Source organism: Mesorhizobium sp. CAU 1732, from assembly GCF_039888675.1.
Taxonomy (GTDB): domain Bacteria; phylum Pseudomonadota; class Alphaproteobacteria; order Rhizobiales; family Rhizobiaceae; genus Aerobium.
The window spans coordinates 2,704,703-3,609,612 of the sequence record NZ_JBDQQR010000001.1 but is presented as its reverse complement, the minus strand read 5'-3'; the positions used below and the strand labels follow the sequence as shown (position 1 = coordinate 3,609,612).

The following is a 904,910-nucleotide window of genomic DNA, read 5'->3' as shown; positions in this document are numbered from 1 at the left end:
TGCACTGCTGGGCGAGATTCCTGGCCTGCCCCCCTCGGCGCGAAAGGCGATCATGGATTTCCACGCCGGCCGCTTGTCGCGCGGGGAACTCGACCGATCGCTTGCGGGCGTGACCTTCAACACGCTGGCGCAGGCACCGAGTTGGCGCGTCGATCTCAGGACGACCCTGCAGTCGGGCTACAGCGAATCGTTCGAGGCATTGATGCTTGTATCGAACGCGGACGAGGCACCCTACAGAGTGCTCGACTGGCGTCGCGCGGCGATCGAGCTTGAATGAGAACATATGAATGGATCTTCGGCGCATCGGTTGATGTGCCGGAAGATGACCTTTCGGCCACGGAAAACCGAACGGTGCCGGAGGCGCGACCAGTTCGAGGTTCGCGCTGACGGTCAATGCAGGTCCTGTTCCGAGACGGCAGGCGCGACGAGCTTTGGCAGGAGTGCCAGCCTCACCTGGCACTCCTCTGCGATTTTCTCGCCTGGCCTCACAGCCCTCCGGCCACCGTGATCAGGGTGCCTGTCATGAACCCGGAACCGGGAGACGCAAGCATCAGCGCTGCGCGCGCGATGTCGTCAGGCTCCGCGATGCGCCCCATGGGGGTCGCCGCCGCGATCCTGGCCGGCCGCTCGGGATTTCCGCCCTGCGTGTGTATCCGCGTGTTGGTGGTCCCGACACGTATGGCATTCACGCGGATGCCCTCCGGCGCCAGCTCCTTGCCGGCGCCGAATGTGATGGATTCCACTGCCCCCTTGGTGGCGGCATAGTGGACATATTCGTTGGGACTGCCGAGGAATGCGGCCAGCGACGACATGTTCACGATCGTCCCGCCCTGGCCACCCTTGCGGGTGGACATGCGTTTCGCGGCCTCCTGAATACAGTACATGACGCCGAAGACGTTGATCCTGAAGGCGGTTTCCAGCACCGCAGGCTGCAACTCTTCTATCTTTCCGGCTTTCCCGATGATCCCGGCATTGTTGACCAGGCAGGTTACTCGCCCAAGTTCATCGTCGCAGGCGCTGAACAGAGCCTGAATGTCCTCCCTCTTGCCCACGTCTCCCTGCACCGCGATGGCGCGGGCGCCCGCGGCCTTGCAGGCCTCGACGACTTCGGACGCAGCGGTGGTGTCCGAGAGGTAGTTTATGCAGACATCGTAGCCTTCGGCGGCGAACAGCCGAGCCGTTGCGGCACCGATGCCGTGGCTCGCGCCCGTTACGATCACAATCGGTCTCACGAAATGACCTCCTTGTTCTTTCTCTGAGGGTTCGCAGCCTAGAAGACGGCCTCAAGGATCGCGGCGTAGTCTTCCTTGGTCAGCGGGCGAGGATTGGTGGGATGGCTGTGGTCTGCAAGGGCTCGCTCACACACCCAATCGATGACCTGCCGGGTCACGCCCAGTTCGGACAGTCTGGGCGTAATGCCTAACCGACGGTTCAAGTCGTCCAGCGCGTCCGCGAGCGTCGTCCCTTCAAGTCCGGCCAGGCTCTCGAGGTGGCTGACCTTCCTGGCCACGGCTTCAATTTCCACGTTCCACCGAAGGACGGTCGGCATCAGGATGGCGTTGAGAGTCCCATGATGAAGCTTGGCCTCCTTGAGGCCGCCCAGTGCATGGCTGAGGGCATGGACGGCGCCGAGACCCTTCTGGAACGTCATGCCCCCTTCGAGGGCACCCATCATCAGTTCGGTCCGCGCCTCCGCGTTCGCGCCATCCGCGTAGGCGACAGGCAAAGCCTGCCAGATGCGCTGGAAGCCATCGGTGGCGATCGCCTCGGCAGGCGGATTATAGCGGGGGGAAAGGTACGTCTCGATGCAATGCGACAGTGCGTCAAGACCTGTCGAGGCCGTCAGGGCGGGGGGGAGCCCCATTGTCAGGGCCGGGTCGCAAACCGCCCTGCGGGGGATGAGGAACGGGCTGATGAATCCGAGCTTGCGGCCGTCATCCAGCGTGATCAATGCCGCGCGTCCGACTTCGGACCCGGTACCAGCCGTTGTCGGGATGGCCACGAGCGGAGCCACCGCGCTGGTGATGCGTGCCACACCGCCCAGAATCGCTGCGTAACCCTCGAGTTCACCATCGTGCGTGGCCAGCAGCGCCACGCCCTTGGCCAAATCGATCGGAGAGCCCCCGCCGATCGCCACTACGCCATCGCAGCCGCCTTGCCTGTACAGCTCAAGGCCAGCAGCAACTGCGCTCTCCGTCGGGTTGGTGGGTACGTCCAGGAAGACCGGCGCCGTTTTCAGGAACGCGAAGCTCGGGCGCTCAAGAAGACCAGCAGTTTTGATGCCGTGATCGCTGATTACCAAAGGGCGCAATACGCCGAGTTCGCGCAGTATTTCTGCCAATGACTCGGACGCTCCAAGCCCGAAGCTGATGTTTGTAAGGTAGGTTATAGTATGCACGCTGCCGTTCTCCCTGGCCCCATTTCTGCCCATTATATGGACATGTTGCCCAATCATCGTTAGAACTGCACACTTGTCAAGCTCCGCTTCGTGCTGGCGGTGTGTCCGCCGCCTTGACAAGGAAGCCTCAGGGTTCTACCAATTTGTGGACGCATTGTCCATATTGTGGTCGTTTTGGGTGGCGGTCTTGGATGAGATGGTACAGGAACTGTGGAGATTCCGGTTTTGCCGGAAGAACTGGCCAGCCGCCGCGAACTCGAAGCCAATGGGGAATATTGCGCAATCCACTGGCCTTCCGCGCGACAGCCACTGATTCACTTGCGGCAATTCTCGCCGGCAGTGCCCCAACCTGAAGGAAAATCGTTGTCGAAACCCGCCGCCACCGTGCTGATACCTGGTTGGATGCACGAGCATGCCCGGCGCATGCTCGGAACGCATTTCAACCTGGTCGAAATCCCTGACTGCGACCTGCAGGGCCACCTGTCCCCAGAGGTCCGGGCTTCAATTCGTGGCGTAGCCTGTCGCGCCAGAATCGATCGGCAGTTCATAGACGCCCTTCCCAACCTTGAGATCATCGCCAGCTACGGCGTCGGCTACGACGCGGTGGATGCTGCCTATGCGCGCAGCAAGAATATCATCGTCACGAACACCCCTGATGTCCTCAACGAGGAGGTCGCCGACCTCACGCTGGGGCTCCTTATCAGCGTCGTCCGGGAGATACCCCAAGCAGCAGCCTTCGTTCGCGAGGGGCGGTGGAAGGCGTCGGACTATCCGCTCAGCCGTCTGACGCTTCGCAACCGCAAGGTCGGCATTTACGGAATGGGGCGGATCGGCCGCTGCATCGCCCGGCGGATCGAAGCATTCGGTCTGCCCATCGCCTATCACAGCCGGCGGCCCGCGGAAGGGGTCGTGTACGACTACTTTCCTTCACTGCTGGAACTTGCAGGTGCCGTCGATGTGCTCATCTCCATCGTTCCGGGGGACGCGTCGACCGCAAAGAGCGTGAATGCCGAGGTGCTGTCCGCCCTCGGGCCCGAGGGCGTGTTCATCAATGTCGGCCGTGGAACCGTCGTGGACGAGGATGCCCTGGTCAGCGCCCTGCGCACAGGGGTCATTGCTGCAGCCGGTCTCGACGTGCTCGCGGATGAACCGAATGTCTCCGACGATCTTCTGGCGCTCGATAACCTGACGATCCTGCCGCACATCGGATCCGCATCGGTCAGTACGCGCACCGCTATGGCCGACCTCGTGGCCCGGAACGTGATCGCCTGGTTCCAGAGTGGAGCGGCGATCACGCCCGTACCCTAGCAGTATCCGACCGATCGCCGAGGCCTCCTGCACTGTGCGCAGAAAGCAGCGCCATGATGTGAACCCAACCGGCAAGCATCAGGCACTTTGAGGTGCGGCGATGAAGTGTTGACAACCATTAATAGTCTGACCACTATGCATTGTTGGACATCGCGTCCATATTATGGACGAGGCCTGGGAGGTGCTTTGGTTTTCGGGTCGGGAGCGCGATGTCTCTATCGATTGAGCAGACAAAGGAGGAGTGACTGCCATGAATTTATGGAAAGGCGCATTGGCCATTGTGGCCGCGCTGGCGATCGGGGGGGTAGCGGTTACCGGAGCTATCGCGCAGACGGTGAATGCCTGGACGCCGAAGCCGGTAGCGGCGGCGCCATACAAGGCCCCGCATAAGCCGCGTACGACGATTGCCGACGTGCGTGCCAAAATCGCACCCCCAAATCAGTCCAAGACCTGGCGTGTACCGGTCGTCGAAGACAAGCACCTGAGGGCTGCATGGCACCAGTTGGCGGTGTTCGATTCCACGCCGACCTTGCGAGTGGCGGATCACCAAACCGCCTTCATTGTCTGGGAGGGGCAGATTGAAGTCACTATCCAGGGTGTCGAGCCGTTTGTCGCCACCAAGGGCTTTATGGTCCGGGTTCCGTACCGCCGGGCGTTTTCAATGAAGAACGTGGGTACGGTGCCGTCACTGCACTTCGAGATATTCAATGCAGACGCCACCATTCTTTACGAGGAAAGCTCGGCAACATTGCCGAAACCGCCGTCGAGGATGAATTGGTACCTGAGCCGGCTTGATGCCCCCGATAGCTTGACGCGACAGCCTCAGCCTATTTTCTACGACTTCCTTGCTTCGCCCGCAGCCGGCGCATTCGTAAGTGATGATCGCATGTTCGTTAACCGCATCCGCGGCCAGGCGCGCAATTGCGACCCTCAGCCCGCCACAAGCATCGGACATTTCCACGCCGACTATGCTGAATTCTGGTTCATCATGGAAGGTCAGATCAGCTACAACATCGAAGGCGTGCCCTTCTTCGTCTCGGAACCCGGCGATATTGTCTATGTCCCGGCCGGCCGCTGGCATTCGGCGGCGAACCATTGTCCGGGATTCGACACGCGGATTGCCATCAACGGCTATCCTGGCGGATCGCATCACTGGCCGGTTAACAACCAGCCCCCAACGCCCCCGATCTCGGGCAAGGGATACCTGGATTGATCTTGCCGGTGGCCCGTCCTTATCGCGAGGGCGCGCCACTGGTCCCATACACCTTTGGTGGAGGTGGCAGGCGTCGATCCGGTGCAGTCTGGGGTTGCGTTCATCGCAACCGCAGCAATTGAGACAATCACGCCGCCTGTCGATCCCGCGCTCAACGCGGTGATCAATGAAAGCAACGTACCCTTTGCTTCAACGGCCGAGGGCGCAATTTTCGTACCGCCGGTCCTGTTCCCTGATTGGAGACAGTCCCTGCATCTTGGTTCCTGTGAACCGTTCTTGGGAGGTTAAACTATGAAAGTACTGCTTCTAACTGCGGCACTTGTTGGAGGGCTCCTGGCGGCCGCTCCAGCGATGGCTCAGAATCCGCGCCTGGGCTACGTACCTGTGGAAGATCATCCGGTTGGAGAGGCTTCGCGCCATTTTGCGAAGCTGGTGGAAGAAAAGACCGGCGGGCGCATCAAGATCGATACCTTCGGCAACGGCGTGCTCGGCAACGAGCCCGAAATGCAGGCGTCGGTCCAGGCTGGTTTCATCGACATCATGGTTGGCCCGACGCCAAACCTGGTCGGCGTCGTTCCGCAATTCATGATCTACGACCTTCCGTTCTTCTATAAAGACTTCGCCGCCGTGGATGCCGTCATGGACGGCGCGGTCGGCGAGCAGCTGTTTGCACAGTTGAAGGAGAAGACCGGCATCGAGGGGCTCGCGTGGTGGGACAACGGGTTCCGCCACATGACCAACGGAATTCGTCCCGTCAACACCGTAGAGGATATGGCAGGGCTCAACATCCGGGTCATCCCTAACCCATTGTTCCTTGCGACCTGGTCGGCTTTGGGAACCAATCCGACGCCGCTTCCCTGGCCTGAGCTTTACAGCGCGCTTGAAAATCGCGCCGTCGATGCTCAGGAGACACCATACGCTCTCATCTATACCGCGAGGTTCTATGAGGTGCAGAGCCATCTGGCCAAGACGGGCCATGTCTATACGCCGTTCGTCCTCCTCGCCAGCCAGAAGTGGTTTGGAAGCCTCTCCGAGGAAGACAAGGCACACGTCATGGAAGCGGGAAAGGAATCGGCAGCCTTCCAACGGGATCTTTCCCGCAAGGCGGCAGAGGATCTGGAGGCGGAGCTCGAAGCGAGGGGGTTCAAGATTACCCGACCCACGCCTGAAGCGATCGCAGCCATGAGCGAACGCGTTGCGCCTGTCGTGACGGAGTACAGCGAGAAGATCGGCATCGATCTGGTCGAGCAGGCCCGGGCTGCTATGGCCGCGACTGCCAAGCCGTAAAGGCCACGTTTGGGCGCCGGAGCCTGGTTCGCCAGCTCCGGCGTCCATTTCCAGAAGCTTTGGCGTGTCAGATTCAGTTTGAAGCCGCAGGCAGTGCGCGCGGTCTCGGACGTCAAGGGAACGGCGCGGGCAACAGCCTCGACGCCGACCAGGCCGACCAGGCCGACAACCGCAACCAACTTGGCACGCGCGGCACCGGACTCGACCAGACCGGCAACTGTGCTTGATGGCGACCGACGGCGCTTGGTGCCGCGCCAAGTTCGGCGAGAGGACCGGCTGGATGCGAAAGCTGGCCTTGCGCCAGAACCGCCGCGCCATCGTCACCTTCGAAGACTTTTGTCCCAAGCAGGGCAGTTAGACTTTCGGTTCAGTAGACAACTGTTCCCCTCAGGCGAACAGCGGCAAACAGGAAAAAATACCAGAATGACCGTGCATCAGAATTTTATCGCCGGGCAATGGACGAACTCGGGCGAGGCTGCAGACAACATCAATCCGTCGGACACCCGAGACGTCGTCGGTGTCTATGTCCGTGGGTCTCGACAGGACGCCGAAGCCGCCATCGCTGCGGCCAAACAGGCGTCCAAGTCCTGGTCGCGGTCCAGCATCCAGCTCCGACACGACATCCTGCAAAAGGTTTCGACAGAGTTGTTGGCCCGCAGGGAGGAACTGGGCAGGTTGCTGGCGCGAGAAGAAGGCAAGACGCTGGGCGAAGCCATCGGTGAGGTCGTCCGAGCGGGCCAGATATTCGGCTTCTTCGCGGGCGAAACCCTGCGCCTGTCCGGCGAGAAGCTGCCTTCCGTTCGCCCGGGTGTCGAGGTTGACATAACACGCGAACCGGTAGGCGTCGTGGGCATCATCACGCCCTGGAATTTTCCGATCGCGATCCCTGCCTGGAAGATCGCACCGGCGCTTGCCTATGGAAACTGCGTTGTCTTCAAACCCGCCGACCTGGTACCCGGGTCAGCTTGGGCGCTTGCCGACATCATCATTCGCTCTGGTATTCCCGACGGGGTCTTCAACCTGGTCATGGGCCGCGGTTCAGTCGTTGGCGATGCTTTTCTCACCAGCCGCGATGTGCACGCGATCAGTTTCACTGGCTCCGTCACGACGGGCAAGAAGGTCGCCGCCAGCAGCGTCGAACACATGCGCAAGTTCCAGTTGGAACTCGGCGGAAAGAATCCGCTCGTCATCCTTGACGATGCGGATCTCCAGACCGCTGTCGAGTGTGCCGCGAACGGCGCCTTCTTCTCTACCGGTCAGCGTTGCACTGCCTCGTCCCGCCTGATCGTAACGGACAAGATCCACGACTCCTTCGTCGAAGCGCTCAAGGCGCGGCTGAGCACGCTTGTCGTCGATGACGCGCTCAAGGATGGAACGCATATCGGGCCCGTCGTGGATCAAAGTCAGCTCGACCAAGACCTGTCCTACATCGCGATCGGCAAGGATGAGGGGGCCAAACTTGCATGGGGCGGCTCTCGGCTGGAGCGGGGGACGCCAGGCTACTACCTGGAGCCAGCGCTATTCACTGAAACGACGCCTCAGATGCGCATCAACCGTGAAGAGATCTTTGGTCCGGTCGCCTCGGTCATTCGGGTCAAAGACTATGATGAGGCGCTGGCGCTTGCCAACGACACCGAATTCGGGCTTACGGTGGGAATCTGCACGACGAGTCTCAAACACGCCAGCCACTTTAAGCGCAACGCCGAATCCGGGATGGTGATGGTCAACCTGCCGACCGCCGGAGTGGATTATCACGTGCCCTTTGGTGGGCGGAAAGGCTCATCCTACGGACCACGCGAACAGGGCCGCTATGCTGCGGAGTTCTACACCACGGTGAAGACCTCCTACACGTTGCCCTAAGAGGGGTGGGTTTCGGGGAGCAGTTGTGGCGCTGGCCTCTCCGCTTCGTCCTGCTCGGGCTTGACCCGAGCATCCATGCCTCGGCGTGTGACGCGGGGCGGGAGGGTTCAGAGCGTGACGCTTTTCTTCCGCGCGATCATTTGTATGCACCGTCGAGGCATGGGTCCCCGGGTCAGATGCGGCGGACTGTGAGGTCCGCCGCTGTTCCATTTAGAACGGGTAATGCTGGTTGGGATCCTCGATGGTGATCCAGCGCAGTTCGGTGAATTCCGCGATACCGGCTGTGCCGCCGAAGCGACCGTAGCCACTTTCCTTCACACCGCCGAAGGGCATCTGCGCCTCGTCGCCGACCGTCGGGCCGTTGACGTGGCAGATGCCCGACTCGATGCGTTTGGCGATCTCGAGCGCCCGACCTATATCGCGTCCGAACACTGCCGCCGAAAGCCCATATTCGGTGTCGTTTGCAAGCTCCACGGCGTGGTCGGAATCGCGGGCGCGCACGACGCAGACGACAGGCCCGAAGCTCTCTTCGCGAAAGAGACGCATCTGCGGGGTCACTTTGTCGATCACGGTCGCCGGCATGATGGTGGTGTCACCCGCGCCGCCCGTCGTCATCGTCGCGCCGGCCTTCAGCGCATCGCCGATGAGTTCGTCCACGCGCTCCACGGTGGAGCGGTTGACCACGGAACCGAGCACTACCTGATCGCGCGGGTTGCCGTGCGGCAGCTTGGACGCCTTGGCGGTGAACTTCTCCACGAAGGCGTCGGCCACTTTCTCGTCGACGATGATGCGTTCGGTGGACATGCAGATCTGTCCCTGATTCATGAAGGCGCCGAACGCGGCAGCGTTGACGGCCGCGTCGAGATCGGCGTCGTCCAGGATGATCAGCGGCGCCTTTCCGCCGAGTTCCAGAAGCACCGGCTTCAGATATTTCGCCGCCTCGGCCGCGATGATCTTGCCGACCCTGGTCGAGCCGGTGAAGTTGATCCGCTTCACCTTGGGGTGGGCGATCAGTGCACTGACCACCTCGGGCGCATCCTCAGCCGAATGCGTGACGATGTTGAGCACGCCGGATGGCAGGCCCGCTTCCGCCAGCACTTCCGCGATCATGCGGTGGGTGTGCGGGCACATCTCCGACGCCTTCAGGACGACGGTATTGCCGCAGGCGATCGGCATCGCGACAGCACGCACGCCGAGAATGACGGGTGCGTTCCACGGCGCCATGCCGACGAGAACGCCGACCGGCTGACGGTAGGCCATGGCGATCGTGCCGGGCTTGTCGGAGGGAATGACCTCGCCCTTGATCTGGGTCACCGAACTCGCCGCTTCGCGCAGGATCTTGGCGGCGAACATGCAGTTGAAGCCCATCCACGGACCCGTTGCCCCGGTCTCGGCTATGCCGACCTGGATGAATTTCGGCGTCCATTCTTCCAGAATATCGGCCGCCTTGTTGAGGATTTTGCGGCGCTCGGAGGGGCCGGTCTTCGACCACGCGACAAATGCCCCAGCCGCGGCCTCGATCGCTTTGTCGACGTCGTCCTTGCGCGCGGCTGCGGCGCGGGTCGCGACATCGTTCGTCACCGGGTCACGCCGCTCGAACGTCGCGCCCCCGTTTGCGCCGACGTCTTCGCCGCCGATCAACAAGCCAATATCCATAAGTTTCTCCCTTTCGATGTTATGCAGTGTTTCCAGCGGAACGACCCTTGCGAGGCTTCGCCGCTTGTTTCCCGGAACCGTTTGTCAGCTCTGAATCGGATGTGCCGTAGAGTAGGCGCGACACTTCCTTCGCCGCCTCGCGCAGCGGACCGGCAAAGCTGTTCGTGCCATCTTCGGTAATGCGCGTGGATGTCCCGAACACCGAGAGGCCGCATATCATGCGTCCGCCCGGACCGAGAACGGGGACCGCGATGCCGTGAATATGCGATTCGCGCTCGCCCCGATTGAAGGACAGCCCCGTCTCGCGCGCTGCGATGAGCTGCGGCTCAAGCTCGGTACGCGATACTGCCGTCGCATTCGTCATGAGGCGGCGCTCTGTCGCCTCGAAATACTGGTCCAGCTCGGCGGAGGGCAGGTGAGCAAGCCAGAGCTTGCCATGCGCAGTCGCATACGCCTCGAGCCGGCTGCCCTTCCTGATATCGATGAAGAGCGGCCTGTCGGGCACCGCCTTTGCGATGCAGACGGCATATTCGCCGTCGAAGACCGTTGCCATCGATCCCTCGCCGAGGCGCGTGGTCAACCGTTCCAGAATCGGTTGGACGACGCTTGAGAGACTGGCGGGATCGGCCGCGCGAAGGCCGAGATCGGCGAGCGTGAAACCAAGCCGGTAGGTGCCTTTCGAAACAGCGACAAGTGCGCCGGTGAATTCCAGCGTGCGCAGGAAACGATGCGCGGTGACGGCATTCATGCCCAGTCGTTCGGCAAGCGTGGCAGCCGAAATCTCATCCCTGCCGTCGTTGAACAGCGACAGGATTTCGAAAGCCTTCACAACCGAGCCGTTTATCTGGCTGACCACTCACATCCCCGCCGCGCATGCGGCGCCCCATCGTTGCCGGAGACTGCAGATTGACAAGGTTGGCAGAAGCTGTCAACATTTTAGATATAGAGATTTCACATATAGTAATGGAAGCATGTTGCCAGCCGATCCGCGACGCCTCGACATTTTGCCCTCGGACCATTCCGGCGCTGACCTGCCCGACACATCGGCAGGTTCTCCGGGAGCGATGAAGCTCACTGCCGGGGGCGCGCTCCTTGCGCGCCTGAAAGCTGTCGGCGTGGACTACATCTTCGCCAATTCCGGAACCGATTTTCCGCCAATCATCGAAGGGCTTGCCGAGGCATCGGCAAAGGACCTTGATCTGCCGGAAGCGCTCGTCATGCCGCACGAGGCGGCGGCGATGGGCATGGCGCACGGCTACTACCTCGCGACCGGCAAGGCGCAGGCCGTCATGGCCCACACCAATGTCGGTCTCGCCAACTGCGCCATCGGGGCGATCAACGCGGCGGCCGAGCAGGTTCCGATCCTGCTGTTCTCGGGCCGCACCCCGACGACTGAGCAGGGGCGGCTCGGCTCGCGCACGGTGCCCATCGGGTGGGGGCAGGAAATGCGCGACCAGACAGCCCTGGTGCGCGAGGCCTGCAAATGGGATTACGAACTGCGCTTTCCCGAACAGGTGCCGGCGATCGTCGACCGGGCCTACGCCGTCGCGAACTCGACGCCCCCCGGTCCCGTCTATGTGAGCCTGCCGCGCGAAACGCTGTGCGAAGCCGTGGCCTATCCCGACCTCGCAGCGCCACCGAGCGTCGCTCCGGCCAAGGCGGCTGTCGATCCCGCAGCACTGGCTTACGCGATCGACCTTCTTGCCAAGGCTGAGCGCCCGCTGATTGTCGCGCAGCGCGGTTGCGGGAGTGCTGCGGGCTTTGAGCTGCTCGCCGAAATCGCGGAAGACTGGGCAATTCCGGTCGTCCAGTACTGGGCCATCCAGCTTGCGATTGCATCCGACCATCCGATGTCGGCGGGCATGAACCCGTCGCCCTACATCGAAGAGGCGGACGTCATCCTGGTGATCGACTGTCTCGCGCCGTGGTCGCCTGAGATCCACAAGCCGAGAGACGACGCCCGCATCATTCATCTCGGGCGCGACCCGCTCTATGGCCGCTTCCCGGTCCGGCATTTCGCCTCGCATGTTTCCCTTGTCTCCGATGTCGCCGACGGTCTGGCCGCGCTTGCGAACGGGTTGGGGCCGTATCGGAAAGAGGCCAACGCGCGCATCGCGGCGCGTCGGCCGATTATCTCCGCTCGTGTGAAGGAAACCCGCGCGCAGGTGATCGACGGGGCACGCGCAGGGGCGGGCGCCCCGATGACCAAGGACTATGTCAGCCTTTGTCTGTCGGAAGCGCTGGGCGAACGCGATGCGGCAGTGTTGTCCGAGCTTGGTTGTCCGCTCGCACCGCTGACGCTCAGCCACGCGAATTCTTGGTATCAGGAACCCCATTCGGGCGGGCTCGGCTGGGCGTTTCCCGCCGCGCTCGGCATGTCGCTGGCCAACCGCGACCGTCTCGTCGTGGCGACCATGGGCGACGGCTCGTACATCTTCTCCAACGGACCTGCCTGCCACCAGATCGCGGAAGCGCTCGATCTGCCGGTCCTCATCCTCGTGCTCAACAACTCCGAATGGGGTGCAGTGCGCCAGTCGGTGCTCGGCATCTATCCGGATGGCTTCGCGGCGAAAGCCAACTCCATGCCGCTCACCTCTTTGAAGCCGACCCCCGATTTCACCAAGATAGCGGAGGCGAGCCGCGCATGGACCGCGCTCGTCAGCGACGGCGAGGAACTGCCGCAGGTGCTTGCGCGCGCCATCGAGCACATCGAGACCAAACGCACCCACGCGCTCGTCGAGATCCGGATACGACCGTGAGAGCGCGCACAGATTCTGCCGATTGAACGGCAAAGGGAGGATGGCGCGGCGGAGGAACGTCACGCGCCTTCAAACACGCGAAAGGGAGAGACATGAAACTTCTGGCCAGAACCACGGCTTTTCTGTTGATCGCAACCGCCGGCGCATCCGCGCAGAACGTCGAGTTGCGCTTTTCCACATGGCTGCCGCCCAAGCACGGCGTGCACGAGGCGCTTCAGAACTGGGCCGCCTCGATCAAGGAAAAGAGCGGCGGCACGATCTCCGTCACGCTTTATCCGGCGGAGCAACTCGGTCGCGCCAACGACCACTACGACATGGCGCGCGACGGCATCGCCGACCTCTCATTCCTGAATGTCGGCTATCAGGCCGGGCGTTTCCCGCTCGCCGAAGCCGTGCACCTGCCCTTCACCGTCGCCAACGGGGTCGGGGGCAGCAAGGCGTTCGACTCGTGGTACCGGCCGCATGCGGAAACCGAAATGTCGGACGTGAAGTTCTGCCTCGGCTTCGTTCATGAACCGGGCACGCTTCACGCCAAGAAGGAGATCCGCTCGCCCGCCGAAATATCCGGCATGAAGATCCGGTCGGCGCATGCCACCATGGCGAATTTCGTCACCACCCTTGGCGGCACCAATGTGCGTGTGTCCGCGCCCGAGAGCCGTTCCGCGCTGGAATCGGGCGTCGCGGACGCCGTGACGTTCCCCTGGGAATCGGCCAAGATCTTCGGTCTCGACAACGTCGTGAGCTACTCGATGGAGGCTCCACTCTACGTCGCCGGTTTCGCCTGGGTGATGAACCACGGCACCTACGACGCGATGACCGACGAGCAGAAAGCGGTGATGGACGAACACTGCTCGACGCAGTGGTCTGGCGAGATCGGTTCGACGTGGAGCGTCCACGAGAAGGCCGGGCACGAAGCGCTGAAGACCAAAGCCGGCCACACCGTATACGAACTGACCGCCGAGGAAACGGCCGCCTGGCGTGAAGCCGCCGCGCCGCTTCGCCAGCAATGGATCAACGGTGCGGGAATAGACGACGCGCAGGGCGTGTTCGAGAGCTTCGAGGCCGCCCTGGAGGCCGAAGGCGCCAAGGTCGAGTAGAGCCGCGACCAACCATCGGCAGGTGCGGCCACGACGCGTTCGTGGCCGCCTTCCTTTCACAGCGCCGGAGACATTTCCCCATGGGCCGCATTCTTTCCGCGATCGAGGCGATTGCCGGCCTCGCGCTGGCCGTCGTCGCAGCGCTGATCTTCCTGACGGCAGTGTTGCGGTACGGCTTCTCGATGAACCTGCCGGACGGCTTCGACTTCGCGCGCTACCTGCAAGGCATCGCGATCCTATGGGGCCTGTCGGTCGCGACCTACCGCGGCAGCCACATCTGCGTGGACGTGATCTGGGAGATCTCGCAGCCGGCGACCCAGCGCGCCATCGACATATTCGCTTCTGTGCTGACGGCCGGTTTCTTCTGCCTGTTTGCCTGGGCGCTCTTCAGCCGGTTCCCGTCCGTCATCGGCTCGAATGAGGTGACGGCCGACATGCGTATCGTGATCTGGCCGTTCTACCTGACCGCGATCTGCGGCGCTCTGGCTACCGCCTTCGTTTCTCTCGTCGTCGTCCTGCGTTCCTTCAAGCCTTCACATGAGCAGCATCATGGATAGAGAACTCATAGCCCTCGGGGGCTTCGTGGCCCTCTTCGTGATGATGTTCCTGCGCGTTCCGGTAGGGATTGCCATGGCTGTCGTGGGCGTGGGAGGGTTCGGGTTCCTGACGAGCTGGTCGGCGGCGTTCCGCCTCCTGTCGCAATCCCCCTTCTCCACGGTTACGGATTTCAACCTGTCGGTCGTGCCGATGTTCATCCTGATGGGGGCATTCGCCTCCGGTTCGGGCATGTCGCGTGATCTCTTCGCGGCCAGCCGCGCATGGCTCGGCCACTGGCGTGGCGGGCTTGGGATGGCGACCATCGCGACCTGTGGCGGCTTTGCCGCCATCAACGGCTCCTCGGTGGCGACCGCCGCCACCATGACGCAGGTGGCCCTGCCGGAGCTTCGCAAGGCCGGCTATGGCGACAAGCTTTCCACCGGATTGATCGCTGCCGGCGGGACGCTCGGCATCATGATCCCGCCCTCGGTGATCTTTGTTCTCTATGCCGTCGTCACAAATCAGGATGTGACGCGCTTGTTCATCGCGGGCATTCTGCCCGGCCTGCTGGGCATCGTCATGTACGCGATCACGCTGCGCATCGTGGTGCATCTGCGTCCGGGCGAGGTGCCGCAGGCGATGCCTGCCTCCTGGGGTGAACGTTTCGCGAGCCTGTCATCCGTCTGGCCCGCCATCCTGTTGTTCGCCTTTGTCATCGGCGGGCTCTATGGCGGGTTCTTCACGATCACCGAGGCGGCCGGCATGGGTGCGATGGGCGCGCTTTTCATCGGCGTCGCGCAGGGCCGGCTCGGTCCCAGGCAGATCCTCGATTGCCTGATCGTGTCCCTGCGCACCAGCGCGGCCATCTTCCTGATCGTCATCGGCGCCTATCTGTTCGGCTACTTCCTGACGATCACGCAGACCACGCAGAACATTATCGGCTTCCTCGTCGATCTGCCCATCGGCCCTTATGGCGTCCTGTTCCTCGTGGTCGTGGTCTACATCGTCCTGGGCGCGATCATGGACGAACTGGCGATCATCCTCGTCACGATTCCTGTCGTCTTCCCGGCCATGATGCAGCTCGGCTTCGATCCGACATGGTTCGGCGTCGTTATCGTCATGACCTGCACGCTCGGCATGATCACGCCACCCGTGGGCATGAATGTCTTCGTGATCAACTCACTGGCGCGCGATGTCACGTTGGGTACGATCTATCGCGGCGTGGCGCCGTTCATCATCTCCGATTTCATCCGCCTGTTCCTGATCTGCGCGTTCCCGATCATTTCGCTCTTCCTGCCGAACACGATGTGAGGCGGGATCGCCATGAAAAGGCTGGGGAGGCGGTCTGATCCGAAATCCATGCCGTGGACCAAAACGGCGGTCCCGATCGATCTGTCCCTCAATGGGTTCGCGGCCGGCCTCGACAGGGTCAAAACGCTTATCGAGAATTGACGCCGCCAGCCAGCATCCGCTTGATCGGCCGTTGTCAGTTATCGGGGATCAGCATAACGGAACCTTGTCGCAGCCATATCCAGGCTGAGATGGCGTCAGGCGTGGTTATTCAAATTGCCCGCTTTCGATCAGCGACTTGATGAGCATGCGCATGGCATTCGTCAGGTGCCGCTCGTTTCGGGTGATGACCTGGGTTTGAGACGTGATCTTCGAGGCGTAATCAAGCGGCAGCGGCACGAGTTGCTCGTCGAGTTCCCGTTGAGGTGAGGGGCGGAACGGCATGAGGAAAACCCCTTCGCCCAACAGCACGAACTTGCGCACGATGGCATAGGAGTTTGCCGTCAACGTCGGCCGCAACACCACATTTTCCGAGCGGGCGATAAGGTCGGTAACCTGCCGTCCGCCGAATTCGGGATGCAGCATGCCGATAGGAAACTCCACGATGTCCATAAGTTTGGGATCGCGTCCCAGATGAGCAAGCGGGTGATCCCGGTGAACGACGACACAGATCGGGACATCGGATCGTGCGTGAAATTTCAGGTCACGGTCGTTGGGTGCGAAGTAGGTGACACCGATATCGGCTTCGTCTTCGAGAATGGCTCGCACGGTCTCGGCCGTCGGATGGATGCGGATGTCGAGATCGATGCCGGGATATCTCGTCTGAAACGTACGAAGGGGTTCGTTGACGACCCACTCGCCGAAACCCTCTCCCATCGAAAGGCGAATAAGTCCCCGCTTGATATTGCGAAACTCGTCCAGCCTCGCCCGTAGCTGAATATCTGCTGATCGCTGCGTTCGGTAGTATTCGCAAAGTGCGCTGCCCGTTTCGGTCACTTTGACCTTGCGGCCGTGCCGCTCCAAAAGCGTCAGCTCCAGTTCGCTTTCGAGGGCGGCGATCTGACGGCTGATCGAAGACGCATTGATCTTTAGCTCTTCAGCAGCCTGTCGGATTCCTCCGCAGGCATCGGTGTAGAACAGGTACCGCAAACGGGTCGGATCGAGCATCGATCATCCTAGCAGAAAGTTCGAAATCGTTGCTTTTTACGCAACGAATTGTATCGATCGCGGACATTGTTCGCAACATCGTTTCCCCTTAAGGCTTTCGCCAACGCGACGGACGTCGTCGTTTCGAGTGTGACGATTGGTCTATTGGGAGGCAGCATTGCGTATCAGAAAAGTTATGGCTGTGGCGGCATTGGCGCTAGCGACATCAGTCTCGGTGCTCGGGAACTCCGTAGGTGCGGCGGATGCCCAGGCTTTCCGCTTCGCCACGCAGAGCGACTTGAAGTCGTTGGACCCCTATGCGCTTGCGGAGACTTTTTCGCTGGCGATGATCGGCGGCGTCTATGAAGGGCTTGTCGCGCGCGACGAAAATCTCCAGATCGTGCCGGCGCTTGCCGAAAGCTGGGATGTCTCGGAGGATGCCCGCACATGGACGTTCCATCTGCGCCAGGGCGTCAAGTTCCAGGACGGCCAGGACTTCACCGCCGACGACGTGATCTTCTCCGCCGACCGCGTCCGGTCTGTCGGTTCGGATCTCAAGAGCCGCGTCCCCGCCGACGCGGTGTTCAAGAAGATCGACGACTTTACCGTTGAGGTGACGACACCCGATCCGTCGCCCCTGCTGCATGCGGTTTGGGATACCTGGTACATCGTGTCCAAGAGCTGGGCCGAGGAACATGGCGCAACGGACGTCGCAAGCGCATCGTCTGCTCCATCCTACATCTCGCTGAATGCGAACGGAACCGGCCCCTTCAAGCTCGAGCAGCACCAGCCTGGCGTTCGCACGACCTGGAAGCCCAACGCCGACTGGTGGGGCACGCCAACGCACAATCTCGACGAGGTTGTCCTCACTCCAATCTCCTCCGGCGCGACCCGCGTTGCCGCGCTGCTTTCCGGCGAAGTCGATATGATCGATCCCGCGCCGCTTCAGGACGTTGACCGCATCAACGCCAGCGGCAATGCGTCCGTTCTCCAGGGGCCGGAAGTTCGCACGATCTATTTCGGCTTCGACCAGAAGCGCGACGAACTTCTGTTCTCGTCGGTCAAGGGCGAGAACCCGTTCAAGGATGCGCGCGTGCGTCGTGCGGTGTATCAGGCGATAAATGTGGATGCGATACATGAACGCATCATGCGCGGAGCTTCGGTTCCCACCTCGCTCATCGTGGCCAAGGAACTGTTCCCGCTTGCCGACGAGTTCGAGCGGCCCGCCTACGATCCGGAAGCTGCCCGCGCGCTTCTGGCCGAGGCAGGCTATGGCGACGGTTTCGAGGTGACGCTGGACTGCCCGAACGACCGCTACGTCAATGACGAGCGCATTTGCCAGTCGGTAGTGCCGATGCTCGCCCGCGTCGGAATCAAGGTGAATCTCAACGCCGAACCGAAGGCCACCTATTTCGGGCGCATCTTCGCCAGCGGCGGCTATCACACCTCGTTCTATTTGCTCGGTTGGCAGACGAACGGCTCGGGCAGCCTCGGCGTTCTTCAGGACCTCTATCGTTGCCGCGACGACGCAGGCAATGGCGGCGGCTCCAATGTCGGCGGGTATTGCAGCGAAGAGGTCGACGCGCTGATCAAGCAGATCGCCGTCGAACCCGACGAGGCGACACGCAACGATCTCATTCGCCAAGCCTACGAGATCGCCCAGAACCAGGAAACAGCCTATGTTCCGCTGCACCAGCAGTCGCTGGCCTGGGGTGTGTCGAACGATGTCGAAGTCGTGCAGCGCGCCGACAACGACTTCCGCTTCTATTGGGTAACCAAGGGCGAATGATGCCGCCTTTGCCGGCGGTCTCATGACCGCCGGCCGTTCCCGATCTGGCGCTTGCGCACATGTGCGCGGCGCATAACAGGACGAATGCAATGCTTGCCCTTGTCATCCGACGGCTTCTGCAATCGCTCGCAGTGATGCTGGTCGTGTCGCTTCTGGCCTTCGTGATGTTTCGATATGCGGGCGACCCGGTCAACCAGATGGTCGGCGCGGAAACGACCCCGGCGGAGCGCCAGATGGTGCGCGAGAGCCTCGGTCTCGATCAACCGACACTCGTGCAGTTCGCGCGTTATGTCGGGCGCGTCGTGACACTCGACTTCGGCGTCTCCTACCAGTTCCGCCAGCCGGTGACGAAGCTTCTGGCCGAGCGGCTTTCCGCCACGCTCGAACTTTCCTTCGTGGCAGCCGTGATTTCGCTCTTCGCCGGCATCGTGCTCGGCGTCTACTGTGCCCTCAATCCGCGGGGCCGAATTTCATCACTGCTGCAGAGCGTGTCGCTGGTGGGCGTCAGCCTGCCGACATTCCTTATCGGCATCCTGCTGATCTACGTCTTTTCCGTATCGCTCGGCTGGCTGCCAGCATTCGGGCGCAACGGGCTGGTACGGGTGACCGAGAATTGGTCGACGGGCCTGTTGACGATCGAGGGATGGAAGTCGCTGATTCTGCCCGCAATCACGCTCGGACTGTTCCAGATGACGCTGATCATGCGCCTCGTGCGGTCCGAAATGCTGGAGGTGCTGCGCACCGACTTCGTCAAGTTCGGCGTCGCACGCGGCTTGCCGCGCATCCGCCTTTACTTCCGCCACGCGCTCAAGAACACGCTGGTGCCCGTGATCACTGTGGTCGGCCTTCAGATTGGCTCGATCATCGCCTTTTCCATCATCACCGAGACGGTGTTCCAGTGGCCGGGAATGGGGCTGTTGTTCCTGCAGGCCGTGCAGAACGTCGATATCCCGATCATATCCACCTACCTCCTTTTGATCGCGCTGCTGTTCGTCACGGTCAATCTCATCGTCGACCTGATTTACAACTTCATCGATCCGCGCCTCAAGGACGCCTCCAGCTAATGGCCGAGGTCACCTCCGATACCCCGAAGCCGGTCGAGCCGACCTTGCGCGCCCGTATCGCCGACAGCGACATCTTCATCGATTTCGTCCGCAGCCGGCTGGTCATGTTCGCCACCGCGCTTCTGCTCGTCATTCTCGGCGCCTCGCTGCTCGCGCCGTGGATAGCGCCGACGGACCCATTCGATCCGATGACGCTCGACATCATGAATTCGAGCCTGCCACCGATCTGGCAGGCGGATGGCCAATGGCCGTTCGTTCTTGGGACGGACGACCAGGGCCGCGACATGCTCTCGGCCGTTCTCTACGGCCTGCGCGTGTCGATCATCATCAGCGCGATCGGCGTATTCCTCGCCGCCACGCTCGGTATCTGCCTCGGCGTTCTCTCCGGCTATTTCGGTGGCTTTCTCGATGCCTTCATCATGCGCGTCGCCGACATTCAGCTCACATTCCCGGCGATCCTGATCGCGCTGCTGATCGACGGCCTGCTGCATGGCCTCATGCCGTCGCTGTCGCGCGAAAGCAGCGCCTCCTGGGTGATCATCCTGTCGATCGGCCTGTCCTTCTGGGTGCAGTACGCGCGCACCATCCGGTCCTCTACCATGGTCGAGCGCAAGAAGGACTACGTGAACGCCGCCCGCCTTTTCGGCCTGCCGCCCGTCGCGATCATGACGCGGCACATATTGCCGAACGTCATGGGTCCGGTACTCGTCATCCTGACCATCAATTTCGGGCTGGCGATCATCACCGAGGCGACGCTTTCCTATCTCGGTGTCGGGCTGCCGCCGATGCAGCCCTCGCTTGGCACACTCATCCGCATCGGGCAGGAATTCCTGTTCTCCGGAGAGTGGTGGATCGTCGCGTTTCCCGGCATCGCGCTCGCAATGCTGGTCCTGACCATCAACCTCCTGGGCGATTGGCTGCGCGACGCGCTCAATCCCCGGCTGCGTTAGGAGGCGGAGAATGTCCGACACGATCCTTTCCGTCGAAAACCTTCGCGTCGAATTCGACACGCGCCGCGCGAGGCTTGTCGCGCTCGACGACGTCAGCTTCTCCATCGCGAGAGGCGAGGTTCTGGGCGTCGTCGGCGAATCGGGAGCCGGCAAGTCGATGACCGGCGCGGCGATCATGCATCTCATACCTCGCCCTGGCCGCATAGCCGGAGGCCGCATCATGCTCGGCGACCAGCGCATCGACAATCTCGAGCGCACCGGCATCGAGGCCATTCGTGGCCGGCGCATCGGTATGATCTTCCAAGACCCGCTGACCAGCCTTAACCCACTGATGACGGTCGGCGATCATCTGGTCGAAACGATCCGCGTCCATCTTCCTCTCGGCAGGCGGCAGGCGCGCGCCCGCGCGATCGAGTTGCTCGAGGAAGTGGGTATCCCGGATCCGGAGGTGCGCATCGATTCGTATCCGCACGAATTTTCCGGCGGACAGAGGCAGCGTGTGGTGATCGCGCTGGCGCTATGCGCGGAGCCGGAACTCGTCATCGCCGACGAGCCGACCACCGCTCTCGACGTTTCGGTTCAGGCGCAAATCATCAAGCTGATCCGCAAGCTGTGCTCGACACGCGGAACCGCCTTCATGCTCATCACACACGATATGGGGATGATCGCGGAGACGGCCGATCGCGTGGCGGTCATGTATGCGGGCAAGGTCGCGGAAATCGGCAAGGTCGGCAAGGTAGTCGGCGCGCCACTGCATCCCTATGCACAAGGGCTGATGGGTGCCATTCCCTCGCTCGACAATGAGGAGCCCAGGCTTCGTCAGATACAAGGCTCGATGCCGTCGCTTACCGCACTGCCCACGGGATGCTCCTTCAATCCGCGCTGCGAGCACACCTTGGACGTGTGCCGGCTGCGCGCGCCGTCCCTCTCCGGCGAGAGCGATCACAAGGTCGCCTGTCATCTCTACGCGCAGCATGAGGTGGCCGCATGAGCGACAACGAATTCGTCAAGGTCGAAAAGCTCAACCGGATATTCGACGTCTCGAAGCCGCTTCTCAATCGCATCATCGAGCGTAAGCCGAGGCGCTTCGTGCATGCCGCCAACGATGTCAGCTTCTCGATCGTCAAGGGCGAAACCTTCGCGCTTGTCGGTGAATCCGGTTCCGGCAAGTCGACCGTCGCCAAGATGGTCGTGGGTCTCCTGCCCGCCACGTCGGGAACGGTCGAGATCGACGGCGTATCAGTGACCGGCCGGCATGGGAGGGCGCAGATGCGCGCGCTGCGCCGCCGTATCCAGATGATCTTTCAGGATCCCTACGCAAGCCTCAATCCGCGCTGGCGTGTCGCCAGCATCATCGCGGAGCCGATGCTGGCGCTTGGCATCGCGTCGTCGAAGGCCGAGGCGCACCACGAGGCGGGCGAGCTGCTGCGCGTCGTCGGCCTCAATCCGCTCGACGGGCGCAAATACCCGCACGAATTCTCCGGCGGACAGCGCCAGCGCATCGCAATCGCGCGAGCTCTTGCCGCTAAGGCGGAATTCATCGTCTGCGACGAGCCGACCTCGGCGCTCGACGTGTCGGTCCAGGCGCAGATTCTCAACCTCATGCGAGATCTGCAGGAGCAGTTCGGCCTGACTTACCTGCTGATCAGCCACAACCTTGCGGTCGTGCGCCATATGTCCTCGCGCATAGGCGTCATGCATTTCGGAAAACTCGTGGAGGTGGAGGAGTCCAGAGCCTTGTTCAAGAATCCCCGCGAAGCCTACACCCGAATGCTGATCGACGCGGTGCCCGACATATCCGCAGCGACCCGCAGATAGCCTTTCCACCTCGCTTCCCAGCAAGAACACGCCCACCGCGCATCCCCACGGCGCGTGCCTTCGTCGTCTTCCAATCAAGGAATTGCCCCGACAATGTCATCCATCGATCGCAGCAAGCTCGACGCGTACATGCCGGAACTGATCGCTCTGCGTCATGACATCCACGCCAATCCCGAAACCGCCTTCGAGGAGGTGCGTACGTCCACGCTCGTCGCCTCGAAGCTTCGCGAATGGGGCATCGAGGTTCACGAGGGCATCGGCCGGACCGGTGTCGTGGGCGTTCTGAAAGGATCGCGTCCCGGCCAGCGCAATGTCGGCCTGCGTGCCGATATCGACGCCCTGCACATTTTCGAGCGCAACGATTTTGACTACGCGTCCAGGGTGAGCGGCAAGATGCACGCCTGCGGCCATGACGGCCATACCACGATGCTTCTGGGCGCGGCGCGTTACCTTGCCGAGAATCCCGATTTCGCGGGCACCGTCCACTTCATCTTCCAGCCGGCCGAAGAGTGCGCCGGCGGCGCGCCGGCGATGATGGATGACGGGCTGTTTGACCGCTTTCCCTGCGACGCCGTCTATGGCCTGCACACCGAGCCGGGGCGTCCCGTCGGCGAAATCGCGACACGCGTCGGGCCGGCGCTGGCCGGATCGCTGTCGTTTCATGTGACGTTCAAGGGAACCGCCGGACATGGTGGCGCCGCGCCGCACCTTGCAGACGACTGCACGATTCCGGTCGCGCATTTCATTCTCGCCCTCCAGTCCATAGTCGGCCGAAAGGTCGCGGCGATCGACGCAGCGGTGATTTCGATCGGGCATATCTCCGGCGGTTCCAAAGGCTCGCCGAACGTGATGCCCGCCGAGATGCTCGTGTCGGGCACCGCGCGCTATTTCCGCGACGACGTGCAGCAGACCATCCTGCGTGGCCTGCGCGATCAGGCCGAACTCTTCGCCAAGGCAAGCAACTGCACCGTTGATGTCCAGATCGACGAGGGAACGCCGCCGCTGGTCAACCATCCCGAGGCTTTCGAAAGCGCGCTGGCGGCCGCCGAACTCACCTTCGGCAAGGAGAATGTCGAGCGGGAACGAGACCTGTCCACCGGCGGCGAGGATTTCGCGTATTTCTCCAACAAGGTTCCCGGAACCTATGTGTGGATGGGCGGAGGGGTCGGTGCCGACGGCAAGGTGCACGAGGTGCACACCGACCGCTTCGATTTCAACGACGAGTCGATCCCGTACGGCATCTCTTACTGGGTAAACCTCGTTCACACGGAACTGCGCTCCGAAGATGCGTCGCCATCCGATGCGCGAAGCGAACGGTCAACCGACGAGGCGGCGTGAGATGAACGCGACTGCACCGGTACCTTCCGGCACGAGCCTTGCCCGTCGAGGCCGAGCCATGCCGCCGGAAGCGCCACCATCACGTAAAGCGGAAACCGCAGCCCATATTGCGCGACGGGTGCGATACCTAAACCGTTGAGCCTCTGGCTGTAAATCATCATCGCCGCGAGGCTGACGGCAAACACACAGGTCAGCAGCGGTCCGACTATTGCGGCAGTCCAGCTGCCTCGCACGAAGCCTGATTGTCCAAGCAGCGTGATCGCCGCCAGATAACCAACGCCGATCACCACAGCGATCAGGCCGACGCCTTCGATCCGGTTGCGCAATGGTGATGCGCGGTCGCCGACGCCAGGGCTGCCGTCGGGCACCCCGTAGATGCGTTGGACCGATGTGACTCCGACAGGTAGGCGTCGGCAAAACGCTCAAAATCCCTCGGCTCGGCCAGCGATGTCGTCAGCATGTGCGCAAGGCTTTCGGCGATGAGAGACCATAGAATCCGCCGTGGGTCAGTCCGGCTGCCTTCATGACCTCGGCGACACCGACGGCTTCGAATCCCTTTGCGCGGAACAGGCGTCCCGCCTTTTCGAGGATCTGTGCTCGGTTCTCGGCCATCTTTTCGCGGCTGACCTTCATAATCGACATCTCCGGTTCGTCGTCGTTGACATATTTATGATAGCAATCATATAAAAAGCAAAAATGATGATGATAATCATGAATACCGAGAGGGATACTATGCCCCAAAAGTCCGCAGTTCTCATCACCGGCGCCTCGTCCGGCATCGGCGCCACCTACGCAGACCGATTTGCCGCCCGCGGCCACGACCTGGTCCTCGTTGCCCGCAGGGCCGAACGCCTGGATGAAGTCGCCGCGCATCTCCGCCCGGGCGATGGCGTGACGGTCGACGTCATGCAGGCCGATCTTGCCGATCATGAAGCTCTGGAACGGGTTTCGGCCCGCCTGGCCGAGGACGACCGGATCGGCGTTCTGGTGAACAATCCCGGCTTGGGATTGTCGGGTAGCTTTGCCGATCAAAAGCCGGATGACGTCGTGAAGCTTATCGCCGTCAATGTTAGCGCCGTGACGATGCTCGCCCAAGCGGCCGCCCGTCGTTTTGCATCTGCCGGCGAGGGCGCGATCGTCAACATTTCGTCGGTCGTCGGCCTTGTCCCCGAGTTTGGCCAGACGGTCTATGCCGCGAGCAAGGCCTTCGTGACGACGCTCTCCCAGCCCATGGCTGTCGACTGATGGGCAAGGGCGTCTATGTGCAGGCAGTGCTGCCAGCGGCGACGGCCACCGAAATTTGGACGCGCTCGGGAGCCGGTCCCTCCCAGTCGCCGGCAATGATGGATGTCAACGCTCTCGTCGATGCGGCGCTGGCCGGCTTTGACCGGCGCGAGCCGATCACCATCCCCGTCCTGCCCGACGCCGGACTCTGGGAAACCTATCAGCAAGCCCGCAAAGCAATGCTGCCCGGCTTCGGCGGGGTCGTTCCTGCTGCGCGCTATCGAGCTGCCTGACACAATGATCGATGTACTCTCGGACGCTCGCCTCGATAATCCCGAGATGATGGAAACAGAATGGTAGGGGATACGACGACTGGGGTGTCGACGGGACCGCTTCAAGCTGCGGCGGCGTCACGCGCGGCGAGGACGCACGCAATTCTCCACGATCCGATCGCGCCGACGCTGGCGCGGCTGGCTGCGCCGAACGTGATTGCGATGGGCGTTCAGGCGCTGATCAGCATTGCCGAGGGCTATTTTGCCAGCCGCCTCGGCGTCGACGCCCTCGCTGGGCTGGCGCTGGTCTTCCCCCTGGTCATGCTCACTCAGATGCTGTCGGCAGGCGCGATCGGCGGTGCAACATCATCGGCGGTCGCGCGAGCACTGGGAGCCGGCAACACGGCGCGCGCCAGCGGCGTCGTTATCGCCGCCTGGATCGTAGGACTGGGCGCATCGGTTGCATCCATTGCCTTGATCGCAGCGTTCGGGCGCTCGACATTTGAATTGCTCGGCGGTCCGGGCGCAGCAACCGACGCGGCGATCGCCTATGCGATGGTCTTCTTTCCCGGATGTGTGGCGATCTGGATTTGCCACCTGACCCTCAGCGTCGTGCGGGGTACGGGCGGAATGGGGTTTGCATCGGGCGTTTTGCTCCTCGTGTCTCTGCTTACGGTACCCCTCGCGGGAGCATTGTCGTTGGGATGGGGCGGATTGCCTGCGTGGGGCATGAGCGGGCTGGCGCTCGGGGCCGTGCTGGCTCACGCGGTCGGAGCATCGATCGCGATTGTATATGTTCTGGCGGGTCGCGCGGGCTTCTCCCTCAACCGAGTGCGTCCCGACAGGACGACATTTGACGATATCCTCCGCGTCGGCGGAATCGCTTCGGCGAATTCCGCGCTGACGGTTTTGACCATCGTCCTGATGGTCGGCGCCGTCGGCAGATATGGCCCCGACGCGCTGGCGGGCTATGGTCTCGGCGCGCGTTTGGAGTTCCTGATGATTCCGGTCGTCTTCGGCATCGGCGCGGCCATGACGGCGATGGTGGGTACGAACATGGGCGCCGGCCAGACGGCGCGCGCCCTAAGCATCGCCTGGATCGGCTCGCTGGCGGCGGCCGCGATCGTGGGATCGATCGGTCTCGTCGCAGCCCTGTTCCCTGATCTCTGGCTTCGGATGTTCCTCGCGCCGGAGGCAACGGGCGCGCTGGAGGCCGGACGATCCTATTTCCGGATCGTTGGCCCCTTCTACGGGTTCTTCGCGCTCGGTCTCGCGATCTACTTCGCAAGCCAGGGGGCAGGACGAATGATGTGGCCGTTCCTCGGAGGCGTCCTCCGGATCGGCGTTGCATTTGGCGGAGCCATTGTGCTTGCCGACGAGACCGATCTCGGCATGCAATCAGTCTACATCGCCATCGCGGCAGGGATGTTTGCCTACGGGACGTGCATCGCGGGCGCGCTTCTGCGGTCGAAGTGGCGCTCGTGACCTTCTCGCGAGGGACGATAGATCACCCACCCTCACGGCACTGATCATGGATACATCTGGACGATCCATCGCATGCGATCAGGTGTGCCTTTCGCAGCCGTCGCGTGGTCGACTATCCGTCGATGGCAGCTTGTCGGGGTCGTTGCTCTCGAAGCCGACGGTCCGCTACCGGCCCCAAAGCCGCCCTCTAATGAGCGGCGCGACCTGGCAGAGGAAGGATATTCACTCGCAAAACAGTCCTATTTGCCGCGCTTTCTACGCCGCAGTACGACGCCGGCTAAATCTTCCTTGCACACCGACAATTCCTTGCTGTGACTGGTCTCGGAAGCCGTCAGGAACAACCAGCAGGAAGCGTCTCCGCCATGCGCCAACCAGACCGTATCGTGCGCCTGAACACCGTGCTCGCTCAGGCCTGTCCCGCTCCACCATCGACCGCAAGATCGCCGAGGGCACGTTCCCAACCCAGCTCAGGATCAGCGTCAACGGCGCGGGCTGGAGGGAGTCCGATATCGACCGCTGGGTTGCCGATCCGGTCCGGTGGCGGCGGGAGGAAGAGGCCGGTCATGGGCGATGAGGGGAAACGTTCCGGTAAAGAGAGACGGCCGGTCAACGACAATCGCAACGCGGACGGCTCCGATCCCAACGCGCAGCGCAAGGTCGACGATGTCGCCTGCCAGTTTGCGACGCATCGTCGGCCGCATGGCGCGAGAGGATTTTGCCAGGCGGACCGCCGCCGCCAATGATAACAGCCTCCCGCGTTCCGGGGCTCCAGAACAAGGAGCCGACAGGGAGTGAAGAGATCGCATCATGACGTGCGCCAAGGCGGTCGGTTGCCTTTCATCGCATCGATCTATATGATATACACAACACATATCATTTGGAGTGTGCGATGCGAGCCTTGGTCGACATGACCGATACCCAGGTCGAAGCCCTCGACACAATCGCCAAACGGGTGCGCCGGTCCCGTGCCGCGCTGATCCGCGACGCCATAGATGACTATCTCAACCGTCATCATCGCGAGCAGGTCGAAGATAGCTTCGGCCTGTGGGGCAAACGCAAGGTCGATGGTCTGGTCTATCAGGAGAAGGTGCGCCGCGAATGGTAGGCGCGCTCTTCGACACCAACATCCTCATCGACCATCTGAACGCGGTGCCTCAGGCGCGCAAGGAACTCAATCGTTTCGAGAACCGGGCGATCAGCATCATCACCTGGATGGAGGTGATGGTTGGAGCGGATGCCGATCTGGTTGAGCCGACCCAACGCTTTCTTGACGGCTTCGAATTGATTGCACTGAACGACGAGATCGCCCACCGTGCGGTGGCGTTACGGCGAGCACATCGCATCAAGCTTCCGGACGCAGTGATCTGGGCCACGGCGCAGACCGCAGGTCGTCTGCTCGTGACCCGCAACATCAAGGATTTTCCAACCGACGATCCGGGGATCCGCGAACCTTACGCCCTCTAACGAATGCGTCCACGTTTGAACGATAGGTGAGGGGACCGGAAGGTCAGTCGTGGGTGGCGTGACGCCGGGGGATAGGGCGCGCACCTCTCCGCTTCGTCCTGCTCGGGCTTGACCCGAGCATCCATGCCTCGGCCTGTGACGAGGGGGAGGGGTCAGAGGCGGGCGCTGTTCTTCCGCGCGATCATTTGTATGCACCGCCGAAGCATGGATCCCCGGGTCTGGGCCTTTCGCTGCGCTCAAGGCTCCGCCCGAGGATGACGAAGAGAACGCCCGTCCGGGTGCGGTTGTCGGGGAGGATGCGGTGTCCCCCACTCCGTCTCGCTGCGTTTGGCACCTCTCCCCCATTTCATGGGGGAGAGGAAAGGCGGGGGCGCTTAGTTGAAATACGCCTGCAGCGGCCGCACTTCCAGGCTTCCGGCCTTCAGCGCGGCGATGGCTTCGGCGGCGGCGGCGGCGCCGGCCATGGTGGTGTAGTAGGGCACTTTCTGCATCAGCGTGGCGCGGCGGAGCGATTTCGAGTCCGAGACCGCCTTCTGGCTGTCTGTCGTGTTGAAGACGAGCTGGACCTGCCGGTTGCGGATGGCGTCCTCGATGTGCGGGCGTCCTTCCAGAACCTTGTTGATCTTGTCGGCCGCAACGCCGTTTTCGGTCAAATAGCGCTGCGTGCCGCCGGTGGCGAGGACCTTGAAGCCGAGATCGGCCAGGCGCTTGACCGACGGCAGGATCTTGGCCTTGTCCTCGTCGCGCACCGAGACGAACAGCGTGCCCGCGCGCGGCAGGTCGACGCCGGCGCCGAGCTGGCTCTTGGCGAAGGCGAGCGCGAAGTCACTGTCGAGGCCCATGACCTCGCCGGTCGACTTCATCTCGGGCCCGAGCAGCGTGTCGACGCCGGGGAAGCGCGCGAAGGGGAAGACGGCTTCCTTGACCGCGACATGGGGGAGCTTCGACAGATCGGGCTTGGTGCCGTAGTCGCCGAAGGCCGCGTCGAGGCTTTCGCCGGCCATGATGCGCGCCGCGATCTTGGCGATCGGGCGGCCGATGGTCTTGGCGACGAAGGGCACGGTGCGGGACGCGCGGGGGTTGACCTCGAGCACGAAGATTTCGCCGTCCTTGATGGCATATTGCACGTTCATCAGGCCGCCGACATGGAGCGCGCGGGCGAGCGCCGCCGTCTGGCGGTCGAGCTCGGCGACGGTCTCGGTCGAGAGCGAGCGGACGGGCAGCGAGCAGGCGCTATCGCCCGAATGGATGCCGGCCTCCTCGATGTGCTCCATGATGCCCGAGACATAGACATTGTCGCCGTCGCAGAGGCAATCGACGTCGACCTCGACGGCTTCCGACAGATAGGTGTCGAAGAGCAGCGGGTTCTTGCCGAGCAGCGTGTTGATCTGGCCGGTCTTGTCGTTGGGGTACTTCTGCTTGATGTCCTCGGGCACGAGGCCGGGCACGGTGTCGAGCAGATAGGTCTGCAGCATCGCCTCGTCGTGGATGATCTGCATGGCGCGGCCGCCCAGCACGTAGGACGGGCGCACGACCAGCGGGAAGCCGAGCTCGGAGGCGACGGTGCGCGCCTGCTCGACCGACCAGGCGATGCCGTTCTTCGGCTGCTTGAGGTCGAGCTTGACGAGCAGCTTCTGGAAACGGTCGCGGTCTTCGGCGAGGTCGATCATGTCGGGCGAGGTGCCGAGGATCGGGATGCCGGCCTTTTCGAGCGCGTCGGCAAGCTTGAGCGGCGTCTGGCCGCCGAACTGGACGATGACGCCGTGCAGCGTGCCGGCGGCCTTCTCGGCGCGCAGGATCTCCAGCACGTCCTCGGGCGTCAGCGGTTCGAAATAGAGCCGGTCGGAGGTGTCGTAGTCGGTCGAGACGGTCTCGGGATTGCAGTTGACCATGATCGATTCGTAGCCGGCGTCTGCCAGCGCATAGGCCGCGTGGCAGCAGCAATAGTCGAACTCGATGCCCTGGCCGATGCGGTTGGGACCGCCGCCGAGGATCACGACCTTCTTTTTATCCGAGACCTGGGCCTCGTCGGCGAGCGCGCCTGCGAACGGCGTCTCGTAGGTCGAGTACATGTAGGCGGTCGGCGAGGCGAACTCGGCCGCGCAGGTGTCGATGCGCTTGAATACGGGGTGGACGTCGAGCTTTTGGCGAAGCTTTTGAATCTCTTCCGCGTCTTTCCTGACGAGGGACGCGAGGCGGGCGTCGGAGAAGCCCATGGCTTTCAGCATGCGCAGATTTGCGGCGTCCTCGGGAAGGCCGTGGGCGCGGATCTTGGCTTCCATGTCGAGAATGCCGGCGATCTGCTCCAGGAACCACGGGTCGATGCGGCACATCTGGTGGACGTCTTCGAGCGAGGTGCCCATGCGGATCGCCTGGGCGACCATGCGCAGCCGGTCGGGCGTCGGCGTGCCGAGTGCGGCGCGGATGGCGTTGCGGTCGTCGCTGGTTCCGATGCCGGGGATTTCGATCTCGTCGAGGCCGGTGAGGCCGGTTTCCAGACCGCGAAGGGCCTTCTGCAGCGATTCCTGGAAGGTGCGGCCGATGGCCATGACCTCGCCAACCGACTTCATCGCGGTGGTGAGGACGTTGTCGGCGCCGGGGAATTTCTCGAACGCGAAGCGCGGGATCTTGGTGACGACGTAGTCGATGGACGGCTCGAAGGAGGCGGGCGTCGCACCGCCGGTGATGTCGTTGTCCAATTCGTCGAGCGTGTAGCCGACCGCGAGGCGGGCGGCGACCTTGGCGATCGGGAAGCCGGTGGCCTTCGACGCGAGGGCGGAGGAGCGCGACACGCGCGGGTTCATCTCGATGACGACGAGGCGGCCATCGGCCGGGTTGACGGCGAACTGGACGTTCGAGCCGCCGGTCTCCACGCCGATCTCGCGCAGCACCGCGATCGAGGCGTTGCGCATCATCTGGTATTCCTTGTCGGTGAGCGTCAGCGCCGGCGCGACGGTGATACTGTCGCCGGTGTGGACGCCCATCGGATCGAGGTTCTCGATCGAGCAGATGATGATGCAGTTGTCCGCCTTGTCGCGGACGACTTCCATCTCGTACTCCTTCCAGCCGAGCACGCTCTCCTCGATGAGGACTTCAGTGGTGGGGGAGGCGTCGAGGCCGGAGCCGATGATCTCGAAGAATTCGGCGCGGTTGTAGGCGATGCCGCCGCCGGTGCCGCCCATGGTGAAGGAGGGGCGGATGATGGCGGGCAGGCCGACGACGTCGAGGGCCTGCGCGGCGATCGCCATGGCATGGTTCATGTAGCGCTGCTTGCGGTCGCCTTCGCCGAGGTTCCACTCGGTCTCCAGCGCGTCGAGGGCTGCGTCGAGGTCGGCCGGGCTGGATGCCTTCAACTCGGCGCGGCGCGCCTCGTGTTTCTTGCGGTCGGCGTCCTTCACTTCGGATGCGTTGGCGAGCATCGACTTCGGGGTCTCGAGGCCGATCTTCGCCATCGCCTCGCGGAAGAGCGAGCGATCCTCGGCCTTGTCGATGGCCTCGGCATTGGCGCCGATCATCTCGACATTGTAGCGGTCGAGCACGCCCATGCGGCGCAGCGACAGAGCGGTGTTGAGCGCGGTCTGGCCGCCCATCGTCGGGAGCAGCGCGTCGGGGCGCTCCTTGGCGATGATCTTGGCGACGACTTCGGGCGTGATCGGCTCGATGTAGGTCGCGTCGGCCAGCTCCGGATCGGTCATGATCGTGGCCGGATTGGAGTTGACCAGAATGATGCGGTAGCCCTCGGCCTTGAGCGCCTTGCAGGCCTGCGTGCCGGAATAGTCGAACTCGCATGCCTGACCAATGACGATGGGGCCGGCCCCGATGATCAGGATCGACTTGATATCGGTACGTTTCGGCATTGTGGGTCCATCCGGCAGGCGCTTGCGCAAAGAACCCGGCGAAGGGCGTGGCCCGGCCGGTGCGCAAGGAGAAGAATCTGTAGGCTAGACGCGGCTTATAGGGGAAGGATGGGGGGGAGGGAACCCCGGAAATGCGGCAATGCAGGGGAAAGGGTGCTGAGCCTTTGTCGCACGGCATTCGCGGTTGCCGCGTCGAGGTTTCCTCCCCCCGTCCTGCGGGGGGAGAGGATGGCGGGTCGCCGGGATCAGGTCAGCGTCCGCCGTCGCTCCAGTTCGGCCTCGGTGGGGGTGTCCATCGCGAAGGAACCGCTGACGACGTCGCCGGAGCGGACATAGCTGGCGCTGAACACGCCGCTCGGCGAGACGTGCGACGACGTCAGTTTGAGCGCCGCTGGAACCGCGCCGTCGCCGAACAGGCGCTTGCCCTTGCCCAGAAGCAGCGGGAAAACGTGCAGATGCAGTTCGTCGATCAGGTCGTGCCGCAGCAGGATCTGCAGAAGCTCGGTCGAACCCTGGGTCAGCAGCATCCGCCCGTCGCCCTGCTTGAGATCGCGCACCCTGCCGGGGATATCGGCACCCAGCGCCTCGCTGTTTTCCCAGTCGAGCGAATCGGGCCGGTGCGTCGCGACATATTTGGTGACGCGGTTGAAGTTCTCGGCGATGCCCGCGTTCAGCGCCTCGAAGTCTCCCGCTTCGGGGTCCATCTGCACATAGGGCCAATGAGCCGCGAAGATATCGTAGGTGCGGCGGCCGAGCAGCAGGTCGAAGGGCTGGGAAAACAGCCTGCCGATCACCTCGCCGGTCGTGTCGTCCCAATAAGGCGGCACCCAGCCGCCATGTCTGAAGCCGCCGGTCGGGTCTTCCTCCGGGCCTCCCGGCGCCTGCATGACGCCGTCGAGGCTGATGAATGCTCCTGTCACGATCTTGCGCATGGTCTTTCCTCCTGCTGCCGTTGGCATCGTGTCTCGAGGACGTTCCAAGGCAGGCTGGGCCGACATGTCATCGCATGTTTTCGGCGAAACGATGCCGTGGCTGGGGATTCCGCGGTTTCCCGCCTGTTGACCGGGGTGGGCAATGCTGGTCGTGTAAACCCCCGCCAAGCTGACCATGGAGGAGACGCAGCATGGACCGATTTACGGGTGGCTGTCTGTGCGGCAACGTCAAGATCGTGGCGTCGGGACGCCCCTATCGCGTCGGCGTCTGTCACTGCATCGACTGCCGAAAGCATCACGGGGCCATTTTTCATGCCTCCGCGATCTTCCCGCAGGACGCGGTGACGATCAGTGGCGACACACGCGACTATGCCGGGCGGTTTTTCTGTCCAGACTGCGGCTCGCCCGTTTTCGGACGCAGCGGCGACGAAGTCGAAGTGAATTTGGGGTCGCTGGACGCGCCCGACCAGTTGAAGCCGACCTACGAACTCTGGACCGTGCGCCGGGTCAACTGGTTGCCGCCGTTTGCGGCCACAAGGCGCTATGACGGCGACCGGGAGGCGACGGGGCGTTTCGAGGAGTAGGGTGCAGCGGGGCCCGGCGGCGTTGCGCCTGATCGTTCCCTGCTTCCCGCGGCCGTTCTCGCAGACCGTTTGGACATCTACCCTTCCGGCCGTCTGACGCAGGTTTCTGCGCTTGTCAGCGGCTTGCCCGCGCCAGGCCATGGGCGACCAGACGATCGATGACGGTGGCGTAGTCGATGCCGCTCGCGGCCATCGCCTTGGCGTACATGCTGATGTCCGTAAAGCCCGGGATCGTGTTGATTTCATTGACGAGGATGCGCATGTCGTCTGTCAGGAAAAAATCCACGCGCGCCATGCCGTCGCAACCCAGAGCCTGGAACGCCTGTGCAGCCATCTGGCGCAAGCGATGTTCGACGTCTTCCGGCAGGTCGGCGGGAACCTTCAACAGCGCGCCGTCGGCGTCGATATATTTGGCCTCGTAGCTGTAGAAGCCGTGACTTTCCGCGGGAACGATTTCTCCGGGTCTCGATACGGTGATCCCGCCGTCGGCGTCCTCCAGCACACTGAATTCGATTTCGCGCGCCTTGACGAACTCTTCCGCCAGGAGCTTGCCGTCGTGCCTGAAGCCCTCCGCGAGAGCCAGCTCGTAATCCTGTTCGTTTGCGACTTTGCTGATGCCGACCGACGAGCCCTGCCGTGCGGGCTTGATGAACACCGGAAGCCCCAGCGCATTCTGCAACTCCGAGAAAGAAGGGGCGTTTCGGGGCAGGATCGTCAGGGAGCGCGCGGTCGGCAGTCCAGCTTCATTCAAGAGGCGCTTGGTAAAACTCTTGTCCAACGCGGTCGCGGAGCCGAGAATTCCACAGCCGACAAGCGGGACGCGAGCCACTTCCGCCAAGCCCTGAACGGAACCGTCTTCGCCGTGGAGGCCGTGCAGCACCGGAAACAGCGCGTCGATCTTCGGCAGTTCGCAGGCGGGGCCATCGGTCGGGATCGCAAGCATTCGGCCTTGTCCGCCCGGCAGAAGGCAAATCTCCGTGCCGGATGCCGGTTGTGCCAACACGCCCGCTTCGAAGCTGCTGAGCAGCCATCGCCCGTCTTTGGTGACAAAAATCGGTACTGCATCATAGCTGGCGGGCTGCAAGGCACGGATGACGTTCGTGGCCGACATGACCGAGACTTCATGCTCGGCCGAGCGTCCGCCGAAGAGCACCGCCATCCGCAATTTTCCAGACGTACCAACCATGAAGTTCCCGACGCATTTTGGATTGAAAACGTGATCGTTACGTCGAAGCGTGTGGGAGCCTCGGCTGCGCGATATGTCGGACGACATTGGTTAATTATGTCTGCATTCGCAATTCCGTGGATGGGTGCCGCGGACTCGCATGCCCGCTCCGCGCGTCGCTCCTGGCGACCCGTATGACCGGGCAGGGCGAATGATCAAACAGTCTTTCAGTGTCCCGACGACAGCTTGAGCCCGATCATGCCGGTGACGATCAGTGCGACGCTTGCGATCCGCGCGACGGTTGCCGCTTCGCCCAGGATCACGATGCCGACCACGAACGCGCCGACGGCACCGATGCCGGTCCAGATCGCGTAGGCGGTGCCGAGCGGAAGCGTCTTGAGCGCAAGGGACAGGAGCCAGAACGAGCCCGCCATGGCGACGAGGGTGATGGCGCTTGGGACCAGCTTGGTGAAGCCGGCCGTCTCCTTGAGGAACGAGGCCCAGACAACTTCGAGAAGACCTGCGAGGCCGAGAAATATCCAAGCCATGACGTTTTTCCTTTTCCAGATACTGGACCCGTTACGGGACATTGCATGATGCGATGCCGATGTGCATTATATATATCCGACCAGACGGATTGAAAAGGACAAAATGGGCAGGAAACGCACAATCGACCGCGATGCCATTCTCGACGCCGCCGAGGCGATCGTCACGGAGATGGGGGCGGGCAGGCTGACTTTCGACGCGATCGCGAAACGCGCCGGCGTCAGCAAGGGCGGCGTGCTCTACTGCTTTGCCAGCAAGCAGGAGCTGGTCGGCGCGATGGCCAAGCGCGACATGGACCGCTTCGAGCGGGATATCGCCGCCCACCGCGCCGGCATGGAGCCCTCGGACGCGGCCGACATCCTGGCGCATCTCGCCGCCACGCGCCAGGAAAGCGATGCGCTTGCCGCCAAGGCCGCCAGCCTCATGGCCGCCCTTGTCGAGACGCCCGAACACGCCGAGCCGATCCGCAGCTACTACCGCGACCAGATGGGACGTTTTGGCGGGGCCTCGCAGAAGGGGCGTCGCGAGCGGCTGGCCTTCTTCGCAGCCGAGGGCGCGTTTTTGCTGCGCGGCCTGGGGCTGGTGAGGATGACCGAGGACGAGTGGTCGTCGCTGTTCGAGGATATGGAGGAGCTTGCAAAGGGGAAGGGGTGAGGGGCTGCTGGTGACGCCCATATGCCGCTTCTGCTGTCATTTTGCCTACCGCGCCAGGTGGGCTCCGCCGTTCACGGGTATCACCTGGCCTGTCACATGTCCCGCACCCGGCGAGGCGAGGAACGCCACCGCCGCAACGACGTCTTCAGGCTGTCCCGCTCGTTTTGTGAACGTCGCCTCGACAAGGCGTACCCGACGCTCAGACGTGATGCGCATGGGGTTTCTCGAATATCTCGTCGCTGCTTTCAGGACCTGTGCACCTTGCCCTGCTGGACGTGCTGCGCCAAATCGGGGCTTCACAGCCGCAATAAATGTCGCCAAATCCCAGGGTTTTCACGACACTGAACCGCGATTGTCGATGCCACAAGGATCCGTTTCGTGACATGGAGTTCGAATGTCTGTGAATATGAAGCATGCAAGCAACATTGCCAAAGGCGTCGTTGAGTCGATCGATTTTAACGGACTGGAATGGGCGGAAGTCTCTGTGGTTTTCCAAGTCGATGACGAAGGGTTCGTAACCAACACCTACGGCTACTCCTATGACGATGACGGAAAACCAACGGCGATCGCGCCCGACATCGATAATGTCGAGGAGCCTGTCCGCGCTTACAGGGAATGGCTGCGGCAGGAAGGCGATAAGGGATTTACCAGGATGCTCTTCCAGTTCAACCGCAACACTTTGAAGGTCAAAGCCGATTTCGAATACGACAATGTGGCGCGCTGGAAAGTGACGCCGGCAAATATCGATACGATTACAGAAGAATTACGTCCAAGGCTGGGAGAATAGGTTTTCCACGCAGAGCAGACAGATCCTCCAAACGCAGCCAGCGATGCGCGTCGCGTCGGGCATGGGGCGCAAGCCCCGTTACTCCGCCGCGCCGGCGCCAGGCTAGGCGGGAAATGACGCTTCGTAGGCCATTTGCATCTTTGCCAGAGCGGAGGCCGCAGGTGCAGGTGATCCCAGATGGATATGCCGCAGCTCATCCATCAATTCAGCCCACAGGTGCGGGCCGCCGTCTTCGAGAACCTGGGCGCGCGCTGACAGCTCGATGGAGGGAAGCGCGTGCCGCATCCCCCAGCTTCCCATGAAGGCCATCAGGGGAACGAGCTCGATCGCTCTTTCCGTCAAGCTGTAGACAACCCTCTGTTTGTGACCGGGATCGGCGGCGCGCGTGAGCAGCCCGCTGGCGGTCAGGCGCCGCAAGCGGTCGGACAGAATGTTGGAAGCAATGCCTTCCACGCTTTGGGTGAGATACGATCGGAAGCTGCGGCGGCGACCACCGAACATGGTGTCACGCAGGATGATCAGGCTCCACCGATCGCCGAAGGTTTCAAGCGTCAGATTGATCGGGCATCCTGAGCGTCTTAGTCTCACAGCGTCATCCACGAAACCGGTTGCAAAATAGGACTGGTTTTTGCGTCGGGCTGACTGCTACCACAGTTTCGGTAACAATTGAACGTGGCGTGAGGGGCGTCACCCATCAATGGGAGGCAGAAAATGGCCACGCTTTTCTTCGGGATGAACCAATCGCTGGATGGCTATGTCGACCATATGCGCATCGGGCCGCCCAGCTCGAAGCTGTTTCGTCATTTCATCGAGCAGACGAACAGCCTCGCCGGCAGCCTTTATGGCCGTCATCTCTATGAGCTCATGCACTATTGGGATGATGACCAGCCGGGCTGGGGGACTGCGGAGCACGAATTCGCCGCGGCGTGGCGCAAGGCGCCGAAATGGGTGGTGTCGCGCACGCTGGATTCGGTTGGACCCAATGCGACGCTTCTGGGACAGGACTTCGAGGGGGAGGTTCGCCGGCTCAAGGCCGAGATCGATGGCGAGATCGAAATTGGCGGACCCAATCTGGCGCGCAGCCTGACCGAGCTGGGCCTGATCGACGAGTATCGCATCTACCTGCATCCGGAGGTGCTTGGCGAGGGCACCCCCTTCTTCGCCGCGGCGCGCCCGCCCTTGCGTCTGGCCGGCAGTGAACAGATCGACGACAACGTGATGAGGCTTAGCTATGTCCCGGCCTGATTGCGGGACGTCTTCCATGTGACGCCGCAGCCCGCTGGATCGCTTGCAACGATCGAGCGGGCATTTCGGTAGTTGGCCATCGCAGACACATGGATGGTGTTCGATCTCGGTCCGATGCTCTAGCCGGCCATCGCGACCAGATCGGGGGCGGCGTCGTGGCGGACGACGATGGGGCTGCCGTCGCGGACATTGTCGTGCAGGTGGATGATGTCCTGATTGATCAGGCGGATGCATCCCGACGAGATCGAGCGGCCGATCGACCAGGGCTGGTGCGTGCCGTGAACGCGGTAGATCGTGTCGCGGCCGTTCTGGTGGATGTAGAGCCCGCGCGCGCCCATCGGGTTGGTCGCGCTCGGATCCATGCCGCCATTGGCGATCGAATAGGGCTCGAGCTCGGGCTGGCGCGCAACCATGGAATCGGGCGGCGTCCAGCGCGGCCAGACGCGCCGGTAGGCGATGACGGCGCGGCCCTGCCAGGCGAAGCCGTCACGGCCGACGCCGATGCCGTAGCGCATCGCACGGCCATTCGGGCGCACGTGATAGAGGTATTTCTGCGCGGTCTCGACGACGAGCGTGCCGGGGCGTTCGTCGGTCGCGTAGTCGACCTCGCTGCGCCACCATTCCGGCGCCATCTGGGAGACGTCGACGGCCGGAACGTCGTAGGGTTCCTGCGGCATCGCATCGTACATTGCGGGTCGAACCGGCGGCAGCGGTTTTGGAAGCGGGGCCGGCTTGGGCTCCGGCGTCGAAACGCAGCCGGAGAGCATCAGTGAGCCTGTACCCAGAAGGAGAAAACGTCGGGTCAAGCGCGCGGGAACATCCCCGGCGCCGGGTGATCTGTCAGTCATTGTTGCCTCGAAAAAGGTGTGCGGTGCCGTAAAAGCGGCACGCGGGACGTGTCGGGGTGGAATGCCGGCCAGGGCCGGCCAGGGCCGGGTGGATCAGGCGCGCGGAGGTCGCTCGACGCCCGACGGGCGTTTTGCGATCGAGAGCCGGGGATGCACGGACGGGCTGTGGACCTCGACGGAGGCGGCGAAGGGAGCGTCGATCCCTTTCGGCGCGATCGCCTGAAAGCCGGTGCACACGGTGATGGCGGGCTCGTTTACACCCGCCAACTGATCGACGCCGCTGATTTCGACCAGCTTTTCCTGCAGGGCGCGGCACTTCGGACCGACCCCTTCCAGCATCGCGCTCGCCTGCGCCGGGACGACGAGCGTCAGGCAGCAAAAGAAGGCGAGAAAAATGGAACGCAGGCGAAACATGGTGGCGGGCTAGAAGCGGAAAGTGGCGAGAATGGCGCAAATGCGCTTCGGCGACGCGATATCGGAAATCACGGTCATGTTAAGGGCAGGGCAGTTGCCTTTGCGCCACAGTTGGCGACACAGGGCGGTGCGTCATGCGCCCGGTCCCTATCCGGCGCTGTGTGAGTCAGGCAGCCACTCGTAGATGGTGTCGAGGTCGTCGGCGGACACGACGCGAAAGCCGAGGCTTTGATAGAAATCGTTCGAGGGGCTGCCATTCAGGGCCATGAGCCGGATCGGCAGAGCATGCATTTCGGCTTCGATCTTCAGGTCGTCGACGACGCGCCGGCCAATGCCGAGGCCCTGAAAGGCCGCGATGACATAGAGATGGTCGAGATAGAGATGATCGGATTTTCTGCGCACGACGTAGAAACCGGCAACGCTGTCGCCCAGGCATATGAGGCTGGTGTCTTCGGCGCGGAAGGAGTCTAGAAAGCGCTGCCTTGCCCTGTCAGGATCAAAGCGTCCGGCTGCTTCCAGGCTGGGGCGCATTGCCTCGACGCGTATATCCGCAAGCCGCCCGGCCTGCGCTTCATCGGCGATCTGAGTTCGATATCGATCTCGCTGCACGATCCTGTTCCCCCATGCCTACGCCGCCACACGCTTCGTCAGCGTTGCGCCCGCAGCCGCCGTTCGCCTCAGCCGACATCTCGCTCAGCGGCGTCTTTCCAGCAATTGGGACACGGTGACGAATTCGAAACCGCGTTCGCGCAGGCCGGCGACGATGCCGGGAAGCGCCTGGCGCGAGACGTCGCGGCTGTCATACATGACGTGCATCAGGATGATGGACCCGTTGCTCGCGCCCTGGACGACGTGGTTCACAAACGCTTCGACGTCCGACGCCACGTCGGGAAAGGTCTCCGGCTCGACATCCCACATGACGGTCGTGCGATCGGTGGCGGACAGATACCACGGCAGGCCGAAGAGCTTCTTTCCGTAGGGCGGACGAAAGTGGAGCGGTCCGCCGTAACCGGCTGCCCGTATGGCGGCATCGGTCTCTTCGATCTCGCGGCGGATGGCGCCATAGCTTTTGAAGACCATCCGGGGATGCGCGTAGGTGTGATTGCCGAGCTCGTGCCCGGCCGCGATGATGGCCCGCGTCTCGTCCGGGTTCTCGGTGACTTCCCTGCCGGTGACGAAGAACGTCGCGGGCACGTCGCGTTCGTCCAGAATTGCCAGCACCTCGCCGGTGTACTGCGCCGTGGGGCCGTCATCGAAGGTCAGGGCGACGACAGGCTCCTGCGTATCGACGCGCGCGACGAGGTCGCCGAACACCTGGTAGGTTCGCGCATTGCTCAGGCTGTGGAGGCCGTAGACGATGCAAGCGAGGACAAGGATCGAGAGAAGGGAAAGGACGATACGTCGAAGGATCACGATAGCGGTCTTCTGTTTCAAAATTCGGAGATGCTGCTGCAACGGCAAAATGGCGGATTTTTGCATCTAAGACTCTCGAGCCTGATGCGTCAAACGAACGAAAGCGTTCAAGGACGAGGGCAGACCGCTTGTCCTTTTTTGTCCGGTTCTCGTCCGGTCAGGTGCTGGATTTTGCGTCCGCGTTGTCTCATCTTGCCCGTGAGAACAGGAGCAACAAGACATGACAGACACTGCATTGCTGGTCATCGACGCGCAGGAGAGTTTTCGGCAGCGCTCCAGTTGGGGCGAGATCGACAGCGCCACTTACCTCAGGAACCAGCAGGCGCTGATCGATGGCGCGCGGGCTGCCGGCTGGAAGATCGTGCGGGTGTTTCATGCGGAGCCCGAGGGGATTTTCGCATTGGCCTCCGGTTTCGTCAGGCCGCTCGCTGAACTGCGGCTGGATGCTCCGGATCTCGAATTCGCCAAACTGCGCCATTCGGCCTTTGTCGGGTCGCCGCTGGAGGTGTTCCTGATCGAGAATTCCATCCGCCGCATCGTCGTCTCGGGCATCAGGACCGAGCAGTGTTGCGAGACGACGACCCGTCACGGCTCGGATCTTGGCTGGCAGGTCGACTACGTCACCGAGGCGACGCTGACCATGCCGCTGACCGATGCGACCGGAAAGACCTGGTCGGTCGACGAGCTGAAGGCGCGCACCGCGGCCGTGCTGGAAGGGCGGTTCGCGCGCGTCTGCACCGTCGCCGAGGCCCTGGCCGGCCAACCCCGGGCTGCGGCGGCGTAAAAGGTCCGATGCGCCGGATCCCGACCTATGTGGTTCTCCCAGCCCGGACACTGCTGCTCGATGTGGCCGGGCCGATCGAAGCGCTGCGCTATGCCAACCAGATGCAGCGGGACGTGGTGTTCGACGTGCGGTATGTCGGCGCGCTGGCCGAGCTGACCACGTCGATCGGGCTGCTTGTGTCGGGCATCGGGAGCCTGCCGCCGGAGATCGAGCCCGACGCGATGATCGTCGTTTCCGGGCATGCCGACATGCCGATGGATGCGGGCAACGGCCTCGGCGCGACCGATGAAGGTGACGCGGAGATCGTGGCGTGGCTGCGCCGCGTGGTTCGGCCGGGCGTGAAGCTGGTGACCATCTGCACGGGCGCGCTGTTCGCAGCCCGCGCGGGCCTGCTCGATGGGGTGACCTGCACGACGCATTTTACCGATTGCCATGTGCTGAGTGCTGCGGCGCCCACCGCGCGCGTTCTCGAAAACCGCCTCTATGTGCAGGATGGCGAGCGATACAGCAGCGCCGGGATCACGGCGGGCATCGACCTGATGCTCCACATCATCGCGCAGACGATTTCGCCCGCGACGGCTGCGGCGGTGGCGCGGCAACTGGTCGTCTATATGCGGCGCGCCGGCACCGATCCGCAGCTATCGCCCTGGCTCGAAGGCCGCAATCACGTTCACCCCGCGATCCACCGCGTGCAGGATGCGATTTCGGCCGATCCGGCGCAGGACTGGCCGCTCGAAAGACTGGCTTCGATCGCCATTGCAAGCCCGCGCCATTTGAGCCGGCTGTTCAACGATCATACCGGCATGAGCCTTCCCGACTATCTGAACCGGCTGCGGGTCGCGCTTGCCCAGCAATTGCTGGTGGAAACGCGGCTGGATATCGAGCGCGTGGCGGAGCGGGCCGGTTTCGGGTCGGGCCGGCAGCTTCGACGCGCCTGGAGCCGCGTCAACGAGGAGCCGCCGAGCGTCTTCCGGCGCGGTTGACCGGGCGATGTACGATCCATATATGGTTCGTATGGTCACCGGCTTTGAGAGACGTTCATGGGTATCGTGAAAATCGACGACGACTTGCATGAGGATGCGCGGCGGGCCAGCGCGGTGATGTGCCGGTCGATCAATGCGCAGGCCGAGTTCTGGATGAAGATCGGCATGCTGGCCGAAGCCAATCCGACGTTGTCCTTCAACGAGATCGTGACGATGCAGTTTTCGGCGGCGCATGTGCGTCTCCCGGACGCAGCGGCCGCCTGACATGGTCAAGACCCCGGACGAACTGGCGCTGATGCGCGTGTCGGGCAGGTTGCTGGCTTCGGTCTTCGAGATGCTGGACGGGCAGGACCTCGCCGGCATGTCGACCTTGCAGGTCAACGATCTGGTCGACCGCTTCATCACCGCTGACCTTGCCGCGCGCCCGGCCAGCAAGGGGCAATACGGCTTCAAACACGTCCTGAACTGCTCGATCAATCATGTCGTGTGCCATGGGGTGCCCGATGGCGAGGAGATCATCCGCGACGGCGACATCATCAATCTCGACATCACGCTCGAAAAGAACGGTTTTATCGCGGATTCGAGCAAGACCTATCTGGTCGGCGATGCCCCGCCCGCTGCAAAGCGGCTGGTGCGGGTCGCGCAGGAGGCGATGTGGAAAGGCATCAGGCAGGTCCGGCCCGGAGCGCATATCGGAGACATCGGCTTCGCCATCGAACGGCATGCCAGGAAGAACGGTTATTCGGTGGTGCGGGAGTATTGCGGCCATGGCATCGGCCGCGAGATGCACGAGGAACCGCAGGTGCTCAATTTCGGCCGGCCGGGAACGGGCGTGAAACTGCGCGAAGGCATGGTCTTCACCATCGAGCCGATGGTCAACCAGGGCACCCGCAAGGTGTCGACGTCGAGCGACGGCTGGACGGTCGTGACCAACGACCGCAAGCTCTCCGCCCAGTTCGAGCACACGGTCGCGGTGACGAAAACCGGCGTCGAGGTGCTGACCCTGCGCCGTGACGAAGCGCCGATGGTGGCAGGCGGGGTTTGAGATTTCTTTGCCGGGCTCGTGCTTGCGGTGTAAGGTTATGTCCATGAAAAACACCAAAATCATGCGCGAGGCCAAATCCGGCCGCTTTGTCCTGACCAGCAAGCGCGGCGAGAAAATCAGTGCCGTCGAAGGACTGCACCTGTCCGAACGTATGAGCCATGTGGTGCGCGATGCGTCCGGCAAATTCCTCACCAGCGACGAGCGCCGGTCTTTGATCAAGGAAACCCTTCGCAAGAGATAGAAGCGCGTGCCCTATGTTGCCGAGAACGATCCGCTTTGCTATCCCGGCTCAACGGTCCTGCGGAATCTTCTCGACATTCATGATCAGTCCGAACTCGACGAAGCCGAGCTCGGACTGTTCCTGATACGGGCGAACGAGCCCCTTCCTGCCGGAAATCTCGACGTCTCCCACTATCGCAGCCTGCACCATCACCTGTTCCAGGATGTGTACGTTTGGGCTGGCGAGATTCGCACGATCCGTATCGGCAAGGGGGGCAACTGGTTCTGCTACCCGGAATATATCATGGACTGGCTGACGAAGGCGTTCGACCTGTACGGAGACCCTGACGCGCTGAGCGCCGCGCCGCCCGATATTTTCGCCCGGAAAACCGCAAAATTGCTCGCCGACATCAACGCCACACACCCGTTTCGCGAAGGCAACGGGCGCACCCAGCTCACATTCCTGACCCTACTCGCCGCGAATTCCGGCTTCGAGGTTGACGATGAGGTCCTCGACCCCGAACGTGTTTTGTCGGCAATGGTGGAAAGCTTCGTGGAAAGTGAAGCGTCCCTCGCGGCGTTGATCCAGGCCTACATAGGCTGACGCGTCTTCGGATTGCCGCCGGGCCATGCGTGGAGCACGCCGTCGCGGGGCTTGTGGCCGAGGGTCACTACGATGCGGGCTTCGGCTCGGGACTGGACGCCGATCGGGCTGAGGCCCCAGCCCGGCTGCTTCTGCGCGGCGTCGCGATCGGAGCGCGCGAGATAACCCTGGCCGACCCTGAAGAACAGGTCGAGGCTGCGTTGCGTGGCCAGGTCGATCAGCGGGGTCAGGCCGTTCATCGTTCGTCGCGGCGGGCTCTTTTGTGGTGCATGCCGGACGCTAGCGTGAAGCGGTTTAACAGTTGATTAACGATGTGGGCGGGCTCGTTTGGGCGTGAGTTAAGTTAGGCCTCAATCTGAACGTCTCGGTCGGAAACGACCCCATTGTAGACTTTCCCGGCTTCGGTAGCACTGCCGGAAAGCGGGCACGACCGTCAGTCGATTAGTTGCTGCTCCAGCCATTCTCGCAGCGCTTGAACAGCCTTGCGTGGACCACGCCGTGAGCCTCGGAAAACCGATATGTCGGATGGTCGACGAACGCTTTCCGCGCACGGGCGGACGAGCTTTCCCTCAGCGACAAGATTGCCGACGGTTCGGTCCCATCCAAGCGCCATGCCGCGCCCGGCGATCGCTGCTTGGAGCGTTAACGGGAAACTGTCGAAGGTGACCAACCGAGCGCGTGGCCCGGCCACTCCGATTGCAACGAACCAGTCCTGCCACTCCATCCACTCCTGCGGAGACACCCGGTGCGCGAGCAGTGGGAACGCGTTCAGGTCACCCGGAGAAAGCGGCAATGCTCGATCATCGATCAAGCCTGGCGCGCAGACCGGATAAATTTCGTCGGGTGCGGTGAACAGCAGTTGAGTTGCACCAGAGGGACGGCCAGTTGACTGGATGGCGATATCGAAAGGTTTGCTGGCTTTGGTGATCGGTTCCACCGACGTCACGATGCGGACCTCCACCGACGGATGGCGCTCGTGAAAGTCCGAAAGCCGGGGCATCAACCAATAGATTGCTTCGCATAGCTGGCAGTGAAGGACCACCCCAGTCGACTTGCGATGATCGCTCAAAAGAGAAGCTTCAGCCGCGATGTCGGCAAGCGCGGCCGACACGACCCGCCCGAAGCGCCTGCCCTCATCCGTCAAAAATACCGCGCGATTCCTCCGGTCAAAAAGGAGTGCGCCGAGTTCCAGCTCGAGGGCTGCGATCTGCTTGCTCACCGCCGTCTGTGTGAGGCCAAGCTCCGTCGCCGCGCGCGTGAAGCTTTCCAGCCTCGCGGCCGCCTCGAAGGGTCTCAGCCTCGACAGCGAGGGAAGACTGCGAAGAGAGTTTTCCATTCCGTAGGCTCATGGTTGATGTGGGATTTTTCATTTAACACGACCCTCATGCATTGATCAGTAGGCTTCAAAGGAATGAGAAGCCTATGGACAAGCTCGCCACGCGCAATGTCGGCATCTTCAGCATCCTCGTCGCGGTGCTGTTGCTCGCTTTGTCCGATGCCTTGGTCAAAGGTGCCGGAGAGCGCCTTGCGCTGGCGCAACTTGTGTTTCTCCGATCGACATTTGCAATACTTTGCATCTTGGCTTTCGTCTCGGCATTTTCGAGCCGCTCGCAACGCATCAGCCTCTTGGGGTCGCGGTGGGTTTGGGTCCGCAGTCTGTGCCTTGCTGGAATGTGGATCAGCTATTACGCGGCACTCCCGTTCATGTCGCTCTCGCTCGCTGCCGCCTGCTACTACACGGCCCCCGTCTGGATGGCGCTTTTATCAAGAGTTGTGTTCGGGGAGGCGATCGGACTGGCCAAGGCAGCGGCGGTTGCGATAGCCTTTTTCGGCGTCCTAGTCGCCGTCAACCCATGGGGCAGCGAGCCATCCCCGGTTGCCCTCTTGGCCATCGCAGCAGCATTTCTCTACGCGATCGCAGCACTTGTTACAGGCCGCCGGTGCCAAAATGAGGATCCCGTCACGCTGGCGCTGAATCTCAATCTCGTGCTCGTGATCTGTGGGGCGATTGGCGTCCTTACGCTGTTGGTTCTTGCTCCGACGCATGCGGAGGGTTTCGTGTTCTCCGCTTGGCCAAGACTCCAACCAGCCGATTGGGGGCTGATCCTCTTTCTGGCACTTATGCATCCGGTTATCGAAGTCGCCGTTGCCAAAGCCTATCAACTTGCTTCCGCAACGACGATCGGCGTATTCGATAACGCCTATCTGCCGTTCGCGGCACTTTGGAGCTTCCTCCTACTGTCGCAGACACCCACCTGGAGCGAAGTGATCGGAATGCTGCTGATCGCGACAGCGGGCGTAATCATAGTCCGGTGTCGGTGACGCGGCAGCTATCTATCTGATTTCACAACAAAGCTGCCGGTCAGCAACCCACCCCACAACCGCCGTCCCTTTTCCACAACCGCTTTTGGCCACGCCCATACACATCACGGTGTCAGCATGTGTCAGCAATCTGCCATAAATTCTGTCCACCTCCCTCCGCGCCTCCCCGACAATGCCTGCTTCACAACGGAGTGGCGGCGATGGACTGGAAGCGGGCGATGGAGGAGGAACGGGCAGCACTCGGCCGCATCGTCGCCATGCTCTGCACGCTTGCGGTTCTGGCCGAGCGCGCCTCCGGCCGCTCCCCCGCCGTGCGACGCCTGGTCCTGTGGTTCCTGCGGCAGGCCGAGGCCGTGGCGCGCGACTTCGCCGGCGGCCCGGACGCCGCGTCGATGCCGATCCTCCCGGCGGGCACAGGCCCTGCGGATGCCGTGCGTCTCGCAATCAGCCTTCGCGCGCTGGCAAGGCTGCTCGACCGGCAGGCAAGGCGGCTCTCCGCCGCGTGCAGGCGGATCGGCGGCGAACCTGCCGCGGTGCCGCCCAGTCGGATGCTAGCATGTCGGATGCCGGCGCTTCGCGACGCGCTTGCCGTTCTGTCGCGGCTCGTGGCGCTCGTCCCCGGCGCACCGCATCCGGCCCACGACACCTCATGACCTGCCGGTGCGCTTTTCACCCCATCTCGGTCATTGCGCATTTTTGGTTTCACGGCCTGGCGCTAGACAGCGCCGGGCGGAACGCTGTTGCCCGCTGCGCATTCTTCCTGTCAGGCGGGATCATCCGCCAGCGGAGGAATGGTCATGGCCGTCGAGAACGCACCCACCAAAAAGGGCAAGGACGCCGCAGCGGGGCTCAAGAAGGCTGCCGAGACGGAAGAGCGCAAGGTCGAGGCGCAGAAGGGCTCCGACCTGAAGAAGGGCGCGGAGCGCTTCGAGGAACGCGCGATGAGCTCGGACCGGCGCGGCGGGGACTGAGGTCCGGCGCAGTGGGGAAGCGGCCGCGTTCCGGCGCTCTCTCGGCGGTCGTGGAGCGGAACCGCGCCCGTGTTCATGCGTTGCGCGCATGGACACTTTCGCGGGCTCTCGGCTTGCGCTAATTTCGATCCATGAACGACGGCGAACGCCCGGTGGCGATGCCGCATATCGAGGGAAGCGCAGATGCGTTGGAGAGGCCGTCGGGAAAGTAGCAATGTCGAGGATCGCCGCGGGCAGGGCGGCGGTGGAGGCTTCGGCCGGTCCGGGCGTCCGATCCAGATTCCGCTCGGTCGTGGCGTCGGCGGTGGCGGCCTTTCGGGCATCGTCATCCTGATCGTGCTGTTCTTCGTGCTGCGCGCATGCGGCATCGATCCGATGCAGATCCTCGAAGGCGGCGGGCCGGCCACCAATCCGCAGATCAGCCGGGATGGCGCGACGGGCGACCGTCCGACCGATGAGCAGGCCCAGTTCGTGTCCGTCGTGCTGGCCGAAACGGAGGACGTCTGGAACGGCATCTTCCAGGCGGAAGGCCAGACCTATCGCGAGCCGGCGCTCGTGCTCTTCGCGGGGCAGGTTCAGTCGGCCTGCGGCTTCGCCTCGTCGGCGTCAGGCCCGTTCTACTGTCCGGGCGACAGCAGGCTCTATCTGGATACCGATTTCTTCGACGAGCTGTCGCAGCGCTTCGGCGCGTCGGGCGACTTCGCGCAGGCCTATGTGGTGGCGCACGAGGTCGGCCATCACGTCCAGAACCTGATCGGCGTGCTGCCGGAATTCAACCGCCAGCGGCAGGCCATGAGCCAGACCGAGGCGAACGAGATGTCGATCCGCGTCGAGTTGCAGGCGGATTGCTTCGCCGGCATCTGGGCGCACTTCACCGATCAGAAGGGTTTGCTGGAAGAGGGCGACATCGAGGAAGCGCTCAACGCCGCGCACCAGATCGGCGACGACACGCTGCAGCGCCGCACGCAGGGCTATGTCGTGCCGGAGAGTTTCAACCACGGAACGTCGGAACAGCGCGCGACATGGTTCCAGAACGGGTTCGCGAATGGCCGCCTGGCGGATTGCGACACGTTCAACAACCCGGTGTGATCAACCTGCCGATATGACCTGACAGGTAATCGCGTTCATTCCTTCGCTGGTGCATGTCCTTTGCAACGGACGCCAGCGAAGGAGAATTGGCATGAGCGTGACCTACATCATCGGATTCACCGTGCGGCAGGGGCAGGAGGCGCGCTTCCTGTCCCTGCTCAACGGGGTGCTCGACGCCATGCGCGTGGAGGAAACTTATATCAACGCCACGCTGCATCGCGACCCCGAACGCCCCGGCCGCTACCTTCTGCACGAAACCTGGGCGGATCACGACGACGTGGTGAACGTGCAACTCGCGCGGCCTTACCGCGCGGAGTGGCATGCGGCGCTGCCCGAACTTCTGGAGGGCGAGCGCGAGATCAGCGTCTGGGAGCCGCTGCGCAGCGACAGCGCCCGGAATTTCTGAACCTCAGCGCTCGGCCAGAGCCGGCTCGCCCTTGCGCTCACGGATGAGGTTCGCGAAGCGGCGGAAGAGGTAGTGGGAATCCTGCGGGCCGGGCGACGCTTCCGGGTGATGCTGGACGGAGAAGACCGGCTTGCCGGTGAGCGCGATGCCGCAGTTGGAACCGTCGAAGAGCGAAACGTGAGTCTCTTCAACGCCTTCCGGCAGAGACTTCGAATCCACCGCGAAGCCGTGGTTCATCGACACGATCTCGACCTTGCCGGTGGTGTGGTCCTTCACCGGATGGTTCGCGCCGTGGTGGCCCTGGTGCATCTTCACCGTCTTGCCGCCGACGGCGAGCGCCAGCATCTGGTGGCCGAGGCAGATGCCGAAGACGGGCACATCGGCCTTCAGGAGGTCCTGGATCACCGGCACGGCGTAGTCGCCGGTCGCGGCCGGATCGCCGGGACCGTTCGACAGGAAGACGCCGTCCGGCTTCATGGCGAGGATGTCGTCGGCCGAGGTTGTGGCGGGAACGACGGTGACCTTCGCGCCGAGACCGGCGATGAGGCGAAGGATGTTGCGCTTGACGCCGTAGTCGATCGCGACGACATGCATCGAGGGGGCCGACTGCTCGCCATAGCCTTCGTCCCAGACCCAGGGCGTCTCGCTCCATGACGAGGACTGGCCGGAGGTCGCTGCCTTGGCGAGGTCGAGACCGACGAGGCCGGACCACTCACGCGCGGCCGCCTTCAGCGCCTCGATGTCGAAGACGCCGTCGGGTGCATGCGCGATGACCGCGTTCGGCGTGCCCTTTTCGCGGATGAGGGCGGTGAGGGCGCGGGTGTCGAGACCGCTCATGGCGATCACGCCGCGGCGCTTCAGCCACGCATCGAGATGGTCCGCTGAGCGATAATTGGACGGGTTGGTGATGTCGGCCTTGAAGATCGCGCCGACCGCGCCGGTGCGGGCAGCGGGCGTCAAATCCTCGATGTCCTCGCCATTGGCGCCGACATTGCCGATGTGGGGGAAGGTGAAGGTGACGATCTGGCTGGCGTAGGACGGGTCGGTGAGGATTTCCTGATAGCCGGTCAACGCGGTGTTGAAGCAGACCTCGGCTACGACATGGCCGACCGCGCCAAGTCCCTGTCCCTCGATGACCGTTCCATCGGCCAGAACCAGAACCGCGGTGGCCTTGATCGGCTTCCAGGGGGACATCGTCGCGTCAGTCGTATCGGCCATGGCCAAGTCTCCGTTCGTGAAGGGACGCACCCTTGATTTGCGGTGGCCCGCAGGCCATATGACGCAGCGAAACGCACGGGTCGAGCCGATTTCGGCTTGTCCCCGTGCAAAACACACTCCGTCCATGCAGGTGGCGGACAATAAGCGAAGGCGCCAAAGCGGTCAATGATCGCAATATTGACGCCGGGGAAATAACATAGACCAACAAAAACAGCGGCTTACGCTTGGCAAAACGGTTTGCGAACAGATCGCGCCGACGCTAACCTGCATCGCTGCGACCAGGAGATTACGGCCATGCGCGAGCAGATCGCCCAGGCACTCAAGACCGCACAGAAGTCCCAGGACAAGCGGCGCACCTCGACTTTGAGGCTGATCAACGCCGCGATTCAGGATCGCGACATCGCGAATCGCGGCGCCAGCAAGGACCCGGTCAGCGATGACGAGATTCTGCAGATCCTGACCAAGATGGTGAAGCAGCGCGAGGAATCGGCCCGCGCCTTCGAGAGCGGAAACCGCCTCGAACTGGCGGAGCAGGAGCGCGAGGAGATCGCCATCATCAAGGACTTCCTGCCCAAGCAGCTTGCCGAGGACGATGTGCGCAAGCTGTGCGCGCAGGTGATCGGCGAAGTCGGTGCCGATGGCTTGCGGGACATGGGCCGCTGCATGAACGTGCTCAAGGAAAAGTACCCCGGCCAGATGGATTTTTCCAAGGCAAGCGGCATCGTGAAGGGTCTGCTGAGCTAGTTTCCGCCGTCAGGATTTATCCCGCCCAATAGGGGCGGGATTTCGCCAGACACGCACCACCTGCACGATCGACATGGCGGTGGCTGCCAGAAGCAGCCAGCCGCCGGAGCCCGGAGCGACGCCCATCAGCCTGTCCGGTTTCCCATGGAAAACCGCTCGGAGATCGATTGTTCATCGCTTCAAACGTGGTTTCGTCGGCTTGCGTTCATGCATTCCGCATTATGGCAATGTATGGGTCGCATACAACCTATCCGAGTTGTCGGCGAGGTCGCATTCAGCATAGCGGCGGCGTTCAGCGCAGGGTAGCGTCCTGCAATGGAGGTGGTCATGGCCGATTCGCAGAACGACCGGGACGACGGCGAGGTCGCGCCTGCGCAGTATGCGTCGCCGCCCTGCTTCATGCATGAACTGACGCCCGGCTGTGATGGCGGGCAAAGCGTGAGCGGCGACCTCGCGCGCTGGCGCAAGGCCGAGCGCGCCCGGCTGATCGACGCGCGGCTGGCGTTGTCGGCCGACACGCGTGCGGCGCATGCGGCGATCATCGCCGACAAGCTCGATGCGGCGCTGGGCGATGTTACAGGCGTGCTGGTCGCGCTCTACTGGCCGTTTCGCGGCGAGCCCGACCTGCGGGGATGGGCAGGCCTGGTGATCGAACGCGGCGGCGCGATCGCGCTGCCGGTCGTGCTGGCGAAGGCTGCACCGCTGGAGTTCCGGCGCTGGACGCCCGGCGACCGGCTGGAAAAGGGCGTCTGGAACATCCCGATCCCGGCAGAAGGCGAGGCGGTGTTCCCGGATGCCGTCATTTCGCCGGTCGTCGGATTCGACGCTGGCAATTACCGCCTCGGCTATGGCGGCGGGTTCTACGATCGCACGCTGGCCTCGCTGCCGCGCAAGCCGCGGGTTTTCGGCGTCGGCTATGCCATGCAGGAGATCGCAACGATCTATCCGCAGACCTACGACATCCCGATGGATGTCGTTCTCACCGAGGAGCCGTAGGGTTATTCGGCTGCCCTGAGGCGCGTCCCGCCCAGAAGGCCATGCTCTTCCAGCACCGGATAGGCGATCGAAGCCAGAAGCGAGTTGATCTGCTTCAGGTCGCGGATCGTATCGAGATGCAGCGAGCTGGTTTCGACGCTTTGCGTCGTACCTTCGCGCAGCCGCTCGAAATGACGCTGGCTCGTGTCGCGCTCCACGTCGCGGAGGCGATCCTTCTCGCGGACGAGTTGGAGGGCCGTGTCGCGGTCGCGCGAGACGAGCACGTTGAAGGCAAGGCGTGCATTCGCGACGACGGTGGCGTGGAGATTGGAGAGTTCGCGCCAGCCCTCGGGCGTGAAAGTCAGCCCGCGATCGAGCTTCTTCTTCACATGCACAAGCATGTTTCGCGTGATGATGTCGCCGACCTGCTCGAGCTTGACGCAGGCGCCGAGCAGTTCCTGCGTGCGCAACGCCTCGTCCTCGTCCATCTCATGCGTCGTGATCTTGGCCAGATAGAGCTTGATCGCCGCATGCTTGCGGTCGACGCGGTCGTCCAGCGCCGCAAGCGCCGTCATGCGTGCGCGATCCGGCTCGTCATAGAGCTCCATCACCGATTTCAGCATCACCTCGATCGTGTCGCAGACACCGATCACCTCGCGCGTCGCGTTGGCGAGCGCCAGAGAGGGGTGGTCGAGGACCTTCGGGTCCAGCGCGCTGATCTCGATGTGTTCCATCGGTTCGGGAACGACCGGCGGGGCGTTGAGCGCCACGACCGCCTTCGCCGCGCGTTCGATGAGGCGCGCAAGCGGGATTCCCGCGATCAGGATGGCGACGTTGAACAGGATGTGGGCGTTGACGATGATGTTGGACGGATCGCTGCCGAGCATCACTGTTGAGGGGCGGGCGTAAAGGACGGCTGCGAGCGCGACCATCGAGCCGGCACCGCGCATCAGCAGATTGCCCATCGGCACGACGCGCGCCGCAGCAGGCGCGCCGCGCGTCAGGATCGGCGCGATGATCGAGCTTCCCAAGTTGACGCCGAGCACCATGACGAGGGCGAGGTCCGCGTTGATGACGCCCTTGCTGGCGAGCGCCACGAGAAACAGGACGGCGGCGATGGACGAGTGGAACAGCCAGGTGATGAGCGCGGCCAGCAGATAGGCCGTGATCGGGTCCTCCGACAAATAGGTGACGATCATCGGCAGGATGCGGCTGTCGCGCAGCGGCTCCGAAGCCTGGCCCATCATCTCCAGCGACAGGATGAGAAGCCCGATGCCGACGAGGATGCGGCCCGGCTGACGCCATTCACGGCGTTCGGTCGCCATGAACATGACGGTGCCGGCAAAGATGGTGATCGGCACGAGCAGCGTCAGGTCGTAGCTCAACAGCTTGACGACCAGCGCGGAGCCCACTTCCGCGCCACGGACGGCCAGAAGCCCGCCGATGCCGGTGACGATGCCGGAGCCTGCGAAGGAGCCGACCAACAGCGTGACGGCGGTCGAGCTTTGCAGGGCGACGGCCAGTGCCGTGCCGGTGGCCAGAGCCAGGACCGGATTGCTCAGCGTGGAGCGCAGGCGGCGGCGCAGCACGTCGCCATAGGCACGCTCGACGCCGGTGCGCACCATGCGCGTCGCCCACAGGAGCAGCGCGACGGCGCCCGCGAAATGGAGCAGGACGACGGAACCGCTCATGGCTGTGAACGGCGCTGGAGATGGCGCGAGGGGGAAATGGCGGAAAGTGTCATGGCGTGCAAATCATCGAAATGGCGATATGGTTCCGACGTATTTTACATTAGCCGGATAAGTTTTGCACCGCCTCTTTGCGACATGAAAAAGGGCGCGGACCGGCTAGATCGCCCTGCATCCTGACGGACGCAAAAGTGGCGATCTATCCCTTTGTTTGAGCATCGGAATAACCCGAAAACCGGAGTCCACGGCTTTCGGCCGATCAGGCGGCCGATGCCGCCTTCGGTGCGACGATCTGTTCGAGCGTCATCAGGTCGAAATTCTCGATCGGCGCCGGGCGACCGAGCAGGTAGCCCTGACCGATCTGGCAAAACTCGCCGGAGAGGAATTTCAGCTCCTCGGACGTTTCGACGCCTTCCGCCAGAACCGGCAGTCCCAGACCGCGACCGATGCCGAGCACCGCCTTGACGATCGTCGCGGCCTCCTCGTTGGTGTCGACCGAGCGGATGAACGAGCCGTCGATCTTGATCTTGTCAAAGGGGAACGCGCGGAGGTTGGACAGAGACGAATAGCCGGTGCCGAAATCATCCATCGCGACGCGAACGCCAAGGGCTTTCAACTGCCGCAGGGTCGCGAGCGCGCGGTTCATGTCGCGGACGAGCGCGGTTTCGGTGATCTCGAGTTCGAGACGGTGCGGCGACAGTCCGGTCCGCAGAAGCGTGCGGTGAACGCACTGGGCGAAGTCCGGGCTGTGAAGCTGCATCGCCGACACGTTGACGGCGACCGTCAGGCTATCGTCCCAGCCGACCGCTTGCTGGCATGCGGTTTCGAGCACCCATTCGCCGATCGAGACGATGATCCCGCTTTCTTCCGCCACCGGAATGAAGACGGACGGGGCCACGCTGCCACGCGCCGGGTGGTTCCAGCGCAAAAGCGCTTCGAAGCCGATGGTTTCGCCGGTGTCGAGCCGTTTCTGCGGCTGGTAGACCAGGGAAAATTCGTCACGGGCAACCGCGTGGCGCAGTTCGTGCTCCATGATGCGGCGCGAGCGGACTTCGTAACCCATGCTCTTTTCAAAGAAGCGCCAGGTGTCGCGGCCTTCCGCCTTGGCGCGGTAGAGCGCGGTGTCGGCATGGCTCACCAGAAGCTCCGCGTCGGGCGCGTCCTGCGGGTACAGCGCGATGCCGATGCTGGTCGACATCAGGCCCTCGCTCGGAGCCTCCCGGTTTTCGTAGCGGAAGGCGGTCAGGATCGAGTCCGCGATGGAGGACGCTTCGGCCGCGCTGTGGAGGCCGGATGCGATGATCGCGAATTCGTCGCCGCCGAGGCGGGCGACCATCTGGCCGGGGCGCAGGACGCCGATCACGCAATCCGCGACCTTCTGCAACATGGCGTCGCCCGCCGAATGGCCGAACAGGTCGTTGACCTCCTTGAACCGGTCGAGGTCGAGGCAGAACATCGCGATCAGCGTATCGGGTTCGTTGGCCGCCAGCTCCTGGCGGAGCTTTTCATTGAAGGCGCGGCGGTTCGGCAGGCCGGTGAGCGTGTCGTGCATCGCGAGGTGGCGAATATCGGCCTCGGCCTTCTTGCGCTCCCGCAAATCCCGCACGGCATAGATCGTGTGCGGGCTGCCGCCGTAGTCGATGTTGCGCGAGATGATCTCGACGGGAAGCCGCGCGCCGCCCGAGGCGATGATGGCCGCGTCCTCGTCGACGTGTTCCCGCTTGGCGTCCACCACGCTCACAAACGCGGCGCCGGCGATGTCATCGAGCGTCCGGCCGGTCATGGCCAGGAAGCTTGCATTGACGGTGACGATGATGCCGTCCTTGCACACCACCAGTCCCTCGACTGCGGCGTTTGCAAGGCCGTTCATGCGGTCGGCCTCAAGTTGCGAGCGGCGCATGTCGCGCAGGTCGACCCACAACGCGACCGCGGCGAAGAGGAGGATCGTCAATGCGGCGACTGCCACCGATGCCGCCAGCCATCCGGAGGTCACCGAAGATGCCGGGATCACCACCGACGTGTCGGGCTGGATCGTGACAGCGCCCATGCCGATGAAATGCAGGCCGCAAATGCCGAGCGTGAGCGCCAAAGCACCGGTGACATTGCGCACGGCCCCCGAGGCAGACAGCGCGATCCGCATGGCCACGGCGCCGAGACCCAGCCCCACCACCAGTGCGGCGGCAACGAAACGCTGGTCCCAGACGAGATGGCCCTCGACCTCGTAGGCCATCATGCCGACGAAATGCATGGCGGCGATGCCTGCGCCCAGGATCGCGCCGCCGACGAGGTGGTGGTCGCGCGTCTCGCGCGACGAGGCGACCGCGAGGCCGGCGCCGGTGATGACGATGGCGATCGCCAGCGACAGCAGCGTCTGCTGCATGTCGTAGGCACTGGGCAGGCCAGGCGCGAAGGCGAGCATGGCGACGAAGTGCGTCGCCCAGACGCCGAAGCCGAAGGCAGCGGCGGCAATGCCGAGCCAGGCCATCCTGATCGTGCCGGTGGCGCGGCGCAGATGCTGCAGCAACGCCACCGCCGTCAAGGACGCGATGGCGCAGAGAATGCCCGCCACGACGACGAGCCGAATATCGTGATCATTCACGATGCAATTATAAACGGTAAGCATGCCGGACCGCATCTCCCGAAAAGTGAATCCCATCAAACTGATGCAGCCAATAGCTGAACAAGTTTGAGGAATCGTTTCACTGGGAGGCTGTGAATAGCGTGGGCCCGTGCGAATGGGTTGTCGCGCGAGGGCGCGTTCATGCTTATATGATCGCCTCAAGAGGCAATGATGCGCTTTTCCAACTCCTTTCTCGACGAGATACGCGACCGCGTGCCGATTTCATCGGTCATCGGCGCACGCGTGACGTGGGACAGGAAGAAGACCAACGCGCAGCGCGGCGATTTCTGGGCGTGCTGCCCGTTCCATGGCGAGAAGTCGCCTTCGTTCCATTGCGAGGACCGCAAGGGCCGTTACCACTGCTTCGGATGCGGGGTGTCGGGCGACCATTTCCGCTTCCTGACCGAAAATGACGGGATGAGTTTTCCCGAAGCGGTCGAGCGGATCGCGGAAATGGCGGGCGTGCCGATGCCCGCGCGTGATGAAGCCGCGGAACGCCGCGACAAGGAACGCACGACGCTCACCGACGTCATGGAACTCGCCACGCAGTTCTTCGAGCAGAGGCTGCAAAGCGCCGATGGCGCGAAGGCGCGCGCGTATCTGCGCGAGCGCGGGCTGACATCGGTGACGCAGCAGACGTTCCGGCTGGGCTACGCGCCGGAGAGCCGCAACGCACTGAAGGAGTTTCTCGCGAGCAAGGGCGCGACGAAGGAGCAGATCGAAGCCTGTGGCCTCGTCGTCCACGGGCAGGACATCCCGGTCTCATACGACCGGTTCCGCGATCGCGTGATGTTTCCGATCCCGGATTCGCGCGGCAGGATCATCGCATTCGGTGGTCGGGCCCTGTCGTCGGATGCGCTTGCGAAGTATCTCAACTCGAACGACACGGAGCTCTTCCACAAGGGCAACGTGCTCTACAATTTCGTTCGTGCGCGCAAGGCGCAGGTGAAGGCCGGCACGGTCATCGCCGTCGAAGGCTATATGGACGTCATCGCGCTGGCGCAGGCGGGCATCGAGAACGCGGTCGCTCCCTTGGGAACGGCGCTCACCGAAAACCAGCTCGACCTCCTGTGGCGCATGGCCGGCGAGCCGATCCTGTGTTTCGACGGCGATCAGGCGGGCCTGAAGGCGGCGTGGCGGGCCGCAGATCTCGCGCTGCCGCTGGTTCAGGCGGGGCGCACGCTGCGCTTCGCGCTTCTGCCGGAAGGGCAGGACCCCGACGACCTCGTTCGCGAAGAGGGCGCGGCAGGCTTCCAGAAGGTGCTGGCCGAGGCGCGGCCGCTGGCCGAGCTTTTGTGGCTGCGCGAGACGGCGGGCGGCGTCTTCGATACGCCGGAACGCCGCGCCGAGCTTGAAAAGAGATTGCGCGAGCTGACCAGCCGAATTCAGGACGAGAGCCTGCGCCGGCACTATCAACAGGACATGCGCGAGCGCGTGCAGGCGTTCTTCGGTCGCGACAGGGGCCAGCAGGGCCGGTTCAACCGCGATGGGGGCAATGGCGGTTTCGGGCAGGGCAAAGGCGGCCGCCAGGGGCAGGCCAATGGCAGGGTCGGCATGACCGAGAGCCTCGCGCGCACAAACATGGTGCGCAGCGGTGGCGGCACGCTGCCGTCGCGCGAAACCACGATGCTGGTGGCGATGGTCAATCATCCGCCGTTGCTGGACGAGTATTTCGAGGCCTTCGAGCACATGCACCTGTCGCATCCCGAGTTGAAGCGGCTGCATGCGGCGCTTCTGGATGCCATGGCGCATGGCGTTGCGCATGAACGCGGCGCGCTGATCGCGGTGCTGGAGGAATCGGGACTGGGTGAGGCGTGGGAGCGCGCTGTGGCGCTGGTGCGCAAGACGCGGCAGTGGCCGGCGCTGGAAGACGCGGCGCTCGACGACGTCCGCGAGGCGTTCGCGCAGACGGCCGCGCTCTATTCCAGGGCGCGCGAACTGCGCGACCAGCGTGCGAGCGTGCAGTCGGCGCTCGCCGAAGCGGTGGAGAAGGGCGAGGAGCAATCCTGCCAGCATTTGCTGCATGTGCTGAACACGATCAGCGTCGATATCGCCAATCTGGAGCGGCTCGAAGCGCTGGTGGAGGGGTTCGGGGTTTCGTCCGGTCGCGGGTAAAGCGTTCGGAATTTGCGGGACAGAGGTTGCGATCGCGGGATGGTGGGGTAACTCTCGCCCATCCCAAGCGAGGACATGCCCATGTTCGAAACCATCGCGATCGCGCAGCAGATCATCGAAGAACGCTTCACGGCGCAGGATGTCGACCTTTTGATGAACGCGCTGGTGCCGTCGGTGCGGTTCCGCGTCGACGCTGATGGCGACGGCCGGGTTGGCGGCACCCGGATGGGCGGCACGCCTGACATGCCCGCCATCCGGGCATGGCCTGCGCGGCCGGCGCCTGAAAACGCCCGCGAGATTGCGGAGCGCGGCGGACCGGACGGGCTTGAAGACAGGCTGCGGCATCTCGAGGCCGATATGCCCTATGCGTTCATCGCACAAATCGACCTCGAGGAAGCCGATGCGCTGGGCATCGCCGGCGATCTGCTGCCGAAGGAAGGGCGGCTGCTGTTCTTCTACGACCTCGTGACAGGGCCATACGACACGGACTGGCAATCGGGGCAGGTCATCTGGGACAGCGCCCCGCGGGACCTGCTCGTGACGCAGGAGATACCGGCGGAACTGCGCGACGCCGAACAGGCGTATCGCGCCGCGCTGGCCGTCGAAATGGCGGCCTATCCGGATCTTCTGGAGGAAACGCTGAGCGGCGGATCGCCCTATGGCGGACCACGCAGGGCCATGGAGCTGACGGCGAACTACGCGCTGCCGGCCGCCTATACCGTCGCGTTCAGCCTCAATGCGGAACTGAAGACGCGGTATGAGGCCGAGCCGGAGCTTTTCGCCCAGCCCTATGACGACCTATTTTATGCGTACTGGAACGGAGGGCCCGGCCTGCGCAACCAGTTGCTCGGCGTGCCGGTGCCTGAGCAGGACGATCCGCGGTTCGACGCCGCGCGCGCTGATCTCGACAGCAGGCAGGCACGGGAGGAGGGCCTGTCGGAAGAGGCGCTGACCGAACAGATCGAGACGCGTGCAGGAGAGTGGCGTCTTCTGCTGCAGGTCGATCTCTCGGACTTCATGCAGGTTCCCCAGGACGGCACGATCTATTTCCTGATCAACGAAAACGATCTCGGCATGCGCGATTTCGACAACGTCATTGCCGTCTATCAGCAAACCTGATGGCCGGACTTGCTATTCAGCGCTTCGTATCTACATAGGCGTAGCGGTGCATGATGCTGATCAGCGGTTGCGAATTTTCGAAAGATGCACAGTTGATTCGCTTTTTTCGGCCGAATCAGGTCTGACCCGCTTGACCTTCCGATAGAATGACGGAATCAGGACGATCGCAATCGTGCAGGCGCGGGCAGGGCTCGTTCCACAAACAAATGAATGGCATGCCGGTTGGATGCGTGACAGGCCGCTCCATATATCGGTGATGACAGGGTTAATCGGGAATTAAGTCGAATCCGGCTATCGCGGCAGAATCGCGAGTGACCGATTTGTCCCCCGCGAAACGCAGAGGCTTTGATCGCCTCGACGAAGCTTCCGCTTGGAGAAAAAGCAATATGGCGACAAAAGAGAAGGAAGAGGTCGAAACCGAACGCGAGGGCGCTACCGACGGGCCCCTCCTCGACCTTTCCGACGACGCTGTCAAGAAGATGATAAAGCTCGCGAAAAAGCGCGGCTATGTCACTATGGACGAGCTCAATTCGGTGCTGCCTTCCGAGGAAGTGACGTCCGAACAGATCGAAGACACGATGGCGATGCTGTCCGATATGGGCATCAATGTCGTCGAGGATGACGAGACGGGCGAAGAGACCGAAGGCGGCGACGCCAACGCGGACGCGGAAGAAGACGCCAACGAACTCGCCGAGCAGACCGGCACGGCCGTCGTCGCCACGACCACCAAGAAGGAGCCGACCGACCGCACCGACGATCCGGTTCGCATGTATCTGCGCGAGATGGGCTCGGTCGAGCTCCTGTCGCGCGAAGGCGAAATCGCGATCGCCAAGCGCATCGAGGCCGGCCGCGAGACGATGATCGCAGGGCTCTGCGAGAGCCCGCTGACCTTCCAGGCGATCATCATCTGGCGCGACGAGCTCAACGAAGCCAGAATCCTGCTGCGCGAGATCATCGACCTCGAAGCGACCTATGCCGGGCCGGAAGCCAAGCAGGCACCCGTCGTCGAGCGCGTGGAAGAGGACGAGAAGCCCAAGACCGACGAACGCGGACGCCGCTCGAGCGGACCGCGCGAAGACGACGACATCACCAATGTCGGCGGCGACAGCCGGTCCGACGAAGATGACGATGAGGAAGACGAGGCAAACCTGTCGCTGGCCGCGATGGAAGCCGAGTTGCGCCCGCAGGTGATGGAGACGCTCGACGTCATCGCATCGACCTACAAGAAGCTGCGCAAGCTGCAGGACCAGCAGGTCGAGGCACGTCTCGCGGCTACCGGTTCGCTGTCGTCCAGCCAGGAGCGCGCCTACAAGAAGCTCAAGGACGAGCTGATCACGGCGGTGAAGTCGCTGTCGCTCAACAACGCCCGCATCGAGGCGCTGGTCGAGCAGCTCTACGACATCAACAAGCGTCTGGTGCAGAACGAAGGCCGCCTCCTGCGTCTTGCCGAGAGCTATGGCGTTCGCCGCGAGGAGTTCCTCAAGGAGTATCAGGGCTCGGAGCTGGATCCGAACTGGATGAAGTCGATCGCGAACCTCACCTCGCGCGGCTGGAAGGAATTCCACCGCAACGAGAAGGACACGATCAAGGACATCCGCGCCGAAATCCAGAACCTCGCGACCGAGACCGCGATCTCGATCCTGGAATTCCGCAAAATCGTGAATCAGGTTCAGAAGGGCGAGCGCGAAGCTGCGATCGCCAAGAAGGAGATGGTCGAGGCAAACCTGCGTCTCGTGATCTCGATCGCCAAGAAGTACACGAACCGCGGCCTTCAGTTCCTGGATCTGATCCAGGAGGGCAATATCGGCCTGATGAAGGCGGTGGACAAATTCGAGTATCGCCGCGGCTACAAGTTCTCGACCTATGCGACCTGGTGGATCAGGCAGGCGATCACGCGTTCGATCGCCGATCAGGCCCGCACGATCCGCATTCCGGTGCACATGATCGAGACGATCAACAAGATCGTCCGGACATCGCGCCAGATGCTGCACGAGATCGGCCGCGAGCCGACGCCGGAAGAACTGGCCGAAAAGCTCGCCATGCCGCTCGAAAAGGTCCGCAAGGTCCTGAAGATCGCCAAGGAGCCGATCTCGCTCGAAACGCCGGTCGGCGACGAGGAGGATTCGCATCTCGGCGACTTCATCGAGGACAAGATGGCGATCCTGCCGATCGACGCGGCGATCCAGGCCAATCTGCGCGAGACGACCACGCGCGTCCTGGCTTCGCTCACGCCACGCGAGGAGCGCGTGCTGCGCATGCGCTTCGGCATCGGCATGAACACCGATCACACGCTGGAAGAAGTCGGCCAGCAGTTCTCGGTCACGCGCGAGCGTATCCGCCAGATCGAAGCAAAGGCGCTGCGCAAGCTCAAGCACCCGAGCCGGAGCAGGAAGCTGCGCTCGTTCCTCGATAGCTGATCGCGTCGTCCATCAAGTTATGACAAAAGGCCCGGAGCGATCTGGGCCTTTTGCGTATCAGATCAGGCGAGTGCCCGGCGCTTACGGCTCGCCGGCGGTGTCGATGACCCAGGTGACGCCGAAGCGGTCGGTGAGGAGGCCGAAGCCTTGCGACCAGGGTTGCGGGCCGAAGGGCATCATCGCGATGCCGCCATCCGACAGGCGGTCGAAAATGCGGCGGGCCTGATCGACCGTGTCGGCCGCGACCGTGACGCTCATGCCCTTGCGGCCGGAATAGTCCTGCATGTCCTGCCCCATCAGGGCGCTGTCGCCGATGTCGAGCCAGGCATGCATGATGCGATCCAGCCGATCCTCCGGCACGCCCTCCGACATTCCCGGCATGTCGCGGTTGCTGATCATCGCCTTGATCGTGCCGCCCAGGATGTCGGCATAGGCGGTGAAGGCTTCCCGGCAATCGCCGTCGAAATCGATGTTGGCCAGAACTTTCATCGTCAATCCTCCTTGTTTGTACTCCCCTATGTTGAAGATCGTGACATAGCGGATTATAATTGGCAACTATGAAGTTAGATAAAATAACCAATAAGCCTCGGCGCTATGAAGATGCCTGCGGCACCGCGCATGCGCTCGATCTCATCGGTGAACGCTGGGCGCTGCTCGTCATCCGGGAACTGATCCTTGGTCCGCGGCGCTTCGGCGACCTGCGCGCCGATCTTCCCGGCCTGAGCGCCAACGTGTTGACGCAGAGGCTGGAGGGGCTCGAGGCGGCGGGCATCGTACGGCGGCGCAAGCTCGCGCCGCCCGCGTCTGTGCAGGTCTACGAGCTGACGGACTGGGGCAGGGAGGCCGAACCCATCGTCCTGCATATGGGGCGTTGGGGCGCGCGCTCGCCGTTGCAGGACCCGAACTTTCCGCTGAGCGCGGTGTCGATGATGCTGTCGCTGAGGGCGATGTTCGATCCGGGCAGGGCGGACGGCGTCGATGTGACGATCGCCTTTCGCTGCGGCGACGGCGCGTATTGGGTGAGCGTGCGGGACCGCGTGCTTCGCGGCGAACGCGGCGAGGCACCGGGCGCGGATGTGACGCTGGCGGGCGATCCCGGCGCGATCACGGGGATGATCTACGGCCTGCGCTCGCTGCCGGAGCTTGAGCGCGAGGGGATCGTGACGGTGTCGGGCGACCGCGAGGCGCTGGCGCGGTTCGCCGCCATCTTCGAACTGCCGCCGAAGGCCTGTAGCTAGAGCGGTTCAGGTTTCGCAAAACACCCCCTCCGTCCCTTCGGGCCACCTCCCCCGTAACGGAGGAGGATCCCTGTCGAGGACGGCCGCAACGCCGGATCCTCCCCTGCGGAGCGGGGGAGGTGGCCCGAAGGGACGGAGGGGTGTTTCAGCAAGAACCTGAAATACCCAACGCAATTCAGGCTGGGCGCAGGCCGTCCACGACAGCCGTGATGACGTCGACATGGCGTTGCGGATCGTCGCCGGCCTCGATGGCGAGTGCGGCGCGGTCGAACATGGCGCCGAGTTGCGATGTCAGCGCATCGAGTGGCAGCTTGCGGATCGCGCCGGCGCGCATGGCGGCGGCGAGACCTTCCCGCAGCGTGCGATTGCCGTGGCGGGCGTCGATCTCGTCCATGGCGGTGCGCCCGAGCACGGCCGGGCCATCCAGCAGGAGAAGGCGCGTGCGGCCGGGTGTGGCCATCGCCGCCAGGAAGGCCGTGCCGCCCTCGACCAGCGCTTCGCGGGGCGGGAGGGTGCGGGGCGCCGATGCTTGGATATCACTCGCGACCGCCTCCGATTCCGCTTCGATGACGGCCCGGAGCAGTGCCTGCTTGTCGGCGAAGTGGTGATAGAGCGCGCCGCGCGTCACGCCGGCAGCAGCGACGATCTCGGGCGTGCCGGTTTCGGCATAGGATTTCTCCACGAACAGCCGCCGTGCGGCATCGATCAGCGCGGAGCGGGTGGTCTCCGTGCGCTCACGATTGGTCCGGCGACCGGAATCCTGTTGCATACATGCAGCCTGTATGTTAATTACCAGAAACATGCAGACTGTATGTTAACGAGACTGGAAAGGAAAGCCCAGTGAAGACGACCAGCTACTACCCTGTGATCATGACGGACGACGTGGCCGGAACGGCCGCCTTCTATGTCGACAATTTTCGCTTCAAGCCGGTCTTCGAGGCGGATTGGTACGTGCATTTGACGTCAAGCGAGGATCGTCGCGTCAATCTCGCCATTCTGGACGGCAATCACGAGACCGTCCCTGAAGCGGGGCGGGGTCGGGTGTCGGGGCTGATCCTGAATTTCGAGGTGAGGGATGTCGATGCCGAACACGACAAGGCCGTTGCGGCCGGACTGCCGATCCTGCATTCGCTGCGCGACGAGGCGTTCGGGCAGCGCCATTTCATCACCGCCGATCCCAACGGCGTGCTGATCGACATCATCACCCCGATCGCGCCGACCGGCGAATTCGTCGAGCAGTATTCGGATGAAGCGCGGCCTGCTTAGGTCTCGGGGAGCGGCGGAAGCAGGAGCAGCGCAACGGCGGTGAGGGTGAGCGTCGTTGCCACCAGCGCCAGCGGCAGCAGGCCGAGCGTGATGAAGGGCGCAACGAGCGCGGTGCCCGCGCCGGTGGTGATGAGGACCGACAGGATCACCAATGCTGCACCACGCGCGTCATCGCCGCGCGACGCCACGACCGCGCGGTGGAAGCAGACGGGACCGCGCAAGCCCAGACCGCTGTTGATGGGCACGAAGATCGCCGCCACGATCAACGGTTCGGCGCCGCCCGCCAGCGCATAGACCAGCATCATGCTGCAGCCGGCGGCAGACAGGACGGTGCCGATCCAGATCATCCGCTCCGCGCCGAAACGAGCCGCGAGCCGGCCGGTCATGTTGGCACCGATGGCGAAGGTCGCGATGCCGGCGATCTGCATGATGATGAAGTCGGTCAGCGTGCCGCCGAGGACCGCGACGAAGAGGGTCGGCGCGGCAAAGACGATCACTAAAAGAGCGCCGAGCGTGAAGGCCTGGCTCAACGCGTAGCGCAGGAAGGTGGGGTCGCGCAGCAGGCGCAAATATCCTCCGGCGGACTGGCGCGCGATCGTCGCCGGAAGCCTGGAGCGCAGGAGGTGGATGGCGCAGGCGATGATGAGGGCCGCGGCGGCGATGACCACGAAGGAGGAATTCCAGCCAAAGGCGTTGTAGAGCCAGACGCCGGCGATCGGCGCCAAGGCCGGGGTCATGGCCTCGACGCTGCCCAGGACCCCGAGTGCGCCGATGGCGCGCTGGTCGCCGAAAAGCGCCCGGATGATGCCTGGCGCGAAGACGGCCGCCGCGGAGCCGGCAGCGCCTTGCAGGAACCGCAGCGCGATCAGCATGTCGAGCGACGTGCTCATGGCGGCGAGGCCTGAGACGAGCGCATAGGCGAGGAGCGAGCCGACGAGGAGACGCCGCTGGTCGAACCGCGCGCCGAGCGTGCCGAAAACGAGCAGGCCGACCGCCGCACCCGCCACGAAGGCGGCCAGCACGAACTGCGCCTGCGTCAGCGTGCCGCCGAGCGCTTCCGGCATTCCGGGCACGGCGGGCAGGACGAGGTCCGTTCCCGCGATGCCGATGACCGTGCCGGCGACGATGAGCAGGAAGGCCAGACGCCGATCGTTTCCCGTTGGGGCAAGATGTTCCATGTCGGCGTTTACCTGTGATTGATTCCGTATGGCGATGAAAGGCTCTATGCTTGCCGCCACCGTCAATGCATCAGCCAGTTTCCGAGAATGCCCCAGACCACGCTGACCATCACGACCGCAGGCCCCGGACTTTACGAGTTCACGGATCGTGTTGCGCGTTTCGTTAACGGAGCGGGGGCGGAGGAAGGCCTGCTCACCGTCTTCGTGCGCCATACGTCGTGTTCACTGGTGATCCAGGAGAATGCCGATCCCGATGTGCGGCGCGACCTCGACGCCTTCTTTCGAAGGCTCGTGCCCCCGTCGAACGATCCATCGATGCGCTGGATCGTGCACAGGACGGAGGGGCCGGACGACATGCCGGCGCATATCAAGGCTGCGTTGACCGCCGTTTCGCTGTCGATCCCGGTGACGGATGGCCGCCTCGCTCTCGGAACATGGCAGGGCGTCTACCTGTTCGAACATCGCGACGCCCCGCACCGCCGTGAGATCGTGCTGCATCTGTCGGGGTGAAGCGGCTGTTTCCCACGGCGGCGGTGATTGATTATACAGGGATACGAGACTGCGGGTGCAGGCACATGATCAAGACGAGGTAGCGTGATGTCATTCTGGAAGAAGCTGTTTGGAGGCGCGGGCGCGGAGAGCGGGACGCAGGAACCTGCCGGTGAACCTGTCGAGCACAAGGGGTTCTCGATCCGCGCGACGCCGTTCACCGAAGGCGGGCAGTACCAGACCTGCGGCGTCATCTCCAAGGAGATCGGCGGCGACGTGAAGGAGCACACATTCATCCGCGCCGACCGGTTCGCCTCGAAAGACGATGCGGTCGACGTGACACTGCGCAAGGCGCGGCAGATCATCGACGAGCAAGGGGAGAGGATCTTTGGCTAGGTTTTTCCGCGTTGCGGCCGCGCTGGCGGTTGGGTCGCTGGTTTCCGCATGCCAGTTCTACGGTGGAGGGACGGTGGCGCGGCTCGACGGCGCGACGCTGAACACGTCATCGACCGGCGCGAGCGTTGGGACAAGCGGCGTCTCCACGCAATCGACACGAACCGTGACGCATCTGCCGGTACGGTACTGACAGCGCGATCGCGCTGAGATTGCCCGGCTGGGCGAGGAGGAGGACGACCATGTCGCTCAAGGGCAAGACGCTGTTCATTTCGGGCGGATCGCGGGGGATCGGGCTCGCGATCGCGCTGAGGGCGGCGCGCGACGGTGCGAATGTGACGATCGCGGCGAAGACGTCCGAGCCACACCCCAAGCTGCCGGGGACGATCCATACGGCGGCGGCGGAAATCGAGGCCGCAGGCGGCAAGGCGCTGGCGGTTCTGTGCGACATCCGTAGCGAGGAGCAGGTCGCGGATGCAGTGGCCAAGACGGTCGCGCGCTTCGGCGGGATCGACATCTGCATCAACAATGCGAGCGCGATCAACCTGACCGGCACGCTGCAGACCGACATGAAGCGCTACGATCTGATGCACCAGATCAACACGCGCGGGACGTTTCTCGTTTCGAAAACATGCATACCCCACCTGAAGTTGGCGAAAAATCCTCACATTCTGAATCTGGCGCCGCCGCTCGACATGAGCCCCAAATGGTTCAAGAACCACGTCGCCTACACGATGGCCAAGTTCGGCATGTCGATGTGCACGCTGGGCATGAGCGCGGAGTTCGCGGATGACGGGATTGCCGTCAACTCGCTCTGGCCGCTGACGGCGATCGACACGGCTGCCGTGCGCAATCTGCTGGGCGGCGACACGATGGCCAAGATGAGCCGCGCGCCGGAGATCATGGCGGATGCCGCGCATGCGATCCTCAACCGGCCGTCGCGCGAGACCACCGGCAACTTCTTCATCGACGAACAGGTGTTGCGCGACGAAGGCGTGACGGATTTTTCCGTCTATGCGGATGGCGCGACGGGACCGCTGGCGGGCGATTTCTTCGTGCCGGATGCGGTCTTCGAGAGCGTGCCGACCAAAGTCGCCCGGCCGTTCGGCTGAAGCGATTTCAGACACTGGGACAAAAAAAGCCCGGCCGTGGGGCGGCCGGACTCTCTCGCCAAGTTCCCGATATCGGGAACGGGGCAGGGAACTACTGGTTGCTCGCCATCGGCGCGACCAGAGGCGTGATGCGGCGCATCGCGACGCGTCGGTTTTCACGCTCCGGCTCTTCCGTGTTGATCTTGAGGTATTCCTCGCCATAGCCCTGCGTAACCAGATTCTCCGGCGGAATGCCGAACACGTTGGTCAGGGCGGTCGCGACCGCTTCGGCACGCTGGTCCGACAGGGCCAAATTGGCCACGTTGGACCCGACCGCATCGGTATGGCCCTCGATGAGGAACGTTTCCGCCGGGTTTTTCTCCAGCAGGCGCTCCATCGCGGTGGCCACGCCCTCAAGACGTGAGACCTCGCTTTCGGCGATCGTTGCCGCACCAAACTCGAAGGTGATCGTATCGAGATCGATGCGACGGACGCTGTCGCGGACACGGGCCGAGTACTTCACCTCGTCGACCGTGTAGAGGCGACGGACACGCTCCACAGGCGGCTGTTCGAAGAAGTCGTAATACACATCCGGGTCGTCCACTGTTTCGGCATCGAGGATGTACTCGTTGACCGGAATGGTCAGGCGCAGCGGCGGAAGGTCGAGCGCGGGATCGCGCCATTCGCGCGGTCCGTCGCGATCGTCGTCACGGTCGCCTGCATAGACCAGCACGTATTCGCGACCATCCGGCGTGATACGCGAACGACGGATGATGTCGCCGTACCGGTCGCGGATGGTGACGACCTGGACGCCGTTCTCACGGACGATCGTCTCACGCGTCCTGCCGCGTGGCAGTTCGTCGTAGTAGACCTCGCTCGCATCGCGTTCGACACGACCATGATCGTTGCTTTCAACGATCGTCTGGTTGTTGAACTGGATGACGACGCGATCGCCGATCTCGCGCAGCACGTCGGTGCCTTCGCGCCGCTCGCGGCGCCCTTCACGACGCTCGATACGGCGGCCTTCCTCCTGCATCACCGGGATGATTTCGGTCGGCTGGGCAGATTCGCGCGCTTCCACATCGGTGGTGGGCGGCGGACCGGCATCGACCGGTGCTTCCGCGGCACCTGGCTGGGCCTGGCCTTCCTCGCCCTTCTGGCTGTCGAGGATCGGGGTGCCGTCTTCGCTCTCCAGAGGTGCAGTCTCGGCGGGAGCTGCCTGATCCGGTACAGCCGGCGGCTGTTCACCTTCGGCCGCAGGCGGCTGTCCGGGCACGGGTGCCACCTCGCCGGATGCGGGCGGGGTCGCCGGTGCATCGGCCGGCGGCTGGGGAGCCTCACCAGCGGGCGCGTCTTGCGTTGCCGGTGCCTGTTCGGCAGGCGCTTCCTGCGGTGCGGGGGCTTCCTCGGCTGCAGGGGCTTCCTGCGGAGCGGGAGCTTCTTCAGCGGCAGGAGCTTCCTGTGTCGCTGGTGCTTCTTCGGCTGGAGCCTCTTCGGCGGCCGGGGCTTCCTCGGGGGCAGGAGCCTCCTCTACGGGAGGTGCTTCTTCCGCAGCGGGAGCTTCCTCGGCTGCCGGGGCTTCTTGCGGAGCAGGAGCTGGTTCTTCAGCCTGTGGCTCGGGCGTGGGAGCCTCTTCAGCGGCAGGGGCTTCCTCGGGCGGTGCCTCCTGCTGGGCAGGCGCTTCCTCTACCGGTGGCTCTTCAACGGCTGGAGCCTCCTCGGCAGGAGGCGCTTCCTGCGGCGCAGGGGCCTCTTCGGCGGCAGGCGCTTCCTCGGCGGGTGCTTCTTCAGCCCCTCCGCCTTTTTCCTGCTGGCGCTGACGCTTCAATTCCTCTTCCGTCGGCTGCTCGCTCTGAGCGAGAAGAACGGGTCCAGTGTTCAAGGTCGCATCGGGTGCGGCAGCGAAATCGCCAACGCCGATGCCATTCACGCGGACGCCTGACTGCGGAGCAGCCGTTGCGTTGCCCGCCGCCATCACCAGCGCGAGCGCTGTACCCGCAATAATGCGTGCACGGTTCTTCATAGGTATCGTCTCCTGTCCGGGTCGTCCCAACAGCACGGCAACACCAATCCCGGCAGTTGGTTCCACTTTCATATCGTGATGGGCGAAATGCGGGCTTTCCTGCGGCAAAACCGTGTCGGGCACATGCCGGCTTGACCAGCGCCGCCGGAGCGCTCAAACCGGCATCCATGACGCTGCCCTACTGGAAACAAAAGACCCTCGAGACGATGTCGCCCACCGAGTGGGAGGCGCTGTGCGACGGCTGCGGAAAGTGCTGCCTGTCCAAGCTCGAGGATGAGGATACCGGCGATATCCACTTCACCAGCGTGGGATGCAGGCTGTTCGACGCGGGCGCTTGCCGCTGCCGCGACTACGAGAACCGCCAGGCCGAAGTGGCGGACTGCGTCCAGCTCACACCGCAGAACGTCCGCACGATAAGCTGGCTGCCGAGCACCTGCGCGTACAGGCTCGTCGCGGAAGGCCGCGACCTCTACTGGTGGCACCATCTGGTGTCAGGCAGCCGCGACACCGTCCACGCGGCGGGCGTTTCGATGCGTGGCCGGGTGACGGCGGCCGAAGATGAGTTGGACGATGTCGAGGATTATTTCGACCACATGCTCGACGGCGAACCGTAGGCTGTGGCGTACTGACATGACGATCTCCAGGATGAGGATGGCCAGACCCCATGAGTGAAGCCGAAACCGTCGCGTTGATCGAACGCTATATCGCCGCCTTCAACGCGAGCGACAGCGAGGGCATGCTCGCCTGCCTGTCCGACGATGTCGCCCACGACATCAACCAGGGCGGGCGGGAGATCGGCAAGGATGCGTTCCGCTGGTTCCTCGGCATGATGGACCGCCATTACAAGGAAGAACTGTCGGACGTGGTGGTGATGGCGGGGCAGGGCGGAAGCCGGGGCGCTGCCGAATTCACCGTGCGCGGCACGTATCTCTCGACGGCGGAGGGGCTTCCCGAGGCGAACGGCCAGACCTATTCGCTTGCCGCCGGCATCTTCTTCGAAGTCGATGACGGGCTGATCTCGCGGGTGACGACCTACTACAACCTCACCGACTGGATCGCACAGGTCTCGAAGGGCTGATCGTTCCGGCTGCGGTATCTCGGCTGAACCACGAAGCTGAACTGTAAATGAACGGGCAGTTCGCTACGCGTTCAGGTTGGGTCTGGCATCTTCGCGACATCGAAACGCGACAGAAACCGGAGAGACCGCCATGTTCGCCAAATTCAAGACCGCCGCCCTTTCGGCCCTCATCGCAGTCGGTACGCTCGCCGCCATTCCCGCGCAGGCGCAGAGCAACAGCGTCTATCTCGGCTTCGGCTCCGGCCATGCAGGCCCGAGCATCGGCTTCCACTTCAACGATCGCGGCGTTCATACCGTTCGCGACAGGCACCGCCCGTCGTACCGCGCGGGACGCTGCGGGGCGCGCCAGGCCGTCAGCAAGGCATCGCGCATGGGTCTTCGCCATGCCCGTATCATCCATGAAAATCGCCGCGTGGTGCGGGTCGAGGGCCGCACGCATGGGCGCCAATTCGCCCGCGTCACCTTCGCCAATGAGCGGGGTTGCCCGGTCATCCGCTGACGCGCCCAAGACTGTACTGAAACGAAAAACGCCGGCGGGATTTCCGCCGGCGTTCTTCGTTCATGCGCAGCGACTTTGCGCCTACTGCTTGAGCTCGAAGGTCACGTTGACCTGTACGCGGTAGGTGTTCTCGCCCGCTTCCACCGGCACGGCGTCGGCCTGCGCTTCCATGCGGAACGCCTTGGTGGCCATCGGCATCGGCGGCGGGGTCATGGCCTGTTCCGACAGTTCGATGATCGAACCGAGCTCCACGCCGGCAGCTTCCGCCAGCGTGCGGGCGCGCGACGTGGCGTCCTGGACCGCGCGCTTGCGGGCTTCGGTCATCGCCGCGCTCGGGTCGTCGTTGACGAAGGAAATGCTGCCGCCCTGGTTGACGCCCAGCGTGACCGACTCGTCGATGACCTCACCGACCTTGGAAATGTCGCGCACGCGGATCGTCAGCGTGTTCGAGACTTCGTAGCCGACGATGCGCGGCTTCTGCTCGCCCTCGCCATTTTGCGGATAGACGTAGCGTGGGTTGATCTGGAGGCCGGCGGTCTGCAGATCCCGCGCCTCGATGCCGGCTTCCTTCATCGCGGCGATCACCGCGGTCATCGCCTCGTTGGCCTGGTCGAGCGCGGCGCGGGCGGTCTCCGCGTCACGCATCACGGCAAGCGTCACGATCGCCATGTCGGGCGCGATGGCGGTCTCGCCTTCGCCGACCACGACGACGCGCGGGGGCTGCTTCTGGTCCTGCGCGAATGCAGGCACTGCAGCGGTGTAGGTCAAAGCGAGCGCGGCAGCGATGAGCAGCGGCACGTGGCGTCGTTTCATGTCAATCTCCGGTAGAAAAGGTCCCTCATCCGAATCGAGATAGGCGGGGATTATGGGTGGATTGCGGCGACAGGCTTGTGCGCAAAACAAAAAGCCACTAGGTCAGCCTGAGTGGGGCCTGTAGCTCAATGGTTAGAGCCGGCGGCTCATAACCGCTTGGTTGGGGGTTCGAGTCCTCCCGGGCCCACCATTTTTCCATAAATATTTGATTTTATAGGAAATTTTCAGAGCCTGATCGAGGCGGCGCAGTCTGATTGCGCAGCGGTGCCCACAGGCCCTTTTCAAGACCTGCCGTACACATCCGTTTTCGTTGATCTCCCCCGACACCGTCCGAAGGCCCTCCGCGGCCCGAATCGGACCGCAGAGAACCTCGTACCGCCCTGCGGGCATCAGAGGATAAAATCGGTTCCCGTCATGAAATTGGTTCCGCTGACGGCGATCTGGAAGTCGGCGACCTTATCTCCGTTCACATCCGCATCGATAATGCAGGTGCTGCCGTAGGCCGCGTAGCGCAACTGGCCCGCGACGCCCGAAAAGCCACCCGTGCCGATGAAGGAAAATGCCTGGTTGCCGGCCGCGCCTGCGTTGGCGTCCAGCGCGGCGAGGTTAATCTTGTCCTGGCCGTGCACGAACGCATTGATCGAATCGCGGTTCGTCGCGCCGACGCCGCTGTCCGACAGCGCGAGGTAGAGGAAGGTGTCGTTGTTCGCGCCGCCATTCATCGTATCGCCGCCCGCGCCACCGACGAGCGTATCGTTACCGTTGCCGCCGTTCAGCGTGTCGCGGCCCGCACCGGTAATGATGTAGTCCTGACCGTCGCCGCCATTCATGACATTGGCGAGGGAGTTGCCCACAAGTGTGTTGTTCAGCGCGTTGCCGGTTCCGTTGGCCGCGGAACCCAGCAGTTCCAGGCGTTCGACGTTCGCGCCGAGGGTCCAGTTGATGTAGCTGCGAACGGTATCGGTGCCCTCGTTCAAGAGTTCGATCGTCTGGTCGCCGGCCGCGGCGACGACATAGATGTCACTGCCGGTGCCGCCGGTCATCGAGTCCGCGCCGGCGCCGCCGTCGAGCAGGTCGTCGCCATCCATCCCGAAGAGAGCGTCGTTGCCGCCATTGCCGAAGATGCTGTTGTTGAGGGCGTTGCCGCGAAGGGTCTCCAGATTGCCTCCGAAGTCGTTTGCGCCCCTGATGTTTTCGAAACCGATGATCGATTCGCTGCCGCCGGAATAGCTCCAGTTCTGAGCGGTGAGGTCGATCGTGACGGCCGTGCCCCAGGAGAATGCGCTTGCGTCGAAGGTGTCGATGCCGCCGCCGCCGTCATAGCTGTCGCCGCCGGCAAACGAGTCGCCCATGATCAGGGTGTCGTTGCCGTTGCCCAACTGGACAAGATCCACGCCATCGCCATCGTTGACGACTTCGTTGCCACTGCCGGCAACGATCGTATCGTTGCCCGATCCGCCATCGAAGCTGAACGCCGTGACGTCGCTGAACTGAACCGTCGCGCCGTTCAGGCGGTAGAAGCCGGTCGTGGCTCCGGTCCATACGAGTGAGAAGCTGTCTGCGCCGCCGGTTCCCGAAACCGCCGCGGCAGTTCCCGCGATCGTGATCGTGATGCCCCAGGAGGTGATGCTGCCATCGTCTCCCGCCAGATCGTCGGCGACGTAGAGGGTCCAGTTGCCCGATGCGGACGATCCGCCGAACGCGGACGCGAACGTTCCCCCTCCGACTGGCCCGGGTGAGACGATGCCACCCGTCGCAGAGCCGAATGAGGCATCGGTTTCCGGAGCGCTGGCGTTGAAGTTCGTGGGCTTGTAGGCGCCGGAGCCGATGGCTGTGCCGTCAGGCATGCGCTCGGCGACGGCATCGGTGATCGTCAGGACGTCACCCACGAAATCCGTACTGCCCCCGACATCCGACATGAACATGAGATTGTTCGTGCCGTTCGGCCCGACCAGCAGCATGTCCAGATCGTCGCCAAAGGTGTGGCTCAGTCCGTTCAGCGATACGCTGACATCCGTGACCGTTCCGGTGACGCTCGAGGTTATCGTCTGGGACACGGCAGGCCCTGTCGTGATCGCCATGCCGCTCGTGTTCAGAAAGCTAAACTTTGCCATAGGAATCTCTCCAGGTTCCGGATTGCGGAAGGTCATGACCGAAAGCGCGAAGGCCATCGTTGATCACGTCCCGCTTCGATCCGGCTTCGCTCTCGACGATCGCATCACGCCACGCTTCGGGTGATGGTCTACGAGGGGGCAGGAACCTGCGACATGTGAAATGGTAGGCCTGCACCAAACGTTAGAAGAGGATCGCGGCTTGCGCGTCATTCAAATGAATGATGCGAGCGGGAAACCCGGGGCCTCTCGGCAGCGTCCGGCTATGGCTACTGTGTGGGCTGTCTCAAGCGCAGCCCGTCGACGAAGACATCGACGAGCCGGATGACGGTGTCCTGCCAGCCGGGCTGGTCGCGGGTGTAGCACATGCCGATCAGGGCACGCATGACGTCCTCGGGCGCGATGTCGTCGCGGATTTCTCCCTCCGTGATCGCGGCTGCCATCAGAGTGCCGACCGAATTCGCAAGGCGAGCCGATGAATCGGCATAGAGCTGTGTCGAACTGTTGGCCGCCGGCGCGAGTGCCGCGAGCATGCCCTTCTTGGTGGCCACCATTCCGATGTTCGCGTGGAGCCAGCGGCGCAGCGCTTCAAGCGGTGGGGCTTCCGCCGCGAGCGTCGTGCCGAGCTCGACGAGCTGGTCGATCTCGCGACGGTAGACGGCTTGGAACAGCGCTTCGCGGGTCGGGAAGTGGCGATAGAGCGTACCGATGCCGACGCCTGCAGACCTGGCCACGGCTTCGAGGCTCGCGTCGGGGCCGCCGGCTGAGAAGACATCCCGCGCGGCGACGAGCAGAAGCTCGCGGTTTCGCAGGGAGTCCGCGCGGGGTTTACGGCTTGTCTTTTCGCGCTCCAGTCCCATCTGATCTGTAATCCCCAATTTTCGCTTGCAAAACGGAGGCATCCTCCGTATAACATGTTTCGTGAGCGCGGTGCTGCATTTTCTTGTGCCCGCCTTACGAGAGACCCTCAAGCGGCCGTCGCACCGTCGACCCCCGCTACGCCCACATACACCCAGATATCACCGAACGGAGCAAACATGACTCTGTCAATCAGCCTAACTGTCAATGGCGTCGCGAGAGACGTCACGCTCGAGGATCCGCGTGTCACGCTGCTCGACCTGCTGCGCGAGCGCCTCGATCTCACCGGAACGAAGAAGGGCTGCGATCGCGGCCAGTGCGGCGCCTGCACGGTGCTGGTGGATGGCCGGCGGGTCAATTCCTGCCTCGCACTGGCGGTGAGCCATGACGGCGCCGAGGTCCTGACAATCGAAGGTCTGGCGGAGAACGGTCAGCTCGATCCGGTCCAGGCAGCCTTCATTGCCCATGACGGGTTTCAATGCGGGTTCTGCACGCCCGGCCAGATCATGAGCGCATACGCGCTGATCCGCGAGGGTGAAGCCGGCGACGATCCCGAGCGCATCCGGGAAGGCATGAGCGGCAATCTGTGCCGATGCGGCGCGCATGCCGGCATCATAGAGGCCGTGCTCGACGCGCAGAAGCGCATCGAAGACCGCGCGGGCGATGAAAGGAAGGTCGCATGAACCTGTTCGATTATGTTCGTCCCGCTTCGATCGCCGAAGCGGTCGCTGCCGCGTCCGAACCCGGCGCTGCCTATCTGGCGGCCGGAACCAATCTGCTCGACCTGATGAAGGGCGGGGCGATGCGCCCGAGCCGCCTCGTCGATATCACGCGATTGCCCGGCCTGGCCAAGGTCGAGACGCTGCCGGATGGCGGCGTGAGCATCGGTGCGATGGTGCGCAATGCCGATCTCGCCCGCGACGTGGACTTCGCGACGGCTTATCCCGCCGTCGCAGAAGCGCTGCTGTCGGGTGCCTCGCCGCAATTGCGCAATGCCGCGACGGTGGGCGGAAACCTGATGCAGCGCACGCGCTGCGCCTATTTCTACGACGCGGCGAGCGCGTGCAACCGGCGTGATCCGGGCGCAGGCTGCGATGCGCTGGGCGGCGAGAACCGGAGCCACGCCGTGCTCGGCTGGTCGGATGCCTGCATCGCAACGCACCCGTCCGATTTCTGCGTTCCGCTCGTTGCGCTGGACGCGGTGGTCGAGATCGAAGGCGTGAACGGGTCGCGCGAAATGCCTCTGGAAGAGTTCCTTCTCTTACCCGGTACGACGCCCGAACGCGAACATGCGCTGGAGACGGGCGAGATGATCATTGCCCTGCGCCTGCCGCGTGATGCTGCGACATTCCGGTCCCATGCGCGATACCTGAAGCTTCGGGAGCGCACGTCGTTCGCCTTCGCCCTCGTTTCGGCGGCGGCCGCTTTGCGGATCGAAGACGGAACGATCGTGGCGGCCCGGCTTTCGCTGGGTGGCGTGGCGGCGAGGCCGTGGCGTGCCCGTGCCGCCGAGGCCGCTCTGGAGGGATCGGCGCCGACCACCGAGGCCTTCGCCCGCGCCGCCGATCTGGCGCTGGCCGACGCACGCCCGTCCGGCGACAACGCCTTCAAGATCGAACTCGCAAAGCGGGTCGTGACGCGCGCCTTCCTGCTGGCGTCGACCGGGACACCGGACCGCATGCCCGCGCTGCCCGCATCCGCCTTCAGCTCTGACACCGGAGTTACCCACCATGCCTGACACCAACTCTTCACCCACGCCACATGTTCGCCTGGGCTCTTCCAGCGGCCAGCCGCTGACGCGGCGCGACGGCATCCTGAAGGTTACCGGTGCTGCGACCTTTTCTGCCGACAACCATCCCGAGGGTATGCTGCATGCCGTCGTGGCGGTCAGCACGATCGCGCGCGGCAGGGTTGCCTCGCTCGACGTTGCCGCCGCCAGGGCGCATCCCGGTGTCGTCGAGGTGATCACGCCTGCGAACCGGCCGCCGCTGGCGCTTGATCCCGACGAGAAGCACGGCATGTTCAGCTTCCGCATAGAGGCGCTGCAGAACGACCGGGTCCGCTATGCCAAGCAGCCGATCGCGCTGGTCGTGGCCGAAACGCTCGAAGCTGCGACCGAGGGCGCGCGTCTGCTCGCACCGACCTATGAGGCGGAACCGGCGCGCATCGGGCTCGATGGCGGCGTTGCCTATGAGCCGGCGACGGTCGGGGTCGGCGCCAATCCCGACTTCGACACAGGCGATATCGCGGCCGGGATCGCTGCCGCCACGCACCTGATCGACACGGATTACGAGACGCCGGCGCAGTACCACAATGCGATGGAGCCGCATGCGATGGTGGCCGAATGGGACGGCGACCGGCTGAGCATCGACACGCCGAACCAGGCCATCGTCATGGCGCGGGCGGGATTTGCAGGCTTCTTCGGCATCCCGCCCGAGAACGTGCATCTGCGCAGCCCCTTCCTTGGCGGCGGTTTCGGCTCGAAGGCGATCATCGCCGGGCCGCAGATCCTGTGCATCCTGGCGGCGAAGATGGTCGGGCGGCCGGTCAAGCTCGTGCTGCCGCGCGACCAGATGTTCGGACCCGTCGGGCATCGCGGTGCGACGAGGCAGCATCTGCGTCTCGGTCTCGACGGCGAAGGCCATTTGACCGCGCTGGAGCACCATTCGGACGCGACGACCAGCAGCTTCGACGAGTTCATCGAACCGGCGGCCAACGCCTCGCACAACCTCTATGCCAGCCCCGCGATCTCGACGCGGCATGGCGGCGTGCGGGTCGATACGGGAACGCCCGGACCGATGCGCGCGCCAGGAGAGGCGACTGGCTCGGCGGCACTGGAATGCGCGCTGGACGAAGCGGCACTCGCCTGCGGCCTCGATCCGCTGGAACTGCGCCTGCGCAACTACGCGGAGACGGACCCCGCAACAGGCAAGCCGTTTTCCGCCAAGGCCCTGCGGGAGTGCTACGAACAGGGCGCGGCGCGCTTCGGCTGGGAGGGCCGTCCGCTGGCCGCCCGCCAGATGCGCGATGATGCCGGCAATCTCGTCGGGTGGGGCATGGGCAGCGCGCTGTTCCCCGCGCCGATGTTCCAGGCGCAGGCCCGGGCGACGCTCCGCAGCGACGGCACGGCACTGGTCGAGACCGCCGGCGCCGACATGGGGCAGGGGGCGTGGACAGCACTCGCCCAGATCGCCGCAGACGGGCTGGGGCTCGACATCGACAAGGTCGAGTTCCGCTCGGGCACGTCCGATCTACCGGATGGCGGTGTCGCCGGCGGCTCGGGGCACACGGCCACTGCCGGCAACGCGCTCCACAATGCTGGAACCGACGCCATCGCCAAGCTGGCCGAGATCGCGACGAACGACCCGGAGTCTCCGTTGTTCGGCGCAGGCAATGCCGGCGTGGAGGCGCGCGATGGTCGGCTCTATCATCGTGGCGATGGCGGCCGCAGCGAGAGCTATGCCGACATTCTTGCGCGCGCCGGCGTTGCGACGCTGGAGGGCACCGGAAAGGGCGGCCGCGATCCGGCCAATGCGGAGGCGCGGGCCATGTTCTCGCATGGCGCGGTCTTTGCGGAAGTGAAGGTCGATCCCGACCTCGGGCAGGTGCGCGTGAGCAGGCTGGTCGGTGCGTTCGCGGCCGGACGGATCATCAATCCGCGGCTGGCGCGCAGCCAGCTCTATGGCGGCATGATCTGGGGCCTTTCGTTTGCGCTGCACGAGGAGGCGATCCACGACCGCCGCACGGGCCGGCCGATGAATGCCGACTTTGCCGGCTATCACATCCCCGTCCATGCCGACATTCCGCACATGGATGCGTTGCTGATCGACGAAGACGATCCTTACGTGAACGGGCTCGGCATCAAGGGTGTGGGCGAAATCAGCATCACCGGAACGGTGGGCGCGATCGCGAATGCGATCTGGCACGCGACCGGGGTGCGGGTGCGCCGCTTTCCGATCCGGATCGAGGATCTCGTGCAGTAGGCCTTCCCTTGGCTGAAGAAAAAGACCGGCGGCGCGAGTGATCGCGCTGCCGGTCTTGCATCGATCTCACGACTGGAGGCGCTACTCCGCCACCACGGTGAAGTGGACCTCGCCCTCGTAATTGTCGTCCCAATCCCCCGACCAGTCCCGCAAGCCGAAGACGGCCTCGACATTGACGCGTTGCGGCGCGAGCGGGTCGATCGTCGCTTCGAGGCGCACTTCGAGATTGCCAAGATGGTGGTCGTCCCGGGGTGAGAAGCCGACGTCGAAGCCGCGCAGCATGGCTGCCGCCTGCGTCACCGGCGCAGAGAAGATCACCTCGCCGGTGTCGCTGCGCGGGCCGGAATTGCGGTGTCGGTTGAACGAAATCGTACCGTTGCGAACTTCCATGACTTAGTCCTCCGACTGTTTCGTCTCGCGACGCGTCTTCCGATCCCCGACAGGAATGTGGAAGCGGCCGTCTGCGGTGCGCTCCACCAGGAAGGTGTTCGCCCCGCCGCCGGACCCATCATCCATCGCCCTGACCGTCAATTGGTGCTGCCCGACACGCAGGCTTTCGAGATCGAAACTGCGGCCGCGGCCCAGTTCGGCGCCCCTCGCGTCATACCAGCGCAGCTTCGAGCCGGATATGGCGGCGCCGGCCCGGTTGGTGATCGAGGCCTTGACGATCCGGGGAGCGTCGCGAACGCCTGCGGTCAATGCGCCGATGTCGATCAGGTCGATCTCCAGTCCGGTCTGTGGGCGCGTGCCTGGTTGCAGGATTTCACCTTCCCAACCGCCTTCGCCCGTGGCGATGCCCGCGCTTGCGAGCACGCGGATCGTTGACGAACGCTCGCCGGAAAAGATGCGCTTGGGCACCGTGAGTTCGGTCTTCTGCGTGCGGGGCGCTAGGCCACGCCAGGTTCCGAAACGATCGCGCCACTGGACCAGATACCAGACGGCATCCGAGCCACGGCCCTTGGTCTCGTCGACGTCCCAACTGACGACGATGTTCTTGCGCTCGCGGTCGTCGGCGCCAGCGACCTCGATGCTCACTTTTGGCGGCGAGGATATCGGCCATCGTGCGACTTCCTTCTCGCATTCATAGAGGACGAGAACGGCGGCGCGATCATCGAAGGCCACGGCCTGCCTGATCTTGAGCGGCCAAGTGCTGCCGTGGCAACCGCAGCCGCATCCCGCTTCGTCGGTGTACAGGCACGCGCTGCGCAGGATGGTTCCCTTCTCATCATGGAGTTCGAGCAGGAATTCGGTCTTTTCGGTTCCTCGCCAGCGTGGCCGTGCCGGAAAGTGAAAGCACGGATGCAACGTCACGCTGCGGTCACGCTGGATGTCCATGCGCAGGAAGAGCTGCGGCTGCTTGATCGGTATCCACGAACCCCGATCGTCCTTGATGCGCGACGCACGCAAGGCGCTGGCTCCCAGTTCCGACGCCGACACCGATGCGATGTCCGCGCCGGCGATGGCGAAGGATTCCGGGATACGGCTCATCAGTGCCTTGTAGGTGTAGGGGCTTATCCATCGGTCGCCCGAATAGCCCATCATGTCGTGCGCCATCGCCGGGTCCTTGATCCGGCCCGTAGCGGCGCGCGTGTCGAAGCCGAATTCGCCGATGCTGTCGGAATCGAACCCGCTGTAATCGGGATAATCGTCGTCGGTGTTCTTGGGTTCGGCGCAGCGCGTGACGTTGTCGCACGGCGCGTGCTTGCGGCCGAGTGCGTGCCCAACCTCGTGCGCGGCGGTTCCCTGCGCGCCGATCTGGCCGACGGCCACGCCACCTCCGCCGCAGCCGCCGACCGAGCCCGTGTCGAGCCCGCTGTTGTAGAGGCCGTAGACGATGTCGTCGGAATCGCCTGCAAGATCGCTGACGGCATCCTTCAGATCGCCGATCTTGTCGCATCCGTCATTGATGTCGGACTTCACCGCCTTGTCATAGGTCATGGTGACGAAGTTCGGGATGGCGACCGACGGGATCGGATAGAGGGCTTCCGTCATGCCGAAGAGGCTGACGAAATCCGCCATCGTCGGTGCGGAGAGGAAGTTGGCATCGGCGACGTCGGGCCCGGTGTATTCGATGCCCACCGCGAAAATCGGCAGTGCGGGCTGCGCCTCGAAGGTGAGCGTGCGCGAGAAGTCCGTCGAAAACTGCGTGTCGTCGAAAGCGTTGAACACGCGTGCGGTCATGGTGACCGTGCCGACGCACAGGTTTTCCGGAATCAGGAAGTTGAGCGTGTGCTCGCGCTGGCTGCGCTGGATGCTGATGTCGCGGCGCGGGGCGATCCGTTCGAGCGGAGGAAGGGCCATCGTCCCCGCGCTGGACACGACCTGCAGTTCGCCCGAAAGCGTGCCGATGGGCGCCAGACCGCTCGACGCGTCGTAATCGACATAAAGCCGAATCGCGGTCGGCTTGGATGCGACCAGCCGGATCGAGTTGTCGGGGAACACGTTGGCCGTGTGGAGATGCTTCGAACTGCGGAAGTGCTGGATCACCTGGGTGATCTCGGCATCGGCGACGATGAGATCGCCCCTGGCATTGCCGGGAGCGGGCGGAGCGACAGGCGCCAACTGCGCGAAGACGGCAAAGTCGATGACCCCGCTATAGGGATCGTCCCATTCGCCCGACCAGTCGCGCAGGCCGAACGAGCCTGAGACATCCACCTTGGTGTTGTCGCCGCCGTTCACGCCGGCGTTCAATTCGACGATGAGGCGGCCGAGGTGGTGGTCGGAGCGATTTTCGAACGCTGCCGAATAGCCCATGATGCCGACAGCCGCGCCGACGACGCGTCGCGGGAACGAAAGCTGTGTGGATGCCGATTGCGGTCCCTTGCCGTCGGTTTCGGGAAAATTGAACGAGCTTTGCCGAATGTCCATCTGCGTCTCCCGATAACAGGAGCCGTCCCGCTGGCGGATTTTATCACGCCCGGACAGGGGTTAGATACTACTGCATTAGTGGTAGCTGCATCAAGAAATCTGCGGGTGAAGCCGGCGCGCGCGCGCGTGGTTGCGAACAAAGCATAAACGATGCTTCATGGCCGGATGATCCTCGCCATCCGTGATTCGATCGCTCCCGCCGAGCCAAAAGACTATCTCGCCCGTCTCAATCCCGAGCAGCGGGCGGCTGTCGAGCATGGCGGGGGCGGGGTCGCGGGGCCGCTCCTGATCATCGCGGGTGCTGGCTCGGGCAAGACGAACACGCTGGCGCACCGGGTGGCGCATCTGATCGTCAAGGGCGCCGACCCGCGCCGCATCCTGCTCATGACGTTCTCGCGCCGCGCGGCGTCCGAGATGACGCGGCGGGTCGAGCGCATCGCGGCGGAGGTGATGGGCGACAAGGCGGCAATCCTGACCGAGGGGCTGAAATGGGCCGGCACGTTCCACTCGGTCGGGGCGCGGCTCCTGCGCGACTATGCGCTGGAGATCGGGCTCGATGCGGCGTTCACGATCCACGACCGGGAGGATTCGGCCGACCTGATGAACCTCGTGCGTCACGAACTCGGCCTGTCCAAGACGGAGAGCCGGTTTCCCGCGAAAGGCACCTGCCTCGCGATCTATTCGCGTGCGGTGAACGCGCAGTCCGAGTTGGAGCCGGTGCTGGCCAAGAGCTTTCCCTGGTGCATCGGCTGGGCGGATGAGCTGAAGCAGCTTTTCGCGGCTTATGTCGAAGCGAAGCAGGCCCAGAACGTCCTCGACTATGACGACCTGCTTTTGTGGTGGGCGCAGATGTGCGGCGAGCCGGCCATCGCCGAGCATCTGGGCGCGCGCTTCGACCATATCCTCGTGGACGAATACCAGGACACGAACCGGCTGCAGGCGTCGATCCTCACCGCGTTGAAGCCGGACGGAAGCGGGCTGACCGTGGTCGGCGACGACGCGCAGTCGATCTACTCGTTCCGTGCCGCGGAGGTGCGCAACATCCTCGATTTCCCGACGCTGTTTCCCAAGGCTGCCGATGTCGTGACGCTCGATCGCAACTACCGATCGACGCAGACGGTTCTGGCGGCTGCCAATGCCGTGATCGGCGAGGCGTCGGAGCGCTTCACCAAGAACCTATGGACCGAGCGGCGCTCGTCCGAGAAGCCGCAACTGGTGACGGTGCGCGACGAAGCCGAACAGGCGAACTACGTCTGCGAGAAGGTGCTGGAGGAACGCGAGGAGGGGACGGCGCTCAAGGCGCAGGCGGTGCTTTTCCGCGCGTCGCATCATTCCGGGCCGCTGGAGATCGAACTGACGCGGCGCAACATTCCCTTCGTGAAGTTCGGCGGGCTGAAATTCCTCGATGCGGCACACGTCAAGGATATGCTCTCCGTGCTGCGCTTTGCCGAGAATCCGCGCGATCGGGTCGCAGGCTTCCGGGTTCTGCAACTGATGCAAGGCATCGGGCCGTCGTCGGCGGCAGCGGCCATGGAAGCCATGGAGCGCGCGCTCGACGCGGCCATGGGCCTGCGGTTCTTTCGCGCGCCGGCGCGTGCCGAGGCGGAGTGGCCGGCTTTCGTCGATCTCTTCCAGGCGCTTCGCACGAAATCGTCGTGGCCGGCAGATCTGGAACGGGTGCGTCTCTGGTACGAACCGCATCTGGAGCGGATTCACGAAGACGCCGCAGCACGGCGGGCGGATCTGATCCAGCTCGAACAGATCGCATCGGGCTATCCGTCGCGCGAGCGGTTCCTGACCGACCTGACGCTCGATCCGCCGGATGCCACCAGTGACGAGCCCGGCCCGCCGCATCTGGACGAGGACTATCTGATCCTGTCGACGATCCATTCTGCCAAGGGGCAGGAGTGGACCAAGGTCTTCGTCCTGAACGCGGTCGACGGGTGCATGCCGATCGATCTCGCGGTCGGCGAGCGCGAGGAGATCGAGGAGGAGCGGCGGCTGCTCTATGTCGCGATGACGCGGGCGAAGGATTCGCTGCACCTGATCACGCCGCAGCGCTTCTTCGTGCACGGGCAGGCGGCGCGGGGCGACCGCCACGTCTATGCGTCGCGCACGCGCTTTATCACCGATCAGATGCTCGACGCGTTCAGCCGCGTGTCGTGGCCGCCGCCATCCGCCGCCCAAGGCAGGTCGCCTCAGCCGAATGTTCGTATCGACATGAAGAGCCGGATGCGGGGGATGTGGCGCTAGGGACCAATCGCGCGTCTTGCGCCGGTGCCGCCGATAGCGTACCGGACGTGGAGACTTCGCTATCGTCCGGATGCGCACCAAGCGCGAGTATCCGCGTCGGCTTTCCTCCGGGACCTTCCATCGTGCAGAACGGCGTCCTGCTTGCGCTTCTCGCCTATGCGAGCTTTTCATGGGCCGACGCCGTCATCAAGTCGCTGGGCGGCCAGATCGGCACGTTCGAGATCGCTTTTTTTACAACCGTTTTCTCCAGCGTCTTCATCTATTTCACGAAGCCGAGCCATGAGCAGTGGCGCCATTTCTGGCGCACGAAGCGTCCATTCGCGGTGCACGCACGCGCGTTGTCCGGTATCGTTGCCAGCGTTCTCGGCATCTACGCCTTCACAACGATCCCTTTCGCGGAAGCCTATGCGCTGATCTTCCTCGCGCCGCTTTTCGTGACGATCCTGTCGATGATCTTCCTGAAGGAGCAGATCGGCGCGTGGCGCTGGTTTGCGGTCATCGCCGGATTCGTCGGCGTGATGCTGGTGGTGCGACCCGGCTTTCGGGCGCTCGAACCCGGCCATTTCTCCGCACTGGCCGTGGCGTTCCTCGCTGCCTTGACCGTGATCCTCCTGCGGTCGCTTGCGGTCACCGAAAAGCGCACCACGATGCTCGGCTATCTGATGGCCTACGGTATCATCATCAACGGCGTGGCGATGCTGTTCACGATCGATGCGCTGCCGACGCTCGAGCAGACGGGTTGGCTCGCGCTTGCCGGCGGGTTTGCCGCCGGCGGACAGGTCGCATTGCTGGCCGCCACGCGCATCGCGCCGGCCAACCAGATCGCGCCGACGCATTATTCGCAGATTGTTTGGGCGGTGATCCTCGGCGCGATGTTCTTCGCCGAGTATCCCGATGCGCTGTCGCTCGTCGGCCTCGGCGTGCTCGCGGGTGCCGGCCTTTTGACGCTGGTGCGCGAACGGGTGCGGCTCGGCGTGGTGCGGTGGAACCCGTTCTTCCGCAACAGGCTTTGAATCAGCTTAAGCGTTCAAGCCGTTGAAGCTGAATCGAAATCACCAGACGTGACGGGCGGGAAAACGAACGCGTTGATGCGCGGGCGCGCAGATGCGATTGTGACGCGCTGCCGGGAGGAGTGCGGCAAGCGATGCGCATATTGCTTATCGAGGATCATGAAGATCTGGGGGAGGCGATCGAACGACGCCTGCGCGATGCCGGCCATTCTGTGGAATGGCTGCGCAACGGCGACGACGGGATCGAGATGGCGCTGCGCGAGCAGTTCGACGTCATCGCGCTCGACCTGACGCTGCCCGGCCGGGACGGGATTTCCATACTTGGCGAACTGCGCCGCAGCAAATCCGAGACGCCGGTGCTCGTCATGACCGCGCGCGCGGAAATCGACGACAAGGTCAGCCTGCTCGACCGTGGCGCGGACGACTACCTCGTGAAGCCCTTCGACCTGCGCGAACTGGAAGCGCGGCTTCGGGTTTTGATGCGGCGCCCAGCGGGGCAGGTGACGAGCGTGACGACCGTCGGCGATTTGCGCATCGATCTCGCGAATGGGTTGGTCGCGCTCGGCGATCGCACGATCGACCTTGGGCGGCGTGAATTCCGCCTGCTGGAAATCCTTGTCGCGCGGGTGGGGCAGGTGGTTCCCAAGGAGCGGCTGATGGCGCAACTGTTCAATTTCGACGAGGACGTCTCGGTCAACGCGCTCGAATTGCAGGTGTCGAGGCTGCGCCGCAAGATCGAGGGTTCGCGGCTCGATATCGAGACGGTACGCGGCGTCGGCTATCTCGCGAAAGCATTGAAATGACGCGCAAGGTGTTCTCGATCCGGCGGCGCATCTTCGCGTTGGCGGTTTCGCTGCTCGCGGTCGCGGCCGTGGCGCTCGCCATTTTCATCAACGATTATGCCGAGCGTGCTGCCGATCGCGCCTTCGATCGCCTGCTTGCGGCTTCCGCGCTGACGATCGCCGGAGCCGTGCAGATCGAGGACGACGCGGTGCTGGTCGAACTGCCATTCGCATCCTTCGCGATGTTTTCGGGCGGCGACCGGCTTTTCTACACGGTCCGCGGGCCGGACAATGCACTGGTGACGGGCTATGACGATCTTGCCGTCGACCTCGCACCCGCAATTTCGGCGGAACCGGTGTTTCAGGATCTGCCCTATCGCGGCGAACTGCTTCGGCTGGCGACTGTCGGGCGTCTCATTTCAACCGCCGATGCGACGGGCTGGGTGACGATCCGTGTGGCGGAAACGCAAAACGAGCGCGAAATCCTGTCGAACGAAATCCTCTCCAACGCGATCGTGCCGCTGGTGGCGCTGACGCTGCTCGCCGTCGGGCTGGTGTGGTTCGGCATCGGGCGGACATTCGCGCCACTCGCATCGCTCGAACAGGAATTGCGGGCGCGCTCGCCCGACGATCTGTCGCCGGTCACCGTGCCTGTGCCGACAGAGGTCAGCCAACTCGTCGCCGCGCTCAACGATTTTACGGAGCGGCTGCGGCTGGCCATCGAGCGCATGAGCGGGCTCGTCACCGAGGCGGCGCACGAGGTTCGCACGCCGCTCGCCTCGCTGCGCGCGCAGGCCGAGGTGGCGATGGACGAGCCTGATCCGGACAAACTGCGGGTGCGCGTCGCGCGCATTCACCAAAGTGCCGCGCAGGCGAGCCAGCTTGTGTCGCAGTTGCTGATGGACGCGACGATTTCGCACCGCCTCGACATGCGCGACGCACGGCCGACCACGGTATCGGGGCTGATTGAGGACGTGCGGCGACGGCTCGACCCGTCGGTCGTGGAGCGGGTTCGGGTGTCGATCGCCGAGGGGTTGAGCGATGCCGAGTTTTATGCCGACCGGGTGGTGCTTCGCGAGATGCTGCGCAATGTCGTCGACAACGCGATCCTGTATTCGTCCGGGCCGGTCGAGATCGGTGCGTCGACGCAGGGTGATGGAAAACTGAGACTGTCCGTCTCGGATCGCGGGCCGGGAATCCGGGATTCGGAAAAGGACGCGGTTCTGGAGCGCTTCAAGCGGGGCAGCGCCGGAGAAGGCAAGACCGGCTCCGGCCTCGGGCTCGCCATCGTCAAGCGGGTGGTGGATTCGCACGGCGGAACCTTGCGGCTCCTCGATCGCGACGGTGGCGGGTTGACGATGGAGATCGGCCTGCCGGTGCGCATGGAGCGGATATCACCGCAGCATGGACTTGCGGCGCTGATCGCGGTTGCGGTGATGGCATCCGCTTCCATCTTCCAGCCGATTTCGGCGGTGGCGGCGGAGACGCGCTACGCGGCGCCTGCGGGCGAAGCCGGCGGCGAGACGGTTCTGACGATCGTCGGCACGACGGATACGCCGCTCTTTTCCCGGTTCGTGGAGGGGTTCCAGCGGGTCAGGCCGGAGGTCACGGTCGTCTACCGCGAGACCGAGACGCTTCCGATGTATGAGGAATTCCTCGACGGGAGCCTCGCGCCCAGGCCCGATCTGATGATCAGTTCCTCATCCGATCTCCAGTTGAAGCTCGCGAATGACGGGCATGCGCTCGCCTACGAGTCGCCATACCTCGGCGCCCTGCCGCGCTGGGCGCAATGGCGGGGCGAGGTGATCGGCTTCACCTTCGAGCCGGCGGTGATCATCTACAATCCGGCGCTGATCGCCGAGGACGAATTACCCCGGACGCATCTGCGCCTTGCGGAATTGCTGGAGCACCAGCCGGAGCGGTTTCGCGGCAAGGTCGGGACATACGATATCGCAACCAGCGGCGTCGGCTATCTGCTCGCCGCCCAGGACCAGCTCATCTCGTCGAATTTCTGGCGGCTTGCGACGGCGTTCGGCCGGACAGGCGTCCATCTCAGCGGGTCGAGCCCCGAAATCCTCGACATGGTCGCGCGCGGCGATCTGGCGCTCGGCTACAACGTGCTCGGCTCCTACGCGCTGGCGCGGCAGGCAGCCGGTGTGAAGATCGGGATCATCGTGCCCGACGACTACGTTCTCGTCCTGACGCGAACCATGCTGATCCCGCGCGACACGCCGCATGCCGATCTGGCGAAAGCCTTCGTCGATTTCGCGCTGTCGCCGCAGGGCCAGAGCGTGGCGGCAGGCGATGCGGCGCTCGGCTCGGTCATGCCGGGCTCGTTCGGCCGCTTCACGGCCGAGGCGATCGGCAGTCGCGGGCGAGGGGCGGTGCAGCCACTGGCGCTGGGACCCTCGCTGCTCGTCTCGCTGGATCAACAGCGCCGCGCCCGCTTCCTCGAAACCTGGCGCGAGATCGTCGCGCCGCGCTGACGGCACGTGACAGGTCGCTGACAGCTTGGGGTGCTAGTCTCTCGTCAACCGGAGCCGAGGCGCCGGCCTGGAGGAGTTTTACGGGAGGAAAGGTTCGGTCGCCACGGCACCGGACAGTGTGTTGCGTCTAGGCGCGCTCCCCGAAATATGCCCCAGGCTCGTACATCGGCGATCGGCTTTGTCGGCATCCATGCCGCACGCAACCTGCATGTCTGGGAGGACATCATGAAGAAACTCGTACTCGCCGCAGCCGTGGCATTTCTCTCCGCGACCAGCGCTTTCGCGCAGATGTCGGAACTCAAGATCATGGCGCCTGCGGGGCCCGGCGGCGGGTGGGACCAGACCGCGCGTTCGATCCAGGGCACGCTTCAGAAAGAGAAGCTCGTCTCCAACATCCAGGTCGAGAACGTGACCGGGGCGGGCGGGACGATCGGTCTCCAGCAGTTCGTCAACAACTCGAAGGGCGATGCGACCGCGACGATCGTCGGCGGCTATGTGATGGTCGGCGCGATCATTGCGAATGCCTCGCCGGTCACCCTGGCCGACGTCACGCCGATCGCGCGCCTGACGGGCGAATATGTCGTCGTCGTCGTTCCGGCGGCAAGCGAAATCCAGGACGCGAAGCAGCTTGCGGAAGCCGTGAAGGCGGATCCGGGCTCAGTTACATGGGCCGGCGGTTCGGCCGGCGGCGCGGACCACATCGCGGCAGGGCTTTTCGTCAAGGCTGCGGGCGTTGCGCCTGAAGAGATCAACTACATTCCCTATTCGGGCGGTGGCGAGGCTCTCGCAGCGCTGCTGGGCAATCAGGTGACCGTGGGCATTTCCGGCTACAGCGAGTTCGCCTCGCAGATCGAGGCCGGCGCGCTGCGCGTGATCGGCGTCACCGCACCGGAGCGTCAAGCGTATCTCGATGCGCCGACCTTCGTCGAACAGGGTTTCGACGTGGATTTGCAGAACTGGCGCATGATCGCGGCAGCACCCGGCATCACCGATGAAGAGCGCGAAGGCCTGACCACGACCATTCGCACGATGGCCGAATCCGACGCCTGGAACCAGGAACTCGAGACCAAGGGCTGGGTGAACACCTATCTCGACGGCGACGAATTCCAGACCTATCTCGACGGCCAGATCGAACAGACGGCGGCCATCCTCTCCGAACTCGGCATCAGCCAGGAATAGGAAAAGCGTCGTCATGGCCCAGCCATCCGAGGAGGCCGGCGCAAGCCGGCCTCAGCCCGATACCTCCATGCGCGACCTTGGCGCGCTCGCCATCGCCATCAGCCTTTTCGCGATGGCTGTGCTGATCGCGTGGGACGCGTCGAGCTATCCGTTCCGCCGCAGCTATGCACAGTTCGGCCCGGAGATATTTCCGTATATCGTCGCTGCCGGAATCGCGATCTTCGCTGCGCTGACCGTTTGGCTCGCCTTACGGGAAGACGGCTTTCCGAAGCGTGCGGCAATGGCCTGGGCGCCGGTACTCTGGATCACGGGGGCGATCGCCGTCGAGTTCGTGCTTCTGACGGTAGGATCAGGGTTCGTGATCGCATCGGGCACGCTGTTCGGCTTCGCCGCGCGCGGGCTCGGCCGCAAGCCGATCTGGTTCACGATCTTCGTCGGCATCGTGCTTTCGGCACTGCTTTATCTACTGTTTCGTCATGGGCTCGGCCTCTCGCTTCCCGCCGGCCCGCCGGAGCGCATCATCGACGGCTTCTTCCGCCGCTAAAGCGCATCGCGATTTTCAGATTCGCTCTATGCGCTTTACGCCCTTGTTTTGATGCATGTCTTTGCCCCGAAACCGGTGCCCACTTTCGGGAGACATGCTCTAGGATCAGCATTCGTCATGGATACATTCTCACTGCTTCTCGATGGCCTGGCGATCGCCGCGCAACCGATGAACCTGATGTTCGCGCTGATCGGCGTGGTGCTTGGCACGGCGGTCGGCGTCATGCCGGGCATCGGCCCGGCGCTGACGGTCGCGCTGCTTTTGCCGGTCAGCCTGTCCTTCGGCGCGACCGGCTCGATGATCATGTTCGCCGGCATCTACTATGGCGGCATGTATGGCGGGGCGATCTCGTCGATCCTGCTGAACACGCCGGGCGAAACCGCATCGATCATGACTGCGGTCGAAGGGAACAAGATGGCGCGGGACGGTCGCGGCGGCAAAGCGCTGGCGACCGCGGCGATCGGTTCGTTCTTTGGCGGAACCTTTGCCACGATCGGCATCGCGGTGGTCGCGCCCTTCATGGTGATGGTCGCGCTTTCCTTCGGCCCGGCCGAATATTTCGCCCTGATGGTGTTGTCGTTCATGACCGTTTCGGCGGCGTTCGGCGGGTCGATCGTGCGAGGCCTGACGGCGCTTTTCCTTGGGCTTGCGATCGGCCTTGTCGGCATCGACAAGCTGACGGGGCAGGCGCGGCTGGCCTTCGGCGTTCCAGAACTGCGCGACAACATCTCGATCGCGATCGTCGCCGTCGGGCTCTTCGCCATCGGCGAGACGCTCTACATCGCGTCGCAGAAGGCAGACGTCCAGGAGAAGGTCGAGGCCGTCAAGGGCTCGGTCTGGCTGACCTGGCAGGACTTCAAGCGCTGCATCAAGCCTTTCATCCGGGGCACGGGGCTTGGCTTCCTGTTCGGGCCGTTGCCGACAGGCGGCGCCGAAATCCCCACCTTCCTGTCCTATTCGATGGAGCGCCGCACGGCGAAGGGGATCTCGAAAGAGGAGTTCGAGGGCAGCAAGGGCGCGATCGAGGGCGTGGCCGGACCCGAGGCCGCGAACAACGCATCCGCGGCCGGGACGCTGATCCCGCTCCTCACGCTCGGCCTGCCGACCTCGGCGACGGCAGCGATCATGCTCGCGGGCTTCCAGCAATACGGGTTGCAGCCGGGGCCGCTGCTCTTCACCAACAATCCTGATCTTGTCTGGGGCCTCGTGGCGAGCCTGTTCATCGCGAATTTCATGCTGCTCATCCTCAACCTTCCGTTCGTCGGTGTCTGGGTGAAGCTTCTGATGATCCCGCGTCCCTGGCTCTATGCGGGCATCCTGACCTTCGCGACGCTCGGCATCGTCGGCGCGCAAGGTTCCATCTTCGCGCTCGTCCTGCTGCTCGTCTTCGGCCTGATCGGCTTCGTGATGCGCCGCTTCGGATATCCGCTGGCGCCCGTGCTGGTCGGGTGCATTCTCGGCCCGCTGGCCGAAGAGCAGTTGCGGCGCGGCCTGATGATCAATCGCGGCGACTGGCTCTTCCTCGTCGAATCGCCGATCGCGCTGACGATCTATGCGATCGCCTTCGCCGCCGTGCTCGGTCCGGTGATCTGGCGTGCGATGCAGCCCAAGGGCGCAGATACAGCCTTCGCGATGGACGGGGACTGACACCGGACAGGCGCGGTCAATCGCCGCAATCGGTTCCGCATGCGGCGGATTCGCATGCGGAACATGGAGAGGACGGTCGTCCGTGGCAATCTCGTGACGACTGCCGTGCGGCGCGCCCCTTGACCATGACAAAGCGCGGATGCGACACAATCGCCTTACCGGCCGATCTGCGCGATGCAGAGACGGGGTCGGATGGCATGAGTGTGATGACATGACGCCTACCGAACGACAGCAGGAACCGCGCTGGCTGGGCTCGTCCGCCCCGTCTCGCATCGCGCTGATCCCGCAATTGTCGGTGGCGCGGTGGCTGCTCGTCCTGATCATCGCGGCGGGCGTCTACTTCTTCCATGGCTTCCTCGTACCCGTCCTGGCCGCTCTGGTCATCGCCTTCGCGAGTTGGCCGCTCTACCGCGACCTGCTCTACCGGGTCGGCGGCAACCGCACGATCGCCGCGACCATCGCGATCCTTGCGATCCTCACATTCCTGATCGTCCCGATCGCGATCGCGATCAGCTACACGATCGGGGAGGTGGGAGAATGGTTCGACTGGCTGGTTCAGACGAACCGGCTCGGCGCGACCACGCCGGAGTGGATCGTCGCACTCCCCGGAGTCGGCGAATGGTTCGACGAGCAATGGGTCAAGTATATCGGACATCCAGGCGCGATCGGTGAACTCGTACAGATCGTCAGCGGCGCCAATATCGGCAGCATCTATCGTGCGGTTCTGGCGACCGGGTCCGGTCTTTTCGACCTGTTCCTCACACTGCTGTTCATGATGATCGCGCTGTTCTTCGTCTACCGGGACGGCGAGAATTTCGTGGCGCAGATCGATACGCTGGGGGAGCGCATCCTGCCGATGCGGTGGGAGCGGATTTCGCGTGTCGTGCCGGCGACGATCAGTTCAACCGTGACGGGCATGACGCTGATCGCGATCGGCGAGGGGATCGTGCTGGGCATCGCCTACTGGATCGCGGGCGTCCCGTCACCGGTGACGCTGGGCGTCATAACGGGCGTCATGGCCCTCATTCCTGGCGGCGCGCCGCTGTCGTTCACGCTGGTTTCGATCTATCTGGTCGCGAGCGGATCGCCGGTGGAGGGTATCGCGCTTCTCGTCTGGGGATCCACGGAGCTCTTCATCGTCGACAAGACGCTGCGGCCAAGGCTTGTCGGCGGTCCGATCAAGCTTCCGTTCCTGCCGACCTTCTTCGGGCTGATCGGCGGTGTGAAGACCATGGGTTTCCTCGGTCTCTTCATCGGACCGGTGCTGATGGCGCTGCTGGTCGCCATCTGGCGGGAGTGGCTGCATGAAATGCGAACGCAGCAAGTTGCGTCGACGCCCACGACCGAGTCGCCTGGACCAGAACTTTTGCCGCCCGAACGGCGATAAAAAGCCAAGAAATGCGTGTCAAATGCTGGACATAGCGTCAAACGCTGTCCTATGTTGACGCTGCGCGGCGCCTAGGCGCCCGATTCAGCACATCCCTGGAGGAACAAAGTTGCCCGGAGCGGAGCCGAACCGCCCTGTACGACGTCCGCGGGCCGCATGGTTTCCCGCCCTTTTGGCATTGCTGTTCGTCGTCTCCGGAGTGCAGCCCTCGGTCGCAAGGCTCATGACATCGGGGCCGGCCCAGCCGAATCTCCACGTACAGCCCAGCCAGCCCGAAAAGCTCAAAGGCCCGCGCTGCCGCAGCGACAGCCGCATGCGTGACAAGGCGTCACTGGTGACAGAAGGTGCTGCGGCGGGCGATACCTGCGCCATTATCGCTGCTTCGAACGCGCTTTGGCCCCACATGCGGGTCGGCGATCCGTTGCAGTGGGGCGACATGAATGCGCCTGCGATCATACCGTCGAGAACGATGGCGCCGCGTGGTCCGCCCTTCGACGGGAATTCAGGGCGTCGCTCCGCGCCGCTCTGATCGCCTGCCGTCTTCGGCTTTGCGATCCTCGACGGGCACGTCGTCGATCCTGAAGTAGTCATTCCGCGGTAAAGCGGAGTCGCCAATCAAACCTTGACGGCGGCTCGCAGATTGCGACTCATCGATTTTTATAGCTGGCGCCCGGATTGCGCCGACAGGAACATTTCCAGGCGTATGACGGACGAAAACATCCTACTCCTCCTGATCCTGCTGCCGTTCATGGGCAGTGCGCTGGCGGCCATGCTGCCAGCGAATGCGCGCAACGCGGAGGCGTGGCTTTCGGGCGGCATCACGCTCCTGGCATTCAGCCTCACGGCCTCCATATTCCCGTCGGTCGTCGACGGCGAGGTCGTGCGTCGGCAGGTGGAGTGGATCCCGGAACTTGGGCTCAACTTCTCATTGCGGATGGATGGCTTCGCCTGGATGTTCTCGATGCTCATCACGGGCATCGGCTTCCTCGTCGTCATCTACGCCCGCTACTACATGTCGCCGAAGGATCCGGTGCCGCGGTTCTTCTCGTTCCTGCTCGCCTTCATGGGCGCGATGCAGGGCATGGTGATCTCCGGCAACCTGATCGTGCTGGCGATCTTCTGGGAGATGACGAGCATCTTCTCGTTCCTGCTGATCGGCTACTGGCAGCACAACCAGGCGGCACGCGACGGCGCGCGCATGGCGTTGACGGTCACGGGGATCGGCGGGCTCTGCCTGCTGGTCGGCCTCATCATCATCGGCCACATCGTCGGAAGCTACGAACTGGATGACGTGCTCGCTTCGGGCGATCTCATCCGCGAGCATGAGCTCTATGTGCCTGCGCTCCTTCTGGTGCTGATGGGCGCGCTGACCAAGAGCGCGCAATTTCCGTTCCACTTCTGGCTGCCGAACGCGATGGCGGCTCCCACGCCGGTCTCCGCCTATCTGCATTCCGCGACGATGGTGAAGGCGGGCGTCTTCCTGCTCGCGCGGCTCTGGCCGGTGCTGTCGGGAACGGAGGAATGGTTCTTCATCGTCGGCATCACCGGCATGTCGACGCTGCTGCTGGGCGCATATTTCGCGATCTTCCAGCAGGATTTGAAGGGCCTTCTGGCCTATTCGACGATCAGCCATCTCGGCCTGATCACGACGCTGCTCAGCCTCGGCAGTCCGCTCGCCGCGGTCGCCGCGATCTTCCACATGATGAACCATGCGACGTTCAAGGCGTCGCTGTTCATGGCGGCGGGCATCATCGATCACGAGGCCGGCACGCGCGACATGCGCAAGCTGTCGGGCCTGTTCTCCTTCCTGCCGATCACGGCGACGCTTGCGATGGTGGCGAGTGCGGCCATGGCGGGCGTGCCGCTGCTGAACGGCTTCCTGTCGAAGGAGATGTTCTTCGCCGAGACGATCGAAGTCCATCGACAGTCCCTGCTCGACGGCGTGGCGCCCTATGTCGCGACGATCGCCAGCGCGTTCGCGGTGACCTATTCCGTGCGTTTCATACATACCGTGTTCTTCGGGCCGAAGCCCGTCGACCTGCCGCACGAGCCGCACGAGCCGCCGCACTGGATGCGGCTGCCGATCGAGCTTCTGGTCCTCATCTGCCTGATCGTGGGTATGATTCCGGCGATAACCGTCGGCCCGTATCTGCATGCGGCGGTGGTGGCGGTGCTTGGCGATCGGACGCCCGAATACAGCCTGTCGGTCTGGCACGGGCTCAACCTGCCGCTCATCATGAGCGTCATCGCGCTGATCGGCGGCATCCTGCTCTATATGGCGCTGCGCGGATATCTGCGCACCTGCGAGGACGGCCCGCCGATCTTCCGGCGCTTCCGGGGCCAGCGCATCTTCGAGCGCATCCTGGTGACGATCTCCTGGCGCTGGGCGCGCTGGATGGAGAGCCATTTCGGTACGCGCCGGTTGCAGCCGCAATTGCGCCTTGTCGTCTTTGTGGCGTTCCTGGCGGCGCTTGCCCCGCTGTTCACGGCCGGGTTCAATCCCGGCATCCCGTCGCTCGCGGGGGCCGATCCGGTGTTTGCGATCATCTGGCTGATCGGCATTTCCTGCGCGATCGGCGCGGCACACCAGGCGAAGTATCACCGCCTCGTCGCGCTCATCCTGATGGGCGGCGCGGGCATCGTGACCTGCGTCACCTTCGCGTGGTTCTCCGCACCCGACCTTGCGATCACGCAGCTCGTCGTGGAGATCGCGACGACGGTTCTCATCCTGCTCGGCATGCGCTGGCTGCCGAAGAGGAATGCGGAGATCGACAATTCCGTGACATCGACCGCGCGCATGCGGCGGCATCGCGACTTCACGCTGGCCGTCATCTGCGGCGCCGGCATGACGATGATTTCCTATGTCATGATGACGACGCCATGGCCGGAGACGATCTCGGAGTTCTTCCTGACGCGCGCCTATTCGGAAGGCGGCGGCACGAACGTCGTCAACGTGATCCTCGTGGACTTCCGCGGCTTCGACACGTTCGGCGAGATCGTCGTGCTCGGCATCGTCGCGCTGACGGTCTTCTCGCTCCTGCGCCGTTTCCGTCCGGCGCCCGACAGCGTGGAAATACCCGAGCAGCAACGCATCCAGAACGAATATGATGAGAAGCGTCCCGACCGCGAGGTGGGCAACACCGTGCAGGACTACCTGCTCGTGCCCTCCGTCATCATGCAATGGATGTTCCCGGTCACGATCGTGCTCGCCGCATATCTGTTCATGCGTGGCCACGAACTGCCGGGCGGCGGTTTTGCTGCCGGCCTGACCATGGCGATCGGCTTCCTGCTGCAATATCTGGCGGGCGGAACGCGCTGGGTGGAAGACCGGTTGCGCATCCTGCCGGTTCGCTGGATCGGCTTCGGCCTGCTGATCGCCGCCTTCACCGGCATCGGGTCCTGGCTGTTCGGCTTCCCGTTCCTGACGTCCTATTTCCAGTATTTGGAGGTTCCGCTGATCGGAAAGGTTCCGGCCGCGACAGCGCTCCTGTTCGATCTCGGCGTGTTCGCGCTCGTGGTCGGCGCGACGGTGCTCATCCTCATAGCGATCGCGCATCAGTCGATACGCAGTCATCGCGCCCGTGTCATCGAAGCCGCGAAGGGCGAGGAGGACGTCAAATGGAGCTGATCCTCGCACTCGGTATCGGCGTGCTCGTCGGCTCGGGCGTCTGGCTGATCGCGCGTCCGCGCACCTATCAGGTCGTCATCGGGCTTGCGCTCCTGTCCTATGCCGTGAACCTCTTCATCTTCAGCATGGGCAGGCTGAGCAACAAGTCGGCTCCGGTCGTCGAACCGGGCATCACCCCCGATCCGGCGCTGTTCGTCGATCCGATTCCGCAGGCGCTGGTCCTCACGGCGATCGTCATCGGGTTCGCGACGACCGCCCTGTTCCTCGTCGTTCTCCTGGTCTCGCGCGGCATGACCGGCACGGACCACGTCGATGGACGGGAGCCCGAGCGATGAGACCAGAACATCTGATCATCGCGCCGATCGTCATCCCGATCGTCGCAGCCGCACTGCTGCTGTTCTTCGACGACAAGGAGCGGCTCCTCAAGGCGACGGTGTCGATCGTCTCGGCAATCGCACTGTTTGCGGTGTCGGTGATGCTCGTGCGCATCGCGGACGGCATCGGCCCGCAGGACGGCCGCGTCGCGGTGTACCTGCTCGGCAACTGGCCGCCGCCCTTCGCCATCAATCTCGTGCTCGACCGCCTGTCGGCGATGATGCTGCTGCTGACGTCGGCGCTGGCGATCCCGGCGCTGATCTTCTCGCTCGGGCGCTGGCAGAAGGCGGGTCCGCACTTCCACACGCTCTTCCTGCTGTTGCTGATGGGCATGAACGGTGCCTTCCTCACCGGCGACCTGTTCAACCTCTTCGTCTTCTTCGAAGTGATGCTCGCCGCCTCCTACGGCCTCGTGCTGCACGGGTCCGGCCCGGTGCGGGTGAGGGCGGGCATGCACTACATCGCCATAAACCTGATCGCGTCGCTGCTCTTCCTGATCGGCGTTGCGCTGATCTATGGCGTGACCGGAACGCTCAACATGGCGGATCTGGCCGTGCGCATCCCGCAGGTGCCCGACGAGAGCAGGATGATGCTCGAGGCGGGCGCCGCGGTCCTCGGCGTCGCGTTCCTGGTGAAGGCAGGCATGTGGCCGCTGAGCTTCTGGCTACCGACGACCTATGCGGCCGCGGCCGCTCCGGTCGCCGCCATCTTCGCGATCCTCAGCAAGGTGGGCGTCTACGTGATCTTGCGCCTGACGCTGATGTTCTTCGGCGGAGAAACGGGCGCCTCGGCAGGCTTCGGTGCCCAGATCCTGTTCTACGGAGGCATCGCGACGATGATCTTCGGCGCGCTCGGCGTTCTCGCGTCGCAGGCGCTCGGACGGCTGGCTGGCTATTCCGTGCTGGTCTCGTCGGGAACGCTTCTGGCCAGCATCGGCATTGAGCAGCAGGGCGTGACCGCCGGTGCCCTGCTGTACCTGGCCAGCTCGACGCTGACGATCGGGGCCTTTTTCCTGCTGATCGAACTGATCGAACGTGGCCAGAACCCCGCGGCAAACGTGCTGGCCGTCACCATGGAAGCCTATGGCGAGGGTGAGGAGGACGAGGAAGAAGAAAAGGTCGAGGGTGTCGCAATCCCGGGTACGCTCGCCATTCTCGGCGTCAGCTTCGCGGCGTGCGGAATTCTCCTCGCGGGCCTTCCCCCGCTATCGGGCTTCATTGCCAAATTCGCCATCCTGACGGCCATGCTGAATCCCGACGGCTTCGGTCAGGGCGGCGACATCCCGTCGGCGTCGTGGTGGCTCGTAGCCTTGCTCATCCTCTCCGGCCTGTCGGCCCTGATCGCGATGACGCGCGCGGGCATCCGTTCCTTCTGGGCACCGGTGGACGAGGCAGTGCCGCGGGTTCTGCTGACCGAAATCCTCCCCATCGGCGCGTTGCTGTTTCTCACCGTGGCAATCACGGTGCAGGCGGGGCCGCTGATGCGGTACATGCAGGACACGGCAGCCGGCCTGCATGCGCCGCAGCCCTATATCGACGGCGTTCTGGGGGCCGAGCGCGCGACGAGACCGGAGGATGGAGAACAGCCATGAGTGCCGTGTTCCCCTATCCCCTGCTGATCGTCGCACTCACCGTGATGTGGCTGATGCTGACCAGCTTCTCGCTGGGACAGCTGGTGCTGGGCGCGGTGATCGCGCTGATCGCGGCTCAAGGCATGGCGATGCTGCGTCCTGCCAAGCCGTACATCAAGCGTTGGGATGTCGTGGTGCGGCTGACCGCGATCGTGTTCTACGACGTCGTGCGGTCCAATATCGCCGTTGCACGCATCATCCTGCAGGGCAAGCGCCGCGAGCGGAAGTCGGGCTTCCTGACCATACCCCTCGAACTGCGCGACCATACGGGTCTTGCGATCCTCGCCATCATCATGACCAGCACGCCCGGCACTGCCTGGCTCGACTACAATTCGGCACGCGGCACCCTCCTGATCCACGTTTTCGATCTCGTGGACGAGCAGGAGTGGCTCGATCTGGTTCGCAACCGCTACGAGCGCATGCTGAGGGAGATCTTCGAATGAGCGCCCTGATACTCACCTGGGCGATCACGATCGCACAATTGGCGCTCGCCGTGGCGATGGTGCTCGCCCTGACACGCATGATCAGGGGGCCACGGGCGCAGGACCGCGTGCTCGGCCTCGATACGCTCTATGTGAACTCGATGCTGCAACTCGTGGTCTACGGCATGCGCAGCGGCCATGTTCTTTATTTCGAGGTTGCGCTCATTATCGGCATTCTCGGCTTCGTCGCGACCGTCGCGCTGGCAAAGTTCCTCATGCGCGGCGAGGTGATCGAATGAGCGAGATTGCCGACCTGCCGCTGTGGGCGGCCATCCCGGTTGCCGTCTTTCTGCTGATCGGTTCGGGCCTGGCGCTGATCGGATCGTTCGGTTTCTATCGGTTGCCGAATTTCTACGACCGCATTCACGCGCCCACGCTTGGAACGAGTTGGGGTGCCGGAGGCATCATCATCGCCTCGATGATCTTCTTCACGGTGCTCGATACGCGTCTGGTGATCCACGAGATTCTCCTCGGGGTCTTCGTCACCATCACGACGCCGGTGACGCTGATGCTTCTGGGACGCGCCGCGCTCTACCGCGATCGCTCCGAGGGCAGCAAGGAGGTTCCGGCGATGGATCCTTCGCCGGGCGTTCTGGACGAGGCCGAACCGGTCACATCGGAAGAAGAGGACGCCGCCCGGAACCCGGACCGAGCGTCGGAATAGTCCGAAAGCCGGGTTCCACCTTTCGGTCCGATGCTCGAAGCGGCGTCGGCTTCTATTCTGCCTGCTTCGTAAGCTGGAAGCGTTCGAAGAACAGCACCACGAACAGCGCGGCGATGAACGGGATGATCAGGTAGAGAAGCCTGAACACAAGCAGGGCGGCCAGCACGTCCGCCGGCTCCATCTCCGACAATCCCATGATGAAGACGAGTTCCAGCACGCCGAGTCCGCCCGGCGCATGCGAGAGCAGCGCGGCGGAAAACGAGATCAGGAAGATGCCGAGGACGATGAGGTAGCCGGGATTCCCTGCCTCCGGCAGCGCAAAATAGATGATCGCGGCGGCGGCGATCAACTCGATCGGGGCGATGACGAGTTGCCGCGTGACGATATCCATCCTGGGATAATGTATCTCGAATTTTCCGATCCGAAGCGGGCGAAGACCGAGCGCGCTGCCGAGGACATACAGGGCCACGAGGCAAAGCAGGAAAATGCCCGATGCCGCGGTGGCTTCGATCGGAAGAACGTCCACGAAGCGTTCCGCCAGATCAGGCACGAGCAGCAGGACGATACCCATCAGCATCACCGTGCCGAGCGCGAAGGTGAAGGAGCAGAAGGCGACCAGAACGCCCACTTCGGCGCCGGTCAGCCCCTTGGACGTGTACGCGCGATACCGCACCACCGAACCCGAAAGCACCGACGCGCCGATGTTGTGGGAAATCGCGTAGGTCGTGAAGGAACTGATGGTTATGTAAAGCCAGCCCACATGCTTGCGCAGGTGAAGGAGCGCCAGATGGTCGTAGGCGGCGAGTGCGCCATAGGCGACGAGCGTCGCCACCACGGCAAGCAACCAGCCTCGAAGTGGAATCGCGGCCAGACTGTCGCCAAGCTCCTCGATCGAGAGGCCACGCAACTCCTTGTAGAGCAGCCAGACTGAGAATCCGACCGCGACGAGGCCAACTATAGACCAAAGGTACTTCTTCAACTTCAAAACGCTACTCCCCTACCGAAAGCCTGCCGGCATGACGGAAGATCTCGATCGCGACACAGTTGCGTCTTCGAACGTAAATAAATCGATCAACCCGCCAAAGGCTTTCTACCCCATGATTCGATTATAGCGGATTGGCGCTTCGATATTAACCGCGAGAATGTGCCTCGTTTGCGGCATGGTGCTGGCGGGCCGATGACGAGGCGGCAGCTTCAGCAATCCGGGCGGCATCTGGGCGCTGCTGCTCCCGATCATCCTGCTGGTCGGACTGCGGTTTCACACCGCCAGTGGGAGCGTGGTCACGCTGCTGCTGATCTTCGTACCCGAGATCGTGCTGTTCGTGCCGAACCTGTTGTTCAGCAGATAGCCTCGTGGCGGTCAGTCGGCCTCATCGAACAGGTCGGGATGCCGCTGGCGCAATGCGAGCAGAAGGGTCAGGGTGCGCATGTCGGCGAGATCGCCGCGCACCATCATGGACCAGAGTTCGGCAATATCGAGTTCCACGACGGTGATGTTCTCGTGCTCCTGTGCCAGCCCGCCACCCGTTGCGATGCGGTCGGCAGGGCCGAACGGCGCAAGAAACAGGGCGATCCGTTCCGTCGAAATGCCGGGCGTCGTCCAGACCGTGCCGATGTGCTCGAGATCGGATATCTTGAGCCCGGTTTCCTCGAGCGCCTCGCGGCGTGCGGCGTCCATAAAATCTTCGCCGTCGTCCACGATGCCTGCGGGAACCTCGAGCGACATGCCGTCCGTTCCCGCGTGGAGCATCGGGCCACGCAGCAGACGCACCAGCACGACCTTGCGGCTGACGGGATCGTAAGGGAGCACGGCGGCCGCGTTGCCATGGTCTTCGACTTCGCGCGAAAAGCGCTGCGGACCATCCTCGATGTCAACACGCAGGAACCGGGTCCAGCCGGTGTGAAGTTCGGTGGTTCCGGTAATTTTCGCCACAGCCGATGCCGCTCCATATCTGGTTGCTGTCGGGACAGATTCGGGCGCCAATCTAGCGAATTGGAATAAAACCGGAAGGACTGACGTCAGACGATGCCACCTCCGCCGGCGGTCGATACGGGGCGCTCGGCCGCGACTTTGGCCCTGTAGCCTGCCTCGCGATAGGCCGCGACCGGATCGATGGCGGCGCCCGCGTCGCTGCGCGCCATTGCAAGGATCGGCTCGACGTCGGTGCGGAAGGCGGTCTTTAGCGTGAGCGTCGCCATCAGCGCGTCGTTCGCCTCCTGGTGACCTTCGAGCGCGGTGCGGTCGACCAGCAGCGCCTGCACGTAGGCGCGCTGCACCTCCATCGCGGAGACCATGAGGCTCTCGATCGGATCAGTGACGTTGTGGCTCTGATCCAGCATGTGCGCCGGGTCGAAGCCGGCTGCGCCGCGCTCTTCGGCGTCCACCAGTTCGTTGAAGACGAGGAACAGGCGGTAGGGATCGATCGCGCCGGCATCGAGATCGTCGTCGCCATACTTCGAATCGTTGAAGTGGAAGCCGCCGAGCTTTCCGAACTGGATCAGCCGGGCGACGATCATCTCGATGTTCACGTTGGGCGCGTGGTGGCCGAGATCGACGAGGCAATGGGCCTGCGGGCCGAGTTCCTGCGCGATCAGCAGGTTGGTACCCCAATCCTGAACAACGGTCGAATAGAAGGCCGGCTCGTACATCTTGTGTTCGGTGAACAGGCGCCAGTCATCGGGCAGGGCTGCATAGACGTCCTTCATCGCGGCGAGATAACGCTCAAAGGACCGCGTGAAATTCGACTGGCCGGGGAAGTTCGACCCGTCGCCGATCCAGACGGTCAGAGCCTTGGAGCCGATCGCCTTGCCGATCTCGATGCATTCGAGATTGTGTTCCACGGCCTGTTGGCGGGTCGCCGCATCGGCGTGGCTGAGCGAGCCGAACTTGTAGGAATGCGTCTGGCCGGGCGCATCCGAAAACGTGTTGGAGTTCATCGCGTCGAAGCCGAGGCCAAGCTGGGCGGCCGTGTCGCGCAGGCGGGCGAGGTCGGCCTTGTCCCACGGGATGTGCAGCGAGACGTTGGGTGTGGCCTTCGTCAATTGCTGGATGACGGCGCAGTCGGCCAGCTTGTCGAAGATGTCGCGTGGCTCGCCTGTGCCGGGAAAGCGCGCAAAGCGGGTGCCGCCCGTGCCGACGCCCCAGGATGGTATGGCGACGTGGAACGCCGCGACCTTGTCCTTGATCGCATCGATCGGGATACCGCGACGGTCGAGCCGCTCGCCCAGCGTTTCGTAGTCGCGCGCGAGGTCGGGCGCGCGGGCGGTGTTGTGCGCCGAGATGATGTCGGCGGCGATTGGTGCGTTGGTCATAGACATCGACCTCATCGCGTAAAACTCTGCGCGTTGCCGGCGTCGACATTGACGATGTTGCCGGTCGATTTTGCCGACATGTCGGACGCGAAGAAGTAGATGGCCTCGGCGATGTCTTCCGGGAACACGGATCGCTTGAGCATGGAGCGCGCGCGGTAGTGTTCCTCGAGGTCGTCGGTCGACATGTTGTAGGCGGCGGCGCGTTGTTCCTTCCACTCGCCGGTCCAGATCTTGGAGCCGCGCAGCACCGCGTCGGGGTTGACCACATTGACGCGGATCTGCTCGGCTGCGCCCTCGAGCGCGAGGCAGCGGGCGAGGTGGATTTCGGCGGCCTTGGCGGTGCAATAGGCAGACGCGTTGGGGGACGCGGCGAGGCCGTTCTTGGAGGCGACGAAGACGACGTTGCCGCCGAGCTTCTGGCGCCGGAACAGGCGGAACGCCTCGCGCGAGACGAGGAAGTAGCCCGTCGCGAGAATGTCCATGTTGCGGTTCCACAGCTCCAGCGTGGTGTCCTCGATTGGCGCGGAGGAGGCGAGGCCCGCATTGGAGACGAGGATGTCGATGCCGCCGAACTCGATCGCCGCCGCGACGAACCCGTCCGCGACCTGATCCTCGCTGGTGACGTCGAGCCGGGCGGATCGGACGACATCCTTGCCGTAGGCTTTCGCCATCTCCTCGCCGGCGGATGCCAGCGCCTGCTCGTCGATGTCGGCCAGCACGACGCAGGCTCCGTCGGCAAGCAGACGCGCTGCCGTCGCGCGCCCGATGCCGCCCGCGCCGCCGGTGACGAGCGCGACGCGGCCCGCGAGCGGTCTGGGCTTCGGCATGCGCTGGAGCTTTGCCTCTTCGAGCAGCCAGTATTCGATGTCGAAGGCTTCCTGCTCGGGCAGGCCGACATAGGTCGAGACGGAGGATGCGCCGTGCATGACGTTGATGGCGTTGCGGTAGAATTCGCCAGAAATGCGGGCGGTCGCCTTGTCTGCGGCGAAGGTGATCATGCCGACGCCGGGCACGAGGTAGACCACGGCATTGGGATCGCGCATCGCCGGGCTGTCGGCGTGGCGGCAGCGCTCGTAATAGGCGGCGTAGCCTTCGCGGTAGGTTTCGACCGATGCGGGGAGGGCGGCGAGCGTCTTGTCGATGTCGGGCGATCCCGGATCGAACGGGACGACGAGCGGCCTGATCTTGGTGCGCAGGAAGTGGTCCGGGCAGCTCGTGCCGAGCACTGCCAGCGCTTCCATGTCGTTTGCGTTGACGAATTCAAGGACCGTGTCGGAATCGTCAAAGTGTCCGACCTTGTGGCCAGTGGCCGAAATCATGCCGCGGATAGCCGGCATCAGCTTCGCCGCGACGGCGCGGCGCTGGTCGGCGGGCAAAGCGCGATGCTTCTCGCCGCCGAAAGGGGTGGTGTCCGCGGTCTTGTACTCGAACCATTCGATCGCGCGGTTGATGATGCGGATCGTGGTCTCGTAGCTTTCACGCGCCGTATCGCCCCATGTAAACAGCCCGTGGCTCTCGAGGATCACGCCGGACGCATCCGGGTTCTCGACGCAGAATTTTTCGAGCCACAGACCCAATTCGTAGCCCGGGCGCTTCCACGGCAGCCAGCCGATCTCGCCGCCGAAAATGTCTGCCGTCAGCGCCTTCGAATCCTTCGAGGCGGCAATCGCGATGATCGCGTCGGGGTGCATGTGATCGACGTGGCGTTTCGGCACATAGGCATGGAGCGGGGTATCGATGGAAGCCGCGCGCGGATTGAGGTTGAAGGTGCAGTGCGGCAGGTAGCCGACCATCTCGTCCTCGTGCTCGACGCCGCGATAGAGGCGCTTCAACCCGTCGAGCTTGTCCATATAGAGCGTCGAAAAACCGTCGAGCTTCATCGTGCCGACGTCGCCGCCAGAGCCCTTGACCCACAGAACCTCGACGGTCTCGCCGGTGAGCGGGTCGTCCTGGCGGACCTTCGCGGACGTGTTGCCGCCGCCGAAATTGGTGATGCGCTTGTCCGAACCGAGCAGATTGGACCGGTACAGCAGACGCTCGGGTTCGCTCATGGACGAGGCTCGGCCCTCGTCCCACAGATTGGCGAGGCGCGAGGCGTTGCGCGTTTCGAGCATGATGTGGACCTCCCATCGCGCCTGAAGTCCGGCGCATCGTTCCGGCTCACGTTCCTCCGATAGCTTCGCGTTGTCAATCATAAACGATCAAGAACGATCATGTTGCATCGCACAATGCACATTTATGATCGGTCTTGATTGACAATGCCTGGCGGCGGTGCCCTAATGATGATGCAGGGAGGAACCATGCACGAAAAAGAGCGCCATCGGATCATCCAGTCCGCCGTCCAGGAAAAGCCTGTCGTGACGGTGCAGGAACTGGTCGATCTGACCTCGTCGTCCGAGGCGACGATACGGCGCGATATCGCTGCATTGCATGTCCAGAAGCGGCTGCGCCGCGTGCGCGGCGGCGCCGAGGCGATCACCCCGCCGCAATTCGTCGGTCTTGCGGGACGTCCGTTCTCGGTCAACGAAACGATGCATGCGTCGCAGAAGCGCGCGATCGCGCGAGCCGCCGTCGAGCTGTGCAAGGATGGCGAGCCGATCATCATCAATGGCGGAACGACGACGTTCCAGATGGTGCATTTCCTGACCAATCGGCGCATGCCGATCTTCACCAATTCGTTTCCCATCGCCGAGCACCTGCTGAAGCAGTCCAAGAATACGGTGACGCTGTCGGGCGGCACGATCTATCGCGAGCAGAACATCATCCTGTCGCCCTTCGACAATGACGTGACGCGCAATTTCTATGCGCGGCGCATGTTCATGGGCGCGCAGGGGTTGGGGCCGCTCGGGCTGATGGAGGGCGATCCGCTGCTGATCCAGGCCGAGCAGAAGCTGATCGACCAGGCAGACGAACTCGTCGTGCTGGTGGATTCGTCGAAGTTCCGGCAGCGCTCGAGCCTCATCTTGTGCGGGCTGTCGCGGATCGCGACGGTGATCACCGACGAAGGACTGGAAGACCGCGATGCCGGCATGCTGGAGGCGGCCGGCGTCTCGCTGGTCGTCGTGCCGGTCGCTCAGGCCCGACGGGAGGAATCTTCGCTGCCCGCGTGACCGCGGCCGGCGCCGATGCATGAAACAACCATGGGAGGAAGTTCGATGTCAGTACTGAAAAAACTTTTCGCGGCCGCGGCGATCAGCGTCGCGATGTTTGCTGCCCCTGCCTCCGCGCAGGACATGAAGATCGCGCTCGTCGTCAAGTCGCTCGGAAACGGCTTCTTCGATGCCGCCAACAAGGGCGCGCAGGAAGCAGCACAGGAAATCGGCGGAGTCGAGGTCATCTACACCGGCCCGACGTCGGCCACGGCCGAAGGCCAGATCGAGATCGTCAATTCGCTGATCGCGCAGCAGGTCGACGCGATCGCGATTTCCGCCAACGATCCCGACGCGCTGGTGCCTGCGCTGAAGCGGGCCATGGATCGCGGCATCACAGTCGTGTCCTGGGATTCGGGCGTCGCGCAGGAGGGACGCCAGGTCCATTTGAACCCGTCCGACACCGACCTGATCGGCGAGACCATCATCAAGCTCGCAGCCGACTTCCTGCCTGAAGGCGGCGACGTGGCGATCCTGTCGGCATCCTCGACGGCGACCAACCAGAATGCCTGGATCGAAGCCGCCAAGAAGGTGATGCCGGAGAAATTCCCGAACATCAATCTGGTCGCAACCGTCTATGGCGACGACGATGCGGTGAAGAGCACCAACGAAGCCAAGGGCCTGATCGCGTCGCATCCGAACCTGAAGGCCATCATCGCTCCGACGACGGTCGGCGTCGTGGCGGCTGCGCAGGTCGTGACCGACGACAACCTGATCGGCAAGATCAACGTCACGGGCCTCGCTTTGCCGTCGGAGTTCAAGCAGTTCATCGACAACGGTGCATCTCAGGCGGTGGCGCTGTGGAACCCGATCGATCTCGGCTATTCGGCGGTGATGATCTCGCACGCGCTGGCAACGGACGAAGCCAAGGCAGAGCCGGGCGCGAAAATCTCGATCGGCCGCGTCGGCGAAATCACGCTCGACGACACCAACTCGGCGGCGATGGCTGCACCCTTCCAGTTCGACAAATCGAACATCGAAGAGTTCTCGAAGATCTATTGATCGACGGTTTCGACGGCGGGCGGCTGTTGGTCGCCCGTCTGTCGAGCTTTGCGAGGCCATTTCGTGTATTCGCTCTACGTTGCCCCCCTCTGTCCTGCCGGACATCTCCCCCACACGGGGGGAGATCGGCCTTCACGTTTGCTTTCGCCAATCGTGAGGGATGAAAGTGGAACGGGAGGTCCGATGACGGATAATCTCCCCCCGTGTGGGGGAGATGGCCGGCAGGCCAGAGGGGCGCAGCGTGGCGCGCGCTTTGCCCGGAATGGCGCCTATCGATGATGCACACAACCGTCGAAAAGCTGGCCGTGAATGTGCCGGACAACGCCGCCCGTCTGACACTGACCGGCATTGGCAAGAGCTTCCCTGGGGTGCGGGCACTGCATGATGTCGCACTGTCGCTTTATCCCGGCCAGGTCACCGCGTTGATTGGCGAAAACGGCGCCGGCAAGTCGACGCTGGTCAAGATCATGACCGGCATCTACCAGCCGGACGCAGGCGAAATCGCCATCGACGGCAATGCCATCGCGCTGCCTTCCGCCCATGCAGCCTTCGAGCATGGCATCACCGCGATCCATCAGGAGACGGTGCTGTTCGACGAGCTTTCCGTCGCGGAAAACATTTTTCTGGGACATGCGCCGCGCACGCGCTTCGGTCTCATCGACTGGAAGACGATGCGCGCCAATGCGCGCGAAGTGCTGGAGACGATGGGGGCCTCCCACATAGACGCGGATACGCCGCTGCGCGATCTCGGCATCGCCAGCAAGCATCTGGTCGCGGTCGCACGCGCGATGTCGATCGACGCGCGCATCGTGATCATGGACGAGCCGACCGCCGCTCTCTCCGCCAAGGAGATCGAGGAGCTGTTCGAACTGATCGCGTTCCTGAAGAGCGACGGCAAGGCGATCCTGTTCATCAGCCACAAATTCGATGAAATCTACCGCATCGCGGACCGGTACACCGTCTTCCGCGACGGCGAGATGGTGGGCGAGGGGATGCTGGCCGATGCCAGCCAGGGCGAGATCGTCAAGATGATGGTCGGCCGTGCCGTCGATCATATCTTTCCAGAGCGCACGCCGGCGATCGGCAAGCCGCTGCTTGCCGTGTCCGGCCTGTCGCATCCGACCGAGTTCGAGGACATTTCGTTTGAACTGCGCCAGGGCGAAATCCTCGGCTTCTACGGCCTCGTCGGCGCCGGGCGCAGCGAGGCCATGCAGGCGATCGCCGGCATGACGCGCACGAGTGCCGGAAGTCTCACGCTCGACGGCCAGACGATCGAGCCGAGATCGGCAGCGGATGCGATCGAGGCCGGCATCGTCTATGTGCCGGAGGAGCGCGGGCGGCAGGGCGTCGTGATCGGGCTGCCGATCTTCCAGAACGTCTCGCTGCCATCGCTGGCCAAGACGTCGAAATCGGGCATCCTGCGCCTCGCGGAAGAGTTCGCGCTGGCGCGGACCTACACGGAGCGGCTCGATCTGCGGGCGTCCTCGCTCAGCCAGGATGTGGGCACGCTGTCGGGCGGCAACCAGCAGAAGGTCGTGATCGCGAAATGGCTGGCGACGCGGCCGAAAGTCATCATCCTGGACGAGCCGACCAAGGGCATCGATATCGGTTCCAAGGCTGCGGTGCACGGCTTCATGGCCGAACTGGTCGCCGAAGGGCTGTCGGTCATCATGGTGTCGTCGGAGTTGCCGGAAATCCTCGGGATGTCGGATCGCATCATCGTGATGCGGGAAGGGCGCATGGCGCACCTCTACGATAATGAGGGGCTCGACGCCGAGACGCTGGTGCGCGCGGCCGCGGGGATCGTGGCATGAGATCGCTTCTCAAACATCGGGAAATCTGGCTGGCCGCGGCGATCGCGCTGCTCGTCGCCTTCGTCGCGTTCCGGTTTCCGGCCTTTGCGCGGCCGGGAAATCTCCTGTCCGTCTTCAACAATTACACGATCCTGATCATTCTCGCGCTCGGCCAGATGGCCGTCATCCTGACACGGTCGATCGACCTGTCGATGGCGTCGAACCTCGCTTTTACCGGCATGGTCGTGGCTATGATCAATGCCGCCTATCCGGCGATCCCGATCCCGTTGCTCATTGTGTTGGCGATGGCGGTCGGAACCACGCTCGGCGCGTTCAACGGCGCGTTGGTGTGGAAGCTCGGTATCCCGTCGATCGTCGTGACGCTCGGCACGCTGACCGTGTTTCGCGGCGCGACCTTTGTGATTTCCGGCGGTGCCTGGGTCAACGCGGACAAGATGAGCCCGGCCTTCATCGCGCTCCAGCGTGGTTCGTTTCTGGAACTGCCGGTGCTGGCCTGGTTTGCGGTCGTGACGATCGCCGTGTTCTATATCGTGATGACACGCACGGCGCTCGGCCGCTCGATCTATGCGATCGGCGTCAATCCGACCGCCTCGGTCTATGCCGGCATCGATGTCGGGCGCACCAAGTTTTTGGCCTTCTGCATGTCCGGGCTGGTCGCAGGGTTGTGCGGCTATCTGTGGGTGTCGCGCTACGTTATCGCCTCCACGGAGGTGGCCAACGGATACGAGCTCCAGATCATCGCGGCCTGCGTAATCGGCGGCGTGTCGATCGCGGGCGGTATCGGCAGTGTGGGAGGCGCGGTGCTCGGCGCACTGTTTCTCGCGATCATCGGCAGTGCGCTGCCCGTCATCAACGTCTCTCCCTTCTGGCAGCTTGCGATCTCGGGCAGTGCCATCATTCTCGCGGTCGTGCTCAATACGCGCGGCGAGAAGCGCAAGGGCCGGATTATTCTCAAGAGGGCTGCCGCATGACGACAACCGACCTCGCAAGCGCGGCCGGCCGTGGCCGCCATCTGCCGGACCGGCTGGATCGGCCGTGGGGGTCCGCGCTGCTCTCATGGGAGATGCTGCTCGTCGTGGTGGCCGTGGCGATCTTCATCCTCAACAGCCTTGCATCGCCGTATTTTCTCAATGCGTGGTCGCTGTCGGACCTCACCTTCAACTTCGTCGAGAAGGGGCTGATCGCGCTCGCCATGGCGCTGCTGATCATCTCCGGCGAGATCGATCTGTCGGTCGCCGCGATCATCGCGCTCGCCTCGACCATCATGGGCATGGCGGTGCAGGCGGGCGTCGGGACGCCGGGTCTCGTGCTGATCGGCCTCGGGGTCGGGCTCGTCTGCGGCGCCTTCAATGGCGGGCTGGTGACGCGGCTCGGGCTACCGTCGATCGTCGTGACGATCGGCACGATGAGCCTGTTTCGCGGCATCTCCTACATCATCCTCGGCGACCAGGCCTATCGCGGCTATCCCGAGAGCTTCGCCTTTTTCGGGCAGGGCTATGTGTGGTGGGTGATCTCGTTCGAGATCGTGCTGTTCGTCCTCATGGCGGTGGTGTTCTGGTTCCTCCTGCACAGGACGAGTTTCGGGCGGACGGTCTTCGCGATCGGCAACAACCCGATCGCGGCAGCATTCTCCGGCGTGCGCGTCGAGCGGGTGAAGTTCATCCTGTTCTGCCTGACGGGGCTGATGGCGGGTGTCGCCTCGATCCTGCTGACATCGCGCCTCGGGTCTACACGGCCCTCGATCGCGCAGGGGTACGAGCTCGAGGTCATCACGATGGTGGTGCTCGGTGGCGTCTCGATCCTCGGCGGATCGGGGTCCATCGTCGGCGTGGTGCTTGCGGCGATCATCATGGGGCTGGTGACGTTCGGCCTCGGCCTGCTCAACGTGCCGGGTATCGTGATGTCGATCTTCATCGGCCTCTTGCTGATCGTCGTGATCGCGCTGCCGATCCTGTGGCAGCGATTTCGCGCCGCGAGGGCTGGCTGATGGCCGACAAGATCGCGTTTACGATGAAACTCAAGCCGGGCTGCCGCGACGAATACAAGCGCCGGCATGATGCGATCTGGCCCGAACTTCACGCGCTTCTCAAGGAGGCGGGCGTCTCGGACTACTCGATCCATCTCGATGCCGAAACCGATATCCTGTTCGCGGTGATGTGGCGGGCAAGGGATCACGGCATGGCCGATGTGCCGAACCATCCGGTGATGAAGCGGTGGTGGGCGCATATGGCAGACATCATGGAAACCAAGCCCGACAATGAGCCGATATCGACGCCGCTCGAAACTGTGTTCCATATGGAATGACGATGACGCAGATACGCCGCGTCGCCGTCATCGATATCGGCAAGACCAACGCGAAGGTGGCGTTGGTCGACCTCGACACGCTGAGCGAAATCGCGCTGCGCAAGATGCCGAACCGTCCGCTCGCGCATGGCCCGTACCCGCACCACGACGTCGAAGCGTTGTGGGTCTTCATCCTCGACAGCCTGCGGGAGCTTGGCCGCGAGCACCGGATCGATGCGATCTCGGTGACGACGCATGGTGCGACGGCAGTGCTTCTCGATGCCGATGGAGGGCTGGCGATCCCGGTGCTCGACTACGAGCATGATGGGCCGGACGCGGTGCGGCGCGACTACGATGCGGTGCGACCGCCATTCGATGAGACGGGTTCGCCACCGCTGCCGCTCGGTCTGAATCTGGGTGCGCAGCTTTACTGGCAGGCGCGGACGTTCCCCGAGGCGTTCTCACGTGTGGCCTCGATCCTGATGTATCCGCAATACTGGGCGTGGCGGCTTTGCGGTGTCACCGCCGGTGAGGTAACGTCGCTCGGCTGCCACACGGATCTCTGGTCGCCCGCGCGCACGGACTATTCAACGCTGGTCGATCATCTTGGATGGCGAGGGCTGTTTCCCCCGATCCGACCTGCGCAGGACAGGCTGGGTCCGATCCATCCTGCTGTGGCGGAACGGACCGGGCTCGACCCTGAAACGCCTGTGTTCTGCGGCATTCATGATTCCAATGCCTCGCTTCTGCCTCATCTTTTGAGCCGCGCGGCACCGTTTTCCGTCGTCTCGACGGGAACCTGGGTCGTCTGCATGGCGGTCGGCACGCAGTCCGTGCCGCTCGATCCGGCGCGGGATACGCTGATCAACGTCAATGCATTCGGCGACCCGGTGCCGTCCGCGCGGTTCATGGGTGGCCGCGAATTCGAACTGCTGGCGCAGGGCGCGAGCTCAGGTTTCACGGATGCGGACGTTCGTGCGGTGGTAAGCCAACGCATCGCGCTTTTGCCGGCCGTCCAGCAAGGCTCTGGTCCGTTTCCGGCGCATGAGCCGCGCTGGACGGGGCGCGCGCCGACGCTGGAGGAGAGGGCGGTCGCCATCTCGTTCTACCTCGCGCTGATGACCGCAACCTGCCTCGACCTCGTGGGCGCGCAAGGCGAGACGATCGTCGAGGGCGCGTTTGCGGGTAATGAGCCGTATGTCGCTATGCTGGCTGCGGCCACGGGCCGGACTGTCTACGCGCAGGCCGGCCGCAGCACCGGTACGAGCATCGGCGCTGCGCTGCTGGCGGCTGGATCGGAAATACGCAAAACCGACGGGCATGAGGTTTCGCCGGTCGTCCCAGATGAAGCCTTGCGCGACTATGCCGATGCATGGCGTGCAGCCATCGCTGCGTGGCGCGTGTAAGTCAAAACATCTGCGAGGCGAATTTACGAATGCGCAGGGCTGGAGAAGCCCAGTCGCGACAATCCTCTGCGGATTTCGGGGGCGCCCATGAAGAGCTTCCACAAGAGGCCTGACCGGTGGTTTTCGATCATCGCGACTGTTGGGCCTTGATCTACCGCGAGATAGGTCCGCGCATACCAGTCCCGGTCGTCGCAGAACGTGTCAATGAAACCGTATCGGCCCCAGATGCGGTGGCTAGGGCGGGCGAAAAAACCTCGCAGCGCCTGCATCGCTTCCGCCGGCATGTAGGGAAAGCTGCACAGCGCGGCACTCGGCGCGATCACCCCGCGATCGTGATCCGGCGCGTAGGCGACGTAGCCGCCCGGTCCATGCGACGCGGTCAGGCCCCAGCAATCGGGCCCATAGCCTCGATGGCCGTTCGGGTTGATCACGCAATGCCGATGATTGATGCGCGTATGGGCGAGGTTTTGCTCGAAATAATCCGCGTATCTGTCGACAAGCCCGCGCGGATCGAGCCCGCAAAACGAGTAGTGCGCGAAGAACAGCGGACCGCCGAACGGCATGCCGAGGGGCAGGCGGGTTCCGTAATAGTCGTGGCCGTTCAGGAAAGCTGGCCCCTTGGCATATCCCTGATGATAGACCTCGGGATCGATTGCGTGGTCGCGAGCGCCGGCAGCAAGGACGAACGCGACCAGACACTCGTTCCAACCCTGGACGGGGAAGTTCATCGCCCAGCCATATTTCGGGCTCCAATGCCAGTAGAGCCGGTTTTCACCGCGGGTGAAGAACGACCATTCCGCATCGACGAGGAGAGCGTCGATCCGCTCTCGCAACAGGCGTTCGTCGGGCGACGTGCCGGCGAAATATTCGCGCGCGCAGATGAGGCCCTGGAACAGAAATGCCGTCTCCACGATATCGGCGCCGTCGTCCTTGCGCCGAAACGGGATGGTCCTGCCGTCGCGTCCGTCCATGAAATGCGGGAACATGCCGTGATGACGCGCTGCCGAGGCGAGAAATTCCATGCTTGTCAGCAGGCGGGACAGGGCAGCGGAGCGGTCTATCCAGCCGCGCTCGACGCCGACGATGACCGCCATGATGCCGAAGCCGGAACCGCCGACCGAAATGAGATCGTTCGGGCGGTCACCGTGGAGCCGTTGCCGATCGCGGGCGAGGAAGCTGACGGGATGCGCACCTTCCCAGAAATAGCGCAGCGTCTGCCGCTGCACGAGATCCAGAAGCGCGTGGTCGGCAAAATGCGATACGTCCTGGCCGTCCGTTGAACGTTTTCGTCCCGCGGGTGCCGCGCTGGAATCGGCCGTCACTCCGTCTTCCAGAAGGGTCATGACATTCCAGGGGATGGTAGCGCGTGCAAGCCCAGCCTCAATTTTCGGACTGGAAGTCGGACAGAGACACACGGATCGTGCAGCGGACGCCTTCGGGGTTGTATTCCGTCTCGACGCTGTTGGTTGCGCCCGATATGCCGTTGTTGATCAGTCTCGAGCCGAACCCCATCGATGTTGGGATTGTGACCCTCGGGCCATTCTGCTCCTGCCACGCCAGTTGAAACACCGGCTCACCGCCGAGGTCGGCGATAGTCCAGCGAATCTCCACAAGGCCTTCTGGTAGCGAAAGCGAGCCGTATTTGAACGCGTTGGTGGTCAATTCGTGCAAGATGAGCGCGAGGGATAGCGCCGCGCGGGGGCCGACTTCCAGATTGGGGCCGGAGAGCGAGAACTGGCTGGCATGGCCGTCCTCACGCAAATTGACCGATTTTTCGATGACGGTCCGGACGGCAGCGCGCTCGCCATAGCCCGTCAGCAGCAATTCGTGCGCGCGCCCCAGGACGCCCAGCCGATCGCCGATTGCTTTCCGTGCCTGTTCGATGTCGTCGGCACGGCGCAGGGACTGGTTGACGATGGCCTGAACCATGCCGAGCTGGTTCTTCAGCCGATGGCTCAGTTCCTGGTTGAGCATGGCCTGGAGTTCGCGCGCCTTCTTTTGCTCGGTGCGGTCGCGAACGATCTTCAGAAAACCCTCGGTCGGGCCGCCATCGTGCAATGGCAGCATTTCGCCGCTCGCCCAGAAGCGGGTGTCGTCCTTGCGCAGATGCCAGCGCTCGTCGTTGCCGCGCCCTTTCTGGAGCGCATCCCGCATTTCGCGATCGATGATTCCATTCTGGCGGTCCTCGGGGGTGAAGAAGATTTCGGCGTGTCTGCCGATCATCTCATCTTCCGCCCAGCCGAAGATGGCCTCGGCGCCCTTGCTCCAGGAGGTGATCAAGCCTTCGAGGTCCATCGTGATGATGGCATAGTCGATCGCACTCTCGAGAACGAGGTCAGCTATGCGTCTACTCGGCATTGTACCTCCCGCGTCAGAGACAGTCGACTATCGGCAGGGAGCCCCCGGTGCCGACGCGATTTTCGAGTCTGCCTAGTAGCACGACACAATACGTCTGCGGGATTTCATATGTGACGGTCGGTTGCGTGACATTTCAGCCTATGCAGGCCGCCCGCGCGGTTACGGCCTACGCGAGCGTCTGCCGCGTTCAGGTCGGCAGATGGAGGTTCTCACCTTCGAAATTCAGGACATCGCGGATCATGTCGCGTGCGAGGATGCCGGATGCGCGCGCAAAGCCCAAGAAGCATCGCTCGGCCTCGGCGCGTGCATCCTCATCGACCGTCGCGGAAAAACACGCGTTCATCGCACGCTCATAGATCGGACCATCCTGATGAGGCCAGATCATGAGAAACTCCAGCGCCTCCTCGGCACTGTAAATCTCGCGCACCGACTCATCGGGCGCGACGACTATTCTCACTGGCAATCGGAACTGAGCGGCATCCATGAGGGTTGTCCTTCGCCTGTGTTCTTCAACGAACTGGCGGCCAGGAAGTTTCATCCTGCGCCGCAGCTTCAGCAAGATGACCCTTTGGATGTCTGCAAACGTCGTTAAAGCGCGGGCGTGCGGGCTATTCGATGAACGCGCGGTGAGGGCGATGCCACTTTGCACCTCGCCTTTCCGCGCCAGCAGGACTATGAGAAGCCATGGATAAAAATAGATTTGAAATTCCGGTGACCGTCAAATCGCGTTCAACCGGATCCGACGAGCTTTTGCGGTCCCCCGCCGAGGCCATGGATTTTCTTCTCAAGGATTGGCCGGCGAAGAAAGGGCCCAAGCACCGGGCAGCCGTTCAGGCGTGCCACGATGCCATCGATGGTGGGCGGCCAACGTCGATTTCGCGCAAGGCGCTGGTCGCCGCCGCTCGCGAGGCCGACGTCTTCGTCAGTGACAAGACACCGGCCTGACGGGCATTCGCTTCGTACGTCAGGTATCGGACGATGAGTCGTCCGCAGGCTGGGTGGAATCCTGGTCGGCGTCCTGCTGGGATTTTGCAGTCTTCGCCGCCAGCTTCTCGGCCTTCTTGGCTGCCTTGGCGCGATCGCGCTCCTGCCGCTCGTAATTGTAATTCGGTGTCCGGGCCATTTTCGTCCTCTCTTGTTTGAGCCCTAAATACGGTACCCGCCCGGCATTGCAATCGAATGCTCATAAAATGGCGGCCATCAGGGCAAAAAACGCCGCATATCGCCCAACGCCGTCGACAGACCGGCGGCTAGCGCCCGGCTGACAGCGGTTCCGTCTCATAAAGCGCGGCGTGCCAGAGGCGCGAGACGGTCGACGCGACCATGTCGGGATCGTCGGCAAATTCGGCGAGAGGCGGATTGGTCTGGCCGTAAATCTTGAGCAACAGTTCGTCGACCATGCTGATCAGGCAATAGGTGCGCAAGCGCAGTTCGGGAAGCTCGGCGTCGCTGACGATGCGCCCGCGCCGGATGCGCCTGATGATGCGCTCGGACATGCCCTTGTCGGCGTCGCGCCCGACCTGGGCGATGAGATCGTCTTCATCCTTGAGGTGAAAGTGGCACCGCATCAGGCCGACATTCTGCCTGAAGCAGCGGACGTAGTTGCGATTTCCGATCTCGATCGCTTCGAGGTCGGAAGCGCCAGGGGGCACGGCCGGGCGCGTCGTGCGCACGAATTCGAAGTAGTCCGCCAACGTCTTGGCCACGACGTCCCGCTTGCCGGCAAAGTAGCGGTAGAACGTTCCGTGGGCGAGGTTCGCCTGCTCGGCGATCATGTTGACCGAGATCGAATGATAGGCCTTCGAACGCAACAGCGTCGCCGTCGCGATCTCGATCTGCAACTCGGTCCGGGTGGTTTTTCTCGCATTACCGGCTTCCGCAAGCTTCTGTTCCAGAAATTCGACATAGTCGAACATCGCGCTTCGTCCTCATTCCTGTGCGCCCCAGACATAGCAATGCACGGGCTCTTCCGAAAGTCGCTTGACAGAAAATGACAATGTCGTCACTTTTGCCTCCAGCGCAGGGAGCCGCCTTTGACGAACACCGTTCACCGAGGTTCATCCATCGAGTTCAGGAAGGTCCGCAAGACCTATGGCAGCTTCGTTGCGCTCGAAGAATTTTCCATGACCGTGGCGCCCGGCGAGTTTATGACGCTGCTCGGCCCCAGCGGGTCCGGCAAGACGACGGCCCTGAACTGCCTGGCGGGTTTCATCGATATCGGCGAGGGCGACATCCTCATCGATGGCGTGTCGATCGCGCGTGTGCCGACCGAAAAGCGCGGTATCGGCATGGTGTTCCAGAATTATTCGCTGTTCCCGCACCGCACCGTGATGGGGAACGTCGCCTTTCCGCTTGAAATGCGCGGGATGGGGAAAGCCGAAATTCGCACCCGTTCGCTCAAGGCGCTCGAGATGGTGCGGCTCGACGGGCTCGCAGACCGGATGCCGCACGAGCTTTCCGGCGGCCAGAAGCAGCGTGTCGCCTTCGCGCGCGCCGTCGTCTTCGAGCCGCGTGTTCTCCTGATGGACGAGCCGCTGGGAGCGCTGGACCTCAAGCTGCGCGAGACGCTGCAACTGGAGATCAAGCAGTATCAGCGCCAGATCGGCTGCACGGTCATCTACGTCACGCACGACCAGGGCGAGGCGCTGACGCTTTCTGATCGGCTCGCGGTGATGGAAAAGGGCTTCATCAGGCAGCTCGGCACGCCGCAAGACCTTTATGACCGGCCGAGCTCGCGCTTCGTGGCGGAGTTCATCGGGTCCAACAACATTTTCAAGGTTCTGGGCTCGCAAGGCGCCAGCGTCTCCATGGAAGGCATCGGGCCGATCGAGATCACGGGGCGGGCGCTGCCGTCGGCCGGCTATGTGGCGCTGCGCCCGGAGCATATGCGCCGCACGCCTCAGGGCCGCGTGGTGACGCGCCTCGAACAGGCTGTCTTCTTCGGCAACTCCATCCGTTACGTGCTGACCGGCGCGGACGGAAAGGAAATCTCGCTCATCGAGCCGCGCACCCAGGGCACACAGATGCCCGAGCCCGGCTCTGAGGTGCGGTTCGATTTCGACGATGAGAGCCTGATCTATCTGCCGGAGTGATCCGGAGAGCATGGGGAACTGAACAAGGTCCAAAAGGAATGTCACATGGCTAATCTGACAAGACGTGCATTCAATATCGCAGCCGCTTCCACCGCGCTGGCCGCAATGACCGCCCGCGCATACGCGCAGAGCGACGTGACGATCGTCGTCAACGGATCAGGCGGTTCGCTGGCGGAAGTGCTGAAGAAGCTCTTCGAAGACCCGTTCACGGAGGCGACTGGCATCAAGGTGCGCTCCACTGCGCCCGTCAGCCTGCCGAAGCTGAAGGCGATGGTCGAGTCCGGCAATGTGGAATGGGACCTGACCGAACTGAACGGCGACGATGTCGTGCTGGCGACCGAAGCCGGCTGGCTCGAGCCGATCGACTACGCGATCGTCGATCCGAAGAACGAACTGCCGGAGGTCGCAAAGCTGCCGACCGCGATGGTGCGCGCATCCTACTCCACCGTGATCGCCTTTCGCACCGACCGTTTCCCGGCCGACAAGCTGCCCAAGACGTGGTCCGATTTCTGGGACGTCGAGGCGTTCCCCGGACCGCGCTCGCTGGAGAATTCGCCAAAGGGCAATCTCGAATTCGCGCTTCTCGCCGACGGCGTTCCGCTCGACCAGATCTACCCGATCGACGTCGATCGCGCCTTTGCCAAGCTCGACGAGCTGAAGGATCACATTCCGGTCTGGTGGGACAATGGCGCCCAGCACGTGCAGCTTCTCGTCGATGCCGAGGTCAACATGACCTCATGCTGGAATGGCCGCATCACGCCTTTGAAGGACGAGGGCAAGCCCGTCGACATAAGCTGGGACGGCGGCGCGTTGATGCTGTCCTATCTCGGTATTCCGAAGGGGGCCAAGCATCCGAAGGAAGCGATGGAGTTCATGAAGTTCCGCATGGATCCGGTCGCGTCCGCCGCGTTCGTCAAGGTGATCCCGTATCCGGGCTTCGTCCCGGGCATGATGGAGCTTCTGGAGCCGGAATTCGTCGCCACGCTGCCGACGGCGCCGGCCAATGCGGAAGTCCAGTTCCCGTTCAACTCGGAATGGTGGGCGAAGAACCTCGAAGAGGTTCAGAATCGCTGGAACGAATGGCTGCTCATCTAGGCTGACGGGTCCAAATCCATGATCATGAGAAGGCCGACCCTCCTGCTTCTGCTCGCACCGGCTGTGTTGCTGGCCGGCCTTCTTTTCGTGCTGCCGCTCTTCGGCGTGATGCGTCTCAGCATCTTCGACGAGAGCGGCTTCACGCTCGGTCCCATTGCGGAACTCGTCAATTCGCGCGTCGCGGTCGTGGTTCTGGAGCGAACCTTCGTGCTCGCGGCATCCGTGACCGCGATCTGCCTGATCCTGGGCTATCCGGCCGCATATTTCATGAGCGGGCTGAAACCGAAGACCAGAGCTTACGTGACCTACCTGATCCTGCTTCCGTTCTGGATCAGCATCCTCATCCGCACCTACACCTGGATCGTCATCCTTGGCCGCGAAGGCATCGTGAACAAGGGCCTCGGGCTGCTTGGCGTCGCGCCGGTGCAGGTGCTCTACACCGACCTTGCCGTGCACATCGGCATGGTGCAGATTCTGTTGCCGATCGTCATCATCACCTGTCTCGCGGCAATGCTCGACATCGAGAAGGACCTGATGAAGGCCGCGCGGTCGCTTGGTGCATCGCGGTCGCAGGCGTTCTGGAAGGTGTTCTTCCCGCTGAGCGTCAGCGGTGCGGCGACCGGCGGGCTGATCTGCTTCATTCTGAGCCTCGGCTTCTTCGTCACGCCGGCACTTCTGGGCGGACGCCGCAGCATCATCATCGCGAACCTGATCGACCTGCAGGTGCACCAGACGTTGAATTGGGGCTTTGCCGCCGTTCTCGCAACGGCGCTTCTGGCAGTCACGCTGACATGCCTGGGGCTGTTCTGGCTCGTCATGCGCAGGCGCGTCGAATTCACCGGCGCGGGGCTTGGCCGATGAGACGCGCGCTTGCAGTCTATTTCGTCGTGCTGACCGGCTTCCTGATCCTGCCGCTGATCTTCCTCGTTCCGATCTCGCTGTCCGAGAGCCAGTTCCTGGAGTTTCCGCCAAGCTCGCTGTCGCTGCGCTGGTATGCGGCCTTCTTCCAGGATCCGACGTGGGTCTCGGCCGCGGTCCTCAGTTTCCGTGTCGGCATCGGCGCGACGGCCGTCAGCCTCGTCTTCGGAACGCTCGCCTCGATCGCGCTGGTGCGCGGGGATTTTCCGGGGAAGGGCGTTCTGACGGCGATCTTCATCGCGCCGCTGATCCTGCCGACGGTCGTTCTGGCGCTTGCGCTCTACATCGTGTTCCTGCGCTGGCAACTCGTGGATAACGTGTTTGCCCTGACGCTCGCGCACGCGATCGTGGCGATGCCCTATGTCGTGATGATCGTCTCCGCCAGCCTGCGGCGGTTCGACACGACTATCGAGCGGGCGGCGCGCGTTCTTGGGGCCGGGCCGGTCAAGGCCTTCATGCTGGTGACGCTGCCCTATCTGGTGCCGTCGATGTTCGCAGCCGGCATTCTCGCCTTCTTCGCATCCTTCGACGAACTGATCATCACGCTCTTCATCTCCGGCGGCGCGCAGACGCTTCCCGTCCGCATCTGGAACGATCTGGGGCTGAAGCTCGATCCGACGGTTCCAGCCGTCGCCGTGATGCTGACCGCGCTCAGCATCGTCGGCATGGGCATCGGCGAGCTGATCCGTCGGCGAAACGAACAGCGCTATCAATCCGCAACACCTCCCGAGGCGTGACATGACCGTGGACGCAACCATCACCAAGGACAACTGGCCCGCTCTCGCCAAGGACGTTGAACGCCTCGTCAGCACGATCGAGGCGACGGCTCTGCCGGCGAACATCTGGGCGCTGGTGAACCAGGCCGTCTCAGCCAATTCCACCAAGCTGATGTGGACATTCTTCGAGGAGGCCGAGGACCAGACCGCCACCTATGCTGACGTCAAGGCGCGGATCAAGCGTACCGCGGCCGCGCTTTACGCAGCCGGTGTGCGACAGGGCACGCATGTGGCGGTGATGCTGCCGAACATCCCGCAGTTTCCGGCGACCTGGCTTGCCATCGCCAGGCTGGGCGCGGTGATGGTGCCGGTGAACATCAACTATACCGGGCGCGAGCTGCACTATGTGTTGACGGATTCGGAATCGACGTTTCTCGTCATCGATGCCGAATGCCTGCCGGCCTATGCCGCCTTGGGAGACGAAGCGCCGCTCGGCCCCGATCATCTGCTGGTGGTCGGCGATGCCGAGACCGGACGTTCGCTGTGGGAGTTGCAGGCGAGTGCGCCCGATCTTCCCGCCGGCCTGCCCGAGCCGGCGATCGATGATCTCGTCAACATCCAGTACACGTCGGGCACGACCGGCTTTCCGAAAGGCTGCATGCTCACCCATCGCTACTGGCTGACCCTGTCGCTGGTGGCTGAAATGCGTGGGGGCCAGGACGAACAGGCGACGAACATCCTTGCAGCCCAGCCTTATTTCTACATGGACCCGCAATGGCTGACGCTGATGGCGATGCGCGCCGGCGGCCAGATATTCGTCGCGCGCCGTGCAAGCTCCAGCCGCTTCATGGATTGGGTGCGCGACTACGACATCCACTACTGCCTGTTTCCCGAAATCGTCTACCAGCTTCCGGAAAGCGAACGCGACGGCCAGAACAGCCTCAAGCGTATTTCGATTTTCGGCTTCGACAAGGAGCGTCATGCCGATCTCGAGCGGCGCTACAACACGGTTGCGCGTGAATCCTTTGGCATGACGGAGGTCGGTTCCGCGCTGTTTTTGCCGCGTGAAGCGACGCATATGGTCGGGTCGGGCTCCTGCGGGCGACCATCGCCTTTCCGCGAGGCAAAAATCGTCGATGCCGAGGGCAACGAGGTGGCCGTCGGCGAGGTCGGCGAGCTGTGCCTGCGCGGGCCTGGTATCATGCTCGGTTACTACCGCAAGCCGGAGGCAAACGCGTCGTCCTATTTCGGCGACTGGTTCCGGACCGGCGACCTGTTCTGGAAGGACGCGCAGGGCTTTCACTACATCGTCGGCCGTCTCAAGGACATGATCCGCCGCAGCGGCGAGAACATCGCCGCGCGCGAGGTCGAGGCCGTGCTGCGCGAATTGCCGGGCGTGCTGGAGGCGGCGGCCGTGGGCGTCAAGGATGCTTCGCGTGGCGAGGAGGTGAAGGCCTACCTCGTCCTGCAGCCCGGAACGACCCCGCAGGACGTGCCGCCCGAAGCCATCTTCGAGCACTGCAAGACGCGGCTCGCCGCCTTCAAGATTCCACGCTTCCTGGAATATCGGGACTCGCTGCCCAAGACCCCATCCGAAAAAATCGCCAAGCAGAAGCTGGTTGCCGAGAAGCCCGACCTTCGTGTCGGCAGCTTCGATCGCGTCGCCGGCGCTTGGCTCTGAACACAGAGAGGTTGATTCAATGCCGATAGAATACGAGCGCAAGGGCAAGGTCGGATATTTCACGATCCGCAACGGAAGCGTGAACCCGATGACGCCGGCGATGCACAAGGAACTCTACGGCCATATGCTGGAGTTCCTCAACGATGACGAGGTGAATGTCGGCATCATGCAGGGCGCCGGCGACCGCGCCTTTTCGGCCGGCGACGATATCAAGACGGAGTACGCCAAGTTCGATACGCCGATGGAGGAGCTGAAATACTACCTATCTCCGAAGCATCGGACCGAAACGAAGGTGCCCGACACGTTCACGTGGTCGCGCGATGTGCTGGCGCTGGAACGCTACAAGCCGATCATCGCGGCCGTGCGCGGCTACTGCTACGGCCAGGGCATGATCTATCTGAGCCATCTGACCGACATTCGCGTCGCGTCCGAAGATGCGAAGTTCGGCTTTCCCGAGATCGCCTATGGCATGGGCGGGGCAGGCGGCTCGACGCGCCTCTCGCGCTTCATCCCGCACACGGTTGCGATGGAAATGCTGCTGACCGGCGATCCGCTGACTGCCGAACAGGCGCTGCGGGCGAATCTGGTCAACGCCGTCGTTCCGGCGGATCAGGTGCTGGCGAAGGCCGAGGAGTATGCCGACCGCATCGCGCGCCACCCGCTTATCGCGCTGCGCGTCGAGATGGAAGCCTCGCTGAAGGGCATGGATATGTCCAGGCAGGGAGCGCTCGACCACTCGAAGAACCTCTACCGGATGCAGCGTCTGGCATATGGCGGTGAAGAGCGCGTCGAGGATTTCCTCTACAAGTCGCCGGCAAAGTAGCGCCGGCAATCCTGGAGGCACGCGATCGCGATCGCGTGCCCATCTCACCCGAGTCCCGGCAGCCACAGCGAAATCTGCGGCACGAAGGTAAGAAGCATCAGCACGGCGAGAAGGGTTGCGATGAACGGAATCGCTTCCTTGATGAACTTGCCGATACTCACACCCGTTATGGTGCAGGCGACGAACATGAGCGTCCCGAGCGGGGGCGTTATGCCGCCCATCGTCAGGTTGAGCACCATGATGATTCCGAAATGCACCGGATCCACGCCAAGCTGAAGGACCACGGGCACGAGGATCGGCGTGAGCAGGATCAGCAGCGCCGTGCCTTCAATGAACATGCCGACCACAAGCAGCAGCAGATTCAGCAGAAGCAGGATGACGATCGGATTCTCGCTGATGCCGATCAGCAGGGATGCCGCTTTGGCCGGAATACCGACCCATGACATGTAGAAGCCGAGCGCATTCGCCGCGCAGATGATCAGCATGATGCCGGCCGTCGCCAGCACCGTGTCTTTGACGACTGTCACGAAGCTCGACCTCGTGAACTCGCCATAGATGAGGCCCACGATGGTCGTGTAGACTACGGCCATGGCGCCGGCTTCGGTCGGCGTGAACAGGCCGAAGCGGATGCCGCCGATGATCCCGACGGGGATCAGCAGGGCGAGCCACGCGCCCTTGAAAGCGCGCCAGCGTTCGCCCCAGCTTGCGGGCGTTGCCCGGCTAGGTAGATAGCCGCGACGGCGCGAGATGATGTTGACGGTGATCATCATCGCGACCGCAAGCAGGAGGCCGGGCACGATGCCGGCCATGAACAGGTCCTTGATCGATACGTTGCCCAGGAAGCCGTAGAGGACGAGGCCGATCGCCGGCGGGATGATGACTGCAATCACCGACGAGCTTGCGGTCAGCGCCGCGGAGAAACCCTTGTCGTAGCCCTGCTTGACCATCTCGGGCACCAATAGCTTCGACTGCATCGCGGTGTCGGCATTGGCCGATCCCGACATGCCGCTCAAAAGCGTGCTCAGCATGACGTTCACCTGGCCGAGGCCGCCTGTCATGTGTCCGGTCAGCGTCTCGGCAAGCTTGAGCATGCGTTGCGTGATCCCGGCCTCGTTCATGATCGCGCCGGTGAGGATGAAGAAGGGCACGGCGAGCAACGGAAAGGACTGCGTCGAGGCGACGAAACGCTGCACGAAAATCTGCATCGGCATTTCGCCGGAAAACAGGAAGAACGAGATCGCGGCGATACCGATCGCGAAGGCGACCTGAACGTTGAGGGCCAGAAGCGCGAGCAGGATGAAGATCGGGAGATAGTCCATCATCACAGGCTCTCGATCTGCTCGTCGGCTTGCGGGAATATCCCGCCACCGCGGCTTCGCAGGATCACCACGAACTGCGCGATCGCGTGGCCGCTCATGATCAGCAGCGACAAAGCGATGCCGCCATAGACGTAGAAGAACGAGATGCGCAGCACCGGGGAGGGACGGTTGCTGGCCTGACCGGCGAGCGTGTAGGCGAGGTATGTCGTGTAGACGAGAAAGGCGACGACGAGCGCGCCGGCGCAGATTGCGATGAGCTTGCGGATGCGCGAGGGGAAGAGGTCGACGACGAGCGGGATGCTGATCAGCATGCCACGGCGCAATGCGGCGGCGGCGCCGAAGAAAACGACCCATGCAAAGGCGATCGCCGAGAGTTCCGTCGTCCAGGTGGCTGGCTGGCTCAGAATGTAGCGGGTCAGCACGCCCCATATGACGCTGCCGACGACGACCGACAGCGAGAGGCTCGCGACGACGATATCGAGTTCCAGCAAAAGGCGTCTCATCATCGATGGCTCCTGTCGCAGTGACGCGTTTCGGCGTCGGTTGACGGCTGATGAAGAAAGCCGGCCCTCGCGGACCGGCTTTGAATGGCTGTCAGGCTATCAATCAGCGAGGATGGCCTGAATGTCCTGATGCAGGCCGGGTGTCCAGTCCGGAAACGCCTCATAGACCTTGCTGGTCGCGGTCTGGAACGCGGCGACGTCGATATCCTGGACCACCGTCACGCCTTCGGCCTCCAGACGCTCAACGAACTCGTTCTCCGAGTCGATGACGAGGTCCGTCATGAACTCGCCGGCCTCGATGGACGCCAGCGTGAGCGCTTCCTGAACCTCCGGCGGATACGACGCGAAAAGATCGGAATTCATGACGAGGCCGACGAACGCCTTGAAATGGCCGGTCATCGAAACCGTCTTCACAGGCTCGTAGAGCTTGGATGCATAAAGTGCTGCAAGAGGGGCCTCGGCAGACTGCACGACGCCGGTGGACAGGCCGGTATAGACCTCGCTCCAGTCGAGCTGGACGCCGCGTCCGCCCATCGCACCAATCGTCTCGATCCACATGACGTTGGGCGGTACGCGGATGCTGAGACCGCTCATGTCGCCGGGATTGCGGATCTCGCGATCGGAAATGACGTGACGCGCACCGAAGAACCAGTTGGTCGAGAGAAGCTCGAAGCTGGCAGTGTCGCGCAGCCGCGACTTCATGCCGTCGAAAAGGTCGGATTCGAGGATCTTGGCAAAGTCCTTGGGATCTTCCAGCAAATAGGGTCCGTTGAGGACGCCGAAATCCGCGACATAGTCGGAAAGGTATCCCGGATCGGAATTCTGGATCACCGGCGCGCCGATCTTGACCTGCTCGTAAACTTCGAGCGCGGCGCCGAGTTCGCCATTGGGATGGATCGTGATCGACACCTGATCGCCAACCCGCTCCCGAACGCGCTCGACGAAAAACTGCATCGCCTTGTAGATCGGCTCGCCGGTCGACGAGACCGTTGCCAGCCGCAGGTTGATGTCTGCTGCGCTGGCGGAAACCGTTGCAAGTCCCAATGCGCCGGCTGCGGCAATTATCCTAAAAGCGGTCACGATCTACCTCCCTGAAAACTGACTTTCGAACCCCGTCGGGTCGGGCCAACTGAAATGGACATCCTCCCACAGATGGCACCCCGGATTGGGTAACATCCAATCCGGTAATGCATTCATAAATGAATTGCAACTTTATTTGTGGGTGAATTGGGTGGATTCGGCCGCGTTCTTAACCAGGGATCGAGCCAGTCAATTGAGCGAAGCTGGTTGCAAAAAGAACTCATATGTGAAAAATGCATTTATAAGAGAAGATATGGGAGGAAGGATTATGGTTTTCGCGCCGGTCGAACAGGTGTCGCCATGAGCGTTGCGTCTTCCGTCGGCGTTTCGTCGACGCGGCCTTCCGACATGCCTTTGGACCACGCCGAGATTCCCGTCTGGAACTCCGAGAACTGGTTCTACGAGGACTGGCCGGTGGGTCAGAAGATCAGATCGCTGCGCCGGACGATTTCCGAGGGCGAGAGCCATTCGTTCAACAATCTGGTTCTCGACATCCACCCTTACGTGCAGGACGAGCTTTTCGCGCAGCGGGAGGGCATCTTCGACAAGCGGCTCGTTTCAGGCGCGTTCGTGTTTTCCGCCGGGCTGGGACTGGTGGCGACCAACTGCGTCAACGCCTTCTCCTACGGTTACGACAAGCTGCGCTTCATCAAACCGGTCTTCATCGGCGACACGATCTACAGCATCCGCACGAACCTCGACCGCAGGCCGCGCTACCCGCAAATGGGGCTCATCCGCGCGAGCTACGAGGTGTTCAAGGGCGAAGGCGAGCTCGTCCTCTACTGCGAGCATCTGCAAACCGTAAAATACAAGAACCCGGCCGATTTCGTCGGCAAGACCGAGAAACAGGACTGATGACTGCAGATACCGATTTGCCGCTGGCTGGCCTCGTCGTGGTGGACATGAGCCAGTTCCTCTCCGGCCCTTATTGCTCGCTGCGCCTGCTCGATCTTGGAGCGCGGGTGATCAAGGTCGAGCGGCCGGACGGAGGCGACCTGTCTCGCCGGCTCTATCTCAGCGATACCGAGATCGGCGGTGACTCGACAATCTTCCACGCCATCAATCGCGGCAAGGAGAGCCTTGCGATCGACCTGAAGAACGAAAGCGACCTTGAGGCGCTTCGGACGCTTCTGGGAAAGGCCGACGTTCTCATCCAGAATTTTCGTCCCGGCGTGATCCAGCGTCTGGGGCTGGACTACGAGGCCGTCAGCAAGATCAACCCCCGTATCGTCTATGCGTCCATCAGCGGCTATGGCGAAAGCGGCCCATGGGTGAAGCGGCCCGGCCAGGACCTGCTTGCACAGTCGCGTTCCGGCCTGATGTGGCTGAATGGCGACGAAGGGCAGGGCCCGGTTCCGTTCGGCCTTGCGGTCGGTGACATGCTCGCGGGGGCGTCGGCTGTCCAAGGTATCCTCGCCTATCTGGTCAAACGCGGCATCGGCGGCAAGGGTGGGCACATCGAGACCAGCCTTCTGGAATCCCTGGTGGATTTCCAGTTCGAAGTGCTCACGACCTATCTCAATGATGGTCGCCGCCTCCCGAAACGCTCGAATTTCAGAAGCGCTCACGCCTATCTGTCGGCCCCTTATGGTGTGTACCCCGCCAAGGACGGGTTCCTCGCCATTGCCATGACGCCGATCTCCCGGCTTGCCGACCTGATGGAACTGGACGAACTGGAACCCTATCGCGATGCTCCTGCATCGTGGTTCACCGGTCGCGACGACATCAAGGCGATCATTGCGGCGCGCATCGCGACCAGGACGATCGACGAATGGCTTTCGCTCCTCGAGCCCGCCGACATCTGGTGCGCGAAGGTCCTCAACTGGGAGGAGCTTCTGGAAAGTGAGGGCTTCCGGATCCTCGATATGCTTCAGACCGTGGAGCGGGACGACGATGTGTCGATCCTCACCACCCGTTCGCCCATCCGCGTCAACGGCGTCCGCCCGAAAGTCAGCCGCGCCGCGCCGCGCATTGGCGAGCATAGCGAAGCGATCCGCGCGGAGTTCGCGCTATGAGCGGCGTGAAGCTGAAGGGCATGACGTGGAGCCATCCACGCGGATACGACCCGATGGTCGCCTGCTCGGCCGAATGGCTGCGCATGACGGGCACGCACATCGAATGGGACAAGCGGTCGCTGCAGGATTTCGAATCCTACCCGGTCGATGAACTGGCCCGCGCCTATGATCTGATCGTGATCGACCATCCGCATGTCGGACAGATCACCGGCGAGGGATGCCTGACGCCGCTGGACGTCGATGGCCGCGAGCCCGAACGCATAGCACTTGCTGATGGCAGCGTCGGGAAATCGTACCCGAGCTACAACTGGCAGGGCAGGCAGTGGGCGTTTCCTATCGACGCTGCGACGCAGGTCCAGGCGTACCGACCCGATCTGCTCGACAGGCCCGCATCGACATGGCGGGAGGTACTCGATCTGGCGCGCGATGGAAGAGTGTTACTGCCGCTGCGCGCGCCGCACTCGCTCATGACCTTCTATACGCTTGCCGGAAACATCGGCAGCCCGTGCAACGGCGACACACAGGGCGATCTGGTCGATGTCAATGCCGGGGCGAGGGTCGTTGCGATGATCCGCGAACTCGCCGATCATCTCGATCCCGAATGCTTCGACATGGACCCGATCGACGTTTCGGAGCGGATGGCGGCCGAGGGATCGCGGATCGCCTGCTCTCCACTGATCTACGGCTATGTGAACTACTCCATCGACGGGTTCCGTCCGCATCGCCTTGCGTTCACGGACATGCCGGTGACGGGCAGTAACGGTCCCGTTGGCTCGGCGCTTGGTGGGACGGGCATAGCGGTCTCCGCTTTCTCCAGAAACCGCGATGCGGCGATCGACTTCGCCTACTGGGTCGCAAGCGCGGATACGCAGCGCGGGCTTTTCGTCCGCTCCGGCGGGCAGGCGGGTCACGCGGCTGCCTGGGAAGATCGCGCCGCGAACGACGCCAACGGCAATTTCTACGTGGATACGCGAAGGACGCTCGAAGGCGCCTGGCTGAGACCGCGCCACGACGGTTACATGCGCTTCCAGCAGGAAGGATCCGACCTGCTCAATGCAGGATTGCGGGGCGGGAATGATCCTGCCCTGCTCGTGAGCGAACTCAACGCCCTGTTCAGAGGCAGCTTCGGCTGACGCTCAAAAACAGACGTGACGGCCAGGCCCGGGCTCTTGGCACTACGGGGCCTTCGGGAACTCCGAACCGGCGAGGCTCGACAGGCGCCCCGCAGTATCCAGCAGAAGCTGGATGGTGCCGGAGATGTCGGGCGCGGCAGGCGTGTTCACCAGCGTGATGTAGGGAACGGTCAGCGCCGCGATTGCGCGCCCATCCGGCCCGAGGATGGGGGCGGAGAGGTTGAACACGCCGGCCGTCTGCGCGCTCGCCATCATTTCGTAGCCGCGATCCCTGATCTGGTCGAGGCGGGACGTGAAGTCCGGCGAAATGACGGGCGGCTCTCCGCTGCCGGAATCCTCGGCGACCATCATCAGACGTTCATCCTCCCTGCGAAACGCAAGGAGGACGTGGCCGGAACCGGTGTCGAACAGGCTGATATGGGAGCCGACGCGAATGGAGATGCCCCAATATCCGGGTGCTTCCTGCTGTGCGATGACGACAGCCGCGCCGCGATCAAAAACGACGAGTTGGTTCGCTTGCCGGGTTTTCTCGGCAAGTTCGCGCATCAGCGGCGTCGCATAGGATGCCAAGCGGCGCACGGGGGCATGTAGTTGGGCCAGACCGAACAGCTTGAGCGTCAGCGAAAACCGGTCGCCGTCGATACGGGTCACGTAGCCGCGCCGAACGAGCCGGTCGAGCATCCGGTAGAATTCGTTGGGGCTGCGGTCCAAACGCTTGGCGATTTCGGCCTGGGTCAGCCCGCCATCCACGCTTGCCAGCAATTCCAGAATATCGAGACCCTTGTCGAGGGCCGGGGCGCGGTAGCGGTCCTGCTCTTCACTGTCCATTGTGCGCTCTCTGGTGAATGGTCGATTTCATATACGCACTATGGTCCTGAATGAAAAGACTGGTAACTTGACAATATGGCTTGCCAGATGTTTGTATATAAATGATCTACTCATTTATAAGAGAAGATAGGGAGGGTCGCTTGGAAACCGCATCCGGAAGCAGGCGTCGTCATGCGTATGTGGCGGCTTTGCCCTCGCCAACCCTGTCTGTGGAGCGCTGACCATGGCGAAGATCGAGAAGATCGAATTCCGCATGGTCAATCTCGACCCGATGGTCGTCCGCACCGATGCGATCCAGAGTTTCGTCCGGCAGGAAACGCCCATGGTGACGATCACCGACGCCGATGGCGCGGTCGGCACGGGCTATAGTTATACGATTGGTACAGGCGGGGCGTCGGTCATGCGGATGCTGATCGATCACTTCGCGCCTCTACTGCTGGGCCGCGATGCGGATCGGATCGAGGCCATCTGGCACGAATTGGAATTCGCCACGCACGCAACAACGATCGGGGCGATCACGTCGATCGCGCTGGCGGCCGTGGACACGGCGTTGTGGGATCTCCGGGCGAAGAAGCAGGGGATGCCGCTCTGGAAGCTGGCGGGCGGCGCCAGGGATCGATGCAAGCTCTACACCACCGAAGGCGGCTGGCTGCACATCGAGACGCAGGCTCTGGTGGAGGACGCGCTCGAAGCCAAGGCGAAAGGATTCACAGGCTCCAAGATCAAAATCGGCAAGCCGCACGTCGCCGAGGATCTGCGCCGCCTGCGCGCGGTTCGTGATGCCGTCGGCGACGATTACGAGATCATGACCGATTGCAACCAGGCATTCACCGTGGATGAGGCGATCCGGCGGGCGGAGCGCTTGGCCGATCTCGACCTCGCCTGGATCGAGGAGCCGCTGCCGGCGGATGACATCGAGGGCCATGTGCGTCTTTCGAACGCGACAAGCATTCCGGTGGCCGTCGGGGAGTCGCTCTATTCGATCCGCCATTTCCGCGAATACATGCAGCGCGGTGCCTGTTCGATCATCCAGGTGGATGTGGGGCGCATCGGCGGCGTCACGCCATGGCTGAAAGTGGCGCATGCCGCCGAAGCGTTCGACATGCCGGTGTGCCCGCATTTCCTGATGGAGCTTCAGGTCAGCCTCACCTGTGCTGTCCAGAAGGGCAAATATGTCGAATATATTCCGCAGTTGAACGAGGTGACGACTTCGCGGCTGGAAATCAGGGATGGCCATGCGATCGCTCCGTCGGAGCCGGGGCTTGGAATTGCATGGGACTGGGATGCGCTGCGGCGTCGCAGCGTGGGCGAGTTCACGACCGAGGTGACGGCGCGCTCGATCTGAATTCGCCGCAACAAACATGGCGGGGCGGAACTGCCGCCTCCCGCTCTACACACCAATGACAGGATGACAGCAGGGACGATGGAACAGACGCAATATTTCGAGGACTACGAGATCGGGTTTTCGCGCACGACGATGGGTCGGACGATCACCGAGACCGATTTCGTCGTCCATGCGGGTCATACGGGCGACTTCTTCCCGCATCACATGGATGCGGAGTTCATGAAGACGACGCCGTTCGGGGCACGGATCGCGCATGGCACGATGGTCTTCTCGATCGGCATCGGCCTCACCGCCACGGTGATCAACCCGGCGGCGTTCTCGTATGGTTATGACCGCTTGCGCTTCGTCAAGCCCGTCTTTATCGGCGATACGATCCGCACGCGGGCGACGATCCTTTCGAAGGACGACGATCCGAAGCGGGCCGACGCGGGCCGCGTCATCGAGCGGTGCGAGGTGATCAACCAGCGTGACGAAGTCGTTCTCGTGACGGACCACATCTATGTCGTCGAGCGGCACGCACGCGCTGCCTGACCTCTTATCAAACAAGGAACACACGATGACATCTGGCCTTCAGGGAAAAACCGCTTTCATCACGGCCGCAGGGCAGGGGATCGGCAAGGCGACGGCGCTCACTTTTGCCGAGGCCGGCGCAACGGTCATTGCCACTGACATCAACGAAGATGCGCTCGCGCAGCTCTCAAGCGAAGCCTCCATCAGAACGTTGAAGCTCGACGTTCTCGACGACAAGGCGGTCGCTGCCGCGTTCGCGGAAATCGGCGCGGTGGATGTGCTCTTCAACTGCGCAGGCTTCGTTCATCCGGGCTCGGTGCTCGAGATGCAGGACGGGGACCTCGATTTCGCTTTCGACCTCAATGTGAAGTCGATGGTCCGTACGATCCGTGCAGCGCTGCCCGGCATGATCGATCGCGGCGAGGGCTGCATCATCAACATGGCCTCCGTCGCGTCGAGCATGAAGGGCGTTCCCAACCGCTTCGCCTATAGCGTGACCAAGGCTGCCGTCATCGGCCTGACGAAATCGGTCGCCGCCGACTATGTGGCGAAAGGCATTCGCTGCAACGCGATTTGCCCCGGCACGGTCGAGAGCCCCTCGTTGCAGGATCGGATGCGCGCGCAGGGCGACTACGAGACGGTGCGCAACGCCTTCAAGGAACGCCAGCCGATGGGCCGCATCGGTAGGCCTGACGAGATCGCCGGATTGGCGCTCTATCTTGCCGGCGCGACCTACACGACAGGCCAAGCCTACGCCATCGACGGCGGCTGGACGATCTGATCCGCACCTGAAAGGACACAACGAATGAAATTGTTACGTTATGGAGACGCTGGCGCCGAGCGTCCGGGACTTCTCGATGCCGAGGGCCGGGTCAGGGACCTCTCCGGCCATGTCACGGATATTGCAGGTGTGGCGCTCGATCCCGACGCGCTGGCGCGATTGTCCGCGCTCGATCCGTCCACGCTGCCGCTGGTTGACGGCAACCCGCGCATCGGTCCGTGCGTCGGCGGTGTCGGCAAGTTCATCTGCATCGGTCTGAACTTCTCCGACCATGCGGCCGAGACAGGCGCGGAGGTTCCGTCCGAGCCGATCATCTTCATGAAGGCGACATCCGCGATCTGTGGCCCGAACGACGATGTGCTGATTCCCCGCGGATCCGAGAAGACCGACTGGGAAGTGGAACTCGGCGTCGTCATCGGCAAGACCGCGAAATATGTCAGCGAAGGTGAGGCGCTGGGCTACGTCGCCGGCTATTGCACCGTCCACGACGTCTCCGAGCGCGCCTTCCAGACCGAGCGCCAGGGACAGTGGACCAAGGGCAAGTCGGCCGACACGTTCGGGCCGATCGGGCCCTGGCTCGTGACCAAGGACGAGATCGCGGACCCGCAGAATTTGCCCATGTGGCTCACGGTCAACGGCGAGACGATGCAGAACGGATCGACGCGCACCATGGTCTATGGCGTCGCGCATCTGGTCTCCTATCTCAGCCAGTTCATGTCGCTTCGTCCGGGCGACATCATCTCGACCGGCACGCCGCCCGGCGTCGGCCTCGGCATGAAGCCGCCACGCTACCTCAAGTCCGGAGACGTGGTCGAACTCGGCATCGAGGGACTCGGCACCCAGACGCAAAACGTGCGCAACGACGCCTGATCGGCGGGACACGGCATCGGCCGCGCAAGGCGGCCGATGCCCTTGCTATTTCAAGCATCGAAATTTAAGTGGACTGAACAACTCATAATTGAGGTCGTTCCGTGTTGTCCGCCACTGCAAATTTTCATACCGAGCACGGCTCGCGCTATCTGCAACAGCTCTGCAAGCATTTTGCTCACAAGATCGACGTCACCTTCGATGAACGGCATGGTGAATGCCGTTTTTCCTGCGGGACGGCGGTCCTCGATGCCGATGCCGGGGTGCTTCGAATCCGCACGATCGCGCCCGACGCAGCGCAATTGGAAGAGACGCGGGACGTGATCGAAACGCACCTGATGCGTTTTGCGTTTCGCGAGCCTGCCGTGTTGGAATGGGTTCCCACAAATCCTCCCGCCAATGAGGCAGGGACATCATGAGACGGTTGTTCATCGGCCTCGCAGCCTCCGCTTTTTGCGCACTGAATGCCTTCGCCGCTGAAATCGATACGGCGCTCGGCCCGGTGACGATCGACGGTCGGCCCGAGACGATCGCCGTCTACGATATCGCCGCGATCGATACGCTTGACCGGCTCGGCGTGCAGATCGACGGGGTGCCCGACACGCTGTATCTGCCGCAACTCTCCGGCTTGAAGGACGGCGCCGAGACCGTCGGAACGATCTTCGAGCCCAATCTCGAAGCCCTGTCCGCGCTTGGTCCCGACCTGATCATCGTCGGCGGGCGATCGTCTCCGGCGATCGAGGCCACGCGTCGTGTTGCCCCGAGCATCGACATGACGATGGGCGGGGACGACCTGCTGGCCGATGCGCGAAGCCGGCTTGCAGCCTATGGCGCGCTCTTTGCGGTCGAGGCCGAGGCCGACGAGGCCCTGCGTGAACTCGATGCATCGGTCGAGGCGGCGCGCAAGGCCGTCGCCGGCAAGGGCAATGCCCTGATCCTCATGACCAGCGGCCCCAAGATTTCCGCCTATGGCGTCGGATCGCGGTTCGGCTGGGTGCATGAAACGCTCGACCTGCCGCCTGCCGTGAAAAGCCTGGATGCCGCCAATCATGGCGAGGCGGTTTCGTTCGAGTTCGTGCGCGACGCCGACCCGGACTGGCTCATCGTGCTCGACCGGGCAGCCGCGATCGGCTCGGGTGAGCAGAACGCCAAGGCGACGCTCGACAATGCGCTCGTGACTGAGACGAAGGCGTGGAAGTCGGGTCAGGTGATCTACATTCCGGCTGCGGATTTCTACATCGCCGCAGGCGGTGTGCAGGCCATGGGCCGCGTGCTGGCCGCGATCACGGAAGCCTTCTCGCACAGCCAATGACAGCCGCCGCCGCGAACCGCTCACATGGCCTTGTCGGGATCGCGGCCATTCTGGTCCTTGCAGCCCTGAGCATTGCGAGCCTGTTCGTTGGCGTCAGTGCGCTGACGCCCCGCCAACTGCTGAACGATCCCGAAGCGCTGCGCCTGCTGGTGGAGAGCCGGCTGCCGCGCACACTCGCGGCCATTCTGGCCGGTGGCGGGCTGGCGATCGCCGGTCTCGTGATGCAGAGCCTCGCGCGCAATCGGTTCGTCGAGCCTACCACAGCCGGCACCGCGCAGAGTGCCGCGCTGGGCATCCTTGTCGTGACGCTACTGTGGCCCGACGCCTCCATGATGTCGAAGACCATCGTCGCCAGCGTGACGGCGCTTGCCGGAACCTCGATCTTTCTGGCGCTCGCGCACCGGCTTCCGCCGACGCAGCCTTTTCTGGTGCCGTTGTTCGGTCTCGTCTATGGCGGGGTCGTCGGCGCAGGCGTGACCTTCGTCGCCTGGCAGGCGGATCTTCTGCAATATATCGACGTGTGGACGAACGGAGAATTCTCCGGCGTCCTGCGTGGGCGCTACGAGCTGCTCTGGATTGGGGCCGCGATGGTCGCGCTCGCCTGGTGGGTGGCGGATCGGCTCACCATCCTGTCGCTCGGCAAGAGCGCCAGCATCGGGCTCGGCCTGAACTATGCGCGCATGCTGCAACTGGGGCTCGTGATCGTCTCGGCGATCTCGGCGCTCACCGTCGTCGTGGTCGGCATGATCCCGTTCGTGGGGCTGATCGTGCCGGCGCTCGTCTCGCGCTTTGCGGGCGACAATCTGCGCGCCACGATCCCATGGGTGGCCGGCGCGGGCGCCGCGCTCGTGCTTGCCTGCGATATCCTCGGACGATTGCTGCGCTACCCCTATGAAGTGCCGGTTGGTACCGTGCTTGGTGTCGTCGGCGCGCTGATGTTCCTGGGCATTCTGTTCAGGCGGCATGACGATGGCTGAGCCGACAACCCTGCCGGCGCTCGACGCCTATCGGCGCGACGGACGGCTTGCGCTTCTCGCCGCGGCGGCGGTCGCGGTGTTCGTGGCCTTCATGACGATCGGCCTGCGCGGCAACATCGCGTTCGTGCTGGAGCTGCGCGCCACGCAGCTTCTCGTCTTTGCCCAGGTGGGCATTGCGATCGCCGTTTCGACGGTGCTGTTCCAGACGATCAGCGGCAACCACATCCTGACGCCGTCGATCATGGGCCTCGATGCGCTCTACCTTTTCTGCCAGACGGCGCTCGTCTTCGCGCTTGGCGGCCTTGGCTTCGCGACGCTCGATGCGCAGGTGAAATTCGCGGGTGAGGTGATCCTGATGATGGCGCTCGCGCTGGCGCTGTTCCTGCCGCTCCTGCGCCAGCGTGTGGACATGACGTTGATGCTCCTGACAGGCGTGGTCCTTGGCCTGATGTTCCGGTCACTGTCGTCGCTCATCGCGCGGCTGATCGACCCGAACGATTTCGCCGTGCTGCAGGGTGCCAGCTTTGCCAGCTTCACGACCGCGCCGGCGGAACTCCTCGCGATCGGCGGGGTCGTGACGGTCGCCGGCGTCGCGGTTGCGTGGCGCGCGCGCAACGTGCTCGATATCCTGGCGCTTGGGCCCGATGCCGCGACCGGGCTCGGCGTCGCATGGCGACCGACCGTCACCGCGTTGCTGCTTCTGGTTGCGGCCCTCGTCGCAGTCTCGACGGCGCTTGTGGGGCCGATCGCGTTTCTCGGCCTGCTCGTCGTCGCTTTGGCCGAGCGCGTCATGGGAACGCGGCGTCATGCGGTGCTGCTGCCCGCCGCATCCCTGATCGCGGTGCTGGTGCTGGTCGGCGGGCAGGTGCTGCTTCAGCATGGGCTGGGCGGGCAGTCGGTGCTGAGCGTCATCGTCGAATTCGTCGGCGGGCTCGTCTTCCTGATGCTGTTGTTTGGACGGAGACGGGCGTGATCGAAATTCATGACGTCTCGCTGCGTTTGCAGGGCAAGCCGATCCTGCACGACATCGACCTCGTCCTGCCGAAAGGCGGCATCACGGCGCTGGTCGGGCCGAACGGGGCCGGCAAGTCGAGCCTGCTCTCGCTCATTGCGCGCCTTCAGCCATTGCAGGCCGGCACGATCACGGTGGACGGCTTCGAAGTCGACAAGACGCCGGGACGGCAGCTTGCGAAGGTCCTCGCGATCCTGCGCCAGGACCCGGGCATCGCCAGCCGGCTGCGCGTCGCCGAACTCGTCGGCTTCGGGCGCTTTCCGCATCATCGCGGGCGGCTCAACGACGATGACCGGACCCACATCGCGGCGGCGCTGAAGCAGTTCGACCTGACGGACCTCGCCGATCGCTTCATCGATACGCTTTCGGGCGGACAGCGGCAGCGTGCACTGGTCGCGATGGCCTTCTGCCAGGGAACTGACTACCTGCTGCTCGACGAACCGCTCAACAATCTCGACATGTTTTACGCGCGCGAACTGATGCGCGCGTTGCGCCGGATCAGCGACGAGGATGGGCGCACGATCGTCATCGTGCTGCACGACATCAACCATGCCGCCGCCCACGCCGACCGCATCGTGGCGATGCGGGACGGGCGCATCGTCGCGAACGGCGCGCCACGCGACATCCTGACGCCGCAGGTGCTGGAACGCGTGTTCGGCTTCAGGATGCGGGTGGAGGAGATCGACGGTCACCCCACCGTTCTGCACCACAGATAGGCTGCACTAAAACCTGATAATGTGTGTCATAATTGGCACAAGCTCATGCTTTCTTTGCGATTTTAATAAGACTCTTTTTGTCCAGTTATTGTCTCCCGCCTTCCGCCTCCGTACCAAGAATTCGGAATTGCAACCGCGTCACGGCGCGGTCTGCAGGCAACATGTCGCGCGTCGTGGCGCACTTTTTCTTGATGGGGACCTCAATGACGTCTGGATCGTATCGCGCACTTGCCGTCGGCACCGCACTGGCCTTGCTCTGGACGAGCGGGGCCGCACTGTCGCAATCCGCGCTGCCGGTTGCCGACGAAGCCTCGGCCGAGCAGGAAGCCATGCCCGTGACGAGCGATGGCGCGACGCTTTTGCCGCGCCTCGATGTCGGCGCCGGAGCGGAAGGAACGGCAGGCACCAATCTGATTGCGGTGACGCCTGAGGAGATGGATCGCAAGAAGCCCGCGAACCTGCGCGAAATCTTCACCGGCGAGCCGGCGGTGGCGATCGGTGGCTCCATCCCGAGCACGCAGAAGATCTACGTCAACGGCGTGGACGAAACGAACCTCGCGGTCACCGTCGACGGCTCGCGTCAGAACAACAAGGTGTTCCACCACAATGGAACCTACCTCATCGATCCCGCACTGCTCAAGGCCGTAACGGTCCAGGCCGGTGTCGCGCCGGCCGATGCGGGACCGGCAGCGCTTGGCGGCTCGATGGGGCTGGAGACGAAGGACGCGGTCGACCTGCTCGAGCCGGGCCGCAATTTCGGCGGCTTCCTCACCGGGACGTGGGACACCAACAGCGAGACGTTCACGACCGGCGCGAGCGCCTTCGGCATGCAGGACGGTTTCGAGTTCCTCGGCTACATCAACTACAGCAAGGGCGGCAATTTCACGGCCGGCAATGGGGAGGAGATGCTGGGAACGGGCACCAACCTGCTCGCCGGTCTCGGCAAGATCGCCTACGAGACGCCAGAGGGCAACCGCTTCGAACTGAGCCATGAGCAGGTGCGCGACGACGCGCTGCGCCCCTATCGCGCCAACGCCTACATCAACATCCGCAACGAGCCGGTCCTGCGCAATTACGAGCTGAACCGCCAGAACACCGTCTTCACCTACACGAACACGATGCCGGAAGGATGGTGGGATCCGAAGGTCGTTCTGGCCTATAGCCGCACGCAGGTCGAGACGCCCGTCTTCAACCGCGCTACCGGCGAGATCATCGCGCCTGCGATCGGTGCGACCAGCAGCTTCAACGGCAAGGTGGAGAACAAGTTCTCCTTCGACATCGGCAGCGTCACCGCCGGTTTCGATTTCTACAGCGACCGCGCGAAGCTTTCCTATGACGCGGTGCCGCCGGAATTCCCGGATGAACGCGCAAGCAATGTGGGCGCATACGCACAGGCGCGGCTCGAGCCCTTCGACCGGGCACGCATCTCGTTCGGCGGCCGCATCGACAACCAGTGGTTCACCGGCGTCGACGACACCGATTTCAGCAATGCGGGTGTCAGCGGAAACCTGTCCGGCGAATATGATCTTGTGCCCGACTTCCTGACGGCGAAGGCAGGCATCTCGCATGTCTGGGGTGGCATACCGCTGGCCGAGAACTTCATCCAGAACCCGGCATGGACCTATCCCGACGATCTCGAGGCCGTGACGTCGAACAACTACACGGTCGGTCTAGAGGCGCGCTTTGAAGGCCTCACGCTCGAAGCGAGCCTGTTCCGGACCGACATCGACAATGCGCGGTTCCCGACCGCCGGCAATGCGATGCGCAATTTCGACCTCCGGACCAAGGGCTGGGAGATCGGCGCGCGCTACGAGTGGGACGCCGCGTTCGCCAGCATCAAATATGCCGACATATCGGCCGACGTGGATGGCATACCTGCCGATTCCGAGGTGGGCCGTTACCTGACTACTCCGATCGGCCAGATCATCATGCTCGGCGGCGGATATACGTTCCATGACTGGGGCGTGAGGCTGGGCGGTGACGTCGAGATCGCGCTCAAGAACGAGGATACGCTCGTGAAGCATCCGACCGATCCGTCCGACAAGGTCGCGCTTCCGGGCTACACCGTGGCCAACGCGTTCGTGGAATATACGCCGCCGACCCATACGAACTTCACGCTTCGTGCCGACGTGCGCAACATCTTCGACGAGAGCTATACCAACCGCGCCAGCTACGGTCAGGATTTCGAGGGCGTGAAGCCGCATCTCGATCCGGGCCGCTCGTTCCGCCTCAGCGCGACGATGCGCTTCTGATCGGGCTTCGCTGACGCAATCGCAGGAAACGTGGACAATGCGGCAGCCGGACGACGAAAGTCCGGCGCCGTACCCGCGCCGCGCGATCCTATGAACAAGCCGATCACTCTGGATCCCCACTCGTGCGTCCTTACGGACGAGTGGGGATCTATCTCTTTGTTCGAGCATCGGAATAACCCGAAAACGGACTCCACTTTTCGGTCCGATGCTCTACCCGTCCTCGACGGTTGTTCCCGTCACGGGTAAATTCGCGCTAAATTATTGAGAAGAAACGAGAAGGTGGCTGGGGAACCTGGATTCGAACCAGGACTAACGGAGTCAGAGTGTTTGATCCCTCTTTGATTTCGCTGAGCTATTCGCGATTTGTCGCACCCTTGTCGCGCTTATCCCAGCAATGCACTTGCAGCCCGGTCCATTTGGCTGCCGTCATCGCCCTTGGGGAACAGGTGACTGTAAACGTCAAGCGTGACCTGAATAGACGAGTGGCCCATACGATCCTGCACCACCTTGGGAGGCAGGCCAAGGCCGCCATCTTCCGGTCGGTTGATACACCAGCTTGCATAGAAATGTCGCAGAGCGTGCAGGCCGGAATACTTTGGGGCCAAAACTGGCTCGCCGCGCTTGTCGACCTTGTCCGTCTTCACGGTGACGCCTGCCTCAATCTGGGGCGGATGGAACCAGCGTTTGACGATATTCGCATGGTACTCAATTGCTCCGGTTCCTGTAGGGAAGACGAGGTCGAGATCGCCTTTGGGGCATTCGTCCTTCCACGCCTTCAGAGCGAACACCAGGTCGCCGGGCAGGGGAATGGTGCGTCTACCCTTCACGGATTTGGGCGAGCCTATCTCCTGATAGGCGTCAGCCCGTTGCCGGATCGTGACCTCATTTTTGTGGAAGTCCAGATCAGCCCATCGCAGGCCGCGAAGCTCGCTTGCGCGCATGCCCGTAAGGATCGCCGTCATAATGAATATGCGAGGCTTCCCCGATGCGGCGCTGAGGATGGCTCGCACTTCCTCTCTTGTAGGAAGATCAACGCCGACTTGAACCGGCTGCTCGTGACGCGCTGCAGAAGCTGCTTTGCCCTTGCTCCGGCCAATGTCCTTCACTGCGTTCCTGACGACCAGTCCTCGCTCTTGAGCATCCGAAAGCAAGGAGCCAAGGCTGACACGGACCGCGCGCAGCATGGCAGCGGAACGGCCATTGTCCTGAAGCGCGTCCATGAAGCCGCGCACCATCGGGACCGATATTTCGTTCAACCGCTTCGTGCCAATAAACGGAACGATGTGCAGGTCGAGATGCTGGCGGTACTGATTGACAGTGCTGCGCTCAAGGCCGGCTGCATCGCAGGACGCCAGCCAGTGCTTGCCAGCGGCGGCCACGGTGATCGTGTCAGCGTCGGCGACATGGATGCGCCCCGACACCTCGACGTGTGTTTGCGCGTCGAAGGCCAGCGCGTCCTTTTTGAGTTTGAAGGTCTTGATGTGACGCTTGCCGTGCTGGTCGCGGTAGTCGACCACCCAAGCGCTGCCGGGCTTGCCGTTGTGAATCCAAGTGCGCTGCCTGATCGCCATGGTCGATGCCATAGCGGACTAACGGATTCTGCGCAACAATCTAAATAACGGGTGCTTCGCTACCCGCGCCGCCTCTGAGGAGCGCCATGTTTGGATGCGATCTGACGAACCCGCTCGCGGGATATGTCGAAGACTTTCCCGATTTCGGAATAGTCATGTCCAAGGGCGGCCATCCGCACAATCGTCGAATCCCGGTCGCTGTAGACCGAAGGAACGCGAGGGGCGGTTGCCATGTATCGGGTGTGTAGATCACGCATGGCTTGAAGGCTCGCGGGCCTCGGTTCGGAGACGCCGTTGCGCCAGCGGGAGAGAGTCACCGTCGTGGTTCCGAGATCTTGCGCTACCTGTCTGGCAGTTGCGCCAAACCGGCCCTTCAAATCTCGCAGAAGTTTGTCGATCTCATTCACCGAATGCTCTTTAACGGTTGTTGACAAAGTTTTCAAGCGGAATTCGCGAAATTGACGTTATTCACGCTTGACAAAGATAACAAAATACCCCAAGATTAATTAGGCTCGGAATTAACCGTGATCCGAGGACATAGAGAGGAGCGACAATCAATGAATGCAAACAATGACAACCTGTCAGTCGACATCCTGCGGGGCGCGGATGCGATAGCCGCACACCTCGGCTTCCCGCGCCGTGCCGTGTACCACGCGGTGTCAAAAGGCAACCTTCCGCACTTCCGGATTGGTGAAACAGTCTGCGCTCGCAAGTCGACGCTGAGCGCGTGGATTTCGGAACAGGAGCAATCTGCGGCCGCCTGACGTTGGGGGTTATCTCCTCCGGCGCTATATTCCTTAAAGCCAGTTCACACCCACCTGTCACACAACAATCGCCCCGCGCCACGCGTCGGGGAGACGAGGATTTTTGCATGCCTTCAGGTTTTTCGAAAAGCCGCAGCCAACGTCTTTGTGATGGCGAAATTCCGCATCGTCCAGTGCGCGGTGCCGGCATTCGCGTGGAATACGAAGACGGCCGTCCAACCCACGTCTGGCCCGTCGAACACTCGATGGTCTTGCACGTCGAACAGCGTCGTATCGACGAGGGGCGCCGGAGACGGCTGTCTCTGGTTGAGTGGTGGGGGAATGAAGATGCCCCAGCCCATGCTTCCCGGCACGTTGCCGACCTCTTCTCGCGGGACCCGGACATATTAGATTTCGCCATTAATGCCATGCGCGAAAAAATTGCCCGTGACCGCACACTCGCGGAAGCCGCATGACGCACCGCGTCCTTGCAATCCGGCCGGCCCCAGATGGGGCTGGCAAGGTGTTAGCCACCTTCGATGTCGAGATCGGCGACCATCTGCGCATCTACAACCTACAACTCCGGCAATCACCGGCCGGCCTGCGGACAATCGCGCCGAACGCCTGCGGAAAACATGCCGCAACATTTCATCCCGTTCTCGCAGAACAAATCACGAAAGCGGCCGAAGCCGCGCTGGGGAGCCACACAGCCGATGCCCGCATTGCCAGAACTGCAGCGTGATCTCACGCCCTCGTTTGACGAGCCTGCGATCCGCAAACATGTCGAGATGCTTCACCAACTCGCGGTGGGCTTCACAGGCAAATTTGTCGTCTCAGCCTTCTTTGCAAACCCGAACGGCGAAGACCGTGCCGGCGGTGTAATTAGCCACCACGCTGTGGGTGACATCGATGGCACCGTTGAGTCCGTCATGGCCCACGCACAGACCCCGAACGCGAACGTCTACATCTGTCCGAACTTGATGCGGCCGTCTTTGGAGCGCGGCAAAAAAGGCGGTGAGGCAGACGTCGTTGCCGTTCTGGCACTCGTAGCGGATATGGACGACGACACCGGTCGCGCAGGTTCGATGCCGATCGACCCGAACTTCGTCGTTGAAAGTTCCCCTGGCAACTTCCAGTGCTTCCTTCTGCTAGCCAAGCCACTTTCCCCACAGGAAGCGAAGCCGCTTGCGTCCGGCCTGAAGCGGGCAGCAAATGCCGACCATTGCACCGTAGACGTCTCGCACGTCTGGCGGGTGGCCGGCTGCTTGAATTGGCCAAATGCCAAAAAACTCTCGCGAGGCCGCTCGCCAGACGCAGTGTCGGTGACAGTTGCCAAGCAATGGGATGGCACAGTCACATCCATCGACGACCTTCAGGCGGCGCTGGCGCCGCACATTCAGGCTTCGGCGGAGTTGCGCCCTGTACTAATTGGCGACCTGCCGCCGATCGATGGTATCGACATCAGCGTGCCCGCTGCGGAGCTTCTTGCTGCCGACGAGGTCGGGGATCGGTCTGCACATGCGGCCAAAGTCGTCGAGCAACTTTCGTTCGATGGCCTGTCCGCCGAACAGGCGCTGGTGGTGTTTCTGTCGGCGAAGGGTGACTGGTTCGCCAGATACGAATCCAAGGATCCGAGTGCGGACTTCGCTCGGATGTGGGGGAAGTACGGTGCATCTCGCGACGAGGAAAGGGCGGCGAGTGCAGATGCGGTCAGGGGTATGATTGGCAAGGCTGAGGCCAAGATGACCGCGGCGAACGACAATGACCCCGACGCTGAGCCCGCACGCAAATACCCTTCACTGCCCGAGATGCACCCGAATCCGTTCATTCCAGATGCTGCAGGCGGACTTCTCCGGGACGTATCGAAGTGGATCACGGAAACGGCCATCATCCCCGTGCCGGAGCTTTCCCTGACGGCGGCCATAGCACTGGTTGGAGGGATGTTCGGCGACAGGGCTCTTGGGCCAACACGGAGTGGCCTGAATATGTTCATGACCACTATAATGGGGGTGGCATCTGGAAAGGGTCACGCGCCCAAGTCGATAGTGCACCTTGCAAACTCCGCGGGACGTCCCGGCGCTGTAACGAACGGCGATCCGACGAGCTTTGCGGCTATCGAGCGAATGCTCCGGAAGAACCCGTCAACGGTTGTGGTGATGGACGAGTTCGGCCTCGTTCTCCAGGATGTGAACGCGAAACGCGCAAACGCAGCGTCTGCCTCAATTAGAAAGCTGCTGCTGGCGATCTATGACCAGGCAGACGCAGTCTTTCACGGACGCCAATATGCTAGTGCGGAATCGAAGCCAGATGATTCCCCAATAATGGGGCCAGCGCTGACCGTACTGGGCATGACGACGCCTTCTACGCTTTACGCTGGGTTGTCCGAGGATTCCCTTTCGGATGGGATGCTGTCGCGCTTCGTTTTCATCGAGGGAAAGGGCCCCGATGAAATTAAGCCGCCGCGCCTCAATCGTGAAGTCAAGATCCCCGCGAAACTGAAGGCTGACCTTGAGCGCGCATTCAAAGACCTCCCAAAAGGGGACAACCCTTTGGGAATTAATAAAATCACGGTGCCCTTCGTGGGCGGGGAGAGCGGTGATGCTTATCGCTTGTGGTCAGACGTGTTCCGGTGGCAGTCCGATAGAAGCTGGAACGACCGCGAGCACCACGTAAATGGACGAGCGGCCGAGAACACCGTCCGTCTCGCTACGATCCGAGCGGTGAGCCGAAACTCCGCCGATCCGGGCATAACTGCAGAAGACGTGGCCTGGGGTTGGGCAATCGTTCATCGCTCCATCCAGATCGTCTCAGAAGGCGTTGACCGCCATATGTCAGGCAGCGCGACGGAAGCGCTCCGTAAGGCAGTAGTACGGGCACTGGAGCGGGCGCCCGACAAGACCCTCGCCTGGTCGCACCTTCTCCAGCGGGAAGGCGTCAGTGCGTCGCGCCAGGACGAGGTATCGGAAGCGGTCGCATGGCTGATCGATACAGGTAAAGTATCCGAACTGTCTGGCAAGGCGAAGCCGGGTGCCAGATGCCGATTCAAACTTTTGGGATAGGCAAAACGGGCGTCACAACTTGTGGGGCTCCGGTCGACAAACTTGTGAGAGTTTGCTGAATTTGTGAAGTCGCCACAAGTTGTTAGTACCCATAAAACGCAACAAGAACATATATATAGAGAGAATTATATCTCTCTTTTCTATCTACTTGTGAACTTGTGAGAACTCTTCTGGGACCCGCGTTTTAGGGTCTCCCCCTATGTGTCCTCAACGGTTTTCACAAGTTCCACAAGTTCACAACGGCGCAAATTGGAGGGCATCATGACGATCACCATCGAGACTACCAAAAACGGCAAGCGCATCCGCCACGAGGTTGACCCGTCCCAGGTGGACGAACTCGCCGACATTTCGGGCGACGAGCAACTGGCGCTCGTTTGGTGCGAAACGCATCGCGATTGGGAGTGGCACTACATCGACCGAGAGCTGCTGCCATGAGCCTCGGCGCCAAATGTGACCGACTACCAAACCAACTCGGCGGACCTGCCTGGAGAGGGGTCCCCGCGATGACCAAGCCGCTCCACCTACCAGAAGACGGCATCACCGCACTCGACCGCTTCATTGCCCGCGCAGCCGGCATCGAGCCGACCAGCCCACGGCCGCACTATACCGCAGCGAATGACGATACCCCGGAGGAGATTGAAAATGCAGCGTGATTACCCGACGGACGGTACAGCCCTGCGAACCTTTGAGCAATGAGCCTCGGGGCGGAAGATTCTGACATCGAGCCGGTTAACTCACTAAGCAGTTACCGGCGGATGTCGCAGGAAGAACGATCGGCACTTATCGACCCAGTTTTCGATGCGATCGCGAGAAATCGTCGGGCAGACGTAATCGAGTCAGCCAGGCAGAAATTCCACACACGTTTCGAGAAATTGGAGGAGAAAATTCTCTCACACTTCCAAGCCTTCGTCGGCGGGCCCGGCTACATGTCGCAAGCCGAAGCGTGGACGCAGGCGTGCCGACAGAGAGAGTTCGTTCGCGAAGTTTGCGCCCGCATGGCTGAAGGCGAGGGCGGTGAACCAACAGGACTGTCAGAGGCAATTCGCGACATCAACATCAGTGAAGAAATTCGGGTCATTCCCGATTACAGCAAGGGAGGTACGCTCAATGGCTAATGCACATGCTGAAAAGTACTCGGATTTTCTCGAAGGCTTGGCGGCTTATCTCGACCGCAAACCAGCTTTGCCGCATAGGCGCAAAGGCAGAGACCTTGGTGCAATTCTTGCCTGGCACGACCAACCAACAGGGGAGCCATTACAGACTAATTGGCGGACTGCCGCAAACGACAACCGCGCCCACGGCGCCGATGTGGATCAGGAAGAGGCACAGTACTCGACCGAAACGGTACGCGAGATTGTGCCTGGCGGAAACAGGATCACCCTCAGAGGCGCGATCACGGCATCCGTGAAAAGGGCTGAGTATCGAGATGTGCCTATGGCTGATTTCGGCAAGAAGAAGGGCGAGCACGAAACTTTCCGATATCCCGTCGGGGGCGACGTCGAATACGGCACGCATGTCGATGACAAGGGCGAGCGCCACAAAGTCGTTGTGCGCATTGGCAAGCTTCGCTTCAGCGACGGCACGCAAACCGAGATGGCACTGGTGCGCGATGCGACTGGAAAGGTCGTTGAGAAGCGTGTCCGCATGCCTGTCGGCGCGATGCTCGGCACGAAGGAACGCACGCGCCAGGAGAAGGGCGGTGCGGCTGTGTGGGGAGCTAGCAACAGGATTTGGTCGGCAATGCTCAACTCGCCCCAGCCAGCGAAGAAGCTGAAGGCCGGACCCGTGAGGCGCGGAAGGTCGATCGGACGAACTGAAGCCGCCAAGATGCTCGCCGACGCATATGCGAACACGCCCGTGCTGCCGGAGATCAAGCGCTGCCCCGCTGGGCTGCCCTACAGCCCGCCTCGCGTCGCCGATATGTTTCTTGCAGGGAAGAAGTCGACGTGTGCTGGCGGTGGAGCGGCATCCTGGCAGGAAACAGCCTCGGCGCTAGTGAGCGCGACCGAGTGGAGGAAGGCGCGCGCTGAACTCTCAGATGCAGACGTCGCGGTGCTGGATGCATCTATGACGGCCAAGAACTACGGCGACATCGGTGCTGCAGTCGGTAAGTCTCGCAAGGCAGGGCCGCGTCTATTGCGCGGCTCGAACGACAATCTGGCCGCTGCGATAAAAAAGTTCGTGGCATAGCGGCCAATTTCGCCGGGTCAAAACCCTTATAAACTGAGAGGGGTCGCCGAATGGCGGCCCCAGCAGTTTGCGGCTACGGTCGCCCCGGCTCCGAACGATCGCGAGGGTCGGGTAACTATCTCAACGCGACAGCTTCTATAGCTGAGAAGGCTGGGCATCCGGCCGTTTCGCGTCGAGATATCCGCGCGCGACCTCCTCCGCTGCGCGGGTGCAGCCCCGGCCTCCCGTTTTGACGGTCGAGGCTGGGGCTATCTGTCAAACTACCTTTGCGAAGTCGCCAACAATCGCGTTCCGAAAGGGTTTGGCTTTATCTGGTGCCTCTACAATTTCTTCGGTGTCGGCACCAAACATTCCCGAAATCGATGTTAAACGATAGGGGGAGGACTTCCGGATAATTTTACGTCCTCCATCTAGCGTCTCCGACGCTTCGAGTGTTGCGAGCCTAGTCTGCACATGTGTCACAATTCCTCGGCCGATGACCTCTTCGAAGTTGCCGAGGCTTTCACCGGAATCAGGATCGATGACTTCAGTTCCGATACGATAGAGTATGAATTCTGAGTGTACGCGCACGCCGTCGTCCGCTCCCACGTTAAGAACTACCTTATACTCGTCGATGACTTTGGCGACTTTCGCTTGTTTCATGTGGATACAGTCCAGTTCATGGGAACGCCAGGCTTGATGATTATCTGTTTGAAGTGATCGGTTGACCCCCGCTGCAGACTGTCCCAAACGTCAGCCGCGCTGTCATTGCGTTTTGCGATCGCAAGCTGCACCTTTTTGTCGTCCTGTATAATCAGCACTTCGGCAATGCATAGGAGACGCTCGAATCCGTCTGCCTCTACCAAGAACATGGAGTACGCTGATTGGTAACTTAGCCAGTCAGAGGGCGAAGTAAGGAATATGCCCCTTTCCTCTTGTTTGTAGAGCAGTATCCGCGGTTTCGAAGGAGTGAGGACGTGCTGCGTCGCCATGATGTGAAGCGTCGTACCGATATACGCGAGTAACGCGAGCGAGATAATAATGGACGCTATTGCAGACGACAGATGCACCGTAGTTGGAAGCGTCAAATGACACACCCATCCTACAAAGCCAGCGGCGGCGACTGCAGCCCCCCATGGCGCAAGCCAAGTTAACTCTCGTGCGCTACTCTTCTCCATGAAGGCGTGAATATTCTCCATTCGTAACTTGTATCCATACATGCCGATTGAATTCGGTCACAAGGCACAATATCGGCCATCAACACATGACTGCACACCGCTCTCCCGAAGCCGCAGCCTACCATCGCTGGTACGGCCTGAAGGCCTGGAAAGTTGCGCGCGAGGCGCAACTGTCCGGCCAACCTCTATGTGAACGCTGCCTTCAATCGGAAGACGTCACAGCTGCCGCAGTCGTGAACCATCGTATCCCGCATAAAGGGGATTGGGGTCTGTTCATCGATCCGGGCAACCACGAGAGCATCTGCGCCCCGCACCATGACTCCTTGGTTCGGCGTGAGGAGAAGCGGGGCTATGTGGTCGGGTCCGACATCAATGGCAGGCCGGTCGACCCGCTGCATCCATGGAACCAGTGACGGGGATGGCGGGTCGGAAAGTCTCCGAGCGACCGCCTCCACACCTGCGCCCCTCCTCCGTTCGCACCGAGACCAATTTTTAGAAGGGGGGATGTCAGCCATCCCCGTAGGGGATGATCATGTCGGCCATTCAAGGCGAGCCTGATTGGTCGCGGACGTTCACCGATTCAGACGACCTTGCCGAGGCCGCTGAGCAATGGCGCGCTGTCATGGCGGAACTACAAGCTGCAGGAACGCTGGCGGATGCCAACGGCCATACGGTCGTGCGGCTAGTTGAGTTCCGGGTGCAGTATCGCAAGGCCGCAAAGCACGTCGCCGAACACGGCGCAATCCTCGCTGCGAAGCGCGCGAAGGTTGGTCAGTGGAACCCGTTCTGGGCCGTCATGCGGCAGGCCGACGAGCGCATCGTCGTGCTGGAGTCGAAACTCGGCATTGACCCGGTAAGCCGCGGCAAGACGACGAAGGTGCAGCGTGGAAAGAAAAAAGCCCGCGCGGCGGACCAGTACCTCAAACCAGTTTCGGAATGACCCGACTACCCAGTACGCAACCGATGTGCTGGCCGGAAAGATCATCGCGGGTGATCATCACGTCTCCGCGGCGGAGCGACACCTTCGAGATTTGAAGGAAGGCGCCAAGCGCGGCCTGCATTGGCGTCCGGAACTTGCAGGGCGGGCTATCGGATTCTCTCCGGCAGTCCTCTCGATCACGGCAGGCGCCGCAGAAGGAAAGCCATTCAATCTTCTACCCTGGCAGGTTTTCTGCACCGGCAACTTGTTTGGCTGGCGCAAAGATAGCGGTCGGATGCGGTTTCGTTCCGCATGGGTGGAGACGGGTAAGGGTCAGGCGAAGTCCCCGTGGATGGCCGCAACTGGCTTGTACATGGGCGGTTGGTACGGGGTGAAGCGCGCCGAAGTCTATTCCATCGGCCAGGATCGGGCGACGGCAAACGTCCTGTTCAAGGATGCCGTCGCGATGTGCCGGGCTCCCATACCGGGTGGCGAGGATGATGACGAAGACTCGTTGGTATCGCGCGGTGACGCGATCATTCGGGGGGAGGGTGACAACGCTTGGAAGATTGAGTTTCCGGAGCTTGGTAGCAAGTTCCAGTCTCTTGCGAATGGACAGGCTATTTCGGGCCCCCGGCCGATACTTGTAGCCGCTGACGAGATTCACGAATTCAGAGACAACTCTTCGATCGAAACGTGGAAGCGCGCCATTGCGAAGATGCCTGGCGATGCCCTGATGCTCCTCGGCACCAACACGCCGGCCTCGACGCAGATCGTCGGCACGGAATATTCGGAATTCTACCAGAAGGTCGCGCTTGGAGAGATCGTTGACGACGAAGCATTTGCCTTCATCGCACGCGTAGATAAGGCTGACCGAGAAACGGTTTTCGACAATGAGGCTGTGTGGCCGAAGGCACTGCCGGCCCTCGGCGTGACCTTTCCCATCGAGAACATCCGCGGTGAGGTGAATACGGCGCGCGTGCTGCTTTCGACAGCGTTCTCGGTGAAGCGTCTCTACTTCGGCATTCCAATCGGTGCGGCCGACTTCTGGATCGCCGAAGACGCATGGGCGGCGGTTCAGGGCAAGGTCGACATTGCAAAGATGAAGGGCCGCAAATGCTGGCTCTCATTGGATCTGTCCGACAAGAACGATTTGACGGCGTTGACGGCAACTTGGTCGGGCGACGATGGACACCTGTATTCCAAGACCTGGTATTGGACGACGAAAGAAGGTCTTGCCGAACGTGCACTGGCCGACAATGCCAAGTATGTCGAATGGTCCGACAGCCCGGACGTCGATCTGACGGCGGTTCACGGCGCGGTTATCGACAAGACCTTCGTGGCCGCCGAGGTCAAGAAGCTATGCGCGGAACATGATGTCCAGTTCCTGTCATTCGACCCTGCTGGTATCGCCGATTTCATCGCAGCCTGCGAAGCAATCGGCTTTGCGGTCTGGCGCTATAAAGGTCCGGATGAGCCGGAAGGGACCGGTCTCCGGTTGGTGGCTCACGGACAGGGCAAGCGCGTTTCGTTTGAAGATCGCGCTCTGTGCATGCCGCGGTCAGTCGAGCGTTTGGAGGACCGCATCCTTGAGAAGTCCGTTACGATAGACGCCTCACCACTTACATATATGTGCGCCGGCAACGCGCTGCTCGACAGCGACGGGCAGGGCAACCGAGCTTTTGACAAGAAGCGCAGCCGGGGCCGGATCGACGGAATGGTGACCATCGCCATGGGGGCCGGCTCCGCTGACAGCGACTTCGAACCAAAGCAATCCGTTTACAAAAAAGGCCGCGGCCTTCTGATAATGTGAGGACCGAATGGGTCTATTGGATTGGGTGCGCGGGTCGAAAGAGCCGACGCCGCAAAAGCGCGCGCCCGTTCAAATCGGGCCATCGTTCAACAGTATGGCTGATACTTCGCTGGAGGAGTATCTTCTCGGTCAGACGGTAGGCAGCCGCACGGTAACGGCCGACAACGCCATGAAGATTTCGGCGGTGTGGCGGTGCGTCAGCCTAATTTCCGGCAATGTTGCGACGTTGCCCTTGGACTTGAAGCGCCGTGTCGGTGAAACGCGTGTCGACGCCGACGACCACGACTTGTGGACGATACTGCGGCGCAAGCCGAACCGCTGGCAGACGCCGGCAGAGTTTCGGCGCATGCTTCAAATGAGTGTGCTGCTTCGCGGGAACGGCTACGCCTACAAGGTCACGTCCGGCAAGAAGATCATCGAGCTAATCCCACTCAACGCGGATAACGTCGAGGTCAAGCAGGAGCGCGATTTATCGCTGACATATACGGTCACGCTACCTAGCGGTCAGCGGACGATACTGAAGCAGGACAAGATGCTGCACCTTCGCGGCATGACGTTCGACGGCATTGTCGGCTTGCCGGTCATCACCTACGCGCAGGAAGCCATGGGCCTTGCTGCGTCAACGGAGCAGCACGCAGGCGCGTTGTTTCGCAATGGCACGCGTGCGGGCGGTGTGATTAAGCATCCCGGCAGCCTGGGCGAGGAAGGGCAAGTCGCCTTGCGCGAGAGCCTGGACTACTACCGATCGGGCGCGGCGCTTGAAGGCCGCGACCTTATCCTCGAAGAGGGTATGGACTACCAGCGCCTGTCGATGACTTCGGTCGATGCGCAGTTCATTCAGACCCGCGTTCAGTCGCTTGCTGAGATCGCCATGTACTTTGGCGTTCCGCTCCATATGGTCGGCCTCAACGACAAGGCGTCGTCGTGGGGAACCGGCATTGAGCAGATGGGCATCGGCTTCGTCACCTATACGATGCAGGATTGGCTCACGATGTGGGAGCAGGCTATTGCCCGCGACCTGATCGACGAAAGCGAGCCTGATCTTTACGCGCGGTTTAACAACGCAGCCCTGCTTAAGGGCGACACCAAGTCGCGCTACGAGGCTTACGCAATCGGCCGCAACAGCGGATTTCTTTCGGCAAACGATATCCGCGCGCTCGAGGACATGGACCCGATTGAGGGTGGCGACACTTATCTCGAGCCGCTGAACATGACGCCGCTTGGCGAGCAGCCGACCACGGCCGACGCGCCGACACAGGACTAAAGCCACATGACAATGCCTAGAATTGACCTGCCCCCGCGGCAGGGCGTTAGCGCGCGCACGCCTGAAGCGGTGTTGGATCGCTGGGATTCCAGCGTCCGCTCAGCCGATGCTGTCGGCGACAACGTCATCAGCATCTACGACGTGATCGGCGAGGACTATTGGTCTGGCGGAGGGTTCACGCTCAAGCGGCTTGATGCTGCGTTGCGCACCATCGGCCGCCGCGACTTCGAGGTCCACATCAACTCGCCCGGCGGCGATATGTTTGAGGGCGTCGCGATCTACAACAAGATCCGAGACCACGCCGAGGCCAACGGCCTGACCGTCAAGGTCAAGGTGCTGGGGCTTGCGGCCAGTGCGGCCAGCGTCATTGCTATGGCCGGCGACGAGATCGAAATCGGCGCCGCCAGCGAAATCATGATCCACAATTGCTGGACCATCGCCATCGGCAACCGGCGCGACTTCGCCAAGATGTCCGAGACCATGGAGAAGTTCGACGCCAGCATGGCGGGTGTCTACGAGGCGCGAAGCGGCAACAATGCCGAGACCGTCGCCGAATGGATGGACGCCGAGACGTGGTTCTCCGGACAGGAAGCCATCGACGCGGGCTTCGCCACTGAATTGCTTCCGGCTGATCGCCTGAAGACCGACCCAGACGCGAGCGCAATGGCGCAGACCGTTCGGGCCGAAAAGAAAGCCGAACGCGCAATGCGCATGGCCGGTGCTTCTATCAAGGAAGCCAAGACGACGATTTCCGAAATGAAGTCCGCCCCGCGTGATGCGGGTGTGGAAACCACTGAACGTGATGTCAGCGGACCTGACCTTGCGGCCATCGCGGCCGCTCTCACCAACAACATCTCTCGCATGGAGGTCCACTGATGGACGCTACCGAAATCAAGTCCCTGATCGAAAAGCAGGGTACTGCCTTTGAGGCTTTCAAAGCCGAGCACAATGCCGCTCTTGCAGACGTCAAGAAGGGCCAGGAAGATGTGGTTCGCACCGATAAGGTCGAGCGCATCAACACCGAAATCGGCAAGCTGACCGCCGCGATCGACGACGCCAATTCGAAGTTGGCTGCGATTCAGGTCGGTGGCGCCAACGAAGAGACGAAGGCTAAGGGCGAGTACGCCAAGGCGTTCGATCGCTTCTTCCGGAAGGGCGACGAGGCTGGCCTTGATGCCGCTGCGCACGCCAACCCGAAGGCCGCTATGAATGTCGGCACGCCGGAAGACGGCGGCTATACCGCTCCGACCGAGTGGGATCGCACCATCGTCGACAAGCTCAAGATCGTTTCCCCAATGCGTCAGATCGCTTCGGTCCAGACGATTTCCGGCAACGGCTTCTCGAAGCTCTACAACGATCGCGCAACCGCATCTGGCTGGGTCGGCGAGACGGCTGCTCGCCCAGAGACGGCTGCCGCACAGTTCCAGCAGGTTACCTTCGCCACGGGCGAGATTTATGCCAACCCGGCCGCGACACAGCGCCTGCTTGATGACTCCGAAGTAAATATCGAGTCGTGGCTTGCCGGCGAAGTCGAGACCGAGTTTGCCTATCAGGAAGGCATCGCATTCGTATCGGGCGATGGTACCAACAAGCCGAAGGGCCTGCTGACCTACACCACGGTCGGTTCGCATCCGTGGGGCGCAATTCCGTCCGTTAATTCCGGCGATGCAGCCGCACTCACCACGGACGGCTTGATCAATCTGGTCTACGACCTTCCGAGCGAGCGCACCCCGAACGCGCGGTTCACTATGAACCGCAAGACGCAGGGTGAAATCCGTAAACTGAGGGACGGCCAGGACAGCTACATCTGGCAGCCCGGTCTTGTGTCCGGTCAGCCGGCAACGATCCTCGGCTTCCCGGTGACGGAAATGGCTGCAATGCCAGACGTCGCGGCCGATGCCATCCCGGTCGTGTTCGGTGACTTCACCGGCTACCTGGTTATTGACCGTATGGGCATCCGCATCCTGCGCGATCCGTACACCAACAAGCCGTTCGTGCAGTTCTACACCACGAAGCGCGTTGGCGGTGGCGTCGTCGATCCGACGAAGCTGCGCTACCACGTCGTTTCGGCTGGCCAATAATGCGACGGGGGGCGGGCTTCGGCTCGCCCCTTCCATTCTACGGAGGGCTTCATGAAAGCGACAGTCACCAAGCCCTTCAAGGGCGTGAAGACCGGCGAGGTCTATCCGACGCAGTTCACGTTTGGCGATAATGTCGACGGCAATCTTGCTCAGGTAGCGGTCGATAACGGGTGGGCGGTCAGCGACAAGACAGATGCCACCCACGCACCATCCCCGCCACCCGACAGATATGTCGAGAGGGGCGGCGCTGTATCGAAGCCGAGGGTGCGCCGTGGTCGTAAGTCTTGAGCTAGCCAAGAAGCATTTACGCGTCTGGCATGACGATGAGGACGAGGAAATCGCCCTCTACCTAGCGGCGGCCGTGGCCTGGACGAAGACCTACACCAACCGAGATGTAGTTCCCGCCGGCGCCGAGTTTGCATTTGATGCCGCGACTCTGCTGATGATGGCAGGCATGTTTGAGAACCGCGAGGCCGTGATTACCGGCACCATCCAGGCGGAGATTCCGACAGCACGCCGCTTGCTCGATCCGTATCGGAGGTTGCGCGTCTGATGCCTTGGGTCCACTTCACCTGCGACTACGACTGGTTCCCCCGGTACGGAGTTACCATCGCCTACAAGGCCGGAATGACGCAGAATGTCACTCGTGCGTGCGCTGACGCGGCACTCGCCACCGCTAAAGCCATTCGGATGCGTAAGGCGAGCCGGGACGCGGAGCCTGTAGCGGAGACGGTAGGGGGCGAAGATGGGGGCGGGTAGTCTTCGCGAGAAATTCACAATTCTCCGGGCCGCCCTCACGGATGACGGGTACGGTGGCGAAACCGAAACGTGGACCGATTTGCTCACAACCGCTGCGCAGATCTTGTATTCGCGTGGCGGTGAAACGGTGATGGCGGCGCGCCTTGAGGCTCAACAGCCCGCGATCCTGACTATCCGCACTAGCACGGTCGCGCGCAGCATCCTTCCGACTGACAAGGCTGTCAACGCACGCACCGGCGAGGTGTTCAATATCCGAGAGCACCCGCGCGAGTCGCGCGACAACCGAGGATACCTCGAGATGCTGGTGCAGTCGGGCGTTCCACAATAGGCGGCAAGCATGAAAATCCTGAACATGGAGCGTCTCAAGCGAAAGCTGGCGCGCATTCCCGACGCGGTAAAGAGGCGGGCGCAGGCTGACCTCTTGTTGGCAGGGCGCGAGATCAACATGCTGCAACGATCGCTTGCGCCAAAAGACGACGGTGTGCTTGCCGGAACGATCCGAACCGAAGCGCTGACGGACGGTACGGTTGGCGTCGAGATCAAGGCAGGCGGAGCGGCGACTACCAAAGCTGTTCGCAACAGCGAGAAGGGCAATTCCCCGAACTACGACTACGCCTTGGCGCAGGAATTTGGCACGAAGGATATGTCTCCTAATCCATTCTTCTACCCTGGTTACAGGGCGCGCCGAAAGAAGGCGTTAGCCAATGTAAGGCGGGGTTGGAAGAGGGCGATGAAAGACGCGGCAAGCAATGGCTAGTCCAAATCTACCACTGCAGGCTGCGATTGTTGCGCGGTTGCGCGGGCTGAATACCGCGGCAGGTCAGCGGGTTTACAGCACGCCTCCGCAGGGCACGGCAACTTACCCCTATGTGCAGGTCTGGCCAGGCTTCGAGACGCCGATCGACGAAGAGTGCTGGGATCGCACCGAAAGCACCATGCAGGTTGATGTGTGGGCTGACACGGTCAACTATCTGAAGACCAAGGAGATCGCTGCCGATATCCGCAACGCGGTGCACGAACAGCCCTTAGCGATCGTGGGCCATGTGGCCGATAGAGTCCGCGTGGAATCCATAAACTACACCGACGACCCGCCGCTCTATCGAGCGCGAATGTCGATCACGATCGAAACACAGCCGTCGTAAGCGGCTCTCCCAAGACAACAAAGGCCGCCAAGAGCGGCCATTTTTATGGAGGCCTACGTGGCTGTAACGAAACAACTCCTTATCCAGTTCTCTGACGGCGCCGAGCCTGAAGTTTTTAGTCACAACTGCACGATCAACTCCAGCCGTGATTTTGCCATTGAGGCGACGACGACCGACGCTAGCGCACCGGACTGCGAAGCCCCGGACGCGCCGAATTGGGTTCTTCGCGCGGTTGACACGTTGTCGGCCGGCATCAATGGCGCCGGCACGATGGACCCTGTGTCTTTCGGCGTTCTCCGCGACTACATGCTTGCCGGCGCCCCGTTCGCCGTTCGCGTCACGCTAGGCGGCGCAGGCGCCGATCTGGGCGGCCACTTCTCCGGCAACTATGTCATGACGTCGCTTGGCGTCGCCAAGGAAGGCAAGGGCTATGTGTCCGCGACTGTTGCTCTTCAGAGCGACGGCGAAATCGTCTGGGTGCCAGGCGTCTAATTGACGCCGCCGAGGAGCCGATATGACACAGACCCTTCATGAAGTGTTCGGCGGGGCGGAGCGAAAGTTCCGCCTTGCCATCGGAGAGCTTCGCGAACTGCAGGAAAAGTGCGAGGCAGGCCCCGCGACGATCCTGGCGCGGTTGATGTCATATCAGCCTCAGTCGGAGTTCCTGAAGAGGCCCCACCCGAAAGACTTCGACCTTGGCGAGAACGACAGCGACTACATTTCCGCGCTGAACGTCTTTGCCTTGGTTAGAAACTTTGGTGGCGACTGGCGCGTCGATGACGTGCGCGAGCCAATCCGGCTCGGGTTGATCGGCGGCGGCATTACTCCCACCGATGCTTGGGTGGCGGTGTCGCGGTACGTCGATACACGCCCGCTCACGGAGCACATCAGCCTTGCGGCCGCGATCCTTCTTAAGGCGCTGTCCGAGGACAAGGATGACGCCGTGGGAAAAACGGAGGTGGAGACGACGGAGCCGAAGGCGGAGACGGACGCCTAGTTTTCTCCACCTATTACGGCCTCGGTGCGGCCATGGGCTTCTCGCCCCGTGCCGTCGATACGATGACGCTGTGGGAGCTTTCAGTCTCGGCGAACGGTTGGTCGAAGGCGAATGGAGGCGAGCAAGAGACCGCAGCTCCGACATACGAGGAGCATCTGGCGATGGTGAAGGCGGTTAGTTCATAACCGCGCCATCTGCGGTCACAACGATATCCCACCCGCGCGCCTGTTTTAGTGCATCTGCGCACCTTGCCGCGACGTTCTGGAACTGCGCCTCTCCTCTGATGCCATCGGGCATCAGGCCGCCGCGAACGCGAAATGTCTCATATGCCACGATCGTCTCTTGGCACGCGTTTAGACGCGCGACTTCTGACGCGCTCTCGCGCGCAGCGTGGGCTTCGTACTCCCCCCAGAAGAAGTAGCCCGTCCACGACAGGACCGCGAGGCATGTGACCGCGATTAAGGTTTTCATGCCCGCATAAATATCAGGATCAAAGATGGCTGTCACCGTGGAAGAACTCCGCGCAGTTATGCGCATGGAGATGAAGCCGTTCATGCGCGATTTGCAGCAGATGAACGGCGTCTCTTCCAAGGCGGCAAGACAGGTCGAGCAGACCTGGCGCAATGCGAACCGTAGGCTTGACGGCATCGGCAAGAACATGGCGCGCAGCTTGATTGCGCCCATGGCCGGAATTGGCGCCGCACTTGGTGCGCGCGAGCTTATCCGTCTCACGGACACTTGGACCGACCTGAACAGCCGCGTTTCACTCGCCGCGGGGGGTATGGAGAAGGGCGCCGAGGTTATGGGACGGCTGGGCGAGGTCGCCCGTCGCACATATTCGTCGCTTGAGCAGACGGCGGAAGGCTACCTTCTGAACGCGACCGCGATGCGCGAGTTGGGATACAGCACTAGTCAGACGCTCGACTACACGGAATCCGTCAATAACGCGCTGGTGATTTCAGGCGCTAAGGGGCAGCGTGCCGCATCCGTGATGGATGCTCTATCGAAGGCGATGGCGATTGGAAAGCTGTCCGGCGACGACCTTAACACGGTCATTTCGACGGGCGGTCGGCTCGCTGAGGCGCTGGCTGAGGGCCTTGGCGTTACCGTCAACGAATTGCGCACTCTCGGTTCGCAAGGCAAGATTACGGGCCGCGATATCGTTAGCGCGCTGTCCAGCCAGATGGAAAAGCTTCGCAAGGAAGCGGCGGACATGCCCGCCACCATTTCGGATGGTGTGCAGCTTCTGCAGAATGCCCTTCTCGAATATGTCGGCAACGCCGACCAAGCGACTGGCGTGTCTGCGAAGATCAGCGAGGCGCTGGTCATCATGGCGGATAACTTCGACAAGACGGCAGACGTTGCATTGCAACTCGCATCCGTCATTGCTGGCGCTTTGATTGGCCGATCGTTGCTTAAGATGATTTCGACGCTTGGCCTGGCAGGCTCGGCGCTGGTGCGCTTTACGCAGGCTCTTACGGCAGCCCGCACTATGGCGTCGCTGTCTGTGGCCTTCACGGGCCTTGGCGCTGTGGCCGGCCCTGTTGGGCTGCTTATAGGCGGCGCCGTTGTCTCGTCGCTGGTATTGTTTAGCAGCAGTACGAGCGACGCAAGCGCGGGCGCAGACAGGTTCGCTGCTCGACTTGAGGCACTTAGCAAAAAAGCAGAGGACGCCGCAGTATCGGTTGAGGCGGCCGGAGAGCGCTTTAACGAAGCCCTCAAAAACGCACTTGGACATGAGGTCGCGGCTGCCGCCGATCAATTTGACGAGGCGCACGCCGCTGCCGTCCGCTTGTTCTCAGAGATCATCGATAACGCGCCTCGCCGACTCGTCAATGACGAACAGCTTGGTTCTCTGGAGGATCTGCGGGACGAGCTTGAGAGGGATGCCGAATCCGCCGAAGAGGTGAAGAACGAACTCTTCGCCCTCGCCAACGCTAATCCGAATTTTCAGGGTCTGGCGGACCAGATGCAACCGCTCTTGGATCGTTTGGCGCTGGTTATTACGGCGGCTAGGCAGGCAAAAGCAGAGCTTGCTTCGGTCAATTCCGATCCGAACGCCGAAGCCTATCAGCAGTACGGCGCGTCTCGCGTCGCTGGCAATGCCATTCAGGCGGAGCGAGAGGCTTACGAGAAAGACGCCATGCGTCGCGCGAAGCTGGGCAAAGACCAGCTTGCCATCGAGAACGAAATATCGCGCGTTCGTGAGAAGTCCATCAAGGACGGCGTGCAGCTTACAGAAGACCAGATCAAGCGCATCGCCGAAGCCAACCTTGCGGGTAATGCAGGTCGATCGGCCGAGGGCAAAAAGCCACCGAAAGAACGCGCCGACGAATACGAACGACTCGCAGAACGCATCACTGAAGCGACGGCGGCGCAGGTTGCCGAAACCGAAGTTATGCGTGGCCTGAACCCACTCGTTGACGACTATGGCTACGCAGTTGAACGGGCGCGTGCTGAACAGGAACTTCTCAATGCTGCACTCAAGGCCGGGAAGGAAATCACCCCGGAACTGAAGGCCGAGATCGCGGGGCTCGCCAATGAGTACGCGACAGCCACGGTTGAGGCAGCAAAGCTCGGTGAGTCTCAAGACGAAATCCGCCGCAAGGCGGAAGAGATGCAGGAGTTCCAGAAAGACCTGACACGCGGAATCGTTGACGGGCTAATTCAGGGCAAGAAGGCTGCGGACATCTTTGCGGAGGCGTTGACGAAAGTCGGCAACAAACTGCTCGACATGGCCTTCAATGCTGCTTTCACGCCACCGGGGGGCGGCGGGTTCAACTTCTTGAGCCTGCTTGGCCTCGGAGGCGGCGTCAAATTCTCCGGCGCACCCGGCCTTTGGTCTGAAGGCGGCTACACCGGCCCCGGCGGCAAGAACCAGCCTGCCGGCGTGGTGCACAAAGGTGAGGTCGTGTGGTCGCAGGCGGATGTTGCCGCTGCTGGCGGCGTCGGCATCGTCGAGGCCATGCGGCGTGGTTACGCCAATGGCGGACCGGTGGGTATCACGGCGCCAACCATGCCGCGGCTACAGGCACCGGCCAATCAGAATGGCCCGTCCGTGACCTACGCCCCGCAGATCGATGCACGCGGTGCTTCGGTTGAGGCTGTTGCGCGGCTGGAGCAGGTCATCGCGAAGGACAAGGCGGAGTTTTCTTCGCGGGTTCTCGCGACCGTGAGCAAAGGCCAAAAGGGCCGGCACAAGTTTTAGGGTGGGACACACATGGCAATAACCTACCCACTGGACTTGCTCGCCAACTGGCCGGGCTGGTCTACCGAGTTCGCGCTGCTTTATCGGCAGGAGCAAAGTCGGCAGGCCAACGGCCGCACGCTGGTAAAGGACTTCGGCTCGCCGCTGTGGCAGGCCTCCTACACCACGCGGTCGCTACGTCCGAACGAACTGGACGAATGGCGCGCGCGGTTGGCGAGCCTAGAGAACGGCCTACAGACCTTCCGGGGCTATGCGCTGTCGCGATGTAGGCCGCAGGCACATCCGGGTAATGGCGCACTGGCAACTGGTAATCTGCTTGTCATCCGAGCCGACCGTAAGAGCATCCAGGTAAACCAACTAACGCCAAACATGCGACTGACCGTGGGTGACATGATCCAGATGGGCGATCGGGATCTGCATCAGGTCATGGAAACGCGCACGGCCGTAAGTACGGGCTGGATAGATACCGATTTCGAGGTCCGGCCTCATATTTGGCCCGGCGTGACGACAAACACGCCGGTTAGCGTCGTGAAGCCTTCGTGCGTCATGACAGTCGTTCCGGGCTCAATCAGTAGCACGGCGGACCTCGCTACTGGGCGTGGTGCGGTTTCGTTTCAAGCGATAGAGGCAAGGTAGGCGGCGCTGCTTCCGGCCTCCCTGCTGGCTATTACCACCTATTACCCCACACACGTCTGGATTCCCATGCGCTCTCTCTCTCCTGAGAACTTCGCCGCGCTACAGGCGCGTCGACTGGTTGCTCGTGACTTCCTCTGGATCGTCGCGCGCAATCGAACGACAGGCGCGGCTGTCACGGACGGCATGTGGTCCGACGTCGGCAATGTGTCGGCGGCTGTCATCCATCCCGACACCGGCCTGCCGGTCACCCGCGATTGGTACGGCTCGGGAACGCTGGTGCAGATCAGCGACATTCCGGCCGTGGCCAACCTGTCGGTACAGTCCGTCACCATCCGTCTGAGCCAGGTTGTCGACCACGTCGAGACGCTGGTCCGCGAGTACGACTGCAAGCAGGCTCGCGTTGAAATCTACCGCGGGCTTTTCAATCCAGAGACACGACAGATGGTGGCGCCGGCTCAATGCCGGTTTGTCGGCTTCGTGGACGAAATCACGATCAACACGCCTTCGGAAAACGACGAGGGCGGCGTTGAGATGCGGTGTGTGAGCCACACGCAGGAAATGACGCGGTCGAACACCGAAACGCGTAGCCACGAAAGCCAGAAGCTTCGCAGCGCGACGGACACGTTCTTCGTGGATGCCAGTACGGCTGGTGAATACGAAATCTTCTGGGGCTCGATCAAAGGAAAAGTTCCAAGCCAGCCCAAGAGGAAGAAATTCCTCGGGATATTTTGATGGTGAGGCACGCCACCGAGAGCGACCGCCTGCGCGTTGTGCGCCTGCTTGGCGAAAGTCACAAGGCGGCGGGGTTCACGTTCCCGTTCGATGCCGTGCGCGCCGAGGCGCTGTTCAAGCAGCACATGGCGGCTGGTCTTGTGCTGGTGCTTGGCGATCCCGCTCAAGGCGTCCTGATGGCAGCCGCAACGGACCATCCGTTCGGCATGGGCCGCGTAGCCAAAGAAACGGTTTGGTTCATCCGGCCCGAAGCCCGCGGACGCTCCGCATTCAAGATGCTGGACGCCTACGAGGCGTGGGCGCGCGAGCAAGGCTGCGTCGCTGTCGGCATGGCATCGCTCGCGACCAATGACGTCTCCCGTCTCTACGAACGGCGCGGCTACGCCGCTGCCGAGACGCACTTTTTGAAGAGCCTGTAGAGCGCCGCATCGTCGGCATTGCTCCGGGCTTCCGGGGTTCCCTACATGGCAATTTTTACCGCAATCGGGGCGGCCTTTACGGCTATCTCCGGTTTCATCGGCAGCCTTGGCGCTATCGGTGCATTCGCACTTCAGACGGCGGCAGGCATCGGTCTCAACCTGCTTGCGCAGGCCATTGCCGGCAAACCGCAAGACCCGAAGTTCAGCGTCAACGGCACGCTGCAGTCTGGCGGCGATCTGCCGCGCACGATCCTGTTTGGCTACACCGCGACGGCCGGCTCGCTGGTCTATGCGAACACTTGGGGTAACGTCGACGAGACTGACAACGCCTATCTGACACAGGTCATTGCTCTGTCGGACTTTCCGGTTCGGGAACTCCGCGAGGTTTGGGTCAACGGCGAACTCTGTACGCTCGGCGCAGTCGAGCACGCAGAGCGCGGCTATCCCGTCAATGAATACCGCAAGGACGGCTACGACAATCTCTGGGTAAAGCTTTACGACGGCACGCAGACGGCGGCCGACCCGTTCTTGGTGTCGAAAGTTTCGAGCGCCGCGCGCCCCTACAACAGCACCCGCGTTGGTGCCGGCGTGGCCTATGCCATCACGACCGCCAAGGTCACCAAGAACCTGTTTTCAGGCATTCCGTCGTTCAAGTTCGCGCTCTATGGCGCGCGGCTTTACGACATCACCAAGGACAGTACGCAGGGCGGCTCGGGCACTCACCGCGACAATGATCCGTCCACATGGGGCGGCGACGGCGATTTCCTGCCCGCGGTGCAGATCTACAACGTCCTGCGCGGCATCAACTACGGCGGAAAGTGGCTTTATGGCGTGCAGGGCATGTCAGGTGTCCGTCTGCCGGCCGCCCATTGGCGCGGGCAGATCAACAAGTGCCGCGCAGTCATTGCCAGCGCGGACGGTCCAGTGCCGACATATCGGTCGGGCGGCGAAGTTGCCGTAGACGCGCCAATTGGCGATGCGATCGAGGCTTTCCTGACGACGTGTCAGGGCAGGCTGTCCGAAGCCGGGGGCGTCTACAAGCTGTATTGCGGCGCTCCGGGTAGCCCGGTGGCGTCGTTCACGGACGGAGAAATCCTGTCCTCCGAAGAGCAGAGCTTTACGCCGTTCTTTGGTCTGGCCGACACGATTAACGGCATTTCGGCGCGCTATCCATCGCCCGCCGAAGGCTGGAACCAGAAGGTTGCGCCGCCGCTCTACCGTCCGGACCTTGAGGTTCTGGCTGGCAATCGCCGCCTGATGGCCGACGTTCCGCTCGACTTCGTCCCGTACGCGGAGCAGGTCCAGCGGCTCATGAAGTCGGCGCTTGAGGAAGCGCAGCGGGCGCGCCGGCATACCTTCGTCCTGCCACCTCAATATTGGGTGCTTGAGCCGGGCGATATAGTCTCGTGGACAAGCGAGCGCAACGGCTACATCACAAAACTCTTCCGCGTCGATGGCGTGGTTGATCGAGCCAATCTCGATGTGATGGTCGATCTGACGGAAGTCGATCCGGCCGACTACGACTGGAACAGCGAGACCGACTTTCATCCGCCTGTCGACGGCGCTGTCGGCCCGGTTCGCCCGTCGCCGCAGCCGATCATCGATTGGTTTGCGGAGCCTTGGCAGATTGAGGATGCGCTTGGTCGCGCGAGACGTCCGGCCATACGGCTGGCGTGGAATGGCGACCAGCCGGACGTTGACGCTGTCGTGTTCGAGGTGGCTCTGGCGGAAACGCTAGAGGTCATTCACCGCGGACGCACCGACGAAGTTGAAGTTGGTTCGCTGGTTACGTCGCAAGGCTTGCTGCCGAACGAAGACTATTACGTGATAGGGCGCTACGATTCAGCGTCCCAGCGCGAAATGGTTTGGTCGGCTCCGCTTTTGGTGCGGACGCTGGACATCCGTATGGGTGACGACGACGTCTATTTGCCCGGTCTCATCGAGGAAGTCGCCGAAAGCGTAAAGGAAGGCCTGGACTTCGTTGGCCCGGAACAGATCCGCACGTTGCGCGAGAACATGCGCCGGCTGGCGCTCTATGGCATCGAGCAAGACGGCGCGAACGTTCTCGACAAGCAGGAGTGGCGACAGGCCGTAACCGCTACGGCGCTGGATACGACTGCCAAGTATGAGTTGCTCGTTCAGACGCGCGTGCAGGAGATCAACGGCATCATCTCGACGGTGTCCGGCCGCGTCGAAACGCTGGAAGCGATCACGGTTCCGGCGCTGATAAGCGCACAGGACGCTGTGTCTGTTCGTGTCGATCAGGCGGAGAACGCGATTGTCGCGGCGGGTGCTCGTGTCGCGACACTCGAAGGTGCGATGACCGGCTACACCGGTGCAAACGCGCTTGCCAGCGCCTTCAACGGGCAGAGCATCCAGATATCGAACCTCGCTGGTGATCTCACGTCGGTAGCGACGGGGCTGTCGCTGGTTGAAACCTCGGTCGGCAGGTTCTCTGCGTCGGGCCTCTTCCGCACATCAGTTATGTCCACGGAAAGTGGCGCGCAATCGACGATCGGCATTGCGGCAGCAGCGAGTTCAGGTGGAGCGCCAACCACCGCAGCGCTTCTCTTGAACGCCCGGGCAGGTGGCATCGGTGAAGTCGGCATCATCGCCGATCGGTTCTACATGCGGGATGCGGCTGGCCGCTTTGACCCCTTCATCATCGACAGCGGCACGGCCTACTTCAACAACGCACGCATCCGCAACCTGACCGCGACGAACATCAATGTCGCGAACCTCACGGCTCAAACCGGCTTCTTCGACAACCTGACGCTCGTCGACGGCAATATCCCGGCGCGCATCATTACTGCGGAGGCTTCGTTTAGCGGGTCGCTTCCATCGTCCTTGACGTGGGCAAGCGGCACGGTTGCCACCCCGCCATCGTCTGGTTTCGCCGCTCGCGAATGGATTATTGGTCAAGAAGTCATAAATTCAAATTCCGGACTGCCAATATTCTATAATCTGGCGGGTAGTTTTTCACGAAGCTACACATTTACTGGTAGCGGGTCAGTCACTTTGATTGGGCGATTGATCATGCGGGTTATGAGCGGTTCAACAATGCTTAGAGAATTTATAGTAGCGGCGGATAGTTTCACTAGAACGGGCACTGGATCAGTAGCCGTTGCTGGAAGCGATAGCGCGCTCTTGTACGCAGCCGTCCCGAGTGCCGGAAATTATACACTTAGGGCTGTTCTTTATTTGGCCCACAACCCAACCTTGGGCGGCAGCGGGCCAGATACAACAGGCAACACGTCAGCGGAAGGCGTTGCTACCTGCAACAGGTTCTAGACGTAGCAACCTGTAACCGACACTAGGAAACCCACCATGACCGAACAGACCACGGCTGGCGCCGATGCGCCGGTCACCGAAGCTATGCCTGATCTCCCGCCGGAACTGCTTGCCTCGATCGGAGAGGATGCGTGGCTGATCAATGCATATCGCGAGCGCAACCGCGCATTGGCGGCAACGGTGCATCACCAACGCGCGAAGATTGCAGAACTGACCAACCGGATGGAGGCGAAATCCGAACCGGCTCCCATCCAAAGCAAACCTGCCAGAAAGCGGAAAGAGGCCTGACATGCCGGCATTCTGGAACACAGGCACCGCCACGCTGACCAGCGGCTCGGCGGCCGTAACGGGACAGTCGACGGCGTGGAACTCGGCCAATGCCGCGTTGCGGCCGGGTGACACGATCGAGAGCGACGACGGCCGCCGCGCGACGATCCTCACGATCAACTCGGCCACGTCGATCACGCTCGACAAGCCATGGCGCGGCACCACGCAGACCGCGCAGCCTTACAAGGTCTGGTACACGCCTGATGACGTCTATCTTGAGGGGCAGGCGCGCCAGGCGCTTGCGCAGACCGGCAAGCCGAACATCGGGGCCCTTGCCGGTCTGGACGGCACGGGCGGCGACAAGCTGCCGTACCTGACTGGCGCTAGTACGATGGCGCTGACGCCTCTTCCCGCATTCGCGAGGTCTCTTCTTGATAGTGTGAATGCTGCCAGCTTATGGACTACGATCGGCGCGTCGGCGCCACCAGCCTCGGCGTTCCGACGGGGCAATATCCTCGGGCCCGTAAGCCAGTCCGCGGGCGTGCCTACAGGCGCTGTCATTGACAGCGGCAGCAACGCTAACGGCAGGTATGCACGCTTTGCCGACGGCACGCAGATTTGTACGCAGCCCGCGTTCAATATTGCGTCGATCAATAACGCGTTGGGTGTTCTGTTTCGGTCGGGACAACAGACATGGACCTTCCCTGCCGCTTTTACCGCTTCACCTTCCGTTAACGGAAAGAACAACACTGGCGCGACCTACGCGTGGTTCGGAAGCGCTTTTACTGACGACGCCAGCACGGCTAATTCGAACTTTGGCGTCTTTTCGAGTGCGTCCGTTTCCACCGCAACAAGTTGGTCGCTGTTCGCAATCGGGAGGTGGTTCTGATGCACATCACACTTAATCCTCAACGCCGCGACGACATCCTTTCTGTCGAGGTCACCGGCAAGAGCATTCTCATCAACGGCGAGTTGTTCGACTTTAGCACTCTCAATGACGGTGACATGGTGCAGGACGTTCCATGCGAATTGATCGTCGGAATGGTCGAGTGCGTCGATGGCGATATTCATCTGTCGCTGATCCTGCCGCATGGGGCGAACCCGTCACAGGCCGTTGCGTTTCCTGCGCCGATCGTGGTGACGGCAGACGGGCCGGTTGATCTTCCGCACGATCCCGAACCTGTCGAACCCGAGGAGCCCGCCGATGTGGAGCCCTGATCCCGAGACCATCGTCACCGCTGCGCAGCGTCAGGCGGAAGCGCAGGCCGCGACGATCGAGGCCTTCCGGTCGGCCATTCAAAGTCACGTCGATGAAGCCGCTCGTTCACGCCGCTATGACAGCGGGTTCGCACTCGCCAGCTACGTCGCCAGCACCAACCCGGAATGGGCAGCCGAGGCGCAGGTCTTCGTCGCCTGGCGCGATGCCGTGTGGCTCTACGCCTATGCCGAGCTCGACAAGGTGATGGCCGGGGAGCGCGAAGCTCCGACCGTCGCGGGCTTCATCACGGAACTGCCGGCGATCGAGTGGGAGTACTAGAAACGACGCAACAGGCCTGTTCCAATTTGCCATTGCGTGATGCCTGAGTCCCTGAACGTGTGGCGCGCTTCGCCCTCGAATCGAACGCTGAAGGCATCGAGGTCAACTTCCACACCAGCACCAATTGTAACGAGTGGTGAGACTGTCAGGCGGCTATCCTTTGTTCTGGTTCCTCCGTAGCTAGAGATGCAATTATAGATCATCCCATCTGTCCACCAAAAGCCAGACCATCCATCGCAGTATCGCGAGTTTCTGTCGTCTACGATTCTTTCACTAACCGCTACTGCAACACCCGCTCCGGCGCGGCCGAAGACAAGCGTTCGCCCTATCTGCCGGCCAACACGTCCGCTGATAGTGGGAGAAATAATGTCCTGATGGGTAGTGCTGGTTGTTCTGTCGATTTGGTCGAACTGATCAAATGGCCAAGGGTCTGACCAATGAGTCCAAATCGATTGATTTATGTTCCCATATTGGGCCCTGTCCGATGCTCCGTCGCGCGATGCTAGTCCGGTTTGAGAAGACACCTCAAAGCCGTACATCGTATGTCCGTCAAACCAGTTTCGACCTCCGTATATCGAAACCGCAGAAGACCCACTTGCGTTTCCGGCATCGTTAACGCTGGCGCCGCCAAATGCTCCAACGCCAACATACCAGTCTGTGCTGAAGGGTGGATTGATTGGTCCCGAACCCGGTTCTGATGCGGACGGTAAGCCATCATAGCAAGACAGACGTGACGTGTCGTCTTGAACCGTCCTGCAGTACTCGATCGTGTTTGCCGCAGCAAATGATGGAATTGCTGTCGCGAATGTTAGCACAAATATAAACTTGAGCATTTCAAGCCCCCCTTAACCCGCGCCGATAGAACCACGGCGCCGGGCGGGAGTCGAATCTGCTTGGCAAGCTAGTGGGCTGAATAGCAGCAGGCCGGCACCCGGTCTTGGGGGACACGTAAGGGCGCCGGCCGCACTGCCGCGTACTTCTGGGAACGCGTCAGCGACCAATGAACACAGAGCCATCGTGAAGGTTCCAAAGAAGAAGGCCGCCCCCTGCGGACGGCCCTCAATCACCCGGCAACAGTCGGGGGAAAGGACTTGTCATGACCAAGATCACGCACATCGTGGTCCACTATTCCGCGACCTATGCCGACCAGAACTTCACGGTGAAGGACATCGACAAGATGCACCGCGACCGGGACTGGCAGATGGTGGGCTTCTAGGGGTTACTTTCAGAAACAAACGACGTTGCCGCCGAAATTCTGGCACATCGTCGGGCCGCCTCTAGATCTCCTTGCATCTTGAACGCGCGCCTGCCTTTCACGGCCAGCAACCTCACTCTGAGCTTCTGCCTGTAGGCACTGGCCATGCCGGGGTGTTCCGGGCACGGTGCCTTGTGCAGCGCACCTCTGTTCAATTTGCTTGGCCAGCGCCTCGCGCTCCGAAAAACTCATCTCCGCAACTGTCTTCGTGCAGCCCGCAAGAGCAGCCAAGGACAATATCAACGCAACCCATTTCATTAGCTTTCCCTCCGCGCGGTTGTCTTGAACCTTACAAGCAATAGCAAGCGGCACAACTCCCCACACCCATCACGGTGCTCAAATGCTCCGCACACTCGGCCGCGTCTCGCGGCTCATCAACCGGCTTGCGCGCGGCAGGCCGGGCCAAACGCTATGCGCGCGCATATCCGCCGCTCAAGGCCACGACTGCTTGTTCTGTCGGGTTGTCGGTTGGGTGCTGCGCGATCCCGACCACTGCTGGGTTGAACGGGTGCTGGATATGCGGCGCGGGCGTACCACAAAACAATAGGAGGCCCTATGGCCAGAGAAACGCTACCCGCAGCGCTTGCGCTGATGTTCGGGCATGAGGGCGGCTATGTAAACGCCAAGACCGATGCCGGCGGCCCGACGAAATATGGCATCACGCATCGCACCCTTGCCGCCCATCGCGGCGTGACCAGCGTGACCGCGGCGCAGGTGAAGGCACTCACGCTCAAGGAAGCCGAGACGATCTACCGCAAGTCCTATTGGACGCAGAGCGGCGGCGATCTGCTGCCTGCCGGTCTGGACTATGCGGCATTCGACTACGGCGTGAACTCCGGTCCTGCGCGCGCCATCAAGAGCCTGCAGGCTGTCGTCGGCGTGCCGCAGGACGGTATCGTTGGCGGGCAGACCGTTGCGGCCGTCAATCGCTACCCTGGGGGGGTGACCGCGGTGATCCGCGCCTATTGCGGCGAGCGCATGCGCTTCCTGCGCAGCTTGGGCGGTGCTCGGGGCTTCCCTGCCAACGGTCGCGGCTGGACCATCCGCGTCACCGGCAAGGATCCGAAAGGCCAGTGGAAAGACGAGCCGGGTGTTATCGGCAACGCCTTGCGGCTTGCGGCTGGTGCAACTCCTGCGCCGTCTCCGGCGCCCGTGGCTGGCGGCAAGGCTAACCCTGCCGACCGCAGCATTACGGACATCGTGAAGGAAGAGCCGTCGCTGGTGGTTTCGATACTTGGTGGCCTCGGCACGATTGCTGCCGGCACGGGGCCTCTACAATGGGCGTTGGCGATCGGCGTTGTGGCTGCTGTCGGCTACGGCCTTTACCGGCTGGTGAAGCGGGAGAGGGCGAATGCTTAGCATCGTAATCTGCGCAGCCGTCCTCCTCGTCATAGCGGTTGTTGCCGCCGTTCTCGTGCGAGGCACGCGCCGATGGTAGCCGCATTATTCGCTTCGCTCTGGTCGCGCGTCACCGGCTATGCCGTGGCTGTCGCAACCGTCGCGGCCATTCTGTTTGCGGCCTACCGCAAGGGCGGCAAGGACGCCGCGGCCCGCACGGCCGAACAGCGGCTCAATCAACTCAATAAAGCAAGGAAGGTCGAACATGAAGTCGATCGCCGTAGCGATGACGACGTGCATCGCGATCTTTCTAAGTGGCTGCGTGACTAGTGACGGAAGCTACTGTGACATCGCGCGGGCGGTTCGTCCTAGCGTAGCGGACACGCTAACCGCCGACACCGCGCGCCAAATCCTGGCGGAGAACGAGAAGTTGGCAAGCCTGTGCGGGGTCAAGCCGTGAAGCGGTATGAATTCGAGTTCTACGCTCATCGCGCCAAAGCCCGTTGGTTCGTGCAAACGCTATCGTTCGTCGTCGGCCTGCGAGGCCTCGTAGGATGACCGGGCCCGAAATCATGGCGGTCGTCGGGTTTTTCTTGATGGTCTCCGGCGTGCTGTGGGGCATCTGGTGGAAGATCGACGGGCAGGTCAAGGATCGCGTGCGCGAGGTCCGCGACGATTGCGACAAGAAGGCTGACGCCGCCGTGAACCTTGCTGCGCTGGCACGGTCGGACCTTGCCGATTTCAAGCTGGACGCCTCAAAGACCTACGCCACGAAAGCCGGAATGCAGGAGCAAACGGCGCAACTGCTCCGAGCTATTGAATCAATCGGTGGCCGCATCGATCACATCGGCGAGCGGATCGACAACATCATCATGCAACAGCAGAAGCCATCTACGAGGCGATCGGGGTAGGGGTGGCACACTTGTTTCCGATGCCTATATCAGGCAAAATTCGGGCTGCGAAGCGTGCGGGCCGCCCCCGCATGGGCATTTATGCAACGCATAAACCATGAAATTCTCTAGAAATAGCCTTGAGCGCTAGTGCGCACCCGCACTAGCGCTCAAGGTTACTTCTTGTCAATTATTTTTTCGCACTATATATAAGTGCTAACAACCGGCGGGAATTTTCCTCATGCCGCGTGAACCCATTTGTCGCATCGATGTTACTAAATAGGAACATTAATCTGCGGCGGCGGTTCCATACTTAGGACGCTTGGGAGGGTAACATAATGGAGACAGCCATGACCACAACGACCAGCAGGCAGCCAGCGGCTCATGATGATGTAGTCGTTCTGGCATATCCAGGAAACCAACTGAAAGGTCAGGTTCGCAGCCTCGAATCTACGCAGTCGGCTTTCACGGTAATAAAAGAGACCTTTTTCTCTGGAAAATAGTCCTCATCTTATAGAATTTTTTGGAAAGGCCCTTGCAGATTGCAGGGGCCTTTTCTTATTAGGATGTAATTGACCATTAGGGATGAGCGATTTGAACGGGTTGTTTAAGGAACTGGAGGACGAAACGCGATTTCGCGAAATCGTTATCAACCACTTTGAAAACGCCCCGAATGAAATCGGGGCGGTGATGAGGTGTGTCAACCGTATCGATGCAGCGCGCTTAACTTATGCTTACGGCGAATACGTTCAAACTGTCGAGAAATTTGCCGTTTTATTGCAATCTGAAAATCCAGATCATTACAAGCGTGCTGGCGCACTTTTGCACGCTCTGTATCAAAGCGAGATCATCAGCGACGTAGAGCTGGAGTCTACATCTGAGGAACTAGAAGCCGGATTTACCCGTATCAATGTGGGTGATGCTGAGCATATTCTCCCATTTGTGCAGTTCTACGAAACCTTTCACAACCAAATGCTTGCTTTCGATCTATCATACAAGTTCTGCGCCGCGTATGAGCCGGAACCGCGTATGTACGATTTCGACTATTTGCATAACGTTTGCAGATATCTGAAACAAAATTCGAATCTCAATGTGGATTCGCTGTTCATGATGTTTAAGTCGCTGATGCGATAACCCGCCCGCTAAGCCTACACGAACACGCACATAACCAGCCGCCTCTCCTTAATCGGGGAGGCGGCTTTTTTGTTTAGGTCGCCGCGGTCAACGAGGGTTCCACTAATTACTGGTGAGGCGATCGCTTGACATTTTGTTCTAGAGCGCGGGAAATGGAGTCTAGTGCGGAGGATGGGCTTTGGGCACTCGCATTAGTGTGTTTTTCGTTTTAGTGTGCATTTCATTGTTAGCGCCCGCGAGTTTCGCTAGCGCTCAAGTGGTCACTGACGAGAATTTCTTTGCTACTCTTCCCGCGAGTGAGTTGGTTGATATAGAGGCGGCTGCGAAAGCAGGGAGCGTCGACGCCACGTATCTCCAGAGTCTGTATCTGATATCCTCCGGACAAGGTGGCGAGGAAAGAGCGGCATTCATGAGGGAGCGCGCTGCCGCTGCAGGTCATCCTGCGGCGCAATCCGCGTTGTGCCTCCTCCAGTCCTTGGCGGACGACGAACCTTCTACCCGATATTGCTTTGAGGGGGCTGTTAACGGTGACGCAACGTCTCAGTCGTGGCTGGCACTTGGGTTGACGTTGGGAATGTTCGGTCTAGAAGAAAATCAGAACCTCGCACTATCATTTTATCGACAGGCGGCATTCCAAGGTCATGTTTCGTCACTTGCCCGTATCGGCGACGCGTACGCAACAGGAGAAGGCGTAAGTCAGGATGATGCGCTTGCCATATACTACTGGGAACGCGCAGCGTCGATGGACGATCCAAGTTCGTTGCGTGAACTCGGTCGATGGCATGCCATCGGGAGAGGAGTCGAACAAGATCTTGAGAAGGCCCTCCGATACTTAAATCGAGCCGCCGACCTCGGTGATGGGTCCGCTCAGTATTATGCGGGTCTAATTCACCGCCTAAACGGCCACAACACAAATGCTCACGTAATGTTCAGCTTGGCTGTGAAGTCGCTATCGCCTGGTGATATGCGCGACGTAGCGATTAAAGCTCGTACCGAAGAGGAGCGGATACTCACAAGTGCACAGATCCAACGCTCGCGTAGTATCTTGAGCACCTGGAAGCAGACCGATAGGAACCCTCAGCCATTCATTGCCGGCGTCGAATTTACTAAGCGGCTACAGACTGCGCTAAATGAGCGCGGATATTCAGTAGGCGAAGTAGATGGCCTGGCTGGAAGCAAAACAAGGGCGGCGTATCGCGAATTCGTTAGCACTCTGCAGATGGGAGAACTCAGTTTCAGTAGTCCTGCAATATATTTTGTGGCTTACAAACTTGCCCTTTTTGGCAAAGAATCAGGGTCTGCATCGGTCCACGATGCACCAAAAACTTCAGATCCCATAAATCGTGGCGCATCAGTAATCGGCGCCGGACATCAGTCAGTCAGATCTGGCGGATCAGGGTTCATCGTGAACCAGAACGGGTACATCGTAACCAACGCGCATGTAGTAGAGGGATGCACTGGAATCCGGGTCGTACATGGCCTAGGCGAACCTGTGGCCGCATCTGTTTTGGACGTTTCGGAGTTTTCAGATCTTGCAATACTAAAGGCCCCGTTGGCTGCTCCGACAGCGATCTCATTTCGAGCAGGAACTCCGCTCCAGCTTGGCGAAAATGTAGTTGTGTTTGGCTTCCCACTGACTGGTGTCTTATCAAGCCAAGGGAATCTTACGGTAGGCAATCTCACCGCCCTTTCTGGAATGCGTGGAGACCCGAGCACGCTGCAAATCTCCGCACCTGTTCAGCCGGGAAATAGCGGTGGTCCAGTCCTAGATAGCAGAGGGCAACTCATCGGTGTCGTGGTTAGCAAACTGGATACTTTGGCTGTCGCGGGTGTTATCGACGATATCCCGCAAAATGTGAACTTTGCTATTCGCTCCTCTGTCTTGGAGAATCTGCTTCAGTCGCGGTCCGTAGACTACGAACGCGCAGGATCAAATCTTCCCGAGTTGCCTGTCACGAAACTTGCCGAGATCGCGAAGACAGCAACGGTAACGATACAATGCCTCGCGCCCTGATCCGCCGCCATTGATCTTCGTGCCATGCCGAGAGATGCGAACCTGAAAATGGACTAAGGCGGTGAGAGCACTAGCTAACCGCACCATTTCGACTGGTAGCCCGGCGCCCAACGCACGGCGTATCCGTCACGCATCAACGCCTCGCCTGCGGTCGTGCCATTTCTGAGTCTGACGACAATGAGCGGCCGACCGTACCGATCGCGCTTGCCGCTGTCCTCGACCCGAGTGCCCGGCTGATCAAGCAATTCTTGCAAGCGGATCTTCGCCTGCTCACCCATTAGCCTTTCCTGGGGACACTTCGCTCGGCTGATCTCCGGTGCGTCGTAGCCAGACTTGTTCGGGCTTCCCGGTCCCATGTCACGCATGCGCTCGGTCCCACATCTGATGGTGTCGCCGTCGACCGCGACAAGACTTGAGCAAGACAGAACAGTCGCGGCAAATAGGCCGAGCATCAGTGACAATGCACCCGGCCTCCGTTGCTATTGTCCGCGTGGCAACACTGACCAGGCGGTGACGACTTGCGGCATCCGCCACCGTGTGCCTCTGCGGTAAAAGTGAACGCCATCATGATAGTGGCAAGCGACGCGATAAAGCGTGTCATGGAACCGCTCATTCTAATCTAGGTGCGATCTTCGCAGCGTTGAATCGTCTCGTGGGCGGGCCTTCCTGCCACGAGACTTAGCGATTCGAAGGTTCAGCTTTTGCTGGCAGCTTAGGCGGCGGAGCTCTGTTGAAAGTAATGCCGCAACCATTCACCCGTGATGCGGCCTCGATGGCATCCATCTCGCCCTTCAATCTAGCAACCTCAGCGGCAGAGGCGCCATCGCCACTTGTAAAGAACAACGCCGGCCAAAATAGAACGATTCCCACCGCCATTACGGCTGCATCCTGTCCAGCTTTTTTGTCCTGGACGCCGGAGGCTGCGATTGCCCGTCCGGAAATAGCTTGGCCTTCGAGGTGCAGTTGCTCGCAAGTTAGGTTCTGGTAAAGCACAGGCGACACGTAACTCGCCTGGATTGATTCAGATTTGCTTGCACAGCCAAACAGCATGCCGGCTGCGGCAAGCACAGTGATTTGCATTTTCATTGATAGGTTTCTCCCAAGCCCAGGGAGAAGAAAGCAGAGCTTCAGAACTAAGTCGAGAGGTTTGTTTGACGGCGCGTGATTATGCTTCGTTTATCTCAAATACGCATGGCACGTAGGTAAAGAAAGCCGCCGCCGGGGCTCGCCCCACCGCCGAAAAGGTGGCGGGGCGCTTTCTTTGCGTCCAGGGTCTTGTTCTCTCTCGCTGACGAGCCTCTCCATTCGTCCTCGCGGCTTCGTCTAGCGCCATCTCCAGCAGATGTGCGGACATGCCCATGTCATCGCCGATCGCGGGGGCGGTATCCAGCGCCTGCCGGATTTGCATCAGCAGTTCCTCTCGCTCTTCCGCGGTGCTCATTCTTCGGGCCTGTGTTCGAAGCAGAACCATACGCTCTGCCGCCCGCGCGCAAAGCCCCATGAGCCCCAGCGACGGCAGCCCGAGGGATGCTCGCACCAGTGCTCAATGATGCCGGCCGGGACACGGATCGGCGCGTCGGACTTCTGCGGTTCGTCGCTCATCGCTTGGCTCTTTCCATAGCGCGCACGATGGCAAGATCGGCTTCCAGCTTCGCCGTTTCGATGCGCGCTGATCTGTTGGCGTTGATGAGGCGTCGTAGCGCGATGTTGATCTCAACAGGGCTCCAGCCCACGACGAACATCTCTTCGACCATCGTTTGGAACATGGGCTCCATCGCCTCCTGGCAATCGACATCCCTGTCCGGATAGACGCCCTGGCGCTTCGGCGGATTGATCATATCAGCAGCGGCTCGTCTGGTTTTGCCTGCACTGGCTCGGGTTCCGGAACGGCCGGCGCAGAGACGATCTGAAGCAGATGGTCGGGCAGGGGACGCTGCAGCGCTTTCGCCTCTTCCCATGGTGCTGTCATCCACGTTTCGATTTCCTCGGGCTCTGTGAGCAGGACCGGCATTGCTTTCGGGTGGATCGGTCCGACGACGCCGTTCGGATCGGTCGTCAGGAACGCGAAGAGGTCATCGTGGGTCAGGCCGTCCCGGACTTTCCGAACGCTCTCCCATTGCGGCACCCATGCGCCGGCGAAGAACATCAGTGGCCGGCTTTCGTCGCGGGCGAACCAAGCGTTCGGCGTCTTGCCATCGCCTCCGATCGCACCGGGGTTCGGTTCGGCAAAGCTCGTCACCGGCACGAGGCAGCGGTTCTCGACGCCAAGCCAGCGCAGCCAGTGCTTGCTCGTCGTGTTGCGGATGTTCGTCGTGCCGCGATCCGGTTCCATGCGCAGCAATTCGGCGAAGGCATCGTTATCGACCTCCTTGCCCTTGGCGCGCAGCTTGTCTGCTCGCTTGCTGGTAGCCTGAAACAGCGCCTGCTTCGAACTCGGCATGCCCCAGCGGACATTGACCAGTTCCCGCTGCCCATCGCGCCCGTTGCGCACGATCGGCGCCGGCTGATCCGGGTATACGTTGAGCGACGGCTGAAGGTTGCCGACCATATCCCGGAAGAACCGCGAGAGCTGCCGGATTGCTTCTTGGTTCGTGGTCACGTTGTAGAGGTTGCACATTGCGTGAGACTGCCATCAGGCACGAAGTGGGTAAAGCCGTCAAAGCAGCGTCAGTTGATCAGGGTCGGGCGGGTCGAAGAACTCCGGCTGCCGCATTTCCGCGAATTCTGCCTCGAACGTAGCCGGCCGGTACATGTAGGCCGCCATCATCGGCATCAGTCGCTCTTCGTATAGGTCGCGCTCACCGTCACTCAGCTCGTTGATGCCAACCTCTTCCGAGGACAGTTTGTGAGCGAGATCATCTTCCGGTCTGTCCTTATCAAACCGTCCTTCGTCGACGAGTATATCGAGGATGCTCAGCCACTGCTCATCCTCGGTCATGCTCTCCCACTCGTCCTGCAACTGAATGGACAGTAGGACTTCTACGTCGGCAGGGGTGGGCACAGGGATTGATGCCTGTTTCATGCCCGAATGATTCCAGTTTCGGCTTGACTGGTCAAGACGTTTGTTCTTTTTCTGTTCTCATGCCGCAGCCACACAGACCGCCGTTTCGCGAAACCCTGCGTATGATGAGTAACGTCGGCGATGACGGCATGCTCGTTCGTGTCCAGTGCTGCCATGTGCGCTATTACCGCCCCGAAGACCTGATAGCGCTTTTCGGCAATTTCCAAGCGGTGAAGATTGAGCGGTACGTTCGAACATGCGAGCGCGGCTGCTCGAGAGGTTTCCATGTCGATTTCTCTCTGCCGAGCGCTGCCGAACGCCAGGCCATCAGAGTTAGGAAGCTCAAAGAGATTAAGCTGATCAAGCGCCCGATCTGGCGTGACGAATAGGGCAGCCACACACGCACTTTAGCGCTCAGCTTCGTGGCCGGCATTACGCCAGGTGGGAGGCCGCCTATCTTCTTGGCCTTTGTGGTGCGCGCCTGTCAGGCATCAGTCTCTGAGGATTTTCGGCACTTTCAGTGGTCCGCTTTCGAGAAGCCTCGCCCATGCACCATGGCGGCGCCAAGGACCCCTGACTTTCCCACCCTCCCGGTCGCGAGAGGGATCGAAGAATTCTCCGCCAAAGACGGCCTGAAACGCTTCAACTGAGGCGCGATCGGGGAAGCAGTGTAGCCGCATGTGCTGGTATCTTCTGTCGGGCCAAATTGCTTGAACGTGGCGCGTGCGGCAGTCTAACCCGCGATCCTTCAGAAACTGGAAGATCATCGTTAGGTTTTCCTCGATGCAGATATCATCGGGCAAGGCGACCTGATGCGGCCAACCCTTGTCGATCGTGGTAGCGCTCAAGGTGTTGCGGCGGCCAGGCATTATCGTCTTCCGTGATGCCAGCCGCGGGAAAAGCCGTAGGAAATGCCGGCATGGGTTAGCTCGTATTCGCGCTCGAGCGTGCGATGTGCGCCGACGAGCGCTCGCAGGGCTGACTTTGCATCGCCGTATTCGCGGATCATCTGATCGACGACCGCTTCATCGTCGGGCATAGCTTCATCGCTCTCCGGAATCGGTTGCTCCGCAGTCATTTTATGCGTCCTGGTTTGATGTTTGAGCCACTAGCATGCCACCCGCAAACTGACGGCGCAAGGCATTTGTTCCTAGTTTGTTCCGAAGGCTAGCGTTTCCGCTTTCCCCATTTCACGGATTTGCCGCCGGTCGGTCGCACCATCTCGGGCATCAGGATACCGGCTTCGGCGGCGGCGGCTTCAAAGGCCTTGCGCGCCTTCGCCACAAGCGCGCCGTCGCGGGCGTTCTCCATTGCTTCCAGGACGGCTTTGCGCGCCGCGAGGTGGCGTTTGCCGGGTTCGGTCGGCCATTCCATCAGCAGCTTTTCGGCCGCCTGTCGCGGGCTCGTTACGATGTGGGCCACCGCGCCGTATCGGCCCAACGCAATGCGAACCGGCTTCTCGAACTGCTGGTCCATAACGCGACCTCACTCATACACAACGCGATTCAACGCCGGACGAGGCGGGCGGTTGCGTGTGGGTCTATGGCGTCATCAGTTCGCCGCCGATTTACGAGGCGTGCGAGGAAGGGACGTCAACGCGCTTTCTTAGCGCCATATTCGCCCGCCTTTTTGGCCCTGTATTCCGCCATCGCTTTCAGTAGTCTTTGATCTTCGGTGCCCGGGTCTCGCTCGGAGACCTCTTCTCCCGCAGCACGGCGTCGTTCCTCGTCATCGATCCTTTTTTCCGCGCGCCTTCCAATCCAGACCCTTTCCGGCCCATCCGGTTTGGCAAGAGCGAAACCGGATGTGATGCCAAAATAGAGCGCATAGAACTGCTTAACCTGAGGAACCGGACGCCCACCGTGCAGCGCATCCTTGGAAGGAAAGCCCTTCGGCTCGAGGGTGGGGATAATCGCCTGCCGGTAGTAGGCGGCGCGCTCTTTTCCAACGATCGCGACGGCAATCTCCTGGTCTGTCGCGAACATCGGCAGTTTGTCGAGGGCGTCATTCGTGACGGTCTTAGGCTCAGGGAACATTCCGAAACTTCCGACTACACATCTTTTATCCTCTCCAAATCCGTGCGCCTGCCTGTTCCCTCAGCAAGTCGCCCACTCCACGCCAGCGGGTCTTCCCACCACGGCAGCGAGGCCCACAAATCGGACACGGGCAGCTTGTCGATCGCCTCAATTAGCGGCGCCTGCGGAACGTGCGTGTAGTGCCGGCTCATGTCGCTGACTGCGTGACCAAGGATCTGGTCTTTGATGTGTGGGTGGACGCCGGCCAAGACCAAGCCCGTCGAGCATGTGTGGCGGCCAGTGTAGGGCGCCACATCCTTGATGCCGGAACGACGTCGCGCCCCCAGTATGGCCGACTTGAGACCACCACCGCCGGCGTCGACTGGCGTATATGGCAGCCCCCGCGGCGTGCGGAACACCGCCCCGCCACGCGGTAACAACGCGTCGAACAACGGCAGCAGAAACTCATGAATCGGCACGCCGCGAGGCTCGCCTGTCTTCGTGTTTGTCAGTGTGATCCACCGGCCCGGCAGGTTCACCTCGCTTGCCGTCAGCGCGAACAACTCAATCGGACGCATGCCGGTATAGAACAGAGCCGTCATCAGCATCGCTGGGCCCGGAGACATGGTGGCTACGAAGCGAGCCGCATGCTCATAATCAACCGGAAATGTGCCAGCGCGACGGAGGGAGGGGCGGGAGACCGTTCCACGCCGCCGTTGCGGCCTTCGCCATTTTCGGACACGCGCCCAATCGTTTTCAGCCGCAAAGTTCCATACCGCGATAAACGGAGTGTAGACCTGTCGGTTCAGCGTTTGGGGCTGCGCCGTGGGGTGCTGCGTTTTCGCTGTCGCATCGAGATCGAGCTGGGCGATGTCGCGGAGCAACTTCTTGCCAAGTCGCCGCTTCAAAGGCGATAGGAAGCGGTCGGATCCGCCCCCTTCGATGTAGGCTTTGCAGGCTTCGTTGAAGGTCTTCGGAGTAGGTGAGCCCCGCGCGTGAGCCTCCTCAATATCTTTCACGATGCGGACGCGATATCTGTCCGCCAGGCGTCTGTCCGTCAGCTTTGTGGAACGGTAAATCGCCGTTCCGCACGCCGTTCCTCTGATCCACCAAAACCCGCCGTCCCTGCGCTGGATGAGCTTCAGCATCACCACCACATCCTTCCCAAAAACAATCTACACCCCCGGCGCGGACGCCGAGTTCTTCATTCTTCTCCTCTGGTGGTCGTTTGTTCGGCTTGGTGGACCGGACGCGTGGACCTTAGCGGTGCCGCGGAAATCAGGTCAAGGCATGATGCGACTCATCAAGGATGGCAAGCGTCTCGGCCACCCACTCGTCATCGTCAGATCGGAGAGCCACCGCCGCGAGCAATTGCACCATTATAGGGACGTCGGCGTCGTCGGCATACTCGGCGAGAAGCAGTGATAGCGATCCGTCGCCATCTACAACAAGTGCGGATGAATCGGGCGGCAGGACAGTGCCGTGATCGGTGGACGCGACTTGCCTTGTGATTTTACTCATGGGCGCCTCGTAAACTAAAAGGGCATCATTGGACTATGGCGTGCAGCGGAATTCAGGGAGATTGATCAGTTCCTGCATAAGCAGCGACGTCCATAAAATGTACCCCCCCGAAAACGAGGGCTAGCGTAGCTCCAATGGTGAGAAGAACCGCCAGTACTTGAAAAACCGTACCAAAGCAAAAGAGCCACTTTGATGTGACGCTGTCACGAACGAACGGTCTCTCAAAATGATGCGTGGCCCAGCCTTTTGAGTGCACGAAAAATGATTGTGAAACGTAAGCAGCGCTTGGCGCAGCCACACATGCTAGAACCGCCCCAAAAAACCAGAGCAAGGCCGAATTAAATTCGTCGACAGCGGGTGTGCCACGCAGCCGATCTGAGTTGGCGGAGTAAAAGCCTAACAGTGCCGCAATCCCGCCGGCAGCAGCAATCCCCGGCGCGCGCATGGCGGCGTTGCCAAACGCGGAAACCATGTTCACCTCGACGTCTATGGCCTTAATAGCCGAGGCGTGAGCGAGCCGAGCGCTTTCGAACTCTATATCTTCCGAACTTCTATTCACCATGCTTCTCTCGCTTGGCTAGCCTCACGCCTGCGCCTTCGCCATTTTCCGCGATGAAGATAACGCCGGCTAGCTGTAGGGCTGAGCGAATGGCTGTGAGGTTGTTAATCGAAGGCACGCGGCGCCCTTTCTCGAAATCTCGAATCGTACTCTCACTAAGGTGTGAAGCGGTGCCAAGCTGAGTTTGCGACCAGTCAAGCAGACCGCGCGCTGCACGAGATTGTTCCGGCGTGATGGTCATGTTAGCTCCGTCGTTGTGAAAATCGTCTATCACAAACGAAAACCGTTGACACTGCGAAAGATTCGCGCTTTACAAGGATAGTAAACGCTTTTCGTGGAATCGGGAGCCCGCCAAATGAACGCTCATACCCATATCGACACCGCTACAGCATCCCCTATCGCTACGAAGCGCATACGCTGGAAGTTCCGCATTGGGGATCTGGTGGACCATAGAAGCGGCGGCATGGTCTCGCTCGTCGTCTGGCGCGGCCGCACGATGAACGGCTTGCAAATGTACGGTCTCGCCGCAGGCGCCGACAACAAGATGCGGATGTTCCGCGGCGACTTCCTGGTGCGGGTGTAGCCATGAACAAGGCGCAGCGTCGACATCTCCGTTGGATGCTCTTCGGGCAGCAGGACGGTTTATGCTTCTATTCCGCGAGCCGATGACGCTGTCGTTTTCGTACCGGGAAAGCCTTTGGGACAACGCGGCCACGATCGAGCATCTTCACCGGAAGGTTGATGGCGGCGGCAATGATCGCGGCAACACAGTTCTCAGTTGCCGTCGCTGCAACCAAAGGCGGGATGAGCGTCCTTGGCCGGAATACCGACACCTGCGCTTGGATGGCCGCATGGTTTGAGCAATACCCAGCCGGTGTTCCCACCAAGCTCGCCGGTTACCATGAGGAGGTGGACACTACATTCTCGCGCGCCTCACCAGCGCACGAGATAGGGACCGCCCGAAAGGGGGTATACCCGGTCCCGCCCGGCACGGGAACAATCAACCACCACAAGCGTTTGCTCGCCCAGAAGGGCGGAAACCAATGCATTTCAAAACTCCGGTCGTTGTTGAGCCTGGCGTACTCGGTCGATACAGGATTCTCATGGGACCGGAAGACGCGCTGGCTACGCTAGAGGGGCGTTGGCCGGAGAAGGACAGCCCTCAGTATGCCAAAGCTCTAGAAGCATGCCGCCGCTGCGTGGAAGGGCAACTGTCACCACACGTTGCTAGACCTAGTGTGGTGGCCGCGGCTCGAGCGGCAGGCGCTTTGGTGACGCGCGAGCTGTCGGAGCGCTATACGTTAGGCTCTGTCGATCTGGCTGATGAGGCCAAACGAATCTAGCGCGTCTTCTTTTTCGTGGCTTTTTCGTTCTGCCCTGACTTCTTTGTGGCTGCTGCGTCTTTCGAGTGTGCTGCCAAAGCAGGGCCGGCGCCGGTCGTAGTCTGTGATGACTTAGCCGGTGTCTTCCGTTTCGTGAACCTATCCCAAAGTGCCGATACAAAGCTCATGTCGGTTCTCCATACGAGAACGCACAACGCAGGGGACGGCAAGCGGTTGCCAGGGGCCAATAAACAAAAAAGCGGGCATCGAGCCCGCTTCCCTTCGACTTCCGAGACGTCATCGCACTGCCGGTACATTCATGGTCAGTGTGGGTCGATCGGATCAAATACAGCTTTCGCAGGACGAACCTCACCACGCATCTCGCAGGACGTTCGTTACCGCTATCGGCTGATAAGGGACGTATAGAGAGTGATTGTGTCGGGATGACGACAGCCTGCGCTTGTCGCGCTCTTGTCGCGTTTCGCAGCCTTCGCGCATTACGACTCGTTACAAATCAATACGTTATGTTGCGACAATTTCCGCCGCTTGCGAAAAGGATTTTTGGGGTTTTGGGAGCTAAGTGATTGAAAACATTTGGCTGGGGAACCTGGATTCGAACCAGGACTAACGGAGTCAGAGTCCGTGGGTCTACCGTTAACCTATTCCCCAACGACGGCCTGTTCGATCAGGAAAGATCGGTGCGCGCAGGCGCGGTGGCCGGATGGCGACGGATATAGACTCAGGTGCTGAATAGTCAACCCTGTTTGCGTGATGCACTGTTGATTGAGCAGACAAATCTCCGGGCGAGTGGCTGTCGGCGGCTGTGGTCCGGGTAATCGCAACTCTTTGGCGGATCGGCGCGGCTGTTCGAGCGCTTGTCAGGCCTCTCGTTGATCATCTGTCGTCTGGCGATTGTTCCCGACTTACGTCGCGCTGATGGAAACAGCCTTTCCGGAGCTGCCGGTGCGGGGCAGGTGACCATTTGCCGTGGGTGCGTGACGCTGATGCGGACGGCAATGGATCGGCGGGCCAGAGGCGAAAAAAACGACAGCCGGCATACTTGGTGTTCTGGCGCGGCGCTGGTAGTCTCTTCCCAACAGAAATTGGTTTGCGCCTGCTGCGCCCGAAAAGGGTGCGCGGTGCTGAAGGACACCAAAGTGGAAGACCCCGAACCAGGCGCCGGCGCGCCGCAGGGCGGGGCGTCAGGTGGTGGAGGTGCAGAGCCGCACGCCACCATTGAGCGTTCCGACCGCAACTCCGGTCCGAGCGACGATGTGACCGCGACGATGCGGCCAGATCGAGACGTCCCTCATGGCAAGACGCAGTCCAAGAAGCGACGCAAGCGGCGGCGCGGCCGGAAGGTCTTCGCATCCGATATGAGGCCGGGCAACGCCAACGATGCACCCGTGAACGGTGTGTCGATGGAGGCGCGGGCCCTAAACGAGGCGAGATCTGCGCGTAACGTGAACGCTCCGCCCGTTGCGATCACGGCGCCGCCGGTGGCTGCGCGACCGCAGCGAACCAACGATCTCCCGGTCTACGCCGCGCTCGATCTCGGCACCAACAATTGTCGCCTTCTCGTCGCGATTCCCACTCGGCCGGGCCAGTTCCGGGTCATCGACGCTTTCTCGCGAATCGTTCGGCTTGGCGAAGGTCTGACCGCATCGGGCAGGCTGGGCCAGCCGGCGATGGACCGCGCCGTCGAAGCGCTGAAAATCTGCGCGGAGAAGCTCAAGACGCGGCATGTCCGCAAGGCGAGACTGATTGCGACCGAAGCCTGCCGGTCGGCGGAGAACGGTCAGGAATTCCTCGATCGTGTGCAAGTCGAGGCCGGGCTGTCGCTCGAAATCATCGATCGCAAGACCGAGGCGCGGCTTGCAGTGTCCGGTTGCGGCTCGTTGATCGAGCGCGATACGGACGGCGTCGTGCTCTTCGACATCGGCGGTGGCTCTTCCGAGATCGCGCTGGTCGATGTGTCGCGTCACCGCACGCCGCGCCTTGCCAATCACATCGTGTCCTGGACCTCGCTGCCCGTTGGCGTGGTGTCGCTGGCCGAGCGTTTTGGCGGGCGTGACGTCACGCCGGGTGTTTTTCGCGCTATGGTGGACGAGGTTTCGAGCATGCTCGACCGCTTCGATGGGCGGACGCGCCTGGCGCATCTGGCGTCGGGCTCCCGCTTTCACCTGCTCGGCACGTCTGGCACCGTCACGACGCTTGCGGGCATTCATCTGCGCCTCGAGCGTTATGACCGGCGGCGGGTCGACGGGCTCTGGCTCGACAATGCCGATGTCGATGCGATGATTGCCCAACTTCTGGGCTGGACTTTCGACGAACGGGTGGCCAATCCATGTATCGGAGCGGACCGGGCCGACCTCGTTCTGGCCGGTTGTGCTATCCTCGAAGGAATTCGTCGCCACTGGCCGAGCGAACGTCTGAGGGTTGCCGACCGGGGGTTGCGAGAGGGCATGCTGTCCGAGCTGATGGCGGATGACGGCGTATGGCGCCGAAACCGGAGACGCGGAGCGCCTGCGCAATGAAGAAGCCGACCAAGACGGGCACGACCGGCGCGCGCGCGCTGCATACCCGCGTGAAAAAGAAGCGCGGGCTCAAGAACTCGTCGCGGCGCTGGCTGGAGCGGCATCTCAACGATCCGTATGTCCACCGCGCGAAGGCCGAAGGCTACCGCTCGCGTGCGGCATACAAGCTGCTCGAGATCGACGACCGCTACAAAATCCTGAAGCCGGGCCAGAAGGTCATCGACCTTGGGGCGGCACCTGGCGGCTGGCTGCAGGTGGCGGCCGAGCGGGTGAAGTCTCCCGAGGCGGAGCCGACCGTCGTCGGTATCGACTATCTCGAAATGGATGCCGTGCCCGGCTCGACGATCCTTCTGATGGATTTCCTCGACGATGCCGCGCCGACGCGGCTGATGGAGACGCTTGGCGGCGAACCCGATCTGGTGATGTCCGATATGGCCGCACCCACGACGGGCCATCGCCGCACCGACCATATCCGAACGATGCATTTGTGCGAGGTCGCCGCTGACTTCGCTATTTCCGTGCTGAAGCCCGGCGGGCATTTTCTGTCGAAGACCTTCCAGGGCGGCACGGAGAACGAGCTTCTCGACCTCTTGAAGCGCAATTTCACGACCGTACATCACGTCAAGCCACCGGCGTCCCGGGAGGAGTCGGTCGAGCTCTACATCCTGGCCAAGGGGTTCAAGGGCAGGGCAGCCGCGGAAGCTGCGGACTCAGACGACTGACGGCGGTTCGTCCTGGCCGGGCTTCTTGCGAAGGTGGCCGGAGACGGTGAGGCCTGCGTCGGGCGACAGCTTGAGGATCGGCAGCACCGCGCAGGCTGCCAGTGCGGAAACCACCAGGAAGGCTGTCGAGAACGCGGCGAGACCGGTCGGCTCGCCCGTGATGACGTGATGCGCCTCCAGGAGCATGCCTGCGACCGAGACGCCGACCGCAATCGAAATCTGCTGCGACACGGACGAAATGGCGGTCGCCTGGCTTGCCTGGCGGTCGTCGATCTCGGCGAAGACGAGCGCGTTGTTCGAGGTGAAGAACAAGGAGCGCATGAAGCCTGCCGCGACCAGCACGACGATGATGACGGCATGAGGCGTCTGCGGCGTGAAGAACGCGTTGATCGCCATCAGCACCGAACCCGCTAGAACAGCGAGGATGAGCACGGCGCGAAAACCCGCGAAACGCAGGGCGGTCGTCGCGAAGAATTTCAGCGCGATCGCACCGAAGGCGCTCGCGAAGGTGAGCAGGCCTGATTCGAACGGGTTGAGGCCGAAGCCGATCTGGAACATCAGCGGCAGCAGGAACGGCACTGCGCCGATGCCGATGCGAAAGATCGACCCAGACAGGATCGCGATGCGTGGCACCGGGTTGTCGAGGAGGCGCAGGTCGAGGATCGGATGCGTCAGACGTCGTGCATGGCGCACGTAAGCCGCCGCCGCCGCGATGCCGACGACGAGCGTTGCGAGACCGACGATCGGCGGCAGGGCCGGCATGCTGATGACCGACAGGCCGAAGACGATGCCCGCGGCCGCCGTTGCCGCGAGAAAGAACCCGATCCAGTCGATGCGCCCGACCGCGCCGCCGGGCATGTCGGGCAGCACGCGCCCGGCCACGATGATGCCGAGGAGCCCGATCGGGACGTTGATCAGAAAGATCCAGTGCCAGGTGAAGAAGGTGGTGATGAAGCCGCCCACCGGAGGGCCGATCAACGGTCCGATAAGGGCCGGAACCGTCAGCCAGGCCAGCGCGGAAACGAGCTGCGTGCGTGGCGTGGAGCGCACGAGGACGAGACGCCCGACGGGCGTCATCATCGCGCCACCCATGCCTTGCAGGAAGCGCGCGCCGACGAACTCCGCCAGCGAGCCCGACGCCGCACATGCGATCGAGCCGATGACGAACACGCCGATCGCGATGCGGAAGACGCGCTTGGCGCCGAACCGATCGGCCATCCAGCCTGAGACCGGGATGAAGATCGCCAGCGAGACGAAATAGCTGGTCAGGGCAAGCTTGAGCGTGATCGGGCTCGTGCCGATGTCGGCGGCGATGGCGGGCAGCGACGTCGCGATGACGGTCGAATCCATCTGCTCCATGAACAGCGCGACCGCCAGGATCAGGGGGACGGTGCGGTTCAACGGAGCGGATTCGAACGCGGGGGGCAATGGCCTCGCGAGGGGAGATACGGCATGGCGGCGGGTTAGCACGGGGCAGGCGCGAAGTTCAATGTGCCAGAGGCGTTGCCGACGCTGGCGAAGACGTCAAATCGAAACGCGATATCGGTAACGATGCCGTGAATGCCTTGCCATCCGGCGCCGCACGGCCATTTGAAAAATATCCGCCAGATTTTTCGTTGAGCAGAGGGAGACCGTCCATGACCTTGTCCACCAATCGCCGTGTCGCCATGAAACTCGGCTTCGCCGGTGTCGCGGGTCTCGCCGCGCCCCAGATCATGGTTCGTGCCGCGCAGGCGGAGACCCCAAAGTCGGATGTCGGAAATCCTGGTTTCAACCGCTTCATGCTGGGAAACTTCGAGGTCACCACGATCCTCGACGGTGCGCGGCCGGGCGACGGGCCGTATCCGATCTTCGGCCAGGATCAGGAGGCCAGCGACGTCGCAGCGCTCCTTGAAGCCAATTTCCTGCCGTCGGAGAAGTTCGTGAACTCGTTCACGCCGACCTTGGTGAACACCGGATCGGAGCTGGTCCTCTTCGATACAGGTCTGGGTGCAGGCGGGCGCGAAGGCGGGCTTGGCCAGCTCCGTTCGCGCATCGAGGCGTCGGGTTACAGCCCGGACGACGTTTCGGTGATCGTCATCACGCACATGCATGGCGACCACATCGGCGGCGTGATGGAAGGCGAAAAGCCAGCGTTTGCGAATGCGCGCTATGTCACCGGGCAGGCCGAGTATGATTTCTGGGCGTCGGACGAACGCCTGTCGGGCCCGACCGAAAACAACGCCAAGGCCGTGCAGGCCAGCATCGTGCCGTTGGCCGAGAAGATGACGTTCATCGAGGATGGCGGCGAGGTCGTTTCCGGCATCACCGGCATGGCGGCGGCGGGGCATACGCCCGGCCACATGATCTTCAACCTCGAATCAGAGGGCAAGCGGCTGATCCTGACGGCCGACACCGCCAATCACTATGTCGCATCGCTGCAGCGGCCCGATTGGCACGTGCAGTTCGACATGGACAAGGAGGCTGCTGCCCAGACACGCGTTCGCGTGTTCGACATGCTTGCGGCCGACCGTGTGCCATTCGCGGGCTACCACATGCCGTTCCCGGCCGTCGGCTTCGTTGAAAAGCTCGATACGGGCTATCGCTTCGTGCCGGTCAGCTACCAGATGCTGCTCTGACACACGAAATGGCCGAACCCATCACATGGGCTCGGCGGCCGGCAATCAGGTGACGAGCTTGCGTTCCGCAAAGCGCGGCTCGCGCCAGATGCCGCTTTCCATGACCGCATCCAGCGTCGCCACCGCGCCCCAGACGTCGTCGAACGACGTGTAGAGCGGGGTGAAGCCGAAGCGCAGGATGTCGGGCGCGCGAAAATCGCCGACCACGCCGCAGGCGATCAGCGCCTGCATGATCTGCCAGCCATCGTCATGGGTGAGCGCCACCTGGCTCCCGCGCTCGCCGTTTTCCCTCGGCGTGATGACCGTCAGGCCGTGCCGCGCCAGCATCCTGTCGGCCAGTTCCATGAAGTAGGCGGTGAGCGCGAGCGACTTGTCGCGGATTGCCGACATGCTCGAACGCTCGAATATGTCGAGGCTCTCCATCAACGGCAGATAAGAAAGGACCGGCGGCGTGCCGCAGCGGAATTTCTCGATGGACGCGGCGGGCTTGAAATCGATGTCGAAGGCGAATGGCGCGGCGTGGCCCTGCCAGCCCGTCAAGGGGCTTTGCGCTTCAGCGAGGTGGCGTTCGGCAACGAAGAGCCACGCCGGCGCGCCTGGGCCGCCATTCATGTATTTGTAGCTGCAACCGACGGCGAAATCGGCATTCGCGCCATTGAGATCGACGGGCAGGGCGCCCAGCGAATGCGCCAGATCCCAGATGATCAAGGCGCCCGCATCATGTGCCGCTTTGGTTACGGCCTTCATGTCGCGAAGCCGGCCGGTGCGGTAGTTGACGTGGCTGAGGCAGATGACAGCCGTGTCCGCGTCGATCAGGGCCAGAACGGATGCGTCGTCGTCTCCGGCGAGCTTCAGCGTGGCTTCGGGAAACACGTTGGCGATCGCGCCCTGAAGAATGTGCACGTCGCTGGGGAAGTTGTTGCGTTCCGAAATGACGCTTCCGCGACCCTTGCGCATCCGCATCGCCGCGCAGAACACCTTGTAGAGATTGACGGAGGTGGAATCGGCGGCGAGCACCTCGCCAGCCTTCGCGCCCATGAGCCTTGCGAGGCGATCGCCGACGGTGACCGGCAGCATGTGCCAGCCGCGGCCGTTCCAGCTTCGGATCAAATCCTGCGCCCAGCCTTCGTTCAAGGCTTTGGTCATCGCACCGGTGACCGATGCCGGCATCGCGCCCAGCGAGTTGCCGTCGAGATAAATCTCGCCCCCGGGCAGCGAAAACGCGCCTCTGAATTCCGCCAGGGGGTCGGTTGCGTCGCGCCGATGCGCGGCCTGTCGCTCAGGCGTGTCTTGGGAGCGGAGCGCGATGATCGCGTCGAGGTCGAGTGTCATAATCTATCCTGCGGTACTCAGAGAACCGAGACGATCTTGGCGGCAAGGTCGTCCAGTCCGATGTCGGGCAAGCCCGCGACGTTGAAGCGGCCGTCGCCGACGATGTAGATGCCGTGCTCGGAGCGCAGCCGCGCGACCTGCTCCTGCGATATTCCCAGGCGTGAGAACATGCCGCGCTGGTGTGCGATGAAGTCGAAGCGGTCGGAATTGGACTGCCGGCGCAGTGCTTCTGCAAAGCCCTCGCGCAGCCGCAGCATCCGCTGCCGCACGGCCTCGAGCTCGGCCTTCCAGTCGACCCTCAACGCCTCATCCTGAAGCACGATGCGCACGGCTGCGGCTGCATGATCAGGCGGCATCGACCAGATGCCGCGCCCGACGCCCAGCAACTGGCCATAGGCGGTATCGGCTTCGGTGGCGTTGCTGCCAAGCAGGATCGCCGCGCCGGCGCGGTCGCGGTAGACGGAAAAGTTCTTCGAGCAGCTCGCTGCTGCGAGCAGCTCGGGAACGCGGCTCGCGAGCAGGCGAATGCCGGCTGCGTCCTCGTCCAATCCGAGGCCGAACCCCTGATAGGCGATGTCCACAAACGGCGTGAGGCCCCGTTCGACCAGCAGATCGGCGATCGTCGCCCATTGCTCGATCGACAGGTCGGCGCCGGTCGGGTTGTGGCAGCAGCCATGCAGCAGGACGACATCGCCGGTTGGCGCGGCGCTCAGGGCTGCGATCATCGCATCGAAGCGAACGCCGGCGGTCGCCGAGTCGAAATAGGGGTAGACCTCCGCCTTCAGGCCGGCAGCGCGCAGGATTGGCATGTGGTTCGGCCAGGTGGGGTCCGGGACCCACACGGTCGCGTCAGGACGAGCGAGCTTGATCAGGTCCGCGAGGAGGCGGAGCGCTCCCGTGCCGCCGGGCGTCTGCGCGGCGCGCAGCCGGGACCTGTCGGCTGCGTCACCGAATACCAGCCCGATCATCGCCTCGTTGAACGCGACGTCGCCGGCAAGTCCGAGATAGGTTTTCGTCGCCTGAGTCTCGTGCAGACGCGCCTCCGCCTCACGGACCGCGCGCATGACCGGCGTCCGTCCGCTTTCGTCCTTGTAGACGCCGACGCCGAGATCCAGTTTCCCGGTGCGCGGATCGTCGCGATAGAGCGCCATCAGCGCGAGGATGCCGTCAGGTGCCGCCGGCTTGAGCGTATCGAACATGGATTCAGCCTCCGAAATTCGGCGCCACAAAGCCTCAAAATCGCGCGCGGCGCAACAGGCTTGGCGGATCGTTGCACATGCGAAGAACGCCGAACCATGCGAAGAATTTCGCCTGGGTTGCAACGGAGGTCGCATGCGTGATTGTGCTTCGCAAGCCAGCCCGTGTAGACCGGTAGTGACATTGACGCGAGGCTGGGCAGGCGTGACGAAACGATATTCGGCATTCGGACTTTTCCGCGAGGGGCTTCGCGGCCATTCGGGCTGGCAGCCCGCCTGGCGTACGCCGACGCCGAAGGCGCGCTACGACGTCATCATCGTCGGCGGCGGCGGGCAGGGGCTTGCGACCGCGTACTACCTCGCCAAGAACCATGGCATCACCAATGTCGCGGTCATCGAAAAGGGCTGGCTGGGGGGCGGCAATACCGGCCGCAACACCACGACGATCCGATCCAACTATTTTTATCCGGAGAGCGTGGCGCTCTACGATTTCGCGCTCAAGCTCTATGAAGGCCTGTCGCGGGAGCTGAACTACAACATCATGCTGTCGCAGCGCGGCGTGGTCACGGTGTCGCATTCCGACGCGGAGATGGAGATCGCCGCGCGCATCGTGAACGCGATGCAGATCAACGGCACCGATGCGGAGCTTTTGTCACGCGAGGGCGTGATCGAGAAGGCGCCGCTGCTCAACCAGTCGCCGGAAGCGCGCTATCCGATCTTCGGGGGCGTTTGGCAGGGACGGGCGGGCGTCGCGCGTCACGATGCGGTCGCGTGGGGTTATGCGCGCGCAGCCGATGCGGCAGGCGTCGATATCATCCAGAATTGCGAAGTCGCCGGCTTCATCGTCGAAAATGGCCGGTGCGTGGGTGTCGAGACGTCGCAAGGGGCGATCCGCGCCGATCACACCGCACTCTGCGTCGCGGGGCATTCGGGCGTGCTGGCTGCAAAGGCGGGGTTCCAACTGCCGATCCGTTCTTATTCGCTTCAGGCGATGGTCTCCGAACCGGTCAAACCGTGCCTCGATACGGTCGTGCTCTATCTCGGCACGGGCACCTATCTGTTTCAGTCGGACAAGGGAGAGATCGTGGTCGGCGGCGGTATCGATCGCGTGCCGTCCTACGCGCAGCGCGGAAATCCTCCGGTGCAGCAGGCGATCCTGTCCGGCATGCTCGAGATGTTCCCGTCCTTCGGCCAGCTCAAGATGCTGCGCCAGTGGGCGGGCGTTGTCGATGTGGTACCGGATTCATCCCCGATCATCGGGCCGTCGCCGCTTGCGGGACTGCTGCTCAATTGCGGCTGGGGCACGGGCGGCTTCAAGTCGATCCCGGCCGGCGGCTGGCTGACGGCGCATCTGATTGCGAAGGGGGAGCATCACGATATCAGCCGGCCGTTCGACCTCGAGCGTTTCGCGACGGGTCGGCTGATCGATGAAGCCGCCGGCTCCGGCATCGCGCACTAGGAGAGACAGATGCAGATTTTCCCCTGTCCCTTCTGTGGTCCGCGCGACGAGACGGAGTTCACCTTCGCCACCGAGGCCGGCAAGACGCGGCCAGAACCGGCGAAGGATGTTTCGGCCGAAGCCTGGTCCGACTATCTGGTCACGAACGTCAATCCACGCGGCGCGACGCGCGAAGTCTGGCTGCACCAGACATGCGGTGAATTCTTCGTGATGGAGCGGGATACCGTGACGCATGCCGTGACTGGATCAAACGCGGCGCGGGGAGGCGGGGCATGACCAGCGCGCGCATCGGCGACACAAGCGATCCCCTCTCCTTCACCTTCGACGGCCGCACGATGATGGGGCGGAAGGGCGACACGATCGCATCCGCCTTGCTCGCGAACGGCGTACGGGTGGTTGGCCGCTCTTTCAAATATCACCGTCCGCGCGGGATTTTCGGGTCCGGCAGCGAAGAACCCAACGCCATCGTCGATGTCAGGCTCGACGGCAGGACAACGCCGAACCTTCGTGCGACGACAGAGATGCTGGTCGAAGGCATGGAGGTCCGCTCGGTCAATTCGAAACCGACCGCCGATGCGGACCGACTTGGAATCATCGACCGGCTCGCACCCTTCCTGCCCGCCGGATTCTACTACAAGACGTTCCTCTGGCCGGACTGGCATCGATTCGAGCCGCGCATTCGCGCCATGGCGGGGCTCGGCCGGCTCGACCCGAAAAACGAACCCGTGGCCGACAGCGCCATCGTGAATGCGCGGTGCGACGTGCTGGTGGTGGGAGCGGGGCCGGCCGGACTTGCTGCCGCGCGCTCGGCGGTCTGGGGCGGCAAACGCGTCATCCTCGTCGACGATCAGGTTTCTCCGGGTGGTTCGCTGTTGCATTGCGACGCGCAGATCGACGACCGGGACGGAAAGGACTGGGCAAACGAGACGGTTGCCGAGATCGAACGGGCCGGCGGCCGGGTTTTGTCACGGACGGTCGCTTACGGCACCTACGACCACGACCTGGTCTGCTGCTGGGAGCGCCGCGACGGCGCGCCAGACCGTCAATGGCGCATCAGGCCGGGCAGGATTGTCGTCGCCGCCGGCGCAATCGAGCGGCCATTGGTGTTTCCGGACAATGATCGGCCGGGCGTCATGTCTGCGGAGGCGGCGCTGGCCTATCTGAAACGGTATGACATTCTCGTCGGAAAGCGGATTGTCGTCGCGACGAACAACGACCGCGCCTACGCCGTTGCGCAGGCGCTGGTGGCGGCGGGCGCGTCTGTCGTTCTTGCCGATCTGCGCGAGGAAAGTGCTGCAAGTCCAGGCGCAGGAATCGAAATCCTTCGCAGCGCGACGATCGATGCGGTGCATGGCACTAGGGGTGTCGAGGCAGTGACGGTGAGCGGTCGCCGGATCGACGCAGACTGCCTGCTCGTCTCCGGCGGCTACACGCCGACGGTTCATCTCTTCTGCCAGGCCAGGGGCAAGCTGCGCTACGACGATGCGATCGCGGCTTTCGTGCCGGGCGATCCTGTGGCGAACATGGCCGTTGCCGGAGCAGCCAACGGCGCGCTCGACCTGGATGCCGCCTTGTCTCAGGGGCATGCAGCGGGCGGCGGTGAGGGCGATGCGCCGCAGACGGTTTCGGCCGCAACACCCTTCTCGATCAAACCCGCATGGCCTCGCGCCGATGCAAAGGGACGTCAATGGATCGATTTCCAGAATGACGTGACGCTGAAGGATGTCGCACTCGCGGCGCGCGAGAACTTCCGCTCCGTCGAGCATCTGAAGCGCTACACGACGCTCGGCATGGCGACCGATCAGGGCAAGACGTCGAACATGAACGGGCTTGCCGCGATGGCGGCGATCACCGGCCGCACGATCGAGGCGACCGGCACGACCACCTATCGGCCGCCCTTCGTGCCGGTGCCGTTCACGGTCGTGGCGGGACGGCGGCGCGGTGAGCTTTTCAATCCGGTCCGCCGGCTGGCGCTCGAAACAGAGCAGCGGGCGGTGGGCGCGGTGTTCCGCGAATATGGCGGCTGGCTGCGGGCGGCCTGGTTCGGCACCGGCGATCCCCGCACTGAGATCGACCGCGAAGCGCGGCAAGCGCGCGAGACCGTCGCGATCTTCGATGGGTCGCCGCTGGGCAAGATCGAGGTGTTCGGGCCGCAGGCGGGAGAGATCGTCGACTACAATTCGTACAACACGATCTCGACCCTGAAGCCCGGCCGGACGCGCTACGGCTTCATGCTGACCGAGAGCGGCGTGATCTACGATGACGGCGTCGTCTCCAAGCTTGCCGACGATCATTACGTCGTTTCGTGCTCGTCCGGCCATGTCGCGGGCGTCGTCCTGCGGCTGGAGGAATGGCGGCAGGATCGCTTCGATTCATCCAGGGGCTTCGTGCACAATTTGACGCCGCACTGGTCGACGCTGACAGCCTGTGGTCCGCGCGCGAAAGCCCTTGTCGCCGCACTTTCGCTTGGCGTCGATCTCGACGATGCCGCTTTGCCTCACATGGCGCTGGCGACCGGCACCTTCGAGGGCGCGCCGGCGCGCGTGGCGCGCGTATCGTTTACCGGCGACCGGTCCTATGAGATTTCCGTGCCGTCATCCAGGGCGCCTGCGCTGTGGCATGCGATGGTGGAGGCGGGCGCGCCGCTCGACGCCGTGCTGATGGGATCGGAAGCGCTGCTGATGCTGCGCGCGGAGAAGGGATACATCATCGCGGGCAAGGACACGGACGGCACGACGATGCCTCATGACCTTGGCCTGACCGGACCGCGCGACAAGCGGCAGGGCGAATATGTCGGCAAGCGGTCGCTCTTCACCGACAATGCGATGCGCGCCGACCGGCAGCAATTCGTCGGCCTGACCGTCGCGGATGGCGGTCCGGCCTTGCCGGTGGGCTCGCATGCGCTCGACGAGAGCGCAGCGCGTCGGCGCTCCTTCGGTTTCGTTACGTCGAGCTATGACAGCCCGACGCTCGGGCGTCCCATCGCGCTTGGTCTGGTAGAACGCGGATTGGATCGAATGGGCGAAGAGATTTCGCTGGTCCATCTTGGCAAGCCGCGGCGGGCGATCATCACCGTGCCTTGCGCATTCGATCCGGAAGGAGCGCGCCTCAATGGCTGACCGTGTGGCAGAAACGATGCGCGACCGGGGGCGGTTCTGGTCCGCCGTCCCGGACTGGGCGTCCGCGCAGATCGAACACGACGGCTGGTCGGCGCGCCGGCTCCATGGTCTCGGCCAGACGCTGGTGTCCGGCGACGTGCAGATGGCGCTCGATTGCCTGGTGCCGGGCGGTGCCCAGGTGGGGCTCTGGGGATTGACGGATACGGATCGCGTGGTGATCCGTATCGCGCGCGATCGGGGGCTTCTCGTCACGCCCGAAACGCTTGAGGTCGAGCCCGGCTGGAACGAGGCGGGGTTCGTCGCAACCCCATGCGACGATGCCTATGCGGTATTCGAGATTTCCGGCGACGCCATGCAGCAGGTGGTGTGCGAAGCCACCGCCGCAGATGTCGAGGCGGGGAGCCCCTCTGCCGCGCTTCTCTTTGCCGGTGTGCCTGCGATGCTCTATCGAACCGCCCCCCGCACGGCCCGGCTGCACGTGGAGAGCCCGCTCGCGGCGTACATCTGGACGTGGCTGCAAGGCGCTTGATCCGGCTGGTTGACCAAAGCGAATTTCGTAGGTGTCGCCTGTCCAACGGTTGCGAAAATAATCAAAGGCAGGTTTGGCAGCGCTGCCAAAATGAGTTACCGTTCTCCCGAAGTGCGCAGGGGAGGTGCCGCAAGGCATGCACGTGGCCAACGAATTCAAGCGAAAAAATGCGATTACGCTTCGGGATGTAAGCGAAGCCACCGGTCTTGGGATGAGCACCGTGTCGCGGGTTTTGCGGAAGCACGGTTCGTTTTCCAAAGCTACCCGCGACCGTGTCATGACGGTGGTCGAGGAACTCGGCTACGTGCCAAACCGGATCGCCGGCGCGTTGGCCTCGTCGGGATCGAACCTCGTCGGGATCGTGATCCCCTCGCTGCATAACATCGTCTTTCCCGATCTTCTGAGCGGCGCTGCGGTGACCCTCGACCCGACCGGCTTCCAGACCGTCATCGCGGTCAGCGACTATTCGCTGGAACGCGAGCAGGCCCTGATCGAATCAATGCTCGCCTGGCGGCCGGCGGCGTTTCTCGTGGCAGGTCTCGAACATACGGATCGCACCCGCGCGATGTTGAAGGGAAGCGGCGTGCGCGTCGCCGAGCTTCTCGACACCGATGGCGAGGGGATCGATCTGGTGGTGGGATTCTCGCAGCGTGAGGCAGGCGCGGTCAGCGCGCGTCACCTGCTTTCGCGCGGGTATCGCAGCATTGGCTATGTCGGTCCGCACCCGTTGGCCGACCCGCGCTCCGCCAAGCGGCTCGAGGGTTTCCGCACCGTGCTGGCCGAAGCGGGTATCGACCTGGCCGACATGGAGCTGATCGAAAGCACGTCATCGACGGAATCGGGGCGCGCGGCCCTCGAACGCATGCTCGCGCGCAATCGCCACCTTGATGCCGTGTACTTTTCGAATGACGATTTCGCGGTCGGCGGGCTGTTTCACTGCTTTGCACATGGAATTTCGGTCCCGTCGCAACTCGGCATCATGGGTTTCAACGGCCTCGACATCGGACGGTTCGCGCCGCAGCCCCTGACGACGGTCAGGACGCCGCGCGAGGAAATCGGAGAAATTGGCGCGCGGCTGGTCATGGAGGATGGCCCGCCCGCCGTCGTAGACGTTCCATTCGAACTGATTGAAGGAGCAACTGCCTAGGCGTGCGGCGCCCGGAAATACGTCCGGGTTTCGCACAACATGACATCGAACATTCTGGGAGGAATACCATGATCAGACGAGCAGTTTTGGCATTCGGGGCGGCGCTTGCGCTTTCCGCATCCTTCGCACCTCAGGCTTCGGCACAGTATCCGGACAGGCCAATTTCGTTGATCGTGCCCTGGGGCGCGGGTGGCGGCACGGACGCGACCGCGCGGATCATCGGCGCGGGGCTCGAACGCGTGCTCGGGCAGCCGGTGAGCGTCACCAACCGGACCGGCGGCTCCGGCGTTGTCGGACACTCGGCCATCGCCGAAGCCGAGCCCGATGGCTACACGATCGGCATCGCGACCGTGGAAATCGGCATGATGCACTGGCAGGGCCTGACGGAACTGACATGGGAGAATTATACGCCGCTGGCGCTGATGAACGAGGATGCGGCGGGCGTCCAGGTTCTGGCAGATTCCGAATATGACACGCTGGAATCGCTTCTTGCGGCGATCGAGGCGTCGCCGGCAGGCACGTTCCGCGCCTCCGGTACGGGGCAGGGCGGCATCTGGCATCTCGCCATCGCGGGTCTCCTCAACGATCGCGGTATCGATCCCGCCAAAGTGCCGTGGGTGCCGAGCGAAGGCGCGGCGTCCGGTCTTCAGGACATGATGGCCGGCGGCGTCAACCTGGTGCCTTGCTCTCTCGTGGAAGCGCGTGGGCTGATCGACGCGGGTCGCGTCAAGTCGCTGGGCCTGATGGGGGCCGAGCGCGCCGCTCTGTTTCCCGATGTCCCGACACTTTCCGAAGCGATCGGCTCCGACTGGAAGATCGGCGCATGGCGCGGCATCGTGGGCCCGCAAGGCATGCCGGAAGACGTCTCCGCTCGCCTGATCGAGGCGCTCGAGACCGTCTACAACAGTGACGAGTACAAGGAGTTCATGGGCGCACAGGGCTTCGGCATCCGTTGGGCCGCGGGGGCCGACTTCGGGACCTTCATGGGTGAAGTCGACAAGTCGCTCGGCGACACGATGCGCGCGGTGGGACTGGCCCAGTAAGGCCTTCCGGCACCGGACTGCCCGGATATCCGGGCGGTCCACCCGCATTCGCTTCGAACCCGCAGATCACCTGCGGCGATGGTAGGACCTGATGAGACTAAGCGACACGATGCTCGGCGCCATCCTGCTCATGCTGGGCCTGGCGATGGGAGTTTACGCATATGGATTTCCCGCGATTCCAGGCCAGCGCTATGGCGCGGCGACCTTTCCCCTTCTGATCTCGGGCGGTTTCGTCGTCTGCGCGATCGTCCTGCTCGTTTCAGGATTTCGCGCGAGCCCGACACCGCTGGTCATGCGCACCGAGTGGACGCGCAAGCCCGGCGCGCTGACGGCCGTGCTCATCACGATCCTCTGCGTCATCGCCTATATCGTGCTGGCGCGGCCGGTCGGCTTCATCCCGACATCGACGGCGATCCTCCTCATACTATTCAGGCTCCTGGGCGTCTCGTGGTGGAAGTCGATCGCCTTCGCCATCGGCGCCACCCTTCTGACCGACTACATCTTTCGCACCTTGCTCCTCGTGCCGCTGCCTTTCGGGGTCATGCCGCGAATGCCCTGGTAGGAGGCGCAGCCATGGACGCAATTTTCCAAGCATTCCAACTCGTGGCGACCTGGCCGGTGATCCTGACGGTCGCGTCGGCTGCGCTGTTCGGCCTTCTCGTCGGCGCGATTCCAGGCCTTACCGCCACGATGGCGACCGCGCTTCTGGTGCCGCTCACCTTCTTCATGGACCCGATACCGGCGGTCGGTGCGATGGTGACATGCGCCGCCATGGCGATTTTCGCAGGTGACATTCCCGGAGCGCTGTTGCGTATCCCCGGCACTCCGGCCTCCGCCGCCTATGCGAATGAAGCCTACGCGATGACCCGCAAGGGCGAGGCCGAAACGGTCCTGGGCGCCTGCGTGCTGTTCTCGGCCATCGGTGGTCTCTTCGGCACGTTTGTACTGATTTTCGCCGCGCCCGCGCTGGCAGAAGTGGCGCTCAGCTTCTCCTCGCAGGAGTATTTCTGGATGGCCCTGCTGGGCCTGACATGCGCCGTGTTTCTCGGCGCGCAGTCGCCCGTCAAGGGCATGATCAGCCTGCTGATCGGCCTCTTCGTCGCGACGGTCGGACTGAACAATCCCGCGGGCGTGCCCCGCTTCACCTTCGGCTCGACGGAAATGATGGCGGGTATCGATTTCATCCCGGCCATGATCGGTCTGTTCGCCGTCTCGGAGGTCATGCGAACCGTCGCCGCCGGCGCTCCCGCCTGGGAAAACGTCCAGGTGAAGGTCGGCAACATCTTCGGCAATTGGGGCGGGATGTTCACCCGCTATTGGCGCCAGCAATTGCGCGGAAATCTCACGGGAACCGCGATCGGCATCCTTCCCGGCGCAGGTGCCGACGTTGCAGCCTATGTCAGCTACGCGGTGAGCCGGCGCTTCTCAAAGACGCCTGAAAAGTTCGGCACCGGCCATCTTGAAGGGGTGGTGGAGGCAACGTCCTCGAACAACGCGTCTCTTTCGAGCGCATGGGTTCCGGCACTGGTCTTCGGCATACCGGGGGATACGATCACGGCGATTGTTATCGGCGTCCTCTACGTCAAAGGCCTGAACCCCGGCCCGACGCTCTTCCTGTTCAACCCGCAGACGATCTACGCGGTCTTCCTCATCTTCATCCTCGCCAACGTCCTGATGATCCCGCTGGGCTGGCTGGTCATCAAGCTGGCAAAGGGGCTTTTGAAGGCGCCGCGGTCGATCCTGATGCCGATCATCCTCGTCTTCTGCATCGTCGGCGCGTTCGCGTCGAACAACGCCGCCTACGGCATCATCCTGATGCTGGTGTTCGGTGTGCTCGGCTTCTTCATGGAAGAGAACGATATTCCGATCGCGCCGTGCATTCTGGGCATCGTCATCGGTCCGCTGGTGGAGAGGACGTTCGTCACGACGATGATCAAGTCGGACGGATCCTTCCTGACCTTCGTCGAACGTCCGATCGCGGCGGTCCTGTTTGCCGTGCTCGTGCTGATCTGGGGGTCAATCCTCTATTCGCGGCTGCGCGGGAACCGCGAGGAGGCGACCGGCTAACGAGGCACGGCTATGACGGCGCGAAATGGGCGACGACGGCGTGGCTGGAACCGGGATAGGTCAGCTTCACGCGCGTGACGGGCAGGCCGCCTGTCCAGGTGCGACGCTCCACGACCAGACAGGCTGCGCCGCTCGGAACGCCAAGACGCCTCGCCATATGGCGATCGGCATTGACGGCGCGGATGGCATGCTCCGCCTCGCTCCACGGCACGTGGCTGAGAAGCCATGGGCCGGGCGCGATCTCGTCGAAGCGCTCGGCCTGGATGTTGGGGACAGCCTTCAGACTGACGATGCGTTCCTCCAGGCAGAACGGGACGTCTCCTGCGAGATGCAGGCAGACGATGTCGAGGAGCTTCGTGCCAGAAATGAAGCCTACCGTCTCGTCTTCGGTATCCGCGACGCGCTCGGCCCGGGACAGAAGCTCGTAGCGATAGGGAAATCCAAGCGCCTCGACCTCGGTGCGGATATCGTGGATTTCCAGCACCGCTGCCTGGGAACGCGGCCGGGCGACGAAGCTGCCGGAGCGCTTGCGGCGCTCGATCAGGCCGGATCTGGCGAGTTGCGTGAGCGCCTTGCTGACGGTCATGCGCGAGCAGCCATAGATCTCCGTCAATTCGTGCTCGAAGGGAATCCGGTGGCCGGGCTGCCATTCGCCGGACACGATCTTCGCGCTGATCTCGGCAAGGATGCGCTGGTGAAGCGAGCGCGGCTCTGTGGTCACGCTGCCGCCTCCGCCAAACCGCGCATCGCGGCGCGGTAGCCCGCCTCAGCGCGGTCGCGAAGGACGTGGCGGCCGCCTTCGACCAGCTTGCGCCCGCCGATCCAGACGCGGTCGGGTTTTGCCGCGCCGGCGAAGATGAACGCATCGAGAAGCGCGTCGCCCGACTTGCCGTCCATCGTCGGATGGGAGACGTCGAGCGCGAAGACGTCGGCAGGGGCACCGACTTCGATGCCGCTCGCCGGGCGTCCGAGCGCCCCGGAACCTCCATGCACGGAGGCGTCGAAGAGGGCGCGGCCCGTGGAGCCTTCGCCTTTCGCCATGACGTTGCGCGCGCGGCTGCCGAGGCGCTGCGAATATTCGAGCTGGCGCAGTTCCTCCGCTAATCCGATCAGCACATTCGAATCCGACCCCACGCCGAAGCGCCCGCCGTGCTCGGCAAAAAGCGCGCCGTTGAAGATGCCGTCGCCCAGATTGGCTTCGGTGACAGGGCAGAGACCCGCGATCGCGCCTGCGGTCGCTACCGCAATCGTCTCGGCCTCGGTCATATGGGTTGCATGGATGAGGCACCAGCGCGCGTCGACCTGTGCGTTGCCGAGCAACCAGTCCACCGGGCGCGCACCGGACCACGCGATGCAGTCGTCCACTTCCTTCGTCTGTTCTGCGATGTGGATGTGGATCGGGCCGTCGGGCGTCATCGCCGTGACGGCCGAGAGTTCCTGTGGGGTCACCGCGCGCAGGCTGTGGGGTGCGACGCCGATGTTTGCCTGCGGCAAATGCGTGATCGCCTGACGGCTTGATTCAACAAGGCGTGAGAAGCCGTCGATATCGTTGATAAAACGACGCTGGCCGTCACCGGCTGGCGCACCGCCGAAACCTGACCGGGCATAGAAGACGGGCAGGAGCGTCATGCCGATGCCTGTGGCGGAAGCGGCGGCAGCGATGCGCTCGGCCATCTCGGCGCGATTGGCGTAGGGTGCGCCGTCGCGGTCGTGGTGGAGGTAGTGGAACTCGCCGACGCGGCCGAAGCCTGCCTCCAGCATCTCGACATAGAGCATCGTCGCGACGGCCTCGACCTGTTCCGGCGTCATCGACAAAGCGAGGCGGTACATCTCCTCGCGCCAGGTCCAGAAGGAATCGGCCGATGGCCCGCGCCGCTCGGCCATGCCCGCCATGGCGCGCTGGAAGGCATGGCTGTGCAGATTCGCGACCGTGGGCAGGAGGATAGCGCAACGCTCGTCGCCGGGTTGCGGGGTGCTCGACGGCTCTATGGTTGCGATCGAGCCGCCCTGAATACCGATACGAACATTGCTCACCCAGCCGGAGGGCAGGAGGACCTGCTCGGCAAAGAGCGACGTCACTGGGTCCATCTGATTGTCCTCCTGTCGGGCACGCGCGGCAGACTGGCGTCTGCAGCGGCGCTTGCAAGCTCGTCGTGATTATGTCTATACATATTTTCGGGCGAATGGAAATGGGAAGAGAATGTCCGCATCGATCGCAAGTGGTGACGACAGGGTTCGCGTGTGGCGGAATGCCAAGCTTGCGACGCTTGCCGAAGAGGCCGTTGGCCTCGGTATAGTCGAGCGCGGTGCTGTCGCCGTGAACGGTGAGCGGATCGTGTTCGCGGGGCCGGAATCCGGTCTCCCGGCAGGATTGACCGGCGCCGACATCATCGATTGCGAAGGCCGGCTGATCACCCCCGGGCTTATCGACTGCCATACCCATCTGGTTCACGCGGGCAACCGCGCGGCGGAATTCGAGATGCGGCTGGCCGGCGCTTCCTATGAGGAAGTGTCGCGGGCCGGCGGCGGCATCGTTTCATCGGTAAAGGCATTGCGCGGTGCGACCGAAGCGGACCTCATCGCGCAGACGCTGCCGCGCCTCGACGCGCTCATCGCCGAAGGTGTTACCACCATCGAGATCAAGTCCGGCTACGGCCTCGACCTCGAGAACGAGGCGAAATCCCTGCGCGCCGCGCGGTCGATCGCCGACCAGCGGGCGGTGACCGTGAGAACGTCCTTTCTCGGAGCGCATGCGCTGCCGCCGGAGATGGACGGCGACAAGGATCGGTACATCGCCAAGGTGGCGGGCGAGATGTTGCCCGCGATCGCCCAACTCGGCCTTGCCGATGCGGTCGACGGCTTCTGTGAGGGCATCGCCTTTTCCCCCGACCAGATCGCCCGCGTGTTCGACGCGGCAAAGGCGCTCGGCCTTCCGGTCAAATTGCATGCCGATCAGTTGTCCAACCTCGACGGTGCGGCGCTTGCGGCGCGCTACGGTGCCCTTTCAGCGGACCATCTCGAATATACCGACGAGGCTGGAGCGCGCGCCATGGCTGAAGCGGGGACGGTCGCAGTCCTCCTGCCCGGAGCCTATTACTTCATTCGCGAGACGAAGAAGCCGCCGGTCGATCTCTTCCGCGAACATGGCGTCGGGATGGCGCTGGCGACGGACTGCAATCCGGGAACGTCGCCGCTCACCTCGCTGCTGCTCACCATGAACATGGGCGCGACGCTGTTCCAGATGACCGTCGAGGAGTGTCTGGCGGGCGTGACCCGCGAGGCCGCGCGGGCCCTTGGCCTCGCCGGGGAAACCGGAACGCTGCAAGCCGGCAAGCTCGCCGATCTCGCCATCTGGGATGTCGAGCGTCCCGCTGAACTCGTTTATCGCATGGGCTTCAATCCGCTCCATGCACGCGTCTGGAGGGGACAATGACGTCGATCATTCTAAAGCCTGGCACTGTTTCGCTCGGTGACTGGCGCGCGATCTATCGCGGGGCCGTTCCGCATCTCGACGCCGCCTGCCGTCCGCTGATCGTGGCAAGCGCGGAGGCCGTCGCGCGTATCGTGTCGAAAGGTGAGCCCGTCTACGGCATCAATACCGGCTTTGGAAAGCTTGCCAGTGTGCGCATTCCGTCCTCCGATCTGGCGACCCTCCAGCGCAACATCGTGCTCAGCCACGCTGCCGGCACCGGTGAACCCATGCCGATCGGCGTGGCGCGGTTGATGATGGCGCTCAAGCTTGCCAGCCTGGCGCAGGGCGCGTCCGGCGTCGCGATCGAAACGGTCGACCTGCTGGAAGCCATGCTCGCCAAGGGCGTCGTTCCGGTCGTGCCTGCGCAGGGCTCCGTCGGAGCATCGGGTGATCTCGCGCCGCTCGCGCATATGACGGCCGCGATGATCGGCGTCGGCGAAGTTTTCTTCGACGGCCGGCGCATCCCAGCGGCTGAAGGGCTGTCGGCTGCCGGGCTCACGCAGGTCACGCTCGGCGCCAAGGAGGGCCTGGCGCTTCTCAACGGCACGCAGTTTTCCACGGCCTACGCGCTTGCCGCCCTTTTCGAGGCCGAAGTGCTCTACCAGTCGGCGCTGGTGACCGGGGCGCTTTCGACCGATGCCGCAAAGGGATCGGACGCACCGTTCGATCCGCGCATCCACGCGCTGCGCAAGCATCGCGGCCAGATCGAGACCGCCGAGACGCTGCGCCGCCTGATGGAAGGCAGCGCGATCCGCGAATCGCACCGGGTTGGCGACGAGCGCGTGCAGGACCCGTATTGCCTGCGCTGCCAGCCGCAGGTCATGGGCGCGTGCCTCGACGTGCTTCGCAAGGCGGCGGATACGCTGGAAACCGAAGCCAATGGCGTTACCGACAATCCGCTGATCTTTGCCGAGGACGACACCGCGCTGTCCGGCGGCAATTTCCACGCCGAACCGGTGGCGTTCGCGGCCGACATGATCGCGCTTGCCGTCTGCGAAATCGGATCGCTGACCGAGCGCCGCATCGCCATGCTCGTCGATCCCGCGCTTTCCGGCATGCCGGCGTTCCTCACCCCGAAACCCGGCCTGAATTCGGGCTTCATGATCCCGCAGGTGACGGCTGCCGCACTCGTCTCGGAGAACAAGCAGAAAGCCTATCCGGCCAGCGTGGATTCGATCCCGACATCGGCCAACCAGGAAGACCACGTCTCGATGGCGGCGCACGGTGCGCGGCGGCTGATCGGCATGATCGAGAACGCGACCGCCGTCGTCGGGATCGAGCTTCTGGCGGCGGCGCAGGGCTGCGACTTCCATGCGCCGCTTGTCTCAAGCGAGCCGCTGGAGGCCGTGCGTGCGCTCTTGCGGGCCAAGGTGCCGCATCTCGACGACGACCGCCACTTCCATCCCGACATGGAGGTGGCGAATGCGATGGTGCGGTCCGGCGCGGTCATCAAGGCCGCGCGCGGCATCGAGTTGCCGGGGGTGGAGGGATGACTGCTCCCTCCTGGCTCACCGTCAGCCGAGGCGACGCGCCATTGCTGGTGTCCATCCCGCATACGGGAACGGACCTTGTGGGGCTCGAGCCGCGTCTGGTTTCCCCCTGGCTCGGCCGCAAGGATGCCGACTGGCATATCGAACAGCTCTACGATTTCGCGTCGACGCTGGGTGCTACCGTGGTTCGCACCGCGATCTCGCGCACGGTGATAGACGTCAATCGCGATCCGTCCGGCGTGTCGCTCTACCCCGGACAGGCGACGACCGGGCTTTGCCCGGTCGAAACCTTCGACGGGGAGCCGCTTTATCGCCCGGGACAGGAGCCGGGTGAGGCGGAAATCGCGGAGCGGCGATCCGCCTATTTCGATCCGTATCACGCGGCGCTGAAGTCCGAAGTCGAGCGGCTGCGCGCGCTTCATCCGAAAATCGTGCTCTATGATTGCCATTCGATCCGCTCCGTCATCCCCCGCCTGTTTTCCGACGAACTGCCGATTTTCAATCTCGGCACGAATAGCGGAGCGAGCGCTGATCCTGTTCTGGAAAGCGCGGTCGCGGGCATTCTCGGCCGAAGCGGCGAGAACTTCGTCGTCAATGGCCGTTTCAAGGGCGGCTGGATCACGCGCAATCTTGGCCGGCCGGCCGACGGTGTTCACGCACTGCAAATGGAACTCGCCTGCCGTGGCTATCTCCGCGAGCCGATCGGCGCGGTGGATGAGAGCAACTGGCCGACGCAATACGACCCCGATTTCGCCGCGCCGATCCGCGCGACGCTCACCGAAATTCTGAAGACCGCCCGTGACTGGGCAGCGCATTAGGCACGTTTCTGGAGGTTCCGATGACGACCCGCATCGACAACGCCCGCACCATCCGCGCGGCAACCGGCACTGAACTCACGGCAAAAAGCTGGCTGACCGAAGCGCCGCTTCGCATGCTGATGAACAATCTCGATCCGGGCGTCGCCGAAAAGCCGGGCGAGCTCGTTGTTTATGGCGGCATCGGACGCGCCGCGCGTGACTGGGAGAGCTTCGACCGCATCGTCGGGGCGTTGCGCACGCTGGAGGACGACCAGACGCTGCTCGTCCAGTCGGGCAAGCCGGTCGGCGTGTTCCGCACCCATGCGGACGCCCCGCGTGTCCTGATCGCCAATTCGAACCTCGTGCCCGCCTGGGCCAATTGGGATCATTTCAACGAGCTCGATAAGAAAGGTCTGATGATGTACGGCCAGATGACGGCCGGCTCCTGGATCTATATCGGTAGCCAGGGCATCGTTCAGGGCACCTATGAGACGTTCGTCGAACTCGGCCGCCAACACTATGGCGGCGACCTTTCCGGCCGCTGGATCCTGACCGCCGGCCTCGGCGGCATGGGCGGCGCGCAGCCGCTGGCCGCAACGATGGCGGGCGCATCCTGCCTCGCCGTGGAATGCCAGCCGAGCCGCATCGAGATGCGCCTGAAGACCGGCTATCTCGATGTGCAGGCGCAGGACCTCGACGAGGCACTGGCGATCCTCGAGAAGGCGAAAACCGAGAAGAAGGCAATCTCGGTCGGCCTGCTCGGCAACGCGGCCGATATTTTCCCCGAACTCGTCAAGCGCGGCGTGCGTCCCGACGCGGTCACCGACCAGACCTCGGCGCATGATCCGGTCAACGGCTATCTGCCGCAAGGCTGGACCGTGTCGGAATGGGAAGAGAAGCGGGAGCGTGACCCGAAAGCGGTTGCCAAGGCGGCGCGGGCATCGATGGCCGGCCATGTCAGGGCGATGCTCGACTTCCACAAAATGGGCGTGCCGACGGTCGACTACGGCAATAACATCCGCCAGGTGGCGAAGGACGAGGGCGTGGAGAATGCTTTCGATTTTCCAGGCTTCGTGCCGGCCTATATCCGCCCGCTCTTCTGTCGCGGCATCGGGCCGTTCCGCTGGGCAGCACTCTCCGGCGATCCCGAGGATATCTACAAGACCGATGCCAAGGTGAAGGAACTCACGCCGGGCAATCATCATCTCCACAACTGGCTCGACATGGCGCGCAAGCGCATCCACTTCCAGGGGCTGCCGGCGCGCATCTGCTGGGTCGGTCTCGGCGATCGCCACCGGCTCGGCCTCGCCTTCAACGAGATGGTTGCGAGCGGCGAACTCAAGGCCCCGGTGGTCATCGGCCGCGATCATCTCGATTCAGGTTCGGTCGCTTCGCCCAACCGCGAGACCGAGGCGATGAAGGACGGCTCGGACGCCGTGTCCGACTGGCCGCTGCTTAACGCGCTGCTCAACTGCGCGTCCGGCGCGACATGGGTGTCGCTGCATCATGGCGGCGGCGTGGGCATGGGCTATTCGCAGCATTCGGGAATGGTCGTCGTCTGCGACGGCACGCCGGAGGCCGCGAAGCGCATCGAGCGCGTGCTGTGGAACGATCCTGCAACCGGCGTCATGCGTCATGCGGATGCCGGCTACGACATCGCGATCGACTGCGCACGTGAGAACGGCCTCGACCTGCCGGGCATTCTGGGTTGACGGACCACCGATTGAACAAGGGGCCCTGGAGCACCAGATGACCGACGTAACGAACGATATCGGCGGGTCGAGGGGACCGGCCCTCTTCAGGTTGATCGCTTACAGCGCGATCGGCATTTTCATGTTCTTCGTGCCGATCACGGTCGGTGGCAAGTCCACTATTCCGCTCGACCACGCTGCGACGGCCGTCGTCACCTATGCGCGGCCAGTGGCCATCGCCTTCGTCTGCTTGCTGATCGCCTATGGCGCAATCGCGCCCTTCGTGACCGGAAGCTGGAGCAAGAACATCACCGAGAGGGTTTTCTCGGTGCTGCGCGTGCTGGGGCTGGTGTTGACCGCGATGTACCTGCTGGGCCTCGGTCCGGTTTCGTTCTTCGCGCCCGACATGCTGCCCTTCCTGTTCGACAAGCTTGTTCTGTCCGTGGGGCTGATCGTGCCGATCGGTGCACTCGCGCTGGCGTTTCTGATCGGCTACGGCCTGCTTGAATTCACCGGAGTTCTGGTCCAGCCGGTGATGCGGCCCATCTGGCGCACGCCGGGCTGGTCGGCCATCGATGCCGTCGCGTCCTTCGTCGGCAGCTATTCGCTGGCCCTGCTCATCACCGATCGGGTGTTCAAGGAAGGCAAATACACGCCGCGCGAAGCGGCAATCATCGCTACGGGCTTTTCCACCGTCTCCGCCACCTTCATGATCATCGTCGCGAGAACGCTCGACCTGATGGGATCGTGGAACCTCTATTTCTGGACGACGCTGGTGGTGACTTTCGTCGTTTCCGCCATCATGGCCCGGCTTTGGCCGATCGCCGGAATGGAGCATCCGAAGGACCAGGACGCGCCGCTGCCGCCTGGACAAGGGCGCTTCCAGACCGCGATCGAAGCCGGTGTCGAGCAGGCGAACGCAGCCAAGAGCCTGCCGGTCATGCTGCGCGACAGCTTCGTCGACGGCCTGCGCATGGCTTCGCTCATCCTGCCCAGCATCATGGCGGTGGGGCTGCTCGGCCTTCTGGCGGCCAAGTACACGCCGCTGTTCGATGTTCTCGGCTATCTGCTCTACCCCTTCACATGGATTGCCCAGCTTTCGGAGCCGATGCTGGCCGCCAAGGCACTCGCCTCCGGCCTTGCTGAAATGTTCCTTCCGGCAATCCTGCTGACCGATGCGGCGCTCGACATGCGTTTCGTCGCGGCGGTCGTGTCGGTCAGCCAGGTGCTGTTCCTGTCGGCGTCGATCCCGTGCGTGCTTGCCACGTCGATCCCGCTGACCATGAAGGACCTGCTCGTGATCTGGTACATTCGTACCGGCCTGAGCATTTTGGTGACCGCACCGATCGCCTGGCTGGCCATCTCGATGGGTTGGCTTGCCTGAGATGCGCATGCTGCACGCCGCCGGGCACCGTCGCATGCCATGGAAGAACGGTGGCGGCGAGACGACGGAAATCGCCGTCTCGCCCGAGGGCGCATCGATCGACGATTTCGATTGGCGCGTTTCCATGGCGCGCGTGGAACGTGACGGTCCGTTCTCGGTCTTTCCGGGCGTGGACCGTACCCTTGCGATCCTCGAAGGGCAGGGCATCATGCTCGATGTCGAGGGCCGGGGCACGCTGACACTGACAAGGGCGTCCGAGCCTGCGACGTTTCCGGCGGATGCACCGACATCATGCGCTTTGATTGCCGGGCCGATCCTCGATTTGAACGTGATGAGCCGGCGCGATCGGGTATCGCATACGGTCGACATCCTGGCGGTATCGGCCCCGATGAAATTTTTGGCCGGCGCGCGCGATACGCTCGTCCTGTGCCTGGAGGGGACGGTGGATATCGCAGGCGATACCGGCTCCGAGACGCTTTCGCGCTTCGACTGCTTGGTCGCGGGCGCTTCCTCCGGCGCGCTGCAACTGGATGCGGCAGTCCCGGCACGCGTGGCGTTGATCGCGTTCCAATCCGCCTGACGCGGCACTGGATCAATCGGTCGATGCCTTGCGCGGTCGACACGATTTGATGCTGCTGGTATTGCCTCGCTCCGCATCAGCATTGCAGGAGACGGCTCTTGGGCGATCAGGTCTTGTCGCGTGTGGTCATCGTGGGCAGCGGGCAGGCGGGCGTGGAATGCGCCGCGGCGCTGCATCACAACGGCTTTTCCGGCTCCATCATCGTCATCGGCGACGAGCCCGACCTGCCGTATCAGCGCCCGCCGCTGTCGAAGGAATTCCTGAAGAGCGTTGACGACTCCCCGCTGCCGCTGAAGGGTGAGGCGTTCTACCCCGCCAACGGCATCGATCTTCGTCTCGGCGTCACGGCCGAGCGCATCGACCGCACGGAGCGCGAACTTGTCCTGAAGGGCGGCGAGCGTCTGCCCTACGACCATCTCGTCATCGCCACCGGCGCGCGCAACCGCTTTCCGCCAACCAGGGGTCTCGATCCTTTGAGGGTGATGGAGTTGCGCACGCTTGCGCATGCCCGCCTCATGACAGCGAAGCTCGATGGGCTCAGGCACGTCACCATCATCGGCGGCGGATTCATCGGTCTGGAAGTCGCGGCGCTCTTGCGCCAGCGCGAGATCGCGGTCGATGTTCTGGAGGCTGCCGACAGGCTGATGGGCCGCGTACTTTCGCCGCTGATGAGCGAGGAGTTCCGCCGCATCCATGAGGGCATGGGAACGCGGCTGCGGCTTGGCACGATCGCAACCGAAATCGCGGCCGAGGGGGATCGCTTTTCGGTCAGTCTGTCGGATGGCGAGAGGCTTGAGGCGGACGCGGTCGTCGTGGCCGCCGGCGTCGTGCCGAACGCGGAACTCGCGGCCGACGCGGGGCTGGACGTGGACAACGGCATCGTCGTCGACGAATTGCTGGTCACCAGCGATCCGCACATCTCCGCGATCGGTGACTGTGCGGCGCACCCCAATCCGTACGGCATCGGCATGATCCGGCTGGAGTCGGTCCAGAACGCGGTCGATCAGGGCAAGTGCGTCGCGGCGAGACTGACGGGCAATGCCAGGCCCTATGACGACCTGCCATGGTTCTGGTCGCATCAAGGCGCGGCCAAATTGCAGATCGCGGGTCTGGCGATGGGCATGGACGACGCCGTCCTGCGCGGCGACTCGGCCTCCGGAAAATTCTCGGTCTTCGTCTATCGCGACGACAGGCTGATCGCGGTCGAGAGCGTCAACATGCCGTCCGATCACATGGTGGCGCGGCGCATCCTTGCCGCACGTTTGTCCATTCCGAAAGACGTTGCGGCCGATCCCGCTTCCGACCTCAAGGCGCTGATGCCCAAGCCTGCACGGTAGGTCTGCTATTCGACGAAGATTTTTACGCTTGCGGTGCGTCCGAAGGCGTCGATGACGGTTAGCGTCGAGAATCCCGCGCCATCCGGCCGCCATTGCGTGGTGCGCCGCCGCGATAGCCCGTCGAGTGGCCGGCCATTTGCCAGCCAGCGAAACGGCGCCCGTCCACCCTGCAATTTGAGGGCAAGCGGCATGGCGTCCGCCCCGGCGGCGCTGGCGAGTTCGACCCGTGCGCCTTCCGGCGGAAAGACGATCAACGGCGCGGGTTCGGCAATGCCTTTCTGCTCCAACGTCTCGCGGCCCGAGCGGAAGCGCCGCTGCGTTACCGGCAGATCGACGCGCGCGGTGCGCAAGGCACCAGCAGGGGCACGGGGCAGGGCGGTGACGGGTAGGCCGGACTTGGCAAAGCCGTCGAAGAGGATCGGGGCCGCCGAGGCATAGCCGGAGAGGCCCGGCACCGCCGCTCCATCGGGCCTGCCGACCCAGACGCCCAGAACGTGGCGGCCATCGAAGCCGACCGACCACGCATCGCGGTAGCCGTAGCTCGTTCCCGTTTTGTAGGCGATGCTGCGCTGCGCGGCGCCGTCGGGCGGCGCGATGCCGGCCAGCATGTCGGCCACCTGCCATGTCGCGCGCGCATCGAGGATGGACGCGCTCGAGCGGGTTTCTTCGGGCGTGTTGCCGATCGCTGTGGCGACGCCGCGATTGGCGAGGCCGGTATAGAGCTGGACGAGATCGCGCAATGTGAGGCCGACGCCGCCGAGCGCGATCGCGAGGCCGGGCGCTTCGCCGCGCGGCAGACGGGCACTGACGCCGGCATGCCGGAAGCGGGTCGTGAGGCGGGCCGGGCCGAACGCATCAAGCAGCCGCACGGCGGGAACGTTGAGCGACATCTGGAGGGCGGTGCGCACCGAGACATCGCCTTGATAGGCAAGGTCGAAGTTCTTCGGCCGGTAGCCGCCGAAGGTGGTGGGCCTGTCCTCGATGATCGTTTCCTGCGCGACCATGCCCTCCTCGAAGGCGAGGCCGTAAATGAAGGGTTTCAGCGTCGAGCCGGGCGAGCGCACGACGCGCGTCATGTCGATCCAGCCGAACCGCCGCTCATCGAAGAAATCCGCCGAGCCGACCTCCGCGACGATGTCGCCGGTGCGGGCATCCGCCATCACCATGGCGACCGAGAGCCGGGGGCCAAGTCGTGCGGCCGCATCGCGCGCAACGCGTTCCAGCCCCTCCTGAACCTGCCGGCTGATCGTCAGTTGCAGACGTGTTTCGTCGGGTGCCTCGCGCAGCGCGAGTTCGGCCGCATGCGCGGCGAGGAACGGCAGAGCGAGCCGCGCCTGCGGGACCGGATCGTTGCGGCCGCGCTCTGCCTCGCGTGTATCCAGGACGCCGGAATCGACCATGCGGTCCAGCACGCGTTCGCGGGCAAGTCCGGCTGCTTGCGGGTTGCGATCGGGTCTACGCCGTTCCGGCAATTGCGGCAGGGACACGAGGAGTGCCGCCTGGCCGAGCCCGAGGCGCTTCGGCTCCTTGCCGAACCAGGCGAGCGTGGCTGCGCGAATGCCCTCCAGATTGCCGCCATAGGGCGCGAGCGTCAGATAGCGCTCCAGGATCTCGTCCTTGGACAGCCGGCGCTCGATCTGGACCGCGCGCACCATCTGGCGCAGCTTGGCACCGAGCGAGCGCTGCTCGCGTGGTTCGATCAGGCGCGCCAACTGCATCGTGATGGTGGAGCCGCCGGATACGATGCGGCCGTTGGTGACGAACTGCATGGCGGCGCGGCCAAGCGCCAGCAGATCGATGCCGCGATGCGACTGGAAGCGCCGGTCCTCATAGGCGATCAGCATCTGCGTGAAATGCGGGTCGACATCGCCGAGGCTCACCTTGAACCGCCATGCGCCTTCAGGCGTCGCCAGCGCACGCAGCAGCGCGCCGTCGCGGTCCACCACCTCGACCGAAGTCGCGGGGGGATCGAGCGGCGGCGGATAGGCCCGGTCGAGAGCGCCCAGACCACCAAGCGCCGCCGTGCCGACCAGGGCGGTCAACGCAAGTGCGAGGACAGGGCGCTTCCAGCGGATCATGATCTCACTGCCCGGCCATCACCTCCATGACGCCGCTTGCGGTTCGTGCGTTGAACTGCGGGCGATACATGTCCTCGACGACGGCTGCCGGATGCGCATAGACACCCGGCGTCACGGCGCGCACGACGTAGGCAACGGTGAATGCGCCGCCTTCGGTTCTGTCGAAGGCCGCGATGAAGCGATCGTCGCGGAATTCGCTGTGCACGGCCTCCGGATCGCCCAGCCACTCGAAGTTGGACAGTTCGGCGCTTCCGACAAGACGCGGATTGTCGATCTCGAAGCCGGCGGGCAGCAGATCGGTCACCGCGACGCGCGACTGCCAGTCGTTCAGTTCGTCCACCCGCAGGACGACGACGAAGCGGTCGTTCTGGCGTGCCTCGGTCACGTTGGCCTCGTCACCGTCGAGCGTGTAATAGGTGCGCTCGATCGTGAAGCCGTCGCCACCCGCAGGCAGGGGATCGACAGGCGCCGCAACGGTCGTGATCACCGCATCGACCGCCTGGTCGCCACGATTGGCGACGGTGATCGGTGTCGTCAGCAGCTCCTCGCCGCTCACGCGTTTCGCGAAGCTGCCCTGATGCGGCGCGCCATCGACCTCGAGGTTGATCACATCGCCGGATGCGCCGATCGCGCGGGCCGCGAGCAGCATCCAGACTTCTTCCTGCGTGCTCGTATAGGTCTTTTGGGTCCGCTCCTGCGACACGAAGCGTATCATGGCCGGTATGATGGAGGGAGCGGGCGTCGTCTCCGCCGCCAGGGCCAGGATCGCCGCGCCGTCGCGCAGGTTCGAGCCATAGTCGGAGCGGTAGAAGTTTTCGTCCGTGCCCTGCTGCACCTTGTTGAACGCGGATGCGAAGGCGGCTTCTGCGCGCGGCGTGTCGCCATAGAGAGCGAGGCTGGCCGCGATCTGCGCACGGGCCATCGGGCTCGTGAACTCGTCGATGCGCGTGTCGGCATAGTAGCGAAGGTCGCCGACCGATGCCTTGCGGTTGCGCGCCAGCACGTAGAGCGCATAGGCGATCTCGGTGCCGCGGGCTTCGATGTCGGTCGTATAGGCGAGTTGGTTCTGCAGGTTTTCCAGCGCGCTGGTCATGCCCGCGACGGGCACGCCGTAATTCTGCTCGCGTGCTCGTGTCAGGAATTCGGTAACGTAGGCATCGAGCCAGAGGTCGCCGTAGCCCGGTCCCCACAGGCCGAACGACCCGCTGGACGACTGGAAGGTCATGACGCGGGCGATCGCGTCCTGCACGCGTTTGCGCAACCCCGGGTCGTCTTCCAGACCGGATTTTGCGGAAAGCTCGCTGACATACATCAAGGGCAGTGCCCGGCTGATCGTCTGCTCGGCGCAACCATAGGGATAGCGGTCGAGCGTCATCAGCATGGAGGGCAGATCGAAGGCGGAGATCGGGGACACGCCGACCGCGACCGAAGCGCCATCGAGGATGCTGGCGCCAAGCAATTCGCGATCGACGCGGATCGAACCGCCGTTGGGCGCAAGGCTCACGATCTGCTGGCTCGTCTGCGGCATTGCAGGCGGACGAACGGGCAGGAACAACGTCCGCTCGACCGACACGCCATCCGCATGGGCAAGCGTCACCGTCACCGTTGCATCGCCGGTCGTCGTGGCGGAGACAGGCAATTGGAGTGTGGCGCGGGCGCCTGTGTCGAGCGTCACGCTCTGGGGTGCTGTCCCGAAATCGAGGCCGGCCTTGCCTTGCGATGCGATCGACACGGCATAGTCGCCGGCCGGTCCATCCGTGTTGTGGATGTCGAGCCTGATGGTCGCGCGGTCGCCAGTGGCGAGGAAGCGCGGCTGGCCGGCCGTGACGACGACCGGATCGCGGATCACCACGTCCGAATTGGCCTGTCCGACGGCTGATTTCGACCACGCGACGGCCATCACGCGGGCCGTCCCATTGAACTCCGGTATGTCGAAGGCGATTTGCGCCGTCCCGTCGGGACCGACTTTCACCGGACCTTCGAAGAAGGCGGCGAGCTTTTCGGTCGGCGGGCTGCCTTGTGTCGCCATGCCGCCGCCATCGCCGCCCGTGCGGATGCGCCCGAACGCGCCGGCCGAGCCGTCGATCAGCCTTCCGTAGAGGTCGCGCATTTCGATGCCGAGACGCCGCTGGCCGAAATACCAGCCTTCGGGATCGGGCGGCGTGTAGCCGGTCAGATTGAGGATGCCGACGTCGACGGCCGCCACCATGACATAGGCGTCTTCGCCGGACTGCAATCCTGCGACCGTGATCGGGATCGAGAGTTCTTCGCGCGGCGCGCTGCGCTCAGGCGTGCCGAGGGTGACGTCCAGCTTCCGTTCGGCGGGATCGACAGACAACCACTTCACGCCGATCGCGCGGGCCGGCATGCGCGTTTCGACGGCATCGCCGGGTCTGTAGAGCGTGGCTGTCACATAGGCACCGGCGCCCCATTCGGCGGTCACTGGGATTTCGATCTCTGTGCCTTCAGCGGGCACGCTCGCCTCGACCGTGTCTATAAGGCGCTCGGAGCCGATGGTCACGAGCATCTCGCCGGCGAAACGCGTCGAGACCTTCAGTCTCGCGACGTCACCGATTTCGTAGCTCTCCTTGTCGAGCGCGATCTCCAGGCCGTCGGGCGTTTCGGTGGACGTCGCCTCGACGAACCAGCCTGCGTCGAACGCAAAGCTTGCCACAGGCCCCGACGGATCGCTCGATTCGACATCCAGGCGATAGCGCCCCCATTCAACCGGGACAGACACCGAGGCCGGTTCGCCGGTGACGATGTCGACGGTGCCGTTCGCGACCTCGCGCTCGACGGCGACCGCCTCGTATCGCCAGGAATTGTCGGACCTGTACCATTGGTAATTGCGTTCGATCTTGGTCAGCGTCCAGGCGGCTGCGTCGATCGCCTCGCGATCGCCCTCGGGCGACACTGCGATGACGCGGAACGCGGCCCGCGACTTCTCGGGCACTTCCGTGCCGTTGAATTCGGGCCGGATGCCGAGGACGGAAGCCTCGGGCTCGACGTTCAGAACGGTGCTGCGCTCGACGGCCCGGCCGCCGCCTTCGCGCATGCGCACGGTCACCTTGGCTTGAAGCAACTGCGTGGTGGAGGGCAGCGTGTCGAGGACGACATCGAAACTTGCCTTGCCGTCGTCATCCGTGGGCTCAAGGCTGTCGAGCGGCGTGTTGAGGCCGGTGTCGATCTGTTCGTCGGAGAGGCCGAACGAGAATCCGGGAAAGCGGCCCCATTCGCGTTTTGCGTTGATGGTCGTCTCGCCCTCCAGCGCGAGATTCGATGCCGGCGCGCCATAGAGATAGCGGCCATCGACCTCGAGCGTGGCAACCTCGCCGGGTGCAATCTCGTCGCTCTCGGCCGTCAGGTCGAATTCGATCCGGTCAGGGACGAAGTCCTCGACGAGGAACACGGACTGCGCGACGGCCGGTGCCTTCGGGTCGGTGTGGATGCGAACGGTCCAGGTTCCGCGCATCGCGGTCTGCTGCAGGTCGAGCGGGACATGATGTCCGCCGAGTGCCGCGCCGTCGCTGACGGTGCGGCTTTCCTCGACCCCGTCCGGCCGCGTGAAGATGAAGGTCAGCGGCAGATCGGGCAGGGCGGTCGCGCCGTCGTCACGGGCGAGTGCTGCGACATGCACCGTCTCGCCGGCGCGGTAGATGCCGCGCTCCGTCCACGCAAGCACGTCGACGGCGCCCGGCGCGGGGCGGCCCGTCACGCCGCGGTCTGACAGGTCGAAGCCCGCGCGCGTCATGTCGAGAAAGACGAAATCATCCGCGTCCTGTGCGGCCGTCAAAACCGCTGGGGCCATGCTCGCTGTGCCGCGCATCAGGCCGGGCGTGAAGGTCGCGCGGCCGGCTGCATCGGTGGTTGCCGTGCCGAGAATTTCGTTGTTGCGGGCAAGAAGCTGCAACTCGGTGCCGGCCAGCGCCTTGGCCGTAGACAACGAGCGCGCGAACACCGTCAGGCCATCCTCGCCGGCATAGGTCGAGAGGCCGATGTCGGAGACGACGAACCATTGCGTGGCCTTCGAGGTCCAGGTCTCGGTCTGGTCGCCCTGTGGAATCGCGGTGAGCACGTAAACGCCTGGCTTGCGTTCGGGCAGCGCCTCATCGACGGGGAAACTCGTGACGACTTCCTTGTTGAGATCGTTGGCGATCTCGATCGTGCCTTCCCAGACGGGCTGGCCGAGATTGCTCGCGAAAGCATCGATGTCATAGCCATCGAGTTGCCGGAGGAACTGATAGCCGGAGAGAAGGTCGGCCAGCGCACGGTCGCCGACGCGGTGCAGTTTCAGATCGGCAGACGGGGTGTTCACGCTCACCATGGGCAGGCCACGGCGGCCCGTGCTCGGCAGGACAAAATTCTCGCCGGAAAAACGGATCGTCGGAGCGCGGTCGCGGACATAGATCGACAGCGTCACCGGGGCCTCGATGACCTCGTCGATCGCGGCCGGCAGGCCTTGACGCACGCCCACGCGGTAGTGCTTGCCGTGTTCGAGGCCTTCGACGCAGATCTGCTGGCCGCTCGCCTCGACCGCCGCAGGCGCGGCGTCGTCGAGCGTCACGAACGATGCGTAGTCGGTGCCGGACTTGGCCAGGTCCTCGGAGAACTGGACGCAGACGCGAGGCGCCGCCAGATCGGAATCGACGGTGTGATTGACGACACGAAAGCCCTTCCGCTCCTTGAGATCGAGATAGGCGGCGCGAACGGTGGCGTCGTTCACCAGCGCGAGGCTTGCTTCATAGGCCTGCAAAGCAGGGCGGAAGAGTTCCCGGCGATCGAGCGCCAGACCCATCACGGACAGGGTCTCGGCGCGTCTGTCGGTCGTTCGGGCAAGGCCGTAGGCGTTGATCGCGGCGGACGTTCCATCGCGTGCGATCTGCGACTGTTCCTGGCTGTTCTGCGGCTCAATGGCGAACTGCGCGCGCGCAAGCGCGATCCACAGATCGACATCTTCAGGAGCGATCGCCAGCGCGGACCGGTAGGATTGCACGGCCTCTCGCGCATTGCCCGCACTCGCAGCGCTAGCCGCCGAGGACGACAGGAAAACGACGCCCATGTCTTCCTGGGGTTCAATCTGCGAGAGTGCGGTGCGGTAGCGGCGAGCATCCTCTCTCATATGGTCGGGGACATAGGCGAGCGCAGGCGGCGCGCCGATATCCGGCTCGGTGGATTGCGTGACCACCTTTCCCGCGACCGCGCCTGCGAACGGGTTCAGCACGCTGAAATCGGACTTCAGGAAACACCATTGCGCGCGCGTGTTGTAGGTGAACGCCCCGCATGACGGGTCGGCAAGGCACACCGCCTCGCACTGGTCGAGTGTCACGTCGCGTTCGGTCCTCAGATCGAAGCCGAAATAGTCGCCGTTCTCCGTGGTCACGATCGATCGCTCGTCCTGGCCGGAGGCCGGACCCGCGATTGCGATGAAGAGGAACACGAAGACGGAAAAGATATGAGCCGCGCGCACCGACATATGGGCCTCCAAACGCTGCAACCGTCCCGTGCGGAGATGAGCAGTGTTCCAGCTTTCTTGTCAACACGCCAAAGCGCCTGAAGGTGGCATCAGACGCAATCGAGCGTGGCGCTATCGGGCCTACGCCTTATTGGGAAAGATGCCTATCGAATATCCCGATGCTGCGACTTTGGGCAGCAAATATCCGGCTCGTTCCAGCGCGAGCGCCGGGCACATTCCGGTGCGCTCCAAATTCTTTTGATCACTGCGAAATTTGCGTCATCCTTGTCGCAAATACGCCATCCGTGCTTTCGGCAACATTGCACATTCCGCAGCGGCGGCCTGGTTGTGTCCATTTTGACATCGCTGGTCAGATGCGGAATGGTAGTACCAGCAGGGATTCAAATGGGAGAACGTCGATGAAATTCTACAAGAGTAATGGCAATCGTGTTCCCGATCACATCAAGTCGCTCGCAGAAGCGACGAAGGCGGGAAAAGTCGATCGCCGCGAGTTTCTCGCGATGGCCAGCGCGTTCGGCGCGACCACCGCGATGGCGTATGGCATGATCGGGATGGCGGTGCCGACGCAGGCAATCGCGCAGGAGCAGCCGAAGACCGGCGGCGTCCTCAAGGTGTCGATGTCCATCAAGGATCCGAAGGATCCGCGCACGGCCGACTGGTCCGAAATCGCGAACGCCGAGCGTCAGACGCTCGAGCCTCTTGTGAAGTATACGCGCGAGTTTACCTTCGAGCCGTATCTCCTTGAAAGCTGGGAGATTAACGACGAGGCGACGGAATACGTTCTCCATGTCCGTCCCAACGTCACCTGGACGAATGGCGATGCGTTCAACGCCGATGACGTGATCTTCAATTTCACCCGCTGGGCCGACAAGAGTTCCGAAGGCAATTCCATGCCGGGTCGCCTCGGCTCGCTGGTCGATGAGGGCACTGGCAAGCTGCGCGAAGGCTCGATCGAAAAGGTCGATGACATGACGGTCAAGCTGACCCTGTCCACGCCCGACATCGCCCTCATTCCGAACCTGACCGACTATCCGGGCCTGGTGGTGCACCGCTCGTTCGACGAGACCGGAGCGAACTTCGCCCAGAACCCGATCGGCACCGGCCCGTTCGAACTCGTCTCCTATGATGTCGGCCAGAGCGTCGTCTACAAGCGCCGCGAAGACGGCAAGTGGTGGCAGGGCGACGTCTATCTCGACGGCGTCGAATTCATCGACTACGGCACCGATCCGGCAGCGATGGTGTCGGCCTTCGAGGCGGAGGAGGTCCATACCAACCACGAGACCACGGCCGACTACGTCGCGATCCTCGAGGGCCTCGGGCTCGAGACTTCGGAAGTCGTTACCGCGTCGACCATCGTCGCGCGTACGAACGTCGACAATGCGCCATATCAGGACCAGAAGGTCCGTCAGGCTCTGACGCTCGCAGTCGACAATGCCGCTGTTCTGGCGCTCGGCTACGGCAATGCCGGCGAACCTGCCGAAAACCACCATGTCTGCCCGATCCATCCCGAATATGCGGAATTGCCGAAGATCGCCCGCGATATCGAGAAGGCCAAGGCGCTCATGGAAGAGGCGGGCCAGATGGACTTCGAGCATGACCTCATCACGGTCGACGAGGACTGGCACAAGAACACCGGCGATGCGATCGCAGCACAGCTTCGCGAGGCCGGATTCAAGGTCAAGCGCACCGTTCTGCCGGGTTCGACCTTCTGGAACGACTGGACCAAGTATCCCTACTCGATGACCAACTGGAACATGCGCCCGCTCGGCATCCAGGTGGTTGCGATCGCGTACCGCACCGGTGAAGCCTGGAACGAGGCCGCCTATTCCGATCCGGCGCTCGACGCCAAGATCGGCGAGGCGCTTTCGATCGCCGACGCGGAACAGCGCAAGGCGGTGATGAGCGACATCCAGAAAATGCTGCAGGAGTCCGGCATCATCATCCAGCCCTACTGGCGCAAGCTCTACAATCACTCGGTCGCAGCCGTGAAGAACCATGGCATGCATCCGACATTCGAGCATGATTTCGGCAAGGTCTGGCTCGACGCGTAAGCGGTGACGAACAGGAAGAGGGGCGGCCCAGCCCCTCTTTCTCTTTCACGGGGCGCCTGAGCGACAAGCGTTGACGGGAACACGACGCGGATCAGGACCGGGATGGAAGCGACGCATCGCACGATGTCTCGCCAGCTTTCGGCACTGCGTATCCAGACCCGCCTGACATTTGCTTCGGCGCATCCCCAACCTGATCGGCAGGGGTGCGATGCTTAATTTCGTTGTGCGCAGACTGGGGACGATGCTGCTGACCATGCTGTGTCTCACCATGGTCGTCTTCTTCATGATCAATCTGGAGCCGAACCTCCGGAAGCTGTCGATCAGCCAGCTCGATATGCGGTCGTCGGACGCACACATCGAGAGCTGGCTCCAGCGCAACGGCTATCGCGACAATTTCTTCGTCCGCTACGGGCGCTGGCTCGGTGTCGTCGAGAAGCAGCCCAATCTCAACGCGGAGGGGCAGCCCGTACCGCGCTTCTCATACTGCAACGAGCCGTCCGAGCCCTATTACGGCGGTATCCTTCAAGGTAATTTCGGCTGCTCGACCAAGTTCAAGACGACGGTCGCCGCCAAGCTGTTTCCGGCCCTGGGGGCGACGGGCATCCTGATGTTCTGGGTCATGGTGGTGATGGTGCCCGTGGCGCTGCTCATCGGCATCGTTGCGGGCATGCGGGAGGGGACGCGGACGGACCGAACGCTGTCGGTCGCGTCGATCACGACGACGGCCACGCCGGAATATGTCTCCGGCATCATCTTCACGGTCGTCTTCGCGTCCTGGCTCGGCTGGCTGAACGGGTCGGCTGCGACCGCGACCAGCCAGGGCATCTCGTTCTACAATTTCACGCTGCCGGTCATGACCATGGCCATCTACGGCATCGGCTACATCGCGCGCATGACCCGCGCCTCGATGGTCGAGGTGATGACGCAGCAATATATCCGCACCGCGCGCCTCAAAGGCCTCGGCTTCAACGCGGTGGTGGTCAAGCACGCGCTGCGCAACGCGCTCATCGCGCCGTTCACCGTCATCATGCTTCAGTTTCCGTGGTTGCTCACCGGCGTCGTCATCGTGGAAGTCATGTTCCGCTACCAGGGCTTCGGCTTCACGCTCGTCGAGGCGGCGGGCAACAACGACATCGACCTTCTGCTGGGCTGCTCGCTCGTCTCGGTTTTCGTGGTCCTGTTCACGCAGCTCATTTCGGACGTCGGGTACGCCTATCTCAACCCGCGCATCCGCGTTCAGTAGGAGAGACGACCCATGAATCTCGAGTTCATCGGCGGCTTCCAGATCTTTCTGGGCGTGCTGGCGCGGTTCTGGCCGGTCTGGATCGCGCTTGCCATCATCCTCGTCCTGACCATCAGCTTCAAGAAACGCCTCGGCCTCTACGGCCAGCTCTTCGACAGCTATGTCGGCATTGCGGGCGTGATGATCTGCCTGTTCTGGGTCTTCACCGCAATCTTCTCCGGAACGATCGCACCCTTCGATCCGCTCGGACAGTTCCTCGTCATGAAGGACGCGCTACCCGGCGCCATCGAACCGAACAGCGGCCAGGTGTTCCTGTTCGGCGGCGACAAGCTCGCCCGCGACGTGTTCTCGCGCATGGTCTATGGCAGCCGCATCGTGCTGATCATCGCGCCGGCTGCGACGATGTTCGCGCTGATGGTGGGAACGACCCTCGGCCTTCCGGCCGGCTACTATGGGGGAAGGGTGGATTCCATCCTCTCCTTCCTCGCCAATCTGGTGCTGGCCTTCCCGGTGATCCTGCTGTTCTACCTCTTGGTGACGCCGGGCATCATGGACACGCCGATCCCCTACAGCATGGCGGGCGTGTTCTTCCTCTTCCCGATCATCTTCTTTTCCACGCTGTTCTACACCCGCTACAAGCACCGTCCGGCGCTGCTTGCGGTGCAGCTTGGGCTGACGCTCCTGATCGGCGGATGGATTTATGTCGGCCTGGTTTTCAACGCGGATCCGCTCGGCATTATCTCGATCCGGCCGAACGAGCTGAACATCTTTGTGGCTGTCGTGTTCGCGTCCAGCCCCGGCGTGTTCCGCATCGTTCGCGGCCTCGTGATGGATATCAAGACGCGCGACTATGTGGCCGCCGCCCAGACGCGCGGTGAAACGCCGTGGTACATCATGCTTTGGGAGGTGCTTCCCAATGCGCGTGGCCCTCTGATCGTCGATGCCTGCCTGCGCATCGGCTACACCACGATCCTGCTCGGCACGCTCGGCTATTTCGGCCTGGGCCTCGCGCCTGAAAGCCCCGACTGGGGCACGGCGATCAAGGATGCGAGCCGGCTCCTGCGCGCCACGATCCATCCGGCCTTGCCGCCGACGTTCGCGCTGATGTCGTTCGTGCTCGGGCTCAATCTGCTCGCCGACGCGCTTCGCGAACAATCGCTCAAAGACTAATCGTGCCGAGGGGCAAACCCATGAACGAAACAGTCAACACCGAAGAAGCCGTCCAAGGCGCCGAGCCGATCATCGACATCGAGAATCTCTCGATCTCGTTCTTCACGCGTCGCGGCGAAATCCCTGCCGTGATGGATTTTTCCTGCACGGTGATGCCCGGCGAGGCGATGGGCATCGTGGGCGAGAGCGGATGCGGCAAGTCGACGGTGTCGCTCGGCATCATGCGCGACCTGTCCAATGTCGGAAAGATCGTCGGCGGCCGGATCAAGTTCAAGGGCCGTGACATGGGCGACCTGAGCGAGGAGGAACTGCGTTCCGTGCGCGGCAACGAGATCGCCATGATCTACCAGGAGCCGATGGCGAGCCTCAATCCGGCGATGAAGGTCGGCCAGCAGCTCATGGAAGTGCCGCTGATCCACGACAAGGTGTCGAAGGACGAAGCGTACAAGCGCGCGCTGGAGATGGTGCGCTCGGTGCGCCTGCCCGACCCCGAACGCATGATGCGATCCTATCCGCACCAGCTTTCCGGCGGCCAGCAGCAGCGTATCGTGATTGCGATGGCGCTGCTCTCGAACCCGGCGCTGCTGCTGCTCGACGAGCCGACGACGGCGCTGGACGTGACGGTCGAGGCCGGCATCGTCGAACTGGTGAAGGGGCTCGGCAAGCAGTTCGGCACATCGATGATTTTCGTGTCGCACAATCTCGGGCTGATCCTGGAGACGTGCGACCGCATCACGGTCATGTATTCGGGCGAGGCGGTCGAGACGGGCTCGATCCGCGACGTCTTCGACCATATGCGCCACCCCTATACGCAGGGGCTGTTCCGCTCGATCCCGCTGCCTGGAGCCGACAAGAATTCGCGGCCGCTGATCGCCATTCCCGGCCAATTGCCGCTGCCTCACGAGCGCCCGAAGGGCTGCAATTTCGGACCGCGCTGCCATCACTTCAAGGCCGGCGTCTGCGACGTCGCGGAAATCCCGATGGTCGAAGTGGCCGGCCACGACCGCCACATGAGCCGCTGCGTGCGCTTCGACGAGATCGACTGGGCAGCACTCCCCGAGGGCGCGAAGACCGAGAAGGAAGCGGTCAAGCCCGGCGCGCCGGTACTCAAGATCGAGAACCTGAAAAAATACTATCAGGTTGCGGCCAACGCGATCTTCGGCGGGGCGGAGACGCGCACCGTCAAGGCCAACGAATCCATCAGTTTCGAAGCCCATGAAAGCGAGACCGTCGCGATCGTCGGCGAAAGCGGCTGCGGCAAGTCCACGCTCGCCAAGGTTCTGCTCGGGCTCGAAACGGCCACCTCCGGCACGGTCACGCTCGGCAACACCCAGATCGGGGACACGCCGATCGAGGAGCGCGGCACCGATACGGTTGCCGGCATCCAGATGGTGTTCCAGAACCCGTTCGATACGCTCAATCCGAGCCATTCGGTCGGGTCGCAGATCATCCGGACGCTTGAGAAGTTCAAGGTCGGCAAGACGGTCGAGGACCGGCGCAAGCGCATGTATGAACTGCTCGATCTCGTAAAACTTCCGCGCGCGTTTGCCGAGCGCATGCCGCGGCAGCTTTCCGGCGGGCAGAAGCAGCGCATCGGCGTCGCGCGTGCCTTCGCCGGCAATGCACGGGTGGTGGTGGCCGACGAGCCCGTCTCGGCGCTCGACGTGTCCGTGCAGGCCGCCGTCACCGAACTCTTGATGGACATCCAGCGCAAGAACAAGACGACGATGCTGTTCATCAGCCACGATCTCTCGGTAGTGCGCTACATCGCGGATCGGGTCGTGGTGATGTATCTCGGCCATATCGTCGAGCAGGGTTCGACCGACCAGATTTTCGCGCCGCCTTACCACCCCTATACGGAAGCGCTGCTGTCGGCGATCCCGATCGCCGACACGTCGGTGGTCAAGAAGCACATCGTGCTCGACGGCGACATTCCGTCGGCGATGAACCCGCCGTCCGGCTGCCCGTTCCAGACGCGCTGCCGCTGGAAGAAGTTCGTGCCGGGCGACAAATGCGAGACGCAGGTGCCGCCGATGAAGGATCTCGGAGGCGGACACAAGAGCCTGTGCTGGCTGGACGACGAGCAACTGGCGACGATGGAGCCGGTGATCAGTTTTGCCGGCGCGTCCGAGCCCGATCCGGCGACCACGCCGCCTTCCGAAGAGGCACCGCGCAAACCGGTTCGTGCGGCAAGAGCGTCTGAAAAGCCGGCCGCTTCGGTGTCCGCTACGTCCGCCCCGGCGCTTGAGGCGAAGCGGTCGCGCAAGCCTGCTTCGTCGAAGGCGATGGTCGGCCAGCCGGGCGATTCCGCGCCTGAGAAATCGCTCACCGAGGCCGGCGATGGCCGACAGGCGGCAAGCGCCGAGGTGAAACCTGCGAGCGCCAGGACACTTAAGGAAGCGGCCGATGCCAAGGGCAAGGCCGGGCAGCGGAAGCGGACGGTCAAGACCGCCCCTTCGCCCGCCGCCGCCCGCGCTGCGATCGGTGCAAAGCCGGAACGGGCACCGGCGCGCGCGACGGCTCCGGTCTCTGCCGTTGCCGCCACCGCCGCACCGGTCGAAAAAGGTCGCCCAGTGGCCATGACCAAACCGTCGCGCCCCGACGATCTGAAGCTCATTTCGGGGGTCGGGCCGAAGATCGAAGTCATCTTGAACGGATTGGGCATCTACACCTACGCGCAGGTTGCTGCATGGAAGAAGGCGGAGCGCGACTGGGTCGACAATCACCTGCGCTTCAGCGGCCGGATCGAGCGCGACGACTGGGTGCGGCAGGCCAAGGCGCTGGCGAAGGGCGGCGAGGCCGAATACGTCCGGGTCTTCGGCAAGAAGCCTCGCTAACATCGAGGCGCGTATGAGGGTCCTGCGCATCGTTGCGAACATCGCGACGCCCGAGGTCGGTGCCGCGCAGCATTTTTACGGCGAGGTTCTCGGTCTCGAAACCCTGATGGATATGGGCTGGATCGCGACATACGGCTCGGGCGACCGTATGACGGTCCAACTCAGCGTCATGTCGGAAGGCGGGTCGGGAACGCCTGTGCCCGATCTCTCCATCGAGGTGGACGACGTCGAGACGGCGCTGATGCGGGTGCGGGATGCCGGTTATCCGATCGAATACGGCCCCGCCGACGAGCCTTGGGGCGTTCGGCGTTTCTTCGTGCGCGATCCGTTTGGAAAGCTGGTCAACATTCTCCAGCACGTTTCGCGCGGCTGACGTCAGGCTTTCGCTACGCGAAGCCGCGCGTGGGCCGATCCGTCAGCGGCAAGAAGCGAGCTGAGCCGCGTAATTGTTGGCCATCGTCTGCGTGTCGCGCGCATATTTCTGGATGCTGGCATTGCTTTGCCAGCTTCCGCGCGCATAGCCGCTCCAGCCGGAATAATAGGCGAGATAGAGCCTGAAGGCGTCGTTGGGTGACACGCCGTGGTTCGCGACCGTCTTCGAATGGTACCAGCCGACGAAATCCACCGCATCACTGAACGAATTGCGCCGTGCGCCCCAATTGCCGCTTTCGCTCACATATTGGGACCAGGTGCCGTTCAGCGCCTGCGAGTAGCCGTATGCGCTCGATGCGCGCTTGCCGGGAATGAAGCCGAGGATCTTGTTGCGTGGCGGCCGCGCATTGGCCTTGAACCCGGATTCCTTGCGCACGGTCGCCATGAGCACGTGCACGGGAATGCCGTATTTGCGCTCCGTGCGCTTCGCGGCGGAATGCCAGTTGTTGAAGAAGCCGTTCTGCTGCTCGAAGACCGAACAGATGTTGTTGATGCGCGATGGCGGCGACGCGCAGGCCGCAAGGACCAGCAACGCGAGAACGGCTAAAACTCTATTAAACTTGAACGCACACACATGGGGAGGAATAGGCGAGAAGGATAAACGAAGTCTTGTCCGCCGCGTTAACCACTCCGGGCCGTCCCTCGGGTTTGTTGGTTTAACGGCGCATTATGTCGCTTTTGCCGTTCTCTGCCGCGAGAGATGACGTTTGGGCTAAAATCACGCCCGCATCTGACGTTTTTCTGACAGACATGACACGGGATCGGCGTAACCGTAGCCCTCATGAACGCAGAACCCCGCCGTCGCCGTGCCGCAGATCGTGCCGCCCACAAAGGCCCTGCCGCGATCCCGCAACTGACCGCCAATCATGTGCGCAATCCCTACCCGCCGATGCGGTTGCTGTCGGGCGACCAGGTCGAGGCGATCCACGAGGCGTCGCTGCACATTCTGGAGAATTTCGGCATCGAGATGATGAGCGCCCGTGCGCTCGATCTCTTTGCGCGGGCCGGCGCCAAGGTCGACCCAGCGACGCAAACGGTGTTCATAGACAGGGGGCTGGTGGCGCAGGCGCTGGCGACCACGCAATCGACCTACACGCTCACCCCGCGCAACCCCGCGCATTCGGTGCCGCTCGGCGGCGATGCGATCAATTTCACGCTGGTTGCCGGGCCGCCCAACGTGCACGATATGGAGCGGGGCCGCCGCTCGGGCAACATGGCCGACTATCGCGATCTGGTGCGGCTGGCGCAGCACTTCAACTGCATCACGATGCTGGGCAACCAGGTCTGCGCGCCCGTCGAGTTGCCGGCCAATTCGCGCCATCTCGACACCTACTTCGCCAATTTGACGCTGACCGACAAGAGCTTCCACGTCTCGGCGATCGGTGCGGGCAGGGCGCTCGACGGCATCTCGATGATGGCGATCGCGCGCGGGCTGACGCTCGACCAGATGCGCGACGACCCTGCCGTCACCACGATCATCTCGGTCAACTCGCCGCGGCGCTTCGACGACATGATGTCTGACGGGCTGATCGCCATGGCCGAGCACGGCCAGTCGGTCGCAGTCACGCCATTCACGCTGATGGGCGCGATGAGCCCGGTCACGCTCGCCGGTGCACTGGCGCAGCAGAACGCCGAGGCGCTGGCGGGTATCGTGCTCACCCAGCTCGTCCGACCGGGTGCGCCGGTCATGTACGGCGCGTTCACGTCCAACGTCGACATGCGATCCGGCGCGCCGGCCTTCGGTACGCCGGAAAACACCAAGGCCAACATCGCGTCCGGACAATTGGCGAGGCGCTACAATCTGCCGTACCGCACGACGCCCGGCTCGGCGTCGAATGCCGCCGATGCGCAGGGCGCCTATGAGACGATGATGGCGCTGTGGGGTGCGGTGCTCGGCCATGGCAATCTGGTCTACCACGCGGCAGGCTGGCAGGAGGGCGGGCTGACGGCGTCCTACGAGAAGTTCATCATCGACGTCGAACTGATCCAGCACATGATGGAATTTTTGAAGCCCATTGAGGTCAATGAGGGCGAGCTGGCGCTCGATGCGCTGGAGCGGGTGCCGACCGGCGGGCATTTCTTCGGCGATCCGCACACGCTCGAGCGTTATTCGACAGCCTTCTACCAGCCGCTTTTGTCCAACTGGCAGAACTACGAGAGCTGGCAGGAAGCCGGTTCCCTCGACTCGACCGCGCGGGCGACGAAGGTCTGGAAGAAGGCGCTGGACGAGTATGTCGAGCCTGCGATGGACGAGGGCGTCCGCGAGGAACTCGAAGCCTATGTGGCAAAGCGCAAGGAAGAGATCGGGGATGGCGAGCCTTGAGGCGGCGGACGTTTGTGCCGCCCCTCATCCCCCTGCCGGGGCAAGGAGGATGGCCGCGACCTTGCCGCTTCCCCTTCTCCCCGTTTACGGGGAGAAGGTGGCCCGAAGGGTCGAATGAGGGGCGGCGCGAACGTCTCAAACGAGGTTCAATACCTTTTCAAACTGATTCTTGTTTCTCTCTCAACGTCTTGAAACAACGGATAAATCCATGAAATCGCATGCACAGGTCGTGGTCATTGGCGGTGGCGTCGTCGGCGCTTCGGTGCTGTTTCATCTGGCGCGGGCCGGGTGGACGGACGTCATGCTTCTGGAGCGCGACGAGCTGACATCCGGCTCGACCTGGCATGCGGCGGGCGGCATGCACACGATCAACGGCGATCCCAATGTCGCCAAGCTGCAGAAATACACGATCGAGCTCTACAAGGAGATCGAGGAACTGTCGGGCCAGGCGACCGGTGTGCACCTGACCGGCGGCGTGCTGCTCGCCGCCACCAACGCGCGCATGGACTGGCTGTGCAACGTCGTCGCCAAGGGGCGCTATCTCGGCATCGAGCTGGAGGAAATCTCGGCGCAGGAAGCAGGCGAGTTGATGCCGCTCCTCGACCCCAAGGAATTCGTCGGCGCTGTGCGCAACAAGGAAGACGGCCATCTCGACCCGTCCGGCGTGACGCATGCCTATGCCAAGGCCGCGCGCAAGCTGGGCGCCGAGGTTCACCGCTTCACCAAAGTGGAGGACATCGCGCGCCGCGAGGACGGCATGTGGCGTGTCATCACCAACAAGGGCGAGGTGGTCGCGGAGCACGTCGTCAATGCCGGTGGCCTTTGGGCGCGCGAGGTCGGCCGCATGGTCGGGCTCGAACTGCCGGTGCTGGCGATGGAGCACATGTACCTCATCACCGAGGACATGCCGGAGGTCGCCGCGTGGAACGCGAAGACCGGCACGGAGATCATTCACGCGGTCGATTTCGACGGCGAGCTTTACCTTCGTCAGGAACGCGGCGGCATGCTCATGGGCACATACGAAAAAGCCGGCAAGCCGTGGTCGGAACACCAGACGCCGTGGAATTTTGGCCATGAACTGCTCGATCCCGACATCGATCGCATCGCGCCGTCGCTGGAAGTCGGCTTCCGCCATTTTCCCGCTTTCCAGCGCACGGGTATTAAGCAGATCATCAACGGCCCCTTCACCTTCGCGCCGGACGGGAACCCGCTCGTCGGTCCCGTGCGCGGCCTGCCGGGCTTCTGGGTCGCCTGCGGTGTCATGGCCGGGTTCAGCCAGGGCGGCGGCGTCGGCCTCGCGCTGTCCAACTGGATGATCCACGGCGATCCCGGCGCGGACATCTGGGCGATGGACGTCGCGCGCTACGGCGACTGGGCGTCGATGGCCTACACCAACGCCAAGGTGCGCGAGAACTATTCGCGCCGCTTCTCGATCCGCTTCCCGAACGAGGAATATCCGGCAGGCCGGCCGCTGCGCACCACGCCGATCTACGATCTGCTGTCCGCCAAGGGCGCGCAGTGGGGCGTCGCCTACGGGCTGGAAGTGCCGCTCTGGTACGCGCCGGAGGGCGTCAAGGACGAGTTCTCCTGGCGTCGATCGAGCGATTTCGAGCACGTCGCGAAGGAGGTCGCCAGTACGCGCGAGCGCGTCGGACTCTCGGAGATTTCCAGCTTCGCAAAGTATCGCGTGGCGGGCGCGGGCGCTGCCGAATGGCTCGACCGCATGCTCGCCTGCAAGCTGCCTGCGGAAGGCCGCATGACAATCGCGCCGATGCTGAAGGACGACGGCAAGCTCATCGGCGATTTCACGCTTGCCAATCTCGGCGGCGGCGAGTGGTTCATCGCCGGCTCGGGTTTGGCCGAGCAGCATCACATGCGCTGGTTCGAGAAGCACCTGCCTGCGGATGGGTCGGTGCGCGTCGAGGCGCTGGGCCTGTCGCGGCTCGGGCTGTCGATCGCGGGGCCGAGCGCGCGCGACGTGCTCGCAAAGGTCACGCGCGTGGACGTCTCGACCAAGGCGTTTCCGTTCATGGCGGTCGCGCGCATGGATATCGGCATGGCGCCGTGCATCGTCGGGCGCGTCAGCTACACCGGGGATTTGGGCTACGAGATCTGGATGGCCCCCGAATATCAGCGCCACGTCTATGAGACGCTGATGGCTGCCGGCGAGGAGTTCGGCATCGGCCTGTTCGGGGGCAGGGCGCTGAATGCGCTGCGGCTCGAAAAGGGATACGGCTCCTGGGCGCGCGAATATCGCCCGATCTACGGGCCGCTGGAGGCAGGCCTCGACCGGTTCGTCGCCTATTCCAAGCCAGCCGATTTCATCGGAAAGGCCGGCGCGCTGGACGAGCGCGCCAATGGCGGAAGGCTGCGCCTGCGGACCTTCATCGTCGAGGCGACCGACGCCGATGTCATCGGCGACGAGCCGATCTGGCATGGCGGCACGGTGCAGGGCTGGGTCACGTCCGGAGGCTACGCGCACCATTCCGGCAAGTCGGTGGCGCTCGGCTATGTGCCGAAGGAGATCGCCGACGAGAGCGACGGTTTCGAGATCGAGTTCCTCGGACGCCGGCATGCCGCGCGGGTCCAGCCAGCCCCGCTCTTCGATGCAAACCTGGAGAGGTTGCGCGCCTGAGGCACCTTAATCTTCGACGGCAAGCCATGGATGGCGGCTTTCCACGTAGACGCTCTGCGTCGGGCGCGGAAATGCGGGATCGGCGAAGCAGCCTGCTGCGACGGCGACCAGATGGGGCATGCGCAGCGGATACCAGAAGACGGTGGTTCCGCATGTCGGGCAGAAGTGGAATGTCACGTCGAACCCACTGTCCGACGCGCGCGTGAACGTGTTCGACGCGCCGCCGGCGGACATGTTCTCATGCTCGAAAAATGTCGCGATCCCGAACGCGCTGCCGGTGCGCTTCTGGCATTCGAGGCAATGGCATAGTGAAACCTTGAGAGGCTCGCCGGTGCAACGTGCCGCAAGGCCGCCGCAGGCGCATGTCGCTTCACGTCGTATCATGCCGTGCAATGTATCAAATGCAGTCGGCATTGAAAGACGGCTGCACAGCGTTCCACCGAAATATGATAAGAATACTCAACTTATTCCGTAGCTTAGCGTCCAGATCGGAAATTTGACCGATTGATAAAAAAACTATCCATGCTAGCATCCCATCAAAACCAATAATGGGGATCATGGACGATGGCTGAAGGCCAGTTCAAGGAGGGCATCGCCGCTGGTCGGCTCGCGCCCGTTCAGTACGCAGACAATTTCGCGGACCTGCATCCGCCGTTCGACCATCACGAAGCGCTGGTCGAGGCTGATCGTTGCTATTTCTGCTACGACGCGCCGTGCATGCAGGCATGTCCGACATCGATCGACATCCCGCTCTTCATCCGCCAGATTTCGACCGGCAACCCGCTCGGGTCGGCCAAAACCATCTTCGACCAGAACATCATGGGCGGCATGTGTGCCCGTGTGTGTCCCACCGAGACGCTGTGCGAAGAGGTCTGCGTTCGCGAAACCGCCGAAGGCAAGCCCGTCCAGATCGGGCGCTTGCAGCGCTACGCCACAGACGCCGCGATGGGGCAGGGCAAGCAGTTCTACCAGCGTGCTCCGACGACCGGCAAAAAAGTCGCCGTCATCGGTGCCGGGCCGGCCGGTCTTGCCTGTGCGCATCGGGTGGCCATGCACGGCCACGACGTCACCATCTACGAGGCGCGGCCCAAGGCCGGCGGCCTCAACGAATACGGCATCGCGGCCTATAAGAGCACGGACGATTTCGCGCAGGCCGAGGTCGAATACGTCACCGCGATCGGCGGCATCTCGATCGTCAACGAACAGGCTCTCGGCAGGGATTTTTCGCTCGCCGAGCTTGCTTCCAAATATGATGCCGTTTTCATCGGAACGGGCCTCGGCGGTGTCAATGCGCTGCGCGCCGAGGGAGAGGAAACTCCCGGCGTCGAGTCCGCAGTCGATTTCATCTCCGTCCTGCGACAGGCCGACGATCTGACTTCCATGCCGGTCGGCCGTCGCGTGGTCGTCATCGGCGGTGGCATGACGGCCATCGACGCGGCCATCCAGTCCAAGCTGCTCGGCGCGGAAGAGGTCACGATCGCCTATCGCCGCGGCAAGGAACACATGAACGCGTCCGAGTTCGAACAGGACCTTGCCGCATCGAAGGGCGTGATCATCCGTCATTGGATGCAGCCGAAGCGCGTGGTGGCGGAGGGCCGACGCCTCGCCGGCATCGAGCTCGAATACACCGCGCTGTCCGACGGCGCGCTGGTGGGGACCGGCGAGACTGTCAGGCTCGAGGCCGATCAGATTTTCAAGGCGGTCGGACAGACCTTCGACGCCGCGCCGCTCAACGGCAGCGGTGCCGCCATGACGCTGTCGGGCGGGCGCATCGCCGTGGACGAAGAGTTCCGGACCTCGATCCCGAAAGTCTGGGCCGGGGGCGATTGCATCGTCGGCGGCGAAGATCTGACCGTGTCGGCGACAGCCAATGGCCGCGATGCGGCGGATAGCATCAACCGGGCCCTTGCATGAAAGCCGCTGTTGCCCTTGCGCCCCTGCTTTTCGTCGCGGCGCAGGCCGTGGCGTCTGATAGCTGGCTCGAGGGGGAGTGGTGCGCTGCGGGCAGGGGCGAGCGGCTGATCATCGAGGCTGACGAGATCGGGTTCAACGAGCATACGATCTGCGCCTGGACCGATGGTCGCCCGACGCAGGACGCGTTCGACGTCACCGTCTCGTGCGCGAACGTCTACCCAAACGGTGACGAGACGGTTCGGATGGACGGAAAAATGGTTCGGCTTGAGGCGAGCAAGGCCGCTCCGGAGACAATCTTCGTCACTGTCGAAGGCGACGAGCCCACCCATTTCGATCGGTGTGACGGATAGGGCCGAACGGTGCTCGGGCGGCAGGTGAGTTAGGACAATGTGCGGCGGTGCGGATGCATCCGCCGAAGCCAGAGGAAGAAACCCATGGCAGACCTTCGCAGCAATTTCGTCGGCATCAAGTCACCGAATCCGTTCTGGCTTGCTTCCGCGCCGCCGACCGACAAGGAATACAACGTCGTCCGCGCCTTCAAGGCCGGTTGGGGCGGGGTCGTCTGGAAGACGCTCGGCGAGGAGGGACCGCCCGTCGTCAATGTCAACGGCCCGCGTTACGGCGCGATCTGGGGCGCGGATCGCAGGCTTCTGGGCCTCAACAACATCGAGCTGATCACCGACCGCGACCTTCAGACGAACCTGCGCGAGATGAAGCAGGTCAAGCGCGACTGGCCGGATCGCGCGCTCATCGCATCGATCATGGTGCCGTGCGAGGAGAATGCCTGGCGCTCGATCCTGCCGCTGGTGGAGGAAACCGGCGCTGACGGCATCGAGCTCAATTTCGGCTGTCCGCACGGCATGAGCGAGCGCGGCATGGGCGCCGCTGTCGGCCAGGTGCCGGAATATATCGAGATGGTGGTGCGCTGGTGCAAGCAATATACGCGCATGCCTGTCATCACGAAGCTGACGCCCAACATCACCGATATCCGCAAGCCCGCGCGAGCCGCCCATGCCGGCGGCACCGACGCCGTCTCGCTGATCAACACGATCAATTCGATCACGGCGGTCAATCTCGACACGTTTTCGCCTGAGCCGTCGATCGACGGGCGCGGCAGCCATGGCGGTTATTGCGGACCGGCGGTGAAGCCGATCGCGCTCAACATGGTGGCCGAGATCGCGCGCGACCCGGAAACGCGCGGCCTGCCCATTTCGGGCATTGGTGGCATTACGACGTGGCGCGATGCTGCCGAGTTCCTGGCGCTCGGCGCCGGCAATGTTCAGGTCTGCACGGCGGCCATGACCTACGGCTTCAAGATCGTCCAGGAGATGATCGCGGGGCTGGAAAACTGGATGGACGAGAAGGGCCACCGCACGCTTGACGACGTCATCGGGCGCGCGACGCCCAACGTCACCGACTGGCAGTATCTGAATCTCAACTACGTCGCCAAGGCGCGTATCGATCAGGATGCCTGCATCAAATGCGGGCGCTGCCACATCGCCTGCGAGGACACATCGCATCAGGCGATCACGTCGATGGTGGACGGCGTCCGCCACTTCGAGGTGATGGAAGACGAATGCGTCGGCTGCAATCTCTGCGTCAATGTCTGCCCGGTGGAGGGCTGCATCACGATGGAACCGCTTGCCGCGGGTGTACTCGACCAGCGTACCGGCAAGGTCGTCGAGCCGGTCTATGCCAACTGGACGACGCATCCGAACAATCCGATGGCCCGCGAGGCCGCGGAATAGTTCTCCCTGCCGCGCCGGCGTCGCCCATGTTGCGTATCGGGTGATGCCGGCGCTGGCCCTGTGGTTTTTCCTTCCTCGCCGTGAGCGCGTCGGCTAGGCATGGCGGGAAGGAACACGCATTGAACCAGCCAGTCACACTCCCCGCCGACACCCCCTCAACCAACACGACATTCGCGACCGGCAGGCAGAAGCTGCTGGGCCATCTCGCAATGCTTGTCTTCGCCACGCTGGTTGCCGGGTCCTATTCGGTCGGTGCGCTCGCCGTGCCCTATATCGGCCCGGCGGCAATCAACGCGATGCGGTTCCTGATCGGGACGTCGCTGATGGCAATCGCGGCTTTCGTCGTCCTGTCCGGTCGGGTCACGCTGCCGCGTTCGCCATGGCGCTTCGGGCTGCTGGGCCTCTTGATGGCGGTCTTTTTCATCACGATGTTCGTCGCGCTCGGGCTGACGACGCCGGTCGCGACAGGCGCGGTGTTCACGCTGATGCCGTTGATGTCGGCCTTCTTCGGCTGGCTTTTTCTGGGGCAGGTGCCGCGCGGTCTCGTATGGGCGAGTCTCGTCTTTGCGGGGCTGGGCGCGATATGGGTGATCTTCGGCGGCGATCTCGCCGCCATCCGCGCCTTCGATATCGGCCGTGGCGAACTCATCTTCGTGGTCGGCTGCGCGTGCCACGCCGCCTATGCGCCGCTGGTGAAGCGGTTCAGTCGCGGTGAGCCGCTGGTGTTCTTCACGATGTGGACGCTCTTTGCGACGGGTGTGTGCATCGCCGTCTACGGCGCGGTCGAGATCGCCCGGACCGACTGGATGAACCTTCCCGCCATCGTGTGGATCGCGATCGCATATCTTGCCGTCTTCACGACGGCGGGCACGACGTTTCTGGTCCAGTTCGCTGCCTTGCGGCTGCCGGCCGCGAAGGTGCTCGCCTACACCTATCTCACGCCGTCCTTCGTCATCGTTTTCGAGGGCCTTCTTGGCCACGGGTGGGTGAATGCCAGCGTCATGGCCGGTGCGCTCGTGACGGTTCTCGGCCTCGTCGTTCTGGCCCTGTCGCGAGACGGATGATCATAGTGATTGGTTAACCAGGATCGGCGACATTTCGGCTCCGTCACTCCGTCCACCAGCAGCAGGGGAGCCCGAAGGATGCTTGTCATCAAGGCGCGTGGGTCTTCCCAGGTCAAGGCGCTGGAAAAGCTTGCCGAGGAAATCGCGGCCGAAGAGGTGCAGGTTCTCCCGCGCCGCAGGTCCGGGCCAGGCGTGAGCACGCTGCCGGGGGCGACCATCGCACCGGCAACGCAAGCCGCCATCATGGAACTCGTCCCGACGATCGAGAGCTTTGGCGGCGAATACGAGGACTGATCAGGCCGGCGATTTCGGAATGTATCTGACCTGATCCAGCCCGTCGAAATGGGCATCGCAGGTCAGGAGATCGGCGTCCATGTGAAGAGCTGTCGCGTAGATGATCGCGTCGGCCATTGCGAGTTCGTGGAGGCGACCGATCTCGGCAGCGCGAATGGCGATCGATGTATCGAGGTCGACGACGATGCATTGTGTCGTGTACGCGATGATCCCTGCCGCAACGCCCTCGGACAGGTTTCTCGCAGACCATTTTGCAATCTCATATTGCACGATGGTCGGAACAATGCAGTGATCACGGGGCGGCAATTCGGATCGGATGACAGGGTTTTCTCGTCCGCGTACGAACCCCTCAATCCAGGCCGATGTATCGACGACGCGTATCAATAGCGGTCGTTCCGATCGCGGTAACCCGTCGGATCGGCATTTCGGGCTATTCCGAGCAGATCTTCAAGCTTGGGCACAGGTACGAGCATAACCCCGCTTCCGCTGGGTATGAAGGCAAACTCCTGTCCAGGCATCCAATGGTTTGCTTCGCGAACTGCCTTTGGAATGGAGATTTGGAATTTGCTGGAAAGGGTCGCGACGTTGCCCATTTTCTTACCCTTTGGCTATCGATACGAAAGCGTAAGATAGCGAACGGGTGTGGATGCTTCAACCTCACCCCTTCGGCTTCAACCCTTCCATGAAGAGCTGTTCCAGGAACCGCGCGGCGTCTTCGAAGCGGCCTTCGCCGCCGCGGTCGGGTCCGAGCATCGCGCGTACCTGCACGTCGAAATCGGCATAGTGCTGCGTTGTCGCCCAGATCGAGAAGATCAGGTGCCAGGGGTCGGTGCGGGCGATCTTGCCGGCGCGCATCCATCCGCGAATGATCTGCGCCTTTTCGTCCACCAGTTCGCGCAACTCGCCTTCCAGAAGCGGCATCACGCGTGGTGCGCCCTGGATGATTTCGTTGGCAAACAGCCGGCTCTCGCGCGGGAAGTCTCGCGCCATTTCGAGCTTGCGGCGGATGTAGCTGCGCAATTCGGTCATGGGATCGCCGACGTCGTCGATCTCGCGCAACGGAGCCAGCCACGTATCCAGAAGACGCTGCATCAGCGAAACGTGGATGGCCTCCTTGGAGCGGAAATAGTAGAGCAAATTCGGCTTCGACATGCCCGCCGATTCGGCGATCTGGTCGATCGTCGCGCCGCGGAACCCATGCTGGGAAAAGACCTCCAGCGCGGCTTCCAGGATGATTTCGCGCTTTTCGGTCTGAATGCGCGTCCGTCGCTTTGGCTTCACCGCATCCATCGTTCCGGAATCCCTGTCTCGTTCATCTGGACCAATCTGCTGGACCAGTCCACGCGGAAGCCGTGGAACGCGCCACGCCTGTTCCTATTGCGATAGTAATCCCTTGACCGCCCAGACGGCGGTGCTAACGTTTGTCCAATCGGTCAAAATTTGCGTAGCACAGCTACGCCCGAAGAACCAAGCGTTGGCCGACCCACGAGGGGCATACAAAAGGAAAGGCTTGGTCATGTCCAACAGGCTCAACGTTGCGCCGAACGATCTCAGCGCGTTCTGGATGCCGTTTACGGCAAATCGTCAGTTCAAGCAGGCGCCGCGTATGCTGGTCGCCGCAAAGGACATGCACTATACGACGTCGGATGGCCGCAAGGTGCTCGACGGCACCGCCGGCCTCTGGTGCGTCAACGCGGGCCATTGCCGGCCGAAGATCACCGAAGCGATCCAGCGCCAGGCGGCGGAACTCGACTACGCGCCCGCGTTCCAGATGGGCCATCCGATCGTCTTCGAACTCGCCAACCGGCTGGTCGACATCGCGCCGCAGGGCATGGACCATGTGTTCTTCACGAACTCCGGGTCGGAATCGGTCGATACCGCTCTCAAGATCGCGCTTGCCTATCAGCGCGTGAAAGGCGAGGGCGCGCGCACCCGTCTCATCGGACGCGAGCGCGGCTATCACGGCGTGAACTTCGGCGGCATCTCGGTGGGCGGCATCGTCACCAACCGCAAGATGTTCGGCACGCTGCTCAGCGGTGTCGACCACATGCCGCACACCCATCAGCCCGCGAAGAATGCGTTCACGCGCGGCGAGCCGGAGCACGGCGCGGAGTTGGCCGACGAGCTGGAGCGTATCGTCACGCTGCACGACGCCTCCACCATCGCCGCCGTCATCGTGGAACCCGTCGCTGGTTCGACCGGCGTCCTCATCCCGCCGAAAGGCTACCTCCAGAAGCTGCGCGACATCTGCACGAAGCACGGCATCCTCCTGATCTTCGACGAGGTCATTACAGGTTTCGGCCGTCTCGGCACGCCGTTTGCGGCGGATTATTTCGGCGTCACGCCGGACATCATGGTCACCGCCAAGGGCGTGTCCAACGGCGTCATTCCGATGGGCGCGGTGTTCGTGAAGAAGGAAATCCACGACGCCTTCATGACCGGGCCGGAGCACCTGATCGAGTTTTTCCACGGCTACACCTATTCCGGCAATCCGATCGCGTCGGCTGCGGCGCTTGCGACGCTCGAAACCTACAAGGACGAGGGGCTGCTGACGCGCGGCGCGGAACTCGCGCCCTATTGGGAAGACGCGCTGCACTCGCTGAAGGACGCTCCGAACGTCATCGACGTGCGCAACATCGGTCTCGTCGGCGCGATCGAACTCTCGCCGATCGCCGGCCAGCCGACGAAGCGGGCGTTCTCGGCCTTCGTCAAGGCGTTCGAGAAGGGCTGCCTGATCCGCACGACGGGCGACATCATCGCCTTGTCGCCGCCGCTGATCATCGAGAAGGGCCAGATCGACGAACTCATCGACTGCGTCCGCACCGTCCTGAACGAAGTGGAGTGAACGCATGTCCCGTCCGCAAGCCACGCACGCGGTTCTCATCGACGATGAGAAGGTGCGCGTCACGCGGTGGGACTTCGTGCCGGGCGCGGAGACCGGCTGGCATCGTCACGGCATGGATTATGTCGTGACGACGCTGACGCCATGCGCTTTTCTTCTAGAAGAACCCGGCGGCGGCAGTCGCCGGGTGGACATGGAGGCAGGCGTCGCCTACCGCCGTGAGGAGGGCGTCGAGCACAATGTCGTCAATGGCGGCACGGTCGCCATGTCCTTCGTCGAAGTCGAACTGAAAGCTTGAGGTAGACATGGCCGCTCCGGGAGAAAACCTTCGCATCAATCCCGACCGCATGTGGGATTCGCTGATGGAGATGGCGAAGATCGGACCCGGCGTGGCGGGCGGCAACAACCGCCAGACGCTGACCGACGCGGATGGCGAGGGCCGGCACCTCTTCAAACGCTGGTGCGACGAGGCCGGCCTTGAGACGGGCGTCGACAAGATGGGCACGATGTTCGCCCGTCGCGAGGGCACCGATCCATCTTTGCCACCGGTCTATGTCGGCTCGCATCTCGACACGCAGCCGACGGGCGGCAAGTATGATGGCGTGCTGGGCGTCCTTGGCGGGCTGGAAGTGATCCGCACCCTCAACGATCTCGGCATCAAGACGAAGCATCCGATCGTCGTCACCAACTGGACGAACGAGGAAGGCACGCGCTATGCGCCGGCCATGCTGGCCTCCGGCGTCTTTGCCGGCGAGCACGATCTGGAATGGGCCTACGACCGGACGGACAAGGACGGCAAGCGCTTCGGCGACGAGCTCGAGCGCATCGGCTGGAAGGGCGAGGAAGAGGTCGGCAACCGACCGATGAAGGCGTTCTTCGAGCTTCATATCGAGCAAGGCCCGATCCTCGAAGACGAAGGCATCGACATCGGCGTCGTCACCCACGGGCAGGGCCTCTGGTGGCTGCAGGTGACGCTCACCGGCAACGACGCCCATACCGGCTCGACCCCGATGCACAAGCGCCGCAATGCCGGTCTCGGCATGGCGCGGGTGACGGAACTCGTCCACGAAGTGGCGATGGACTACCAGCCCGACGCCGTGGGTGCGATCGGGCATATGGAGGTCTATCCGAACTCGCGAAACGTGATCCCGGGCGAGGTGGTCTTCACCATCGACATTCGCTCGCCCAACGCCGAAGTTCTGAACGAAATGCGCGTGCGCATCGAAGGCGGCATCGAAACGATCTGCGATGCGCTGGGCATCGGCTTCGACATCGAGGCGGTCGGGCATTTCGAGCCCGTCACGTTCGACGCGGGCTGCGTCAAGGCTGTCCGCGACGCCGCCGAGCGCCTCGGCTACAGTCACCGCGACATCGTCTCCGGCGCCGGCCACGACGCGTGCTGGATCAACCGCCTCGCGCCCACCTCCATGGTTTTCTGTCCCTGCGTGGACGGGCTTTCCCACAACGAGGCGGAAGAAATCTCGAAGGAATGGGCATCGGCGGGCGCCGACGTGCTGTTCCACGCCGTGGTGGAGACGGCAGGGATCGTTGAATGAACGCTCGCCCGACGTTCGAGGACCATCCTCTGCGCGTGCTGATTGGCTGGTCCGGTTCCGAACCGCCCTACCAGACACCGCTGATTGCGAGATGTGAACCCGCGCTCGCCCTTCCACTCAAGGATCAGACGGTGGAGACGATCCGGCTCCTGCTCGGTCAGGGTATCGCCGTCGATGTGTTGTTGCCGCGCGCATTGGAGATTCTTGAACTGAATATCCTTGCAAGTGGTGACATGTATGACGGAGATTTGTTGTCTGCTTGTCAGCGTCTGCCTGCATCGTATTGGAGCGACCATCCGGAGCATTGGACCGAACTCGAAAACATTCACCGCGACTTCGACAGGAAGATCGATCAGGTGAACAAGGATCGTGCGGTGTTTATGGCGAGGAATCCGTTCGGTGCTCGACTATGAACTGATATGCGTCGCCAGCCATGGCGTAAGAAACAGGGGAACGAAAGAATGACAAAAGTCATCAAGAACGGAACGATCGTCACTGCCGACCGCACATACAAGAGCGATGTGCTGATCGATGGCGGACGGATCGTCCAGATCGGGCCGGATCTGACCGGCGACGAGGTGTTCGACGCCACCGGCTGCTACGTCATGCCGGGCGGCATCGATCCGCACACCCATCTCGAAATGCCGTTCATGGGCACCTATTCGGCGGACGATTTCGAGAGCGGCACGCGCGCGGCTCTCTCCGGCGGGACCACGATGGTCGTCGATTTCTGCCTGCCGTCTCCCAACCAGTCGCTGCTCGAAGCCATCCAGATGTGGGACAACAAGTCGACCCGCGCCTGCTGCGATTATTCCTTCCACATGGCGATCACCTGGTGGGGCGAGCAGGTGTTCAACGAGATGCCGGAGGTCGTGAACCGCGGCATCACCTCGTTCAAGCACTTCATGGCCTACAAGGGCGCGCTGATGGTGGACGATGACGAGATGTTCTCGTCGTTCCAGCGCTGCGCCGAGCTTGGCGCGCTGCCGATGGTCCACGCCGAAAACGGCGACGTCGTCGCGCAACTGTCGCAGAAGCTTCTGGCCGAAGGCAATAACGGGCCCGAGGGCCACGCCTATTCGCGCCCGCCGGAAGTGGAGGGCGAGGCGACCAACCGCGCCATCATGATCGCCGACATGGCGGGCGTGCCGCTCTATGTGGTGCATACGTCGTGTGAGCAGAGCCACGAGGCGATCCGCCGTGCGCGCCAGAAGGGCATGCGCGTTTTCGGCGAGCCGCTGATCCAGCATCTCGTGCTCGACGAAAGCGAGTATTTCGACAAGGATTGGGACCATTCGGCGCGGCGCGTCATGAGCCCGCCCTTCCGCAACAAGCTGCATCAGGATTCGCTCTGGGCCGGCCTCCAGGCAGGTTCGCTGCAAGTCGTGGCGACCGACCATTGCGCCTTCACGACCGACCAGAAGCGCACGGGCGTCGGCGACTTCACCAAGATCCCCAACGGCACCGGCGGGCTCGAGGACCGGCTTCCGGTCCTGTGGAGCTACGGCGTCAACACCGGCCGTCTTACGCCGAACGAATTCGTCGCGGTGACATCGACCAACATCGCCAAAATCCTGAACATGTATCCGAAGAAGGGTGCGATCCTCGAAGGCTCCGATGCCGACATCATCGTGTGGGACCCGAAGCGCAAGAAGACGATTTCGTCGAAGAGCCAGCAATCGGTGATCGACTACAACGTCTTCGAGGGCATCGAGGTGACGGGCCTTCCGCGTTTCGTGTTCACGCGCGGCGCGGTGGCGGTCAATGACGGCAAGGTGGAGGCCAAGTCCGGCCACGGCGAGTTCGTGGCGCGCGAGCCGCACATGGCGGTCAACAAGGCGCTTTCGACGTGGAAGAAGGTCGTCGCGCCGCGCAAGGTCGAGCGGTCGGGCATCCCGGCGAGCGGGGTTTGAGCATCCTTGATGAATGCCCCAGCCAGCCAGACCGAGCCAGCAGCCAGAATCAACGCTCCCGTCGTCTCCGCCAACGGCCTCGGGCTCACCTTCGAGACCAATGACGGGCCCGTCCACGCGCTCTCCGATGTCGATCTGACGATCGGCAAGGGGGAGTTCGTCTCCTTCATCGGACCGTCGGGTTGCGGCAAGACGACATTTCTGCGTGTCATCGCCGATCTTGAGCAGCCGACCGCGGGCACGATCACCGTCAACGGCATGACGCCGGAAGAGGCGCGCAAGAAGCGTGCTTACGGCTACGTCTTCCAGGCGGCTGGGCTGTTTCCGTGGCGCACGATCGAGCGCAACGTCGCGCTGCCCTTGGAAATCATGGACTATTCCAAGGCCGAGATCGCGCAGCGCATCAAGCGCACGCTCGATCTCGTGAACCTCACCGGGTTCGAGAAGAAGTTCCCCTGGCAGTTGTCGGGCGGAATGCAGCAACGCGCCTCGATCGCGCGGGCGCTCGCGTTCGATGCCGATCTGCTTCTCATGGACGAGCCTTTCGGCGCGCTGGACGAGATCGTGCGCGATCATCTGAACAAGCAGCTTCTGGAGCTTTGGGCGCGGACCGAAAAGACGATCTGCTTCGTCACCCATTCGATCCCCGAGGCCGTCTATCTCTCCACCAAGATCGTCGTGATGTCGCCGCGGCCCGGCCGCGTGACCGATATCATCGACTCGACGCTTCCCGCAGAGCGCCCGCTCGACATCCGCGAGACGCCCGAATTCCTGGAAATCGCCGCCCGCGTCCGCGACGGCCTGAGGGCAGGGCACTCGTATGAGGATTGAGCGGGCCACATGACCGATCGTCTCCGCGACAAGATCATGCCTGTCACCGCGATCCTGCTTGGCATCGTCGCGATCTGGTATGTCGGGGCGTATATGATGAACGCGCCGTTCCAGCGTGATCTCGACAGGCGGGCGGGCGAGGCGCCGACGGCGGTCGAGTTTCTCGTCAAGACGATGACGCAGCCGAAGCCGACGCTGCCTGCGCCGCATCAGGTTGCGGTGAATTTTTTCGAGAACACGTTCCTGCGCAACGTCACCTCCGCGCGCAGCCTCGTCTACCATGCCTGGGTGACGCTCTCCTCGACGCTTCTGGGCTTTGCGTTCGGGACGCTTCTGGGCATCGCGATCGCGGTCGGCATCGTGCATGTGACGGCACTCGACCGCAGCCTGATGCCGTGGATCATCACATCGCAGACGATCCCGATCCTGGCTCTCGCGCCGATGATCATCGTGGTGCTGGCGGCAGTCGGCATCACGGGTCTGATCCCCAAGGCGCTGATTTCGACATATCTCTCGTTCTTCCCCGTCGCGGTCGGCATGGTGAAGGGGTTGCGCTCGCCTGAAACCATGCATCTCGATCTGATGCGGACCTACAATGCGACCAAGGCCTCGACCTTCTGGAAACTGCGGCTGCCGGCGTCGGTGCCGTATCTCTTCGCCTCCATGAAGGTGGCGATCGCGGCCAGCCTTGTTGGCGCAATCGTCGGCGAGTTGCCGACCGGCGCGGTCGCCGGCATCGGATCGAAGCTCTTGTCCGGTTCGTACTACAGCCAGACGATTGACATGTTCTCGGCGCTCGTTGCGGGATCGATCGTGGCGATCCTGCTCGTGACCGCCGTCGGGCTCGCGGGACGGATCGTCGAGCGGGCAATGGGAGCGCGGCCGGCATGAGCGCGTTTCGCCCGTCATGGCAGTCCCTTCTTGCGACAGTGCTTGCCGTCATCGCCGCCTTCCTGCTGCCGATCGCGAATGCCGAGATGTCGCTCGATGCGCCGGCGGCGTCCGCTTTCATGGCCTCCCTGATCCTGGCGCTTCTGGCGGGCGCTATCGCGATCGACGCGACGAGCAAGCGGGCCGGCCTGCGTGCAATCGCGCTGTTTGTCGGGGCGCATCTCGCTGTCTACCTCCTGTTGGCGGAGATCGGCAGCAAGAACGGGGCGGCGAGGGCGTCGTTCTATCTGCTGCTCGCCGCGTCGTGGCTGCTGGCGTGGCGGCTGGTGACGGTCCTGTCGTCGATGAAGCCCGCGTCGCGCGCAGCCGACATCGCTGTGCGGCTCTTCATTCCGGTGCTGTTCGGGGCGTGGATCCTGATCCTCTGGGAGGCGATCGTGCGCGGGGCCGGTATCCCGTTCGTGCTCCTGCCGCCGCCGTCGGCGATCGGCGCGCGCATCGTCAATTCGATCCCGATCCTTGCGGCCGACGTGAACCAGACGATCTTCCGCGCCGTGATCATCGGCTACGTGCTGGGCTGCGGCGCGGGCTTTGCCGCGGCGATCCTCGCGGACCGGTTCCAGTTTCTGCGGCGCGGGCTTCTGCCCATCGGCAACATGGTCTCGGCGCTGCCGATCATCGGCGTCGCGCCGATCATGGTGATGTGGTTCGGTTTCGACTGGCACTCGAAGGCTGCCGTCGTCGTCATCATGACGTTCTTCCCGATGCTGGTGAACACCGTTGCAGGGCTCGCAGCATCGGGCCACATGGAGCGCGACCTGATGCGCACCTACGCGTCGGGATACTGGCAGACGCTCGGCAAGCTGCGGCTTCCCGCCGCGATGCCTTTCATTTTCAACGCGCTCAAGATCAACTCGACGCTGGCGCTCATCGGCGCGATCGTCGCGGAGTTCTTCGGTACACCTGTCGTGGGCATGGGCTTCCGCATTTCGACGGAGGTGGGGCGCATGAATGTCGACATGGTCTGGGCGGAAATCGCGGTTGCGGCGCTCGCGGGTTCCGTCTTTTATGGTGTGATCGCTCTCGCAGAAAGAGCCGTCACGTTTTGGCACCCGTCTATCCGTGGGGGATAGACCAATCCAGAGGGTAATAAAATGAAGAAAATGATCGTATCGATGATGGCAGGCGCGATGTCGCTTGCCGCCGCACAGGCCTGGGCCGCCGACGCGGTGACGTTGCAGCTCAAATGGGTCGCCCAGTCGCAGTTCGCGGGCTATTACGTCGCCCTCGACAAGGGGTTTTACGAGGAAGCCGATCTCGACGTCACCATCAAGCCGGGCGGCCCGGACATCGCGCCCGAGCAGGTGATCGCCGGCGGCGGCGCCGACGTGGTCGTGACGTGGATGGCCGCCGCGCTCGCCGCCCGCGACAAGGGCGTGCCGCTGGTCAACATCGCGCAGCCCTACAAGAAGGCCGGCATGCAGCTCGTCTGCCCGGCTGACGGCCCGATCAAGACGGAAGCGGACTTCAAGGGTCACACGCTCGGCGTCTGGTTCTTCGGCAATGAATATCCGTTCTATGCCTGGATGAACAAGCTCGGCCTCGGCACCGAGGGCGGTGCCGATGGCGTCACCGTGCTCAAGCAGTCCTTCGACGTGCAGCCCCTGATCCAGAAGCAGGCCGACTGCATCTCGGTCATGACCTACAACGAGTACTGGCAGCTCATCGACGCCGGCTACAAGCCGGAAGACCTGACCGTCTTCAACTACACCGAGATGGGCAACGACCTTCTCGAGGACGGTCTCTACGTCATGGAAGACAAGCTGGCGGACGAGGCGTTCAAGGAAAAGATGGTCCGCTTCGTGCGCGCCTCCATGAAGGGCTGGGAATACGCCATGGCCAATCCTGAAGAGGCCGCCGGCATCGTCATGGACAATGGCGGACAGGACGAGAACCACCAGGTTCGCATGATGGGCGAGGTCGCCAAGCTCATCGACACGCCGGATGGAAAGCTGATCCCGGAAGCGTATGAGCGCACGGCGAAGGCTTTGCTCGACCAGAAGATCATCGAGAAGGAGCCGTCCGGCGCCTACACGACCGAGATCACCGACGCTCTCTAAAGCGGTTTCGGACGAGGTGGAATCGGTTTTCACCGGAACACCCGCTCCACCGCCTTCGGCGGTCCCTCTCCCCCATGAAGATGGGGGAGGATCCAGGTAGCGGACGGCCGCTACGCCGGCTTCTCCCCTGCGGAGCAGTGGACTGAAAGATGCGGGAAGGGGGCGGGCGACCGCCCCTTTTTCGTGGGGGCCCGGTTTTTTTACGTCTGTGGTGATGCGCGGAGGACGACGTCGCTCATGAGGTGTCGGGCGCGGCGGGAAGCGGTGCGCCGAGGGTGAATGCCGCGAGCGATGACAGGGCGTTGAGGGCGGCGCGCAGTGCGGGCATGCGGCCGGACGGCGATGCGGCACGGTCGCAACTGGTCCGCCCGCGCGTTGCGGGAAGTAATCTTGCCTGGCCGTCGATCTGCCGCGCGAGCGCGCGAAGGCTGACGGCGAGACGCATGGCATCCAACGGGCCGGCACTTGTCGGAACGATCGGCATCGAGGCCGATGGCGCGTCGGAGCGCCCGTCGACGAAGTCGCGCGCCACCGCCTCTGCCTGCCGCAGGAACCATAGGACCAGGCTCGCGACCACGGTGGAACGGCCCGCGGTGCGCTCGGCCAGATCGGCAAGGGAAAAGAGCAGGGCGACGATGTGGCCGAGTGCTGCCCGTTCCTCCTCGATTGCCCGCTTCCAGTCCATTGCCGCCGCTCCGTTGCTTGGATGGGCATTGTCCGGGAGTGGGGCGGGGAGGTGGATACGTTTTTCGGAACGCTGCTGACAGATGCTGACAGCGTGAGGGCTTTGAAGGCCTGACGGGACCTGGATCATTTCAGGCTTTTGCGGAAACACCCCCTCCGGCCCTCCGGGCCACCTCCCCCATGAAAATGGGGGAGGATCCGGCGTCGCGGACGGCCGCAACCTGGATCCTCCTCCGTTTACGGTGGAGGGGGCGTTTTCGCGAAAACCTGAAATGATCTCGTCGCCCAACCAAGCATTTGGGTAAGACGGGCGACCGCTCCTTCTTCCATTTGACATCAATCTTGTTCGTACCTGCCGTCTCGTCGCTCTGACGGAGACAGTGCGTCCAGCGCCAGAACGATCCGGCACCTTGAGCGCTCGTCTCGAAGCACATAGGTGTGCAGCAACATTCATTCACACGCCGGAGCGTGCCTCATGAAAAACATCGGCTTTCTTTCGTTCGGCCACTGGTCGCCGTCGCCCCAGTCGGGCACGCGGTCCGCGTCCGATGCGCTGCTTCAATCCATCGACCTCGCGGTAGCGGCGGAAGAACTCGGTGCGGACGGGGCCTATTTCCGCGTCCATCACTTCGCCCGCCAGCTCGCATCGCCGTTTCCATTGCTGGCGGCTGTGGGCGCCAAGACCAGCCGGATCGAGATCGGCACCGCCGTCATCGACATGCGCTACGAGAACCCGCTCTACATGATTGAGGATGCGGGCGCTGCCGACCTTATCGCGGGGGGGCGTCTCCAACTCGGCATCAGCCGCGGCTCGCCCGAACAGGTGATCGATGGCTGGCGCTATTTCGGCTATGCGCCTCAGGACGGCCAGAGCGATGCGGACATGGCGCGCGCGAATGCCGAGATGTTCTTCAAGCTGCTCGAGGGCAAGGGCTTTGCCCAACCAAACCCGCGTCCCATGTTCGCGAACCCGCCCGGCCTGTTGCGGGTGGAGCCGCATTCGGAGGGCCTGCGCGACCGCATCTGGTGGGGTGCGGCCACGGATGCGACCGCCGTGTGGGCGGCGAAGCTGGGCATGAATTTGCAAAGCTCGACGCTGAAGTTCGACGAAAGCGGCGAGCCGCTGCACATCCAGCAGGCAAAGCAGATCCGCGCCTACCGCGAGGCCTGGAAGGAGGCCGGCCATGAACGCACCCCGCGCGTGTCGGTCAGCCGCTCGATCTTCGCGCTGGTCAACGACATGGACCGCGCCTATTTCGGCGGCAGCGGCGACAGCACCGATCATTTCGGCTACATCGAGCCGGAGAAACGCGCCGTCTTCGGGCGCAGCTACGCAGCAGAGCCGGAGGTGCTTGTCGAGCAGTTGCGTGAGGACGAGGCGATCGCCGAGGCTGATACGCTGCTCCTGACGGTGCCCAACCAGCTCGGCGTCGACTACAATGCCCACATCATAGAGGCGATCCTCAAGCATGTCGCGCCAGCGCTGGGCTGGCGGTGACGTGGGCGGTTGACCGGAGGTCATGCCTCCAGCCTTGACCTCTCCGTCTGCCTGAACGCCCCCGGTGTCATCCCCGTCTGGCGGCGGAAGAAGCGGTTGAAATAGGCCGGGTCGGAAAAACCCAGCGAATAGGCGATCGCCTGCACCGGCGTTGGCGTGAAGACGAGATCTCGCCGCGCCACCTCGACGAGCTGCAATGCCGTCAGCCCCTGCACGCTGTGCCCCGTCACCATCCGCGCCAGCCGGTTGAGATGCGCCGACGAGACGCCGATCGCGTCGGCGTAGAACCGCACCGGCCGGTGCTCTCGGAAATGCGCCGCGATCAGCGTCATCAGCGTTTCGACGCGTGCGCGGTCGCGGTCGGCAAGTCCCGAGCCGGATTCCGCTGTCATGCTTCCTGCCCTGACCAGCGACACAAGTGCCGCCGTCATCAGCGGCTCCAGCAGCATAAGGCGCCCGGCGTTGCGGCCGTGAAGCTCCATGTGCAGGCGCTCGACGCAGGCGACGGCGAAGTCGGCGTCGGAATTGTCGTCGTCCAGCGCCACAATCCGCGTCTCGGCCGCGAAGACGGCGACCTGGCGATCGGCGGCCGCGATCGCGCGCAGCCTGTCGCCGAGCGCGGTGACGACGAGGCCGTCGATCTCGCGCGAGTAGCGGAAGCCGTGAACCGCGCCCGGCGGGATGAAGATGGCGCAGGGCGCGACGAGCGGGCGGATACCGCCGTGCTCCGCGAGCTCGCCGTTGCCCGCAGTCAGGCAAAAGATCTGGAAGAACTGGTCGTGGCGGTGCTGCGCAATCTCCCAATTGTGCAGGTGCGTTCGCTCCGGGATCGTCTCGGAGTGAATCCAGAAATCGCCGGATTCGCCTGATTTCTCACGATAAAGCCGATAGGAGGGGATCGATCCGGGCATTGCACCTTCTCTCGATGATGGTCGGATAGTGCAATCGAATGCCTTGAATGTCCATTGCTTACGCCGCCGCTTGGAGGCACTTTCCGGCTGCTAAGCCATCTTGGGAGGAAAGCCGGCATGCGCACGCAGGTCGCCATCATCGGCTCCGGCCCATCGGGATTGTTGCTCGGTCAGCTTCTGACCGATGCGGGCATCGACAATGTGATCCTCGAGCGCGCGACACGGGACTACGTGCTTGGCCGCATTCGTGCGGGCGTGCTGGAGGAAGGCACCACCCACATGCTCGACGAGGCGGGTGCGGGCGCCCGCATGCATGCGCAAGGCCTGCCGCATGACGGCTTCGACCTGACCTTCGCGGGCAAACATCACCGCATCGATCTTCATGCGCTCACCGGCAAGCGCGTCATGGTCTACGGCCAGACGGAGGTCACGCGCGATCTCATGGACCGCCGTGCCGAAACGGGCGGGGTGACGATCTACGAAGCCGCCGATGCCGAGCCCCACGATTTCGACGGCGGCAAGCCATATGTGACATTCAAATCCAACGGCGTGGAACAGCGGCTCGATTGCGACTTCATCGCCGGCTGCGACGGCTATCACGGACCGTCCCGAAAGGCTGTCGAAGGCAAGGGCCTCGAGACGTTCGAGCGGACCTATCCGTTCGGCTGGCTCGGCATCGTCGCGGACGTGCCGCCCGTCAGCCACGAACTGATCTATTCGAACCATCCGCGTGGCTTCGCGCTGTGCTCGATGCGGTCCAATACGCGCAGCCGTTATTACGTCCAATGCGCGCTGGACGAGAAGGTCGAAGCGTGGTCCGACGATCGTTTCTGGGACGAGCTTCGATCTCGCCTGCCGGCCGAGACGGCGCAGGCGATGACGACCGGACCCTCGATCGAGAAGTCGATCGCGCCTTTGCGTTCCTTCGTCGCCGAGCCGATGCGTTTCGGCAGGCTCTTCCTCGTCGGCGATGCGGCGCATATCGTGCCGCCGACGGGCGCGAAGGGCCTCAACCTGGCGGCAAGCGATGTCCGTTATCTTTTCGACGGGCTGCGCGAGCACTATTCGGACCGATCCGACGCGGGAATCGACGCATATTCGCAGCGTGCGCTGGCGCGGGTCTGGAAGGCGGAGCGCTTTTCGTGGTGGATGACGAATACGATGCACCGGTTTCCCGATGCGGGATCGTTCGGGCAGCGGATACAGGAAGCGGAACTCGACTATCTGACGGGGTCGCAGGCTGCATCCACGTCGATGGCCGAGAATTATGTCGGTCTGCCCTTCTGAGGCGGGCATAGGAGAGACGAATGAGTGAGAAGTCACCACGCCATGCACAGGGGATGGCGACGCGCCGGAGCGTGCTGGGCGAGAGCTATGTGAACCGTGCGGAGACGTCGAAGAGCGCGCTCGACGCGCCGTTTCAGGACCTGATCACGGAAGCCGCATGGGGCCATGTCTGGTCGCGCGATACGATCACCAAGCGAGAGCGCTCGATGCTGACGCTGGCCCTTCTGGCGGCGCTCGGAAACTATGAGGAGCTGGCGCTTCACACACGCGCGACCGCCAACACCGGCGCCTCGCGCGACGACATCATGGAAGCCATGCTCCACGTCGCGATCTATGCGGGCGTTCCGCGCGCCAATCATGCGATCAAGGTCGTGAAGCAGGTGTTTGCCGACATGGACAAGGAGACGACGGAATGAGCGAGGGCGCATTCTCCAACCGCAAGCCCGAGACGGGTGCCTTCTTTCAACGCGACCGCGAGTGGCATCCGGCGGCCTATACGCCCGGCTACAAGACGTCCGTGCTGCGCTCGCCGCAAAAGGCATTGCTGTCGCTCGACGGCACGATCTCGGAAATCACGGGTCCGGTGTTCGGCCACAACATACTGGGCGAACTGGACGACGATCTGATCCACAATTTCGCCAAGCCCGGCGAGAGCGCGGTCGGCCCGCGCATCGTGGTTTACGGGCGCGTTCTGGACGAGCGCGGCAAGGGCGTGCCTGGCGCGTTGCTGGAGTTCTGGCAGGCCAATGCCGGCGGGCGTTACCGCCACAGGAAGGAAGGCTATATCGCGGCGCTCGATCCGAATTTCGGCGGGTGCGGACGCACGATCACCGACGAGGATGGCGGCTACGCTTTCCGCACGATCCAGCCGGGGCCGTATCCCTGGCCGAACGGCCCGAACGACTGGCGACCGGCTCACATCCACTTTTCCGTCTTCGGGCACGGTTTCGCGCAGCGCCTGATCACGCAGATGTATTTCGAAGGCGACCCGATGATCGCGCTCTGCCCGATCGTCAAGACGATCAACGATCCGGCAGCGATTTCCGGACTGACCGCCGCGCTCGACATGCAGGCGACCACACCGATGGACAGCCGCGCCTACAAGTTCGATATCGTGCTGCGCGGCCGCCGCTCGACGATGTTCGAGAACCGGCTGGAGGGGAACTGATCATGGCACAGACACTCAATCGCCTCAGGGAAAGCGCCTCGCAGACCGCGGGTCCCTACGTCCATATCGGCCTGACGCCGAATTTCGCCGAGATTACCGGGGTCTATCCGCAGGACCTCGGGACCAGCATGGTCAACGACAAGACCAAGGGTGAGCGCATCACGATCACCGGCTACGTCTTCGACGGCACGGGAACGCCGATCAAGGATGCGCTGATCGAAATCTGGCAGGCCGATGCGGCAGGGCTTTACAATTCGCCATCCGAAATGCGCGGCACCGCCGACCCGAATTTCACCGGATGGGGCAGGTGCCCGACCGACATGACGAGCGGCGAATACCGTTTCGAGACGGTCAAGCCGGGCATGGTTCCTTTCAAGGGTGGCCGCAGGCAAGCGCCGCACATCACCTTCTGGATCGTGGCGCGGGGCATCAATCTCGGCCTTCAGACGCGGATGTATTTCGGTGACGAGGAGGCCGCCAACGGCGATGATCCGATCCTCGGGCGCATCGAGCATCGCATGCGCGTGCCGACGCTGATTGCGCAGCGCGACGGCGACGCCTACCGTTTCGACATCCATCTCCAGGGGGAGAAGGAAACCGTGTTCTTCGACATCTGAGCGAGACAGTGAGCGCATCGCCTTTCGATCATCCGTTTTTGTCGGGCCTTCTGGGCGACGAGGAAATCGGCCTGCTGTTTGCCGCCGAAGCCGACATCGGCATGATGGTTCTCTTCGAGCGCGCTCTGGCGATCGTGCAGGCGGAAGCCGGCGTGATCCCTGCCGAAGCGGGACCGGAGATCGACCGGCTGCTCGCCGATTTCGTGCCCGGCATGGACGATCTGCGCGAGGGGACCGCGCGCGACGGGGTGGTGATCCCGTCGCTGGTGCAGCAACTGCGCAAGGCTGTGGGCGAACCGCATGCAGCGCATGTGCATTTCGGCGCGACCAGCCAGGACGTCATCGACACCAGCCTCGCGCTGCGCCTCACGTCCGCGGCCGCACTTCTGGAAACGCGCCTCAAAGGCCTGATCGAACAACTCGGCGAACTCGACACGCGCGACGGGCAGATCGAGACGATGGGGCATACGCGCATGCAGGCGGCTATTGCGGTGCCTGCATCGCGCAAGATCGCAAGCTGGCGCAACCCGCTGGTTCGTCATCGCGAGAGGATGGCGGACGTGGTCGCGGGCGTGCGTGTCCTGTCCTTCGGCGGAGCCGTGGGCACGCTGGAAAAGCTCGGCGAAAAGGGCGAGATCGTCTCGACGATGCTGGCCGACCATTTCGGCCTCGCCGCAGCCGTGCCTCCGCGCCATTCCGAGCGCGACGGCGTTGCCGCCTTCGCCTCATGGCTTTCGCTCGTCACCGGCACGCTCGGCAAGATGGGGCAGGACATCGCCCTCATGGCCCAGAGCGAAATGGGTGAGGTGAAGCTTGCCGCCGGCGGAGGATCGTCGGCGATGCCGCACAAGGTCAATCCGGTCGGCGCGGAGACGCTTGTGGCGCTGGCGCGGTTCAACGCGACGCTCGTCTCCGGCATGCATCAATCGCTGGTGCATGAAAACGAGCGCTCGGGGGCCGCGTGGACGCTCGAATGGATGCTCTTGCCGCAAATGGTCATGGCGACAGGGGCAGCATTGCGCACGGCGGAGGCGCTGCTGCGGTCGGTATCCTTCGTCGAAAAGCGCTGACGCCTACATCGCGTTCATCGTCAGGAGTTCGTAGCTCGCGACCTGTTCGTCACTCTGGTTGTAGACGCCGACGTCCCAGCGCACCTCGCCATACTCGTCGTTGCGACGGGTCTTGTGCTTGGCTGTCAGGCGTACCGTCAGGCTGTCGCCGGGCGAAACAGGCTTCATGAACCGCAGATTGTCGAGGCCGTAATTGGCCAGGACCGGGCCGGGAGCCGGATCGACGAACAGACCGGCCGCGAAGGACAGGATCAGATAGCCGTGGGCCACCCGTCCAGCGAAGAACGGGTTCGCCTTGGCTGCCTCCTCGTCCATATGGGCGTAGAAAGTGTCGCCGGTGAAATTGGCAAAATGCTCGATGTCGTCCAGCGTCACGACACGGCTTTCGGTGCGCAGCGTATGGCCGATTTCGAGCTCGCCGAAGGTCATGCGGAAGGGATGCCGATCCTTTTCGATGGTCTGTGAGCCGGCGACCCAGCCTTTCGTGATCGCCGTCATCAGATCGGGGCTCGCCTGGATGGCGGTGCGCTGCATGTAATGCATCACGCCCCTGATGCCGCCCAGCTCCTCGCCGCCGCCGGCGCGACCGGGTCCGCCGTGGATCATGTGGGGCAGGGGCGAGCCGTGGCCCGTGGCTTCCTTGCCGGTATCGCGATTGGCGAAATAGAGCCTGCCGTGGAACGCGCCCGCCATTTCCACCACGCTGCGCGCCACGCGTGGATCATGCGTGAAGACCGATGCGACGAGCGATCCGCCGCCGCGATTGGCAAGCGCCAGCGCATGGCCGAGATCGCGATAGCCCATGACGGTCGAGACCGGGCCGAAGGCTTCGACCGCGTGAATGGCGGTGGCGCCGTCGGGATCGTCACACGCAAAGAGCAGGGGCGACAGGAATGCGCCGGCGTCCGTGTCCGCGCCCGCTGCATCGACGGTGCGCAGGTCGCCGAAGACCAGCCGCGCGTCGCGCGCGATGATCTCCGCCTTTTCGCGGACGTCGTCTCGTTGCGCCAGGCTGGCGAGCGCGCCCATGCGGGTCGCCTCGTCGCGTGGATTGCCGATGCGGGTCGCCGCGAGCTTTTCCGACAGCGCCTCGATCAGGGCCGCGCGGTGCGTCTCCGGCACGAGTATGCGGCGGATCGCGGTGCATTTCTGGCCGGCCTTCGCCGTCATTTCACGATGAACCTCGCGCACGAATGCGTCGAATTCCGGCGTTCCCGGTGCTGCATCGGGGCCGAGGATCGAGGCGTTGAGCGAATCCTGCTCGGCGATGAAGCGCACGGAGTTGCCGAGGATGTGCGGGTTCGCGCGCAGCATGCGCGCCGTCGCCGCCGAGCCGGTGAACGACACGACGTCCTGGCAGGTCAGGCGGTCGAGCAGGTCGCCGGTCGGGCCTGCCACGAACTGCACGGCGCCATCGGGCAGGATGCCGGACTCGATGATCATGCGGAACGCGGCCTCCGCGAGCCATGCCGTCGATGATGCGGGTTTCACGATCGCCGGCACGCCCGCCAGCAGCGATGCGCTGAGCTTTTCGAGCATGCCCCAGACGGGGAAGTTGAAGGCGTTGATGTGGACGGCGACGCCCTGGAGCGACGTGGCGACATGCTGGCCGAGGAAATTGCCGCCCTTGGAAAGCTGTTCGAGCGCGCCGTCTATGTAGATCGTGTCGTCCGGCAGTTCGCGCCGGCCTTTCGAGGCATAGACGAACATCGTGCCGATGCCGCCGTCGATGTCGATCATCGAGTCGGATCTGGTCGCGCCCGTGTCGTAGGACAGTTCGTAGAGCGGATCGCGGCGCTCGTTGAGATATTGCGCTAAGGCCTTCAGCAGTGCTGCCCGCTGGTGAAAGGTCAGCGCCCGCAAGGCTGGTCCGCCGGTGCTGCGCGCGTGTTCGGCCATGGTGGCGAAATCGAGCCCGCCGGAGCCGATCTCCGCGACGGCCCGGCCGGTGACGGCGCTCTTCAGCGTCGAGATGTTGCCTTGTGGGGCGACCCAGCGTCCGGCGGCGAAGGATTGGAGGGAGAGGGTCATGGTCGTCCTTTCAAATCACGCGCGCGGGCAGGTTCGCAAAGCCGCGAAACCGGACGCGCCCCGTGCGGCGGGCAGCACCGTCTGCACGATAGTTCGGGAAACGCTCGAGGAAGCGGGAGATCGCGATGCGGCCTTCCATGCGCGCCAGGGAAAATCCGGCGCACAGATGCGGGCCTTGCGCGAATGCGAGATGCCGGTTGGGCTTGCGCGCGAGGTCCAGCCTGTCGGGCTGGTCGAATTGTGCGGGGTCGCGGTTCGCCGCTCCGATGGCGAGATGGATGCGCGTTCCGGCAACGATCGTCTTGCCGTCGAACGACACGTCCTGCGTCGTCATGCGATTTCCGAGCTGGTTGGGCGACTGGAAGCGCAGGAACTCATCGACCGCCGTGTCGATCATCGCCGGGTCGGCGTGGAGGCGCGCTTTCTCGTCGGGCCATTGCAGCAACTCATGCAGCGCATTGCCGATCAGGTTCGTCGTGGTTTCGTGGCCGGCATTGAGGATGAAGATGCAGTTCTGCAGCAGTTCGACGTCCGATAGCTGTTCGCCCTCATTGCCGGCCATGAGGCGCGTCAACACGTCCGTCGCCGGATCGCCGGGCGTCGCCCTGCGCCTTGCGGCGAGATCGGCAAGATACGCCTTGAACTCGATGACGGCGCGGTTGCCGCGTTCGTGCTGTTCCGGCGAAAGCGTCGGCTCCAGAGCGCCCAGAATGGCGAGGGACCAGTCGCGCAGCGGTCCGCGCTCTTCGTGCGGCATGACGAACAGATTGCCGATCACCTCGACGGGTATCGCCGACGCGTAATCCTCGATCAGGTCGACCGATCCGCGTTCTTCCATGCGGTCCAGAAGCCCGTCGACCAGCGCGATCAGGCCGGGTTCCATGGCGGAGATGGCGCGAGGGGTCAGCGCGCCCATCATGATTTTTCGCACGCGCGTGTGGAGCGGCGGGTCGTTGAACACGAGGCTTGTCGTGTGGTGCTCGTAAAGCGGCGTCTGGCCGAATTTCGGCAGGAATTCGACCTTCTTGTCCGACGAGAACGCCTTCGTGTCCCGGTAAACCCGGGCGAGGTCGCTGTAGCACGACAGCATCACCGAGCCATCGGCGAAGCGCTTCACCGGAGCGTGGCGCAACAAAGCGCGGTATGTCGGAAAGGGGTCGTCCGCGAAGCCCGGCGGGATCGCGCCGATATCGAATTCGTCTGCCAGAATGGCGTCTGCCGTCTCGTGTTCGGCCTGCACGTGTCCTCCTCCGGCGTCTCCCGCGCCATTTTCGTATTATTGACCGTCCGGTCGGTTTATGCAAGTCTCGGTCCGGTTTTGCGAAGGGAGGATCGCATGGCGTTGACGCCGGAGGAAATCGCGCAGAGGAGCGCTGACGCCATGTGGGCGCGCGACGACGCGTCGAAATGGCTTGGCATGAGCCTCGATGCGGTCGGGCCGGGAACCGCGACGACGTCGTTCACCGTCGAGGCGCACCACACGAACGGTCACGACATCTGCCATGGAGGCTACATCTTCACGCTGGCGGATTCCGCCTTCGCGTTCGCCTGCAATTCCTACAATCAGCTTGCCGTCGCGCAGCACAACACGATCAGCTTCCTGCGGCCGGGAAAGTTGGGCGAGCGGCTGACGGCGGTGGCTCGGGAACTGACGCGGGCGGGCCGTTCGGGGCTCTACGACGTGACGGTCACCAATGAGGACGGCAAGATCGTCGCTGCGTTTCGTGGCGCGTCGAGGGTGATCGACGGCAAGCATTTCGAGGAGGAACCCGGTCGATGAAAGATCTGACGCCAAGGAAAGAGGACCTCGATCCGATCGAGATTGCCTCGCGCGACGAGATCGCTGCACTTCAGGTCCACAGGCTGAAATGGTCGCTCAACCATGCCTATGAGAACGTGCCGCATTATCGCAAAAGCTTCGACGCGGCGGGGGTGCATCCCGACGATCTCAGGCAGATGTCGGACCTCGCGAAATTTCCGTTCACGGTCAAATCGGACCTGCGCGACAATTATCCCTTCGGCATGTTTGCGGTGCCGCGCGAGAAGGTGCTGCGCATCCACGCCTCGTCGGGCACGACCGGCAAGCCGACCGTCGTCGGCTATACGAAGAACGACATCGAGGTCTGGGCCGACTGCATGGCGCGGTCGATGCGCGCCTCGGGAACGCGGCCGGGCGACATCGTCCACATCGCCTATGGCTACGGGCTCTTCACCGGCGGCCTCGGTGCGCATTACGGCGCGGAGCGGCTCGGCTGCACGGTGGTTCCGGTCTCCGGCGGCATGACACAGCGGCAGGTGACGCTCATCGAGGATTTCCGCGCCTCGACCATCATGGTCACGCCGTCCTACATCCTGTCGATCCTGGATGAATACCGCGCGCAGGGCCTCGATCCCCGGGAAAGCCCGTTGCAGGTGGGCATCTTCGGGGCCGAGCCGTGGACGAACGCGATGCGTGCCGAGATCGAGGACGCCTTCGACATGCATGCCGTCGATATTTACGGCCTGTCCGAGGTGATGGGGCCGGGCGTCGCCAATGAGTGCGTCGAGACGAAGGACGGGCTGCACATCTGGGAGGATCATTTTTACCCGGAGATCATCGATCCCACGACCGGCGAGCCGGTGGCCGATGGCGAAAAGGGCGAACTCGTCTTTACGTCGCTCACCAAGGAAGCCTTCCCGATCATCCGTTATCGGACGCGCGACCTGACGCGGCTTCTGCCGGGTACCGCGCGATCGATGCGGCGCATGGAGAAGATCACCGGGCGCACGGACGACATGATGATCCTGCGCGGGGTCAACGTGTTCCCGACGCAGATCGAGGAACAGATCCTGACGGTGCGGGGACTGGCGCCGCATTTCCAGATCGAACTGCTGCGCGAGGGGCGCATGGACGAGATGATCGTTCATGTGGAAGCCGCGATCGACCACGCCGCTGCCGAAGCCCGGTCCGCGAGTGCGGCCGCGTTGTGTCAGCGCATCAAGGATACCGTGGGCATCACCGTGAAGGTGCAGGTGACGGAACCCGAGACGGTGGCGCGGTCTCAAGGCAAGGCGGTGCGCATCCTCGACAACCGGCCGAAGAGCTGATGGCCCGCAGCCGCGCCAGAGATCACGACGAGAAACGCGATGCGATCCTGCATCAGGCGGCAATCTCATTCGCGCGCGACGGCTACGACCGCGCGTCGATGGCGCAACTGGCGGGTGAATGCGGCGTGTCGAAGGCGCTGCTCTACCACTATTACGCGTCCAAGGAGATGCTGCTTTTCGATATTGTTCGGAGTCACTTGAGCGATCTCGTTGAAGCGGTGAAAGAGGCCGACGATGCGTCTCTTGTGCCGGACCTCCGGCTCGAAGCGCTCGTCACGGCGCTGCTCGACGCCTACCGGGACGCGGATGCGGAGCACAAGGTCCAGCTCGGGGCGATGCGCCTGCTCCCGGAGACGCAGCAGGAGGAGTTGAAGGCACTCGAGAGGCAGTTGGTGACGATCGTGGCGGATGCGGTGAGGGCGATCGACCCGGCGTTTTTCCAAGGCTCGGGGCTCGTCAAGCCGGTCACGATGAGCCTCTTCGGGATGGTCAACTGGGCCTATATGTGGTTTCGGGAGGGCGGCGCGATCAGCCGCGCGGACTACGCCAGGCTCGCGACCCGGCTGCTCGTGGGCGGCGTCAGGGATTTGCGCAGCTAAAGCGTGTCGCGGCCCTCCGGATTCGCTTGCCATGCTTTAGCTCTTTTTAAGCATGTCTTTATCCCAAAACCGGTTCCCACTTTTGGGAGGCATGCGTTGGTTCGCCTTGCCATCCTGGCGAAGAGCATGGCATCTGATCGACCGATGGTGTCCGCTGAGAATCCAGCCACGCGCGCGCTCGAAGCGCTGATCGATCGCCTGCACGCGCGGGGGCGCCTGCGGGTGTGGTCGCTCGTCATCACGATCTTCGGCGATGCGATCGTGCCGCGAGGCGGTCGGGTATCGCTATCGGCGCTTCAGGACATCATGGCCCGGCTGCGCATCGAGCCCGGCGCGTTGCGCACAGCCATGTCCCGTCTTGCCTCCGACCATTGGGTGACGCGCGAGCGGCAGGGGCGCAATTCGTTCTTCCGGCTGGACGAGCATGGCCGCCATGCCTTCGATCTTGCCACCCGTCGCATCTATGCGTCAGGTCCGCCGGCGTGGACCGGGCGGTGGACCGTTGCGCTGGCGCCGCCGGGCGTGGACGAGAAAACCGTGTCCGAACTCACGGCCCTGGGGTTTTTGCGCATCAACGGCGCGGTTCATCTCAGGCCGGAGACCGCCGATGCGGCAGATGCCGGCGACGCGCTTTCGGGCATGCTGGTCGTGCATGGCGAGAGCGCGGAGCACCCGGAGGCGTTTCGGGCGCTCTGGCCCTCCGAGCAGATCGGCGATGCGTATCGCGCATTCGTTGACGCCTATCGCCCGCTCGCCGACGCGCTTCAGGGCGGGCGACGTATGACGCCGCTCGACGCGATGACCGCGCGAACGCTGCTCATTCATGACTGGCGGCGCATCGTCCTGCGTGATCCGGGCCTTCCGCTCGCATTGCTGCCCGAGGCGTGGCCGGGCGAGGCGGCGCGGGAGATTGCGCGCGACATCGATCGTCTCCTGCATGAGCCGAGCGAGAACTGGCTCGATGCAGCCGGGCTGAAAGCGGCCACGGCCGGCCGCGAGCGTTTCGCCTCGGTCTGATCCGCTTCGTCGTCCCGCGCGGCGACACAACTCAAGATCGCAAAAGAATCGTAAAAACGCGCGCCCGTCATTCAAATGGATGATGATCGCGCGATCCGCGCCGCATAGCGTGCCCACGACGCTGCCGCTTGCGCAGCTTCCATAGCCTGAGTTCTCCCGTCCACCACGACAAGGACATTCAAATGGTTACGGCAATCAAAATCGCGCAGGGTCGAGCGGGAAATCCGATCGACATCCTTCAAACCGTCTACGACATTCCCGGTCAATCGATCACGAGCATATCCTCGACGCGGATCGTATGGGGACAGACGTCGAACAACATCTACACGCGGGACCGTATCGTCATCGAAGGCGAGGGTCTTGGATACAACGTATTCACCGGTCAGTTCACCGGCACGATCACCTCGGTCTCCGTCTACCCTCCCATACAGATCATCGGGCAGGAGCCTCCGCTCGTCATCACGGACATCAACCAGCCGGTGGGCCCGATAGCGGCCGCGCTGTCGGATGGCAACGAGGCTGCTCTGATGGCGCTTCTTTCAAGCCGGGGATACGACTGGGGCGGCAGTTCCGGCAATGACAGTTTCACCGGCGGCGCACAGCCCGATGTGTTGCGTGGCAACGCCGGCAACGACCTGCTCAACGGCGGAGCCGGCAATGACTACATGGCCGGCGGAGCGGGCGACGACATCTATATCGTCGGCGCGGTCGGAGACGAGACAGTCGAGCTTTCGAGTGGGGGCACCGATACGGTCCGCAGTTACCTCAACTGGACGCTGAGCGACCATATCGAGCGCCTCGAACTGCTCGGCTCGGCGGTCAACGGCACAGGCAACGCGCTGAACAACACGATTGTCGGCAATGCGCTCAACAATGTGCTGAACGGTGCCGGCGGCGACGACTACATGGTCGGCGGCGCGGGAGACGACACCTACATCGTGGCCGCGGTCGGCGACAAGACCATCGAGGCAGCCGGCGGCGGCACGGACACCGTGCGCGCCTACATCAACTGGACGCTCGCGGCGAATGTCGAGCGGCTGGAACTGCTGGGCTCGGCACAGAACGGCACCGGCAACGCCCTCAACAATACGCTCGTCGGAAACAGCCTCGTGAACGTGCTCAGCGGCGGCGACGGCAACGACTACATCCGTGCCGGCGCAGGCAACGACGTGCTCAATGGCGGCAACGGCAACGATACGCTGGTTGGCGGTGCCGGGGCCGACCGGCTCGTCGGTGGCGCGGGACATGACACGTTCGTCTATGAAGCGCTTGCCGACAGCCGGGTCGGGCCAACGCTGCGCGATACGATCGAAGGGTTCGTCCACGGACAGGACAAGATCGGCCTGTCCGCGCTCGACGCCAATGCGGGCGCCGCAGGCAACCAGGCCTTCACCTTCATCGGATCGGCTGGTTTCTCCGGCGTCGCGGGCCAGTTGCGGTACTCGGCATACGGCAACACCGTCATCGTCGATGCCGACGTGAACGGCGATCGCGTCTCGGACTTCCAGATAGCGGTCACCGGGACGAACTTCATGGCCGGCACCGACTTCATACTCTGATCGCGTGCGATACCATTCCCATCACTTTCGGGCCGGTGGCGCTGCTGCCGGCCCTGATTTTTGTGTCGTGCGGAATAACTCCCATCTCCTGAAACGCACCATGCTTGCCTCCCGGCAAAACACGCTATCTGTCGGGTTCATCCACCGGGGAAAGCCGATACGAGGTCGCCGCGGCTTTCCCGGATGTCGAGCGTGAGACGATCGAGAACGACGTGACGTCGTTGCTGGCCGGGCTTGTGGCGTCGGGTTTCGTCACGCCGTCTCGGGATCAGTCCTCCAGATAGGCGAAAGCGCTCGTGGCAGTCACCGCCACACGCGCGTCTGCCGCCGCGCGCATTTCGACCCGCGCATAGGCCATGCGCTTGCCGTTGGACAGGATCTCGACACGGATGTCGACGCTGCCCGGCTTGAGCGGCCTGATGAAATGCGTCGTCAGATCGACGGTGGAGCACATGCGAAACCGGCCATTGAGGGCGGCGAGCGTTACCACACTGGCCGTATCGGCGGCGGACGCGGTCGCCTGACCACAGATGACGCCGCCGCCATGCACGAGACGGGGATTTTCCGGAAGCCGGAAATTGCCGCCCGTCTCGTCGAACGCTGTTGCCTGCAAACCCATGTCGACGATCCATGGCGCGAAGAACGTCTCGAGATTCACGCGCGCCTGCTCTACTGCGTCGGTCATTCCGCCTCCCTTTGAAATGCGTTACGAAATATTGCGTATTGATCGATTTTTTGTTACACATACGACGTCGGCCAGATGCCATATCCGACCACGGAGGAACAGCCATGTACAGCCAGGGCCTCATCGGCGCGAAGACGGAGACCACCGAGGACGAAGCCTTCCTCGCGGCTTTTCAGGCGCGCATCGATGCCGAGGAAAAGATCGAGCCGAACGATCCGATGCCGGAAGGCTATCGCCGGACGCTGATCCGCCAGATCGGCCAGCACGCCCATTCCGAGATCGTCGGCATGCTGCCGGAAGGCAACTGGATCACGCGCGCGCCGTCGCTGCGGCGCAAGGCGGCGCTGCTCGCCAAGGTGCAGGACGAGGGCGGACATGGGCTCTATCTCTATTCGGCGGCCGAGACGCTGGGCGTCTCCCGCGAGGAGATGACCGAGGAGCTTCTGGCCGGGAAGGCGAAATATTCCTCGATCTTCAACTATCCGACGCTGACCTGGGCCGATATTGGCGCGATCGGCTGGCTGGTCGACGGCGCGGCGATCATGAACCAGATCCCGCTCTGCCGCTGCTCCTATGGCCCCTATGCGCGCGCGATGATCCGCGTATGCAAGGAGGAGAGTTTTCACCAGCGCCAGGGCTACGAGATCATGATGACGCTGGCGAACGGGACGCCGGACCAGAAGGATCTGGCGCAGGACGCGCTGAACCGCTGGTGGTGGCCGTCGCTGATGATGTTCGGCCCGCACGATTCCGAAAGCCAGCACGGCGACCAGTCGATGAAGTGGAAGATCAAGCGCTTCACCAATGACGAGCTGCGCCAGCAATTCGTGGATTCCATCGTTCCGCAGGCCGAGTTCATCGGACTCACGCTTCCCGATCCCGAACTGAAGTGGAACGAGGAGCGCGGCCATTACGATTTCGGCCCGATCGACTGGGACGAGTTCTGGCGCGTGGTCAAGGGCGGCGGCCCGATGAACCGGGAACGCCTCGAAGACCGCCGCAAGGCATGGGACGAGGGCGCCTGGGTGCGCGAGGCAGCGCTCGCGCATGCCGAGAAGCGCAAAGCCCGCCGCGAGGCGGCGAAGATGGCGGCGGAGTGATGGCAACGCTGCGCTCCATGCCGGTGCTGCAGGTGCACGATGTGCCGCGTTCCGTGGCGTTTTACGAGAAGCTGGGCTTTGCCGCTCATGGCTCGTGGGGCGATCCGCCGCTCTTCGCGATCATCCAGCGCGGCGACGTCACCCTTGCGCTCGACAAGGGGCGGCAAGACGGGCCCATCCCGCTCAACCAGTGGTGGGCCGCCTACATCTATGTCGACGATGCGAAGGTGCTGCGCGACGAGTTCGCCGCGCTCGATCTGCCAACGCTGACCGAGATGCATTTTCCGGACGATTACGGCTGCATCGATTTCGACGTGGTCGATCCCGACGGCCACCGCATCGCGTTCGGCCAGGCGCTGCACCCGGTTCCGGGAGCGGGTCTCAGTGACGATCGCGGCAGAGGATGATGGAGATCTAGATATGGCGAAGAACGAAATTCCTCTCTGGGAAGTCTTCATCCGCCCGCGCAACGGCTTGTCGCACAAGCATTGCGGCTCGGTGCATGCGGCCGACGAGGTGATGGCCTTGCAGGCCGCGCGCGACGTCTACACGCGGCGCGGCGAGGGCGTGTCGATCTGGGTGGTGCCGTCCGCATCGATCGTCGCATCAGATCCCGAACACAGGGACGAGAATTTCGAGCCGGCGCTGTCGAAGGTCTACCGCCATCCGACCTTCTACAAGATCCCGGACGATGTGGGGCATATGTGATGCCGGCCACCGCTACCCTCGCGCGCGATCATCTCGTCACTTTCCTGCTGCGGCTTGCCGACGATCACCTGATCCTCGGTCATCGCCTGTCGGAATGGTGCGGCCATGCGCCGATGCTGGAAGAAGACCTCGCGATGCCCAACATCGCACTCGACCTGATCGGGCAGGCGCGGGCGCTCTACCAATATGCCGGTGAAGTCGAAGGTGAGGGGCGAACGGAGGACGATCTCGCTTATCTGCGCCGCGAGCGCGAATATCTCAACTGCCTGATGGTCGAGCGGCCCAACGGCGATTTTGCGCATACGATGCTGCGGCAGCTCTATTTCGCCGCCTTCATGCACCCGTTCTGGGAGAAGGCTTCGGCGTCCAGCGACGAGACGATCGCGGGCATCGCCGCCAAGGCGGTCAAGGAAGTCGCCTACCACGTCCGGCATTGCGGCGAGTGGGTCATCCGGCTGGGCGACGGCACGGAGGAAAGCGCGCGGCGGATGCAGGCCGCCGTCGCGGCGCTCGCGCCTTATGTGGACGAGTTGTTCGAGGCTGACGACATCAGCGCCGCAGTGGCGGCCGATGGCATTGCGCCCAGCCCCGCGTCACTGCGCCCAGCCTTCGACGCGACCGTTTCGCGCATCTTCGCTGATGCCTTTCTCGATATGCCCGAAGCCGCATGGCCGCAGACCGGCGGACGACAAGGACGCCATGGCGAGGCAATGGGTTTTCTGCTGGCCGATTTGCAGCACATGCAGCGGACGTTTCCGGGAGCGGTGTGGTGAGCGCGGCGCAACAGCCATCTTCCTTCTCCCCGTTCACGGGGAGAAGGTGGCCCGAAGGATCGGATGAGGGGCGGCGCGAGCCTGGTGAAGTTGGGCTCTGCCCCTCATCCCCCTGCCGGGACCTTCTCCCCGTAAACGGGGAGAAGGAAGCGCTTCGCCGCCGCGCCTATGCCGCCGCAGCCGCCGTGCCCGATCCCGAAATCCCCTGCGTCACGGTCGCGGATCTTGGCATCCTGCGCTCGGTGGACATTGTCGATGGCGTCGCGGTCGCGAAGGTCACGCCGACTTATTCGGGTTGTCCGGCCGTGCTCGCCATCGAGCTTGCCGTCGAGGCGGCGCTTCGCGATGCAGGTTTCGATGCGCGTGTGGAGCGCGTGATGTCGCCGGCTTGGACCACCGACTGGATCACGCCGGAAGGCCGCAAAAAGCTGCGCGTCTACGGCATCGCGCCGCCTGCGAAGGCCTCCAACTCGATCCGGGCGCTGTTCGGCGAGACGCAGGTCGATTGCCCGCAATGCGGCTCGTCGGAGACGACACGTGTGTCTGAATTCGGCTCGACGGCCTGCAAGGCACTCTATCGCTGCGTCGCCTGTCGCGAGCCGTTCGACTATTTCAAGTGCATCTGAGCGTGATCCCGATGGCATCCAGATTTCATGAACTCAAGGTTGCGGCGATCGCCCGGGAAACGCATGAAGCGGTCGCGATCGCGTTCGAACTTCCCGAGGATTTGAAGTCCGCCTTCGCCTTTCAGCCGGGGCAGTATCTGACATTATCCGCCGACATCGACGGCAGGGAAGCGCGGCGCTCCTACTCGATCTGCTCCGCGCCGGGCGAAAAGACATTGCGCGTCGGCGTCAAGAAGGTCGCCGACGGGCAGTTTTCGAGCTTTATCAACGATACGCTTGCGGTCGGCGACACGATCCGCGTCATGCCGCCGGAAGGGCGCTTCACGTCGCTCGCCGGCGAGCGGCACGACTACATCCTGATCGCCGCCGGCTCCGGTATCACGCCGATGCTGTCGATCGCCAAGACGGTGCTCGGCCACGAGCCGGACAGCACGATCACGCTGATCTACGGCAACCGAACCACCGATACGATCATGTTCCGCGAAGAACTGGGGGACCTGAAGGATCGCTACATCAGGCGGTTTTCTCTCGTCCACCTGCTCTCGCGCGAAGCGCAGGACGTCGAGATGCTGAACGGCCGCATCGATGGCGACCGCATCGCGGAGCTTGCCTCGCGCGGTCTCGTCGATCTTCTGTCCGCGGACGGCATCTTCCTGTGCGGTCCGGGCGAGATGATCGACGGCGTATCCGCGAGGCTTTTGGCGCTGGGCGTGGCCGAGGATCGCATCCGCTTCGAGCGTTTCACGCCGTCGGGCGATGCGCCGAAGCCGCGTCCGCGATCCGCAGACGCGCAGAAAGCCGCCGAAGCCGGCACCGAGATCGAAATCGTTCTGGATGGCGTGCGCCGCGCCTTCCCGATGCTGGAGGCCGACGCCAACGTGCTGGATGCGGCCCATCGCGCAGGGCTTGAGATTCCCTATTCCTGCGCCGGCGGCATGTGTTGCACCTGCCGTTGCCGCATCGCGCAAGGCGAGGCGGAAATGGCGGTGAACTACTCGCTCCAGCCCTGGGAGATCGAGGCCGGCTTCACGCTGGCCTGCCAGACGCGACCGACCTCGCGGAAGCTGGTACTGGATTTCGACGCGGTTTGAACGGTGCTTAGTCGTCTGAGAACTCGGATTCCCAATCTCGGCCGGCTCGGAAAATGCGAAGGACGTGAACTTCCTGCTCATCGACCTCGAATACTATGGTCAGCGAACGTTCAAAGCCCAGCGTCCGAACGTTTCGGCGCAATTCGTCGCGCCGCGTCCCCCTTTCTGAGGCGAGATCAAGCGATCGACAGAAATGTTCGATGCGTTCGATGAAGCCACCAGCCACCCGCCAACTTGTTGCAGTCCGAATATCTCTATAAATTTCTTTGAGATCGTTATTAGCGGATTGCGAGAACCTGACGATGCGAGATTTCATGTCTCGCGGTCTGCCTCATGGCGGGCTTTGAGTTCGGCAAATACCTCATCGATCGGGATCAGCCGCTCTTTGCCGGCCTTGATGCGATCGTATGTCGGCACGACCTCTTTGCGCAGCCATGCCTCGAATTCCGGTCCTTCGTGAGGCGTGTCGTCGCCGATATGCAAGGCGTCGATGCCGGCCTGAAGAACTTCGCTTGCAGAACTGTAAAGCCCACTTTCGACCGCGCGTTCGACGTCGGCGATCGTTTCTGCCGGCAGATCGACTGTAAAGCGTTCCATCCTGGCCATGCCGAGCTCCCGTTGAGTGCTCAATGATATCACGGCGCCGACCGTTGCCAAAAGCTATTTCCCCTCGCGTATCTGGCTCAGGGTCCGCGTCGGGGTGATTGCCTCCGGGTCGAGCTTGATCTCGATGATCGACGGTTTGCCGCTCGCTCGCGCGCGTTCATAGGCAGGCGCGAATTCTTCCGTCGTGGCGACCGTCTCGCCATGACCGCCGAAGGCGCGGGCATAGGCGGCGAAGTCGGGGTTCCTCAGCGTCGTGCCCGAGACCCGGCCGGGATAGTCGCGCTCCTGATGCATGCGGATCGTGCCGAAAATGCCGTTGTTCAGGATCACGACGATGATGGGACGGTCATATTGCACCGCTGTTGCAAACTCCTGTCCGTGCATCAGGAAGTCGCCGTCGCCGGCCCAGACGACGACCTCGCGGTGGGGGAATATGCCTTTCGCGGCGACGCCTGCCGGCACGCCGTAGCCCATGGAGCCGGATGTCGGTGCTGCCTGTCCGTTGAAGCGGCGATAGCGGTGGAAGCGATGCATCCATGTCGCGAAATTGCCCGCTCCGTTGGCGATGATGGCGTCCTCGGGCAGGTTTTCCTCCAGCCAGGACATGACGCGACCCATCTTGACGTCGCCCGGCCCGTCCTGCGGAGGCGTCGACCATTCCAGATAGCTCTTGTGCAGGTCTTCCGTCTGGCTTGCCCAGCTTGGCGTGTCTTTAGGCGCCGTCTGAGCGAAGGCCTCAGCGAAAGCCGTGTTGGACGCATTGATCGCGAGATCCGGCCGGTAGACGCGGCCGAGTTCTTCCGGGTCGGGGAAGATATGGACCAGCGTCTGGTCCGGGTAGGGGCTTTTCAGCAGCGTATAGTCGGCCGACGGCATTTCGCCGAAGCGGCAGCCGACGAGGATGACCAGATCGCTGTCCTTGATGTAGCTCGACAGCTTCGGATTCGCGCCGATGCCGATGTCGCCGGCATAGCAATCGTGCAACTGGTCGCACAGCGTCTGGCGGCGGAAGGAACAGCCGACTGGCAGCTTCCACCGACTGATGCCGGCACAGATCTGCTTTACCGCCTCTTCGGTCCAGCGGGTGCCGCCAAGTACGAGGAACGGGCGCTTTGCGCCGTTCAGCAGTTCAACCAGCCGCTCCATTTCCGGCTGTCCCGGCCGCGTCTCAACCGGCGTGAAGGGCCGGGGCTTCGGGGCCTCGACCTCGTCGGTCAGCATGTCTTCCGGCAATGCGATCACGACCGGGCCGGGGCGGCCTGAGGTGGCGACAGCGAAGGCGCGGGTGACGAGCTCGGGCACCCGAGCGGCATCCTCGATCTCGACCACCCACTTCGCCATCGATCCGTAGAACGCCTTGTAGTCGACTTCCTGGAACGCCTCGCGTTCCTTGATGCCGCGCGCCACCTGCCCGATGAAGATGATCATCGGGTTCGAATCCTGCTGTGCGATATGGACGCCGGCCGAGGCGTTCGTCGCGCCTGGGCCGCGTGTGACGAAACAGATGCCGGGCTTTCCAGTCAGCCGGCCCTCGCAATCGGCCATCATCGCCGCGCCGCCTTCCTGGCGGCAGACGACGTTCTCGATGCTGGAATCGTGCAGCGCGTCGAGGACGGCCAGATAGCTCTCGCCCGGCACGGAATAAATGCGCTCGACGCCGTTGGCTTCCAGCGCATCGACGATCAGTTGTCCGCCTGTTTTCATTGTTCGCTTCCTATCAGGTCTAGTTTGCAGCGCGACGGTAGAGCGCCAGCGAGCCGGCGAGCGCGATCAGCGCGCCGCCGCAAAGCCGGTCGAGCCACATCGCTCCGTTGCGGGTCAGGATGCGCACGGCGCGCGAGCCGATCAGTGCGTAGCCCGCCATCACGATCGCGTCGATCGAGGCGAACACTGTGGCCAGAACTGCATACTGGACGAATTGCGGTTCGCCGGGCGTGATGAACTGAGGCAGGAAGGCCGAGAAGAACAGATATCCCTTGGGATTGGTCACGGCGACCAGAAAGCTCTTCATGAAGATGGAGCGCGCCGAGCCGTGGCCGGTCGCGGTCTTCTGCGCGGCAAGATCGATGCTGCCTTGCGAGCGCAGCATCTGGAAACCGAGAAAGGCGAGGTAGGCGGCGCCCGCCCATTTTACCACGGTGAACCAGAACTCCGACGCGGCAAGCAGCGCGCCGAGACCGAGCGCCACGGCGCCGATCAGCACGAAATCCGACAGCACCGCGCCGAGCATTCCCCACGCCGAGCGACGCATCCCGAAGCGCGAGCCGTTGGTGAGCGCCAGAAGCACGGTCGGCCCTGGCGTGGCGATGCCGATGAAGGCGACGAGCGCGAAGGCGGCGATGGTCAGCTCGTTCATGATGCCGCCTCGTTCCTCGCGCTAGCTACCGCGTCGAGTTCCGCCATGATCTCGTCCGTATGCTGTCCCAGTCGCGGCGACGGGCGATCGTATGTCAGCGGCGTGCCGCTCATCACCATGGGGGCGCGGACGGAGGGCAGGGCGTTGCCCATGCCGTCGTCGATATCCATGCGCATGCCGCGTGCCACGACTTGGGGGTCTGCGAACATCTGCGCGATGTCGTTGATCGGGCTTGCCGGCACGGCGGCCACGTCGAGCAGCGGCAGCAGTTTTTCGCGCTCCCATCCGGCAAGGGTCGCGACCAGCACCTCGCGCAGCCCTACGCGGTTGTTCACCCGCGCCGGGTTGGTGGCGAAGTCCGGATCGCTCGGCAGATGGTCGAGGCCGACCACCTTGCAGAAACGCTGGAACTGGCCGTCATTGCCGACCGCGAGGATGAAGAACCCGTCCTTGACGGGCAAAACCTCATAGGGCGCAATGTTCATGTGGGCATTGCCCATCCGGATCGGCGGCTTGCCGGAAGCCAGATAATTCAGGTTCTGATTGCCCAGGATCGAAACCTGCGTGTCGAGGAGCGCCATGTCGATATGCTGGCCCTCGCCGGTCGCTTCCGCGTGACGCAAAGCTGCCTGGATGGCGATGACGGAATAGAGGCCCGTGAAAATATCGGAGACGGCAACGCCGACCTTTTGCGGCTCGCCGCCCGGTTCGCCGGTGATCGACATCAGCCCGCCGATGCCCTGGATGATGAAGTCGTAGCCCGCGCGCGGTGCATAGGGGCCGTCCTGCCCGAAGCCGGTGATGGAGCAGTAGACGAGGCGGGGATTGATCTTGCGCAGGCTTTCATAGTCGAGCCCGTATTTCTTCAGGCCTCCGACCTTGAAATTCTCGATCATGACATCCGCGGTTGCGACCAGCTTGCGCACCGCTTCCGCGCCTTCCGGGGTGGAGAAATCGAGCGCGATCGAGCGCTTGCCGCGATTGGTCGAATGGTAATAGGCGGCGGAGAGGTTGTCGCCGTCATGGCTCATGATGAAGGGAGGCCCCCATTTGCGGGTGTCGTCGCCGCCATCGGGGTTTTCGATCTTGATGACATCCGCGCCGAGGTCGGCAAGGACCTGTCCTCCCCACGGGCCGGCGAGGATGCGGGCGAGTTCGATAACGCGAATGCCTTTCAGCGGCGCATCAGCCATGTCGAAACCTGTCGTTCATTGGGTCGAGCCGTGCTTAGCAGATTGCCGCGCGGGCGTTAAAGGACCAATCCTGATAGGATCATGAGAGTCACGCATAGATGCGGCTCAAAAAGGCTGGCGATCCGCCCAATCGGCGAAGTCCTTCATGATGAGATCGCGATTCAACTCGTTGAGGGATTCGTGGCGGACATCCGGATAAATCGTTGAAACGAGATTCGAAAAGCCCATCGCCCGCATGCGGCTTTCAAGTTCCGTGACGGTCTTGCCGAAATTCGATTCGGGATCGGCCGCGCCCCCGACGAGATTGACGGGCAGGTCGCGGCGCACATCTGCAAAGTTGGCATTGTCGGCGCCGAGGAAGACGAAATCGAACACCGTGCGCCACATGCCGACCGAAGCGCTCCAGCCGCAGAGCGGGTCGGCAACATAGGCATCCACCTCGGCATGGTCGCGCGACAGCCAGTCGAACGACGTACGCCCGTCCGTGACCTGCTTCGCCCACGCGTCGAAGGTGAGTTTCGGCAGGATACGGGAGGGAACGTCCGAGCCGAGCCGAAAACGCTCCCACGCCAGCACCGCCTGAGCCGCCCGTCCGAGCAGACCGGCCGAGAAATTCCCGTTCCAGACGGCGGCGGCGGCGATGCGATCGGAATGCACAAGCACGAAATTGAGGGCGATCAACGCACCCATCGAATGACCGAAGACGATCACCGGCACACCCGGATGGTCTGCCGCGATCGTGTCGTGGACGGCGAGAACGTCGGCGATCACCGTTTCGCGCGCCGGTTCCTTGCCGAACGAACCCTGCGGCGCATCCTCAGCCTTCGTGTGTCCGTGGCCGCGATGATCGTGAACATAGGTCGCATAGTCACGCGCGGCGAGATAGTCGGCGAAGCGTTCGTAGCGCGCGGCATGCTCGGCGAGGCCGTGATTGATCTGGACGACCGCGCGGGGGCCGGACGGCTCGCGCACGAACAGGTTGATGGACGCGCCTGTGGGCGAGTTGACGATAACCTGTTTGTCGAATGGCATGGACGCTCCCCTTGAGCTAGGGAAGGTGAGGGGTGCCGGAGTTCCGGTCAAGCCGCTGCCTGTTCTTTCGGCTTGGCGCGAGCATGGAACAGGCAGAGTGCTGGTAGGGTGTGCAGCGCACAAATTTGCTGAAGACTTGTGCAGATTGCGCTTGCAATGCTCTTTTCGAGCCGGTTTGATTGCGGCGCGCAACAATGGGTTGGGAGTGTTTTCATGATTTCTCGCAGGGCGTTTTCGACGGCAGCAGCCGCGCTCTTTGCCGGTACGATGTTTGCCGGCTTCTCGATGCCAGCCGCCGCTCAGACGACGGACATCAAGTTCACGCTGGACTGGAAGTTCGAGGGGCCGGCGGCCGGCTTCTTCCTGGCCATGGACAACGGCCACTTCGAGGCCGAGGGGCTCAACGTCACGATCGATTCGGGCAATGGTTCCGTCGAGGCGATCCCGCGCGTCGCGACCGGCGCCTACCAGATGGGTTTTGGCGACATCAACTCGCTGATCAAGTTCCTGGACGAGGATCCGTCGCAGAAGATCAAGGCGGTGATGGTCGTGTACGAGCGCCCGCCATTCTCGATCATCGGCCGCAAGTCGCTCGGCGTCACGGAAGATCCGAAGTCGGTCGAAGGCAGGAAGCTCGGCGCGCCGCCGCCCGATGGCGCATTCGCGCAGTGGAAGGCTTTCGTTCAGGCAGCCGACATCGATGAAAGCAAGGTCACCATCGAAAGCGTCGGCTTCCCCGTGCGCGAGCCGATGCTGGCGCAGGGCCAGGTCGACGGCATCTTCGGCTTCGCCTTTTCCTCGGTGCTGAACCTGAAGGCGCAAGGCGTGCCCGCCGACGACATCTCGACGATCCTGATGGCCGAGAACGGCCTTGATCTCTACGGCAACTCGATCCTCGTCAATACGGACTTCGCGGCTGAAAATCCGGATGCGGTGAAGGGCTTCCTCAAGGCGCTCGCCAAGGGCTTTGCCGATGCCGTCGCCGATCCCGAGGCCGGCGCTGCCGCCGTCATGAAGCGCAACGAGGTGCTGACCAAGGAGATCGAGGTCGAGCGGCTCGAAATGGCGAACGCGATGAACATCAAGACGCCCTACGTGATCGAAAACGGTTTCGGCGGGATCGACGAAGGCAAGCTCACGCAGTCGATCGAGTATCTGAAGGTTTCGATGGGCCTCAAGGGCGCGGTCGGAGCTGCCGACATCTTCGACGCCTCGTTCCTTCCACCGAAGGAAGAGCGGATGCTTCCATAACCTCCCAGAAGAGGGGACGCGGGGGCCGGCGTCGGGAACCGCCGGCCCCCGCAATTATGTCGGGTACAGGGGGATAAAACATGGCAGAGCCACTCGTCGCCATTCGGGACGTCGACATGCGGTATGGCGGGGCCGAGGGCACGCTGGCCGTCGAGGGGCTGACCCTCGATGTCGCCAAGGGCGAGTTCGCCGCCGTTGTCGGGCCGTCGGGCTGTGGCAAGTCCACCCTGATGAAGCTGGTCACCGGTCTTTACATTCCACAAAAGGGCAGCGTCGTCGTGGCGGGCGACACGGTCACGAAACCTGTCAGCATCGTCGGCATGGCGTTCCAGAACCCGACGATGCTGCCGTGGCGCACGACGCTCGACAACATTCTCCTGCCGCTCGAAGTGGTCGAACGGCATCGCCACCGCCTGCGCCGCAACAAGGCGGAGTATGTCGCCAAGGCCGAGCTGCTTCTGGAAACGGTGGGTCTCAAGGGTTTCGGCAGCAAATTTCCCTGGCAGTTGTCCGGCGGCATGCAGCAGCGCGCCAACCTCTGCCGCGCGCTCATCCACGAGCCGGAGCTACTGATGCTCGACGAGCCTTTCGGCGCGCTCGACAGTTTTACCCGGGAGGAGTTGTGGTGCGTCATCCGCGACCTGCACGCCGCGCAAGGCGTGACGATCGTGCTTGTGACGCACGATCTGCGTGAAGCGACCTTCCTTGCCGATCGCATCCTGGTCATGAGCGCAAGGCCCGGCCGGATCACCAAGGACCAGCGCGTGCCGTTCGCCCGACCACGCGACCTCGAGATTCTCTATCAGGCGGATTTCAACGACATCGTTCACGAGCTGCGCGGCAACATCGCAGACGCCAGGAGGGCCGCATGAGCGCGCCATCGAAGGGTTTCGACTGGGTGAAAGCCGCACCGTGGCTCTATACGATCGCGCTGTTCATCGTGTGGGAAGGCGTGGTGCGCATCTTCGCGCTGCCGCAATACCTGCTGCCGGCCCCGACGCGCATTGTGGAAGCGATCATCCAGTTCTGGCCTGCGATCTGGAAGAACTCGCTCCAGACGCTCTACACCACGACGCTGGGCTTCCTGCTCGCCGTGATCGGCGGGCTGGCGCTCGGCATCCTCGTCGGCTGGTCGCGCTTCATTTATGCCGGGCTCTATCCGCTGATGGTCGGGTTCAACGCCATCCCGAAGGTGGCGCTCGTCCCGATCCTCGTCATCTGGTTCGGCATCGGCACCGTGCCGGCCGTCCTGACGGCGTTTCTGATCGCGTTCTTCCCGATCGTGGTGAACGTCGCGACCGGCCTCGCGACCATCGAGCCCGAGATGGAGGACGTGCTGCGGGCGCTGGGCGCGAAGAAGATGGATATCATGCTGAAGGTCGGCATCCCGCGCTCCATGCCCTACTTCTTCGGCTCGCTGAAGATCGCGATCACGCTGGCTTTCGTCGGGTCGGTGATCGCCGAGACGGTGGCGGCCAATTCCGGCCTCGGCCATATGATGCTCGCCGCGCAATCCCAGTTCAACGTGCCGCTGGTGTTCGCCGGCCTCGTGATGCTGGCGATCGAGGGCATCATCATGTACGCCATCATGGCGTGGATCGAAATGCGCATGACCGGCTGGGCCCATCGCAGCCAGATGGCGAACACATAGCTGAGTGAGCGCCGGTCTGCCGTTCTGGGCAGACCGGGCCACTTCTCCGGTTCAGGTGATGAAATCCGTGCCGGCCATGAAGTTGGTGTTGTTCACCGCGATCTGGAAATCCGCCACGCTGTCGCCGTTCACGTCGCCGGTGACAAGGCATGTGTTGCCGAACGCCGCGTAGCGCAACTGGCCGGCGACGCCGGTGAAGTTTCCCGTGCCGATGAAACTGAACGCCTGATCGCCGGCGGCGCTCGCATTGGCGTCGATCGCCGCCAGGTTGATCTTGTCCTCGCCATGGACGAAGGCGTTGATCGTGTCGCGCGTGGCGACCCCGACGGGGGTGTCCGATAGCGCGAGGTACAGAAAGGTATCGTTGCCGGCCCCTCCGTTCATGATGTCGGCGCCCGCACCGCCCACCAGCGTGTCGTTCTGGTTGCCGCCGTTGAGCGTATCGTTGCCCGCACTTGCGCTGATGTAATCGTTTCCGTCTCCGCCATTCAAGATGTTGGCGAGACCGTTGCCGACGAGCGTGTTGGCGAGCGCGTTGCCCGTGCCATTGGCGGCCGAACCCAGCAATTCCAGGCGCTCGACATTCGTGCCAAGGGTCCAGTTGATATAGGCGCGAACCGTGTCCGTACCCTGGTTCAATCCCTCGATCGTCTGGTCCGCCACCGTGGCGACGACGAAAATGTCGTTCCCGCCGCCACCGTACATCACGTCGTCGCCTGCGCCGCCATTGATGAGATTGTTCCCGCCATTGCCGATGATCGTGTTGGCGCTGGCATTGCCCGTGGCATTGATATCGCCGTTGCCGGCAAGGGTAAGGTTCTCGATATTCGCGCCAAGCGTGTACGTCGCCGTGCTGATCACGCTGTCCGTGCCCTCGGCCGCAAGTTCGGCAATCACGATCGCGGAGCTCGAGATGCGGTAGGTGTCGTTTCCAAGTCCCCCGAGCACCGTGCCGTTGACCGTTCCGCCGGTCCCATCGAACGTGTCGTTTCCATTGCCCAGCAGAACGTCGCCGTTCATCACGCCGCGGTTGACGATCATCTCGGCGGTGGCGTTGCCCCGGAACGCACCGGCAAGGCCGGTGATCGTGCCGTGGTTCACGAGCCGCGCGGTATCGCCGTCATCCATGTTCGCGAAATCGACGCCGAACCATTGCTGCGACGTCACGAGGCCGCGATTTTCGACCCAGGAGCCGTCGCCCCCGGCGGTGCCGATCGCAATGCCCGCGCCCTGGCTCGAGATTGCCGATATCGCTCCGCTCACAGTGTTCACGATGACGGTGCGGTCGCCCTCGGTGAAGACGCCGTTGTTGTAGCGGAAGTCGGCATTTGCATCGCCTGCGGCATTTGCCGAGATGCTGCCCTCGTTGAACAGCGTATCGCCCACACTGCCGAACAGGCCGAGAAACGCTCCGCTTGCAGCCGTTATCGAACCGCGATTGAGGACTTCGTTGTCTCCACCTTGCAACAGGATGCCGATCGCGCTTGCCGCGTTGACCTGCCCTTCGTTCAAAACCGAAGAATTGCCGCCGGTCAGGAAAATGGCGGTATTTCCGCTGATCGGTTCATTGGATGTCACGATGCCGCTGGAGCCGATCGTGACGTGATTGTTGGCGCCTTGAAGTACGATGGCGGACTCGGCCGCGACCACGGTCCCATCGACCCTGACCGATTGATTTCCCAAGGCTCCCGCAATCGCAAAGTCGTCTGTCGACTCGACCCTGACACCTCCGAGCACCTGATATTCATCGCCTGTGTTGGCGAAGGTGAAGCGAACACCGGTACCGATCGAATTCTCGAACTGATAAAACGTCGTCATCGTTGACCCCAAATGTTGCCGACCAGGCTCCCCGCGTCGAAGACAGCGTGCCCTTCGCCAAGCTCAACATGCTCTCAGTGAGCCGAATAGATGGATGTTCGGATATGGGAACGATTTGGGATAGGTCCGGGCACTGCCTGTTGTGCTTGACCTAAGCCGATCTGATGAGGTCCTTACCTGCCCGCAATCTCACTTCTGATCGAAAATTTGATTGCCCGGATGCGCCCGAGCGCCATCGGGATCAGGTGCCGTCAAAAGGAGCGACGACAAGCTGATCGATCGCCTGATTCTCATCAATCGGCCGATCGTGGAAACGCCGCTCGGCGCGAAACTGTGCCGTCCGTCCGAGGCGACGGGGCGGAGGATTTTCTAGAACGACGCGCCGGGCCCCCCTGCATTGCTGGCGTCCTTGTAGGTATTTTTATCGCTCTCGGGCAAGGCGGTGCCGCGGAGTTTGGCCGAATATTGCTCGTCGGTATAGCCTGCCGGCGGCGCGCCGCGATACACCGGCCCGCTCGAACCGCAAGCGCTCAAAATGATGCCGATTGCTGCCATCGCCACTGCACGTTGCATTCAAATCTCCTGATTTCGGATGCTGCGCGGACACCTACCACGGAAAGTGGCAGGCTAAAACTGTCGTTCTCCCAAGCCCAAGTCAGATTTTTCCGCGTTGCTCGAGATGGCGTCTCAGCAAGAGCACGTTGCGCTTGTTCGACTTGAAATAGACGTCGAAGATCGAGCCGAGCAGCGGGATCGATCCGATCACCGTGTCGATCGCCACGTTTCCGGCCATGCGGGCGATGAGCGCGCCGCTGGCACCGTGGCTGCGTGCGCGCAGGATGATGTAGGCCGAGACAAGCGCCATCGCCGAATCGCCGACGACCGGCACGAGGCCGGCGACAGCATCGACCCCGAACCGGATCGACGTGCCCGGTATGGTCCAGTTCGAATCGAGGAGTCTCGCAAGCTGGTCGAGTTCGGCCAAAGCCTTGATTTTGGCGGGATCGCCATCTGCGCCGTCGGGAGCCATGCGAGCCGGGCTCATTTCCGTAGGATGACCCAGATCGCGTGGATGATGCCCGGCACGTAACCCAGAAGCGTCAGCAGGATGTTCAGCCAGAACTGAAGTCCGATGCCGACCTGCAGGAAGACGCCGAGCGGAGGAATGAGAATTGCAAGCAGTATGCGAATGACGTCCACACGGGATCTCCATGAGCTTCGTGAGCCCTCTCAACGCGGCAATGCCGAAACGGTTCTGTCCGTACGGTCTTGCCGCGCCGAAGTGATCGCATGAACTGACGAGGCGAAGCCGCTACCAGCCGAACTGGAAGGTGGCTCCCGCATTGCCATTGCCGGTCTGGGTGGCGTGTCCGTTGGTGTTGCGACCGAACTGGAAGAGACCGTAGGAATTGTTGTTGCCGTTCTGGGTCACGGTTCCGTTGTGGCCGCGGCCTTCCTGGTGGACGATGCCCTGATTGCCCCGCCCGTCCTGCGCGATCCCGGCGGCGTTGCCGCTGCCGATCTGGCGGATGGAGGCGCCGCCCTTCACCTGATTGTAGATCGAGTAGAGCGAGAGGCCGGCGCGCATGGCGCGGCTTTCCTGCTCGTTTCTCGGCTGCACATGGACGCTGAGCGAACCGCCGGCCTGCGCTGGCGCGATGAAGGCGGATGTGCCGATCGTGGTGGCGACCAGTGCGGCCATGGCTGTCTTGAGGGCGGTGCGGATCATGTCGGTCTCCTTGCTTCGTCAAGTCTTCGGGCTTCTTCAACCCATGCGAGGAGAATGACGCAGCAGCGCTGAACCGATCCGGAACCGCATGTTCATGGGGCGTTAATCGCCGACGCCATGCGAGACACAACAAAAAGGCCCCGGCATGCCGGAGCCCTTTGTGGTCGGTGCAGATACGCTCAGATCGATCCGAGCGTCTGTTCGCAAACCGATTGCTGGCCGTTGGCATTGAGTTCGAGACGGATATCGAGACTGCGTGCGGAGCCGCCCACCTGCACGCTGCCCAATGTGGCCGTCTCGCCAGCCTGCGCTTCGAACGCGCCGCCTTGCCGGATGTTCGTGCCCTGACCGCTCACGGTGAAAGAATATTCACCCGACAGAGCGCGATCGGCATGCACCACGCCCCGGATCGAGGCCGTGCCGCCGGAGGTGCTCGCGATGATCTCGCAGCGGGGAGCATCCGAATCCGCCTGACTGGCGCCGGAAGCGGCAAACGCCGCGCCGAGGCCGGCGACCAGGACAGCCGCCCCGATCGAGAATGGCTTGCGTATGTCGGTCATCTTGATTCTCCTTTGGCATCCGATCGATCGCCGGGAGGCCTGAGGCGCTCCCGAACGATCGGCTTGCGGGCAAGTCCTTAGCGGCAGGTCTGGACGAAGGCCGCGACATTGCCGCTGCCGCCCTGGCGGACGTTGGCGTCGCAGCCGTTGCCGACCTGAACGCCTGCCGTGATGTTGCCGTTGCCGTCCTGGACGACGATCGAGTTGTGGTTGGAGCCGAACTGGCCGACGCCGGCCGCGTTGTTGCGGCCGGTCTGCGTGGCCTGCACGGTGTTGCGGCGACCGTTCTGGCCGATTGCGATGGTGTTGCGATAGCCGCGCTGATTGCCGACCGCGCTGTTGCGCCGTCCGTCCTGCTGGACGCCGATGTCGTTTCTGTACCCTGTCTGGCGGCCACCGGCCTGATTGGCGTAGCCGAACTGCTCAAGCCAGACGCTGTTTGCGCTGGCAGGAATGGAGGTGAAGCCGACGAGGGCTGCGACTGCTGCGGTGATGAAAAGCTTCGAGGACATGGCGGGTCTCCTGCGGTTGATGTGTCTCGTTGCGAGTACGGGATCACATTCGCATCCGCCTCCGGAACCGATGCTGAACCGGTCGTTCAGCGGCGGTTCATTCGCCGGGCAGGGGATCGTCAACAGGAGAAGGTGCCGCAGCCGGGCTGCGCTGAAGGGAGGTTCAGTCGCGCCAGATCGTGAGTGGCTGGCCGGTCGAAAGCTGGCCGGAATAATGATCCGGCCCGTCTCGTTTCAGGATCGCGATACGGTTGCCGTTGCGCGCATAGAGGAGCATTTCGGCCTCAAGTCCGGCCGTCGTCTCGTCGAGCCGCCAGTCGTTCGTGCCTGCCAGCAGGGGATTGTTGCAGCCGGACGTGCTGGCGCTGCCGCGCGGCGGATTGGCGCCGGACCAGGTGCCGGGTGCCGCGAATGACAGCGAGCAGCCGCAATCGGCCGAGCCGTCGGTCACCGTCCAGCGCCCGCGAATGTCGAACTGGGAGGGAAGGGCACGCGCCGCGAGGTTGCCGGCCACCGCGCCGCCGACCGGGCCGGCAACGAAGGTTCCCGCGCCGGCGATTGCGGTGCGGCCGACATTGCGCCCGACATTCCAGGCGGTCGCCGCGCCGAAGGCCGTCATGCGGGGTGGCTTGGCGGGCGGCCCGTCCGGCAGCGGCACGGCGCACTGCATCGGCCCCATGAACGACCCTTGCGCGGCAGCCACCGAATTCTCGCCGTCGCCCGACTGGCACGCGGCCAAAGCGATCGCCACGGCCGCCAGGGCGCCGGCCCTGCTGAGTACAGATTTCACAGTCCAGTTCCCCATCATGCACTCGCCATGCGCAATGACCATGGCGAGAGTTTGATCCCATCGCCTTGGCAACCCGCCGCATTGCCCTTCGGCGCCGGATGGCCTACATACGCGCCGACCAATTCTTCCCGCACCGGTAAACGGAGTCGTCGCGCGCCATGGCACGCCAGTTCATCTATCACATGTCGGGCCTGACCAAGGCTTACGGCACCAAGAAGGTTCTCGAGAACCTCAATATCTCGTTCTATCCCGAAGCCAAGATCGGCATTCTCGGCCCCAACGGCGCCGGCAAGTCGACCGTGCTCAAGATCATGGCCGGTCTCGACAAGGACTGGAGCGGCGAAGCCTGGCTCGCCGACGGCGCGACCGTGGGCTACCTCGCGCAGGAGCCGCAGCTCGATCCGCAGCTCAGCGTCTTCGGCAACGTCATGGAAGGCGTGGCCAAGAAGACCGCGATCATCGAGCGCTACAACGAGCTGATGATGAACTACTCGGACGAGACGGCGGACGAGTCCGCCCAGCTCCAGGACGAGATGGACCGGCTCAATCTGTGGGATCTCGAGCAGCAGGTCGAGATGGCCATGGAGGCGCTTGCCTGCCCGCCCAAGGATGCGGACGTCACCAAGCTCTCCGGTGGCGAGCGTCGCCGCGTGGCGCTGTGTCAGCTTCTGCTGCGCGAGCCCGACCTGCTTCTGCTCGATGAGCCGACCAACCATCTCGACGCCGAGACGACGGCCTGGCTGGAAAAGCATCTGCGCGCCTACAAGGGCGCCGTGATGATCATCACCCACGATCGCTACTTCCTCGACAACGTCACCGGCTGGATCCTCGAACTCGATCGCGGCCGCGGCATCCCCTACGAGGGCAACTACACCGCCTACCTCGAAGCCAAGGCCAAGCGCCTGAAGCAGGAGGGCCGCGAAGACGACGCCCGTCAGCGCTCGATCAACCGCGAACGCGAGTGGATTGCGTCCAGCCCCAAGGCACGCCAGACGAAGTCGAAGGCCCGTATCAAGGCGTTCGAGGAGCTTCTGGAGGCTGCCGACAGCCGCCGTCCTTCCGACACCCAGATCGTCATCCCGCATGGCGAGCGGCTGGGTAATGTCGTCATCGAAGTCGAGGATCTGTCGAAGGGCTTCGGCGAGCGCCTGTTGATCGAGGATCTGAACTTCAAGCTGCCGCCCGGCGGCATCGTCGGCATCATCGGCCCGAACGGCGCCGGCAAGACCACGCTGTTCAAGATGATCACCGGTCAGGAAACCCCGGACAAGGGCTCGATCCGCGTGGGCGAGACGGTGAAGCTCGGCTATGTCGACCAGAGCCGCGACGCGCTCGATCCCAACAAGACCGTCTGGGAAGAGATTTCCGGCGGTGCCGAAGTCGTCAAGCTCGGCAAGCACGAGGCCAATACGCGCGCCTATTGTTCGTCCTTCAACTTCCGCGGCGGCGATCAGCAGCAGAAGGTCGGCAATCTGTCAGGCGGTCAGCGCAACCGCGTGCATCTGGCCAAGATGCTGAAGACCGGCGGTAACGTTCTTCTCCTCGACGAACCGACCAACGATCTGGATACCGAAACGCTGGCCGCGCTCGAAGATGCACTCGAAAGCTACGCAGGCTGCGCGGTCATCATCAGCCATGATCGCATGTTCCTCGACCGTCTTGCGACCCACATCCTCGCATTCGAAGGCGACAGCCATGTCGAGTGGTTCGAAGGCAATTTCGAGGAGTATGAGAAGGACAAGGTGCGCCGTCTCGGCCCGGACGCCCTCAACCCGCACCGCATGACCTACAAGCGCCTGACGCGCTGAGTTTGAATTTCACGCTTGAAGATCGGCGAGCCCTGTGCCCGCCGTTTTCGTTTCCGGAGCAAGCGGCGAGCTTGTTCGTCTGACTGATGCCATCGCATTTGACGTGATTAAGGTCGCATAAACGCAATGCCCCTATTTTGAACTATCTATATTCGTGACCTTAGAACGGCCGCGATGCAGCATCTGGCTGCATGTTCAGGACGAGAACCATGAATCGCGCGATCATCAGCGGCATCGGCGTCACGCTACCGGAAGACAGCCTGTCCAACGAGGAACTGGTCGAGAGCCTCAATCTCTGGGTCGATCGAGAGAATGCAACGCGGCTGGCGGACGGGCTCGATCCGCTTCAGAAATCGAGCGCCGACTTCATCTACCACGCATCCGGCATTCGCAACCGTCGGGTTCATACGCGTGACGGGATACTCGATCCCGACCGCATGGCGCCCCGGATACCCGCACGCGCGGATGACGAATTGTCGGTGCAGGCTGAGTTCGGCGCGGCTGCGGCGCGCGCGGCGCTCGATGATGCAGGCGTCGATGCCGCCGACGTCGATCTCGTCATCTGCGCAGGCTCGCACCTTCAGCGGCTCTACCCGTCGATCGGGATCGAGATCCAGCGGGAAATCGGCGCGCAGGGTGCGGCGTTCGATCTCAGCCTCGGTTGCTCGTCGGCTGCCGCAGGGCTGCATGTCGCGTTCAATCTGGTGCGGTCCGGCGCGCATCGCAGGGCGCTCGTGATCACGCCCGAACTCATCACCGCGCATCTGAATTTCCGCGACAGGCAGACGCATTTCATCTTCGGCGACGCGGCGACCGCACTGCTGATCGAAGCGGTGGATGGAGACGAGCAGCGCGCGGGGCGTTTCGAGGTTCTCGATACGCGCAACTGGACGCAGTTCTCGAACAACATCCGCTCCAATTTCAGCTACCTGAATCGCGCCGCCGAGGAAGACGCCTCGCGCGTGCCGACAGAGGGCAATCTGATCAAGCAGCAGGGCAACAAGGTCTTCAAGGATGTGACGGTTGCGAGCCATCGCTTCATCGTCGACTTCCTTTCGGAGCATGGCCGGACGCCGGATACGGTGAGGCGCTTCTGGCTGCATCAGGCCAATGCGCGCATGAACCAGATGATCCTGAAGCTCGCCTTCGGCCAGGAAGTCGGTCACGACCGCGCGCCGATGGTGCTGGATCGATTGGGCAACACGGCCGCCGCCGGAGCGGTGATCGCACTCTACGAGAATCATCGCGACATGAAGGCCGGCGACTATGGGCTCCTTTGTACCTACGGCGCCGGCTATTCGATCGGCGGCGCGCTTCTGCGCATGATGTGATCATCGCCGCATCGAATGGAATGATCAGCGGTTTTTGCTGGACGACACCGCGCGTCGCGGGCAGTTTCGCGCTTTGAGCGAAGCTGCGGGATCCCGATGATGCTCGACCTGTTTGGCAGGCAAGACGACGAGATTGAAATCCTGCCGGGCCGCAAGCTGCAGGCGAGGGTCGACGGCCTGTTCGTCGCTGCGTCGGATCATTTCGAAACGCGCGCCACGAGCGCGCTGGACCTTACCTTCGACGGGATTCCCGGCGACGTCCACGGCGGCAAGACGCGGCGCTCGGGCGGGCGGGAGCCGTGGTATCCACGTGGCACCGAGATCCGCAACGAGCGCCAGCTTTCGATCATTGCCGCCGACGAACTCGCGATCGTCGCCGAACGGATGGGCATCGCGGAGATCAAGCCGGAATGGATCGGTGCGAACATGGTGATCGCGGGCGTGCCCCGGCTTTCCATGCTGCCGGCGGGTACGATGCTGTTCTTAAAGGGTGGCGTCACGCTGAAGGTCGATGCGCAGAACGGCCCATGCCGCATCGCCGGACGATCGGTGGCCGAGCATGTCGGGATGGCTGATGTCGAGGCGGGTGCGCTGGCGTTTCCCAAGGCCGCAAAGCGCCTGCGGGGCGTCGTGGGCTGGGTCGAGAAGCCGGGCCGTATCGAGGATGGCGAAGAGATTTCGGTGCGGGTGCTGGAGCAGTGGATCTACAGGTAGGGGGTGACCGCCTATTCTTCTTCGTCTGCGTCCAGCAGGCGGGTCGCACGCCACTGCGTCAGCGTCTCGTTGATCTCGTCGACCACGAAAAAGCGTGCCGCGTCGCGGTCGTAGCCGTCTTCCAGAAGCGTGTCGTAGGACGAATGCTCGTGGCGGACATAGGTGATCGTCGCGATCCAGACGGCGATCGATGGCGGCAGGTCGCGCAGTTTGCGCTCAAGCGCCATCTCGCGGATCTTTTCGATGTCCGCGTAAGGTGCCATGGGCAAAAGGAGGGTCAGCGCCTTGGCGATCACGCGCTGCCTGTTGGTCGATGCCTTCATCGCGCAGACTTGCCTGTAATGGCGTCCGGGATGGAGTCGGTCGAGGCGTAGTAGGGCTTCACGTCTATGATCGGTGTGCCGTCGAGGACGTCGATCGCTTCGAGGTCGAGCACGCCGGTCGAAACGTCGAGGCCCGTCAGCCGGACGATGTGCACGCCGACCGGGTTGGGACGCACCGGCGAGCGCAGCGCAAAGGTTCCGCGTGGCGCGGCTGCATGGCGCGGCTTCTGGACGATCAGGTTGCGCGCCGCCTTGTCCAGCCACGTCAACACGACGAGATGGCTGACGGTTTCCAGCCCGCCAAGACCTTGCCTGTAGGGCTGTTCGATCTCGATTGACGCAGGCCGTGCCATTTCGCGCGCGGCCGCCATGTTCTTGGGACACTCGGCTCGATCGATCCATGGCGATCTGACGCGCCCGATGAAGACGAGACCCGCTTCTGGGGCGAGGGTGCCCGGGTCGACATTCAGTTCGATCTCGCCCTCCCGTTTTTCGCTCATCTCTTGGGTTCCTTATGGATGAGCGGCGTTTTCATGTCGGGATGCGACATCGCTCTTGCCACCAATCGCAGGTTCATATAAATATATCTTTATGTGTTTTTGGAGCGTGCAATGCTGAAGCGGCCCGCCACAGGCTTGTTAGAGATGGTAGATACCCTGAAGGCTGCTGCCGAATCCAGCCGCCTGCGGATTCTGGTGCTGCTGTCACGCGGCGATCTCACCGTGACGGATATAACGGAAATCCTCAATCAGTCGCAGCCGCGCGTGTCGCGGCACCTGAAGCTTCTCATGGAGGCGCGGCTGGTCGAGCGCTACCAGGAGGGCTCCTGGGCCTATTTCCGGCTGTCCGATGGCGAGAGCGCCGGCGATTTCATCTCAGGCGTCATCGGTCGCGTCGATGCGGCCGACGCGATCGTGGAACGCGATCTGGAGCGACTGTCCGCGGTGAAGCGCAAGCGGCAGGAAAGGGCGGCGGACTATTTTAGCGCCAACGCCGCAAGCTGGGATCAACTCCGGTCGCTTCATGTGCCGGATGGGGCCGTCGAGGGTGCGCTGCATGAACTCGTCGGCGAAAGGCCGTTTCAGGCGATGCTCGACCTGGGCACCGGAACGGGCCGGTTGCTCGAGATATTCGCTCCGCTCTATCGCCGTGGCGTCGGTATCGATCTGTCGCGCGAAATGTTGGCGGTTGCGCGATCCAACCTCGATCAGGCCGATGTCGCGCACGCACAGGTGCGTCAGGGCGATCTCTACGCCCCGCCTGTCGAGCGTGACGCATTCGACCTCGTGACCATGCATCAGGTGCTGCACTATCTGGACGAGCCGGGTGTCGCCATTCGCGAAGCGGCGCGGCTGATGCGCCCGGCGGGGCGTCTCGTCATCGTCGATTTCGCCCCGCATGGGCTGGAGTTCCTGCGCGAGGAACACGCCCATGTGCGTCTGGGCTTTTCCGAGCGGCAGATCGCCGAGTGGCTGGATGAAGCCGGTCTCGACCTCGAAGCCGAACGCACCTTCGCCCCCACCGACGACGCCGGTTTGACCGTCAAGCTTTGGCTTGCACGCGACCGGCGTCTTCTGATCGCCGACACCGGCCAATCGACGCACAGCTTTCAGGAGACCGTCTGATGAGCGACCTTCGCCTTTCCCGCCGCCCCGACATCGGCGATCGCATCAAGGTGTCGTTCGAGTTCTTCCCGCCCAAGAGCGACGATATGGAGACGCGCCTTTGGGACACGATCACGAGGCTTGAGCCGCTGGCGCCCAATTATGTGTCGGTGACTTACGGCGCGGGCGGATCGACCCGCGAACGCACGGCCCGCACCGTGTCGCGTATCCTCAACGAGAGCGCCCTGAAGCCCGCCGCGCACATGACATGCGTCGATGCCACGCGCGCGGACGTGGAAGAAGTGGTGCGCGACTTCGCATCCATGGGTGTCACGCGTTTCGTGGCGCTGCGTGGTGACCCTGCGGCCGGCGTCGGCCAAGCCTATCGCCCGCATCCGCAAGGCTATTCGAACGGTGCCGAACTCGTCGGCGCGATCCGTGCGATCGGCGATTTTGAAGTGTCGGTATCCGCCTATCCGGAAAAGCATCCCGAGAGCGCCGATTTCGCCACCGACATCGACATGCTCAAGCGCAAGGTCGACAATGGCGCGACGCGCGCGATCACCCAGTTCTTCTTCGACAACGATCTTTACGAGCGCTATGTCGAGCGCGCCCGCCGGGCGGGCATCTATATCCCGATCGTTCCGGGGATTCTGCCGATCCACAATTTCGGCCAGGTGGCCAATTTCTCGGCACGCTGCGGCGCGCATGTTCCGGCGTGGCTTGCCGAGCGCTTCGACGGCCTCGACAAGGACCCCCAGACCCACGCGCTTGTGGCATCGGCTATCGCCGCGGAACAGGTGCTCGATCTCGTCGAGCGCGGCATCGGGGAGTTTCACTTCTATACGATGAACCGCGCGGACCTCGCCTTCGCGATCTGCCACCTCATCGGCATCCGCCCGGCGGTCATCAACACGACCTCGGCTGCCGCGTAGCGCGGTCACGAATTGGCATGCAAAAAGGGCCGGAGATCATCCGGCCCTTTCTGTATTCCTCAGTCGTTTCAGAAAACCGACGGCTTTGCCGTCAAGCCAGAACCCCCATGATCACAGCGCCGATGAAGGCGAACGCAGCACAAATCATCAAGGCATTGATTGGTCGCGCAAGTCCCATGACATAGTCTCCTCTACCGACTATCGATGGATTCTAGGCGGTAATCGGCTGCTGGCAAGGGCATTTTGTGCTGCAATGCGACACGCCTGTAGGAAATGCGACCTGCATTCGGGGCCACGCATTTGATTTCGCTCGACAATCGATCGTGGCGAACCTGTGAACAAAATGTGGCTGGCCGCCTCAACCGTTAACCGGCTCGCAAAAGCGATTGCAGCCACGCGGCGGCCGACAGCATCCTCTGATCCTGGCCGAAGCGGGCGACGACCTGAACGCCGAGCGGCAGCCCATGTGCGTCCGCGATGCCGGGGACGTTGACGCAAGGGTTTCCCGCCAGGCTCCAGAGCTTGTTGAAGGTCGGTACACCGGTCGTTTCCAATCCCTTTGGTGCCGCACCCGGCGCGGACGGCTTGATGAGGATATCGACATCCGAAAACAGTTCGGTCGCGGCATGGCGCGCATGGCGTGCGATGCGTCTGGCCGCATCGTATTCGGACGGCGCGATGGCTGTGCCTTCGAGCAATGTCTCGCGAAGCTTCGCGCTCATGCGGCTCTCGTTGAGCGCAAGGTCGCCTGCGAGAGCAAGGCCCGCTTCGTAGTTCTGGATGGTGGCGTGGGCTTCCCGCGCGGCGGCGAGCAGGTCGGGCTCGGTGACATCCATCACCGTGGCGCCGGCATCGGCCGCAAGTGCCGCGATCGTCTGCACGGCTGCACGCATATCCTGCGACGCATCGTTCCAGATGGCGCTGCGGTAGATGCCGATGCGCAGGCTTGCAGGCTCGACAGGCTCCGCCTCGAGCGGCCGCCCCGTGAGCGCGGTCGCGAAGGCTGCCACATCGGCGACGGACGCCGCGAAGAGGCCGACGGTGTCGAGCGACCATGAGAAGGTCTTCATGCCCGTCGCGGGCAGGAGCCGAAAGCTCGGCTTGTATCCGGCGACGCCGCAGAAGGATGCCGGGCGGATGATCGATCCGCCGGTCTGCGTTCCGATCGCGGCCGGGATCATGCCGGCGGCGACCGCGGCTGCCGACCCCGATGAAGAACCGCCCGGCGTATGGGCCGGATCGTGCGGATTGCGCGTCTTGCCCGGCGTGAAATAGGCGAACTCGGTCGTGACAGTCTTTCCCACGATCGCGCCACCCGCCCGCCGCGCCATGGCAACGATGGCCGCGTCGGATTTGGGCTGGTTGCCGGCATAGATCGGCGTTCCGTACCGCGTCTCCATGTCGAACGTGTCGAAGATGTCCTTCACGCCGATGGCGATGCCGGCGAGCGGCCCCGTCGCCGTTTCCGCCTGGTGCAGGAGGGTTGCACGATCCGCCGTCCGCTCGAAGGCGAGGACGTCCGGTTCGCGCGCTGCGATGGCATCAAGGCTTGCCTCGACGGCTTCACGCGCCGTTCTTTTGCCCGCGCGCACATCCGCGAGAATGGAAATGACCGATTGCATGGCGATGCCCCCCTGTACCGCCGAAAGCTATCGCCGCTTCAGGAGCCTGCCGTCAATGGTGAGCAGGCCCAGCGCGATCAGCCCCATGCCGAGCATCTCGAAGAGTTCGAGCCGTTCGCCGAGGAAAAGCGCGCCGAGCAGGATCGCGCTCACCGGCACGATCAGCGTCACCAGCGAGGTGTTGGTAGCGCCGGCGGACTGGATGAGCCGGAAGAACAGGATGTAGGCGAAGGCGGTGGCGAGGAGCGCGAGGCAGAACACGGCCGCCCATGCATCCATGCTTGCGGAGAAAAGCCCGGATGGCCCGTGTGTGAAGAGCACGACGGGGATCATGATCACGGTCGAGGCCGTCAACTGCCCGGTGGCGATGATCGGCGGCGGCAGTCTGGAGAATTTTCGCGCGAAGATTGCCGCGAACCCATAGGATACCGCTGTCCCCACGAGAGCGAGCTTGGCCCAGACAGGGCCGCCGAGACCGGCCAGCACGCCCGGGCCGATCATGACCGCGGCACCCATGATGCCGAGCACGACGCCGATCGACTTGTTCCACGAAAGTTTCTCGTCGGACGTCAGGAGATTGGCGAGGATCATCGTCCAGAACGGCGTCGTTGCGTTGAGGATGGAGGCGGCTCCGGCACCGAGTTCCGTCTGCCCGGCAAACATCAGGCTGAACGGGATGATGTTGTTGAGGAGCGCCAGAACGACGAAGCTTCCGGCCATCGGCAGCGCCAGCCGGAACGACGGGCCGGCGACAGCCAGATAGAGGTGCAGCGCGATAGCCGCAATGGCGACGCGAAACAGCACGAGGTTCAGAGGCGGGATTTCCGCCACCGCGATGCGCGCGAAGAAGAACGAACCGCCCCACAGCGCGCCGAGAACCAGGAGCATGCCCCAGTTGACGGCGGTCATCGGCCCCGTCGTCATTTTGCTGTCTGTGGCGGCCATGCGATATCCTCCGGTCTTCCAGGTGATTGCGTAGGACAGGCGTCATTCTCCCGCCACCCGCTTCGTGTTCTGGTCCATGCGATAGCGCGTGGTGGCGAAGACCGCCCTGCCGGCACTTTGTCGCGACAGGCTGGGCTGTTAGGGTCCGCCACGATCACACAAGGAGATCGCACTTGCAGCGATTCGAAAATGCACGCGAAGCAGCCCTCGCGCTTCGCCCCGACGATCCGGTCTACTGCTTTCGCCCCGAGGTTCTGAAGGAAGACTGCCGCCAGTTCATGTCGATGTTTCCCGGCAAGACGGCCTATGCGGTGAAGACCAATGGCGAGCCGATGGTCTTGAAGGCGCTTTCCGAAGCAGGCGTCACTTGTTTCGACGTGGCGTCACCGCAGGAAATCGCCGATGTGCGGGCTGTCGCGCCCAAGGCCGAGATGCTCTACATGCACCCGGTCAAGGCGCAGTCGCATATCCGTCTGGCGCTCGAGGAGTACGGCATCCGGGTCGTCGCGATCGACCATGAGGACGAGATCACGAAACTGACGCGCGTCGTCAAGGCGCTCGACATCGACCCCGGCACGATCACCGTCTTCGTCCGCATCCAGACCAAGGGAAGCGCGGCCTACGAACTCTCCAAGAAGTTCGGCGCGGGACCGGCGGCTGCCGTCGAACTCGCCGACCGGCTAGGGCGCGGTGGCTTCAAGGTGGGGCTGTGCTTCCACGTCGGCAGCCAGATCGAGGATCCCGACACCTATGAGCGCGCGCTGGCCTCGGCCGACTGGGTGCGCAACCGCGTCTCCACGCCGATCGCGTCGCTCGATGTCGGCGGCGGTTTCCCCGCCGAATACGGCCATGATCCGAACCGCAAGAAGCCGGAGATGCCATCGCTCGGGCAGTTGATGTCGCGCCTGCGCAACGACATTCAGGAATGGAACTTTGGCGATATGCCGCTGGTGGCGGAGCCGGGCCGCGTCATCGTCGCGCGCGCCTATTCGCTGATCGTGCGCGTGCTTCTGCGCAAGGGCAGGCGGCTCTACATCAATGACGGCATCTGGGCTTCGTTGTCGGATTCGTGGACCGGCAAGATCACGCTTCCGGCGCGATTCATCCCCGATCCCGCGATCCGCAGCCGCAACGGCGATCCCAAGAAGATCGCGCCTTTCAAGGTCTGCGGTGCGACCTGCGATTCCGTCGACATCCTCTCAAGGCCGTTCTGGCTTCCGGAGACGGTCGATACGGGCGACTGGATCGAGATCGGCCATATCGGCGCCTATTCGCTGTCGCTGCGCACGCGCTTCAACGGGTTTTATCCCGACACGTTCGTGGAGGTGACGACGCCGTTCGACGAGGGCGGCATGCCGGAAGGCTTCGCGAGCCTGGAGACGATGGCGGATTAGGCTCGACGGATATGCTAGGCGCGACTCGGTGAAGCGCTCTACAAATTCGACAGCAACGCAGGCGTCGGCCAGCCATCGACAGGCAGGCCGAGGCGCTGCTGTTCGGTTCGGACGGCCTCGCGCGTCATGACGCCCAGGATGCCGTCGAGACCGCCGACATCGTGGCCGCGATCTTTCAGCTTCTGCTGAAGCAGCTTCATCGATTCGCCGACAAGGCCCTGCTCGGGCTGGCGGGGATCGAAGCGCGGCGCGCCTGCGAACCGCGTGGCCAGATTGGCGGCCGTCAGCGTGTAGGTGAACGACTGGTTCCATTCGAGATAGATGTCGAAATTGTCGTAGACCAGAAACGCCGGACCCTTGTGGCCCATGGGGAGCGCGATGCCGGCATTCGGCATGTTGGTGTCGAGCGGGCTGCCGTCGCGCTTGGTCACGCCCCATGACGACCATTGGCTTATCGGCAGCTTGTTCGTGCGGCCGGTCTCCTGCCATGGCATTTCGGCGGGCACGCGAACCTCTTCCATCCACGGCTCGCCTGCCTTCCATCCGCGGGACTGAATCTTCTTGGCGGTGGTCAGGATGACGTCAGGCACGCTGCGGCGAATGTCGACGATGCCGTCGCCGTCGCCATCGACGCCTTTGGTCAGGATGTCGGAGGGCAACATCTGGGTCTGGCCGATCTCGCCCGCCCAAGCGCCCTGCACATCTGCCGTGAATGTGCCGTTGTCGATCAGGGTGAGAAGCGGCACGACCTGCGGGCGGAAGAGCTCGGGACGGCGGCAGTCATGGCCGAGCGTGACGAGGGCGTTGAGCGAATTGAAGTCGCCCTGGACCGCGCCGAAATCCGTCTCAAGCGCCCAGAAGGCGGTGATGACGGGGCCTGGCACGCCGTAGTCCTGTTCCGCCTTCGCGAAGACGTCGGCATATTTGCGCAAATTCGCCGCGCCGTTGGTCAGGCGATAGTCGTTGATCATGCGGCCGGCGAATTCGGTGAAGGTCTGGGTGAAGACACCTTGCGCGCGATCGCGGTCCAGCACGCGCTGATCGAGGCGGGCGTTTGCGAGGGCCGCCAGACCCGTGTCGCCGACGCCTGCGGCGCGCGCCTCATTTGCGATCTCGGCCCGCCATGCTTCGAAGTCGCCGCCGCATTGTTGCGCAAGGGTGGGTGCGGTGGCTGCAAGCACGGTTGCGAGAGCGGCGACCAAGGTTCGCATGAGGTACTCCAGTCTGAAACGGTTGCGCCCATTGTCGGTCATGCGACAGCAAACCGGGCATAAATTCGGCGTTACTTCAAATGCTCCTGCAACCAACTGCGCCACTGCGCCTCGGAGCCGTTGAACACGTTGATATCGGCGTCGCCCCTGATGCCGGGAACGATGCCTGTCCCCGTATATTGCCAGAAGCGGAACGGATGGCTGCCATACAGATCATCGGGGTGAGCGGCGACGGAGCGCAGCCACCAATCGACACCGGGGAATTGCGACAGGTTGTTGTCGTCGAAGAAATCGATCGAGGTGTAGACGATCGGGCGCTTTCCATAGTGACGCGTCAGGATGTCGAGGAAGATGCGCATTTCGCGGTGCACGACGGCAGCAGGCGGGCGCAGCTTGCAGGAGGGCGACAGATGGTTCCATTCCATGTCGAGCACATGGGGCAGGGTGCCTGCTTCTTTCGGCACGTTGCGGATGAACCACTCGGCCTGCTCGTGGGCCGGCCTGCAGAAATAGTAGAAGTGATAGGCGCTGCGGGGGATGCCGGCAGCTTTCGCGCCACGCCAATGTTCGTTGAAGCGCTCGTCGAAACGATCGCCGCCTTCGGTCGCCTTGATGAACACGAACGAGATGCCGGACGCCTTTGCGGCGGCCCAATCGACCGAGCCCTGATATTTCGAGACGTCCGTGCCGTGGACGGCATAGGTCCATGGCGCACGGCTTTTCCACGGGTGCGGATTGCTGTCGCCGTAGCGCGGATTTCTGACGGTCACGTTTTGCGATACGCCTGCCGCTCCCCCCGACGACGATGGCGAGAGATTCCCGAAATCGTAGTCGACGGTGCTGCAGGCTGCGATCACTGCCATCAACGCAAGGGCCGCAAATCGGCGCATCGATCCCCCGGGCGCTCTGCTGCCCGTGAGGGCATCGAATCAAAAGTGTTGCTGATTGCAAGCCATAGTCGAAGGCGGCGAACCCGTCACCGGCAGGCATGTGCACGATCTCGTGGGTTTGCGTCCTGCCATTGATTTTTGCGCCGCAGCCCCGCAAGAGTCCGGTGGAATTGTGCGGCGACAGCGCGATTTGCGGGCGTAAGACGGTTGGGGGATGCGATGGCAGTATTCGGCAAAATAGCGAAATGGGCAATCGCCGTGCTGGCGGTTATCGTCATCGCCGCGGCAGCCTGGCTCTATTTTGCCCCGCCGGCACTTATCCGCGTTGCCACGGCCTACTCCGCCAAGATGGTCTGTTCGAATGCGTTTCTCGCCTCGCGGCCGGGCGATCAGGTGATGTCGATCGACGTCCAGGCGCCCGGCCATCCGCTGCTCGGCTACGTCTCGGCCAATGTCGATCCGGTCGCGCGTACGGTCACCGCCGGATTGCTGGGCGTGTTCGGCCGCTCGCAGACCGTGTACCGCAATGGAACCGGCTGTGCGGTGGTGCCCGACGGCGATGTGACCGCAGCGAACCTCCCCGATCTCGGCTACCTGCCAAGCCCGGATATTGCCGCCCTGTGGCCGCAGGGCGAGCGCGTGGAGCTTTCGACCGATCCACGGTTGGCGCAAATCCTCGACGATCCCGCCATGACGGGCGAGGGCATGCGCGCCATCGTCGTCGTGCAGAACGGCAGGATCGTGGGCGAGCGCTACGGCGTCGCGTTCAACGATCTGACGCCGCTGCTCGGCTGGTCGATGACCAAGACCGTCACGGCGGCCCTCATCGGAATTCTGGTTCGTGACGAGCGCCTTTCGTTGGATCAGAGCGACCTCTTCGAGGCTTGGAGCGTGGACGAGCGCGCCGAGATCGAGATCGCCGACCTCATGGCGATGTCGAGCGGGCTGGAATTCAACGAAGACTATGGCGATGTGACCGACGTGACGCGCATGCTCTACCTTCAGCCCGACATGGCGGAGTTCGCCGCCGACAAGCCCTTCGCCGGCCCACGCGGCGAGACCTTCAGCTATTCGAGCGGGACGAGCGTGCTTTTGTCGCGCGTCTGGCAAAATGCGTTCGATGATCCCGACGCGGCGCTTGCCTGGCCGCGAGAGGCGCTGTTCGGGCCGCTCGGCATGACGAGCGCGACGCTGGAGGCCGATGCACGTGGCACGTTCGTCGGATCGTCCTATCTCTACGCCACGGCCCATGACTGGGCGCGGTTCGGCGAGTTCCTGCGCAATGACGGCGTGTGGGATGGCGAGCAAATCCTGCCGGAGGGCTATGTCGCCTGGATGCGGGAGGCAGCTCCGGCATCGGAAGGCACATATGGCCGGGGACAGCTCTGGCTGCGCGGGCCGGACGCAGGCACGCCGGAAGGCGAGGATCCCGACGCGGGCTTCGACCTGCCTGACGACACGTTCTGGCTGCTCGGCCATGACGGCCAGTCGATCGCCGTCGTCCCGTCGCGCGGGCTGGTGGTGGTGCGGATGGGGCTGACCCCGTCGAAGCTCGGCTACAAGCCTCAGGCGATGGTCGAGGCGCTGCTCGGCGTGCTGGAATAGGCCGCCGCCTTGAGGGTGGTCCGGCGCGTCACCGACGCGTGCCAGGCGTAGCCGCGATAGAGCGGCGTGAAAGACAAGCGCCCGCCGATGCGTTCCGCCTGCGCGGCGAGTTCGGCTGCGAGCATGGCGCGCGGCTCGACATGGAATTTTGCAAGCCACGCGCGTAAGCCCGATCGAAACCAGCGCGGCAGGCGTTCCTGCTGGCCGAAATCGACGACGTGGAGCGAGCCTCCCAATGCGAGCGCATCGACCGCCTGCCGCACCGCCTGTTCCCAATCCGGTATCATCGAAAGCGTGTACGAGACATAGACACGATCGAACCGCGATCGGCCGAAGATGGCTTCCGCGTCGAACGCCGTCGCGTCGCCTTGCGCGAGCTTGATCTGGTCGTCGAGAAGCTCCGCTGCGATCGACAGCCGGGCCGTTTCCAGCATTTCCGACGATATGTCGAAACCATAGAACCGGGCGTCCGGATAGCGCTTCGCGGCCGCGATGAGGTTCCGTCCGGTCCCGCAGCCGATCTCGAGCACCGCGCCATTCTCGGGTACGTCGAGTTTGTCGATCAGGTGGTCCCGGCCGAGCAGATAATATTTGCGGGTCAGGTCGTAGATGTGGCGCTGGCGGCGATAGACGCCGTCCATCAGATCGGCATGCGAATGCAGCGCCGAAGCCATCATCACCTCTCCTTGCGCACGTAGAGGTGAAAGCCGCCATAGATCGCCGAGCGGTCGCGCGCGGAGAAATCGCGGGACAGGTCGTCCTCATAGTGCCAGCCGTCGAGCAGTTCGGGCGAGACGCGGCCGGGCAGCAGCGACGCGCGGGCGGCGGTGCGGAAGATGACGCGCGCGCCGGGCGCGGCGGTGCGGTCGATCTGGGCCCATAGTGCGTTGAGCTGCGCGTCGCCCATCCAGTCCTGCGCATCGAGAAGCACGTAACGGTCGAGCGAGGCGGCGGGCTTGGATGCGAGCAGGTCGACGAGATTGCGGTGATGGATCGAGACGCGGCCGGCATTGTCGCGGATCGTGCGGTAGTGCCTCGGCTCCAGATAAAGCGGCAGTGCTGCCTCGCCGCTCGACGGATAATGGCGTGCGAAGGCCTGCCAGGCGAAATAATTGTCGCGCAGCGGAAAGTGGCAGCAGAGCTTTTCGAGGCGCTGGCGCAGCACGCTCGCCATCGTTCCGTCGCCGTCGGTTATCAGCGCATCATATTGCGCGGGGGGAATGCCGAGGCCGAAAAGAGACGCCTTCTTGGACGTCATCCAACGGACCAGCGGACGGTCGAAGAGCGGCCTGAGCTTCGCGTCGAAGAAGCGGCGCTGATCGGAGAGGGTTTCGGATTTCATGACATCGCGCGGATCGACGCCATGCATTCGCGCCACGAGATGACCCGTGGAAATGAAGGCGCCGAGCAGGCCGGTGCGGTAGAAATTGCCCTCGAACGCCGCGATGCGGCGGCGGCCGCGCCAGTCGCGCCGGGTCCAGTAGCGCTGTGTCTGCGCATCGAGGCCAGGCGCGATGAAGCGGTCATAGGCCTGCGTGTTGTGGCGGTTGCCCGTCTCGCCGAAGAAGCGGAACACGTCGGCCTGCGCGGGCAGCGTGCGGAAGGCCGCAAGCTTCAGCCGGTTGAGCGCGATGTGATGCGCGTTGAGGTCGACCGCGTCGATCGTGGCCGGCGAGCGCGTCAGGTAGGCCAGTATGTTGCAGCCGCCGGACGCGATCGTGACCACGCGATGACCGCTGCGCAGGCCAAGCGCCTGCATGTCGATCTCCGGGTCCTCCCAGATCTGCGGATAGACCAGGCCGGAAAAAAGCAGCGCGAACAGGCGCTCCGACAGGCCGGCCTTGCTGGCTGCGGCGTTCTGGAACACGGCGTCGTTGATGTGCCGCTTCCTGCGTCCGGTCAGCGTCGAAGATATATCGGCCATGCGGCTGCTCCTCATCGAAAGTCTCGATTCCGGATAGGCCTGCGCGATGACGCGCCGATGACGTGTCGATGACGCGACGGTGACGACGCGTGGTCTTTCCTTCTCCCCGCCTGCGGGGAGAAGGTGGCACGAAGTGCCGGATGAGGGGCGGTACAGCGTTGTCCGGTAATCGTATATCTGTTCCCATCGTTCCCCAAAGACTTCCACGTTTGCGCCGCCCCTCATCCGCCCTTCGGGCACTGGGGCGAGCCACGTGTCTCGCCCGTCCTTCGGATCCCCGTGAACGGGGAGAAGGAAGTGCGCGCACTTCCTCATTGCCACGCCCCGTTTCCGGTCTGGCCATTTCAGGAATCCGTTCGCCGTCTTGCCATCCCGCGCCGTCATGATGTGTCGTGCCGCTCCATTGCCCAGGCGGCGAGGCCATGCACGGTTTCGAGAATGTCGTGGACTTCGTGAGTTGGGCGCGAGCGTGCACCGGGCGGGCGGCCGGGACGCAACGGCCAGACGCGGCGAATGCGGCCGGGCTGGCGGCTGATATTTTTCGCGCCCGCGGGCTCGTGCCCCATACTTTGCGTGGCCGCGGCGTCGCGGGTGACACGCCAGCGGGCGAAGCGCCGGGCCTGTCGCGGCAGGTCGTCCAGCGCCGACGCGAGCGCGGTGAGGCGCAGAGTGAGGCGGCCCGCGTCCAGCAGATCGTCCGCAGAGGGCGGGCGGGGGACGGGAAACGGTTCTCGCAAGCCGGGGAAACAGATGCGCGGAACGCCGCTCCGCGACGATCGTCGAGGGCGACGCGAGCGCGGCAGCGGGTCGAAGAGCTGAAAGCCGTGGCCGGCCTTGCGTGGGGACGCTTGCCCCGTTTGGGGACCGGCGAGAACCTTCGGCTTGCGCAGGCGCGCTGGCGGAAGCGTGACGACAAGGCCGCGCGCGGCGACGATGACCAGCCGCCGCGCTGCCGCCTCGGCCGGGCGCAGCAGCCGGAGCACGGCGCGGTGGAGATGGCGCGGCAGGGTGGCGGTGCGGTCTGCGCCGCCGCCGATGATGCCGGCCATCGCCACAAGGCCCACCAGCACGCGCTTCAGCGCCTGACGGTTCGTCTCGATCGCGGCCTTCCAGTCCATCGCATCCTCCGCCCTTCGGTCAAGGTGGGGGGATTCTCGCGCGGGTTTGGGGGAGGTGGAGAAAATGGGGCGGGGTTTGGGGGGATGTTTTTGGGAAGTGATTGATCGGGCTTGGGAAACGGTTTTGGCGATGCGGAAATCTTTCCACCTGCGATCTCCACCTCAACTTCGTCATTCTCGGGCGACCGGAGCGAAGCGGAGGGAGACCCGGGAATCCATGCCTCGTCGGTTGGTGACGGGCGGGGTGGTCCCGATGGTTCGTCAATTTCGGATGTGCGGTGAGTGCCAAGTTCTGCACCACCCTGCGGCGGGACTGGCGAGGCATGGATCCCCGGGTCTGCGCATCGAGCTTCGCTCGACGCTCCGCCCGAGGATGACGAAGTGGATGGGGATGCCTTGGATGGCGAAGCCGGGGGGTTCTGCCTTGAGGATGACGAAGGTAGGTGAAGCTCACCGAAAACCGTCACCGCCTCCGAACCTAGCGAACCAACTTCACCTTCGTCATTCTCGGGCGACCGGAGCGAAGCGCAGGAAGACCCGAGAATCCATGCCTCGCCGGTTGGTGAGAGACGGGGTGGTCCCGATGTTCGTCAATTTCGGATGTGCGGTGAGTGCCAAGTTCTGGACCATCCTGCGACGGGGTCGGCGAGGCATGGATCCCCGGGTCTGCGCCTTTCGCTGCGCTCAAGGCTCCGCCCGAGGATGACGAAGTGGGGTGGGGACGCCTTGGGATGACGAAGCTGGTAGGTTTCGCCTTGGGGATGACGAAGTGGGAGTGTCACCGAAAACCGTCGCCGCCTCCGGATCTGGCTCAGCCGAAACCACCCCACTTCGTCATTCTCGGGCGATCGGAGCGAAGCGGAGGGAGACCCGGGAATCCATGCCTCGCCGGTGGGTGACGGGCGGGGTGGTTGCGATGGTTCGTAGTCTCCGGTGATTGGGCAAGCGCCAAGTTCTGCACCATCCTGCGGCTGAGCCGGCGAGGCATGGATCCCCGGGTCTGCGCCTTTCGCTGCGCTCAAGGCTCCGCCCGAGCATGACGAATCGGGTGGGGAAGGCTTGGGGATGATGAAGGTGGGAGGTTCTGCCTTGAGGGTGACGAAGTGGGCGTGGGAACGCTCACCGAAAACCGTCACCGCCTCCGAACTTGGCTCAGCCGAAACCACCCCCACTTCGTCATTCTCGGGCGATCGGAGCGAAGCGGAGGGAGACCCGGGAATCCATGCCTCGCCGGTTGGTGAGGGGCGGGGTGGTCCCGATGGTTCGTGGTCTCCGGTGACCGGGCAAGCGCCTGGTTCTGCGCCACCGAGCGACGGGGTCGGCGAGGCATGGATCCCCGGGTCTGCGCATCGAGCTTCGCTCAATGCTCCGCCCGAGGATGACGAAGTGGGTGGGGACGCCTTGGGATGACGAAGCTGGTAGGTTTCGCCTTGGGGATGACGAAGTGGGTGGGGATGCCTTGAGGATGACGAAGCGGGTGCGCGGGTGGCGGGGCACTCGCCTATTGACAAAACAATCTTGTTATATAACAATAGTGTTATTGAAAGGATCACTGGATGCAGCATCTCGACGCGGCCTTTTCGGCGCTTTCCGACCCGACAAGACGGGCGATCCTCGCGCGCCTTGCGTCGGGAGAGGCGACGGTGATGGAACTGGCGGAGCCGTTCGAGATGTCGCAGCCGGCTGTCTCGCGGCATCTGAAGGTGCTGGAGGGGGCAGGGCTCATCATCCGGCGCGTCGAGGGGGCCAAGCGTCCGTGCCGGCTGGCGCCGCAGGCGATCGGTGAAATCGATCAGTGGCTGAACTGGCTGCGCGAGGCGATGGCGAAGAATTACGACCGGCTCGACGACGTACTGGCCGACATGGAAACGCAAGAAGGGAAGGACAGACCATGAGCAAGCTCACACTCGCACTGGAAGGCGATACCGATGTCGTGGTGAAGCGTCGCTTTGCGGCGAAACCCGAAGCCGTCTATCGCGCCCATACCGAACCCCGCCTGATCCAGAAATGGATGCTCGGGCCGCCCGGCTGGACCATGCCGGTCTGCATCAGCGAGGCGGAGCCGGGCGGGCGGATCCGTTTCGAGTGGTCGGACGGCAACGGCAACGGTTTTCATGCGACCGGCGAGTATATCGCGCTGGAACCATTCAGCCGCATCGAGCATATCGAACGGATGTTCCTGCCGGACCCGACGCCGGACAACCATGTCGAGACGCGGTTCGAGGCCGACGGTGATGGAACGCTTATGATCATGCGCATGATGCTGCCCGACAGCGATACGCGCGCGGCGATGCTATCCACCGGCATGGATCAGGGGATGGAAGAGAGCTACGCCCGCATGGAAGAACTCATGCAGTCGGGCCAGATCGCAGCATAGTGCAAATCACGGCGCGGGGCCATGCGCGCCAATCGAGGAGAGGCATGTATGAGCAGACGTGATTTCGACCCCGCGACGGTGACACCTGACGGTCGCCCGCCTGCCAAGGCCAAACTCTTCGACGGAACGATCGACGGTCCATACCGTGGTTCGGTCAATGGCGAGGCCCTGGGCACGCAGATCACCGTCCTGACCTATGGCAATGACGAACCGGGGACCGGCCCCGGCCTGCACGTCCATCCCTATGACGAGGTGTTCGTGGTTCAGCAGGGCCGTGCCCGTTTCTTCGTCGGGAGCGAGGTGATCGACGCGGAGGCGGGCGAGAGCGTCATGGGACCGGCGGGCGTGCCCCACCGTTTCGTCAATCTCGGGCCGGGACGGCTGCAAACGCTCGACATTCACCTGTCGCCGCGCTGGATCCAGACGAACCTCGACTAAGACGGTTTCGCATGAGGTGGAATCGCTTTTCGCGAAACACCCCCTCCACCACTTCGTGGTCCCCCTCCCCCATGAAGATGGGGGAGGATCCAGGTGGCGATTGTCCGCGGCCTCGGATCCTCCCTGCGAAGCGGTGGAGGGTCGTTTGGGTGAAAACCTGAAACGCTCTAGAGACGGCTAGTTTCTTCCGAAACCGCCAGCCGTCGGTGTGGTCACGATCACCGCTTCGCCGGCTTCGAGAACGGTCTGGTCGCAGGCTTTCAGCGTTTCGATCGTGCCGTCGAGGCGGCGCACCTGCGTCATGCCGACTTCGCCGTCGCCGCCGCCTTCCGCGCCACGGGGCGGCGAGCCGCGATGCGACGACAGGATCGCGCATTCCAGGCGCTCGAGGAACCGCACGGTGCGGCGCGTGCCGTCGCCCGCATTCCACTTGCCCTTGCCGCCAGACCCCTCGCGGATGTGGAAATCCTCCAGCACGACGGGGAAGCGCAGTTCGAGCACTTCCGGGTCGGTCAGGCGCGAGTTGGTCATGTGGACATGGACGCCCGACGTTCCGTCAAAACCCCGGCCGTTGTTCATCTGTCCCGCCGGCGAGCCCGAGCAGAGCGTCTCGTAATACTGATAGATGTCGTTGCCGAAGGTGAGATTGTTCATCGTGCCCTGGCTGTTGGCGAGCGCGCCCATCGCGCCGAACAGGGCGTTGGTCACATGCTGCGACGTTTCGACATTGCCCGCGACGACGGCGGCCGGGTAGGTCGGCCTCAGCATGCAGCCATCCGGGATGATGATGTTGACCGGGCGCAGGCAGCCCGCATTCATGGGGATGTTGTTCTCCACCATCACGCGGAAAGCGTAAAGCACGGCCGCGCGCGCGACCGGCTCCGGCGCGTTGAAGTTGTTCTTCATGACCGGCGAGGTGCCGGTGAAATCGACGGTCGCCTCGCGTTTTTCGCGATCAACGGTGATCTTCACCTTGATCACTTGGCCGGTGTCGGTCGGGTATTCGTATTGCGAACTGTCGGGCAGACGCTCCAGCACGCGGCGCACGCTCTCGGCCGCGTTGTCCTGGACGTGGCCCATATAGGCTTCGACCACGTCGAGCCCGAAATGGGTGACCATCTTGCGCAGTTCGGCAACGCCCTTTTCGTTCGCGGCGATCTGCGCCTTGAGGTCGGCGATGTTCTGGTGTGGGTTGCGGGCAGGGTAGGCGTGGTCGGTGAGAAGGTGATGCAGTTCAGCCTCGCGGAACCGCCCGCGCTCGACGATGCGGAAATTGTCGAACAGCACGCCTTCCTCGTCCACCGTCGTCGCCAGCGGCGTCATCGAACCCGGCGCGGTGCCGCCGACATCGGCATGGTGGCCGCGCGATGCCGCGTAGAACAGGATTTCGCTTTCATCGTCGCTGAACACCGGCGTGACGACCGTGATGTCCGGCAGATGGGTGCCGCCATTGTAGGGTGCGTTGAGCGCGAAGACGTCGCCGGGATGGATGTCGCCTTCGTTCAGGCGGATGATCGTTTCGACCGAGCGGTCCATCGACCCCAGATGCACCGGCATGTGCGGCGCGTTGGCGACCAGCGCGCCGGTGCGGTCGAACACCGCGCAGGAGAAGTCGAGCCGTTCCTTGATGTTGACGGAGTAGGCGGTGTTCTGGAGCGTCACGCCCATCTGCTCGGCGATCGACATGAAGAGGTTATTGAAGACCTCCAGCATGACCGGATCGGCCTCGGTGCCCAGCGCCGCCTGACGGCGCTTCGTTTCGACGCGGCGCAGGAGGACGTGGTTCTTGGCGGTGATTTCGGCCTGCCAGCCGGGCTCGATGACGATCGTCTGGTGGCTCTCGATGAGGAGCGCCGGGCCGGCGATGCGGTTGCCGGGAACGAGCTGTTCGCGGCGCAGGACAGCGGCGTCCTGCCATGCACCCTCGACGAAGATCGGGCGCGTCTGCGTGCGATCCGCGTCGGCGGATACGGTGTCCGCATCCGCCTCGTCGCGGCCGGCGGTGCGGGTGTCGGTGCCTTCGACGCTGACGGATTCGACGACGATGGGCTTGTTGTCATAGACGAAGCCGAACTGACCCTTGTGGGCGGTCTCGAAATCCTTGGCCGCGGCCTCGATGCCGCCGTCGCCGAAATTCACCGGCAGGGCCGTGTCGGTGCCGTCGTAGCGGATCTGGAGCACCGGCTTCCAGCCGATCCTGTCGGTGGGGACGCCCTGCTTTTCGAGCTCTGCGCTTACCGCAATGCTGAGATCCGCGATCGTCGCGTTGATGCTGTCGAGGGACGCGGCTTCGAGCGGTGCGAGCAGGGCCTGCTGGCGCGAGGCGAAGATCGCGGAGAGGCCGATGCCATAGGCCGAGAGCAGGCCGGAGAAGGGGTGGATGAGCACCGCCTCCATGCCCAGCGCATCGGCGACGAGGCACGCATGCTGTCCGCCCGCGCCGCCGAAGCAGTTGAGCAGATATTCCGTGACGTCGTAGCCGCGCTGGACGGAAATCTTCTTGATCGCATTGGCCATGTTCTCGACCGCGATGGTGACGAAGCCTTCCGCGACCGATTCCGGTGTGCGGCCGTCGCCGATCTTCTGCGCCATCGCGGCGAACGTCTCGCGCACCACGTCTGTGTCGAGCGGCTGGTCCTGGTTCGGACCGAAGATGGCGGGGAAGAAGTCGGGCTGGAGCTTGCCCAGCATGACGTTGGCGTCGGTCACGGCGAGCGGGCCGCCGCGACGGTAGCAGGCGGGGCCGGGGTTGGCGCCGGCGGAATCCGGGCCTGCCTGGAACCGGCCGGCCTCATAATGCAGGATCGAGCCGCCGCCGGCCGCCACGGTATGGATGCGCATCATCGGTGCGCGGACGCGGACGCCCGCCACTTCGGTATCGAAGGCGCGCTCATACTCTCCGTCATAGTGCGCGACGTCGGTCGACGTACCGCCCATGTCGAAGCCGATGACCTTGTCGAAGCCCGCAAGCCGCGCGGTCTCGACCATGCCGACGACACCGCCGGCCGGGCCTGACAGAAGCGCGTCCTTGCCCTGGAACATGTCGGCGGCGGTGAGGCCGCCCGACGACATCATGAACATTAATCTTGGGCTCACGGCCGCGCGCTCGCTTTGCTCGCTGGCCTCCGCCAGGGCGGCCTGGCCGGCCGACGCCCGGTCGGGCTTGCGGCCTTCGGCCGGATCTGCGCCGATCCCCAACTCGCCTGCAACCTGGCTGACATAGCGCGACAGGATCGGCGAGAGGTAGGCATCGACGACCGCCGTGTCGCCGCGGCCGACCAGCTTGATCAGCGGCGAGACGCGGTTCGATACCGAAATCTGGGGAAAGCCTGAATCTTCGCAGACCTTTGCGGCGAGTTCCTCGTGTGCCGGATACTTCCAGGCATGCATGAAAACGATGGCGACGGCATCAATGCCGTCCGCCTTTGCGGAGGCGACCGCCTCACGGATGGAGGCGGGATCGAACGCTTGCTCGATGGTTCCATCGGCGCGCACGCGCTCGTCAACCTCGACGACACGCTCATAGAGCTGTTCGGGAAGGATGATCTCCTTGGCGAAGATGTCCGGTCGGGCCTGGTAGGCGATCCTCAGGGCGTCGCGAAAACCCTTGGTGATAAGCAGAAGGACGCGGTCGCCCTTGCGCTCCAGAAGCGCGTTGGTGGCGACGGTAGTGCCCATCTTGATGTCGCCGATGCGGTCGGACGGGATCGGCGCGCCCGGTGCGACGCCGATGAGTTGGCGAATGCCTTCGATCGCCGCGTCACGGTACGCTTCGGGATTTTCGGAGAGAAGCTTGAGCGGGTGAAGCGCGCCATCGGGATCGCGCCCGATGATGTCGGTGAAGGTGCCGCCGCGATCGATCCAGAAATCCCACCTGCCGCTCATGGCGCGTCTCCCTCTCAAAACGTCCGGGGGTTATTGACGATTTCTCGATAAACTGTCAACGTTTCCATCTTCGGAGTTGCCGGGCATATCCCGTTTGGATCGCTGCAATCTCCGCACGTCAAAAAAGGGGAACGACATGAAAAATTATGCCGCATTCGCAGCAGGACTGATCTCCGCGAGCATCTTCGCCACGGGCGCAGCCTTCGCGCAGACCGCCTGGGACATGCCGACGCCGTATCCGGACGGCAACTTCCACACCAAGAACATCGCGCAGTTCGCGGAAGAGGTTTCCGAGAAGACCGGCGGCAACCTGACGATCACGCTCCACACCAACCAGTCGTTGATCAAGCACCCCGACATCAAGACGTCCGTCCGCGACGGCATCGTCCCGATCGGCGAGCTGCTCGTGTCGCGGCTGGAAAACGAGAGCCCGATCTTCGGCGTCGATTCCGTGCCGTTCCTGGCGTCGAGCTACGAGCTGTCGAAGAAGCTCTACGACGCGCAGCGGCCCTATATGGAGAAGCTTCTTGAAGAGCAGGGCCTGCAGCTTCTGTTCTCGGTCGCATGGCCTTCGCAGGGCATCTACGCCAAGAAGGAAGTCACTGCGATGAGCGACCTCGAAGGCCTGAAGTTCCGCGCCTACAATCTCGGCACGGAGCGCGTGGCCGAACTCGCCAACATGGTTCCCACACAGATCGAAGCGTCCGACGTCGCGACGGCGTTCGCCACCGGCCGCGTCGAGGCCATGATCACCTCGCCATCCACCGGCGTCGATTCCAAGGTCTGGGACTTCCTCACGCATTATCACGACACGAAGGCCTGGCTGCCGCGCAACATGGTCATCGTCAACAAGGCGGCCCTCGACGCCCTGAGCGAGGAAGACCGGGCCGCGGTGCTGGAAGCGTCGGCAACAGCCGAGACGCGCGGCTGGGAGATGTCGCAGGTCGAAAACGACGAGAAGACCAAGGCCCTCGCGGACAATGGCATCATCGTCGTGACACCGTCCGAAGAACTGGCACAAGGCTTCGCGACGATCGGTGCGACCATTACCGAAGACTGGAAAGCAAGTGCGGGTGCCGACGGCGAAGCGCTGCTCGAAACGTTCAGCGCCAACTAGGCATTTTCGCATCCTGGCCGGATCGGGCGGCGGAAAGCCGTCCGGTCCTTCGCTTTTCCGAAGGAGCCATAGCTCATGCGGCGTTTTCTCGATTCGACGTATCGCAGTGCCGGATGGGCTGCTGCGATCTGCCTGTTCCTCATCTTCGCGCTCGTAGCCGTCCAGGTTTCCGCCCGCCTTGTCGATGCCTTGCTCCGGCTTGCGGGGCAGCACCCGACAGGCTTCACGATCCGCTCCATCGCCGAGATCTGCGGGTTCCTGCTCGCCGGTGCCAGCTTTCTCGCTCTTGCGCACACATTGACGGTGGGCGGTCACATCCGGGTCGGGGTCTTCATCGACCGCTTGCCCTCCGGTATTCGCCGCGTCGTCGAGGCGATCGTCGGCATCGCCGCCGCCATCATCGGCGCCTACATGACCGTGGCGCTCGCCCGGCTCACCTGGAAAAGCTGGGCCTTCAACGACGTATCCTACGGTTTCATACCGATCCCGCTGGCCCTGCCGCAGGCGCTCATGACCATCGGTCTGGCGCTGCTTTCGGTCGCGGTGCTCGATGTCACGATCAAGGCATGGCGCAAGCGCGACTTCCTCGACAGCGGTTCGGAGGTCTGAGCCATGGGTGTCTTTGAGCTTTCCATTCTTCTCGTCGTGGTGATGCTGGCCGCGCTTGCGCTCGGCCTGTGGATCGCCTTTTCGCTGTCGCTCGTGGCCCTGGTCGCGCTGGCGTCGAAACCCGCCATTCCTGCAGCACAGGTGCTCGCGACATCATTCTGGAGTTCCTCGATCTCGTGGGATCTCACCGCGCTGCCGATGTTCATCTGGATGGGCGAAATCCTGTTCCGGTCCAAACTCTCCGAAAACATGTTCATCGGCATCTCGCCGTTCGTCCGGCGGCTGCCGGGACGTCTTGCCCATGTGAACGTGCTGGGCTGCGCCGTTTTCGCCGCCGTCTCCGGTTCGTCGGCCGCGACGACGGCCACGATCGGCAAGATCTCGCTGCCCGAACTCCAGAAGCGGGGCTACGATGATCGCCTCGCGATCGGCAGCCTTGCAGGCTCTGGAACGCTCGGCCTTCTCATTCCGCCATCGATCATCCTGATCGTCTATGGCGCGGCCGTCGAGGAATCGATCGCACGCCTGTTCGTGGCCGGCGTGATTCCCGGCATCGTGCTCGCCGTGCTCTTCATGGGCTATGTCATGGTCTGGGCGTTGATGAATCCCGACAAGATGCCTCCGCCCGAGGAGCGGATGCCCTGGCCGGCGAAGCTCAGGGCCGCGCGAAGCCTCATTCCCGTCGTGCTGCTGATCGCCGGCGTCATCGGCTCGATCTATGGCGGTCTCGCATCGCCGACGGAAGCCGCCGTGGTCGGTGTCGCGCTCAGCCTCATACTCGCCCGCGCGCAGGGCGCATTGAGCTGGCTCACCTTCCGCGAAGGCCTGATGGCGGCGACCGTCACGTCGTGCATGATCGCCTTCATCCTCGCCGGCGCTGCCGTTCTGACCACCGCGATGGGCTTCACCGGCCTGCCACGCCAACTGGCGACATGGATCGGCGATCTCGGCCTGTCGCCGATGATGCTGCTTGCGGCACTGACGCTGCTGTTCATCGCTCTGGGCTGCTTCCTCGACGGTATCTCGATGGTCGTGCTCACCACGGCCGTGATCATGCCGCTGGTCGTCGCCGCAGGTTTCGACCTCGTCTGGTTCGGCATCTATCTCGTCATCGTCGTCGAGATGGCGCAGATCACACCGCCGGTCGGCTTCAACCTGTTCGTGATCCAGGGACTGACCGGAAGGAACCTGTTCAGCATCGCCCATGCGGCGCTGCCGTTCTTCTTCCTGCTCATGGCCATGGTGGTGATCCTTGCCGTGTTCCCGGATGTGGCGCTCTGGCTGCCGAGGACCATGTTCGCAGCGGGTTAGTTGCAAGGGGGAGGAACTCACCATGACTGAAACGGCGCAATTCGGCCCGATCGTGTCGTCGGCCCATCTGGCCGACGGCGCATTGCCCGCGCTCTCGGAACTCGAGTTCGGCATGATCCTGGCTGGTCATGCCTTCGAGCGGTGGATGGTTCGCTGCATCACGGCGGCCGGCGAACCCGGGCTGACCGCGATCGACGTGCTTGTGCTGCATTCCGTCAACCACAGGAGCCGCCCCAAGCGACTCTCCGATCTCTGCATGGTGCTCGGGATCGAGGATACGCATGTGGTCATCTATGCGATCAAGAAGCTGGAGAAGCGCGGCCTCGTCAAAAGCACGCGGGCCGGCAAGGAAAAGCTGATCGGGGCGAGCGAGAAGGGCGTGGAGACCTGCGTTCGCTATCGCGCGATACGGGAAGCCTTGCTGGTGGAGTCCGTCAAGGGGCTTGGGCTCGATCCGAAGGCGACCTCGGCCGTGGCGGCGACATTGCGCGCGCTCTCAGGCCATTACGACCAGGCCGCGCGCGCCGCGGCTTCGTTGTGACGAGCGCGACCTGATCATGCACAGCATCCTGGCAACGGCTGCCCGCCACGGGCGGCTCGTCCTGATCGTCGGACTTGTGGTCGGGATCGCCATGCCCGGGCTCGCTCTTTCGATGCGGCCCTGGATCGGCGCGATGGTTGCCGGGCTGTTGTTCCTTGCGGCACTTCGGGTCGGGCCACGACAGGCGATGGGCGCGCTGGGTCAGGTGGGAGCCTCCGTAGGCCTCGCGGCTGGGTTTCAGGTCGCGATGCCGGTCGCCGCCATCCTCCTGTTCGCCATGCTGGGCTGGACGGGGGCCGCGCTCGCGACGTTCTTCGTGCTGATGCTTGCGGCTCCGCCCGTCTCGGGAAGCCCCAATTTGACGATCATGACGGGCAACGACGCGGCACCCGCTTTGCGCCAGCTCGTCGTCGGCACGGCACTGGTGCCGCTCACCGTCCTGCCGGTCTTCTGGTTGACGCCTTCATTCGGCGAACCCAGCGCGGTGTTCGCGGCCGCGGGCGGGTTGATGGTTCTGATCGTCGTGTCGGCGGGCATCGCCTTTCTGATCCGGTCGACGATCCTGCGGGAACCCTCCACGAAGGCGTTGCAGTCGATCGACGGCCTGTCGGCGATCGCGATGGCGGTCGTGGTGGTGGGACTGATGTCGGCGGTCGGTCCGGCGCTTCAGAAAACCCCGCTCGTCTTTGCCGGAACGCTGGCGCTCGTCTGCGTGGTGAACTTCGCGATCCAGATCGCGGCGACGGCGATCGCGAGGCAAACGGGGCATATGGAGCGGGCGGCGGCCACTGGCATTACGGCGGGCAACAGAAATGTCGCGCTCTTCCTCACCGTTCTGCCCGATCAGGTCATAGACCCCATTTTGCTCTTCATCGGGTGCTATCAAATCCCGATGTATCTGACGCCGGCTGTCCTGGGGCGCTTCTACCGGTCGCGAGCTTGATGCTTCAACCGCCGCCGCGACGGCGACGCTTTTAACCCCCGCCGCGACGGCGACGCTTTTAACATTGAGTCACACATCGTTATGAAACGGATGTGCGTGTTCCGCATTCTCCTATCGAGCGTCTGGTCGAGCCGGCTGGACAATCGAAGAAGAAGGAGATTGAAAATGAAAAAGCTGATCCTCGCTTCCGTCACTGGTATCGCTCTGATGGGCCTTGCTGCCTGCAGCGACACCGATGGAACCACGACCCAGGCCGTGCCTGAGCAGGGTGCTCCTGCGGCGCCGGGTGCTGCTCCGGCAGATCCGATGACTCCTCCGGCTGATGCCCCGGCCGCACCGGCCGACTAAGAATTACGTGACGGGCTGAGTTTTTCGTACATCGCCCGATCATCTGGGAAAGGCCGGCATTGCCGGCCTTTTTCGTGTCTGGCGATGCCCATATCACGGTCGATCCGGCGCGGCTGCATAGTGCCGCGGCTTGATTTCCGATCTCGTCAGAGGCGCCGATTCATTCTAAACACATCGCATGTCGATCTGGGCACGCATAAGCGAATTTCTCGCCAACGCACCGGGGAGCGCTCTGTCGAGCCTCATCGAGGCGATCCGCACACTCATCGAAGGCGATCCGGAGCTTCGCCGCCGGGTGGCGTTTTCGATCGCGATGATCGCGCTTTCGGCCAAGATGGCCAAGGCGGACGGCGTGGTGACGCAGAACGAGTTTCGTGCGTTCCAGCAAATCTTCCACATTCCCCGCGAAGAGACGCGCAACGTCGCGCGCCTGTTCGATCTTGCAAAGCAGGATGTCGCCGGGTTCGAACTCTATGCCGAGCGCATGGCGCAGCTTTGCGGGTCGGGACGCCCGAACTGCGCGATGCTGGAAGACATTCTCGACGGCCTGTTCCACATCGCGAAAGCCGACGGTTTCGTGCACGAGCGCGAGATCGCGTTCCTCAAGCGCGTCGCGGACATCTTCGAGATCGACGAGGATCATTTCGAGACGATCCTGTCGCGCCACGCCATCACGGGCGAGGGCGATCCGTACCGCGTTCTCGGCGTGGAGCGGGACATGCCGTTCAGCGAGATCAGAGCCCGGTATCGTCGCATGGTGTCCGACAACCACCCCGATCGCCTCATCGCGCGGGGCGTGCCGGAAGAGTTTGTCTCGATCGCCAACAGCCGGCTTGCCGCGATCAACGGCGCCTATGAGGCGATCGAACGGAGCATGCAGCGCGCATGAGCGGGTTCGTGCCGGATTTCGCGGGAGCGCAGGTGCGCGTCTCGCCGAATTTCGGGCCTCGGAATGACGGTCTGACGCCCGAATGCGTCATCCTGCACTATACCGGGATGGAGAGCGGCGATGCGGCGGAGGCGTGGCTGTGCGCGCCCGAGAGCGAGGTCTCGTCCCATTATCTGGTTCACGAGGACGGACGGGTGGTGCAGATGGTCCGCGAGCAGGATCGCGCCTGGCATGCGGGCAGGGGATCATGGCTCGGCCGCAGCGACGTCAACTCGTTTTCCATCGGCATCGAGATCGTCAATCCGGGGCCGCTCGCAGACTTTCCGCCCTATTGCGATGTTCAGATCGAGCGGGTTGCAGATCTCGTGCGCGACATTTGCGCACGCTGGCGCATTCGGGCCGACAAAATTCTCGCGCACTCGGACGTTGCGCCGGGCCGCAAGATCGACCCAGGCGAGCATTTTCCATGGGCCCGACTGGCTGAAATGGGCCTCGGTCACCTGGTGGAGCCGTCGCCGATACGTGGCGGCAGGTTCCTCGCCATGGGAGAGAGCGGGCAGCCGGTCGAGGCCCTCCAGTCGATGCTGTCGCTCTATGGGTATGGCTTGGAAATCAACGGCTTATACGATCAGGCGACCAAGGACACGGTCGAGGCCTTCCAGCGCCATTTCAGGCCTGTCCGCGTCGACGGCGTTGCGGATCAATCGACCATCGAGACGCTGCATCGTCTGCTGACCTCGCTCCACGACCGCTTTCCCGGTTCCAATTGAAGTAACGGGCAACGTTACACTCTGTCATGCAAAGTGACTCGCCAGGTCATTTTTGACGCCAACTCGACAGTCACATCGCAGGTCTTGCCGTTGTCGGGCTCCGTTTGTGTGTTGCCCGGCGAACTCAAACACGCCGCAGTATTTTACGCGGCCATGGAACGACAGGACAACATGAAAAGACTGACAGCGCTGACGGTGGCCGTCGCCACCGGCCTGATGGCTTTTGCCGCACACGCCGAAACCAAAGAAGAACTAGAGCGGCGCCAGTACGAGCAATTCCAGGCGAAAATCGATCCCACCACGACAAGCAGCATCCCCTCCGAGAAGGAAACCGCCAGGCAGGTGGTCGCCAAGGCCAAATCCGGCACCAAGGGCAAGACCGGCTCCAAGGCGGCAACCGCCAAAGGCGGCAATGGCTATTCCGCGATCATCGCCAAATATGCGGGTGCTCACGGTATCCCCGTCGCGCTCGCCAATGCGGTGGTGCGTATCGAGAGCAACTACCGCCCCAATGCGCGCGGTGCTGCCGGCGAGGTCGGCCTGATGCAGATCAAGCCCGCCACGGCGCGCATGATGGGCTATTCGGGCAGCGTGAAGGGGCTGTACGACCCGGACACCAACATCCGCTATGGCATGAAGTATCTCGCCAAGGCGCATCAGCTCGGTGGCGGCGATACATGCGGAACCATCCTGCGCTACAATGCCGGACACGCAGCGACGCGCATGAACAAGGTTTCTGCCGCGTACTGCGCCAAGGTCAAGCGCCAACTCGGTAGCTGATCCACGGCGATATTGCCGGGCACCAGCTTTTCCGGTTGCGTTTTGCGCCGCCAAACCCTTTATACGGCGGGCCAGCTGGCCGGGCGGCCGCACCAGCAAGGACCGAAAGGTCGCGGGTGAGGAAAGTCCGGGCTCCAGGGAAACACGGTGCCGGCTAACGGCCGGCGGGGGCGACCCCAGGGAAAGTGCCACAGAAAGCAGACCGCCCCGCCTGCAAATCGGCCGTCGAGGACAGCCGGTTTGCTGGCGGGGTAAGGGTGAAAGGGTGGGGTAAGAGCCCACCGCGCGACTGGCAACAGGAGCGGCACGGTAAACCCCACCGGGAGCAAAACCGAATAGGGGCGGCGCGAAGGGCAACCTTCAGGGCAGTTTCCGGCCCAGTCGTCCGGGTAGGTTGCATGAGGCGCGCGGTAACGTGCGCACAAGATGAATGGCCGCCACGTTTCCGCTCCGCAAGGAGCGGAGGCCATACAGAACCCGGCTTATAGGCCAGCTGGCACCTTTGGCTTCAACGGTTCGATATCGTGTCCTGCGTGAGCGATACACGCCGCGCGGGTTTGTGTGGCGCGCTTGCGCATGGGCCTTCGCTTGCTACAATCGCGCATCGAGCCCGCTCTTGAGCCGAGGAGATGACCGATGGGCCATATCGACAAACACGGAATCACGCTTTCGCCCGAGCATGCGACCGTCGTGGAGGAGGCGGTGGAAGCCGGCGAGTTCGCCTCGCCCGATGCTGTCGTTGAAGAGGCGCTGCGCGAGTGGAAGGAGCGGCGCGACAATTTCGGCTACTCGGTCGATGAACTCCGCAAGCTTGTGCAGGAGGGGATCGACAGTGGGCCGGGGGTGTACCGCTCGATGGATGAGATCAAGGAGGAGGCCCGCCGTCGGTGGGAGGCGCGCCGCAGTGCATGAGGGCACACATTCTCTTTCGCAGCGCGGGAGCCGAAGAAGACCTTATCGAAATCTGGTCGCATATCGCTTTTGACAGCCTTGGCGCGGCGGACAGGCTGTTGGACGCAATAGAAGATCGCTGGCAGCTCCTCGCCACACAGCCGCGCTCGGGCGCGCTTCGCGGCGATCTCGGTCCCGACATCCGTCACCTGGTGTCGGCAACTATCTCACATTCTACCGTATCGATGGCCAACAGATCGTCATTCTCCGCGTCATGCATGGCAAGCGCGGAATCGATCCCGATGATCTGGGCGTCTAGATCGCCGTGCATCCTTACGGACGCACGAGTGGCGATCTATCTCTTTGTTCGAGCATCGGAACAACCCGAAAACTGGATTCCACTTTTCGGTCCGATGCTCTAGCGGGTCAACCCTCGCTGCGGTTCAGGGACTCTTCAAGCGCCGCCCACAATTCGTCGGCCGGTTCGCAGCCGATCGACAGCCTGACGAAGCCTTGATCGACAGCGTCGCCCCAGCGCGCGCGGCGTTCGGCCGAGGTGTGCACGCCGCCGAAGGATGTCGCGGGCTGGATCAGCGCGCAGTCGTTGATGAAGCGTTCGGCGGCGGCTTCCGACCCAAGCGTCACGCCGATGAGGAAGCCGAAACGGTCCATCTGGGCTCGGGCGAGATTGTGCGACGGATCGCTTTCGAGGCCGGGGAAACGCACCTTGCTCACAGCCGGATGCGCTGCCAGACGCGGCGCGATCGCCTCGGCCGTGTTGCACATGCGCTCGAAGCGGACATGCAGCGTTTCCAGACCGCGATGGACCAGCCACGCCTCGAACGGCCCCGGTATGCCGCCCGCAAGCTTCCGCCAGTCGGATACCGCTGCCATGATCTCGGCGTTTCGGCTCGCCACATGGCCGAAGAGCACGTCGGAATGGCCGTTCGGCGCCTTGGTGTCGGCGGCGACGACAATGTCGGCGCCCAAATCCAGCGGGCGCTGGCCGTAGGGAGTCATGGTGGTGTTGTCGGCGACGACGAGCGCGCCGGCGGCATGCGCCGCCTCGCAGACGGCCACCAGATCGCAGATGTCGAGGCCGGGATTGGCCGGCGTCTCCACAAAGACCAGCCTGTATCCCTCGAAGCCGCCATCGAGGAATGTCGATGTCGGGCGCGTGTCGTAGGTCACGCCGAGGCGGGTGAGGAAGCGTTCGGTGAGAACGCGGGTCGTATAGTACCCGTCAGAGGGCAGCAGGATCCGGTCGCCGGATTTGAGCAGGCCGAAGAACACCGCCGCCGTCGCCGCCATTCCCGACGGAAACCCGAGCGCCGGGGCGCCTTCCAGATGCGTCAGCATCTTTTCCACCGCGTCCCAGGTCGGGTTCGAAAAGCGGCCATACTGCGCGTAGCCCGCCGGGTCGCCCGGCAGGTGGAACATCGTCGCAAGCGTCAGCGGCAGGGCGACGGGATCGCCTTTCGCGAGTTCCGCGCGGCGGAGGTGGGCAAGGCGCGCTGCGCGTGCGGAAGGCGTGTCCGTCATGGGGTGTCCTCGTGGCCCGAGTCTGCGAAGCCGCGGACGCTATTACCGAGGCGTCCGAGGTGCAAGGAGGGCCGGACGTTCCTAACCCTTCGTTAAGCCTAACGGAGCATAAATTTGCATTGCGCCTCACTGCCTGCGAACCGCTTCAAAGTGCCGGTTGTGAGGGTTGCTCCCGTTGACGCCCATACGAGCCCATGCTATCCCTTAAGCACCATCATTATCTCGTTTCAGTTCCGGGTGAAGCGTTCCCCAAAACGGCGGCCCCATTGGCGCGCCGGGTCGATGATTCACGGCTTCTCGCGAGCGAGGGCGGATCTGGGAAAGCAGTTCGGCGCATGGTCGAGAACCTCCATACGGGCACGGCAAGGGCGGCAGTTTCGAAGCATGGACCGGTTTCTCTCCAGCGCGGTGAACAGGATAGACGCCAAGGGTCGCGTCTCCGTTCCGGCGCATTTCCGGTCGGTGGTTCAGAAGCGCGGCTATCAGGAGCTGTATGCGCTGAAGGCGCTCGATCGTCCCGCATTGGATGTCGGCGGCCTGGATTTGCTGGATCGCTACGAGCAGAGGATCGCGATGGAGGATCCGTTCCTTCAGGCTGCGGACGACATGTCCTATTTCGTGCACGGGGACAGCGATTTTCTGAAACTCGACCAGGATGGCCGGATCACGGTGACGGATTTCATTCGCGAGCATACGGGCATCGCGGGCGAGGTGGCTTTTGTCGGTCGGGGGACCTTTTTCCAGATGTGGGAGCCGGCGCGATTGGCGGTTTACGGCGCGCAGGTGCGCGAGCGGCTGCTGAAGAAGCGGCAGGCGGTTTCGGACGGGGGCGCGGAATGATGGCGGGCCACGGCGAGGACGATATCGCCGGTGGCGGACTGGTCCGCCACATTCCGGTCATGCTGGACGAGGTTCTCGCGGCCCTCGAGCCCGCTGCCGGCCAGACGATCATCGACGGCACGTTCGGTGCGGGCGGCTATACGAGCGCCATACTCGCGGCCGGAGCGGATGTGATCGCAATCGACCGCGATCCCGATGCGATCGAGACCGGGCGCAGCCTCGAAGCAGAGTCCGGAGGCAGGCTGCGGCTGGTGCATGGCCGGTTCTCCGAACTGGATACGGCTGCCGAAGAATTGGTGGACGGCGTGGTTCTCGACATCGGCGTCTCGTCTATGCAGCTCGACGAGGCCGAGCGCGGCTTCTCGTTCCGCAGCGACGGGCCGCTCGATATGCGCATGGCGCAGACGGGGCCGACCGCTGCCGACGTCGTAAACACGTTCAAAACCAACGATTTGACGCGCATTCTCGGTATTCTGGGCGAGGAGCGTCACGCCAGTCGCGTCGCGCGGATGATCGAAAAGCGTCGCTCGGTGCGCCCGTTCGAACGGACGAGCGATCTGGCCTCGGCGATCGAAGGCGTTCTCGGCCGCAACCCGAAGGACAAGATCAATCCCGCGACGCGGTCGTTTCAGGGTCTGCGCATCTTCGTCAATGACGAGCTGGGCGAGCTTGCGCGGGCGCTCTTCGCGGCGGAGCGGGCTTTGAAGCCGGGCGGGCGGCTGGTGGTCGTCACGTTCCATTCGCTGGAAGACCGGATCGTCAAGAAGTTCATCACGGACCGCTCCAGCCAGGCAACGGGCTCGCGCCATCTGCCGGCACTCGAAGAGCGCGTCGCGACCTTCACGAAGGCTGGCGGCATCGTTGCGGCGAGTGACGCCGAAGCGGAACGAAATCCACGGGCGCGCTCGGCCAAGCTGCGCGCGGCGATCCGCACCGACGCACCCGCGCGTGCGGAAAATCCATCTTTGTTCGGGCTGCCTTCGCTGCCGCTCGTCGCTTCTGCCGGGGAAAGGTGAGTCCAGGTGTTCAGGACGACTGACATAGTGCTGATCGCGGTGATGGTGTCGGCGGCCGCCTTCACCTACACGACCAAGCACGCAGCGGAAGCGGAACTGTCGAAGGTCCGCCAGCTCGAGGCCGCGATCCGTTTCGAAGAAGAGACGACCGTTGTGCTCAAGGCCGATTGGAGCCTGCTGACGCAGCCGTCGCGTCTTCAGAAGCTTGCCGAAATCTATCACTCTCAATTGCAGCTTGCGCCCGTCGAGGCGCACCAGATCGGTGACTTCAGCGAGTTGCCGGCGCGGCCGCTGCGCATCGAGGATATCACCGACGGTGCGATGGGCGGCATGGCCGACAGCGGCATCGACACGACGACGACCGGGGGTGTCATCCAATGATCGGTCGGTGGCGCAAGAAGCAGGAACCGGATATCGGCAGCGAACGCATCGTCGTCGAGGGCGTCGCCAAATCCACGGGCGGGCGGGCGCGTACGCGCATCCTGATGACGATGGCGGTGTTTTTCAGCATCTATGGCGTCATCGGGGGACGGCTTGCCTATCTCGGCATGCAGGATTTGGAGCAGGGCGGGCCGATGGCCTCCCGCGTCACAGCCTCGCGGCCCGATATCGTGGATCGCAACGGTGAAGTTCTGGCGACCGACATCAACACGGCTTCGCTGTTCGCCGAGCCGCGCCGGATCGTCGATGCCGACGAAGCGCTTGAAAAACTGCTGACGGTCCTGCCCGATCTCAACATCGAGCAGACCTACAACCGCCTGCGCAGCGATGCCGGCTTCATGTGGCTGCGCCGTCAGTTGTCGCCGCGCCAGCAGCAGGCGATCATGCAACTGGGCATTCCCGGTATCGGCTTCCGCAGCGAAAAGCGCCGCTTCTACCCCGGCGGTCCGACCGCCTCTCACATCCTCGGCCTCGTCAATGTCGACAACAAGGGCATTTCGGGGATGGAGAAGTATATCGACGATCAGGGCCTTGCCGATTTGCAGGCAAGTGGTCTCGCCGTCGCGAAGGATCTCGAGCCGGTTCGGCTGTCGCTGGATTTGCGCGTACAGCACATCCTGCATGACGAACTCACGCAGGCGATGGAGCGCTATCATGCGATCGGCGCCGGCGCGGTGGTGCTGGACGCAAAGACGGGCGAGGTCGTCGCGATGGCGTCGCTGCCCGATTACGACCCCAACAATCCGTTCAATGCCCAGGAAAAGGACCGGCTCAACCGGATGTCCGCGGGCGTCTACGAGATGGGCTCGACCTTCAAGGGCTTCACGCTGGCAATGGCGCTCGACGCCGGCACGGCGACGCTGAACAGCCGCTTCGACGCCTCCCGGCCGATCCAGATCGCGCGCCATACGATCCGCGACTTCCACGGCAAGGGCAGGGTGCTCACCGTGCCGGAAGTCTTCATCTACTCGTCCAACATCGGAACGGCCCGGATGGCCGAGACGGTCAGCGTTCAGGATCACCGCGCCTTCTTCGAGAAGATCGGCCTTCTGACGCGGTTGAGGACGGAACTTCCCGAGGTGGCGACGCCGACCGAGCCGAGGGAGTGGAAGCGCATCCACCAGATCACGATCTCGTTCGGCCACGGTGTCGCAACGACGCCTTTGCAGACTGCGGTTTCTGCTGCGGCGATGCTCAATGGCGGCAAGCTGATCGAGCCGACATTCCTTCCACGCACCGAAGACCAGGCGATGTCGCATGCGTCGCAGGTGATCAAGCCGAACACCAGCGACATGATGCGCTATCTCTTCCGCCTGAACGTGGAAAAGGGCTCCGGGCGTCGTGCCGAGGTTCCCGGTTACTTCGTGGGCGGCAAGACCGGCACCGCGGAAAAAGTCGTGAACGGCCGCTACTCCAACGACAAGCGCTTCAACGCCTTTCTGGCGGGATTCCCCGTCAACGATCCGCAATACATCGTTCTCGTCGTTCTCGACGAACCCAAGCCGGAAAAGCCCGGCATGAGCGCGACGTCAGGCCTGAACACGACGGTCGTGGTCGGCAACATCATTCGCCGCTCTGCCGCCCTGCTTGGCGTAAAGCCCGATTTCGGCCATGAAAGTGGGGCCCTTCTCGTCTCGACACAGTGATTCTTGCAGGAGCCGGGGGGCGACCACGCATTCGGAAACATGAATTTTGATGAAGCTCGACCAGTTCACCGGTGTCCTTCCTGGCATCGACCGCAATGGAGAGGTCGAGGTCGCGGGGATTGCATCGGATTCGCGCCAGGTAACCCACGGGTTTCTGTTCGCGGCGCTGCCCGGCACGCGATCTGACGGCGCAGCCTTCGCGGCCGATGCCGTTGCGCGCGGCGCGATCGCTATCATCGCCGGACAGGGCGCGATCGATGCCGACCTCGGTGTGCCCGTGTTGCGCGTGGACGACCCGCGCCGCACGCTCGCTCTCGTCGCTGCCCGTTTCCATGGACGCCAGCCCGAAACCATGGTCGCCGTCACCGGCACCAGCGGCAAGACCTCGGTCGCGTCGTTCGTTCGCCAGATCTGGGAGCAGGCAGGGTTTGCCGCGGCAAGCATCGGCACCACGGGTGTCGTCGCGCCGGGCCGCAACGACTACGGCTCTCTCACGACACCGGACCCGATCGCCTTGCACAAGCTGCTGGCCGAACTCGCGGAGGCCGGGGTAAGCCATGCGTCCATGGAGGCGTCGAGCCACGGTCTCGACCAGCGCCGGCTGGACGGCGTCGTGCTTGCGGCCGGCGGCTTCACCAATCTGGGCCGCGACCACATGGATTATCATCCGACGGTCGAGGACTATCATCGCGCCAAGATGCGGCTGTTCACGGAGCTGCTGCCGAAAGGCGCTCCCGCCGTGATCTTCGCCGACGATCCCTGGTCCGGTCCGACGATCGCGGCCGCGCAGTCGGCGGGGTTGGAGGTTCTGACGGTCGGCAGGGCGGGAACGTTCCTGCAACTCAAACGCGTCGAGCATGAGCGTCATCGCCAGCGCGCCGAGATCAGCGCTGCGGGAGCGATCCATGAGATCGATCTGCCGCTCGCGGGCGATTTCCAGGTTTCGAATGCACTGGTGGCTGCCGGGCTCGCCATCGCGACCGGGCTGGATTCGGGCCAGGCGTTGCGCGCGCTCGAACGCTTGAAGGGCGCATCCGGCCGCCTCGAACTCGTGGGCACGACCGCTGCCGGTGCGCCGGTCTATGTCGATTACGCGCACAAGCCCGACGCGCTGGAGAATGTGCTGGCGACCGTGCGGCCGTTCACGACTGGCCGCATCGTCGTGGTGTTCGGCTGCGGTGGCGATCGCGATCGCGGCAAGCGGCCCATCATGGGCGAGATCGCGGCGCGGCTTGCCGATGTGGCGATCGTCACGGACGACAATCCGCGCTCCGAAGAACCGGCCTCCATCCGCGCGGCGATATTGGCGGCCGCTCCAGACGCGATCGAAATCGCCGATCGCCGTCGTGCCATTCGCGAGGCGACCGCCATGCTCGGCGCCGGCGACACGCTGATCGTAGCCGGCAAGGGGCATGAGGAAGGCCAGACGATCGGCGACGTAACGCTTCCCTTCTCCGATCATGAAGAAGTGCGTGCCGCTCTTCGGGAGCGTGCCGCATGAACCTGCTGTGGAGAACCGAGGCACTTGTCGGCGCGATGAGCGGGCGGCCGGTCGGCAACATGCCGGCTGGCATCACCGGCATCTCGATCGATACCCGCACGCTTCAGCCCGGCGATGCTTTCTTCGCGATCAAGGGCGATCTGCATGACGGCCACGACTTCGCGACCGCCGCGATCAAGGCCGGCGCGGCGCTGCTGATCGTTGCGGAAGGCAAGTTGCCCGCGCTCGGCCGCATCAACGCACCGATGATCGTCGTGCCCGACGTGCTCGCCGCCCTCGAATCGACCGGCATTGCCGCGCGTGCCCGGGCCAGGGGCAAGATCATCGCCGTGACCGGCTCGGCCGGCAAGACGACGACCAAGGAGGCGTTGCGCCGCGGCCTGTCCGCCGTCGGCCGCGTGCATGCGTCCGACAAGTCGTTCAACAATCACTGGGGCGTGCCGCTGACGCTTGCGCGCCTGCCGGAGGATTGCGAGTTCGCGATCTTCGAAGTCGGCATGAACCATCCCGGCGAAATCCGGCAACTGGTCAAGTTCGTGCGCCCGCACATCGCGCTGGTGACGCTGATCGCGGCGGCGCATCTCGGCCATTTTCGCTCCATGGAAGAGATCGCGCGCGCCAAGGCTGAAATTTTCGAGGGCGTCGAGCGGGGCGGTCATGCGCTGATCAACCGCGACGATCGCCAATGGAAGCTCCTTGATCGCGCGGCGCGCGATGCCGGCATCGAGCATGTCTGGGGATTTGGCGAGCATGCGCGCTCGACCTTCCGCCTCGTGAAATGCCAGCTCGGCGGCGAGAGCTCCGCGATCACGGTCAAGATGGCCGGGCAAGAACTGGCGCTGACGATCGGTGCTCCCGGCCGGCACATGGTGCAGAACGTGCTCGGCGTGCTGGGCGCGGCCTATCTCGCCGGCGCGAACGTTCCAGAGGTCGCAAAGGCGCTCGCCGGGCTTGAAGCCGAGCAGGGGCGCGGCAAGCGTCACATTCTGCGCCATCCGGCCGGTGGCGAGTTCGTGCTGATCGACGAGAGTTACAACGCGAACCCGGCATCGATGCGGGCCGCGCTCGACCTGCTGCGCGCGACGCCTGTCCAGGCTTCCGGACGCCGCATCGCCGTTCTGGGCGACATGCTGGAACTGGGCGTGCACGCACCGAAGCTGCATGCCTCGCTGGCGCAGCCGATCGTGGATTCGACCGCCGACCTCGTTTTCCTGGGCGGTTCCGAGATGGAGGCACTCGCTGAGGCGCTTCCCAAAGACATTGCCGTCCAGCATCTGGCCGGCCATGACGAGATCAAACCCATGCTTTTGGACGCGGTTCGTCCGGGAGACGTGGTGATGATCAAATCGTCGAAGAGCATCGGCTTCTCGAAGCTCGTCGACGCCATGCTTCGTAAATTTCCCGCCGCGGCCAAGGCCGTGCGTGCAACCGAACAGATAAACTGACAGCCGTCGGGGGACGCCGCACATGCTCTTGCTGCTCGTTGGACTCGCCGACCAGGTCTCGGCCTTCAACGTCTTTCGCTACATCACCTTCCGCACCGGAGGGGCGTTGATCACGTCTGCGCTGATCGTCTTCATGTTCGGACCGGCGATCATCAATTCGCTGCGCATCCGCCAGGGACGCGGCCAGCCGATCCGTGCCGATGGCCCGCAGACGCACTTCAAGAAGGCCGGTACGCCGACCATGGGCGGACTGATGATGCTCTCGGGCATCCTGGGTTCGACCCTGCTCTGGGGCAATCTGTCGAGCACCTATGTCTGGGTCGTGATGATGGTGACGCTCGGCTTCGGCGCGATCGGCTTCTATGACGACTATCTGAAGGTGACGAAGCAGTCGGATCTGGGCTTCTCGGGCAAGATGCGGTTGCTGCTCGAATTCATGATCGCCGGCGTTGCAGCCTATCTGATCATGCGGGCCGGGCAGGAGCCGTTTTCCTCCTCGCTGACCTTCCCCTTCGTGAAGGACCTGATCGTCAATCTCGGCATCTTCTTCATCCCGTTCGCGGCGTTCGTGATGGTGGGTGCCGGTAATGCGGTCAACATGACCGACGGGCTGGACGGGCTGGCGATCGTGCCGGTGATGGTCGCCGCCGCATCCTTCGGCGTCATCGCCTATCTCGCCGGTAACGCCGTCTTCGCCGACTATCTGCAGATCCATTTCACACCCGGCACGGGCGAACTCTCGGTGGTGCTCGGCGCGGTCATCGGGGCCGGTCTCGGCTTCCTGTGGTTCAATGCGCCGCCGGCGGCCATCTTCATGGGCGACACCGGATCGCTGGCGCTCGGCGGCCTGATCGGCGCGGTCGCAGTCGCGGCCAAGCACGAGATCGTGCTTGCGATCATCGGGGGACTGTTCGTCGTCGAGATCATGTCGGTGATCATCCAGGTCACCTGGTTCAAGCTGACGGGAAAGCGCGTCTTCCTGATGGCGCCGATCCATCATCATTTCGAGAAGCTCGGCTGGACGGAAAGCCAGGTCGTGATCCGGTTCTGGATCATCGCGGTCATCCTGGCGCTGATCGGCCTTTCGACGCTCAAGCTGAGATGATCCGATGATCAAGGTCTCCACCTTCAGCGGACGCAGCGTCGGACTCTTCGGGCTCGGTGGTTCGGGGATCGCGACCGCGCGCGCCCTCGTCGAGGGTGGAGCGATCGTGACCGCGTGGGACGACAATCCCGACAGCGTCGAGCGCGCGCGGGGCGAAGGCATCCCGGTTTCCGATCTCGCGCAGGCGGATTGGTCTGCGTTCTCGACTTTCGTCCTGTCGCCGGGCGTCCCGCTGACGCATCCGAAGCCGCATTGGACCGTCGATCTCGCGAGAGGCGCCGGCGTGGAGATCATCGGCGACATCGAACTGTTCGCGCGCGAACGCGCAGCCATGGCGCCCGACGCGCCGTTCATCGCGGTGACCGGCACGAACGGCAAATCGACGACCACGGCGCTGATCGCTCACATTCTCGCTGCATCGGGCCGCGATACGCAGATGGGCGGCAATATCGGCCGCGCGATCATGACGCTCGATCCGCTCGCCGCCGATCGCTTTTATGTCGTGGAATGCTCGTCCTACCAGATCGAGCTTGCACCCTCGATCAATCCGACGGCGGGCATTCTTCTCAACCTGACGCCCGACCATCTCGACAGGCACGGCACCATGCAGCGCTATGCCGAGGTGAAGGAGCGGCTGGTGGCGGGCAGCGAGACCGCGATCATCGGCGTCGACGATGCCTCGTGCGCGCAAATCGCCGAGCGGCTGGAGCGCTGCGGCAAGGAGGTGATCCGCATCTCCAAACGCCTGCCGCTAACGGATGGCTACTACGCCGACGGCACCGACCTGATGGAAGCGGTTCACGGCCAGTACAGCCGGATCGGCTTCCTCGAAGGCGTGGGATCGCTGCGCGGCCAGCACAATGCGCAGAACGCGCTTGCGGCCGTCGCGGCCTGTTTGAAGGTCGGTCTCGACCTTGGCGAAATCCAGTCCGGGCTCGAGAGCTTTCCGGGCCTCGCGCACCGCATGGAGCAGGTCGGGCGGCGCGGCAAGGTGCTCTTCATCAACGATTCCAAGGCGACCAATGCGGATGCCGCGGCACCCGCGCTGTCGAGCTTCCAGCGGATCTACTGGATCGCGGGCGGCCTGGCGAAAGAGGGCGGCATCGAGACGCTTCGGAGCTATTTCCCGCGCATCGCGAAGGCTTACCTGATCGGCGAGGCGGCGCCTGCGTTTTCGGCGACGCTGGGCGGATCGGCACCGTATGAAATCTCGGGGACGCTCGCGGCCGCACTCAGCCATGCAGCGGCGGATGCCGCGCAGGATGACGGGCAGGAGGCGGTGGTGATGCTGTCGCCGGCCTGCGCCAGTTTCGACCAGTTCAGGAATTTCGAGGTCAGGGGCGACGCCTTTCGCGAGGCGGTCCTGGCGCTCGATGGCATCGAGCCAATCGGAGGGCAACGCTGATGGTCAGCCGTGTAGACAGAGGACGTGTGTCGAACTGGTGGTGGACGATCGACCGCTGGTTCTTTGCTGCATTCCTGACCCTGATGGGTCTGGGGGTGGTGCTGTCGTTCGCGGCGAGCCCCGCGGTCGCGGAGCGCATCGGCCTCGACAGCTATCATTTCGTCACCCGCCAGATGATGTTCATGCTGCCCGCACTGGTCGTGATGATCGGCGTGTCGTTCCTCAATTCGCGGCAGGTGCGACGTCTCGCACTGGTGATGCTCGCCGGCTCGCTCGTTCTGATGGTCGTGGCGCTCTATTTCGGTGTCGAGATCAAGGGTTCGCGGCGCTGGGTGCATATCGCCGGCATCTCGATCCAGCCTTCCGAATACATGAAGCCCGCCTTCGTGATCATCTGCGCGTGGCTGTTCTCCGAACATGCGCGCCGTCCCGACATTCCGGGCAATCTGTTCGCGATGATCCTGCTGGGCGTGGTCCTGGCGCTTCTGGTCGCGCAGCCCGACCTGGGACAGACGCTTCTGGTGCTCGCTACCTGGGGCGTGATGTTCTTCATGGCCGGCATGCCCTGGTTCTGGATCGTCGTCCTCGGCGGCGCAGGCATCGGCGTGGCCTTCGCGGGGTATACGTTCTTCCCGCACGTCGCCGAGCGCATCGACCGCTTCCTGACGGGCGAAGGCGATACGTTCCAGGTCGATATGGGCCGGGACGCGCTGATACGCGGGGGATGGCTCGGTCAGGGACCGGGCGAGGGCACGGTAAAGCGCATCCTTCCCGACAGTCACACCGACTTCGTGTTTGCGGTCGCGGGCGAGGAGTTCGGCATCATCGTCTGCCTCTTGATCGCCGGCCTGTTCGCCTTCGTGGTGCTGCGCGGGCTTGCCAAGTCGACGCGCGAGAGCGACGATTTTTCACGATACGCCGTGTCGGGCCTCGTCGTGCTCTTCGGGCTCCAGTCCATCATCAATATGGGCGTCAACCTTCAGCTTCTGCCGGCCAAGGGCATGACGCTGCCGTTCATCTCCTATGGCGGCTCGTCGCTGGTCGCGATGGCGATCTCGATGGGCATGGTGCTCGCGCTGTCGCGCAAGGACCCGCAGAAGCGGATCCGCGTGGGCGAACCGCGCATCGGCGCGTCCATGCAGCCGGCCGAGTAGCGCGCAGCATGGCGAAAGGCACGATCCTGCTCGCCGCCGGGGGGACCGGCGGCCATCTCTTTCCGGCGGAAGCGCTCGCTCACGAACTGATCGCGCGTGGCTGGGCCGTGCATCTGGCCACCGACAGCCGCGCGGGGCGCTTTGCCGGCACTTTTCCGGCTGCCGAAATCCATGCCATCGCGTCGGCGACCATCGGGTCGAAGAACCCGGTCGCGCTGGCACGTGCGTTCTGGGCCATCTGGAGCGGCGCGCGCGAGGCAGGCAAGGTGATCGCCGAGATCAAGCCGAAGGTGGTGATCGGCTTCGGCGGCTACCCGACATTGCCGCCGGTCTGGGCTGCGACACGGCGCGGCGTGCCGACGATCGTCCATGAACAGAATGCGGTGATGGGGCGCGCCAACAAGGCGCTGGCCGGCCGGGTAACAGCGATCGCAGGCGGGTTCCTGCCGGCCGGGGCCGGCATCCACGCCGGCAAGACCGTCGTGACCGGCAATCCGGTGCGGCCTGCGGTGCTGGAGGCTGCTGGGCAGCCTTACAGCCAGTCGGCAGCAGGCCAGCCATTCAACCTGCTCGTCTTCGGCGGCAGCCAGGGTGCGCAGTTCTTTTCCGATGCCATTCCCGCAGCCATCGCGCTCCTGCCGGACGAGTTGCGCGCCCGTCTTCGCGTCGTCCAGCAGGCGCGCAAGGAAGATGAGACGGCTGTTCGCGGCGCCTATGAAAAACTCGGCGTGCCCGCCGAGGTATCACCCTTCTTCGGTGACATGTCCGCGCGGATCGCGCATGCGCATCTGGTGATCTCACGGTCCGGCGCATCCACCGTCTCCGAGATCGCGGCGATCGGGCGGCCCGCGATCCTCGTGCCCTATCCGCATGCGCTCGATCATGACCAGGCTGCGAATGCCGCAGCACTTGCGGCGGCCGGAGGCGCGGAGGTATGCCCGCAGGCATCGCTGTCGCCTGAAACGATTGCTGCTAAGCTCACCGATCTCATGACCCAGCCGCAGAGATGCGCGGACATGGCAGCCGGCGCGAAATCCGCCGGCAGACCCGACGCCACACGGTTGCTCGCCGACCTCGCAGAGGCTATTGCGTCGGGCCAATCCGTCGAAGCGTTCAAAGGGAGAGTGCAGGCATGAAGATGCCGCAGACAATCGGCGTCGTGCATTTCATCGGCATTGGCGGCATCGGAATGAGCGGCATCGCCGAGGTGCTGCACAATCTCGGCTACCAGGTGCAGGGATCCGACCAGGCAGACAGCGCCAATGTGCAGCGTCTGCGCGACAAGGGCATCACCTGTTTTGTGGGGCATGGCGCCGAAAACCTCGGTGCTGCCGAAGTCGTGGTCGTGTCGACCGCAGTGAAGAAAACCAACCCCGAACTGATCGCCGCGCGCGAAAAGCTTTTGCCGATCGTGCGACGGGCGGAGATGCTGGCCGAGCTCATGCGCTTCCGCAATGCGATCGCGATTGGCGGAACGCACGGCAAGACGACCACGACGTCGATGGTCGCGACGCTGCTCGATGCCGGCGGGCTCGATCCGACCGTGGTCAATGGCGGCATCATCAACGCCTACGGCACCAATGCGCGCATGGGCGGCGGTGAGTGGATGGTCGTCGAGGCCGACGAGAGCGACGGGACGTTCCTCAAGCTGCCGGCCGATATCGCGGTGGTCACGAATATCGATCCCGAGCATCTCGATCATTACGGGTCGTTCGACAAGGTGCGCGAGGCGTTTCGCCAGTTCGTCGAGAACGTGCCGTTTTACGGCTTCGGCGTGATGTGCATCGACCATCCGGAGGTTCAATCCCTGGTCAGCCGCATCGAGGACCGGCGTGTCGTCACCTATGGCGAAAACCCGCAATCGGATGTGCGCTTTACGAATGTGCGCATGGATGGCGCGACGTCCGTCTTCGACGTCACCATCCGCGACCGGAAGTCCGGCGAGGCCACGGAGATGGAGGGGCTGCGCCTGCCGATGCCCGGCCGTCATAACGTCGCCAACGCGACCGCTGCGATCGCCGTATCGCACCAGCTCGGCATGACCGCCGACGACATCAGGCGCGGCCTGTCGTCGTTCGGCGGCGTCAAGCGGCGCTTCACCAACACCGGCTCATGGAACGGCGCGCAAATCTTCGACGACTACGGACATCATCCGGTCGAGATCAAGGCCGTGCTGCGCGCCGCGCGCGAAGCCTGCCAGGGCAGGGTGATCGCCATCGCGCAACCGCACCGCTTCACGCGCCTGCGCGACTTGTTCGACGATTTCGCGGCGTGCTTCAACGACGCCGATGTCGTCATGATCGCGCCCGTCTATGCGGCGGGCGAAGACCCGATCGAGGGCATCGACGCTGAACATCTCGTGGGACGCATTCGCGCCGGCGGACATCGCGACGCCCGCACCATCGACGGGCCATCGGCGATCGCACCGCTCGTTCGCGATCTCGCGCGTGACGGCGACTTCGTCGTGCTGCTCGGTGCGGGCAACATCACCCAGTGGGCTTACGCGCTGCCCAAGGAACTCGAGGCCGGCGCATGACGGACGGCGCGGCTTTGCTGGCGCGTCTGGGCGATGCGGTAAACGGCATTCGCGGACGGCTGACGCCCGACGCGCCGATGGACGCGATCACCTGGTTTCGCGCCGGCGGCCCGGCCGAGTTGCTTTTCCAGCCTGCCGACGAGGAGGATTTGTCGAATCTCCTCAGAGTGTTGCCGACGGACGTTCCTGTCATGGTTGTGGGTGTGGGCTCCAACCTTCTGGTTCGTGAGGGCGGGATACGCGGTGTCGTCATCCGGCTTTCCGCAAAGGGGTTCGGCGCCGTCGAGGCGATCGGCGACAACAGGATCAGGGCAGGCGCGGCGGTGCCCGACAAGCGCGTGGCCGCCGCAGCGCTGGAAGCCGGTATCGGCGGGTTTCATTTCTACCACGGCATCCCCGGCGCGATCGGCGGTGCGCTGCGCATGAATGCGGGCGCCAACGGCGTCGAGACGCGCGACCGTGTCGTGTCCGTCCGCGCCATCGATCGCGGCGGCGACGTTCACGAATTTTCCAATGGGCAGATGGGCTATGCCTACCGGCACTCGTCGGCGCCGAAGGATATGATCTTCGTCTCCGCCGAGTTCGAAGGCTTCGCGGAAGACCCCGTCGCGATCCGGGCGGCGATGGATGCCGTGCAGACGCACCGCGAGACGGTCCAGCCGATCAAGGAAAAGACCGGCGGCTCCACCTTCAAGAACCCGGACGGCACGTCGGCCTGGAAGGAAATCGACCGGGCAGGGTGCCGTGGCGTGATGATCGGCGGCGCGCAGATGTCGCCTATGCACTGCAACTTCATGATCAACACCGGCAACGCCACGGGATACGACCTTGAGTATCTGGGCGAGACGGTGCGGGCGACGGTGCTCGAACATTCGGGCATCAGGCTCGAATGGGAGATCAAGCGGCTCGGCGCGTTCAAGCGCGGTCGCGAGGTGCAGGAGTTTCTGGGGCAGCTTCTCTAGGACGCGCTGACGCCGGGGAGCGCCAGCGCCGACTGATCGGCTCGTCTCTCGTTCGGGCTTCGAATCCCTCCGCGGTGATGAGGTATCCGCGATCACGTGCGCTTGCGATATGCGCAGCCATCTGTCGCAAAGCGTGACCGCAAGCGGGCTTGCATTTTTCCGACGGCGCGCATCTCCCCTCTGATTCTGCAAGAAAAATCACCGATCGTTCCACAGGCTCTTGCCGCAGACTCCAAGCTCTGATTCCTTAGGGCAGATTCGTTTTCCAGTTTGAGTCGAGCACGCGTTTGTCTCGCGTCCCGGTCTGGCAGTGCGGCTGCCGGAGTGGTTGGACTCAAGCTTGCGGAATTGCGATTGGCCCGACCGAAGAGGGGAATTGCCGGGCATGGCGAAGAAGCATGTAGCTGTCCTTCTGGGCGGGTTTTCATCGGAGAGACAGGTCTCGCTCTGGTCCGGCAATCCATGTGCCGATGCGCTCGAGGCGGAGGGCTACACGGTCACGCGGGTCGATGTGGGGCGCGACGTGGCCACGGTGCTCTCCGAGCTTCGTCCCGATGTCGCGTTCAATGCGCTGCACGGCCCCTATGGCGAGGACGGCACCATTCAGGGCATCCTCGAATATCTGCAGATCCCGTATACGCATTCCGGCGTGCTCGCCTCGGCGCTTGCGATGAACAAGGAGCAGGCCAAACGCGTCGCGAAGGCTGCAGGCATTCCTGTCGCCGAATCGAAAGTCATGAACCGTTTCGATATCGGCAACACGCATCCGATGAAGCCGCCTTACGTGGTCAAACCGGTCAGCGAAGGGTCGAGCTTCGGCGTCGTGATCGTGAAGGAGGATCAGTCGCATCCGCCGCAGGTCATCAGCTCCACGGAGTGGCGCTACGGCGACACGGTAATGGTCGAGCGGTTCATCCATGGACGCGAGCTGACATGCGCGGTCATGGGCGATGTGGCGCTTGGCGTGACCGAGATCATTCCGGTCGGTCACACATTCTACGATTTTGATTCAAAATATGCCGAGGGCGGCTCAAAACACGAATGCCCCGCAAAAGTTTCATCCTTTATTTACCAAAAAGTACAGACACTGGCGCTCAAGGCACACCAAGCGATTGGCTGCCGCGGCGTCTCCCGGTCGGACTTCCGTTACGACGATCGCCATTCCGAAAATGGCGAGCTGATCTGGCTGGAAGTCAACACGCAGCCGGGAATGACGCCGACGTCGCTGGTGCCTGAGATTGCCGCGCAAGCGGGACATAATTTTGGTGAGCTCCTGAGTTGGATGGTGGAGGACGCTTCGTGTTTGCGTTGACGTCAGGTCAGAGCAGCGGTTCCGGCGCAGATTCGCGCGGACGCTGGCTGCGGGCATCTGGTGGTTTTGTTCTTCCGCGCTGGCTGCGCAAGCCGGCTCGCTTTTTTGCGCGTTTCGTCTCCGGCGAGATCGAGGCTCCGCCCTATACGATGGCGGCTCTGTCTGCCGGTGTGATTGGCGCGTTCTCGATCTATGGCGCGGTGATCGGCGGTCATTTGCCATCGGCTGTACAGGCGGTTACGGCGCGCACGGGTTTCGCCATCGACGAAATTCGTGTCAGCGGCAATGTGGAGACCTCGGAGATCGATATCTTCGATCGCGTCGGCCTGGATGGCTGGACCTCTCTCGTCGGGTTCGATCCGGAGGAGGCGCGCCAGCGCATTGCGAGCCTTCCCTGGGTCGAGACTGCGTCGGTGCGCAAAATCTATCCGGCAACGTTGGAAGTGAAGGTCGTCGAGCGCGCGCCTTACGCGATCTGGCAGCAGGGCAGCCGCTTGTCGCTGATCGAGGAAAATGGCGAGGTCATCGCGCCGGTGTCCGGTTCGCGGCATCTGGCGCTGCCGCTGGTCGTCGGTGCGGGTGCCGAAGGTCCGGCGGCCGATTTCATCGCCAAGGTCGCGGCCTACCCGGAACTCGCGTCGCGGATCCGCGGCTACGTTCGCATATCGGATCGGCGCTGGAACCTGCGACTGGAGAACGGCATCACCATCAAACTTCCCGAGGTTGGCGAGGATCAGGCCATTGCCGACCTGCTCGCGCTCGACAAGGACCATGCGCTGCTGTCGCGCGATATCGAAACCGTGGACATGCGGTTTGGCGATCGTCTGATCGTCAAGCTGAGCACCGATGCCGCAGAGGCCCGCGAGGCTTCCCTCAAGGAGCGCCTCGGCAAGAGATACAAGCCGGCGGAGCGGCAGATATGAGCTGGCTTGGTGGACAAAACGATTCGACGGCCGGACGCTCCGGTATCGTCACCGTGCTCGATGTCGGCTCCACGAAAGTGTGCTGCGTCATCGGCAACCTGAAGCCTTGCGAGGAGAGCGAGCGCCTTCCCGGCCGCACGCACAAGGTCAAGGTCATCGGCATCGGGCACCAGAAGTCGCTGGGCGTGAAGTCGGGCGTCATCATCGATCTCGACCGTGCCGAGCAGTCGATCAGGCTGGCGGTCGATGCGGCCGAGCGCATGGCTGGCCTGACCGTCGAATCGCTGTTCGTGAACGTGTCGGCCGGTCGGATGAAAAGCTCGGTCTATTCGTCGTCGGTCAATCTGGGCGGTCACGAAGCGGGCGAGGCCGACATCAAGCGCGTCCTGGCAGCGGGCGCCAAGCAGGCGCTGCGCGCCGAACGCGAAGTCGTCCATGCGCTGCCGATCGGCTTCTCGCTCGACACCGAGCGCGGCATGCGCGACCCACGCGGCATGATCGGAGACCAGCTCGGCGTCGACATGCACGTTCTGACGGCAGACGGCGCGCCGCTGCGCAATCTCGAACTGTGCGTGAACCGCTCGCATCTCTCCGTCGAGCGCATGGTCGCGACGCCCTATGCCAGCGGCCTGTCGGCGCTCGTCGACGATGAGGCCGAGATGGGTGCCGCCTGCATCGACATGGGCGGCGGCACGACCACGATCTCGATCTTCGCGGAAGGCAAGTTCGTCCATGCGGAAGTGCTGCCCATCGGCGGCGGCCATGTGACGATGGATCTCGCGCGCGGCCTCTCGACGCGCAAGGAACACGCCGAGCGGCTCAAGGTCATGCATGGCTCGGCCTTGCCGTCGGCCGACGACGATCGCGACATGGTCACCATCCATCCGATGGGACCCGATGATGGCGAGGTGCCGCAGCAGGCGCCGCGCGCCGTCATGAACAAGATCATCCGCGCCCGCATCGAGGAGACCCTCGAGATCGTGCGCGACCATCTGAACAAGTCCGGCTTCGGAAGCGTCGTGGGCAAGCGCGTCGTGCTGACGGGCGGCGCGAGCCAACTCGCCGGCCTTCCGGAAGCAGCGCGGCGGATCCTGGCGCGCAATGTGCGGCTTGGACGGCCGCTCGGCGTGACCGGTCTGCCGGAGGCGGCCAAGGGGCCGGCCTTCGCGACCACGGTCGGGCTGCTCATTTATCCTCAGGTTGCAAGTTTCGAGAGCCGGTACGGCAAGGGAGGTAGCATGCGTTTCAAGGCTACCGGTACCGGCGGCAGACTCCAGCGCGTAAGTCAGTGGTTTAGAGACAGTTTTTGAATCAAGCGGGGACACCCCACGCAGCCGCGGCGGCGAAGCGGCGGGAAAGGCAAAGGACGGAGACAATGACCATCAATCTGCAGAAGCCGGACATCACCGAGCTCAAGCCACGCATCACCGTGTTCGGTGTCGGCGGCGGCGGCGGCAATGCCGTCAACAACATGATCACGGCCGGCCTGAGGGGCGTCGACTTCGTGGTTGCAAACACCGACGCGCAGGCGCTGACGATGTCGAAGTCGGATCGCCTGATCCAGCTCGGCGCCCACGTCACCGAGGGGCTCGGCGCCGGTTCGCAGCCGGAAGTCGGCCGTGCGGCGGCTGAAGAGTGCATCGACGAGATCGTCGATCACCTCTCCAACACCCACATGTGCTTCGTCACCGCCGGCATGGGCGGCGGAACCGGCACCGGTGCTGCCCCCGTCGTTGCGCGTGCGGCGCGCGAAAAGGGCATCCTCACCGTCGGCGTCGTCACCAAGCCGTTCCACTTCGAAGGCCAGCGCCGCATGAAGACCGCGGACCTCGGCATCGAGGAACTGCAGAAGTGCGTCGACACGCTGATCGTCATCCCGAACCAGAACCTGTTCCGGATCGCCAACGACAAGACCACCTTCGCCGATGCTTTCGCGATGGCCGACCAGGTGCTCTATTCGGGCGTCGCCTGCATCACCGACCTGATGGTCAAGGAAGGCCTCATCAATCTCGACTTCGCCGACGTTCGTTCGGTGATGCGCGAGATGGGCAAGGCGATGATGGGCACCGGCGAAGCATCCGGCGACGGCCGCGCAATGGCTGCCGCGGAGGCCGCGATCGCCAATCCGCTCCTCGACGAGACCTCGATGAAGGGCGCGCGTGGCCTGCTGATCTCCATCACCGGCGGCCGCGACATGACGCTGTTCGAAGTCGACGAGGCTGCAACCCGCATCCGTGAAGAAGTCGACCAGGAAGCCAACATCATCCTCGGCGCGACGTTCGACGAGGAACTGGAAGGCGTCATCCGCGTCTCGGTCGTTGCGACCGGCATCGACAAGGCGGCAGCCGACATCAACACGGCGCCGATCCAGATCCGCCAGGCGCCGCAGAAGCCGATCCAGCAGCAGCGTCCCGTCGAGGTGCGCCCTGCAGCAGCGGCACCCGTCATGCAGGAAGCGCCGCGCGCTTCCGACCCGGTCGCCGAAGCCATCCGCATCGCCGAGATGAACGCCGAACTCGCGGCGGCACCAACGCATGCGGCACCCGAGCCGGCATTCCGCCCGCACAGCAAGCTGTTCCAGCAGCCGGTCGAGCAGGCGCCAGCACCGCAGCAGGTTCATCATCAGGAGCCGATGCGTGCGGCACCCGTCGAGATGGCCCCGCAGATGGCTCAGCCGGTCCAGCCGCGCATGCCGCGCGTGGAAGACTTCCCGCCGGTGGTTCGCGCCGAGATGCAGGGCGGACATGCCGATCATCACGACAATGAGGAGCGGGGCCCGATGGGTCTGCTCAAGCGCCTGACCGCCGGTCTGTCGCGTCGTGAGGAAGAGCCTGCACGTCTGCAGCCCGCGCAGCCGCGCGAGCCGCGCCTTCGTCAGCCGGCCCCCGAGGCGCGTCGCGCACCGAGCCCGGACGCGCAGGTCTATGCTCCCAAGCGTGGCCAGCTCGACGATCAGGGCCGCCTTTCCGTGCAGCCGCGTGCGGCTCAGGACGACGATCAGCTGGAGATTCCGGCCTTCCTTCGCAGGCAGGCAAACTAGCCCTTCACGTCGCGTAACGAATTGTAACGAGCGGGCGCTTCGGCGTCCGCTTTCGTGCCCGAAAGAGTCAGTGATAACAAAGCGTTAACGTTGCGCGTTCGATTGTTGTGCGGCGTAACAGTAGGTAAGAAACCGTGATTTGGAGTCTCCTGTCCGTCACATTATCTTCGCCGCAACCGTAGCGGTCGGGGATTCGTGGGGATGAGAGTCCACCAACCGTCAGTAGAACCGCAGTCGAAATGACGACGCAGCGGGCGTATTTGGGACGGGTTTATGGGGATTGACTTGCACGATTACCAGACGACGCTCAAGTCGCGCGTGTCGCTGTCCGGCATGGGTGTTCACAGCGGAAAGCCCGTTTCCATCCATTTCAATCCGGCGGATGCTGACACCGGAATCGTGTTCTCGCGTATCGACGGGGACGGCGATTCGGTGGAGTTGCGCGCGCTGGTGGCTGAGGTCGGTGGAACCGATCTTTGCACGGCGCTGGGCGATCTTGACGGTGTTCACGTCGCAACCGTCGAGCATCTGCTCGCCGCGCTTTCGTCACTCGGTCTGGATAATGTCCTGATCGAGATCGATGGCAACGAAGTGCCGATCCTCGATGGCAGCGCAATGATGTTCGTCGAGGCGTTCGATCAGGCCGGCATCGTGCAGCAGTCGGTCAAGCGTCGCTATATCAGGATCATCAAGCCTGTCCGCATCGAGAGCGGTCCGTCCTGGGCTGAATTCAAGCCTTATGACGGCACGCGATTCGAGGTCGAGATCGATTTCGAGAGCCCGGTCATCGGACGCCAGTTCTTCGCTGCCGATATTACGCCGGAGGTTTTTCGGCGTGACATTGCGCGGGCACGCACCTTCGGTTTCATGAAGGATGTCGAGCGTCTCTGGGCGGCCGGCTATGCACTCGGTTCCTCGCTCGAGAATTCTGTGGTGATCGGCGACGACGATCGCGTCATCAACATCGAGGGCCTGCGCTATCCGAACGAGTTCGTGCGTCACAAGATGCTGGACGCGTTGGGCGACCTGGCGCTTGCCGGCGCGCGCTTCATCGGCTGCTTCCGCTCCTATCGCGGCGGGCATCGTCTCAATGCCGCGGCACTTCGCAGGCTCCTGTCCGACCGCTCGGCTTTCGAAGTCGTCGAGACCGGTCGTCGCGAGCGTGGTCGCGGTGCCGAGATGATCGCCGTCAATGCGCCGGTCTACGCGCCCTGGATGATCTGATCACCGCTTCGACGAGCCGGGACAGTGAGCTGTCCCTCATGGTTTACGACGTCTTAAACAGGCGTCATGCGCCGCCACAAAAAAGCGCCATTGCGTGGCAACAACGTTGCCGAGGGGCGGCAGTTCGATTAAGACTGCCGCGACGTCTGCTTACTGAACGCCAGAGGGGCGAGTACCCGTTATGACTGAATTTCGGACAGCCGCTGCCGAGAGGCGCCGCCGCTCATTTGGGCTGGTTGCATCTGCTTTGGTGCTGCCCTTGATCGTTTCGGCCTGCGCCACCGAGCGCGACGTCGATCTCGCATCCTATGTCGACACCGTGGAACCCGCCGACGCGCTGTACAATCAGGGCCTTGCGAACCTCGAAGCGGGCCGCATGACGGAAGCCGCGCGCAAGTTCGAAGCGGTCGATCGCCAGCATCCCTATTCGGAATATGCACGTCGCTCGATGGTGATGAACGCGTTCTCCAACTACCGCCTCGGCAAGTATGAAGAGGCGATCACGGCGGGCAAGCGCTACGTCTCGCTCTATCCGACCTCCGAGGACGCGGCTTACGCCCAGTACATCGTCGGCCTGAGCTATTTCCGCCAGATTCCCGATGTCACGCGCGACCAGAAAGAGTCGCGGCGCGCCGTCGAGGCCATGCAGGAAGTCGTCGATCGCTGGCCCGAGTCGGAATATGTCGAGGACGCGAACGCGAAGATCCGTTTTGCGCGCGACCAGCTTGCCGGCAAGGAAATGCAGATCGGCCGCTACTATCAGGAACGCCGCGAATACATCGCTTCCGTGAAGCGCTTCCGCAACGTGGTCGAGGTCTATTCCAACACGCGTCACGTCGAGGAAGCGCTCGCGCGCCTGGTCGAAACGTATTACGCGATGGGCCTGGCGTCCGAGGCACAGACCGCAGCCGCGGTTCTGGGCCACAACTATCCGGAAAGCCAGTGGTACAAGGATTCCTACGCGCTCTTGCAGTCGGGCGGCCTGGAACCCCGTGAGAATTCCGGTTCATGGCTCAGCGCCGCCGGCAGACTCATCGCCGGAACCTGACGCTTACGACATAGATGCTCTCACACCTGTCGATCCGCGATATCGTCCTGATCGAGCGGCTCGACATCGATTTTTCGTCGGGTTTGTCGGTGCTGACCGGCGAGACGGGCGCGGGCAAGTCGATTTTGCTCGATGCTCTGTCCCTGACACTTGGCGCCCGCGGCGACGCCTCCCTGGTGCGCAATGGCGCGACCCAGGGCAACGTCACCGCCATCTTCGATGTTCCCACCAACCATCCGGCACGCGATATCCTGCGCAGCAATGCGTTCGATGACGATGGCGATCTCATTTTGCGGCGCATCCAGTCGGCCGACGGACGCAGCCGCGTTTTCGTGAACGATCAGCCGGCGAGCGTGACGCTGCTGCGCGAGATCGGCCGTGCGCTCGTCGAAATCCACGGACAGCATGACGACCGGGCTCTGGTCGATGCCGCTGCGCATCGCGACCTGCTCGATGCGTTCGGCGGGCATGTGGGGGTAGCCCAGTCGGTCGCCCGGGCCTGGAAGACATGGCGCGACAGCGACCAGGCACTTCTGCGGCATCGTGCAAAGGTCGAGGCGGCCGCGCGCGAGGCGGATTATCTGCGCGCCTCCGTGGAGGAACTCTCCAAGCTCGATCCGCAACCGGGCGAAGAATCGGACCTCGCCGATCGGCGCGCCGGGATGATGCGTGCGGAGAAGATCGCGACCGACATAGCCGATGCGCAGGACGTGCTCAGCGGACAGGATTCGGCCGTTCCGCAGCTTGCCAGCCTGCTTCGACGGCTGCAGCGCAAGGCAGGCGAAGTTCCGGGCCTGCTGGACGGAATCATCAAGGCGCTCGACGATTCGTTGATCTCGCTCGATGAGGCACAGGTCGCGGTGGACGAGGCGCTTCGCGCGGCCGAATTCGACCCGCGCGCGCTGGAACAGGCGGAAGAGCGCCTGTTCGCGCTCCGGGCGGTCGCCCGCAAGCATTCCGTTTCGGTGGACGATCTCGCGGCGCTGCGCGACACGATGGCGGCCGATCTGGCCGATCTGGATGCCGGCGAGGAGCGTCTGGCCGGCCTTGAGCGCGACGCGATCGCCGCCCGTGCCGCTTTCGACGAGGCTGCGGCCCATCTGTCGGAATTGCGCAAGGGAACCGCCGGTGCGCTTGCCAAATCGGTGATGAAGGAACTGCCGGCGCTGAAGCTGGAGCGCGCGGAGTTCATCGTCGAAATTACCTCCGAACCCGACAACCGTTCTGAGAGCGGCATCGACGAGATCGAGTTCTGGGTGCGGACCAACCCCGGCACCAAGCCCGGACCGATCATGAAGGTCGCTTCTGGCGGCGAGTTGTCCCGCTTTTTGCTGGCGCTCAAGGTCGCGCTGGCCGACCGTGGCTCCGCGCCGACACTCGTTTTTGATGAAATCGACACCGGCGTCGGGGGCGCGGTCGCGGATGCGATCGGGCAGCGTCTCGCGCGTCTTGCAGAGCGCATTCAGGTCCTGTCCGTCACCCATGCGCCGCAGGTGGCGGCGCGTGCCGGCACGCACTATCTGATCTCGAAATCGGGCGGAGCCGACCGCGTGGCCACCGGCGTCGTATCGTTGGCGCGTGGCGACAGGCAGGAAGAAATCGCGCGCATGCTCGCCGGCGCGACGATCACCGACGAGGCGCGCGCGGCTGCGGACCGGCTGCTGCGCGAGAATGCCTCGGCCGGGTAGGGGGCAAGCGCCCGTTCCTGACAACGCGGTCTTGAGTGGCGCGCTCTTCCGGCTAGTGTGGCGCAGCAAGACCATCTGGATTCTCAGATCATGACGACCGCGCGCAAAGCCATCGAAAATCTCTCCGTCGAAGAGGCCGCCGAAGAACTGGCGGCCCTGGCCGCCGAGATCGCGGAGCACGACAGACGCTATCACGGCGACGACGCGCCGACGATCAGCGACGCCGACTACGACGCGTTGCGGCTGCGCAATGCGGCGATCGAGGCGGCGTTTCCCGAACTCGTCCGCTCGGATTCGCCGTCGACGGCGGTCGGCGCGGCACCGTCCGGTGCATTCGGGCAGGTGGTGCATGCCAAGCCGATGCTGTCGCTCGACAACGTCTTCTCAGACGAGGACGTGGTCGATTTCGTCAATTCGGTTCGCCGCTTTCTCGCATGGTCGGGCGATCAGGAGCTTCCGATCACCGCCGAGCCCAAGATCGACGGGCTGTCGATGTCCCTGCGCTATGAAAACCGCGAACTGGTGACGGCCGCGACGCGCGGCGACGGAACCACCGGCGAGAACGTGACGGCCAACATCCGCACGATTTCCGATATCCCGCAGACACTGCCTAAGGACGCGCCGGATGTCGTCGAAGTGCGCGGCGAGGTCTATATGCGGCGCGACGATTTCATGGCGCTTAATGAGCGCATGGCGGCGGAAACCGGCCGGGTCTTTGCCAATCCGCGCAATTTCGCGGCCGGCAGCCTGCGGCAGAAGGACCCCGAAAACACGCGCGCGCGGCCGCTGAAATTCTTCGCCTACGCCTGGGGCGAGACCAGCGAACCACTGGCGCAGACGCAGTTCGAGGCGGTGCAGCGCCTCGGTGCGTGGGGCTTTCCGATCAACGATCACATGGCGATATGCCGGTCCGTGGAGGACCTGCTGACGCGCTATCGCGCCATCGAGGCCGAGCGGGCAAGCCTGCCTTATGACATTGACGGCGTGGTCTACAAGGTCGACAGCCTGGCGTTGCAGGAGCGGCTGGGTTTCCGGTCCCGCAGCCCGCGCTGGGCGACGGCCCACAAGTTTCCCGCCGAAAAGGCGACCACGGTGCTGCGCGCGATCGAGATCCAGGTCGGCCGCACCGGCGCACTCACGCCCGTCGCCCGGCTCGAACCCGTTACCGTCGGCGGCGTGGTCGTCACCAACGCGACGCTGCACAACGAGGATTACATCAACGGTATCGGCAACAGCGGCCAGCGCATCCGGCCCGAGGAGCACGACATCCGCGTCGGTGACACGGTCACGATCCAGCGGGCCGGCGACGTTATTCCGCAGATTTTGGATGTGGTGCTGGAGAAGCGGCCCAGGGACGCCGAAAAATACGTCTTCCCCGATCACTGCCCCGCATGCGGCAGCCATGCCGTGCGTGAAGAAGGCGAGGTGGTGCGCCGCTGTACCGGTGGCCTGATCTGCCCCGCGCAGGCGGTGGAGCGCATCCGCCATTTCGTTTCGCGCAACGCGTTCGACATCGAAGGGCTCGGCGAGAAGCAGATCGAGTTCTTCTTCAATCACGAAGACCCCTCGCTGCAAATCCGTTCGCCGGCCGATATCTTCACGCTCAAGGCGCGGCAGGACGGGTCTCTCACGAAGCTGGAAAACATCGACGGTTTCGGCGCCGTCTCGGTCAAGAAGCTCTATGCGGCGATCGACGAGCGCCGTCAGGTCAGCCTCTCGCGGTTTCTCTTTGCTCTCGGTATCCGTCACATCGGCGAAACCAACGCGAAGCGGATCGCGCGGCATTATCTCTCGTTCGACGCCTTGCGCACTGGGGCGAGCGCGGCCGTCATGCCTGAAGGCAAGGGCGATCCCGGCAACGCCGAATGGCAGGAACTGGTCGGCATCAACGGCATCGGCAGCGTCGTTGCGGAAGCGCTCGCGGAGTTCTTCGCCGAGGAGCACAACCAACAGGCCGTGGACGCGCTGCTGGCTGCGGGCGTGTCGGCGATCGACGAGGAACCGGTGGGCGACGTGTCGTCGCCCGTGGCGGGCAAGACCGTGGTTTTCACCGGCGGGCTCGAGCGCATGTCCCGCGACGAGGCGAAGGCCATGGCCGAGCGGCTCGGCGCCAAGGTGGCGGGCTCGGTGTCGAAGAAGACGGATCTGGTCGTCGCCGGCCCCGGCGCGGGCTCAAAGCTCAAGCAGGCGAGCGAACTCGGCATCGAGGTGATCGACGAGGACGCGTGGTTCGTGCTGGTCGGGCAGTAGAATGCCAAACTCGTGACCTCCGGGCACTCGTCGGTTTCGTGCAGTTGATGCCTGGGGTCAGGCGAATTCATGTGACAGGGCAGTCCCGCTGACCTAAAACGGCGCCAATCGACGCGCTGTCTTCATCCCGAAACCGGGTCCCACTTTCGGGAGACACGCTTTAGCGAGGCCCCATGTCGTCAGCGGAAGTAACCGAGCCGCACAACACTGCGTCCAGCGCGTTTCTCGACGGCATGCGTCGTGGCTTGCCCGTTGTGCTCGCGTCCGCGCCGTTCGGCATTTTGTTCGGTGCGCTGGCGGCGCAGAACGGCTTTTCCATCGGCGAAGCGGTGTTGATGAGCGCGACGGTCTTTGCCGGCGCGAGCCAGATGGTCGGGCTGGAGCTTTTCGGGCAGACGATCGCGCCCTGGCTGATCGTCTTCTCGATCTTCGCGGTGAATTTCCGCCACGTCCTCTATTCGGCGGCGATCGGCCGGCGGGTGCCGCACTGGACACCGTTCCAGCGCGCATTCGGCTTCTTTTTCCTGACCGATCCCCAATTCGCCGAGGGCGAGAAACAGGCGCAGCGCGGCGGATTGAGCTTCGTGTGGTTCATGGGCATGGCGACGCCGATTTACATCTGCTGGGTGATCGAATCGGGTCTCGGCGCGGCCTTCGGAAACCTGATCCCCGATCCGCATGCGCTCGGCCTGGATTTCCTGCTGCCGATCTACTTCCTTGGCCTCGTCATGGATTTCCGCAAGCGTCCGCTCTGGCTGCCGATCGTGGCGATCAGCGCTGTCGTCTCGATCGCCGCCTACTACGTCGTCGGCTCCCCCTGGCACGTTTCCATTGGGGCGGCGGCTGGCGTGCTGTTTGCCGCTGCGTTGACACCGCCCGACGCGCCGGCACCCTTGATCGAGGACGCAGCCGAATGAGCACGACGGTCTGGATCATTCTGGCGGGTGCGGTGGCGACCTATCTGTCGCGTATCGGCGGGCATCTCGTGCTGTCGCGCTTCGAGCGCATCCACCCGCGCGTCGAGGCCGGGCTCAACGCCGTTCCGGCAGCCGTGTTGACGACGCTTGTCGCACCGGCGGCAACGACAGGCGGACCGGCCGAGTGGGCCGCGCTGGTCGTATCCGGTTTGGTCGCTCTGCGCGGCGGCTTGTCCGCGATGTTCATCGCAGGCGCAGTCGTGCTGATCGTCCTGCGCAATATCGGCTGATCGTTTCTAAAGCGGCGCGGTTGCGCGCTCCAGCCAGGCCAGCACCTCTCCATCGACCATCGGGCCGATCTCGGCCAGCACCCATGCGTGATACGCGTCGAGCCAGGCATGCTCTTCCGTGGTCAGCAGATCCGTCAGGATCAGGCGGCGGTCGAAGGGCGCGAGCGTCAGTGTCTCGAAGCCGTGCATGGCGATATCGCCGCCTTCGATCGCTTGAGGCTCCTGGACGACGATGAGGTTTTCCAGCCGGATGCCGTAGGCGCCTTCCTTGTAGTAGCCGGGCTCGTTGGACAGGATCATGCCCGCCAGCAATCTCTCGGACCCGGTCTTGGCGATGCGCTGCGGCCCCTCGTGGACCGACAGGAATGCACCGACACCGTGGCCGGTCCCATGGGCGTAGTCGAGCCCGGCCTTCCAGTGCGCCTGCCGGGCGATCACGTCGATGTCCATGCCGCGCGTGCCGGGCGGAAAGCGCAGCATCGAAATGCCGATCATCCCCTTGAGCACGATCGTATAACGTTCGCACATTTCGTCGGTCGGCTGGCCGATGGGGACGGTGCGGGTGATGTCGGTGGTGCCGTCCTGATACTGGCCCCCCGAATCCACCAGAAACAGTTCACCGTCGCCGAGCTTGCGGTTGGACTTCGTCGTGACGCGGTAGTGGATGATCGCGCCATTGGGACCGGCGCCCGAAATCGTATCGAAGGAGATATCGCGCAACGGCATCTGCGTGTCTTCGCCTGTGCGCGCGCGAAAGCCTTCGAGCGCCTTCACCGCTTCGATCTCGTCCGTGGAGCCCGGCTCGTTGGCATCCAGCCAGTGCAGGAACTTCACGATCGCCGCTCCGTCTCGCCGATGCGCGGCACGGCTTCCGGCCAGTTCCGCCTTGTTCTTGGTGGCGCGGGGGAGGCGGGCGGGATCGGGCAATCCAAGCACCGTGCCGCCATTGTCCTCGACGATCATGCGCAGGCGATCCGCCGAGATGGCAGGATCGATTGCGACCTTCGCGCCGTTGGAGGCGAGGTTTGCCAATTCCTGTTCGAGCGTTGCGGGGTCGCAGATATCCGCAAGCTGCGTCAGGTACGCGTCGGTTTCGATGGTGAGTTTGTCGCGCGACAAGAACAGCTTCGGCAGCGAATCGGCGCAGTGGATGGCGAAGCCCAGCGCAAGCGGCGTGTGCGGCACGTCACGGCCGCGGATGTTGAAGGTCCAGGCGAGCGACGACGGATCGGCCAGAACGGCATGCGTGGCGCCTGCCGAGAGGAGGTTTTCGCCGAGCCGCGCGATCTTGTCGCCGGCAAGCTCGCCGGCAAAGCCTATGGGCTGGATTTCGATCTTTTCTGCCGGCGGTGCGGGCTGATCGCTCCAGATATCGTCGATCAGGTTCGTCGCGACCGGTTCGAGCTTCGCGCCGACCGTCTCAAGCGACAAGCGCAGCGCAGACGCCTCGGCTATCGTATGCAGCCACGGATCATACCCGATCACCGAGCCCCTGGCCGCATTGACGCCAAGCCATTTTGACGGCGGGTTTTCGACCAGGCTTTCGATCGTGAATGTATCGCCGTCGACCTGGTTGCGCGCCTGAAGCGTGTAGCGGCCGTCGACGAAAACGATCGCGCGGCTGCCGAGCACCAGCGCAGCACCCGCCGATCCCGTGAAGCCCGTCAGCCATTGCAGCCGCTCGGCGCGGGCAGGCACATACTCGCCCTGATGTTCGTCCGCGCGCGGCACCAAAAAGCCGTCCAGACCGAGTGCTGCCATACGTTCCCGCAGCCGCGCGACGCGGTCCACGCCCTGTGTCGGATCGGTGAGTGCATCGAAGGACTGGAACATGGCACGTCTCGTCAGTTTGGGTCGATCTGAAGCTCGCGGCGGACCCTAGACGCGCGCCATGGCTGTTGCAACGCGCCAGTCGGGAGAGGGTTTCGTTGTGGGTTCATGTTGCGTCGCACAAAATCTCTTCGCACATGCAAAAACAGATGGCTCCCATGCGCAAACGAGTCTGGTGAAAAAGGTCAGCACTGCTTACCTTTCTGGGTGTGGAGGATTGTTCTTCCAACCGGACAGGAGACGAGAAATGGCACAGAACTCTGTAAAGCGTGGGTTCTTTCGCAACGCGGTCGACGCCCTCGTGGCGGCCCGCCAGAAGCAGGCCAATCGGTACGTCAACGGCGCGCTGCTGATGTTCGACGACGAGACGCTGAAGGCGCACGGATACAACCGTGACGAACTGATGCGACGCGCGAGCGTGAACTATCTGTTCTAAAGCGCGTGGGGGCACGCGACTTCTGAACATCAAAAAGGGCGGTCCCAGTCGGGCCGCCCTTTTTCGTTATGGCTCTGTGCCGTCTATCGCTTCAGATGGATCGTTACCCAGCCTTCGCGGTGCAGCGTGCGCACATGGCGAAAACGCTGGCCGGCATAGGCTGCGATGACGGCGTCGCGCTGCCTGTCTAGGATGCCCGAGAGGATCAGCGAGCCTCCCGGCAGCACATGGCTTGCCATCTTCGGCGCGAGTTTCATCAGCGGTCGCGCCAAAATATTCGCGACGATGAGGTCGAACTGGCCCCACCGCCCGAAGACCGATGCATCGAAGCCGGTCGCGACCGCCGTCTCGATGAGGGCGGACGCGCCGTTGAGGCGCACGTTCTCGGCTGCAACCCTGACCGCGATCGGATCGATGTCGGTCGCCAGAACGGGGATGTGCGACAGCTTGGCGATGGCGATGGCGAGGACGGCGCTGCCGGTGCCGAGATCGAGCGCATTGCGCGGCCTTTCGCGGCGCACGACCTCGTCGATCACCTGAAGGCAGCCGGCCGTCGTGCCGTGATGGCCGGTCCCGAACGCAAGTCCCGCTTCGATCTCGATCGCCAGATCGCCGATGCGTCGCTTGCCGCGATCGTGCGAGCCGTGAACCAGGAACCGGCCCGAGCGCACCGGCTTCAGGCCTTCGAGCGACATCGTCACCCAGTCGAGGTCGTCCAGATCCTCGCGTGCGAGTTCCAGTTCGACAGGGATCGACGCAACCGCGCTGCGTATGCGGTTCTCGACAGCGTCTGCGTCGGTGGTGTCCGCATAGACGCTGATCTCGTCGGTGCCTGCGTCTTCATCGAGCTCGACGATGGCCAAGGCCAATCCGTCATCTTCGAATTCGATTTCCAGGGCCGAGAAGGCTGCGGTCGATGCGGGGCGTGTCGTGATGAAGGAGAGGCGGGTCTGAGGCAAGGCGGCGGTTCCTGGACTGCGCGGCTTTCGGCGCGTGCGTTCCTTGCTCTAACCCGTCGCTCAGCTATCCGCCAGACGCTTCAGCTTGGCGACGGCGTTCTCCGGGTTTTCGCCATAGGCGATCGTGCCGGCGAAGTCGCCCGTGCTGTCGAGAAGCAGGATCGAAGCGGTGTGATCCATCGTGTAGTCGCCGCCTTCGAGGTCAACCTTCTTCCAGTAGATGCCGAAGGACTTCGCCATCGCATGCACCTTCTCAGGCTCGCCCGTGATGCCGGTGATGCGATCAGACACGTTGGACACGTAGTCGCCCATGATCTCCGGCGTGTCGCGCTCCGGATCGACGGTCACGAAATACGTCTTGATGTCCTTGCCCTCGTCGCCGAGCTGTTTCAGCCAGCCATCGAGTTCGAAGAGCGTCGTGGGGCAGACTTCCGGGCAATGCGTGAAGCCGAAGAACACGGCAGTCGGGGAGCCCCGGAACGCCGCCTGCGTGATCTCGTCGCCGCGCTGATCGACCAGCGTGAAAGGCGCGCCGAAGGATCGCGCCGTCTGCTGCGTGCGATACCAGTCGAAGGTCAGCCAGCCGACGCCTGCGGCCATAACGACGAGAATGCCGACGAGTATCGATCGCATCATGTCATGTCACTTTCAGAATTTTGCCTGTCCGGGCGCGCGAGCCGGCTCAGAAACACCATGCCATGCCGGATTCCACCATGGCCATGAAGATGCCGGGCGCATGCTCCATCCATCCGGCGAAGGCGAGGCCGGTCATGGCGGCAAGCGCGGCCACGGCAAGCCCCGCCTTCAGGATCGTTCCGGTCGCTGGAATTCTCGGGTTCATGGGTGGAAGATAGCGCTCGTACGGGTTTCCTGAAAGAGGTCATGTTGACGCTTCTCGGCGGAGAAGGGCACACGACTTGCAAGCTTGGCGGGAAAGTCCCATCTGTGTCGGCGTCATTCCTGCGAGGAGATCGCGATGAAGTTTCGTCTTGCTGCTGCCTCCATGCTTTGCCTGCTGATGGGGGCTGGGTCCGCGTCTGCCCAGGAGGTCGGCGAGGTCGGTGTCGACTGGTTGGGCAACGACATCATCGTCGAGGCCATCAGCGACCCCGAAGTGCAGGGTGTGACGTGCCACGTCTCCTATTTCGAACGCGGCCTCGTCGACAGGCTGCAGAAGGGCAATTGGTTCGAGGACCCCTCCGATTCCTCGATCTCATGTCGCCAGACCGGACCGATCTCGATCGGCGACATCGACCTTTCGAAAGAGGGCGAAGAGGTCTTCAAGCAGGGCATCAGCCTGATCTGGAAGCAGCAGGTCGTGAACCGCATCTACGACAAGGCCAACAACACGCTGATCTACCTGTCGCACAGCAGGCAGGTGCAGGACGGTTCGGCCAAGATGGCGATCTCGACCGTGCCGCTCTACAATCAGGAGGTTTCCTGGGCGAATGGGAAGCCGGAATAGTCCGTGTTGCGGCGGGCGCGGCGTGAGCGTATTCAGCGCGCATGTCCGACGCTCCCGCGACCAACTCCGATCCCCGCATCCACCCGACAGCCGAGCTGAAATCCTGCCGGCTCGGCCGCCACGTCGTGATCGGCGAGCGCGTCATCCTGCGTGAGGTGACGGTCGGCGACTTCTCGTATTTCGAACGTCATGGCGAGGCGATCTACACGTCGATCGGCAAGTTCTGCTCGATCGCGGCCAACACGCGCATCAATGCGCTTGAGCATCCGATGGAGCGCGTCACCACGCACAAGGTGAGCTACCGGCCGAACGAATATTTCAAGTTTCTCGGCGTCGACCAGGCGTTCCGCGGACGCAGGCAGGCGCGTAGCGTGACGATCGGCAACGATGTCTGGATCGGCCATGGCGCGGTGATCCTGCCCGGCGTGACGATCGGGAACGGCGCGGTGGTCGGCGCCAACGCCGTCGTCAGCAAACCGGTCGCGCCTTACGAAATCGTCGCCGGCGTTCCGGCGCGACGGACGCGCATGCGGTTCGCGCCTGAGATCGTCGCGCGGCTGGAAGCGCTGGCGTGGTGGGACTGGCCCACTGAGCGCATCGCGGAAGCGGTGCCCGACATGCAGGCGCTTGCGATCGATGCCTTTCTCGACAAGTGGGAAACGTTGCCGCGAGAATAGATCGTATTTGAATAAAACCTGAAGTATTAATCTGAACTGTTACGGTTAACGATCTATTGATCGGCAAGGTTGACGAAATATTTCTCTTACTGGTTGCAATTTTCCTGCATAGGTAGTCTTCTTGATCTCGGAGATAGACCAAACCGGCGCGGGAACTTCGTCAAGCAATGGGAGAAGTCATATGAAGAAGTTCATCACCGTCGCCGGCGTTGCCGCCGCACTCGCACTTTCCGCAGGCGCCGCACATGCCGGCGGTTGGGGCAACAAGGGCCACAACAACTACTCGAGCGGGCTGATCAACGTCTCGCCGACCGTTCGCACCGGCGATCTCAACGTGCTGAGCGGAATCCTCAACAACTCGCCGATCCTGTCGGGCAACAGCATCCTGTCCGGCAACAACACCGGGATCGGCATCCTGGGTTCGGCAACCGGCCTCCTGAGCAACATCATCAAGGCACCGGCCAAGAACCGCGGCGGTCGTCGATAGCCACGCTGCGGAGGCGGGGGGATCTGCGTCTCCCTGCCTCCTCAAAGCTTCGCGCTGAGCGCGATCTGCGTCGCGAGTTCGGTGTAGCGCAGGTCGAGCGCGGGGATTTCGTTGCGGCTCGCATCGACACGGAAGACGAGCCCCAGATTGCGCGTCAGCTCCCATGATGCCTGGGCGTAGACGCCCCTGATATCCTCCTCATAGTCGAGCGCGATGTAGTCGCGCAACTCGGTGAAGGCTCCGAGCCCGAACTTGAGCGTCGCCGTGGCGTCGTATCCGGCTTCCGCCTCGACGCGCCGTATCCACGCCGCGAGCGGGTCGTCCACGCCCGCCGTCTCGTAGGCGCCTTTCAGCGTGCCACGCAGCGAGAAGCCGTTGCCGAGCGGCATGGCTGCCGCCATCTCGTAGGTGGGACGCCATTGCGAGAAGGGGAGGTTGGTCAACTGGATTGCGTGAACGCCCGCAGCACCTGCGAGCGTTGCGCCATTGCCGAATTCCACGGCCGCTTGCAGCCGGCCGAGATAGTCCAGAAGCGAGATGTCGGACAGGGCATCGGTCTGGCTCGCCCGGAGGTAACCTGCGGCTGCCTGGGCACCATAGCTGAACGGCCCCGTCTTCCGCGTCAGCGTCGCCCCAAACCTGAGACGGTCCCTGTCCGGTTCCAACCGCAAAGGCAGGAGCAAATCATCCTGGAAATTCGTATCCGATGCCTTTTCCCGCGAGGCGGAGCCCTCCAGAACGAGCACGGTGTCCGGCGCGAGCTTGAGGCCGGCCTGAAGTCCGGCTGCCACGATCGCCTTGTCGGTTCGCGTGCCGATCATCATGGGGCCGATCGGAAAGTCGTCGCCTTCACTGACCAGATTGAGCGACAGCGTCCCGCGGAGCTCCACGGTTTCGGATGGGCGCATCGTGGTCAAGGCGGCGATGGCCAGCGCGCGGTCGTCTTCGATCCCGTAGGTGTCGTAGCGGCGAAGCTGGACTTCGGCCGAGATGCGCGTCGCGCCGAGATCGTGCTGGAGCGTTTCTTCCAGAGCGCCGCGCAACTCGGTGTACCAATCCGGCAGTTGGAACGGCCCGTCGAGGGCATTGCTGGTGTGATGGCGCGACAGCGTCGCATTCGCCTTGAACGACGCGGTGGGGTCCTCGGCATGCGCGCCGTATCCGGACAGTGTCAGGACTGTAGCCGCGGCGAAGAGCGTGCGCATACGCATCGCGGCCTCCTGTCTTGCCGGGGTGCCTCTTCCGCCTCGGGGGTGATGAGACGGAAGAGGCCCGGAGGTAGACCTCCCGGTGCGGAAGGTGCGGGCATCATTGCCTGCGAGACGAAGATTACGACATGCTCGCAAAGGTTTATTCAACAGGAAATACAACCAAAGATATGTGGTCGCGTGTGGCCTCGCGGGCGCTCACATATTGTTGAGATGCAGGATGTTGCCGTCGGGGTCCTTGAACCACACGGTCTTCATCTCCCCCGAGACATGGATGTCGCCCGTGCGGTCCATCTCCGGGTAGTGCTCGAAGACCACACCTTTTGCCTTCAGGGTCGCGACGATCGCCTCGACATCGTCGCCGACGCCCCAGACGACCGCATTGGCCCTGTTGGTTCCGGCGGCGTCGGATCGGTAGACATTGAGCTTCGTCCTGCCCGTCCTGAAGGTGAGAACGTGGCCCATGAACTCGCTTTCGAGTTCGAGGCCAAGCGTGTCCCGATAGAAGGTGCGCGCGCGGTCGATGTCGCTGACGGCGACGATGGCGGATGACGAATGATTGCCGAGCATCGGTCTTCTCCTTTTGCGATGTCAGTCTCTCGAGGACGTTTGTGGGCGCGTGGTTCCGACAGGGCGAGGGGCTTTTGCGTTCTGGGTCCGAGATTCCCCGTTACCACGCCCCGTTTCCGGTCTGGTCCTTGTGAAAGGGCGGGAAGCGGGGCGCGAGGCCGTGTCTTCCGAATGATAATTACGTGGTGCGAACCTCGCGCCCCGCCGGTGCTGTCACCATCGGCGAAGCTGGGCCGGACTTGGCATTTGCTCCTCCGACTCCGACCTCCACCGAAGCCCGGATTCAAGGCCAGACGTCTCACTCGTCAGACCACGCTACCCGGACACCGTCACCCTCCCCTGATCCCCGGTGCGCACCAGAGTTCCCGTGAGGGCGATGGGGCGAATATGGCGGCGGCGGTACGGGGCGTGGAGAAAATCGGGGGGATGTTTTTGGGAAGTGGTTGATTGGGTTGGGGGAAAGTTCTGGGAGTGGGGAATTTTCTTCACCTGCTGTGTGTGACCGGGGCGCCCGGTTCTGCACCACCCTGCGACTGCGCCGGCGAGGCATGGATCCCCGGGTCTGCGCAGTCACTTCGTTCCTGCTCCGCCCGAGGATGACGAAGTGGGGTGGGGATGCCTTGGGGATGACGAAGCTGGAGGTTCTGCCTTGAGGATGACGAGGTGGGCGTGGGAACGCTCATCGACAACTGTCACCGCCTCCGAACCTGACATAGCCGCAACCACCCCACCTTCGTCATTCTCGGGCGACTGGAGCGCAGCGGAGGGAGACCCGGGAATCCATGCCTCGCCGGTCGATCACAAGCGCGATGGGCACGAGAACGTAGTCGCATGTGGTTCAGACAAGCACCTTGTTCGGCACCGCCCGTGGCGAGCCGGTGGTCTCCGGCCTTCAGGCAGCCGCGACGAAGCCGTCGAGCACGCGCTTCTGGCCGGCCTTGTCGAAGTCGATGGTCAGCTTGTTGCCTTCGACCGCCTTGACGTTGCCGTTGCCGAATTTCTGGTGAAACACCCGGTCGCCGACCTTGTAGGGGGAGGGGCTGTCCGACACCGACTTCGCGACGAGTTCGCCATCGATGGTGCGGCCCTTCACGCTGGTGCGGCCCGCGCCGTAGCCGGAATCGACCTCGCCGTAACCGATCCGCTCGACCGCGTGGCCGGAGCGAGAGCCCCAGTTGCGGTCGGTCGCCTCGGTGCGGTTCGCTTGCGCGCGCTGCCAGCCCGGCGTCGCGTAGGTGTTGGAGAACGCGCCGCCCCCTTGACCGTTCCCCTGGCTCCCTTGGCCGACATTGTCGAAACGTGACGCGCCATAGGGGTTCTGGCGACCGCCGCCGCGACCGCCGAAGGACGAGCCGTAGCCGCCATAGGTCGAGCCGGTTTCGGCCACCTCGACATGGGCTTCGGGAAGTTCGTCGAGGAAGCGCGACGGGATCGTCGATTGCCACAGGCCGTGGATGCGGCGGTTCGAGGTAAACCAGAGATGCAGGTTCCGCTTGGCGCGCGTAAGACCGACATAGGCCAGCCGTCGCTCTTCCTCCAGTCCGGATCGGCCGCCTTCGTCCAGCGCGCGCTGGTGCGGGAACAGGCCTTCCTCCCAGCCCGGCAGGAAGACCGTGTCGAACTCCAGACCCTTGGCCGAGTGCAGCGTCATGATGTTGACGGCGTCGGTGTCCTCGTTCTTCTCCGCGTCCATCACCAGCGCGACATGCTCGAGGAAGCCGCGCAGCGACTCGTATTCCTCCATGGAGCGGATCAGCTCCTTGAGGTTTTCGAGCCGGCCCGGCGCTTCGGCCGAACGGTCGTTCTTCCACATGTCGGTGTAGCCGGACTCCTCGAGGATGATCTCGGCCAATTCGGTATGTGGCGTGTTGTCGATCAGGCCCTGCCAGCGGGCGAAGTTGGCGGACACCTCGCGCAGTGCCGCGCGTGGCTTTGGCTTCAGCTCGTCGCTTTCGGCAAGCTTGCCGGCCGCTTCCAGCATCGGAATCCGCAGTGCGCGCGACGTGTCGTGCACCTGCCGGACCGCCGCTTCGCCAAGGCCGCGCTTGGGGACGTTGACGATCCGCTCGAAGGCGAGGTCGTCCGCACCCTGCGCGACAACGCGGAAATAGGCCATCGCGTCTCGGATTTCGGCCCGCTCGTAGAAGCGGGGGCCGCCGATGACGCGGTAGTTCAGGCCGAGCGTGACGAAGCGGTCTTCGAACTCGCGCATCTGGAACGAGGCGCGCACGAGGATCGCCATGTCGTTGAGGTTGTGACGCCTGCCGTTCGCGTCCGGGCGCTGCAGTGCCTCGATCTCCTCGCCGACCGCGCGGGCTTCCTCCTCGGAGTCCCACGCCGCATGGACGATCACCTTGGGATCGTCGGGGTTGGGATTGTCGGTGAAGAGCGTCTTGCCCAGCCGGCCTTCATTGTGCGCGATCAGATGCGCCGCCGCGCCGAGGATATGGGCGGTCGAGCGGTAGTTGCGCTCGAGACGAATGACGGCCGCGCCGGGAAAATCCTTGTCGAAGCGCAGGATGTTGTCGACCTCCGCCCCGCGCCAGCCATAGATCGACTGGTCGTCGTCACCGACGCAGCAGATGTTGACTTTGTTTTCCTTCTCCCCGTTCACGGGGAGAAGGTGGCCCGAAGGGTCGGATGAGGGGCCGGCATTTTCATCTGCAAGGTCAGCGCTGCCCCTCATCTGCCTGCCGGCATCTTCTCCCCGTGAACGGGGAGAAGGACGCTCTCCCGGCCGCTGAGCCAGAAGCCGCAGCCACATATATTGCGCGGTGTTGGTGTCCTGATACTCGTCCACCAGGATGTATTTGAAGCGCCGGTGGTACTCCTTCAGCACGTCGGGGTGCTGGCGGAAGATGCGGATCGGGTGGCAGAGCAGGTCGCCGAAATCGCAGGCGTTGAGCGTCTGGAGCCGGTCCTGATAGGCCTTGTAGAGCTCGCGGCCCTTGCCGTTGGCAAAGGCGCGGGCGTCGCCCTCGGCGATCTCGGAGGGGCCGAGCCCCTTGTTCTTCCAGCCGTCGATCATCTGCGCGAACTGGCGCGCGGGCCAGCGCTTGTCGTCGAGCCCCTCGGCCTGGATCAACTGCTTGATCAGGCGGATGACGTCGTCGGTGTCGAGGATCGTGAAGCCGGATTTGAGGCCGGCGAGTTCCGCATGGCGGCGCAGGATCTTGACGCCGATCGAGTGGAAGGTGCCGAGCCAAGGCATGCCTTCGACGGCTTCGCCAACGAGCACGCCGATGCGGTGCTTCATCTCGCGCGCGGCCTTGTTGGTGAAGGTCACCGCGAGGATCTGGGACGGAAAGGCGCGGCCCGTCGCGAGGATGTGGGCGATGCGCGTGGTCAGCACGCGCGTCTTACCCGTGCCGGCGCCGGCAAGGACGAGAACAGGACCCTCGGTCGTCTCGACCGCGAGCCGCTGTTCGGGATTGAGGCCCGACAGGTAGTCGGCGGGACGGGGGCCGGAGCGTGCGGCCATGGCGCGCGCGGCAATGCCGCCGCCGGCGCGCGGCTGCGGCTGTGCGTTATCGCCCGACGGGGCGTCCTCGTCGAAGAAGGGGATATCGTCTGGAAATCCGGACATGCCACGGGAATGTAGTGATTCGGGGACGAAAGACCAGCGCCGTCTCCGTTTTGTTCCAGCTCTGCTGCCGGAAAGAGGCTCGAGTGCAACGAAAAAGGGCGGGCCATGGCAGCCCGCCCGTCTTCATCTCATGCGATCAGAAAGCGATCAGGATGCTTCGCGCGCGGCCGTCAGCCACTGGTCGACCTGGTCGCGGTTCTGCTCGATCCACTCGGCCGCATGGGCGGCGATGTCGGCGTTGCTGTTTGCGCCTTCATACATCTTGGCATTCTGCGCGAACACGTCGGCGAGCGGCACGGACGCCGCTTCGAGGAGCGCGCGCACGGCCGGGTTCGCCTCGACGAACTCGGTGTTGACGACAGGCACGATGTCGTTGGCCGGGAAGCCGAGCTTGCAGGGATCGTTCACGCAGCCTTCGACGCCGTCGAGCGTGGCGGCATCCTCGAGACCCTTGGTGCTTTCCGGCAGGTTCACTTCGGGAACCTCGATCCAGACGACATCCTCGCCGGGCTTCAGGACGTTGACGGTCCAGTTCGGCGTCCAGGTGTAGAAGAAGATCGGGTCGCCCTGCTGCTGGGCGGCGACCGCATCGGCCATCGAGGCGGAATAGCCGGCCTTGATCGGGTTCACATGGTCGCGAAGCTCATAGGCGTCGAGGTGATGCTCGATGCCTTCCTCGCAGCCCCAGCCGGGCGGGCAGGCGACGAGATCGGCCTTGCCGTCGCCATCGCGGTCGAACGCTTCCTTGACTTCGTCGCGCTTGAAATCTTCCAGCGAGGTGATGTTCAGCTCATCGGCGGCCGCCTTGCTGATCAGGTAGCCTTCGAGCGCGCCGCCCTCGGCGACCATGCCGACCTTTTCGGCGCCGGCACTGAACGCGTCCTCATAGGTGTTGTGCAGCGGGAACCAGCCATCGACCCAGAGGTGCACGTCGCCCTGCGCGACGGACTGGTAGAAGATCGGGTTGTCGAGCGCGACCGGGTCGGAAACCGAATAGCCGAGCTCTTCCAGCATCTGCTTGTAGATCTGGGTGTAGAAGTAGCCGGTATCCCAGGTGGGCTGCGCCATCTGGATGGTCACGCCTTCACCGGGCTGAGCGTCCTGCGCATGGGCAAGGCTCAGCGGTGCCAGGCACAATGCGGCGGCGGCAACGCCGAGCGATAGTCTCTTGCGGATCGTGGAAGCAGGCATTCTGCATCTCCCTTGTTCAGTGTTTTTTCGTCCATCCAACCGGTATCGGCCGGACGGTTCGGACCGCGGCGCGGACGCCGCGGCAACTCCAGGGCGGGTCAGGCCGTACGCGCAGTTTCGCTGGCTTCGGCGGGCTTGCCTGCCCTGAAATACGACTTGAAGGTGTCGAGAAGCGACGGCGCCTTCACGTCCTTGCGCTCGGCAAAGGACTGGGTGATGCGATCGAGGATGATCGCGAGGAGAACGATGCCGATGCCGCCTTCGGCCGCCGTGCCGACATCGAGGCGCCCAAGGCCGGTGTTGACCGCAAGGCCAAGGCCGCCGGCGCCGATCAGCGCCGCGATCACCGCCATGGACAGCGCCATCATCAAGGTCTGGTTGAGGCCGGCCATGATCGTGCGCAGGGCCAGCGGAAACTGCACCTCCCACAAGACCTGACGCGGCGTCGAGCCGAAGGCGTAGGCGGCTTCCACCAGGTCCGAGCGCACGCCGCGAATGCCGAGATTGGTCAGGCGCGTGACCGGCGGCAGAGCGAAGATGATCGTCGCTATGACGCCCGGCACCGTGCCGACGCCGAACAGCATGACGATCGGCACCAGATACACGAAGGGCGGGATCGTCTGCATGATATCGAGAACCGGCCGCAGCACGGCGAGGAACCGGTCGCTGCGCGCGGCGAGGATGCCCAGCGGAATGCCGAACAGGGCGCAGAAGAAGACCGCGGTGCTGATCATCGCCAGCGTGGTCATGGTCTGCGACCAGATGCCGATCAGGTCGAGGAACACCAGCGCCAGAAGCGTGAAGATCGCGACGCCCTTGCCCGCCGTGCGCAAGGCGATCAGCGTGAGAACGGCGGTGAACCCGAGCATGGGAATCATGTTCAGGAACGTGTTGAGGCTGTCGAGCACCCAGGCGACCGGAACGCGGATCGTCTGGAACACCGGCCGGAAGTTCGGCACGAGCCAGTCCTTCACCGCGGAATCGACCCAGCCGCCGAACGGGATTTCGAAAAGGTCGGACGGTCTCATGGCGCTGCCCTCCGTGTCCCCTCAGAAACGGTGTCGCTTCCCGTGAGCTGAGCGAATACCGCGTGCGGTTCCACCACGCCGACAAGCTTGCCGGCATCGTCCACGACGGCGACGGGCATGCCCTCGCTCGCCGGGATGTAGATGTCGTGCAGATGCACGTCGCGCCTGATGGTGTGGATGTCGCGCACCAATACGCTGTCGAGCGTGCCGCCGCTGCGCGCTGCGGCGGTCAGGCCGCGATAGGTGACGAGGCCGGCAATGCCGCCAGTCGCATCGGTGACGAAAAGCGCGTCGCGATCAAGCTCTTCCATGCGTGTCAGGGCGAGGGCGACGCTCGTGGCGGATGCGTCGAGGGTTTGCGGATCGCTCATCACGCTGTCGATATCGAAGACGCGCGAACGGTCGATGTCCTGCGTGAACGCGGCGACGTAGTCGTCGGCCGGCTTGTCGACGATTTCTTCGGCCGTGCCGACCTGCACGAACCGGCCGTCCTTCATGATCGCGATCTGGTCGCCCAGAATGAGCGCCTCGTTGAGATCGTGCGTGATGAAGATGATGGTCTTCTTCAGCGAGCGCTGCAGTTCGAGAAGCTCTTCCTGCATGTCGCGGCGGATCAGCGGATCGAGCGCCGAGAAAGGCTCGTCCATAAGCAGGATTTCAGGCTCCGCCGCCAATCCCCGGGCGAGGCCGACGCGCTGCTGCATGCCGCCGGAGAGTTCGTCCGGATAGCTGTCGGCATAGGCTTCGAGCCCGACCTGTGCCAGCGAGCGGAGCGCCTTCTCGCGACGTTCATCGGGGCCGACGCCCTTCACCTTGAGACCATAGGCGACGTTTTCGCCGACGGTTTTGTGGGGGAACAGGGCGAAATGCTGGAACACCATCGCGACCTTGTCGCGACGCACCTGTCGCAAGGCCTCCTTGGAACACGAAGCAACGTCGACGTCGTCGATGAGTATTTGTCCGGAGGTCGGCGAGATAAGGCCGTTGATCATTCGAACAAGCGTGGACTTTCCCGATCCGGATAAACCCATGACGACGAAGATCTGTGCTTCCTCTACATCGAAGCTGATGTCGCGTACCCCGACAGTCTGTCCGGTCTGGGAGAATATCTCCTCCTTGGTCCGACCGGCTTCCAGCAAGCCCATCGCTTCGCTGGGATCGCCTCCGAATATCTTGTAAATATTCCGTACACTTACTTTATGAGACATGGCTACTTTCAAAGCATTGCGGCGCACTCTGTGTGCATCGCAACAATTTTCGTGGCGAAAACAAAACAAGCGCCAACAGCCGTTGTCGGCTCATTGGCGCTTTAATGCCTTCGGCGTCTATGTGATCGCATTGAAGGTACCTACGAAGGGCCGGCATGACAACCCCGTGCCATAAACTAATCATGCCTCGGCCAGAATTCTGTCATAGAATGCTCGACGCGCTTGATGGTTGCAAGCGAATTTCCGCAGCGTTAATCTGGGGGCGGCCCGAGGCGGCCAGCAGTCTGCGCCCTATGGGAATGGCGAACGCCTCGACGACACCTTTCAACCGGTTTCCAGTTCTCCGGCGAAGGCATCCAGTAATGCGGACACTGATGACGCTCTCGCCGTTCGAGAAGGAAACTGATCATGCGAACCCATCTCGACGCAAAGGCGATGGCCAAGGCCATGCGCGAAGCGCTTGCCGGCAAAAAGCTCGACCTGACCCATAGCGAGGCGCTGGAAGTCGTCGCCAAACAGTTCGGGCTGCCGAGCTGGAACGTGCTGTCGGCGAAGATCGAACAGGCGGAGACGCCGCAGGCCGACGCGATCGTCTTCGATCAGGCCATCCCCATCGTGCGCATCTTCGACGTGCCGAAGGCGCATGAATTCTATCTGGGTTTTCTCGGCTTTTCGGTCGATTGGGAACATCGCTTCGGCGACAGCTTTCCGCTCTACACGCAGGTGTCGCGCGGCGGGCTCAAGCTGCATCTGTCCGAACATGCGGGCGACGCCACGCCCGGCGGCAACATGGTCGTGCGCATGACGGGCATCCGGGCGTTCCACGCGGAGCTGATCGCCAGGAACTACCGCTACATGAGGCCGGGTCTCGAGACGCAGGAGTGGGGGCTCGAGGTGACGGTCATCGACCCGTTCAACAACCGCATCCGCTTCATGGAATAGCGCTGGCAAGACCCCGGCATTGCGTGATGTCACGTTTGCCGGGGAACCGTTGTCGCACCGACCTTGTTTTCACTTGCAGTTGACGGACGGCAGGGGGAACAGTCGCCGGATGGATTCGAAGGACATTTCTGACAGCGTCGGCGACGGCTCGGGCGATGAGCCGGGGCATGGCGGCATTGGTTCGACAGCACCGGATGAAAAGGCGTCGTTTTCGCGCAGCACCCATGCAGCCGGCGAACTTGCATCGGCGCTGCGCCATGAGGTGGGCGCTGTCACAAGGCGCGTCGGAACGCGCATTTCGACGGCTGCAAGAGGCATCAGGGCGAGGTGGCGCAGGCAGCCGAGCGCGGCTGTCGCCACGGACGGTGGCTCGGGAGAGCCGCCGACTCACAATCGCAGGAGATGGTTGCGGTATTTCGGTATCGCGGCGATCGGTTCGGTCGTTCTCGGCGCAGGCGTTCTGTGGTGGGCGCTGCGCGATGTCCCATGGCAGGAGATCGCCGCGGGAACGCTCGAGCCGATCGTGGTCCTGGAGAGCTTCGAGGGAGAGCCGATCGTCGCGCAGGGGCCGTACCGGGGTGCCTATGCGACGCTCGATGCGTTTCCGCAGCACCTGATCGACGCCGTCGTCACGATTGAGGACAGGCGGTTCTTCGAGCATAACGGGATCGATTTGCGCGGCATCGCCCGCGCCTTCACGCGCAATCTGTCGGCCGGCGGTGTCGTGCAGGGCGGCAGCACGATCACGCAGCAGCTCGTGAAAATCCTCTATCTGGAGCGCGACCGGACCTACCGGCGCAAGATACAGGAAGCCGCCATCGCGCTCTGGCTCGACGCGCGGCTCGGCAAGAACGAGATCCTGACGCGCTATCTCAACAACATCTATCTCGGCGGCGGCGCGACGGGTGTACCCGCCGCGGCACGCATCTATTTCAACAAGGAGCCGCGCGACCTCGACCTCGCCGAATCCGCTCTGCTCGCCGGCATCATCCGGGCACCATCGCAACTGAGCCCGATTTCCAATCCCGATGGCGCACGGGAGCGGGCAGCGGTGGTGCTGGATACGCTCGTCTCGGCGGGAAAACTGGAGCCTGATGAGGCCGAGGCGGCGAAGGTGCAGTACGCCGAACTCAACCGCGCAATCCCACAGGAGCGGTCGGGAAGCTGGTTCGCGGACTGGGTGATGGACGAGGCGCGCGAGATCGCGGGCCCGTATCGCGGCACGATCAGGGTGCGCACGACGCAGATACCGGCGTTGCAGGACGTGGCGCAGCGCGTTGTTACCGAAGCGATCGCGCGCGAGGGAAAAGCGTCTGGCGTTTCGCAGGCGGCGCTCGTCGCGATGACCCCGGACGGCAGCGTCGTCGCCATGGTCGGCGGCGTCGACTATGCCAAAAGCCAGTTCAACCGCGCCGTCGACGCGCGCCGGCAGCCGGGATCGACGTTCAAGCTTTTCGTGTATTACGCGGCGCTCAAGGCCGGCGTGGATTTGCGCGATATCCTGCCCGACGAACCGATGGACATCGACGGCTGGACGCCCGAGAATTTCGGGGGCCGCTACAATGGACGGGTCTCCGTTGCCGAGGCGTTCGCGCGCTCGCTCAATGCAGCGACGGTGGCGCTGGCGCTGCATGTCGGTCTCGACAAGGTCGCGGAAGCCGCGCGTGAACTCGGCATCGACTCCGATATGGCGGAAACGCCGGCGCTCGCGCTCGGCGCTTCGGAAGTTACCCTGCTCGACCTGACAGGGGCCTATGCATCGGTTCGGCTGGGCATGGCTCCGGTCGAGCCCTGGGGCATCGCGTCCTTCCACGCCAGTGAAAACGACCGCTCCTTCACCGTGGGGACGCCGCGCACGCCGGGCACGGATATCTCGGCCTATCAGGACGACCTGATCGCACTCTTGCAACTCGTCGTGGAGCGCGGCACGGGACAGGCCGCATCGTTCGGCGGCTTTGCGGCGGGCAAGACGGGGACCAGCCAGAACAATCGCGATGCGTGGTTCGTCGGCTTTTCGGAGCCGCTGGTGGTTGGTGTCTGGGTCGGAAACGACGACGATTCGCCGATGAAGGACGTGACCGGCGGAAACCTGCCGGCCACGATCTGGCGCGATTTCATGCGGGCCGCGACTTCGGCGCCGCCGGAGGCGGGTTTCGATGCGAGTGCGAGCCAAAGCGAGGCCGGGGTCGCGTGCAATGTCCGCGCCTGTTCGCGTGCGTACCGGTCGTTTCGAGCCTCGGACTGCACCTACCAGCCCTATAGCGGGTCGAGACAGCTCTGCGAGCGCTAGCAGACGTCTGGCGGCTGCAGCCTCGCGGTCACTCCATCGCCTGGGGACGGACGCGGCCCGTCAGTCGGATGGGTCGTCAGGTCGCGGCGGCGGCTCGAGATCGCCTCTGCGAAGCTTCGCCTCGCGCATGATCCGCCGCGCGTAGATCATCTCGATGGGGATCGGAAGTGCAAGTCTTTCAATGCGATGCAGTTCATTGTTGAGAGTCTTCAACGCGCGCCACAGATCATAGTCACTGCACTCGTCGTCGAAAGCCAAATATCGGGAAAGGCGCGCAACATCGCCCTTGCCACCATCAATCATTCTGTCCTCCGATGCGTGCCCCCGAACGGCTCTGCTTCGGTGAGTCGTACTGGCTGCGATTGTCGGGAGGTGGTCGGCTCGATCAAGGCGAGGGGGCACAGCAAGCTGTGCAAAGACCCTCATGCTTAACGATCACTTAATGCGGGGCGGGGGCAGGATGGCGGTGGGCCGGCTATCCCGTCTTGCGGCGGATTTCGATCGAACGTCCGGCCCGATCAGGCACCGGCAGGGCGGCATGCTGCGCACGCATCGCTTCCATGTTTGCAAGAATGTCCGGCGGGAACGGGCAGACTTTCGGGCCCGTCATATCGACATGGAGGGTCAGGGTTTCGGACGTGGCGGCGAGCCAGCCGTCGGCATGGAACAGTTCCTGGAAGGTCCTGAACCGCTTCTCGTCATGATCCAGCAGTTGGAGGGTGCAGCTTACCGTGTCGCCGAGATGCAGCTCGCGCACGTAGCAGATATGCGTTTCGGCCGTATAGGTCGTGAGCTTGCGCTTCTCCGCATAGGCCGGTCCCATTCCCAGCGCCTCGAACGCCTCGTCGGCACAGCGGTCGAACAGGACGTTGTAGTAGGCCATGTTCATGTGACCATTGTAGTCGATCCACTCCTTCTCGACGTCGAGAGTGCGGGAGACGAAGGGTGCGGGGGCTGGCATTTCGAATTCCTGTAGGCTTGGTCGTGGTCCCGCTGGACAAAGCGGCCACCATTTGCAGACTGCGAATTGAAGACGAAACGGAACCGGCGCACAAGTCCGCCATCCTGAAAAGACGGAGGAACCCATGGCGCTGGCTGACCTGCAGACGGTGGTGCGCAACGATGTCGGTATCGCCGCTGTCCTCGGAATCCTGAAGCAGCGCTTCGGCGATCGCTTCCAGACCGGGCACGCGATTCGCGAACAGCACGCGCATACGACCACCTACATCCCCTCGCAACTGCCGGACGGTGTCGCCTTCGCGCAGTCGACGGCTGACGTGCAGGCGATCGTGCAAGTCTGCGGCGAGCATCGCGTTCCTGTGATCCCGTTCGGGACCGGCACGTCGCTGGAGGGTCACGTCAACGCGCCCGGAGGCGGCATCTCGATCGACATGATGCAGATGGACAAGGTGCTCGCGGTTCATGCCGAAGACCTCGACTGCACCGTCGAGGCCGGCGTCACCCGCGAGGCGCTGAACACGCATCTGCGCGATACGGGCCTGTTCTTCCCGATCGATCCCGGCGCCAATGCCAGCCTCGGCGGCATGACCTCGACGCGGGCATCCGGCACCAATGCGGTGCGCTATGGCACGATGCGCGAGAATGTCCTGTCGCTGAAGGCCGTCATGCCGGACGGGCGCGTGGTGACGACCGCGAAGCGGGCGCGCAAATCGTCCGCCGGCTACGATCTCACCCGCCTGCTGGTCGGGTCGGAGGGCACGCTCGGCGTCATCACCGAAATCACGCTCAAGCTCTACGGCATTCCGCAGGCCATCTCCGGCGGCGTCTGTCCGTTTCCCAGCGTCGAGGCGGCCTGCAATGCCGTCATCATGACGATCCAGATGGGCGTGCCTGTCGCGCGCATCGAACTCATCAACAGCCTCGGCATGCGCGGCATCAACAATTACTCGAAACTCGGCTTTGCCGAGACGCCGTGCCTTTTCGTGGAGTTCCACGGGACCGACGAGGGCGTGCGCGAGCAGGCCGAGACGTTTGGCGAAATCGCCGCCGAGCACGGGGGCGGGCCGTTCTCGTGGACGGAAGTCGCGGAGGAGCGGGCAAAGCTGTGGAAAGCGCGGCATGACGCCTATTGGGCCGGGCTGACGCTGCGGCCGGGATGCACGTCGCTCTCCACCGATGTGTGCGTGCCGATCTCGCGTCTGGCGCAGTGCATCACCGAGACAGAGGAGGACATCGCGCGGGCCGGGCTGATCGCGCCGATCGTCGGCCATGTCGGCGACGGCAATTTCCACGTCCTTGTGCTGATGGACCCGGCGAACGCCCAGGAGATCGAGGCGACGGAAGCGTTCGTAGCCCGGCTCAACATGCGCGCGATCGGCATGGAGGGAACGTGTACCGGCGAGCATGGCGTGGGGCAGGGCAAGATCGCCTTCCTGCCGCACGAGCTCGGGCCGGGCGTCGACTACATGCGGGCGATCAAGACCGCGCTCGACCCGCATGGCATCATGAATCCGGGCAAGGTCCTGCCGAACGCGATCATGTGAGCGTCACCAGCCCGATTGCCTCTTTATCGACACGCCAATGCCGGTAAACTGCGGCGGGCTTAACGAATCCGGCGGGAGACAAGATACTGGCCCGACTGTTCGTCGTCATTGGTGGGCTGCTTGTACTGGTGCTGACGACAGCGCTGGTCGCTCCGTATTTCATCGACTGGACATCCTACCGCGCGGATTTCGAGCGGGAGGCCAGCCGTATCCTCGGGCGTGACGTCAAGGTGGAGGGGACCGCGACGGCGCGACTGCTGCCGTTTCCGTCCGTGAGCTTCACCGATGTCGTCGTTGCCGGCGTGAATCCCGGCGACACCGCGATGACGGTCGAAACCTTCTCCATGGACGCCGAACTCGCGCCGTTCATGCAGGGCGACGTCCACATCTTCGACATGCGCCTCGTGCGGCCGAACGTCATCGTGGACGTGGCGTCGGACGGTTCGCTCGACTGGGCGGTGCGCCCCTCCGTGCCGATGGACGCGGCGCATATCTCGGTCGAGAAGCTTACGGTCACGGAAGGCCGGATGTCGGTTCGCCATCAAACGAGCGGCCGAACCCACCAACTGACCGAGATCAACGCCGACGTCTCGGCGCGCGCGCTGACCGGGCCGTGGCGCATCGACGGGACGCTGCGGCTCGACGGCATGCTTACCAGCGTCTCGATGTCGACCGGCTCGTTCGATCCCAATGGCGGCATACGGCTTCGGGTGCGCGCGCAGCCGGATCGCTATCCGTTCGGACTGGAGACGGACGGGAACGCCAGCATCCAGGACGGGCGTGCGCGCTATGGCGGGCAATTCCGGCTCAATGCGTCCAACGACACCGACGCGCGGGAACAGGAGAAGTCGCCGCCGCCCTACAGGCTGAGCGGCCGCTTCGAACTCGATCAGGCGGCGCTGAATGTCGAGGAATTCCGCTTCGAAACCGGGCCTCTGGAGGATCCCTACACCGCGGACGGAACCGCCGACCTGACGCTCGGTGCGGAACCCCGGTTCAAGATCACGGCGGACGGCGCGCAGTTCCGGCTGAACGACAGCGGTGACGAGACGGCCGGTTCGATCGGCCTCAATGAGCGGCTGGCTGCGTTTCGCGAGTTCATGCTGGACATGCCGCGCCCGACCATTCCCGGCGAAGTTCAAGTGAGGTTGCCCGCTGTCGTCGCCGGCGACACGACGATCCGCGACGTGCATCTGTCCGCCTCGCCATCGCCGGGCGGCTGGTCGATCGCGTCGCTGGGCGCCACCTTGCCCGGCCGCGCCACGCTCGAAGCCGATGGCGAGTTGACGATCGACGAGGCGCTCGGCTTCGACGGGTCGCTGCTGGTCGCCGTCGGCCAGCCGTCCGGCTTTGCCGCGTGGCTATCCAGGGATGTGGACGAAGCAATCCGGCGATTGCCCTCGGCGGGCTTTAGCGCCGACGTTCAACTGAGCGAGGAGCGGCAGGCGTTCCGTGATCTGGAACTGGTGCTGGGCGCGGCGAAGTTTCGCGGCGACATCGACAGCCGGACGCCAGCGAACGAACAACCGTCCATGACGCTGCGTCTCGATGGCGACCGCCTCGACGTCGAGGGAATGGCGGCGTTTGCATCGCTCTTCGTCAGCGAAACGGGCGAAACCCGGCTTGCCGACCGCGACCTCGATTTTGCGATCACGGCCGGCCCGGTCGACGCCGCCGGCCTGACAGCCGAGACGCTCGACACCGCCTTGCGGCTCAGGGACGGGCGGCTGGAAATCGACCGGCTGATGATCGGCGGACTTGCCGGCGCGAATGTCAGCGCGACGGGCGCGCTCAAGGATTTGCAGGGCGCGCCGACCGGGAATATCGACGCGACGATCATCGCGACCGATCTGCAGCCTCTTGCGGCAACCATCGCGGACCGCTTTCCCGACAGCGCGATCGCACGCGAAGTCGCGCGGCGGGCAGGGAGCTATCCGGGTCTTCTCAAGGATGCCTCCGTGCAGGTCGTCGCAAGTTCGGCGGCCAACAGCGATGGCTCGACCGGCCTGGCGTTGAGCGCGACCGGCACCGCTGGCGCGACCGATTTCACGCTCACCGCATCGTCGGACAGCATGGTCGAGGCGCTGACGAGTGCCCCGCTCAAACTGGAATTGACGGCACGAAACGACGAGGCGGCGGCACTCTACGCGGCATTCGGGCTCCCGACACTGCCGATCGATTTCGCCGGACCCGCCGAGACGGACATCCGGTTCGACGGCGTCGTCGATACGGGTGGCGACACCGCGCTGACATTCAGGGGCGAGGGGCTCGACCTCTCCTTCGAAGGCGAGACCGCGATGCGCGACGGGCGCATTTCCGCCAACGGCTCCGCAAAAGTCGCGTCCGACGACCTCGAGCCCTGGCTGTCGACGGCCGGCGTGGGGTTGCCGGGCGGCGGGCTTGGTCTTTCCGCGAACCTGTCCGCGCAGCTCGATCTGGACGGGGGTGTGCTGGTTCTGTCCGCGCTCAGCGGCGACGTCGCGGGCTCCGCGCTTCGCGGCGACATCAATGCGACCATGAAGGACGGCATCCCCAATCTGAACGGCGATCTGGCGCTTGGAACGCTGGACCTCAGCGACGTGGCCGAGATGGCGGCGGGTGCGGATGCCCTTTCAGGGAATGGCATCGACTGGCCGAGCGCTCCGTTCGCGCAAGGCATGTCAGCCCCGGTGACGGCGGCCCTCGATCTCTCGGCGGATGTGCTGCGTCTTGGCACGTTCGGCGAAGCCCGCGGCGCACGCATGACCCTGCGGCTCGACGGCGACGGGGTGTCACTCTCGGACGTGGATGCGCAAATCCATGGCGGCAGGCTTGCCGGCCTCGTGGATTTCAAGAACGATGCGGGGACCGGGCTCTTGTCTGGCCAGATGCGTCTGACCGATGTCGATATTCCCGCGGTTCTCGGCGATATCGGTATCGCCGGTCGCGGCGACCTGACCGCGACGGTGACCTCCAGCGGAAAGTCCGTGGACGGCATCATCTCCGCACTGGCCGGCTCGGGCACGGCCAGCGTGCGCGATCTTGCCATCAGCGGCGTGAACCCGAATGCGTTTGCCGCGCTGCTGATCGAGGCCGACAAGGCCGGTCCGCAGATCGATGCGGCAGGAACGGCCGTCTTTGCGCCGGAAATCGTGCAGGACGGGACGTTCGAGGGCGGAAGCGTCGACCTCGCCTTCACCATCGCGAATGGGACACTGCGCGCGCCGCCGTTTCGCCTGAAGACGCCCGAGGCGACGCTTGCCGGAGAGGTGCGCGCCGACCTCGGCCAGTCGACCGTCGGCGGCGAGGCGACGCTGACCTATGAGCCCGGCATCGAGGCGCTGGTCGGTTCCGAGCCGTCGGTTCGCTTCGCGGCCGCGGGGCCGCTCGATGATATCGGCGTGCTCGTCGATACCGAACCGCTTGCGCAATTCCTCACACAACGCGCGCTGGAGCTCGAGCAGCAGCGGGTCGAAGCCATGCAGGCGGAGTTGCTCGAGAAGCAACGCTATCGCCGTGAGGTGCGCTATTACGCGGCGCTTTCGACCGAGCGCGCCCGCATTGCCGAGGAGCAGCGCCGTGCGCAGGAAGAGGCGGAACGGCTCGAGCGCGCGACGCGGCTGATCGAGGAGCAGAGGCAGCGTGCGGCCGAGGAGGCCGAACGCGCCGAGCAGGATACGCGGCGTCAGGAAGAGGAACGACGTCTCCAGCAGCAGCGCGAGGACGATGCGCGCAGGCAGGCCGAGGAACAGACAAGGCTGGACGCCGAAGAAGCCGCGCGGGCCCGCGCGGCTGACGCGGAGCGCGCCGAAGCTGCGCGCCAGCGCGAACAGGACGCCCAGGCAAAGCGCGAGGAAGACGCGCGGTTCCGCGCCGAGGTCGAGGCGTTGCTGCGCGCGCGCCAGGTGCCGGCGCCGGCCGATTCGGACGCGGTCGAGCGCGCGCCGCTCTCTCCGCCGAGCGTCGTCGATGTCACGCCCCAGCCAGCGCCACGCGGCCGACCGACCCCGCTGGCCACGCCACAGCCGCCCGCGAGCGATGCGTTCAGCGAGCGCAATTTCACAATCGATCGGCTCATGGAAGCGCTGGAAGCCGAGCAGTAGGTCTGGCTCCAGATCGTTCTCGGGACATGCGGATCGCTTCGTGCGTGGAGGACCCCCTCCGTCTCGCTTCGCTCGCCACCTCCCCCGTAAACGGGGGAGGATCCAGGTCGAGGGCTGCCGCAACGCCGGATCCTCCCCTGCGGAGCGGGGGAGGTGGCCCGTAGGGCCGGAGGGGGTGTTTCAGCGAAACCTGAAACGGATCTAGAGCTGGCGCTGCGCCCCGGGTCGTTCGCGAAACCAGTCGAGCACGAAGAGCCTCAATGCTGACGACAGGTTCGTGTCGCGCGCGCGCTCGGCATCCACCTGACCAACGAGGCCTGCGAGCGGCACGTTACGTTCAGCCGCGATGCGGAGAAGTTCGGCGTAGAATGGCTGTTCGAGCGAGAAGCTCGTGCGGTGTCCGCGGATCGAGATCGACCGCTTGATGACGGCGCTCACGGTTCGGGGGCTTTCCCGCCGGTTTCGGGTGCGCGGTCGATGCGGTGCGCGTCGTGCGCGGCATCCCGCTTTTCGCGCTCGGCCTTCGAAGCGAGGCGTTCAGCCTTGCTGCGGCCGTGGAGGACGCGGTTGGCGTCCGCGGCCTTCTCCTTCTCGGAACGCAGCTTTTGCTTGCGGGCGGCGCGGAGATTGACGATCTCGGCCATCGCCGCGCCTATTTCTTGCGGAAGGCGTCCAGCGACACGACGTCGGCGGACTTCGCCGCGTCCTTGTCGCCATCCTTGGCGGCGGCGGCTTCCTTTTTGGAGGCGTCGCCCTTCTTCGGCACGGCCACGGGGGCGGGCGCCTCGACCAATTGAGGCGAGGGCACGGCCGTGAGCGCCGCTTCCTCTTCGGTCGGCGCCTGGACGTCGAACTCCAGCTCGAAATTCACCGATGGATCGTAGAAACCACGCACCGCAGAGAACGGAATTTCGAGCTTTTCCGGCACGTCGGAGAAGGACAGGCCGATCTCGAAACCGGTGTCGGTGACCTTCAGGTCCCAATACTGGAACTGGACGACGATCGTCATCTGCTCGGGATAGCGCTCGCGCAGGCGGCTCGATACCCGGACGCCCGGCGCGCCGGTCAGGAACGTGATGAAGAAATGGTGGTTCCCGGGAAGCCCGGTCCGCGCGACCTCGCCCAGCACCTTGCGCATGACGCCGCGCAGCGCCTCCTGGGCGAGAATGTCGTAACGGATATGATCATCAGCCATGGGGCCGTATTTCCCTGAATCGAACCCGAGTGGTGTAATGAAGCTTGGGGTCCGCGTAAACCGAATATAGCGCGGTCGGGCGACAGGAAACAGCGGTCGTGAAAAATCAGTCGCGCCGGCCATAGGCGCGCAGGAACATCCGCACGGCATTCGTCGCCGACGAACGCAGGTCGGCCTCGCTCGGCTGATCGCCCAGCATGAAGCGAACATGCAGATCCGCGTTGATCAATGCGAGAAACTGGCGCGCGGCCGCGTCGGGATCGTCGATGTCGAGGAAGCCGGAATGGGCGAGGCGTGCGAACCGCGCCGCAAGCGCCGACCAGACGCGTGCCGGGCCGTCCTCTCGCCAGGCGGCGAAGAGGTGAGGGTGGCGTTCCCCCTCGCTCTGGATGAGCCGGCGCAGGAATTTTCCGTCACGGTCGCAGATGCAACTGGTGTTGAACCGCATCGCGAAGGCGATCAGATCCGCCTCCAGATCCTGCGGATGGTCGGGAAAGGTCGCGATCACCTCGAAGATGCGGGCATTGCAGCGCTCGGTGATCTCGGCAACCACCGCCGCCAGCAGGCTCTCCTTGTCGCCGTGATGATTGTAGATGGTCTGGCGCGACACGCCGGCCTCGGCCGCGATCATGTCGATGTTCGCGCCGGCAAAACCCTCGCGGCAAAACACGCCTGCGGCGGCCTCGATGGTGGAAATCCGCTTGGCGCGGTGGCCGCGTGGCGGGATCGTGTCAGGAGCCATTGTGTGAGTCATAGAAATCTATATAGAGGCGATTGATTATTTGGACAAGATTGTCCATTTTTATGGACGTGAATAGCGAGGGGCCGAGTCGGGAGGAATGTCGGACCCAAGCTGTTTCGCACGTCATTCATACACCGCGGCCTGATCCCGGCTCCTGGGTCCTGCCACTCAATCGAAAGAGCATCGCAATGCCGTCCTCCACTTCCTTCTTCAGGCTTGCCCTGATTCTCGGGCTTCTGACAGCCGTCGGTCCCTTCGCGATCGACATGTACCTGCCGGCACTTCCAACCATCGGAAACGATCTTGGAGCCAGCACGACCGCTGTCCAGATGAGCCTTCTGGCATTCTTCATCTCGACGGGCGTGGCGCAGATCATCGTCGGCCCGCTCTCGGACAAGTTCGGGCGCAAGGTGCTGCTTTACGCCGGTCTGGCGCTCTTTGCAGCCGGCAGCGTCGGCGCGGCATTGGCCCCCGATGTCGACTGGCTGATCGCATTCCGCTTCGTCCAGGGGCTCGGCGCCTCGGCCGGCATGGTCGTGCCACGGGCAGTCGTGCGGGACCTTCACACGGGCCCCGATGCCGCGCGGCTGATGTCGCTCCTGATGCTGGTCTTCTCGATCTCGCCGATCCTGGCGCCGCTCGTCGGCAGCATGGTCATCGCAAGCTTCGGGTGGCGTGCCGTGTTCTGGGCGGTGACGATCGCCGCCGGTCTCGGTGCGATCCTGCTGGCCACGTCGCTGGAGGAGACGCATTCGCGCGAAAGGCGTCTTGGCCGCTCCCTGCGCAGTTCGATCGCGGGCTATCGCGTGCTCTTGCGCGACCGCAACTTCCTCGGCCTGAGCCTTATCGGCGGTTTCGGTATCTCCAGCTTCTTCATCTATCTCGCGAATTCGTCCTTCGTGCTGATCGACCATTATGGGCTGACGCCGACGTCCTACAGCCTGTTCTTTTCGCTGAACGCCGTCGCGTTCTTCGCGATGTCGCAGTTGACGGGAATGCTGACGCAGCGCTTCGGCCTGCGCGTCGTGGTGAGGGCCGCTGTCATGGCGTTTGCTGCGATCATGGTTGCAATGGCCGCCGTGATGTCGACCGGAGCCCAGTCGTTGTGGGTGATGTCGACGTTCCTGTTCTTCGGCTACGGCTTTCTCGGGCTGGTCATTCCGACGACGTCGGTGCTGGCGATGGAGGAGCATGGCGAGATCGCCGGCACGGCCTCCGCGCTGATGGGGACGCTGCATCTGGGCACGGGTGTCGTGGCGATGGGCATTTCCGGGCTGTTCTTTGACGGGACGCCGCTGCCGATGGTCATCGGCATCGCCACGTGCGGCGTAGTGGCCCTGGTCCTGACGCTGGTCACGTTGCCCGCGCGGCAAAGGATTGCCGTGCCGGCGGAATGACTGCCTGGCACGATCTGCAAGGGGCGCGCTTCGGCGCGCCTTTTGCGTTAGCAGACAGGCCGAAATCTTGTGCGTGATGTGGGGGAGAAGTGGAGGTTTCTGTTGCCAGGTACCTCCGAACCCCGCCTAGAAGTGCGAACCCCTAGGACTTGATTTGAAGCTATCGCGCCGCATTAAGCAGCGAGACGTGCTTCCGCATAGTTGTCGTTTGCAACTACTAGAGTAGCCCGATAACGGTGGTACAATGCCGGGAAAAAGTCCGCTCTTTACACCCTCGTCGATCCTATTTCGCCCCCATCAGCAGCAGCCTCGAAAGGCTGTTCCTGGTGGAGGCGCCGGGTACCGCCCCCGGGTCCGAATGGCTTATTACAACGGCCGTTTATTTCCATAGTCAGTCAAGCTGACGGGGCGAATATAGGGATATCGTCCTCGAATGGAAAGGCCTGCCGACACGGTGAGGCTGTGTAAAACGCAAGGGGCGACCACAGAACCAATGCGATCGGCAGCAGGGTCGGTTATGATCGCGCCAACGCGACTCAGGCTGACGGCGACGCATGCGGCAATATCTCGACCTCCTCGATCATGTCATGGCGAACGGCGTCGATCGCGGCGACCGGACCGGCACCGGCACGCGCGGCGTTTTCGGCTACCAGATGCGCTTCGACCTCGCGGACGGCTTTCCCGCGCTGACGACCAAGAAGCTGCATTTGAAGTCCATCATCCACGAACTCCTGTGGTTCCTGAACGGCGACACGAACGTCAAATATCTGCGCGACAATGGCGTGACGATCTGGGACGAGTGGGCGGACGAGAATGGCGACCTGGGGCCCGTCTACGGGTCGCAATGGCGGTCGTGGCCGGCGCCGGACGGCGGATCGATCGACCAGATCGCCAATGTGGTGCGTGAGATTCGCGAGAACCCGAATTCACGCCGGCTGATCGTGTCGGCCTGGAACCCCGCAGAGGTGGACGTGATGGCCCTGCCGCCCTGCCATTGCCTGTTCCAGTTCCATGTCGCGAATGGCCGCCTGTCCTGCCAGCTCTACCAACGCTCGGCCGATATTTTCCTCGGCGTGCCGTTCAACATCGCCTCCTATGCGCTCCTGACCATGATGGTGGCGCAGGTGACTGGGCTGAAGGCGGGTGAGTTCATCCACACGCTGGGTGACGCGCATATCTATTCGAACCATTTCGACCAGGCCCGCGAGCAGCTCAAGCGTGCGCCGAAGGCGTTGCCGACGATGTGGATCAATCCCGAAATCAAGGATCTCTTTGCGTTCCGCTTCGAGGATTTCCGTCTCGACCACTACGCCGCCGACCCGACAATACGGGCGCCGATTGCCGTATGAGCATCACGCTGATCGTTGCCATTTCCGAAAACGGGATCATCGGACGTGATGGCGGGTTGCCGTGGCGGCTGTCCACGGACATGCGCCGCTTCAAGGAGCGGACGATGGGCAAGCCGATCGTGATGGGGCGCAAGACCTGGGAGAGCTTTCCGAAGCGTCCCTTGCCCGGACGCCACAACATTGTGATCACGCGTGATCGCGCCTATGTCGCCGACGGCGCCGAGGTCTGCGCCTCATTGGACGAAGCGCTTGAACGTGCCGCGCGGGTCACGGACGGCGAAATCTGCGTGATCGGCGGCGGCGAAATCTATTCCCAGGCGTTTCCGCGCGCCGATATCCTCGACATCACCCACGTTCTCGCTGAAATCGACGGGGATACGCGTTTTCCGACCATCGATGATGAAACGTGGTATGCTGTATCGAGCGAAGACATTCCGGCCGGCGATAAGGATAGTCACGCCACGCGGCACGTGGTCTATGAACGCCGAGACGCGCGATAGACTGCTGATCCGAGGTTTCTTCGCCGCGAAATCGTCGCACTGTGCCTAGACTGCGTTGAAAGCACAGAGTTCGGTGCCTATAACCATTCGAAACGGCAACACGTGTCGGTTTGTTCCGGCACGATAAAATCTTTCTAGACAAGAGGAAATCCATGCCCTGGAGTAATCAAAGTGGCGGTGGCGGTCCCTGGGGCGGCGGCAGCAATAATGGCGGCGGCGGCGGTGGTCCCTGGGGGCAGGGTCCGCGGGGTCCAAGCGGCCCATCGGGTTCACCACCCGATCTCGAAGACATCATCCGTCGTGGTCAGGACAGATTGAAGCGGGCGCTGCCCGGCGGTGGACAGCCCAACCCGGCGCTGTTCGGCCTTATCGCATTGGTGCTGGCGGCCTTCTGGCTGTTCCAGTCGATCTACACGGTCCAGCCGGACGAACTCGCGGTCGAACTGCGCTTCGGCAAGCCGAAGGACGAGATTTCCGAGCCGGGCCTGCACTTCCATTGGTGGCCGATCGAAACCGTCGAGACGACGAGCGTGGCTGAAAAGCTGCTCAACATCGGCGAAGTTCGTGGCGGCGCCTCATCCGGGCTGATGCTCTCGGGCGACCAGAACATCGTCGACGTGAAGTTCTCCGTCGCCTATCAGGTCGCCGATCCGCGCGGTTATCTCTTCAACGTTGCCGATCCGGACAACACGATGAGACAGATCGCCGAGAGCGCGATGCGCGAGGCCGTCGGCCGCCGTCCCGCTCAGGACATTTTCCGCGACGACCGTCAGGGCATCGCGGAAGGCGTGCGCGAAATCATCCAGTCGACGCTCGACGATTATGGTGCCGGCCTTGCCGTCAACGCCATCTCGATCGAGGATGCGGCACCGCCGCGCGAAGTAGCGGACGCGTTCGACGAGGTGCAGCGCGCCGAGCAGGACGAAGACCGTTTCGTCGAGGAATCCAACCAGTATTCCAACCAGAAGCTGGGTCAGGCACGTGGTGCCGCCGCCCAGATCCGCGAGGAAGCGGCGGCCTACAAGAACAGGGTCGTGCAGGAAGCGGACGGTGAGGCGCAGCGCTTCATCTCCGTCTATGACGAATACGCTAAGGCTCCCGACGTGACGCGCAAGCGTCTTTTCCTCGAAACGATGGAAAACGTGCTGCGGAGCTCGAACAAGGTCATCGTGGAGCAGGGTAACGGGCAGGGTGTCATCCCCTACCTGCCGCTGCCCGAACTGCGCGGCGCGCAGACCGGACAGGGAGGAAACAACTGATGGGCAACCGTCTTCCTATCGTTGCCGTCGTCGTGGCGGTTCTTCTTTTCCTCGGCTGGTCCTCGATTTTCGTCGTCAACGAACGCCAGCAGGCGATCGTTCTGCGCTTCGGCGAGATCGTCGATGTGAAGACCGAGCCGGGCATCTACTTCAAGGCGCCGTTCGGCTTCCTCGAGGCCGACAACGTCCAGCTCATCGAGGACCGTGTCCTGCGTTTCGACCTCGACGACATTCGCGTCCAGGTTTCGGGCGGCAAGTTCTACGAGGTCGATGCCTTCGTGGCCTACCGCATCAACGACGCACGCCGGTTCAGGCAGGCGGTTTCGGGTAGCGTGCCGCTCGCGGAACAGCGCCTTCGTACCCGTCTCGATGCGGCCTTGCGCCGTGTCTACGGTCTGCGTGGCTTCGAGGCGGCGCTCTCCGACGAACGCGCATCGATGATGCGCGAAGTCCGCGACCAGCTTCGTCCCGACGCGACATCGCTGGGGCTGGAGATCACGGATGTCCGCATTCGTCGTACCGACCTGACGCAGGAGGTCTCGCAGCAGACCTATGAGCGCATGAAGGCGGAACGTCTGGCCGAGGCGGAGCGCCTGCGTGCGCGGGGTCGTGAAGCCGCGCAGAGGATCAGGGCACGTGCCGATCGTGAAGTGGTGGAGATCACCGCGGAAGCGCAGCGCGAATCCGAAATCCTTCGCGGTGAAGGCGAAGCGGAGCGCAACGCGACGTTTGCCGATGCCTTCTCGCGCGATCCCGAGTTCTTCGAGTTCTACCGCTCCATGGCTGCCTATACGTCGGCACTCCAGGGCGAGGGAACGACGATGCTCTTGTCGCCGGATACGGAGTTCTTCCGGTTCTTCGGCAACGCGATGGGTCGCGCTCCGACGAACGGAAACGCACCAAGCGCACCGGCACCGGCAGCACCTGCTGCTGGAATCACCACCGGCGCGACCGAATAGGTGAGCGATCTGCTCGTCGCACTGGGTCTCGTCCTGGTGATCGAAGGCGTGCTCTATGGCGGCCTGCCGCATCTTGCGAAGCGGCTGGCCGCCGAAGTGCTTTCCATGCCCGAACAGGCGCTTCGCGTCGGCGGGCTCCTCGCGGTGGCCGTCGGCGTGGCCATCGTGTGGCTTGTGCGCGCTTAAGCGCCGGGTCACAATGGATTTATCGCGTGCCGGCGCCGCCGGTCGCAAACGCGCCTCATTGTTGTCGACCATTGGGCGCAGCAGCAATCCCGCCAGGTTTTTTCGGAGACGGCCCGCATGATCTCGAGCTTTTCCACGTCCGTGACACGCAATACCCTGGCTGCGGCAGCCGCGGGCGTGATGGTGTTTACCAGCGGCGTTTCGCTGGCGCCGCATGCGGCTCACGCGCAGACCGAACAGCCGACAGCGTCCGGCCCCGATTCCGTCGCCGACCTCGCGGAAGGGCTTCTCGACGCGGTGGTGAACATCTCGACATCCCAGAATGTCGGTTCAGGCCGTGGCGGCGGTCGAAACGTGCCGCCGCCCAATCTGCCCGAAGGCTCGCCGTTCCAGGAGTTCTTCGACGAATTCTTCAACAATCCCGATCGCCAGGGTGAAGGCGGCGGCGGTGGCGGACGCCGCGTCGAATCGCTTGGTTCGGGCTTCGTCATCGACGCCGCTGAAGGCATCGTGGTCACCAACAACCATGTCATCGCGGACGCGGACGCGATCGAGGTGAATTTCGCCGATGGCGGCAAGCTGAAGGCCGAGCTGGTCGGTGTCGACCCGAAGACAGACCTGGCCGTGCTGAAGGTCGACCCGTCGCTGCGCGAACTGAAGGAAGTCAGTTTCGGCGATTCGGCCCAGATGCGCATCGGCGACTGGGTGATGGCGATCGGCAATCCGTTCGGCCTTGGCGGTTCCGTATCGATCGGCATCGTGTCGGCGCGCGGACGCGACATCAATTCCGGCCCCTACGACGATTTCATCCAGACCGACGCCGCGATCAATCGCGGCAATTCGGGCGGGCCGCTGTTCAACATGTTCGGCCAGGTCATCGGCATCAACACCGCGATCATTTCGCCATCGGGCGGGTCGATCGGCATCGGGTTCTCGATTCCGTCGCAGCTCGCCGTGGGCGTGATCGACCAGCTCCGCGAGTTCGGCGAGACGCGGCGCGGCTGGCTCGGCGTTCGTATCCAGCCCGTCACGGACGAGATCGCAGAAAGCCTGGGCATGTCGAACGCGCAGGGCGCACTCGTGGCGGGCGTCATCAAGGGCGGGCCGGTCGATGACGGGTCGATCCAGCCGGGCGACGTGATCACCAGCTTCGACGGAAAGGCCGTCCGCACGATGCGCGACCTGCCGCGCGTCGTGGCGGAGAGCCCGGTGGGCAAGGCGGTCGACGTGATCGTCATGCGCAAGGGCGAAGAGCAGACCGTGAAGGTCACGCTCGGACGGCTCGAGGATGGCGAGCGCCTTGCCGAAGATGGCACCACGACGACCGACGAAGAGACGGCCCCAGAGGATGACGCTTCGGTCGCGACGGCCAGCGTACTCGGCATGACGATCGCCGAACTCGGCGACGAGGCCCGCGCCAATTTCGAGATTTCGCCCGAGGTATCGGGTGTGGTCGTGACGGAAGTCACCGAGGGATCGGCTGCCGCCGAGCGCGGCGTGACGCCCGGCGAGGTGATCACCGAGATCGCTCAGGAGGCGGTTTCGACGCCCAAGGAGGTGATGGACCGGGTGACGGCGCTGAAGGAGCAGGGGCGGCGCAACGCGCTTCTCATGCTCTCGTCCAAGACGGGCGAACTGCGCTTCGTGACCATTCGGATGGATTGAGCGGCGCTATACGCCGTTCAGGTAAGCGGTTGTCGGCGCGCTTGCACCATTCGTCGCGGCTCAGCACGTAGAGCACGTGGCGCTTGAGTTCCGGGCTGGTGTCCGGGACAGCCGGGTGGTCGAAGTCGCCGCCGTCCACATGCGACATGCCTATCCGGCGCATGACCGCCAGCGACGCGTCGTTGTTCCAGACCGCGAATGAGACGATTTCGCTAAGGCCGAGCGTCTCGAACCCGTAGCGAAGCAAGGCTTCGGCGGCTTCGGTCACATAGCCTTTGCGCCAATGTTCCGGCGCAAGTCGCCAGCCGATCTCGACCGATTCCGGTTGGCGCAACGGCACGTCCGATGTCGTCTTCAGCCCCGCCATGCCGATGGCTTCGCCGCTTTCCCTGAGTTCCAGCGCCGCGAACCCGTAGCCGCGAGCGGCGTTTTCCGTCTGCAGCTTGTCCATGAAGGCATCGGCCATGGCGCGTGTCCGGCGGAAACCGAAGAAGCGCATGACCTCGTCGTCCGAATTGATGCGGTGGAAGAGAGCGCGGTCGCGTTCCTCCCAGTTTCGGATGATCAGTCTCTCGGTCTCGATGCGCATCACGATACGAATTCCTCCCGGCGATATCCTTGCAGATAGAGAAGGGCGGTCAGATCCCCGTGGTCTATGCGAATCCGCGCCTGCTCTGCAACTGCTGGTTTAGCGTGGAGCGCGACGCCGCTGCCCGCGATGGCCAGCATATCGAGATCGTTCGCGCCGTCACCCACCGCGATCGCATCCTCGACCGTAAGGCCGTGCGTGGCAGCCATTTCGGTCAGGGCCTCGGCCTTCGCCGCGCGGCCGAGAATCGGTTCGGCGACCGTGCCCGAGAGCTTGCCACCATCTTCGATGAGGCGGTTTGCGCGGTTCTCCCGAAAGCCGAGTTTCGCTGCGATCGGGCCGGTGAAGCTGAGGAAGCCGCCCGAGACGAGTGCGGTCCACGCGCCTGATTTGTTCATCGTCGCCACGAGTGTTCGGCCTCCTGCCGCAAGCGTGATGCGGCTTTCGATCAGGCGGTCGATCACGGTGGTGTCGAGGCCGGCCAGAAGCGCGACGCGTTCGCGCAAGGCTGGCTCGAATGCGATCTCGCCGTTCATCGAGCGCGCCGTGATCGCCGCGACGTGGTCTTTCAAACCGACCTCGTCGGCCAGTTCGTCGATGCATTCCTGGTCGATCATGGTCGAATCCATGTCGGCGATCAGCAGTTTCTTGCGGCGACCGGTTGCCTCCTGGACCGCCATGTCGATCGGGTCCGACGCAATCGCCGCGCGCAGGGCGGCATCCGCTTCCGCGGCCGATAGATGGTCGGGCAGGTAAAGATCGGCGGCGATGCCGTCGTCCAGCCAGTCGATCCTGCTTGCCTCGACCGCCCGCGACGCTCTATCTGCGATGTCTCGCGACAGTGCGCGAGTGGACGGGTTGGCGATCAGAGTGGCGATGAGCGGCATAGGAAATCCTGCGCGAACGGACCAAGACGGGCCCCTGAAGAACGCGATCCTGATAGCGGGACCGACCGCAAGCGGCAAGTCGGCTCTCGCGCTGGCCCTGGCGCGGGAAACGCGCGGGACGGTCGTGAATGCCGATTCCATGCAGGTCTACGCGATCCTGCATGTTCTGAGCGCCCGACCCGGTGATGCCGATCTCGCCGCCGCGCCGCACCGGCTTTACGGCCATGTCGATCCACGCGAGGCCTATTCGACCGGGCGCTGGATGCGCGACGTGCAGAACCTCATCGAGGCAAGAACCTTCGATCATGGGCCGGCAATCTTCGTCGGCGGGACCGGACTCTATTTCCGTGCGCTGCTGGAAGGCCTGTCCGCCATGCCGCAGGTGCCGGATACGGTGCGGGCCAGATGGCGTGAGATGCTGGCGAGCAGCGGTGCGCCGGCGTTGCATCTCATGCTTCGAGATCGGGATCCTGAGGCGGCGCAGACGATCAAGCCGGGCGATGGCCAGCGGATCGTGCGCGCGCTCGAGGTGCTCGAGGCTTCGGGGCGACCCATCTCGCAGTGGCAGCGCGACGCGGGACATCCGCTTGTCGATCCCGACACCGCGCGCCGCATCGTGCTGGAGCCGGATCGCTCCGTGCTCCGTGAGCGCATAGACCGCCGTTTCGACACGATGATCGAGCGCGGCGCCATGGAAGAAGCGTGCGCAATCGGCGCGCTGCATCTCGACGAGGCATTGCCCGCGATGAAGGCGATCGGCGTGCGCGAACTGCTTGCGGTCGACCGTGGCGAGATGACGAAGAGCGAGGCGATCGCGCGCGCCAAGATCGCGACGCGGCAATATGCAAAACGCCAGTCGACGTGGTTCCGAAACCAGCTCGACGCGCGCTGGGAACGCATCGCGAATGTCGGCATTTGAACGGTGGATAACTTGCTTTTCCATCGCGCCGGGTGCCAGAATGTTCGCGTTTTGGTTGTTGTAATTAACCTCCCGTAAGCAGTGCCGTGCCATAGATTGCGCTTGTTCTTTTGGTGGGGAATGGATGCGATTCCATAAGGCCGAGTCGGCTTTCTTCGTCTTTATTGTCGTCGTCCTTGCTGCGGGGGTCTTGATACTCCACGCCTACAATACCGTTTACGTGTCCGGCCAGTCGCTCAACGATCAGGAGCGCATCGATCTGCTCGCCTATTTCGCAAGGCTTCTCTTCGCGACCGGCGTCTTGCAGGCCACGGCACTCTTCTTCGGCATATTCTTCATCTATCCGCTCATCCGCACGCAGGTGAAGGAAGAGGGCAAGCTGCGCGCCATGACGGAATCGCTGAGCGCGCGTTCGGAGACGCTGGAACATGCAGCGCTCACCGACGGCCTGACGGGCATGCAGAACCGCCGCTTCTTCGACGATGCGCTGCGCGAATACATCGAGGAGTTCCGCAAGATCGACAAGCCGGTCGGCCTGATGATCCTCGATCTCGATCACTTCAAGGGTGTCAACGACACGCATGGCCACGATGTCGGCGATCAGGTGCTCAAGGCGGTTGCCGGCTGTCTCAGGGACATGACGCGCTATCACGACGTCGTCGCGCGCCTCGGCGGCGAGGAGTTCGCGGTTGTTGCCCCGAACATGGACGATGCGCTGCTGCTGAAGCTCGCCGAGCGCATCCGCAAGGCCATCGCCGGTTTGGCGATCGTCAGCGGAAATGTGCGGTTGCGCGTCACCACGAGCGTCGGCCTCGCCGTCTGGGATCGCAAGGAAACGGCCGAGGATTTCTTCCGCCGTGCTGACAAGCATCTGTACCAGGCCAAGCGCCTCGGCCGAAACCGGGTCTGCGCGTGAATTTTTCCGCGCGAGCGGGGTACGTGGCCAGTCAAAGTTCCAAAAATCCGGAAGCCGGGCTTATTCGTAGAGCCGGCGGACCGTATCGTCGTCGTCGAAGCGGCGGCGCGGGCGATCGCCCGGCTGCGGTTCGATGTTGGGCTGGCGCTCGCCGGCCTGGCGCTGGACATCGACAGGTGCGCCCACGCCCGTCGCGGTGGACGGCGCCGGGCGCGCGAAACTGCGCAAATTCTGTACCAAGGAAACCAGATCGACCTCGCCGTGATCGGCGGGCTCATCGGCTGCATCCGCGTTCGTCGCTCCGGGCAGGAGTGCGGGCGCCATGAACTCGAACTTCATGCGCATCGTCGTTGCCACGCCTTCGCCGAAGGCGATCGCCTCGCGCTGGCCCATGGACGACAGGAACGAGAGCGTGGAAGCCGACGAATCCGCTATCGCGGATCGGACGATCTCCTGATCCATCTCGTTTGCGAGACGCATGGCGAAGACAGTCGAGCATTGCGACAGCACAGTCGGGTCCAGCTCGCCCGGCCGCTGCGTCACGATGCCGAGGTAGCAGCCATACTTCCGGCCCTCCTTGGCGATGCGCGACAGCGCATGACGTGTGGGAGCAAAACCCAGCTTCGGGTCGGACGGCATGTACCGGTGGGCTTCCTCGCACATGACGAGAAGCTTGAGCTTTCCGTGGCTGCCTATGGCGATGTCGAAGGCCAGACGCGCGAGCACCGAGCAGACCGAGTTCACGACTTCCGACGGCAGTCCCGCCATCTCGAAGCAGGTGATCGGCCGTCCCTCATGCGGGATGCGGAAAATCTTGCCGATCGTCTCGTGAATGTTGTCCTCGATCAGCCGCGAGCCGAACATGAAGCGGTAGCGCGGATCGGCAACGGCGGCATCGATGCGGATGCGCAGCGAGCGATAGGTCGGGCGGTCGTTCTTCGTCTCGAGCAGGCCGATGCGCTCGTCGATGATCTTCAGCACATCCGCGATGCGATAGGGCACCGGCGTGTCGACCGTGATGCCGCTTGCATCCGAAGAGCGCCGGACGAGGCCGCCGCTGTGGGGATTGCGGTAGAGCTGCTTGGCGTGCGGGATCAGATCGCGCAGCAGGTCGACCTCTTCGGCCACCGGCTCACGGCCTCGAAACAGCACCTCGACAAGTTCCTCCAGCCGGAACAGCCAGAAGGGGAGGTCGAGCGTTTGTGTGCTGACCCGGATCGACCGATCCGGAAAGGCTGCGGAGAACTCGTTGTGAGGATCGAGGATGAGGACGCGCAGGTCCGGCCGCGCCTCGATCGCCTTGCGCAGCAGAAGCGATACCGCCGTCGATTTGCCGACGCCCGTGGTGCCGACAACTGCAAAATGCCGGTTGAGCACGTCATCGATCGCGATACGCGCGTCAATGGTTTCATCCTGCGAAAGCTTCCCGATCGTCAAGGCGTGGCGGCCGGCGAGATCGTAGACGGCCTGGAGATCGCGCGCGCGGATGCGATGCGAGATCGCGCCGATATGGGGGTAGGTGGTGATGCCGCGATCGAAGACCGGCTTGCCATCCGGCGCATCACGGACCTCGCCTATCAATTCGACGTGGACGCTGATGGGGTTGTCGCCGTTTTCGATCCATTGGTGAACCGGAGCCTCGATACGGTAGACCAGGCCGACCGTGCGGATGGTGCCCAGATTGATGGACACCATGCGCCCGACCGTCCAGAGGCCCTGTGAAGCCGCGTCGTCGCCAGCGAAGGCGGCAAGGAGCGCGCGCGCGCCGTCGCACTGCACGACGCGTCCCAGCACGCGCGAATCCGACTGAGCCGCGTTGCGCCGTTCCTGGCTCGTGGCTTCGCCAATTTCCGCGCGTTCGACAAACATCAGATGAAGATTCCCCGTCTCAACCAGACGACGTTACGCGCGCGGGGTTAAGGCTGCGTGATGGCGGATGGTTGACAGGACGTGAAGCGGCCGGCCCAAATTCTAGCGAAACGACTGACGGTCTTGAATTGGCTTGAAGTTTTGTGATTGACACGACCGCAAATGCGCAATTAATGTCCGCCACCATGAACACGACGATCATTCTCGTAGTAGGAAGGCGCATGGGCAAGGCGGTGTAACCGCCGGGCGAAAGCACCCATGCGCAAGACACAGGCTCCCTCGGGGGCCTTTTTTATTGCCCGCAAGACCGATAAACGACCAGAGCGCAGAGCGCGGATACAGACGGGAAGAGACTGATGAGCAACGGATCAAACGAGACCGGCAGACGCGAAATGAGCGGTGCCGAAATGGTTGTGCAGGCGCTGAAGGACAATGGCGTCGAGCACATTTTCGGCTATCCCGGCGGCGCCGTCCTTCCGATCTATGACGAAATCTTCCAGCAGGACGACGTCCAGCACATTCTGGTTCGACACGAGCAGGGCGCCGGACACGCGGCCGAGGGCTATGCGCGCTCGACCGGGAAGCCGGGCGTGATGCTGGTGACGTCGGGACCGGGCGCCACGAACGCCGTGACGCCTCTGCAGGACGCTTTGATGGACTCGATCCCGCTGGTCTGCCTCACGGGGCAGGTGCCGACCTCGCTCATCGGCTCGGACGCCTTCCAGGAATGCGATACCGTCGGGATCACACGGCCCTGCACCAAGCACAACTGGCTGGTGAAGGACGTCAACGATCTCTCGAGGGTGATCCACGAGGCATTCCATATCGCAACCACCGGCAGGCCCGGCCCCGTCGTCGTCGATATCCCGAAGGACGTTCAGTTCGCCAAGGGCATCTATACGCCGCCGCAGCAGGCGCCGCGCACGTCCTATCACCCGAAACTGCAAGGCGACATCGAGGCGATCAAGCAGGCGGTCGCGCTGATGGCGACGGCGAAGCGGCCGATCATCTATTCGGGCGGCGGCGTGGTGAATTCCGGCCCCGAGGCCAGCCATCTGCTGCGCGAACTGGTCGATCTCACGGGCTTCCCGATCACGTCGACGCTGATGGGTCTCGGCGCGTATCCCGCGTCGGGCAAGAGCTGGCTCGGCATGCTCGGCATGCACGGCACCTACGAAGCCAACATGGCGATGCATGATTGCGACGTCATGGTCTGCCTCGGGGCGCGTTTCGACGACCGGATCACCGGGCGCCTCGACGCGTTTTCGCCGAATTCGAAGAAAATCCACATCGACATCGACCCGTCGTCGCTGAACAAGAACGTCCATATCGACATTCCGGTTCTCGGCGATGTCGGGCGCGCGCTGGAGGACATGGTCCGTATCTGGCGCGCCACGGTAAAGACCGACAAATCCGCATTGCATCCCTGGTGGGAGCAGATTGCGCGCTGGCGGGCGCGCGATTCCCTTGCCTACAAGAGCAATGACGACGTCATCATGCCGCAATATGCGATCGAGCGTCTTTATGAGCTGACGAAAGCGCGCGACACCTACATCACGACCGAGGTCGGCCAGCACCAGATGTGGGCCGCGCAGCACTACGGTTTCGAAAAACCCAATCGCTGGATGACGTCGGGCGGCCTCGGCACGATGGGCTACGGCCTGCCTGCCGCGCTCGGCGTGCAGATCGCGCATCCCGATGCGCTCGTCATCGACATTGCGGGCGATGCCTCGGTGCAGATGACGATGCAGGAGATGTCGACGGCGGTGCAGTACAACGCGCCGATCAAGATCTTCATCCTCAACAACCAATATATGGGCATGGTCCGGCAGTGGCAGCAGCTTCTGCACGGCAACCGCCTGTCCAACTCCTACACCGAGGCGATGCCTGATTTCGTGCTGATGGCGCAGGCCTTCGGCGCACATGGCATTCGCTGCGACAAGCCGGGCGAACTCGACGCGGCGATCCAGGAGATGATCGACGTGAAGAAGCCGGTCCTGTTCGACTGCCGCGTGGCCGCGCTCGCCAACTGCTTCCCCATGATCCCGTCGGGCAAGGCGCACAACGAGATGCTGTTGCCGGACGAGGCCACCGACGAAGTCGTCGCCAACGCGATCGACGCGAAGGGCAGGGAACTGGTTTGAAAGATATGGCAACAATCGCAACTGTCGATCAGCGCGGCTGCATACAACTTCCAAGCCGTTTCTTGCGAGCACGAGGATGGACGAGTGAGCAATGGTTTAGCATTGAAGAGATAGCAGGTGGCCTCCAGCTATCACCAACTACTCGCCCTGCAGCACCAGACATACTTCGCACAATCCTTTCCGCGAGCCTTGATGCTTTGGGCGATGAGGTGGGCGAACGGCATACTCGGTACGTCTCACGATGGCGACACGCGTCCGGCGCGGTTGTCGTCAACGAAAACAGCCAGCCCAACGTCTGGTTGGCGCGCAACACATTTGAGAAGTTTGACGCGAAGGCATTCGCTACGACGCCCGAGCTGTTCGTGCCAGGAGATCAGAAAATGGGCTTTCACTCGAATGTTGCATCAACAGCGGGCCTTCAAAATAAGGCTGTCGTCAAGTTGAGGGCAAAATCGACAGAAGAGACCGCAGACCTCGCAACCCAAATCATCGACCAATTGGATGCCCTTTGATGAACGCCCATCTTCAGCCCACCGGTTCGGCCTATTTCATCGCCAAGGAAACCGAAAGTGTCGAAAAGCACACGCTTTCCGTTCTCGTCGACAACGAGCCGGGTACGCTTGCGCGCGTGATCGGGCTGTTTTCCGGTCGCGGCTACAACATCGACAGCCTGACCGTTTCCGAAACGGAACACGAGAAGCACCTGTCGCGCATCACGATCGTGACGCGGGGCACGCCGCATGTGCTTGAGCAGATCAAGCACCAGCTCGAGCGCATCGTGCCGGTTCATCGCGTCAATGATCTGACCGTCATCGCGCGGGAACTCGGGCAGGAACGGCCGCTCGAGCGCGAGCTCGCGCTGATCAAGGTGCGTGGCACCGGCGATGCGCGCGTCGAAGCGCTGCGTCTGGCGGAAGCGTTCCATGCGACCGTAATCGACGCCAATACCGAGCATTTCATCTTCGAGATCACCGGCCGCGTGTCCAAGATCGAGCAGTTCATCGCGATCATGGGGCCGTTGGGGCTCGTCGAGGTCTGCCGGACGGGCGTTGCCGCCATGAACCGTGGCCCTCAGGGGATGGAAGCATCTTCCTGACACACGGGGGCGTTTCGCCAGTCTCGCGCTGTCATTGATTTTCAGGACCGTCGGGAGGTCCCATGTCGCTGGATATATTTCTGGCTCTGATCGTGTTCGCCTTCGTGACGTCGATCACGCCGGGGCCCAACAACTTCATGCTGATGGCATCGGGCGTGAATTTCGGCTTCCGCCGCACGATCCCGCATATGTTCGGCATCGGGGCAGGGTTTCTGTCGCTGCTGCTGGGCGTCGGCTTCGGGCTGGGCGCGGTGCTCACCGCTTATCCCGCGCTTCACACCGGCCTCAAGATCGCCGGCGGCGCGTATCTGCTCTATCTTGCGTGGCGGATCGCGATGACGCGGTCGCTTGGCGAAAAGGACAGCGGGGCCGCGCGTCCGATGACGTTCATGGAAGCGGCCGGGTTCCAATGGATCAACCCGAAGGCCTGGGTCATGGCTGTCACCGCCATGGCCATCTACACCAACCCTCAATCGCCGTTTCTGTCGGTGGTGCTGGTTTCACTGGCTTTCGCGGTCGTGAACCTGCCTAGCGTTTCGACCTGGGCGGGTTTCGGCGTGGCGCTTCGCGGCTTCCTGTCCGACCCGTTGCGCCTCAAATGGTTCAACATCGCGATGGGTGTCGCCCTCGCGGTCAGCCTGTGGCCGATGCTGCGCTGACGCTGGTATAACGACCCGCAATCGACGCGCATCAGGCGCGGTGCTAATCTTCGGCGATGCTTGACCGGGTCTCGCTCAGGACGGTGATCATCGTGGCGGTGGCGCTTCTGCTCCCGCTCTTCGCTCTGGGCTGGATGACGCGCGAAGACCCGGCCAACAAGCCGCTCCTGAACATTCTCGGCGGCGGGTTCATGGTCAATTACCGCATTGCCGAGGTCTATTACGGCTTCACCGCCGTGGTGCAGAAGCCCCTGCCGTACGGATCGATCATCGAGGCGACCTTCGAGAACCCCGCCGGCGGTGACGGTCTTGTGGTGAGGACGCGCGTCGCTGCCGATACCAACACCTATTCGCTGCGATCCCCGCCTTTGCGCGGCGTCGAGGCTGGAAAACCCTATACCGTCGCGATCCGGGTGTTCGATCGCCAGCAGACGGAAGTCCTGTGGTCGCGCGACATGACGTTCAAGAGCCAGGTGAGCGATGCGATCGTGCCCCACCAGCCGCTGACGGTCGGTCCCGGCTATGCGAAGAACCCGAATGCGGGCGGGTAGGGAATAATTCCTTTCTTAAGGTCCAGACCGTTGCCCACTTGCGGAATAGGGCTGGACAACCATATCGTGCATTTTTTCCGCTTTTAGCCTTTAATCTTGCTTTTGTTCGCACTATGTTCTATTAGCGGTGTCGAGCATGACCTCGCATGCAACCTATGGGTGCGCATGGTTGGTTTCTACATGATTCTAAGTGGTGTATAAAATGGCTATTCATGTAAAAGACCAGAGGACGGACGCACTGGTGAGAGAATTTGCCGAATTGCGCGGAATTGGGATCACTGATGCGATACGACAGGCGGTAGAAGAAGCCTTGTCGGTGGAGCGGGCCGCCGCAAAGGCACCGATAGAGGCACTGAAGAGACGCCTCCAGCCGCTTTTCGATGAGGTCGATGCTTATCCATCCACTGATCGAACGATTGACAAAGCGTCTTTCGACGAAATGTGGGGGGACGGGGATGTATCTCGATAGTTCAGCAATGATCGCCATCATTGCCAATGAAAACGAGCGCGAAAGGATGTTGCTGCGGCTAGCGCAATCGGGGTCTCGGGTTACGTCAGTTGTGACGATGCTTGAGACGATTATGGCCTTGGCGTCAAAGACCGGCGACCGCGAGAATGCTCCCAGGCAGGTTGGGCAGTTTCTTCATGGAGCCGGAGTAGAAATAGTGCCGGTGGATGAGTCCTGCCTCGCGCCTTTGATGGAGGCATTCGCCAAGTATCATCGGGGCAGTGGGCATGCGGCGAAGTTGAATTTGGGCGACTGCATTTCCTACGCGGTTGCGAAAAGCCAAGGCGTCGATCTTCTCTACATTGGCAACGATTTCTCCCATACCGATCTGGCTTGATTGCGACCCTTGCTCCTCTCCCGCGAATCCCGCACTAACGCGTGATGCAGTTTTCTCCCCAACAGGATGAGGCGCTCAAGGCCGTCGCACGGTGGCTGAAGGAGGGGCGGTCGCCGCTTTTTCGGCTGTTCGGCTATGCCGGGACCGGCAAGACGACGCTTGCGCGCCATTTCGCCGAAAATGTCGACGGGCAGGTCCAGTTCGCCGCGTTCACCGGCAAGGCCGCTCAGGTGCTGCGCTCCAAGGGCGCGACCAACGCCCGCACGATCCACTCGCTGATCTATCGCCCGCGCGGTGAGGAGGCCGTGTCCGACGAGACGACCGGCAAGACGTCGATGTCGCCGACCTTCTCGCTCAACCGGCAAAGTCCGATCGCCAAGGCGAAGATGGTGGTGATCGACGAGTGTTCGATGGTGGACGAGCAGCTCGGACGCGACCTGATGAGCTTCGGCACGCCGATCCTCGTGCTTGGCGATCCGGCGCAGCTTCCGCCGATCTCCGGCGGCGGGTTCTTCACCGAGCACGAACCCGACCATCTGCTGACCGAAATCCATCGCCAGGCGCGCGACAATCCCATCATCCAGCTCGCGCTCGACGTTCGCGAAGGCCGCGAGTTCATGAATGGCGATTACGGCGCCGCGCAGGTCATCGGGCGCGACGAGGTCGACCAGGACCTCGTTCTGGCCGCCGATCAGGTTCTTGTCGGCACCAATCGCACGCGGCGGCGCTACAACAAGCGCCTGCGCGAGCTGAAGGGGTTCGACGCGTCGTTTCCGCAAGCCGGCGACAAGCTCGTGTGCCTGCGCAACGACCCTGCCAAGGGGCTTCTGAACGGATCGCTCTGGAAGGTCATGACGTCGTCACGCGAGACCGTGAAGCCCGGCATCAACCTGCTCGTCTCGCCCGAGGAAGACGATCCGGATCGCGGCGTGGCCAAGATCAAGCTGCTCAAGGCGGCGTTCGAGGACCCTGATGCGGACATTCCGTGGCAGCAGAAGAAGCGTTTCGACGATTTCGACTACGGCTATGCCCTGACGGTCCACAAGGCACAGGGTTCGCAATGGGACAATGTTGTGCTGTTCGACGAAAGCTATGCCTTCAAGGACACGCGTCAGCGCTGGCTCTATACGGCGATCACGCGCGCGGCGCAGAAACTGACGGTCGTACGGTAAAGCGCGTCACACAACCTCGAACAGGACGGCCGTCGCGTCGTCGCTGACCTTGAAACGCGGAAAACGGCGTCCGTCCGGGTCGTCGCGCTGTTCGATCCTGCGCAGGTCGCCCAAAAGCGATACCAGTCCTCGGGATCCCGCCTCATTGACGAGCGATGCGGCGTCGTATCGGCCATACTGATCGACCAGCGCGGCAAAGCCGTCGGTGCAGAGCAATCCACGGATGGGCTTGGCGAGCGCGATGTCGTGCGTCTTGACGTAGGAGGCCGCCGCAGGCTCGATGCCAAGCGTCCAGACGCCGCCTTCATCGCGATTGTAGAGCGCGCGGCGGCGGCGAAGCTCGTCGCGCACAACGGGGTTTTCCGAAAGCGCCTTGAACGCGGCGAGGCCGCCCGCGACGTCGATCGCGGCGCGTGCGCCTTCGCGCTCGTCCGCATAGCTGTCCGGCATCGCCGATGCCTCGAAGGTCCGGCCATCGTCCGCCACGGCGAAAAGCCTGCAATCGCCAAGCCCGCTGGTATGCAATCGACCGTCGTCGCTGACCCGCACCATCTGGAAGCCGGCGATGGGCAGGCTCCATGCAGGGGCGGACGCGTCATGCAGCGTCTCGAGCACGATCGACCGCGCGCGCTCGTTCGTTACCCGAACCACCTCGGCCGTCGATCGGCCGTTCACTGCGAGCTCTTCGAAACTGTCTTTCGCGAGCCGGGCGAGCCAGGCTGCGTCCGAGACGCCCATGTCGAGAAAATCGCCGCCCAGGCCTGTCGCACCGTCGATGACGAAGGCGGAGCGGCGGTTGCCGCCGAAGGCGTCTTCATTGTCGCGGCGCGGATCCCCGCGATCTGTGATGGAATCGATGATGCGAAGCGTGGTCATGCGCAATCGTATGGGACACTGGCCGTGTAGAGGATATGACGAGAGAGCGGAAAGCCGTCAGATTTGTTCGGCGATTTCGCGCGCGCCGACCCATTCCCAGGCCTGAGCCTCGTCCTGGGGTGGAAAACGCCGCAGTTCCACGTTTCCGCCCGGCTTGAGCAGCCGCGTGACGGCATCGGCCCAGCCGCTCTCGTCGACGATGGCACAGCGACCGACGTGCATCGCCACGTGATCGCGCATGAAATCCTTGGTTTCAGGGGACATATCGGACACATCGACGTCATCGAGATTGCTGATGCGTACGAGCAGGTCGAGCCGATCGTGAACCGCATACGCGCCCTCGAGAAGGCCGCACAGGTTTTCCGCATCCGCCGAATTGAATTCGCCTGTGATCTCGACGGCGAAGAGGTCGGGCCGATCGGTTTCGATCTTTCGGACTGCCGGAACCCGCTCCAATGGCCGCATGAATATTCCCTTCACTGCTTTATGACGACGGTTGCATTGCCGTTTCCTGGAACACACGAAACCCCATGTCTGTTCCCCCAGAAGACGATATAGGGTGTCGTCCTCATCCTTCAAACCGCGCAGTGCCATGACCGCCAAGCTTTCAGTCAATCTCAACGCAATCGCCCTGCTGCGTAACCGGCGCGATTTGCCGTGGCCGAGCGTTACAGGGATCGGGCGGCTTGCCCTTGAGGCCGGCGCACACGGATTGACCGTTCATCCGCGTCCCGACGAGCGTCACACGCGGCGCAGCGACCTGCCGGAGCTGCGCGCGCTGATCGATGACGAATTTCCGCATGCCGAGTTCAACATCGAAGGGTTCCCCGACGACGCCTTCCTCGACCTCGTGGAGGCCAACGCGCCGGAGCAGGTGACGCTCGTTCCCGACGATCCCACCCAGCCGACGTCCGACCATGGCTGGGATTTTGCGACGCAGGAGAGTTTTCTCAAGCCGGTCGTGGCCCGGTTGAAGAAGCGCGGGTTTCGCGTTTCGCTTTTCGCGGAGCCCGATCCTGCGGGCATGGACGTCGCGAAAGCGATGGGTGCCGATCGCGTCGAGCTCTATACCGGCCCCTACGGTTCCTGCCATTCCGATTCAGAAAAAGCCGCCAAGGAACTGGAAAAGCTCGCAATAGCTGCCGAGGCCGCGCTTGCGCTCGGGCTGGACGTGAATGCCGGGCATGATCTCACGGTCGCCAACCTGCCGGGGCTCGTCAGCAAAATTCCACGCCTTGCGGAAGTTTCGATCGGTCATGGCTTGACTGCGGACGCGCTCGCCTATGGCATGGAGGAGACGGTCCGTCGGTTCCTGCGGGTGTTGGGCGACTAGGCTTTCGACACTGACCTGCGTCGGCTGCATGGCTGTGACGACAGCGTGATTAAACGCGCAGTTGTTATTGCACTGCAACAGGCGTAGATACCCGCCCGTCCTTCAAAGGAGGGCAGTGTGATGGAAGCAAGTCCACAGGGTTCCGCCGACGCCGAGCCGTTGGCCGCGCAGAGCGGCCAAGATCCCCATTTGAAGACAACACAATCGACCGCAGCACTCTCCCTGGGTGCTATCGGCGTCGTCTATGGTGACATCGGAACGAGCCCGATCTATGCGCTGCGCGAAGCAATCCGCGCCGTCGCTGGTAATCGCCCGCCCGCAGAGGACGAGGTGCTGGGGGTTCTGTCGATCATCGTCTGGTCCCTGACGCTGATCGTTTCCGTAAAATACGTCCTGTTCGTCCTGCGGGCGGACAATCAAGGCGAGGGCGGAACGCTGTCCCTGATGGCGCTCGCGCGCCGCGATGCGGGCCGCTACACCTCGACGATCATGCTGCTCGGCATGCTCGGCGCGGCGCTCTTTTATGGCGATGCGATCATTACGCCGGCCATCTCCGTGCTGTCCGCCGTCGAGGGGCTGGAGGTCGTGACACCGGCCTTCTCCGACTATGTCGTGGCCATCACACTGGCGATCCTCGTCAGTCTCTTCGCCGTCCAGCGGCTTGGAACCGCTCGTGTGGCGACCGTGTTCGGGCCGATCACGGCGATCTGGTTCGTTACGCTCGGAGCGACCGGCCTCTACTACATCGCGGACGATCCGTCGGTTCTCGCCGCGATCAATCCGGTTCTGGCGGTCTCGTTCCTGTTCGAGCACAGCGGCGTGGCGCTGGTCGTCATGGGCGCGGCATTTCTCGCGGTCACGGGTGCGGAGGCGATCTATGCCGATCTCGGCCATTTCGGGCGGCGGCCGATCGTCATCGCCTGGTTCTCGCTGGTGTTCCCCGCGCTGGTCCTGAATTATTTCGGGCAGGGCGCCTATGTGCTGTCGCACGCGGGGCCGGTCGGCCAGCCGCTGTTCGAGATGGTTCCCACCTGGGCGACGCTTCCGATGGTCATCCTGGCCACCGTCGCGACCGTCATCGCCAGCCAGGCGGTCATCACGGGCGCGTTTTCCCTGACGCGCCAGGCGATCCAGCTTCAATTGCTGCCGCGTCTCGAAGTGCAGCACACCTCGGAAACGCAGTCCGGCCAGATCTACATGCCGCAGGTGAATGCCATGCTGCTGATCGGCGTGGTGATCCTCGTCCTCGAATTCGGCACGTCCGCTGCGCTGGCGTCCGCCTACGGCATTTCGGTGACCGGCGAGATGCTCGTCACCGCGCTGCTTCTTCACTTCGTCATCTGGAAGATCTGGAAGCGGCCCGTCTGGCTGGCGGCGCTCATCGTCATCCCGTTCATCGTGCTCGATGCGACCTTCCTGTGGGCCAACGCGCAAAAGATCGCTGATGGTGGCTGGGTCTCGATCGCGGTCGCGCTGGCGCTCACGGTGATCATGTTGACATGGCGCAAGGGAAGCCGGCTTCTCTTCCACAAGACGCGCAAGACCGAGGTGCCCCTCGCGGTCCTGACCGACAATCTGGCGCGGAAGCCTCCGACGCTCGTCAGCGGGACGGCGGTCTTCCTGACCAGCGATCCGGCGAGCGCGCCCACCGCCCTGATGCACAGCCTCAAGCACTACCATGTGCTGCACGAGAAGAACGTGATCCTCTCGGTCGTGACGACCGAGAATCCCTATGTCCCTGAGGCGGACCGGGCGACGATCACGGAGATCAACCATCTCTTCATGCGGGTGGACCTGAAATTCGGCTATATGGAACAGCCCAACGTGCCGAAGGCGCTTGCCGTGTGCAGGAAAAAGGGCTGGAAGTTCGACATCATGTCGACGTCGTTCTTCGTTTCGCGCCGGCATCTGAGGGGATCGAGCCATTCGGGCATGCCGCATTGGCAAAACAAGCTCTTCATCGGTCTCGCGCGCAACGCGACGGATGCCAGCGCCTACTTCCAGGTACCGACGGGCCGCGTCGTCGAGATCGGCACGCAGGTCAGCATCTGAGACAAACAGGCCCATTGAAAGCATGGCGTCGCCGGGCATAGTGCCGTCCGGGGAGCAACCAGATGGCGCAAAGACTGGACATTGCAATCGTGGGTGCGGGACCCGCCGGGTTGGCGGCCGCGCTGTTCCTGCACCGCGCAGGTCATCGGGTCACGATCTTCGAGCGGTTCGGGGCGGCAAAGCCGCTGGGCTCGGGACTGATTCTCCAGCCGACCGGTCTTTCCGTGCTGGGCGCGCTTGGTCTCTTCGACGAGATCGCGGCGCTCGGGAGCCGGATCGATCGCCTGTTCGGCGCCGATAGCGTCAGCGGGCGCGCTGTCCTGGACGTGCGCTACGATGCGCAGAAGAAGGGGCGGTTCGGCGTGGCGGTCCATCGTGCCGCTTTGTTCGGCGTCCTTCACCGCGCGGTCGAGGCTGAAGGCATCGCGATCGTGACGGGCGTCGATGTGGATGCTCTTGGGGTGGGCAGCGGCCGTGCCACGCTCATCGGGCCTGAAGCGCGGGCTATTGGCTCGTTCGATCTCGTGGTCGATGCGAGCGGGTCGCGATCCAAGCTCGCGGCATTCGCGCGGCAAGCGCCCCGCAGGCGCGACCTCAGCTATGGCGCGTTCTGGGCGACGCTCGGTTGGGCTGGTGGCGACGATTTCGATCCGCACGCGCTGGTCCAGCGCTATCAACGCGCGAGCGTGATGATCGGCGTATTGCCGATCGGTAGGGACCGGCCGGACGGACGCGAACAGGCTGCGTTCTTCTGGAGCCTCAAATCGAACGATGCAGAGGCGGTGATCCGTGGCGGCCTTGACGCCTGGAAGACGCGCGTCGCGGGTTTCTGGCCTGCCGTGGCCCCTTATCTCGACCAGATCGAGAGTTTCGACCAACTCACGCTCGCGCGTTACGGCCACCATACACTCAAGGTTCCCGCCGGCCCGCGCCTCGCGATCATCGGCGACGCCGCGCATTCGACCAGCCCGCAATTGGGGCAGGGGGCGAATATGGCGTTGCTCGACGCCGCGGCGCTGGCGCATGCGGTGGACACGAGCGCGGACGTTGCGACGGCCCTCGATGCCTACGTGCGGTCGCGCCGCCGGCATGTGCGGATCTTCCAGGCGCTCTCGGCCGCGTTCACGCCGTTCTACCAATCCGATTCGGTGCTGTTGCCCTTCGTCCGGGACCGGATCGTCGCCACCGTTGCGAAGGTTCCCCCCGCGCCGCAACTGCTGGCTGCGATGGTTGCGGGTACGATCGTCGATCCGTTCTCCCGCATCGGGATCGCTGAAACCGACTGGCAGCGATTGGAGACGGTGCGCTCCTGTGACATGGCGGTCTCCACCCTCTGAATTGAGCGTTGCAATCCTCGCCCGGACTGTGTAATCAACCGAACCGTAACGTACGGTACGGCATTGCCGATGCCGTGCCCCGACCCAAGTCGACGAGCAAAACGTGCAAGACGCACTCGACCACGAACGTGACGATGCCCCCACGCCCCGACAGGGCGAGGTGCTGGACGTCGTGCTCGAATTGCTGGTCGAGGGGCGTGACGCGCTGACCATGAATGCCGTCGCCCAGCGCGCGAGTTGCTCCAAGGAAACGCTCTACAAATGGTTCGGGGACCGTGAGGGCCTGCTGACCGCAACGGTGCAGTGGCAGGCGTCCAAGGTCCGCGCCGGCAATTTCGACCGGCAGAAGCTGGATGCCGCCGCACTGCGCGAGAGCCTCGATCGGTTCGGCGCCAACTGGCTCAAGGTGATTTCCAGCCGCACCTCCATCGCGCTCAACCGCGTGGCGGTGACGCATGCCGCCTCTGCCAAGAGCAATCTCGGCCAGATCGTGCTTGCAAACGGGCGGTTCGCGATCGGCGAACGGCTCAAGCCGCTGCTGGATGCAGCCCGCGAGGCAGGGCTTCTCGACTTCGACGACACGGAAGCGGCGTTCCGGACCTTTTTCGGTCTGGTCGGCCGCGACGTTCAGATCAGGCTCTTGCTGGGCGACCGGCTCGACATGACTGATGCCGAGATCGCGCGGGATGCCGCGCGCGCGACGCAGCAGTTCTTCGCTCTCTACGGAGCACAAAAACCGCCGGCATCGTCCGGCACCGCGTAAACTCAAGGGAAGGAAGCTCGAAATGCGTGTTTATTACGATCGTGACGCTGATCTCAATCTGATCAAGGGCAAGAAGGTCGCCATCATCGGCTACGGTTCGCAGGGCAGGGCGCACGCGCTCAACCTCAAGGATTCGGGCGCCAAGGAACTCGCCGTCGCGCTCAAGGCCGGCTCGGCAACCGCCAAGAAGGTCGAGGCAGACGGCCTCAAGGTCATGACGGTTGCAGAGGCTGCCAAGTGGGCCGACCTGATGATGATGGCGACGCCTGACGAACTGCAGGCCGACATCTACCGCGACGAGATCGCGCCGAACATCCGTGACGGCGCTGCCATCGCTTTCGCCCACGGCCTCAACGTGCATTTCGGCCTGATCGAGCCGAAGAAGACCGTCGACGTTCTTATGGTCGCGCCGAAAGGTCCTGGCCACACGGTGCGTGGCGAATACCAGAAGGGCGGCGGCGTGCCTTGCCTCGTGGCCGTTCATCAGGACGCTTCGGGCAATGCGCTCGACCTCGGCCTGTCCTACGCCTGCGGCGTCGGCGGCGGCCGTTCTGGCATCATCGAGACCAACTTCAAGGAAGAGTGCGAGACCGATCTGTTCGGCGAGCAGGTCGTCCTGTGCGGCGGTCTGGTCGAACTGATCCGCGCCGGTTTCGAGACGCTGGTCGAGGGTGGCTACGCGCCCGAAATGGCCTATTTCGAGTGCCTGCACGAAGTGAAGCTGATCGTCGACCTGATCTATGAAGGCGGCATCGCCAACATGAACTACTCGATCTCGAACACCGCCGAATGGGGCGAGTATGTCTCGGGCCCGCGTATCATCACCGCCGAGACCAAGGCCGAGATGAAGCGCGTTCTGAAGGACATTCAGACCGGCAAGTTCACCTCCGACTGGATGCAGGAATACCGTTCGGGCGCTTCTCGCTTCAAGGGCATCCGCCGCATGAACGACTCGCACCAGATCGAAGAAGTCGGTGCGAAGCTGCGCGGCATGATGCCATGGATCGCCAAGAACCAGCTTGTCGACAAGGCAAAGAACTAAGGCGATCCACGTCTCCTTTCTCTGCGCGTCCTAGGGCTTTGCCCTGCGGCGCGCGGGGAATCCCCAAGAACCAGTTGGTCGACAAGGCGAAGAACTAGCCAGCCTGCCGCCCTTCCAAAGGCCAATAACATTCAACACCCGGGGCTTGCTCCGGGTGTTCTGCATTTCTGCCCAGGCATCGATACCCAATTCGACGGTGGTCTAAGCCTGAAAGCGGCGCTCTCACGTCCATGCATGCATGCTAATCCACAAGGGTCCGTACAGTCGGCGGGCGCGTGGCGAGGCGGAGTGCTTGACGAATGAGCGTGCAGTCGGACGTGAATGCCCACTACGACACTTCCTATCTCGACCTGACGAAGGATGCGGCGCGGGTATCCGCGGAAATCGATCTGTTCAAGTTCGAGAACGAGATCAAGCCGACCGACCGGGTCGTGGATTTCGGTTGCGGCGGCGGGTTCATCCTCGGCGCGTTGAACGCGCGCGAGAAAATCGGCGTCGAGATCAACCCCGCATCGGTGGCTCTCGCCCGGAGCAAAGGCCTCACGATCGTCGGCGGGCTTGGCGATGTCGAGGACGACTGGGCCGACGTCATCATCTCCCACCACGCGCTGGAGCATGTCGACGATCCGCTGGGCGTCATCAAGGCGATGCGTTCCAAACTGCGGCCGGGCGGCAAGGTGGTGATCGTGACGCCGAACGAATCCTTCAAGATGCGATACCGGAGCGACGACCGGAACTATCACCTCTTCACATGGTCGCCGAGCAATTTGGGCAACCTTCTCAAGCGTGGCGGTTTCGCGCGCATAGAGGCACAGCCGGTGCATCACCGCTGGCCGCCTTATTGGTGGATGTTCAACCGCGTTCTGCCGAAATCGGCGATGCACTGGCTGTGTGTCGCGAATGGCCGCGCACGGACGGCGATCAGCCAGGTGAAGGCGATCGGATACAAATAGAACCGGCCGATTGGCGCTGAACGAAAAAGGCCGGCGTGATGCCGGCCTTTCGCGTTGTTCTGGATCGATCAGCTATAAGGCGAGTAGCACGCCTGGCGCGGACCGTTGTACGGCTGGAACGAGTTGTCGTAGGCGCGATACGACCGGTAGCGATTGCTGCACCAGTTGTAGTGCGCCTGCGACAGGCTGTAGCGCGGCGCCGGCCGGTAGACGCGGCGCGGCTCGACATAACGCGGACCGGCGTTGAACTCGAAGTAGACGTTAGGCCGCGAACGATAATACCGGCGATCATAGCGATCCCGGTGCCACCTGCGGTCGTACCGGTCACGATCCCAGCGCCTGTCCCCGCGATCCCATCGCCGGTCATCCCGGTCCCAGCCGCGGCCGCGTTCACGGTCCAGATATACTTGCGCCTGGCCGTCACTGCCCTGAATTTGATGCACGATACCGCCCGAAACTGCCGGTGCGGACATGGCACCCGCAGGCCCGGCTGCGTTTACCCCGGATACTGAAAAGGTCAGCCCGAGAGCGAGAGAGCCCAGGACCGCCAGAGATTTCAATAAGGCTTTCATGTCATTCTCCTCGGATCAGGATTATCCGCCAAGCCAAAGTCCCAACCACGCATGAAGGCACTATCGCTGAGGGCGGATGAACGCTCGATGAATACAGGGTAAACGCGTTCCGGCGCTTTTTGTTGCGTCCCTTGCGAGGGCCCGGGTGGCGGACGTTCTTGCAATCGGACAGATCGCGGTTCAAACGTGTGTCATGTCCTTGCGCCTCGCCACCTTCAACGTCGAAAACCTCATGAACAGGTTCGACTTCTCCGGCTTCCGGAACCAGCTTCATCAGGATCGCGTTCTCGCGCTCTACGATATCCAGGACGAGGCCGAGTACAGGCTGCTGGAACGCGCGCGCACGATCGCACATACCGACGATGCGCGGCAGCTCTCCGCGCTTGCGATCGCCGCCACCCGCGCGGACATCCTGTGCCTTCAGGAAGTCGACAACATCGAGGCGCTTCGCGCTTTCGAATATGGCTACCTTTTCAAGATGATCGGCCATGGCTACCGCGAGAAGTTCACCACCACCGGCAACGATACGCGCGGGATCGACGTCGCGGTCATGGTGCGCGAGCAGACGCGACACGGCCAGCCCATCGAGGTGGTGCGCATGCAGAGCCATGCGCATCTGACCTATGCCGACCTGAACCTTCACGTGCCGGAACTGGAAGCCGTCGGCGAAATGCCCAACGAGCGGATTTTTCGACGCGATTGCCTCGAACTCGACCTCAAGATCGCGGGCAAGCCGTTCACGCTCTATTGCGTGCATTTCAAGTCGATGGGCAGTCCGCGCAACGGTCTCGATGGACGCGAGGCGACGATGCCGGTCCGTTTCGCCGAAGCGGCGGCCGTGCGGCGGATCATCGAGGACCGGTTCGGCCACGACCATGCATCCGACAAGCGCTGGGCGATCTGCGGCGACTTCAACGACTATCGCGAGCGTGTCGTCATCACCGGCGATGCCTTCGAAGGCTTCGCATACCAGCCGGTGCGGGAGACGCGCTCGTCGCTCGATGTCCTGACCGCCGGCGGGTTTTGCGAGAACCTTGTGGAACGGCGGCCCGAGATGGATCGCTGGACGCTCTACCACACACGCGGCCCGCAGGAGCGGCATCTGTGCCAGCTCGACTACATCCTGGCGTCGAAGGGGCTGGCAAGCCGCAACGCGACGGCGATACCGGAGATCGTCCGAAACGGGCAGCCCTTCAGGACGCCATTTCCGAAAGGGCAGGAGGTCGAGCGCTTTCCGCGGGTCGGCTGGGATCGGCCGAAGGCGTCGGATCACTGTCCCGTCGTCGTCGAACTGGATATCGCGTGACAATGCAATTCGATCTTCCGACAGACCGGGTGTTTGCCGTGGGCGACGTGTCGGTCGTGCTCGATCCATCGCCGCACCCCTTCGCCGCAGCCAATGTCTCGGCGATCGAGGCGCATTGGGAGGTCGCCAAGGCGGCGAACCCGGCCCTGTTCGACGGCGAGGTGGCGCTTCTCTCAAGCCTTTCGCTACGCGGCGACGATCTGGTCGGGCGCTGCCACATCGTGCGTTACGCGACGTTTCTCTACTGGCGGTCCCTGCGTCCCATCCCCGGCGCCGGACACGCTTATACGCATGCAATGCTGGTGAGCTCCGACAACGCGCTGGTGGCGATCCGTATGGGGCCCTCGACGGTCAATGCGGGCACCGTCTACTTCGCGGCGGGCTCGTTCGAGCCGGTCGACTTTCCGGACGGCAAGGCAGACCTCGAAGCCAATATGCGTCGCGAGGTGATCGAGGAGACAGGTATCGATCTGTCGGGCGTGCCGCACGAACGCCAGTATCATGCCGTTTCGAAGACAACGGGCACGGTCGTCTTCCGCCGCTATTTTCTGGACCGCAGTGCCGACGAGTTGGCCGAGGATATACGCCGTCACGTCGCGGCGGAGGACGATCCCGAGATCGAAGGTCCGGTGATCATCCGGAGCCCGAGCGACCTGCCGGACCGTCTCGCGCAACAAATGCCCGACCTGATCGCGTGGCATTTCTCCAATCCGCCGGAACGCTGAGGGATCTATTCGTGTCTCAGCGCGTCGATGGGATCGAGACGCGCGCCGCGCAATGCCGGGAAAAAGCCGAACACCATGCCGATCGCGGCTGAAAAGCCGACCGCCAGCACAATGACCGACAGGCTCGGCACGAACGGTATCGCGAGCGCCATTGTTGCGATGCCGGCGAGCGACAGTCCAAGCACGATGCCGATCAGTCCGCCCAGAAGCGACAGGACCGTCGCCTCGACGAGAAACTGCACGAGGATGTGCTTTTCATGCGCGCCGATCGCCAGCCTGATGCCGATCTCGCGCGTTCGCTCCGTCACCGACACGAGCATGATGTTCATGATGCCGATGCCGCCGACGAGCAGGCTGACGCCGGCGAGCGCCCCCAGCATGCCGGTCATGACCGTCGTGGTGCTGGTCATCGCATCGGCGATCTGGGTCATGTCGCGGACGGTGAAATTGTCCTCCTGGTCGGGCGTGATGCGGCGCGTCTGGCGCAGGATGTCCTCGACGTCGGAGAGGACAGCGGCCGTCGATATGCCGTCCTGTGCGGCGACATAGATCATGTCGATGTCGCGATCGCCGGCAATGCGGCGCTGGAACGTGGTGAGCGGCATCACGACGATGTTGTCCTGATCCTGTCCGAAACCGGCCGTTCCCTTGGCTTCCAGAACCCCGATGACGCGGCAGCTCATCTTGTTGACACGGATGGAGGCGTCGACCGGATTGCCTGTGCCGAAGAACTGGCTGCGCACGGTCTCGCCGACGAGGCAGACATTCGCGCCGCCGCGCGTTTCGGAATCCGTGAAGGCGCGGCCGAGTGCGATCGTCCAGTCGCGTGCGGTGAAATATTCGGGATCCGCGCCCGTGACCTGCGCCGAGGTGTTGTCCGCGCCATAGACCACGCGAACAGTGCGCTGCGAGGCGGCGGATACGGCTTTCACATTCTCCAGGTTTTCAAACAGCCCATCGAGATCGCGTTCGCCAAGCTGGCGGGGCGTGAAATTGGTCGTGCCGCCGCGCATCGGGCGCGCCGCCTGAACGATCAGCAGGTTGCTGCCGAGCTTGGCGATGTCCTGCTTGACCTTTTCCGTCGTTCCCGAGCCGATCGTGATCATCGCGATGACGGCGGCGACGCCGATCACGATGCCGAGCAATGTGAGGAACGACCGGAGTGCGTTTCGTGTCACCGAGCGCAGTGCGAGGCTGACCGTTTCGAAAAACATCACGCGACCTCCACGGCCAACGTGTCGGCCTCGATATGCCCATCGAGGAACGAGATCGTGCGATCGGCGTAGGCTGCGATGTCGGCCTCATGCGTGACCATGACGACGGTCAGGCCGCTCTCGACATTGAGGCGGGTCAACAGGTCCATGATTTCATGGCTGCGCGCCGTGTCGAGATTGCCGGTCGGCTCGTCGGCGACGAGGAGGGTCGGCCGCGTGACGATGGCGCGCGCGATCGCCACGCGCTGCTGCTGGCCGCCCGAGAGTTCGGCGGGCGTGTGGCTCTCACGGCCCGTGAGCCCGACCTGCGCCAACGCCTCCATCGCGAGCGCGCGCCGCTCACGCGCCGGCACGCCGCGATAGACCAGCGGCAGCTCGACATTCTCGGCCGCCGTCGTACGCGGCAGCAGATTGTAGCCCTGGAAAACGAAGCCGATATAGCGATTGCGCAGCATCGCGCGGCGCGACCTGTCGAGCGCACCCGCATCGATGCCGAGAAAGCCGTAGACGCCGCTGGTGGGCGTATCGAGGCATCCGATGATGTTCATCGAGGTCGACTTGCCGGAGCCGGACGGCCCCATGATCGCGACGAACTCGCCGCGCCGGATGGTCAGGTTCACGCCTGCGAGCGCGTTGACCTGCGTCTCGCCGGCGCCATAGGTCTTCCAGACATCGGTGAAGGTCAGAAGCGGTGGGTCGACGGTCATGTTCATGCCATCGCCCGCTCAACGCTGCGACGAGCCGACGATCACCTGATCGCCGTCCGAAAGGCCGGACAGGATTTCGACGAAATCGCCATCGGTCGCGCCGGTGGTGACGCGCACCTCCTGCGGCTGCCCGTCGCGCAGCACGTAGACGGGTCGTCCTTCGCCGCCGCGCGCTCTCGACGATCCGCCCGAGCGGCCGCCCATGCCCATGCGTGGCCTCTGCGGCATGAAAAGGGCCTGCAACGACCAGCCGCCCTGTCGCGTCGCGGGCGGCGGGCTGTAGCGGAAGGCTGCGGCGGGCGCGAGAAGGACGCCGTCGGCCTCGCGCGTGATGATGTCGACCGTCGCGGTCATGCCGGGGCGCAGCAGGAGCTCCGCGTTGTCGACATTGAGCCGCGCCTGATAGGTCACGACGCCCTCCGTCACCACGGATGCAAAGGCGACGTCGCGGATTTCCGCATCGAACCGGCGTTCCGGGAAGGCATCGACGGTGAAACGCGCCTCCTGACCGGGCTGGACCGAGCCGATATCCGCCTCGTCGACGGCAGCCTTCAGTTCCATCGTTTCGAGGTTTTCGGCGATCACGAAGAGAACCGGCGCGGACATCGACGATGCGACCGTCTGGCCGGGGTTCACGGAGCGCGTCAGCACGATGCCGTCGATCGGCGCATAGATCGTGCTCTTGGCGAGATCGGCTTCCTGCAGTTTCAGGTCGGCGACGGCGACTTCGAGATTGGCCTGCGCGATGGATACGGCGCTCGCGGCCCTGTCGCGGGCGGCGGATGCCGTTTCCAGCGCCTGATCGGCGACCATGCCGCGGCCGGAAAGCTGCTGCGTGCGCGCAAGCGCCTGCTCGGTTTCTTTAAGTGTCACGTTGGCATCTGCGACGCGCGCATCGGCGGCGCTGACATTCGCCTGAGCCCGCTCGACCTGGGCGCGGATGCGCGTGGTGTCGAGTTCGGCCAGGATGTCGCCGGTGGAAACGCGCTGGTTCTCATCGACGGAAACCGAGCGCACCACGCCCGACAATTCGCTCGACACGTCCACCTGGGTGAGGGGAGCGAGCGTGCCCGTTGCCGAGACCTCGACGGTGAGCTGGCCGGTTTCCACCGGCAGAGTGCGATAGGAGACCGGCGGTGTCGCCGACGCGTTCCACTGCCATGCGCCTATGCCGACCGCGACGGTGGCAAGCAGCGCGACGACGAGCGGCCAGCGGCGGCGTGCGCGTCTGGGCTTTCCGGCGGCGTCAAGCGCCAGCGCCTGCTCGATGGGTTCGGGAGACGCGAATTTCGCCTTCGCGGGGCGTTCGACGATCTGGTCCATCCGTCCGCGCAGCCTTGGTCTTCAAAAATCCCTACACACGACACATCATGTATCTGAGCGCGGAGATCAAATTAAAGTTTGGCCATGTTGAGCCGCGCGCCATGGTTGCAGAGGAATGAGGCACCGGATGGGTGAGCGAAACTACGTGATCTACGACGTCTTCACGCGCGAGCGGCTGGCCGGAAACCCGCTGGCAATCGTGCTCGACGCGGACGGCCTCGACGATGGCGCCATGCAGGCGATCGCGGCGGAGTTCAACCTGTCCGAGACGGTGTTCGTGTCACCGCCGGCGCGGCCGGGACATGCCGCAGCCCTTCGCATCTTCACGCCGAAATACGAACTGCCCTTTGCGGGGCATCCCACAGTCGGAACGGCCATCGCGCTTGCCGAGCGGAACGGGGATGGGGTCGGCAATGACGCCGCTTCCCTCCTGGTTCTCGAAGAAAAGATCGGTGACGTGCGTTGCGTGGTGAGCCACGAAGACGGCGTGGCGTTCGCGGAATTCGATCTGCCGCAACTGTCGCAGTCGCTCGAATATGTGCCGGACAATGAGGCGATCGCGGCTGCGATCGGTCTGGGCCCGCACGAGATCGGCTTCGAGAATCATCGTCCAAGCCTCTGGTCGGCCGGTGTTCCGTATCTGACGGTGCCCGTTTCCGGCATCGAGGCGATGGCACGGGTTCGTTTCGACGGGCAGGCCTGGCTGGACCTTGCCCCGCGCCGCGCCGACGGCAACCCCGCCTGCGCCTATCTCTACTGCCGGGAAACGCTGCATCACACGAGCGCCTTCCATGCGCGCATGTTCGTGCCGGGCCCGCCGACCTACGAGGATCCGGCGACGGGCTCGGCCGCCGCCGCCTTCTCCGGCGCGATCGCCTTCTTCGACGAACCGCGCGACGGTGCGCATCAATGCTGGATAGAGCAGGGTATCGAGATGGGCCGTCCGTCGCACATCCGGCTGGAGCTCGACATCCGGCAGCTTGCGGTCAGCGCCGCGCGCATCGGCGGAAACGCGGTAAAGGTCGCGGCGGGTGCGCTTTTGTCCTGACGTTACGACAACCATGCATGAGCCGGATAAATTCGCAAAGCTGCCGTTTCGCGCTGGACACTGCGAAATTGAGCGGCTATAGGGGCCTCCTCTTGCGGCGGTCCTCACGGACTTCTGCCCGGCGGGTGATTAGCTCAGTTGGTAGAGCAGCTGACTCTTAATCAGCGGGTCGTAGGTTCGATCCCTACATCACCCACCATTTCAACGACTTGGCAGGCTTTTTTGGTATCGTTTTTGCGATCCGGGACCTGTTTTACAGTCCCCTTTACGTCGGTTCCCTCGCGGACTGCCTCGATCACTCTCTCCCTTGCGAGACAATTTGTGAGAGCCAGACAAGCTATCGTGGCTGGTTCTCAGGCTTGCACCCTCGGCAACACTCTGGCTTCTACGGGGGTGACTGACGCAGCCTGATTCGCGCGTGCGTCCAGCCCTCACAGCCGATCCGAACTGCTGTCGCATAATGATCCGGGGGAGCTGTTGAACAGGAGCAAAGGCATGATCGACATCAAGAAGCCCGTCATCAGCGAGATGCGGCCCAAGATCACCGTCATCGGCGTGGGCGGCGGCGGCGGCAATGCCGTGAACAACATGATTGCCGAGAACCTGCAGGGCGCGGAATTCGTCGTCGCCAACACCGATGCGCAGGCGCTCGCCATGTCCAAGGCGACGAAGCTGATCCAACTCGGCGCTCACGTCACCGAGGGCCTCGGCGCAGGCTCCCTGCCGGAAATCGGCATGGCGGCGGCGGAAGAATCCATCGATGAGATCATGGACCACCTCGCGGGCACGCATATGTGCTTCGTGACCGCGGGCATGGGCGGAGGCACCGGCACGGGTGCCGCACCCATCATCGCCCAGGCGGCGCGCCAGGCCGGCATCCTGACGGTCGGCGTCGTGACCAAGCCGTTCACCTTCGAAGGCAATCGGCGCATGAAAATGGCCGAAGAGGGTGTCGAGCGCCTGCGCCAATGCGCGGACACGGTCATCGTCATTCCCAACCAGAACCTGTTCCGGATCGCGGACGCCAAGACGACGTTCGCCGATGCGTTCGTCATCGCCGACCGGGTGCTCTATTCGGGCGTCGGATGCATCACCGATCTGATCGTCAAGGAAGGCCTGATCAACCTCGATTTCGCCGACGTGAAATCCATCATGAAGGGCATGGGCCGGGCCATGATGGGGACGGGCGAGGCATCGGGCGAGGGGCGTGCGATCAACGCCGCCGAAGCCGCGATCGCCAACCCGCTTCTGGACGAGACCTCGATGAGGGGCGCGCGGGGCGTGCTCGTCTCGATATCGGGCGGCATGGACATGACGTTGTTCGAAGTCGACGAGGCCGCCACGCGGATTCGCGGTGAGGTGTCCGACGAGGCCGACATCATCGTCGGCGCGATCTTCGACAAGCAATTGCAGGGCAAATTCCGGGTCTCCGTCGTCGCGACGGGACTGGACGATCCCTCGATGTCAAACCGCTTGATGGATCAATCCGACGGCGCGCAAGGTTTCGTGGGCAACAGAATTCTCCAGTAGAAGGGCTGTTCCTTCCGGCGGGACACGCCGCGTTTCCGCCGGCACGTCCGAGCAGCGCGGGACTGATGCGTCAGGCCTCCGGGGTGCATTCCGACACATATGATGCTGGGGAGTTTGGGTCGCCCCACTTGGGCGGGGGGCTTGGGTTAAGCAGAGCGACCCGGCGCACAACACTTCACCCGCCCAATGGTTCCGCCGATCATTCATCTTTTTTCTGGCGGATGTCCTGGGACACGCGTTCCCCGCGCTCGAAGCCATCGACCACGGGCTGCATCGCCCGCGTCATGCCGCCCGTGCCGCATCCCTGGATGGTCAGGAGCGTAATCAGAACCAGGGCTGTTCGGAGTTTGATCATGAGCCAGGGTAGCGGACGGTCGGCTGCCGCTCAACATCCGCGAAGAGAGTGTCGCAACCGGCTGAGTTGAGCTGGAACATTCGCGTCCCGCGCCAGTTCTGGCTTCGAGAGCGTGGGCCGCGTCAGCCGGACCCGGCGGTAGGGAGAACAGGGCAGATTTCTCCGGCTTCTCGCCCTGGCCAACGAAACGGCAGACGAGCTTCTGTCCCGCCCGGCTCGCGTTCTCATCCGCATGTATGCCCCATGCCCATATTTTAAGCCGGCAGAGTCGTTTGCCGAGCGATGCGTCATTGCTGCGCCGCACAACAAAAAGCCTTCGAGCCCCTATTGAAATCGATTTCATTGCCGATACAATCGATTTCATCTTGCTGTTAGGGAGGAATTCAATGTCTAGATTGTCTATAGTCGCGGCGTCCGTTGCGGCGCTCGCCATGTCGGCCGGCGTTGCGCAGGCCGAAGAGTTCACCATCGGCCTGTCGAATGGCTGGGTCGGCTCGGAGTGGCGCACCCAGATGATCGAGGAGGCCCAGGCCGCCGCGGCAGCGTGGGAAGAAAAGGGCCATACGGTCAAGGTCGTGGTGCAGAGCGCCAATGTCGACGTGCCCGGCCAGATCGCGCATGTCCGCAACTTCATCAGCCAGGGCGTCGATGCGATCATCATCAATCCGAACAGCCCGACCGCGTTCGATCCGGTTTTCGCGCAGGCGAAGGAAGCCGGCATCCTGGTGATCTCGACCGATGCGGAAGTGTCGTCGCCCGACGCGCTTTATGTCGGCATCGACCAGACTGCATGGGGCGCCGCCGGCGCGGAGTGGCTTGCAAAGACGCTCGACGGCAAGGGCAAGGTCGTCGCGATCAACGGCGTCGCGGGCCATCCGGCCAATGAAATGCGTGTCGCCGGTTATCGTTCGGTGTTCGAGAAGCATCCGGACATCGAAGTCGTCAACGAGGTCAATGCGAACTGGGATCAGGCGCAGGGCCAGCAGGCCATGCAGAACATTCTGGCGACCTATCCCGATGTCAGCGGTGTCTGGGTGCAGGATGGCATGGCCGCGGGCGCATGGAAGTCGATCATCGATGCCGGCAAGGCCGGCGATATCGCGGCGACCGGCGAAATCCGCAAGGACTTCATCGACCTCTGGACGGCGGACAAGCTCAATTCGGGCGCGTCGGTGAACCCTCCCGGCGTGATGGCGTCGGCGCTGAACGTCGCCGTGTTGATGCTCGATGGGCGTGAGCTCAAGGAGCCCGCAACGGCCGGCCAGTACAAGAACGCGATGTACCTGCCTATTCCGTTCATCGACTCCTCCAACCTGGCCGAGGCTGCGGCGCAGGTCGAGGGCAAGCCTGGGCACTATTCCTACACCAGCGAGCTTTCGATCGACGACGCGGAAGCGCTCTTCAAGTAGGACCCTCCCAAGGGCGGCACGCTCCGATTGCCGGAGCGCGCCGCCCTTGACCCGCAAAACATTGAACGGTGGCGCCGATGACCGAGCTGTTGATACGCGGCGCGCGCAAAGCCTATGGCGCGACGCTGGCGCTGCGACGCGGAGATTTCGACCTCAAGGGCGGCGAAGTGCATGTGCTGATCGGCTCCAACGGGTCGGGCAAGAGCACGCTGTGCAAGATCGTCGCCGGATCGGTGAAGCCCGATGCAGGCGAGGTCATCCTCAACGGCACGCCGATCACCATCGCCGGCCCCCAGGCCTCGCGCGCCATGGGAATCGGCATCTTCTATCAGGAGCTCAGCCTGTCGGCGCGACGCACGGTCGCCGAGAACATCCTGCTTCCGGCGATGCCAACGACAGGTGGCGTCTTCGTCGATCGCGCAGCGCTGCGTGACCGGGCGGCAGCCTATATCGCCGAGTTCGACGGCGTTTCGGGCGAGGGGTTTTCGGCCGATACGCCGGTCTACAAGCTGCGCGCCGACCAGCGCCAACTCGTCGAGATCATGAAGGCGCTCGCAACCGAAGCGCCGATCCTCATCTTCGACGAGCCGACATCGGCGCTCGACCGCGCGCAGGTGGAACGATTCTTCGAAATCCTGAACCGTCTGAAGGCTGAGGGCCGTGCGATCGTCTTCATCTCGCATCGCATGGACGAAATCTTCGCGCTCGGTGATCGCGTGACCGTCATTCGTGACGGCGAGACGGTCGCGACGTCCACCATCGCAGAAACCGACCCGCCGGCGATCATTCGCCAGATGGTGGGCGAGCAGGACGAACTCGCAACGCCATCCGTCGCGCCGCAGGCAAACGCGGTCGATGCGCCGTCCGTGTTTTCCGTCAAGGGCCTGACCGGCGTCGGGTTCCGCGACATTTCCTTCGAGGTGGCGCGCGGCGAAATCCTTGGCCTGGGTGGGCTGCACGGTCAGGGCCAGTCATCGGTCCTGCGCGCGCTCTTCGGCGCGTTGCCGCATATGTCAGGCGCGGTTGCCATCAACGGCAGGCGCTCGACGTCGTCTTCGCCGCGCGAGGCCATCGCCAACGGGCTCGCTTATGTTTCGGGCGACCGCAGCCGCAACGGCATCATCCAGGGGCGTCCGATCCTGGAGAACGTCACGCCGATCCATTTCCTGCGCAACGGCCTCAAGCTGGTGCGGCCGACCGCGCTGAAGGAGAAGGCGAAGGGGCCGTTGGCGGCGCTTAAGACCAAGTTCCAGACCATCGACCATCCGATCAACTCGCTGTCGGGCGGCAACCAGCAGAAGATCGTCATCGCCCGCTGGCTGATCGATCGGCCGGACATTCTCCTGCTCGATGACCCCACCAAGGGCATCGACCTGCAGGCGAAATCCGACCTCTTCGCGCTTGTGCGCACGCTTGCCGCCGAAGGCATGGGGATCGTGCTCTACTCGTCCGAAGACGCGGAACTGCTCAACAATGCCGACCGCATCCTCGTCTTCAATTCGGGCGTCGTGACGCGTGAATTGACCGGCAGCGACCGGACCCGCTTCAATCTCTACGAAGCCGCCTACGAGGCCGCCTGATGACGACCGCTATGCAACCCTCACGCCGGCAAGGCCTTGCGGCGACGATCGAGCGCCTGCCGTTCATTCCGGCGATCGCAATTCTTGTCGTGCTCATCGCGCTCAATGGCTGGTTCGAGCCCAACAGCCTTGGCTTTCGCTCGGTGACCGGGCTCGTCAGCACCTATCTCGCGCTGATGATGCTGGCGATCGCGCAAACCTATGTCGTGCTCGCGGGCGACATCGACCTGTCGGCTGGAGCGATCGTATCGCTGGTCAATTGCGTCATCATCGTCCTCATGGAGCGCTGGGGCGGAGGCGCGGGCATGGTGCTTGCCGCCTGTGCGGTCGGTATCCTGACGGGCATCGCATGCGGGCTGGTGAACGGCATCGTGGTCGCGGCGCTCAGGCTTCAGGCCATCGTCGCTACGTTTGCGACCTCCATCTTCTTTACGGGACTGGCGCTTTATGTGCTGCCGGTGGCGGGGACGCCGGCGCCGGCCGCCTTCTGGCGTACCTATGGTGGGCGGATCCTCGACATCCCGTTCGTTTTCTGGGTCGTGGCGGTTCTCGCCCTCCTGCTTGTCGTGCTTGTGCGAACGCGATTGACGACGCAACTGCTCGCGGTGGGCGACGACGCGCAGGCGGCGTTCCAGAGCGGTCTGCCGGTGACGGCGATCCGCATCAAGGGCTACATCCTGTGCGGGATGTTCGCCGCCTTGGCCGCGCTGTGCATCACCGGCGACACGGCGAGCGGCGATCCGCTGGTCGGCGGCAAGATGACGCTTTTCAGCGTCGCGGCGGTCGTTCTTGGCGGCAGCGCATTGTCCGGCGGCTCGGGAACGGTCGTCGGTTCGCTGGTCGGCGCGCTGATCATCGGGCTGATCAACTCGCTGGTCTTCTTCGTCGGCACGCCGTCCGAGTGGCAGAACCTCGTGCAGGGCCTCTCGATCCTCGTCGCGCTGATGGCCGGCATCTTCGTGAGCCGGAGGGTTTCGCGATGAGCACGACCACGACGTCGCAAACCGCCCGATCCTTTCCGCTGATGGATATCGTCAAGAACCCCATCGTGGTGGCGCTCGTCCTGATCGTGGCGCTGCTCGCGCTCGGTGAGGCGCTATCGCCGGGCTTCGCCTCGCTGCAACAGGTGCTGCGTCTGTCAATCGTGGCAGCCCTGCTCGGCATCGTCGCCGCCGGCCAGAACCTCGTCATCCTCGGCGGGCGCGAAGGCATCGACCTGTCGGTCGGCGGCGTGGTGTCGCTGTCGGCGATCGTCGCCGGCAATCTGATGAGCGGGCAGGATAGCGGCATCGTGCCGGCGATCCTCGCCTGCCTGGCGGTGGGTGGCGTCGTCGGGCTGGCCAACGGGCTTGGCGTCACGCTTCTGCGTATTCCGCCCCTGGTCATGACGCTCGGCATGCTGGGCGTGTTGCAGGGGCTACTGGTGGTCATTCGCCAGGGCATTCCGTCCGGCCGCGCCGCACCCGGTCTCTCCCAGTTCGTCACCCAGCCCTTCCTGTTCGGCCTGCCGGGGATCATCTGGCTCTGGATCGCGATCGGTATCCTGATGGCGTTCCTGCTCAAGCGAACGGTCTTCGGATACCGCATCTACGCGATCGGCTCCAACGAGCAGGCGGCCCACATGGCCGGCGTGCCGGTGCGCACGGTTCGCGTGTCGCTGTTCGTGCTCTCCGGCATGTTCGCGGCGATTGCCGGCATGTGCCTGCTGGGCTACTCCGGGTCGTCCTTCGCCAATGTCGGCGAAAGCTACATGCTGCCGTCGATCATCGCCGTGGTGCTCGGCGGCACGCCGCTGGCCGGCGGCAAGGGCGGCTATACCGGAACGATGGCGGGCGCGGTGCTGCTGATCGTCCTGCAAAGCATCCTGACCACGCTCAACATCGATGAATCCGGCCGGCAGATGATCTTTGGCGCGACGCTGCTCGTGCTGATGCTCTTCTATGGCCGCGGGAAGGCGATGCGGGGATGACGAGCCGCGCCAGGATCAAGGATATCGCGGTCGAGGTCGGCGTGTCGCCCGCGACGGTCTCGCGCGCGCTGTCCGATTCCGGCCTTGTCGCGGAACCGACGCTTTCGCGTATTCGGGAAGTCGCGCAGAAGCTCGATTATCGCCCGAACGTGTCCGCCCGCAATCTGCGCACGCAACGCTCGATGTCGGTGCTTATGGTCGTGCGCGACGTCGGCAACCCGTTCTATCTCGACATTCTCAAAGGTGTGGAATCGACCGCGCGGCGCGCGGGCTACTCTGTCCTCATGGGCAACACCGAGAACAATCCCGAGCGCGAGGTCGAGTATTTCGACATGCTGCGCGACGGCCATGCCGACGGCATGATCCTGATGACCGGCAAGCTGCCGCAGAACGAGGTTCTGGCCGAGCGCGCGCGCGGCCAGCCCGTAGTGGTCGCGCTCGAGGAGGTCATCGGCAGCAGCTTTCCGCACGTGATGATCGACAATGAGCGCGCGGCGCGGGAGGCGGTCGAGCACCTGATCGGGCTCGGGCATCGCCGGATCGCGCATATCAGCGGGCCTGTGCCGGAAATCATGAGCATACGCCGCCGCGACGGCTATCGCGGCGCGATGGCTGCCGCCGGCCTCGACGTGCCGGACGGCTACGAGCAACTGGGCGACTATCTTCTCAACACCGGCGAACGGCTCTGTCGCGACCTGTTTGCGCTGCCGAAGCCGCCGACCGCGATCTTCGTCGCAAACGACGAGATGGCGTTCGGCGTCATCAACGAATTGCGGCGCATGGGGCTCGATGTTCCGCGCGATGTCTCCGTGGTGGGCTTCGACGACCTGTTCCTGAGCCAGGCGTTCCATCCGCCGCTCACCACGGTCAGCCAGCCGCGCACGGAGATCGGGCAGAAGGCCATGGAGCTTCTGCTCGACGTTCTGTCCGGCGAGGCGCGCAGCGCGCCGCGCATCGAGATGGCGACCGCTTTGCAGATACGCGGCTCGGCCGCAGCACCACGCATCACCTAGCATTCATGGAGTAGCAGGATGAGCTTTCAACCCAGGGACACGCTGCGCGTCGGATTGGTCGGGACCGGCTTCATCGCCGAGTTTCACCTGCGCTCGATGCTGGGCGTGCGCAATGTCGTGGTGACCGGTGTCCATAGCCGCAGCGCCGCAAAGCGCGACCGGATTGCAGGTCTCGTCGCTGAACTCGGCCTCGGCACCTGCACGACGCATGAGACTCTGGAAAGCCTCTGCCAGGCCGGCGACGTCGACGCGATCTGGATTCTCTCGCCGAACTATACGCGTCTCGACGTCATGCGCACGATCCACGCCGAGGTGAAGGCCGGGCGATCGACGGTGTTCGCGGTGGCTTGCGAGAAGCCTTTGGCGCGGACGATTTCCGAAGCACGCGAGATGCTGCGGCTCGCCGAGGATGCGGGGCTCAATCACGGCTATCTGGAGAACCAGGTGTTCTGCACGCCGGTCATGCGCGGTAAGGAGATCATCTGGCGACGCGGTGCGTCGACGACCGGCAGGCCCTATCTGGCGCGCGCGGCCGAGGAACATTCCGGCCCGCACGAGGCTTGGTTCTGGCAGGGCGACAAGCAGGGCGGCGGTGTGCTGTCCGACATGATGTGCCACTCGGTCGAGGTCGGCCGGCACCTCCTGACCGCGCCGGGCGCACCGCGCAACTCGCTGACCGTGAAGTCGGTCAGCGGAACCGTCGCGCATCTCAAATGGACGCGCCCGCACTATGCCGACCAGCTTCGCAAGCGCTTCGGCTCGGATGTCGATTACCGCAACCGTCCGTCCGAGGATTTCGCGCGGGCGACGATCGCGCTGGAGGACGAGGACGGCAACGAACTGATCATCGAGGCATCGACGTCGTGGGCCTATGTCGGAGCCGGCCTGCGTATCCAGCTCGAACTTCTCGGGCCGGAATATGCGATGGAATTCAATTCGCTGGCGACGGGCCTGAAGGTTTTCATGTCGCGCGAAGTGACAGGATCGGAAGGCGAAGACCTTGTCGAGAAGCAGAATGCCGAGCAGGGCCTCATGCCCGTCCTCGAAGACGAGGCGGGCGTCTACGGCTACACCGACGAAAACCGCCACATGGTCGAATGCTTCCGCAAGGGCGAGATACCGCTTGAGACCTTCCATGACGGCCTCGCAGTCGTCGAGATGCTGATCGGGCTCTACCGTTCGGCCGAAACCGGCGAAACCGTGCGCTTTCCGGCTCCCGAGCTCGAAGACTACGTGCCGCGGGTGGCGCGCGTGGGTGCCTGATCGACCAATGAGTGGTGAACGCATCCTGGTTCTCGGCAATGTCAATGTCGATCTCGTGATGGGCGAGGTCGATGGCTGGCCTGCCGTCGGCACCGAGGTGATCCTGCCGCGCAGCGAGATGCGGGCAGGGGGCTCGGCGGGCAACACGGCTCTTGCATTGTCCGGGCTTGGCGTACCGCACCGGCTGATTGCGGGTGTCGGCGCGGATATGATGGGCGACTGGCTGTCGGCGCAGTTCGACGGCCAGTTCTCGACGTGGATCGCGATGGACGTGGCCACGACCGTCACGGTCGGGATCGTGCACGCAGGCGGCGACCGCGCCTTCTTCACGACCACGGGGCACCTCCATCAGTCGCGGCTGGACGACCTAGTCCAGCGGCTTCCGGCAGCGCCCGGTGAGAAGAATTTCGCGATCATCTCCGGCGGATTCCTCATGCCCGAGATCGAAACCGGCACTTCGGAGTTGATTGCTGCGCTGAAACGTCTTGGCTGGACTGTCGCGATCGATCCCGGCTGGCCGACTGGCGGCTGGACCGCACGAAACCGGGCGCAGATGCAAACATGGATGAATGAGGCCGATTTCTCGTTGATCAATGCCGAGGAGGCGATGGGCATAGTCGATGCCGAACAGCTCGAAGCCGCACTCGACACGCTGTTTTTGAGCCTCGCTCCGGCCAAGATCATCGTCGTGAAATGCGGCGCGGACGGCGTCCGTATCCTCGCGGGCGACCGTGTTCGATCGATCGAAGCGCCGGAGGTCGAGGTGGTCGATACGGTCGGCGCAGGCGACACGTTCAACGCGGCGTTTCTTGCCGCGCTGAGTGAGGATGCCGACCTCGCGGAAGCCGCCGCACGCGGCGTGCGTGCGGCTTCAAGCGCGCTCTCGACATTCCCGCGCCGCTACGACGCCTGATCGAGGCGCACTTTCTGATGGTCGCCAAGGTCTGGCGGCACGCCGGTCAGTTCTCCCTTGAGCAGCTCCCATTTCGCGCGCAGTTCGCTTTCCGGGTACGACCAGTATTCGGCGATGTCCGGCTCGACGATGAGCACGGCGGCCTCGTCCTTTCCGGCCGGCATCCAACTGCTTGCGGCCTCGTCCCAGAGCATATCGACGTCAGGCCGATCGACGGAAATACGCACGGCGCCGGATACGGATATCCAGCTATTGTCATCGGGTTTGACGAAAACGAGGTTTGCCACGGGGTGCGCGGCGATCTCATCCACCTTGTGGGCGTCGATCGATGTCAGGAACCGCACCGTCCCGTCATCGTCGATGAAATGAGCCTTCATGGGCCGCGATCGCATGAAATTGGTGTCGCGCGTGACGAGCATGCACATCTCGAACGATTTCAAATCGCTCCAGAACTGGTCGACTTCGAGCGTGTTCATAGGGGTGTCTCCTAGGTCCTTCCAAGTGGCCCTTCGAGAACTCAATGCCCGCCGGGGGCAATCCGTTCCTGCCCTCGTCGCGGCGTGGAGCGAAAAGGCGATCCGCGCGTTGAAAGCGACACCGAATTCAACTGAGGGAGACGCATATGACCAAGTCCAGCGATGCCAAAAAAGTCGTCAAGGAGACCCCGGCAGCACGTTCGCTGAGAAAAGAGCAGGCGCACAAGACGTCGGGCGACGAGTTGGAGGAAGGCCTTGAAGATACGTTCCCGGCGAGCGATCCCGTCTCGGTGACGTCAACGACCACCACGGGCGCACCGAAGAAGCGCGACGTCTGACAGGCCCCTCAGCGCTCCCGTCCAGGGAGCGCCGACACGCTTCAATAATCTCGTTCGTAGAAGACGCCGAGGGATGTATCTCCATCCGATCCGACCGCGCCTCGTGCTTTCAATCCCTCGGTGATGTCGAGGTTGATCGTGCCGCGTGTCGTGCCGCCGGCACCTGCCTCGATGCCGAGATAGATGTTGTCCTGAATGTAGCGGCCGGCGCGCACAGCAGCGTTTCCTTCGCTGTCGGTGATCACGTCCAGATCGTCCAGGCCGGTCGCACTGCGCAGGCTTCCCAGCAGAGAGGTGTTTCCACCGCCGGCGAGTTCGGCCGCGGCGGCCGCGAGTTGTGCGATCTGGAGCGGCGAGAGTTCGTCGAGGCCACGGTTGAAGACGAGCCGGGCCAGCACTTCGTCCTCCGGCAGTTGCGGCTGTGACGAGAAGGCGATGTCGAGATCGGAGACGCGACCGGACACGGTGATGAAGACCGTGATGTCGCTTCCCGCAGAGCGCGCCACGAAGTTCAGGAACGGATCGAGATCGCCGACCAGCGTCACCGTGCCTTCGTCGAAGGTGATGCGCTGACCGAGGATCGACAGGCGACCGCGCACGAGCTCGAACCCGCCGACGGGTTGAATGTCGGTCACGGGACCCGTGAGTTGCACCCTTCCGCCAAGCTCTGCGTCGAGGCCGCGGCCGCGCACGAAGATGCGGGCAGGGGCGCTGACATTGACGTTGAGGCGGACGACGCTCGGTCGCGATGACGGCGTGGGGGTGCCGTCATTGGCGCGGGCGCGGCGAAGGGTTTCTTCCACGCCGCGCGGCGGGTTGCGATGGATCACGTCGATCGCGGCAGCACCCCCGGCGAGGTTTTCCGGCACGGTGATTTCCGCGCGCTCGACATTGATATCGCCGGAAATGAGGGGGTCTCTGGTCAGCGCGCCGGTGACCGCCAGATTGCCGTTCACGGTTGCGACGACCATCGTTCCATCGGCATAGCGGGCCTGGTTCAAGACGATCCGAATGTCGGCGGGGAAGCCTGCATTGGCGTCGATCGAGATGTTGCCGCTGGCCGAGATCGATCCCCCGGTGGCGAGGGCCGCGTTTGCGGAGCGGATCGTTACGGTCTGCCCGTCGAGGCTCGCCATCACGCTGATGTCGCGCAGGCGGACATTGCTCTCGGGATCGACGACCTGTGCGCCATTGGTCGACACCATGATGCGTGCGTTGGGATCGCTGATGCTGCCGGTCACCGACCCGCTCAACTCCACGATGCCGGAAAGCTGCGTTCCGCGATCGACGAGGAACCTGTCCGCCAGCGTCAGCGGCGCCGAGCCGGAGAGGTTGACGTTCAGGCCGCTGCCGCTGATCGGCACCGCGCCGCTTGCCTGTAGCGAGAGGCCTTGAGGTCCGCTGACCGTGACCGATCGAAGGGTGACGGTCTCGCCTGCGAAACTGCCGGCGGCGGTGGCCTCGAGCGAGGCGATGCCCGCCGATGCCAGGGGGGCGGCGGCGAGGCCGTTGCCCCGGACGTCGAACGTCGCCTGCGGTGCGGCGGTCGTGCCGGTCACGCGCGCGGTTCCGGCAATCGTGCCGCCGAGGTTCTGCCCGGGCGCGACGGCGTTGAGCGCGGCCAATGGGAATGCGGCAAGCTCGACGTCGAGCGCGAGGGCTCCATTGTCGAGGGGCACGCCACCGCGCGCGCTGGCCCGCAGCCCTTCGGGGCTGGTGACGCTTGCATCGATGTCGAGGCGCTGTCCCGCGGTCTGGCCGGCCGCACGAATGTTCAGCGAACTCTGGCCCGCCTGTTTCAACGCCGCGGCGGTGATGGCGGTGCCCGTCAGGTCAAACCGTGCGTTCGGCGCTTCGCGCGTGCCCGTCACGGTCGCCGTGCCGTCGAGCGTGCCGCCCAGGCCGAGGTCGGGGCGCACCAGATTGGCGATCGAAAGCGGCAGGCGGGCGACCGACACGTCGAGGTCGAGCGTGTCGGCAATCGTGCCGTTGGCGGAGATGCGACCGCCCGCGACGTCGAGCGCCAGCGTGTCGATCGTGATATTGCTGCCCGCCACCAGCAGGGACGCCGGCCCGACGAGACGCGCCGCAACGATGCCCTGGCCAAGCGAAGCCTCGTCGAGACGCAGGCGGAACCCGTTGCCTTCAGGCGCGAGATTGCCGCGCGCGGCCGCGACCGTGCCATTGTCGAGCGTGGCATTCGCCTCGAACGCAGTTGCGTCTCCGCTGCGCTGCGCGGTTGCGTCGAGTGTCGCGACCTCGACGCCACCTGCGACGAGGTCCTGCGCGCGGATCGAGCCCTGGATCGCGGGAACGCCGAAGAGGTCGGCGATCTGCGCGTCGATCGCAGCCTGGCCGAGGCTCGTCTCGCCGATCCGCAAGCTGCGGACGGTCGCCTCGGCGGTTGCGTTCTGGCGGCCTTCGGCGCTGGCGAGATTGATCGAGGCCTGAATGGCACCGGATGCTTCCGCGAGGAACAGCGCGGCGGCGGTCGAGATGTCGGCGGCTTCCAATGTGAGGTTTCCGTCCAGCAGGCCAACGGCATTCTGTGTCACGGAACCCCGGGCGCGCGCGCCGCCGGCGGTGAAATCGAGATCGGTCAGGCGGCGTTCGCCATCGGCGACGGCGATGCCGGCGGACAGTTGTGCCCGCACACCGTCGAGAAACGCGTCGCCACCGACCATTCCGTTGAGCGCGCCGTCCTGCAACGTGCCTTCGAAGGCGATCTGCGCGTCGCGCAGCGTCTTCCCGGACAACGAACCGGTGGGGACGCTCGCGATCGTCGTCAGCGTGATCAACCCGTCCGAACCGGCCGCGCGGCCGCGCGCCTCAACGCGCCCGCTTGCCTGCGGAGAGACCAGCGCAAGGTCGGACAAAGCGAGCGTGTAGTCGAAATCCGCCGCGCCGGACGCGAAATTGCCATCCGCCGTGAGTTCGACCTGCTCGTTCCCGATGCGCAGGTTTTCTGCAACCAGACCCGTCTCGCCACGAGCAACGCGACCTGTGATCGTCGTGCGGCCGCCAAGCAGGTTGTCGGCCGCTTCGTTGGCGATGCGGAGTTCCCCGGCCTCGCTGTCGACGGTGAGGTTGAAGGCGCCGCTGATCGGCTGCACCTCGCCATTGGCGCGCAGCGCCAGCGTGCCCTGCAGGTCACGCCCCGCAATGGCGGAGAAGGGCGCGATGCTCTCGGCTTCGACGGCGATATCGCCGTTGAATGCGTAGTCCGCGATATCGCCGGCAAGCGATACGGAGAGGCCGTTACCCGACAGGATGGCGTTCGCCAGCTTGATCGCTTCGCCTGCGTTCCACGACCCGTCGATGTCGAGATTGATCTGCGTGCCCAGCGCTTCCTGAATGTCGGCGCGCGTGGCGAGGATGCCCGAGATGTCGCCATCGACCCCGAACGTGATGCGGCGCTCGGTGGCGCGGTCGATGTTCTGCGCGAGCCCTCCGAGGGTGAATGTCGCCGTCTGCGCAGTGAACTCCGTCGTCGACAGTCCGTCGATCGATATCAGGCCCGACCACTGGTCGCCGGCCTGTTCGCCGAAGGACAGATTGACCTTCGTGCCCTGGACGGTCGTGGTTCCGCCGGGAACCGGCAGCACGACGCGCTGCGCGTTGTCGTCGGCGATCGTGGCATCGAGATTGAGCTGGCGCAGAAAACCGTCCGCGCCCGTCTCGGCCGTTGCCGCAAGAGCGAGAGCCGCGCTGTCGATCTGCAATGTCTCGAGCACGAAACCGCCGGCGTCCTTTACCAGACCCGTCGTCTCAAGCGTCGTCTCGGCCCCGAAGAAGCCCCGGAACTGCACCGGGATAAGCTGTGCGATGGGGCCTTCGAGTTGTGCCGCGTATGCGAGGCCCTCGGCGCGGCGGCGAAGCTGTGTCGCGCCCGTCAGGATGCGTTCGCTTGCGGCGTCGAGCGTCAGCGTCACGTCGAGTTCCGACAGGGGGCCGCTACCCTTCACCGCGAGATCGACGGGCGGCCGTCCTTCGATGTTGAGCAGGTTCGCGACGATGCCATCCTCAGGCTCCGAAAGCGCCAGATCGAGGTCAAGCTGCTCTGTCGCGTTGGCGTAGGCGGCGGCGAGCCGGAAATGGCCGCCGGGACCGTCGAGGCGCGTGATGTCGAGGGCGGTATCGAGCGACCCGTCTTCAAGACGGATGCGGCCGGTCATCGACAGTTCGGATTCGAGGCCGAAGACGGTTGGTCCGAACGCAATGCGCGTTGCGTCGAGCGCATCGAGATTGACCGCGATAGGCAGCTCGGGAATCTGGAACGACGTCGCCTCGGGCGCAGGCAGGCTTTCGTCGGGAATCGGGCGTCGCAGAACCTCGATGCTCTCAGCCGCAAGCGTGTCGATCTGCAGTCGTTGGCTCAGCACGAGCGCCGTGCGGCTCCAGACGATCGATGCGTTGGTGATGCGCAGCCAGACGCCTTCATTGTCGGCAACCGTGATCGACCCGATCCGCGCATTGGACGAGAGCACACCCTGAATGTTCTGGATGCGGATCTGACGGTTCGGCGCGGACAGCTTGTCCTCGACGAAGCCGAGCAGCCAGGAGCGCTCTTCCTCGGGCGTTTCCTGCTGCGCAAACGCCGGGGCAGCGAAGAGAAACAGGAGAAGGGCTGCAAGAATGCGCATCAGAAAGCCTGTCCTATGCCGACATAGAAGGCGACGCTCGGGTCGCCTTCGCGGCGATCCAGCGGCACTGCGACGTCGAGCCTGATCGGGCCCAGTCCGGTGAGATAGCGCAGGCCGACGCCGGCGCCGAGCCTGAGGTCTTCGTCGAAGGTCGGGATCGTGTCCTCGCCGACGAAGCCGGCATCGACGAAGCCGACGACGCCGATCGAATCCGTGACCTTGGCCCGTGCTTCGATGGATGCCTCCGCCAGCGAGCGGCCGCCGATCACGTTGCCGCTGGCGGTCGGCACGCCGATGTTGCGGTATGCGTAGCCGCGCACGGAACCGCCGCCGCCTGCGAAGAACAGCATGTCCGGCGGCAGTTCGGAGATGGGCGGCCCGACGAGCGCGCCAAGCTTGAGCCGGCCGGCAAGGACGAAGCGGTTTTCTTCACCGAAGCCGTAGTAGGCGCGGGCCTCCGCGGTCGCCTTGAAGGCGGCGTTGCCGTATTCGAACTCGTAGAATGGGTCGAGCGTGCCTTCGAGGAAGTAGCCCTCGGTGGCGTCGGCCGCATTGTCGCGGCTGTCATAGGTCAAAGCGCCCATGAAACCTGCGGTCATGAAGTCGCGGCGGCCGAATTCGTCGTCGTCGAAGCGCGAGCGTCCGCCGGTCGCAAAGAGCTTGCCGGAGAGTTCCTCGGTGAAGACGTGGGTGAAGCCCGTCGTGGCGGTAACGGCGGTGCGCGTGTACGGATCGAGGACTTCCCGATCGCCGTACAGCGATGCCGAGAAGTCCGTATCCGGCGTGAACACGCCCGGCTTCACGAAGGTCGACCCGACGCGATAGGTGAATTCATCCGGCTTGAACGTCTTGCCGATGCCGGCCACCTTCGCGTCGAAGCGTAGACGCTCGGCGCGGCCGAACAGGTTGCGATGCATCCAGTACGCTTCGAGGCCGGCACCGTCGATCGTCGAATAGGAGCCGCCGACGCCGAACCGGCGTGGCAGGCGCTCCTGCACGATGTAGGTGATCGGCAGCAGTCCGTTGCTGTCGATCATGTCCGCTTCCTGGAAGCGCGCCGCACGGAACACGTCCAGCTTCGCGATGCGCGTTCCTGCGCGGGTCAGATCGTCCGGGTCGTACTCCACGCCCGGCCGCAGGCCCGTCATCCAGGCGACCCACTCGGCGTCCATGCGCTCGGTGCCCTCGACCGTCACGGGCCCGTAAAACGCCTTGCGGCCGGGGTTGACGGTGATGCGGGCGTCCACGACGTCGGCGTCATGCGCGGCCTCGACACGGCGCTCGGCAACCTCGGCCTTGGCGTGGCCCTGCTGCCGCCACGCCTCGACGGACAGGCGTTCGGCGCGCAGGATCGTTCCCGACTTCGCGATCTCGCCCGATGCGAAGCCTTCGTCGCGCGGGTCATCGACCTCGTCACGACGGTTCGTCGCGGGCGGTGCCTGATTGACGATCGCGGCCTCGCGGAAATTGAACAGGGGGCCGGGGTCCACCGAGACGGTTACCGTGGCGGGTTCGGCAAGCTGCGCATCGGGCGCTAGATCGGCTGCCTCGCGGCCATCGATCCTGATCGAGATGGTGCCGCCATAGCGGCCTTCGGAATAGAGCGTGCCCAGAAGGCGGCGATAGTCGCCGCGCGCCTTCGCCAGCAAGCCGGCGGCGCCCGACGCGGGTTCGTTGCGGTCGTTCCACAAGGTCGAAGCGTTCTTGAGGGTGTTTTCGATCCCGTCATCGGTCTCGCCGACGGAGAATTCGACCGAGTAGGTCTGCGGATCGCCGATGACGAGGTCTTCCTCGGGTTCATCGCTTCCGAAAAGCTTGATTCCGAAAAGCTCGAACGCATGCACCTGTCCCGGCGCGACGCAGAGCGCGGCGCAGAAGGCAGTGACGACGAGCCGGCTGCGGCGCCAGACTGGCGGGCTCTGCTCGGTCAAATGTACTCCTCACCACTGTCGACACGCGAAACCGGGAGGCCCGCACCACATCTCAAGACGCTTCCCGCAAGGGCCGCGCCAACTCGTGACCAGCAAGCGTTCACAGGCCCCTCGACGCAGACAAACTCCGGCATCTGGCCGAAGAAGACCTGCAAATTCAGCGAACAAGCACAGTCGGTACAGGTCAGAATGTACCGAAATGGGTTTCTTTTGTCTAACCATCGCGCTGTTGCGCTGTCTCGCTCGGTGGTTTCCGTGCCGGGTGAGGGAACAATGCAACAGGTGCCTTCGTTTTCCCTGCGGCAACGAGACATGTCGAGGAGTGGCACCATGCCCGCGAAATCGAAAGCTCAGCAGAAAGCCGCAGGAGCGGCACTCTCCGCGAAACGCGGAGAAACGAAGAAGTCCGAATTGAAAGGCGCATCTCGCGAAATGGTCGATTCGATGAGCGAAAAGCAGCTCGAGGAACTGGCCGAAACGAAGCGCAAGAACCTTCCAAACAAGAAGTCGGATTGAAGCATGAAACCGCAGACCGAACCTACCAATCTCGTTCTCCAGCTTGCTCATACGAACGGCAACACCGGTGGTCGGCGCATGCCGATCATCGATGCCCCGCGAATCGAGACGGACCGATCCTCGGACGGGTTTGACTGGAAGCCGACCATCGCGCTGGTTGTCCTGTTCGCAGTCCTCATGCTGGCTGTCGCCTATCTCTGACCCGCGCGGTGCGGCTCCCTTTTCGATGAGACCCAAATCACGCTAGAAGGCGGGTTGCCGGTGCCGCCGGCGACCGCCCAAACCTTGCCCCAAACCTTGCATTGCAATCGAAAAGGATACCCACCGTGACCGACATCGTCGCTGAGCGGATGGCGCGGCTGCGCGCCAAAATGGCTGAAACCGGAACCGGCCTCGTCGCCATCGCGCCGGGTTCGCACATGCAGTGGCTGGTGGGTTTCTATCCGCATCCCGACGAACGTCCCTGTCTTCTGCTGGTGGCCGCTGACAAAGCGGGCTTCCTGATGCCGGCGCTGAACGCGGACGCCGCACGGCAGGATTCCGATCTTCCGATGTTCACATGGGCCGATGCCGACGGCCCCGATGCGGCGCTGGCCGATGCGCTTTCGGAGCTGTTTGCGGATCGTGCCGGCCGCGTCGTTCTGGATGAGACGATGCGCGCGGATTTCGCGCTTCTGCTGCTCGACGCGCTTCCCGGCATCGAGCGGGCTTTCACCGAGGACACGGTCGGCCAGCTTCGATCGATGAAGGACGAGGCGGAGTTCCGCAAGCTCAAGAGATCAGCGCTCCTGAACGACGAGGCGATGAAGGCCGCATGGGCCGGCATCAAGCCGGGCATGACCGAAAAAGAGGTTGCTCGCATCGTCAGCGATCATTTCGCGGCGAACGGCGCGCGGGTGCAGTTCTCGATCGTCGGCGCGAACGAGAACGGCGCGCATCCGCACCACGCCACCAGCGACCGCGTGCTGCGTGAGGGCGACGCGGTGGTGCTCGACATCGGCGGCCGGATCGGCGGCTATCCCAGTGACATGACCCGCATGGCGATCGTCGGCGAGGCGCCGGAAGGGTACGGCCAGATCCACTCGATCGTGGAGAAGGCGGTGCAGGCGGCACTTGCCGCCGCGAAGCCCGGCGTTCCCGCAAAGGCGGTCGACAAGGCCGCGCGTGACGTGATCGACGCGGCCGGCTACGGCGAGTTCTTCGTCCACCGCACGGGGCACGGCCTCGGCATCGACGTCCACGAGCCGCCCTACATTACCGCGACGTCGGAGACGATTTTGGAGGAGGGCATGGTGTTTTCCATCGAGCCCGGCATCTACCTTCCCGGCCGCTTCGGCATCCGCCTCGAGGACATCGTCATCATGCGCGCGGACGGGCCGGAAATCCTGTCCGAACTGCCGCGCGACGCGTTCGTGGTGCGGGTTTAGCCTCTATACGAACGGTTTTCCCGGCTCGAACTTCCTCGGCAGCAGGCGGTCGAGATAGGCGTGGCCGTCCGGTGAGAGGCGGCTCTCGTTCGGGTCGAGGAAGTTGGCGGGGATGTGCCGGGTCTTGCCGGCGACCGCCGACAGGGGCACGAGACGGATGACCGTCTTGCCGCCTTCCTCCTGAAGCGCGACCGATCCGCCGCCACGCGCGGCGGCGTCGACCGCGAAAACGCCCGCATCGAACGCCTCCTGCGCATCGACCGCGCTGATCATGCCGATATTGCCACGCGGCAGATAGCCGAACGTATCGACGCGCGCACGCGTGCCCTTGAGGTCGTCGGCGAGGATGCGTTCGATCGCCTGGCCCAGATCGGTGCCGGACAGGCGCACATTGCCGTGTGCGTCGCGCTCCAGCATATCGGCGGGCACCAGTTCCTCGACCATCGAGCGGCCGGAGGCCGACGATATGCCTTCCGAGATCGCGATGATGCAGCGGCCGTGCCGACCCATAGTCGACTTCACGTCATCGACGAAGCGGGCCCGCTCGAAGGGGCGTTCGGGCACGTAGATGAGGTGCGGCCCGCTGTCCTCGTCCAGCCGCCACGCGGCCGATGCCGCCGTCAGGAAGCCGGCGTGCCTGCCCATGACGATGCCCGCATAGATGCCGGGCAGGGCGCGGAAGTCGAGATCGACGCTCAAAAACGCGCCGGCGACGAATTCGGCCGCCGAGATGAAACCCGGAGTGTGGTCGTTTTCCTCGAGGTCGTTGTCGATCGTCTTGGGCGCATGAACGAAGGCGATGTCGCCGCCCGACGCATCGGCAAGGATCGCTTGCGTGCCTGCCGTGTCGTTGCCGCCAATATAGATGAACGCGTCCGCGCCGGCCGATTTCAGGCCTTTCAGGATCAGTTCGCAATAGGCTGCATCCGGCTTGTCGCGCGTCGAGCCGAGTGCCGCGCTCGGCGTGGCCGCAATCCGGCGCAACTCCTCCTCGGAGCGCTGGGACAGATCGACGAAATCACCGTCACGGACGCCGCGAACGCCGTGGCGAGCACCCAGAACCCTGCATCCGGGGTGGCGGCGTCGGGCCTCCAACGCGGCGCCCACCATCGTCTGGTTGATGACGGCGGTCGGCCCGCCGCCCTGCGCGATCACGAATGTCTGGGACACGGCTTCACTCTCCGGATTGCTGTCTTCGAGCGACTCGTAGATGGTTTTCACGCCGTAGCCAAATGGCGCGTGCGGGATGGCGGCTGATCACATTTGCGATAGTGATGTGCTCGCGCTCTTTCCGGCAGGGCCAAGGCTTCTATGTTTCGCAGCAAATCGTTCGAGGAAAGGACCGCATGATGTTCAGGCACTACGCTTTCGCGCTGCTCGCCGCAGCCACGATTGCCGCGCCGGCCTTTGCGCAGGGGCGCCCGGACGCCCGCTCGATGAGCTGCGAGCAGGTTCAGTCATTGATCCTCGGCAATGGCGCCGTCGTCCTGACCACCGGCCAGCACACCTACGACCGATATGTCGCGAACCGCAGCTTCTGCAATCGCGAGGAGACGCCGGTGATGGAAAGCCTGTCGACCACCGACACCAACCGGTGCAGGGTCTATCGTTGCGAATTCGACCCGCGGGACGGCCCGGTCTTCCGCGATCGCTGAGAAGAGGACCGTGATGACGACGCGATTTGTGCTTTCCCTGATCGGAGCCATGGCAGTGAGCCTGTCCGCCACCGCGGCCATGGCCCGGCCCGACACGCGCACCATGAGTTGCGACGAGGTCCGGTCGCTGATCATCCAGAACGGCGCGATCGTGCTGACCACCGGCCAGCACACCTTTGATCGCTTCGTCGCGGCACGCCCCTTTTGCGACTATCCGAACATTCCCACGCGCATGAGCGTCCCGACCACCGACACGAACAGTTGCATCGTCTACAATTGCCAGCGCAGCCTCTACGACACGTCGGACAATTGATCGGCGGGGAGGGAGTTCGTCCGCGCCGGGGATCGCCTTCCACGTGGTGGACACAGGCAGGATCAGGTGCGGCGTGGCCGTCTCCCCCCTTGTGGGGAGGGATAAAGGGTGGGGGTACACCGCGCAATCTCACGCAGCGTTTCGCTTGTAGCCGGCGGCGAAGCGGCGAATCCGTGACGCGGCATCCTCCAGCACGTCTTCAGGCTGGCAGAGCGAGATGCGGACATGGCCGGCGGCTGCGTCGCCAAAGCTCGCGCCTGGCATGGCCGACACGCTCTCCGAGCGCAGCAGACCCCAGGCAAACGTTTCGCAGTCCGGCTCGATCGCGGAGATGTCGAGCATGATGTACATGCCGCCCTCCGAGCCGCGAACCGTGACCCCGTTGGCGCCGCGCATCGCGTCGAGGAACACGGTCCGGCGGTGTGCGTAGCGCTCGGCGATCTCGGTGACGCCGTAGCCGTTTTCCAGCGCCTCGATCGCCGCGCGGCTGACGAAGTCCGGCAGGCCATAGGTCGAGACGAGATTGAGGTTGATCAGCGTGGTGATGACGTCCTGCGGTCCCGTCAGCCAGCCGATGCGCCAGCCGGTCATGCCGTGGCTCTTCGACATCGAATTCACGACCAGCGTTCGCTCCTCCATGCCGGGCAGCACCCTGGGAGACACATGATCGCGGCCGCCGGTGATGGTCCAGTAGACCTCGTCGGAAATGAGCCACAGATCGTGCTTGCGGCAGATGTCGGCGATGCCATCGAGCGTCGCGCGGCTGTAGACCGCGCCGGTCGGGTTGTTGGGCGTGTTGATCAGGATCGCCCGCGTGTTCGGCCGGACCGCCTTTTCGATGTCCGCCGCCATCGGCTGGAAGCCGTCCTCGGCCCGCGCCTCGACGACGGTGAACTCCGCGCCGGCCGCCCTGAAGGTCGGCGGGTAGGTGGCGTAATTGGGTGCGACGACGATCGCGTGCTGGCCGTGATCGACGGTGCCGAGCACGGCGGCGAACAGTGCCGCCTGACCGCCGGGCGCAGCCAGGATCTGACGGGCGGAGGTCTCGATGCCGGTGCAGGCCGTCGAGATCGCCGCCATGGCCGCGCGCAGGCGCGGCAGGCCGGGCAATTGCGTGTAATGGTGGTGGCCGGCGCGCACCTCGCGCACGCACGCTTCCACCGTCTCCGAAGGCGTGTGGAAATCATGGTCGCCGACGGACAGCATGATGATCGGCTCGCCGGCCTGGCGTCGTGTCATCGCCTCGAAATGAACCTCCCAGCCATCCTTGCCGGAGGGCGTTATGCCGGAAACGCGGGACGACAGGTCAGGCATCGAACGCTCCCACGAGTTGAAAGCCTTCGCTTTGCAGGCGGTCCCTGAGTGCTGCGATGTGCGCAGGCCCGACTTCGCAGCATCCGCCGACGATCGACGCGCCGGCGGATGCCCAGCCTGCGGCACGTTCGGCGTAGGCGTCGGGTCCGAGATCCTTGCGCGCTTCGAGCACCTCGACCGTTCCGCCGTGCTTCAGGGCTTCGACGGCGGTGAAGCCGTTGGCGTAGGCGCCAAACCGTCCGCCCAGTTTTCGAAGGTCGGGAAGGGCGGCCTCGACGGCCTCGGGTCGCGAGCAGTTGACCAGCAGCGCCGCGATGTCCAGTCCTTCGAGAGCCTTGGCCGCCTCGGCGAGCGTTTCGCCGCTGCGAAGCCGTGGCGCTCCGTCGTCGGCCAGCGTCCACGACACCCAGACCGGCTTGCCGCTTTCGCAGGCCGCCGTCGCGGCGGCTTTGGCTTCGTCGGCCGAGGCCATGGTTTCGCACAGGAAAAGGTCGACCGCGCCGGCCTGCTGTTCCACGATGCGGCGGTAGGTCTCGACCGCTTCGTCATAGCCGATGGTCAGCGCCGGCGCGTAGCTGCCGAAGAGCGGCGACAGGCAACCGGCGATGGCGCAATCGCCGGCCTTGTCGCGCGCAGCCTTGGCAAGAGCGATGCCGCGCTGTTGAAGCGGCACGAACATGTCGGCCGCGCCTTCGCGTTCCAACCTCTCGGGGGTCGCGGAATAGGTGTTGAGCGTGATCACCCGCGCGCCGGCCTCGATGAACTCGGCATGCAGCGCCTCGACGATTTCGGGCTCGTCCATCAGCACGCGCGCCGACCACAGGCGCGTCGGCGGCGTCTTCGAGCGGCGAACCAGTTCCTGGCCCATGCCGCCGTCTGTCAGAACAATTTTCGTCATGCACGCAATCTCGTATTTTCGGGGTCCCAAAGCGCCGTGCACAGTAACGCGCAAGCGCTCTCCAAATATCGCGACTCGCCCGGTTGGCTCCGTGAGGTCGCCGCGGATCATGGCCAGCGCGATCGACTTGTCCACCCGGTGACCCCGGCCTCCTGACAGGGGTCGCCCACGATCGCGCGACCAGGCGGTGTCTTCTGCAGCGCTTTCGTCCTGACGAGCCTTTCATGGTGACAGCATCTTGGCGAGACACAGGCCGGGCGGCGATTTGTGCCAAAGGATTTGCCTGTACGGCGCGATTCGCCTATTCGATGCCTCGAAATCGTGCAGGGACGCGGCGCCCTGCGCTTGCGGCCGCATACCGAAAGGCAGGCAATGCTGGCACCAGACAAGAAGATCGAGCAGTTGGACGAGACGGCTATTGTCGACGAGGCGATGCTGTCGCGCCGCTCGGTGCGCGCATTTCTGCCCACGCCCGTGGACGACGAGACGATCCGCGACATCCTGCGCGTGGCGGCGCGCGCGCCGTCGGGCACGAACATGCAGCCCTGGAAGGCTTACGTGCTCAGCGCCGAGAAGCGCGAACAGGTCGCCCAGGCGATTCTGAATTCCGGTGTTCGTGCGGAAAAGGTCGTCTGGGACGACTATGTCTATTATCCCGACCAGTTCTTCGAACCGTATCTGACGCGCCGGCGCGCGGTGGGCTTCGCGCTCTACAATCTGCTCGGCATCGGCCGGCGCGAGGTGGAGCGCATGCGTGCCCAGCACGACCGCAACTTCACCTTCTTCGACGCGCCCGTCGGCATGATCTTCACGATCGACCGCCGCCTCAACAAGGGGTCATGGGTCGATCACGGCATGTTCCTGCAATCGATCATGATCGCGGCGCGGGCGCGGGGATTGCATACCTGCCCGCAGGCGGCGTTCGCGCCCTATCACCGCCAGATCCGGCCGCTGCTCGGCATTCCCGACGAAGAAATCGTCGTGTGCGGCATGGCGCTCGGCCATGAGGACGAGAGCAAGCCGGAAAACCAGCTCCGCAGCGAACGCGCCGAACTGGACGAGTTCGTCAGCTTCGTGAGCTGACTGCCCTCACTTCGCAACCGACTTCCCCGTCGGCAGGGCGAAGCGCTATCGCATCGTCGGGCGCTTGCCGCGCTTCGTGCGCTCTCGTATCTATGCGCGGGCCGAACAACCAACGAGAATCGCCGGCGCGCATGACCATGCCTGTCCTTTCCCTCCTGCGCATTCTCGCTGTCGCCTCGGTGCTGTTCGCAGCACATGGCGCGGGAGCCGCATTTGCGCAGGCCACTCCCGCCGGCGAGAACGCAACCAGCGTCGGCGCGACAGCACAGGCCGCGCCCGGCGGCTCCGAATTGCTTGCCGGGCAACAGGCGGTCATTCGCGGCATCGCCACGGAAGCCGGGCAACTCGAGTTGCGGATGCGCGACAACGCTGAAGACGACAGCGTGCTCGTGGATGTCCGCAACCGCCTCGACGAACTCGCGCGGCGGCTGATCAGCAGCGGCGTCACCTTTCGGCCTCGACTTTCGGCGATCAATGACAGGCTCGACCAGATCGGTCCCGCGCCGGCCAGCGATCAGCCGCCGGAGCCGCCGGCCTTGCGCGACGAGCGCCAGGAACTGATTTCGGAGAAGGCGGAAATCAACACGCTTCTGGGCGAGGCCGAAACGCTCTCGCTTCGCGTGAACCGTATGATCGACACGGTCGCGCAGATGCGCCGCGACCTTTTCACCAACACGCTCTCGCGCCGCTACGACATCTCGACTGCGCTCAGTCCGGCGGTGCTGGAAGACCTCGGCGTCGAATTGCAGCGTCTCACCCAGTCGGTCTCGTCCTGGTTGCGGTTCATCGTCAACTTCAGGCTCCAACCCGTTCTGATGGCGACGTTTTTCGCCCTGCTTGCTGCCGTGGTGCTGTTCTTCGGCGGGCGCAGGCTGTTCGGCGGACTGGTCGTGCCCGATCCGGGCGTCGAGACGCCAAGCTATCTCAGCCGGCTCTCCGTCGCCTTCTGGTCGACGCTCCTGTCGTCGGCGACGGTCGCGATGTTCCTCTTCGCGACGTATTTCTTCTACAATTATTACGCCGTGCTGCGCAGCGATATCGCGCAGATGATGGTGACGCTCTTCAACGTCATCGCGATCGTCTATTTCGTCTACCGGCTGACTGCCGTCATCTTCGCGCCGCGCAATCCGACCTGGCGGCTGGTGCCGATCGAAACGCCGGCTGCCCGTACCCTGTTCTGGCTCGCCTGGCTCACCGCGCTCGTCACCGGCGCGGATTTCTTCATGAGCAAGGTCAACGACGTGATGAGCTCGCCGCTGTCGCTGACGGTGGCCAAGAGTCTTTTCGCGACGGTCATCGTCGGCCTGCTGGTCATGGCGATCGGGCTCGTGAAACCCTATCGGGGCTATGACGGGCGGCCGAGAGGCTGGCATCCGCTGTTCCGGGGACTGCTCTTCGTGCTCGGCGGCGGCACGATCCTTGCCGCGATGCTGGGCTATATCGGCCTCGCGCGGTTCATCTCGCAGCAGATCGTCGTCACCGGCGCCATCCTGGCCACGATGTATATCGGCTACCTCTCGGCTGCCGCGCTCTCCGACCTCGGCGCATTCACGAAGACCGCGCTGGGCAAACGGCTCGACGCCTATTTCAACCTCGACGAGTCGACCGAAGACCAGTTCGGCCTCGTGGCGAGCATCACCATAAACCTGCTGGTTCTTGCGCTTGGTATCCCGTTGATCCTGCTGCAATGGGGCTTCCAGTGGGGCGATATCCAGTCGTGGGCCTACAACATCGTGACCGAGGTCCGGGTCGGGTCGATCACGATCTCGATCATCGGCATCCTCACCGGCATCGCGGTCTTCATCCTCGGCTATTTCGCGACGCGAGGCTTCCAGCGGTGGCTGGACGGCAAGGTCATGTCGCGCGGCAAGGTCGATGCCGGCGTGCGCAATTCGATCGGCACTGCGGTCGGCTATGCGGGCGTGGCGCTGGCGGGCCTGATCGGCATTTCGGCGGCGGGCATCGACCTGTCGAACATCGCGCTGGTGGCCGGCGCGTTGTCGCTCGGCATCGGCTTCGGCCTCCAGAACATCGTCAACAACTTCGTGTCCGGCCTGATCCTGCTGGCCGAGCGGCCGTTCAAGGCGGGTGACTGGATCGTCGCGGGAGCGGTCGAGGGCACCGTCAAGAAGATCAGCGTGCGCGCGACCGAGATCGAGACGTTCCGCCGCCAGACCGTGATCCTGCCGAACTCGGAACTCATCAACGCCGCCGTCGGCAACTGGACGCACAGGAACCGGCTCGGCCGCATCGAGGTGCTGGTCCGCGTCGCCTACGGCGCCGATGTCAGGCGGGTCCACGAGCTCCTGATGGAGATTGCGCGCGGACACCCGCAGGTGCTTCGCAATCCCGAGCCGATGGTGGTGCTGCTCAATCTGGGCGAGGGCGCGCTGGAATTCGAGATGCGCGTGTTCCTCGCCGACATCACGAGCCAGGGCGGCATCGCCAACGAATTGCGGTTCCAGATCCTGGAAGTCTTCCTGCGCGAGGATATCGGCATCGCGCTGGTCGCGCGCGACGTCTACCCGAAACCCCCGGAAGAACCGGACGCCGAGCCTCCAGTGCTCGCCGTTCCGGAAGAGCCTCCGGCCGCGCCTCGAAAACGCAGGAAACCTGTATGATCGTTCAGTTGGCGTTCAGATTGCGGGCGGTATAAAGGTCAGGACAAGAGGCGAAAGTCTCGGGTAACAGGGGCGGTGGAAACACCGAAACGACGATGAAGACGCTTTTGACTGCCACGGTCCTGATCCTCTTCGCGGTGCCGACCGCGAGCGCGATCGCAGCGACCATTACCAATCGCGACGCCGACGCGCACACGCTGGTCGTCAGCGAAGGCGGCAGCCAGTCCGAGGTGTCGATCGGCGCCGGCGAGACGATCGAGATCTGCCCTTCGGGCTGCTTCGTCACGATGCCGAACGGCGATCGCGAGGCGCTGACCGGCTCGGAAACGATCGACATCGAGGCGGGCCGCGGCAGGATTCTCTGATCCGTGTGAGCCATCGATATCTGCAACGGCCGGGCCACTTGCCCGGCCGTTTTGCATTTCAGCGCGGTGCCTGATGCCGATGGTAGCGCCTTCCCGTCTTGCGGGTCGCGCGCCGTTTGCGGCATGTCGCATTCAGGACGAGCGCGGGATCGGCACACAGCCTATTGTCTGCGCGCAAAAGCACTTCGGAGTCACGGGCAATGGCAGAGTTTCCGGCAAAGGCGAAGGTCGTCATCATCGGCCTTGGCGGTATCGTGGGCGCATCGGTCGCGCATCATCTGATCGAGCGTGGGTGGGACGATATCGTCGGCATCGACAAGTCCGGCATCCCGACCGACATCGGCTCGACGGCCCATGCGTCCGACTTCTGCTACACGACCAGCCATGATTTCCTGTCGTGCTGGACGACGCTCTATTCGATCGATTTCTACGAGAAGATGGGTCACTACGCCCGCGTCGGCGGCCTCGAGGTCGCCCGCGTCGGTGATGATGCCCGCATGGACGAGATCAAGCGCAAGATCGCCTCGGCAAAGGCGTTCGGCACGCGCGCCCGCCTGATCGAACCGGCCGAGATCAAGGAAAAATTCCCGCTGATCGAGGAGGAGCTGGTGCAGGGCGGCCTGTGGGACCCCGATGCCGGCCTCGTCATCCCGCGTTCGCAGACGGTTGCCGGCAAGCTGGTCGATCAGGCCGAAGCGTCGGGCAAGCTCAAGGCCTTCGCGAACACGTCCGCCAAGTCGTTGATCATCGAGAACGGCCGCATCAAGGGCGTCGTGACCGAGCGCGGCACCATCCATGCCGACTATGTCGTCGTCTGCGCCGGTATCTGGGGGCGCCTGATTGCGGAAATGGCCGGCGAGGATTTGCCGGTCATGCCGATCGATCACCCGCTGACCTTCTTCGGCCCGTACAATGAATTCGCCGGCACCGGCAAGGAAATCGGCTGGCCACTGCTGCGCGATCAGGGCAATTCGGCCTATATGCGCGACACCGGCGACCCGAAAACTGCCGAGGGCGGGCAGATTGAGTGGGGGTATTACGAGGAAACCAATCCACGCCTTTGCCATCCGCGCGATCTTCTGGAGAAGAACCAGGCTCGGCTCTCGCCCTCGCAGCGCGACCTCGACATGGACCAGATCATCGAACCGCTTGAGCGCGCGATGGAACTGACGCCGATCCTGGCGGAGCTCGGCTACAATGAAAGCCACTCCTTCAACGGGCTGTTGCAGGTGACGAGCGATGGCGGGCCTTCCATGGGCGAAAGCCAGAAGGTGCGCGGGCTGTGGTATGCGGTCGCGATCTGGGTCAAGGACGGCCCCGGCATGGGCAAGCTCATCGCCGACTGGATGACCGACGGGCGCACCGAAATCGACCACCACGCCGTCGATTATTCGCGCTTCTATCCGCACCAGACGCAGGAACAGATGATCTGGGATCGCTGCACCGAGACGGCCATGAAGGTCTACAATCCCGCCGTCCACCCGCGCGAACCCTTCTCCAAGGGCCGCAATGTGCGCCGATCGCCCTTCTACGAGCGCGAAAAGGAGCTCGGCGGCTATTTCATGGAGCTTGGCGGCTGGGAGCGCGCCCATGGCTATGCCGCCAACGAGCATCTGCTCGAAAAATACGGCAACCGCATTCCTGTGCGCGAAAACGAATGGGACAACCGCCATTTCTGGCGCGTTTCCAATGCCGAACATCTCGCCATGAGCGAGGATTGCGGCATCGTGAACCTGTCGCATTTCGCCATGTACGACATCGAGGGGCCGGATCATGTCGCGTTGCTGGAATGGCTGTGCGCAGCCAAGATCGGCGGCGACAACAATATCGGCAAGGGCATCTACACGCATTTCCTCGATGAAGAGGGCATGGTGCGCGCCGACTTCACCGTCATCCGCATGGCCGACCGGTGCCGTCTGGTCGACGGTGCCGATGCCGGCCCGCGCGACTTCCACTACATGCGCCGCGTCGCCGAGGACAACGGTTTCGACGTCACCATCACCGATGTGAGCGAGAAGTACGTCACCATCGGCATCTGGGGGCCGAACGCGCGGACGACCTTGCAGAAGGTGGTCGAGAATCCCGATGGCCTGACGCACGAGAATTTCGCGTTCGCCGCGATCAAGCCTTTGAAAATCGGCGGCAAGGACGTCACCGCCTTCCGCATCTCCTATGTCGGCGAGCAGGGCTGGGAACTGCACATGCGCTACGAGGACGGCCTCGCCGTCTGGGATGCGCTCCGCTCCACCGGCATCATGCCGTTCGGCGTCGAAACCTACGCCAACACCCGCCGCATGGAGAAAAGCCTGCGCCTGCAGAATGCGGACCTCCTGACCGAATACAATCTGCTGGAAGCCGATCTCGCGCGTCCGAAGGTCAAGGAAGCCGATTTCTGCGGCAAGGCGAAGCACGAGGAATATCGCGCGCGGAAAAACCAGCCGGCCATGCTGTGCACGCTGGTCATGACGGACAATCACGATGCGAAGGGCGTCGCGCGGTATCCGGTCGGCATCATGCCGGTGATCGACCCGGAAACCGGCGAGACGCTGGTCGACGACCTCGGTCGCCGCTCCTTCACCACGTCCGTCGCCTATGGGCCGACGATCGGCAAGAACATCGCGCTCGCCTACCTGCCGTGGGGGTATTGCCAGGAAGGCCGCAAGCTCGCCGTCGAGTATTTCGGCGAGACCTATGAGGTCGAGGTCGCATCGGTCGGCTACAAGCCGCTCTACGACCCGGAAAACCTCAAGCCGCGCAGTTAAAGCATGTCTCCCAAAAGTGGGAACCGGTTTTGGGATCAAGACATGCGCAAGAACAAAGACCTGAAGCGTGGCAAGCGAATCCGAAGGATCGCGACACGCTTCAAGTCGAGGACGGAATTCATCGCGAAAATGTGAAGGGAGAGGCCCGCTTTCGCCGGGCCTTTTTCTTTTCAAGCGAAGGTCTTTGCGTATCCTTCCCGCATGGCACGTCTGCGGCAACCATTACTCGCGTTGCATGCCGGTCTCATTCTGGCGATTGCGACGGTTGCGCCCCAGAGCGCCAGCGCCGAGATCGTCGATGTCGAACTCATCCTTGCCGTCGATGTGTCGCTCTCCATGTCGCCCGACGAACTGGCGATCCAGCGCGATGGCTACGCGGCCGCGCTGACGCACGTGCAGGTGATCAACGCCATTCGCGACGGTGCGCACGGCAAGATTTCCATCACCTATGTCGAATGGGCCGGCGCGACCGTCCAGCATGTCGTCGTGCCCTGGACGATCATCTCGAACCTGGACGAAGCGCGGGGCTTCGCGGAGAAGCTGACGCTGCATCCACCCAAGAGCGCGCGACGCACGTCGATCGCGGGCGCGCTGGCCTTTGCCGGAGATCTCTTTGCCGAGAGCCCGAACCGCGGGCTGAAGCGCGTCATCGATATTTCAGGCGATGGCCCGAACAATCAGGGCGGCAACGTCTCGGACGCCCGCGATGCGCTGACCGAACAGGGCATCACCATCAACGGCCTGCCGCTCATGACTAATGGCGGGTTTTCGAGCGCATATGACGTCGCGAACCTCGATATCTATTATCGCGACTGCGTCATCGGCGGGCCGGGCGCGTTCATGATCCCGGTGAACGAGTGGACGCAGTTTCCCGAAGCGGTGCGCCGCAAGCTGGTGCTCGAACTGGCCGGCGGCCCGTCGCCGCGCGATGCGGAGTGGGCGTCCGTCGTGACCGTGCAGGGCGAGGCGCCGGCCGATTGCGAGATCGGCGAGAAGATGTGGCGCGACCGGTCGTGGATGTGGGACAGCCGCTGATCGCGAGCCGATCAGGCCGCGATCAACTGCTTGCGATCGACGCGTTCCTGCTGCGGCGAGCGTGCATAGAGCTCGCGATAGCACTTTGAAAAATGCGACGCGGATACGAAACCGCAGGCCACCGCGACCTCGACGACCGGCAGCGATGACTGGATGAGCAGGTGGCGCGCGCGGTCCAGCCTGATCTCCAGATAGTATCGCGCCGGAGAACGGCCCATTTCCTGCCGGAAAAGGCGCTCGATCTGGCGGCGCGACAGGCCGACATGGTCGGCGATCTCGATCAGCGACAGCGGCTCGGCGAGGTTCGCCTCCATCAGTTCGATGATGGTGAGAACCTTGGAGTTCTGCACGCCGAGGCGCGCGCGCAAGGGCAGGCGCTGGCGGTCGGTCGGGCTGCGCACCCGGTCGGTCAGCACCTGCTCGCAGACGCGGTTGACGAGATTGTCGTCGAAATCGTCGCCGATGAGCTTCAGCATCATGTCGAGCGCGGCCGTTCCGCCGGCGCAGGTGTAGATGTTCTGGTCGACCTCGAAGAGATCGGCGTAGACGTTCGTCTTCGGGAAAGCCTCCTGGAAACCGGGCAGGTTTTCCCAGTGAATTGCGCAGCGGCGGTTGGACAGGAGCCCGGCCTGGGCCAGGACGTAGGCGCCGGTGCACAGTCCGCCGATCGATACGCCGCGATTGTACTCCTCGCGCAGCCACGCGAAGACGGATTTGTGATAGTATTTTTCGACGTCGAGGCCCGCGCAGACGATGGCCATGGACGGACGATCCGGCCCGGCCATCTTGCGGCGCTCGTCTTCAAGCGAGGTGTTGACCGCGCACTCGACGAAATTCGATGCGCGCACCGGTCGCCCGTCGGCGCTGGCCAGCCGCCATTGATAGGCATCGTAGCCCAGCATCCGGTTGGCCGCGCGCAAGGGTTCGATCGCCGTTGCGAAGGCGATCATGGTGAAATCCGGAACCAGGAAAAAGACGATCGAACGTTTGACTGCGTTTTTGGGGGACACCCAGGCCTCCGTGATGAAGCTTGCGCCCGCTGACAGGTCATGTCGCGATCAGCAAAGCGTCATCAGGAAAACGCATAAATGTCAATGGTATGCGGCGGTAGAATTTGACAAGTCACCCGCGCGGGGGGCGCAATGCCTCATAAAACCAAACGACGACGCCGCAGAGCAGCCTTCAGGCTGTCCGCGGCGTCGTCGATAGGTGTCGTCCAGAAAAGCGGGCTGCTCGTCAGTTGACGAGGAAGCCGAGGCGCGATGCATTCAGAGCGGCTGTCTGGCCGGGCATCGTCTTGCTCAGGCGCTGGCGCTCGAGTTCGGTCGTCAGATTGGATTCACGACGGGCGAAAAAGCGGGAAAAAAGTTTCATGACACATCTCCATGCAGAGTCAGAATCTCACACGGAGCGGCCTTCGCATTATGGAGTGGGGTCGCTCGTTTGATGATGCGTATATAGGCGTTGTGCGGCGCACACAAAGCGGGAAATGCGAAGTGCGACACCTGAAATGCGACACGAAAATCGGCAGTCTGCCGTCAAAATCGCCAGATAGCTCAAGGCATTCAGAGGCTTGAGCCCGGAAACGGCTGCCATGCGCCTGTTTCATGTGCGCCATGCTCATTTGCATGGCTATCTCGTGCGCTGCGAAAGACTGTGTATGAGCTGGTTCGACCAGCCGTCGACCATCGCGCTGGTGACGGCAGCCGGGCGCGCCTGCATGCGGTAGGCGTCGGTTTCACGCTGGTGTGAGCCCGAATGGCCCGGCAGTTTGAGATGCTTGGTGATGGCTGCAAGCAGAGACATGGATCTGCTCCTGTTCTGGCAATGGAGCCGTCGCAGTGAGGCTCCAGTTTACGGCGCCGCGAGGCGGTCTCGCTGCCTCGCGGCGTCCGCTCCGGCGTCAATGCCGCGACCGCAGGCTGGTGCGTGTGTCGTCCTTCTGTGGATTGAACGAGCCGGGCCAGCCGATGTCCTTCTGGATTTCGCGCGGGAGGCTCGAAATTTCCAGATAGGTGCTCAACCGGCGACGGCGGGCGCGATACTCGGAGGCGATCTGGCTCAGCGTGCTGAAGATGGTCATCGTCTTTTTCCTTCCAGCTTGCGACGGACGAGATGTCCTGCGCTCTGGACTTGACTATCGCGCCGGTTCGATGTTCAATCAAACGAAATGGAATGATGTTCTCATTCAGAAAAGTTGATGCAGGCGAGCCATGAACGCACCCCTCAACCATCCCATGCCGCTTCTCGATCTCGACGTGCTGCGCACCTTCGTCGCGATTGCCGAGACCGGCAGTTTCACGCTTGCGGCCAATTCGGTGTTTCGCACGCCGTCGGCCGTCTCGATGCAGATCAAGAAGCTGGAGGACATCCTCGGCGTCGCCGTCTTCTCGCGCGACGCGCGATCGGTCTCTCTGACGCAGGATGGCGAGATGCTGATGGGCTACGCCCGCCGCATCCTCGCGCTCAACCGCGAGGCGGTCGCGAAGTTCATCATTCCCGACATTGCCGGCGTGGTGAAGCTCGGTTCGCCGGATGATTATGGCGAGCGCGTTCTGCCCAACGTGCTCAAGCGGTTCGCGCAGACGCATCCGTCGATCGCGGTCGACGTGACGATCGACCAGAGCGGCAATCTGCGCCGCCGCATGAACGAGCGGCAGCTCGACATCACCTTGTTCACCGTCTGCAAGAACATTCCGCCCGAGGCCGAGGTGCTTCTGACCGAGCCGATCGTGTGGGGCGGGGCCAAGGGCGGCTGCGCGCATCTGCGCGAACCGCTCCCGCTGTCGATCTGGGAGGAAGGCTGCGCCTGGCGCGCCGACGCGCTGGAGGCGCTCGGCCGCTCGGGGCGCGACTATCGCATCGCCTATATGAGCGCGCATACGGCCGGCCAGCGCGCCGCGATCCTGTCAGATCTCGCCATCGCGCCGCTGCCAAAGTCGTTCATCGGGGACGATGTCGTCGCGCTCGGGCCCAATGAAGGACTGCCCCAGCTCTCGAACTACAATCTGGCGATGATCGTCGCGCATGACGCCTCCGCACCGGTTCAGGCGGCCGCCGACCACATCCGCGCGACCTTCGAGGCATTCCGCGAGACCGGCAAGTTCTGAGCCGCGCCGGAACCGTGATGTCCGGCCATCCGTTCTGGCCTGACGCAGGAGGCCGCCATGGCAAGCAAGGGCAACGAGACGCATGTCGAGGGCGTCAGGCTGACCAGCCCCGACAAGGTGCTGTTCGACGAGCAGGGCATCACGAAAGCCGACCTTGCGGCGCACTATGTCCGCGTCGCCGATCGCATCCTTCCCCATGTGCGCGACCGACTGCTGAGCCTCGTGCGCTGCCCGCAGGGCGCGACCGGCCAATGCTTTTACCAGAAGCACGATTCCAAAGGCTTTCCCGCTGAACTGAAGCGGCTGGAGATCGAAGAGGCCGACGGTGATCGCGCGAACTATCTCTATGCTGACGGTCTGCCCGGATTGATCGCCGGCGTGCAGATGGGAACGCTGGAGTTCCATATCTGGGGCTCGAGGATCGACAGGCTGGAGCAGCCCGACCGGCTGGTCTTCGACCTCGATCCCGACGAGGCGCTGGGCTTCTCCGATGTGCGCGAGGCAGCAGGCGCGTTGCGCGACCGGCTGGATGCGCTCGGGTTGAAGACCGTTGCGATGGTCACCGGCGGCAAGGGCATCCACGTGATCGCGCCGCTCGAGCGCGGCGCCGAGTGGTCGCAGGTCAAGGCGTTCGCGCGCGGGTTCGCGGAGATGGTCGCGGCCGACATGCCGGAGCGGTACGTCTCGCAGGCGGCGAAGGACAAGCGGGAAGGGCGCATCTTCATCGACTGGCTGCGCAACGAGCGCGGCGCGACGGCCGTGACGCCGTATTCGACACGGGCACGCAAGGGCGCGCCGGTGGCGACGCCGGTGACGTGGGATGAGCTTTCGACGCTCAAGGCAGCCAATCTTTTCCACATCGGCGACATGGAGAAGCGGCTCTCCCAGCCCGACCCGTGGGCGGAGGCATCGGGCTGGAAGCAGGGCGTCACCGCAGCGATGCTCGGCGCGGTCCAGGGGTAGCGTTCGCGCTTCATGGTTTGCCCCCGCTCCGTGACGCCTTGAGCCAGGCCACCATCTCGCCGCGCGCCGCGCGGGCCTCGGGCATGTCGATCAGCGGCCAGACATGGATCATGCCCTTGCCGGTGACGAGTTCGACGTCGGCGCCAGCCGCCCGCGCTTTCTCGGCAAAGACTTCCGTGTCGGGATGGAGCAGGTCGCGCGTGCCGGAGAAGACCAGCGTCGGCGGCAGGATGGAGAGGTCGCCAAGGGCCGGGCTGATGCGCCAGTCGCTCATGGCGAGATCGGCCGCGTAGATCCGCACCGCTTCGGTGCCGCCGGGAATGTCCAGCCACGGGTCGAGCTTCGCCAGTTCGATCGTCTTGGGATTGGAGAGGGTCATGTCGACGCCGGGCGATATCAGGACCAGCCGGTCGGCCAGCGGCCAGCCCTCTTGCGCCGCCATCATCGTCAGCACCAGCGCCATGTTGCCGCCGGCTGAATCGCCCATGATCGCCACCTTCTGCGTGCCGTCCACGACCTCGCGATAGACCTCCGAGACCATGCCGTAGATGGCGTGGAAATCATGTTCGGGCGCAAGGGGATAGATCGGCACCGAGATATGCGCCGACAGCCGCTCGCACATTTCCGCGATCAGCTTCCAGTGGAACGACGTCATCTCGAAACAATAGGCGCCGCCGTGGAGATAGAGCATCCGCCGCGTCGGCGGCGTGCCCTTCGGCTTGACCTCGTAGACGGTGTGGCCCGCGACCTGCCGCCTGGAGATGTCGACCCTTTGCGCGACTTTTACGGGCGGACGGTGGTCCTGCGTCAGCCGCGATTTGGCGATCCAGGCGTGCAGGCCCTCCGGCGTGCGGAACGCCTTCTTGCGGGTGTTTTTGAGCACGAAGGCGACGAGGTGGGATTTGAGGGAGGGCATGGGCGGCTGGCTCGGATGCGACGTTGGGATCGAATGGATATATCCCTGTTTCCAGCCAAATGTGTCGCTGGCATGCCTCTCCGTCGCCACGCCGCCTCACGGCGGTGGCCATCGCCCCAAAATGTCCGCATGCCGGGCCCGGCGTCATGAGGTGTCCGGCGGCTCGATCGCCCAGAGCGCCAGATCATGGACCGTGGCGAGCACGCCGTGGATGTCGTGGGCGGGCCGGCGGTCGCGGGGCGAATGCCGGCCGGGCGGGTGGCCGGGCCGCAGGGGCCAGATGCGGCGCATGCGGGCCTTGGACGACCTTGCATCGCCGCCGGTGACGCGGCGCGTGGCCCCCGCACCGGGGTTTTCGGTGCGCGCGGCATCGCGGCGCGCCTGCCAGTGCGCGAAGCGTTTTGCCTGTCGGGGCAAATCGTCGAGCGTCGCGGCAAGCCCCGCCAGCCGGTGGCCAAGCGGCGCGGCGTCGATCGGGTCGGACGGCATCGGCGGCCGGCGGATGGGTGACGGCTTGGTGAAGCCGGGGAAGGAAATGCGCGGCAGGACGGAGGGCGACCGACGCGCGGGCCGGCCGAAGCGCGGCAGGGGATCGAACAGGCGGAAGCCACGGGCGACAGGGTGCCGAGGCCGGCGTTTGCCCGCCGGCTTGCGCGAGCGCGCCGGCTTCAGGGTTTCGGAGAGGCCCCGCGCGGCGACGATGACCAACCGCCGCGCCGCCGCCTCCGCCGGCCGCAGCAGCCGCAGCACCGCGCGATGGAGCCGGCGCGGCAGGGTTTTGCGCGGCTCGCCTTCGGTCCGCGCCGTCGACGGATCGATCCCGGCCATGGCGACGAGCATCGCCAGCACCCGCTTCAGTGCCTCGCGGTTTTTCTCGATCGCCGCATTCCAGTCCATCGCGCCCTCCCGACGCCGTTGGTCGTCAGGGGGATTTTAGCGCGGGTTGGGAGGGGGTGGATAAAGTGAGGGCGTTTGCGGATAGTCAGGTTTGGGGTGGCGCTCGGCGGATAGGTGCCGTTCTGAAAATCGACCTCAAAACCGAAGCAAGGAAGTCTACAGGGGGAGGTACATGTTGAGTTGCTGCTCAGAAACTCGTTGGTGAGTTACTGCAGCACTACCCAAATATCGTTTCGTTGCCTACAACGATGTCGATTTGGGGGAATGGGCATGCAATCAAGTCAAGGCAAAAAGTACGCAATTCTAACTCGTATTCTCGATGAATATGTCCGCGAAGGACAAGGAGTTAAGCAGCGTCGCTCCTTCTTTGACACAAGCACTGAGGAACGGCAGAATCAAGCTAGGGCGAGAGCATTTATCCATCTCTACTTGGCTTCTACATACGGCGTCGTGGATTTCGAAAGTCGTGAAATGACGATAACCGATGCCAGCAATGACGGCGGCATCGACGCGTATTTTATTGACGCGGAGAACAAGGTTCTTGACGTAATTCAATCGAAATTTAGGGTTGGGCCGTCCAACTTTGAATCCAAAAACATCACCCCAGAAGAACTCTTGGCAGTCGATATCGGTCGGATTCTCGCCGGACATCTCGAAGATGCAAGTGGGCAGAAATACAATGGTTATATCCACGCCTTCGTCGATAAAGTTTGTAAAATACCTGATATCGCAAGATATAAAACAAAGGTTACAATATTAGCGAACGTCAAGTGCGAGCAATACCCACTTGCTGAGCGTTTATTTCAAGGTGATGATGTCAATATCGTAAACTTCGAACGTTGCTATAGTGAGTTGGTGTTGCCAACAATTAGGGGTGAGCAGCACTACACATCAAGCCTGCGATTGCAGATTGACCTGAGCAACAAGTCAGGCAGCTCTCGTCTCAGCGCCGAGATCAACACAGCTCATGGTCCCAGCCAGGTTACGGTTGTCCTGGTGCCAACGCTCGAAATCGCGCAAATCATGTCGCGCTTCAAAAATTCAATCCTTCGTTATAATCCGAGATCATATCTGGAATTCAAGGAGCAACGAACAAACGAGGGTATACGAGAAAGCATCGTTGATATCGACACAGGTGAGTTTGCTATTCTGAACAACGGGATCACTATCGTTTCTGATGAGACCTACGTAAACGAACGCGTAGGCGCAAAAAACAAGGCTCAAGTTGAGATCGTGAATCCCCAAATCATCAACGGTGGGCAGACAGCGTTTACACTTGCTAGGATTTACGACGAGAGTTCCGACATTGAACGCGAACGCCTATTCTCTGGGAAAGAAGTGGTTCTTAGGATCATCACTCTGCCGCAGATTGACGAGGATTCCAAAAAGAAATTGATTTTAAGCATATCATCTGCGACTAATTCTCAAACAACTGTTTCATCAATTGATCGCACGGCAAGTAACGATCAAAATAGACATCTAGCTGAACTAGTTTTTAATCGAACTGGAATCCTGTATGAGCCCAAGCGTGGCGAATACTCTGACGCCTTGCGTAGCAAATTCATAAGCAAGGATGATATTGTTGAACGAACCATTTTTACCCGTATCATGAATATCGCATGCGGCCGTTTCGCAGTGGCCGTTGAGCGGAAGATGATGAAAAACACCGGGGGCATCCTCCCGCAGATAACAGATGAGGACATCGATAAATTTCTTGATATTTATACTATTTATTCGGATGTATCTCAAAATAGACAACTGCGCGGCGCAGCAGACAAGGTTATCAATGACCTTGCTTTTTCTGTGTTTGTTCGTGAGCTAAGACTCAAACGGCATCGAGATGGGCTCACTGATTGGCTGCCAAGGGTGATAGCGGAAGCACGAGATCTATACGGGAATTTTGAAAACTGGGCGTGCGAGAATACGCCAGATTTCCTCACTACTCGTATCGACAAAAACTCAGGTGCAAAAAGGGAATTCTTCGCGTTTGCAAAATGGCGAAAAAGCGCCCGGTACGTCAAGGATGTGGAAGCTTATGTCAATTCTCTCGAGCTCATAGACGAGGAGTCTGCTTCAAACATATACACACCGATACTCCAGAAGGGCGCAATTGCCGAGATGTCCGAGTTGCTGACGGTGATACCAAAAGCGGACTGACCGGCTCCACCCCTTTGTCGTCATTCCCCCCCAGCCTCAAACACGGCTGCTTTCGAGAAAGCCTCGAACTGGTTTGAACGACCGGGACGAGGCCCAAACCCGCCTCCCTACCGCTCCCGCCTCGCCGCGCGTTCCTCGCGTGAACGCCTGCGGGGGGCGTTGTCGCCGGTCGGGCCGTCGTCGGAGGGGGTTTTGCGGGCTGGGAGTTTTACCTGTTCGGCGAGCTTCAGGAAGGGATCGACCTTGTTGGGCAGGGCCATCGCGTTGATGAAGAGCTGCTGGAAGTTGGGTTCCAGCGCGGTCTCGATCTTTTCGATGCGCTTGACCGTCTCCTCGATCTCGCGGCGGTAGTCGCGGTTGAGCAGGGTCATCAGCGCGCCCTGGCCGGCCGCGTTGCCGACGGCCTTCACCTCGGCCAGATCGCAATCGGGAATCAGGCCCAGCACCATCGCGTATTTCGGGTCGATGAAGGAGCCGAAGGCGCCTGCGAAGCGGATCGTGTCGACATGGTCGATGCCGAGCTTTTCCATCAGCAGCTTGACGCCGGCATAGAGCGCGGACTTGGCGAGCTGGATCGCGCGGATGTCGTTCTGCGTCACGGTGATGCGCTGTGCGCCGTCGTGCAGCAAATAGGAGAAGGTGCGGCCGTTCTGCAGGATGCGCGGCGTGCGCGCGGCCATCGCCCCATCGACGACGCCGTCTTCGGAGATGATGCCCGACAGATACATCTCGGCCACCACCTCGATGATCGCCGAGCCGCAGATGCCGGTGATGCCGAGCTTTTCGGCGTCTTCCGCAAAACCGTCCTCGTCGGACCATTTTTCGGAGCCGATGATGCGGAATTTCGGTTCCAGCGTCTCCGGGTCGATGCGTACGCGCTCGATCGCGCCGGGGGCGGCGCGCTGGCCGGACGAGATTTCCGCGCCCTCGAAGGCGGGGCCGGTCGGCGACGAGGCCGCCACGACGCGATGGCGGTTGCCCAGCACGATCTCGGCATTGGTGCCGACATCGACCAGCAGCATCATGCCGTCCTGGCGGTAGGGGCCTTCGGACAGGGTGGCGGCGGCAGCATCCGCGCCGACATGGCCGGCGATGCACGGCAGGACGTAGACGCGCGCGCCGTGGTTGATGTTCAGGCCGATCTCGCTGCCCCAGGAGTGGACCGCGCCGGATACGGCGAGCGCGAAGGGGGCCTGGCCGAGCTCGGTCGGGTCGATGCCGAGGAAGAGGTGATGCATGATCGGATTGCCGACGAAGACGGCGTCGAGGACGTCGTCCTGGCTGACGCCGCCCTCGGCGCAGACTTTTGCGACGAGATCGTTGATCGCCTCGCGCACCGCCTTCGTCATCGCCTCGCGGCCGTCCGGGTTCAGCATCACGTAGGAGACGCGGCTCATCAGATCCTCGCCGAAGCGGATCTGCGGGTTCGACGCGCCCGACGAGGCGACCACGCGGCCCGAGAGGAGCGAGACGAGATGCATCGCGATGGTGGTCGAGCCGATGTCGCAGGCGATGCCGTAGGCCTCGTTGTGCAGGCCGGGCCACAGCGCGATGATCGTCGGGCGCGAGCCCTCCATGTCGCGGTGGATCGCGGCGGTGACGCCCCACTCGCCCTTGCGCAGGATGGTCTGGACCTGCGGCAGGAGATGCTGCGAGACGAGCAGATCCTTCCAGCCCCAGTCCTTCTCCAGCATCACCTTCATGCGGTCGAGGTCGCCGAGCGGCTTGTGCATGTCGGGTTCGTCGACCTCGACATAGCAGAGCTGGACGGCCGGGTTGCGCTCGATCACGCGGTCGATCGCGGCCTTGCGCACGACTTGCGCGTTGATGACGGTGTCCTGCGGCACGTCGATGACGAGGTCGCCCTCGATCGTGGACGAGCAGGAGAGGCGGCGGCCGTCCGCCAGGCCGCGCACGCGCTGGTAGCGCTCTTCCTTGGCGCCGAAGGCCGAGATGTGGTCGTTAGACGAGACGATCTTGTGCTTGGCGAAATTGCCTTCCTGAACCACGACCTGGCAGCGGCCACAGGTCGCCCGCCCGCCGCAGACGCTCTCGACATAGACGCCGAGCTGGCGCGCGGCGTCGAGCACGACGGTGCCTTTCGGGAACCGCCCGCGCTTGCCGGACGGCATGAAGAGGACGAGGGGGTCGGTGAGGTTGGCCGGGGCGTTCATGGTTCTGGAGCTATCCGCGCGCCATCCGCGCTTCGCGGCCGCCGCGGCGCCTGCCGCCGTTGCCGCCGTCACCGGGCGCGTTGACGGCGACCGGGGCGGGGGCGTGGACCTCGCCGGGCTTGTAGTCCTTGTAGGTCTTGATCCAGGTCATGCAGTCCTTGTCGGTGCCGGCGAGCACGTTTGCGCCGCGCACGGCTTCCATCTCCTGCGGGCGGCAGGGGTTCATGATGGCTGATGTCATGCCGGCGCCGATGACCATCGGGATGAAGGCTGCGTTGATGCCGTGGCGGTGCGGCAGGCCGAAGGAGACGTTGGAGAGGCCGCAGGTCGTGTTGACCTTGAGTTCCTCGCGCAGGCGGCGCAGGAGCGCGAAGACCTGGCGGCCGGCGTCGCCCAGCGCGCCGATCGGCATGACCAGCGGATCGACCACGACGTCATGGGCGGGGATGCCGAAATCGGCGCAGCGTTCGACGATCTTCTTGGCGACCGCGAAGCGCACGTCCGGGTCCATGGAGATGCCGGTCTCGTCGTTCGAGATGGCGACGACGGGGACGTTGTATTTCTTGATCAGCGGCAGGATCGCCTCGAGCTTTTCCTCCTCGCCTGTGACCGAATTCACCAGCGGTCGGCCCTTGGCGACCTTGAGGCCGGCCTCGATCGCGGCGGTGACGGAGGAGTCGATCGACAGCGGCAGGTCGACGAGGCCCTGCACGATCTCCAGCGTCTGGACCAGAAGGCCGGGCTCGGTGGCGTTCGGATCGACGGTCGTCACGCCCGCATTGACGTCGAGCATGGTCGCGCCCGCCGCCGCCTGTTCCAGCGCGTCCCTGATGACGGTCTCGAAATTGCCGGCCTGCATCTCGGCCGCCAGCTTCTTGCGGCCGGTCGGGTTGATGCGCTCGCCGATGACGCAGAAGGGCTGGTCGAAGCCGATCACGATTTCCCTGGTCGCCGAAGCGACAATGGTGCGGGTCATGGAGTTCTCCTCGGGATATAAAGATTTCTTTATATCGTTACTGTTGTCGCTTCAAGATCGCGCCGGTTCAACTGGCTGCTTCACCGACGATCTGCTGGGGTTGCTCGCTGGCATTGTCGTGAAGGATATGATCGAGCCTCTCGGCGACCATCGCATCGTCGGCACGCGCCTCGCGCTTCCAGGGGCGACGCCCCTTCAGCACGCCGGAATCGTGGACGATCTCGGCGACGTATTCCTCCTGCCGATAGGCCATCACATGGATGCCGGAGACGCCTTCGATCTCCTTCACCTCGTTGATGATGTCGATGCAGAGCTGCTTGCCTTCCTTCTTCTGGTCGGCGGCACCTTCGAGGCGCGCGATGACGCTGTCGGGAATGTGGATGCCCGGCACGTTGGAGCGGATCCAGCGCGCGGTCTTGCCCGATGCCAGCGGTCCGACGCCACAGAGCACGAAGCACTCCTCGGTCAGGCCCATGTCGCGGATGCGCTTCATGTATTCGCGGAACATCGGCACGTCGAAGCAATACTGGCTCTGCACGAACTGCGCGCCGGCGGCGATCTTCTTGGCGAGGCGATGCGGGCGGAAATCGATCGGAGGCGCGAACGGATTGATCGCCGCGCCGAGGAAGACCGAGGGCGGGGTGGTCAGCTTGCGGCCCGACAGGAACTTGCCGTTGTCGCGCATGATGCGGATCGTTTCGAGAAGCGACATCGAATCGAGGTCGAAGACCGGCTTTGCGCCGGGCTGGTCGCCGGCCTGCACGCCGTCGCCCGTCAGGCAGAGGATGTTCGCCACGCCCATGGCGGCGGCACCCAGCACGTCGCCCTGGATCGCGATACGGTTGCGGTCGCGGCAGGAAATCTGGAACACCGGCGCGTAGCCCATGCGGGTCAGGAGCGCGCAGATGCCGACCGACGACATGTGGGCGTTGGCGCCCGAGGCGTCGACCGCGTTGATCGCGTCGACCCAGCCGTCGAACACTTTTGCGCGCTCGTAGACGTCTTCGGGATTGGCGCTGTCGGGCGGGTTGAGCTCGGCGGTCACCGCGAATTCGCCACGGCGCAGGACGCGCTCCAGCCTGCCGCGCGAGGAATGGCCGGGCAGGGGATCGAGCGGCAGGTCTATGCCGGCGGGGTTTTCGTCGGGCTGGTGTGGGCGGGTGGGGGTCATGAGCGTCTTCCGGGGTCGCGCTGCCCCTCATCCGCCCTTCGGGCCCCTTCTCCCCGTAAACGGGGAGAAGGGGAAGCGGAAATGTTGCGGACACCTTCCTTCTCCCCGTTCACGGGGAGAAGGTGCCGGCAGGCGGATGAGGGGCGGCGCAACGTCATGCGGTTTCCCCCTCCTTCGCCCGTTCCCGCTCCGCTGCCGCCCTTGCCGTCACCCGCAGCCATGCCGAGGTCTCGCGCAGGGACTGGTCGACCGGTTTCTGGACGTTCAGGATCGTGTCGCCGTGGACCATGTTGCGCGAGCCTTCCCAGGCCTTGACCCAGACGCAGGGCATGTCGGGCTCGACTTCGCAGTTGCCGTTGGCGCGCACGCCGCCGCAGGGGCCGTTGCGCAACTGCTTGGGGCAGTTCATCGGGCAGGACATGCCCGTCGAGGAGAGCACGCACTGGCCGCACATGCGGCAGTCGAACATAAAACCTTTCACGCGCTTTTCGACGAACTTGACCGGACCCTCGGCGCGCGAATAGCCGATCGTCTTCCACAGCGGATGCAGCATCAGGAACGCGTCGGCGAATTTGGCGTAGAACCATTCGAGGCCGCGCGAATGCCGGATCGACCAGAGGCGAACGGTGTAGCGGCGCTGAACGCGGCGCTGGGGCGACACGTCGGCCGGCTTGTAGTCGGATTTCGGCGCGGTCTTCTTGACCATCGTCGCCTGGGTCACGCCGGCCTCGGCGGTGGGCGGGACGACCTGCCGCGCATCAGAGGGGCCGGCTGCCGTCGTCGACAAGGGCCGGTTCTCAGCCATCGTGCTTGCCGCCCGCCTTGACCAGCGCCACGAGGCTGTCGCGATCGTAGCGTGCGTCGAGATCGGCGAGCGCCTTGTCGGCCTCGGCTTCGAGATCGTCGCTGACAGGAATGGGGTCGGCCTTGCGCCATTCGGCGAGATAGGCGTCGGTATCGCCCGCGCCGGTGCGCATGGCGCACATGTCGATCGCTTCGGTGAAGCGCAACGGCAGCTCGCGCTTGGCGTTCTGCCGTCCCTTCTTCACGATGACCTGCGCGGGTATATCGCGCCAGTAGACGACAATGAGATCCGCCATGTCAGCTCCGCTGCTTCACTCCGCGAGCATTGCCGGAAGCATCTTGAGCCTGCTTGTTGCGGGACGACGCGTGCGCATTCAAAAGCGACGCGGACGGTGCGCAATCACATCAAAAATGAAAGCCGAACATGCTGCCCGCGACATAGCCCGCGGTTCCCACGACGACGCCGATCACGACGAGGGACAGGATGCCGAGCGCCAGGCCTGCGCCGAGGAACACGCCGTCGCGTTCCGATACGGCGAGGCCGAGGATCGCGACGGAGAAAGCCGGCAGCCAGTTGCCGAGGGGTATCGGCAGGAACACCACGATCGACAGGAGCAGAGCTGCCGCGCCGATCAGCCTGTCGGCCCGCGCCGTGGCGAAGGGCCAATAGCGCGGATGGACGAGGCGCTCGAGCCATTCGAGCTTCGGCAGCAGCCTGTTGCAGCCATTGCGGAAGGTCTCGCGGTCTATCGGCCGCTCCAGCAGCCTGCGGGGCAGCCAGGGCGTGTTGTAGCCCAGCATCATCTGGCCGGAGACGATCATCAGCGGGATGCCGAAGAGAAGCGTGGAGCCCGGCGGAAGCGGCAGCAGGTTCAGCGCGGCGAACAGAAAGAGAAGGGCAGCAAAGCCGCGGTCGCCGATCGCCTCGCGGATGCCGCCGATCGTGACGGGGCCATCGGCCGGCAGGCACATCTCGCGCAGGACCTGCGACAGGCGGCGGGGTTGGCGCGCGACGAGCGCGGTGCCGCGCACAGGCTCACCGTCCGGTCCGCCGACATTCTGGTCGAGTGCTTCCATGTCAGTCCGCGTCGCCATCTCTAGATCGCCGTGCATCTTGATGGACGCACACGTGGCAATCTATCTCTTTGTATGAGCATCCCATTTTCGGGATACATGCTCGAAGGCCGGCCATCATGCCTGGCTGCCGTTAAACGTTGATGACGCCCCATGTGGTGCGCCGATGGCTGTTTGTCACCGACGAAACTGGAGAATGTTGAATTTGGATTCGTAGCGCGGGGCCGGGAACTCGATGTGCCATTCGCTCTCGCCCGTGCGGATCGCGTAGCCGGCCTGGTCGGAATTCGGCCCGGCACCGTAGGCTGGAGCCGCGTCGTCGTTGACGGTGCCCGCGCCGAGATAGGTCAGCCGCGTGTCGCTTTCGGTGAAAAAGCGCCCGGTCGTGCGCTGCGAGCCCGACAGCTTCTGAAGCCGCCATCCCGACCCGTCATCGGTGACCCTGCAGCGGAACCAGCCATAGACGACCAGCTCGACAGGGCCTGCGAGCTTGATCGTGCGGCACTGCCAATCGCCGGTCATGTCGAAGTCGGAAAACGGGATCGCTTCGGCGGAGAGGATCGTGTCGAGCGTCGCGACATCGGCCTCTGAACCTTCGGCCTTCGCGATCTCGACGGCTTCGCTTTTCGTCGTGTCGAAGTTGGCGAGCCGTTCGCGGTCCGCATCGGTGATGAGGCTTTCGATCTCACCGGTGGCGAATGCCGGCGCGGTGGCGATCGACAGCGTGGCGGCGATGGCTAGCAAGGTCTTTTTCATCGTGATCTCCGAATATGGCTGCCTTTGACGCGAGAAATCCGGCCGATTCAAGATCGCGTGTGTTCCGCGGCGGCAGTGACGAGGGCGGGTTCGAGGTCGCCATATCCGGTGAAACGCTTCTCATAGGCGAGGCCGAGCATGCGGGCGGCGTCCACCGCGACCTTTTCCAGCGCCGGATCGTCGGTCTGGGCGAGATAGACGACTTTTTCGTAATTGCCGAAGAAATCCTTGATCAGTTCGGGATGACGGTCGAGGCCGAGCGGCTTCATGAAGAAGGCATCGAATTGGCGGCACAGGAAATCCGTCATGTAGAAGGACAGCATGTCGCCATCGGCGACCGCCTCGAATGCGGCGTTTCCCTGATAGAACGCGAAGCAATGCGGCCCGGCGATGCGCTCGACGCCGTGTTTCTCGCAGACGCGATCCAGCATGCCGCCCGTGCCGCAATCGGCGTAACCAACGACGATGTGGCGGTATCCTTCGCCGCGCGCTTTCCGAATAGCGGCGTCGAGGGCAGGGGGGATGCGGTCGGGGTGGTAGTGAAATTCGGCCGGCAGGCAGGTGAGGTCGAGGTGGTCGAGGCCGTTGCGTTCCTTCACGGCCAGAATCTCGCGCGCGATCATTCCGCACGCGATCACGAGAACCTTTTCGGGTTCCGCGCGTTGCATGATCGTTACATTCCCCCGCGCCGAAGGGGCGCTTTGAAAATGCGGAGAGAGTTCATGACATCCACCATCAGCAAGGTCGCAATTCTCGTGCTCGTTGCGGGCTTCGCAGCCGGTTGCGCCAACACGATCCGGGGCGCGGGCGCCGATACGGCCAATGCAGTCAACGCGACCCAGCAGGCCGGCAACAACGTCGCGCGCGCCGCCGAGTAATTTCGCGCACGCAACATCTGCATTCTACAAAAAAGGCGCCGTCGATCCAACGGCGCCTTTTTTCGTGCTCACGAGCCGTTTCAGGCCGAAGCGCGAACGTTGTGCTTGCGCTTCATGTAGTCCTTGGCGGTTTCGACCGCGACTGCCGCATCGCGGCAATAGGCGTCCGCGCCGACGGCCTTGCCGAATTCCTCGTTGAGCGGCGCGCCGCCGACGAGAACGACATAATCGTCGCGAATGCCCTTTTCCTTCATCGTGTCGATCACGACCTTCATGTACGGCATCGTCGTCGTCAGCAGGGCCGACATGCCCACGATGTCGGGCTGATGCTCCTCGATCGCGTTCAGATAGTTCTCGACCGGGTTGTTGATGCCGAGGTCGATGACATCGAAGCCCGCGCCTTCCATCATCATGCCGACGAGATTCTTGCCGATGTCGTGGATGTCGCCCTTGACCGTGCCGATGACCATCTTGCCCTGCTTGGGCGCGCCGGTGGCGGCGAGCAGCGGGCGCAGGATGAACATGCCGGCCTTCATGGCGTTCGCCGACAGGAGAACTTCCGGCACGAAGAGGATGCCGTCGCGAAAATCCTCGCCGACGATGCGCATGCCCTCGACAAGGGCTTCGGTCAGGACCTTGTAAGGAACCCATCCGCGTTCCAGCAGGATGTTCGTGCCTTCCTCGATCTCCTCCTTGAGGCCATCATAGAGGTCGTCATGCATCTGCTGGACGAGTTCGTCGTCCGAAAGTTCCGAGAGGATGATGTCGTCGTCGGACATTGAAAGCTCCTGAATCACCGCGAAATGCAAGAAACCGGCGTGGTTCGCGCGCCTCAATTCATATTCTGCGAGGGCGCGGTTTTCATAGCTGATTTGCGACGCCGCACAGTAGGAAAGCGACTGCAAGGACCTGGCACGCATTGTGCGGGAATTCTTGTCGGTTTTGCGACATGGTCTGGCGTTGGCAAGCGGCCTCTGCAAGGGTGACGGTCTACGATCCGGCGAAAATGCCGTCGGTCCTGGCGGTGATCGAAACTATCGGGAAGAACGCACATGGACGACAATCTTGCGGTCGAGCAGGAAACGGGCGGCCGTCGCAGGGGACGCGGCGAGGGTAGCGGTGCGGCAGCACGGCGCGCAGCCAGATCAGGCGGCGGGCCGGGCATCTCGCTCACCTACATCAAGCGCAAGATCAACGTCTATGAAGTGCTGGACGAGGAAGGCCTGGCGCTGATCGAGGCGAATGCGGACACCGTGCTCGAAGAAATCGGCATCGAGTTTCGCGACGACGCCGAAGCGCTGGCCCTCTGGAAGGATGCCGGCGCCGACGTGAAGGGCGAGCGCGTCCATTTCCCGAAAGGCCTGCCGCGATCGCTGCTCAAGACCGCGCCGTCGGTCTTCACCCAGCATGCGCGCAATCCGGAGCGCTCGGTGCAGATCGGCGGGGATGCCACCGTCTTCGCGCCGGTCTACGGCCCGCCCTTCGTGCGCGATCTCGACGGCAACCGCCGTTACGCGACGATCGAGGATTTCCGCAATTTCGTGAAGTTGGCCTATATGGCCCCATCGCTCCACCATTCGGGCGGCACGGTCTGCGAGCCGGTGGACGTGCCCGTCAACAAGCGCCATCTCGACATGGTGCTGGCGCATATGACGCTGTCGGACAAGCCGTTCATGGGGTCGGTGACCGCGCCGGAACGTGCCGAGGATACGGTCGCGATGGCGAAAATCCTGTTCGGCGACGAGTTCGTCGACCAGAACACGGTCATCATCAACCTGATCAACGCCAATTCGCCGATGGTGTTCGACGAGACGATGCTGGGGGCGGCCAAGGTCTATGCGCGCAACAACCAGGCGACGATCATCACGCCTTTCATCCTGGCCGGCGCGATGAGCCCGGTCACGGTCGCCGGCACGCTGACGCAGGTTCTGGCCGAAGTGCTGGCGGGAGCCGCCTTCACGCAGCTCGTCCGCCCCGGCGCGCCGGTGCTGTTCGGTACGTTCGCTTCGTCGATTTCGATGCAGTCCGGCGCGCCGACCTTCGGTACGCCGGAACCGACGCTGGTGTCCTACGGCGCGGCGCAGCTTGCGCGGCGTCTGGGGCTGCCGTTCCGTACCGGCGGATCGCTCTGCGCCTCGAAGGTTCCTGACGCGCAGGCGGCCTATGAGAGCGCCAACACGCTCAACTCCACGGTTCTCGCCGGCACGAACTTCGTGCTTCACGCAGCCGGCTGGCTCGAAGGCGGGCTCGCCTCCTGCTACGAGAAGTTCATGATGGATGTCGACCAGCTCGGCATGCAGCAGAAGCTGGCGCAGGGCGTCGATTTGTCGGAAAACGGCCAGGCGATGGACGCCATCCGCGAAGTCGGTCCGGGCAGCCACTATCTCGGCTGCAGCCACACGCAGGCGAACTTCCAGACGGCGTTCTACCGCTCGTCGATCGCCGACAACAATTCCTACGAGCAGTGGCTGGCGGAGGGCGAGAAGACCGCGCCGCAACGCGCCAACGACCTCGCGCGCCGCTGGCTCGAGACCTATGAGGCACCGGCGCTCGACCAGGGTATCAGGGATGGGCTGAACGATTTCGTCGCGAAGAAGAAGGAGTCCATGCCCGACGCCTTCACTTGAAAGGAGCCCGTTTCAGGCCGGGCTAAAGTGGCCGACATCATACATAAGGAAGTCTGGCGCTCCGCCATGCGGGGGCCGGACGGGAAATGATGTCGCGTGCCGTCGTGCAACAGACATTGCAACCGCCTTTGCGGCGGGTCTAGTTTGATGCACGGAAGAAGCGGAGCAGCGCCATGGAACCGACCCTCGTCCTGATCAGCGTCTTCGCGATCTTCATTCCAGCCTTGCTGCTGCCGGGGCCAGATTTCGTCGCGGTCGTGCGCTCCTCGATGACCCGTGGCGTCAAAGCGGGATTGCTGACCACGCTCGGCGTGTCGCTCGGTCTCGGGATCTACGCCTCTCTGGGGCTTCTCGGCCTGTCGGCTGTGCTCATCAGGTTCGAGTGGCTTGCATGGGCGGTGCGGATCGCCGGCGGCGCCTATCTCGTCTATCTCGGCATAAAGCTTCTCCTGACCAAGCCGGCGGTGGCGGAGCTGCAAGTGGGTGCCGAGGCGAGGGGGCGACATGCGATACTCTTCGGTCTGGGAGTGACGCTCACCAATCCCAAGGCGATCGTCCTGTTTGCGAGCGTGTTCGCCACATCCGTGACGGCTCAGACGCCCGGCTGGTTGATGGCCGTCATGGTCGGTCTGGTCGTTGCCAGCAGCCTGATCTGGTACACGATTGTCAGCCTGTTCATGGCGTCCGGGCCCGTCATGCGCTCGGTCGGGCATGCGCAACACTGGATCGAGCGTGCCGCAGGCGCGGTGTTTGTCGCTCTCGGCGGTCGTATCCTGGCCGACAGCCGCAATCCTTTCCCGTGATTGCGAAGGCGCTTGCCGAACACGGCCTCATCGCGCGCGGCGGGTTCCGGTTCGCCGATGGTGACACACCTCCCGCCGGGCCATCCGGCCAACCCGCGCAATCCGTCGTTCTGGTGGGTAGCGCTGGGGCGGCATATTGGACCCATTTTACCGACTGGCGTTCGCGGCAGCCGGTCGATCCGGGCGATCCGCTGGATAGCTGGTCGAGGCAGGTGATCGGCGCGGTGGCTTTGCAGGCCGGTGCAAGGCTGGTGATGCCGAACGATCGGCCCTATGCGCCATTCCAGCAATGGGCGATGCGGGCCGAAGGGCTGAGGCCGTCGCCGCTGGGAATCCTGATGCACCCGGATTACGGGCTGTGGCATGCCTATCGCGGCGCGCTGCTGTTTGACGACGACGTCGAGGATTTTGACAGCCCGCCTGCTCCGAAACAAAATCATCCCTGCGATGCGTGCGTCGACAAACCGTGCATGACGGCCTGTCCGGTCGATGCGCATGGCGAGCGGGGGTTCGCCTATGAGGCCTGTCTCGGTCACGTTCGCTCGGCCCTTGGGGAGCCGTGCCGCGCAACAGGATGCCTCGACCGGAACGCCTGTCCGGTGGGCACCGCCTATCGCTATCCCGCCGAGATACAGGCGTTCCACCAGCGCGCCTTCGCGGGCGCGTAAGCCCGCCGACCGCCATTGCGGCAGGGACAGCGCTCGCCCGCGCCACGATATGTCTTGCTCGAATCAAATCCGCGTGGATCAATATCCTCGTCCGTATCGGAGGAGAGGAGAATCTGATGGAAGACGCAAGCGTAGGCTGGATCGCCGCCATCATCATCGGCGGCGTCGCCGGATGGATCGCATCGAGTGTCATGAAGAGCGATACCGGCATTCTCACGAACATTATTCTCGGTATCATCGGCGCCGCTGTGGCCAGCTTCCTGTTCGGGCTGCTGGGCGTGTCGTTCGGTGGGTGGCTGGGCTATCTGGTTGCCGGGTTCGTCGGCGCGTGCATCCTGATCGGGGGCGCCAGAGCCATCAGAAGCTGACATTAAGGGGGAAGCGGGCGGATCGATCAGGCAATTATCCGCTCGCCATCCCTGTTCCTGCACCGGCAAACCGCTTTCCCGCGAAGGCGTGAACGTTCTCGCCGCGAATAGCGGTCGGCGTGAACGCATGATGTAAGCCTGCAATGCATGCCCTTGCGGAAAGAGATCGCGGGATGCAAGTTCAACCAGTGACTGCAAGGGGGGGGCTCAAGCCGTTTTCGGAGGGACGTTCCCATGACGGACATTGCTGCTTCTCAATCCGGTGCCGCGGCACCGCCCGAACTCAAGCGGGTCATGGGGCCGTGGCTCCTTCTTCTGTTCATCGTCGGCGACATTCTCGGCACGGGTATCTACGCGCTGACGGGCCAGGTTGCCGCCCAGGTGGGCGGTGCGGTCTGGCTGCCCTTCCTGGTGGCGTTCGCGGTCGCGCTGGTGACGGCATTCAGCTATCTCGAACTGGTCACCAAATATCCGCGCGCCGCCGGCGCTGCGCTCTACACGCACAAGGCGTTCGGCATCCATTTCATCACCTTCATCGTCGCGTTTGCGGTGATGAGTTCCGGCATCACGTCGTCGTCCACGGCCTCGCGCGCGTTCGCGGCGAATTTCGCGGAGGTTTTCGGCCTCGGCGACGGCGTGCTCGGCGTGACGGCCATCGCGCTCTGCTTCATGGCTTTGGTGGCGATCGTGAATTTTCGCGGCGTCGGCGAAAGCGTGAAAGCCAATGTGGTGCTGACGATCGTCGAACTGACCGGCCTGCTGATCGTCATCTTCATCGGTTTCTGGGCCATTTCGGCGGGACAGGGCGACGTTTCGCGCGTTCTGGAGTTCAACACGTCTTCCGACAGCGCTCCGATCTGGGGCGTCATCGCGGGCACGACGCTCGCCTTCTTCGCGATGGTCGGGTTCGAAGACGCGGTCAACATGGCGGAAGAAACCCATCGGCCGAGCAAGATCTTCCCGAAGGTCCTGCTTGGCGGCCTGCTCATCACCGGCCTGATCTACGTGCTGGTCTCGATCTCGGCGATCACGCTCGTATCACCTGAGGATCTGGCCGAGGGCGACACGCCGCTCCTCAAGGTCGTCGAGGCGGGTGCTCCGGGATTTCCGATCGAAATCTTCGGCTTCATCACCATGTTCGCGGTGGCGAACAGCGCGCTCATCAACATGCTGATGGCAAGCCGGCTGGTCTATGGCATGAGCCGCGAAAAGGTGCTGCCCAGCGCGCTCGGGGCGGTGCATAAAACGAGGCAGACGCCCTATGTTGCGATCATCTTCACGACGCTGCTGGCCTTCGCGCTGATCACCTTCGTCGGCGAGGTGCCGGCGCTGGGCGGCACGACGGCGCTGCTGCTGCTCGGGGTCTTCACGATCGTCAACATCGCGGTCCTGGTTCTGCGGCGCGATCCGGTCGAACACGAGCATTTCACGACACCCAGCATCCTGCCGATCATCGGTGCGCTGTCCTGTGCGTTCCTCGTCGGGCCGTGGACGGGTCGCGACCCCGTGCAATACACGATCGCCGGCATCCTGCTGGCGATGGGCGTCGTTCTCTGGGTCGTGACGGTGATGGTCAATCGCGCGACCGGGACGACGCCGGATACATCCAAGCTGGAAGGGTTGGGCGGGAGCGGCCCGGTCAACTGACTTTCAGACCATGCCTGCATCAATCGGGTCGCGGATGGACGACATCCGCGGCCCGGCCGTGATATGCCACCCCCGATCGACATCGGGAGAGCATCGCATGACCAAGCGCAACATCGAAATCCCTACCAATGACGGACGCGCGCCCGCGGGGCTGTTCGTCCCGCAAGGCGGGTCGCGCCGCGGCGTGGTCCTGTTCATGGATGCGTTCGGCCCGAGGCCGGCACTCGACGGCATGGCCGAGCGTCTCGCATCGTCCGGCTATGCGGTGCTGGTGCCGGACCTGTTTTACCGGCAGGGGGCCTACGGGCCGTTCGACGCCAAGACCGGCTTTGCGCAGGAGGAGTCGGCCGCGAAGATCAGGTCGATGATGGCGGCCACGACGCAAGCCATGACGCAGGCCGATACGGGCGCGTTTCTGGATGCGCTGGGCAATGAGGGGGTCGAGCGGTTCGGCATCGTCGGCTACTGCATGGGCGGGGCGAGGGCGCTGAATGCGGCCGCCGCCCATCCCGACCGGGTGGCGGCCGCCGCGAGTTTTCACGGCGGAAACCTTGCAAGCGAGGCGTCGGACAGCCCGCATCGCGTTGCCGCCACTATCAAGGCGCGTGTCTATGTCGGCATGGCCGGGGTCGATCGCAGCTTTCCACCCGAGCAGTCGGCGATCCTCGCACAGGCGCTGCGCGAGGCCGAGGTAGACCACCTCATCGAAAACTATGTCGGAATGGCGCATGGCTGGGCCGTGCCGGACCACGGCGTCTACGACGAGGCAGGCGCGGAACGCCATTGGACGCGTCTCCTGACGCTGTTCGACGAAAGCCTGGCGTGAGGCTGCCTGCCATATCGCCCTTTTCCGATTTCGTTTCATTGCCTAGACTGAGGCGAATTCAGAGGAGCCTGCCATGATCGATAAAACCCTGTCTCTTTGCGCGCTGATTGGTCTTGCTGCCGTACTCTCATTGTCGCCGGCGATGGCCGACGATGCCTACGACAAATGCATCGACCAGAGCGACGGCACCAACACAGCCTGGGGCGAGTGCGGCGGGGCTTTGATGAAGCGCGCCGACGACGCGCTCAACGCGACCTGGAAGCGCGTCTATGCGCTCACCGACGGCGATACGAAGACCGCGTTGCTGGCCGAGCAAAGGCTGTGGGTCAAGTTCAAGGAAGGCGCCTGCCAGTTTTATGCCAGCGGTGATTTCGGCCGGGAGGGTCAGGTTTTGACCTATCCGGTCTGCCAGGCGTCGATCATCGAGGATCGCACGACGGCGTTGGAAGGCTACGCGGACGATTTCTCGCCCCGGTGAGCGCCGTCCACGCGTGACGAAAAAAATCTCGGGATCGCCCCAAGGAATCGCGACGTCGCTTCGTTTCACCGTCGATGATGGCACTCGCGATGGCTGATGACGATGTTTCCGATGCCCGACTGGCGCGCCAAGCGGCCGGCGGCGACAGGGTCGCGTTCTCGACGCTGATCGAGCGGCACTACCCCTTCATCTTCCGGCTCGCCTTTCGGATGACGGGGCATCGCGCCGACGCCGAAGACGTGGCGCAGGAGATTTGCGCGCGTCTGGGCCGCGCCATTCGCGGCTACAATGGCGGCTCGGCCTTCACGACATGGCTCTACGCGATCGTGCTCAATGCGGTGCGGGACATGGGGCGCAAATCCGCCCGCGAGGCTGCGAAGGCCAAGGCTTACGGCGTTCATGCGCTGATCGATGAGAGCCACGTAGCGCAGGAAGACCCGGCCGAAGCGCTGTGGCAGGCGGTGCGGCGATTGTCGCCCAAGCAATGCGAGGCGGTGACGCTGGTCTATGGCGAGGACATGAACCACGCACACGCGGCCGATCTGATGGGCTGCTCGGAAGCGACCGTCTCGTGGCACATCCATGAAGCGAAGAAACGGCTGAAGCAGATCATGTCGGCCGAGGAAGTCTGATCATGGCAAAGAGTGAATTCGACGAACTCGACATCCTGCGAAAGGCATCGGCGCCCGCGCCCGGTGAGGCCGCGAAGGCGCGCGCGCTGAACGCGGCGATGAGCGCATTCGACGATGCGCAAAAAGACGCGGCCACGACCCAAGGATCACCGGTGAGCGAACGTCTTACCGCCAGAACGATCAGGTTCTGGAGGGAAGTCATGAACAAGAAGCTCATCGCAAACCCGGCGCTCGCCGGTCTCGTGGCGCTGCCGGTCGCTGGATATGTCACCTGGCAGGTGATGGATGAATTCCGGTTTGGGCGTGACCCGGAGAGCGCAACAGTCGAGACCACCGCGCCGGAACGCCAGAGGCTGGAACAGCCGACTGCGACCAAACAGGACGCGGAACAGCGCAGCGCTTCGGGTGAGATCGCGCAGGGCGGCAGCCTGGCGAATGAACCGGTGGCCGCGCCGCCGCCATCGCCGGTCATGCCTGCTCCGGCCGAGAACATCCTGACGCGCGAGATGGCCGTCAGCGACCAGGCCGCACCGATGTCGATGACGCGGCCTGCGGGCGGCGGCGTCTTGCCGGAGCCCTTCATCGCGGCGGAAGAGAACCGGGAGCGGTTCGAGAATTTCAACACCAATCCGGTGCGTGCGGTGCTCGAAAATCCGGTTTCGACCTTCTCGATCGATGTCGACACGGCGTCCTACGCCTTTGCGCGGCGGTCGCTGAAGGAAGGCGTCATGCCCCAGCCCGACAGCGTGCGCGTCGAGGAGATGATCAACTATTTCCCTTATGACTGGGCGGGTCCCGACAGCGCGAACGTGCCGTTCAACTCGACCATCACCGTCATGCCGACGCCCTGGAACGCGCATACGCAGCTTATGCACGTGGCGATCAAGGGTTACGATGTCGTGCCGTCCGAGAAGCCGCAGTCGAACCTCGTCTTCCTGATCGATACGTCCGGCTCGATGAACGAGGCCGACAAGCTGCCGCTGCTGAAGAACTCGTTCCGGCTGTTGGTCGACAGGCTGGAGGCGAACGATACGGTCTCGATCGTCACCTATGCTGGCAATGCGGGTACGGTGCTGGAACCGACGAAGGTTTTGGACAAGCAGGCGATCTTCAATGCGCTGGACCGGCTCGAAGCGGGCGGCAGCACGGCGGGCGCCGAGGGTATTCGCGAGGCCTACCGGCTTGCGGAAAAGAGTTTCGTCGAGGGCGGCGTCAACCGCGTCATGCTGGCGACCGATGGCGACTTCAATGTCGGCCAGACGAGCGACGAGGAGCTGAAGACGCTGATCGAGCAGAAGCGCGACAGCGGCGTGTTTCTCTCGGTGCTCGGATTCGGGCGTGGCAACCTCAACGACCAGATGATGCAGACGATCGCCCAGAACGGCAACGGCACCGCAGGCTACATCGACACGCTCGCGGAAGCCGAGAAGCTGCTGGTGGAGGAGGCGGGTTCGACGCTCTTCCCGATCGCCAAGGACGTGAAGATCCAGGTCGAGTTCAACCCCGAGCAGATCGCCGAGTACCGCCTGATCGGCTACGAGACCCGCGCCCTGAACCGCGAGGATTTCAACAATGATCGGGTGGATGCCGGCGATATCGGGTCGGGCCATTCGGTGACCGCGATCTACGAAATCACGCCCAAGGGCAGCCCCGCACAGATGATAGACGAACCCCGTTACGGTGCGCCGGCCGACCAGGCTGCGCCTGCCAGCGACGAGCTCGCCTTCGTCAAAATCCGCTACAAGCAGCCGAACGAGGATGCGAGCGAACTCATCACCACGCCTGTGGTGCCGGCGAATGTGGTCGGGTCGCTCGACGCGGCGTCCGAAGACGTCCGCTTCTCCGTGGCGGTGGCTGCATTCGGCCAGAAGCTGCGCCGCACGGATGCCGTGGCAGACTACGGCTATGACCGGATCATGGAGATCGCCACCGCTGCACGCGGCGCCGATCCCTTCGGCTATCGCGCCGAGTTCCTGTCGCTTGTCCGACTGGCTTCGGCCCTGGATGGAAAGCGGTAGCGGAGACGCTTCACCTACAAGTGCTGAAGGCCCACGCGTGGGGCGATGCAGGCCGGCCGGGGAGAACCCCCTGCCGGCCTGTTTTCGTTTTCGTGCGGACGGGTCTTGAAAAGATATATCGTTTGATCGATATATCTAACGAACGATATATCTTTAACTGATCTCACAGGAGACGATGATGTTTCATCACAGACAATCACATGAGGAATGCGGACGCGGCTGGCGCATGAGCGGCCGGGATGGCGGCGAGGGCGCTGAGCGCGGACGCGGGCGTGGCGGGCCGTTCGGTCGTCATCGCGGAGGCCCGTTCGGCGGGCGCGGCCCACGGATGTTCGACCCCGGCGCGTTGCGGCTGGTGGTTCTCGGCCTGATCGCCGAGGAGCCGAGGCACGGCTACGATATCATCAAGGCGCTCGAGCAGAAGTTGCAGGGCGCGTACAGCCCCAGCCCCGGCGCGATCTACCCGATGCTGCAGATGCTCGAGGAGGCCGATCTCGTCGTCTCGCGGGCGGAAGGCAACAAGCGGCTCTTTTCGATCACCGAGCAGGGCAAGCTCTACCTCAAGGAAAACGCCACCGAGCTGGAACGCATCAACGCGCAGATCGCAAGCGTCGCCGAGCGTATGGGCGGTGCGGTGATCGGCGAGGAGTTTCGCGCGTTGCGACAGATGATCCACGAGAAGATGCGTGGCGGCGCCTGGAATTCCGAGCAGGCCGCAAAGGCGCGCGGGATCATCCGGCAGGCGCTGAAAGATCTCGGCGAGCTGTAATCGAGCTTAGCGTGGTTCGAATGAGTGGGCCCGCTTTGGACACCCCCTCCGTCCCTTCGGGCCACCTCCCCCACGGGGTGGGGGAGGATCCGGCGTTGCGGCCGCCCTCGACCTCGATCCTCCTCCGTTTATGGGGGAGGTGGCCCGAAGGGACGGAGGGGGTGTTTTTTGCGAAAAGCTGAACGATCCAGCATCGGGCAGACAACAAAAAACCGGCGGGAGATATCCTGCCGGTTTTTGCTGTTTGAACGTGTTTTGGCCGGCCCTTCGCTATGGCTTCCTGCCCTTCGGGCGTTCGCCTCCCTTCGAGAGGTCCACTGGACCTCTCTCTCTCTCTCCGCCCGAAGGCGGACCGGGAGCTCACCGTTCGTCGTTCAAAAAGCCAAATCTTTGGCTTTTTGTTGCCTTCGGCAACCACTCCTCACCGTGCGCGGCGGCGTTCGCGGCGCGCGCCGTCGCCTTCGACCGCGCCGCTCTGGTTCGCCTGCTTGTTGCGCAACGGCCCGATGCGGGTGACGACGTCTTCGACCGATGGGCGCGAACCTTTGGTGTGCGCGTCGATTGCCTTGCGCATGGCGGCAAGGTGTTCGAACGACGTGCCGCAGCAGCCGCCGACGATTTTTGCGCCGCCGTCGATCGCGAGGCGGGCATAGTCGGCCATCAGGTCCGGCGTGCCGGAATAGTGGATCTCGGTCCCGCGAAATTCGGGAATGCCGCAATTGCCCTTCACGATGATGGTCGCGTCCGGCTTTGCCTCGCTCATGTCGAGCAGGGAGGCGAGAATGTCGGATGCGCCCACGCCGCAATTGGCGCCGACACCGACCGGCGCTTGTGCAAGGCCATCCACCGCGTCGTGGATGTGCTTGGGTGCAAGGCCCATCATCGTGCGGCCGGCCGTGTCGAACGAACCCGTATAGGTGTAGGGCAGGCCGACCTTGATTGCGGCTTCGGCCGCTGCGCGGATTTCGTCGGGCGCAGACATAGTCTCGATCCAGGCGACTTCGGCGCCGCCTGCCTTCAAGCCCTCGATCTGCTCGACGAAGGCTGCGACCGCCTCGTCATAGGTCATCGCGCCCAATGGCTGGAGCAGTTCGCCCGTCGGCCCGACCGAGCCGGCGACGATGACCTTGCGGTCCGCCTTGTCGGCGACGGAGCGCGCGATCTCGGCGGCGCGCCTGTTGATCTCGTGGACGCGATCCTGTGCGTGATGCAGTTTCAGACGATGGCGCGTTCCACCGAACGAGTTGGTGAGGATGATGTCCGCGCCGGCATCGACGAAACCCTGATGCAGCGCGACGATCTTTTCGGGTGCGGATTCGTTCCAGATTTCCGGTGCTTCGCCTGCTTCCAGACCCAATGCGAACAGGTTGGTGCCCGTGGCGCCATCGGCCAGAAGGACGCCTTTCTCGGCGATCAACGCGTCGATCGGATTGGTCATCGGAGTTCGCTTTCGGCAGGAGCGGAGTTTGGATAATCATATAAAGAAATCTTTATATGAGGTCAATATCTCCGAATTGGTCACTCCGTCGGGAGTGTTCGCGCGAATTGTGCGGACTCGTGCGCGTTGATTTCCGCTGCCCTGATCAGATTGTCGAAATGACGGGTGAGGGTGCGCACCGGCTGGGCCGCGTTGAGAACGACATACATGTCGCCGACATAGATCGCCGCGCGAAGCTGGCCGAAGATCGTGTAGGGCACGGAGTATCGCTGCCGGCCGTCATAGAGATAGAGCCGGAAGCTCGGATAAAGGTCCTCCAGCAGCGTCGCCATGTGCCGAAGCTGGTCGGCGCGGGCGGCCGCGTCGAAGCCGGACCAGACGCCCAGGCCGCGCGCGAAGATTTCCAGCGTGTGACGCGGCATGCAGACCTCCATATCGGTCTCGGGCCTGCGGCTGTAGTCGATCCGGAACTGGACATCACCAAGCTGCGTGCCTGGATCGCGCCGGGTGATCCCCGCCTCATATTCGATCAGGGCGTCGGTGCGCAGAAGATCGGGGATGCCTGCAGGCACGTAGCGGACCTTGGCGCCGGCAGCTTCCGCGTACCATTTCGCCAAAAGCGTGCGATCGAAACCGCCGGCACCTTCCTCGATCTCGAGGCTGCCGCGGATCTCGCTCGCCAGCCCCTCGTCCTCGCTGACGCCCAGCAGCCAATCCAGCGAAACCTTGTGTTCGCTGGCGATGTTCAGGAGCGTTTCGGCGCGGGGGAGGCGGGTCGCCGAGCCCGACAGAAGCTGCGACAGCGCGGACCTGTCGATGCCGACCCCGGCCGCGAATGCCGACTGGTTCGCGCCGGAGCGAATCACAAGCGTGGTGAGACGCTTGCGAAACGTTTCCGCGAGATCGCGCTTGTCCATAGCTTAACGTCCCAAATGTTGACTGTTGTAAACAAGTGTCGATATTGAGTTTCAATGTCAACACTTCGTGCGCGTTCTCGCATTGCAGCATAGCGACGCTCCTGACACCATCCTGTCAGGAATCGGGGGATTCCGTCTGATTTGGGCTGGTGACCATGAGCAATGCTGACAGGCGCGCGAATGCGCCACGAACGGGGGAGCGCGGGGGCGCTCTGCGGGTGGAGTGGCCGACGGTCGCTCTCATCGCGGCATGCTACGGCGTCTGGGGGGCGTGCGGGCTCATGATCTGGCCGGAATGGCCTGTTCTGGCTCTCGCGATCCTGACGCTGACGATCGCGCTTCAGTCTTCCTTGATGCATGAAGCGTCGCATGGGCATCCCACCCGTAGCTCCCGCCTCAACGAGTTTCTGGTCGGCCTGCCGATCGGCCTAGTCTTTCCCTATCGGCGCTTCAAGTCGCTGCATTTGCGCCATCACGCGGATGAGCGGCTGACCGACCCGTTCGACGACCCTGAAAGCTATTATCGCGCCTTCTGGCAGCACGAGGAACTGCCGTCATGGTTGCGCGCGCTGCTGCGCGTGAACAATACGATGGCCGGGCGTTTCGTCATAGGGCCGGCGATTTCGAATGTCGGGTTCCTGCTCACCGACGGAAAGCTGCTCGCGGAGGGCGACAGGCCGGCGCTTCGCGCCTGGATGCACCATCTCGCCGGGCTTGCAGTGGTGATACCCATCGTCCTGATCGTCTTCGACATGTCGCTGATCGCCTATCTCGTTCCGGTCTATCTCGGACAATCGATCATCGCGATCCGCACCTTTGCCGAGCATCAGTGGTCGGAGCGGCCGGACGGGCGGACGATCATCGTCGAGCGTTCGCCGCTGGCGCTCCTGTTCCTCAACAACAATCTCCATCTCGTACATCACAAGATGCCGACGGTCGCCTGGTATCGCCTGCCGTCGCTGTTTCGCGAACGACGTGCCGAATGGCTGGCGATGAATGACGGCTATTCCTATCCGAGCTATTTCGCGCTTCTCAGGGATTTCGCCTTCAGGGCGAAGGAGCCGGTGGTGCACCCATTCCTGCGCCGCGCGCCGGAGCCGGGCAGGGCGTTCAAGCCACGCGTACGCGCGCGCAACGTCAACGGTCTCGGCACGTCGCCGGTGCCGGCCGAGCCGTCCAAGGAATAGCGCCTTGCGGCTTGCAAGCCTCGTCGCGACATCCCAGTAAGGCGTCATGAGCGACTTCATAGCTGCACTGCCGATGTATGACTGGCCGGAGACGCGTGGCCATGTCGATGCACAGTGGGAGACGATCCGCGCCGTACTGCGCGGGCAGGGTCTCGACGCGCCCGAGCATCTGACGCGCCGGAATGCCGACATGCCTGCCGTGCCGGGCGGCATACGCGATGCCGCCGGCATCGTGATCGCGCCGGACCCGGCGACATTGCCGCCCGACGCGCTCGACCTTCAAACCTTGTGGCGGCATCCGAAACTGCTTTTTGGGCAGGCCTGCTGGGGGCCGATGCAGACGACGGGCCTGTCGGATCAGGTGCGCGTGATCGGCCAGCCGGATTATTCGGACGTGGAAGGCGGGCAAGGCGAGTTTTATTCGAGCGCGATCCTGGTCCGGCGTGACGGCGTTGTCGCGGATGTCGCCGCGCCCGGCGACGGCAGCGCTTCGATACCGCTCGACCGGCTGCGCGGAAAGCGCTTCGCCTTCAACAGCGAGGATTCGATGTCCGGCATCATCGCGCTGTCGCGCGATCTGGAGGCGATGGGCGAGGGGATTTCGATTGTCGCAGAGCGCATCGAGACTGGCGGCCACCGCGCGTCCATTCGGCATGTGGCAGGCGGCCTGGCCGATGTCTGCGCGGTCGACTGCCGGAGCTGGGCGATGGCGCAGCTTCATGAGCCTGCGGCGCGGGACTTGTGCGTCGTCGGCTGGACCGGAAGGCGACCGGGTCTGCCCTACATTTCGGCGCTCGGCATGCCGCCATTCCTGTTTCAGGGGTGACCAAATGACGTTGCGGCACCTTTCGCTGGCCTAACCGACAGGCTGGCGGATCGGCGATTGCGCCCTTGTCATCGGGGTTTTCGCGGGCAAGAAGACCACGCACCGCCTCCCAAGGCAGCAATACGAGGTCTTTGTCCGTGAACATTCTCTTTCGCATCTCCGATCTGGCCGGCCGCACCTTCGCCGTCTGGGTCATCGTCTTCGCCGCTCTCGGCTTCTTTCTCCCGGCGGTCTTCAGCGGCTTTGCGCCGTGGATCGTTGTCCTGCTCGGCATCATCATGTTCGGCATGGGCCTGACGATCTCCGCCAAGGATTTCGCCGAGGTGGCCAGGCGCCCGTTCGACGTCTCGATCGGCGTGCTCTCGCAGTTCATCGTCATGCCGCTTCTCGCCGTGCTTTTGACCCGCCTGATCCCGATGCCGCCGGAAGTCGCGGCGGGCGTCATCCTCGTCGGCTGCTGCCCCGGCGGCACCGCAAGCAATGTGATGACCTACCTGTCGAAGGGCGACGTGGCGCTCAGCGTCGCCTGCACCAGCGTGACGACGCTTCTCGCGCCGGTCGTGACGCCCTTCCTGGTCTGGATGTTCGCAAGCCAGTATCTGCCCGTCGATGCCATGAGCATGTTCCTGAGCATCGTGCAGGTCATCCTCATCCCGCTTGCGCTTGGCTTCATCCTCCAGAAGATCGCGCCGGGACTGGTCAAGGCATCGCTGCCGGTGCTGCCGCTCGTCAGCGTGATCGGCATCGTGCTGATCGTCGCGGCTGTGGTGGCCGTCAACAAGGCGGCAATCGCGGAATCAGGCCTGCTGATCTTCGCGGTGGTGGTGCTGCACAATGGTTTCGGGCTGTTGCTCGGCTATTTCGCCGCGCGGGCCGCAGGCCTGTCGCTCGCCAAGCGAAAGGCGATCTCGATCGAGGTCGGCATGCAGAACAGCGGGCTTGGCGCCGCACTCGCGAACGCGCACTTTTCGCCGCTCGCAGCGGTTCCCAGCGCGGTCTTCAGCGTCTGGCACAATGTTTCCGGCGCGCTGATCGCGAGCTATTTCGCACGCATGGATGATCCGGACGCAGAGCGTCAGGATTTGTCGGCGAAGTAGTTGGTACGGGCCGGGCACGCTGGCGTGCCCGGCCTCGCCTCTGCTGCTAGCCGCGCATCTTCTCGCCTGTCGGGTCGAACAGCGGCTCGACATTGATGCGGGCAGGGCGGCGATGGCCGAGGATTTCGATCTCGAACATGCCGTCGGTATCGTTGTCGGCAAGTGCTGCCGGCACATAGCCCTGCGCCATCGACTGGCCGACATAGTGGGCGAAGCCGCCTGACGTCACCCAGCCCACGACCGACCAGTTGCCGTCATGCAGCCCGCGCACGGCAGACGCACCGGTTGCAGCGCTCGACTCGCGAACCTCCGCCCCGGTCGGGTCGAAACGCGGTGCGCCGAAATCGTGCGTCTTGCCGACAGTGCCGTAATCGGTCCCGTTCACCTTCGCCCAGATCGGCTCGTCGCCCATCACGTCGGCGTCGAGCGCATCGACCATGAAGGACACGCGGCGCAGCTTCGGGCCTTCCGCATGTTCTTTCGCGGCGGCCTCGCGGCCGATGAAGTCATTCTTCTCCAGCTTGATGAAGCGGTCCATGCCGCCTTCATAGGGGCCATAGATCGGCCGCAACTCGCGGAACCAGGTCGGGAAGTTCTTTTCGAGACGCATCGACAGAAGCGCGCGCATGCCGAAATCGACGATGCCGAATGCTTCGCCCGCCTCCTTGATCGCGGCGTAGACGAGGCGCTCATAAGCGGGCTGCATCCAGATCTCGTAGCCGAGATCGCCGGTATAGGTGATGCGGTTGACGATGCAAGGCGCGCCGCCGACGGCCATCTCGCGATAGTCCATGAAGCGGAACGCCTTGGTCGACACATCGATGTCGACCAGCTTCTGGAGCAGTTCCTGCGCCTTTGGGCCCGCGATGGAGAGGCCGACCAGCGTCTGGTCAAAGCGGTGGATGCGGACGTCCTTGGGCTGGTGCGCCTCGAACCAGCGCATGTGGTATTTCGCGGCCGCCGACGAACCCCAGATCATGAAACGCTCGTCAGCAGCCTTTGCGATCGTGAAATCGCCGATGAGCTTGCCGAATTCGTTCAGCATCGGCGTCAGCACAATGCGGCCGGTCCTGGGCATGCGGTTGGTCATCAACCGGTTGAGGAAATCCTCCGCGCCGGCGCCGCTCACCTCATATTTGGCGAAGTTGGCGATTTCGGTGATGCCGACACGCTCGCGGGTGGCGCGGACCTCGTTGCCGACATGCTCGAAATCGTTGGAGCGGTGGAAGGACACCACATCCTTCGGCTCGGTGCCCTCAGGCGCGAACCAGAGCGGCGTCTCCAGTCCCCATGAATCGCCCATGACGGCGTTCTGGGCCAGCATCGTGTCGTAGAGGGGCGTGGTCTGTGCGGGGCGCGCGGCGGGCAGTTCCTCGTTCGGGAAGCGGATCGAGAAGCGGCGCGAATAATTTTCGCGGACCTTCGCATTGGTGTAGCGCAGGCTCGCCCATTCGCCCCAGCGGGCAACGTCCATGCCCCAGACGTCGAAGCCCGGATCGCCGTTGACCATCCAGTTGGACAGCGCCAGCCCCACGCCGCCGCCCTGGCTGAAGCCCGCCATGACAGCGCAGGCGCACCAGAAATTGGTGAGGCCCTGAACCGGGCCGACCAGCGGGTTGCCATCCGGCGCGAAGGTGAAGGGGCCGTTGATGATCTGCTTGATGCCGGCCTTTTCGATACCCGGGAAATGCTTGAAGCCGATCTCCAGCGAGGGCGCGATGCGATCGAGGTCGGGCGCGAGGAGCTCGTGGCCGAAATCCCACGGCGTGTTGACCGGCGACCACGGTTTGCACGCCTTCTCATAGGTGCCGAGCAGGATGCCGTTGCGCTCCTGGCGCGTGTAAATCTCGCCCTTGAAATCGAGCACGCCGACCATCTCGCGGCCGGTTTCCTTGTTGAACGCCTCGACCTCGGGCATCGGCTCGGTCAGCAGGTACATGTGCTCCATGGCGAGCACCGGCAGCTCAACGCCGACCATGCGGCCGATTTCGCGCGCCCACAGACCGCCGCAGTTTACGACGTGCTCGGCCTTCACCACGCCCTGTTCGGTGATGACGTTCCAGGTGCCGTCCGGCTCCTGCGTCAGTTCCTTCACCGGATTGCGCAGCACGATCTCCGCGCCGAGTTTCTTCGCGGCCTTGGAGTAGGCGATGGTCGTGCCGGACGGATCGAGATGGCCTTCGACCGGATCCCACATCGCGCCGACGAAGTTCTTCTCGTCCATCAACGGGAACATCGCCTTGGCTTCCGACGGCGTGATCAGCTCCGTGTCCATGCCGAGATAGCGGCCCTTGGCGTGAGCGAGGCGCAGGAAATCCATGCGCTCGGGCGTATCGGCCATCATCACGCCGCCGGTCAGATGCAGCGAGCAGGACTGGCCGGAAAACTCTTCGAGCTCCTTGTAGAGCTGGACGGTATAGGCCTGCAGCTTGGCGACGTTCGGATCGCCATTGAGCGTGTGGAAGCCGCCGGCCGCGTGCCAGGACGAGCCGGAGGTGAGCTCCGACCGCTCGATGAGCATGACGTCGGTCCAGCCCGCGCGCGCCAGATGATACAGCACCGAACAGCCAACGACGCCACCGCCGATCACAACCGCTTTGACGTGAGATTTCATGAGGATAGGTCCGTAGTTGAAGAGAATGAATCAAAAATCCGTCGGGGCGCCGCCTTCGGCGATGCGCTTGTCGACGAAGGCGTCGAGTTCCTCGCGGATGGCGGGGTCCAGCGGCGGTGCCTCAAAGGTCGCAAGCCGTTCCTTCCAGACGCGGTTGGCCTTTTCCATCGCGGTCGGCGATCCGGCTTCGGCCCAGGTTTCGAAATTGCGCCAGTCCGACAAAATGGGCGCATAAAAAGCGGTCTTGTAACGCGACTGGGTGTGGGGGGTGCCGAAAAAGTGCCCGCCGGGGCCGACATCGCGGATCGCGTCGATCGCGAGCGCGTCTTCCGACAGGTCGAGCGGGGTCAGGAACTCCGCCACCATCTGGAGCATGTCGATGTCGAGGATCGTCTTCTCGTAGGAACAGCGAAGGCCGCCTTCGAGCCAGCCGGCAGCGTGCATCATCATGTTGCCGCCGCCCTGTACCGCGCCCCAGAGCGAGAACACGCTCTCATAGGCGGCCTGCGCGTCGATGGTGTTGGCCGCGCAGGTGTTGGAGGTGCGGTAGGGCAGGTTGTAGCGGCGCGCGAGCTGGCCGCCGACCATCTGCGCCTTCATGTATTCCGGCGTGCCGAAGGCAGGCGCGCCCGACTTCATGTCGACATTCGAGGTGAAGCCGCCATAGGCGACGGGCGCCCCCTTTCGCACCATCTGCGCAAACGCGATGCCGGACAGCGCTTCGGCGTTCTGCTGCACCAGTGCGCCGGCGATCGTGACGGGCGCCATCGCGCCCGAGAGCGTGAAGGGCGTGACGACCACGACCTGGCCCGCCGAAGCCATCTGGATGATGCCTTCCATCATGGGCACGTCGAGCTTCAGCGGCGAATTGGTGTTGATGATCGTGAAGACGGACGGCTCGTTGACGAACTGCTCGCGGGAGACGCCGCGCGCGATGCGAGTGATCTCGATGCCGTCGAGATTGCGCTCCTTGCCGAGCGAGTAGATGTGAAACACCTTGTCGGTGAGCACGGCCAGATCGCGGATGCATTCGAGGTGGCGGATCGAGGGGTGGATGTCGATCGGCTCGACAGGGTAGCCGCCCGTGCAGTTGATGATGTTGTGCATCTGCGCCAGACGCAGGAAGTTGCGGTAGTCTTCCTGATTGCCGGGCCGCCTGCCGTGATCGAGATCCGAGCAGTTGGGCGCTGACGCCATCATCGAGATGATCAGGTTGTCGCCGCCGAAGGTGAGGTTATGGGCCGGATTGCGGGCGTGAAGCGTGAACTGCGACGGGGCGTGGCTCACCAGTTCAAGGATCAGGCCGGGGTCGAAACGCACGCGCTCCGTGCCGTCGCGAACGTCGGCGCCATGATCCTTCATGATCTGGCGTGCGCCGTCATGCAGCACGTCGACGCCGATTTCGGAGAGCACCCGCAGGGAGGTGAGATGGATCGATTCCAGCTCGTCCTCGGACACGATCCGGGTGGGCGTGAACGGTACGCGCAACTGCCGGAAGGGCGGCTGTTCGAAGGCGGCGGAGCCGCCGGCGCGTTTTCCGGCGCGGCCACCACGGCGGGCGCGGTCGGATCCAGCCAGCGCTTCGGCGGGCAATGAAAGGTCTGTCATTCGGGTCACCAGAGTCACACGTGTCGAGGTGCATATTGGACCGGCGAACGTGATGTCATTGACGACGCGGCGACCATGACAACGAGAGAAGCGACATGCGCGAATTCCTGTCTGGACCAGCGGCGCGAAATCACATCATCCAGATCGTGAATTCGCTGGCGTGCGCCTGATGCGCCAAGCATGTCGGGACATGGAGACCACAAGCACCACCGCGACAACGCCAGTTCCATGGCTCGCCATCGGCGCGGTTACCGCGACGGTGTCGGTCTTCGCGATCGCGCAGGGGCTTTCCTACCCGCTCCTGAGCTTCATCCTCAACCGGCAGGGCGTTTCTCCGACGCTGATCGGCCTTTCGGCGGCGATGTCGCCGCTGGGCATGATCGTCTCGTCGTCCTTCGTGCCGTTTATCGTCAAGCGGCTTGGCGGCGTGCGGACGGTGCTTATCTGTTCGATGCTCAGCGCGACGCTCTTTGCGCTGATCGGCGCGACGCAGAATGTGTGGCTGTGGTTTCCACTGCGCTTTCTCGTCGGCATGAGCGTCATTCCGCTCTACGTGCTGAGCGAGGTCTGGATGATCGCCCTGACGCCGCCAAAAGCGCGCGGGCGCTTCATGGGCCTCTACACCTCGATCATCTCGCTCGGCTTCGCGGTCGGTCCGGCGACGCTCGCTGTCGTCGGCACGCAGGGGTGGCCGCCCTTCCTGCTGGGCATTTCGGCGTTTCTGTTCTGCGGCCTGTTCGTGCTCTCGGCCGCTCCGCGATTGCCGAAATTCGAAGAGGACGAGCAGCAGGGAACGGTGCGCCGGTTCCTGCCCGTCGCGCCGACGCTGCTTCTGGCGGTCGTCGTGGCGTCCGCCTTCGAGACCGCGCTTCTGGCGCTACTGCCATCCTACGGGCGATCGCTGGCCATGGACGAGACGCAGATGGCAACGCTTCTGACCGTCTTCATCGTCGGCAATTTTGCGCTGCAGGTGCCGCTGGGGCTCATCGCCGACCGCTGGAGCGCACGCGGCGTCATGATGATCTGCGCGGCGATGACGATCGTCGGTTGCGCCCTGATGCCGGCGGTTCTGGCGACGCCGTTCCAATGGCCCGTCGCCTTCTTCTGGGGCGCGTTCGCCTATGGCATGTACACGATGGCGATCGTCGAACTCGGCCAGCGCTTCACCGGCTCGATGCTCGTTGCGGGCAATGCCGCCTTCGCGCTGATGTGGGGGCTTGGCGGCGTGTCGGGGCCGCCGAGCGCGGGGCTTGCGATGCAGGTGTTCGGGCCGAACGGATTGCCGGCCGTGCTCGGCGTGCTGTGCGCTATTCTGCTCGTGGTCGGTCTGTTGCGCGCACGGGTTCGGGCGACTTGAACCCGCCGCCGTGCCTCGGCTAGACTGCGCGGATGCACGAGGCCAGATTCCTACGGAATGCACGCCAGGTCGCGGTGACGCCGTCGCCGCGCACGCTGCATGCCGAGCTTCTGCGGCTGTGCGCACGCATCGGCTATTCCCCGCATTTCACCGTTTGAATCCGCCACGGCACTTGCCGGATCGATTCAAACGGAGGCGACAAGCCTATGACATACCAGAACTTTTCCCTGAAGCAGCTTCAGGAGATCGATGCCGCGCATCATCTCCACCCGTTCACCGACCACAAGGATCTGCGCAATGCGGGCACCCGCATCATCACGCGCGCGAATGGTCCGTTCATCTACGATTCCGAAGGCAACGAACTTCTCGACGGCATGGCCGGCCTGTGGTGCGTGAATGTCGGCTACGGCCGGCACGAACTTGCCGAGGCCGCCTATGAGCAGATGAAGGAATTGCCGTATTACAATTCCTTCTTCCGGTGCTCGACGCCGACGCCGGTGCTGCTTGCGAAAAAGCTCGCCGAGATCGCGCCCGAGGGCCTGAGCCAGGTGTTCTACGGCTCGTCGGGTTCGGAATCGAACGACACCGCGTTGCGGCTCGTGCGGCACTACTGGGCGCTCGAGGGCAGGCCCGAGAAGAACCTGATCATCTCGCGCAAGATGGCCTATCACGGCTCGACCGTCGCCGGCGCGTCGCTGGGCGGCATGACGGGCATGCATGAGCAGCTTGGCGGTGCGGTGCCGGGCATCGTCCATGTCATGATGCCCTACGCGTTCGAGCTCGCGCTGCCGGGCGAAAGCGAGCATGATTTCGGCATTCGGGCGGCAAAGGCGATCGAGGACGCGATCCTCGATGCAGGCGCCGACAAGGTCGCGGCTTTCATCGGCGAGCCGATCCAGGGGGCGGGCGGCGTCAAGATCCCGCCGGCGAGCTACTGGCCGGAGGTTCAGCGCATCTGCCGCAAATACGACGTCCTCCTGATGCTCGATGAGGTCATCACCGGCTATGGCCGCACGGGCGAGTGGTTCGCGGCGCAGTCGATGGGTATCGAGGCCGACACGATCACGACGGCAAAGGCCCTCACATCGGGCTATCAGCCGTTGTCCGCGCTGTTCGTCGGCGACCGCATCGCCAAGACGATCGTCGACAAGGGCGGTGAGTTCTATCACGGCTACACCTATGCCGGGCACCCCGTGGCCTGCGCGGTGGCGCTGGCAAATCTGGACGTGATCGAGAAGGAGGGGCTGGTCGATCGCGTACGCGAAGAGACGGGCCCGTATTTCCGCAAGGCGCTGACCGAGGCTCTGGCCGACAAGGGGATCGTGGGACAGGTCCGGACGTTCGGCCTGATGGGCGCGATCGAGATCGTGAAGGACAAGGAGACGCGCGAGCGGTTTCCGGGCGAGGGCGCGGCGGCCGTCGTCGTGCGTGACCACGCGATCGCGCAGGGCATGATGCTGCGCGCGACCGGCGACACCATGATCCTGTCGCCGCCCCTGATCTGGACCAAGGAAACGATCGACATGGCGGCCGAGCGCATCGGCAAGGCGCTCGATCTCGCCGAAGCCGATCTGCGCAAATAGTGAGTTGGTCGCCTCTCCGGTTGCAGCCGGGGAGGCGTCCAGCCTCATTTTTCGACGTCACCGCCGCTCTCGGCCCAATCCTTGAACCCGCCGAGATTGTGCACCTCGGTATACCCCATGTCCTTGAGCGTCTTGCCGCTCAGTGCGGAGCGGCCGCCGGATGCGCAATAGACGATGACCGGCCGGTCCTTCGAGAAGGATTTGTCGAAATATTGCGTCTCGTCGTCGGCGCGAAATTCCAGCATGCCGCGGGGTATGTTGATCGCGCCCTTCACCTTGCCGCTGGCCTCTACTTCGGCAGGGTCTCGCACGTCCACGACGAGGGCGTTTTTCTCTCTCATCAGCTTTTGTGCCTGATCGGGCGATATTTTCGGAATAGCGGCGTTTGCCGCAGCCATCATCTCTTTCACGCTTGTCGGCATCGGATTTCCTCCAGTATTGACGATGGCACACTACGCCAGCAGGCGACCCGCTGACAGTCGTAACGATACCGGCCAAAAGGAGTATTCAGATGACGACGCCTCCGATCGTTTCTCCAATCGAGTACGAGGACGCCTCGCCCGAGGTCCGCGCGGTCTATGACGACATCATGCAGACGCGCGGCACCGACTGGATCAACAATTTCTGGAAGGTGCTGGCGCACGATCCGGCCGGGCTCAAACGCACCTGGGAAGACATCAAGCAGGTGATGGGGCCGGGCGCGCTTGATCCGCTCACCAAGGAACTGATCTACATCGCCGTCTCGGCCACGAATGGCTGCGAATACTGCACCTATTCGCATACGGCCTCGGCCCGTGCGAAGGGCATGAGCAACGCGCAGTTGATGGAGCTTCTGGCCGTCGTGGGCATGGCGAACGAGACCAATCGCCTCGCAAACGGCCTGCGCCCGCCCGTTGACCCGCAATTCCAGCCGAAATGAGCGGGTCGAGGGTATCTATACCCTGACGCTCAGGATAGACTCCGCACAGGGTGGAGATACCGGAATTGTCCGGGAACGAGGTTTTGCATGACCAGACGTCCATCCAATAAATCCATCCGCTCGACTGCCACACTCACCGGTGGGCTCATGCTCGCGCCGGCGGTCGCCGCCTTGCGCATGCCGCTGCTCACCGACGAGGCGAACGGCCTCAATCCGTGGCGTGTCGAAACCGTCCGCGCGGTTTCCGAGAAGGCCGCGGCTGTCGTCGAGGGAACGGTGGCGGCGCAGATGTCGCTCGTGCAGTCGGCGTCACGGTTCTGGCTTGAGGTGATGTCCGGGCAGACGCCGTCGCTCTGGAACGGGGTCGCGATGGAGCGTGCGGTTCATGCAGCGCTCAGGCCGTCGAGCAGCAAGGTCAAGACCAACTACAACCGTCTCAGCCGCAAAAGCTGAGGCCCGCGCTTTCTTCGTCGGTAGAAATACAGGCCGATGAGTATGGAAAAACCGCGCTCTCCGGGCGGGGAGAAACGCGGTCTTTGCCAAATATACGCATGGCGTTTCGCGAACTCGATACACTGCGAAACTAACTGCTCCGGTACGCAATACCTGATCCGGAGCGGAGGGCGGTTGCGATCACCGCCTTAAAAACCGTTTTACAGCGACATCGTTACCGCGCGGTTAGCGAGAGCTTAAGCAAGTATGAATCGGGCGATTTTCTGCCGGGCCATGCGCGAAGCGCGCTGACCCAGCGTCAGGACACGTCGCCGCGCAGAAAGCGGACGATGCCGGAAAAATCCGTTCCGCCGTGGCCCATGGCGTTGAAAAGCGCGTAGAGCTGGGCGGCTTCGGCCCCCAATGGCGTGACCGCGCCGGCGCTCTGGGCCGCTTCCTGCGCGAGCTTCAAATCCTTCAGCATGAGTGCGGCGGCGAAGCCCGGTTTGTAGTCGCGGTTGGCGGGTGACGTCGGCACGGGGCCTGGCACCGGGCAGTAGGTGGTGAGCGACCAGCACTGTCCGGACGAGGTGGACGCGACGTCGAACAGCGCCTGATGCGAGAGACCGAGCTTTTCGGCGAGAACGAAGGCTTCGCCGACGCCGATCATCGAGATGCCGAGGATCATGTTGTTGCAGATCTTGGCTGCCTGTCCCGCGCCGCCATCGCCGCAATGCACGATCTTGCCGGCCATCGGCTGGAGGATCGGCTCTGCCCTCGCGAAGGCGTCCGGCGAGCCGCCTGCCATGAAGGTCAAGGTGCCGGCTTCCGCGCCGCCGACGCCGCCCGATACCGGCGCATCGATGGAGAGCATGCCGGCCGCCGAGGCGATCGCATGCGCCTTGCGGGCGGAATCGACGTCGATGGTCGATGAATCGATGAACAGCGTGCCCTTCGCCGCCGTGGACGCGATGTCCTCATAGACCGACAGGACGTGCTTGCCGGCGGGCAGCATGGTGATGACGACATCCGCGTCCTTGGCCGCAGCAGCGGCATTCGCCATGACGGTGACGCCGTTTTCGCCGGCGATCTTCAGGTTTTCCGGCATCAGGTCGAAGCCGTGCACGGTGTGGCCGGCCTTGACCAGATTGGCGGCCATGGGATTGCCCATATTGCCGAGGCCGATGAATGCGATTGTCGTCATGGTGGGTTCCTCCGGGGTAGGGCAGTAGGGGAGTAAGGCAGTAAGGGAGTAAGGCAGTAGGGATGAAGTTCGGTCGTCTGCTTCGATGGTCGAAAGAGGAATCCAGCGATTCCCCCTACTGCCCTATTCCCCTAACGCCCGATCAGATGCCGCGCGATGATGACCCGCATGATCTCGTTGGTGCCTTCGAGAATCTGGTGGACCCGCAGGTCGCGCACGAGTTTCTCGACGCCGTATTCATGCAGATAGCCGTAGCCGCCATGGACCTGGAGCGCGTCGTTGGCGATGTCGAAACAGGTGTCGGTGACGAAGCGCTTGGCCATGGCCGACCATTTCGACGCGTCGGGCGATTTCCGGTCGAGCCTGGACGCGGCTGCATAGAGCATGACGCGGGATGCCTGAAGGTTGGTTTCCATGTCAGCCAGCTTGAACTGCAGCGCCTGGAACTGGTCGATCGTCTTGCCGAATGCCTGGCGCTCGCCCGCATAGGCCAGCGCCTTGTCGAGCGCCGATTGCGCGCCGCCGAGCGAGCAGGCGGCGATGTTGAGGCGGCCGCCGTCGAGGCCGGCCATGGCGATGCGGAAGCCCGCGCCTTCGCCCGAGAGGACATTTTCGGCAGGCACCTTGCAGTCCTCGAAGATGACCTGACGGGTTGGCTGCATGTGCCAGCCCATCTTGCTTTCGCTCGGTCCGAAAGACAGGCCCGGCGCGTCCTTCGGGATCACTATGGTCGAGATGCCCTTGGGGCCGTCCTCGCCGGTGCGGACCATCACGACGTAGAGGTCGGACTCGCCCGCACCCGAGATGAACTGCTTGGTCCCGCTCAGGACGTAATGGTCGCCGGAACGGACCGCCTTTGCGCGCAACGCGGCAGCGTCGGAGCCGGAGCCGGGTTCGGTCAGCGCGTAGCTCGCCAGCCATTCCATCGACGTCATCTTGGGCAGGAAGCGCTGGCGCTGCTCGTCCGAGCCGAACATGTCGATCATCCAGGCCGACATGTTGTGGATCGAGATCATCGACGAAAAGCCGGGACAGGCGGCGGCCAGCGCCTCGAAGATCAGCACCGCGTCGAGGCGGCCGAGGCCGGACCCGCCGACATCCTCGCGGATGTAGATGCCGCCGAAGCCGAGCTGCCCGGTCTCGCGGATGACGCTGGAGGGGAAGAAGCGCTCCTTGTCCCAGTCGAGCGCATAGGGCGCGACGCGGTCGGCGGCGAAGCCCGCCGTCATCTCCTGTATCGCGCGCTGGTCTTCGTTCAAGTCGAACTGGTTTGCGGTCGCATCGACAGCAGCGTCCATGGCATCCTCCCTGAACGGCCCTTGGCCTTCTTGTTTTCGCTTGTGCGTGATCTGCAATCTAGACCATTGAGGCAGGCGTGCAATGCGCCGGCCCGCAAAGGCGCTGTGCGCAGGTGCGATAACGGAAAGTGCGTGATGTGAACAACGAAGCATACTGTCTTCACCGCAAAGGCGCCTGCCGGTGACGCGCGCGCTCATGCTGCAAGGGACCGGCTCCGATGTCGGCAAGACGGTTCTGGTGGCCGGGCTGTGCCGCGTGGCGCGCAATCGCGGGCTGTCCGTGCGGCCTTTCAAGCCGCAGAACATGTCCAACAATGCCGCCGTGGCCGACATTCCGGGCGAGGCGATGGGGGGCGAGATCGGGCGGGCGCAATGGCTTCAGGCGCTGGCCTGTGGCGTGCCGCCGAGCGTGCACATGAACCCGGTTCTCCTGAAGCCGCAATCGGATGTGGGTGCGCAGGTCGTCGTGCAGGGCAAAATGCGCGGCGAAGCGCAAGCGCGCGACTACCAGACGCGCAAGGCCGAACTCATGGATGCTGTCATGGATTCGTGGACGCGGCTGAAGGACGGCGCAGACCTGATCATCGTCGAAGGCGCGGGATCGCCGGCGGAAATCAATTTGCGCGACCGTGACATCGCCAATATGGGCTTCGCCACGAAGGCCGACGTGCCCGTCGTGCTCGTCGGCGACATCGACAGGGGCGGGGTGATCGCGGCGGTCGCGGGCACGCATCTGATCTTGCCGGAGGACGACCGGCGCATGATCGCGGGCTATCTGATCAACAAGTTCCGCGGTGATCTGAGCCTCTTTGACGACGGGCTTGAAGCCATCACGCGCTTTACCGGGTGGCGGTCCTTCGGCGTGGTGCCGTGGCTGCGCGAGGCGGCGTTGCTGCCGTCGGAGGATTCGGTCGTGCTCGAACGCGCGGTGAGCGAGGCGGGGCCGGCCTGCAAGGTAGCGGTTCCGATGCTGTCGCGCATCGCGAATTTTGACGATCTCGATCCGCTGCGGGCCGAAGCCGGCGTCGATGTCGTGTTCGTGCCGCCGGGCCGGCCCTTGCCGGCGGACGCGTCGCTCGTCGTCATTCCCGGCTCGAAGGCGACGATCGCCGACCTCGCGATGTTCCGCGACAATGGATGGGATCGCGATCTGGCCGCGCATCGGCGGCGGGGAGGCCGCGTCGTCGGCATCTGCGGCGGCTACCAGATGCTCGGCCGCGTCGTGCGCGATCCGCATGGCGTCGAGGGGACGGTTCGCGAGGCGGACGGGCTCGGCATGCTCGACGTGGAGACCGTGCTGGAACCGGACAAGACGGTGCGCAACGTCGCCGCGCGTTCGCTCGTCTTCGACGAGGACATGTCCGGCTACGAAATCCACCTCGGGCGGACGACGGGAACGGATACGCTGCGACCGGTCCTGACGATCGACGGTGTGCCCGACGGCGCGTCGTCGCCGGACGGGCGCGTCTGGGGCACGTATCTTCACGGCGCGTTTGGTGCCGACGGGTTTCGGCGGCGGTTTCTGGCCGATCTCGGGCTCGCCACCGGCGGCGGCAATTACCGCCAGGGTGTCGAGACCGCGCTCGACGCCATCGCCGAGCATCTGGAACGCCATCTCGATGTGGATGCGCTGTTGGCCGCGGCGCGATAGCGTCAGCAGTTCGCCTTCGGCCAGTAGGTGCCGAACGTCCAGATGTTGCCTTCGGGATCGCGGCAGATGAATTCGCGGCTGCCATAGTCGCGATCGGTCAGCCCCTGTTCGATCGTCGCGCCGGCTTTGGTGGCTCGATCGAAGAGCGCATCGACCTCCTCGACGGCGATGTAGAGCGACTTGCCGGCCGGCTCGCCCGGCTGTCCGACCATCGCGCCGAAGGCGTCGTCGGCGGTGTCGCCGCACATGATCATGGATGACCCGAGTGCGAGTTCCGCGTGGCCCACGCCGCCGTCCGGGCGGTCGTAGCGGGCATGGACCGCGAAGCCGAAGGCCTTGACGAGAAAGTCGATCATCCGCGCGGCATCGCGGAAGCGGAATGTCGGATAGATGCGTGGGGGTTCGATGCTCGTGGCGGTCATGATTGTCTCCGTTGTCTGGTCCAGAGACGCAGGATGCCGCGTTTTCGGTGCGCTGGATTGAAGGAATGTAACCTTCGATCAGGCCGCGACGGCGAGCCACGCCGCAGGCGTCGAACCGGAGAATTCGCGAAATTCGCGCACCAGATGGGCCTGGTCCGCATAGCCGCATGCGGCGGCGATATCGGCCCAGCCGTTCTCGCGCCGGGACACGGCCAAAGTCTGGGCACGGCTGAACCGTGCGATGCGCGCGACCTGCTTGGGCGGAAGCCCGATTTCCTGCCTGAACCGCGCGGCCAGATGTTTGCGGCTCCAGTCGAGTTTTGTGGCGAGCGCTTCCACCGATATCCGGCCGCCGCTGGCGACGATGGTCTGGTAGGCCCAGTTCGTGGCGGGGTTGGCCGCCGGCGCCTCGCGCAGTCGGAGCGTGAGGAATGCTGCGGCGAGATCGAACCGTCGGTTCCAGTCCGGCTCGTTGCCCAGCCGTTCGCGCAGACGCGCCAGCGGGCGGTCGTTCACATCATCGAGAACGAGCATGCGTTCCGTCAGTTCGCTCATCGGCAGGCCGAAGAACAAGCGGGCGCCGAGCGGCGTCAGGGTGAATTCGAGGCAGGAGCAGCCGCCGGCGGAGCGGATGTTGACCGGTTTCAGGCACAGGCCGGAGGTGAAGCTTTGATACGCATCCGACTTGCCCGGCTCGCGCCCGAGCGCGATTTCGAACGGCTCCGCGAAGCCGATCAGCACCGGCACGACCAGAGAGGCAATCTCGACCTGCCGGATCGGCGCGCCGGAGCGTTCGCGGTAAAGCGCGATGTCATGAACGAGGTGGGAAAGACCGGCCGGTGCCGGCACCTTCATCAGTTCGAACGTCTCCGTGGCGACGATCGTCGCGCCCGGGCGGGCGGGCCTGTCGGGGAGGGGACGTTCGGGTCTCATCGGCGCAGATTAGCGCAAAGCGCGGACCGGCAGAAGTCCCGCGGCTTCCAACCGCACCTCAGGTCCAGAGCAGCCTTGCCGCCAACACCAGGCAGGTGCAGACCAGCAGCGGCTTGATGATGCGCGCGCCCCTCTTCATCGCCACGCCCGCGCCGATGCGCGCGCCGATGAACTGGCAGATGCCCATCATCAGGCCGATGCGCCAGGAAACGGCGCCGACCGCCGCGAAGGCGGCGAAACCGCCGAGGTTCGAGGCAAGATTGAGCAGTTTGGTGTGGGCCGTCGCCTTGAGCACCCCGTAGCCCGCGAGAGCGACGAAGGCGAGCATGAAGAACGAGCCGGCGCCCGGCCCGAAGACGCCGTCATAGAAGCCGATCATCGGCACGACAGTCATGCCGAAGACGAAGGGCGTGATGCGCCGCGCCCGGTCGACGTCGTTCATGTTCGGCTTGAAGGCGAAGTAAAGCGCGATCGCGACGAGCATCGGAGGAAGCATCGCGTTCAGCCATTCGCCCGGCAGCACCGTTGCCACAGCGGCTCCAGCGACCGCGCCGAGGAACGACAGGATGGCCGACGGCAATTGCGTTTTCAGATCGACATGGCCCTTCGAGGCGTAGGCGATCGTTGCGGATGTCGCGCCGAAGATGCTCTGAAGCTTGTTCGTCCCGAGCGCTTCGACCGGGGCGAAACCGGCGAGCAGCAGGGCCGGGATCGTGATCAGCCCGCCGCCGCCCGCAATCGAATCGATGAAGCCTGCGAGAAACGCGGCTGCGGCAAGCAGAAGGACAATCTCGATGGCAAGGTCGGGGAACATTGGGGGGCCTGCAGAACTGGAAACCGCTTGCATCACACGTGATGACGTTTCGCAAGCGGGAACTCGTTCCGTGAAAACTGCTCCGGGATAACGCTGAATCCGGTTTCCTGTTTGCGTTGCAATGGACTAGCGTTGGGCGATCATGTCTTCATGCGAGGAGCACGCGATGGCGTTCGATGTAATTGCGCGGATCAAGTCGCTCTTCGATGGCGATCCCGCGGTGCGCAAGGTGGCTGACGATCCGTCGCTGTCGGCGGAAATCCTGCTGCTGTTCCGCATGGTGCTGGCCGATGGCGAGGTGAGCGAGGAGGAACTCGCGACGCTGAAGCGCATCTGCGCCGAGACGTTCGGCATCGGCGAGGAAAGCTTCGCCAAGGTCATCAGCTATCTGCACGACTACGGCTACGAGACGACGACCGCGCAGGCATTGCAAATCTTTCGTGAATACCCGCGCGACCGCCGCATCCAGTTGGCCCGGCATCTGGCCGAGATCGCCAAGGCCGATCAGGACCTCGACGCGCACGAGGTGAGGCTTCTGGCGCGGACGCTTGAGATGCTGCGGCTGAAGCCGCAGGACGTGGTCGATCCGGCGTAAATCTCTTTGTTTGAGCATCGGAATAATCCGAAAACCGGATTCCACTTTTCGGTCCGATGCTCTAGCCCTGTTCGCCGAGCTTGCGCCTGAGGGCCCGGTGCAGGTCGGGGGCCGCCGCAACCAGTGCCTTTGCCGCATCCGATTGCGGGTGGTCCAGTACGTCTGCGGTGGCGCCGCGCTCGACGATCCTGCCATCGTGCATGACCATCACCTGGTCTGTAATCGCGCGCGCGACCGTCAAATCGTGCGTGATGAAGAGATAGGCGACGCCAAGCCTGGAATTCAGGTCTGCGAAGAGATCGAGGATTTGGGCGCGGATCGATACGTCGAGCGCGGAGACCGGCTCGTCGGCCACCACCAGCCGGGGGCGGGTGATGATCGCGCGCGCGATCGAGATGCGCTGGCGCTGGCCGCCGGAAAATTCGTGCGGGTATTTTTCCATGTCGCGCGGGCTCAGGCCCACCTCGTGGAGCGCGGATGCCACCATTTCGCGCCGTTCAGACGGCGTCGGCTGCTTTTCGAGGAGATGAAGGGGCTCGGCGACGAGCCGTTCGACCTTGTGCCTCGGATTGAACGAGCCGTAGGGGTCCTGGAAGACCACCTGCATCTTGCGGCGATGCGGCTTCAAGGCAGCCTCGTCCAATGCGCTCAATTCTTGGCCGTCGAGGCGGATTTCGCCGGCGGTCGGCCTGTCCAGCGCCAGGATCATGCGCGCGAGCGTGGACTTTCCGCAGCCCGAGCGTCCCACCAGCGCGATCGACTGGCCGGCGTCGAGAGTGAAGGAAACGTCCGAGACGGCGCGGAACGGCTTTGGATGTGAGAAGAGCGAGGTGCGGCGTCCGGGATAGTCGCGGGTTATGTTCTCGACGGACAACAGAGCGGCGGTGGATTTGCCCGCGCCAGTACCCCCACCCCTTACCCCTCCCCACAAGGGGGAGAGGGACGTCCGCTCCGGCGTGACCCCGGCGACGGAAGCGACTGGCGCCAACTCCTCAAAATCTCCCTCCCCGTTGTGGGTAGCGGTAAGGGGTGGGGGTGAAAGCGCTGCCGCCGAATGCCGCTTCCGATCCGGCACGTGCATCGATGCCTGTGCAAGCTGGCGCGTGTAGGGATGAAGCTGAGCAGAGAGGGTTTGGGCCGTCTCGCCGTCTTCCATCACCTCGCCGTGGCGCATGATGGTCACGCGGTCGGCCATGTCGGCCACCACGGCGAGATCGTGCGAAATCAGGAGAAGACCCATCCTGCGTTCGTCGACGAGGTCGCGAAGCAGTTCGAGGATCTGCTTCTGCAGGACGACGTCGAGCGCGGTGGTGGGTTCGTCGGCGATCAGGAGCTTCGGTTTCAACGCGCAGGCGATGGCGATGACGACGCGCTGGCGCTGGCCGCCGGACAGTTCATGCGGGTAGCGCGAGAGCGGGAACTGGGCTTCCGGCAGGCCGACCCGGTCGAGGATTTGCCGCGCCGCATCCTCGGCATCGCGGCGGTTGGCTCTCGTGTGCCAGCGAATGCCTTCCGCCACCTGCTCGCCGATCGTCTTGACCGGGTTCAGTGCCGTCATCGGCTCCTGGAACACCATGCCGATGTCGTCGCCGCGCAGCCGGTTCATGGCGGCTTCAGGGGCCGCGAGGATGTCGATGCCGTCGAAGGTGATGCGCCCCGCCGCACGCGCGGCATCCGGCAGCAGTTTCATGATCGTCAGGGCCGTCATCGACTTGCCCGAGCCGGATTCGCCGACGAGGCCCATGACCTCGCCTTCGGCAATCGTGAGGTCGATGTCTTTCAGGATCGGCGTTCCGCCGATCTCGAGGCGCAGATTCTCGATTTCGAGGAGGCTCATCGCTCGCGCCTCAGTCTCGGATCGAGGACGTCGCGCAGGCCGTCGCCAAGAAGATTGAGGCCGAGCACGGTCACGACGATGGCAAGGCCGGGAAAGATCGCCAGATGCGGCGCGATCATCATGCGCGTCTGGGCGTCGAACAGCATGCGACCCCAGGTCGGCATGGGCGGCTGCGTGCCGAGGCCCAGATAGGACAGTCCCGCTTCGGCCAGAATGCCCAGCGCGAACTGGATCGTTCCCTGGACGAGGAGCAGCGAGGCGATGTTGGGCAGGATGTGTTCGATCGTGATCAGCGTCTTGCCCTTGCCGGCGGCGCGCGCGGCGAGAACATATTCGCGCGGCCAGAGCGACAGGGCGCCTGCGCGCGCGACGCGTGCGAAGACGGGTACGTTGAAGATGCCGATCGCGATGATGGCATTGACGGCGCCGGGGCCGAAGATGGCCGTGATCATGACGGCCGACAGGAGCGCGGGGAATGCGAAGACGAGGTCGTTGAAGCGCATCACCACCTCGTCGAGCCAGCCGCCGCGTGCTGCCGCCCAACAGCCCAGCGGCACGCCGATGGCGATGCCGATGCCGACCGCGACGACGGCGACCGCGATCGAATTGCGCGCGCCGACCATGATCATGGACAGGATATCGCGGCCGAAATGGTCGGTGCCGAAGGGGTGGTCTAGCGACAGGCCCTTCATGCGGTCGGCGACGACGAGGTTGGTGACGTCGTATGGCGTCCACAGGAACGAGACGAGCGCCGTCAGCGCGATCAGCACCGTGATCAGGAAGCCGATCAGGAACGAGCGATTGGCGAATGCCTGCTTCAGGACGGCGCGCGCGCCGGACGGTTCGATACCGACGGACATATCGGTCATGTTCGCACCCGGAGCCGGGGATCGACGACCGCGTAGAGAATGTCGACGATGAGGTTGACGACCACGACGCTTGCGACGAGCAGCATGACCACGCCTTCCACCACGATCAGGTCGCGCTGGGTGATCGCCTGGAAGACGAGGCGGCCAAGGCCGGGCAGGTAGAAGACGTTCTCGATGATGATCGTGCCGGCAAGCAGGAACGAGAACTGGAGGCCGAGAATGGTGAGGACGGGGATCATGGCGTTGCGCAGTGCGTGCCGCCACAAGACGACCTGACGCGGCATGCCTTTGGCGCGCGCGGTGCGGATATAGTCTTCGCCAAGGACTTCCAGCATGGCGGAGCGTGTCACACGCGCGAGGATCGCCGCCTGCGGCATCGCGAGTGCGACCGCCGGCAGGATCAGCGATTTGATGCCCGGCCATATGCCGGCGTTCCAGCCGGCAAAGCCGCCGGCCGGGACCAGCCGCAGCCAGACCGCGAAGACGTAGATGAGCAAGAGCGCGAACCAGAAGTTTGGAATGGCGACGCCGATCTGCGCCGTTCCCATCGAAACCGTGTCCGGCAGCCGGCCGCGCCTTGCGGCGGCAAAGATGCCGACGGGTATGGCGATTGCGGTCGACAGCAGGAGCGAAATGATCGCGAGCGGCAGGGACACCACGATGCGTTCGGCTATGAGCGTGCTGACGGGCGAGGAATAGGTGTAGGAGCGGCCGAAATCGCCGACCAGCATTCCGCTGACCCAGTTCAGGTAGCGCAGGAACACCGGGTCGCCGAGGCCCATCTGCGTCCGCAGCGTCTCCAGCGCCTCTGGCGTGGCGTTCATGCCCAGCATCAACACGGCGGGGTCGCCGGGCAGCACTTCCATGATCGCAAAGACGACGATCGACGCGACCAGGAGTGTGATCGCGCCAATGGCAAGTCGCTTGAGCAGGAAGGCGGTCATGTGAGCAGGAAGGCGGTCATGACGATGGTAGCGGGAAGTTCCGATGCCGGCGTTCTACGTTGCCCCCCTCTGGCCTGCCGGCCATCTCCCCCACAAGCGGGGAGATCAGCCTGCATCTTCGCTGTCGCCAATCTCCAGCGTCGAAGGAAAAGCGCAGAGGCTTATGCGGGACGATCTCCCCCCTTGTGGGGGAGATGGCCGGCAGGCCAGAGGGGGGCAACGTAGAGTACATGTCGTACAGACTGGTCTACGCCATCTTTATTCCGACCAGCTCACTCCGGTCAGGTCCGTCGCCTGTATGGGCGAGTTTTCCCACATGCCCTGCAGCTTGGCATCCCAGATGCCGACCTTGGGCAACTGGAAGAGGAAGCCTGCCACGGCGTCGTCGGCGAGGATCTTCTGGGCCTGGCCGTAAAGCTCATTGCGCTTGGCCTCGTCGGCCGTGACGTTCAGTTCCTCGATGACCTTGTTGAACTCGGGGTTCTTGTAATTGAAGTAGTAGTCCGGCCGCGAGTAGATATCGATGTCGTTCGGCTCGGTGTGCGAGACGATCGTCAGGTCGTAGTTCTTGTCGGTGAAGACCTGGGAAAGCCAGTCGGCCCACTCGACCGGAATGATCTCCAGATTAATGCCGACCTGGCGCAGTTCCGAGGCGATGATCTCGCCGCCGAGGCGGGCGTAGGGCGGTGGCGGCAGCTTGATCGTGGCCGAGAAGCCGTCCGGGTAGCCGGCGTCGGCCAGAAGCTGTTTCGCCTTCTCGACATCATGCGGGTAGGTGCCGGTCAGGTCGACATAGGCCGCGTTGGCGGGCGAGAAGTGCGAGCCGATCGGCGTGCCGAAGCCGTTCGAAGCGCCGACGATGATTTCGTCGCGGTTGAGCGCATGGGCAATCGCCTGGCGCACTTCCAGCTTGTCGAAGGGCTCCTTGCCGTTGTTCATCGACAGGAGCGTCTCGCCCTCAGTCGAGCCGATCACGACCTTGAAGCGGGGATCGGATTCGATCTGCGCCAACGCGTCGCCGACAGGGGCATTCGCGAATGCCTGAACGTCGCCCGAGAGCAGCGCGGGAATTGCAGCGGCGGCGTCCGGCACGACGCGGAATTCCGCCTTTTCGAGCGCGACCGGCTCGCCCCAATAATCGGGGTTCTTCACCAGCGTGACAGCCGAGCCCTTGGCCCAGGATTGGAACTTGAACGGACCGGTGCCGACGGGAGTCTCCTTGTTGCCGGCGGCGGAAGCCTCGTCGACGATGACGGCATCGCCCCAGCCCATATTGTAGAGGAACGAGCCCTGCGGGGTCTTGAGCGCTACCTTCACGGTCGTCGGATCAACCACTTCGACCGTGTCGATCGCGGCAAAGAGTGTCTTCTGCGCGTTGGTCGAATCGTCGGCGCGGGCGCGGTCGAGCGAGAATTTCACATCGTCGGCGGTGAAGTCGGCGCCGTCGTGAAACTTCACGCCGGAATGGAGCTTGAAGGTGTAAACCTTTCCGTCGTCGGAGATTTCCCAGCTTTCGGCGAGCGCGGGCAGCACTTCGCCCTTCGAGCCGATGCGCGTCAGTCCCTCGAAGAGGTTGGCGTAGACGATTTCGTCGATCGCGGCGGCGGCGCCTGCCGTGGGGTCGAGGTGCGGCGGCTCGAGAACCACGCCGATCACGAGGTCGGTGCGGGCGGCCTGAGCCGCTGTCGAGCAAGCGAGCGCGATTGCGGTCGCGACAAGGATCGATTTGAAATGCGTCATGACTGTCTCCCGGCAGACGATGTGTTCCCGGCGATCAAAGCGCGAAACGGCCGGGGAGTAAATCGCGTTTGTTGCATTGCAACGCTGCTGCGTGAAATGGAATTGCGGCAGCGCCGCATGCGGTGGCACGAAATGATCAATCGGGCAGTCACGCCCGGCCGTCGCGCAACAGCCGGTTGAGACCGACCGCCATCACCTTGGCCGACTGGATCATGTCCTCGATGCCGACCCATTCGTCGGGACGATGCGCCAGATCGAGCACACCGGGACCGTAGGCGATGCAGTCGAACAGGTGCCCGATCCGCGCGACGTGCTTCTGGTCGTAGGTTCCCGGCGAAATGACGTAGTCCGGCTCCTTGCCGAAGATTTCGCGGATGCCTTCGGCCACGGCCTCCACGACCGGCGAATCGCGCTCGGTCATCAGCGGCTGGACTTCGAAGAGATCGCGGATCGAATAGTCGAATTTCGGCCGTTCGCGCTTGAGGCGGTCGAGAATGGACGTCACTTCGTCCTTCACGTCGTCGATCGATTCTTCCAGCAGGAAGCGGCGGTCGATGACAGTGCGGCACGAATCCGGCACGTTGGGCGCCGGGAAGCCGGGAAAATAGTCCTCCGTCTGGCCGCCATGGATCGAGTTGATGTTCATGGTGGAGCGGCGCGCGCCCTCCGGCACGACAGGCATGCGCGTCTGCTTGCGGTCGAGTGCCGGGAACAGATCCTCCTCGAACGCCGTCAGCACCGCGCTCATGTGGCGGATGGCCGAATCGCCGAGGAAGGGCATCGACCCATGCGCGATCGAGCCCTTGGTCTCGATCTCCGCCCACCAGACGCCGCGATGGCCGAGGCAGATGCGGTCCTTGTTCAGGGGCTCGGGGATGATGACGTGATCGACGCGGGGTTTTGAGAAATAGCCTTTCGAGGCGAGGTAGGCGACGCCGCCATAGCCGCCCGATTCCTCGTCGACCGTGCCGGATATCTCGATCGCGCCGGGAAAATCTGGGAAGACCGCCATGAAGGTTTCGGCGGCGATGACCGATGCCGCCAGTCCGCCCTTCATGTCGCAGGCGCCGCGCCCGTAGATGCGGCCGTCCTTCACCACGCCTTCGAACGGGTCGAGCGTCCAGCCTTCTCCCGCTTCCACCACATCGATATGCGAGTTGAAATGCACGGTCGGGCCAGCGCTGCGGCCGTCGAAGCGGGCCACGACGTTCGTTCGCGGATAGCGATCGCTGTCGCCCGGGGTGCCTTCGCCGCGAACATATTCGACGCCGAAACCGCGCTTGCGAAGGCGTTCGCCGAGATATTCGGCGCATGGCGTGTACGCTTCGCCGGGAGGGTTGATCGTCGGGAACCGGATCAGGTCCTGGGTGAGAGCGACGAGGTCGTCTCGCCGGTCGTCGATGGCGCGGAAGAGCTTTTCAAACATGACCACAGATGAGCAGGACGCTTGCGCGCCGACAAGCCAGCGATGTTGGGCCACGGAAGAGGCAGGGCAGGGCCAGAGGACCGGGCGGCCGGCGAGGGATTGTTAGGAAATTGGCGTCAGACTGGCCGCCGACCATGTGAGGTCGGAACGATAGCATTCGGTGGGCGAAGGCATGGGGTTGAGATGATGAGGCGCTTCTGGGGCGGCTTTTGCATGGCCGCGGCACTTCTGGGCTCCGCGTGGAGCGCGCAGGCGTCCACACTCGTCGCGCGTGTCGATGTGGCGGCGCAGCGGATGACCGTCACCCATTACGGCAAGGTGTTGTACGACTGGCCGGTTTCGACCGCCGCGCAGGGCTATACGACACCGCGCGGCGAGTTCCGGCCGCAGCGCCTGCACACGCTGTGGCTGTCGCGAACCTATGACAACGCGCCGATGCCGTTCGCGGTGTTCTACGATCGCGGCTGGGCGGTGCATGGGACGACGTCGGTCAATCGCCTCGGCACGCCTGCGTCGCATGGCTGCGTGAGACTGGCCACGCCGAACGCGGAGGCGTTCTATCGCCTGGTGCGCCATGTCGGGCCGGGCAACACCCGGATCATCGTCGAAAACTGATACTCGGCCGCCACTCTTTTTCCGCCGACGCGTTGCGGAATAATATTCCACACTTAGTCGCGCGCAGGGCATTTCAATCCCCTCCGGCCTTCACTAGACCTGTGCCGGTGAGGAGCTTTCATGCTGGATCATCAGATCGATCTTTCCAAGCCGGTGTCGGACGAGGTCCGCAAGACGACATGCTACATGTGTGCATGCCGCTGCGGGATCGATGTGCATCTCAAGGACGGCAAGATCCGCTACATCGAGGGCAACCGCGACCACCCGGTCAACAAGGGGGTGCTGTGCGCGAAGGGGTCTGCCGGCATCATGCAGCATTATGCGCCGGCCCGACTGCACGCGCCGATGCTGCGCGTAGGCCCGCGTGGTTCGGGCGAGTTCAAGGAAATCTCGTGGGAGGAGGCGCTTGGCCTTGCCACGGAATGGCTTGGCGAGACGCGCAACCGTGATCCCAAGAAACTCGCCTTCTTCACCGGGCGCGACCAGTCGCAGTCGCTCACCAGCTTCTGGGCGCAGCAATTCGGCACGCCCAACTATGCCGCGCATGGCGGCTTCTGCTCGGTCAACATGGCGGCCGCCGGCATCATGACGATCGGCGGCGCGTTCTGGGAATTCGGCGCGCCCGACTGGGACCGGACCAAGCTCTTCGTCCTGTTTGGCGTCGCGGAAGACCACGATTCCAACCCGATCAAGATCGGCATCTCGAAGCTGAAGAAGCGCGGCGCGCGTTTCGTCTCGGTCAATCCCGTCCGCACGGGGTATTCGGCGGTCGCGGACAACTGGATCGGCGTGCGGCCGGGCACCGATGGGCTCATGATCCTCGCCGTCGTGCACGAGCTTCTGAAGGCGAGGCGGATCGACGTCGATTATCTCGTCCGGTATTCGAACGCGCCCTGGCTGGTGATCGATGCGCCGGGAACGGCCGATCACGGCCTGTTCGCCCGTGACGCCGAAAAGCGCCCGCTGGTCTACGAGACGGTGACCGAACGCGTCGTGCCGGCAGGCACGCGGGGCGCGCGTCCATCGCTTTCAGGCCGGGTTCAACTGGAGGACGGGCGATTTGCTGTACCGTCGTTCCAGTTGCTCGCGGAGGAATATCTCGACGACAGGCATTCGCCCGATGCGGTGGCCGACAGAGTCGGCATCGATGCGGCCATCATTCGCGGACTGGCCGCCGAAATCGGCAGAGTCGCCTTCGACGAGGCGATCACGGTCGAGCAGCCCTGGACCGACATGTATGGCGAGCGGCATCAAACCTTCGTGGGCCGGCCGGTGTCGTTTCATGCGATGCGCGGCATCTCGGCGCATTCGAACGGTTTCCAGACAGCGCGCGCGCTGCATATGCTGCAGGTGCTGATCGGCGCGGTCGATTGCCCCGGCGGCTTCCGCTTCGAGCCGCCTTATCCCAAGCCGCTGTCTGCGCATCCGCGTCCGCACGGCAGGTCAGAGCATTTCGGCTCCAACCAGCCGCTGTCGGGGCCGCATCTCGGTTTTCCGCTCGGACCCGAAGATTTGCTTGTGGATGCGGACGGCAAGCCCGCGCGCATCGACAAGGCGTTCTCGTGGGAAGCGCCGATCTCGGCGCATGGCCTGATGCACATGGTGATCGCCAACGCGCATGCGGGCGATCCATACCCGGTCGACGTGATGTTCCTCTACATGGCCAACATGGCGTGGAACTCGTCGATGAACACCGGCGGCGTCATGAAGATGCTGGAGGACAAGGATCCGGCGACGGGCGAATACCGCATCCCGAAGATCATCTATTCCGACGCCTATTCGTCCGAGATGGTCGCCTATGCCGATTTGATCCTGCCGGACACGACCTATCTGGAACGGCACGACTGCATCTCGATGCTCGACCGGCCGATCTCCGAACCCGACGCGGTGAACGACGCCATCCGCTGGCCGGTGGTGGAGCCGGATCGCGACGTGCGCGGGTTCCAGAGCGTGCTGATCGATCTCGGTGCGCGGTTGCGGTTGCCGGGCTTCGTCGACAGCCGGGGCACGGCTCTCTATGCCGACTATGCCGATTACATCGTCCGCCACGAGCGGCGTCCCGGCATCGGGCCTCTCGCCGGCTTCCGGGGCGTGAACGGCGATCGCGAGGGCAGGGGTGCAGCCAATCGCGACCAGCTCAAGCGCTACATCGAGAACGGTTCGTTCCACACGGTGCATATCCCGCTGGAGGCGCAGTTCTTCAAGCATGCCAATGCGGCGTATCAGGAATTCGCCGTGAAGATGGGTTTTTACGATACGCCGCAGCCGGTGACCTTCCAGCTCTATTCCGAGGAGATGCAGAAGTTCCGGCTTTCAGCGCAGGGTTTGCGCGAGCCAATGGCACCAGAAATCCACCGCCAGCGCATTCTCGACGCGTTCACGCCTTTGCCGGCGTGGTACAAGCCGCTCGAGGAAGCGGCCGTCGACGGCGAGGAATTCCCCTATCACGCGATCACCCAGCGGCCGATGGCGATGTACCATTCCTGGGGCTCGATGAATGCCTGGCTGCGCCAGATCCACACCAGCAACGCGCTCTTCGTGCCGGGTCCGATCTGCGACAGGCACGATCTCAGGGATGGCGACTGGGTCTGGCTGATCTCGCATCATGGCCGCATAAAAGTGCCGGTCGCGCGCACCGATGCGGCCAACCGCGACACGATCTGGACGTGGAACGCGATCGGCAAGCGCGGCGGAGCGTGGGCGCTTGACCCGAAATCGCCCGAGGCCGGCAAGGGCTTTTTGATGAACCATCTGATCCACGAGCTCTTGCCGCCCAAGGGCGACGGCATGCGCTGGTCGAACTCCGACCCGATCACGGGGCAGGCGGCGTGGTATGACCTGCGCGTGCGCATCGTGAAGGCGGAGCCGGGCGAAGTGAGCGAGCCGCATGTGGCGCCGCAGGCGGACATGACGCCCGAGCACCCGGCCGAGTTGCGATATGGGCAGGAGTGGAGTTCGTGATGTTCTGCCGCAAATCACCCCCACTCCGTCCGCTTCGCGTCCACCTCTCCCCCTGTCTGGGGGAGAGGAAATCCGCTGCCGCAATGCCGGCACTTTTCCAGCTTGGTTTCCTCTCCCCTTTTGAGGGGGAGAGGTGGCCCGAAGGGCCGGAGTGGGGGTTGTTCGCTGCCGTAAGCGAAGAGGCGTTCGCATGACCAGCCTTCCCGCATACGCCACCCCGAAGAAGCTCGGCCTCGTCATCGATCTCGATGTCTGCGTGGGCTGCCATGCCTGCGTCGTTTCCTGCAAGGAGTGGAACACCGGCGGCTACGGCGCGGCGTTGTCGGACCAGGACCCGTACGGGCCTGACGTGTCCGGCACGTTCCTGAACCGGGTCCATTCCTATGAGGTCGTGCCCGAAGGCGGCGAGATCGTCGGCGAGGCGGGGGAGGCGCGGATCGTGCATTTCCCGAAATCCTGCCTGCATTGCGAGGATGCGCCCTGCGTCACCGTTTGCCCGACAGGCGCGTCCTACAAGCGTACCGACGACGGCATCGTGCTGGTGGACGAGGATATGTGCATCGGCTGCGGGCTCTGCGCCTGGGCGTGCCCCTACGGCGCGCGCGAGATGGACCTTGCCGCCGGCGTCATGAAGAAGTGCACCTTGTGCATCGACCGCATCTACAACGAGACGATCGACGAGGTCGATCGCGTGCCGTCCTGCGTGCGCACATGCCCGACCAATGCGCGGCACTTCGGCGATCTGGCCGATCCGGGTTCGGCGGTGTCGATCATGGTGGCCGAGCGCGGCGGGATCGACCTGATGCCCGAGCAGGGCACGCGGCCCGTCAACAAATACCTGCCGCCACGCCCGCGCCGGTCGCTCGCGGCGAGTGCCGTGCCGCTTGCCGAAAACACCGAGGGCGCCAAGGGTTTCTTCGCCTGGCTCGACGGCGTGCTGGATCGGATCTGACGCACACATGCATCCCGCGCTTTCCATCATCGCCTTCACGACCATGTCGGGCCTCGGCTACGGGCTTGCCATTATGCTCGGTCTGGGGTTTCTCGACCCGAGCCTCGCCGTGACCAAGGTCGCGCATGTTGTCGCGCTCATGCTGATCGGCGGAGGACTGCTGTCGTCCACGCTGCATCTGGGCAATCCTCAGCGGGCGTGGCGGGCGCTGTCGCAATGGCGCACGAGTTGGCTGTCGCGCGAAGGCGTTCTGGCGATCCTGACCTTCATCCCGCTCTGCATGAGCGCCTATGCGGCGATCTTCCAGTCGCGCCATCTGCCGATCTCCGGGCTTCTGGGCGCGGCGGGCGCGGCCGCCACCATCTACTGCACCGCGATGATCTACGGCTCGCTCAAGTCCGTTCAGGCGTGGCATACGCCGCTGACGCCGGCCTGCTACCTGCTCTTCGCAGGCGCGGGTGGCGGGCTTCTCGGCCTGCTGGTTGCAATCATCGGCGGCAATGGCGCGTTGTTCCTGATGCTGGTTGCGCTCGTCTTCCTGATCGCGGCCTGGACGACGAAATTCTACTGGCGGCGCAACATGCAGACGCTGCAACCGCTTTCGACGCCGGAGAGCGCGACGGGTCTAGGCGACATCGGCCGCGTCAAACTGTTCCAGAGCCCGCACGGCAATGACAGCTATCTGACGCGCGAGATGGGTTTCGTCATCGCGCGCAAGCATGCGAAAAAGCTTGCCGCCATCAGTTTCATCCTCGGCGGCGTGATGCCGGCCGTGCTGATCGTCGCGATCCTCATTGCCGGCGCGGAAGCGTATGCGCTGGCGATCGTCCTGGCGGTTCTGGCGGTGGTGTCGCATGTCATCGGCATGCTGACGGAACGCTGGCTCTTTTTCGCCGAAGCGAAGCACGCGGTTATGAACTACTACTGATCAGTCGATCTGCCAGCGCTTGTGGAACCACATCCATTGGCCGGGATGCTCGCGCACCCAGCCCTCCACGACGTCGTTCAGCATCTGCGTCGTGGCGTTGACGTCGACCGCGCCCTTTTCGGTGCGCGGGAGGTCGAGCTTGTCGTAGACCTCCAGCCGGAAGCGGTTGCCGGGAAGGCGGATCGAGCGGGCGGGGTAGACGTCGCAATCGTACTGGCGCGCGAGCTTGGCGACGAGCGGGCTGGTGTTGCACGGCCGGTCGAAGAAGGTGGTGCGGACGCCGCGGGCGAATTTCTGGTCGACCAGCACGCCGATATTGCCGCCGCGCTCCAGGATGCGGGCAAGCGCGAAGGCGGCGCCAGCGCGCGAGGCGAGCATTTCGCCCATGGCCTCGGCGCGGGTCGAGAAAACGTACTTGGCGATGTAGGGATTGTTCGGCGCACGGAACAGCGCCGTCACGGGCAGTTCGTAGGACGCGGCGGCCACCGGCAGCAGCTCGAAATTGCCCGTATGCGCGGTGAAGACGATATGCGGCCGGCCATCGTCGCGGATGCGGACGAAAATCTCCTCGCCCTGCACCTCGACCCGCCCGGATGTCTCCGAACCGGGCACGAAGTCGAAAATCCGGTCCAGAAACACGTATTCGCCAGCCAGACGCGCCATGTTGCCCCACATGTCGGAGGCGATGGCTTCGAGTTCCTGCTCGGTCTTTTCGGGGTAGGCGTTGCGCAGGTTCGTCATCGCCACGCTGTGGCGACCGAACCAGGGGCCGATCCGGCGCGCGACGCGATCGGCGAACGCAAGCGCGCGGTCGGGGGGCAAACGGCGCAGGAGCCAGAGCACGGCCATCGCAAGCTGCGCGATGAGCCAGTATTCGACCTGCTTCAGGATTTGCAGCGTCCGCGCGATCAGCGGACGCAGGAAGGATGTGCGTCTCGTCATCAGACCCGCAGGATGATCTTGCCGAAGACGTCGCGGCCTTCCATGCGCTCCAGTGCCCGCCCGATGTCGTCGAAGCCGACTTCGGTATCGATGACCGGCTTGACGAGGCCAGCGGCCATCTTCTGCATGGCGTTGGTCATGTTTTCCATGCGGCAGCCGAACGAGCCGAGGATCTTGAGCTGCTGCTGGAAGAGTTGCATGAGGTTCATCTGGGTGGAGACGCCGGAGGTCGAGCCACAGGTCACGAGGCGCGCGCCGCGTTTCATGCAGAGCATGGAGCCCGCCCAGGTGTCCGCGCCGACATGCTCGAAGACGACATCGACGCCCTTCTTCTTCGTCAGCTTGCGCACGACACCCTCGAAGCGGTCCTCGCGGTAGTTGATGACGTGGTCGGCGCCGAGCGCCTTGGCCTTCTCGATCTTGTCATCGGAACCGACGGTCGTGATGATCGTGCAGCCCATCTTGCGCGCGAGCTGGATCGCGGCCGAACCGATGCCCGAGCCGCCGGCGTGGATCAGGATCGTTTCGCCGGGTTCCAGCCTGGCATTGTCGAACAGCATATGCTCGACCGTGCCGAAGGTGATCGGGGCGACCGCCGCGCCGATCTCATCGACGCCGGGAGGCGCGGGGATCAGGAGGCGCGCGGGCAGGTTGACGAGTTCCTGCGCGAAGCCGTCGAGATGGAAGCCGTGCACGCCGGAGACGTGTTCGCACAGATTGTCGCGCTTCTCGCGGCAGGCACGGCAATGGCCGCAGGTGCGCGCGCCGTAGATCGAGACGAGTTGTCCGGGCAGCAGGTTTGCTACGCCTTCGCCGACCGTGTCGACTTCGCCGGAGGCTTCCGCACCGATGACGAGTGGCATCTTGCGCTTGGCGAAGGCCATGCCGCGCCAGCCCCAGACGTCGATGTGATTGAGCGCCACGGCCTTGATACGGACGGTGACTTCGCCGCGGCCGGGCGGAGGAGGGGGCGGCAGATCAACGGCTTCGAGCCGTCGGTCTTCGACGAGTTGCAGTGCGCGCATTGGTTATGTCCGCTGTCGTGATGGTCTGGCGTTGCGGACTAGACCGGTTCCCGCGCCATGACAAGGCAGGTGTTCTGGCCGCCGAAGCCGAAGGAATTGGAAAGCACGGAGCGAACCTGCGCCTCGCGCTTCACGTTCGGCACCACGTCGAGCTCGATCGCGGGGTCCGGATGGTCGTAATTGATGGTCGGCGGAATGACGCCTTTCGCCATGGTGAGGATCGAGATGACCGCCTCGATCGCGCCGGCGGCCGACAATGTGTGGCCGATCATCGACTTGTTGGACGACACCGGAACGCGCTTCATGCGCTCGCCGAAGACGGTCGAGAGCGACATGTGCTCCATCTTGTCGTTTTCCGGCGTCGAGGTGCCGTGGGCATTCACATAGTCGATCTCGTCGGCGGACATGCCCGCATCGGCCAATGCCGCCGTGACCGCAGCGATAGCCGGCGACCCATCAGGCTTGGAGCGGGTGCGATGGAAGTCGTCGGCCTTTTCGCCGCAGCCGCGCATGATGCCGAGCACGGTCGCGCCGCGTGCATGGGCGCTTTCGAGCGATTCGAGAACGAGGGCGGCGGAGCCTTCGGCCAGAACGAAGCCGTCGCGGTCCTTCGAGAAGGGTTTTGACGCCGTCGTGGGATTGCCGTTCTGCGTCGACAGTGCCGAGAGAAGCGAGAAGCGGATCAGCGCTTCGGCGGTCGCGGAGCCGTCTGCACCGATCGCGAGCGCGCGGTCGCATTCGCCGCGCCGGATCGCTTCGACGCCGAGCTGGATCGCGGTCGCGCCCGAAGCGCAGGCGGTCGACAGCGTGATCGGAAGCCCGACCGTGCCAAAACGATCAGCCAAGCGGTCTGCGATCGCGCCGAACTGGCCGGAATCGAAGGTTTCTCGATTGAGCTGCTCGCGCGCCACCGCAAGCAGGCGCTCATATTCGGGGGCTTCGAGATCCGCAGCTGAATAGAGCGCGAGACGCTCGTGCCAGTCGAGCTCGACGGGCGGCGATGCGAGGAAGAGCGGGCCGGCGAAATAGCCGGTGTCGAAACCTGCCCCCTGGACGGCTTCGGTGCCTGCGAGCTCGGCCAGCTCATAGGTCAGCGCGCTGGCGCCCTTGTCGCTGGATTCGAGAAAATCGACGGTTCCGGCAATCGTCGTGTTGAGATGATCGGTCGGGAAGCGCGTGATCGGGTGGATGCCGGACGTGCCGGAGGTCAGCGCCTGCCAATTGTCCTCGACGCCGGTGCCGAGCGACGTCACCAGGCCTACGCCGGTGACCGCCACGATGGGCCTGCCGAGATGATCCGTATAGGTCGTCATCAAACGTCTCCCAGCGGTTCAGGCCGCCACGACGAGTGCTGCGCCTTCGAAGCGGCTGTAGCCGATCGCGGTCGCGACGACGGCCTCGGGCGCGCCGTCGATGGGCGTCTCGTTCTCTGTGTCGAAGGGCGGGTAGGGCTGCCCGTTGGCAATCGCAAGCGCCGCCAGCGCGATCGCGAACGGGAACTGCGCTTCCTTGAGGTGCCCGGTCAGCGATGAAAAACCACGGACCGCGAAGTCGCCCGCGCCCGACAGTGCGGTACGCTCAGCGCCGGTCGCCGCGTGGGCACCGGATGCGCCGGAAATTGCCAAAGTGGGACGAGCGGGCACTTCGAGCGCGCGAACGAGACCGGAGATGGCGTCTACAAAGTCGCCCTCATTGCGCTTGGCGCGGCCCGATGCGACCTTGCCGATTACAGCATAGGCCTTGCGGCCGCGCGCTTCCGCGTGTTCGCGCGATTCCAGCACGAGAAAAGCGCCGCCGGACCCTGAGATAACGCCGCCGCCTTCATTGCCCGCACGCTGCCAGACCGGTTTCCAGCGTTTGCGATGCAGGAAGCCGCCCAGTTCGTAGCCGAGCAGCATGTCGGGATGTTCCGTCTGGAACGCGCCTCCGACGAGCATATGGCTCGACTGGCCCGAGCGGATGCGCGCGGCAGCCGTTTCGATCGCCGAGACGCCGGCGGCTTCTTCGCCCATGAACGTGCGCGAGGAGCCGGTCACCTTGTGGACGATGGAAATGTTGCCGGCCAGGAGGTTCGACAGTTGGGCGAGGAACAGCGTCGGGCGCAGTTCGGTCGTCAGCTTCTCGTTGAGGAGAAGGTCGTGGTCGTTGCGGGTCCGCGCGGCATCCAGAATGCCCTGGTCGACGGCCACGTCGCGCTCGCCGCCGCCGGCTGCCACGATCATGTCCATCGTCGCGCAGAGCGCTTCGTCCTGCTTGATGCCGGCATCGTCGAGCGCCATGCCCGCGGCATAGGTGCCGAGGCGCTGCCATGTTTCCATCTGCCGCTGATCGCCGCGCTTGGCGATCTGCAGGCCCCAATCGATCTCGGGCAGGGGATGGACGGTATAGGGCGCGAAGCGGTCACGCTCGATCACCGGCTCGGCATTCGCCTGCGACAGCGCCTGCCAATGCCGCTCGGCCCCTTCGCCAAGGGAAGAGACGAGACCAATACCGGTGATGACGACGTCGCGTGCGCTCATGTCCAACTCAGGTGCAATGACCGCCGGAGCGGATCACGTGGCGTTCTTTGCCGCGACGAGCGCGTCGATCTTGGCGCACAGGTTCTCCATGACGAAATACTCCTCCGTGGAGGCCTTTCCGTCATTGACTTCCTGGGTCCACTTCTCGAGCGGGACCTTGATGCCGAATTCCTTGTCGATCGCGAACACGATGTCGAGGAAGTCGAGGCTGTCGATGCCCAGATCGTCGATGGTGTGGCTTTTGGGCGTGATCGTCTCACGGTCGATCTCGCTGGTTTCCGCGATAATGTCGGCAACCTTGTCGAATGTCGATGTCACTGTGATTCCCTCTAATGCAGGGCGCAAACTACCTGATTGTTTGCGGCTCTCTAATCGGTTTTTGCAGGCAGGAAAAGGGCAGGGGTCCAAAAAGTAGCCCGGGTGCCGGTCTTCTTGGCCCGTCAGTTGAAGATGATGCGCCCGATCGTATGGAGCCCGTCATCGGCTGCCGAGACGATCACGGCCTCGCCTTCGCGCGGCGTGATGCCGAGCATGGCCTGGATATTTTCGGGATGCGTGACGAGAACGAGGTTGCCGCGTCCGGAATAGTCGCGGATCAGTGCGACAATCTCGTCCTTTGCCGCAACGGCTCTTTCCGGGGCTCCCGATATCAAATCCAGTGCCTCGAGTTCCTCGACCAGATCCTCGCCGAAAGCCCTGATCGCAGTGTCCAGGCAGCGGCAGTAGCGGCTGGAGAAAACCTGCTCCACGGGTTCGGCACGCGCGGCGAACAGTGCGCCGATGCGTCGCGCCTGCTGGCGACCCCGATCGGAGAGATTTCGCTGCGTGCGGCAGTTTTCGATGTCGAAACTGGCCGGGTCGCCGGTGCCTGGGGCGTTGGCGTTGACCAGGAACACGACCTGTCCGCCATTGCGCAGAAGCGCCCATCCCGCCTCGGTGGCATTCGCCTGTGGCGCGGCGAGAAGAAGAAAAGCAATGACAGCGACTATGAAACGATGCATCCGGGCCCCTTTGCGTCACCTTGCATATAGGGGACGGCGACGGTGCAGGGAAGGCGGCTTGCCCCGATCGCGCCAAACCGACAGGAATGCTGACCTGCTTGCGGGCAGGGGCCAATTGCTCTAACCGCCTGTCTCATGTCCGCCGTGGTCGAAACAATCGCCTTCGTGTTCGGCCTCGTCGCCCTCGGCTACGTGGCCGCGTGGACGGGTATACTGCGGACTCAGGTCGGCGACGCGCTCACCGAATTCGCCGTCGTGGTTGCCGTTCCGGCCTTGCTGTTCCGCACCATGACCACCATCGATTTGCAGGGCACGGACCCGACCTCGCTGTGGTTCAGCTATTTCTGCTCCGTTCCGGTGGCGTGGATAGCCGGGCACTTCGTCGCCACGCGTGTCTTCGGCCGGGATGCGGCAGCCGGTGTCGTGGCGGGCATCGCGTCGTCCTTCTCCAATCTTCTCCTGCTTGGAATTCCCTTTGTCCTCGGCGTTTTCGGCCAGCCGGGCATGGATGTCCTGTCGCTGCTTCTCGCCATCCATCTGCCGACGATGATGGCCGCCTCGATCGTGATGTTCGAGCTCGCCCGACGCGGCGAGGGCGAGCCGTCGCACCCCTTGAAGGTCTTGCGCGACTTCCTGCGCAACCTGTTCTCCAACCCGTTGATCATCGGCATCCTGGCCGGGCTCGCCTGGCGTCTGACCGGTCTCGACATGCCGGTTGTGGGCATGCGCTTCATCGATGCGTTTGCCGGCATTGCGGGCACTGTCGCCTTGTTCGCGATGGGGCTTGGCCTGCGGAAATTCGGGATCAGCGGCAATGTGAAGCCGGCCATCGCGCTGGGCGCGATCAAGCTGGTCGTCATGCCGACGATCGCGCTCGGCGTCGCCATTTTGTGGGGTCTGCCGCCACTGACCGCCAAGATCATGGTCATCGCGGCGTCGCTGCCGACGGGCGTGAACCCCTATCTGATCGCCACGCGCTTCGGCACAGGTCAGGTGCTTGCGTCCAACACGATGACGATCTCAACCGCGTTTTCGGTGATCACACTGGGGTTCTGGCTGATGGTGGTCCAACTGGTTTTCGGTTGACCGCCTTCACATGGGCCGCGAAGAACCTAAATTGCGATTGACGCTCACATTCACGATGAGCTGAGAGCAGTCGGCGGCCGTTTGCCGCGACGTCAACAGACATCTAGGAACGGCGTGCCCGACACGCCGAAGGGAGATCGGAAACATGCTCCAGAAAACCAGTCACTTCATGCGCCAGGCGATCCTCATCGACGGCGAGTGGGTCCAGGCCGATTCCGGCGCGACGATCGACGTCACCAATCCCGCGACAGGCCTGACGATCGGCACCGTGCCGAAGGCGGGCAAGGCCGAGACGCGGCGTGCGATCGAAGCCGCCGACCGGGCGTTCAAAACCTTCCGCAAGACGTCGGCGGCCGAACGCTCCAAGCTTCTGCGCAAGCTGCATGACGCGATCCTCGACAATCAGGATGCGCTGGCCGAATTGCTGACGCTCGAGCAGGGCAAGTCGCTGGCCGAGGCCAAGGGCGAAGTCGGAGCGTCCGCTGCCTACATCCTGTGGTTCGCCGAGGAAGCTCGCCGCACCTATGGCGACGTCGTGCCGAGCCCATGGGCCGACCGACGCATCATGGTGACCAAGGAGCCGGTCGGCGTCATCGCGGCGATCACGCCATGGAACTTTCCGTCCTCGATGCTGGCCCGCAAGATCGGTCCCGCCATCGCGGCGGGCTGTACCAGCGTCGTGAAGCCTGCGTCGCAGACGCCCTATTCGGGCCTCGCCTGGGGCGCGCTGTGCGAGGAGGTCGGCATTCCCAAAGGCGTGATCAACATCGTCACCGGCTCGGCAGGCGAGATCGGCGATGAAATCTGCGCCAATCCGATCGTCAAGAAGATCACGTTCACGGGCTCGACCGAGGTCGGCAAGATCCTGATCGAGAAGTCCGCCGCGACCGTGAAGAAGGTCTCGATGGAACTTGGCGGCAACGCTCCGTTCGTGGTCTTCGACGATGCCGATCTCGACCGCGCGGTAGAAGGCGCGATGGTGGCCAAGTACCGCAACTCCGGCCAGACCTGCGTCTGCACCAACCGCTTCTTCGTGCAGGAAGGCATCTACGACCAGTTCGTCGAGAAGCTCGCTGCTGCGTCGAAGAAGCTCAAGGTCGGCCCCGGTGTCGAGGATGGCGTCCAGCAGGGTCCGCTGATCGACGGCAAGGCTGTCGAGAAAGTCGAGGAACTGATCGCCGACGCCAAGGGCAAGGGCGCGACGATCGTCGCGGGCGGCAACCGCCACGCACTCGGCGGCTCGTTCTTCGAGCCGACCGTCATCTCGAACGCCACCACCGACATGCGCTTCATGAAGGAAGAAATCTTCGGCCCGGTCGCTCCGGTCTTCAAGTTCAAGTCCGAGGACGAGGCGGTCGAACTCGCCAACGACACCGAATATGGCCTTGCCTGCTATTTCTACACCAGCGATCTCGGCCGCGCCTTCCGCGTCATGGAAGGCCTGAAATACGGCATGGTCGGCGTCAATGAAGGGCTGATCACGACGCCGGAAGCGCCGTTCGGCGGCGTCAAGGAATCGGGCCTTGGCCGCGAAGGCGGACATCAAGGCATCGAGGATTACCTCGACACCAAATATGTCTGCATCGGCGGCCTCGGTTTCTAAGGGAAGCGGCATGAGCGTCGAAGCCTTCGGAACGACACGCGAGGGCGACACCGTTCAGCGTGTGACGATTTCGGGCGGCGGATTGACCGCCCGGATCATCACCTACGGCGCCGTGGTGCAGGATCTGCGCCTCGGCGGCCACCCGGCGCCGCTCATTCTCGGCTTCGAGCGCTTCGAGGATTATCTCGACCATTCGGTGTTCTTCGGCGCGATCGTCGGGCGCTATGCCAACCGCATCGCAAACGGGCGCTTCGCGATCGACGGCGAGCGCTTCCAGGTCGAGACCAACGATCGCGGCCATCACCTGCATGGCGGGTCGAACGGCCTCTACAATCGCGTCTGGTCGATTGCGGAGACGGGGGCGGATTTCGTCACGCTGGCGATCCACGATCCATCCGGCGCGATGGGATTTCCCGGCGCGCTCGACATTTCGTGCACCTACCGGGTCAAGGCATCAGGCACGCTCAGCGTCGAACTGTCGGCGACGTGCGATCGCCCGACGCTGTGCAATCTGGCGCAGCACGCCTTCTTCAATCTGGACGACGGCGGTCGCGGCACCATTCTCGACCATCGCATGACGATCGCGGCGGAGGCCTATCTGCCGATCGACGACGACTGCATTCCGACCGGCGATGTCCTGCCGGTTCAGGGCACGCCGTTCGATTTCGTCATGCCGCGCACGATCCGCCGGACGCGCGACGACGAAGCGCTCTACGACCACAATTTCTGTCTTACGGCAGCGCGCGGTCCCCTGCGGCGGGCTGCATGGGTGCAAGGCGGCCAGTCCGGCGTCGAGATGGAAGTCTGGACGACGGAGCCGGGGTTGCAATTCTTTGCCGGGCAGATTCCCGACAGGTCGGTGGCTGGACTGGACGGGATTACTTACAAGTCCCGCGCGGGATTCTGCCTCGAGCCGCAAATTTGGCCGGATTCGCCGAACAGGCCCTATTTCCCGCAGGCGGTGCTGCGCACCGGCGAGGAGTACAGGCAGATGAGCGAGTTTCGCTTTCGCCTTCCGCAGGATGCCTGATTTCAGCTCCTGAAGGCTGACTGCAACGTCTCGAACGGGGCCAGCGCGCCACGAACCTGCACCACGGCGGCGGCGACCGTATGGGCGCATTTCGCCGCTTCGACCGGCTCATGACCGAGCAGGCGCGCCGCGAGATAGCCTCCATTGAAGGAATCGCCGGCGCCGGTCGTGTCGATCGGGTTGGCGACATGCACCGCAGGCAAGGTGTGCTCACCATTATCGGCGGAGACGAGGGCGGGTTCAGAACCGTCCTTCACGACGATCTCGCCGACACCGGCCGCATGCATGCGCCTGGCGGTGTCCTGCTGGGTCTTGTCGCCGTACAGCATCTGCTCGTCGGGAAAGGTGGGCAGGGCGATGTCGACCACGCGAAGCGCGTCGTCCAATGCCTTGCGGGCCGCTTCGGGTGATGCCCACAGCCGCGCGCGGTAGTTGGGGTCGAAAGCAATTTTGCTGCCCGCGCTGCGCGCCGTGGCGATCGCGTCGAGCATCGTCGATCTGGTGTCGTCGTCCAGAATTGCCAAAGTGATTCCGGAAAAGTACACAAGTGCCCGATTTTCAAGGCTTTTTGCCAGGTCGGCAGGGTCGTCGGCGAGGCGTCGTGCTGCCGCGTCGGCGCGCCAATAGGTGAAGGAGCGTTCGGCTCCGTCGAGCGTGATGGCGTAGAGACCGGGCCGCGCGCCCGCTATGCGGGGACTGGATGCAGTCCCGATGCCATTCTCCGCGAAGAAGGCGAGTTGCTGTGCGGAAAAGGGGTCGTCGCCGAATGCGCTGACATAGTCGGTCGGGTATTCTTCGCCGCAAAGCGCCCGCAGAGCCCACAGCGTGTTGAACGTGTCGCCGGCATGGCCCATGCGCCAGTCCGCGCCGCCGCCGGACAATTCCAGCATGCATTCCCCGATCGATGCGATGCCCTTCATCGGCAGCAAGCCTCCCCGTCTGCAATGGCGCGCACTGTGTACACAATAGGATCGGCTCGCGCCATCACCTGATGCATGAGATCACCAAGCACCGATTGCAAAGCGGCCTGAGCCGACAGTATAAATGCAGACATGTCCCCGGAGAGAGATAAACATGCGCTACGTCGTCGTCATCGCGGGAGTTACTTTCTTCGTGATCTGGGAAATTCTTTACGACGACTGGGGCGTGACGCGCATGGTGTTCAACGAACTCGCACGGGTGTGGTCGCGGCTGGGGTTCTGACGGGTCAGCGGTCCTTCACCGTTTCCATCGCCACATAGGTCGATGTCTGCGCCACGTGCGGCAGCGCCGATATGCGCTCGCCCAGCACGCGCCGATACGCGGCGATGTCCTTCGTGCGCACTTTCAGGAGATAGTCGAAGCTCGACGCGATCATGTGGCACTGCTCGATTTCCGGCACGGCAAGCGCGGCCTTGTTGAAGGCGTCGAGCGCTGCGGATCGGGTATCCGAGAGTTTCACCTGCACGAAGGCGACATGGCCTTCGCCCATGCGCTCGCGATCGATGATGGCCGAATAGCCGCGTATGTAACCGTCGCGCTCCAGCCGCCTGACGCGCGCCTGCACCGGCGTCTTCGACAAGCCCACCTGAAGGCCGAGATCCGCCATGGACAGCCGCCCGTCGCGCGCGAGCGCGGCAAGGATGTTCCGGTCTATCCGGTCCAGATGATCTTCCGCCATGAAATTCGCGCGCCGAATGGTTTGATTGATGCCTCTAAAATAGACTGAAAAGCCTGCCAAGTCGACGCGTTTGGAAAGTGCGTGGGGGATGGCGCATGATATGGTCCGCGCATCGCATTTCCCGTTGCCCAAGAAGGCCGCCATGACGTCCAAAGTGCTCGACACGTTTCGCCGCTCGATCCGCCAGAACTATCTGCCCGACGAGGGGCAGGCGCTCGACCGTCTGGTCGACCTCGCAAGCCTTTCGGACGCGGACAGGGTGGCGATCTCGGCGCGTGCCGCCGACCTGGTGCGGGCCGTCAGAAGCGCCTCGAACCCGCAATTGATGGAGGTTTTCCTCGCCGAATACGGCCTCTCGACCAAAGAGGGCGTCGCGCTGATGTGCCTTGCGGAAGCCCTGCTTCGCGTGCCGGACGCCGAAACGATGGACGATCTGATCCGCGACAAGATCGCGCCGCACGACTGGTCGGCGCATTCGGGCGATTCCAACTCGATCTTCGTCAATGCCTCGACATGGGCGCTGATGCTGACCGGACGGGTCCTGGAGGAGAACGACAGCGGGATCGAAGGCACGTTGCGGTCGATGATCCGCCGCCTTGGCGAACCCGTCATCCGCAAGGCCGTGTCGGCTGCCATGCGCGAAATGGGCGAGCAGTTCGTGCTCGGCCGCACGATCGCCGAAGCGGTCAAGCGCGGGCGCGACTACACGCGCAAGGGGTATTACTACTCCTTCGACATGCTGGGCGAGGCGGCGCGGACCGACAAGGACGCGCTGCGCTACCACCGCGCCTATGCGGAGGCGATTTCGGCCCTGAATGCCGGTGCGACGGATGCGGATATCGCCAAGAATCACGGCATCTCGGTCAAGCTGTCGGCGCTTCATCCGCGCTACGAGGTGGCGCAGAAGGAGACGATGCTGCCGGTTCTCGCCAAGCGGCTGTTCTCGCTGGCGCTTGCGGCGCGGCATGCGCGCATGGGCCTCAACATCGATGCCGAGGAGGCCGACCGCCTCGATTTGTCGCTCGACGTGATCGAACGCGTTCTGGCCGAGCCGGAACTGGCCGGCTGGGACGGTTTCGGTGTCGTGGTGCAGGCCTACGGTCCGCGCGCGCCTCACGTGATCGACTGGCTCTACGCGCTCTCCAAGCGTCTCAACCGCCGGATCATGGTTCGCCTCGTCAAGGGCGCCTATTGGGATACGGAGGTGAAGCGCGCGCAGGTGATGGGGCTCGACGGTTACCCGGTCTTCACGCGCAAGCCGAATACGGACGTTTCCTACATCGCCTGTGCGCGCAAGCTGCTCGGCATGACCGACCGGATTTACCCGCAATTCGCGACCCACAACGCCCATACGGTCGCGGCGATTCTCGCCATGGGAGAAGACCGGACGGCGTTCGAATTCCAGCGTTTGCACGGCATGGGCGAGGCGCTTCATGAAGCGGTTCGCAAGGCCGAGGGCACGCGGTGCCGCATCTACGCGCCGGTGGGGGCGCATGAGGACTTGCTGGCCTACCTCGTACGGCGTCTGCTCGAGAACGGCGCCAATTCATCCTTCGTGCATCAGATCGTCGACAAGGCGGTGAGCGCCGAAGAGATCGCGCACGATCCCTTCGCGACGGTCTCAAACCAGGGACCGGCGGCCAATCCGGCCATCCCGAGCCCGGCTGACATCTTTGGCGAACAGCGTGCCAATTCGAAGGGCTGGGACATCACGGATATCGAGACGCTGGCCGCCATCGAGGACGGGCGCAAACGCTTTGCCGCGCCGCATGCCTGGCGGGCGGCGCCGACGATTTCGGGCAAGCCGGCCAAGGGGCAGGCGACGGAGGTGGTCAATCCCGCGCTTCCGCAGGAGATTGCCGGCGAGGTGGTCGAGGCGACCGCCGCAGATGTGAAGAAGGCGGTCGATGCGGCGGTGAAGGCGCAGCCGGCTTGGGAGAAGACGCCGGTTTCCAAGCGGGCGGAAGCGCTGCTTCGCGCGGCCGACCTCTACGAGGAGAACGCCGTTGAGTTCTTCGCGCTGTGCACGCGCGAGGCTGGCAAGACGCTCGCCGACGGCATCGCGGAGGTGCGCGAGGCCGCGGACTTCCTGCGTTACTACGCGGGCGAGGCCGCGAAGGCCGAGCGCCACACGACGGCGCGGGGCGTGATTGCCTGCATCTCGCCCTGGAATTTTCCGCTGGCGATCTTCACGGGCCAGATCGCGGCGGCTCTGGTGACCGGCAACACGGTCGTCGCCAAACCCGCCGAACAGACGCCGCTGATTGCCGCGCGCGCCGTCGCGCTCATCCACGAGGCGGGTGTTCCCGCCGGCGTGCTGCAACTCCTGCCGGGCGACGGACCCAATGTCGGCGGACCGCTGACAGCCGATCCGCGCATCGCCGGCGTCTGCTTCACCGGATCGACCGAGGTCGCGCGCATGATCGAGCGTCAGATCGCGCAGACGGCGGAACCGGAGGCGATGCTGATCGCCGAGACCGGCGGTTTGAACGCCATGATCGTCGATTCCACCGCGCTGCCTGAACAGGCCGTGCGCGACGTCATCGCGTCCGCGTTCCAGAGCGCGGGCCAGCGCTGTTCGGCGCTGCGCATCCTCTATGTCCAGAAGGACGTCGAGGCCAAACTCATGGAGATGCTGAAGGGCGCGATGGAGGCGCTGCGCATCGGCGATCCCTGGCAGATCTCGAGCGATGTCGGGCCGGTTATCGATGACGAGGCGCGGACGGCCCTCATGTCTTATTGTTCTGACATGGAGACCAAAGGGCGGCTGATCGCCAAGCTCGACCACCCGGAAGGCGGGCGTTTCGTCGCCCCGCACATCTTCCGCGTTTCAGGCATCGGCGAGATGCAGCGCGAGATGTTCGGCCCGATCCTGCATGTCGCGACCTTCGAGGCGGATGCGATCGACCAGGTGATCGCCGACATCAACGCCAAGGGCTACGGCCTCACATTCGGCCTGCATACGCGCATCGAGGCCCGCGTGCAGCATATCGTGGACGGCATTCATGCCGGCAACATCTACGTCAACCGCAACCAGATCGGCGCGGTCGTCGGCTCGCAGCCATTCGGCGGCGAAGGGCTCTCGGGCACGGGGCCGAAGGCCGGCGGGCCGCACTATCTGCGGCGATTCCGCAAGGGCGAGGTCACCGCGCTCAAACCTGCCGAAGGGGAGGTGGTGCCGCTTCGCCGGCTTCGCGAACACATGCCCGACGCGACGCGCGGCGGCTGGTCGACGCGGCTCGATCGCATTTCAGTCCTGCGGAAGCATCTGCGCGGCAAGGGCGCCGACGCGATCGGGGCGTCCGCGTCCATCGATTTCGGACCGGTCGATCTGCCGGGGCCGACGGGAGAGGCGAACACGCTGCTGCTGGTGCCGCGCGGCCGCGCGCTTTGCCTCGGGCCGGATCGCGACACGGTGTTCGCCCAGGCGATCCAGGCGCTTGCGGCCGGAAATTCGGTGCTGGCCGTAGCACCCGGCGCGCGTGCCGCACTGTCGTCCCTGACCGGCAAAGGCATGCCGGTCGAGGCCATCGACGGGATCGTGGATGCGGCCGACCTTGGCGAACTCGCCGTCGAAGTGGTGGCGACATCGGCAGACGAAGCCACGCTGCGGGCCGTGCGTACGGCCCTGGCGGGCCGCGAAGGGCCGATCGTGAGGCTGGTCGCCGCGGTGATCAATCCGACGGCCTATACGCATGAGCGGGCCGTCTGCGTCGACACCACGGCGGCAGGCGGCAATGCCAGCCTGCTCGCCGCGGCGGAGTAGGGCATCGGACCGAAAAGTGGAATCCGGTTTTCGGGTTATTCCGATGCTCAAAACAAGGATTTCAGGCGCCTTCGACGATCGAGAAACCCTCGAACTGCGGGTGGCCGATATAGGCGGGCTTGCGGTCGCCGGCATTCTTGTGGGCGTCACGGAAATTCTGCGACTTCGTCCATGCGACGAAGTCGTCATGGCTTTCCCACACGGTGTGCGAGGCGAACAGTGTGTAGCCTTCCTCGGCGTTCACCGGCCCGCGCAGCAGGTGGAACTCGCGAAACCCGGCCATCTCGTGGAGGGTCGAGTCGCGGTTCTTCCAGACCGCTTCGAAATCGTCCTCGGAGCCGGTCTTCACCTTGAAGCGGTTCATTGCGATGTACATGCTTGTCCTTTCGAGTTTATTTCAGTGATGCTTTGGGCTGGCTGGCAGCCACGGTTGGCTTTGGTCTGAAGCCTACCACGTTGCCGGGAAGAAAGTCGGGGACCGCGCCGGTCGGGTTGGGGCCCGACTGGGTCGCGTTGATCTCGACGATGCCGGGATTGCCCTCGATGAGCGCCTCGCGGTGTGCCAGGAGGTCGAGCAGCTTGGGGTGCAGCCCGTCGCCTCTGGATGCAGCAAGGCGGTGAAGGGCGATCATGTCGGACATCGGTCTTCCTTTCGATCGCAGTCAGCGTCCGAAGCCCAGCGGCTGTCGGAACGGCCAATTTCTGCCGTCCGGCGTCGGAGGGAACGGCGATGCACGCCGAACCGTGTCGAGCGCGGCCTGATCGAGGTCCGGCGAACCGGAGCTGCGCGCGATGCTGACTGACCCGACTGCGCCGGAGCCGCTGACCGTGAAGCTCACCAGAACTTCGCCACGTCCGCGTCCGCGCGTCTGCCGCAAGGCGCGACGCAGCTTCGACGTCACCTTTCCGGGATAGTTGGACATCGCGGCATTGCCGGCCTGCGTGTTGCGGTGGCCGCGTTCGGATTGCTGGGTTGCACGCGCGTTCTCGGAGCCGCTGGCAGAGCCCCGGCGGGCATCGGCCTGGTTCTGTCCCTGCGAGCCGGCGGCAGGGCGCTCTGCCTGTCGTCTCGGCGCAGGCTCTTCGCGTTTTGGACGTTCGGTCCGCTGGCGCTCCACAGGTGGCGCTGGCGGCGTGTATTCGGGCCGAGGGGACGGCAGCGGAACGTCTTCGATCGCGGCCAGTTCGTCCGGTTCCTCGACGGGCTGCGCTTCTTCGACCGGTGTCGCGGTCGCGATCGACACGTCCGAGGGCGGGGACGCCTCGATCGGCGTCGTTTCCACGGGTGGGGTCTCGACAGGCGTTGCGGTCTCTACCGGCTCTGCTGGCTGAACCGGTGGAGGTGCAGCCTGCTCGACGGGTTCGGCCTGCTCTACCGGCGGCGTTTCGGCGGGCTGCGCCTGCGTGGCCTGCTCGACAGGCTCGACGGCGTCGGCTTCGGTGGGTTCGACGGTATCGGTCACCTCGCCTGCCGCAACCTGATCTGCCTCTGCGACACCGAGGGCCGCCAGATCGACCTCGATGGGCGCGCCGCCTTCGATCTGCACCAGGGGCGCTGGCGGCGTGCGCATCAGCCACCACGCGGCACCGGCGTGCGCACTGAACATCACGACCGCCGCTGTCGTCCACACCGCAAGCTGGGCCCTGGAGGTTCTGGCGAGCTGCCGTGACCAGGCTATGTCGGGATGCGCCATCATTCTGTGTCGGTGGTCTCTGTGTCGTCGGCGGCGGGCGAGGCGACCGGCCCTTCGAGCCCGACGAGCGCGATCTTGGTGTAGCCGCTGATGCGCAGCACGTTCATCACGATCATCAGGTCGCCATAGGGCACGGCCTTGTCGGCACGCAGGAATATCCGTGCGTCTCGATCGCCCTCGGTGATGCGATCGAGGGCGCCGCGCACCGCCTCGTGCGTCACCTGTTCGTTGCCGACGCTGACCGACAAATCGTCCTGCACAGTGACGTAGACCGGTTCGTCCGGGCGCGGCTGGGGCTGGGCGGCCGAGGTCGGAAGATCGACATTGACGTCCACGGTCGCAAGCGGAGCCGCGACCATGAAGATGATGAGCAGCACGAGCATCACGTCGATGAAGGGCGTGACGTTGATCTCGTGGTTTTCCGCGAGATCGTCGTTCTCGGTGCTGGACTTCAGGCTTCCGGCCATCCCGCTACTCCGCTGCCCGCGTCACCGGTGCGCGGCCTGGCTGCGCCGCGCGATGGTCGAGGTCACGGCTCACCAGACGCTCCACCGCTGCGGAGGCGTCCGCCAGAAGAAGCCTGTAGCCCGAAATGCCCCGCGCGAAGACGTTGTAGATCACGACGGCGGGAATCGCAGCGACGAGACCCAGTGCGGTCGCGAGAAGGGCTTCGGCGATGCCCGGCGCGACGATTGCGAGGTTCGTCGTCTGCGCTTCCGAGATGCCGATGAACGAGTTCATGATGCCCCAGACGGTTCCGAAGAGGCCGACGAACGGAGCCGTCGAGCCGATCGTCGCCAGAACACCCGTTCCGCGCGTCATGCGGCGTGCCGCCTGCGCCTCGATGCGTCCGAGATGCGACGTGATGCGTTCTTTCAGGCCCGCCGCGCCGCCGTGGTCGAGCGTCGTTTCCGACATCGCAAGTTCGTGGCCGGCCGCGCGGACCATGAGCATGGCGGGACCCTTGCCCCTGTTCTCCAGCTCCCGTCCCGCTTCCAGCAGGCTCCGGGCACTGACGATGCGGTCGAGTGCGCCCGACACGCGGCGCTTGGCGCCCGCGAGTTCCAGCGTCTTCGCCAGCCAGACGGTCCAGGTGATCAGCGAGGCGATGGCGAGGCCGATCATGACAGCTTTGACGACCCAGTCGGCCGCCATGAACATGCCCCATGGGGACAGGTCGTGGGGGAGCGTGCCGTCGCGCGGGCTCGCCTCGGTCTCCAGCGGCACGGGCTGCTGGGCGGTATCCGCCGCAGGCTGATCGGGTGTCGTCGGCGCTGGCGCCTGCTGCTCAATAGGCGCTGGCGGCGTCTGCTGCGCATGTGCGGCGCTTCCCAGCGTCAGGGCGGATGCCATCCAGCCGGCGAGAAGCAGTGCGACGAGCCGGCCCGATGCCCGGGCGGATAGACGTGTGATGATCATGTGTTAGCTGCCGAACCGGATTTCCGTACGCGTTTCTGTCTCGAGGCCGCGTATGCAGGCCCCCGTCCCAATGCCGTCGCCGACGCATTGCGTGGCGTCGTTGACCAGCACCCGGCCAAGATTGTTGCAATCGACGCCTGAGAAGTCGAACTGCCTGACCTTGGTCTTGCCCTGTGGCAAATCCTTGAAATCCACGATCGTCAGGCGGCTCACCATGCCAGCCTTGTCGAACAGAACGAGCTCGAACGCGGCGTTGGCGAGTTCGCCCTGCAATGCGTTGGTGACGACGAAGGTGAACCTGCAGCCATTGTCGGTGGGCTGCGTGGCATTGAGTTCCACCCGAAGAGCGGGGGCGGAGGATTGCTCCTCCGTCCCTTGCGCCGTCGCGTGGTGCAACGGCGCTGCGGCCATCAGCAGGACCGAGGTCAGAAAACGGCCCATAGCTGCGTGTCGCATGCCTACCATCCTATCTGCTTGGACAAGGAGACCTTGAACGTCCGGCCCATGGCACGGTCGTTGTTCAGGAATTCCTTGTAGTCCTGGTTGAAAATGTTGTCGATTCCGCCGGTCACTTCCCAGCCCGCGAACTGGTTGTCCTGAGGCTTCCAGGTTGCGAAGACGTCATGGACGTCGAAGGCCTTGGCGTAACGGGTGGTGTTGGGGACCGGCGGTGTATCGCTCACGAGCGCGGGATCCTGTGGGTTCGAGATGATGCGCGAACGCCAGCCGAAGCGGAGGTCATGCTGCGGAATCTTGCCGCCGATGGTGAAGGCGAGCGCATGCGGCGCGACCGAGGTCAGGTAGGACCCATCCGACTTGTCCTTGCCGACGACATGCGAATAGGACGCGTTGGCGAAGACGTAGTCCGCTTCGTAGGCCGCCTCGACCTCGAAGCCATAGATCTCGGCCTCGTCGACGTTCCGGAAGCCGGGCCGGGGGTTCAGGCCGGGGGTGAAGGGCGAGTCGAGTATGATCAGGTCGGTCACGTCATTGTAGAAGCCGGTCACCTTGACCTGCCCGGAATCCCCGCCCTGCAACATGTCGTAGCCGGAGAGCGCGAAACCGGCCTCGAAATTGTTCGATCGCTCCTTGCGCAGGCCGAGGCTCGGATAGAAGATCGCCGACGAACTCGCCGTCGAGAAAACCTCGTCGATCGTCGGGAAGCGCTCGGTGTGGGCGATGGAGCCGAACACGGCAAGCGTGTCGTTGAAGCGGTAGTGCGCCGCGATCTTGGGCGAGATCGCCGTGTCGTTGGTGTCGGAGGCCGTCAGGCCGGTTCCCGGATCGATCACGTTGCCGTCCGGCGAAAGGCTATGCCAGTCGAGCCGCACACCCGGGATGAGCGTCAGCTTCTCGTCCCAGACGAACTCGTTCTGTACGAATATTCCGGTTTTGAAATCCGTCCCTTCGGGATGGAAGGTGACCGGGAACGCCGTGCCGTTGTTGAAGAAGGATTGCGCCTCGCGCGTCTGGAAGGTGGTCTGGCTGCCGAAAGTAAGGTGGTTTTCCCAGTTGCCGCCGCTCCAAGCTATCGTGTTCTGGGCGTTCAACTGCCATGTCCGGTAGGCATAGTCGGAATCGCAGACCACGGCGAAGCTTCCGGGGCTGCAAGCCGGCCGCAGGTCGGCGTTGCGCTGGCTGTTGCTGGTGTCGGAGTAGGACGCCGAGACCTTCACGTCCAGCATGTCGTTGTCGCTGAACGGGTTCTCGTAGGAAACGATCGCCGTCTGGTCGACGACGTGGCGATCGATGAGGCCGAAGAACGCGGCCGTGCTGGTCTGCGAGAGCTGCTGGCGGTCGAGATCGGAATCCCACCGCTGATAGGACGCGCGCAGCGTGCCTTCGTCGCCGACGTTGAAGGTGCCCTTGACGAGCCCCGACCACGCCTTGAAGTTGCTGCCGATGATCTCGTTGCCCGCGCCGTCCTTATAGGGGTCGGCAAAGCGATAGTTTCCCGCGACCAGCAGTTCGGCGGCTTCGTTGAAGCGATGCGCGAGAACCGGGGAGAACAGCCATCCATCGCCATTGCTCGAATAGCTGCTCTTCATGCGCAGTGCGCCGCTCTGTCCGTCGGCGATGAAGTCCGAGGCGTCCTTGGTCTCGAAATTGATGACGCCGCCGAGCGCGCCGGAGCCGTATAGCGTGGACGAGGCCGGCCCGCGAAGCACTTCGACGCGCTTGTAGAGTTCGGGATCGGAGAAGAACGAGCCGAGGCGGTACTGTTCGTAGAACTTCTGCACGCCGTCGACATTCACGATGATGCGTCCCGCATCGCCGCTGTTCTCGGGCGCGCCGACGCCGCGAATGTTGAAGCTCTGGCCGAGCACGCGATCCGAGCCCGTCACGTTCACACCGGGCACCGACCGCAACACGTCGCCGATGCTCTGTGGCTGCAAGATGTCGATTTCTTCCTGATCGACGACGGTTACGGATTGCGGCGTGTCGATCGCAACCTTCTCGACGCCCGCGCCGACGACAAGACGCTGGAGAAGGGTCACGCGACCCTGCTTTTGCGCCTGCGCCGTCGTCTGCGGATGCGTTGCCGTGTCCTGTGCGGACGCCTGCATTATCCCAGCCACCATCGCCATTGCCGCTCCGCCAAGCAGAACGGCCGTCTTGCGAGCCACCAGCCCCATGTCCCAAACTCCTGATTTTCAAGGGTCACGCTGGCTGGCATCTCGCTTGCTCGCATCATCCGGAGTGTCTTAATGTTGACTGCTTCACTCCGGTATTGCACTCCCTATTAAACCTGATAATTAGTGTCAAGAATTACAGCGCAATTTAGCGACGTCGTCCCAGCCAGCATCCGCGAGCCCGGCACACAGAAAGGAACGGTATCGTGAACAGCTTTACGCCCAGCAATCATCCGTCATTCCGCAGGTCGATCACCGAGCATCGCCCGGAGATCATGCCGCGTCCGCTGACCAGGATCGTCACGAGCGATTCGCTGTTCCGCGGGACGCACGAGATCGGGATCGAACATGAAGGCGCGATGTATCGGCTGAAAATCACCCGTCAGGGCAAGCTGATCCTCAACAAGTAAGATTTCAGGTGACATCATGAGTGCTGAAGCGAAACCCGCTCCAGAAGCGATCCGGCGCGCGCGCGCTGAAAACCCGAAAATGCGCGAACGCGATCTCGCGGCGCAGCTTGGCATCTCCGAAGGCGATCTGGTTGCAGCCCATGTGGGCGAGGGCGTGCGGCGCGTCGAGCCGCGCGTCAACGACCTCCTGCGTGGTCTGGAGGCGGTCGGCGAAGTCATGGCGCTGACCCGCAACGAAAGCGCCGTGCACGAGAAGATCGGCATCTACGACAAGGTCTTCACGGGCGATCGCAATGCGATGGTGCTTGGCGCCGACATCGATCTGAGAATTTTCCCGAAGGCCTGGGCGCACGGCTTTGCCGTCGAAAAACGCGACGGCGATGCCGTACGCCATAGCCTGCAGTTCTTCGACGAAGCGGGCGACGCGGTCCACAAGGTGCATCTGCGCCCGAACTCCAATCTCTACGCCTATCAGAAGCTCGTCGCCGAGCTGGTGTCAGCGGATCAATCGCAGGGCATCGAGACGCGGGCGATCTCGGCCGTCGAACCGGAGGACGGCGAAACGGGGTCGGCTCACGAACTTCGCGAACGCTGGAGCGCGATGACCGACGTCCATCAGTTCTTCGGCATGCTGCGGACGCTGAAGCTCAGCCGACGCCAGGCCGTGGGCATGGTCGGAGACGATTATGCGTGGCTCCTCGACGGTGGCGCACTGCCGGCGATGTTCACCCATGCCGCGCAGGAGGAAATCCCCATCATGTGCTTCGTGGGCAATCACGGGTGCATCCAGATCCATTCCGGCCCGGTCCAGAACATCAAGACGATGGGACCGTGGATCAATGTCATGGACGAAACCTTCCATCTCCATCTGCGGCTCGATCACGTCGCCGAGGTGTGGGGCGTGCGCAAACCGACCAAGGACGGTCATGTCACGTCGCTCGAAGCCTATGACGCGAACAACGAATTGATCATCCAGTTCTTCGGCAAGCGCCACGAAGGCGAGGGCGAGCGGCCCGACTGGCGGATGATCGCCGAAAACCTGCCGCGGATACCGCGCTCCAGTGCGGCCTGAGGAGACTGCAATGCGTTTGAAATATCTCGCGCCATCGCTGGCGCGCTGCCTTGCGTCCGGGGCGATCGTGGGCCTGCTCACCATGTCTGCCGCCGCGCAGGAAGTGGACACGTCCCGCATCGTCGCGATCGGTGGCTCGGTGACCGAGATCGTCTACGCATTGGGCGAGGAAGCACGCCTCATCGCCCGCGATTCCACGAGCGTCTTCCCCGAGGCCGCACTTGCTCTCCCCGATGTCGGCTACATTCGCCAGCTCTCGCCCGAGGGCGTTCTGTCGGTCAATCCAAGCCTCATTCTCGCGCTCGAAGGCAGCGGCCCGCCTGAAGCGCTGGAGGTGTTGCAGAAGGCCAGCATACCGCTCGTGACGGTTCCCGAGAAATTCGATCGTGAGGGCATCGTCGATAAGGTGCGCATTATCGGCGAGGTTCTTGGCGTGGAGGATAAGTCCGCTGCCGTCGCCAGCCAGATCGATGCCGATCTGGCATCCGCCGAAACCGCCGCCGCCTCGGTCGAGGAAAAGAAGAAGGTGCTGTTCGTCTTGTCGTTGCAGGGTGGGCGAATCCTTGCCTCCGGCACGGACACAGCGGCAAATGCGATCATCGGCATGGCGGGCGGCGAGAATGCCGTCACCGACTATTCCGGCTACAAGCAACTGACCGACGAAGCCGTCATCGAGGCTGCGCCCGACGTCATCCTGGCGATGGATCGGGGCGGCGACCACGCCACGCAACTCGACGAGCTCGTGACCCATCCGGCGCTAGCGGCGACGCCTGCCGGGCGCGATGCCAAGGTGGTGCGTATGGATGGTGCGTTCCTGCTCGGCTTCGGACCGCGCACGGCGGCTGCCGCGCGCGATCTGGCCGCCGCGCTTTATGGCAAAGCGGCTGCGGACTGATCTCATGGAAATGTTGCAGAGGGCGGCTGGCGGCTTCTTTTCCGCGCCGGTCGTGGCGGGTGACCGCTCGGCGCGTGCACGCGCGACGATCGTTATCCTTGCTGTGGTCCTGGTCGTCGTCGCGTTGTTCAGCCTTACGGCGGGTGCCTCCGATGCGTCGGCAGTGGATGTGGTGCTCGGCTGGCTCGGCGGGGCGGAGGATGGCGCGCTCAGCGCCCGCGACCGCATCATCGTCTACGACATAAGATTGCCGCGCATGATCCTCGGCGTACTGATCGGGGCAGCGCTTGCGGTGTCCGGCGCGGTGATGCAGGGGTTGTTCCGCAATCCGCTGGCCGATCCCGGCCTGGTCGGCGTGTCGGCCGGTGCAGGCCTGGGCGCCATCAGCATCATCGTGCTTGGGGGTGGCATTCTGGGTCCGGTCATCGCGCTGTTCGGCATCTACGCGCTGCCGCTTGCCGCCTTCGCCGGCGGCCTCGCGACGACGCTGCTGCTGTATCACGTCGCCACGCGGCGCGGGCAGACGTCGATCGCCACCATGCTGCTTGCAGGCATCGCGCTCGGTGCGATGGCGGGCGCGTTTTCGGGCGTTTTGATCTACCTTGCGGACGACCGGCAGCTCCGCGACCTGACCTTCTGGGGTCTGGGATCGCTGGCCGGCGCGACGTGGACCAAAATCCTGTCCGCGGGGCCGATCATCGCCCTGGCGCTGCTCGCGGCACCGTTCATGGCGCGCTCGCTCAACGCGATGGCGCTCGGAGAGGCGACCGCGCACCATCTCGGCATTCCGGTGCAGCGCTTCAAGAACATCGCGATCGTGGTCGTCGCGGCGGCCACCGGCGCGTCGGTCGCCGTTTCGGGCGGCATCGGCTTCGTCGGCATCGTCGTGCCGCATCTGCTGCGGCTGCTGATCGGGCCCGATCACCGCTATCTCCTGCCGGCGTCGGCGCTGCTCGGCGCGTCGCTTCTGCTGCTCGCCGACGCCGTCAGCCGCACGATCGTCGCGCCTGCGGAACTGCCGATCGGCATCGTGACCGCCGCCGTCGGCGCACCCTTCTTCCTGTGGATATTGCTGCGCAAGCGCGGCGTCCTGGACCTGTGAGGACCCTGCCATGATCGACGCACACGACGTTTCCGTGATGATCGGCACCACGCGCATTCTGCACGATGTCTCGTTCGAAGCGCGGGCGGGAACTGTGACGGCCATCGTCGGGCCGAACGGATCGGGCAAGACGACCTTCCTGAAGGCGTTGTCGGGCGATCTGCCCGCGTCCGGCACGATCAGGCTGAACGGCCGCGACCTGCGCGACATGAAGCCCTGGCAGGCCGCTGGCCTGCGTGCGGTGCTGCCGCAGGCGACCACGCTGTCGTTTCCGTTCACCGTGCGCGAGATCGTCCGGCTGGGGATCGTCAATGGCCGCACGGGCGCGCTTGCAGGCGAGGCCGAGCGTCTTCCCGACCGTGCCCTGGCGAAGGTCGATCTCGATGGTTTCTCGGGGCGATTTTATCAGGAGCTTTCAGGCGGCGAGCAGCAGCGCGTCCAGCTTGCACGGGTCCTGTGCCAGGTCTGGGCGCCGGTTCTCGATGGCGAGCCGCGCTGGCTGTTTCTGGACGAGCCGGTGTCGTCGCTCGACATCAAGCACCAGTTGATCATCATGAAGATCGCCCGCGAGTTCGCGTCTCGCGGCGGCGGCGTGGTCGCGATCCTGCATGATCTGAACCTCACCGCGATGTTCGCCGACGAGGTGACCGTGATGTGCCGGGGCAGGGTGGCGGCGTCGGGTTCGCCGCGCGCCGTCCTGACGGACGATCTGATTCACAGGGTTTTCGACTGCCGGCTCAAGGTCGGCGTGCTGCCCGCGGGCGACATGCCGTTCGTCCTGCCGCAATCGGCGACGCTCTGAGCGCTTGAGGTCTCAGTTTGCCGCGGCGACCCGGGGCGGCAGGTCTGCGATCCCGAGAAGATCGCGCATCGACGGCCGTGCCTTGACCAGATCATCGATCGAATAGCTCTCCAGCACCTCGAAGAAGGCACCGAGCGCTTTGCGCAGCGCCTCGTTGAGGGCACACGAATCCACAAGCGGGCATTCGGTGGCGTCGTTCTCGAAGCACTCCGCCATGGCGAAGTTGTCTTCAGTGACGCGGACAACGTCGAAGAGCGAAATATCGGTCGCCGGCTTGCCGAGGCGAACGCCGCCATTGCGGCCCCGCACGGTCTCGACGAGCTTGTTCTCGACCAGCGGCTGCAGAATCTTGAACAGGAACAGCTCCGACACCGAATATGCGGCTGCGATCTCCGCGATCCGGCTGAGCTTGCCGTCATTTGCGGCGCAATACATCAGGATGCGGACTGCGTAATTGGTCTGGCGTGTGAGTCGCATGGACTCCCCTTCCGCGGTGATTGACTCGTCGTCTCTATATCGTCCTTACCTTAGAACAATTCCAGAGAGCAAATCAAGAAAAACATGACTGCAGAATTCATGTTTATCGCGATCGCGCTGCCGCCAGGGCTTCGGCTTCTGCTTCGGCCGACATCGGCTCACCCGCTCCAGCCGTTTCCAGATAGGCGTTGAGGGCCTCCAGCGAGGAGGCCGGCGCATAGCCGTCATTGCTGGTGCGCGACACGACCACGAAAGCGGTCTGCCAATCCGCTCCATCCCGGCATGCGACGGAGACGACCGCTGCGCCGCCCGGCGTGTCCACCTCGAACTCGCGGCACAGCGCGCCTGCGCCATTCTCGAAGGTTGCGATGCCACGGAACCGTGCCTCACCGCCAGCCAGCGACACGTCTCCGCCAGAGGGAGCCGTGTCCAGCGTCCGGGGGAGATCGGTGAGCGACAAGCCCGCGACCTGGAGAGCGCCGGGAGCGGGCGTCTGCGATGTGCCGAGCGTATATCCGCCGACACCGGCAAGCACTGCAATGAGCGAGGCTGCGATCGGCGCGATCCAGCGCGAGCGGAACCATGGGCTGTCGTCATTTGCCGCGCGCCGCAGCGGCGCCACGCCCGCGCGCTTTTCGGCCAGAGCGTCCTCGGCCTTGGCGCGCTCGATCATCGCCTCGATGTTCTGGCGCAGCGCGGCAGGCACGGTGTCATCGGTACGCGATACGACCGCGTCCCTGGCCTGAAGCCGCGTTTCCATGAACATTCCGACGCGAAGGGCGATATCGTCGTCCGTCTCCAACGCGCGTTCGACGGCGGCGGCTGTCGCCGCGTCGAGTTCGCCATCGGCGTAAGCCATGAGTGTTTCGTCGTCGAAAGTCTGCACGGTCATCGCCTCTCATCCTTGTCGGCAGGGGAACGTGCGGTCCCGCCGCTTATTCCCGTGATCTCGGCAAGTCTGCGGCGCGCGCGCGCCAGCCTGCTCATCACCGTGCCGATCGGAATGCCAAGCACCTCGGCGGCGTCCTTGTATGAAACATCCTCGACACAGGTCAGCAGCAGGACCTCGCGCTGCTCGTCTGGCAAGGCATCGATCGCGTCGCTGACGCTCTGCATCGTCGACCGGGCCTCGACGACCTGCACCCCCGATATGCCGGCGAGGTCGGGACGGTCGTCGATATCGTCGGTCGGTCCCGCCGTCTTCTCGCGGCGCACGCGATCGATCCACAGATTGCGGATGATCCGGAACATCCAGGCATCGAAACGCGTGTCGGGCTCGTAGCGCGCAGCGTTCGCAAGTGCGCGCTCGCAGGCCGACTGGACGAGATCGTCCGCCTTGTCGGCCGAGCGCGTGAGCGAAAGCGCGAAGCGCCGCAGCGTCGGCAGCATCGCGATCAGTTGCGCGCCTATGTCTTCTGCATTCGAGGTCATGCTCGGCCGGTTTGTTGCGAATATCTGTCGCGACGTGGAATATTGGCGACGTCCAGCCGTTTCACATGCAAGGCTGAACGATCTTGTCGGTCGTCATGATGATGAGGCACGACACGGGAGTCAAGACGGGAATGTCAAGAAAAACCAATGTAAACAATGGCTTGACTTGCATTTTGCGAGTCGCTTTCGTATGCGTGATGACCGGTGCGATGCTTCTGGCCCCGATCGATGCCGGACGGGACTCGTTCCTCGCGCTGGGTCTGGCGCCAGCCTATGCGGACGACGACGGTGATGATGGCGGCGGTGGCGGCTATGGTGGCGGTGGCGGGGCCGGCAACAGCCCCACCGGCATCCATCGCGGCACTGGTAATCTCGGCAATGTATCTCCTCGCGGCATCTTTCGCGGCATCCGGCGTGCGATCACGGGTCGTTCTGCCCCACGCAGGTCTGCAACCCGCGCAGCGCCTGCCGCGTTCCCGGTTCGCGTCGATCGCGAGATTATCGCAGCCGGCGTGAGTGCGCCGCAGCGGGTCGAACTGGTCGCGATAGGCTATTCGGTCGTCGCGGAAACGGATGTGCCGTTGCTTGGCACCACCGTGATGAAGCTGCTTGTGCCGGAGGGAACGTCCCTCGATGACGCGCGTGAGCAGGTTCGCTCACTGGCTGTCGGTGCCGACGTCGACTTCAACCATTTCTACCGACCGGAGGCGGGCGAGGCGGAAAATTGCAGCGGGCCGCACTGCGCGGCACCTCAACTCGTCGGCTGGCCATTGTCTGCTGGCGAGCGTGCCTGTGGCAAAGGCGTACGCATCGCGCTCGTGGATACCGGCATCAACCCCGATCACGCGGTGTTCGAGGGTCGTAGCATCGACCTCGTCCGCATCGGAGATGACGATCTGGAGGCGTCGGGGCACCAGCATGGAACCGCAGTCGCCGCCCTTCTGGCCGGCTCCGCGGACAGTCGGACGCCCGGCCTCCTGCCGAATGCCGAACTGGTGGCCATCGACGCGTTCCATCGCGCGCGTGGTGATGACGATCGGTCGGATGCCTATACGCTGGTCCGCGCGCTCGACGCGGCACTCGCCCGTGAGGTGTCGGTCGTCAATCTGAGCCTGGCCGGGCCTGCAAACGACCTGCTCAAGCGTGCGGTGACTGTCGCGTCCGACCGTGCCGTAGTCGTTGCAGCCGTCGGCAATGACGGACCGAACGCTAACCCTGCGTTTCCGGCGGCCTATCCCGGCGTTATCGGCGTTACCGCCGTGGATCGCGGCAAGCGGGTTTATCGCCGCGCGGGTCGCGGAGGACAGGTCGACATCGCCGCACCCGGCGTCGATGTCTGGACCGCAGCCTCGGTCAGCGGCGGACGGCCAAAGACCGGCACATCGTTTGCCGCTCCGTTCGTGACGGCGGCGGTCGCGCTTCTCAAGGGGTCCGAACCCACGCTGACGACCGCCCAGGTCAAGGCGCGCCTGTCGGAGAGCGCGCAGGATCTGGGCGACGAAGGCCGCGATCCGGTATTCGGCTGGGGGCTGCTCGACGCCAGCGACTTCTGTGCGGGCGATGACGCTCCCTCCGCCAAAGCGCCGATCGCTCCGTCCGTGACGGAGACAGTCCAGCCCTGAGCGCATGGCCATCATTCCCAATTCGTTCTTGAATTTTATGCTGCATTGCACAATATACGTGCGTGTCGAGTTGCGCTGACTCGGGGAGGAACCCAGAGGATAGCGACATGCACCATCCACATTTTAGCGCTGCCGAGCCTCTGACGGGCATTGTCCGGCTGCTCAGGCATTCCGAACTGCACGAATTCAAGGCGCATCTTCTGCGTCTCGATTCGGAGAGCAGGCGCGATCGATTCAACGGTCCCGGCAACGACGCATTCGTGGCGGCCTACGCGGATCGCTGCTTCCACGATGGCACGATCGTCATCGGCTATGTGGAAAGTGGCCGGGTGTTTGGGGCGGCCGAACTGCATGAACGCCCGGAAGAGTCCGAGCCAACCGGCGAGATCGCCTTCAGCGTGGAGCGGCATCTGCAGCATCGCGGCCTTGGCGGCCATCTCTTCGAGCGCCTGATCGAGAGCGCGCGCGCTTTCGGCTATGAGCGGCTTCGCGTCACCACCCACCCTCAGAACGAAACGATGAAGCGGCTTGCACGTCGCTTCAATGCGTCGCTCAAGTTCGAGCATGGCGAAACGGTCGGCGTCATCGCGCTTGAGCCTGCGCCGCCCCTGCCTGCGCGGCCGGGTGCGGGTGCACCGAGGGCTGCGGTTCAAAGCGTGCCGTGAGCGCGCCCGAAGCACCGGAATCGCTGCGGTTTTCGAACGAAGCGTGACGTTGCCCCGCTGAACACCCACATTGCGTATCGAGGCGGCGCCTGATCGCGGCCTTGATTTGAGCAGTGAAGGGCAGCACATGGTTGGCGCAGCATCGGAAACCGGCACCTGGCAACGGGCGCTGGAACGGGACGAAACCGAAAAGATCGCGGCGCTTCGCCGGACCAAGCTGATCGCGACGGGTTCGCTCGCTCTGTGCTTCTGCATATTCATGGCGGCGCGGGCCGGTGAAGCCAGATGGCCGATGCTTGCCTATGTGGCTGCATTTGCGGAGGCGGCGACCATCGGCGGGCTCGCGGATTGGTACGCCGTCGTGGCGCTGTTTCGCCGGCCGCTCGGCCTTCCGATCCCGCACACGGCGATCATTCCCGCCAACAAGGACCGCATCGCGGACAACCTCGGGCGCTTCATCGAGGTGAATTTCCTGGCGCCGGGCCCTGTTCGCGAAAAATTCAAAGAGGTCGATTTCGCGAGGCTCGTCGCGGATTGGCTGTCGGATCGAAGCCGATCGGCGGGCCTGTCGCGCTTCGTCGGCAGCCTGGCGCCCAAGGCACTTGCCGGACTGGAGGCGTCCGGCCTGCGCGACTTCGTGTCGAAACGCGTGTCGGAGCAGATCGAAAAGGTGCAGGTCGCGCCGTTCGCAGCCGACATGCTGAGCGCGTTCACGGCGGATCGACGGCACCAGCAGCTTTTCGACGAGTTGCTGCGCGTCTTTGGCGGGCTCCTGCGTGACGAGGATGCGCTGGCCGCGATCCGTGACAAGATCAGGGACGAACTGCCGAGCCTCGCACGCATCTTCAAGGCAGATGCGTATCTCTTGCGCAAGATCGTGGCGTCGACTGGCTCGCTGATCGAGGATGTCGAGGGCGACCCCGACCACGCCATGCGGCGCGAGTTCGATCGCTTCGTCGAAACCTTCATCGCCGAACTGCGAACCTCCCCGGACTACGCCAAGCGCGCCGAGCGCCTGAAGCGCGACCTGTTGAAGCGGCCCGAACTGCGCGGCCTTGCGGGCGATTTCCTGACCAGTTTGCGCACCTTCATCGAAACGGACCTCCAGTCCGAACGCTCGCTCGTGCGAAAGCAACTGGCCGAGATGTTCGTTGAAGTGGGACGCCAGCTTGCCTCCGACGACAAGATCCGTGCCGACATGAACCAAGGGTTCGTCGTCGCGCTCGCCTCCTTCGTCGAAAGCCAGAAGAGCGGCGTTTCGCAGTTCATCGCGGACCAGGTCCGCAAGTGGGACATCGTCCAACTGACGCGGCTGGTCGAGCTCAATATCGGGCGCGACCTTCAGTACATCCGTTTCAACGGCATGCTGATCGGCGGACTTGCGGGTCTTGCGCTGCATGTCGGCGAACGGATGATCGCGAATTGATGCGCGGATAGGGCTGGCCTACACTCCCGCCTGCCGGCACCGATTGGGGCCGGAAACAGGGAGGACGCCATGGCCAAGAATCCTGAAACCAACTCGATCGTCGACATGTTCGTGCGCATCGGTCGCGATATGAAGATGCCGGACGTCGATATCGAGCGCATCATCGAGCATCACCGACGCAATCTCGAAGCCTTCGAGAAAAGCGCCAAAGCCGCATCGGCGGGCGCGACGACCCTCATGACACGCCAGCGCGAGATGCTGGAGGAGACGATCCGCGATTTCGTCGACACCGCGCAGACGATGGGAACGCCGAGCGATCCGAAAGCTTTCGTGGAGAAGCAGACCGACCTTGCACGCAAGGGGTTCGAGGCGGCTGTGAAGAACACCGGCGAAGTGGCTGAGCTCGTTCGGCAATCCAGCACGGATGCGATCGAAATCCTGCGCGCGCGCATCCGCGAAAGCATGGCGGAAATTCGCGAGGGCTACGATCGCCGCGACAAATCCTGAATCAAGTCTGGGGGAACATGAGATGAGCGATGCCGGTCGGCAGGCCGCGTCGCAGCCGGGGCGGTTGCGGCAGATGGAAGTCTATGTGACCGGGGCAGGCGGCGCACGGCCGCTCGTTCCCGTTTCGCCCCCGGCCTTGGAGGAAAAAGCCGCGCGTACGATGAGCCGAGAGGCCTGCGCCTACATCATCGGCGGGGCCGGTTCGGAAGCGACGATGGCGGCCAACCGTGCCGCGTTCGACCGCTGGCGCTTTGTTCCGCGTGTCCTGCGCGACGTGGCCCGGCGCGATCTCTCGGTGTCGCTTCTCGGGCGGACGCACAAGGCGCCGCTCCTGCTTGCGCCGATCGGCGTGCTGGAAATGGCCCACCGGGATGCCGACCTTGCCGTTGCGCGGGCAGCGGCGGCCGAGGGTATCGGCTATGTATTCTCCAACCAGGCCTCGGTTGCGATGGAACGCTGCGCGTCCGCGATGGGCGACGCGCCGCGCTGGTTCCAGCTCTACTGGTCGAGTGACGACGATTTCGTCCGCTCGCTCCTGTCGCGCGCCGAGGCCTGTGGTGCGGAGGCTATCGTCGTCACGCTCGATACGACGCTTCTGGGCTGGCGGCCGCGCGATCTCGATCTCGGCTGGCTGCCTTTCCTGCGGGGCATGGGGCTGGCGCAGTATCTCAGCGATCCCGTCTTTCTTTCGCGCATTCCGGCATCGCCGCCGGAGACGGGCGTCAAGCCAAAAGGGAGCGGGCTTCTCAAGACCGCGCTGACGCTGCGCGCGAAGGGCAGGGAGCACGGGCTCGGTTTCGGCCAGATGCGCGCCGCCGCCGCGCATTTCACCGCCACCTATTCGCGGCCCGACCTCAACTGGTCGGATATTGCCCGGCTTCGCGAAATGACGAAGCTGCCGATCCTGCTCAAGGGCTTGCGGCATCCCGACGATGCGGCGCTCGCGCGCGAGCACGGCGTGGATGGCATCATCGTCTCCAATCACGGCGGACGGCAGGTCGATGGCGAAGCCGCGACGCTGGATATGCTGCCGCATGTCGTGAAGGCGGCCGGCGACATCCCGGTGCTGATGGATTCCGGCATTCGTTCCGGCGCGGACGTGGCAAAGGCGCTCGCGCTTGGCGCGAAGGCCGTCCTGCTTGGCCGCCCCTATGTCTACGGTCTTGCCATCGGGGGTGAGGCAGGCGTGCGCGAGGTCATCCGCAACGTCATCGCCGAACTCGACTTGACGCTTGCGCTGTGCGGCTACGCCAGCGTATCCGAACTCGGCCGCGCATCGATCGTCGATGCGTGCGAGGAGATGGCAACGGCGTGACGGACGAAACTTTGACGATAGCGGACCTGGCGGGCAAGACTGGTCAGGAACTGGGCGTGTCCAATTGGGTCGAGATCGACCAGGCGATGATCGACAGCTTTGCAGCGACCACGCGCGACGAGCAGTGGATTCATGTCGACGTCGAGCGGGCGCGGCGCGAAAGCACCTACGGTGCGCCGGTGGCGCACGGGTTCCTGACGCTGTCGCTGATTTCCGGCATGTCATACGAGATCGGCATTCGCCCCAAAGACGTGTCCGCGTCGATAAATTACGGGCTGGACAAGCTGCGCTTCCTGTCGCCCGTCAAGGCCGGTGCGCGCGTGCGGCTGCGCTCAACGCTCATGTCCTTCGATGAAAAGTCGCCAGGCCAGTTTCTGATGAAATGTTCCTGCGTCGTCGAGATCGATGGCGAGGAGCGTCCCGCGCTGGTCGCGGAAACGCTGGTGTTGCTGATTGCAGCCTAACAGGCGGGCTGCTTCAGGTCCTCCACGAGCAGGCCCAGTTCCAGCATGCGGCTCAACGTGGCGTCGATGTCGGCGGCGATGATCGTCGCATCGACATCGGGAAACGCTTCCGCGAACAGGTCGACGATCGTCGGCACCGCGACCGGCTGCTCCAGAACCCGCCAGATCGCCAACCCCATCTGATTGAGATTGTGCGTTTCGTTCGTTTCGCGCCGGATGAGGAAGCCGTCAGTGCCGGCCGTGCGCAGGATGGTCTGCGGCGCGTGGCGGTAGATGGGTCCGATGCCGTTGCACGTGATGACCAGTTCGTCGCCCGCAGGCATGGCGTCGACAGGCTTGGCCGTTGAGCCATCTTCCAGATCCCAGTTGGCGAAGGCTCCTTCGAGGCATCGCACCGCGCCCTCGAGATCGTAATAGTGCAGCCGCAGGCATTTCAGGCCGCCGACAAGGTGGAGATAGGAATCGAGGACGGATTCCGCCGGCAAAGCCCTGCGGGTTTCCTGCGAAACGAGCGCCCAGAGGGCCTGTTCAGGCGTGGCCGCTTCCATGCGTGCATCGCACGGCGTCTCGGATCGAGACAGCAACACGACTGCACCAGCGGGCAGGCCTTCGCCAAATGTCGCGCGAGACGCTGGCCCCGGATCGACATAGCCGAAGTAGCCGTCCGTCAGGTGCAGATGATCCTGCACGAAGGATGAAAATTCCGGCGTGGCGTTGGCCGGAAGCGGCAGGCGCGGGCGCGGCAGGCAGCCCGTCGAGATGCCCATTCCGGTCGAAAGTTCGATGGGCAGAAGATCGTCGGAAAACACCTTATGCCCGCCGGCAGCAAGCCGTGTCATCAATGTGCTCTTGCCCGCCCGCGTGGATGCCGGGAACAGCACCAGCCGGCCATCGAACGCCACGGCGCCTGCGTGCAAAGCCCCCAGCCGGTCGGATTGCGTGACGTAGGCCTCGACGATCTCGACGATCGCCGAGCATACGGCGCTCACATGGCTCGGTTCGCGGGTTTCCCACGCGCAATCGGTCCTGCGGACGATCGTGTCCGAGCCGTCGCGAAAGATCCGCATGAAGGCCGGCTCGCTGTCGTTTGAAGCCTGCTTCGACATTGGCCAGCCGGTCAGGACTGCGCTCACACCGTCGGCCACGACGCTCGAGTCCGGGCAGAATTCGATCCGGGCGGGGAGCCCCTGGAGTTGAAGCAGCATCGGCGTTGCCTCCTCTGATACGCGAAACCCATCGGGGCGGCGGATAGTGCCGCCCCGATGGGGTTCGATTTGCCTAGCGGAAGATGCGACCGAAAGCGTTGTTGAGGGCGTTGACCGGGCCGCGACCGCTCGATCCGCGACCGCCGAAGTTCCGGCCACCCGAACCACGCCCGCCGAAGCTGCGACCTCCCGAGCCACGACCGCCGAAGCCGCCTCCGCCCGAACCGCGACCACCGCCGCCCGATCCACCGCGACCACCGCCGCCGGAGCCGCCACGGCCACCGCCGCCGCTTCCACCGCCGCCACCGGCAGACCCGCCGCCCGAACCGCCGGACGCGTGCGCCTTGTCCATTGAGAGCAGCGTGGGAGTGATGTAGGCGGCAGTTGCCGCGAGACCGAGCATGCCGAGCAGGCGGCGACGGTCCTTCGAGACGTCACCGTCGGCAGTGGTGGCATCCACGGACGCGTTCATGTCTTTGATCGTGTTTGTCATTTGACTTCTCCGTTTCCACTGACGCCGCCGGCTTCCCGGCGAGCGGTCTGCCGGTTCGAGACAATCGCCTCGTCGTCATGCGGCATTGGGTGGAGAACGGAGGCCGTGAAGGATTATTCCGCGGCCGCGCGATTTTCTTGTGCCGGGTCTACTCGGCGTCGGGCTGGCGTGCGGGCGCGGCATCGGCAAAGGCGGGAAGCGCCATGCATGCGTCGCGGATGCGGCCGATCGTGGGATAGGGCGTCATATCGACGTTGAACCGCGAATTGTTGGCCACCTGCGCCACGAGGCAGATATCCGCCATGCCCGGCCCGTCGCCATGGCAGAACGTGCCCGTGTCCGGGCTTTGCGCGAGCATCGCCTCGAGCGGCTGGAACGTCTCGTTGACCCAGTGGCGGAACCACTCGGCGATGCCGGCATCGTCGGCGCCGTAGCGGCTTCGCAAGGCGTTGAGGATGCGCAGATTGTTCACCGGATGAACCTCGCAGGCGATCATCTGCGAGAGCATGCGAACGCGCGCGCGCCCCGCCGGATCGGCTGGAAGGAGCGGCGGCTCGGGCTGCGTCTCGTCGAGAAATTCGATGATCGCCATCGACTGCGCGATCACCGTGCCGTCATGCCAGACCAGCGTCGGCACGAGACCCTGCGGATTGATGGCCAGATATTCGGGCGACCGGTTGCCGCCATGGCGCAGATGATGCGCCACGTAGCGGTAGTCGAGACCCTTCAGATTGAGCGCGATCCGGACGCGGTAGGAGGTCGAAGACCGGAAATAGTTGTGAAGGACGATCTCGCTCATTCGTATGCCCCGACCCTGTCCGCCCGCGTCTCAGTCGCCGTACGGGACCCAGACGTTCTTCACCTCGACGGCGCGCCGCAGGAACGTCGAGACCGAGCCTTCCTGTGCCGTCCAGTCGATTGCCTTTCCGCCGGACGTCCAGACGCGCTTCAAATTGCCCACCGATTCCAATTCGGCTGTCCGGCAGGTATCTTCGTCCGCAACGACCCAGAGCCCGTCCACATCGTCATGCATGGCCAGAACCTTGCAGAGCTCGGCACTGCGTCCCGTGACGATGTTGATCGCGCCGGCGGGGACGTCGGAGGTCTCCAGCACCTGATACAGATCGGTCGCCAGCAACGGCCAGCGCGCCGAGGGCACCAGCACCACATTGTTTCCCATGGCGAGGGCAGGGGCCAGGAGCGAGATCATGCCCAGAAGTGGCGCTTCGTCCGGCGCGACGATGCCGACGACGCCGACCGGCTCATGCAGCGCCAGCGTGACAGTGCGCGACGGCGGCGTGTGGACGCTGCCCTCGAACTTGTCCGCCATGCCGGCGGCCTCGAAGAGCCGTTCGATCGAGGCATCCACTTCCGCTCGCGCGGCCTTTGCCGATGCGCCGGTGGTCTGGGTGAGCCTCGCGGCGAATTCATCCGCCCGCGCCGACAGGTTTTCGGCGAGGAAATAGAGCACCTGCGCGCGGTTGTAGGCGGTGGCGCCTGACCAACCCTTGGCGCCGCGGGCAGCCGACACGGCCTCGCGGATATCTTTGCGGTTGCCGAGCCCGACTTCGCCGAGGGGCCGCCCCTTTCGATCATGGACGGCCATCGAATAGGCCCCGTCAGGGCGCACCTGCTTGCCGCCGATGAAGAGCTTCGGCGTGCGGTCGATGAAATCGCCGGCGCCGTCGCCGCGCTCGCCGGAGCCGCCGGGTGCTTCAAGCGCCGTGATGAGCGCGGATTTCGACTTCGGCTGTGCGAGATATTCGATCAGGCCCTCGCGCCCGCCTTCGCGGCCGAACCCGCTTTCGCGGTAGCCTCCGAAGCCGCAGGCAGCGTCGAACATGTTGGTGCCGTTGACCCAGACGACGCCTGCCTTGAGTTGTGGAGCGGCATGCAGAGCGAGGTTGACGTTCTCGCTCCACACGGAGGCCGCCAGACCGTAGCGGGTGTTGTTGGCGAGTTCGATCGCTTCCTCGGTGTTCCTGAACGTCATCGTCGCGAGGACCGGTCCGAAGACCTCTTCCTGCGCGAGGATGTTCGACGGCGCGACGTTGGTCGCCAGGACGGGCAGATGATACCAGCCGGTCGCCGGCACCTCGCCCTGCGGCAGCCAGCATTCGGCGCCCTGGCGCGCGCCCTCGGCGACGAGACCCTTCACGCGATCGAGTTGGGTGCGATCGACGAGCGGACCGATATCCGTGTTCTTGTCGAGCGGATCGCCGAGCCGAAGCTTGCCCATGCGGGCCTTGACCTTGGCGATGAAAGCTTCAGCCACGCCTTCCTGCACGAGCAGGCGCGAGCCGGCGCAGCACACCTGGCCCTGATTGAACCAGATGCCGTCGACCAATCCTTCGACCGCCGAATCGAGGTCCGCATCCTCGAAAACTATGAAGGCGGATTTGCCGCCGAGTTCCAGCGACAGCTTCTTGCCGGAGCCGGCCGTCGCGCGGCGTATGATCTTCCCGACTTCCGACGAGCCGGTGAAAGCGATCTTGTCGATGCCGTCATGGTTGACGATGGCCGCACCTGCTTCTGGCCCGCCATGGACGATGTTGACGACGCCCTTCGGCACGCCCGCACGCTCGCAAATCTCGGCGAACAGGATCGCCGTCAGCGGCGTGTACTCGGCCGGCTTGAGCACCACCGTGCAGCCGGTCGCAAGTGCCGGCGCGATCTTCCAGGCCAGCATCAGGAGCGGGAAGTTCCACGGGATGATCTGGCCCGCGACGCCGACGCCTGACGCGCCCGGAAATTCCTTCGCAAGGTTCTGGGCCCAGCCGGCATGATAGATGAAGTGGCGGATCGCCAGCGGCACGTCGATGTCGCGGCTCTCACGGATCGGCTTGCCGTTGTCGATCGATTCCAGAACCGCGAAAAGCCGCGCATGGCGCTGCATGGCGCGCCCGATCGCATAGAGAATGCGCGCGCGCTCATAGCCGGAAGCCGCCTGCGATTTCGGCAACGCCTTGCGTGCCGCCGCGACGGCTGCGTCGATGTCGCTTTCGCCGGCATCGGAAATCTTGGCCAGGAGCTTGCCGCTGGACGGGTCGCTGACATCGAAAGTCTTGCCCGACTTCGCAGCCTTCCACTCGCCGCCGATGAACAGCGAGGCGCCGAAATCGCGCGCCTTCAGCCAGGCATCCGCTTCGCCGCGCGCTTCGGGCGCAAGTCCGTATTCCATCGCGTGGTATCGTTCTAGAATGTTCACTTTAAAAACTCCTCCGCCTGTCTCAGGCCATCGCGTGGCGATGGGCCGCCGAATAGCGGCCGGTCACATGGTGTTCGAGCTGGCGCTCGATGTCGGTCAGAAGGCTCGACGCGCCGAAGCGGAAGAGGTCGGGCTCGAGCCAGCGGCGGCCGAGTTCCTCGTTCATCAGAACGAGCCAGTCGAGCGACGATTTCGCCGTCGAGATGCCGCCGGCCGGCTTGAAGCCGATCTTGAAGCCCGTGCGCTCCTCATAGGCGCGGATCGCGCGGGTCATGATCAAGCCAACGGGCAGGGTCGCGTTGACGCTTTCCTTGCCGGTCGAGGTCTTGATGAAGTCGGCACCCGCCATCATGGAAACCATCGATGCCAGCATGACGTTGCGCAGCGTCGCAAGGTCGCCCGTGCCGAGGATCACCTTGAGATGCGCGTCGCCGCACGCCTCGCGGAATTGCGCGACCTCGTCGTAGAGTTCGTTCCACTTCGCGCCGAGCACCAGCCCGCGCGGGATGACCACGTCGATCTCGTCGGCCCCGGCGGCGACGGATGCTTTGATCTCGGCGATGCGGGTTTCAAGCGGCGACAGTCCGTGCGGGAAGGCGGTCGAGACGGCTGCGACGTGAATGCCGGTGCCTTCAAGGGCGGCCACAGCCGTTGCCACGAAGGGATGATAGACGCAGATCGCCGCCGGGCGGATCACGGTTTTGCCCAGACCGAGCCCGTCGACCAGCTCGCGGCTCAGCGGGTTGCGCGCCTTTGCGCAGAGGCGGCGCACGCGTTCGTCGGTGTCGTTGCTGTTGAGCGTCGTCAGATCCATGAGGCTGATCGAGCGCAGGAGCCAGGCCGCCTGGTTCTCGCCCTTGATCGACCGCCGCTTCGTCAGCGTCTGGACGCGGCGTTCGAGCGCGCTGCGGTTGACATGGCGCATCTCCTCGACCCATGCCAGATCAAGCGGCATTCCCGGATTGCGGGGCAGTTCGGCCGTATCGGCGGTGTCTTGCGCCTGTGCCGCGGCTGCTGTCGGCAGCGCGTGAAGGCTCGCGCCGCCCGTCGGTCTCGAAATCTGACTCATCTGCGCACTCGTGTTCGTTCTCCACCCACTCGGCTTTATCCATATCGCACGAGACGCCAAGAAGCGAGATGCCGGGTCATTCGCGGTATCGGGCAGGCGCATGCCGATGCCGCCTAAAAAGTATCTCTGCGACCTTGCGATACGAAGCGAGCGATGCGAAACCGGGTGCACCCCCATCTTGCACCGCGCCATGTTTCAGCGCCCGGCGGTTGCATCCCGGAACACGCTCCAAAAGGCATTCGAAGTATGGTCCGTCAGATCGCAAGTGGCTGCGCCGCCCTGCTTTTGGGTGCCGTCGGCGGTGCGATCTTCTGGTGGCTCAACCTGCCGCTGCCGTGGATGATGGGATCGATGGTGGCCGCCGCGATCGCGGCGATCGGCGGTGTTCCGGTCCCGCCGCTCAATCCGCTTCGTCCGACGATGCTGGCGGTGGTGGGCACGATGCTCGGCGCATCCTTTTCCGCCGGCTTCTTCCTATCGCTGCCGACATTCGCGATTCCGCTGATCGGGCTGACGGTGTCGTCCTTCGCGGCCGCCGCGATCGCGCTCTGGGTGCTTCGACGCTTTGCCGGGCTGTCCTCCGAGACGGCCTATTTCTGCGCCATGCCCGGCGGCGTCATCGAGATGGTCACGCTGGCGCATGAGCGAGGCGGGGACGACCGCATCGTCGCGCTCGTCCATGCGTCGCGCATCTTCCTCGTCGTCTTGTGTCTGCCGTTCCTGTTCGAGTGGCTGACGGGCATGCCGGCCGCGCGTGGATCGGGATCAGGCGTCACGCTCGCGGATATTTCGGCGACGGACGCAAGCTGGTTCGTCGGCGTCGTGGCGGCGGGCTTCGCGCTCGGCATGGTCGTCCACCTGCCTGCACGGTTCATGCTCGCGCCGATGATCGTCAGCATGATCGTCCACGTCGCGGGCTGGACCGATTTCAAGCTGCCCTTCGAACTGATCGCCCTTGCGCAGGTGGTGATCGGCGTTGGGATCGGCGCCCGTTTTGCTAATGTGGATCGCCGCCTGATCATGCGGACGATGGGCCTGTCGATCCTCGTCAGCGTCATCCTGGTGGCGGTGTCGATCGTCGGCGCGATGGTCGTGGGCCAGATCACTGGTATGGGTCTGCCGTCGCTCATGCTTTCCTACGCGCCGGGCGGCCTTGCGGAAATGAGCCTGATCGCGCTTGCGATGCAGCTCGACGTCGCCTTCGTCGTTGCGAACCATCTGTTCCGCGTGATCCTGATCATCGCCTGCGCGGGCCTCTTCTTCGACGTGATGAAGCGGCGCGGCTGGATTTAACCCACGCTCAGCGGCGTCTCGACGAACAGGCTGACCTTGTCGGCCGCAAACCGCGTTCGCGAGAACTGGATGGGTCTGCCGTCGGGATCGACGTTGATTGCCTCCAGCAGCAGAACGATCGCGCCGGGGCCGAGCCGCAGGGCGTTCAGGTCTTCGTCCAGCGCGTGCATGGCGACGATCGTGGTCGACCGGCGTGTGTAGTCGCTGATACCGAGCCCGGCGAGCGACGCCGTGATCGAGCCGGTCTCTTCGAGACGCTCCGCCAGCCCGGCGAACCGCAACGCCTCGAACCAGTGGCTCGCGACGGAGATCATCGCGCCATCGGCGAGGCTGACCGTGTCGATGCGGATCACATCCGTGCCCGGATCGAGGTTCAGCGCTGCCGCGACATTCGCATCGGCCGGCTGCGTCTCGTACCGCACGAGTTGCGAGCGCAGATCGGACGCCTGGCCGTCAAGCCCGGTGGAGAATCGCGTCCGCGCCGTGATCGGGTAGCTCAGGCGCTGCTGCGGGATGACGAAGGTTCCGCGACCTTGCTCGGATCGAAGAAAACCCTCGCGCACGAGCTGCGCGATCGCGCTTCTCACCGTGTGACGGTTGACGCCGAATCGGCTTGCGAGCTCCATTTCGGTCGGAAGGCGGTTCGCCACGAGTTCCCCGCCGCCGGCGAGAAGGCGGATCTGGTCGGAAATCTGGCGCCAGAGCGCGACACCATCCCGTCGTCTCACTGATTTATCGTTCATCGTCATCGCGTTTGTCATGCAGCCGTCATTGAAGGGTTTTATCACACGTCGAAATGATTTATTTGTCTAGATCATTCGACAAATTCGCATCGACGGGTGACACGGGTATGACACGAGACACAAGCAGCGATCCGGGAGAGCATGAGGGGCGCCGTGCGCTCATGTCCGTGCTCGCTTCGACGCCGATGCCGGCTCTTCGACAGGTCTGGGATCGCGCGGGTATTGCAGTCGAGCATGTCGATATCCGACGGCCGGAGACGGGACTCGTCACCGTGCGCGGACGGATCGGTGGCGGCGGGTCGGCCTTCAATGTGGGCGAAGCGACGGTCACGCGCGCCAGTGTCCGCCTCGCAACGGGTGAAACGGGACATTCCTATGCGCTTGGCCGGGACATCGAGAAGGCGCGCCTCTGCGCCGTGCTCGATGCGCTTTGGCAGAGGGCGGAGACGCGCGAGACCGTGCGGAGTGCTGTCTTCGTGCCTCTGACCGAGAGTGCCGAGCGAGACGACGCCAGGCGCCGGGCGGAGACCGCCGCGACCAAGGTGGACTTCTTCACGATGGTACGGGGAGAGGACTGATGACCGTAGCGACCAGCGAACTCGAAGGTGGCTTCTCGAACCCGGTGTTCGAAGCGCAGACCGTTTTCAAGGCTCTGATGGACGCGATGGCGCGGCCGGGAAGCGTCCAGAGCTTTGCCGCGCCGGCTCGACCGCCCGCGCCGTTGACAGCGACTGCGGCGGCGATCGCGCTCACGATCACCGATCACGACACGCCTGTGTGGCTCGATCCTGAGCTCGCCAAAGGCGATGCCGTGCGCACGTGGCTCGGGTTTCAGACCGGTGCACCGTTCGTGGCGGAGCCAGAACTGGCAGCATTCGCCCTGATTTCCGATCCGGTACGGATGCCGGCACTCGGCGTCTTTGCGCAAGGGACGGCCGAGTATCCGGACAGGTCTGCGACGCTGATCCTTCAGGTCGATGCGCTCGATGGCGGTGATCGGCTCACGCTCGAAGGGCCGGGCATCGAACACAAGGCGGCGATCGCGCCGTCGCCAATGCCGGCCGATTTTCTCGCACAGTGGCGCGAGAACGGTGCTGCCTATCCGCTTGGCGTCGATCTGGTTTTGGCTGCTCCCGACGAGATCGTCTGCCTGCCGCGCACGACGCGGATTTCCGCGAACAGCGAGGTCTGAGCCATGTATGTCGCAGTCAAGGGCGGCGAGACCGCCATTCGCAACGCTCATACGCTCCTCGCCGATCGTCGGCGCGGCGACCGCTCGGTTCCGGCTCTGCACGTCGCGCAGATCGTCGAACAGCTTGGGCTCGGCGTCGACCGGGTGATGAGCGAAGGGTCGCTCTACGACCGGGATCTGGCCGGTCTTGCCGTGATCCAGTCGCGGGGCGACCTGATCGAGGCGATCTTTCTCGTGCGCGCCTACCGCACCACTCTGCCTCGCTTCGGCTATACGCTTCCGGTCGACACGGCGGCAATGCAGGTCGAACGCCGTGTTTCGGCGACCTACAAGGATCTGCCGGGCGGACAGCTTCTCGGTCCGACATTCGACTATACGCATCGCCTGCTGGAGCCCGGTCTGGCCGATGGCAGCGAACCGCAAGCGCCGGTGGAGCGCGAGGCGGACGACGCGGCGATGCCGCGCGTCACCGATCTCTTGGCAGCGGACGGAATGATCGAGCCTGATGGCGGCGATCGCGACGCAAACGCGACGCCGACCGATATCACGCGCGAGCCGATCGCGTTTCCGCTCGATCGCGACGGGAGGCTGCAAGCGCTGTCGCGTGGCGATGAAGGGTTTTTGCTCGCGCTCGCCTATTCGACGCAACGTGGATACGGCCGCAGCCATCCCTTCGTCGGCGAAATCAGGATCGGCGAAGTCGAGGTCGAACTCGATGTTCCCGAACTGCCGTTTCCGGTCCCGCTGGGCCGCGTCCGCGTGACGGAATGCCAGATGGTCAACCAGTTCAAGGGCTCGGCAACGGCCCCGCCGCAGTTCACGCGCGGCTACGGTCTCGTCTTCGGGCAGTCGGAGCGCAAGGCTATGGCGATGTCGCTCTGCGACCGGGCATTGCGCGCCGGAGAGCTTGGCGAGGACCTCGTCGCGCCGGCGCAGGACGAGGAATTCGTGATCTCGCATTCCGACAATGTGCAGGCCACCGGCTTCGTCGAGCATCTGAAGCTGCCGCATTACGTCGACTTCCAGGCCGAGCTCGATCTGGTTCGCCGCATGCGCGCCGAGCATGAGGCGAGCGGCGAGGGCGCGGAGGCTGCGGAATGATGTCAGTCGCCGCCACCTCCACCGCCGTCCCCGCCGCCGCTGTCGTCCCCATTGCCGTGGGAGTTGATATGAGCGCCGTGGAAGGTTTGGCCGTCTCTTTCAGCGCGTTTCGACTGAGCGCGAACGTACAATGCCAATGCCAGAAATCCGGCAACGAGCAGAAAACTGAACCAGAAATAGGACATGGACCCTCATTGTTCTCCGAAAACGTCTTCACGCGCGATGTTACGCCATGATTGCTGGCGAAAGGAATACACACATGGCTAGCGTTGCCACCTACAACTTCGCTTATCTTGACGAGCAGACGAAGCGGATGATCCGCCGTGCGATCCTCAAGGCGATCGCGATCCCCGGCTATCAGGTGCCTTTCGCATCCCGCGAGATGCCCATGCCCTATGGCTGGGGCACCGGCGGCGTGCAGGTGACCGCGTCAATCATCGGGCCGGACGACGTGCTCAAGGTGATCGACCAGGGCGCCGACGACACGACGAATGCGGTGTCGATCCGCGCCTTCTTCCAGAAGGTCGCGAATGTCGCGGTCACGACGCACACGGCAGATGCGACGATCATCCAGACACGGCACCGCATCCCGGAAAAGGCGCTGACGGCCGGTCAGGTCCTCGTCTATCAGGTGCCGATCCCCGAGCCTCTGCGGTTCCTCGAGCCGCGCGAGACCGAGACGCGCACGATGCACGCGTTGGAGGAATACGGCCTCATGCATGTGAAGCTTTACGAGGACATCGCGCGCCATGGGCGCATCGCGACGACCTATGCCTATCCGGTGAAGGTCGAGGGGCGCTATGTGATGGATCCGTCTCCGACGCCGAAATTCGACAATCCGAAGATGCACATGTCTCCGGCGCTCCAGCTTTTTGGGGCAGGGCGCGAACGGCGCATTTATGCCGTGCCGCCGTTTACACAAGTCGTCAGTCTCGATTTCGAGGATCATCCCTTCGAGGTGCAGACGTTCGACAAACCCTGCGCGCTGTGCGGGGCGGAACAGGTCTATCTCGACGAAGTCGTGCTGGATGACCGGGGCGGGCGCATGTTCGTCTGCTCTGACACCGACCATTGCGAGGAACGGCAGGCGGCGGGGCATGTCGGCGAACTGGGCGTGCGGGAGGCAGCAGAATGACGATCGACAATGACGAGCCGCTGCTGCGGGTTTCCGCTGTCTCCAAAACCTACGGATCGCGCATCGGCTGCGACAACGTCTCCTTCGAGCTCTGGCCGGGCGAGGTTCTGGCGATCGTCGGCGAAAGCGGTTCCGGCAAGACCACGCTCCTGAACTGCATATCCACGCGTCTCGAGCCGACATCGGGCACCGTCAGCTACCGCATGCGCGATGAGACCTGGCGCAACCTTTACGCGATGAGCGAGGCGGAGCGCCGCTTCCTGATGCGCACCGACTGGGGGTTCGTGCATCAGAACCCGGCCGACGGATTGCGCATGGCGGTATCGGCAGGCGCGAATGTCGGCGAGCGCCTGATGGCGGTGGGCGACCGCCATTACGGCAACATCCGCGCATCGGCGATCGACTGGCTCGGCCGCGTCGAGATCGCAGCAGACCGCGTCGATGACGAACCGCGCGCGTTTTCGGGCGGCATGCGCCAGCGGCTCCAGATCGCGCGCAACCTCGTCACGTCGCCGCGCCTGATGTTCATGGACGAGCCTACGGGCGGCCTCGACGTGTCCGTCCAGGCGCGCCTGCTCGACCTCCTGCGCGGCCTCGTCGCCGATATGGGGCTGGCCGCGATCGTCGTCACGCATGATCTCGCGGTCGCGCGTCTCCTGTCGCACCGCATGATCGTCATGAAGGACGGGCGCGTCGTGGAGCACGGTCTCACCGATCGCGTGCTCGACGATCCGCGCGCGCCCTACACGCAGCTTCTCGTCTCCTCGATCCTGCAGGTGTGACTATGGCTCCTTCACTCATCGCCTCGAATGTCTCGAAGAGCTTCACCATGCATCTGCGCGACGGGGTGCAGCTCGCCGTGGTCGAGGATGTGTCATTCGTCCTGAATGCCGGCGAATGTGCCGTGCTTGGCGGTCCGTCGGGTGCCGGCAAGAGTTCGATCCTCAAGATGCTGTACGGCAATTACGGTGTCGATGCCGGAAGCATCCGGCTGACGCATCGGGGCGGCGACGTCGATCTCGCCACCGCCGATCCCCGCACCGTCATCGCGATCCGGCGCGATACGATCGGCTATGTCAGCCAGTTCCTGCGCACCCTTCCGCGCGTTGCCGCGATCGATATCGTGGCCGAGCCGCTGACCGCGCGGGGCGCCTCAGTAAGCGCAGCGCGCGAGCGGGCAGCCGACCTTCTCGCGCGGCTCAATCTGCCCGAACGGCTCTGGCAGCTTCCGCCGGCAACGTTCTCCGGCGGCGAGCAGCAGCGCGTCAACATTGCGCGCGGGTTTATCACGGACCATCCAATCCTGCTTCTGGACGAGCCGACAGCGTCCCTCGATGCCGTGAACCGGCAGGTCGTGATCGACCTGATCGCGGCGAAGAAGGAGACCGGGACGGCGCTTCTGGGCATCTTCCATGATGCCGACGTGCGCGAGGCGGTTGCCGACCGGATCATCGACGTCACCGCTTTTGCACCACGCCGGGAGGCTGCATGACCAAGCTCTCCGAGACACCGCTCGTTCACCCGAGCGCCGAGGTGACCGGCACGACGCTCGGCCGCTATACCGAAATCGCGGAACGCTGCCGGATCCACGATACTGTCGTCGGCGACTATTCCTACCTGATGCAGGATTGCAGCGCCTGGGTCGCGACGATCGGCAAGTTCTCCAACATAGCCGCATCCGTGCGCCTCAACGCGACGAACCATCCGGTCGAGCGCGCGACATTGCATCATTTCACCTACCGCTCGGGCGATTATTGGGAGGATGCCGCGCCTGACGACGCATTCTTCGATCGTCGCCGTGCCAAGGCGGTGACGATCGGGCATGACACCTGGCTTGGTCATGGATCGACGGTTCTGCCCGGCGTGACCGTGGGCGACGGTGCGGTGGTCGGGGCAGGGGCCGTCGTGTCGAAGGATGTCGCGCCCTATACGATCGTCGCAGGCATGCCCGCAAAGCCGATCCGCGAGCGGTTCGATCGCGCGACCGCGGAGCGGTTCCGAGCGCTTGCCTGGTGGGATTGGGATCATGCGAAGCTTCGGACGACGCTGGACGATTTTCGTGACCTCTCAGCAGACGCATTCCTCGAGAAGCACAATGGTTGAGCCGTTCCTGTTCCTGGACGTTTGATCGTGTCGCCGCCTCTCGATGCGGCGTTTGCCGTTCTGGTGGGCACGTGTCGCATTCGACCCTGTTGAACGTCACAAAAGCGTAGCGAAAGCGTAATCGAGCTGTCGTCAAAGGCCGATACGGGTTCCACACCGCAGGCTCGGGTGTCCGGGCCGGCTGGTCAGTTTCACTCCTGAAACCCTGGAGCCTCGCATGTTTGCCTCTCTCATCCGCACAACCGCAGCCGCCGCTATCGCGGCATCCGCTCTCACCTCGTCCGCCATGGCGCAGGACTGGAAGTCCGAATTGCCGGCTTTCCGCGTTGGCATTCTCGGCGGCGAAAACGAAGCCGACCGCCTGCGCAAGAACGAATGCATCGTCGAACAGCTCGGCGCCAAGCTGGGTGTGCCGATCGAACTCTATCCGGCATCCGACTATGCCGGCGTCATGCAGGGCCTGCTTGCTGGCCAGCTCGATGCTGCCCAACTCGGAGCATCGGGTTACGCAGGCATCTATCTGCAGGATCCGGAAGCCGTCGAGCCGATCTTCGTCGCGCTCGAGAATGACGGTTCCGACGGCTATTACGCGATGATGTACACGAAGGCCGACAGCGGCATCGAGGATCTCGAAGGCATGCGCGGCAAGTCGCTCGCCTTCGCCGACCCGAATTCGACCTCCGGCTATCTCGTTCCCAAGGCGGAACTCGAGATGCAGGAAATCAACCCCGCCGAGTATTTCTCGTCGACCGGTTTCGGTGGCGGTCATGAGCAGGCGGTCGTCGCCGTGCTCAACGGCCAGTATGATGCGGGCGTGACCTGGACGTCGGGCGTGGGCGAAGAGGCCGAGGGCTTTTCGCGCGGTGCGCTGCGGTCGATGGTCGACAAGGACCTTCTCGACATGAAGGATCTGCGCATCATCTGGAAGTCGAACCTGATCCCGAACGGACCGTGGGTGCTGCGCAAGAACGCCCCGCAGGAAGCCAAGGACATCGCCATCAACTGGATGGAGACCCTGAACGAGACCGACTACGACTGCTACGTCAACGTCTCGCAGGGCGAAGGCAAAGGCTTCAAGCGCGTGGACCACGCGTTCTTCACCAACATCGTCGAAATGCGCAAGCTCGAGCTGGAAGGCTCGCGCTGACACGCAACCGTATTGCCAGGGCAGGGCCGCTTCATGCGGTCCTGCCTTTGCATGTTCACCTTCCCGACGACGAGGCGACATCATGCTGAAGACCGAACACCTGACCAAGAGTTTCAAAGGGCGCAATGCGGTGTCCGACATCTCGCTCGCGATCCCGCAAGGACAGATGGTCGGCGTCATCGGGCGCTCGGGTGCCGGGAAATCGACGCTCCTGCGCATGATGAACCGCCTCGCCGAGCCGACACAGGGCGGCATCAGCTTCGACGGCCGCGACGTGACCGCGCTCAAGGGGCGCGAGTTGCTGGCGTGGCGTGCGACCTGCGCGATGGTGTTCCAACAGTTCAATCTCGTCGGCCGTCTCGACGTCATCACCAACGTGCTCACCGGCCGGCTCTACCATCACGGTTTCGTCTCTTCGATGCTGCAGCGCTTCACCGCGCGCGAGCGCGCCTATGCGATCCGCGCGCTTGATCGGCTCGGCATGGCGCATACGGCGCTCCAGCAGGCAGACACGCTCTCGGGCGGCCAGATGCAGCGCGTGGCGATCGCCCGTGCGCTCGTGCAGGAGCCCAAGATCGTGCTTGCCGATGAGCCGATCGCCTCGTTGGACCCACTGAATGCGAAAGTGGTGATGGATGCGCTACGCACCATCAATCGCGAGGACGGCATGACCGTCGTCTGCAATCTGCATACGCTTGATACTGCGCGCTCCTATTGCGACAGGATCATCGGGCTCAAGGACGGCAAGCTCTTCTTCGACGGCGCGCCCGAGCAACTCACGCAGGACGTGGCGCGCGAAATCTATGGCGCGGAGGCCGACGACGCCTTTGCCGAAGGTATGACCTCCACGTCTCTCGGCGGTGCGCCTGCCAAGGAGCGTCTGAGCGAACGCGATCTGACACAGCGCGCCGAACTCGGACTCGCGGCAGGCTGAGACGATGGCGAATGCAGTCGAATACACACCGTCCGGGGATGCGGCGGTCAGCCAGTTCGAGCGTCACCGCTCCGACCTGATCCGCAGCCGCCGCGCGATGAATATGCTGTTTGTCGGCGGTTTCCTGCTGGTGCTCTTTGCGTCGATCCAGGTATCGCAGTTCCATCCGGACCGCCTCGCGTCCGGATTGCCGCGCATCTTCGAATATTTCGGCACGATCATGCCGAACCTGGAACTCGACAAGCTGTTTCTGGGCAGGGGCGAGAACGGGCGAGCGGTGCCGGGCTCGATCACCTTTTGGTACTCGGATTTCTGGGTTTATATCCGCCTGATCTTCGAAACCATCCTGATGGCGCTGACGGCGACCATTCTCGGTGCCGCCGTTGCCTTCCTGCTGTGCTTTCCGGCCTCGCGGAACCTTGCGCCGAACAGCGTGATCTATGCGTTGTCGCGTCGTTTCATGGAGTTCTGCCGCGGCGTTCCCGAAATCCTCTACGCATTGGTGCTGGTGTTCGCGGTCGGCATCGGTCCGCTGGCCGGTGTTCTCGCGATCGCGATCCACACCGCGGGCGCGCTCGGCAAGCTCTTTTCCGAGGTCAACGAGAACGCGTCCATGCGACCTGTGGAAGGCATTCGCGGCGTCGGCGGGAGCTGGTTCGAGGAAATCCGCTACGGTATCGTCCCGCAAATCCTGCCGAATTTCACCTCCTATACGCTCCTGCGTTTCGAGATCAACGTGCGGGCTTCCTCGATTGTCGGCTTCGTTGGCGCGGGCGGCATCGGGCAGGAGCTGAACCGGGTCATCAGCCTCTATTCCGATGACCGCGTCGTCGCGGTGCTGCTGCTGGTCGTCCTCACCGTCACCCTCATCGACCTCCTCTCCGAGCGGCTGCGGATGCACTTTATCGGCAAGGAGAATTTCCGATGACCGCCATGACGATCTCCTCCATGGCCACCCACGAGATCGAGGCCGTCCAACGCGCGCATCCCGGCGTGTTCGGCGGCAACCGGTCGCGCGCGATCGCGACGGCGGTCTGGCTTGCCATCATTGCCTACACAATCGGGTCGCTCTGGTACTTCGAGATATGGAAGCTCGCCTACGCCTCCGACCGCACCTGGCGCCTCATCTCCAACTTCTTCGTCTGGAAGGACATGGAGACCTGGCAATATGCGAACATCTACAAGGGGATCGCGCAGACACTTGCGATGGCGTTCCTCGGTACGCTGCTCGGATCCTGCGCCGCGCTGGTGATCGGCTTCTTCGCAGCGCGCAACACGATGCCATCGAGGATCGTTCGCCAGCTTACCCGCCGAATGCTCGACGTGTTTCGCGGCGTCGACCAACTCGTCTGGGGTCTCGTCTTCGTCCGCGCGGTGGGTCTTGGGCCGCTCGCCGGCGTGATGGCGATCTTCATTTCGGATATGGGCACGCTGTCCAAGCTCTACGCCGAGGCGATCGAGAACATCGATCGCAAGCAGGTCGAGGGCGTGCGCGCAACCGGTGCGGGCCCGATCCAGATCGTGCGCTTCGGCTACATCCCGCAGGTCCTGCCGGTCTTCATCTCGCAGTCACTCTATTTCTTCGAATCGAGCACCCGCAGTGCGACGATCCTGGGACTTGTCGGCGCCGGCGGCATCGGCATGATCATCATCGAGCGATTCCGGGCCAACATGTTCGATCAGGTTGCGTTCGTGGTGCTCAACGTACTGGTCTGCATCTTCGTGATCGACTGGCTCTCGCGGCTGATACGCGAACGGTTCATAGGCGAACTCTCGCGGTGATCCACAAGTGCAGTCGTGTATCTTGATTGCCGGTGCGCAAAGCGGGCCGGCAGTTCGTGAAACTGTCACGAAAATCACCTAATTCCCGGTCACAAGCGGGATCAGGAACGACATGCGATACGCCATCTATTTCACGCCGCCGAACGACGACGCACTGACCGAATTTGCTTCGGCGTGGCTGGGACGCGATGCGTTTGCCGGCTCGGCGGTCGCGCAGCCTCGATCCACCCGGCTGACGCCCCAGGAACTCGCGTTCCACACCGCGCCCGCGCGGCGTTACGGCTTTCACGCGACGATCAAGGCACCGTTCCGTCTCGCCGATCACGCTACCCCGGATGAGCTCGGCGCCGGGCTCGAGGCTTTCGGCGCGCATCGCATGCCGTTCACGGTCAAGCTCGCGCTGCGCCAGATGGGCGGGTTCTTCGCTCTCGTCCCGGACGTCCGCAGCCCTGCGCTCGACCAGTTGGCTGGCGATGTGATCACTGCTTTCGCATCGTTCGGCGCGCCGCTCAGCGACGCGGAGATCGAACGAAGAAACCCGGAGAGCCTTTCGCCGTCGGAGCTGCGCAATCTCCATCAGTGGGGGTATCCCTATGTCTTCGACGAGTTCCGTTTCCATATGACTCTGACGGGGCGCGTCGCAGCCGATGATGCGCTGCGTGTCCGCGCGGCGATCGAGGAGCATTTCGGCGACCTGTTGCATCGCGATGTCGAGATCGGATCGCTGGCACTGTTTACCGAGGACAGTCCGGGCGAACCGTTCCACGTGTTATCCTGTTATCCCTTCCAATCCATGCCTGAACGAAAGACTGCCTGACATGCCGTCCGAAACCATTTTCAGAAACGCCCGCATCGTCCTGCCCGAGGAGGTCGTCACCGGCTCGGTCAGGATCGTCGACGGCGTCATTGCGGATATCGATACGGGCGCGGTTTCGGTCGGTGACGATTTCGAGGGCGACTACCTGATCCCCGGCCTTGTCGAGCTGCACACCGACCATCTGGAGGGGCACTACGCTCCGCGCCCCGGCGTGCGCTGGAATGCGGTTGCGGCCGTGCAGGCGCATGACGGACAGATCGCGACGTCCGGCATCACCACCGTGTTCGACTGCCTGCGCATGGGCGCGGACGAGGATGGCGGCTTCCAGCCCGGTGAAATGCGTGCGCTTGCCGATGCGATCGAGATGGCGGGTAAGGAAGGACGGCTTCGCGCCGAGCACTTCATCCATCTGCGTTGCGAGGTTTCCGCGCCTGACGTGCTGACGTCCTTCAACGGGTTTCTGGACGACCGTCGCGTCCGGCTCGCATCGCTGATGGACCACGCGCCGGGGCAGCGCCAGTTCCAGACGATGGGTCAGTACACGCTCTACTACAAGACGAAGCGCGGCATGTCGGACGAGGCGTTCGAGCGCTATGTCACCTTGCGCAAGGAGCAGTCGCAGCGCTTTTCCGGCCCGCACCGCGAGGTGATCTCGCAGCATTGCAGGGCCAACGGCGTCACGCTCGCCAGCCATGACGACGCAACGCTCGACCATGTCGGCGAGGCGATCGACCAGGGCGTGAGACTGGCGGAGTTCCCGACCTCGATCGAGGCGGCGCGCGCGTCGCACGAAGCCGGCATGAGTGTGCTGATGGGCGCGCCGAACGTCGTGCGCGGCGGATCGCATTCGGGCAACATCGCCGCGCGGGACCTTGCCGAAGCCGGCATCCTTGACGTTTTGTCATCCGACTACATTCCGTCGAGCCTGTTGCAGGCGGCATTCAAGCTCGGCGAGGAGGTGGAAACGATCGGCCTGCCGAAGGCGATCGCGCTCGTCACGTCCACGCCGGCCCGCACGGTCGGCCTCGACGACCGCGGCCGGATCGCGGAGGGCGCAAAGGCGGATATCGTGCGCGTGCGCAATCGCGGCGGCGAAATCCCCGTCGTACGCTCGGTCTGGCGCTCGGGCGAGCGCGTGGCATGACGCCCAGCGCCGCTCTTGCCGAGACGCGGTTCCCGATCGAAGGCGGCTGCTTCATCGCCGTCGTCGGCCCGAGCGGGGCGGGCAAGGATTCCGTGATGAACGCGGCGCGGCGCGCGCTTGGCGATGTGGCGAATGTCCATTTCGTCCGACGCTGCATCACGAGGCCCACCGACGGCGTGCATGAAGATCACGAGCCGTTTGCAACGGGCGATTTCGACCTTGCTGTCGACACCGGCGCGTTTGCGTTGTGGTGGAAGGCACACGGCCAGGCCTACGGCATTCCCGCAGCCGTGGATGAGCGAATTCGCGACGGTGGCATCGTCATAGCCAACCTGTCGCGGACGGTGCTGCCCGAGCTTGCCACGCGCTACGCACGCAATCGGATCGTGATGATCACCGCTTCGCCGGAAGCGATCGCGGCGCGCGTCGCGGGGCGCGGCCGGGAGGATGGCGACGCCGTCCAGCAACGGCTGGCGCGGGTGGTGGATGTCGCGTGTTCGCTGGATATGGACGTGATCGACAACAGCGGCAGCCTCGATGCGGCCGCGCAGGCGTTCGTCGACGTGGTCAGGGCAGAGCTCTAACCGGCGATCCTGTCCAGAGCACGCCCCATGATCGAGGCGGTGTCTGCCCAGGTCGGGAGTTGGTTGCCTGCCTTGGTGGACGCCTCTGCCATCGTCTCGCGCAGCACGGTGTTGGTGAGCACCTGACGGAGAGCGTCTGCAAAGGCTTCCGGATCGTCCGGCGGCACCAGCAGACCAGCACCCTCCGGCACGGTGTCGGGAACCGCGCCGACCGCGCAGGTGACGATCGGAAGGCCATTGGCCGCCGCCTCGCTGAACACCATGCCGTAGCCTTCGTAGCGAGTTGCCAGCGCAAAGACTGATGCAGTCCCATAGAGCGCGTGAAGCTCAGCTTCCGGGATCAGACCGGCGAACCGCACGCGATCGCCAAGGCCAAGCGCGTCGCGCTGTTCCAAAAGCGCCGCTTTCACGCTGGAGTCGTGGGTGCCGCCGACGATGCTGCACGTCCAGTTCAGGTCGCGAAGCCGCGACAGCGCGTCCAGCAGTACGTCGTGACCTTTGCGGGCGGCGAGGATGCCGACCGAGAGGATCAGCGGCGGATCGGCCTTTACCTGTGACGGCCCCGCGCGCGCAAAGCCGGGCGGCGCAATCGAAATTTTCTCGGCGGGCACATCGTACTGTGAGGTGAGGATTTCGAGCGTGTGCCGACTCGGGACCACGACGTGCCTGGCGAGCGCGAGATTGTCGCGTTCGATCCGGGCCAGTTCCCGCGCGCGCGCCGCATCGAGGCCTGTTTCGAGGGCGAGGGGGTGATGGATCATGGCGCAGAGCGGCGCCTTGACCTGCGCCAGTCCCGCCGTGTCGATGGAGCCATAGACGAGGCCGTCGAGGATCAGCGGCATGCCGGCTGGCAGTTCGCGCATTTGCGCGATCGCCTGCGCGGTTTCGCTCTGCGAGGCGTTCGGGAAGCTGGCAGGCAGTTCGATGTGGCGCACTTCACGTCCCGCCTCACGCAATGCCAGAAGCAGTTGCCGCTCGTAGATGTAGCCGCCGGTCTTGGTCTCGATGTCGCCGGGGATCGCAAAGGCGGCTGGTCGCATGCTCATTCCGTCTGCTCCAATGGTCATGCCTCAGCGCACGATCTGCTCGCTCGCATAGCGGCTGAGCACCGCCCGCTCGACGAACTCGACTGCTACATAGGCGGCGCATGCAAGGAGCGAGAGCGCTGCCACGCCGCTCCACAACATCCCGTATGCCGAGGTCGATGCCGTCATCGCAATGAGCCCGCCGATGCCGGTTCCCGTCCCGAGCCATTCGGCCGTCGTCACTGCCAGGAAGGCGGCCGGCACAGCCATGCGCGCGGCGGCGAAAAAGGCCGGCAGCATTGCGGGCACCTGAGCCAGCCTGAGCCGCTGCCAGCGGCTCGCGGCATAGCTGTCGAAGATGTCCAGCACTTCTGCCGGTGCCTGGCGCATGCCCTGAAGGCAGGCGACGAGTGTGGGAAAGAAGATCATGATCGCGACAATGGTCACCATGCCGGCCGCATCGCGCCCGAGCGCCAGCACGATGAGCGGCGCGGTCGTGACGATCGGGATCGAGCGCAGGGCTATGGCGACCGGCAGGACGGTCGCGGAGAGCGACGGCAGGAGCATGATGCAGGCGGCCAGACCGGCACCCAGTGCCAGCCCCACCAGATAGCCCGGCAGCGTGAAGACGAGCGTCTGGCCGAGGGCTTCGAACAGGACCGCGCGGTTGGTCGCGGCATCGAGATCGGTGATCAGAAAACGCCAGACGTCGTCCGGGCGCTTGGCAAAAAACACGTTGAGGTCAAACAAATCCATCAGGCCGCGCCATGCGATCAGGACGACCACGGCAATCAGGACGAACATTGCGAGGCTGCTCAGAAACCGCCGACCATGTGTGGGGTGCGTCTCGCGAGGACCGGGCGACGACAGGATCAGGGCAGGCGGCGCGACGCTCAGGCGTCGCCCGATCCATCCGAACAGCCAGTACGCCACCATGCTCACTGCCGATGCGACGCATGCCAGCGTCCATGTCGCCTGTACGTCGAGTTCGCGCATTGCACGGATCGCGAGAACGCCCATGCCGCGCTCAGCGCCGGTGAACTCACCCACCATCGCGCCGAGGAATGCCGCCGGTGCCGCGATCTGGAGCCCGCCGATCAGATAGGGCAGGGCCGCTCTCGCACGCACCCGGACAAGTTCGGTCGCGCTGCCGCGTCCATAACTCCTGACGAGATCGACCCAGTTGGACGGCACCGCGCGCAGGCCGACCATCACCGACAGGTAGGTCGTGTAGTAAACGGCCAGCGCCGCGAGCGTGATCTGTGGCCCTATTCCGGGCCCATAGAGCAGGCGCAGTATCGGGCCGGTCGCGACGAGTGGCAGGCAGAAGAACAGGAGCGCCAGCGCCGAGACGAGCTTTTCGGTGCGCGGCAGCATGTGGGCGATGAGCGCAAGCCCGACAGCTGCCAGGTTGCCGAACAGAAAGCCCCATGCGGCTTCCTGCATGGTGACGGCCAGTGCGCGGCCGATCAGGCCCGCATTGGCATGGAGATACGTTGCCACGTCCCACGGACCGGCCAGCAGAAACGTTCCGGCGAGACTTCGGGCAAGCAGTTCCCATGCGAGAAGTGCCACCACGACGCTCAAGAAGGTGGCTGCCGGGGGCAATGCGGCGCGTCTCTCGCTCAGCGGGAGCGATGTCGCGCTCACTCGGCCGCCTGAGCCGCAGGCGCTGGATCGGCTCCCGCCCAGATGGCTGACGACACCTCATCCACGAGCTGTTCATAGCGTTCGCCGCGCGTGATGTCGCGCGTACGGGGCCGGGGCAACGTGATCTCGATGTCAGCGACGACCGTTGCCGGACGTGGCGAAAATACGATCACGCGGTCGGACAGGAGCACGGCCTCACGCACCGAATGCGTGACCAGCACGGTGGTCGTTCCCCGCCGCTCCCAGAGCGTGGGCAAGTCCTGATTGAGTTTCGCGCGCGTCAACTCGTCGACCGCGCCGAAGGGTTCGTCGAGAAGCAGCAAGCCCGGTTCCGTCGCAAGGCAGCGTGCGATCGCCACGCGCTGGCGCATGCCGCCCGAGAGTTCGGCCGGTCGCGTCTCCTCGAAACCGGACAGTCCGACCAGATCGATCAGCGCATCGACCGCCTCAGCGTCTGCCGTAAAGCGGGCGAGCTGGCGGGCGAGCGAAATGTTGCCGCGCACCGTGCGCCATGGAAGCAGAGACGCTTCCTGGAAGGCGAGCGCGAGACCAGCGCGCTTGCGAACGGCGAGTGGCGTTTCGCCTCCAATGCTGACCGAGCCGGTGGTGGGGGGCTCCAGCCCGGCGATCATGCGCAGCACCGTCGACTTGCCGCAGCCGGAGGGACCGACGAGGGCGGTGGTGCGGCCGGCGGCAATCGTCAGGTTCAAGGCGCCCACAGCCTCCACCGAACCCGCCGGCCCCTTGAAAGTCTTCGCAAGGTCGCGGCAGATGAGTTCGGGTGGTGCGGACGCGTTCAACTCAACTGGCATATGCTTCTTCGAGGAGTGACCGGTCCCACAAATCCGGCGTCACGTCCCGACCCAGCAGCTTGAGCGTTTCGATGTTCTGCGCGACGGTGTCGTCGGTGAACCAGCCGAAGCCGTGTTCTTCGGTCAGGTCGGAGAACATCAGCGGCGTCTGGCGTTCCGCCTGACGTTTCTGGATCTCGATGTCGAGGCCGGCATCCGGGAACATGTCGACGGTGAGTTGGGCGGCCGCATCGGGATCGGCGCGAAACTCGTTCCAGCCCCGCGCTTCGCCGCGCAGCAGGCCGACGATCTCGGCACGCCTGTCGGCGATGCTCTCGTCGGTCGCGATATAGGTCTGAGAGTGCAGCACATAGCCGTGGTCGGCCATCAGCATGGTCACGTTGTCGATGCCCTTCACGGTCATCGCGACCGGCAGATCGGTCTCCCAGCAGAGCAGGCAATCGACCTGGCCGGCAATGAGCGGAGCGGCATCGTACTGCGTCGGCACAATCTCGATCGCATCGATATCGACGTCGTTGATGGTGCAGAGCGCCTGGAGGACAGGTGTGTTGGCGAGCGCCATGCCGATCCTCTTGCCGACGAGGTCGGCTGGCGTGCGCACCGGATTTGCGGGCAGGGAGGCGATGGTGAAGGGGTTCTTCTGCATCGCGACCGCCACGATCCTGAAGGGAGCACCCTGTGCCACGGCGGCGGCGGTGTAGTCGGCGGCCGAAATCCCCACCAGCGCCTGGCCGGCGACGACGGGCGGCTCGACGGGTGCGTTCGGCCCGCCCGGATTGAGCGTTACATCAAGGTTCTGCTCGGTCCAGTAGCCGCGCGATTTGGCGATGTAGCTGCCGGCGAACTGAACCGAATGCAGCCATGAGAGCTGGAAGGAAACGGGTGTGGCGGCGAAAAGCGATGTCGGCCGCAATCCCGTCGCGGCGGCTGCGAACGTACCGAGACCGGCTCCCAATAAATGGCGGCGCGTCAGGTGAAACCGGGTCATCATCGTGTCCTCGTCATCTGGAATTCACCGTGCCGGCTCCCGGAAGGTGCCCACGGGCGGTGGCGTCGGAACGCTTCGGCGCACCAGCCAGAAGACCCCCGGCAGGCTCGCGGCCAGAATCACGATACCGAACGCGACGCTCGCCGCCACCGCACCTTCCGGCGTCGCGCCTGCAAAGGGAAGAAGCACCGCGGCCGCGCCTTCGCGAAAGCCCCAGCCGGCGATCGACAGCGGCAGGAGCATAGCGGTCAGTATCAGCGGGATGATGCACATCGCGGCGGCAAGGCTCAACGCGGTTCCCGTCGCGCGCGCTGCAAACGCAAAGGTCGCGAGATTGCACGCGACGATCGCCAGGCCGAGCAAGACCTGTCGCAACCGGACCGAACGACCGAACAGCGCATGGCGCGACGAGGAAGCGAGAAGACGCAGGCGTTGCGGCAATCCGATGTGCTTCCATGCCAGCCATGCGAGGCCGATGGCGAGTATCGCCGCGACTGCGATGACACCGAAATTGATCGCGTTCGGCGGCAGGCTGAGACCGCTCGGCACGAGGGCCACGAAGGCGAGGCCCGACAGCATCACCGCGAAGATCGCGATCTGACCCGAGGCACGTTCCAGCACGACGGCCTGTCCTGCAATGGCGAGCGTTGTGCCGCCCCGCGACCGAACCGCCCGCGCGATGTCGCCCACCACGCCTCCCGGTATGGTCTGGTTGACCAGTTGCGCCACGAAATACTCGCGGATCGCATAGGCGGTCTGGAGCGGAAGCCCGAGCGCTCGCGCCGTCAGTTGCCAGCGCAATGCCGACAGCACGATCTGCAGGATTGCCGTCAGGAGCGCCGCTGATATCCATCGCCAGTCCGTATGCGCCAGGCGGTCGATAATGTGTGGACCGTCGAGAAAATTCCACAGGATTGCAAGGATCGCGACCGGCGTACCGACGCGCAGGGCTGTCGCGGCAATCTGTCTCCGCATAATCCGCTTCGTCGTGGTCCGGACCGTGTCATCCATGGCTAATCTAGCCGATCTTGCGGAATTTCAAGGCGCGATCCATCGACTTTCCTCTCCGGCCTTCTGACCAGCGAGGTGTCCACAGGTCCAGCCGGCGGTACACTGAACGCCTCGATGAACGTGTCGCGAAACGCCGCCATGGGCCAGACAGGCGTGCTGGCGTCCGGCACCATCCCTTCGGCCCATCCCCATCCGTCGATGGACGACATCAGATCCTGCGGAGCGATGATGTGGACGGGGACGTCCCGACTCTCGATCTGTGACACGAACCGCGCCGGCTGATGGTCGCCGAGCACCACGATCAGAGGCGTACGGGGCGCCTGTCGTGCGGCGAACTCGGTGACCGCGCGCAGTGCGTAGTCGACCGCGAGACGATACTGGTTGCGCACGCGGTCCTGATCGCGCCACACCGTCTCAGGCGTTTCGCCCGATGTCGCCCAGCGGTCGAAGGCACTGCCGTCGCCCACCTCGTCCCAATCGATCAACTCGGGGATCGGCAACCATGGTGCATGTGACGAAATCAGCGCGACCTGAACCATCCTCCCACGCCCGGTTCTGTCCTGCGACAGGATGCGCTCGAGCGCCGAAAGCGTGAACTGGTCTGGCATCGTGACCCAGTTGAACGGCTTTCCCCGGTAGGCGAGCGCCTCGGCGTCGTAGATCCGGCCGAAGCCCATCCTTTCGCCCTCCGGCCAGGCGAGCGTGATCGCCGGCATGACCGCCAGCGTCTCGAAGCCCGCCTCCTGCGCGAGGTGAAAAAGTGTGCGACGCGGGCTCATGAGCATTGCGCCGTAGCGCGCCTGGTTGTCGGTTAGCAGGCCCGACGCAAGTGTCCCATGCGCAAGCCAACTCTGGCCGCCGGCGATCGGCGAGGTGAGCCAACCCGATCGTGTCGACAATCCACTCGACGCCAGCATGCGCTCGGCGTTTCTCAGCGTCGCGCGATGGGTGGTGGCGTAAAGCGGGTTGTCGAAGCTCGTGCGTCCGTAGCTCTCGACATAGATGAGGATCACGTCGCGATTGCCTATGCTATCGAAAAGATCGTCGCGATCGGCGAGTTCGTCCTCTGCCGCCGCACGGCTGAAGTCGCTTATGTCGGCGACCGTCCGCGCTGCCAGCATGGTGCGCTGGACGCCGACGCTTGCGGTGAAGGCTGCGCCCGGCGGATCGAAGGGAAGCCGCCAGACCGATGATGCGTGGCCCATGTCGGCGACCGCAATGCCGGTCGCCACGAGTGCGGCCGCGCGCGTGGCCCTGCGCCAGCGTGGCGGAACGGAAACCGCCGCCCACCTGCCGGTCGCCCACCACAGGCCGATCACGGTCAGGATGAGCGCGGCAGAGCCGGCAGCAACCACCACTGCCGTCGAAACGGCTCCCACCGATCCGGTCAACAAATTCCAGCCCGCATCGACCAGCGGCATGTCGATGATCGGGTTGAAGCTGCGAGCGAAGGCGGTGAACATCGCATAGTCCGCGACCTTGAGAAGGGCGGTCACGACGAGCAGGCCGACGAGTGCGAACCTGACGAGAACCGTCAGGCGTCCGGTGGTGGGAAGCAGCATCAGCCCGAGCAGGATGACCGGCAGTTCCAGCGGGAAGAGGAGCAACGCGCCCGGCGTCATCGCGCTGGGATGGTTCGGCTGCACCAGAACGAGGTGCAGGATCAGCGCGGCGACGACCAGCAGGGCCAGTTTTGCGGCACGGCTCATGTGCGCCGGTTCCTGGCGAGCCACACCACATCGACGGCAAATGACCACACGAGCAGGATCGCGGCGGCCGCCGCGAGCACCGTCGAGACCGGCGATTGCACGGTAGGTGCGAGCAGCACGACCAGCGTGCCGATCTGGACGACGCAGATGACTTTGCGGCGGAGGCTCTCGGGAAGCGGCGTCTGCAACCAGGGCAGGGCCCAGCCGGCGATGACGAACAGATAGCGCATCATGCCCAGGATCAGCACCCAGGCGCCGGCCTTGCCGTTTTGAAGCGCGAGTACCGAAAGCACCAGCGCGAGCAGCGCATCCACCTCCATGTCGAAGCGCGCGCCGAAGCTGGAGATGAGGGCGCTTCTGCGCGCGAGCCAGCCGTCGACGCCATCGAGCGCCAGTGCGGTCGCCGCGATCGCCAAAGCAGCCCAGGCGCGGTCGTCGCTCAGCGGCATCATGCCCGGGACCGCGAGGGGAACGATCAGCGCCGCGCCGAGCGCCGCGCGCAACTGGGTCACGGCGTTGGCCAACCCCAGTTCGCGGTGCGAGTAGGTCGCGAGCAGCCCGAATGCCGCGATGACGATTCCGATTCCGTAGACGGCGACCGCGGCGACGACGGCGGTCTTGCCGTCCGAAGGCGCAAGCCATGTGGCGAGTGCCGCGAGGAGAGCGGCGTTGCCGAAGCCTATGAGCAGGAAGCGGTAGAAGGGGTGGGCCACGTGGAATCCGATGTCGAGGCGTCTTGCGTCGGCAAAGAATGGCTCAAATCGCGGGATCGGCAAGTGGCCGAGGGCTGCACGAAGTTTTGAACCACAGTTGCGAAGAAGCACGGGTGGTGCCATGAATGACGCGTCCCAAGGAGTGGCCGGCGATGTTGGCATCTGCTTCGTATAAGCCGTTTGCACGTTTGTTGCACTGGATTGTGGCCATCCTCGTGATCGCAACCATTCCCGCCGGTCAGATCATGATCCGGGAAGGGTTGGATCGTGGCACGCAGGACGCGCTCTTCATCTTTCACAAGAATGTCGGCGTCGTGATCCTCCTGCTGGTCATCACGCGGCTCGTGTATCGGGCGTTCAACCCGGCTCCGCCCCTGCCGGCAAGTATTCCGCCCCTTCAACGGCACATCGCCGAGATCAACCACTGGCTGCTCTACGCGCTTTTGATCGTGATGGGCGTTTCGGGCTATGTGCGCGTGTCGGCAGGCGGATTTCCGCTCGAGGTCTTCGACGCGATGGGCATTCCCAAGCTCGTTGCGAAATCCGATCCGATCGCCGAAATCGCGCAGTCGATCCATTTCTACACGCGCATCGCACTCATCCCGCTGATCCTGCTCCATATCGGAGCTGCACTTTATCACGCAGTCTTGAAGAGAGACGGCGTGTTCTCCCGCATGGCTCCGTGGCCGACTCGTCGCTGACGGCGGTTTTGCCGCCTGTTCCGTCTGAAGACGAAAATCCCGTACAACGTCGCGATGGCGAGGCGTCTGAAAGGCTGCACTTCGCGCAGCCTGCCTGTTTCGATCCAGTTCCAAAACCTTGCCTTGACGGATCCGGCACCCGAGAAGCTGATCCTGAAAGAGGCCGCGGCGGGCAACTTCTAAGCCCGTTCGCCGCAGATTCTCTTCTGTGCCCGTTCGGCAGCGCCTGCCAACGTTCCTGTTTTCCCGCGTTCAGCGCTGGCGAAAGCGGGCGCGCATGAACGCGTCTTCGGATGAGCAGGGAACATCTTTTGCAGGGAGACATTAGCGGACAGGAAGCCAGCCGGGAGCGCGCCAATGTCCGATCGAGCCACCTACAAACCCTATCGACAGCCGACCGGAGGGTGGGGCTCGGTCAAATCGCTGGTGAAGCATTCCACACGGCAGCGCGCGGTATCCAGCGCGGTTGGTCTCATGCGCGATCACAACAAGACCGGCGGCTATATGTGCACGAGCTGCGCGTGGGCGAAGCCAAGCAAGCCGCACCTGGCCGAGTTTTGCGAGAACGGGGCGAAGGCGACATTCTGGGACCTTACCTCGAAACGAACCACACCGGACTTCTTTGCCCGCCATAGGGTTTCCGAACTCCTCGGCTGGTCGGACTACGATCTGGAGAACGAGGGCCGCCTGACGCATCCCATGCGCTATGATGCGGCGAGCGACAGATATGTCGAGGTCTCGTGGGAAGACGCGTTCGACGACATCGGCGCCAAGCTCCAGTTCTACGATCCCAAGAGCGTCGTGTTCTACGCTTCCGGTCGCGCATCCCTTGAAACCTCGTTCATGTATCAGCTTCTTGCGCGGCTCTACGGCAACAACAACCTGCCCGACAGTTCAAACATGTGTCACGAGACGACGTCTGTGGCCTTGCCGCAAAGCATCGGCACGCCGGTCGGCACCGTGCTGCTGGAAGATTACGACAAAACCGACTGCATCTTCTCTTTCGGCCAGAATGTCGGGACCAATTCGCCGCGCCTGCTTCATTCCCTTCAAGAGGTGCGCGAACGCGACGTGCCCATCGTGGTGTTCAACCCGTTGCGCGAACGGGGCTGGGAAGAGTTCGTCAATCCGCAGCGACCCGGCCAGATGCTGACCAACAGCGCCACGCAGATCGCGACGCAGTATTATCAGCCCCGTGCGGGCAGCGACATCGCGGTGATGATGGGCGTCGCCAAGTTCCTGTTTGAATGGGACGACGAAGCGACGCGAACCAGCGACGAGCGGGTCATCGACACCGCTTTCATTGCTGAACACACATCGGGCTTCGAGGCGTTTGAAACGAGAGTCCGCGAGACGCCCTGGGAAGAGATAACGCAGACGTGCGGCCTCCCACTTGAGGCGATCAGGGATTCGGCGCGAACCTACGCCAGTGCGAAATCCGTGATCGCGATCTACGGCATGGGTCTGACCCAGCACAAGCTTGGCGTCGACACCGTCCAGATGCTGGTCAACTTGCTTTTGATGCGCGGCAATATCGGGCGGCCCGGCGCGGGCATCTGTCCGGTCCGTGGCCACTCCAACGTTCAGGGCCAGCGCACCGTCGGCATCGCCGAGAAGGTCGAACTGGTGCCGCTGGATGCGATGGCCGAACGTTATCGCTTCGAGCCGCCGCGCGAGGACGGCATGAACACGGTCGAGGCGTGTGAGGGAATCGTGGCGGGCACCGTCAGCGCCTTCATCGGGCTGGGCGGCAATTTCGTGCGTGCCATCCCCGAGCGCGAACTGATGGAGGAAAAATGGCGCAACCTCGATTTGTCGGTCCAGGTCGCCACCAAGCTGAACCGCACCCATCTCATCACCGCTAAGACCTCCTATCTGTTGCCGACGCTGGTACGATCCGAGATCGATGAACAGGCTTCGGGTCCGCAGATCGTGACGATGGAGGATTCCACCACCTGCATTCACGCCTCGCGCGGCATCCACAAGCCTGCCAGCGCGCACCTTCTGTCGGAGCCTTGCATTGTCGCCGAAATCGCCAAGGCCGCGCTGCCTGAGAACCCGGCCGTGCCTTGGGACAAGTGGGTCGCTGACTATGCGCTGGTGCGCGACGAAATCCAGGCAATCTTTCCGGACGATTTTCGCGATTTCAACCGTCGCATGGACACGCCCGGCGGCTTCCCGCGCCCGGTGGCGGCGCGCGATCGGATATGGGAAACCGATACTGGCAAGGCCAATTTCAAGCTGCCGAAGGCGCTGCATGCAAGCTTCGACGACGGCAGCGACACTAATGTGCTGCGGCTCATCACATTACGGTCCAACGACCAGTTCAACACCACGGTCTATGGCAATGCCGACCGGCTGCGCGGCATTCACAAGTCCCGCATGATCGTGATGATGAATGCGAGGGATCGCGAGCGTTTCGGTATCGCCAAGGACGGCATCGCGCGTCTGTCCACCGCCGTGGATGACGGCATCGACCGAAGCGTCGGTGGCTTGCAGGTGATCGATTACGACATTCCCGAAGGTACGGTCGCAGCCTACTATCCCGAATGCAATGCACTGATCCCGCTGTGGCAGTTTGCCGAAGAAAGCAAGACGCCTGCGGCGAAATCGATACCGGTGCGGATCGCTTCAGAGAGCGACGATGACAGCCGCTCGCACCGCTGAGACCATTCCATCCCTGTGCGCCTCATGCGGGACTACGAAGCCTGTATCGACGTTTCCGAGTCAATGATCTACGGTCATCGAGTTTGAGCACGATGAAGGATTTGCCGGTGTTTGAAGGGCTATTCGGGGGTGGAAAAAGCAAAAGCGTGGTCCAGGACATCACCGCGTCGCAGGATCGTATTGCCTTCCTCCTGGCACGGGACGTCATCGACATCTCCGATGGTGAATGGGGCAATCGCGAATGGGTCGAGCTTGCGGTCAATCACGAGCTGGACCCCAACGAGGATCTGCGGTCGAGCACCCAGGCTATCGTGCTGGCGCGTCATCCCAACAGGCATCTGGAGGCGCTGGGATTCCGATTGAGTGCGCAAACCAAGATGGAACTGGCTGGCCTCCGCGCTAAGATGGATGCAGCCGGGCAGGGGCGATGGACCATCGCGGACATCGTGCTGGACCGTGGCGGAACCTACACGTTCTCGTTCCGGCATGAAGATCCGCCGAGAATAAACGGGGACCTCCTGCACATGCCCCTCAAAGGGTATCTCGAACGCTATAACGCTCGCTGAGGATTGCCCGCTACGCCAAATGTTCAACGGATACGCCGCTACGGGCGACGGAGCCGGCAAGAAAGATTGCTGGAAACTGTTACGCGCTCATGCGGGATGATCGCCTCCCCTATAACGGGGGAACGGCATCCCGGCGCTGTGCGCGACGGCGCCGCCATCGACGGGTATCACGGCTCCAGAGATGTATGAGGAATCCGGCGATGCCAGAAACGCGATGAGGTTGCCGACTTCCTCCGGCCGCGCCATGCGCTGTTGCGGAAGCTGCAATTGCCGGCTCTCCGCGAACTGATCGATCATCCCAGACATCATCTCGGTCGAGGTAGGGCCGGGACATATGCAGTTCACGCGGATTCCGAAGCGGCCATAATCGACTGCCCAAGACCGCGTCAGCGCGACCAGCGCGCCCTTCGACGCGGTATAGGCGTCGGCCAGCGGCATCGCCCGCAGGGCGGCGACGCTCGACAGGAGCACGATCGCCCCATCATTGCGGATCGATGGGCGGAAAGCGCGCACCGTGAGCATCACCCCCGTCAGGTTCACTGCAAGCGTGCGGTGCCACGCATCGAGGTCCAGCTCTTCGGCACGGTTGTCGTGGGGGCGCAAATTGATGCCGGCGCAGGGAACGAGCGCCGCTATGCCCCCGATTTCCGTCGCGCATGATTTGAGCTGCGCCTCGTCGGTGACGTCGCAGATATGGCTGACGATTTCCGGGTCCGGATGCGGCTTGCGATCCAGCGCATGGACAGTCCAGCCACGACCGCGCAACTGCGTCGCGGCCGCGCCGCCGATGCCCTGCGCCCCGCCGGTAATCACGACGCTTCGGTTATCGTCACGCATCCCGCGTCTCCGCTCCCGCATCGAGGCGGAACACCGGAAGGACTGTGCCTTCGACCTCCTCGAAGTCGACGACGACCCGGTCGCCGATCCTGGCGCCCAGTGCTCCGTCACCGACGATGTTGCTCATCAGTTGGACGCCTTCGTCCAGACGGATGACCGCGATCACGTAGGGAAGGTGATCGGCGAAGCCGGTGGGCGGGCCGGCCAGTTGTGCGGTGACGGCATAGATCTCGCCACGGCCGGCGGATACGCGCCAGCCCAGGTTCTCTCCGAGACAATGCGGGCAGACGCGCTTGGGATACATGATCGCCTTGTCGCAGCTTTTGCATTCCTGCACCACGAAGCGACGTTCGGCGGCGGCCTGCCAGTAGCCTGCCGACCAGGCGCTTGGGACGGGCAGGGGGCGGGCGGTTGCGGTCATGTCAATGCTCCCTCGAAAGAACTGTTACGTGCGAATCCATCCAGGTGCCGCCCGACGCCGTCTCGACCGCGTTCACCAGATTTGCGACCTGTCGCGGCCCGGCCTTGCCCATGAGCTGGCGGAAGCCTTCCACAAGGACGGCGATGCCGCCGCCGACGGCGGTGTGTCCCTGTGACAGCATCCCGCCATTGGTGGTCATCGGCAGGGAGCCGCCCGGCGCGGTTTCACCGGCGGCCACGAAGGCGCCCGCACGTTCGCCACGGCACAGCTTCAACCCGTCCAACGTTATCAGTGGCCAGACGGGATAGGCGTCGTAAATCTGCGCGAGCTGGATGCTTTCGGGGCCGATACCGGATTTGGCATACGCCTCGGCGGCAGCCTGCTCGAAGCCGAGCCTGGCAAGGTCGGTGTCTTGCGATACCGTATAGTGGGTGACGAGGGAGCCATGGCCCCGGACATAAACGGGCGTCGACGTGATATGCGGCGCATCCTCGGCCCGCGCGACGATGAAGGCGGCGGCACCATCCGCCAGCATGTTGCAGTGCTTGGCCCGCAGCGGCGTTGCGATCATCCTGGAAGCCAGCACTTCCTCGATGGTGAGCGGCGTGCGGAACATCGCATGAGGGTTAAGCTCCGCCCATTTGCGCAGCGACACGCAGACGGCGGCGAGCTCTTCCTCGGTCGTTTCGGTTTCGTGCATGTAGCGGTTCGAGGCGAGTGCGCCGACCGCATTCATGTTGTGGCCGTAGGGGGCCTCCCACTCTTCCGACACGCCCGTCGTGGAGAAGAGATCGATACCCGCCTGCTTGGGAAGCGAACCCACGGCGTCGGAATGAACGCACAGCACGTTGCGGGCGAGGCCGCCGGCCACGAGACCTTCGGCGACCGCCAACATGCTCGAGCTTGTCGCCCCGCCGGACATCACCTGGACGTTCATTTTGGCCGAACGCAACATGCCGAGCTCCTCGCACAGTCGCGAAAAGACGAGATCGACGTTGAAATGGCGCGATGCCAGCGCGCCGACCGGCATGACGACATCGATGTCGCGCGGCGACAGTCCCGCGTCGAGGATGGCGTCCCTGCAAGCGAGGATGGCGGCTTCCAACTCGCTTCTTTCCGGGAAGCGCCCGGACGGCACCTCGCCTATGCCGACCGCTGCGGCTTTCGTTTTTTGCATCAAGGCGAATTCTCCCTCGTTGACGATCGGTCGACTCACAGGCGACCGCGTGAAAGGCTTTCCGTCAGGCGGAACCGGGATCGCGGCCATCGCGATGGCCGACGACGAGAAGGGCTTCCAGCGGCTGGCGCTGGATCTTCCCCGTCGCATTGCGTTGCAGGTCTTCTTCGCGAATGAACACGACCCGCTTGGGCAGTTTGTAGCGGGCGACCTGTCCGTCGAAGAGGGTCATGACCCCGTCTTCTGTCAGCCGGTCGTCCGCCGGAACCACGAAGGCGACGGGGACCTCGCCCCAATGCCTGTCGGGCTGCCGCACCACGATAGCCTCCTTCACGCTCACGGATTGACGCAGGATGCGCTCAAGTTCGGCCGGGTAGATGTTCTCACCGCCGGACTTGATCAGATACTTTCTCCGGTCGACGAAATGCAGGGTCCCGTCCTCGTTGCGGACGAAGTCGTCGCCCATGTGGAACCAGCCGCCGCGAAAGTCGCGAGCGGTGACATCACGGGCGTTCCAGTAGCCGCTGAACAGGGTCGGCGAGCGCAGGGTCATTTCACCGATCTCGCCGGTCGAAACCTCCCGGTCGTCCTCGTCCACCAACCGCACCTGGCAGAACGATGTCTGGCGCTTGGCGAGGGATAGCGGTGCGACGCCCGGCGGAATGCCGTCGCCGCTGGCCGGAGCAATACCCGTCTCGGTCGAGCCGAAGCTGTTGAGGAACGGCGCGGATACAAGGCGTGACACGCCGGCGATATGTTCCGGAGGCACGAGATTGGCCATGCAGCCGGCACCGGCGACACGCCGGGGGGCGCGCGATGTTGCGCGCAGCACGTCGATCATACGTTCGATCATGCCGGGCATAAGGACCAGCCAGCCGACATCAATCTGTCCCAGAGCCCGGCTGATCTCATGGGGATCAAAACCATCGACCAGATAGACCGGTGCGCCGGAGCACAGGGCGGCAAGCGCGGGATCGGCGCCCGCCATGTGGAACAGCGGCGACCAGGCAATTGAACCGTCCGTGGGACGGACCGACCAGTCGACCATCATCACGAGCGCTCTTGCTATGATCGCGCGATGGCTGATGACGGCGGCCTTGGGCAGCCCGGTCGTGCCGCTTGTATAAAGGATCAGCAGGCCGTCTTCCGGTTGTGCCAATATGGTCGGTTCCTCCGGCGAACCGTCGCGAACCATTCGCTCATACTCAGCGCCGAATTCGACGACGGACACGGACAGATCCAAGCTTCGGATCACGGGCAGAAAGCGCGGGGATACAAAGATCAGCTTTGGTACGACCAGCGACAGGCAATGCGCCAGCTCCGGTGACGCCTGACGCCAGTTCTGGCACGCCGCGATCGCGCCGATCTTGGCGCAGGCCAGCAGCAGCTCGATATATTCGAAACGGTTCTCCGAGACGATCGCCAGTCGATCGCCGCGCCGCACGCCGGCGTGAAGAAGCGTCGAAGCAAGGCGATTGATACGTTCGTCGAGCTGCCGGTAGGTGACAATCGATTCGGCCTGCATCAAAGCGGGCAGATTTCCATGCGTGCGCGCCCTGTCGCGAAAAAGGGATGCGACGGTAGGACCCGCTGCAGCCAGCCCTACCAGGTGTGATGCCGATGCGTCGGTGCTCGGCATCATCCCCTCCAGCCGATCCGGGCACAGCCGCAGCCATGCCGGAGCGGGCATTTCTGCGCCTCGATGCCGGGGCCTGCCAGCGATGGCAAAGTGACAAGCCGCATTTTCTCCTCCCATGGATCGCGACGTGTAGTTTCCTGATTGTTTCCTACACGAAAACTTTTATGTCAACAACTTGTGTGCGATACTGAGCTGCCTTGGTTGGATATGCGCGGAGGGAAAGATGGAAGACGGCACCACCAGCACTCGGGAACTGGGGGCTACGCTACGCAGGCTGCGCAAGACCGCCGGGCTTACGATCGAGGCGGCCGCGCGGCGTGCCGAAGTGACGAAGGGCTATCTTTCCAAAGTCGAATCTGGCCTGTCGCAACCCTCGATCGCGGTGATCACGCGCTTGGCGGAAGGGTACGGCATTCCGTTGTCCGAGGTCTTCATCTCGGAAGGCGAGAAGAAGCCGATCTCGATCGTCCGTGCCAGTGAGAGGCGGGCCATCAACCGGAATGGAACCGAGCTGGGATACGTCTACGAGGTCGCATCGCTTAACAAGGCGAACCCGCGTTCCGAAGTCTTCTTCCTCACTTTGCCCTGCATCGAGAACAAGGGCCTGCCCCGGTTTCGTCATGCCGGTGAGGAGATTCTTCTCGTGCTGGAGGGAACCATCCTGTTCGAATATGCCGGCGCCCAGATCATTCTCGAGACGGGCGACTGCATCCAGTTCGAATCCTCGTTCGAGCACTATGGCGTCGCCATCAACGGCAGGGATGCCAAGGCGTTCGTGGTCATCACGACTGACCGGTGAGGGGGCCTCACAGCGGCCTGCGGATCAGCCGTGCCAGTGTGCCGACGATCCCATCCCTGAACGCGATCACGCAGAAGACGAACACCACGCCCTGTATGACCGTGACCCATCCGCCGAGGCTTGCGAGATAGTTCTGCATCGTCACGATGACGAAGGCGCCCACGATCGGCCCGAAGATGGTGCCGACGCCGCCGACAAGTGACATGAGCACGGCCTCGCCCGACATCGAAAAATGCACGTCCGTCAGGGTGGCGAGTTGGAACACGAGCGCTTTCATGGCTCCCGCCAGCCCGGCAAGGGTGGCCGAGAGGATGAAGATCGTCAGCTTGTAGCGGTTGACGCCATAGCCGAGCGAGATCGCTCTGGGCTCGTTGTCGCGTATGGCCTTGCAGACCTCGCCGAACGGGGAGTTCATGATCCGGTACATCGCGGCAAGGGCGGCCATGAAGATCGCGGCGACGACCCAGTAGAGGGCGCGGTCGCTGGAAAGATCGATGACGCCGAATAGCATTCCGCGCGGCACCCCCTGGATGCCGTCCTCACCACCCGTGAAACCGGTAGCCTGAAGCGAGAAGAAGTAGACCATCTGTGCCAGCGCCAGCGTGATCATGGCGAAATAAATGCCCTGCCGGCGAATGGCGAGCGACCCGAACACGGCACCGAGAACCGTCGCCGCCAGCATCCCGGCGAGGATCGCCAGTTCGGGAGGCAATTGCCAACTCGCCGCCGCATAGGCGCTGACATAGCTGGCCATGCCGAAGAAGGCGGCGTGGCCGAACGACAGAAGCCCTCCCTGACCCAGAAGCAGGTTGAAGGCCAGGGCAAGCAGCGCGAAACACAGGCACTTCATGACGAAGACGGGATAAAGGAAGAACGGCGTGACGATCAGGGCAAGGACGATCCCGACCATGATCGCGAGATGCAACCGCCTATCGTTGCGTTCATCCGGCACGGTCCCGGCATGTGCGAGGTCAGACATGATCCACTTTCCAGTATCTAAATCGAACGGCCGAAGATGCCGGACGGCTTCACGAGCAGTACGAGAACCATGATGATGAAGATCACCGTCGCCGAGAGTTCCGGGTAGAACACCTTGGTCAGCCCCTCGACGAGCCCGAGCGCGAATCCGGTGATGATGGCCCCCATGATCGAACCCATGCCGCCGATGACGACCACGGCGAAGACGACGATGATCAGGTCCACGCCCATATTGGGATTGACGGCGTAGATCGGCGCGGCGAACACCCCGGCAAGCGCCGCCAGCGCTACCCCGAACCCGTAAGTCAGCGTGATCAGCAGCGGGACGTTGATGCCGAAGGTTTCCGTCAGCGCGGGATTTTCGGTTGCCGCCCGCAGATAGGAGCCCAGCCTTGTCTTCTCGATGACGAACCATGTGAGCAGGCACACCGCCAGGGACGCGACGATCACCCAGGCCCGATAGTTCGGCAGGAACATGAAGCCGAGATTCTGGCCGCCCCGCAGCGCGTCCGGGATCTCGTAGGCCAGACCGGACGATCCGAACCCGTTGCGGAACAGTCCCTGGATGATGAGTGCGATGCCGAAGGTCAGCAGCAATCCGTAGAGGTGGTCGAGATGCGCGATCCGCGCGATCAGGAACCGCTCTATCAGCACCCCGAACGCGCCCACCAGCAGGGGAACCAGCAACAGCGCTGCCCAGTAGTTGATGCCCAGATAGTGCAACAGCATCCAGGCGACGAAGGCGCCCATCATGTATAGCGCGCCATGCGCGAAATTGATGATGTTGAGAAGGCCGAAGATGACGGCGAGACCCAGGCTGAGCATCGCGTAGAACGAGCCGTTGATCAGCCCGAGGACGATCTGGCCGAGCAGCACCTGCGGCGGGATTCCGATGAGTTCGCTCATGATCAGACCCCCAGATAGCCCTGAAGCTTCGCTATGTTCGCCTCGATCTCGGCATTGGGGATCATGTCGATCACCTTGCCTTGCTCGACGACGTAGTGCCGGTCGGCCACCGTGGCGGCGAAACGGAAATTCTGCTCAACGAGCACGATGGTGAAGCCACGCTGCTTGAGCTGCGCGATCACCTTCCCGATCTGCTCGATGATGACCGGGGCCAGTCCCTCGGTCGGCTCGTCGAGCAGCAGCAGGTCGGCCCCTGTGCGCAGGATGCGGCCGATCGCCAGCATCTGCTGCTCGCCGCCGGAGAGCTTGGTGCCCTGGCTGCTCATCCGGTCGCGGATATTGGGAAACAGTTCGAAGATCTGCTCCAGCGAAAGTCCGTTCGGCTTGAGCCGTGGCGGCAGAAGCAGATTCTCCTCGACCGTCAGGCTCGAATAGATGCCGCGCTCCTCGGGCACGTAGCCGATGCCGAGCCGGGCGATCCGGCGCGACGGCTCACCGATGGTCTCGCATCCGTTGACGAGGACAGAGCCCCTGCGCTCCGCAAGCACGCCCATGATGGATTTCAGGATCGTGGTCTTGCCGGCGCCGTTCCGGCCCAGAAGCGTCACCACCTCGCCGCGCGAGGCCTCGATATCCACCCCGTGAAGCACATGGCTTTCATCGTACCATGCCTCCAGCCCGCGCACGCGAAGCGAATGACCGTCAATGCGCATCGGAGCCTCCCGTGCCAATATATGCCTCGACGACACGCGGATCGGCTGCGACGGTTTCGTAGTCGCCTTCCGCCAGGACCTTCCCGCGCGCCAGAACCGTGATCCGGTCGGAAAGCGACGCCACGACCGACAGATTGTGCTCGACCATGAGGATGGTGCGGCCCACCGACACTTTGCGGATCAGCGCCTCGATACGCTCGACGTCCTCGCGTCCCATGCCGGCCATCGGCTCATCGAGAAGCAGCACGGAAGGGTCGAGCGCGAGCGTCGTGGCGATCTCCAGCGCCCGCTTGCGCCCATAGGACAGTTCGGCGGCTGCCAGATGGCGAAGCGACAGCAGCCCGACCGCGTCGAGCAGTTCATCGGCCGCGTCGTCCAGCGACCGCAGCACCGAACCGGAGCGCCAGAAATCGAAGGACCCGCCACGCTTGCGCTGTAGTGCGATCCGCACATTGTTGCGTACCGTGAGCTTGGGAAAGATCGCCGAAATCTGGAACGAGCGCACCAGCCCCTTGCCCGCGACCTTTGCCGGATCGACACGTGTGATGTCCTCGCCATGAAGCGTGATCGTGCCGTCGGTCGGCACCAGGAGTTTGGTCAGCAGGTTGAAGCAGGTTGTCTTGCCCGCGCCGTTGGGACCGATCAGGGCATGGATCGTGCCGCGTCGAACGTCTAGGTCCACACCATCGACCGCCTTGAAGCCGCCGAACTGCTTTGTCAGGCGCGATGCCGACAAGACGATGTCTGGAGTCATTCTTTCCGAATCCTTTGACGTTGCCGATCCGGGTCGATGCGGCCCGGCGAAGCGTGCGCCGCATCGTCCCCGACGCATTCGCGATGATGCGGAGCGCTCCTGAAACGTGGGCGCTCCGCATGTTTCGTAACTGGCGTTATTGCTTGGCGGCGATGCGCGGGCAGTTCTCGACAGGCTGGAAGGCCTGGTCTCCGGGGACCGTCGACAGCACCTTGTAGAAATCCCAGTTTCCGGCCGATTCCTGCGGGCTCTTCACTTCGACCAGATAGAAGTCGTGGATCATCTGGCCATCCTCGCGGATATGGCCATTCTGCGCGAAGAAATCGTTGACGGGCATCTCGCGCATCTTCTGCAGCACCGTCTGTGTGTCGTCCGTTCCGGTCTCGCGGAGAGCTTTCAGGTAGTGGGTCGCCGCCGAATAGACACCGGCCTGGTGCATGGTCGGGACTCTGCCGTGAAGCTTCATGAAGCGCTCTCCGAATTCCCGGCTTTCATCATTCCGGTCCCAGTAGAACGGCGTCGCCAGCAACATCCCCTGCGTGCTCTCCAACCCGAGCGCGTTTACGTCGGTCACGTCGAAGAGAAGGCCCAGAAGCTTCTGGCCGCCTGCCTGGATGCCGAACTCGGCCGCCTGCTTCACGGCGGTCTGCATGTCGCCACCTGAACTCGCCAGCGCGATGACATTCGCGCCCGACGCCTGCGCCGACAGCAGGTAGGACGAGAAATCAGGCGATGCGATCGGGTTCAGCGCCCGGCCGAGAACCTCTCCGCCCGCCGCCGTCACGGCCGCGGTGGCGTCGCGCTCGAGGGCGTGACCGAAAGCATAGTCGGTGGTGATGAAGAACCACGACTTGTCCCCCCTCTCGACCGTCGCGCGCCCCGCGACGTTCGACAGCGCATAGGTGTTGTAGGTCCACTGGATCGTGTTGTTCGTGCAGCTCTTGCCCGTGATGTCGGACGAGCCGGAACTCGACAGGAGAACGATCTTGTCCTTTTCCTCCGCGATCGACCGCACTGCGAGCGCGATGGGAGAGACCGGCACGTCGAGGACGACGTTGACGCCATCTTCATCGAACCATTTGCGCGCGATGCCGGCGCCCACGTCCGGCTTGTTCTGGTGGTCCGCGCTCACGACCTGAACCGTGAATCCTTCGAGTTCGCCTGCCATGTCGTCGACCGCCATCTGCGCGGCGACGACGGAGCCGGTCCCGTTGGCGTCCGAGAAGACGCCGGACATATCCGTCAGGACGCCCAGCTTGATCGTCTTGTCCTGTGCTGCCGCAAAACCGGCTGGCAGGACCGACACGGCGAACGATGTCGCCAACAGCAACTTGACCAGTCTGTTCATTCGAGGTGCTCCTCCCTTTAAAGCAACAAAATCCCATGGCCCGCTGACCACAGGTCAAAACGGTACCTTCACATAGCCGCGTTGGCGGTATGCATCACCTAAAGCTCTGAATCCTGCCTGGAACTTCCGGTCTCCTCCCGGCCTCCAGCTTGTTTCCTTGGAGTTTCCCTTAAGAAAACATCTTTGTCAACAACCTGGCATTCCCGGGGAACAGAGCGGCTGGCGCCGACGGAAACAATTCGGCTGTCATACTCCCCGGCCATGGTTGTTGGCCCGGGCATGCCTGCGCGCTAAACGTCGATCATCGCTTAGATTCCGTCGAGCGCGGGGATCAACCTCGTTCGGCCAGTCTGGGCATGACATGCTCGGCGAACATCGTCAGGTCACCTGGTAGGACCGGGCACATGACGTTGAATCCGTCGGCGGCCCCGCCTTCGACCCACTCCTGCATCGTGCTTGCGATGTCCTGGCCGGTGCCGACGGCCAGAAGGTGCCCGCGACCGCAAGCCACACGCGCGAGCAACTGCCGGACCGTGAGCTTTTCGCGCCGCGCCACACCCACCAGCGCAGCGACGCGGCTTTTGCTCGCTTGGTTGCCGGCCGTCATATTCAGCTCCTCCGGCAGAGGCTGCTCCAGATCGATCGACCTGAGATCCACTCCCAGGAACTCGGAGCCTTTGGCGATCAGATGCTCCAGGTTGGCGAAGCTGTTCAATTGTAACAAACGCGCCTCGGCTTCCTCCCGTGTCGTTGCCGCAATCGGAACGATGCCCGGCAGCACGCGAATGCTCTGCGGATCGCGCCCGGCGCGAACAGCGCGCGCCTTGATGTCGTTGTAGAAATCGCGCGCCTCCGAGAGGTCGGACTGCACGGTGAAAACGATGTCCGCACGCGACGCGGCGAAAGCGCGGCCTTCTTCCGAGGAACCGGCCTGCGCGAGCAGCGGACGCCCACCTGGCGGGCGGGGCACGTTGAGCGGACCGGCCGTACGCACGAAGGGTCCCTTGTGGTCGACACGATGCACCTTGGCGGGATCGAGATAATGCCCGCTTTGCTGGTCGGCGACTTTGGCGTCTTCCTCCCAACTCCCCCAAAGTGCAAGCGCGGCATCCACGACATCTGCTGCCCGCGCGTAGCGCTCAGCGTGTTCCGGCATGTCATCAAGCCCGAAATTCTGCGCTTCGAGCCGATTGGAAGACGTGACGATGTTCCATCCGGCCCGGCCATCGCTGATGTGGTCAAGGCAGGCGAAGCGCCTGGCGAGATGGAAGGGATGATCAAAGGTGGTGGATGCGGTCGCGATGAGGCCGATCCGCGTCGTTACCGCAGCCAAGGCCGACATGATCACGATCGGATCCATCGCGTCCGACAGGTGCTTGTCGGCGCCTGCCTGGAGGGTCAGCACGTCGCCAAGAAAGAGTGCATCGAAACCAGCGGCCTCGGCGCGCCGTGCGAGATCGATCCAGAAAGACAGCTTTGTCAGCGAGCGGGGATCGCTTTCCGGCATGCGCCACGCAGCCTCGTGGCTTCCCAGGCCGTAGATCACGGCGTTGAGGTGCATAGGTCGACGCTGCAAGGATGCCACGTTACACATTCTCCAAGTGAGGGTTGGGGTAGTAGCCGGCGAGGTCAATGCGGCTCCACTGTGCCTCGCTCAATTCATAGCGATTCACGCTCATCAATCCGCTCCGAATCATCAAATCCGGAACGCATCGATCCAGCACTCATCTCAAAACGGAACCCTCAATCTGGATTGCGCCTAGTTCTTATCGATGATGTCGAGCCCCTCAGCCCGGAACCGCGATCGTGTCTCGCGGATGGCCTTCGCAAGGTTTTCCTGAACGAAGCGCGTATGATTGACGATGATTTCCACGACCTCAGCGGTACGGCCCGCCAGGATCAGGTCGAGGATATGGCTGTGCTCCCTATGAGCGGTAGTGCGATTTTCCGGCATGCTTGCGATCATCCAGCGCGCGCGTGCGACACGCGTCATGATGTCGTTCATTGCGCGGATCAGAAAACGGTTTCCCGAAAGCTTCGCCAGCTCAAGGTGGAAGTCGGTGCCAATCTCGAACCAGAGTTCGTGGCCGTCGTCGTGAAGAGCGACATCGATGATCTCGCGTATGCGCTCGACATCGCTTGGCGTGGCGCGTTGGCAGGCAAGGCGCACGATGGCGCTCTCGATGTGCTCGCGATACTCAAAGACCTCCATCAACTCGGCTAGATCGATTGGCGCGACCACATGGCTTCGCTCGCCGCGCAGAACGAGGCCGTCGGCCTCAAGCCGGTGGAGCGCTTCACGGATGGGCGTGCGCGAACTGCCGAGCATCTTCTCCAATTGCCGCTCGGCAATTCGTGCCCCGGGCAGCAGGCGCAGCGTCAAGATTGCATCGCGCAATTGCGCGTAGACGCCGTCGTGCCGGCGTTGCGAAGCGGCCACGTTCGCGCTGCGGCTATCCTCTTCACCTGCCATACAGTCCTCCGCTTGACTTGGTATACCAAATTGGTGCACCAATTGTGTTATGACTTATCAGGGAGGAGAAGTCATGCGGCGAACCGAACGAACGACATTCCCGTCTCGCGTGCGCGTCGTCGAGGTCGGAACCCGCGACGGGTTTCAATCCGAACGCGACTGGATCGACACGAATGCGAAGATTAGCATTCTCAACGCGCTTATCGATACGGGTATTTCCCAGTTCGAAGCCACGTCTTTCGTCTCACCGCGCGCCGTGCCCCAGTTGAAGGACGCCGCCGAGCTGATGGCGGCTGCCGACCGGAGCTCCGGTGCGAAGCTAACGGCACTGACGCCCAATGAGCGCGGCGCGCGCGATGCGGTCAACGCCGGTGTCGATGCCATTGTCCTGTTCGTGTCGGCGTCCGAAAGTCACAACCTCAAGAACTTGAACGCGACGCGCGCGCAGACGCTTGCCGGATTCCAATCGGTGTGCGCATTCGCGAATGCGGCTGAAACGCCTGTTCATGGCGCGATCGCGACGGCGTTCGGCTGCCCGTTCGAAGGCGAGATCGACGTCGCATCGGTTGTCGAGATCGCGTCCGCATACCGTGCACTCGGGATCACGCACATAACGCTTGGCGACACGACGGGCATGGCGACACCTCCGCTGGTATTCGAGCGCTGTGCGAAGCTGTACGACATGGTGCCGGATATCGAACTGTCTCTGCACTTCCACAATACGCGCGGCGTCGGTCTGGCCAATGTCTATGCCGGTCTTCAGGCTGGCGTGACAACATTCGAATCCTCCGTCGCGGGTTTGGGAGGGTGTCCTTTCGCGCCTGGCGCGACGGGCAATATCTGCACTGAGGATCTCGTCTATCTCCTGCATGAGTGCGGGATCGAGACCGGTATCGATCTCGAAAAGCTTCGCGAGGTCGCGCTTCATGTCGAGAGCGTCATCGGCAGGAAACTGCCGGGGCAGGTCATGAACGCGGGACCCAGGCTTCGCACGAGCGCGCTCGATTCGGTCGCGACGGCGGTTGGATGAGCCAACGGCTGAAACAACCGCTTGAAAGCATCCGGGTCATCGATCTGACACGCGTCCTGTCAGGTCCCTTCTGCACCATGCTACTCGGTGACATGGGCGCGGAGATCATCAAGGTCGAGCCCCCGCAAAAGGGCGATATCGTTCGCCAGCAGGGCGAGATCCGCAACGGGCTGAGCTGGTATTTCGCCGCCTTCAACCGCAATAAGAAGTCGGTCGAGCTCGACCTTTACGATGAAGGCGACAAGGCTCTCCTGGCCGAACTCATCCGCACGGCCGACGTTCTGGTGGAAAATTTCCGGCCCGGCATACTTGACCGCATGGGCCTTGGTATCGAAGCGCTTAAGGCACTCAACCCACGCCTCGTCACCTGCAGCATCAACGGTTATGGCAGCAACGGCCCTTATGCCGATCGTCCGGCTTTCGATTTCATCGCGCAAGCCATGAGCGGCTTCATGAGCGTCAACGGTCGGGCCGATCAGGAGCCCTTGCGCAGCGGTCAACCCATCACGGATCTCGTCGCCGGGCTCTATGCCGCCTTTGGTGTCGTGAACGCGTTGCGTGCTCGCGATGCAAATGGGGAGGGGCAGCATGTCGAGAGCGCGATGCTGAACGGCATCATCTCCTTCATGGCCTATCTGGCGAGCGAACATCTGATGACCGGAGAGCTTCCAGCCCGTACTGGCAACGACCACCCGCTCGTCGCGCCTTACGGCCTTTTTCGCGCGCGTGATGGTGAGGTGGCGGTCGCGCCCAGCAATGATGTGGTGCTGCGCCGCTTCATGCGCGTCATCGATCTGGAAGCCATTCTTGACGACCCGCGCTTCGACGACAATGCGAAACGTTTCGCGCGTCGCAACGAACTCAGTGGCTTGATCGACGAACAGATGACGCGTCAAAGCCAGGCCTTCTGGATCGAACGATTGAACGGAGCGGGGGTGCCGAGCGGCAAGGTCCAGAACATCGCCGAGGCGCTCGCTCATCCGCAGATCGCAGCGCAGGAGATGGTCATCGAAGTCGATCATCCAGGTAGAGGCAGCGTCCGCATGACGGGCTTTCCCGTCAAGCTGAGCGACACGCCTTGCGTCGTGCGCATGCCGGCGCCGGAACTGGGCGCCCACAATGAGGAGATATTGGAGCCGTTGCGACGAGGGCGACCGGCTTGAGGCCAGATCAAATGGGAGGACATAACGATGCGGATTGAACTTGAACTGAGAAGGGCAGGGCGGGCGTTGGTCGTCGCCTCGATGCTGCTGGCTGGCACCGCCATTGCGAGCGCGCAGCAGATCGAGGTTCACAACACGATGGGACCCGGCGGCTCAGAGGAAGCCGCGATCCAGCGTTTCGCGGAAATCGTTTCGGAGCGTTCGGGCGGACGTCTTGAGATCGCGCCCTATCTCGGTGGCCAGCTTGGCGGCGAGACCGACGTGCTCGAACTGATGAATCTCGGCCAGACGCAGATGGCGCTGACCGGGGGCCTGTTCATGAGTCAGTATGCGGCCGAATACGACGCAGTGACGGTTCCTTTCGTCTTCCCGACGTGGGAAGCGGTCGAGTATTTCCTGATGGAAACGGAATCGGGCAAGGCGATGCAGGCGCAATCGCGCGAGCGCGGTAACATCGTCTATCTGGGGCCGCAGATGCGCGCCTTCCGCCACATGACATCGAACCGCGCCATCAACGAGCCGGCCGATCTCCAGGGGCTCCCGATGCGCATGCCACAGGTTCCGGTCTGGATGGATGTGTGGGAAGAACTGGGCGTCCAGTCGGTCGTCATCCCCGCTCCGGACATCTACTTCGCGATGCGGACCGGGCAGATTCAGGCGCATGAAAACTCGCTTGCCTCTCCCTATACGCGCCAGATGTGGGAAGTGCAGGACTATATCGTCACAACTGCGCACCTGTCGTTCCCGTGGCACTGGGTTGCATCAGCAAGCTGGTGGGACGGATTGGACGAAGCCGATCAGGAATTGATTATCGAGGCAGTCGAGGAAGCACGGGCGCACGGTTACGACGTCGAGCAGGAGCGCGACGCCTACTATCGCGAGGCGCTGATCGAGAACGGCATGACGTTCATCGATGTCGATCAGGCTCCGTTCCGTGCCGTGGCCGAGCCGGCTGTAGCGCGCGCGCTTGCATCGATGGCGGATACGGTCCAGGCCGACATCGAGGCGTCGATCGCCGCGACCGGCAGCGAATAGTCCGTGCAAGGACCGGGCCGCACATCGTCTGCTGCCCGGCCGTCGTCAGGTGGAGATATGCAACAATGGAACGCGTCGAAAGACTCGCAGCGCGAGCGCTCGAACTCGCGGCAATGGCTTTGATGATGACACTCGTCATCGTCATCGCCTACTCGGTAATCGGCCGGCAATTTTTCCGAATTTCGGTGCCGTGGTCGGAAGAGATCGCGGCAGGCACCTTGATGTGGATGGTGATGCTCGGATCGGCCGCCGCGTGGTATCACCGCCGCCATCTGGTCGTCGACCTCGTGATGCGCCGGGTTGGAAAACGCATGCTGCTCGTCATGACGATCTTTGTGGAGATCGCATCGATCGTGCTGCTCGCGACTGCCTTCATTGGCTCCGTCTCGATGATGAGCGTCAGCGCTCACAACTCCACCACGGCGCTCGGCATCAGTTACAGTTATCTCTATCTAGGCCTCGTCATCGGGCTCGGATCGATGATCCTGTTCAGCCTGGCCTACCTTGCGCGCCTGTTCATCCACGGCACAGCCATTCTGCCGGATTATGCTGAGGTGTCAGAATGGAATACCTGACGATCTTTTTCGGGCTGATGGTCGTGCTGTTCGCGATCGGCATCCCCATCGCCATATCGATCGGGCTGACCTGCCTCGTCGTCCTTGTCATCAGCGGTGGCTGGTCGGCTATTCCGACCGAGCTTTTCGCCCTGCAGATGATGCGCGGCCTCAACAATTTCCCGATCCTTGCGATTCCCTTCTTCATCTTCGCAGCGAGCTTGATGAATGTCGGCACGATCGCCAGCCGCATCTTCAACTTCGCGAACGCGCTGGTCGGTCATGTCAGGGGCGGTCTCGGCCATGTGAACGTCATGGCCAGCATGATTTTCTCGGGCATGTCATCCACTGCCGTCGCCGATGTCGCCGGGCTTGGCCAACTCGAACTCAAAGCCATGCGTGAGCGCGGTTATCCGCGGCGTTTTTCCGTGGGCATCACCGGTGCAAGCTCGATCATCAGCCCGATGATCCCGCCCTCGATAGCGCTTGTCGTCTATGGCTGGCAGTCAGGCACGTCGATCGCGTCGCTCTTCATGGCGGGACTGATCCCCGGCTTCCTCGTCGGTTTGAGCCTGATGGCGACAAGTTTCGCCGTGTCCTTCTGGATTCCGCTTCCGCGCTCGCCATGGCCTGGCATGCGCGAGACCTTGCGGCTGTTCTGGGCGGCCTTTCCGCCTTTGCTCACGCCGCTGATCATCGTTGGCGGCATCTGGTCCGGCATCTTCACGCCGACCGAAGCGGGCGCGATCGCTTCGATCTACGCGCTCTTCCTCGGCTTCGTCGTCTATGGCGACCTCAACATGAAGTCGTTGATGGAAGTGCTGTCGCAGACGGTGCGCTTCAGTTCCATCATCCTGTTCATCATCGCGATTGCCACTTTCTATGGCTGGCTCCTGGTGAGGCTCAGGATACCGCAGGAACTCGCGATGCTCCTGAGTGGTCTCGACGTCTCCAGCACGGCAATCCTGTTCGCGATGGTCCTGTTCTTCCTGGCGATCGGCTGTTTCATGAGCGTGGTCGAGGCCATCCTTATCTTCACGCCGATCTTCATGCTGACCATCCAAGCGCTTGGAATTGACCCGGTCTATTTCGGGATATTGATGGTGCTGACGCTTTCGGTCGGCGTCATCACGCCGCCATTCGGAAACGTCCTGTTCGTCCTGATCGAGATAACGGGTTTGCCCTTCGAGAAGGTGGTGGCAGCCGTGGCTCCATTCATCATCCCTATCCTGCTCGTCATCGTCCTTTTGGTGGTTTTCCCAGAGATTGTGACGTTCCTGCCGGACCTCGTTTCAGGTCGCTAACCAATCGATAGTGCCGGCGGTCAACCCTCGCGACTGCGAGGGTTGACTATGGCGATGCTATCGCGACAGCGGCCGGTCTCTCCAAACGTACCGTCTGGCGCTATTTTCGCTCAAAAGAGGTCGCCATCGAGCCGCTCTTCCCTGCAACCGGCCTCCACTTCGTCGAGCGCGTCTGGCTTAGCTCGCTGGGCGTGAGCTTCCCGCATGAACCGCCATGTTCAAGAAGATGCAGCTTTCCGGAGGCCGGCATAAGTGTGAGAACGGCCGAAATGGGGGCGGTTCCTCCGTCTCAGGTTTCAAGAATTGCGCGATGAGCGTTCCCCGATACCCTCGACAACAATGCGGATGATGCGTCTGATTTCACCTTCGCTGAACTGGCCTCTGGGAATGGCTGAAAGCATCGCCTGCCCGTAGATTCCGAGGAGGACAAGCGCCATGAAATCAGGGTCATCATCCCTGCGAATAACACCCTGCTGTTGGCCGAGTATCAAAATGTCCCTGACAAGCCGCTGGAATGACGGCCGGGCGAGGGGCGGGTCACGGGATGGCCTTTCTTCAGGGGCAAGGGCCAGCTTTGCAAGCGAAGGATTGTCCAGACACCAACGCGCGCTGTCGAGAAAAACGCCTTCAAGCAACGAAAGTACGTCATCGCCAGCCGCCATTCGATCGCGATACGGCGCGTCGTTTGCCTCCACGCGGGCTATGAGCTGCGCAGCGATTTCATCTTTCGAGGCGAACAGATTGTAGACCGTTTTGCGGGTCAGGCCGGCCCGGTTCGCGATTTCCTCAACGGAGGTGCCAGCAAATCCTTTCTCCCGAAACGCCGCGTAGGCAGCATCGAGAATGAGAATTCGGGACCGTTCCGTTCGCTTAAGGATTGCCATATTTATACAGCGGTATAAATTTACACAGATGTAAATAATAGTGGGGCAATTGCTGTGCTACAAGAGTTCGGCCCGAATATCTGGATCGTCGAGGGGCCGGCGGTTACGGCGGCGGCCGGATTTCGCTATCCCACGCGCATGGCCGTCATCAGGTTGACCAATGGTCATCTTGTCATTTGGTCGCCGACCGCGCTCTCAGACGAACTTCGCGCCGAAGTCGATACGTTAGGGGCGATACGGTATCTGGTCCCGCCCAATTCCCTCCATCACACATTTCTTGGCGACTGGCAGCGGACATATCCTGACGCCAAGGTCTATGCGCCGCCCGGCCTGCGGGAAAACCGCAAGGATATTAGGTTCGACGCCGATTTTGCTGATGGGCCAATTGGGGCATGGGCAGGGGAGATTGACTACGCGATCATGTGGGGCAACCGCATCACAACGGAAGTCGTCTTCTTTCACCGCCAGAGCGGGACCGCGATTTTCACCGATCTGATTCAGCAATTCCCTCGCGGGTGGTTTAAGGGCTGGCGAGCGCTCGTTGCTCGACTAGACCTGATGACGGCCGCCGAACCTACGGTGCCACGAAAATTTCGGGTCGCCTTCACCGATCGGCGCGCCGCGCGTGAAGCTCTCCGGTATATTCTGGCATGGCCTACGGAAAGGGTGATTATAGCCCACGGCCCTCCGATCACCGATGACGGGGAAGCGTTCCTGCGCCGTGCGTTTCGTTGGTTAGCTGACTAGGGATGAACTTCACCGGCCTGTCGCTAAAATCTCACACACCGTCCCAAAACGCGGGGTGCGGCTCCTGTACCTCCCCGCCATACTCGCCGGACTTCTACCCGATCGAGATGGCTTTCTCGAAGGTAAAGGCCCTGCTCGGCAAGGCCGCCGCCAGAACCGTCGACGAAACGCAGTGCGGCATTCGCCACCCCGAAGGGGCGTGTCGATCCCGGATGCCTCAGAGATCCTGCCAGGCAGGAGCGATGGAGGTTCCTCTGCCCAGCGCATATCCAAAGCGGATATTGAGCATGGCGAGAGGCTCGATCAGCCGGGCGGCGTCGAGTGCGCCTGTCTTCTCGGCCTTGAAACCGGAAGCAGTGACGAGCGCCTCGACCTTGCTGACGGCGTCGTGGTCATTGCCGGCCAGGAAAACAGGCACCGTCGCCGTCTGGGCGGCAGGCAGATCGAAGATGCTGGCGAACACGGTGTTGTAGGCCTTCACGATCTTGGCCGACGGCGCAATCGCCTGCAGTTCTTCGGCGGCCGACGTCGTATGGCCGATTGTCAGTCCGGAAAAGTCAGGCTTCACCGGATTGGTGATGTCTATGACGATCTTGCCGGACAAGCCGGAGTGCTTCGCCACTTCAATGGCGGCCTCGTAGGGGAGCGCCAGAATGATGACGTCGGCACGCTGAACAGCATTGTCGATGTCGAGGACTTCGGCGCCATTGCCCAGAGCAGCGGCGAAGGCGATAGCGGTCTCCGCGTTGCGGCTGGAAAGGACAAGATTGGTTTCGCCCGAGAGGCGCTTGGCAATGCCCTTGCCCATATTGCCCAGGCCGATGATTGCAGTTGTCGTCATTTTCCGTCTCCAGATTGCGCGTTGATGGGCGGGATATAGGTCGACTCGCTGGCTGTGATAATTGCTTGTCCTTGAGGTTGTTAATTGCATAAAAGTATCGAATGACCGACTTCGACAACCTGCGCACATTTGCCGCCGCCGTTAGATTGGGAAGCTTTGCGGCTGCGGCGCGTCATCTAAATTTGTCGCCCGCAATGGTGGGACGCCGGATTCAATCGCTCGAAGAACGCTATCACCTGAAACTGATCGAACGCTCGACCCGAAGCCAGCACCTGACGGACCAGGGGCGCGCATTTCTGGCACGTGCCGAAGCCGTGCTGGAAGCCGCCGAAGCGCTGGCCGAGAGCGGCGATGGCGACGGTCTGTCGGGCCGCATCAGGATCACGGCTCCCGTCATGTTCGGCATCACGCGTTTGACATCGATCCTGGCCGATTTTGACGCAAAGCATCCCGATGTCACCCTCGAGGTCAGTCTGACCAATCGCCGCGTGGACCTCATAAGAGAAGGTTTTGATCTCGCCATCCGCATTGGCGAACTGCCCGATTCCACTCTGGTGGCCCGGCGATTGGGGACCTATCGGTTTGTGTGTTGCTCTTCTCCGGACTTCATCGGGCAAAATGGAGACCTGTCGCACCCCAGCCAACTGACGCGAGTCAGATGCTTGCGTCACCTCGATCTGGTGCCGCGCGACCGATGGCCATTCATTGGCCCCCACGGGGAAAAACTTGTCGTCGAGATCGGCGATGGCATAGAAATTGATTTCGACGAAGCGCAGCGCAAGCTCGCGCTTGCGGGGGCGGGTGTTGCATACCTCCCCCTGGATCTGGTGGAGCAGGATCTGGGCGAGGGGAACCTGGTGGCAATGTTTCCGGGCTGGACAATGCCAAGCATGCCCATCCATTCCGTTCAACCCTCAACTGGCTTCATGCCTCGCAGGGTGAGAGAACTGGTCGAGGCCGTCGCCATGAACCTGCGTGACCACTCTCGAAACGTTGGCCTCGCCGAAGAAGGCATGTGATCAAACCTGACTGAAAAGCGGCCAATTGGGCCGACCGCTGTGACCTGGAAATAGCCGGTCTGCCATCGGCCCCATTGGTGCCACTAGAACCCGGCGTCTGGAAAGGCACCTTTTGGACGATCGGTTGAATCCAATGACCCAAACCGGCCATCAGACCTTCAAGCAACATCCCTAGCCTTGAGCCACTGGCCAAATTCCTCAACCACGGTCACGACCTTGCTTAGCCTTTGGCCGTCCTGTGTGAGGGCATATTCCACCTTTACCGGAATTGTCGGATGGACGGTGAACTAACGACCTGATGCCCCGGTGCCAATGTGACGGGGCATGGACGGCTGGTTTTTTGCCGAGGCATCACCTGTGATCTGCCCGTCTGGTGAGCGGAATGATTGCTTGCCATGCCTGAATGGTGACAGGTCGATCGTCAGGGCACTCTATATTAGGCGGGTATATCCGGAGAGGCGCCCGCCATCGTTACTTCCCATATTCCTGCGCGGCTATAAGCACCATCTCGGTTATCTCTGAATGCAATGGCCAAATGTCTAGAACGGCACGCGACAATGCTTTGCCACGACCCCGTCGGTGTGAGGCTGATTCAATAGCGCGTCTTGCGAGCATGGTTCGCAACTCTTCGAGAACGCTCTGAGGCTGCCTATCGGGAACACCCCTGGGATCAGTCGAATGCGATGGAGATTCGAGAGCATGAATGGCCTCTTGAATGCGAAGCAGCACCGCGACTGACTCCCTTTTGCCGTTGTCCGCATTGGATATCTTATCGTCCGAACGCTGACAGACAGCAAACCACCTCCAACGGGTCCTGCCGTCCGCCTGTGGGCGAAAGGATTCATTCCGACCGAACGGGGACCGGATCCGGACAGTCCGGTCATGGATTCAGCCGAAACTACATCAAGCCTAAAAGCGGACGGTCCACACATCAAAGAGCCGCCGCCAGTCGTCGTTTTTAATATGAGATTTTCAGTCTTGTTTTTGTGGCCAATCGAAGCTAGGTGAGCCGCGGGCACATAGCTGCCTCACATTCCCTTGTTTGGATACTCTCTATGTTTTTGGTGAAGTCGGTCGGTGCCTTATGTGGCCTGATGCTCCCTCTCGCTCTGTCGCTGTCACCCGCTCAGGCTGCCTCGACGGTTTATCCGCTCACGCTCGACAATTGCGGGGTCGCCCTTACTTTCGAGAAAGCGCCGGAGCGCGCCGTTACGCTCGGCCAGAACAGCGCTGAAATCCTGCTGTTGCTGGGCGTCGAGAACTCCATGGTCGGCACAGCCTTCTGGCCGTCCGAAGTGCTGCCTGAACTGGCCGCAGCCAATGCCAAGGTCAAGCGCCTCTCCCAGGAAATCCCGACCCTGGAATCCATTCTGGCAGAGCGCCCGGACTTCGTTGCCGCCCAATTGGCTCATCTGCTTGGCCCCGACAGCAAGGTCGCCAAGCGCGAGGACTTCGCCAATCTGGGCATCAACAGCTATCTGTCCCCCGGCCTGTGCGTTGCCAACCACGATAGCGGCGACGTCCACGGCGCCCGCGCCGAGCTGTGGAGCATGGATCTGCTCTATCAGGAGATAGACGAACTCTCGCAGATTTTCGACGTGCAGGACCGCGGCCAGGAACTGATCGCCAGTTTCAAGGCCCGTGAAGCCGCCCTGCGTGCCCGTGTTTCCGACGAGACCCAGGACTTGTCCTATGCCTTCTGGTTCTCGAGCCCGAGCCCGGAGGCAGATGCCTATCTCGGCGGCAAGAACGGTTCGTCCGGCTTCATCGCCGATCTGCTCGGTGGTCACAACGTCATCCAGACCGAAGTGGAGTGGCCGACAGTCAGTTGGGAAGGCATCATGGCCGCCAATCCGGACGTCATCGTCGTCGGCCAGGTCGCCCTGACCCGCGGCTGGGAACTCGACAAGGCCGAGAACAAGATCGCCTTCCTCAAGGCCGATCCTGCCATCAGCCAGCTTGAAGCCGTCAAGCAGAACCGTCTCGTCGTCATGGACGCACAGGCCATGAACCCCACGATCCGCACCATCTATGGTGCCGAACAGGTTGCCGCACAGTTGGAAGAGCTCGGCCTCTTCAAGTGACCAGGCTGAAACGTCACTTTGGGGAACAGGCCGGTCTCGGCCTGTTCCTTCTGCTGTCTTCCGCCTTGCTCCTGTTGGCCATCGCGGCGGGAACGGGTATCGGCGAAATGCCGATCCCGCTCAACACGACCTTCTTCGCTGTCACCAACCGTCTCGGCTGGACGGGCATCGAACTCGACCCGATCCATCAAAGCGTCATCTGGGACTATCGCCTGAGCCGCGCGCTTGTCGCCGCCTGTTGCGGTGCCGGGCTGGCGCTCTGCGGCGCAATCCTGCAATCGCTGCTGCGCAACGCCTTGGCAGAGCCTTATGTGCTGGGCGTTTCCGCCGGGGCCTCCACCGGCGCTGTCGCCATCATCATTTTGGGCTTTGGCGCCGGAACGATGACGTTATCGGCCGGTGCCTTTGCGGGTGCCTTCGCTGCTTTCCTCTTCGTGGCCCTGCTGTCGGATGGCGCGCGCGCCGGAGCCGGCAAGACCATCCTGGCCGGCGTGGCCGCCAGCCAGTTGTTCAACGCCCTGACTGCCTATGTCGTCAGCACGTCGGGCAACGCCCAGCAGGCGCGCGACGTCATGTTCTGGCTGCTCGGCAGCTTTGGCGGCGTGCGCTGGCCCGAATTTCAACTGGCGCTTGCCGTCGTGGTGGTCGGCTTTCTGGTCTGCATGTACTTTGCCAAGGCGCTCGATGCCTTTGCCTTTGGCGACGATGCCGCCGCCTCGCTGGGCATTCCGGTCGATGCCGTGCGGGTCATTCTGTTTGGCGTCACCGCCCTTCTGACCGCCACCATCGTCTCGATGGTGGGCTCGATCGGCTTTGTCGGCCTGGTCGTGCCCCATGCCGCCCGCTTCATCGTCGGCCCCTCCCATGTCCGGCTATTACCGACCTGCGCCGTCACCGGGGCGATCTTCATGGTGGTGGCCGATATTGTCTCGCGCATCATCCTGCCCCAGCAGGTCCTGCCCATCGGCGTCGTCACGGCCCTTGTCGGCGTGCCGTTCTTTTCCGTCATTCTCTACCGTTCGCAGCGCGTAAAATGACCATCAAGGCAGAAAACCTCACCTGGAAGGTCGGTCAGGCCAAGATCGTCGATGGCGTTTCGCTCACGGCGGAGCCGGGCAAGATGCTGGGCTTGCTTGGCCCCAACGGCTCGGGGAAATCCTCGCTGCTCCGTCTTCTCGCGGGTCTTCGCAAGCCGCATTCTGGAACCGTGACGCTCGATGACAAGGACCTGCGTGAGCTTAAGCGCTGCGCCATTGCCCGGCGCGTGGCACTGGTCGAGCAGCACGCCAATACCGAGTCCAACGTCAGAGTACGCGATGTGGTAAAACTGGGCCGTATTCCGCATCATCCGCCTTTGGGCGGCTGGACCAAGGCTGACGACGACGTGGTCGATGGCGCCCTGGCTCGCGTGGGCCTGAGCGACCGGCACGAACAATATTGGCAAAACCTCTCCGGGGGCGAACGCCAGCGGGTCCATATCGCCCGCGCCCTTGCGCAGGCCCCGACTGAAATGCTGCTCGATGAGCCGACCAACCATCTCGATATCCAGCATCAGATCGAACTGCTGCGCCTGATTTCGGATATCTCGCTGACCTCGATCATCGCCATTCACGACCTCAACCACGCAGCCATGTTCTGCGATCGTCTCGTTGTGCTGGAAAAGGGCCGGATCGTCGCTCATGGCACACCTGAAGAGGTTCTTACCGAGCAATTGCTGCGCGACGTATTCCGCGTTGAAGCCAGCGTTGCGGCTTCGCCACATCACGGCAAGCCGCATATCCACTACATGCGCTAAGGGCGAGGGCAACGCGGCCGAGTTCGACCGGCTTCACTGAATAGGGCAGCCCGTGCACGGCCGCACCATGCACAAGCAAGGAGCGGATGTATCCGATGTCTATTCCCGCTGCGACCAGCCCAGCGCCATCCTCGACCCGTTCCTTGCCAAGCTTGACGACTTGCTCGCGATTGAGGTTCGCTGTGTTCAGATTCCCGAGCCTTGCGCGCAGCAAATCGAGACTGACCCCTTGGAACGACCGATTTCCTTGCCAACTTCCACCATATCCGCGATATGCAGGTCGATGAGGTCCGGCGCGGGCGTCTGGCCCAGGTCGATCTCCCGCTCAATTCGGCGCGCCCGCATTTCGCGTCCTTGCTGAGCGAGACGCTGTTGCTGAGGTCGTGGCCCCTGCAACCGCGCGGTACGAAACGCGAGAACGAGCCGATATCGTGGCGTACAATCGGCGAATGTGCACCGATTAAGGCCCTGAAAATACGAGAAAAAGCGTGAAATATCAAAGCCATAGATTTGCCGTAGCGCCCATGATGGACTGGACCGATCGTCATTGCAGGTTCTTCCATCGCCAACTGACGTCGCGCGCGCTTCTCTATACGGAGATGGTGGTTGCCGATGCGATCATCCACGGCGACCGCGACAGGCTTCTCGGTCACGATGCGGTGGAGCATCCGCTCGCGCTTCAGCTCGGCGGATCGCAGCCCGAAAGACTCGCCCAGGCGGCGCGGATCGCCGCTGAATACGGCTACGACGAGATCAATTTGAATGTCGGCTGCCCGTCCGACCGGGTGCAGTCCGGCACGTTCGGTGCATGCCTGATGCGCACGCCGGCGCTCGTCGCCGACTGCGTCGCCGCGATGAAGGCGGAAGTGCGCATTCCAGTGACGGTCAAGTGCCGCATCGGCGTGGATGACCAGGATCCCGAACCGGCGCTCGACGAACTTGCGGACCGGGTTCTCGCGGCCGGCTCCGACGCGCTCTGGGTCCATGCCCGCAAGGCATGGCTGCAAGGCCTGTCTCCGAAGGAGAACCGCGACATCCCCCCGCTCGACTATGCGCGGGTTCACCGGCTGAAGGCGAGGCTGGGAAGCGACCGTTTCGTCGGCATCAACGGCGGCATTCACACGCTCGAAGAGGCGCTGGCGCAGCGCGCGGCGGGGGCGGACGGTGTCATGCTCGGACGCGCTGCCTATCACAATCCCGGCCTGCTGGCCGCCGCCGATGCCCGTTTCTACGGTGAACAGGCCGCGCCGGTCGATTGGGATGCCATGATCGACGCCATGGCGGCCTATGCATCGCGGCACATCGCGGCTGGTGGCAGGCTCGTCCACGTGACGCGGCATATGACGGGCCTTTTTCACGGCCTCGCCGGCGCGCGCAAATGGCGTCAGATACTCTCCACCGAAGCGCCGAAGCCCGGCGCCGGCCCGGATGTGCTCAAGGTCGCGCTTGCAGAGATTTGTCTGGACGAACAGGCAAAGGCTGCCTGACCCGATTTACATTCGCCGCCCGGCGCTCTAGCCAGAGCCGTCTCATCATAGGGGTAACATAATGGTCGGACTTGACCTGCCGGTCAGCGAACTGGTTACGTTTGCCGTTGCGCTCGCGGCCGCAAGCATCGTGTCGGGGCTGATGGCCGGAATTTTCGGCATTGGCGGCGGCGCAGTCCTGGTTCCGGTTTTCTATCAGGTTTTCGGATTGCTGGATGTCGAGGAAGCGGTGCGCATGCATCTCTCCGTCGGATCGTCGCTGGCGATCATCATTCCGACCGCGATCCGCTCCTTCATGGCACACCGCGCAAAGGGCGCGGTGGACATGGACCTCCTCAAAAAATTCCTGATCCCGGTTCCGGTTGGCGTCGTTCTGGCCTCGTTGACGGCAGCCTATATATCGAGCGAAGGGCTGCGCGTCGTGTTCGCCGTCATGACCCTTCTGGTGGCCGGGCGGTTGCTGTTCAATCGCGATAGCTGGCGTATCGGGTCGGACATCCCGAAGAACCCCGGTGTCAGCATTGCGGGCGTCTTCATCGGCTATTTCTCGACCCTCATGGGGATCGGCGGCGGCGTTCTCAACAACACGTTCATGACGGTCTTCGGGCGGCCCATGCACCAGGCCGTGGCGACGTCGTCGGGCGTTGGTGTCCTCATCGGTATCCCCGGCACGATCGGTTATATCTGGGCGGGTTGGGGAAATCCGGACCTGCCGATCGCGTCGACCGGATACATCAACTGGATCGCGGTGGCGCTCACCATTCCGCTGGCACTTCTGGTTACGCCATACGGCGTCCGCATCGCGCATGCATTGACGAAGCGGCAGCTCGAAATCAGCTTCGGCCTGTTTTGCATCTTCGTGTCGGCGCGGTTCTTCTGGAGCCTCATCGACTGAGGCGGGCCTCAGTCGCGCAGGATCAGGCGCTCGCCGCGCATGTCGAAGCCGGACAGGCTTCCGATGAAGTTCATGCCGAGAAGGCTGCGATCCAGCCTGCCTGCTTCAGCGACGAGCATGGGCATACGGCTTCGCGTGATGTCGCCGACACGGATTTCGTCAGCGACGATGCGTGCGGCGCGCGCTTCGCCGTTGGCGGTCATGATCGGGATGGTGAAGGACAGCGTTTCCGGATCGAAGCCGGCGCGGGCGGCGTCCGCGGCAGTCAGCACGGTGCTCGTCGCACCGGTGTCGATCATGGTCGTGACGGCTGTGCCGTTGATTTCGGCGCGAACCTCGAAATGGCCGTTCGAGAGCCGGTCGATCATGACGGCCGCGCGTCCGTCGCCATCCACCAGTGACAGCGGACTTCCCGGAATGAGTCCGGCCGTGACGCGGCTGGCGATGTCCTGCAATTCGTAGCGATATTGGTATCCGCCCATCAGGACGAGGATGATGAGCACCCAGATCGCCATCGTTCGCGCGATCTGGCCGAAGCGCAGGCCGGAGCCGAGGATGCCCGTTGCGATGACACCCGCCAGAATGCCGAGATAGAGCGTCCGGGCGAACGTGTCGTCCTGAACGCCGAAGACCGTGCCGGAATCGCCGCTTGCGAGGAGCAGCACCAGCCCGATCCCGATGGCGCCGAAAACGAACCACAATGTCCGGTTCATCAGGCCGTCTCGCCGCGTTCGCGCGCCATTCGGCTGCGCCTGGTTTCACGCCGCGGCCGACGCTCGACCGTTTCGAGGCGCGTCGGCAAAGACGCCATGACGGATCGGCGTGTCTCCGGCGACATGGTCAGCCAGTCCCCGATCTCCTCGCGCGTGCGCCCGCAACCGAAGCAATAGCCGGTTGTCATGTCTATGGAACATACCAGAATGCAGGGGGATTCGATCGTCGTCATGGTTGCCCTGTTTGCCTTCCTTCCACATGGGACACGCGCGAGGTCAATGCAAGTCCGGCCCGGCGGCTACCGATTGTGCTTTGGCGCGCCAGCGGTTAAGCCGACGCCATCATGATCAATCCGGACGCGCCATGACAACCGGTCTACCATTCGACGATTTTCGCCAGCTCCTCAAGACATTGCCCGGGCCGAACGAGGCAGCGCACGCACGCGCCGTGGCCAGAACCGCCACGCTTTCGAGCCAGGGTCCAGCACTTGGGCGTGCCGGAACCATCGCGGCATGGCTCGCCGCCTGGACAGGGCGCGACCCGCAGGTGCTGCGCCCGCTGGTCGCGCTTTTCGCGGGAACGCACGGCGTGTTCCGGCACGGTGTGTCGCCGCGCGGTGCGGGCGACACGCAGGCGATGATCGAGCACTGCGCGGCAGGCGGCGCGATGGTCAACCAACTGTGCGCGGCGGGTGATCTCGGCCTCAAGGTCTTCGACCTCGCGCTTCACCTGCCGGTCGGCGACATCACACAGGAGCCTGCGCTCGACGAGCGCGGCTGCGCCGCGACGATGGCGTTCGGCATGGAAGCCGTTGCCGGCGGCATCGACCTTTTGTGCGTCGGCGGGGTTGGCGCCGGCGGCACGACCTCTGCCGCGGCGATCATGTTCGGTCTGTTCGGAGGAGAGGCGGGTGACTGGGTCGGACCAGGCGCCGGCGCAGACGACGCGATGATGGCGCGCAAGGTGGAGGCGGTCGAGAAGGCCGTCGCTCTGCATGGCGCACATCTCAAGGACCCGCTGGAAGCCTTGCGCAGGCTCGGCGGACGCGAGTTTGCCGCGATCGCGGGCGCGATCCTGGCCGCGCGTGTCGAGAAGGTGCCGGTCATCCTCGACGGCTACGCCAGTCTGGCGGCAGCAGCCATACTTCATGCGGCGACGCCATCGGCGATCGACCATTGCCTGCTTGGCCATGTCTCGACCGAACCGGGCATGGCGAGGGCGGCGGCTCTCATGGGTTTGCAGCCGCTCCTCGACCTGTCGCTCGGAGACGGCGAGGGCGCAGGCGCTGCGTTCGCGGCCGGCATCGTGAAGAACGCCGCGCTGGTGCATTCCGGGATGGCCTTGCGCACTTAGATCGCCTTTTCGGCCGATGCTCTTGGCTAGCGCCGCCGGCCCGCAGCCGCCCAGAGTTTTTCGCGCGTGGGAAGGGCGGGCAGTTCTTCCATCACGCGCTGCGGCGGGAAGATGGCGATCGCTTCGGTGCCTTCGCGCAGCTTCGAGTGAAGCTGGAACTCGCCGCCATGAAGCGCGACCAGGCCCTGCACGATGGGCAGTCCCAGCCCGGTTCCCTGTTCGGCGCTCTTGATCGCGATCGATCCCTGGCCGAAGGCGGACAGCACGACGGGTATCTCGTCTTCCGGGATGCCGGGGCCGTTGTCCTTGACCGAGATGTACTGGCCGCCGCCCGCCGTCCAGCCGATACGCACGCGCACCTCGCTGCCGCTCGGCGCGAACTTGATCGCGTTGGAGAGCAGGTTCAGCGTCACCTGTCTCAGCGATCGTTCGTCGGCAAACATGCGCGGAAGCTGCGGTTCGAACTGCTGGATGAGGCGGATGTCCTTGTTGCGCGCCTTCAGTTCCATGAGATGGCAGCATTCCTCGACCACACCTTCGAGCGTGATCGGCTCTTCGGTGAGCTGATACCGGCCGGCTTCGATGCGCGACAGATCGAGGATTTCGTTGATGAGGTGCAGGAGGTGGCGGCCGGAGCCGTTGATGTCGTTTGCGTAGTCCCGGTAGGTCTCGTTCTCCAGCGGCCCCAGAACCTCGTTCGCCATAACTTCGGAAAAGCCGAGGATCGCGTTCAGTGGGGTTCGCAATTCGTGGCTCATCGTCGCGAGAAAGCGCGATTTGGCGAGGTTGGCTTCCTCGGCGCGGCGGCGGGCTTCGTCCGACATCGATTTGGCGGTCTCGAGTTCGGCGATCAGCGCATCCTTTTCCGAGCGGAACGAGAGCAGCATGAGTGTCGATGCATGGAGGTGACCGGCGACATAGGTGAAGAACGGCAGCGAAACGATCAGGAGGCCTACCATGATCGCCTCGACCGGCTCCCAGACAGGCGACAGGCCGAACGCAAGCGCGAGAACGCCGACCGGCAATGCGAAGGTCGTGACGAGCGCTCCGCTGAGCGCGGACGAGATGATCGCCGTCGCGGCCATGGCCAGAAGCAGCACGACGGCCTTGAGCGCAGGGAACTGCTCGACCTGGCAATCGCCGCAGCCGATCCAGGCAAAATAAGCCCAGCCCATGCCGCTGACGAAATGGCCGAGCAGGAAGCCGCGTCTCACCAGAACCGGATGGATTTCGGCTTGATCCGTCCTCACGATCTGCCGGGCGATCAGGACCAATCCACCATAACAGGCGATGGTGACCATTGCCCATGTGACGATGTTCATGCCGACGCCGGCATAGAGCCCGAGCGCGGAAACCGCCATGACCATCAAAGGCAAGGCAAGCGCGGTGTTGAGCATCGTGCGCGCGTGAAGCTTGAGCAGTTCGCGTTCGAAAAGCGGGTTGCCGGCCTGTTCCGAGAGGCGGTCTCTGGTGCGCTTCACCGCGCGCGCGACATCGCTGTTGCGGTTCGCTTTCCTGCGATCCACAATATTCTTGTCGGCCGTGTTTGAGCGTAGTAACGCCATCAGATGATTTGGATTTCGCGCGCGGTCATACCGTCCGGCCAAGCTATCCCCGAATGATTAAGAGATACTTCCTCAGATGACCCGACGCCCGGCCAGACTGCCCGCCAGACGCGGCGCAAGGCCGGCGCGTCGGCGATCCGCCGTGCGGTGGATTCTCGACCTTGCGCTGGCGGGTGCGGTCCTGGGCGCCCTGGCGCTGTTCGTCGTCAACTATGATGCGCCAAAGCAGACATTGGGCGGTCAGGCGCGGATCGGTGACGGCGACTCGCTTCAGATTGGGGAAACACGCATCCGTCTCGAAGGCATCGATGCGCCCGAATACAACCAGCTCTGCGATAAGCAAGGTGTCGAGTATCCCTGCGGGCGGCAGGCGCGCGACGCGCTGGTCCGGCTCGTCCAAAGCGGGAATTTGTCCTGTGAAGGCTGGCGGCACGACCGCTACGGCAGGCTTCTGGCCCGATGTTTTGCCGGCGACATCGATGTGAACAAGGCTATGGTGGAACAGGGCTGGGCGGTCGCCTATGGTGACTATGACGGCAGCGAGCGGGAGGCGAGGGACGCGGCGCGGGGCCTGTGGGCAGGCTCGTTCGAGCCGCCTCGGGAATGGCGGCGCATCCATGGCGGCCTGTTCGAGGCCGAACATGACGGACTGTCTCGTCTGTTCGACTGGCTGACGGCATGGTGGTCGGGCCAGGGGCTTGGCGAGGACAATGGGAGAGGAGAGACGGAATGAAGCTTTTCGACGGGGGCCGGGCGCCCAATCCGCGCCGCGTGCGCGTCTTTCTGGCCGAGAAGGGCATTGAGGTCCCGCTGGTGCCGGTCGATATGGGCGCGCTCGGGCACAAATCCGACGAGGTCGCCCGCCGCAATCCGCTGCAGCGCCTTCCGGTTCTCGAATTGGACGATGGCACGGTCCTGAGCGAATCCGTCGCGATCTGCCGCTATTTCGAGGAGTTGCAGCCAGAGCCGCCGCTGATGGGCGTCGGTGCCGTCGGCAAGGCGACGGTCGAGATGTGGCAGCGTCGCATGGAGCTCAACCTCTTGATGGTGGTCGCACAGGCGTTCCGCCATATCCACCCGGCCATGAAAGAGTGGGAGATCCCGCAGATCCCCGAATGGGGCGAAGCAAACAAGCCGAAGGCGGCAGAATTCCTCGCGCTTCTGGATCGCGAGTTGGCGACCCGCGAATTCGTGGCCGGTGACGCCTATTCCATCGCTGACATCACCGGCATGATCGCGATCGATTTCATGAAGCCAGCCCGTATCTCGGTCGGTGAAGACCTTTCCAACGTTCAGCGGTGGTATGCGGCGGTTTCGGCCCGTCCGAGCGCAAAGGCCTGATGGACGCAGACCTTTCACGTCTCGTGGAGGAGATACGGGCGTGCCGCATCTGCCGCGACACGCCGCTTCGCACGCCCTTGCCGCACGAGCCGCGACCCGTCGTCATGGCGTCTTCGACGGCGCGCGTGCTGATCGCCGGGCAGGCGCCCGGAACGAAGGTCCACGCGACAGGGCTGCCGTTCAACGACCGCTCCGGCGACAGGCTGCGCGATTGGCTGGGCGTGACGCGCGAACAGTTTTATGATCCGGCCAATTTCGCGATCGCGCCGATGGGCTTCTGCTTTCCCGGGCAGGATGCGCGCGGTAGCGACCTGCCGCCGCGCCGCGAATGCGCGCCTGCATGGCGGGAGCGGCTGATCGGCCAGATGCCCCAGATCGAGATCGTGCTGGCGATCGGGCTCTATGCTCAGGCGTGGCATCTGGGAGAGAGGCGACCCGGCAGCCTGACGGAAACTGTCGCGTCCTGGCGCGAGATCGTCATGCGCAACGCGCAGCCCCGTATCCTGCCCTTGCCGCACCCGTCATGGCGCAACACTGGCTGGCTGAAGCGCAATCCCTGGTTCGAGCAGGATTTGCTTCCGGTGCTGCGAATGGAAATTGCAATGCGCGTGGACGGCGAAACTTAGACGCGGTCGCTTCCAAAGCTCCATTTTGCGCGAAATTCGTTCTTGTGCGCAAACGATTGGACCGGCATTGTCGGAATGAAATTCTACTGGAGCCTGTTATGGACCGCCTCGACAGAAAAATTCTTCGCCTCTTGCAGGAAGATTCGACACTCGCCGTCGCCGATGTTGCGAAAAAGGTAGGCCTGTCGACAACGCCTTGCTGGCGGCGCATCCAGAAGCTGGAGGAAGAAGGCGTCATCCAGCGTCGCGTCGCGGTGCTCAATCCGGCCAAGGTCAACACGCGCGTCAACGTCTTCGTGTCGATCCGCACCAACACGCACAGTCTCGAATGGCTGAAGCGGTTTTCCGAGGTGATTCAGGAATTCCCGGAAGTGGTCGAGTTCTACCGCATGAGCGGCGAGGTCGATTACTTGCTTCGGGTCGTGGTTCCCGACATCGCCGCCTATGACGCGTTCTACAAGCGGCTGATCGCGAAGATCGAAATCCGCGACGTGTCGTCCGCCTTCGCGATGGAGCAGATCAAGTACACGACGCAGCTTCCGCTGGACTATCTGGTGCTCGACAAGGAGAGCGGTGCGAACGCGGCTTAGGTCCGCTTTTTCGCGCGGGCGGCTTCACGCTTCGCAACGCCGGCAAGGGTCTTTTCCGCCGTCAACTCGCGGATAGCTTCCTTGCCGAGCCAGCGGCGCGTCTTGTCGCCCGACGCGGCGAGCCGTTCAGCTAGGGAGAGTGCTGCGCGGTTCAAAGCCATGTTGCGCTTGCCGATCGAACGCAGCGCCCAGCTTATCGCCTTCCTGACGAAATTGCGGTCGTCGGCGGACTTGGCTTCCACGATGCCGAGGAATTCGAGAAACGTTGCATCCGGTTCCGCCTTCCGATGCACGACAGACCAGGCCATCATCGCGAACGCGGCCCGTTTGACGAATTCGCGGTCGTCGTTCGCGAACTCCACGATCAGCTCTTTCCAGAAATCGCAGTCGACGAACAGGTCGGTGACGCCGTCGACGATGTCCCATGAATCGAACGCGGCTGCCCAGTCGCGGGCATTCTGGATCGTGAAGCGCTTCGGGTCGGCGGTCACGGACGCGATGAACTGCGCCTCCATGATGCCGGTGTCCCAGAGCGCGAATGCGCGCTCGTGGTTGCGCTTGATCTTGCGGGCGATGTCGCGCTGGATGCCATGCGAGACGCCAAGCGCGCGATCGATGCGGATGCCGTAGCGCAGCATGCCCTGACGGTTCTCCTCCGAGCCGATCGCGCGCAGATGCGCGACGATCTCGTCGGCGGTCGAGAGGGGCGACAGCTCCGCCAAGTCTACCGCTCGAGGCGCGCCAGCAGCGACGAGGTATCCCAGCGCTTGCCGCCCATGTCCTGCACGTCCTTGTAGAACTGGTCGATGAGCGCGGTGACGGGCAGCTTGGCGCCGTTGCGATCCGCTTCGGCAAGGCAGATGCCGAGATCCTTGCGCATCCAGTCGACCGCGAAGCCGAAATCGTATTTTCCGGCATTCATGGTCTTGTGGCGGTTTTCCATCTGCCACGAACCGGCGGCGCCCTTGGAGATGACGTCGATCACCTTTTCGATGTCGAGACCCGCCTTCTTCCCGAAACTGATGCCTTCGGCGAGGCCCTGGACCAGGCCCGCGATGCAGATCTGGTTGATCATCTTGGTCAGTTGGCCCGCGCCTGCCGGTCCCATCAGGCCGACCATGCGCGCATAGGCGTCGATCACCGGCTGCGCCTTCGCGAACGTCGCCTCGTCACCGCCGCACATCACCGTCAGAACGCCGTTTTCAGCGCCAGCCTGGCCGCCGGAGACGGGGGCGTCGATGAAGCCCAGGCCGCGTTCCTTTGCGGCGGCATCGAGCTCGCGCGCCACTTCCGCCGAGGCCGTCGTGTTGTCGATGAAGATCGCGCCTTTTTTCATCGTCGAGAACGCGCCGTTTTCGCCGAGCGTCACCGCCCGCAGATCGTCGTCGTTTCCGACGCAGGCGAAGACGAAATCCTGGTCCTTTGCGGCCTCGGCAGGCGTGGTGGCCGCGCGACCGCCATGTTCCTTGGCCCATTTTTCGGCCTTGGCTGCGGTCCGGTTATAGACGGTGACATCATGTCCGCCCTTGGCCTTGAGATGGCCTGCCATGGGGTAGCCCATCACGCCCAAACCCAAAAATGCTACCTTTGCCATGCGGCTCCCTCCGTTTGTTACAGTCGTTTGCGAGCTTTTCGCCGCGCCATTCAGCGCTTGAGATGCTTGGTGATGCGGCGTTCGATCCAGTCGATCACGTTGCGGAGCGCCTCGACGATCACGAGATAGACGACCGCCGCCCAGATGTATGTCTGGAAATCGAACGTCCGCGAATAGGCGCGGCGCGTCTCGCCCATCAAATCGTAGACCGTGATGATGGCGACGATCGCGGACCCCTTGATCAGCAGGATGATTTCGTTGCCGTAGGGGCGCAGCGCGACGATGAGCGCCTGCGGCAGGATGATGCGCTGGAACGTCGTGAACCGATGCAGGCCCAGCGATTCTGCGCCCTCCCACTGGCCGCGCGGAACGCTCTGCACGGCGCCTCGCAGGATTTCGGCCTGATAGGCCGCCGTGTTGAGCGTGAAGGCAAGGATCGCGCAATACCAGGCTTCACGGAAGAACGTCCAGAGCCCGATCGCTTCGAGTTGCGGCCGGAACTGGCCGAGGCCGTAGTAGATCAGGAATGTCTGCGCGAGCAGCGGCGTGCCGCGAAAAAAATAGACGTAGGCGTATGCGGGCCAGGCGAGCGCCTTCCATTTCGACACGCGCGCATAGGCGATGGGTGCCGACAGGAGCGCTCCGAGCACGATCGAGATCAGTACGAGCTGAACCGTCACGATCAGGCCGGAGAGGTAATTCGGCGCGTAGCGGGCGAATATGTCCGCGTCCCACGAGGTGTAGAGGAACGCGACGAGCCCGATGGCCAGCGCGATCCAGAACGCCATCAGCGCATGACCGGCGATCCGCTGCCCTGTCCAGACACGCGGCGGGGGTGGCGGGCGATCGACGATCGCAACAGCGGCCTGCGTCGGAGCGCTCATCGGGAGGGCTCCGCCTTGCCGGCCCAGCGCTCGATGAAGCCGAACGCGACCGAGGAGAGGATCGCCAGCACGAGATAGATGAGGCAGGCGAGGCCGAAGAAGAGGAAGGCTTCCTTGGTCACGCGCGCGGCGATGCCCGCCTGCCGGATGATGTCGGACAGGCCGATCACGGAAACGAGCGCGGTGTCCTTGAGCAGGATGAGCCAGAGATTGGAGAGGCCGGGAAGGGCGATGCGCACGAGTTGCGGCAGGACGACGAGGCGCATGGTCTGCCAGTTCGACAGGCCGACCGCGTGTCCGCCTTCGTACTGACCGCGCGGGATCGCCCGGAATGCGGAGAGGAACACCTCGCTGGCATAGGTCGAAAAGACGACGCCGAGCGCCACCATGCCTGCGACGAAAGCGTTGATCTCGACGGTCGCGGTCGGATTGAAGAGCTGCACGAGGCGCTGGACGCCAAGCTGCACGCCGTAGAAGACGAGGAACAGCGTGAGAAGCTCCGGCAGCCCGCGGAAGATCGTCGTGTAGACGTTCGCGGCAAGCCTGAGAGAACGTTCCTCGGACTGTTTCGCCAGCGCGATCATGAAGCCGGCTGCGAGCCCGAACGGCAGGGTCGCGAGCGCGAGCGATACCGTCACCACAACGCCCGAGGCGATCTGGTCGCCCCAGCCCTGAGGCCCGAAGCTGATGAGTGAAAGCGCTTTTTCCATGCGAGCCGGCGGTCCCCGTTCGCTTCAATGTGCAGCAAGGCGGCGAAATGCACCCGCCGCCTTGCTGGTCGTCACGTCAGAGAAACCGGCTCAACCGCCGTAGGCGTCGAAGCCGAAATACTTGTCGTTGATTTCCTTGTACGTCCCGTTCGCGCGGATGGCGTCGATCGCGGCGTTGAACTTCTCGGCCAGTTCCGTCTCGCCCTTGCGGATCGCGATTCCGGCTCCGAGACCGTGGATTTCCGGGACCGGCGTGATGGTGCCGACGATCTTGCAGCATGCGCCTTCGTCGGTTGCCAGCCATTCCTCGATGACGGTGATGTCGTCATTGGCGGCGTCGATGCGGCCATTGATCAGGTCGAGCTTGTATTCGTCGGCGGTCGGATAGCCGCGCACTTCGCTGTCGGTGTAGGTCGCTTCCGAATAGTTGGAATGCGTGGTCGAGCCCTGGACGCCGATCACCTTGCCCGCAAGCGCTTCCTTCGTGACACCGGTGATGTCGGTATCCTTCAGCGCGACGATCGCCGGGGGGGTGTTGTAGTACTTGTTGGTGAAATCGACCTGCTTCAGGCGTTCGTCGGTGATCGACATGGATGCGATGATGGCGTCGAAGCGGTTGGCCTGCAGTGCAGGGATGATGCCGTCCCAATCCTGGGTCACGAACTCGCATTCGACTTTCATCTCTTCGCACAGCGCCTTGGCGATATCGATATCGAAGCCGACGAGCTGGCCGTCCGACGTCAGATTGTTGAAGGGCGGGTAGGCGCCCTCGGTTCCGATCCTGAGCTTCTCCTGCGCCTGAGCGCCGCCGATCGTGAGTGCGATGGCTGCGACCGACAAGGCCATGGAAACTCGTGAAGCAATACGCATGTCGTTCCTCTCTGTTGGTGGTTCGGCCACGATCGGAGAGCATTCCGCGGGTCGACCCAAGTGCGTCCTGTTTGCGCACCATGAGCGCAATATTCTTCTTGTTTTGGAAGCAATTGCAATCGCGAATTGGGGTTTTACTGCCGGCCGCAACGTAAGCTCACCTATTGCGCAAACCCACAGCAACCTCGACGAAGTCGGCGATCGCGGTCACGTCGTCGAGTGCGAAGACTGGCACGGGCGCCATATGGACCGGGCTGTCGGACGCGATCGCGACCACATTCGCCGTCTCGGGGAGCGGCGCCTGGTTCTGCGCCGCAGTGCGTCGCACCTCGATCTTGCGATGCGGACCGGTCTTGTATCCCTCGACGAGCACGATATCGCAGGGCGAGAGACGTGCGAGAATCTGGTCGAGAGGCGGTTCCTCTTCATCGCGCAATTCGTGCATGAGCGCCCATCGGCGCCCGGTGACGAGCATGACTTCGCTGGCTCCCGCGGTGCGATGGCGGTGCGTGTCCGTCCCCGCGGCATCCACATCCGCATCGTGATGCGCGTGTTTCACGGTCGAGACCGTCCATCCGCGGCTGGTCAGCTCCGTGACGAGGCTCTCGGTCAGCGTCGTCTTGCCGGCATTCTTCCAGCCTGCGATGCCGATGATTTTGTCCATCAATCAAGCATCTCTGCGATTGTTTGCGCCCGACGAAGATCATCCGGGGTGTTGATGTTGAAGAACGGATCTTCACCGCCGTCGAGGTCGAATTCCACCGTCGCATTCGGATGGTCGTCGATAAAGGCCGACACCTTCAACGTCGCGCCATCCGCCAGGAATGCCGCGAGTGCGTCGCGCAGCGACAGCGGCCACAGCGCGAAGGTCGGATGGCGCATGCCTGACGACGATGCGACCACGATGCGATTTTCGCTGTCGCCGGAGAGGCGCGCGACCATGTCGAGGGGGAAGAACGGCGTGTCGACGGCCACGCTTACAAGCGCCGCTGGAGGCTCTGGCAGGGCGGCGGCCCAGTCCAGCCCGGCCAGGATGCCGGCCAATGGCCCGGAGAAGCTCGTGTCGCGGTCGGGCACGATTGATAGACCCAGCGACGGCAATGCAGATGCGTCGGCGTTCGAATTGATCGCCAGATGATCGACCTGCGGACCGATGCGCCGGACGGCGCGTTCCAGCAGCGTAGACCCCTTCAGAATGACCAGCGCCTTGTCGGAACCGTCCATCCGGCTCGATCGTCCGCCTGCGAGGATCAGTCCTGCGATCGGTTTCACGTCCACGCCCTCAGATGGGTCTCGCGCTGCGCGCAACGTAGAGGATGTAGAGCGAGGCCAACACCGCGCCGATGGATGTCGACAACATCAGCCACAAAAGCGGCGCGGGACCGGATTCCTGCGACAGCAAGGAGCCTGCCAGAAGCGAGATTGCCGCACCGCCGCCGATCTGGAGCGATCCGCCGAGCCCCGACGCGCTCCCGGCGAGGTGAGGGCGGACGCCCACGATACCCGCGTTGGCATTCGGCAGGGTCATGCCGTTGCCCACGCCCACGATCGCCACGGGCCCGAACACGGCGATCGCCTGCATGAAACCGAGCGCGAGCAGCGCCAGCGAGAGGCTCATTCCGGCCACGGTGATCAGGTTTCCGGTGACGATCATGCCGTTGATGCCGATGCGGCGCGAGAAGCGACCCGAGATGAAGTTGCCGATCATGTACCCGGCGGACAGCATGCCGAAATAAAGCCCGTACTCCGATGGCCGCATGCCGAAGATTTCCGTCGCGACATAGGGACCGCCGCCCAGAAAGGCGAAGAACGTTCCCGAGGTGAAGGCGGCCGTCAGCGTATAGCCCCAGAACCGGCGCGAGCGGATCAACTCCGGATAGGCCTTGAACTGCGAGACCAGGCTGGAGCTCTGGTTGCGATTGGTCTCGCCGAGGTCGAAGAACACGAAGGCGAAGGCCACCGCGCCGAAGGCGAGCGTCAGGACGAAACTCGCCTGCCAGCCGTAATTCTCGTCGAGCAGGCCGCCGATCGCCGGCCCGATCATCGGCACGAGCGACATGCCCATGGTCACGTAGCCGATCTTGCTCGCCGCCTCGTCCGTCGTCACGGTGTCGCGAACGATCGCGCGGGACAGAACCATCCCCGCCGCCGAGAAAGCCTGAAGGATGCGCGCGGCAAGCAGGAGTTCGATGGTCGGCGCATAGATTGCGGCAACTGACCCGATCATGAAAATCGTAAAGCAGGCCAGCATGACCGGACGCCGCCCGAACCGGTCGGAAGCCGGCCCGATGCCCAGTTGCAGGATCGCGGTGGCGGCGAGGTACAGCGACACCGCAAGCTGGACGATCGCGTAATCCGTATCGAAGTGTCGGGCGATACCTGGAAGCGACGGCAGAAACACGTTCATCGCCAGCGCACCCGTCGCCGTCGCCAGAACGAGCGTGGCGATGTGAGGCGGCGTGACGCGATTGAAGAATGTCGAAGCCATCGTGTCCGTTCGGTTTCAGGTCGCGAAGCAGAGCTTCATGGGGTGATTTCCTATAGCGCGTTTACAACCCATCCGGCGCCATCGACGGGCCGGTGCTTTCGGCTGCGGGCTTTTGCTTGCCCACGACCCGCTCCCGGTACAGCGTATAGAGGCCCGAAGCCACGACGATCGATGCGCCGACGATCATGACCGTGTCCGGCACGTCGCCGAATGCCAGATAGCCCAACAGGATCGCCCACAGGAGCGCCGTATAGCGGAAGGGCGCTACGAACGAGATGTCGCCGGTGCGCATCGCCATGATGATGAACTGGTAGCCGAAGAGGACCAACACCGCGGCGGCGAAGAGCATGCCGATCTCCGCACCCGACATCGGCGTCCAGCCACCCAAGGGAACGATCAGGATCGCGCCGCCGATCGTGACCGAGGTGGCCGTCACGGTGGAAACCAGCAGGGACGGCACATGGTGCGGGATTTTCCGGGTCGCGAGATCACGGATGGCGCAGAAAACGACGCTGACGAGCGCGAGCAGGGAATAGGCGGTAAATCCTTCGAAGCCCGGCCGCACGATCACCAGCACGCCCGCGAAGCCGACTGCGATCGCGATCCAGCGTCGCCAGCCGACGGTTTCGCCGAGGAACAGCGCCGCACCCATCGTCACCGCCAAAGGCAGCGCCTGCAAGACTGCCGAAATGTTGGCGAGCGGCATGTTGGCCAGAGCCAGAAGAAACGTCACGGTGGCCACGAGTTCGGCGACGATGCGCAGCAGGACCATGGGATGAGCCACTTGCGAGGGGGCCCGCAGCGCGCCCTGGGTCCACGCCAGCGCCCCGATCATCACCGATGCGAAGAGGCCGCGGACGAACATCATCTGTCCCTGGTTCAGGGTCTCGATGACGGTTTTCGAAAGCGTATCGTTCATGACGAAGCCGGCCATGGATACGACCATGAACAGCGAGCCGCGCAGATTGGGCGAAAGGGGCAAGAGCGTTTCCGGTGCAGTCTTTTTGTCTTGCGTCCGGTCTATGGCCGCATTGGGCCAAGCGCAACCATCAGTCGCGACAATGCATGGGGCCATGAGGCCAGACTGGAAGACAAATTGCGCGCGATGCCGGCAGGGCTCAACCGCCGGTAACGCTCATATGGCGAGAGACGGCCGGTCGATTGGTCCGCCGGTCGATCACGAAATCATGGCCCTTGGGTTTGCGGCCGATCGCTTCGTCGATCGCGTTCGACAGAAGTTCGTTGCCCTCGGAGGCACGCAGCGGCGCGCGCAGGTCTGCCGCGTCATCCTGGCCGAGGCACATGTAAAGCGTGCCGGTGCAGGTCAGGCGGACGCGGTTGCAGCTCTCGCAGAAATTGTGCGTCATCGGCGTGATGAAGCCTAGCCGCCCACCGGTCTCGGCAACCTTCACATAGCGTGCGGGGCCGCCGGTCTTGTAGGGGATGTCGCTCAGCGTGAACTGCCGTTCGAGATCGGCGCGCAGACGCGACAGGGGCAGATACTGATCGGTCCGATCCTCGTCGATCTCGCCCATCGGCATCGTCTCGATGACCGTCAAATCCATGCCGCGACCATGCGCCCAGCGCATCATGTCGGGCAGCTCGCCATCATTGAAACCCTTCAACGCAACGGCGTTGAGCTTGATTTTCAGCCCGGCCGCCTCTGCCGCCTCGATGCCTGCGAGAACGCGCGAGAGATCGCCCCAGCGCGTGATCGACCGGAACTTGACGGGGTCGAGCGTATCCAGCGAGACGTTGATGCGCCGTACGCCGCAATCGGCAAGTTCCTGCGCAAACCGCGACAGTTGCGAACCGTTGGTCGTCAGCGTCAGTTCTTCGAGCGCGCCGCTTTCGAGATGACGCGAAATCTGGCGGACCAGGTGCATGACATTCTTGCGGACAAGCGGCTCGCCGCCGGTCAGGCGCAGCTTCTTCACGCCCTTCTCGATGAACACGGTGCAGAGGCGATCCAGTTCCTCGAGGCTCAGCAGATCCTTTTTCGGCAAAAAGGTCATGTCTTCCGCCATGCAGTAGGTGCAGCGGAAGTCGCAGCGATCGGTCACGGAGACGCGCAGATAGGAGATGTCGCGCCCGAACGGATCGATCATGCTGGTGCCGTTTGAATGCATGCGCCTTGATATCCTTGAGGCGCGTGCTGCGCCGTGGCCCGAATGTCGGGCAAAGCCGTGTCCATTTCAAGGTGCTGCGACGACTATCTGGATCACGCAGGCGACGCCCGATCAGCGATTTTTCTGGTACAGGTCGACACCGCAGCTCTTCACATGGTCTGCAATCACGCCTAGTTCGGATGCGAACCGAAGGATGCACAGATGACGCCACCTACCGAACTGCGCGTTTCGAAGGACAGGCGCACGCTGTCCGTCACCTTTCCGGGCCACGCGGCATTCATTTTTTCGGCCGAGATGCTGCGCGTCCTGTCGCCTTCGGCGGAGGTGCAGGGGCATTCGGCCGAGCAGCGCGTGACGGTTCCAGGCAAGCGCAACGTCGCGATCCTCAAGCTCGAGCCGATCGGCAATTACGCCGTACGGATCACGTTCGATGATTTCCACGACACGGGCATCTTCACCTGGGACTATTTTCATACGCTCGGGCACGAGAAGGACAGCCGCTGGGCCGAATATGAGAGCGAATTGGCGGCGAAGGGGCTCGCCCGCGACGCGTGATCCTGTCATCGCCACGTCGCATAGCTGTCGCATCAGACGCTAACACCGGCTGGAGCCTTACATGACGACGATCTCCACCATCGAAGACCTCGAAGCGATTTACGGCCAGCCGGGCGAGACATCCCTCGTCAAGGAACTGGATCATCTGATCCCTGAATATGCGGCCTTCATCGAGGCCTCGCCCTTCGTTGCGCTCTCGACGGCTGGCCCGGAGGGGCTCGATTGCTCGCCGCGCGGTGACCTGGCCGGTTTCGTGCGCATCCATGACCACAGGACGCTGATGATGCCGGATCGGCGTGGCAACAACCGCGCCGATTCGCTCAGGAACATCGTTCGCGACGGACGCGTCGGCCTTCTGTTCCTGGTGCCCGGCTCGGGAACGACGCTGCGCGTCAACGGACGTGCTCAGCTCTCGGCCGATGCGGAACTCTGCGCGTCCTTCGCCGTCGATGGGCACGCGCCGCGCTGTGTGATCGTCATCGCAATCGACAGCGTCTACTTCCAGTGCGCGCGGGCGATCGTGCGGTCGGGGCTCTGGGATGCCAGCCGGCATGTCGATCCAAAATCGCTGCCGACGCCCGGCGCGATGCTCGCGGCCACCAGCAACGCGTCTATCGACGGACAGGCCTATGATGCGGAATGGCCAGGTCGCGCCGCCAAGACGATGTGGTAGCCACTCGGCCTGATCATTCGTCCGGCCGCAGCATCTCCTCGATGCGGCGCATCTGATCGCCCATCGCGTCGCACTGGGCGGGCGTGGACTGCGCCATGACCCGGTCGATCAGGGCCGAATAGACGTCCAGCGCCTGCATCAGTCTTGCTTCGCCATCGTCGGTCAGAAAGAGCCGCATCACGCGCTTGTCCTTGGCGTCGCCCTCGCGCCGGATGAGCCCCTGCTTTTCCAGTTGCGGCAGCAGCATCGTGATGTTGGATCGCCCGACGAGAAGACGCCGCGCGACATCGTGCTGCGACATGCCGGGATGGCGATAGATGTTCATCAGGACGTCGAGCTGGCCGATCTTCAGGTCGAGGTGGCTCAGTGCGCGCGTCAGTTCGCGCACGACGGCCTTTTCGGCGCGCACGAGCGCGATCCAGTTGCGGAAGCGCGGATTGTCCCAGGGGAGGGGTTGTTTATTGTTCATGATTGAACTAGTTTGTTCACGTTTGAACGACTTTGAGGATCACGGCCATGGCCTCTTTTGGTTACCTGCTCTTCCGTAGCGCATTCATGCTTGCCGAACAAATCGCGCCGCGCGCGACCGGCCGCGTTGCCTTTGAGCTCTTCTGCCGCACGCCCGATCCGGACAGGCCCACGAAGCGCGAAGCCGACATGTTGCGCGATTCGGCGGCGTTCATGGACGAGGCGCGGCACCATCATCTGCGCACGCGCGACGGATGGGTCGTGGCCCATGATTTCGGGCCGCCAGAGGGGCGCAGCGCTCCGGCCGTTCTCGTCGTTCATGGCTGGCGTTCGCGCACCGAACATATGCGCACGCTGATCGAGGCACTGCGCCATCAGGGGTTCCGCGTCATCGCGCTCGATCTTCCCGGGCACGGACGCTCGACCGGCCGCCGTCTGAATCTCGCGCTGGCGGTCGCCGCAGTGCGTGCGGCTGCCGACTGGTTCGGGCCGTTTTCGGCGATCGTTGGGCATTCGTTCGGCGGTGCGGTGGCCGTCAACGCTGTTTTCGGCTCCATAAGGGGGATCGCGCCGGTCGAGGCGAAACGTCTGGTGCTCGTGGCCGCGCCGAGTTCGATGCCGGGTCTTTTCGAGGATTTCGGCCGGTTCCTCGGTCTTGGAACACGCACACAGATGGCGCTCGCCGGCCAGGTGGAGCGCGTCGCGGGCCATCCGCTTGAGAGTTTCGTCGCTGCCGATCAGTTGCGTGAGCTGCGCATCGAGACGCTCGCGGTCCATGCGCCCGACGACAAGGAAGTGTCGTTCGAAAGCGCGCGGCAGTTCGAGGACGCGGGAGACCATGTGCGTCTCGTGCGTGTGCCGGGCAGGGGGCATCGGCGGATCATCGCCGACGCGGCGATCGCGAACCAGATCGCCGAATTCGCGGTGGCGGGGTTCTGACCAAGCCCCGCTTTGGTCAGGTCTTCGGTTTCGGCGCCTCGATCGGCAGGCCCGCTTCCTTCCACGCACCGAACCCGCCTTCAATGTGCTTGACCGGTTCAAGCCCCATGTCCTGTGCGGTCTTGGTCGCGAGCGCGGACCGCAATCCGCCCGCGCAGAAGAACACAAAGGTCTTCCCGCTGGCGAAGATCGGCTTGTGATACGGGCTCTCGGGATCGATCCAGAATTCGAGCATGCCGCGCGGCGCATGGAGCGCGCCTTCGATCCTGCCGTCGCGGTCCAGTTCGCGCGGATCGCGGATATCCACCAGCACCACGTCTGCCGATTGCGCCAGCGCGTGCGCCTCCTGCGGCGACACCGCTTCGATCTCGGCATTCGCCTCATCGAGCAGCGCCCGATATCCCTTCTTCATTGCCATGGTGATCTCCGCTTCAGCCGAGGTTGAGTTCCTTGAAGAAGTCGTTGCCCTTGTCATCGATGACGATGAAAGCGGGGAAATCCTCGACCTCGATGCGCCAGATCGCCTCCATGCCGAGTTCGGGATACTCCACCACCTCAACCTTCTTGATGCAATCCTGCGCCAGTCTGGCTGCCGGGCCACCGATCGAGCCGAGATAGAACCCGCCATGGCGGCCGCAGGCCTCGCGCACCTGGCGCGAGCGGTTGCCTTTGGCGAGCATGACCATCGATCCGCCGAAAGACTGGAATTGGTCGACATAGCTGTCCATGCGGCCGGCCGTGGTCGGCCCGAACGAGCCCGACGCATAGCCCGCGGGCGTCTTGGCGGGTCCGGCATAGTAGATGGGATGGTTCTTGAAATACTCCGGCATCGGCTCGCCATTCTCGAGCCGCTCGCGGATCTTCGCATGGGCGATGTCGCGCGCGACGATGATCGATCCAGAGAGAGAAACACGTGTCTTTACAGGGTGTTTTGCCAGTTCGCTCAGAATCTGAGTCATCGGCTGGTTGAGGTCAATGCGGACGACATGCGAGGTCAGTCTGTCTTCGTCGATGTCCGGCATGTAGCGCGCCGGATTGGTCTCCAGCTCCTCGATGAAAATGCCGTCCTTGGTGATCTTGCCCTTCGCCTGTCGATCCGCCGAGCAGGACACGCCGAGACCGATCGGCAAAGACGCGCCGTGGCGCGGCAGGCGAATCACGCGCACGTCGTGGCAGAAATATTTGCCGCCGAACTGTGCGCCGACGCCCATCTGCTGGGTCAGCCTGTGGACCTCGGCCTCCATCTCCAGATCGCGGAAGGCGTGGCCGTCCTCGCCGCCGGAGGTCGGCAGGGCGTCGAGATAGCGCGTGGAGGCGAGCTTCACCGTCTTCAGGTTCATTTCGGCGGATGTGCCGCCGATGACGATCGCCAGATGGTAGGGCGGGCAGGCGGCCGTTCCGAGCATCAGGATCTTCTCCTTGAGGAAGTCGATCATGCGGTCGTGGGTCAGGAGAGACGGCGTTCCCTGATACAGGAACGTCTTGTTGGCCGATCCGCCGCCCTTTGCCACGAACAGGAACTTGTAGGCGTCTTCGCCTTCCTCGTAGATGTCGATCTGCGCCGGCAGGTTGTTCTTGGTGTTCTTTTCGTCGAACATCGAAAGCGGCGCGAGCTGCGAATAGCGCAGGTTCTTCTTCTCGTAGGCGTCGAGCACGCCCTTGCCGAGCGCGTCGTCGTCACCGCCCTCGGTCCAGACGCGACGGCCCTTCTTGCCCATGATGATCGCGGTGCCCGTATCCTGGCACATCGGCAGCACGCCGCCGGCTGCGATGTTCGCGTTCTTCAGGAGATCGTAGGCGACGAAGCGGTCATTGTCGGTCGCCTCGGGGTCTTCCAGGATCGCGGCGAGCTGCTTGAGGTGACCGGGACGCAGCAGGTGATTGATGTCGGAGAAGGCCGTTTCGGACAAAAGGCGGAGCCCTTCCGCCTCGACGGTAAGCACCTCCTGGCCACGGAAATGGTCCACGGACACGAAATCCGAGGTGAGTTTCCGGTAGGGGGTCTCGTCCGCTCCAAGAGGAAAAAGATTGGCTGTTGCCGTATCGGCCATGGCTAGCATCCGTTGTCGCGAAAAGAACTGTGCCGCTTCTTTAGCGAGGCCGACGCGGAAATCCAGCCTCTTGGACAGCGATCACGATCGCGCGCCCGGCCTGACATGGTTACTCTTCATTAACCGCAACCGGGTTGTGGTATCGGCGACACGGTTGAACGTCATCGCGAAGGCGTGATCCTGCCCGGCGCTTAACAGCGCGGGGCTTAGTCCATATAGTCGCAGTCGCCGCTGCTTCGCATGCTTCGCGCAGGCGTTCAGCATCATGATCGCGCCCGCATCGCCTGCAATCCCATGGGCAGCGATCGACGGGCGGAAGAGGGGATCAGCAATGTCTTTGTCGCGCGCCAGGATTCTGGCCATCTCGTCCACAGCGATCGCGGCCTTGTTTGCCGCCGACATGCAGCAGGCGTCGGCCCAGAACCTCTTCGAGCGGCTGTTCCGCAACGATCGTCGCGTGCAGCAGGAGATGCCGCCACCCGTCGCGGTGGAGCGGGCGGCGCCAGCACCAGCGCGCCGCGCGCCGCCTCGGATCACGGGACCGAGCTACTATACCTACAAGACCGACGCGCTGGTTCGCGTGGATTTCGCGGCGATCAAGCCCGACCGGACCCATGCTGCCGGACTGACCGCGCCCGTCTTGCTCGACAACACGCCTGTCAGCACCACGCGGGCCGAGAGCGCCGTAGATCCCGAACGCCAGGTCGTTCAGCTCCAGCAGCCAAGCGTGGCGACCGACGCCATCTCGCCAGAGACCGACCGCACGCGTGTTTCAGGCGATTTGGAGAGCGTGCTGAACGCTGCGAGCGAAGCGGTGGAAGCAGCGAAGGCCGACGAGATTGCCGCATCGGAGACGGCGATTCCGCGCGTCGAGGACGCCAAACCCATCGGCGTCGATGCGGCCCAAACTGCCGCGCCGCTCGACATGGACGAACCGCCTTCCGCGACTGTGGCAGCCTCCGCGTCGCAACCTCTCACCGATGAGCAGATCGCATCGCTGCAAAATCACGAACTGCTCGCAGAAAAAGAAATCGCAGATGCGCTGGTCGCGCACTACAGTGCGGTGCCTGAACTCATGTGGGTGAGTGATGGCCGCGCGAACGAGCAGGCTGCGCAGGCACTGGACGTGCTCGGCAAGGCCGCAAGCCATGGCCTGAATGCGCAGGATTACGCCGTGGCCGTGCCCGTGGGCAGCGACATTGCTGCGCTGACCGCATTTGAAATGGAGCTTTCGGCGCGTCTGCTTCGCTATGTGCGCGATGCCCGCTCGGGCAGGATCGATCCGAACCGCATTTCCGGCTACTACGATTTTGCGCCCAAGCCGCTTGATCAGGTGGCGATGCTTCAGTCCCTGCGTTCGACGCAGGAGGTCGCCGCGCTGCTGGAGACCCAGCATCCGGTCGACGACCAGTACAAGGCGTTGCGCGTCGAGCTCGAAATGCTGCGCGCCAGCAGCGAGAACGATATCGTCATCGCGCCGAAGACCCTCGTTCGACCGGGCGAGACCAATGCGGAATTCCCCAAAATTCTCAGCCTGATCCTGCAGAAGGCAACCGACGAATTCCGGACAGTGCATGGCGATGCGCTGACGCGCAATCTGGGCAGCGAGACCTATACGCAGGAACTGGTGCCCGTCATCAAGGCGGCGCAGACGGCCGCAGGCGTCGGCGACGACGGCGTGATCGGTGCGCGCACGATCCAGGCTCTGGCGGGCGAATCGAAGGCGGCGCGCATCGAGAAGGTCGAGATCGCGCTCGAACAGATCCGCTGGCTTCCCTCCGATTTCACGCCGCGCCACGTGTTCATCAACACGCCGGCTTTCGACGCGACCTATGTCGAGGACGGCGAGGCGAAGCTGTCGATGCGCACCGTCGTCGGCGGTCTGGGAACGCAGACCTACTTCTTCCAGGACGAGATCGATTATGTCGAATTCCACCCCTATTGGGGCGTTCCGAAGTCGATTTTGGTCAACAAATACATGCCGAAGCTCTATAGCGACCCATCTTATCTCGACCGCAACGGCTTCGAGGTGGTGAATTCGCGCGGGCAGGTCGTCCCGTCGTCCTCGGTGAACTGGGGCCAGTATGGCGCCAACGTTCCCTTCGACGTGCGCCAGCGCCCGGGCAAGAGCAACGCGCTGGGGGAACTCAAGATCATGTTCCCCAACAAGCACGCGATCTACCTGCACGACACGCCGGAAAAGCACCTCTTCGGTCGGGAGAACCGTGCGCTGTCGAACGGCTGCATACGGCTGGAGGATCCACGCGGCATGGCTGCGGCAGTCCTCGGCTGGGATCGCGATCGTCTCGACCAGCGGCTCGAGCGCCCGCATTCGCGCGAGACGTTGCAGACCAAAGTGCCGGTCTACGTCGCCTACTTCACCGCATGGCCGGACGGTGCGGGCGAGGTTCACTACTTCAACGACGTCTACAGCCGCGACGAGAAGGTCCGCGCCGCACTCGACAAGGTCGACGCGCTGCGCTCGAACGGTGTGTAAGAATATCTGGGTTTCGTGACACCATCCACCGGAAGGTGGATGGTGGGCGATGCAGGGATTGAACCTGCGACCCCACCCGTGTGAAGGGTGTGCTCTCCCGCTGAGCTAATCGCCCGTCGCGACCGTGGCCGCGAAAGTGCCGCGATATAAGGGGCGAGACCCCGCCAAGTCAAGGATCGATCAGCGCGTCGTTTCGCCCAGCAGCGCTTCGGCCATTTCGACCGTCAGTTCATCGAAATGCGAGATGATCCGCGAGGGTTCGAATTCGCGCACGTGGCGATCGGTGTAGCCGAAATCGACCGCGATCACCGGGATGCCGGCAGCCTTCGCGGTGTCGATGTCGGTGCGCGAATCGCCGATCATGACGGCCCGCTCGGGATCGCCGCCGGCGCGCGCGATCGTTTCCGTCAGATGGCGGGGGTCGGGCTTTCGAAACGCGAACGAATCTCCGCCGCAGATCGCGGAAAACCGGTCCGCGAGGCCGAGCGCTGCGATCAGGCTCGTCGCCATACCCTCGTATTTGTTGGTGCAGATCGCCGCGTCGTATCCGGCCGATGCAAAGCGCGCCACGGCGTCGAGCGCGCCGGGGTAGGGCCGTGATTCGCCAGGCATGTGACTGCCGTAATGGTCGAGAAAGGAAACCTGCAGCGTGTCCAGTTGCTCCGCCGAAAGTGCCCTTTGCTGGGCCGCGAAGGCGCGTTCGATCATCACGCGCCCGCCCATGCCCACGAACCCGCGCAGTTCGCCCGGCTCGGCCGGAGTCATGCCGGCCAGCGTCAGGCAGTGGTTGAGGCTCGTCAGCAAATCCGGCGCGGTGTCGACCAGAGTTCCGTCCAGATCGAAGACGATGATGGGCTTGAGCATGGGGTTTTCCTCGTTGAGGGCCTTGCGATAGCGCGCACAAGCCTGTGCGGCAAGCGCTGCGGACCATGCCAGAGGGGTTGCCCGTTGCGCTAGAGATGCTCTAGGAGCATGACCACGTTTCACCGGGACGACCACGCATGGATGCGAGAACGCTCAAGATCGACGCGGCGCGCGAGGCGCTGACCTACGTCTCGGACGGCATGAAGCTCGGCATCGGCACCGGGTCGACCGCCGAGGAGTTCGTCAGGCTGTTGGCCGTGCGCGTAAGCCAGGGGCTGTCGGTCGTGGGAGTGCCGACCTCCGAGCGGACCGCGAAATTGTGCCGAGAGCTCGGCGTGCCGCTTTCCACGCTCGACGATATCCCGCATCTCGACCTCACGATCGACGGTGCCGACGAGATCGACCCCGCTTTGTCCCTGATCAAGGGCGGCGGCGGCGCGCTTTTGCGCGAGAAGATCGTCGCGGCCGCATCGGATCGCATGATCGTCATCGCCGATGCATCGAAGCTCGTCGATACGCTTGGCGCGTTTCCGCTGCCCATTGAAGTCAATCGCTTCGGCCTGGGTGCGACCGAACATGCGATCAAGAATGCCGCGCGCGATCTCGGCCTCGATGGTCCTCTGACATTGAGGATGACGAATGGCGAGCCATTTGCTACGGACGGCGGTCATTTGATTTTCGATGCATCTTTTGGCCGCATTCCGGATACAAGAGCGATTTCCGACGCGCTTCACGCTATACCGGGTGTCGTCGAGCACGGACTTTTCCTCGGGCTCGCGGACGTGGCAATTGTTGCGGACGCGGGTGGTGCCAGAACGGTGCGTGCCGCTCAATGAACAGGGAGTTCTCGCCAGCATGACGCTTCTCAGCAGCCCTCGTCGTCTTGTCGCCATCGCCGGAGCCGCGCTGTTCCTGGCAGCGGCCGCGCCCGCCGGTGCGCAGGAGATCGCGGACACCCACATGGCCGCAGCCCGCAGCGCGCTGACCGCCATGAAGGCGACAGAGGAATTCGACGTGATCCTGCCGCGCGCCGCGCAGGGACTTAAGAACCAGCTCATCGCGCAGAATCCGAACCTCCAGCAGGTCATCAGCACGGTGGTCGACCAGAAGGCGATCGCGATGGCGGCCCGTCGCGGCGATCTGGAGCGCGAGGCGGCCCTGGCCTATGCGCGCGTCTTCTCAGAAGAGGAACTGAAGTCCATCGCAAGCTTCTATGCCTCGCCTGCGGGCATCAAGCTGATCGAGGGCGGTCCGATCGTGGCACGCGAGCTCTACAAGGCCGCCGAAATCTGGCAGCGCGGCATGTCGCGCGATCTTTCCGAAGAGGTAGCAAAGGAACTCTTCGCACAGGTGGGCGACGAGGTTCAGGGCACGGGCGTCGCGCCCGATGGCGGCGTTGTTCCGACGCCCGCAGCACCCGGCGTTCCCGCCGCGCCAGCCGCCCCCGCGAATTGATCCTGTTGGGATCGTTTCGATCCTGCCTGGCATAATGGATGAATCGCCCGGCCATCGCGCCGGGCTTTTCTTTTGGCCGCCGGATGCATAGATCGACACCAGAGCATCGGACCGAAAAGTGGAGTCCGGTTTTCGGATGATTCCGATGCTTATTCAAAAGATGGATCGACGTGCGTCCGAGCGGATGCCCGTCGATCTACCGCATGACGCACGGAGCCTCCCCATGAGCGAATACGACTACGATCTCTTTGTCATCGGCGGCGGCTCGGGTGGCGTGCGTGCGGGGCGGCTTGTGGCCTCCATGGGCAAGCGCGTCGCGATCGCCGAGGAATATCGCTTCGGCGGCACCTGCGTCATTCGCGGTTGCGTGCCCAAGAAGCTCTTCGTCTATGCGTCGCAGTTCCCCGAGCATTTCGAGGATGCCGCCGGCTATGGCTGGACGGTGGGCGAGACGACGTTCGACTGGAAGACACTGATCGCCAACAAGGATCGCGAGATCACGCGGCTGGAAGGCCTCTATCGAGGCGGTCTGGAGCGCGCCGGCGCGGACATCATCGAGAGCCGTGCGGTTCTGGTGGACAAGCACACGGTTCGCATCGTGGCGCAGGACCGGACCGTGACCGCAAGACACATCCTCATCGCGACGGGCGGACGGCCCAGTGAGCATCCCGCGCTGCCAGGCAGCGAGCATGCGATCAGCTCGAACGAAGCGTTTCATCTGGAGACGCTGCCGAAATCGATCGTCATTGCCGGCGGCGGTTATATCGCGGTCGAGTTCGCCAACATCTTCCACGGTCTCGGCGTCGAGACGACGCTGGTCTATCGCGGCAAGGAAATCCTCGGCCGTTTCGACATGGATATGCGCCGCGGCCTGCACGCAGCGATGGAAGCCAAGGGTATGCGCATCGTCTTGCACACGATCGCGCATGAAATCGAAAAGCAGCCCGACGGCCGCCTTGCGATCAAGCTCAGCAATGACGAGACCATCGTGACCGACCAGCTCATGCTGGCCATCGGGCGCACGCCGAACACGGAATCGCTGGGTCTCGAAGCCGCCGGGGTCGAGATGGGGCCGAAGGGCGAGATCATCGTGGACGCGTTTTCGCGAACCAATGTCGAGTCCATCTACGCGATCGGCGACGTCACCGATCGGGTTCAACTCACGCCGGTCGCCATTCACGAGGCTATGTGCTTCGTCGATACGGTCTATCGCGACAAGCCGAATTCGCCGGACCACGACGCCATTGCGACGGCCGTCTTCTCACAGCCAGAGATCGGGACGGTCGGGCTCTCGGAAGACGATGCGGCGAAGCGCTATGACGAGCTTGAAATCTACCGTGCCGAGTTCCGCCCCATGCGCCACACCCTGTCCGGGCGGCAGGAGAAGATGATCATGAAGCTGGTCGTCGATGCCGGGTCGCGACGCGTGGTCGGCGCGCACATCCTCGGTGTCGATGCCGGCGAAATGGCGCAGCTTCTCGGCATCGCGGTCAAGGCGAAGCTGACCAAGGACGATTTCGATCAGACGATGGCGGTGCATCCGACTGCGGCGGAAGAACTCGTGACCATGTATCACCCGAGCTACCGCGTGAAGAACGGCGAACGCGTCGGCTAGGATCGTTGCCGGACGGCGCCCAAAGTCATTGGCCGGTCATGCATCAGCCAGTCGGCCAGGGGCGGCCAGAGCGTTTCAGCGAAGCGGGACCTGAAGAAGCCGAGATGCCCGATGTGGTGACCTCCGGCGTTTTGCGGCGAAATCCAGCGCTGCTCGACGGTGGCGTTGGGGTGACGATCCATGAAGTGATCGACCGCGCGCGGTGTCGCCCATGCGTCGTCCGTCAGGCCGATCGCGAGGATCGGAATGCGGACAGCGTCGAAATTGGCGATCTCCGGCAAATCGGGATCATCGAAGAAATAGTTCTTCATGCGGCACCAGCGCGCCCAGTCCCGGAAGCATGAGCCGGGGATCGGGTCGCCGATGCCCAGCCATTTCGGCGTATCGCGATAGAGCATCGTCAGCGGCACGCCGATGAGGTTCATGCGCGCCCAGGCCCAGCGGTCGTCGAGCAGTCCGACATAGGCCGACATCGTCGCGACCATCGCATAGCGCTCGAAACGGGATGCCACGCCGGAAAGACCAAGCGCGTGGCCGCCATAGGACTGCCCGACGCCCACAACCGGATGGCCCGGTGCGATCGCCTCGAGAGCGGCCAGAGCCGCCGGAAAATCCTTCAGCGCCCAATCCCTGTAGTTGATGCGCTCCGTCCATCCAGCGGGCCGTGGCGATCTGCCGGTGGCGCGGTAATCGTAGGTCAGGACAGCGCGTGCGCCTGCGGCGAGGAGGGACTTCGCAAAGCCAGCATAAAGACCCTGCGGCACGGCGGTCGCCGACGAAACAAGAACCAGCGGACCTGGGCCTGCGCCCTCGAAGAGCGTGCCTCCCAGCGGAAAGCCGTCCGGGGTCTCGATCACCAGTTCTTTCATCCCGACTTCCGGACCCTGTGTCTCCGAGACGATGTCTGGTTCCGGCAGGGCATGATTGGGATTTGCAGCCATCCTTGTCGCCTCCTCACGTCGACACATCGGGAGGCTAACATTGACGTAAACGTCAAAGTCAAGAATGAAGCGGCTGGCCCCGCTCGCGGCTCCTGCGCGGGTTGGCGAGAGAGCGGGTCGCCACGCAGCCCTTTGCGGGGTAGAATAGCCGGGCGCTCTGGTGTAAGGAGCCGCGGTCCCGAACGACCGGGTCTTTGTGGCGGCGACTGCCGGCCTGCAAGCAATATTGGGTGCGAAAATGACGAAATGGTCCCCGAATTCCTGGAGAGGCAAGCCCATCCAGCAGGTTCCGGCCTATCCGGACGCCGCTGCGCTGGCCGAGACCGAAAGACAACTCGCGACCTATCCGCCGCTCGTTTTTGCAGGTGAAGCGCGCAAGCTGAAGCGCCAGTTGGCCACGGTTGCCGAGGGCCAGTCCTTCCTGCTTCAGGGCGGCGATTGTGCCGAGAGCTTTGCGGAGCATGGCGCGGACAACATCCGCGACTTCTTCCGCGTGCTGCTCCAGATGGCGGTCGTGCTGACCTTCGGCGGCGCCCAGCCGGTCGTGAAGGTCGGGCGGGTTGCCGGCCAGTTCGCCAAGCCGCGCTCGTCCGATAACGAGACCAAGGACGGCGTCACGCTGCCGAGCTACCGTGGCGACATCATCAACGGCATCGATTTCGACGAGAAGTCGCGCATTCCCGATCCTGCCCGCCAGGAAATGGCGTACCGCCAGTCGGCGGCCACGCTCAACCTGCTGCGCGCCTTCGCGCAGGGCGGCTACGCCAACCTCGAAAACGTCCACAAATGGATGCTCGGCTTCGTTGCCGACAGCCCGCAGGCCGGCCGTTACGAGGCGGTCGCGAACCGCATCACCGAGACGATCGATTTCATGCGCGCGGTCGGCATCAACGCGGAGAGCCATCCGTCGCTGCGCGAGACCGACTTCTACACCAGCCATGAAGCGCTGCTTCTGGGCTACGAGGAAGCGCTGACGCGTATCGATTCCACCTCCGGCGACTGGTACGCGACGTCGGGCCACATGATCTGGATCGGCGATCGCACGCGCCAGGCCGATCACGCCCACATCGAGTACTGCCGTGGCATCAAGAACCCGCTCGGCCTGAAGTGCGGTCCGTCGCTGACGCCGGACGGGCTGATCGAGCTGATCGACCTGCTCAACCCGGAAAACGAAGCCGGACGCCTGACGCTCATCGCGCGCTTTGGCTCGGAGAAGGTCGGCGATCATCTGCCGAAGCTCGTCCGCGCCGTCCAGAAGGAAGGCCGCAAGGTCGTGTGGTCCTGCGATCCGATGCACGGCAACACCATCACGGCTGCCGGCTACAAGACGCGGCCGTTCGACCGCATCCTCAAGGAGGTCCAGTCCTTCTTCGAGGTGCACCACGCCGAAGGCACGCATCCGGGTGGCATCCACATCGAGATGACGGGCAAGAACGTCACCGAGTGCACGGGCGGCGCGCGCGCCATTCGCGACGAGGAGTTGCAGGACCGCTACCACACGCATTGCGATCCGCGCCTCAACGCGGATCAGGCGGTGGAACTGGCGTTCCTCGTCTCCGACCTTCTCAAGAAGGTCAAGGCGGACATGCCGCAGAAAAAGGTCGTCAACGGCTAGTTGGCGTTACCCGAGGCGGTCTCCGGCGTGAAGACCGAGATCGCCTTGGGATGAACCTTGAAATGCGCAGGCGTCGAGGTCACGATCTCGCCGTCCGCGTTGACCGGCATCGGGCGATTGGTCTCGATGTCGAACTCCACGCATTTGGCCGTGCGGACCTCTTGCCATGCGCCATGCTTGCCGGACCTGAACGAGCGCAGCATGAGCGCCAGCTTCCAGACATTGTCCATCTCCAGGCTGTAGAGATCGAGATGGCCGTCGTCGATCTCGGCATCTTCCTGCACGACGTTTCCGCCGCCATAGTGCCGGCCGTTGCCGACCGCGATCTGGTACGTCGCGACGCGTGTCGCGCTTTCCTTTTCCTTGATCTCGGCGGTGAATCTGTTGGCTCGCGACAGCACCTTCAACGCGGCGAGGGCGTAGCCAAGCCGCCCGAAACGCCGCTTCAGGACCGGGTCGAGACCCTGAGCCAATTCGGTGCTGAGGCCGATGCTTGCGACGTTGAAGAAGGCATGGCCATTGACGGTGCCGATGTCGATCTTGCGCGATTTGCCGGCCGCGATCACGTCCGCCGCCTTCAGGAGGTCCATCGGGATTTCGAGCGTACGAGCGAGGTCGTTTGCCGTGCCCATCGGCATGATGCCCAGCGGCAGACCGCTCTCCATGGCTGCGACTGCTGCCGAAGACACCGAACCGTCGCCGCCGCACACGATCACGAGGTCGGCGGTGTCGCGCAGCCTGACGATGTCGCGCGCGATCTCGGGCAGCGCCTCGAATGGCTCCGTCGTCACGTCGAGACCACCGCCGCGCAGCCGAGCGATGATGGGCTCCATGGCTTCCTTGCCGCGTCGCGCCTTGGAATTGACGAGCAGGAGTGCGCGTCGCGTCGGATTTTCGGTCATGGGATGTCCGGTCGATCCATGGATGGTGCGCCGCACATAAGGAGCGCAGTGGGGAGTTTCGACCGGAAAACGTACCAGCGTCGAATTCAGTCCATTAAATCTTCGTAATGTAGCAATGTCCGTGTCGCTTTTGACGGATCGGGTGACCGGCGGGTTTGCGACGCTTCGGGAATTCGAGAACGGAGGCGAAGGGAGATCGACATGAGTGACGAGCATCGAGGCGGCTGTCTTTGCGGAGCGATCCGCTTCCGCACGAAGGGCGCGCTGCGCGGCGTCTTGTTCTGCCACTGCTCGCAGTGCCGACGGCAGACCGGCCATTTTTATGCAGCGACGGATTGTGCGGTCGACGATGTCCAGATCGAGGGAACAGAGCACCTGACCTGGTATCGCGCCTCCGACATGGCCAGGCGGGGGTTTTGCGCGACATGCGGGTCCGCTCTCTTTTGGCACAGCGACGGCTCGGAGAGGATTTCCATACTCGCGGGCAGTTTCGATCAGCCGTCGGGCCTGAAGGGATCCGAGCACATCTTTGTCGCGGACAAAGGCGACTATTACGAGATCGAGGACGGCCTGCCGCAGCGATAATGGCGGCGGGCTCGTCTGTGCACGACTTTTGCAAGGTCGTTCAATATTGATGAACGAAGAGTCGCGGCGGTGCCATCTGCCACAGGTGAGCCGAGAGGCCTATATCGGCATCAAGGAGAAAACTCATGGCACAGATGCCCAGCCTTTTCATTTCCCATGGCGGCCCCAACATCGTTCTCGATGAGAGCGAGGCGCGCAGCTATCTCGAAACACTCAGCCAGCACCTGCCGCGCCCGAAGGCGATCGTCATCGTCTCCGCGCATTTCGAGACCGACGGCGTCTCCGTGGTCACCGACCCAGCCCCTAGCATGATCTACGATTTCGGCGGCTTCGCCCCCGAGCTCTACGAGATGGTCTATCCCGCGCCCGGCGCGCCCGAAATCGCGGCAGAGGTCTTTGCGCTGCTGTCTGAAGCCGACCTGAAGCCGGCTAAGATCGAGAAGCGCGGCTACGATCACGGCACGTGGACACCTTTGAAACTGGCGTTTCCACAAGCCGACATTCCGGTGGTGCAGGTCTCGGTCGATCCATCCCGAGACGCCGCATGGCACTATGCCATCGGCCGCGCGCTCGCGCCGCTGCGTGACGAGGGCGTGCTTCTGATCGGGTCGGGCCACATCACGCACAATCTGCGCGCGCTGTTTCCGGTTATGCGCGGCGGCAAACAGGCCGATCCGGCGCTGGTGGAGCAGGTCAACGCCTTCACCGGCTGGTTTGCGGAAAAGCTTCAGGCCGACGATCGCGAGGCGATCCTGGATTGGAAGGCGCGTGCGCCGTTCCCGGCCGAAAACCACCCGACCGACGAACATCTGATGCCGATCTTCTTCGCCTACGGGGCCGGCGGCGAGCATCCGAGGGTCGAGCGGGCGCATGCGTCGAAGCAACTCGGCTTCTTCGACTACGATTCCTACATGTTTCACTAATCCGGATTTCGTAAGAGAGGCCTGTTCTGGAAACCGAACCGTCGCTATGACGGTTCGGTTCATGATCCACGCAGGCACCCGATGCAGAGACTGATCAACGCCGCCAAGAACTCCACCCGCGCATGGAATTTCCTCATCCGCAACGAGGAAGCCTTCCGGCTCGAGGCGATCCTGCTGGCGGTGGCGCTTCCCGTCGCATGGTTCATCTCGCCGTCATGGCGCGGCTACGGCCTGCTGATCGCGTCGATCCTCGTCCTGATGATCGTCGAGGTGCTGAACACCGGCATCGAGGCCGCCTGCGATGCGTTTTCGCGCGAGTTCAACACCGATATCAGGCTTGCCAAGGATTGCGGTTCGCTGGCCGTTGCGCTCGCCGGGTTGCTTGCCGCCGGCATCTGGGGGCTTGCCGTCTGGGAATGGGCGTGCGGCGGACCTATCTGAGGGCGGCGCAACCGAAAGATCGAACCCATGAGCGACCTTCCCGACGACCTGCTGCTCGAAGCGCGGGGCGGACTGCCCGATGATCTGCGCTATCTCGTGGAGACATATCCGCGCGACGACTGGCAGCAGCACCACAACGTCCATGGCATGGCGTCGTTCTGGCTGCAGCGGCACGACATGTTTCGCGACCTCGGCGGCATTCTGACCGGCGCCATCTCCGATTATCGCGAGGGCCGGTCGGACGCCCGGCAGTTCGCATCGTTCTTCGCGCCGCGCCTCAATCACTTCCTCGGCAATCTCGACGGCCATCACAATGTCGAGGACCAGCACTATTTTCCGGTCTTCGCCCGCGTGGAACCGCGATTGAAACGCGGCTTCGATATCCTCGATTCCGATCATCATCTGATCCACGACGCGCTGGAACGCAATGCGCAGACGGCGAACGATTTTTTGCGCGCGATGCAGGAGAGCGAGGATCGCCAGCGCTTTGCGGCCGACGCCTATGCCGGTGAGAACGAGCGGCTCGTCGCGATGCTCAAGCGGCATCTGGATGACGAGGAGGATCTGATCATCCCGCTGATCCTCGATCGGGGCGATCGCGAGTTGGGTGGCTAGCCGGCAGCCGGCGGCTGCGTTTTGCCAGCCGACAGCAACGATGCCTCCAGGCGATCAAGCCGGCTAAGAAGCGACGTCACGTCCGCATGCATGGCCACGATCTCGCGATGGCGCAGCATGTCCATTTTCTCGTGCAGGGCCATGATCTCGATCTCGGCCTTGAGATTGACCTCGTAATCATGCGCCGCATCCAGCCTGTCCCGCGCCGCCTGCCGGTTCTGCGACATCATGATGACCGGCGCCTGAAGCGCGGCAAGCATCGACAGGAGCAGATTGAGGAAGATGAACGGGTAGGGGTCGAAGCTGTCTCGGCCCAGCAGCCACACGTTCGACAACGTCCAAACCGCCAGAAAGGCGAGAAAGCCGACGATGAAGGCCCACGAGCCTCCAACGCGCGCGATTGCATCCGCCAGGCGATTGCCGAAAGTCGCCGAACCGGAATAGGTCTCGCCCACATCGCGTGCCAACGTCTGCCGATCGATCGCACTTTTCAGGACCTTGCTTTCGGCTTCGCTGAGGCTCCTGTCGGCGAACCAGCGGGAGGCGAGGTCTTCGTAAGTCTTTGCCATGGCTGAAAACTCCGGCTTGGCTGCAATCGGATGCTGCATCATGATGGCAGGAGAGGTGGAGATAGGCCATGCATTCGTTCAGTTCGATTCGCGCGCAGGCCGCCCGCCGCAAGGGCGGCGACGACGTGCTCATGACCTTGCTTGGTCCGACGCCCGACAATGCTGCTCTGGCGACCATGCCCGACGACCGGGTCCTGTCGACCATGGCGAACCGCATCTTCGCCGCCGGCTTCGTGTGGAGCGTCATCGAGCGGAAATGGCCGGATTTTGAGGAAGCCTTTCTCGGGTTCGAGCCGAAGCGTCTCCTGTTTCAGCCAGACGATTTCTGGCACGACCTCGCATCCGACACACGCATCGTCCGCCATCCGCAGAAAATCCGCGCGGTTCTCGAAAACGCGCGCTTCGTGCAGTCGGTGTCGGGAGAACATGGCGGCTTCGGCCGGTTTCTCGCGCAATGGCCGGCCGACGATCAGGTCGGCCTTCTCGCCTATCTGGGCAAGCATGGCGCGCGCCTCGGCGGGAACACGGGCCAGTATCTCCTGCGCTGGCTGGGGTGGGACACGTTTATCGTCTCGACCGATATGATAGCGGCGTTGCGGGATGCCGGAATGGACATCGGCGACACCGCGACGTCGAAGCGCGATCTCGCCAAGGTGCAGGCGCAGCTCAATGCCTGGCATGACGAGACCAACCTGCCGCGCGCCCACATTTCTCGTATCCTCGCCATGTCCGCCGGCATCAACAACACGCCGGACGAAATCCGTTCCTATCTCGACGAGTAGGGCGTCCGACGCTCTGGCCCTGCATCGAGCGCGTTGCTTGCCATTGCCGCCGCCCGGCGTGCACGTTACACGGAAACCCATGACACAAGACGCTCCCTCCACGCTTCGCATTGCCGTTGCCCAACTCAATCCGATCGTCGGCGATGTGGCCGGCAACCTCGCGAAGGCGCGCGAGGCGAGGGCGGAGGCGGCCCGGCATGGCGCCGATCTCGTCCTCTTTACCGAGCTCTTTGTCGCTGGCTATCCGCCCGAGGACCTCGTTCTGAAACCTGCCTTCGTGGAGGCCTGCGAGGCTGCGGTAGGCGAGTTCGCCGCCGAGACGGCAGATGGCGGGCCGGGCGTCATCATCGGCACACCGTTGCGCCGCAAGAGCGGCCTGCACAATTCGATCGTCGTGATGGACGGCGGCAAGATCATCGCGGAGCGTTTCAAGCTGGACCTGCCGAACTATGGCGAGTTCGACGAGAAACGCGTGTTCCAGGCCGCGCCGGAGATGCCCGGTCCGATCAACTTTCGCGGTGTGCGGCTTGGCATACCCATTTGCGAGGACATCTGGGGCGAGCTGGGCGTCTGCGAGACGCTGGCGGAAAGCGGTGCCGAACTTCTGCTCGTCCCGAACGGCTCGCCCTACTATCGCGGCAAGGTCGACATCCGGCACCAGATCGTCATCAAGCAGGTGATCGAAAGCGGTCTGCCGATGCTCTATGCCAACCAGATGGGCGGGCAGGACGAACTGATCTTCGACGGCGCGTCCTTCGCGATCAATGCGGACAAGTCGCTCGCCTTCCAGATGAGCCAGTTCGAGGCGACCTGCGTCGTCACGACGTGGAAGCGAACCGACACCGGCTGGGCCTGTACCGATGGGCCGATGTCGAAAATTCCGGAGAAGGAAGAGGCCGACTACCGCGCCTGCATGCTGGGCCTGCGCGACTATGTCGACAAGAACGGCTTCAAGAACGTCGTTCTCGGCCTTTCGGGCGGCATCGATTCCGCCATCTGCGCGGCACTCGCGGTCGACGCGCTGGGCGAGGAGCGCGTGCGCTGCGTGATGATGCCTTATCGCTACACGTCGAAGGACTCGCTGAAGGACGCCGAGGATTGCGCGCGCGCGCTGGGCACCCGCTACGACATCGTGCCGATCTTCGAGCCGGTGGACGGGTTCTCGAATGCGCTGTCGCAATTGTTCGAGGGCACCAAGGAAGGCATCACCGAGGAAAACCTGCAAAGCCGCGCGCGCGGCACGATCCTGATGGCGATCTCCAACAAGTTCGGCTCGATGGTGGTGACGACCGGCAACAAGTCGGAAATGTCCGTCGGCTACGCGACGCTCTATGGCGACATGAATGGCGGCTTCAATCCCATCAAGGACCTGTACAAAATGCAGGTCTACGCGATTTCCGCGTGGCGGAACGATAACGTGCCTCCAGGCGCGCTTGGCCCCTCGGGCGAGGTGATCCCGAAGAACATCATCGACAAGGCTCCGTCCGCCGAACTGCGCCCCGACCAGACCGACCAGGATTCACTGCCGCCCTATCCGGTTCTGGACGACATTCTCGAATGTCTCGTCGAAGGCGAGATGGGTGTCGACGAGATCGTCGCGCGCGGGCACGACCGCGACACGGTGCATCGCATCGAGCATCTGCTCTACATCGCCGAATACAAGCGCAGGCAGGCCGCACCGGGGGTGAAGATCACCAGGAAGAATTTCGGCCGCGACCGGCGCTACCCGATCACCAATCGCTATCGCGATCGGGGCTGACAGAAGGAGGGGGCCTGTTCATCCGTCCTTGCAGACGGAGTATCGCGAAAGCCTGCAACGCGAGGCGGACGAGGCGATCTATGCGCGCAGGGCGCACGCCGTGGAAAAGGAGCGGCAGATCAAGCAGAGCGAGCTTGCCGCCGAGATCGAGCTTGCAGAGCGCCGCAAGGAACTCGTCGATACGGAGGCGCACAACAAGCTCAAGCTCGCCGAGGCCAGCGTCAAATCGCAGGAAATGGAGCTGGCGATCTACGAAGCCGTGCCACCCACCACTGTCGCCGCCCTGGCGCTCAAGGCGCATCGGTCGTCGTTGCGGCGTCGGGCGTCGCATCATCACTACCGTCGCCGTTCGACCGCTCGGCCGAACGGCTGGTCTTTTCGGTGCGCGAGCCCTTTCCCAGCAACGTTACTGGCACCACGCTCGCCTATGGGGCGATCGGCCGGGACAACCCGCTCATCGTGTCGTCGCGCATGAGCCAGGGTGGCGTGGTGTTCAGCGACGGCATCGAGTTCGATTTTCTCGAGTTCAACTCCGGCAGCGACGTCACAGTCGGCATCGCGTCGCAGAAGGCGCATCTGGTGGTGCGGGGTTAGGCAGGTTTCTCGACAAGATCGCGGCGATCGTAGACGTGGTCCACCAGGCCCCAATCCCTGGCTTCCTGCGCCGTGAAGAAGAAATCGCGGTCGAGCGTGCGCTCGACGTCTTCTTCCGTGCGGCCGCAATGCTGCGCATAGAGCCGTATCATGCGGCGCTTGAGCTTGATGATGTCCTCGGCGTGGCGCTCGATGTCGGACGCCTGACCCCGGAACCCGCCCGAGGGCTGGTGCAGCAAGACGCTTGCATTGGGCAGCGCGACGCGCTTGCCCGGTTCGCCAGCCGCCAGAAGGAACGAGGCCATCGACCCCGCCGTGCCCATGCATAGCGTTGAAACAGGGCTCGTGATGAACTGCATCGTGTCGTAGATCGCGAAGCCGCTCGTTACCACGCCGCCCGGCGAGTTGATGTAGAAGGAGATTTCCTTCTTCGGGTTCTCCGACTCAAGAAACAGAAGCTGCGCGCAGATCAGCGACGCGGAGCCGTCGTTCACCTCGCCGTTGAGGAAGACGATGCGCTCGCGCAACAGCCGCGAAAAAATGTCGAAGGAGCGTTCGCCGCGCGGCGATTGTTCCACGACCATGGGGACGAGATTCATCGTGTCGCGCATGCGCGATCCTCCTTCGTTGACTGTTTGATTCAGATCAGGCCGCGCGTACCATCGCGTGCGGCCGGTTGGTGTTTGCGGCGCAGAGCGGTTCCCGCGCGGCGATCGAATGCGTGAGCCGGAACCGCGTTCGCCCATCGGGCGTCGGCGTCAGGTCGATTGTGACGACCGTTTCCGGTTCGCTGGACGCCCGGTCGGTCCAGGCATAGCGCACGCGGGTACACGGCTCGGCATCGAGCAGCGTGTAGGACCGCCCGTCATGACGCTCCCTGTCGTCCGTGATCCACTGCTCCGCGAGTTCGGGAACCGTCACGGCGCGCCAGACCTTGTCCGGCGCAGCGTCGAGTTCGCAATCGACCACGATTGTTTCGTCGGCCAGATCGGTCATTGATCCATCTCCTTCAGGAGGGTCTTGAGGCGCTCGACGCGTTGCGGCCACAAGACGCGGTAGCGCGTCAGCCAGTCGAAGAGCGGCTCGAGCCCGCCCGGATTGACGCTGTAGTTCGTGTGCCGGCCTGCGCGCGCCTCGTTGATGAGACCGGCGCTCCGCAACACCGCGATGTGCTGCGACACCGCCGGTTGCGAGATCGCAAGGCCGTCGCGCAACTCGGTGGCGTTTTTCTCGCCGGCGAGAAGCCGCTCGAAGACGGCCCGTCTGGTCGGGTCGGCGAGGGCACGGAAGACATCGGATTCGCTCATGCCGCTGAGATAAGCATAGACTTATATCAATGGCAAGCGCCTGCCATCCTGTGCGTCGGCGGGTTGCCGAAAAAGCACAGCTTGCGACGCCCGTCTTGGCTGGCGCCGTAAATCGTTGGTCCAGCGCTTGGCGTTCTCAACTTTGCCGATTATAAGCGACCTCCTTGTCTTGACCTTGAGGGAGATTTGAATGCCTGCATTCTATTCCGCATTTCAAGGCAGCGCCGTCATCGCCGGACGCAGCGCCTAGGTCTTCAGCGACCGACGCAGCCATCGGCACCCGAGGCGACTGCCACCCGGCCCGCACGCGTTAGCGCGTTCCCGGCCGCAACAGTCGGCTCCGCCTGACGGAAGCGGTTTTCCGCCTCGGCGCCGATTTCCTTACGAATGATTTATTGGGACCGGACGGCATTTCCGCCTCCGGCGTGCGATATGACTTCTTTACGTCCAAAACGGCGCGGCAACGCGTTCCGTACCGTCTTTTCCTTCACCGGTGATCACTGGCGCCGCCAGCCCGTTCGCCTGTCGGTCATCATCGCGGCGGTGCTTGCATCGACCGCGGCTGATGTCCTGACGCCGCTTTATTCGGGCCGGCTGGTCGATGCAGTTGCGCGCGGTGCTTCCAGCGACGAACTGGCGTGGGATGCGGCGATCGCCGCGTTTTCCATGCTGATCGCGCTGTCGACCGGCGCGATCGTGCTCCGGCACATCGCGTTCATGGGCATCATCGACCTGACGATGAAGATGATGGCGGACATCGCGTCCGACGCGTTTTCGCGCGTCCAGCGGTTCTCGACCGACTGGCATGCGAACAGCTTCGCCGGCTCGACGGTGCGCAAGGTGACGCGCGGCATGTGGGCGCTCGACCTGCTCAACGACACGATTCTGGTCGCGCTTCTGCCGTCCGCGGTGATGCTGCTCGGCTCGACATTGCTGCTCGGCTGGTACTGGCCGATGATGGGCGTGATCGTCGGAGTGGGTTCGCTCATCTACATCGCGATCACGGTCTCGCTGTCGCTCTGGTACGTCGCGCCTGCGGCGAGCCTCGCCAACGCCTGGGACACCAAGCTCGGTGGATCGCTGGCCGATGCGGTCTCGTGCAACTCGGTCGTGAAGGCGTTCGGCGCGGAGACGCGCGAGGAGGGGCGCCTGGCGCGGGTCGTCGCCAAGTGGCGCAGCCGTACGCGGCGGACATGGGTTCGCGGCACGATCAACGGCACGGCGCAGGGCGTGACCATGCTCGTGCTGCGCATCGCCGTCATCGGCTTCGCCATCACCCTGTGGAGCCAGGGCAGGGCGGGCGCCGGCGATATCGCGTTCGTGCTGACCTCGTTTTTCGTGCTGCAGGGTTACCTGCGTGATGTGGGCATGCATGTCCGCAACGTGCAGCGCTCGGTCAACGACATGGAGGAAATGGTCGATCTGCACGCCCAGCCGCTCGGCGTGGTGGATGCGCCCAATGCGCCCGCGATCGTGGTCGAGGAGGGGCGCATCGTGTTCGACGACGTGACGTTCCACTATGGCGGGCACGCCAAGCCGCTCTACCGCGATTTCTCGCTGGCGATCGAGGCGGGCGAACGCGTCGGTCTCGTCGGGCATTCCGGGTCGGGCAAGACGACGTTCGTCAAGCTCATCCAGCGCCTCTACGACGTGAGCGGCGGCGGCATCTACATCGACGGGCAGAACATCGCCGATGTGGCGCAATCCTCGCTGCGGTCGCAGATCGCCATCGTGCAGCAGGAGCCGATCCTGTTTCACCGGTCGCTGGCGGAGAACATCGCCTATGCGCGGCCCGGTGCCACGCAGGCGGAGATCGAGCGGGCGGCGAAGCTTGCAAGCGCGCATGAGTTCATCATGTCGCTGCCCAAGGGCTACGCCACGCTGGTCGGCGAACGCGGCGTCAAGCTGTCGGGCGGCGAGCGCCAGCGCGTGGCGATCGCGCGTGCGTTCCTGGCGGACGCGCCGATCCTGATCCTCGACGAGGCGACATCCAGCCTGGATTCGGAATCGGAAGTGCTCATCCAGCATGCGATGGAACGGCTGATGGTGGGACGCACGACACTCGTGATCGCGCACCGGCTGTCGACTGTCCGCTCGCTCGATCGGTTGCTCGTCTTCGACAAGGGCCGCGTCGTGGAGGAGGGCGACCACGCAGCGCTGATCCGGCTGGAAGGCGGCATCTACCGCCGCCTGTTCGAACGCCAGGCGCTGGAGCTCACCAAGGGGTTCATCTAACCCAAACCCTTCCGCCTTCTTCGCTCGCCGGAGAAGGCGGGGGAGGTGGCGAGCCGAATGCCCCGTGCCAGATCAGATGATGCACCACCGCGAATGGGGCCTGGACACCAATGCGAAGTCGGTAGTTTTGTCGCCCAGACAGCCGGCAGCGTCGTATCAGAACTCGAGATGGCCTACCCACCCCACTTCGTCATCCTCGGGCGGAGCGTCGAGCGCAGCTCGATGCGCAGACCCGGGGATCCATGCCTCGCCGGTCCCGCCGCAGGATGGTCCAGAACTTGGCACTCACCGCACATCATAAATTGACGGACCATCGGGACCACCCCGCCCGCCACCAACTGCCGAGGCATGGATTCCCGGGTCTCCCTCCGCTTCGCTCCAGTCGCCCGAGAATGACGAAGTGGGGGTGGAGATCGCTAAGGTGGGGTGGTTTCGACTGAGTCAGATTCGGAGGCGGTGACGGTTATCGGTGAGCCTACCCCATCCACTTCGTCATCCTCGGGCGGAGCATTGAGCGAAGCTCGATGCGCAGACCCGGGGATCCATGCCTCGCCGGTTCCGTTGCAGCATGGTCCAGAACTTGGCGCTCCTGCGACCATTCGCGACCATCCAGCCCGTCACCAACCGGCGAGGCATGGATTCCCGGGTCTCCCTCCGCTGCGCTCCGGTCGCCCGAGAATGACGAAATTGAGGTGGAGATCGCAGGTGGAGAGATTTCCGCATCGCCGAAACCGTTTCCCAAGCCCGATCAGCCAGTTGCGAAATACCCCCTCCGAACCCCGCCCCATTTTATCCACCCCCCTCCCGACCCGCGCGATAATCCCGCCGCCTTGACCAAATGGGCGCGGAGGATGCGATGGACTGGAAGGCCGCGATCGAGACGAACCGTCAGGCGCTGAAGCGCGTGCTGGCGGGCCTCGTGGCACTCGCCGGCATCGCCGGCGGCGGCGCGGACCGCACCATGCCGCGCGTTCTCCACCGCGCCGTGCTGCGGCTGCTGCGCCCGGCGGAAGCCGCCGCGCGGCGGCTGATCATCGTCGCCGCGCGTGACATGGCCCCACCGTCGACGCCCAAGGCGACGCCACCAGCGCCTGTCGTGCATCGCAAACCGGTGACACCGCCCTGTATGGTCCCGAAAGTCCCGGCCAGAACTCTGACCCTGCCGCTTTTCGATCCGCTGCCGCGATGGCGCGGACGCAGGCGGCCGGCAGCGCTCGGCGTGCCGCGCATCCGCGTTCCCGGTTTCAGCGCGCCGTCGATGGTCGCCTTGCGCCATCCGCCTCGGGCCGACGATCCGGTCGATGCCGCGCGGCTTACGCTGCGCCTGCAGGCGCTCGGTCGCGCGCTCGACGATCTGCCCGCCCACGCCCGCCGCTTCGCGCGCTGGCGCGCGGCCCGCGATGCCATAAACGCGCAAAACAGAAACCATGACGCCGCAGATGCGCGAAAGAGAGGCCGCGTCTGGCCGTTGCGTCCCGGCCGCCCGCCGGGCTGGCAGAAGCGGCCAACCCACGAGGTCCACGACGCGCTCGACACCCTCCATGGCCTGGCTCTCTGGGCGCTTGAGCCGCCCGACACGTCATGACGGCGCGGGACGGCGAAGGGATTCCTGAAATAGCCAGACCGGAAACGGGGCGTGGCAGCGAGGACGCGCGCCCAGGCCAACCATCACCATCGCGTCATCGACGCGCCCACGCGGAGCGTTCGGGCGTGAGCGAAACGAGCAACGGGGCGTGGCAGTGATGAGTGGTGGCCGAAAGCCAGAAGACGATAGAAAGAACCGCTCCACCTTGCCAATATCCACCCCTTGGGATACCCGCAGAGCATGACCATCACAGTCCGTTTCGCGCCGTCTCCGACCGGCCATATCCATATCGGCAACGCCCGAACGGCGCTGTTCAACTGGCTGTTCGCGCAGAAGCATGGCGGGCGCTTCATCCTGCGCTTCGACGACACCGATGTCGCGCGCTCCAAGCAGGAATATGCAGACCGGATCCAGGTCGATCTGCACTGGCTCGGCATCCGGCCCGATGTCACCGTGCACCAGTCGGCACGGTTCGACACCTATGCGGCGGCCGTCGAGCGGCTCAAGGCGGCGGGGCTGCTCTATCCGTGCTGGGAAACGCCGGAGGAACTGGAACGTCGCCGTGGCCTGCGGCTGGCGCGCAAGCTGCCACCGGTCTACGGCCGTGAGGCGCTGAAGCTGAGCGACGAGCAGAAGGCCGGGTTCGAGGCCGAAGGGCGCAAGCCGCACTGGCGGTTCCTGCTGCCCAACCATGCCGGCGATCCCTTCGCGCCGCAGCGCACCGAGGTCCATTGGGACGATGTGGTGCGCGGGCCGCAGACCGTCGATCTCGCCTCTATGTCGGACCCCGTGCTGGTGCGCGAGGACGGGACCTATCTCTACACGCTGCCCTCGGTGGTGGACGATATCGAGCTTGGCGTCACCCACGTCATTCGCGGCGACGACCACGTCACCAACACCGGCGCGCAGATCGCGCTTTTCCGCGCGCTCGCAGCCGAGCCGCCCGCCTTCGGACATCACAATCTGCTGACCACGGTCTCGGGCGAGGGGCTTTCCAAGCGCACAGGCGCGCTGTCGATCCGAAGCCTTGCGGAGCGCGGCATCGAGCCGATGGCGGTCGCATCGCTCGCCGTGCTGATCGGAACATCGGAGAGCGTGTCGGCGGTTCACACGATGGACGAGCTTGCCGCGCGATTCGAACCGCTGGCGACGTCGAAATCGGCGGCCAAGTTCGATCCGGCCGAGCTCGATACGCTCAACCGTTCGATCGTCCATGCGATGCCGTTTTCCGACGCGCGGGACAGATTGGTCGACATGGGCATCGAGGGCGATAAGGCCGAGCCGTTCTGGCTGGCTGTACGCGGAAACCTCGATCGGCTTGATGAGGCGCGCCCGTGGTGGCGGATCGTGACCGAGGGGCCGGAGCCCGTCGCGGAACGCTCGATGGAAGACACAGCCTTTCTCGACGCGGCATTCGACAACCTGCCGCCGGAGCCCTGGGACGGCATGACCTGGAAGGTCTGGACCGATCGGTTGAAGCAGTTGACCGGCCGCAAGGGCAAGGCGCTCTTCATGCCGCTGCGGCTTGCGCTTACGGGGCGAGAGGCTGGGCCGGAGCTCGCGGATCTGCTGCCGCTTCTGGGGCGGGCAGGAACGTTGGCCCGACGACCCTGACGGCGCGATTTCCCGTCTCTGGCCGGGGCGCTGGCGGATCGGCGCGTGCCGAGGCAGTCGACGGGGCTGCTGCCGGCGCGGGTTCCGGCATCTGCGGCTCCCGTTCCCGCGCATTGTCGGAACTGTAATCGCCGCCGATGACATCGAAGCCGCGCTGCGTCGGTGACGACGCGGATGCACCGCATCCGCATCCCGGCTGCGCCCCGTTCGGTTGGCGGTAGGCGAACGCATTGGTCATTTGCCTGTACGGTATGCCCGTGACGGCGGACACCATGTCCTCGGATTCCTCTCCCGGTGAGCGGTGATGGTGCAGTTCGACCTGCGTCCCCGGACACATTGCGGCGCAGGCCTGGGCATCGCGGCCGAACGAGGCGGGGCCGACGGAATAGGAAATCGGAAAATAATAGCCGTCGCATGTGCGGACGCACAGCGTGCGAAAATTGCCGCTCAGGCCCCCGGACCGCATGCCGCCGCCATTGGTGACGACCTGGCCGGCTGGCGGCTGATTGGAAGCAACGGGTTGCGGCGGCCGTGCTTCACGGCAGCCATTGGCGTTGATCGAGGCCAGAATGCGGGCGCGGTCTCGTCTGGCGTTGCCGCTCCCCATCGCGCGGCGCTTTTGCTGCAGATCCGCGAGATTGCGGTCCATGCGCTCGATCGTGGCATTGAGCGAGGCGCACTGGGCCACCGCCCGTCCCATGATCGCGCGTCCGCAACCTGCCTGCTGGGCCTGCCCACGGGCCTTGCTCATCTGCTCCAGTTGACGTGCGATCGCTGCGTCGAAACGCTGGGCTTGCTGGCCACCCGAGCCTGACGGAACGGCTGCAAGTTGCGCCTCGAGCTGGCGGCAGGTCTTCGTCCCGGATTGCGCCTGCGCGGCCGTGCATGTCGCGGCAAACAACACTGCGCCCAGCATTCGCCAGGCCAGACGCCGAAATCCATGCCGAATGCCGCCCGCTACCATGCAGCAAGGCATAGCAGCAGGCGGTTAAGGTACTGTTTACCCTGCTCGCGGGCGAGTTTTAGGCTGTCTCTTCGGGCTTCGAACTCGCCTCGACGACGGCCAGGGCCGTCATGTTGACCACGCCGCGCGACGTCACGGACGGCGTCAGGATATGCGCCGGCCGCGCGGTGCCGAGCAGGATCGGTCCGACATGCAGCGCATCGGTCATCGTCTTGATGGTGGTCAGCGTGATGTTTGCGGCATCGAGGTTCGGGAACACCAGCAGGTTCGCTTCGTCGGTGAGCGTCGAATGCGGAAAGACCCGCTGGCGAAGGGCCGCCGACAGCGCCGAGTCGCCATGCATCTCGCCGTCGGCTTCGAGGTCGGGCGCGATGCGTTTCAGGATGCCGGCGGCCTCACGCATCTTGAGCGCGCTCGCCGAATCGCGCGAGCCGAAATTCGAGTGGGACAGGAGTGCCGCCTTCGGCGTCAGGCCGAACCGCCGGATTTCCTCGGCGGCAAGCACCGTCATCTCGGCGATCTCGTGTGCCGACGGATCGACCGTCACATAGGTGTCCGTGAAGAAGGTGACGCCGCGCTGGGAGATCAGCATAGACAGGGCCGAGAGGTCGGCGACACCCTCGCGCCGGCCGATGATCAGGTCGACATTGCGCAGATGGCGCTCGAAGCGTCCTTCAAGGCCGCAGATCATTGCGTCCGCCTCGTCGCGCATCATCGCGAGGGCGGCGATCACCGTGTTGTTGGTGCGAACCATCGTCCGCGCCGCTTCCTGCGTCACGCCGCGCCGGCCGCCGAGATTGATCAGCAGGTCGACATAGTGGCGATAGCGCGGGTCGTCTTCGGGATTGATGATCTCGAAATCCACGCCGGGGCGGATGCGCAGTCCGTAGCGCTTGAGCCGAACCTCGATGACGTGCGGGCGGCCGATGAGGATCGGCTTGGCGATCTCCTCCTCGAGCGCTACCTGTGCCGCGCGCAGCACGCGCTCGTCCTCGCCATCGGCATAGACGACCCGCTTGGCGCCGGCGTTCTTGGCCGCCGAGAACACCGGCTTCATGATCAGGCCCGAGCGGAACACGAAGCGGTTCAGCCGGTCGACATAAGCGCCCATGTCCTCGATCGGGCGCGTGGCGACGCCGCTTTCGGCGGCTGCCCGCGCGACTGCCGGCGCGATCCGCAGGATAAGCCGCGGATCGAATGGCGAGGGAATGAGGAAATCCGGTCCGAAGATCGGCGTCTCGCTCGAATAGGCGCGCGCGGCCACATCCGAAGGCTCCTCGCGCGCCAGTGCGGCGATGGCCCGGACGGCGGCCATCTTCATTTCCTCGTTGATCGCCGTTGCGCCGACGTCGAGCGCGCCGCGGAAGATGTAGGGGAAGCAGAGGACGTTGTTGACCTGGTTCGGAAAATCCGACCGGCCGGTGCAGATCATCGCGTCTGGACGTGCGGCGCGCGCAAGGTCGGGCATGATCTCGGGAACCGGGTTGGCAAGCGCAAGGATCAGCGGCTTCTCGGCCATTTCGGACAGGAGTTCCGGTTTCAGAACGCCTGCGGCGGACAGTCCCAGAAACACGTCCGCCCCGCCGATCACCTCTGCCAGCGTGCGGGCGTTGGTGTCCTTGACGTAAGGGTCCTTCCAGCGGTCCATTTCCTCGACGCGGCCGACATGGGCGACGCCGAAACGGTCGGTAACCCAGATATTGTCGCGGCTGGCGCCCAGCGAGACGAGCAGATTGAGGCAGGCGAGTGCCGCCGCGCCAGCGCCGGAGGTGACGATCTTGACGTCGCCGATCGCCTTGCCCGCAAGCTCGATGCCGTTGAGCACGGCGGCTGCTACGATGATCGCCGTTCCATGCTGGTCGTCATGGAAGACGGGGATGTTCATCCGCGCCTTGAGACGCTCCTCGATCTCGAAGCATTCCGGGGCCTTGATGTCTTCGAGATTGATGCCGCCGAAGGTGGGTTCGAGCGCTGCCACCGTATCGACCATGCGGTCGATCTCAGGCGTGTCCATCTCGATGTCGAAGACGTCGATGCCGGCGAATTTCTTGAAGAGGACGGCCTTGCCCTCCATCACAGGCTTCGATGCGAGCGCGCCGATATTGCCGAGCCCGAGGACTGCCGTGCCGTTGCTGATGACCGCCACCAGATTGGCGCGCGCCGTGTAGTAGGCGGCGGTTGCGGGATCGTCGTGGATGGCGAGGCAGGGCGCGGCGACGCCGGGCGAGTAGGCGAGCGCCAGATCGCGCTGGTTTCCGAGCGGCTTGGTCGCCTGGATTTCCAGCTTACCGGGGTTCGGATACCGGTGATAGAAGAGCGCGCCCTCGTCGAGATCCTTGCTGTCTGCGCTCATTCTGTCCGCTGCCCCTCGTTGTCTAAAGTGCGGACGGCCACGTCGATGGGCCGCCCGCCTTGTCGGTCTTTATCGTGAAACGACCTTCTGGCGCTGTTCGCCGAGACCCGCAATGCCCAGATGCATCACTTCGCCTTCTTTCAGGAAGCGCTGCGGCTTCATGCCGAGCCCGACGCCGGGCGGCGTACCGGTGGTGATCACGTCACCGGGCTCCAGAACCATGAATTCCGAGAGATACGACACGATGTGCGCGGCCGAGAAGATCATCGTCGACGTGTTGCCCGTCTGGGCACGCTTTCCGTCGATGTCGAGGAACATGTCGAGCGCCTGCACGTCGGGGATTTCGTCGCGCGTCACGATCCAGGGGCCGAGCGGTCCGAAGGTGGGCGCGCTCTTGCCCTTCATCCACTGGCCGCCGCGTTCGGCCTGATATTCGCGTTCCGAGACGTCGTTGCACACGGCATAGCCGAGCACGTGGTCAAGTGCGTTCGCTTCCTCGACATAGTCGCAGCGGGTGCCGATGACGATGGCGAGTTCGACTTCCCAATCCAGCTTCTTGGAGCCGCGTGGGATCAGAACGTCGTCGTTCGGGCCGCACAGGCTGCTCGGAGCCTTCGAGAACACGATCGGCTCGGACGGGATCGCCATGCCCGATTCGGCGGCGTGGTCGGCATAATTGAGGCCGATCGCGATGAAATGGCCGATGCGGCTGACCGGCGCGCCGATACGAACCCCGTCGGGTGCTGCGGGCAGCGATGCGAGATCGACCGCGCGCAGCGCGTCGATGAGGTGCGGCGACAGGGTCTCCGGTCCGTAGTCGGAAACGACAGAGGACACATCGCGAATGATTCCGGCCTTGTCCACGACGCCGGGCTTCTCGCTGCCGGCCGCGCCAAATCTTATGAGTTTCAAGAAATTACCTCCCTGTGTTGATGTCGTTTGCGCGCGTGGCGTGCCGTCTGAGGCTGGTCGTTGCCTGCGTTCCAATCGATTGCTGCATGAAGCGGATGGCAAGCCGCGCACCGGTGTGTCGGCTGCCCCTGGAAGGCTGTGCGGCCGTCATATGAGGGCCGCTTCGCGATGCCCGTCCAGTCCTCTCATGCGATTCATGCGTCCTACTCAATTCGGCGCGCAAAACTAGCCGCCGACGTCCTGATGCACAACCGTCATCACACTGTGACATGAATCGGGGCATGGAGGCGCCGACAGACGAAACGGATCGCGCCATGTCTCCCAGCCTGCCTCGCAAATTCCGAACGATCTTCATCTCCGACGTCCATCTCGGATCGAAGGTCGCCAAGGCGGAATTTCTGATCGATTTTCTGCGCAATCACGAGGCTGAGGAAATCTATCTCGTGGGCGATATCATCGACGGATGGCGTCTGCGTCGGTCCTGGCACTGGCCGCAGGCGCATAACGATGTCGTCCAGAAGCTGCTGCGCCAGGCGCGCAAGGGGGCCAAAATCACCTATGTCGCGGGCAACCACGACGAATTCCTGCGCGGATTCCAGGGCACGCATTTCGGCGGCATCGTCGTTGTGGACAGGGCGATCCATGTCGCGGCGGATGGAAGACGCTATCTGGTGATCCACGGCGATCAGTTCGACGCGATCGTGAACGACGTGCGCTGGATCGCCTATCTGGGCGATCGCGCCTACGATTTCGCCATCGTCATCAACCGTGCGATTGCCCTGCTTCGGCGCATGACGGGGCGACCCTACTGGTCGTTCTCGTCCTGGGCGAAGCTGAAGGTGAAGAAGGCCGTCAATTTCATCGGCAATTTTCGCACCGTCCTGACGCAGGAAGCCATGCGCAGCGACGTGCAGGGCGTGATCTGCGGCCACATCCATCACGCCGAGATCACCGACATCGACGACGTACGCTACATCAACACCGGCGACTGGACGGAAAGCTGCACTGCCGTCGTCGAGCATTTTGACGGGCGGTTCGAAATCCTGCAATGGACGCAGGCGGACGGGACGCAACTTGCCCCAGCGCGCCTCGTTCCTGTTGCTCTCGATGCTCTGCGCGAGGAAGCCGCCTGATTCAGCATTTCGCGGCTAAGGATCCCGCGCTAGATTGATGCGCCATTCCGGCTTCTGATTCCGCAGAAGATCTTTCCAGAAATGTCGCTGCCGCCGCTTACGCCGGACCAGTTGGTCAAACCGCGTCATTTCGAATTGCGGATCGCGTTGCTGTTCGCGGCGCTCTACATTCCGGCCGGCATCCACCTGCCGTATTTTCCGCTCTGGCTCGCCGAGGCCGGTTTCGGGCCGGGCGAGATCGCGGTGATCCTTTCCGCGCCGATGTTCCTGCGCGTTCTCACCACTCCGCTCATCACGGCCTATGCGGACAAGGCTTCCGATCGCGCCAACGTGCTTCTCGGGCTCGTTGCCGTGTCTGTTATGGCCTCGCTGGGCTACTTCCTGACGCCGGCCTATGGGGTGGTGCTCGGCGTCTCGCTTGTGCTGGCCATCGTCTGGACGCCGCATGCGCCGCTGACCGATTCGCTGGCGCTCTCGGGTGTGCGGCGCTTCGGTTGCGACTATTCGCGGATGCGCGTCTGGGGTTCTGCGGCCTTCTTCATCGCGAATTTCGCCGGCGGGCTCGTGCTGGCCTCGACGGGCGCGGGGTCCGTGCCGGTCATGATCACCGCCGGCCTGGCGCTGACGCTGGCTGCCGCCCTGTTCGCGCCGAGGCTCGGTCGTCCCCGACTGCCGTCACCGCTCTCCGCCGCATCGCTGCAGGATGCCGGCCCGGCGCTGTTTTCGCGTCGCTTCATGCTGTTTGCCGTCGGCGCGGGGCTCGTCGCCGCCAGCCATGCCCTGGTCTACAGCTTCGGCTCTATCTACTGGCGCTCCATCGGTATCTCTGAAGCGATGGTCGGGCTGTTATGGGCCTGGGCCGTTGTCGCCGAGGTCGCGGTTTTTGCCGCGTTTCCGAGACTTTTCGCGCGCTCTACCGCAGGCGGCCTCCTGACCATGGCGGGCATTGCAGCGGTCATTCGCTGGACGGCGTTTCCGCTGATCTGGCCGATCGGCCTCGACGTCGCGGGTTTCCTGGTTGCGCAATCGCTGCACGGCTTTTCGACCGGGCTGGTCCTTCTCGGCGTCCAGAAGATGATCGCAGAGACCGTTCCCGACCACCGCTTCGGCGCGGCGATCGGTGTCGCGTTTTTCGCCAACGGGTTCTGCATGGCCGCCCTGACGCTGGTGTCCGGATCGATCTACGCGCAGATGGGCCCGGATGGCTTCTACGTCATGGCGCTCGTGGCCGGGCTCGGGCTCTGCCTCGTTCTTCTGGCGCGCCGTTCAGCCCCAGAGCGACGGCTCGGGCGGTGACACGAGCGATCCTTCGTATGTGAGCGGATTCGGCCTGTCGCGGGCCAGCAGAAGCGGGCCGTCGAGATCCACGAAGTCGGCGTCCTGCGCGAGAAGCACGGCCGGCGCCATGGCCAGCGACGTGCCCACCATGCAGCCCACCATGACGCCGAAGCCCAGTTCGCGGGCGCGTTCGCGCAGGACGAGGGCCGCCGTCAGGCCGCCCGTCTTGTCCAGCTTGATGTTGACGGCATCGTAGAGGCCCAGCAATTCGGAAAGGCTTTCCGCCGTGTGGACGCTCTCATCGGCGCAGATGGGGACCGGATGCGGGATCGACCGCAGGATTTCGTCCTTGCCCTGCGGCAGCGGCTGCTCGATCAAGGCGATGCGCGCCTTTGCGGCCGCGAGCAGATGGTCGCGGATGTTGTCCTCGCTCCAGCCTTCGTTCGCGTCGAGGATGATGCGGCTGTTCGGCGCTGCCGCCGCAATCGCCTCGATCCGCGCGATATCGTCGGATGTGCCGACCTTTACCTTGAGAAGCGGGCGCTGCGCATGCTTGCGCGCCGCTGCGGCCATCTCTTCGGGTTCGCCCAGCGAGATCGTATAGGCGGTCGTCAGGCTGGCTGGATCGGCGATCCCGAGGCGCGTGGCGGCGCGTGTGCCGCTCTGCTTCGCTTCGAGGTCCCACAACGCGCAATCGACGGCATTGCGGGCGGCGCCGGCTTTCATGGCGCCGAGAAGGTCGTCGCGGCCGATGCCGTCGGCGATCTGCCCAGCGACGGCCTCGATGGCGTCTCGGACGCTTTCCAGCGTCTCTCCGTACCGCGCATAAGGCACGCATTCGCCATGTCCGCTATGTGCGCCATCGCTGATCTTGCAGGTGATGACGGCGGCTTCGGTCTTGGATCCGCGCGAAATGGTAAAGGCCGCAGCGAGCGGAAACCGCTCGGCTTCGACAAAAAGGTCACGCTTCATCCAAGAACTCCATTTCGAACCATCGTCGGCACCGAGACAAAGTGACAGCCACGGTGCGACCCATTATGACAAGCGGGATGTTGACCAAAGAGCCACCGGAAGCAAGTGACAAGGCGCAGGCCGTGCAGGACCAGGCGCCCGAGGTCGATGTGCAGGAAGGCAACGGCCGTACCGCGTGGACGCTTTCGGGCGTGTGGAACACGCGTTCCATTGGATCGATCGATGCCACGATGCGCAAACTCGAAGCGGCACCCGCCGGTGACGACATCGTGATCGACATCAATGCCGTCCAGAAGATGGATACCGCCGGTGCGTGGCTGATCGAGCGCCTGGCGGCCGTGCGCCGTGCCGGCGGCTCTCGCGTGGATATCGTCGGCGCCTCGGCCGCCGCCGAAATCCTCCTGCCGGCTGTCAGGGAGGCTATCGACGGGCGCGATGGCCTGACCTATCCGAAGCAGCCGATGTTCATCCTTCGGTGGCTGGAGTTCATCGGGCGCACCATGCACAACGCATGGAAGGACATCGTCTTTTCCCTTTACATCCTCGGTTCCACGATCCGTGGTGCCCAGATGAAGCTGGGGCGCGGACATGCGGTGAACCCGGCCGCGATCTTTCACCAGATCGACCGCATGGGCGTCGGCGCAATTCCGGTCGTGGTGCTGATGTCCTCGATCGTCGGCGCGATCGTCGCGCAGCAGGGCGCCTATCAGCTTCGCTATTTCGGTGCCGAAATCTTCATCGTCGATCTGGTCGGCATCCTGTCGCTGCGCGAGCTCGGCGTGCTCCTGACCGCGATCATGGTGGCAGGCCGCTCCGGCAGCGCGATCACCGCCGAGATAGGGTCGATGAAGATGCGCGAGGAGGTCGATGCGCTCAAGGTGATCGGCCTCAATCCCGTCGGCGTCCTGGTCTTCCCGCGCCTCGTGGCGCTGGTGATCGCGGTTCCGTGCCTGACGATCATCGCGAACGGTGCGTCGCTGGGGGGCGCGATGGCTGTCGCGTGGACCTATTCCGGCATTCCGCCCGAAGCGTTCGTCGACCGCCTCAAGGAGAGCATCGACCTTTCCACCATCTTCGCGGGCCTTATTAAGGCGCCATTCATGGCATTGATCATCGGTATCATTGCGTCCGTGGAGGGCATGAAGGTTGGGGGAAGCGCGGAATCGCTCGGTCGTCACGTCACGTCGTCGGTGGTCAAGGCGATCTTCGTCGTGATCGTGCTCGACGGCCTGTTTGCGATGTTCTACGTCGCGATCGATTTCTGAGCCCGTATTCATGACGCAGGCAGCAATCCAGCACGAAGAGGACAGGGACGCCGCCGCGCCGCAACAGGCGCAGGAGGGGCGTGAGGTCATTCTCTCGGTTCGCGACGTGACCGTCGCTTTCGGCGACAACGTGGTTCTCGACAAGCTGTCGCTCGATGTCTATCGCGGCGAAATCCTGGGCTTTGTGGGCGCGTCCGGCACCGGCAAGTCGGTGCTTTTGCGCACCGTTCTCGGCCTGATTCCCAAGCAATCCGGCACGGTGAAGCTGTTCGACGTCGATCTCGATACGGTGAGCGAGCAGGACCGTTTCGAGGTGGATATGCGCCAGGGCGTGTTGTTCCAGCATGGCGCGCTCTTCTCCGCGTTGACGGTCAAGGAGAACATCCAGGTGCCGATGCGGGAGTATCTCGACCTGCCGCAGGTCCTGATGGACGAGCTTGCGATGCTGAAGCTGGAACTCGTCGGGTTGCAGCCGGATGCCGGCGACAAGTTTCCATCCGAGCTTTCGGGCGGGATGATCAAGCGCGCGGCACTCGCGCGGGCGCTGGCGCTCGATCCCGACATCGTTTTCCTCGACGAGCCGACCTCGGGTCTCGATCCGATCGGCGCGGCGGATTTCGACGATCTCGTGGCGAAGCTGCGCGATACGATGGGCCTCACGGTCTACATGGTGACGCACGATCTCGACAGCCTGTTCTCCGTCTGCGACCGCATCGCGGTGCTCGGGCAGAAGAAGGTTCTGGTCGACGGGACCGTCGAGGACATGATGCACGTCGACGACCCCTGGGTTAAATCGTACTTCCGCGGCAAGCGGGCGCGACAGATTGACCTTTCGGCCAGACAGCCGAAAGCATAGGAAGATCGCATGGAGACTAGAGCAAACTACGTTGTTGTCGGCATTTTCACGGTTGTCGCCGTGCTTGCCGCATTCGGTTTCGTCTACTGGACCTCCAATCTGGGGGATCGTGGAGACGTGTCGACGCTTCGGTTCAGGATTCCGGGTTCCGCATCCGGTCTGGGGCAGGGCAGTGCCGTTCTCTTCAACGGTATCCGCGTCGGCAACGTCACGCGGGTCTACATCGACGTCTCGAACCCGACCGTCGCGATCGCGGATGCGCAGGTCGACCGGCTGACGCCCATCACGCAATCGACGCAGGCCGATGTGGGTCTCGCCGGCCTCACGACCGGCCAGGCGAATATCGAGCTGCGTGGCGGCAACCCGGCCGAACCGAACCTGCTGGAACTTGCCGAGGCCGAAGGCACGATCGCGGAGATGACCGCGAACCCGTCCGCGGTGACCAACCTGCTCGAGAGCGCGCAGAACATATTCCGCCGTGCCGATGCGGTGCTGGGTGAACTGGAAGGCTTCGCTAGCGACGCGCGCGGCCCGCTGACCCAGACCCTGCGCAATGTCGAGCAGTTCTCGGAGGCGCTTGGGCGCAACGCGGACGGCATCGATCGTTTCCTGGAGAGCGTGGCCGGCCTGTCCGAGACGCTTGCCGGCGTGTCCGGCCAGCTCGAATCGTCCCTTGTGGCGGTAGAGGACCTCTTGAAGGCGGTCGATCGTGATCAGGTGGCCTCCACGGTCACGAACATCGAGCAGTTCACGCAGCGCCTGAACGAGGCGAGCGGCGGATTGGGGGAAACGATGGCCGGCGTCAACAAGACGATCGATTCCATCTCGCGGTTCTCGACCTCGGCGAACGAGACGCTGGCGCAGATCACCAAAATCATCTCGGGCGTCGATCCGGCAACACTGCGCACCGCGCTCACCAATTTCGAGCAGGCGAGCGTCAGCGTGAATTCGGCGGCCAACGACGTCACCAAGGTAACCGAGAAATTCGGCGCGCGCGCCGAGGACATTGACGGGATCATCACCGATGCCCAGCAGCTCGCGGCGAAGCTGAACCAGGCGTCCACGCGTGTCGACGGCGTTCTGGCCAAGGTCGACAACCTGCTCGGATCGGGTGAGGCGGAAGGCGTGATGGCCGACGCCAGCGAGACGCTGAAGGCGTTCCGCGAAGTTGCGGACACGCTGAATGCCCGCATGGGCACGATCACGGACGGTCTTGCCCGTTTCTCGGGCCAGGGTTTGCGCGAGGTCGAGGGACTGGTGCGCGACAGCCGGCGCTCGATCACGCGCATCGAGCAGGCGATCACCGATCTGGAACGCAATCCGCAGCGCATCATCACCGGCGGCAGCGGCGAAGTCAGGCAGTATGACGGGCGGACGCGGCGTTGACATTGCCGCGCCGCACCTCCAAAAGTTAACGAAATTTCAACGGCCTGACGCATGCGCGTTCAGCGGGATCAGTGCAGTGATGGTGAGCAAGAATCTACGGGCATGTGCGCTTGGCGCGCTTCTCCTGCCTGGATGCGCAGCCCTTCCAGGCGGTGGTCCGGCGCCACTCGATACATACGATCTGACCGCCAGCGCCACGGCCGTGTCTGGTCCTCAGCGCGCGCGCACGCAGGTTCTGGTGGCGGAGCCGACGGCGCTGAAGGTTCTCGACGGCGAGAATCTCGTCATTCGTCCATCGGCATCGTCGATCGAGTTTCTGTCCGGCGCGCAATGGGCAGATCGCCTGCCGCGCATCGTCCAGGCAAGGCTCGTCGAATCGCTTCAGGCCACCGGTCGCTTCGGCGGCGTCGGCAAGCCGGGCGAGGGGCTGGCGATCGACTACCAGATCGTCACAGAAATCCGCGCGTTCGAAATCCGCGTCGGCGGTGGGGGGCGCGCAGAGGTCGGCCTGTTCGTGAAGCTCCTCAACGATCGCAACGGCGTCGTGCGCGCGTCACGTGCCTTCCAGGCAACCTCGCCGGTCAGCGGTACGGGGAACGAAGCCTATGTCCAGGCGCTCGACCGCGCGTTCGCGCAGGCTTCGGGCGAACTCGTGTCCTGGGTTCTGTCCTCGATCTGATCAGGAAGCGCCGCAATTGCGGCGCTGCATCGAGCGGTTCATCGCGGTGATTTCTCCGATGGCGACCGCCTTGGCACGTTCTTCAGCGCTGCGACCATCCGGTATGAAGACGCCGAATCCCGGTGTCGCGGATTGCGACTGCGGCTGACGCACCACATTCGTCGCCAGGCCGTGGCGGGCGGCAAGCGCATTGCGCTGGCTGGCCAGCGCTCCGCACGCGACGTTGTCATAGTTCGTCGATGCCACGACTTCCGCCTCCCGCTGGACCGCGACCGAGTTGGTGCAGCCGGCGCATGCCGCGGCGACGATGAGTGTGACAAGTATGGTGCGCATGGTTGTCCGGCTCCAGTCAGTCCTAGCGTAACACCTATGCCAGCGAACGCGGCAAGGTAAGGGCACGTTCCTCACCACCCGCATGAAAAGAGGCGGGCCATACGAAAAGAGGCGGGAATTCCCCGCCTCTTTCGATTCCCAAGTTCCCTCGGCCCTATTTCAGCCTGCCGCTCGCGTGAGCGAGCATCGTGTAGACCTTGCCGGTGTCCGAGGTCAGGTAGGTCTGCGTCACGATGTTGTCACGGTCGCTGCGGCCGACATCCTGAAGCAGCTTCTCGAAATCGCGGCAGTAGCGGTCCACGGCGGCCTTGAAGTCGCTGTCCGACTGATACTTGCGGCGAATGTCCTCGAACGTCTGTTGACCCTTCAGCGTGTAGAGGCGACGCGTGAAGACGTTGCGCTCGCCACGACGGTAGCGGTCCCAGAGCTCGATCGAGGCCTCGTGGTCGATAGCGCGTGCGATATCGACCGACAGCGAGTTGAGCGATTCGACCAGATGCAGTGGCGAGCGCTCAGGCGTCGTCTTCTGGGCTGCCGGTGCGCCTTCGTCCCTTGATGCGCCGCGAAGCAAATCCTTGACCCAGCCGCCCGACGGGGCCTGCTCGCGATCCTTCGTCGGGGCCGCGAGGCTACCGCGCAGGGGCGCGTCCGAGATCGGAGGCTGGATGAGGTCCGGAGCGCTTGGCGCAGGCGGCGTCAGCTTGGTCGGCACCGGCGCAGCGGCTGCAGCCTTGGGCGCCTTCCGGTCCGAAGCATCGAACGCACGGCCGGACTTGGCAACGATGTCGGCCAGTTCCTTGAGTGCGTTGATCTGCTCGCTGACCGCGCGGCGCATGGCCGTCGTCGACTGCTTGGTCTCCTCGGGCAGTTCCATGACGCCCTTCTTGACCTCGGCGCGCGTCTGCTCGAGTTCGCTGCGGATCGCACTGGCCGTACGGCGGATTTCGTCCGTCGCGTCGGAGAAGCGCTTGGAGGCGCTGTCCACGACCTCGGCTATGGAGGAGCGGATCTGCTCGGTCGAGGAGCGCGTGCGCGTCTCGGCCTTTTCGAGCGCACGGCCGACGAGGTCCTCGAACGAGCGCATGACGCGTTCGATATCCTCGGACTTCGTGACCAGGCCGGTGGCGAGGCTTTCCAGCGCGGCCTGCCTGCCGTCGAGTGTCGAGGCAAGGTCGCTCTGCGCCGAACCGAGAAGGTCGGACGCCGTGCTGAGCACCGATGCATGGCTTTCGAAGCTCGTGGCGATGCCGGCGATGTCCTTGAGCGTGACGTTCGAGAGTTCCGTCAGGCGACCGGCATTGGCGTCGATGAGCTTCGCCGAGCTGGCGAAGGACTGCGCCGCGCGTTCCGTGCTGGAGGCGAAGCGTTCCGTCGTTCCGATGATCTTCTCGTCGAGATTGACCAGGTTCGAGGAGGCCATGTCCACCAGTTCGCCAAGGCGCGAATTGGACATCGTCAGGCGATCGATGAGCTGGGTGACGTTCTCCGAGAGATTGTTGCTCGCGGCATCGACGGCGGTCAGCGTCTCGGCGGTGCGGGTGGCGAGCGCGTTGACCAGAGCGGCATTCTGCTGGCGCAGACGCTCCGTTGCGCGCTCGGTCGCGTCTTCCAGGCTGCGCTGGAGTTCGCCGCCGCTTTCGGCAAAGCGCTCCACCAGCGGTGCTGCGCGTTCGTCGAGGATGCGGGCGAGTTCGGTCGAACGCGCCGACAGGAGCGCATTGAGCTGGCGCGTCTTGTCGTCGATCGTGCTTGCAGCCTCGGACGTGCGGATGCCGATCTGCTCGTTGACCGCAATGAAGGTGTCCGAAATCGCGCCTGCTCGTGCGGCAAGCTCGGCTTCCACCTGCGCGACGTGCTCGTGCAACTGTTCGCCGAGCTGGGTTGCACCCATGCCGAGACGCTGCTCGGCACTGGCGATGCTGCCGTCGATCTGCGCGACGAGCGTGCTGGCGCCATCGGCGAGGCGCTGGTCCGCTCCTTCGAGCGTGCGGGCGACCGCTGCGGCGCGCGCCTCCAATGCGGATGCGGTCTGCTGCGTGCGCGCGACGATGGCCTCGTCGGCGTTCGCAAAGACCTGGGCGAGGGCGTCCGTGCGCTCGGCAATACGCTGATCCGCGCCGGCCAGCGTGTTCGCGACGTTTGCGGCGCGCGCCTCGAGTTCCGCGGCGGTCTGCTGCGTGCGGGCGACGATGGCGTCGTCGGCATTCGCAAACACCTGGGCCAGGACATCCGCACGCTCGGCGATGCGTTCGTCCGCGTTGGCGAGCGTGTTCGCCACGCGTGCGGCGCGTGCTTCCAGTTCCGCCGCCGTCTGCTGCGTCCGGGCGATGATCGCCTCGTCAGCCTTGGCGAAGACCTGCGTGAGCGCATTGGCATGTTCGCCGAAGCGGTCGTCGGTGCCCTCGAACGAGGCCGCGATGTCGCGGGCACGTGCTGCCAGCGATTCCGCGACGCCGTCGATCTGCTTGCCGAGTTCCGCGCCCGAGGCCGCGATGCGCTCGGCGAGGCGGTGATCGGCATCGTCGTAGGCGATCCTGATCTCGGCCGCGCGGGCCGAGAAGATGCCGGCGGCATGATCGGCGTGTCCGCGCAGTTCCTCGCCGGTCGCAAGCGTGCGTTCCGCCAGACGACGTTCCGCCGCTTCGAACACTTCGGCGAACTCGCTGATGCGGTTGCCGAGCGACTGGTTCATCTGATCGGCACGCGCAGCGATGCGGGCATCCGCGTCGGCGGCCGCCTTTTCGGCGCTCTCGCCGATCGTGGAGGTGACTTCGAGGACCTTGTCGCGCAGCGTTCCAGCCACCACGACGGCGCTGCCCTCCAGAGCACCGCGTACGTTCTCGACGCCGATGCGGAGTGCCGCTTCCATCGTCCGGGTCCGTTCCTCGATCACGCCGTTCTGGCGTGCGAAGGCCTCGTCGATACGCTCAAGATCGGTGCCGAGCGCGTTGCCGACTGCGTGCACGCCATCATGGAGCGCGGCCTCGAGCGCCTTGGTACGGGCCTCGATGACGCCGTTCTGACGGGCGAACGCTTCATCGATGCGTTCCAGATCGCCGCCGATGGCGTTGCCCACGGCGCTGGCGCCGGAATAGAGGGCCGTTTCGAGCGCCTGGGTGCGGGCCTCGATGATGCCGGTCTGGCGTGCAAAGACCTCGTCGATGCGCTCCAGATCGTTGCCGAGCGCGTTTCCGACAGCGCTCGCGCCGGCCTGCAATGTCGCTTCCAGCGTCTTGGTGCGATCCTCGATAAGGCCGTTCTGGCGCGCGAACACGCCGTCGATACGGGTCAGGTTGTCTTCGAGCGTGTTTCCGAACTGCTGGGCGCCTGTCTGTAGCGCCGCTTCCAGCCCCTGGGTGCGGGTTTCGATCACGCCAGCGTGGCGCGCGAAGGCCTCATCGATGCGTGTGAGGTCGTCACCCAACGCATCGCCAACGGCGCGGGCACCTGCGTGCAGCGCCGATTCCAGCATCTTGGTGCGGTCCTCGATCACACCGGACTGGCGCGCGAAGGCCTCGTCGATGCGCGAGAGATCGTCGCCGATCGCATTGGCCACCGCTTCCGCACCGCTGTGGAGGGCGGTTTCGAGGGCGCCGGTGTGCTGTCCGATCAAGCTCGACTGGCGGGCGAATGCCTGGTCGAGACGTTCGAGATCCTCACCGAGTGCGGCACGGACCCCTTCTGCACCGAGGTGCAGCGCGTCCTGGAGCGCCTTGGTGCGCCCTTCGAGTATGCCGGACTGACGGGCAAACGAATCCTCGATCTTGGCAAGGTCGTCGCCGAGCGCGTTGCGGATGTTGTCCGCGCCCGCGTAGATCGTGCTTTCCATCGTGCGGCTGCGCGCCTCGATGACGCCCTGCTGGTGGGCGAGCGCCTCGTCGATGCGGGCAATGTCCTCGGCCAGCGCGCCGCGCAGGCGCTCCGCTCCGGCAAACAGCACACCTTCCATCGCCTGCGTGCGCTCTTCGATCAGGCCGGACTGGCTGGCGAGCGCCAGATCGATGCGTGCAACCTCGTCGCCGAGTGCGCCGCGCATCTGCTCGATGCTCTGGCTCAGAGCCGCCTGCAGGTCCAGGGTGCGTTCACCCATGACATTGCTCTGGCGATCGAATGCGTCCTCGACCTTGGAGATGTCGACCGAAATCGCGGTGGTGAGGTCCTTCTGACGCTGTTCGAGCGCGCGGATGTGTGAGGCGACGACATCGTCGAGGCTGTCGCGCGCCACCTTGATGCGCTCGAGGTCGCCGTCGAGCATGTTCGCGATCTGCTCGCGGCCCTCGGAGAACTTCTCGACATGGCCGGTGACAGCGGCATCGATGCGCGCGCGCGCCTCGTTCAGCTTGACGAGATCGTCGTCGAGCGCCTTGGTCATGAGTTCGCGGCCTTCGGCGAGGCGCTGGACATGGCTCGACATCGCAGTATCGATGTTCTGGCGCTGGTCCTCGATACGGGCGAGGTCGGCTTCGAGCGCCTGCGAGATGAGGTCGCGGCCACCGGCGACACGGCTGGCGAAATCGGCCGAGCGGGTTTCCAGCATGGTCGAGGTGGACATGACCAGTTCGGCCATTTCCGAGCCGATGCGTGCCTTGCCTTCGTCGATGAGGCGGGACATGCCCATCTTGCCTTCGGTAAAGGTCTGGGCAATCTCGCGCGACCGCTCGACCAGCGTCTCGTTGATCTGGCGCGCGCGTGCTTCCAGCGCCGCGTTCAGCTTCTGCGATCCCGTGTCGAGCGCTTCGGCGCGCGTCTGGAATTCGTGGATGAGGGCCTGGCCGCGCTCGCGCAGCGTTGCCTCGATGCCTTCGAGGCGGGCGCCGAGTTCGTTGTTCAGCGAGGTCGTTGCGCCACCGAGGAGCGAGACCATGCCCGTCGTGCGCTCGTCCAGCATCTGCGACAGCGAGCGCGTCACGTCGTCGGTGCTCTGCGTCAGCTTGGCGATGCGGGTGTCGAGCAGGCTGGCGAACGCTTCGCCCGACGTGGTCATGCGCTCGGAAATCGCATCGAGACGCTGATCGATCGCGTCATACATGGAGACGCCGCTCTCGTTGATGCGATCGACGAGCGATGCACCGGAATCCGAGATCGTGGAACTGAGCCGCGACGACACGCCGAGAATGTTCTGGCGGATGATGTCGCTGGCCGAATCGAGCTCTTCCTTGAGGGTCTCGTGTGCGCCGGAGATGGACGACCGCACGCGCTCGGCATGGGTAACGACGGCGTCGCGTTCGCTGCCGAGGCCGTCGATGAGGCCGCGGATGCGGGTCTCGTTGTCCGAATAGGCGCGTTCGAGCTCGTTGACCTCTGTGTGGACGAGCGTTTCGAGCTCGACGGCGCGCGCAAGCGTGCGCTCGATGCCTTCGCCCATCGCCTGGACCTCGCGGCGTACGGCCTGGCCGACCATCATCACGCGGTCTGTGGCCAGATGCTCGGGCTCGGCGAGACGGAAGGCGACTTCCGTCATGGACTGTGCTGCCATGCGCATCTCTTGCGCGCGGCGGATCATCACGGCAAAGCCCCAGAAGAGCATGATCGGGATGACGATCGCGACAAGCAGGCCCAGAACCTGCGGAGTGGCAATCAAATCCTGAAGCGAGCCGATCTGCCAGATCGCGGGCGCGAAGAGCAGGTGACCCATGACGAGGCCGCCGGCGATCCACGCCAATGAGACAAGTGACACGAGCCAGTAGATGGTGCCGGAGCTATTGCGGCGCATCTGCTGCTGGAGCGAGCGGTAGTCCTTCTGGCGATCGTCATTCGCGTGCGCGAACGTCGATGGGGTCTCGGTGCCCGCGTTCCCGTCGAACGGTCGCAGGTCCGGGCCGGGCTTCGTCTCGGCAAGTTTTGGCGCGGGCGTCGGTGCGGGCTTGGCCGGAGAGGCGGCAGGCTTGGTCGCGATCTTCGGTTCGGCAGCCTTGCCGGTTGCAGCAGCGGCCGTGGTTGCCTCAGCGACAGCGGGAGAAGCTGCACGCGAATCGCGCGCCAAATCTTCCGCCGCTTGCGAGATCTGAGCCTCGAACTCGGCCATGGATCCTGCCACGTCGAGGCCGCCGGTCTCGTCATCGACGAACAGATCGATGTCGAGTGCGTCCTCGAGTTCGCGGGCCACATCGCTGTCGAGGCTCGTCGTCGTTGTTGCTTTACGCGCCATACCGCTACACCCTGTACTCGTTACGCGGACCGCCGTGCCGGCGCCTCGTGTCCGCTTTTTTAGGCCTTTTACGGGCCGTCGCGTATCGTAGTGGCACACCGTTACGAAAGGAACTACGTTTTCCCGTCATGTGTAAAACTTTAAACATAGGGTTAACAGCCGAATGCCAAACGCGTTTTTTATCTAAAAGTCGTCGTGATCGAATTGCGACGCGTTAACGGCAATTCCATGATGCCCCGTCACGCTTCGGGACATTTCCACAAGTTCCCTTAGACGGGGTGACGCAGCCGCGGGCGTCGCGCCCCCATTCCAAGACAGCTTTCATGAATCCTATCGACCTCGACCACCTCGCCCGCCAGACGCTCGGTGACACGGATCTCCAGCGGGAGGTGCTCCAGATGTTTCTGGAGCAGGCACAGAACGCCTGCGAGCGGCTGTCCTCAGCCGACGAGGCCGAGCGACGCATGCTTGCCCACACATTGAAGGGCTCGGCCCGCGGGGTGGGTGCCTTTCCAATCGCGGATTGCGCCGAGGCCATCGAGCGTCGGGCGCCCAGTTCGCGCGACCGTGAAGAGCTCGCGGTGCTCGTCGACGAACTCGGCAAAGCCGTCGACGCGATTCGGGATGTGGGCGATCACCGGAGTTGACGGGGCGCCGGTGTTGACAAGGCGCAATGAGGGTTTATCTGTCCCCGCATATCGGCCACCAGCATGGCCGGGACACTTCTCCTAAGGCAATCCCATGACGAAGATCACCTACATAGCCTTCGACGGCACGCGTTTCGATGTCGATGCGCAAAACGGCTCGACCGTCATGGAGAATGCAATCCGCAACTCCGTGCCCGGCATCGAGGCGGAATGCGGCGGGGCGTGTGCCTGCGCCACCTGCCACGTCTATGTCGATGACGCATGGTCCGAGATCGTCGGTTCGCCGGAGGCGATGGAGGAAGATATGCTCGATTTTGCCTACGAAGTGCGCCCGACGTCGCGCCTGTCGTGCCAAATCCGGGTCAAGGACGAACTGGACGGTCTGGTCGTCAGCATCCCCGAGCGTCAGGGATGACACCTGCTGTGCCGTGCGTCTTATGACTGCGCGGCGGAGATGTGCTTGACCGCCCACATCACGGCTTCTTCGACGCGCCGCTTGGCGACCGACAATTCTTCCGACGTTCCGATCTGGTCGATCAGGTCGAGGAAATCCTTGCCCTTCTCCTTCACGGTGTACATCAGCTCACGCTCCTCGCTCGAGAGTGAGCGATAGATCAGGCCGACCGCTTCAGCGTTGCGCATTTCGGAACACCCTTCAACAATCCGGCATCGCATAATACCGCGCGGATGGCTGATACTGCATTGAAGGATTTAAGAATTCGCCAAGCATATCAGCCCGGGGCTTGTCCCGCTTCCCGCTCCAGGCGGTAGCGCATCAGTCTGAGCAGCCGGTTTTCGAAGTTGATGCCTTCGATCTTGTCGAACCGCTCCTGCTCGCGATCATGCTTTGCCAGGATTCTCGCGGATGTCTGCTTGGCCTTTTCCTGCGCAAGTTCGCAGCTTCTCTCATTTCGGATCGTCTTGAGCGCATCTTCGAGCTCGCGGGCGTGGTTGCGCGCGATCACGACGTGGCTCTCCTCATGGCGCTTGATATCGGCCGACAGCGTGTCCCAGACGAATCGCGTGTCGGAATCCGAGCCCTTGCGGCGGTTCCAGCGTGGAAGGATCATGTCGGCCTTGACCCGCACCGTCGCCTCGACGACGCCGCACCGTCCGTTGCGCTCGCCGTAGCCGACGCGCGTGTTGAATTCCATGCGCGTGGCGCCCGGATGCCGTGCGCCCGTGCTGGTCACCTGCGGGCCGCGCCGCTTCAGTTCCTGCTCGATTTCCTCGAGGTTCGTACCGCCGATCGTGAAGTAGCTGTAGGTCTTCGACAGGCTCGCGCTTTCGACCGGATCGGCCATCAGCGTGACGAGGCAGGCGGTAAGGACGAACTTCTTCATCGTGTCTCCTTGATGGGTGCCACAGTGGTGCGTCGGCATCGTCCGGGCAAGGCCATCGTCGCGGCAAGGGGTAAAGACCATGTTATGGTCTCGACAACTTATTCGACAGGACGCAGGCACATGCCGTTGATTTTACGTTGGTCTGAGGCCAGAACGCCGTCAGGCAGGCCCGGAGACGCCGATGTTCGACCCCTTTGACTGGCAGCTCGTCCATGGCCGCGCGATGGAACTCGGGCCACGCGCCGTCGTCATGGGCGTTCTCAACGTCACGCCGGACAGTTTTTCCGACGGCGGCAGGCATGACGACACGTCAGCAGCGCTCCTTCATGTCGAGCGGATGGTCGGCGAAGGTGCCTCGATCATCGATATCGGCGGGGAATCGACGCGTCCGGGGGCCGCACCGGTTACCGCCGCGCAGGAACAGGATCGCATCCTGCCCGTCATCGAGGCGCTGGCGGGGCGCATCGACGTCGTTCTCTCGGTCGATACCTATCGCGAAGAGACGGCCCGGCTGGCGATCGCCGCCGGCGCGCATATCGTCAATGACGTATGGGGCTTGCAGCGCGAGCCTGGAATTGCCCGCGTGGCCGCAGAGACGGGTGCCGGCCTCGTCATCATGCACACCGGGCGCGAGCGCCAGAAACAGCCTGACGTAATCGACGATCAGTTGCTTTTCCTGTCGCGCTCGCTGGAGATCGCCAGTGAGGCCGGGGTCGAGACGGCGCGCATCCTGCTCGATCCGGGTTTCGGCTTCGCCAAGGAAACGGCGGACGAGAACCTGGACCTGATGGCCCGTTTCGCCGAACTGCATGCGCTTGGCCGCCCGCTGCTCGTGGGCACGTCGCGCAAGCGCTTCATCGGAACCGTCACCGGCCGCGATCCGGCGGAGCGCGCTGCGGGAACGGCCGCGACCAGCGTCATCCTGCGCATGATGGGAGCCGTCATATTTCGGGTGCATGATGTCGCAATCAACGTGGATGCACTGCGCATGGCCGATGCTATGGTCGCGCGCGGCGTTGCAGCAGAAAAGGCGTCGCGGTGAGCGCGGGAGATACCGGTCGGATGTATGTGATCAGAATGAAGAACTGCGCGTTCTTCGCCCGCCACGGCGTGCTCGACGAGGAAGAGACGCTCGGCCAGCGCTTTTATGTGGACGCTGAGCTGGAGGTGCATCCCGATATGGCGCTCGACTCAGATTCGATAGAGGGAACAGTTGATTACGGCACTGTCTTCATCGAAATCGAGAAGATCATCACCGGTCGCCGGCGGTTCCTGATCGAGGCTTTGGCGCTCGATATCGCCAAGGCGATCTGCGACCGGTTTCCGAAAGTCGCTCGTGCGCAGATTACCGTGCGCAAGCCGAATGCGCCGGTGCCCGGCGTGCTTGATTATGTCGAGGTGACCGTTGCCTGGCCGCAATAGCGTTCGCGCTTTCCTGGGCCTGGGGGGAAACATCGGTGACCCCGCGGCTGCCATGGGAGCGGCGTTGCGCAGCCTGAACGACCATCCTTCGGTCGCGGTTGCCGCAGTGTCCTCGCTCTATCGCACGCCGCCTTGGGGCAAGACAGATCAGCCCGATTTTCTCAATGCGGTCGCGGCTGTCGATACGACGCTGTCGGCGCGCGAATTGCTCGACCTCTGCCTCGAAACCGAGCGCGCGCTGAAGCGGGTTCGGGCCGAGCGCTGGGGGCCGCGCCTCATCGACATGGACATCCTCATCTTCGGAAACGCTGAGATGGACGAGGACGGGCTGCAACTTCCCCATCCCCGGATGCTCGACCGCGCCTTCGTTCTGGCTCCGCTGGCCGAGATCGCGCCCTCGCTCGATCTTGCGGGACTGACAGCCGCCGAACGTCTCGAATCGCTCGGGCAGGCGGGAATCGTGCGTCTCGATGGCTGCGAATGGTGGAAAAGCGCCGGATAGTACTCCTCAGCGCACCTGTTTCTCGGCGTCCGTCGCGCGCCTGATCGCTTCGGCGGCATCCTCGTTGCCCGCACGACCTTCCTGACGCGGTTTTGTCAGCGGTGTCGGCACGGGCTGATTCCCTTGCAGGAACTGCCCGCCCGCATAGATGCCTTCCGCGACCTGGAGTTCGAGCCGTTCCTCATCGCGTCGCCGTACGTCCTCCATCAGTTCGTCGGCCTCCTCGATCGGTACGCCAAGCTGCACGAGCGTCTCGCGGCCAAAGACGAACGCCGATTCGAGCGTTTCGCGTATCTGGTAGTCGACGCCCGCCTTGATGAGCGAAATCGCGGCGCCCCGGTCGAAGGCGCGCGCCAGAACGGGTGTCAGCGGAAACTCCGCTTTGATCTGCTCCGCGATGCGCGTCGCCGCTTCCGGCTTGTCGATGCAGATCAGGATCGCCTTGGCGTGCATCGCGCCCGCCGCGTGCAGAATGTCGAGCCGCGTGCCGTCGCCGTAATAGACCTTGAAGCCGAAATCGGCCGCCGCCTGGATCATCTCGACATCGTCGTCGATGATCGAGACGTCCTCGCCACGCAGCAGCAAAGGCTGGCTCGCGATCTGGCCGAAACGGCCGAAGCCGATGACCAGCACGCTGCCGCTCAGGCCGTCGGGCGCTTCGATGCCGTCCATGGACAGTTTCGGGGCAGGCGTAAAGCGCTTCAAGGCCATCATCGCGAAGGGCGTCAGCACCATCGAGACGATGACCGTAGAGGTGAATATCGCGTTGGTGGGCCCGTCGATCAGCCCGACACTTGTCGCCGTCGCGTAAAGCACGAAGGCGAATTCGCCGCCTTGCGCCATCAGCACGGCCCGTTCCAACGCCTCGTTGTGGCTCGATTTGAGAAGCCGTGCGATCGTGTAGATGCCGGCTGCCTTCACGACCATGTAAGCGATCACCGCAACCGCGATCAACCCCGCATTCTGCGCGATGATCGGCAGGTCGAGCGCCATGCCGACGCCGAGGAAGAAGAGGCCGAGCAAGATGCCGCGAAACGGCTCGATGTCGGCCTCGAGCTGATGCCGGAACGTGGATTCCGAGAGAAGCACGCCTGCCAGGAACGCGCCCATCGCCATCGACAGCCCGCCAAGCTGCATCGCTAATGCCGCACCCAGAACGACCAGAAGGGCCGCCGCGGTCAGCACTTCGCGCGCGCCGGACTGCGCGAGAATGCGGAACATCGGGTTGAGCAGGAAGCGGCCCACCAGCACCAGACCGGCGATCGAGCCGAGCGCGATCAGGATCGATATCCAGCGCGAGCCTGCCTCGCTGTCTCCGCCGGGTGCGATGAAGGCGACGAATGCCAGCAGAGGGACGATCGCGATGTCTTCCAGCAGCAGGATCGAGACGATTCGCTGGCCCTTGGGCGTCGAGAGTTCGCCGCGTTCGTTGAGGATCTGGAAGACGATCGCGGTCGATGTCAGCACGAAGCCCATGCCGAAGACGAAGGCGACGGGGGCTGAATAGCCCAGAAGCATTCCGATGCCGGTGAGGAGCGCGCCGCAGGTGGCGACCTGCGCCACGCCGAGCCCGAGAATCTCACCACGCAGGCTCCAGAGCCGCGATGGCTGCATCTCCAGCCCGATGACGAACAGGAACATCACGACGCCAAGCTCGGCGACGCTGATGATGGTGTCGGGGTCCGTGAAGAGGCCGAGGCCGTGCGGTCCGATGACAAGTCCGGCTGCGAGGTAGCCCAGCACCGAATCGAGACCGAAGCGCCGGAACAGCGGCACGGCGATCACGCCGGCCGCGAGCAGGGACACCACGGGAATGAGGTCTACGCCGTGTGCGGCTTCACCAGCCATGCGTCGCTCCGGGATTGCGCATCTTGAGCGCAAAGCTTAGCTGAATCGCAACGCAATGGAATGGGTCGCGCGCGTCGTTGAACATACAACGCGCGCAATTCCTGCGGGAGGATGGCTGACGATCGACGCGGTCAGGTGGAAGCGGCGAGAGGCCTGCTTCAGTTGCTGCTGATAGCGCCCACGGCGCGCGAATCGACGCGCTTGAGGTTCATGCCGATCACCGGCACCATCTGGTTCTCGACCTTGACCGACACGGTGACATGCATCGTGTTTTCATTGGGCAGGCGTGCCAGCATCGCACCGTTCAACTGGTTGCGGTTGAGGGTCAGGATGACCTTCTCGCCGGTCACATTGCCGCCGACGACATCCAGACCCTGGCCGATGGCGCCATCCATGAAGGTGCCGCGATAGCCCTGCTTGCCCTGGTGAACGACGCTTGCGGACATCTTCTGCGTGAACAGGCCGACACGGCATCCGCCATCGAGAGACATGCCGATCTTGCCGCTTGGGGTGTCGCCCTTGAAATTGCAGTTGAATTTCGTGCCCTTGTACTTGCCCGCAACGATTTCGCCGGGGCCGGACCACTCGCCTTCGATCTGGCTGAAGAACTTCTTGTCGCGTTCGGACGCAGATGATTCGGAGCCGGAACCGACGACCAGCGCGGCTGCTGTGCCAAGCGTAAGCAATGCGGACAGAATGGCGCGTGAGTTCATGGGACACCCGGCTGCGACTGGACTGGAGACTATATCCCCGGACCTTGGCGAAGAATGGTTAATGCTTCGTCTACAAGGCTGGTGCAAGCATGGTCGAACCAGTCGGGCTTCGCAAGGTTATTTCTCCGGCGCGGCAGGTCCGCTCGCCTTCTTTCTGGCGAAGGTGGTCAGAGCCGCCAGGAAGTCGCCCATTCCGGGGCGCTTCACGGCCGTAAAGGGCAGGGGCCGCACGGTTTCCATGGCGGCAACGCCTATGCGTGCCGTCATCATGCCGTTCACCACGCCTTCGCCGAGCTTTGCCGACAGTCTCGCGGCGATGCCCTGGCCGAGGATTTGATGGACGAACTCGTCGCCCGCTGCGATTGCTCCGGTCACGGCCAGATGTGCGATCACATCGCGCGCCAGGCGCACGAAGCCGAGCGTGCCGGGGCGTCCGCCATAGAGTTCAGCCAGACGCCTGATCAGCCGCCCGGCCTCGAACAGCACATAGGCGATGTCCACCAAGGCGCGCGGGCTGACAGCCGTCACCATCGAGACGCGCTTGGCTGCGTTGAGGATCAGGATTTGCGCCTCGGCATCGAGCGGCGCGAGCAATTCGCGTTCGGCCAGGCGAACGAGATCAGCGCCGTCGATGATTTCATCCCGGTGCTCCGCCAATGCGCGGCGGCCTGCGGCCGTTTCCGGCCGCTGCGCGACGAACTCCGTCAGTTCGGCAACGAGCTTTCGCGCTGCCTTGGTGTCGTCGCGCGCGATCGCTTCTGCGCCGCGTTCGCGCAGTTTTTCCACGGAGGCGAGGCGGGCGAGCCCGATCAGTTCACGCGCGATGATCACGACGAAGGCGAGCGCTGCAACCGTTGCGACGCCTGCCGCCAGCCAGCCGAGCCAGTCGGCGCGGGAAAACAGGTCGCGGATGAGAGCATCGACCCACAGGCCGACGGCCAATGAAACGAGGATACCGAGCGCACCGAGAAATATGGCGCCAAGCTTCGAGCGTCTGCGCGGCGTTGCGGGCGGCGGTTCGGCGATCGCGACTTCCGGTTCGTCGAACACGTCGATCTCGGCCGGCACGACGATTGCCGTCTCGGGCTTCAGCGCGCGCGGACGGCGCGGTGTCTCAGTTTCGGCGAGACGCGGCGCGGGCGGCTCCGGCTTGCGTTCGGGCTCGATGCGGAAAGCCGCGGGCTTTCTCGGTTCACTCATGCGAGATGATCTCCGATGAGGTACTGCAAGGCACGGTCGAGCCGGATATGGGGCAGGGACAATGTCACGCCTTCGGCGGTCTTTTCCAGTTTTGGCGGACGGAAACGCACGAAGCGTATGGGGGCGTCCTCAGGCGAGGTGCCGCGTTCTCCCTGCTTCAGGATTGAATCAAGGTCGTCCGGCAAGTCACCGGGAAATATAGCTGTTTCGGTTTCTCCGTCGAAGGTTTCCGAACCGATCGTCTCGCCCTTGAGCGGTGTCCCGATAATCACAGGCAGCGTCTCGCGGCCCTGCTTGACCGTGCCTTCGCGGGTGGACCGCACGGCCGCCATGGCCAGGACATCGACATCGGCTCCGGAAAAGCTCGCCTGTTCGGCGGCGCGGTCGGCCAGGCGGCGGACGATGGCCTGCAGCCTGTCGTGGCTTTCGTGGTGGATGTGATCCGCCTTGGTGGCCGCGATCAGGATGCGATCGATCTTGCGGGTGAAGAGGTCGGTCAGGATATTGCCGCGTCCGGCGCGGAAGCAGGCGAGGATTTCCGTCAGCGCACGCTCCAGGTCGGCGACGGCTTCCGGTCCCGCGTTCAGCGCCTGCATCGCATCGACAAGCACGATCTGACGGTCGAGCCGGGCGATATGTTCGCGGAAGAACGGTTTGACGACGTGCGTCTTGTAGGCCTCGTAGCGGCGTTCCATCATCGCATGCAGCGATCCGGCCTTCGCCCGGCCTTCCGCGAGATTTGGCAGCGGCGAAAAGGTCAGTGCAGGCGAGCCGTCGAGGTCTCCCGGCATGAGGAAGCGGCCGGGCGGCAGGGTGGACAAAGCGCGGCCGTCCGCCTTGCAGGCCTTGAGATAGGCAGCAAAACTCTCAGCCAGCCTGCGCGCCGTCATTTCGTCGGCGGGCGCGTCCGAATTGGTCGCCTCAGCCAGCGCGCGCCATTCGCGGGAAAGATCGTCGCGCACCGGAAGGCGCGCGAGATCCATCGCATCGCGCGAGAACTCGGCGAAGGATTTGGCCAGCAGCGGCAGGTCGAGCAGCCATTCGCCGGGGTAATCGACGATGTCGAGCGACAGGCGCCCGCGCGAGAAGAGACGTCCCCACCCGGATGCCGATTCGAAATCGATCGTCAGCCGCAGCTCGGAGATCGCACGGGTTGAATCCGGCCAGATGCGGGAATCCACGAGGGCCACGACGTGATCCTCGTACTGAAAGCGCGGCACCGCATCGTCGGGCTGATGCTCCAGATAGGCCTTGGCGATGCGGCCGCTCTTGTGCGCGTCGAACAGCGGCAGTCGGCCGCCATGGACCAGATTGTGCACCAGCGACGTGATGAAGACCGTCTTGCCGGCACGCGACAGGCCGGTCACGCCAAGCCGCAGGGACGGCGACACGAGGCCGGCGGCGCGGCCCGCAAGCGTGTCGAGTGCAATTCGCGCCTCGTCTCCGAATGTCGTCAAACCTGCCAAGGAGAATGCCCCGCGCTCATGATGCGCCGCATATAGGGTTTGCGGTGCGGTTTTTGAGAGGCCGCAACCGGGAAGTTCATGTCAAAGGTCGCGCGGGGCAAGGAAATCCTCGAGATATCCGTCTTCGGGCGCGATGTCGCCGAGCGGCGTCGTGAAGCGCAGGACGGCCAGCCCGCAGGTGGGAAAGCCGCCGGCCACCGCCGCCAGCGCATGCTGGTCGCCATCGCTGGAGAGCGCCATGGCGAGATCCTCCATCATCGGATTGTGCCCGACGACCAGGACGGAGCCGCGCCCGCCCGTCTGCCGGATGATGTCGAGATAGCCGGCGGCGTCGGAGCTGTAGAGTCCGTCCGTGACGTGGACGTCGGAGACCGGGAGGTGCCGCGCGGCGATTTCCCAGGTTTCGCGCGCGCGCTTTGCTCCGGAGCAGAGCACGCGGTCCGGGCGGTGGCCCGCCAGCAGCATGGAGGCTGCGATCATGTCGGCGTCGGCACGCCCGGAGAGATCGAGCGCGCGGTCGTAGTCGCGGCCGCCGGGATCGGCCCATCGCGCCTTGGCGTGCCTGAGGAGGTAGAGCCGCGTCATCGCAAAACACTCCGTGCAGCCCGCCGGGATGGCAAATGTGGGCGTCATTCGGGCTTTAGCTGCCACGCAATCGGTGTGCAACCGTGACCTGTGCCCCCTTTGCGCCGCAATTCTTCTGCGGCCGCAGCATAGGCGGGCGCTCAACTGCTTCGGCTAAAGACTTGTCCAATCACGTTTTTCTACCGCCAAAGGTGAGTTTATCAACGACAGTGACAAATGCGTGAGACTGCCAGCGTTTGCGCTTGTGCGGGAGAAATGCCGCGAATATATAGGCGCCGGGATGCCAGCATTGGGATTGAGTCGAATGTCCGGAATCGTTGCAACCGATTACGTCCCCTCCGAAGACGAGCCATTCATGAACGAACGGCAGAAGTCATACTTCCGCTCGAAGCTCGTCTCCTGGAAGAGTGACATACTGAGAGAGGCTCGCGAGACCCTCGAAATTCTCCAGCAGGAAAACGCAAACCACCCCGACCTCGCCGATCGCGCATCGTCCGAAACGGACCGTGCCATCGAACTGCGTGCCCGGGATCGTCAGCGCAAGCTGATCTCGAAGATCGATGCCGCCTTGCAGCGCATCGACGAGGGTACCTACGGCTATTGCGAGGAAACGGGCGAGCCCATCGCGCTCAAGCGCCTCGACGCGCGGCCGATCGCAACACTGTCGATCGAGGCGCAGGAGCGTCACGAGCGTCGCGAGAAGGTCTATCGCGACGATTGATATCCAGCGGGAGACGCTGTCGCCTCCCGCTTCTCTGCGCCGCCGCTTTTAGCGATGCGGCCCCGAGAGATCGCCCAGAAGTCTGCTCATCTCTTCATCGAGTGACGCGTCGACGTCGTCCGGCTCGGGCTTTCGCTGGTCGTTGTCCAGCGACGCCTGCAATTCCTCCAGAAGCGTGTCGTCGAGATCGTGCGGATCCCGGGTCGTCGCGACCTGCGATCTCGTGTCGTGGACGGCCGAAACAATCGGCTCGGTGCGCGTCTGCGTGGTGATTGCATGCGAGGCGGCCACGACGGGAGCCACGACAGCCGGTGCGGTCTGTGCCGGCGCAAAGGATGAAAAGCGCGGCTCCTGAGGCTGTTGTCTCACTGAGGGCGCAACGGGTGACACCGGTGAGGCGGGCTGGACGACGGGCGCAGCCGGTGTCGGCCTTGCCACGACCGGCGGCACATAAGGCTGCGGTTGAGGCGCGGGCTGGCGCGGAGGAGGTGTTGGCGCTGCCGGCGGGGGCGTCGGTGCGGGACGCGCCACCGCCTGCTCAGGCGGGCGGGTCCGTTCCACGACTGGCGTCGGTTCCTGCATCGGAAGAGGGTCTTCGCCTGCCGGACGCCGCGTCGGAGGGAGCAGGCGAATATTCTGTTCGACCACGACATCGCTCGGGCCGCCGATCAGGATCAGGTGCTCGACATCGTCGCGGCGCACCAGAATCAGGCGGCGGTGGCTGTCGACCGCGGTGGCGTCCATCACAGCGAGCCGCGCCTTGCGGTTGCGGCCGCCCGCGACGAAGGTCCCGAACGTCAGGCCGCGAACGATGCGGATGAAAATCAGCAGGACCAGCAAGCCGATCAGCGCGAAGATGGTCCACATCAGCGCCGACGCGTAGTCCGGTCCGGCAATACTCTCGAACCAAGCCTGCATGGTCAAATCCCTCGAATTCATATGCTTGACGCCACGCTCGGGCGCCGTTCACGTGGAAGACTAGACGTCGGGGCCGGTCGCGGCAAGGTTGCGCGGCACGAAGCTTGAGTGAGGCATTCGCGGACGTCGCGCGCGGGCCATGCTCCGGGCGGTCGCCCTTGCGGACGCCGTTGGGCTTGATGTATGCCCAACACACTCCAACCGTCGTGCGCGGTGATGTCAGGCAGGAACCGAATGGCGAGAGAATCCGGCGACGACAGCCGTCCCGTCCCGATCGTGGACCAGAGCACGCGCCCCGGGGCCGCTACCCGCCTGATGATTTTCGTCATCGTGCTGATCGTATCGGCTATCGCCTTCGTGCTGTTCCGCGAACGTCTTGGCGATCCGTTCCTGCTGGGGCTTCTCGGCGTCCTCGCGATGATCGGCATCGGCTTCCTGTTCACGGCGGCCATCGGGTTCATCCAGCTCACGCCGCGCTCGACAGCCGACGAACTGGCGCGTGCCTTCGTCGATACGATGGGGCAGGGTCTGATCGTCACCGACGTCAAAGGCAGGATCGTCTACGCAAACCGCGCCTATGCAGAGATGACCGGCGCGACGACCGCCGCTGATGTGCAGACGGTCGACGGCCTCCTGTCCGACAGTCCCGAAGCCTCGCCCACCGTCTATCGTATCGCTGCCGGCCTTCGCGACGGACTTGCGGGCGACGGCGAGTTCCGGCTGGCACGCGCGATCCGATCCGGCGCCGAGCAGGGCGCGCACTGGTATCGCGTGCGGGCGCGCACCTTCAAGGTGCCGGGCTACCGCCAGCCGCTGTCTGCATGGCAGATTGCCGACATTTCCGCGGAACGCGCCGAGCAGGAGCGCTTCTTCCTCGATCTGCAAAAGGCGATCGACCATCTCGACCATGCGCCGGCCGGCTTCTTCGCCGCCGATGCATCGGGTCGCGTCACCTATATCAATGCCACGCTTGCCGAATGGCTCGGCATCGATCTCGCCACGTTCACGCCCGGCTCCACGACATTGTCCGAAATCGTCGCCGGCGACGGCATGGCGCTCGTCCGCTCGGTGAAGGCCGATCCCGGATCGACGCGCAACGCGGTCATCGATCTCGATCTGGCGACCGTCGGCGGCGAAGCGCTGCCGGTGCGCTTCATGTATCGCGTGACGGCGTCGCGCGATGGCGCACCCGGTCCATCGCGCACGATCGTCCTCAATCGCAACCAGGGCGAGGACGCGTCGGCCGACCTGCGCGCATCCGAGGTCCGGTTCACGCGGTTCTTCAATTCGACACCGATGGCGATCGCGGGCGTGGACGGCGAGGGGCGCATCCTGCGTACCAACGCGCCGTTCCTGTCGCTGTTCTCGCCGGCCGTCGATCGCGACATGCTCGACCGGCGCGTGAAGCTCGAAACCGTCATTCATCCGCGTGACCGCGCGGCATTCGAGACAGCGCTGAGCCATGCCCGGCATCATCGCGCCGACATCGCACCGATCGACACGGTGATGTCCGACAATGAGGAGCGCCACATGCGCTTCTACGTCAATGCAGTTGCCGACGCGGCCTCCGGCGAGGGCGCGGAAGAAGCGGCGATTGTCTACGCGGTCGAGACGACCGAGCAGAAGGCGCTCGAATCGCAGATGGCGCAGAGCCAGAAGATGCAGGCTGTCGGCCAGCTTGCGGGCGGTATCGCGCACGATTTCAACAATGTCCTGACCGCCATCATCATGGCGTCGGACCTGCTTCTGGCGAACCATCGCCCGTCGGACCAGTCCTTCCCCGACATCATGAATATCAAGCAGAACGCCAACCGCGCCGCATCCCTCGTGCGCCAGCTTCTCGCGTTCTCGCGCAAGCAGACCATGCGGCCGGAGGTGCTGAACCTGACCGACGTGCTGGCCGATCTGCGCATGCTTCTGTCGCGGCTTGCCGGAAACGGCATCAAGCTGTCGATCGAGCACGGCCGCGATCTGTGGCCGGTCAAGGCGGATATCGGCCAGTTCGAGCAGGTCATCGTCAATTTGACGGTCAATGCGCGCGATGCGATGCCGGATGGCGGCGCGCTGGCCGTGCGCACGCGCAATGTCGTGGAGGCCGAATGCGCCTCGTTCGGCTATCGCGAGCTTGCCGCTGCCGACTACGTTCTGGTCGAGGTCGAGGATGCCGGAACCGGCATTCCGCCCGAGGTTCTGGCCAAGATTTTCGAGCCGTTCTTCACCACGAAGGAAGTTGGCAAGGGTACGGGCCTCGGCCTGTCGATGGTCTACGGCATCATCAAGCAGACGGGCGGTTTCATCTTCTGCACGTCGGAGCCCGGCAACGGCGCGACGTTCCGCATCTTCCTGCCGCGCCACATTCCCGAAATCCAGCCGGCGAAGTCGCCTGACGATGCGGGCAGCGCGGAGGTCGTGGCGCCCGTCGCGAAGGCCGCGGCGAGCAAGGATTTGTCCGGCACAGCCACCGTGCTGCTGGTCGAGGACGAGGATGCCGTGCGCATGGGCAGCGTCAGGGCTCTCACCTCGCGCGGCTATACGGTTCATGAGGCGTCGTCCGGGGTCGAGGCTCTGGAAATCTTCGAGGAGCTCGAGGGCAAGGTCGACATCGTCGTCTCCGATGTCGTCATGCCGGAGATGGATGGGCCGACGCTTCTGGGCGAACTCCTCAAGCGCCAGCCGGACGTGAAGTTCATCTTCGTCTCCGGCTATGCGGAAGACGCGTTTGCCAGGAATCTGCCCGAAGAAGCGAAATTCGGCTTCCTGCCCAAGCCCTTCACGCTCAAGCAGCTCGCCACGATCGTCAAGGACATGCTCGACGCCTGATCCCGGCGCGCCCTATGCCGCCTCGTTGCGCAATGCGGCGAGTTCGGCGCTTGCGGGCGAGGGTCGCGCGCAGCTTCGAGGTGAAGTGGCTTTCAGCGGGATACTGATCGATACAATCGCCGCCCATTTTTTTTGCAGAGAAAAACATTGCCCGATTGTGCATATTTCTTGAGCAATTCTACGTGGCGGGTGCGTACCGAATGCTCAAGACTTCGTTAAGCAGAATGCCGCGGTTGCGATCTCCTCAGTCCAACCCCTTGAATCTCTGTAAATAAATCTCCCGATCTCTTCTTGCCTCCCGGTTGGCACGGCGGTTGCTCCTCTTGTTGCGGTGCAAACAAGAACCCAGCACGGAGTGTTCGCAATGAGGGGTACCATTCACAACACGATGAGGCTTCTGGCCACCGGCGCATTGGCCGCCGGCGTCTCCGCCACGTCGCCCGCCTGGTCGCAGGAAGAAACCATCAAGGTCGGCGTTCTTCATTCGCTGTCCGGCACGATGGCGATTTCGGAAACCACGCTCAAGGACGCCATGCTCATGCTCATCGAGGAGCAGAACAAGAAGGGCGGCCTGCTGGGCAAGAAGCTCGAGGCCGTCGTGGTCGATCCGGCATCGGACTGGCCCCTGTTCGCGGAAAAGGCCCGCGAACTGATCGAAGTCAACGACGTGGCTGCGGTCTTCGGCTGCTGGACGTCGGTGTCGCGCAAATCCGTGCTGCCGGTCTTCGAGGAACTGAACTCGATCCTGTTCTACCCGGTGCAATATGAGGGTGAGGAAAGCCAGCGCAACGTGTTCTACACCGGCGCCGCGCCGAACCAGCAGGCCATTCCCGCCGTCGAATACCTGATGAACGAAGAAGGCGTCGAGCGCTGGGTCCTGGCCGGCACCGACTACGTCTACCCGCAGACCACCAACAAGATCCTCGAGGCCTATCTCAAGGACAAGGGCGTGGCCGCGGAAGACATCATGATCAACTACACGCCGTTCGGTCATTCCGACTGGCAGACGATCGTCTCCGACATCAAAAATTTCGGTTCGGCCGGCAAGAAGACGGCTGTGGTCTCCACCATCAACGGCGACGCCAACGTGCCGTTCTATCGCGAACTCGGCAATCAGGGCATCGCTGCCGAAGACATCCCGGTGGTTGCCTTCTCGGTCGGCGAGGAAGAACTCGCCGGCCTCGACACCGCTCCGCTGGTCGGCCATCTGGCCGCCTGGAACTACTTCATGTCCGTCGATGCATCTGCCAATGCCGAGTTCATCGAGACCTGGCATGGGTTTGCCGGCGATGAACGCGTCACCAACGACCCGATGGAAGCCCACTATATCGGCTTCAACATGTGGGTGAAGGCGGTCGAGGCGGCCGGCACCACCGATCCGGACGCGGTCATCGACGCCATTGTCGGCGTGGAAGTGCCCAACCTGACCGGCGGAACGTCCGTCATGCTGGCCAACCACCACATCACCAAGCCGGTCCTCATCGGCGAAATCCAGGATGACGGCCAGTTCGACGTCGTCTGGGAAACCGAGGGTCTGGTGCCCGGCGACGCGTGGTCGGACTTCCTGCCTGAATCCAAGGTGCTGGAAGCCGATTGGACCGATCCGATCAAGTGCGGCAACTACAACACCGAGACCAAGACCTGTGGCGGCTCGCAGGCTGCTGCGAACTGATCGACGCGAAGCAACGCCGAGGGCGGTCTCGACCGCCGTCGGCTTCCCGCCATGTCAAATCTGGTTCGTTGATGCCCTATGTTGCCCCCCTCCGGCCTGCCGGCCATCTCCCCCACGAGGGGGGAGATCAGCTGATCACAAGCCTTGCCGCGCGTGATCTCCCCCCGTGTGGGGGAGATGGCCGGCAGGCCGGAGGGGGGCGTGCAGGGGTGCAAATCATCCAGTCCGTGTGGCGGCTCGTTGCACTCGTCATTTGTCTCCTCACCACACTCCCCGCACACGCCCAATCCATCGAAGACCTCGTCCGCCAACTGCCTGACGGCAGCTTTTCGGATCGCGGGCGCGTGGTCTCTCGGCTTGCCGCGACGGGTGAGACCGCGCTCGTGCCGCTTCTGGATGCGCTGGCCGCCGGCGACCTCTACGTCGTCGAGGATACAGGCCAGATCGTGCTCGTCTCGCGTGCCGGTGACAATTTCCGGCTCAGGGATGCCGTGACCAACGCCGAGAATGGCGAAGTCGCGCGTAACGCCGTCGAGAAAATCCGCGTCAACAACAGCCTGCGGCGCTCGGTGAGGGCGGCGATCGGCCAGTTGACCCTGATGAGCCCGAATGCGGGCACGCGGCGGGCAGCCGCGGAATCGATGTTCCTCACGCCGGACGCGGACAACATCCCGCTTCTCGATGAAGCGATCGCGGACGAGCAGGACGCCGGCGTCCTGCTCGTGATGGAACAGGCGAGGGCGGCAGCGATGCTGCGCACCGACGCGCCCGCCGAGGCGTTCGCGCAAGCGGTCGACATCATCGCCGAGCGGGGCGGGCGTCAGGCGCTCGGCATCCTCGGCTCGGTCCTTGCCGGCGCGTCCAATGAGGCGCGGCCCGCGATCGAAGCCGGGATCGACCGCATCCAGCGCCACCTTGCCATGCTCGATGTCGGCCAGAACGTGTGGTACGGCATCTCGCTCGGATCGGTGCTGCTGCTGGCGGCCATCGGCCTTGCCATCACCTTCGGCGTGATGGGCGTCATCAACATGGCGCATGGCGAGATGGTGATGATCGGCGCCTACACGACCTTCGTCGTGCAGAATGTGATCCGCACGTCTTATCCCGGCCTGTTCGACTGGTCGCTGGCGATCGCGCTGCCGCTCGCCTTCCTCGTGACGGGTGCCATCGGCGTGGCGATCGAGCGCGGCGTCATTCGTTTCCTCTACGGCCGTCCGCTGGAAACGCTTCTTGCCACGTGGGGGCTTTCGCTGATCATCCAGCAAGCCGTGCGATCGACCTTCGGCGCGAACAACCGCGAGGTCGGAAACCCGTCATGGATGTCGGGCTCCTTCGACTTCTACGGCATCGCGATGACGTGGAACCGATTCTGGATCGTGATCTTCGCGATCACCGTGTTCGCCGTGCTCCTGCTCGTCATGAAGCGCACCGCGCTGGGACTTCAAATGCGCGCGGTGACGCAGAACCGCCGCATGGCGGCCTCGATGGGCATCCGCACGCCGTGGGTGGATGCGATGACCTTCGGCCTGGGCTCCGGCATCGCGGGCTTGGCCGGCGTCGCGCTCAGCCAGGTCGACAACGTCTCGCCCAATCTGGGGCAGGGCTACATCATCGACAGCTTCATGGTGGTCGTCTTCGGCGGTGTCGGCAATCTGTGGGGCACGCTCGTCGGCGCGCTGACGCTCGGCATCGTGAACAAGTTCATGGAGCCCTATGCGGGCGCGGTGCTCGCCAAGATTTTCGTGCTCGTCATCATTATCCTGTTCATCCAGAAGCGGCCGCGCGGGCTTTTCGCGCTCAAGGGAAGGGCGATCGAGGCATGATTACCGCTCGGCTTCTGCGCCATCTCGACGGCAAGGTTCTGTGGCTTGCGGGCCTCCTGATCGCCGTCGCGATCCTGGTGCCTGCATCCAATCTGCTTCTGTCGCCCGGCAATCCGCTGCGCGTGCCGAATTACATGGTGGCGCTGCTCGGCAAATACCTGACCTACGCCATGCTGGCGCTCGCGCTCGATCTCGTCTGGGGCTATGTCGGCATCCTGTCGCTTGGGCACGGCGCGTTCTTCGCGCTCGGAGGCTACGCGATGGGCATGTACCTGATGCGCCAGATCGGCGATCGCGGCGTCTACGCCAACCCGAACCTGCCGGACTTCATGGTCTTCCTCAACTGGTCGGAACTGCCCTGGTACTGGTACGGCTTCGACATGTTCTGGTTCGCGATTGTGATGGTGCTCGTCGCGCCGGGGCTGCTCGCCTTCGTGTTCGGCTGGTTCGCGTTCCGCAGCCGCGTGACGGGCGTCTACCTGTCGATCATAACGCAGGCGATGACCTACGCGCTGATGCTGTCCTTCTTCCGAAACGACATGGGCTTTGGCGGCAACAACGGCCTCACCGACTTCAAGGACATTCTCGGCTATTCGGTTCAGGCGCCGGGGACGCGCGGCGCGCTTTTCGCCATCACGGCGGTCATGCTTGCCGCGTCGCTGATCATGTGCGCGGCGATCACAAAATCCAAGCTCGGCAAGGTGATGATCGCCGTGCGGGATGCGGAGAGCCGCACGCGCTTCATCGGCTACCGGCCGGAGTTCGTGAAGCTTTTCGCCTTCGTCGTGTCGGCGGTCATCGCCGGAATCGCCGGCGCTCTGTACGTGCCGCAGGTCGGTATCATCAATCCCGGCGAATTCGCGCCGGCGAACTCGATCGAAATCGTCATCTGGACGGCGATCGGCGGACGCGGAACGTTGATCGGCCCGATCATCGGTGCCGTTCTCGTCAATTACGCCAAGTCGTGGTTCACCGCCGCCTATCCGGAACTGTGGCTGTTCGCGCTGGGCGGGTTGTTCGTCTTCGTCACCCTGTTCCTGCCCAAGGGCATCGTCGGCACGTGGGAGCAATGGCGCACCGGGCGTGCCGAGCGCAGGGCCGCGAAAGATGCCGATTTGCCGCGCGGCGATGCCGAACCACAGCCGGCCGAGTGACGTCCATGAGCAAAAGCAACACCATCCTCTATCTCGACGGCGTCTCGGTCTCATTCGACGGGTTTCGCGCGATCAACAATCTGTCACTGGTGCTCGACCGGGGCGAAATGCGCGCCATCATCGGTCCGAACGGCGCCGGCAAGACCACGATGATGGACATCATCACCGGCAAGACGCGGCCCGACGCGGGCGAGGTCTTCTTCGATGGCGAGATCGACCTGACGCTTCACGATGAAGCCGACATCGCGATGATGGGCATCGGCCGCAAGTTCCAGAAGCCAACCGTCTTCGAGAGCCATTCCGTTGAGGACAATCTCGTCCTGTCGCTCAAGGGCAAGCGTGGCATCTTTCCGACCCTCTTTCACCGTGGAACGCATGCCGAGCGCCAGCGGATCGACGCGATCCTCGCGACTGTTCGTCTCGAGGCACGCAGGCACGACCTGGCCGCCAACCTGTCGCACGGACAGAAGCAGTGGCTGGAGATCGGCATGCTGCTCGCGCAGGACCCCAAGCTCCTGCTGGTCGATGAGCCGGTCGCGGGCATGACGGATGCTGAAACGGAAGAAACCGCGCGGCTTCTGAGGGATATCGCGCGGACGCATTCGGTGGTCGTGGTCGAGCACGACATGCATTTCGTGCGCGAGCTCGGCGTCAAGGTGACGTGCCTGCACGAAGGAAGCGTTCTGTCCGAGGGCACGCTGGATTTCGTGTCCGCCGACGACCGCGTCGTCGAAGTCTATCTGGGAAGGTGACGGCATGATGTGGCGGTTCTCGCTCGATCAGATCCCCAACGCGATCATCCGCCGGCGCAAGGCGTGCCTGCCGTTCTGGTTTCGCCGGAGGATGAACTGATGCTGACGGTTACCGATCTCACGCTTCACTATGGCGCCGCGCAAGCGCTGCGCGGGGTGTCGCTCAAGGCGGAGGCCGCCAAGATCACCTGTGTCCTGGGCCGAAACGGCGTCGGTAAGACCAGCCTTATGAGATCCATCGTCGGCCACCATCGGCCGACGTCTGGAGAAGTTGCCTTCGAGGGGAAGGCGCTCGACCGGAGCGCGGCGTATGATCGCGCCCGGTCGGGCATCGCATTCGTTCCGCAGGGCAGGGAGATCTTTCCGCTGCTCAGCGTGCGCGAGAATCTGGAGACCGGCTTTGCGCCGCTGAAGCGCGCCGATCGTCATATACCGGACCATGTTTTCGACCTGTTTCCGGTCCTGAAGGACATGCTTGGCCGTCGCGGCGGCGATCTGTCCGGCGGGCAGCAGCAGCAGCTCGCGATCGGCCGCGCGCTCACCATGCGGCCGAGGCTGCTCGTGCTCGACGAGCCGACCGAGGGCATCCAGCCGTCCATCATCAAGGACATCGGCCGTGCGATCCGCTATCTGCGCGACACGGCGGGCATCGCCATCCTGCTGGTCGAGCAGTATCTCGATTTCTGCCGGGAGCTGGCCGATCAGGTCTACATCATGGATCGCGGGCAGGTGGTGCACTCAGGTCCCGCCGAGGATCTCGACAAGCCGGACGTACGCCGTTTCCTCACCGTCTGAGGAACCGGCCGCAAGGCCGTTTCGGCGGATTTTAGTCAATTGCCGCAGCGTGCCTAAACCGTTTCTCGACTGGTTTCGTCTAGGGCCCGCGGACCGAAACTTGCCGGTTATTCCTGGGGGCACTTGAATGTTGATTGGTGGATCGCCGCAAGCGGGCGTTGGCTCGCGGCGCCAGGTTGCGTCCGTCGAGGACATTGGTTCGGCCCATGCCGCCCCGCAGGCGAGGCACTTCAAGGCCATCTCCTCGATCAGCCCGAGTTCGCTGGCGTCCGCCTACAAGGCGATGCGCGCGCAGGAGGCGAGCATGGCCTCCACGCCGCCAATCGCGGCCAACGACCGGCTGGCGAACGCGGCGATTCTCTCTGCGGTGGGACTTGGCGCGGCCTTCGCGGCCTATCGCGATGCCGGCGGGTCCGCCGACACCTGATCATACCCATTGTTGCATCTTGGCCACAGCGGCGGGGCGGTCACTTTTCCGCCCCATATCGCCCAAGCGTTGGCCATGTTTGAACCGCAGACACAAATGCGTGCAAAATGCTGCGCGTTAACCTTGCAACAAGAATAAAAGTCTCAGGTTCAGCTTATGTGTGTCAAATCCGAATCAGAAGGTCGGGTAACCGGCCGATTGTCCCGTCGCCTCTTCGTGGCCTCGCTCCCGCTGTTCCTCGCGGGCTGCATGAGCACGACCGATGCGCTCCAGAGCGCTGCTGTTCCGGCTGGACCGGATCCCTATTACGTTGCGATGTATGGCGCCCAGCCGCAGGAGCGCTTCCCGCTTCCGGCCACCGATATTTCGCGTGTGGATGAGCGGTTTTTCCGCCAGCAGGTCGATTACCACCGCTCCGAAACGCCTGGCACGGTCGTCGTCGATACGCAAAACCGCTTTCTCTATCTGGTCCAGCCGGGCGGCAAGGCGATGCGATACGGCATCGGCGTCGGCCAGGCTGGGCTTGAATTCGAGGGTACGGCACGGATCGCCCGCAAGGCCGAATGGCCGCGCTGGACCCCGACGCAGTCGATGATCGCGCGCCAGCCGGAACGTTACGGCCAGTATGCCGGCGGCATGGAGCCCGGTCTCGACAATCCGCTCGGGCCGCGCGCGCTGTACCTGTTCCAGGGCGATCGCGATACGCTGTTCCGCATCCACGGCACGTCGGAGCCATGGTCGATTGGCCTCGCGGTATCATCGGGTTGTATCCGTTTGTTCAATCAGGACATCATCGATCTCTATGGCCGCATCGCGATCGATACCACCGTCGTCGTGTTGCAGGACGAGCCGCTGATGTTCCCGCAGAAGCAGGTTCCCGACTTCATCGCCCGCCAGCTCGCGCCGCAGCAGCCTGCACAGCAGCCCGTGACGGTGCAGCAGGCCACCGATTCGGCGCTGGCTCCGGTCGAGCAGGGCATGGGTCAGCCGCGTCGCCCCGCGATGGACATCTAGACGGATTATTCCCCCGTCTCTCGCGGCGGCCGTCCCCGGCTGCCGCGACCGAAGGTGTAGCCGGTCTCGACCGCTTTGCCGCCGAATTTCTCCCGCAGCGCGTCCATTGCGCCTTCCGCCAACGCGCGCTTGCGTGATCCTGTATCGATGAGATCCGGCGGGTCGGCGCGGTCGTCATCCTGCAGGTCGCTCACTCCGATGCCGATGAGACGATAGCGCGTTCCGTCCGTCTCCTTGCGCAACAGCTCCATGCCCGTCGAGAAGATGCGATCCGCAAGACGCGTCGCGTCTGCAAGCTGCCTGTTGCGGGTGCGTATCTTGAAGTCGCCGGTCTTGAGCTTCAGGACGACGGTTTGCCCAGCGATGCCGGATTTCTTCAACCTGGCGGACACCTTTTCCGACAGCGACCGCAGGATCGGAACCAGGTCGTCGGCAGACGCCAGATTGGTGTCGAAGGTCGTCTCCGCCGATACGCTCTTTGCCTCGTGCTCGGGCTGTACGCGGCGTTCGTCCTGTCCGCGCGAGAGCCTGTAGAGTCTGTCGCCCATCGACCCGTAGCGGCCCATCAGGTCGGAGCGTTCCATGGTCTGCAACTGGCCGATCCGGCGCAGTCCATCGCGCTCCAGCGTCGCGGCGAACGCCTTGCCGACGCCCCAGATCATCGTGACGGGCTGTTCGGCCAGAAATCCGAGTGCCTCGGCCTCGCCGATGACCGCGAAGCCGCGGGGTTTCTGGAAATCCGACGCGACCTTCGCCAGAAATTTGCAGTAGGACAGGCCGACGGACACGCTGATGCCGATCTCGCGCTCGACGCGTCTCGCGAAATCCGCCAGCACCAACGCAGCGGGGCGTTTGTGCAACCGCTCCGTGCCCGACAGGTCGAGAAACGCCTCATCGATGGAAATCGGTTCCACCAAAGGTGTCAGCGCCTGCATCATCGCGCGGACTTCGCGCCCGACGGACACATATTTCTCCATGTCCGGCTTGATGACGACCGCGTCGGGACACGCCTCCAGCGCCTTGAACATCGGCATCGCGGACTTCACGCCGCGAATGCGCGCCACGTAGCACGCGGTGGAGACGACGCCGCGCTTCCCGCCGCCGATGATCACCGGCTTGTCGCGTAACTCTGGCCGGTCACGCTTTTCCACCGCCGCATAGAATGCGTCGCAATCGATATGCGCGAGGCTCAGCGAATAGAGTTCGCCATGGCGCGCGAGGCGCGGGCTTCCGCACGACGAGCACCGCGACCTCGCCGTCTGCTGAGGCGTCAGGCAGTCCCGGCAGAAGCCGTGATTGGGATCGTTGAGAGGGGCCAGCATGACACGAACATATCAGGAACGGTCGCAATCATAATTGATTGCGCGGACGCCAACAAGCGGTCTGCCCGGCGCTTCCTGTCAGTATGGAAGTGTCGGATCAGACGCCCAGTGCTGCCGCTATGCGCGGTCCTGCGTCGGCCCAGTCGTCCACGATGATGATGCCCTCGGGGGGCTTGGGCACGATGTCGCGAATCCGGTTGTCCGCCATCAAATGGAACAGATGGGCGTCGGGCACATGCTCCTTCGCCGAGACGAGATTGTGCGGCATGTCGTCGACGAAGGCGACGGGCCGTGGTGTCTCGCCGCGCAGCCGCCTGATCGCCGGCCCTTTGGCCATTTCGGTGGTCAGGAGCGGGTAGGGCAGGCCAAGCGCGTCGAGATGGTTGCGCCGCCGGTCCCGATGGCGATGTGGCATAGCTGTCAGCAGCACCACCTCGGCCTTGCGTGCGATCGTCTCGATGGCAGCCGCCGCGCCGTCGGTGACGGTCTGCCAGTCCGCCTGCTCGTCGAAGAAGCTCGCGAGCATTTCCGCGACGTGCTCGCGCTCCGCCGCATCGCCGGTTTCCAGATGGAAGACGTTGCCGTGCAGGCGGAACGTGCCAAGGTCGAGCCTGTAGCCGCGTCCTTCGAGATAGCGCGGGAACGGCCGGATGAACTCCAGCACCACGTCGTCGACGTCGAGCACCAGGAGCGGGCGATCGTCATGCGACAGTTCTTCGATCTGGCGCAGCGTTTCCGGATCGATGCTCATGTCGAGGCCTCGATTCTATCGTCGCCGAACGGCAGCGCACGCAGGGCCGCGCCGACGCGCTCAGGCTTCGTGCCGCTCGCCTCGCAGAACGCCGTCAACGTGGGTTCATGGGCCATGATGAACTGAAGCACGCCCGCGAGGAAACCCGGCTCCATGGCCGCCTGCCTGATCTGGTTCGCCTCGATGCCCGTGAGCGCCAGAAAGCGCGGCAGCAGCGTCGGATCGGCGGCGACGTAGCCCAAAGCCGCGATCGCAAGCTGTTCAGCGTCCGCGCGGGCCGACGCACCCTGATCGTCTCGTGTAATCTTCATGCAGGCCGTGTAGCCTGACGGCGATGATCTGGGCAAGCGTCGTCTGTCTTGCAGCCAAAGGTTTGCCTTTCGTCAATCAAATCAGGTTAGACTTCGGTTTAACCAGGATATCAGACAACCGGTCTTCGCCTGCGGGTCGCGGGCTCAGTCGGACAGGATGCTTATGCCCAAGAAGGTGATGATCGTCGAAGACAATGAGCTCAACATGAAGCTCTTCCGCGACCTGATCGAAGCCAGTGGCTACGAGACGGTGCGGACGCGCAACGGGCTGGAAGCGCTCGATCTGGCCCGGACGCACAAGCCCGACCTGATCCTGATGGACATCCAGCTCCCGGAGGTTTCGGGGCTCGAAGTCACCAAATGGCTGAAGGAAGACGACGAGCTGCACACGATCCCGGTGATCGCGGTGACCGCTTTCGCCATGAAGGGCGATGAGGAGCGGATTCGCCAGGGCGGCTGTGAGGCCTACATTTCCAAGCCGATTTCGGTCGGCAAATTCATCGAGACGATCAAGTCCTATCTGGGTGACGCCTGATGGATGATCGTTCACCCCGCACCGGAGTGCGCAAGTCATGACCGCCCGCATCCTCGTCGTCGACGACGTTCCGGCCAATGTGAAGCTGCTCGAAGTTCGGCTTCTTGCGGAGTATTTCGAGGTCGTCACGGCGTTCAGCGGCGCGGATGCGCTGGAAACCTGCGAGAACACCAAGATCGACGTCGTGCTTCTCGACGTGATGATGCCGGACATGGACGGCTTCGAAGTCTGCCGGCGGCTCAAATCCGACCCGGCGACCCAGCATATCCCGGTCGTGATGATCACCGCGCTGGATCAGGCCAGCGACCGCGTGCGCGGCCTTGAGGTGGGCGCGGATGATTTTCTGACCAAGCCGGTCAACGATTTGCAACTCATGACGCGGGTGAAAAGCCTCGTACGGCTGAAGACGCTGACCGATGAGCTGCGCCTGCGCGCATCGACCACGCGCAACATCGGCATCGAGGAGTTGCTGAGCCGCCGCGACGCGGTCATCGAGGCGATGCCGCAGGTCCTGCTCGTCGACGACCGTCCCAGTTCGTCGGAGCGGATTGCGCGCATGCTGCGCGGCCGATGCAACCTGTCGCAGGCCGCGGACGCCCAGGCGGCGTTCTTCCAGGCCGCCGAAGGTGATTTCGACTGCGTCATCGTTTCTACCGGACTTGCCGACTACGATCCGCTGCGGCTCTGCTCCCAGTTGCGCACGCTCGATCGCACGCGTTTCGTGCCGATCATGCTGCTTGCGGGCGAGGGCGAGGACGAGCGCCTCGTGCGGGGGCTCGACCTTGGCGTGAACGACTACCTCGTCCGCCCGATCGATCAGCAGGAGTTGATCGCCAGGCTCGGCACGCAGGTCAAGCGCAAGCGCTATAACGATCATCTGCGCGCCAGCGTCGCCCAGACGATCGAGATGGCGGTGACCGACGGTCTGACGGGGCTACACAACCGGCGCTACCTCGACAGCCATCTGGCGACGCTTTTCGATCGCGCGCGCAGCCGCCGCCGGCCGCTGTCGCTGATGATCGCCGACATCGACCGGTTCAAGCTGATCAACGACACGCACGGCCATGACGTCGGCGATGACGTCTTGCGCGAATTCGCAAGCAGGCTTCGCAAGAATGTGCGTGGCATCGATCTGGCGTGCCGTCTGGGCGGCGAGGAGTTCGTCGTCGTCATGCCGGACACGGATGCGGAGATCGCGCAGAAGGTGGGCGAGCGTATCCGGTTGCAGATCGAGCAGACGCCGTTTGCGGCCGGGCCTGACGGCGCGGCCATCACCGTGACCGTCAGCGTGGGCATCGCCGCCATGGCGCACGGCGCCGATACGGTGGAGGCGATGGTGAAGCGCGCCGACATCGCGCTCTACCAGGCGAAGAATGGCGGTCGTAACCGGGTCGTCGCGGCTGCTGCCTGAGACGATGCTTCACGCGTTCGAAGTCTTCGTGCCGGCACAACTCACGGCGATACGAAAATTTACCCTGTTTCGCGGCAGTTGCTGTGGATAGTTAAGAAATGGTTGATTTTGTTCCGTTCTTGAGCGACTGTCTGGGTGGGTAACACGGCGGGGGCGCCTTGGCTCCCGTTACATACTAGACACCCCATGATGCTCAGGTCCGCCGCATCTCCTGGGTCCGTGGGGTTGGTCGGCCGGCTCTGGCAATTAGTGGCCTCCTCGTACCGCTGCCAGAATGCCGGCCGACCCCCTTTCGGGTGTCTGCCACGCCTGCTTCGTCAGGCACAAAATTCAGCCGAAACGAAAAACGCCGCCCGATGAGGGCGGCGCTTTTCGTTTCATCGCAAGGCCGGCGGCGTGCCGCCGAAGGCGAAGACCTACTTGATCTTCGCTTCCTTGAAATCGACGTGCTTCTTCGCGATCGGGTCGTACTTACGCTTCGTCATCTTGTCGGTCATCGTGCGGCTGTTCTTGCTCGTCACGTAGAAGAAGCCGGTATCGGCAGTCGACAGAAGCTTGATCTTGATGGTCGTAGCTTTGGCCATTTTTCTTGTCCGCTAGTCCTGAGGGTGGGATCGCCGCATCGACATGGGCGGCAGCCCTGTTGCGGAAAACTCGCGCGGACACATAAAGAACGCTGGGAAATTGTCAACCCCGCACGCGCCTCGCAGCGAGCCTGTAGGCCGCCAGCGCAAGATAAGCCGCAAAAAACATCGCGATGGACCACGCAAACCCGTCGGGACCGAACGCATCCATGCCGATGCCGATCGCCTGCGGGCCGAGAAGCATGCCGATTCCATAGCAGAGCACGAAGGCGGAATTGGCCGAAGCGAGGTCGTGTCCCGAGAGGCGCGCGCCCAGATGCGCCAGACCGATCGTGTAGAGGCCGGCAACCACGCCGCCCCATATGAACAGGACGGCAGCACTCGCGTGCCAGTTGCCCGCCACATGCGGGAGGACCAGCACGCCCGCCAGTCCAATCAGCGCGCACGCGACCAGAAGATGCCGCCGGTCGCGCATGCGGTCGCTGAGGAGTCCCAGGGGGATCTGCAAGAGGACGTTTCCCAGACCCACCGCCGTGAGCAGCAGGGCCGCATCGGCCTCGGTATAGCCGATCCGGGCGCCATAAACGGGGAACAGCGCAAACCCGCCGGTCTCGACGGCCCCGAAGACGAGCACCGCAGCGGTCGCCATCGGGACCATCCAGATGTAGCGCGCGAAGCCGGTGATCCGGTGTTTCGAGGGTGCGCCGATATCCGGCGTTTGCCCGCGTGCCGCAAAGACCGGGATGGATGCCAGCATGACAAGACAGAAGGTGATGCCGAACGGCAGGAAACCGCTCGATCCGACCTGCGCGAAGAGCCATGGCCCGAACGCGAAGCCGAGCGACAGGACGGTCGCGTAGAGGCCCAATACCAGCCCGCGGCGGCTTGGTGGTGCGGATGCGGAGATCCAGAACTCGGACAGGATGAACAGCACCGTCAGAGCGAAGTGAAGCACCGCGCGAAGCGGAAACCAGGCCCAGAACGGCGTGAAATAGAACCCGACGAACGACAGGCCCCCAAGGAGGATCATGACGAGCATGGTCGCCACAACGCCGAAGCGTGCCGCGAGAATGGTCGCGAAGGGCGCTGCCGCGATCGATGCCAGCCCTGCGACGGCGGTGTTCGCGCCGATGCTGGTGGCGGAGTAGCCGCGCGTCTCGAGGATGACGGACAGAAGCGGCACGCCCAGCCCGATCGCCACGCCGACCACGCTGATCGATGCGATTGCCGCGCCGATCGCCAGCCAGCGCATCTCTGTCGCAGCCGCGTGCACCGGGGCCTCGGGCATCGTCGCCATGGGTTCGCTCGGAGGGGGTCAGAGAATGTCGCGGCAGAAGCGATTGTTTCGCATGTAGTAAAACGGAACCTCGCCGCCGGGTGTGAGATTCGGATCGACGCTCAGCCTCGTCTCGAGATCGGTGAGGATCGTGCGCGTGATGGCCGGCACATCCGTCTGCTTGGCGTCGGCGATCGACACCCAGACGATTTCCTCGAGTTCATCGGTCGGCCCGCCATCTTCGAGATGCACAGCGACATCGCTTTTGAAGGCCGCGAGGAAACGCGTGTCGAACCTGCGCACGCGACCGGGAGGGGTGATGGCGCGTGCGATGAAGCGGAGCGAATCGAGCGATGGCTGAACACCGTGATCGGCAAAACCCTGCCAGTCGGCCTTACTGGTCGAAAATGCGCCGCGCCGCCCGATGAGCAGCCCGGCTTCCTCATAGGTCTCGCGAACCGCCGACAAGGCGATGGCGCGGGCACGGGCCGTCGTGGCGCGCGAGCCGGTTCCGACGAGCTTCTTCTCTTCTTTGGGGTGAAGGCCCTCGCAGACCGCGATCCGGCTGTCGGCCGGGTCGGTCCTGCCGCCAGGAAAAACGAACTTGCCCGGCATGAAAGCATGGCGCATGTGCCGGCGGCCCATCAGGACACGAAACTCGTCGCCGACCCGATCGAGCAGGATCAGCGTCGCCGCGTCACGTGGGCGGCGCGGGCCGCTCCCGAGCGCGAAATCCTTGTTCTCGACGACGTCGAGTTGCGCGCGGGTCATGCCCTCAACACTGGTGGACTGGCTCGTCATCGAAGCGCCTACAGTTCGGGATGGGTTTCAAGCGTCTCTGGGGTGCCTGAGAAACCATGCATACGCAAGGACCATTGCAATCCAACGACAGCGCCTTTGACGGGCTGCAGCAATGCGATCGTGGATATCAACGTCAGCGGCGCCCAGATGGCGAGATGCTGCCAAGTGGACAGGTCGACCATGCGCTCGACGCCCATGAACGCACCGACGACGATATGGCCGACGATGAAGATGACGAGGTAGGCCGGCAGATCGTCGGCGCGGTGATGGTGGAATTCCTCGCCGCAACTGTCGCAGCGGTCGGCGACCTTCAGGAACGCCGAGAAGAGGCGGCCCTTGTCGCAATGCGGGCACCGGCACATGAAGCCGCGCGTCATCGAACGCATGAGCGGGCGGTCGTTGGCGCTGCTTCCAAAAACCTGCTGTTCCATCATCGTCTCCCTGCTCGGCCCTTTGACGGTGGCCGGCGTGATTGCGACTTTCCGCGCCGCGCCTTGTGGAACGACTGTTTCGATCCGGGCATGGGCTTGGGGTCGCTCAGCATTTCGAACCGCATGGAGCCGGCAAGCGGAGCAACCTCCACCAGCCGAACCTCGACCGCATCCGCAAGCTGGTACCCTTCGCTGGTCCGTTGCCCGACGAGCGCGCGCGCCGTCTCGTCGAATACATAGTAGTCATCGCCCAGCGTTGACACAGGGATGAAGCCATCTGCGCCAAATTGCGGCAGTTGGACGAAGAGGCCGGATTTCGTGACACCGGAGATCCGGCCGTCGAAGGCTTCCTTCATCCGGGTCGACAGATGGCCTGCGATGAGGCGGTCGATCGTCTGGCGTTCGGCGGCCATCGCGCGGCGTTCCGCGGTCGAGATCAACGCGGAGACTTCTTCGAGGCGATCCGCCTCGGCTTGAGAAAGTCCTTCCTTTCCAAGGCCTAACGCGCCGATCAGCGCGCGATGCACGATCAGGTCGGCATAGCGCCGGATGGGCGAGGTGAAGTGCGCGTAGCGCCGCAGATTGAGGCCGAAATGGCCGATGTTGTCGGGCGAATAGACCGCCTGGCTCTGCGTGCGCAGCACCACCTCGTTGACCAGGCCCTCCTGATCGGTGCCCGACACCCGCGACAAAATGCCGTTGAAGGAAGCGGGCTTCATCTGCGCGCCGCGCGCCAGCGACAGGCCGATTGTCTGCAGGAACTCGCGCAGCGATTCCTGCTTGGCAAGCGATGGCGCGTCGTGGATGCGATAGACGAGCGGCTGGCGCTTCGCCTCCAGCGTCTCGGCCGCCGCGACATTCGCCTGGATCATGAACTCTTCGATGAGCTTGTGCGCATCGAGCCGGTCCGGGACGATCACACGATCGACCGTGCCGTCTTCCTTCAGCACGATCTTGCGCTCGGGCAGGTCGAGTTCGAGCGGTTCGCGCCCGGCGCGTCCGCGCTTCAGGACCTCGTAGGCATCCCAGAGCGGCCGCAGGATCGGCTCCAGAAGCGGCGCGGTCTTGTCGTCCGTCCTGCCGTCAATCGCGGCCTGGGCCTGCTGGTAAGACAGCTTGGCGGCGGATTTCATCATCACGCGGTGAAACGTGTGCCGGATCTTGCGGCCGTCGGCGGCGAACGTCATGCGCACGGCAAGCGCAGGACGATCCTCGCCCTCACGCAGCGAGCAGAGATCGTTCGAAATGCGCTCCGGCAGCATCGGCACGACCCGGTCGGGGAAGTAGACCGAATTGCCGCGCTTCAGCGCCTCGCGGTCGAGTGCCGATCCCGCGACCACATAGGCTGCGACATCCGCAATGGCCACCGTGGCGATCACGCCGCCCGGGTTCTTCTCGTCCGTGTCCGGTTCGGCAAAGACCGCGTCGTCATGGTCTTTCGCATCTGCCGGATCGATGGTGAGCAACGGCACCTTGCGCCAGTCTTCACGGCCAGCCATCACTGCCGGCTCGACGGCGTCCGCTTCGGCGATGACCTCCGACGGGAAGATGTGCGGGATGTCGTGCGCGTGGATGGCGATCATCGAGACCGCCTTCTCGCTGGTCAGCGAGCCGAGCACCGCGATGACCTTGGCCTTTGGCAGTCCGTATCGGCCTGCGGTCACCGGTTCGACCTCGACGAGATCGCCCTCGCGGGCATTGCCGATAAAATCCTTGTCGACGACCAGTTCTTCCTGGCGGCGCTCCACAGGCTCGATCCGGAACGTGCCGTCCTGAAGCTTGCGGAAGACGCCCAGCACCGCCTCGCGGCGCTTCTCGAACACCCGGATGACGCGGCCGGTATAGGTTGGGCCGCCCGCGTCCTCGGTGGGGAACACCTTTGCCAGAAGCCGGTCGCCGACACCCGGTGCCTTGCCCGTGTCTGCGCGAGACGGGCGGATCGAGACCAGCGGTGCCGCGCCGTTCGTCTCCGGCCATTCGGTCGGCCGGGCGATCAGCGAGCCGTCAGCATCGCGCGAGAACACGTCCAGCACCACGACATGGGGCAGGGCACCCGCACGCACGATGCGCTTGGCGCGTTTTTCGACGAGGCCCTCGTCATGCAAGTCGCCGAGCGTCTGCTTCAGCCAGATGCGATCGTCGCCCTTGAGGCCGAAGGCGCGCGCGATCTCGCGCTTGCCGGCCTGGTCCGGGTTTTCCTGAATGAACGTCAGAAGCTCGTCGCGCGTGGGGCGGTACTGGCCGGATGCGGCCGCGTCTGAGCCGCGCTTCGAAGCGCCGCCGGTCTTCCGCCCGGATATCCGCTTCGCCAAAGCGCGCTATTCCTTCTTGCTCGCCGCCTTCTTCGCGGGCTTCTTGGCCGGAGCCTTCTTTGCTGCAGGCTTCTTGGCGGCAGCCTTCGTCTTCGGCGCCGCGGTCTTCTTGCCACCCGATTTACCGGCCTTGGCGGCGATCAGCTCCAGCGCTTCCTCGACACTGACCGTTTGCGGGTCCTTGCCGTTTGGCAGCGTCGCGTTGACCTTGCCCCAGTTGACGTAAGCGCCATAGCGCCCGTCGCGCACGGTGATCTTGCCACCGCCATCGGGGTGGTCGCCCAGATCCTTGAGGGCAGCGGGTGCCGCACGTCCCTTGCCGTCGGCGAATTTCGATTTCTTCTCCGCGATGACGGTGACGGCACGGTTGAGGCCGATCGAAAACACGTCCTCGATCGATTCCAGATTGGCGTAGGTGCCGTCATGCAGAACGAACGGACCGTAGCGGCCGAGGCCGGCCGAAATCATCTTGGCGGTTTCGGGATGCTTGCCGACATCGCGCGGCAGCGAAAGCAGCGCCAGCGCCTTTTCGTGGTCCATCGTATCGGGCGTCCAGCCCTTGGGCAGGCTTGAGCGCTTGGCCTCCTTGCCTTCGCCGCGCTGGACGTAGGGCCCGAAACGTCCACTCTTCAGGACGATATCTTCGCTCGTATACGGATCCTTGCCGAGCAGGCGGTCGCCATCCGCGCCGCTTGCCCCCTCGCCATTGGCATTCAACGCCTCGCCGAGCTGGCGGGTGAAGCCGCATTCGGGATAGTTCGAGCAGCCGACGAAGGCGCCGAACTTGCCGAGCTTCAGCGAGAGGTTGCCGGTGCCGCATTTCGGGCAGATGCGCGGGTTCGAGCCATCTTCGCGCGCCGGGAACACCAGCGGCGCAAGCGCTTCGTTCAGCGCGTCCAGAACGTCGGTGACGCGCAGTTCCTTGGTTTCGTCGACATGGCCGGAGAATTCCTTCCAGAAGTCCCGAAGAACGTCCTTCCAGGCAAGCTTGCCGTCCGAAATCTGGTCGAGTTTTTCCTCGAGTGCCGCGGTGAAATCGTACTCCACATAGCGGTCGAAGAAGTTTTCCAGGAAGGCGGTCACGAGCCGGCCCTTGGCCTGCGGCACGAGACGACGCTTGTCGATCGTGACGTAGTCGCGGTCCTCGAGCGTCTTCAGCGTCGCGGCATAGGTCGACGGCCGGCCGATGCCGAGTTCTTCCATCTTCTTGATGAGCGAGGCTTCCGAATAGCGCGGCGGCGGTTCGGTCGAATGCTGGGTCGCGGTGACGGACTTGCGCGCGAGCGTCTCGCCGGCATTGATCAGAGGCAGGCGACGGCTTTCCTCGTCTTCCGAATCCTCGTCCTTCTGTTCCGTATAGGCCGCGAGGAAGCCGTCGAAACGGACCACTGAGCCGACAGCGCGCAGCGATGCGGTGCGCGTGCCGTTGACCGCCTCGATCTCGACGGTCGTACGTTCGATCTCGGCCGGGTTCATCTGGCTGGCGATCGCGCGTTTCCAGATGATTTCGTAGAGACGCGCCTGATCCGCATCAAGATAGCGGCGGACGTCGGCGGGCTTGCGCAGGAAGTCGGTCGGCCGGACAGCCTCGTGCGCTTCCTGTGCGTTCTTGGCCTTGGACGAATAATAGCGGGGCTTTTCCGGCAGATAACGATCGCCGAACTCGCCGCCGATCGCCGACCTGGCAGCGGTGACCGCTTCCGGCGCCATCTGCACGCCGTCGGTACGCATATAGGTGATCAGGCCGGTCGTCTCGCCGCCGATGTCGATGCCTTCATAGAGGCGTTGCGCCACCTGCATGGTGCGCGATGCGGAGAAACCGAGTTGCGACGACGCGGCCTGCTGGAGCGTCGACGTCGTGAATGGCGCAAACGGGTTGCGCTTCGTCGGCTTGGCCTCGACAGACGCGGCCTTGAACGTCGCTCCCTCGAGCATCGTCTTGATGTCGGCCGCCTGTTCGGCGTTCCTGATGTCGAGTTTTTGCAGCTTCTGTCCGTCGAAGGCAGTCAGCCGGCTTTCGAAATCCTCGGCGCGCGGCGTCGCGAGCTGTGCCGCGACCTGCCAGTATTCCTCGCGGATGAAGCGCTCGATCTCGGATTCGCGGTCGCAGACCAGCCTCAGCGCCACAGACTGCACGCGGCCGGCGGACCGGGCGCCGGGCAGCTTGCGCCACAGGACGGGCGACAGCGTGAAGCCGACGAGATAGTCGAGCGCACGGCGCGCCAGATAGGCGTCGACCAGCGGAACGTCGATCTCGCGCGGATTGGCCATCGCGTCGAGCACCGACTGCTTGGTGATCGCGTTGAACACTACGCGCTGGACGGGCTTGTCCTTGATCGCCTTCTTCTGGCGCAACACCTCGAGGACGTGCCACGAGATCGCTTCGCCTTCGCGATCCGGGTCGGTCGCGAGGATAAGGCCGTCGGCATCCTTCAGCGCCTTGACGATGTCGCCAAGCCGCTTGGCGGATGGACCATCGACCTCCCACGACATGGCGAAGTCTTCCTCCGGACGCACGGACCCATTTTTCGCGGGCAGGTCGCGGACATGGCCGAACGACGCCAGGACCGTATAGTTGGATCCCAGATATTTGTTGATTGTCTTGGCCTTGGCAGGCGATTCGACGACGACGACGTCCATTGGCTGGCGTACTTCCCCCGGCGCATCAGGCAATCGCGCCGCAAATGATGTTCTTAAAACAGCCCGTCACATGGCCGCGCTTTGCAGTTCGGTCAAGGGCCCCGTTGTGATTTGCAAGCGCAGCGAGCGTGAAGGCAGCGTGAATGCAACTTTCGCGCGATCTGGTTGCTGTTGCAATCCTTGCTAAAGTGCGTAGCCTCTAATTAACGCTTGGGTTGTCTACATGAGGGTGGTTGCAACCGGTTCGGCTTGATCTTTCAGCCCACGATCCATGGAGCTCGAAGTGGGACAGAATGCGAATAGACGACGCACCGAGACACTGGACTATATGCAGTCGATGCTGGGTCAGATGAGGACGATGGCCGAGGCCGAGCGTTGCGACATGCTCGCCTATCTCATCGAGATGGCCTATGTCGAGGCGAGCGACATCATCCGCGGCGAGCGCCCGCTACGCATCCAGGACGAGCAGCGAAACCGTGCCGCCGGCATGCCTCTCCAATCTGCCCGCAAGATCAAGTTCCAGTAGAATCATGAACACCTGAGCAGGGTGCAGATCGGTGTGCCGGATGATTTCGTCCACATGGGTCGGCACCGGACCCAGCGCCTCCAGCACGCGGCCGCGATCGCTCTCCTCGGGCGGCGGCGTCGCGCCGAAATCCGGGGTTTCCTCCAGCGGCAGGGCGGGCGGTGTCGCAATTCCCGATATCGGAGCCAGCACATCGAGTACGTCCCGCGCCTCGGTGACGAGCGTGGCGCCGTCCTTGATGAGAGCATTGGCCCCCGCGGAGCGCGGATCGAGGGGGGAACCCGGCACCGCGAAAACGACCCGACCCATCTCGTTTGCCAGACGCGCCGAGATCAGCGAGCCGGACCGGTTCGCGGCCTCGATCACCAGAAGGCCGAGCCCGAGACCGGCCACGAGCCGGTTTCGCCGTGGGAAATCGCGGGCGCGTGGTTCCCAACCGAAGGGCATTTCCGAAATCAGCGCGCCGCGCGATGCGATCTGCGTGCAAAGCCCCAGGTTTTCCGGCGGGTAGGGCTTGTCGAGCCCACCCGCGAGCACGGCGATCGTTCCCGTATCGAGACTGCCGGAATGGGCGGCCGCGTCGATGCCGCGCGCAAGCCCGGAGACGACCGCATAGCCTTCGGCCCCGAACTCCGAGGCCAGCATGCGGGCAAAGCGGATGCCAGCGACCGAGGCGTTGCGCGCGCCCACGATCGCGATCGTCGGCAGCCGGAACACGGCGGGGGAGCCCTTGAGCGCGACGATCGGCGGCGGCACGTCCATGCGGCGCAGCATCGGCGGATAGTCGGGCTCGCCGATGGCGACGAAACGCGCGCCGAAGGCCGCAGCGGCGGCGGCTTCGCGCTCGACATCCGCGAGAGATGGCACTCGAAGCATGCGTCCGGCGCCGCCGCTCGACGCCAGTTCCGGGAGCGCTTCGATCGCGGTTTCCGCGGAACCGAAGCGGTTGATGAGATCGCGAAACGTTGCCGGGCCGACATTGTCGGTGCGGATGAGCCGAAGCCAGTTCAGGCGCTGGCGATCACTGAGCGTCGGGCCCGACGCCGTCATCCCTTGGCCCCGACCTTCGATTCCGTGCCATCCATGAGGCGGGAGATGTTGGCCCGATGCTTGACGAAGACGAGCACGGTCATCAGCGCCAGCACGATCGCATAATCGACGAGGCCGAAGAGATAGAGTGTGATCGGGACGGCTATCGCCGCTATCAGTGCCGCCAGCGATGAGTAGCGGGTGAGGGCCGCCACGGCGAGCCAGATGACGGCGAACACCAGCGCTGCCTGCCATGCGAAGGCGACGAGAACGCCCAGATACGTCGCCACGCCCTTGCCACCCTTGAAGCCGAGCCACACAGGAAACAGATGGCCGAGGAATGCGGCAAAGCCGGCCGCGATCCCGAGTTCGATGCCGTATCGCGACGCGATCAGCACCGCTGCGGTGCCCTTCAACGCATCGAGCAGGAGCGTCAGGGCCGCCAGCCCCTTGTTTCCGGTGCGCAGCACGTTGGTCGCGCCGATATTGCCGGAGCCGATCGTGCGGACGTCGCCGAGGCCCGCCGCGCGGGTGAGCAGGAAACCGAAGGGAATGGAGCCGAGAAGATAGCCGAATGCGAGCGCGATGATGATGGCCGTCATGGCGGCATTCCTCCCCGATGAACGGCCCCCGTCAGGCCGCGTAAACTGTGCGGCCTGCCACCAGAGTTTGCAAGACCTTGCCCTGCAACCGCGCGCCCTCGAAGCAGGTATTCTTGGATCGCGATTTGATATCCGCCTCGCGCACGACCCAGGGTTCGTCGAGATCGACGACGATCAGATCGGCGGATGCGCCGGGTTTCAGCGTGCCACCCGGCAGGCCGTAGAGCTTTGCGGGTGCCGTCGAGAGCGTCTCGATCAGCCGCAGCAGCGGCACGTCGCCATTGTGATGAAGGCGCAGCGCCGCCGACAGGAGCGTTTCGAGGCCGATGGCGCCCGACGCGGCGTCGGCGAAAGGCAGCCGCTTGGTATCGACGTCCTGCGGGTCGTGCGAGGACACGAGGACGTCGATCGTTCCGTCGCGCAACGCCTCGACCATGGCGAGGCGGTCATCCTCGGCGCGCAGCGGCGGCGACAGGCGAAAGAAGGTTCGGTATTCGCCGACGTCGTGCTCGTTGAGCGACAGGCTGGCGATGGACGCGCCGGACGTGACGCGCGCGCCGTCGGTCTTTGCCCGCGCGACGGCGGACGCCGCCATCGCGGTCGATATCTTTGCCGCGTGATAGCGTCCGCGCGTCAGGCGGGCCAGCATCAGGTCGCGTTCGAGCGGAATCGCCTCCGCCTCGCGCGGAATGCCGGGCAGGCCGAGCCAGCTTGCATAGAGGCCCTCGTTCATCACGCCCGACGACGCGAGCTCGGGATCCTGCGTCTCATGGTCGATGATGGCGTCGAAATCGCGCGCATAGGTCAGCGCCCGGCGCATCATCTGTGCGTTGGCGATGGTGTGGCGGCCTTCGGTGAAGGCGACCGCGCCGGCTTCGCGCAGCAGGCCGAACCCGGTCATCTCGCGGCCTTCCAGCCGCTTGGTGATGGCGGCTGTCGGGAACACGTTGACGGATGCCGTGTCGCGCGCCGTGCGCAGCACGAACTCCACCAGCGCGACATCGTCGATGACGGGATCGGTGTCCGGCATCATCAGGAACGAGGTGACGCCGCCGACAGCGGCAGCGACGCTTGCCGATGCGATCGTTTCGCGGTGCTCGGCGCCGGGTTCACCGACATGGACGCGTGCGTCGATCAGGCCCGGCAGAATCGCCTTTCCGCTGCAATCCACGACGGCAGCGCCTTCGGGCGCGCCCTGGTTGCGGGCGGATGCGCCGCTGGCTGCGATTTTTCGGCCATCGACGATGACGGTGCCGACTTCATCGAGGCCGCGCGACGGATCGACGATGCGTGCGTTTTCGAAAACCGTGACGCTCATGCCGCCACCCCTTCGGGATTGCGGCGCGGATCGAGCAGCGCCTCCATGACGGCCATTCGGACCGCGACGCCCATCTCGACCTGTTCCTGGATCACGCTCTGCGGCCCGTCCGCGATCTCGGACGCGATCTCGACCCCGCGGTTCATCGGGCCGGGATGCATCACCAGCGCGTCGTCCTTCGCGGCCTTCAGCTTCTCCGAATCGAGCCCGAAATAGCGGAAATATTCGCGTATCGAGGGCACGAACGCGCCCGCCATGCGCTCGCGCTGCAGGCGCAGCATCATCACGACGTCGGCCCCCTTGAGCCCTTCCTTCATCGTCGTGAACACTTCGACGCCCATCTCGGCGATGCCCGAGGGTAGCAATGTCGACGGCGCGACGACGCGAACGCGCGCGCCCATCGCATTCAGGAGCAGGATGTTGGAGCGCGCCACGCGCGAGTGCAGCACGTCGCCGCAGATCGCGACGGTCAGGTGCGCGATCCTGCCCTTGGCGCGGCGGATGGTCAGCGCATCGAGAAGCGCCTGCGTCGGGTGTTCATGCGCGCCGTCGCCGGCATTGACCACCGAACAGCCGACCTTCTGTGCCAGAAGGGCGGCCGCGCCCGCGGCCGAATGGCGGATGATGAGGATGTCGGGTCTCATCGCGTTGAGGGTCATGGCCGTATCGACCAGCGTCTCGCCCTTTTTTACCGAAGACGACGCGACCGACATGTTCATGACGTCGGCGCCGAGACGTTTGCCCGCGAGCTCGAACGAAGCCTGCGTGCGTGTCGACGATTCGTAGAACAGATTGATCTGCGTGCGGCCGCGCAGGGTCGACGTCTTCTTTTCAGACTGGCGCGATATGGCGACTGCCGCATCGGCGCGATCGAGAAGAAGTTCGATGTCCTGGGGGAAAAGGCCCTTGACGCCAAGCAGGTGGCGATGCGGATAAAGCGGAAGGTCTGGGCGCTCTGTCATATCAGAGCCGTGCTATAGGCAAGCCGCCGCCACCCCGCAAGCGCCTCGCCGGCCTTCCACCGGATTTTCCCTCGCAAAGACGACAGCTTTGCCTGTAACTGTAACATTCGACCATGACTCGACGCATTCCGGAGTTTCGACTTGACGCATGAGGTCCTGAACCAGAGCCCGCCATTGTCCGGGACGAGCGCCTGGCGGGCCGATCCGCTCCTGGTGCAACTCGCGGAAGGGTTCTCGGACCCGGTGCGGCGCGAACTCGATCAACTCGGCCGCTATGTCAGGTCCGTCGAGGCGGGCGAGATGGCGCGGCTTGCCAATGTCGAAACGCCGAAGCTGCGAACGCATGACCGGCAGGGCCGGCGCATCGATCTCGTGGAGTTTCATCCCGCCTACCACGCCTTGATGCGGCGGTCGGTGGCGATCGGGCTCCATTCCTCGATCTGGGAGAACAGCCCGAACGAGGCGTCGCGCCGCCATCAGGTGCGCGCCGCGCGATTCTACATGACCGCGCAGCTCGAATGCGGCCATCTGTGCCCGATCACCATGACCAGCGCCTCGCTGGCCGCGCTGATGGCGAGCCCCAAACTCTTCCGGGAATGGGCGCCGCGCGTCACCACCCGCAAATACGATCAGAGCCAGAAGCCTCCGGTCGAGAAGACCGGCCTGACGCTGGGCATGGGCATGACCGAGAAGCAGGGCGGAACGGACGTCCGGGCGAACACGACGCGCGCCGAGCGCATGAATGGCGGTTTTTATCGCCTGACCGGTCACAAATGGTTCATGTCCGCGCCGATGTCGGACGCGTTCCTCATGCTCGCCCATGCCAATGACGGCCTGTCCTGCTTCCTCGTGCCGCGCATATTGGGCGACGGCCGCGACAACGCGCTGCGGTTCCAGCGCCTGAAGGACAAGCTCGGCAACCGCTCCAACGCGTCCTCCGAGGTCGAATTCACCGGTGCGCTGGGCGAAATGGTCGGTGAGCCGGGGCAGGGCGTGAAGACGATCATGGACATGGTGACGCTGACGCGGCTCGATTGCGCCGTCGCCAATTCCGGCATCATGCGCGCCGGGCTTGCCGAAGCCGTCCACCATACCCGTCACCGGCGTGCCTTCGGCGGACCGCTCTTCGATCAACCGCTGATGCAGCGTGTTCTGGCCGACATGGCGCTTGATGTCGCCGGCGCGACCGCCTTGTCGATGCGGCTTGCGCGGTCCTTCGACGAGGCCGCCAACAATCCGAGCGAAGCTGCCTTCGCGCGCGCCATGACCCCGGTCGTCAAATACTGGGTCTGCAAGATCGCGCCAGCACTCCTCTATGAGGCGATGGAGTGCATGGGCGGCAATGGCTATGTCGAGGAAGCGCCGCTCGCCCGCTACTATCGCGAAGCCCCCGTCAATGCGATCTGGGAAGGCTCGGGCAATGTCATGGCACTTGATGTGCTTCGCGTGCTCCAGCGCGCGCCGCAACTCTTCGACGAGGTTCTGGCCGGTATCGCCCGCGATCTGGGACCCGCCGGCAAGGGCACGGTCGGGGTGCTCCGCGCGGCCATGCAGGTCGCAAGCTCCGACGAGGGGTCTGCCCGGATCCTGACCGAGCAACTGGCGATCTCGGCCGCCGCAGCCGAACTGCGTCGCATGGGGGCAGGGCAGATCGCCGACGCCTTCATCGAATCGCGTCTCGCCGGCCAATGGCGTGCAACCTACGGCATGCTCGACGCGCGCCACGATGCCCGCGTCATCATCGACACGCTTTACCCCGAGCTCAACTGAAGGGCGATCGCCAGCGCGACTGGAATGGTGAAGAAGGACAGCGCCGTCTGCAACGTCGTTACCGCCGCATAGAGCTCGGCGTCGCCGCCAAGCTGGCGGGCCAGCAGATAGCCGTTCATCGCGGTCGGTACTGCGCCGCAGAGCGCGAGATAGACGAGTTGCGGTCCCCTGATCCCGAAGGCGAGCGACAATCCGATCAGCACGATCGGAAAGACGATCAGCTTTAGCACCACCGGCAGCCAGACCGCGAAGCGCACGGAGGCGAGATCGCCCAGCCGCAGGCCGGATCCGATCGCCAAGAGGCCAAGGCCGAGCGCCGCATTGCCCACGAGGCGCAGCGTTTCGTTGACCGGCTCATAGAGCGGCAGGGGCGAGAAGCGCAGCACGATTGCGAGCAGCGACGCGATGATCAGCGGGTTGAGGGCGACGCGCGCCAGCGTCTTCGCAAACCCGACTTCTCGGTTGGCGAACCGCATCACCACGAAGACCGATGCGATGTTGATGGGCACGATGATCACGGCCATCACCAGCGCCACGACCGCCGCCCCCTCGGGCGGAAAGATTTTCTGGGCGATCGGCAGCGCGATAAAGCCGTTCCAGCGAATCGAGGTCTGGAACACCGACGAGTATTCGCGGCCCGTCACCAATCCGAGGCGATCCAGAACCGGCCACAAGGCGAGCGCCAGAACCGCCATCGCCGCGATGGCGATCAGCAGGGCTGCGAGCATCGCGTCGATCTGGAGCCCGGAAAAGCTGGCATTGTAGATCGTGACGAACAGAAGCGACGGGTAGAGAAACCAGTAGGCGAGCTGCTCCATGCCCGGCCACGCGGCCTCGGCGATTATTGGAGACCTGCGGAGCGCGATCCCGACGCCGATCAGAAGGAAGATCGGCAAGATGCTTTCAAAGATCGCGAGCATTGCTGGCTTGTCTGCGGGAATGATCGCCCCGCATAGGCGGCATCGGCCGGAGTGTAAAGTAAAGTGATGTCAGCTCTGCCGGCGCGGCTTGGCCTACGGGCGAGAGTTGTCCCCAAAGCCGCGACTTCCCGTTAACCTTAACGAATGGTTTCCGTTGCCGTTAAAGCTGTGGCCGTCCACTCTCGCATCAATCGAGAAGGGCCCGCATGCACAGACTCCTCATCACCTGTCTTTCCGTCCACTGGACCGTCGTCTTCGGGCTTCAGTCGCTGGCGAAGACGAGTGCCGTGGCGGGTGATACCGTCGCTCAAAGCGTTGTTTCCGCTGGATTATCGCTTGGCTGCATGCTGGTCTCGGTGCTCTTCCTGTGGGCTGCTCTCAGCGCCTGGGGGCGGGCATCGGCGTCGTTGTCCGATGCCGGTGACGTCGCACGAATCGCGGTGTCCGCCGCAGCGGTCATGACGACCGTTTCGGCGGCGATGAATATGGCGTCCGGAGGTGATCCGGCGCTTGCAGGACCGGCAATGCAGGTCGCTGCCCTCGGTGCGACCTATCTGGTTGTGCGGTTCGAGGAAGCGGCTGCGGAACGCAAGCCCGCCGAAATCGATTACTCGAACATCGTGGCGCGACGGCTTGCCGCCGGGGCAGCCCACGGGTCAATGCTAACGCGGCTCTCTCGGCGGGGCCCTGACGCGCTGGAGAGCGACGCCTGATGCGGTACATTCTGCTATTCTGGGCGCTGCCTATGGGCTTCTTCTGGGGCTGGTATCTCTTGTCCTATCACGACATGAGCTTCGGCATGCCGTTCCTGACGCGCTCCGTGCACGACTACGCCTTCGGCTTCTACGCGAACATTCTGGGCATCGACCCGGCCACGATCCCGCCGCTCGTGCTGCGCGCCTGCATTGTCGATACCGGCCTGATCTTCGCGATCTTCGCCTTCCGCAAGCGCCGCGAAATCGCCGCGTGGTGGCGCGACCGGCGCTTTGCTATGGGCGGTCAGACGCCATTCGCAGTGAGCGAAGCCGGTCGAGTGCCCCCTGCAGAATGAAGGCGGCCGCCGCCGAATCGATACGCTCGCCACGCTTCTTGCGCGACACGTCCATCGATATGAGCGCACGTTCCGCCGCGACGGTCGACAGCCGCTCGTCCCAATAGACGAAGGGCAGGTCGGTCAGCCGCTCCATGTTTCGCACGAAGGCGCGCGTCGCCTGGACGCGCGGCCCCTCCGAGCCATCCATGTTCACCGGCAGGCCGATGACGATCGCCGCGACCGCCTGACCCGAAAGCGCATCGAGGAGCGCCTTTGCGTCGGCCGTGAACTTCGTGCGGGTGATCACCGTTCGCGGATGTGCAAACGACAGCCGCGCATCCGAGATCGCCAGCCCGATCGTCTTGGTGCCCAGATCGATGCCGGCCAGCACGGAGCCGGGCGCCAGCAATGCGGGTAGGGATGAGATGTCGACAACGCCCAAAATCCGCGCTCCGGGTTTGACTTGGCTGTGTCCGCTTCTATCTTCTGCCCGCCATGAAAGCGAGGAGCAACGCCATGAAACTGACCTGGTACGGACATTCAGCCTTTCGCGTCGAGGCTGGTGGCGCGACCATCCTCATCGACCCGTTCCTGACCGGCAATCCGACCTGGAACAAGGGCTGGGAAGAAGCCGCCGAAGGCGTCACGCATGTGCTTTTGACCCACGGCCATAACGATCACATCGGCGACACGCTCGCCATCCTGAAAAAGACGGGCGCGATGCTCGTGTCGAACTTCGAGATCTACGAATATCTGGTCGGGCAGGGGGCGGACGAGAGCAAGGTCAATCCGGGCAGTCACGGCGGGACGGTCGATTGTGGCGGGTTCACCACGACATTCGTCAATGCGATCCACTCGTCGTCGTTCAGCCGCGAAGGCGGCGTTAACGTCTATCTCGGCAATCCGAACGGGCTCGTGCTGCACTTTCCCGACGACAAGACGCTCTATCACATGGGCGACACCGACATTTTTTCCGATATGGCGCTGATCAACGAACTTCACCAACCCGACGTCGGGCTGGTGCCCGTCGGCGACCGGTTCACCATGGGTGGCGCGGTCGCGGCACTTGCCTGCCAGCGCTTCTTCCAGTTCGAGACGGTGGTGCCATGCCACTTCGGAACGTTCCCGCTCATCGAGCAATCGGCGCAGAAGTTCGTGGACGCGATGGATGGAGGCAGGACCACGGTGGTTACGCCAAAGCCGGGGGAAGCGTTCGAGGTGTAAGGCCGGGCGGGGTGGCTCAGGCCAGATCGATCTGCGCGAAGTCGTCGCCCTTGTAGAGCAGCGGAACGTTTCTGTTTTTCGCGCAGGCGTAGGAAAGACAGTCGGCAAGGTTCAGTTGCGCAGGGTGACCGCGACCCTTACCGTATCGTGCGAAAGCGGTTACAGCTTCTTCGCCGTCCGTACGGTCTATTGCGATGATGTCAGAGCCAAGTTCGGACAGAAGGTCCAAGACGGCTTTCATCGACCGGGCCGGCTCCTGCTTGAATATGGTTGACAGACGCATCGTGCTTTCCAGCAAGACGAGGCCGCTCGTTACGATGCGGGGCGTTTCCCTTGCCCGCCGGAGCAGTTCGATATGATCGTCCTCGCGGCATACAATGGAGATGATTGCCGACGTGTCGATGAACATCACTCGTGGCCCCACATGGCGTCGATCTCGGCCTTGGTCATGTCCCGGCCCGGCTTGCGGCCTTTCGTAAAGCCGTCGATGATCGAATAGATGCGATTCACATGCTCCGAGAATTCTTTTTCGGAGTCTTGGCCGGATACCGGCGGCGTGCGTTGAAGTTCGCCCTCCAGTGCCCCGATCACGGCTTCCGTCATCGTCGTGCCGCGCCGCTTGGCGAGTTCTTCGGCAAGTTGCCTCGCACGTGCGTCCCTGATCTGGAGATTCATGGCATAGACCTCGGTTGTCATTACAAATACCACCGCTGTCATGACGCGTCGAGAGGCGTCGCGTGTTGGCGCACACATGGCTTGCACCTGTTGCGCGGCGCGGGCCGCGCGGCTATAGCGCGATCTGTTGTCTTTCCAGCTTCAGCGGAGCCTCCCATGTCTGTCGATATAGACACCGTCAAGCGCGTCGCCCGGCTCGCCCGCATCGCGGTCACCGAGGATGAGGCAGGGCGCATGACCGGCGAGCTGAACACCATTCTGGGGTTTGTCGAGCAACTGGGAGAGGTCGATGTCACCGGTGTCGAACCCATGACGTCGGTGATTCCGATGGAGATGAAGAAGCGGCAGGATATCGTGACGGACGGCGACAAGGCTGCCGACATCGTCGCGAATGCACCCTCCACCGACGAGAATTTCTTCCTCGTGCCGAAGGTGGTGGAGTAGGCGATGGCCCTCGTCGTCGCCGTCGAGACACCGCTGCAGGATGATGTGCGTCTGCTGGTCGCTGACCTGAACGACGCCATGGACGCGCAGTCTCCCGACACGCCCGAAGAGTTCAATTTTCGCATGACCGCCGAAGAGATGGCCGGACCGGAGACGACCGTCTTCGTCGCGCGCCTCGACGGTGCTGCGATCGGATGCGGCGCGCTGCTCCGTCATCCGCAAGGATATGGCGAGGTCAAGCGCATGTATGTGCGGGCGGCCGCGCAGGGCATGGGCGTTGCCGGTAGCATTCTGGATGCGATCGAGGCTCGGGCCGTCGCCGACGGGCTCAGCCATCTGGCGCTCGAGACAGGCGACGGATTCGGCGCTGCAAAGCGCGTCTATGAACGCGCGGGCTTCGTTCGCTGCGGCGCGTTTGCCGATTACCCCGAAAGCCCCTATTCGATCTTTTATAAAAAGACGCTCGTTCGGCAGCCGGCCGAAACGACATCCATCTGACGTCGACGAAGCGAGACGATGACAAACCTGACGCACCTCACCATCGCCGAAGCCCGCGCCAAACTGCGTGCGAAGGACATCAATGCCGTCGAGCTGACCGACGCCTATCTGGCGGCGATCGACGCGGCGAACGGCACGTTCAACGCCTATGTAGCGGTCACGCATGACAAGGCGCGCGACATGGCCAAGGCCTCCGACGCGAAGCTTGCGTCCGGCGAGGGTGGCGCGCTTGAAGGCATTCCGCTCGGCATCAAGGATTTGTTTGGCACCGAAGGCGTGCACACGCAGGCGTGCAGCCACGTGCTGGACGGTTTCAAGCCGCGCTACGAATCGACCGTGACCGCGAACCTCTGGGCCGATGGCGCGGTGATGCTCGGCAAGCTCAACATGGACGAGTTCGCGATGGGGTCGTCCAATGAGACGAGCTATTACGGGCCGGTCAAGAACCCGTGGCGCGCCAACGGCTCCAACGCCGATCTCGTGCCCGGCGGCTCCTCGGGCGGCTCGGCCGCCTCGGTGTCGGCATGGCTCTGCGCTGCCGCGACCGCGACTGACACGGGCGGCTCGATCCGCCAGCCGGCAGCCTTCACCGGAACCGTCGGCATCAAGCCGACCTATGGCCGATGCTCGCGCTGGGGCGTGGTGGCGTTCGCGTCGTCGCTGGACCAGGCGGGGCCCATCACGCGCGACGTGCGCGATGCGGCGATCATGCTGAAATCCATGGCGTCCGTCGATCCCAAGGACACGACGTCGGTCGATCGCCCGGTTCCCGACTACGAGGCGTCGCTCGGCCAGTCGGTCAAGGGCATGCGGATCGGCATCCCGAAGGAGTATCGCGTCGACGGAATGCCCGACGAGATCGAGGCGCTCTGGCAGAAGGGCATCGCCTGGCTGAAGGACGCCGGGGCCGAGATCGTCGATATCTCGCTGCCGCACACGAAATATGCGCTGCCGGCCTACTACATCGTCGCGCCCGCCGAAGCCTCGTCCAACCTCGCGCGCTATGACGGCGTGCGTTACGGGCTTCGCGTTCCCGGCAAGGACATCGTCGACATGTACGAGAAGACCCGCGCCGCCGGTTTCGGCCGCGAGGTCAAGCGGCGCATCATGATCGGCACCTATGTGCTGTCGGCCGGCTATTACGACGCCTATTACGTGCAGGCGCAGAAGGTCCGCACGCTGATCAAGAAGGACTTTGAAGACGTCTTCCACGCAGGCGTCGATGCGATCCTGACGCCCGCGACGCCATCGGCCGCCTTCGGTATCGCCGACAAGGACATGGCAGCCGACCCGGTCAAGATGTACCTGAACGACATCTTCACGGTGACGGTCAACATGGCCGGCCTGCCGGGCATCTCGGTGCCTGCGGGGCTCGATTCCAACGGCCTGCCGCTCGGGCTTCAGCTCATTGGCCGTCCTTTCGACGAGGAGACGCTGTTCCGCGCCTCGCACGTCATCGAAGAGGCCGCAGGACGGTTCTCGCCCACCAAGTGGTGGTAGCGCCGGAACTGGACCAGCCTGACGCGAGGGATCCATGTTCTTCCTGTTGTCGAAGATATTCTGGACATTCGCGCAGCCGCTCAACATCATCGCGCTGACGCTCTTCTTGGGCATCGTCGCGTCGCTGTTCAAGCGGCGGACGCTGGCGCTGTTCCTGACCGGCACGGGGTTTCTCGTTCTCGTCGTTGGCGGGTGGACGTCGCTGGGTGCGGTGATGATGCATCCGCTGGAGAACCATTTCGAGCGCCCGGAGCCCGCGCCCGCTGACGTCGCGGGCGTCATTGTTCTCGGCGGCGGCTTCGAAGGCGGCGTCAATCTCGTCCGTGGCGGCTACGAACTGAACTCCGGCGGCGATCGCTACGTCGAGGCTGCGATCCTCGCGCGCCGCTATCCGCAAGCCCGCATCGTCGTCTCCGGCGGCACCGGGACGCTCGTGCTTGAGGGCGAGGGCGATGCGGACACCGCGCCGCGCCTGCTGATGGCGCTCGGGGTGGCGCAGGACCGGCTCGTTCTGGAGAACCGCTCGCGCAACACCTACGAAAACGCCGTGTTCAGCCGCGAACTGGTCGAGCCGAAGCCCGGCGAGACCTGGCTTCTCGTGACGTCCGCGTTTCACATGCCGCGCTCGGTCGGACTGTTTCGCAAGGCCGGCTTCGACGTCACGCCCTGGCCGTCCGACTATCGAACTGCCGGCAACGAACCGCTCGGGCTTGCCCGCGACAACACCGCCGATTCGCTCCAGAACCTGACGATGTCGATCCGCGAATGGGTCGGGCTCTTGGCCTATCGCGCCACCGGTCGCATCGACAGCATTTTCCCGACGCGCGACTGACGGCCTGCTACAGGTCTCCCATGACGGCCTTCCGCGCGGCCGAGAAGAACTGGCGGCGAATGAGCACGCCCAGCACGAAGGCGGTGGTGGCCATGAACACCCAGGGGCCGATGAACCATCCGAGATAACCGATGGCGAAGAAGATGGCGCGCAGGCCCGATTCGAAGTGCTTGCCGGCCAGGATGTTCATGCGTGAGGCGCGGCTGGCTGCGATCTCGCTCTCCGCATCGATCTCCCCGTCCAGGCGCGGGATCGGCACGGCCCCAATGAGTATCGAGCAGTAGTTGAAGAGCCGGTACGCCCAGCCGAACTTGAAGAAGGCATAGGACAGGATCGCCACGAGGCCGAGCACCTTCGCCTCGAAGACCGGGCGCGCGACCACGCTCGTCGCCGGCAGGTCGCCCAGAACCTCCATCACGGCGTCTGCCGAGCCCAGAAGGGCGAAGCAGCCGCCGATCGCGAAGATGCAGCTCGACGCGAAGAACGCGGTGCCTTGCTGCAGCCCGCTCATGATCCCCGTATCGACCATGCGCAGGTCGCGCCGCGCCATCGTGCGCATCCATGCCTCGCGCTGCCGGTTCATCGCGGAGGTGAGCGTGGGGCGCGCGCTGAAATAGCCTTCCGCGCCATAGGCAAACAGGCTCCAGCCGACGAGGAAGAAGATCGCGGCTGCGATATCGGACGGGCTGCCGGGAAGAGAATCGGGGCTCATCTTCGCATGATAGTCGATGAACGTCCGTCTGGCCGAACCTTTGTTGCCCTGATTTGGCCCCAGCAATTGATAATGTGGAAATATCGTCGTCGGGGCTAAGTGGCTGATTTGCAATCGCATGTCTCGCTTTGGGCGGTGCAGTGCCGCAAAGCTCGCCTTGCTTTCGCCTCTTTTGCGTTGCGAAAGGACCGCCAACCGGCTAATCAGGCTCCCAGACGGATGGGGCCGTCGCGGCGAAACGAGCCGCATACGGGACGACACATTTTCACGGATAACAGGAAAAAAATGGACGATAGCGTTCAGAAATCCTGCTGGGGCGTAACCGCCAAGGCAGTGATCGGTATTGCTGGCATCATGCTGCTGGCGTGGCTTTTCGGCGGACCGGAGACGGCTGCCGTCCTTGCGGCAAGCTGATATCGGCTTCAGTCCGAATTTCTTGAAAGGCGCGGCGCAAACCGCGCCTTTTCCTTTTGGCGATCCAGCGATGTCGTAGCTGGAGCAGGGGACGTCGGCTGGCCTATTGCCTTAACCCTTGAAAGCCGCGCACCATCGCGATCAACATCTGGAGCGCCATTGCATGTTTTTGTCGGTATTCGATCTGTTCAAGATCGGCATAGGTCCATCGTCGTCGCACACGATGGGGCCGATGACGGCGGCGCTGCGTTTCCTCGATGAGATCGCGGGCGACGACTGGCCGCGCCCGGCCGGTGTGACCATCGATCGGCTGTCGGTCAGCCTGCATGGCTCGCTCGCCTTCACCGGCGTGGGGCACGGAACCGACCGCGCCGTCATCCTTGGATTGACCGGCCTCAGCCCGGTCACCGTCGATCCAGACGCCGCCGACGCGGTGCTGGCGGCAGTGAGCGCGAGCAAACGTATTTCGCCGCCCGGTCATCCATCCTATCGTTTCGACCCTGCCACCGACCTCGTGCTCGACAAGAAGACGCCGCTGCCGGGCCACGCCAACGGCATGGCGTTTTCGGCGTTCGATGCGAATGATCGCCTGCTTTTGCGCCGGATCTACTATTCGATCGGCGGCGGCTTCGTCGTCTCGGACGAGGAACTCCAGCGCTCCAAGGCCGAGGGACCCCGACGCGACGCGTCCGGAAAGGCCGTGCCGCATCCCTTCAGGAACGCCAAGGAAATGCTGGCGATGGCGTCGCGAAGCGGCCTGTCGATCGCGGAGATGAAGCGCGCGAACGAAGAGACGCGGATGTCGCGCGACGATTTGGATGCCGGACTGGACCGCATCTGGGACGCCATGCTCGGTTGCATCGAGCGCGGCCTGTCCAAGGACGGCATCATGCCCGGAGGGCTGAAGGTCAAGCGCAGGGCGCGCCAGCTTCACGACAAGCTTCAGGACGAATGGAGCCGCAACAGGCCGAACCCGCTTCTGGCCAATGACTGGCTGTCGATCTACGCGATGGCGGTCAATGAGGAGAATGCGGCCGGCGGCCGCGTGGTGACCGCGCCGACCAATGGCGCGGCAGGCACCTTGCCTGCGGTGCTGCGCTACTGGCTGCATTTCCATCCGGAAGCCGATCAGGCATCGATTCGGGATTTCCTGCTGACGGCGGCGGCCGTCGGCGGCATCATCAAGACCAACGCCTCGATTTCGGGCGCCGAAGTGGGCTGCCAGGGCGAGGTGGGGTCGGCGTCCGCCATGGCGGCGGCCGGCCTTTGCGCGGTGATGGGCGGCTCGCCCGAGCAGGTCGAGAATGCGGCCGAAATCGCGCTCGAACATCACCTCGGCATGACGTGCGATCCGGTGGGCGGGCTGGTTCAGGTTCCCTGCATCGAGCGCAACGCCCTTGGCGCGGTCAAGGCGGTGACGGCCGCTTCGCTTGCGATCAAGGGCGACGGCACGCATTTCGTGCCGCTCGACGCCGCGATCGAGACGATGCGCCAGACCGGGCTCGACATGAACGAGCGCTACAAGGAAACCAGCCTCGGTGGTCTCGCGGTCAACGTCGTCGAGTGCTGACCGGCCCGCGGCGGTTCGTGCCTGTGGACAGGCGGCCTCCCGCCTTCATGCCGACAACGCGGTCCTGTATGGTCCTGCAATGCCATTGAACATTCTCAAACTCTGCGTCGGCTGCGAAAGCGTCGAGGATCTGGAAGACTGGATCGCCATCAAGCTCGACGAGAAGCGTCGCGCCGGCGCGCCCGTCGAACATTTCCACACGACGCGCATGGCCCCGAAGCGGGTCGAGGAGTTGATCGACGGCGGATCGCTCTACTGGATTATCAAGGGCGGCGTGCAGTGTCGCCAGACCTTGCTCGAGATACGGCCGTTCATCGACGCCGAGGGCATAGGCCGGTGCAAGCTGGTGCTGGAACCGATCGTGATCCGCACCGAATGGCAACCCCGCCGGCCGTTCCAGGGCTGGCGTTATCTGGCCGCGGCAGATGCTCCAAACGATCTTGCCGGCGCGGAATCCGGCGAGGAGATGCCGCTGGCGCTCCGCCGCGAACTGGCCGAGCTGGGGCTTCTTTAGGCTGGCGTTGGCCGCATCAACACCGCTTCGTGTGTGGGCTGACATCCGGCGGCCTTGCAAGCGGGCCGTTCGCGCCACATGTTCATGACATGACAGGAGACAAAATCCCTACGCGCGTGCCGAGCGCCGAGGACAGCGTTGCAAAACGCTCGGACTCGAGCGCGATCGACGCGTTCGTGCGACAGGCGCGCGCCGTTGCGACACGCTCGACCACCGGCAAGGGACGGCTGATCCTGGCGCTCGACGCCACCATGAGCCGTCAACCCACATGGGATCTCGCCTGCAAGCTCCAGGCGGAGATGTTCGATGCGGTCGGCAAAGCCGATGGTCTCGATGTGCAGCTCGTCTATTTCCGCGGCTACGGCGAATGCCGCGCGTCGCGCTTCGTGAGCGATACGCGGTCGCTCAAGGATTTGATGACCAGGATCGACTGTCGCGGCGGGCATACGCAGATCGGCAAGGTCTTGGCTCACGCGCTCAAGGAAGGCGATCGCGGGACGGTGAACGCGCTCGTCTATATCGGCGATGCGATGGAAGAGGCCGTCGACGATCTGGCCGACAAGGCAGCGAAGCTCGGGCTTCGCGGGGTGCCGATCTTCGCCTTCCAGGAAGGGCATGATCCGGTCGCCGAGACCGCCTTCAAGGAGATTGCCCGGCTTTCCAAGGGCGCCTGGTTCCGCTTCGACGGCAATTCCGCGCAGACGCTGTCGAAGCTTTTATCCGCCGTCGCGGTCTTCGCGTCGGGCGGGCTTGCGGCGCTGGAGGCGCGGGGACGGGCGGAGGACCGGCTGATGATCGAACATCTGAGGGCCGGCGGACGCGGATGACGGTGCTTGGCTACGGCGCTGCCGTCTTCTTGCTGGTGCTGCTTGCGGGAGCCGTGTTCTTGCGGTTCGACGCAGCACGGATTGCCGCCAGCCTCAGGCTCGTCGGCCCATTCGCGCTCGGCGCGGTGGGAGCCGGCATGCTTTTGCTCGGGCGTGCGGGCCTGGGCGGCATGATGCTGTCGGGCGCGCTTGCCTGGTATGTGTCGGGCCGCCGCCGTCTGGCTGCTCGTCCGACGCCCGGCAAACGATCGTCCGTCAGGACCGCGGCGCTGGAAATGGAACTCGACCACGATAGTGGCGGTCTGGAGGGCGTGGTGCTTGCGGGACCCCATGAGGGGGAGCAACTCGGCCAGCTCGGGCTGGAGCAACTTCTCGAACTCGGACGCGCGCTCGCGTCCGATTCGGAGAGCACCCGGTTACTCGAGACCTATCTTGACAGCAGATTTCCCGTCTGGCGTGAGCACGCGAAGCCGAATATGGGCGACGGGGAGGGTCGCGCGCCAGCTTCTGGCGCCATGTCCAAGGAGGAAGCCTACAAGGTCCTTGGTCTTGAAGCGGGAGCCAGCACGGCGGATATCCGCAAGGCGCACCGCCGCCTGATGCAGCGCCTGCACCCCGACCTCGGCGGTACCTCTTTCCTTGCGGCGAGGATCAACGAAGCCAAGGAAATTCTGCTCTCTAATCAACGCTAGTCCCCTTTACGCGATACAAGACGGGAAGCGGCCGGAAGCGCTCAAAGCTGGACTGCGTAGCAGTCGATCTTGCTGCGCTTCAGTGCATTGCAGGCGTTCCATGCCTGATCCTTCGAGGCATAGCCGCCGAACCGGGCGCGGTAATAGGTCGTGCCCTTGTTGTTGTAGGTCTCGGTGAAGGCGGTCGCGGAGCCGACTGCGTTGGGCGCGCGGGCGCCGATACGCTCCAACGCTGCAAGCGCTTCGTTTTCCGACGGCGAGGATGCGATCTGCACGGCCCAGCCGGTCGGGCGCGTCGATGACGTCTGCACCGGGTCGATGGATGCCGCCTGCTGCTGCACCGCGGCGATCGTTTCGCTCTGGGCAGTCGGGACTGGCGCCGATGGCACAGGCATCTGAGGCGTCACGCGCAGGCCTGCCTGCTCGTTGGCATAAGCGGCCACCTGCACGTCGATGTCGGCGCCGGGACGGAAATCAGGCGTCGGAATGTTGGTGTTGGGCAGCGAGAACGCGCCGGCGACGGCAGCCGGTGTTCCCGGCGTCAGCCTGCGGGAGGCGACGAGGTTCGCACCGCCGCCGCGCGACGCCTTCGGCAGGTATTCCTGGAGGAGGGCGGTCATGTGGTCGTCGCGGCTGCGGCCGGACTGACCGCCCATGACGACGGCGACGACGCTGCGGCCATTGTCCTGGATCGACGTCACGACGTTGAAGCCGGATGCGCGGATGTAACCGGTCTTGATGCCATCGACGCCCTTGACGCGCGACAGCATGCGGTTGTGCGTGGTGATCGTGTTCTTGCCGAACTTGAAGGAGCGCGTCGAGAAGTACGAATACTGCTTCGGGAAGTGCTCGCGCAGCGCGATTCCGAGAATCGCCATGTCGCGAGCCGTCGTATATTGATCGGCGTTGGGCAGGCCATGCGCGTTGCGGAACTGCGTCGAGTTCATTCCGAGCTGCCGCGCCTTGGCGGTCATCATGCGTGCGAACGCCTGCTCGGAGCCGCCCAGCATCTCGCCGACGGCAGTCGCGATGTCGTTGGCGCTGCGCGTCACGAGCGCCTTGATCGCGTTGTCGACGGAAATGCTGGAGCCGGCCTTCAGGCCGATTTTCGTCGGGGGCTCCGCCGCTGCCTTCGCCGAGATCGGGATCTGGGTCGATGCAGATATCCGGCCCGACTCCATCGCCTCGAACAGCATGTAGGTCGTCATCATCTTGGTCAGCGAGGCGGGATACCGCTTCGCGTCACCGTTGCGGGAAAACAGGACCTGGCCCGTATTCGCATCCATGACATAGGCGGCGTAGCGCGGATTGGCCGCTGCCTGTCCGGTCGCTCCGGCCATGACGACCGTGGCTGCGATGAGCAGCGCCACGATCCTGCGGAGGTGTGAAATCTGTGAGGGAAAGCCTGCCAACGCCCAACGCACAATGATACCCTTTGATGCTTTTTACAGTGTCAGAGATACGGCCCCGATTCCCCAAGCCGCAGTTCGGACACTACGGGCGAGGCTGTTACCAATCCGTTTATGGTAACCGGAGCGTTGACGTTTTCAGGCGCTTTAGAGGACTATTTGCATTAACCTTTACGGATCGTAACGCGGAGATCGGTCATGGCGCTCAAGCGGATGGACAATGTGGGAATTGTCGTCGAAGACCTCGAAGGGACGATTGATTTCTTTCGCGAACTCGGCCTCGAGCTGGAAGGGCAGGCTACGATCGAGGGAGAGTGGGCCGGGCGTGTCACTGGCCTCGGTGATCAGCATGTCGAGATTGCCATGATGCGCACGCCGGACGGCCATAGCCGCCTCGAACTCTCCCGCTTCATCAGGCCGCCCGTCGTCGCAGATCACCGGAACGCCCCGGTCAACGCGCTGGGCTACCTCCGCGTCATGTTCACCGTCGACGACATCGACGACACGCTTGAACGGCTCCGCACGCGCGGCGCACAGCTCGTAGGCGAAGTCGTCCAGTACAAAGATGCGTATCGGCTCTGCTACATCCGGGGACCTGAAGGGCTGCTTATCGGACTGGCCCAGGAACTCGGTTGAGCAGAATGCGAGGACAAGCGGCGCCCGGGAAACCCTTTTCCGTTTCCAAAAAGCCCTGCCATTGACTTTTTGTGCAGTGCAACATAAATGAGTTACAACGCACTTTAGGGCGCGCCACTCATGAAGGAGACACGACGATGATGCAGTCGTTCGAAGACGCCAGCAAGTCTGGCAAGGAAGCCATGGACACCGGTCTCAAGAGCTTTGCCTCGCTCTCGAAGAACGTGCAGGCGATTACCGTCGAGGCGACCGAATATTCCAAGAAGGCGTTCGAGAACGGCACCGCCGCTTTCGAGAAGCTGACCTCGGCCAAGTCGCTCGACAAGGCCGTCGAAGTGCAGGCTGACTACGCGAAGCAGGCCTATGAAGGCTTCGTCGCGCAGGCGACTCGCATGGGCGAGCTTTACGCCGAGATGGCCAAGGAGGCTTACAAGCCTTTCGAGACGGCTGTCGCCAAGGCCAAGTAATCGGCCCCAGCGATTATCGGATTGCAGGCGATTTGCCTGCCATTGGCCCGGCTGCGCTTGCGCAGCCGGGTTTTTGCCGTAAGCACGACACCAGACCGGCGGTCTACGGCGAGACTTGCCGCCGCGTAGCTCCAAGCCATATTGTCAGCAAGAAAGAAGGCCTTAAAATTCCATGACGAGTGCCTACATGTCGTGCCTTGGACCAGGCACGGGCGAAGGGAAGGAAATTGTGACGAACGGCGGGCGATCCATGCTGGGGTTCGTGACCACGATGCAGGCCGACGACGACGGTAAAGGCACCGGTCGCGGCACGGCGGTCATCACGCGAACCAAACCGAAGACGAAGAAGCCGTCCCAATACCGCGTCCTCATCCTGAATGACGACTACACGCCGATGGAATTCGTGGTCCATATACTGGAACGGTTTTTCCAGAAGGACCGCGAGGCGGCGACCCGCATCATGCTTCATGTTCACAATCATGGGGTCGGCGAGTGTGGGGTCTATACATATGAAGTGGCCGAGACCAAAGTGACGCAAGTCATGGACTTCGCCCGACAGCACCAGCATCCGCTGCAATGCGTGATGGAAAAGAAATGAGGTTCTGAATGCCGGCTTTCTCGCAAGGCCTCGAACGGGCGCTGCATCAGGCGCTCACCTTTGCAAATGAGCGTCACCACGAATACGCGACGCTCGAACACCTCCTGCTCGCTCTCCTCGACGACACCGACGCCGCAGCCGTGATGCGCGCCTGCAACGTCAATCTCGACGACCTCAAGCAGACAGTGCTTTCCTATATCGATACCGAACTCGACAACCTCGTCACGGGCTACGACGAGGATTCCAAGCCGACCGCCGGTTTCCAGCGCGTCATCCAGCGCGCGGTGATCCACGTCCAGTCGTCGGGCCGCGAGGAAGTCTCGGGCGCCAACGTGCTCGTGGCGATCTTCGCGGAACGCGAAAGCCACGCGGCCTACTTCCTGCAGGAACAGCAGATGACCCGCTACGACGCGGTCAACTACATCAGCCACGGGATCGCGAAGCGGCCGGGTTCGGGCGAAGCGCGCGCGCCGCGCGGTGCCGACGAGGACCAGACGAGCGGTCCGTCCGGCGTCGAGGGCGAGGAGCCGGGCAAGAAGAAGCAGCAGGATGCGCTGACGGCCTATTGCGTCAACCTCAACAACAAGGCGCGCGCCGGCAAGATCGATCCCCTGATCGGCCGCGAGACCGAGATCAATCGCACCATTCAGGTTCTCTGCCGCCGCTCGAAGAACAATCCGCTCTATGTGGGTGATCCCGGCGTCGGCAAGACGGCGATCGCGGAAGGGCTCGCCAAGCGCATCGTCGAAGGCGACGTTCCAGAGGTGCTCGAGGACGCGACGATCTTCGCGCTCGACATGGGCACGCTGCTTGCCGGCACACGCTATCGCGGCGATTTCGAGGAGCGGCTGAAGCAGGTCGTGAAGGAACTCGAGGATTATCCGGGCGCCGTGCTGTTCATCGACGAGATCCACACCGTGATCGGTGCGGGCGCGACGTCGGGCGGCGCGATGGACGCGTCGAACCTCCTGAAGCCGGCGCTGTCGTCTGGTGCGATCCGTTGCATCGGCTCCACGACCTACAAGGAGTTCCGCCAGTTCTTCGAGAAGGATCGCGCGCTCGTGCGCCGCTTCCAGAAGATCGACGTGAACGAGCCGACGGTCGAGGACGCGATCTCGATCATGAAGGGCCTGAAGCCGTATTTCGAGGAGTTCCACAAGGTCAAGTACACCAACGAGGCCATCAAGGCCGCGGTGGAGCTGTCGTCGCGCTACATCAACGACCGCAAGCTGCCCGACAAGGCGATCGACGTGATCGACGAGACGGGTGCGTCGCAGATGCTGCTGCCGGAGAACAAGCGCAAGAAGACGATCTCGATCCGCGAAATCGAGGCGACGATCGCGACCATGGCCCGCATCCCGCCGAAGACGGTGTCGGCGGATGACGAAAAGGTGCTGGCCGGCCTCGAAGCCGAGCTCAAGCGCGTCGTCTATGGCCAGGACACGGCCATCACGGCCCTGTCGTCGGCCATCAAGCTGGCGCGGGCGGGCTTGCGCGAACCGGAAAAGCCGATCGGCTCCTACCTGTTCTCAGGCCCCACCGGCGTCGGCAAGACGGAAGTCGCCAAGCAGCTCGCGAGTTCGCTGGGTGTGGAACTCATCCGCTTCGACATGTCGGAGTATATGGAACGCCACACGGTCTCGCGTCTGATCGGCGCGCCTCCCGGCTATGTCGGTTTCGACCAGGGCGGCCTGCTGACCGACGGCGTCGACCAGCATCCGCACTGCGTGCTCCTGCTCGACGAGATCGAGAAGGCGCATCCCGATCTGTTCAACATCCTGTTGCAGGTCATGGATCACGGCAAGCTGACGGACCACAACGGCAAGCAGATCGACTTCCGCAACGTGATCCTCATCATGACCACGAATGCGGGCGCGGCCGATCTCGCCAAGGCCGCGATCGGCTTCGGCTCGTCCAAGCGCGACAGCGACGACATGGAAGCGATCAACCGGCTGTTCACGCCGGAGTTCCGCAACCGTCTCGATGCGATCATCCCGTTCGGCTCGTTGCCGGTGCCGGTCATCCATCAGGTCGTGCAGAAGTTCGTCATGCAGTTGGAAGCCCAGCTTGCCGAGCGCCGGGTCACGTTCGACCTGACGCCTGAAGCGGTCGGCTGGCTTGCCGACAAGGGCTATGACGAGCGCATGGGCGCGCGGCCGCTCAGCCGCGTCATCCAGGAGCACATCAAGAAGCCGCTGGCTGACGAGGTGCTTTTCGGCAAGCTTCGCAAGGGCGGGACGGTGCGCGTCTCGGTCGAGAAGAACGATGCGGGCATCGACGACCTGAAGCTTGAGGCTCTGGCCGACGAAGTGCCGGTCAAGCCGAAGAAGGAAGACCCGGAAGACCGCCCTCCGGTCAAGCGCAAGGCTGTGAAAAAGCCGGCTGCGAAGGCTGCACCCGCAGCGCCGAAGGCGAAGGCCGAGCCCAAGGGCAAGCAGCCGCCCAAGCGCAGCATCGTGCCACAACTGCCGCGCAAATAGCGCATTGAACCAGGCGGCGCGGGCGTATCCCAGGATACGCCCGCGCCGCTTTTTTATGTCCGATGCTCGGTGGGGCCAAACGCCGACAATGTCTGTCATCGGAATCGCATCGGCGCGATCCGCATGCTAGTCCGAAACGGACATGATCTCGCCGAATCCGAACTCCCCACCAAAGCCGTCCACCTACCGCTACTGGTTCCTCCGGGGCATCCTTGCGGCTGCTTCCATCCCGGCGCTGTTGCTGATGAGCGCATTCGTGGGGTTCGCCGGCCTCGCGCGCGAGGCGGGAATCACGCTGGCGCAGGCCGTTTTCATGACGGGTGTCGTCTGGGCGCTGCCGGCGAAGGTGGTGCTGATCGGCGCGATCCTGGCGGGCAGTTCGCTCCCGGCCGCAGCCTTCGCGGTCGCGCTGTCCTCGGTGCGGCTGACGCCGATGGTCGTCGCGCTCGTGCCGGAACTGCGCACCGAGCGCACGCGACCGTGGGTTCTCTACCTGCTGTCGCATTTCGTCGCCGTCACCTCGTGGGTGCTGGCGATGGAGCGGGTCAAGCATGTTCCGCGCGACATGCGGACCGTCTACTATGGCGGGCTCGGCGGCTCGCTCGTGCTGGCCAACATGGTGGTCGTGGCGATCGTCTACGCGATTGCCGGAAGCCTGCCGCCCGCCTTGTCGGCGGCGCTGCTGCTGCTGACGCCGATGTATTTCCTGACGTCCCTGTGGGGTTCGGCGCGCGAATCGGCCAGCCATGTCGCGATGGCATTCGGGCTCATCCTCGGGCCGCTGTTCCATCTCTGGCTGCCCGGCTTCGACCTGCTCGCGGCAGGCCTGATCGGCGGCATCGGTGCCTACGCGATTCATCGCCTCATGCGGGCGAGGGCACCCGAATGACGTTTACCGCGATAGACACATGGTGGTGGCCGTATCTCTTCATCCTCGTTGCCGGATGGCTTGCGACAGACGTCTGGCGGTTCCTCGGCGTCTATCTCGGCGGTCGGATCAGGGAGGATTCGGAAGCGCTCGTCATGGTGCGCGCGCTGGCGACGGCGCTGGTCGCGGCCGTCATCGGCAATCTCATCGTCTTTCCGAGCGGCTCGCTTGCCGATGCGCCGCTTGCGCTTCGCCTGCTCGCGGCGGGATCGGGGTTCGTCGCCTACATCTTGATTGGCAAGCGCGTGGTCGTGGGGATCGCAGTCGCGGAGGCCGTCCTTCTGGCAGGCCTCTACGCGATCGGTTTCAGCTAAAACACCGAACCTACAGCGCTGCCCTGATCTTTTCGGCGTGCGTAGCGAGAACGGCCGGGTCGGCCATTTCGCCCGTGTGCGGCTTGAGGTTCACCCCGTCGAATCGCGGGATGATGTGGACATGCAGGTGGAAGACGACCTGGCCGCCCGCCGGTTCGTTGAACTGCTGCACGGTCACGCCATCGGCGTCGAAAGCCTTCACCACCGCACGCGCCAGTTTCTGGGTCGTCGCCGCGACGGCGGCGAGGCTGTCTGCCTCGACATCCAGAATGTTGCGCGACGGCGCTTTGGGAATCACCAGGCAATGCCCGTCGCCGCGCGGCATGATGTCCATGAACGCAAACGTCGCGTCATCCTCGTAGAGTTTCTCGGCCGGCAGGGCGCCGCGCAGGATTTTGGCGAAGACGTTGTCTGGGTCGTAGGCGGTGGACATGGGAACCTCGGAATTGGGGCAGCAGGGGAATAAGGCAGTAAGGGAATAGGCGAATGTCGCAGCGCGTCAACGATTAAGGCTTGCAGCCGAACAGGCAAGCGACAGCACGTCACTGCCCTACTGCCCTACTGCCCTACTGCCCTACTGCCCTACTGCCCTACTGCCCTACTGCCCTACTGCCCTATTCGCCCTTCCTGAACGGCGTATGCTCCTCGAGATACTCCGCCACCGACACGACCTCGCGGCGCTCCCTGTCGAGATAGTCCGAGACCGCGCGCCGCAGGCCCGGATGGGCGATGTGGTGCGCCGAGTGGGTCACGACGGGCCGATAGCCGCGCGCCAGCTTGTGCTCGCCTTGCGCGCCTGCCTCGACCACCCGAAGTTTCCGGTCGATCGCAAAGTCGATCGCCTGATGATAGCATACCTCGAAATGCAGGAAGGGGTGGTCCTCGACGCAGCCCCAGTTGCGACCGTAGAGCGTGTCGCCGCCGATGAAGTTGATGGCGCCGGCAATGTTGCGACCATCCCGCTGTGCCATCACCAGCAGCACGTCGTCGGCCATGCGTTCGCCGACCAGCGAGAAGAATGTGCGGTTGAGATAGGGCGTGCCCCATTTTCGTCCGCCGGTATCCATGTAGAAGGCGAAGAAGTCGTCCCACACCTGTTCCGTGAGGTCCGAGCCGGTCAGCCATTTGATCTCGATGCCGGAGGCCAGCGCTTCGCGGCGCTCGCGCTTCAGCGCCTTGCGCTTGCGCGACGCAAGCGTCGCAAGAAAATCGTCATAGCTTCCATAGCCTTCGTTGAAGAAGTGGAACTGCTGGTCCATGCGATGCAGGAACCCGCTCTCGGTGAGCGTGTCGATGTCGTCTTGTTCGGCGAATGTCACATGGGCAGAGGACGCACCGATGCGGTCGCACAGCGCTTTCAATCCCTCGGCCAGCGCGCGCTTTGTCGTCGGCGAAGCGTGGTTCGTCTTCGCCAGCAAGCGCGGGCCGGTGGCGGGCGTGAACGGAACCGAGACCTGCAATTTCGGATAATACTGCCCGCCGGCCCGCTCGAACGCATCCGCCCAGCCATAGTCGAAGACGTATTCGCCCTGGCTGTGGCTCTTGAGATAGCAGGGCACCGCGCCCCGAAGCGAGCCGTCCGGCGCTTCGAGGCGCAGATGCTGCGCGAGCCAACCGGTCTTGCGCGCGGCGCAGCCGCTTTCTTCCAGAATGCTGAGGAAATCGAACGATATGAAGGGATTGTAGGGCGTGTCGCCCGAGGCCGACTTCGACGCGCCCGCAAGCGCGTCCCACTCGGAGCGGTCGAACCCCTCCATGCCCGGCACGACGCGAATCACGAATTCGCTTGTCGCCGCCGTCCCTCCATCATGGCCCGATGTGTTCATCCCGCACTAGATACGCCACCGATTGTGCGATGCAAGATGCCTGACGTCACGGTTGCGAAATCAGGCCGCGTCGAACCCCTCGAACGTCATCTGGTCGGCATGTGCGGTGGTCAAATCCTGCGCCCACTGGTCGCGCACCGTCCAGGTGATGACGGGCATCGCCAGCTTCTCGCGCACGAAGGTCACGAACGGGTTGGGCAGGTCCATCACGCCGAAGGACACGAACGAAATCGGATGCGCCAGCATCGAGAAATGCGCCTCGAGGTCGCGGATCGTGCGCCCATGCGCCGTCAGCCCGGCCGGGATGCCCGGCGCATCGGTCTCGAACTGGCGGATCAGCCAATGGTCGAACGACATGATCGCAGCCTCGCCCTCATAGCCGTCCAGCGCCTGCGCCACGGCTGCCACGAGGCCGGTATCCTGGCCCTCGATGCCCTTGAGCTCGATGACGAGCGGCACCCGGCCGCGCACGCGCGCCAGCATTTCCGCCAGCGTCGGCACATGATCGTCCGTGCCGCCGACCCTCATCTGCGCAAGGTCGGCCGCCGTCTTGTCATGGACATGCCCTTCCTGACCCACAAGGCGCGTCAGCACATGATCGTGGAACACGACCGGCACGCCGTCCGACGACAGATGCACGTCGCACTCGATCGCGTATCCCTTGTCGATCGCGGCGTCGAAGGCCGACAGCGTGTTTTCCCAACGCTTGACGTTCAAATCGTGGAAGCCGCGATGCGCGATCGGGCGGCGCGTAAGCCAGGAGATGTCCGACATGGGTAGGCCTATTTGAGTTCGACGATGGCTTCGATTTCGACCGGCGCGTTCAGCGGCAGGCACGCGACGCCGACCGCCGAGCGGGCATGCTTGCCGCGATCGCCCAGCGCGTCGGCCAGAAAGTCCGAAGCGCCGTTGGCCACCAGATGCTGCTCGGTGAAATCGGGCGTCGAGGCGACGAAGACGGTGATCTTCACCAGCTTCGCGATCTGCTCGAGATCGCCCGTCGCCGCCTGGATTTGCGCAAGGATGTTGATCGCGCACTGTTTGGCGGCGTCCTTGCCGGCGTCCGTGTCGAGATCGCGCCCCAGAAGCCCGGTCGATATGAGCTTGCCGCCTGCCAGCGGAAGCTGGCCGGCCGTGAGCAGAAGCTTGTCGCTTTGGGAATAGGGCACGTAGTTGGCGGCGGGCGCGGCGGCTGCGGGAAGCGTCACACCCAGATCTGCGAGCCGTTTATGGATTGTGTCTACCATCATCTAGTCCTTATGCTGCGAAGCAGGGATTTGAGCGGATCGCGCACCGCGCCTCGCTTCTGCCACGAATGTTCCCTGTGGTGAATAGTCAGTTTGCGGACCAGCCGTCCTTCGGAGAAGAGTTCATGCGCGTCACGCGCCTCGCCTTGCCTGCCATCCTGCTTGCCACCGCCGGCACTGTTGCGCCCGCGTCCGCAGCCGGCCTCATTCCTCACCGCGCCGTCTATGATCTGGCGCTCGACAATGCGTCGGACCGATCCGGCATCACCGGCATCAGCGGCCGCATGGTCTACGAGTTCAACGGCTCGGCCTGCGACGGTTACACGGTGACGTTCCGATTCGTCACGCAGATCGACACCGCCGAGGCCTCGCGGGTGACGGACCAGCAGACCACGACGTTCGAGGACGGGGAGGGGCATAACTTCAATTTCGTGACCCGGTCCTTCATCGACCAGTCGCTGGATAAGGAGTTGAAGGGCAAGGCGACTTTGACCCCGGATGCGACGGTCGTCTCGCTGCAGAAGCCTGAAGTCCAGGAAGTGGAGCTCGGCGCCACGCAGTTCCCGACACAGCATCTCCTCGAAATGCTGAAGAAAGCCGAGGACGGCGAGACCTTCTACGAGACGAGCCTGTATGACGCGTCGGAGGATGCCGACAAGGTGATGACCACCACCGTCATCATCGGCAAGGAAGCCCAGCCGAAGACCAACGACCCCGAACTCTCCGTGATAGAACCGATCGCCAAGGACGGTTTCTGGCCGGTCGATGTCGCCTATTTCGACATGAGCGGTGACGAGGAGGGCGAGGAACTGCCGACCTACCGCATCAGCTTCAAGCTCCATGAGAGCGGCGTGACGCGCGACCTCACCATGGACTATGGCGACTTCACCATGACCGGCAGGCTGGTCGATCTGTCGATGTTCGACGCGCCTGAGGCCTGCGCCGAATAGGTGGGCGCAGACCTTGGCGGTGTATGTCGACGACGCGATCTGGAAGTGGGCGAACAAGCGCTGGTGCCACATGCTCGCCGACGACGAGGCCGAGCTTCACCGCTTCGCATCGCGGATCGGTATCCATCGCTCAGCCTATCAGGGGCCGCCCAAGACGTCCGCGCCGCACTACGACCTCACCGGTTTCGAGCGCGACCGCGCGGTCCGCATGGGGGCGCTCGCGGTGGACAGGGCAGGGATCCTCGCGGTGTTCCGCAAGGTCAAGGTGACGGGCGCGAAAGGAACCAGGCGTGCGGTCACCGCTGCGGCGGAGTGACCCTGTGCGGGCAAGTGGACCGGAGGCGGTTGCGTTTTCGTCCGACAGCCTCTATATGCCGCCTCATTCCACACACGGACTTGGGTGTCTGACCGGGAGAAATCCGGCAGAAAACCTCCGGTGGCGGAGGGACTTCGTCCCGAAGCCGATGGTCCGTGGAGGCTAACCGGAAAGGAACTTTTTGAATGGCATTGCCTGATTTCAGCATGCGCCAGCTTCTTGAAGCTGGTGTTCACTTCGGCCACCAGACTCACCGCTGGAACCCGAAGATGGCGCCCTACATCTTCGGCGCCCGCAACAACATCCACGTCATCGACCTGTCGCAGACCGTGCCGCTCCTCGAGCAGGCGCTGAAACAGGTTTCGGACACCGTCGCCAAGGGCGGCCGCGTTCTCTTCGTCGGCACCAAGCGCCAGGCGTCGGACATCGTCGCTGACGCCGCTCAGCGTTCGGCACAGTATTACGTCAACTCGCGTTGGCTGGGCGGCATGCTCACCAACTGGAAGACGATCTCGAACTCGATCTCGCGCCTGCGCAAGCTCGACGAGATGCTGTCGGGCGGCGAAGCACAGGGCTTCACCAAGAAGGAGCGCCTGAACCTCGACCGCGAGCGCGAGAAGCTCGACAAGGCACTGGGCGGCATCAAGGACATGGGCTCGACGCCCGACCTGATGTTCGTGATCGACACCAACAAGGAAGCGATCGCGATCCTCGAAGCCAAGCGTCTGGGCATTCCGGTCGTCGCGATCATCGATTCGAACTGCGACCCGGACAAGATCGACTACCCGATCCCGGGCAACGATGACGCCGCCCGCGCGATTTCGCTGTATTGCGATCTGGTCGCCAAGGCTGCTCTCGACGGTATCGCGCGCCAGCAGGGCGCGCTCGGCGTCGACATCGGCGCTTCGATCGAGACCCCGGTCGAGCCGACGCTCGACGAGGCACCGGCTGAAGCTCCGGCTGCGGACGCCAAGGACGCGTAATCCTGCCTGCCGCGGCTGCGGCGTGCACCTTTTAGGCATTCGGCAGGCGCACCTGGAAAACCCACGGTGCGCCTCGCCTTTTGAGCATTCATGAATTGAAGAGGCGACAATGAGCATTTCTGCTGCACAGGTCAAACAACTGCGCGACATGACCGGCGCGGGCATGATGGACTGCAAGACGGCCCTTGGCGAGACCAATGGCGACATGGAGGCAGCCGTCGACTGGCTGCGCACGAAGGGCATCGCGAAGGCCGACAAGAAGGCCGGCCGCACCGCTGCCGAAGGCCTGATCGGCGTCCAGTCCGACGCGACCAGCGCGGTCGTCGTCGAGGTGAATTCCGAAACCGACTTCGTTGCCCGCAACGACGCGTTCCAGGACATCGTGCGCAACGTCACGCAGGTTGCCCTGTCGACCGACGGTTCCACCGAAGCGGTTGCCGCCGCGACCTATCCGGGCGGTTCCAAGACCGTCAGCGACACGATCAAGGACGCCATCGGCACGATCGGCGAGAACATGAGCCTGCGCCGCGTGGGCAAGCTCTCCGTCTCGTCCGGCGCGGTCGCGACCTACGTGCACAACGCGGTCGCCGACAATCTCGGCAAGATGGGCGTGCTCGTCGCCATCGAGACGACCGGTGACGCGGAAGCCGCGCGCGCCTTCGCGCGTCAGGTCGCCATGCACGTTGCCGCGACCAACCCGCTGGCGCTCACCGCCGACGAGGTCGACGCCTCTGCCGTCACCCGCGAAAAGGACATCTTCGCTGCCCAGGCGCGCGAGTCCGGCAAGCCCGAGAACATCATCGAGAAGATGGTCGAAGGCCGCATGCGCAAGTTCTTCGAGGAAGTCGTCCTGCTCAAGCAGGCCTTCGTCCTCAATCCCGACCTGACGGTCGAGGCGGCCCTCAAGGCCGCCGAAAAGGACATCGGCGCACCCGCGACCCTCACCGGCTTCCTGCGCTTCGCGCTGGGCGAGGGCATCGAGAAGGAACAGAGCGACTTCGCCGCCGAAGTCGCCGCTGCCGCCAAGGGCTGATCACGGGCTGATATCCGACGTTGGAGCATCGCTCCAACCCGGCCAAGTCTCGACGCCTCCCGGTCCGACAGGACCGGGAGGCGTTTTGTTTTGCGGGCCTCCCTCCGCTTCGCTCCAGTCGCCCGAGAATGACGAAAGTGGGGGGTGGTTTCCGGTTGAGCCAGGTTCGGAGGCGGTGACGGTTTTCGATGAGCCTTCCCACGCCCACGTCGTCACCCTCAAGGCTCCCACCTTCGCCATCTCGAGGCATCCCCCACCCACTTCGTCATCCTCGGGCGGAGCATTGAGCGAAGCTCGATGCGCAGACCCGGGGATCCATGCCTCGCCGATCCCGTCGCAGGATGGTGCAGAACCCGGCGCTTGCCCGGTCACCGGAGACCACGAACCATCGGGACCACCCCACCCGTCACCCACCGGCGAGGCATGGATTCCCGGGTCTCCCTCCGCTGCGCTCCGATCGCCCGAGAATGACGAAAGCGGGGTGGGTTCGGCTGAGCCAGCTTTGACACTGACGGTTATCGGTGAGCCTACCCCATCCACTTCGTCATCCTCGGGCGGAGCGTCGAGCGAAGCTCGATGCGCAGACCCGGGGATCCATGCCTCTCCGGTTCCGCCGCTCGGTGGTGCAGAACCTGGCACCGGTTCGATCATGCGAAACTGACCGAACTTCGGGACCACCCCGTCTCTCACCAACCGGCGAGGCATGGATTCCCGGGTCTCCCTCCGCTGCGCTCCGGTCGCCCGAGAATGACGAAAGTGAGGTGGACCGCAGGTGGAAAGATTTCCGCATCGCCGAAACCGTTTCCCAAGCCCGATCAGCCACTTGCGAAAACCATCGCCGCAACCCCACCCCATTTTATCCACCTCCCCCAAACCCGCGCGAGAATCCCCCCACCTTGACCGAAGGGCGGAGGATGCGATGGACTGGAAGGCCGCGATCGAGAGGAACCGTCAGGCGCTGAAAAGCGTGCTGGCGAGCCTTGTGGCGATGGCCGGCATCGCCTGCGGCGTCGCGGACCGCACCATGCCGCGCATGCTCCACCGGACCTTGCTCCGCCTGCTGCGGCCGGCCGAGGCGGCGGCGCGGCGGCTGGTGATCGTCGCCGCGCGCGGCCTCGTGGTCACCGTTGCGCCGGCGCGCCTGCGCAGGCCGAAGCTCCCCGCAGGTCCCCCGGCGAGACAAGCGTCCCCGGCCGAGGCCCGCCACGGCTTCCGGCTCTTCGACCCGCTGCCGCGCCAGCACCGCCCTCGGCGATCGTCGCGGAGCGGCGTTCCGCGCATCTGTTTCCCCGGCTTGCGCGACCCGTTTCCCGTCCCCCGCCCGCCCGCAGCAGACGACCCGGTCGATGCTGCCCGCCTCGAACTGCGCCTCGCCGCGCTGGCCGCAGCCCTCGACGACCTGCCGCGACAGGCCCGGCGCTTCGCCCGCTGGCGCGCAACCCGCGACGCCCGCGCGCAACCTATCGACCGCGACCCCGCGGCCACGCAAAACCACCGCCGGCCCGGCCGCATTCGCCGCGTCTGGCCGTTGCGTCCCGGCCGCCCGCCCGGTGCGCGCACCCGGCCGACCCACGAGATCCACGACATTCTCGACACCGTGCACGGCCTCGCCGCCTGGGCGATGGAGCGGCCCGACACGTCATGACGGCGCGGAAAACCGGCGAAGACGAACGGATTCCTGAAATGGCCAGACCGGAAACGGGGCGTGGTAACGGAAAACCGCGTCAGGTTCGCGACCGCGTGACATCGCGGCGCCCTTCGTGTATCGCAGCGCAACTTTCCCGCACCCGATGAGGATCATATGCCGTCCAAGCCAGCCTATCGCCGCGTCCTCCTCAAAGCTTCCGGCGAAGCGCTCATGGGCGAGCAGGGATTCGGCATCGACGTCTCCGTGGTCGATCGCATCGCCTCCGACATCAGGGAAGCGCGCGACATGGGCGTCGAGGTCGGCGTGGTGATCGGCGGCGGAAACATCTTTCGCGGCGTGGCCGTGGCCTCCGCGGGCGGCGATCGGGTCACCGGCGACCACATGGGCATGCTGGCGACCGTCATCAACTCGCTCGCGCTGCGCACCTCCCTGGTCAAGATCGGCGTCGATGCCGTGGTCCTGTCGGCCATCGCCATGCCGGAACTGTGCGAGAGCTTTTCGCAGCGCCAGGCGACCGCCTACATGAACCAGGGCAAGGTCGTGATCTTCGCCGGCGGCACCGGCAATCCCTTCTTCACGACCGATTCCGCGGCTGCCTTGCGCGCCGCCGAGATCGGCGCGGACGCCTTGTTCAAGGGCACGCAGGTCGATGGCGTCTACTCGGCCGACCCGAAGAAAGACCCGACCGCGACGCGTTACGAGCGCATCACGCACTCGGATGTGCTGCGCGAAGGCCTTTCGATCATGGATGCCGCCGCAATTGCACTTGCACGTGAGAACAACATTCCGATAATCGTCTACTCGATTCACGAGCAGGGCGGCTTTGGCGCCATTCTCAAGGGTGCTGGACGCTGCACTGTCGTCAGTGACGCATAGCGTAATCCGTGGACACCACGATCAAAAAGGACCGGCGTGGCCGGCAGCGGAGGGTTAAATGAGCGACGGGGTCGATTTCAAGGACATTCAGCGACGCATGGATGGCGCGATCAGCGCGTTCAGGAACGACCTCGCGTCGCTTCGCACGGGCCGCGCATCGTCCAACCTGCTCGATCCGATCGTCGTTCAGGCCTATGGCGCGCCGATGCCGATCAACCAGGTCGCGACCGTTTCCGTGCCTGAGCCGCGCATGATCTCGGTATCGGTGTGGGACAAGCAACTGGTCGGCGCCGTCGATCGGGCGATCCGCGAATCCAATATGGGCTTCAACCCGATCGTTGACGGCACCAATCTGCGCATCCCTCTGCCCGAACTGAACGAGCAGCGCCGCAAGGAACTGGCCAAGATCGCGCATCAATATGCCGAGCAGGCGAAGGTGGCGACGCGCCACGTCCGGCGCGACGGCATGGAGATCGCCAAGAAGGCGGAGAAGGACGGCGACATCAGCCAGGACGATTCTCGCGTCCAGTCCGACCGCGTCCAGAAGATCACCGACGAGACGATCACCACGATCGACGGCTTGCTTGCCGAGAAGGAAGCCGAGATCATGCAGGTCTAGGCATCGTTGCGCGCTGGATGCAGTTGCGCGATGCTGGTTTTCCTGAAAGGAACCGAGACTTGAAGCCTGCTCACATCGCGATCATCATGGATGGCAATGGCCGCTGGGCGAAGGCACGCGGCCTGCCGCGCGCCGCGGGCCACAGGGCGGGCGTCGAGGCGCTGCGCCGCACCGTGAGGGCCGCAGGCGACCTCGGCGTCGAATGGCTGACGGTCTACGCGTTCTCGTCGGAAAACTGGTCGCGGCCCAAATCCGAGGTCAGCGACCTCATGGGCCTGCTCAAGATGTTCATCCGCCGCGATCTGGCCGAGATCCATCAGGCCGGCGTGCGGGTGTTGATGATCGGAGAGCGGGACGGCCTGTCCCGCGACATCCGTTCGCTGATCGAGGAAGCCGAAGCGCTGACGGCGGCAAACAAGGCGATGAACCTCGTCATCGCGTTCAACTATGGATCGCGTGACGAGATCGCGCGCGCTGCCCGCACGTTCGCGGAAGCAGCCGCCGCCGGAACGCTCGACCCGGCCGAGATCACGCCGGAAGCATTCGGCCAGTTCCTCGATACAAGGCACATTCCCGATCCCGACCTGATCGTCCGCACCAGCGGCGAGCAGCGCCTGTCGAACTTCCTGCTCTGGCAGGGGGCCTATTCGGAACTCGTCTTCATGCCGTGTTACTGGCCCGATTTCGGCCCGGCCGAACTGGAGCAGGCGATCGAGAGCTTTGCGGGGCGCGAACGCCGGTTCGGCGGCGTCGTGGCGCGCGACGTGGCGTTATGACAGACGCCACCGGCGCTGAACCGGGCAATGTGGGGCACGCCGCCAGCAATCTGAAGCAGCGTGTCGTGTCGGCCATCGTGCTGATCGCTGTCGTGCTCGCGCTCACCTGGGCGGGCGGCATCTGGTACAGGCTGCTGTGCGCCGTCATCGCCGGCGCGGTCTTTTACGAATGGTCGGTCATGACCGCGAAAGAGCCGGGCGGCGTGCATGGTGCGCTTCTCTGGTGCCTGATGGCGATCGTCCTCGCGGCGCTGGTGTTCGGTGCGTCGGCGGTCGTGATGATCGGCGTGATCGTCGCAGCGATCGTGGTCGGTGCCGGTCACGCCGCCTTTGCCGGGGGCGGTTTCTGGCCGGTCGCAGGACTTGCCTATGCCGGGCTTTCGGGGCTTTCGCTCTCGCTCGTCCGTGGCGACGATTCGTCGGGGTTCGCGGCGACGCTGTTTCTGTTTGCCATCGTATGGTCGACCGACATCCTCGCCTATTTCGTCGGCAAGGCTGTCGGAGGGCCGAAACTGGCGCCGTCCATTTCGCCCGGCAAGACCTGGAGCGGCGCGATCGGCGGCACGGTCGCAGGCATCGCCGCTGGCCTCATTGCCGCGATGTATGGCGGCGCGGCGCTCGGGATTGCCGTGATGTGCCTCTTCGCGCTCGTGCTGTCAGTCATCTCGCAGATCGGAGATCTGTTCGAATCGTCGTTGAAGCGACGCTTCGCGATCAAGGATTCGAGCAAGCTGATTCCCGGGCATGGCGGCGTCATGGACCGTGTCGACGGCCTCGTGGCGGCCGCGTTCGGGATGTGGCTCATCGGCGGCGTTGTCGCCGGGCTCGAAACGCCCGCACATGCTTTCTTCTAGGGGAATCAGGCAGTTGGAAAAACATCTTCAGAGCGATATCGCATGACCGAATCGAACTCCGTCTCGACCTGGCGCATCGTTCTGGCCTTCATTCTCGACCTGATCACAGCGTTTGCGGTGTTGGGATATGTCATCGGCGTCGTATTCGGCGGCGCGACGGAAAACGGCTTCGCACTCGAGGGCTGGCGCGCGCTGCTGCTCCTGGCTGCGATCATCGCCTATTTCATCGTGTTCGACCGCTATCTCGGCGGCACGATCTGGAAGCGAATCCTCCGCGCGGTGCGCAAGGTATGATGTGACGCAGCGCGAGGCTTAGCGATCACGGGCTATCATGGTCAGGTTCGGACACGGATTCGCCTGTATTGCCATGACATCTGGCCGCAAATCGTGCGTGAACGAGCGGATAAGGGGCGACGTTGACTGATTTCCTGACCACATTCTTCAGCCTCGACAACATCCTCATCACGACGATCATTCCGTTTCTGTTCGTTCTGACGATCGTGGTCTTCGTCCATGAGATGGGACACTATCTCGTCGGCCGCTGGTGCGGCATCGGTGTTCGCGAATTCTCGATCGGATTCGGGCCGGAACTGTTGGGTTTCAACGACCGGCGCGGAACACGCTGGAAGCTCTCGGCCATCCCGCTCGGCGGTTACGTCAAGTTCGTCGGCGACATGAGCGTGACGAGCGATCCCGGCGCCCAGGACACGGAAGTGTTGAGCGCCGAGGAGAAGAAGGTCGCCTTCCATCTCCAGCCCGTCTGGAAGAGGGCCGCGACGGTCGTTGCGGGGCCGCTGTTCAATTTCCTCCTGACCATTGCCGTCTTCGCCGTGATGTTCTCCATCTACGGGCGCTATATCTCCGACCCCACGGTTGCCGAGGTTCGGCCGGACAGTCCCGCGGCCATTGCCGGGTTCCAGCCAGGCGACCGCTTCGTCACGGTCGACGGCCGCCAGGTCCAGACCTTCGGCGACGTGCAGCGGCTCGTATCGGGCAGGGCAGGCGACGCCATCGCCTTCGTGATGATGCGCGGCAGCGAGGAAGTGACGCTGACCGCCACGCCGGAAGTCGTCGATCAGACCGACGCGCTCGGCAATGCGATCAAGGTCGGCGTCATCGGCGTCGTCAACAATGAAGAACTCGGACAGCCGCGCCAGATCACCTTCGGACCGGTTGCGGCCGTTGGCGAGGCGGTCAAGGAAACCGGCCACATCATCGTTCGCACCGCGCAGTTCCTGCAGCGTTTCGTCGTCGGGCGCGAGGATCGGTGCCAGCTCGGCGGCCCGGTCAAGATCGCGGACATGGCCGGCAGGGCGGCCGCGCTCGGCTTCGAATGGCTGGTGCAGCTTGTCGCGCTTCTGTCCGTCGGCATCGGCTTTTTGAATCTTCTGCCGATTCCGCCATTAGACGGTGGCCATCTCGCCTTCTACGGAGTAGAGGCGGTGATGCGGCGACCGGTTTCGGAGCGGATCATGGAAATGGTCTACCGAATCGGATTGCTTCTGGTGCTCGGCTTTATGGCGTTCGTTTTCTGGAACGATATTTTCGGGTGCTGAAAAGTGAACAGAATGTGAGACTTGGGCCTCCGATTGACGGCGCGTTTACCATGGCTCGGGATATGCGTGACGCGAATGTCACGCCCGAGGATTTAGTAAACGCTTCTTAACCGCGAGCCTTGCGTATGGGTGAAATCCGGGTAATACGGTAGCAGACTTGACCGCGACGTCCGGGATTTCTCGCCGTGGGGACTACGAGAATAAAAGGTTTGAAAGCCCAATGAAGGCAGCTTCCAATTTGTTGAGCGCAGCTTCGGCGGCGGCTCTGTCAGCCGCCCTGATGATCTCAGGCACGGCTGCCCTGCAGCTAGCAGCGGTTTCCGTGGCTCATGCCGCGGTCGTCAACAACATCGAAGTTCGCGGCAACAGCCGTGTCGATGCTGAGACCATCCGCAACTATGTAGGCATTCGCCCCGGCGCCAATTTCGGCAGCGGTGAGATCGACGAGGCAGTAAAGCGCCTTTTCGGAACGGGGCTTTTCTCCGATGTCCGCATCAACCAGTCCGGTTCGACGCTGGTCGTCACGGTCGACGAGTACTCGATCGTCAACCAGGTGCTCTTCCAGGGCAATCGCAAGATCAAGGACGCCGACCTGTCACGGCAGGTGCAGCTCAAGCCGCGCAGCTCTTATTCCAGCGCGCTGATGGAGGCTGATGCCGAGACGATCCGTCAGGCTTACGCCCGTATCGGCCGCGATGATGCAACCGTGACCTCGCAGGTCGTCGATCTCGGCGAAAATCGCGTCAATGTCGTCTTCAACGTTCAGGAAGGCGATCGTACCAAGATCGCCACGATCGAATTCGAGGGCAATTCCGCGTTCAGCGACGGTCGCCTGCGCGAGGTCATCTCGACGAAGCGCTCGAATGTTCTGTCGTTCCTGACGCGCAACGATATCTACGACGAAGACAAGCTGCGTGCCGATGAAGAGGCGCTTCGCCGCTTCTATTACAATCGCGGCTTCGCGGATTTCCGTGTGATCTCGTCGCAAGGTCAGTTTGATGAGGCCGAAAACGCCTATCGCGTGAATTTCGTCATCGACGAAGGCCAGCGCTACAAGTTTGGTGCGATCGAGGTCGAAAGCACCGTCGAGGGCATCAGTGCCGAAGAGTTCCGTTCGTCGCTCAAGACGCGCGAAGGCAATTACTACAGCGCCGAGGACGTCGAAGCATCGATCGTTGGACTGTCCGAGCGTGTTGCCGATAGCGGCTTCGCATTCGCACAGGTCACCCCGCGCGGCGACCGCAATTTCGAAAACCAGACCATTTCGGTGGTCTACACGATCGATCAGGGCCCGCGCGCCTATGTCGAACGGATCGAAATCCGCGGCAATGAGCGGACGCGTGACTATGTCATTCGTCGCGAGTTCGATTTCAGCGAGGGCGATGCCTTCAATCAGGTGCTTGTGCGCCGCGCGAAGCAGCGCCTCGAACGCCTTGATTTCTTTTCGACAGTCAACATCGCGACAGCGCCGGGCTCGGAGCCTGACCAGGTCGTTCTCGTTGTCGACGTCATCGAGAAGTCGACGGGTGAACTCTCCGTCGGCGGTGGTTACACGACGGGCAACAGCGCGCAGGCCGGTTTCTCGGTCGAGGGCTCGATTGCCGAGCGCAACTTCCTCGGTCGCGGCCAGTCCATCCGGCTTGCAGTCGCGGGCGGCAGGAACTCGCGCGACTACACGTTCTCGTTCACCGAGCCGTATTTCCTCGGTCGTCGCATCAGCGCCGGTTTCGACATCTATCGGAACACGCGCGAATACGACGATTACAAGACCGAGCTGACCGGTGGTACGATCCGTTTCGGCCTGCCGATCACACAGGCTCTGACCTCGCAGCTTGCGTATAACTACACGCAGGAAAAGTACGAGTACGACGAAGACTGCCTTACTCTGAACCCCGTTACAGGCGGTTTGGAGTATGACGCGGCCAAGTGTAATTTGTCGCAGTATCTGCGGACTGCCATCGATACTCAGAGCCCATGGGTGAAGTCGTCGGTCAGCGCGGCGCTGACCTACAACACCATCGACGACATGCGGAACCCGCGCGAAGGTCTCTTCGCCAACGTCACGGCGGAAGTTGCCGGTCTCGGTGGCGATGCACAGTGGGTCAAGCTGACCGGTCGTGGCACCTACTACCAGACCCTGTCCGATCAGTTCGACATGGTCGGCCTGCTGTCGGCTGGTGGCGGTCACATCGTGAGCTATGGCGACGAGAACCTGCGGGTTTTCGATCACTTCCAGAGCAACGACCGCATGATCCGCGGCTTCAAGCATAACGGCATCGGCCCTCGCGATCAGGGAACCGGCGATCATCTGGGCGGCACGAGCTACCTGAATGCCTCGGCCGAAGTGCAGTTCCCGCTTCCGCTCATCCCCGAAAGCATCGGGCTGCGCGGCGCCGCGTTCGCCGACGCCGCCACGGTTTTCGGCAACGATGTCGTTCGCATCGCCGGATCGAACATCGTCGGCACCGACATGGAATGGCGTGCTTCGGTTGGCGCCGGTATCCTGTGGGCGTCGCCCTTCGGTCCGCTCCGCGTGAACTATGCGGTGCCGGTCCTCAAGGAAGACGGCGATCTGGAGCAGAACTTCAGCTTCGGCATCTCGACCCGGTTCTAAAGACGGGCAACGCGCTTCCGGGCCGTCTGGCGGCCCGGAAGAGAAGGCTTGCATGACCGATCCGGTATTCTTTGAACCGTCGCGCCGTTTTACAGCGGACGAAATCGCTTATCTGACAGGCGCGGAGCTCCGCACGCCGGATAAGGCGAAGAACGAAGCCCGACGCCTTGCGCCTGCCGATGAAGGCGGTGAGGGCTCGCTGATCTTCGTTTCGGGAAAGCGGCACGCCACGGCTGTGGAAGCCTCGGTCGTGCTGTGCACGCCAGAGGTCGCGCATCTCGTGCCGATGGGTGCCGCGGTTCTGATATCGAAGCACCCTCAAGTCGATTTCGCCGCCATTGGCCGGCTGATGTTTCCGGGTGCGGCGCGCCCGATCGCCTTGACGGGCGAAACCGGCATTTCCGCTGCGGCCCATGTTCATCCCGACGCATTGATCGAACCCGGGGCCATCATCGAGCCGGGGGCGGTCATCGGACCTCGGGTTGCGATCGGATCCGGTACGGTGATCGCGCCGAACGTCGTGATCGGGGCGTCGTGTCAGGTCGGGCGCGATTGCTACATCGGACCGGGCGCGACGCTGCAGCATGCCTTGCTCGGCAACCGCGTGATCGTCCACGCAGGCGTGCGCATCGGCCAGGACGGCTTCGGCTATGTCCCGGGTGTCGCGGGTCTGGAAAAAGTTCCCCAGATCGGCCGCGTCGTCATTCAGGATGACGTCGAGATCGGCGCCAACACGACGGTCGACCGTGGCGCGATGTCGGACACCGTGATCGGCGAGGGGACGAAGATCGATAATCTCGTCCAGATTGCCCACAATGTCCGGATTGGCCGTTCGTGTATCGTCGCGGGTCAGTGCGGGCTTTCCGGCTCGGTCACGCTTGGAGACGGGGTCATGATGGGGGGAAATGTCGGTGTCGCGGATCACCTGACGATCGGCGATCGCGCGCAGATCGCCGCAGGCAGCGGTCTGATGCACGACGTGCCCGCCGGCGAGCGGTGGGGTGGATTTCCCGCCCAGCCGATGAAAGACACGATGCGCGAATACGCGTTTCTGCGTTCAATGGTCCGCGACATGCGCGGCAAGAGGAGGAGTGGAGATGGCTGAGGCCACCGCAACGCTCGAGACACTCGATATCCTTCAGCTTCTGAAGCTCCTGCCGCATCGCTATCCGTTCATGCTGATCGACCGGGTCATCGAGATCGACGGCGACAATTCGGCGATCGGCATCAAGAACGTGACGTTCAACGAGCCGCATTTCCAGGGCCATTTCCCGAGCCAGCCGGTCATGCCGGGCGTGCTCATCATCGAGGCCATGGCGCAGACGGCGGGTGCGATCTGCATCCGCTCGACTGGCGAGGACAAGCCGTCTCTGGTCTACTTCATGACCGTGGATGGCGCGAAGTTCCGCCGCCCGGTCGTTCCGGGAGATCGCCTCGAAATCCACGTCAAGAAGCTCAAGCAGCGCGGCAATATCTGGCGTTTCGCTTGCGAGGCGATCGTCGATGGCGCAAAAGTCGCCGAGGCCGAGATATCGGCCATGATGTCGCCCAAGCAGAGCTGACGCATACAATGAGCGAACCGACACAGATCCATCCGGCGGCGGTCGTCGAAGCTGGTGCACAACTCGGTACCGGCGTCCGGGTCGGACCATTCTGCTATGTGGGTGCCGACGTGATCCTGGGTGACGGCGTCGAGTTGAGCAGCCATGTGTCCGTAACGGGCGCCACGACGATCGGCTCCGGCACCCGTGTCCTGGCGCAAAGCGCACTCGGCGGGCCGCCGCAGGACAGCAAGCATCAGGGTGGTCGCACGACACTGACGATCGGCAGCAACTGCCGGATCCACGAAGCGGTCACCATGCACGCCGGCTCGGATACGGGCCGCGGCGCAACCAATGTCGGCGACAACGGCTTCTTTCTCGCCTATTCGCACGTCGCGCATGACTGCATCGTCGGAGACAACGTGACGCTGACCAATGGCGCGACGCTCGGCGGGCACTGCGAGGTCGGCGACAACGTGATCATCGGCGGTCTGACGGCCGTTCACCAGTTCGTGCGGATTGGACGACGCGCATTCGTGGGCGGCTGCTCGGCGGTCGTGGGCGATGTCATCCCCTACGGCATGGCCGTTGGAAACCGTGCAAAGCTGCGCGGATTCAATGTGGTTGGATTGAAGCGCTCGGGCATGACGCGAAGCGATCTTCTCACGCTGCGCGAGGCGTACCGGGTGATTTTCTCGTCCACCGGGACGGTTGCGGACAATGCCGAACTGGCGCGCATCAAGTTCGCCGATACGCCTGCGGTCCAGGAAATTCTCGATTTCCTCACCAGCCGCGGCAAGCGTCATTTCGTGGTGCCGCCATTGGGCGAGCATGATGCCTCATCCGACGATGACCGAGGCTGAGCACCCCAGCCCGCTGAGCGATGCGCAGGGACGTATCGGCGTCATTGCCGGCGGTGGAGCGCTTCCCATCGCAATCGTCAACACGCTGGCGAGGCAGGGGCTCAACCCCTTTGTCGTGGTGTTCGAGGGCGAAGGGCACGAGGCGTCGGATTTCTCCGCGGTCGAGCATCTGATCCTTCCGCTGGAAGATGCGCCTGCAATTCCCTCGAGGCTGAAGCGCGCCGGCGTTACCAGGCTCGTATTGGCGGGCCATATCGGTCGCCGGCCAAAACTGGGCAAGGTGCGCTGGGGGCTGGCGACGCTCGCTTTCATTCCGCATATCGCGGCAGCCTTCAAGCGCGGCGACGACGGATTGCTGCGGACGATCATCAGCCTGTTTGAAAAGGCGGGAATCACGGTCGTCGGCGCGCACGAGGTGGTTCCCAACCTGCTCGCGCCGGAGGGCATTCTCACACATGTGGGGCCGACCGGAACCGACCGAAAGGACGTCGAGGCAGCCTCCCAGGCGGCGCTCGCCATCGGCGCTCTCGACATCGGACAGGCAGCCGTAGCGATCGGAGGGCGCGCGATCGCTCTCGAAGGCATCGAGGGCACCGACGGTCTGCTGGCCCGGACCTTGGACCTTCGCGGCCACGGACGTCTGGCGGGCAAGGAGCGCGGCGTTCTCGTCAAGCGCTGCAAGCCTCAGCAGGATATGCGGGCCGACCTTCCCGCGATCGGTCCGGAGACGATCCGGGGCGCCCACGCGGCTGGTTTGGCGGGCATCGCAGTCGACGCACGACGATCGTTCATCCTCGATTTCGACCAGACGATCGCGCTCGCCGACGAGCACGGCATGTTCGTCATCGGTCTCGGCAACAGCGGCGACGCGCGATGAGCACGCGTCCGTTGCGCATAGGCATCGTCGCCGGCGAAGAGTCGGGCGATCTGCTCGGCGCTGACCTTGTGGATGCGCTTGCGGCGCGGTCCGGCCGATCCATCGAACTCGTCGGCATCGGCGGCCGGCATCTGCAGGCGAGGGGACTGGTCCCGCTTTTCGATTCATCGCAGATCGCATTGATGGGCATCACCGCCGTGGTGAAGGACCTCTCACGGCTGATCCGCCGGATCGGCCAGACGGCCGAGGCGATCCTTCGCGATCCTCCCGATTGCCTGATCACGATCGACAGCCCCGACTTCGGGCTGCGCGTGGCGAAGAAGGTTCGTGCCGCGAACCCGTCGATACCGATCGTCCACTATGTGTGCCCCAGCGTCTGGGCATGGCGACCGGGGCGCGCAGTGGCGATGCGACCCTATGTGGATCGCATTCTCTGCGTTCTTCCCTTCGAGCCTGCGGTGCTGGAGCGATTGGCAGGACCACCTGGCACCTATGTCGGGCACCGGCTCACCAGCAATCGGGGCATCGTCGCGGCTGCGGAGAAGCAGGCTTCAAGAGTGCCGCAGGAGACAAGGAACCTGCTCGTGCTTCCGGGATCGCGGCGCAGCGAGGTCGGCCGATTGCTCGGTCCGTTCGGCGACACCGTCAGCGTGCTCGCAGACCGCGGCCACAGCTTTTCGGTGACGATCCCGACGGTGCCTCACGTTGCGGCCGAGGTCGAGGCAGCATCGGCGACATGGCGCGTTCGACCGGCGATCGTTCACACGGACGATCAGAAATGGGCAGCGTTCGCGGAAGCAGACGCCGCGCTGGCCGCATCCGGCACGGTGTCGCTCGAACTCGCTCTGGCGCGGGTTCCGCTCGTCTCGTGCTACCGCACAGATTGGATTGCAACGCGGCTGATGGGGCTTGTCACCACCTGGTCCGCGTCTCTTCCGAACCTGATTGCCGATTGGCCGGTGGTGCCGGAATACTACAACGCGTATGTCCGGCCGGCTTATCTGGCACGGTTGATCGAGCAGTTGTGGGCGCAGACGCCGCAGCGTGCGGCGCAACTGGCCGGGTTCGCGCAGGTCGCGGACACGCTTGCGACGGAACGGCCGTCCGGCGAACTCGCCGCTGAAGCGGTCCTGTCGCTGATATCCGCACAATAGAAAAAGGCGGCTCACGGCCGCCTTTTTGTCTGCGATGTAGACCGATCAGCGCTTCGCGATCGGCACGTAGTCGCGCGAGGCCTCGCCGGTGTAGAGCTGGCGCGGACGGCCGATCTTCTGATGCGGATCCTCGATCATTTCCTTCCACTGCGCGATCCAGCCAACGGTACGCGCCACCGCGAACAGAACGGTGAACATCGTGGTGGGGAAGCCCAGAGCCTTCAGCGTGATGCCGGAATAGAAGTCGATGTTCGGATAGAGCTTCTTCTCGATGAAATACTCATCGGTCAGCGCGATCTTTTCGAGCTCCATCGCGACGTCGAGCAGCGGATCGTCCTTGATGCCGAGCTCGCCCAGAACCTCGTGCGTGGTCTTCTGCATGATCTTGGCGCGCGGGTCGTAGTTCTTGTAGACGCGGTGGCCGAAGCCCATCAGGCGGAACGGATCGTCCTTGTCCTTGGCGCGCGCGATGAATTCGGGAATGCGGTCCACGTGGCCGATTTCGGCCAGCATGTTGAGCGCCGCCTCGTTGGCGCCGCCATGGGCGGGACCCCACAGGCACGCAATGCCGGCCGCGATGCACGCGAACGGGTTGGCGCCCGAAGAGCCTGCGAGGCGGACGGTGGACGTCGATGCATTCTGCTCATGGTCGGCGTGGAGGATGAAAATCCGCTCCATGGCGCGCGCCAGAACCGGATTGACCTTGTAGTCCTCGCACGGCACGGCAAAGCACATGTGCAGGAAGTTTGCAGCGAAGTTGAGCTCGTTCTTCGGGTAAACGAAGGGCTGGCCGATATGGTATTTGTACGCCATCGCGGCGATCGTCGGCATCTTCGCGATCATGCGGATCGACGCGACCATGCGCTGGTGCGGATCCGAAATGTCCGTGGAGTCGTGATAGAAGGCAGACATGGCGCCGACGACGCCGCACATGACGGCCATCGGATGCGCGTCGCGGCGGAAGCCGGTGAAGAAGCGCGTCATCTGTTCGTGCACCATCGTGTGGCGCGTCACGCGGTAGTCGAAATCGTCCTTCTGGGCCTTGGTCGGAAGCTCGCCGTAGAGCAGCAGATAGCAGGCTTCGAGGAAGTCGCCGTGCTCGGCCAACTGATCGATGGGGTAGCCGCGGTGCAGCAGCACGCCCGCGTCGCCATCGATGTAGGTGATCTTCGATTCGCAGCTTGCGGTGGAGGTGAAACCGGGATCGTAGGTGAACGCGCCGGTGTCCTTGTAGAGGGCGCTGATGTCGATGACGTCCGGCCCGACCGACCCTTTTCGGACCTTGAATTCGCTGGCCTTGCCTTTGAAATCAAGCTTTGCAGTCGAATTGGTCATGACAATCACCTCTCAATGTATGTTGCCTCGTCGTCGATGCCGTCAGCGATAATGCATAACAACCGCGCGCCGATTGCGCGCTCTTGCTATCGCATTTGCGGGAGCGTGCCAAGCTATCCCGCCAGCGCATTGTTGCAATGCAAAAGATCGTCGTGACCGCGCAAATTCAGGCACTTGTCTGGTCACGCAGGCGTTCCAGGCTCTCCTCGCGCCCGAGCACGCCGAGCACGTCGAACACGCCGGGCGAGGTTGCGCGCCCGGTCAGCGCAGCGCGCAGGGGCTGCGCCACCTTGCCCAGTTTCAGCCCTGTTTTTTCAGCGTAAGCTCGCACCGCCGCCTCGGTCGATTGCGCCGACCAGTCGTCAATGGCTTCGAAATCCGGAAGCAGCCCCGCGATCGTGGCTCGCGCATCGGCGTCAAGGATTTGCGCCGCCTTTTCGTCGAGCGCCAATGGCCGAGCCGCAAAGAGATACTGCGCGCTGTCGGCAAGTTCGACCAGCGTCTTTGCGCGCTCTTTCAGACCGGGCATCGCCGCAAGCAGCATCGCCTTGTCCCGCTCGTTCAGCTCGGCCGGAATTGCGCCACGCTCTTCGATGTAGGGCAGGGTCGAGAGGAACTGGTCGAGCAGGGCGGCATCGTCGCTCTGGCGCATGTAGACGCCGTTCAAAGCCTCCAGCTTCTGGAAGTCGAAGCGCGCGGCACCCTTGTTGACGTCCTCGATCTCGAACCAGCGGATCATGTCCTGCGCGGCCATCACCTCGTCGTCTCCGTGGCTCCAGCCAAGGCGGACGAGGTAGTTGCGCAGCGCTTCGGGAAGATAGCCGAGCGCGCGATATGCTTCGACGCCGAGAGCGCCGTGGCGCTTGGAGAGTTTTGCGCCGTCCGCACCGTGAATGAGCGGGATATGCGCCATGACAGGCACATCCCAACCCATCGCCTGATAAATGACCGTCTGGCGCGCGGCGTTCGTCAGGTGATCGTCGCCCCGGATGATATGGGTGACGCCCATATCGTGATCGTCGACGACGACGGCATGCATGTAGGTCGGATTGCCGTCTGAGCGAAGGATGATGAAATCGTCGAGATCCTTGTTGGGAAAACGGACATCGCCCTGCACGCGATCGCGGACGATCGTCTCACCGTCGCGCGGCGCCTTGATACGGATCGCGCCCTTCGCGCCAGCCGGAGCCTCGGAAGGATCGCGGTCGCGCCAACGTCCGTCATAACGGGGTGGACGGCCCTCCGCGCGGGCCTTCTCGCGCATCTCGGTGAGCTCCTCGGGCGAGGCGTAGCAATAATACGCCTTGCCGGCGCGCACGAGTTCCTCGGCGACTTCGCGGTGACGCGGCGCGCGTTCGAATTGCGAAACCGGCTCGCCATCCCACTGCAAGCCAAGCCAGGACAGTCCATCGAGAATCGCCGCCGTGGCCGCGTCAGTGGAGCGCTCGCGATCGGTATCCTCGATGCGCAGCAGCATGACGCCGCCCGTGTGCTGGGCGTAGAGCCAGTTGAAGAGCGCGGTGCGCGCGCCGCCGATATGAAGATAGCCCGTCGGCGACGGCGCGAAGCGGGTTACGACCTTGTCAGACATGGATTTCTTCCCGGGAAGCGTCGTTGCGGGGCGGCATTGGCCGCCCGATGGTCTTTTGCTGGCGCTCATGTAGCATAGGAGGTCGGGCGTGCAAGCATTACCCGAGCGGGAAGCGGCATGGGTGGGGAAAGACCGATCGCGACGGACGAGCGCCGTCAGTACAGCGTGTCGCCGGATTTTGCGTCCGACGCGTCGCTCCCTGCTACCCGATCCTTCACCGATGTGACGGTGGGGCCGGTGGCTGGGCGGAACCTCCCTCGGCCGCGTCTGAACCTGGAGGCGCTGCAGGAGGCAGGGCGTTCGGGCTTCGAGCAGTATCTCGAACGGGGGAACGCCTTTCTCCTCGTGCCGGCGTTCATGGCGATCGGCGCGCTCGTCTACTTCACGATGCCCAGTGAGCCGCCCGCAATCTTGCTGGTTGTGGCCGCAGTGTTTGCTGCCGGATGCGCGGTGATGGCTGTTGCCAGGCCCGTCATGCGCCTGACGGCACTTGCCGCGCTGATGACCCTTATCGGCATGGGAGCCGCCAAGGTCGAGACGTGGCGAGCATTGACCCCGATGATGGGCGCGGAGATCACCACGCGCATAACAGGACGGGTGGCACGCATCGAGCACCAGTCCAGCGGTCGGTTCCGCCTGACGCTCGACGTCGTCTCGACGGCTCGCCCTGAGCTTCGCTATGCGCCCGACAGGATCCGCGCCACCGCGCGCGCAATACCGGAGGGACTGAAACCCGGCGACACGATGACGGGCCTCGTTCGCCTGATCCCGCCCTCGGGACCGGTTCGCCCGCAAAGCTACGACTTCTCCTTCAAGAGCTATTTCGATGGAATCGGCGCGATCGGCTTCTTTCTCAACAATCCCGAACTTGCCGACATCGTCACAACACCTCGGTTCGGAGACCGCGTCCGCGCCTGGATCGAAGAGCAGCGCGGCATCATGGCGGGGCGGATCGCATTGCAGATCGGCGGCCCGGAAGGCGAGATCGCGGCAGCCCTCATCACCGGCGTCCGTGCGGGCATTCCGGAGGACATCAACGAAGCGCTTCGCGTCGTCGGCCTCTATCATGTGATCTCGATCTCGGGGCTTCACATGGCGCTCGTGGCGGGAACGCTCATGGTCGGCATGCGATGCTGCTTCGCGCTTGTTCCGGCCTTCTCGTCGCGGCACCCGGTGAAGAAATACGCCGCGTTTGTGGCGCTGTCGGCGACCGCATTCTACCTCGTGATGTCGGGCGCGGATGTCGCTGCACAACGAAGCTTCATCATGCTGGCGGTCATGCTGCTTGCTGTGATGGTGGACCGCGCGGCGCTGACCATGCGAAACCTTGCGATCTCGGCGATCATCATCCTTTTGATCGCGCCGCATGAAGTCGTCGGCCCGAGTTTCCAGATGTCGTTTGCGGCAACTGCCGCGCTCGTTGCCTCCTATGCTGCGTGGACGGAATACCGACAGGGAAAGCCGGCCAGCGGACCTCCGCCGCGGCGGTCGCCTGTCGCCTCCGTCCTGCGGGCGAGCGGAATCTACGCGGCGGGGCTCTCGATGACGTCCGTCGTCGCCGGCCTTGCGACGGCGCTTTTCACCGCATGGCATTTCCAGCAGGTCGCCCCGCTCGGTCTGGTGGCGAACCTGGCTGCAATGCCGTTCGTCTCGGTGATCGTCATGCCGATGGCGGTCATCGCATCGATCCTCATGCCGTTCGGCCTGGAAGGGCCAGCGCTGCAATTGATGGGGCTCGGCATCGCCGCGATGAATGCGGTCGCGATCTGGCTGGCTGAGCGATCCGTATTCGACATGACCGGCGCGATTCCGCTGGGCGCCGTGCTGATCACGACGCTTGCACTCGCATTTCTGACGATGACGGATGGGGTGATGCGGTGGGCTGCCGCGCCGCTTCTGGCAATCGCCGCATTCATGCTTTTCATGCGGGATGTGCCGGATGTCATCATCTCCGAAGATGGCAGTCTCGTCGCCATGCGGCTCGAGGATGGCCGCGTCGCCGTCAATCGCCCGCGTCCGCGCGCATTTACGATGGACAACTGGATGCGAGCTTTTGCAGCCACGGAGATCGTCCGACCCGGCACTGCCGCGGGATCACAAGCGGAGCACGCCTCGGGCTTCATCTGCAACGACGAGGGCTTGTGCATCGCGCGGCACGGAAGCGGGGGCGTTGTGGCCTATGCGGCGACCGAAAATGACGCGGCAGGTGTCTGCGGCGAAGCAACCGTCATCATCATCGACGACGCCACCGCCGGCGATCCGTGCGAAAACGCGGCAGTGCTGGTCATTACCAAACGCGACCTCGCGCGCCATGGCAGCGTCGAGTTCTCGTTTCCCGCAAATGGCCTGCGCCCCACGCCCCGCTACGCGATCAGGGAACCGTACCGCGCGTGGCACCATCATCGCCAGTTCTCGCGCGCAGCGCGCGGCATGCCGCCCTACCAGCGCGAAAATCCCGCCGAAGCCAATGACCGGCGGGATTAGAGGCCGGGCGCGCCGTCTGCCTTCAATAGCGGCGGATCAGGCCGACGAGTTTGCCCTGAACCTTGATGCGGTCCGGTCCGAAGATGCGTGTTTCGTAAGCCGGATTGGCGGCTTCCAGCGCGATCGACGCGCCCTTTCGACGGAACCGCTTGAGGGTCGCTTCCTCGTCATCGACGAGCGCAACGACGATATCGCCCGGACTGGCCGTCTGGCCATCCTTGATGATGACCGTGTCGCCGTCGAAGATGCCGGCCTCGATCATCGAGTCGCCTTTGACCTCGAGCGCATAGTGCTCGCCACCGGACAGCATTTCCGGCGGTACGCTGATCGAATGCGTCTTGTGCTGGATCGCGTCGATCGGAACGCCGGCCGCGATCCGCCCCATGACCGGGATCGATACGGACGCCGGAGTGTCGTCGTCATTGCTATGGGTATGCAGGCGGGAGCGCTCAGGCGCCCTGCCGAGGCTGCCCTGGATGACGCTCGGTGAAAACTTCTTCGCCGCATTCAGGCCCGGAGCAATCGAATCGGGAAGCCGCAGAACCTCCAGCGCGCGCGCCCTGTTGGGAAGACGCCTGATGAAGCCCCGTTCCTCGAGAGCGGTGATGAGACGGTGGATGCCGGATTTGGACGCCAGATCGAGCGCTTCCTTCATTTCGTCGAAAGAAGGGGGGATTCCCGTCTCCTTCAACCGCTCATGGATGAAGAGAAGCAGTTCGTGTTGCTTGCGCGTCAGCATCGCTCGCCCCTTGGGAATCGATCCAAAAACAAAACCAGAACAAACACTATCTGTTCCAGTTGTGTTCCGCAACACGTTTAATTTTAATGAATTCGTTGATGCTTTGTTCAGCTTAGCAGCATGACGCGGCAAGCATCGCCAGGCTCGGCCGCGGCTGCTCCCGGCTCTCTGACGATCAGCGCATTCGATGCGGCGAGCGTCTTGAGCATCGACGAATCCTGCGTGCCGAAGGGGGTCGCGGTGAGTTCGCCATCACGGTCCTCGACATGCGCCCGCACGTAATCCTGTCGGTGATCGTTGGCTTTCATGGGCGATCCGAGACGGGCTGAGCGCAATCGGTTGGCGGTAGAGCGGCCGGCGAGGGCAGCCACCAGCGGCACGAGGAAGACATAGGCACAAACCATGCTCGAGACAGGGTTGCCCGGCAGACCCAGCACCCGCGTGTCATCGAAGCGCCCGAACATCAGCGGCTTGCCCGGACGCATGGCGATCTTCCAGAACTCAAGCTGCATTCCCTGGCCGGCAAGCACGTCGCGGACGAGGTCGTGGTCACCGACAGACGCGCCGCCCAGCGTGACGACGATGTCGGCGCGCGCGGCGCGTGCGCGATCCATGGAGGCGGCGATCTGCGCGCGATCGTCGGGGACGATGCCGAGGTCGAGGATTTGCGCGCCGGCGTTGCGCGCGATCGCGGCGACGCCATAGCTGTTGGACGCGACGATCTGGTCCGGGCCGGGATTGTCACCCGGTGCGACAAGCTCCGTGCCGGTGGCGATGATCGCGACCAGCGGTTTGCGCACAACCGGCAGCATCGCATGGTTGGCGGCCGCGGCGAGCGAAAGTGCGGCCGGATCGAGCAGGCGGCCAGCGCTCAAGAGTGGCTCGCCGGTGATGAAGTCGAGGCCTTCGCGGCGGATGTGTCTGCCCTTTGGCGTCGCTTCCAGCGCCTCGATGGTCTGGTTGCCGACACCCTTGGCATCTTCCTGAAGGAGAACCGTGTCGGCGCCATTTGGAATCGGTGCGCCGGTAAAGATGCGCACGGCCTCGCCGGGGCCGACCGTGCCGTCGAAGCGCTTGCCGGCGATCGATTCGCCGATCACGTTGAGCTTTGCCGGTATGGTCTCGATGTCTTGCCCACGCACCGCATAGCCGTCCATCGCCGAGGCGGGGAAGGGCGGTTGCGTTCGTCTTGCGGCGATGGCCGAGGCCAAAACGCGACCGGAGGCTTCGGCGATTGCGACATCTTCCGCGCCAAGCGGACCGGCGTCGCGCAGGAGTTGCGCCAGCGCATCGTCGACGGGCAGCAGACCAGCCAACTCAGGCCTCCGCGGCGCGGTAATCGCCGGATTTGCCGCCGCTCTTCTCGACAACGCGGATTCCGGTGATCGTCATTCCACGATCGGCGGCCTTGGCCATGTCGTAGATCGTGAGGCAGGCGACGGATGCGGCCGTGAGCGCTTCCATCTCCACACCGGTTTTGCCGGTCACACGGGCCAGCGCGCGCACGCGCAGGCCGGGCAGCGTGGCGTCAGGCTCGATATCGACGGAAACCTTCGTGAGCAGAAGCGGATGGCAAAGCGGAATCAGCTCGTGCGTGCGCTTGGCCGCCATGATGCCGGCGATGCGCGCGGTGCCCAGAACGTCCCCCTTCTTGGCGTCGCCATCGAGGATCATGCGCAGCGTCTCCGCTTTCATGACCACCGCGCCTTCCGCGATCGCGGTACGCTCGGTCTCGGCCTTGGCGCCGACATCCACCATGTTGGCTTCGCCCGATGCACCCAGATGTGTGAGGCCGGAACCGCTCATCGGGTGTCAGCCTGCCGCGCTGCGCTGTTCGATGCCGAGAAGCGTGCGGGTCGCAAGTGTCACATCGGCCTGCCGCATCAGGCTCTCGCCGACGAGGAAGCAGGAGATGCCAGAATTCGACAGGCGATTGCAGTCGGCATGCGTGAAGATGCCGCTTTCGCCGACGATGAGGCGCTCGTCGGGCACGAGTTGCGCCAGACGTTCCGATGTCTCGAGGCCTACTTCAAACGTTCGCAGGTTGCGGTTGTTGATGCCGATGAGGGGTGAGGCGAGTTTTAGGGCGCGCTCCATCTCCGCCTCGTCATGCACCTCGATCAGCACGTCCATGCCGAGGTCGTGCGCTTCGCCTTCCAGGGCCCGCGCGTCGTCATCCGATAGGCTCGCCATGATGATCAGGATCGCGTCAGCACCCCAACTGCGCGCTTCATGGACCTGATAGGTCTCGAACATGAAGTCCTTGCGCAGCACGGGCATGGCGGTCGCCGCGCGTGCGTGGGTGAGGAATTCCGGTGCGCCCTGGAACGATGGCGTGTCGGTCAGGACGGAAAGGCAGGCCGCGCCCCCGGCTTCATAGGCGCGGGCGAGTGACGGCGGATCGAAATCGGCGCGGATGAGGCCCTTGGAGGGGCTCGCCTTCTTGATCTCGGCGATGAGCGCAAAGTCTCCGACCGCCTGCTTGGCCTGGATCGCCTTACGAAAGCCCCTCGGCGCATCGACGTCGCGGCTGCGCGCCTTGAGCTCGGAAAGCGGCACCGCCGCCTTTGCCGCGGCGATTTCGTCGCGCTTGTAGACTTCGATCTTCTGGAGAATGTCCGTCATTGCGGCTTCCCCTTTCGGTTGGAAACGTGAACCAGCCTATCCAGCGCCGCAAGAGCAGACGCGCTGTCGATCGACTGCGTGGCCATGGCGATGCCGTCCGGGAGCGTCGCGACCGTGCCCGATACGACGAGGGCACCCGCCGCGTTGAGGATTGCGATGTCGCGGTAGGCGTTTCGCTCGCCCGACAGGACGGCACGCAGGGCGCGCGCATTGTGCTGCGCGTCGCCGCCTTTCAAATCCTCCGGCCTCGCCCTGGCAAGACCGACATCCTCCGGCGCGATTTCGAAGGTGCGAACCTCGCCATTCTCAAGCGCTGCGACCTTCGTCGTGCCCGCTGTGGTCATCTCGTCGAGGCCATCGCCATGGACGACCCAGATCGATTCGGAGCCGAGCCCCTTGAGAACATGCGCGATCGGCTCGACCCATTGCGGCGCGAAGACACCGACCAGTTGGCGCGAAACGCCGGCCGGATTGGAGAGCGGACCAAGCAGGTTGAAGATCGTGCGCGTGCCGAGTTCGACGCGGGACGGGCCGACATGGCGCATGGCCGAATGATGGGCGGGCGCGAACATGAAGCCGACACCCGCTTCCTCGATACAGGTCGAGATGTGATCGGGGGAAATCTCGATGTCGATACCCAGGGCGATCAGCGTATCGGCCGCACCCGACTTTGACGACAAGGCACGGTTGCCGTGCTTCGCCACGGGAACGCCCGCACCTGCCACGATGAAGGCAGCGCAGGTCGAGACGTTGTAGGAGCCCGAAGCGTCACCGCCCGTGCCGACGATGTCGATCGCGTTCGCCGGCGCCCTGACGCGAAGCATCTTGGCGCGCATCGTCGCGACCGCGCCGGAGATTTCGTCGACGGTTTCGCCGCGCGTTCGCAGCGCCATCAGGAAACCGCCGATCTGGCTCGGCGTGGCATCACCCGACATCATGATGTCGAAGGCCTCGCGTGCCTCCTCGAAGGTGAGGGGCGTTCCGTTGGCGACTGTCGCGATGTGTGTCTTGAAGTCGCTCATGGCACGCTAGAAACTCAGCGCCTGCTGGACGGCCCCACGATCCACGGTCACGGTGTATTGCGACTGCAGCCGCGCGACGAGCTGGTCGAGCAGATCGTCAGCAAAACCCGAGCCAAAGGAACGCCGCTGGTCTTCGGCGATCGATTCGGCGCCGGCATCCATGGGCTGCACGACTTCGGTCACCCGGAACACCAGTTGTGCGTCGCCGCTCGGAGCCGTCACGATCCCGGTCTCACCTTGTGCCACGCCGAAAACGGCCGCTACGCCGGCTTCGCCCAGGGCGGCATCGTTCGCGTCGCGCTTGAGCCCGCGACGCGTCTGCAACTCCTGTTCGATCTCGGTCGCGACCTCGGCGATCGGCTTGCCGTCCGCAATCTGCTTTTGCAGTTCGCCTGCACGTGCCGAAAGCCGGGTGGCGGTCTCACGCTCGGTCCAGTCAGCGACGACGCGGTCGCGGACCTCGTCCAAGGTGCGGTCTCGTGCGGCGGTGACGTCGTCCACTTCGTAAAACACGAAGCCCGTCGACCCGATGTTGATCGGCGGGTTCTCGACGCCTGCTTCCGCCTCGAAGGCCTGGCTCAGCAAGGCGGCGGATTGCGGCAGATCGGTCAAGGTCGTGCCGTCCGGCGTGTTGCCGCTGCGATCGACCGCGTCGACGGTCACGACCGTCAGACGCTGCTTTTCGGCTGCCTGGGCCATGCTCTCGCCGGATGCGCGGGAATCTTCGTATCCGTCATACACGTCCATCAGAATGCGATTGGCTTCATCGAGCGCGATCTCTTCGCGGATCTCCGTGGAAACCTGCTCGAACGGGCGCACGCTCTCGGGCGTGATCTCGGTCACCCGGAGCAGGATCGAGCCGAAAGCGCCCTGAACCACGTCGCTGACTTCGTCCGCCTCGAGGGCGAACGCGGCCTCGGCAATCGCCGGATCGGCCACGCCAGCCTTGTCGAACGTGCCGAGCAGCAGATCGGCGGTCGACCGGCCCTGTTCGGCCGCGATGTCCTCGAATGTGGCTCCGCCGCGAACCTTTTCCAGCGCGGCTGACGCCGCTGCTTCGTCGGCAAACACGATCTGCTCAATGCGGCGACGCTCGGCGGTCGTGTAACGCGCTGCGTTCTGCTCATAGGACGCGCGCACCTGGTCATCGGTGACGACCGAAGGGTCCGCGATGTCGGCCGGCTCGAGCTTGACGTAGGAAATCTTGCGATATTCGGGGGCGGCGTAGCTTGCCTTGTTTTCTTCGAAATATGCCGCGACCGCATCGTCGGTCGGTGCCTCGATCGGCTCTACCTCGGACTGCGGGATCACGAGATACTCCACCGTCCGGTCTTCGCCGCGATAGAGCGACACGGCGCGCAGGAATGTATCAGGCGCGGCGAGACCGTCGGAAACCGCTTCCACGATCTGCTGCCGCACCGCGACCTGCTCGCGATTTTTGATGTAGTCCTGAGGGCGCATGCCGATCTGGCGAAGTGCGAACTCGAACTGCTGGCGGTTGAACGAGCCGTCCGGGCCGCGGAAGGCGGGATCCTCGGCGGTCAAGATCGCCAGGCGGTCGCGCGACAAGCCCAGATTCATCTCGCGTGCCTGCTCGTCGAGGACCGCGCCGGCGGTCAACTGCGACAGCACCTGCTGGTCGATGCCGAAAGCCCGCGCCTGTTCGCGCGTGATCTGCTGGCCGAATTGCTGCGACAGCATGGCGATCTGGCGATCGTAGGCGAGGCGGTACTCCAGGATCGAGACCTTGGTGTTTCCCGCAACCAGGACACTGCTGCCCATTCCGCCGAGTATCTGTCCGGATATCCCCCAGACGGCAAAGCTGAGAACCAGCAATATGAGCAGCAGCTTTGCCACCCACGTTCCAGCGGCACTTCTGAGAGAATTGAGCATGTCTTTGTCCCGGTTACCCTTGAAACCCCGAGGCGATATGGTGCGAGCACCGGCAATAACGTCCTTCCCCGCCGGTGTCGATTGCTTTGTAGCCCGATTTTGCTAGGAGAACCCGAACTCACGGCCAAATGAAGGAGATCGCGCGATGACAAGAGGCATTCGACCCCTCGTAGCCGGAAACTGGAAGATGAACGGCACAAGCGCTTCGCTGCCCGAAATCATCGTCATCGGAAACGGCTTCATGAAGGGACTGGAGACGCAGACCGATGCGCTCATCTGCGTTCCCGCGACCCTTTTGTGGCGTGCATCCGAGATCCTTCATCGCACGCCCGTCAAATCCGGTGGGCAGGATTGCCATGCCAAGGAAAATGGCGCGCACACCGGCGATGTGTCCGCGGAAATGATCAAGGATGCCGGCGCGTCGCATGTCATCGTCGGTCATTCGGAGCGCCGAACCGATCATGCCGAGACCGACGAGCAGGTGCATGCAAAGGCGGTTGCAGCGTGGCGGGCCGGCATCGTCTCCATCATTTGTATCGGCGAAACACAGGCGGAGCGGGAAGGCGGCAAAACGCTCGACGTTTTGTCGAAGCAGATTGCCGGTTCGGTCCCGACCAGCGCGACCCATGCGAATTGTGTCCTTGCCTATGAGCCCGTATGGGCGATCGGCACGGGCCTGACGCCGAGCGTAAGCGACGTCGCGGAAGCGCACGCTCACATTCGTGCGCAGCTCATCGAGCGAATCGGAGAGACCGAAGCGTCGCGCATGCGCATTCTCTATGGCGGGTCCGTGAAGCCGTCGAATGCGGTCGAACTTCTGTCCATCGAGAACGTCAATGGGGCATTGGTTGGCGGTGCCAGTCTGAAGGCATCGGACTTCCTCGGTATCGCGGAAGCCTATGGCGCGATCTGAGTGGCCGTACCTTTTTGAGGTGCTGACCTTTTTTAAGTCGCCAAAGACACCAATATTGTTGGAATAAGCGACAAAGCCGTGTAATGAGCCGCGTCCGCAATCCATTGCGGCCCGACGCGCAAGAAAAGCCGGATCGAAAAATGCAGACTATTCTCATCGTCATCCATCTGATGGTCGTCCTCGCTCTCGTGGGCGTGGTCCTCCTCCAGCGCTCGGAAGGCGGCGGTCTCGGCATCGGCGGCGGCTCTGGTTTCATGACGGCGCGCGGCGCGGCAAATGCGCTGACGCGGGCCACGGCAATGCTGGCGGTTGCGTTCTTTGCGACGTCGCTCTCTCTGTCTCTGCTGGCGCGCTACGGCGAACAGCCGCTCGATATTCTCAACCGCGTTCCAACCTCGGGCCAGCAGGCACCGGCAGGTACGGGCGGCGGCGTGCTCGACCAGCTCGGCGGCAGCGGCGCAACGCCTTCGTCGGAGGCGCCGACCGAGACGCCCGCGCCGGCTCAGCCAGCGCAGCCACAGGTTCCGAACCAGTAAGGTCGGCGAATATCGCCGCATCGGACGCGGAATGTTGTTTCCGTGTCACAACCGACCGATAACCGTATCGCGCGGCCCCTTCCGGGGCCGTGTTGCGTTTGTGACCGCTTGAGAGCGTGCCGTCTGCTCGGGTAATATCGTCGCAGGCAACCTGTGCAGTGCCTGCGCATCCCGCCGACCCTGCCGCATCGTACGGTGATACAATCATGAGGATTTTCAACTTCGCCGCGCTCGCTCTTGGCGTGCTCGTGGCATTCGGCTCGTCTGCCAGCGCAGAGGAGGGTGGACGGACACTGATGGACTTCCTGCGCGGGAAGAAGACCGAGCAGGCCCAGCAGGCTCCTGCGCCTCAGCAAAAGACCGTGGCCGCAACACAAGGCAAACGGCAACCGGCGCCCGTCCAGACCGCTCCCGGGCAGAATACGGGCGAACTGCGCAGCGGCGAGCCGGTCCGGGTCGGGCTCTTCGGTCTTCGGACCCAGCAGCGTGTCCTGCCGGAGACGCAGGCGCTCGATGGCGTTCTGCGCCAGCGCGATGCCGGCAAGGCCTTCAGGGTGAGGGCGGATTTCGAGCCCCAGTCGGTCAGCTTCTCCGGCTACAAGCGCGGAACGATCGTCATCGACACGGGCTCGCGCTTCCTGTACCTCGTCGAATCGTCATCGAAGGCGCGTCGCTACGCGATCGCGGTCGGCAAGGAAGGTCTCGAGTTCAAGGGTACTGCGACCGTCGGCGACAAGCAGGAATGGCCGCGCTGGTTCCCGACCAAGGCGATGCAGGAGCGTGAGCCGAAGAAATACGGGCGCTACAAGGACGGCATGAACGGCGGTCCTGAAAACCCGCTCGGCGCGCGCGCCATCTACCTCTACCAGGGCAAGAAGGACACGCATGTCCGTATCCACGGCACCAATCAGCCCCAGACGATCGGCACGAACTCGTCGAACGGCTGCTTCCGCATGATCAACGAACACGTCATCGATCTCTACGGCCGCGTCCGTTCCGGGACGGAAGTCGTCGTCCTTTAATGACTTTTCCACCGGCCGGATCACCGTCCGGCTGGTGGTTCAGCGTCGGCCAAGGCCGGCGCGAGGCTGCGATACAATACGGGAAAAGAACGCGAAGGCGAATTTTCCACTAGCGGAATCAATTGCGCACGGCTAAGCGTCAACTCCCATGGCGCGATATGTTTTCATCACCGGCGGCGTGGTTTCCTCACTCGGTAAAGGCATTGCCGCAGCGGCTCTTGGAGCCCTCCTGCAGGCACGTGGTTACCGTGTACGAATCCGCAAGCTCGACCCTTATCTCAATGTCGATCCGGGCACGATGTCGCCCTATCAGCATGGCGAGGTCTTTGTGACCGACGACGGTGCTGAGACGGATCTCGATCTCGGACACTACGAGCGGTTCACCGGTCGTTCTGCGAACCAGCAGGACAACATCACGACCGGTCGAATCTACAAGAACATCATCGAGCGGGAGCGGCGCGGCGACTATCTTGGCGCCACCGTGCAGGTCATTCCGCACGTCACCGACGAGATCAAGAACTTCGTGCTCGAAGGCAACGAGGAGTACGATTTCGTGCTCTGCGAGATCGGCGGCACTGTCGGCGATATCGAGGCGATGCCTTTCCTGGAAGCGATTCGCCAGCTCGGCAACGACCTCCCGCGCGGGCAGGCGGTCTATATCCATCTGACGCTGATGCCCTGGATCCCGGCTGCCGGCGAATTGAAGACCAAGCCGACGCAGCATTCGGTGAAGGAGTTGCGGTCGATCGGCATTGCGCCCGACATCCTGCTGGTGCGCGCCGATCGCGCGATACCCAAGGAAGAGCGCCGCAAGCTGTCGCTGTTCTGCAATGTGCGGGAAAGCGCCGTCATCCAGGCGCTTGACGTCGCGCATATCTATGACGTGCCGATGGCCTATCACAAGGAAGGGCTGGACGGCGAAGTGCTTGCCGCCTTCGGCATCGACCCCGCGCCAAAGCCTCGCATGGAACGCTGGCAGGAGATTTCCAGCCGCATCCACAATCCCGAAGGCGAAGTCACGATCGCGATCGTCGGCAAGTATACCGGCCTGAAAGACGCCTACAAATCGCTTATCGAGGCGCTGTCGCATGGCGGGATGGCGAACAAGGTGCGGGTGAAGTTCGACTGGATCGAATCGGAAGTCTTCGAAAAGGAAGACCCCGCACCGTTCCTCGAAAAAGTGCATGGCATTCTCGTTCCGGGCGGCTTCGGCGAGCGCGGTTCGGAAGGCAAGATCCTGGCGGCGAAGTTCGCCCGCGAGCGCAAGGTGCCGTATTTCGGCATCTGCTTCGGCATGCAGATGGCCTGTATCGAGGCTGCGCGTTCTCTGGCGGGGATCGAAAACGCATCATCGACCGAATTCGGCGAAGCGAAGGAGCCCGTCGTCGGCCTGATGACCGAATGGCTTAAGGGCAACATGCTCGAGAAGCGGCGCGAAGCCGGTGACCTTGGCGGAACGATGCGTCTCGGCGCCTATGAAGCGAGCCTCGTCGCGGGTTCGAAGATCGCGGAGATCTATGGCGATACGACCATTTCGGAACGCCATCGCCATCGCTACGAGGTCAATATCGACTACAAGGAGCGGCTGGAGGCCTGCGGGCTGGTGTTCGGCGGCATGTCGCCTGATGGCGTCTTGCCCGAGACGGTCGAATATGCCGACCATCCGTGGTTCATCGGCGTCCAGTATCATCCTGAGCTGAAATCGCGGCCGTTCGAACCGCATCCGCTCTTCGCCAGCTTCATCAATGCGGCAATGGACCAGTCGCGGCTCGTCTGACGACGTCGTCCCGCGCGAGATCGTGATCGCCGCACTGCGGTGGCGACGATTTCGCGCGTATCGCCGACGCAACACTTCCATTACGGTTCGATGACAGACTGATCTTGGGGAAGCTCAGCGGTCTTCGGCAATCGGCGAGCGATCCGCATGGATCGGTGGGGTATCGGCAGCGTGTTCAGGTTTCTTGCGCTTGTGTTCAGCAACGGGTGGGCGGTGACGGGCATCTCGGCGACGATCGCCGTGTCGCTGCTGATCCTGTCGACCGCGCCTGAAATCCTGCTGTTCCGGGAACGCCTGGCCTTCAGCCTGCTGGAACTGGAGAGCAAGGTCGCGTTGCAGCCGATCGATCTGCCGACACATGACGGGTTGATGCTGCGCTCGTGGTATCATGCGCCTGAGGCTGGCAAGCCGGTCATCGTCTATTTTCCCGGCCGGGCCGGCGACGTCATCAAGAAACCGTCGCATCTCTTCGATCTTGCTGAGCAAGGCTACGGGCTGATGCTCGCGGGGTATCGCGGCTATGGTGGCAATCCCGGTCGCCCGAACGAAGACAAGCTCTACCGCGACGCCGCCGCCCTCCTTGCAAGGGTCGCTGAAGACAAGCTCGCGCCCAGCGGCATCGTGCTCTATGGCTATTCGATGGGCACTGGGATCGCGAGCTACGTCGCGGCGAAGTCGAAGCCGGTCGGTGTCGTTTTGGAAGCGCCATTCACCTCGTTTCGCGATATCGTCGGGCACAACGCCCGGCGCATGCCGCTGTGGCTGGTTCGTACGCGATTCGACACGCAATCCCGTTTCGCGTCGATCGACGCTCCCATTCTTCTTCTCGCCGGCGAACGCGATACGGTGACGCCGCCGATCTTCGCGACGCTGTTGGCCTCGATCAACGAGGGGCTGTCGAGACTGCATGTGTTTCCAGAAGCGGCGCATGACGACATGTTCGAACATGGCGCGTGGGAGGCCGTGTCGAGTTTCCTCGGAGGTCTCCAGGAACTCGCGGTGCCGCCGGCGGCTGCGATGGATATTCTCTCGCCAGAATAGCCTGACGATACCCGTGCTTGAATGCGGCCGCGGTTTGGGGCACACCGCGCCGATGCAAAAGTCTGACCGACGCGCACTTGACCACCTCGTCCTTCCGACGGTCGATCTGTCGATCGCGCGGGAGCGCCTGGCGTCGCTTGGATTCACGGTTGCGCCAGAAGGCGTGCATCCGTTTGGTACAGCGAATGTCTGCGTCTACTTTGCTGACGAGACATTTCTGGAATCGCTTGCGGTCGCCGATCCGGCAGTGGCAGATGAAGCTGCCGCAAACGGCAATGTCTTCGTTGCGCGCGACCGGGCATTTCGGGCAGCGCGGGGGGACGAGGGCTTTTCGGCGGTCGTTTTGGCCTCCACCGACGCCGATGCGGACCATGCCGCCTTTGTCGAGGCGGGGAGTTCGGCAGGCCAACGGCTCGATTTTTCGCGCGGTTACACGGACGCACAGGGTGCCGCGCGGACCGTCTCGTTCAGGCTGGCTTTGGCCGCACCGGATTCGGAACCTGATGCGTTCTTCTTCACTTGCGAGCGCGTCGATGCTCCTGCCGGCGGGCGAGGCGCGCTTGCCGTTCATCCAAATGGCGTGACCGGCATTTCGCGCGTCGTCGCAATTGCGGATGAACCAGCGCGGTTCAGCCCGTTTTTCTCGACATTCGTCGGCTCTGATCCTGTCAGCGATACCGGTGGCGTTTCCGTCGGATCGGGGAGGGGCTCGATCTCCGTGCTCACGCCGCAAACCGGCGCCGACCTGCTGGGTCTCGAGCCGAAGCGGGCGAACGGGCTCGTCCTGCACGCCATAATCTTTACCGTTTCCGATCTCGCCACGGTCGCGCAAAGCCTTAGAAGCGGCGGGATCGGCTTCGAACACCACGACCGTATGATCGTGGTTCCAGCTTCGCCCGGGCAGGGCGCCGTTTTTGCCTTTGAGGTGCACGCATGACCCAACCAAACGCCACGGTCGTCGCTGGCTCGGCCAGCTTCAGCAATTCCGCCCCGCTGACCTTGATCGCGGGCCCGTGCCAGCTCGAATCGCGGCAACACGCATTCGACATGGCAGGCGCGCTGAAGGACATCTGCACCGGCCTTGGGATCGGTCTCGTCTACAAATCCTCGTTCGACAAGGCCAACCGTACCTCGCTTGGCGGCACGCGCGGCGCAGGACTGGATGCGGCATTGCCGGTCTTCGCCGACCTGCGCAAGGAATTCGGGCTGCCGGTTCTGACCGACGTCCACACTGAGGAACAGTGCGCGATCGTGGCGGAGGTGGTGGATATCCTGCAGATCCCCGCTTTCCTGTCGCGCCAGACCGATCTGCTGATCGCCGCTGCCAAGACAGGCAAGATCGTCAACGTGAAAAAGGGGCAATTCCTCGCGCCGTGGGACATGAAAAACGTGGTCGCCAAGATCACGGACTCCGGCAACCGGAACGTGCTCGTCACGGAGCGCGGCGCGTCCTTTGGCTACAACACACTCGTGTCCGACATGCGCTCGCTTCCGATCATGGCGGAGATGGGCGCGCCCGTGATCTTCGATGCGACGCATTCCGTGCAACAACCCGGAGGGCAAGGAGGATCAACCGGCGGGGAACGGCGCTTTGTCGAAACGCTGGCGCGCGCCGCAGTCGCCGTGGGCGTCGCAGGCGTGTTCATCGAGACGCATCAAGATCCCGACAATGCACCCTCCGACGGACCGAACATGGTGCCGCTCAAGGATATGCCTCGGCTCCTCGAGACGCTGATGGCGTTCGATCTTGTATCCAAGCAGATCGCCTGACGCCCGCCTCCCGCCGTTCAGAATTCTCCGGAACTTCGCGGCCCGTTCCTCATTGAAAAGGGACAGGCGAGGGAGCCAACAAGGAGAAGAACAATGGCAACTGCGACAGGACATACCGCTGCGATTCAGGCTTCGCGCGTGATCGGCACCGAGGTCTACAACACCGAAGGGAAAAACATCGGGCGGATCGAGGATGTGATGCTGGACAAAACATCCAACAACATCATGTTCGCCGTGATCGGTTTTGGCGGATTCCTCGGTATCGGCGAGAAATACCACGCAATTCCATGGGCTTCGCTCGACTACGAAGAGCACCGCGGCGGATATGTCGTCCCCTTCAGCAAGGACCAGCTCCAGGCTGCTCCGGTGCATGAGATCAACGAATTGACCGGCGGCGACGGCTACAAGGCCCGCGACGCGTCCTACGACTACTACAAGGTCCCGCCCTACTGGATCTGACGTAACGTCGAACCATCCTTACGAGAAAGCCCTGCGGATTCCGCGGGGCTTTTTCATGTTGGCATGGGCGGACGAGAACAGGCTGAAGGTGCTCGCACGATTGCCTCCGACCGGTGGTTTGGGTAAGACGGCGCGACCTCGCATGACCTCACCCAAAGGAACATCGACATGACCGCAATCATCGACATCATCGGCCGGGAAATCCTCGACAGCCGTGGCAATCCGACCGTCGAGGTGGATGTCATCCTCGAAGACGGCTCGATGGGCCGGGCGGCCGTTCCCTCCGGCGCTTCCACCGGTGCGCATGAGGCGATGGAACTGCGCGACGGCGGAGCGCGCTATCTCGGAAAGGGCGTCAAGGGCGCGGTCGATGCCGTCAATGGAGAGCTCTTCGAGGCGATCGGTGGGCTCGACGCCGAAAACCAGATCCAGATCGACCGGGCGATGATCGATCTCGACGGCACGCACAACAAGTCGCGCCTTGGCGCGAACGCCATTCTCGGCGTGTCGCTTGCCGTGGCGAAGGCTGCGGCGTCCGCGTCCAACCTCCCGCTCTACCGCTATGTGGGTGGTGCCGGTGCGCATGTTCTTCCCGTGCCGATGATGAACATCATCAATGGCGGTGCGCATGCCGACAACCCGATCGATTTCCAGGAATTCATGATCATGCCGGTCGGCGCGGAAACGTTCCGCGAGGGGCTTCGGTGGGGTGCGGAAATCTTCCACACGCTCAAGAAGAGCCTGAAGGATGCCGGTCATAACACCAATGTCGGCGACGAAGGCGGCTTCGCACCGAACCTGAAGAGCGCGCAGGCAGCGCTCGACTTCGTCATGGCCTCGATCGAGAAGGCTGGCTACAAGCCCGGCGAACAGGTCGGCATCGCGCTCGACTGCGCGGCTACCGAGTTCTTCAAGGACGGCAACTACGTCTATGAAGGCGAGAAGAAGACCCGCGCCCCCAAGGCGCAGGCAAAGTACCTCGCGAAGCTCGCCGCCGACTATCCGATCATCTCGATCGAGGACGGCATGTCGGAGGACGATTGGGACGGCTGGAAGACGCTCACCGACCTGTGCGGCAGCAAGGTCCAGCTCGTGGGCGACGATCTCTTCGTGACCAACTCGGCGCGGCTCAAGGACGGCATCAAGATGGGTGTCGCCAACTCCATCCTGGTCAAGGTCAACCAGATCGGTACGCTGACGGAGACGCTTGACGCGGTCGAGACCGCGCATAAGGCGGCCTATACGGCGGTGATGTCGCATCGCTCGGGCGAGACCGAGGACTCCACGATCGCCGACCTCGCGGTTGCGACCAATTGCGGGCAGATCAAGACCGGGTCGCTTGCACGCTCGGACCGGCTGGCGAAGTACAACCAGCTCCTGCGTATCGAGGAGCAGCTTGGCAAGCATGCGCGTTACGCCGGAAAATCGATCCTGAAGGGCTGAGGCGAGGCAAAGGGGCGGTATGGTAACCGCCCCTTAAGCATGATCGTGCCAGATGGAGCGATTGTCGAAGGACGTCGCTTCCATGTGGACTCGCCAGAAAAAGAAACGCAACACCGGCGCTCTCATCGTGCCGGCGATCGCCGCCGTGTTCCTCTCCTATTTCGGCTTCCATGCCTTTCACGGCGAGTATGGCATTTACTCCAAGTACCGCCTCGAAGAGCGCGTCGCCGGGCTCGAAGCCAATCTGGCGCGTGTGACCGCCGAGCGGACGCATCTGGAGCAGCGCGTGCAGCTCCTGCATGACGGCACGCTCGAGAAGGACATGCTGGACGAACACGCCCGCCGCTCCCTCAATCTCGCGCTTCCCGGCGAAATCATCATCATGCGGCCGCGCTCTTCGAATTAATCGAATTTCGGTTAATCAACCAATAGACGTGTAATTAGAGTTGCTTACGCGCATACAAGCCATGCATTTTTCCGCATGGCGGATCGCCTGAGGTCATGGTAGCCTTTCCTTATATGCGGGGAGGAACTTACCTCCCATAGTCCGCAAAGAGACGCGAACAGGGAGTGATCGATGGCGACAGCCGCCAGGAAGACGTCCGCCAAATCCAAGGCCGACGCAAAATCCCAGCCTGCATTGAAGACGCCGCTGCCGGCAAAATTCTCGAAAGAGGATGAGTTGAAGGCGTATCGCGACATGCTCCTGATTCGGCGCTTTGAGGAGAAGGCCGGCCAGCTCTACGGAATGGGCTTCATCGGCGGTTTCTGCCACCTCTATATCGGGCAGGAAGCGGTCGTGACCGGCATGAAGATGGCGCTCATCGAGGGCGACCAGATGATCACCGCCTACCGCGACCATGGTCATATGCTTGCGATGGACATGAGCCCGCGCGGCGTGATGGCCGAGCTCACCGGACGCCGTGGAGGTTACTCCAAGGGCAAGGGCGGCTCGATGCACATGTTCTCCAAGGAGAAGAATTTCTACGGTGGGCATGGCATCGTCGGTGCGCAGGTGTCGCTTGGCACGGGGCTCGCATTCGCCAACCGCTATCGCGGCAACAAGAATGTCTCGCTGACCTATTTCGGTGACGGCGCTGCAAACCAGGGCCAGGTCTACGAGAGCTTCAACATGGCGTCGCTGTGGAAGCTGCCGGTGATCTACATCATCGAGAACAATCGCTATGCGATGGGCACCTCGGTAAGCCGCTCGTCGGCCGAGACCGATTTCTCGCAGCGCGGCCTGTCCTTCCGCATTCCCGGGATCCAGGTGGACGGCATGGACGTTCGCGCGGTCAAATCCGCCGGCGAACTCGCCGTCGAGCATTGCCGCTCGGGCGCGGGGCCGATCATCCTCGAGATGCAGACCTACCGCTATCGCGGTCACTCCATGTCGGATCCGGCAAAGTACCGCTCCAAGGACGAAGTGCAGAAGATGCGCTCCGAGCATGATCCGATCGAGCAGGTGAAGGCGCGGCTTCTCGAAGCCAAGTGGTCCACCGAGGACGATCTGAAGGCGCTCGACAAGGAAGTTCGCGACATCGTCGCGGATGCGGCCGACTTCGCCCAGACCGACCCTGAGCCGGATCCGTCCGAGCTCTACACGAACATCCTGCTCTAGGGGAGGCGGACAATGCCGATCGAAATCCTGATGCCGGCCCTCTCTCCGACGATGGAGGAGGGCAATCTTTCGAAATGGGTCAAGAAGGAAGGCGACAAGGTCGCCCCCGGCGACGTGATCGCCGAGATCGAGACCGACAAGGCGACGATGGAAGTGGAAGCCGTCGATGAAGGCGTACTGGGCAAGATCCTGGTCGCCGAGGGTACTGAAGGCGTGAAGGTGAATACGCCGATCGCCACCCTGCTGGTGGATGGCGAGAGCGCCGACGATGCCAAGGCCGTGCCGGCCAAAAGCGAGCCGAAGGCCGATGCGGATACGGCGCCTGCGGCCGATTCCGACGCCGGCGGAAAGGCCCGCGAGGCTTCCGACGAGCCGACCGCGAAGAAGGATGCCGCCGTTCCGGCTGCGCCCAAGGTCGATGTCGCCGCAGATCCGGACATCCCGTCGGGCACCGAAATGGTTCCGACCACCGTTCGCGAAGCGCTTCGCGATGCGATGGCTGAGGAAATGCGCCGCGATGAAGACGTCTTCATCATGGGCGAGGAGGTGGCCGAGTACCAGGGCGCCTACAAGATCACCCAGGGGCTGCTCCAGGAATTCGGCGCGCGCCGGGTGGTCGATACCCCGATCACCGAGCACGGTTTCGCCGGTGTGGGTGTCGGTGCGGCAATGGCCGGCCTGAAGCCGATCGTTGAATTCATGACGTTCAACTTCGCGATGCAGGCGATCGACCAGATCGTCAATTCGGCCGCGAAGACCCTCTACATGGCGGGCGGCCAGATGGGCGCGCCGATCGTGTTCCGCGGACCGAACGGCGCGGCAGCGCGCGTCGGCGCGCAGCACTCGCAATGCTACGCGGCCTGGTACGGGCACATTCCCGGCCTCAAGGTCGTCATGCCGTACTCGGCTGCGGATGCGAAGGGGCTCCTCAAGGCTGCGATCCGCGATCCGAACCCGGTCATCTTCCTCGAAAACGAAATCCTCTACGGCCAGACCTTCGATGTGCCGAAGCTCGACGATTTCGTGCTGCCGATCGGCAAGGCGCGTGTGCACAAGCAGGGCAAGGACGTGACGATCGTCTCCTTCGGCATCGGCATGACCTATGTCGTCAAGGCCGAGGCCGAGTTGCGCGCCATGGGCCTCGATGTCGAGATCATCGACCTGCGCACGATTCGCCCACTCGATTTCGACACGATCCTGACCTCGGTCAAGAAGACGAACCGTCTCGTGGTGGTCGAAGAGGGCTTCCCGCAATCTTCGGTCGGCGATCACATCGCCAGCCAGGTGATGCAGCGCGCGTTCGATCATCTCGACGCTCCGGTGATCACCATTGCGGGCAAGGACGTGCCGATGCCCTATGCGGCGAACCTCGAGAAGCTGGCACTTCCGAATGTCGGTGAGGTCGTCGAGGCGGTGAAAGCCGTCACGTACCGGAGCTGAGGGAGGCCAACATGCCGATAGAGATCACCATGCCGGCCCTCTCGCCCACGATGGAAGAGGGCAATCTCGCCAAATGGCTGGTCAAGGAAGGCGACAAGGTTTCGCCTGGCGACGTTCTGGCCGAGATCGAAACCGATAAGGCGACGATGGAAGTCGAGGCCGTCGATGAGGGCACTGTTGCCAAGCTCGTCGTTGCGGCCGGCACGGAGGGCGTCAAGGTCAACGCGGTGATCGCGATCCTCGCGGAAGAAGGCGAGGACGCAAGTGCCGCCGCCAAGGGCAGCGGCAAGGCTGAGGCCAAGGCGGAAGCGCCCAAGGAAGACGCCAAGCAGGAGCAGCCCACTGCGGCGAAGCCGGAGGAAAAGGCGGAGAAGCCTGCTGCTGCAGAGGCAAAGCCTGCCGTGAAGGACGAGCCGCAAAGCGGCGAGCGCACCTTCGCGTCGCCGCTTGCGCGCCGCATCGCCAAGGATGCCGGCGTGGATGTCTCCGCGATCCAGGGCTCCGGCCCCAAAGGGCGCGTCGTGAAGGCAGACGTCGAGGCGGCAATTTCCGGCGGCGGTGCGAAGTCGACTTCCGCTGCGGCTCAGCCGGGCACTGCTGCCGCGTCTGCTCCGAAGGCGATGTCGGACGATGCCATTCTCAAGCTCTTCGAAGAAGGGTCCTACGAACTCGTCCCGCATGACAACATGCGCAAGACGATCGCGCGTCGTCTCGTCGAAGCCAAGACCACGATCCCGCATTTCTATCTGACGCTGGATTGCGAACTCGACGCGCTTTTGGCTCTGCGCAAACAGTTGAACGATGCGGCACCGGTCAAGAAGACCGACAAGGGCGAAGAGCCTGCCTACAAGCTTTCGGTCAACGACCTTGTCATCAAGGCGATGGCGATGGCGCTGATGGCCGTGCCCGACGCGAATGCGTCGTGGAGCGAAGGCGGCATGTTGAAGCACAAGCACGCCGATGTCGGCGTGGCAGTGTCCATTCCCGGCGGCCTGATCACGCCGATCGTGCGCAAGGCCGACCAGAAGTCGCTCTCGGCGATCTCCAACGAGATGAAGGACATGGCTGCCCGCGCCCGCAACCGCAAGCTCAAGCCCGAGGAATATCAGGGGGGCACGACGGCGGTTTCCAACCTCGGCATGTTCGGCATCAAGGATTTTGCAGCGGTCATTAATCCACCGCACGCAACGATCCTGGCGGTCGGCGCGGGCGAGGAGCGGGCCGTGGTGAAGAACGGCGAGATCAAGGTCGCAACCGTGATGTCCGTGACCCTCTCTACGGATCATCGTGCAGTCGATGGCGCGCTCGGCGCCGAGCTGCTCGGCGCGTTCAAGAAGTATATCGAGAATCCGATGGGAATGCTGGTTTAAGTCCGGGCGTGGTGCCCGGATAATCCGGAGGTATGTCCATGGCTGTCGTCGTGCATCGTGAAAAGCTTCGGAATTCCTGGGTGTGGATGGCTGTTCTGGCCATCATATCGCTCGTAGGCGGCGTATTGGCGCTTCTCAACCCGTTCGCGGCGACGCTCGCCGCAACGCTGATGGCCGGCTGGGTGTTCAGCCTTCTGGGTGCGGTTCAGATCATCCAGTCGTTTCGTATGCAGGGTTGGGGCGGATTCATCTGGTCGATGCTGTTCGGCGTCCTGACCCTCGTGGTCGGGCTGTCGCTGATCTTCGATCCGCTTGCGGGAATGGTTTCGCTGACGCTTCTGGTGGCGGTGCTGTTCATCGCCACGGGCGCGGTGAAGATCATGTACTCGTTCTCGCTGCGCTCGGTGTCGGGATGGGGCTGGATCTTGTTTTCCGGCATCGTTTCGCTGGCGCTCGGCGTGATGATCCTTGCCGACTTTCCGTTCTCGGCGTCGTCGATCCTCGGTATCCTGCTCGGGGTCGAACTGATCTCGAACGGCGTGCTCTTCCTGTTCATCGCGCTCGGTCTGCGCAGACTTTGATCGTGCAGTGAGGGCGTGCGGATGAAAACGATCCTCTGTTACGGCGACTCGCTGACATGGGGCTACGACGCGGAGACGCAGGACCGTCATCCGCTAGACGTTCGCTGGCCGAGCGTCCTTCAGTCGCTTCTGGGCGATGGCGTGGAGGTCATCGCCGAAGGCCTGAACGGGCGGACCACTGCGTTTGACGATCATCTGGCTGCCGCCGACCGGAACGGCGCAAGCGTCCTTCCGACCATCCTGATGACGCACGCGCCGCTTGACCTGGTGATCCTGATGCTCGGCGCCAACGACATGAAGCCGTTCATCTGCGGCCACGCGATCGGCGCGAAACAGGGCATGCAGCGCCTGATCAATCTCGTGCGCCTGCATCCCTATCCATTCGGCGCGGCGGCGCCGGAGGTTCTGATCGTCTCGCCGCCGGCTTTGTCGGAGACGGCCGATCCGGATTTCGCGGCGATCTTCTCGGGCGGTGTCGAGCAGTCGCAGATGCTGGCAAGCTTCTATTCCGATCTTGCCGATCTCGAGGATTGCGGCTTCTTCGATGCGGGCTCCGTCGCCCGTACGTCGCCGACCGATGGCGTCCATCTGGACGCCGACAATACACGCGCCATCGGCAAGGGGCTGGAGCCCATTGTGCGGATGATGCTGGGAATCTGATCGAGGAGAATGCGTGTGGCTGCCACTTACGACGTCATCATCATCGGTGCGGGGCCAGGCGGCTACGTCGCCGCGATCCGGGCGGCGCAGCTCGGGCTCAAGACGGCGATCGTGGAGCGCGAACATCTGGCCGGCATCTGTTCGAACTGGGGCTGCATCCCGACCAAGGCCTTGCTGCGCTCGGCCGAGGTCATGCATCTGGCCAGCCATGCCAAGGATTACGGGCTGACCATCGAAGGCACGGTGAAGCCCGACCTCAAAGGCATCGTCGAACGCTCGCGCGGCATTGCGGCGCGCATGAATGGCGGCGTCGGCATGCTCATGAAGAAGAACAAGGTCGATGTCATCTGGGGCGAGGCCAAGCTCACCAAGGCCGCATCCGGCGACAAGCCTGGCGAGATCACCGTCTCCAAGACGAGCAAGAAGCCCATGGAGCCGCAGGTTCCGGCCCCGAAGAACACCTTGGGGGAGGGGACTTATGCGGCAAAGCACATCATTGTCGCGACCGGCGCACGGCCGCGCACGCTTCCAGGCATCGAGCCGGACGGCAAGCTGATCTGGACCTATTTCGAGGCGATGGTGCCGGCCGCCATGCCGAAGTCGTTGCTGGTCATGGGGTCTGGCGCGATCGGCATCGAGTTCGCATCGTTCTATCGCACCATGGGCGTCGACGTGACGGTGGTCGAACTGATGCCGCAGATCATGCCGGTCGAAGATGCGGAAATCTCGAAATTCGCGCAAAAGCGGTTCGAGAAGCAGGGCTTGAAGTTCGTTCTCGAGGCCAAGGTAACGAAGGTCGAGAAAGGCAAGGACACGGTCACCGCCCACATCGAGAAGAAGGACGGGTCCGTCGAGAAGCTCACTGCCGATCGGCTGATTTCGGCGGTCGGTGTCCAGTGCAACACCGAAAATCTCGGCCTTGAGGATGTCGGCGTAAAGCTCGAACGCGGCGCGATCGCCATCGATGGCTATGGACGCACGAACGTCGCGGGCATCTACGCGATCGGCGACGTTGCCGGGCCGCCGATGCTCGCGCACAAGGCGGAGCACGAAGGCGTCATCTGCGTCGAGAAGATTGCGGGCCACGACGTTCATCCGCTCGACCGCGCATTGGTCCCCGGCTGCACCTACTGCACTCCCCAGGTGGCCTCGGTGGGGTTGACGGAAGCCAAGGCGAAAGAGGCTGGGCATGATATCCGGGTCGGCAGGTTCCCGTTCGTGGCAAACGGCAAGGCCGTCGCTCTCGGCGAAGACCAGGGGCTGGTTAAAACGATCTTCGACAAGAAGACCGGTCAGCTTCTCGGCGCGCACATGGTCGGCGCAGAAGTCACCGAACTCATACAGGGTTTCGTCGTGGCAATGAATCTTGAGACGACGGAAGAAGAACTGATGCACACGATCTTCCCGCACCCCACCCTGTCCGAGATGATGAAGGAAAGTGTTCTGGACGCGTATGGCAAGGCGCTGAACATTTAAGTCGCTAATGCAGCGGCAGTTTTTCGGCTCGCGGGAACCAGTGTCCGGCAGAGGCGTTTATCACGCGGAATGATCCCCGAACACGCGAGGAGATGGGTGATGGATCTCAACGGAATGGGCCTTTTGGGCGCAATCATCGTCGGCGGCCTTGCCGGCTGGCTGGCCGAACAGTTCATGAAGAGCAACATGGGCATTCTCATGAACATCGTGCTCGGCATCATTGGCGCGGCAGCGCTCAACTTCCTCCTGAGCGTGTTGGGTATCTATACCGGCACCGGTATTCTGATCTACCTCATCGTCGGGTTCATCGGTGCCTGCATCCTGATTGCGATCGGGCGCGCTGTCCGGCGCTAGACGCAGCCGAGACCTGCATTTCGACAAGGCCGCCATGCTCGTGGCGGCCTTACATTTTTGTGCTGCGAACCCTATAGTACCGTGATGCGGAAGGGCTTTTTCCCTTTCGGGATTCGCAGCGGAGCAGACATGGTCACCGTCCTCGACACCGTCTCCACACAGGCACGGCCACGCCATCCTGAAAAGGCGCATCGCCCCGATCAGGAGGTGCTGCGCAAGCCGGAATGGATTCGTGTCAAAGCGCCTGTGTCGAAGGGTTATCTCGAGACGCGAGAGATCGTTAAGTCGCACCGTCTTGTGACTGTCTGCGAAGAGGCTGGCTGCCCGAATATTGGCGAATGCTGGGAGAAGAAGCACGCCACCTTCATGATCATGGGCGAGATTTGCACCCGCGCCTGCGCGTTCTGCAATGTCGCGACCGGAATCCCCACCGCACTCGACCCGGACGAACCCGAAAACGTCGCCAAGGCCGTCGCCAAGATGGGCCTTAGCCATGTGGTGATAACGTCGGTCGATCGCGACGATCTTGCCGATGGCGGTGCGCAGCATTTCGCCGACGTCATCCATGCCATCCGCGCGACATCGCCCAACACGACGATTGAAATCCTGACGCCGGACTTCCTGCGCAAGGATAGCGCACGAGCGCTCGAAATCGTCGTCGCGGCGAGGCCCGACGTCTTCAACCACAATCTCGAAACCGTCCCGTCGAACTATTTGACCGTTCGGCCGGGTGCGCGCTACTTCCATTCGATCCGCCTGCTTCAGCGGGTCAAGGAGATCGACCCCACCATCTTCACCAAGTCCGGCATCATGGTCGGGCTCGGCGAAGAGCGGAACGAAATCCTGCAACTCATGGATGACCTTCGGTCCGCACAGGTCGATTTCATGACCATCGGGCAGTATCTCGCCCCCTCCAAGAAGCATCACCCGGTGAAGGCGTTCGTAACGCCCGACGAATTCCGGTCGTACGAGACAGTGGCGTATGCGAAGGGCTTCCTGATGGTCGCATCCAGCCCGCTCACGCGCTCGTCGCATCATGCCGGCGAGGATTTCGAGCGGCTGCGGGCCAACCGTGCTGCCAAGATCGCAGCGGCCGTCTGATCCCATGCCGAAATACGAAACGACGAGACGGGTCTCGCACACGCCTGACGAGATGTTCGCGCTGGTTGCCGATGTCGAGAGTTATCCCGAATTCCTGCCGATGTGCGAGGCTCTGAACGTGCGCTCGCGCAAGGAGCGCGACGGCGTGACACTGCTCGTCGCCGACATGACTGTCGGATACAAGGCGATCAAGGAGACCTTCACCAGCCAGGTCGTTCTGAAGCCCGAGGAAAACCGCATCGACGTCAAATATGTCGACGGGCCGTTCAAATACCTCAACAATCTCTGGCGCTTCGAAGCGTTGCCCGGTGGCGGTACCACGATCCACTTCTTCATCGACTACGAATTCAAAAGCCGGATTCTCGGCGCCTTGATGGGGGCGATGTTCGATCGCGCGTTCCGCATGTTCGCGGAGGCGTTCGAGAAGCGCGCCGACGTCGTCTACGGACGGCGCGACGCGGGCGTCGCCTAATGCATGTCGCCCAAAAGTGGGAACCGGTTTTGGGACAACGACATGCATGAAAACAAGGACATAAAGCGCGGGAAGCGAATCTGAAAGATCGCGACGCGCTTTAGGCGGTCAGGTGAGGGCTCGTATGCCGAGTTCCAACGCGGTGCGAACTGTCTCCCGGCGAATGAAATCGCGCCCGCGATTGTCGAAGATGCGGTGTTCTGCGATGGGCTTCCGATCCTTGACCGCGACGCCGAACCAAACCAATCCCACCGGCTTTTCGGCACTGCCGCCATCCGGCCCGGCAATACCCGTCACGGATAGCGCGACACCAGCGTTCGAATGCGCCAACGCGCCGGCAGCCATCTCCAATGCGGTTTCGCGAGATACGGCGCCATAGGTGTCGAGCGTGTCTTGCGAGACGCCCAGCATCTCGATCTTCGCTGCGTTGGAATAGGTCACGAAGCCGCGGTCCACCATCGATGAAGACCCTGGAATGTCGGTCAAAAGCGCGATGATCAGTCCACCGGTACACGATTCGGCGGTGGCCGCGAGGATGCCGTGCGAAGCGCAGGTATCGAGAAACAATTGCGCGATCGGATCGAAGGGGGGCGTGGGGTCCATCATGTGGGCAACTCTCCGGGAAACACGACGGTCGCCGTGGCGATTGCGGCGATACCCTCTTCGCGCCCGAGAAAGCCAAGCCTCTCATTGGTCGTAGCCTTCACGGAGATGCGGTCGCGCGAAATCGACAGCATCTCGCCAAGCGCATCGGTCATCGCCTCACGGTGCGGGCCGATCTTGGGCGCTTCGCAGATAAGCGTGATATCGGCATTCGCGATGCGGCCCCCGCGCTCGCGCACGATGCGAACCGCTTCCGCGACGAAGATTTTGGAGGCCGCTCCCCTCCAACGCATGTCGGATGGCGGGAAGTGCGTGCCGATGTCACCCGCTCCGCATGTGGCGAGCAGGGCATCGGTCAGGGCGTGCAGCCCGACATCGGCATCGGAATGCCCCGACAGGCGCTTGTGGTGTGGAATCTCGACACCACAAAGCGTTACATGACCACCCTCATCGAATGCGTGAACGTCGTAGCCATTGCCGGTGCGCACATCTGGAAAGCTGTTCGCGGCTCGAAGCCTCGCATCCGCCATTTCAATGTCCCTTGCCCAGGTGAGTTTTATGTTGTCGGGCGAGCCCATGACGATCGTCACCGGGATACCTGCCCATTCGGCAATCGCCGCGTCGTCGGTGAAGTCGTCGCGGCCAGCCTCCGATGCCTGTTCATGTGCCGCGAGAATGGCTTTGAACGGGAACCCTTGGGGCGTCTGTGCGGCGAAAAGGCCGTCGCGCGATACCGTGCCGCTGACAACGCCGTTGTCGGCGGATTTCTTGATCGTGTCGGATACCGGCAATGCAGGCAGGCTCCCGCCGCCATGCTTCAGGCCGTCGAGAACGCGTTCCACCAGCGCATGATCGACGAAGGGACGCACGGCGTCATGGATCAGTGCAACGTCGATATCCGAGCCTGCTAGGGCCTGGAGTGCGAGCCGCGTCGATGATTGTCTGCTGGCACCGCCGTGAACGAGTGTCACCCTCGATGCCAGGCTGCCGGCGGCATCTGAAAACAGGGCTTCATCATCGGGATGAATAGCCACCGCAACACCTGCCACTGCGGGATGGTCCAGGAAGACTTCGAGCGTGTGCCGGATGATCGCCTTGCCGCCGATGCGTCGATATTGCTTCGGACCCTCGCTGGATTGGCCCGCGCGTTCCCCGCGTCCTGCCGCCACGATCACAATTCCGACTCTGCCTTCGCCCATCATCATCCCAAGGGGTTGCATTTGCGTCGGCCAAACGCTTAGTGGCGCCTGTGCGTCATGGCCAGTGCAATTCAGTCGCTGGCTTCCCGAAACGCATTTGGCAGTTGCACACACCCCTAATTCTGGTTACTGAATGTGCAAACTGCTCGTTTGCTTGGTTTTTGTGCATGCTTTCTCACGTTCGACTCGCGGAGCCCCTTGGTCTCGGCAGGCTCGTGATCGCCAACCGCGTGTTCCTTGCGCCCTTGTCGGGAATTACCGATGAGCCGTTCCGCAAACGCGCGGTGGCGCATGGGGCAGGGCTTGTCGTGTCCGAGATGGTCGCCAGCAGCGAACTGGCCAAGGGAAGACGCAATTCAGCGCTGCGTATCCGCCGCCCCGATGTGCCGATCCATGTCGTTCAGCTCGCCGGTCGCGACGCGGAGTGGATGGCGGAGGGCGCGCGGATCGCCGTCGGCGAGGGCGCCGACGTCATCGATATCAACATGGGTTGCCCTGCGAAGAAGGTGACGGGCGGCTATTGCGGATCGGCGCTCATGCGCGAGCCGGACCACGCGCTGTCGCTGATCGAAGCTGTCGTCGGCGCGGTGGACGTGCCGGTCACGGTCAAGATGCGGCTCGGCTGGGACGAAACGGCGCTCAACGCGCCGTCGATCGCAAAGCGCGCCGAGGACGCCGGGGTCCAACTGGTGACCGTGCATGGCCGCACACGCTGCCAGTTTTACAAGGGCCGGGCCGACTGGCGCGCAATCGCCCGCGTCAAACACGCTGTATCCATTCCGGTCGTCGCCAATGGCGACGTGACCTGCTTGGAGGATGCGGTTTCCATACTCACGCAATCGGGTGCCGATGCGGTCATGGTCGGTCGCGGACATTACGGAGCCCCATGGCTCGCCGGCTCCATCGCGGCAGCGGCAGATGGGCGAACACCGTCCGGCATACCGTCGGATTCGATCGAGATCGGTGACTACGTCATCGCGCATTACGAGGACATGTTGGACCTTTACGGAAAAGAACAGGGACTGCGCCATGCGCGCAAGCATCTCGGCTGTTACATGGATCGTCACGCGGCAGGCGCCGATGCGACGATGCGCAAGACCGTGATGACGTCCACGGATACCGCGACAGTCGTTTCAATGCTGCGCGCGGTGTTCGACGCGCGCGAATCCACCGATATGCGGAGCGCGGCATGAGCACGGGTCTTCCGGCCGGGGTCGATCCTGCAGCGATCGTCCTCAATACGATCCGCCATCCGGTGATCATGGTCTCGCCCGATGGAAAGATCGTCTTCGCGAATGCCGATGCGGAGGATTTCTTCCGGGCGAGCGCATCGGTGCTGGCGCGTGACGGGCTGGAGCGGTTCGTGCCGTTCGGCAGTCCGCTTCTGACGCTCGTGGAACAGGTGCGCGAGCGGCGGTCGCCGTTCAACGAATACCGCGTCGACATTTCGTCGCCGCGCCTCGGCGTCGAGCGCGTGGTCGACCTCTATGTCGCGCCGGTGCCCGAACTGCCCGGCTATGTCGTCGTGATGTTCCAGGAACGGTCGATGGCGGACAAGATCGACCGTCAGATGACGCATCGCGGCGCGGCACGCTCGGTCACAGGGCTGGCTGCGATGCTGGCCCATGAGATCAAGAACCCGCTTTCCGGCATTCGCGGCGCGGCGCAGCTTCTGGAGACCGCGGTTTCCGACGAGGATCGCGCCTTGACGCGACTGATCACGGACGAGACCGACAGGATCGTCTCGCTTGTCGATCGCATGGAGGTCTTTTCGGACGAGCGTCCGATCGACCGCCAACCGGTCAACATCCATGTCGTGCTCGACCATGTGAAGGCTATCGCGCGCAACGGCTTTGCAAGCCGCGTGAAGATCATCGAGGACTACGATCCATCGCTGCCGCCGGTCTATGCCAACCGCGACCAGCTCATCCAGGTGTTCCTCAATCTCGTGAAGAACGCCGCGGAAGCGATCGGCCATGATCCGGGCGGCGAGATCACGCTCTCGACCGCGTTCCGTCCGGGTATCAAGCTTTCCGTTCCGGGCACGCAGGACCGCGTATCGTTGCCGCTGGAGTTTTGTGTCCACGACAATGGGCACGGTGTGCCGGACGACATCCTGCCGATCCTGTTCGATCCGTTCATCACCACGAAGCCCAACGGTTCCGGCCTGGGCCTGGCCCTCGTCGCCAAGATCGTCGGCGAGCATGGCGGCGTGATCGAATGCGAATCCTCCTCGCGGGGGACCACGTTCCGCATTCTCATGCCGACATGGAAGGAACCGCGCAGTTTTGAAGATTATATCGAAGAGGAACACGCGGCATGACCATCCGCGGTAACATTCTTGTGGCCGACGACGACGCGGCCGTCAGGACGGTTCTCAACCAGGCGCTGTCGCGAGTTGGACACGAAGTCCGCGTCACCTCGAATGCATCGACCCTCTGGCGGTGGGTGGCGGCGGGCGAGGGCGATCTCGTCATCACCGACGTGGTGATGCCCGATGAGAACGCGTTCGACATGCTGCCGCGCATCAAGAAAGCACGGCCTGAACTGCCGGTTATCGTGATGAGCGCGCAAAATACGTTCATGACCGCGATCCGGGCATCCGAAACCGGCGCTTATGAATATTTGCCGAAGCCCTTCGATCTCACCGAACTGCTGACGATCGTCAACCGCGCTTTGTCGGAGCCGAAGCGGCTGGCGCCTGAGGTTCGCAACGACGAGCAGGGCGAAGCGATGCCGCTCGTCGGTCGTTCCGTGGCGATGCAGGACATCTACCGCATGCTCGCACGCATGATGCAGACGGACCTGACCGTGATGATCACGGGCGAATCCGGCACCGGAAAGGAGCTCGTTGCGCGCGCGCTCCACGAGTATGGCCGCCGCCGCAACGGGCCTTTCGTGGCAATCAACATGGCCGCGATCCCGCGCGATCTCATCGAATCGGAACTGTTCGGACACGAGAAGGGCGCGTTTACCGGCGCGCAGAACAGGTCGACAGGCCGCTTCGAGCAGGCGGAAGGCGGGACACTGTTCCTCGACGAGATCGGCGACATGCCGATGGAGGCACAGACGCGTCTGCTGCGTGTGCTTCAGCAGGGCGAGTACACGACGGTCGGCGGACGCACGCCGATCCGCACTGACGTCCGCATCGTGGCGGCGACCAACAAGGATCTGCGCACGCTGATCAATCAGGGCCTGTTCCGCGAAGACCTGTTCTACCGGTTGAACGTGGTGCCTCTGCGCCTGCCTGCGCTGCGCGAGCGATCGGAGGATTTGCCGGACCTCGTGCGGCACTTCTTCAAACTCGGCGAGAAGGAAGGTTTGCAGACCAAGCGGATCGACAATGCCGGCCTGGAACTGATGAAGCGCTATGGCTGGCCGGGAAACGTCCGCGAACTCGAAAATCTCGTTCGCCGGCTTGCCGCGCTCTATCCCCAGGACGAGATTTCCGCCGAGATCATCGAGACCGAGTTGCGCGCTGCCGAGACGATCCCGTCCGGCAACAACAACGGAATGCTCCCGGACGATGTCACGATCGCCCAGGCGGTGGAGCACTACCTCCAGCGGTATTTCGGAAGCTTCGGCGGCGATCTCCCGCCGCCGGGCCTCTACCAGCGCGTCCTTGCGGAAGTCGAGTATCCGCTGGTGCTTGCATCGATGACCGCGACGCGCGGAAATCAGATCAAGGCGGCCGAGCTTCTGGGCCTCAACCGCAACACGCTGCGCAAGAAAATCCGGGAACTGGGCGTCAACGTCTATCGCGCCTCGAAATAGCCTTCAGCGGTGCCGAATGGGTGGGCCTGGCGACAAGTTTGTTGCATAATCGCCACAATGCGTTGCATAGGTGCAACGCGTGATGGACGGTTGACCGAATCCCGATGGCGCTTCAAACCCCTGCAATAGATGGACATGCCTACGGACAGGCTCAAGCCGCCGACACTCGTCGTCTGCTCGCCCTTCCGGGCATTGCCACGATCGTCGGCGCGCTCATAACTGCGGGTCTGTCGTTCGCGGTTTTGCTGGGCCTCACACCGATCACGCCCGACGAGACCACAACACTCACGCTCATCGCGATCAATGCTGGATTCATCCTGCTGTTGATCGCGCTGATTTTGCGTGAGGTCCATCGCATCGTGATGGCCCGCAGACGCGGGAAAGCCGCGTCTCGCCTGCATGTGCGCATCGTTACGATGTTTGCCCTGGTGGCGGCTATCCCTGCCATGCTGGTGGCGATCGTCGCCTCGGTCACGCTCGATCTCGGCCTCGATCGCTGGTTCGAAATCCGCACCAAAGTGATCATCAACTCCTCGCTTTCGATCGCCGAGGCCTACGTGATCGAAAATGCCCGCAATTTGCAGGGCACGACGTTGTCGATGGCGTATGACCTCGACGCCAACCGAACGCTTTATGGCCTCGATAGAACAGGTTTTCGCACGTTCCTCAGCGAGCAGGCGCGCGGTCGCGCCTTGCAGCATGCCGCGCTCATTCGTGCTGATGGCTCGGTCGTCATGGAAGCGGAAACGACCGCGAGCAGTGACATGCCGGCGCCGCCTATCGAGGCGGTACAAACCGCCAGCGACGGCTTGCCGGTTCTGATTCCGCCCGGAGTTCGGAGCCTCGTCGGCGCGATCATCAAGCTGCGGCAGTTCGAGGATACCTATCTCTACACGATCCGCGAGATGGATGCGGAAGTCATCCGGGCCCGGCAGATCGTCCGGGCGAACACGGATGAGTATCGCGCGCTCGAGAACAATCGCCTGAGCACCCAAGTGGCATTCGCCCTGATCTATCTCGGCGTTACGCTCTTGATCGTTCTGTCGGCCATCTGGACCGGCATCGCGGTAGCGGACCGGATCGTACGCCCGATCCGGCAGTTGATCGGCGCCGCCGATGAAGTCGCGACCGGCAATCTCGATGTCGCGGTGCCCATCCGGCAGTCGGACGGCGATGTCGCGTCGCTGGGCGATACGTTCAACAAGATGATTCTGCAGCTCAAATCGCAGCGCACCGAGCTCGTCGGAGCCAAGGACCTCATCGATGAGCGCCGCCGGTTCTCCGAGGCGGTGCTGGCGGGCGTGACCGCAGGCGTTATCGGTGTCGATCAGGATGGGGTGGTGTCGATCATCAACCGATCCGCGGAGAGAATGCTCACCGTGCGCACGGATACCGCGCTTGGGCGACCATTGGTCGAGGTGCTGCCGCATGTCGGTCGTGTCTACGAACTGGGACGCGCATCCGGCAGACCGGTCTACCGCGAACAGGTCACGTTCTATCGTGGAGGGGCGGAGCGCACCTTCAACATCCAGGTGACGATCGAAGACGATGGCGCGGACGGCACCGCGACATCCTACGTCGTAACCGTCGACGACATCACAGACCTCTTGCAGGCGCAGCGTTCCTCGGCCTGGGCCGATGTCGCGCGGCGCATCGCGCATGAGATCAAGAACCCGCTCACGCCCATCCAGCTCTCGGCCGAACGCATCCGGCGGCGTTTCGGCAAGGTCATTACCGAAGATCGCGACATCTTCGACCAGTGCACCGAGACGATCATCCGCCAAGTCGGCGACATCGGGCGCATGGTCGATGAATTCTCGGCGTTCGCGCGCATGCCGAAGCCGGATATGCAGATCGTCGATCTGCGCGAGCCGTTGCGCGAGGCGTCGTTCCTGGTCGAAGTCAGCCGCGCCGACATCAAGTTCGAGCGCGATTTCGGCAGCGAGCGGCTCATGGGCACGTTCGACAGCCGGCTCCTCAGTCAGGCGTTCGGCAATCTCATCAAGAATGCAGCCGAGGCGATCGAATCGGCCGAAGCGGAGACCGGCCTTGCCGGCGTCATTCGCGTCAGTGCGACGAAATCCGGCGATCAGATCACGGTCGACGTCATCGACAACGGTCGGGGGCTGCCGCGCGAGAACCGGCAGAGATTGCTCGAGCCGTACATGACGACACGCGAAAAGGGCACGGGCCTCGGTCTCGCTATCGTCAAGAAGATCATAGAGGACCACGGCGGCAGGCTCGAACTGCACGACGCGCCGGCGTCTTTCCATGGTGGCCGGGGGGCCATGCTCCGTATCGTGTTGCCGGCTGTCGAAGCCGGGGCAGGCGGAACGGTGGATGCTTCACGCGCCGCGCGCGCGACGAATGAAAAGGTAGAAAATGGCGTCTGACATTCTGATCGTAGACGATGAAGAAGACATTCGCGAACTGGTCGCAGGTATTCTCAGCGACGAAGGCCATGAGACACGCACGGCACATGATGCCGACAGCGCGCTCGCGGCGATTTCCGACCGCGCTCCGCGCCTCGTCTTCCTGGATATCTGGTTGCAAGGTTCGCGGCTCGACGGTTTGGCGCTGCTGGACGAGATCAAGCGGCTTCACCCCGGCCTGCCCGTGGTGATGATCTCCGGTCACGGCACGATCGAGACTGCGGTCTCTGCCATCCGGCGCGGGGCTTACGACTTCATCGAAAAGCCATTCAAGACGGACCGGCTCATCCTGATCGCGGAGCGTGCGCTGGAAACGTCGAAGCTGCGGCGCGAACTGTCCGATCTGAAGAAGCGCAGCGGTGAGACCTTCGATCTGATCGGCATGTCGGCCGCGATGACGCAGTTGCGCCAGACGATCGAACGGGTCGCGCCGACCAACAGCCGCGTGATGGTCATAGGTCCTTCCGGTTCAGGCAAGGAGCTGGTGGCGCGTGCGATTCATGCGCTGTCGACGCGCAAGGGCGGCCCGTTCGTGACCGTCAGCGCCGCGTCGATCACGCCGGAGCGCATGGAGATCGAGCTGTTCGGCACCGAGGGTAATGGCGGCGAACGCAAGGTCGGTGCGTTGGAGGAGGCGCATCGCGGTATCCTCTATATCGACGAGGTCGCCGACATGCCGCGCGAGACGCAGGGCAAGATCCTGCGCGTACTGGTCGACCAGCAGTTCGAGCGCGTCGGCGGTGCCAAACGGGTCAAGGTCGATGTCCGCATCATCTCCTCGAGCGCGCAGAACATCGAATCCCTGATCAAGCAGGGGCGGTTCCGCGAAGACCTCTATCACCGTCTCGCGGTCGTGCCCGTGATGGTGCCGGGCCTGTCGGAGCGTCGGGAGGACATTCCGTTCCTTGTCGATCATTTCATGCGCCAGATCGCCGGGCAGGCCGGCATCCGCATGCGCCGCATGGGCGACGACGCGCTTGCCGTGCTCCAGGCGCACAACTGGCCCGGCAATGTGCGCCAGTTGAAGAACAACATCGAGAGGCTCATGATCCTGGCGCGGGGCGACGAAGTCGATTCGCCCATCACCGCCGACCTGCTGCCGCAGGAGATCGGTGATGTGATGCCCCGGGCTCCAAACCAGTCGGACCAGCACATCATGGCACTGCCGCTGCGCGAAGCGCGCGAATTGTTCGAGAAGGAATATCTGCTCGCGCAGATCAACCGGTTCGGCGGAAACATCTCGCGCACCGCCGAGTTCATCGGCATGGAACGCTCGGCCCTTCACCGCAAGCTCAAGTCGCTCGGGGTCTAGATGCGCGTCATAATCTGCGGGGCGGGGCAGGTTGGATACGGCATCGCGGAGAAGCTGGCGTCCGAGAAAAACGACGTCTCAGTGATCGATACGTCGGCGGAACTGATCCGCAACGTACGCGATTCCCTCGACGTGCGCGGTTTCGTCGGCCATGGCTCGCACCCGGAGGTGCTGGAGCTTGCCGGTGCGCAGCAGGCCGACATGATCATCGCGGTGACTTTGTATGACGAGGTCAACATGGTCGCTTGTCAGGTTGCCCACTCGCTTTTCAACGTGCCGACGAAGATTGCCCGCATCCGTGCGCAGTCCTATTTGCGCCCGCACTACATGGATCTCTTTTCGCGCGAGCATCTGCCGATCGACGTGATCATCTCGCCCGAGCTCGAAGTCGGCGAAATGGTGATGCGCCGCATCGCCCTGCCGGGCGCGACCGACGTGGTCAGCTTCGCCGACGGCAAGATCGCGATGGTGGCGATCGAGTGCATGGAGGACTGCCCGGTCATCAACACACCGCTTTCGCAGTTGAGCGAGTTGTTTCCCGATCTCCTGTCGACCGTCATGGGCGTCTCGCGCGACGGAAAGCTCTTCGTGCCGCATTCCGCCGACCAGCTCGTGGCGGGCGATCTCGCTTATGTGGCGACTTCCAAGGATCAGGTGCGCCGCACGCTCGGCCTCTTCGGGCACGAAGAGAAGGAAGCAACTCGGATCGTTATCGCCGGTGGCGGCAATATCGGCCTCTACGTCGCGCGGACGATCGAGAACCGCAAGGGTCGAACGAAGGTCAAGATCATCGAGTCGGGCAGGGAGCGAGCGGTTGCGATCGCCGACGAGCTGCGGCGTACGGTCGTGCTTCACGGCAGTGCGCTGGACCACAAGCTCATGATGGAAGCCGACATCGGCGACGCCGATCTGATGATCGCGCTCACCAACGACGATCAGGTGAACATCCTCTCCAGCGTGCTGGCCAAGCAGCTTGGCTGCAAGGCAAATCTCGCCCTCATCAACAACCCGACCTATCACGATTTCACGTCGATGCTGGGTATCGATGCCCATGTGAACCCGCGCACGGTGACGATATCGCGCATCCTGCAGCATGTCCGGCGCGGCCGCATCCGCGCGGTCCACTCCGTTCAGCGCGGTGCCGCCGAAATCATCGAGGCCGAGGCGCTGGAGACCTCGCCATTGGTGGGGCCGCCGTTGCGCGACCTGGACCTGCCGGACGGCATGCGCTTTGGTGCGATCTTCCGCAATGGCGTGTTGCTGAAGCCGGACGGTTCGCTTCGGATCAAGCCGAAGGATCGCGTCGTCATCTTCGCGATGGCGTCTGCGGTCAAGCAGGTCGAGCAGATGTTCAGGGTCAGCATCGAATTCTTCTGATAGATGACCGAGCCATCCACACACGGGTACAGAACTTTACGACGAGAGGGACCATGCCGCGCATCGCTTATGTAAACGGACGATATGAGCTACATGCCCATGCAAGTGTGCATGTGGAAGACCGGGGCTATCAATTCGCGGATGGCGTCTATGAGGTCTGCGAGGTCGCGCGCGGCAATCTCATGGATGTCACGCGCCATCTCGACCGGCTCGATCGCTCGCTTTCGGAACTGAAGATCACCTGGCCTCTGTCGCGGCGCAGCCTCGAGATGATCATGGCGGAAGTCGTTCGCAGGAACCGGGTCGAGAATGGCCTGGTCTATCTCCAGGTAACGCGAGGCGTGGCGCCACGCGACCATGTGTTTCCCTCGGCCTCCACACGTTCAGCTCTCGTCGTGACGTCCAAGCGCAGCGATCCGAAAGCAGCCGCGAAGCGCGCGGAGCATGGGATCAAGGTCATAACCGTTCCGGAAAACCGGTGGGAGCGTGTGGACATCAAGACGGTCGGCCTGCTCCCCAATGTCATGGCGCGCCAGAAGGCGAAGGAGGCCGGCGCCCAGGAAGCCTGGTTCGTCGATCCCGACGGAACCGTCAAGGAAGGAGCCGCCACCAATGCCTGGATCGTGACGGCGGATGGCAAGCTTGTGACGCGCCCTGCGGATTTCGGCATCCTGCGTGGCGTGACGCGTGCAACGGTGATGGACATTGCCAAAAAGCTCGGCCTGACCGTCGAGGAGCGCGCATTTTCAGTGGATGAAGCGAAGCGTGCGAAGGAGGCTTTCATCACGGCGGCGACGACGGTGGTGATGCCGGTCGTGGCGATCGACGGCGACAGCGTCGCCAACGGACACCCCGGCTCAGTTACGCTTTCACTGCGCGAAGCCTTTTTTGACGTTGCGGAAAAGACCCCCGCCTGATAACCGCGTGAGCGAAAGGGGCCGGGGTGAATCGTTCGATACCCATTTGGGCAATCGAACCTGGTTTCTGCGCGCTTGACATGGCGCAACCAAATGGGCGCTACTAGTGGCACACCGTTGGGGATCGGCGAAAGACAAGAACAATGGCGGAACGTACGCAAAACTTGCAGGACGTGTTCCTGAATTCGGTTCGAAAGAGCAAGAATCCACTTACAATCTTTCTGATCAACGGCGTCAAACTGACGGGCGTCGTGACTTCGTTTGACAATTTCTGTGTTCTTCTTCGTCGCGACGGGCATTCTCAGCTCGTCTACAAGCACGCGATCTCGACAATCATGCCGAGCCAGCCTGTGCAGATGTTCGACGGCGAAGAAGGCGGCCGGGACGGCTGATTGAAGCACCAGGACGGGGCAGGGGCTGAGGAAAGCCGTCCTTCTCGGACGGGCAGGGAAACTGCGCCTCAGGAAAAGACCGCCCGCGCCGTCATCATCGTTCCCGTTCTGACGCGCCAGCCCAGGACGTCCAGCGAAGATGCACACCAGCGCGCACGTCTGGCGCGGTCTCCTCAGGCCAGACTTGAGGAGGCGATCGGCCTTGCTGGCGCGATCGACCTCGACGCGGTGCATTGCGAAGTCGTCACCGTCAATGACCCGCGCCCGGCGACCCTGCTCGGATCGGGCAAGGTCGAAGAAATCGCGGCGATCGTAAAGGAGAGGGACGTCGAACTCGCGTTCTTCGATCATCCCCTGACGCCGGTCCAGCAGCGCAATCTGGAAAAGGCGCTCAACGCCAAGGTTCTCGATCGCACCGGCATCATCCTTGAGATTTTCGGCCGTCGCGCCCGCACGCGTGAAGGCACGCTGCAGGTCGATCTGGCGCATCTCAACTACCAGAAGGGCCGTCTCGTCCGAAGCTGGACGCACCTTGAGCGCCAGCGTGGTGGCGCTGGCTTCCTCGGCGGACCCGGCGAAACCCAGATCGAAGCCGACCGGCGCGTTCTGCAAGACAAGATCGTAAAACTGAAGCGCGAACTGGAGACGGTTCGCCGCACGCGCGATCTGCACCGCTCCAAACGCAAGAAGGTGCCGTATCCGGTCGTCGCGATCGTCGGTTACACCAATGCGGGCAAGTCTACGCTCTTCAATCGCATGACCGGTGCAGGTGTGCTCGCCGAGGACATGCTCTTCGCCACGCTCGACCCGACCTTGCGCCGGGTCAAGCTGCCGCATGGCACGATCGTGATCCTGTCGGACACGGTCGGCTTCATCTCTGACCTTCCGACACACCTCGTCGCAGCCTTCCGCGCGACGCTGGAGGAGGTGGTCGAGGCGGATCTCGTGCTCCATTTGCGCGACATTTCCGACCCGGACACGGCGGCGCAAGCAGAAGATGTCGAGCGCATCCTGCGCGACCTCGGGGTCGACGCAAACGATGAGCGCCGCGTTCTCGAAGTCTGGAACAAGGTCGATCTGCTTGACGATTCCGATCGGGAACGGCTTCTCGAAGCTGGAGCCAAGATCGGCGCGACACAGCCGGTCGCAATTTCGGCGATATCGGGCGAGGGCGTCGATACGCTCAGCGCACTGGTCGAGGAGCGGATTGCCGGCGTGCTGGAGACGATCAAGGTCGCGTTGCCTGCCGAGCGGGCAGGCGAGATCGACTGGATCTACCGCAACAGCGAGGTCGTCAAGCGTTCCGACCGCGAGGATGGCGGCGTCGATCTGGAATTGCGTGCAACGGCGTCGATACGCACCGAGATCGCCAGCCGGTTCAAACGATCCTCATAGACCGGTCAGGTCTGCTTCGCTGTCTTGGCTTGCTGCCAGTAAGCTTCCATCTCATCGAGCGTGGCATCGTCCAGCGTGCGCCCTTCGGCCTTCAGGGCGTCTTCGACATAGTGGAAGCGCCGGCGGAATTTGTCGTTGGTCTGGCGTAGCGCGTTCTCCGCGTCGATCGACAGATGGCGGCCGAAATTGACGAGAGCAAACAGCACGTCGCCGAATTCCTCCGTCGTGTGGTCTTCATCCTGCCGGTCCATCGCCTCGCGCAACTCGGCGATTTCCTCCTCGATCTTGTCGAGGATCGGCTTGGCTTCCTTCCAGTCGAATCCGACGCGGGCGGCCTTTTCCTGGAGCTTCAAAGCACGGGTGAGGGCTGGATGAACGAGCGGGATGCCATCGAGGAACCCTGTGCCGTGATCTTCCGGGTCAAGCCCGCGCGCAAGACGTGCGTTGCGCTTTTCGGCCTTCTCCTGCGCCTTGATCTTTTCCCACATGCCCTTGGCGCTACCCGCCGCGCGCGCTTCCTCGTTGCCGAAGACATGCGGGTGGCGCCTGATCATCTTGGTGGTGACGGATTCCACGACGTCCTCGAAAGCGAATTCGCCGGCCTCTTGCGCCATTCTCGCGTGATAGACGACCTGAAGCAGGAGATCCCCAAGCTCGTCACGCAGATCATCCATGTCGCCGCGCGCGATCGCGTCAGCGACCTCGTAGGCTTCCTCGATCGTGTAGGGAGCGATGGACGCGAAGTCCTGTTCGAGATCCCACGGACAGCCGGTCACCGGCGTGCGAAGCGCTGCCATGATCTCGATCAGGCGGGCGATGTCTCTGGACGGGGTCATAGGCGCAACTCGCAAGGCGGGCCGCCCGGAACTCCCGGGCGCGTGCCCGAGAGTTAGGATGATGCGCGCAATCTGTCTACTGCGCGCAAGGCTCGTCCTAGAAGAAAGCCTGAATGCCGGTCTGCGCACGGCCGAGGATCAGCGCATGGACGTCATGCGTGCCTTCATAGGTATTCACGGTCTCGAGATTGGCTGCGTGGCGCATCACCTGATACTCGATCTGGATGCCGTTGCCGCCATGCATGTCGCGAGCCATGCGCGCGATGTCGAGCGCCTTACCGCAATTGTTGCGCTTGATGAGCGACACCATCTCGGGTGCAGCGCGGCCTTCATCCATCAGGCGGCCGACGCGCAGCGCGGCCTGAAGGCCAAGCGTGATTTCGGTCTGCATGTCGGCGAGCTTCTTCTGGAAAAGCTGCGTGCCGGCGAGCGGCTTGCCGAACTGCTTGCGATCGAGCCCGTACTGGCGCGCACGCATCCAGCAGTCCTCGGCAGCTCCCATGACGCCCCAGGCGATACCGTAGCGGGCGCGATTGAGGCAGCCGAACGGACCCTTGAGGCCTTCGACATGCGGGAGGAGGGCGTCTTCGCCCACCTCGACATTTTCCATCACGATCTCGCCGGTGATCGAGGCGCGCAGGCTGAGCTTGCCGCCGATCTTCGGTGCCGAAAGGCCTTTTGTGCCCTTGTCGAGCACAAAGCCGCGGATTTTGCCGCCATGGGCTTCCGACTTCGCCCAGACGACGAAGACGTCGGCGATCGGCGCGTTCGAAATCCACATCTTGGAGCCGTTCAGCACATAGCCGCCATCGCTCTTCGTCGCGCGTGTCTTCATCCCGCCGGGATCGGACCCCGCATCGGGTTCGGTCAGGCCGAAACACCCGATCCATTCGCCGGAAGCGAGCTTGGGAAGGTATTTGTTGCGCTGGTCTTCCGAGCCATAGGCATAGATCGGGTACATGACGAGCGACGACTGGACCGACATCATCGAACGGTAGCCGGAATCGACCCGCTCGACCTCGCGTGCGACCAGCCCATAGGCCGTGTAGGAGGCGCCGATGCCGCCATAGGCTTCCGGCACCGTGACGCCGAGCAGGCCCTGTTCGCCCATCTCGCGGAAGATATCCGGATCGGTCTTTTCCTCGAGATAGGCCGTGTTGACGCGGGGCTGCAGCTTTTCCGTCGCAAAACTCTCGGCGGTGGCGCGGATCATGCGCTCTTCTTCGGTGAGTTGGTCCTCGATCAGGAACGGGTCGTTCCAACTAAAGCTGGAAAGATCGGGACGTTCCTTGGCCTTGAGCGTGCGTGTTTCGGCGGTGGCGGGCATCTGGTCCTCCTGTCTCGCATGACGGACGCGGCGCGCATTGTCCGCGCCTTCCGACTTTGCGCGGGGCCTAGCACGGCGAGGGGCTCGCTTCCAACGAACATTTATGGCAAGGTCATGAGTGAAAGTCATGACCGATGTGAGGCAGCCGTTGCGAGGCGCATATCTTCCGACCATCAGCGAGTTGCATGCATTCTCGGCCTGCGCACGAACGGGCTCGACTACGCGCGCGGCGTACGAACTCAGTCTCACCCAAAGTGCGATAAGCCGTTCCTTGGGCACGCTCGAAGAGCGGCTTGGCGTCAGGCTTTTCCACCGGGTGCGCCAGCGTCTGGTTCTCTCGGAGGCCGGCACGTCGTTCCGGCGTGAAGCAGACCGTATCCTGGACGAGCTCGACCAGGCGGCAATGTCGGTCATGGCATTTGGCGACCAGGCTCAGGTGCTTCGCCTCGCAGTGCTCCCGACCTTCGGCAAAGTGTGGCTGGTGCCGCGTTTGCGGCTTTTCCGTGCGATCATGCCGACCGTGACATTCGATATCGTGTCCCGGCTGGATGCCGTCGACTTCGACGCGGATCCATTCGACGCCACGATCCAACGCAGCGACATGCGGCCGGCGAACGCGGAGTTCGTCCCGTTGATGGACGAGCGGCTCGTCGTCGTCGCGGCGCCGGAATTCCTGGTCGGGCAGGGTGCGCTTGAAGACGGTGCGCTGGCACGGCTTCCATTGCTCCAGCAGACGACCCGGCCGAGCCTCTGGCTTGACTGGTTTCGCGATGCCGGCATCGATCCGCGCTCGATCCTGCGTGGCCCGCGTTTCGAGCACTTCGATATGGTCATCGCGGCGGCTGTTTCCGGCCTCGGCATCGCATTGGTTCCCGAGGTGCTTGCCGAAGCCGAACTCGCGGACGGACGTCTGAAGCTCGCTTCCGAGCGCCGGTTGATCGTCAGCGCACCGTACTCGCTCATCTATCCCGAGCGCAGCGCAGCACTCGACGGGTTCGATGCGTTCAAGGCCTGGCTAGAGAGCTTTCGTGTAGGCAATTCAACGGGTGCGGGCTGATTGTTACGATCGTCCTCCATTGCTGTGGAGGGAACTGTTGCCCAAGGCGGGTGTCGCTGCAAAGCCGCGCTTCAAGGATAGAGCCCACCCTCTTGTGGAGTCATGCTGAGATGCGACTTGCGGGTGGGTTCAAGCTAGCCGGCATGCCTCATCTGGGCGAGCAGTTTCTTTCGAAAGACCTCCGCTGGCGTTCGGTAGCCGAGGCATTTGCGAGGCGTCGCATTCAGCCGATTGCAGATCTCGATCAGGTCGGCATCGGTCACAGATAATGGATCGACCTCTCTCGAAAGCCATTTCCGCACCCGGCCGTTGGTGTTTTCGACGGTGCCTTTCTGCCAGGGAGATTGCGGGTCGCAGAACCACGTTTGGGTGCCTATGCTTGCCTGAAGGTAGGGCCAGTCGGTGAACTCCGTGCCACGGTCGAATGTGATCGAACGGCGAGCGAGGTGGGGTAGGGCCTGTAGCGCCTGTATGACGCCATCCATCACGGGCCGGGACTGTCGATCATTGTTGCGCAGGAAGATGGCAAAGCGACTGACCCGTTCGACCAGCGATGTGACGTTGGCCTTGCCGAACTTCTTGCGGAACTGGATCAGGTCGCATTCCCAGTGTCCGAACTGCTTACGGTCGGCAACGACATCCGGGCGGCGCAGGATGTTCAGTTCCGGGCTGAAGCGCCGGCCATGTCTGCGCCTTGCATGCCGGGGGCGGCGCCTGGCTCGATGCTCCGGCAGATGCCGCCACAGCTTGATGGCCTGGCCATCGGCCGAATACGCAAACTTGTAGATCGTCTCGTGGCTGACCGAGATCGGATGACGCTCCAGGCGCATGCGACCGGCGATCTGCTGTGGCGACCATCCATGTATGATCCGGTCGATAACGGACTGCCGGACGTGTGAGAAACGCGCCAGCTTCCGCAGCTTGGCGCGGCGCTCGCAAGCCATGCCGTGGGCCGTCACGCAATAGTAGCCGTTGAGATCTGGAACGACCTTGTCGACGAACATATTGCGCTTGATCTCGCGAAAGATCGTCGAGCGATGCCGTCCAAGCTTTTCTGCGATGATCTCGATGCTCAGGCCGGCCATCCGCCAGCGAGCAATCTTACGACGTTCATCCAGGCCGATATGGGAGTAGGTGCGTCTCATTGCATCTTCCTTGCGTATGATAACTCATTGGTATCATTCGCAAGTCGCACTTCATCCTTGAACCCACCCGGCTACACCAGATAATCGCATAATCTATCTTATGGAACTTGCCGCCGACGCCGCGAATGCGCGGTTCGTGCAGGTTGAGGCTTCCCACACGCACCGCGTGCATATACTCAGATAGCGACGGAGACTTTTATCCGCTGGGGCCACCCGCCCCAAAGGATCGGGCGCGCGGCGGCGTCCAATGGGCAGGAATCGAGGATCTGATGATGCACCGTCTGCTTTTCGCACTTCTTCTCGCGACGACCTTGCTGGGGCCCGCAAAGGCGCAGGACATGGGCGATCTCGGCAGCATGAGCGTCGAGCAGTTGCAGGCGCAGGCGCCCGATCTGCACCCGGCAGCGCTTTACGTGCTTGCGGCCCGTCTGCTGGCAAGCGGTAACGGACGCGAAGCCGCCAACTGGATGTATGCCGCCCAGCTTCGCTACCGCTTCCTGCTCGTCGTCGAAGGCGCGACCGGCAGCAGCAACAGCGCCGTGCTGTTCAGCGCGCTGACCGAACAGGTCGGCCGGCCGGTCAACGAATATATCGGCGGCAATGTCGATGAATGGCTGGCCGCGGTGGACTGGGCGCTCGAATGGGATGCCGCCAACCCCAACGGCACGACGTCCAAGACCGAACATGCCAAAACGCTGGCCGAACTGCGCGCGGGCCTGCAAGGGTTCCGCGCCTCGATCGAGGAACGCCGCGACACGATCCCCGGGGAGCGCGAGGCCAACGGTCTCGAGAACCGCTGAACGAGATGGCCGCGATGCTGAAGTTTGTCGCCGCTCTCGGGTTCGTCCTCTTGCTCGGCGTATCCGGCCGCACCGACAGTGACGAGCCCGCCAAGTCCATCAGTCTGGCGGTCGGCAGCACGGGCATTTTTTGCGTCAGGGCGCCCTGCCCGTGGCGCGGCATCGCCGATCCCGACGCGCAGGATCCGACACGTCTTCTCTGGTCGGGCGACGACTTGCCGCCCATCCATGCGCCGGACGACACCACGCGGCGGATCGAGCGCGCCTGGGACGACCACGAATGCCTGCTGGTCGAGGGCGCGTTCGATGGAGTGACCTTGCGCGTGGAGCGCATCGTGGGGCCGTGCCGGTGATCCGGCGCATCGCCCTTCTGGCCGTCGTGTCGGGGCTCGCCGCCCCGGCTCTGGCCGAGCCGAAAAACGAATTCTCCATCAACATGGGCAAGGCGTTGACGGCCGTCACGCTGGCGCGGGCCTATGTCGAGGTCTGCGACGCGCAGCATCCGGAGGGACAGGCCGACCGGCGGGACATCATGGCCGCGTGGGGCTACCGGGTCGACCTCGCCGGTTTCGACCGCCTTATCGCCGGTGCCCGCAAGGCGTTGCCGGATCTCGACAAGCAGCTCACCGAGCATGACCCTATCGTCGCGGCTGCGGCGGCCGAGAACATCCGGGGCGGTGCGTCGGTTTGCGAAACCCTCAACGATACGCTGGCGGAGGAGATGTACGACATTCGCGCGGCCGTCCGCCATCTCATGCGCAACGCCGACGATTTCGGCATCGAGATCGCGGAAGTGCCCGCTCCGCCGCCGCCCTCGGGCGACGTTCAAGTCCTGCCGCTGGCGGCGTTCTCCGTGCAGGCCGAGACGATCATGGGCGAGGTCGGCTCCAAGGCAGGCGGGCAGGCCTATCGCGACCTCTCAAAGGCCCGCGAGGAACGCCTGCTCGAATGGCTCAAGGCACGGAACGTCGTGGTGCTGCATGGGCGGGTGACAGCGGAGGATGAGCTGCGCGAATGGCGCGGCGACCAGCAATCGCGCTTCCTGGCGGATTGCACCTCGTTTTCCGAAGACCCCCACGAAGAGCGCATGGCAGCAAGCCTCGGCCAGGACATGGTCGTCGTCGGGCAACCGCGCTGGATTCGCGACGACCGCGTCGGCGGCGTCGTCGGCCTGCGCGAATGCAGCATCTTCACGCTTGCCGAAACCGGCAGGGAACTGGCCAGCGCGGACGACGCCGACGGCCTGATGCTGCGCCCGCCCGCGTTCGATGAAGCCTTTGCCGGTCCCAATGAGGGCATCGCGCTCGGCGCGATCGACCGGGTGCTCTACGATGCCGAATTCGAGAACCTCATGGACGGTTTCGGCAATGGTTACACCCGGCGCCGGGAGGACATCTATGTGCTGTTGCGCGACGGCACCGCCTACCGGCACGAATGGAACTTCGCCTTCACCGACCTCGATGTCGCGCTCTCGCGCAAGCGCGAGCCGGATCGCTGGTTCACATGGACGAGCACATGGGGAACGGTGACGCTCACCCGGACGGGCGGACCGGACGCAGGCGAGACGATCGACCTCTCGGAGGCGCGGCGCCTGCTGCCGATGCCGTCCGGCCAGACGCTCGACCACACCTATTACTATCTCAATGTCGGCATGTCGGGGGTGCGCCGAGACCGTGATTATGTGTTCGCGCGGGACGGCATGCTCACGCATACGCGCGGCGGCTTCGTCGCCGGCGCCTTCGGCACGCACTACCTCACGGTCGTCGGCATCCCGGATGTGAGCCGGTCCCGCTACAGCTTCGAGGACTTCACCTTGCTGATCGACGGCCCGGACGGCGTCGAACGGCATTTCGTGGCGATGTTCGACGGCGATGATGCCGGCAATCCCGACGAACTGATCATCGACGGACAGGTGCACTGGACACGGGACGAGAAATGACCCGTCTGGTGTGCCAACGCGACACAGCTCGTCTTGGCACGGTCCGTGCTTTGATGGTTTCTGCCGGCTCTGCTGGCGCCCTGATGGAAAATCAGGAATGGCTGCCGGGAGCCGCGGGGGGCGCCCGGCAGTCTGCGTTGGAGGACGCGCCGCGCGGCCCGATCAGTCCTCGAAGGGCTGACACGCCTGTCAACGCCTGAACGGCGCACGGGGCGTTACGGCCGGATCTGGATCTCGCCTGAGATGCGGGTCATCTCGAAATCGGTGATGAGAATGTCGAGCCGCACGGTCCAGGTGCCGGCCAGCGGCAGCACGACGTCGTCGGCCAGCCACGTACCGTCGCCGGGCTTCGACGCCTTGCGCCTGAACGGCTCGATGCCCGCGCCCGGATTGGAGAAGACGAAGGTCACGTCCTTCGCGTCGAGCGGGCCGAACTCGCCTGTCATGATCACGGCAGAGACCGTAACCGGGCCGGTGCGGCCGGGCGACACGGTGAGGTCGGCCATCGCATCCGCCGTGTGGATATGCATGGAGGCGGGCTGCGCGGCGGCGATCGCGAGCGCGCGCGGCGGCGGCGTGAAGCGCCAGCCTGCGGCGATCGCGAAGATGATCAGGACGACGACGGTCTCGGCTCCGATCGAGCGCGTCAGCCTCGATCGCGCCGCGCTACCGCCCGCGACAGCCGGTGCCGTCAGCCTCCAGCGATTGACGATCGCAAGCGTAAACAGAAGCGCGAGGCAGCCCAACTTGGCGAGCAGCAGGCGGCCATACGCCGTCTCGATCAGCGCCGATGGCGTCTCGACCTGTATGATCGTCAAAGCGACCCCTGCCGCGATCAGGACGGCGACGGCGAACGGGATGGCGGTCGAAAACCGCGCGAGCCCGGCGCTCGCATCGGCCGCGTTGGTCCGCAATGCCTGCCCGAGCGGAATGAGCGCGCCGACCCAGACGGCGATCGTGGCGACATGCAGCGCCACGGATGGCCGCGTCAGCCATTGCGGTTCGGCGGCGCCGGCATGGCCCGACAGCGACATCGCAACCGCAGCGGCCACGAGACCGGCCAAAGCGCACGCCCGCGAGACCCATGGGGTCCTGACAAGGACCGCGACGAGCGCGAGCCCGAAGGCGCCAAGCAATACGAAGACGGTCCGGCCATAGCTGGTGGAGAGCCCCGTCGACCACATCAGCGGATCGAGATAGCGCGGCAATGGCGCGCCCAGCGCGTCGAGGCCCTGAAAGCCCGGCGATGCGGCCGTTGCCAGCGCGCCAAGCAGAACAAACAGCATCGCCGCCCGCGCTCCCGACCGCGACTGCGGAAAGAAGACGGCAATCGCGAACGCGCCGCCGACGCCGAAAAACAGGCCGAGATAGAGTCCGACCCGCGTCAGCAGCAACCCGGCACGCACCGGGAGTTCCATCGGCTCCACGATCGGCGGCGGCGCGGCACTCGGCGCGCCGATGGAGAAGATGACCGAGCCGCCGACCGGGTGGCCGTCCGACGAGACGACCCGCCAGGTCAGAACATGCGTGCCGTCGGACAGATCGGCGGGCGCTTCGATCTCGACGCTGCGGTCACGGACGGCGAAGCGATCAAGCGGAACGGCCTCGCCGTCGGGCCGGATCACCTGAAGCGTGAGCGGGGAAACCGGTTCGCTGAAGCTGATGGTGAAGCGCTGCGGCGCTGCGGCCACCACTGCCCCGTCGACCGGGTCGGTCCCGGTCAGGGAAGCATGCGCTGCCGCTTCGCTTGCCATCGCGCCCGCGATCATCAGGCACAGCGCCAGCATCCTCGCCGCCGCCCGCCACGTCCCTCGCATCAGCCATTCCATGCAGCCGTCCCCACAGTCCTTCGTGCGGCCGGCGCTGCGGGCACCGACCGGTTGTTTCGCTTAGCCGATGGTCAGTGATCGCCGGCCGCCTCGAGCAGCGTCACGCCGGGGGCCGGCAGTTCGAGATCGTCCGACGACTGGCCAGCGGCGGGGGTTTCGATCCAGCGCTCGGCCAACCCCTCGGGGCATTCCTGGACGACCGGGAAATAGATGGTTTCACCGGCCTCAAGACCGCCGGCAAAATAGCCGCGCAGAACGAATTCGTCATATTCGTCGTCGCCGAGATTGCCGCCGCTCCAGACGACTTCCCGGACGCCTTCGGTGAGCTGCGCGCCGTAATATTCATAGCTCTCGGCGTAGGCACCCCGGACCTTCTCCAGGTCCCACCCTGCCTTCGGCATCGGCTTCACCGCAATGAAGCCGTCCGGGATCTGAACGCGCACGACATTGGTCGGCTTGCCCTCGCAGCCATGCGGCACGCGGAACACGGCCTTGTAGGTCGAGCCGACAGGCGCTTCCTTTTCTTCAAGCGAGACATGCGCGAACGCTGCCGTACCGCCGAATGCGAATGCGCCTGCGGCGATGATGATCTTGAGCATTGGATTTCCTCTCCATGAACCGGCATCCCCACCGGCATGACTGAACGGGCGGCTCGACGAGCCACCGAAACGAAAAATGTTGGAAAAATGCGGCGCGGCGTCAGCCGCGACGCGAGGGATTATCCGCCGTGACCGTCGTGGCCCGTGCCGCCCTGGCTACCGTGACCGGAGCTCTTGCCCATGGCGTCCACGGCGAACTCGACCTCGACGGTGCCGGCCTTCTCGAAGGTCAGCGTGCCTGCGAAGGGCTCGCCCTCTTTGGGCGCGCGTTCGAGATCCATGAACATGATGTGGTAGGAGCCGGGCGCGAGCGCGACCTCGCCGCCTGCCGGGATTTCGATCCCGTCGGGCACGGGACGCATGGTCATCACGCCATTGCCGTCCACCGCCATCTCGTGGATTTCGGTGCGACCGGCGATTTCGCCCGTCACGGAAACGAGACGGTCGGCTTCCGCGCCCTTGTTCTGAAGGACGACGTAACCCGCCGCGACGCGCGCATTGGGAGGGGTGGCTCGCGACGACGGGTGGATGATCTCGATATCCGCGGCCTTGAACTCGTGCGCCCACAGGGACTGCGTGGATGCGATCAGGACGGCGGCGGCACAGGCTGCGGCGGGAAACTTGAAAATCATGGTAGTGCTCCTCGCGCTCGTCGCCGGAAAGCAGGACGACGGCGCATATGACAACAGGAAACGCCGCCGGACGGGCGGCAGGTGTCAGGTTGTCAGAGGAGGTGCGCGCGGCTTTGCGGGATCATGATCGGCGTTGCCGGCGACCGGGACGGCCGGCGACATGATCGAAATCTCGAACGAGACCGCCAAGGGGTTGTCGAGCGCGTGCGGCTCACGGTCATCCGCCGTGATCGGCGCGAACATCGCGCAGCCCGGCGCGCAGCAATCGGGCAGGCTCGTGTGATCCTTGCCGGTGCCGGTGCCGCCGTGATCACCGCTGGTGATGCAGAGCGGATGGCCGAAGGCGTCGAGCATGGGAGAGGCAGACGCCGCACCCATGGCGAACGCGCCGAGCAGGGCCTGCAGGACGAGCATATAGGCCGCGACGAATGTCACGCCCGTGCTCAAACCGCTTCGCCTCAGATATCGCAAGATGCTCGTCTCCTGGTCATCCAATACCAGCAAACATTCCGACCGAGAACAAGCTTCGCCGCCCGGCATCTGCGACCTGTTGTCGTTGCCGGTGGTTCGATAACCGGATCGAACCACCGATTGGAAAGGCTTATGCCGCCACGCGCAGCGGCGAGCCGGCAGTGCCCTTGTCGCCACCCACCGCATAGCGGCTGCCAAAGCGGTTGGCGAGGAACGCCTCCAGCGAAATCTCTTCCTGCCGCACGAAGCCGGCCTGCGGCAGCGAGCCGTTGGCGAGAAGATCGAGCGTCGCGCAGATGCCCGCCGCCGTGGTGATCTGGATCGCGCTGTGCAGCTTGCCGCCGATCAACCCGCTATAGATCTTGTGCGCGTGGGTTTCCTGCATCAGGCGCTCGCCCTGGAAGCCGCTGACGGTCACGAACACGATCACCACGTCCTGGCTGGTGGCGGGCAGCGCCTTTTCGAGAATGTCCTTGAGCGTGTCGCGCCTGTTGCGCAGGTTCAGATCGTTGAGCAGCGCCTTCATGATCGCGGCATGGCCGGGATACCGGATCGTGCGGTAGTTCAGCGTGCGCACCTTGCCCGCGAGCGTCTCGCACAGCGTTCCCAGCCCGCCGGACGTGTTGAACGCCTCGTAGGTCACGCCGTCGAGCGAAAACTCCTCGCGCTCCTCCATCGCGGGCACCTGCGTGAGGCGGCCGTCGACGATCGCTTCGCACGGTTCGATATACTCGTTGATGACGCCGTCCGTGCTCCAGGTCAAATTGTAGTTCAGCGCGTTCGACGGATATTGGGGCAGCGCGCCGACGCGCAACCGTACCGTGTCCAGCCGGTCAAAACGGTTGGCGAGATCGTTCGCCATGATCGATATGAAGCCCGGTGCGAGACCACATTGCGGAATGAACGCGCAGTCGGAGCCCACCGCCAGTTCCTTGACGCGGCGCGTGGAAGCGACGTCCTCGGTCAGGTCGAGATAATGGGTGGAGGTGGCGGCCGCCGCCTCGGCGATCGCCGTGGTCATGTGGAACGGCGCCGCGCTCAGCACGGCATATTTGTTCGCGAGCAGCCCACGAAGCGCGGCGCTGTCCGTGATATCGACGATTGCCGTTTCGATCGCTTCATGTTTGGGCGCACTCGCAAGCTGGGCCGCGTCGCGATCGACGAGAACCACCCTGTAGTCCCCGCTCTCGGCCAGCATCAATGCGATGGTCGAGCCGATCTTTCCTGCTCCGATGACGGCGATGTCTTTCATGTCCCAAGCCCTTTCAGTGTGAATCTCCATTGAGGAGATCATGAAAGAATTTGCGTATCAAACCGTGAAAATGATAAATCTGCCGCATAATACTGGGCAGAATGACGACCCCGATGGAGAAAATGCGCAGCCCCGACAAAGACCAGCAACTGCTGTCGCTGCTGACCGAGAACGCACGCGCGCCGGTGGCCGAACTCGCCCGGATTCTCGGATTGTCGCGCACGACCGTCCAGGCGCGCATCGAACGGCTGGAGCGCGACAAGGTCATCGCCGGCTACACGATCCGCCTGACAAGGGCGGCCGAACGCGCGCTGATCCGCGCGCATGTGCTGATCACGGTGAAGCCGAAACATGCCGCCCGCACGGTCGCCGACCTGAAGGAGATGCGGGAGGTCCGCACGCTACACTCGGTCAGCGGCGAGGTGGACCTGATCGCGATGGTCGCCGCCGCCTCGGTGGACGCGCTGGATAGCGTGATCGACAGGATCGGCGAACTCGAAGGCGTCGAGCGGACGCAGACATCCGTGATCCTCGCGACGAAGATCGACCGCTAGAGCATCGGACCGAAAAGTGGAATCCGGTTTTCGGGTTATTCCGATGCTCAAAAAAAGAAATAGATCGCCCCTTATGCGTCCCTCAGGATGCACGGCGATCTAGGCTGATCCGGCATCATTCATTTGAATGATGACCCCCGCTCTCATCATCCGTACCAGTCAACCACAACTCAACATTGCACCGCACCGGCCGATCTCGCACGGGCCCCGGGCGACGGTCCATGAACGGAGACAGTGATGGCGCACTACGTACTCTTCACATCCTTTGTCGGCTCCGGCGATTTCTACACGCTGTCCAATCCGTCGGACCGCTACGACGTCGCAGGTCGAGCGATGTTGCATTCGACCGACGGCCGGGTGTTCCTCGCCACGAACACGAAGCCGTACATCGATATCTATGTGGGAGCGCTGGCAAGCTCGGGTGGCTTTTCGACGGTCTATCTCAGCAACGCGGCAACGCAGGGAACTGTCGCCGTCTATGGCACGATACGCAACATGAACGACGAGGGTGTCGGCGTGATGGCGCACGCCACCAGCGCCGTCATCCGCATCGGAGAATTTGGCGAGATCGTCGCGACAGGCACCAACGGCGTTGGCATCTGGCTCAACGGTTACGGCGACACGACGACGGCGCGGATCATCAATGACGGGCTGATCTATGGCAATCGTCCCATTGTCAGGACAGGCTCCGAGGCCGTGGAGATCACCAACAACGGCCGCATCGATATCATCTCGGGAACCGCCTATGTCGACCATTACGGCGGCCGGGACGTCATCATCAACAACGGCATCATGCGCGGCACCATCGAGCTCGGAGGCGGCAACGACACGTATCAGGGGCAGAACGGCAGCCTCGCGGGTCGGGTCAACGGCGGTGCCGGTAACGATACGATGACCGGCGGCGCACAGGCGGAGTATTTCGACGGCGGCGATGGAGACGACACGCTGCGGGGCAATGGCGGAAACGACCGGCTGTTCGGTGGCGCAGGCAACGACATCCTGGATGGGGGCGCTGGCGACGACGTCATGGAAGGCGGTACCGGCAACGACATCTACTACGTCGCCGCGGCCGGAGATCAGACGACCGAGCATGAAGGCGGCGGCATCGACACGGTCCGCAGCTACATCAACTGGACGCTCGGAGCGAATCTGGAGCGCCTGGAACTGCTCGGCTCCGCTGCCAACGGCACGGGCAACGCGCTCGACAACACGATCGTCGGCAACGCTCTCGCAAACATCCTGAACGGCGCAGCCGGAAACGACTACATGGTCGGCGGCGCCGGCGACGACATCTACGTGGTCGCGTCGGCCGGCGACCAGACGATCGAGGCTGCGAATGGCGGCACCGATACGGTGCGCAGCTATATCAACTGGACCCTTGCCGCGCATGTCGAACGGCTCGAGCTTCTCGGCTCGGCAGCGAATGGCACGGGAAATGCGCTCAACAACACGCTCGTCGGCAATAGCCTGGCGAATGTGATGAACGGTCTCGACGGCAACGACTACATCATCACCGGAGCCGGAAACGACACCCTCAATGGCGGCAATGGCAACGACACGCTGGTTGGCGGCGCGGGCGCCGACAGGATGAGCGGCGGCGCCGGGAGCGATACCTTCCTCTATATGGCAATCAGCGACAGCGGCGTTGGCGCAGCCAATCGCGACACGATCCTCGATTTCGTGCGCGGCCAGGATCGCATCGACCTCTCGGCACTGGACGCCAATACCGCCGCTGCCGGCAATCAAGCGTTCTCATTCATCGGGTCTGCCGCCTTCTCGGGCGTCGCGGGACAACTTCGCTATTCATCCTCGGGCAACACCACCTTCGTGGATGCCGATATCAACGGTGACCGCGTGTCCGATTTCCAGATTGCGGTGAACGGAACCAACTTCATGACGGGATCCGATTTCATCCTGTGAAGGGCGAGAGCGCCCCTCACATGGACGGGAAAGCGCCCTAGCCGAGCCGTTCGTTCGCCAGCGCCAGGGCAGCCGCTAGTTCGACCGCGCCGGTCGCCACGGCGACTGCGCGATCGGACCGGGAACGAACGGACGTGGGTGTACCTGACCAGCCTGCGCCTCGGGGCGGCGCGCTGCGCAAGGTCTCTGATCTTGCCGCTTCCGGGCGCCGCTCCAATTTTGGACGTCGTTGGCCTTGAGGCCGTGCCCTTGTCGACTTGTCGCCGACCCGGGAAACCAATTGTTTTTTTATAGACTGGCGACACTGTGCGGATCGGCTCGTCCAGAATCCCCGTTGACACAATTGTTTCAATATCACTCTATTGCGTGACAACTGTTTCAGCCCGAGCGAACGTCATTGGCCCTTCAGGAAACCTGGCAGCGCATTGAAAGCCGTTACGGCGCGTTCTCGCCGCAACTGCGCCGCGCCGCCCGCTTCGTCCGGGAGAACCCCCAGGAGGTCGCGCTCCAGTCGCTGCGCACGGTCGCAGGCCGGGCCGGCGTCTCGCCAACCTCGATGACGCGGCTGTTGCAGGCGCTCGAATTCGACACTTACGACGCCTTCCAGGCCGAGCATCGAAGCTGGCTGACTGCGGGGGGCGTCTTTTCCGGTCGCGCCGACAGGCTGATCAGCGGTGCGAAGAAGCCCGGCGCGGAGGATGAACTGCTCGATGCGATGGCAGAAGCCGAGCGCGCCAATGTCGGTGTTGCGCTTAGCCATCAATCGCGGCCGGCGCTGAAGCAGGCCGCAGACATGCTGGCCGGTGCCGCCGCGGTGACCATCCTCGGCATCCGAAGCTGCTTCCCAGTCGCTTTCAGCCTTCACTACGCGCTATCGCTATTCAGACCCGATGTGCGGCTTATCACGGGCACCGGCGGTTCGCTGCTCGACGATCTGCATCTGCTGCGCAAGGACGAGGCGCTGGTCGTCATCTCCGTCGCGCCCTACAGCCGCGAGACGGTCGAGGCGGCCCGCTATGCGCAACGCGCCGGCGTCCGTGTCGTCGGCATCACCGATGGACCGTTGACGCCGATCGCACGCGTCTGCGACGTGGCTCTGGTGGCAAGCAACGACAGCCCGGCGCACATCCCTTCGCCGATCGGGCCTGTCGCTATCGCCCAGGCGCTGGCGATCCTCGTGCTGGCCCGTGCCGGCGTTGAGGCGATCGAAACGCTGCGCCGCCGCGAGGCGACGCTGGAAGCCACATCCGCATATCTTCCCGACGAGACGACGCCATGAGCGCCAACCGTACCCGCATCCTGCACCGCGAACCGCGCCGCGACCTGCCGGTCGCTGTTGGCGGCGATGGGCCGTTCGTGATCGACAGCGCGGGCAAGCGCTATCTCGACGCCTCGGGCGGAGCAGCCGTGTCGTGCCTCGGCCACAGCGAACGGCGCGTGATCGAGGCGATCAAGGCGCAACTCGACCGGCTGCCCTATGCTCACACCGGCTTCTTCACCAACGAGCCGGCCGAGACGCTGGCCGAGCATCTGGTCGCGCGCGCGCCCGAAGGACTCGGCCACGTCTATTTCGTCTCGGGCGGCTCGGAAGCCAATGAGACGGCGATGAAGCTGGCGCGCCAGTATTTCTACGAGCGCGGCGAGACAGGACGCCGGCACTTCATAGCCCGCCGCCAGAGCTATCACGGCAACACGATCGGCGCGCTGTCGGTCGGCGGCAATGCCGGAAGGCGGGCCGTCTACGAGCCGATCCTGCTGCCGGTCAGCCATATCGCGCCGTGCTTCGAGTATCGCCACCGCCGCGATGACGAGACGCCCGAGCAATACGGAATCCGCGCCGCCGACGAGTTGGAAGCGGAGATCCTGCGGCTCGGGCCGGACACGGTCATCGCCTTCATCGCGGAAACGGTGGTGGGCGCGACGGCCGGCGCGGTGCCGCCTACGGCCGGTTACTTTCGACGCATCCGCGAAATCTGCGACCGCTACCGTGTCCTGCTGATCCTCGACGAAGTGATGAGCGGCATGGGCCGAACCGGCACGCTCTACGGATGCGAGCAGGACGGCGTTGCGCCGGACATATTGACCTGCGCCAAGGGGCTCGGTGCTGGCTACCAACCGATCGGTGCGACCATCATGTCGGAAGACATCTTCGAGACGATCACCGGCGGCTCGGGCGCGTTCCAGCACGGCTTCACCTATATCGGCCACGCCACGGCCTGCGCGGGCGCACTGGCCGTGCAGCGGGTGATCGACGAGGACGGGCTGCTCGAGAATTGCCGCGCGATGGGCGACCTGCTCGATGCGCGCCTGCGCGATGCCTTCGATGCGCACCCCTTCGTCGGCGACATCCGCGGGCGTGGGCTGTTCCGGGCCATCGAACTGGTCGAGGACCGCGCGACGAAGACGCCGTTCGATCCCGCACTGAAGCTGCACGCCAGGATCAAGGCGGCGGCGATGGCGCAGGACCTGATGGTCTATCCGTCCGGCGGCACGGCCGATGGCAGGGCTGGCGACCATGTGCTGATCGCGCCGCCCTTCATCATCGGCGAGGAGCATGTCGGAATGATCGTCGAGCGCCTGTCGCGAGCCGTCGCGGCGGCATTCGCGGATGCCGGAGTGTCCACGCCATGACGCAGCCCTTCGCCATAGCCGTCGCGCCCAACGGCGCGCGCCGGACAAAGGCGGACCATCCACGCCTGCCCATAACCGCGGCCGAGATCGCGCGCGACGCTGCCGAGGCGCTGGAGGCGGGAGCGGCGATGATCCATCTCCATGTCCGCGACGCCGGCGGCGCACACACACTCGACGTCGATCTCTACCGCGAGGCGATGGCGGCGGTGCGCGACGCGGTGGGAGACCGGCTCGTGGTGCAGGTGACGACGGAGGCCGTCGGCCGCTACCAACCTTCCGAGCAGATCGCCGTCATTGACGCCTTGCGGCCGGAATCGGTCTCGATCGCCCTGCGCGAAATCCTGCCCGAAGGAGAGGACGAACGCGCCCCCGCCAGCCTGTTCGAGCGGATGGAGAAAGCGGGCATGTTGCACCAGATCATCATCTACGAGGCGGCGGAGCTGGATCGGCTGGACGCACTTTGCACGCGTGGCGTGCTGCCGGGCGGACCGCTGGCGGTTTTGGCCGTGCTTGGCCGTTACACCGAAGCAGGCGCGACCGAAGCGGAGTTTGAAGCCTTCATCGCGGCCGGCATTGCGCGGCACCAGTGGATGTTGTGCGCCTTCGGCCCGCTCGAGACCGAATTCATGGAGCGTGCAGCAACGGCCGGAGGTCATGCACGCGTCGGCTTCGAAAACAATCTTTGGTTGCCGCGGGGACAACTCGCACCGTCCAACGCGGCCATAGTAAGCGCTACGGCGGGCGTGATCGGGGATTCGCAACGCGGAATTGCATCGGCAGACGACTTGCGCGGGCTCTGGCGGGAGCCTTCCGCACCCGTACCCGCTGACAAAGCTTCGGCCTCGGGGACGAGGCCAGCCAAACCGGATCTCTCGCACGGAGTGTCCGGGTAATTTCAACCATCCCAACGGGGAACGTGCAAAAAGGAGACGCATACATGAAACGCAGAAACCTGATCGGCCTTGGTCTTGCGGCCGCCATGGGTGGCTCGCTGTTTGCCGGGGCCGCCGCCGCGCAGCAGCAGTTCGTCACGATCGGCACCGGCGGCGTAACCGGGGTTTACTATGCGGCGGGCGGCGCGCTGTGCCGCCTGATGAACCAGACGCGCGAGGAGCACGGCTTCCGCTGCGCGGCCGAATCGACCGGCGGCTCGGTGTTCAACCTCAATGCGATGCGCCAGGGAGAGTTCGACTTCGGCCTGGTCCAGTCCGACTGGCAGTACCATTCCTACAACGGTTCCAGCACCTTCGAGGAAGCCGGTCCATGGGAAGAACTGCGCGCCGTGTTCTCGGTTCATCCCGAACCGTTCACCGTGGTGGCGCGTGCGGATGCCGGCATCACCGACATCGAGGGCCTGAAGGGGAAGCGCTTCAACATCGGAAACCCCGGCTCGGGCACGCAGGCGTCCATGGACGTGCTGCTCGAGGCGCTTGGCTGGAACCGTTCGGACTTCTCGCTTGCGGCCGAGTTGCGCCCCGACGAGCATGGCCCCGCGCTCTGCGACAACCAGATCGACGCCTTCTACTACGGCGTCGGCCACCCATCGGCCAACATCGCCGACCCGACCACCACCTGCGGGGCGAAGATCGTCCCGCTCGAGGGCGAGGCCATTTCGAGTCTGGTCGAGGCGCACCCCTTTTACGCGCAGGTCAACATTCCGGGCGGCCTCTACACCGGCAACCCGGACGATATTCCAACCTACGGCGTGCTCGCGACGCTGGTCGCGTCCACCAACGTTTCGGATGAGGCCGTCTACAACCTCGTCAAGTCGGTGTTCGAGAACTTCGATTCATTCAAGAGCCTGCACCCGGCCTTCGCGCATCTGAAGGTGGAAGACATGGTTGCCAACGGCAATTCCGCGCCGCTGCATCCGGGTGCCGAGCGCTACTACACCGAGCAGGGCTGGCTCTGATCCGGCATTGCTGACTTTCCGGGGGCGGCCCAGCGCCGCCCTCGGAGCAACAACGACAATTCCAAGGGAACGGCGGGAGACCGGTCATGAACGCAGCGCGCGAAGAGACGCAGCCGCAGGCCGACGCGCTTGCACGGATAGTGGCGGAAGCCGATACCGGCGGCAGGGCGCCGGCCGATCGCTTCTCGCGGTTCATGTTGATGGCGGTGCCGCTGGCCTGGACGCTGTTCCAGCTCTGGTATGCCTCGCCCCTGCCCTACCAGTTTCGCATTGGCGTCTTCAACGCCACCGAAGCGCGCTCGATCCATCTGGCCTTCGCCATCTTCCTCGCCTTCATGGCCTATCCGGCGTTCAGATCGTCGCCGCGCGGCCACATCCCCCTGAGCGACTGGGTGCTGGCGCTGGGTGGCGCTTTCTGCGCCGGCTATCTGTTCCTTTTCCAGGCAGAGATCGCGCGCCGCCCGGGCCTGCCGAGCACGATGGACCTCGTCGTCGCTGGCGCCGGCATCCTGTTCTTGCTCGAAGCCGCACGTCGCGTGCTCGGTCTGGCGCTGCCTATCGTCGGCACGATCTTCCTCGCCTACGCCTTCCTCGGGCCACACCTGCCCGGTCTTCTTGCCCATCGTGGCGCCTCGCTGTCGCGCGCGGCATCGCAATACTGGCTGACGACGGAGGGCGTGTTCGGCGTGGCGCTCGGCGTGTCCACCGCCTTCGTCTTCCTGTTCGTGCTGTTCGGAGCGCTTCTGGAACGCGCCGGCGCGGGCAACTACTTCATCAAGGTGGCCTTTGCGCTGCTCGGCCATCTGCGTGGAGGCCCCGCCAAGGCGGCCGTGCTCGGCTCGGCGGCGACCGGCCTGATATCCGGTTCCTCGGTCGCCAATGTGGTCACCACCGGCACCTTCACCATCCCGCTGATGAAGCGGGTCGGCTACTCCCCGATCAAGGCGGGCGCGATCGAGGTCTCGGCTTCGGTCAACGGCCAGATCATGCCGCCCGTGATGGGTGCTGCCGCGTTCCTGATCGCGGAGTATGTCGGCATCCCCTATGCCGAGGTGGTCAAGCACGCGATCATTCCCGCACTGTTGACCTACCTGTCGCTGTTCTATGTGGTCGACCTCGAGGCCCGCAAATACAACATGAAGGGCCTGCCCAAGCAGAACTACCGCCCGCGCGCGGTGGGCCTCGCGATCGGCGGCATGACGATTTCGGGCTTCATCATCTTCTGCGCCGCCGTCTATTACGGCCTCGGCTGGACCCGCACCCTGTTCGGGCACTACGCGACATGGGCCGTCGGCATCGGGGCACTCGCCATCTATGTCGCCTCGGTGGCGGCCCGCGCGCGCTTCCCCGACCTCGAGGAAGACGATCCCGACGAACTCGCCATGCAGCTTCCGGATGCGGTGAAGATCGCGCCTTCCGGCATCCACTACGTCATGCCGGTCTTCATCCTCGTCTGGTGCCTCATGGTCGAGGAGCTTTCGCCGGGTCTGTCGGCGTTCTACGGCACCTGCGCGCTGATCTTCCTGGTCGCGACCCAGCGGCCGCTGATCGCGCTGTTCCGCAAGCAGGGCGACTGGCTCGGTCCGTTGAAGGAAGGTCTGGTGGACGTGCGCGAGGGGATGATCGCGGGCGCGCGCAACATGATCGGCATCGGCATCGCGACGGCTGCGGCCGGCATCGTCGTCGGCACCGTCGCGCTCACCGGCATCGGCCTCGTGCTCTCCGAGATCGTCATCACGATTTCAGGCGGCAACCTGCTGATCATGCTGCTGATGACGGCGCTGATCTGCATGGTGGTCGGGCTCGGCATGCCGACCACCGCCAACTACGTGGTGGTGGCAACCCTGATGGCGCCCGTCATCGTCGAGGTCGCAACGCTGAACGGTCTCGCCGTAGCGCTCGTAGCCGTCCATCTCTACGTCTTCTATTTTGGCCTCATGGCCGACGTGACCCCGCCGGTCGGGCTCGCGTCCTTCGCGGCGTCGGCCATTTCCCGTGCCGATCCGCTCAAGACCGGCATACAGTCGTTCCGCTACGAGATGCGCACCGCCATCCTGCCGCTGATGTTCATCTATAATCACCAACTCCTGCTGATCGGGATCGACAGTTGGCTGCAACTGATCATCGTCGTCACCGGCTCGCTGATAGCCATGCTCGCCTTCGTCTCGGTGACGCAGGGCCTGTTCGTCAGCCGCAGCCGGCTGTGGGAATCGGCGGTGCTGCTGTTCGCCTGCTTCATGCTCTTCAGGCCGGGCTTCTTCATGGACAGGGTTGGCGATCCCTACCGTGACGAGCCGGCCGACCGCATTGTGGAGTTGGCGGCAGAGGTGCCGCAGAACGGATTCCTGCGCTTCGAGGTCGGAGGCATGGATCTGTCCGGCAATGACTATACCCGCATAGTCCAGCTTCCGATGGGCGACGCGAGCCGCCCGGGCGAGGAGCGCCTGGCGGCGGCCGGCGTGCAGGTCATGGCCTTCGGCGGCCAGACCCAGATCATGAACGCGCGCTTCCGCAGTCAGGCCGAACGCCTCGGTCTGGAGGCGGGGCAGAACGTGACGCGGGTGGAGGTGCGCAATCCCGACCGGTGGACGGCGGAATGGATGTACATTCCGGCGCTGGCGCTGATCGGCTTCGTCGCCGCGTTGCAATGGCGCCGCCGCGATTGGGATCAGCCCGGCATGTCGAGGATGCCTTAATAGACGGCGGCTGCGGGCTGGCGAAGGCCCGCGTCCGGCTCCCAGACCGGACGGGTGACGCCGCGCGCGACCTCGAAGGTCAAGACCGCCGTCAGGCGATCTCGATCACCACCCGGCCACGAATCTTGCCGGCGACAATGTCCTGCGCGAGTTGGGGCAATGCGGACATGGGTTCCGTGCGTGCAATCGTCTTCAGATGCGCTGCATCGAGGTGATCGGCGAGCGTCTTCCAGGCCCGTTCACGCTTTGCCTTGGGCGCCATCACGGAATCGATGCCGAGCAGTGCCACGCTGCGCAGGATATGCGGAGCGACGGTTGCGGGAAGATCCATGCCGCCGGCCAGCCCGCAGGCCGCGACCGCACCGCCATAGACGGTCTGGGCGAGCACGTTGGCGAGCGTGGTCGAACCGACCGAATCCACCGCCCCCATCCAGCGTTCCTTCTGAAGGGCGCCGCCCTTTTCGGCCAGGCTTGCACGGTCCACGAACTGGCTCGCGCCGAGCGCTGACAGATAGTCATGCGTTTCGGGCCGTCCCGTCGAGGCGGTGACGGCATAGCCCTTTTTTGAGAGCAGGCTGATGGCGGTGGATCCCACGCCGCCAGCCGCACCCGTCACCAGAACCTCGCCGTTGCGCGGCGCGATCGCGCCCCAATCTTCCAGCGCGTTGACGCAAAGTGCGGCCGTGTAGCCGGCCGTTCCGATCGCCATGGCATCCTCGAGCGAGAACGCGTCGGGCAGCGCCACCAGCCATTCCGCCTTCAGCCGGGCAAAGCGTGAGTAGCCGCCCCATTCGGTTTCCGACATGCCCCAGCCATTGGCGACGACCCTGTCGCCGGGCTTCCAGTCGGGCGAGCGCGACTCCACCACAGTGCCGGCAATGTCGATGCCCGCCACCATGGGCAGCCGGCGCGCGATGCGCCCCTTCCCGCTGAGCGCCAGGCCATCCTTGTAGTTCAGGGTCGAATAGGCGACCTCGACGAGCACGTCGTGGTCGGGCAGTTCGGCGAGCGTGAGCTTGCGGAATTCAGCCTTCGGCTTGCCCGCGTCGTCAACGATCATCATGGCATCGAACGGTTCACTCAACGATCTCACTCCCTGTGGTCAAATCTCATGGGCGCGCGTTTTCAAGCGCTATTGCGGGCGGACAACCGATTTCCGCTATCCTGGAATGGCTTTAGCGCTTCGGCATCTCGACGACCGGATGGCTGGCCGTCTTCCATTCAGAAAAACCGCCGCGCATGCTGCGTGCATCCAGGCCCATTTCCTGCGCGAGCTTTGCCGCCAGCAGCGAACGCCATCCCGAGGCGCAGTAGAAGACATAAGTCTTGCCTTCGGCGAATCGCGGCTTGTGATACGGGCTTTCGGGGTCGATCCAGAATTCCAGCATGCCGCGCGGCGCAGGAAAAGCACCGGGTATCATGCCATCGCGCTCGAGTTCCCGTGGGTCGCGGATGTCGACCATCACGATATCGCCGTCGGAAAACGTCTTCGTCATCTCGTCGATGCTTACCGAGCGCACCACGGCGTCGGCCTCGGCCAACATCGCCTTGTATCCAAGGACCATCCTCAGCGCCCCATCGTGTAAAATTCGTCGTTGGGTCGCATACTGGTCACGTTTGCGAGGCGGTTCGACATGCCGAAAAAGGCCGAGATCGCCGCGATGTCCCAAATGTCGTCTTCGCTGAAGCCATGGCCCTTGAGGGTTTCCATATCCTCGTCGTCCACCTCGTAGGCGCGCCCGGAAACCTTCATCGCAAAATCGAGCATCGCCCTCTGACGCTCCGTGATGTCGGCCTTGCGGTAGTTGATTGCGATCTGGTCGGCGATCAGAGGGTTCTTTGCGCGAACGCGCAGGATCGCGCCATGCGCGACCACGCAATACTGGCACTGATTGGCGTTGCTGGTGACCACCACGATCATCTCACGCTCGGCCTTGGTGATTGGACCGGGCTTGTCCATCAGCGCGTCGTGATAGGCCATGAAGGCGCGGAACTCGTCGGGACGATAGGCGAGCGTCAGGAAGACATTGGGCACGAAGCCCGACTTTTCCTGCACTGTCAGGATGCGCTCGCGCACGTCATCTGGAAGGTCCTTGATCTCAGGGACCGGAAAGCGGCTGATAGCTGGGGCGGACATGGTTTTCACTCCCTTATACGGCCACGAGCGAGGCCAGTTTCTTCTGATAGATATCGAAGGCGTCGCCGGCATCGCCCGCATAGGGCTCCACCTGCACGAGGCAGGTGTGGGCCGAGCAGCCCTGCCCGAATTGGGAGGTGCCGACATCGAGCGTCAGCACATTGGGATTGCCGGCCATTTCCAACCCGCTATTGCCGACCGGCGTGAACCACGCTCCGGTGGGCAGCACGACGACGCCGACGCGCACCGTGTCGGTGACCCATGCGGTGGCGAGGTTCGCTCCGCGCTCGTTCCAGATGCGCACGGTTGCGCCGTCCTCGACGCCGAGCCGACCGGCATCCTCAGGGTTGATGCGCGCCTGCTCGCGCCCTTTTCGCTTCATGGCGAGGCTGGCGCCGCCCGTCTCGAGTTGGCTGTGCAGCCGGCCTGCCGGCTGATGCGAAATCAGATGAAACTGATGCGGCCCGCTGGCATTGCCGAGCCATTCGGCGGGCTCGATCCACGACGGATGGGCGCGGCAATCGGCATAGTCGAGCCGCGCCAGCGTCTCGCTGCCGAGCACGATCTTGCCGCTTTCGGTGTTGAGGGGAAATTCCTCCGGATGCTGGCGGAATTCGGCCAGATAGGTGTGTTCGGCCCGCGTCGGGACACGCGCATAGCCTGTTTCCCAAAACGTTTCGAAATCCGGCATCTCGAAGTCGAGGCGCGTTTCGGCGTCGCTGCGGCTGATCTCGTAGAGGTGGCGCAGCCAGCCCATCTCGTCGCGGCCTTCGTTGAACGCGTCGCCGACGCCGAGCTTCTCGGCGATGGCGTTGAAGATGTCGAAGTCGGAGCGCGCCTCTCCGAGCGGCTCGATCGCCTTGTGCATGGCGAGGATGAAATCCGACCGCCTGTTGCCCGCAAGATCGTTGCGCTCGATCGATGTCGAGGCCGGCAGCACGATGTCGGCACGCTGGGCGGTGGCGGTGAACATCGGGTCTTGCACGATGATGGTTTCGGGCCGGCTCCAGGCCTCCTGAAGGCGGTTCAAGTCCTGATGATGGTGATACGGATTGCCGCCGGCCCAGTAGACCAGCCGCACATCGGGATAGACGCGTGTCGCGCCCTCATAGGTGAAGGACTTGCCGGGGTTCAGGAGCATGTCGCTGATGCGCGCCACGGGAATGAAGCTGTCGATCGGTTTGGTAAGCTGAGAGATGGCGGGCGAGCGGCCGACATTCATCGGCGCGCCGACGCCGCCGAGCGAGGCATAGCCGTAACCGACGCCGCCGCCGGGAAGGCCGATCTGGCCGATGAGCGAGGCAAGGCCGAGCGCAGCCCAGAATGGCTGTTCGCCGTGATGGGCGCGTTGCAGGCTCCAGCTCACCGTCAACATGGAGCGCGTATCGACGAGCCGGCGCGCGAGCGTTGCGATCTGCTCCCGGTCGAGACCGGTGATCGAGGCCGCCCAGGCCGCATCCTTTCGCTCTCCGTCGAGGCTGCCGTCGAGATAGGCAAGCAGGCGCTCCGAGCCGCTGGTGCAGCGGGCGAGAAAGTCGCCGTCGTGACGGCCTGCCTTGAGGATTTCGCCGGCGAGCCCCAGCATGAGGGCCGCGTCCGTGTTAGGGCGAATAGGCCACCACTCGGCACCTACCCAATCCGGCATGTCGTCCTTCAGCGGCGAGACGAGGATGATCTTCATCCCGCGGGCCGCCATCTGCTTGAGATAGCCCTCCAGGGTATGGGATCCGAGACCGCCCGCTTCGCTCTGCGCGGTGCGCGGCGAAAGCGCACCGAACACGACCAGCGTATCGGTGTGTTCGGCGATCGTGTCGAGCGTGTTGCCCTTGCCGTCGCAAGCCGCGCTGTCGCCCAGCGTATGGCGCAGGATCACCGGTCCCGCAGCGATCGAATAGGTGTCGACATGACCGGTAAAGCCGCCGGCGAGGTTCAGCGTGCGCTTCAGCAGCGAGGAGGCGTGGTGAAAGCGCCCGCAGCTCGTCCAGCCATAGGAACCGGCGAAGATGGAGGCATTGCCGTGCTCGGCCGAAACGCGGCGGATTTCGGACGCGACGAGGTCGGTCGCATCGTCCCAGCTCACGGGCACGAATTTTTCCGAGCCGCGCCCGTGCCGATCGCTCTTCTCGCGCTTTTCCAGCCATCCCTGGCGCACCATGGGCTGAAGTATGCGGCGGTCTGGCTTGGCCCATTCGCGCACGGAATCGATGATCGGCGATGGCGCCGGATCGTGCTCGAACGGCTCTACGCCGACGATCTCGTTGTCCTCCACGAGGATCGTGTAGGCACCCCAATGGCTGCAATGTGCGTAGCGCTTGATGGTCATGTCGTTGTTCCGGAGATCGAGGGGCTCTGCCCTTAAATCATTGCTTCTATCAGAAACGGTCCCTTGCGGCCGCATGCGGCGCGCAGAAGATCGGAGAATTGTTCGGCGCTTTCGGCGCGTGCGCCCTCCACGCCCATGGCGGCGGCAAGTCCGACCCAGTCGAGCGCCGGATCGACCAGATCGAGCATCCGGCTCGCATTCTCGCCCGGCGCTCCCGCGCCTACATTCTTCAGCTCGCCATGCAGGATCTGGTAACGGCGGTTGGCGAAGATGATGGTCACCACGTCGAGCCGTTCACGCGCCTGTGTCCACAGCGCCTGGACCGTATACATGCCGCTGCCGTCAGCCTGGAGCGCCACGACCTTGCGGTCCGGACAGGCGATGGCCGCGCCGGTGGCGAGCGGAAGCCCGATGCCGATTGCGCCGCCCGTCAATTGCAGGAAGTCATGCGGTTCCGCGCCATAGGTGTAACGGAAGAAATCGCGCCCCGACGAAACGGACTCGTCGCACACCACGGCATTGGCCGGCATGTGAAGGGCAAGCGCAATGGCGATCGCCTCCTTGGTCAGCGCGCCGGCGGGCATGTCGGGACGGTGCCGCGGCGCGAGCTTCGGCCTCGCCTCGCCCACACCGACCTCGCCGGCAAGCGCGGCAATGGCGGCCGCCACATCCTGCCCCGGCTCCGTGAGGTCGAAGGTCGTGCAGCCCTCCGGCAGCATGCTGCTCGGCTTTCCCGGATACGCAAAGAAGCCGACGGGCGCATTCGCCGCAATCAGGATCACCTGCTCGGTATCTGCGAAGGCGGCGACCGCCAGATCGATGACATAGGGGACGCGGTCGAGCACGACGCGTCCCGCGCCGCGCTGCATGCGGCCGTTGGATTGCTGCGCCATCAGGCGCGCGCCTGTCCTCTGCGCGATCCGGTCGAGCGTTTCCAACTCGCCCTCGCGCAGTGCCTTGCCGCTCACCAGAATGGTGGTGGTGCGGCCGTTGCGCAAGGCGGCGGCAGCGTCACGGATGCGCACGGCGTCGGGCTTGTTCGGCGATGCGATCTCGATGGGCGAAGGCATGGCGTCGGACGTCACGTCGTTCCAGGCCGCGTCGGCATGAAGGATCAGTGTTGCGATCTGGCCCGGCTGGGCCCGCGCGACGCGGATCGCCTCTTCGGTGCGGGTGCCGACTGCATCGGCCGTGTCCGCACGCTCGACCCAATGCGACATCGGTCGCGCCAGCGATTCGATATCGGATGTCAGCGGGGCGTCATATTGGAGATGATAGGTGGCATGGTCGCCGACGATGTTGACCATCGGGGTGCGGGCGCGCCGCGCATTGTGCAGATTGGCGAGGCCGTTGGCGAGACCCGGCCCCAGATGCAGAAGCGTGGCAGCCGGCTTGTCGGCCATGCGGGCATAGCCGTCAGCGGCCCCCGTCACCACGCCTTCGAAAAGGCCGAGCACGCAGCGCATGCGCGGTTGCCGGTCGAGTGCGGCGACGAAATGCATCTCCGAGGTTCCGGGATTGGCGAAACACACATCGACATCGTTTGCGAGCAGGGTTTCGCACAGAAGATCAGCGCCATTCATCGGGGTGGGTCCTTCATCGGCAGTCGCGACTTGTCGCCGAGATCGGCAATCGCTTCCCAAAACGGCTCTATAGCGTCGATCAGACGCACGAAAAGGCGGTATTTGCTTTCAGCGTAGTCGCGCGTTGCGCATTGCGGCTCGGCCCATGCGTCAGGCGCACCACGCCAGTCCTTTGCGACCGCCTCCTGCGACAGTCCATGGATGAAGCGCGCACCTATCATGGCCAATCCGCGCAGACCGGAATCGCCGCCGGTGTTGCATGCAACCTTCTGGCCGGTCGCGGTGGCGAGAAAGCCGGCGAAATGCGGGTCCGCCGCAAGCCCGCCGCCGAGGGCCAGCGTGCCTTCCGGCGCGTTCATCATCTCATGGCTCTTGCGGGCGACGAAGGCCAGCGCCTCGCGTCCCGCCCAGGCGATCTCGGCCGGGCTGGTATCGGCGGTCACCCCGAACAGCGCGCCGCTGGCATAGGGCGTCGTATAAGGTGCCCGCTCACCGCCCGGTTCGAAAAAGGGGTGCAGGATCAAGGAGGAATAAGAGGGCGCGGCCGCCGCCGGCTGTTCGGCGAGCTTGGCCGCCAGATGCTTCAACAGGGTCGCGCCGTTGAAGCTCGGATGGAAGCACAGATAGCCCTCCCCCAGCGCATAGTGTTGGATCATCGCGCCGGCTGGCTTTTCCTGCATCTGTGCCGGGTCGGAAAGGTGGCAGGCATGGATCGCGCTGGTGCCGAAAATGGAGGCGCGCGTGACATCCGGCGTGCTGCCGAGGCCGAGCCCGATCAGTGTCGCCTGCACGTCGCCAGGTCCCAAAAGCACCGGCGTTCCGGCCGCTAGCCCGAGATCGCCGGCGATGTCGGGCGAAAGCCCTGCCCGGCATTCGGCAATGGACGCCAGTTCCGGTAGAAGCTCGATGCCTCGTGCGAGACCCAGGGCCTCCTGGATTGCGGGCGAAGCCTGCCCGCCGCGCCAGTCACCCCAGACCGGCAGCACCGCGCTCGGCTCGGCCTTGAGCTCTCCGGTCAGGCAAAAAAATAGCCACTCCTTGGCGCGCAGTATATGGGCGATTTGCGCCAGACGATCCGGTTCGTTTTCGGCAAGCCAGACGCAATGCAGGCTTTGCGAGGCGGCGGTCGGGCGTGCGCCCGTCACCGCCTCGATGACGCGGCATGCCTCGCCATCCGCTTGCAGCCGCGCCGTCAGCGCGCGGCATCGTCCGTCGAGCCAGGTGATCGCGTGGCCCACCGGCTGCATGTCTGCGCCGAGAGGCCACAGCCCGTCGCCCTGCCCCGTCACCACGATGCCGGCCACCTCGCCCTCGATTTTGGCGATGCAGGCCTTGAGCACGGCAAAAGCGTCGGCGCGTGTTACGGCCATGTCCTGTTCGACAACAGCGCTTTGCCGGCGCAAGGCGCTGTTGTCGCGCTGCGCGCTCGATACCATCCGGCCCGCCATATCGAAGGCGGCAGCCTTGACGGTGGTGGTGCCCGAATCGAGGCAGACGAGGACGGAAGTCATGTTTTAGAGGTCCTGACCCTGGCTCACGAAGCCTGACGCAACCCTTCCAGCGCCGTGGAACTCTGCTGGCCGTATGTCTTGAATTTCTCCAGCACCGCCGCGATCTGCTCGTCGCTCAGCACCGGTGGTTCGCCGATCGGCAGGCACAGGAGGTACTGATGCGCCAACTCCTCCACGGTCACCGCCAGCGCCAGCGCACGCGCGATGGAGACATGGGCGGCGATCACGCCGTGATGCGCCATCAGGCACGCGCGGCGGCCTTCGAGCGCCTTCACGACGCGGTCGGCCAGCTCCTGCGAGCCGAAGATTTCATAAGGCGCGCAGCGGATGGTGGGACCGCCGGCCGAAGCAATGGCGTAGTGGATGGCCGGGATGTCCTTGCCAAGGATGGACACGCTGGTTGCGTGCGTGGAATGGGTGTGCACGACCGACCTCAAATCCGGCCGCGCCTGCAGGATGTCGCGGTGGAAGCGCCATTCGCTGGAAGGCAGCACGTCGCCCTCGAAGGTGGCGTCCCATTTCATCGCCACGACATGCTCGGGCTCCAGCTTGTCATAGGGAATGCCGGTTGGCGAGATCAGGAAGCCGTCGCCGTGGCGCACGCTGATATTGCCAGACGTGCCCTTGTTGATGCCCAGCCGGTTCATGCTGCGGCAGGATTCGATGACTTCCGTGCGCAGCGCGAGTTCTTCGCTTGTCATTTGACGCGCGTCCTTTGTCGTTGGTTCTGGTCTATTTCGTCGGATGAAGCGGCGGCCGGCCCTGCAAAATGAGATCGATATCCTCGGCGATCATGTTTGCGGCCTTGATGATGGAATAGCGGGACGCGCCGGCGATATGCGGCGAAAGCGTCACATTGGGCAGTTTCAACAATGGCCAGTCCGCCGGCGGCGGCTCGGGCGCAAACGTGTCGAGCGCGGCACCCTTCAGATGACCGGAAACGAGCGCGTCGTAGAGCGCCTCATAGTCGAGAACTTGCCCACGCGTGGTGTTGACGAGATAGGAGCCGGGTTTCATCGCCTCGATCTGGGCGCGGCCGACCATGCCTTTGGTCTGCGGTGTGACGCGCGGATGCAGCGTCAGCACATCGACCTGACGCACGAGGTCCTCGAATTCCACCTTCTCGATGCCTGCGGCGCGGTCTTCCTCCGAAAGCTCCTTGAACGGATCGGAGAACACGATCTTGCCGCCGAAGGGACGCAGCAGGCGCGCCACGCGCGTTCCCACATCGCCATAGCCCACGATGCCGACGCTCAGTTCGCAAAGTTCCGGCCCGGTATGGTCGAAATGGAAGAAGTCGCGCCGGAATTCGCCCTCCCGCACGGAGAGATGCCCGCGGATCAGATTGCGCGTTTCCGCCAGCAGTGAAGCGACGGTGAATTCTGCCACGGCCGAGGCGTTGCGGCCGGGCGTGTTGATGACCGTGATACCGCGCTCGCGCGCCGCCGCCATCTCGATGTTGACCGGACCGCCACGGGAGACGGCGATGACGCGCAAGCGCGGCGCATGGTCGAGACTCTCTCCGGTGATCGGCGCCAGATGGGTGACCAGAATGTCGATGTCGGAGAGAAAGTCGAAATAATCCTCCGGCCGACCCACGAATTCGGCCACCGGCAGATGCGGGTCATGCTTGGTGGACGTCAGCTTCAGCGGCCAGTCGAGTTGCATATGCTTGAACCGCAGCGCCCGGTCGGGCATGCGCGCCGCAAGGGCCTTGTCGAAAAAGGAAGGTTGCATGAAACCGTCGCCGATGATGCCGACGGTCAAGGTCTCCGTGCTTGCGAGCTTGTTCATCTCTTCAAATCCTCATGCACGCTTGGCGGCATTCGCTTCCGGCAGACCCGGAAGCACATCGCGATAGCGCTCGCTTTCAATCTCCCGCTCGGACAGGATTTCGGCGGTATGCTCGGCGAAGGCCGGCGGGGCCTTGCGATAGGAGGCGGGCGTGCGCGACATCTTGATCGGGCTGCCCGTCCCGCGATACGGCCCAATGTCCACCACCATCTCGCGGTGCTTGGTATGAGCGTCCTCCACCACCTGGTCGATCGAGCGCACCGCCCCGCAGGGCACGCCGGCCTTGATGAGACGGTCGGCGATCGCCTCACAGTCGAAGGCGGCCAGCGCCGTCTCGAGTTCGACCTTCAGCGCGTCGCGATTGACGTTGCGCTCACCGTTGGAGGCGAAGCGCGGATCGTCCGGCAAATCCGGGCGCCCGATGATGGTGCAGAGCGTGGCGAACTGGCGGTTGTTGCCGACGGCCAGGAAGATCGGGTCGGTGCGCGTTGCGAATGTGTCATAGGGGCAGATATTGGGGTGCGCGTTGCCCGAGGGCTCGGCCACCTTGCCCGACAGGTAATAGTTCGGCAGATGCGGATGCAGGAGCGAGACGCCGCAATCATAGAGCGTGGTCTCGACGAATTGCCCCTTGCCGCTGGCGGCGCGTTCGTTGATCGCCATCAAGATGCCGATCACGGCGTTCAACCCGGTCACCATATCAACCACGGGAAGGCCGACGCGCAGCGGCTTTCCACCGAGTTCGCCATTCACGCTCATGATGCCGGCGGATGCCTGGATCGCGGCATCGTAGCCCGGCAGGCCGCCGAGCGGCCCATCCGCGCCGAAGCCCGACACCCGGCAATGGACAAGGCGCGGGAAGCGCCTGGAGAGCTCGTCATGGGAAAGCCCCCAGCGCTCCAGCGTGCCGGTCTTGAAATTCTCGATGAAGACGTCGGCATCTTCCAGAAGCGTCAGCAGTAGCTCCCTACCCGCCGGCTGTGCCAGATCGAGCGCCATGCCGCGTTTGTTGCGGTTGAGGCCAAGGAAATAGCTTGCCGTGCCGTCGAGGAAGGGCGGGCCCCAGCCCCGCGTCTCGTCGCCCGCCGGTGGCTCGATCTTGATGACGTCGGCGCCATGGTCGGCAAGTACCTGCCCCGCATAGGGCCCGCCAAGCACGCGGCTCGCGTCGACGACTTTGAGATTGGCCAAAGAGCCCGTATCGAATTGCATCGCTTTTCCAGTCATGTCACGCCGCCGGCATCGACCTGTCTTTGAGGTCTTCGAGCAGTTGCCCGGCGAAATCGGGATAGGTTTCGGAAAGTTCGTCCAGCACGCGCCCGCGCAACAGCGCCAGAACGTCTGCGTCGGGCAGCGGCGTGGACGCCGGGACCGCGTCATGGTCGAAGGCGAAGCCGGTCGCGGCCTCGATCTCGGCCAGATCGTGGCCGGGATGCACGCTTTCCAGCCGGAAGCCAGGCTTCTTGCCGTCGAAGCTGAACAGACCCTTGCCGGTCAGAAGCGCATAGGGGCCGCCGGTGCGATAGACGCCGTCCTCGCTGACGCCGGGCGCACTGATGAAATCGACCTTGTCCACGAAGACGCGGGGACTGTGCTCCTCGCGAAAGAGGATGACACGTGGCACCACGAAATAGAGATAGGCCGCGCCGAAGGAGCCGGGCCAGCGCACCTTGGTCTGCGGATATTCCCCGACACCCACCAGATTGACATTGGCGTGCCCGTCGATCTGCCCGCCGCCCAGGAAGAATGCGTCGATACGCCCCTGCCCGGCACAGTCGAAAAGCTCGGCCGATCCGTTGGTGAAGAAATTGTGCTCCACCGAGCCGAGTATGGAGATGCGCACGCGTGGCGCGCCGGCTTTTTCCTTCAGCGCGCGCAAGAGCATCGCGCCAGCGGCGGGGATCGGCGACGATGCCCCGACCGCGACGTGGCGCACGCCGTCGAGCAGTTTGGCGATGGTGCAGATGAGGATTTCGCGCGGAAGAACCTCGCTCATTGCGCGGGCTCCGGCAGCGAAGAAGCCATGTAGTCGAGAAATCCCTCGTCCGTGCGCGCCATGGTTGCATAGCGCAGAAGCTCTGCCGTGTCGGTCGGATACTCGCCCCACAGCCCATAGGGCCAAGCCCCCTTCGGCGCGCAAGCGATGGAATCGACATAGAGGGCGGGCAGCGTACCGGCGGCGCTCATTTCGTCGGCAAGCAGATTCTCCTCCACGACACGTTCGACCGTGACCAGCGTGACTTTCGACGCATAGGCCATGGCCGCCAACTCGCGGCGGCGGCCGATCCACACATTGCCGAAGCGGTCGGCCATGGGCGCATGGAAGACGGCAACGTCCGGGTGGATCGCCGGCACCAGCACGATCGGGTCGTCCGTCTCGGAAAAAGGATTGTCGATGAGGCGCCAATCCTTGCGGTTGGTCAGCACATCGGTGCCGATCAGGCCGCGCATCGGCAGAAAGGGACTGCCCTTCTGCGCCGCCATCAAGCCGGCATGGATGGCCGGGCATGTGGCGTCCATCAGCCTGATCGTGCCGTCCTTCGCCGCCTGATTGAAGCGCGGCGCGCCGCCGGCCTCGCCGAGCGAAACGGCGCTCGTCTCCACCGTCGCGACAAGACCCGCGCCGATGAGCTGGTCGACCTGAAGACCGCCGGTCGGAACGCAGATCAGATGCAGATCGCGCGCGCCCCGTTCGATGATCGGCCGCGTCATGGCCATTGAAACGCCGGCATAGTCGACCGGCAGCGCAAGCTTCGCGCCCGGCTCGATCACCCTCGCCATTTCCTCCAGCTCACTCAGCAACTTCGTCTCCTGCCCGTTGCTTGACCTCGCACTCGGCGAGCGGTCGAAATATGTTCTATAATATAGAACGCAATTCTGAAAATTTAGGATAGGCGCGATTGCATGGCGGTGTCAACGCACGTCGTGCACGGCCGGAAAGACGGCGCGGCCTGCTGGATGTGACGTGATTGATCTGAGCGAATCTCATGCAAGCCCGCGCCGGTAATCGCGTTGTGAGGAACCTTGGCTGACAGACGCCGCACAGGACTACATACGCCAGGGCATCACTGCAGGATAACAAGATTATTCCCGACATCGCCTGCACAAAGAAAAAAACCGCCTGCTGCCAACAGCGCCTGCTCTGTATGTTGCATTGCAGCAAGCCTTCGGTCGGCGCGCCCCGGAGCACTTGGCCGCGACCCGGCTTGACAAGGCACAAGCGGCGACTAATGATAAATACGGAATACCGTTCTATAATGTAGAACGCATGGGAGGAATGCGATGACTGTCAGTGTGGCCCGGCGTAGCGAGGGTGGAGAAGGATCGACCGGTGGCGGAAGCGTCTCCCGGCAGGTGATCGGAAGCAGCATCACAGTCCGGGATGTCGTCAAGACCTACGGCAATTTCCGCGCCGCCGACCACATCAGCATCGACATAGAGCCCGGCGAGTTTATCACGCTGCTCGGCCCCTCCGGGAGCGGCAAGACCACGCTGCTCAACCTCGTTGCGGGCTTCCAGAAGCTGAACGAGGGCGAAATCCTTGTCGACGGCAAGGCGATCCACAGGGTTCCCACGCATCGGCGCGGCTTCGGCATGGTGTTCCAGAGCTACGCGCTCTTCCCGAACATGACCGTGAACCAGAACGTGGCCTTCCCCTTGCGCATGGCCGGCGTCGACCGCGCGACAACCGACCGCCGCGTCGCCGAGACGCTGGAGATCATGCGGCTGTCCGAGCATGCGGCGAAGATGCCTTCGCAGATGTCCGGCGGCCAGCAACAGCGCGTGGCCATCGCCCGCTCCATTGTCATGCGCCCGAAGGTGGTGCTGATGGACGAACCGCTGAGCGCGCTCGATCGCCGCCTGCGTGAATCGATCCAGATCGAGATCCGCGACCTCCACCAGGCGCTGGGCAGCACCATCCTTTTCGTCACGCACGATCAGGGCGAGGCGCTGACCATGAGCGACCGCATCGCGGTCCTCGAAAACGGCCGTATCGTGCAGGTCGGCACCCCGACGGAAATCTATCGCCACCCGACAAACCGCTTCGTTGCGTCATTTGTCGGCGAAAGCAACCTCGTCGATGCCGAGATCGTGCAGAAACGCGGCTCGACGATCACGCTGAAAAACCGCGCCGGCTATGTTTTCGAGGCCGAAAGCCGCGGCGCGATCGATGTCGGCCGCGCCACCGTTCTGGTCCGCCCGGAGCGCATCACGATCAGCGACGAGCCTGCTCCCAACACGATCCCGGTTACTGTCACATCCGCCCTTTTCCTGGGCGAGATATTGCGCATCGAAGCGCAGATGGAAGGCGGCGAGACTCTGCTCATCCGCTGTTCCGACAGCGCCGACCGCGCATTGCCCTCGGTGGGCGACAAGCTCCATGCGGGCTGGCGCGCGGAAGACTGCTGGGTGCTTTCATGACTGTCGCCGTCAGGGATGAACGGCGAAGCCAGTCCGTGAGCCTGCGTGAGATCTTCGGCAACCCGGCATGGCTGCTCGTTCCGGCGGCCCTCTTCCTGGGCTTCATCTATCTGCTGCCGCTGATGGATCTGACCAGGATAAGCGTCAGCGGCCCGACGCCATGGGTCTATTTCGACCGGGTCTTCTCGGTGCCCCTCTACTGGGACTCGCTCGTGCGGACGATGGGCATCGCGCTCAGTGTCGCCATACTGTGCGCCATCCTCGGCTATCCGACCGCCCTTCTGATCCACCGCACGCGCGGCTGGGTACAGGTCGTGGTGGCGGTTAGCGTCATCCTCCCTTATTTCATCGCGATCCTCATCCGCACCTATTCCTGGATGGTGCTTCTCGGCCGAAACGGTCCCGTCAACAAGTTAGCCGTCTGGCTTGGCATCTACGACCAGCCGATGCAGCTTCTCTTCAACCGCGGGGCAGTGCTGCTCGGCATGACGGCGGTGCTGCTGCCCATCATGGTGCTGACGATCTATTCCAGCGTCGCCCGCCTCGATCCGAGCCTGACGCGCGCCGCCGCCGCGAGCGGCGCCGGGCCGCTCGCCGTGTTCTGGCGCGTGCTGCTGCCATTGACATTGCCCGGCGTGGGCGCGGGCTTTCTGCTTGTCTTCGTGATGGGCATAGGCTTCTTCATCACGCCGACGCTGCTCGGAGGTCCGGGCGACCAGATGTTCGCCATGCATATCACGCAGCAATCGAATTTCGTCAGCAGCGAAGGCTTTCTGCAGGCACTCGGCGTTGTGCTGCTCGTCATCACCATGGTTTTCGTGGGCATCGCCGGACGCTTCCTCGGGTTCGAGTTTTTGTGGGGCGGCGGCAAGCTTACCGACAAGACTTCCACGAAAAAGCGCGGCAAGGATTACGGCGGGCGTGCATTCTCCCAGGGCGCGTTCGGCAAGCTTCTCGCCGACACGATCGGCTGGCCGATCATGCGCGCGCTTTCGGCGGCACCCCGCTGGCTCGGAAGCGCCACCGTCATTTCAGCCGGCACCTTGGTGATCGCCATTCTGGTGGCGCCGATCATCGTCGTCATGATCATCTCTTTCAGCAAGGCCAGCTTCCTGACATTCCCGCCACCGGGCTACTCGTTGCGCTGGTACGAGCAGTTTTTCACCGACAGTGCCTGGGTGAAAGCGTTCTTCGATTCGCTGACGATCGCCGTCATTTCTGCGCTCATCTCCGTGTTCCTCGGCGCCTCCGCTGCCATGGGCATCGTGCGCAGTTCCATTCGCGGAAAGACCATCATCATGCTGCTTCTGGTCAGCCCGGTGATCGTTCCGCCCGTGGTGCTCGGCCTGTCGCTCTACAGTCTCTATCTGCGCGTCGGGTTCGACGGCACGATCGGCGGGCTGGCAGCCGCCCATGCGATCGGTGGACTGCCGATCGTGGTGGTCATCATCTGCGCCGCGCTGCAAAGCGTCGATCGCAATCTGGAGCAAGCTGCGGCCGTGCACGGAGCCTCGCCGCTCGCCGTATTCCGCACGGTGACGCTGCCGGCGATCGCGCCAGGTCTGGCTGCGGCGACGTTCTTCGCGTTCCTGCATTCCTTCGACGAGCTGGTGTTGTCGCTGTTCCTGACCAGCCCGCGCCTGGTGACACTGCCGCTCAAGCTGTGGGCCGGCGTCAACTACGAGCTCAGCCCCGTCCTTGCCGTCGTCTCCACGCTGGAGGTTCTCCTCGTGGTGGTCGGCATCATCCTTGCGCGGCCGGTACTGACCCGCTCGCGCAAGACCGCGTGAACGATCGAAAACTTAATTAGGGAGGAAGATGAAATGAAACGACATTCGACTTTCAAGTCTCTCGCCGTGCGCTTCACGGCGATGGCGATCATCGCGGCGAGTGCCGCGACCGCCCATGCCCAAAGCAACGAAGTCGTCATGCAGGATCCGGGCGGACCCTATGGCGATGCGTTGCGCAAGGTGATGTACGATCCCTTCAAGAAGGAAACCGGCATCGACGTCGTGCTCGTTCAGGAAGCCCGCAGCGGTCCACGCATCAAGGCGCAGGTCGACGCCGGCAAGACCGATTGGGATCTGACCTTCATCTTCGACCAGGAAACCGCGCTGCTCGGCGATTGCTGCCTTGCCGATATCGACTACGACAAGCTTTCCGACAGCGCCAAGACGACGCTCGCAACCATGCCCGACAATCTGAAGCGCCCGAAGGGCGTCGCCCTTCAGGTGATCGGCGTCGGCATGGCCTACAACACCGATAAGTACAGCGGCGACAACGCGCCGAGCGGCTGGGCCGATTTCTGGAACGTCGAAAAGTTCCCTGGGTCACGCTGTCTGCCGGCATGGCCGCGCTTCGTTTTTGAAGCCGCGCTCATGGCCGATGGCGTGAAGAAGGAGGACCTTTATCCAATCGACATGGAACGCGCCCTGGCGAAAATCGAGGAGATCAAGCCCCACGTCACCAAGTGGTGGACCACTTCGGCCCAGGCACCGCAACTCCTGCTCGACGGCGAGGCCGACATGTGCATGGCGTATACAGGCTCCATGAGCCTGCTTGCACTCGAAGGCGCGCCGGTTGAAGTCAATTGGAACCAGGGCTTCATCTACTATGATTTCTTCTCGATCCCGAAAGGCGCGCCGCACTACGAAAACGCGCTGAAGCTGCTATCCTGGCGCCTCGATGCAGAGCGGGCGGCGGAGCTTACCTCAGCATATCCCGTGGCGCTGCCGTCGCCGCTGGTGTTCGAGAAGGCCGATCCGGAAGTCAGCCGTTACTGGGCCAACAATCCCGAAAACGTGAAGAAGGCCATCGAGTGGAGCCCGGACTTTTGGGGTGCCAAGTCGTCCGACGGCAACACCACCAATGAAGAATATGGCCAGGAAAAACTGAACGCCCTGCTCTCGCAATAAGGGCGGAAGGCAATCTGGACGGCCGCGATCGCCGATCGCGGCCGTCCGCGCAGTAAGGGGCCGGCTCGGTTGGCCGGGGCCGGCAGCTCATGGTAGAGAACGCCATGTGTTTCATTCAGCCGATTGGCAATCTCCGCCCCTTTGACGGAGCATCGGACTTCACCGAAAATCGCTTCCGATTCTCGGCCTGCGAACTCGGCGACGGCATGGATTATGGATAAAGCCTTCATCAAGGGACTGCGACTTCTGGAAGCGCTCGCGGCAAGCGAGAATCCGCGCGGCGTCACCGACCTCGCGGCCGAACTGAAGCTCACGAAAAGCAATGTCCATCGGCTGCTTACGACGCTGCAGATGCATGGCTATGTCCGCCAGATACCGCCCAGCAGCACCTATGAACTGACGACCAAGATCTGGCAGCTCGGCAGCAACGTCATCCGCCGCCTCGACATCGTGCAGGTCGCCCGCCCCGCGATGGCCGAACTGGCCGAGATCACCGGCGAGACGGTTCATTTGTCCGTTCTGGAAGGCACCGACGTCATCTATCTCGACAAGATCGAAAGCGCCCATCACATCCGGGCGCATACCAGCGTCGGCGCCCGCGCACCCGCATTCACGATGGCGACCGGAAAGGCCATGCTCGCGCATCTGCCCGACAGCTATCTCGAACGCTTCGTTCCCCATTTCAAGCGCTACACCAGCACCACGCGCATAACGCTGGAGGAGTTGCGCGAGGATGTCGAACTGGCGCGCCGGCAAGGCTACGCGGCGGTGCCGCATGGCGAATGGCGCGCAGGCATCGCCGCATGCGCCAGCGCGATCCTCAACCGCTCCGGCGAAGTCGTCGGCGCGATCGGCATGTCCGGCCCCGACACCCGCATCAACCGCCGGCAATTGAAGCAGATCGCGGAGCATGTCGTGCGTGCGGGGCAGACGATCAGCGCCGCGCTCGGTTATGTTCCGCGCGACTGATCCAGAGCGCATGCCCTCTCCGCGTGGCCAACGCCCTGCTCAGCCATCATCTCTTCCAGACCACGCAGCCTCAGACTTTGGTTGGTGGCAGCGCCCGCGAAACAAGATCACTGACTGGTCGAACCGGCGGCTTTTGCACGGGTGTGGCACCAAAGCAGTCACAGCTCTGCTTGCGGGAGCACATTCTATGGTCGATGATCAGCATGCAGGAAGTCGGCAAGGAACCCGCCATGCCATGGATTGATCGTCTGTCGGATGCGGTGATCGCGCAGAAGGTGGAAGCTGGCAAATGCCGGGGCGATTAGGTGTCATAGCGAGAGGCTAGGGCGATGCGTTTTCAATCTTGGCCCGATATCGGATTCTGGCCCTACACGATCATCGTGTTCTTTTCCGTCTTGTTCCTCCTCGGCTTCGCCGCAGAGGCCTGGCTGGGTATACGCATCGACCAGATCGGCAAGCGCCAGGCCGCCGACCCGGCCATCAGGCCGCGAATGGTCGTTGACGTCGATTTTTCAATCCATCGGGGCATACATCGCAGCGCCCGTCTGCTGGCCGAGCCCGAACGGTCCTGGGCCGTGCTTTGGGCAGATCGCTTCAAGCGCTACTTCTTGAGCCTTGCTGCCATCGTCGGTATCGGCCTGTCCGGCTTGGTTATCACCGCGCTGTTGGGCTGGAACGGAACGTGAGGAGTGGATAGCCGAACGGCAGCTTTGGGGAAGGAAAGTCCGAAAGCTGCCCTAGGTGATTCAGCCAACCCGCCTCGATCCCCGCACGCCCGGATAGGTCGCGTAGTTGTCGGCCTCAGCTCTTTCACGGGTCGGATCGTGCGGCGTCATCCGGCAAGCGGCCGTCGCTTTGCGAAACCCGTTCCCAAGGTGTGGGGCATGGTTTCAGAACTTCACGGCAAGGTCGAGCTTGAAGCTGTGATCCTGCGTCTTGCTGGCGAGCTGGCCGGCATAGGCGACGCCGAATGTTGCGGCCTTTGCAATCTGGAGGTCGAGGCCGGCCTCGATCGCCAGCGCGTTCCTGGCGATCGGCAGACCTTCGATCGCGAACGGCGTGCCGCCTGCAAAGGCGAAGGTGGAGGTCGGCACGGTGTCACCGAAAGCATGCCGCCACCCCAGCATGCCACGGGCGGTAACGCCGAGGTTTCCGAGGGCAAAGTCAGTAGCGGCATGTGCGCCGAGTGTCGTGAACGTGACATCCGTGGTGGACGCTGCGGAAACGAGGCCCATCCCGCTGCCTGTTTCGGCAAAGCCGTCCGCCCTGACGCTTGCATGTGCCAGTCCGGCAAATGGCTCAAGGCGGAGATTACCGGCGGACATGCGATAGCCGAGTTCGCCGAAGACCTGCGCGGTGCCTGCGTTATAGTCTGCTGCCGGCTTGCCGTCGAAATCATAGAAATAGCTGCTGAACCGAGGCGCGCGCCGGGTTTCAATATCGTGCCATGTGTAGGCAGCACCCGTCCGCAGGGCGACCGCACCCCACTCGGTGCCGGCATAAAGGCCGAGGTGTATATTCTTGGAGGAGCCTGACGAGGATGTACGCGGGCTCTCGAATGTGGTCTGGCTGTAGCCGCCGAGCACGCCGACCCGCCAGGCGTCGCCCATAGCCGCGTCGCCCATAGCCGCGTCGCCGCCGAACAGCACGCCGCCGATGGAGTGGTCAAGGCCCGCCACATTATCTGTTCCGTCGCGTTCACCCCAGGCTCCGAGCGCCTGGCTCCAGACTGCGAAACGATCGGTCGTGGCAGGCGCGAGTTCTGGCCCGTCCGGACCGTAGGCCATAACCGGCAACGCCGGGGCGCCGACATCTGCAAAGGCAGTGCGAAGGCGTGATGAAGCCGCATCGCTGATGAGACTGGTTTGCGTGACCAGCGTGCCGGCAAGCGAGGGGTGGATCTCGCCGGTAAGCTGGTTGAACGCGACGGCTGCCCCATCCGCGTTCAGGGTCGTGACGATGCCGTAGAGCTGGTTGTCCAGGCCGAGGCTTTCGATGCCTCCCGCGACCCCTGCACCGTTGCGTGTGGTGGCCACGTCGGCGAAGGCGACGCTGTTGCGCGAGACGTCGAGATAGACATTCGTCGGATCATAGATGAGATCGAAATCGAGGAAGGCATAGCAGTTGCAGACATCCGCGAACTGTCCAGTGACGTCGCCATCTGCAGACAGGATCGTGTGGCGCGCATCGCCGCGATAGGCGCCGGGCTCGAACCCGACATCGACCGACCCTCCCTCGATGGTGGCCGTGCCGGTGATGTCGAGACGGCTCGTGCCGTCCGGCGCGCCGAGTTCCACGACCAGCCAGGCGTCTTTCTGATGACGATAATTGCCGTCGATGGTGAGCGTGCCGCCGTCGCGGTTCCAGCCGGCGTAGACCGCACCATTGTTGTCCACGTCGCCGAAGATCGTGCCGGTGCCGGCGAGCGTGCCGGCCGGATCGATGAGCGTATCGGATGTTATGCTGCCGTTAACGGCAAGCACACCGCCGGCGATGCGGGTGTCGCCGAGATAGGCGCTGTCACCAGTCAGGACAAGCACGCCATTGCCCGACTTCATCAGCCCGCCATCGCCGGTGATGTCGTTTTCCCATACGCTTTTGCCTTCGTCGATCACCGCGTGGAAATCGCCCCAGTCGAACTTGCCCGGTCCAAGCACTGCCTTGCCGGCATCGAGCAGGCCGTAGCCGAAGATCTCGTCCACGCCCGGAGCGCCGACATCCCGGGCCGTCCCGAGCAGAACCTGGCGCACTTGCTCCATGGTCATGTAAGGAAACATTTGCGCAACCAGCGCGGCAGTGCCGGCTACAAACGGTGCAGCCAATGACGTGCCCCATTCCTTGCTGTATCCGCCGCCTGCATTGGCAACCAAAATGTCGTCCCGGTCGCCTATCCAGACCCATTGTTTGTTGCCGTCGTCCCACTCCCAGACGTCGCCGCCGCCGGGTGCTGCCAGGCACCAGCTCATGGCGACGCCGCAACGATTCGACCATGTCGGCATATCGCCGGGCGCAACCGCGGCGACCGCCAGCCAACCGGACTCCAGTTCCGGAAAATAGAAGGGAAGGCCCGCGTTTATGGCGGGTTGGCTCCATCCTTCATTTCCCGTGGCCCATATCAGAAGAGCTCCTTCGGCGACAGCGCGACGATAAACCGGAAGCTCCCGTTCAAAGCCGCTCTCCGCTTCTTCGAAGGTAAAATCCGTAGTCGGGCGTAAAAACCCATAGCTGTTGTTCAAGATGCGCACTCCACGCTCGACGAGCATCGAGATGCCATAAAGATCGCCGTATTCATCTCCGCCGTACCTGTTGGCAGAAACGATCATTGCTCCGGGAGCCACGCCATGCATGCCGACTCCATCGCGATTGGCGGCAATAATGGATGCAACTGAAGTGCCGTGGTTCTCCGCGTCCACGTTCCAGGGATACGATGGATCGAAAGTGACACCTTCGATATAGCGCCCCACAAATTCAGGATGATTTATGTCAAGACCACCATCGATCAGTCCCACCATGACCCCGCTGCCATCGAGCCCCTTTGCATAGGCATCGGCAGCATTGATGAAATCGAGCCCCCATTGCGCGCGGTATTCCGGGGTGCGCCAGCTTTCCGGATCAGTCGGGTCGCCGGAGGTCTGTGCACTGGCGGCGTTGGCCAGTATGCCCGCAATGGCGGTGGACAACAGAAGCGAGCGAAAGGTGCCGCGACTTCCAATATTCATCCGGATAATCCCCTGCCCTGACTTCTGCGACGAACCACGTTCGCTCGACACCGCCAAGACTGATTCTCGACGCAGAATTCCCCCGTAACATACAAGTGCCCGCCCCATTCTGGCAAAATCCATCAGGCTCATGCCGGCCCGCCATGGTGCCCCCCAATGACGAAGCTGGCAACACGAGGCGCCGCCGAAACGACAGTCGGGTATGATCCATACCACGGCACCTGTATCCGATAAGGCCTGGCAAACTGTCAGCCGGCAGCAACTGCCGTTTCGACAATCTGCCGGTAGGGCGTCGTCGGACGGCCGATCAATGCGCTCAGTTGCCGGCCCTTGTCCTCCAACTCATCCCTCGATGCGCCGATATCGGATTCCGCGATCAACTCGGCAACGACGTCAGGAAGCCCCATCCCGATGAGAGCCTGCTTGAACTCTGCCTTGGGCAGGTCCTGGTAGGTGACGGGTCTGCCCGCTGCTGACGCGATGGTGTTTGCCAAATCGGCCAAGTCATAGCTCTCGTCTCCGGCCAGTTCATAGACGAGGCCGGCATGGCCATCCATGGTGAGAACGACCGCCGCCGCCGCATAGTCGGCACGTGTCGCGGACGAGAAACGCCCCTTTCCGGCGCAGCCGATGACGGCACCATGTTGTAGCGGAGCTTGCACGGAGGGCATGGTTCTCCGTGTACCAGCCGTGCCGAAACAGGCCGAACGGCAGACCTGAGTCCCGCAACGCGGCTTCGGTGGCTTTGTGGTCCGCAGCAAGGCCGGAGGTCGCCGTATCGGCATGCCGCAGGCTCGCTAACTGTCCTGTACGCGCCCTTTACGAACTGAACTATCAAAGCCAACGCAACCGGCTCGTTCGTGGAAACGCACAGTGTTGCGCCCATTCGAGACTGGGCGAGGCCGCTATTTTCATGTTGTATGACAAGCATGTATGATGTTAAGCATACGCTCATGTTTGATGATGACACAGTTGAACGCGCGCCAAGGCTGTCTGAGGTTGTCGCTCGCCGGCTTGGCGCGGCGATCCGGACCGGCGATTTCGCGCCCGGTCAGAAGCTCCCGACCGAAAAGGAACTGGCCGAACGTTACGACGTGTCGCGCATGGTGGTGCGTGAAGCCATGTCTCGGCTGCGCTCGGAGGGGCTTATAGACTCCCGCCAGGGGCTCGGTGCGTTCGTTGCCGCAGAGCCGGGCAAGGCACTTTTCCGGCTGGATGAGGCCGCTGAGGCGCATGGCAATCTGCGCCACGTCTTTCAACTTCGCATTGCCGTGGAGGGCACGGCAGCCCGGCTTGCGGCGATCAACTCGGACGCCTGCAATCACGAGGAAATGCGGAGCGCTTTGTTGCTCCTTAAGGAAGCTATCGCCAGCGGACGCGATGGTACTGGCGATGACAGCAATTTTCACCTGGCTATCGCCCGCGCGTCCGGCAATCCATACATACTTCGCTTTCTCGCCTTTCTCGGCGCCAATCTGCGTGAAGCCATCGCCCAGGCCCGATCGAACACCGCAGCGCGACTGCCTGAGAGGGTGATGCTGGTCGAGGCTGAACACGAGGCTGTGCTGGCGGCCATCGTGGAGGGTGATGCTCCCGGTGCTGAACAGGCCATGCGCCAACACCTGTGTTCCGCGATGGAGCGACTGGGGCTGGGCTCGTTCTCGGCACTGGAGCAGCGCTGAGCATGGTCTCGTCCACGTCTTCGATCCCATTTTGCCAGGGCGCGAACCCCTTTGTGCGGACACCCTCCTTTGCAATTCCGAGGGGGGCTTGCGATACGCACGCACATGTTATCGGTGGGGCGCGTTTCCCGATGGTAGCCAATCGCAGCTACACGCCACCTGCCGCGTCCGAGGAATCCTACCTTGCGATGCTCGATGCGCTGGGAATGGATCGGGGCGTTCTGGTCCAGATCAGCGTCTATGGCACCGACAACAGTTGCATGGTGGAAACCTTGCGCAGACATCCCGGCCGGTTGAGAGGCGTTGCAGTCGTCGCGCCCGACGTGAGCGATGCGCAACTGGAGGAGCTTTCGGCTGCGGGCGTTCGCGGCGTCCGTATCAATGCGCTGTTCGGCGGAGGCATCGCCATCGAGGAACTGGAACGCCTCGCGGCCCGCATTGCCCCGCTGGGCTGGCATGTGCAGTTGCTGATCAACGTTCAAACGCTGCCTGAAATAGCCCCGATAATCGCGCGGTTGCCCGTGGAGGTCGTGTTCGACCACATGGGACACATTCCAGTGGAATCCGGAACGGACCATCCAGGCTTTGCACAGATGGTCGAGTTCCTGAAAGACGGCAAAGCTTGGGTTAAGCTCTCGGGCGCTTACCGTATGTCTGCTCAGGAAGCGAACTTCGACGACACCCTGCCTTTCGCGCAGGCGCTGGGGGAAGCGGCCCCGGATCGTTGCGTATGGGGTTCCGATTGGCCGCACGTCGCGCTTACGCAGCCGATGCCCAACACAGGCGACCTTCTTGAGCTGCTGGAGCTGTGGGTGCCCGATGAGCAGCTTCGCAACAACATTCTCGTTACCAACCCGGCCCGACTTTACGGCTTCGCAGGCCCGGCAGCGAGTTGAACTGACCGACCACTATCAATCTGGAGGAGAATTTCATGGCTTTCAATATCACGCGCCGTGCGCTTGTCGCTGTGTTCGGGGCAAGTTTGGCGCTTACTGCGTGTCCAGCCGCCGCTGAGCAGAAAACCGTCATTAAATTGGGCTGGACGACCTCCGATGGAGCGACCGACCCGTACGCGGTTGGCGCGCGTGCGTTCAAGGAGCTCGTCGAAGAGAATTCAGGCGGCAGGCTTGAGGTGCAGTTGTTTCCGAACCGGCAACTTGGCGACGAAAAGCCGATGATAGACGGAATGCGGCTCGGAACGGTCGATGCGGCCATCATCACCAACGCCGTCATTGCACAGGTGGAGGGGAGCTTCCAGTTGAACGACCTACCCTTTCTTTTCGAAAGTGAGGTACAGGCCGCAGAGGTTCTCGACGGTCCGATTGGGCAGAAGCTGGGTTCGAACCTGGAAAGCAAGGGCATCAAGGTCCTCGGCTTCATGGAGGGCGGTTTCCGCCACATGATCAACAATGTGCGCCCGGTCGAAAAGCCGGATGACATTCTCGGCGTGAAGTACCGCGTCATGCAAAACCCGGTTTTCATCGGCATGTTCTCCTCACTGGGCGGCAATGCCGTCCCGATGGCATGGGGTGAGACATTTACCGCGGTACAGCAGGGCGCAATCGACGGATTGGAAATTCCACTCGCGGTGATCGACCAGAACAAGTATTTCGAGGTTGCTCGCTACCTGTCGCTGACGAACCACACGTACTCTGCAATCCCGTTATTGGTCAGCAAGCGCTTCTTCGACCGCTTGCCGGAAGATCTTCAACAGGTTGTGACAAAGGCGGGTGCCGAGGCGACCATACGTCAGCGCGCAGAAACCCGCGCCGTTACCGAAGAGATCATTACCCGTCTCGAAGCCACAGGCATGACAGTGAACCGCGTTGAGGATTTCGTTCCGTTTCGCGAGGCTGTGGGCAGCGTCTATGAGCAGTTCAGGGCTTCCATCGGCACCGACCTGCTCGACGAGACGCTCGCTGCGGTCCAGTAAACATCGCCTTCGCGGAGGTATCTGATGAAAGCCTTGGCCGCCCCCGTCATCACGCTGATATCACGACTGCTTCAGGCAAGTATCGTTTCAGCCGCCTGGATCATGATGCTGTGCATCGTGATCCAGGTGGTCATGCGATACGTCTTCGGACGCGCGCCTTCCTGGACCGAGGAAGGCGCCATGCTGATGTTTTCTTGGGCGATACTCGGTGGCCTGGCGCTTGGGGTGAACCAGGGCTTTCACGTTCGTCTCGACCTCATCATCGGCAGCGTGCCCCTGCCGATGAGAAGATGGGCAGAACGGGCCATCGATGCTTTCACCATGTCCTTCGGTGCCTATCTGCTCTGGTCGGGCGAACGTTACTACAGCATGACCGGCGGCTCAGTTTCCGCCGCTATCGGCTATCCCATCGAGATCCTGCACATATTGGCCCCCGTCTGCGGCGCGCTGATCTTCCTCTTCGCCACAGCGCGTTTGCTTGGCGTTTCCCAACCCGAAGCTGAGACAGAAATCGCGCCATGAGCATCAGCATCCTACTGCTCACCGCCGGTTTCGGTGCTCTCGTCGTTTTCGGCGTACCGTTTGCGATCGCCATTGGCGGCGTCATAATGCTGGTGCTGATCTTTGCCGATATCGAGCCTGCGTTTCTTGCCATGCAAATGGTGGCCGGCTCTCAAAGTTTCAGCCTTTTGGCCATTCCACTTTTCATGCTTGCCGGCGAACTGATGAGCGCCGGCGGGATGTCGCAGCGTCTCATTGAGGTCGCGTCGGTCTTCGTGCGCCAGCGGACAGGCGGCCTTGCGATGGTCGCTGTGCTTACCGGATTGATCTTTTCCTCGATTTCGGGCTCCGCGCCTGCAACGACCGCAGCGATAGGCGCGATCATGATACCGGCGATGGCAAAGGCCGGCTATGACAAAGCCTTCGCGACGTCAATCGCAGTAAGCGCAGGCGTCCTCGGCCCGCTCATTCCTCCCTCCATCGCCTTCGTGATCTGGGGAACTATCGCAGAGCAGTCGATCAGCCGACTTTTCCTCTCAGGTATCGTTCCTGGACTGACGATTGTCGCGGGTCTGCTCGTCGTTTGTCACGTCCACGCGAAACGTCATGGCATCAGGAAGCAGGAGCGGGCAACCTGGAGCGAAAAGCGCGACGCTTTCGTCCAAGGCAAATGGGCGCTGGCTTCACCCTTCATCGTGCTGGGGGGCATCTATGGTGGCGTTTTCACGCCGACTGAAGCGGCGGGGATAAGCTGCGTCTACGCGTTGATCGTGGGGCTTTTCATCGAGCGTGGCATGAATTGGCGCGATCTTTCGGGCGTGGCCCTGCGCGCAATGCGAACCAGCGCCATCGTCACCTCGATCATCGCCGTCTCGGCGGGGTTCGGCGTACTCGTCGCACAGGAGCGCATCGCCACCGACTTCGCTGCATGGCTGTCTTCCAACGTAACGGAAGAATGGTTGGCGCTCGCTGGTCTCAACGCCGCTTTCTTCCTGCTCGCGGCTGTCATGGACGAAATCGCGATCATGGTGATCCTTGGCCCGATGCTGATTGCCATCGCGAACAGTTTCGGCATCGACCCTATCCATTTCGGGGCCATCATCGTCACCAATGTCGCCATTGGTATGGCCTCGCCGCCAGTCGGCTACTGCCTGTTTGTCGGCATGGCAATATCGGGGCTCAGTCTCTACCGCATCTCGAAAGCGATCTGGCCTCAAATCCTCATCATGCTCTTCGTGCTCATGCTGACCACCTACATTCCGGCGTTCTCCCTTCTATTCGTACCCAATTGAGAATACTCGCATGCCAAACCCGTCATTCATCGACCGACTTACCGATATAGTTGGTCCCCATGGCCTTTTGCTCGAGCCACAGGACAAGGAACCGTTTCTGCAGGACTGGCGTGGGCTATTTCGCGGTGACGCCGTCGCGGTCGTGCGCCCACGAAACGTGCATGAGGTGGCAGCCGTCGTCGCACAATGCGCCGACGCTGGCATCCGCGTCGTGCCCCAGGGTGGAAATACCGGTCTTGCGGGCAGCGGCGTCCCGCTGGCGAACGACGCTCGACAAATCGTACTGTCCATGTCGCGCATGAACGCGATCAGGCATATCGACCGCGTTGGCATGACCATGGAAGTGGAAGCCGGCTGCATCCTCCAGACCGCGCAGGACGCCGCCCTCGCCCAGGGACGCAAGCTGGCTATCAACCTGGCGTCGGAAGGTTCCGCGCAGATTGGTGGTGTGGTTGCGAGCAACGCAGGCGGCATTCATGTGGTGCGCTACGGCATGGCTCGACAGTCTGTTCTGGGGCTGGAAATAGTACTCGCCGACGGCACGCTCGTTAATGGTTTGCGTCATCTGCGTAAGGACAATGCCGGGTATGACTGGAAACAGCTTTTCATCGGCTCCGAAGGCACGCTCGCCATCATCACCGCCGCGGTACTCCGGCTGTCTCCGCAGCCGCGGAAACGTTCCGTTTCACTGCTTGCCGTTCCGGACGCCCAGGCAGGGTTGGCGCTTCTCGCACGCGCGCAGGACGAGTTGGGCGATCAGGTAAGCGCCTTCGAACTGATTTCCGCCGTCTCGATGGATCTTGTAGCGCGCCATTCGGGTGTGGCGCTGCCACTTGCCCCAGGCGTCTGGTATGTACTGCTGGAGGTGGGTTCGAACTTCGGCGATATCGACGGTGCCGTCGAGGCAATGCTCGAAGCCGCGCTTGAGGCGGGTGAGGCCGTTGACGGTACGATCGCCAGGTCCGAGGCGCAGGCCCAACAATTGTGGGCGCTGCGCGAAAATATAACCGAAGCCGAACTACACCAGGGGCGCAGCATCAAACACGACATCTCCGTGCCCGTCGGCGCGATCCCGGATTTCATAAAGGAAGCATCGGCGGCCATTGCCGCGCTTTCCCCTGGCAGCACCGTGAATATTTTCGGGCATGCCGGCGATGGCAACCTTCATTTCAATGTGCTCGCTACAGCGGATCTTGCTGACGCGGACGCGAAGCGGGCGGTGCACGATGTCGTGGCGCGATACAATGGAAGCATCTCCGCAGAACATGGCATCGGTCAGTATCGGATCGACGAAATGCTTCGCTACAAATCCGGTGAGGAGCTGGGTCTCATGGCAAGAATCAAGCATGCGCTGGACCCGGATAATACCCTCAACCCCGGCAAGGTTATGTGATCATTGAAAGTTGAGCCGGTCAGCCAGAAAGGCAGCCCGGCGCCAAGAGCGGCCGCATCCCGTTCAGCGCCACGACGCCGCAGTTGCGGTGGCGCCATCAGCGTCTTCTTGCGCGAGCACCAAATGCCCGTTGCCCAAGCTCTTGTACCTCAATTCCGGATTTGCGGCGCTGACCGGACGAATGCTGTCCGCATCAAACAAGTTCTCTTGATTGCACGAATGGTCATGGTACGCGGCGCTTCCGTCAACGGAGAGCACGGCGGATAGAAGCTTGCGGGTATATGGATGCGCCGGCGTAAGCAACACGTCCCGGGTCGACCCTTTCTCGACGATCTTGCCTTTGCACATGACGACTACCTTGTGGCACATGCGTTGAACGACCGTCATGTCGTGCGTGATGAAAATGAAGGAGATGCCCACATCGCGCTGCAGTCCCTGCAACATCCCTATGATCTGGAATTTTGTCGTGACATCGAGTGCGGCGACAGATTCGTCCGCGATGATGATATCGGGTCGAAGCGCAAGCGCGCGGGCAATGCAGACGCGTTGCCTTTGCCCGCCCGACAGTTCGTGGGGAAAGCGAGAAAGAAACTGCTCGGATAGCGCCACGCGCGAAAGCAGGTCCGCCGGGGTCTCACTCGTATCGTGGATGCATAACTTCAGCGCTTCGTCGAGCGTCTGTTCAACCGTGAAAGCGGGATTGAGCGCCGCCCCGGAATCCTGAAACACCATCTGAATAGCGGGATTGACGCGTCGACGCCCGCGCTGGTCGATCAAGCTGACGCCATTCAGGGTCAGGCTACCGCTGTCGATGGAAGACAGACCCATGATCGCGCGCGCCAAGGTAGACTTTCCGCTGCCGGATTCACCGACGATCCCCAGCGTCTCGCCGCGCGAGACCGAGAAGCTCGCACGATCGACGGCATGGTTCCACGCAGTCTGGCGGTTCAGAAATCCACCGCGGATCGGAAAACGCGACACAAGGCTATCGACCGCGAATTCTGTCGTGGAAGCGCTGCCCTCCAAATCCGCGAAGCCGTCCTTCAACGATGGCACGGCAGCGATCAGCTTTTTCGTGTAGTGATGTTGCGGAGCGGTGAAAATCGTGCCCGTCGCGCCCTGCTCCACCACCTCGCCGTGAGACATGACGAGCGTTCGATCGGCAACCTCATTCACGACACCCATATCGTGCGTCACGAAAATGATGCCCATGCCAAGCTCCGCCTGCAGCGAGCGCATCAGATCGAGAACTTCACGCTGCACGGTCACATCCAATGCCGTGGTCGGCTCGTCTGCAATAAGAAGCTCAGGGCGGCATGCCAGCGCGCAGGCGATGACCACTCTCTGACGCATTCCACCGGAAAGTTCGTGCGGATATGCGTTAAGGCGCTGCCGGGCAAAAGGTATCCTTACCTGGTCCAGAAGCTCTTCCGATCTCACAAGCGCTCTTTTGTACGACATCCCCTCGTGTTCGACGATGACTTCAGCGATCTGGCGACCAACGGTCATGACGGGGTTGAGCGACGTCATTGGCTCCTGAAACACCATCGATATGCGGTTTCCGCGGATGGCGCGCATCTCTTTTTCCGACAGAAGCGGCAACGACGTTCCGCCCAGAACGATATCGCCAGCGACCTGGAACAGGGCCGGGTTGAGAAGTCGCATGATCGCCAGCGAAGTCAGGCTCTTGCCTGAGCCTGACTCTCCCACGATCGCTATCGTTTCCTTGCTTGCCAGATCGAACGAGACGCCCTTCACCAGAGGCTCGCCGGCCCGCTGGTGCTTCAGTTCGATCCTCACATCTCGAAGCGAAAGAATAGGCTTATCGTCCATCACGTCCCTCCGGCAGGTGCGGTCAGATCGCAGGTATCTGAGGCTGCATGTCCGACGGCAACGGACAGACATAGGGCTTGCCCCGCTTTTTGCGCTCCAGTTCCGCCTTGGCTGCCGGGATGGTTTCCGGATCGCCGAAGACGTCGAGCGCAGTCGCCGCTATCGCCTTGGCGGCAGCCAGCATGCCCTTGTGCGCGTAGCTCAGCTTGCCCTGCGCAACCATCTGCCAGCTATGGAAGGGAGTACCGACGGCATAGCAAGGGCCAAAGCAGCGTGCCAGCGGCACGATCCAACTGACATCCCCCGCATCTGTCGAAACCGGCACACGCGTCGGCGTGCCATCGAACGGCACGATCCCCTGATGCATGGGGGTGCGGATTTCCTCTCCCTTGGCGAACACCTTGCAGGCGTGCAGTACATCCGTTTCGCTGATCGTCTCGGCGTATTGGGACGCGATGGAAAGCTCTTCATTGGTGTATTCCATCGGGCCGACAAATTCCGAGATGTTCCGGAACATCATCTTTTCGAGCGTGCTGTTGGTCAGAACGTTGGACAGCCCGGACTTGATTTCCACGTCAACCTTGGTCTCCGTCATCAGAGCCGCCCCCTCTGCGATCTTGGCGATCCTGTCGAAAAGCTCGTTTGCGTCGGAGAGTTCAGGCGCGCGCACGGTGTAGCCGACGACGGCGTTCGCCTGGACGACGTTGGCGGCACGGCCACCTCCATCGAGCAGCGCATAATGAACCCTCGCCTCCGGAATCATGTGCTCGCGCATGTAGTTGACGCCGACATTCATCAGTTCGACGGCGTCCAGCGCGCTGCGGCCCAGATGCGGAGACACGGCCGCATGCGAAGCACGCCCCTTGAAGCGGAATTCGGCGGTCTTGATCGCCAGCGTCTCCGAGGCGTGCATCGAAAAGACAGAATTGGCATGCCAGGAAAAGCAGACATCGAGATCGTCGAAAGCACCGTCGCGCGCCATGAAGACCTTGCCTGAGCCCCCTTCCTCGGCGGGGCATCCATAGTAACGGACCCTGCCCTCCCTTCCATGCCGCTTCAGTACCGCGTGAATGGCGGCAGCGGCCAGCATCGACCCGACACCCAGCAGATGATGCCCGCAGCCATGGCCCGGCTGTCCTTCGTCGGCCTGCTCTTCCGTCAGCAATCCTTCCACCTGGCTCATATTCGCAAGCGCGTCGAACTCGCCCAGAATGCCGATCAGAGGCCCGCCGTTTCCCGCTTCGGCCCAGAACGCCGTTTCTATACCGGCGATATTCCGCCTGATCGTGAAGCCTTCCTTTTCCAGCCAGGCAATCTGCGCGGCGACCGTGCGGTGCTCCAGATAGCCGAGTTCGGCGTAATCCCAGATTTCGTCGGCAAGCGCAGCGCCGCCGGGGGCGCGGCCGTCGATTTCGGCCAGCGCCTCTTGCTTGAGCAGGTCCACTCTTAGTCTCCTTCAAAAAATCAGGTTCTGGACGCAGCCTTCGGGTCGAAAGCATCGCGAAGGCCGTCTCCAATGAAATTCACGCTCAGAACGGCCAGAAAAATCGCACCGCCGCTGAACAGGGCCCAGTGGGGAGCTATGTCGACGAAGTCGCGGGATTCGTAGAGCAGGCGCCCCCAGGTCGGCACGTCCGAAGGGAAGCCGAGGCCGAGAAAAGAGAGCGAGGATTCCGCGATGATGGCGACCGCGACCTCGATGGTCGTCAGGACGAGGATCGGCCCCATCACGTTCGGCAGCATATGAAAGACGACGAGACGCCATTTCGGCACGCCGATCGTTCCGGCGGCTTCGATGAACTCCCGGTGCTTCAAGGAAATCAGTTGGGCACGCACCACCCGCGCGATGCTCATCCAGCTCAGCGAACCAACCACGAGCACGATCAGCAGGAACGTGCCGAGCGTCACCCCGAACGCGGCCCGCATTGTCTCGCGGAAAAAATACATGACGACAAGCAGGAGCGGCAGATTGGGCAGCGACAGGAAAAGGTCGGTAAACCACATCATGGCGATGTCGACGGCACGCGAGCCATACGCGGCGACCGCACCGATCATGATGCCTATAAGCGTCGCCACGATCGCCGCCGCCACTCCGACAGCCAGCGATATGCGTCCGCCGAAGAGCATGCGCGCCAGCAGGTCCTGTCCCAAATCGTCCGTACCCAGCGGATGAGCGACCGACGACCCCTCGAGGCTGGCGGTAAAATCGATGTCGGCGATGCCGACCTGCCAGAAGAATGGGCCGGCCACGACCATCGCAACCATCGTCGAGAAGATCGCAAGGCCGGCAACCGCTGCGCGGTTGTGGGCGAACTTGCCCAGCATCAACGTCGAGCGCGCGGAAAGATTGAACACTCTCATCGCATCAGCCTCGGCGTATCCGGGGATCGATCCACATGCACACGAGATCGGCGATTATGTTGAACAGCACGACGAGGATCGACGAGATGAAGGCGATCGCCATGATGACCGGCGTATCATTCGACAGGATGGACTCGATCAGCAGCGAGCCTACGCCCGGAATGCGGAATATCTGTTCTGTGATGATCGCCCCGCCGAACAGGGACGGCATCTGGAGCGCCACCATCGTGACCAGCGGCAACAGCGAGTTCCCAAGAACATGGACCCAGGTCACGCGTCGCGGCTTGAGCCCCTTCGCGGTCGCCGTGCGCACATACTCCTGACGACTGACATCGATCACCGATGCCCGAACGATACGGACGTAGACGCCGAACTGAACCGAGGCGAGGACGAGAATGGGAAGCAGACTTTGCCGCAGTTGCAGAAAGACCCACTCCAGTCCCTGCGCGTCGATCCGCGCCTCGTAGACGGTTGGAAAAAGCCGAAAGTAGATGCCGAAAATCAGAATCATCATCATTCCGGTGAAGAAGGTGGGCAGGGAAAAACCGATGAATGCCGTCAGGTTGGCGACGCGGTCGAAAAGCGACCCCGGGCGCAGGCCCGCATAGAGACCGAACGGGATGGCGGCACACACCGCCACCATCTGCGCCGCGCCCGCGATGAACACAGTGGCGGGTACCCGCTGCAGCACAAGATCGAGTACGTCGATCCGACTGGCGAAGGAGAACCCCCAATCGCCGGTCAGCATTGCAAAAAGCCAGCTCAGGTAACGCGACAGGATGGGTTCATCCAGGCCGAAGCGAACACGCAGTTCTGCAGCCACCTCTGGCGGAATGTTGGGATTTCCCGCAAGGGCCTCGAACGGATCGCCCGGTGCTGCCGACAACAGAAGATAAAGCAGGACGCTGATCCCCAGAATGCTGGGGATCGCAAGAGCAAGCCGTCTGGCGAAAAAGACTGCCATCTTTATCAGCCGGCAGAGAACTGCCAGTCGGCGATCTTCCACAATGCATTGTCCCACGCACTGCGATAGATTTTGAGATCCTTTGCGGTCGCCGCCACTGCGGGGCGCACCACGACAGGCAGCACGACGTTCGACTGTACGATGAGATCATTCATCTGGACGAACATCTGAGAACGCTTGTCGGCGTCGATCTCACGCGTAGCCTCACGATAGACCCGGTCGTATTCCTCGTTCTGCCAGCGGGTTATGTTCCGGCCACGCCATTGATTGGCCTTCGACGCGACCTCCCATGAAACGAACTGATTCATCAGTCGCTCCGGATCGGGCTGGTACATCGTCGTCGTGTACATCTGCATGTCGGCGTAGAACTTGGAGTTGGTGTCCGGGTTCGCCTCGTCGCTGGAGAAGAAAACCGCCGGTGCGACGGACTTCAGTTCCACCTCGATGCCAGCCTTGGCGAACGACTGCTTCACCACCGCCTGCACCTTTTGACGAAGCGCCTGCACGGTCGTCTGGAACAGGAACGAGAGCCTTACGCCGTCCTTCTCGCGAATGCCTCCGGCACCGGGAAGCCAGCCGGCCTCGTCCAGGATCGAATTTGCTTTTTCGAGATTGAAAACGAGCATGTTGTTGGGCGAGACATATCGCGCCGGGCTGTTGAGAAAGTTCGCCGTCGAAATTCCCGTGCGGCCATAGATGTGCTTCTGGATCGTCTCGCGGTCGATCAGGAGACCAAGCGCCTCGCGCACCTTCGGATCGGACAGGGCGGGGTGCGGATTGGAAGCGATCGACCGCTCCCCGTCCTCTGCCTTGCGCGGGTCCGACATGTTGAGCTGGATCATTTCCAGATCGCCGCCGGCGGTAATGTCCACCGTTCCGTTGCCGTCGTTTTCCAGTCGCGTGAGAATGTCGTCTTCGATCGAGATGTTCAGGCCGAAATGGTATTCGCCGGTCTGCAGGACCGCCCTCGCCGCTGACACCGCGTCGCCTCCGCCCTTTACCTCGAGGCTCGCGAAATGCGGCTTTCCGGAGACATGGTACTCGTCGAAGCGGTCGGCGAGGATCATGTCGCCCGGCCTGAATTCGCGCAGCTTGTACGGTCCGGTTCCAACCGGAGCGAGATTGGCAGGCGCCTCGCGTGACTTTTCGCCGACATAGTCGGCAAAGACGTGCTTGGGCATGATCATGCCCAGGGCACCGACGAACGCATTGGCCCAGTAAGGCGTCGCCGAAGGGAAGGACACCTTCACGGTCAGGTCATCGACCTTCTCGACCGTGATGTCGCGATAGCTGCCGATCGTAACCGCCGCCGTTGCCGGGTCTTTGGCATATTCCCAGGTGAACACGACATCGTCAGCGGTGAAGGGCTGCCCGTCATGCCATTTCACATCCGGCTTCAGCTTCCAGACGACGCTGGTGTTGTCGGAAGCCAGTTGGCCATTGTCCACGGTGGGCACGTTGGCCGCAAGGACCGGAACGAGCTGGCCGTCGCTGTCCCAGCCTGCGAGCGGCTCATAGAAGATACGGCAGCCTTCCTGATCCTTCGGAGCGATCGCGAAATGGGGGTTGAGCAGGGTGACCGCCTGCCAGAAAAGCAGCTTCAGATGCTGCGGGGCCTGCGCCTGCGCAAAGGCCGGTGCCAAGCCGCCCATGGCGACGAGCGCCGCTCCACCTGCGGCCGTGCCCAGCAAGCTGCGGCGTGTCAGCATTATCGTGCGCAAAGCCGCGCTGTCTTCCCTGCCACTCATATTCACCTCCATGCAAACGAGCCGTCCCCTTGGCTCTGTATCCAGAAAACGCGACGCACACGCGTGTTGCTGCCGGACCTAACGCCTGCATTTCTTATGTTCTTATGGCAGGCAGACAGCTTCTATCCGGCCGGATGCACCAACCGCTGTATAACGAAGCCGAGGCTAGCAGTTGGCGCAACGTGGACAAGCCATCGCGCTTCAACCTAAAGTCCTGAAAACGAGACTTTGCGATCGCGCATCCAGGGATTTACCGCAGGATGCGGCTGCGTCGCCGTCCAAGCCTTTCGGGAAACCTGCATGTACGAAGACCTCGCCCTTCTCTCCCAGGTGATCGATGCGGGCAGCTTCGCCAAGGCCAGCGCCGCGACGGGTATCACGAAATCGAGGCTCAGCCGCCGTATAGGCGACCTCGAGGAGCGGCTAGGCGTCCGCCTCATAGACCGGAATTCACGCCGCTTCGTCGCAACGCCGATCGGCCTCGAACTGGCACGTCACGGCGAGGCGATCCGCTTCGAGCACGACGCCGCGCTGCAGGTTAGCCAAGAGGTGCTGAGGGAGCCGCGCGGCAAGCTGCGCGTGGCCTCGCCCAGCGCGCTGATGACGCTTACGGTCGGCGAATTCGGCGTTGATTTCGCCACCAGATATCCGAATGTGAAGCTGACCATCGATGCGACCGACGGTATGCGCCTGCCCACCGAGGACGGCTACGACATCGTGCTGATCATCACCCGCGACGACCTGCGCGATTCCGAGACCATCGCCCGCCGGCTCGTCGACATTCCCTACGAGCTGGTCGCGTCTCCCGAATGGGTCGCCCGATATGGAGATTGCCGGGACATTGCGGACCTTGAAAAGAAACCAGCGATCGGATGGTGGAACGACGGAAACCAGCCACGCTGGATTCTCCAAACGCCGGTCGGCTCGCTTGTCGAGGTTCCCGTAAATCCAAGCCTCGTGACCAACAACATGCTGATTGCCCGCCATGCAGCCGTGCGCGGCGTCGGCGTGGCACGGCTTCCGTGTCGGCTGTCCACTGGATTGAAAAGAGCCGGCAAGCTTCAGGTTGTCGCGGAAGGCTACAGACCAAAGGACGTTACCGTCTACGCGCTTTACAGGAACAAGCGCTCGCTGCAGGCCGCAGGCCGGATATTCCTCGACGATCTTACCACGAATCTACGGATTTGGCTGGCATCAGAAGATTAACTCACGCGCACTCTTCGTCAGTTCTCTGCTCCAAATTCTTCAATTCTCCCGCCGACATGCCTCGCTGCTTCGTGTCGCCGCCAAGCGTAGGAGTTCGAAACGCCTGGAATAGACAGGCCTTCGAGACGCGACGCTCGATCGCCATTCGGCCGGGGATATGCTCGACCGGCTAAACAAATCGGGCTTGCAAGAGCCTTTTTAATATGATCAGTTGACTGGACAAGTTGAGGACCGAATGACCAACCGCCGCAGTGCTCACGCACCCCGCTATTTGCAGATCGCCGACGATTTGAAAGCGCGCATCGCGTCGCTCAATCCCGGAACGCGCCTGCCGAGCGAGCCGCAACTTGCCAAGGAATTCGCCGTCAGCCGCTTCACCGTGGCGCGGGCCGTCGAGCAACTGACCGACGAGGGATTGATCACGCGCAGGCAGGGCAGCGGCACCTTCGTCGCCGAAGCACCGCTTCGCCGCGCGCCGGGCTACCTCCTCAGCTTCACCGAGGCGGTCGAGGCAGCCGGCCACAGCGCAACGCACCGCCTGCTGGAATTCGTACCGGCTGTCTGGGAGCGCGGCCTGCCCTATTCCCGCGACGAACAGCTTCTGTCGCTCGATCGTCTGCGCCTTGTCGATGGCATGGCGGTCGCGCGCCACCGCTCCGTCCTGTCGCGCCATCTGGTGGAGCGCATCGACCTGACGCGGGACGTCGCCGCCCACCCGGATTTTTCGCTCTATCGCCATTTCGAGGACCGCGGCCTTCTGGTCCATTCCGCGACGGAACGGCTGATCGCATGCACGGCATCCGACGAGGATCGCACCCTCCTCGGGCTGGCGCGCGGTAGCGTCGTCGTCGCCGTCACCCGCCACTCATTCGCCGCCGACGGAACGGTCCTCGACTGCGTCAGCGCGATCTACGATGCCCGCCGCTATTCCTACGAGGCCCGCCTCCTGCGGCAGCATCCTTCGGGGAACAACAACAAACGCAATCAGGAGAACGACAATGATCCGCAGCTTCATGTTCGGGACAGCCACTCTGGCCCTCGTCTCGGCCCTTGGGATGACGGTGGCGCAGGCGGATGACCGCCCCGCGACGCTGATCATCTCGCAGAGCGGCCTTGGCGATCAGTCCTACAACGATCTCGCCTTCGAGGGCTTCAAGCGCGGCCTGGAGGCCAGCGGGCTCGAAGGCCGTCCGATCGAGGCACAGGACGTGGTCGCGCAGGCCGTCGATATCCTGCGTCGCGCCTCGGATGCGGATTTCGGCCTCGTGGTCGATCTCGAATACGCCCATGGCGACGCGATGCTCGAAGTCGCGCCGGATTACCCGGAAACCAACTACGTCATCCTGAACCAGGTGCAGAAGGGCGATAACATCGCCTCCGTGCTCTTCCAGGAGCAGGAGGGTTCCTATCTCGCCGGTACGCTCGCCGCACTCGTCACCACCGACGCCTCGATCGAGGGCATCAATGAACAGCCGGTCATCGGCGTCATCGGCGGCACGAAATCTGCCGGCATCGACAAGTTCATCGCCGGATACGTGCAGGGCGCCAAGAATGCCAATCCGGACGTGAACGTGCTCGTCGCCTACTCCAACAATTTCGCCGATCCAGCCGTCGGCCTCCAGATGACCAAGGCGATGTATGAACAGGGCGCGGACATCGTGTTCCACGTCGCCGGCGGCACCGGCATGGGCGTCATCCAGGCGGCCAAGGAAGCCGGGCGCTACGCCATCGGCGTCGACACCGATCAGGATTCCATCGCGCCGGGCGCGGTCCTCACCAGCATGATCAAGCGCACCGACGTCGCCGTCGAGGCGATCGTCAAGAACTATGCCGCAGACAAGTTCCCCAAGGGCCAGACCGTGACGTTCGGCCTTGCCGAAGACGGCGTCGGCCTGTCGGAGATGGAACACACCAAGGACCGCATTCCCCAGGAAATCCTCGACAAGGTGGAAGCCGCCAAGCAAGGCATCCTGTCCGGCGAGATCAAGGTCTGGAACGTAGTCGACCAGGGCTACCCGGACTTCCTCAAGTAGGACGGGTTCGAAGTCAGATGACCGACGCGACGCTCGGCATGGCAGCCGACATCCGTCTCGGTGCGCATCGCGTGACCAGGCGTTTCGGCAGCCTGGTCGCCAATGACGCCATCGAGTTCCAGGCAAGGCGAGGCACGATCCACGCGATCGTCGGCGGCAACGGCGCCGGAAAATCGACCTTGATGCGGATCCTGCAAGGCATGGACCGGCCCGACGACGGCGTCGTCATCGTCGACGGCCTGCCCGCTGTCTTTCTCGGACCAAGCGACGCGTTCGACCGCGGCATCGGCATGGTGCACCAGGAGTTCATGCTGGTGCCCGGGCTGACACTGCTCGAAAACCTCATCCTCGCCAAGGAACCCGCGCTGGCGCTCGGCCGCATCGACCGCGCGACCGCACTGGCCGAGGCCCGCAAGCTGGAGAAGCTCGCCGGCGTGACCGTGGATTGGGACGCGCCCGAGGAAGAGGCCCCGGTCCATGTCCGCCAGATCGTCGAGATTTTGCGGCTGCTCTATCGCGGCGCGGACGTGCTGATCCTGGACGAGCCCACCGCCGTTCTCGCGCCTGCGCAGGTGCGCGAGTTGATCGCGCTCCTCAAGAAGCTGCGCGACGAAGGCCGCACCATTCTCTTCATCAGCCACAAGCTGGACGAGGTCCTGTCGCTCGCCGACGACATCACGGTGATCCGGTCGGGCAAGGTCGTCGCCAGCCTGCCCGCCGCTGAAGCCGACAAGGCGAAACTCGCGGAACTGATGATCGGCGAAATCCTCGCCCGCCCCACCGCGCGGGAGGGAACGTCCGGTAAGGCCGTGCTGGACCTCGCCGGCATCTCCGCTGCGCCGGGTCGCGGCACGGCGGGGCTCACCGGGCTCGACCTGACTGTCCATGCAGGCGAAATCGTCGGCATCGCAGGCGTCGCCGGTAACGGTCAGGACGAACTCGCGGCCATCGTCACGGGCTTGCGGAAGGCCACCGCAGGCCGCGTTTCGATCGACGGCATCGACATCACGCAAATGCCGCTGATGCGCCGCCGCGCGCAGGGCCTCGCCTATCTCAGCCCTGACCGGGCGGCCGAAGGCCTGTGCCTGTCGGCGTCCATCGCGGACAACGCGATTGCCGGCCACCACCGCCGCGCCGAATTCAGCGGCTCGGGCATTCTCAAGCGCCGCAGGATCGCCGCTCATGTCGAGGCGCTGATGGACCGCTTCGCCGTCAAGCGCGCCTCGTCGGAACATCCGGCCGGCAGCCTTTCGGGCGGTAACCAGCAGCGCGTCGCCGTGGCGCGCGAACTCGACGGCGGGCCGAAGGTCATGCTGGCGTGCCAGCCGACGCGCGGCGTCGACATTCGCGGCATCGCCTTCATCCATCAATGCCTTCTCGATTTCCGCGACAAGGGTGGAGCCGTGCTTCTGGTTTCCGAAGAGCTCGACGAACTCATCACGCTCTCCGACCGCATCGTCGTTCTCTACGGAGGGCGGCAAACCGGCGAGGTCTCGCGCGGCTCGGCCCGCATCGAGGAGATCGGCCGGATGATGCTCGGAGGTGCCGACGCATGAGCGCCGCAGCCGTTCCCATCCCCGCCTCGCGCTTCGAGGCCGCCGCCATGGTCATCGCACCGCTGGTGCTGGCATTCGCCGGCGCGGCGCTGCTGCTGGCGGTGGCGGGACACAATCCGTTCGAGGTCTACCAGCTTCTCGTCGTGGAATCCTTCGGCGGCACGCGCCGCATCGCCGCAACGCTGGCGGCCGCCACGCCCCTGATGCTGACCGGCCTTGCCACCGCCGTCGCTTTCCGCGCCGGCGCGTTCAATGTCGGCGTCGAGGGCTGTGTCTATGTCGGCGGACTTGCCGCCGCCTATGTCGGCTTCACCTATGTCGGCCTGCCCGCGCCGATCCTGCTTCCCCTCGCGCTGCTTGCCGGCCTCGTCGTCGGCTCGCTCTGGATGCTCATCCCCGGCGTGCTGAAGGCGAAGCTCAGCGTCGATGAAGTCGTCACCACGCTGATGCTCAACTTCATCGCGATCAGCCTCACGGCCTATCTCGTCAACGGCCCGCTGCTCGCGCCCGGCTCGGCCAACTCAGCCACGCCCGTGGTGGACGCCGCCGCGCGCCTGCCGAGGCTGATGCCGCCCTCGACCCTGAATGCGGGTTTCCTCATCGCGGTCGCGCTGCTTGTCCTCTACTGGTTGTGGGGGCAACGCACGGCGCTCGGCTTCGAGACGCGCCTTGCCGGCCTCAATGCGCGGTTTGCGACCGCTTCGGGCATCAATGTCCCGTCGCTGATCATCAAGATGATGCTCCTGTCGGGCGCCATCGGCGGGCTTGCAGGCGCGGTCCACGCGCTCGGCAATGTCGGGCGCTTCGTCTCGGGTTTCTCGCCGGGCTATGGCTTCACCGGCATTGCGGTTGCCCTTCTCGGGCGGGGCTCAGCGCTCGGCATCTTCCTCGCCGCGATCCTGTTCGGCGCCCTGTCGGCCTCCGGCGCGACGATCCAGCTCTTCAGCGACGTGCCGATCGAGATCGTCAACATCCTCCAGGGCATGGTGATGATCTTCGCCGTCGCCCGCTTCGGATGGACATTCGGGAAAAAGCGGCGGGCAGCATGATCGAGAACGTCCTTCATTCCGCGATCATCATGACGACGCCGGTGCTGCTCGCCGCACTTGGCGGGCTGATCAACCGCGTCGGCGGTCTGGTCAATATCGGCCTGGACTCGATGATGCTCGCAGGAGCCCTGATCGGCCTGATTCTCGCATCGCAGACGGGAAGCTGGGGCATCGCGCTCGTCGGCGCCGCTGCCGTGGGCGGTGTGCTCGGCCTGCTGATGTCGCTCTGCGTGACGCGGCTGAGCGCCAACGAAATCGTCGTCGGGCTGGGCTTCAACATCCTGATCGCGGGGCTTGTCCGCTTCTTCCTCAAATCCGCCTATGGCACCTCGGGAACGCTGAGCCTGCCGGACGTCGCCCGCCTGCCGAGGATCGACATTCCCGTCATCGCCGACATTCCCTATCTCGGCGCGATCCTGTCCGGTCACGATCCGCTCACCTGGGCCGCGTGGCTGATGGTGCCGGTCACCGTCTGGTTCTTGCGCTCGACGCGTCTCGGCCTGCGTCTGCGCGCCACCGGCTCCGCCCCCGAAGCCGCGCGTGCGCTCGGCCTCAGCCCGCTGACGCTTCGCGATGCCTCGACAATCTTTGCGGGCCTGATGGCCGGTCTCGCCGGTGCCTATCTGTCAATCGGCGTGGTGGGCCTCTTCAACGAGGGCATCACGGCGGGGCGCGGCTTCATCGCGCTCGCGGCGTTCTATTTCGGGCGCAACCGTCCGTGGCTCACCGCCGCCGGCGCGCTCCTGTTCGGCTTCTTCGACGCGTTGCAGATACGGCTGCAAGGCCGTGGCGTGCCGGCCGAACTCATCCAGACATTGCCTTACGCAATGGTGATCGTGGTGCTGACCCTGATGGCGCTCGCCGTCCGTCGCGCCCGCGCCAAAGGAGCTTGATCGTGAGTGAAACCAAGAAGACGGCACTTATCCTCGTCGATGTCATCAACTCGTTCTTCGATCCGGGACAGCCGAACTATTACAAGGGCGTAGAAGACGTTCTTCCAGCGATCCGTCAGTTGCGCGCCGCAGCGAAGACCTCCGGCGCGATCACCGTGCACGCCGTCGAGCGGCACCGGCCGGGCTTCGACGATTTCGAATGGCGCAAGCTGCCGGTTCATCACATCGACGGCGCTTTCGACGCGGATTTCTTCGGCGAGTTCGCGCCCGAGGGCGACAACGAAACGATCGTCTGGAAGCGCCGTTTCAGCGCGTTCTTCGCGACAGACCTCGCGCTCTTCCTGACCGAGCAGAAGGTCGAGCGCGTCGTCATCTGCGGCGTGAAGACCAATGTCTGTATCCGGGCGACGGCGCAGGATGCCTTCGCCAACGGCTTCGAGCCGGTCGTGCCCCGTGAGGCGACGAACTCGAACCGTCCGCATCTGGCGGAAGCCTCGCTCGAGGACATCCACCGCTACATGGGACAGGTCGTCTCGGTCGACGAAGCGATCGGGATGCTGTCGTGACGCGGGTCGCCATCACCGGTTACGCCAGCCTCGACCACGTCGTGATGCTGGACGGCATACCGACGCCGGGCCGGACGACCACGATCGTCGACCGGCCCGAAGAAGCCTGGCCCCGTCTGGGCGGCAGTCCGTCCTATGTCGCAGCGGCCCTTGCCGCGGGCGGTGTCGAGGCGGCGTCGCCGATAAGCTGGGTAGGGGAGGACGAGGCAGCTCAGGATTTCCGCCGGCATCTGGAAGCGCGCAACGTCCTGACGGACGGCATCGCGACGGTGGCCGGCGCGCGCACACCCATGGCGATCCTCGCCTACGAGCCGAATGGCGGGTGCCTGTGCCTCTATCATCCCGCGATCCCGAAAGGGCTCGGCCTGACCCGCGAGCAGAAGCAGGTGATCGCGCATGCCGACTGGCTGTGCATCACCATCGGCCCCTCGCAGGCCACGCGCGAGGCGCTCGATGCGCTCTCGCCCGATGGCAGCCTGTGCTGGGTGGTGAAGGACGATCCGGCAGCACTTCCGCCGGATCTCGCGGTGCAGCTTGCGGCGCGCGCCGACCTGATCTGCTTCAGCGCCGCAGAAGCCGCTTTCGTCCGAACGGCCTTCGCATCCGCCGGTCCTCGCCGCGCTGGGCAGGTGCTGATCGAGACGCGCGGCGGCGCGGGCGCACAGGTGACGGTGGGCGCAACGACGTGCTTCGTCGCCTCCGAAGCGCTCGCGATCACAGACCCCACGGGCGCGGGAGATACGTTTGCCGGTGGCGCTCTTGCGGCCCTTGCCGGCGGCGAGACCGATCCGGTCGCAATCGTGAAAGCCGGCCACAAGGCCGCACGGGCGCTGCTTGCGGGCCGCGTCGCCAAACACAATGAAAGTGCATGACATGAGCGAAGAACAATCCTCCACCGCCTGGTACATCGGAGCGGACAAGAGCGAGGTCGGCGAGGCCGCGATCCTCGTTGGCGATCCCGCGCGCATCGCCCGCATCGCGACCCATATGAGCGACGTCCATTTCGTTCGCGAGAATCGCGGCCTGAAGACGGTGACCGGCACCTATGCGGGCAAGCGCGTGACGGTCTCGGCCTTCGGCATGGGCGCGCCGATCGCGACGATCGTGCTGCACGAACTCTTCGCGCTCGGCATCCGCAGCTTCCTGCGCATCGGCACGGCCATGGCGATCCCGCCTGCCAAGATCGGTGATTTCGTTCTGGCTGACGGCGCGCTGCGGGCCGACGGCACGTCGAACTCCTACGCGCCGCTCGGCTATCCCGCCATCGCCGACTTCACGCTCAACACGGTTCTGCGCGAGAAGCTCTCCGGTTCGTCACGGCCGTGGCATGCGGGCATCTACGGCACCTATGACGGCTTCTACACCGAGATGTTCGGCCTGTCGGGCAAGCGTCGCGAGATGATCGGCGCGCTCAAGCAGGACATCGAGCGCATGGGCCTGATCGGCACCGACATGGAGACCTCCGCGCTTCTGGTGGCCGCGCGCGTGCTCGGCGCGCGCTGCTCGACGCTCTGCGTCGCGACCGTGGACGCCCACAGCCAGGCCAAGATCGACGACGCCGCGATGGACGTGGCCGAGGCCGAGCTTTTCGACGTTGCGCTCTCCGCGCTCACCGCACTCCCGGCCTGACGGCCTGGGCCGAGGTCAAAAAGGAACGACCCATGACAACTCTGACCGACCGCTATTTCCAGACGCTCGCCGAGCGCCTCGAAACCGTCCGCACCACGCAGGGCGCGGCCATCGAAAAGGCCGCCGAAGCCTGCGCGAAGAGCATCGCCGCCGAGAAGCTGGCCTTCACCTTCGGAACCGGCCACGGCGCGCTGCCGGCACTGGAGAGCTTCCCGCGCACCGGCACGATCGTCGGCTTCCGGCCGATCGTCGAGAGCACGATGATCTCCTTCCACCATGTCTGGGGTGACATGGGCGCGCGGCAGTACCGCTTCATCCACGCGCAGGAAGGCTACGGCAAGGCGATCATGCGGTCGCACCAGATCGACCCGGCCGACACGATGATCCTGTTCTCGCATTCCGGCATCAACGCCGTGATCATGGACATCGCCATGGAGTGCAAGGAGCGCGGCATCACGCTGATCGGCGTGACCTCGCTGCCGCATTCGAGCAGCACGCCGTCGCGGCACTCGTCGGGCAAGCGCCTCTTCGAAGTGGCCGACGTCGTGATCGACACCGGCATTCCCCGCGCCGACGCCAATCTCACGATCGACGGTCTGGAATCGCCGGTGGGCGCGAGCTCGACTTCGGTCACCATCGCCATCGCGCACGCCATCGTCTCGCTGACCGCCGAGAAGCTGGTCCAGCAGGGCGTGCATCCGCATGTCATGGTCAGTCCGAACACGACCGACAAGGACAAGGCGAACGCGCAGAACGACGAGAATTACGAGCAGCTCTGGCGTCGGCTGAAGGCCCGGTGATGGCCATGGACCGCAAGCTCTTCATCGACGGTGAGTGGGTCGACGCGATCGACGCACGCCGCATCGAAATCAACGATCCCGCTACCGGCGACCGTGTCGGTTCCAGTTCAATCGCAGGCCGCGTCGACGTTGACCGCGCCGTCGAGGCCGCGAAGCGCGCGCTCGTTCCATGGGGGGCCACCCATGCGGACGAGCGCGCGCGCATGCTTCATCGCGCAGCCGACCTGATAGAGGAGCGCGTCGACGCCATCGCCGACGCGCTGACGCGCGAACAGGGCAAGCCGATCCCGGATGCCCGCAAGGAAATCCTCTTCGGCGTCACCGTGCTGCACTACTACGCCGAGGAAGGTCGGCGGCTCGGCGGCTCGATCCGGCCTGCCGCGCGGCCCGACATCCGCAGCATCGTCACCACCGCGCCGGTGGGCGTGGTCGGCGGCATCGTGCCGTGGAACTATCCCGTCGACCTCTACGCCTGGAAGGTCGCGCCCGTGCTCGCCGCCGGCTGTACGCTGGTCGTCAAGCCACCGCACGAAACCCCGCTGGCGATCGGGCTGGTGGTGCAGTGCTTCATCGATGCCGGCCTGCCCGCGGGCGTGCTCAACGATCTGCCGGGCACCGGCCCGGAGGTAGGCGCTGCCCTTGCCGAGCATCCCGGCATCGCGATGATCTCGGCGACGGCTTCCGTTCCGGCCGGCCAGTCGATCATGCGCGCGGGTGCCGCGACCCTCAAGCGCATGTCGCTCGAACTCGGCGGCCACAGCCCGTTCATCGTCATGGACGACGCCGACATCGAGGAAGCTGCCGCGGCAGCAGCCCGACGGTCCTTTTCCAACATGGGCCAGATCTGCATCGCGGTGAACCGCATCCTCGTGGCAAAGCCGATCCATGCCACCTTCGTCGAGGCGCTGGTCGCGGAAACGCGCAAGATTGAGCTCGGCCACGGCGTCGAGCCCGGCGTGCTCTACGGCCCGGTGCTCAACGAGAGCGTTCGCACCCGCACCACCCGCCACATCGATGACGCTGTCCGGCGCGGCGGCAGGCTGGTCACCGGCGGGACGGCTCCGAAAGGCGGCCTCTACGACAAGGGCTTCTTCTTCGAGCCGGCGCTGGTGGATGACGTGCCGGACGGCGCGCTCGCGGTCACCGAAGAGACCTTCGGCCCACTGGCCGCGATCCGTCCTTTCGCGAATGACCGCGAAGCGCTGGCGATCGCCAACGCCCTGCCCTTCGGCCTCGCTGCCTATGTCTATTCCGGCGACCTCGAGCGGGCATGGTCGATGGCCGAGCAGATCGAGGCGGGTGCGGTCGGCGTCAACGTCAACGACACCAGCGAATTGCAGGCGCCCTTCGGCGGCTGGAAGATGAGCGGCGTCGGACGCGAGCTCGGACGCGAGGGAATCGAAGCCTATCGCGAGTCCAAGCACATCAAGCTGCGGCTGCGATCCCGCATCGGCTAAGCAAACGCTCCTCCAGCCATTCGCTACGCCCGAGGGTTGCAAATATGACACAACCGTAGGGTAAGGTCGGCTTCCCACGATCTTCGTGGGAAACGTGCTTGTTCACGCGCAACCCATTGGTTATTGCGGAATGTACGATCTTTGACACATGCCTGGAGGGGCGATGCTGCGGGTTGCTGTAATCTTGCTGGCCGGCGCTTTGAGCGCGTGCGCGAGCCCATCATCCGGCCCCACTGTCGGCGACATCAACAGCGCCAGGCTCCCCAACAGCAACGAGCGGATTCCGATCATCGATCTCGCGGATGCGCCGATGGATACGCCCGCAACGGCGATGTCCTTTGCGCCGACGGACAGGGGGCTGAGCCCGTTCCAGTCCGACGGCAGCATGAACGCGCGTCTGCGTCGCGGCGACGTCATCGAGGTGACCGTCCTCGACACCGGCGAGGAAGGCCTGTTTTCGCCGACGGACAGCAAGACGCTCAACCTCGGTCGCTTCACGGTCGATGAAAGCGGCTTCGTCACCATGCCCTTCGTCGGTCGCCAGCGCGTGATCGACTCGACGCCCGAAGGCCTGCAGCGCCAGATCGTCAACGGGCTGCGCGGCTCATCCGTCAATCCGCAGGCAGTCGTCACCGTCGTCGACAAGCCCACCAGCAGCGTGACCGTCAACGGCAAGGTACGCGGCGCCGGCCGCTTCCCGCTCACCAGCAACCGCGAGCGCGTGCTCGACGCGATCGCCCTTGCGGGCGGGGCCGACGGCGCTCCGGGCGCGACCACCGTGACGCTCGTGCGCGGCCAGCATCGCGCAGGCACGACGCTCGCGCGCATCCTCAGCGACGACAGCCAGAACATCCGCCTGATGCCGGAAGACCAGATCTTCGTCGAAGGCGACGCGTCGAGCTTCACCGCGTTCGGCGCGTTCAAGAGCACCGGCGAATTCGAATTCGAGCCCGGCAAGATGTCGCTCGCCCAGGCTGTCGGCCGCGCGGGGGGCCTGCTCGACGATCAGGCCAATGCGCGCCATGTCTATCTGATGCGCAACCAGCCGGTTCGCACCGATGCCGCCTACATCTCGGCCGGCAAGAACCCGGGAACGCCGTTCATCACCACCAAGCCTGTCGTCTACCGCATCGACATGCGCCAGGTCTCGAACCTACTCCTGATGCAGCAGTTCCAGATCAGGGACGGCGATCTTCTCGTCGCGACCAACGCGAACATGGTCGACGCCGCGAAACTGGTTACCGTGTTCCAGAAGAGCCAGGCACTGCCCGCGGCGGTCGCACCCGCTCTCAACTGAGCAGCCGACCGTAACGCTAAAGCATGTCTCCCGAAAGTGGGGGACAGGTTTTGGCATAAAGACATACGTAAAAGACAAAGACCCAAAGCGCTGGAAGCGAATGCGAAGGATCGCGACACGCTTTAGGTCGTTTCAGGTTTTCACCGACACACCCCCTCCAGAACCGCATTATACGAGCGCGTCGAGAACGGCGCGCGCGCTCATGCCGGCGGGCGCGTTGCGAAGCGTTGCGCAGAGTTCCGTCAGATGAGGCTCCGGGTTCGCGGTGCGGTCGAGCATCAAGGCGAAAACCGCCCCGCAGGCGCGCACATCGCCAGCCCTGTCTGCGGCGCCAGCAGGTGCACCGAACCCGGGCGACCCGGCCGAAGCCAGCCCGAGCGAAGCATGCGTTTCCCCATGCTCCAGCGCGATGCCGAAATCGGCGATCTTGAGCGTTGGCATATCCCCCGCAGTCAGGAGCAGGTTTCGCGGCGAGATGTCGGCATGAACCATGCCGGCGTCGTGGATCGCGGCGAGACCCGAGAGCATATCCCGGGCGTAGCCATGGAGCCGTTCGCCGGTGATCGAGAGAGCGCCGTTGAGAATGTCCGCCACGCTGCCCGCCATCCATTCCATCACCAGTGCGGGACGGCCATCGGACAGGCGCAGAACCATTTCGGCGGACACGATGTTGGGATGGCGCATCGCCGACATCAGCCGCGCTTCCCGCAGGAGCAACCCGGCCGCGACGGCATCATGCGTCTGCGTCGGCGTCTTCAACGCGTGATGCGTTCCGAGGTCGCGGTGACGCAATTTCAGGATTTGCGTGCGGTCGCCCTCATGCGCGACCGCCTCGACGATGAAACTGTTGGCCACGATCCGCGCATCTGCGCGCGCGTCGAGCGTCGCGCTCTGCCGGTCCAGCGCGGCGCGAACCCGGTCGAGAAACAGCATGGCTTCCGAAGGATCGCGCGGCATGTCGCCATCATTGCGGATCGAGCGCCACAGCTCGGCATAGCGGTCTGCGATCGCGTCCATGCCGGCTGGACGATCCGCGCTCATTCCTCGGCGACGCCGATGACGATCGCGCTGACATTGTCGCGCACGCCGGCGATGAGCCCCTCCTGAACGAGGGTGGATGCGGCATCCGCGACCGGCGTGTCGCCGAGCACGGCTGCGATGGCGCGCTCGTCCAGTGTTCGCGAGAGCGGCGCGCTGCACAGGAGAATGCGGTCGCCGCGCTTGAAGTGGTCGATCACGACTTCCGGCACAAGTTGGCGCTCGCCGCCGACGCTGCGCGCCAATCGTCGCCTCAGGCCGACCTCGACATGGTCTCGCGTCAGCGCGCGCATCGTGCCGTCCCGCATCAGGTAAAGGCGCGCGTCGCCGGCCCAGATGGCGGCGAAATCCGGGCCGGCGCTGACCAGCGCGACGACGCTCGCCTGCGGGGATTCCGCGCCGCCGGCCGCTGCCTGCAGCAGGCCTTGCGCGCGGCCAAGCTTGCCCTTCACCTCCTGAACGAGGCTCGCCAGATCGTCCTGCGCAAGGGTGCCGGACAGCGCGTTCGCGATCATCTTGGCGGCTTCGGTCGCCCTCGCATCGTCGCCCACACCGTCCGCCACGGCGAACAGAAGCGGGTTTTCCGACAGCAGAAGCGCGTCGCTGTTGACGGTCAGCCGCGTGCCCGGATGCGTCGCATAGCTGCGTTCGAGCGGAGGCCGTTCGTCCGGTTCCGGCGGCTGCTCTAACGCCGGTTCCGGCGGCTGCTCTGCGGTGCTTGCAGCCTCAGTCGTCGTGTCGGCCGCGGGCCTCGCCACATCGAAGAGCCGGAGGAAATCCTGCGCCGACGGCGTCGCTTCGGTGCTGAAGCCGCGCGCCTTGCGGGTGTCCGGGTCGATGGTCCACCACAAAGAGGTGGAAGAAAGCCGGCTCGGAGACGACTTGGCCTCGTCCCGCTCGTCGTCGCGGGCATAGGGCAGGCGCAGCCGCTTGACGGCCGCGGGAAAGCTCGTCAGATCGAATTCGCTGGTCTGCGATGTCTCGGCCAGCGCTTCGGCAGCCGTGAACCATGTGTCGTCGAAGCACAGCAGGCGCGGGTCCTCGCGATAACCGGCGAGTTGCGCGACCACCACGAGCGGAAAGCTGCGTCCCACCCGATCGCTGTTGGGCAGCAGCACGCCGGCATGCGTCGCCGGCCCCCACAATCCGCGCGGCACCACGAAGCGCCAGACCGGCATCGTGCGAAACCGCTCGCGCCACGCCGTGCCGAAGGTGTCCTCGCTCATCTGCAGGCCGGCTTGCAGCCATTGGTCGAGCGCCTCCTGAAAGGCGGCGTTCATGCCCGAGGCGATGAAATCGCCATGCGTCGGCACCTTGCCGAAGAAGCCGATGCGATCCGTCGCCGCCGTGGTTACCTCACGCTGGTTCATCCCCTCCCCTCAGAGTTGCGCCGGGCACTGGAATTCCGCCATGGCCGGAAGCCTGAACGGATTGAGCACCGAGCCGAACTGCACGTCGAATTCCGCCCCCTTGCCGGCATTTTCGAAACGCGCCCGGAACAGATCGTCCGTCTGGTCCGAAATCTCGGCGCGGTCGAACAGGCGGAAGATCGACCAGTCGCCGTTCTCGGTGATGGCTTCCGCACGCCCTCCCGGAAGGAACATCAGACGCGACGAATTCTCCGACTGGGCGGACGGCCACGGGATCGACTTCGAGCGTGCCGCGCCGTTCGCGTTGTAGACGACGCTTTCTCCCTCGATCTCCATCATGACCGCCTCGGTGGCATTCCCCAGCGCGACCGGGCGAATGTTGATCGACAGGCTGGGGTCCTCCGCACCGTCCCGGAAGAAGGCGCGCTTGATACGGTCGGCATTCTCGAACTGGGCGAGCGCTTCGCTCGCTTCTCCCGGCGCACCGAACGTGCCGCGCCACGTCCATGGCGAAACGGTCGTGTCGACAAAGGGTTCAAGCCGCTCCGTGAAGAAGCGCTGGAACACGCCGGACGGTCCGAACAGCCGGACGAAGTCGCCCATCGCGACGTCGCGCGAGGACGAGCGGGTGAACGGGTAGCGGCCCGACACGATCGTCGAGCAGATCGAACCTTCCGACGCCCAGAGATCGCCAAGCCTCTGCCGGGCGGTCTTCACCGCCAGCGAACCGATGTCTGCGGCAACGCTCGCCACCCATGTGTCCAGCGGCGCGGGCATCCGCCTGCCCTGCTGGAGCAAATCCTGGTTGGCAGCTGTCAACTGGCTGTCGACGTTGAAGACCTGCGCGACTTCGGCGGTGGAGGTCGCCGCGCGCGACAATTGGCCGTGGAGCGTGGTGATCGATGCCTGCAACGCGGCCATCGGGGTCGGCTGCTCGCCATTCTGCGTCGGCGCGCTGCCGTTCGTTGACGCCGCGACCGCCTCGCGCAGCGCGCCGAACGGGTCGGGCGGCGTGAGGCCCGATCCGGCGATCACCCCTCCCGTGGCTTCGCCGACGGCCGCACCGAGCGGCTGGAGGTTCGTCGCCTCGGCAATCGCCTTGGCCGCGGCCTCCAGCGGCGGCGGATTGCCGGCCAGCATCCGGGTGGTTTCCGCCGCATCGCCGATTGACTGCGACGGACGCGGCCTCAGATCGGTGAGAAGCTCGCTCCACTGGGTTTCGAAATTATCGAAATAAAGCTGGAGTGCTGCCTGCGACACGCTGTCGATGGTCGTTCCGGCGGGGTTCTGTTCGCCGCGCACCCATTCCTCGTCCAGCGCTTCCCGCGCCGCCGTTTCGAGCGAGGGCGCCACGACGGCCTGATAGCCGCGCGCGGTGAAGAAGCCGGAGATACCCTCACGCATCGAGGCTTTCGAGGTCCGCGTGAACGCCTGCTCGCCGAGCGGCCCCAGCGCTTCGGCTGGAACCCATGCGGGCAGCAGCCGCGAGGCGCGCTGGTCGCGAAGGATGTCGTAGGCACGCGCGGCGACGCTGCGCTCGCGGATGATGGCGCGGGCGTCGGCGATCAGCCGGTCGTCCAGCGTGATCGGCTGGATCGGCCCGGAAGCCAGTGCCTCGGCATGGGCGACGAGCGCGTCGCGCGTGGGGGCGCGACCCTCTCCGGGGTAGAGTTCGGTGAACATATCCTGCGCGCGCACCGCGACGAAATCGGGGTTTGCCGGACCCATGCCGCCGAGCATCGCATAGAGCTTGAGATCGTCGAAAGAGCGCGCCGGATCGTCCGCCTCGGCCAGCCGCGTCTGGAGATGGTAGAGCATGCGGGGCAGCAGCAGGCCGTTGAGCGCCTTCTGGTAGGCTTCGCGCTGGCGGCTGGCGATCTTGGCCTCCTGGTCGAGGCCGAAACTCACCTGCCAGACCGGGCGAACGGTGAAGCCGGAATTGATGTTGCGCAGGTTGTCGAGCGAGGGCAGCACACGCAGGAAGTCCGCATCCGCGACGTCGCGGACGGGAATGTTGCGGGCCAGATCCTCATACGCGTCGATGCGCTCTTCGGCCTGCGCGATCGCACCGGAATTGTGGAAGTAAGTCATGGTCCAGCTTGCCAGCACGATCAGCAGGACCGCAGTCGCCACACCATAGGCGAGTTGGCGCATCACGAATTGCCGCCGCGACAGCCGCTTGTCGCGCGCCACCAGCGACGCCTCGCCGAAGATGACGTCGGAGAACAGCCGCGACAGGAAATAGCTGCGCCGCGCGCGCGGTGCCGCATGGGCGGAAGCCGCCTCTTCCGCCTGCGTGCCGGACGCGAAATAGACGCCGCGCAGCAGCGGCGCCTCGACCAGCCTCGAGCCGGAGCAGAGCTCCGTCAGAACCTCGTGCAGACGCTCCTTGAGGGAGGCGAGTTCGGCCGGAAACCGGAACAGCCGCCCGCGAGCCTCGATGTCCTGCTCCTGCTGCATGCGCTCGATCAGCATCGAGCCGACGCGCTCCTGCAACAGCGCGAACTCCTCGAGGAAGCGGTCGGGCAGGTCCTGCGACTTGTAGCTTTCCTCCAGGCCGAACGTCGTGCCCCACACCTGCTCGCGATCCGACTTGTTGAATCCGTCGAAGAATTCCACGAACCCCGGCAGCAGATCGGCCTTGGTCAGGACGAGATAGACCGGCACGCGGGCCTGAAGGAACTCGTCGAGTTCCGAAAGTCGCTGGCGGATCGCGCGCATCTCCTCCAGCCGCGCGGCGGAATCGCGGGTCAGCAGATCGCCGATCGAAATCGTCACCAGCGCGCCGTTCATCGGCTGCGAGCGGCGGTACTTTTTCAAGAGGCCGAGGAAGCCTTCCCAGCCGGCCTTGGATGCGCCGTCGAGATCGTCCTGCGTGGTGTAGCGGCCGGCGGTGTCGATCAGGATCGCCTCGTCGGTGAACCACCAGTTGCAGTTGCGCGTGCCGCCGATGCCCTGCACGGACTTCGTGCCCATCGCTTCGCCGAGCGGAAACTTGAGCCCTGAATTGGTCAGCGCGGTCGTCTTGCCGGAACCCGGTGCCCCGAAGATCACGTACCAGGGAAGCTCGTAGACATAGCCGAAGCGCTTGCGCGTTACGCGGCGCATCAGGGCCAGTGCCTCGCGCAGCCGGTCGCGGATTTCGCCGACTTCCGCCTGCTGGCGGTTCGCGGCTTCAGCCGCCGCATCGTTCTCGATGTCGTCCGCGAGCGCCTTGTCGCGGCGGCGGGCGCGCACGACGGTGACGATCATGTAGATCGCCCATGCCGCGATCACCACGCCGATGACGGTCAGGCGCGCCGTCGTGCTGGCGAGCGGCTTGAAGTCGCCATAGGCGGCGAGATGGCCGTAGAGCCAGACGACGACGCAGATCGCGATGACCCAGATGAGCGACAGGAACCGCGCGCCGAGGAACCCCGCATAGGATTCGACGTAGGCGCGCAGCGTGTAGAAATAGCTCATCGGGTTCATGGCGTGGTCTCCTGCACGTCACCCGTATCGAGCGGCGTCGTCTGCAACGGCGCGATGCCGACGGCTTCGAGGCTCTCGCTCGGGTCGGTCAGGACGAGAATTTCCGTCCGCCGATTGGCCTCGCGTCCTTCCTCGGTAGCGTTGTCTGCGACCGGGTCGCTGTCGGCGCGGCCGCGCGTCAGGATCGCCTGCGCGCCGGTGAACTCGGCGAGAATGTCGCCCACCGCCTTGGCGCGCGCTTCCGAGAGCTGGAAGTTCGACGGATATTGCAGGCTGCCGCGCATCGGCCTGTTGTCGGTGTAGCCCACGACGACGGCCCGGAAGTTCTCCGATGCCAGGGCGCCGCCGATCCGGTTGAACAGGGCGCGGAACTCGTCGTTGATTTCCGCGCTGCCGGTGGCGAACAGGCCGGTATTCGCGATCCGCACCAGAAGGCGGCCATCGGAATCGTGAAGCGTCACGGTTCCGCGCGCCACCTCGGGCTCGAGGAAGGCGAGCAGGTTTTCAAGCGCGCTCGGCGGCGCCGGCTGCTGCGGAGGTATCACGACGACAGGCTCTTCGCGCGGCGGTTCCTCGACGACCGGCTCGGCGCGCGGCAGAGCGGCAACGCTTGGCGCTTCCGCGGGCGGCAGGTTCGCCAGGCGCGAGAAGGTGCCGTCCGAGGCGCGGTTGAGCGACAGGGTGAAGAAGAGATAGCCGAACGCGAAAATCAGCGCGAGCAGCGACAGGAGCGTCCACAGCGCCACCGCCGTGCGCAGCGGCTTGTGACGCGCCACCACGCCCTTCCAGTGCGGCGACAGCTCGCGTTCGAACACGCCGTACTGGCCGAGCAGGGTCTTGTAGAGATTGTCGCGGATGCGGCTCAGTTCCAGCGTCCCGCGCGGCGAGACGCGCGTGCGGCCCTCGAAGGCGAGCGACAGCGACAGATAGATCAGCAGCAGGAGGTCCTTGCTGGACGCAGGCGTCTTGTGGAAATGGTCGAGCAGGTCGAACACCTTGTCGCCGCCGGTCACATCCATGTGGAAGGTCGAAACGAGGCCCGATCGCGCCCATCCGGCGCGCACGCCCCAGGGCTTGCTCAGGATCACGTCGTCGACAGTCGCGCAGACCACGTAGTGAGCCGCGCGGGCGCGCTCGGGGCTGATGCGGGCGCTGGCCAGATCACGCTCGTAGCGGCGAATGGCTTCCATCGTCACCCGCCGCAACTGGTCGATGTCCGGCTGCGCGTCGGTCTGACGGATCGCGTGCGCGAGATTGAGCAGCGGCGCGGCCGATGCGACCAGCGTCGGAACCTCGCCGCCGCCGAAGCGGAAGTCGCGCACCAGGGCCTCGACCGACCATGCGGTCGCCGCCGGCTTGCCGGGCGTCGCCGCCCGGTCGGATGACGGAGCCGGCTCCAGCACGTCGTCCAGGATCTCGGCCATCTGGCGCGCGGTCTTCTGCTTGCGCGCGCTTTCTTCCGTCAGTTCGATGACGGTCGGCAGGTCCTGCCAGGAAATGGGGGTCTCCTTGTTCATTCTCTCAACGCCCAGAGTTCCATTTCGATTTCAGGGAAATTGCCGGCAAGGTGGATCGCGATCGCACCCGACGTGTCGAGCTGCTTCCAGAGCGCGTTCTTGGTATCGAGCTCGAAATAGATCGTGCCGGACCGGTAGGGGAGCTGGCGCGGCAGAACGGGCAGCGAGCGCACCGGAATGCCCGGCAGCGCGACGTTGACCAGTTCCGCGATGCGCTCGACGGGGCCGACCTTGATCTGCGCCGGCAGGTTGCGGCGGATGTCCTCGGCCGACATTTCCGCGCGTACCGCCAGCACGAAGCCCGCGTCGCGCAGAAGCGTGCGATCGTTGATCGTGCCGACGCGAACGCCGTGGCGGCGCTCGACAAGCTCGACGGCAACCGCCGCCTGTTCCAGAACGGCCGACAGAGACGTGCGAAGGTCGTCGAACACCGCCCCGAACGCCGCCTTGAGATCGTCATGGCGGTAGGGCGGAAAGTCGCTCGCGCGCTTGGAATCGAAAGTGAAGGTCGCAAGCTCGCCCGCAAGCTGGATGCACAGTTCGTAGAAGGTGATCGGATGCATGCGCGTGGCGTTCGCCGAGATGTGGGCGAGCATCGGGTCGGCGCGGTTCAGGATTTGCAGCAGCAGGTAGTCGCCCACTTCCGCCGTTCCGCGGATGGTCGGATCGCCGATGCGTTCCGCGATCGCGCCGGCGCGATGACGCACGATGCCGAGAAGTTCGGTGATCAGCTCGCTCAGGCGCGGCTCGGCGGCGCAGTTCAGCGACGGCGCGATGAAGCCCGGATCGAGGATCACAGCCTTGTCGGAGCGGACCTCGCTGACGCGCGCCAGCCCCAGAAGTTCGTATCCCGACAGATCGTCGCCGGTCTTGAGATAGCGCAGGTTGAGCCGCCCGACGTCGATCGGCGCCATGAAGTCGGTCTCGACATTGGCGTCCGGCGCTTCATAGGCAGAGGCGACGACGCGCACCCCGTTGGACGACGCGCCGCCATTCATCGCCACGTCGGCCTTGCCTGACCGGCGCGCCGGCAGCGCCAGATAGATCACGGCATCGCGCACGCTTTCATCCAGATCGAGCGGCGGCGGAAGGTCGGCGTCCACCGGGGCCTCGAACAGCGTGCCGTCCGGCAGCATCCCGCGCAGATGCGACAGCGCGAACTGGCCGATCGCAAGCGCGCTGCGGTCGATGCCGATCTCGGCCACGCCCCACGGATAGGGCGACAGCTCGCGCAGGCTCGTGCGCACCAGCCGCTCGGTCCAGCGATCCGCCTGCTGGAAGTGCTGCACGCGCAGGAACATACCCTCGTTCCAGGCAACCCTGTTCTCGTATCTCATGGGTGTGGGTCAACCTCTCTGTCATCATCGGGCGTCGTCTCGCCGGCGTCGTCGTTGCGAAGCGCGTGAAAAGCGCCCTCACACAGCACGTCCCGAACCGAGAGCCGCCCGCCTTCATCGTCGAACTGGGCGCAATAGGCCTGCCAGTAGGTGCGGTCGCCGCGCCAGGCGAACCGGCGCGGTTCGGCGTCGATCCTGGATTCCAGAACCGACGGATCGAAGTGGCGCGTGGCATGAGCGAACATGCCGTCCAGCGCCGTGGCGAGCCGGGCCTGCTTGCGCAGCAGCGCTTCGAGCCGAGCCGCCATCACATCCTCGTCCGCATTTGAAAACAGGCCACGGGGAAACGCGTCTTCCGCGCCGGCCATGTCGAGCCTTGCGAGGAGGTCGGCATTCGCTTCCTCGCACCGCGCCAGAAGCGCTTCGAGACGCCGCAGGTCGGGCGCGGACGCGACGGCTCCGTTCACATGGGTCGCCCCGGTCACGACCAGCGGCTCGGCGGGCTCCGGCGCAGCATCCGTTCGTTCCGGTGTGTCTGCTGCCGCAGGCTCCTCCACCGGCCGGTTCCGCTTCAGCGGTATCGGCGCGCGCGTGGCGGAGACGTGTTCGAAGCGGCTGCTGGTTCCGGTCTCAACGTGCCAGTCGTCCGGCAGGACGTTGAACCCTCCGGTATCCGGCGCGCCGTCCCAGCCGATCGCGACATTGCGCGACGACGGTGCGTCCGGATTGGGCGTCTCGCGGGGCGAACTGGCGGAGAGCCAGTCGGGATCGGACGTCACGCCACCGCGCAGACCGCTGGCGCTGCGGCTCGACGGCGCGATATCGGACAGGATGGACGAAATCGTCAGGCTGTCGGCGTCGAGAGCGAGGTCGGCATCGGGGTCGTCATGGTCGGCGTCCCGCTCGCCGCTCATCGCGACGACCAGCGAGAAGCCACCCAGTTCCACGACCGAGCCGGCGTCGAGCCGCGCGGTCTCGGCTTCATGCACGATGACGCCATCGACGCGCGTGCCGTTCGCGCTCTTGTCGCGCAGCAGGAAGCCGTCGCGATCGCTTTCGATCACGCAATGCACCTTGGAGATGGTGCGCTTCGGATCCGGGATCTGCCAGTCGCAGTCGCTCGCGCGGCCCACCGTGCGGCTGCCGGTCTCGAAATACCAGCGCTGGCGCGGCTCGCCCTGCGGGAACCCGTGTGTCGGTTTCAATTCGAGGCGCAGCGTCATGGGGCCGCCCTCCCCTCGTCGCCATAGACGGCGCTGTGCGTCAGGATGGCATCGCCGCTGTCGCGCGCCGCGGGTTGGCCAAGCGCCCAACTGTTCCAGCCGAGGCGCGGACGATCGAGCCCGCTGCCGCCGAGCGTGCAGAAGGGAACGTGCTCCTTGCGCAGGATGACCTGAACGTCGAAATCGAGCCCGGAGCCGACATACAGCCGCGTTAGCGCGAAGAGTTCGCGGGCGGCGCGGCTGCCGGGCGCAAGCGCCAGATAGTCGCCGTAGTCCAGCGGGCCGACGACGATGCGAAAGCCGCCGCTGAAATCGCGGATCGCGGAGCCTGCCATCGCGTTGACGCCAAGCTGGATGCCGTCGCCTCGGCCCATCCGGCTCTGCTCGGTTTCCGGCACCGGCAGCCAGCGGCCACGAAACAGCTCGATCCGCACCGACAATCCGGTCACCTCGCGCAGCATGGCGGCGAGGCTGGTGGCGTTGCGGGTGCGCGCTGCGAAGAAGCCGCTGTAGCGCAAGATGAGATCTTCATCCACGCCGCTCGTCTCGCGCAGGCGCGCGGTGCGGAAACCGGCCAGCGCGAAAAGCGCGTCGGTGAAGGCGGTCGTCGCAGCACCGTGCCGCCAGCGCAGGAGGCGCGGCAGGCGATACTTCTCGCATGCATCGACGAACAGCTCGGCCATGCGCGCGCTGAGCATGTCGAAGAACGATTTGAGGCCGCGCGACCGATTGCGCTCCTCGCGCATGACGACTTCGTTGTAGGCGGGAGGCAGCGCGCCGATGGGGCCGAGAAGACCGGGAAATGTCGTGCGCACGCTGGCCTTGCCGTCGCCGCGCCGCAGCGCGTCTACGGCAACGGGTGCGGTCGAGACGCCGACATAGGAGACGATTTCGAGCGTCTCGCCCGCCGATTGCGCGACCCGGAACGCGGTCGTCGGCTCGAAATGGCCGGGATCGGCTTCCAGCCTTTCGGCGAGGTCGATGCTGTCGGGTCGGAGCGCCTGGTTCATCCTACCCTCCCCTACAACAATGGCCGCTCGGCGGCGCGCGCCTGCCATTTTGCGATCGGCGTCGACTGGCCCCGCATCGAGGCCGTCAACCGCGTGAACGTATTGATGGACGTATAGAGCCCGAAGAAACACTCCAGCACGGCACCGAACAGATAGGCCGATCCGCGATCGATCATCGCCGGGTCGAAGGTGATGGCGATTTCCGTGCCCGGCACCATGCCGCCGCTGCCGAGCCGCGCCGTCGATGGCCGCGCCTGAACGGCCACGATCGCATCGACGAGCTGCTTCGTCTCGGGCGCGTCGCGAAACGCGTAGAGCGAGAGGATATCCTTGAGCGCGGCCCCCTCATTGTCGAACAGCGACAGATGGTTGAGCTGCAAATGCGACATCAGCCGCCAGTTCCGCCCGTCATGGTCCTGCATGCGAACAGAAGGTGTCGGCGGCATCAGCGCCTCGACCTTGGCGACCGCTTCGTGGCCGGACGCGATCTGGAGGTGCGGATGCCCGCCGCCGAAGGGAAGCTTTTCCGGCAGGTCGCGATTGAGGCAAAGCGCATCGATGCTCGCGACCGCGTCGAGCCCGCTTGACACATGCCGGTCCGCATCCACGAAGGCGATGTCGCAGAACCCTTCGCCATCCTCGAAATGGCGCTCGATCTGCCAGAAACGATCGGTCGCGCTGCCGCGCAACGAGCGGCCGAAGAACGGCCGGCATGTCTCTTCGCGGCCGTCGCGCCCAGTCACCAGAACGCGTTCGACGGAGTGGATTTCGCGCGTCCGCTGACGGCGCGAATCCGGCAGCAGGCGATGCTCGGTGCGCGCGCCGTCGAGCAGGATCGGCTCGCAGGACTGGCGGAAGAGATTGACGACCGGCGTCGCGTGCAGCGCGAAATCCCGCGTGCCGACGCTGCGCTCCAGCTTGGTATCGGCGTCATCGAGATAGACGAAAATCTCCAACGTCTCGCCCTGCCAGCGCTCCAGCCCGGCGATGTCCAGGAACAGGAATTTCTGCGGCAGCGCGAAGAACTCGGTCAGCAGCCGGTAACCCGTGAAGCTCGATGACGGATAGGGCAGCATCGCCTCGCCGTCCGCGAAACCGACCCGCCGCAGATGGTCGCGCGACAGGAAGACGGCATCGGGGTCGTCGGCATGACGCGCCAGCGCGATCCCGATCGTGTGGTTTGCGAGAAGTTCGTAAAGCGCGCTCGCCTCCCGCCATCCCGACGCGAGATGAAAGCGCAGGCTGCGCAGGCCGGTTTCCGCGAGAGACTTGGACGCGTCGTTGTGGCGGAGCGACAGGCGCAGGCAGGACGCAGCGCCGCCGAACGACGACAGCGGCGCTTCGATCGGCAACCCGCTCAGCCGCGCTGCTTCGAGATGGACCGGCGCGATCTCGACATCCTGCGTGGTGCGAAAACGGCAGGTCTCGCCGCCGATCGGCTCGGCCAGGATTTCCGTGTGCCGCGGCACGGTCTGCACGCCGGCCAGCGTGTCGCCGGGCGTGAAGCGCACGATGCTCATCGACGGGATCGGCGCGAGATAATGCGGATAGAGCGTTTCGAGCAGTCCGCTCGTCAGCTCGGGAAACTCGTCGTCCAGCTTCTGGCGGATGCGGGCGGCGGAATAGGCGAAGCTCTGGATCAGCCGCTCGACATGCGGGTCGTCAGCGATCTCGCCGGTGACGCGCAGCCGCCCGGCGATCTTGGGAAAGCTTTCGGCAAAGCGTGACGCCCGCCTGCGCAATGCGGCGAGTTCGTCATTGTAGCGCTGCAGGAAGCCTTCAGCCACGCGCAGCCTCCACGAGGAAACGTTGCGTCGACGGATCGATGGTGGATTCGAAGCTGATCGGCGGCATGCCATCATAGAGCCGGAACGAGGCCTGGATACGCATGCGCAGCGTCCGCTCCACCGAACTGCGATTGTGCAGGATCGTGACGCGCACGTCCGACAGCCGCGTCTCGAACAGTGCGATGCGGCGCTCGATCGAACGCGCCAGCGCGAGCTTGGATTCGTCGGTCACCAGATTGGCCGACACGATCCCGTCGACGCCATAGGCATGCAGTGCATCCTTCAGCTCGACCAGACCGCCCGGCGTCGCGACAGGGCAGCGGCGCGTGTTGAGCAGCGCCTCGAGATCGCGCCGGATCGCCTCGCGCATCTCGCGAACCTGATCGACCATGCTCGATGGCGGATCGATCTGCGCGTCGGGATCGGCATCCACCAGCCGGTCGAGAATCGAGCGGGCAAGGATGCGGTCTCCGGGCCTATAGCGTTCGAGCGCGTCAGCCATTCATGACACTTTCGCGTTCGCCGGCCGGTTCGACGCCGAACGATCTGGCGTCGTGGAACGAGACCAGCTCGTCGCCGGCCAGGAAGCAGCGCTGCCCGCGCCCGGTCGTGATACCGGCCTCCTCGACCCACTCGGTTTCCCGGCCCAGACGCAGCCGGGGCTCATTGCCGGTGCCGTGATAGATCGCCGGGAGCAGGACCGGGGCGGTCGCGCCGTCCTTGAGGGACAGTTCCGCCCGCCGGAACGCCAGGTCGCGCGGACGCTCGATCGGCTCGACCGTCACAGAGGCGATGCGCGAGAAATCGACCCAGAGATAGGCGCCGCCGGTCATCAGGGCTTCGAGCGCATGCGGCAGCCGATCATCGAGATCGCGGAAGTCGGCAACCTGCTTGCCGTTCCAGATCATGGCCTGCTCGCCGCGCTGTTCGTCGAGCCGGGACAGTGCGTCTTGCGTGTTGTCGACGCTTCCCTCGCGCACCGACAGCGCCATATCGATCGCAGCCCGGTCGAGCGCTGTCGGACCGTTGGGGAAGGACGGCACCGCGCCGCTCTGAAACCACGCATCGCGCGCGGCCATGGCGCGCAACTGGTTTCGAAGAAGCGCGAAACCCATGGTGTCCTCCGGCGAGAAGGTCGCTGCCAGGCTGCATTGCGCGTCCGCCTTTTCGTAGTCTCCCGCCACGATCAGCAGGTCGATGTAGAGATGGCGCGCATGCTTGTCGCCCGGATCGGATTTCACATGGTCGCGCGCCTCATTGAGAGCCATCGACAGGGCGTCCTCGCCAAGCAGCGTCGCGATCTTTGCGGAAAGTGTCATGCGGACATCCTTTGCTCTGCGATGGGTGCGTAGGCGCCGGGCTGCGCGGTCGCCGTTTCTGCAATGAGGTGGAAGCTCGTCGAGACGTCATCGAGCTGGTAATGCGGCTGGAGCCTGACGGTGCACGAGAAGATGCCCGGCTTTCCCGGAACCTCCTCGACCTTGATGCCGGCCGAGCGCAGCGGGAAACGCGTGCGCAGGACCAGGTCGGCATCGTCGTTGCCCAGCGTGTAGCCGGTGAGCCAGTCGGACAGCTTGCGCTCGATCGAGCGCGCATCCGATAGCTGGCCGATCTCGTCGCGCATGATGACCTTGAGGTAGTGCGAAAAGCGCGACGCGCAGAGCACGTATTGCAGCATCGCGGCGAGCCGCGCGTTCTGCCGCGCATTCTCGTTCGCGTAATGCTGTGGCGCGTGGATCGACTGGTTGGAATTGAAGATCGCAGACGACGACAGATAGGTGCTCGCCGCCGGGATCAGGCCGAGGTCGCAGAACTGCTGTTCCTGGCTGCTGGTCAGCCGCACCTCGACCGGCGCCTGCGCCGACAGGCCCTCGCTTTCCGTGCCGAGTTCGTAGGGCGCAAGCTCCTGCGCCGACAGAAGCCCGCCATCGACCGCATTCTGGCTGACCCCGCGAATATCGGCGAACCAGCCGGATTCGATGAAGTTGCGGATGATGATCGCGGCAAACGCGAAGGCACCGTTGCCCCACAGAAGCGTGCGTCCGTCGGAGGCGATCGTCTCGCGAAACGGAAAGCCGTCGTCGCGTCGCAGCGAATGCGGCTCATAAGGCGCGCGCATCAGGACACGTGGCGCAACGAGGCCGATGAACCGCGAATCCTCGCGCGCCCGCAGCGCGTTCCAGCGGATGCCATGCTGCCCGTCCACCAGCTTCGCCGGGTCCGACACGCGATTGAGTTCGGCGAAGCTTTCAAGCCCCGCCATCATCGGCGAAGCGCCGGCCACGAAGGGGCAGAACGCCGCCGCTGCGACCATGCCGACATCGCCCAGCGTGCCGATCGTATCGTCGCTGCCGTGCGGCGACAGATGGTAATTGCCGATCAGCAGGCCGAAGGGCTCGCCGCCCGCCATGCCGAATTCGCGGCTGTAGACCAGATCGAAGAGGCTGCTCTGGTCGAAGTCCGTGGCCCGGCGCATGCTGCGCGACAGCTCGTCCCAGCTCGCGCTCAGAACCTTGATCTTCACGTCGGTCGTCTGCGAGCCCATGCGCACGAGCATTGCGAGCCCCCGCCATCCCGCTTCCATGGCCTGGAAATCGGGATGGTGAAGGATCGCATTGACTTGACGGTTCAGCGCTTGGTCGATCAGCGAAATGAGCTGATCGGCCCGCCGACGCCACGATGTGCCCGAGGCTGCTTGCATCATCAATCCGGAGCTTGGCTCCGCACCGTTCTCACGGCGCGGAGCTGAGAAAGCCGACTAGCTCTTTGCCGGGATACGCGCGACCATGCGCAGCGAGGTTGTGAGTTCCTCCATCTGCAGCCACGGACGCATCCAGGCCACGGCATTGTAGGAACCGGGCTTTCCGGGAATTTCCTGCACCGTGACCCGCGCTTCGCGCAGCGGATACTTCGCCCGCGAATCCTCGCCCGCGCTGTCATTGGCGTTGACGTAGTTGGAAATCCAGCGGTTCAGCCACGCCTCGCAATCCTCGGCCTCCATGAAGGAACCGATCTTGTCGCGACCCATGACCTTCAGGTAGTGGGCGAAACGCGAGGTGGCCATCATGTAGGGAAGCCGCGCCGACACGGCCGCGTTGGCGGTCGCCTCGGGACGGTCGTAGATCTTCGGCTTGTGTGCCGTCTGCGCACCGAAGAACACGGCATAGTCGGTGTTCTTGTAGTGGCACAGCGGCAGGAAGCCGAGCTTGCCGAGTTCCGCGTCGCGCCGGTCCGTGATGCCGACTTCGGTCGGGCACTTCAGATCGAGGTCGCCATCGTCGCTGGCGAAGACGTGCATCGGCAGGTTCTCGACCTTGCCGCCGTTCTCCGCGCCACGGATGGCCGTGCACCAGCCGCTCTTGGCGAAGGCGTCGGTGAGACGCGTCCCCATCACGTAGGACGCGTTCATCCAGCAATATCGCTCATGCGGCAGCTCGCCGTTCTTGGAGCCGTTCGTCTCGTCGTAGTTGAACTCGTCGACCACGTTGGTGCGCGGGCCATAGGGCATGCGCGCCAGGACGCGCGGCAGCGCCAAAGTGACGAAGCGCGAATCGTCGCTCTCACGCAGCGACCGCCATTTCGCATATTCGACCGTCTCGAAAATCTTCTCGAGATCGCGCGGGCGGGCGAGATCGCGGTAATCCTCGAAGCCGAACATGCGCGGGCTTGCCGCGGTGATGAACGGTGCGAACGCGGCCGCTGCGATCGACGACATGCTTTGCAGGAGCTGGACGTCCTCGAAGGAATTGTCGAACTCGTAATCGCCGACGATCGCGCCGAGCGGTTCGCCGCCCGGCGTGCCGAACTCGTCCTCATAGATCGCCTTGAACAGCCGCGACTGATCGAACTCGACCGCCTTGGACAAATCCTTGGAGACTTCGCGCTTGCCGGCATTCAGCACGCGGATCTTCAGGTTCGCGCTCGTCTCCGAGTTCGACACCAGATAGTGCAGGCCGCGCCACGTGCCTTCGAGCTTGGTGAATTCCGGCGACTGCATGATCGCGGCAAGCTGTTTCGAGATCGTGGCGTCGAGTGCCGCGATCGCGTTGTTCAGCGTGATCGTCAGGTTGCGATCGTAGACGATCGTGCCCTTCATCGCCTGGTCGGTCAGCGTGCGGATCAGGTTCTGCGCGCGGTCAGGCTCCGTCTGGCGCGTCGCCGCGACCACCTTGGAGAGCAGGCTTTCTTCACCGTCGAGCGTGACGGTTTCACTGGTCTTGACTTGCGTTTCAACGCTCATCGTTTCGTCCTTCCGTCACATCGATCAGGTGGCAGGGGTGCCGTTGCTGCGGCTCTGAAGCTCGTTGACGAGCTTGCCGAGATCCGCCTGGTTCTGGAGGATATCCTCGAGCATCCGTTCCAGATCCTCGGACCGGTCGGCCTTGCTCATCAGGTCGCGAAGCTGGTTTCTCGCATCGAGCAGCGCCTTGAGCGCCGGCACCTGGTTGACCACCGAGCCGGGTTCGAAGTCTTCGAGGCTTTCGAACTTGAGCGACACGGCCATGTCGGTGCCGTTGCCTTCAAGCGTGTTGTCGACCGAGATGTTGAGACCGGGCGTCATGCGGCGCATGACGTCGTCGAAATTGTCACGATCTATCTGCACGAACTTGCGCTCGCCGAACGGCTTGAGCGGTTGGGTGGGATCGCCCGAGAAATCGCCAAGCACGCCGACGACGAACGGCAATTCCTTGACGACCATCGCGCCTTCGGTTTCGACCTCGTACTTGATGTGGACCCGAGGCTTGCGAACCCTCTCCAGTTTTTCATGAACACTGGCCATTTTCGATCAACTCCTTCATCTGTCGGCCATCTGCGTGGATGGCGTTTTCTGGATTATTCTTGTTACGGATGCGGCTGAGGCTTTCGCATCAGCGTCGTTCGAGCAGCGCGAGCCTCACCCTCCGCCGTCGGGCTTCGGCTGGATGCCTGCTGCGGTAAGCACCGATTTCCGCGCCTGGGGTTCAGGCAGGAGCTCGGCAAGCAATTCCGAAAAATCCATGCGGCCGCGCCGCACCAGTGTCTCGATCGACATCGAGATCGGGGAATGCGGTTCGCTGCGGCGGAAATACCGCGCGACCGAGAGAAGAACCTCGAACGCCTCGTCCCGCGAATTGATCGCGCGAGGGGTGCGGTCGAGCCCGTTCGCATCGGTGTGGCCGGCTTCCTGCGCCGCAGCACCGCCGGAGATGTCGAGCGCGGGAGCGGCGGAGGCGGCTTCGTCCTCCGGCTGGAGACCCGCCAGAACGCGGATTGCGGCAGCCGCTTCAAGGAGGACGTTTCTAGTGTTCGACGACGGCGGAGCCGCATCGCCGCATCGCTCATCGAGGATTTCGACGAGGCGATCGAAGGCGTCGATGCATCCGGTCACCGCCGCAAGGTGTTCCGTCATCGCGGACATCCCCGCCTCGCCGGCCTCGTCGTAGAGCATCTCGCGGCGCTCGCTCTCGCCGGCGCGCTGCGCAAGCTGATAATCCCAGAGCGTGAGGCGCGCGAAACCGGCGCCGGGCACCAGGGGCGCCAGCCGGATCGCCTGAATCAGCGTTCCCTCGCCGCTCACCCCGTTGAGACCGGCAAGCGGGGCCACTTTTTCCTCGATATCGCTGGTATCAACAGAATGAACATCGTCCCAATGTTCCTCAAAAAGTGAACAACAGGCTGAGAATAGATCGCGAAGCCCGGCGAAACCGTTGAGCCGCACCTGGGCCTCAGCCACCCAGGCGAGGATTTCGACGTCCTTGCTGACGTCGCCCAGAACCTGCAATCCGAAGTTGTTGACATCGTGCCACTCAGACGCGAGCCGCATCGGCTCGCCTGGTGTGACGTTACGTTCAAGGCTTCGTGCTGAGTTTCTGGCGTCTTTTATTTTGTAGTATATTTCATTATATTTCGGATCGCTCCTGATATTAATACCACACGGGCTATCGCCCTCCAGTCTATTTGCAATATCATCAAGCTCCCGAAGCACGGCGCCTCCACGTTGCTGCTAGCAAGCATTCAACAATCCATTGTCGTCCTACATAGAGGCGGTGTCAATTATGACAAGCCCATGACAAGAACACGACAATACCAGCCACACTCGGTAACAAAATGTGATGACGCCGTTTCTATCCAATGCAACCAGGACGCCCTAAGTCTCGTTCGAGTTGTATCGGGCAGTTGTATTCAACAGGGGCGGGCTTTCCCGTAAAGTATGTCAAACATCGATCTCAACCGCCTCGTGAGAACGCTCGACGCCGACTCGCGGGTCGCACTTGAGAACGCCGCGTCCCTCGCGGCACGATATTCCCATTCCACCGTCGAAATATTCCACTGGCTTCGCTGCCTCCTAGACCTCGATTCTCCTTCAAAGTTATTTGCCGACGCAGGAATCGGCATCGACGCTATTCTGATGGAACTCGATGCTGCGATTCAGGACTTGCCGCGCGGCGACAACTCTTCTCTCACCCTGTCACAAAATACTCTGACGCTGGCGCGCGAGGCATGGCTGGTCGCATCGCTGCAGTTCGGGCGGCAGCATGTGCAGGCCGGCGATATCCTGATTGCCCTGTCGAGCGAGCAGACATTGCGCGTGCTGGGCCGTTCGGCGCTCCCGTCGCTGCGCGACGCGGACCTCGGCAAGGTGGAAGCCCTGCTTGCCGCCTCCGCCGACGAGGCCCCCGCGCACCCACCTCTTGGTCAGGCTGCCGCGCCCTCGGCGGGCAGCGATGATTTTCTGCGCCTCTACACGCAGGACATGACCGAGGACGCCAGAGCGGGCCGCATCGATCCGGTGATCGGCCGCGACCGCGAGCTGCGCCAGGTGATCGACGTGCTGATGCGGCGGCGCCAGAACAATCCCATTCTCGTGGGCGAGGCCGGCGTCGGCAAGACCGCCATCGCCGAAGCGCTCGCGCTTGCCATTGCCTCCGGCAGCGTGCCCAAAATGCTGGCCGACGTGCGGCTTCTCTCGCTCGATCTCAGCCTTCTTCAGGCCGGCGCCGGCGTGAAAGGCGAGTTCGAACGCAGGCTGCATGGCGTCGTGGAAGCGGTGAAGAAATCCCCGCGCCCGATCATCCTGTTCATCGACGAGGCGCACAGCCTGATCGGTGCGGGCGGGCAGGCCGGACAGGGCGATGCGGCGAACATTTTGAAGCCGTCGCTCGCGCGCGGCGAGTTGCGGACCGTCGCCGCGACGACCTGGAGCGAATACAAGCGCTACATCGAGAAGGACGCGGCCCTGACGCGGCGGTTCCAGACCGTCAAGGTCGACGAGCCGGACGAGGAAACCGCGATCCGGATGCTGCGCGGCGTGGCCGATGCCTTCACGCGCCATCACGGCGTCAAGGTTCGTGACGACGCACTTGCGGCCGCGGTTCAGCTTTCCGCGCGGTACATTCCGGCAAGGCAGTTGCCGGACAAGGCGATCAGCCTGATCGATACGGCAGCGGCATCCGTCGCGCTTGCACGCCAGACTTTGCCCGAGGCGCTCAAGACGCTCGAAAACGAAGGCGAATTGCTGCGCGTCGAGGCGCAATGGCTGGGCAAGGAGCCCGCAACCGAAACCAATCGTGCCCGCACGATGCAGATCGACACACGGCTCGCCCAGATCGAGAACGAGCGCGAGGGCATCGCGGCGCGCTACGACGCAGAGATGCAGCTTGTGCGGGAAGCCGATCGCATCGAAGCGATGCTTTCACCGCAGGATGACGATGGCGACGCGCAGAACGCATCCGCCGACAACGTCGCGATCTTCCCCGCCAACACATCGGCCGAGGGCGCACGCGCCGCGCTCGCGGCAGCCGAACGGAAACTGGCCGACGCCGCCGGCGAAACGGCGCTCGTGCCGCGCGTGGTCGACAGGTCGGTCATCGCGGCACTGGTCGCGCGGTGGACCGGCATTCCCGTCGGCAAGCTGCTCTCGGACCAGATCAACGCCGTCAAGTCGCTGGACGCACGTCTCAGGGAACGGGTCATCGGCCAGGACGCCGCGATCGACCGCATCGCCTCGTCGATGCGCGCGGCCCGCGCCGGCCTGTCGGACCCGAGACGTCCTCCGGCGGTCTTCCTGCTGGTCGGCATGTCGGGCACGGGCAAGACCGAGACCGCGCTGGCGCTCGCCGACATGCTCTATGGCGGCAGCCAGCACCTGACGACGATCAACATGTCGGAGTTCAAGGAGGAGCATAAGATCTCGATGCTTCTCGGCTCGCCGCCCGGCTATGTCGGCTATGGCGAGGGCGGCGTGCTGACCGAGGCGGTTCGCCGGCGTCCCTATGGCGTCCTGCTCCTCGACGAAATCGACAAGGCGCATCAGGGCGTCCAGGAAATCTTCTATCAGGTGTTCGATAAGGGCACGCTGCGCGACGGCGAAGGCCGCGACATCGACTTCAAGAACACCACCATTCTCATGACCGCGAATACGGGATCGGAGATGCTGGCCGCTCTGTCCGCCGACCCCGACACGATGCCGGAAGGCGAGGCGCTGGAGAAGCTGCTGCTGCCCGAACTGCAAAAGCAGTTCAAGCCGGCCTTCGTCGGGCGCACCACCGTCCTGCCCTTCATGCCGCTCGGAACCGACGCCCTGTCGGGCATCGTGGACATCCAGATCGGGCGCATCGGCGATCGCATGCAAGCGAGCTACGGCACGCAACTCGCGCTTCTCACGGAAGCACGCGACGCGCTCGTTGCGCGCGCAAGAACCAGCGAACTGGGCGCACGCGCGATCGAAAGCATGATCGCGCGTGATCTTCTGCCCATCCTTTCGACCTTCTTCCTCGACGCAGTCACCGAACAGCGAAAGTTCGAACGCGTCGAGATCGGCTTTGACGACCAGGGATTCCGCATCGCGCATGCCGAGCCCGTGGTCGAGACGGAATTCGCCAACGCGGAAACGCAACCGGCGAATAAGGCAGCTCCGGACGACACAGATGCATCTCCGGATGCGGCATCCACCCGAAAGGCGAAGACGCCTTGATGCAACTTGGCGATTGAAACGACTAAAACAGGAGAGTGCACAGCATGCCGATTTATCTGCAGATCGACACCATTCAGGGCGACGCGACCCAGGAGCAGCACCGCAAGTGGATGGACATCGAGGCGATCCACTGGGACGTTACCCGTAACATGAACACGTCTGCCGGTTCGGCAGCAAACCGCGAGGCTTCCGAGCCTTCGGTCTCCGAGGTCGTTCTCACCAAGGTCAGCGACTCCTCGTCCGTCAAGCTTTTCCAGGAAGCGTGCTCGGGCCGTACCGGCAAACGTGCCGTCATCCATCTGGTGACGACCGGCAGCCCGGGCGAAACCTATATCGAGTACGCGCTGACGAACACGCTGATCGCCAGCTATTCGGTGGACTCCACCGGCGACCGTCCGATCGAGACGATCCGGCTCAACTTCACCAAGATGGAAGTCAAGTACACCCCGAGTGGCGACGACAACGCGGCGCAGTCGCCGATGATTGCCTCTTACGATCTGGCTACGACCAAGGCCGCTTGATCCCTGCTTCTATCGGGGCGTTTCTTTCCGGAGGCGCCCCGACCCAGGTTTTCATCGAGCTTGTTTCGAACGCGGTCACTGTGTGCCCACGTCGATACGGGCGCTGCTCATCGAGGTTGTGATGCCGAATTTCAACGTATCGTGGGGCGGGCTTTTTCTGCGCCCTGCCCTTCAATCGGAACTGCTTCCCGAGGTCAAAGGCCTTGGGGGACGCCCCCAGACTTTCGACTACATGCAATATCGCAGCGGTCCGCGGCAGGTTGGCGCCAGAAACGCGACGGGTGGCGGTGTCGCCGCCGTCGTGCAGGCTGCATCCCTTGCGCTGAACGAACGTGCGTTGACCGTGGCCCTGAGCCGCTGGCTGCGACAGAACCACAGCAAGATCAGCGATACGCTGTTCGAGAAACGTCACGACGTATTCGTCGTGCAGGTCAACTACACGACCGCAAAATCGATGGGCAACACGGTCTACATGGGCGGCACGACCCATCTTCTCGGCACCGTCCCCACCCACGACGACATCAAAGAAATCCTTACGGACACGCTTTTGTATGGGCCGCAGTCGTTCGCCACGCCGCTGAACCGATCGCATTCACCCCAGCGCGCCTTCCTGATCGGCCAGCGACAGAAGAGCGTCGGTGAAATGCTCGAAATCTGGAGAAACCAGTCGCCGGCACCACGCTGAAGACGCGCGAGGCAGCGAGAGACGACATGGCGGCGCAGCCTTCGACTCGAGAGCTTATGCGACATTCACAGTCACCGGAGACGCACGTGCGCGGAAGTGAGGCCCGATGAACGACCTGCCACCGGCCGCCGATTTCATCCAGGCGAACCGCATTCTGAAAGTGTCGTCACCGCTCGGTGACGACCAGCTCCTGCCGGAACGCGCCTCGATCAGCGAAGGCGTGTCGCAACTCTTCGAGATCACCATCTCGGCACGGGCGAAGCGCGACGACGTCAAGCCGGACGAACTCATCGGGCGCCTCGTCGATCTTTCGCTGGAGGTCAGCCAGGGCGAGGATGGCGACGGCATCAGGCGACCGTTCAACGGGCTCGTGACCGAACTCAGCGAGGGTCCGCCCGTCACGCGCGGCATGCGGTCCTACATGCTTGTCTTGCGGCCGCAACTGTGGCTGCTGTCGCGTCGATCCGACTGCCGCATCTGGATGGACAAGACGGCGATCGACATCGTGCAGGATCTCCTGTCAGAGCATGGCCTGCCGTCGCCGGATGTCTCGGGCGTCATCTCGCCGCCGCCCGTTCAGCACTATTCGGTGCAGTGGAACGAGACGGACCTCGACTACCTCCTGCGCCGCTTCGAGGAAGACGGCCTGTTTTTCTGGTTCAGCCATGAGGAAGGTAGCCATCGGCTGCACGTCGCCGACAACGCCGGTTCATGGGCAGGCCCCTCGCCATCGGCGCAGGGCGAAGGCAAGGTCCGCTTCTCTCACGGCTCGACCGACCGCAACCACATCACCGAATGGAGCCGTCGTTTCTCATACGTCCCCGGCCAGCGCGCCGGCGCGGACTGGAACTTCGAGACGCCGAAGATCGTGCCCATCTCCACCACGCCGTCGCTGGTGCAGATGCCCGATGCCATCAAGCGCGAACTCTACGAATACCCCGCGCGCGCGTCCTCCATGGAAGCCGCCGAGCGCGCCGAAAAGCTGCGCATGCAGTCGAGTGAGGCGGACCATCTGCGTGTCTCGGGCCAGTCGACGGTGCGCATCGTCGAAGCAGGGCGGCGTTTCACGCCCTATGACGTCGCGAACCCCGATGCCGTCTTCGACGAGCACGTCATGGCATCCGTGAAGCACGTGATCACGGACCGATCCTATGAGACCAACGCCGATGGTCTCGAATACACGAACGTGTTCGAGGCGGTTCCCTCGAGCGTCGCGCTGACGCCGCACCGCGCGACCCGGCGCCCGCGCATCGAAGGCACCCAGGTCGCGATCGTGGCCGGCCCCTCCGGCGAGGAAATCCACCCTGACCAGTATGGCCGCATCAAGCTGTGGTTCCCGTGGGACCGCCGCGCGAAGAAGGACGGCACGGACACCTGCTGGGTGCGCGTGGCGCAGAGTTGGGCCGGCGGAAGCTGGGGCGGACAGGTCATTCCCCGCATCGGCATGGAGGTCATGGTCGCCTTCGTCGACGGCGACCCCGACCGTCCGCTCGTCACCGGCGTCGTGCCCAATCCCGACAATGGCGTGCCCTACGACCTGCCGGCCAACAAGACCCGCATGGTCCTGCGCTCCAACACGCATAAGGGCAGCGGGTATAACGAGATTTCGCTCGAAGACGATTCCGGCAAAGAGAATCTTTTCATCCATGCCCAGAAGGATCAATCCATCAAGGTTCTGAACAATCGCGCAAAACGGGTGGATGCCAACGAGGTCGAAAGCATCGGCTCCAACAGCTCTGTGGAAGTCGGCGGAAACCGTCAGGAAAAAGTCGGTGGTTCAATGAACCTCGCAATCGGCGGTGGTTCCGGCATGCCCCTTCTTGGAGTTCTTGGCGGCATCGTAGCGGCTGGGGGGCAAGACAGCCTCGCCGGTTCTGCTGCCATCGGCGACAAGGGCTTGTCGCAGTTCGTCAAATCCGTTGCTGCCGTCGGTGCTGCTGCGGAAGCCTTCTCGCTCAAGGCGAACGGTGACTTTAATCGCGCGGGCAATTTCTCCACGAAAGGGGGCGCGGAACAGGCTTCGACAGCCGGCGCGCTTGGCGGCCTGCTGTCAAAGCTCATGCCATTGGGTGGCATCCTGACCACGATGGTGGAGAAGTTCCGCTCGGACACTGTTGGCGTCGCGCGTACGGAACAGATCGGCGTCTACAAGAACACGTCCGTCGGTCACACCATGACTGTGCATGTCGGAAAAGAGTTCATCATCAATGCCGGTAAGTCCAAATTTGTGATGGACAGCGATGGGAACGTGACCATCATCGGGACGAAATTCAACTTTTCCGCGACCGGTCACGTTCAAATCAACGGCAAAGACATCGATCTGAACTGAGGACCACGAGATGACCGCATCGAGGGAAGGTAGTCGCGACACCGGCGACGGCATAGTGATTTCTCTGACACCCGACGTCTGCAAGACGCCGATAGGCAGTTCAGTTGTACCGGTTCCCTACTCCGTGTTCGCAAAGCAGGACGACGACGCAAACACGGCCGCCACAGTGCGCATGACCGGGCAACGGTCTCACAATCTCGGTTCGGTCATCACGCGTACGCAGGGCGACTCGCCCGGCACCGCGGGCGGCGTGAAGTCAGGCACCGTCGGTGCGGCTTGTCATCCGAAGGACCACTCGAAGTCGGTGCGTATCGAGGGGAAACCAGCGATCATGCACGCCCACGAGTGGTGGATGAACAACCGCAATACGGTCGGGAAGCTCTATTACCTGAAATCGGTCGAGGTCCGCGAGCCGACCCATGCGGTGAATCTCTACAACAACCCGCCGCTTGAAAGCCCGACTGAAGCGTCGACAGGAGATGCGCCAGCCAAGGATGACGCCGGGTGAGTTTTTCTTCTGCAACCGCCGGCATCAACTATCCCACTGCTGGAGAAGTTCTCGATTTCTGGCAGCAAAAGGGCTTTGAGTGGGGCAAGAACCGGGTTTCACGCTTTCCGACCTGGATAGCGAGAGCTTCGAATCCGGTTACCGTCTTCTTTTCCACTCTGCTCTATTCGAGCCCCGCAGGTGAGGGATCGGAGCTACCGATCCCCAGCGAAGTGCTTTCACCGGGACAGATGGAGTGGGTCAATGCCGCCGCAGGAGCCTCCGGGGTAAGCGCCGACAACCTGGCTTTCCACTTGGCGCTGCAGCAGAAGAACCACGTTCTTCAGAATCCCGGCGTCGTGATGCCCGACGCAATGTACGATCAGGCGGTCGACAATGCGGTCGCGTTCGCGCCGCCGACGACACCGGAGGCCGTCGCCCAAGCCGAACGCGAAGTGCAGGACCTATTGGAACGCCCGCCGACGGAAGATCCCGATCCTGAGCCGCGTCCTCTTCCCATACCGCTTCCCGGACCGCGCGTGACGCAACCGCGCTGCAAGGTCCATCACATATGCTTCATGCCGCGCAGCCCCCTCATCAAGTTGGACGAGTTCGTGCGCCAGATGAAGCTCCAGGAAGCTGCCCTTAACCGGATGACCCCGCAGCAGATGCTGGCGAACCATACAGCGTACAGGCTCGACCCGGCGGGCATGCGGGCTCTGTCAGACCCGTTGCAACATCAGACGCGGGCAGAATACGAAGCGTCTGTCACGATGAGATTCAGGCTGGAGCACGGACGGAATTGGGAAGCCGCGCTTGCCGATCATATGTCGGGGCTGGCAGCCTTGCACAATCCTGACATGATTGCCGGCGGACACTATGCATCGGTTGCCGACCCGGGCATTCCGCTCGAGGATCGTATGGGCGGCCTTAACGAAAACAGCTCGATGGGACGGCAATGGCAGGATAGGGAAGCGCGTTTGGTGCAGCATGCGCGGGAACAGGCTGCGAACGGTTGCCCGTCCGTACAGGTATCTATGAATGTCTGCGCCAGCGTTCCTGGAATGCCGGGCCAGCCAAGATAAAGGAAATGTCGTATGTCGCGGCTCGACGAACTGGACAAGATATTCAAGGAACGGAAATACTTCACCGCGGAGGAATGGTATGAGATCCTCATCCTCCAGCGTGGCGCTCCCAAAGACGCCAGGCTTGCCGATAAAGCATATGCTGAAACCTATCGCGGACGCGTTCCCGATATCCTGATCCGCCTTTGGCTGGAGCACGGATGGGGAAGCTGGAACTCGGGCAAGTTCTGGCTATGCGATCCGGCGCTTCTTCAGCCGGTCGTCGAAACGGCTTTTATGGGCGACCTCGAATTCGACCCCGACGAGATGGTGGTCTACGCCTACGATGCGTTCGGAACGATGTACATATGGCTCGGCGGCTACCGCGTCATGCGGCTTTACTGGACACATAACTATGTGATCGAGCAGAAGCATGAAGATTTCAACGAGATCGCCGGTGTACCCATAGATGAATCTTTCATCATCATAACCGATATCGAAGGACACATCCCTACCGGCAAGAATTATGGGAAGGCGCATACCGACAGTTCGGGCGACGACATGCTTCCCAAGGCCATCGCCCGCCTCGGCGAACTGGATCGGGATGAGATCTACGGCTTCTTTCCGGCACTGAGCCTGGGCGGGGAAAACAGCGCCATTAACCTGCAACGGGTCCCGGTGCTCGAGCACCTCATGTTATTGGCCTCGATCCAGACACCAATCCTGCGTCGCTTCGAGCCACCTGCGCACGGGCAACCGGGCTTCGGTCAACTGACCGACATACGCCCCATCGGACCGCAATAACGTGTCGCTGCCGACCAAGGCGCTCCATGCTTCATGACAACACTACTCCGTTTTCTGCCATCGCATTCGAGCAGTGGCATCGGGACGGCACGACCATGGCCGCGGTGGCGGTTCGCGGAGTTTACGAACTATCCGATTCCGGAAGCCTTTCACTCTCCGATCACCAGGAACTGGTCTTTGCGGACGAATATGCCGGCAGTTCACAGGATACCGCGTTGGTGCGCACCAGCGACCTTGTCCCGTTCAAGCCATCTGCCGACATCACCGTCGTAGGCAGTACTTATCCGCCGGGGCACGAAAAATCGGCGCGCTGGGAATGCGGTATCAAGGTAGGCGAGCTCAAGCATATCCTGCGCTGCAGCGGACCCCGCGAATGGGAAGCAACGGGACGCAAGGGTGCAAGCCCATCATGGAAACTCACCGACGCTCGCCCCGTCGAATCCATGCCGCTTGACTATCTGAATGCGTCTGGCGGCAGCATCATCGGTGATCCGGATCGCGGCGTCAGTCATTTCAATCCACTTGGGCCGGGAATTCTCCACCCGCGATATACGCCGATGGACAGACGCTTTCGCGCGCCGGCGATCGATAGCGAAAATTACCCAGTTAATGATCCGTTCGCCGAGGTCGAACCGCAAGGTATGGCGCCCGTACCGCCTTCCTGGCGGTTTCGACTGCAACATGCTGGTACTTACGACGATGCGTGGCTGGAAAAACGGCATCCAAAACTGCCGGAGAACTTCGACTACCGTTTTTATCAGACCGCGCACCCGGCCCTGATCTATCCCGGCTACCTGCGAGGCGACGAACAGGTCACGTTCGCCGGCTTGACGCCGGGAGGCGAGGTTCATCGTTTCAACCTTCCAAATGCTCTGCCCTGTGCGAAGTTCCTTTGGAGTGACGGCAAAGAGGTGAGCATGCGCCTCAACCTCGATGGCTTGCATCTCGACCTGCGTAAAGGCCCGCCATGGCGGGTTGATCTTACGTGGCGGGGCTGGATGGAAATCAACCCGGAATTCTTCAAGGTCGATCTATTCCTCGCCGATCCGGAAAGCGGCCTTATCACTACCTAAGAACCATCAACATGATCCTCATTCCGCACGGGAGAGATGGCGGTGCTCCGTTCGGCAACATCGAGCCCGGCATTGCGGGATTCGAATTAGTCAGCATCCCTGAAGATGCCGTTGCCTATGCCGCGTGTCTCGAAGCTGCCGATAAGACTCAAGGGAGCAGACGATGAATTTAGAGATCGTTCCGTACAAATCCGTAGGGCCTATCGCCTTCGAATGACGCCCAAGGCGGTGGAGAAACATCTAGGGCCCGCTGAAGACGTCCGGGTAACCCGCTCCCTGAAAGTGCATCGCAAGAACTTCAGGATCGATATGCTGGCGATTCCTCGGAGTTTCGCCTGGGTGCCTCGCCGGAAGAGGCAAAGCCGACGGTTCTTTACCGCATGATGCAAACCGGCACGCGCGGTATACGCCACGCATCGCCGGGCGAGCATTGGAAGGACCTAACCTCTCACCCGAAGCCGGCGTGGCTTGACGATCAGTCGTCCCCAGTCACCTTGTCCCAGTCCCGTGCCGGGAACGGCCCCTATGGGCGCCATCCTTGCCGACAGCCTGCTCGTCTCATACAGGAAATTCCCGACTTGCCCCCTGAATGCAAGGCTCTGGCGGAGACTATGGCGACGACACAGGTTTTCATGCACACGGGTTTTTCCGCGCCGGGCCGCATCAAGGAGCAGCCCCTCCCCACGGGGGATGCGAAGACGGTTCTCGAACAAGGACATTACTGATGAGCGACGCGGACTGGAAACCAACCATGCAGGCGGCAAGCGCGCTCGATGCTGAACGTTTCACCATGTGCTGGGGCGAACTGGAATACGATGACCCCTTCACTGCGATCATCTCCTACGACGGTAGTTTCTCCCAGCCGTGGCGCAGGACCGATGTGCAGCGCGAAATCGTTGACGTCGCATATCTCGAGGTGGCCGGGCAGGACAGGGCTGCGCCGACCGCGCTCAGCAACGAAGGCGACGTCTATGTTCTTCTGGAGGGAGGCACGGTCGATAGGTCGAAGATCGATGGCGCAGGCGTCTTGAGCGAAGACGCGACGGGACTTGGCGCAGTGCATTCCCTAGCTGTCGATGGAACGAAACAGTCTGTGGTCGGCGAAAGCCGGCAGCTTTACGAGCGTGACGGCCTCCGCCCATGGCGCCGTCTTTCGGGCGACAAAGCGAAGCGCAATGGCTATGAAGCCGAGCATTTTGGAGAAGTCATTGCGCTTGCCGACGGAGACCTGATGATAACAGGCTTCGAGCGCCCTTATAGCAAGCCCGGCGCGGCCGGGCTCTCAGCCGGCGAATGGGAGAATGTCACCCCAGAAGACTTCATGCGGATGATGAAACAGCAGCGCGAGGAGACATCGACTCGCACCCGCATCCAGAAGCTACATCGTTATTCTGGGGGGGAGCTGACGGATCTATCCGTTCCGGAAGACATCTCGATTCAGAACCTCTACCTCGATCCCAAGGGCCGCGTCTGGCTCACAGGACACGCCGGCCTGATCATGCGGGGAACGCCACAGGGCGATTTCGAGAAGATGGGCTTTCACGGCGACGATGAAACCCTTTTTTCCTCCGCCTGGTTCGCAGGCGAGTTGATCGTGGCGGCAGACAATGGCCCTCGCCGTTTCGACGGCCACATGCTTACTCCGATGAAGCCGCTGCTCGATCCATCGATCAACCCTAATGTTCCTGTTCCGCTTAAGGTGCAGGCTGTTGCCGACGTGCTCTACTATTTCGACGCGAAGCACGGCGTGCAAATTCGAGACGGCAGCGGCTGGCGCGGAATCCAAATACCGCATGAACTTCTGGAACGGGAATTCAAGGGGTTCGATCTTTGACCCGACCCGCTTTCCCGCTCCGCTGAGCAGGAAGCTGCATGAGCCTTTCTCCGGCATCGGAAGCCTCAGCAGACAACGACAGGTACGATAATGGATCTGAAGCTCTAAATCTCAAGGTTCTCCAGATGTGGAGTGGCCAGAAAGAGTTGTGCTCGGCTTACTTTCAGCCGAGCACCGCGGAAGAGATCGCTGAAATCGAACGACTCGTCGGGACGAACATCCCTGACGATTATCGCGGATTCCTTCTGGAATATTCGACTGTGATCGGAGCCGACAGTATCGGGCTTATGTCCGTTGCGCGGATCGGCGGAAAGAAGATCGCGCGGATGGGCGCCGCCTGCGACCATGGCGGCCGGCTAGTCCAGGGCGAACCCTGGCTGACCTTCGAGTGAATGTGCACTTTGGTCGGCAGGCAAACTCGCGCGGCTGATCGGCTCGTGAAGAACTCCACGAGCATTCGAAGGACCTGAACCTCTCACCCGAAGCCGGCACGGCTTGACGATCAGTCGTCCCCAGTCACCTTGTCCCAGTCCTCGCGCTGGACGGCCTTGGTCAGTTCGCGGCGGAACTGGCCGACCGCGTGTTCGGCGAAGGAGGACATCTGGCGGCCCTTCTTGCTTACCACCCACGCGGTGATCTGCGCGCTTTCGACCAGCGGCCGGCGCGTCAGGCCGGGCATGTAGACCTCGGCGACGGAGAACTCGTCGATGATTGCCACCCCCAGGCCATGCCGCACCAGGCTGACCACCGTCTGCGCAAATCGCCCGCGCATCGCATAGCGCGGGCTGATCCCCGCCTGCTCGAACGGCCTCGCCAGCGCCGCGCCATAAGGATCGCCCGGATCGACGCCGACCAGATCCTCGCGCGCGAGATCGTGAACCGAGATCGCAGGCTTTGCGGCCAGCCTGTGCTGATCCGGCACGATCGCGACAAGCCGCCCATGCGCCAGCGGCGTGCTGTCGAGCGCGAAATTCTCGATGGCCGAGCTCATGATCACGAACTCGCCGCGCTCCAGCAGGAGATAGTCGGCCGTCTCCTCGATCTTGAGGATGTTCAGGTCGATGAACACGTCCGGGAAGCGGTGCCGTATGCCGCGGATCGCGCGCGCCGCGATGAACTGCGCGATCGACGGCGCCGAGGCGAAGGACAGCCGGACGTCCTCGCCCTTGCGCAGCGAGGCGACGGCCGTGTTCAAATTCTCCATCTGGCGGTGCACCCGATGCACCATCTCGAAGATCGCCGTCGCCTCGGCGGCCGGCACGAAGAGGCCGGCCTTGCGCTCGAACAGACGAATCCCGAGCGTGTCCTCGGTGTGTTTCACCAGCCGGGAAATGCCCGGCGCGGAGACGTTCAGGAGTTTGGCCGCGCCCTGGATCGTGCCCGCCATCATCACGGCGCGGATCACCTCGACTTGGCGCAGCGTCAGTTCCTTCATGGCGGCCAACCTCCCCGACGCGCCGCGTTTCAGGTGCGACCGGCCCCCCGAAGAATGGCCATGGTCGCGGCATGGGCCATGGCGGCGCGGCCCAGCCCGTCCATCTTTTGTGCAAGCGCCCGATGCGGAACCTCGACGCTGATCGTCACGCCGTCGGGAATCGCGCGTGCGAGCCCGTCCATGTCGATCCCGCCCAGTCCGGGAAACAGCCGCTCGCCGCGCGCGATGCGGATCAGCCCCTCGTCCGATTTATCGTATGGGACCTCGCCGTCGCAGAACTGGACGTAGTTTACGCGGTGACGCGGCAGGTTCGCAATCTGCTCCAGCGTCGTCGACGACCGGTCGTAATGCAGCGCATCGACCAGCACGCCGCCATTTTCCCGATCGGCGGCCTCGACGATCGTGAGCGCGGCTTTCAGGTCCGGCACCGCCGTCCAGGGCATGAATTCCAGATCGGCAGTCAGCCCCCGCGATGCCGCGAGATCGCAGAACCGTGCGAAGCTCGCCGTCAGCCGGGCGTGGTCGGTGTCGTCTCCCGCCACCAGCACATGGCGTGCCCCGAGCGCCGCGCAACGGTCGCAGAACCGGTCGAAGAGATCCCAGTCATTCTCGGGTTTCAGCCGGATGATCTCGATATCGCCGATCGTCACGCCGGTATCGGAGAGCGCGGCCTTCACCTCGCCCAGGAGCCTGTCGTCGGTGAGCAGGGGATAGTCCGGCTCGCCGCCGGCGGCAGCGGGAAGAATGCGCAGCCCCACCATCGCATAGCCGGCGGCGGCGGCGATCTTCACCGCCTCGACCGGACCCACGTCGAAGGTTGTCAGAAAGGCAAGCGAAAGCGGATGCGTCATGCCGGCCTCACTTCAGCGGCGAAAAGGGCAGCGGTACGGCGATCTGGCTGGTCATGTCGGGGCTCAGCCAGTCGGGCCCGCCCTTCGGTGGCCATTTGCCGTCCGCCACCGACTTCGCCCGCGCCTCGGAGCGCGCGGCGAGGCTTTCATAGGGCCAGATCTGCGTCAGTCGCGGCGCGCCGTCGAGACCGTACATGGCGACCGTGAGCTTCGAATAGGCCTCGCGCTCCGGCACGGCGACACGCCATTTCTCCATCGTCGGCACGATGCCGTTGATCCGCGTCCGGTAGGTGCGGAATTCGTAGACGGGTCCAAACGTCCCCGCCTCGACAGGCGGGAGGAAGTCCAGCGCCCGGTAGCTTTCCATGCTGAGTGCGACGAGATGCTCGGTGCAGCCGAACGGATCGTCGCTGCGCAGCGCGCGCTCGCGTTCCTCCATCATCTGCGCGAGATCGTCGAAGGCGCGCAGCACGAAAATGCGGTTCAGCGTGCCGATATCGGTCGCCCATGCACCGGCCAGCCTGCCCTGCCCTGCGCCGACCCATGCCTCGATACCCGGCGTGGCCTTGCCGGCCCCGAAGATCACCGTGTCGAGCGTTGCGAGTTCGTAATAGCTCATGCCGTTTCCTCCTGTTGGGTATCGATGCCCGTAACGGGCTGGCCGGCCAGAATGCGGCCGGCGATGTAGCCGAAAGTCATTGCCGGACCGAGCGTGATGCCGCCCGACGGATAGTTGCCGCCCATGACGGACGCCATGTCGTTGCCGATGGCATGGAGCCCCGGAATGGGCTGGCCGCCTGCATCGAGCACCCGGGTCGAGGGATCGGTCGTCAGACCGGCAAACGTGCCCAGCGAGCCGGGTTCGATCCGCACCGCATAGAATGGCCCGCGATCGAGCGGCGCCAGCGATGGGTTGGGCTGGTTGTCGGCATCGCCCTGCACGCGGTTGTAGGCGCTCTCGCCGCGATGAAATTCGGTGTCGCGCCCCTTGGCCGCATCGGCGTTGAACCTCGCCACCGTGTCGGCCAGCACGTCCGCCGGAATGCCGCAGGCCTGTGCGAGATCAAAAAGCGTCCGCCCCCGCTTCAGGTAACCGGAGCGGACCGCCGGGCCGAGCGGAAACGGAAATGGCTTCGACCAGCCGAGGCCCCAGCGCCGCTGCGCGCGGTGGTCGGCGATCAGCCAGCAGAAGGGCGGCTGGCCTGCCGGCGTGACGGCGATCAGGGCCTGCATGAAATCGTGGTAGCTATCCGCTTCCGAAACGAAGCGCCGGCCCTGGGGCGTCACCGCGATGATGCCGGGCTTGGCCCGCTCGATCAAATGCGGGAAATGGGCCGTCGAACCATCGGCGCGCGGCACCAGAGAGACCGGTGCCAGCGCGACGTTCGAGACGAGGTCCTGCGCCAGCATGCCGCCGGCGCCCTCGCCCAGCCGGATGCCGTCGCCCGTGTTCTCGCGCGGCGCGGCGGATCGATGGCTGCTGCCTCCCGCTTGCGGGGCCAGCATCTCAAGACGCTCGGGATCGTGGGGAAAGCCGCCGGCGGCCAGCACGACGCCGCGCGTCGCCCGGACCCGCGTCTCTCCGCCCGGCCTTGCCAGGCTCGCGCCCACGACGCGCTCACCGTCGCGCAGAAGAGCCGTCGCCGGGGCGCTGTCCAGAAGGGTGACGCCCTTGTCGAGCGCCGAGCGCATCAGCCGTGCCACCAGCGCGTTGCCGTTGACGAGATGCATCCCGCGCCGGTGCAGCGCCATGTCCAGCACATGCCGCGCGATCCGCCCGGCGGCGTAGATGGCCGAGCCCGGACGACGGGACGCCTTGAAGAAATGCGCCATGTCGGCACCGCTGGCGAGTCCCATGCCCCAGAGGCTGACCACGTCGAGCGGCGGCCGGAGTTTGCGCAGCCATTGCCCGAGTCCGCGCCCATCATAAGGCTGGACGGAAATCGACCGACCACCCGTCTTCGCGCCGGGCGTCTCGTGAAAATCCGGGATGCGGTTGCCGTCGATCCACCGCATCGCGCTGTGATCATGGAAGAAACTCACCATTTCCGGGCCGTTGGCAAGGAAGACCGGCAGCCTTGGATCGCCCGCGCGGTTGCCGAGCTCGCTGCGCAGATACTCCATCGGACCTTCGACCGGCTCATCGATGCCTGCCGCGCGCGCCAGCGGATTGCGCGGGATCCAGAGCCAGCCGCCCGACCATGCGGAGGTGCCGCCGAACATCGGAGCCTTTTCGGCGACCACGACTTTCAGGCCAAAATGCGCGGCCGTGACCGCGGCGGAGAGACCCGACGCGCCCGAACCGATCACCAATACGTCGCACGCGATTTCGCGGACAGGCTGCTTCACCATCATTCCTGCCCGCGGGCGTATGCGCGGCCTTCCGCGTGCCGAAGCATCAAGCATGTCATGCCTGCGTGCGCTCCGTCGCGGGGGCCGGGTCGAGTGCCCGCACCTTCGACTGAAAATATTGCGAGCCCTCTGCGGCCTCGCCCAGCTCGTGCGCCGCCGCCTGCAGACGTGGTGCGAGGATCGCCATCCTCTCGGCCGTCATGCGGACCGCCGGACCGGCGATCGACAGACATCCGATGACCGGACCGCCGCCATGGTAGCGAACCGGCACGGCCATCGCGGCCATGCCTGCGATGTAGCTGTCGACGGCTATGGCATAGCCCCGGTCTCGCGCCTCGGCCATCTGCTTGAGCAGGGAGGTCAGGCTGCGCGGTACGTTCGGTCCGGCAATTTCCGAATCGAGGATGAGCCCCTGCGCCGAAACCCGCGCTAAAGCCTCTTCATCGCTCATCTCGGCAAGCCAGGCCTGGCCCCCGGCAGAGCTGGCGAGGTGGACGACCACGCCCTGCTCCTGGCCCGGATCGTAGCGCAGGCCCCGCGTTGCGCCCTGTGCGACGGCGACCCAGATCAAATCGTCGCCATCGATCACGGACAACCGGATGAGTTCGCCGCTATCCGCCGCCAGCGCGTCCAGAACGGGCTGCGTCACGTCGGTGATCCCGGCTCTCGCCAGAAAGCCCAGCCCCATGGCCGGCAGCTTGATGGTCAGCGCATAGTCGCCCTGCGCCTGGACCTGACGCACATAGCCGAGCCGCGACAGTTCCTGCAGCGTGCGATGGACGCCGGACACGGGCTGCTCGATCGCAGCGGCGATCGTGGAGACGGGCACGCCGGCCGGATGGTTGGCCAACAGTTCGATGATCGCAATCGATTTTTCGAGAACGCTGCTCATGCGGCGATTCCAGTGCTGGAAGAACCGTCCAGTTTCTGAAGATCGACGTCGACGCGCACACCACCCGCCGCCGCATCACCGATGGCGTCGAGAACGATCAGGTTCGTCGTCGCGTCGCGCAGCGACACAAGCGGGGAAACGTCCTTGCCGCTGACCAGATCCGCGAAATGCGCCAGTTGCGCCTCATAGGGATCGCCATGCACGACCGGCAGGCGTTCGACGCGCAGTTCCTTCGTCCAGTCGGGCTCGCCTTGCGGCTGCCAGAGAGAGAGGTCGGGAAGGGACAGCCCGCCGCGGCTTCCGGCATAATGATGCGCCGTGACGCGATGCGCGGGAAAGCGCTCCATGTTCTCGCCCGCCGACAGGTCCCAGGCCCATGGGCCGACCGCGGAATCCGAGATGCAGAGCGTCGCCAGGCCTCCGCTCGCGAAGGTCAGGCACACGGCGGCGCTGTCCTCGACCTCGAACCCCCGGACAGCATTCGAGGATATGGCCTGCACGCTGGCGATCTCGCCGAAGAAGTGCCTGAGAAGATCGATCTCATGAACGAGATTGATCAGCAGCGGCCCGCCCGCACCGGGCTTCCTCCGCCAATCGGCGCTGAAATAGGAGGCGGGCTTGGCAAGCGAACAGGTGACGGTCGCCATCACAAGATCGCCGATCCGGCCTGAACGCACCGCCTCCTTCGCGGCGCGGATGATCGGATTGTGGCGGCGATGATGCCCGACGAGTACGGGCACGCCCGTCTCCTCCGCGACCGCGATCAGCCGCAGCGCCGAAGCGAGACTGTCGGCGACGGGCTTTTCCAGAAGAACCGGAAGGCCGGCGCGCAGAAGCGCCTCCGAGACAGGCAGATGTGTCTCGTTCGGCGTCGCGACGATGACGGCACGCGCGAGGCCCGAGGCGATGAGTGATTCCGTATCGGGCAGGCACGGCACGCCGAGCGCATCCGCCATCGCGACCGCTGTGGGCGCGGGATCGACCAGCGCGGACAGCCGAAGCCCCGGCATACGGGCCAGTGTGTCGATATGGGTGCGCCCGATGGCACCCGCACCAATTACCGCGATGTCTATGGTTTCAGCCATGCGACCCCTCCTCCGATGCGCATGCCACAGGCTTAGCAGAATCCACATTAAACGGAAGCAGTTTTTATTGTTGAATGTCATTCCACTTTTTGCAATAGTGCCCTCGCCGGCCCGGGAGAGCCGTGCCTTGTGGGAGGTTGTGAATGCACCGTTCGCTGGCCGATGTCGCGAAAAGCTATGATGTCGTCGTGCTGGGCGCCGGCTCGGGCGGGATGTCCGCCGCCGTGTTCGCAGCACTCGAAGGAGCCAAGGTTCTTCTCGTCGAGCGCACCGAATATCTTGGCGGCACGTCGGCCTGGTCGGCCGCCACGACATGGATACCGCTGACCCGGCATTCCCGTGCCATCGGCGCGGACGACAGCTTCGAAAAGGTCTCCGACTATCTCGATCGCGCGGTCGGCAACCGGTCGCCGCGCGCGATGCGCGACGCCTTCCTTGCAGCCGGTCCGGCCGTCGTGGATGCACTGGAGGCACGCACGGACGTGAAATTCCGCCCCCGGCCGTTCCATCCCGATTACCTCTCCGAACTGGAAGGATCCACATCGTTCGGCCGCGCGCTGGAGCCATTGCCATATGAGGCGGCGGAACTCGGCAAGGATTTGCGGCTCGTTCGTCCGCCGATCCCCGAATTCACGATCCTCGGCGGGATGATGGTCGACCGCGACGACATTCCCCATCTGATGAAGATCGGGAAGTCGCTCACATCCACGCTCTACTCCGCGAAGATCATCGCGCGCTATTATTGGTCCAGGTTGCGCCAGGGCCGCGATGCACGGCTCCTGATGGGCAACGCGCTGATCGGGCGCATGCTGATCACGGCGAGACGTCTGGGCGTCGACATCGTTACCGAGACCGAGACGATCGCCATCGGGGCGGACAGTGCCGGCGTGACGTCCGTGACCTTGCGCCACGGTGCGACCGAGCGTGAGATCGCGGTCGCCGGCGGCGTCGTGCTGGCGTCCGGCGGCTTCTCGCGCCACCCCACGATGCGGCAGGAGAAGCTGCCCGACCCGGTGCCGGAGTTCAGCCCATCTGCGCCCGGTCATACCGGCGCGCTGCACGATCTCGTCTTCGGTCTCGGCGCCTATCACAACGACACGTCGGCGCAGCCCTGCTTCTGGGCGCCCTGCTCGCACAGGCGCCGCAAGGACGGGTCGATGGCGGTCTTCCCGCATTTCGTCTTCGACCGCTCGAAGCCCGGCATCATATCGGTCGGGCGCGACGGACGCCGCTTCGTCAATGAATCGACCAGCTATCATCTCTTCGCTTCCGCGCAGTTCGCCGCCAACGAGGACGGCTCGCACATTCCCGCCTTCCTGATCGCGGATGCGACGGCGCTGGCGAAATACGGCATGGGGATGATCCGGCCGGGCGGCGCGGATATCCGGCCGTTCCTCGCCGACGGCTACCTCACCGAGGGCGCGACGCTCGACGAACTGGCCGCGAAGCTCGGCATCGACGCCGCCGGACTGGCGGACTCGGTCGCACGGATGAACACCTACGCGGCAACCGGCACGGACGCGGATTTCCAGCGCGGCACGACGACCTATGAAAAGGCGAACGGAGACCCCTCCCACACGCCCAATCCAACACTCGGCAAGCTGGAGACCGCACCATACTATGCCGTCAAGCTATGGCCCGGCGATATCGGCTCGGCCATGGGCCTCGTCGGCGATGCGCAGGCACGGCTGTTGCGCAAGGATGGGTCGGTCATCGAGGGGCTCTACGCCTGCGGCAACGACCTCCAGTCCGTCATGGGCGGGGTCTATCCCGGTCCCGGCATCACCGTTGGTCCGGCGATCGTGTTCGGCGCGATCGCAGCACGCCATGCGGCGGCCCGCGCCAACGGCGCACGAAAGGACATCGCGGCATGAGCAGGGTCCTCGTCACCGGCGGAACGGGTTTCATCGGCCAGCCCACCATCGCGGCGCTGATCGCCGCCGGCCACACCGTTCGCGTGCTGGACCTGAAGCCGAGGCAGGGCGTCCTGCCGGCCGAGGTCGAAATCCTCTCCGGCGACGTCACCGACACGGCGGCCGTGGCGAGCGCGAGCGACGGCTGCGACGGCATCGTGCATCTGGCCGGGCTGATGACGGTCGACTGCGCGCGCGATCCGCTGCTTGCAGCGCGGGTGAATGTCATCGGCAGCCTCAACGTGTTCGAGGCGGCGAAAGCCCGACGCCTGCCGGTCGCCTGGCTCAGCACGGCGGGCGTGTTCGGTCCCGATGACGCGATCAATCCCCGCCCGATGACGATCTACGGCACCACGAAGCTGGCGGTCGAAGGCGCGGCCCGCGTCTATGCGAGGGACCACGGCGTGCCCAGTCTCGGGCTGAGGCCATACATCGTCTACGGCCCCGGCATCAGTTCGGGCATTGCAGCCGGACCGTCGATCGCGATTGCCGCCTCGCTGAACCGTGAGCCCGCCACGATCCGTTTCTCGGGCCGGGTCGGCTTCGTCCATGTCGGCGACGTCGCCCGCCTGCTTGCCGCGGCGATCGACACCCCGCCTTCCGGGGCAGAGGTGCTGACCATGGCCGGCGACACGCAGGAGATGACCGCCTTCACGACCGAACTGGCGCGCCAAACCGGTTGGACCGACATCGGCATCGACGGGCCGCCACTGCGCATTCCGGCCGACCTGTCGTCGAGCCCGGTGCCTGCCGGTCTCGGCGATCATCCGGTGACGAGGCTGGCCGAGGGAATCGCCCAGTCGCTTGCGTCGCTGGGGAGCGGCCAGCATGCAAAATAGTCCAATGAATCGAGCCCATCGTCTATTTCCGGGCTGTGCGGCGCGTGGTTCCTTCGCCGGCATCCACGGTACCGCCCATGGGTGGATATGCATCGGGAGGATGGGATGACAGCACCGCTGAAGATCGACGGAGAGACGAAGATCTTTCCGATCATCGGGCATCCGATCGGGCAGGTGAAGTCGCCGAACTCGCTGAGCCAGATCATGGCCGATCGCGGCTACAACGGAATGGTCGTGCCGCTGCATATCCTGCCCGAAGACCTTGCCGGATGGCTGGCGCAGGCACATGCGATGCAGAACTGCGACGGCATCGTGATCACGGTGCCGCACAAGGCGCGCTGCCTGGAGTTCTGCGCCCATGTCACGGCGCGCGGACGCGCGGCCGGCGCGGTCAACATCATGATCCGAAGCGGTGACGGCTGGCTGGGAGACGCCACAGACGGCCAGGGCTATCTGGACGGGATCGCCGCCGAGGGTTTCGACATTGCCGGCAAGTCCGCCTTGCTGGTCGGCACCGGCGGCGCGGGATCAGCCATCGCCTACGAGATGCTTGCCCGTGGCGCATCCGAACTGGCATTGCACGACATCGACACCGCGCGTCGCGATGCGCTGATCGAGCGGTTGAGCATCGCGTTCCCCGGTCGCGTCCGTTCCGGCAGCACGGACCCGCGCGGCTTCGCCCTCGTCGCGAACGCAACTCCGCTCGGCATGCGCGACGGTGACCCGTTGCCTGTCGACACCGCCCTGCTGACGGCGGAACAGTTCGTGGCCGACGTCGTCACCCGGCCGGCTATACCGAAATTGATCGAAGCGGCCCGCGCGGCCGGCTGCGCGACGATGCCCGGATCGGGCATGTTCAACGGGCAGGCGGTGTTGCTGGCAGAGCTGCTGATGGGAGAAAGAGCGGTCGAGACCTGATTAACATCAGGTTACGCGAACCGGCAAATCGGCACTCGTCATAAAGAAGGAATTCGTGCAGGCTGGACAGATCGGCCGTGGGAGTGGCCGATCGCGCCCACCCAACGCCATCAAGCCAGTCGGACAGCGTCCCGGCACAGCATTCGCTCTCTGCGGCATCCGGATGGCCGCAGAGGTGACCACGTTCAATCCGTGTTTATAGGGAGGACTACAATGCTTCGGAAACTATTGGGCACGGCGGCGATCGCCTTCACCCTGTCGGCAATGCCCGCGCTTGCAGACCTGAAGGTCGGCGCGATCATCGAGCTTTCGGGACCTGGCGCGGCTGCCGGCACCAACTTCCGCGATGGCGTGAAGATGGGCTTCGAGGAAATCAACGCCGATGGCGGCGTCCTGGGCGAACAGGTCCAGCTTCTGGAATATGACAGCCAGACCGATCCCCAGGTCAGCCGCGCGATGGTCCAGAAGGCCATCGACGACGGCATCTACTTCATCGCCGGCACCGTCTTCTCGTCCTCGACCGTCGTGAACATGCTGGTCGCCCAGCAGGCAGGTATCCCGCAGCTCACCGGCTCGGAAGCCCCCTCGATCACAAACATGGGCAACCCCTACATCTTCCGCACCGCCTTCGGTTCGCAGAAGGGCGTTCCCAAGATGACCAAGTACATGGTCGAAGACATGGGCGTGAAGAAAGTCGCGGTCGTGTGGGCCAACACAGAGTTCGGCAAGGGCGGCTACAGCGCCTTCCAGAACGAAGTGAAGAACTACGAGCTCGAGGTCGTCGCGGACCTGCCGACCGAGCAGGCCCAGACCGATTTCTCGGCCGACGTGCTTCGCCTGAAGAACAGCGGCGCGGACGCCGCCTTCATCTACCTCACCGAAGAGGAAAGCGCGCGCTTTCTGCGTGAAGCCCAGAAGCAGAGCGTGAACATTCCGCTGGTGGGCGAAACCACGCTGATCGGCCACAAGGTGATCGAACTCGCGGGCGATGCGGCAAACGGCGCCATGGGCCATGTCGGCCTCACGCCCGACGCGAACATTCCCGAAATGACCGAGATGGTCGAGCGCTTCAAGACGCAGTTCAAGTACACGCCCGACCACAACGCCATCAAGGGCTACATCGCGGCCTGGGTGATCAAGTACGTCACCGAGAAGGTCGGCAGCGCGGACAGCGAAGCGATCGCCGAAGCCATGCACGGCCTGACCCTGACCGCCGCGGACCATCCCGGCATCCTGATGGATGTGAGCTGGGACGAGACCGGCGAGATGGCTCGCGAGAGCTTCTTCGTCGAGGTCGAAAACGGCAAGCAGGTCGTCAAGTCGATCCTGCCGCCGAACTGAGCGTCAACGCTCCTGCAAGGACCGGCGGCCTCGTGACGCCGGTCCGTTTTCCATACTTATCCAGCAGCCGACCACCTGCCCTGTGAGGACACCATGGCCGAGCTTATCCAGCTTATCTTTTCCGGCCTAGCCGCCGGCTCGATCTACGCCCTCGCCGCGGTCGGCTTCACGCTGCTCTGGCAGGCGTCCCAGACGATCAATTTCGCGCAGGGCGAGTTCGTCATGCTGCCGGCGTTCTTCGTCCTCGTCGGCATGACCGTGCTCGGCCTCCCGATGTGGCCGTCGATCCTCCTCGCGCTCATCGTGTCGCTCCTCATTCTCGGCCTGATGTTCAAGAAGCTGATCGTCGAGCCGATGCTGCCGCACGGCACGTTGCCGCTGGTCATCGCCACGATCGCCCTCGGCATCCTGATGAAGGAGAGCGTGAAGGAGTTTTACGGCGCGACCGCCCAGCCCTTCCCCGCGATCTTCCCGCAAACGGTCTACAACATCGCCGGCGCCAGCGTCTCGCTGCAGGACATCGGCAACCTCGTCGTCTCGATGCTCGCCATCGGCGGCCTCCAGCTCTTCCTGAACCGCACCCGCACCGGCCGCTGCATGCAGGCGACGGCGCAGAACCCCAACGTGGCGGAAATCCTCGGCGTGAACGTGAAGCGGATGGTGATGTACACCTTCCTGATCAACGCGGCGCTGGCGACGGTCGCCTCCGTGCTGATCTCGCCGATCTATCTCGCGAAGTTCTCCAACGGCGAGACGCTCGGCCTCGTGGCCTTCATCGCGGCCATCGTGGGCGGCTTCAACCAGATCCGCGGCGCCCTCGTGGGCGGGCTTCTGATCGGTGTGATCGACAATCTGTCGGCCGTCTACATCTCGGCGCAATATCGCTCCGCCATGCCCCTCATCCTGCTCATCATCATCATTCTGGTGCGGCCGCAGGGCCTGCTCGGAAAGTCGGAGGGCCGAACGGTATGAACCTCTTCAAGCTCCTGTTGCTGGCCATCGGCTTCGTCGCGCTGATCCTCGCGCCGATCGGACAGGGCAACTACATCATCTACACGCTGAGCTCGTGGCTCCTGTTCTCCATCGCGGCGATGGGCCTGAACCTGACCGTGGGCTATGCCGGCCAGGTGTCGTTGGCGCAGGCCGCCTTCATGGGCATCGGCGCCTACATCACCGCTCTGCTGACGCTGGCGGGTATCCACTGGGTCTTCGCGGCGCTCCTGTCGATTTCGAGCTGCTTCGCGATCGGCCTGCTGCTCGGCTATCCGGCGCTGCGCGTGCAGCACCACTTCCTCGCCTTCGTGACACTGGCGTTTAACACGCTGGTCTTCCTCGTGCTGCGAAACGAGGAGTGGTTGACCGGCGGCTCGTTCGGCCTCGTCGGAATGCCGCGGCCTACATTCTTCGGCATCTCAACCGGCAAGAACCTCGAATTCTACTATTTCACGCTGGTCTGCTTCCTGCTCGCGGCGGGCGTCATGTGGTGGATATTGCGGTCGCCCTGGGGCCGCGCCTTCAAGGCACTGCGCGAGAATCCGATCCGCGCCGAAAGCCTCGGCCTGAAAATCCGCCGCCAGACGCTGCTGGCCTTCGCCATCGGCTCGGCCTTCGGCGGCTTCGCGGGAGCGATGCAGACACCGCTCGTGCAGTTCATCGAACCGCACAGCTTCGCGTTGCTCCTGTCCCTGAAACTGCTCCTGATGGTGGTGGTCGGCGGCTCGGGCTACTTCTTCGGCCCGATGCTCGGCGCGGCGGTCGTGATCGTGCTGCCCGAGATGCTGCGCTTCACCGAGGGGTACTATCTCATCATCTACGCGCTCCTGGTCATCATTCTGATGGTCTTCTCGCCCGGCGGTCTGATCGGGCTCGGCTACAAGCTCTACGACAAGATGAAGCCGAAGCAGGAAGCGCGCCGCGACATCCAGCAAGGAGCTCAACTGTGACGGAGACCATTCTTTCCGTACGCAACATGTCGCGGCAGTTCGGCGGCATCCGCGCCGTGAACAATGTCAGCTTCGACGTGAAGAAAGGCGAAATCCTCGGCCTCATCGGGCCGAACGGATCGGGCAAGTCGACGCTCTTCAACTGCATCCTCGGCCAGCTCAAGCCGACCGAGGGCCACTGCGAGATCAACGGCAAGCCGACGGACGGCGTTCGCCCGGCCGACCTGTCGCTGATGGGCGTCGGCCGTACCTTCCAGCAGCTCTCCGTCTTTCCGAAGATGACCGTGCTCGACAACGTCCTCATCGCCGGACAGGAGCACGAGGGCTCGATGCTCTCGCGCCTGTTCGGAAAGTCGGACGCCGGGCTGACCGGCAAGGCGGAACAGTTGATCGAGTTCTTCCGCCTGACGCCCTACCGCGACACGGAGGCGGGTTCGCTCTCCTACGGCCAGCAGAAGCTGGTCGATGCGGCGATGGCGTTCATGGCGGGTCCCGGCATCGTGCTGCTGGACGAGCCGGCCGGCGGCGTCAACCTGACCATGCTCACGCATCTGAAGGACCGGCTGATGACCTACAACCGTGAACACGGAACGACGTTCGTGGTCATCGAGCACAATATGGAGTTCGTGATGTCGCTGTGCACGCGTATCATCGTGCTGGCGCAAGGCGAGTTGATTGCCGAAGGGACGCCGGAGGAGATCCGGTCGAACCAGATGGTCATCGACGCCTATCTGGGAGGCTGACATGCTGGAACTCAAGAACATCACAGGCGGTTACGGCCGTATCACCATTCTGAACGGCACCAGCTTCGAAATCCCCAAGGCCTCGATCACGACGATGATCGGGCCGAACGGCGCCGGCAAATCGACGGTGTTCAAGGCGGTCTTCGGCCTCCTGAACATCCATTCCGGGCAAATCGTGCTGGAGGGCGAAGACGTCACGCACAAAAGCCCGGCCCAGATGATCGCGCGCGGCGTCACCTATGTGCCGCAGGGCCGCAACGTCGTGCCGCAGCTTTCCGTGTTCCACAATCTCGAACTGGGCGGCATCACGTCGAGGGATCAGGCCAAGGTGCGGCGGCGCATCGACGAGGTCATGGACCAGTTCCCGATGCTGCGCGAACGCAAGGACCAGAAGGCCGTCGAGCTTTCGGGCGGCCAGCAGAAGCAGCTCGAAATCGCGCGCGCGCTGCTGCTCGATCCCAAGCTGATGCTGATCGACGAGCCCTCCATCGGCCTGTCGCCGAACCTCGTCCAGGAGGTGTTCCAGACGCTGATCCGCCTGCGCGACCAGGGCGTCACGATCCTGATGGTGGAGCAGAACGCCAAGGCGGCTCTCGCCATGTCCGATTTCGGGCTGGTGCTGGAACTGGGCCAGATGCGGATGCATGATCGCGCCGACAAGCTGCTCGCGGACCCCCGCGTCGGCCAGTTGTTCCTCGGCGGCCACATCGAAGACGCCGCCTGACGAGCCCGAACCGAGAGGCCCGGCATCGCCGCCGGGCCAAAGCCGGTGTCTTCCGACGCCATTGGCCAGCGCGCCCTTCCTTTCATTCTTGACTCACATATAGCTCGGCGGTTATTGATCTAATCAATAGCCAATGAGTTATGTGTCCGATGCTTCATGCTCACGATATGCTTTTCAAAACGCTCGCCGATCCGACGCGGCGGGCCATTTTCGAGCGGCTGTGCCGCACCGGAGAGCAGACGGTCGGCGCTTTGACGGCTGAAGCCGGCATTTCGCAACCGGCCGTCTCCAAGCACCTCGGCGTCCTGAAGCAGGCCGGGCTGGTGCGTGATCGCCCGCAAGGCCGCCAGACGCATTACAGCGCGCAGATCGGCGCGCTGGCTCCGCTGGTCGACTGGACGAACCAGATGTCGGGGTTTTGGCAAAACCGTTTCGACGACCTCGAAGACCTGCTGAACAGGATGGATCAATGACTGAAATGTCGACCGAAACGCTCTCTGTCGTGGTCGAGCGCGAGATCGCTCATCCGCCGGAAAAGATATGGCGTGCGCTCACGCAACCGCATCTGATCGAGGAGTGGCTGATGAAGAACACCTTCAAGCCGGAAATGGGACACCAGTTCAATCTCAGCGCGCAATGGGGTTTCGTCGACTGTGAAATCCGCACCGTGGAGCCGAACAAGACGCTCGCCTATAGCTGGAACACCAAGGATCTCGAAAGCGTCGTCACCTGGACGCTCACTCCGACCGGAACGGGGACTGTTCTGCGTATGGAGCAGACGGGTTTCAGGCCGGATCAACAGCCTTATTACCGTGGCGCAACAGCGGGTTGGAAGAATTTCCTTACCAATCTGGAAGAGGTCGTCACGCGGATGGACTGACGTATGCGTCGCCCGATCCGCAGCATGTCTTCAGAGGAGGTCCCATTGAACTGGAATTACTGGATCAGAAAAATCCATCGCTGGGTGTCGATCATCTTCACGGCGATCGTCACGGCCATCTTCGTCGCCCTGGGCGTCGGCACCGAACCGGCGGAGTGGGTGTATTTCCTGCCGCTCGCTCCGCTCTTCCTCCTCCTGGCTAGCGGCCTCTATCTGTTCGTGCTGCCCTATGCCGCCAAATGGGGCAGCGGACAACGCGTGGCAAGATAGGAGTCGCGAGATGCCCGGAGCGTCACGGAAACCGGCGAATTCCACGAAGAAGGCCAATACGCCCGGCGAGGTCGTGCTTCTCTCGGGCGGCAATCCGCAAATTCCCAAAGGGTATGGCGATGAGCCGGTGCAGGCCTACATCGCCGCCATGCCGGGCTGGAAGAGCGACGTCGGGCGCCGCATCGATGCGGTCATCGAACGGACGCTTCCCGGCGTACGCAAGGCGGTGAAGTGGAATTCGCCCTTTTATGGTGCAGGCGATGCGGACCATGGCTGGTTCCTCAGCCTTCACTGCTTCACCAAGTACATCAAGGTCGCGTTCTTCCAGGGCGCGTCGCTGGATCCCGTGCCGCCGGGAGCATCCAAGCAGAAAGACGTTCGCTACCTCGACATCCATGAGGGCGAACTGGACGAGGCTCAGTTCGCCGCCTGGGTCGAGCAGGCCAGCAAGCTTCCCGGCGAGAAAATGTGATATGCCAATGAGTTACAGGTGATAGCGGAGAATACGGCGGAGCTAGCCCGACGCATCCCCGAAATCGCCGAACGCAGTCCAGCCGCCATCGACGGGCAGCACCGCGCCGGTGATGCCGGTCGCGGCGTCCGACGCCAGGAAGGCAACCGCTGACGCCACTTCTTCGGCAGCGATCAACCGCCCGATCGGCGTGCGGCGGCGCAGCGTCGGCAGGTCGATCCGTCCGGCATCGGCGAGTTGCCTGACCAGCGCCGTTTCCACGAAAGCCGGCGCGACGGCATTCACCCGCACGCCCCGCCCGGCCCATTCGCACGCCATGGAGCGGGTCATCGCCACGATGCCGGCCTTGGCCGCGCCGTAGGCGTTGCGCTTGGGCAGGCCCGTCAGCCCCGCGATGGAGGACAGGTTGACGATGGCCCCGCGTCCGCGCGCGACCATGCCCCGCCCCACCTCCCGCGACATCGTGAACGTGCCCGCGAGGTGGACGTCCAGAACGCGGCGGAACGCGCCGAGCTCCTGCTCCAGCGTCGGCAAATGGCTGTCGCCGATACCGGCATTGTTGACCAGAACGTCGAACGGGGCCGATGCGGCAGCGGCGATGACCATCGCCTCGTCGGTCACGTCGCAGGCGATGCCGCGATGCGCGTCGCCCAGCTCCGACGCCCGCGCGATGGCCTTGTCGCCATCGAGATCGGCGATCGTCACCCGATACCCCGCGCCGGCAAGCGCCGTGGCGATGGCGAGGCCGATGCCGTCCGCGCCGCCCGTAACCAGCGCGTCACGCATAGCCGGGCCTCGGCACCAGCCCCATCAGCCCTTGCGAGAGCCCGCCATCCACCACGATGTCCTGCCCCGTCACATAGGCCGCGCGATCCGACGCCAGATAAAGCGCGACATCCGCCATGTCGTCCGGCGTCGCGATGCGGCGCAGCGGCACCATCGCTTCGCGCTTCGCCCGCACCTCGGGATCGGCATAGAAACCGGCGGACATCGGGGTCATCACCAGACCGGGACTGACGCAGTTCGACCGCACGCCACGCGGACCCCATTCGAAGGCGAGCTGCCGCGACAACATGAGCGTCGCCGCTTTCGATGCGGAATAGGCGCCGCTGGCAGGTTGCGGCTGCGAGCCGGATATAGAGGCGATATGCACCAGCGCGCCCCGACCGCGCGCCAGCATGCCGCGGCCAAACGCCTGCGAGGCCGTCAGATAGCCCGTCAGGTTCACCGCAAGCATGGCCGACCAGTCCGCTTCGGAGAGAGTGTCCAGCGTCCCGGGTCGCAGGATTGCAGCGGAGTTCACGAGGATGTCGGCCCCGCCCTCGGCATCGACCTGCGCCGCGGCTTCCGTCACCTCGTCGGGTTTCGCCAGATCGCACCGCAGCGCCAGCGCGCCGCCGCCCAGCCTGGCGGCCTGTTCTTCGGCGCGGTCCGTGTCGCGGTCGAGCAGGATCACCCGAACCCCTTCGGTAGCCAGGGCCGCGCAGATCGCCTGCCCTATGCCGCCGCCGGCTCCGGTAACGACGGCGGTCCGGCCTTGCAGTCCAAGCCAGCTCATGCGGCGTGCTCCTCATCGGTACCGGGCGCGATCCCGGCGAGATAGCGGCCGGTGATCCAGCCGAAGGTCATGGCCGGGCCAAGCGTGATGCCGGCGCCGGGATAGTTGCCGCCCATGATCGAGGCGCGGTCGTTGCCGACGGCGAACAGGCCGGGGATGACCGCGCCTTTTCGATCGAGGACTTCGCCCGGCACGGTCGTCTTCAGCCCGTCGAACGTGCCGAGATCACCCATTTCCAGCCGGACCGCGTAGAATGGCCCCGTCTCGACCGGCGCAACAGTGGGATTCGGCCGGTGCTCGGGATCGGCGAGATAGCGATTGAACGACGTCTCGCCACGGTGGAACTGCTCGTCATGGCCATGGCGCGCGCCCTCATTATACTCCGCGACGGTGGCCTCCAGCGCCTTTGCGTCGATACCGCAGGCCCGGGCGAGTTCGGCAAGCGTGCGGCCGGTCTTCAGATAGCCGGTTCGGGTCCACAGCCATACGGGCATCGGCGAAGGCTTGGCATGGCCAAGTCCGTATTTGCGGATCGCCTTGCGATCGCAGATCAGCCAGGCCTCGTCCGTGCCGGCGGCAACCATCGCGGCTCCGACGTCGTGATAGCTGTCGCTCTCGTTGGTGAAGCGGCTTCCGTTGGGCAGGACCGCGATCATGCCGGGCTTGTAGCGATCGAGAAGATGCGGAAACACGCCCTTGCCCGGCACGCGGCTGACCGGCATCCACGCCGCAGGCTGCGGATATTCGGCGTCGAAGGCACCGCCCGCATCGACGCCGAGGCGAATCCCGTCGCCCGTATTGCTCTCCGGCACGGGCGAGTGATGCTCGCCCCCTGCCCTCAGATGCGCATAGATCTCCGCGCGCCGCGCAAGGTCCTGGGCGTAACCGCCACAAGCCAGCACGACGCCCTTCGCGGCCATGATCCGCTCCGGCGTCGCCCCGCCGGTTTCCACGCCGACAATGCTGCCGCCGTCGCTGATCAAGCGCGAGGCCGGCGTGTCCGTGCGGATCTCGATACCGAGGTCGAAACAGCTCTTCGCGAGGCGCCCCACCAGCGCGTTGCCGCTGGTCACCTGAACGCCGCGACCGTGCCGGACCACCTCCCCGGCATGCGCGACCAGCCGCTTGAGCACGTACAGAAACGACGTGGCGGATTTGGTGGCGTTGAAGAAGTGCTTGATGTCGGCATTCGACGAATTGAACATCATGCCCATGAAGGTGATCGACGACAAAGGCGGGCGCAGCCGCTTCAGATCGTTGCCCAGCGCGCTCGTGTCGTACGGCGCGGCCAGGACCGAACGGCCGACATCCACCCCGCCCTCACGATCCGGGTGGTAGTCCGGGTAGAGCGTCGGCACGAATTTCACCTCCGTCTCGCGCTCGAACCAGTCCAGCATGGCCGGCCCGGAATCGAGATAGGCGTCCACCGCTGCCGGCTGGAACCAGTTCCCCGTCTCGGCCTGAAGATAAATGCGGACTGCCGCGCGATCGTCCGATGGGTTGTTGGCCTTGCCGTGGCGGTTGCCGGGCACCCAGAGCACGCCGCCGGAAAAGGCGGTGGTGCCGCCATAGACCGGCTCTTTCTCGATGACGGTGACCGACAGGCCGTGCTTCCGCGCCGTGATGGCGGTCGCCAGCCCGCCCGCTCCCGAGCCGATCACCACGACGTCACATTGGCGTTCGTCCATGCGGTTCCTCCCTGACACGGCACATGGTCCGGTGCTAACGGCGCAGGGTGAGAGAACCAATGGACGCTCTCGCGCAATTCTTGCACAATTCGCAATGGGCCGGGTCGGAGGAGAAGGAGGGTCGAGCATGGCAGCAGCGGCGGAAGGGCGCATTCCTCACTATTTTCTCTACGGAGATCAAAGCGCGGACGTCGAACTCGACTTCCTTCATATCGAGGCGATCCGCGAACGCAGCGGCCCGCACGATTGGAGAATTCGTCCGCATTCGCACCCGGATCACATGCAGGTGCTGTTCATCCGCGACGGCGGCGGGACCATCCGGATGGAAGACCAGACGCTCGATATTCATCCGCCCGCCGTGATGGTCATCCCGGCCGGCATCGTCCACCAGATCGACTTTCATGCCGGCACCGACGGTTTCGTGGTCACGGCCTCGCTGGGCTGCCTGCGCTCCACATCGGTGGGGGAGCCGCGCTTCGAGGCCGCCGCCGCGCGGCCCGCGGTCTATCCCCTCGAAGGCACGGGGTTGAACATCCCCGCCGTAGACGACACCTTCACATGGCTCCACCGCGAATTCATCTGGTCCGCGCCGGGCCGCCGCACGGTGATCATTGCGCAGTATATGCGCATCCTCGTGACGATCCTTCGCCTCAGCATCACGCGCGACGATCCCGGCAGCGCGGCCCCCAGCCGCGACTACGACCTGCTGGTGCGCTACCGGGCGCTCTTGGAAACCCATTTCCGCGAGCAGCGCAATCTCGGCTTCTACGCCGATGCGCTGGCCGTGACGCGCGCCCGGCTGAATGCGGCCTGCAACGCGCGGGCGGACAAGACCGCGTCCGACCTTCTCCACGAACGCATCCTGATCGAGGCCAAGCGCTACCTCGTCTACAGCGAAAGCAGCGTGGCGCAGGTCGCGCATCTGACGGGGTTCGAAGACCCGGCCTATTTCAACCGCTTCTTCACGCAGCGCGTCGGCATGTCGCCGGGCGCTTTCCGCAGGCAGTTGCATCGATCCCGGCAGTGAGCGATCGCGATACGGGGATCGTCCAATCATTGCCCCGCACGATCCATTTCCAAACCGTCCGTCGTTCGGCAGGTTGCACGCAAGGGAGAGGTCCATGATTCACGAATGGCGCAGCTATCGCCTCAAACCGGGCGCGGGACACGACTATCTGGGGCTGCTCGCCGACCATGGGCTCCCGCTCGTGACGCGGCATCTGCCACTCATGGGATACTGGCTCGCCGAGACCGGCACCCTCAACACCATCCACCATCTGTGGAGCTACGCGGACTGGGCCGAGCGCGAGACGGCCCGCGCCGCGCTGGCGCAGGAACATGAATGGACCGCAGGCTTCATACCCAAGGCGTTCGCGCTGGTCGAGGAACAGGACAATTGCTTCCTCACGCTGCGCCGCTCATCGCCGGCATTCGACGCGGCGTTGAACCGGCGGCGGCAAGCTCATCCGGCCCGTATCGCGGGCGCGCCGCTCTATGCCGCGCAATGCGCAGCACTTGTGAAGGGTGCGACCCGACCCGATGCGGTGGCCGAGTGGGAGCCGGTGTCGGGCGATTCCACCAGCTCCTTCACCCTCCTGCCGCGTGCAGCCGATCCGGCCCCTGCCACACGGATCGCCGGCGCGCATCACATCGTATTACGCCCGCTTGCCTTCTCGCCGCTTTAGACGATATCACCGGCAGATTCCTGACCTGTTGATCCCACACCGTTCGGGATTGATGCGGCCGCGAGCTGGATGACATACAGTGCGCGCCGAAAGGTCTCGCGCCATATGTTCGGCGATGCCTGGGAACACCAACCGCCGCCTCTCGATCGCGCATCGAGAGGCAACTGGATGTGGTCGCACAGCTTGTGTGCGGCACCCATTCATGTATACATGACGCGAGTTGAGCGTTTCTGGGAGGAGGAGCGTTTTGTCGGAATGCCGATGAAAACGCCAAACCCGGTCCGTTTCTCCGCAGAACAGATCAGGCACCATCAACGGGAGGAGTATACATGATTACGAGAAGAGTGTTCGTCGCGGCAACTGTCGCACTGGCGGCTATGACCGGATTGCCGGGCATCGCCCAGGCTCAGGACGTGGTCAAGGTCGGGCTCATTCTGCCCATGACCGGCCCCTTCGCATCCACCGGCCGTCAGGTCGAGGCGGGCGTGCGTGCATACATGGCGCTCAATGGCAACGAAGTCGCCGGCAAGACGATCGAAGTCGTGCTGCGCGACGACGCCGGCACCGCCGACCAGACCCGCCGCATCGCGCAGGAACTCGTCGTCAACGACGGCGTGTCGATGCTGATGGGCTTCGGCCTGACGCCGCTTGCGATGTCGGTCGCCCCGGTCCTCAACCAAGCCAAGGTTCCCGCCATCATCACCTCGGCGACGACATCGGCCATCATGGCCCAGTCGGAATATTTCGTCCGCACCTCGATGGCCGGCCCGCAGTCGGCGGTTCCCGTCGCGACCTGGGCGGTCGAGAACGACCTGAAGCGCGTCGTGACGCTGGTGACCGACTACGGCCCGGGCCATGACATCGAGAAGGGTTTCACCGACCAATTCCTCGAGGAAGGCGGCGAGATCGTCGAGGCCGTGCGCGTGCCGCTTCAGAACCCGGACTTCGCGCCCTTCCTGCAGCGCGTCCTCGACGCCAAGCCGGATGCGATCTTCGTGTTCGTGCCGTCGGGCGTGGGCTCCCTGTTCATGAAGCAGTTCGCCGACCGCGGCCTTGCGGACGCCGGCATCAAGCTGATCGCCACCGGCGACGTGACCGATGACGACCTGCTCAACCAGATCGGCGAGCCGTCGGTGGGCGTGATCACCGGCCACTTCTATTCGGCCAACCACGACAGCCCCGAGAACAAGGCCTATGTGGAAGAGGTGCGCAAGTCGAACAACAACATGCGCCCGAACTTCATGTCGGTCGGCGGCTACGACGCGATGCACCTTGCCTACGCGGCGCTGGAAAAGACCAGCGGCGAAACCGACGGCACCGCACTCGTCGAAGCCATGAAGGGCATGGAGTGGACCAGCCCGCGCGGCCCGATCTCGATCGATGCGCAGACCCGCGACATCGTGCAGGACATCTACATCCGCGAGGTCAAGGAAGTCGACGGCGAGCTCTACAATGTCGAGTTCACCAAATACGAGAAGATCCACGATCCGTTCGCCGCGTCGAACTGAGCTCTTCGTCAATCGCCCGGCGGGACCACCCGCCGGGCATGAAGTGAGTGTCCATGCTGACAATTCTGTTCGACGGCATCGCCTACGGCATGCTGCTGTTCGTCCTTGCCTGCGGGCTGTCGATCACGCTCGGCCTGATGAACTTCGTGAACCTGGCGCATGGCGCCTTCGCGATGGCCGGCGGCTACATCACCGTGGTGATGATGAACCGCTACGGCATCTCCTTCTACTGGTGCCTGCCGGCCGCCTTCCTGGCTACGGCGCTCATCGGCGCGGTGCTGGAACGGACGCTCTACCGCCATCTCTACCGCGCGTCGCATCTCGACCAGGTGCTGTTCTCGATCGGTCTCGTCTTCATGTCGATCGCGGCCATCGACTATTTCATGGGCGGCCAGCAGCAGCTCATCAACCTGCCGCCGGAATTGCGCGGCCGCTTCGATTTCTTCGGCGTCGGCATCGGCCGTTACCGCCTGTTCATCATCATGATCTGCGCCGTTCTGGCGATCGCGCTGCAACTGGCCCTGACGCGCACGCGCTTCGGCAGCCAGCTTCGCGCAGCTGTCGATGACGGCCGCGTGGCGCGCGGGCTCGGCATCAACGTCTCGACCATCTTCGTCGTCACCTTCGCGCTGGGGTCCGGCCTTGGCGGGCTGGGCGGTGCGCTCGGCGCGGACCTCCTGGGCCTCGACCCGAACTTCCCGCTCAAATTCCTGATCTACTTCATGATTGTCGTCACCGTCGGCGGCACGTCGTCGATCACCGGGCCGTTCATCGCCGCACTTCTGCTCGGCATCGCCGACGTCGCAGGCAAATACTACGTGCCGCAGCTTGGAGCCTTCATCATCTATGCCCTCATGATCCTGGTGCTGATCCTGCGCCCGCACGGGCTGTTCTCGCGGGAGGGCGGACGATGAGCGAAGACAACCGCAGCCCCGCCGAACAGGCCGCCTATCTGCTGCGCCGCGCCGGCCGCTGGCAGTATTGGGAGATCGCGCTCTGGGTCGTCGCGGTCGCGATGATCTTCGTCATGCCGTCGCATATGCTGATCCTGACCGAGATCGCGATCCTGGCGCTGTTCGCCGTCTCGCTCGACCTGATCCTCGGTTACGCCGGGATCGTGTCGCTCGGGCACACGGCCTTCTTCGGGCTGGGTGCATACACGGCCGGCCTGTTCGCCAAGCACTACATCGCCGAGCCGGTGACGGGCCTCCTGGTCGCGGGCGCGGTCAGCGGCGTGTTCGGCTTTGCCACCAGCTTCCTCGTCCTGCGCGGATCGGATCTGACGCGCCTGATGACGACCTTCGGCGTGGCCATGCTGCTGGCCGAGCTCGCCAACCAGACGGGCTGGCTGACGGGCGGAGCGGACGGCCTGAGCGGCGTGATGCCGGGACCGATCCTGGGCCTGTTCGAATTCGACCTGTGGGGCCGCACAGGCTACATCTATTCGCTGGTCGTGCTGATGGCGGTTGTCTACGTCTCGCGGCGCATCGTCCACTCGCCCTACGGCCTGTCGCTGAAGGCGATCAAGCGCAACCCGACGCGCGCGGCGATGCTCGGCATCTCGCCCAGGCGCCGCATCGTCGTCATCTATTCCATCGCCGCTGTGTTCGCCGGCATGGCAGGCGCGCTGCTCACGCAGACGACGAGCTTCGTCTCGCCGGACGTGCTCGCCTTCCACCGCTCGGCAGACGTGCTTCTGGTGCTCGTCATCGGCGGTGTCGGCTATCTCTATGGCGGCATCTTCGGCGCGGTCGTCTTCACGATCCTGCGCGACATGCTCTCCGTCATCACGCCGCAATACTGGATGTTCTGGATCGGCCTGATCCTGATCATCATCGTGATGGTCGGACGCGAACGCGTCACCCGCTGGCAAACGCTGATCCCCGGCTCGGCAGGCTATCGCGAGGCCAAGGCGCGCGCGGCGGCGCTGGCTGCGTCGAAGGAGGCCAAATGACCCCCGCGCTTGAAACCCGCAACCTGTCGAAGTCCTTCGGCAGCTTCGTCGCCACCAACGACGTCTCCCTGCAAATCCGTCCGGGCGCACGGCACGCGCTGATCGGACCGAACGGAGCCGGCAAGACGACGCTGATCAATCTTTTGACCGGCGTGCTGACGCCCAATAGCGGCCAGATCCTGCTCGGTGGGGACGACATCAGCGCCGTGTCGGCGCATCAGCGCGTCCGCAAGGGCCTGTCGCGAACCTTCCAGATCAACCAGCTCTTCGGCGACCTCACGCCGCTGGACTCCGTCATGCTGGCCATCAGCGAGCGCGAAGGCCACGGCCGCTACGGCTGGCGGCCTCTGGCGGTCGAAAGCGAGGTGATCGATCAGGCCGCCGCTCTTCTGGAGCGCTTCCGCTTGGCCGACGTCATGAGTTCGGCCACGACGCTCCTGCCCTATGGCAAGCAGCGCCTGCTCGAAATCGCATTGGCGATCGCCACCCGTCCCAAGGTGCTCCTGCTGGACGAACCGGCGGCCGGCGTGCCGGAGGAAGAGCGCCATGAGGTGCTGTCGATCGTGCGCGAGCTGCCCGCTGACGTCACGGTGGTTCTCATCGAGCACGACATGGACCTCGTCTTCTCGTTTGCAGACCGCATCTCGGTGCTCGCCGCGGGCGCGATCTTCGCTGAGGGAACGGTGGCCGAGATTTCCGGCGACCGCCAGGTCAAGGCGATCTATCTCGGGGAGGATGCGTAATGGCGGAGCTTCTTCGCATCGAGAAGCTGGTGTCCGGCTATGGCGACGCCCGCGTCCTGTCAAAGGTCGACCTGACGCTCGAGGAAGGCCGGTCGCTGGCGCTTCTCGGCCGCAACGGCGCGGGCAAGACGACGCTGCTCGACACGATCGTCGGCGTGACGACGCACCATTCCGGCTCGATCCATCTCGGCGGGCGCGACATCACCCGTCTGCGCGCCGAACGGCGCGCGCCGCTCGGCATCGGCTGGGTGCCGCAGGAGCGCAACATCTTCCGTTCGCTCACCGTGGACGAGAATTTGAGCGCCAGCGCCCGCAAGGGACTATGGGACCTGGAGCGCGTCTACGCCATGTTTCCGCGCCTGAAGGAGCGCCGGAAAAATCTCGGAAACCAGCTTTCGGGCGGCGAGCAGCAGATGCTGGCCGTCGGCCGCGCGCTGATGCTCAACGGCAAGCTCCTGCTTCTCGACGAGCCGCTGGAAGGGCTGGCGCCCATCATCGTGGACGAATTGCTGGCCGCACTTCGCCGCATCGTCACCGACGAGGGCATGTCGGCGATCATCGTCGAGCAGAAGGCGCGCAAGGTGCTTCCGCTCACCGACGACGTGATCGTTCTGGAGCGCGGCGGCGTGACATACCGCGACACCTCCGCCGCCCTCCTCGCCTCCCCGGAAACGCTCGACGCACATCTGAGCGTGTAGCAGCAAACCGTTCATGTAGTTTCAACAGTTGGCTCCGATATTCGGAGTGACTGTTGAAATCGTCGTGGATCGCGACCATACTTCGTTTCAACAGCGCCCTCCTGTTTTGGCCAGAACTGTTGAAACGATGGATTTTCACGATCTCAACAACGACCAGCGCCGGGAAAAGGTGAATTCCGAGCAGCGCTTCGCGGCCTATCGGGCGGCTGTGTCACGCGCGGGACGGTATCGTGGCTCATTTGTATGGCAGGAAGTGAAAGGCGAGACCTATCTCGCCCGCAGCTACTATGACCGGTCGGGCAAGCGCCGTCAGACGTCACTTGGCCGTCGCAGTGCCGAAACGGAACGCCGGAAAGAGGAATGGGAACGCGGACGATCCGAAGCGCTCGCCGACCTCCAGTCCATGCGCGAGACGATGACGCGACAGGCGGCCGTGAACCGGGCGCTCAGCCTTGGCCGCGTGCCGATGATCGGTGCCCGCATCATCCGCGCACTGGAAGACGCCGGACTACTGGGCAACGGCATACGAATTGTCGGAACCAACGCGATCTACACCTATGAAGCCGCCGCAGGCGTGATGGTCGATCCCGGCATCACCGCCACGCAGGACATCGACCTCCTGATGGATGCGCGGCAGCATCTTCGCATGGCAGCCTCGGCGGAGGTCGAGGAACCGACGCTCCTCGGGCTGCTGCACAAGGTCGACAAGAGTTTCAAACGCACCGCTCAGGCGTTTCGCGCCGTCAATCGCGAGGGTTATCTGGTCGATCTGATCCGGCCACAGAGAAGCCAACCTTGGGTAGCCGAGCGCGAACGCATCGGCGCAGACGCGCGCGACCTCAGCTCGGTGGCGATAGAAGGACTTGGCTGGCACGAGAATGCGCCTGATTTCGAAGCCGTCGCCATCGACGAGCGCGGAGCACCGCTGCGTATCGTGTCGACCGACCCACGCGTTTTCGCCGCGCACAAGCTCTGGGTATCCAGCCAACCGGGGCGCGAGCCGATCAAGCGTCAGCGCGACGCCGCGCAGGCGCGCGCCGTGGCCGCGATCGTGGCGACCCACATGCCTCATTTGCCCTATGAATGGGAGGCGCTGCGGATGATACCGCGCAAGATATTCGACCGGGCGGCGCCGCTTTTCACGCCCCCGGCCGGAACCGGTTCGGACGATCCGTACGCATTCTGACCCGTCAGCGCTCAAACGACAAAACCCCGCCGGAACAGTCCGGCGGGGTTTTGTGTCGATCTATCTGAGGCCTGCGATCAGCCCTTCTTGGAGCGCCAGCTATCGGCGTAGTTCTCGCGCGCCTGGCGCGCATAGGGCGTCGGCGAGACGCGAACGCGGATTTCCGCCTGCTTGTGACGTTCCGTCGAGGTCTTGGCCGATCCGCCGTCCGGCTCGCCCCAGATCAATGTCAGCACGTCGCCTTCCTGCACATCGGCATCGACCACGCCGAGCGACAGCATGCAGCGCTCATTGTAGCTGTAGCCGTTGAACATCGACATGCCGACACGCTTGCCGTCACGCAGGATCAGGTCGGCGCTGGTCGAGGCGTAGTTCGGCTGCGGCAGGTCGATCCACTTGTAGTGGTCCTCGCCGGGACGGAAGGCGGATGCGATGACGTTGACGACGTCCTCGGCGTTCCACTCGAAGGTCACCTTCTTGCGGTTCGTCTGGCCCTTCATCGCCTGCAGGGCCTGCTTGCCGATGAAGTCGTCCTTCTTCCAGCCGATGTAGAAGTCGTAGCCGAGTTCGAACGGGTTGACGTAGTAGTCCTCGATATTGTCGGAGACGAAGCTGCCGCCGATCGCGCCGGTTGCCTCGTAGCTGTCGGCGCCCAGCCAGTCGCGATAGGCCTCAAGCATGCCGTCGCCGGTGTAGATGCCCGGCAGAGGCGACGGGATCCAGCCCGACTCGAGCGTGTTGGTCGAGTAGGCGCGGCTGCCGCAGCGCACCAGATTGACGCCCGCATCCTTCGCCGCCTGCATGATGCATGCGTGGATGTAGCTCTTGTCCTCGTAGGGACCCCAGATTTCCAGGCCGGGCGCACCCGACATGCCGTGGCGCAAAGCCTGGACCTTCTTCGACCCGACATTGATCCAGTCGACGTGGAAGAACTTGATCTCCTGGACCGGCCCGCCATTCATCTTCTCGAAGATCTTCGGCGCGTCCGGACCCTGGATCTGGTAGCGGTAATGCGTGCGCAGGACACGCTCGCCCTCGGGCCGCGACGGCGAGCGCGGGTCGTGCTTGATGCGCACGTTCCACTTGCCATAGGCCGCGCAGAACATCAGCCAGTTCGACGTCGGCGCACGGCCCACCAGAATGAACTTGTCCTGCCGCTCGCGGAAGATGATGTGGTCGCCGATCACGTGACCGTTCGGCGTAACGGGAACGAAATGCTTGGCGCGGTTCAGGTCGAAATTCGAGAACGAATTGATGCCGTGATAGGCGAGGAACTTCTCCGCATCCGGGCCTTCGACGATCAGCTCGTCCATGTGGTGCGACTGGTCGAAAAGCACCGCGGATTCGCGCCACGCCTGCTGTTCGGTCCGCCAGTTGGAAAACTCGGGCGCGACGACCGGGTATACATACATGCCCACTTGCGAGTTGCGCAGCAGCTCGACCGTGTTGCCCTTCTCCTTCAGAACGTCGCTCAAACTGGATTTCGTCATGTGGATTCCTCCCTGCTGAATTTCCTCCATGTATACATGATGATGCGGATTTGGCTAGATGCCACGCGCGAATTCTCACCCGACAGCGAAATCGTCGGGTCGACGGGGCCTTCGTGAATACAGGATGCCATTTAGATCGCCGCGCATCCTGACGGACGCAAAAGTGGCGATCTATCTCCTTGTTTGAGCATCGGAAGAACCCGAAAACCGGATTCCACGTTTCGGTCCGATGCTCTAGCTGCGCAGAAGCGCGAGCGCGCGGAACTGCCCGATCAGCGCCGGGTCCTCCCCGAAAATATACTCCAGATTGCGTCGCGCGGTGCGGGCGTGTTCACGCGCGATCGCCTCGGCGCGGCTGCTCTCACGCGCCTCGATCGCCTCGATCAGCCAGTGATGCTGCTCCTGCGCCGAACGAAGCGATCGCCGGAACGCGGTGATATTGGCGTTGTCGGGCAGGAACGCCGACGGCGACGCGAAAGGAAGCGCGCTCGCCCGCTCGACCTCGCGCTGGATGGTGGCGCTGCCGGGAAGCCGCGCGAGTTCCTGATGGAAGCGCTCGTTGAGATCGGCATAGGCGTCGAAATCGACATCGTCGGGCAGATCGCCGAAGCAGCCGTCGAGCGCCTCCAGCGTCGCCTTGATCTGCTTGAGCAGATGCGGCGCCACGCCCCTTTCCGCCGCGAGACGGGCAGCGGTCCCCTCCATCACGCCGCGCAGTTCGATGGAATCGATGACGTCGTCATAGCCGAAGACGCGGACGACGAAGCCGCCATTTGGCAGACGCTCCAGAAGCCCTTCGGCCGCAAGCCGCGACATGGCTTCACGCACCGGCGTCCGGGAAATATCGAGCGTCTTGGCAAGCGGCACCTCGAACAGCCGCTCCCCGCCCGGCAATTCACCGCTCAGGATTTTCTCGCGCAGCCGGATAACGGCACGGCGCGCGTGTGTGTCGGCCTGACTCTCACTCATCGACATTCCCCTCTTGCCCGCCCGCTATAGCACAGGCCGCGGGGCCGCGTCTGCCGGCCCTCCGATGTTGCCCCCTGCCCTGCGCATATGTATGCATGTTATGCCTATAATGGTAAAATTCTACGCGAAACTCGCGTAAATCCCAAATTCACATTGACAATATGTATACATAATGATTGGTCGCGCGATGGAGGATTGCCATTCATGCCGACGCTCCTGCTCATTCCGGGCCTCTCATCCACGTCACTGGTGTGGACCCCGCTTGGCGATGCACTCGAGGGGTCGATGCCAGCCATCCACGCGGACGTAACGCGTGACGACACGATCCCCGCGATGGCGGCGCGTCTTCTGTCCGAGCATGATGGCGAGCTGATCGCCGTCGGCCATTCGATGGGTGGTCGCGTCGCCATGGAAATGGCGCGTCAGGCTCCCGCTCGCCTGCGCGGGCTGGTGCTCGCCAACACCGGGCACAACGCCAAACGCGACGGCGAGGAGGTCAAGCGCCAGCAGATGATCGACCTTGGCCATGACGATATCGAGCTTCTTGCCGACACATGGCTGCCCCCCATGCTCGATCCTGCACGGGTCTCCGACCTGGAGTTCGTCGCGGAGCTGAAAGCGATGGTGGTGGAGGTCGGCGCGGACACGCATGAGCGCCAGATCCGCGCCCTGCTCGCCCGGCCCGATGCCAAAACATACCTGCCCGGCATCGCCTGCCCGATCCTGCTGGTCGCCGCCAATCAGGATGGCTGGAGCCCGGTCGCGCAGCACCGCGAGATCGCCGATGCGGCGCCCGACGCCGAACTCGCGATCGTCGATGGCGCCGGTCATTTCGCGCCGATCGAACAGCCGCAGCAGGTCAATGCCGCGATCATCGCGTGGCTCAACCGCAAATTCGGAGGATCTCATGGCTGAGACCAAAGGCAGCATTCCCGACACGCCGCTTTTCGACCGCGCCGGCTCGCTGCGCGGCTATCGTCTCAACAAGATGGCGATGGGTCTGGGACAGGCCGCCAACCGCGACGCCTTCAAGGCCGATGAGGATGCCTATCTCGCGCGCTTCGGCCTGACCGCGGAGGAGTTGACAGCTGTCAAATCACGCGACTGGCACGAGATGGTGCGCCTCGGCGGCAACCTCTTCTTCATCCTGAAGATCGCGGCTGTCGATCCGACCCCGATCACCGAGATCGGCGCGGCGCAGGCCGGCATGTCTCACGACGATTTTGTCTACGAACGCCTTGGGAGAAAGCGCAATGGCTAGGATCATCGGTGGTCTGGGAACCAGCCACGTGCCCTCGATCGGCGCTGCCCTCGACAAGGGGTTGCGCGACAGCGCCGACTGGAAGCCCTTCTTCGACGGCTACGAGGCCGGCAAAGAATGGATGCGGGAGGCGAAGCCCGATATCGCCGTCGTGATCTTCAACGACCACGGCAACACCTTCTTCCTCGACAAGGTTCCGACCTTCGCGGTCGGCGTCGCCGAGACATACGACCCCGTCGACGAGGGCTGGGGCCCGCGCGCGATCCCGTCCTTCGAGGGTGCGGTCGATTTCTCGTGGCACTTCGTCGACACGCTCGTGCAGCGCCATTTCGATCCGCTCGTCTGCCGCGAGATCGAGGTCGATCACGGCCTTCAGGTGCCGATGGAACTGTTCTTCGGCAAGCCGGAGGCCTGGCCGGTCAAGGTGCTGCCGATCTGGGTCAACACGATCCAGTACCCGATCCCCACGCCGCAGCGCTGCTGGGAGATGGGAACGGTGCTGCGCGAGGCGATCGAGAGTTGGCCCGGCGAGGAGCGCGTCGTCATCCTCGGCACCGGCGGCCTGTCGCATCAGCTTCAGGGCGCGCGCGCCGGTTTCATCAACCAGGCCGCCGACCGCGCCTGGCTCGACGGCATCGCCGCCGATCCCGAGCGCTACCGGTCGATGAGCCGCGAGGACTATGTCGAGGAGTTCGGCTCGGAAGGCGCCGAGCTGATCATGTGGCTGGTCATGCGCGCGGCGATGAACCCGAAGGTGAACCTGATCCACAAGCACTATCACGCACCGGCCTCGATGACGGGCGCGGGCATGGTGGTGCTCGAAAACGCCGCCTGAGCCGGCTCGGGAGCCCGCCATGTTCTTCCTGATGCGCTGCCTGCACCATCCCGGCCAGGACGATGCCCGTGACCGGCACCGCCCCGCGCACCGGGCGTGGGTCCAGTCCGGCGGCGACGGCCTTGCCGTCGTCCTGATCGGATCCGCACTTCAGGACGATGCGGGCGCGTCGATCGGGAATTTCGGGATACTGGAAGCGCAGAGCGCCATTGCGGCCCGCGACTTCGCAGAGGGCGATCCGTTCAACCGCGAGGGCATCGTGGCGTCGATCGAGATCACGCCCTTGCCGGACACGTTCCAGGCCAACCGCATCACCGAGCCGATGACGGCGCGGCGCTAGCCTCTTAGCCGCGCGGCGAGGATTTCGGAGACTGTTTCTTCGAGGCCTTCCGCCTCCTGCACACCGGCCTCGCCCATGCGTTCCTGCACGGCTGCGATCTCGCGCGCCAGTCCGCCGGTCAACCCCAGCGCATCGAGCGTCGCCGCGCTCTCGCGCATTTCGGCGGCGCGGCGCTTGCCGTGTCGCGTGGTGCGCTCAAGCTGGTATTCGGCGAATTGCGGCCAGTCGAGACCGGGATAGGACGCCGACAGCGACGCGAGGATTTCGGGAAAGCAGCCGGATGCCTTCGCCGCCAGCAGCGCCTCGACGGTGATCGCCTCCAGTCCCTTCACGAACAGCGAGCGGACCATCTTGATCGCCGTGGCAGCACCCGGCGCATCGCCGGCGATCTCGGCCGAAAAGCCGAGCGCCGACAGTTCGGCAAGCATGCGGGAAGCGATGCCGCCCGCCAGAAGCACCGGCGTCTGGTGCCTGCGCGGATGCACGGGCGCCATCACCGCCATGTCGAGATAGGCAGCGCCGGCGTCCTCGACCGCCGCCGCCGTCTCGCGCTTGCGGTCCGGCGACACGGAGTTGATGTCGATGACCACCTGCCCCTGCCGAAGATGCGGCAGCAGCGGAAGGATCGCGGCAAGGCTCTGGTCCGCCGTCACCGCGCTGAAAATCCAGTCGGCCTCGGCCAAACCAGCGATCGTTTCTGCGATCGCGGCGCCCCGCTTGGACATCGCATCGCGCATCGCCGTGTCGTCGCCATCGAGAAGCCGGTCGTAGGCGACGACCCCGAGACCCGGCCGGGCAAGCCCTTCATGAAAGGCTCTAGCGGCCTCGCCGTAGCCCAGAAATCCGATCTTCATCGCCGCATCGTCCGTTCTATCTGGGAAACACCACCGTCTTGCCGTCGTTGAGCAGCACGCGGTCCTCGAGGTGCCACGCAACGGCGCGCGACAGCACGCGGCGCTCGATGTCGCGGCCCTTGCGCACGAGATTGTCGGGCGTGTCGGCATGCGTCACATGCTCGACGTCCTGCGCGATGATCGGGCCCTCGTCGAGATCGCCGGTCACATAGTGAGCCGTCGCGCCGATCATCTTCACGCCGCGCTCATGCGCCTGATGGTAGGGCTTGGCGCCCTTGAACCCCGGCAGGAACGAGTGGTGGATGTTGATGCAGCGCCCCGACAGATAGGCGGAAAAATCGTCCGACAGCACCTGCATGTAGCGCGCCAGCACGACCAGTTCCGCGCCGGTCTGCTCGATGATCGCCTTGATCTGCGCTTCCTGCTGCGGCTTCGTTTCCTTCGTGATCGGAAGGTGGTGATACTGGATATCGGACGGCAGGATGACGTTCAGCGTGCTCGCCGGATGGTTTGCGACGATGCCGACCACCTCCATGTTCAACTCGCCGATCTGCGTCCGGTAGATCAGGTCTCCGAGGCAGTGGTCGAATTTCGACACCATCAGAAGCACCCGCCGCTTCTGGTCGGCCGGCCGGAACGACACGTCGAGCTCGAAACGGTCGATCTCCGCTTGCAGCGCATCGCGGAAGGCTTCGCCCCCGCTCTCCATTGAGAAGGCGACGCGCATGAAGAAGTTGCCGGTTTCCGCGTCGTCGAACTGATGCGCCTCGGTGATGTCGCCGCCATGGCTTGCGATACGGCTCGAAACCGCCGCGACGATGCCACTGCGGTTCTTGCAGCGAAGTGTGAGAATGTAGTGCGTCATGTGTTTGTCTCGTGCCTGGGGAGGATTGCGGTCAGCCGAATATCACGCCGTCGAATAGCTTACGCGCGGTGCGCAAAACAGCGGCGTTCGCGACAATTCCACCACGCATCGTCGCGATGACGCTCATTTCTCCAGTCGGGTGCTCGATCGACAGCGTTTTTTCGTCCCCCTCGGGAATCGTTGCGATGCGCGCGGCCGGCCCGTCCTTCAGCAGGCAGGCCGTCGCCACGCTGACCGCGCCCAGCACGCCGATCGCGTCGTGGCATGTGTGGGGGATGAAGGTCCGCGTCGAGACCGTCCCGCCGGCCCGCGCGGGCGAGACCATCGTCATCTTCGGCACCGATTTCTGCGCCACGTCACCGAGGTTCATCATCGGCCCGGCCTTGAGGCGGATCGCTTCCAGACGCGCCCGCAACGCCGTGTCGGCTTCCAGTTCCTCGGGCGTCTCGGTACCCTCGATGCCGAGAGCATCTGCCGCCATCACGACACACGGCATGCCGTTGTCGATCAGCGTGCAGTCCACGCCGTCGATCGTGTCCACCTCCCTGCCCGTGGGAAGCAACGCGCCGCAGGACGAGCCCGCCGTGTCCTGAAAGGTGATCGGGATCGGCGCGGACGTGCCGGGCACACCGTCGATGCGCGCCTCGCCGGCATAGGTGACGCGCCCGTCCGGCGTCTCGACGCGGGCGACGGCGATCTGCCCGGTGTTCTCCATGAAGATGCGGATTTCGGTCTGCTCTCCGGCCGCCGCAACGAGGCCGCGCTCGATCGCGAACGGCCCGACGCCCGCGAGGATGTTGCCGCAGTTCTGCGCGTCGGTCACGACCGCCCGATCGACGAAGACCTGCAGGAACAGATAGTCGACATCGGCATCCGGGCGCTGCGACCGCCTGACCACGGCCACCTTGGACGTCAGCGGATCGCCGCCGCCCATCCCGTCGATCTGGCGCGCGTCGGGCGACCCCATCGCGCCGAGCAGGAAGGCATCGCGCGCGGCCACGTCCGCCGGCAAATCCTCGGCCAGGAAATACCCGCCCTTGGACGTGCCGCCGCGCATCCACATGCAGCGGATGCCCGCCTGCGCGGTCTCAGACATATTTGAGGCCCTTCGCCGCCAGTTTCTCGCGCATGCCGTAGAGGTCGAGCCCAAGGTCGCCCTTGGCCATGCGCACGCGCTTCTCCTCTTCGGCCGCAACGCGGGCCTCGGCTTTCGCCGCCACGTCTTCCGCCTCCTCGCGACGCACGACGCAGACGCCGTCATCGTCGGCGACGATCACGTCGCCGGGGTTGACCAGTGCGCCGGCGCAGACGACCGGAACGTTGACCGAGCCCAGCGTTTCCTTGACGGTGCCCTGCGCGGAAATCGCCTTCGACCAGACGGGAAACTGCATCGTGGTCAGGTCCGAGACGTCACGCACGCCCGCATCGATGATCAGGCCACGGCAGCCCCGTGCCTGCGCCGAGGTCGCCAGCAGGTCGCCGAAATAGCCGTCTTCGCAGGGGCTCGTCGGCGCCAGAAGCAGGATGTCGCCGGCCTGAAGCTGTTCGATGGCGACGTGGAGCATCCAGTTGTCGCCGGGCGGCGCCGAGATGGTCACGGCGCTGGCGGCAAGGCGCGCGCCGCGATAGATCGGCCGCATATAGCTCGCGAGCAGACCCTTGCGCCCCTGCGCCTCATGCACCGTGGCAACACCGCAAGCGGCGAGGCGATCGATGACGGACGCTTCGGCCCGCGCGATGTTTTGAACGACAATGCCCATCACAGTTCATCCACGGTTCGCGGGAAGACGGACTGATAGCCTTCCGCATGGGTCGATTTGCGCCCACCCGCCTGGCCGCCGGAATTGCGCATGAAATGGTTGCCCCGGTTTTCGGCGACATTCTTGTAGTACTGCCACAGGTGCTCCTGACCTTCCATGCACTGGATGGCTGCCCACTTCTTGTCCCACACCGGCGAGATGTCGAGGAAGACGTCGGGCTTCCACTCCATCTGCTCGGTCTGGTGCGGCTCGAAGAGGTAGAGCTGCGGCGCGCCGAGGATTTTCTCTCCCGGCTTGTGTCCCCAGGCCTGAGCGATGGCACGGCATTCGAGCGCCCATTCCGACACATACATGTGGTCGGTGTTGTACGGATCGTATTTGGAATGCGTCATCATGAAGGACGGCTGAACGGCACGCATCACGTCGACCAGACGGTCCTTCGCCGCGCGGTCCATCTCCAGCGGATAGTCGCCGAGATCGAAGAACTGGATGTCGTGCACGCCGAGCGCCTTTGCGGCATTCTCGGCTTCGCGGCGACGCTCGGTCTTCACCGTTTCCAGCGTCATGCCCTCATGCTTCCAGAGCTTGGCGCTTTCGCCGCGCTCACCGAACGACAGGCACACCACCGTCACGTCGTAGCCCTTGTCGGCGTGAAGCGCGATCGCGCCGCCGCAGCGCCAGACGAAGTCCGCAGAATGCGCGCTGATCACCAATGCAGTCTTGTTGGTCATGTCAGTTCCCTTCCAAGCGTTTCGGGCCAATATAGGCGCGTCGGGTTGTCGACGAGCAGCTTTTGCATGAGGTCGGGCCGCGGCGCGATGATGCTGAGGAGATCGACCAGCGCGCCGTCGTCGGGCATGTGCTGCTTGATGTTCGGATGCGGCCAGTCGGTGCCCCACAGGACGCGATCGGGGAAGCGCTCGACCAGAAGCGCGCCGTAGGCGGCGGCATCCTCGAAGGGCGGACCCGCGCGCGACAGACGCTCCGAGCCGCAGACCTTCACCCAGAAGCGCTCGTCTTCCATCAGGTCCAGCAGCAGACGGAACGCCGGCTGTTCGATACCGGCCGACGCGTCGATGCGGCCCATGTGATCGATCACCATGGGCAGTTGCAGTTCGCGCAGGAACGGGGCCAGGCCTTCGAGCCGATGCGCGTCGAAATGCACCACCGCGTGCCAGCCCAGCGGGATGATCTTCGCCGTGATCTCGCGGATCGCGTCGAAATCGGCCGGCTGGCCCAGATGGGTGACGAAGTTGAACCGCACGCCGCGAACGCCGCCCTCATGCAGCGCCGCCAGCTCGTCGGCGCCGATATCCCTGTCCACCATCGCGATGCCGCGATAGCGCCCGCCCGACGCGGCGATGGCGTCCATCATCGCGGCATTGTCGGTGCCATGACAGCTCGCCTGCACGAGAATGGATCGCTCGATACCGAGATGCCGATGCAGCGCGAACAGCGTCTCCTTGGGCGCATCCACCGGCGTGTAGGTGCGCTGCGGCGCAAAGGGAAAGCGCGCGGCAGGCCCGAAGACGTGGCAATGCGCATCGCACGCGCCCGCCGGCAGGGCGATATCCGGCTTCTTCGGGTTGGGATGGAACGGCAGCGGCGTGGGCGTCATCGATACTCCTTGGACTTCCATTATGCGTTGCCCGCGGGACGGGCTGCGGCAGCGTCGGGCTGGTAGCCGCTTTTCATCAGCCGCATTGTCATCGCGACCAGGATCGCCAGGCCGCTGACGCGGGCTGCGAGCGTGACGACATCGAACGCATCGACCGGCCTCGGCCACAACACGAGCAGCGAGCCGACGACGAAGGCGGCGCGGTCGAGCCATGTCATCGGCCGGACGAGCCATGCCGCGAACGCCACGGACAATCCCGTCAAGCCGATCGCCGCAAGAGGCACGGCGATCCACACATTCGACAAATCGTCACGGAAGAGCAGGCCCGGCATGGTGACGAACAGGAACGGCACCAGAAGCTTCACGAAGCCGAGCCGGATCGACTCGAATGCGG

The 904,910-nt window shown here is 63.7% G+C and carries 882 protein-coding genes, 4 tRNA genes, 2 other RNA genes and 8 pseudogenes (2 of these 896 running past the window's edge); 549 read left to right on the top strand and 347 right to left on the bottom strand.

All coding sequences use genetic code 11. The features are described from left to right. Window positions 1–277, top strand: the final stretch of a protein-coding gene (locus AAFN55_RS17630) for a hypothetical protein (protein WP_347800124.1). 623 nt of this gene lie to the left of the window's left edge; 277 of the gene's 900 nt are visible here — the last part of the coding sequence; the start codon falls outside the window, past its left edge; its stop codon occupies window positions 275–277. Window positions 278–485: 208 nt separating this feature from the next. On the opposite strand, the gene AAFN55_RS17625 is transcribed toward AAFN55_RS17630, so the two are convergent. Next, window positions 486–1,232 (bottom strand): SDR family oxidoreductase, encoded by a 747-nt coding sequence (locus tag AAFN55_RS17625; RefSeq protein WP_347800123.1) that lies wholly within the window; start codon window positions 1,230–1,232, stop codon window positions 486–488. 38 nt (window positions 1,233–1,270) lie between these two features. Beyond that, window positions 1,271–2,398: an iron-containing alcohol dehydrogenase gene (locus AAFN55_RS17620; RefSeq protein WP_347800122.1), complete on the bottom strand. Its 1,128-nt coding sequence runs from the start codon at window positions 2,396–2,398 to the stop codon at window positions 1,271–1,273. 423 nt (window positions 2,399–2,821) lie between these two features. On the opposite strand from AAFN55_RS17620, the gene AAFN55_RS17615 reads away from it, so the two are divergent. The 5 genes from AAFN55_RS17615 to AAFN55_RS17595 all read left to right on the top strand — a co-directional run bounded on the left by AAFN55_RS17615 (window position 2,822) and on the right by AAFN55_RS17595 (window position 8,066). After that, window positions 2,822–3,706: a 2-hydroxyacid dehydrogenase gene (locus AAFN55_RS17615; RefSeq protein ID WP_347800295.1), complete on the top strand. Its 885-nt coding sequence runs from the start codon at window positions 2,822–2,824 to the stop codon at window positions 3,704–3,706. Window positions 3,707–3,956: 250 nt separating this feature from the next. Then, entirely contained in the window at window positions 3,957–4,919 is a 963-nt protein-coding gene (locus AAFN55_RS17610) for a cupin domain-containing protein (RefSeq protein WP_347800121.1), read from the top strand. A gap of 291 nt (window positions 4,920–5,210) precedes the next feature. Further along, complete coding sequence (locus AAFN55_RS17605; RefSeq protein ID WP_347800120.1) at window positions 5,211–6,206, top strand: TRAP transporter substrate-binding protein; 996 nt, start codon at window positions 5,211–5,213, stop codon at window positions 6,204–6,206. Window positions 6,207–6,432: 226 nt separating this feature from the next. Further along, window positions 6,433–6,564 carry a hypothetical protein gene (locus AAFN55_RS17600; RefSeq protein ID WP_347800119.1) on the top strand — a complete coding sequence of 44 codons (132 nt, stop codon included), beginning with the start codon at window positions 6,433–6,435 and terminating at the stop codon, window positions 6,562–6,564. Window positions 6,565–6,629: 65 nt separating this feature from the next. Further along, on the top strand, window positions 6,630–8,066 hold the full coding sequence (locus AAFN55_RS17595) for an aldehyde dehydrogenase family protein (protein WP_347800118.1): 1,437 nt from the start codon (window positions 6,630–6,632) through the stop codon (window positions 8,064–8,066). A 210-nt stretch (window positions 8,067–8,276) separates the two neighbouring features. Here AAFN55_RS17595 and AAFN55_RS17590 read toward each other — a convergent pair whose 3' ends face one another. Together AAFN55_RS17590 and AAFN55_RS17585 are read right to left on the bottom strand one after the other, a co-directional pair. Then, complete coding sequence (locus AAFN55_RS17590) at window positions 8,277–9,722, bottom strand: aldehyde dehydrogenase (protein WP_347800117.1); 1,446 nt, start codon at window positions 9,720–9,722, stop codon at window positions 8,277–8,279. 19 nt (window positions 9,723–9,741) lie between these two features. Next, a complete protein-coding gene (locus tag AAFN55_RS17585; RefSeq protein WP_347800116.1) occupies window positions 9,742–10,578 on the bottom strand; it encodes an IclR family transcriptional regulator in 837 nt (278 codons plus the stop codon). Window positions 10,579–10,786: 208 nt separating this feature from the next. Here AAFN55_RS17585 and AAFN55_RS17580 point away from each other — a divergent pair, with 208 nt between their 5' ends. From AAFN55_RS17580 to AAFN55_RS17565, 4 genes are all read left to right on the top strand, one after another. Next, window positions 10,787–12,481 carry a thiamine pyrophosphate-requiring protein gene (locus tag AAFN55_RS17580; protein ID WP_347800115.1) on the top strand — a complete coding sequence of 565 codons (1,695 nt, stop codon included), beginning with the start codon at window positions 10,787–10,789 and terminating at the stop codon, window positions 12,479–12,481. Window positions 12,482–12,573: 92 nt separating this feature from the next. Next, entirely contained in the window at window positions 12,574–13,578 is a 1,005-nt protein-coding gene (locus tag AAFN55_RS17575; RefSeq protein ID WP_347800114.1) for a TRAP transporter substrate-binding protein, read from the top strand. Between the two features lie 80 nt (window positions 13,579–13,658). Then, window positions 13,659–14,135 (top strand): TRAP transporter small permease, encoded by a 477-nt coding sequence (locus tag AAFN55_RS17570; protein ID WP_347800113.1) that lies wholly within the window; start codon window positions 13,659–13,661, stop codon window positions 14,133–14,135. After that, window positions 14,128–15,426 (top strand): TRAP transporter large permease, encoded by a 1,299-nt coding sequence (locus AAFN55_RS17565; RefSeq protein ID WP_347800112.1) that lies wholly within the window; start codon window positions 14,128–14,130, stop codon window positions 15,424–15,426. Before AAFN55_RS17570 ends, AAFN55_RS17565 begins: the two co-directional genes overlap by 8 nt. Window positions 15,427–15,672: 246 nt before the next feature. Here AAFN55_RS17565 and AAFN55_RS17560 read toward each other — a convergent pair whose 3' ends face one another. After that, entirely contained in the window at window positions 15,673–16,572 is a 900-nt protein-coding gene (locus AAFN55_RS17560; RefSeq protein WP_347800111.1) for a LysR substrate-binding domain-containing protein, read from the bottom strand. A gap of 157 nt (window positions 16,573–16,729) precedes the next feature. On the opposite strand from AAFN55_RS17560, the gene AAFN55_RS17555 reads away from it, so the two are divergent. The 6 genes and pseudogenes from AAFN55_RS17555 to AAFN55_RS17530 all read left to right on the top strand — a co-directional run bounded on the left by AAFN55_RS17555 (window position 16,730) and on the right by AAFN55_RS17530 (window position 23,510). Beyond that, complete coding sequence (locus tag AAFN55_RS17555) at window positions 16,730–18,340, top strand: ABC transporter substrate-binding protein (protein WP_347800110.1); 1,611 nt, start codon at window positions 16,730–16,732, stop codon at window positions 18,338–18,340. An 89-nt stretch (window positions 18,341–18,429) separates the two neighbouring features. Further along, entirely contained in the window at window positions 18,430–19,404 is a 975-nt protein-coding gene (locus AAFN55_RS17550; protein ID WP_347800109.1) for an ABC transporter permease, read from the top strand. After that, complete coding sequence (locus AAFN55_RS17545) at window positions 19,404–20,354, top strand: ABC transporter permease (protein ID WP_347800108.1); 951 nt, start codon at window positions 19,404–19,406, stop codon at window positions 20,352–20,354. Before AAFN55_RS17550 ends, AAFN55_RS17545 begins: the two co-directional genes overlap by 1 nt. Window positions 20,355–20,364: 10 nt before the next feature. Continuing rightward, entirely contained in the window at window positions 20,365–21,345 is a 981-nt protein-coding gene (locus tag AAFN55_RS17540) for an ABC transporter ATP-binding protein (RefSeq protein WP_347800107.1), read from the top strand. Further along, window positions 21,342–22,169: pseudogene (locus tag AAFN55_RS17535) on the top strand (ATP-binding cassette domain-containing protein); the annotation flags it as partial. The gene AAFN55_RS17540 and the pseudogene AAFN55_RS17535, both read left to right, overlap by 4 nt. Before the next feature lie 96 nt (window positions 22,170–22,265). Then, window positions 22,266–23,510: a M20 aminoacylase family protein gene (locus AAFN55_RS17530; RefSeq protein WP_347800106.1), complete on the top strand. Its 1,245-nt coding sequence runs from the start codon at window positions 22,266–22,268 to the stop codon at window positions 23,508–23,510. On the opposite strand, the gene AAFN55_RS17525 is transcribed toward AAFN55_RS17530, so the two are convergent. Both AAFN55_RS17525 and AAFN55_RS17520 read right to left on the bottom strand, forming a co-directional pair. Beyond that, complete coding sequence (locus AAFN55_RS17525; protein ID WP_347800300.1) at window positions 23,435–23,878, bottom strand: hypothetical protein; 444 nt, start codon at window positions 23,876–23,878, stop codon at window positions 23,435–23,437. The two genes, AAFN55_RS17530 and AAFN55_RS17525, sit on opposite strands and share 76 nt — an antisense overlap. Further along, a pseudogene (locus tag AAFN55_RS17520) lies at window positions 23,851–24,143 on the bottom strand (TetR family transcriptional regulator); the annotation flags it as partial. The pseudogene AAFN55_RS17520 and the gene AAFN55_RS17525, both read right to left, overlap by 28 nt. Before the next feature lie 99 nt (window positions 24,144–24,242). Between AAFN55_RS17520 and AAFN55_RS17515 the strand changes: the two are divergent. The 6 genes and pseudogenes from AAFN55_RS17515 to AAFN55_RS17490 all read left to right on the top strand — a co-directional run bounded on the left by AAFN55_RS17515 (window position 24,243) and on the right by AAFN55_RS17490 (window position 27,955). Next, a pseudogene (locus AAFN55_RS17515) lies at window positions 24,243–25,027 on the top strand (SDR family oxidoreductase). A 60-nt stretch (window positions 25,028–25,087) separates the two neighbouring features. Beyond that, window positions 25,088–26,491: an MATE family efflux transporter gene (locus AAFN55_RS17510; protein ID WP_347800105.1), complete on the top strand. Its 1,404-nt coding sequence runs from the start codon at window positions 25,088–25,090 to the stop codon at window positions 26,489–26,491. 362 nt (window positions 26,492–26,853) lie between these two features. Further along, window positions 26,854–27,065: pseudogene (locus tag AAFN55_RS17505) on the top strand (AlpA family phage regulatory protein). Then, complete coding sequence (locus AAFN55_RS17500; RefSeq protein WP_347800104.1) at window positions 27,055–27,234, top strand: hypothetical protein; 180 nt, start codon at window positions 27,055–27,057, stop codon at window positions 27,232–27,234. Before AAFN55_RS17505 ends, AAFN55_RS17500 begins: the two are co-directional and overlap by 11 nt. A 146-nt stretch (window positions 27,235–27,380) precedes the next feature. Next, window positions 27,381–27,596, top strand: a complete 216-nt coding sequence (locus AAFN55_RS17495; protein WP_347800103.1) for a ribbon-helix-helix protein, CopG family — start codon at window positions 27,381–27,383, stop codon at window positions 27,594–27,596. After that, window positions 27,590–27,955, top strand: a complete 366-nt coding sequence (locus AAFN55_RS17490) for a type II toxin-antitoxin system VapC family toxin (protein ID WP_347800102.1) — start codon at window positions 27,590–27,592, stop codon at window positions 27,953–27,955. Before AAFN55_RS17495 ends, AAFN55_RS17490 begins: the two co-directional genes overlap by 7 nt. Before the next feature lie 374 nt (window positions 27,956–28,329). On the opposite strand, the gene carB is transcribed toward AAFN55_RS17490, so the two are convergent. Both carB and AAFN55_RS17480 read right to left on the bottom strand, forming a co-directional pair. Further along, window positions 28,330–31,812: a carbamoyl-phosphate synthase large subunit gene (gene carB / locus AAFN55_RS17485; RefSeq protein ID WP_347800101.1), complete on the bottom strand. Its 3,483-nt coding sequence runs from the start codon at window positions 31,810–31,812 to the stop codon at window positions 28,330–28,332. Window positions 31,813–32,057: 245 nt separating this feature from the next. Further along, window positions 32,058–32,744, bottom strand: coding sequence for a dihydrofolate reductase family protein (locus AAFN55_RS17480; protein ID WP_347800100.1), 687 nt, complete (start codon window positions 32,742–32,744; stop codon window positions 32,058–32,060). A gap of 191 nt (window positions 32,745–32,935) precedes the next feature. Between AAFN55_RS17480 and AAFN55_RS17475 the strand changes: the two genes are divergently transcribed. Next, window positions 32,936–33,328, top strand: coding sequence for a GFA family protein (locus AAFN55_RS17475; RefSeq protein WP_347800099.1), 393 nt, complete (start codon window positions 32,936–32,938; stop codon window positions 33,326–33,328). Window positions 33,329–33,443: 115 nt separating this feature from the next. On the opposite strand, the gene AAFN55_RS17470 is transcribed toward AAFN55_RS17475, so the two are convergent. Continuing rightward, window positions 33,444–34,514 carry a D-alanine--D-alanine ligase family protein gene (locus tag AAFN55_RS17470; RefSeq protein WP_347800098.1) on the bottom strand — a complete coding sequence of 357 codons (1,071 nt, stop codon included), beginning with the start codon at window positions 34,512–34,514 and terminating at the stop codon, window positions 33,444–33,446. Between the two features lie 206 nt (window positions 34,515–34,720). Then, window positions 34,721–35,041, bottom strand: coding sequence for a quaternary ammonium compound efflux SMR transporter SugE (gene sugE / locus AAFN55_RS17465; protein WP_347800097.1), 321 nt, complete (start codon window positions 35,039–35,041; stop codon window positions 34,721–34,723). A 103-nt stretch (window positions 35,042–35,144) separates the two neighbouring features. On the opposite strand from sugE, the gene AAFN55_RS17460 reads away from it, so the two are divergent. Continuing rightward, entirely contained in the window at window positions 35,145–35,693 is a 549-nt protein-coding gene (locus tag AAFN55_RS17460; RefSeq protein ID WP_347800096.1) for a TetR/AcrR family transcriptional regulator, read from the top strand. Window positions 35,694–35,738: 45 nt separating this feature from the next. On the opposite strand, the gene AAFN55_RS17455 is transcribed toward AAFN55_RS17460, so the two are convergent. Further along, window positions 35,739–35,909, bottom strand: coding sequence for an SDR family oxidoreductase (locus tag AAFN55_RS17455; protein WP_347800095.1), 171 nt, complete (start codon window positions 35,907–35,909; stop codon window positions 35,739–35,741). A gap of 178 nt (window positions 35,910–36,087) precedes the next feature. Here AAFN55_RS17455 and AAFN55_RS17450 point away from each other — a divergent pair, with 178 nt between their 5' ends. Beyond that, entirely contained in the window at window positions 36,088–36,480 is a 393-nt protein-coding gene (locus tag AAFN55_RS17450; RefSeq protein WP_347800094.1) for a hypothetical protein, read from the top strand. 102 nt (window positions 36,481–36,582) lie between these two features. Here AAFN55_RS17450 and AAFN55_RS17445 read toward each other — a convergent pair whose 3' ends face one another. Then, window positions 36,583–37,068 (bottom strand): helix-turn-helix domain-containing protein, encoded by a 486-nt coding sequence (locus AAFN55_RS17445; RefSeq protein ID WP_347800294.1) that lies wholly within the window; start codon window positions 37,066–37,068, stop codon window positions 36,583–36,585. Window positions 37,069–37,191: 123 nt separating this feature from the next. Here AAFN55_RS17445 and AAFN55_RS17440 point away from each other — a divergent pair, with 123 nt between their 5' ends. Continuing rightward, window positions 37,192–37,725, top strand: coding sequence for a dihydrofolate reductase family protein (locus AAFN55_RS17440; protein ID WP_347800093.1), 534 nt, complete (start codon window positions 37,192–37,194; stop codon window positions 37,723–37,725). 119 nt (window positions 37,726–37,844) lie between these two features. On the opposite strand, the gene AAFN55_RS17435 is transcribed toward AAFN55_RS17440, so the two are convergent. From AAFN55_RS17435 to AAFN55_RS17420, 4 genes are all read right to left on the bottom strand, one after another. Further along, window positions 37,845–38,573: a L,D-transpeptidase gene (locus AAFN55_RS17435; protein WP_347800092.1), complete on the bottom strand. Its 729-nt coding sequence runs from the start codon at window positions 38,571–38,573 to the stop codon at window positions 37,845–37,847. 93 nt (window positions 38,574–38,666) lie between these two features. Then, window positions 38,667–38,912, bottom strand: coding sequence for a hypothetical protein (locus AAFN55_RS17430; RefSeq protein ID WP_347800091.1), 246 nt, complete (start codon window positions 38,910–38,912; stop codon window positions 38,667–38,669). A gap of 222 nt (window positions 38,913–39,134) precedes the next feature. Next, window positions 39,135–39,596 carry a GNAT family N-acetyltransferase gene (locus AAFN55_RS17425; protein ID WP_347800090.1) on the bottom strand — a complete coding sequence of 154 codons (462 nt, stop codon included), beginning with the start codon at window positions 39,594–39,596 and terminating at the stop codon, window positions 39,135–39,137. 84 nt (window positions 39,597–39,680) lie between these two features. Then, on the bottom strand, window positions 39,681–40,400 hold the full coding sequence (locus tag AAFN55_RS17420; RefSeq protein ID WP_347800089.1) for a polysaccharide deacetylase family protein: 720 nt from the start codon (window positions 40,398–40,400) through the stop codon (window positions 39,681–39,683). Window positions 40,401–40,620: 220 nt separating this feature from the next. Here AAFN55_RS17420 and AAFN55_RS17415 point away from each other — a divergent pair, with 220 nt between their 5' ends. Genes AAFN55_RS17415 through AAFN55_RS17395 form a run of 5 tightly spaced genes read left to right on the top strand, consistent with a single transcriptional unit; the run spans window position 40,621 to window position 43,453 of the window. Then, window positions 40,621–41,184: an isochorismatase family protein gene (locus AAFN55_RS17415; RefSeq protein ID WP_347800088.1), complete on the top strand. Its 564-nt coding sequence runs from the start codon at window positions 40,621–40,623 to the stop codon at window positions 41,182–41,184. An 8-nt stretch (window positions 41,185–41,192) separates the two neighbouring features. After that, entirely contained in the window at window positions 41,193–42,167 is a 975-nt protein-coding gene (locus tag AAFN55_RS17410) for a GlxA family transcriptional regulator (protein WP_347800087.1), read from the top strand. A 57-nt stretch (window positions 42,168–42,224) separates the two neighbouring features. Continuing rightward, window positions 42,225–42,431, top strand: coding sequence for a ParD-like family protein (locus AAFN55_RS17405; RefSeq protein ID WP_347800086.1), 207 nt, complete (start codon window positions 42,225–42,227; stop codon window positions 42,429–42,431). 1 nt (window position 42,432) lies between these two features. Beyond that, the gene (gene map / locus AAFN55_RS17400) at window positions 42,433–43,212 is read left to right on the top strand and encodes a type I methionyl aminopeptidase (protein ID WP_347800085.1); all 780 of its coding nucleotides are present in this window, start codon (window positions 42,433–42,435) and stop codon (window positions 43,210–43,212) included. Between the two features lie 43 nt (window positions 43,213–43,255). Beyond that, window positions 43,256–43,453, top strand: a complete 198-nt coding sequence (locus tag AAFN55_RS17395; protein WP_347800084.1) for a hypothetical protein — start codon at window positions 43,256–43,258, stop codon at window positions 43,451–43,453. A 48-nt stretch (window positions 43,454–43,501) separates the two neighbouring features. Here AAFN55_RS17395 and AAFN55_RS17390 read toward each other — a convergent pair whose 3' ends face one another. After that, entirely contained in the window at window positions 43,502–43,642 is a 141-nt protein-coding gene (locus tag AAFN55_RS17390; protein WP_347800299.1) for a hypothetical protein, read from the bottom strand. A 15-nt stretch (window positions 43,643–43,657) separates the two neighbouring features. Between AAFN55_RS17390 and AAFN55_RS17385 the strand changes: the two genes are divergently transcribed. Then, entirely contained in the window at window positions 43,658–44,035 is a 378-nt protein-coding gene (locus AAFN55_RS17385; protein WP_347800293.1) for a Fic family protein, read from the top strand. Here AAFN55_RS17385 and AAFN55_RS17380 read toward each other — a convergent pair. Beyond that, on the bottom strand, window positions 44,023–44,274 hold the full coding sequence (locus tag AAFN55_RS17380) for a hypothetical protein (RefSeq protein WP_347800083.1): 252 nt from the start codon (window positions 44,272–44,274) through the stop codon (window positions 44,023–44,025). The two genes, AAFN55_RS17385 and AAFN55_RS17380, sit on opposite strands and share 13 nt — an antisense overlap. Before the next feature lie 194 nt (window positions 44,275–44,468). Further along, on the bottom strand, window positions 44,469–45,371 hold the full coding sequence (locus AAFN55_RS17375; RefSeq protein WP_347800082.1) for a LysR substrate-binding domain-containing protein: 903 nt from the start codon (window positions 45,369–45,371) through the stop codon (window positions 44,469–44,471). Window positions 45,372–45,457: 86 nt separating this feature from the next. Between AAFN55_RS17375 and AAFN55_RS17370 the strand changes: the two genes are divergently transcribed. The 5 genes from AAFN55_RS17370 (at window position 45,458) to AAFN55_RS17350 (ending at window position 48,823) form a co-directional block, all read left to right on the top strand. Continuing rightward, window positions 45,458–46,357: a DMT family transporter gene (locus AAFN55_RS17370; RefSeq protein ID WP_347800081.1), complete on the top strand. Its 900-nt coding sequence runs from the start codon at window positions 45,458–45,460 to the stop codon at window positions 46,355–46,357. 200 nt (window positions 46,358–46,557) lie between these two features. Further along, complete coding sequence (locus tag AAFN55_RS17365) at window positions 46,558–47,010, top strand: hypothetical protein (protein WP_347800080.1); 453 nt, start codon at window positions 46,558–46,560, stop codon at window positions 47,008–47,010. A 144-nt stretch (window positions 47,011–47,154) separates the two neighbouring features. Beyond that, complete coding sequence (locus tag AAFN55_RS17360) at window positions 47,155–47,328, top strand: hypothetical protein (protein ID WP_347800079.1); 174 nt, start codon at window positions 47,155–47,157, stop codon at window positions 47,326–47,328. A gap of 183 nt (window positions 47,329–47,511) precedes the next feature. Continuing rightward, window positions 47,512–48,417 carry a neutral zinc metallopeptidase gene (locus AAFN55_RS17355; protein ID WP_347800078.1) on the top strand — a complete coding sequence of 302 codons (906 nt, stop codon included), beginning with the start codon at window positions 47,512–47,514 and terminating at the stop codon, window positions 48,415–48,417. A 91-nt stretch (window positions 48,418–48,508) separates the two neighbouring features. Continuing rightward, a complete protein-coding gene (locus AAFN55_RS17350) occupies window positions 48,509–48,823 on the top strand; it encodes a putative quinol monooxygenase (RefSeq protein ID WP_347800077.1) in 315 nt (104 codons plus the stop codon). Window positions 48,824–48,826: 3 nt separating this feature from the next. Here the strand turns inward: AAFN55_RS17350 and carA are convergent, their stop codons facing one another. Continuing rightward, window positions 48,827–50,041, bottom strand: a complete 1,215-nt coding sequence (gene carA / locus AAFN55_RS17345; protein ID WP_347800076.1) for a glutamine-hydrolyzing carbamoyl-phosphate synthase small subunit — start codon at window positions 50,039–50,041, stop codon at window positions 48,827–48,829. A gap of 294 nt (window positions 50,042–50,335) precedes the next feature. On the opposite strand from carA, the gene AAFN55_RS17340 reads away from it, so the two are divergent. Both AAFN55_RS17340 and AAFN55_RS17335 read left to right on the top strand, forming a co-directional pair. After that, window positions 50,336–50,785: a GatB/YqeY domain-containing protein gene (locus AAFN55_RS17340; protein WP_347800075.1), complete on the top strand. Its 450-nt coding sequence runs from the start codon at window positions 50,336–50,338 to the stop codon at window positions 50,783–50,785. Window positions 50,786–51,112: 327 nt separating this feature from the next. Beyond that, window positions 51,113–51,781: a 5-formyltetrahydrofolate cyclo-ligase gene (locus AAFN55_RS17335; RefSeq protein ID WP_347800074.1), complete on the top strand. Its 669-nt coding sequence runs from the start codon at window positions 51,113–51,115 to the stop codon at window positions 51,779–51,781. A 2-nt stretch (window positions 51,782–51,783) separates the two neighbouring features. Here the strand turns inward: AAFN55_RS17335 and AAFN55_RS17330 are convergent, their stop codons facing one another. Next, on the bottom strand, window positions 51,784–53,451 hold the full coding sequence (locus tag AAFN55_RS17330; RefSeq protein ID WP_347800073.1) for a Na/Pi cotransporter family protein: 1,668 nt from the start codon (window positions 53,449–53,451) through the stop codon (window positions 51,784–51,786). Window positions 53,452–53,707: 256 nt separating this feature from the next. Further along, on the bottom strand, window positions 53,708–56,071 hold the full coding sequence (locus tag AAFN55_RS17325) for an EAL domain-containing protein (RefSeq protein ID WP_347800072.1): 2,364 nt from the start codon (window positions 56,069–56,071) through the stop codon (window positions 53,708–53,710). 168 nt (window positions 56,072–56,239) lie between these two features. On the opposite strand from AAFN55_RS17325, the gene dnaG reads away from it, so the two are divergent. The 3 genes from dnaG (at window position 56,240) to rpoD (ending at window position 61,719) form a co-directional block, all read left to right on the top strand. Continuing rightward, window positions 56,240–58,183 carry a DNA primase gene (gene dnaG / locus AAFN55_RS17320; protein WP_347800071.1) on the top strand — a complete coding sequence of 648 codons (1,944 nt, stop codon included), beginning with the start codon at window positions 56,240–56,242 and terminating at the stop codon, window positions 58,181–58,183. An 81-nt stretch (window positions 58,184–58,264) separates the two neighbouring features. Beyond that, a complete protein-coding gene (locus AAFN55_RS17315; RefSeq protein WP_347800070.1) occupies window positions 58,265–59,302 on the top strand; it encodes a DUF1963 domain-containing protein in 1,038 nt (345 codons plus the stop codon). Window positions 59,303–59,688: 386 nt separating this feature from the next. Next, entirely contained in the window at window positions 59,689–61,719 is a 2,031-nt protein-coding gene (gene rpoD / locus AAFN55_RS17310) for an RNA polymerase sigma factor RpoD (protein ID WP_347800069.1), read from the top strand. Between the two features lie 81 nt (window positions 61,720–61,800). On the opposite strand, the gene AAFN55_RS17305 is transcribed toward rpoD, so the two are convergent. Continuing rightward, complete coding sequence (locus AAFN55_RS17305) at window positions 61,801–62,208, bottom strand: VOC family protein (protein WP_347800068.1); 408 nt, start codon at window positions 62,206–62,208, stop codon at window positions 61,801–61,803. 68 nt (window positions 62,209–62,276) lie between these two features. Between AAFN55_RS17305 and AAFN55_RS17300 the strand changes: the two genes are divergently transcribed. Further along, window positions 62,277–62,957, top strand: a complete 681-nt coding sequence (locus AAFN55_RS17300) for a winged helix-turn-helix transcriptional regulator (RefSeq protein WP_347800067.1) — start codon at window positions 62,277–62,279, stop codon at window positions 62,955–62,957. 175 nt (window positions 62,958–63,132) lie between these two features. Here the strand turns inward: AAFN55_RS17300 and AAFN55_RS17295 are convergent, their stop codons facing one another. Further along, complete coding sequence (locus AAFN55_RS17295) at window positions 63,133–63,726, bottom strand: helix-turn-helix domain-containing protein (protein WP_347800066.1); 594 nt, start codon at window positions 63,724–63,726, stop codon at window positions 63,133–63,135. Between the two features lie 71 nt (window positions 63,727–63,797). Here AAFN55_RS17295 and AAFN55_RS17290 point away from each other — a divergent pair, with 71 nt between their 5' ends. Continuing rightward, on the top strand, window positions 63,798–64,223 hold the full coding sequence (locus AAFN55_RS17290) for a VOC family protein (protein ID WP_347800065.1): 426 nt from the start codon (window positions 63,798–63,800) through the stop codon (window positions 64,221–64,223). On the opposite strand, the gene AAFN55_RS17285 is transcribed toward AAFN55_RS17290, so the two are convergent. After that, window positions 64,220–65,401, bottom strand: a complete 1,182-nt coding sequence (locus tag AAFN55_RS17285; protein ID WP_347800064.1) for an MFS transporter — start codon at window positions 65,399–65,401, stop codon at window positions 64,220–64,222. The two genes, AAFN55_RS17290 and AAFN55_RS17285, sit on opposite strands and share 4 nt — an antisense overlap. Window positions 65,402–65,488: 87 nt before the next feature. On the opposite strand from AAFN55_RS17285, the gene AAFN55_RS17280 reads away from it, so the two are divergent. The 4 genes from AAFN55_RS17280 (at window position 65,489) to AAFN55_RS17265 (ending at window position 67,395) form a co-directional block, all read left to right on the top strand. After that, on the top strand, window positions 65,489–65,911 hold the full coding sequence (locus AAFN55_RS17280) for a secondary thiamine-phosphate synthase enzyme YjbQ (protein ID WP_347800063.1): 423 nt from the start codon (window positions 65,489–65,491) through the stop codon (window positions 65,909–65,911). 87 nt (window positions 65,912–65,998) lie between these two features. Further along, complete coding sequence (locus AAFN55_RS17275; protein WP_347800062.1) at window positions 65,999–66,286, top strand: HlyU family transcriptional regulator; 288 nt, start codon at window positions 65,999–66,001, stop codon at window positions 66,284–66,286. Then, window positions 66,279–66,476, top strand: coding sequence for a hypothetical protein (locus AAFN55_RS17270; protein ID WP_347800061.1), 198 nt, complete (start codon window positions 66,279–66,281; stop codon window positions 66,474–66,476). The genes AAFN55_RS17275 and AAFN55_RS17270 overlap by 8 nt, the downstream gene beginning before the upstream one ends. A 49-nt stretch (window positions 66,477–66,525) precedes the next feature. Next, window positions 66,526–67,395 carry an NAD(P)-dependent oxidoreductase gene (locus AAFN55_RS17265; protein WP_347800060.1) on the top strand — a complete coding sequence of 290 codons (870 nt, stop codon included), beginning with the start codon at window positions 66,526–66,528 and terminating at the stop codon, window positions 67,393–67,395. Between the two features lie 91 nt (window positions 67,396–67,486). Here AAFN55_RS17265 and AAFN55_RS17260 read toward each other — a convergent pair whose 3' ends face one another. Beyond that, a complete protein-coding gene (locus AAFN55_RS17260) occupies window positions 67,487–69,397 on the bottom strand; it encodes an OmpA family protein (protein ID WP_347800059.1) in 1,911 nt (636 codons plus the stop codon). A 167-nt stretch (window positions 69,398–69,564) separates the two neighbouring features. On the opposite strand from AAFN55_RS17260, the gene AAFN55_RS17255 reads away from it, so the two are divergent. The 3 genes from AAFN55_RS17255 to AAFN55_RS17245 all read left to right on the top strand — a co-directional run bounded on the left by AAFN55_RS17255 (window position 69,565) and on the right by AAFN55_RS17245 (window position 70,974). Then, window positions 69,565–70,011 carry a YcgN family cysteine cluster protein gene (locus tag AAFN55_RS17255; protein WP_347800292.1) on the top strand — a complete coding sequence of 149 codons (447 nt, stop codon included), beginning with the start codon at window positions 69,565–69,567 and terminating at the stop codon, window positions 70,009–70,011. Window positions 70,012–70,061: 50 nt separating this feature from the next. After that, complete coding sequence (locus tag AAFN55_RS17250; protein ID WP_347800058.1) at window positions 70,062–70,475, top strand: ketosteroid isomerase-related protein; 414 nt, start codon at window positions 70,062–70,064, stop codon at window positions 70,473–70,475. Between the two features lie 130 nt (window positions 70,476–70,605). Further along, entirely contained in the window at window positions 70,606–70,974 is a 369-nt protein-coding gene (locus tag AAFN55_RS17245) for a hypothetical protein (protein WP_347800057.1), read from the top strand. 81 nt (window positions 70,975–71,055) lie between these two features. Here the strand turns inward: AAFN55_RS17245 and AAFN55_RS17240 are convergent, their stop codons facing one another. After that, window positions 71,056–71,787: an SIMPL domain-containing protein gene (locus AAFN55_RS17240; protein WP_347800056.1), complete on the bottom strand. Its 732-nt coding sequence runs from the start codon at window positions 71,785–71,787 to the stop codon at window positions 71,056–71,058. A gap of 114 nt (window positions 71,788–71,901) precedes the next feature. On the opposite strand from AAFN55_RS17240, the gene AAFN55_RS17235 reads away from it, so the two are divergent. Further along, window positions 71,902–71,977, top strand: a tRNA-Ile gene (locus AAFN55_RS17235). 199 nt (window positions 71,978–72,176) lie between these two features. On the opposite strand, the gene AAFN55_RS17230 is transcribed toward AAFN55_RS17235, so the two are convergent. Together AAFN55_RS17230 and AAFN55_RS17225 are read right to left on the bottom strand one after the other, a co-directional pair. Beyond that, complete coding sequence (locus tag AAFN55_RS17230; RefSeq protein WP_347800055.1) at window positions 72,177–73,901, bottom strand: calcium-binding protein; 1,725 nt, start codon at window positions 73,899–73,901, stop codon at window positions 72,177–72,179. Between the two features lie 266 nt (window positions 73,902–74,167). Beyond that, on the bottom strand, window positions 74,168–74,758 hold the full coding sequence (locus tag AAFN55_RS17225) for a helix-turn-helix domain-containing protein (RefSeq protein WP_347800054.1): 591 nt from the start codon (window positions 74,756–74,758) through the stop codon (window positions 74,168–74,170). A 177-nt stretch (window positions 74,759–74,935) separates the two neighbouring features. On the opposite strand from AAFN55_RS17225, the gene AAFN55_RS17220 reads away from it, so the two are divergent. The 3 genes from AAFN55_RS17220 to AAFN55_RS17210 are packed head-to-tail and all read left to right on the top strand — an operon-like array spanning window position 74,936 to window position 78,739. Beyond that, on the top strand, window positions 74,936–75,439 hold the full coding sequence (locus AAFN55_RS17220) for a (2Fe-2S)-binding protein (protein ID WP_347800053.1): 504 nt from the start codon (window positions 74,936–74,938) through the stop codon (window positions 75,437–75,439). Further along, complete coding sequence (locus tag AAFN55_RS17215; RefSeq protein WP_347800052.1) at window positions 75,436–76,494, top strand: FAD binding domain-containing protein; 1,059 nt, start codon at window positions 75,436–75,438, stop codon at window positions 76,492–76,494. The genes AAFN55_RS17220 and AAFN55_RS17215 overlap by 4 nt, the downstream gene beginning before the upstream one ends. Then, a complete protein-coding gene (locus AAFN55_RS17210; RefSeq protein WP_347800051.1) occupies window positions 76,487–78,739 on the top strand; it encodes a xanthine dehydrogenase family protein molybdopterin-binding subunit in 2,253 nt (750 codons plus the stop codon). The genes AAFN55_RS17215 and AAFN55_RS17210 overlap by 8 nt, the downstream gene beginning before the upstream one ends. A gap of 81 nt (window positions 78,740–78,820) precedes the next feature. Here AAFN55_RS17210 and AAFN55_RS17205 read toward each other — a convergent pair whose 3' ends face one another. Next, the gene (locus AAFN55_RS17205) at window positions 78,821–79,129 is read right to left on the bottom strand and encodes a hypothetical protein (RefSeq protein ID WP_347800050.1); all 309 of its coding nucleotides are present in this window, start codon (window positions 79,127–79,129) and stop codon (window positions 78,821–78,823) included. A gap of 3 nt (window positions 79,130–79,132) precedes the next feature. Then, window positions 79,133–81,607 (bottom strand): M66 family metalloprotease, encoded by a 2,475-nt coding sequence (locus tag AAFN55_RS17200; RefSeq protein WP_347800049.1) that lies wholly within the window; start codon window positions 81,605–81,607, stop codon window positions 79,133–79,135. Window positions 81,608–81,772: 165 nt separating this feature from the next. On the opposite strand from AAFN55_RS17200, the gene AAFN55_RS17195 reads away from it, so the two are divergent. The 14 genes from AAFN55_RS17195 (at window position 81,773) to mnhG (ending at window position 99,674) form a co-directional block, all read left to right on the top strand. Then, the gene (locus AAFN55_RS17195) at window positions 81,773–83,860 is read left to right on the top strand and encodes an ATP-dependent helicase (RefSeq protein ID WP_347800291.1); all 2,088 of its coding nucleotides are present in this window, start codon (window positions 81,773–81,775) and stop codon (window positions 83,858–83,860) included. A 122-nt stretch (window positions 83,861–83,982) separates the two neighbouring features. Then, window positions 83,983–84,873, top strand: coding sequence for a DMT family transporter (locus AAFN55_RS17190; RefSeq protein WP_347800048.1), 891 nt, complete (start codon window positions 83,983–83,985; stop codon window positions 84,871–84,873). Window positions 84,874–85,004: 131 nt separating this feature from the next. Beyond that, on the top strand, window positions 85,005–85,673 hold the full coding sequence (locus tag AAFN55_RS17185) for a response regulator transcription factor (RefSeq protein WP_347800047.1): 669 nt from the start codon (window positions 85,005–85,007) through the stop codon (window positions 85,671–85,673). Then, window positions 85,670–88,138, top strand: coding sequence for an extracellular solute-binding protein (locus AAFN55_RS17180; protein WP_347800046.1), 2,469 nt, complete (start codon window positions 85,670–85,672; stop codon window positions 88,136–88,138). The genes AAFN55_RS17185 and AAFN55_RS17180 overlap by 4 nt, the downstream gene beginning before the upstream one ends. A gap of 225 nt (window positions 88,139–88,363) precedes the next feature. Beyond that, window positions 88,364–89,317, top strand: coding sequence for a tripartite tricarboxylate transporter substrate-binding protein (locus AAFN55_RS17175; protein WP_347800045.1), 954 nt, complete (start codon window positions 88,364–88,366; stop codon window positions 89,315–89,317). Between the two features lie 13 nt (window positions 89,318–89,330). Beyond that, window positions 89,331–89,861, top strand: a complete 531-nt coding sequence (locus AAFN55_RS17170) for a tripartite tricarboxylate transporter TctB family protein (protein WP_347800044.1) — start codon at window positions 89,331–89,333, stop codon at window positions 89,859–89,861. Between the two features lie 117 nt (window positions 89,862–89,978). Next, a complete protein-coding gene (locus tag AAFN55_RS17165) occupies window positions 89,979–91,508 on the top strand; it encodes a tripartite tricarboxylate transporter permease (protein WP_347800043.1) in 1,530 nt (509 codons plus the stop codon). A gap of 211 nt (window positions 91,509–91,719) precedes the next feature. After that, window positions 91,720–92,895, top strand: coding sequence for an AI-2E family transporter (locus AAFN55_RS17160; protein ID WP_347800042.1), 1,176 nt, complete (start codon window positions 91,720–91,722; stop codon window positions 92,893–92,895). Between the two features lie 703 nt (window positions 92,896–93,598). Next, window positions 93,599–96,523 (top strand): monovalent cation/H+ antiporter subunit A, encoded by a 2,925-nt coding sequence (locus AAFN55_RS17155; RefSeq protein ID WP_347800041.1) that lies wholly within the window; start codon window positions 93,599–93,601, stop codon window positions 96,521–96,523. Then, the gene (locus AAFN55_RS17150; RefSeq protein ID WP_347800040.1) at window positions 96,514–96,858 is read left to right on the top strand and encodes a Na+/H+ antiporter subunit C; all 345 of its coding nucleotides are present in this window, start codon (window positions 96,514–96,516) and stop codon (window positions 96,856–96,858) included. The genes AAFN55_RS17155 and AAFN55_RS17150 overlap by 10 nt, the downstream gene beginning before the upstream one ends. Continuing rightward, the gene (locus AAFN55_RS17145; RefSeq protein ID WP_347800039.1) at window positions 96,855–98,489 is read left to right on the top strand and encodes a monovalent cation/H+ antiporter subunit D; all 1,635 of its coding nucleotides are present in this window, start codon (window positions 96,855–96,857) and stop codon (window positions 98,487–98,489) included. The genes AAFN55_RS17150 and AAFN55_RS17145 overlap by 4 nt, the downstream gene beginning before the upstream one ends. Then, window positions 98,486–98,971 carry a Na+/H+ antiporter subunit E gene (locus tag AAFN55_RS17140; RefSeq protein WP_347800038.1) on the top strand — a complete coding sequence of 162 codons (486 nt, stop codon included), beginning with the start codon at window positions 98,486–98,488 and terminating at the stop codon, window positions 98,969–98,971. The genes AAFN55_RS17145 and AAFN55_RS17140 overlap by 4 nt, the downstream gene beginning before the upstream one ends. Beyond that, window positions 98,968–99,249, top strand: coding sequence for a K+/H+ antiporter subunit F (locus tag AAFN55_RS17135; RefSeq protein ID WP_347800037.1), 282 nt, complete (start codon window positions 98,968–98,970; stop codon window positions 99,247–99,249). Before AAFN55_RS17140 ends, AAFN55_RS17135 begins: the two co-directional genes overlap by 4 nt. Then, entirely contained in the window at window positions 99,246–99,674 is a 429-nt protein-coding gene (gene mnhG, locus AAFN55_RS17130) for a monovalent cation/H(+) antiporter subunit G (RefSeq protein ID WP_347800036.1), read from the top strand. Before AAFN55_RS17135 ends, mnhG begins: the two co-directional genes overlap by 4 nt. Before the next feature lie 52 nt (window positions 99,675–99,726). On the opposite strand, the gene AAFN55_RS17125 is transcribed toward mnhG, so the two are convergent. From AAFN55_RS17125 to AAFN55_RS17110, 4 genes are all read right to left on the bottom strand, one after another. Further along, complete coding sequence (locus AAFN55_RS17125; RefSeq protein WP_347800035.1) at window positions 99,727–100,659, bottom strand: YbhN family protein; 933 nt, start codon at window positions 100,657–100,659, stop codon at window positions 99,727–99,729. Between the two features lie 375 nt (window positions 100,660–101,034). Continuing rightward, window positions 101,035–101,607 carry an NUDIX hydrolase gene (locus AAFN55_RS17120; protein ID WP_347800034.1) on the bottom strand — a complete coding sequence of 191 codons (573 nt, stop codon included), beginning with the start codon at window positions 101,605–101,607 and terminating at the stop codon, window positions 101,035–101,037. An 86-nt stretch (window positions 101,608–101,693) separates the two neighbouring features. Next, the gene (gene rhaI, locus AAFN55_RS17115; protein ID WP_347800033.1) at window positions 101,694–102,986 is read right to left on the bottom strand and encodes an L-rhamnose catabolism isomerase; all 1,293 of its coding nucleotides are present in this window, start codon (window positions 102,984–102,986) and stop codon (window positions 101,694–101,696) included. An 11-nt stretch (window positions 102,987–102,997) separates the two neighbouring features. After that, window positions 102,998–105,100: a bifunctional rhamnulose-1-phosphate aldolase/short-chain dehydrogenase gene (locus tag AAFN55_RS17110; protein WP_347800032.1), complete on the bottom strand. Its 2,103-nt coding sequence runs from the start codon at window positions 105,098–105,100 to the stop codon at window positions 102,998–103,000. Between the two features lie 186 nt (window positions 105,101–105,286). Between AAFN55_RS17110 and AAFN55_RS17105 the strand changes: the two genes are divergently transcribed. The 7 genes from AAFN55_RS17105 to AAFN55_RS17075 all read left to right on the top strand — a co-directional run bounded on the left by AAFN55_RS17105 (window position 105,287) and on the right by AAFN55_RS17075 (window position 112,640). Then, window positions 105,287–106,096, top strand: coding sequence for a DeoR/GlpR family DNA-binding transcription regulator (locus tag AAFN55_RS17105; RefSeq protein ID WP_347800031.1), 810 nt, complete (start codon window positions 105,287–105,289; stop codon window positions 106,094–106,096). A 45-nt stretch (window positions 106,097–106,141) separates the two neighbouring features. Beyond that, on the top strand, window positions 106,142–107,137 hold the full coding sequence (gene rhaS, locus AAFN55_RS17100; protein ID WP_347800030.1) for a rhamnose ABC transporter substrate-binding protein: 996 nt from the start codon (window positions 106,142–106,144) through the stop codon (window positions 107,135–107,137). A 275-nt stretch (window positions 107,138–107,412) separates the two neighbouring features. Further along, window positions 107,413–108,951: a sugar ABC transporter ATP-binding protein gene (locus tag AAFN55_RS17095; protein WP_347800029.1), complete on the top strand. Its 1,539-nt coding sequence runs from the start codon at window positions 107,413–107,415 to the stop codon at window positions 108,949–108,951. Further along, complete coding sequence (locus AAFN55_RS17090; RefSeq protein WP_347800028.1) at window positions 108,948–109,922, top strand: ABC transporter permease; 975 nt, start codon at window positions 108,948–108,950, stop codon at window positions 109,920–109,922. The genes AAFN55_RS17095 and AAFN55_RS17090 overlap by 4 nt, the downstream gene beginning before the upstream one ends. Continuing rightward, a complete protein-coding gene (locus AAFN55_RS17085; RefSeq protein WP_347800027.1) occupies window positions 109,919–110,938 on the top strand; it encodes an ABC transporter permease in 1,020 nt (339 codons plus the stop codon). The genes AAFN55_RS17090 and AAFN55_RS17085 overlap by 4 nt, the downstream gene beginning before the upstream one ends. Further along, the gene (gene rhaM / locus AAFN55_RS17080) at window positions 110,938–111,255 is read left to right on the top strand and encodes an L-rhamnose mutarotase (RefSeq protein ID WP_347800026.1); all 318 of its coding nucleotides are present in this window, start codon (window positions 110,938–110,940) and stop codon (window positions 111,253–111,255) included. The genes AAFN55_RS17085 and rhaM overlap by 1 nt, the downstream gene beginning before the upstream one ends. 2 nt (window positions 111,256–111,257) lie before the next feature. After that, a complete protein-coding gene (locus AAFN55_RS17075; protein ID WP_347800025.1) occupies window positions 111,258–112,640 on the top strand; it encodes an FGGY-family carbohydrate kinase in 1,383 nt (460 codons plus the stop codon). A gap of 23 nt (window positions 112,641–112,663) precedes the next feature. On the opposite strand, the gene AAFN55_RS17070 is transcribed toward AAFN55_RS17075, so the two are convergent. From AAFN55_RS17070 to AAFN55_RS17060, 3 genes are all read right to left on the bottom strand, one after another. After that, a complete protein-coding gene (locus AAFN55_RS17070; protein ID WP_347800024.1) occupies window positions 112,664–113,983 on the bottom strand; it encodes a glucoamylase family protein in 1,320 nt (439 codons plus the stop codon). Between the two features lie 37 nt (window positions 113,984–114,020). Then, complete coding sequence (locus AAFN55_RS17065; protein ID WP_347800023.1) at window positions 114,021–114,998, bottom strand: HWE histidine kinase domain-containing protein; 978 nt, start codon at window positions 114,996–114,998, stop codon at window positions 114,021–114,023. A 187-nt stretch (window positions 114,999–115,185) separates the two neighbouring features. Further along, window positions 115,186–115,647 carry a DUF982 domain-containing protein gene (locus AAFN55_RS17060; RefSeq protein ID WP_347800022.1) on the bottom strand — a complete coding sequence of 154 codons (462 nt, stop codon included), beginning with the start codon at window positions 115,645–115,647 and terminating at the stop codon, window positions 115,186–115,188. Between the two features lie 35 nt (window positions 115,648–115,682). On the opposite strand from AAFN55_RS17060, the gene AAFN55_RS17055 reads away from it, so the two are divergent. Continuing rightward, entirely contained in the window at window positions 115,683–115,943 is a 261-nt protein-coding gene (locus AAFN55_RS17055; protein WP_347800021.1) for a DUF982 domain-containing protein, read from the top strand. A gap of 19 nt (window positions 115,944–115,962) precedes the next feature. On the opposite strand, the gene AAFN55_RS17050 is transcribed toward AAFN55_RS17055, so the two are convergent. Further along, window positions 115,963–116,121, bottom strand: coding sequence for a hypothetical protein (locus tag AAFN55_RS17050; protein ID WP_347800020.1), 159 nt, complete (start codon window positions 116,119–116,121; stop codon window positions 115,963–115,965). Between the two features lie 127 nt (window positions 116,122–116,248). Further along, complete coding sequence (locus tag AAFN55_RS17045) at window positions 116,249–116,914, bottom strand: TetR/AcrR family transcriptional regulator (RefSeq protein ID WP_347800019.1); 666 nt, start codon at window positions 116,912–116,914, stop codon at window positions 116,249–116,251. Between the two features lie 117 nt (window positions 116,915–117,031). On the opposite strand from AAFN55_RS17045, the gene AAFN55_RS17040 reads away from it, so the two are divergent. From AAFN55_RS17040 to AAFN55_RS17015, 6 genes are read left to right on the top strand one after another with little or no spacing between them, the layout of a single operon-like run. Further along, on the top strand, window positions 117,032–118,090 hold the full coding sequence (locus tag AAFN55_RS17040) for an ABC transporter ATP-binding protein (RefSeq protein WP_347800018.1): 1,059 nt from the start codon (window positions 117,032–117,034) through the stop codon (window positions 118,088–118,090). A gap of 45 nt (window positions 118,091–118,135) precedes the next feature. Then, on the top strand, window positions 118,136–119,185 hold the full coding sequence (locus AAFN55_RS17035) for an ABC transporter substrate-binding protein (RefSeq protein ID WP_347800017.1): 1,050 nt from the start codon (window positions 118,136–118,138) through the stop codon (window positions 119,183–119,185). 18 nt (window positions 119,186–119,203) lie between these two features. Further along, a complete protein-coding gene (locus AAFN55_RS17030; protein ID WP_347800016.1) occupies window positions 119,204–120,046 on the top strand; it encodes an ABC transporter permease in 843 nt (280 codons plus the stop codon). After that, window positions 120,043–120,840, top strand: coding sequence for an ABC transporter permease (locus tag AAFN55_RS17025; RefSeq protein ID WP_347800015.1), 798 nt, complete (start codon window positions 120,043–120,045; stop codon window positions 120,838–120,840). The genes AAFN55_RS17030 and AAFN55_RS17025 overlap by 4 nt, the downstream gene beginning before the upstream one ends. 1 nt (window position 120,841) lies before the next feature. After that, window positions 120,842–122,500 (top strand): AMP-binding protein, encoded by a 1,659-nt coding sequence (locus AAFN55_RS17020; protein WP_347800014.1) that lies wholly within the window; start codon window positions 120,842–120,844, stop codon window positions 122,498–122,500. A 19-nt stretch (window positions 122,501–122,519) separates the two neighbouring features. Further along, window positions 122,520–123,323 carry an enoyl-CoA hydratase/isomerase family protein gene (locus AAFN55_RS17015; protein ID WP_347800013.1) on the top strand — a complete coding sequence of 268 codons (804 nt, stop codon included), beginning with the start codon at window positions 122,520–122,522 and terminating at the stop codon, window positions 123,321–123,323. 44 nt (window positions 123,324–123,367) lie between these two features. Here AAFN55_RS17015 and AAFN55_RS17010 read toward each other — a convergent pair whose 3' ends face one another. The 3 genes from AAFN55_RS17010 to AAFN55_RS17000 all read right to left on the bottom strand — a co-directional run bounded on the left by AAFN55_RS17010 (window position 123,368) and on the right by AAFN55_RS17000 (window position 126,225). After that, entirely contained in the window at window positions 123,368–124,645 is a 1,278-nt protein-coding gene (locus tag AAFN55_RS17010) for a TRAP transporter large permease (protein WP_347800012.1), read from the bottom strand. Next, the gene (locus AAFN55_RS17005) at window positions 124,645–125,148 is read right to left on the bottom strand and encodes a TRAP transporter small permease (protein WP_347800011.1); all 504 of its coding nucleotides are present in this window, start codon (window positions 125,146–125,148) and stop codon (window positions 124,645–124,647) included. Before AAFN55_RS17005 ends, AAFN55_RS17010 begins: the two co-directional genes overlap by 1 nt. Before the next feature lie 96 nt (window positions 125,149–125,244). Continuing rightward, window positions 125,245–126,225, bottom strand: coding sequence for a C4-dicarboxylate TRAP transporter substrate-binding protein (locus tag AAFN55_RS17000; RefSeq protein WP_347800010.1), 981 nt, complete (start codon window positions 126,223–126,225; stop codon window positions 125,245–125,247). A gap of 300 nt (window positions 126,226–126,525) precedes the next feature. Between AAFN55_RS17000 and AAFN55_RS16995 the strand changes: the two genes are divergently transcribed. Genes AAFN55_RS16995 through AAFN55_RS16985 form a run of 3 tightly spaced genes read left to right on the top strand, consistent with a single transcriptional unit; the run spans window position 126,526 to window position 129,373 of the window. Beyond that, a complete protein-coding gene (locus AAFN55_RS16995) occupies window positions 126,526–127,080 on the top strand; it encodes a MaoC family dehydratase (RefSeq protein ID WP_347800009.1) in 555 nt (184 codons plus the stop codon). Next, on the top strand, window positions 127,080–128,240 hold the full coding sequence (locus AAFN55_RS16990; protein WP_347800008.1) for a CaiB/BaiF CoA-transferase family protein: 1,161 nt from the start codon (window positions 127,080–127,082) through the stop codon (window positions 128,238–128,240). The genes AAFN55_RS16995 and AAFN55_RS16990 overlap by 1 nt, the downstream gene beginning before the upstream one ends. Beyond that, a complete protein-coding gene (locus AAFN55_RS16985) occupies window positions 128,237–129,373 on the top strand; it encodes an extracellular solute-binding protein (protein WP_347800007.1) in 1,137 nt (378 codons plus the stop codon). Before AAFN55_RS16990 ends, AAFN55_RS16985 begins: the two co-directional genes overlap by 4 nt. 42 nt (window positions 129,374–129,415) lie before the next feature. Here AAFN55_RS16985 and AAFN55_RS16980 read toward each other — a convergent pair whose 3' ends face one another. Beyond that, window positions 129,416–130,201 (bottom strand): IclR family transcriptional regulator, encoded by a 786-nt coding sequence (locus tag AAFN55_RS16980; protein ID WP_347800006.1) that lies wholly within the window; start codon window positions 130,199–130,201, stop codon window positions 129,416–129,418. 223 nt (window positions 130,202–130,424) lie between these two features. On the opposite strand from AAFN55_RS16980, the gene AAFN55_RS16975 reads away from it, so the two are divergent. From AAFN55_RS16975 to AAFN55_RS16930, 10 genes are all read left to right on the top strand, one after another. Then, window positions 130,425–131,546, top strand: a complete 1,122-nt coding sequence (locus AAFN55_RS16975) for a mandelate racemase/muconate lactonizing enzyme family protein (protein WP_347800005.1) — start codon at window positions 130,425–130,427, stop codon at window positions 131,544–131,546. 78 nt (window positions 131,547–131,624) lie between these two features. Then, window positions 131,625–132,077 (top strand): MaoC/PaaZ C-terminal domain-containing protein, encoded by a 453-nt coding sequence (locus AAFN55_RS16970; protein WP_347800004.1) that lies wholly within the window; start codon window positions 131,625–131,627, stop codon window positions 132,075–132,077. Window positions 132,078–132,102: 25 nt separating this feature from the next. Then, window positions 132,103–132,837 carry an SDR family oxidoreductase gene (locus AAFN55_RS16965; protein ID WP_347800003.1) on the top strand — a complete coding sequence of 245 codons (735 nt, stop codon included), beginning with the start codon at window positions 132,103–132,105 and terminating at the stop codon, window positions 132,835–132,837. Between the two features lie 24 nt (window positions 132,838–132,861). After that, window positions 132,862–133,707, top strand: coding sequence for a fumarylacetoacetate hydrolase family protein (locus AAFN55_RS16960; protein WP_347800002.1), 846 nt, complete (start codon window positions 132,862–132,864; stop codon window positions 133,705–133,707). Window positions 133,708–133,808: 101 nt separating this feature from the next. Continuing rightward, a complete protein-coding gene (locus AAFN55_RS16955; protein WP_347800001.1) occupies window positions 133,809–134,123 on the top strand; it encodes a DUF2218 domain-containing protein in 315 nt (104 codons plus the stop codon). Next, complete coding sequence (locus AAFN55_RS16950) at window positions 134,120–135,016, top strand: siderophore ABC transporter substrate-binding protein (RefSeq protein ID WP_347800000.1); 897 nt, start codon at window positions 134,120–134,122, stop codon at window positions 135,014–135,016. The genes AAFN55_RS16955 and AAFN55_RS16950 overlap by 4 nt, the downstream gene beginning before the upstream one ends. Continuing rightward, window positions 135,013–135,993 carry an iron chelate uptake ABC transporter family permease subunit gene (locus AAFN55_RS16945; protein ID WP_347799999.1) on the top strand — a complete coding sequence of 327 codons (981 nt, stop codon included), beginning with the start codon at window positions 135,013–135,015 and terminating at the stop codon, window positions 135,991–135,993. The genes AAFN55_RS16950 and AAFN55_RS16945 overlap by 4 nt, the downstream gene beginning before the upstream one ends. Beyond that, window positions 135,986–136,966, top strand: a complete 981-nt coding sequence (locus AAFN55_RS16940) for an iron chelate uptake ABC transporter family permease subunit (protein ID WP_347799998.1) — start codon at window positions 135,986–135,988, stop codon at window positions 136,964–136,966. The genes AAFN55_RS16945 and AAFN55_RS16940 overlap by 8 nt, the downstream gene beginning before the upstream one ends. Then, window positions 136,963–137,721, top strand: coding sequence for an ATP-binding cassette domain-containing protein (locus AAFN55_RS16935; RefSeq protein ID WP_347799997.1), 759 nt, complete (start codon window positions 136,963–136,965; stop codon window positions 137,719–137,721). The genes AAFN55_RS16940 and AAFN55_RS16935 overlap by 4 nt, the downstream gene beginning before the upstream one ends. Window positions 137,722–137,924: 203 nt before the next feature. Then, window positions 137,925–139,973, top strand: coding sequence for a TonB-dependent receptor (locus AAFN55_RS16930; RefSeq protein WP_347799996.1), 2,049 nt, complete (start codon window positions 137,925–137,927; stop codon window positions 139,971–139,973). A gap of 383 nt (window positions 139,974–140,356) precedes the next feature. Here AAFN55_RS16930 and AAFN55_RS16925 read toward each other — a convergent pair whose 3' ends face one another. Next, window positions 140,357–141,544 (bottom strand): tyrosine-type recombinase/integrase, encoded by a 1,188-nt coding sequence (locus AAFN55_RS16925; RefSeq protein ID WP_347799995.1) that lies wholly within the window; start codon window positions 141,542–141,544, stop codon window positions 140,357–140,359. A gap of 557 nt (window positions 141,545–142,101) precedes the next feature. Between AAFN55_RS16925 and AAFN55_RS16920 the strand changes: the two genes are divergently transcribed. From AAFN55_RS16920 to AAFN55_RS16885, 8 genes are all read left to right on the top strand, one after another. Continuing rightward, window positions 142,102–142,308 (top strand): DNA-binding protein, encoded by a 207-nt coding sequence (locus AAFN55_RS16920; protein WP_347799994.1) that lies wholly within the window; start codon window positions 142,102–142,104, stop codon window positions 142,306–142,308. 107 nt (window positions 142,309–142,415) lie between these two features. Then, entirely contained in the window at window positions 142,416–142,763 is a 348-nt protein-coding gene (locus AAFN55_RS16915; protein ID WP_347799993.1) for a hypothetical protein, read from the top strand. Further along, on the top strand, window positions 142,760–143,029 hold the full coding sequence (locus tag AAFN55_RS16910) for a hypothetical protein (protein WP_347799992.1): 270 nt from the start codon (window positions 142,760–142,762) through the stop codon (window positions 143,027–143,029). Before AAFN55_RS16915 ends, AAFN55_RS16910 begins: the two co-directional genes overlap by 4 nt. Continuing rightward, window positions 143,001–145,346 (top strand): DUF3987 domain-containing protein, encoded by a 2,346-nt coding sequence (locus tag AAFN55_RS16905; RefSeq protein WP_347799991.1) that lies wholly within the window; start codon window positions 143,001–143,003, stop codon window positions 145,344–145,346. The genes AAFN55_RS16910 and AAFN55_RS16905 overlap by 29 nt, the downstream gene beginning before the upstream one ends. A gap of 261 nt (window positions 145,347–145,607) precedes the next feature. Further along, window positions 145,608–145,781 (top strand): hypothetical protein, encoded by a 174-nt coding sequence (locus tag AAFN55_RS16900; RefSeq protein WP_347799990.1) that lies wholly within the window; start codon window positions 145,608–145,610, stop codon window positions 145,779–145,781. Window positions 145,782–145,849: 68 nt separating this feature from the next. Then, complete coding sequence (locus tag AAFN55_RS16895; protein WP_347799989.1) at window positions 145,850–145,999, top strand: hypothetical protein; 150 nt, start codon at window positions 145,850–145,852, stop codon at window positions 145,997–145,999. 39 nt (window positions 146,000–146,038) lie between these two features. Next, window positions 146,039–146,461 (top strand): hypothetical protein, encoded by a 423-nt coding sequence (locus tag AAFN55_RS16890; protein WP_347799988.1) that lies wholly within the window; start codon window positions 146,039–146,041, stop codon window positions 146,459–146,461. After that, window positions 146,454–147,536, top strand: a complete 1,083-nt coding sequence (locus tag AAFN55_RS16885) for a hypothetical protein (protein ID WP_347799987.1) — start codon at window positions 146,454–146,456, stop codon at window positions 147,534–147,536. The genes AAFN55_RS16890 and AAFN55_RS16885 overlap by 8 nt, the downstream gene beginning before the upstream one ends. A gap of 255 nt (window positions 147,537–147,791) precedes the next feature. On the opposite strand, the gene AAFN55_RS16880 is transcribed toward AAFN55_RS16885, so the two are convergent. Next, entirely contained in the window at window positions 147,792–148,178 is a 387-nt protein-coding gene (locus tag AAFN55_RS16880; protein ID WP_347799986.1) for a hypothetical protein, read from the bottom strand. Continuing rightward, window positions 148,175–148,714 (bottom strand): hypothetical protein, encoded by a 540-nt coding sequence (locus AAFN55_RS16875; RefSeq protein WP_347799985.1) that lies wholly within the window; start codon window positions 148,712–148,714, stop codon window positions 148,175–148,177. Before AAFN55_RS16875 ends, AAFN55_RS16880 begins: the two co-directional genes overlap by 4 nt. Before the next feature lie 65 nt (window positions 148,715–148,779). Here AAFN55_RS16875 and AAFN55_RS16870 point away from each other — a divergent pair, with 65 nt between their 5' ends. The 13 genes from AAFN55_RS16870 to AAFN55_RS16810 all read left to right on the top strand — a co-directional run bounded on the left by AAFN55_RS16870 (window position 148,780) and on the right by AAFN55_RS16810 (window position 157,668). Then, window positions 148,780–149,106: an HNH endonuclease gene (locus AAFN55_RS16870; RefSeq protein ID WP_347799984.1), complete on the top strand. Its 327-nt coding sequence runs from the start codon at window positions 148,780–148,782 to the stop codon at window positions 149,104–149,106. A 119-nt stretch (window positions 149,107–149,225) separates the two neighbouring features. Beyond that, complete coding sequence (locus AAFN55_RS16865) at window positions 149,226–149,633, top strand: P27 family phage terminase small subunit (RefSeq protein WP_347799983.1); 408 nt, start codon at window positions 149,226–149,228, stop codon at window positions 149,631–149,633. Next, window positions 149,578–151,425, top strand: coding sequence for a terminase TerL endonuclease subunit (locus AAFN55_RS16860; protein ID WP_347799982.1), 1,848 nt, complete (start codon window positions 149,578–149,580; stop codon window positions 151,423–151,425). Before AAFN55_RS16865 ends, AAFN55_RS16860 begins: the two co-directional genes overlap by 56 nt. 7 nt (window positions 151,426–151,432) lie before the next feature. Further along, window positions 151,433–152,689, top strand: a complete 1,257-nt coding sequence (locus AAFN55_RS16855) for a phage portal protein (protein ID WP_347799981.1) — start codon at window positions 151,433–151,435, stop codon at window positions 152,687–152,689. A 6-nt stretch (window positions 152,690–152,695) separates the two neighbouring features. Next, window positions 152,696–153,565, top strand: a complete 870-nt coding sequence (locus AAFN55_RS16850) for a head maturation protease, ClpP-related (protein ID WP_347799980.1) — start codon at window positions 152,696–152,698, stop codon at window positions 153,563–153,565. Continuing rightward, window positions 153,565–154,770 (top strand): phage major capsid protein, encoded by a 1,206-nt coding sequence (locus tag AAFN55_RS16845; RefSeq protein WP_347799979.1) that lies wholly within the window; start codon window positions 153,565–153,567, stop codon window positions 154,768–154,770. The genes AAFN55_RS16850 and AAFN55_RS16845 overlap by 1 nt, the downstream gene beginning before the upstream one ends. 51 nt (window positions 154,771–154,821) lie before the next feature. Next, window positions 154,822–155,058, top strand: a complete 237-nt coding sequence (locus tag AAFN55_RS16840) for a hypothetical protein (protein WP_347799978.1) — start codon at window positions 154,822–154,824, stop codon at window positions 155,056–155,058. Beyond that, on the top strand, window positions 155,042–155,323 hold the full coding sequence (locus AAFN55_RS16835; RefSeq protein WP_347799977.1) for a head-tail connector protein: 282 nt from the start codon (window positions 155,042–155,044) through the stop codon (window positions 155,321–155,323). The genes AAFN55_RS16840 and AAFN55_RS16835 overlap by 17 nt, the downstream gene beginning before the upstream one ends. 192 nt (window positions 155,324–155,515) lie before the next feature. After that, a complete protein-coding gene (locus AAFN55_RS16830) occupies window positions 155,516–155,857 on the top strand; it encodes a head-tail adaptor protein (protein WP_347799976.1) in 342 nt (113 codons plus the stop codon). A 9-nt stretch (window positions 155,858–155,866) separates the two neighbouring features. Beyond that, on the top strand, window positions 155,867–156,286 hold the full coding sequence (locus tag AAFN55_RS16825) for an HK97-gp10 family putative phage morphogenesis protein (protein ID WP_347799975.1): 420 nt from the start codon (window positions 155,867–155,869) through the stop codon (window positions 156,284–156,286). After that, window positions 156,279–156,671, top strand: a complete 393-nt coding sequence (locus AAFN55_RS16820; RefSeq protein ID WP_347799974.1) for a DUF3168 domain-containing protein — start codon at window positions 156,279–156,281, stop codon at window positions 156,669–156,671. The genes AAFN55_RS16825 and AAFN55_RS16820 overlap by 8 nt, the downstream gene beginning before the upstream one ends. Before the next feature lie 45 nt (window positions 156,672–156,716). Then, window positions 156,717–157,163, top strand: coding sequence for a phage tail tube protein (locus tag AAFN55_RS16815; protein ID WP_347799973.1), 447 nt, complete (start codon window positions 156,717–156,719; stop codon window positions 157,161–157,163). A 22-nt stretch (window positions 157,164–157,185) separates the two neighbouring features. Further along, window positions 157,186–157,668 carry a gene transfer agent family protein gene (locus AAFN55_RS16810; RefSeq protein WP_347799972.1) on the top strand — a complete coding sequence of 161 codons (483 nt, stop codon included), beginning with the start codon at window positions 157,186–157,188 and terminating at the stop codon, window positions 157,666–157,668. 174 nt (window positions 157,669–157,842) lie between these two features. Here AAFN55_RS16810 and AAFN55_RS16805 read toward each other — a convergent pair whose 3' ends face one another. Further along, window positions 157,843–158,175: a hypothetical protein gene (locus tag AAFN55_RS16805; RefSeq protein ID WP_347799971.1), complete on the bottom strand. Its 333-nt coding sequence runs from the start codon at window positions 158,173–158,175 to the stop codon at window positions 157,843–157,845. Here AAFN55_RS16805 and AAFN55_RS16800 point away from each other — a divergent pair. The 15 genes from AAFN55_RS16800 (at window position 158,165) to AAFN55_RS16730 (ending at window position 174,389) form a co-directional block, all read left to right on the top strand. After that, window positions 158,165–160,876 (top strand): tape measure protein, encoded by a 2,712-nt coding sequence (locus AAFN55_RS16800; RefSeq protein WP_347799970.1) that lies wholly within the window; start codon window positions 158,165–158,167, stop codon window positions 160,874–160,876. The genes AAFN55_RS16805 and AAFN55_RS16800 overlap by 11 nt on opposite strands. Before the next feature lie 12 nt (window positions 160,877–160,888). Further along, window positions 160,889–161,512 carry a hypothetical protein gene (locus AAFN55_RS16795; protein WP_347799969.1) on the top strand — a complete coding sequence of 208 codons (624 nt, stop codon included), beginning with the start codon at window positions 160,889–160,891 and terminating at the stop codon, window positions 161,510–161,512. A 66-nt stretch (window positions 161,513–161,578) separates the two neighbouring features. Continuing rightward, entirely contained in the window at window positions 161,579–162,244 is a 666-nt protein-coding gene (locus tag AAFN55_RS16790) for a hypothetical protein (protein ID WP_347799968.1), read from the top strand. Then, entirely contained in the window at window positions 162,244–162,663 is a 420-nt protein-coding gene (locus tag AAFN55_RS16785) for a GNAT family N-acetyltransferase (protein ID WP_347799967.1), read from the top strand. The genes AAFN55_RS16790 and AAFN55_RS16785 overlap by 1 nt, the downstream gene beginning before the upstream one ends. A 45-nt stretch (window positions 162,664–162,708) precedes the next feature. Beyond that, a complete protein-coding gene (locus AAFN55_RS16780; RefSeq protein ID WP_347799966.1) occupies window positions 162,709–165,954 on the top strand; it encodes a phage tail protein in 3,246 nt (1,081 codons plus the stop codon). A gap of 36 nt (window positions 165,955–165,990) precedes the next feature. Further along, window positions 165,991–166,242 carry a hypothetical protein gene (locus tag AAFN55_RS16775; RefSeq protein ID WP_347799965.1) on the top strand — a complete coding sequence of 84 codons (252 nt, stop codon included), beginning with the start codon at window positions 165,991–165,993 and terminating at the stop codon, window positions 166,240–166,242. 1 nt (window position 166,243) lies between these two features. Next, window positions 166,244–167,110 carry a hypothetical protein gene (locus AAFN55_RS16770; protein ID WP_347799964.1) on the top strand — a complete coding sequence of 289 codons (867 nt, stop codon included), beginning with the start codon at window positions 166,244–166,246 and terminating at the stop codon, window positions 167,108–167,110. Beyond that, window positions 167,110–167,439, top strand: a complete 330-nt coding sequence (locus AAFN55_RS16765; RefSeq protein ID WP_347799963.1) for a hypothetical protein — start codon at window positions 167,110–167,112, stop codon at window positions 167,437–167,439. Before AAFN55_RS16770 ends, AAFN55_RS16765 begins: the two co-directional genes overlap by 1 nt. Next, window positions 167,426–167,758, top strand: coding sequence for a hypothetical protein (locus AAFN55_RS16760; RefSeq protein WP_347799962.1), 333 nt, complete (start codon window positions 167,426–167,428; stop codon window positions 167,756–167,758). The genes AAFN55_RS16765 and AAFN55_RS16760 overlap by 14 nt, the downstream gene beginning before the upstream one ends. A gap of 1,810 nt (window positions 167,759–169,568) precedes the next feature. Further along, on the top strand, window positions 169,569–170,372 hold the full coding sequence (locus AAFN55_RS16755; protein WP_347799961.1) for a glycoside hydrolase family 108 protein: 804 nt from the start codon (window positions 169,569–169,571) through the stop codon (window positions 170,370–170,372). Between the two features lie 72 nt (window positions 170,373–170,444). Next, the gene (locus AAFN55_RS16750) at window positions 170,445–170,681 is read left to right on the top strand and encodes a hypothetical protein (RefSeq protein WP_347799960.1); all 237 of its coding nucleotides are present in this window, start codon (window positions 170,445–170,447) and stop codon (window positions 170,679–170,681) included. Between the two features lie 242 nt (window positions 170,682–170,923). Then, window positions 170,924–171,262, top strand: a complete 339-nt coding sequence (locus AAFN55_RS16745) for a hypothetical protein (RefSeq protein ID WP_347799959.1) — start codon at window positions 170,924–170,926, stop codon at window positions 171,260–171,262. Between the two features lie 329 nt (window positions 171,263–171,591). Further along, a complete protein-coding gene (locus AAFN55_RS16740) occupies window positions 171,592–171,744 on the top strand; it encodes a hypothetical protein (protein ID WP_347799958.1) in 153 nt (50 codons plus the stop codon). Between the two features lie 82 nt (window positions 171,745–171,826). After that, window positions 171,827–172,375, top strand: a complete 549-nt coding sequence (locus tag AAFN55_RS16735; protein WP_347799957.1) for a hypothetical protein — start codon at window positions 171,827–171,829, stop codon at window positions 172,373–172,375. Window positions 172,376–172,553: 178 nt separating this feature from the next. Continuing rightward, entirely contained in the window at window positions 172,554–174,389 is a 1,836-nt protein-coding gene (locus tag AAFN55_RS16730) for a trypsin-like peptidase domain-containing protein (RefSeq protein WP_347799956.1), read from the top strand. 74 nt (window positions 174,390–174,463) lie between these two features. On the opposite strand, the gene AAFN55_RS16725 is transcribed toward AAFN55_RS16730, so the two are convergent. From AAFN55_RS16725 to AAFN55_RS16695, 7 genes are all read right to left on the bottom strand, one after another. Next, entirely contained in the window at window positions 174,464–174,745 is a 282-nt protein-coding gene (locus AAFN55_RS16725) for a thermonuclease family protein (protein ID WP_347800290.1), read from the bottom strand. 322 nt (window positions 174,746–175,067) lie between these two features. Then, window positions 175,068–175,475: a hypothetical protein gene (locus AAFN55_RS16720; RefSeq protein WP_347799955.1), complete on the bottom strand. Its 408-nt coding sequence runs from the start codon at window positions 175,473–175,475 to the stop codon at window positions 175,068–175,070. 79 nt (window positions 175,476–175,554) lie between these two features. Next, the gene (locus AAFN55_RS16715) at window positions 175,555–175,830 is read right to left on the bottom strand and encodes a hypothetical protein (protein ID WP_347799954.1); all 276 of its coding nucleotides are present in this window, start codon (window positions 175,828–175,830) and stop codon (window positions 175,555–175,557) included. Further along, window positions 175,827–175,991: a hypothetical protein gene (locus AAFN55_RS16710; RefSeq protein ID WP_347799953.1), complete on the bottom strand. Its 165-nt coding sequence runs from the start codon at window positions 175,989–175,991 to the stop codon at window positions 175,827–175,829. The genes AAFN55_RS16715 and AAFN55_RS16710 overlap by 4 nt, the downstream gene beginning before the upstream one ends. Further along, a complete protein-coding gene (locus AAFN55_RS16705) occupies window positions 175,988–176,227 on the bottom strand; it encodes a hypothetical protein (RefSeq protein ID WP_347799952.1) in 240 nt (79 codons plus the stop codon). The genes AAFN55_RS16710 and AAFN55_RS16705 overlap by 4 nt, the downstream gene beginning before the upstream one ends. Then, window positions 176,224–177,006: an SOS response-associated peptidase gene (locus AAFN55_RS16700; protein WP_347799951.1), complete on the bottom strand. Its 783-nt coding sequence runs from the start codon at window positions 177,004–177,006 to the stop codon at window positions 176,224–176,226. The genes AAFN55_RS16705 and AAFN55_RS16700 overlap by 4 nt, the downstream gene beginning before the upstream one ends. Before the next feature lie 39 nt (window positions 177,007–177,045). Continuing rightward, on the bottom strand, window positions 177,046–177,411 hold the full coding sequence (locus tag AAFN55_RS16695; protein ID WP_347799950.1) for a hypothetical protein: 366 nt from the start codon (window positions 177,409–177,411) through the stop codon (window positions 177,046–177,048). Between the two features lie 101 nt (window positions 177,412–177,512). Here AAFN55_RS16695 and AAFN55_RS16690 point away from each other — a divergent pair, with 101 nt between their 5' ends. Further along, window positions 177,513–177,779 (top strand): hypothetical protein, encoded by a 267-nt coding sequence (locus AAFN55_RS16690; protein WP_347799949.1) that lies wholly within the window; start codon window positions 177,513–177,515, stop codon window positions 177,777–177,779. A gap of 102 nt (window positions 177,780–177,881) precedes the next feature. Here the strand turns inward: AAFN55_RS16690 and AAFN55_RS16685 are convergent, their stop codons facing one another. The 8 genes from AAFN55_RS16685 to AAFN55_RS16650 all read right to left on the bottom strand — a co-directional run bounded on the left by AAFN55_RS16685 (window position 177,882) and on the right by AAFN55_RS16650 (window position 181,726). Continuing rightward, window positions 177,882–178,259 carry a hypothetical protein gene (locus AAFN55_RS16685; protein WP_347799948.1) on the bottom strand — a complete coding sequence of 126 codons (378 nt, stop codon included), beginning with the start codon at window positions 178,257–178,259 and terminating at the stop codon, window positions 177,882–177,884. Then, window positions 178,259–178,429 (bottom strand): hypothetical protein, encoded by a 171-nt coding sequence (locus AAFN55_RS16680; protein ID WP_347799947.1) that lies wholly within the window; start codon window positions 178,427–178,429, stop codon window positions 178,259–178,261. Before AAFN55_RS16680 ends, AAFN55_RS16685 begins: the two co-directional genes overlap by 1 nt. 128 nt (window positions 178,430–178,557) lie before the next feature. Further along, the gene (locus AAFN55_RS16675) at window positions 178,558–178,866 is read right to left on the bottom strand and encodes a DUF982 domain-containing protein (protein ID WP_347799946.1); all 309 of its coding nucleotides are present in this window, start codon (window positions 178,864–178,866) and stop codon (window positions 178,558–178,560) included. 116 nt (window positions 178,867–178,982) lie between these two features. Continuing rightward, entirely contained in the window at window positions 178,983–179,426 is a 444-nt protein-coding gene (locus AAFN55_RS16670) for a hypothetical protein (protein WP_347799945.1), read from the bottom strand. A 14-nt stretch (window positions 179,427–179,440) separates the two neighbouring features. Further along, window positions 179,441–180,553: a site-specific integrase gene (locus AAFN55_RS16665; RefSeq protein ID WP_347799944.1), complete on the bottom strand. Its 1,113-nt coding sequence runs from the start codon at window positions 180,551–180,553 to the stop codon at window positions 179,441–179,443. Between the two features lie 130 nt (window positions 180,554–180,683). After that, window positions 180,684–180,926 carry a hypothetical protein gene (locus AAFN55_RS16660; protein ID WP_347799943.1) on the bottom strand — a complete coding sequence of 81 codons (243 nt, stop codon included), beginning with the start codon at window positions 180,924–180,926 and terminating at the stop codon, window positions 180,684–180,686. Window positions 180,927–180,978: 52 nt separating this feature from the next. Then, entirely contained in the window at window positions 180,979–181,488 is a 510-nt protein-coding gene (locus AAFN55_RS16655) for a hypothetical protein (RefSeq protein ID WP_347799942.1), read from the bottom strand. Next, entirely contained in the window at window positions 181,478–181,726 is a 249-nt protein-coding gene (locus tag AAFN55_RS16650; RefSeq protein WP_347799941.1) for a helix-turn-helix transcriptional regulator, read from the bottom strand. Before AAFN55_RS16650 ends, AAFN55_RS16655 begins: the two co-directional genes overlap by 11 nt. Window positions 181,727–181,840: 114 nt before the next feature. Here AAFN55_RS16650 and AAFN55_RS16645 point away from each other — a divergent pair, with 114 nt between their 5' ends. Next, window positions 181,841–182,068, top strand: coding sequence for a hypothetical protein (locus tag AAFN55_RS16645; protein ID WP_347799940.1), 228 nt, complete (start codon window positions 181,841–181,843; stop codon window positions 182,066–182,068). 61 nt (window positions 182,069–182,129) lie between these two features. Beyond that, window positions 182,130–182,345 carry an HNH endonuclease gene (locus AAFN55_RS16640; RefSeq protein ID WP_347799939.1) on the top strand — a complete coding sequence of 72 codons (216 nt, stop codon included), beginning with the start codon at window positions 182,130–182,132 and terminating at the stop codon, window positions 182,343–182,345. 1,057 nt (window positions 182,346–183,402) lie between these two features. Here AAFN55_RS16640 and AAFN55_RS16635 read toward each other — a convergent pair. Next, window positions 183,403–183,476 (bottom strand) — tRNA-Gln (locus tag AAFN55_RS16635). A 488-nt stretch (window positions 183,477–183,964) separates the two neighbouring features. Here AAFN55_RS16635 and AAFN55_RS16630 point away from each other — a divergent pair. Together AAFN55_RS16630 and AAFN55_RS16625 are read left to right on the top strand one after the other, a co-directional pair. Beyond that, entirely contained in the window at window positions 183,965–185,344 is a 1,380-nt protein-coding gene (locus tag AAFN55_RS16630; RefSeq protein ID WP_347799938.1) for a Ppx/GppA phosphatase family protein, read from the top strand. Further along, complete coding sequence (locus AAFN55_RS16625) at window positions 185,341–186,066, top strand: RlmE family RNA methyltransferase (protein ID WP_347799937.1); 726 nt, start codon at window positions 185,341–185,343, stop codon at window positions 186,064–186,066. The genes AAFN55_RS16630 and AAFN55_RS16625 overlap by 4 nt, the downstream gene beginning before the upstream one ends. On the opposite strand, the gene AAFN55_RS16620 is transcribed toward AAFN55_RS16625, so the two are convergent. Beyond that, a complete protein-coding gene (locus tag AAFN55_RS16620; protein WP_347799936.1) occupies window positions 186,055–187,467 on the bottom strand; it encodes an MFS transporter in 1,413 nt (470 codons plus the stop codon). The two genes, AAFN55_RS16625 and AAFN55_RS16620, sit on opposite strands and share 12 nt — an antisense overlap. Before the next feature lie 236 nt (window positions 187,468–187,703). Here AAFN55_RS16620 and AAFN55_RS16615 point away from each other — a divergent pair, with 236 nt between their 5' ends. Continuing rightward, entirely contained in the window at window positions 187,704–188,684 is a 981-nt protein-coding gene (locus tag AAFN55_RS16615; RefSeq protein WP_347799935.1) for an MBL fold metallo-hydrolase, read from the top strand. Window positions 188,685–188,729: 45 nt separating this feature from the next. Here AAFN55_RS16615 and kynU read toward each other — a convergent pair whose 3' ends face one another. Together kynU and AAFN55_RS16605 are read right to left on the bottom strand one after the other, a co-directional pair. Continuing rightward, window positions 188,730–190,016 carry a kynureninase gene (gene kynU / locus AAFN55_RS16610; protein WP_347799934.1) on the bottom strand — a complete coding sequence of 429 codons (1,287 nt, stop codon included), beginning with the start codon at window positions 190,014–190,016 and terminating at the stop codon, window positions 188,730–188,732. Between the two features lie 17 nt (window positions 190,017–190,033). Beyond that, complete coding sequence (locus AAFN55_RS16605) at window positions 190,034–191,215, bottom strand: amino acid aminotransferase (protein WP_347799933.1); 1,182 nt, start codon at window positions 191,213–191,215, stop codon at window positions 190,034–190,036. A gap of 202 nt (window positions 191,216–191,417) precedes the next feature. On the opposite strand from AAFN55_RS16605, the gene AAFN55_RS16600 reads away from it, so the two are divergent. The 8 genes from AAFN55_RS16600 to AAFN55_RS16565 all read left to right on the top strand — a co-directional run bounded on the left by AAFN55_RS16600 (window position 191,418) and on the right by AAFN55_RS16565 (window position 200,576). Next, window positions 191,418–192,671 (top strand): sarcosine oxidase subunit beta family protein, encoded by a 1,254-nt coding sequence (locus tag AAFN55_RS16600; protein WP_347799932.1) that lies wholly within the window; start codon window positions 191,418–191,420, stop codon window positions 192,669–192,671. A 9-nt stretch (window positions 192,672–192,680) separates the two neighbouring features. Beyond that, entirely contained in the window at window positions 192,681–192,947 is a 267-nt protein-coding gene (locus AAFN55_RS16595) for a sarcosine oxidase subunit delta (RefSeq protein WP_347799931.1), read from the top strand. Next, window positions 192,944–195,790 (top strand): 2Fe-2S iron-sulfur cluster-binding protein, encoded by a 2,847-nt coding sequence (locus AAFN55_RS16590; protein WP_347799930.1) that lies wholly within the window; start codon window positions 192,944–192,946, stop codon window positions 195,788–195,790. Before AAFN55_RS16595 ends, AAFN55_RS16590 begins: the two co-directional genes overlap by 4 nt. Then, the gene (locus AAFN55_RS16585) at window positions 195,783–196,319 is read left to right on the top strand and encodes a hypothetical protein (RefSeq protein WP_347799929.1); all 537 of its coding nucleotides are present in this window, start codon (window positions 195,783–195,785) and stop codon (window positions 196,317–196,319) included. Before AAFN55_RS16590 ends, AAFN55_RS16585 begins: the two co-directional genes overlap by 8 nt. A gap of 136 nt (window positions 196,320–196,455) precedes the next feature. Continuing rightward, window positions 196,456–197,466, top strand: a complete 1,011-nt coding sequence (locus AAFN55_RS16580; protein WP_347799928.1) for a LacI family DNA-binding transcriptional regulator — start codon at window positions 196,456–196,458, stop codon at window positions 197,464–197,466. 68 nt (window positions 197,467–197,534) lie between these two features. Continuing rightward, window positions 197,535–198,509, top strand: a complete 975-nt coding sequence (locus AAFN55_RS16575; protein ID WP_347799927.1) for a tripartite tricarboxylate transporter substrate binding protein — start codon at window positions 197,535–197,537, stop codon at window positions 198,507–198,509. Between the two features lie 91 nt (window positions 198,510–198,600). Further along, window positions 198,601–199,071 (top strand): tripartite tricarboxylate transporter TctB family protein, encoded by a 471-nt coding sequence (locus AAFN55_RS16570; protein ID WP_347799926.1) that lies wholly within the window; start codon window positions 198,601–198,603, stop codon window positions 199,069–199,071. 11 nt (window positions 199,072–199,082) lie between these two features. After that, window positions 199,083–200,576 carry a tripartite tricarboxylate transporter permease gene (locus AAFN55_RS16565; RefSeq protein WP_347799925.1) on the top strand — a complete coding sequence of 498 codons (1,494 nt, stop codon included), beginning with the start codon at window positions 199,083–199,085 and terminating at the stop codon, window positions 200,574–200,576. A gap of 10 nt (window positions 200,577–200,586) precedes the next feature. Here the strand turns inward: AAFN55_RS16565 and hutC are convergent, their stop codons facing one another. Further along, entirely contained in the window at window positions 200,587–201,297 is a 711-nt protein-coding gene (gene hutC / locus AAFN55_RS16560) for a histidine utilization repressor (RefSeq protein ID WP_347799924.1), read from the bottom strand. After that, on the bottom strand, window positions 201,294–202,664 hold the full coding sequence (locus AAFN55_RS16555; protein ID WP_347799923.1) for a formimidoylglutamate deiminase: 1,371 nt from the start codon (window positions 202,662–202,664) through the stop codon (window positions 201,294–201,296). Before AAFN55_RS16555 ends, hutC begins: the two co-directional genes overlap by 4 nt. A gap of 112 nt (window positions 202,665–202,776) precedes the next feature. On the opposite strand from AAFN55_RS16555, the gene hutI reads away from it, so the two are divergent. The 7 genes from hutI to AAFN55_RS16520 all read left to right on the top strand — a co-directional run bounded on the left by hutI (window position 202,777) and on the right by AAFN55_RS16520 (window position 211,327). Then, window positions 202,777–204,009 carry an imidazolonepropionase gene (hutI, locus tag AAFN55_RS16550; protein WP_347799922.1) on the top strand — a complete coding sequence of 411 codons (1,233 nt, stop codon included), beginning with the start codon at window positions 202,777–202,779 and terminating at the stop codon, window positions 204,007–204,009. After that, complete coding sequence (hutH, locus tag AAFN55_RS16545) at window positions 204,006–205,541, top strand: histidine ammonia-lyase (protein ID WP_347799921.1); 1,536 nt, start codon at window positions 204,006–204,008, stop codon at window positions 205,539–205,541. Before hutI ends, hutH begins: the two co-directional genes overlap by 4 nt. Then, window positions 205,538–206,356: an N-formylglutamate deformylase gene (gene hutG / locus AAFN55_RS16540; RefSeq protein ID WP_347799920.1), complete on the top strand. Its 819-nt coding sequence runs from the start codon at window positions 205,538–205,540 to the stop codon at window positions 206,354–206,356. The genes hutH and hutG overlap by 4 nt, the downstream gene beginning before the upstream one ends. Before the next feature lie 20 nt (window positions 206,357–206,376). Then, the gene (gene hutU, locus AAFN55_RS16535) at window positions 206,377–208,047 is read left to right on the top strand and encodes a urocanate hydratase (RefSeq protein ID WP_347799919.1); all 1,671 of its coding nucleotides are present in this window, start codon (window positions 206,377–206,379) and stop codon (window positions 208,045–208,047) included. A gap of 37 nt (window positions 208,048–208,084) precedes the next feature. Then, window positions 208,085–209,410 carry a YjiH family protein gene (locus AAFN55_RS16530; protein ID WP_347799918.1) on the top strand — a complete coding sequence of 442 codons (1,326 nt, stop codon included), beginning with the start codon at window positions 208,085–208,087 and terminating at the stop codon, window positions 209,408–209,410. Window position 209,411: 1 nt separating this feature from the next. Further along, on the top strand, window positions 209,412–209,990 hold the full coding sequence (locus AAFN55_RS16525; RefSeq protein ID WP_347800289.1) for a HutD family protein: 579 nt from the start codon (window positions 209,412–209,414) through the stop codon (window positions 209,988–209,990). A gap of 98 nt (window positions 209,991–210,088) precedes the next feature. Beyond that, window positions 210,089–211,327 carry an FAD-dependent oxidoreductase gene (locus AAFN55_RS16520; RefSeq protein ID WP_347799917.1) on the top strand — a complete coding sequence of 413 codons (1,239 nt, stop codon included), beginning with the start codon at window positions 210,089–210,091 and terminating at the stop codon, window positions 211,325–211,327. 5 nt (window positions 211,328–211,332) lie between these two features. Here the strand turns inward: AAFN55_RS16520 and pbpC are convergent, their stop codons facing one another. Next, complete coding sequence (gene pbpC / locus AAFN55_RS16515) at window positions 211,333–213,405, bottom strand: penicillin-binding protein 1C (RefSeq protein WP_347799916.1); 2,073 nt, start codon at window positions 213,403–213,405, stop codon at window positions 211,333–211,335. 4 nt (window positions 213,406–213,409) lie between these two features. After that, window positions 213,410–218,878, bottom strand: a complete 5,469-nt coding sequence (locus AAFN55_RS16510) for an alpha-2-macroglobulin family protein (RefSeq protein ID WP_347799915.1) — start codon at window positions 218,876–218,878, stop codon at window positions 213,410–213,412. Between the two features lie 398 nt (window positions 218,879–219,276). On the opposite strand from AAFN55_RS16510, the gene AAFN55_RS16505 reads away from it, so the two are divergent. From AAFN55_RS16505 to AAFN55_RS16485, 5 genes and pseudogenes are all read left to right on the top strand, one after another. Next, window positions 219,277–220,929: an ABC transporter substrate-binding protein gene (locus tag AAFN55_RS16505; protein ID WP_347799914.1), complete on the top strand. Its 1,653-nt coding sequence runs from the start codon at window positions 219,277–219,279 to the stop codon at window positions 220,927–220,929. Window positions 220,930–221,137: 208 nt separating this feature from the next. Next, window positions 221,138–222,172, top strand: coding sequence for an ABC transporter permease (locus AAFN55_RS16500; protein ID WP_347799913.1), 1,035 nt, complete (start codon window positions 221,138–221,140; stop codon window positions 222,170–222,172). Between the two features lie 12 nt (window positions 222,173–222,184). Continuing rightward, a complete protein-coding gene (locus tag AAFN55_RS16495; RefSeq protein WP_347799912.1) occupies window positions 222,185–223,342 on the top strand; it encodes an ABC transporter permease in 1,158 nt (385 codons plus the stop codon). A 20-nt stretch (window positions 223,343–223,362) separates the two neighbouring features. Continuing rightward, window positions 223,363–225,459 (top strand): annotated as a pseudogene (locus AAFN55_RS16490) (ABC transporter ATP-binding protein); the annotation flags it as partial. Between the two features lie 733 nt (window positions 225,460–226,192). Then, complete coding sequence (locus tag AAFN55_RS16485; RefSeq protein WP_347799911.1) at window positions 226,193–226,552, top strand: VOC family protein; 360 nt, start codon at window positions 226,193–226,195, stop codon at window positions 226,550–226,552. Between the two features lie 42 nt (window positions 226,553–226,594). On the opposite strand, the gene AAFN55_RS16480 is transcribed toward AAFN55_RS16485, so the two are convergent. After that, window positions 226,595–227,185, bottom strand: coding sequence for a hypothetical protein (locus AAFN55_RS16480; RefSeq protein WP_347799910.1), 591 nt, complete (start codon window positions 227,183–227,185; stop codon window positions 226,595–226,597). Between the two features lie 207 nt (window positions 227,186–227,392). Between AAFN55_RS16480 and AAFN55_RS16475 the strand changes: the two genes are divergently transcribed. Beyond that, the gene (locus tag AAFN55_RS16475; RefSeq protein WP_347799909.1) at window positions 227,393–228,934 is read left to right on the top strand and encodes a trimethylamine methyltransferase family protein; all 1,542 of its coding nucleotides are present in this window, start codon (window positions 227,393–227,395) and stop codon (window positions 228,932–228,934) included. A gap of 208 nt (window positions 228,935–229,142) precedes the next feature. Next, window positions 229,143–231,569, top strand: coding sequence for an FAD-dependent oxidoreductase (locus AAFN55_RS16470; RefSeq protein ID WP_347799908.1), 2,427 nt, complete (start codon window positions 229,143–229,145; stop codon window positions 231,567–231,569). Between the two features lie 6 nt (window positions 231,570–231,575). Here AAFN55_RS16470 and AAFN55_RS16465 read toward each other — a convergent pair whose 3' ends face one another. Next, window positions 231,576–231,950, bottom strand: coding sequence for a GFA family protein (locus tag AAFN55_RS16465; protein ID WP_347800288.1), 375 nt, complete (start codon window positions 231,948–231,950; stop codon window positions 231,576–231,578). 183 nt (window positions 231,951–232,133) lie between these two features. Between AAFN55_RS16465 and AAFN55_RS16460 the strand changes: the two genes are divergently transcribed. The 5 genes from AAFN55_RS16460 (at window position 232,134) to AAFN55_RS16440 (ending at window position 236,589) form a co-directional block, all read left to right on the top strand. Then, window positions 232,134–233,483: an NAD(P)-dependent oxidoreductase gene (locus AAFN55_RS16460; RefSeq protein ID WP_347799907.1), complete on the top strand. Its 1,350-nt coding sequence runs from the start codon at window positions 232,134–232,136 to the stop codon at window positions 233,481–233,483. Next, a complete protein-coding gene (locus tag AAFN55_RS16455) occupies window positions 233,480–233,833 on the top strand; it encodes a hypothetical protein (protein ID WP_347799906.1) in 354 nt (117 codons plus the stop codon). The genes AAFN55_RS16460 and AAFN55_RS16455 overlap by 4 nt, the downstream gene beginning before the upstream one ends. 84 nt (window positions 233,834–233,917) lie before the next feature. Beyond that, on the top strand, window positions 233,918–235,231 hold the full coding sequence (gene preA / locus AAFN55_RS16450; protein WP_347799905.1) for an NAD-dependent dihydropyrimidine dehydrogenase subunit PreA: 1,314 nt from the start codon (window positions 233,918–233,920) through the stop codon (window positions 235,229–235,231). A gap of 119 nt (window positions 235,232–235,350) precedes the next feature. Continuing rightward, the gene (locus AAFN55_RS16445; RefSeq protein ID WP_347799904.1) at window positions 235,351–236,295 is read left to right on the top strand and encodes a DMT family transporter; all 945 of its coding nucleotides are present in this window, start codon (window positions 235,351–235,353) and stop codon (window positions 236,293–236,295) included. 78 nt (window positions 236,296–236,373) lie between these two features. Beyond that, a complete protein-coding gene (locus AAFN55_RS16440; protein WP_347799903.1) occupies window positions 236,374–236,589 on the top strand; it encodes a hypothetical protein in 216 nt (71 codons plus the stop codon). On the opposite strand, the gene AAFN55_RS16435 is transcribed toward AAFN55_RS16440, so the two are convergent. The 3 genes from AAFN55_RS16435 to AAFN55_RS16425 all read right to left on the bottom strand — a co-directional run bounded on the left by AAFN55_RS16435 (window position 236,590) and on the right by AAFN55_RS16425 (window position 237,879). Then, window positions 236,590–236,970, bottom strand: a complete 381-nt coding sequence (locus AAFN55_RS16435) for a type II toxin-antitoxin system VapC family toxin (protein ID WP_347800287.1) — start codon at window positions 236,968–236,970, stop codon at window positions 236,590–236,592. Continuing rightward, window positions 236,970–237,182, bottom strand: a complete 213-nt coding sequence (locus AAFN55_RS16430; RefSeq protein WP_347799902.1) for an AbrB/MazE/SpoVT family DNA-binding domain-containing protein — start codon at window positions 237,180–237,182, stop codon at window positions 236,970–236,972. The genes AAFN55_RS16435 and AAFN55_RS16430 overlap by 1 nt, the downstream gene beginning before the upstream one ends. 64 nt (window positions 237,183–237,246) lie before the next feature. Then, a complete protein-coding gene (locus tag AAFN55_RS16425; RefSeq protein WP_347799901.1) occupies window positions 237,247–237,879 on the bottom strand; it encodes a TetR family transcriptional regulator C-terminal domain-containing protein in 633 nt (210 codons plus the stop codon). 226 nt (window positions 237,880–238,105) lie between these two features. Between AAFN55_RS16425 and AAFN55_RS16420 the strand changes: the two genes are divergently transcribed. From AAFN55_RS16420 to AAFN55_RS16380, 9 genes are read left to right on the top strand one after another with little or no spacing between them, the layout of a single operon-like run. Beyond that, on the top strand, window positions 238,106–239,434 hold the full coding sequence (locus AAFN55_RS16420) for an aspartate aminotransferase family protein (protein WP_347799900.1): 1,329 nt from the start codon (window positions 238,106–238,108) through the stop codon (window positions 239,432–239,434). 4 nt (window positions 239,435–239,438) lie between these two features. Next, the gene (locus AAFN55_RS16415) at window positions 239,439–239,729 is read left to right on the top strand and encodes a cupin domain-containing protein (RefSeq protein WP_347799899.1); all 291 of its coding nucleotides are present in this window, start codon (window positions 239,439–239,441) and stop codon (window positions 239,727–239,729) included. A 7-nt stretch (window positions 239,730–239,736) separates the two neighbouring features. Then, window positions 239,737–240,987 carry a Zn-dependent hydrolase gene (locus tag AAFN55_RS16410; protein ID WP_347799898.1) on the top strand — a complete coding sequence of 417 codons (1,251 nt, stop codon included), beginning with the start codon at window positions 239,737–239,739 and terminating at the stop codon, window positions 240,985–240,987. After that, a complete protein-coding gene (locus AAFN55_RS16405; RefSeq protein WP_347799897.1) occupies window positions 240,984–241,400 on the top strand; it encodes a contact-dependent growth inhibition system immunity protein in 417 nt (138 codons plus the stop codon). The genes AAFN55_RS16410 and AAFN55_RS16405 overlap by 4 nt, the downstream gene beginning before the upstream one ends. A 48-nt stretch (window positions 241,401–241,448) precedes the next feature. After that, window positions 241,449–242,900, top strand: a complete 1,452-nt coding sequence (hydA, locus tag AAFN55_RS16400; protein ID WP_347799896.1) for a dihydropyrimidinase — start codon at window positions 241,449–241,451, stop codon at window positions 242,898–242,900. A gap of 9 nt (window positions 242,901–242,909) precedes the next feature. Next, window positions 242,910–243,731: an ABC transporter ATP-binding protein gene (locus AAFN55_RS16395; RefSeq protein WP_347799895.1), complete on the top strand. Its 822-nt coding sequence runs from the start codon at window positions 242,910–242,912 to the stop codon at window positions 243,729–243,731. Window positions 243,732–243,740: 9 nt separating this feature from the next. Beyond that, on the top strand, window positions 243,741–244,622 hold the full coding sequence (locus AAFN55_RS16390; RefSeq protein WP_347799894.1) for an ABC transporter permease: 882 nt from the start codon (window positions 243,741–243,743) through the stop codon (window positions 244,620–244,622). Continuing rightward, entirely contained in the window at window positions 244,619–245,755 is a 1,137-nt protein-coding gene (locus tag AAFN55_RS16385; protein ID WP_347799893.1) for an ABC transporter permease, read from the top strand. Before AAFN55_RS16390 ends, AAFN55_RS16385 begins: the two co-directional genes overlap by 4 nt. A gap of 21 nt (window positions 245,756–245,776) precedes the next feature. Beyond that, complete coding sequence (locus AAFN55_RS16380) at window positions 245,777–246,742, top strand: ABC transporter substrate-binding protein (protein ID WP_347799892.1); 966 nt, start codon at window positions 245,777–245,779, stop codon at window positions 246,740–246,742. A 235-nt stretch (window positions 246,743–246,977) separates the two neighbouring features. Here AAFN55_RS16380 and AAFN55_RS16375 read toward each other — a convergent pair whose 3' ends face one another. After that, the gene (locus tag AAFN55_RS16375) at window positions 246,978–247,427 is read right to left on the bottom strand and encodes a hypothetical protein (protein WP_347799891.1); all 450 of its coding nucleotides are present in this window, start codon (window positions 247,425–247,427) and stop codon (window positions 246,978–246,980) included. Window positions 247,428–247,901: 474 nt separating this feature from the next. Here AAFN55_RS16375 and AAFN55_RS16370 point away from each other — a divergent pair, with 474 nt between their 5' ends. Further along, entirely contained in the window at window positions 247,902–248,924 is a 1,023-nt protein-coding gene (locus AAFN55_RS16370; protein WP_347799890.1) for an LLM class flavin-dependent oxidoreductase, read from the top strand. 20 nt (window positions 248,925–248,944) lie between these two features. Here AAFN55_RS16370 and AAFN55_RS16365 read toward each other — a convergent pair whose 3' ends face one another. Then, window positions 248,945–249,835, bottom strand: a complete 891-nt coding sequence (locus tag AAFN55_RS16365; RefSeq protein ID WP_347799889.1) for a helix-turn-helix domain-containing protein — start codon at window positions 249,833–249,835, stop codon at window positions 248,945–248,947. 117 nt (window positions 249,836–249,952) lie between these two features. Between AAFN55_RS16365 and pobA the strand changes: the two genes are divergently transcribed. The 5 genes from pobA to AAFN55_RS16340 are packed head-to-tail and all read left to right on the top strand — an operon-like array spanning window position 249,953 to window position 253,977. Beyond that, the gene (gene pobA, locus AAFN55_RS16360; protein ID WP_347799888.1) at window positions 249,953–251,122 is read left to right on the top strand and encodes a 4-hydroxybenzoate 3-monooxygenase; all 1,170 of its coding nucleotides are present in this window, start codon (window positions 249,953–249,955) and stop codon (window positions 251,120–251,122) included. A gap of 20 nt (window positions 251,123–251,142) precedes the next feature. After that, window positions 251,143–251,538, top strand: coding sequence for a 4-carboxymuconolactone decarboxylase (gene pcaC, locus AAFN55_RS16355; protein ID WP_347799887.1), 396 nt, complete (start codon window positions 251,143–251,145; stop codon window positions 251,536–251,538). Further along, complete coding sequence (pcaH, locus tag AAFN55_RS16350; protein WP_347799886.1) at window positions 251,535–252,290, top strand: protocatechuate 3,4-dioxygenase subunit beta; 756 nt, start codon at window positions 251,535–251,537, stop codon at window positions 252,288–252,290. Before pcaC ends, pcaH begins: the two co-directional genes overlap by 4 nt. Before the next feature lie 2 nt (window positions 252,291–252,292). Further along, window positions 252,293–252,907, top strand: a complete 615-nt coding sequence (gene pcaG / locus AAFN55_RS16345) for a protocatechuate 3,4-dioxygenase subunit alpha (RefSeq protein ID WP_347799885.1) — start codon at window positions 252,293–252,295, stop codon at window positions 252,905–252,907. Window positions 252,908–252,915: 8 nt separating this feature from the next. Beyond that, window positions 252,916–253,977 (top strand): 3-carboxy-cis,cis-muconate cycloisomerase, encoded by a 1,062-nt coding sequence (locus AAFN55_RS16340; RefSeq protein WP_347799884.1) that lies wholly within the window; start codon window positions 252,916–252,918, stop codon window positions 253,975–253,977. Window positions 253,978–253,980: 3 nt separating this feature from the next. Here the strand turns inward: AAFN55_RS16340 and paaZ are convergent, their stop codons facing one another. Next, window positions 253,981–256,008 (bottom strand): phenylacetic acid degradation bifunctional protein PaaZ, encoded by a 2,028-nt coding sequence (gene paaZ / locus AAFN55_RS16335; RefSeq protein ID WP_347799883.1) that lies wholly within the window; start codon window positions 256,006–256,008, stop codon window positions 253,981–253,983. A 10-nt stretch (window positions 256,009–256,018) separates the two neighbouring features. Further along, on the bottom strand, window positions 256,019–257,248 hold the full coding sequence (locus tag AAFN55_RS16330) for a cytochrome P450 (RefSeq protein WP_347799882.1): 1,230 nt from the start codon (window positions 257,246–257,248) through the stop codon (window positions 256,019–256,021). Window positions 257,249–257,344: 96 nt separating this feature from the next. Here AAFN55_RS16330 and paaI point away from each other — a divergent pair, with 96 nt between their 5' ends. The 5 genes from paaI to AAFN55_RS16305 all read left to right on the top strand — a co-directional run bounded on the left by paaI (window position 257,345) and on the right by AAFN55_RS16305 (window position 262,270). Next, window positions 257,345–257,788: a hydroxyphenylacetyl-CoA thioesterase PaaI gene (paaI, locus tag AAFN55_RS16325; protein WP_347799881.1), complete on the top strand. Its 444-nt coding sequence runs from the start codon at window positions 257,345–257,347 to the stop codon at window positions 257,786–257,788. Beyond that, the gene (gene paaK, locus AAFN55_RS16320; protein WP_347799880.1) at window positions 257,785–259,095 is read left to right on the top strand and encodes a phenylacetate--CoA ligase PaaK; all 1,311 of its coding nucleotides are present in this window, start codon (window positions 257,785–257,787) and stop codon (window positions 259,093–259,095) included. The genes paaI and paaK overlap by 4 nt, the downstream gene beginning before the upstream one ends. Continuing rightward, window positions 259,095–259,694 carry a TetR/AcrR family transcriptional regulator gene (locus tag AAFN55_RS16315; RefSeq protein ID WP_347799879.1) on the top strand — a complete coding sequence of 200 codons (600 nt, stop codon included), beginning with the start codon at window positions 259,095–259,097 and terminating at the stop codon, window positions 259,692–259,694. The genes paaK and AAFN55_RS16315 overlap by 1 nt, the downstream gene beginning before the upstream one ends. 126 nt (window positions 259,695–259,820) lie before the next feature. After that, entirely contained in the window at window positions 259,821–260,711 is an 891-nt protein-coding gene (locus AAFN55_RS16310) for a PaaX family transcriptional regulator C-terminal domain-containing protein (RefSeq protein ID WP_347799878.1), read from the top strand. Window positions 260,712–260,893: 182 nt separating this feature from the next. Beyond that, the gene (locus AAFN55_RS16305) at window positions 260,894–262,270 is read left to right on the top strand and encodes a calcium-binding protein (protein ID WP_347799877.1); all 1,377 of its coding nucleotides are present in this window, start codon (window positions 260,894–260,896) and stop codon (window positions 262,268–262,270) included. A 268-nt stretch (window positions 262,271–262,538) separates the two neighbouring features. On the opposite strand, the gene AAFN55_RS16300 is transcribed toward AAFN55_RS16305, so the two are convergent. Then, window positions 262,539–262,955: an acyl-CoA thioesterase domain-containing protein gene (locus AAFN55_RS16300; protein ID WP_347799876.1), complete on the bottom strand. Its 417-nt coding sequence runs from the start codon at window positions 262,953–262,955 to the stop codon at window positions 262,539–262,541. 104 nt (window positions 262,956–263,059) lie between these two features. On the opposite strand from AAFN55_RS16300, the gene paaA reads away from it, so the two are divergent. The 6 genes from paaA to paaE all read left to right on the top strand — a co-directional run bounded on the left by paaA (window position 263,060) and on the right by paaE (window position 267,253). Continuing rightward, on the top strand, window positions 263,060–264,055 hold the full coding sequence (gene paaA / locus AAFN55_RS16295) for a 1,2-phenylacetyl-CoA epoxidase subunit PaaA (RefSeq protein ID WP_347799875.1): 996 nt from the start codon (window positions 263,060–263,062) through the stop codon (window positions 264,053–264,055). Beyond that, the gene (locus AAFN55_RS16290; RefSeq protein WP_347799874.1) at window positions 264,055–264,462 is read left to right on the top strand and encodes a VOC family protein; all 408 of its coding nucleotides are present in this window, start codon (window positions 264,055–264,057) and stop codon (window positions 264,460–264,462) included. Before paaA ends, AAFN55_RS16290 begins: the two co-directional genes overlap by 1 nt. Window positions 264,463–264,475: 13 nt before the next feature. Beyond that, window positions 264,476–264,763: a 1,2-phenylacetyl-CoA epoxidase subunit PaaB gene (gene paaB / locus AAFN55_RS16285; RefSeq protein ID WP_347799873.1), complete on the top strand. Its 288-nt coding sequence runs from the start codon at window positions 264,476–264,478 to the stop codon at window positions 264,761–264,763. Continuing rightward, complete coding sequence (gene paaC, locus AAFN55_RS16280; RefSeq protein ID WP_347799872.1) at window positions 264,763–265,536, top strand: 1,2-phenylacetyl-CoA epoxidase subunit PaaC; 774 nt, start codon at window positions 264,763–264,765, stop codon at window positions 265,534–265,536. Before paaB ends, paaC begins: the two co-directional genes overlap by 1 nt. A gap of 185 nt (window positions 265,537–265,721) precedes the next feature. Next, window positions 265,722–266,162, top strand: a complete 441-nt coding sequence (gene paaD, locus AAFN55_RS16275) for a 1,2-phenylacetyl-CoA epoxidase subunit PaaD (RefSeq protein ID WP_347799871.1) — start codon at window positions 265,722–265,724, stop codon at window positions 266,160–266,162. A gap of 11 nt (window positions 266,163–266,173) precedes the next feature. Beyond that, window positions 266,174–267,253 carry a 1,2-phenylacetyl-CoA epoxidase subunit PaaE gene (paaE, locus tag AAFN55_RS16270; RefSeq protein WP_347799870.1) on the top strand — a complete coding sequence of 360 codons (1,080 nt, stop codon included), beginning with the start codon at window positions 266,174–266,176 and terminating at the stop codon, window positions 267,251–267,253. Between the two features lie 7 nt (window positions 267,254–267,260). Here the strand turns inward: paaE and AAFN55_RS16265 are convergent, their stop codons facing one another. From AAFN55_RS16265 to AAFN55_RS16240, 6 genes are all read right to left on the bottom strand, one after another. Next, entirely contained in the window at window positions 267,261–267,569 is a 309-nt protein-coding gene (locus tag AAFN55_RS16265) for a type II toxin-antitoxin system RelE/ParE family toxin (protein ID WP_347799869.1), read from the bottom strand. Beyond that, entirely contained in the window at window positions 267,566–267,859 is a 294-nt protein-coding gene (locus AAFN55_RS16260; protein WP_347799868.1) for a type II toxin-antitoxin system ParD family antitoxin, read from the bottom strand. Before AAFN55_RS16260 ends, AAFN55_RS16265 begins: the two co-directional genes overlap by 4 nt. A gap of 54 nt (window positions 267,860–267,913) precedes the next feature. Further along, window positions 267,914–269,563, bottom strand: a complete 1,650-nt coding sequence (locus tag AAFN55_RS16255; RefSeq protein ID WP_347799867.1) for a thiamine pyrophosphate-binding protein — start codon at window positions 269,561–269,563, stop codon at window positions 267,914–267,916. Between the two features lie 19 nt (window positions 269,564–269,582). Further along, the gene (locus AAFN55_RS16250) at window positions 269,583–270,215 is read right to left on the bottom strand and encodes a LysE family translocator (RefSeq protein ID WP_347799866.1); all 633 of its coding nucleotides are present in this window, start codon (window positions 270,213–270,215) and stop codon (window positions 269,583–269,585) included. Continuing rightward, the gene (locus AAFN55_RS16245) at window positions 270,212–271,408 is read right to left on the bottom strand and encodes a CaiB/BaiF CoA-transferase family protein (RefSeq protein ID WP_347799865.1); all 1,197 of its coding nucleotides are present in this window, start codon (window positions 271,406–271,408) and stop codon (window positions 270,212–270,214) included. Before AAFN55_RS16245 ends, AAFN55_RS16250 begins: the two co-directional genes overlap by 4 nt. A 105-nt stretch (window positions 271,409–271,513) precedes the next feature. Beyond that, a complete protein-coding gene (locus AAFN55_RS16240) occupies window positions 271,514–272,440 on the bottom strand; it encodes an alpha/beta hydrolase (RefSeq protein WP_347799864.1) in 927 nt (308 codons plus the stop codon). 213 nt (window positions 272,441–272,653) lie between these two features. Between AAFN55_RS16240 and AAFN55_RS16235 the strand changes: the two genes are divergently transcribed. The 3 genes from AAFN55_RS16235 to AAFN55_RS16225 all read left to right on the top strand — a co-directional run bounded on the left by AAFN55_RS16235 (window position 272,654) and on the right by AAFN55_RS16225 (window position 275,342). Continuing rightward, the gene (locus AAFN55_RS16235; RefSeq protein ID WP_347799863.1) at window positions 272,654–273,691 is read left to right on the top strand and encodes an ABC transporter substrate-binding protein; all 1,038 of its coding nucleotides are present in this window, start codon (window positions 272,654–272,656) and stop codon (window positions 273,689–273,691) included. An 80-nt stretch (window positions 273,692–273,771) separates the two neighbouring features. Beyond that, window positions 273,772–274,563, top strand: coding sequence for an ABC transporter ATP-binding protein (locus AAFN55_RS16230; RefSeq protein ID WP_347799862.1), 792 nt, complete (start codon window positions 273,772–273,774; stop codon window positions 274,561–274,563). Then, window positions 274,560–275,342, top strand: a complete 783-nt coding sequence (locus AAFN55_RS16225; protein WP_347799861.1) for an ABC transporter permease — start codon at window positions 274,560–274,562, stop codon at window positions 275,340–275,342. The genes AAFN55_RS16230 and AAFN55_RS16225 overlap by 4 nt, the downstream gene beginning before the upstream one ends. A gap of 51 nt (window positions 275,343–275,393) precedes the next feature. Here AAFN55_RS16225 and AAFN55_RS16220 read toward each other — a convergent pair whose 3' ends face one another. Beyond that, a complete protein-coding gene (locus tag AAFN55_RS16220) occupies window positions 275,394–277,160 on the bottom strand; it encodes a calcium-binding protein (protein ID WP_347799860.1) in 1,767 nt (588 codons plus the stop codon). Between the two features lie 253 nt (window positions 277,161–277,413). Here AAFN55_RS16220 and AAFN55_RS16215 point away from each other — a divergent pair. Further along, window positions 277,414–277,512, top strand: a pseudogene (locus tag AAFN55_RS16215) (arsenate reductase (glutaredoxin)); the annotation flags it as partial. Between the two features lie 17 nt (window positions 277,513–277,529). Here the strand turns inward: AAFN55_RS16215 and AAFN55_RS16210 are convergent. From AAFN55_RS16210 to AAFN55_RS16180, 7 genes are all read right to left on the bottom strand, one after another. Further along, a complete protein-coding gene (locus AAFN55_RS16210) occupies window positions 277,530–277,733 on the bottom strand; it encodes a hypothetical protein (RefSeq protein WP_347799859.1) in 204 nt (67 codons plus the stop codon). Window positions 277,734–277,815: 82 nt separating this feature from the next. Further along, on the bottom strand, window positions 277,816–278,190 hold the full coding sequence (locus tag AAFN55_RS16205) for a DUF4112 domain-containing protein (RefSeq protein WP_347799858.1): 375 nt from the start codon (window positions 278,188–278,190) through the stop codon (window positions 277,816–277,818). A gap of 11 nt (window positions 278,191–278,201) precedes the next feature. After that, complete coding sequence (locus tag AAFN55_RS16200; protein ID WP_347799857.1) at window positions 278,202–278,360, bottom strand: YqaE/Pmp3 family membrane protein; 159 nt, start codon at window positions 278,358–278,360, stop codon at window positions 278,202–278,204. 112 nt (window positions 278,361–278,472) lie between these two features. Then, complete coding sequence (locus tag AAFN55_RS16195; protein ID WP_347799856.1) at window positions 278,473–278,889, bottom strand: curlin; 417 nt, start codon at window positions 278,887–278,889, stop codon at window positions 278,473–278,475. A 179-nt stretch (window positions 278,890–279,068) separates the two neighbouring features. Next, window positions 279,069–279,449, bottom strand: coding sequence for a curli-like amyloid fiber formation chaperone CsgH (gene csgH / locus AAFN55_RS16190; protein WP_347799855.1), 381 nt, complete (start codon window positions 279,447–279,449; stop codon window positions 279,069–279,071). A gap of 77 nt (window positions 279,450–279,526) precedes the next feature. Then, entirely contained in the window at window positions 279,527–279,961 is a 435-nt protein-coding gene (locus tag AAFN55_RS16185; protein WP_347799854.1) for a curlin, read from the bottom strand. 163 nt (window positions 279,962–280,124) lie between these two features. Continuing rightward, a complete protein-coding gene (locus AAFN55_RS16180) occupies window positions 280,125–280,751 on the bottom strand; it encodes an AprI/Inh family metalloprotease inhibitor (protein WP_347799853.1) in 627 nt (208 codons plus the stop codon). Between the two features lie 158 nt (window positions 280,752–280,909). Between AAFN55_RS16180 and ettA the strand changes: the two genes are divergently transcribed. The 3 genes from ettA to AAFN55_RS16165 all read left to right on the top strand — a co-directional run bounded on the left by ettA (window position 280,910) and on the right by AAFN55_RS16165 (window position 284,604). Further along, window positions 280,910–282,559 carry an energy-dependent translational throttle protein EttA gene (gene ettA, locus AAFN55_RS16175; protein ID WP_347799852.1) on the top strand — a complete coding sequence of 550 codons (1,650 nt, stop codon included), beginning with the start codon at window positions 280,910–280,912 and terminating at the stop codon, window positions 282,557–282,559. A 209-nt stretch (window positions 282,560–282,768) separates the two neighbouring features. Next, window positions 282,769–283,890 (top strand): beta-ketoacyl-ACP synthase III, encoded by a 1,122-nt coding sequence (locus tag AAFN55_RS16170; protein ID WP_347799851.1) that lies wholly within the window; start codon window positions 282,769–282,771, stop codon window positions 283,888–283,890. Between the two features lie 99 nt (window positions 283,891–283,989). Further along, window positions 283,990–284,604, top strand: a complete 615-nt coding sequence (locus tag AAFN55_RS16165) for an MOSC domain-containing protein (RefSeq protein WP_347799850.1) — start codon at window positions 283,990–283,992, stop codon at window positions 284,602–284,604. 11 nt (window positions 284,605–284,615) lie between these two features. On the opposite strand, the gene AAFN55_RS16160 is transcribed toward AAFN55_RS16165, so the two are convergent. Together AAFN55_RS16160 and tsaA are read right to left on the bottom strand one after the other, a co-directional pair. Continuing rightward, entirely contained in the window at window positions 284,616–284,927 is a 312-nt protein-coding gene (locus tag AAFN55_RS16160; protein WP_347799849.1) for a DUF2293 domain-containing protein, read from the bottom strand. Then, window positions 284,924–285,427: a tRNA (N6-threonylcarbamoyladenosine(37)-N6)-methyltransferase TrmO gene (tsaA, locus tag AAFN55_RS16155; RefSeq protein WP_347799848.1), complete on the bottom strand. Its 504-nt coding sequence runs from the start codon at window positions 285,425–285,427 to the stop codon at window positions 284,924–284,926. Before tsaA ends, AAFN55_RS16160 begins: the two co-directional genes overlap by 4 nt. Before the next feature lie 144 nt (window positions 285,428–285,571). On the opposite strand from tsaA, the gene AAFN55_RS16150 reads away from it, so the two are divergent. Both AAFN55_RS16150 and metF read left to right on the top strand, forming a co-directional pair. Further along, a complete protein-coding gene (locus AAFN55_RS16150; RefSeq protein ID WP_347799847.1) occupies window positions 285,572–286,552 on the top strand; it encodes a metalloregulator ArsR/SmtB family transcription factor in 981 nt (326 codons plus the stop codon). After that, complete coding sequence (metF, locus tag AAFN55_RS16145) at window positions 286,552–287,466, top strand: methylenetetrahydrofolate reductase [NAD(P)H] (protein WP_347799846.1); 915 nt, start codon at window positions 286,552–286,554, stop codon at window positions 287,464–287,466. Before AAFN55_RS16150 ends, metF begins: the two co-directional genes overlap by 1 nt. Before the next feature lie 365 nt (window positions 287,467–287,831). Here the strand turns inward: metF and AAFN55_RS16140 are convergent, their stop codons facing one another. After that, on the bottom strand, window positions 287,832–289,088 hold the full coding sequence (locus AAFN55_RS16140) for an amidase (protein ID WP_347799845.1): 1,257 nt from the start codon (window positions 289,086–289,088) through the stop codon (window positions 287,832–287,834). A 27-nt stretch (window positions 289,089–289,115) separates the two neighbouring features. Then, complete coding sequence (locus AAFN55_RS16135; RefSeq protein ID WP_347799844.1) at window positions 289,116–290,033, bottom strand: DMT family transporter; 918 nt, start codon at window positions 290,031–290,033, stop codon at window positions 289,116–289,118. Between the two features lie 173 nt (window positions 290,034–290,206). Between AAFN55_RS16135 and AAFN55_RS16130 the strand changes: the two genes are divergently transcribed. Continuing rightward, window positions 290,207–291,427 carry an alanine racemase gene (locus AAFN55_RS16130; RefSeq protein WP_347799843.1) on the top strand — a complete coding sequence of 407 codons (1,221 nt, stop codon included), beginning with the start codon at window positions 290,207–290,209 and terminating at the stop codon, window positions 291,425–291,427. 38 nt (window positions 291,428–291,465) lie between these two features. On the opposite strand, the gene AAFN55_RS16125 is transcribed toward AAFN55_RS16130, so the two are convergent. Beyond that, window positions 291,466–292,638, bottom strand: a complete 1,173-nt coding sequence (locus tag AAFN55_RS16125) for a lytic murein transglycosylase (protein ID WP_347799842.1) — start codon at window positions 292,636–292,638, stop codon at window positions 291,466–291,468. Between the two features lie 71 nt (window positions 292,639–292,709). Beyond that, a complete protein-coding gene (locus tag AAFN55_RS16120; protein ID WP_347799841.1) occupies window positions 292,710–293,528 on the bottom strand; it encodes a GH25 family lysozyme in 819 nt (272 codons plus the stop codon). A gap of 219 nt (window positions 293,529–293,747) precedes the next feature. Between AAFN55_RS16120 and AAFN55_RS16115 the strand changes: the two genes are divergently transcribed. Continuing rightward, window positions 293,748–295,133 carry a serine hydrolase gene (locus AAFN55_RS16115; protein ID WP_347799840.1) on the top strand — a complete coding sequence of 462 codons (1,386 nt, stop codon included), beginning with the start codon at window positions 293,748–293,750 and terminating at the stop codon, window positions 295,131–295,133. Here AAFN55_RS16115 and AAFN55_RS16110 read toward each other — a convergent pair. The 3 genes from AAFN55_RS16110 to AAFN55_RS16100 all read right to left on the bottom strand — a co-directional run bounded on the left by AAFN55_RS16110 (window position 295,094) and on the right by AAFN55_RS16100 (window position 298,175). Continuing rightward, window positions 295,094–295,807 (bottom strand): class I SAM-dependent methyltransferase, encoded by a 714-nt coding sequence (locus AAFN55_RS16110; RefSeq protein ID WP_347800286.1) that lies wholly within the window; start codon window positions 295,805–295,807, stop codon window positions 295,094–295,096. The genes AAFN55_RS16115 and AAFN55_RS16110 overlap by 40 nt on opposite strands. A 2-nt stretch (window positions 295,808–295,809) precedes the next feature. Further along, window positions 295,810–297,057, bottom strand: a complete 1,248-nt coding sequence (locus AAFN55_RS16105) for a DUF3419 family protein (RefSeq protein ID WP_347799839.1) — start codon at window positions 297,055–297,057, stop codon at window positions 295,810–295,812. A gap of 380 nt (window positions 297,058–297,437) precedes the next feature. Continuing rightward, window positions 297,438–298,175 (bottom strand): hypothetical protein, encoded by a 738-nt coding sequence (locus AAFN55_RS16100; protein ID WP_347799838.1) that lies wholly within the window; start codon window positions 298,173–298,175, stop codon window positions 297,438–297,440. 1,556 nt (window positions 298,176–299,731) lie between these two features. Here AAFN55_RS16100 and AAFN55_RS16095 point away from each other — a divergent pair. The 3 genes from AAFN55_RS16095 to AAFN55_RS16085 are packed head-to-tail and all read left to right on the top strand — an operon-like array spanning window position 299,732 to window position 300,990. Then, window positions 299,732–300,070 carry a metalloregulator ArsR/SmtB family transcription factor gene (locus AAFN55_RS16095; RefSeq protein WP_347799837.1) on the top strand — a complete coding sequence of 113 codons (339 nt, stop codon included), beginning with the start codon at window positions 299,732–299,734 and terminating at the stop codon, window positions 300,068–300,070. Continuing rightward, complete coding sequence (locus AAFN55_RS16090) at window positions 300,067–300,552, top strand: SRPBCC domain-containing protein (protein ID WP_347799836.1); 486 nt, start codon at window positions 300,067–300,069, stop codon at window positions 300,550–300,552. The genes AAFN55_RS16095 and AAFN55_RS16090 overlap by 4 nt, the downstream gene beginning before the upstream one ends. A gap of 48 nt (window positions 300,553–300,600) precedes the next feature. Continuing rightward, window positions 300,601–300,990, top strand: a complete 390-nt coding sequence (locus tag AAFN55_RS16085; RefSeq protein ID WP_347799835.1) for a cupin domain-containing protein — start codon at window positions 300,601–300,603, stop codon at window positions 300,988–300,990. Window positions 300,991–301,167: 177 nt separating this feature from the next. On the opposite strand, the gene AAFN55_RS16080 is transcribed toward AAFN55_RS16085, so the two are convergent. Next, window positions 301,168–304,875: a hydantoinase B/oxoprolinase family protein gene (locus AAFN55_RS16080; RefSeq protein WP_347799834.1), complete on the bottom strand. Its 3,708-nt coding sequence runs from the start codon at window positions 304,873–304,875 to the stop codon at window positions 301,168–301,170. 136 nt (window positions 304,876–305,011) lie between these two features. On the opposite strand from AAFN55_RS16080, the gene AAFN55_RS16075 reads away from it, so the two are divergent. From AAFN55_RS16075 to AAFN55_RS16020, 12 genes are all read left to right on the top strand, one after another. Then, window positions 305,012–305,992 (top strand): TRAP transporter substrate-binding protein, encoded by a 981-nt coding sequence (locus tag AAFN55_RS16075; RefSeq protein ID WP_347799833.1) that lies wholly within the window; start codon window positions 305,012–305,014, stop codon window positions 305,990–305,992. Between the two features lie 75 nt (window positions 305,993–306,067). After that, complete coding sequence (locus AAFN55_RS16070) at window positions 306,068–306,601, top strand: TRAP transporter small permease (protein ID WP_347799832.1); 534 nt, start codon at window positions 306,068–306,070, stop codon at window positions 306,599–306,601. A 3-nt stretch (window positions 306,602–306,604) separates the two neighbouring features. Continuing rightward, window positions 306,605–307,912, top strand: coding sequence for a TRAP transporter large permease subunit (locus AAFN55_RS16065; protein WP_347799831.1), 1,308 nt, complete (start codon window positions 306,605–306,607; stop codon window positions 307,910–307,912). Between the two features lie 22 nt (window positions 307,913–307,934). Continuing rightward, complete coding sequence (locus AAFN55_RS16060; RefSeq protein WP_347799830.1) at window positions 307,935–308,453, top strand: winged helix DNA-binding protein; 519 nt, start codon at window positions 307,935–307,937, stop codon at window positions 308,451–308,453. 16 nt (window positions 308,454–308,469) lie between these two features. Then, the gene (locus AAFN55_RS16055; protein ID WP_347799829.1) at window positions 308,470–309,396 is read left to right on the top strand and encodes a hypothetical protein; all 927 of its coding nucleotides are present in this window, start codon (window positions 308,470–308,472) and stop codon (window positions 309,394–309,396) included. Between the two features lie 165 nt (window positions 309,397–309,561). Then, window positions 309,562–309,744 carry a hypothetical protein gene (locus AAFN55_RS16050; protein ID WP_347799828.1) on the top strand — a complete coding sequence of 61 codons (183 nt, stop codon included), beginning with the start codon at window positions 309,562–309,564 and terminating at the stop codon, window positions 309,742–309,744. A 178-nt stretch (window positions 309,745–309,922) separates the two neighbouring features. Beyond that, window positions 309,923–310,633 (top strand): DnaJ family molecular chaperone, encoded by a 711-nt coding sequence (locus AAFN55_RS16045; protein WP_347799827.1) that lies wholly within the window; start codon window positions 309,923–309,925, stop codon window positions 310,631–310,633. Continuing rightward, window positions 310,630–311,403: an N-acetylmuramoyl-L-alanine amidase gene (locus AAFN55_RS16040; protein ID WP_347799826.1), complete on the top strand. Its 774-nt coding sequence runs from the start codon at window positions 310,630–310,632 to the stop codon at window positions 311,401–311,403. The genes AAFN55_RS16045 and AAFN55_RS16040 overlap by 4 nt, the downstream gene beginning before the upstream one ends. Before the next feature lie 171 nt (window positions 311,404–311,574). Then, entirely contained in the window at window positions 311,575–312,183 is a 609-nt protein-coding gene (locus AAFN55_RS16035; RefSeq protein WP_347799825.1) for a transglycosylase SLT domain-containing protein, read from the top strand. Between the two features lie 71 nt (window positions 312,184–312,254). Beyond that, an RNA gene (rnpB, locus tag AAFN55_RS16030) (RNase P RNA component class A) lies at window positions 312,255–312,684 on the top strand. Between the two features lie 135 nt (window positions 312,685–312,819). Beyond that, a complete protein-coding gene (locus AAFN55_RS16025; RefSeq protein WP_347799824.1) occupies window positions 312,820–313,095 on the top strand; it encodes a type II toxin-antitoxin system ParD family antitoxin in 276 nt (91 codons plus the stop codon). Further along, window positions 313,092–313,496, top strand: a complete 405-nt coding sequence (locus tag AAFN55_RS16020) for a type II toxin-antitoxin system RelE/ParE family toxin (RefSeq protein ID WP_347800285.1) — start codon at window positions 313,092–313,094, stop codon at window positions 313,494–313,496. Before AAFN55_RS16025 ends, AAFN55_RS16020 begins: the two co-directional genes overlap by 4 nt. 4 nt (window positions 313,497–313,500) lie before the next feature. Here AAFN55_RS16020 and AAFN55_RS16015 read toward each other — a convergent pair whose 3' ends face one another. Next, the gene (locus AAFN55_RS16015) at window positions 313,501–314,616 is read right to left on the bottom strand and encodes a cystathionine gamma-lyase (RefSeq protein ID WP_347799823.1); all 1,116 of its coding nucleotides are present in this window, start codon (window positions 314,614–314,616) and stop codon (window positions 313,501–313,503) included. A gap of 384 nt (window positions 314,617–315,000) precedes the next feature. Between AAFN55_RS16015 and mraZ the strand changes: the two genes are divergently transcribed. From mraZ to AAFN55_RS15905, 22 genes are all read left to right on the top strand, one after another. Next, window positions 315,001–315,456, top strand: a complete 456-nt coding sequence (gene mraZ / locus AAFN55_RS16010; protein ID WP_347799822.1) for a division/cell wall cluster transcriptional repressor MraZ — start codon at window positions 315,001–315,003, stop codon at window positions 315,454–315,456. Then, window positions 315,453–316,472 (top strand): 16S rRNA (cytosine(1402)-N(4))-methyltransferase RsmH, encoded by a 1,020-nt coding sequence (gene rsmH / locus AAFN55_RS16005; RefSeq protein WP_347799821.1) that lies wholly within the window; start codon window positions 315,453–315,455, stop codon window positions 316,470–316,472. Before mraZ ends, rsmH begins: the two co-directional genes overlap by 4 nt. A gap of 6 nt (window positions 316,473–316,478) precedes the next feature. Next, window positions 316,479–316,853 carry a hypothetical protein gene (locus tag AAFN55_RS16000; RefSeq protein WP_347799820.1) on the top strand — a complete coding sequence of 125 codons (375 nt, stop codon included), beginning with the start codon at window positions 316,479–316,481 and terminating at the stop codon, window positions 316,851–316,853. Then, the gene (locus tag AAFN55_RS15995) at window positions 316,850–318,559 is read left to right on the top strand and encodes a penicillin-binding protein 2 (protein ID WP_347799819.1); all 1,710 of its coding nucleotides are present in this window, start codon (window positions 316,850–316,852) and stop codon (window positions 318,557–318,559) included. The genes AAFN55_RS16000 and AAFN55_RS15995 overlap by 4 nt, the downstream gene beginning before the upstream one ends. A gap of 49 nt (window positions 318,560–318,608) precedes the next feature. After that, window positions 318,609–320,060, top strand: a complete 1,452-nt coding sequence (locus AAFN55_RS15990) for a UDP-N-acetylmuramoyl-L-alanyl-D-glutamate--2,6-diaminopimelate ligase (protein WP_347799818.1) — start codon at window positions 318,609–318,611, stop codon at window positions 320,058–320,060. Further along, window positions 320,057–321,505 (top strand): UDP-N-acetylmuramoylalanyl-D-glutamyl-2,6-diaminopimelate--D-alanyl-D-alanine ligase, encoded by a 1,449-nt coding sequence (locus AAFN55_RS15985; protein WP_347799817.1) that lies wholly within the window; start codon window positions 320,057–320,059, stop codon window positions 321,503–321,505. Before AAFN55_RS15990 ends, AAFN55_RS15985 begins: the two co-directional genes overlap by 4 nt. Window positions 321,506–321,527: 22 nt before the next feature. Next, window positions 321,528–322,610 carry a phospho-N-acetylmuramoyl-pentapeptide-transferase gene (mraY, locus tag AAFN55_RS15980; protein ID WP_347799816.1) on the top strand — a complete coding sequence of 361 codons (1,083 nt, stop codon included), beginning with the start codon at window positions 321,528–321,530 and terminating at the stop codon, window positions 322,608–322,610. Between the two features lie 4 nt (window positions 322,611–322,614). Then, a complete protein-coding gene (murD, locus tag AAFN55_RS15975) occupies window positions 322,615–324,015 on the top strand; it encodes a UDP-N-acetylmuramoyl-L-alanine--D-glutamate ligase (protein WP_347799815.1) in 1,401 nt (466 codons plus the stop codon). Continuing rightward, window positions 324,015–325,169: a putative lipid II flippase FtsW gene (gene ftsW, locus AAFN55_RS15970; protein ID WP_347799814.1), complete on the top strand. Its 1,155-nt coding sequence runs from the start codon at window positions 324,015–324,017 to the stop codon at window positions 325,167–325,169. Before murD ends, ftsW begins: the two co-directional genes overlap by 1 nt. Window positions 325,170–325,177: 8 nt before the next feature. Next, on the top strand, window positions 325,178–326,305 hold the full coding sequence (gene murG, locus AAFN55_RS15965) for an undecaprenyldiphospho-muramoylpentapeptide beta-N-acetylglucosaminyltransferase (RefSeq protein ID WP_347799813.1): 1,128 nt from the start codon (window positions 325,178–325,180) through the stop codon (window positions 326,303–326,305). Next, a complete protein-coding gene (gene murC, locus AAFN55_RS15960) occupies window positions 326,302–327,705 on the top strand; it encodes a UDP-N-acetylmuramate--L-alanine ligase (protein ID WP_347799812.1) in 1,404 nt (467 codons plus the stop codon). Before murG ends, murC begins: the two co-directional genes overlap by 4 nt. After that, window positions 327,702–328,667 (top strand): UDP-N-acetylmuramate dehydrogenase, encoded by a 966-nt coding sequence (gene murB, locus AAFN55_RS15955; protein ID WP_347799811.1) that lies wholly within the window; start codon window positions 327,702–327,704, stop codon window positions 328,665–328,667. Before murC ends, murB begins: the two co-directional genes overlap by 4 nt. A 385-nt stretch (window positions 328,668–329,052) precedes the next feature. Continuing rightward, window positions 329,053–329,979, top strand: coding sequence for a D-alanine--D-alanine ligase (locus tag AAFN55_RS15950; protein WP_347799810.1), 927 nt, complete (start codon window positions 329,053–329,055; stop codon window positions 329,977–329,979). Next, a complete protein-coding gene (locus tag AAFN55_RS15945; protein ID WP_347799809.1) occupies window positions 329,967–330,902 on the top strand; it encodes a cell division protein FtsQ/DivIB in 936 nt (311 codons plus the stop codon). The genes AAFN55_RS15950 and AAFN55_RS15945 overlap by 13 nt, the downstream gene beginning before the upstream one ends. Then, window positions 330,899–332,212 carry a cell division protein FtsA gene (ftsA, locus tag AAFN55_RS15940; RefSeq protein ID WP_347799808.1) on the top strand — a complete coding sequence of 438 codons (1,314 nt, stop codon included), beginning with the start codon at window positions 330,899–330,901 and terminating at the stop codon, window positions 332,210–332,212. The genes AAFN55_RS15945 and ftsA overlap by 4 nt, the downstream gene beginning before the upstream one ends. A 65-nt stretch (window positions 332,213–332,277) precedes the next feature. Continuing rightward, window positions 332,278–333,942 carry a cell division protein FtsZ gene (ftsZ, locus tag AAFN55_RS15935; RefSeq protein WP_347799807.1) on the top strand — a complete coding sequence of 555 codons (1,665 nt, stop codon included), beginning with the start codon at window positions 332,278–332,280 and terminating at the stop codon, window positions 333,940–333,942. A gap of 273 nt (window positions 333,943–334,215) precedes the next feature. Next, window positions 334,216–335,166 (top strand): UDP-3-O-acyl-N-acetylglucosamine deacetylase, encoded by a 951-nt coding sequence (gene lpxC, locus AAFN55_RS15930; protein ID WP_347799806.1) that lies wholly within the window; start codon window positions 334,216–334,218, stop codon window positions 335,164–335,166. A gap of 181 nt (window positions 335,167–335,347) precedes the next feature. Continuing rightward, entirely contained in the window at window positions 335,348–336,214 is an 867-nt protein-coding gene (locus tag AAFN55_RS15925; protein WP_347799805.1) for an outer membrane protein assembly factor BamD, read from the top strand. A 14-nt stretch (window positions 336,215–336,228) separates the two neighbouring features. Beyond that, window positions 336,229–337,902, top strand: a complete 1,674-nt coding sequence (recN, locus tag AAFN55_RS15920; RefSeq protein WP_347799804.1) for a DNA repair protein RecN — start codon at window positions 336,229–336,231, stop codon at window positions 337,900–337,902. Window positions 337,903–337,992: 90 nt separating this feature from the next. Then, entirely contained in the window at window positions 337,993–340,152 is a 2,160-nt protein-coding gene (ligA, locus tag AAFN55_RS15915; RefSeq protein WP_347799803.1) for an NAD-dependent DNA ligase LigA, read from the top strand. Between the two features lie 173 nt (window positions 340,153–340,325). Continuing rightward, entirely contained in the window at window positions 340,326–341,069 is a 744-nt protein-coding gene (locus tag AAFN55_RS15910; protein ID WP_347799802.1) for an AzlC family ABC transporter permease, read from the top strand. Then, a complete protein-coding gene (locus tag AAFN55_RS15905) occupies window positions 341,066–341,359 on the top strand; it encodes an AzlD family protein (RefSeq protein WP_347799801.1) in 294 nt (97 codons plus the stop codon). Before AAFN55_RS15910 ends, AAFN55_RS15905 begins: the two co-directional genes overlap by 4 nt. 6 nt (window positions 341,360–341,365) lie before the next feature. On the opposite strand, the gene AAFN55_RS15900 is transcribed toward AAFN55_RS15905, so the two are convergent. Continuing rightward, on the bottom strand, window positions 341,366–343,192 hold the full coding sequence (locus AAFN55_RS15900; protein WP_347799800.1) for an aminopeptidase P family protein: 1,827 nt from the start codon (window positions 343,190–343,192) through the stop codon (window positions 341,366–341,368). A gap of 244 nt (window positions 343,193–343,436) precedes the next feature. On the opposite strand from AAFN55_RS15900, the gene AAFN55_RS15895 reads away from it, so the two are divergent. Then, entirely contained in the window at window positions 343,437–343,625 is a 189-nt protein-coding gene (locus AAFN55_RS15895) for a hypothetical protein (protein ID WP_347799799.1), read from the top strand. A gap of 83 nt (window positions 343,626–343,708) precedes the next feature. Here AAFN55_RS15895 and AAFN55_RS15890 read toward each other — a convergent pair whose 3' ends face one another. Genes AAFN55_RS15890 through AAFN55_RS15880 form a run of 3 tightly spaced genes read right to left on the bottom strand, consistent with a single transcriptional unit; the run spans window position 343,709 to window position 345,425 of the window. Next, entirely contained in the window at window positions 343,709–344,584 is an 876-nt protein-coding gene (locus AAFN55_RS15890) for a 50S ribosomal protein L11 methyltransferase (RefSeq protein ID WP_347799798.1), read from the bottom strand. A 60-nt stretch (window positions 344,585–344,644) separates the two neighbouring features. After that, a complete protein-coding gene (locus tag AAFN55_RS15885) occupies window positions 344,645–345,220 on the bottom strand; it encodes an SCO family protein (protein WP_347799797.1) in 576 nt (191 codons plus the stop codon). A gap of 46 nt (window positions 345,221–345,266) precedes the next feature. Next, the gene (locus tag AAFN55_RS15880) at window positions 345,267–345,425 is read right to left on the bottom strand and encodes a hypothetical protein (RefSeq protein WP_347799796.1); all 159 of its coding nucleotides are present in this window, start codon (window positions 345,423–345,425) and stop codon (window positions 345,267–345,269) included. 135 nt (window positions 345,426–345,560) lie between these two features. Between AAFN55_RS15880 and AAFN55_RS15875 the strand changes: the two genes are divergently transcribed. From AAFN55_RS15875 to AAFN55_RS15865, 3 genes are all read left to right on the top strand, one after another. Further along, window positions 345,561–346,049: a CreA family protein gene (locus tag AAFN55_RS15875; protein WP_347799795.1), complete on the top strand. Its 489-nt coding sequence runs from the start codon at window positions 345,561–345,563 to the stop codon at window positions 346,047–346,049. A 41-nt stretch (window positions 346,050–346,090) separates the two neighbouring features. Further along, entirely contained in the window at window positions 346,091–346,726 is a 636-nt protein-coding gene (locus AAFN55_RS15870; RefSeq protein WP_347799794.1) for a DapH/DapD/GlmU-related protein, read from the top strand. Between the two features lie 181 nt (window positions 346,727–346,907). Continuing rightward, a complete protein-coding gene (locus AAFN55_RS15865) occupies window positions 346,908–347,213 on the top strand; it encodes a hypothetical protein (protein ID WP_347799793.1) in 306 nt (101 codons plus the stop codon). Window positions 347,214–347,254: 41 nt separating this feature from the next. Here the strand turns inward: AAFN55_RS15865 and AAFN55_RS15860 are convergent, their stop codons facing one another. From AAFN55_RS15860 to AAFN55_RS15835, 6 genes are all read right to left on the bottom strand, one after another. Further along, on the bottom strand, window positions 347,255–348,424 hold the full coding sequence (locus tag AAFN55_RS15860) for a hypothetical protein (RefSeq protein WP_347799792.1): 1,170 nt from the start codon (window positions 348,422–348,424) through the stop codon (window positions 347,255–347,257). Window positions 348,425–348,619: 195 nt separating this feature from the next. After that, window positions 348,620–348,991 (bottom strand): VOC family protein, encoded by a 372-nt coding sequence (locus tag AAFN55_RS15855; RefSeq protein WP_347799791.1) that lies wholly within the window; start codon window positions 348,989–348,991, stop codon window positions 348,620–348,622. An 892-nt stretch (window positions 348,992–349,883) separates the two neighbouring features. Further along, on the bottom strand, window positions 349,884–352,577 hold the full coding sequence (locus tag AAFN55_RS15850; protein WP_347799790.1) for a UvrD-helicase domain-containing protein: 2,694 nt from the start codon (window positions 352,575–352,577) through the stop codon (window positions 349,884–349,886). 147 nt (window positions 352,578–352,724) lie between these two features. Then, window positions 352,725–353,768, bottom strand: coding sequence for a glycine betaine/L-proline ABC transporter substrate-binding protein ProX (gene proX / locus AAFN55_RS15845; protein WP_347799789.1), 1,044 nt, complete (start codon window positions 353,766–353,768; stop codon window positions 352,725–352,727). Window positions 353,769–353,866: 98 nt separating this feature from the next. Next, a complete protein-coding gene (locus tag AAFN55_RS15840) occupies window positions 353,867–354,796 on the bottom strand; it encodes a proline/glycine betaine ABC transporter permease (protein ID WP_347799788.1) in 930 nt (309 codons plus the stop codon). Then, complete coding sequence (locus AAFN55_RS15835; protein WP_347799787.1) at window positions 354,793–356,004, bottom strand: glycine betaine/L-proline ABC transporter ATP-binding protein; 1,212 nt, start codon at window positions 356,002–356,004, stop codon at window positions 354,793–354,795. The genes AAFN55_RS15840 and AAFN55_RS15835 overlap by 4 nt, the downstream gene beginning before the upstream one ends. 408 nt (window positions 356,005–356,412) lie before the next feature. Between AAFN55_RS15835 and AAFN55_RS15830 the strand changes: the two genes are divergently transcribed. Both AAFN55_RS15830 and AAFN55_RS15825 read left to right on the top strand, forming a co-directional pair. Further along, window positions 356,413–356,946: a glyoxalase superfamily protein gene (locus AAFN55_RS15830; RefSeq protein WP_347799786.1), complete on the top strand. Its 534-nt coding sequence runs from the start codon at window positions 356,413–356,415 to the stop codon at window positions 356,944–356,946. Window positions 356,947–357,055: 109 nt separating this feature from the next. After that, a complete protein-coding gene (locus AAFN55_RS15825; protein WP_347799785.1) occupies window positions 357,056–359,236 on the top strand; it encodes a PBP1A family penicillin-binding protein in 2,181 nt (726 codons plus the stop codon). 60 nt (window positions 359,237–359,296) lie between these two features. On the opposite strand, the gene AAFN55_RS15820 is transcribed toward AAFN55_RS15825, so the two are convergent. Both AAFN55_RS15820 and AAFN55_RS15815 read right to left on the bottom strand, forming a co-directional pair. Next, window positions 359,297–359,539, bottom strand: coding sequence for a hypothetical protein (locus tag AAFN55_RS15820; protein WP_347799784.1), 243 nt, complete (start codon window positions 359,537–359,539; stop codon window positions 359,297–359,299). Window positions 359,540–359,711: 172 nt separating this feature from the next. Beyond that, entirely contained in the window at window positions 359,712–360,197 is a 486-nt protein-coding gene (locus tag AAFN55_RS15815; RefSeq protein ID WP_347799783.1) for a thioesterase family protein, read from the bottom strand. Between the two features lie 124 nt (window positions 360,198–360,321). Between AAFN55_RS15815 and AAFN55_RS15810 the strand changes: the two genes are divergently transcribed. Next, window positions 360,322–361,740: an FAD-linked oxidase C-terminal domain-containing protein gene (locus tag AAFN55_RS15810; protein WP_347799782.1), complete on the top strand. Its 1,419-nt coding sequence runs from the start codon at window positions 360,322–360,324 to the stop codon at window positions 361,738–361,740. Between the two features lie 83 nt (window positions 361,741–361,823). Next, entirely contained in the window at window positions 361,824–365,822 is a 3,999-nt protein-coding gene (locus tag AAFN55_RS15805; protein WP_347800284.1) for an AsmA-like C-terminal region-containing protein, read from the top strand. Between the two features lie 201 nt (window positions 365,823–366,023). On the opposite strand, the gene AAFN55_RS15800 is transcribed toward AAFN55_RS15805, so the two are convergent. From AAFN55_RS15800 to AAFN55_RS15785, 4 genes are all read right to left on the bottom strand, one after another. Next, on the bottom strand, window positions 366,024–366,260 hold the full coding sequence (locus AAFN55_RS15800) for a ribbon-helix-helix domain-containing protein (RefSeq protein ID WP_347799781.1): 237 nt from the start codon (window positions 366,258–366,260) through the stop codon (window positions 366,024–366,026). Beyond that, a complete protein-coding gene (locus AAFN55_RS15795) occupies window positions 366,257–366,466 on the bottom strand; it encodes a DUF4169 family protein (protein WP_347799780.1) in 210 nt (69 codons plus the stop codon). The genes AAFN55_RS15800 and AAFN55_RS15795 overlap by 4 nt, the downstream gene beginning before the upstream one ends. A gap of 8 nt (window positions 366,467–366,474) precedes the next feature. Further along, window positions 366,475–367,017, bottom strand: a complete 543-nt coding sequence (locus AAFN55_RS15790; protein WP_347799779.1) for an SspB family protein — start codon at window positions 367,015–367,017, stop codon at window positions 366,475–366,477. Between the two features lie 106 nt (window positions 367,018–367,123). Then, window positions 367,124–367,771 (bottom strand): TetR/AcrR family transcriptional regulator, encoded by a 648-nt coding sequence (locus AAFN55_RS15785; protein WP_347799778.1) that lies wholly within the window; start codon window positions 367,769–367,771, stop codon window positions 367,124–367,126. A 176-nt stretch (window positions 367,772–367,947) separates the two neighbouring features. Between AAFN55_RS15785 and AAFN55_RS15780 the strand changes: the two genes are divergently transcribed. Further along, window positions 367,948–369,156: a multidrug effflux MFS transporter gene (locus AAFN55_RS15780; RefSeq protein ID WP_347799777.1), complete on the top strand. Its 1,209-nt coding sequence runs from the start codon at window positions 367,948–367,950 to the stop codon at window positions 369,154–369,156. 88 nt (window positions 369,157–369,244) lie between these two features. Here AAFN55_RS15780 and ssrA read toward each other — a convergent pair. Next, window positions 369,245–369,600: a transfer-messenger RNA gene (gene ssrA, locus AAFN55_RS15775) on the bottom strand. Between the two features lie 110 nt (window positions 369,601–369,710). On the opposite strand from ssrA, the gene AAFN55_RS15770 reads away from it, so the two are divergent. The 6 genes from AAFN55_RS15770 (at window position 369,711) to AAFN55_RS15745 (ending at window position 375,074) form a co-directional block, all read left to right on the top strand. Further along, window positions 369,711–370,505, top strand: coding sequence for a thymidylate synthase (locus tag AAFN55_RS15770; protein WP_347799776.1), 795 nt, complete (start codon window positions 369,711–369,713; stop codon window positions 370,503–370,505). Then, window positions 370,502–371,005, top strand: coding sequence for a dihydrofolate reductase (locus AAFN55_RS15765; RefSeq protein ID WP_347799775.1), 504 nt, complete (start codon window positions 370,502–370,504; stop codon window positions 371,003–371,005). Before AAFN55_RS15770 ends, AAFN55_RS15765 begins: the two co-directional genes overlap by 4 nt. A gap of 152 nt (window positions 371,006–371,157) precedes the next feature. Beyond that, window positions 371,158–372,264 carry an FtsH protease activity modulator HflK gene (gene hflK / locus AAFN55_RS15760; protein ID WP_347799774.1) on the top strand — a complete coding sequence of 369 codons (1,107 nt, stop codon included), beginning with the start codon at window positions 371,158–371,160 and terminating at the stop codon, window positions 372,262–372,264. Further along, window positions 372,264–373,223, top strand: a complete 960-nt coding sequence (locus AAFN55_RS15755) for a protease modulator HflC (protein WP_347799773.1) — start codon at window positions 372,264–372,266, stop codon at window positions 373,221–373,223. The genes hflK and AAFN55_RS15755 overlap by 1 nt, the downstream gene beginning before the upstream one ends. Further along, window positions 373,224–373,409 (top strand): DUF2065 family protein, encoded by a 186-nt coding sequence (locus tag AAFN55_RS15750; RefSeq protein WP_347799772.1) that lies wholly within the window; start codon window positions 373,224–373,226, stop codon window positions 373,407–373,409. Window positions 373,410–373,589: 180 nt separating this feature from the next. Next, window positions 373,590–375,074: a DegQ family serine endoprotease gene (locus AAFN55_RS15745; RefSeq protein ID WP_347800283.1), complete on the top strand. Its 1,485-nt coding sequence runs from the start codon at window positions 373,590–373,592 to the stop codon at window positions 375,072–375,074. On the opposite strand, the gene AAFN55_RS15740 is transcribed toward AAFN55_RS15745, so the two are convergent. Then, the gene (locus AAFN55_RS15740) at window positions 375,019–375,666 is read right to left on the bottom strand and encodes a GNAT family N-acetyltransferase (RefSeq protein ID WP_347799771.1); all 648 of its coding nucleotides are present in this window, start codon (window positions 375,664–375,666) and stop codon (window positions 375,019–375,021) included. The genes AAFN55_RS15745 and AAFN55_RS15740 overlap by 56 nt on opposite strands. Beyond that, window positions 375,663–376,550 (bottom strand): phosphoserine phosphatase SerB, encoded by an 888-nt coding sequence (serB, locus tag AAFN55_RS15735; protein WP_347799770.1) that lies wholly within the window; start codon window positions 376,548–376,550, stop codon window positions 375,663–375,665. The genes AAFN55_RS15740 and serB overlap by 4 nt, the downstream gene beginning before the upstream one ends. On the opposite strand from serB, the gene miaA reads away from it, so the two are divergent. Together miaA and AAFN55_RS15725 are read left to right on the top strand one after the other, a co-directional pair. Next, window positions 376,540–377,469, top strand: a complete 930-nt coding sequence (gene miaA, locus AAFN55_RS15730; RefSeq protein WP_347799769.1) for a tRNA (adenosine(37)-N6)-dimethylallyltransferase MiaA — start codon at window positions 376,540–376,542, stop codon at window positions 377,467–377,469. The two genes, serB and miaA, sit on opposite strands and share 11 nt — an antisense overlap. A gap of 124 nt (window positions 377,470–377,593) precedes the next feature. After that, window positions 377,594–378,385 carry a GGDEF domain-containing protein gene (locus tag AAFN55_RS15725; protein WP_347799768.1) on the top strand — a complete coding sequence of 264 codons (792 nt, stop codon included), beginning with the start codon at window positions 377,594–377,596 and terminating at the stop codon, window positions 378,383–378,385. Between the two features lie 60 nt (window positions 378,386–378,445). On the opposite strand, the gene AAFN55_RS15720 is transcribed toward AAFN55_RS15725, so the two are convergent. After that, window positions 378,446–380,254, bottom strand: coding sequence for a DUF87 domain-containing protein (locus tag AAFN55_RS15720; RefSeq protein WP_347799767.1), 1,809 nt, complete (start codon window positions 380,252–380,254; stop codon window positions 378,446–378,448). A 392-nt stretch (window positions 380,255–380,646) separates the two neighbouring features. Between AAFN55_RS15720 and AAFN55_RS15715 the strand changes: the two genes are divergently transcribed. The 8 genes from AAFN55_RS15715 (at window position 380,647) to AAFN55_RS15680 (ending at window position 386,721) form a co-directional block, all read left to right on the top strand. Further along, window positions 380,647–382,398, top strand: coding sequence for an acetolactate synthase 3 large subunit (locus tag AAFN55_RS15715; protein ID WP_347800282.1), 1,752 nt, complete (start codon window positions 380,647–380,649; stop codon window positions 382,396–382,398). Next, window positions 382,395–382,910 carry a hypothetical protein gene (locus AAFN55_RS15710; protein ID WP_347799766.1) on the top strand — a complete coding sequence of 172 codons (516 nt, stop codon included), beginning with the start codon at window positions 382,395–382,397 and terminating at the stop codon, window positions 382,908–382,910. The genes AAFN55_RS15715 and AAFN55_RS15710 overlap by 4 nt, the downstream gene beginning before the upstream one ends. Continuing rightward, a complete protein-coding gene (gene ilvN, locus AAFN55_RS15705) occupies window positions 382,910–383,494 on the top strand; it encodes an acetolactate synthase small subunit (protein ID WP_347799765.1) in 585 nt (194 codons plus the stop codon). The genes AAFN55_RS15710 and ilvN overlap by 1 nt, the downstream gene beginning before the upstream one ends. Before the next feature lie 62 nt (window positions 383,495–383,556). Beyond that, window positions 383,557–384,153 (top strand): LysE family translocator, encoded by a 597-nt coding sequence (locus AAFN55_RS15700; protein WP_347799764.1) that lies wholly within the window; start codon window positions 383,557–383,559, stop codon window positions 384,151–384,153. A gap of 56 nt (window positions 384,154–384,209) precedes the next feature. After that, a complete protein-coding gene (locus tag AAFN55_RS15695; RefSeq protein WP_347799763.1) occupies window positions 384,210–384,704 on the top strand; it encodes a hypothetical protein in 495 nt (164 codons plus the stop codon). Between the two features lie 202 nt (window positions 384,705–384,906). Next, window positions 384,907–385,173: a type II toxin-antitoxin system VapB family antitoxin gene (locus AAFN55_RS15690; RefSeq protein WP_347799762.1), complete on the top strand. Its 267-nt coding sequence runs from the start codon at window positions 384,907–384,909 to the stop codon at window positions 385,171–385,173. Beyond that, the gene (locus AAFN55_RS15685; protein WP_347799761.1) at window positions 385,160–385,549 is read left to right on the top strand and encodes a type II toxin-antitoxin system VapC family toxin; all 390 of its coding nucleotides are present in this window, start codon (window positions 385,160–385,162) and stop codon (window positions 385,547–385,549) included. Before AAFN55_RS15690 ends, AAFN55_RS15685 begins: the two co-directional genes overlap by 14 nt. A gap of 44 nt (window positions 385,550–385,593) precedes the next feature. Then, window positions 385,594–386,721 (top strand): ATP-dependent RecD-like DNA helicase, encoded by a 1,128-nt coding sequence (locus AAFN55_RS15680; RefSeq protein WP_347799760.1) that lies wholly within the window; start codon window positions 385,594–385,596, stop codon window positions 386,719–386,721. Between the two features lie 6 nt (window positions 386,722–386,727). On the opposite strand, the gene AAFN55_RS15675 is transcribed toward AAFN55_RS15680, so the two are convergent. After that, window positions 386,728–387,597, bottom strand: a complete 870-nt coding sequence (locus AAFN55_RS15675) for a hypothetical protein (protein WP_347799759.1) — start codon at window positions 387,595–387,597, stop codon at window positions 386,728–386,730. 57 nt (window positions 387,598–387,654) lie between these two features. Next, entirely contained in the window at window positions 387,655–388,062 is a 408-nt protein-coding gene (locus AAFN55_RS15670) for an STAS/SEC14 domain-containing protein (RefSeq protein ID WP_347799758.1), read from the bottom strand. 127 nt (window positions 388,063–388,189) lie between these two features. Between AAFN55_RS15670 and AAFN55_RS15665 the strand changes: the two genes are divergently transcribed. The 6 genes from AAFN55_RS15665 to AAFN55_RS15640 all read left to right on the top strand — a co-directional run bounded on the left by AAFN55_RS15665 (window position 388,190) and on the right by AAFN55_RS15640 (window position 395,077). Further along, entirely contained in the window at window positions 388,190–388,930 is a 741-nt protein-coding gene (locus AAFN55_RS15665; protein ID WP_347799757.1) for a pyridoxine 5'-phosphate synthase, read from the top strand. A 120-nt stretch (window positions 388,931–389,050) separates the two neighbouring features. After that, window positions 389,051–390,982 carry a potassium transporter Kup gene (locus AAFN55_RS15660; RefSeq protein WP_347799756.1) on the top strand — a complete coding sequence of 644 codons (1,932 nt, stop codon included), beginning with the start codon at window positions 389,051–389,053 and terminating at the stop codon, window positions 390,980–390,982. 62 nt (window positions 390,983–391,044) lie between these two features. Further along, complete coding sequence (locus AAFN55_RS15655; protein ID WP_347799755.1) at window positions 391,045–392,319, top strand: NAD(P)/FAD-dependent oxidoreductase; 1,275 nt, start codon at window positions 391,045–391,047, stop codon at window positions 392,317–392,319. 103 nt (window positions 392,320–392,422) lie between these two features. Continuing rightward, complete coding sequence (locus tag AAFN55_RS15650) at window positions 392,423–393,082, top strand: TetR/AcrR family transcriptional regulator C-terminal domain-containing protein (protein ID WP_347799754.1); 660 nt, start codon at window positions 392,423–392,425, stop codon at window positions 393,080–393,082. Between the two features lie 22 nt (window positions 393,083–393,104). Continuing rightward, entirely contained in the window at window positions 393,105–394,124 is a 1,020-nt protein-coding gene (gene ilvC / locus AAFN55_RS15645; RefSeq protein WP_347799753.1) for a ketol-acid reductoisomerase, read from the top strand. Between the two features lie 299 nt (window positions 394,125–394,423). Then, window positions 394,424–395,077, top strand: coding sequence for a class I SAM-dependent methyltransferase (locus AAFN55_RS15640; RefSeq protein ID WP_347799752.1), 654 nt, complete (start codon window positions 394,424–394,426; stop codon window positions 395,075–395,077). A 68-nt stretch (window positions 395,078–395,145) separates the two neighbouring features. Here AAFN55_RS15640 and AAFN55_RS15635 read toward each other — a convergent pair whose 3' ends face one another. Beyond that, window positions 395,146–395,649, bottom strand: a complete 504-nt coding sequence (locus AAFN55_RS15635) for a BA14K family protein (protein ID WP_347799751.1) — start codon at window positions 395,647–395,649, stop codon at window positions 395,146–395,148. Between the two features lie 193 nt (window positions 395,650–395,842). On the opposite strand from AAFN55_RS15635, the gene AAFN55_RS15630 reads away from it, so the two are divergent. Together AAFN55_RS15630 and AAFN55_RS15625 are read left to right on the top strand one after the other, a co-directional pair. Continuing rightward, window positions 395,843–396,955 (top strand): endonuclease/exonuclease/phosphatase family protein, encoded by a 1,113-nt coding sequence (locus AAFN55_RS15630; protein ID WP_347799750.1) that lies wholly within the window; start codon window positions 395,843–395,845, stop codon window positions 396,953–396,955. A gap of 2 nt (window positions 396,956–396,957) precedes the next feature. Beyond that, on the top strand, window positions 396,958–397,680 hold the full coding sequence (locus AAFN55_RS15625) for an NUDIX domain-containing protein (RefSeq protein ID WP_347799749.1): 723 nt from the start codon (window positions 396,958–396,960) through the stop codon (window positions 397,678–397,680). Between the two features lie 5 nt (window positions 397,681–397,685). Here AAFN55_RS15625 and AAFN55_RS15620 read toward each other — a convergent pair whose 3' ends face one another. Genes AAFN55_RS15620 through AAFN55_RS15610 form a run of 3 tightly spaced genes read right to left on the bottom strand, consistent with a single transcriptional unit; the run spans window position 397,686 to window position 400,924 of the window. Beyond that, on the bottom strand, window positions 397,686–398,894 hold the full coding sequence (locus AAFN55_RS15620) for an ABC transporter permease (protein ID WP_347799748.1): 1,209 nt from the start codon (window positions 398,892–398,894) through the stop codon (window positions 397,686–397,688). Then, on the bottom strand, window positions 398,894–399,601 hold the full coding sequence (locus tag AAFN55_RS15615) for an ABC transporter ATP-binding protein (protein WP_347800281.1): 708 nt from the start codon (window positions 399,599–399,601) through the stop codon (window positions 398,894–398,896). The genes AAFN55_RS15620 and AAFN55_RS15615 overlap by 1 nt, the downstream gene beginning before the upstream one ends. 18 nt (window positions 399,602–399,619) lie before the next feature. Continuing rightward, entirely contained in the window at window positions 399,620–400,924 is a 1,305-nt protein-coding gene (locus tag AAFN55_RS15610; protein ID WP_347799747.1) for an efflux RND transporter periplasmic adaptor subunit, read from the bottom strand. A gap of 127 nt (window positions 400,925–401,051) precedes the next feature. Here AAFN55_RS15610 and AAFN55_RS15605 point away from each other — a divergent pair, with 127 nt between their 5' ends. The 3 genes from AAFN55_RS15605 to ftsZ (AAFN55_RS15595) all read left to right on the top strand — a co-directional run bounded on the left by AAFN55_RS15605 (window position 401,052) and on the right by ftsZ (AAFN55_RS15595) (window position 403,502). Then, a complete protein-coding gene (locus AAFN55_RS15605) occupies window positions 401,052–401,972 on the top strand; it encodes a PhzF family phenazine biosynthesis protein (RefSeq protein WP_347799746.1) in 921 nt (306 codons plus the stop codon). A 123-nt stretch (window positions 401,973–402,095) separates the two neighbouring features. Continuing rightward, window positions 402,096–402,171: transfer RNA gene (locus AAFN55_RS15600), tRNA-Lys, on the top strand. Window positions 402,172–402,467: 296 nt separating this feature from the next. Beyond that, window positions 402,468–403,502, top strand: coding sequence for a cell division protein FtsZ (gene ftsZ / locus AAFN55_RS15595; protein ID WP_347799745.1), 1,035 nt, complete (start codon window positions 402,468–402,470; stop codon window positions 403,500–403,502). Between the two features lie 199 nt (window positions 403,503–403,701). On the opposite strand, the gene AAFN55_RS15590 is transcribed toward ftsZ (AAFN55_RS15595), so the two are convergent. Beyond that, window positions 403,702–403,857, bottom strand: coding sequence for a hypothetical protein (locus AAFN55_RS15590; RefSeq protein WP_347799744.1), 156 nt, complete (start codon window positions 403,855–403,857; stop codon window positions 403,702–403,704). A 386-nt stretch (window positions 403,858–404,243) separates the two neighbouring features. On the opposite strand from AAFN55_RS15590, the gene AAFN55_RS15585 reads away from it, so the two are divergent. The 7 genes from AAFN55_RS15585 (at window position 404,244) to AAFN55_RS15555 (ending at window position 412,004) form a co-directional block, all read left to right on the top strand. Beyond that, on the top strand, window positions 404,244–405,266 hold the full coding sequence (locus AAFN55_RS15585) for a substrate-binding domain-containing protein (RefSeq protein WP_347799743.1): 1,023 nt from the start codon (window positions 404,244–404,246) through the stop codon (window positions 405,264–405,266). Between the two features lie 77 nt (window positions 405,267–405,343). Further along, window positions 405,344–406,846: a sugar ABC transporter ATP-binding protein gene (locus AAFN55_RS15580; RefSeq protein WP_347799742.1), complete on the top strand. Its 1,503-nt coding sequence runs from the start codon at window positions 405,344–405,346 to the stop codon at window positions 406,844–406,846. Next, window positions 406,846–407,829 carry an ABC transporter permease gene (locus tag AAFN55_RS15575; RefSeq protein ID WP_347799741.1) on the top strand — a complete coding sequence of 328 codons (984 nt, stop codon included), beginning with the start codon at window positions 406,846–406,848 and terminating at the stop codon, window positions 407,827–407,829. Before AAFN55_RS15580 ends, AAFN55_RS15575 begins: the two co-directional genes overlap by 1 nt. Next, the gene (locus AAFN55_RS15570; protein WP_347799740.1) at window positions 407,826–408,815 is read left to right on the top strand and encodes an ABC transporter permease; all 990 of its coding nucleotides are present in this window, start codon (window positions 407,826–407,828) and stop codon (window positions 408,813–408,815) included. Before AAFN55_RS15575 ends, AAFN55_RS15570 begins: the two co-directional genes overlap by 4 nt. After that, window positions 408,812–409,828, top strand: a complete 1,017-nt coding sequence (locus AAFN55_RS15565) for a LacI family DNA-binding transcriptional regulator (protein WP_347799739.1) — start codon at window positions 408,812–408,814, stop codon at window positions 409,826–409,828. The genes AAFN55_RS15570 and AAFN55_RS15565 overlap by 4 nt, the downstream gene beginning before the upstream one ends. Before the next feature lie 18 nt (window positions 409,829–409,846). Then, a complete protein-coding gene (locus AAFN55_RS15560) occupies window positions 409,847–411,091 on the top strand; it encodes a Gfo/Idh/MocA family oxidoreductase (RefSeq protein ID WP_347799738.1) in 1,245 nt (414 codons plus the stop codon). Window positions 411,092–411,098: 7 nt separating this feature from the next. Then, window positions 411,099–412,004, top strand: a complete 906-nt coding sequence (locus AAFN55_RS15555; protein ID WP_347799737.1) for a carbohydrate kinase family protein — start codon at window positions 411,099–411,101, stop codon at window positions 412,002–412,004. Here AAFN55_RS15555 and AAFN55_RS15550 read toward each other — a convergent pair. Beyond that, complete coding sequence (locus AAFN55_RS15550; RefSeq protein ID WP_347799736.1) at window positions 411,992–412,480, bottom strand: pyridoxamine 5'-phosphate oxidase family protein; 489 nt, start codon at window positions 412,478–412,480, stop codon at window positions 411,992–411,994. The genes AAFN55_RS15555 and AAFN55_RS15550 overlap by 13 nt on opposite strands. A gap of 146 nt (window positions 412,481–412,626) precedes the next feature. Here AAFN55_RS15550 and AAFN55_RS15545 point away from each other — a divergent pair, with 146 nt between their 5' ends. Then, entirely contained in the window at window positions 412,627–412,818 is a 192-nt protein-coding gene (locus tag AAFN55_RS15545; RefSeq protein WP_347799735.1) for a hypothetical protein, read from the top strand. A gap of 41 nt (window positions 412,819–412,859) precedes the next feature. Here the strand turns inward: AAFN55_RS15545 and AAFN55_RS15540 are convergent, their stop codons facing one another. Beyond that, window positions 412,860–417,461, bottom strand: a complete 4,602-nt coding sequence (locus AAFN55_RS15540) for a translocation/assembly module TamB domain-containing protein (protein ID WP_347799734.1) — start codon at window positions 417,459–417,461, stop codon at window positions 412,860–412,862. Next, complete coding sequence (locus tag AAFN55_RS15535; protein WP_347799733.1) at window positions 417,461–419,392, bottom strand: autotransporter assembly complex family protein; 1,932 nt, start codon at window positions 419,390–419,392, stop codon at window positions 417,461–417,463. The genes AAFN55_RS15540 and AAFN55_RS15535 overlap by 1 nt, the downstream gene beginning before the upstream one ends. A gap of 330 nt (window positions 419,393–419,722) precedes the next feature. On the opposite strand from AAFN55_RS15535, the gene AAFN55_RS15530 reads away from it, so the two are divergent. The 3 genes from AAFN55_RS15530 to AAFN55_RS15520 all read left to right on the top strand — a co-directional run bounded on the left by AAFN55_RS15530 (window position 419,723) and on the right by AAFN55_RS15520 (window position 421,335). Next, the gene (locus AAFN55_RS15530; RefSeq protein WP_347800280.1) at window positions 419,723–419,908 is read left to right on the top strand and encodes a DUF3008 family protein; all 186 of its coding nucleotides are present in this window, start codon (window positions 419,723–419,725) and stop codon (window positions 419,906–419,908) included. 3 nt (window positions 419,909–419,911) lie between these two features. Continuing rightward, window positions 419,912–420,109 carry a hypothetical protein gene (locus AAFN55_RS15525; protein WP_347799732.1) on the top strand — a complete coding sequence of 66 codons (198 nt, stop codon included), beginning with the start codon at window positions 419,912–419,914 and terminating at the stop codon, window positions 420,107–420,109. 125 nt (window positions 420,110–420,234) lie between these two features. After that, a complete protein-coding gene (locus tag AAFN55_RS15520; protein WP_347799731.1) occupies window positions 420,235–421,335 on the top strand; it encodes a Xaa-Pro peptidase family protein in 1,101 nt (366 codons plus the stop codon). A 3-nt stretch (window positions 421,336–421,338) separates the two neighbouring features. On the opposite strand, the gene AAFN55_RS15515 is transcribed toward AAFN55_RS15520, so the two are convergent. After that, on the bottom strand, window positions 421,339–422,505 hold the full coding sequence (locus AAFN55_RS15515; protein WP_347799730.1) for a diphosphate--fructose-6-phosphate 1-phosphotransferase: 1,167 nt from the start codon (window positions 422,503–422,505) through the stop codon (window positions 421,339–421,341). 176 nt (window positions 422,506–422,681) lie between these two features. Here AAFN55_RS15515 and AAFN55_RS15510 point away from each other — a divergent pair, with 176 nt between their 5' ends. Both AAFN55_RS15510 and AAFN55_RS15505 read left to right on the top strand, forming a co-directional pair. Then, the gene (locus AAFN55_RS15510) at window positions 422,682–422,990 is read left to right on the top strand and encodes a hypothetical protein (RefSeq protein WP_347799729.1); all 309 of its coding nucleotides are present in this window, start codon (window positions 422,682–422,684) and stop codon (window positions 422,988–422,990) included. A 13-nt stretch (window positions 422,991–423,003) separates the two neighbouring features. Then, window positions 423,004–423,303 (top strand): hypothetical protein, encoded by a 300-nt coding sequence (locus AAFN55_RS15505; RefSeq protein ID WP_347799728.1) that lies wholly within the window; start codon window positions 423,004–423,006, stop codon window positions 423,301–423,303. A gap of 129 nt (window positions 423,304–423,432) precedes the next feature. On the opposite strand, the gene AAFN55_RS15500 is transcribed toward AAFN55_RS15505, so the two are convergent. Together AAFN55_RS15500 and AAFN55_RS15495 are read right to left on the bottom strand one after the other, a co-directional pair. Beyond that, on the bottom strand, window positions 423,433–424,617 hold the full coding sequence (locus tag AAFN55_RS15500; RefSeq protein WP_347799727.1) for a pyridoxal phosphate-dependent aminotransferase: 1,185 nt from the start codon (window positions 424,615–424,617) through the stop codon (window positions 423,433–423,435). Further along, window positions 424,610–425,515 (bottom strand): homocysteine S-methyltransferase family protein, encoded by a 906-nt coding sequence (locus AAFN55_RS15495; protein ID WP_347799726.1) that lies wholly within the window; start codon window positions 425,513–425,515, stop codon window positions 424,610–424,612. Before AAFN55_RS15495 ends, AAFN55_RS15500 begins: the two co-directional genes overlap by 8 nt. 372 nt (window positions 425,516–425,887) lie before the next feature. On the opposite strand from AAFN55_RS15495, the gene AAFN55_RS15490 reads away from it, so the two are divergent. From AAFN55_RS15490 to AAFN55_RS15470, 5 genes are all read left to right on the top strand, one after another. Continuing rightward, window positions 425,888–426,598: a nitroreductase gene (locus AAFN55_RS15490; RefSeq protein WP_347799725.1), complete on the top strand. Its 711-nt coding sequence runs from the start codon at window positions 425,888–425,890 to the stop codon at window positions 426,596–426,598. 131 nt (window positions 426,599–426,729) lie between these two features. Then, window positions 426,730–429,219 carry a mechanosensitive ion channel domain-containing protein gene (locus tag AAFN55_RS15485; RefSeq protein ID WP_347799724.1) on the top strand — a complete coding sequence of 830 codons (2,490 nt, stop codon included), beginning with the start codon at window positions 426,730–426,732 and terminating at the stop codon, window positions 429,217–429,219. Between the two features lie 95 nt (window positions 429,220–429,314). Next, window positions 429,315–429,584, top strand: a complete 270-nt coding sequence (locus AAFN55_RS15480; protein WP_347799723.1) for a hypothetical protein — start codon at window positions 429,315–429,317, stop codon at window positions 429,582–429,584. Window positions 429,585–429,784: 200 nt separating this feature from the next. Continuing rightward, window positions 429,785–432,346 (top strand): FAD-dependent oxidoreductase, encoded by a 2,562-nt coding sequence (locus AAFN55_RS15475; RefSeq protein ID WP_347799722.1) that lies wholly within the window; start codon window positions 429,785–429,787, stop codon window positions 432,344–432,346. 201 nt (window positions 432,347–432,547) lie between these two features. Then, complete coding sequence (locus AAFN55_RS15470) at window positions 432,548–433,381, top strand: DUF1194 domain-containing protein (protein WP_347799721.1); 834 nt, start codon at window positions 432,548–432,550, stop codon at window positions 433,379–433,381. Window positions 433,382–433,392: 11 nt separating this feature from the next. Here AAFN55_RS15470 and AAFN55_RS15465 read toward each other — a convergent pair whose 3' ends face one another. The 4 genes from AAFN55_RS15465 to AAFN55_RS15450 all read right to left on the bottom strand — a co-directional run bounded on the left by AAFN55_RS15465 (window position 433,393) and on the right by AAFN55_RS15450 (window position 435,464). Beyond that, window positions 433,393–434,391 carry a GlxA family transcriptional regulator gene (locus tag AAFN55_RS15465; protein ID WP_347799720.1) on the bottom strand — a complete coding sequence of 333 codons (999 nt, stop codon included), beginning with the start codon at window positions 434,389–434,391 and terminating at the stop codon, window positions 433,393–433,395. 226 nt (window positions 434,392–434,617) lie between these two features. Continuing rightward, window positions 434,618–434,755: a hypothetical protein gene (locus AAFN55_RS15460; RefSeq protein ID WP_347799719.1), complete on the bottom strand. Its 138-nt coding sequence runs from the start codon at window positions 434,753–434,755 to the stop codon at window positions 434,618–434,620. Window positions 434,756–435,013: 258 nt separating this feature from the next. Further along, window positions 435,014–435,187, bottom strand: a complete 174-nt coding sequence (locus tag AAFN55_RS15455; protein WP_347799718.1) for a hypothetical protein — start codon at window positions 435,185–435,187, stop codon at window positions 435,014–435,016. Between the two features lie 97 nt (window positions 435,188–435,284). Beyond that, window positions 435,285–435,464: a hypothetical protein gene (locus AAFN55_RS15450; protein ID WP_347799717.1), complete on the bottom strand. Its 180-nt coding sequence runs from the start codon at window positions 435,462–435,464 to the stop codon at window positions 435,285–435,287. A gap of 130 nt (window positions 435,465–435,594) precedes the next feature. Here AAFN55_RS15450 and AAFN55_RS15445 point away from each other — a divergent pair, with 130 nt between their 5' ends. Together AAFN55_RS15445 and ligD are read left to right on the top strand one after the other, a co-directional pair. Then, window positions 435,595–436,491 (top strand): LysR family transcriptional regulator, encoded by an 897-nt coding sequence (locus tag AAFN55_RS15445; protein WP_347799716.1) that lies wholly within the window; start codon window positions 435,595–435,597, stop codon window positions 436,489–436,491. Between the two features lie 57 nt (window positions 436,492–436,548). Then, complete coding sequence (ligD, locus tag AAFN55_RS15440; protein WP_347799715.1) at window positions 436,549–437,454, top strand: non-homologous end-joining DNA ligase; 906 nt, start codon at window positions 436,549–436,551, stop codon at window positions 437,452–437,454. A 10-nt stretch (window positions 437,455–437,464) separates the two neighbouring features. On the opposite strand, the gene AAFN55_RS15435 is transcribed toward ligD, so the two are convergent. Both AAFN55_RS15435 and AAFN55_RS15430 read right to left on the bottom strand, forming a co-directional pair. Beyond that, window positions 437,465–438,370 carry an alpha/beta hydrolase gene (locus AAFN55_RS15435; protein ID WP_347799714.1) on the bottom strand — a complete coding sequence of 302 codons (906 nt, stop codon included), beginning with the start codon at window positions 438,368–438,370 and terminating at the stop codon, window positions 437,465–437,467. Window positions 438,371–438,514: 144 nt separating this feature from the next. After that, window positions 438,515–439,267: a hypothetical protein gene (locus AAFN55_RS15430; RefSeq protein WP_347799713.1), complete on the bottom strand. Its 753-nt coding sequence runs from the start codon at window positions 439,265–439,267 to the stop codon at window positions 438,515–438,517. Between the two features lie 270 nt (window positions 439,268–439,537). Between AAFN55_RS15430 and AAFN55_RS15425 the strand changes: the two genes are divergently transcribed. Continuing rightward, a complete protein-coding gene (locus tag AAFN55_RS15425; RefSeq protein ID WP_347799712.1) occupies window positions 439,538–441,424 on the top strand; it encodes an AIPR family protein in 1,887 nt (628 codons plus the stop codon). A gap of 107 nt (window positions 441,425–441,531) precedes the next feature. Here the strand turns inward: AAFN55_RS15425 and AAFN55_RS15420 are convergent, their stop codons facing one another. From AAFN55_RS15420 to AAFN55_RS15385, 8 genes are all read right to left on the bottom strand, one after another. Beyond that, the gene (locus AAFN55_RS15420) at window positions 441,532–443,598 is read right to left on the bottom strand and encodes an ASKHA domain-containing protein (RefSeq protein WP_347799711.1); all 2,067 of its coding nucleotides are present in this window, start codon (window positions 443,596–443,598) and stop codon (window positions 441,532–441,534) included. A 10-nt stretch (window positions 443,599–443,608) separates the two neighbouring features. Beyond that, window positions 443,609–444,574 (bottom strand): methyltetrahydrofolate cobalamin methyltransferase, encoded by a 966-nt coding sequence (locus AAFN55_RS15415; protein WP_347799710.1) that lies wholly within the window; start codon window positions 444,572–444,574, stop codon window positions 443,609–443,611. Window positions 444,575–444,641: 67 nt separating this feature from the next. Further along, window positions 444,642–445,745 carry a methylenetetrahydrofolate reductase gene (locus AAFN55_RS15410; protein ID WP_347799709.1) on the bottom strand — a complete coding sequence of 368 codons (1,104 nt, stop codon included), beginning with the start codon at window positions 445,743–445,745 and terminating at the stop codon, window positions 444,642–444,644. A 154-nt stretch (window positions 445,746–445,899) separates the two neighbouring features. Next, window positions 445,900–446,451, bottom strand: a complete 552-nt coding sequence (locus AAFN55_RS15405; protein ID WP_347800279.1) for a methylenetetrahydrofolate reductase C-terminal domain-containing protein — start codon at window positions 446,449–446,451, stop codon at window positions 445,900–445,902. A gap of 91 nt (window positions 446,452–446,542) precedes the next feature. Then, on the bottom strand, window positions 446,543–446,845 hold the full coding sequence (locus AAFN55_RS15400; RefSeq protein ID WP_347799708.1) for a virulence factor: 303 nt from the start codon (window positions 446,843–446,845) through the stop codon (window positions 446,543–446,545). 109 nt (window positions 446,846–446,954) lie between these two features. After that, the gene (locus AAFN55_RS15395) at window positions 446,955–447,644 is read right to left on the bottom strand and encodes an exopolysaccharide biosynthesis protein (protein WP_347799707.1); all 690 of its coding nucleotides are present in this window, start codon (window positions 447,642–447,644) and stop codon (window positions 446,955–446,957) included. A gap of 156 nt (window positions 447,645–447,800) precedes the next feature. Further along, window positions 447,801–448,379, bottom strand: a complete 579-nt coding sequence (locus AAFN55_RS15390) for a DUF4893 domain-containing protein (RefSeq protein ID WP_347799706.1) — start codon at window positions 448,377–448,379, stop codon at window positions 447,801–447,803. Window positions 448,380–448,426: 47 nt separating this feature from the next. After that, window positions 448,427–449,047, bottom strand: coding sequence for a DUF1638 domain-containing protein (locus tag AAFN55_RS15385; RefSeq protein WP_347799705.1), 621 nt, complete (start codon window positions 449,045–449,047; stop codon window positions 448,427–448,429). Window positions 449,048–449,101: 54 nt separating this feature from the next. Here AAFN55_RS15385 and AAFN55_RS15380 point away from each other — a divergent pair, with 54 nt between their 5' ends. Further along, entirely contained in the window at window positions 449,102–449,257 is a 156-nt protein-coding gene (locus AAFN55_RS15380) for an entericidin (RefSeq protein ID WP_347799704.1), read from the top strand. 80 nt (window positions 449,258–449,337) lie between these two features. Here AAFN55_RS15380 and AAFN55_RS15375 read toward each other — a convergent pair whose 3' ends face one another. Then, window positions 449,338–450,036, bottom strand: a complete 699-nt coding sequence (locus AAFN55_RS15375; RefSeq protein WP_347799703.1) for a B12-binding domain-containing protein — start codon at window positions 450,034–450,036, stop codon at window positions 449,338–449,340. A 273-nt stretch (window positions 450,037–450,309) separates the two neighbouring features. On the opposite strand from AAFN55_RS15375, the gene AAFN55_RS15370 reads away from it, so the two are divergent. From AAFN55_RS15370 to AAFN55_RS15325, 10 genes are all read left to right on the top strand, one after another. Continuing rightward, complete coding sequence (locus tag AAFN55_RS15370; protein ID WP_347799702.1) at window positions 450,310–451,884, top strand: trimethylamine methyltransferase family protein; 1,575 nt, start codon at window positions 450,310–450,312, stop codon at window positions 451,882–451,884. 173 nt (window positions 451,885–452,057) lie between these two features. After that, window positions 452,058–452,687 carry a LysE family transporter gene (locus tag AAFN55_RS15365; RefSeq protein WP_347799701.1) on the top strand — a complete coding sequence of 210 codons (630 nt, stop codon included), beginning with the start codon at window positions 452,058–452,060 and terminating at the stop codon, window positions 452,685–452,687. Further along, the gene (locus AAFN55_RS15360; protein ID WP_347799700.1) at window positions 452,684–453,355 is read left to right on the top strand and encodes a hypothetical protein; all 672 of its coding nucleotides are present in this window, start codon (window positions 452,684–452,686) and stop codon (window positions 453,353–453,355) included. Before AAFN55_RS15365 ends, AAFN55_RS15360 begins: the two co-directional genes overlap by 4 nt. A gap of 116 nt (window positions 453,356–453,471) precedes the next feature. Continuing rightward, complete coding sequence (locus AAFN55_RS15355; RefSeq protein ID WP_347799699.1) at window positions 453,472–453,723, top strand: GlsB/YeaQ/YmgE family stress response membrane protein; 252 nt, start codon at window positions 453,472–453,474, stop codon at window positions 453,721–453,723. A 234-nt stretch (window positions 453,724–453,957) separates the two neighbouring features. Further along, window positions 453,958–455,370 carry an amino acid permease gene (locus AAFN55_RS15350; protein ID WP_347799698.1) on the top strand — a complete coding sequence of 471 codons (1,413 nt, stop codon included), beginning with the start codon at window positions 453,958–453,960 and terminating at the stop codon, window positions 455,368–455,370. Between the two features lie 97 nt (window positions 455,371–455,467). Further along, window positions 455,468–456,196 carry a dienelactone hydrolase family protein gene (locus AAFN55_RS15345; RefSeq protein ID WP_347799697.1) on the top strand — a complete coding sequence of 243 codons (729 nt, stop codon included), beginning with the start codon at window positions 455,468–455,470 and terminating at the stop codon, window positions 456,194–456,196. A 73-nt stretch (window positions 456,197–456,269) separates the two neighbouring features. Continuing rightward, on the top strand, window positions 456,270–456,674 hold the full coding sequence (locus AAFN55_RS15340; protein WP_347799696.1) for a lysozyme inhibitor LprI family protein: 405 nt from the start codon (window positions 456,270–456,272) through the stop codon (window positions 456,672–456,674). A 77-nt stretch (window positions 456,675–456,751) separates the two neighbouring features. Then, entirely contained in the window at window positions 456,752–457,306 is a 555-nt protein-coding gene (locus AAFN55_RS15335; protein WP_347800278.1) for an RNA polymerase sigma factor, read from the top strand. 2 nt (window positions 457,307–457,308) lie between these two features. Further along, the gene (locus AAFN55_RS15330) at window positions 457,309–459,324 is read left to right on the top strand and encodes a VWA domain-containing protein (protein WP_347799695.1); all 2,016 of its coding nucleotides are present in this window, start codon (window positions 457,309–457,311) and stop codon (window positions 459,322–459,324) included. A gap of 178 nt (window positions 459,325–459,502) precedes the next feature. Next, window positions 459,503–460,093 (top strand): PadR family transcriptional regulator, encoded by a 591-nt coding sequence (locus tag AAFN55_RS15325; protein ID WP_347799694.1) that lies wholly within the window; start codon window positions 459,503–459,505, stop codon window positions 460,091–460,093. A gap of 421 nt (window positions 460,094–460,514) precedes the next feature. Here the strand turns inward: AAFN55_RS15325 and bmt are convergent, their stop codons facing one another. Both bmt and AAFN55_RS15315 read right to left on the bottom strand, forming a co-directional pair. After that, window positions 460,515–461,531, bottom strand: coding sequence for a betaine--homocysteine S-methyltransferase (gene bmt, locus AAFN55_RS15320; RefSeq protein ID WP_347799693.1), 1,017 nt, complete (start codon window positions 461,529–461,531; stop codon window positions 460,515–460,517). An 80-nt stretch (window positions 461,532–461,611) separates the two neighbouring features. Continuing rightward, complete coding sequence (locus AAFN55_RS15315) at window positions 461,612–462,448, bottom strand: helix-turn-helix transcriptional regulator (RefSeq protein ID WP_347799692.1); 837 nt, start codon at window positions 462,446–462,448, stop codon at window positions 461,612–461,614. Between the two features lie 155 nt (window positions 462,449–462,603). Here AAFN55_RS15315 and AAFN55_RS15310 point away from each other — a divergent pair, with 155 nt between their 5' ends. The 3 genes from AAFN55_RS15310 (at window position 462,604) to AAFN55_RS15300 (ending at window position 465,558) form a co-directional block, all read left to right on the top strand. Next, window positions 462,604–463,635, top strand: coding sequence for a fatty acid desaturase (locus AAFN55_RS15310; RefSeq protein WP_347799691.1), 1,032 nt, complete (start codon window positions 462,604–462,606; stop codon window positions 463,633–463,635). A 46-nt stretch (window positions 463,636–463,681) separates the two neighbouring features. After that, on the top strand, window positions 463,682–464,461 hold the full coding sequence (locus AAFN55_RS15305; RefSeq protein WP_347799690.1) for a PhnD/SsuA/transferrin family substrate-binding protein: 780 nt from the start codon (window positions 463,682–463,684) through the stop codon (window positions 464,459–464,461). Window positions 464,462–464,598: 137 nt separating this feature from the next. Further along, window positions 464,599–465,558: a bile acid:sodium symporter family protein gene (locus AAFN55_RS15300; protein WP_347799689.1), complete on the top strand. Its 960-nt coding sequence runs from the start codon at window positions 464,599–464,601 to the stop codon at window positions 465,556–465,558. A 46-nt stretch (window positions 465,559–465,604) separates the two neighbouring features. On the opposite strand, the gene AAFN55_RS15295 is transcribed toward AAFN55_RS15300, so the two are convergent. Next, window positions 465,605–468,172: an FAD-dependent oxidoreductase gene (locus AAFN55_RS15295; protein ID WP_347799688.1), complete on the bottom strand. Its 2,568-nt coding sequence runs from the start codon at window positions 468,170–468,172 to the stop codon at window positions 465,605–465,607. A 30-nt stretch (window positions 468,173–468,202) separates the two neighbouring features. After that, entirely contained in the window at window positions 468,203–469,780 is a 1,578-nt protein-coding gene (locus tag AAFN55_RS15290) for a trimethylamine methyltransferase family protein (RefSeq protein ID WP_347799687.1), read from the bottom strand. 190 nt (window positions 469,781–469,970) lie between these two features. Here AAFN55_RS15290 and AAFN55_RS15285 point away from each other — a divergent pair, with 190 nt between their 5' ends. Beyond that, window positions 469,971–471,137, top strand: coding sequence for an MFS transporter (locus AAFN55_RS15285; protein WP_347799686.1), 1,167 nt, complete (start codon window positions 469,971–469,973; stop codon window positions 471,135–471,137). Window positions 471,138–471,343: 206 nt separating this feature from the next. Further along, on the top strand, window positions 471,344–472,720 hold the full coding sequence (locus tag AAFN55_RS15280) for an aspartate aminotransferase family protein (protein ID WP_347799685.1): 1,377 nt from the start codon (window positions 471,344–471,346) through the stop codon (window positions 472,718–472,720). A 44-nt stretch (window positions 472,721–472,764) separates the two neighbouring features. Here AAFN55_RS15280 and AAFN55_RS15275 read toward each other — a convergent pair whose 3' ends face one another. After that, entirely contained in the window at window positions 472,765–473,142 is a 378-nt protein-coding gene (locus AAFN55_RS15275; RefSeq protein ID WP_347799684.1) for a rhodanese-like domain-containing protein, read from the bottom strand. 89 nt (window positions 473,143–473,231) lie between these two features. Between AAFN55_RS15275 and AAFN55_RS15270 the strand changes: the two genes are divergently transcribed. Further along, on the top strand, window positions 473,232–473,639 hold the full coding sequence (locus AAFN55_RS15270; RefSeq protein WP_347799683.1) for a carboxymuconolactone decarboxylase family protein: 408 nt from the start codon (window positions 473,232–473,234) through the stop codon (window positions 473,637–473,639). An 87-nt stretch (window positions 473,640–473,726) separates the two neighbouring features. Next, window positions 473,727–474,092: a hypothetical protein gene (locus tag AAFN55_RS15265; protein WP_347799682.1), complete on the top strand. Its 366-nt coding sequence runs from the start codon at window positions 473,727–473,729 to the stop codon at window positions 474,090–474,092. A 298-nt stretch (window positions 474,093–474,390) separates the two neighbouring features. Here AAFN55_RS15265 and mmsB read toward each other — a convergent pair whose 3' ends face one another. Together mmsB and AAFN55_RS15255 are read right to left on the bottom strand one after the other, a co-directional pair. Beyond that, window positions 474,391–475,275: a 3-hydroxyisobutyrate dehydrogenase gene (mmsB, locus tag AAFN55_RS15260; RefSeq protein ID WP_347799681.1), complete on the bottom strand. Its 885-nt coding sequence runs from the start codon at window positions 475,273–475,275 to the stop codon at window positions 474,391–474,393. A gap of 131 nt (window positions 475,276–475,406) precedes the next feature. Further along, entirely contained in the window at window positions 475,407–476,573 is a 1,167-nt protein-coding gene (locus AAFN55_RS15255) for an isobutyryl-CoA dehydrogenase (protein ID WP_347799680.1), read from the bottom strand. A 181-nt stretch (window positions 476,574–476,754) separates the two neighbouring features. On the opposite strand from AAFN55_RS15255, the gene AAFN55_RS15250 reads away from it, so the two are divergent. Further along, complete coding sequence (locus AAFN55_RS15250; protein WP_347799679.1) at window positions 476,755–478,224, top strand: cobyric acid synthase; 1,470 nt, start codon at window positions 476,755–476,757, stop codon at window positions 478,222–478,224. A 2-nt stretch (window positions 478,225–478,226) separates the two neighbouring features. Here AAFN55_RS15250 and AAFN55_RS15245 read toward each other — a convergent pair whose 3' ends face one another. The 3 genes from AAFN55_RS15245 to AAFN55_RS15235 form a co-directional block, all read right to left on the bottom strand. Further along, window positions 478,227–478,646, bottom strand: coding sequence for a VOC family protein (locus tag AAFN55_RS15245; protein WP_347799678.1), 420 nt, complete (start codon window positions 478,644–478,646; stop codon window positions 478,227–478,229). Window positions 478,647–478,724: 78 nt separating this feature from the next. After that, the gene (locus tag AAFN55_RS15240) at window positions 478,725–479,579 is read right to left on the bottom strand and encodes an AraC family transcriptional regulator (RefSeq protein WP_347799677.1); all 855 of its coding nucleotides are present in this window, start codon (window positions 479,577–479,579) and stop codon (window positions 478,725–478,727) included. A gap of 58 nt (window positions 479,580–479,637) precedes the next feature. Then, window positions 479,638–480,393: a TSUP family transporter gene (locus AAFN55_RS15235; RefSeq protein ID WP_347799676.1), complete on the bottom strand. Its 756-nt coding sequence runs from the start codon at window positions 480,391–480,393 to the stop codon at window positions 479,638–479,640. Between the two features lie 166 nt (window positions 480,394–480,559). On the opposite strand from AAFN55_RS15235, the gene AAFN55_RS15230 reads away from it, so the two are divergent. Continuing rightward, a complete protein-coding gene (locus AAFN55_RS15230; protein WP_347799675.1) occupies window positions 480,560–480,988 on the top strand; it encodes a TerB family tellurite resistance protein in 429 nt (142 codons plus the stop codon). A 61-nt stretch (window positions 480,989–481,049) separates the two neighbouring features. On the opposite strand, the gene AAFN55_RS15225 is transcribed toward AAFN55_RS15230, so the two are convergent. From AAFN55_RS15225 to AAFN55_RS15205, 5 genes are all read right to left on the bottom strand, one after another. Continuing rightward, window positions 481,050–482,825, bottom strand: coding sequence for a dipeptide ABC transporter ATP-binding protein (locus AAFN55_RS15225; protein ID WP_347799674.1), 1,776 nt, complete (start codon window positions 482,823–482,825; stop codon window positions 481,050–481,052). Next, window positions 482,822–483,694, bottom strand: a complete 873-nt coding sequence (locus tag AAFN55_RS15220) for an ABC transporter permease (protein ID WP_347799673.1) — start codon at window positions 483,692–483,694, stop codon at window positions 482,822–482,824. Before AAFN55_RS15220 ends, AAFN55_RS15225 begins: the two co-directional genes overlap by 4 nt. Beyond that, complete coding sequence (locus AAFN55_RS15215; RefSeq protein WP_347799672.1) at window positions 483,691–484,638, bottom strand: ABC transporter permease; 948 nt, start codon at window positions 484,636–484,638, stop codon at window positions 483,691–483,693. The genes AAFN55_RS15220 and AAFN55_RS15215 overlap by 4 nt, the downstream gene beginning before the upstream one ends. A 258-nt stretch (window positions 484,639–484,896) precedes the next feature. After that, a complete protein-coding gene (locus AAFN55_RS15210; RefSeq protein WP_347799671.1) occupies window positions 484,897–486,378 on the bottom strand; it encodes an ABC transporter substrate-binding protein in 1,482 nt (493 codons plus the stop codon). 148 nt (window positions 486,379–486,526) lie between these two features. Further along, window positions 486,527–487,804, bottom strand: a complete 1,278-nt coding sequence (locus tag AAFN55_RS15205) for an acetylornithine deacetylase/succinyl-diaminopimelate desuccinylase family protein (protein ID WP_347799670.1) — start codon at window positions 487,802–487,804, stop codon at window positions 486,527–486,529. Window positions 487,805–488,017: 213 nt separating this feature from the next. Between AAFN55_RS15205 and AAFN55_RS15200 the strand changes: the two genes are divergently transcribed. The 4 genes from AAFN55_RS15200 (at window position 488,018) to AAFN55_RS15185 (ending at window position 493,260) form a co-directional block, all read left to right on the top strand. Beyond that, window positions 488,018–488,419 carry a L,D-transpeptidase gene (locus tag AAFN55_RS15200; RefSeq protein WP_347799669.1) on the top strand — a complete coding sequence of 134 codons (402 nt, stop codon included), beginning with the start codon at window positions 488,018–488,020 and terminating at the stop codon, window positions 488,417–488,419. Between the two features lie 120 nt (window positions 488,420–488,539). Further along, window positions 488,540–491,380 carry a molybdopterin oxidoreductase family protein gene (locus AAFN55_RS15195; RefSeq protein ID WP_347799668.1) on the top strand — a complete coding sequence of 947 codons (2,841 nt, stop codon included), beginning with the start codon at window positions 488,540–488,542 and terminating at the stop codon, window positions 491,378–491,380. Window positions 491,381–491,570: 190 nt separating this feature from the next. After that, window positions 491,571–492,332, top strand: coding sequence for a 4Fe-4S dicluster domain-containing protein (locus AAFN55_RS15190; protein ID WP_347799667.1), 762 nt, complete (start codon window positions 491,571–491,573; stop codon window positions 492,330–492,332). Between the two features lie 7 nt (window positions 492,333–492,339). Further along, complete coding sequence (locus AAFN55_RS15185) at window positions 492,340–493,260, top strand: DmsC/YnfH family molybdoenzyme membrane anchor subunit (RefSeq protein ID WP_347799666.1); 921 nt, start codon at window positions 492,340–492,342, stop codon at window positions 493,258–493,260. On the opposite strand, the gene AAFN55_RS15180 is transcribed toward AAFN55_RS15185, so the two are convergent. From AAFN55_RS15180 to AAFN55_RS15155, 6 genes are all read right to left on the bottom strand, one after another. Next, complete coding sequence (locus AAFN55_RS15180) at window positions 493,261–494,202, bottom strand: lipid A biosynthesis lauroyl acyltransferase (RefSeq protein ID WP_347799665.1); 942 nt, start codon at window positions 494,200–494,202, stop codon at window positions 493,261–493,263. Then, window positions 494,202–495,227, bottom strand: a complete 1,026-nt coding sequence (locus tag AAFN55_RS15175) for a zinc-binding dehydrogenase (protein WP_347799664.1) — start codon at window positions 495,225–495,227, stop codon at window positions 494,202–494,204. The genes AAFN55_RS15180 and AAFN55_RS15175 overlap by 1 nt, the downstream gene beginning before the upstream one ends. A 38-nt stretch (window positions 495,228–495,265) precedes the next feature. Beyond that, window positions 495,266–496,540 (bottom strand): beta-ketoacyl-ACP synthase, encoded by a 1,275-nt coding sequence (locus tag AAFN55_RS15170; protein ID WP_347799663.1) that lies wholly within the window; start codon window positions 496,538–496,540, stop codon window positions 495,266–495,268. A gap of 18 nt (window positions 496,541–496,558) precedes the next feature. After that, window positions 496,559–497,746, bottom strand: a complete 1,188-nt coding sequence (locus AAFN55_RS15165; protein ID WP_347799662.1) for a beta-ketoacyl-ACP synthase — start codon at window positions 497,744–497,746, stop codon at window positions 496,559–496,561. A 33-nt stretch (window positions 497,747–497,779) separates the two neighbouring features. Continuing rightward, complete coding sequence (locus tag AAFN55_RS15160) at window positions 497,780–498,070, bottom strand: acyl carrier protein (protein ID WP_347800277.1); 291 nt, start codon at window positions 498,068–498,070, stop codon at window positions 497,780–497,782. A 116-nt stretch (window positions 498,071–498,186) separates the two neighbouring features. Further along, entirely contained in the window at window positions 498,187–498,747 is a 561-nt protein-coding gene (locus AAFN55_RS15155; RefSeq protein ID WP_347799661.1) for a histidine phosphatase family protein, read from the bottom strand. 135 nt (window positions 498,748–498,882) lie between these two features. On the opposite strand from AAFN55_RS15155, the gene AAFN55_RS15150 reads away from it, so the two are divergent. The 3 genes from AAFN55_RS15150 to AAFN55_RS15140 all read left to right on the top strand — a co-directional run bounded on the left by AAFN55_RS15150 (window position 498,883) and on the right by AAFN55_RS15140 (window position 502,466). Beyond that, a complete protein-coding gene (locus tag AAFN55_RS15150; RefSeq protein WP_347799660.1) occupies window positions 498,883–499,833 on the top strand; it encodes an AEC family transporter in 951 nt (316 codons plus the stop codon). A 145-nt stretch (window positions 499,834–499,978) separates the two neighbouring features. Next, a complete protein-coding gene (locus AAFN55_RS15145; RefSeq protein WP_347799659.1) occupies window positions 499,979–501,436 on the top strand; it encodes an NAD-dependent succinate-semialdehyde dehydrogenase in 1,458 nt (485 codons plus the stop codon). Between the two features lie 10 nt (window positions 501,437–501,446). Next, complete coding sequence (locus tag AAFN55_RS15140) at window positions 501,447–502,466, top strand: aldose epimerase family protein (protein WP_347799658.1); 1,020 nt, start codon at window positions 501,447–501,449, stop codon at window positions 502,464–502,466. 2 nt (window positions 502,467–502,468) lie between these two features. On the opposite strand, the gene AAFN55_RS15135 is transcribed toward AAFN55_RS15140, so the two are convergent. Then, window positions 502,469–503,386 (bottom strand): sugar kinase, encoded by a 918-nt coding sequence (locus AAFN55_RS15135; RefSeq protein WP_347799657.1) that lies wholly within the window; start codon window positions 503,384–503,386, stop codon window positions 502,469–502,471. 154 nt (window positions 503,387–503,540) lie between these two features. Here AAFN55_RS15135 and AAFN55_RS15130 point away from each other — a divergent pair, with 154 nt between their 5' ends. Beyond that, window positions 503,541–503,669, top strand: coding sequence for a hypothetical protein (locus AAFN55_RS15130; protein ID WP_347799656.1), 129 nt, complete (start codon window positions 503,541–503,543; stop codon window positions 503,667–503,669). A 4-nt stretch (window positions 503,670–503,673) separates the two neighbouring features. Here the strand turns inward: AAFN55_RS15130 and AAFN55_RS15125 are convergent, their stop codons facing one another. Continuing rightward, window positions 503,674–504,126 (bottom strand): Lrp/AsnC ligand binding domain-containing protein, encoded by a 453-nt coding sequence (locus tag AAFN55_RS15125; protein WP_347799655.1) that lies wholly within the window; start codon window positions 504,124–504,126, stop codon window positions 503,674–503,676. A gap of 142 nt (window positions 504,127–504,268) precedes the next feature. Between AAFN55_RS15125 and putA the strand changes: the two genes are divergently transcribed. Continuing rightward, window positions 504,269–507,892: a bifunctional proline dehydrogenase/L-glutamate gamma-semialdehyde dehydrogenase PutA gene (putA, locus tag AAFN55_RS15120; protein WP_347799654.1), complete on the top strand. Its 3,624-nt coding sequence runs from the start codon at window positions 504,269–504,271 to the stop codon at window positions 507,890–507,892. A gap of 61 nt (window positions 507,893–507,953) precedes the next feature. On the opposite strand, the gene AAFN55_RS15115 is transcribed toward putA, so the two are convergent. The 7 genes from AAFN55_RS15115 to AAFN55_RS15085 all read right to left on the bottom strand — a co-directional run bounded on the left by AAFN55_RS15115 (window position 507,954) and on the right by AAFN55_RS15085 (window position 513,641). Then, a complete protein-coding gene (locus tag AAFN55_RS15115; RefSeq protein ID WP_347799653.1) occupies window positions 507,954–508,268 on the bottom strand; it encodes an antibiotic biosynthesis monooxygenase in 315 nt (104 codons plus the stop codon). 16 nt (window positions 508,269–508,284) lie between these two features. After that, the gene (locus AAFN55_RS15110; RefSeq protein WP_347799652.1) at window positions 508,285–508,533 is read right to left on the bottom strand and encodes a hypothetical protein; all 249 of its coding nucleotides are present in this window, start codon (window positions 508,531–508,533) and stop codon (window positions 508,285–508,287) included. Between the two features lie 21 nt (window positions 508,534–508,554). Further along, complete coding sequence (locus AAFN55_RS15105) at window positions 508,555–509,499, bottom strand: TonB family protein (protein ID WP_347799651.1); 945 nt, start codon at window positions 509,497–509,499, stop codon at window positions 508,555–508,557. A gap of 86 nt (window positions 509,500–509,585) precedes the next feature. Continuing rightward, window positions 509,586–510,053, bottom strand: a complete 468-nt coding sequence (gene exbD / locus AAFN55_RS15100; RefSeq protein WP_347799650.1) for a TonB system transport protein ExbD — start codon at window positions 510,051–510,053, stop codon at window positions 509,586–509,588. 4 nt (window positions 510,054–510,057) lie between these two features. Beyond that, the gene (gene exbB / locus AAFN55_RS15095) at window positions 510,058–511,005 is read right to left on the bottom strand and encodes a tonB-system energizer ExbB (protein WP_347799649.1); all 948 of its coding nucleotides are present in this window, start codon (window positions 511,003–511,005) and stop codon (window positions 510,058–510,060) included. 3 nt (window positions 511,006–511,008) lie between these two features. Beyond that, complete coding sequence (locus tag AAFN55_RS15090; RefSeq protein ID WP_347799648.1) at window positions 511,009–511,461, bottom strand: hypothetical protein; 453 nt, start codon at window positions 511,459–511,461, stop codon at window positions 511,009–511,011. A gap of 2 nt (window positions 511,462–511,463) precedes the next feature. Beyond that, window positions 511,464–513,641: a TonB-dependent receptor gene (locus AAFN55_RS15085; protein WP_347799647.1), complete on the bottom strand. Its 2,178-nt coding sequence runs from the start codon at window positions 513,639–513,641 to the stop codon at window positions 511,464–511,466. 248 nt (window positions 513,642–513,889) lie between these two features. On the opposite strand from AAFN55_RS15085, the gene hemP reads away from it, so the two are divergent. From hemP to AAFN55_RS15060, 5 genes are all read left to right on the top strand, one after another. Next, a complete protein-coding gene (gene hemP, locus AAFN55_RS15080) occupies window positions 513,890–514,048 on the top strand; it encodes a hemin uptake protein HemP (protein WP_347800276.1) in 159 nt (52 codons plus the stop codon). 16 nt (window positions 514,049–514,064) lie between these two features. Further along, window positions 514,065–515,120: a ChuX/HutX family heme-like substrate-binding protein gene (locus AAFN55_RS15075; RefSeq protein ID WP_347799646.1), complete on the top strand. Its 1,056-nt coding sequence runs from the start codon at window positions 514,065–514,067 to the stop codon at window positions 515,118–515,120. Window positions 515,121–515,202: 82 nt separating this feature from the next. Continuing rightward, window positions 515,203–516,015 (top strand): ABC transporter substrate-binding protein, encoded by an 813-nt coding sequence (locus AAFN55_RS15070; protein WP_347800275.1) that lies wholly within the window; start codon window positions 515,203–515,205, stop codon window positions 516,013–516,015. 10 nt (window positions 516,016–516,025) lie between these two features. Then, window positions 516,026–517,117, top strand: a complete 1,092-nt coding sequence (locus AAFN55_RS15065; protein ID WP_347800274.1) for an iron ABC transporter permease — start codon at window positions 516,026–516,028, stop codon at window positions 517,115–517,117. Window positions 517,118–517,127: 10 nt separating this feature from the next. Continuing rightward, entirely contained in the window at window positions 517,128–517,919 is a 792-nt protein-coding gene (locus AAFN55_RS15060) for a heme ABC transporter ATP-binding protein (protein ID WP_347799645.1), read from the top strand. A 12-nt stretch (window positions 517,920–517,931) separates the two neighbouring features. Here the strand turns inward: AAFN55_RS15060 and rirA are convergent, their stop codons facing one another. The 3 genes from rirA to AAFN55_RS15045 form a co-directional block, all read right to left on the bottom strand. Further along, a complete protein-coding gene (gene rirA, locus AAFN55_RS15055; RefSeq protein WP_347799644.1) occupies window positions 517,932–518,396 on the bottom strand; it encodes an iron-responsive transcriptional regulator RirA in 465 nt (154 codons plus the stop codon). 103 nt (window positions 518,397–518,499) lie between these two features. Then, entirely contained in the window at window positions 518,500–519,288 is a 789-nt protein-coding gene (locus AAFN55_RS15050) for an anti-sigma factor (protein ID WP_347799643.1), read from the bottom strand. After that, complete coding sequence (locus AAFN55_RS15045) at window positions 519,285–519,827, bottom strand: RNA polymerase sigma factor (RefSeq protein WP_347799642.1); 543 nt, start codon at window positions 519,825–519,827, stop codon at window positions 519,285–519,287. Before AAFN55_RS15045 ends, AAFN55_RS15050 begins: the two co-directional genes overlap by 4 nt. A gap of 197 nt (window positions 519,828–520,024) precedes the next feature. On the opposite strand from AAFN55_RS15045, the gene AAFN55_RS15040 reads away from it, so the two are divergent. From AAFN55_RS15040 to AAFN55_RS15015, 6 genes are all read left to right on the top strand, one after another. Then, window positions 520,025–521,449 carry a S8 family serine peptidase gene (locus AAFN55_RS15040; protein ID WP_347799641.1) on the top strand — a complete coding sequence of 475 codons (1,425 nt, stop codon included), beginning with the start codon at window positions 520,025–520,027 and terminating at the stop codon, window positions 521,447–521,449. A gap of 107 nt (window positions 521,450–521,556) precedes the next feature. Beyond that, on the top strand, window positions 521,557–522,114 hold the full coding sequence (locus AAFN55_RS15035; protein ID WP_347799640.1) for a GNAT family N-acetyltransferase: 558 nt from the start codon (window positions 521,557–521,559) through the stop codon (window positions 522,112–522,114). Window positions 522,115–522,241: 127 nt separating this feature from the next. Further along, on the top strand, window positions 522,242–523,540 hold the full coding sequence (locus AAFN55_RS15030; protein WP_347799639.1) for a DUF445 family protein: 1,299 nt from the start codon (window positions 522,242–522,244) through the stop codon (window positions 523,538–523,540). A 69-nt stretch (window positions 523,541–523,609) separates the two neighbouring features. Next, the gene (gene phaP, locus AAFN55_RS15025) at window positions 523,610–524,047 is read left to right on the top strand and encodes a TIGR01841 family phasin (RefSeq protein ID WP_347799638.1); all 438 of its coding nucleotides are present in this window, start codon (window positions 523,610–523,612) and stop codon (window positions 524,045–524,047) included. A gap of 22 nt (window positions 524,048–524,069) precedes the next feature. Then, window positions 524,070–525,362, top strand: coding sequence for an alpha-hydroxy-acid oxidizing protein (locus tag AAFN55_RS15020; RefSeq protein ID WP_347799637.1), 1,293 nt, complete (start codon window positions 524,070–524,072; stop codon window positions 525,360–525,362). After that, window positions 525,359–525,826: a MaoC family dehydratase gene (locus tag AAFN55_RS15015; protein WP_347799636.1), complete on the top strand. Its 468-nt coding sequence runs from the start codon at window positions 525,359–525,361 to the stop codon at window positions 525,824–525,826. The genes AAFN55_RS15020 and AAFN55_RS15015 overlap by 4 nt, the downstream gene beginning before the upstream one ends. Here the strand turns inward: AAFN55_RS15015 and AAFN55_RS15010 are convergent. The 5 genes from AAFN55_RS15010 to deoC form a co-directional block, all read right to left on the bottom strand. Further along, the gene (locus AAFN55_RS15010) at window positions 525,823–527,031 is read right to left on the bottom strand and encodes a PqqD family peptide modification chaperone (RefSeq protein ID WP_347799635.1); all 1,209 of its coding nucleotides are present in this window, start codon (window positions 527,029–527,031) and stop codon (window positions 525,823–525,825) included. The two genes, AAFN55_RS15015 and AAFN55_RS15010, sit on opposite strands and share 4 nt — an antisense overlap. Before the next feature lie 73 nt (window positions 527,032–527,104). Next, the gene (locus AAFN55_RS15005; protein ID WP_347799634.1) at window positions 527,105–527,524 is read right to left on the bottom strand and encodes a hypothetical protein; all 420 of its coding nucleotides are present in this window, start codon (window positions 527,522–527,524) and stop codon (window positions 527,105–527,107) included. 148 nt (window positions 527,525–527,672) lie between these two features. Next, window positions 527,673–528,323, bottom strand: a complete 651-nt coding sequence (maiA, locus tag AAFN55_RS15000; RefSeq protein WP_347799633.1) for a maleylacetoacetate isomerase — start codon at window positions 528,321–528,323, stop codon at window positions 527,673–527,675. 30 nt (window positions 528,324–528,353) lie between these two features. Then, a complete protein-coding gene (locus AAFN55_RS14995; RefSeq protein ID WP_347799632.1) occupies window positions 528,354–530,732 on the bottom strand; it encodes an aldehyde dehydrogenase family protein in 2,379 nt (792 codons plus the stop codon). Between the two features lie 22 nt (window positions 530,733–530,754). Next, complete coding sequence (gene deoC / locus AAFN55_RS14990) at window positions 530,755–531,687, bottom strand: deoxyribose-phosphate aldolase (protein ID WP_347800273.1); 933 nt, start codon at window positions 531,685–531,687, stop codon at window positions 530,755–530,757. 360 nt (window positions 531,688–532,047) lie between these two features. Between deoC and AAFN55_RS14985 the strand changes: the two genes are divergently transcribed. Continuing rightward, window positions 532,048–533,094 carry an AbrB family transcriptional regulator gene (locus AAFN55_RS14985; protein WP_347799631.1) on the top strand — a complete coding sequence of 349 codons (1,047 nt, stop codon included), beginning with the start codon at window positions 532,048–532,050 and terminating at the stop codon, window positions 533,092–533,094. Here AAFN55_RS14985 and phnF read toward each other — a convergent pair. Further along, complete coding sequence (phnF, locus tag AAFN55_RS14980) at window positions 533,091–533,837, bottom strand: phosphonate metabolism transcriptional regulator PhnF (RefSeq protein ID WP_347799630.1); 747 nt, start codon at window positions 533,835–533,837, stop codon at window positions 533,091–533,093. The genes AAFN55_RS14985 and phnF overlap by 4 nt on opposite strands. Before the next feature lie 107 nt (window positions 533,838–533,944). Here phnF and phnG point away from each other — a divergent pair, with 107 nt between their 5' ends. From phnG to AAFN55_RS14965, 3 genes are read left to right on the top strand one after another with little or no spacing between them, the layout of a single operon-like run. Continuing rightward, window positions 533,945–534,415 (top strand): phosphonate C-P lyase system protein PhnG, encoded by a 471-nt coding sequence (phnG, locus tag AAFN55_RS14975; protein ID WP_347799629.1) that lies wholly within the window; start codon window positions 533,945–533,947, stop codon window positions 534,413–534,415. Next, a complete protein-coding gene (gene phnH / locus AAFN55_RS14970) occupies window positions 534,415–535,029 on the top strand; it encodes a phosphonate C-P lyase system protein PhnH (RefSeq protein ID WP_347799628.1) in 615 nt (204 codons plus the stop codon). Before phnG ends, phnH begins: the two co-directional genes overlap by 1 nt. Before the next feature lie 3 nt (window positions 535,030–535,032). Beyond that, window positions 535,033–536,130, top strand: a complete 1,098-nt coding sequence (locus AAFN55_RS14965; protein WP_347799627.1) for a carbon-phosphorus lyase complex subunit PhnI — start codon at window positions 535,033–535,035, stop codon at window positions 536,128–536,130. A gap of 2 nt (window positions 536,131–536,132) precedes the next feature. Here AAFN55_RS14965 and AAFN55_RS14960 read toward each other — a convergent pair whose 3' ends face one another. After that, on the bottom strand, window positions 536,133–536,315 hold the full coding sequence (locus AAFN55_RS14960) for a hypothetical protein (protein WP_347799626.1): 183 nt from the start codon (window positions 536,313–536,315) through the stop codon (window positions 536,133–536,135). A 74-nt stretch (window positions 536,316–536,389) separates the two neighbouring features. Here AAFN55_RS14960 and AAFN55_RS14955 point away from each other — a divergent pair, with 74 nt between their 5' ends. From AAFN55_RS14955 to phnN, 11 genes are all read left to right on the top strand, one after another. Continuing rightward, a complete protein-coding gene (locus AAFN55_RS14955) occupies window positions 536,390–537,265 on the top strand; it encodes an alpha-D-ribose 1-methylphosphonate 5-phosphate C-P-lyase PhnJ (RefSeq protein WP_347799625.1) in 876 nt (291 codons plus the stop codon). Beyond that, complete coding sequence (phnK, locus tag AAFN55_RS14950) at window positions 537,262–538,047, top strand: phosphonate C-P lyase system protein PhnK (protein WP_347799624.1); 786 nt, start codon at window positions 537,262–537,264, stop codon at window positions 538,045–538,047. Before AAFN55_RS14955 ends, phnK begins: the two co-directional genes overlap by 4 nt. A gap of 2 nt (window positions 538,048–538,049) precedes the next feature. Beyond that, window positions 538,050–538,757 (top strand): phosphonate C-P lyase system protein PhnL, encoded by a 708-nt coding sequence (phnL, locus tag AAFN55_RS14945; protein WP_347799623.1) that lies wholly within the window; start codon window positions 538,050–538,052, stop codon window positions 538,755–538,757. Then, complete coding sequence (locus tag AAFN55_RS14940; protein WP_347799622.1) at window positions 538,754–539,368, top strand: DapH/DapD/GlmU-related protein; 615 nt, start codon at window positions 538,754–538,756, stop codon at window positions 539,366–539,368. The genes phnL and AAFN55_RS14940 overlap by 4 nt, the downstream gene beginning before the upstream one ends. A gap of 217 nt (window positions 539,369–539,585) precedes the next feature. Then, window positions 539,586–540,515 carry a phosphonate ABC transporter substrate-binding protein gene (gene phnD / locus AAFN55_RS14935; protein WP_347799621.1) on the top strand — a complete coding sequence of 310 codons (930 nt, stop codon included), beginning with the start codon at window positions 539,586–539,588 and terminating at the stop codon, window positions 540,513–540,515. Window positions 540,516–540,597: 82 nt separating this feature from the next. After that, window positions 540,598–541,449 (top strand): phosphonate ABC transporter ATP-binding protein, encoded by an 852-nt coding sequence (gene phnC / locus AAFN55_RS14930; protein WP_347799620.1) that lies wholly within the window; start codon window positions 540,598–540,600, stop codon window positions 541,447–541,449. Window positions 541,450–541,453: 4 nt separating this feature from the next. Beyond that, on the top strand, window positions 541,454–542,377 hold the full coding sequence (phnE, locus tag AAFN55_RS14925) for a phosphonate ABC transporter, permease protein PhnE (protein WP_347799619.1): 924 nt from the start codon (window positions 541,454–541,456) through the stop codon (window positions 542,375–542,377). Beyond that, window positions 542,374–543,231, top strand: a complete 858-nt coding sequence (gene phnE, locus AAFN55_RS14920) for a phosphonate ABC transporter, permease protein PhnE (RefSeq protein ID WP_347799618.1) — start codon at window positions 542,374–542,376, stop codon at window positions 543,229–543,231. Before phnE (AAFN55_RS14925) ends, phnE (AAFN55_RS14920) begins: the two co-directional genes overlap by 4 nt. A gap of 112 nt (window positions 543,232–543,343) precedes the next feature. Next, a complete protein-coding gene (locus AAFN55_RS14915; RefSeq protein ID WP_347799617.1) occupies window positions 543,344–544,048 on the top strand; it encodes a DUF1045 domain-containing protein in 705 nt (234 codons plus the stop codon). Between the two features lies 1 nt (window position 544,049). After that, window positions 544,050–545,192 carry an alpha-D-ribose 1-methylphosphonate 5-triphosphate diphosphatase gene (locus AAFN55_RS14910; RefSeq protein ID WP_347799616.1) on the top strand — a complete coding sequence of 381 codons (1,143 nt, stop codon included), beginning with the start codon at window positions 544,050–544,052 and terminating at the stop codon, window positions 545,190–545,192. Then, a complete protein-coding gene (gene phnN, locus AAFN55_RS14905; RefSeq protein ID WP_347799615.1) occupies window positions 545,189–545,776 on the top strand; it encodes a phosphonate metabolism protein/1,5-bisphosphokinase (PRPP-forming) PhnN in 588 nt (195 codons plus the stop codon). Before AAFN55_RS14910 ends, phnN begins: the two co-directional genes overlap by 4 nt. Here the strand turns inward: phnN and AAFN55_RS14900 are convergent. From AAFN55_RS14900 to AAFN55_RS14870, 7 genes are read right to left on the bottom strand one after another with little or no spacing between them, the layout of a single operon-like run. Further along, complete coding sequence (locus tag AAFN55_RS14900) at window positions 545,773–546,822, bottom strand: glycosyltransferase family 1 protein (protein ID WP_347799614.1); 1,050 nt, start codon at window positions 546,820–546,822, stop codon at window positions 545,773–545,775. The genes phnN and AAFN55_RS14900 overlap by 4 nt on opposite strands. 24 nt (window positions 546,823–546,846) lie before the next feature. Beyond that, window positions 546,847–548,451, bottom strand: coding sequence for an ABC transporter permease subunit (locus tag AAFN55_RS14895; RefSeq protein ID WP_347799613.1), 1,605 nt, complete (start codon window positions 548,449–548,451; stop codon window positions 546,847–546,849). After that, window positions 548,448–549,263, bottom strand: coding sequence for an ABC transporter ATP-binding protein (locus tag AAFN55_RS14890; RefSeq protein WP_347799612.1), 816 nt, complete (start codon window positions 549,261–549,263; stop codon window positions 548,448–548,450). Before AAFN55_RS14890 ends, AAFN55_RS14895 begins: the two co-directional genes overlap by 4 nt. Then, entirely contained in the window at window positions 549,253–550,251 is a 999-nt protein-coding gene (locus AAFN55_RS14885; RefSeq protein WP_347799611.1) for an ABC transporter substrate-binding protein, read from the bottom strand. The genes AAFN55_RS14890 and AAFN55_RS14885 overlap by 11 nt, the downstream gene beginning before the upstream one ends. A gap of 24 nt (window positions 550,252–550,275) precedes the next feature. Next, complete coding sequence (locus tag AAFN55_RS14880) at window positions 550,276–551,226, bottom strand: lysylphosphatidylglycerol synthase transmembrane domain-containing protein (RefSeq protein ID WP_347799610.1); 951 nt, start codon at window positions 551,224–551,226, stop codon at window positions 550,276–550,278. 38 nt (window positions 551,227–551,264) lie between these two features. Further along, window positions 551,265–552,971 (bottom strand): sulfatase-like hydrolase/transferase, encoded by a 1,707-nt coding sequence (locus AAFN55_RS14875; RefSeq protein ID WP_347799609.1) that lies wholly within the window; start codon window positions 552,969–552,971, stop codon window positions 551,265–551,267. Then, on the bottom strand, window positions 552,968–553,684 hold the full coding sequence (locus AAFN55_RS14870) for a CDP-alcohol phosphatidyltransferase family protein (protein ID WP_347799608.1): 717 nt from the start codon (window positions 553,682–553,684) through the stop codon (window positions 552,968–552,970). The genes AAFN55_RS14875 and AAFN55_RS14870 overlap by 4 nt, the downstream gene beginning before the upstream one ends. A gap of 125 nt (window positions 553,685–553,809) precedes the next feature. Between AAFN55_RS14870 and AAFN55_RS14865 the strand changes: the two genes are divergently transcribed. From AAFN55_RS14865 to AAFN55_RS14855, 3 genes are all read left to right on the top strand, one after another. Then, window positions 553,810–554,385, top strand: coding sequence for a cytochrome b (locus AAFN55_RS14865; protein ID WP_347799607.1), 576 nt, complete (start codon window positions 553,810–553,812; stop codon window positions 554,383–554,385). Between the two features lie 357 nt (window positions 554,386–554,742). Further along, window positions 554,743–557,052 (top strand): FdhF/YdeP family oxidoreductase, encoded by a 2,310-nt coding sequence (locus AAFN55_RS14860; protein WP_347799606.1) that lies wholly within the window; start codon window positions 554,743–554,745, stop codon window positions 557,050–557,052. 92 nt (window positions 557,053–557,144) lie between these two features. Then, a complete protein-coding gene (locus tag AAFN55_RS14855) occupies window positions 557,145–557,618 on the top strand; it encodes a hypothetical protein (protein ID WP_347799605.1) in 474 nt (157 codons plus the stop codon). A gap of 87 nt (window positions 557,619–557,705) precedes the next feature. Here AAFN55_RS14855 and AAFN55_RS14850 read toward each other — a convergent pair whose 3' ends face one another. From AAFN55_RS14850 to AAFN55_RS14835, 4 genes are all read right to left on the bottom strand, one after another. Beyond that, complete coding sequence (locus tag AAFN55_RS14850) at window positions 557,706–558,455, bottom strand: SDR family oxidoreductase (protein ID WP_347799604.1); 750 nt, start codon at window positions 558,453–558,455, stop codon at window positions 557,706–557,708. Beyond that, window positions 558,448–558,876, bottom strand: coding sequence for an OB-fold domain-containing protein (locus AAFN55_RS14845; RefSeq protein ID WP_347799603.1), 429 nt, complete (start codon window positions 558,874–558,876; stop codon window positions 558,448–558,450). The genes AAFN55_RS14850 and AAFN55_RS14845 overlap by 8 nt, the downstream gene beginning before the upstream one ends. A 1-nt stretch (window position 558,877) precedes the next feature. Further along, the gene (locus AAFN55_RS14840) at window positions 558,878–560,053 is read right to left on the bottom strand and encodes a thiolase family protein (protein WP_347799602.1); all 1,176 of its coding nucleotides are present in this window, start codon (window positions 560,051–560,053) and stop codon (window positions 558,878–558,880) included. A gap of 64 nt (window positions 560,054–560,117) precedes the next feature. Next, on the bottom strand, window positions 560,118–561,692 hold the full coding sequence (locus tag AAFN55_RS14835) for an AMP-binding protein (RefSeq protein ID WP_347799601.1): 1,575 nt from the start codon (window positions 561,690–561,692) through the stop codon (window positions 560,118–560,120). A 223-nt stretch (window positions 561,693–561,915) separates the two neighbouring features. Between AAFN55_RS14835 and AAFN55_RS14830 the strand changes: the two genes are divergently transcribed. Next, the gene (locus AAFN55_RS14830) at window positions 561,916–562,491 is read left to right on the top strand and encodes a helix-turn-helix domain-containing protein (protein ID WP_347799600.1); all 576 of its coding nucleotides are present in this window, start codon (window positions 561,916–561,918) and stop codon (window positions 562,489–562,491) included. A 7-nt stretch (window positions 562,492–562,498) separates the two neighbouring features. Here AAFN55_RS14830 and AAFN55_RS14825 read toward each other — a convergent pair whose 3' ends face one another. The 7 genes from AAFN55_RS14825 to AAFN55_RS14795 all read right to left on the bottom strand — a co-directional run bounded on the left by AAFN55_RS14825 (window position 562,499) and on the right by AAFN55_RS14795 (window position 569,663). Then, window positions 562,499–563,470, bottom strand: coding sequence for a branched-chain amino acid ABC transporter permease (locus AAFN55_RS14825; RefSeq protein ID WP_347799599.1), 972 nt, complete (start codon window positions 563,468–563,470; stop codon window positions 562,499–562,501). 17 nt (window positions 563,471–563,487) lie between these two features. Next, on the bottom strand, window positions 563,488–564,375 hold the full coding sequence (locus AAFN55_RS14820) for a branched-chain amino acid ABC transporter permease (protein WP_347799598.1): 888 nt from the start codon (window positions 564,373–564,375) through the stop codon (window positions 563,488–563,490). Between the two features lie 2 nt (window positions 564,376–564,377). Further along, the gene (locus AAFN55_RS14815) at window positions 564,378–565,088 is read right to left on the bottom strand and encodes an ABC transporter ATP-binding protein (RefSeq protein WP_347799597.1); all 711 of its coding nucleotides are present in this window, start codon (window positions 565,086–565,088) and stop codon (window positions 564,378–564,380) included. After that, the gene (locus AAFN55_RS14810) at window positions 565,078–565,842 is read right to left on the bottom strand and encodes an ABC transporter ATP-binding protein (RefSeq protein WP_347799596.1); all 765 of its coding nucleotides are present in this window, start codon (window positions 565,840–565,842) and stop codon (window positions 565,078–565,080) included. Before AAFN55_RS14810 ends, AAFN55_RS14815 begins: the two co-directional genes overlap by 11 nt. 136 nt (window positions 565,843–565,978) lie before the next feature. Beyond that, window positions 565,979–567,190: an ABC transporter substrate-binding protein gene (locus tag AAFN55_RS14805; protein WP_347799595.1), complete on the bottom strand. Its 1,212-nt coding sequence runs from the start codon at window positions 567,188–567,190 to the stop codon at window positions 565,979–565,981. Between the two features lie 331 nt (window positions 567,191–567,521). Then, window positions 567,522–568,751, bottom strand: coding sequence for an LLM class flavin-dependent oxidoreductase (locus tag AAFN55_RS14800; RefSeq protein WP_347799594.1), 1,230 nt, complete (start codon window positions 568,749–568,751; stop codon window positions 567,522–567,524). A 198-nt stretch (window positions 568,752–568,949) separates the two neighbouring features. Then, on the bottom strand, window positions 568,950–569,663 hold the full coding sequence (locus tag AAFN55_RS14795; RefSeq protein ID WP_347799593.1) for a GntR family transcriptional regulator: 714 nt from the start codon (window positions 569,661–569,663) through the stop codon (window positions 568,950–568,952). Window positions 569,664–569,736: 73 nt separating this feature from the next. On the opposite strand from AAFN55_RS14795, the gene AAFN55_RS14790 reads away from it, so the two are divergent. The 5 genes from AAFN55_RS14790 to AAFN55_RS14770 all read left to right on the top strand — a co-directional run bounded on the left by AAFN55_RS14790 (window position 569,737) and on the right by AAFN55_RS14770 (window position 574,749). Continuing rightward, on the top strand, window positions 569,737–570,693 hold the full coding sequence (locus AAFN55_RS14790) for a hydroxymethylglutaryl-CoA lyase (RefSeq protein WP_347799592.1): 957 nt from the start codon (window positions 569,737–569,739) through the stop codon (window positions 570,691–570,693). Beyond that, window positions 570,690–571,856, top strand: a complete 1,167-nt coding sequence (locus tag AAFN55_RS14785; protein WP_347799591.1) for a CoA transferase — start codon at window positions 570,690–570,692, stop codon at window positions 571,854–571,856. Before AAFN55_RS14790 ends, AAFN55_RS14785 begins: the two co-directional genes overlap by 4 nt. Before the next feature lie 27 nt (window positions 571,857–571,883). Then, complete coding sequence (locus AAFN55_RS14780) at window positions 571,884–572,891, top strand: TRAP transporter substrate-binding protein (protein WP_347799590.1); 1,008 nt, start codon at window positions 571,884–571,886, stop codon at window positions 572,889–572,891. A 65-nt stretch (window positions 572,892–572,956) separates the two neighbouring features. Further along, complete coding sequence (locus AAFN55_RS14775) at window positions 572,957–573,466, top strand: TRAP transporter small permease (RefSeq protein WP_347799589.1); 510 nt, start codon at window positions 572,957–572,959, stop codon at window positions 573,464–573,466. Further along, window positions 573,454–574,749: a TRAP transporter large permease gene (locus tag AAFN55_RS14770; RefSeq protein WP_347799588.1), complete on the top strand. Its 1,296-nt coding sequence runs from the start codon at window positions 573,454–573,456 to the stop codon at window positions 574,747–574,749. Before AAFN55_RS14775 ends, AAFN55_RS14770 begins: the two co-directional genes overlap by 13 nt. Before the next feature lie 296 nt (window positions 574,750–575,045). Here the strand turns inward: AAFN55_RS14770 and AAFN55_RS14765 are convergent, their stop codons facing one another. Continuing rightward, window positions 575,046–575,633, bottom strand: a complete 588-nt coding sequence (locus AAFN55_RS14765) for a TetR/AcrR family transcriptional regulator (RefSeq protein WP_347799587.1) — start codon at window positions 575,631–575,633, stop codon at window positions 575,046–575,048. Between the two features lie 54 nt (window positions 575,634–575,687). Here AAFN55_RS14765 and AAFN55_RS14760 point away from each other — a divergent pair, with 54 nt between their 5' ends. Both AAFN55_RS14760 and AAFN55_RS14755 read left to right on the top strand, forming a co-directional pair. After that, window positions 575,688–576,380: a DUF4336 domain-containing protein gene (locus AAFN55_RS14760; RefSeq protein ID WP_347799586.1), complete on the top strand. Its 693-nt coding sequence runs from the start codon at window positions 575,688–575,690 to the stop codon at window positions 576,378–576,380. 52 nt (window positions 576,381–576,432) lie between these two features. After that, a pseudogene (locus AAFN55_RS14755) lies at window positions 576,433–576,544 on the top strand (IS630 family transposase); the annotation flags it as partial. A 53-nt stretch (window positions 576,545–576,597) separates the two neighbouring features. Here AAFN55_RS14755 and AAFN55_RS14750 read toward each other — a convergent pair. Further along, window positions 576,598–577,311, bottom strand: a complete 714-nt coding sequence (locus tag AAFN55_RS14750; protein ID WP_347799585.1) for an NAD(P)-binding domain-containing protein — start codon at window positions 577,309–577,311, stop codon at window positions 576,598–576,600. Between the two features lie 11 nt (window positions 577,312–577,322). Between AAFN55_RS14750 and AAFN55_RS14745 the strand changes: the two genes are divergently transcribed. After that, the gene (locus tag AAFN55_RS14745; protein WP_347799584.1) at window positions 577,323–578,240 is read left to right on the top strand and encodes a LysR family transcriptional regulator; all 918 of its coding nucleotides are present in this window, start codon (window positions 577,323–577,325) and stop codon (window positions 578,238–578,240) included. Window positions 578,241–578,398: 158 nt separating this feature from the next. Here the strand turns inward: AAFN55_RS14745 and AAFN55_RS14740 are convergent, their stop codons facing one another. Further along, window positions 578,399–578,509: a winged helix-turn-helix transcriptional regulator gene (locus AAFN55_RS14740; protein WP_347800272.1), complete on the bottom strand. Its 111-nt coding sequence runs from the start codon at window positions 578,507–578,509 to the stop codon at window positions 578,399–578,401. A gap of 786 nt (window positions 578,510–579,295) precedes the next feature. Between AAFN55_RS14740 and AAFN55_RS14735 the strand changes: the two genes are divergently transcribed. Genes AAFN55_RS14735 through AAFN55_RS14725 form a run of 3 tightly spaced genes read left to right on the top strand, consistent with a single transcriptional unit; the run spans window position 579,296 to window position 582,119 of the window. Further along, window positions 579,296–580,324 (top strand): ABC transporter substrate-binding protein, encoded by a 1,029-nt coding sequence (locus AAFN55_RS14735; protein WP_347799583.1) that lies wholly within the window; start codon window positions 579,296–579,298, stop codon window positions 580,322–580,324. Between the two features lie 41 nt (window positions 580,325–580,365). Further along, window positions 580,366–581,361, top strand: coding sequence for an iron chelate uptake ABC transporter family permease subunit (locus tag AAFN55_RS14730; RefSeq protein WP_347800271.1), 996 nt, complete (start codon window positions 580,366–580,368; stop codon window positions 581,359–581,361). Further along, window positions 581,358–582,119 (top strand): ABC transporter ATP-binding protein, encoded by a 762-nt coding sequence (locus AAFN55_RS14725; protein ID WP_347799582.1) that lies wholly within the window; start codon window positions 581,358–581,360, stop codon window positions 582,117–582,119. Before AAFN55_RS14730 ends, AAFN55_RS14725 begins: the two co-directional genes overlap by 4 nt. Before the next feature lie 186 nt (window positions 582,120–582,305). Here AAFN55_RS14725 and AAFN55_RS14720 read toward each other — a convergent pair whose 3' ends face one another. Further along, window positions 582,306–582,464, bottom strand: a complete 159-nt coding sequence (locus tag AAFN55_RS14720) for a hypothetical protein (protein WP_347799581.1) — start codon at window positions 582,462–582,464, stop codon at window positions 582,306–582,308. Window positions 582,465–582,607: 143 nt separating this feature from the next. Between AAFN55_RS14720 and dusA the strand changes: the two genes are divergently transcribed. Both dusA and AAFN55_RS14710 read left to right on the top strand, forming a co-directional pair. Further along, a complete protein-coding gene (dusA, locus tag AAFN55_RS14715) occupies window positions 582,608–583,606 on the top strand; it encodes a tRNA dihydrouridine(20/20a) synthase DusA (protein ID WP_347799580.1) in 999 nt (332 codons plus the stop codon). A 61-nt stretch (window positions 583,607–583,667) separates the two neighbouring features. Further along, window positions 583,668–584,501, top strand: a complete 834-nt coding sequence (locus AAFN55_RS14710; protein WP_347799579.1) for a sulfite exporter TauE/SafE family protein — start codon at window positions 583,668–583,670, stop codon at window positions 584,499–584,501. Window positions 584,502–584,509: 8 nt separating this feature from the next. Here the strand turns inward: AAFN55_RS14710 and AAFN55_RS14705 are convergent, their stop codons facing one another. Next, window positions 584,510–585,214, bottom strand: a complete 705-nt coding sequence (locus AAFN55_RS14705) for a TIGR02281 family clan AA aspartic protease (RefSeq protein WP_347799578.1) — start codon at window positions 585,212–585,214, stop codon at window positions 584,510–584,512. Next, the gene (locus tag AAFN55_RS14700; protein ID WP_347799577.1) at window positions 585,214–585,447 is read right to left on the bottom strand and encodes a DUF1289 domain-containing protein; all 234 of its coding nucleotides are present in this window, start codon (window positions 585,445–585,447) and stop codon (window positions 585,214–585,216) included. Before AAFN55_RS14700 ends, AAFN55_RS14705 begins: the two co-directional genes overlap by 1 nt. Before the next feature lie 131 nt (window positions 585,448–585,578). Between AAFN55_RS14700 and AAFN55_RS14695 the strand changes: the two genes are divergently transcribed. Further along, window positions 585,579–586,568 carry a nicotinate-nucleotide--dimethylbenzimidazole phosphoribosyltransferase gene (locus AAFN55_RS14695; RefSeq protein WP_347799576.1) on the top strand — a complete coding sequence of 330 codons (990 nt, stop codon included), beginning with the start codon at window positions 585,579–585,581 and terminating at the stop codon, window positions 586,566–586,568. 26 nt (window positions 586,569–586,594) lie between these two features. Here AAFN55_RS14695 and AAFN55_RS14690 read toward each other — a convergent pair whose 3' ends face one another. After that, the gene (locus tag AAFN55_RS14690; RefSeq protein ID WP_347799575.1) at window positions 586,595–588,133 is read right to left on the bottom strand and encodes an ATP-binding protein; all 1,539 of its coding nucleotides are present in this window, start codon (window positions 588,131–588,133) and stop codon (window positions 586,595–586,597) included. Window positions 588,134–588,209: 76 nt separating this feature from the next. Between AAFN55_RS14690 and AAFN55_RS14685 the strand changes: the two genes are divergently transcribed. The 4 genes from AAFN55_RS14685 to AAFN55_RS14670 all read left to right on the top strand — a co-directional run bounded on the left by AAFN55_RS14685 (window position 588,210) and on the right by AAFN55_RS14670 (window position 590,690). Further along, a complete protein-coding gene (locus AAFN55_RS14685) occupies window positions 588,210–588,866 on the top strand; it encodes a thermonuclease family protein (protein ID WP_347799574.1) in 657 nt (218 codons plus the stop codon). Next, on the top strand, window positions 588,863–589,474 hold the full coding sequence (locus AAFN55_RS14680) for a glutathione S-transferase (protein WP_347799573.1): 612 nt from the start codon (window positions 588,863–588,865) through the stop codon (window positions 589,472–589,474). The genes AAFN55_RS14685 and AAFN55_RS14680 overlap by 4 nt, the downstream gene beginning before the upstream one ends. Next, complete coding sequence (locus AAFN55_RS14675; protein WP_347799572.1) at window positions 589,474–590,100, top strand: uracil-DNA glycosylase family protein; 627 nt, start codon at window positions 589,474–589,476, stop codon at window positions 590,098–590,100. The genes AAFN55_RS14680 and AAFN55_RS14675 overlap by 1 nt, the downstream gene beginning before the upstream one ends. Before the next feature lie 98 nt (window positions 590,101–590,198). Continuing rightward, window positions 590,199–590,690, top strand: coding sequence for an Lrp/AsnC family transcriptional regulator (locus AAFN55_RS14670; protein WP_347799571.1), 492 nt, complete (start codon window positions 590,199–590,201; stop codon window positions 590,688–590,690). Here AAFN55_RS14670 and AAFN55_RS14665 read toward each other — a convergent pair. The 10 genes from AAFN55_RS14665 to moaA form a co-directional block, all read right to left on the bottom strand. Next, on the bottom strand, window positions 590,687–591,412 hold the full coding sequence (locus AAFN55_RS14665) for a DNA alkylation repair protein (protein WP_347799570.1): 726 nt from the start codon (window positions 591,410–591,412) through the stop codon (window positions 590,687–590,689). The genes AAFN55_RS14670 and AAFN55_RS14665 overlap by 4 nt on opposite strands. A 2-nt stretch (window positions 591,413–591,414) precedes the next feature. After that, on the bottom strand, window positions 591,415–592,338 hold the full coding sequence (locus AAFN55_RS14660; protein WP_347800270.1) for an NAD(P)-dependent oxidoreductase: 924 nt from the start codon (window positions 592,336–592,338) through the stop codon (window positions 591,415–591,417). Then, window positions 592,335–593,168, bottom strand: a complete 834-nt coding sequence (locus AAFN55_RS14655; protein ID WP_347799569.1) for an ABC transporter permease — start codon at window positions 593,166–593,168, stop codon at window positions 592,335–592,337. Before AAFN55_RS14655 ends, AAFN55_RS14660 begins: the two co-directional genes overlap by 4 nt. Then, on the bottom strand, window positions 593,165–593,878 hold the full coding sequence (locus AAFN55_RS14650) for an ABC transporter permease (RefSeq protein ID WP_347799568.1): 714 nt from the start codon (window positions 593,876–593,878) through the stop codon (window positions 593,165–593,167). Before AAFN55_RS14650 ends, AAFN55_RS14655 begins: the two co-directional genes overlap by 4 nt. 90 nt (window positions 593,879–593,968) lie before the next feature. After that, a complete protein-coding gene (locus AAFN55_RS14645) occupies window positions 593,969–594,748 on the bottom strand; it encodes an ABC transporter substrate-binding protein (protein ID WP_347799567.1) in 780 nt (259 codons plus the stop codon). A gap of 157 nt (window positions 594,749–594,905) precedes the next feature. Further along, a complete protein-coding gene (mobB, locus tag AAFN55_RS14640; protein WP_347799566.1) occupies window positions 594,906–595,412 on the bottom strand; it encodes a molybdopterin-guanine dinucleotide biosynthesis protein B in 507 nt (168 codons plus the stop codon). Then, entirely contained in the window at window positions 595,412–596,020 is a 609-nt protein-coding gene (gene mobA, locus AAFN55_RS14635; RefSeq protein WP_347799565.1) for a molybdenum cofactor guanylyltransferase MobA, read from the bottom strand. The genes mobB and mobA overlap by 1 nt, the downstream gene beginning before the upstream one ends. 10 nt (window positions 596,021–596,030) lie before the next feature. Continuing rightward, window positions 596,031–597,236, bottom strand: coding sequence for a multidrug effflux MFS transporter (locus tag AAFN55_RS14630; RefSeq protein WP_347799564.1), 1,206 nt, complete (start codon window positions 597,234–597,236; stop codon window positions 596,031–596,033). A gap of 61 nt (window positions 597,237–597,297) precedes the next feature. Then, window positions 597,298–598,218: a DMT family transporter gene (locus AAFN55_RS14625; RefSeq protein WP_347799563.1), complete on the bottom strand. Its 921-nt coding sequence runs from the start codon at window positions 598,216–598,218 to the stop codon at window positions 597,298–597,300. A 136-nt stretch (window positions 598,219–598,354) separates the two neighbouring features. Then, window positions 598,355–599,365, bottom strand: a complete 1,011-nt coding sequence (gene moaA / locus AAFN55_RS14620; protein ID WP_347799562.1) for a GTP 3',8-cyclase MoaA — start codon at window positions 599,363–599,365, stop codon at window positions 598,355–598,357. A gap of 201 nt (window positions 599,366–599,566) precedes the next feature. On the opposite strand from moaA, the gene AAFN55_RS14615 reads away from it, so the two are divergent. Beyond that, window positions 599,567–599,920: a DUF971 domain-containing protein gene (locus AAFN55_RS14615; protein ID WP_347799561.1), complete on the top strand. Its 354-nt coding sequence runs from the start codon at window positions 599,567–599,569 to the stop codon at window positions 599,918–599,920. Window positions 599,921–599,981: 61 nt separating this feature from the next. Then, entirely contained in the window at window positions 599,982–600,593 is a 612-nt protein-coding gene (locus AAFN55_RS14610) for a pyridoxamine 5'-phosphate oxidase family protein (RefSeq protein ID WP_347799560.1), read from the top strand. 13 nt (window positions 600,594–600,606) lie between these two features. Here AAFN55_RS14610 and AAFN55_RS14605 read toward each other — a convergent pair whose 3' ends face one another. Continuing rightward, complete coding sequence (locus AAFN55_RS14605; RefSeq protein WP_347799559.1) at window positions 600,607–601,062, bottom strand: MarR family transcriptional regulator; 456 nt, start codon at window positions 601,060–601,062, stop codon at window positions 600,607–600,609. Between the two features lie 47 nt (window positions 601,063–601,109). Between AAFN55_RS14605 and AAFN55_RS14600 the strand changes: the two genes are divergently transcribed. Continuing rightward, window positions 601,110–602,000 carry an alpha/beta fold hydrolase gene (locus AAFN55_RS14600; RefSeq protein ID WP_347799558.1) on the top strand — a complete coding sequence of 297 codons (891 nt, stop codon included), beginning with the start codon at window positions 601,110–601,112 and terminating at the stop codon, window positions 601,998–602,000. Between the two features lie 16 nt (window positions 602,001–602,016). Here the strand turns inward: AAFN55_RS14600 and AAFN55_RS14595 are convergent, their stop codons facing one another. The 3 genes from AAFN55_RS14595 to AAFN55_RS14585 all read right to left on the bottom strand — a co-directional run bounded on the left by AAFN55_RS14595 (window position 602,017) and on the right by AAFN55_RS14585 (window position 604,414). Beyond that, window positions 602,017–602,412, bottom strand: a complete 396-nt coding sequence (locus AAFN55_RS14595; RefSeq protein ID WP_347800269.1) for a rhodanese-like domain-containing protein — start codon at window positions 602,410–602,412, stop codon at window positions 602,017–602,019. 19 nt (window positions 602,413–602,431) lie between these two features. Then, window positions 602,432–604,051, bottom strand: a complete 1,620-nt coding sequence (locus tag AAFN55_RS14590; protein ID WP_347799557.1) for a fumarate hydratase — start codon at window positions 604,049–604,051, stop codon at window positions 602,432–602,434. An 81-nt stretch (window positions 604,052–604,132) separates the two neighbouring features. After that, the gene (locus AAFN55_RS14585; RefSeq protein WP_347799556.1) at window positions 604,133–604,414 is read right to left on the bottom strand and encodes a hypothetical protein; all 282 of its coding nucleotides are present in this window, start codon (window positions 604,412–604,414) and stop codon (window positions 604,133–604,135) included. Between AAFN55_RS14585 and AAFN55_RS14580 the strand changes: the two genes are divergently transcribed. Continuing rightward, a complete protein-coding gene (locus AAFN55_RS14580) occupies window positions 604,383–606,548 on the top strand; it encodes a L,D-transpeptidase family protein (protein ID WP_347799555.1) in 2,166 nt (721 codons plus the stop codon). The genes AAFN55_RS14585 and AAFN55_RS14580 overlap by 32 nt on opposite strands. 40 nt (window positions 606,549–606,588) lie before the next feature. Here AAFN55_RS14580 and AAFN55_RS14575 read toward each other — a convergent pair. Next, window positions 606,589–606,663 (bottom strand) — tRNA-Val (locus AAFN55_RS14575). A 65-nt stretch (window positions 606,664–606,728) separates the two neighbouring features. Next, a complete protein-coding gene (locus AAFN55_RS14570; protein WP_347799554.1) occupies window positions 606,729–607,412 on the bottom strand; it encodes an HAD family hydrolase in 684 nt (227 codons plus the stop codon). 137 nt (window positions 607,413–607,549) lie between these two features. Here AAFN55_RS14570 and rpiA point away from each other — a divergent pair, with 137 nt between their 5' ends. From rpiA to gor, 3 genes are all read left to right on the top strand, one after another. Continuing rightward, a complete protein-coding gene (gene rpiA, locus AAFN55_RS14565) occupies window positions 607,550–608,248 on the top strand; it encodes a ribose-5-phosphate isomerase RpiA (RefSeq protein WP_347799553.1) in 699 nt (232 codons plus the stop codon). A 19-nt stretch (window positions 608,249–608,267) separates the two neighbouring features. Then, complete coding sequence (locus AAFN55_RS14560) at window positions 608,268–608,867, top strand: DUF2059 domain-containing protein (protein WP_347799552.1); 600 nt, start codon at window positions 608,268–608,270, stop codon at window positions 608,865–608,867. Between the two features lie 223 nt (window positions 608,868–609,090). Next, complete coding sequence (gene gor / locus AAFN55_RS14555; RefSeq protein ID WP_347799551.1) at window positions 609,091–610,482, top strand: glutathione-disulfide reductase; 1,392 nt, start codon at window positions 609,091–609,093, stop codon at window positions 610,480–610,482. Here the strand turns inward: gor and AAFN55_RS14550 are convergent. Beyond that, window positions 610,479–611,351 carry an alpha/beta fold hydrolase gene (locus tag AAFN55_RS14550; protein WP_347800268.1) on the bottom strand — a complete coding sequence of 291 codons (873 nt, stop codon included), beginning with the start codon at window positions 611,349–611,351 and terminating at the stop codon, window positions 610,479–610,481. The two genes, gor and AAFN55_RS14550, sit on opposite strands and share 4 nt — an antisense overlap. Window positions 611,352–611,661: 310 nt before the next feature. Here AAFN55_RS14550 and AAFN55_RS14545 point away from each other — a divergent pair, with 310 nt between their 5' ends. Beyond that, the gene (locus AAFN55_RS14545; RefSeq protein WP_347799550.1) at window positions 611,662–613,038 is read left to right on the top strand and encodes a 3-deoxy-7-phosphoheptulonate synthase class II; all 1,377 of its coding nucleotides are present in this window, start codon (window positions 611,662–611,664) and stop codon (window positions 613,036–613,038) included. On the opposite strand, the gene AAFN55_RS14540 is transcribed toward AAFN55_RS14545, so the two are convergent. After that, on the bottom strand, window positions 613,035–613,940 hold the full coding sequence (locus AAFN55_RS14540; protein ID WP_347799549.1) for a lipid kinase: 906 nt from the start codon (window positions 613,938–613,940) through the stop codon (window positions 613,035–613,037). The two genes, AAFN55_RS14545 and AAFN55_RS14540, sit on opposite strands and share 4 nt — an antisense overlap. 201 nt (window positions 613,941–614,141) lie before the next feature. On the opposite strand from AAFN55_RS14540, the gene AAFN55_RS14535 reads away from it, so the two are divergent. The 4 genes from AAFN55_RS14535 to AAFN55_RS14520 all read left to right on the top strand — a co-directional run bounded on the left by AAFN55_RS14535 (window position 614,142) and on the right by AAFN55_RS14520 (window position 616,504). Next, window positions 614,142–614,525, top strand: coding sequence for a GFA family protein (locus AAFN55_RS14535; protein WP_347799548.1), 384 nt, complete (start codon window positions 614,142–614,144; stop codon window positions 614,523–614,525). 125 nt (window positions 614,526–614,650) lie between these two features. Further along, entirely contained in the window at window positions 614,651–615,448 is a 798-nt protein-coding gene (locus AAFN55_RS14530; protein WP_347799547.1) for a class III extradiol ring-cleavage dioxygenase, read from the top strand. An 81-nt stretch (window positions 615,449–615,529) separates the two neighbouring features. Next, window positions 615,530–615,889, top strand: coding sequence for a diacylglycerol kinase (locus tag AAFN55_RS14525; RefSeq protein WP_347799546.1), 360 nt, complete (start codon window positions 615,530–615,532; stop codon window positions 615,887–615,889). A 27-nt stretch (window positions 615,890–615,916) separates the two neighbouring features. Beyond that, window positions 615,917–616,504, top strand: a complete 588-nt coding sequence (locus AAFN55_RS14520) for a hemerythrin domain-containing protein (protein ID WP_347799545.1) — start codon at window positions 615,917–615,919, stop codon at window positions 616,502–616,504. On the opposite strand, the gene AAFN55_RS14515 is transcribed toward AAFN55_RS14520, so the two are convergent. Then, window positions 616,501–617,073 (bottom strand): DUF1003 domain-containing protein, encoded by a 573-nt coding sequence (locus AAFN55_RS14515; RefSeq protein ID WP_347799544.1) that lies wholly within the window; start codon window positions 617,071–617,073, stop codon window positions 616,501–616,503. The genes AAFN55_RS14520 and AAFN55_RS14515 overlap by 4 nt on opposite strands. Before the next feature lie 68 nt (window positions 617,074–617,141). On the opposite strand from AAFN55_RS14515, the gene AAFN55_RS14510 reads away from it, so the two are divergent. From AAFN55_RS14510 to AAFN55_RS14495, 4 genes are all read left to right on the top strand, one after another. Further along, entirely contained in the window at window positions 617,142–617,855 is a 714-nt protein-coding gene (locus AAFN55_RS14510) for a DNA-3-methyladenine glycosylase I (protein WP_347799543.1), read from the top strand. A 79-nt stretch (window positions 617,856–617,934) separates the two neighbouring features. After that, on the top strand, window positions 617,935–619,614 hold the full coding sequence (locus AAFN55_RS14505; protein WP_347799542.1) for an NAD+ synthase: 1,680 nt from the start codon (window positions 617,935–617,937) through the stop codon (window positions 619,612–619,614). 28 nt (window positions 619,615–619,642) lie between these two features. Next, window positions 619,643–620,089 (top strand): hypothetical protein, encoded by a 447-nt coding sequence (locus AAFN55_RS14500; RefSeq protein ID WP_347799541.1) that lies wholly within the window; start codon window positions 619,643–619,645, stop codon window positions 620,087–620,089. After that, the gene (locus AAFN55_RS14495; RefSeq protein WP_347799540.1) at window positions 620,086–620,208 is read left to right on the top strand and encodes a hypothetical protein; all 123 of its coding nucleotides are present in this window, start codon (window positions 620,086–620,088) and stop codon (window positions 620,206–620,208) included. The genes AAFN55_RS14500 and AAFN55_RS14495 overlap by 4 nt, the downstream gene beginning before the upstream one ends. Here AAFN55_RS14495 and AAFN55_RS14490 read toward each other — a convergent pair. Genes AAFN55_RS14490 through AAFN55_RS14480 form a run of 3 tightly spaced genes read right to left on the bottom strand, consistent with a single transcriptional unit; the run spans window position 620,205 to window position 621,515 of the window. Then, window positions 620,205–620,819: an ATP-dependent Clp protease proteolytic subunit gene (locus tag AAFN55_RS14490; RefSeq protein WP_347799539.1), complete on the bottom strand. Its 615-nt coding sequence runs from the start codon at window positions 620,817–620,819 to the stop codon at window positions 620,205–620,207. The genes AAFN55_RS14495 and AAFN55_RS14490 overlap by 4 nt on opposite strands. Before the next feature lie 34 nt (window positions 620,820–620,853). Continuing rightward, a complete protein-coding gene (locus tag AAFN55_RS14485; RefSeq protein ID WP_347799538.1) occupies window positions 620,854–621,204 on the bottom strand; it encodes an SRPBCC domain-containing protein in 351 nt (116 codons plus the stop codon). Further along, window positions 621,201–621,515, bottom strand: coding sequence for a metalloregulator ArsR/SmtB family transcription factor (locus AAFN55_RS14480; RefSeq protein WP_347799537.1), 315 nt, complete (start codon window positions 621,513–621,515; stop codon window positions 621,201–621,203). The genes AAFN55_RS14485 and AAFN55_RS14480 overlap by 4 nt, the downstream gene beginning before the upstream one ends. 432 nt (window positions 621,516–621,947) lie before the next feature. On the opposite strand from AAFN55_RS14480, the gene AAFN55_RS14475 reads away from it, so the two are divergent. The 3 genes from AAFN55_RS14475 to gltX (AAFN55_RS14465) all read left to right on the top strand — a co-directional run bounded on the left by AAFN55_RS14475 (window position 621,948) and on the right by gltX (AAFN55_RS14465) (window position 626,949). Continuing rightward, entirely contained in the window at window positions 621,948–623,750 is a 1,803-nt protein-coding gene (locus tag AAFN55_RS14475) for an ABC transporter ATP-binding protein (protein WP_347799536.1), read from the top strand. A gap of 856 nt (window positions 623,751–624,606) precedes the next feature. Continuing rightward, window positions 624,607–625,335 carry a hypothetical protein gene (locus AAFN55_RS14470; protein WP_347799535.1) on the top strand — a complete coding sequence of 243 codons (729 nt, stop codon included), beginning with the start codon at window positions 624,607–624,609 and terminating at the stop codon, window positions 625,333–625,335. A gap of 240 nt (window positions 625,336–625,575) precedes the next feature. Further along, window positions 625,576–626,949 carry a glutamate--tRNA ligase gene (gltX, locus tag AAFN55_RS14465; protein WP_347799534.1) on the top strand — a complete coding sequence of 458 codons (1,374 nt, stop codon included), beginning with the start codon at window positions 625,576–625,578 and terminating at the stop codon, window positions 626,947–626,949. Here the strand turns inward: gltX (AAFN55_RS14465) and AAFN55_RS14460 are convergent. The 3 genes from AAFN55_RS14460 to AAFN55_RS14450 form a co-directional block, all read right to left on the bottom strand. Further along, window positions 626,867–627,865 carry a DUF2865 domain-containing protein gene (locus tag AAFN55_RS14460; RefSeq protein ID WP_347799533.1) on the bottom strand — a complete coding sequence of 333 codons (999 nt, stop codon included), beginning with the start codon at window positions 627,863–627,865 and terminating at the stop codon, window positions 626,867–626,869. The genes gltX (AAFN55_RS14465) and AAFN55_RS14460 overlap by 83 nt on opposite strands. Window positions 627,866–627,971: 106 nt before the next feature. Continuing rightward, complete coding sequence (locus tag AAFN55_RS14455; RefSeq protein WP_347799532.1) at window positions 627,972–630,266, bottom strand: NADP-dependent malic enzyme; 2,295 nt, start codon at window positions 630,264–630,266, stop codon at window positions 627,972–627,974. A 69-nt stretch (window positions 630,267–630,335) separates the two neighbouring features. Then, window positions 630,336–631,178 carry a fumarylacetoacetate hydrolase family protein gene (locus AAFN55_RS14450; RefSeq protein ID WP_347799531.1) on the bottom strand — a complete coding sequence of 281 codons (843 nt, stop codon included), beginning with the start codon at window positions 631,176–631,178 and terminating at the stop codon, window positions 630,336–630,338. A 314-nt stretch (window positions 631,179–631,492) separates the two neighbouring features. Between AAFN55_RS14450 and AAFN55_RS14445 the strand changes: the two genes are divergently transcribed. Next, window positions 631,493–632,311: a UDP-2,3-diacylglucosamine diphosphatase gene (locus AAFN55_RS14445; RefSeq protein ID WP_347800267.1), complete on the top strand. Its 819-nt coding sequence runs from the start codon at window positions 631,493–631,495 to the stop codon at window positions 632,309–632,311. A gap of 81 nt (window positions 632,312–632,392) precedes the next feature. Next, window positions 632,393–633,607: an MFS transporter gene (locus AAFN55_RS14440; RefSeq protein WP_347799530.1), complete on the top strand. Its 1,215-nt coding sequence runs from the start codon at window positions 632,393–632,395 to the stop codon at window positions 633,605–633,607. Here the strand turns inward: AAFN55_RS14440 and dgcA are convergent. After that, the gene (gene dgcA / locus AAFN55_RS14435) at window positions 633,578–634,561 is read right to left on the bottom strand and encodes an N-acetyl-D-Glu racemase DgcA (RefSeq protein WP_347799529.1); all 984 of its coding nucleotides are present in this window, start codon (window positions 634,559–634,561) and stop codon (window positions 633,578–633,580) included. The two genes, AAFN55_RS14440 and dgcA, sit on opposite strands and share 30 nt — an antisense overlap. A 77-nt stretch (window positions 634,562–634,638) precedes the next feature. On the opposite strand from dgcA, the gene AAFN55_RS14430 reads away from it, so the two are divergent. The 4 genes from AAFN55_RS14430 to AAFN55_RS14415 all read left to right on the top strand — a co-directional run bounded on the left by AAFN55_RS14430 (window position 634,639) and on the right by AAFN55_RS14415 (window position 638,747). Next, window positions 634,639–635,826 carry an MlaE family lipid ABC transporter permease subunit gene (locus AAFN55_RS14430; protein WP_347799528.1) on the top strand — a complete coding sequence of 396 codons (1,188 nt, stop codon included), beginning with the start codon at window positions 634,639–634,641 and terminating at the stop codon, window positions 635,824–635,826. A 10-nt stretch (window positions 635,827–635,836) separates the two neighbouring features. Next, window positions 635,837–636,682 (top strand): ABC transporter ATP-binding protein, encoded by an 846-nt coding sequence (locus AAFN55_RS14425; protein WP_347799527.1) that lies wholly within the window; start codon window positions 635,837–635,839, stop codon window positions 636,680–636,682. A 9-nt stretch (window positions 636,683–636,691) separates the two neighbouring features. Next, on the top strand, window positions 636,692–638,068 hold the full coding sequence (locus AAFN55_RS14420; RefSeq protein ID WP_347799526.1) for an MlaD family protein: 1,377 nt from the start codon (window positions 636,692–636,694) through the stop codon (window positions 638,066–638,068). Window positions 638,069–638,147: 79 nt separating this feature from the next. After that, window positions 638,148–638,747 (top strand): ABC-type transport auxiliary lipoprotein family protein, encoded by a 600-nt coding sequence (locus AAFN55_RS14415; RefSeq protein ID WP_347799525.1) that lies wholly within the window; start codon window positions 638,148–638,150, stop codon window positions 638,745–638,747. Here AAFN55_RS14415 and AAFN55_RS14410 read toward each other — a convergent pair whose 3' ends face one another. Together AAFN55_RS14410 and AAFN55_RS14405 are read right to left on the bottom strand one after the other, a co-directional pair. Then, window positions 638,748–639,080, bottom strand: coding sequence for a hypothetical protein (locus tag AAFN55_RS14410; RefSeq protein WP_347799524.1), 333 nt, complete (start codon window positions 639,078–639,080; stop codon window positions 638,748–638,750). A gap of 154 nt (window positions 639,081–639,234) precedes the next feature. After that, a complete protein-coding gene (locus tag AAFN55_RS14405; protein ID WP_347799523.1) occupies window positions 639,235–645,228 on the bottom strand; it encodes a kinesin in 5,994 nt (1,997 codons plus the stop codon). A 323-nt stretch (window positions 645,229–645,551) separates the two neighbouring features. Here AAFN55_RS14405 and AAFN55_RS14400 point away from each other — a divergent pair, with 323 nt between their 5' ends. Both AAFN55_RS14400 and AAFN55_RS14395 read left to right on the top strand, forming a co-directional pair. Next, window positions 645,552–645,875, top strand: a complete 324-nt coding sequence (locus AAFN55_RS14400; RefSeq protein ID WP_347799522.1) for an Hpt domain-containing protein — start codon at window positions 645,552–645,554, stop codon at window positions 645,873–645,875. A gap of 94 nt (window positions 645,876–645,969) precedes the next feature. Next, window positions 645,970–646,290: a 2Fe-2S iron-sulfur cluster-binding protein gene (locus AAFN55_RS14395; protein ID WP_347799521.1), complete on the top strand. Its 321-nt coding sequence runs from the start codon at window positions 645,970–645,972 to the stop codon at window positions 646,288–646,290. A gap of 20 nt (window positions 646,291–646,310) precedes the next feature. Here the strand turns inward: AAFN55_RS14395 and AAFN55_RS14390 are convergent, their stop codons facing one another. Both AAFN55_RS14390 and AAFN55_RS14385 read right to left on the bottom strand, forming a co-directional pair. Continuing rightward, complete coding sequence (locus tag AAFN55_RS14390; protein WP_347799520.1) at window positions 646,311–646,517, bottom strand: hypothetical protein; 207 nt, start codon at window positions 646,515–646,517, stop codon at window positions 646,311–646,313. Window positions 646,518–646,606: 89 nt separating this feature from the next. Then, complete coding sequence (locus tag AAFN55_RS14385) at window positions 646,607–647,218, bottom strand: DUF922 domain-containing protein (protein WP_347799519.1); 612 nt, start codon at window positions 647,216–647,218, stop codon at window positions 646,607–646,609. Window positions 647,219–647,399: 181 nt separating this feature from the next. On the opposite strand from AAFN55_RS14385, the gene folP reads away from it, so the two are divergent. Genes folP through folK form a run of 3 tightly spaced genes read left to right on the top strand, consistent with a single transcriptional unit; the run spans window position 647,400 to window position 649,142 of the window. After that, window positions 647,400–648,260 carry a dihydropteroate synthase gene (gene folP, locus AAFN55_RS14380; RefSeq protein ID WP_347799518.1) on the top strand — a complete coding sequence of 287 codons (861 nt, stop codon included), beginning with the start codon at window positions 647,400–647,402 and terminating at the stop codon, window positions 648,258–648,260. 20 nt (window positions 648,261–648,280) lie between these two features. After that, a complete protein-coding gene (gene folB / locus AAFN55_RS14375) occupies window positions 648,281–648,640 on the top strand; it encodes a dihydroneopterin aldolase (RefSeq protein WP_347799517.1) in 360 nt (119 codons plus the stop codon). Continuing rightward, window positions 648,624–649,142, top strand: coding sequence for a 2-amino-4-hydroxy-6-hydroxymethyldihydropteridine diphosphokinase (gene folK, locus AAFN55_RS14370; protein ID WP_347799516.1), 519 nt, complete (start codon window positions 648,624–648,626; stop codon window positions 649,140–649,142). Before folB ends, folK begins: the two co-directional genes overlap by 17 nt. Before the next feature lie 6 nt (window positions 649,143–649,148). Here the strand turns inward: folK and AAFN55_RS14365 are convergent, their stop codons facing one another. The 5 genes from AAFN55_RS14365 to AAFN55_RS14345 form a co-directional block, all read right to left on the bottom strand. Continuing rightward, window positions 649,149–650,990 (bottom strand): monovalent cation:proton antiporter-2 (CPA2) family protein, encoded by a 1,842-nt coding sequence (locus AAFN55_RS14365; RefSeq protein WP_347799515.1) that lies wholly within the window; start codon window positions 650,988–650,990, stop codon window positions 649,149–649,151. A 158-nt stretch (window positions 650,991–651,148) separates the two neighbouring features. Continuing rightward, entirely contained in the window at window positions 651,149–651,703 is a 555-nt protein-coding gene (locus AAFN55_RS14360) for a hypothetical protein (protein WP_347799514.1), read from the bottom strand. 117 nt (window positions 651,704–651,820) lie between these two features. Beyond that, a complete protein-coding gene (locus tag AAFN55_RS14355) occupies window positions 651,821–652,903 on the bottom strand; it encodes a TIGR01620 family protein (protein WP_347799513.1) in 1,083 nt (360 codons plus the stop codon). Then, window positions 652,900–654,369 (bottom strand): YcjX family protein, encoded by a 1,470-nt coding sequence (locus tag AAFN55_RS14350; RefSeq protein WP_347799512.1) that lies wholly within the window; start codon window positions 654,367–654,369, stop codon window positions 652,900–652,902. The genes AAFN55_RS14355 and AAFN55_RS14350 overlap by 4 nt, the downstream gene beginning before the upstream one ends. Window positions 654,370–654,450: 81 nt before the next feature. Then, window positions 654,451–655,002, bottom strand: coding sequence for a histidine phosphatase family protein (locus AAFN55_RS14345; RefSeq protein ID WP_347799511.1), 552 nt, complete (start codon window positions 655,000–655,002; stop codon window positions 654,451–654,453). A gap of 256 nt (window positions 655,003–655,258) precedes the next feature. On the opposite strand from AAFN55_RS14345, the gene dksA reads away from it, so the two are divergent. Then, window positions 655,259–655,675, top strand: coding sequence for an RNA polymerase-binding protein DksA (gene dksA / locus AAFN55_RS14340; RefSeq protein WP_347799510.1), 417 nt, complete (start codon window positions 655,259–655,261; stop codon window positions 655,673–655,675). Window positions 655,676–655,723: 48 nt separating this feature from the next. Here dksA and AAFN55_RS14335 read toward each other — a convergent pair whose 3' ends face one another. Continuing rightward, the gene (locus AAFN55_RS14335; protein WP_347799509.1) at window positions 655,724–656,593 is read right to left on the bottom strand and encodes a hypothetical protein; all 870 of its coding nucleotides are present in this window, start codon (window positions 656,591–656,593) and stop codon (window positions 655,724–655,726) included. 234 nt (window positions 656,594–656,827) lie between these two features. On the opposite strand from AAFN55_RS14335, the gene AAFN55_RS14330 reads away from it, so the two are divergent. From AAFN55_RS14330 to AAFN55_RS14295, 8 genes are all read left to right on the top strand, one after another. Continuing rightward, window positions 656,828–659,413 (top strand): response regulator, encoded by a 2,586-nt coding sequence (locus AAFN55_RS14330; protein ID WP_347799508.1) that lies wholly within the window; start codon window positions 656,828–656,830, stop codon window positions 659,411–659,413. Between the two features lie 364 nt (window positions 659,414–659,777). Further along, on the top strand, window positions 659,778–661,085 hold the full coding sequence (gene urtA, locus AAFN55_RS14325) for an urea ABC transporter substrate-binding protein (RefSeq protein WP_347799507.1): 1,308 nt from the start codon (window positions 659,778–659,780) through the stop codon (window positions 661,083–661,085). A gap of 209 nt (window positions 661,086–661,294) precedes the next feature. Then, on the top strand, window positions 661,295–662,908 hold the full coding sequence (gene urtB, locus AAFN55_RS14320) for an urea ABC transporter permease subunit UrtB (RefSeq protein WP_347799506.1): 1,614 nt from the start codon (window positions 661,295–661,297) through the stop codon (window positions 662,906–662,908). Next, on the top strand, window positions 662,905–664,062 hold the full coding sequence (gene urtC / locus AAFN55_RS14315) for an urea ABC transporter permease subunit UrtC (RefSeq protein ID WP_347799505.1): 1,158 nt from the start codon (window positions 662,905–662,907) through the stop codon (window positions 664,060–664,062). Before urtB ends, urtC begins: the two co-directional genes overlap by 4 nt. 5 nt (window positions 664,063–664,067) lie before the next feature. Further along, window positions 664,068–664,814, top strand: a complete 747-nt coding sequence (gene urtD, locus AAFN55_RS14310) for an urea ABC transporter ATP-binding protein UrtD (RefSeq protein ID WP_347799504.1) — start codon at window positions 664,068–664,070, stop codon at window positions 664,812–664,814. Between the two features lie 99 nt (window positions 664,815–664,913). Continuing rightward, on the top strand, window positions 664,914–665,609 hold the full coding sequence (gene urtE, locus AAFN55_RS14305; RefSeq protein WP_347799503.1) for an urea ABC transporter ATP-binding subunit UrtE: 696 nt from the start codon (window positions 664,914–664,916) through the stop codon (window positions 665,607–665,609). Between the two features lie 127 nt (window positions 665,610–665,736). After that, window positions 665,737–666,036: a hypothetical protein gene (locus tag AAFN55_RS14300; protein WP_347799502.1), complete on the top strand. Its 300-nt coding sequence runs from the start codon at window positions 665,737–665,739 to the stop codon at window positions 666,034–666,036. Between the two features lie 249 nt (window positions 666,037–666,285). Then, a complete protein-coding gene (locus AAFN55_RS14295; protein ID WP_347800266.1) occupies window positions 666,286–667,050 on the top strand; it encodes a L,D-transpeptidase in 765 nt (254 codons plus the stop codon). A gap of 5 nt (window positions 667,051–667,055) precedes the next feature. Here the strand turns inward: AAFN55_RS14295 and AAFN55_RS14290 are convergent, their stop codons facing one another. The 3 genes from AAFN55_RS14290 to AAFN55_RS14280 form a co-directional block, all read right to left on the bottom strand. Further along, window positions 667,056–668,372, bottom strand: coding sequence for a DNA polymerase IV (locus tag AAFN55_RS14290; protein WP_347799501.1), 1,317 nt, complete (start codon window positions 668,370–668,372; stop codon window positions 667,056–667,058). A 97-nt stretch (window positions 668,373–668,469) separates the two neighbouring features. Next, window positions 668,470–669,123 carry a hypothetical protein gene (locus AAFN55_RS14285; protein ID WP_347799500.1) on the bottom strand — a complete coding sequence of 218 codons (654 nt, stop codon included), beginning with the start codon at window positions 669,121–669,123 and terminating at the stop codon, window positions 668,470–668,472. Beyond that, complete coding sequence (locus AAFN55_RS14280; RefSeq protein ID WP_347799499.1) at window positions 669,120–669,434, bottom strand: DUF3572 domain-containing protein; 315 nt, start codon at window positions 669,432–669,434, stop codon at window positions 669,120–669,122. Before AAFN55_RS14280 ends, AAFN55_RS14285 begins: the two co-directional genes overlap by 4 nt. Window positions 669,435–669,612: 178 nt before the next feature. On the opposite strand from AAFN55_RS14280, the gene AAFN55_RS14275 reads away from it, so the two are divergent. Continuing rightward, window positions 669,613–669,969 carry a response regulator gene (locus AAFN55_RS14275; protein ID WP_347800265.1) on the top strand — a complete coding sequence of 119 codons (357 nt, stop codon included), beginning with the start codon at window positions 669,613–669,615 and terminating at the stop codon, window positions 669,967–669,969. 37 nt (window positions 669,970–670,006) lie between these two features. Then, a complete protein-coding gene (locus AAFN55_RS14270) occupies window positions 670,007–671,380 on the top strand; it encodes a PleD family two-component system response regulator (RefSeq protein WP_347799498.1) in 1,374 nt (457 codons plus the stop codon). Between the two features lie 416 nt (window positions 671,381–671,796). Here AAFN55_RS14270 and rpmG read toward each other — a convergent pair whose 3' ends face one another. The 6 genes from rpmG to topA all read right to left on the bottom strand — a co-directional run bounded on the left by rpmG (window position 671,797) and on the right by topA (window position 679,424). After that, complete coding sequence (gene rpmG / locus AAFN55_RS14265) at window positions 671,797–671,964, bottom strand: 50S ribosomal protein L33 (RefSeq protein ID WP_347513710.1); 168 nt, start codon at window positions 671,962–671,964, stop codon at window positions 671,797–671,799. A gap of 103 nt (window positions 671,965–672,067) precedes the next feature. After that, window positions 672,068–673,252: an MFS transporter gene (locus AAFN55_RS14260; protein ID WP_347800264.1), complete on the bottom strand. Its 1,185-nt coding sequence runs from the start codon at window positions 673,250–673,252 to the stop codon at window positions 672,068–672,070. 27 nt (window positions 673,253–673,279) lie between these two features. Further along, a complete protein-coding gene (locus AAFN55_RS14255; RefSeq protein WP_347799497.1) occupies window positions 673,280–674,041 on the bottom strand; it encodes an NUDIX hydrolase in 762 nt (253 codons plus the stop codon). Window positions 674,042–674,049: 8 nt separating this feature from the next. Next, entirely contained in the window at window positions 674,050–674,472 is a 423-nt protein-coding gene (locus tag AAFN55_RS14250) for a DUF983 domain-containing protein (protein WP_347799496.1), read from the bottom strand. Beyond that, complete coding sequence (gene rnr, locus AAFN55_RS14245) at window positions 674,472–676,784, bottom strand: ribonuclease R (RefSeq protein ID WP_347799495.1); 2,313 nt, start codon at window positions 676,782–676,784, stop codon at window positions 674,472–674,474. Before rnr ends, AAFN55_RS14250 begins: the two co-directional genes overlap by 1 nt. 6 nt (window positions 676,785–676,790) lie before the next feature. Continuing rightward, entirely contained in the window at window positions 676,791–679,424 is a 2,634-nt protein-coding gene (topA, locus tag AAFN55_RS14240; RefSeq protein ID WP_347799494.1) for a type I DNA topoisomerase, read from the bottom strand. 283 nt (window positions 679,425–679,707) lie between these two features. Here topA and AAFN55_RS14235 point away from each other — a divergent pair, with 283 nt between their 5' ends. After that, entirely contained in the window at window positions 679,708–679,950 is a 243-nt protein-coding gene (locus tag AAFN55_RS14235; RefSeq protein WP_347799493.1) for a hypothetical protein, read from the top strand. On the opposite strand, the gene dprA is transcribed toward AAFN55_RS14235, so the two are convergent. From dprA to AAFN55_RS14215, 4 genes are read right to left on the bottom strand one after another with little or no spacing between them, the layout of a single operon-like run. Then, window positions 679,873–681,000: a DNA-processing protein DprA gene (gene dprA, locus AAFN55_RS14230; RefSeq protein ID WP_347799492.1), complete on the bottom strand. Its 1,128-nt coding sequence runs from the start codon at window positions 680,998–681,000 to the stop codon at window positions 679,873–679,875. The genes AAFN55_RS14235 and dprA overlap by 78 nt on opposite strands. Then, window positions 680,997–681,581: a glycerol-3-phosphate 1-O-acyltransferase PlsY gene (gene plsY, locus AAFN55_RS14225; RefSeq protein ID WP_347799491.1), complete on the bottom strand. Its 585-nt coding sequence runs from the start codon at window positions 681,579–681,581 to the stop codon at window positions 680,997–680,999. Before plsY ends, dprA begins: the two co-directional genes overlap by 4 nt. A 31-nt stretch (window positions 681,582–681,612) precedes the next feature. Continuing rightward, window positions 681,613–682,899: a dihydroorotase gene (locus tag AAFN55_RS14220; RefSeq protein WP_347799490.1), complete on the bottom strand. Its 1,287-nt coding sequence runs from the start codon at window positions 682,897–682,899 to the stop codon at window positions 681,613–681,615. After that, on the bottom strand, window positions 682,896–683,861 hold the full coding sequence (locus tag AAFN55_RS14215) for an aspartate carbamoyltransferase catalytic subunit (protein WP_347799489.1): 966 nt from the start codon (window positions 683,859–683,861) through the stop codon (window positions 682,896–682,898). The genes AAFN55_RS14220 and AAFN55_RS14215 overlap by 4 nt, the downstream gene beginning before the upstream one ends. Before the next feature lie 141 nt (window positions 683,862–684,002). Here AAFN55_RS14215 and AAFN55_RS14210 point away from each other — a divergent pair, with 141 nt between their 5' ends. Next, window positions 684,003–685,631: an acyl-CoA dehydrogenase family protein gene (locus tag AAFN55_RS14210; RefSeq protein ID WP_347799488.1), complete on the top strand. Its 1,629-nt coding sequence runs from the start codon at window positions 684,003–684,005 to the stop codon at window positions 685,629–685,631. Here the strand turns inward: AAFN55_RS14210 and AAFN55_RS14205 are convergent. Beyond that, window positions 685,613–686,551, bottom strand: a complete 939-nt coding sequence (locus tag AAFN55_RS14205; protein ID WP_347799487.1) for an AEC family transporter — start codon at window positions 686,549–686,551, stop codon at window positions 685,613–685,615. The genes AAFN55_RS14210 and AAFN55_RS14205 overlap by 19 nt on opposite strands. A 206-nt stretch (window positions 686,552–686,757) precedes the next feature. Here AAFN55_RS14205 and AAFN55_RS14200 point away from each other — a divergent pair, with 206 nt between their 5' ends. Both AAFN55_RS14200 and AAFN55_RS14195 read left to right on the top strand, forming a co-directional pair. Beyond that, a complete protein-coding gene (locus tag AAFN55_RS14200) occupies window positions 686,758–687,264 on the top strand; it encodes a hypothetical protein (protein WP_347799486.1) in 507 nt (168 codons plus the stop codon). Next, window positions 687,264–687,602, top strand: coding sequence for a DUF6105 family protein (locus AAFN55_RS14195; protein WP_347799485.1), 339 nt, complete (start codon window positions 687,264–687,266; stop codon window positions 687,600–687,602). The genes AAFN55_RS14200 and AAFN55_RS14195 overlap by 1 nt, the downstream gene beginning before the upstream one ends. Here the strand turns inward: AAFN55_RS14195 and ruvX are convergent. After that, window positions 687,541–688,026: a Holliday junction resolvase RuvX gene (ruvX, locus tag AAFN55_RS14190; protein WP_347799484.1), complete on the bottom strand. Its 486-nt coding sequence runs from the start codon at window positions 688,024–688,026 to the stop codon at window positions 687,541–687,543. The two genes, AAFN55_RS14195 and ruvX, sit on opposite strands and share 62 nt — an antisense overlap. 74 nt (window positions 688,027–688,100) lie before the next feature. Between ruvX and AAFN55_RS14185 the strand changes: the two genes are divergently transcribed. Next, window positions 688,101–688,808 (top strand): metal-dependent hydrolase, encoded by a 708-nt coding sequence (locus AAFN55_RS14185; RefSeq protein WP_347799483.1) that lies wholly within the window; start codon window positions 688,101–688,103, stop codon window positions 688,806–688,808. A gap of 16 nt (window positions 688,809–688,824) precedes the next feature. On the opposite strand, the gene AAFN55_RS14180 is transcribed toward AAFN55_RS14185, so the two are convergent. Next, window positions 688,825–689,217, bottom strand: a complete 393-nt coding sequence (locus AAFN55_RS14180) for a type II toxin-antitoxin system VapC family toxin (RefSeq protein ID WP_347799482.1) — start codon at window positions 689,215–689,217, stop codon at window positions 688,825–688,827. Beyond that, on the bottom strand, window positions 689,217–689,504 hold the full coding sequence (locus AAFN55_RS14175) for a type II toxin-antitoxin system VapB family antitoxin (RefSeq protein WP_347799481.1): 288 nt from the start codon (window positions 689,502–689,504) through the stop codon (window positions 689,217–689,219). The genes AAFN55_RS14180 and AAFN55_RS14175 overlap by 1 nt, the downstream gene beginning before the upstream one ends. A gap of 135 nt (window positions 689,505–689,639) precedes the next feature. Between AAFN55_RS14175 and gatC the strand changes: the two genes are divergently transcribed. Genes gatC through AAFN55_RS14155 form a run of 4 tightly spaced genes read left to right on the top strand, consistent with a single transcriptional unit; the run spans window position 689,640 to window position 692,757 of the window. Continuing rightward, window positions 689,640–689,927, top strand: a complete 288-nt coding sequence (gene gatC, locus AAFN55_RS14170; protein WP_347799480.1) for an Asp-tRNA(Asn)/Glu-tRNA(Gln) amidotransferase subunit GatC — start codon at window positions 689,640–689,642, stop codon at window positions 689,925–689,927. A 3-nt stretch (window positions 689,928–689,930) separates the two neighbouring features. Further along, window positions 689,931–690,425, top strand: a complete 495-nt coding sequence (locus tag AAFN55_RS14165; RefSeq protein WP_347799479.1) for a GNAT family N-acetyltransferase — start codon at window positions 689,931–689,933, stop codon at window positions 690,423–690,425. Between the two features lie 18 nt (window positions 690,426–690,443). Beyond that, window positions 690,444–691,925: an Asp-tRNA(Asn)/Glu-tRNA(Gln) amidotransferase subunit GatA gene (gatA, locus tag AAFN55_RS14160; protein ID WP_347799478.1), complete on the top strand. Its 1,482-nt coding sequence runs from the start codon at window positions 690,444–690,446 to the stop codon at window positions 691,923–691,925. Window positions 691,926–691,959: 34 nt separating this feature from the next. Beyond that, window positions 691,960–692,757, top strand: a complete 798-nt coding sequence (locus AAFN55_RS14155) for a YdcF family protein (RefSeq protein WP_347799477.1) — start codon at window positions 691,960–691,962, stop codon at window positions 692,755–692,757. A gap of 7 nt (window positions 692,758–692,764) precedes the next feature. On the opposite strand, the gene AAFN55_RS14150 is transcribed toward AAFN55_RS14155, so the two are convergent. Further along, window positions 692,765–693,469, bottom strand: a complete 705-nt coding sequence (locus tag AAFN55_RS14150; protein ID WP_347799476.1) for a DUF599 family protein — start codon at window positions 693,467–693,469, stop codon at window positions 692,765–692,767. A 285-nt stretch (window positions 693,470–693,754) separates the two neighbouring features. On the opposite strand from AAFN55_RS14150, the gene AAFN55_RS14145 reads away from it, so the two are divergent. From AAFN55_RS14145 to AAFN55_RS14125, 5 genes are all read left to right on the top strand, one after another. Continuing rightward, window positions 693,755–693,883, top strand: a complete 129-nt coding sequence (locus AAFN55_RS14145) for a hypothetical protein (protein WP_347799475.1) — start codon at window positions 693,755–693,757, stop codon at window positions 693,881–693,883. A gap of 163 nt (window positions 693,884–694,046) precedes the next feature. Then, window positions 694,047–695,453: an L-serine ammonia-lyase gene (locus AAFN55_RS14140; protein WP_347799474.1), complete on the top strand. Its 1,407-nt coding sequence runs from the start codon at window positions 694,047–694,049 to the stop codon at window positions 695,451–695,453. Between the two features lie 79 nt (window positions 695,454–695,532). Beyond that, complete coding sequence (locus AAFN55_RS14135; protein WP_347799473.1) at window positions 695,533–695,967, top strand: DUF1489 family protein; 435 nt, start codon at window positions 695,533–695,535, stop codon at window positions 695,965–695,967. 89 nt (window positions 695,968–696,056) lie between these two features. Continuing rightward, entirely contained in the window at window positions 696,057–696,794 is a 738-nt protein-coding gene (locus AAFN55_RS14130; protein ID WP_347799472.1) for a VWA domain-containing protein, read from the top strand. Next, window positions 696,791–697,486 (top strand): DnaJ domain-containing protein, encoded by a 696-nt coding sequence (locus AAFN55_RS14125; protein WP_347799471.1) that lies wholly within the window; start codon window positions 696,791–696,793, stop codon window positions 697,484–697,486. Before AAFN55_RS14130 ends, AAFN55_RS14125 begins: the two co-directional genes overlap by 4 nt. A 41-nt stretch (window positions 697,487–697,527) precedes the next feature. Here AAFN55_RS14125 and AAFN55_RS14120 read toward each other — a convergent pair whose 3' ends face one another. Beyond that, the gene (locus AAFN55_RS14120) at window positions 697,528–698,856 is read right to left on the bottom strand and encodes a D-alanyl-D-alanine carboxypeptidase (RefSeq protein WP_347799470.1); all 1,329 of its coding nucleotides are present in this window, start codon (window positions 698,854–698,856) and stop codon (window positions 697,528–697,530) included. Between the two features lie 237 nt (window positions 698,857–699,093). On the opposite strand from AAFN55_RS14120, the gene AAFN55_RS14115 reads away from it, so the two are divergent. The 6 genes from AAFN55_RS14115 (at window position 699,094) to AAFN55_RS14090 (ending at window position 704,318) form a co-directional block, all read left to right on the top strand. After that, window positions 699,094–699,531 carry a VOC family protein gene (locus AAFN55_RS14115; RefSeq protein ID WP_347799469.1) on the top strand — a complete coding sequence of 146 codons (438 nt, stop codon included), beginning with the start codon at window positions 699,094–699,096 and terminating at the stop codon, window positions 699,529–699,531. Between the two features lie 137 nt (window positions 699,532–699,668). After that, window positions 699,669–699,998 carry a phasin family protein gene (locus AAFN55_RS14110; RefSeq protein WP_347799468.1) on the top strand — a complete coding sequence of 110 codons (330 nt, stop codon included), beginning with the start codon at window positions 699,669–699,671 and terminating at the stop codon, window positions 699,996–699,998. A 250-nt stretch (window positions 699,999–700,248) separates the two neighbouring features. Further along, window positions 700,249–700,596: an ATP-dependent Clp protease adapter ClpS gene (gene clpS / locus AAFN55_RS14105; protein ID WP_347800263.1), complete on the top strand. Its 348-nt coding sequence runs from the start codon at window positions 700,249–700,251 to the stop codon at window positions 700,594–700,596. An 8-nt stretch (window positions 700,597–700,604) separates the two neighbouring features. Beyond that, window positions 700,605–703,076 carry an ATP-dependent Clp protease ATP-binding subunit ClpA gene (clpA, locus tag AAFN55_RS14100; RefSeq protein WP_347799467.1) on the top strand — a complete coding sequence of 824 codons (2,472 nt, stop codon included), beginning with the start codon at window positions 700,605–700,607 and terminating at the stop codon, window positions 703,074–703,076. Window positions 703,077–703,218: 142 nt separating this feature from the next. After that, the gene (locus AAFN55_RS14095) at window positions 703,219–703,965 is read left to right on the top strand and encodes an AzlC family ABC transporter permease (protein ID WP_347799466.1); all 747 of its coding nucleotides are present in this window, start codon (window positions 703,219–703,221) and stop codon (window positions 703,963–703,965) included. Then, entirely contained in the window at window positions 703,962–704,318 is a 357-nt protein-coding gene (locus AAFN55_RS14090; protein WP_347799465.1) for an AzlD domain-containing protein, read from the top strand. Before AAFN55_RS14095 ends, AAFN55_RS14090 begins: the two co-directional genes overlap by 4 nt. Window positions 704,319–704,328: 10 nt before the next feature. On the opposite strand, the gene AAFN55_RS14085 is transcribed toward AAFN55_RS14090, so the two are convergent. From AAFN55_RS14085 to AAFN55_RS14070, 4 genes are all read right to left on the bottom strand, one after another. Further along, window positions 704,329–704,751: an HIT family protein gene (locus AAFN55_RS14085; RefSeq protein WP_347799464.1), complete on the bottom strand. Its 423-nt coding sequence runs from the start codon at window positions 704,749–704,751 to the stop codon at window positions 704,329–704,331. Window positions 704,752–704,932: 181 nt separating this feature from the next. Further along, complete coding sequence (locus AAFN55_RS14080; protein ID WP_347800262.1) at window positions 704,933–706,075, bottom strand: GNAT family N-acetyltransferase; 1,143 nt, start codon at window positions 706,073–706,075, stop codon at window positions 704,933–704,935. 129 nt (window positions 706,076–706,204) lie between these two features. Continuing rightward, window positions 706,205–706,918, bottom strand: a complete 714-nt coding sequence (locus AAFN55_RS14075; RefSeq protein WP_347799463.1) for a glycerophosphodiester phosphodiesterase — start codon at window positions 706,916–706,918, stop codon at window positions 706,205–706,207. 8 nt (window positions 706,919–706,926) lie between these two features. Further along, window positions 706,927–707,391, bottom strand: a complete 465-nt coding sequence (locus AAFN55_RS14070; RefSeq protein ID WP_347799462.1) for a RidA family protein — start codon at window positions 707,389–707,391, stop codon at window positions 706,927–706,929. A gap of 125 nt (window positions 707,392–707,516) precedes the next feature. On the opposite strand from AAFN55_RS14070, the gene AAFN55_RS14065 reads away from it, so the two are divergent. From AAFN55_RS14065 to lpxB, 17 genes are all read left to right on the top strand, one after another. Continuing rightward, complete coding sequence (locus tag AAFN55_RS14065) at window positions 707,517–708,341, top strand: cell envelope integrity EipB family protein (RefSeq protein ID WP_347799461.1); 825 nt, start codon at window positions 707,517–707,519, stop codon at window positions 708,339–708,341. Window positions 708,342–708,354: 13 nt separating this feature from the next. Next, on the top strand, window positions 708,355–708,657 hold the full coding sequence (locus AAFN55_RS14060; protein WP_347799460.1) for a DUF4031 domain-containing protein: 303 nt from the start codon (window positions 708,355–708,357) through the stop codon (window positions 708,655–708,657). A gap of 185 nt (window positions 708,658–708,842) precedes the next feature. Beyond that, a complete protein-coding gene (rpsB, locus tag AAFN55_RS14055) occupies window positions 708,843–709,640 on the top strand; it encodes a 30S ribosomal protein S2 (RefSeq protein WP_347799459.1) in 798 nt (265 codons plus the stop codon). Window positions 709,641–709,749: 109 nt separating this feature from the next. After that, window positions 709,750–710,673, top strand: coding sequence for a translation elongation factor Ts (gene tsf / locus AAFN55_RS14050; RefSeq protein WP_347799458.1), 924 nt, complete (start codon window positions 709,750–709,752; stop codon window positions 710,671–710,673). 919 nt (window positions 710,674–711,592) lie between these two features. Further along, window positions 711,593–712,318 (top strand): hypothetical protein, encoded by a 726-nt coding sequence (locus AAFN55_RS14045; RefSeq protein WP_347799457.1) that lies wholly within the window; start codon window positions 711,593–711,595, stop codon window positions 712,316–712,318. A gap of 156 nt (window positions 712,319–712,474) precedes the next feature. After that, window positions 712,475–713,197, top strand: coding sequence for a UMP kinase (gene pyrH, locus AAFN55_RS14040; protein ID WP_347799456.1), 723 nt, complete (start codon window positions 712,475–712,477; stop codon window positions 713,195–713,197). A gap of 58 nt (window positions 713,198–713,255) precedes the next feature. Then, the gene (frr, locus tag AAFN55_RS14035; protein WP_347799455.1) at window positions 713,256–713,816 is read left to right on the top strand and encodes a ribosome recycling factor; all 561 of its coding nucleotides are present in this window, start codon (window positions 713,256–713,258) and stop codon (window positions 713,814–713,816) included. A 17-nt stretch (window positions 713,817–713,833) separates the two neighbouring features. After that, entirely contained in the window at window positions 713,834–714,592 is a 759-nt protein-coding gene (locus AAFN55_RS14030) for an isoprenyl transferase (protein ID WP_347799454.1), read from the top strand. After that, complete coding sequence (locus AAFN55_RS14025) at window positions 714,589–715,446, top strand: phosphatidate cytidylyltransferase (RefSeq protein ID WP_347799453.1); 858 nt, start codon at window positions 714,589–714,591, stop codon at window positions 715,444–715,446. Before AAFN55_RS14030 ends, AAFN55_RS14025 begins: the two co-directional genes overlap by 4 nt. Window positions 715,447–715,488: 42 nt before the next feature. Next, the gene (locus AAFN55_RS14020; RefSeq protein ID WP_347799452.1) at window positions 715,489–715,740 is read left to right on the top strand and encodes a hypothetical protein; all 252 of its coding nucleotides are present in this window, start codon (window positions 715,489–715,491) and stop codon (window positions 715,738–715,740) included. 122 nt (window positions 715,741–715,862) lie between these two features. Further along, window positions 715,863–717,002 (top strand): RIP metalloprotease RseP, encoded by a 1,140-nt coding sequence (gene rseP, locus AAFN55_RS14015; RefSeq protein WP_347799451.1) that lies wholly within the window; start codon window positions 715,863–715,865, stop codon window positions 717,000–717,002. 220 nt (window positions 717,003–717,222) lie between these two features. Next, complete coding sequence (gene bamA, locus AAFN55_RS14010) at window positions 717,223–719,616, top strand: outer membrane protein assembly factor BamA (protein WP_347799450.1); 2,394 nt, start codon at window positions 717,223–717,225, stop codon at window positions 719,614–719,616. Between the two features lie 52 nt (window positions 719,617–719,668). Beyond that, the gene (gene lpxD / locus AAFN55_RS14005) at window positions 719,669–720,721 is read left to right on the top strand and encodes a UDP-3-O-(3-hydroxymyristoyl)glucosamine N-acyltransferase (RefSeq protein WP_347799449.1); all 1,053 of its coding nucleotides are present in this window, start codon (window positions 719,669–719,671) and stop codon (window positions 720,719–720,721) included. Further along, a complete protein-coding gene (gene fabZ, locus AAFN55_RS14000; protein ID WP_347799448.1) occupies window positions 720,714–721,178 on the top strand; it encodes a 3-hydroxyacyl-ACP dehydratase FabZ in 465 nt (154 codons plus the stop codon). Before lpxD ends, fabZ begins: the two co-directional genes overlap by 8 nt. Window positions 721,179–721,186: 8 nt before the next feature. Next, complete coding sequence (gene lpxA, locus AAFN55_RS13995; protein ID WP_347799447.1) at window positions 721,187–722,020, top strand: acyl-ACP--UDP-N-acetylglucosamine O-acyltransferase; 834 nt, start codon at window positions 721,187–721,189, stop codon at window positions 722,018–722,020. Continuing rightward, window positions 721,992–722,897 carry a UDP-2,3-diacylglucosamine diphosphatase LpxI gene (lpxI, locus tag AAFN55_RS13990; protein ID WP_347799446.1) on the top strand — a complete coding sequence of 302 codons (906 nt, stop codon included), beginning with the start codon at window positions 721,992–721,994 and terminating at the stop codon, window positions 722,895–722,897. Before lpxA ends, lpxI begins: the two co-directional genes overlap by 29 nt. Then, window positions 722,894–724,051 (top strand): lipid-A-disaccharide synthase, encoded by a 1,158-nt coding sequence (gene lpxB / locus AAFN55_RS13985; protein ID WP_347799445.1) that lies wholly within the window; start codon window positions 722,894–722,896, stop codon window positions 724,049–724,051. Before lpxI ends, lpxB begins: the two co-directional genes overlap by 4 nt. Window positions 724,052–724,096: 45 nt before the next feature. Here the strand turns inward: lpxB and gltA are convergent, their stop codons facing one another. Both gltA and gltX (AAFN55_RS13975) read right to left on the bottom strand, forming a co-directional pair. After that, window positions 724,097–725,386: a citrate synthase gene (gene gltA, locus AAFN55_RS13980; RefSeq protein WP_347799444.1), complete on the bottom strand. Its 1,290-nt coding sequence runs from the start codon at window positions 725,384–725,386 to the stop codon at window positions 724,097–724,099. Window positions 725,387–725,552: 166 nt separating this feature from the next. Continuing rightward, window positions 725,553–726,977, bottom strand: a complete 1,425-nt coding sequence (gene gltX / locus AAFN55_RS13975) for a glutamate--tRNA ligase (RefSeq protein WP_347799443.1) — start codon at window positions 726,975–726,977, stop codon at window positions 725,553–725,555. A gap of 117 nt (window positions 726,978–727,094) precedes the next feature. Here gltX (AAFN55_RS13975) and AAFN55_RS13970 point away from each other — a divergent pair, with 117 nt between their 5' ends. Then, complete coding sequence (locus tag AAFN55_RS13970; protein ID WP_347799442.1) at window positions 727,095–729,461, top strand: ComEC/Rec2 family competence protein; 2,367 nt, start codon at window positions 727,095–727,097, stop codon at window positions 729,459–729,461. Window positions 729,462–729,483: 22 nt separating this feature from the next. Here AAFN55_RS13970 and lexA read toward each other — a convergent pair whose 3' ends face one another. The 6 genes from lexA to AAFN55_RS13940 form a co-directional block, all read right to left on the bottom strand. After that, complete coding sequence (gene lexA, locus AAFN55_RS13965; RefSeq protein WP_347799441.1) at window positions 729,484–730,200, bottom strand: transcriptional repressor LexA; 717 nt, start codon at window positions 730,198–730,200, stop codon at window positions 729,484–729,486. A gap of 107 nt (window positions 730,201–730,307) precedes the next feature. Continuing rightward, complete coding sequence (gene glp / locus AAFN55_RS13960; protein ID WP_347800261.1) at window positions 730,308–731,507, bottom strand: gephyrin-like molybdotransferase Glp; 1,200 nt, start codon at window positions 731,505–731,507, stop codon at window positions 730,308–730,310. Window positions 731,508–731,517: 10 nt separating this feature from the next. Beyond that, window positions 731,518–732,006, bottom strand: coding sequence for a cyclic pyranopterin monophosphate synthase MoaC (gene moaC, locus AAFN55_RS13955; protein ID WP_347799440.1), 489 nt, complete (start codon window positions 732,004–732,006; stop codon window positions 731,518–731,520). 6 nt (window positions 732,007–732,012) lie between these two features. Next, a complete protein-coding gene (gene trpC, locus AAFN55_RS13950) occupies window positions 732,013–732,825 on the bottom strand; it encodes an indole-3-glycerol phosphate synthase TrpC (RefSeq protein WP_347799439.1) in 813 nt (270 codons plus the stop codon). Next, window positions 732,822–733,847, bottom strand: coding sequence for an anthranilate phosphoribosyltransferase (trpD, locus tag AAFN55_RS13945; RefSeq protein WP_347799438.1), 1,026 nt, complete (start codon window positions 733,845–733,847; stop codon window positions 732,822–732,824). The genes trpC and trpD overlap by 4 nt, the downstream gene beginning before the upstream one ends. A gap of 6 nt (window positions 733,848–733,853) precedes the next feature. Continuing rightward, window positions 733,854–735,740 (bottom strand): peptidyl-prolyl cis-trans isomerase, encoded by a 1,887-nt coding sequence (locus tag AAFN55_RS13940; protein ID WP_347799437.1) that lies wholly within the window; start codon window positions 735,738–735,740, stop codon window positions 733,854–733,856. 145 nt (window positions 735,741–735,885) lie between these two features. On the opposite strand from AAFN55_RS13940, the gene tpiA reads away from it, so the two are divergent. The 19 genes and pseudogenes from tpiA to AAFN55_RS13845 all read left to right on the top strand — a co-directional run bounded on the left by tpiA (window position 735,886) and on the right by AAFN55_RS13845 (window position 753,776). Then, window positions 735,886–736,653, top strand: a complete 768-nt coding sequence (gene tpiA / locus AAFN55_RS13935) for a triose-phosphate isomerase (protein ID WP_347799436.1) — start codon at window positions 735,886–735,888, stop codon at window positions 736,651–736,653. 140 nt (window positions 736,654–736,793) lie between these two features. Then, a complete protein-coding gene (gene secG / locus AAFN55_RS13930) occupies window positions 736,794–737,189 on the top strand; it encodes a preprotein translocase subunit SecG (protein WP_347799435.1) in 396 nt (131 codons plus the stop codon). Between the two features lie 491 nt (window positions 737,190–737,680). After that, a pseudogene (locus tag AAFN55_RS13925) lies at window positions 737,681–738,211 on the top strand (L,D-transpeptidase); the annotation flags it as partial. Between the two features lie 148 nt (window positions 738,212–738,359). After that, window positions 738,360–739,988: a CTP synthase gene (locus AAFN55_RS13920; RefSeq protein WP_347799434.1), complete on the top strand. Its 1,629-nt coding sequence runs from the start codon at window positions 738,360–738,362 to the stop codon at window positions 739,986–739,988. 147 nt (window positions 739,989–740,135) lie between these two features. Continuing rightward, a complete protein-coding gene (locus AAFN55_RS13915) occupies window positions 740,136–741,029 on the top strand; it encodes an alpha/beta fold hydrolase (RefSeq protein ID WP_347799433.1) in 894 nt (297 codons plus the stop codon). Window positions 741,030–741,081: 52 nt separating this feature from the next. After that, window positions 741,082–741,966, top strand: coding sequence for a VOC family protein (locus AAFN55_RS13910; protein ID WP_347799432.1), 885 nt, complete (start codon window positions 741,082–741,084; stop codon window positions 741,964–741,966). Next, window positions 741,963–742,799 (top strand): 3-deoxy-8-phosphooctulonate synthase, encoded by an 837-nt coding sequence (gene kdsA / locus AAFN55_RS13905; protein ID WP_347799431.1) that lies wholly within the window; start codon window positions 741,963–741,965, stop codon window positions 742,797–742,799. Before AAFN55_RS13910 ends, kdsA begins: the two co-directional genes overlap by 4 nt. Before the next feature lie 93 nt (window positions 742,800–742,892). Continuing rightward, window positions 742,893–743,258 carry a PRC-barrel domain-containing protein gene (locus tag AAFN55_RS13900; RefSeq protein WP_347799430.1) on the top strand — a complete coding sequence of 122 codons (366 nt, stop codon included), beginning with the start codon at window positions 742,893–742,895 and terminating at the stop codon, window positions 743,256–743,258. A gap of 168 nt (window positions 743,259–743,426) precedes the next feature. After that, on the top strand, window positions 743,427–744,701 hold the full coding sequence (eno, locus tag AAFN55_RS13895; RefSeq protein ID WP_347799429.1) for a phosphopyruvate hydratase: 1,275 nt from the start codon (window positions 743,427–743,429) through the stop codon (window positions 744,699–744,701). A gap of 82 nt (window positions 744,702–744,783) precedes the next feature. Beyond that, entirely contained in the window at window positions 744,784–745,107 is a 324-nt protein-coding gene (locus AAFN55_RS13890; RefSeq protein ID WP_347799428.1) for a septum formation initiator family protein, read from the top strand. Window positions 745,108–745,278: 171 nt separating this feature from the next. Next, a complete protein-coding gene (pdhA, locus tag AAFN55_RS13885) occupies window positions 745,279–746,322 on the top strand; it encodes a pyruvate dehydrogenase (acetyl-transferring) E1 component subunit alpha (protein WP_347799427.1) in 1,044 nt (347 codons plus the stop codon). A 12-nt stretch (window positions 746,323–746,334) separates the two neighbouring features. Then, window positions 746,335–747,762: a pyruvate dehydrogenase complex E1 component subunit beta gene (locus tag AAFN55_RS13880; RefSeq protein ID WP_347799426.1), complete on the top strand. Its 1,428-nt coding sequence runs from the start codon at window positions 746,335–746,337 to the stop codon at window positions 747,760–747,762. Between the two features lie 11 nt (window positions 747,763–747,773). Continuing rightward, entirely contained in the window at window positions 747,774–749,132 is a 1,359-nt protein-coding gene (locus AAFN55_RS13875; protein ID WP_347799425.1) for a pyruvate dehydrogenase complex dihydrolipoamide acetyltransferase, read from the top strand. A gap of 38 nt (window positions 749,133–749,170) precedes the next feature. After that, on the top strand, window positions 749,171–749,713 hold the full coding sequence (locus tag AAFN55_RS13870) for an HdeD family acid-resistance protein (RefSeq protein WP_347799424.1): 543 nt from the start codon (window positions 749,171–749,173) through the stop codon (window positions 749,711–749,713). A gap of 21 nt (window positions 749,714–749,734) precedes the next feature. Further along, window positions 749,735–750,373 (top strand): SGNH/GDSL hydrolase family protein, encoded by a 639-nt coding sequence (locus AAFN55_RS13865; RefSeq protein WP_347799423.1) that lies wholly within the window; start codon window positions 749,735–749,737, stop codon window positions 750,371–750,373. Window positions 750,374–750,388: 15 nt separating this feature from the next. Continuing rightward, a complete protein-coding gene (gene lpdA / locus AAFN55_RS13860) occupies window positions 750,389–751,849 on the top strand; it encodes a dihydrolipoyl dehydrogenase (protein WP_347799422.1) in 1,461 nt (486 codons plus the stop codon). 99 nt (window positions 751,850–751,948) lie between these two features. Beyond that, the gene (locus AAFN55_RS13855) at window positions 751,949–752,203 is read left to right on the top strand and encodes a GlsB/YeaQ/YmgE family stress response membrane protein (RefSeq protein WP_347799421.1); all 255 of its coding nucleotides are present in this window, start codon (window positions 751,949–751,951) and stop codon (window positions 752,201–752,203) included. A gap of 129 nt (window positions 752,204–752,332) precedes the next feature. After that, window positions 752,333–753,304, top strand: coding sequence for a lipoyl synthase (gene lipA, locus AAFN55_RS13850; RefSeq protein WP_347799420.1), 972 nt, complete (start codon window positions 752,333–752,335; stop codon window positions 753,302–753,304). 4 nt (window positions 753,305–753,308) lie between these two features. Continuing rightward, entirely contained in the window at window positions 753,309–753,776 is a 468-nt protein-coding gene (locus AAFN55_RS13845; RefSeq protein ID WP_347799419.1) for a type II toxin-antitoxin system RatA family toxin, read from the top strand. A 108-nt stretch (window positions 753,777–753,884) separates the two neighbouring features. Here the strand turns inward: AAFN55_RS13845 and AAFN55_RS13840 are convergent, their stop codons facing one another. Then, entirely contained in the window at window positions 753,885–754,382 is a 498-nt protein-coding gene (locus AAFN55_RS13840) for a CinA family protein (protein WP_347799418.1), read from the bottom strand. Next, window positions 754,379–755,599 carry a bifunctional 2-C-methyl-D-erythritol 4-phosphate cytidylyltransferase/2-C-methyl-D-erythritol 2,4-cyclodiphosphate synthase gene (locus tag AAFN55_RS13835; protein WP_347799417.1) on the bottom strand — a complete coding sequence of 407 codons (1,221 nt, stop codon included), beginning with the start codon at window positions 755,597–755,599 and terminating at the stop codon, window positions 754,379–754,381. Before AAFN55_RS13835 ends, AAFN55_RS13840 begins: the two co-directional genes overlap by 4 nt. 146 nt (window positions 755,600–755,745) lie before the next feature. Here AAFN55_RS13835 and dusB point away from each other — a divergent pair, with 146 nt between their 5' ends. From dusB to hflX, 9 genes are all read left to right on the top strand, one after another. Continuing rightward, entirely contained in the window at window positions 755,746–756,771 is a 1,026-nt protein-coding gene (dusB, locus tag AAFN55_RS13830) for a tRNA dihydrouridine synthase DusB (protein ID WP_347799416.1), read from the top strand. After that, on the top strand, window positions 756,768–757,901 hold the full coding sequence (locus AAFN55_RS13825; RefSeq protein WP_347799415.1) for a nitrogen regulation protein NR(II): 1,134 nt from the start codon (window positions 756,768–756,770) through the stop codon (window positions 757,899–757,901). Before dusB ends, AAFN55_RS13825 begins: the two co-directional genes overlap by 4 nt. Further along, window positions 757,898–759,352: a nitrogen regulation protein NR(I) gene (gene ntrC / locus AAFN55_RS13820; RefSeq protein ID WP_347799414.1), complete on the top strand. Its 1,455-nt coding sequence runs from the start codon at window positions 757,898–757,900 to the stop codon at window positions 759,350–759,352. The genes AAFN55_RS13825 and ntrC overlap by 4 nt, the downstream gene beginning before the upstream one ends. 104 nt (window positions 759,353–759,456) lie before the next feature. Further along, window positions 759,457–761,745, top strand: a complete 2,289-nt coding sequence (locus AAFN55_RS13815; RefSeq protein WP_347799413.1) for a PAS domain-containing sensor histidine kinase — start codon at window positions 759,457–759,459, stop codon at window positions 761,743–761,745. Next, window positions 761,735–763,096, top strand: coding sequence for a sigma-54 dependent transcriptional regulator (locus AAFN55_RS13810; RefSeq protein ID WP_347799412.1), 1,362 nt, complete (start codon window positions 761,735–761,737; stop codon window positions 763,094–763,096). Before AAFN55_RS13815 ends, AAFN55_RS13810 begins: the two co-directional genes overlap by 11 nt. Next, a complete protein-coding gene (trkA, locus tag AAFN55_RS13805; RefSeq protein WP_347799411.1) occupies window positions 763,097–764,473 on the top strand; it encodes a Trk system potassium transporter TrkA in 1,377 nt (458 codons plus the stop codon). Window positions 764,474–764,526: 53 nt separating this feature from the next. Further along, the gene (locus AAFN55_RS13800; protein ID WP_347799410.1) at window positions 764,527–765,390 is read left to right on the top strand and encodes a D-amino-acid transaminase; all 864 of its coding nucleotides are present in this window, start codon (window positions 764,527–764,529) and stop codon (window positions 765,388–765,390) included. Between the two features lie 143 nt (window positions 765,391–765,533). Next, on the top strand, window positions 765,534–765,782 hold the full coding sequence (gene hfq, locus AAFN55_RS13795) for an RNA chaperone Hfq (protein ID WP_347799409.1): 249 nt from the start codon (window positions 765,534–765,536) through the stop codon (window positions 765,780–765,782). A gap of 108 nt (window positions 765,783–765,890) precedes the next feature. Next, complete coding sequence (gene hflX, locus AAFN55_RS13790; protein WP_347800260.1) at window positions 765,891–767,177, top strand: GTPase HflX; 1,287 nt, start codon at window positions 765,891–765,893, stop codon at window positions 767,175–767,177. A 5-nt stretch (window positions 767,178–767,182) separates the two neighbouring features. Here the strand turns inward: hflX and mazG are convergent, their stop codons facing one another. Together mazG and AAFN55_RS13780 are read right to left on the bottom strand one after the other, a co-directional pair. Further along, window positions 767,183–768,013: a nucleoside triphosphate pyrophosphohydrolase gene (gene mazG / locus AAFN55_RS13785; RefSeq protein ID WP_347799408.1), complete on the bottom strand. Its 831-nt coding sequence runs from the start codon at window positions 768,011–768,013 to the stop codon at window positions 767,183–767,185. 97 nt (window positions 768,014–768,110) lie between these two features. Continuing rightward, window positions 768,111–769,340, bottom strand: coding sequence for an acyl-CoA dehydrogenase (locus tag AAFN55_RS13780; protein WP_347799407.1), 1,230 nt, complete (start codon window positions 769,338–769,340; stop codon window positions 768,111–768,113). A 127-nt stretch (window positions 769,341–769,467) separates the two neighbouring features. On the opposite strand from AAFN55_RS13780, the gene AAFN55_RS13775 reads away from it, so the two are divergent. Next, on the top strand, window positions 769,468–770,397 hold the full coding sequence (locus tag AAFN55_RS13775) for a LysR substrate-binding domain-containing protein (protein ID WP_347799406.1): 930 nt from the start codon (window positions 769,468–769,470) through the stop codon (window positions 770,395–770,397). Between the two features lie 134 nt (window positions 770,398–770,531). Here the strand turns inward: AAFN55_RS13775 and AAFN55_RS13770 are convergent, their stop codons facing one another. Further along, window positions 770,532–771,542, bottom strand: coding sequence for an IS30 family transposase (locus AAFN55_RS13770; RefSeq protein ID WP_347799023.1), 1,011 nt, complete (start codon window positions 771,540–771,542; stop codon window positions 770,532–770,534). 272 nt (window positions 771,543–771,814) lie between these two features. Here AAFN55_RS13770 and AAFN55_RS13765 point away from each other — a divergent pair, with 272 nt between their 5' ends. The 3 genes from AAFN55_RS13765 to AAFN55_RS13755 are packed head-to-tail and all read left to right on the top strand — an operon-like array spanning window position 771,815 to window position 774,281. After that, entirely contained in the window at window positions 771,815–772,342 is a 528-nt protein-coding gene (locus AAFN55_RS13765) for a hypothetical protein (RefSeq protein ID WP_347799405.1), read from the top strand. Between the two features lie 14 nt (window positions 772,343–772,356). Next, window positions 772,357–772,695, top strand: a complete 339-nt coding sequence (locus AAFN55_RS13760) for a hypothetical protein (protein ID WP_347799404.1) — start codon at window positions 772,357–772,359, stop codon at window positions 772,693–772,695. Continuing rightward, a complete protein-coding gene (locus AAFN55_RS13755) occupies window positions 772,692–774,281 on the top strand; it encodes a hypothetical protein (protein ID WP_347799403.1) in 1,590 nt (529 codons plus the stop codon). The genes AAFN55_RS13760 and AAFN55_RS13755 overlap by 4 nt, the downstream gene beginning before the upstream one ends. 215 nt (window positions 774,282–774,496) lie before the next feature. On the opposite strand, the gene AAFN55_RS13750 is transcribed toward AAFN55_RS13755, so the two are convergent. From AAFN55_RS13750 to AAFN55_RS13730, 5 genes are all read right to left on the bottom strand, one after another. Continuing rightward, a complete protein-coding gene (locus tag AAFN55_RS13750; protein ID WP_347799402.1) occupies window positions 774,497–776,098 on the bottom strand; it encodes a copper resistance protein CopC in 1,602 nt (533 codons plus the stop codon). 83 nt (window positions 776,099–776,181) lie between these two features. Then, entirely contained in the window at window positions 776,182–776,709 is a 528-nt protein-coding gene (locus AAFN55_RS13745; protein ID WP_347799401.1) for a YcnI family protein, read from the bottom strand. Window positions 776,710–776,828: 119 nt separating this feature from the next. Then, window positions 776,829–777,341 (bottom strand): copper chaperone PCu(A)C, encoded by a 513-nt coding sequence (locus tag AAFN55_RS13740; protein ID WP_347799400.1) that lies wholly within the window; start codon window positions 777,339–777,341, stop codon window positions 776,829–776,831. 84 nt (window positions 777,342–777,425) lie between these two features. Then, entirely contained in the window at window positions 777,426–777,788 is a 363-nt protein-coding gene (locus tag AAFN55_RS13735) for a hypothetical protein (RefSeq protein WP_347799399.1), read from the bottom strand. A gap of 154 nt (window positions 777,789–777,942) precedes the next feature. Next, complete coding sequence (locus AAFN55_RS13730) at window positions 777,943–779,064, bottom strand: saccharopine dehydrogenase family protein (protein ID WP_347799398.1); 1,122 nt, start codon at window positions 779,062–779,064, stop codon at window positions 777,943–777,945. Window positions 779,065–779,186: 122 nt separating this feature from the next. Here AAFN55_RS13730 and AAFN55_RS13725 point away from each other — a divergent pair, with 122 nt between their 5' ends. The 7 genes from AAFN55_RS13725 to AAFN55_RS13695 all read left to right on the top strand — a co-directional run bounded on the left by AAFN55_RS13725 (window position 779,187) and on the right by AAFN55_RS13695 (window position 788,777). Then, complete coding sequence (locus AAFN55_RS13725; RefSeq protein ID WP_347799397.1) at window positions 779,187–779,618, top strand: Lrp/AsnC family transcriptional regulator; 432 nt, start codon at window positions 779,187–779,189, stop codon at window positions 779,616–779,618. Window positions 779,619–779,855: 237 nt separating this feature from the next. Next, window positions 779,856–781,538, top strand: a complete 1,683-nt coding sequence (locus AAFN55_RS13720; RefSeq protein ID WP_347799396.1) for a calcium-binding protein — start codon at window positions 779,856–779,858, stop codon at window positions 781,536–781,538. A 397-nt stretch (window positions 781,539–781,935) separates the two neighbouring features. Next, window positions 781,936–782,817 carry a MurR/RpiR family transcriptional regulator gene (locus AAFN55_RS13715; protein ID WP_347799395.1) on the top strand — a complete coding sequence of 294 codons (882 nt, stop codon included), beginning with the start codon at window positions 781,936–781,938 and terminating at the stop codon, window positions 782,815–782,817. Further along, entirely contained in the window at window positions 782,814–784,169 is a 1,356-nt protein-coding gene (locus AAFN55_RS13710; RefSeq protein ID WP_347799394.1) for an aspartate aminotransferase family protein, read from the top strand. The genes AAFN55_RS13715 and AAFN55_RS13710 overlap by 4 nt, the downstream gene beginning before the upstream one ends. Then, window positions 784,166–785,062, top strand: coding sequence for a 3-keto-5-aminohexanoate cleavage protein (locus AAFN55_RS13705; RefSeq protein ID WP_347799393.1), 897 nt, complete (start codon window positions 784,166–784,168; stop codon window positions 785,060–785,062). Before AAFN55_RS13710 ends, AAFN55_RS13705 begins: the two co-directional genes overlap by 4 nt. 44 nt (window positions 785,063–785,106) lie before the next feature. Further along, complete coding sequence (locus AAFN55_RS13700; RefSeq protein WP_347799392.1) at window positions 785,107–786,081, top strand: TAXI family TRAP transporter solute-binding subunit; 975 nt, start codon at window positions 785,107–785,109, stop codon at window positions 786,079–786,081. An 86-nt stretch (window positions 786,082–786,167) separates the two neighbouring features. Beyond that, on the top strand, window positions 786,168–788,777 hold the full coding sequence (locus AAFN55_RS13695) for a TRAP transporter permease (RefSeq protein ID WP_347799391.1): 2,610 nt from the start codon (window positions 786,168–786,170) through the stop codon (window positions 788,775–788,777). Between the two features lie 91 nt (window positions 788,778–788,868). Here AAFN55_RS13695 and AAFN55_RS13690 read toward each other — a convergent pair whose 3' ends face one another. The 11 genes from AAFN55_RS13690 to AAFN55_RS13640 all read right to left on the bottom strand — a co-directional run bounded on the left by AAFN55_RS13690 (window position 788,869) and on the right by AAFN55_RS13640 (window position 800,906). Next, complete coding sequence (locus tag AAFN55_RS13690; protein ID WP_347799390.1) at window positions 788,869–789,861, bottom strand: MDR family oxidoreductase; 993 nt, start codon at window positions 789,859–789,861, stop codon at window positions 788,869–788,871. A gap of 91 nt (window positions 789,862–789,952) precedes the next feature. Then, entirely contained in the window at window positions 789,953–790,342 is a 390-nt protein-coding gene (locus AAFN55_RS13685; protein WP_347799389.1) for a rhodanese-like domain-containing protein, read from the bottom strand. 2 nt (window positions 790,343–790,344) lie between these two features. Further along, window positions 790,345–790,914, bottom strand: coding sequence for a peroxidase-related enzyme (locus tag AAFN55_RS13680; protein ID WP_347799388.1), 570 nt, complete (start codon window positions 790,912–790,914; stop codon window positions 790,345–790,347). A 13-nt stretch (window positions 790,915–790,927) separates the two neighbouring features. Further along, window positions 790,928–793,237: a molybdopterin-dependent oxidoreductase gene (locus AAFN55_RS13675; protein ID WP_347799387.1), complete on the bottom strand. Its 2,310-nt coding sequence runs from the start codon at window positions 793,235–793,237 to the stop codon at window positions 790,928–790,930. 32 nt (window positions 793,238–793,269) lie between these two features. Then, window positions 793,270–794,820: an acetolactate synthase large subunit gene (locus AAFN55_RS13670; RefSeq protein WP_347799386.1), complete on the bottom strand. Its 1,551-nt coding sequence runs from the start codon at window positions 794,818–794,820 to the stop codon at window positions 793,270–793,272. Beyond that, a complete protein-coding gene (locus AAFN55_RS13665; RefSeq protein ID WP_347799385.1) occupies window positions 794,817–796,331 on the bottom strand; it encodes an FGGY family carbohydrate kinase in 1,515 nt (504 codons plus the stop codon). The genes AAFN55_RS13670 and AAFN55_RS13665 overlap by 4 nt, the downstream gene beginning before the upstream one ends. 23 nt (window positions 796,332–796,354) lie before the next feature. Continuing rightward, window positions 796,355–797,032, bottom strand: coding sequence for an L-fuculose-phosphate aldolase (locus tag AAFN55_RS13660; RefSeq protein ID WP_347799384.1), 678 nt, complete (start codon window positions 797,030–797,032; stop codon window positions 796,355–796,357). A 31-nt stretch (window positions 797,033–797,063) separates the two neighbouring features. Beyond that, window positions 797,064–798,125, bottom strand: coding sequence for a 2-hydroxyacid dehydrogenase (locus AAFN55_RS13655; protein WP_347799383.1), 1,062 nt, complete (start codon window positions 798,123–798,125; stop codon window positions 797,064–797,066). 12 nt (window positions 798,126–798,137) lie between these two features. Continuing rightward, a complete protein-coding gene (locus AAFN55_RS13650; RefSeq protein ID WP_347799382.1) occupies window positions 798,138–799,337 on the bottom strand; it encodes a CoA transferase in 1,200 nt (399 codons plus the stop codon). A gap of 16 nt (window positions 799,338–799,353) precedes the next feature. Further along, window positions 799,354–800,121: a CoA transferase gene (locus AAFN55_RS13645; RefSeq protein ID WP_347799381.1), complete on the bottom strand. Its 768-nt coding sequence runs from the start codon at window positions 800,119–800,121 to the stop codon at window positions 799,354–799,356. Next, window positions 800,118–800,906: a CoA transferase gene (locus AAFN55_RS13640; RefSeq protein WP_347800259.1), complete on the bottom strand. Its 789-nt coding sequence runs from the start codon at window positions 800,904–800,906 to the stop codon at window positions 800,118–800,120. Before AAFN55_RS13640 ends, AAFN55_RS13645 begins: the two co-directional genes overlap by 4 nt. Before the next feature lie 501 nt (window positions 800,907–801,407). On the opposite strand from AAFN55_RS13640, the gene AAFN55_RS13635 reads away from it, so the two are divergent. The 6 genes from AAFN55_RS13635 to AAFN55_RS13610 all read left to right on the top strand — a co-directional run bounded on the left by AAFN55_RS13635 (window position 801,408) and on the right by AAFN55_RS13610 (window position 807,117). Continuing rightward, window positions 801,408–802,547, top strand: a complete 1,140-nt coding sequence (locus AAFN55_RS13635; protein ID WP_347799380.1) for an ABC transporter ATP-binding protein — start codon at window positions 801,408–801,410, stop codon at window positions 802,545–802,547. Then, window positions 802,544–804,337: an ABC transporter permease subunit gene (locus AAFN55_RS13630; protein WP_347799379.1), complete on the top strand. Its 1,794-nt coding sequence runs from the start codon at window positions 802,544–802,546 to the stop codon at window positions 804,335–804,337. Before AAFN55_RS13635 ends, AAFN55_RS13630 begins: the two co-directional genes overlap by 4 nt. Window positions 804,338–804,370: 33 nt before the next feature. Beyond that, the gene (locus AAFN55_RS13625) at window positions 804,371–805,462 is read left to right on the top strand and encodes an ABC transporter substrate-binding protein (protein ID WP_347799378.1); all 1,092 of its coding nucleotides are present in this window, start codon (window positions 804,371–804,373) and stop codon (window positions 805,460–805,462) included. A gap of 213 nt (window positions 805,463–805,675) precedes the next feature. Further along, a complete protein-coding gene (locus AAFN55_RS13620) occupies window positions 805,676–806,431 on the top strand; it encodes an IclR family transcriptional regulator (RefSeq protein ID WP_347799377.1) in 756 nt (251 codons plus the stop codon). 23 nt (window positions 806,432–806,454) lie between these two features. Next, window positions 806,455–806,736 (top strand): hypothetical protein, encoded by a 282-nt coding sequence (locus AAFN55_RS13615; RefSeq protein WP_347799376.1) that lies wholly within the window; start codon window positions 806,455–806,457, stop codon window positions 806,734–806,736. Between the two features lie 24 nt (window positions 806,737–806,760). Continuing rightward, on the top strand, window positions 806,761–807,117 hold the full coding sequence (locus AAFN55_RS13610) for a hypothetical protein (protein ID WP_347799375.1): 357 nt from the start codon (window positions 806,761–806,763) through the stop codon (window positions 807,115–807,117). A gap of 204 nt (window positions 807,118–807,321) precedes the next feature. Here AAFN55_RS13610 and AAFN55_RS13605 read toward each other — a convergent pair whose 3' ends face one another. Both AAFN55_RS13605 and AAFN55_RS13600 read right to left on the bottom strand, forming a co-directional pair. Further along, the gene (locus tag AAFN55_RS13605) at window positions 807,322–810,282 is read right to left on the bottom strand and encodes an autotransporter domain-containing protein (protein WP_347799374.1); all 2,961 of its coding nucleotides are present in this window, start codon (window positions 810,280–810,282) and stop codon (window positions 807,322–807,324) included. A 116-nt stretch (window positions 810,283–810,398) separates the two neighbouring features. Further along, window positions 810,399–810,821, bottom strand: a complete 423-nt coding sequence (locus AAFN55_RS13600; RefSeq protein WP_347799373.1) for a hypothetical protein — start codon at window positions 810,819–810,821, stop codon at window positions 810,399–810,401. A 282-nt stretch (window positions 810,822–811,103) separates the two neighbouring features. Here AAFN55_RS13600 and AAFN55_RS13595 point away from each other — a divergent pair, with 282 nt between their 5' ends. From AAFN55_RS13595 to AAFN55_RS13570, 6 genes are read left to right on the top strand one after another with little or no spacing between them, the layout of a single operon-like run. Beyond that, window positions 811,104–811,832 carry a FadR/GntR family transcriptional regulator gene (locus AAFN55_RS13595; RefSeq protein WP_347799372.1) on the top strand — a complete coding sequence of 243 codons (729 nt, stop codon included), beginning with the start codon at window positions 811,104–811,106 and terminating at the stop codon, window positions 811,830–811,832. Between the two features lie 2 nt (window positions 811,833–811,834). Next, entirely contained in the window at window positions 811,835–812,728 is an 894-nt protein-coding gene (locus tag AAFN55_RS13590) for an amidohydrolase family protein (RefSeq protein ID WP_347799371.1), read from the top strand. Between the two features lie 35 nt (window positions 812,729–812,763). Next, complete coding sequence (locus tag AAFN55_RS13585; RefSeq protein ID WP_347799370.1) at window positions 812,764–813,765, top strand: TRAP transporter substrate-binding protein; 1,002 nt, start codon at window positions 812,764–812,766, stop codon at window positions 813,763–813,765. 24 nt (window positions 813,766–813,789) lie between these two features. Continuing rightward, window positions 813,790–814,287: a TRAP transporter small permease gene (locus AAFN55_RS13580; RefSeq protein ID WP_347799369.1), complete on the top strand. Its 498-nt coding sequence runs from the start codon at window positions 813,790–813,792 to the stop codon at window positions 814,285–814,287. Further along, window positions 814,284–815,558, top strand: a complete 1,275-nt coding sequence (locus tag AAFN55_RS13575) for a TRAP transporter large permease (RefSeq protein ID WP_347799368.1) — start codon at window positions 814,284–814,286, stop codon at window positions 815,556–815,558. The genes AAFN55_RS13580 and AAFN55_RS13575 overlap by 4 nt, the downstream gene beginning before the upstream one ends. 10 nt (window positions 815,559–815,568) lie before the next feature. Further along, complete coding sequence (locus AAFN55_RS13570; protein WP_347799367.1) at window positions 815,569–816,951, top strand: FAD-binding oxidoreductase; 1,383 nt, start codon at window positions 815,569–815,571, stop codon at window positions 816,949–816,951. A gap of 63 nt (window positions 816,952–817,014) precedes the next feature. Here the strand turns inward: AAFN55_RS13570 and AAFN55_RS13565 are convergent, their stop codons facing one another. The 5 genes from AAFN55_RS13565 to AAFN55_RS13545 are packed head-to-tail and all read right to left on the bottom strand — an operon-like array spanning window position 817,015 to window position 823,857. Then, window positions 817,015–818,784, bottom strand: coding sequence for an ABC transporter ATP-binding protein (locus AAFN55_RS13565; RefSeq protein ID WP_347799366.1), 1,770 nt, complete (start codon window positions 818,782–818,784; stop codon window positions 817,015–817,017). 22 nt (window positions 818,785–818,806) lie between these two features. Continuing rightward, window positions 818,807–820,228: an amidohydrolase gene (locus tag AAFN55_RS13560; protein ID WP_347799365.1), complete on the bottom strand. Its 1,422-nt coding sequence runs from the start codon at window positions 820,226–820,228 to the stop codon at window positions 818,807–818,809. Between the two features lie 20 nt (window positions 820,229–820,248). Then, entirely contained in the window at window positions 820,249–821,109 is an 861-nt protein-coding gene (locus AAFN55_RS13555; RefSeq protein ID WP_347800258.1) for an ABC transporter permease, read from the bottom strand. A 40-nt stretch (window positions 821,110–821,149) separates the two neighbouring features. Then, window positions 821,150–822,109, bottom strand: coding sequence for an ABC transporter permease (locus tag AAFN55_RS13550; RefSeq protein WP_347799364.1), 960 nt, complete (start codon window positions 822,107–822,109; stop codon window positions 821,150–821,152). Window positions 822,110–822,114: 5 nt separating this feature from the next. After that, window positions 822,115–823,857 carry a peptide ABC transporter substrate-binding protein gene (locus tag AAFN55_RS13545; protein ID WP_347799363.1) on the bottom strand — a complete coding sequence of 581 codons (1,743 nt, stop codon included), beginning with the start codon at window positions 823,855–823,857 and terminating at the stop codon, window positions 822,115–822,117. Window positions 823,858–824,157: 300 nt separating this feature from the next. On the opposite strand from AAFN55_RS13545, the gene AAFN55_RS13540 reads away from it, so the two are divergent. From AAFN55_RS13540 to AAFN55_RS13485, 12 genes are all read left to right on the top strand, one after another. Continuing rightward, window positions 824,158–825,063, top strand: a complete 906-nt coding sequence (locus AAFN55_RS13540) for a LysR substrate-binding domain-containing protein (RefSeq protein WP_347799362.1) — start codon at window positions 824,158–824,160, stop codon at window positions 825,061–825,063. Between the two features lie 235 nt (window positions 825,064–825,298). Beyond that, window positions 825,299–826,141 (top strand): GntR family transcriptional regulator, encoded by an 843-nt coding sequence (locus tag AAFN55_RS13535; protein WP_347799361.1) that lies wholly within the window; start codon window positions 825,299–825,301, stop codon window positions 826,139–826,141. After that, the gene (locus AAFN55_RS13530) at window positions 826,062–827,096 is read left to right on the top strand and encodes a BMP family ABC transporter substrate-binding protein (protein WP_347799360.1); all 1,035 of its coding nucleotides are present in this window, start codon (window positions 826,062–826,064) and stop codon (window positions 827,094–827,096) included. The genes AAFN55_RS13535 and AAFN55_RS13530 overlap by 80 nt, the downstream gene beginning before the upstream one ends. Window positions 827,097–827,113: 17 nt before the next feature. After that, a complete protein-coding gene (locus AAFN55_RS13525) occupies window positions 827,114–828,652 on the top strand; it encodes an ABC transporter ATP-binding protein (RefSeq protein ID WP_347799359.1) in 1,539 nt (512 codons plus the stop codon). Beyond that, window positions 828,649–829,701, top strand: coding sequence for an ABC transporter permease (locus AAFN55_RS13520; protein ID WP_347799358.1), 1,053 nt, complete (start codon window positions 828,649–828,651; stop codon window positions 829,699–829,701). Before AAFN55_RS13525 ends, AAFN55_RS13520 begins: the two co-directional genes overlap by 4 nt. Then, window positions 829,698–830,594 carry an ABC transporter permease gene (locus tag AAFN55_RS13515; protein ID WP_347799357.1) on the top strand — a complete coding sequence of 299 codons (897 nt, stop codon included), beginning with the start codon at window positions 829,698–829,700 and terminating at the stop codon, window positions 830,592–830,594. Before AAFN55_RS13520 ends, AAFN55_RS13515 begins: the two co-directional genes overlap by 4 nt. 2 nt (window positions 830,595–830,596) lie before the next feature. Beyond that, window positions 830,597–831,160 (top strand): isochorismatase family cysteine hydrolase, encoded by a 564-nt coding sequence (locus AAFN55_RS13510; RefSeq protein ID WP_347799356.1) that lies wholly within the window; start codon window positions 830,597–830,599, stop codon window positions 831,158–831,160. Continuing rightward, entirely contained in the window at window positions 831,157–832,032 is an 876-nt protein-coding gene (locus AAFN55_RS13505) for a carbohydrate kinase family protein (RefSeq protein ID WP_347799355.1), read from the top strand. Before AAFN55_RS13510 ends, AAFN55_RS13505 begins: the two co-directional genes overlap by 4 nt. 1 nt (window position 832,033) lies before the next feature. Then, a complete protein-coding gene (locus tag AAFN55_RS13500) occupies window positions 832,034–832,789 on the top strand; it encodes a nucleoside phosphorylase (protein WP_347799354.1) in 756 nt (251 codons plus the stop codon). A gap of 32 nt (window positions 832,790–832,821) precedes the next feature. Beyond that, complete coding sequence (locus AAFN55_RS13495; RefSeq protein ID WP_347799353.1) at window positions 832,822–833,589, top strand: SIS domain-containing protein; 768 nt, start codon at window positions 832,822–832,824, stop codon at window positions 833,587–833,589. A gap of 5 nt (window positions 833,590–833,594) precedes the next feature. Further along, on the top strand, window positions 833,595–835,046 hold the full coding sequence (locus tag AAFN55_RS13490) for an aldehyde dehydrogenase family protein (protein WP_347799352.1): 1,452 nt from the start codon (window positions 833,595–833,597) through the stop codon (window positions 835,044–835,046). A gap of 163 nt (window positions 835,047–835,209) precedes the next feature. After that, window positions 835,210–836,343: a polysaccharide biosynthesis/export family protein gene (locus tag AAFN55_RS13485; protein ID WP_347799351.1), complete on the top strand. Its 1,134-nt coding sequence runs from the start codon at window positions 835,210–835,212 to the stop codon at window positions 836,341–836,343. A 168-nt stretch (window positions 836,344–836,511) separates the two neighbouring features. On the opposite strand, the gene AAFN55_RS13480 is transcribed toward AAFN55_RS13485, so the two are convergent. The 14 genes from AAFN55_RS13480 to tssA form a co-directional block, all read right to left on the bottom strand. Next, window positions 836,512–837,360, bottom strand: coding sequence for a protein kinase (locus AAFN55_RS13480; protein ID WP_347799350.1), 849 nt, complete (start codon window positions 837,358–837,360; stop codon window positions 836,512–836,514). Window positions 837,361–837,380: 20 nt separating this feature from the next. Further along, window positions 837,381–838,751 carry a type VI secretion system-associated protein TagF gene (gene tagF, locus AAFN55_RS13475; protein ID WP_347799349.1) on the bottom strand — a complete coding sequence of 457 codons (1,371 nt, stop codon included), beginning with the start codon at window positions 838,749–838,751 and terminating at the stop codon, window positions 837,381–837,383. A gap of 9 nt (window positions 838,752–838,760) precedes the next feature. Continuing rightward, on the bottom strand, window positions 838,761–842,222 hold the full coding sequence (gene tssM / locus AAFN55_RS13470) for a type VI secretion system membrane subunit TssM (RefSeq protein ID WP_347799348.1): 3,462 nt from the start codon (window positions 842,220–842,222) through the stop codon (window positions 838,761–838,763). Beyond that, complete coding sequence (gene tssL, locus AAFN55_RS13465) at window positions 842,219–843,739, bottom strand: type VI secretion system protein TssL, long form (protein ID WP_347799347.1); 1,521 nt, start codon at window positions 843,737–843,739, stop codon at window positions 842,219–842,221. Before tssL ends, tssM begins: the two co-directional genes overlap by 4 nt. Continuing rightward, the gene (gene tssK, locus AAFN55_RS13460; RefSeq protein ID WP_347799346.1) at window positions 843,736–845,076 is read right to left on the bottom strand and encodes a type VI secretion system baseplate subunit TssK; all 1,341 of its coding nucleotides are present in this window, start codon (window positions 845,074–845,076) and stop codon (window positions 843,736–843,738) included. The genes tssL and tssK overlap by 4 nt, the downstream gene beginning before the upstream one ends. Continuing rightward, on the bottom strand, window positions 845,073–846,299 hold the full coding sequence (locus tag AAFN55_RS13455) for an FHA domain-containing protein (RefSeq protein ID WP_347799345.1): 1,227 nt from the start codon (window positions 846,297–846,299) through the stop codon (window positions 845,073–845,075). The genes tssK and AAFN55_RS13455 overlap by 4 nt, the downstream gene beginning before the upstream one ends. Next, entirely contained in the window at window positions 846,296–847,309 is a 1,014-nt protein-coding gene (gene tssG / locus AAFN55_RS13450; protein ID WP_347799344.1) for a type VI secretion system baseplate subunit TssG, read from the bottom strand. The genes AAFN55_RS13455 and tssG overlap by 4 nt, the downstream gene beginning before the upstream one ends. An 11-nt stretch (window positions 847,310–847,320) precedes the next feature. Further along, the gene (tssF, locus tag AAFN55_RS13445; protein ID WP_347799343.1) at window positions 847,321–849,096 is read right to left on the bottom strand and encodes a type VI secretion system baseplate subunit TssF; all 1,776 of its coding nucleotides are present in this window, start codon (window positions 849,094–849,096) and stop codon (window positions 847,321–847,323) included. After that, window positions 849,089–849,598, bottom strand: coding sequence for a type VI secretion system baseplate subunit TssE (tssE, locus tag AAFN55_RS13440; protein WP_347799342.1), 510 nt, complete (start codon window positions 849,596–849,598; stop codon window positions 849,089–849,091). The genes tssF and tssE overlap by 8 nt, the downstream gene beginning before the upstream one ends. Then, a complete protein-coding gene (locus tag AAFN55_RS13435) occupies window positions 849,591–850,415 on the bottom strand; it encodes a type VI secretion system accessory protein TagJ (RefSeq protein ID WP_347799341.1) in 825 nt (274 codons plus the stop codon). The genes tssE and AAFN55_RS13435 overlap by 8 nt, the downstream gene beginning before the upstream one ends. Next, entirely contained in the window at window positions 850,412–851,800 is a 1,389-nt protein-coding gene (tssC, locus tag AAFN55_RS13430) for a type VI secretion system contractile sheath large subunit (RefSeq protein ID WP_347800257.1), read from the bottom strand. Before tssC (AAFN55_RS13430) ends, AAFN55_RS13435 begins: the two co-directional genes overlap by 4 nt. Before the next feature lie 54 nt (window positions 851,801–851,854). Beyond that, window positions 851,855–853,336: a type VI secretion system contractile sheath large subunit gene (gene tssC, locus AAFN55_RS13425; RefSeq protein WP_347799340.1), complete on the bottom strand. Its 1,482-nt coding sequence runs from the start codon at window positions 853,334–853,336 to the stop codon at window positions 851,855–851,857. Window positions 853,337–853,360: 24 nt separating this feature from the next. Beyond that, on the bottom strand, window positions 853,361–853,876 hold the full coding sequence (tssB, locus tag AAFN55_RS13420) for a type VI secretion system contractile sheath small subunit (protein WP_347799339.1): 516 nt from the start codon (window positions 853,874–853,876) through the stop codon (window positions 853,361–853,363). A 114-nt stretch (window positions 853,877–853,990) separates the two neighbouring features. Then, window positions 853,991–855,061 carry a type VI secretion system protein TssA gene (gene tssA / locus AAFN55_RS13415; protein ID WP_347799338.1) on the bottom strand — a complete coding sequence of 357 codons (1,071 nt, stop codon included), beginning with the start codon at window positions 855,059–855,061 and terminating at the stop codon, window positions 853,991–853,993. A 225-nt stretch (window positions 855,062–855,286) separates the two neighbouring features. Here tssA and tssH point away from each other — a divergent pair, with 225 nt between their 5' ends. The 10 genes from tssH to AAFN55_RS13365 all read left to right on the top strand — a co-directional run bounded on the left by tssH (window position 855,287) and on the right by AAFN55_RS13365 (window position 867,238). Next, window positions 855,287–858,049, top strand: a complete 2,763-nt coding sequence (gene tssH, locus AAFN55_RS13410; RefSeq protein ID WP_347799337.1) for a type VI secretion system ATPase TssH — start codon at window positions 855,287–855,289, stop codon at window positions 858,047–858,049. Between the two features lie 44 nt (window positions 858,050–858,093). Beyond that, window positions 858,094–858,570, top strand: coding sequence for a type VI secretion system tube protein Hcp (locus AAFN55_RS13405; RefSeq protein WP_347799336.1), 477 nt, complete (start codon window positions 858,094–858,096; stop codon window positions 858,568–858,570). A 121-nt stretch (window positions 858,571–858,691) separates the two neighbouring features. Next, complete coding sequence (locus AAFN55_RS13400) at window positions 858,692–859,255, top strand: hypothetical protein (protein WP_347799335.1); 564 nt, start codon at window positions 858,692–858,694, stop codon at window positions 859,253–859,255. A 106-nt stretch (window positions 859,256–859,361) separates the two neighbouring features. Beyond that, entirely contained in the window at window positions 859,362–861,584 is a 2,223-nt protein-coding gene (gene tssI / locus AAFN55_RS13395) for a type VI secretion system tip protein TssI/VgrG (protein WP_347799334.1), read from the top strand. Window positions 861,585–861,594: 10 nt separating this feature from the next. After that, the gene (locus tag AAFN55_RS13390) at window positions 861,595–862,092 is read left to right on the top strand and encodes a DUF4150 domain-containing protein (protein WP_347799333.1); all 498 of its coding nucleotides are present in this window, start codon (window positions 861,595–861,597) and stop codon (window positions 862,090–862,092) included. After that, complete coding sequence (locus AAFN55_RS13385; RefSeq protein WP_347799332.1) at window positions 862,089–863,156, top strand: polymorphic toxin type 15 domain-containing protein; 1,068 nt, start codon at window positions 862,089–862,091, stop codon at window positions 863,154–863,156. The genes AAFN55_RS13390 and AAFN55_RS13385 overlap by 4 nt, the downstream gene beginning before the upstream one ends. Before the next feature lie 12 nt (window positions 863,157–863,168). Next, window positions 863,169–863,939, top strand: coding sequence for a GAD-like domain-containing protein (locus AAFN55_RS13380; protein ID WP_347799331.1), 771 nt, complete (start codon window positions 863,169–863,171; stop codon window positions 863,937–863,939). A gap of 26 nt (window positions 863,940–863,965) precedes the next feature. Further along, window positions 863,966–865,012 carry a DUF2169 domain-containing protein gene (locus AAFN55_RS13375; protein ID WP_347799330.1) on the top strand — a complete coding sequence of 349 codons (1,047 nt, stop codon included), beginning with the start codon at window positions 863,966–863,968 and terminating at the stop codon, window positions 865,010–865,012. A 724-nt stretch (window positions 865,013–865,736) separates the two neighbouring features. Beyond that, window positions 865,737–866,846, top strand: coding sequence for a hypothetical protein (locus AAFN55_RS13370; protein ID WP_347799329.1), 1,110 nt, complete (start codon window positions 865,737–865,739; stop codon window positions 866,844–866,846). Between the two features lie 38 nt (window positions 866,847–866,884). Next, window positions 866,885–867,238 carry a hypothetical protein gene (locus AAFN55_RS13365; protein WP_347799328.1) on the top strand — a complete coding sequence of 118 codons (354 nt, stop codon included), beginning with the start codon at window positions 866,885–866,887 and terminating at the stop codon, window positions 867,236–867,238. A gap of 110 nt (window positions 867,239–867,348) precedes the next feature. On the opposite strand, the gene AAFN55_RS13360 is transcribed toward AAFN55_RS13365, so the two are convergent. From AAFN55_RS13360 to AAFN55_RS13335, 6 genes are read right to left on the bottom strand one after another with little or no spacing between them, the layout of a single operon-like run. Next, window positions 867,349–868,281, bottom strand: a complete 933-nt coding sequence (locus AAFN55_RS13360; protein ID WP_347799327.1) for a LysR family transcriptional regulator — start codon at window positions 868,279–868,281, stop codon at window positions 867,349–867,351. A 29-nt stretch (window positions 868,282–868,310) separates the two neighbouring features. After that, window positions 868,311–869,132 (bottom strand): TIM barrel protein, encoded by an 822-nt coding sequence (locus tag AAFN55_RS13355; protein WP_347799326.1) that lies wholly within the window; start codon window positions 869,130–869,132, stop codon window positions 868,311–868,313. A gap of 7 nt (window positions 869,133–869,139) precedes the next feature. Then, the gene (locus AAFN55_RS13350; RefSeq protein WP_347799325.1) at window positions 869,140–869,751 is read right to left on the bottom strand and encodes an NIPSNAP family protein; all 612 of its coding nucleotides are present in this window, start codon (window positions 869,749–869,751) and stop codon (window positions 869,140–869,142) included. Then, the gene (locus tag AAFN55_RS13345) at window positions 869,748–871,481 is read right to left on the bottom strand and encodes an FAD-dependent oxidoreductase (RefSeq protein ID WP_347799324.1); all 1,734 of its coding nucleotides are present in this window, start codon (window positions 871,479–871,481) and stop codon (window positions 869,748–869,750) included. Before AAFN55_RS13345 ends, AAFN55_RS13350 begins: the two co-directional genes overlap by 4 nt. 58 nt (window positions 871,482–871,539) lie before the next feature. Then, window positions 871,540–872,376 carry an IclR family transcriptional regulator gene (locus AAFN55_RS13340; protein ID WP_347799323.1) on the bottom strand — a complete coding sequence of 279 codons (837 nt, stop codon included), beginning with the start codon at window positions 872,374–872,376 and terminating at the stop codon, window positions 871,540–871,542. Next, entirely contained in the window at window positions 872,373–873,461 is a 1,089-nt protein-coding gene (locus AAFN55_RS13335; RefSeq protein ID WP_347799322.1) for a Gfo/Idh/MocA family oxidoreductase, read from the bottom strand. Before AAFN55_RS13335 ends, AAFN55_RS13340 begins: the two co-directional genes overlap by 4 nt. Window positions 873,462–873,604: 143 nt before the next feature. Here AAFN55_RS13335 and AAFN55_RS13330 point away from each other — a divergent pair, with 143 nt between their 5' ends. From AAFN55_RS13330 to AAFN55_RS13275, 12 genes are all read left to right on the top strand, one after another. After that, complete coding sequence (locus tag AAFN55_RS13330; protein WP_347799321.1) at window positions 873,605–875,335, top strand: FAD-dependent oxidoreductase; 1,731 nt, start codon at window positions 873,605–873,607, stop codon at window positions 875,333–875,335. After that, entirely contained in the window at window positions 875,332–876,213 is an 882-nt protein-coding gene (locus AAFN55_RS13325) for an NAD(P)-dependent oxidoreductase (RefSeq protein ID WP_347799320.1), read from the top strand. Before AAFN55_RS13330 ends, AAFN55_RS13325 begins: the two co-directional genes overlap by 4 nt. A gap of 105 nt (window positions 876,214–876,318) precedes the next feature. Further along, entirely contained in the window at window positions 876,319–877,131 is an 813-nt protein-coding gene (locus tag AAFN55_RS13320) for a shikimate dehydrogenase (RefSeq protein ID WP_347799319.1), read from the top strand. Window positions 877,132–877,344: 213 nt separating this feature from the next. Next, window positions 877,345–878,472 carry an ABC transporter substrate-binding protein gene (locus tag AAFN55_RS13315; protein ID WP_347799318.1) on the top strand — a complete coding sequence of 376 codons (1,128 nt, stop codon included), beginning with the start codon at window positions 877,345–877,347 and terminating at the stop codon, window positions 878,470–878,472. 93 nt (window positions 878,473–878,565) lie between these two features. Continuing rightward, a complete protein-coding gene (locus AAFN55_RS13310) occupies window positions 878,566–879,444 on the top strand; it encodes a branched-chain amino acid ABC transporter permease (RefSeq protein WP_347799317.1) in 879 nt (292 codons plus the stop codon). Beyond that, on the top strand, window positions 879,441–880,415 hold the full coding sequence (locus tag AAFN55_RS13305) for a branched-chain amino acid ABC transporter permease (RefSeq protein ID WP_347799316.1): 975 nt from the start codon (window positions 879,441–879,443) through the stop codon (window positions 880,413–880,415). The genes AAFN55_RS13310 and AAFN55_RS13305 overlap by 4 nt, the downstream gene beginning before the upstream one ends. Then, window positions 880,412–881,158: an ABC transporter ATP-binding protein gene (locus AAFN55_RS13300; RefSeq protein WP_347799315.1), complete on the top strand. Its 747-nt coding sequence runs from the start codon at window positions 880,412–880,414 to the stop codon at window positions 881,156–881,158. The genes AAFN55_RS13305 and AAFN55_RS13300 overlap by 4 nt, the downstream gene beginning before the upstream one ends. 1 nt (window position 881,159) lies before the next feature. Further along, window positions 881,160–881,882: an ABC transporter ATP-binding protein gene (locus tag AAFN55_RS13295; RefSeq protein ID WP_347799314.1), complete on the top strand. Its 723-nt coding sequence runs from the start codon at window positions 881,160–881,162 to the stop codon at window positions 881,880–881,882. A 149-nt stretch (window positions 881,883–882,031) separates the two neighbouring features. Beyond that, window positions 882,032–882,355, top strand: a complete 324-nt coding sequence (locus tag AAFN55_RS13290) for a metalloregulator ArsR/SmtB family transcription factor (RefSeq protein WP_347799313.1) — start codon at window positions 882,032–882,034, stop codon at window positions 882,353–882,355. Next, on the top strand, window positions 882,352–882,762 hold the full coding sequence (locus tag AAFN55_RS13285) for an SRPBCC domain-containing protein (protein WP_347799312.1): 411 nt from the start codon (window positions 882,352–882,354) through the stop codon (window positions 882,760–882,762). The genes AAFN55_RS13290 and AAFN55_RS13285 overlap by 4 nt, the downstream gene beginning before the upstream one ends. A gap of 45 nt (window positions 882,763–882,807) precedes the next feature. Next, window positions 882,808–883,032 (top strand): hypothetical protein, encoded by a 225-nt coding sequence (locus tag AAFN55_RS13280; protein WP_347799311.1) that lies wholly within the window; start codon window positions 882,808–882,810, stop codon window positions 883,030–883,032. Window positions 883,033–883,042: 10 nt separating this feature from the next. Continuing rightward, window positions 883,043–883,504, top strand: coding sequence for a DUF1801 domain-containing protein (locus tag AAFN55_RS13275; RefSeq protein WP_347799310.1), 462 nt, complete (start codon window positions 883,043–883,045; stop codon window positions 883,502–883,504). A gap of 42 nt (window positions 883,505–883,546) precedes the next feature. On the opposite strand, the gene AAFN55_RS13270 is transcribed toward AAFN55_RS13275, so the two are convergent. The 3 genes from AAFN55_RS13270 to AAFN55_RS13260 are packed head-to-tail and all read right to left on the bottom strand — an operon-like array spanning window position 883,547 to window position 886,750. Next, a complete protein-coding gene (locus AAFN55_RS13270; RefSeq protein ID WP_347799309.1) occupies window positions 883,547–884,290 on the bottom strand; it encodes an SDR family oxidoreductase in 744 nt (247 codons plus the stop codon). Beyond that, window positions 884,283–885,062, bottom strand: coding sequence for an SDR family oxidoreductase (locus AAFN55_RS13265; RefSeq protein ID WP_347799308.1), 780 nt, complete (start codon window positions 885,060–885,062; stop codon window positions 884,283–884,285). The genes AAFN55_RS13270 and AAFN55_RS13265 overlap by 8 nt, the downstream gene beginning before the upstream one ends. After that, window positions 885,059–886,750, bottom strand: a complete 1,692-nt coding sequence (locus AAFN55_RS13260) for an FAD-dependent oxidoreductase (protein ID WP_347799307.1) — start codon at window positions 886,748–886,750, stop codon at window positions 885,059–885,061. The genes AAFN55_RS13265 and AAFN55_RS13260 overlap by 4 nt, the downstream gene beginning before the upstream one ends. Window positions 886,751–886,877: 127 nt before the next feature. Here AAFN55_RS13260 and AAFN55_RS13255 point away from each other — a divergent pair, with 127 nt between their 5' ends. The 8 genes from AAFN55_RS13255 to AAFN55_RS13220 all read left to right on the top strand — a co-directional run bounded on the left by AAFN55_RS13255 (window position 886,878) and on the right by AAFN55_RS13220 (window position 894,524). Continuing rightward, window positions 886,878–887,777, top strand: coding sequence for a helix-turn-helix domain-containing protein (locus tag AAFN55_RS13255; protein WP_347799306.1), 900 nt, complete (start codon window positions 886,878–886,880; stop codon window positions 887,775–887,777). Between the two features lie 94 nt (window positions 887,778–887,871). Beyond that, a complete protein-coding gene (locus AAFN55_RS13250; protein ID WP_347799305.1) occupies window positions 887,872–888,435 on the top strand; it encodes an NIPSNAP family protein in 564 nt (187 codons plus the stop codon). A 329-nt stretch (window positions 888,436–888,764) separates the two neighbouring features. Beyond that, on the top strand, window positions 888,765–889,943 hold the full coding sequence (locus tag AAFN55_RS13245; RefSeq protein WP_347799304.1) for an ABC transporter substrate-binding protein: 1,179 nt from the start codon (window positions 888,765–888,767) through the stop codon (window positions 889,941–889,943). Window positions 889,944–889,996: 53 nt separating this feature from the next. After that, the gene (locus AAFN55_RS13240) at window positions 889,997–890,857 is read left to right on the top strand and encodes a branched-chain amino acid ABC transporter permease (protein WP_347799303.1); all 861 of its coding nucleotides are present in this window, start codon (window positions 889,997–889,999) and stop codon (window positions 890,855–890,857) included. After that, a complete protein-coding gene (locus AAFN55_RS13235; protein WP_347799302.1) occupies window positions 890,854–891,897 on the top strand; it encodes a branched-chain amino acid ABC transporter permease in 1,044 nt (347 codons plus the stop codon). Before AAFN55_RS13240 ends, AAFN55_RS13235 begins: the two co-directional genes overlap by 4 nt. Continuing rightward, entirely contained in the window at window positions 891,894–892,640 is a 747-nt protein-coding gene (locus tag AAFN55_RS13230; RefSeq protein WP_347799301.1) for an ABC transporter ATP-binding protein, read from the top strand. Before AAFN55_RS13235 ends, AAFN55_RS13230 begins: the two co-directional genes overlap by 4 nt. After that, window positions 892,640–893,338, top strand: a complete 699-nt coding sequence (locus AAFN55_RS13225; RefSeq protein WP_347799300.1) for an ABC transporter ATP-binding protein — start codon at window positions 892,640–892,642, stop codon at window positions 893,336–893,338. The genes AAFN55_RS13230 and AAFN55_RS13225 overlap by 1 nt, the downstream gene beginning before the upstream one ends. Before the next feature lie 127 nt (window positions 893,339–893,465). Then, window positions 893,466–894,524 (top strand): nucleotidyltransferase domain-containing protein, encoded by a 1,059-nt coding sequence (locus tag AAFN55_RS13220; RefSeq protein WP_347799299.1) that lies wholly within the window; start codon window positions 893,466–893,468, stop codon window positions 894,522–894,524. A 77-nt stretch (window positions 894,525–894,601) separates the two neighbouring features. Here the strand turns inward: AAFN55_RS13220 and AAFN55_RS13215 are convergent, their stop codons facing one another. Next, window positions 894,602–896,014 (bottom strand): aminomethyltransferase family protein, encoded by a 1,413-nt coding sequence (locus AAFN55_RS13215; protein WP_347799298.1) that lies wholly within the window; start codon window positions 896,012–896,014, stop codon window positions 894,602–894,604. A gap of 234 nt (window positions 896,015–896,248) precedes the next feature. Then, complete coding sequence (locus AAFN55_RS13210; RefSeq protein WP_347799297.1) at window positions 896,249–896,983, bottom strand: GntR family transcriptional regulator; 735 nt, start codon at window positions 896,981–896,983, stop codon at window positions 896,249–896,251. A 204-nt stretch (window positions 896,984–897,187) separates the two neighbouring features. On the opposite strand from AAFN55_RS13210, the gene AAFN55_RS13205 reads away from it, so the two are divergent. Genes AAFN55_RS13205 through AAFN55_RS13190 form a run of 4 tightly spaced genes read left to right on the top strand, consistent with a single transcriptional unit; the run spans window position 897,188 to window position 899,419 of the window. After that, window positions 897,188–897,898, top strand: a complete 711-nt coding sequence (locus AAFN55_RS13205) for an alpha/beta fold hydrolase (RefSeq protein WP_347799296.1) — start codon at window positions 897,188–897,190, stop codon at window positions 897,896–897,898. Next, on the top strand, window positions 897,891–898,244 hold the full coding sequence (locus AAFN55_RS13200; protein WP_347799295.1) for an extradiol ring-cleavage dioxygenase: 354 nt from the start codon (window positions 897,891–897,893) through the stop codon (window positions 898,242–898,244). Before AAFN55_RS13205 ends, AAFN55_RS13200 begins: the two co-directional genes overlap by 8 nt. Next, a complete protein-coding gene (locus tag AAFN55_RS13195; RefSeq protein WP_347799294.1) occupies window positions 898,237–899,079 on the top strand; it encodes a class III extradiol dioxygenase family protein in 843 nt (280 codons plus the stop codon). The genes AAFN55_RS13200 and AAFN55_RS13195 overlap by 8 nt, the downstream gene beginning before the upstream one ends. 19 nt (window positions 899,080–899,098) lie before the next feature. Continuing rightward, the gene (locus AAFN55_RS13190) at window positions 899,099–899,419 is read left to right on the top strand and encodes a YciI family protein (protein ID WP_347799293.1); all 321 of its coding nucleotides are present in this window, start codon (window positions 899,099–899,101) and stop codon (window positions 899,417–899,419) included. On the opposite strand, the gene AAFN55_RS13185 is transcribed toward AAFN55_RS13190, so the two are convergent. The 7 genes in view from AAFN55_RS13185 to AAFN55_RS13155 are tightly spaced (at most 31 nt apart) and all read right to left on the bottom strand, a layout consistent with a single transcriptional unit that may run on beyond the window. Next, window positions 899,416–900,273 (bottom strand): DUF1932 domain-containing protein, encoded by an 858-nt coding sequence (locus AAFN55_RS13185; protein WP_347799292.1) that lies wholly within the window; start codon window positions 900,271–900,273, stop codon window positions 899,416–899,418. The two genes, AAFN55_RS13190 and AAFN55_RS13185, sit on opposite strands and share 4 nt — an antisense overlap. Window positions 900,274–900,289: 16 nt before the next feature. Beyond that, window positions 900,290–901,138: a formyltetrahydrofolate deformylase gene (gene purU / locus AAFN55_RS13180; RefSeq protein ID WP_347799291.1), complete on the bottom strand. Its 849-nt coding sequence runs from the start codon at window positions 901,136–901,138 to the stop codon at window positions 900,290–900,292. A gap of 31 nt (window positions 901,139–901,169) precedes the next feature. Beyond that, window positions 901,170–902,234, bottom strand: a complete 1,065-nt coding sequence (locus tag AAFN55_RS13175) for a 4-oxalomesaconate tautomerase (RefSeq protein WP_347799290.1) — start codon at window positions 902,232–902,234, stop codon at window positions 901,170–901,172. Then, window positions 902,227–902,898 carry a 4-carboxy-4-hydroxy-2-oxoadipate aldolase/oxaloacetate decarboxylase gene (gene ligK, locus AAFN55_RS13170; RefSeq protein WP_347799289.1) on the bottom strand — a complete coding sequence of 224 codons (672 nt, stop codon included), beginning with the start codon at window positions 902,896–902,898 and terminating at the stop codon, window positions 902,227–902,229. Before ligK ends, AAFN55_RS13175 begins: the two co-directional genes overlap by 8 nt. Beyond that, window positions 902,898–903,629, bottom strand: a complete 732-nt coding sequence (locus tag AAFN55_RS13165; protein WP_347799288.1) for a PIG-L deacetylase family protein — start codon at window positions 903,627–903,629, stop codon at window positions 902,898–902,900. Before AAFN55_RS13165 ends, ligK begins: the two co-directional genes overlap by 1 nt. Beyond that, window positions 903,626–904,516 carry an amidohydrolase family protein gene (locus tag AAFN55_RS13160; RefSeq protein WP_347799287.1) on the bottom strand — a complete coding sequence of 297 codons (891 nt, stop codon included), beginning with the start codon at window positions 904,514–904,516 and terminating at the stop codon, window positions 903,626–903,628. Before AAFN55_RS13160 ends, AAFN55_RS13165 begins: the two co-directional genes overlap by 4 nt. Before the next feature lie 20 nt (window positions 904,517–904,536). Continuing rightward, a protein-coding gene (locus AAFN55_RS13155) for a TRAP transporter fused permease subunit (RefSeq protein ID WP_347799286.1) crosses the window boundary here: on the bottom strand, window positions 904,537–904,910 show its final stretch. Its footprint extends 1,576 nt past the window's final position; the window shows 374 of its 1,950 coding nt (coding positions 1,577–1,950); the start codon falls outside the window, past its right edge; the stop codon is at window positions 904,537–904,539.

Coding starts and splice junctions, on each gene's coding strand:
- AAFN55_RS17615 (WP_347800295.1), top strand. CDS start 2,822: ATGCTCGGAACGCATTTCAACCTGGTCGAAATCCCTGACTGCGACCTG.
- AAFN55_RS17610 (WP_347800121.1), top strand. CDS start 3,957: ATGAATTTATGGAAAGGCGCATTGGCCATTGTGGCCGCGCTGGCGATC.
- AAFN55_RS17605 (WP_347800120.1), top strand. CDS start 5,211: ATGAAAGTACTGCTTCTAACTGCGGCACTTGTTGGAGGGCTCCTGGCG.
- AAFN55_RS17600 (WP_347800119.1), top strand. CDS start 6,433: ATGGCGACCGACGGCGCTTGGTGCCGCGCCAAGTTCGGCGAGAGGACC.
- AAFN55_RS17595 (WP_347800118.1), top strand. CDS start 6,630: ATGACCGTGCATCAGAATTTTATCGCCGGGCAATGGACGAACTCGGGC.
- AAFN55_RS17590 (WP_347800117.1), bottom strand. CDS start 9,722: ATGGATATTGGCTTGTTGATCGGCGGCGAAGACGTCGGCGCAAACGGG.
- AAFN55_RS17580 (WP_347800115.1), top strand. CDS start 10,787: ATGAAGCTCACTGCCGGGGGCGCGCTCCTTGCGCGCCTGAAAGCTGTC.
- AAFN55_RS17575 (WP_347800114.1), top strand. CDS start 12,574: ATGAAACTTCTGGCCAGAACCACGGCTTTTCTGTTGATCGCAACCGCC.
- AAFN55_RS17570 (WP_347800113.1), top strand. CDS start 13,659: ATGGGCCGCATTCTTTCCGCGATCGAGGCGATTGCCGGCCTCGCGCTG.
- AAFN55_RS17565 (WP_347800112.1), top strand. CDS start 14,128: ATGGATAGAGAACTCATAGCCCTCGGGGGCTTCGTGGCCCTCTTCGTG.
- AAFN55_RS17560 (WP_347800111.1), bottom strand. CDS start 16,572: ATGCTCGATCCGACCCGTTTGCGGTACCTGTTCTACACCGATGCCTGC.
- AAFN55_RS17550 (WP_347800109.1), top strand. CDS start 18,430: ATGCTTGCCCTTGTCATCCGACGGCTTCTGCAATCGCTCGCAGTGATG.
- AAFN55_RS17545 (WP_347800108.1), top strand. CDS start 19,404: ATGGCCGAGGTCACCTCCGATACCCCGAAGCCGGTCGAGCCGACCTTG.
- AAFN55_RS17540 (WP_347800107.1), top strand. CDS start 20,365: ATGTCCGACACGATCCTTTCCGTCGAAAACCTTCGCGTCGAATTCGAC.
- AAFN55_RS17530 (WP_347800106.1), top strand. CDS start 22,266: ATGTCATCCATCGATCGCAGCAAGCTCGACGCGTACATGCCGGAACTG.
- AAFN55_RS17510 (WP_347800105.1), top strand. CDS start 25,088: ATGGTAGGGGATACGACGACTGGGGTGTCGACGGGACCGCTTCAAGCT.
- AAFN55_RS17500 (WP_347800104.1), top strand. CDS start 27,055: ATGGGCGATGAGGGGAAACGTTCCGGTAAAGAGAGACGGCCGGTCAAC.
- AAFN55_RS17495 (WP_347800103.1), top strand. CDS start 27,381: ATGCGAGCCTTGGTCGACATGACCGATACCCAGGTCGAAGCCCTCGAC.
- AAFN55_RS17490 (WP_347800102.1), top strand. CDS start 27,590: ATGGTAGGCGCGCTCTTCGACACCAACATCCTCATCGACCATCTGAAC.
- carB (WP_347800101.1), bottom strand. CDS start 31,812: ATGCCGAAACGTACCGATATCAAGTCGATCCTGATCATCGGGGCCGGC.
- AAFN55_RS17480 (WP_347800100.1), bottom strand. CDS start 32,744: ATGCGCAAGATCGTGACAGGAGCATTCATCAGCCTCGACGGCGTCATG.
- AAFN55_RS17475 (WP_347800099.1), top strand. CDS start 32,936: ATGGACCGATTTACGGGTGGCTGTCTGTGCGGCAACGTCAAGATCGTG.
- AAFN55_RS17470 (WP_347800098.1), bottom strand. CDS start 34,514: ATGGTTGGTACGTCTGGAAAATTGCGGATGGCGGTGCTCTTCGGCGGA.
- sugE (WP_347800097.1), bottom strand. CDS start 35,041: ATGGCTTGGATATTTCTCGGCCTCGCAGGTCTTCTCGAAGTTGTCTGG.
- AAFN55_RS17460 (WP_347800096.1), top strand. CDS start 35,145: ATGGGCAGGAAACGCACAATCGACCGCGATGCCATTCTCGACGCCGCC.
- AAFN55_RS17455 (WP_347800095.1), bottom strand. CDS start 35,909: ATGCGCATCACGTCTGAGCGTCGGGTACGCCTTGTCGAGGCGACGTTC.
- AAFN55_RS17450 (WP_347800094.1), top strand. CDS start 36,088: ATGTCTGTGAATATGAAGCATGCAAGCAACATTGCCAAAGGCGTCGTT.
- AAFN55_RS17440 (WP_347800093.1), top strand. CDS start 37,192: ATGGCCACGCTTTTCTTCGGGATGAACCAATCGCTGGATGGCTATGTC.
- AAFN55_RS17435 (WP_347800092.1), bottom strand. CDS start 38,573: ATGACTGACAGATCACCCGGCGCCGGGGATGTTCCCGCGCGCTTGACC.
- AAFN55_RS17430 (WP_347800091.1), bottom strand. CDS start 38,912: ATGCTGGAAGGGGTCGGTCCGAAGTGCCGCGCCCTGCAGGAAAAGCTG.
- AAFN55_RS17415 (WP_347800088.1), top strand. CDS start 40,621: ATGACAGACACTGCATTGCTGGTCATCGACGCGCAGGAGAGTTTTCGG.
- AAFN55_RS17410 (WP_347800087.1), top strand. CDS start 41,193: ATGCGCCGGATCCCGACCTATGTGGTTCTCCCAGCCCGGACACTGCTG.
- AAFN55_RS17405 (WP_347800086.1), top strand. CDS start 42,225: ATGGGTATCGTGAAAATCGACGACGACTTGCATGAGGATGCGCGGCGG.
- map (WP_347800085.1), top strand. CDS start 42,433: ATGGTCAAGACCCCGGACGAACTGGCGCTGATGCGCGTGTCGGGCAGG.
- AAFN55_RS17395 (WP_347800084.1), top strand. CDS start 43,256: ATGAAAAACACCAAAATCATGCGCGAGGCCAAATCCGGCCGCTTTGTC.
- AAFN55_RS17390 (WP_347800299.1), bottom strand. CDS start 43,642: ATGGTGCAGGCTGCGATAGTGGGAGACGTCGAGATTTCCGGCAGGAAG.
- AAFN55_RS17380 (WP_347800083.1), bottom strand. CDS start 44,274: ATGAACGGCCTGACCCCGCTGATCGACCTGGCCACGCAACGCAGCCTC.
- AAFN55_RS17375 (WP_347800082.1), bottom strand. CDS start 45,371: ATGGAAAACTCTCTTCGCAGTCTTCCCTCGCTGTCGAGGCTGAGACCC.
- AAFN55_RS17370 (WP_347800081.1), top strand. CDS start 45,458: ATGGACAAGCTCGCCACGCGCAATGTCGGCATCTTCAGCATCCTCGTC.
- AAFN55_RS17365 (WP_347800080.1), top strand. CDS start 46,558: ATGGACTGGAAGCGGGCGATGGAGGAGGAACGGGCAGCACTCGGCCGC.
- AAFN55_RS17360 (WP_347800079.1), top strand. CDS start 47,155: ATGGCCGTCGAGAACGCACCCACCAAAAAGGGCAAGGACGCCGCAGCG.
- AAFN55_RS17355 (WP_347800078.1), top strand. CDS start 47,512: ATGCGTTGGAGAGGCCGTCGGGAAAGTAGCAATGTCGAGGATCGCCGC.
- AAFN55_RS17350 (WP_347800077.1), top strand. CDS start 48,509: ATGAGCGTGACCTACATCATCGGATTCACCGTGCGGCAGGGGCAGGAG.
- carA (WP_347800076.1), bottom strand. CDS start 50,041: ATGGCCGATACGACTGACGCGACGATGTCCCCCTGGAAGCCGATCAAG.
- AAFN55_RS17340 (WP_347800075.1), top strand. CDS start 50,336: ATGCGCGAGCAGATCGCCCAGGCACTCAAGACCGCACAGAAGTCCCAG.
- AAFN55_RS17335 (WP_347800074.1), top strand. CDS start 51,113: ATGGCCGATTCGCAGAACGACCGGGACGACGGCGAGGTCGCGCCTGCG.
- AAFN55_RS17330 (WP_347800073.1), bottom strand. CDS start 53,451: ATGAGCGGTTCCGTCGTCCTGCTCCATTTCGCGGGCGCCGTCGCGCTG.
- AAFN55_RS17325 (WP_347800072.1), bottom strand. CDS start 56,071: ATGCTTACCGTTTATAATTGCATCGTGAATGATCACGATATTCGGCTC.
- dnaG (WP_347800071.1), top strand. CDS start 56,240: ATGCGCTTTTCCAACTCCTTTCTCGACGAGATACGCGACCGCGTGCCG.
- AAFN55_RS17315 (WP_347800070.1), top strand. CDS start 58,265: ATGTTCGAAACCATCGCGATCGCGCAGCAGATCATCGAAGAACGCTTC.
- rpoD (WP_347800069.1), top strand. CDS start 59,689: ATGGCGACAAAAGAGAAGGAAGAGGTCGAAACCGAACGCGAGGGCGCT.
- AAFN55_RS17305 (WP_347800068.1), bottom strand. CDS start 62,208: ATGAAAGTTCTGGCCAACATCGATTTCGACGGCGATTGCCGGGAAGCC.
- AAFN55_RS17300 (WP_347800067.1), top strand. CDS start 62,277: ATGAAGTTAGATAAAATAACCAATAAGCCTCGGCGCTATGAAGATGCC.
- AAFN55_RS17295 (WP_347800066.1), bottom strand. CDS start 63,726: ATGCAACAGGATTCCGGTCGCCGGACCAATCGTGAGCGCACGGAGACC.
- AAFN55_RS17285 (WP_347800064.1), bottom strand. CDS start 65,401: ATGGAACATCTTGCCCCAACGGGAAACGATCGGCGTCTGGCCTTCCTG.
- AAFN55_RS17280 (WP_347800063.1), top strand. CDS start 65,489: ATGCCCCAGACCACGCTGACCATCACGACCGCAGGCCCCGGACTTTAC.
- AAFN55_RS17275 (WP_347800062.1), top strand. CDS start 65,999: ATGTCATTCTGGAAGAAGCTGTTTGGAGGCGCGGGCGCGGAGAGCGGG.
- AAFN55_RS17265 (WP_347800060.1), top strand. CDS start 66,526: ATGTCGCTCAAGGGCAAGACGCTGTTCATTTCGGGCGGATCGCGGGGG.
- AAFN55_RS17260 (WP_347800059.1), bottom strand. CDS start 69,397: ATGAAGAACCGTGCACGCATTATTGCGGGTACAGCGCTCGCGCTGGTG.
- AAFN55_RS17255 (WP_347800292.1), top strand. CDS start 69,565: ATGACGCTGCCCTACTGGAAACAAAAGACCCTCGAGACGATGTCGCCC.
- AAFN55_RS17250 (WP_347800058.1), top strand. CDS start 70,062: ATGAGTGAAGCCGAAACCGTCGCGTTGATCGAACGCTATATCGCCGCC.
- AAFN55_RS17245 (WP_347800057.1), top strand. CDS start 70,606: ATGTTCGCCAAATTCAAGACCGCCGCCCTTTCGGCCCTCATCGCAGTC.
- AAFN55_RS17240 (WP_347800056.1), bottom strand. CDS start 71,787: ATGAAACGACGCCACGTGCCGCTGCTCATCGCTGCCGCGCTCGCTTTG.
- AAFN55_RS17230 (WP_347800055.1), bottom strand. CDS start 73,901: ATGGCAAAGTTTAGCTTTCTGAACACGAGCGGCATGGCGATCACGACA.
- AAFN55_RS17225 (WP_347800054.1), bottom strand. CDS start 74,758: ATGGGACTGGAGCGCGAAAAGACAAGCCGTAAACCCCGCGCGGACTCC.
- AAFN55_RS17220 (WP_347800053.1), top strand. CDS start 74,936: ATGACTCTGTCAATCAGCCTAACTGTCAATGGCGTCGCGAGAGACGTC.
- AAFN55_RS17215 (WP_347800052.1), top strand. CDS start 75,436: ATGAACCTGTTCGATTATGTTCGTCCCGCTTCGATCGCCGAAGCGGTC.
- AAFN55_RS17210 (WP_347800051.1), top strand. CDS start 76,487: ATGCCTGACACCAACTCTTCACCCACGCCACATGTTCGCCTGGGCTCT.
- AAFN55_RS17205 (WP_347800050.1), bottom strand. CDS start 79,129: ATGGAAGTTCGCAACGGTACGATTTCGTTCAACCGACACCGCAATTCC.
- AAFN55_RS17200 (WP_347800049.1), bottom strand. CDS start 81,607: ATGGACATTCGGCAAAGCTCGTTCAATTTTCCCGAAACCGACGGCAAG.
- AAFN55_RS17195 (WP_347800291.1), top strand. CDS start 81,773: ATGATCCTCGCCATCCGTGATTCGATCGCTCCCGCCGAGCCAAAAGAC.
- AAFN55_RS17185 (WP_347800047.1), top strand. CDS start 85,005: ATGCGCATATTGCTTATCGAGGATCATGAAGATCTGGGGGAGGCGATC.
- AAFN55_RS17180 (WP_347800046.1), top strand. CDS start 85,670: ATGACGCGCAAGGTGTTCTCGATCCGGCGGCGCATCTTCGCGTTGGCG.
- AAFN55_RS17175 (WP_347800045.1), top strand. CDS start 88,364: ATGAAGAAACTCGTACTCGCCGCAGCCGTGGCATTTCTCTCCGCGACC.
- AAFN55_RS17170 (WP_347800044.1), top strand. CDS start 89,331: ATGGCCCAGCCATCCGAGGAGGCCGGCGCAAGCCGGCCTCAGCCCGAT.
- AAFN55_RS17165 (WP_347800043.1), top strand. CDS start 89,979: ATGGATACATTCTCACTGCTTCTCGATGGCCTGGCGATCGCCGCGCAA.
- AAFN55_RS17160 (WP_347800042.1), top strand. CDS start 91,720: ATGACGCCTACCGAACGACAGCAGGAACCGCGCTGGCTGGGCTCGTCC.
- AAFN55_RS17155 (WP_347800041.1), top strand. CDS start 93,599: ATGACGGACGAAAACATCCTACTCCTCCTGATCCTGCTGCCGTTCATG.
- AAFN55_RS17150 (WP_347800040.1), top strand. CDS start 96,514: ATGGAGCTGATCCTCGCACTCGGTATCGGCGTGCTCGTCGGCTCGGGC.
- AAFN55_RS17145 (WP_347800039.1), top strand. CDS start 96,855: ATGAGACCAGAACATCTGATCATCGCGCCGATCGTCATCCCGATCGTC.
- AAFN55_RS17140 (WP_347800038.1), top strand. CDS start 98,486: ATGAGTGCCGTGTTCCCCTATCCCCTGCTGATCGTCGCACTCACCGTG.
- AAFN55_RS17135 (WP_347800037.1), top strand. CDS start 98,968: ATGAGCGCCCTGATACTCACCTGGGCGATCACGATCGCACAATTGGCG.
- mnhG (WP_347800036.1), top strand. CDS start 99,246: ATGAGCGAGATTGCCGACCTGCCGCTGTGGGCGGCCATCCCGGTTGCC.
- rhaI (WP_347800033.1), bottom strand. CDS start 102,986: ATGACCAACGCACCAATCGCCGCCGACATCATCTCGGCGCACAACACC.
- AAFN55_RS17110 (WP_347800032.1), bottom strand. CDS start 105,100: ATGCTCGAAACGCGCAACGCCTCGCGCCTCGCCAATCTGTGGGACGAG.
- AAFN55_RS17105 (WP_347800031.1), top strand. CDS start 105,287: ATGCACGAAAAAGAGCGCCATCGGATCATCCAGTCCGCCGTCCAGGAA.
- rhaS (WP_347800030.1), top strand. CDS start 106,142: ATGTCAGTACTGAAAAAACTTTTCGCGGCCGCGGCGATCAGCGTCGCG.
- AAFN55_RS17095 (WP_347800029.1), top strand. CDS start 107,413: ATGATGCACACAACCGTCGAAAAGCTGGCCGTGAATGTGCCGGACAAC.
- AAFN55_RS17090 (WP_347800028.1), top strand. CDS start 108,948: ATGAGATCGCTTCTCAAACATCGGGAAATCTGGCTGGCCGCGGCGATC.
- AAFN55_RS17085 (WP_347800027.1), top strand. CDS start 109,919: ATGACGACAACCGACCTCGCAAGCGCGGCCGGCCGTGGCCGCCATCTG.
- rhaM (WP_347800026.1), top strand. CDS start 110,938: ATGGCCGACAAGATCGCGTTTACGATGAAACTCAAGCCGGGCTGCCGC.
- AAFN55_RS17075 (WP_347800025.1), top strand. CDS start 111,258: ATGACGCAGATACGCCGCGTCGCCGTCATCGATATCGGCAAGACCAAC.
- AAFN55_RS17070 (WP_347800024.1), bottom strand. CDS start 113,983: ATGACCCTTCTGGAAGACGGAGTGACGGCCGATTCCAGCGCGGCACCC.
- AAFN55_RS17065 (WP_347800023.1), bottom strand. CDS start 114,998: ATGCCGAGTAGACGCATAGCTGACCTCGTTCTCGAGAGTGCGATCGAC.
- AAFN55_RS17055 (WP_347800021.1), top strand. CDS start 115,683: ATGGATAAAAATAGATTTGAAATTCCGGTGACCGTCAAATCGCGTTCA.
- AAFN55_RS17050 (WP_347800020.1), bottom strand. CDS start 116,121: ATGGCCCGGACACCGAATTACAATTACGAGCGGCAGGAGCGCGATCGC.
- AAFN55_RS17045 (WP_347800019.1), bottom strand. CDS start 116,914: ATGTTCGACTATGTCGAATTTCTGGAACAGAAGCTTGCGGAAGCCGGT.
- AAFN55_RS17035 (WP_347800017.1), top strand. CDS start 118,136: ATGGCTAATCTGACAAGACGTGCATTCAATATCGCAGCCGCTTCCACC.
- AAFN55_RS17030 (WP_347800016.1), top strand. CDS start 119,204: ATGATCATGAGAAGGCCGACCCTCCTGCTTCTGCTCGCACCGGCTGTG.
- AAFN55_RS17025 (WP_347800015.1), top strand. CDS start 120,043: ATGAGACGCGCGCTTGCAGTCTATTTCGTCGTGCTGACCGGCTTCCTG.
- AAFN55_RS17020 (WP_347800014.1), top strand. CDS start 120,842: ATGACCGTGGACGCAACCATCACCAAGGACAACTGGCCCGCTCTCGCC.
- AAFN55_RS17015 (WP_347800013.1), top strand. CDS start 122,520: ATGCCGATAGAATACGAGCGCAAGGGCAAGGTCGGATATTTCACGATC.
- AAFN55_RS17010 (WP_347800012.1), bottom strand. CDS start 124,645: ATGATGGACTATCTCCCGATCTTCATCCTGCTCGCGCTTCTGGCCCTC.
- AAFN55_RS17005 (WP_347800011.1), bottom strand. CDS start 125,148: ATGATGAGACGCCTTTTGCTGGAACTCGATATCGTCGTCGCGAGCCTC.
- AAFN55_RS16995 (WP_347800009.1), top strand. CDS start 126,526: ATGAGCGTTGCGTCTTCCGTCGGCGTTTCGTCGACGCGGCCTTCCGAC.
- AAFN55_RS16990 (WP_347800008.1), top strand. CDS start 127,080: ATGACTGCAGATACCGATTTGCCGCTGGCTGGCCTCGTCGTGGTGGAC.
- AAFN55_RS16985 (WP_347800007.1), top strand. CDS start 128,237: ATGAGCGGCGTGAAGCTGAAGGGCATGACGTGGAGCCATCCACGCGGA.
- AAFN55_RS16980 (WP_347800006.1), bottom strand. CDS start 130,201: ATGGACAGTGAAGAGCAGGACCGCTACCGCGCCCCGGCCCTCGACAAG.
- AAFN55_RS16975 (WP_347800005.1), top strand. CDS start 130,425: ATGGCGAAGATCGAGAAGATCGAATTCCGCATGGTCAATCTCGACCCG.
- AAFN55_RS16970 (WP_347800004.1), top strand. CDS start 131,625: ATGGAACAGACGCAATATTTCGAGGACTACGAGATCGGGTTTTCGCGC.
- AAFN55_RS16965 (WP_347800003.1), top strand. CDS start 132,103: ATGACATCTGGCCTTCAGGGAAAAACCGCTTTCATCACGGCCGCAGGG.
- AAFN55_RS16960 (WP_347800002.1), top strand. CDS start 132,862: ATGAAATTGTTACGTTATGGAGACGCTGGCGCCGAGCGTCCGGGACTT.
- AAFN55_RS16950 (WP_347800000.1), top strand. CDS start 134,120: ATGAGACGGTTGTTCATCGGCCTCGCAGCCTCCGCTTTTTGCGCACTG.
- AAFN55_RS16945 (WP_347799999.1), top strand. CDS start 135,013: ATGACAGCCGCCGCCGCGAACCGCTCACATGGCCTTGTCGGGATCGCG.
- AAFN55_RS16940 (WP_347799998.1), top strand. CDS start 135,986: ATGGCTGAGCCGACAACCCTGCCGGCGCTCGACGCCTATCGGCGCGAC.
- AAFN55_RS16930 (WP_347799996.1), top strand. CDS start 137,925: ATGACGTCTGGATCGTATCGCGCACTTGCCGTCGGCACCGCACTGGCC.
- AAFN55_RS16925 (WP_347799995.1), bottom strand. CDS start 141,544: ATGGCGATCAGGCAGCGCACTTGGATTCACAACGGCAAGCCCGGCAGC.
- AAFN55_RS16920 (WP_347799994.1), top strand. CDS start 142,102: ATGAATGCAAACAATGACAACCTGTCAGTCGACATCCTGCGGGGCGCG.
- AAFN55_RS16915 (WP_347799993.1), top strand. CDS start 142,416: ATGCCTTCAGGTTTTTCGAAAAGCCGCAGCCAACGTCTTTGTGATGGC.
- AAFN55_RS16910 (WP_347799992.1), top strand. CDS start 142,760: ATGACGCACCGCGTCCTTGCAATCCGGCCGGCCCCAGATGGGGCTGGC.
- AAFN55_RS16905 (WP_347799991.1), top strand. CDS start 143,001: ATGCCCGCATTGCCAGAACTGCAGCGTGATCTCACGCCCTCGTTTGAC.
- AAFN55_RS16900 (WP_347799990.1), top strand. CDS start 145,608: ATGACGATCACCATCGAGACTACCAAAAACGGCAAGCGCATCCGCCAC.
- AAFN55_RS16895 (WP_347799989.1), top strand. CDS start 145,850: ATGACCAAGCCGCTCCACCTACCAGAAGACGGCATCACCGCACTCGAC.
- AAFN55_RS16890 (WP_347799988.1), top strand. CDS start 146,039: ATGAGCCTCGGGGCGGAAGATTCTGACATCGAGCCGGTTAACTCACTA.
- AAFN55_RS16885 (WP_347799987.1), top strand. CDS start 146,454: ATGGCTAATGCACATGCTGAAAAGTACTCGGATTTTCTCGAAGGCTTG.
- AAFN55_RS16880 (WP_347799986.1), bottom strand. CDS start 148,178: ATGAAACAAGCGAAAGTCGCCAAAGTCATCGACGAGTATAAGGTAGTT.
- AAFN55_RS16875 (WP_347799985.1), bottom strand. CDS start 148,714: ATGGAGAATATTCACGCCTTCATGGAGAAGAGTAGCGCACGAGAGTTA.
- AAFN55_RS16870 (WP_347799984.1), top strand. CDS start 148,780: ATGACTGCACACCGCTCTCCCGAAGCCGCAGCCTACCATCGCTGGTAC.
- AAFN55_RS16865 (WP_347799983.1), top strand. CDS start 149,226: ATGTCGGCCATTCAAGGCGAGCCTGATTGGTCGCGGACGTTCACCGAT.
- AAFN55_RS16855 (WP_347799981.1), top strand. CDS start 151,433: ATGGGTCTATTGGATTGGGTGCGCGGGTCGAAAGAGCCGACGCCGCAA.
- AAFN55_RS16850 (WP_347799980.1), top strand. CDS start 152,696: ATGACAATGCCTAGAATTGACCTGCCCCCGCGGCAGGGCGTTAGCGCG.
- AAFN55_RS16845 (WP_347799979.1), top strand. CDS start 153,565: ATGGACGCTACCGAAATCAAGTCCCTGATCGAAAAGCAGGGTACTGCC.
- AAFN55_RS16840 (WP_347799978.1), top strand. CDS start 154,822: ATGAAAGCGACAGTCACCAAGCCCTTCAAGGGCGTGAAGACCGGCGAG.
- AAFN55_RS16830 (WP_347799976.1), top strand. CDS start 155,516: ATGGGGGCGGGTAGTCTTCGCGAGAAATTCACAATTCTCCGGGCCGCC.
- AAFN55_RS16825 (WP_347799975.1), top strand. CDS start 155,867: ATGAAAATCCTGAACATGGAGCGTCTCAAGCGAAAGCTGGCGCGCATT.
- AAFN55_RS16820 (WP_347799974.1), top strand. CDS start 156,279: ATGGCTAGTCCAAATCTACCACTGCAGGCTGCGATTGTTGCGCGGTTG.
- AAFN55_RS16815 (WP_347799973.1), top strand. CDS start 156,717: ATGGAGGCCTACGTGGCTGTAACGAAACAACTCCTTATCCAGTTCTCT.
- AAFN55_RS16810 (WP_347799972.1), top strand. CDS start 157,186: ATGACACAGACCCTTCATGAAGTGTTCGGCGGGGCGGAGCGAAAGTTC.
- AAFN55_RS16800 (WP_347799970.1), top strand. CDS start 158,165: ATGGCTGTCACCGTGGAAGAACTCCGCGCAGTTATGCGCATGGAGATG.
- AAFN55_RS16795 (WP_347799969.1), top strand. CDS start 160,889: ATGGCAATAACCTACCCACTGGACTTGCTCGCCAACTGGCCGGGCTGG.
- AAFN55_RS16790 (WP_347799968.1), top strand. CDS start 161,579: ATGCGCTCTCTCTCTCCTGAGAACTTCGCCGCGCTACAGGCGCGTCGA.
- AAFN55_RS16785 (WP_347799967.1), top strand. CDS start 162,244: ATGGTGAGGCACGCCACCGAGAGCGACCGCCTGCGCGTTGTGCGCCTG.
- AAFN55_RS16780 (WP_347799966.1), top strand. CDS start 162,709: ATGGCAATTTTTACCGCAATCGGGGCGGCCTTTACGGCTATCTCCGGT.
- AAFN55_RS16775 (WP_347799965.1), top strand. CDS start 165,991: ATGACCGAACAGACCACGGCTGGCGCCGATGCGCCGGTCACCGAAGCT.
- AAFN55_RS16770 (WP_347799964.1), top strand. CDS start 166,244: ATGCCGGCATTCTGGAACACAGGCACCGCCACGCTGACCAGCGGCTCG.
- AAFN55_RS16765 (WP_347799963.1), top strand. CDS start 167,110: ATGCACATCACACTTAATCCTCAACGCCGCGACGACATCCTTTCTGTC.
- AAFN55_RS16760 (WP_347799962.1), top strand. CDS start 167,426: ATGTGGAGCCCTGATCCCGAGACCATCGTCACCGCTGCGCAGCGTCAG.
- AAFN55_RS16755 (WP_347799961.1), top strand. CDS start 169,569: ATGGCCAGAGAAACGCTACCCGCAGCGCTTGCGCTGATGTTCGGGCAT.
- AAFN55_RS16750 (WP_347799960.1), top strand. CDS start 170,445: ATGGTAGCCGCATTATTCGCTTCGCTCTGGTCGCGCGTCACCGGCTAT.
- AAFN55_RS16745 (WP_347799959.1), top strand. CDS start 170,924: ATGGCGGTCGTCGGGTTTTTCTTGATGGTCTCCGGCGTGCTGTGGGGC.
- AAFN55_RS16740 (WP_347799958.1), top strand. CDS start 171,592: ATGACCACAACGACCAGCAGGCAGCCAGCGGCTCATGATGATGTAGTC.
- AAFN55_RS16735 (WP_347799957.1), top strand. CDS start 171,827: ATGAGCGATTTGAACGGGTTGTTTAAGGAACTGGAGGACGAAACGCGA.
- AAFN55_RS16725 (WP_347800290.1), bottom strand. CDS start 174,745: ATGGGACCGGGAAGCCCGAACAAGTCTGGCTACGACGCACCGGAGATC.
- AAFN55_RS16720 (WP_347799955.1), bottom strand. CDS start 175,475: ATGAAAATGCAAATCACTGTGCTTGCCGCAGCCGGCATGCTGTTTGGC.
- AAFN55_RS16715 (WP_347799954.1), bottom strand. CDS start 175,830: ATGAGCACCGCGGAAGAGCGAGAGGAACTGCTGATGCAAATCCGGCAG.
- AAFN55_RS16710 (WP_347799953.1), bottom strand. CDS start 175,991: ATGAGCGACGAACCGCAGAAGTCCGACGCGCCGATCCGTGTCCCGGCC.
- AAFN55_RS16705 (WP_347799952.1), bottom strand. CDS start 176,227: ATGATCAATCCGCCGAAGCGCCAGGGCGTCTATCCGGACAGGGATGTC.
- AAFN55_RS16700 (WP_347799951.1), bottom strand. CDS start 177,006: ATGTGCAACCTCTACAACGTGACCACGAACCAAGAAGCAATCCGGCAG.
- AAFN55_RS16695 (WP_347799950.1), bottom strand. CDS start 177,411: ATGAAACAGGCATCAATCCCTGTGCCCACCCCTGCCGACGTAGAAGTC.
- AAFN55_RS16690 (WP_347799949.1), top strand. CDS start 177,513: ATGATGAGTAACGTCGGCGATGACGGCATGCTCGTTCGTGTCCAGTGC.
- AAFN55_RS16685 (WP_347799948.1), bottom strand. CDS start 178,259: ATGCCTGGCCGCCGCAACACCTTGAGCGCTACCACGATCGACAAGGGT.
- AAFN55_RS16680 (WP_347799947.1), bottom strand. CDS start 178,429: ATGCCCGACGATGAAGCGGTCGTCGATCAGATGATCCGCGAATACGGC.
- AAFN55_RS16675 (WP_347799946.1), bottom strand. CDS start 178,866: ATGGACCAGCAGTTCGAGAAGCCGGTTCGCATTGCGTTGGGCCGATAC.
- AAFN55_RS16670 (WP_347799945.1), bottom strand. CDS start 179,426: ATGTTCCCTGAGCCTAAGACCGTCACGAATGACGCCCTCGACAAACTG.
- AAFN55_RS16665 (WP_347799944.1), bottom strand. CDS start 180,553: ATGCTGAAGCTCATCCAGCGCAGGGACGGCGGGTTTTGGTGGATCAGA.
- AAFN55_RS16660 (WP_347799943.1), bottom strand. CDS start 180,926: ATGAGTAAAATCACAAGGCAAGTCGCGTCCACCGATCACGGCACTGTC.
- AAFN55_RS16655 (WP_347799942.1), bottom strand. CDS start 181,488: ATGGTGAATAGAAGTTCGGAAGATATAGAGTTCGAAAGCGCTCGGCTC.
- AAFN55_RS16650 (WP_347799941.1), bottom strand. CDS start 181,726: ATGACCATCACGCCGGAACAATCTCGTGCAGCGCGCGGTCTGCTTGAC.
- AAFN55_RS16645 (WP_347799940.1), top strand. CDS start 181,841: ATGAACGCTCATACCCATATCGACACCGCTACAGCATCCCCTATCGCT.
- AAFN55_RS16640 (WP_347799939.1), top strand. CDS start 182,130: ATGCTTCTATTCCGCGAGCCGATGACGCTGTCGTTTTCGTACCGGGAA.
- AAFN55_RS16625 (WP_347799937.1), top strand. CDS start 185,341: ATGAAGAAGCCGACCAAGACGGGCACGACCGGCGCGCGCGCGCTGCAT.
- AAFN55_RS16615 (WP_347799935.1), top strand. CDS start 187,704: ATGACCTTGTCCACCAATCGCCGTGTCGCCATGAAACTCGGCTTCGCC.
- kynU (WP_347799934.1), bottom strand. CDS start 190,016: ATGACACTCGACCTCGACGCGATCATCGCGCTCCGCTCCCAAGACACG.
- AAFN55_RS16605 (WP_347799933.1), bottom strand. CDS start 191,215: ATGTTCGATACGCTCAAGCCGGCGGCACCTGACGGCATCCTCGCGCTG.
- AAFN55_RS16595 (WP_347799931.1), top strand. CDS start 192,681: ATGCAGATTTTCCCCTGTCCCTTCTGTGGTCCGCGCGACGAGACGGAG.
- AAFN55_RS16590 (WP_347799930.1), top strand. CDS start 192,944: ATGACCAGCGCGCGCATCGGCGACACAAGCGATCCCCTCTCCTTCACC.
- AAFN55_RS16585 (WP_347799929.1), top strand. CDS start 195,783: ATGGCTGACCGTGTGGCAGAAACGATGCGCGACCGGGGGCGGTTCTGG.
- AAFN55_RS16580 (WP_347799928.1), top strand. CDS start 196,456: ATGCACGTGGCCAACGAATTCAAGCGAAAAAATGCGATTACGCTTCGG.
- AAFN55_RS16575 (WP_347799927.1), top strand. CDS start 197,535: ATGATCAGACGAGCAGTTTTGGCATTCGGGGCGGCGCTTGCGCTTTCC.
- AAFN55_RS16570 (WP_347799926.1), top strand. CDS start 198,601: ATGAGACTAAGCGACACGATGCTCGGCGCCATCCTGCTCATGCTGGGC.
- AAFN55_RS16565 (WP_347799925.1), top strand. CDS start 199,083: ATGGACGCAATTTTCCAAGCATTCCAACTCGTGGCGACCTGGCCGGTG.
- AAFN55_RS16555 (WP_347799923.1), bottom strand. CDS start 202,664: ATGGACCCAGTGACGTCGCTCTTTGCCGAGCAGGTCCTCCTGCCCTCC.
- hutI (WP_347799922.1), top strand. CDS start 202,777: ATGTCCGCATCGATCGCAAGTGGTGACGACAGGGTTCGCGTGTGGCGG.
- hutH (WP_347799921.1), top strand. CDS start 204,006: ATGACGTCGATCATTCTAAAGCCTGGCACTGTTTCGCTCGGTGACTGG.
- hutG (WP_347799920.1), top strand. CDS start 205,538: ATGACTGCTCCCTCCTGGCTCACCGTCAGCCGAGGCGACGCGCCATTG.
- hutU (WP_347799919.1), top strand. CDS start 206,377: ATGACGACCCGCATCGACAACGCCCGCACCATCCGCGCGGCAACCGGC.
- AAFN55_RS16530 (WP_347799918.1), top strand. CDS start 208,085: ATGACCGACGTAACGAACGATATCGGCGGGTCGAGGGGACCGGCCCTC.
- AAFN55_RS16525 (WP_347800289.1), top strand. CDS start 209,412: ATGCGCATGCTGCACGCCGCCGGGCACCGTCGCATGCCATGGAAGAAC.
- pbpC (WP_347799916.1), bottom strand. CDS start 213,405: ATGATCCGCTGGAAGCGCCCTGTCCTCGCACTTGCGTTGACCGCCCTG.
- AAFN55_RS16510 (WP_347799915.1), bottom strand. CDS start 218,878: ATGTCGGTGCGCGCGGCTCATATCTTTTCCGTCTTCGTGTTCCTCTTC.
- AAFN55_RS16505 (WP_347799914.1), top strand. CDS start 219,277: ATGAAATTCTACAAGAGTAATGGCAATCGTGTTCCCGATCACATCAAG.
- AAFN55_RS16500 (WP_347799913.1), top strand. CDS start 221,138: ATGCTTAATTTCGTTGTGCGCAGACTGGGGACGATGCTGCTGACCATG.
- AAFN55_RS16495 (WP_347799912.1), top strand. CDS start 222,185: ATGAATCTCGAGTTCATCGGCGGCTTCCAGATCTTTCTGGGCGTGCTG.
- AAFN55_RS16485 (WP_347799911.1), top strand. CDS start 226,193: ATGAGGGTCCTGCGCATCGTTGCGAACATCGCGACGCCCGAGGTCGGT.
- AAFN55_RS16475 (WP_347799909.1), top strand. CDS start 227,393: ATGAACGCAGAACCCCGCCGTCGCCGTGCCGCAGATCGTGCCGCCCAC.
- AAFN55_RS16470 (WP_347799908.1), top strand. CDS start 229,143: ATGAAATCGCATGCACAGGTCGTGGTCATTGGCGGTGGCGTCGTCGGC.
- AAFN55_RS16460 (WP_347799907.1), top strand. CDS start 232,134: ATGGCTGAAGGCCAGTTCAAGGAGGGCATCGCCGCTGGTCGGCTCGCG.
- AAFN55_RS16455 (WP_347799906.1), top strand. CDS start 233,480: ATGAAAGCCGCTGTTGCCCTTGCGCCCCTGCTTTTCGTCGCGGCGCAG.
- preA (WP_347799905.1), top strand. CDS start 233,918: ATGGCAGACCTTCGCAGCAATTTCGTCGGCATCAAGTCACCGAATCCG.
- AAFN55_RS16440 (WP_347799903.1), top strand. CDS start 236,374: ATGCTTGTCATCAAGGCGCGTGGGTCTTCCCAGGTCAAGGCGCTGGAA.
- AAFN55_RS16430 (WP_347799902.1), bottom strand. CDS start 237,182: ATGGGCAACGTCGCGACCCTTTCCAGCAAATTCCAAATCTCCATTCCA.
- AAFN55_RS16425 (WP_347799901.1), bottom strand. CDS start 237,879: ATGGATGCGGTGAAGCCAAAGCGACGGACGCGCATTCAGACCGAAAAG.
- AAFN55_RS16420 (WP_347799900.1), top strand. CDS start 238,106: ATGTCCAACAGGCTCAACGTTGCGCCGAACGATCTCAGCGCGTTCTGG.
- AAFN55_RS16415 (WP_347799899.1), top strand. CDS start 239,439: ATGTCCCGTCCGCAAGCCACGCACGCGGTTCTCATCGACGATGAGAAG.
- AAFN55_RS16410 (WP_347799898.1), top strand. CDS start 239,737: ATGGCCGCTCCGGGAGAAAACCTTCGCATCAATCCCGACCGCATGTGG.
- AAFN55_RS16405 (WP_347799897.1), top strand. CDS start 240,984: ATGAACGCTCGCCCGACGTTCGAGGACCATCCTCTGCGCGTGCTGATT.
- hydA (WP_347799896.1), top strand. CDS start 241,449: ATGACAAAAGTCATCAAGAACGGAACGATCGTCACTGCCGACCGCACA.
- AAFN55_RS16395 (WP_347799895.1), top strand. CDS start 242,910: ATGAATGCCCCAGCCAGCCAGACCGAGCCAGCAGCCAGAATCAACGCT.
- AAFN55_RS16390 (WP_347799894.1), top strand. CDS start 243,741: ATGACCGATCGTCTCCGCGACAAGATCATGCCTGTCACCGCGATCCTG.
- AAFN55_RS16385 (WP_347799893.1), top strand. CDS start 244,619: ATGAGCGCGTTTCGCCCGTCATGGCAGTCCCTTCTTGCGACAGTGCTT.
- AAFN55_RS16380 (WP_347799892.1), top strand. CDS start 245,777: ATGAAGAAAATGATCGTATCGATGATGGCAGGCGCGATGTCGCTTGCC.
- AAFN55_RS16375 (WP_347799891.1), bottom strand. CDS start 247,427: ATGGACTGGAAGCGGGCAATCGAGGAGGAACGGGCAGCACTCGGCCAC.
- AAFN55_RS16370 (WP_347799890.1), top strand. CDS start 247,902: ATGAAAAACATCGGCTTTCTTTCGTTCGGCCACTGGTCGCCGTCGCCC.
- AAFN55_RS16365 (WP_347799889.1), bottom strand. CDS start 249,835: ATGCCCGGATCGATCCCCTCCTATCGGCTTTATCGTGAGAAATCAGGC.
- pobA (WP_347799888.1), top strand. CDS start 249,953: ATGCGCACGCAGGTCGCCATCATCGGCTCCGGCCCATCGGGATTGTTG.
- pcaC (WP_347799887.1), top strand. CDS start 251,143: ATGAGTGAGAAGTCACCACGCCATGCACAGGGGATGGCGACGCGCCGG.
- pcaH (WP_347799886.1), top strand. CDS start 251,535: ATGAGCGAGGGCGCATTCTCCAACCGCAAGCCCGAGACGGGTGCCTTC.
- pcaG (WP_347799885.1), top strand. CDS start 252,293: ATGGCACAGACACTCAATCGCCTCAGGGAAAGCGCCTCGCAGACCGCG.
- paaZ (WP_347799883.1), bottom strand. CDS start 256,008: ATGACCCTCTCCCTCCAATCCTTCGCCGCCGGACGCTGGGTCGCCCCA.
- paaI (WP_347799881.1), top strand. CDS start 257,345: ATGGCGTTGACGCCGGAGGAAATCGCGCAGAGGAGCGCTGACGCCATG.
- paaK (WP_347799880.1), top strand. CDS start 257,785: ATGAAAGATCTGACGCCAAGGAAAGAGGACCTCGATCCGATCGAGATT.
- AAFN55_RS16315 (WP_347799879.1), top strand. CDS start 259,095: ATGGCCCGCAGCCGCGCCAGAGATCACGACGAGAAACGCGATGCGATC.
- AAFN55_RS16310 (WP_347799878.1), top strand. CDS start 259,821: ATGGCATCTGATCGACCGATGGTGTCCGCTGAGAATCCAGCCACGCGC.
- AAFN55_RS16305 (WP_347799877.1), top strand. CDS start 260,894: ATGGTTACGGCAATCAAAATCGCGCAGGGTCGAGCGGGAAATCCGATC.
- AAFN55_RS16300 (WP_347799876.1), bottom strand. CDS start 262,955: ATGACCGACGCAGTAGAGCAGGCGCGCGTGAATCTCGAGACGTTCTTC.
- paaA (WP_347799875.1), top strand. CDS start 263,060: ATGTACAGCCAGGGCCTCATCGGCGCGAAGACGGAGACCACCGAGGAC.
- AAFN55_RS16290 (WP_347799874.1), top strand. CDS start 264,055: ATGGCAACGCTGCGCTCCATGCCGGTGCTGCAGGTGCACGATGTGCCG.
- paaB (WP_347799873.1), top strand. CDS start 264,476: ATGGCGAAGAACGAAATTCCTCTCTGGGAAGTCTTCATCCGCCCGCGC.
- paaC (WP_347799872.1), top strand. CDS start 264,763: ATGCCGGCCACCGCTACCCTCGCGCGCGATCATCTCGTCACTTTCCTG.
- paaE (WP_347799870.1), top strand. CDS start 266,174: ATGGCATCCAGATTTCATGAACTCAAGGTTGCGGCGATCGCCCGGGAA.
- AAFN55_RS16265 (WP_347799869.1), bottom strand. CDS start 267,569: ATGAAATCTCGCATCGTCAGGTTCTCGCAATCCGCTAATAACGATCTC.
- AAFN55_RS16260 (WP_347799868.1), bottom strand. CDS start 267,859: ATGGCCAGGATGGAACGCTTTACAGTCGATCTGCCGGCAGAAACGATC.
- AAFN55_RS16255 (WP_347799867.1), bottom strand. CDS start 269,563: ATGAAAACAGGCGGACAACTGATCGTCGATGCGCTGGAAGCCAACGGC.
- AAFN55_RS16250 (WP_347799866.1), bottom strand. CDS start 270,215: ATGAACGAGCTGACCATCGCCGCCTTCGCGCTCGTCGCCTTCATCGGC.
- AAFN55_RS16245 (WP_347799865.1), bottom strand. CDS start 271,408: ATGGCTGATGCGCCGCTGAAAGGCATTCGCGTTATCGAACTCGCCCGC.
- AAFN55_RS16240 (WP_347799864.1), bottom strand. CDS start 272,440: ATGCCATTCGACAAACAGGTTATCGTCAACTCGCCCACAGGCGCGTCC.
- AAFN55_RS16235 (WP_347799863.1), top strand. CDS start 272,654: ATGATTTCTCGCAGGGCGTTTTCGACGGCAGCAGCCGCGCTCTTTGCC.
- AAFN55_RS16230 (WP_347799862.1), top strand. CDS start 273,772: ATGGCAGAGCCACTCGTCGCCATTCGGGACGTCGACATGCGGTATGGC.
- AAFN55_RS16225 (WP_347799861.1), top strand. CDS start 274,560: ATGAGCGCGCCATCGAAGGGTTTCGACTGGGTGAAAGCCGCACCGTGG.
- AAFN55_RS16220 (WP_347799860.1), bottom strand. CDS start 277,160: ATGACGACGTTTTATCAGTTCGAGAATTCGATCGGTACCGGTGTTCGC.
- AAFN55_RS16210 (WP_347799859.1), bottom strand. CDS start 277,733: ATGCAACGTGCAGTGGCGATGGCAGCAATCGGCATCATTTTGAGCGCT.
- AAFN55_RS16205 (WP_347799858.1), bottom strand. CDS start 278,190: ATGGCTCCCGACGGCGCAGATGGCGATCCCGCCAAAATCAAGGCTTTG.
- AAFN55_RS16195 (WP_347799856.1), bottom strand. CDS start 278,889: ATGATCCGCACCGCCCTCAAGACAGCCATGGCCGCACTGGTCGCCACC.
- csgH (WP_347799855.1), bottom strand. CDS start 279,449: ATGACCGACATACGCAAGCCATTCTCGATCGGGGCGGCTGTCCTGGTC.
- AAFN55_RS16185 (WP_347799854.1), bottom strand. CDS start 279,961: ATGTCCTCGAAGCTTTTCATCACCGCAGCAGTCGCAGCCCTCGTCGGC.
- ettA (WP_347799852.1), top strand. CDS start 280,910: ATGGCACGCCAGTTCATCTATCACATGTCGGGCCTGACCAAGGCTTAC.
- AAFN55_RS16170 (WP_347799851.1), top strand. CDS start 282,769: ATGAATCGCGCGATCATCAGCGGCATCGGCGTCACGCTACCGGAAGAC.
- AAFN55_RS16165 (WP_347799850.1), top strand. CDS start 283,990: ATGCTCGACCTGTTTGGCAGGCAAGACGACGAGATTGAAATCCTGCCG.
- AAFN55_RS16160 (WP_347799849.1), bottom strand. CDS start 284,927: ATGAAGGCATCGACCAACAGGCAGCGCGTGATCGCCAAGGCGCTGACC.
- tsaA (WP_347799848.1), bottom strand. CDS start 285,427: ATGAGCGAAAAACGGGAGGGCGAGATCGAACTGAATGTCGACCCGGGC.
- AAFN55_RS16150 (WP_347799847.1), top strand. CDS start 285,572: ATGGTAGATACCCTGAAGGCTGCTGCCGAATCCAGCCGCCTGCGGATT.
- metF (WP_347799846.1), top strand. CDS start 286,552: ATGAGCGACCTTCGCCTTTCCCGCCGCCCCGACATCGGCGATCGCATC.
- AAFN55_RS16140 (WP_347799845.1), bottom strand. CDS start 289,088: ATGCAATCGGTCATTTCCATTCTCGCGGATGTGCGCGCGGGCAAAAGA.
- AAFN55_RS16135 (WP_347799844.1), bottom strand. CDS start 290,033: ATGGCCGCCACAGACAGCAAAATGACGACGGGGCCGATGACCGCCGTC.
- AAFN55_RS16125 (WP_347799842.1), bottom strand. CDS start 292,638: ATGCGAACCTTGGTCGCCGCTCTCGCAACCGTGCTTGCAGCCACCGCA.
- AAFN55_RS16120 (WP_347799841.1), bottom strand. CDS start 293,528: ATGCGCCGATTTGCGGCCCTTGCGTTGATGGCAGTGATCGCAGCCTGC.
- AAFN55_RS16115 (WP_347799840.1), top strand. CDS start 293,748: ATGGCAGTATTCGGCAAAATAGCGAAATGGGCAATCGCCGTGCTGGCG.
- AAFN55_RS16110 (WP_347800286.1), bottom strand. CDS start 295,807: ATGGCTTCGGCGCTGCATTCGCATGCCGATCTGATGGACGGCGTCTAT.
- AAFN55_RS16105 (WP_347799839.1), bottom strand. CDS start 297,057: ATGGCCGATATATCTTCGACGCTGACCGGACGCAGGAAGCGGCACATC.
- AAFN55_RS16100 (WP_347799838.1), bottom strand. CDS start 298,175: ATGGACTGGAAGGCCGCGATCGAGACGAACCGTCAGGCGCTGAAGCGC.
- AAFN55_RS16095 (WP_347799837.1), top strand. CDS start 299,732: ATGCAGCATCTCGACGCGGCCTTTTCGGCGCTTTCCGACCCGACAAGA.
- AAFN55_RS16090 (WP_347799836.1), top strand. CDS start 300,067: ATGAGCAAGCTCACACTCGCACTGGAAGGCGATACCGATGTCGTGGTG.
- AAFN55_RS16085 (WP_347799835.1), top strand. CDS start 300,601: ATGAGCAGACGTGATTTCGACCCCGCGACGGTGACACCTGACGGTCGC.
- AAFN55_RS16080 (WP_347799834.1), bottom strand. CDS start 304,875: ATGAGCGGCAGGTGGGATTTCTGGATCGATCGCGGCGGCACCTTCACC.
- AAFN55_RS16075 (WP_347799833.1), top strand. CDS start 305,012: ATGAAAAATTATGCCGCATTCGCAGCAGGACTGATCTCCGCGAGCATC.
- AAFN55_RS16070 (WP_347799832.1), top strand. CDS start 306,068: ATGCGGCGTTTTCTCGATTCGACGTATCGCAGTGCCGGATGGGCTGCT.
- AAFN55_RS16065 (WP_347799831.1), top strand. CDS start 306,605: ATGGGTGTCTTTGAGCTTTCCATTCTTCTCGTCGTGGTGATGCTGGCC.
- AAFN55_RS16060 (WP_347799830.1), top strand. CDS start 307,935: ATGACTGAAACGGCGCAATTCGGCCCGATCGTGTCGTCGGCCCATCTG.
- AAFN55_RS16055 (WP_347799829.1), top strand. CDS start 308,470: ATGCACAGCATCCTGGCAACGGCTGCCCGCCACGGGCGGCTCGTCCTG.
- AAFN55_RS16050 (WP_347799828.1), top strand. CDS start 309,562: ATGAAAAAGCTGATCCTCGCTTCCGTCACTGGTATCGCTCTGATGGGC.
- AAFN55_RS16045 (WP_347799827.1), top strand. CDS start 309,923: ATGTCGATCTGGGCACGCATAAGCGAATTTCTCGCCAACGCACCGGGG.
- AAFN55_RS16040 (WP_347799826.1), top strand. CDS start 310,630: ATGAGCGGGTTCGTGCCGGATTTCGCGGGAGCGCAGGTGCGCGTCTCG.
- AAFN55_RS16035 (WP_347799825.1), top strand. CDS start 311,575: ATGAAAAGACTGACAGCGCTGACGGTGGCCGTCGCCACCGGCCTGATG.
- AAFN55_RS16025 (WP_347799824.1), top strand. CDS start 312,820: ATGGGCCATATCGACAAACACGGAATCACGCTTTCGCCCGAGCATGCG.
- AAFN55_RS16020 (WP_347800285.1), top strand. CDS start 313,092: ATGAGGGCACACATTCTCTTTCGCAGCGCGGGAGCCGAAGAAGACCTT.
- AAFN55_RS16015 (WP_347799823.1), bottom strand. CDS start 314,616: ATGACGGACACGCCTTCCGCACGCGCAGCGCGCCTTGCCCACCTCCGC.
- mraZ (WP_347799822.1), top strand. CDS start 315,001: ATGGACCGGTTTCTCTCCAGCGCGGTGAACAGGATAGACGCCAAGGGT.
- rsmH (WP_347799821.1), top strand. CDS start 315,453: ATGATGGCGGGCCACGGCGAGGACGATATCGCCGGTGGCGGACTGGTC.
- AAFN55_RS15995 (WP_347799819.1), top strand. CDS start 316,850: ATGATCGGTCGGTGGCGCAAGAAGCAGGAACCGGATATCGGCAGCGAA.
- AAFN55_RS15990 (WP_347799818.1), top strand. CDS start 318,609: ATGAAGCTCGACCAGTTCACCGGTGTCCTTCCTGGCATCGACCGCAAT.
- AAFN55_RS15985 (WP_347799817.1), top strand. CDS start 320,057: ATGAACCTGCTGTGGAGAACCGAGGCACTTGTCGGCGCGATGAGCGGG.
- mraY (WP_347799816.1), top strand. CDS start 321,528: ATGCTCTTGCTGCTCGTTGGACTCGCCGACCAGGTCTCGGCCTTCAAC.
- murD (WP_347799815.1), top strand. CDS start 322,615: ATGATCAAGGTCTCCACCTTCAGCGGACGCAGCGTCGGACTCTTCGGG.
- ftsW (WP_347799814.1), top strand. CDS start 324,015: ATGGTCAGCCGTGTAGACAGAGGACGTGTGTCGAACTGGTGGTGGACG.
- murG (WP_347799813.1), top strand. CDS start 325,178: ATGGCGAAAGGCACGATCCTGCTCGCCGCCGGGGGGACCGGCGGCCAT.
- murC (WP_347799812.1), top strand. CDS start 326,302: ATGAAGATGCCGCAGACAATCGGCGTCGTGCATTTCATCGGCATTGGC.
- murB (WP_347799811.1), top strand. CDS start 327,702: ATGACGGACGGCGCGGCTTTGCTGGCGCGTCTGGGCGATGCGGTAAAC.
- AAFN55_RS15950 (WP_347799810.1), top strand. CDS start 329,053: ATGGCGAAGAAGCATGTAGCTGTCCTTCTGGGCGGGTTTTCATCGGAG.
- ftsA (WP_347799808.1), top strand. CDS start 330,899: ATGAGCTGGCTTGGTGGACAAAACGATTCGACGGCCGGACGCTCCGGT.
- ftsZ (WP_347799807.1), top strand. CDS start 332,278: ATGACCATCAATCTGCAGAAGCCGGACATCACCGAGCTCAAGCCACGC.
- lpxC (WP_347799806.1), top strand. CDS start 334,216: ATGGGGATTGACTTGCACGATTACCAGACGACGCTCAAGTCGCGCGTG.
- AAFN55_RS15925 (WP_347799805.1), top strand. CDS start 335,348: ATGACTGAATTTCGGACAGCCGCTGCCGAGAGGCGCCGCCGCTCATTT.
- recN (WP_347799804.1), top strand. CDS start 336,229: ATGCTCTCACACCTGTCGATCCGCGATATCGTCCTGATCGAGCGGCTC.
- ligA (WP_347799803.1), top strand. CDS start 337,993: ATGACGACCGCGCGCAAAGCCATCGAAAATCTCTCCGTCGAAGAGGCC.
- AAFN55_RS15910 (WP_347799802.1), top strand. CDS start 340,326: ATGTCGTCAGCGGAAGTAACCGAGCCGCACAACACTGCGTCCAGCGCG.
- AAFN55_RS15905 (WP_347799801.1), top strand. CDS start 341,066: ATGAGCACGACGGTCTGGATCATTCTGGCGGGTGCGGTGGCGACCTAT.
- AAFN55_RS15900 (WP_347799800.1), bottom strand. CDS start 343,192: ATGTTCCAGTCCTTCGATGCACTCACCGATCCGACACAGGGCGTGGAC.
- AAFN55_RS15895 (WP_347799799.1), top strand. CDS start 343,437: ATGGCACAGAACTCTGTAAAGCGTGGGTTCTTTCGCAACGCGGTCGAC.
- AAFN55_RS15885 (WP_347799797.1), bottom strand. CDS start 345,220: ATGATGCGATCGATACTCGTCGGCATTCTCGTCGTTATGGCCGCAGGC.
- AAFN55_RS15880 (WP_347799796.1), bottom strand. CDS start 345,425: ATGAACCCGAGAATTCCAGCGACCGGAACGATCCTGAAGGCGGGGCTT.
- AAFN55_RS15875 (WP_347799795.1), top strand. CDS start 345,561: ATGAAGTTTCGTCTTGCTGCTGCCTCCATGCTTTGCCTGCTGATGGGG.
- AAFN55_RS15870 (WP_347799794.1), top strand. CDS start 346,091: ATGTCCGACGCTCCCGCGACCAACTCCGATCCCCGCATCCACCCGACA.
- AAFN55_RS15865 (WP_347799793.1), top strand. CDS start 346,908: ATGAAGAAGTTCATCACCGTCGCCGGCGTTGCCGCCGCACTCGCACTT.
- AAFN55_RS15860 (WP_347799792.1), bottom strand. CDS start 348,424: ATGCGTATGCGCACGCTCTTCGCCGCGGCTACAGTCCTGACACTGTCC.
- AAFN55_RS15855 (WP_347799791.1), bottom strand. CDS start 348,991: ATGCTCGGCAATCATTCGTCATCCGCCATCGTCGCCGTCAGCGACATC.
- AAFN55_RS15850 (WP_347799790.1), bottom strand. CDS start 352,577: ATGTCCGGATTTCCAGACGATATCCCCTTCTTCGACGAGGACGCCCCG.
- proX (WP_347799789.1), bottom strand. CDS start 353,768: ATGCCTGCTTCCACGATCCGCAAGAGACTATCGCTCGGCGTTGCCGCC.
- AAFN55_RS15840 (WP_347799788.1), bottom strand. CDS start 354,796: ATGAGACCGTCCGACCTTTTCGAAATCCCGTTCGGCGGCTGGGTCGAT.
- AAFN55_RS15835 (WP_347799787.1), bottom strand. CDS start 356,004: ATGTCTCATAAAGTAAGTGTACGGAATATTTACAAGATATTCGGAGGC.
- AAFN55_RS15830 (WP_347799786.1), top strand. CDS start 356,413: ATGCGAACCCATCTCGACGCAAAGGCGATGGCCAAGGCCATGCGCGAA.
- AAFN55_RS15825 (WP_347799785.1), top strand. CDS start 357,056: ATGGATTCGAAGGACATTTCTGACAGCGTCGGCGACGGCTCGGGCGAT.
- AAFN55_RS15820 (WP_347799784.1), bottom strand. CDS start 359,539: ATGATTGATGGTGGCAAGGGCGATGTTGCGCGCCTTTCCCGATATTTG.
- AAFN55_RS15815 (WP_347799783.1), bottom strand. CDS start 360,197: ATGCCAGCCCCCGCACCCTTCGTCTCCCGCACTCTCGACGTCGAGAAG.
- AAFN55_RS15810 (WP_347799782.1), top strand. CDS start 360,322: ATGGCGCTGGCTGACCTGCAGACGGTGGTGCGCAACGATGTCGGTATC.
- AAFN55_RS15795 (WP_347799780.1), bottom strand. CDS start 366,466: ATGGCCGAGATCGTCAATCTCCGCGCCGCCCGCAAGCAAAAGCTGCGT.
- AAFN55_RS15790 (WP_347799779.1), bottom strand. CDS start 367,017: ATGGCTGATGATCATATCCGTTACGACATTCTCGCCCAGGAGGCGCTG.
- AAFN55_RS15785 (WP_347799778.1), bottom strand. CDS start 367,771: ATGACTCACACAATGGCTCCTGACACGATCCCGCCACGCGGCCACCGC.
- AAFN55_RS15780 (WP_347799777.1), top strand. CDS start 367,948: ATGCCGTCCTCCACTTCCTTCTTCAGGCTTGCCCTGATTCTCGGGCTT.
- AAFN55_RS15770 (WP_347799776.1), top strand. CDS start 369,711: ATGCGGCAATATCTCGACCTCCTCGATCATGTCATGGCGAACGGCGTC.
- AAFN55_RS15765 (WP_347799775.1), top strand. CDS start 370,502: ATGAGCATCACGCTGATCGTTGCCATTTCCGAAAACGGGATCATCGGA.
- hflK (WP_347799774.1), top strand. CDS start 371,158: ATGCCCTGGAGTAATCAAAGTGGCGGTGGCGGTCCCTGGGGCGGCGGC.
- AAFN55_RS15755 (WP_347799773.1), top strand. CDS start 372,264: ATGGGCAACCGTCTTCCTATCGTTGCCGTCGTCGTGGCGGTTCTTCTT.
- AAFN55_RS15745 (WP_347800283.1), top strand. CDS start 373,590: ATGGTGTTTACCAGCGGCGTTTCGCTGGCGCCGCATGCGGCTCACGCG.
- miaA (WP_347799769.1), top strand. CDS start 376,540: ATGAGCGGCATAGGAAATCCTGCGCGAACGGACCAAGACGGGCCCCTG.
- serB (WP_347799770.1), bottom strand. CDS start 376,550: ATGCCGCTCATCGCCACTCTGATCGCCAACCCGTCCACTCGCGCACTG.
- AAFN55_RS15725 (WP_347799768.1), top strand. CDS start 377,594: ATGCGATTCCATAAGGCCGAGTCGGCTTTCTTCGTCTTTATTGTCGTC.
- AAFN55_RS15720 (WP_347799767.1), bottom strand. CDS start 380,254: ATGTTTGTCGAACGCGCGGAAATTGGCGAAGCCACGAGCCAGGAACGG.
- AAFN55_RS15715 (WP_347800282.1), top strand. CDS start 380,647: ATGAGCGGTGCCGAAATGGTTGTGCAGGCGCTGAAGGACAATGGCGTC.
- ilvN (WP_347799765.1), top strand. CDS start 382,910: ATGAACGCCCATCTTCAGCCCACCGGTTCGGCCTATTTCATCGCCAAG.
- AAFN55_RS15700 (WP_347799764.1), top strand. CDS start 383,557: ATGTCGCTGGATATATTTCTGGCTCTGATCGTGTTCGCCTTCGTGACG.
- AAFN55_RS15695 (WP_347799763.1), top strand. CDS start 384,210: ATGCTTGACCGGGTCTCGCTCAGGACGGTGATCATCGTGGCGGTGGCG.
- AAFN55_RS15690 (WP_347799762.1), top strand. CDS start 384,907: ATGGCTATTCATGTAAAAGACCAGAGGACGGACGCACTGGTGAGAGAA.
- AAFN55_RS15685 (WP_347799761.1), top strand. CDS start 385,160: ATGTATCTCGATAGTTCAGCAATGATCGCCATCATTGCCAATGAAAAC.
- AAFN55_RS15680 (WP_347799760.1), top strand. CDS start 385,594: ATGCAGTTTTCTCCCCAACAGGATGAGGCGCTCAAGGCCGTCGCACGG.
- AAFN55_RS15675 (WP_347799759.1), bottom strand. CDS start 387,597: ATGACCACGCTTCGCATCATCGATTCCATCACAGATCGCGGGGATCCG.
- AAFN55_RS15670 (WP_347799758.1), bottom strand. CDS start 388,062: ATGCGGCCATTGGAGCGGGTTCCGGCAGTCCGAAAGATCGAAACCGAT.
- AAFN55_RS15665 (WP_347799757.1), top strand. CDS start 388,190: ATGACCGCCAAGCTTTCAGTCAATCTCAACGCAATCGCCCTGCTGCGT.
- AAFN55_RS15660 (WP_347799756.1), top strand. CDS start 389,051: ATGGAAGCAAGTCCACAGGGTTCCGCCGACGCCGAGCCGTTGGCCGCG.
- AAFN55_RS15655 (WP_347799755.1), top strand. CDS start 391,045: ATGGCGCAAAGACTGGACATTGCAATCGTGGGTGCGGGACCCGCCGGG.
- ilvC (WP_347799753.1), top strand. CDS start 393,105: ATGCGTGTTTATTACGATCGTGACGCTGATCTCAATCTGATCAAGGGC.
- AAFN55_RS15640 (WP_347799752.1), top strand. CDS start 394,424: ATGAGCGTGCAGTCGGACGTGAATGCCCACTACGACACTTCCTATCTC.
- AAFN55_RS15635 (WP_347799751.1), bottom strand. CDS start 395,649: ATGAAAGCCTTATTGAAATCTCTGGCGGTCCTGGGCTCTCTCGCTCTC.
- AAFN55_RS15630 (WP_347799750.1), top strand. CDS start 395,843: ATGTCCTTGCGCCTCGCCACCTTCAACGTCGAAAACCTCATGAACAGG.
- AAFN55_RS15625 (WP_347799749.1), top strand. CDS start 396,958: ATGCAATTCGATCTTCCGACAGACCGGGTGTTTGCCGTGGGCGACGTG.
- AAFN55_RS15620 (WP_347799748.1), bottom strand. CDS start 398,894: ATGTTTTTCGAAACGGTCAGCCTCGCACTGCGCTCGGTGACACGAAAC.
- AAFN55_RS15615 (WP_347800281.1), bottom strand. CDS start 399,601: ATGACCGTCGACCCACCGCTTCTGACCTTCACCGATGTCTGGAAGACC.
- AAFN55_RS15610 (WP_347799747.1), bottom strand. CDS start 400,924: ATGGACCAGATCGTCGAACGCCCCGCGAAGGCGAAATTCGCGTCTCCC.
- AAFN55_RS15605 (WP_347799746.1), top strand. CDS start 401,052: ATGGGTGAGCGAAACTACGTGATCTACGACGTCTTCACGCGCGAGCGG.
- ftsZ (WP_347799745.1), top strand. CDS start 402,468: ATGATCGACATCAAGAAGCCCGTCATCAGCGAGATGCGGCCCAAGATC.
- AAFN55_RS15590 (WP_347799744.1), bottom strand. CDS start 403,857: ATGATCAAACTCCGAACAGCCCTGGTTCTGATTACGCTCCTGACCATC.
- AAFN55_RS15585 (WP_347799743.1), top strand. CDS start 404,244: ATGTCTAGATTGTCTATAGTCGCGGCGTCCGTTGCGGCGCTCGCCATG.
- AAFN55_RS15580 (WP_347799742.1), top strand. CDS start 405,344: ATGACCGAGCTGTTGATACGCGGCGCGCGCAAAGCCTATGGCGCGACG.
- AAFN55_RS15575 (WP_347799741.1), top strand. CDS start 406,846: ATGACGACCGCTATGCAACCCTCACGCCGGCAAGGCCTTGCGGCGACG.
- AAFN55_RS15570 (WP_347799740.1), top strand. CDS start 407,826: ATGAGCACGACCACGACGTCGCAAACCGCCCGATCCTTTCCGCTGATG.
- AAFN55_RS15565 (WP_347799739.1), top strand. CDS start 408,812: ATGACGAGCCGCGCCAGGATCAAGGATATCGCGGTCGAGGTCGGCGTG.
- AAFN55_RS15560 (WP_347799738.1), top strand. CDS start 409,847: ATGAGCTTTCAACCCAGGGACACGCTGCGCGTCGGATTGGTCGGGACC.
- AAFN55_RS15555 (WP_347799737.1), top strand. CDS start 411,099: ATGAGTGGTGAACGCATCCTGGTTCTCGGCAATGTCAATGTCGATCTC.
- AAFN55_RS15550 (WP_347799736.1), bottom strand. CDS start 412,480: ATGAACACGCTCGAAGTCGACCAGTTCTGGAGCGATTTGAAATCGTTC.
- AAFN55_RS15545 (WP_347799735.1), top strand. CDS start 412,627: ATGACCAAGTCCAGCGATGCCAAAAAAGTCGTCAAGGAGACCCCGGCA.
- AAFN55_RS15540 (WP_347799734.1), bottom strand. CDS start 417,461: ATGCGCATTCTTGCAGCCCTTCTCCTGTTTCTCTTCGCTGCCCCGGCG.
- AAFN55_RS15530 (WP_347800280.1), top strand. CDS start 419,723: ATGCCCGCGAAATCGAAAGCTCAGCAGAAAGCCGCAGGAGCGGCACTC.
- AAFN55_RS15525 (WP_347799732.1), top strand. CDS start 419,912: ATGAAACCGCAGACCGAACCTACCAATCTCGTTCTCCAGCTTGCTCAT.
- AAFN55_RS15510 (WP_347799729.1), top strand. CDS start 422,682: ATGATGTTCAGGCACTACGCTTTCGCGCTGCTCGCCGCAGCCACGATT.
- AAFN55_RS15505 (WP_347799728.1), top strand. CDS start 423,004: ATGACGACGCGATTTGTGCTTTCCCTGATCGGAGCCATGGCAGTGAGC.
- AAFN55_RS15500 (WP_347799727.1), bottom strand. CDS start 424,617: ATGCCTGACCTGTCGTCCCGCGTTTCCGGCATAACGCCCTCCGGCAAG.
- AAFN55_RS15495 (WP_347799726.1), bottom strand. CDS start 425,515: ATGACGAAAATTGTTCTGACAGACGGCGGCATGGGCCAGGAACTGGTT.
- AAFN55_RS15490 (WP_347799725.1), top strand. CDS start 425,888: ATGCTGGCACCAGACAAGAAGATCGAGCAGTTGGACGAGACGGCTATT.
- AAFN55_RS15485 (WP_347799724.1), top strand. CDS start 426,730: ATGACCATGCCTGTCCTTTCCCTCCTGCGCATTCTCGCTGTCGCCTCG.
- AAFN55_RS15480 (WP_347799723.1), top strand. CDS start 429,315: ATGAAGACGCTTTTGACTGCCACGGTCCTGATCCTCTTCGCGGTGCCG.
- AAFN55_RS15475 (WP_347799722.1), top strand. CDS start 429,785: ATGGCAGAGTTTCCGGCAAAGGCGAAGGTCGTCATCATCGGCCTTGGC.
- AAFN55_RS15470 (WP_347799721.1), top strand. CDS start 432,548: ATGGCACGTCTGCGGCAACCATTACTCGCGTTGCATGCCGGTCTCATT.
- AAFN55_RS15460 (WP_347799719.1), bottom strand. CDS start 434,755: ATGAAACTTTTTTCCCGCTTTTTCGCCCGTCGTGAATCCAATCTGACG.
- AAFN55_RS15455 (WP_347799718.1), bottom strand. CDS start 435,187: ATGTCTCTGCTTGCAGCCATCACCAAGCATCTCAAACTGCCGGGCCAT.
- AAFN55_RS15450 (WP_347799717.1), bottom strand. CDS start 435,464: ATGACCATCTTCAGCACGCTGAGCCAGATCGCCTCCGAGTATCGCGCC.
- AAFN55_RS15445 (WP_347799716.1), top strand. CDS start 435,595: ATGAACGCACCCCTCAACCATCCCATGCCGCTTCTCGATCTCGACGTG.
- ligD (WP_347799715.1), top strand. CDS start 436,549: ATGGCAAGCAAGGGCAACGAGACGCATGTCGAGGGCGTCAGGCTGACC.
- AAFN55_RS15435 (WP_347799714.1), bottom strand. CDS start 438,370: ATGCCCTCCCTCAAATCCCACCTCGTCGCCTTCGTGCTCAAAAACACC.
- AAFN55_RS15430 (WP_347799713.1), bottom strand. CDS start 439,267: ATGGACTGGAATGCGGCGATCGAGAAAAACCGCGAGGCACTGAAGCGG.
- AAFN55_RS15425 (WP_347799712.1), top strand. CDS start 439,538: ATGCAATCAAGTCAAGGCAAAAAGTACGCAATTCTAACTCGTATTCTC.
- AAFN55_RS15420 (WP_347799711.1), bottom strand. CDS start 443,598: ATGAACGCCCCGGCCAACCTCACCGACCCCCTCGTCCTCTTCATGCCG.
- AAFN55_RS15415 (WP_347799710.1), bottom strand. CDS start 444,574: ATGACCCGCACCATTGTCGCTTCGGCGACCAGGGAAATCGTGATCGGC.
- AAFN55_RS15410 (WP_347799709.1), bottom strand. CDS start 445,745: ATGACCCCCACCCGCCCACACCAGCCCGACGAAAACCCCGCCGGCATA.
- AAFN55_RS15405 (WP_347800279.1), bottom strand. CDS start 446,451: ATGGTCAAGAAGACCGCGCCGAAATCCGACTACAAGCCGGCCGACGTG.
- AAFN55_RS15400 (WP_347799708.1), bottom strand. CDS start 446,845: ATGGCGGATCTCATTGTCGTCTACTGGCGCGATATACCCGCGCAGGTC.
- AAFN55_RS15395 (WP_347799707.1), bottom strand. CDS start 447,644: ATGGCGACGCGGACTGACATGGAAGCACTCGACCAGAATGTCGGCGGA.
- AAFN55_RS15390 (WP_347799706.1), bottom strand. CDS start 448,379: ATGAAAAAGACCTTGCTAGCCATCGCCGCCACGCTGTCGATCGCCACC.
- AAFN55_RS15385 (WP_347799705.1), bottom strand. CDS start 449,047: ATGCAACGCGCGGAACCCGAAAAGGTTCTCGTGATCGCGTGCGGAATG.
- AAFN55_RS15380 (WP_347799704.1), top strand. CDS start 449,102: ATGACATCCACCATCAGCAAGGTCGCAATTCTCGTGCTCGTTGCGGGC.
- AAFN55_RS15375 (WP_347799703.1), bottom strand. CDS start 450,036: ATGTCCGACGACGACATCATCCTCTCGGAACTTTCGGACGACGAACTC.
- AAFN55_RS15370 (WP_347799702.1), top strand. CDS start 450,310: ATGGACGACAATCTTGCGGTCGAGCAGGAAACGGGCGGCCGTCGCAGG.
- AAFN55_RS15365 (WP_347799701.1), top strand. CDS start 452,058: ATGGAACCGACCCTCGTCCTGATCAGCGTCTTCGCGATCTTCATTCCA.
- AAFN55_RS15355 (WP_347799699.1), top strand. CDS start 453,472: ATGGAAGACGCAAGCGTAGGCTGGATCGCCGCCATCATCATCGGCGGC.
- AAFN55_RS15350 (WP_347799698.1), top strand. CDS start 453,958: ATGACGGACATTGCTGCTTCTCAATCCGGTGCCGCGGCACCGCCCGAA.
- AAFN55_RS15345 (WP_347799697.1), top strand. CDS start 455,468: ATGACCAAGCGCAACATCGAAATCCCTACCAATGACGGACGCGCGCCC.
- AAFN55_RS15340 (WP_347799696.1), top strand. CDS start 456,270: ATGATCGATAAAACCCTGTCTCTTTGCGCGCTGATTGGTCTTGCTGCC.
- AAFN55_RS15335 (WP_347800278.1), top strand. CDS start 456,752: ATGGCACTCGCGATGGCTGATGACGATGTTTCCGATGCCCGACTGGCG.
- AAFN55_RS15330 (WP_347799695.1), top strand. CDS start 457,309: ATGGCAAAGAGTGAATTCGACGAACTCGACATCCTGCGAAAGGCATCG.
- AAFN55_RS15325 (WP_347799694.1), top strand. CDS start 459,503: ATGTTTCATCACAGACAATCACATGAGGAATGCGGACGCGGCTGGCGC.
- bmt (WP_347799693.1), bottom strand. CDS start 461,531: ATGACCAATCCGATCGACGCGTTGATCGCCGAGAAAGGCGTCCTTCTG.
- AAFN55_RS15315 (WP_347799692.1), bottom strand. CDS start 462,448: ATGGACAAGCGCGATCTCGCGGAAACGTTTCGCAAGCGTCTCACCACG.
- AAFN55_RS15310 (WP_347799691.1), top strand. CDS start 462,604: ATGAGCAATGCTGACAGGCGCGCGAATGCGCCACGAACGGGGGAGCGC.
- AAFN55_RS15305 (WP_347799690.1), top strand. CDS start 463,682: ATGAGCGACTTCATAGCTGCACTGCCGATGTATGACTGGCCGGAGACG.
- AAFN55_RS15295 (WP_347799688.1), bottom strand. CDS start 468,172: ATGAAATCTCACGTCAAAGCGGTTGTGATCGGCGGTGGCGTCGTTGGC.
- AAFN55_RS15290 (WP_347799687.1), bottom strand. CDS start 469,780: ATGACAGACCTTTCATTGCCCGCCGAAGCGCTGGCTGGATCCGACCGC.
- AAFN55_RS15285 (WP_347799686.1), top strand. CDS start 469,971: ATGGAGACCACAAGCACCACCGCGACAACGCCAGTTCCATGGCTCGCC.
- AAFN55_RS15280 (WP_347799685.1), top strand. CDS start 471,344: ATGACATACCAGAACTTTTCCCTGAAGCAGCTTCAGGAGATCGATGCC.
- AAFN55_RS15275 (WP_347799684.1), bottom strand. CDS start 473,142: ATGCCGACAAGCGTGAAAGAGATGATGGCTGCGGCAAACGCCGCTATT.
- AAFN55_RS15270 (WP_347799683.1), top strand. CDS start 473,232: ATGACGACGCCTCCGATCGTTTCTCCAATCGAGTACGAGGACGCCTCG.
- AAFN55_RS15265 (WP_347799682.1), top strand. CDS start 473,727: ATGACCAGACGTCCATCCAATAAATCCATCCGCTCGACTGCCACACTC.
- mmsB (WP_347799681.1), bottom strand. CDS start 475,275: ATGACGACAATCGCATTCATCGGCCTCGGCAATATGGGCAATCCCATG.
- AAFN55_RS15255 (WP_347799680.1), bottom strand. CDS start 476,573: ATGGACGCTGCTGTCGATGCGACCGCAAACCAGTTCGACTTGAACGAA.
- AAFN55_RS15245 (WP_347799678.1), bottom strand. CDS start 478,646: ATGACCGCCACGAGCATCGAACCCCCACGCATCTATCCGACATTCCGC.
- AAFN55_RS15240 (WP_347799677.1), bottom strand. CDS start 479,579: ATGAGACCCGAACGTCCCCTCCCCGACAGGCCCGCCCGCCCGGGCGCG.
- AAFN55_RS15235 (WP_347799676.1), bottom strand. CDS start 480,393: ATGTTCCCCGACCTTGCCATCGAGATTGTCCTTCTGCTTGCCGCAGCC.
- AAFN55_RS15230 (WP_347799675.1), top strand. CDS start 480,560: ATGGCGTTCGATGTAATTGCGCGGATCAAGTCGCTCTTCGATGGCGAT.
- AAFN55_RS15225 (WP_347799674.1), bottom strand. CDS start 482,825: ATGAGCCTCCTCGAAATCGAGAATCTGCGCCTCGAGATCGGCGGAACG.
- AAFN55_RS15220 (WP_347799673.1), bottom strand. CDS start 483,694: ATGACCGATATGTCCGTCGGTATCGAACCGTCCGGCGCGCGCGCCGTC.
- AAFN55_RS15215 (WP_347799672.1), bottom strand. CDS start 484,638: ATGACCGCCTTCCTGCTCAAGCGACTTGCCATTGGCGCGATCACACTC.
- AAFN55_RS15210 (WP_347799671.1), bottom strand. CDS start 486,378: ATGACGCATTTCAAATCGATCCTTGTCGCGACCGCAATCGCGCTCGCT.
- AAFN55_RS15205 (WP_347799670.1), bottom strand. CDS start 487,804: ATGTTTGAAAAGCTCTTCCGCGCCATCGACGACCGGCGAGACGACCTC.
- AAFN55_RS15200 (WP_347799669.1), top strand. CDS start 488,018: ATGGCCGCGGCACTTCTGGGCTCCGCGTGGAGCGCGCAGGCGTCCACA.
- AAFN55_RS15195 (WP_347799668.1), top strand. CDS start 488,540: ATGCTGGATCATCAGATCGATCTTTCCAAGCCGGTGTCGGACGAGGTC.
- AAFN55_RS15190 (WP_347799667.1), top strand. CDS start 491,571: ATGACCAGCCTTCCCGCATACGCCACCCCGAAGAAGCTCGGCCTCGTC.
- AAFN55_RS15185 (WP_347799666.1), top strand. CDS start 492,340: ATGCATCCCGCGCTTTCCATCATCGCCTTCACGACCATGTCGGGCCTC.
- AAFN55_RS15180 (WP_347799665.1), bottom strand. CDS start 494,202: ATGACGAGACGCACATCCTTCCTGCGTCCGCTGATCGCGCGGACGCTG.
- AAFN55_RS15175 (WP_347799664.1), bottom strand. CDS start 495,227: ATGCGCGCACTGCAACTCGTCGAAGACCGACGGCTCGAAGCCGTTGAT.
- AAFN55_RS15170 (WP_347799663.1), bottom strand. CDS start 496,540: ATGACGACCTATACGGATCATCTCGGCAGGCCCATCGTGGCGGTCACC.
- AAFN55_RS15165 (WP_347799662.1), bottom strand. CDS start 497,746: ATGAGCGCACGCGACGTCGTCATCACCGGTATTGGTCTCGTCTCTTCC.
- AAFN55_RS15155 (WP_347799661.1), bottom strand. CDS start 498,747: ATGCATCGTTTCATAGTCGCTGTCATTGCTTTTCTTCTTCTCGCCGCG.
- AAFN55_RS15150 (WP_347799660.1), top strand. CDS start 498,883: ATGTCCGCCGTGGTCGAAACAATCGCCTTCGTGTTCGGCCTCGTCGCC.
- AAFN55_RS15145 (WP_347799659.1), top strand. CDS start 499,979: ATGCTCCAGAAAACCAGTCACTTCATGCGCCAGGCGATCCTCATCGAC.
- AAFN55_RS15140 (WP_347799658.1), top strand. CDS start 501,447: ATGAGCGTCGAAGCCTTCGGAACGACACGCGAGGGCGACACCGTTCAG.
- AAFN55_RS15135 (WP_347799657.1), bottom strand. CDS start 503,386: ATGAAGGGCATCGCATCGATCGGGGAATGCATGCTGGAATTGTCCGGC.
- AAFN55_RS15130 (WP_347799656.1), top strand. CDS start 503,541: ATGCGCTACGTCGTCGTCATCGCGGGAGTTACTTTCTTCGTGATCTGG.
- AAFN55_RS15125 (WP_347799655.1), bottom strand. CDS start 504,126: ATGGCGGAAGATCATCTGGACCGGATAGACCGGAACATCCTTGCCGCG.
- putA (WP_347799654.1), top strand. CDS start 504,269: ATGACGTCCAAAGTGCTCGACACGTTTCGCCGCTCGATCCGCCAGAAC.
- AAFN55_RS15115 (WP_347799653.1), bottom strand. CDS start 508,268: ATGTACATCGCAATGAACCGCTTCAAGGTGAAGACCGGCTCCGAGGAC.
- AAFN55_RS15110 (WP_347799652.1), bottom strand. CDS start 508,533: ATGTCCGACATGATCGCCCTTCACCGCCTTGCTGCATCCAGAGGCGAC.
- AAFN55_RS15105 (WP_347799651.1), bottom strand. CDS start 509,499: ATGTTCAGTGCGCACGCCGGTGCCGCGTGGTGGCTGATGCGCACGCCG.
- exbD (WP_347799650.1), bottom strand. CDS start 510,053: ATGGCCGGAAGCCTGAAGTCCAGCACCGAGAACGACGATCTCGCGGAA.
- exbB (WP_347799649.1), bottom strand. CDS start 511,005: ATGATCATCACACGTCTATCCGCCCGGGCATCGGGCCGGCTCGTCGCA.
- AAFN55_RS15090 (WP_347799648.1), bottom strand. CDS start 511,461: ATGCGACACGCAGCTATGGGCCGTTTTCTGACCTCGGTCCTGCTGATG.
- AAFN55_RS15085 (WP_347799647.1), bottom strand. CDS start 513,641: ATGGGGCTGGTGGCTCGCAAGACGGCCGTTCTGCTTGGCGGAGCGGCA.
- AAFN55_RS15075 (WP_347799646.1), top strand. CDS start 514,065: ATGAGTGCTGAAGCGAAACCCGCTCCAGAAGCGATCCGGCGCGCGCGC.
- AAFN55_RS15070 (WP_347800275.1), top strand. CDS start 515,203: ATGTCTGCCGCCGCGCAGGAAGTGGACACGTCCCGCATCGTCGCGATC.
- AAFN55_RS15065 (WP_347800274.1), top strand. CDS start 516,026: ATGTTGCAGAGGGCGGCTGGCGGCTTCTTTTCCGCGCCGGTCGTGGCG.
- AAFN55_RS15060 (WP_347799645.1), top strand. CDS start 517,128: ATGATCGACGCACACGACGTTTCCGTGATGATCGGCACCACGCGCATT.
- rirA (WP_347799644.1), bottom strand. CDS start 518,396: ATGCGACTCACACGCCAGACCAATTACGCAGTCCGCATCCTGATGTAT.
- AAFN55_RS15050 (WP_347799643.1), bottom strand. CDS start 519,288: ATGACCGTGCAGACTTTCGACGACGAAACACTCATGGCTTACGCCGAT.
- AAFN55_RS15045 (WP_347799642.1), bottom strand. CDS start 519,827: ATGACCTCGAATGCAGAAGACATAGGCGCGCAACTGATCGCGATGCTG.
- AAFN55_RS15040 (WP_347799641.1), top strand. CDS start 520,025: ATGACCGGTGCGATGCTTCTGGCCCCGATCGATGCCGGACGGGACTCG.
- AAFN55_RS15035 (WP_347799640.1), top strand. CDS start 521,557: ATGCACCATCCACATTTTAGCGCTGCCGAGCCTCTGACGGGCATTGTC.
- AAFN55_RS15030 (WP_347799639.1), top strand. CDS start 522,242: ATGGTTGGCGCAGCATCGGAAACCGGCACCTGGCAACGGGCGCTGGAA.
- phaP (WP_347799638.1), top strand. CDS start 523,610: ATGGCCAAGAATCCTGAAACCAACTCGATCGTCGACATGTTCGTGCGC.
- AAFN55_RS15020 (WP_347799637.1), top strand. CDS start 524,070: ATGAGCGATGCCGGTCGGCAGGCCGCGTCGCAGCCGGGGCGGTTGCGG.
- AAFN55_RS15010 (WP_347799635.1), bottom strand. CDS start 527,031: ATGCTGCTTCAACTCCAGGGGCTCCCCGCCCGGATCGAATTCTGCCCG.
- AAFN55_RS15005 (WP_347799634.1), bottom strand. CDS start 527,524: ATGACAAACACGATCAAAGACATGAACGCGTCCGTGGATGCCACCACT.
- maiA (WP_347799633.1), bottom strand. CDS start 528,323: ATGAGCGAGATCGTCCTTCACAACTATTTCCGGTCTTCGACCTCCTAC.
- deoC (WP_347800273.1), bottom strand. CDS start 531,687: ATGCCGCTTGATCTGGCATGGGTCGAGGAGATGCGCCATGTCAACCGC.
- AAFN55_RS14985 (WP_347799631.1), top strand. CDS start 532,048: ATGGTCCGTCAGATCGCAAGTGGCTGCGCCGCCCTGCTTTTGGGTGCC.
- phnF (WP_347799630.1), bottom strand. CDS start 533,837: ATGAACGATAAATCAGTGAGACGACGGGATGGTGTCGCGCTCTGGCGC.
- phnG (WP_347799629.1), top strand. CDS start 533,945: ATGACACGAGACACAAGCAGCGATCCGGGAGAGCATGAGGGGCGCCGT.
- phnH (WP_347799628.1), top strand. CDS start 534,415: ATGACCGTAGCGACCAGCGAACTCGAAGGTGGCTTCTCGAACCCGGTG.
- AAFN55_RS14965 (WP_347799627.1), top strand. CDS start 535,033: ATGTATGTCGCAGTCAAGGGCGGCGAGACCGCCATTCGCAACGCTCAT.
- AAFN55_RS14960 (WP_347799626.1), bottom strand. CDS start 536,315: ATGTCCTATTTCTGGTTCAGTTTTCTGCTCGTTGCCGGATTTCTGGCA.
- AAFN55_RS14955 (WP_347799625.1), top strand. CDS start 536,390: ATGGCTAGCGTTGCCACCTACAACTTCGCTTATCTTGACGAGCAGACG.
- phnK (WP_347799624.1), top strand. CDS start 537,262: ATGACGATCGACAATGACGAGCCGCTGCTGCGGGTTTCCGCTGTCTCC.
- phnL (WP_347799623.1), top strand. CDS start 538,050: ATGGCTCCTTCACTCATCGCCTCGAATGTCTCGAAGAGCTTCACCATG.
- AAFN55_RS14940 (WP_347799622.1), top strand. CDS start 538,754: ATGACCAAGCTCTCCGAGACACCGCTCGTTCACCCGAGCGCCGAGGTG.
- phnD (WP_347799621.1), top strand. CDS start 539,586: ATGTTTGCCTCTCTCATCCGCACAACCGCAGCCGCCGCTATCGCGGCA.
- phnC (WP_347799620.1), top strand. CDS start 540,598: ATGCTGAAGACCGAACACCTGACCAAGAGTTTCAAAGGGCGCAATGCG.
- phnE (WP_347799619.1), top strand. CDS start 541,454: ATGGCGAATGCAGTCGAATACACACCGTCCGGGGATGCGGCGGTCAGC.
- phnE (WP_347799618.1), top strand. CDS start 542,374: ATGACCGCCATGACGATCTCCTCCATGGCCACCCACGAGATCGAGGCC.
- AAFN55_RS14915 (WP_347799617.1), top strand. CDS start 543,344: ATGCGATACGCCATCTATTTCACGCCGCCGAACGACGACGCACTGACC.
- AAFN55_RS14910 (WP_347799616.1), top strand. CDS start 544,050: ATGCCGTCCGAAACCATTTTCAGAAACGCCCGCATCGTCCTGCCCGAG.
- phnN (WP_347799615.1), top strand. CDS start 545,189: ATGACGCCCAGCGCCGCTCTTGCCGAGACGCGGTTCCCGATCGAAGGC.
- AAFN55_RS14900 (WP_347799614.1), bottom strand. CDS start 546,822: ATGAGCATGCGACCAGCCGCCTTTGCGATCCCCGGCGACATCGAGACC.
- AAFN55_RS14890 (WP_347799612.1), bottom strand. CDS start 549,263: ATGCCAGTTGAGTTGAACGCGTCCGCACCACCCGAACTCATCTGCCGC.
- AAFN55_RS14885 (WP_347799611.1), bottom strand. CDS start 550,251: ATGACCCGGTTTCACCTGACGCGCCGCCATTTATTGGGAGCCGGTCTC.
- AAFN55_RS14880 (WP_347799610.1), bottom strand. CDS start 551,226: ATGCGGAGACAGATTGCCGCGACAGCCCTGCGCGTCGGTACGCCGGTC.
- AAFN55_RS14875 (WP_347799609.1), bottom strand. CDS start 552,971: ATGAGCCGTGCCGCAAAACTGGCCCTGCTGGTCGTCGCCGCGCTGATC.
- AAFN55_RS14865 (WP_347799607.1), top strand. CDS start 553,810: ATGACGCGTCCCAAGGAGTGGCCGGCGATGTTGGCATCTGCTTCGTAT.
- AAFN55_RS14860 (WP_347799606.1), top strand. CDS start 554,743: ATGTCCGATCGAGCCACCTACAAACCCTATCGACAGCCGACCGGAGGG.
- AAFN55_RS14855 (WP_347799605.1), top strand. CDS start 557,145: ATGAAGGATTTGCCGGTGTTTGAAGGGCTATTCGGGGGTGGAAAAAGC.
- AAFN55_RS14850 (WP_347799604.1), bottom strand. CDS start 558,455: ATGCGTGACGATAACCGAAGCGTCGTGATTACCGGCGGGGCGCAGGGC.
- AAFN55_RS14845 (WP_347799603.1), bottom strand. CDS start 558,876: ATGACCGCAACCGCCCGCCCCCTGCCCGTCCCAAGCGCCTGGTCGGCA.
- AAFN55_RS14840 (WP_347799602.1), bottom strand. CDS start 560,053: ATGCAAAAAACGAAAGCCGCAGCGGTCGGCATAGGCGAGGTGCCGTCC.
- AAFN55_RS14835 (WP_347799601.1), bottom strand. CDS start 561,692: ATGCCGAGCACCGACGCATCGGCATCACACCTGGTAGGGCTGGCTGCA.
- AAFN55_RS14830 (WP_347799600.1), top strand. CDS start 561,916: ATGGAAGACGGCACCACCAGCACTCGGGAACTGGGGGCTACGCTACGC.
- AAFN55_RS14825 (WP_347799599.1), bottom strand. CDS start 563,470: ATGTCTGACCTCGCACATGCCGGGACCGTGCCGGATGAACGCAACGAT.
- AAFN55_RS14820 (WP_347799598.1), bottom strand. CDS start 564,375: ATGAGCGAACTCATCGGAATCCCGCCGCAGGTGCTGCTCGGCCAGATC.
- AAFN55_RS14815 (WP_347799597.1), bottom strand. CDS start 565,088: ATGCGCATTGACGGTCATTCGCTTCGCGTGCGCGGGCTGGAGGCATGG.
- AAFN55_RS14810 (WP_347799596.1), bottom strand. CDS start 565,842: ATGACTCCAGACATCGTCTTGTCGGCATCGCGCCTGACAAAGCAGTTC.
- AAFN55_RS14805 (WP_347799595.1), bottom strand. CDS start 567,190: ATGAACAGACTGGTCAAGTTGCTGTTGGCGACATCGTTCGCCGTGTCG.
- AAFN55_RS14800 (WP_347799594.1), bottom strand. CDS start 568,751: ATGCACCTCAACGCCGTGATCTACGGCCTGGGAAGCCACGAGGCTGCG.
- AAFN55_RS14795 (WP_347799593.1), bottom strand. CDS start 569,663: ATGGCAGGTGAAGAGGATAGCCGCAGCGCGAACGTGGCCGCTTCGCAA.
- AAFN55_RS14790 (WP_347799592.1), top strand. CDS start 569,737: ATGCGGCGAACCGAACGAACGACATTCCCGTCTCGCGTGCGCGTCGTC.
- AAFN55_RS14785 (WP_347799591.1), top strand. CDS start 570,690: ATGAGCCAACGGCTGAAACAACCGCTTGAAAGCATCCGGGTCATCGAT.
- AAFN55_RS14780 (WP_347799590.1), top strand. CDS start 571,884: ATGCGGATTGAACTTGAACTGAGAAGGGCAGGGCGGGCGTTGGTCGTC.
- AAFN55_RS14775 (WP_347799589.1), top strand. CDS start 572,957: ATGGAACGCGTCGAAAGACTCGCAGCGCGAGCGCTCGAACTCGCGGCA.
- AAFN55_RS14770 (WP_347799588.1), top strand. CDS start 573,454: ATGGAATACCTGACGATCTTTTTCGGGCTGATGGTCGTGCTGTTCGCG.
- AAFN55_RS14765 (WP_347799587.1), bottom strand. CDS start 575,633: ATGGCAATCCTTAAGCGAACGGAACGGTCCCGAATTCTCATTCTCGAT.
- AAFN55_RS14750 (WP_347799585.1), bottom strand. CDS start 577,311: ATGCAATTAACAACCTCAAGGACAAGCAATTATCACAGCCAGCGAGTC.
- AAFN55_RS14745 (WP_347799584.1), top strand. CDS start 577,323: ATGACCGACTTCGACAACCTGCGCACATTTGCCGCCGCCGTTAGATTG.
- AAFN55_RS14735 (WP_347799583.1), top strand. CDS start 579,296: ATGTTTTTGGTGAAGTCGGTCGGTGCCTTATGTGGCCTGATGCTCCCT.
- AAFN55_RS14725 (WP_347799582.1), top strand. CDS start 581,358: ATGACCATCAAGGCAGAAAACCTCACCTGGAAGGTCGGTCAGGCCAAG.
- AAFN55_RS14720 (WP_347799581.1), bottom strand. CDS start 582,464: ATGCGGGCGCGCCGAATTGAGCGGGAGATCGACCTGGGCCAGACGCCC.
- AAFN55_RS14710 (WP_347799579.1), top strand. CDS start 583,668: ATGGTCGGACTTGACCTGCCGGTCAGCGAACTGGTTACGTTTGCCGTT.
- AAFN55_RS14705 (WP_347799578.1), bottom strand. CDS start 585,214: ATGAACCGGACATTGTGGTTCGTTTTCGGCGCCATCGGGATCGGGCTG.
- AAFN55_RS14700 (WP_347799577.1), bottom strand. CDS start 585,447: ATGACGACGATCGAATCCCCCTGCATTCTGGTATGTTCCATAGACATG.
- AAFN55_RS14695 (WP_347799576.1), top strand. CDS start 585,579: ATGACAACCGGTCTACCATTCGACGATTTTCGCCAGCTCCTCAAGACA.
- AAFN55_RS14690 (WP_347799575.1), bottom strand. CDS start 588,133: ATGGCGTTACTACGCTCAAACACGGCCGACAAGAATATTGTGGATCGC.
- AAFN55_RS14685 (WP_347799574.1), top strand. CDS start 588,210: ATGACCCGACGCCCGGCCAGACTGCCCGCCAGACGCGGCGCAAGGCCG.
- AAFN55_RS14680 (WP_347799573.1), top strand. CDS start 588,863: ATGAAGCTTTTCGACGGGGGCCGGGCGCCCAATCCGCGCCGCGTGCGC.
- AAFN55_RS14675 (WP_347799572.1), top strand. CDS start 589,474: ATGGACGCAGACCTTTCACGTCTCGTGGAGGAGATACGGGCGTGCCGC.
- AAFN55_RS14670 (WP_347799571.1), top strand. CDS start 590,199: ATGGACCGCCTCGACAGAAAAATTCTTCGCCTCTTGCAGGAAGATTCG.
- AAFN55_RS14655 (WP_347799569.1), bottom strand. CDS start 593,168: ATGAGCGCTCCGACGCAGGCCGCTGTTGCGATCGTCGATCGCCCGCCA.
- AAFN55_RS14650 (WP_347799568.1), bottom strand. CDS start 593,878: ATGGAAAAAGCGCTTTCACTCATCAGCTTCGGGCCTCAGGGCTGGGGC.
- AAFN55_RS14645 (WP_347799567.1), bottom strand. CDS start 594,748: ATGCGTATTGCTTCACGAGTTTCCATGGCCTTGTCGGTCGCAGCCATC.
- mobB (WP_347799566.1), bottom strand. CDS start 595,412: ATGGACAAAATCATCGGCATCGCAGGCTGGAAGAATGCCGGCAAGACG.
- AAFN55_RS14630 (WP_347799564.1), bottom strand. CDS start 597,236: ATGGCTTCGACATTCTTCAATCGCGTCACGCCGCCTCACATCGCCACG.
- moaA (WP_347799562.1), bottom strand. CDS start 599,365: ATGCATTCAAACGGCACCAGCATGATCGATCCGTTCGGGCGCGACATC.
- AAFN55_RS14615 (WP_347799561.1), top strand. CDS start 599,567: ATGACGCCACCTACCGAACTGCGCGTTTCGAAGGACAGGCGCACGCTG.
- AAFN55_RS14610 (WP_347799560.1), top strand. CDS start 599,982: ATGACGACGATCTCCACCATCGAAGACCTCGAAGCGATTTACGGCCAG.
- AAFN55_RS14605 (WP_347799559.1), bottom strand. CDS start 601,062: ATGAACAATAAACAACCCCTCCCCTGGGACAATCCGCGCTTCCGCAAC.
- AAFN55_RS14600 (WP_347799558.1), top strand. CDS start 601,110: ATGGCCTCTTTTGGTTACCTGCTCTTCCGTAGCGCATTCATGCTTGCC.
- AAFN55_RS14595 (WP_347800269.1), bottom strand. CDS start 602,412: ATGAAGAAGGGATATCGGGCGCTGCTCGATGAGGCGAATGCCGAGATC.
- AAFN55_RS14590 (WP_347799557.1), bottom strand. CDS start 604,051: ATGGCCGATACGGCAACAGCCAATCTTTTTCCTCTTGGAGCGGACGAG.
- AAFN55_RS14580 (WP_347799555.1), top strand. CDS start 604,383: ATGTCTTTGTCGCGCGCCAGGATTCTGGCCATCTCGTCCACAGCGATC.
- AAFN55_RS14585 (WP_347799556.1), bottom strand. CDS start 604,414: ATGGCCAGAATCCTGGCGCGCGACAAAGACATTGCTGATCCCCTCTTC.
- AAFN55_RS14570 (WP_347799554.1), bottom strand. CDS start 607,412: ATGCTCAAGCCCATCATCGTCTTCGATCTGGACGGAACTCTGGTCGAC.
- rpiA (WP_347799553.1), top strand. CDS start 607,550: ATGGATGCGAGAACGCTCAAGATCGACGCGGCGCGCGAGGCGCTGACC.
- AAFN55_RS14560 (WP_347799552.1), top strand. CDS start 608,268: ATGACGCTTCTCAGCAGCCCTCGTCGTCTTGTCGCCATCGCCGGAGCC.
- gor (WP_347799551.1), top strand. CDS start 609,091: ATGAGCGAATACGACTACGATCTCTTTGTCATCGGCGGCGGCTCGGGT.
- AAFN55_RS14550 (WP_347800268.1), bottom strand. CDS start 611,351: ATGAAAGAACTGGTGATCGAGACCCCGGACGGCTTTCCGCTGGGAGGC.
- AAFN55_RS14545 (WP_347799550.1), top strand. CDS start 611,662: ATGACGAAATGGTCCCCGAATTCCTGGAGAGGCAAGCCCATCCAGCAG.
- AAFN55_RS14540 (WP_347799549.1), bottom strand. CDS start 613,940: ATGACCGAAAATCCGACGCGACGCGCACTCCTGCTCGTCAATTCCAAG.
- AAFN55_RS14535 (WP_347799548.1), top strand. CDS start 614,142: ATGAGTGACGAGCATCGAGGCGGCTGTCTTTGCGGAGCGATCCGCTTC.
- AAFN55_RS14530 (WP_347799547.1), top strand. CDS start 614,651: ATGGCACAGATGCCCAGCCTTTTCATTTCCCATGGCGGCCCCAACATC.
- AAFN55_RS14525 (WP_347799546.1), top strand. CDS start 615,530: ATGCAGAGACTGATCAACGCCGCCAAGAACTCCACCCGCGCATGGAAT.
- AAFN55_RS14520 (WP_347799545.1), top strand. CDS start 615,917: ATGAGCGACCTTCCCGACGACCTGCTGCTCGAAGCGCGGGGCGGACTG.
- AAFN55_RS14515 (WP_347799544.1), bottom strand. CDS start 617,073: ATGGCAAAGACTTACGAAGACCTCGCCTCCCGCTGGTTCGCCGACAGG.
- AAFN55_RS14510 (WP_347799543.1), top strand. CDS start 617,142: ATGCATTCGTTCAGTTCGATTCGCGCGCAGGCCGCCCGCCGCAAGGGC.
- AAFN55_RS14505 (WP_347799542.1), top strand. CDS start 617,935: ATGACACAAGACGCTCCCTCCACGCTTCGCATTGCCGTTGCCCAACTC.
- AAFN55_RS14495 (WP_347799540.1), top strand. CDS start 620,086: ATGAGCCAGGGTGGCGTGGTGTTCAGCGACGGCATCGAGTTCGATTTT.
- AAFN55_RS14490 (WP_347799539.1), bottom strand. CDS start 620,819: ATGCGCGACACGATGAATCTCGTCCCCATGGTCGTGGAACAATCGCCG.
- AAFN55_RS14485 (WP_347799538.1), bottom strand. CDS start 621,204: ATGACCGATCTGGCCGACGAAACAATCGTGGTCGATTGCGAACTCGAC.
- AAFN55_RS14480 (WP_347799537.1), bottom strand. CDS start 621,515: ATGAGCGAATCCGATGTCTTCCGTGCCCTCGCCGACCCGACCAGACGG.
- AAFN55_RS14475 (WP_347799536.1), top strand. CDS start 621,948: ATGACTTCTTTACGTCCAAAACGGCGCGGCAACGCGTTCCGTACCGTC.
- AAFN55_RS14470 (WP_347799535.1), top strand. CDS start 624,607: ATGGACTGGAAGGCCGCGATCGAGACGAACCGTCAGGCGCTGAAGCGC.
- gltX (WP_347799534.1), top strand. CDS start 625,576: ATGACCATCACAGTCCGTTTCGCGCCGTCTCCGACCGGCCATATCCAT.
- AAFN55_RS14460 (WP_347799533.1), bottom strand. CDS start 627,865: ATGCTGGGCGCAGTGTTGTTTGCCGCGACATGCACGGCCGCGCAGGCG.
- AAFN55_RS14455 (WP_347799532.1), bottom strand. CDS start 630,266: ATGAGCGCAGACAGCAAGGATCTCGACGAGGGCGCGCTCTTCTATCAC.
- AAFN55_RS14445 (WP_347800267.1), top strand. CDS start 631,493: ATGTCTCCCAGCCTGCCTCGCAAATTCCGAACGATCTTCATCTCCGAC.
- AAFN55_RS14440 (WP_347799530.1), top strand. CDS start 632,393: ATGTCGCTGCCGCCGCTTACGCCGGACCAGTTGGTCAAACCGCGTCAT.
- dgcA (WP_347799529.1), bottom strand. CDS start 634,561: ATGAAGCGTGACCTTTTTGTCGAAGCCGAGCGGTTTCCGCTCGCTGCG.
- AAFN55_RS14430 (WP_347799528.1), top strand. CDS start 634,639: ATGTTGACCAAAGAGCCACCGGAAGCAAGTGACAAGGCGCAGGCCGTG.
- AAFN55_RS14425 (WP_347799527.1), top strand. CDS start 635,837: ATGACGCAGGCAGCAATCCAGCACGAAGAGGACAGGGACGCCGCCGCG.
- AAFN55_RS14420 (WP_347799526.1), top strand. CDS start 636,692: ATGGAGACTAGAGCAAACTACGTTGTTGTCGGCATTTTCACGGTTGTC.
- AAFN55_RS14415 (WP_347799525.1), top strand. CDS start 638,148: ATGGTGAGCAAGAATCTACGGGCATGTGCGCTTGGCGCGCTTCTCCTG.
- AAFN55_RS14410 (WP_347799524.1), bottom strand. CDS start 639,080: ATGCGCACCATACTTGTCACACTCATCGTCGCCGCGGCATGCGCCGGC.
- AAFN55_RS14405 (WP_347799523.1), bottom strand. CDS start 645,228: ATGGCGCGTAAAGCAACAACGACGACGAGCCTCGACAGCGATGTGGCC.
- AAFN55_RS14400 (WP_347799522.1), top strand. CDS start 645,552: ATGAATCCTATCGACCTCGACCACCTCGCCCGCCAGACGCTCGGTGAC.
- AAFN55_RS14395 (WP_347799521.1), top strand. CDS start 645,970: ATGACGAAGATCACCTACATAGCCTTCGACGGCACGCGTTTCGATGTC.
- AAFN55_RS14390 (WP_347799520.1), bottom strand. CDS start 646,517: ATGCGCAACGCTGAAGCGGTCGGCCTGATCTATCGCTCACTCTCGAGC.
- AAFN55_RS14385 (WP_347799519.1), bottom strand. CDS start 647,218: ATGAAGAAGTTCGTCCTTACCGCCTGCCTCGTCACGCTGATGGCCGAT.
- folP (WP_347799518.1), top strand. CDS start 647,400: ATGTTCGACCCCTTTGACTGGCAGCTCGTCCATGGCCGCGCGATGGAA.
- folB (WP_347799517.1), top strand. CDS start 648,281: ATGTATGTGATCAGAATGAAGAACTGCGCGTTCTTCGCCCGCCACGGC.
- AAFN55_RS14365 (WP_347799515.1), bottom strand. CDS start 650,990: ATGGCTGGTGAAGCCGCACACGGCGTAGACCTCATTCCCGTGGTGTCC.
- AAFN55_RS14360 (WP_347799514.1), bottom strand. CDS start 651,703: ATGAACTCACGCGCCATTCTGTCCGCATTGCTTACGCTTGGCACAGCA.
- AAFN55_RS14355 (WP_347799513.1), bottom strand. CDS start 652,903: ATGAGTGAACCGAGAAAGCCCGCGGCTTTCCGCATCGAGCCCGAACGC.
- AAFN55_RS14345 (WP_347799511.1), bottom strand. CDS start 655,002: ATGACGCCCACATTTGCCATCCCGGCGGGCTGCACGGAGTGTTTTGCG.
- dksA (WP_347799510.1), top strand. CDS start 655,259: ATGTCCGGAATCGTTGCAACCGATTACGTCCCCTCCGAAGACGAGCCA.
- AAFN55_RS14335 (WP_347799509.1), bottom strand. CDS start 656,593: ATGCAGGCTTGGTTCGAGAGTATTGCCGGACCGGACTACGCGTCGGCG.
- AAFN55_RS14330 (WP_347799508.1), top strand. CDS start 656,828: ATGGCGAGAGAATCCGGCGACGACAGCCGTCCCGTCCCGATCGTGGAC.
- urtA (WP_347799507.1), top strand. CDS start 659,778: ATGAGGGGTACCATTCACAACACGATGAGGCTTCTGGCCACCGGCGCA.
- urtC (WP_347799505.1), top strand. CDS start 662,905: ATGATTACCGCTCGGCTTCTGCGCCATCTCGACGGCAAGGTTCTGTGG.
- urtD (WP_347799504.1), top strand. CDS start 664,068: ATGAGCAAAAGCAACACCATCCTCTATCTCGACGGCGTCTCGGTCTCA.
- urtE (WP_347799503.1), top strand. CDS start 664,914: ATGCTGACGGTTACCGATCTCACGCTTCACTATGGCGCCGCGCAAGCG.
- AAFN55_RS14300 (WP_347799502.1), top strand. CDS start 665,737: ATGTTGATTGGTGGATCGCCGCAAGCGGGCGTTGGCTCGCGGCGCCAG.
- AAFN55_RS14295 (WP_347800266.1), top strand. CDS start 666,286: ATGAGCACGACCGATGCGCTCCAGAGCGCTGCTGTTCCGGCTGGACCG.
- AAFN55_RS14290 (WP_347799501.1), bottom strand. CDS start 668,372: ATGCTGGCCCCTCTCAACGATCCCAATCACGGCTTCTGCCGGGACTGC.
- AAFN55_RS14285 (WP_347799500.1), bottom strand. CDS start 669,123: ATGAGCATCGATCCGGAAACGCTGCGCCAGATCGAAGAACTGTCGCAT.
- AAFN55_RS14280 (WP_347799499.1), bottom strand. CDS start 669,434: ATGAAGATTACACGAGACGATCAGGGTGCGTCGGCCCGCGCGGACGCT.
- AAFN55_RS14275 (WP_347800265.1), top strand. CDS start 669,613: ATGATCGTCGAAGACAATGAGCTCAACATGAAGCTCTTCCGCGACCTG.
- AAFN55_RS14270 (WP_347799498.1), top strand. CDS start 670,007: ATGACCGCCCGCATCCTCGTCGTCGACGACGTTCCGGCCAATGTGAAG.
- rpmG (WP_347513710.1), bottom strand. CDS start 671,964: ATGGCCAAAGCTACGACCATCAAGATCAAGCTTCTGTCGACTGCCGAT.
- AAFN55_RS14260 (WP_347800264.1), bottom strand. CDS start 673,252: ATGCCCGAGGCCCCGGTGCACGCGGCTGCGACAGAGATGCGCTGGCTG.
- AAFN55_RS14255 (WP_347799497.1), bottom strand. CDS start 674,041: ATGACGAGCCAGTCCACCAGTGTTGAGGGCATGACCCGCGCGCAACTC.
- AAFN55_RS14250 (WP_347799496.1), bottom strand. CDS start 674,472: ATGGAACAGCAGGTTTTTGGAAGCAGCGCCAACGACCGCCCGCTCATG.
- topA (WP_347799494.1), bottom strand. CDS start 679,424: ATGGACGTCGTCGTCGTCGAATCGCCTGCCAAGGCCAAGACAATCAAC.
- dprA (WP_347799492.1), bottom strand. CDS start 681,000: ATGACGGCGTCGGGCCCGACGCTCAGTGATCGCCAGCGCCTGAACTGG.
- plsY (WP_347799491.1), bottom strand. CDS start 681,581: ATGACGGCCATCATCATCGCGCTCGCATTCGGCTATCTTCTCGGCTCC.
- AAFN55_RS14220 (WP_347799490.1), bottom strand. CDS start 682,899: ATGAGCGTCACGGTTTTCGAAAACGCACGCATCGTCGATCCGTCGCGC.
- AAFN55_RS14215 (WP_347799489.1), bottom strand. CDS start 683,861: ATGACAGAGCGCCCAGACCTTCCGCTTTATCCGCATCGCCACCTGCTT.
- AAFN55_RS14205 (WP_347799487.1), bottom strand. CDS start 686,551: ATGCTCGCGATCTTTGAAAGCATCTTGCCGATCTTCCTTCTGATCGGC.
- AAFN55_RS14200 (WP_347799486.1), top strand. CDS start 686,758: ATGCACAGACTCCTCATCACCTGTCTTTCCGTCCACTGGACCGTCGTC.
- AAFN55_RS14195 (WP_347799485.1), top strand. CDS start 687,264: ATGCGGTACATTCTGCTATTCTGGGCGCTGCCTATGGGCTTCTTCTGG.
- AAFN55_RS14185 (WP_347799483.1), top strand. CDS start 688,101: ATGAAACTGACCTGGTACGGACATTCAGCCTTTCGCGTCGAGGCTGGT.
- AAFN55_RS14180 (WP_347799482.1), bottom strand. CDS start 689,217: ATGTTCATCGACACGTCGGCAATCATCTCCATTGTATGCCGCGAGGAC.
- AAFN55_RS14175 (WP_347799481.1), bottom strand. CDS start 689,504: ATGACAACCGAGGTCTATGCCATGAATCTCCAGATCAGGGACGCACGT.
- gatC (WP_347799480.1), top strand. CDS start 689,640: ATGTCTGTCGATATAGACACCGTCAAGCGCGTCGCCCGGCTCGCCCGC.
- AAFN55_RS14165 (WP_347799479.1), top strand. CDS start 689,931: ATGGCCCTCGTCGTCGCCGTCGAGACACCGCTGCAGGATGATGTGCGT.
- gatA (WP_347799478.1), top strand. CDS start 690,444: ATGACAAACCTGACGCACCTCACCATCGCCGAAGCCCGCGCCAAACTG.
- AAFN55_RS14155 (WP_347799477.1), top strand. CDS start 691,960: ATGTTCTTCCTGTTGTCGAAGATATTCTGGACATTCGCGCAGCCGCTC.
- AAFN55_RS14150 (WP_347799476.1), bottom strand. CDS start 693,469: ATGAGCCCCGATTCTCTTCCCGGCAGCCCGTCCGATATCGCAGCCGCG.
- AAFN55_RS14145 (WP_347799475.1), top strand. CDS start 693,755: ATGGACGATAGCGTTCAGAAATCCTGCTGGGGCGTAACCGCCAAGGCA.
- AAFN55_RS14140 (WP_347799474.1), top strand. CDS start 694,047: ATGTTTTTGTCGGTATTCGATCTGTTCAAGATCGGCATAGGTCCATCG.
- AAFN55_RS14135 (WP_347799473.1), top strand. CDS start 695,533: ATGCCATTGAACATTCTCAAACTCTGCGTCGGCTGCGAAAGCGTCGAG.
- AAFN55_RS14130 (WP_347799472.1), top strand. CDS start 696,057: ATGACAGGAGACAAAATCCCTACGCGCGTGCCGAGCGCCGAGGACAGC.
- AAFN55_RS14125 (WP_347799471.1), top strand. CDS start 696,791: ATGACGGTGCTTGGCTACGGCGCTGCCGTCTTCTTGCTGGTGCTGCTT.
- AAFN55_RS14115 (WP_347799469.1), top strand. CDS start 699,094: ATGGCGCTCAAGCGGATGGACAATGTGGGAATTGTCGTCGAAGACCTC.
- AAFN55_RS14110 (WP_347799468.1), top strand. CDS start 699,669: ATGATGCAGTCGTTCGAAGACGCCAGCAAGTCTGGCAAGGAAGCCATG.
- clpS (WP_347800263.1), top strand. CDS start 700,249: ATGCTGGGGTTCGTGACCACGATGCAGGCCGACGACGACGGTAAAGGC.
- clpA (WP_347799467.1), top strand. CDS start 700,605: ATGCCGGCTTTCTCGCAAGGCCTCGAACGGGCGCTGCATCAGGCGCTC.
- AAFN55_RS14095 (WP_347799466.1), top strand. CDS start 703,219: ATGATCTCGCCGAATCCGAACTCCCCACCAAAGCCGTCCACCTACCGC.
- AAFN55_RS14090 (WP_347799465.1), top strand. CDS start 703,962: ATGACGTTTACCGCGATAGACACATGGTGGTGGCCGTATCTCTTCATC.
- AAFN55_RS14085 (WP_347799464.1), bottom strand. CDS start 704,751: ATGTCCACCGCCTACGACCCAGACAACGTCTTCGCCAAAATCCTGCGC.
- AAFN55_RS14080 (WP_347800262.1), bottom strand. CDS start 706,075: ATGGAGGGGTTCGACCGCTCCGAGTGGGACGCGCTTGCGGGCGCGTCG.
- AAFN55_RS14075 (WP_347799463.1), bottom strand. CDS start 706,918: ATGTCGGACATCTCCTGGCTTACGCGCCGCCCGATCGCGCATCGCGGC.
- AAFN55_RS14070 (WP_347799462.1), bottom strand. CDS start 707,391: ATGGTAGACACAATCCATAAACGGCTCGCAGATCTGGGTGTGACGCTT.
- AAFN55_RS14065 (WP_347799461.1), top strand. CDS start 707,517: ATGCGCGTCACGCGCCTCGCCTTGCCTGCCATCCTGCTTGCCACCGCC.
- rpsB (WP_347799459.1), top strand. CDS start 708,843: ATGGCATTGCCTGATTTCAGCATGCGCCAGCTTCTTGAAGCTGGTGTT.
- tsf (WP_347799458.1), top strand. CDS start 709,750: ATGAGCATTTCTGCTGCACAGGTCAAACAACTGCGCGACATGACCGGC.
- AAFN55_RS14045 (WP_347799457.1), top strand. CDS start 711,593: ATGGACTGGAAGGCCGCGATCGAGAGGAACCGTCAGGCGCTGAAAAGC.
- pyrH (WP_347799456.1), top strand. CDS start 712,475: ATGCCGTCCAAGCCAGCCTATCGCCGCGTCCTCCTCAAAGCTTCCGGC.
- frr (WP_347799455.1), top strand. CDS start 713,256: ATGAGCGACGGGGTCGATTTCAAGGACATTCAGCGACGCATGGATGGC.
- AAFN55_RS14030 (WP_347799454.1), top strand. CDS start 713,834: ATGCAGTTGCGCGATGCTGGTTTTCCTGAAAGGAACCGAGACTTGAAG.
- AAFN55_RS14025 (WP_347799453.1), top strand. CDS start 714,589: ATGACAGACGCCACCGGCGCTGAACCGGGCAATGTGGGGCACGCCGCC.
- AAFN55_RS14020 (WP_347799452.1), top strand. CDS start 715,489: ATGACCGAATCGAACTCCGTCTCGACCTGGCGCATCGTTCTGGCCTTC.
- bamA (WP_347799450.1), top strand. CDS start 717,223: ATGAAGGCAGCTTCCAATTTGTTGAGCGCAGCTTCGGCGGCGGCTCTG.
- lpxD (WP_347799449.1), top strand. CDS start 719,669: ATGACCGATCCGGTATTCTTTGAACCGTCGCGCCGTTTTACAGCGGAC.
- fabZ (WP_347799448.1), top strand. CDS start 720,714: ATGGCTGAGGCCACCGCAACGCTCGAGACACTCGATATCCTTCAGCTT.
- lpxA (WP_347799447.1), top strand. CDS start 721,187: ATGAGCGAACCGACACAGATCCATCCGGCGGCGGTCGTCGAAGCTGGT.
- lpxI (WP_347799446.1), top strand. CDS start 721,992: ATGCCTCATCCGACGATGACCGAGGCTGAGCACCCCAGCCCGCTGAGC.
- lpxB (WP_347799445.1), top strand. CDS start 722,894: ATGAGCACGCGTCCGTTGCGCATAGGCATCGTCGCCGGCGAAGAGTCG.
- gltA (WP_347799444.1), bottom strand. CDS start 725,386: ATGACCAATTCGACTGCAAAGCTTGATTTCAAAGGCAAGGCCAGCGAA.
- gltX (WP_347799443.1), bottom strand. CDS start 726,977: ATGTCTGACAAGGTCGTAACCCGCTTCGCGCCGTCGCCGACGGGCTAT.
- AAFN55_RS13970 (WP_347799442.1), top strand. CDS start 727,095: ATGGGTGGGGAAAGACCGATCGCGACGGACGAGCGCCGTCAGTACAGC.
- lexA (WP_347799441.1), bottom strand. CDS start 730,200: ATGCTGACGCGCAAGCAACACGAACTGCTTCTCTTCATCCATGAGCGG.
- moaC (WP_347799440.1), bottom strand. CDS start 732,006: ATGAGCGGTTCCGGCCTCACACATCTGGGTGCATCGGGCGAAGCCAAC.
- trpC (WP_347799439.1), bottom strand. CDS start 732,825: ATGACGGACATTCTCCAGAAGATCGAAGTCTACAAGCGCGACGAAATC.
- trpD (WP_347799438.1), bottom strand. CDS start 733,847: ATGAGCGACTTCAAGACACACATCGCGACAGTCGCCAACGGAACGCCC.
- AAFN55_RS13940 (WP_347799437.1), bottom strand. CDS start 735,740: ATGCTCAATTCTCTCAGAAGTGCCGCTGGAACGTGGGTGGCAAAGCTG.
- tpiA (WP_347799436.1), top strand. CDS start 735,886: ATGACAAGAGGCATTCGACCCCTCGTAGCCGGAAACTGGAAGATGAAC.
- secG (WP_347799435.1), top strand. CDS start 736,794: ATGCAGACTATTCTCATCGTCATCCATCTGATGGTCGTCCTCGCTCTC.
- AAFN55_RS13920 (WP_347799434.1), top strand. CDS start 738,360: ATGGCGCGATATGTTTTCATCACCGGCGGCGTGGTTTCCTCACTCGGT.
- AAFN55_RS13915 (WP_347799433.1), top strand. CDS start 740,136: ATGGATCGGTGGGGTATCGGCAGCGTGTTCAGGTTTCTTGCGCTTGTG.
- AAFN55_RS13910 (WP_347799432.1), top strand. CDS start 741,082: ATGCAAAAGTCTGACCGACGCGCACTTGACCACCTCGTCCTTCCGACG.
- kdsA (WP_347799431.1), top strand. CDS start 741,963: ATGACCCAACCAAACGCCACGGTCGTCGCTGGCTCGGCCAGCTTCAGC.
- AAFN55_RS13900 (WP_347799430.1), top strand. CDS start 742,893: ATGGCAACTGCGACAGGACATACCGCTGCGATTCAGGCTTCGCGCGTG.
- eno (WP_347799429.1), top strand. CDS start 743,427: ATGACCGCAATCATCGACATCATCGGCCGGGAAATCCTCGACAGCCGT.
- AAFN55_RS13890 (WP_347799428.1), top strand. CDS start 744,784: ATGTGGACTCGCCAGAAAAAGAAACGCAACACCGGCGCTCTCATCGTG.
- pdhA (WP_347799427.1), top strand. CDS start 745,279: ATGGCGACAGCCGCCAGGAAGACGTCCGCCAAATCCAAGGCCGACGCA.
- AAFN55_RS13880 (WP_347799426.1), top strand. CDS start 746,335: ATGCCGATCGAAATCCTGATGCCGGCCCTCTCTCCGACGATGGAGGAG.
- AAFN55_RS13875 (WP_347799425.1), top strand. CDS start 747,774: ATGCCGATAGAGATCACCATGCCGGCCCTCTCGCCCACGATGGAAGAG.
- AAFN55_RS13870 (WP_347799424.1), top strand. CDS start 749,171: ATGGCTGTCGTCGTGCATCGTGAAAAGCTTCGGAATTCCTGGGTGTGG.
- AAFN55_RS13865 (WP_347799423.1), top strand. CDS start 749,735: ATGAAAACGATCCTCTGTTACGGCGACTCGCTGACATGGGGCTACGAC.
- AAFN55_RS13855 (WP_347799421.1), top strand. CDS start 751,949: ATGGATCTCAACGGAATGGGCCTTTTGGGCGCAATCATCGTCGGCGGC.
- lipA (WP_347799420.1), top strand. CDS start 752,333: ATGGTCACCGTCCTCGACACCGTCTCCACACAGGCACGGCCACGCCAT.
- AAFN55_RS13845 (WP_347799419.1), top strand. CDS start 753,309: ATGCCGAAATACGAAACGACGAGACGGGTCTCGCACACGCCTGACGAG.
- AAFN55_RS13840 (WP_347799418.1), bottom strand. CDS start 754,382: ATGATGGACCCCACGCCCCCCTTCGATCCGATCGCGCAATTGTTTCTC.
- AAFN55_RS13835 (WP_347799417.1), bottom strand. CDS start 755,599: ATGCAACCCCTTGGGATGATGATGGGCGAAGGCAGAGTCGGAATTGTG.
- dusB (WP_347799416.1), top strand. CDS start 755,746: ATGCTTTCTCACGTTCGACTCGCGGAGCCCCTTGGTCTCGGCAGGCTC.
- AAFN55_RS13825 (WP_347799415.1), top strand. CDS start 756,768: ATGAGCACGGGTCTTCCGGCCGGGGTCGATCCTGCAGCGATCGTCCTC.
- ntrC (WP_347799414.1), top strand. CDS start 757,898: ATGACCATCCGCGGTAACATTCTTGTGGCCGACGACGACGCGGCCGTC.
- AAFN55_RS13815 (WP_347799413.1), top strand. CDS start 759,457: ATGGCGCTTCAAACCCCTGCAATAGATGGACATGCCTACGGACAGGCT.
- AAFN55_RS13810 (WP_347799412.1), top strand. CDS start 761,735: ATGGCGTCTGACATTCTGATCGTAGACGATGAAGAAGACATTCGCGAA.
- trkA (WP_347799411.1), top strand. CDS start 763,097: ATGCGCGTCATAATCTGCGGGGCGGGGCAGGTTGGATACGGCATCGCG.
- AAFN55_RS13800 (WP_347799410.1), top strand. CDS start 764,527: ATGCCGCGCATCGCTTATGTAAACGGACGATATGAGCTACATGCCCAT.
- hfq (WP_347799409.1), top strand. CDS start 765,534: ATGGCGGAACGTACGCAAAACTTGCAGGACGTGTTCCTGAATTCGGTT.
- mazG (WP_347799408.1), bottom strand. CDS start 768,013: ATGACCCCGTCCAGAGACATCGCCCGCCTGATCGAGATCATGGCAGCG.
- AAFN55_RS13780 (WP_347799407.1), bottom strand. CDS start 769,340: ATGCCCGCCACCGCCGAAACACGCACGCTCAAGGCCAAGGAACGTCCC.
- AAFN55_RS13775 (WP_347799406.1), top strand. CDS start 769,468: ATGACCGATGTGAGGCAGCCGTTGCGAGGCGCATATCTTCCGACCATC.
- AAFN55_RS13770 (WP_347799023.1), bottom strand. CDS start 771,542: ATGAGACGCACCTACTCCCATATCGGCCTGGATGAACGTCGTAAGATT.
- AAFN55_RS13765 (WP_347799405.1), top strand. CDS start 771,815: ATGCACCGTCTGCTTTTCGCACTTCTTCTCGCGACGACCTTGCTGGGG.
- AAFN55_RS13760 (WP_347799404.1), top strand. CDS start 772,357: ATGCTGAAGTTTGTCGCCGCTCTCGGGTTCGTCCTCTTGCTCGGCGTA.
- AAFN55_RS13750 (WP_347799402.1), bottom strand. CDS start 776,098: ATGCGAGGGACGTGGCGGGCGGCGGCGAGGATGCTGGCGCTGTGCCTG.
- AAFN55_RS13745 (WP_347799401.1), bottom strand. CDS start 776,709: ATGCTCAAGATCATCATCGCCGCAGGCGCATTCGCATTCGGCGGTACG.
- AAFN55_RS13740 (WP_347799400.1), bottom strand. CDS start 777,341: ATGATTTTCAAGTTTCCCGCCGCAGCCTGTGCCGCCGCCGTCCTGATC.
- AAFN55_RS13730 (WP_347799398.1), bottom strand. CDS start 779,064: ATGAAAGACATCGCCGTCATCGGAGCAGGAAAGATCGGCTCGACCATC.
- AAFN55_RS13725 (WP_347799397.1), top strand. CDS start 779,187: ATGCGCAGCCCCGACAAAGACCAGCAACTGCTGTCGCTGCTGACCGAG.
- AAFN55_RS13720 (WP_347799396.1), top strand. CDS start 779,856: ATGGCGCACTACGTACTCTTCACATCCTTTGTCGGCTCCGGCGATTTC.
- AAFN55_RS13710 (WP_347799394.1), top strand. CDS start 782,814: ATGAGCGCCAACCGTACCCGCATCCTGCACCGCGAACCGCGCCGCGAC.
- AAFN55_RS13705 (WP_347799393.1), top strand. CDS start 784,166: ATGACGCAGCCCTTCGCCATAGCCGTCGCGCCCAACGGCGCGCGCCGG.
- AAFN55_RS13700 (WP_347799392.1), top strand. CDS start 785,107: ATGAAACGCAGAAACCTGATCGGCCTTGGTCTTGCGGCCGCCATGGGT.
- AAFN55_RS13695 (WP_347799391.1), top strand. CDS start 786,168: ATGAACGCAGCGCGCGAAGAGACGCAGCCGCAGGCCGACGCGCTTGCA.
- AAFN55_RS13685 (WP_347799389.1), bottom strand. CDS start 790,342: ATGGTCCTTGGATACAAGGCGATGTTGGCCGAGGCCGACGCCGTGGTG.
- AAFN55_RS13680 (WP_347799388.1), bottom strand. CDS start 790,914: ATGTCCGCCCCAGCTATCAGCCGCTTTCCGGTCCCTGAGATCAAGGAC.
- AAFN55_RS13675 (WP_347799387.1), bottom strand. CDS start 793,237: ATGACCATCAAGCGCTACGCACATTGCAGCCATTGGGGTGCCTACACG.
- AAFN55_RS13670 (WP_347799386.1), bottom strand. CDS start 794,820: ATGAATGGCGCTGATCTTCTGTGCGAAACCCTGCTCGCAAACGATGTC.
- AAFN55_RS13665 (WP_347799385.1), bottom strand. CDS start 796,331: ATGACTTCCGTCCTCGTCTGCCTCGATTCGGGCACCACCACCGTCAAG.
- AAFN55_RS13660 (WP_347799384.1), bottom strand. CDS start 797,032: ATGACAAGCGAAGAACTCGCGCTGCGCACGGAAGTCATCGAATCCTGC.
- AAFN55_RS13655 (WP_347799383.1), bottom strand. CDS start 798,125: ATGAACAAGCTCGCAAGCACGGAGACCTTGACCGTCGGCATCATCGGC.
- AAFN55_RS13650 (WP_347799382.1), bottom strand. CDS start 799,337: ATGCAATTCGATACGGGCTCTTTGGCCAATCTCAAAGTCGTCGACGCG.
- AAFN55_RS13645 (WP_347799381.1), bottom strand. CDS start 800,121: ATGAGCGAGGTTCTTCCGCGCGAAATCCTCATCTGCACCATCGCCAAA.
- AAFN55_RS13640 (WP_347800259.1), bottom strand. CDS start 800,906: ATGGCGAGGGTGATCGAGCCGGGCGCGAAGCTTGCGCTGCCGGTCGAC.
- AAFN55_RS13635 (WP_347799380.1), top strand. CDS start 801,408: ATGACTGTCAGTGTGGCCCGGCGTAGCGAGGGTGGAGAAGGATCGACC.
- AAFN55_RS13630 (WP_347799379.1), top strand. CDS start 802,544: ATGACTGTCGCCGTCAGGGATGAACGGCGAAGCCAGTCCGTGAGCCTG.
- AAFN55_RS13625 (WP_347799378.1), top strand. CDS start 804,371: ATGAAACGACATTCGACTTTCAAGTCTCTCGCCGTGCGCTTCACGGCG.
- AAFN55_RS13620 (WP_347799377.1), top strand. CDS start 805,676: ATGGATAAAGCCTTCATCAAGGGACTGCGACTTCTGGAAGCGCTCGCG.
- AAFN55_RS13610 (WP_347799375.1), top strand. CDS start 806,761: ATGCGTTTTCAATCTTGGCCCGATATCGGATTCTGGCCCTACACGATC.
- AAFN55_RS13605 (WP_347799374.1), bottom strand. CDS start 810,282: ATGAGCCTGATGGATTTTGCCAGAATGGGGCGGGCACTTGTATGTTAC.
- AAFN55_RS13600 (WP_347799373.1), bottom strand. CDS start 810,821: ATGCCCTCCGTGCAAGCTCCGCTACAACATGGTGCCGTCATCGGCTGC.
- AAFN55_RS13595 (WP_347799372.1), top strand. CDS start 811,104: ATGTTTGATGATGACACAGTTGAACGCGCGCCAAGGCTGTCTGAGGTT.
- AAFN55_RS13590 (WP_347799371.1), top strand. CDS start 811,835: ATGGTCTCGTCCACGTCTTCGATCCCATTTTGCCAGGGCGCGAACCCC.
- AAFN55_RS13585 (WP_347799370.1), top strand. CDS start 812,764: ATGGCTTTCAATATCACGCGCCGTGCGCTTGTCGCTGTGTTCGGGGCA.
- AAFN55_RS13580 (WP_347799369.1), top strand. CDS start 813,790: ATGAAAGCCTTGGCCGCCCCCGTCATCACGCTGATATCACGACTGCTT.
- AAFN55_RS13575 (WP_347799368.1), top strand. CDS start 814,284: ATGAGCATCAGCATCCTACTGCTCACCGCCGGTTTCGGTGCTCTCGTC.
- AAFN55_RS13570 (WP_347799367.1), top strand. CDS start 815,569: ATGCCAAACCCGTCATTCATCGACCGACTTACCGATATAGTTGGTCCC.
- AAFN55_RS13565 (WP_347799366.1), bottom strand. CDS start 818,784: ATGGACGATAAGCCTATTCTTTCGCTTCGAGATGTGAGGATCGAACTG.
- AAFN55_RS13555 (WP_347800258.1), bottom strand. CDS start 821,109: ATGCTGGGCAAGTTCGCCCACAACCGCGCAGCGGTTGCCGGCCTTGCG.
- AAFN55_RS13550 (WP_347799364.1), bottom strand. CDS start 822,109: ATGGCAGTCTTTTTCGCCAGACGGCTTGCTCTTGCGATCCCCAGCATT.
- AAFN55_RS13545 (WP_347799363.1), bottom strand. CDS start 823,857: ATGAGTGGCAGGGAAGACAGCGCGGCTTTGCGCACGATAATGCTGACA.
- AAFN55_RS13540 (WP_347799362.1), top strand. CDS start 824,158: ATGTACGAAGACCTCGCCCTTCTCTCCCAGGTGATCGATGCGGGCAGC.
- AAFN55_RS13535 (WP_347799361.1), top strand. CDS start 825,299: ATGACCAACCGCCGCAGTGCTCACGCACCCCGCTATTTGCAGATCGCC.
- AAFN55_RS13530 (WP_347799360.1), top strand. CDS start 826,062: ATGATCCGCAGCTTCATGTTCGGGACAGCCACTCTGGCCCTCGTCTCG.
- AAFN55_RS13525 (WP_347799359.1), top strand. CDS start 827,114: ATGACCGACGCGACGCTCGGCATGGCAGCCGACATCCGTCTCGGTGCG.
- AAFN55_RS13520 (WP_347799358.1), top strand. CDS start 828,649: ATGAGCGCCGCAGCCGTTCCCATCCCCGCCTCGCGCTTCGAGGCCGCC.
- AAFN55_RS13515 (WP_347799357.1), top strand. CDS start 829,698: ATGATCGAGAACGTCCTTCATTCCGCGATCATCATGACGACGCCGGTG.
- AAFN55_RS13500 (WP_347799354.1), top strand. CDS start 832,034: ATGAGCGAAGAACAATCCTCCACCGCCTGGTACATCGGAGCGGACAAG.
- AAFN55_RS13495 (WP_347799353.1), top strand. CDS start 832,822: ATGACAACTCTGACCGACCGCTATTTCCAGACGCTCGCCGAGCGCCTC.
- AAFN55_RS13490 (WP_347799352.1), top strand. CDS start 833,595: ATGGACCGCAAGCTCTTCATCGACGGTGAGTGGGTCGACGCGATCGAC.
- AAFN55_RS13485 (WP_347799351.1), top strand. CDS start 835,210: ATGCTGCGGGTTGCTGTAATCTTGCTGGCCGGCGCTTTGAGCGCGTGC.
- AAFN55_RS13480 (WP_347799350.1), bottom strand. CDS start 837,360: ATGGACGCGATCGCAGACCGCTATGCCGAGCTGTGGCGCTCGATCCGC.
- tagF (WP_347799349.1), bottom strand. CDS start 838,751: ATGAACCAGCGTGAGGTAACCACGGCGGCGACGGATCGCATCGGCTTC.
- tssM (WP_347799348.1), bottom strand. CDS start 842,222: ATGAACCCGATGAGCTATTTCTACACGCTGCGCGCCTACGTCGAATCC.
- tssL (WP_347799347.1), bottom strand. CDS start 843,739: ATGAACAAGGAGACCCCCATTTCCTGGCAGGACCTGCCGACCGTCATC.
- tssK (WP_347799346.1), bottom strand. CDS start 845,076: ATGAGATACGAGAACAGGGTTGCCTGGAACGAGGGTATGTTCCTGCGC.
- AAFN55_RS13455 (WP_347799345.1), bottom strand. CDS start 846,299: ATGACGCTGCGCCTCGAATTGAAACCGACACACGGGTTCCCGCAGGGC.
- tssG (WP_347799344.1), bottom strand. CDS start 847,309: ATGAACCAGGCGCTCCGACCCGACAGCATCGACCTCGCCGAAAGGCTG.
- tssE (WP_347799342.1), bottom strand. CDS start 849,598: ATGGCTGACGCGCTCGAACGCTATAGGCCCGGAGACCGCATCCTTGCC.
- AAFN55_RS13435 (WP_347799341.1), bottom strand. CDS start 850,415: ATGACACTTTCCGCAAAGATCGCGACGCTGCTTGGCGAGGACGCCCTG.
- tssC (WP_347800257.1), bottom strand. CDS start 851,800: ATGATGCAAGCAGCCTCGGGCACATCGTGGCGTCGGCGGGCCGATCAG.
- tssC (WP_347799340.1), bottom strand. CDS start 853,336: ATGAGCGTTGAAACGCAAGTCAAGACCAGTGAAACCGTCACGCTCGAC.
- tssB (WP_347799339.1), bottom strand. CDS start 853,876: ATGGCCAGTGTTCATGAAAAACTGGAGAGGGTTCGCAAGCCTCGGGTC.
- tssH (WP_347799337.1), top strand. CDS start 855,287: ATGTCAAACATCGATCTCAACCGCCTCGTGAGAACGCTCGACGCCGAC.
- AAFN55_RS13405 (WP_347799336.1), top strand. CDS start 858,094: ATGCCGATTTATCTGCAGATCGACACCATTCAGGGCGACGCGACCCAG.
- AAFN55_RS13400 (WP_347799335.1), top strand. CDS start 858,692: ATGCCGAATTTCAACGTATCGTGGGGCGGGCTTTTTCTGCGCCCTGCC.
- tssI (WP_347799334.1), top strand. CDS start 859,362: ATGAACGACCTGCCACCGGCCGCCGATTTCATCCAGGCGAACCGCATT.
- AAFN55_RS13390 (WP_347799333.1), top strand. CDS start 861,595: ATGACCGCATCGAGGGAAGGTAGTCGCGACACCGGCGACGGCATAGTG.
- AAFN55_RS13380 (WP_347799331.1), top strand. CDS start 863,169: ATGTCGCGGCTCGACGAACTGGACAAGATATTCAAGGAACGGAAATAC.
- AAFN55_RS13375 (WP_347799330.1), top strand. CDS start 863,966: ATGCTTCATGACAACACTACTCCGTTTTCTGCCATCGCATTCGAGCAG.
- AAFN55_RS13370 (WP_347799329.1), top strand. CDS start 865,737: ATGAGCGACGCGGACTGGAAACCAACCATGCAGGCGGCAAGCGCGCTC.
- AAFN55_RS13365 (WP_347799328.1), top strand. CDS start 866,885: ATGAGCCTTTCTCCGGCATCGGAAGCCTCAGCAGACAACGACAGGTAC.
- AAFN55_RS13360 (WP_347799327.1), bottom strand. CDS start 868,281: ATGAAGGAACTGACGCTGCGCCAAGTCGAGGTGATCCGCGCCGTGATG.
- AAFN55_RS13355 (WP_347799326.1), bottom strand. CDS start 869,132: ATGACGCATCCGCTTTCGCTTGCCTTTCTGACAACCTTCGACGTGGGT.
- AAFN55_RS13350 (WP_347799325.1), bottom strand. CDS start 869,751: ATGAGCTATTACGAACTCGCAACGCTCGACACGGTGATCTTCGGGGCC.
- AAFN55_RS13340 (WP_347799323.1), bottom strand. CDS start 872,376: ATGAGCAGCGTTCTCGAAAAATCGATTGCGATCATCGAACTGTTGGCC.
- AAFN55_RS13335 (WP_347799322.1), bottom strand. CDS start 873,461: ATGGCTGAAACCATAGACATCGCGGTAATTGGTGCGGGTGCCATCGGG.
- AAFN55_RS13330 (WP_347799321.1), top strand. CDS start 873,605: ATGCACCGTTCGCTGGCCGATGTCGCGAAAAGCTATGATGTCGTCGTG.
- AAFN55_RS13325 (WP_347799320.1), top strand. CDS start 875,332: ATGAGCAGGGTCCTCGTCACCGGCGGAACGGGTTTCATCGGCCAGCCC.
- AAFN55_RS13320 (WP_347799319.1), top strand. CDS start 876,319: ATGACAGCACCGCTGAAGATCGACGGAGAGACGAAGATCTTTCCGATC.
- AAFN55_RS13315 (WP_347799318.1), top strand. CDS start 877,345: ATGCTTCGGAAACTATTGGGCACGGCGGCGATCGCCTTCACCCTGTCG.
- AAFN55_RS13310 (WP_347799317.1), top strand. CDS start 878,566: ATGGCCGAGCTTATCCAGCTTATCTTTTCCGGCCTAGCCGCCGGCTCG.
- AAFN55_RS13305 (WP_347799316.1), top strand. CDS start 879,441: ATGAACCTCTTCAAGCTCCTGTTGCTGGCCATCGGCTTCGTCGCGCTG.
- AAFN55_RS13295 (WP_347799314.1), top strand. CDS start 881,160: ATGCTGGAACTCAAGAACATCACAGGCGGTTACGGCCGTATCACCATT.
- AAFN55_RS13290 (WP_347799313.1), top strand. CDS start 882,032: ATGCTTCATGCTCACGATATGCTTTTCAAAACGCTCGCCGATCCGACG.
- AAFN55_RS13285 (WP_347799312.1), top strand. CDS start 882,352: ATGACTGAAATGTCGACCGAAACGCTCTCTGTCGTGGTCGAGCGCGAG.
- AAFN55_RS13275 (WP_347799310.1), top strand. CDS start 883,043: ATGCCCGGAGCGTCACGGAAACCGGCGAATTCCACGAAGAAGGCCAAT.
- AAFN55_RS13270 (WP_347799309.1), bottom strand. CDS start 884,290: ATGCGTGACGCGCTGGTTACGGGCGGCGCGGACGGCATCGGCCTCGCC.
- AAFN55_RS13265 (WP_347799308.1), bottom strand. CDS start 885,062: ATGAGCTGGCTTGGACTGCAAGGCCGGACCGCCGTCGTTACCGGAGCC.
- AAFN55_RS13260 (WP_347799307.1), bottom strand. CDS start 886,750: ATGGACGAACGCCAATGTGACGTCGTGGTGATCGGCTCGGGAGCGGGC.
- AAFN55_RS13255 (WP_347799306.1), top strand. CDS start 886,878: ATGGCAGCAGCGGCGGAAGGGCGCATTCCTCACTATTTTCTCTACGGA.
- AAFN55_RS13250 (WP_347799305.1), top strand. CDS start 887,872: ATGATTCACGAATGGCGCAGCTATCGCCTCAAACCGGGCGCGGGACAC.
- AAFN55_RS13245 (WP_347799304.1), top strand. CDS start 888,765: ATGATTACGAGAAGAGTGTTCGTCGCGGCAACTGTCGCACTGGCGGCT.
- AAFN55_RS13240 (WP_347799303.1), top strand. CDS start 889,997: ATGCTGACAATTCTGTTCGACGGCATCGCCTACGGCATGCTGCTGTTC.
- AAFN55_RS13235 (WP_347799302.1), top strand. CDS start 890,854: ATGAGCGAAGACAACCGCAGCCCCGCCGAACAGGCCGCCTATCTGCTG.
- AAFN55_RS13230 (WP_347799301.1), top strand. CDS start 891,894: ATGACCCCCGCGCTTGAAACCCGCAACCTGTCGAAGTCCTTCGGCAGC.
- AAFN55_RS13225 (WP_347799300.1), top strand. CDS start 892,640: ATGGCGGAGCTTCTTCGCATCGAGAAGCTGGTGTCCGGCTATGGCGAC.
- AAFN55_RS13220 (WP_347799299.1), top strand. CDS start 893,466: ATGGATTTTCACGATCTCAACAACGACCAGCGCCGGGAAAAGGTGAAT.
- AAFN55_RS13215 (WP_347799298.1), bottom strand. CDS start 896,014: ATGACGAAATCCAGTTTGAGCGACGTTCTGAAGGAGAAGGGCAACACG.
- AAFN55_RS13210 (WP_347799297.1), bottom strand. CDS start 896,983: ATGAGTGAGAGTCAGGCCGACACACACGCGCGCCGTGCCGTTATCCGG.
- AAFN55_RS13205 (WP_347799296.1), top strand. CDS start 897,188: ATGCCGACGCTCCTGCTCATTCCGGGCCTCTCATCCACGTCACTGGTG.
- AAFN55_RS13200 (WP_347799295.1), top strand. CDS start 897,891: ATGGCTGAGACCAAAGGCAGCATTCCCGACACGCCGCTTTTCGACCGC.
- AAFN55_RS13195 (WP_347799294.1), top strand. CDS start 898,237: ATGGCTAGGATCATCGGTGGTCTGGGAACCAGCCACGTGCCCTCGATC.
- AAFN55_RS13190 (WP_347799293.1), top strand. CDS start 899,099: ATGTTCTTCCTGATGCGCTGCCTGCACCATCCCGGCCAGGACGATGCC.
- AAFN55_RS13185 (WP_347799292.1), bottom strand. CDS start 900,273: ATGAAGATCGGATTTCTGGGCTACGGCGAGGCCGCTAGAGCCTTTCAT.
- purU (WP_347799291.1), bottom strand. CDS start 901,138: ATGACGCACTACATTCTCACACTTCGCTGCAAGAACCGCAGTGGCATC.
- AAFN55_RS13175 (WP_347799290.1), bottom strand. CDS start 902,234: ATGTCTGAGACCGCGCAGGCGGGCATCCGCTGCATGTGGATGCGCGGC.
- ligK (WP_347799289.1), bottom strand. CDS start 902,898: ATGGGCATTGTCGTTCAAAACATCGCGCGGGCCGAAGCGTCCGTCATC.
- AAFN55_RS13165 (WP_347799288.1), bottom strand. CDS start 903,629: ATGACCAACAAGACTGCATTGGTGATCAGCGCGCATTCTGCGGACTTC.
- AAFN55_RS13160 (WP_347799287.1), bottom strand. CDS start 904,516: ATGACGCCCACGCCGCTGCCGTTCCATCCCAACCCGAAGAAGCCGGAT.